This is a genomic window from Kribbella jiaozuonensis (assembly GCF_005233875.1).
Taxonomy (GTDB): domain Bacteria; phylum Actinomycetota; class Actinomycetes; order Propionibacteriales; family Kribbellaceae; genus Kribbella; species Kribbella jiaozuonensis.
Genome location: NZ_SZPZ01000004.1, coordinates 225,799 through 1,130,842, shown reverse-complemented (window position 1 = coordinate 1,130,842; position 905,044 = coordinate 225,799). Strand labels below are relative to the sequence as shown.

The window sequence follows — 905,044 nt, the reverse complement described above, 5'->3', positions numbered from 1 at the left end:
ATCCAGCCGCGGCGAGCGGCGTGGAAGCCGAGTTGGAGGCGCGTGTCGGCGGAGACGAGGTCCATCAGAGCGCGGACGCGACGCTGGACGGTGCGCATCGACAGGTTCAGCTGGTTGGCCACTGCCTGGTCGGTGAGGCCGGCCAGCAGCAGCCCGAGGATGCGGGCGTCCAGATCGGGCAATCCGTCAGTCAGCCCTTCCGCCATGCCGTTTGAGCCCAGTACGAGCGGAAGCCCGTCACGCCACACGCGGTCGAACAGAGCGAGCAGTGCGTCGAGCATCCCGCTGCTGTGCACGATGAGCGCACCGATGCTGCCCCCTGCGCCGGACAACAACGGCACCAACGCAATCCGCCGATCCACGATCAGCAACCGCATCGGAAGCTCTTGTACGACGCGGACCTCCTCGCCCGCGTTCAGCGAGTCGGATGCGGCCGCGAAGAACCCAGGCCGGTTGAATGCGCTCCGCTCGATCAGCACGCGGTAGCGCACTCCTCGCGTTACCGCGGCGTCCTCCTCTTTGTTGTCCTCCGGCGGCACGACCGCGATCTCTGCCTTGACGAAGCCGAGCACCTCCTCCCGCGCCGACATCTGCAACTGTGCGAACCGCTGCCCGACCGCATTGGCCCCGCGCACCACATCCACCACGTCACTGACCGACCGCTCGGTGTCCGTACCCCGGTACACCTCCGCGAGCGACTCGATCTCGCGCTGCGCTCGTCGCAGCTCCTCCTCGCGTTGCACCGCGAGTGCAGCCAGGGCGACAGACGGCGGCGAGGCGACGTACCGGTCTGAGCTGCCGCTGGATCGGGCAGCGAGCCCGAGCGTCTCCAGGGCGGTCAAGGAGCGTGCCGCCTCGATGGGATGACAGCTGAGCCGGGCGGCGAGCTCGGCAGCGTCGTACGACGGCACCTCGACGAGGGCGCGGTACGCGAGTTCTTCGGAGTCATCCAGTCCGAGCACGTCGAGCACGATGCCTCCCGGTGGGCGGGGGAGTGGGAGTCAGAGCCTGGCGGGTAACCGCATTGTCGCAATCTTGCCACCGACTGCCCATCCTTCGCTGGCGGTTTTGCGATGAACTCATCCCCATGCGCAAAGCCTTGATAGGCGTGGCCATTACCGCCCTTCTCGCCCTCACTGTTCCTCCCGCGGCCGCAGCGCCGCCCGAGCCCTCCCTACCCGTCCAGGTGGACAGCACGAAGTCGGTCACTTTGATCACCGGCGACAAAGTGCAGGTATCACCGGCGGGCTCCGGCCGCAGCAACGTGCGCTTCTTCCCAGCTAACGCAGCGGACTCCGGCTACGAGACGCGGACCGTCGGCAAGGACCTGTACGTCGTACCCGACAGCGCCGCCCGCCTCGTCAACAGCGGCAAGGTGGACCAGGCGCTGTTCAACGTGAGCGGTCTGATCCGGCAGGGTTACGACGACGCGTCCACTGACCAGATCCCCGTGATAGCGACGTACAAGCCGACCGCCCGCGCCGCCCAGCAGGCCGTGCCCGCCGGCTCCACTCGGACGCGGGCGCTGCCGTCGGTGAGCGCAGCGGCGTACAAGACCGACAAGACCCGTGCTCACGACACCTGGCAGGCGTTGTCGACCGGTCGGGATGTCCAGAAGCTCTGGCTCGACCTGAAGGTGCACAAGACCCTCGACCAGAGCGTCCCGTACGTCGGCGCCCCGCAGGCCTGGGCCGCCGGGTACGACGGCACCGGTACGACGGTCGCCGTACTGGACTCAGGTGTCGACGCCGAGCACCCGGACCTGGTCGGTGCGGTCAAGGAGCAGAAGAACTTCACCGACAGCCCGGACGTCGCCGACCACGACGGGCACGGCACCCATACGTCCTCCACAGTCGCGGGTCGGGGCGTCGCCTCCAACGGCCGCAACAAGGGTGTCGCGCCGGGCGCCCAACTGCTGTCCGGCAAGGTGCTCAACGACTACGGCAGCGGTGACCTCTCCTGGATCATTGCCGGCATGGAATGGGCCGTCGCCGAAGGCGCCGACGTCATCAGCATGAGCATCGGTACGTCGGAACCCGTCGACTGCACCGACCCGATGGCGGCCGCCGTCGACCGGATCAGCGCCGAGTCCGGCGTGCTGTTCGTCATTGCCGCAGGCAACCTCGGCGGACCGGCCGAGGCGATCACCAGCCCGGGCTGTGCCGCGTCCGCGATGACCGTGGCCGCGACCGACCTCACCCAGACCACCGCGGACTTCTCAAGCCGCGGTCCGGTACTCGCGAACCACGCGGTCAAGCCCGACATCGCAGCGCCCGGCGTGGACATCACTGCCGCACGCGCTGGCGGCCGCGGCGACTCGGCGTACGTCGACATGAGCGGTACGTCGATGGCGACGCCGCATGTCGCCGGTGCGGCAGCGATCCTCAAGCAGGAACACCCGACCTGGACCGGCCAGCAACTCAAGGCCGTCCTGCAGAACTCCGTACGCGCCGAGAGCAAGGTCGGCATCTACGAGCAAGGCGCCGGTGAGCTCAACGTCGCGCAGGCAGTGACGCAACAGGTCACTGGTCCGGCTACGACCGATCTCGGCACGTTCGCCTGGCCGCACACCTCCGGCCAGAAGCTCACCAGGCAGCTCACCTACCACAACGACGGCACCGAGCCTGTCACGTTGACTGTGACAGCCGATGCCCGCGGCAACAACGGGAAACCGTTGCCGTCAGCCCTGATCACGTTCGGCAAGTCGCTCACGATCCCCGCCGGTGGAACCGCTGACCTCCCGGTCACCGTCGACCCGTCGAAGGCGATCGACTACGGCCTGTACGGCGCGATCAGCACTCGCGTGGTTGCCAAGAGCAACAGCGGGCAGACCGTGGTGACGCCGCTGGGTTTCTACCTCGAGCCGCAGTACGTCGACGTCACGTTCAAGCTGATCGACCGCGACGGGAAGCCGGCCACATCGATCTCCTCGCTGGACGTCTTCGACCTCGACAGCATCGCCGCGCAGCGAGTCGGCTTCGACGGCACGGATCAAACGCTGCACCTGCGCGCCGGCACCTACTCGCTGGCCGCGACGATCGCGCACGACGGCGCCGATGGATTGGTGGACTCGTACGCGTTCCTCGGCGATCCCGAGCTCACGCTGACGAAGAACACCACGATCACGTACGACGCCCGCACGGCCGCTGAGGCGACCGTGACAACCGACCGGCCGACGCAACGCAAGGCCGGCAGCCTGACCTACGGGCGGGTGATCGACAACTGGATCCTGTCGTCGAGCCGCAGCTACGGCACGACAGTTGAGGTCTATCTCGGAACGACGTCCAAGGCCCGTCGTGGGACGTTCGAGGTGGTCGAAGGGTGGCAGTACGGATCACCGGCCGGCGCGAAGTCGCCGTACCTCTACAGCCTGGCGTTCACGCACGAGCAGCAGGTGAAGGGCAAGCCGACGCACCGGGTCCGTGACCGCGACCTCGCGACGATCGACGCGACGTACTACACCCCGGGCAAGGACTACACGTACTCCGAGTACGTCGACGTGTGGCGGCCGTGGAGCATCAACCTGATCCCGACCGGCGATCGTGGATCGGTCGCGGCGCCGACCCGTGTGCAGCATCTCGTCACCGCCGACAAGGACACCAAGGTGTCGCAGATGGTCGGGCATGCGGACGCGATGGCGTGGCCGTTCGCGACGCTGATGACCTCGACGGCGACGGCGTACAAGCCGGGGAGCCGGCACAGCGAGAGCTGGTACAAGGCCGGGCTGCGGCCGGGGCTGGTGACCGATCAGACGACCGGGGCAGAAGTACGCTCCGGCGGCGCGGGACGGCAACACGGTCTGGAGCAACTTCGCCAGCTGGGCGGACACGCAGACCGGTCACTTCTCGTCGCAGGGCTTCCTCGACCTGGGCGGCACCGAGCTGTTCGCGAACGGCGTGTCGCTGGGGGAGTACGGGTACTACGGCCAGGGTGTCTGGGACGTGCCGGCAGCGGCGACCGATCTCGAGCTGAAGTACGACCTGATCCGCTGGCAGCGCGGCGACTACAAGTGGGAGTCGCCGTCGACGGTTGAGACCCGGTGGAAGTGGCGCAGTTCGTCGGCGGACGCGGGTAAGCCGCTGCCGCTGCTGTTCCCCGACTACGACCTGCCCGTCGACCTCCACGACCGGGCAGCGCGGGTCCCGGTTTTCCCGGTCACGATCAGCGCGGAGTCCGGCCAGTGGTACACCGCCGGCCGCTTCACGACGGCTCGCGTGTCAGCGTCGTACGACGACGGTGCGACCTGGGCGAACGTCCCGACCGTCAACCTCGGCACGAAGGCGATCGCGCTGGTCAACAACCTGAAGGCGACCTCGTTCGTCACGCTCAAGGTCGAGCTGACGGACACCCACGGGAAGTCGGTCACGCAGACGCTGAACCACTTCTACGGAGTGGTGAGTTAGAGGTGCCGGACCGGGAAGCGCCTCACGGCGCGTGGCCGCTCGTAGCGGCTAATTTTGGGACCCGGGGCTTGCACCGGCCCGACACCTCGAACAGTGTAACCGGCGCCCAAACCCCTTGTCCTGTTGGGATCTCGGGCTTCAAGACGCACCAACTACCGCTATAACATCCGAACGCGCCGGACGCAACTACCACAAATGTCCGGCGCGTTCGGCGCGCGCCGCGGTCTGCAGCTGATCTGCGGTCTCGACCAGTTTCGACGCGGAAAGCACCTGGTCATGCCCGTCGTCCGCGAGATGCGCCCGCCCGGTCGCGATGATCCGCGCGAACGCGGCCGCCCGGTCCAGCGTGGTCGCGAAATCCCCGGTCGCGACACCCCGCAGTACTGCGTCGACCATGTCGCGGACCTCGGCCGGACCGGGTGGCTCGGCGACGCCCGCGACGACGGCGTGCACCTCGGCGTACTTGCGGCCGGTAGCGAACTCGCGGGATACCTCTTCGGCGTTGGAGTGCACCCAGGAGCGCAGTACATAGAGCCGCCAGAGCGCACCGGGCAGCGAGTCGGCGGGGGAGTCGGACCACAGCTCGGCCAGCTCGTCGAGGCCGTACTCATCCGCGAGCTTGACCACCCGGGCATGCACCTCGGCGTCCTCGGACTTGCGTACGCCGCGGACCAGCAGCTCGGCGGTCCGGTGCGCGGCCTCGGTGACGGTCGCCGGGTCCGCGGCACCGGGCAGCGACTCGAACAACTTGTTGCCCGGCAGGATCGGACGGCGCGGGTTGGGGGTGGTCACGGCGTCCATGGTGCCTGACGCGACGAACGTCCGCATGCCGACGCGACCCGGCTGACCGAAATGGGTGTGCGGAGGCCCGCCTGTGACCCGCTTCGGTGGCTGTGCCGTATACCTGGAAACCAACAGCCCGACCGTCGAAGGAGCCCCGGATGGCCACGATTCGTCTGCATGCGACCACGAGCGTGACGCCTGAGCAGTTCGTCGCCGGGCTGACGGACTTCGGGCCGGGCCGTAAGGAGCTGTTCGGGAACAGCACCGACGAGTACTTGGTGGTCCACTCGCGCGGCGAGCACGAGGCCGATGTCACCGAAGGGTCGTCCGGAATCTGGGAACGCCTCCGGTACGACTGGTCCGACCCCGAGCACGTCGTGCTGACCACGACGGACTCCAACATCTGGGGCGGACGTTCCGGGCACACCTACGACTTCACGCGGCAGCCCGACGGGACGACCGCGGTGGACGTCACCGTGGTCCGGGACGGCAAGAACCTGAAGGGACGGCTGCTCGCGCTCGTTGTCGGGACCGTCGGCAAGTCCGTGCTGACCAAAGCCTTCGCGAAGACGATCAACGCCATCGAGGCCAGGAACGCCCGCCCCAGCTAGAACGCCGCCGCGTAACCCCGGGCCCAGTACGCTCGGTTCATGGCGGGTGCGGGGAAAACGAATGGCAAGCTGGCGAAGAACATCGTCAAGTACGGCGTGCGGTACGGGCCGCTCGTCGTCGAGGCGGTGCGGCACGGGCGCGAGCCGGCCCAGCAGGCGGTCCAGGCGGCGTGGGCGAAACGCTCCGCGCGCCGGAAGGCGGTCGAGCATGCTCTCACCGTGCGCGACGGCTCCTTGCTGAAGGTGATCAAGGACGGTCAGGCGATCTTCTTCGTGTTCTCCGGCGACGCGATCGTGACGACATACCCGCCGGTGCCGCAGGCGACGTACCCCGAGCTGCTGCGGCACGCGGACCTGGACAAACGGGAGCCGGCCGTCGTCCTCGCCGCGCGGAAGCCTCGCCCGCACATGCCGCACCTGCCGAAGGTCCGGCGCAAAGGTTGACGCGGGCGTAACATTCCGGACCCGGCGGGGCAACAGGGCGGACGGACAGTGGAAGCACGTTTCCACGAGGGAGGGCGTCCGCATGCTCTGGAAGATCAGGACCGAACTCGCCGACCGGCCCGGTGCTCTGGCCGAACTCGCTGCACGGTGTGGTGCGGACGACATCAACATCCTCAGCCTCGAGGTCTTCACCGCCGAGACCGGCGCCGTCGACGAGCTGGTGGTCTCCACCGGTGTCGGCTGGAACGCCGACGACCTGGCCGCACTCGTGGCCGAGGCGGGCTGCATCGGTACGACGGTCCGCCCGTGCCAGGCCGACGTACTGAGTGATGCCCCGACGCGCTACCTGCGCGCCGTACTGCGGTTGCTCGACGACCCGGTATCGGTCGACGAGGAGCTGGGGAACCTGCAGGGCTTCGACGAGTACACGCCGGCCGAGTGGGCGCGGGCCGACGTACTCGTGGAGATCGCCGGACGGCTCGCGGAGCGGTACGACGTGGTGGAAGGGCCTCGGCCCGGTAGCGGCGTACCTGTGCTGCGGGTGGCGAACGTCGAGGACGCCGACGCCGTGGTCGCGATGCACGACCGGTGCTCGTACGAGAGCCGCACCCGGCGATACCACGTGCCGATGCCGAAGCTGACCGCCCGTACCGCGCGGCACCTGTCCGCGCCGGCCGGTGGCGTGTCGGTGGTCGCGGACGTGGACGGCGCCGTGGTCGGGATGGCGACAGCCGCGCCGTGGGAGGAGTTGGGCACCACGACGATGGAGGTCGCCGTACTCGTCGAGGACGGCTGGCAGGGCCAGGGCCTCGGGCTCCGGTTGCTGCGCCAGTTGGTGGAAGAGGCCCGGGCGCTCGGTGCCGATCGGCTCGTCTGCATGGTGCAGCCCGAGAACTACGCGATGCTCCGGACCCTCGAGCGGCTGCGGATGCGGTCGCGTGTGGTGCGGGACGGCGACAGTCTGATGGTCAGTGTCGCTCTGTCCGACCGGAGCCTGTCGCATGCGGTGGATCGGCCTGCGGTGCAATATCGTCTGAACCGTGCCACCCCTTCCCACCGGTCGGAACCCACACGGTCTGCTGGTCAACCTGCCCGCGAGCACGCGCTCGCCGCTCTTTCAGCTCTTCAGCCGCATTCTGATCGCGCTGGGGCTGTTGACCGTGATGGTGCTGATCGTGGTGGTCGACCGTGACGGGTACCGGGACAGCTACGACGGCAAAGTCGGGCTGATCGACAGCATCTACTACGCAACCGTCACGCTCACCACGACCGGGTACGGCGACATCACTCCGGTGACGCCCACTGCCCGGCTGGTGAACGCCTTCATCGTGACTCCGCTGCGGATCGCGTTCCTGGTGGTTCTGGTCGGTACGACACTGGAAGTGCTGGCCAACGAGGGTCGCCGGATCATGCGCGACACGCGCTGGAGGAAACGGATGAAGGACCACACCATCGTCGTCGGCTACGGCACCAAGGGCCGCTCCGCCGTCCAGACGCTGATCAGCAACGGGGTCAACCGCGACAGCATCGTGGTGATCGACCCGCGCGCGCAGGCGATCGGTGACGCGGGCAACGACCAGATGGCTGCCTTCCACGGCGACGCGACCAACCGGACGGTACTGCGCCGTGCCGAGGTGATGACCGCGCGCGAGGTGATCGTGACGACCGACCGCGACGACTCGGCCGTCCTCGTCACGCTGGCGGTGCGACAGCTGAACCCGAACGCGCACATCGTGGTCGCGGTCCGCGAGGAGGACAACGTGCCGCTGCTCCGGCAGAGCGGCGCGGACGCCGTCGTCACCTCGTCGGAGGCGGTCGGCCGGCTGCTCGGCCTGACCTCGGTCAGCCCGAACCTCGGCGAGGTGATGGAGGACCTGCTCACGTACGGCGAGGGCCTCGAGGTGGCGGAACGTCCCGTCCTGGGCCGCGAGGTCGGCAAGCCGCCGTCCGCCGTACCCGACCGGGTCGTCTCGGTGGTCCGCGACGGCAAGGTCCACCGGTACTACGACTCGAACGTCTCGGTCCTGGCCGCCGGCGACAAGCTGATCGTCGTACGCCCGGCCAAGGAGACGCCGTGGGCCGAGCGGCCCGGCGCGGACGAGACCGAGGAATAAGTCACAGGTTGGTCTAGCGGCGGTTTCTGAGGTTGACCGCCGGGCGGCGGCGTCCTACTGTCGGGCTTGTAAACGATTACAAGAACGATTACAGGAGGTCGGCGTGAGTCGTCCGACGATCGCTGGGGTGGCCCGGGCGGCCGGGGTCTCGGTGGCGTCGGTGTCGCGCGTCCTGAACGGGTTGCCCGCGACCGAGGAGATGGTCGAGCGGGTCCAGCGGGCGGTGCAGGAGCTCGGGTACGTACCGGATGCGCGGGCGCGATCGCTGAAGGTCGGGCGAACGTTCCAGCTGACGCTGGCGGTCGCCGATGTCGGTAACCCGGTGTACGTGACGATGATGCGGGCGGTCGAGGAAATCGTGTCCGCGGCCGGCTATCGGCTCGTGGTGACGACGACCGGGCCCGATGTGGTCGACGAGGTCGCGCTGGTCCGGGGGATGGCCCGTGGGTACGCCGATGGCCTGCTGATCAGCCCGATCCGCGTCGACGAGGACCTGGTCAAGTCGATCCGCGAGTGCGAGGTCCCGGTGGTAGTCGCCGGTAACGTGCCCGCCAAAGCCGGCGTCGACACGGTCCGGGCCAACTCCCCGAAGGGCATGCTGCTCGCCGTCGACCACCTGGTAGCCCAGGGCCGCACCCGAATCGCCTTCCTGAACGGCCCCGCCGACACCGTCCCCGGCGCCGCCCGCTCGAAGGGCTTCACCGAAGCCCTCAAGGCCCACGACCTCGAGCCCGCCGCCCTCGCGGAGGCAACCGACTTCACTTTCGCCGCCGGACGCGCCACCGCACCCGAACTCCTCGGTGGCGGGTTCGACGCCGTCATCTGCGCGAACGATCTGCTCGCCGTCGGGCTCATGCACGAGCTGGCTGCGGCCGGACTCGAGGTGCCGAAGGATGTCGCGGTGGTGGGGATGGATGACAGCGAGCTGGCTGAGCAGTGTTTCCCGACGTTGACGAGTGTGAATCTGGGGTCTGCCGAGCGAGGGCGGCGGGCGGCTGAGTTGCTGTTGGCAAGGATCGAGGACAACGAGCGGACGCCGCGGCGCATCGTCGTACAACCGTCGCTCAGCATCAGGAGGTCCACCCCGTGACTGTATTGATGCCGCGACTCCGTCGCGGCGGGTCATGGGGCTTTGACTCCCGGCCTTCCCTCGTCGCTCCGGTCGCTTCGCTCCCTGCGCTCCTCAGTCCAGGCCGGGAGGCCCCATGACCGCGACCCTGACCGCGCCGACGCAGGTGAAGAAGCCGGGTAAGCCCAGGCAGAACAGAGAAGCGATCTTCCTGTTCCTGCCCGCCTTGCTGCCGGTGCTGATCCTCAGCGTCTATCCGCTGATCCGCGGTATCGCGCTCGGCTTCACCGACGCGCGCGCCGGTCTGCATGTCGAGACGAACTTCGTCGGCTTCGACAACTTCAGCAAGCTGCTGCACAACAACCTGTTCTGGGAGTCGTTCCGGATCGGCGTGATCTGGACCCTCTCGGTCACGATCCTGCAGTTCGTCGCCGCGCTCGGCCTCGCGCTACTGCTCAACACCGACATCAAGTTCCGCGGCGTCGCCCGCACCATCGCATTGATCCCGTGGGCCATGCCCCCGGTGGTCGTCGCGATCATGTGGCGACTGCTGCTGCACCCGACCAACGGCCCGGTCAACGAGATCCTGCAGAAGCTGCACCTCACCGACCACCCGATCAACTTCCTCGGCGACTTCAGTACGGCGCTGCCGGCCGTGATCGTGGTCGGTATCTGGGTCGGTATGCCGATGACGACCGTCACCCTCCTCGCCGGCCTGCAAGGCATCGACCGCACCCTGTACGAAGCGGCCGCGGTCGACGGCGCCGGCGCGTGGCGCCAGTTCTGGAACATCACGCTCCCGCAGCTCCGCACCGTCATCGTCGCGATCACGAGCCTCGACATGATCTGGAACTTCAACTCGTTCGGCCTGGTCTACGTGCTGACGGCCGGCGGTCCGGGCGGCAAGACGATGCTGCCGATGCTGTTCGCCTACAACGAGGCGTTCCGCTACGGGAACTTCGGAATGGCCGCCGCGATGGGTGACGTGATGGTGGTCATCATCATCCTGTTCCTGTTCTTCTACCTGCGGAACCGCCTGCGGAGCGAAGCATGAGAACCCGTCCGGCAACCCGCGTCCTCCAGTACGTCGCCGTGCTGGCGTACCTGATCTTCCTCGGCTTCCCGTTGCTCTGGCTGATCTCCAGCTCGCTCAAGTCGCCGCAGGAGTTCGCGAGCATCACCCCGTCGATCCTCCCGAAGCACGTCGAGTTCTCCAACTACTCCGACGCGCTGAACGAGCAAGGCCTGGTCCGCGGTCTCGGCAACAGCCTGCAGATCTCGATCTACAGCACGATCCTGGTGCTGATCGTCGCGCTGCCGGTGTCGTACGCGCTGGCCCGCTTCCGCAGCCGGCTGCGACCGCTGACGAACGGCTGGATCCTGGTCAGCCAGGTGTTCCCGGTGATCTTGATCGTGATCCCGCTGTTCATGATCCTGCGTCCGCTGCACCTGACGAACACGATCCCCGGCGTCGTGATCGTGTACATGGTCTGGTCGCTGCCGTTCGCGCTGTGGATGCTGCAGGGGTACGTCGCCGCCGTGCCGCGCGAGCTGGAAGAGGCGGCGTCGGTTGACGGCGCGAGCCGGGTCCGGACGATCGTCTCGATCGTGATGCCGCTGCTCCGGCCGGGGCTGATCGCGACCGCGATGTTCACCTTCATCTCGGCGTGGAACGAGTTCTTCTTCGCCCTGGTCCTCTTGCAGGACCCGCAACTCAAGACACTTCCGCTGGTACTCGCCCGCTTCGTCGGTGCCGAGGGCCAGGTGCAGTTCGGCCCGCTCGCCGCCGCCTCCGTGCTGGCCACCGTTCCAAGTCTGGTGTTCTTCGCCTTCCTGCAGCGCCGGTTGACCTCCGGCCTGCTGAGCGGCGCAGTCAAAGGTTAGGAGAGGTAATGAAGAAGGTACTGACCGCGTTGCTCGCGGCGGGTGCGCTGGTGACGCTCGCCGCGTGTGGGGGCAACAGCAACGACAACAACAGTTCGGGTTCGTCCGACGAGAAGGTGACGCTGAAGTTCCAGAGCCTCGCCTTCCAGAAGACGACGGTGGCCGCGACCAAGAAGATCGTCGCCGACTGGAACGCCGCGAACCCGAACATCCAGGTCGAGTATGTCCAGGGCAGCTGGGACTCCGTGCACGACCAGCTGGTCACCCAGTTCCAGGGCGGGACCGCGCCGGACATCATCCACGACGAGTCCGCCGACATCACCGGCTTCATCAACCAGGGGTACCTCGCGGACCTCTCGCCGTACCTGAGCCAGGGAACCAAGGACGCCGTCCCGCAGGGTGTCTGGGACACGGTCTCGAACGACGGCAAGATCTACGGCGCACCAACGCTGATGCAGTCGTACGTCGTCCTCGGCAACTCCGCGCTGCTCAAGCAGGCCGGGATCAGCGCGACCGGTGACTCGCTCACCTGGGACGACCTGGCCGCCGACGCGAAGAAGCTGACCGCGGCCGGCAAGTACGGACTCGGCTGGGGCCTGAAGAGCCCGACCGCGACCGTGCTGAACCTCGGGATGAACTTCGACGGGAAGTTCTTCGACGGCACCGGTAAGGACGCCAAGGCAACGATCGGCGACCCGGAGCTCGAGGTGCCGAAGCGGATCCACGCGATGGCGTACGACGACAAGTCGATCGACCCGACCTCGCTGACGCAGGCCGCCTCCGACGTACTGCCCGGGTTCTACGCCGGCAAGTACGCGATGATTGTGGCCGGCAACTACGTCGCGCAGCAGATCCTCGAGGAGGCGCCGAAGACCTTCCAGTGGGAGGTGCTGCCGCCGCTGAAGGGCACCAGCACCAAGCAGGCCGCGAACCCGCAGACCCTGTCGGTGCCGGCCGAGGGCAAGCACATCGAGCAGTCGGCGAAGTTCATCGACTACTTCATGAAGGCCGAGAACCTGGCCGCGGTCGGTCAGGGCGACTGGCTGATCCCGACCACGCAGGCGGCCCGGGACGCGATCCTCAAGACCACCGGCGGCAAGGACGGCTGGCAGCAGACGCTTGCCAGCGGCACCGAACTGACCAAGGCGCCGTTCCAGAGCGTCGAGAACTACCCGAAGTGGAAGGACCAGATCGCGACGCCGGCGCTGCAGGAGTACCTGGCGAACAAGACCGATCTGGCCGCGTTGGGCAAGAAACTGAGCGATGGATGGGGTCAGGTCAACCAGTGACGTCCGAGCTGGAAAGCAAGTCGGTAGGTGCCCTCGTCGGTTCCGCGGTCGGTGACGCGATCGGTGGAGCCGTCGAGGGCTGGACCCCGGAGGCGATCCGGGAACGGCACGGCGGCTGGGTCACCGGCATCGTCGGCCCGTGGTACGACGACTGGCGGACGGCGCGTCCGATCGCGCCGTACCACAAGGGCGACGGGCACATCACCGACGACACGTTGATGACGCACGCGCTGGTCGAGGTGTACGACGAACGCCGTACCCACCTCGACGCGTACGCCGTCGCCGAGTCGCTGGTGCCGAAGATGATCGACGGGACCCGCTGGGTCCCGGAGCTCGAGGCGGACGCTCTGCTGCTGCAGCGGGTGTTCCTGGCCGAGAAGTGGCTGGTCGCCCGTCTGCACTACGGGCACGTCGATCCGCGCGAGGCCGGCGTCGGCAACATCGTCAACTGCGGTGCGGCGATGTACATGGCGCCGGTCGGCGTCGCCAACGCGGGCGATCCCGAGGGTGCGTACGCCGAGGCGCTGGACGTCGCCGGTGCGCATCAGGCGAGTTACGGGCGGGAGGCGGCCGGCGTGTTCGCGGCCGCCGTCGCCGCCGCAATGGTGCCCGGGGCAATGGCTGCGTCGGCGGTGGAGGCGGCTCTGCGGCTCGCCAAGGACGGCACTCGGAGGGCCGTCGAGGCGGTGGTCGAAGCGGCCGATGGCGTGACCGACTGGGAGCAGGCGATTCCCCTGCTGCGCCAGGCGATCGAGCCCTACGACACCGTCGGCCCGAACTACCGCGAGCTGTCCATGGACGCCCGTCGTCCGAGCCGGACCAAGGCGATCGAGGAGCTTCCGGTCGCGCTCGGTTTCGTCCTGGTCTCCGAGGGAGATGTACGCCGGGCCGTCCTCGGCGGTACGAACTACGGCCGCGACGCGGACTCGATCGCGTCGATGGCCGGTGCGATCACCGGGGCGCTCAGCGGACGCGACGGCGTACCCGCGGACTGGGCCGCCGACATCGCCGAAGCGAGCAAGACCGATCTGATCGAGCCGGGACGGGTGATGGCCTCGGTGGCCGTCGACCTGCAGGCCGCCGACGCGCGTCGCTGGGCGCGGCGTAGCGAAGTACTGGAGACTTTGACGCGATGAGAATGACCTGGGTGCAGCCGGAGGACCTGCTCCCGCACCAGCTGGTCCAGGCGCGGTCCGAGGGTGTGGACGTCACCGACGTCCAGGCCCGCTGGCTGGCAGCAGGCGGTACGACGGACGCCCCCGTGTCGGGCGCCTCCGCCGAGCCCGCGCCACCGGCACTGCGCGCACTGGCCCGTGAGCTGCTCGACGTACTCGACGCACGTACTGCGGAGTGGCACGAGCCGGAGATCCCCGAGCTGCCGTCCCTCGGCGAGCCGGTCGAACTCGAGGCGCGGACGTTGAACGCGTGGCTCGGCCGGTGTGCGGGCAACCTGCTCGGCAAGCCGGTCGAGAAGATCCCGCGGGAGGGCATCCGGGAGATCCTCGCCGGCTCGGGGCAGTGGCCGCTCACGCAGTACATCACTGCCGTCGGCGTGCCGGAGGACGTGCAGCTGCGGTGGCCGTGGAACCGGCGGTCGAAGGTGAACAGCCTGCGCGAGGTCATCAACGGGATGCCCGAGGACGACGACATCAACTTCGCCATCCTCGCCCTGCTGATGATGGAGCGGTACGGGCCTGGTCTGACCACCGAGGACGTCGCGCAGAGCTGGCTGAACGACCTGCCGGCCGGACGCGTGTTCACCGCCGAACGTGTTGCCTACCGCAACCTTCTCGAAGGTGTCGACCCGGCCCGCGCGGCTGTCGTCGGGAACCCGTTCCGCGAATGGATCGGCGCGCAGATCCGCACCGACGCCTACGGCTGGGCACACCCCGGTGACCGTACGGCGGCAGCCCGGCTCGCCCTCGTCGACGCCCGGCTGAGCCACACCGGCGCCGGGGTTGATGGCGCACTGTGGGTAGCGGCGATGTCGGCGGCCGCTCTGGTCCTCGAAGATCCGGTCAAGGCGGCCGTTGCCGGACTCGAGGTGGTCAACGGGCAGGGTGCGATCGCTCGCGCCGTCCGCTTCGGTCTCACGCTCGCGGACGCCGAGCTCGACGATGCGCTGGACGCGTTGCACGCGGAGTACGGCGACCTGCATTGGGTGCACGCGGTGAACAACACCGCACTCACGGCGTACGCGCTGACAGCTCAGGATTTCAGCACCGCGATCGGTCGTGCGGTGATGGGCGGCTGGGACACCGACTCGGCCGGCGCCACGGTGGGCGCTGTGTTTGGCGCCACGCGCGGGGTTCCGGCAGAGTGGTCCACACCACTGGACAACCGGGTGACCACAAGTCTCCCGGGAATGAACCAGATCGCGATCGACGAACTGGCGGCTAGGACTGTGGAGGTGTCGCGGGGTGCAGCCTGAGGTTGTCGTAGTAGGCAGTGCGAACGTGGATCTGGTGTTACCGGTCCAGCGCATTCCGCGCCCCGGCGAGACCGTTCTCGCGGGGGTGATGAGCCGTGGTCCGGGCGGTAAGGGGGCCAATCAGGCCGTCGCCGCGGCGCGGGCCGGTGCACGGACTGCGATGGTCGTCGCGCTCGGTGCCGACGACGGCGGCGCACTGCTACGCGACGCGCTCGGCGGCTCCGGGGTAGACCTCTCGCTGGCGACGACCAGCGACGCCCCGACCGGTACGGCGATCATCACGGTCGAGGAGAGCGGCGAGAACTCGATCGTGGTCGCGCCCGGCGCGAACGGCGAGCTGACTCTGTCCGCCGATGCGCTGGCCGCAATCGGACAAGCGAAAATCGTGCTTTCCCAATTGGAGATCCCGTTCTCCACGGTGCAGGCGGCGGCCGCGGCCTCGACGTACTTCATCCTCAACGCGGCTCCGGCCGCGGACCTCTCCGACGAACTGCTCGCCGAGGTCGACCTGCTGGTGGTGAACGAGACCGAGGCCGAGGTGGTCGGCGGTCCGGACCGGTCCGCGCTGCTGAAGAAGGTGCCGGCCGCGATCGTGACACTCGGCGGCGAGGGTGCGGTCGTCCTGACCCGGGACGCCGACGAAATTGCGGTTCCTGGCGTATCTGTCGAGGTAGTCGACACGACCGCCGCGGGCGATACCTTCTGCGGTGTGCTGGCAGCGGCATTAGCTGCCGTGTCAGCTAACGACTCGATCACCGGAAGCGACCTGACGAACGCGGTCCGACGCGCTAACGTTGCTGCTTCATTAAGTGTTCAAGCCGCGGGGGCGATCTCCTCGGTGCCTCACGGGGATGCAATCGACGCGCGTTATGCGGAGGTGTACCTGTGAATCCGCTCGAACCGCGGCCCATCGATCTGCCTGCAAGGGTCGACCTGGGTCTCGGGACCGATCTGTCCTTCCTGGACGACGCCAAGATCCTCGGCGCTCCGGAGGACCCGGGCGATCTGCCGCGCTGGCGCGCCAAGCTGGCCGAGTGGCGGTTCGGCGCGATCGAGCGGACGCGGTACGACGGCTCGCACTACGACCAGCCCGGTCGCGACTGGACCCAGACGGCATACTCGGTGGCGCTGGTCTGGCTCTGGGACGACCTGCTGTACGACGTACGGACGGGGAAGTTCACGCCGGAGAAGTTCGTCCAGCACGGGCTCGACGAGTTCGGCGGGCACGACGCGATCGTGCTCTGGCACGCGTACCCGGTGATCGGGATCGACGACCGGAACCAGTTCGACTTCTACCGGGACGTGCCGGGGCTGCGGGCGTTGATCGACGACCTGCACCGGCTCGGCCTGAAGGTGTTCTTCGACTACAACCCGTGGGACGTCGGCACCCGCCGCGCGGCACGCTCCGACGCTGACGAGTTCGCGGCGCTGGTGACCGACTTCGCCGTCGACGGCGTCTTCCTGGACACGCTCAAGGAAGGTGATCCGGCCTTCACCCGCGCGCTCCGGCAGGCGAACCCGGCGATCGCGTTCGAGGGCGAGTCACGGTTGCCGATGGCAAGGATCGCGGACCACGCGCTGTCCTGGGCGCAGTGGTTCGCGGACACGGACGCGCCGGGCGTACTGCGCGCGCACCTGTTCGAGCGCCGGCACATGATGCACCACACCCGCCGGTGGAACCGCGACCACAGCGACGAGCTGCAGTCCGCCTGGGTGAACGGCGTCGGCATGCTGGTCTGGGAGTCGGTGTTCTCGGCGTGGGTCGGCTGGAACGCCCGCGACCGCGCGACACTGCGCCGGATGGTCGCCGCTCAGCGCGCGTTCGCGCCGGTGCTGATCGACGGCGACTGGATCCAGCTGACGCCGGAGATCCCGGAGAAGGCCCGCGACCACGGCGTCTACGGGTCCCGGTTCGATCTCGCCGACATCACCTTCTGGACGCTGATCAACCGCGACGAGGAGGACTTCGACGGCATCGTGCTGCGCTCCGAGGACCAGGTCGGCGACTGGTACGACGTGACGTCGGGCGTCCCGATCACCTCGGACGACGAGGGTGTCCATCTGGTCGTGCCGGGGCGTGGCGTGGCCGGCATCGTCCGGGTCGGCGCGACCGCGGGCGCATCCTGCCGGGCGACCGCACGCCGGCTGGGCACGATGCCGCGGGCGCATGTGCGTGAGTCGGCGTTCCCGATGCGCCCGGCCGAGCCGGTCGCGGTGCCCGCGGTTTCAGGTAGCGCAGACATCGGTGCGACGGTCGACGTGCCGGCCGGGGAGCGGACGTTGATCGTTCGGCATCGGCGGCGCGAGACCGGGTTGTACGACACAGCGCCGTACGTCGAGGAGTGGAAGCCGCTGCCGCCACGGCTGCACGACATGCAGAGCGTGAAGCGCGAGGTCGAGCTGTCCGGCATCTCGGTCGCGGTGCGCGAGGTGAGCAACGCGGAGTACTCCGAGTTCCTCAAGGCGACCGGCTATCGACCGGTGGTCGCGAACCGATTCCTGAAGCACTGGGTCGAGGGCGCGCCGGTCCCAGGGACCGAGGACCACCCGGTGACGTACGTCGACCTCCCGGACGCGCGGGCCTACGCCGCGTGGCGTGGCGGCCGGCTGCCGACCGAGGACGAGTGGCAGGTCGCGGCAGCTGTCGAAGGCTTCGAGCGCCGCGAGCCATTGGTGTGGAACCTGACCGAGAGCGAGTACCGCGACGGCCGCAGCCGGTTCTGCATTCTCAAGGGCGGTTCGCATTATGTTGCCAAGGGCTCCGATTGGTACGCCGACGGCGGGCCGCAGCGGCCGGAGGTCAGCTTCAAGCTGGTGCTGACCGGAGGTGGTCTCGATCGCTCGGAGACCATCGGCTTCAGGTGTGCGGGATGAGGTCTGCTCCTCTTGACGGTGTGAAGGTGCTCGAGGCGGCGACGCTGTTCGCGGGACCGCTGGCAGCGACCTTCCTCGGTGACTTCGGCGCCGACGTGACGAAGATCGAGCATCCGTCGCGGCCCGATGCCGCGCGGACGCACGGCGCTTCGAAGGACGGCGTCGGGCTGTGGTTCAAGACCCTCGGACGGAACAAGCGGCTCGCGACCCTCGACCTGTCCCGCGGCCGGGACGTGTTCCTCGACCTGGTCAGGTCCAACGATGTGCTGGTCGAGAACTTCCGGCCAGGGACGTTGGAGCGTTGGGGTCTCGGGCCGGACGTGTTGCTGGAGGCGAATCCGCGGCTGGTGATCGCGCGGGTGACGGCGTTCGGGCAGGTCGGGCCGTGGTCGCGACGGCCCGGATTCGGATCGTTGGCCGAGGCAATGAGTGGGTTCGCGGCGGTCACCGGTGAGCCGGACGGTCCGCCGACGCTGCCGCCGTTCGGTCTCGCGGACGGGATCACCGCGCTCGCCACGGCGTACGCCGTTCTGGTTGCGTTGCGCGAGCGGGATCGCTCCGGTGCGGGGCAGGTGATCGACATGGCGATCATCGAGCCGATCCTGATGATGCTCGGCGGCGGCATCACGGCGTACCAGCAGACCGGGTATGTGCAGCCGCGGCTGGGGAACCGGTCGTCGAACAACGCGCCGCGGAACGTGTACCGGACCGCGGATGGTCGATGGGTCGCCGTGTCGACAAGTTCGCAGAGCATCGCCGAGCGGGTGGTGACGCTGGTCGGGCGTGCGGATCTGGTCGCGGAGCCGTGGTTCGCGACCGGGCGGGAGCGGGCCGAGCACGCCGACGAGCTCGACGACGCGGTCGGTTCGTGGATCGCGGCGCGGCCGTTGGAGCTCGTGATGGAGGAGTTCGAGAAGGCCGAGGCCGCGGTCGGGCCGGTGCACGACATCCGCGGGATCATGAGCGATCCGCAGTACGCCGCACTCGGGACGATCGTCAGCGTCGACGACGACGAGCTCGGCGGGCCGGTGCAGATGCAGAACGTGCTGTTCCGGTTGTCCGAGTCGCCGGGTTCGATCCGCTGGGCCGGCGGGCCGCACGGCGCGAACACCGACGAGGTGCTCGCAGAGATCGGCGTCACCCCTGACCAGCTTGCTGCGCTGCGGGCTGCCGGGGTCGTGTAGTCCGTGTGGTAATGGCCTGGAGGGGGCGTTCAGAGTGCTGACGGCACTGTATGTTCCGGCCAACCGGCCGGACCGGTTCGCGAAAGCTGTTGCCGCGGGCCCCGATCTGGTGGTGTTCGACCTGGAGGACGCCGTACCGGTCGACGCCAAGGCGGATGCGCGCGGGTGGGCGGTCGCCTGGATCGCGGCGAACGCGCACGGGCCGGTCGAGATCCGGGTGAACGCGCTCGGGACGCCGTGGATCGAGGACGACCTGGCCGCGATCTCCGCCGTACCGGCGGTCCGGATCCGGCTGCCGAAGGTGGAGAGCGCGGCCGAGGTGCGGGCCGTGCTGGAGAAGGTGCCGTCGGCAAGGATCACCGCGCTGATCGAGTCGCCGCTGGGGGTCGAGCGCGCGTTCGAGATCGCCACCGCGGACCCGCGGATGGTCGCAGTCGCGCTGGGCGAGGCGGATCTGTCGAGTGCGCTCGGGGTGGACGACGCGGCCGGGCTGGCGTGGTCCCGCGGCCGGCTGGTGTCGGCGTCGAGGGCAGCCGGGCTGGGCGCACCGATGATGTCGGTGTACCCGCGGGTCGACGACTTCGACGGGCTCCGGCGTACGTCGTTGGAGGGGCGGATGCTGGGCTTCGTCGGCCGGACGGCGATCCACCCGCGACAGCTCACCACGATCGTCGAGGCGTTCACCCCTACGGATGCGCAGGTGGCCGAGGCGGAGGCCCTGCTCGCGGCCGTGGAGAAGGCCGATGTCGAGCGCGGCGGCGTGATCGTCCTGCCGGACGGGCGGATGGTCGATCCGGCAATGATCGGGCGCGCCCGGGAGGTCACGGCTCTGATCCGGGAGATCGAGCTAAGGTCGTAGGCATGCTGCCGCGCAGGGTTGATGCCGTGGTGATCGGTTCGGGGCCGAACGGGCTCGTGAGCGCGATCACGCTTGCCGACGCAGGCTGGGACGTCCTGGTGCTGGAGGCCGCCGACACGTTCGGCGGTGCGGTCCGGTCGACCGAGGAGGGCGGCTGGATCAGCGATCGTTTCAGTTCGAACTACCCGCTCGGGGTCGCGTCGCCGGTCATGCGGGCGCTGGAGCTGGAGAAGTTCGGCCTGAAATGGTCGAACGCGCCGCTGCCGCTGGTCCATCTGCTCGACGAGGACGGCGCTGCGGCAGCGATCCACCGGGATCCCGAGGACACCGCGAAGTCGCTCGGCGCCGAGCACCCTGGCGACGGTGACGCTTGGCTGCGGCTGTACCAGCAGTACGTGTCGATCCGCGAGCCGTTGCTGAACGCGTTGCTCACGACCTGGCCGCCTGTCGTGCCGGGGCTGAAGCTGGCGCGGAAGCTGGGTTCGGCGGGGGAGTTGCTGCGGTTCGCGCGGTTCATGGCGATGCCGATGCACCGGATGGGGCAGGAGCTGTTCGACGGGCGGCACGGGCCGGCCATCATCGCGGGGAACTCACTGCATGCCGACGCGCCGTTGTCGGGCAGCGTCAGCGGGACGATGGGCTGGCTGCTCGCGATGCTGGCGCAGGACGTCGGCTACCCGGTCGCGACGGGCGGATCGTCGGCCTTCTCGGGCGCCTTGGTACGACGTGCCGAGCGCACCGGAGTGTTGCTGGTCCCGGGTACGCCGGTGACACGCGTCGAGGTGTCCGCGGGCCGCGTGACCGCCGTACACACGGCATCCGGTGAGACCGTCTCGGTCACCCGCGCGGTCATCGCGGATACGTCCGCACCGGCGCTGTACGGCGAGTTGTTGCCGGAGGCACTCATTCCGGCCGGGCTGCGACGCGATCTGGACGAGCGGTTCGAGTGGGACTATCCGACGGTCAAGCTGAACTTCCGGCTGAGCGGGCCGATCCCGTGGAAGTCGGCGGAGGCGCGGTCGGCCGGCGTCGTACACCTCGCTGGGACCGCTGACGATCTCGTGCATGTGTCCGCGGATCTCGACACCGGGCGGGTTCCGGCGCAGCCGTTCCTGCTGATCGGGCAGACCACGAAGTCCGATCCGACCCGGTCGCCCGAGGGCACCGAGGCGGTCTGGGCGTACTCGCATCTGCCGCGCGGGATCGCCGAGGACGCGGCCGCGGAGAAGCTGGCCGGCCGGATGGAGCGCGCGATCGAGCGATACGCTCCGGGCTTCGGCGACCTGGTCATCGATCGCGAGTTGCAGCGCCCGTCGGCCCTCGAATCTGGCAACGCTGCGCTCGGTTTCGGCGCGCTCGGCGGCGGCACGATGCAGCTGCACCAGCAACTCGTCTTCCGCCCGACCATCGGCCTCGGCAGCGCCCGCACTTTCGTCACCGGCCTGTACCTCGGCAGCTCCGCCATCCACCCCGGCGGTGGAGTCCACGGCGCCTGCGGCCATCTCGCCGCCCGTACTGCGCTCCGCGACGCCTCGCTCCTGGGTCCTGTCACCCGCACGCTCCCGACCGCTGCTCTTCGCCGCCTGCAACGCTGACTCAGGTTTCGCGATAGCCCGCCTCCCGCGCGATGACGAGGAGACGGGTGCGGTCGCGCGCGTGCAGCTTGGCGAGGATGTTCGAGACGTAGTTGCGGACCGTCTTCTGGCTGAGGCCGAGCCGGCGCTGGTCAGCCGCTAGGGTCGGAGTGTGCGACTCGACGAAGCAGGCTGCAGGGCTCGGGTGGCGGCAGCGCGGGTAGGACGTCTCGCGACCGTCGGCCCGGACCTGCGGCCGCACGTCGTACCGGTGACGTACGTTGTCCATGCGGACGAGCTGTTCATCGGCATCGACCAGAAGCCGAAGTCGACGACGGACTTGAAACGATTGCGGAACATAGCGTCGAACGAGCGGGTCGCGGTGCTGGTCGACGAGTACGACGAGGACTGGACGCATCTGTGGTGGGTACGGGTCGACGGGGTCGCGCGGGTGCTGGCCTCGGATGCGGCGGCAGTCGGGTTGCTGGCGGCGAAGTACCCGCAGTACGAGGCGGATCCGCCGCGTGGTCCGGTGATCGCGATCCGTGTTGACGGGTGGTCGGGGTGGGCGTATCGAGGGGAGGACTGACCGTGGTGGACGGGTTGTTGCGGGAGTTGGCGCCGCAGGTGCTGGGGTTCTTGGCTCGGCGCCACGGGCAGTTCGACTTGTGCGAGGACGCCGTACAGGAGGCATTGCTGGCGGCGGCGACGCAGTGGCCGGTTGACGGCGTACCGGCGAATCCTCGGGGGTGGTTGATCACCGTTGCGACGCGGCGGTTGACGGATGCGTTTCGGAGCGAGAGTGCGCGGCGGCGGCGTGAGGACAGCGTCGCGGCGATGGCAGGGCCGGAGGAGTTGGTTGCCCCGGGCGCCGATGTCGACGATGCGCCGGATGCCGATGACACGTTGACGTTGCTGTTCCTGTGCTGCCATCCGGCGGTGACGCCGGCGTCGCAGGTCGCGTTGACGTTGCGGGCGGTCGGTGGTCTGACGACGGCGGAGATCGCCCGTGCGTTTATGGTGCCGGAGGCAACGATGGCGCCGCGGATCAGCCGCGCGAAGAAGAGCATCAAGGCGGCGGGGAGCCGGTTCGCGATGCCGCCGGAGTCGGAGCGGGCCGAGCGGCTGCGCGTCGTACTGCAGGTGCTGTACCTGATCTTCAACGAGGGTTACACGGCGAGCTCGGGGGAGGAGCTGCAGCGGGTCGAGCTGACTGCGGAGGCGATCCGGCTGGCGCGGATGCTGCGTACGGCGCTGCCCGACGACGGCGAGACCGCGGGCCTGTTGGCGTTGATGTTGCTGACCGACTCGCGCCGGGCGGCACGCACGACCGCGGACGGCGGTCTGGTGCCGATCGACGAGCAGGACCGGTCGTTGTGGGACCGCGCGCAGATCACCGAGGGCGCCGACCTGATCCTGCACACGCTGCAGCAGGGCGGGCTCGGGCCGTACCAGCTGCAGGCCGCGATCGCCGCCGTACATGCGGAGGCGCCGAGCGCGGACGAGACGGACTGGCGGCAGATCCTCTCGCTGTACCTGGTGCTGGAGAAGATCGCGCCGAACCCGATGGTCACGCTCAACCGGGCGATCGCGCTCTCGCAGGTCGAGGGTCCGCAGGCGGGTCTCGACCTGCTGGCGACGCTCGAGGACGACAAGAACATCACCGAGACCCACCGCCTCGACGCCGTCCGCGCCCATCTCTACGAGCGCGCGGGTGATCTTGGGCGGGCTCATGACCATTACCTGGCGGCGGCCCGCCGTACGACGAGCCTCCCCGAGCAGCGTTATCTGCAGGCGAAGGCCGACGCGATCACGGGATGAGCCGGTAGAAGCGGAACAGGTCGGTGTGGAAGGGGAGGACCTGCGTCTCGGTGAATCCTGCCTCGGTGGCGTAGCGGCGGAGGGTGTCCGGGCGCATCAGCGCGCCAGTCGCGGCTGAGTCCGGGTCGCCCATCGCGTCGGGTAGGCAGGACATCAGGCTCCAGCCGTAGTGGTAGCGCTCGAGATCCGAGGCCGGTGCGGTGAACTGGTCCTCGACCAGCTCGTCGAGGATCAGGACCGAACCGCCGGGGGCCAGCATCTGGCGGGCTGTGCTGAGGGCATCGACCGGGTGGGACATGTCGTGCAGGGCTTCGAGGATGGTGACCAGGTCGAACTGACCTGACTGGTCGGATGCGTTGGCCGCCGAGAAGCTCACCCGATCGTCCAGTCCTGCTTCGTGGGCGTGGCGTTGGGCGGCGGTGATGGCGTCTGCGTCGAGGTCAACGCCGTGGACGGTGATGTTGGGGTAGGCCTGGGCCATCGCTATCGAGGACCAGCCGGTGCCGCAGGCGAAGTCGGCCACCCGGGCCGGCGGATCGGCGCGGAGGCGCTCGTCGATCTCGGGGATGGCGGGCAGCCACTCCTTGCCCAGCAGGTTCAGGTACGTCGGGCGGTTGAACTCGGCCCGTCCCTCGGGCTCCCACGGCTGGTGCGGCGGGGCGTCGCCGGTGCGGTACGCCTCGACCAGATCGGGGAGCATCCGGGCCGCCCTGGCGAGCTCGACACCCTTGTAGCCGTGGTAATTGAGGTCGTCCTCGTCGGCCAGCACCGAGACATGCTCGGGCGGCAGGGTGTAGCGCCGTTCGGTCGGAGCTGCTGTGACGTCGTCGACGTCGAGGAGATCGCTGGCGGCGTGGTGCTCGAGCCACTCGCGGATGTAGCGCTCGTTGGTGCCGGTGCGTTCGGCCAGCTCGACCGAGGTCGCCGGGCCTTGGTCGGCGAGCGCCCGGTACAGGCCGAGGCGCTCGCCGAGGTAGATGGAGTAGAGCTCGAGTGCGGCCCCGGCGTTCCGGAAGATCCGCTCGACGAGTGCGTTGGTCCGGTCCATGGGTTGGATCGTACTTAGGTCAGGACGCGGCGTCCCGTCTCATGGGATTCGATCGCGGCGTGCGCCAACTGCAGGGCGCGGCGGCCGGCGCCCGCGTGGACGGGTGGTTGCTCGCCGTTGCGCAGTGCGGTGAGGATCGCGTCGACGTGGCGGTCGAAGGTGCCGGCGAAGTTGCGCGACTCGTCGTCGAAGTACGTCGAGTGCCAGCGCTGCTCGATCGGGTCGCCGGCCTTCTGGAACGTCAGCGCGCGAACCGTGTCGTGGATGACGAGTCGGCCCGCCGTGCCGTTGATCTCGATCCGCTGGGTGTCGGGATAGGCGTACGACGAGTCGTACGTGCCGAGCATCGTGCCGACCGCGCGGTTCTCGAAGTCGAGTGCGAGCGCGACCGTGCTGAACGCGCCGTACGTCTTGTCGGTCATCTGCGCGGCTACTGAGGCCACTGGTCCGACCAGTTGCTCCAGCATGTCGAATCCGTGGCACTGGGTCTCGATCAGGTTCGCGTGCGGGGAGTTGCCGTGGTTCGCCTCGCCGCCGAAGCGCCAGGTTGCGAAGACGAGGTCGCCGAGCTCGCCGGCGTCGATGAGTGCCTTCGCGCGCTGCACGGGTTCGGCGTACCGGTGGTTGAAGTTGATCGCGAAGAAGTTGTCGCCGGCTTCCGCGAGCAGGCTGTCCGCCTCGGCGAGGTCGAACACGAGCGGCTTCTCGACCAGCAGCGGTACGCCGGTGCGTACCAGCTTCAGCGTGATGTCGTAGTGGTCCTCGTTCGGCAGGCAGACTGTAACGAGCTCGGGCTGCGCGTTGCGCAGCATCTCGTCGAGATCGGTGTACGGCGTGGTGCCGTACCGCTCGGCTCGCGCCCGCGTGCGGTCCGGCGTACGGCCGAAGATGCCGACCAGCTCGGTGTCCTCGCGGCGGGAGAAGATGCGCGCGTGGTGCTCGCCCCAACCGCCGGCGCCGACCACCGCGACTCTCATGCGGCGCCGTCCTGCGTGACGACCACCTTGCCGGTCTCGCCGGCCATGAACAGCTCGAACGCGTCGCCGATCTCCGAGACCGGGAAGCGGTGGCTGATCACCTTTCCGATGAGTTCCTGGTGGTCCGACAGAAGCGCGAGGTTGCCGGGCATCTCGTCGTACCGGAAGTACTCGCTGCCGAGGATGGCGTGCTCGGGGGCGATCAGATCGCTGGACACGTCGATCGTGAGCGATTCGCCGTGGCCGACGCAGATCAGCGCGCCGCGCTGGCTGACGATGTCGAGCGCGGCGCGCCGGGCGGACTCCTTGCCGGACGCGTCGAACGCGACATCCGGGTTGCCGGCTGCCGAGATGTCGTCGGCGAGCAGCGGGATCGCGCCGAACGACTCCGCGAAGTCGAGCCGCCAGCGGGAGAAGTCGGAGATGTAGACCGGTACGTCGGCGCCGTACTTCAGCTTGCTCATCACCGTCAGGCCGAGACCGATCGGGCCGGCACCCGCGATGTACACGCTCTCGACGTCTGGTCTGACCAGTGCCGCCCGGCCGATCGCGTGGCTGCTCGTACCCATCACGTCGAGCAGCATCGTCGCGTTGCCGATCTCGATGTCGTCGGTGACCGGGAAGAAGTTCGACTCGTGCACCAACTCGTACGGGCCGTAGCCGCCGTCGTGGGTGAACCCCATGTCGGCGCGCTTGGCCAGGCACTGGTTGGTGGCGTTCAGTTGGCAGCTGCGGCACTCGCCGCAGAAGTCCATCAGGAACACGGCTCCGCGGGTGCCGACGGCCGTGCTGGTTCCTTCGCCGGCCTGCAGGACGGTGCCGGCGGCTTCGTGTCCGGGTACGACGGACGAGCCGTCGTAGTACTGGTGTCGGTCGGTGCCGCAGAGGGCGTTGGCCTGGACGGCGAGGAGGAGTTGGCCGGGGCCGGGGTCCGGGTACTCGTGGTCCGCGAACTCGATCTTTCCGGCGCCGGTGAAGCTGGGGGCGAGGGCGGTACGCGTCATGCTGCCGGAATTTACTACGTAGCAAATCCTGCCCACAAGAGGTTGTCCGGCACGGGTTCTGTCAGCGGGTGGTGCTCTCTCGGACGCGGAGTTCGTAGCCGGCCATCCGGTGTTGCGGGACGTGATCGTCGTCCAGCTGCTCGTCGAGGAGGTCGAGCGCGGTGCTCGCGATGTCGTCGAGCAGCGGTGCGATCGTGCTGAGCGTCGGGGTCGACAGGCTGGACTCGACGATGTCGTCGAAGCCGATGACCGACACGTCGCCCGGTACGTCGATGGTGTTGCGCTGCAGCGCTCGGAGGGCGCCGAGGGCGGCGGAGTCGTTCATCGCGAAGATTCCGTCGGGGCGCAGTCGGTCGTAGGTGCGGGCGATCGCGTCGGCGGCCGCGGCGGTGGTCCAGTCGCAGTCCACGATCAGCGCCGGGTCGAGGTCGATGCCGTGCTTCTTCAGTGCGGCCTGGTATCCCTGGCGACGCAGTTGGTACGAGCGTCGCGGGCCGTGGTTCGCGCCGAGCAGGAGGATCCGCCGTCGGCCGGTGTCGAGCAGATGCGTCACGGCCGCCTGCGCTGCCTCGCGATTCTTGATACCGACGTGGTCGATCGCGCTGCCGGGCTCGCGGTCGCCGACCAGGACGACCGGGTGCGTACTGCGCTGGTCCGTGCGGCTGAGCGAGACCGCGCTCATGATCACGCCGTCGGTGAGGACGTCGCTGCCACCGCGAAGCAGCTCGACCTCGAGGTCGTGACGGCCGCCGGTGGTCTCGACGAGGATCGTCGTACCGCGGTCGCGGGCGGCCGCGATGACGGCTTCGGCGAGGTCGGCGAAGTACCGCTCGCGGAAAGTCGGGACGGCCAGGGTGACGGTGCCGGTGCGGCCGGTGCGCAGGCGGCGGGCGGCGGTGTTCGGACGGTAGCCGAGCGCGTCGAGGCTGGCCTGGACACGGGCGCGGGTGGCGGGGGAGACGTGGACGTAGTTGTTCACCACGTTCGACACGGTGCGCTGCGACACGCCCGCGTGGCGGGCCACGTCGGACATGCTGACCGCCACTGCTGCGCTCCTTCGGACCGGTCGGGTCAGGCTACCAGCGTGACCTGGGTTGTAACTTCGGTTTACAGTTGGTGGTATGAGCCTTCAGCAGAAGACCCGTGGGCGCCGGGACGCGATCGGGGTCGGCGTGGCCCTGCTCAACAAGCTGGCCCGGTCGCGGGCGATCGACCGGTTCGGGCTGCGGAAGCCGGCCGAGCGGGCGGTGTTCGAGGCGACCAAGACCGGATTCCGGACGGCTGGTGCGGTGTCCCGGCGGTTCTCGGCTGTCTCGAAGCTGGCCGCGCCGTCGCGGCTGCCTGCCGCTCGGGGGACCGGTCGGTTCGACCTGACGCCGACCGAGGACCAGCAGATGATGGTCGAGGTCGTGCGGGACTTTGCCGCCGACGTACTGCGGCCGGCTGCCGGTGCGGCCGACACGGCGTGCGCGACGGAGGCCAAGGTGCTGGAGTCGTCGGCCGAGCTCGGGCTGAGTCTGATCGAAGTACCGGAGGAGCTCGGCGGGATCGTCACCGAGCGGTCCGCGATGACCGGCGTACTCGTGGCCGAGGCTCTCGCTCATGGCGACATGGGGCAGGCGGTCGCGTGTCTGGCGCCGTCCGCGGTGAGTACGGCGATCTCGTTGTGGGGCGATGAGACGCAGCAGGCGACGTACCTGCCGGCGTTCACTGGCCAGACCGTGCCGGCGGCGGCGTTGGCGCTGGTCGAGCCGCGGCCGGTGTTCGACCCGTTCGCGCTGCGCACGCGGTACACGGGCGGGCTGCTGAACGGCGTGAAGTCGCTCGTACCGCGGGGCGCGGAGGCGGAGCTGTTCGTGATCGGGGCGCAGACGGATGCTGGGCCCGGGTTGTTCGTTGTGGAGGCGGATCATCCGGGCGTGGTGATCGAGGCGGAGCCGTCGATGGGGTTGCGGGCTGCGTCGTTGAGCCGGGTGATCCTGACGGACGTGCCCGCGGTGCCGTTGGGGTCGCTTGACGATTACGCGGAGTGCGTGCGGTTGTCGCGGCTCGGGTGGTGTGCGTTGGCCCTCGGTGCGGCGCGGGCGGTGCTCGACTACGTGACGCCGTACGTGAATTCGCGTGAGGCCTTCGGTGAACCGATCAGTCATCGGCAATCGGTGGCGTTCATGGTGGCGAACATCGGGATCGAGCTCGAGGGCATGAAGCTGGTCACGTACCGGGCCGGATCGCGTGATACGCAAGGGCTTCCGTTCGCCCGCGAGGTGGCGCTGGCGCGGCGGTTGTGCACGGAGAAGGGCATGCAGATCGGGACGGACGGCGTACAACTGCTCGGCGGGCACGGGTTCGTGAAGGAACATCCGGTGGAGCGCTGGTACCGCGACCTGCGAGCCATCGGCGTGATGGAAGGGGCGGTGCTGGTCTGATGATCAACCTCGAGACTCCGCGCAAGTTCCGGGCCTTCGTGAACCAGGCGCACCAGGTCGCGGCGGAGATGCTGCGGCCGAACTCGCGCCGGTACGACCTGGCCGAGCACGAGTACCCGGTCGAGCTGGACATGCTGGCCGCGATGGTCGACGGATTAGGGGCCTCAGGCACCGGTTCGGGCGCGGGCGCTTCCGGCGTACGACGTACTGAGGCCGATGCAGACGGTGTCGTCAACGGGTCGAACCTGTCGTCGGTGCTGTCGATCATGGAGATGTGCTGGGGTGACGTCGGACTGCTGCTGTCGATGCCGCGGCAGGGGCTCGGCAACTCGGCGATCGCATCCGTCGCGTCGGACGAGCAACTGCGGCGGTTCGACGGCGTGTGGGCCGCGATGGCGATCACCGAACCGGACTGCGGCTCCGACTCCGCGAACATCCAGACGACCGCACGGCTCGACGGCGACGACTACGTGCTGAACGGCGAGAAGATCTTCGTCACCGCCGGCGGCCGCTGCGACGCTGTCGTGGTGTGGGCGACGCTCGACAAGACGCTCGGCCGCGCCGCGATCAAGTCGTTCGTGGTCATGCAGGACACGCCCGGCATGACGGTCGAACGGCTCGAACACAAGCTCGGCATCCGCGCGTCCGACACCGCGACCATCCGCTTCGACAACTGCCGCGTACCCCGCGAGAACCTGCTCGGCACCGCGGACATCGACAAGGGTTTCGCCGGCGTCATGCAAACCTTCGACAACACCCGCCCGCTGGTGGCCGCGATGGCCGTCGGCTGCGCCCGCGCGTCGTTGGAACTCACCCGCGAGTTGCTGTCCGAGGCCGGCGCAGAGGTCGACTACGACCGCCCCGTCCATCTACAGCCCGCCGCAGCCGCGACGTACCTCTCGATGGAAGCCGACTGGGAAGCCGCCTACCTCCTCACCCTCCAGGCAGCCTGGATGGCCGACAACGCCCAACCCAACTCCCTCCAAGCCTCCATAGCCAAAGCCAAAGCCGGCCGCACCGCCAACGACGTCACCCTCCGCTGCGTAGAACTAACCGGCACCCTCGGCTACTCCGAACACCAACTCCTCGAAAAATGGTCCCGAGACAGCAAAATCCTCGACATCTTCGAAGGCACCCAACAGATCCAGCAGTTGATCGTGGCTCGGCGACTGCTCGGGAAGACCTCCGCCGAGCTGAAATAGCCTTGTTTCTAAGGGATGACCGGTCCGCCCTGACCTTCGATCAGAGCAGACCGGGACCCGGGCCGAGGTCCTCGAGATCTCGGCCACGATCGGCCCTACTCCGTGACTGCTCCGTCAGCCGCCGAGCAAGTCGCTCCAGCCGCCGATCGACAGCCTGGCGGGCGCGGTCGTACGACGACGGCAGCATATGGGTGTACATCTGCAGCGTGAATCCCGGATCGTAGTGCCCGAGATACTCGGACAGCTCCTTGATGTTGACCCCGTCCGCCAAGGTGATACTGGCAAAGTAGTGGCGCTGGGCATACATTCCTGCAGCGCCGTCGCTCTTGAATCGTCGACAGCCCATAGGCGCCGACGATGTCGGTCAGCCAGACAGCGAGCTCTGACGGCAGGATGCTCTTGACCATCCGCCGCCCGAACACAGGCTCCACATGAAGCCGCCACTTGGACTCGTACAGGATCTCACTGGCCGGGTCCACCGTCCGCGCCTTCGTCTCGAACGCTCGCGACCGCTCGTAATGCTCAAGATGCGATGAACCACGACCGTCAGAGCGCTGGAGCATCTGGAGATCAGCAACTCTCAAATCGACTGCTCCACCTGCGGCGGTGACATCCACTTTGGGTACGCGGTGGCAACACTCACCAACCGTGAGCGCTCGGAGTAATCATCGTTCTGACGTGCCTCGCCTACGTCGATTTGCGGAGGGCAGATGTCGTGGATGCCTAGGCGGCTGGAGCTGAAAGGTGGAACTATCCGGTTATGAGCGAGTCTGAGGACGTAGTGAGTGCGCGGCTGGTGGCAGTGTTCGACGAGGCTGACGCGACGCTGGATTGGGTCGAGTTGGCGGAGGGGCCGGCTGTGGTGCGACTGGCCAGGTTGCGTCAGGCACTGGTAGCCGCGGGCTTCGGCAGTTTGGCGATCGCGGCGATGACTCTCACGGTCGAGGGCGGGCCGGCAGTGCCGGCAGTTGTGAGCCGGAGCTGCCGAGAAGCTACAGACCTGCTCGACGATGCGATCGGTCCGCAGCTGGCTGCGCGATGGCGAATCGACGCCATCGCGGATCAGCTCAGTCCCGAAGGGCTCGGACTCGGTTCGGAGCCGGTCAGCGTTGCGGTGATGGAACAGGCCCTGGCCAGGATCGAGTCGATCATCGACCGAGCGGTCGGCGCGCTCGAGTTGATCGCTGAAGACGATTCCGTTCTACCGGAGCTGCGTGACGCCGCCGCAGATGCCGTTGTCGTGTTCGACGATCTCGAGGATCTCGACGACGTCGCCACCACCCCTGGTCCAGTACCGTCCCAACAGGACTGAACTCGGCCCAGCTCGGGAAGGTACTTGTAGATCGTCGAGCGGCAGACGCCGAGCAGTTTGACGATCGAGGTCATATCGCGCGCCATGGTCGTGACGTCAGCTGGCCGGGCTGTGACAAGGGGCGCTGGGCACACATGCCTAGGCGTCTCGTGCCAGCTGGGACCAGGAGCTAGCTGGCCGCGCCGCGCTGCGGCCGCCGCCTCTCCCGCAACTCATCCCTGCGCCTGGATCGGGGTGGATCGCCTGGACTCACAATGGGGTCCGCCTCCTGACACGTCAATGAGGCGGGCAACATGGCCACGATCCTGGCGCCCCGGCTGCGCGGCCCTCATCTGCACCGTCGGTCATTCCGCAGTTGTCGGGCGTCATTCACATGCCTCGGACCTGATCGGCTCAGTGCACTGGGATCCGGTCTTTGTTGGTGGCGAGCCAAGTGCTGAAGCTCTGTAGGGCTGGGTTGAGCGTGCGGGTCTGCTCGATCGAGAAGTCGCGGGCGAACATGTCCGTCTGTTCGCTGAAGTACTGGAACATGTTGGCGCCAAAGCAGCAGCCCTGACCTGCTTCGGGGAGGTGTTTTGGGCCTACGGTGCTTGTACGCCACGACGCTGTGCCCAGAAAGTCCCGGGATCGAGGCTCAGGTGATCGAGTGGCGCACCAGGATCCCGATGCGGTCGGCGACGTCGTATTGGCGCCGGCCGCGCATTTGCCGGTGACAGTCTCCTTGCCGAACACTCCCGCCGGCAATCATTCAGCAAACCCATGTGAGCCTTGTCCACAATTTCCGTCCGGTTATCTGTCGGCCTGCTTGGGCGTATGCGAACTGTTAGGTCCAGGGGTGTTGGGGCAGGGCATGGGCCTCGGCCGGGCTACGGGTGAGCTGGTGCGTACGGCGTACCCGGAGCCTCCGAGTGTTCTGACCCGCCAGGAGACGCAGATCGCGCGGCTGGTCGCGGAGGGTCTGTCCAACGCCGACACCCGATGGCCGGCCCGGGGTGTGTTCTGGGGTCGGACCGGGGGTTCTACTGAGCCGGAGTACGCCGGCCCGGATCAGACTGCAGCCATGGCAAGCAAGGTGCGCGAATTCGATGTGATCGTGATTGGTTCCGGGCCGGTCAATCACCGGGCGTTGCTGACGCACCAGGGCAAGGACCAGGCTCGCATCGCCGCACAGGTCATCCTCGACCAGGCTGCGGGGGAGTCGGTGGACGAAGCCACACCATGGAGTGCGCACCTGGCGAGCGCGGATCGATCAGCCGTCCCGCACGTTCACCTCGCCAGGGGCGGCGGCGCGAATCTCTATGCGGACGGCTATCGCGGCCGGGCCCGGATGGTCGTGGACGAGGACACTCGGTGCCTGCTCGGGTGACGTTTGTCGGCCCCGGTGTCACCGAGCTGCCGCACTCGGCGACGATCGCGATCGTCGGTCAGGTCCCGATCGAGCGGCTGTGGCACGCCGTACCGTCGTTCCCGACGATCAGCGAGACCTGGCTCCGGCTGTTCGAGGGGTACCAGAACTGACGATCCTGTCCTCCCTCGCGAGCTCCGGGGGTAGCGTGATGGCGTGGGTCCCGTGGAGCTGACCGGTCGGCGGGCCGAATGCGGTGTGCTCGACCAGTTGATCGGCGCTGTCCGCGCCGGCGAGAGCCGTGCGCTGGTCCTGCACGGCGAGGCCGGCGTCGGCAAGACCGCGCTGCTCGAGTACGTCGCTGCCCGCGCGGACGGGTGCCGGCTGGCCCGGGCATCCGGCGTCCAGTCGGAGATGGAGCTGCCGTTCGCGGGCTTGCATCAGCTGTGTGCTCCGGTCCTGGACGGCGTCGACAGGCTGCCACCACCCCAACAGGACGCGCTCCGGGTCGTCTTCGGCCTGAGCCAGGGCTCGCCACCCGACCTGTTCCTGATCGGATTGGCGGTCCTGAGCCTGCTGTCCGAGGCGGCGGCCCGCCGGCCGCTCGTGTGTCTGATCGACGACCAGCAGTGGCTCGACCGCAGTTCGGCGCAGATCCTCGCATTCGTCGCGCGCCGGATCGGGGCCGAATCCGTGGCCCTGATCTTCGCCACGCGGAAGATCGGTGATCTGCTCGACGGCGTACCGGAGTTCGCGATCGGTGGTTTGAACGACGCCGACGCGCGGACCCTGCTGAACGCCGTGCTCTCCGGGCCGATCGATCAGCAGGTGCGCGACCAGATCGTGGCCGACGCCCACGGGAACCCGCTGGCGCTGCTCGAACTGCCGCGCGGCCTGACTCCGGCGCAGCTGGCCGGCGGGTTCGGGCTGCCTGGCGCCGGCACCGTCGAGGAGACATTCGTCCGCCGGATCGCCGCCGTACCACCGGAGACGCGACGGTTGTTGCTGCTCGCCGCCGCTGATCCGTCCGGCGACGAGATCCTGGTACGACGTGCCGCGGCCCAGCTCGGGATCAATCTGGATGCGGTCGTGGCGGCGCGCGAGGCGGGGCTGACCGAAGGAGTGCCGAGACGCCGGTTCCGGCATCCGCTCGTCCGGTCCGCGGTGTACCGGTCGGCCTCCGAGGAAGACCGCCGGCAGGTCCACGCGGCGCTTGCGGACGCCACGGACCCGCGGACCGATCCCGATCGGCGGGCCTGGCATCGCGCGCAGGCGGCGGCCGGGCCGGATCCGGAGATCGCTGACGAGCTCGAACGGTCGGCTGGCCGGGCCCGGGCGCGTGGTGGGCTGTCGGCCGCGGCCGCGTTCCTGCATCGGGCCGTGACGTTGACTGTGGACCCGGCGCAACGGGCAGAGCGTGCACTGGCCGCCGCACAGATCGAGCTGCAGTCGGGCGGGTTCCCCGCGACGGCCGAGCTGCTGGAGCTTGCTGACCGGGAGCCGCTCACGGAGCGTCAGCGCGCCCGGGCGGATCTGATTCGCGCTCAGCTCGCGTTCGCCACCAGCCGTGGCAGCGACGCTCCTCAGCTGATGCTGCAGGCCGCGAAACGGCTCGAGCCGATCGACGTCGACCTGGCGCGGGCGACGTATCTGGATGCCATCTCCGCGGCGACCTTCGCGACTCGACTCGCAACGCCCGCCGGCGATCTGTCCGCGGTCGCCCGCGCCGCCGCGGCCGCGCCCCGGCCGAGCGGACCACGGCCCGGTGATCTGTTGCTGGACGGTACGGCGGCCGCGTTCACCGACGGCTACGCCGCGGGCGTGCCGACGCTGCGCAAGGCGCTCGCGGAGTTCGGCGCCGGCATGTCGATGGAGCAGGAGCTGCAACTGTTGTGGATGGCAACTACCACGGCGATGCGGCTCTGGGACGTCGATCGCTGGCAGTGGTTGTCGGACCGGCACATCCAGTTGGCCCGCGAGGTCGGTGTCGTCAACGATCTCGCGCTCGCACTGGCCGGTCGCGCCTACGTGGCCCTCTTCACCGGCGACCTGGTCACGGCGGCGGCGCTGACGGCGGAGGCGGAGTCGGTCAACGAGGTGACGGGCGGCAACGTGACGCCGTACGGACTGCTCGGTGTCGCGGCGTTCAGCGGCAACCGGTTCGAGACCGAACGGCTGGTCGCGGCGACGGCACGGGATGCGATCGAGCGCGGTGAAGGTATCGGGCTGACCATCGCCGGCTGGGCCGCCGCGGTGCTCGACAACAGCCTCGGGCGCTACCAGGACGCGGCCGTGACCGCGGCCCGCGGCTTCGAGCACCCGGGCGACCACGCCGTCTATGTCTGGACACCGGCCGAGCTCGCTGAAGGCGGTGCCCGCAGCGGACAGATCGACGCCGCCGAGCAGGCCTGCCGCAGGCTGGACGAGATGGCCGATGCGGGCGGCACGGACTGGATCCTCAGCGTCCGGGCAAGGAGCCGCGCGTTGCTGACCGGAGCCGGCGAGGCGGAAGCGTTGTACCGCGAAGCAATCCGCCGGCTCGACGGTACGGCGCTCCGCGTCGATCTCGCGCGGGCACAACTGGTCTACGGCGAATGGCTCCGCCGCGAACGCCGCCGGCTCGAGGCCCGCGAACAGCTGCGGGCCGCGCACACGAGCTTCGAGTCCATGGGAATGACCGCCTTCGCCGAGCGCGCCCGGCGTGAGCTGAAAGCAGCCGGTGGGACCGCTCGCAAACGGGTCGTCCCGGCGCAGAGCGAACTCACCGCGCAGGAGGCCCAGATCGCCCGGATGGCTCGCGACGGGCTGTCCAATCCCGAGATCGCCACCCGCCTGTTCATCAGCGCGCGGACTGTCCAGTACCACCTTCGCAAGGTCTTCACGAAGCTGGGCATCACTTCGCGGAGCCAGCTGACCCAGGTTCTTCCCTAGCCGAGCCTCTTCTCCGTGGAGGTGGAGAAGAGGTGCAGCCTGTCGGGGTCGGGGGCCAGGTGCACGAGAGTGCCTTTGTCGTTGTGCAGGCGGGTGCCGATGCGGGCGATGATCTGCTGGTTCTCGGCGTGGTCTGCGGTCCCGTACAGGAACGCGTCCGAGCCGAGCTCTTCGATCACGGCGACCTTCACCGGCAGACCCGCGTCGGCGATGTGCAGCGCCTCCGGGCGGATGCCGAGCGTCAGGGTCTTGTCGTCGCCGGCCTTGGCCAGCAGGTCTCGGGCGACGGGTACGACGTAGTCGCCGATCTTGGCGCCGCCGTCGACGATCTCGGCGGTGATCAGGTTCATCGCGGGCGAGCCGATGAAGCCGGCCACGAACTTGTTCTTCGGCCGGTCGTACAGGTTCAGCGGGGTGTCGACCTGCTGCAGTACGCCGTCCTTCAGTACGGCCACGCGGTCGCCCATCGTCATGGCCTCGACCTGGTCGTGAGTGACGTAGACGGTGGTGACGCCGAGGCGGTGCTGCAGTTCGGCGATCTGGGTGCGGGTCTGGACCCGCAGCTTGGCGTCGAGGTTCGACAGCGGCTCGTCCATCAGGAAGACCTTCGGGCTACGCACGATCGCGCGGCCCATCGCCACCCGCTGACGCTGACCGCCGGACAGTGCCTTCGGCTTGCGTTCGAGGTACTCCTCGAGGCCGAGCAGCTTGGCGGCCTCCATGACGCGCTTGGCGCGCTCTTCCTTGTGGATGCCCTGCATCTTCAGGGCGAAGCCCATGTTGTCGGCCACCGACATGTGCGGGTAGAGCGCGTAGTTCTGGAACACCATCGCGATGTCGCGTTCCTTCGGTGGTGCGTTGGTGACGTCGCGGTCGCCGATGAAGATCGAGCCCTCGTTCACCTCTTCGAGCCCCGCCAGCATCCGCAGCGCCGTCGACTTACCCGAGCCCGACGGCCCGACGAGCACCATGAACTCACGATCCTCGATCTCCAGGTCGAGACTGTCGACCGCCGGAACGTCGGTGCCGGGATAGATCCGAGTGGATCCCTTGAACGAGACAGTTGCCATGTCGCACTTTCCTCCGTTGGGCGCGAGCTTCCTGACGTTGCGAGCCTCCTCCGGAACCGGCCGCGCTCGCATCTGTGAGTGTCCCGGGGGTGCCCCGGGGTACTCACAGATGCGCCGCAATGCCCGTCCGTAGCACGCTCGGAGTACCCGAGACCGATGATGTGGAGGACGAGCCCGATGGCGGTGACCCGAGGTTTTCAGGGGCGGCGTGCCACGGCGGATTCGTCGCGGCCGGTCACGTGGTCGTGGGAGGAGTTCCGGTCGCTGCCGGCCGAGACCTTCACCGTCGACATCCACTGCGTGACCAAGTGGTCGAAGCTCGACACCAGCTGGCGCGGTGTTTCCGTCGACACGTTGCTGGACGCGACCTCGCTCCGGGCGGAGTACGTCACCGCGTACTGCGACGGCGGGTACACCACGAATCTCCCGGTCGCGGATCTGCGCGGCGGACAGGCCTGGGTGGTCTTCGAGTACGACGGGCAAGCCCTGCCGCCCGTCCATGGCGGACCGGCGCGGCTGCTGGTCCCGCATCTGTACTTCTGGAAGAGCGCGAAGTGGATCCGCGGACTCGAGATCCGCGAGCACGACGAACCCGGCTTCTGGGAGATGTACGGCTACCACAACTACGGAGATCCATGGCGAGAACAGCGATACCAGGGCGACTGACCTGGCAGCAGGCCACCGTGGTGGAGACGATGTTCGAGACCCCGCAAGTGAAGAACATCGCCTTGACGGTGCCCGGGTGGCCCGGCCATATGGCCGGCCAGCACGTCGACGTACGGCTGACGGCACCGGACGGATATCCCGCGGAGCGGAGCTACTCGATCGCGTCGGCGCCGGAGGACGGGCACGTCGTACTCAGCGTCGAGCGACTCGACGACGGCGAGGTCTCGCCGTTCCTGGTGGACGAGCTCCGGGCCGGGGACGTACTCGAGCTCCGCGGTCCGGTCGGTGGGTACTTCGTCTGGGACGAGCCGCTCGGCGGACCGCTCTTCCTGGTCGCCGGTGGCTCCGGCCTGGCGCCGCTGCGAGCGATGATGAGGCACCATCGGGCGACCCGCAGTGAGGTTCCGGTCCGGGCGCTGTGCTCGGCCCGATCGCTCGAAGCGCTGCTCTATCGGGAGGAACTGATGGACCTTGCGGCGTGCGACCCGTTCGACATCTCGATCACGCTGACCCGGGAACAACCGAGCGCCTGGCGGGGGTATCGCCGCCGGATCGACAGCGACCTGCTGGCCGAGGTCGCCTGGTCGCCGGCGGATCGCTCATTGGCCTTCATCTGTGGGCCGACCGCATTCGTCGAGACCGCGGCAGCCGGGCTCGTCGGCCTGGGCCACGATCCGGCCCGGATCAGGACGGAACGCTTCGGCGGAACAGGAGTGCTGCCATGACGAGGTACGACGGGAACGCGATCGCCGGCACGCTGGAGGCCATCTTCGGCGGCGACATGACGACGGCGGGCTGCACGTGCGGCGGCTGCGGGCGGTCGGGTGTCGTTGCGGAGGTGGCGGTCTACCTCGATGGCCCGGGGTTGGTCGCCCGGTGCCCGTCCTGCGACCACGTCCTGCTGGTCGTCACCCAGCGCCGAGGCATGTACTGCGTCGACCGGGCAGGCTTTGCCCAGTTGTCCACTCCGTCAGCTCTTGCGTAGGTCTGGCGCTGGGCAGTCGACCAGCAACCGGCGAGCGCAGTCCCAGGTGCGACGGAACATCTTCTGAACCCGTTCGCTGCTGCGGCCGAGCAGCCGTACCGCAACACCACACGAGTTCGGGAGTTCGGTAGCGCCCAGAACGGTGTCAGGCTCTTCGACGAGGGCAGTCGTGGCTGGGGCTGCCGCCCCCCGGGGGGACGGCTAGGGATGGTTACCGAGGCGAAGCCGTAGTCCGCTCGTCCAGGCTGGAGCCGACCGAGAACGATCCCGAGTCCGAGGAGTCGCTGAAGGACATGGCGATGAAGCCCGATGAAGAGGTCATGGGCGGCGGTTCGGAGTAGTACCGGTAAACCTGATCACAGTGAGGACGAGCTGATGGCATTGAAGCTCGGCACGTTGCTGCCGCAGAACTGGCAGTACGTCCCAGGCACAGATCTGATCTCGGCAGCGAAGGCGGCCGAAGAGATCGGGTACGACAGCGTGTGGGTGTTCGAGCGGGTGCTGTACGCCCAGGATCAGACCGGAATCCACAAGCTCACGGAGTACGGCGACGGGACCTGGCCGGAGCTGTACCGCCAGGTGATGGATCCACTGGTCGCTCTCTCCATGGCAGCTGCCGTCACCAGCCGAGTGGAGGTCGGTACTGCGATCGTGGTCCCGCCGCTGCACATGCCATTCCGGCTGGCTCGGTCGTTCGCCTCGATCGCGGCGGCCAGCGGCGGCCGTGTCGTCGCCGGTCTGGGTAGCGGCTGGTCGGTCGACGAGTTCAGCGCGACCGCCCCGCGGCCGATCGCGGAACGCGGCGCGGCATTGGACGAGTTCCTGGACGTGGCGGCCGCGATGTGGGCCCCTGACCCGGTCTCGTTCAAGAACGAGCGGTACACGGTGTATCCGGCCGAGGTCGGGCCGAAGCCTGCCGAGCAGATCCCGGTGTTCCTGGGCGGCCCGAGCCGGCGGGCGCGAAGCCGAGTGGCTCGACGGGCGTCCGGCTGGATGCCGAGCCTCTTGCCTCCGGCCGACGTGACGTCGAAGTATCGCGAGCTCTTGAAGATGGCCGACGAGTACGGCCGGGATCCCGGCGAGCTCAGCTGCCGGTCCCTGGTCGGACTCAGTCCGTTCGGCGAGGTGCCTGCGGCCGGAAGAGCGCCGTACACAGGCAGCATCGACCAGGTCCTGGACGACCTCGCCGAACTCGCCGCCGGAGGGGTCGACGAGGTCATCCTCACCCTCCCGTTCATTGCCAACGGCATCAATGAGCTGAACGACCTGGCGGCCGAGTTCCACGCCAAGTTCCGGCTCGCCGGCATCTGACCAAGGAGTTCGGCCTGTGTCTTTGCTGCAACCTGGCGACGCTTTTCCAGAGCTTTCGCTGACCGTGCCCGGCGGGGGAGTAGTCAATGTCCCTGAGGCGTTCGACGGCGAGTACGGCGTGATGCTGTTCTACCGGGGATCGTGGTGTAACTACTGCAACCACCAACTGCGCGCCTTCCAGCGCGCCCGCGCCAGCCTGGCCGACGTCGGGATCAGAGTCGCAGCGTTGTCCGTCGACGACGAAGCGACGACCGCCGGGCTGATGGAGAGACACCGCGTGACCTTCCCGGTCGGGTACGGCGCCGACGCCTGCGCAATCTCCGACCTCACCGGCGCCTTCGTCCACCACGACCCGCTGTACCTGGAGTCCACCGGCTTCGTCCTGAACCCCGACGGCAAGGTCATGGTCAGCGTCTACTCCAGCGGAGCCATCGGCCGCCTGATCCCCGAGGACGTCGCGGGCTACATCCGCCACGTCCAGGAGCACGCACCCTCACCGGTCTGATGGCCAGCAGTCGTAGCACGCGGTGAGTTCGTGGAGCGAGGCGCTAAAGCGCGACTACGCGAGATGGCATAGTCACAATTCGTGCAGAGCAGCGGTTGGTTGCTTGCCATTCGCCGGAACGGTCTGATGATGTTGCCGCCTCGCAGTTGAGCATGCCGAGGGGCGGAGGCGGCGGATGTCACACAGCGTTGAGGACGCGCTGCAGCAGGCGGGTGAGGCGTTGCGGCGGGCGGTCGACGTACTGCGTCGTCGTCCGGCCGATGAAGTCGCGGCGAAGTCGCTGGTGGGGGAGTTCCACGAACTACGCAGCTTGATGTCGACCGCGGCGCTCTTGATGAAATCCTTCGAACTGACGCGTTTCGCGGCAGTCTCGGAGAGCGGGCGTGATGCGTTGGAAGCTGCCGACGCCAGCCTGAGCGCGGCCCTCGCCTATCTGAACCAGGCAGCGGGCGAACTCACGGCCGCCAGGCAGTCACTCGACTCCCTGCTCTGACGCCGATCCGCCTTTGCGGGCTGTTCAGGCGTCGACGGCAACGAACTCGAGTTGGATGTTGTCGATGTCGCGGAAGACGATCGTCGAGTAGACGAACGGCTTGGTCTGGCTCTGGATGCCCGAGTGCGCGACGCCCAGCTCGTCGAGCCACGCCGCCCAGGCCTCGAGGCCGTCGCGGCCCTCGACCTGCAGCGAGATGTGGTCGAGACCGGTCCGGATCTCGTCGAACTCTTCGCCTTGGTTGGCCTCGTTGTGGTGCAGTCCGACGGCTACCCCGGTCCGGGGCTCGAGGACAAGGTTTGCGTATCCGGTCCACTCACGCCCGTAGTGCGGTAGGTCGCCGTTCACGACGGTTGCCTGGAAGACCCTCTGGTACCAGGCGATGCTCGCCTCGAGATCGCGGACGGTGAAGGCGAAGTGGTGCATCCGGCTGATCGCAGGCGTGGTCGGTTCACTCATCGTAGTGACCCCTCTCGGGTGGTTGGGCGACCTGAACGCTAGAACGGAGCCGTTGACGACGAGTGGACACCGCGTTCAGTCGGGATCCACTGGGTGTCAACTGCGTCTTCGTACGGTGGCGCAGTACGCCGCTATGAAAGGACCGGTCTGTTGCTGACCCACGCGTACCGACCGCAGTGCGCGGCCGAGGAGCGGCGGCACACGCCCGAGTGCGACACCAGGAGCACGAAGCTGACGCTGTTCGCGTTGGCCCTCGGCACGTTCGCCATCGGCACGGGCGAGTTCGGGAGCAACGGCATCATCCAGTTGTTCTCGTCGGATCTCGGCGTCACGATCCCGCAGGCGACGTACGCCGTCACCGCGTACGCCGTGGGCGTGATGATCGGCTCCCCGACCATCACGATCCTGGCGGCCCGGCAGAACCGCAAACAGCTCCTGCTCGGACTCGTACTGCTGTTCCTCGTCGGCAATCTCCTCTCGGCGATCGCACAGAACCTCGGCATGCTGATCGCCGCTCGCTTCATCACCGGCACCGTCCAGGGCGCGTACTTCGGCGCCGGGGCGGTAGTCGCGGCCTATGTCTACGGTCCGGGCAAGGGCGGCAAGGCGTTCGCGACCGTGATGGGTGGCCTGACGGTCGCGACAATCATCGGGTCGCCGCTGGGCACCTTCCTCGGACAGCACGTCGGCTGGCAGGCGCTGTACGTCGTGGTCGCGGCCATCGGCCTCTGTGCCGGCGCGGCTGTCCTCGCCTGGGTCCCGACCACACGGGACCTCGACGGCGGCTCTGTCTCGCAGGAGCTCGGGGCGTTGCGCCGGCCAATGGTCTGGGTGGTGATGACGGTCGCGGCGCTCGGCATCGCCAGCATCTTCGCCGTCTACACCTTCATCGGCCCGTTCGTGACCGACGCGGCACTGGCGGGGGAGTCGCTGATCCCTATCGCGCTCGCCGTGTTCGGCGTCGGCATGGCGGTCGGCAACCAGATCGGCGGTCGGCTGGCGGATCGGTACGAATACCGTGGCCTCGTCATCGGGTACGGCGGCGTACTGCTGTTCCTGATCACCATCGGGGCGGCCGGCGGAACGACCTGGGTGCTGCTGGCCGCCCTGTTCGGAGTGGGCGCGACAATGATGCTCGCCATCCCGACGATCCAGGTCCTGCTCACCCGGTACGCGCCCGAAGCGCCCACCCTGATGGGCGCACTGAATCTCGCCTCGCTGAACCTCGCGAACGCACTGGGAGCCATCGGCGGGTCGATCACCCTGAGCGCCGGACTCGGCACGCTGTCGACCGTCTGGGCCGGACTTGTTCTCACGGTAACCGGTCTCCTGCTCTTTGCCGCGACGGTTCCGCGCGTCGCACCGCCGGTCCGCGCAGCGGTTGCCTGAGCCAACCTTTTTCGTACTACCTTCCGGCGCGGCGATGGGCTTCAATGGTCAGGCAGGAAGCAGTCTCATCGACCCAGGTGGAGCCTGCGTGGCCGGGCCAATCCGTTCCGTCGACGACGGTCGCGAGTCCGTCGACGCTGGATTGCGCCTCCAGATCCTCGGGCCGCTGCGGCTGTGGCGGAACGGCGCCGAGCTCGCAACCGGTCCGCGTCAACAGGCCTACTTGCTAGCTCTCCTCCTGGCGACGGTGGGTCAGCCGACCAGCACCCACGAACTGATCGACCTGATCTGGGGAGACGATCCGCCACGGAGCGCCCTCAACGTGCTGCACAAGTACGTCGGTTCGCTGCGCCGCCTGCTCGAGCCCGACCTCGCGGCGCGAGGAAGCGGGTCCTACTTGCAGCGCCACGGCAGCGGCTATCTGTTCGCGACCGGTCCGGGCATGCTCGACCTGGCCGACTTCCGTGAGTACTGCGCGCTCGCAGGGGCCGAGTCGCATCCGGAAACCGCGCTGGACTGGTATTCACGCGGGGTGCGCCTGTGGCGCGGGCCGGCAGCCGAGGGCATGGACCACGGGCCGGGCGCGGAGTCGATCTTCGCCGGATTGGCGGCCGAGTACTTCGATGCCTGCGTCGCCGCCACGGAGATCGCCATCTCGTTGGGACACCCGACGCAGGTGCTGCCGTCCCTGCGCCGCGCCGCCACGATGGCGCCATTGCACGAACCCGTCCAGGCCAGTCTCGTGCGTGCGCTGGGCGCGGCCGGTCGGCAAGCGGAGGCGCTGGAGGTCTATCGGACGGTTCAAGGCCGGCTTGCGGAGGACCTCGGCATCGACCCCGGTGAGGCTTTGCAGGCTGCGCAGCAGCGCGTACTCCGCCGTACGACAACCCAGTCGGTGGGGCAGCTCGTGGACGGTGAGTCATTGGGAGGTGGTCTGGTCGGCCGTGCGGAGGAGCTTGTCCAGGTGCGGCAGCTGGTTGGTTCGGCCCTCGGCGGCGGCTCCGGCGTACTACTCGTGGAGGGTGAGCCAGGGGTCGGGAAGACCCGGCTGCTGGAGCAGGCCGCCGCGGAGGCGGGCGCCCGCGGAGCGTTGGTTGTCTGGGGCAACTGCCTTCCCGGTGACGGTACTCCGTCGATGTGGCCGTGGGTGCAAGTCGTCAGAGCGATCGCGGATCGCCTGTCTGCAGGCGAACGCGAGACGGTGCTGAACGACGAGTTGGCGCGCCTGCTGGAGCCGAGCGACGCTGCACTCGACGGTCAGCTGCCTCCGGGAAGCAGTGCGCAGTTCCGGCTCGCCGAGAGTGTGGTTGCGATGACCGGCAAGGTCTCGGCGCGGCAACCCGTGCTGATCGTCATCGACGATCTGCAGTGGGCCGACGTCGCTTCCTTGGACTTGTTCACGCACCTGGTGGACAGGCTGCCCGGCGGCGCGGTCGTGATCGGCGCGCTGCGGGATCGAGGACCCGCTCCACACCCCGAGGTGGCGCGGACGCTCGCATCGGCGAGTCGGCTGCCCGGCCATCGCCGTACCAGACTCGGGCCGCTTGACGTCGCCGAGGTCGGCGAGCTCGTTCGCCGCGAGACGGGCGCGGTTCCCGATGCTGGTGTGACTCGGCGAATCTTCGAGCGGACGGCGGGGAACCCGTTCTTCGTCCGTGAACTCTCGCGCTATCTAACCGGCCGGGGCGGGCTCACGGAGGACGCGGCGATGGTGCCAGAGCCGCCGTCGACCGTGCGGGACGTGGTCAGGGACCGGATTGCCGATCTGGACGACGACGTACTGCGGCTGCTTCAGCTCGCCGCTCTGATCGGCCGGGAGGTCGAGCTCGACCTGCTCGCTCGGGCGGCCGGTCTGACCGTCGAGATCTGCCTTGCGCGACTCGAGCCACTGCAGGCTCTCGGTCTGATTGACGTGGTGGCCGGTGATCCGTTCTCGTGTTCGTTCGCGCATGACCTGGTGCGTGAGGCAGTCGTCGGGATCATGCCGACGCGGCAGGCGACCGAGCTGCATCTGCGGATTGGAACAGCTCTCGAGTCGGTCGGCGGCGAGGAGGTCGCCGAGCGACTGGCCTACCACCTGTGGGCCGCGGGTCCGCTCGTCGAACCGGCGCGGATCGCGAACGCTCTCGTCGCCGCGGGCCGCTGTGCCGCGAACAAGTCCGCATTCGAGGCGGCGGAGCGGCACTTGGAGCGGGCGGTCCGGATCGCCCGCTCAACTGACCTGCCGGAGCTCGAGCTGTCCGCACTCTCGCAGCTCACCTCTGTCGTCGGCATGCGAGTCGGGTACGTCGGTTCCGCGCCGGACTTGCTGGAACGCGCGGAAGCCGTCGCGCGCAGACTCGGCCGGGAGCCGACCGCCGCCGACTTCCTCTTCACTCGCTGGATCGCCAGTACGCAAGGGATGCAGATCAACCGCGGAGGGCGCCTGGCTCGACGGTTGCTCGATCATGGCGAGGCGTCGTCCGACCCGGTCGTGCGTGCGTACGGACTCAGCGCCTGGGGCGTTCACCAGTGGGACATCGGCAATGTCGGCGAGGCCTACCGGTGCCTGAACCGCATCGACCGCGACACCTTGGACAAGCTCGCGCGCCGCGAGACCGATCCACTCCGACGCGATCTGCACCTGAACTGGCCACCGATGCACGCCATGCTGACCGCCGTACACCTCGATGACCTGGACGGATCGCGGAAGCTCCTCGACACGTTGGAGGCAGCCACCGACGATCCGTTCGCGCTCTCGATCTGGGCCTACTTCGCCTCGATGGCCGGCGTAATGGCAGGCGATCCAGTCTGGGCTTTGCACGCTGCGGATCGCGCCGCAGCCGCCGACCCCGAACATGTCTACGCCTACTTCGGCTCGCGCGTCCGGATCGAACGCTGCTGGGCGATGGCCCTGCTCGGCAACGATCCGGCCGGGGCAGCCGAGGAGGCCGAAGCCATCATCGCCAAGACCCTCGTCAACCCGCCGCGCACCGGCCTGGCCTACTTCTACGCCCTCCACGCCGAAATGCTCCTCGCAGCCGGAACCCCATCCAAGGCCGGCGCCGTACTAGACCAGGCCGACCGCAGCCTCGACACCCACGGCCAGCGCTACGCCGAGAGCCTCCTACACCTCGTCCGAGCCCACCAACTCCAAGCCACCAACGCCCCACTCGCCACAATCCGAGCCGCCGCCACCGCAGCCCACACCACCTCCACCACCTCCGAAGCCCGCCTCTTCACCCGCCGCACTGCACAGTTCCTCGCCACTCTGGAGTAGCCAGCGTCCATCCGCTTATCGTCGACAAGCACACCGGCGCAGCTGGCGCACCAGCTCGCTCGAACCGACGGCGACGAGCGATCTGCACCGATCGATGCGAAGTCCCTTAGGACCGAGCGTTGAGTGCCGTCGGTTTGCATTGCAGCTTCCGCGATCCGACTGCGGGTATCGGAGATTGGCAACAGCTCCGGGATACCGAGAAGTCGTCGGCAATCGAACCTGTCTACAACAACCTTGCCGCCGGAGCCTTCCACCGCCACCCTCGAAGTAGGGGATGCTGCCGGACGTGGAACTTGCGTGGCGAGGGGGCTCGACAACGCGACCGAGGTTAAGATTGCGGGACAGTCGATCCAGATTGCGCGGGAAAGACTGGACGTACTGGACAAACTGATCGGGCAGATGGAGCGGGCACAGGCCTCACTCAGCGTGCGGAATTTCGCGAAGGCGACCTCTTCCGCACAATGCGCGTTGGACTGCGAGTTCATGCTTACGTGCTGTCGATCCCTCAGAGGGTGAGCACCGTCCTTGCGTCTCGTCTCGAGGTGTACGCCGATCGGGAGCGCACTCAGCCGCGGCATGACATTCATGCGGTTCTGATCAGAACTCAGCGAAAGCCGACCGAGGACCCCGAGGACAGGGTTTGGCCCAGTAACCGGCAGTACGAACCCGACACGCGTGTCACTTGGATTTTCGACGATACGCAGTGGTGGGAGAAATGCTGGTGGTACAACCCTGAGACTGACGAGTCCGTCCTGGTGTGGAAGACCGGACGCTACTCCTTCGTCGGTGAGCCGCTGACCGCATCCGCGGTAATCACGTCAGGCGCCTGATGGATCACCGTACGCGGGGTCGTCGGTCGTCGAAGCCGCTCAATGACTCCATCGGCACCGGTATGGGTCGATTCTTGTCTCGCTGTCCCCAGCGGAGTGCCAACGCGTCTTCTGGTCGGAGCGCTCAAGAGCGCAACCAGAACTCGATGCACACGTAGCCTTGCCAGCACGGCGATACGGTGTCGCCGGCCTAGATCCCCGGGCATCAGCGGGATGAGGTTGCGCATACTCGGTGTTCGATCCGCTCTGGTTTCCCTCCGCCGAATGCAAGAGCCGAAGGCCGTGGTCGCGATCTCAACAGCCTCCAAGGCAGTATCCACCTCGACGGGCTGGCCGTGATTGCGTTGTTTGCGACGCTGCCCTGCGGTCACCTTGGCAGATTCGAGTTCAGGTATAGCGTGCCGGAGCCTGATCTCAAGATGACCCCGGATCAACGCAAGCCCGTTCCAGACCTCGCCGGCTAGAACCTGTTGGCGTACTCGGCTGAGTTCATCGGTCGAAAGTGCCCCTGCGTCATCGATGCGGAGAAGGCAGTACCTCGCTCCCGGAGCTGAATACCCGCTTACCGATGAGCAGCTCGATGAGTTGCCCGCGCCGCGGTGTGGGCTGTACTGCGGCAGAGGGCAACGACTCCGGCCCGGCTGGTGGACTCACCATTCATCGAGGCTGTCAGTCGTCTCCCGAAGGTTGAGACACCCAGGGAGGGTGGACAGGGGCGCTGACAACCCCGCGGCCAACGACTTGTCCTGTAACCCGCGCTTTACGGCTGATCGTGGTCTGACCTGTATGTAACGAGTTCAGGAGGTGCGGCGATATGTGGATGAAGGCCTCGCGCGTTGCGGCGCTGCACAGTTGCCGACTGGCGCGGGCTCCGATGTGCGGTTGGGGCTGCTGTACTCCTCGAGGGGCGGCAACATGGTGTGGGCTGCATGTGTGCTGTGGCTGGCTGGAGTTGGCGCGGCGTCGCCATCACCGTCGCCAGGGCCGTTGCCATCGAGCTCGGGCGTCGATGCAAGTTCCTTCTTTACCGGCGCGGCTGTTGCCGCAGTGCTTGCCAGCGTGATTACGGCCTTCACCACGACGAGGCTGGCGAAGAGGAAGCGAACGAACGAGCTGGAGGATCAGCGGACGACCGCGAGAGAAGGCGCGGTGCGTCGGCTGTTCGATAGCGCGCAGGAGCTGCAAGAAGCAGCTGCCACTCTCAACGAGGCAGCAGTTCTGGGCTATCCGGGCAAGAAGTCGACCGAGATCGCTGCTATTACTACCGCTACGAGAACTGCGTGGGAGAGTCTCAGGAGCTCCTCGCGTGTGCATGGACGATCCTCGGTGCCAAGGAGGAGGAACGCGTCGAACTCGTGGGGGAGGTCAATGGAGCTGTTGCAGAGCTGTTCGAGGCGACGAAGGTAGGGCACGTCGACAGGCAGCGGGCCGGCGAGAGCATTGAGACTCTCGACAAGACGCTGACAGGCTTGCGGACGGCGGCGCAGCGGATCCAGCTCGAAAAGGGAGGATCGGTATGAGGAAGCTCCTCCGGTTGTGCGGGGCAGTCGCGATAACGGCCGCGTGCTTCCTGCCTGGGGTAGCCCAAGCGCACGCCGGCACCATGCCATTGTCGGAGCCTGTTGGTGTCTCCTATCGCACGTTGCGAGTGATGCCGAAGGCTGTTCCGCTTGCAGCGGTTGATGATTCGGTGGTGTACGGCGCATATGGCATCTCGCTGCTTGCTGCTGCCGGCGCGGGGGCCGCGGTCGTAGTCAGCTCGAGATCAGCTCGCAAACGTCAGCAGGAAGCGGACGAGTTGCGACAGATCACCGAACAACGTCGCGCGGATGAGCTTCAGAGACTCGACCAAGCAAGGAAGCAGTTGGCCACCTGCATGGGTGCCGTTCAAACCCTCGTGAGTGCTCGCCGACAGAATGCTGAAGCTGATGTCATGGGCAAGGTCGGCGAAGCTCATCAGGCCATCGCGGAACTACGAGTCGGCAACGTACTCGACTCGCTGCCGAGTTGGAGGCGGCATCTGTCCGAACTGGAACGTGCCATGGACGAGGTGGTGAAGGCGCCGGTCACCAGATCACGGCAAGCACTCGTCGATTTCAATCTGGCAGCGTCCGTCCTGATCGATCAACTGGACACCTGGCAAGCCGGCCGAACCGCCGCCTGATGTCGCAGGACACATCGGCGCGTTGTGGTCGACGACGAACAGATGTGGACAGGTCGCTACACACTGAAGGCCAGGACGCACGACGGATCGACGACCTGGATGGTCGGTAGTCACCGAATCGAATGCAAACCAGCGAGCCCTTAGCCACTTTCAGATCTTCGAGACGTATAGATCAGGGAGATTCGAGGCGCCGGCATCCCTCGGCGAGCTGATCTCGTAAAGCGCTGGCTCGGGCGAATTTCCTCGGCACCGGGGACCTCCGCCGAACTGATGTAGCCCCCGCACGCCTCAGCCACCACAACCGAACCCAAAAGCTAGTCGGACAATGCCTGCGATCAGCTCACCAGTTGATTGGTCGTAGTTCTGGGCCGACGATGTGGCCTTGGTGGGGGGTGGGGTGGGTCTCGTCGTGGCGGAAGTGGCCGGCGTACCAGATGGCTACGTCGGTGGAGTTGATTGATTCGGCGGTCAGGTACTGGTCGAGTCGGCATTGGGTGTCGGCTGGTGTTCCGCCGACGACGCTGACGCCGTCGTCGAGTTCGGTGAATCGGTAGCGCAGGAACCAGAGGTCGGCGACGCCGTAGGAGTCGGCGGTGCCGTCTGTTGTTCCTGGGTTGATGGCGTAGCCGCGACCGCTGACGGAGTCGAGTACACGCCAGCGGCGGGCGAAGAGCGAGCGGGTCCGCTTGGTTTCCCGGACGAGGCGCCACCACAGTGGAAGGTGGGGGAAGAGCAGGCCGCGTTCCTCTACGACGTCGTTGCCGGTGCCTTCGATGTCGAAGTCCAGGCGCCAGTAGACGTGGTGCTGGTGTGGCATGCAGGTGCGTGGATTGCGGGTGCCGGCGAATCCGAATCGTGGTGCGATGGTGCCGTCGTCGCGCAGCCGCCAGTCCGACATGTAGCGGTACCAGCCGGCCTGGACCTCGCTGACGATCCGCAGTTCGCCGTCCTCGTACCAGAAGGCGACGCCTTGGAAGTTTCCGGCGTCCGTACCGGATTCGAGGATCGTTGCCGGTGGCGACGTACACACTCGCCAGCCCGGTCCGACCGGGTCGACGCCGTTGGCGATGAACGGCGTTTCCTGGTTCTGCCAATCGCGGTACGTGACGCCGTCGTCGTAGAGCACGTTGAGAATCGGCACATGCGCCTGCCAGAGCACCAGCCGGCCGCGATAGGTGACGTGCTTGAGTTCGACGCCGGATCCTTTGCCGAAATGGGATGGCTCGGACGCACGCGGCCGGACGACCACGAGGTTCCACAGCTCTACGCCGCCACGCAGTACCCGGACGCGAACCCAGTCCCGGCCGCCGCCGTCAGGCATGCTGTTGACACCGACCGGCAGGTGTTCCTCGCAGTCCCCGTCCAGCGGATGTGAGAACTCGGGATCCCACTCCACGACTCGGTCGCTGACACCGACGGCGGCGAACCGATGGCGCCGGTCCGACCGCGGGTCGAACACGCCGAGTGCGACCCTGCGTACGACCGATCCGTCCTCCTGTTCGACGTCGGCCAACGGCGGCATCGGCTGGTAGACGACGACGTCGTCCCGGTCCCGCAGTACGGCGAACTCCGGATCCTCACGCAGCGCCTCGAGCGCCGCGCCGAGTTCCTGGTCGCTCGGATTCGGCCGGAACGAACTCGTCGTCACCTCGACGTCGTCGCCATCGAGTCGGCCCCGCACCTCGACCGACCGGTTCTCCCGCGGGTCGAAGACCGTTGCAACGAAGCTCTCGTCCCGCTTTCGTCCCGGCAACGTCGGGCCGAGAACCCTCAGCGCGGCCGGGTCGACGTCGCCCAGCTCCTCCCGGACCCGTTCATGCCGCACCAGCGCTTCCCGCCAGTGCAGGACCCGCTCGGTGAGTTCGTCCTGATACTCCTCGACGATGATCTCAAGTTCCTCAGCCATGACGTCCCCCCTTGGATCTTTCAATACCTCGGAGGAAAGCGGCCGCGCGTCTGATACCTCACCGGAGTGGCTTCGGGTGAGTGATCAGTTGGAGTGATCAGTTCGTTGGAGGTCCTTGCTGTCGATCGTAGCTTCGTCTCGCTGGTTTCTGATCCGAACTGCGAATCGAGGGACGATGGCCGAAGGACTCGGTGATATCCGGCTGCGGGACTTTGCTCCGGTGTCGATGATGAGTGCCGCGGTGACGTCGGTGACGGCTCCGGCGGCGCCGATCGTGGATGTTCACAACCATCTCGGACGACGTAACACCGGGGTCTGGCGGGTGCCTGATCCGGACGCGCTGATCGCGACGATGGACGAGTCGGGTGTGGCGACCATCGTGAATCTCGACGGTGAGTGGGACGACGAGCTCGAGGCGAACCTCGACCGGTACGACCGTCGCTATCCCGGGCGCTTCGTGACGTTCGCCCGAGTCGACTGGACCGACACCTCGACGCCAGGCTGGGGCGACCGGATGGCTGCCTCACTGAGTGATTCGGTACGCCGTGGCGCGGCGGGGCTCAAGCTGTGGAAGGACATCGGGCTCCGGGTCCGCGACGAGCGGTCGGAGTTGATCTTCCTCGATGATCCTCGCCTGGAGCCGTTGTGGGAGGCGTTGGCCGAGTCCGGCGTTCCGGCGCTCATCCATACTGCCGACCCGGTCGCGTTCTTCCAGCCGCTCGACCGTCGCAACGAGAGGCTCGAGGAGCTGCTGCGGCATCCGGACTGGCACTTTCACGGACCTGAGTTCCCGCCGCTGCAGCGATTGCTCGACGCGTTCGAGGCTGTCGTCGCCGGGCATCCGCAGGTTCGTTTCATCGGCGCCCACGTCGGTTGCCTCGCCGAGAACCTCGACTGGGTCGAGCAGATGCTCGACAGCTGTCCGAACTATCGCGTCGACCTGGCCGCACGGATCGCCGAGCTCGGCCGCCAGCCGCGACGGACCCGGGCGCTGATCGAGCGTCATCCGGACCGGGTCCTGCTCGGTACGGACTGCGCGCCGCCAGACGTCGAGGACTACCGGATGTACTTGCGTTTCCTGGCCAGCAGCGACGAGGCCTTCGCCTACTCGTCGAGCGAGATACCGCCGACCGGGCGCTGGACGATTTCGGGACTCGGACTGCCGGACGATCTGGCGGCGCTCGTCGAAGGGGACAACGCACGCGCTTTCATCCCGGCGCTCGCGACCGCTTCGCCAGGGAGCTAGCGATGGCGGAGTTTGACCTGATCATCATCGGCGGTGGCATCGTCGGGGCGAGCGCCGCATTGGCCGGCGTCCGCCAGGGTGCGCGGGTAGCGCTCGTCGACGCCGGCCTGGCCGGCCGGGCGACGGATGCCGGCGCGGGAATCGTCTCGCCCGTCGCGCTCGACCGTGGTGAACAACGTCCGGACTGGACGTCGATGATCACCGAGTGCGTCGGCTACTACCACAGTCTCCTGGCCGAGCTGGATGCTGTTGACCCGGCCGGAGCGGGCTCGGCGACCTTCGAACAGGTCGGTGAGCTGGTCGTGGCCGGCGACGATCCGGACGAGCAGGCCGCGCTCGACGCGGTGGCCGAGCGGCTGTCCACCTCGGAGGGACGCCGCGCGCACGGCGTCACCAAGCCGGTCGAGACCGTCGACGGCGCAGACCTCCGCGCCTATTGGCCGGAGCTGCGCGGCGATCTGCGCGGAATCTTCATTGCCGAGGTCGGCCGCGTCGTCGGTTCCCGGCTCCACGACCGGTTGATGACCGCGGCGCGTCGGCGGGCCCGGACCCGATCCGACGGTGCCCACCTCGAGGTGATCCCCGGCGCCGGAAGCCTGGATCCGCAGTACCCGTCCCCGCGGGTCCGCGTCGGGCATCGGGTGCTCGACGCGGGAGCGGTTCTCTTCGCCACCGGCGCGTGGGCAGCATCGGACCTGGCTGCCTACGGCGTCGAGATTGACGTCCGTCCGATCCGTGGGCAGCTCGTGCATCTGCGTCTCGACGGCCAGCAGACGGGCATGCGGCCGGTGGTGAACACGCCCGGCGCCGGCTACCTGCTCGGCTTCGACGACCGCATCGTCGCGGGGGCGACGCACGAGGACGTCGGATTCGACGCCCGAGTCACGGCCGGCGGCCAGCACGCCGTACTGAGCGCGGCTCTCGCCCTGGCACCGGGCCTGTCCGCTGCCACCGTCCTGGAGACCAGGGTGGGACTGCGACCCGCGACGAGCGACGGCTTGCCGCTGGTCGGTGCGGTTGCGCCTTCGGTCCACGTCGCCACCGGCCTGGGGGCGTGGGGCCTGACGCTCGGCCCACTGCTCGGCGAACTTTCGGCGCGGCACGCATTGGGGGAAGCACTGCCCGCGCGACTCGACTTCCTCAGCCCTGCCCGCCCCGCTACGAAGGAGTCCCCATGAAGACGGTACGACGAATCCGCCGACGGCTGCTGAGTCTGTTGCTCGTGGCACCTTTCATCGCCGTCGCGGCCTGCTCGGGATCTTCCGGGGCGGGTGGCGACGACAAGCAGGTCACGCTCACCTACGCGATCTGGGACCAGGCGCAGGCGGCCGCGATGAAGCAGATCATCACGGAGTTCCACGCCAAGCACCCGAACATCGACGTCCAGGTCCAGGTCACTCCCTGGGAGAGCTACTGGACGAAGTTGCAGACCAGCGTCACCGCGGGCACCGGCCCCGATGTCTTCTGGATGACCATGGTGTACGCCAAGTACTACGCGACCGGCGGCGGGACGGCTCCGCTCGACGACCAGATCAACAAGTCCAAGCTGGACATGAGCGCGTACGTGCCCGCCGTCACCAAGGCCTACACCGTCAACGGCAAGGTGTACGGCGTACCGAAGGACGTCAACGGGTTCGGGCTCTGCTACAACATGAAGCTCTTCGACGCCGCCAAGGTGAAGTACCCGGACGAGTCCTGGACCTGGAGCGACGTGGTCGCCGCGGCGCAGAAGCTGACGAACCCGAAGCAGGGTGTGTACGGCTTCGTCGCGCCCGAGGCCGACGAGCTGAGCTGGTACCTGACCGTGCCGCAGGTCGGCGGTCAGGTCATCTCGCCCGACGGCAAGAGCTCCGGCTACGACCAGTCGGCGACAATCCAGGGCATCCAGTTCTGGACCGACATGATCACGAAGTACCACGTCTCGCCGACGCTGCAGCAGACCACCGACACCGACCCGCTGGCGATGCTCACCTCGGGGAAGGTCGCGATGAGGTACTGCGGCTCCTGGGAACCCGAGGAGATTGCCGCCGTCCCGTACGGCAAGGCCAACATCGGCATCGCGCCGTTGCCGGCCGGACCTGGGGGAAACCGGAGCTATTACAGCAACGGGCTCGCGAACAGCATGTCTGCCAAGACGAAGCATCCGGATCAGGCGTGGGAGTTCCTGCAGTTCCTCGGATCTGATCGGGCCGCCGAGATCCAGGCCAAGACGGGCACCGTGATCCCGGCATACCAGGGGCACGCCGACGCGTATGCCAAGGCGATGCCGGAGTTCGACCTGCAGGTCTTCGTCGACCACCTGAAGTACGCGCAGCCGTTCCCGGCGTCCACCGATACCGCCGCGTGGCGGGACGCCGCGACGAAGCAGTTCGCCGACGCCTGGACCGGTAAGTCCTCGGTCGCCGATGTGTCCCGGCACGTCGCGGAGACGATGAACGGCGCGTTGGCGAAGGAACAGCGGTGAGCGGGCCGAGTACTGCGACGGCACCGGCCGAAGCTCGCCCGATCCGTGTCCGTACGACGACTAGCGGCCGGCCGCGACCGCCGACCCGGGACAGTGGCTGGTGGGCGTTGCTCTTCCTGCTGCCGGCCGCTGCCGGGCTCGTGATCTTCGAGATCTGGCCGACGTTCCAGACGATCTACTTCTCCTTCACGAGTTGGGGAGCCTTCGGCGGGCATGTGTGGTCTGGGCTGGAGAACTACCGGACGCTGATCGCCGACTCCGACATCGTCCACGCGATCGTCAACACAGCGATCATCAGCGTGATCTCGTTGCTCGCGGTGCCGCTGTCGGCGATCGTGGCCGCGTTACTCAGCCTGCCGGGGATGCGCGGAGTGACCGTCTACCGCACGCTGTACTTCTTGCCTGTGGTCACGCTGCCGGCAGCGGTCGCGCTGACCTGGAAGTACCTCTTCAACGGCGACTACGGCTTGATCAACTGGCTGCTGTCGAAGATCGGCGTCGACGGTCCGCACTGGCTCTCCAATCCCGCCACCGCGATCTTCGCCATCAGCATCGTCGGAGTCTGGGGGTCGATCGGCTACAACATGGTGATCTTCCTGTCCGGCATCCGAGGCATCCCGACCGACTACTACGAGGCGGCGGAGCTGGATGGTGCCGGGCGGCTGGCGCAGTTCTTCCACATCACGGTGCCGCTGCTGACGCCGTCGATCTTCTTCGTCACCGTGATCACGGTGATCAACTCGTTGCAGGCCTTCGATCTGATCTATCTGATGGTCGGTCAGCAGAGTCCGGCGATCGAGCGGACCGAGACGCTGGTCTACCTGTTCTATCAACGTGGGTTCGCCGAACACGACGGCGGTTACGCGGCCGCGATCGGCGTACTGCTGCTGCTTGCGACCTTGATCCTGACCGCGGCGCAGTTCCGGCTGCAGCGGAGGTGGGTGCACTATGGCTGAGTCGATCCAGGCGCCCGTACGGCACCGGCGGCGTTTCCGGCCGAAGCATCCGATCGCGCACCTGGTTCTGTGTGTGGGTGCGGTCTTCATGGTCGGGCCGTTCCTCTGGCAGCTGTCGACGTCGCTGCAGAGCTTCGGTGAATCGGTGAGCGTGCCGCCGACGTTCCTGCCGCATTCGCCACAGTGGTCGAACGTGACGACCGTGTTCGGTGCCTTGCCGTTCGGCCGGGAGCTGCTGAACACGACCGTGATGACCATCGCCCGGACCGTCGGTCAGGTGCTGTTCAGTGCGTTGGCGGGCTTTGCCTTCGCACGGATGCAGTTCCGGGGCCGTGGAGTCCTGTTCGCGGTCTTTCTCTCCGTGACGATGGTGCCCTACCAGGTGTTCCTGCTGCCGCAGTACCAGATCATGCAGAAGCTGGGGCTGCTGAACACCCTGGTGGCGTTGTTCCTGCCCGGCATGTTCAGTGCCTTCGGCACCTTTCTGATGCGCCAGTTCTTCCGGCAGCTTCCGATCGAGATCGAGGAGGCTGCCCGCATCGACGGTGCGAACGTCCTGCAGATCTTCTGGCGGATCATGCTGCCGATGGCCGCGCCGGGGATGATCGCGCTCGGGGTGCTGGTGATCATCTGGTCGTGGAACGATCTGCTCTGGCCACTGGTGGTGAACTCGGATCCACGGCAGATGCCGGTCTCTGCCGGCCTGGCCAGCCTGCAAGGTCAGTACACGACGAACTTCCCGGTACTGATGGCCGGCTCGTTGCTGGCGAGCCTGCCGGTGATCATCGTGTTCGTCGTCTTCCAGCGGCACTTGATGAGCGGCATTGCGTTCTCCGGCGTGAAGGGGTGACATGCACCGTCACGCCCAACTCGGCCAGCGCGGCGAGTTCGCGAGGATCCGCCGAAGCGTCGGTGACCAGAACATCGATCGCCGACGCGTCGGCGACCTTGGCCACGGTCGTCCGGCCGATCTTCGAGCTGTCGGCGACCACCATCAGACGGTGTGCATGGGTCACCATGGCGTGATTGGTCCGGGCCTCGGTGTGGTCGTGGGTGGTGACGCCGTGGGTCGCGCTGACACCGTCTGCGCCGAGGATGGCCAGGTTGACGCTGATCCCGTTGAACGTGGTCTCGGCCAGGCTGCCGACCAGCTCGAGTGAACTCGCGCGGATCACCCCACCGGTCATGATCACCTGCAGGTTCGGTCGTGCGGCGACTGCGACAGCGGTGGTGAGCGCGTTCGTCACGATCGTCAGCCGTCGGCGCCGGCCGAGTTCCCTGGCGACCTCGGCGGCCGTCGAGCCACCACCGATCGCCACCGCCAGCGGCCTGTTCACCGGCACCAGGGCGGCGGCAGTGATTGCGATGGCGCGCTTGGCCTGTGGCTCTTTCGTGTCCCGGAGCCGGACCGGCAGCTCTCGTCCGGTGTTGGCCCGGGCGCCGCCGCGGGTCCGGATGACAAGGCTCTGATCCTCCAGGTGCGTCATGTCCCGGCGCAGCGTTGCCGGCGAGACCCGCAGTTCATTGCACAGGGCATCGACCGACATCGGTCCGCGCGTGGTCAGCAGGTCGAGGATCTCGACCAGCCGCTGGGCCCGGCGGGGGGACGGCACCGATGGCTGACAGGAGCGCATCGACGAGAGAGCCGCCGTACTCATCCTGGTCGCCTCCTTCGTCGCACCGACGGGCTCGCTGGAGCAGGCGATCGCGAGTGCGCAGTTGCGCACAGTGGCGCGCGAATCTGATTCGAAGGTAGTCATCATGAAAACTACTGGTCAAGGGATACGAATACATGCGCAAGATCTTGAGCGAGTGCGCAAAACCTGCGCACCTTATACAGTGCCGGTCGTGAGGAAGTCGGAGCGGTTGAGCGCGATTCTCGACCAGGTCGGACTGGAGGGCAGCGTCGACGTCGCCGCCCTGGCCGTCGCCCTCGGCGTCTCGGGTGCGACCATCCGCCGCGACCTGCAGACGCTGAGCCGCAACCAGCTGCTGGTCCGCACCCACGGCGGAGCCCTGTCCAACCAAGCAGGCGACGAGAAACCGACCAGGGTCAAGGCGATCCTCCGGCAGGCTGAGAAGCGCACCATCGGCCGCGCCGCCGCAGCCTTTGTCGAGGAGGGCGCCGTGGTCGGTATGACCGGCGGGACCACCGCGCTGGAGCTGTCCCGCGCCCTGGCCCAGCGCCGCGGGATCACAGTGGTCACCAACGCGATCAACATCGCCGCTGAACTGGTCGGGCACGCCGGTGTTCGGCTGGTGCTCATCGGCGGCCTCGCGCGGTCGTCGTACGAGCTGGTGGGGCCCGCCGCGGAAGCGATGCTGGCCAACTATCACCTGGACGTCGCATTCATCGGCGTGGACGGCCTGACGCCCGAGGAGGGCTGCACGACGTACGACGAGATGGAGGCGCAGACCGACCTGGCATTTCTGCGCCGGGCACGTCGCAGTGTCGTCATCGCAGACAGCTCGAAGATCGGCCGGGTCACGTTCGCACGGATCAGTCGGCTCTCCGACATCACCGACATCGTCACCGATCGGAACGCCCACCCGGACCAACTCGAGTCTCTCGAGCGCGCCGGCGTGCGGGTAACCATCGTCTGAGCAAGGCCCGCCAGCAGCCCTAGCGAGTGCGCAAGTTTTGCGCACTTGCTCATCAAGTTGCGCATGTATTCGTATCCCTTGACCACAACTGGTCGTTCCATCTACTTTCAGATCAACTTCGCGCGCCACAGTGCGCAGGTCTGCGCAGTGTCTTCGCGTGATCGGCCCGCGGCCCCTTCGGCCCGGCGACACCGCCCTTTCACCTTCACAAAGGAGTCGTATCGATGGGCTTCAACTCGTCACAGACGCGTCGCCGGCGGCGTCGGATCGCCGGCCTCCTCACGACCGGGGCCGTGGCGGTGTCACTCGCCGCCTGCTCGGGTGGGGGATCCGCTGACACAGCCGGCGGCAAGGTCACCATCACCTTCATGAACGACCAGGTCGTCGAAGGTATGCCGCTGGGACAGGCGATCCAGAAGTTCGAGCAGGAGAACCCCGACATCAAGGTCGACGTGCTCCCGGTTCCCTCGGAATCCGACTACGAGGCCAAGATGCGTACCTCGCTGGCCAGCAGCAAGCCGCCGGACATCTTCCGGATCAACGACGACTACGTGCAGCAGTTCACGGACAACGGCGCGCTCTTCGACCTCGCGCCGGCCGTGAAGGCCGCCGGGCTCAAGGACTCCGACTACGCCCCTCAGGTGTTCAACTTCGGGAAGCAGTCCGACGGCCGGATGACTTCGTGGCAGCTCGGCTACCAGTCCACGATCGTCTTCTACAACATCGATGCCTTCAAGAAGGCCGGCCTGCCGCTTCCGCCGGGTACGTGGAGCAGCGACAAGTGGACGACCGCGGACTTCCTGGCAGACGCGCAGAAGTTGACCGACGGCACCAAGATGTACGGCGCGACCGTGAGCGCGGCAACGAACTACGAGCAGACGTTCACCCACAACAACGGCAGCCCGACAGGGGTCTACAGCGCCGACGGCAAGAAGTTCACGCTGGCCGATCCGATCGGGGTCCAGACCGTCCAGTGGGTCGCAGACCTGACGTGTAAGTATCACGTCCAGCCGGCGTGGGCGGATCTGCTGCAGGACAACGCAGACATCCAGCTGTTCGCGCAGGGCAAGACCGCGATGTTGTTCGAACAGTCCGGGTCGGTGCCCTATCTGCGGCAGACCATCAAGGGCTTCGACTGGGACATCGCGCCACCACCCGCCGGGACAGCGGACCAGGCCAACGAGGCCAGCGTGGTGAGCTACGGCGTACCGGCCAAGGCGAAGCACCACGACGAGGCCTTCAAACTGCTCAACTATCTCGCTGGTCCGGAGGCAGGTCAGATCTTGGGCAAGGGCGGCTCGTTCACCCCGGTGAACAACGCAGCGGCCGAGGCGATCTCCAAGGCGAGCACCGGTGCGCCGGAGCACGCCGAACTGCTGGCCGAGGCGGCCCACCACCTCACGGCCGGGAACAAGACCAGCAACACGCTCGGCGCTCGTGCCATCTACCGTCCGGCGCTCGACCAGGTCTACAACTGCAAGAGCAGCGCTCAGGACGTGCTGTCGGGAGCCAGGCCGCAGGTCGAGCAGGCTCTCGGTCAGGGCTGAGGCCGGACCGATGGCGATTCACACCGCAGTGCGGCGTGCCGATGTTCCGCCGGAGGTACGGCGGAACCGGCGCCGCCGTACCCTCGAAGGTTGGCTGTTCGCACTGCCGCTCGTGTTCGGCATCGTGGCCTTCCAGGCCGCGCCGATCGTCGTGTCGATGTACACCTCGTTCACGAGCTGGGACGGGTTCAACTCGCCCCGGCTCGTCGGCGGCCGCAACTACGTCGATCTGATCGCGAACGACCCGATCTTCCTTCAGGTGGTCCGCAACACGATCGTCTTCACGGTCCTGGGTGTGCCGGTGACGGTCGTTCTGGCGCTCGTTCTCGCGCTGCTCGGGAACCTGAAGGTCCCGGGTACGGCGTTCCTGCGGATGGCGTTCTTCACCCCGTACGTGATGAACGTCGTGGCGATCGGGTTCGTCTGGTACTACATCTTTGGTCCGACCAACGGGTTGATCAATCAGTTCCTGCGGACCTTGCACATCACCGGCCCGGCCTGGCTCGCCGACTCCGCCTGGGTGATCCCGGCGGTGGTGGTGGTCAGCGCCTGGCAGGGCGTCGGATATCCGATGATGATCCTGCTCGCCGGTCTGCAGGGAATCCCGGAGGAGATGTACGAGGCCGCGCGGATCGACGGCGCCTCCGCCTGGTCACGGCTGTGGCGGATCACCCTGCCGTTGCTGACGCCGCAGATCTTCTTCGTCACCATCTCTCAGTTCATCGCATCGTTCCAGGTGTTCGGGTTGATCTACGTCCTGACCAAAGGCGGCCCCGGCTATTCGAGCAGCGTCTACATCTTCTATCTGTGGCAGGTCGCCTTCCAGCAGGGCAAGTTCGGCTACGCAGCGGCCATGGCCTGGCTGATCGTCGCGCTCATCGCCGTACTGACGTGGATCCAGTGGAAGCTGCAGAAGAAGTGGGTGTTCTATGACTGACCTGGCCGTCGACGACAGACCAGTTGTGGCGGGCGGGGGAGACCGCAAGCATCCCCCGCAGGCCAAGCGCAGGTTCCGAGGGCGGCGGATCATCTTGATGATCTTCCTGATATTGCTCGCGTTGTCGTTCCTGACTCCGGCGTTGTGGATGCTGAACACGTCGCTGCGTCCGGAAGAGCACGTGATGGACTTCCCGCCGGGATTCGCGCTGTCCCATCCGCAGTGGGGCAACTACACGACCGTGCTCCGCAACATGCCGGTCTACTTCCTCAACAGTGTGAAGCTGGCCGTCCTCAACGTTGTCGGCGGCCTGATCGTCTCGTCCCTGGCCGGCTACGCGTTTGCCCGGCTGACCTGGAAGGGCCGCGACGCCCTGTTCGGGATCGTCCTGGTGACGGCGATCGTGCCGAACATCATCTATCTGCTGCCGCAGTACATCCTGTTCCAGAAGATCGGCTGGATCGACACGTTGTTCCCGCTGTGGGTGCCGAGGGTGCTGACCCCGGTCTTCGGGACCTTCCTGATGCGCCAGGCGTTCAAGACGCTGCCGGCCGGTCTGGAGGAGGCCGCGCAGGTTGACGGTGCGTCGACCTTCCGGACCTTCCTGACGATCATGGTGCCGCAGACCAAGCCGGCGTTGGCCGCGGTCGCGATGTTCACGTTCCTCGACTCGTGGAACGACCTCTTCGGGCCGCTGATCTTCCTCACCTCGCCGGAGAAGCAGACCCTGCCGATCGGACTGGCCCAGTTCCAGAACGAGTTCTACACGCAGGTCGGGCCGCTGATGGCGGGCGCGACGGTGACCGTCGTACCGGTCTTCATCATCTTCCTTCTGGCCCAGCGGTACTTCATCCAAGGAGTTACCGGCAGCGGCTTCAAGGGCTGACCGACCATTCACTCGCTACACGACAAGGAGCACGCATCCAGATGTCAGACAAGTTCGTGGCCATCCAGATCGGTGCCGCGTCATTCATCGACGAAGGAACCGACAAGGTGCTGGACATCCTCGCCGAACGGGGCGGGGTGAACCAGCTCTTCCTGGCCACACCGACCTGGACCAGAGGCACCGGGGGACGTCAGTTGCCCGGGCACCCGATTCCTGATCACGGCGTGCAGGAGTACGACCTCGACTGGGTCGGTGGAAACTACGCCACGGTGCACCCCGAGTTCTACGGAAACACCGTCCTCGGATCGATCGGCCGGGCACCGGAGCATCCCGGGTACGACATGCTCGAGGACGTGATCCCGAAGGCGAAGGCTTTGGGCATGGGGTCCTACGCCTGGATCGAGGAGTCGAATTACGCCCAGGCGCTGCGCGACTACCCGAACTTCCCGAAGCTTCTCGAGGTCGATCTCTGGGGCAGGCCGACCCTGCACACCTGTTTCAACAACCCTGACTACCGGAACTGGCATCTGAGCATCGTCGAGGACTACGCGAAGTCGTACGACCTCGACGGCATCGCCTGGTGCTCCGAGCGGCCCGGTCCGCTCAACCTCGCTATCCAGAAGCCGGTCGAAGCCGGCGAGCTCGGCTGCTTCTGCACTCATTGCCAGCAGATCGGCCGGAATCTGGGGATCAATGTCGAGCGGGCCCGGGAAGGCATGGGGGCGGTGCTGGCCTGGAACCAGAAGACGTCATCGGGGGAGAAGGATCCTGACGGTGCGTTCACCTCGTTCTGGCGGATCCTGCTGCGCTACCCCGAGGTGCTGGCCTGGCAGAACCTCTGGACGCAGAGCCAGCGCCAGATGTACGCCGACATCTACGGTGTCGCCAAGGCCTGCAAGCAGGACCTCGAGGTGGGGTGGCACGTCTATCACAACATTTCCTTCAGCCCGTTCTACCGAGCTGATCAGGACTATGCAGAGCTCGCCAAGGTCTCCGATTTCCTCAAGATCGTGATCTACAACAACTGCGCCGGGCCGAGATTCTTCACCTGGGTCACCTCGATCTGCCGTACGTTGTTCGCCGACGCCACCCCGGCCGAGGTCTACCCGCTGATGCTGAAACTTCTGAACCTGGACGAGGGCGAGTTCGACGACCTGTCCCAGATCGGCTTCAGTGCCGACTACGTCAAGCGGGAAACGGCCCGCGCGAAGGCCGGCGTCGAGGGGACCGGGACGAAGATCTACTCGGGCATCGACATCGACATCCCGGTCGGTATGAAGGAGGAGTACGACCTGACGTCGGGCGACAACCTGACCCGGTGCACTCGCGACAGCGTTCGCGACGCGACCACGGCCGCCTTCAGCGGCGGTGCCGACGGGGTCGTGCTGAGCCGCAAGTACTCGGAAATGCGCCTGGACAACCTGTCCGGAGCCGGCGACGCGGTCCGGAACGCCTGATCAAGGAGAGCGGTAGAACGCCGGCGTCGGCGTTCTACCGCTCCGAGTTCGACGTTAAGGGGAATCCGTGAGTGAGAATTCCATCGACCTGAACGGTGAAGCCGCCGCCGAGACGACGGACGGCGTGAGTTCGCTGGCTACCTACCAGGAGGTTCTGCAGCAGCCGGCCGTATGGCGTCAGGCGGCCGCGAGCCTGGCGGCCAGGTCGAGCGAGCTCGCCGCGTTCCTCGAGCCGCTGCTGGCGCAGCCCGACCTGAGGATCGTACTGACGGGTGCCGGTACGTCGGCGTTCGTCGGCGAGGTGCTTGCGCCACCACTGTCGCGAAGACTTCGCCGGCGGGTCGATGCGATCGCTACCACCGACATCGTCTCGAACCCTCGGGAGATGTTCGCCGATGATGTGCCCACGCTGCTGGTCTCGTTCGCCAGGTCGGGCGACAGCCCGGAAAGTGTCGCCGCCACCCAGCTGGCAACGAGCTGCCTGCGAGCGGCCCATCACCTGGTCATCACCTGCAACGCGACCGGCCGGCTGGCGCGCGAGCACGAACGGTCCGCCTCGTCGCTCGTCGTGTTGATGCCGGAGGCAACCAACGATCGCGGCTTCGCGATGACGTCCAGCTTCACCTCGATGCTGTTGACCGCCTGGCTCGCCCTGGCCCCCGACCAGGATCCTGGCCTCACTGACCGGCTCGCCGATGCGGCCGAACAAGTCCTTGCCCGCGCGGACGACCTGTCCGCGTACACCGCTCGCCGCTACGACCGAGTCGTCTACCTGGGCAGTGGTGCGCTGAGCGGCCTGGCGCGGGAGTCGGCACTGAAACTCCTCGAGCTCACCGCGGGGAAGATGATCAGCTTCTACGACACCCCACTCGGCTTTCGCCACGGGCCGAAGTCCGTCCTGAACGAGCGGAGCCTGGCGGTCCTCTACCTGTCCAACGACCTGTACACCCGCCGCTACGACCAGGACATCGCGATGGAACTCCGCGCGGCGATAGGCCCGGAGAACGTGCTGATCGTCGACGGACGATCCGACGATCCCGACGTTGCGCCCGAGGCCTGGCGGATCGCCGGCGTGGCCGAGGTGAACGACGCACCGCTCGTACTGCCCTTCGTCGTGATCGCCCAACTGCTCGCCTTGCAGTTCTCCGTGGCGCTTGGCCGTACGCCGGACAACCCATTCCCCGACGGCGAGGTCAACCGCGTCGTACAGGGTGTAACCATCCATCCCCTGCAGCCCTGAGAACACACACAGATCAGGCGCCGAACTCGCCTCGTTCGGGAGAGCACGGCGGCGCCTCGAGCGTCATGAGCGGGTGAGGCGTAGTACTCGCGCCGAGGGCTCCGGGGTGTCGGCGGTGATGGTGAGGGTGTTGTCGTCGGTCCAGGTGTAGGTCCAGCCGGTGTTCTCCGTGGGGAAGTGGGGCTCGATCGTCGAGCGGGAGAGGGGGAGCGTGACGGTGGACGGGCCGGGAGTGCGGTGCCAGAGGGTCAGGTAGGAGACGTCCGGGCCGTTGAGGGACAGGGCGATCCAGTCGTCGGTCCAGGTCGGGAGTCCTAGCGGCCAGGTGGGGACGAGGGTGTCGAGGTCTTCGAGGATCGTGCGGTGGGCGGCCAGGGCGGAGCGGACCAGGTCGAGTTCGGTCGGCGTCATCTGGTTGAGGTGGCCGGACAGGTAGAGGCGGCCGGGGATGCCGTTGACGAGAGCGAAGGTGAACGCTTCGCGGGTGGTGCCGGTGATCGGGTACGCCCAGTGGCCGGCCTGTTCCGGCAGTACGGCGGCCGGCGCGGCTGCGGTGATAGGTGCGTAGAGCAACGGATCTTCCTGGTCCGAGGTCGACTGCAGGTGCAGCCGGGACAGCATCGCGTAGTCCATCCGCATGGCGCCCGACGCGCAGTTCTCGATCAGCAGGTCGGGGTGGCGGGTCTGGAGATCGTCCAGCCAGTCGAGTAGTGCTCGTTGGTGTTCGAGCAGTCCGTGGCCGAGCGACGTACCGTCCTTGTCGGTGCCCGGTCCGGTCATCGTGTTGTTGTCGAACTTGAAGAAGCCGATGCCGAAGTCGTGGATCAAGCGGTCGACGGTCGCGTCGAGATGGGCGCGGGCGGCCGTGCTGCGCAGGTCGAGCAGGTAGCGGCCGGACTCGGCGACGCGGCGGCCGCGACGGGTGATGAAGGCGTCATCGGGGAGTTCGTCGGCGATCGGGGAGCGGACGCCGATCACCTCGGGTTCGAGCCAGAGGCCGGGTGTCATGCCGTGGGAGTGGATCCGGTCGATCACCTCGGCGAGCCCGTTCGGGAAGCGGGTGGTCGACGGTTGCCAGGCGCCGACGGTGTTCCACCAGTCGCCTTCGGCGTACCAGCCGGCGTCGATACAGAAGTAGTCGGCTCCGACGTTCGCAGCGGCGTCGATCAGTGGGAGGAGCTTCTCGGTCGTGGGATCGCCAAGCAGGGTGTTCATGTAGTCGTTGAAGACGACCGGCATCCGGTCGTCGATCGGGCGCCGGCGACGGATCGCCCTGCGTTGCCGGGTCAGGGCGGCGAACACGCTGTCGCGATCAGTCCCGGCGACAAGCGAGACTGGCACGGTCGTGAACGGCCGCTCGGGGGTTAGGTCGACACTCCATTGGTGCTCCTGGTCGGTCGGCCCGCTCAGCAACAGGTAGCCGCCGTGCCGGCTTTCGCCGAGTTCGTAGTGCCAGGGTCCGTTGTGCTCGATCTGCCAACCGAGCGCGTACGACTGACCAAGAAGGACGCCGATCGGCAACTGTTCGCCGGTCGACCACGAGCCGCTGTTGGTCACGGCGTACCGGCTTCTTGCGACATGGCGATGCGCGTCGCTGACGATGTCAGCCAGCGCCTCGGAACGCAATGCGTGGGTGGACCAACGATTCTCGGCCATCCAGCTGTTGGCGGCGGTGAGCAACTCCGCATCGATGGACGGAAGGCCGACGACCAGGGAAGACAGGAAGGTCAGCTCGAGTGTGCCCGGGCCCGTCATCGAGGCCTCGGACCAGGCGCGTACGCCGGCTCCCGCCTCGAACACGCTGACGATCCGCAGACCGGTGCCGGGCTCCTCCTGGACGATGCGCAACGTCGCATCGTCCTCATCGTGCCGGACGTAGCGCAACTGTTGCCCGAGGCTGGTGTCGACGTGCCGATAGGTGCTCGGCGAGAGGCCATGTCCCACAGCGGCAACCTCGACCAACGGCTGGCTGGGAGGCAGGTCCTGCTCGGAGCCGACGCCGATCAGGCGCACCGGACCGTCGTCGAGAGCGAAGGTCAGACTCAGGTCAGGGCTGCTCCAGTGCAGGAGATTCATCCAGAGGTCTCGTTTCGTCGTCGGTTCGGCGGCGGGTTTCGAGCAGGTAGTCCTCGACCGTGAACAGATGGGTGGCCATCCGGATCCGGGCCCGGTCGGGGTCGTGCGCGGTCAGTGCGGCGAGGATCGAGAGGTGTTCGCTGTGGGCGGTGTCGTCGGCGCCCGGTTGCGTGATCGATCGGCGCAGCCGGTCGCGCATGGTTCGTCCGCCCAGCGCGTTGATCAGCGCCGCCAGCACGGGGTTGTCGGCCGCGTCCGCGATGATGCGGTGGAACGCGATGTCGTTCTCGATCACGGTCTCGTGATTGGGTTCGTCGAGCTGCAGCTCGGCCTCGTTGTGGCGCAGCAGTTCGGCCGCGGCTTCGAGCTCTTCCGGCGCGATCTGTCGCGCTGCAAGGGCAGCGGCCTCGGTCTCGAGAACCCGTCGTACGGCGTGCAGGTGGTGCGTTCCGCTGCCGTCCTGCAGGTCGACGACGAATCCGATCGGTGCCAGCAGCATCGAAGGGTCGAGCTTGGTGACGTAGGTGCCGTCGCCCTGCCGGGTCTCGAGAACGCCCATCATCGACAGCGCGCGGACCCCCTCGCGCAACGGGTTCCTGGAGACGCCCAGGGCCGTGGCGAGGTCCTTCTCGACCGGGAGCCGGTCACCGGACCGGAGCCGGCCGTCGATGATCATCTGCCGGATGCCCTCGATGACCACATCGGTCTGGGAGGTGCCGGGCGTACGCGCTTTCTCGACCACCTTGCTGGGGGTCATGGCAGCGGGTCTGGTTCGGTGACGGTCGACCAGTAGACGCCGTCCGGAAAGCGATAGGTCTGAAGTGACTCCCTCTGCATCTCGGCACTGTAACCGGGCGCGTCCGGAAGCACGTACGCACCGGCCCGAACCACGCAGGGGTCGACGAAATGCTCGTGCAGGTGGTCGACGTACTCCGTGACCCGGCGGTCGAGGCTGCCCGAGACAGCGACGTAGTCGAAGATCGCGAGGTGCTGGACCAGCTCGCACAGGCCGACGCCGCCAGCATGCGGGCAGACCGGTACGTCGAACGACGCTGCGAGCAGGTAGACCGCGAGTACTTCGTTGACGCTGCCGAGGCGGGCCGCGTCGAGCTGGCAGTAGTCGATTGCGCCCGCTTGGAACATCTGCTTGAACAGCACTCGGTTCATGCCGTGCTCGCCGGTGGCGACGCCGATCGGCGCGACCGCCTTGCGGATCGCGGCATGGCCGAGGATGTCGTCAGGGCTGGTCGGCTCCTCGATCCAGAGGGGATCGAACTCGGCCAACGCCTTGACCCATTCGATCGCCTGCGGCACTTCCCAGACCTGGTTGGCGTCGATCATCAGGTTGCCGTCCGGGCCGAGTACGTCGCGGGCGATGCCGCAGCGCCGGATGTCGTCGTCCAGGTCGGCGCCGACCTTGAGCTTGACGTGTTTGTAGCCGGAGGCAACGGCTTCCTCGCAGAGCCTGCGCAGCTTGGCATCGGAGTACCCGAGCCAGCCGGCCGAGGTCGTGTAGCACGGGTAACCGGAGGCCTCGAGCTCCTCGATCCGTTGCTTGCGGCCCCCTTCTTGCCTGGCTAGCAGGTCGACCGCCTGATCGGCCGTCAGGACGTCGCTCAGGTAGCGCAGGTCGGCGGCCTCGACGAGATCCTCGGGGGACATCTCCGCCAGCAGGCGCCACAGCGGTACGCCGGCCCCTCGGGCGGCGAGATCCCAGACCGCGTTCATTACCGCAGCCAACGCCAGATGGATGACGCCCTTGTCCGGGCCGAGCCAGCGCAACTGGCTGTCCGACTGCAGTTCGCGGTAGATGCCGCCGAGGTCGCCGCAGAGTTCGTCGACGTCGCGGCCGAGCAGTGGCTGGGCGCGTTGTCGGGCCGCCTCGACGCAGAGGTCGTTGCCTCGACCGATGGTGAACGTGAAGCCGTGCCCGGACAGTCCGGGAGCGTCGGTGTGCAGCACGACGTACGCCGCTGAGTAGTCGCCGTCCTTGTTCATCGCGTCCGAACCGTCGCGGGTCAGCGAGGTCGGGAAGCGGACGTCGACAACCTCCACCGAGGTGATCCGTGGCATGGCGGCCCTCACATCCGTTCCACAGAGATGGGATCTTTCTGGCTATTCGATGGCGTTCAGTATGGACCAATCGCAGCGGCGGCGCTACGATCCCGGAAATTCATAGGACTAATACCTCGTCATCTCGACGGAGGACTGCAGTATGGGCAACCTGGTGAGCTCGGACCGGTCCGGTGCGCAGCGCTTGTACTACGACCGCCCGGCCGATACCTGGCTGGAGGCTTTGCCGCTCGGCAACGGCCGTATCGGCGCGATGTGTTTCGGCGGGGTCGGCCGCGATCGGATCGGCCTGAACGACGAGACGCTGTGGTCGGGTGGGCCGGAGACCGCGCGGCTGCTGTCGACGCCGTTGGGTGCGACGGGCGCCGAAGCAGTCCAGGCCGTGCGTGATGCGCTCGCGGCGGGCGACATCCGCCGGGCGCACGAGTTGGCCGGCGGATTCCACTCCGGCTACGGCCAGGCGTACCTGCCGTTGGGCGACCTCCTGCTGGAGATTCGGATCAATGGCAGTACTCCGACCGACGTCGCGCAGTACCGGCGGGAGCTCGATCTCGATGCCGCGACGGCGACGGCGGAGTACGAGGTCGGCGGAGTCGTTGTGCGGCAAGAGACCTTCGTCAGCGCACCGGATGATGTCCTGGTTGTGCGAGTCACCGCATCCGAGCCGGTGCTGGGACTGACCTGCAGTTTGACGTCGCAGTTGCCCTCGCAGCCTCACGCCGTCGAGGACGGACTCGGATTGTTGCTGCAGGCACCGGCCGATGTCGCTCCTCCGCATCGCAGCGACGTTGCGGATCCGATCCGGTACTCCGACGGCGCTGATCGCGGCATGGCGGCGGCCATCGCGCTCCGAGCCGCGAGCGACGGGGAGATCCGCGCCGACGAAGCCCAGCTGACGATCGAGGACGCAACGGAGATCACGCTGATCCTGTCCAGCGGCACCGGGTACGACGGTCCGTCGACCACGCCGACTCGATCGGCCGTGGAGTGCTGGACCGCCGCGGATCAGACAGTTCTCGCAGCGCGCGCCCGTGCGTACGACGAGATCCTGAACGATCATCGCGAGGATCACCGGCGGCTGTTCCGGCGTTCGTCGCTCGAGTTGGCCGGGGCGGACCAGTCCGACCTGCCGACCGACGTACGGGTCGCGAGCGCAGCCGACGATCCCGCGCTCGCCGCGCTGCTGTTCAACTACGGCCGCTACCTGATGATCGCGGGTTCGCGCTCGGGCGGCCTGCCGACCAATCTGCAAGGGATCTGGAACGACATCCTCCGGCCGCCGTGGAGCAGCAACTACACGGTCAACATCAACACCGAGATGAACTACTGGCCGGCCGAGACGACCAACCTGTCCGAATGCCACGAACCGCTGCTCCGGTATATCGGTCAACTCGCCCAAGCCGGGCGTACGACGGCCAAGGAACGGTACGGCTGCGCCGGCTGGACCGCGCATCACAACGCCGACGCCTGGTGCTGGTCGTTCCCGGTCGAGGGTGATCCGCGGTGGTCGAACTGGCCGATGGCCGGTGCCTGGCTGTCCCGGCATTTGTGGGATCACTACGAGTTCACCGGCGATCTGGAGTTCCTCGGCGACTCGTGGCCCGTACTGCGCGGGGCGGCGGAGTTCTGCCTCGACTGGTTGGTGGAGCTGCCGGACGGCACGCTCGGTACGGCGCCGTCGACGTCGCCGGAGAACGACTACCTTGCCGCCGACGGAGAGCCGGCCTCGGTCACCGTCTCGTCGACGATGGACCTCGCCCTGATCTCGGATCTCTTCCAGCGAGTCGAGCAGGCGGCCGAACTCCTCGACGTCGTCGATCCCCTTGTCGGCGAGCTGTCCACCGCCCGCAAGCGTCTGCCCGAACCGGCCATCGGAGCACAAGGACAGCTGCAGGAGTGGGCGGCCGACCTACCCGAAGAAGATCCCCACCATCGGCACATGTCGCACCTGGTCGGTCTCCATCCGGGCGATGCGATCACGCCGGACGGTACGCCGGACCTCGCGGCCGCCGCAGCGCGAACCCTGGACCTGCGCGGCGATGAGGCCACCGGCTGGTCGCTGGCATGGAAGATCAACCTGCGGGCTCGACTTCGCGATGCGGCCGCGGCACACCGCCTGGTCCGTGCATTCCTGAAGCCCGCGGACGACACGGCGAAAGGGCGACCGGGCAGCGGCGCGGGTGTCTACCCGAACCTGTTCTGTGCGCATCCGCCGTTCCAGATCGACGGCAACTTCGGCGCGACGGCCGGGATCGCGGAGATGCTGCTGCAGAGCCACACCGGCGAGCTCGAGCTACTGCCTGCTCTGCCGGCCGAGTGGCCGAGCGGACGGGTCACCGGCCTGCGGGCTCGCGGCGGGGTCACTGTCGACATCGCCTGGACGCAGGGTCGCGTGGAGGCAGTTCTTACTGCCGATCGCGACCAAGAGCGCGTCGTACGCCACGGCGACGACCGGGTGCCGGTCAGGTTGACCGCCGGTATCGGCCACCGCCTGAGCTCGAGCTGATCTCCGGCCAGGACGAGGAGGGTTCATGGCAAGCCTGACAACTATCCAGCCGCCGGCCGGTCAGACACCGGTGCGGCCAAGTCGTCGCGGGCGACGAGACCGGCCCGGGATCAAGGGGCTGCGCCGAAGTCTGCGCCGGCATTGGACCCTCTACCTGTTGATGGTCGTGCCGCTGGTCTGGTTCGTGGTGTTCAAGTACATCCCGATGTCGAACGCGGTGCTCGCGTTCAAGAGCTACAACGTGATCAAGGGCATCTGGGGAAGCCCGTGGGTGGGCTGGCAGAACTTCGACCTGTTCTTCCACAACCCGGTGTTCTGGACCCTGGTGAAGAACACCTTCGTACTGTCGCTCTACACCGTCGCGGCCAGCTTCCCGATCGCGATCATCCTCGCGCTCGCGCTGAACGAGGTCCGCAACGGCATCTTCAAGCGGAGCGTCCAGCTGGTCACGTACGCGCCGTACTTCATCTCGACCGTGGTGGTCGTGTCGATGACGATCCTGGTGCTGTCGCCGCGACTCGGCATCGTCAACGAGGGGCTCGGGTTCTTCGGCGTACCGTCGATCGACTTCCTCGGCAACCCGGACTACTTCCGGCACATCTACGTCTGGTCCGACGTCTGGCAGACCACCGGGTACTCCGCGGTCATCTACCTCGCGGCACTCGCCGGGATCGACCCGGCGCTGCACGAGGCGGCCAAGGTGGACGGCGCCGGCCGGCTGCGGCGGATCCTGCACGTGGACCTGCCGGGCATCATGCCGACCGCGGTGATCATCCTGGTCCTTGCTGTCGGCAACATCATGGCGATCGGGTTCGAGAAGGCGTTCCTGCTGCAGAACCCGCTCAATCTCAGCCAGTCCGAGATCATCGCCACCTACGTCTACAAGACCGGCCTGCTGAACGCCGACTTCAGCGGCGCGACCGCGGTCGGCCTGTTCAACTCGGTCATCAACCTGGCGCTGCTGCTGATGGTCAACACCATCGCCAAGCGGATCACCGGAAATGGACTGTGGTCATGACTACCCGAACCGAAATGCCGCCGGTAGACGCACTGCCCACCAAGCCGACCAAGCGGACCGAACGCCGGGCCGCGAAGGCGCGCCGGATCCGTGAGTCGCGCACCGACCGGATCTTCTTGTTCTGCGTCTACCTGCTGCTCGCGGTCTTCCTCGCGGTCGTGCTCGCGCCGCTGCTGTACATCGTGGCCAGCTCGTTCAGCAGCCCCGAGGCGGTGTCGTCCGGACGGGTGCTGTTCTGGCCGGTCGAGTTCTCCTTGCGGGGCTACCACGCGGTCTTCGAGAACCCGCAGATCGTCCAGGGGTACGTGAACTCGTTGTTCTACACGGTCGTCGGCACGATCGTCAGCGTCACGATGACGGTCGCGATCGCCTACCCGATGTCGCGTCGTACCCTGGTCGGCCGCAACGTCGTGATGACCGCGATCCTGTTCACGATGCTGTTCACCGGCGGCCTCATCCCGACGTACCTGGTGGTGCAGTCGGTCGGGCTGCTCGATACCCGGTGGGCGCTGATCATCCCGCAGGCGATCGGGGTCTGGCAGGTCATCATCGCCCGTACGTACTTCCGGACCGCGATCCCCGAGGAGCTGGTCGAGGCCGCCGAGCTGGACGGCTGCGGTGACCTGCGGTTCCTGTGGTCGGTGGTGATCCCGCTGGCCAAACCGATGATCGCGGTGGTCGCGTTGATGTACGCGATCATGCAGTGGAACTCGTACTTCGACGCGCTGATATACCTGAAGAACCCGGATCTGTTCCCGTTGCAGCTGGTACTGCGGAACATCCTGATCCTCAACACCACCGGTGGCGGCGCGGTCGACGCATCCGTCGTCATCCAGCGCCAGCAACTGGCCGACCTGCTCAAGTACTCGCTGATCGTCGTCGCGAGCGTTCCGGTCCTGCTGATCTATCCGTTCGTCGCCCGCTATTTCACCAAGGGAATCCTGATCGGCGCTGTGAAGGGCTGATCTCCTGCTTCACCTCGACCCTGTGAGGGACCTATGTCTGTAAAACTCAGTAGGCGGAGGCGCGCCGCGGTCGCCGGCATCAGTCTCCTGGCGCTCGCGCTTGCGGCCTGTTCAGGAGGCGGCGGCTCGGACGACACTCAGGGCAAGCCGTTGCCCACGATCACCGGGAATCCCGCGCTCACGCTGGACGTCTTCGCGCCGCAGTCGGCCGACTGGAACCTGGCCACGAACGACTTCACCAAGGTGGTGAAGGACAAGTTCAACCTGACCATCAAGTGGCAGAACACCACGTTCGACGGCGGACCGGCCAAGGAGAAGCGGCAGATCTCGCTGGCCAGCGGTGACTACCCCGACCTGTACCTGCTGATCCCGTGGGTCGACCAGTTCACCCAGACCGACCTGCTCAAGCTGTCGAACCAGGGTGTCGTCGTACCGCTGAACCAGCTGATCGACCAGTACGCGCCGAACGTCAAGAAGGCGCTGGATTCCACCCCGGAGTGGAAGGCGATGGCCACCGCGCCGGACGGGAAGATCTACGGGATACCGCAGTGGGTCGACTGCTTCCACTGCACGTACCAGGACAAGTTGTGGATGAACTCCGCCTGGCTGAAGAAGCTCGGTCTGCAGCAGCCGAAGACGACCGAGGACATGCGCAAGGTCCTCGAGGCGTTCAAGACCCAGGACCCGAACGGCAACGGTAAGGCCGACGAGATCCCGCTCAGCGCCGACGTCCGCGACGTACTCATCCCGTACTTCATGAACGCGTTCATCTACGACCCGCAGGGCACCAGCGGCAACAACAACTCGACCCTGGTGCTCAACGACGGCAAGGTCGACGTCCAGGCCAACAAGGACGGCTGGCGAGCAGGCCTCAAGTACCTGAACTCGCTGTACAAGGAAGGCCTGATCGACAAGGGCGCGTTCACCCAGAACCCTGACGCGCTGCAGCAGCAGGGCAACCACGCCGGCACCGTCGTGCTCGGATCCGCGACGGTCCTGCACCCCGGCATCTTCGTCACCACCGGCTCTCCCGACGGCCGCGACAAGCAGTACGACGCGGTGCCGCCGCTCACCGGCCCGGACGGTGCGAACTTCACCGGCTACAACTTCCCGAGCGCACCCGGCGCGACCTTCGTGCTGACCTCGAAGGCCACGCAGGAGGAGCAGATCCAGGCGATCAAGCTGCTCGACTACATCTTCACCGACGAGGGCCAGATCAACGGCCAGTTCGGCACCGAGGGCAAGACCTGGACCAAGCCGGGCAGTGGCGACGTCGCGCTGGACAAGTCGCTGAAGCCGGTGTTCAAGCAGATCCCGCAGAAGGTCGGGTCGAAGCCGCCGAACTCCGGCTGGGGCGCGCTGGCACAGTACAACAACACCGCCCACTTCCGGAACTCCGAGGCGATCGGCACCGACATCTACTCGCAGGCCGGGTACGAGCGCCGGCTGTTCGACGCGACCAAGCTGTACGCGGGCCACGAGGACAAGGCCAAGATCTACCCGTACTGGAAGGTGTGGATCGACCCGGCCCAGGCGAACGAGGTCGCGACGCTGCAGACGAACATCGACAACTACGTGCAGCAGAACGCGCTGCAGTTCGTCACCGGCTCGAAGAACATCGACACCGACTGGGACGCCTACGTCAAGGGTCTCGACGGTCTCGGGCTGAAGCGGTACCTCGAGATCCAGCAGACCGCCTACGACAAGATGCCCAACAAGTAGTCCCCGGCAAACCGACGAGGAGCGACCAGTGCCGTTCGACGCAACTTTCGAGTCCTTGAGCACGTTCGAATGCCCGGACTGGTTCCGGGATGCGAAGCTCGGCATCTGGTCGCACTGGGGTCCTCAGTCGGTGCCGCGGTACGGCGACTGGTACGCGCGCAACATGTACCGGGAGGGCACCGCTCAGTACCTCTACCACCTGCGGACCTACGGGCACCCGTCGGAGTTCGGGTACAAGGACGTCGTACCGCTGTGGAAGGCCGAGAAGTTCGATCCGCAGGATCTGATGGACCGGTTCGTCGCGGCCGGCGCGCGGTACTTCGTCGCGCAGGCCGTGCACCACGACAACTTCTTCAACTACGAGTCGGCCATCCACCGCTGGAACTCGGTCAAGGTCGGCCCGGGCAAGGACATTCTTGCGCTATGGAAGGCGGCCGCGGACGAGCGCGGGCTGCCGTTCGGCATCACGGAGCACCTCGGCGCGGCGCTCACGTGGATGTCGGTCAACAAGGGCAGCGATCGGTTCGGGCCGTACGACGGGAACGATCCGGCCAGCCGTGATCTGTACCTCGACAACAGCCGCTACCTGCAGGACGTCGACGTACCGGATCCTTGGTACAGCGACGATCCGGCGTGGCACCGGCACTGGCTCGAGGCCGTGACCGAGATGATCGACCGGTACCAGCCCGACCTGCTGTACTCCGACGGGCCGCTGCCGTTCGGCGAGGCGACGTACGAGCCTGGGCTGCGGGCGGTGTCGCATCTGTACAACACCAGCGCGCGGCTCCATGGCACGAACCGGGCGGTCTATCAGCAGAAGGATCGCCGGCCCGAGGTGAGCGCGGTCGGGATGATGGACATCGAACGGAGCCAGACGCCTGGCATCCAGCCGCGGCCCTGGCAGACCGACACGTCGGTCGGCGACTGGTTCTACAACGTTCGCGACGTCTACAAGACGGCCGGCCACGTGATCGAGCTGCTCGTAGACATCGTGTCGAAGAACGGCAACCTCCTGCTCAACGTGCCACAACAGCCGGACGGCAGCCTCGACCTCGAATGCACCCAACTCCTCGACGACCTCGGCGCCTGGACGAAGGTCTGCGGCGAAGGCATCTACGGCACCCGACCCTTCGACGTGTTCGGCGAAGGACCATCAAGCGTGATCATCGACGGTTTCACCGAGGACCGGGTGCGCTGGACAAGCTCCGACTACCGCTTCACCCGCCGCGACAACACCATCTACGCCTTCCGACTCACCTGGCCGTCCGACCACCGCGCCATCATCCGCAGCCTTACCGCCGAATCAGTCACCGCCGTACGCCTCCTCGGCCACGGCCACGGCCCCGTCCCCTTCACCCAAGCCCAAGGCATCCTGGTCGTCGAACTCCCCGAAACACCCCCACTCGAAACCGCCAACTGCCTCGCCATCCAGGTCGGCTGATCGGATGTACGCGGGCTACCTGTACGTCCATTTCAAGCGCGAATCGATCGACGGCGAGCAGATCTACTTCGCGCTGAGCGACGGCAACGATCCGCTCCACTTCCACGACCTCAACGGCGGCAAGCCGGTGCTGTACTCCGGTTTGGGCGAAGGCGGCGTGCGCGACCCGCACATCGTCCGGTCCGCGGACCGGTTCTACCTGATCGCGACCGACCTGCGCCTGTACCTCAGTCTGGATTGGGATCGGCACCAGCGTCGGGGAAGCCGCTCGATCATGGTCTGGGAGTCGCCCGATCTGGTGAACTGGGATGACGGTCGGCTCGTCGAAGTTGCGCCGCCCGAGGCCGGCAACACCTGGGCTCCGGAGGCGATCTGGGATCCCGAGCAGGATGCGTACCTCGTGCATTGGTCCTCGACGCCCTACGACAACGCGGAGCACGAGGGCGAGAGCTACAACCGGATCATGTACGCCACCACCCGCGACTTCCGCGAGTTCTCCGAGCCACGGGTGTGGATCGACCGCGGCTGGCAGACCATCGATGCCACGGTGATCGAGCACGACGGCGTCTACTACCGCTTCCTGAAGGACGAACGCGGCCGCAGCGGCGACGTACCGCTCGGGAAGTCCGTCTTCTCTGAGACGTCCACCTCGCTGACGGCAGCCGAATGGACACCGCTCGCCGAAGGGATCGGCCTGGGTGCCATCGTTCAGGGAGAGGGGCCGCTGGTCTACAAGTCGAACACCGAGGACAAGTGGTACCTCTGGATCGACGAGTTCACGGCGGTACGCCGGTATGTCCCGTTCGAGACGACCGATCTCGCCGGCGGAGCGTGGACACCCTCCACCGACCATCGCCTGCCGGACGATCCCTGCCACGGTGTCGTGCTCCCGGTCACCGCAGAAGAGTACGAGCGACTCAGCACCGCCTGGCCGTGACGTTTGCCGGGTGTACCCGCGTCGTGGCGTGGGCACCCGGAGGCATGCGACTGACGGAGACGGCTGATATTTGGTGGAAGAACGCGGTGGTCTACTGCCTTGATGTCGAGACGTTCTTCGACACGAACGGGGACGGGTGCGGGGATCTGCGCGGGGTTGGTCAGCGGATCGATCATCTGGCCGATCTGGGGGTGACCTGCCTGTGGCTGATGCCGTTCTATCCGAGTCCGGATCGCGACGACGGGTACGACATCACCGACTTCTACGGTGTCGATCCGCGGCTGGGGACGCACGGTGATCTGGTTGAGCTGATCACGCTCGCGGGCGATCGGGGGATCCGGGTGATCGCGGACCTGGTCGTCAACCACACCTCGAACGCGCACCCGTGGTTCCAGAGCGCCCGCGCTTCGCGGCAGTCGCCGTACCGGGGTTGGTATGTCTGGCGGGACGAGCCGCCGGCGGATCAGCACGAGGGCATCGTGTTCCCGGACCAGGAGACGAGCCTGTGGCAGTACGACGACGAGGCGGGCCAGTACTACCTGCACCGCTTCTACAAGTACCAGCCGGATCTCGACATCGCGAACGCCGAGGTGCGCGAGGAGATCCAGCGGGTGATGGGTTTCTGGCTACAGCTCGGCTTGTCCGGTTTCCGGGTGGACGCCGTACCGTTCCTGCTCGACACGACCGGCGCCGAGGACGCCGGCAACCTGCCGGATCCGCACGATTACCTGCGTGATCTGCGGGCGTTCCTGGATCGTCGGCACGGGCAGGCGATGCTGCTCGGTGAGGTGAACCTGCCGTATCCCGACGTACGCCGGTTCTTCGGTGACGAGGACGGCGACGAGCTCACGATGTGCTTCGACTTCATCGGGATGCAGCGGATGTACCTCTCGCTGGCGCGCAACGATCCGGCCGAGTTGGTGAAATCGCTGCGGCAACGTCCTGCGACCACCGAGGAGAGCCAGTGGGGGACGTTCGTGCGCAACCACGACGAGCTGACCCTGGACAAGCTGTCCGACGACGAGCGTCAAGAGGTGTTCGACGCGTTCGGTCCGGAGAAGGAGATGCAGCTCTACGGGCGTGGTCTGCGTCGCCGCCTGCCGCCGATGCTGGGCAACGACCAGGCGCGGCTCAAGATGGTCTACAGCCTGCTGTTCTCCCTGCCCGGTACGCCGGTGCTGTTCTACGGCGAGGAGATCGGAATGGGCGAGAACCTCGCGATCGAAGGCCGGGGCGCCGTCCGTTCGCCGATGCAGTGGACGACCGGTCCGAACGGCGGCTTCTCCACGGCCGATCCCGAACACCTCACGGCACCGGTCACCGAGGGCGAGTTCGGTCCCGAGCACGTCAATGTGGCTGCGCAACGCCGTGACCCGGACTCGTTGCTGAATTGGATCAAGCTGCTCGTACGGCGGTACCGCGAGTGCCCGGAGCTGTCGTGGGGCGAGTGCACGATCCTCGAGCACAACGCACCGGCCGTCATGGCGCACCGCTCGGAGTACGAGGACGGCGCGATCGTCACCGCGCACAACTTCGGCGCGGAGGCCACCGAGGTGACGCTCGGTGTCGCCGGTTCGGGCGTCGGACTGCGTGCGGTCGATCTGCTCCGCGACGGCTCCACCGAACTCGCCGAGAACGGCTCGTTGACGCTGCAACTGGAACCGTATGCATCCCGCTGGCTACGCATCGTCGGCCCTGGAGACCGCTACCTGATCTGAAGCAGCCCGCTCGAGACGGTCCAGAGCAGCGGTCCAGAACGTGTCGTAGTCGGCCACCCGGCTGGCATGGATGCCGGCCTGGGTAAGGATCAGGTGGGATCCGTCCTGTGCCGGGACCACGTCCACCAGGACCGTGGTCGGGTGGTGCGGCGGGTCGTTGAAGGCAGCCTGGAAATAGTGCGGCGGCTCACAGGTGGTCACGATGCCGGTCTGCTGGGTCCGCGGACCGGTCGCGACCAGGAACCCGCCGTACTGCGTGTCGCTCAGCACCGTCGAGCCGAGCCAGCCGCTGAGAAGGTCGGGGGTTGTGATCAGGTTCCACAGGCGGTCCGCCGCACAATTCAGCGTTCTGACGTACCTGAGCTGTGGCGCCCGCGTTGCCGGTCCTGCGTGCGTTGTCTGCGCCATGCTTCACCAGTGCCCATCCGCGCCAATGGCACTCGTGGGCCTTGGGCAACTTGCCGGAACGATTGCACCTGGGTACCGGTCCGTGGTGAGGCGAGCAGGGGAGTTGATCGCGGACAGGTACCGAACTGAAGCGGTCATCGGTCGTGGCGGGATGGGCGAGGTGTATCGCGCACACGATCTCCTGCTGGGCCGCGAGGTCGCCGTGAAGGTGATGTTGCCCGTCCCGGGGACGCTTGCCGCGTCGGAGCGCTTCTTGCGTGAGGCGCGAGCGATCGCGCAGTTGTCCGATCCGCATGTGGTCGCCGCCTACGACTTCGGTGAGTACGAGGACCGCTTCTACCTGGCGATGGAGCTGGTCGACGGGCATACCGTGGGTGAGGTACTCAGGTGTTCAGGACCGTTCTGCCCTGACCGCGCCGGGTCGATCATCCGGCAGGCTGCGGCCGGTCTCGCGGCCGCTCATCGCGAGGGGATCGTGCATCGCGACATCAAGCCGGACAACCTGTTGCTCACCGGCGACGGCACGGTCAAGGTCGCGGACTTCGGCATCGTCCGGTTCCTCCATGACACGCCGACGACCCTGACCGCAGCCGGGCAACTGGTCGGCACGAGCCACTTCCTGTCGCCGGAACGCGCTCTGGGCAAGCCCGCCGAGCCTCCGTCCGACATCTATGCGCTCGGATGTGTGTTCTACCAACTCGTGACCGGGCATCCGCCGTTCCTGGGCGAGAACCCGGCGTCGGTCATGTTCCAGCACGTCCAGCGGGAGCCGGCGCCGCCGAGCGAGATCCGGCGTGACCTTCCCGGCGACGTCGATGAGCTGGTTCTCTGGATGCTGGCGAAGGATCCTTCCCACCGGCCGACCGCCGCCGAGCTCGCGGACGGCGCGGTGCCGCCGTCCCTCACAACGCCGAAACTGGTGACGCCTCCAGTACGTCGAAAGCCCGCGAAACCCGCTCTGATCGGCGCGATCGCGGCGGTCGTTCTCGCGGCCGGGGTCGGCACCGTCCTCGCCACCAGATCTCCCGAGCTCCCGCCGACCAATAACCTTGCCCCCAGCAACAACCCGACGAGTACGACTCCCTCGGTCCCAACCAAGCCGAAGTCGTCACCGGCCCCGACAGCGGTCCGCACCACGACGATCCGGCCCAACCCTCCCGCTCCGCCGCACACGGCCACACCACGAGCGCAGGTGAAACCCGTCCAACCGAACACGCACGGAAAGCCACCCAAGACCAAGCAGAACACGAAGAAACCCAAGCCCTGACTACCTGACGTCCTCTTTCAGGAGCACGTTGGCGGCTTTGTCGAGGTAGGCGATCGTCAGGGCGTGGGTGTCGAAGATCCACTTCTCGATGCCGCTGTCGGCGAGCGCCTTCGACATCTTCTCGTAGTTGGTTTCCTTGAGGGCTTCGGTCAGCAGCCTCCGATCGCTCACCTCGGCGATCGTGAATGTCTGGTGAGCCGGAGGAGTCGAGACGACGTAACCATCCGCGCCAAGGTGCTCGGTGTGGCCGTCCGTGACGAACGAGACGGACTCAACGACTCCGATGGCCTTCAACGCATTCAGGTAGGCAGGCAGCGTCGTCGCCTTGCCGAGCGTGTCATGGATTTCGTTGATCTGATCGATCGTGAACATGGCTCACCTCTCATCGTCGATCGGTGGTGGTGAAGCCGGCCAGGAGGGTGTTTACTCCAAGCCGGAAGCGGCGGTTGGTGGACTGTTTGGAGGTGCCGAGGCGGTGGGCGTTCTCGGCGGCGGCCAGGCCTTCGACGAAGGTGAACAAGATGAGGGCGATGTCCGTGGGATCGCCTTCCAGCGCACCCGCGGTGACGGCGTCGCGGACGTGTTGCACGAAGATCTTGCGTACTTTCGCGCCGGCCCGTGCCTCGTCCTTCGTCGGGTCGAAGTCGGCGAAGGGGCGGGAGAACATCACCTCGGCGAGCATCGGACGCGTGAGGATGAACTGGCGGAAGGCTTCGGCGAGCCGTCGGAGCGCCTCCAGCGGGTCGGCCTGCCGGGGAAGGGCGCCCAACTCGTCCGCCAGCTGCCGGAAGCCCTCGAAGAAGATCTCTCGGACGATCCCGGCCTTGTCGCCGAAGACCTCGTAGATCGCGGGCACCGACGCATTCGCCCGGAGCGCGACGTTCCTGGTGGTCAGACCGGCGGTGCCCGCTTCGTCGAGTACGGCGAGAGCGCTCGCCAGACCGCGCTCGTGCAGCGCTTCGGTCCGTTGTTTCACCCGGGGCACGCGCCGACCGTAGCACGCCGTACGACGTTCTGGAACGCCTATTCGTAACGCTGATACAGAACGATGTATAAAGGACTGGTGACCGAGTCTGTGATCCAGTTGCTGCGCGATCGCCGGAAGCAGGGGAGTGCACCGGGGCATCGCCAGGATGGCGCGCGCCTGGTGCTGCTGATCGAGGGCGGAAGCTCACGCGGTGCGTACTCCAGCGGCATGACCGTCGCGATCGAGCAGCTCGGGCTGTTGCCGTTCTTCGACGCCGTCTACGGCAGCTCCGCCGGTGCGCTGAACGCGGCCTGGCTGCTCTGCGGTCGCGCCGACAGCACCAAGCACGCCTGGTGGGACCGGACGATCATGGGCACGACCATCAACCCGAGACGCATCCTGCGCCGCCAGCCGGTGGTCGACACCAGCTATCTCGTGCAGAAGGTCTACACCGAGATCATGCCGATGGGATTCCAGGAGGTCCTCGACAACCCCGTCGGCATCCATCCGATCGCGACCGATGCCATCACCGGGCAGCCGATCGACCTGCATCCGCACATCCACGATCAGGCGAGTCTGCAGACAGCATTGCGTGCGTCGGCCGCGATGCCGCTGCTCGCCGGACCGCCGGTGGTGATCGACGGAACGCCGTACGTCGATGCCGGGGTCAGCGAGGGCACACCCGTGCGTACTGCGCTCGCCCAGGGTGCCACGCATATCGTTGCCTTCCGCACCCGTCGGCTCGACGAGACGCAGTCGCCGCCGTCGCGCGCGGAGCGGGTGGTGATGACGCGCTGGTTCACCCGCCACGCGCCGGGCGCGCTCGAGCCTTGGCTGCATCGCGTCGAGATCCGGGCGGAGGAGGAGCGGTTGCTGACGTCGCACCCGGCGACGATTCAGGTGCGTCCGCCGGTCGGGAGCGTGAGCATCGGACGCACCGAGCGCCGGCCGGATCCGCTCAAGGCCGCCGTCGAGACCGGGCGGCGTACGGCGCTCGATGCCTTGTCGGGATCACTTGAGGTGTCGGTGTGAAGACCGCCGGTGGGGTGACCTATGAGGAAAGCGGCACGGGACCCGTGGTCGTGTTCGTCCATGGCCTGTTGGCGAACGCGAGCCTCTGGCGGAAGGTCCTGCCCGAGGTCGCCGCGGCCGGCTTCCGCTGCATCGCGCCGAACTGGCCGCTCGGTGCGCACCAGTTGCCGATGGCACCTGATTCCGACCTGACGCCGTCCGGCGTCGCGAAGCTGATCGCGAGTTTCCTGGACGAGCTCGACCTCACCGACGTGACCGTCGTCGCCAACGACACCGGCGGCGCGCTCACCCAGATCCTCATGGCCAACCATCCCGAGCGGATCGGCCGCGTGGTGTTGACGCCGTGCGACGCGTTCGAGGAGTTCTTCCCGGCGCCGTTCGACCAACTGCCGAGGCTGGCCCGCCTGCCAGGGTCGATCTGGCTTGCAAGTCGGTTGCTGCAGTACGGAGTCGTGCGAAGGCTGCCCAACACCTTCGGCCGGCTGGCCAAACGAGGTATCCCGGACGCGATCCTCGACTCCTACCTACAGCCGATCCGTGACAGCGCCGCGATCCGCCGCGACGCCAAGCGGTTCATCGCCGGCGTCCACAGCAACTACACACTCGCGGCGGCCGAGGCCCTGACCAGCTTCGACAAGCCGGTCCTCCTCGTCCAGGCCGCCGACGACCGCATCTTCGCGCCCCAACTGTTCGAACGCCTGGCGAAAACGTTGCCCGACGCAACGCTGGTCACGGTCGCCGATTCCTACTCGTTCATCCCGGAGGATCAGCCCGAGGAGCTGACCCGGCTGATCGTCGATTTCACCAGGTCCCGCGGTGGTCCGGGACCAGGAAGGTGATCGGGATCATCAGCAGCAGGATCGCCGCGAAGACGACGAAGCTGTGGGCCTGAGAGGCACCGGCGTTGCTGGCGTGGTTGAGGATCGTGGTGGTGATCGAGACCGCGACGATTCCGCCGGACTGACGGAACATGCCGCGGAGGCCCGCGATCGCGGAGATCTGGTCCGGCGCGAGTTGCAGGCTGGCGTTGTTCGACGCGGGGATCGACAGCCCCATCCCGATACCGGTGATACCCGCGGCCATGGCCAGCCAGGCGTACGGCGTGAGGCCGTGCGGGGCGAGTGACATCAGCGTCATCCCACCCGCGACCAGTACGAAGCCGCCGATCATCGGCGCCCGATATCCGGTACGACGCAGCGCGAACACCGCGAGTCCCGCGACGCAGATCATCCCGACCGCTCGTGCCGTGAGCAGCGTTCCGGCCTGGAGCGGCTGGATGCCGTACCGCGATTCGGCGTACAGGGGGACGAGTGCGCCGAAGCCGAGCATGGCTGCGCCGAAGAGGAAGTTGATGGTGTTCATCGCCCCGAAGCCTCGGCCACGCAGCAGGCTGACGGGGATGAACGGCGCCGCGTGCCGGTTCGCGTGCCGGACGAACAGGAAGCCGAGCGCCAGCGCGATCACCATCGACACGATGAAGAGCGGATCGGTGGGCTCCGCGCCCGCGCTGCCGAGCGAGCTGATCCCGTACATGCCGAAGAGCATCGTCACGGCGAGCAGGAAGGCGCCGGTCCCGTCGATCCGGGAGGCGGCCTTCGGCGGGCTGCTCGGGATGAACTTGAGGCCCAGCACGATCAGCAGCAGGCCGATCGGGATGTTCACGACGAAGATCTCGCGCCAGGACCAGTACGTGACGATGATGCCGCCGATGATCGGGCCGATGATGCCGCCGATCGGGAAGATCGAGGTGAACATCCCGATCGCGCGGTCGCGGTCGCGGCCGAACTGTTCGGCGACGATGCCGGTCGCGGTCGGCATGAACGCGCCGCCGCCGATCGCCTGGAACGCGCGGAACACGACCAGCAGGTAGATGTTGTCGGCGAGACTGCAGCACAGCGACGCGACCGTGAACAGCGCCGCCGCGCCGAGGAAGATCTTCTTCCGCCCGAACTGGTCGCCGAGGCGGCCGGCCAGCGGCATCACGATGATCTGGCCGAGCGCGTAGACGGTGATCGTCCAACCGCTCCAGGTCAGCTCGGCATTCAGGTCGCTGCGGATTGCATTCAGCGCCGTCGCCACTATGGTCTGATCGATCGATGCCATCAGCAGCGCGATCGCGACGATGCCGAAGACCAGCCGCCGGTGAGCCAGTGGCTCGTCCGGTGCCGGCTCGGTGATCACTGAGGGTGAAATCGACGGTTCCATCGATGAACAGACTACATTGCTTGCTGGCAGGCAATAAAGGGGTGACATGACCGACACCGAGACGTTGAGCAAGCTTCGTGGCGTGATCTCCAAGCTCGCGCGGGAGCTCAACGCCACGGCGACCGATGAGGGCCTGACGCCGACCCAGGCGTCCGTGCTCGGCCTGATCACGTTCCGCGGCCCGCTCGGGCTGACCGAACTGGCTCAGCTCGAGGGGCTCAATCCGACCATGTTGTCCCGGGTGGTGGGCCGGCTGACCGAGCTCGGGCTGATCCAGCGCGACCCGAACCCGGACGACCTGCGGGCGGTCCGGGTCGAGGCGACCGACGCCGGCCGCCAGCTGCACGAGCGCGTCAAGCTGCTCCGCACCGAGGCGCTCGGCGCGTGCCTGGACCAGCTCCCGGAAGCATCCGCGCAGACGATCATCGACGCGCTCCCGGCCCTCGACGAGCTGGCCCAGACTCTCCGCACGAACCGCTGACGGCTCAGCGCACGTCGAGTTGCTTGAGCTGATCCTCGGTCAGGGTCATCGCGGTCGCGTCCAGAGCTGCTTCCAGCTGGTGGAGCTTGCTGCCGCCGAGCATCGGGCGGATGCCTTGGGCAACCAACCAGGCGAGGACGACCTGGCCGCGGGTCGCGCCGGTCTGCTGGGCGACGTGGTCGAGGGCGGCGAGGCGACGGGTGCTGCCGAGATGGTCGTACGCCTCGGGGATCTGCTTGTCCGGGTTGTCGTACGCGCCGGCCAGGAGCGGGGTGTAGGCCCAGATCTCCATCCGGTGTTCCCGCGCGTGGTCGAGCTGCTCGTTGCTGAGTTGCCCGAACGGGTGTGCGGTGTCCTCCGGCAGGGTGCCGGGGCGGACCTGGAGGTAGGTGGCGCTCAGCTGCAGCGCGTCGATCGGCGCGAAGCCCTTGGACTTGGCGTGGGCGCGGGCGCGCTCGATGCGCCAGGCCGGGTGGTTGGACGCGCCGATTCGTCGTACCTGGCCGGTTTCATTGAGTTCGGCAACGGCGTCGACGGTTTCCTCGATCGGCGTACTGCGGTCCTCCTGGTGGAGCCACAGCAGGTCGACCTGGTCGATGCCGAGCCGCTCGAGGCTGCCGGCGAACGCGTCGTGGATCGCTCGCCGGCTCAGGCCGGCGCGCTGATCCGGCCACGAACCCGCCCACAGCGGTTCCGCGCCGACCTTGGTGGCGATGCGGATCCGGTCGCGTACGCCGGGGCGCGCGGCCAGCCACCGGCCGAGGACGCGTTCGCTGGCGCCGCCGCGGCCGTCTTCAGTTGCCCAGAACGCATAACAGTCGGCGGTGTCGATCCAGACACCACCGCGCTCGACGAAGCGGTCCAGCAGCGCGAACGACGTGTCCTCGTCGATCGCCGTACCGAACATCATCGCGCCGAGCACCAACGGGGAGGTAGGAGAAGTCATACCGAAGACAATCCAACCTGGAGCGCACACCAGGTCAAGCCGGCTTACGAACCGAGCTGCTCCCGGTACCAGGCGGCTTTTTCTTCCAGGCGGGTGCGCTGGGACTGGAGTTCGGCGATTCGGGACTCGACTACCTTGGTGTGTTCTTCGATCAGGTCTAGGCGTTCGGGCATGGTTTCGTCTGAGCGGGCGAGTTCGCCGTAGCGGCGGAGTCGTTCGATCGGCATGCCGGTGTCGCGTAGGCAGCGTAGGAAGTCGAGCATCGCGAGATCGTCGTCGGAGTACTGCCGCCGGCCGCCCGAGTTGCGTGCCACCGGCGGGAGGATGCCCTCGCGCTCGTAGTAGCGCAACGTGTCGATGCTGAACCCCGACCGCTCAGCCGCCTCCGCCGGACCGTACGTAGTCATGCACCGAGCCTAGACGCGCAGGTGGTCAGGATCGAGGGAGACTGCGGGTATCGATGAGCTGGCGGGCGACGTCGTGGAGCTTGGTGTTGGTCTGCTGCGAGTAGCGCCTGAGGACCTGGAAGGCGCGGTCGTCGTCCAGCCCGTACCGCTCCATCAGGATCCCCATCGCCTGGCCGACGAGCTTCCGGGCGTCGACCGCGAGGTTGAGGTTCTCCTCGCGGCGGGCGGTCGCGACGGCGACCGACGCGTGCCGGGCCAGGATGTGGGCGACCGCCTCCGCGTCCGGTCCGAAGGCGTCGGGCTCGACGCTGTAGAGACCCAGCACGCCGACCGTGCCCGCGGCCGTCCGCAGCGGTACGTCGAGAACGCTCCGGACTCCCAGCTTGAGGACCTTCTTGGCCCAATCCGGCCAGCGCACCTCCGACGTGGTGTCCGGCACCACGACAGTTCTCTGGCTGCGCATGCACTCGACCAGCGGACCGATCTCGCCGTCCATCTGGAAGCGGTAGATCTCGGCCACGGTGGGATCGGTCGCGGCCGGCACCTCGGGGTTTCCACCCTTGGCGTAAAGCGCGACTCCGGCGTACTGACAGTCGACGGCCTGCAGCGCGAACTCCACTACGGCCTGAACCGTCTCATCCACACCGCCCGCGTCATGCATCTCCAGAGCCAGTCGGGCGAACGTCGCGGCGACTTGGTCGGGGTCCCGCAGCGCGGACTGAGGTTCGAACTCATCCACCTCTCCATGATGCACCTCAGCCTCAACCGGAACGAGGCGACGCGGGCGGTTTGTTGCGCCGTGAGTCGACCGCGCCGGAATGGGCACAGGTAGATCTCAGCCCGGGATCGCTCTCGGATGGAGGTCGGGGATGTACGAAGAGGCCTGGCGGACGGCCGACACGTTGCACGAGGCGCCGCCCCCGACCCGGTTGCCGGTGTTGCCGGGTGTTGACCTGTCCGCGCGCTACCTCCTCGCGGAGACCGGGGCAGGCGCGGGTGGCGACTGGTTCGACACCGTGGTCCTCGACGACGACCGGGTCGCGCTGATGGTCGGGGACGTCGTCGGCCACGGAGCCCGGGCATCCTGGGTGACGGATCGGCTGCGGGCAGCGTTGGCGATGGCATTGCAGGACGGCGCGGATCCGGCCACCGCGATCGGCCGACTGGAGAAGTTCTCGAGGCGGGTGCCAGGCGCGGAGGCTGCCACGGCGTGCGCCGCCGTGCTGGATCCCGCTACCGGGGATCTGACCTACTGCACCGCCGGTCACCCGCCGCCGGTGATCGGATCGGCGGCAGGCAAGGCTCGGTACGTCGAACCTTCCGGCGGCACCCCGCTCGGCGCGCCCGGCGGGTACGAGGTCTGCACCGAGCACCTCGACGTCGACGACGTACTCCTGCTGTACACCGACGGGATCATCGAGCGCCCTCAGTGCACCGCGGATCAGGCGACTGCCGACCTGCTGCGAGCTGCCGCGGCGGGAAGTGGCGCATCACGCCAGCCCGCCGAGCGGGTCACCGAGCACGTTCTGCAACTGCTGAACGGCCACTCTGACGACATCACGGTGCTCGCCGCGCACCGCCGTACTCCGGTGCCTGCGTTCACGCGGACCGGGCCTGCTGTCAAGGCGACTGTGGGACGGTACCGCGACGAGTTCGCGGCCTGGCTGCGCGCGCTGAATCCCGAGCTGGTGTTGGTGATCGGGGTCCACAACGCGGTCCTCGAATTGATGTCGAACGTCGTCGAGCACGCCTATTACGACAGCGCACCAGGTCCGATGACGCTGGCCGCGGAACTGGCGCCGAGCGGGGAGCTGGAGATCTCGGTCCGGGACGAGGGCCGGTGGAAGAACAGCGAACCGGCGTCCGGACGTGGACGTGGCCTGGCGTTGGCCGGCTCGACGGTTGACGCGCTGTCGGTCGATCGCACCGATGCCGGTACGACGGTGACGGCGCGAACCGCGCTGACGAAGGCGCCGAGCCAGGTCGTGGGGGAGGTGATGCCCTCGACGGAGCCGGCCGAATTCTCGGCGGAGGTCGCGAACGGGACGTTGCTGGTCGGCGGGCCGATCGACATCACCACCGCCCGCGGGTTCGACCGCATCCTGCGCGAGGTGGCGCGCCATGCCACCATCCCGCTGGCCGTCGATCTGTCCCGCGTCACCCAGCTGGCCAGCGCCGGCATCCAGGTCCTCGCCGCCGCCCTCCGCCGCAGCGGCCGCAACCTCGAACTGGTTGCCTTACGCGGTACTCCGGCCGAGCACGTGCTCGCGCTGACCAGGCTCCCGCACCGCACAGCCTGACTGATCGCGCGTGGGGCTGGGTACAGGTGCCTCGTCGTACGACTATCGGACCTCGGATGGTGACGTGTGCTGCGGTGGATTGCAGTCGGCGTGCTGGCGGCGGTGGTTCTGGCCGGGTGCGGTGATCCCGATCAGAAGCTCCGCGACAACGCCGCACAGACAGCGCGTACCGCCGCCTCGGAGGTGAATACAACCCGCCTGGTCGTCGAGCAACTGCAGGCGCATCGGCTCTGGGCGCAGCCGGCCCGTCGGATGGTCGATGACGCCGAGAAGAGCCTCGGGAAGACGGCCGACTCGTTCTCGACGCAGCAGCCGTCGACCGAGCAGTCGGCCAGGTTGTACGAACAGGTCAACTCGACGCTGGACGATGCGGTGTCCGCGGTGACGGCGGTCCGGATCGCGCTCGGGAACAACGACCTGGCCGCGGCCGAACGGCAACTTCCGGCGCTTCGACTCTCCAGCAAGGACCTCGAGCGGGTCGGGGAGCTGGCGAAATGAAGAAGCTCCTCGGGGTCACGCTCGGGATCCTGACCGCGATCGGCGGGTTCGTCGATATCGGCGACCTGGTCACCAACGCCCTGGTGGGTGCGCGGTTCGGCATGCACCTGGCCTGGATCGTCATCGTCGGCGTGATCGGGATCATCGTGTACGCCGAGATGTCCGGCCGGGTCGTGGCGATGTCCGGGCGACCGGTGTTCGACCTCATCCGCGAGCGGCTCGGACCGCGGACGGGACTGCTCGCACTGGTGGCCTCGTTCCTGGTGACGCTGCTGACGTTGATCGCGGAGATCGGCGGTGTCGCGCTCGCGTTCGAGCTGGCGAGTGGGGTCAGCTACCTGCTGTGGATGCCGCTGGCGGCGTTCGCGGTGTGGCTGGTGATCTGGCGGGTCAAGTTCTCCCGGCTGGAGCAGGTCTTCGGCTTGCTCGGACTGCTGCTGATCGTATTCGCGATCGCGCTGTTCAAGCTCGGTCCGGACTGGGGCCAGTTGTTGCACCAGGCAACCCGGCTGCATCCAATCGGTCACGAGGGCTGGGCGACGTACGCGTACTACGGGATCGCGTTGTTCGGCGCCGCGATGACGCCGTACGAGGTGTTCTTCTTCTCCTCCGGAGGGGTTGAGGAGAAGTGGACGCGCCGCGACCTGGGGACCGAGCGGACCAATGTGTTCATCGGGTTCCCGCTCGGTGGGCTGTTGTCGCTGTCGATCATGGGGTGTGCCGCGGTGCTCTTCCTGCCGGCCGGTATCCAGGTCGGCACGCTGGGGCAGGTGGCGCTGCCGGTGGTCGTTGCCTTTGGCAAGATCGGGTTGGCGGTCGTGCTGCTCGGCATGTTCGCGGCGACGTTCGGCGCGGCGCTCGAGACCGCGTTGTCGTGCGGGTACACGATCGCGCAGTACCGCGGTTGGCAGTGGGGCAAGCTCGTCCGGCCGCGGGAGGCGTCGCGGTTCCACGTGGTGATCATCGTGTGCCTGGTGCTGGCGGTGCTGACCCTGCTGACCGCGGTCGATCCGGTGAAGGTGACGGAGTACTCCGTGGTGTTCGCCGCGATGGCGTTGCCGCTGACGTACCTGCCGATCCTGATCGTCGCGAACGACCCCGATTACGTCGGCCGGGAGACGAACGGCCGGGTTCGCAACGCCTTCGGGCTGTTCTACCTGGCGTTGCTGACGATCGCGTCGGTCGCCGCGATACCACTGATGATCATCACGAAGGCAGGAGCGTGACGATGGCTGGACGGGTACTGCATGCGCAGCTGCATCTGCTCGACCGGCAGCTGATCGACCAGGCCGACGGTCATCTGGCCGGCAAGGTCGACGACGTCGAGCTCGATCTCGATGCCGACCCGCCGGTGGTGGCGGCGTTGATCTCTGGCCGGGCCGAGATCCCGGCAGGGCGGATCGCCGAGATCGAGACCGCGGTGACGATCTCGGCCGCCGGCCTCGACCTGGACTACTACGACGACTGGATCGAGCACCACGTCATCGACAAGATCCCCGGAGCCGGCGATGCGACTGAATGAGCTGCTCGGACGACGAGTGTTCGATGCCGACGGCAACGAGATCGGCGGTGTCGCCGACGTACGCCTGGTCCAGGACGGACCGTTGCTGATGTCGATGCAGCGCGCGCTCCGGGTCGACGGCCTGATCGTGGTAGAGAACCGCGCCACGCGCCTGTTCGGGTACGAGCGCCACGTCGGCCCCGAGCTCCTGCGCCGCCTGGTCCATGCACGACTCGGCAGCGTCTGGTACCTGCCCTGGAACGAGGTCGAAGCAATCACCGACAACACCGTCACCACGACGAGCCGGCGCGACGACCTCCGTCCGCTGGAAGAAATGGCCCGGTACTGATGCGGCTGCGAAAGAGTCAGGTCGACAAGTCGGGATTCCGTCGCCGGCGACGCGGGACTGGATTCAGCTACCTCGATCTCGACGGCAAGACGATCAAGGACGTCGACGTAGTGGAGCGGATCCGGACGCTGGCGATCCCGCCCGCATGGGAGGACGTGTGGATCTGCCCGTACCCGAACGGGCACATCCAGGCGACGGGTACCGACGAGGCGGGACGGCGGCAGTATCTGTACCACGACGACTGGCGGACGGCGCAGGACCTCGTCAAGCACGACCGGGTGCGTGAGTTGGCACGCAAGTTGCCGGCGTTCCGCGAGGCGGTGGACGAGGACTTGCGCACGCGGGGTCTCGACCGGCGGCGCGTGCTGGCGGTGGCGCTGCGGATGCTCGACTACGGCGTCTTCCGCACCGGGAACACGCAGTACGCCGACGAGAACGGCAGCCGTGGTGCGGCGACTTTGCTGCGTGACGACGTCCGCGTGAGCAAGGGGAAGGTGGTGTTCGACTTCGTCGCGAAAGGTGGGCAGGAGCGGACGATCGTGCTCGACGATGATCGACTGGTGCAGGCTGTTCGGTCGCTGAAACGCGGTCGGCACAAGAACCCGCGGCTGCTGGTGTACCGCGACGACGAGGGCTACCACGAGATCGACGCCGGCATGGTCAACGACAGGTTCCACGAGCTGGTCGGCGACGACTACACGGTGAAGGACCTGCGGACCTGGACGGCCACGGTGCATGCCGCGGTGGATCTGGCCGACGCCGACCCGCCGACGACGAAGGCCGCGCTCAACACTGCTGTGAAGGAGATGCTCGCGGAGGTCTCAGAGCACCTCGGCAACACGCCAGCGGTCGCCCGCAGTTCGTACGTCGACCCTCGCATCATCGATCAGTTCGCCCATGGCCGGACGATCGCCAAGGTGATCAACCGGGTCGGCGACGATCTCGACGACGACAAGACCCGCGCGACCGTCGAACGGTCCGTCAACCGGATCCTGGACGAGGACAAGCGGTAGCGGTCATTCGGTGCACAGGCAGTTGATGCCGTGATCGATCCAGTCCTGGCCGGACCATTCGGGGTGGCGCTCGATCAGTAGCGACTTGACCTCGGTGCGGAGGTCGGACTCGTTCATTGCGGAGTCCCGTCGGCGCCACGTCTCGTCGCGGAGCTCGCGGAGGTAGTCGCCGACGGCGGTGAGGATCTCCGGGCCGCCGAGGTCGCCGTGACCCGGTACGACGATCTTCGGCGCGGTCGTGGTCAGTCGATCCATCACGGACAACCAGCCGACACCGGAGACATCGACGTCGTACGGCGGGAACCACGGGAAGATCGCGAACTGTCCCGTCTCGGCCAGATCGCCGGTGAACAGCACGCCTGCGTCCGGCACCTGGATGACCTGATCGCCCTTCGTGTGCCCGCGGCCGGTGGCGCGCAGCTCGACGATCCGGCCGCCGAGGTCGAGGTCGTGCACATCGCCGTACACCTCGTCGGGCACGGGGATCTCGACGCCCTCGAGCCGCTCGGCGATCGCCCCGCCGAACCCGCGGAACATCTCCAGGTAACCGGCGCCCTTGGCCTCCAGGTCGTCCGCCTGCGCGCGGTTGACGAGGTACGTCGCGTGCCCTGCGAAGACCTGCGCGCCGAACGCGTGCTCGGGGTGGAAGTGGGTCGTAGTCAGGTACAGCCGCCGCCCGCGCGCGACCTCGGTCGCCAGTGCCAGGACCTCCTCGGCGTTCGCGATGCCGACGCCGGTGTCGACGACCAGGACGGCATCGGTGCCGCCGATGATGCCGATGTTCGGCACAAGGTCGACCCGCTTGTTCGGGATCACCAGCAGGTCGGGCGCGAGCTCCTCGGCGTCGGCAACGCGGACGGCGGGATCGGGCAGCAGTACGTCGGTCATGCTCCCATCGCACCGCCTGCGCCGCTGCGGCGTCCAAGACCGATCCGGTCGCGGCGATACCGTGCGGGTATCGTCGCTGGTCATGGAGCTGCGCACCCTGCGGTACTTCGTCGCCGTTGCCGAGGAACTCCACTTCGGCCGGGCGGCGATGCGGCTCCAGATGAGTCAGCCGCCGCTGAGCCGCGCGATCAAGCAGCTGGAGCGGGAGCTCGGCGCCACGCTGTTCGACCGCTCCGCGGCGGGGGTCGCGCTCACGCCGGCAGGCGTCGTACTGCTGCAGGAGGCGCGGGCTCTGCTGGAGCAGGCTGATCAGCTACCGGCGCGGGTCCGCGGTGCGGTCAGCTTCACGATCGGGATGCTCGGGGACAGCACCGATCCGGGTGCGAGCCGGTTGGCGGCGGCGTATCGGCAGCAGCATCCGGATGTGGAGGTCCGGATCCGCGAAGCCGATCTCACCGATCCCACCTGCGGTCTTCGAGCGGGTCTCGTCGACGTGGCGCTGACGCGAGCGCCGTTCGACGAGACGGGATTGACCGTGCACGAGTTGCGGGCCGATCCGGTCGGCGCCGTACTGCGGGCCGATGATCCGTTGGCTCAGCGCGATCAGTTGAAGCTCGCGGACCTGGCGGATCGGCGGTGGTTCCAGTTCCCGGCCGACACCGACCCGATCTGGCAGTCGTACTGGAACGGCGGTCAGCATCGCGAGGGTTCGGTCGTGCGCTCGGTCCAGGAATGTCTGCAGGCCGTGCTCTGGAACGGCACGGTCGGGTTGAGTCCGCTCGGTCACAACCCGCCGGGCGAGCTCACCGTCGTACCGATCGTCGATCTGCCGCCGAGCCGGGTCGTGGTGAGCTGGAAGACGGGGGAGAGCAACCCGCTCGTGCAGTCCTTTGTTCAGCTCGCGTCCACCGCGTACCAGGGACAATGGCCCGATGAGCGTTCTTGACAAGTTCTCGTTGGCCGGGCGGACGGCGTTGGTGACTGGTGGATATCGCGGGCTCGGGCTCGCGTTCGCCACCGGGTTGGCCGAGGCCGGCGCGGATGTGGTGATCGGGGCGCGCGATGCCGCGGCGTCCAAGGAGGCGGCCGCGCGGCTGGCCGAGGCGACCGGGCGGACGGTGATCGGCGTCGGGCTCGATGTCAACGACCGTGCGTCCGGCCAGGCCGCGGTCGACGCTGCGCTGGAGGCGACCGGGCGGCTGGACATCCTGGTGAACAACGCCGGGACGTGTGTCCATCGGCCGTCGCTCGACATCCCGGACGAGGAATGGGACGAGGTGTTCTCGACCAACGTCGACGGCTTGTGGAAGCTCAGCCAGACGACCGCGCGCCACTTCACCACCGTCGGCGGCGGCACCATCGTCAACATCGGCTCGATCTCGGCACAGATCGTCAACCGTCCGCAATGGCAACCGGCGTACAACGCGTCGAAGGCCGCCGTCCATCAGCTGACCAAGTCGCTGGCGGCGGAGTGGGCGCCGCTGAACATCCGCGTGAACGCCGTCGCGCCCGGCTACGTGAAGACCGAGATGGCACCGGTCGACGAGCCACAGTTCAAGGCACGCTGGATCGACGACGCACCGATGCAGCGCTACGCCGTACCGGACGAGATCGCCCCAACCGTAGTCTTCCTCGCCTCGGACGCCTCCAGCTTCATGACCGGCTCAGTCGTGGTCATCGACGGCGGCTACACCCTTCACTAGGGCCGTAAGTGCGGTCGCCTCAGTCGGGGACGAAGAAGTTCATGTCTTGCCAGAGGGCGTCTACGTGGGAGATGGCGGAGCGGGTGCGTTGGGGGTCTATGGCTACCAGGGCGGCAGCCAGGCCGTAGGCGAGGCTGGTGGCGACTGTCATTGAGCGGAAGTTGGAGATGCCTTCGGCGGGGATGATGAGGATGTGGTCGGCGTGATCGGCCGCAGGGGAGTGGCGGGTGTCGGTGATGGCGCAGGTGGTGGCGCCGACTGTGCGGGCGAACCGCAGGGCGGCGACCGTCTGTTTGTAGTGCTGCCAGAAGCTGAACGCGACCACGCAGTCGTCGCTCGTCAGCCGCGCCAGCGCATTGGTCAGATGCGGCCCGCTCCGGTCCTCCAGGCTGATGTCGTACCCGCGACTGGCCGCCATCATCGCCAACCCCTGCGCGGGCAACGAGTGCGTCCCGGTAGCGACGACGAGCGTACGGCGGGCCGCGTGGATCGCCTCGACGACAGCCGCACCTTCCTCGTAGTCGAAGGACTGCAAACACGACTGCAGGTTCTCCGCATCCCGCGCAAAGGCGGACGCGAGTACGCCGGCGTGCCCCGTCGTCGGCGCGCCGGCCTCCACGTCATACCGCCGTACGACGTACATCGACCGGAATTCCGCCTGGAACTGCGGCCAGCCCGCAAACCCGAGCGACTGGGCGAACCGAACAACCGTCGCCCCGTTCACCTCGGCGCGCTCGGCCACCTCGGCGGCGGTCGCGTACGACGCGAAGCTCGGCTGCGTCGCGACCACATGCCGCACCCGTTCCGCCTTCGGGCCGAGCCGTGCGCTGCCGACCTGCTTGTCGAGCCACTCGGCCACGGAAGGGCCCTGGTCAGTCATCACCCCATTGTGCCGGATGCACGAAATATTGCACCAGGTCTTGCATGCACGAAATCATGCATCTACTGTCCTGAGTCATCCACCGACGGATGGAGGCTCCGATGACCGTGGAAATCTCAGCCGCAGGCCGCGTACTGCTGGACCGTCTCGAACGACTCCCGCTCTCCCGTCCGCACGTCAAACTGCTCCTGATGGGCGGTCTCGGCATCGCCTTCGACGGCATGGACGGCTCACTCGTCTCGTACCTGCTGCCGGCCGTGAAACCCCTCTGGCACCTTGCCCCGTGGCAGATCGGTCTGATCGGCAGCTCGCTGCTGATCGGCATCCTGATCGGTGCCCTGAGCGCAGGGATCACCGGCGACGCGATCGGCCGCCGCAAGGTGATGATGTACGCCCTGGCCCTGTACTGCGCTGCCACGCTCGTCGCCGCGTTCGCCCCGACCTGGGAGATCTTCTTCAGCGCCCGGATCATCGCCGGGATCGGAGTCGGCGCGGAAGCCGCGATCATCCCGGCGTTCATCGCCGAGTTCATCCCCGCCCGGTCGCGCGGTCTGCTGGTCGGATCAGTCGCAGGGTTCTTCTCCGCAGGGTACGTCGCTTCGGCGCTCCTCGGCAGGGTGTTCGTGCCGGCGTTCGACCACGGCTGGCGCGTCGCTCAGGTGGTCACCGCGCTGCCGGTGCTGATGCTGCTGTGGTGGCGCCGCGGTCTGCTGGAGTCGCCGCGCTGGCTGATCCAGCAGGGCCGGACTGCCGAGGCGACAAAGGTGGTCGACGCGTTGGAGGACGCCGTACGCGAATCAGGCAAGGACGTGCCGCCGGTCCCCGCGGCAGCCCCGGAGACCACGGTGTCCGTACCGCGGAAGCCCAAGCCCGGCGCGGGGCTGATCCTGATGTGGCAGAACGGCCTAGCTCGTCGTACTGCGGTGTTGTGGTTGCTGTGGATCTCGATCACGTTCGCGTTCTTCGGCTTCTTCACCTGGATCCCGTCGCTGCTCGTCGAGCGTGACCTCACGATCTCGAAGAGCCTGAGCTACGCGTTGCTGATCACGCTGGCGCAGGTTCCCGGCTACTACTCGGGCGCATACCTGAACGAGCGGCTCGACCGGAAGTGGACCATCGCGTCGTACCTGGCCGGAGGAGCGATCTCGGCCTTCCTGATCGCGAACGCGAGCAGCAACGGGCAGGTGCTCTTCTTCGGCATCCTGCTGTCGTTCTTCATGAACGGCACGTACGCCGGTCTCTACGCCTACACGCCCGAGGTGTACCCGACCGCGATCCGCGCGACCGGAATGGGAACCGCATCCGCGGTCGGCCGATTCGGTGGGATCACCGCACCGATCCTGATCGGCGTCCTGTTCACGTCGGTCGGATTCCTGGGCGTGTTCTCGATGATCGCCGCCGCGCTGCTGCTCGGCGCGCTCGCGATCCTGACGCTCGGCCTGTCGACCCGCGGGCGGCGGCTCGAGGATCTCGACCCGGAAGCCCAGGTCGAGCGCGCGAGTGCACCGATCATCACCGAGGCGGCGACGAGCTGACATGGACACCACCTTCGTGAATGCAACGGTCCTCGACGTCCGGAACGGACAGCTGGTAGAGGACCAGACAGTTGCCATCCGCAACGGTCGGATCACCAGAGACCTTGAAGCAACTGCTCAGGTGATCGATCTGCACGGGCGGACCCTGATGCCGGGTCTGATCGACTCGCACGTCCACGTCACCCAGGCCAGCGAGAGTTTCGCCGAGCTGACCTCCTGGCCGGCGTCGTACGCGACGGTCCGATCCACGCAGATCCTGAAGGACATGCTGCTGCGGGGCTTCACGACCGTACGCGATCTGGGCGGAGCCGACGCTGGGCTCGCGCGGGCGCTGCGGGAAGGTCTGATCGAAGGGCCGCGGCTGCTGTACGGCGGCCCGATCCTCGCCCCGACCGGGGGACACGTGCTCACCCGCATCTGCGACGGACCTGTCGAGCTGCGCCGCGCGATCCGCGAGCAGATGGCCCAGGGCGCGCACCACATCAAGCTCACGCTGAGCGGCGGCGTGGTCTCGTCAATGGCCCTGGACGCGCTGGCGTACTCCGAGGAGGAGATCCGGGCCGCCGTCGAGGAGGCAGGCTTCGGGCACGGGTACGTCGCCGGGCACGCGTACTCGGCCGCGTCGGTGAATCGTGCGCTGCGGTACGGCGTTCGTACCATCGAGCACGGGAATCTGATCGACGAGGAGAGCGTCTCGTTGTTCCTGGAGCGAGATGCGTTCCTCGTGCCGACGCTGGCGACGTTCGACGCGCTTCGGCGTAGCGGGGCCGAGCATCTGTCGCCCGAGGGCAAGGGGAAGCTCGACAACATTCTCGAGCTTGGTCTGCAGGCCTTGGAGCTCGCGGATCGTGCCGGAGTTGCTCTTGGCTACGGGACTGATCTGCATGGCGCCTTGCACGCTCATCAGCTCGACGAGTTCACGCTGCGGGCCGAAGTACAGAAGCCTGCGGACATTTTGCGGTCGGCAACAGTCGTCGGTGCGGAGATCGCTGGTCTGGTCGGGCAGGTCGGTGAGATCCGGGACGGGGCCTGGGCCGATCTGCTGGTCGTGGACGGCAATCCGCTCGAGGACATCGCCGTACTGACGGACCCCGAGCGACGGCTGCGCCTGATCATGCAAGGCGGCCGGATCGTCAAGAACACCCTGGACAAGGAGAACACCGATGTGCCGTGACCATGATGACGAGCTCGAGCCGCTGCCGAGCTCGATCAGCCGACGGGGTGTGATCGGCGGGGCGATCGCACTCGCCGGCGCCGGACTGGCGGCCGTCGGCCAACCCGCCCAGGCAGCAGGAAGTCGAGCGAGCGCCAATGGTCCCGGCGGTCGAGCGCCCGTGCCACCTCCCGTCGTGATCGAGAACGGTACGGTGCTCGACCCGCTCAGCGGGCGGGTCATCGAGGACGCCGTCGTCGTGCTCGCGGGCGGTCGGGTGGTGGCCGTTGGCAACCGTTCGCAGACTCGCAAAGCAGTTGCCCAGGCCAACGGTCGCGTCATTGACGTCGAGGGACGATGGGTGCTGCCCGGTCTGGTCGACGTACATGTGCACGAGAACGCGGTCGCCGATGCTCATGCGGCTTTGGTGCGTGGGGCAACAACCGTCCGCAGCGGTACGTCGGACTTCTACCAGGACATCGGGCTCCGCGCGCTGAAGCCGTGGGCACCGGGCGTCGTACCGCGGATGAAGGCGTCGGGTACTTTCGTCACCCCGGATCTCGGCAACACGATCCTCGGCGACCCGGCGCTGGCTCCGTTGGCGGGTGGGGTTCGTACGCCGGAGGCGTTGCGGTACCTGACGTCGGTCAACCTGGATCGCGGCGTCGACTGGGTCAAGACGCGGGTGAACGAGCGGGCCGGCGTACCCGAGCAGGATCCGCTGGTTCAGGTGTACGACTACGAGCAGGTCCGTGCGATCGTCACCGAGGCGCGCAAGCGTGGTGTCGGCGTGATGTGCCACAGCTACAGCGAGAAGGCGATCGATGATGCAGTTCGGGCCGGGATCAAGACGCTCGAGCACGGCGTGTTCGTGGGGGAGCGGACGCTGGAGCGAATGGCTCGCCAGGGCACGCATTTCACCCCGACGATGTCCGCGATCGGCGGGATGCGGGACTCGACGAACCCGATCCTGAAGCAGCGCGGCGAGGAGTTCTTCCCGGTCCTCCAGGCCGCCGTACGCCGGGCCGCCGAGCTCGGCGTGACCGTGGTGGCGGGCACGGACTCGTTCGGTCTGGACGTCGACCCGATCGGCGGCGAAGTACGCCTCCTGCACGAGGCCGGTCTGAGCGCCCTCGACGCGATCCGCGCGGCGACGACAAGCGCTGCGCGACTGCTCGGCCTCGGGTCGTCGGTCGGGCGACTGGCGCGCGGGTACGCGTCCGACGCCATCGTCGTAGATGAGAGCCCGCTCGACAACATCGCCGTACTCGAACAGCCGCACCTGGTGATAGCCGGCGGAGCGGTCGTGACCAGCTAGCGGGTGATGCGGTCCACCCGGCAGCCGGTCTGGTCGAAGATGTGGATCCGGGTCGTGTCCATGGCCAGGTGGATGCGGGAGCCGCGTCTGAGGTCCGCGTCGGCGGGAAGTTCGATGACCAGGTCGGCCCGGCGATGCGTGGGCGGCGGTAGTTCAGCCGGAGCGGTCGTGCGGCCGGATCGGATGCGGGAGAGGACCCTGGTCAGCAACGAGGCCGGAGCCATCATGTCCTGCGGTGAAACAGCGTGCATCGGCCTCGGCTGGCCGACCTGGTCGGGATTGACGGCCTCGATCCCGCACTCGACGAACGCGATCGACTGCTGCCCGTGGAACTCGAACGCGCGCAACGTCCCGGTCAACTGGTTCGCGACGTCCTCGTTGGTGATCACCCGGAAGGCGTTCGAGCGCGCGCCGACGATGACCTGGACGCCGTCGTGATGTCGCAGGATCAGCGAGCGGCGATCGCTTGGGTCGAGACCGATGGACTGGGCTCCGAAGTCGAGCGCCACCCGATGGTGTGCGGTGACGCGGACGGTCGCGGACAGCAGGTTGATCCTGGGCGCGCCGAGGAACCCGGCGACGAACGCGGTCGCCGGGTCGTTGTAGACCTGCGCCGGCGTACCCACGTCCTCGATCCGGCCGTCGCGCATCACCGCGATCCGGTCGGCCAGCGTGAGCGCCTCGACCTGGTCGTGGGTCACGTACAGCGTGGTGACGTTGAGGTCCCGGGTCATCGCGCCGATCTCCTGGCGCAGCTCGGTCCGCATCGTGGCGTCGAGGTTCGACAGCGGCTCGTCCAGCAGGAACACGTTCGGACGGCGTACGAGCGCCCGCCCGATCGCGACGCGCTGCCGTTGCCCGCCGGAGAGCGTCCGCGGCATCCGGTCGAGCACCGAGCCGATGCTGAGGATCTGCGCCAGGCCTGCGGCGGTCGAACTCGCGTCGTGGTCGTCCTGCCCTGCGATCTGGAGCGGGAACATGATGTTCTCGCGGACGGTCCGGTTCGGGTACAGGGCGCCGGTCTGGAACACCATCGCCACCTGGCGGTCCTTCGGCGGCAGCCGCGTCCCGTTCGTCCGGCCGAACCACACCTCGCCGGCCGTCACCCGCTCGAGCCCGGCGATCATCCGCAGCAGCGTCGTCTTCCCGCAGCCGGACGGTCCGAGCAGCACCATGAACTCGCCGTCGGCCACGTCCAGGGACAGCTCGTCAACAGCCAGGTGTTCCCCCTCGAACACCTTGGACACCCCGTCGAGCCGGATCGCTGTCATCACGCTTCTTATACGGGAAGACCAGGTTCACCGGCAAGCATCGGACCCTGTTTTGCCGGTACTTGCAAGCGGCACGATTGAGCACCTGACTGTTGCTGCAGGCAACAGATCGTGAGGTCTGATCAAACCTGGTTCTGCGTCACGCCGTTGACGACGACCGTGACGAGGTCGCCGATGCCGCCGTCCGGGGTGCGGGTGAGCTGGATGAGGTCGGCGCGGGCGCCTACTTCGAGGCGGCCGCGGTCGGTCAGGCCGAGGAGGTTGGCAGGGGTGGTGGTCGCCATCGTGACGGCAGTGTCGAGGGGAAGGCCGCCGGGGCCGGTGGACCAGCGGAGGCAGTCGAGGAGCGAGGCTCCGCTGCCGGCCAGGTACGGCGTACCTTGCAGGCGGAGGCTGCCGTCGGAGCCGACGGTGACTGCGCCGCCGACCGCGGTCTTGTAGTCGCCGGGGGCGCAACCGGCGAGGGCGGCGGCGTCGCTGGTGAGAACGCAGCGGGTCGCGCCCTTGGCCCGCACGAACGCGGCGAAGGTGTCGACGGGCAGGTGGTGGCCGTCGGCAATCAGCCCCGCGGTCAGCGTGTCCTCGACCAGCTGTGGCCAGATCGGGTTGTCGTGCCGGTCGAGCTGCTTCGGCAAGGCGTTTCCGAGGTGCGTCGACATCCGCCCGCCTGCGGCAGCAAACGCGTGAACCTCCTCCGCCGAAGCAAGCGAGTGCCCAACCGACACCACCACACTGCGACCGCCTGCCGCCTCCGCTCGCGGGGCGTGCTGCGGCCCCGCGAGGTGGCGGGTGAGTTCGAGGGCGCCTGTGCGTTCGGGAGCCAGAGTCAGGATGGCGATGGCGCCGGCTGCGGCCTTCTGCCAGCGGTCGAATTCGTCGGGGTCCGGGTCGCGGACGACGGCCGGGTCGTGTGCGCCGCGGGCGCCCTCGGCACTCGAGATGTACGGACCCTCGAGATGCAGACCGGGTACGCCGTACGCGACCATCGAGTCGGACGCGCGAGCGGCGGCGGCGAGGGTGACGAGGGCGGTTGTGGTCGCGTCGTCAGCGGAGATGATCGTCGGGTAGACCGTCGTGACCCCCTGCTGCCACAGGACGCGCACGAGGTCGGACAGTTCGCTCGCCGGGCGTGCAGGATCGTTGACATCCAACCCGGCATACCCGTTGAGCTGGATGTCGATCAGGCCCGGGAGCAGCAGTAGGTCGGGAGCACTCGGGTCGTCGGTGATCTCCTCGATACCGTCGGCGGAGTACCGCACCCGTACGCCGCGGCCGTCCGCCGTACGACCTTCCAGAACCTGAGTCATAGGTGAAACAACTACAGCTTGTTAGGTCGTTTGGCGAATGGGGTATTGGTATTCGGTGGCCCCGGGATGGTTCGTGATTGCTCTCGGCTCGCTGGTGTTGCTGACAGCGTGCGGAGGCGTCGGCGCGGCCGGAGCCCAGCCCACGGTGACCGCCACGACCACGGTGACCGCCACCCAGACGTCGACCGTCCCGGCAACCAGCGCGCCGCCACCTTCAGCTGCACGCCCGTCCGCACAGGCGGGCGTCGTGCCGAACGTCGTCGGCCTCAACCATCAGCTGGCCCAGGACACCATGCAGGCCGCCGGCTTCTACTTCCTCACCGAAGAAGACGCCACCGGCCAGGGCCGCCTGCTGATCAACGACCGCAACTGGGTCGTCGTCTCCCAACAACCCGCCGGCGGCACTCACGCAACTCCCGACACCAAGATCATCCTGCGCTCGAAGAAGATCGGCGAGTAGGACCCGCGCCCGAAGGCAATCTGCCCGAGTTCGTTCAGCGGACCTGACGGAGCGCTTCCGCGATCGACGCAGTGACCGGTACGCCGGTGGCTTCCAGTGACTCGCGGGTCATCGCGCCGGTCGAGACGAGCACGCAGTGTGTGCCGGCGGCTCGGGCTGCGTCTGCGTCGTCGACGACGTCGCCGATCAGTACGACGTCCGCCGGGTCGAGCTGCTGCACTTCGAGGTGGCGGACGAGGCTGTCGGCCTTCGAACCGCCGCCGACGTCACCGGGCAGGCCGTCGACGCGGGTGAAGTACGACGTCAGGCCGTACTTCTCGACCGTGGGCGTCAGCCGCGCGTGGAACCACATCGACAGCAACGACTGGGTGCCGGTCCACTCCCGCAGTACGTCGATGGTGCCGGTGGCGAGCTCGCACGTGTGCAGGAGCGCGTCGTACCGCTCGTGGTAGAGCTTGTCGACCCGCGCCCACTCCTCCTCGTCGAGTGTGCGCTGCAGGATCTGCTCGTACGAGACCCGCATCGGTCGCGCGTACGCCGCCTGCCAGCCGCTCCACGTGAGCTCCGGTCGGCCGAACCCGACACAAACCTCGTTGACCGCAGCCAGCACTGCGTGATTGTCATTGAGTAGCGTCCCGTTCCAGTCCCACACCACATGCGAAGCCTTCACCGGGGTAACTGTAGACGGGCCCTCAGACCGGAAAGGTGACGTAGTGGGTCAGATCACGGAACTCCCACAGGTCGTACCGGCGGACCCCGGGAAGCCTGTCCGACCCGAAGCAGCGGCCAGTCAGCGGACCTCGCGGGAGCTCGCCGAGCACCCCAGCACGTGGTCGCACGAGCAGGCCGACGAGGTCGTACGGCGCTACACCGAGCTGGCTCCGGTCTGGGACGGTGACCGCGGTGGTTACCGCTCTGTCCCGCTGACCGACGCTCTGCAGCGTGGTGGGCCGTGGCCGGCCGGCTTGTGCTTGGAGGTCGGCTGCGGGACCGGACTGCTCTCCGCACTCATCCAGGAGGTCTGGCCGAAGGTGGTCAGCCTCGATCTGACCTGGGCGATGCTCAGCCGATCACCTGCTCCGTGGCGTGTTCTGGGTGATGCGTCGCAGCTGCCCGCCGGAGACGCATCAGCTCAGGCGGTCGTGCTGGCCGACGTACCGCTGTTTGCTGATGAGGTTGTGCGGACGCTGACGCCGGATGGTGTGGTCGTGTGGTCCAACGCGCTCGGTGAGGACGCTCCGCACCACGTGCCGATCGAGACTGTGCTGGGCGCACTGGAGAAGGACTCGGGAGCGGACTGGTCTGCAGTGATGTCTCATGCGGGCTGGGGTTTGTGGGCCGTGCTGCGGCGAGGGGAGGCGGCATGACGGAGTTCCGGAGTGCGGGTGAGATCGGGGCCGGGTTTCACGCTGACGTGATCGCACCTCTCGTGGGAGACGTCGGGCATGCGGCGGGATTGCTCGGCTGGGGATCGGATGTGCTCGGGTACGACACCGAGCGTTCGACGGACCACGGGTGGGGTCCGCGGGTCGTGGTGCTTGTCGATGTGGGTGAGGTCGAGCGGGTGCGGAAGGCCGTCGACGACGGGATGCCGGAGGAGTACGCCGGGCACACGGTCCGCTTCGGCTGGGACACGCAGGAGCCGGTGCACCACGTCACGGTTGCGACGTTGGGGGACTGGTTGCGCGGGCACCTGGGGTTCGATGCGTCGGAGGGCATCGGGCTCACCGACTGGTTGACGACGCCGCAGCAGCAGTTGCTGGGTGTCGTGGCTGGTGAGGTGTACGCCGACGACGGGCGGCTGGCCGCCGTACGTGATGCGCTCGCCTGGTATCCGGACCAGATCTGGCGGTGGTTGCTGGCCTGCCAGTGGTCGCGGATCGCGCAGGAGGAGGCGTTCGTCCAGCGCACCTACGAGGTCGGAGACGAGCTCGGTTCGCGGGTGGTCACTGCTCGCCTGGTGCGCGACGTGATGCGCCTGGCGCTGCTGCAGTCGCGGACCTATGCGCCGTACACGAAATGGCTGGGTACGGCGTTCGCCCGTCTCGACCACGCCGACGGTCTGGACCAGGCGCTCGCCGACGCGACGGCAGCCGCTCGGTTCGAGGAGCGCGAGCAGGCACTCGTCACGGCGTACGAGTTGGTGGCGCGCAGACACAACGCGCTCGGCATCACCGAGGAGATCGACCCGGCGCCGCGGCCGTACTTCACGCGACCCGCTCAGGTGATCGACGCCGGTCGCTTCGTGCACGCGTGTCTGGCGACCGTGACCGACGAGGCGGTGGCGCGCTGCGGATTGATCGGGTCGATCGACCAGTTCGCGGACAACACCGACGTACTCAGCAATCCGGAGGCGTTCCGCAAGTTCGTCGCTGTCTATCGTTGAACGATGACCCTCGCCAGGCACGTCATCCGCTCCGTCACGACCACCGACCACCACTACGGCTATCTCCGCACGATCGGCCGCAACTCGTTCCTCGGCAGCCATGGGAACGGCGGCAAGCAAACGGTGTACGTCGTGGAGACCGACCGCGGCGCCACCGGCTGGGGCCTGCCGCTGTCCGACGCGGACCCGCGCGCCCTCATCGGTCGCAACCTGGCCGAGCTGATCGACCCGGACCGCGGCGTGATCGACCCGGCCGCGGAGTTCCTCGACTACCCGCTGCACGACCTCGCGGCACGGATCCTCGACGTACCCGTGTATGCGATGCTCGGCGGCCACGGCTCGACGCGGGTGCGCTGTTACACCGGCGGCATCTACTTCGACGACCTCGATCATGGTCTGGAGGCGATCCGGACCAACCTCGCCCAGGACCACGCCTTCGGCTTCCGCGACTTCAAGCTGAAGATCGGCCGCGGCCACCGCTGGATGGATCCGCTGGCCGGCATGGCCCGCGACATCGAGGTGACCCGGCTGACCCGCGAGCTGTACCCGGACGCCGGGATCCTTGTCGACGGCAACGACGGCTTCACCCTCAACGGACTGCTCGAGTACCTCGACGGCGTCGCCGACTGCGACCTGTACTGGATCGAGGAGCCGTTCCCGGAACGCCGGCCCGACCTGGAAGCACTCCGCGAACGCTTGCAGACCATGACGAACCGGCCCAAGGTCGCCGACGGCGAATACGACCCGAACGTTGACCACGTCCTCCGTCTGGCCCGCGAAGGTCTCGTCGACGTGGCTCTGATGGACGTCATCGGCCACGGCCTCACCGCTTGGCGTCGCACCATGCCGCAACTCGCCTCCGAGGCCTCACCGCATGCCTGGGGCGTCCCGCTCAAGACCCTGTACGCCGCCCACCTCGCAGCCGGCCTCGGCAACGTCCCGATCGTCGAAGGCGTCCCCGGCCCCGGCGCCTACACGCTCGAGGACGGGTACGTCGTCCTGTCCGAGGACCCGGGCTTCGGCCTCGCGGCTCCGTAGTCAGGTCAGCGGTTCGCCGCCGTCGACCCGGAGCGTCGTACCGGTCACGAAGGTGCTCGTCATCGCGAACAGGACGGTCTGCGCGACGTCGTCTACTGTGCCGATCCGCCGGGCCGGGTTGCGCGAGCTGATGTCGCGGAAGTAGTCGTCCTTGCCCGCGCCGAGTCCGTCCCACGCGCCGGTGTCGATCACGCCGGGGGAGACGGCGTTCACCCGGATCGGCGCGAGCTCCAAGGCGAGCGAGCGGGCGAGTACGTCGGCCGCGCCGTTGGTGATCGCGACCGCGAGCGTGCCGACGGCGATCTTCGCGGCTGCGACGCCGGAGAAGATCGTCAGCGAGCCGCCGGTGTTGATCCGCGGCGCGAGGTGCTTGGCCAGCATCAGCGGACCGATGACCTTCGTGTCGAACGACGCCCGGACCGCGTCCCGGTCCAGGTCCGCGACCTTCCCGCGGGCCCGGGCCGACGCGGTCGAGACGATGTGGTCGACAGTCCCGAGCCGTTCGCCGAGGGCCGCGATCGAGGCCTCGTCGGTCAGGTCGACGTACTCGGTGGTGATGCCGGGCTCACCGTCGTACGCCGCCTTCAGCTTGTCCTGGCTGCGGCCCGCGGCGACGACCTGAGCGCCTGCGTCCCGGGCGGCCAGGGTCACCGCCCGGGCGATGCCGCCGCCGCGGCCGACGACCAGAACTGTCATGCCTTGAAGTGTCATAACGCTTACCGAACACGAGAGCCGGACGGGTTCGCATCCGCCACTGGCTGGCCTCCGCGGTTTTGGACACCGTTTTCCGACGGCTGGTGGTTGGGCGTAAATTTGTCGCTCATGGCCATGTTCGACCTTTCCCTCGACAAGCTCCGCGAGTACCGGCCCGAGGTGGCCGCACCCGCCGACCTGGTCGATTTCTGGCGCCGTTCCATCGAGAAGGCGCGTACCGACGACCTGTCCGCCTCGTTCACCCTGATCGACAACAAGCTCGCGGTGATCGACACCTACGACGTCACCTACGCCGGCTTCGGCGGTACGCCGGTCAAGGGCTGGCTGCACGTCCCGGCCGGAGCCACCGGCCCGCTGCCGACCGTCGTGCAGTACCACGGGTACTCCGGCGGCCGCGGCTTCCCGCACGCGACCACGCTGTGGGCGCAAGCCGGCTACGCCCACTTCGTGATGGACACCCGCGGCCAGGGCTACGGCGCCGGCGGACTGGACAGCACGCCGGACGACACGCCGTACGCCGGTCTCAACCACACGCCGGGGTTCATGACCGCGGGTATCACCGACCCCGAGACCTACTACTACCGCCGGGTGTTCATCGACGCGGTCCGTGCGCTCGACGCGGTGAAGACGTCGCCGCTGGTCGACCCGGACAAGCTGATCGTCACCGGGGGCAGCCAGGGCGGCGGCATCTCGATCGCCGCGGCCGGACTCGCACCGATCGCCGGCATCGAGCTGCTCGGCTGCGCACCCGACGTACCGTTCCTGTGTCACTTCGAGCGCGCGCTGCAGATCACCGACAAGGACCCGTACGGCGAGATCACGCGGTACCTGAAGGGGTTCCGGCAGGACGTCGACGCGACGCTGCGGACGCTGAGCTACTTCGACGGCGTCAACCTTGGCCGGCTCGCGACGGCACCCGCGCTGTTCTCGGTCGCGCTGATGGACGCCACCTGCCCGCCGTCGACGGTGTTTGCCGCGTACAACCACTACGGCAGCGAGCAGAAGGACATCGAGGTCTACCAGTACAACAACCACGAGGGCGGCCAGACGTACCAGCAGCTGGCGCAGCTCGAGTGGTTCGCGCGGGTCTTCGAGGCGCGCGGCTAAAAAGCTCATCGATCGACCGATGAGTTTTCGGGGCGGCCGTCGTTACACGGTCATCGATGTCGGTCAGACTGGACCGACCGTGACCGCGGGAGGCCGCAGATGGACTGGAAACTCGAGCTCGTGATCGTGCCGGTGACGGACGTGGATCGGGCCAAGAAGTTCTACACCGACCAGCTCGGGTTCGCCGTGGACGTCGACCACAAGGTCGGCGACTCGTTCCGGGTCGTGCAGCTGACCCCGCCCGGGTCGGCGTGCTCGATCACGATCGGGATCGGGGTGACCTCGGCGAAGCCGGGCAGCTACCAGGGCACGCACCTGGTGGTGACCGACATCGAGGCCGCGCGGGCCGAGCTGGTCGACCGTGGCGTGGAGGTCAGCAAGCCGTTCCACTTCGGCGAGCAAGGCAAGCAGGACGGCGTGCACCCCGATCGCTCCGACTACAACACCTTCCTGTCCTTCGACGACCCGGACGGCAACAACTGGACCGTCCAGGAGGTCGGGCACCAGTCATGACGACGCTGGAAGAGGCGGCGTTCGCGGGCGATGAGGCCGCGTTCGCCGACCTCGCGGGGAGGCATCGGCGCGAGCTCCACGTGCACTGCTACCGGATGCTCGCGTCGTACGACGATGCCGAGGACGCCGTGCAGCAGACACTGCTCCGGGCCTGGCGCAGCCTCGATCAGTACGACGGGCGCACGTACTTCCGCGCCTGGCTGTACCGGATCGCGACCAACGTCTGCCTGGACGTCGCCCGACGGCATACCCGGCGCAGCACATCGCCCGGCGACATGGGCTGGCTACAGCCGTATCCGGACCGCTTGCTCGACGAGATCGCGCCACCGGCCGACCAGCCCGACGCCGTCGCGGTGGACCGGGAGACGATCGAGCTGACGTTCCTGATCGCGCTCCAGGCGTTGCCCGCTCGCCAGCGGGCCGCGCTGATAGCACGGGACGTCCTCGGCTGGTCGGCGTCAGAGACGGCCGGCCTGTTGGAGACCAGCGTGGCCGCGGCCAACAGTGCGCTCCAGCGCGCCCGCGTGACGATGCAGCAGCGGCTGCCCGCACGACGGTCCGACTGGAGTGCGCCACGCCCGACGGCCGAGGAGCGCGAGGTGCTCGATCGGTTCATCGACGCGCACCAGCGGTGTGATGCAGAGGCGGCGATCGCGATCGCGGCCGAGGACCTGCGGATCTCGATGCCGCCTGACCAGCTGACGTTCGACGGCCTGGCCGCGTGCCTGCCGTTGTTCGAGCGGGGCATGGGGCCGAACCGCGAGGGCGAGTGGCGGTTGGTGCCGACCTCGGCGAACCGGTTGCCCGCGGCAGCGTCGTACCTGATGCGTCCGGGGGACACGGTGTGGCGGGCGTTCAAGCTCGACGTGCTGTGGGTGCGCGACCACCAGATCGTCGAGATCACCACCTTCGGCTACTCCCGTTTCCCTGCCTTTGGCCTTCCGGACCGGTTGACCCCCTAATGTGGGTTCCATGCTGGGACTACCTGCGGGGATCCGGGCCTGTCTGTTCGACCTGGATGGTGTGTTGACCGACACCGCTGCCGTCCACGCCGCCGCGTGGAAAGAGATGTTCGACAAGTTCCTCCGCGAGTATTCGGCGCAGCACGGGATACCGTTCGTGCCGTTCGACGCGCGGGCGGAGTACGACGCGTATGTCGACGGCAAGCCGCGGGCGAACGGAGTCCGGGACTTCCTCGCCGCGCGCGGGATCACGTTGCCCGACGGTGCGGCCGACGATCCGCCGGACGCGATGACGGTGAACGGCCTCGGCAACCGGAAGAACGAGGCCGTCCAGCGCCGGATCCGGACCGAGGGCGTGCACGTGTTCGAAGGCTCGCGCCAGTACCTCCAGGCCGCCGAGCAGGCCGGACTCCGTCGCGCCGTGGTCTCGTCGAGCGCGAACACCCGCGAGGTGCTCGACGTCACCGGACTCGCGCAGTACGTCGAGCAGATCGTCGACGGCGTGACGATCCGGACCGAGGGCCTGAAGGGCAAGCCGGCGCCGGACACGTTCCTCGCCGCGGCCAAGGGTTTCGGCGTCGATCCGTCCGAGGCGGCCGTGTTCGAGGACGCGCTGGCCGGTGTGGCGGCCGGCCGCTCGGGTCGCTTCGGTCAGGTGATCGGGGTCGACCGCGTCGGCCAGGCGGCCGAGCTGAAGTCGCACGGCGCCGACGTGGTGGTGCGCGACCTGGCAGACCTGCTCGCCGATCACGGGGAGGGCAAATGATCGACAGAGGCCATCACCCGATCGAGCCCTGGCGGCTGCGGGAGACCCGGCTCGCGCTGGACAAGCTGGCCCAGTCGGAGTCGCTGTTCGCCCAGTCGAACGGCCACATCGGCCTGCGCGGCAACCTCGACGAAGGCGAGCCGTACGCGATCCCCGGCACGTACCTGAACTCGTTCTACGAGCAGCGCCCGCTCCCGTACGCCGAAGCCGGCTACGGCTACCCGGAGTCCGGGCAGACGCTCGTCGACGTGACCAACGGCAAGCTGATCCGGCTGATGGTCGACGACTCGCCGTTCGACATCCGCTACGGCTACCTGACCAAGCACGAGCGCTCGCTCGACTTCCGCACCGGCATCCTCGAGCGCGATGTCGACTGGACCTCGCCGGGCGGCAAGCGGATCAAGGTCCGCAGCCGCCGGCTGGTGTCGCTGACCCAGCGCGCGGTCGCCGCGATCGAGTACGTCGTCGAGCCGGTCGACCAGCCGGCCCGGTTCGTGATCCAGTCCGAGTTGGTCGCCAACGAGGCGCAGCCGAAGCTGTCCGACGACCCGCGTGTCGCCGCAGTGCTCGACAACCCGTTGAAGCCGGTGAGCCACGACGGCGGCGAGCACGGCGTCGTACTGATCCACCGGACCACGCGTAGCCAGCAGTTGATGGCTGCGGCGATGTCACACGAGGTGGACACCACCGTCCGGTACGCGATGGACCAGGACGTCCGTGAGGACTGGGCGCGCACCACGGTGATCGCGCACCTGCAGCCGGGCGAGAGTCTGCGCGTAGTGAAGTACCTGGCGTACGGCTGGTCCAGTCTGCGTTCGGAGACAGCGATCCGGGACCAGGTCGCGGCAGCCATCGCCAGTGCGCAGTTCTCCGGGTGGGACGGGCTGACCAAGCAGCAGGTCGATTTCCTCGACGACTTCTGGGACGGCGCCGACGTCGAGGTGCAAGGACATCCGGAGCTGCAGCAGGCCGTGCGGTTCGCGCTCTTCCACGTACTGCAGGCCGGAGCCCGCGCCGAGCGACGCGCGATCCCGTCGAAGGGTCTGACCGGTGCCGGGTACGACGGGCACACGTTCTGGGACACCGAGGGCTTCGTCCTCCCGGTGCTGACCTACACCATGCCCGACGCGGCCGCCGACGCGCTGCGCTGGCGACATTCGATCCTCGAGCTCGCCAAGGAGCGGGCCGAGGTGCTGGGCTTCAAAGGCGCGGCGTTCCCCTGGCGAACGATCCGCGGCCAGGAGTGCTCCGGCTACTGGCCCGCGGGTACGGCGGCGTTCCACCTGAACGCCGACATCGCCGAGGCAGTCATGCGATACCACACCGCCACCGCCGACGACGGCTTCCTCGAAGAGGTCGGGCTGGAGTTGCTGGCGGAGACGGCCCGGCTGTGGATCTCGCTGGGACACCACGACCGCGACGGCAAGTGGCACTTGCCCGGTGTGACCGGCCCGGACGAGTACAGCGCCGTTGCCGACGACAACGTTTTCACCAACCTGATGGCGGCGCGCAATCTGCGGTTCGCGGCGGAGGTCTCGGTCAAGCTGCCGGCCAGGGCCCGCGAGCTGGGCATCGACGCCGAGGAGGAGGCCGCCTGGCGGGACGCGGCCGCGGCGGTGTACGTGCCGTACGACAAGGATCTCGGCGTACATCCGCAGTCCGAAGGCTTCACCGGGTACGCCGTGTGGGACTTCGATGCGTACAAGGACGAGTACCCGCTGCTGCTGCACGCGCCGTACTTCCAGCTGTATCGCACGCAGGTGGTCAAGCAGGCTGACCTGATCCTTGCCACCTTCTGGTGCGGTGACGCGTTCACCGACGAGGAGAAGGCGCGGAACTTCGACTACTACGAGCGGCTGACGGTGCGGGACTCGTCGTTGTCCGCGTGCGTGCAGGCGGTGATGGCCGCGGAGGTCGGGCATCTGGACCTTGCGTACGACTATGCGTACGAGGCTGCGCTGATCGACATGCGGAATCTGCACCACAACACGGGTGACGGTCTGCACATGGCGTCGCTGGGTGGTGCTTGGAGTGCACTGGTGTGCGGCTTCGGCGGGTTGCGGGACCGCGACGGCCGGCTGTCGTTCGACCCGGCGCTGCCGATCGGGCTGGGCGGGCTGAGCTTCTCGATCCGGTGGCGGGGGGTCCGGCTGAAGGTCGAGATCGATCCGGTGGCGGTGAAGTACACCGTGCACAACGGGCCGGACGCCGAGATCACCTTCCGGCATGCCGGTGAGGAGATCACGGTCCGGGCCGACCAGCCGGTCATCCGGACGCTGGAGAAGCGCCGCCCGCTGTTGCCCCGGCCGCCGCAACCGCCGGGCCGCGAGCCGCGGCCGGCGATGGCGATCAACGAAGGCAGCTAGCCCGACCAGGCCGGCCTGGATCGAGGCCGGCCCGGTCGAGTTGGGCTTTAGCGGCTGATGGACGAGTTCTTGCGGCGGGCGGACAGCGACTCGGCCGTGCCGACCAGCAGCACCGACGAGATCACCGCGATGATGAAGCCGAACACGTTCAGCTCGAAGATGCTGCCGGTGCCGAGGATCGCGGCGATCGTGCCGCCGATCACCGAGCCGGCCAGGCCGAGCAGCAACGTGGCGAGCAGGCCGAGCTTCTGCTTGCCGGGCGTGAAGAGCCGGGCCAACGCTCCGATGACGAGTCCGGCGACGATGAAGCCGATCATGGCTGAAGACCTCCGAGGGGTCGAACGGTAGGACTCCAGTCTCCGGCCGCGGTGGGGCCGGCGGCAGTGGAGTTCTCCCTGACCCGACCCGGATCCGACCCTGGCTTCAGGTCCGTGCCGAGGTGACGACCAGGTCGCTGTTGATCTTCAGCCGGGGAGTCGCCTGGAGCTCGCTGAGTACTGCGGTCGCGAGTTGATCGGCAGCGTCCTGGTCGCTGTGCAACAGGGCCTGGTAGCTGTTCCGGCAGGGTGAACCGGGGCCGAGGATCTCGACGTACTGCTCGATGTCCGACAGCGTCGGCTTGCCCTTGACGACGTCCACGGTGCTCTTGGCGCACCTGATCAGCGTCGGCTGCGTCCTGGCGACGCTGTTCTTGGCGAGCAACTGGTCCGCGAGCGCCTTCGTCAGGAAGTACTCCGCGGTGGTCCCCTTGTCCTGCAGGTACCGCGCGGTGGCGAATTCCTTGAGGCTGTCGCTGAGCACGCAGACCGCCCATTGCGGCGGCACCGTGATGACCTGGGACTTCGGCATGAACACGGGGATGTCCAGGACCCCGGCCAGGCCGCCGCTGTTGTTGACGGCGATCAGTGCGGCCCTCGACGCCAGGTCGGTCGGGTTCTCCTTCGGCGCGGCGATCAGCCGGCTGGTGAAGCCCGCGTCCGGCATGATGATGACAGTCAGCCCGCCGATGTTCTTGAGCAGCAACGACGTACGGGTCGGGTCGGTGGTGGCGGCCAGCGCGACGCCGTCCACCTGCGCCTCCGCCGGGAGCTCCTCGGTTGAATGCGAGCAGTCGGACGCGGGCTTGACCGGACCCGTGGTCCGGGGGAGGACGATCGAGGGGGTCTCGGTCACCGGGCTCGACCCACTCGAACCTTCTGCGCTCGTACAGCCCGCCAGCGCCGGCACCGCCAGCAGAACAGCACAGGACATGAGTGCCCAACCACGTAGCGCCACGATCAACCCCCTGAACCCCGAGCCCCAGGTCCCCACCTCGCTCGGCCTTCGTCCCAGAATACTGTCCGAAGCGTCGCTTAGTCTCTCTTTGTGACCGTTCATCAGTTGTCGAAGCGAGATGCCAGGCGGCTGGCGGTGCGGGCGCAGCTGCTGACGAGTGAGCGGCCGGACGATCTTTTCGACGTCGTGCGCGGGCTGAACGTGATCCAGCTCGACCAGACGGCGTACGTCGCGCCGAACGCGGACCTGGTCGCGTGGAGTCGGCTGGGCTCGTCGTACGACGCTGCCGAGCTCGCGGATGCGCTGGCCACGCAGGAGCTGCTCGAGCTGCGCGGGTTCGTGCGGCTGCCGGAGACGCTGGCGCTGTTCCGGGCCCAGATGGACGCGTGGCCGTCGGACGGCGAACCGCTCGACTGGCAGCAGTACCGCGGTGACTGGGTGAAGTCGAACGAGGGCTGCCGGCTCGACATCCTCGAGCGGCTGCGCCAGGACGGCCCGCTGGCGATGCGCGAGCTGCCGGACACCTGCGTGCGGCCGTGGAAGTCGAGCGGCTGGACCAACAACCGCAATGTCTCGCAAATGCTCGAGTTCATGATGCAGCGCGGCGAGGTGGCGATCGCGAGCCGGGACGGACGCGACCGGCTGTGGGACCTGGCGTCCCGTATCTATCCCGACGACCCTGTTGTGCCGCTGGAGAAGGCCGCCCGGATCCGCGACGGGCAGCGGTTGCGGTCGATGGGGATCCTGCGAGCCAAGGGTCCTGCCTGCCCGGGGGAGCCGCTCGACGCCGGCGAGGCGGGGGAGCGGGTCGTCGTCGAGGGCGTGCGCGGCGAGTGGCGGATCGACCCGGAGCTGCTCGGCCGGCCGTTCACCGGGCGTACGGCGATCCTCTCGCCGCTGGACCGGCTGGTGTACGACCGGAAGCGGCTCGGCGAGATCTTCGACTTCGACTACCAGTTGGAGATGTACAAACCGGTCGCGAAACGCAGATGGGGGTACTTCGCGCTGCCGATCCTGCACAACGACCGTCTGGTCGGGAAGCTCGACGCGATGTCGGACCGCAAGGCCGGGATCTTCCGGGTCGACGCGATCCACGAGGACGCGCCGTTCTCGAAGACGCTGACCGCCGCCGTCCACCGCGAGATCCGCGATCTGGCGAAATGGCTCCGGCTGGAACTCGTGCTGAAGTCTTGACGAGAGCCGATGTTCACGTAAACATCGCCGGGTGAGATCAACCGCCCGCAGTCTCGCCACCGTCCTCCTCGCCCTCGTCACCCTGGCCTCCGGCATCGCGGTGCCGGCCGCGGCCGGTCCGCCGCGGACGAACGACTTCCGCGGCGTGAACTGGGCCGATCCGCGCGACAACTACGCCCACGACGAGGTGGTCCCGTCCGGCCTGAGTACGGCGGACGACTACCGGACGACGTACCGCAAGGCCACCGGGATCGTCGGCGAGTTCCGCAAGGAGCTCAAGGCGAACACGATCCGGCTGCCGATCAACCCGTCGAGCGTGGGTACGCCGTGGTGGAACTCGTACCGCGCGGCGATCGACGCGTCGGTCGCGAGCGGGGACAAGGTCATCCTCAGCTACTGGGAGGCCGACAACGCCAAGGACGGCCGGGTCGACGACCCGGCGAAGTACGCCGCGATGTGGGACACCGTCGTCAAGGCCTACAGCAAGAACCCGCACGTGTACTTCGAGCCGATGAACGAACCGTTCGGGTACTCGCTGACCGAGTGGGTGTCGCTGACGTCGGCGTGGATCGCCCGGCACCACGACGTACCGCGGAGCCGGATCGTGATCTCGGGCACCGGCTACAACGACAATGTGACCGGGGTCGGCGCGGCGCCCGAGCTGAAGGGCACGCTGCTGTCGCTGCACTTCTACGGCTTCTGGGCGTCCGACACCACGGAGGCCGCCTGGCTGGCGAACCTCCGGCCGCGGATCGGTTCGTACGGCTGGCGCACGATCATCGACGAGGCCGGCTCGCCGATGACGATCGGCCTGAACTACGGCAACCACGAGGGCAACGTCTACACGGCGTACCTCGGGGCGCTGACGCAGGTCGCCCATGAGCAGCAGATGGGCATCGTCTACTGGCCGGGCCTGCGTACCGGTGACTCGTACTCGATGACCACGCAGGTCGGCCCGAGAGACCTGCAGGTCAACAGCGAGAGTGGCCGCGACCAGCTGTGGTGGGGCTGGGGTCTGCTCAAGAAGGAGCCGACGAACACCCTGCCGCCTGCCCCGCCGGGTGAGCCTCTCCGTGGCGTCGCGAGCGGCCGGTGCGTCGACGTACCGGGCTTCTCGACCAGCCCTGGTACGGCGCTCGACCTGTGGGACTGCAACAACGGCGGCAACCAGTCCTGGAACCAGACCGCCACCGGCCAGCTCACTGTGTACGCCGACAAGTGCCTGACCGCCGGCGCCTCCGCAGCCACCATCGAGACCTGCACCGGCGCCGCCGACCAGACCTGGCAACTCAACGCCGACCAAACGGTCACGTCACCGGCCGGCTGTCTGACCGCCTCCGGCACGGACAACGGCTCCGCCGTCATCGTTGCCTCCTGCAACGGATCCGACAGCCAGAAGTGGACCCGCTCCTAGCCTGGCCTTCCGTTCGATTGACTGACCCCAGGTGGTGCCGGCCAGCAGGAGTACGGCGCCGAGCGCGGCGGTGATCGTCAAATGCTCGGAGCCGAGACCGATGCCGATGGCAACGGCCCAGATCGGCTCGGTGCCGAGCAGGAGGCTGGCCCGGCTGGCCGAGGTGCGCTGGACCGCCCACGTCTGCACCAGGAACGCGAAAACGCTGCAGAACAAGGCCAGATAGGCAAGCTGGAGCCAGCCCACGGCAGGGATCGCGGGAAGGTGCTGTATGGCGGGAGCCGCGAAGAGCGCCGTGCCGACGAGGGTCTGGACCGTGGTCAGTTGCAACGGCCGCACGCCAGTGGCAAGACGACCGACCAGCGCGACATGACCGGCTCGGACGACCGCGGCCGCGAGCATGAGCAGGTCGCCGATGCCGGGGGCGTGGAGTCCGTGGCTCGACATCAGCAAGCCGACTGCGCCGACGCAGATCGCGGCCGCGAGGTAGAACCGCGGCGGGAGTCGGCGACGATCCAGCATCGGGGTCAGGACGAGCGTGAGGCTGATGATCAGCCCGGCGTTGGCGGCGCTCGTGTGCGTGACGCCGTACGTCTCGAGGATCAGTACGGCGGCCTGCGTGAGGCCGAGGACGCCGCCGATGCGGAGTTCTCTGCGGCTGATCCGCCGTACGAAGATCAGCAAGGCGACCGCGGAGATGGCATAGCGAACGAAGAGGACGGTCAGCACCGGTGTGGATGCGGTCGCGGTCTTGGCGGCGAGGTAGCTCGAACCCCAGACGATGGCGAGCAGCAACAGGAGGAGATCGGTACGGCGGGAAGCGGGCACGACTCAACGGTGACCGGTCACGATGTTGAAGCCAAGTACCACCTTCTAAAGCAACCCTGTAGCACGCCTACAGTATTGGAATGAACGAACGACAGCTCCGAGTGCTGCGCGAAGTCGGCGAGCTCGGGAGCGTGACGGCCGCCGCGGACGCATTGCTGGTGACTCCTTCGGCGATCTCGCAGCAGCTCCGCCTGTTGCAGCGATCGATCCCGGTCCCGTTGACCGAGCGCGACGGCCGGCGGGTCGTGCTCACCGCGGCCGGTCGTGCGTTGGCCGGGGCGGCGGCGGACGTGGAGTCAGCGTTGGCGCGGGCCCGGCAAGTGGTGGACGACTTTGCCGAGCAGCCGGACGCGGTCGTGTCGGTTGCCGCGTTCCACAGCGCGGCCGCAGCGTTCTTTCCGGCGCTGTTGCGGGCAGGGGACGGGCCGCGGGTCAGCCTGCATGACGAGGATGTGCCGCAGGACGAGTTCCCACCGCTGACCCGCGAGTACGACGTCGTACTGGCGCATCGGCTGGATCATGCCGCGCCTTGGCCGCGCACGGTCGCGGTGACGCCGCTGCTGCACGAGCCGCTGGACGTCGCCGTACCGGTGGATCATCCGTTGGCGTCGAAGCGGTCGCTGTCACCGCGCGATGTAGCGGGCGAACCGTGGATCACCGTGCACGACGGGTTTCCGTTGATGGCGACGATCGAGGCGATCGGGGCAGCGGCCAACCAGCGGCTCGACCTGGTCCATCGTGTCAACGAATTCACCGTCGTCGCCGAGTTGGTTGCCGCCGGCGCCGGGTTGGCGCTGATCCCGCGCTGGACCGCACGGCCGCATCCGGGAATCGCGTTGCGTCCGATGCGGGGCGTGCACACGCGGCGGCACATCGACGCGCTGCATCGGCCGGAGCGGACAGCTCGGCGGGCGGTGCGGACGACACTCGCCAACCTCGAGACCGCGGCGGCGACGATTCGCCGGGAGGGCGCTTGATAACCTCCTGACAGTTCGCTGTCACCCCGCCCGGGGCAGTGGTTCCGGGTCGTGAGAGGGAGACATGTCGAGAACTACACGCGGCGTCGTGGCTGCGGTCGGGGTGCTGGGAGTGGTCGGCGTGATCACCGGACCGATGGCGGCGGCGCAGAACCGGCCACCCGGCGTACCGCGGGGCGAGATCGCGATTCCGGTGGCGCCGGAGTCGAACGTTGCGTCAAGCAACGGACCGCTACGGGAGCTTGCACCGGGCGGACCGTTCCACACAGCTCGTGCGGTCGTCGTGATGGTGTCGCGCGGTGCACGGACCACCGTTGGGCTGAAGGTGACCGGCGTCGAGCACTCGGCGGGTCGCAGCTTCGGCGCACACCTGCACATGGGGCCTTGCGTGGCAGGTGACGGCGCGGCTGCGGGTCCGCACTACAACGCCGACGTGGTCAACGGCCGCAAACCCGTGCGAGTCGACGCCGAGCACGAGGTGTGGCTCGACTTCACCGTCGGCGCGAGTGGCGCGGGTACGGCGTCAACCGTCGTACCGTTCGCGCCGAAGCCCGGCAACCGCTCGATCGTCATTCACGGGACCTCGGGTACCCGGCTCGCCTGCCTCCCGCTCAGCTGGGACTAAGCCGAGCCGCCGTTGCTCTTCAGCAGTTGGCCGTTGACCCATTGGCCGTTGGACGAGCACAGGAAGTCGACGAGGTGCGCGGTGTCCTGAGGAGTGCCCAGTCGGCCGAGCGGGGTCTGTTCGAGGCAGGCATCGCGGACCTCGTTGGTCATCCAGCCGGTGTCGATCGGGCCGGGGTTGACGACGTTCGCGGTCACGCCGAGCTCGGACAGCTCCTGCGCCGCCGCGAGCGTGATGCGGTCGAGCGCGCCCTTGCTCGCGCCGTACGGAAGGTTGTGGACGGTGTGGTCGCTGGTCAACGCGACGATGCGGCCGGTGCCGTACGCCCCGGTGAAGCGCTGGGCGAACTCGCGGATCAGTAGCCAGGTCGCGCGGGCGTTGACGGCGAAGTGCCGGTCGAAGCTCTCGACGGTCGTGTCGAGGATGCTGGAATCGACTGACTCGCAGTGGCACATCACCAACGCGGTGACGTTGCCGAGCTGCTCCTCGGCGGCCGCGAAGATCTGCTCGGGTGCCGCCGGGTCGACGAGGTCGGCCTCGATCGGCACCACGGTCGCGCCGAGCTCACTCAGCTCCTTGACGATCTCGTCGGTGGCCCCGGTCTGGACGCCCCACTGCATGCGGTCGTCGTACGCCGTCCAATAACTGAACGCGATGTCCCAGCCCGAGGCGGCCAGCTGACGGGCGATGCCGGCGCCGATACCGACAGTACGGCCGACTCCGGTAACAAGGACTACGGGCCGGGCTCCTGGCTCACTCATGCCGGCGATCCTGCTCGAACCTCCGCCCGGCCGGCAACTCGATTCTTCTAGCTGTTGTGCACGATGTGTGCGTCTGGACCCGGGAAGAACAGTGACTCGGTGTCGGTGTCGCTCCAGTGCACGAGGTACGGCGGTGCGCCGTCCGGATCGTGTACCTCGACGATCTTCCCCTCGCGCCGGTGTGCCATCAGATGGCTGGTCTCGACCACAACCTGGTCGCCTGCTGCCGCTTTCACCACACCCACCTCCTTCACCCTCAGCTTCGTCCTGCCGAGCGCCCGGCACCACCCCTCACCCGATGTTCGGCAGCGTGACGATGGCCGTCGTCCCTCCGGTGCTCGATGAAGTCAGCGTGATCGTGCCGTCGTGAGCCCGGGTGATCTCTCGAGCGATGGACAGCCCGAGACCGGAGCCGCCACTCGCACGGGACCGGCTGGTGTCGAGCCGTACGAAGCGTTCGAAGACCCGCAGGCGATCCGCCTCGGGGATCCCGTCGCCGTCGTCCTCGACCGTGATGATCGCCGACCCGTCCTTCTCGGCCGTCGTCAGGTGGACGCTGGTGTGGGCGGCACGGGCAGCGTTGTCGACGAGGTTCCGCAGTACCTGACTCAAGCGGGCCGGATCGCCGACCACGCGGACAGGGTGGACGTCCCCGGTCACCTTCAGCTCGGGCATCGAGCTTCGCAGCCGCTGGATCTCTGCCGCGACCAGATCATCCAGGTCCACGTCGGTCTGCCGCATCCGGATTCCGGTGTCGTCCGCCTTGGCGAGCAGCAGCAGATCCTCGACGAGCTGCCGCATCCGGTCGGTCTCGGTCCCCATCACCGCACGCAGTTCGCGCCACGCCTCGCCGGTGGTGTCCGCCTCGATGACCTCCAGCGCCGCGGTCAGCGTGGCCAACGGCGACCGCAGTTCGTGACTGGCATCCGCCACGAACGCCCGCTGCGTCGCCTGTCCGGTCTCGAGTCGGTCGAGCATCTCGTTCATCGTCACCGCGAGCCGGGCGATCTCGTCCCGGGTCGGCGGCACCGGGACCCGCTCGGTCAGGTCCCGGGTGCCGATGCCCTGCACCCGGGACCGGATCCGTTCCACCGGCCGCAGCGCCTGCCCGACCATCAGCCACCCGGCCACGCCGACCACGATCAACAACGCGGGAATCCCGATCACGAGGTACTTCGCAACCGTGGTGACCGTCTGCCGTTGCGTCTCCACCGACGACGCGACCACGACCGTGTACGTCTGCCCGTCGTACGACGCACCCTGAGCGACGATCAAGTAGTTGTGGTCGTCGTCGATCAGCGGCATCTCGCCGACCTCGGCCCGCATCAGCGCCCCCGACGGCGGGCGGAGATCAGTCATCGGGGTGTTGCCGACCCGGCTCGACGAGGCGGCGATGACCCGCCCGGCCGGATCCAGGACCTGGACCAGCTGGCTCGCGCGGGTCGTTTCGACGAGATCGCGCGCGAGGCCCGCCGTACCCTCCGTGCTGACCTGGCCGGCCACGTCGGCGACCCGGCCCTCAGCGGCGTCGGAGACCTCGGTGATCAGGGCCCGCTGCAGGAGTAGCAGCAACGCCGCGGCCCCGAGCATCATCGCGAGCGCGACCACGATCACGGCCGCAGCCGTCGAGCGGCTCCGCACACTCGCCTGCCGCAGCCCACCCGCGGTCCGGTACCACCCGTCGACCCGTCGTCGCACGACCGTGCTCACCCGGCAATCTTCGCAGGGAGGTCAGCCGCCCTCAGGATTGAGCCGGTATCCCATGCCCCGGATGGTCTCGATCGCGTGCCGGGCGAACGGGGTGTCGATCTTCTTCCGCAGGTACCGCACGTAGACCTCGACCACGTTCGGATCACCGTCGAACGCCGGGTCCCAGACCGCGGCCAGGATCTCGGTCTTGCTGACGGTGTCGCCGCGGTGCCGCATCAGGAACTCGAGCAGGCCGTACTCGCGGGGCGTGAGGGTGATCTCCCGTCCGTCCCGCTCGACCCGCCGCCGCGCCACGTCCAGCGTGAGGTCGCCGGCCATCAACACCACCGGCCGCTCCGGGCCGCCGCGCCGGATCAGGGCCCGCAACCGGGCGACCAGGACCAGGAAGCTGAACGGCTTGGTCAGATAGTCGTCCGCGCCGAGGTCGAACGCGTCGGTCTGGTCGTACTCGCCGTCCTTCGCGGTCAGCATCAGCACCGGCGTCCAGATCCCGCGCGCCCGCAGCAGCTCGAGTACGCGGTACCCGTTGAGCTTCGGCAGCATGATGTCCAGCACGATCACGTCGTAGCTGTGCTCGGTCGCCGCCCACACCGCGTTCTCGCCGTCGTGCACCATCTCCACGACGAACCCGGAGTCGGTCAGACCGCGGTGGACCGTGTCCGCCAGCCGCAGCTCGTCCTCGACCATCAGCACTCGCATTCACCCAGTGTCGCCGGTGTGCGCTGAGAATCCGCTGAGAGCCGGACAAACTTGACGCGATGAAGACGGGCCACCTAGCGTTGTCGAAGCGCTTCGACGACCCTCCGGGAGAGGCTGGCCACGATGAAGTTCAGCGACGGGTACTGGCAGCTCCGGGACGGACTGACCCGGCTGCGGCCGGCCGAGGTCGAGAGCGTGCAGGCCGGGGAGCGGGAGCTGACCGTGTTCGCGCCGGCCAAGCGGATCGAGCGGCGCGGTGACACGCTCAACCAGCCGATGTTCACGGTGACGTTCTCGTCGCCGTCGCGCGGGGTGATCGGGGTCCGGATCGCGCATCACCTCGGCGGCTTGCCCGCGCGGCCGTCGTACCAGCTGAACGTCGATGACGATCACCCGGTGAAGGTCGACGTCGATGCTGCCGAGGCGCGGCTGACGTCGGGTGAGTTGAGCGTGGTGGTCGCGCTCGAGGGGCCGTGGGACGTGCGGTTCGAGCAGGACGGTCGGCCGCTGACGAACTCGGGCGCGCGGAGCGTCGGTCTGGTAACCGATGCCGACGGCAAGCATTACGTCCACGAGCAGTTGGCGCTCGGTGTCGGCGAGACGATCTACGGCCTGGGCGAGCGGTTCGGCGCGTTCGTGAAGAACGGTCAGGTCGTCGACAGCTGGAACGCCGATGGCGGTACGTCGAGCGAGCAGGCGTACAAGAACGTGCCGTTCTACCTGAGCAGCAAGGGGTACGGCGTACTCGTCGACAGCCCGGCCCGCGTGTCGTTCGAGGTCGGCTCGGAGGTCACGTCGCGCAACCAGTTCAGCGTCGAGGGCCAGGAGCTCGGGTACTACGTCTTCGCCGGTCCGACCCCGAAGGACGTCCTGCGCCGCTATACCGCGCTGACCGGGCGGCCCGCGCGCGTGCCGGCCTGGTCGATGGGGCTGTGGCTGTCGACGTCGTTCACCACGGACTACACCGAGGAGACCACGAGCGGATTCGTGGACGGGATGGCCGAACGTGACCTGCCACTGAGCGTCTTCCATTTCGACTGCTTCTGGATGCGGCAGTTCCACTGGTGCGACTTCCTCTGGGACCCGGTCGCGTTCCCGGATCCGGAGGGTATGGTCCGGCGGCTGAAGGATCGTGGTCTGCGCGTCAGCCTGTGGATCAACCCGTACATCGCGCAGCGGTCGGTGTTGTTCGAGGAGGGCCGCCGGCTCGGCTATCTGGTCAAGCGACCGGACGGCTCGGTCTGGCAGTGGGACATGTGGCAGGCCGGTATGGCGATCGTTGACTTCACCAACCCGGACGCGACCGCGTGGTTCCGGTCGAAGCTGCAAGCCCTGGTAGATCTGGGCGTCGACTGCTTCAAGACCGACTTCGGCGAGCGCATCCCCACCGACGTCGTCTGGTACGACGGTTCCGATCCGGAGCGGATGCACAACTACTACGCGCAGCTCTACAACGCGGCCGTGTTCGGCCTGCTGGAGGAGAACCGGGGCGAGGGTGACGCCGTACTGTTCGCCCGCTCGGCGACGGCCGGCGGTCAGCAGTTCCCGGTGCACTGGGGTGGCGACTGCGAGTCGACGTTCGAGGCGATGGCAGAGTCGTTGCGGGGTGGGCTGTCGCTAGCTGCGTCGGGGTTCGGGTACTGGAGTCACGACATCGGCGGATTCGAAGGCCTGCCTGATCCGGCGATCTTCAAGCGCTGGGTGGCTTTCGGGCTGCTCTCGTCGCATTCGCGGTTGCACGGCTCGTCGTCGTACCGGGTGCCGTGGGCGTTCGACGAGGAGGCGGTCGACGTACTGCGGAAGTTCACGAAGCTGAAGCTGTCGTTGATGCCGTACCTGATGACGGCCGCGGCCGAGGCGCATCAGGACGGCGTGCCGATGATGCGCCCGATGGTGGTGGAGTTCCCCGACGATCCGGCGGCCGCCTATCCGGATCGTCAGTACATGCTGGGTCCCGATCTGCTGGTGGCGCCGGTGATGAGCTTCGACGGCGAGGTCTCGTTCTACCTGCCGCGTGGACGATGGACGTCCTTGCTGACCGAAGAGGTGTTGTCGGGTCCCGGGTGGGTGCAGCAGACGCATGGCTTCGACAGCTTGCCGTTCTTCGTGCGGGAGGGTGCCGTGATCCCGGTCGGGGCAGTCGACGATCGGCCGGAGTACGACTGGGCCAATGGGGTCGAACTGCGCTGGTTCGCGCCGAGCGACGGCCAGACGACCGTGGTCGAGTTGCCCGACGCGGACGGGGGAGTGGCTGCGGTGATCGAGCTGACCTTGCGCGATGGTGAGGCCGGGTCGCGTGTGGTCCAGGGTGTCTGCGAGCGCTACACCGTCAGGACGATCTCGTGACTCCTTGGTACGGCGGCGACTACAACCCCGAGCAGTGGGATCCGGCCGTCTGGCAGGAAGACCTCGAGCTGATGCAGCGGGCCGGCGTGAATCTGGTGACTGTCGGGGTGTTCTCATGGTCGTCGCTCGAACCGGCGCCGGGCGAGTACGAGTTCGGCTGGCTCGACCAGGTGCTGGATCTGCTGCATTCGGGCGGCATTCGGGTCGATCTGGCCACTCCGACGGCATCACCGCCGCCTTGGTTCAGCCGGCTTCATCCCGAGGCGTTGCCGGTCACCGCGGACGGCGTACGGCTCACGCATGGCAGCCGCGACACGTACTGCGCTTGCGCACCGGCCTACCGCGAGGCCGCGCAGGGGATCGCTCGCGCGCTGGCGGAGCGGTACCACGATCACCCGGCGTTGGCGATGTGGCACGTGCACAACGAGTACGGCACCACGTGTTACTGCTCGTTGGCCGCCGAACGGTTCCGCGAGTGGTTGCAGGAGCGGTACGGCACGCTCGATCGGCTGAACCAGGCCTGGACGACCGCGTTCTGGAGCCAGGGGTACGCCGATTGGGTGGACATCGAGCCGCCGCGCAAGACGCAGTACCTCGTGAATCCCACGCAATACCTGGACTTCCGGCGCTTCTGGTCGGACGAATTGCTGGCGGCTTACCGGGAGCAGAAGGCCGAACTGCGGAAGTTGTCGGCGTTGCCGATCACAACGAACTTCGTGTTCGGCGGTTGGGTCCCGGTGAACCATGCGCAGTGGGCGACGGAGGTCGATGTCGTTGCCATCGACCACTATCCGGATCGGGCCGACATCGGCGCCGAGGAGCAGACCGCGTTCGGTGCGGACCTGGCGCGGGGCTGGGCCGGCGGGAGGCCGTGGCTGCTGATGGAGCAGTCGGCCGGAGCGCTGAACCTAGGCCGCCGGCAGCACACGAAGGAGCCGGGGCGGATGGCACGGCACAGCCTGTCCCATATCGCGCGCGGCTCGCAGGGTGCTCTGTTCTTCCAGTGGCGGGCGTCGCGGGGTGGTGCGGAGATGTTCCACTCCGCGATGGTGCCGCACGCGGGTCCGGACAGCCGGATGTTCCGCGAGATCGAGGCGCTCGGATCCGAGCTGCCGAAGCTGGCTGACGTTGCCGAGAGCAATGTTGAGGCCGAGGTCGCGATCCTGTGGGACGTCGAGTGCTGGTGGGCGACGCAAGGCACTCACCTTCCCTCATCATCGTTGGACTACCTGGAGGCGGTCCGGTCAGCGCATCGGCACTTCTGGCGTGCGGGCTGCACGGTCGACTTCGCAGCTCCGGACGCCGATCTCTCGTCTTATCGCCAAGTAGTTGCCCCATCGCTCTACCTCAGCTCCGACGAGGCAGTGACGAACCTTGCTGCTTATGTGGAAAACGGCGGGCAGTTGGTGGTCGGTTACTTCAGCGGGGTGGTCGATCCTGACCTGAGGGTTCGGTATCCCGGCGCGTTCACGGAGCTGCTCGGCGTACGGGTCGAGGAGTTCCATCCGCTGCCGGACAACGGCGAGATCGTGCTGGAGTCCGGCGGCCGCGGACGTCTGTGGAGCGAGGACGTCCAGGCGGTGTCGGCCGAGGTCGTCGATCGGTACGTCGGGGGAGTGCTCGACGGCAGGCCCGCGATCACCCGCCGCCAGGTCGGAGCGGGTACGGCGTTCTACGTATCGACCGAGCTGGACGACGCGACCGCGGCACGGCTGTTCGGCCTGCAGCCGTCACCGCTGGAGACGGTACGAAGGCAGTCCGGCGACACCACGTGGACGTTCCTGTTCAACCACGGTGACGCGGAGGTCGCCGTACCGGATGAGGGCGAGCTGGTTATCGGTCGGCTGCCGGTTCCGCCGGGCGGCTATGCGGTGGTGCGGAGCTCCCGCGGGCGGTGAGCGTCGGCGGGAGGAGAGTCAGGTCGGGCGCTTCGCCGCCCTCGAGTTTGGTGATCAGCGATTCGACCGCCTGAGCGCCGATCTGCTCGGCCGGGATGGTCACCGACGTCAGCTGCGGGACCTGGCGTTCGGCGACGTCGTCCGCGCAGATCGCCACCAGCGACATGTCCTCGGGCACGCGGCGGCCGAGCCGGCGCAGTACGTCGAGGAGCGGTCCGATGATCGGCTCGTTCTGTACGACGAGGCCGGTGATGTCCGGGTGGTCCTCGAGCAGCTGCTCGACCGTCTGCAGGACCGCGTCGAACGTGTGCTCACAGGGCGTCTCGACCCCTAGAACGCCGCGTCGTTCAGCCGCCTCGGTGAAGCCGGTCAGCGTTCGTTGGGCGAACCCCGTTTGGCGCTCGTACACGGCCGACGGCGTACCGAGCAGAGCGAGCGATCGATGGCCGAGGTCGGCGAGCTCATCGACGCATTGAGCGCCCGCGGCAACGAAGTCGAGGTCGATGCAGGTCAGCCCGTCGGCGTCGTCCGGGTAGCCGATCAGCACGGACGGCATCGGCAGCTCGCGCAGTACCGGCACCCGCTCGTCCTGCAGCTCGACGTCCATCACGATCAGTGCATCCACCAGCGAGCTCTGCGCGACCCGCTCCAGCCCGTCAGGTCCTTCGTCCGCGGTCACCAGAAGTACGTCGTGATCGAACCGGCGAGCCGTGGTCACGACAGCGGCCGCGAACTGCATCATCACCGGGACGTGCATGCCGGTGCGGAGCGGGATGACCAGGGCGAGCACGTTCGACCGGTGACTGGCCAGCGCGCGGGCGCTCGCGTTCGGCCGGTACCCGAGCTCTTGGACGCTGCGCTGCACCCGCTCGCGGGTGTCGGTCGAGATCGTCCGCTTCCCGCTGAGCACATAGGACACAGTGCTGACCGCGACCCCGGCGTGCCGGGCGACGTCCGCGATCGTGACCATTCCCCAGTTCTACCCTAGATCGAAGCGCTTCGACAGAATGACCCGCGCCGACGGCTCGGCGACGTCGGTCCTGACGGTGAGCTTGTCGCCCTCCCAGGTGTAGGACCAGCCGTCGGCCTCGGCCGGAAAGACAGGGCGGATGTCCCCGGGCGGCCCCGCGATCGTCACCTCGGCAGGCCCGGCCGACCGATGCCACAACGCCAGGTAGGTCGACTCCGGACCGGTCAGACCGAGTACCACCCACTCGTCGTCCCACTCGGGGAGACCGAGCGGCCAGATCGGCACGAGCGAGTCGAGTTCACGCAGTAGGTCGCGGTGCGCGGCCAGCGCCGAGCGAACCAGTTCCAGTTCGGCGGCGGTCATCTGGTTGAGGTGACCGGACAGATAAAGCCGGCCGAGTACGCCGTTCACCAGCGCGAGCGTGAACTCCTCGCGCGTGGTCCCGCTGATCGGGTACGCCCAGTGCCCGGCTTGCTCAGGCAGTACGGCGGCCGGCGCCGCGGCGCTGATTGTTGCGTAGAGCAACGGGTTCTGCTGGTCCGAGGTGGATTGCAGATGCAGACGGGACAGCATCGCGTAGTCCATCCGCATCGCCCCGGACGCGCAGTTCTCGATCAGCAGTTCCGGATGCCGCGCCTGCATGCGTCGAGCCAGTCGAGCAAGGCCCGCTGGTGTTCGAGCAGTCCGTGGCCGAGCGAGGTACCGCCCTTGTCGGTGCCCGGACCGGTCATCGTGTTGTTGTCGAACTTGAAGAAGCCGATGCCGAAGTCGGCCACGAGTCGGTCGACGGTGTCGTCGAGATGTTGGCGTGCCAACGGGCTGCGCAGGTCGAGCAGGTAGCGGCCGTGCTCGGCGACCCGGATGCCTTGGCGGGTAAGGAAGGCGTCGTCGGGCAGTTCGCGGGCGATCGGTGCGTCGACGCCGATCACCTCGGGTTCGAGCCAGAGGCCGGGGACCATTCCGCGTTGGTGAATCCGATCGATCACCTCGCCGAGCCCGCCGGGGAAGCGGGTGGTCGAGGGCTGCCAGGCGCCGACGGTGCTCCACCAGTCGCGCTCGGCGTACCAGCCGGCGTCGATGCAGAAGTAGTCCGCGCCGACCTCGGCGGCGGCGTCGATGAGCGGAAGTAGCTTCTCGGTCGTTGGGTCACCCATCAACGTGTTCATGTAGTCGTTGAAGATCACCGGCATCCGGTCGTCGACCGGCCGGCGCTTCCGCACCGCACGCCGCTGGCGGGTCAGCGCCGCGAAGACGCTGTCCCGATCCGTTCCTGTGACCAGCGAGACCGGCACCGTCGCAAAGGGCTCGTCCGCGGTCAGGCGCACGGTCCACTGGTGCTCCTGGGACGTCGGCCCGCTGAGCAGGAGATAGCCGCCGCGACGGTTCTCGCCGAGCTCGTAGTGCCACGGTCCGTTGTGTTCGATCTGCCATCCGAGGGCGTACGACGTACCGACGAGGACCCCGACCGGCAGTCGCTCACCGGTCGACCACGAGCCGGTGCTGGTGACGGCATGCCGGCTCTTCGACACCGGGTAGTGCGGATCGCGGACGATCTGCGGTACGCCGCCCGCGCGCAGCGGCTGCACCGACCAGCGGTTCTCGGCCATCCAGTCGTTGGCCGCCGAGTACAGGTCGGCGTCGACGGAATCCAGGCCGATGACCAGAGACGAGAGGAAGTCCAGCACGAGTTCGCCCGGCCGGGTGAGCGATGCCTCCGACCAGGCCCGTACGCCGGCTCCGGCCTCGAAGACGCTCGTCACCCGGAGACCCGTGTCGGCGTCTTCCTGGACGATCCGCAGTGTGGAGCCGGCGTCCTCGTGGGTGACGTAGCGCAGGCGCCGGCCGAGGATCGTGTCGACATGGCGGTTCGTGCCAGGGGAACGGCCGTACCCGAGCGCGGAGACCTCGACCAGCGGTTGGCTCCCGGGTTCAGTACCGGTGGTCAGCCGCACCGGGCCGTCGTCGAGCGCGAAGGTCAAGGTCAGCTCAGGCGTCCGCCACACGAGGTTCATCGATAAACCTTAGAAGCCTCCGCACTTCCGGCTTCAACTCTCGATCCGCGACGTGGACGGCTCAGCGTGATGCCGAACAGCACCAGCGCGAGCCCGAGAACCTGCCGGAGCGTGAGCACCTCGCCGGACACCAGGACACCGAGCAGTACGCCGGTCACCGGGTTGAGCAGCCCGATCAGTCCGACGGTCGCCGCGCTGAGATGGCGCAGGCCGGTGAACCACGCTGTGAACGCGAGGGCGGTCGCGACCAGGCCGACGTACGCGAAACCGCCGATGGCCTGCAGGTCGAGGTGGGGCGGGGCGCCTTCGAAGATGACCGCGAACGGGATCAGCACCAGGCCGCCGGCGATCAGTTGCCAGGACGTGGTCGCGATCGGGCCGTCGGCACGTCCCCACTTCTTGGCGAGGATGTAGCCGAAGGACGACATGGTCAGGGCGGCGACCGAGGCGGCGACGCCGCGCAGATTCACAGCGGTCGTGCCGGTGCCGAGGAGGAGGCAGACGCCGGCGATTCCTGCCGCGGCGCCGGTGAGGACGGGGACCGTCGGGCGTTCGGCGAGCAGAGCCCAGGCGAAGAGCGCCATCGTGAGCGGCGAGGCGGACATGATCGTCGACGCGAGGCTGACCGGGAGTAGCTGGGACGCCAGGTAAATCAGGGCGAAGAACGCGCCCATGTTGCAGACGCCGAGCAGCAGTGAGCGCCACCACCAGACCCCGCGGGGGAGGCGCCGGGCCACGCAGAGCAGGAGGAGACCTGCGGGCAGTGCACGGAACACCGCGCCGTACAAGGGATGTCCGGTCGGCAGGTACTCGTGCGTGACGAAGTAGTTGGTGCCCCACGCGATCGGCGCGATCGCGGTGACCAGGGTCCAGCGGAAGGTATCTTCCATGGAAGACACTATATCTTCCCAGGAAGATATAGTGGAAGGCGTGACCGATCACGTGGCCAGGATCCAGGCGGAGTGGCAGGCGGAACGGCCGGACGTCGACACCAGCCCCCAGGGGGTGATCGGTCGGCTGCACCGGATCGCGAATCAGCTCACCGGCGAACTGACGCTGCTGTACGCGAAGTACGGGCTGTCCGAGGGGGAGTTCGACGTACTCGCGGCGCTCCGGCGCGCGGGTTCGCCGTACGAGCGGGCGCCGGGGGAGATCGCGCTGCACACGATGGTGACGACCGGCGCGGTGACCAAGCGCGTCGACCGGCTCGAGGCGGCCGGTCTGGTCCGGCGCCGGCGCAGCGACGACGACGGGCGCGGGCGGGTGGTCCGCTTGACCCCGGCCGGGCGCCGGTTGATCGACAAGGCCTTCGCCGCCCACATGGCGAACGAGAAGCGACTGCTGGAGCCGCTGACCGCGGCTCAGCGGGCTCAACTGGAGAGCATTCTCACAGCCTGGCTGGCGCATTTGGAGCCGCCGGATTGAATTGAACGCTTGACAGTGGCGCGGCAAAGTGTGGACCGTTACCTTGCTGACGGCGCAACTTCCTTGAAAGTTTCGGCATCATGGAGGTAGCCCGGGACAAGGCGAAAGTCCCCGCGGTGCTAACGACCCGGCCTCCCCGTCGTTGAACCGTGCAATCACCGCTGTGAGCTCCAGCACCTCCCCGCCTGCCGCTCACGAAGGCTCAGGAGAGTGTGCGTGCACGTCCCTCGGATTGTGATGATCGTCGCGAACGACATCACCAACGACACCAGGGTCCTCAAGGAGGCCGTCGCCCTGGGCAAGGCCGGCTACCAGGTCACGTTGCTCGGCGTGTCCGCGTCCGGCCGGCTGGCCATCGACACGATCGAGTCCGGCGTCGTGATGATCCGGGTGCCCGGCCACTTCGTCCTCCGGGACGAGCGCAACCGCCGGCATCGGCTCCGCCGCGGTCGCCGGTTGTTCGACATCCGGCCCGAGGGAGTCGAGGCGGCCCGGGTCGCCTCCCGGCTGGCGGACCTCAAGGCGGAGCGCGGACGAGCCGCCGCGAGGCGTCGGGCGGGGCAGATCGGCCGTGCTGCCCAGCTGACCGGCGTCGTGAGCCGTTCGTTCAGGCACCGACGGCTGCGGCTGTCCCAGGCAGCGGTGTCGGTTCGCACCTGGTTCGGCGAGACCGAGGCACGGCTGGCCACGAACTTCTGGCAGTGGTGGGACACCTGGCTGCCCAGGCGAAGCGGGCTGGTCAAGTGGCGCTCGGTCATCCCCGAGGCGAACGACTACGAGGCGATCTTCGCCGACCTGATCGACCAGTTGCGCCCGGACGCCCTGCACGCCCACGACATGCACGTCATCGGGGTCGGGTCGCGCGCCGCGGGTCGGGCGGACCTGCGCGGCCGCAGCCTCAAGGTCGTGTATGACGCCCACGAGTACGTCCCCGGCCTCTCGCAGTACGGCGGACGCACGCCGCGGATGATCGCGGCCTGGGCGCAGCACGAGGCCGAGTACATCCGGACCGTCGACCGCGTGGTCACGGTCAGCCCGGCGATCGCCCGCACCCTGCACACACGGCACAAGCTGGACCGTGAGCCGACGGTCGTGATCAACAGCCCGGAGCTGTGCGAGCGCGACAACGGGATCACCGACATCCGCGCCGCGATCGGGCTGGCCGACGACGTACCGCTGCTCGTCTACAGCGGCGGGGTCACGCGGGCCCGTGGCGTCGAGACCGCGATGGAGGCACTGCCGCTCCTGCCCGGCGTCCACCTGGCCGTCGTCTGCGTGCCGCACGCGCGGACGCGTCCCGTCGACGAGCTGCGGGCACTCGGCAAGTCGCTCCAGATCGAGGACCGCGTCCACTACCTCGACCCGGTCGCGCCGAACGACGTGATCCACTTCCTCGGGACCGCGGATATCGGGCTGATCCCGATCCTGCGGTACCCGAGCCACGAGATGGCCCTGCCGAACAAGGTCTTCGAGTACACCTTCGCCGGACTGCCGGTGGTGACCAGCGACATGCCGACGCTCGAGGAGTTCGTCGGCAAGACCGGTATCGGCGAGGTCTTCCAGGCCGAGAACCCGGACTCCCTGGCCGAAGCCGTGAAGACCGTTCTCAAGGACCCGGAGCAGTACCGCGAGCGCGCCGCCGACCCGGGGCTGCGAGCCGAGATGTCCTGGGAGACGCAAGCCGGTCACCTCCGCGACCTGTACGCCGAGCTGGTCGGTGCACCGCCCGCGCCGGAGGACGTCGTACCCCGGCTGGTCCTGGGGCCGAACGGTTCCAAGGCGGCGAAGGCGTGGCTGCAGGACATCGACGGCGCGGAGATCCTGCGGCGTCCGCTGACCTTGCCGGACCTGGACCGCGTGACGCATGTCCTGATGGAGGACTGGCAGTCCGTGCTGGGCAGCGAAGACCTGATCGCCGACCTGCCGCTGCTGACCGCGGCCCGGATCAAGCACGCCGTCGTCGTCTACGGCCGGGTCGACCGTCAGGAAGTCCGGCGCCGGATGCGGGCGTACACCGGCACTGTGTTCGTCACCGACCCGGTGATCGCGGACGCCGTCGAGGGCACGATCTGGTTGCCGCCGGCCGACGAAGGTGCGAAGGTGCTCCGCGACTTCCTGACCGAGTAACTGCCGCCGCGGACGGCACGCGGGGACCCTGCGCGCCCCGCTGGGGACGGGTGGGTAACCTCTGGTGGTCGCAAGGTGAGCCGATAGGAGATGATGCCCACCGTGACCGGACCACAACGCGAGCTCGCGCAGGCGGCGTCGGAGACTGATCCGGCTGTCGCCGGCCTGACCGTTGGGCTCGGTGGGCCGTCCGGACGGTTCGCCCGGCTCGGTTCCTCGTGGTGGACGCCGCTGCGGATCGCGCTCGCGGTGTGCACGATCACCTTCGGGCTCGGCGTGCTGCAGAAGGCGCCGTGTATGGAGGCCGGCTGGGACCGGCAGAGCTGGCGGCCGTTCAAGGCGCTGTGCTACTCCGACATCGGCTTCCTGTACCAGGAGCGCGGTTTCGCGGAGGGCAACCGGCCGTTCCTCGACACCGGCAACTACCCGGTGCTCGAGTACCCGGTGCTCACCGGCGGGTTCATGGAGGTCGCGGCCCGGATCACCTGGCTGTTCACCGGCGATCCGAAGAAGGACATCACCGCCGAGCAGAAGCGCGACACGGCCGGCGTGTTCTTTGTGGTCAACCTGGTGATGCTGTTCATCTGCGCGCTGCTGCTCGTCGGCTTCACCGTCGCGACAGCCCGCGGGGCCGAAACCCGTCCAGGCGCGGCGCGCGGGCAGCCACTGGACGCCCTGTACGTCGCTGCGGCGCCTGTGCTCGCATTGACGTCGACGATCAACTGGGACTTGTTCGCGGTCGCGCTGACAGCGGGCGCGATGTTCGCCTGGTCGCGCGGTAAACCGGTGTGGTTCGGCATCTTGCTCGGGCTCGGGACGGCGGCGAAGTTCTATCCGTTCCTGCTGCTCGGGCCGCTGCTGATCGTCTGCATCCGCGGCCGGAAGCTGTGGCCGTGGTTCCAGGCGGTGATCGCGGCCGGGGTCGCCTGGGGTCTGGTCAACGCGCCGATCTACCTGCTCGCGAAGAACGAGTGGCTGTCGTTCTGGCAGTTCAACGATCAGCGCGAGAGCGACTACGGCTCGATCTGGTACGTCCTGAAGCTCGCCAACCACGAGGTCGCGGACGTCAACCAGCTGAACATCGTGATCTTCGCCGGGCTGTGCCTGTCGATCGCGATCCTCGGGTTGATGGCGCCACGACCGCCGCGGTTCGCGCAGCTGGCGTTCCTCGTCGTGGCGGCGTTCCTGCTGATCAACAAGGTCTACTCACCGCAGTACGTGCTGTGGCTGCTGCCGCTGGTCGCCCTGGCCCGGCCACGGTTGCGTGACTGGCTGATCTGGCAGGCCTGCGAGTGCTTCTACTGGATGCTGGTGTGGATGCATCTCGCCCAGTTCCTGGCGCCTGGGGATCCGCAGGTGCCGGACCGGATCTACTGGTTCTCCGTGATTCTGCGGATGGCCGGCACGCTGTGGCTGATGCTGGTGGTCGCGCGCGACATTCTCCTGCCGGAGAAGGATCCGGTACGGCGAGGTGACCTGGTCGACGATCCGAGTGACGGCGTACCGTCACGGGCTCAGACGCGGCTGGCAACCGCGTCTGCTTCGGCATCCGCTTAGAGCATCAGCTTCGACACGTCGAGGTTGCCGCCGCTGACGACGGCGGCGGTGACGTCGTCGAGCTGGATGCTGCCCTCGAGCAACGCGGCGAAGGGTGCGGCCGCGGCGGGTTCGAGGGCGAGCTTGGTGCGGGACATGACCAGGCGGGTCGCCTCGAGCAGGGCCTCCTCGCTCACGCGGACGACCTGGTCGACGTACTGCTGGATGAGCGGGAAGTTGCGGGTGCCGCAGACCGGTGCGGCGAGGCCGTCGGCGATCGAGCGGGCTGTGGGGAGTTTCTGCGGTTCGCCGGCCTCGAGGCTGCGGCTGACCACGTCGGCCTGCTCGGGCTCGATCCCGATCACCCGGATCTCCGGCTTGACCAGCTTGAGCGCCGTCGCGACGCCAGAAATCAACCCGCCGCCACCGACCGGCACCAGGACGGTGCCGAGGTCGGGCCGGTCTTGCAGCAGTTCCAGCCCGAGGCTCCCGTGTCCGGTGATCACGTCCTCGTCGTCGAACGGGTGGACGCCGGTCAGCTTCCGCTCGTCCTTGATCCGCTCGTACTGCGCCATCAGGTCGCCTTCGACGAGTTCGACCGACGCGCCGTACCCGCGGGCCGCGTCGACCTTCGCCTGTACGGCGGTCTTCGCCATCACGACCGTCGCCGGAACGCCGGCGTCCCGCGCGGCCCAGGCGAGCGCGCCGGCCGCGTTCCCCGCCGAGACGGTGATCACGCCGCGCTCCCGCTCCGCGGCGCTCAGCCGGAGCAGTTTGGTCAGCAGGCCGCGGACCTTGAAGCTGCCGGTCTTCTGGAACAGCTCGGCCTTGAGCACCAGGTCGGCGCCGAAGCGCTCGTTCAGCGCGGACGAGGTCAGCATCGGCGTGCGGTGGATCCGTCCCTCGAGCTCCCGGGCGGCCTGGCGGATGTCGTCGAGTGTCGGCATACCTCAGACCTTAAAAGTCCAGTAAGCCGATCATATTTCGAGACATAGGCTGGAGTCGGTCGCGGGCGCTCTACCGTCGGGGTCATGAGGCCGACGCTGACCGTGATCGTGGATCCCGCCGACCGCTGGATGAGCCGGGCCGCGTGTATCGGGCAGGCGCCGGCGTACGACGAGAGCGCGTCCCGCTGGGAGCAGCGCAAGGCCCGTGAGCTGTGCCTGAAGTCGTGCCCGGTGTTGGAGGAGTGCCGCGAGTGGGCCCGGCGGACGAAGTACACCGGGACGGCCGCGGGCGAGACCCTGCTGTACGGGCGCCGCCGCGGCCATCCGGAGTCGGCCGCGAGCTAGATGCGGCCGACGACCGTCGCGGCCAGCTTGTGCGCGGCTTCCGGGTGCTGGGTGAGGAACAGCTCCGGCTCGATCAGTTCGAGCTCCATCAGGAGGAAGCGGCCGTTGACGACCACACCGTCGACGCGGGCGTACGCCGGTGTCCGCCCGGCGGCCTGCAATGCGGCCCGGGCGCCCTCGAGTACTTCGGCAGTCGGCTCGGCCGGCGTCACGGTACCGCCGAAGTCGTCCTGGACGCGGTAGTCGCCCGCGGCCGGGCGCTTGACCACCGCGTGGGTGAACTCGCCGTCGACGAAGATCAGCGACCACTCGCCGTCGGCGACGATCTCGGGCTGGAAGGGCTGGACGAGGTACACGAGCTCGGGCAGCTCGGTCAGCACCTGGTCGAACTCGGCGGAGCCGGCGACGCCGCGGACGGTGTGCAGGGCGGTCGCGCTGACGGTCGGCTTGACGACGATCTCCTGCCCGTCGAGCCCGCCCACCACCTCGCGGAGGCACGCGCCGGCTGCGACCTGGGACGGCACGATCGCGACGCCGCGCTCGCGGAGCTCGAGCAGGTAGCGCTTGTCGCCGTTCCAGCGGACCAGACCGGAGTCGTTCAGCAGCGGTACGCCGGCCTTGTCGAGCTGTGCGAGCCACTCGGTGAACTCGTCGTACCGCCGGTGGTAGTCCCAGACGGAGCGGAGCAGGACCGCGTCGTACGCCGACCAGTCGACGGACGGGTCGGTCCAGACCTCGGCCACCGGGTCGAGGCCGGCGGTGCGGAGGGCTTCGACGAGCGGGAGGTCGTTCGGGTGCAACTCAGCGTGTTCGGCCGAGGTCGCGAGGGCGATGCGTTTGGTCACGCTCGCCAGTGTTGGCAGGCGACCGGGCGTCAGTCAAACGTGATTCCGCAACGAATCGGCGACGGATCGTGATCGCGCTGACAACGATGACAGCAGCCGCGAGGTAGCTCAGGCCCTGGCGGGTGTCGTGGCCGAAGCTCGCGTAGGCGAGGTACGACGCGATCGGTCCGGCGATCCATTCGGGCCGATGGGCGAGGGCGGCGAGCGCGATCAGCGGGAGGCCGTACCACGGGTAGGTCGGCGTGGCGACGAGCAGCGCGGCCCCGTACAGCCAGCAGCAGGTGAGAGCCAGTGGGTCGCGTTTGGTGCGGTAGAAGGCGAGTACGGCGAGGGTCAGCGCGAGGAGCGCGGCGACGAGTTGGCGGGCCTCAGGAGGCAGCAGGAGCGCGAGAATCGCCGATCTGGAGCTGCCGTCGTCGAACCCTTCCTGGTTGAGGTAACCGGGCAGGAAGCCGAGCACCAAGGTGCCGACGGCAAGGATGTGCGGGACGTACGACGCGATGAAGGTGCTGAGCGCAACGATCGGGCGTCGGGTGCGGAATGCCGGGAGCAGCAGGAGGGGGAGGAGTTTGACGCTGCCGGCGGCGCCGAGGAGGACGGCGGCCAGCTTCGGGCGCCTGGCGGTGGTGATGACGGCGGCCGTGATGAGGAGGGCGGCGAGTAGGTCGACGTGGGCGGCGTTGGCTGCTTCAAGGGCGACGATCGGTGACCAACCCCACAAGGCTGCCCAGCGTGGGTTTTGCACGGCGAGTAGCCAGGTGAGTGCGATTGCGATCAATGCGGCGGCTATCTGGAGGCCGAGGGTGCCGGCTGACCAGGGTGTGACCAGCGCGACGACGGTGAAGTAGGCCTGTGCCACTGGGGGATAGATCGTGGGGACAAGCGGCCGATTGATGCGTGTGCGTGGGTCGTCGGTGGGATCCTGCGGGGTCTGTTGTGTCACCCCGGACTTCTCGGTCGGTGACAAGCCCGGGAAGAGGATGGGGTCCCGCAGCTGCGCCAGAGCGTCGTCCAAAGGCACCCGCGCGTACGGCGAATGCCCGGCCAACTGCACGCGCCCGTCCCACACGTACCGGTAGGCATCCGTGCTGGTGATCGGCGCGTGAGTCAGCCCGGGCAGCTGGCACAGCCCTGCGACGATCACCACTCCGGCAACCGTCAAACCACGCCCGAACCGCCAGACAACCACGGCAACGGCGATGGTGCCGATTGCCAGCACCACGTTCGGCCACCAGCCGGCCTGTGCCGAATAGATGACGGCTGCAGAAGCTGCGATGGCGACTACTCCTGCGAACGTGCGCATCAGGCGGCGTCGCGGGGGACAGGGTTCCGGCGCAGGGTGAGGAAGGCGCGGCGGCCGGCTCGCCAGTCTTCGGTGGGGTGGAGGTTCGCGGTCTGGGCGTGTTTGATGAGTGCGCGGGTGCCGACTCTTGCCCAGGGCAACGGAGTGGAGCGGCGGCCGGTGGAGCTGCGGAGGACGATCGGGGCGGTGTCGTCGACGTCGTCGTTCGGGTCGACCTCGACCAGCACGAGCCCGTCGGGCCGGACGAGCTCCGCGCAGCGGCGAAGCAGGTCGACCGGGTCGCCACCGATCCCGATGTTCCCGTCCATCAGCAGCACACTGCCCCAACGCCCCTCGCCCGGCAGCCGATCCTGCACCGGACGATGGAGCGCGGCCGCACCTCGCGACGTCGTGAGAGAGACCGCACGCGGTGAGACATCCACGCCGAGTGCGGGGATCCCACGTTCGGCCAGCGCGGTCACGATCCGCCCGGGTCCGCAGCCGATGTCGAGCACGGGACCTTCACAGCGGCTCAGAGCAAGCCGGTCGATCTCGTCCGCCGGCGCCGTCCAGCGATCGAGCTCGGACAGCGTCGGCACGGTCCGTCCATCGATGCCAGTAGCAACGACTCTCGCAGTACCGCCGAGGGCTTGCTCGAACAGCAGGCCGGGATGCGCCGCGTGCTGCAGCCGTCGATACAGCCTCGACACCCGCAACGCAGGGAACTCGGCAGCGAGGTACGCCGCGTCGCGGGGCGTGTCCATGTCGCGCAACGTGGGCAGCATCCGCACCCGGAGACCGAGATCCTGCAACCGCTGCAGCTGATCGCGTCCGGTGTGATCGGTTGACATCGGTACGCCGAGGAGCGCGCGGCGGTCCGGTGTTCGTAGCCCGAGGCACCAATACCCGCCGTCCTCGGTCAGCCCCAGCACCGCGTCGTACCCGGACCAGTGGAACCCGAGCAGCTCGGGCTGCAACTGCGGCGTATCCATCCCCACGAGCAGCATCGGCGAACCGTCGTACGCATCCTCGAAGGCCGCCGCGATCCGCTCGTCCAACCCGTCGCCACGCTGCCCGACAACCGTGAACCCGGCCGGCAACCACGGCCCTGGATCGCCCTCGAGCGCCAGAACCCGCCGCGACGCACGGGCCGCCCGCACCGCGCCCAGTGTGTCGACGAGCGACGCCCGAGCCAACGCCGCCGCCTCTTGTGCGGTGAACTCGCTCTGCAGCCGTGTCTTGACGCGCCCCGGCACCGGCTCCTTCGCGATGACGATCAACGTCCCCTTCACCGCGCAAGGACCTTCGACATGTCGAGTACGGCGCGGGCCGCGCCAAGCGGCGTACCCGTCACCTTCGAGCGGCCCGAGCGGGGCAGGTAATCCACGTCGACCTCGGCGATCCGCCAGCCCGCATCGGCCGCCCGCACCACGGTCTCCAACGGATATCCGGACCGTCGATCCGTCAACCCCAGCCCGAGCAGAGCCGTACGACGGCCAGCCCGCATCGGACCGAGATCGTGCAGAGCAACGCCGGTACGGCGCCTGATCCGCCGGGACAGCTCGACGTTGGCGAGGCGGAGATGCCACGCCCAGGTGCCCCGTGTCACCGGGCGCCGGCGACCGACGACGAGGTCGGCGCGATCGTCAAGGACGGGCGCGGTCACCCGGTTCAACTGCTGCGGATCGAGCGAGGCGTCGGCGTCCATCACGGCGACCACATCGGCCTCGGCCGCTTCCAGGCCGGCGTGACACGCAGAGCCGTACCCCTTGATCTCGCAGTGCACGACCGTGGCGCCGAGCCGGGCGGCGACCTCGGGGGAGCCGTCGGTGGAGCCGTTGTCGACGACGATGGCGTGGATGCCGCCTGGGAGCCGTTCGAGGATCCAGGGCAGGGCAGCCGCCTCGTTCAGACACGGCAGGACGAGATCGACGGACATGCTTCGACGGTAAGGACGAACGCGTCGGCGCGGTGGCAGAACGCGGCTACGGATCGCTTACGTCGTACTGCGTTCCGGCGCTGGTGCCGCCTCGCGCCGACCGGACGATCTACGCTCTGAGCGTGGCTACTCGTGTTCTCGTCGTCGATGACGACCCGACCGTGTCCAACGTCGTCTCCGCGTACCTGACCAAGGCCGGGTACGACGCTCGCGTGGTGGCGGACGGCGTGTCGGCGGTCGAGGTCTGGCAGCAGTGGAAACCGTCCGTCGTCGTACTGGACGTGATGCTGCCCGGACTGTCCGGCCTCGAGGTACTGCGCCGGATGCGCGCGGCCGACGACGGCGCCGCAGTGATCATGCTGTCGGCGCGCGGCGAGGAGGAGGACCGGCTGGTCGGACTCGAGGTCGGCGCGGACGATTACGTCGTCAAGCCGTTCAGCCCGCGTGAGCTGACATTGCGGGTCCAGGCGATGGTGCGGCGCGAGGAGCGGCTGGCCGGGCTCGACCTGACGCCGACCAAGCTGAGCGCCGGGCCGGTCATGGTCGACACCGCGGCGCGACGCGCGTACCTGAACGGCGACGAGTTGTCGCTGACGCACCGCGAGTTCGACCTGCTCGCGTACCTCGTCTCGCATGCGGGTAAGGCCTACACGAAGGCCGAGCTGCTGCGACGGGTGTGGGGCTGGGACTTCGGTGACTCGTCGACGGTCACCGTGCACGTACGGCGGTTGCGGGAGAAGATCGAAGCCGATCCGTCGGATCCGAAGCTGGTGCTGACCGTGCCGCGCACCGGGTATCTGTTTGCGGGCGACGCAGCATGAACAAGGACATGTTCACGATCTTCGCGCTCACCACGCTGTGGACGTTGGTGGTGGCGGCGGTCGGCGCGGCGGTTCTGTGGCAGTTCCGGCGGCGCTCGTTGCGGGTCACGCTGATCGTCGCGGGGCTCGCGCCGATGGCGGCCGCGCTGGCCGCAGTACTGCAGAGCGTGCGGGCGATGTTCATCTCCGAGCACGACTCGTGGGTGGTGCTGTGGACGCTCGCGTTCGCCGCGCTGCTCGGGCTGGCGATGACGGTGATTCTCGGGCACTGGATCACCACGGGGTCGCGTAACGTCGGGCGGCGGTTGCGCCAACTCGGTACGTCCTACGACGCGCCGGAAGCTCTGACCGGGGCGGTGCCCGCCGAGCTGGCCGACCTGACGAACGAGCTGGAGATGACGCGGAAGAAGCTGGCAGCGTCGCACGAGCGTGAGCGGGCGTTGGAGGCGAGCCGGCGGGAGCTGGTCGCGTTCATGTCGCATGATCTGCGGACGCCGCTGGCCGGGCTGCGGGCTGTGTCGGAGGGGCTCGAGGACGGCGTGATCGACGACGTACCGGGTGCGTTGCGGCAGATGCGGTCGACGGTCGATCGGATGACCGGGCTCGTGGACGACCTGTTCGAGCTGTCGCGGTTGTCGGCGGCGCCGTTGCCGACGCGTCGGTCCGCGGTCAGTCTGCGTGAGCTGGCCGAGGACGTCGCGGGGGAGAACAACGAACACGCGCGGGCTTCGGGCGTTTGCCTCAAGTTGTCGACGCCTGTGGACGACGATCGGCTCGCCGTACAAGGGGATCCGGACGAGTTGACGCGCGCGGTGACGAACCTGGTCGGCAACGCGATCCGGCACACGGCGTCCGGCGGCACGGTGACGCTCGCGGTCGATCGCGAGACGGACGGGCGCGTGCGTCTGGCCGTCACCGACGCGTGCGGCGGCATCCCGGACGACGACCTGGAGCGCGTCTTCGACATCGGCTGGCGCGGCGACGAGCAGCGCACGCCGTCGCCGGCCGTGGCCGACCATTCGAGTGGCGGCGGCCTGGGGCTGGCGATCGCGCGCGGCGTGGTCGAGTCCCACGACGGCAGCATTGGCGTGACCAACGTCGACGGCGGGTGCGCCTTCCAGATCGACCTACCGCCGGTTGCCACTCACAACTAGATCGCGTAGTCCGGTGGCCAGGTCGTAGACCGGCTTCCAGCCGAGGTCGTGCTTCAGCCGGTCCGAGGACGCGGTGATGTGGCGGACGTCGCCGAGACGGTACTGACCGGTGATGACCGGGCTCGGGCCGCTGTGAGCCAGCTCGGTGGCCAGGTCTCCGATGGTGTGCACGGTGCCGCTGCCGACGTTGTAGGCGGTGAAGGACGGCTGGTGGGGGAGCGCGGCGGCTGACATGGTGACGGCGGTTGCGATGTCGCGGACGTGGACGAAGTCGCGGCGCTGACGGCCGTCCTCGAAGACGCGGGGCGCTTCGCCTCGTTCGAGCGCCGAGCGGAAGATCGCGGCGACTCCGGCGTACGGCGTGTTCCGGGGCATGCCGGGGCCGTAGACGTTGTGGAAGCGGAGTGCGGTGACGCGGCCGTCGGTCTCGCGAGCCCATGTGGCGGCTAGGTGTTCGCCGCTGAGCTTGCTGGTGGCGTAGGCGTTCCGCGGATCGAGTACGGCGTCTTCGGTGACGAGACCGGGGTGGAGCGGCGCGCCGCAGTACGGGCAGGGCGGCTCGAAGCGGCCGGCGTCCAGATCATCGGTACGGCGGGGGCCGGGCGCGACCTGACCGTGTTCGTCACACTCGTAGCGGCCTTCGCCGTACACGACCATCGAGCTGGCGTAGACGAGGTGGCGGACGTTCGCGTGAGCGAGGGCCTTGAGGAGGATCGCCGTACCGAGGCTGTTGGTGGAGACGTAGTCGTCGATGTCGTCGAGGTGGACGCCGAGTCCGACCTTTGCGGCGAGATGGATGACTGTGTCGATGCCCTCGAGCGCCTGGGCGACGCAGTCGGCGTCGCGGATGTCACCGACGATCAGGCCGGGGCGAGGCGTGGGTTTGTGGGCGTGGACGTCCGGGCGGAACGAGTCCAGGACCGTGACCTCGTGGCCCTCGGCAACTAGTTGGTGATGGACGTGTTGCCCGATGAAGCCGGCGCCGCCGGTGAGCAGAACTCTCATCGGGCCGCCGCCGTACCGTCGAGGGCGTGGTGGCAGCTGCAGTCCGCGTCGGGCTTGGGGAGCTGGCTGATCACGTCCTTCAGCAGGTCCTGCAGCCGCTCGATGCTGTGCTTGAACGCTTCGAAGACCTCGGCCTGTGTGACGCCGCCGCCGGTCTCGACGCCCGCGTCGTGGTCGGTCACGACGGCGATCGACGTGTAGCAGAGGGCGAGCTCGCGCGCGATCGCGGCCTCGGGTGCGCCGGTCATGCCGACGACCGACCAGCCTTGGGCCGCGTGCCACTGCGACTCGGCCCGGGTCGAGAATCGCGGGCCGTTGATCACCACCATCGTGCCATTGGGTACGACGTTGCCGCTGGCAATCACCGTGTCACGACCGACGGGGCAGTACGGGTCGGCGGCCGCGGTGTGGACGACCGGGTGCACGTCGTACACCGTGTGGCCTCGGCCCCAGGTGCGATCGACGTACTGGTCCGGGACGACGAAGGTGCCGGGAGTGAGCTCGGGCTTCAACGAGCCGACTGCGCACGGGCCGAGGACCTGGCTGACGCCGAGTTCGCGCAGGGCCCAGAGGTTCGCGCGGTAGTTGACGCGATGCGGCGGGAACCGGTGGTCGGCGCCGTGCCGGGGGATGAACGCGACCTGGCGGCCGTTGAGATCCCCGACCACCGGCGGCTCGCTGGGTGCGCCGAACGGGGTGTCGAGCTCGATGGTTTCCGCGTCGGTGAGGAACGAGTAGAACCCGGAACCGCCGATCACGCCGATGTCAGCCATGGCCCCGACGCTAGTAGCGGCGAGCGAGGCGATCGGCGAATCCGGGCGGACCGTCAGCGCTCCGTAAGAATGGGTGCGTGGAGATCTCCTGGGTGCTGCTCGCGGTGGGCACGGTGCTGCTGCTGTTCGGCGCCTACGCGAGCTGGACGGCCGGCCGGCTCGACCGGCTGCACCATCGGGTCGATCTCGCTCGCGCGTCGCTGGAGACGGAGCTGGCGCGCCGGTCCGCGCTGGTCGCGGAGCTGGCCGGCAGCGACATCCTGGACCCGGCTTCCGCGTTGTTGTTGCTCGATGCGGCGCATCGGGCTCGCGCGGCGTCGCTCGACGTACTGGAGGTCCGTGAGCAGGCAGAGTCCGCGCTGACCCGCGCGATCCATGCCACCGGCACCGATATCGAGCCGTGGGCGGGGGAGTTGACGCTGGCGATGCGCCGGGTGCAGTTGGCGCGACGGTTCCACAACGACGTCGTAGTGTCGACCCGGGACCTGCGGCACCGGCGGCTGGTGAGCTGGTTCCGGCTGGCCGGCCACGCGCCGATGCCGACCACGATCGAGCTCGAGGACGGGAAATGAACAGCTTCGAGGAGCACGTCGAGCGCTATCGGCACGAGCTGCGCGTGCACTGCTACCGGATGCTCGGTTCGTACGACGAGGCCGAGGACCTGGTGCAGGAGACGTTCCTGCGGGCATGGCGCGGGCTGGACGATTTCGAGGGCCGGTCCTCGGTGCGGGCGTGGCTGTACCGGATCGCGACCAACGCGTGCATCGACGTACGGCGGCCGCGCCGAGTGCTGCCGTACCAGCTCGAGCCTGCGTCGTTCCCGTCGACGGCCCTTCCGGCGCGCGAGGACGTGCCGTGGCTACAGCCGTTTCCCGACGTACTGCTGGATCGGGCGGAGGAGCCGGACGCGGTCGCGATCCGGCGGGAGACGATCGAGTTGGCGTTCCTGATCGCGATCCAGCACCTGCCGGCACGGCAACGCGCGGTGCTGATCTTCCGCGACGTGCTGGGCTGGTCGGCGCGCGAAACTGCTGCTGCCGTGGACCTTTCGGTGGCTGCCGTGAACTCAGCTCTTCAGCGAGCCCGTCCTGTACTCCGTGAGCACCTACCGTCGCACCGCTCGGAGTGGTCGGCTGCCGACGTCTCCGCCGACGAACGCGAACTGCTGCGGCAATACATGACCGCGTGGGACAACGTCGACGCGGATGCGCTCGCATCGCTGATGCACAAGGACGTCCGGATCACGATGCCGCCGTACCCGTTCTGGTTCGAAGGCCGCGAGGATGCGGTGCGTTCGCTGATCCCGAACCTCACCCCGGAGTACCGCGGTCATTGGCGTTTCCTGCCGACCACGATCAACCGCCAACCCACCCTCGCGGCCTATCTCTTACCCCCGCGTATGACGTCCTATCAGCTCTTCGCGCTCGACATTTTCCGCATCGAGGACAACCGAATCGCCGAAATTACCGCCTTCGAAACCACGAACCACAAACTCTACGGATTACCCGCGACGGTGTGATCAGGCGCCGTGCTCGTTGGGTTGCTTGCGGGTGCGGTTGGAGAAGTCGCCGACGACCTTGCCCCGGTGATAGACCCGGTTGTCGTCGCCGAGGTGCCCGGCCTGGGTTGCCTTCTTGGCCTGCTTGCCGCTGGTCTTGCCGCCGTTGGCGACAGCGTCGCGGGCCTGTTCCTTCTTCTTGCTGAATGCCATGACGTTCTCCCTCTGTCAGTCGGACAACGAATTGCGCAGACGTTATCGACGGCGAGGGGTAATAGGTCGTTTGAAACTATTTTGCGTCCGCGTAGCTTTCGACGGTTGCCGTCGTAAATGCGAAATTGGTCGGCGTCGGACCGAAGGTGAGAGTGCCGGCCAGATTGCTGGCCTGCTGGATCGCGTCCGCCACCTGCTCGGCCTCGTCGGCCGGGCAGTGCACGATGACCTCGTCGTGCTGGAAGAAAACCAGTTCGGCCTTCAACGGCGTCAGCGCCTGCCGGAGGGCGGCGAGTAGCAGGAGCGCCCAGTCGGCCGCACTGCCTTGTACGACGAAGTTCCGGGTGAAGCGACCGCGCGCTCTGGCATGGCGCGGGTCGGTCGCGGGGACGTCCGCGGGCGGCCCTTCGAGCAGGGCGGCGTCGAGCGGATGGCCGGTGGGCGGGCAGGTGCGGCCGAGGTACGTGCGGACCAGCCGACCCTCTTCACCGGCGCGAGCCGCGTCATCGACGTACGCGACGGCTTGGGGGAATCGCTTGCGGAGCATGGCCAGGTTCTTCAGGCCATCTCCTGAGGTTTGCCCGTAGATCGCGCCGAGTACGGCGAGCTTCGCTTGCGCCCGGTCGCCCGAGAACGCCTGGTCCGACACGGCTTTGTAGAGATCACCGGCATCGCTGGAGACCTCCATCAGTGCGCGGTCGCGGGAGATGGCGGCGAGGACGCGCGGCTCGAGTTGGGACGCGTCGGCGACGACGAGACGCCAGCCGGGGTCGGCGACGACCGCGCGACGGATCACCTTCGGGATCTGCAGACCGCCGCCACCGTTGGTGATCCAGCGGCCGGACACTGTGCCGCCGGGGACGAAGCCGGGGCGGAAGCGGCCGTCGTGGACCCAGTCGTTCAACCAGGACCAGCCGTTGGCGGTGTAGATCCGATACAGCTTCTTGTATTCGACCAATGGCGCGACCGCCGGATGGTCGATCGTCTCGAGCTCCCATCGCCGGGTCGACTTCAGCTGATGCCCGGCCTGCTTGAACGCCTTCAGTACATCGGCCGGCAGCTCGGGCCGGACCCGATGACCGAACGCGGCCGAGATCTCGTCCGCGAGCTCGGTCAGCCGGCGTGGTTCGCCCGTACCGCCGAAGCGTTCGCCGAGCAGCTCGCTCAGGACGTCGCGATGGGCTTGCGCGCTCCACGGCAGGCCTGCGCGATCCATCTCGGCGGCGATCAGCATCGCGGACGATTCCGATGCCGTGAGCAACCGCATCCGGTCCGGGTGCTCCGCGAGGTCGTGCCGGCGGAGCTGATCGGCGTACACCCTGAGCAGGGCCTGGAACGCGATCGGCTCGGCAGGAATGTCGAACAGCGACGACTGCTCACCCGGTACGACGGCGCGCATCGGCGGGTCTGGTGGGACGGGCGCACCGCTGAGGCGTGCCCAGGCAGCGGCCGCGGATCGTGGCTCGCCGAGGCGGCCCTCGTGGCCGAGCAGCAGGCCCTCGGTGTTCTCGAGGTCGTAGCACCGCTCGACCCGGACTCCGGCGGCAAGCAGGCGCGGATAGATCTCGGCCGACGAGCGCCACACCCAGCGAGTGACGTGCGGCCGCGACGCAACCGCCGCGACCAGGTCGGGCTCGTGCCGGATCTCCCCGGCGGGCTGCCCGTCCGGATGCAGCGCGACGAGCGTGGCGCCGCCGCCGTCCTCCGGGCCGATCGCCCACCGTTCGTCCATACGCAAATACAAGCACCCGGGACGGACAGTCCGAGGCCATCAGGCCAGTGGTGGGATAGTGGACTTATGTGGCGCGCGGGGGATCTGGAGACGGCGGACGGTACGAAGACGGAGCAGGTCGAAGGCCTGGTACTGCGGCGGATCGAGCGCGGCGACCTGTCCATCGGTTCGCGGCTTCCGTCGGAGCGGGTCCTTGCCGAGCGGCTCGGGGTCAGCCGGGTGACCGTCGTACGGGCGTTGGAGAACCTGCGGCGGGACGGCGTACTGGAGACCAAGCGGGGTTCCGGGACTGTGGTACGTCCACTGGACCGGCTGCTGGATCCGGTGGCGCCGGCGTCCACGGTGACGGCGGGGGACCAGCCTGTGCTGGACCTGCGGTTCGCGACCACGGCCGCGCCGCATGACGTGGCTGAGGCGGCGGCCCAGATCATCCAGGACGGTCTGCCGCAGGCGATGGGTGGTGATGGACCGCCGCCAGGTGGATCGGTTGAGCTCAGGGCAGCGCTGGCGGAGCGGTTGACCATCGAAGGCGTACCGACCGAGCCGGAACAGTTGACGCTCACGGTGGGCGCCGCGGCCGGCTTGAACGCCGCTTTGGCCGGACTGGACCTGGGGCCGGGCGTAGCTATCACCGAGACCCCGACGTACCCGGCTGCCTTCGATCTGCTGCGCAAGCATCGGCTGGACGTGGCCGGCTGGCCGGCTGGCGTCTGGGACACCGATCAGCTCGCCCACCTGTGCCGGCGCCATCGCCCGAAGGTCATCTACCTGCAGGCCGACAACCACAACCCAACAGGGCTCAGCCTCCCGGCGGATCGTCGCCAGACCGTCGTGGAGATAGCACGCCGGTACGGCGCTGCCCTCATCAGTGACGAGACCATGCGACCGCTCTGGTTGGCGAATGGGCAACAGGCAGAGCCGCTGAGCCGTTATCCCAGGACTGTGAGTGTTGGGTCGCTGTCGAAGACCGTTTGGGGTGGATTGCGGGTCGGATGGGTCAGGACCGGCAGGCAGCTCCGCCGCCGGATCAACACGGCCGCACAGCTCAGCGTGGCGTCGCCGAGTGCGCTGGACGACCTGCTGGCCCGGGCGATCGTCCCGAAGCTCGACAAGGTGATCGGCCGCCGCCGTACCCGTCTCCGCGCCAACCTGGCCGCACTGGAGGCTGGACTGAAGACGCTGAACGGTGTGGCCTGGCCCACGCCGACCGGCGGTATGACGCTGTGGCTGGAGCTGACCGAGACCAGAGCACGCAGAGTGCTCGAGGCGGCACGCGAGCAGAACCTCCTGCTCGGCTCAGGCGACCTGTTCACACCCGAAGGCACGGACCGGCGCCACATCCGGATCCCGTTCACCGCGCCACCCGCGACGCTGCGGCTGGTGGTCGCCCGGCTGGGCGACGCGATGACTCAGTCCACTTGATCCGAGGTGGACTGAGGTTAGGTGCCCGGCACCTCCTAATCTGGAGAAGAGCCCCACGACCAGGAGGAAGCAGTGACCCAGGACAACCAGACCGGTACCGCAAAGGTCAAGCGCGGTATGGCGGAGATGCTCAAGGGCGGCGTGATCATGGACGTCGTCACCGCCGAGCAGGCCAAGATCGCCGAGGACGCCGGTGCGGTCGCGGTGATGGCGCTGGAGCGGGTCCCGGCCGACATCCGTGCGCAGGGCGGCGTCTCCCGGATGAGCGACCCGGACATGATCGACTCGATCATCAACGCGGTCTCGATCCCGGTGATGGCCAAGGCCCGGATCGGTCACTTCGTCGAGGCCCAGGTGCTGCAGAGCCTCGGGGTCGACTACATCGACGAGTCCGAGGTGCTCACCCCGGCCGACTACGCCAACCACATCGACAAGTGGCAGTTCACCGTGCCGTTCGTCTGCGGCGCGACCAACCTGGGCGAGGCGCTGCGCCGGATCACCGAGGGCGCGGCGATGATCCGCTCCAAGGGCGAGGCCGGCACCGGTGACGTGTCGAACGCGACCACCCACATGCGCCAGATCCGCCAGGAGCTCCGCAAGCTGCAGAACCTCCCCGAGGACGAGCTGTACGTCGCCGCGAAGGAGCTGCAGGCGCCGTACGAGCTGGTCAAGGAGGTCGCCGAGCTCGGCAAGCTGCCCGTCGTCCTGTTCACCGCCGGCGGTATCGCCACCCCGGCCGACGCCGCGATGATGATGCAGCTCGGCGCCGAGGGCGTGTTCGTCGGCTCCGGCATCTTCAAGTCCGGCAACCCGGCCCAGCGCGCCGAGGCGATCGTCAAGGCCACCACCTTCTACGACGACCCCGACGTCATCGCCAAGGTCTCCCGCGGCCTGGGCGAGGCGATGGTCGGCATCAACGTCGACGAGATCCCGCAGCCGCACCGGCTCGCCGAGCGCGGCTGGTAAGGGTTTCGGCTCACGCCGCTCCTGGCGGCGTGGGCCGTCGGCTAGCGTCAGGGCGTGCTGCCTGAAACGTCTGTGCCGGGGGCGGACCTGCCTGTTCGGGCAGTCTTGCCTGCCACGGTCGACGCGGTGCGTTCCCGCGGTACTGCGGTGCTGGTCGCGCCGCCCGGATCGGGCAAGACCTCGCTGCTCCCGCTTGCGCTGGCCGACGCGCTCGGGGGCACGATCGTCGTCGCCGAGCCGCGGAGGATGGCAACCCGCGCGGCTGCGACCCGGCTGGCGCAGTTGGTCGGGGAGCCGCTCGGGCAGCGGATCGGCTACGCGATGCGCGGTGAACGCAGCGGCGGCCCAGGACTCCGCGTCGAGGTCGTGACGACGGGCCTTCTGGTACGGCGTCTGCAGCAGAACCCGGAGCTGCCGGGTGTCGCCGCGATCGTGATCGACGAGTGCCACGAGCGGCACCTCGATGCCGATCTGCTGCTCGCGTTCTGCCTCGACATCCGGGCGAATCTCCGGGACGACCTTGCGCTCGTCGCGACATCGGCCACGCCGGACACGGTCAGGCTGAGCCGCGCATTAGGCATGGCGCCTGTCATCACCGCGTCCGCGGCGCTGTTCGACGTGGCGACCGAGTGGGTCCCGCCACCGATCCCGGTGCCGCTGCTTCCCGGTGGCCGCGTCGACCCGCGCCTGCTCGATCACGTCGCGGCCGTCGTACGGCGTGCACTGGCCGAGAACGACGGCGACATCCTGGTGTTCGTCCCGGGGGAGGCCGAGATCAACGGCGTGGCTCGTCGGTTGGCCGGTGAGAATGTCCTGCCGTTGTTCGGTCGCCAGTCCAGGGCTGAACAGGAACGCGCGTTGACGCCGGCGGCCACTCGCCGGATCGTCGTCACCACGTCGGTCGCGGAGAGCTCGCTGACTGTGCCCGGGGTCAGGGTCGTGGTCGACTCGGGTCTCGCCCGGGAGCCGCGGACCGATCAGTCCCGTGGCCTCGGTGCGCTGGTCACCTGCCGGGTCTCGAAATCGTCGGCCGACCAGCGAGCGGGTCGCGCCGGGCGGGAGGCTCCCGGCCGGGTCTATCGGTGCTGGTCTGCCACCGACCACACGCATCTCGACGATCATCCGGCGCCGGAGATCGCGATCGCCGATCTGGCCGCGTTCGCTCTCGACCTCGCGGCGTGGGGTGCCCCGGGTGGCGACGGTCTGACCTTGCTCGAGGCGCCGCCGGTGGTGGCGATGACTGCGGCGACCGAGTTGCTGCGCCGCCTCGATGCCATTGACGACGAAGGCCGGATCACCGAGCGGGGACGGCAGATGGCGGCGATCGGGGCGCATCCCCGGTTGGCTCGTGCATTGCTCGACGGGTCGCCCCGGGTCGGCGCCGACCGGGCCCGCGAGGTCGTCGCGATGCTCTCGGACGACTCCGGCCGCGACTTCGGCGACGACCTGCCGGCTCGGTGGCGAGCCCTCCGCCGTGGCCAGGACCGCGGAGCAACGGCCCGCTGGCGAGAAGAGGCGAAGCGCCTTGGCCGAGGCGATGTAGCTCGGCGGGGACCCGACGGACGCGACGAGCCCACGACGGCCGGCGGCCCGACGGCCAGCGACCCGTCGGCCAGCGACCCGTCGGCCAGCGACCCGTCGGCCAGCGACCCGTCGGGCGGCGACCCGTCGGGCGGCGACGGGGTGCGGACGGCGACTGGTGGCCGAGTGGGGACGGCGGCTGGTGGCGGAGTGCGGACGGCGGTTGGTGGTGGGACGCGCGTGCTTCCGGACGATCTTGCGGTGGGGGTTGTGGTCGGCCTGGCATATCCGGATCGGATCGCGCGGATCCGGGCGGCCGACTCAGCGACGTACCAGATGTCTGGTGGTACGGGTGCCGCGCTCGATCCGCAGTCTCCGCTGCGGACCACGGCCTGGCTGGCGATCGCGGTTGCCGACCGGGCTCCCGGTCGCGCCGATGCCAGGATCCGTTCCGCCGCACCGATCGATGAGCAGACAGCGCGAGACATCGCCGGCGACCTCGTCTCGACCACGGACCAGATCCGCTGGGACGACGGGCGAATCGTGACGCGGCGGGTGGAGACCTTCGGTGCGATCGTGCTCAACGACGTACCGCTGACGAAGCCCGACCCGCTGCTGGTCCAAGCGGCCGTCCGCGACGGCATCCGGCGCAGCGGTCTGTCCGTACTGCGCTGGTCGGACGCCGCGATCGCCCTGCGGGAACGGCTCGCGTTCTGCCATGCCCACCTCGGACCCCCGTGGCCCGCGGTCGATGACGAGGCACTCCTCGCCCAGCTCGACGACTGGCTGGGGACCGAGCTCGCCTCGGTGCGCGGCGCGCGCGATCTTGCCCACATCGACGTGGCTTCGGCACTCCGGCGACTGCTGCCGTGGCCCACGGCAGCCCGGTTCGGCGAACTCGCACCGGAACGGCTCAAGGTCCCGTCGGGCTCAGAGGTTCGACTCACGTACGACGGTGCCGAGCCGCCGGTCCTCGCTGTGAAGCTGCAGGAGGTGTTCGGCTGGACTGCCACTCCAGTTGTGGCAGACGGTCGGGTCCCGGTCGTCCTGCACCTGCTGTCGCCGGCCCGGCGCCCGGTCGCGATCACCAGCGATCTCGCCTCGTTCTGGAAACAGGGTTATCCCCAGGTCAGAGCCGATTTGCGAGCCCGCTATCCCCGCCATCCGTGGCCGGAGGATCCGCTCACCGCGATCCCGACCAAGCGGCCGAAACCTCGCCGCTGAACCGGGTAATCCGGGTTCGGTTGCCTGCGGCCCACATTGTCAGGACAAGTATCGAGGCAATTGCTTCGAGGTCACGAAATGGGATCGGATTCGGCGCGTCGGTCGCGACTCCGGTGCAGGACGGCGAGCGTGGGGGACGAGTGTCGCAGGCGTAAATCGGGTTGTTCGGCCGCCAGTCGCAGGGTCCGGGGCTCGCCGTGGCGAGGCTTGACGTCGAACGACTTTGGCAAAGACAATGCGTAATCGCCTCGGGCAGCAGCGCGTCGGAGTGCGCCTCGTTGCCAATATCGTGCGGCTGATACGTGGGCAACGAGCCGCGACGAGCGCTGGCCGGCTGCGAAGCGGGGGAGGCTCACCACAAGGGGCAGGTGTCATGAGCACCGTCGGGAAACTAGTGAGAAGAGGCAGGACCAAATGAGCGAGACCAGCAAGATCGGACGACGGAGTCTCCTGAAAGGGAGCCTGGCGGCGGCCGCGGTGCTTCCCCTCGGTGGCGTGCTGGCCAGCTGCGCAGGCAGCGGCAGCAGCAACGACAACTCCTCGCAGGGCGGGGCGAAGAGCGCGGACAACCCGTTCGGCATGGCGGACAAGTCGAGCGTCGACGCGGTGATCTTCAACGGCGGCTACGGCTACGACTACGTGACGTTCGCGGCCGACATCGCGCAGAAGAAGCAGGCGGGATCGACGTTCAAGGTCGCCCCGTCCACCCAGATCGCCCAGCAGCTGCAGCCGCGCTTCGTCGGCGGCAACCCGCCGGACCTGATCGACAACTCCGGCGCGAACCAGATCGGCTTCAACACGATCCTGGACCAGCTGGCGACGCTCGACGATGTCTTCGAGGCCAACAACTACGAGGGCACGAAGATCGCCGACACCCTGTACCCGGGCGCCAAGAACCCCGGTACCTTCGACGGCAAGTTCGTCGCGATGAACTACGTGCTGACGTTGTACGGCATCTGGTACTCCGACAGCCTGTTCAAGGCGAACGGCTGGGAGCCGCCGAAGACGTACGACGGCCTGCTCGACCTCGGCGCCAAGGCCAAGGCCAAGGGCAAGTACCTGTTCGTCTGGGGCAAGGAAGCCGCCACCTACTACCACACGATGGCCGTCGACGGCGCCATCAAGGAGGGTGGCGACGAGGTCCGGCTGGCGCTGGAGAACCTTAAGGAGAACTGCTGGTCGATGCCGCAGTTCCAGGGCATCTTCAAGGCCATGGAGACCATGGTCAAGAACGGGTACTTCGTGCCCGGCGGCGCCGGTACGCAGTTCACCGCCGCGCAGGCGAAGTGGAGCAACGACCAGCAGGCCATCCTCTACCCCTCGGGCTCGTGGATCGAGAACGAGATGAAGAAGGCCACCAAGTCGGGCTTCGACATGAAGGGCGTCCCGGAGCCGACCCTGACCGAGAGCCCGAAGCTCCCGTACGAGTCGCTGCGCTCGGCGGCCGGTGAGCCGTTCATCGTCCCGGCCAAGGGCAAGAACGCCGCCGGCGGCAAGGAGTTGCTGCGGGCCATGCTGTCCAAGGACGCGGCGACCAACTTCGCCAAGACCCGGCTCGCGCCGACGATCGTCAAGGGCCTGGTGCCCGCCGACGGTTTCGGTTCGACCGCGCTGCAGTCGCAGACCGCGATGCTGGACGCCGCCGGCACGAACGTCTTCGACTACCAGGTGTTCGGCCTGTACGGCATGAACACCGACCAGCTGGTGGTCTGGAACTCGTTCCTGTCCGGCCAGCTGGACGCGGCGGGCCTGACCAAGGGCCTGCAGCAGATCACCGACAAGGTGCGGAACGACAGCTCCGTCAAGAAGATTCCGGTCACCAAGTGACCATGACGCAAGATGTCGTGACGGAGGGCGGGTCCAAGCGACCCGCCCCCCGGCGCCGCCGGCCGCTGACCTTCGACCGGGTCAGCTTCATGGTCGTGTTCCTCGGCCTGCCGCTGGCGGTGTTTGTGGTCTTCGTGGTCTCGCCGTTCGTGCAGGCGCTGTACTACTCGCTGACCGACTGGTCCGGTTTCAGCGCGGGGCAGAACTTCATCGGCTTCGACAACTACGTCAAGCTGTTCCACGACGACATCTTCCTGAAGGCCGTCCGCAACAACATCGAGCTCGCGATCGTCGTGCCGATCGTGACGATCGTGCTGGCGCTGACACTGGCCACGCTGGTGACGATCGGCGGCTCGGGCACCGGGACCGTCCGCGGGCTGCGCAATTCCGGCTACTACCGGATCGTCTCGTTCTTCCCGTACGTGATCCCCGCGATCGTGATCGGCCTGATCTGGGCCCAGGTGTTCACGCCGGGCTCGGGCATCCTGGACGCCGTCCTGTCGAAGATCGGGCTGCACCAGTTCGAGAACTATGCCTGGCTCGGTGACGCGCGGACCGCGATGCCTGCCTCGATGTTCGTGATGATCTGGGGCTTCGTCGGCTTCTACATGGTGCTGTTCATCGCCGCCATCCGGGGGATCGACCCCGAGGTGTTCGAGGCGGCCCGCATCGACGGCGCCGGCCGGTTCCGTACGGCGCTGTCCATCACGGTGCCGCTGATCCGGGACAACGTGCAGACGGCCTACATCTACCTCGGTATCGCCGCTCTCGACGCCTTCGTCTACATGCAGGCGCTGAACCCCGGCGGCGGGCCGCAGAACTCGACCCTGGTCATGCCCCAGCAGCTGTTCACCACTGCCTTCACCAAGGGGCAGTTCGGTTACTCGACCGCGATGGGCGTGGTCCTGGCCGCGGTGACGATGCTGTTCGCGCTCCTGGTCTTCGTCGTGAACGCCCTGACCGGCGGACGTGAGCGGAAGGTACGACGATGACAACCACTACCGCCGACCGGGCCGACCTGGTCGCCGAGTCCCGCGTACCCGGCAAGGGGTCGCGCGAGGGCAAGGGCGTCGCCACGACCGCCCACATCGCGCTGATCCTGTGGTCGCTGCTGGTGATCCTCCCACTGCTGTGGACGCTGCTGTCCTCGTTCAAGTCGACGCAGGAGGTCCTGGGCAACCCGCTGACGCTGCCGCACAAGCTGCGGTTCGAGAACTACGCCAACGCCTGGACGACGGCCGGCATCGGTCGCTACTTCGCGAACACCGTGATCGTCGTGGGCTGCGCACTGGTGCTGGTGATGATCCTCGGCGCCATGTGTGCGTATGTGCTGGCCAGGTTCACGTTCCCCGGTAACCGGCTGATCTACTACTCGATGCTGGCCGGCCTGACGTTCCCGGTCTTCCTGGCGATCGTGCCGCTGTTCTTCACGCTGAAGAACTTCGGCCTACTCAACACCCTGCCTGGGCTGATCGTCACCTACGTCGCGTTCGCGCTGCCGTTCACCGTCTTCTTCCTGCACTCCTTCTTCAAGGCGCTGCCGGGCGAGATCTACGAGGCGGCGCAGATCGACGGGGCCGGCGAGTGGCGCACGTTCTTCTCGGTGATGCTGCCGATGGCGCGGCCGGGGATGGCGTCGGTTGCCATCTTCAACTTCCTCGGGTTGTGGAACCAGTTCCTGCTCCCCGTCGCCCTGAACACCGACTCGAAGAACTACGTGCTCTCCCAGGGCATGGCGTCGTTCGCGTCGCAGGCCGGTTATGCGGTGGACTTCGGCGCGCTGTTCGCGGCCGTGGTGATCACGGTGGCGCCGGTTCTGGTCGTCTACATCATCTTCCAGCGTCAGCTGCAGGTTTCGGTCACCGCCGGAGGCGTGAAGTAGCCTGGGTAAGTGAGTAGCAACCTGCAGTCGGTGGACGAACGGACCGCCCGGGAACTGCGCGGCCTGGCCCGCGTCCTGGTGCGGTCCGGGTACGCCGACCACGCCGCCATCACCGCCGCACTGACGGAGGCGGTCCGCGAGGACGCACCGGCGATGGACGCGGACGCGCTGGTGCCGCTGCTGATCGGTGAGGCAGTCATGGACGTCAACGCCGACGCCGAGACCTGGCCGGCGAGCACCGACACCGACCGGCTGGACGCAGTACTCGCGGAGCTCGAGCAGCTGGGCGTCGTGGTGGTTCGGTACACGTCGGACCACCATGAGGCCCGGCAGGTGCTCGAGGCCGCGGAGGGCCCGCAGGGGCTGCTGTTCTTCACCGACACCGACGTCTGGCACGCGGTCGACTTCGGCATGCTCGAGCTCAAGCTCTGGCACCCGGACACCGCCAACGTCGCGCCCGGCGAGCCGCTGCTGGACGACGTACTCGAGCTGCTGCACCGCAACGACCTGCCGGCCGTCTTCGACGAGGGCCGGATCGAGGTCACGGTCAACTGGCAACGAAGGGTGACGCTATGACGGTCATCGGCGTGTTCGCGCTGCAAGGGAACGTGCGCGAACATCTGGCGATGCTGACACAGGTCGGTGTCGAGGGCCGTCCGGTGCGTCGTCCGTCCGAGCTCGAGCAGGTCGACGCGCTGGTGCTGCCGGGTGGCGAGTCGACCACCATGTACAAGCTGGCGCGGACGTTCGAGCTGTTCGAGCCGCTGCAGAAGCGGATCGCGGACGGGATGCCGGTGTTCGGCACCTGCGCCGGGATGATCATGCTCGCGGACAAGATCACCGGCGGGACGGCCGATCAGGAGACCCTCGGCGGGCTGGACGTGACGGTACGCCGGAACGCGTTCGGGCGGCAGGTCGACTCGTTCGAGGCGGACCTGGAGTTCCCCGGGCTGGGAGCCGCGTTCGAGGCGCCGTACCACGCCGTATTCATCCGGGCACCGTGGGTGGAGCGGGTCGGGCCGGACGTGGAGGTACTCTCGACGGTGAGGTCGGGCCCTGCCGCAGGTAGGATCGTCGCGGTCCGCCACGACCGGCTGCTCGCCACGTCGTTCCACCCGGAGATGACCGGGGACGCGCGGCTGCACGGCTACTTCGCCGAGCTGGTCCGGACCCTCTGAGTCGAGGTTGTAGGTAGAAGGGTTGGGTTCGCCATGTCAGGCCACTCCAAGTGGGCCACCACGAAGCACAAGAAGGCCGTCATCGACGCGAAGCGCGGCAAGCTCTTCGCGAAGCTGATCAAGAACATCGAGGTGGCCGCCCGGATGGGCGGTGGCGACCCTGGCGGGAACCCGACCCTGTACGACGCCATCCAGAAGGCGAAGAAGTCCTCGGTCCCGAACGACAACATCGACCGCGCGGTCAAGCGCGGATCCGGTGCGGAAGCGGGCGGCGCGGAGTACCAGACGATCATGTACGAGGGCTACGGCCCGAACGGCGTGGCGATGCTGGTCGAGTGTCTGACCGACAACCGCAACCGGGCCGCCGCGGACGTCCGCACGGCGATGACGCGGAACGGCGGCTCGCTCGCCGACCCGAACTCGGTCGCGTACCTGTTCAACCGCAAGGGCGTCATCGTCGTCGCCAAGGAGCAGGACGGGAAGTCGCTGTCCGAGGACGACGTGATGGAGGCCGTGCTCGAGGCCGGCGCCGACGAGGTCAATGACCTCGGCGATTCCTGGGAGGTCGTCACCGAGGCCACCGACATGGTCGCGGCCCGGACGGCCCTGCAGGACGCCGGCATCGACTACGACTCTGCCGACGTCCAGTTCGTCCCGTCGATGACCGTCGAGCTCGACGCCGACGGCGCCGCCAAGATCTTCCGCCTGATCGACGCCCTCGAGGACAGCGACGACGTACAGAACGTCTACGCCAACTTCGACGTCTCCGACGAGATCATGGCCGAGGTCGGCTGACCCCGAACGTCACATCCCGAGGGCCTTTCCGTCGATCACCTGACTCGCCGGAGGGGCCTTCGGCGTTGTGACCTGGTTGTACTCGCTGAAGCTCAGCTTGTCGCTGCCGGATTCGAGGCTGACCGGGCGCGCGGTGGCGGTGTCGACCCAGAGCGTCCCGTCGCCGTCGCCGAGGCCGATCGCGGGGACGCCGTCGACGGTCTTGGGTGCGGTCTTCTTGACCGCGCCGCTCGGCTCGAACAGCGTGTCGAAGAACTCGGCCTTGCTGGCGAACAGCGCGAAGTTGCCGAGATCCTTGTCGCTCATCGTCGTTTTGATCCAGCGACCGGCGATCAGCCCGACGATGGCGTCCGCCTCGGCCTTGGACTTGGTCTGCGACTGCCAGAACTTGTTACTCATCTTCAGGTACGCCGTCTTGCCGATCACCATCACCGACATCCCACCGTCGCTGGTCGTGATCGACCCCTGGCCACCGTTCTTGGTGACCCGAACGTCGAGCACCATCCGCTCCTTACCGTCGGACACGGCACCCTTCATCCGCACACTGGTTGCGGCCTTCGCGGCAGCCTGAGTCTTGGCAAGGATCACCTTTGCCGACAGACCCGCGACGCTGCCCGAAGACGGCACACCGATGGTCGGCTTGTCCAAGATCGCCGACGGTGTGTCCGTGGCGACCGTTGAAGGCCTGACCGGAGTCGGCACCGAGGACTGCGACGGCGCGGGCGTCGGCGTACTCCCCAGCGCATCGTCACCCGCATCCTTGGGCCCACCACACCCCACAACAAGCGCCATCAACGCGACAGCCCCCACACCAGACCGCTTCCCCACCATCCCGCTCTCCCCCCAAAACGAAGACACAACTACCAGAAAGATGCCCCCCACCCCCCAAAAGTTGCCAACCAAAAGCCGGCGTCCCACCCCCGCCACCCGGGAAAGGACACCGCTTCGCGTCGGCTGCCTTGTTAGCCGCCTTCGGCGGCGCGGACCTCGCTGGCTCGCGTATCCGCCGGCGTCCCACACCCGCCACCCGGGAAAGGACGCCGCTTCGCGTCGGCTGTCTTGTTAGCCGCCTCCGGCGGAGCGGACCCCGCCCGCTCGCACGTCCGCCGCGTCCCACGCCGCCACCGGGAAAGGACGCCGCTTCGCTTCGGCTGTCTTGTTGGCCGCCTTCGGCGGTGCGGACCCCGCTCGCTAGCGTGTCCGCCGGCGTACCAGGCTCGCCGCCGGGATAGGACGCCGCTTCGCGTCGGCTGTCTTGTTAGCCGCCTTCGGCCGGGCGCGGACCGTCGTGTCGCGTGATCGTGTGTGGCGGAGTCGTCCGCCTGTCGCCTGGAGCGGTCGCCGCTTCGCGGCGGCTGTTCTGTTGGCCGCCTTCGGCGGGGTAGATCCGTCTCGCGCGCGTGTCCGCCGGAGTCCGACGCCGATACCCCGGAACGGACAACGCCTGCATCTGCATCTAGCCGTGTGTGGGCGGCTGCTTCTCCGGGCGGCGGCCCCAGGCTGAGATCAGTGGGGCGAGGGTTAGGTCGAGTTTGCCGGCGTCGATGGCGGCGAGGTGGGCGTCGAGTTCGGTGGCGTCGGTCAGGCCGGCCTCGAGTAGTTCGCGGCGTACGTGCCGGATTGTGGAGGCCTCCAGCCGGTTGCAGGCCGGGCCGCCGACCGGGAACGAGCCCGACGCGGCGACGTCTACCAAGCCGGCCTCGCGCAACGCCCGTGGCAGGGTCCGGCCGTAGCGCAGGTCTGCGCCTCGGCGCGTCAGCAGTTCCCGGATCGCGTCGCGGAGCCGGTTGGCGCGCTGTTGCTCGGGGCCGCTGTCGTCCACGCACGCGAGTGGCTGCAGAGCAGTATCTGCATCTTCGATCAGCAGCCAGCCGCCGGGCTTCAACGCCGCCGCCATCGTCGCCAACGCCCGAGCCCGATCAGGCACATGGACCAGCACGAGCCGCGCGTGCACCAGATCGAACGTCCCCGGCTCCGGCGCCGGATCAGCGGCGACGTCGTGCCGGCGTACGTCGTACCCGTCACCCGCCTTCAACCACGACGGGTCGATGTCCGTAGCCAGCACATACCCGGTCGGACCCACGGTCGCCGCCAGCGCCTCCGGAATACTGGTGCCCCCGGCCCCCACTTCCCAGCACCGCGAGCCGGCCCCAACCCCGAGCCGCTCGAAGTGCCCACGCGTCACGCCGTCGAACAACTCCGCCAACCAAACGAACCGCTCACCGGCCTCGACCCGCGCGTTGTCCAGCAGATATCCACTAGCGGGAGCGGACTCTCCGCCGAGTGCGCCAGTGTCGCGATTCGAATCCGGTCGGCCACCGGCATGCTGTTGGCGAGACGAGGAGGTCATCCCAACATCGTCAACCTCCCCAGCCCACCAGCGCCACGACCACGCAAGAGGCACATCTCACACAGCCAGCGAACCCCATGCATCCCACGGCACGGTGGACTCATATGCCGCTGCTACGAAGCCGAGGCACGCGACGCAGACCGGTTTAGAGCGGGCAGTCGTTGGGCTTGTCGGCTCCTCTATCACCAGGCGTCTGGGGAGTCGACTGGACCGGGGAAGCCGCCGTTCGCGAACACCTTGTTCAGATAAGACACGAAGGGCTGCGTCGTTCACCGACCCACAGACCGTCGACGCAGCCGTTGGGGAGGAGACCCCGTACGCGGGGCGGGCCGCAGCTGGTGGAGCAGTACATCCTGGCTCTTCACCTTGGATGTGACTCGTGGGTAACATGTGGGGATGGGTAGTCAGGTGTTGGGGTTGTGGGAGCGGTTGCGTGGGGTGCCGGGTGGGGAGTTGGTGTTTTCTTGGGGGTTTGCGTGGAAGGCGCCGTACTTTCGGTCGGTGCGGCCTCGGTTTGTGCAGGTCAGTCCTAACTTTGCGGCGTTGCGGTTGCCTAAGCGGCGGGCGGTGTTGAACCACATCGGGACCGTGCATGCGATTGCTGTGTGCAACGGGTTGGAGGCGGCGATGGGGGCGTTGGCGGAGGCGACGGTGCCGGCTGGGAAGCGGTGGTTGCCGAAGGGGATGGAGGTTTCGTACCTCGCCAAGTCGACAACCGATCTGACCTGCTCGGCCGAGACCGATCCGGATACCTGGACCGCCGGGCCTGACGTGCCGGTGCGGGTGAAGGCGACCCGGGACGACGGCACGGTGGTCGTCGAAGGAGTCATCCATCTCTGGGTCACCGACAAGAAGCCGTCCGCCGACGGGCTCGGGAGCGACAACATGTCCGAGGACGGGTCGGCTAGCAAGAAGTAGGTCCACCCACCAGGCGGCGCGCAACGGTAAGTAGGTCTACCGACCAGGCGCGCGCAAACGGTAAGTAGGTCTACCGATCAGGCGGAGCGCCGCGGTAAGTAGGTCTGGTCGGCTAACACGGTGGCAACAGGCGGCAAATGGGTCCGCATGAGTGGTGTGCCTGGACGTAGGGTCGGCGGGTGACTGAACTCCGGGTGGTGGACGTTGTCGAGGAGCAGTTGGATGCCGTGTGGGAGGTGCGGATTCGGTCGTTCGGGCCTGGTGGGGATCGGGACGAGTGGCAGAAGAATGCGCTGACCTTCATGGACGGGCGGTTCCTCGGTGTGGTCGACGGGGACGCGCTCGTTGCGGCGGCGCGGATCTGGCCGTTTGAGCAGTGGTGGGGTGGGCGGCGGGTCCCGATGGGTGGGGTGGCCGGCGTCGTCGTTGCACCGGAGTACCGCGGTCGTGGTGTCGGCAGCCTGATGATGCGTGCGGTGCTGAAGCGCTGCGTCGACAAGGGGTATCCGCTGACGGCTCTCTATCCCGCGACGACTGTGCTCTACCGGCACTTGGGCTACGAGTTCGCGGGTAATAGGTACAAGTTCTCCTTCGAGGCCGCCGACCTGCGCACGCTGGGCGGCAAAGGTACGGCGGTACGGAAGGCGGGTCGTGCTGATGCGGCCCTGTTCCTGGAGCTCGCCGCGAAGAACCACGAGGTAAGGCGTTCGAGCGGTCCGCTGATCTGGCCGCGTACTGAGGTCGAGTCCTGGCTGGAGGACGAAGACAACTTCGCGTACGTCGCCGACGACGGCTTCGTCGTCTACAACTGGTCCGAAGGCGCCCTGGCCGTCGACGAACTCATCGCCGGCTCCGAGGAGACCGCACGCGCGCTGTGGGCGACCGTCGGCTCGGGCTCGTCGATCGCGAAGTCGGTCCAGGCGTACTGCCCGCCGTTCGACCCGATCCATCTCCTCGCCGAGCACGAGGCGGACGGCGACACCCGCATCAACCGCTGGATGCTCCGCCTCACCGACGCTCCCGCCGCGATCGCGACGCGCGGCTTCCCGGACGGCGTCGTACTCGAGACCGACCTGCGGATCGACGACCCCGACCTGACCGCGAACACCGGCGACTGGCACCTCTCGGTCGCCAACGGATCCGGCAGCCTCAAGCCCACGGACAACCCGGCCGATGGCCTTCGCCTCGGCCCTCGTGGACTGGCCGCGCTGTACGCCGGTACGCCGGTTGCCGCCCTCCGCGGGGCCGGGCTGATCACCGGGGGAGCGCCCGCCACGGACTCCGCGCTCGATGCCGTCTTCGCCGGACCGACGCCGTACATGCTCGACTACTTCTGAGTTCGGCGCGTCGATTTCGTCAGTCGCGAGACCGCCGTCTAGGGTTATCGAACAAACGTTCGGAGGTGGTCCATGCGGGTGCTCGGCGTCGACCCGGGACTGACCCGGTGCGGCCTCGGCGTCGTCGAGGGTACGCCGGGGAAGCCCCCTGCGCTGGTCGCCGTCGGCGTGATCCGGACGCCGGCCGACCTGGACGTGTCCAAGCGACTCGTCCAGATCGAGGCGGAGCTGGAGGAGTGGATCGCCAAGTACCAGCCGGACGCGGTCGCGGTTGAGCGGGTGTTCGCGCAGCACAACGTCCGGACCGTGATGGGGACGGCGCAGGCCTCCGGAGTGGCGATGGTCGTCGCGGCTCGTCGCGGGCTGCCGGTCGCGCTGCACACGCCGAGCGAGGTGAAGGCCGCGGTCACCGGATCGGGTCGCGCGGACAAGGAGCAGGTGACCACGATGGTCACCCGGATCCTCAAGCTGAGCGAGCGTCCGACGCCTGCCGACGCCGCCGACGCGCTGGCGTTGGCGATCTGTCAGGTGTGGCGCGGCGGCGTGGCCAGCAAGCTGCAGGAGGCCGCCTCCAGCCGGTCGAATCTGGAGGCTCTGGCGCAGGCGCAGTCCCGTCTGCAGGTGGCAAGATTGCGGGCCGCGGCGGCGGCCCAGCAGGGCAAGCGGTGAGCACGGGAACGGGAGGTTGGCGATGATCGCCTTTGTACGTGGACCGGTGGCGGCCATCGGAGTGGACTGCGCCGTCGTCGAGGTCGGGGGAGTGGGCCTGCAGGTGTACTGCGACCCGGGCACGCTGGCCGGTCTGCGGCCGGGGCAGGAAGCCCGGATCTCCACGTCCATGGTGGTTCGCGAGGACTCGCTGACGTTGTACGGGTTCGCCGACGACGACGCGAAGAACCTGTTCGAGCTGCTCCAGACCGCATCCGGCGTCGGCCCGAAGCTGGCCCAGGCGGCGCTCGCGGTGCTCAGCCCCGACCAGCTGCGCCAGGCGGTCGCGACCGAGGATCTCGTCGTACTCGTGAAGGTGCCGGGTATCGGGAAGAAGGGCGCCCAGCGGATCGTGCTCGAGCTGAAGGACAAGATCGGTGCGCCGTCGAAGACGGTGACCGGCCGGCCCCTGCAGACGCAGGAGGCGTGGCGGGAGCAGGTGGCCGCCGGTCTGGTCGGTCTGGGCTACTCGGCCCGCGACGCCGAGGACGCGGTCACCGCGGTGTCACCGCTCGCCGCCGACAGCCCCAACCCGGCCGTCCCCGACCTGCTGCGCGCGGCCCTGCGCGTGCTCTCGAAGGCGTAAGAGATGGAAGACAACGTCCGGCCGCTGGTGTCCGCCGATGCGGTGGATCTCGAGGAACGCAAGATCGAGTCCGCGCTCCGGCCGCGCACCCTGGCCGAGTTCGGCGGTCAGCGCCGGGTCAGCGAGCAGCTCGAATTGGTGCTGCACGCGGCCCGGGGGCGCAACCGGGCGCCTGATCACGTGCTGCTGTCCGGCCCACCCGGTCTGGGCAAGACCACGCTGGCGATGATCATCGCCAGCGAGCTGTCCGCCCCGCTGCGCGTGACGAGCGGCCCGGCGATCCAGCACGCCGGCGACCTGGCCGCGATCCTGTCCGGGTTGAGCGAGGGCGAAGTACTGTTCCTCGACGAGATCCACCGGATGTCGCGGCCGGCCGAAGAGCTGCTGTACATGGCGATGGAGGACTTCCGCGTCGACGTGATCGTCGGCAAAGGCCCGGGCGCGACCGCGATCCCGCTCGAGATCCCGCCGTTCACGCTCGTCGGGGCGACGACCCGCGCCGGTCTGCTGCCGGGGCCGTTGCGGGACCGGTTCGGATTCACCGGTCACCTGGAGTTCTACGAGTCCGACGAGCTGGAGAAGATCGTCAACCGCTCGGCCGCGCTGCTCGAGGTCGACATCACCCCGGAGGGCGCGGCCGAGATCGCGTCGCGCTCCCGCGGTACGCCGCGGATCGCGAACCGGCTGCTCCGCCGCGTCCGTGACTACGCAGAGGTACGAGCCGACGGCATCATCACTCTCGCGCTGGCGAAATCGGCCCTCGAGCTGTACGAAGTGGACAAAATGGGCCTCGACCGGCTCGACAGGTCCGTTCTCGACGCTTTGTGCCGTCGTTTCGGGGGTGGACCGGTCGGTCTTTCCACGCTCGCGGTTGCGGTAGGCGAAGAACGTGAGACCGTGGAGGAAGTGGCCGAACCATTCCTGGTCCGGTCGGGCTATCTGGCCCGTACGCCGCGCGGTCGCGTCGCCACGCCCGCGGCCTGGCGGCATATCGGGCTGAAGGTCCCGAAGGGCGCGACGTTCGCCGACACGCTCTTCGACACCGATGAGGACTAAGGAGTTCGACCCAACTGAACAGCGGACGTTCGGGGAACGTCCGCGGGCGCCGGAGCGTAGTTACTTCTGTACTGAGTAATTCAAACGTGACCCGGTGTCATGAGGTACTTGTTGCCGCTCAGGGTTAGACTCCCCGGTGGCCTGACCTCCAGGTCATTCCGCTGCGACCTGCACGCTTCGAGCAGAGCGTGCCGGACGCCCGTATTGCCGATCGACAAAGGATTCTGAGACCCGATGCAACTCCTCGCCGTACCGATGGCCTCCTCCGGGGGCGGCGGCATCACGCTGCTGCTACCGCTGATCCTGATCGTCGGAATGATCTGGTTCATGAGCCGCACGCAGAAGAAGCAGCGCCAGCGTCAGGCTGACACCGTCGCCGCGCTCGCCCCGGGCAGCAAGGTGATCACCACCAGCGGCCTGGTCGGCATCGTCGAGGAGACCGACGACGAGTACGTGACGCTCGAGATCTCCGAGGGCGTGCTGGTTCAGGTCGTCAAGGCCGCGATCGGCCGGGTGGTCCCGGAAGAGGACACCGCCGACGACGCCGACAGCGCCGACGAGGCAGCCGCCGACTCCGCGGACGAGACCTCGGCCGACGCCTCCCGCGTCGACGTACCGGACACGGGTCGCGACAAGGCCGACGGCAAGGTGCAGGACACGCCGAAGCTGCCGCCGACGCACACCGAGAACTGAATTCCGTCCCACCAGCCTGCGGCGCGGCGTTCGGCGTCCACCTGACGGTGCGGCGCGCCCAGAAGTACGAAGGTTGAATCTGACGTGGCAACGAGTTCGTCGACATCCCGCCCCGGGCGGAGCCTGATCGCCTTGGCGGTGGTCGTGGTCCTGCTGTTCGGCATCATGGCGCTGACCAAGACCTGGAAGCCCAAGCTCGGACTGGACCTGCGCGGTGGTACCACCATCACGCTGACCGCCAGCACGTTCGACGGCAAGGGCAAGGTGACTGCCGACCAGTTGAACGAGGCGAAGAACATCATCGGCCAGCGCGTCAACGGCGCCGGTGTGGCCGAGGCCGACATCACCACCTCCGGGACGAACCACATCAACGTGGCCGTTCCGGGCGCCACGAAGGAATCCCTGGTGTCGCAGGTCGGCCAGACCGCCCTGCTGTACTTCCGGATCGTGCTCGGCGCGCAGGCGACCGCGCCGGCGCCCACTCCGTCGCCGACCCCGACTCCGGGCACCACGCCGAAGCCGACGACGACGCCGAAGGCAAGCACCACGCCGAAGGCGAGCACCACGATCAAGCCGACCACCAGCAGTACGCCGAAGGGCCGGGCCTGGACCAGCGCGCTCGCCGACGCGACGCCGACGCCTACCCCCAAGGCGAGCACGACGCCGAAGCCGAGCACGCCGGCCGCGACGCCGTCGACACCGGCCACTGCCTCCGGTGACCCGCTGAACTACACGCCGGACGCGGCCACGCAGGCGGCGTTCGCGACGTTCAAGTGCGGCGACAAGCAGGTCGACAACCCGAAGACGGCGATCTTCTCCTGCGACCAGAACGGGCAGTACAAGTACCTGCTCGGCCCGGCGATCCTCGCGGGTACCGACCTGTCGGACGCCAGCGCCGGCATCCCGCAGAACGGTCTGCAGTGGCAGGTCAACCTGAAGTTCACCAGCGAGGGCGGCAGCAAGTTCCTCAAGGCCACGCAGAACATCTCGCAGCGGGGCCAGGGCCAGAACCTGTTCGCGATCGTGCTGGACGGCAAGACCATCTCGACCCCGAGCGTGGACAACCCGATCCCGGGTGGTCAGGCGCAGATCACCGGTACCTTCACCGAGGCCGAGGCGCGCGACCTGGCCAACGTGCTGAAGTACGGCTCGCTGCCGGTCAAGTTCGACATCTCCTCGGTCGAGACCGTGTCGCCGCAGCTCGGTGGCGACCAGCTCTCCGCGGGTATCTGGGCCGGTCTGATCGGCCTCGCCCTGGTCGTGCTCTTCTGCTTCCTGTACTACCGCGGTCTGGGCATCGTCGTGGTGTTCTCACTCGTCGTCGCCGGCATCCTCACCGGGTCACTGGTGATCCTGCTCGGCAAGGCGATCGGCTTCACGCTGACGCTGGCCGGTATCGCCGGTCTGATCGTGGCCGTCGGTATCACCGCGGACTCGTTCATCATCTACTTCGAACGACTCCGGGACGAAGTGCGTGAAGGCCGCAGTCTGCGCTCCTCGGTGGAGACCGGCTGGGCCCGAGCCAAGCACACGATCATCGCGGCCGACTCGATCTCGCTGCTCGCCGCGATCGTGCTGTACGTGCTGGCGATCGGCAGCGTCCGCGGGTTCGCGTTCACACTCGGCCTGACCACCCTGATCGACCTGGTCGTGGTGTTCCTGTTCACCAAGCCGATGGTCACGCTGCTGGCCCGGACCGACTTCTTCGGCCACGGGCACAAGCTGTCCGGCCTGGATCCGGAGCATCTCGGCGTCGAACGACTACCAGGACAGACGAAACCGTCGGCCCGGCCGCGGAAGACGCCGTCGACGCGCAAGCCGCTCGGAGGGGAGGTCTGATGTCGAAGCTCGGACAGATCGGTGCCAAGCTGCACCGCGGTGAGGTCTCCTACGACTTCATCGGCCATCGTAAGTTCTGGTTCAGCCTCTCGATCGCCCTTGTGGTCATCTCGCTGGGCGGTCTGTTCGCCCGCGGTCTGGCGCTCGGTATCGAGTTCCGGGGCGGCGTCGAGTACGACGCGGCCGTGAAGGTCACCGACAGCACTGTGGACGACTTCACCGCCGCGGTGAAGGCGACCAACGCCAAGGGCCTCGGCGACCCGGTCGTCACCACGATCAACAACAACAAGGTCCGGGTCCAGACCAAGCCCCTCCAGCAGGCCGACGTCGGCAACGTGCGGGCGGCGATCGCCAAGGAAGCCGGCATCCCCGCCGAGCAGGTGACCTCGCAGCAGATCGGCGCGTCCTGGGGTCAGCAGATCGCCAACAAGGCGATTCTCGCGCTGATCGTGTTCCTGGTCCTGGTGTTCGCGGTGATCTGGCTGTATTTCCGAGAAGCCAAGGCCTCCATGGCCGCAATCATCGCTCTGATCCACGACGTCACGATCACCGTCGGTGTGTACGCACTGGTCGGCTTCGACGTGACACCGGCGACCGTGATCGGCGTACTGACGATCCTCGGATACTCGCTGTACGACACCGTCGTGGTGTTCGACAAGGTCCGCGAGAACACCCGCGGCATCACCGGGTCGAACCGGTTCACGTACTCCGACGCGACCAACCTCGCGGTCAACCAGACGGTGGTCCGGTCGATCAACACCACGGTCACCGCACTGCTCCCGGTCGGCGCGATCCTCGTCGTCGGTACGGTCGTGCTCGGCACCGGCCCGCTGAAGGACCTGTCGCTGGCGCTGTTCGTCGGTATCGCCGTCGGTGCGTACTCGTCGATCTTCATCGCGCCGTCGCTGCTCGCGGTCTTCAAGGAGCGCGAGCCGGGTATGAAGGCGCTGAACAAGCGCGTGTCGGCGAAGAAGGCCCAGACGGCCGCTGCAGCCACGGCGGCCCCGGTCGCGGTGGCCACGGCGGGAGCCGCGCCGCGTTCCGCCGTACAGGACACGCCGACGTCTACACCGCGGAAGGCGGATCGGGCCACCGGTACGGCGCCGACCCCGTCGACGCGGCCGATGAAGGCGACGGCGGCCGGGCGTCCGCAGCCGACGCGCAAGCCGCGGTCGAAGCGCGGTAAGTGATGCGGTCGCTCGAGCAGGTTCTTGCCGACGGCATTCGCGATATTCAGGACTACCCGCAGCCGGGGGTGGTGTTCAAGGACATCACCCCGCTGCTGGCCGACCACACCGGCTTCGCGCAGGTGGTGCAGGCACTGGCGGCGGCGGGGACGGACGACGACGGCAACCCGGTGGTCGACAAGGTGGTCGGCATCGAGGCGCGCGGGTTCATCCTGGCCGCCCCGGTCGCGCTCGCCCTCGGTGCCGGGTTCGTGCCGGTGCGCAAGAAGGGCAAGCTGCCGGGAGCGACGTACGAGGAGTCGTACGCGCTGGAGTACGGCGAGGCGACCATCGAGGTGCACCAGGACGCGTTCACGCCCGGTGACCGGGTCCTGGTTATCGATGACGTGCTCGCTACCGGCGGCACGGTCGAGGCCTGCCTCCGGCTGATCCGCCGCTGCGGCGCCGAGGTCGCGGGTACGGCGGTTCTGCTCGAGCTCTCGTTCCTCCCGGGCCGGAAGCGGCTCGAGGGCGAGCAGGTCAGCTCTCTGTTGACGGTCTGAAATCGGGCAAACTCTCCGCAGTCGGGAGCTGACCCGGCGTGTTGTCCACAGGCGGGTCTGCCTGGTTGGGCAACGACCTCTAGACTGGTGGTCTGTCGGCGGAGGGACACAAACGTGGGCGAAGACCCGGCGATGACATCTGCGGTGCCGAACGCCGTACCGCAGGAGCCCCCGCGCGCGCCGTCACCGGTGCGCCCGGTCTCGCCGACGCCTGCGTCCCAACCGCCTGCCCAGGCCGCGACCCCACCGGTCCAGCCGCCGCGGATCGCGCCGGCCCGGGTCCGTGCCCGGCTCGCCCGCCTCGGCGGCACCCGGCATCCGAACCGCGCGCCGATGCTCGAGCCGCTGTTCCGGGTCGTCCGTGCGACGCACCCCAAGGCTGATCTCGGGCTGATCGAGCGCGCCTACCGGACCGCCGAGAAGTACCACACCGGCCAGTTGCGCAAGAGCGGCGATGCGTACATCACGCATCCGCTCGCGGTCGCCACGATCCTCGCCGAGCTCGGTATGACCGCGCCGACGCTGTGCGCCGCCGTACTGCACGACACCGTCGAGGACACGCCGTACACGGTCGAGGAGCTGACCCGCGACTTCGGCGAAGAGATCGCCATGCTCGTCGACGGCGTGACCAAGCTGGACAAGGTCAAGTACGGCGAGTCCGCGCAGGCCGAGACGATCCGCAAGATGGTCGTCGCGATGTCGAAGGACATCCGGGTCCTGGTGATCAAGCTCGCCGACCGGCTGCACAACATGCGCACGCTCGGGTTCCTGCGGCAGGAGAAGCAGGAGCGGATCGCCCGCGAGACGCTGGAGATCTACGCCCCGCTGGCCCACCGGCTGGGTATGAACACGATCAAGTGGGAGCTCGAGGACCTCGCGTTCTCGACCCTGCACCCGAAGGTGTACGACGAGATCGTCCGGCTGGTCGCCGAGCGCGCGCCGTCCCGCGACGAGTATCTGGCCTCCGTCATCGACCAGGTCCACGAGGACCTGCGCGCCGCGAAGGTGAAGGCGACCGTCACCGGCCGGCCGAAGCACTACTACTCGATCTACCAGAAGATGATCGTCCGCGGCCGCGAGTTCGGCGACATCTACGACCTGGTCGGCATCCGGGTCCTGGTCGAGTCGGTCCGTGACTGTTACGCGGCCCTCGGCATACTGCACGCGCGGTGGAACCCGGTCCCCGGCCGGTTCAAGGACTACATCGCGATGCCGAAGTTCAACATGTACCAGTCGCTGCACACCACGGTGATCGGCCCGCAGGGCAAGCCGGTGGAGCTGCAGATCCGGTCGTTCGCGATGCACCGGCGCGCGGAGTACGGCATTGCCGCGCACTGGAAGTACAAGGAAGACCCGAGCTCCGTCGCGCCCGCCACGCCGACCACCGACGTCGGCGGTCCGAACGACATGCCCTGGGTCCGGCAGCTCGTCGACTGGCAGCGGGAGACCTCCGACCCGTCGGAGTTCCTCGACTCGCTGCGGTTCGAGATCAACAATTCCGAGGTCTACGTCTTCACCCCGCGCGGCGACGTGATGTCGCTGCCGACCGGTTCGTCGCCGGTCGACTTCGCGTATGCGATCCACACCGAGGTCGGGCACCGCTGTATCGGCGCCCGCGTCAACGGCCGCCTGGTTCCGCTGGAGAGCACCCTCGAGAACGGTGACGTCGTCGAGGTCTTCACGTCGAAGGCACAGGGCGCGGGTCCGTCGCGCGACTGGCTGACGTTCGTCAAGAGCCCCCGCGCGCGGAACAAGATCAAGCACTGGTTCTCCAAGGAGCGCCGCGACGAGGCGATCGAGCACGGCAAGGACGCGATCGCGAAGCAGCTCCGCAAGGAGGGCCTGCCGCTGCAGCGCTTGCTGTCGCACGAGACCCTGACCGCGGTCGCCAACTCCCTGCGGTATCCGGACGTCACCGGTCTGTACGCCGCTGTCGGCGAGCAGCACGTCAGCGCACAAGCCGTCGTACGGCGTCTGATCGAGACGTACGGCGGTGAAGAGGGCGCGGCCGAGGACCTGTCCGAGGGCGTACGCCTGCCCGCGAGTCGTGAGCGCCGCAAGCGTACGGCCCGCGGCGACGCCGGCGTCATCGTCAAGGGTGCGACGGACGTCCTGTCGAAGCTGGCGCGCTGCTGTACGCCGGTTCCGGGCGACGAGATCATCGGGTGGATCACGCGCGGTGCGGGCGTCTCGGTGCACCGGGCCGACTGCGCCAACGTGGAGAACCTGAAGACCCAGCCCGAGCGCATCGTCGAGGTCGAGTGGGCGCCGACGGCTCAGTCGGTCTTCCTGGTCGCGATTCAGGTCGAGGCGCTGGACCGGGCGCGCTTGCTGTCGGACATCACGCGTGTGCTGTCGGACTACCACGTGAACATCCTGTCGGCGGCGCTGACGACGACCCGCGACCGGATCGCGAAGTCCCGTTTCACCTTTGAAATGGGCGATCCGACGCATCTGGGTCATGTCCTGAAGGCTGTGCGGTCGGTCGAGGGTGTGTTCGACGTGTATCGGGTGACGCAGTAGGTCGGTTTGAGGGGCCGGGGACACTGCGTCTATGAGTGGTCTCGGGCGACGGGCGTTCTTGGTTGCTGGTGTCGGGTTGGTGGCTGGGTGCAGTGATTCGTCTGCACAGAACCAGCCATCGCCGACGTCCAGCGCTGCACCTTCGCCGAGCCTCAGCCCGACGCCCTCGGCGCCGACTGCCACGCCTAGCGCGCAGTCGTCGACCCCGGCTCCTACTCCGACGGTCACGCTTCCCGCGGTGAAGGCTTGGGTGCCCGGGCCGGGGGAGATCCAGCCTCAGGTGAAGCGGCTCGCCGTGGCGGCGGTGATGAAGCTGTTGCAGCCGACCGATACACAGGCCGCCATCGACGTGATCGACGCGCAGTACGGCGGGATCCTGAGCTCGTCAGCCAGCGTGCTCGTGCCCTGCAAGGTGTACTCGATCCGGGAGAACCGGGTGATCAGCGGCGGTACGACGGTCGACGTACGGCTGAGCAAATCGTCGCAGGGCACCTGGCGCGTGACTGCAACCCATCCGGCCCAGCCTGGTGCACCGGCGGCCAACCTGTCAGCTGCGGCGCGAAAGGTACTGGCGAACGGGCAGATCTCGTTGCCGCCGGCGTCCGCCGCGGACATCAGGTCGGGACAGGTACATGACAGCGTTCTCAACACGATGCTCCAGCTCGCGAAGACCTACCGGATCGGCGTCAGCGTCATCCGCTCCGGCCACCCGTTGGATGTCTTCGGCACCAATCGGCCGAGCGATCACCCCCGCGGCCGCGCGTTCGACACCTGGCAGATCGACGGGCACGCGGTGGTGTCGCCGGCCACTTCGCGATCGCTGATCACGTCGTACATGCGGGCGGCCGAATCGCTCGGGTCGTACAACGTCGGCGGTCCGTATCAGCTGTCCGGAGCGGCGTTCTTCTCCGACCAGACGCACCACGACCACGTGCACGCGGGCTTCCGGAGCTAGTCCCACTCCCAGGCGATGCCGACCGTCCCGGGATCGGCGGACGGCTCGATCACGTGAACCCGGCCGTCCGGCGTGAGCATCAGCTCGCGCTGCACCAGGTTCGGACCGGACGTATGCCGGCGGCGCACCTCGTGAACGCGGACCGGCAGCGCAGCGCGGTCGAACTGGACCTCCAGCACGTAGTGCATCCCGCCCCACTCGCTGAACCGCTGGTAGTCCGTCGTCGGCAAGCCACTCGGGTCATCGATCTCGTAGTGGACGACAGCGGTCTCCCCGACGGCGAGCACCCGGTCGAGCAGCAACTCGCCGAGCAGCGCGCCGGCCTCGGGGGAGCGGGCGATCCGACCGGTCCGGCAGCCGCTCAGTGCTCGCAGTGTGACCTGCTCCGCGTCGCAGCCCGTTTCGCCCTGGTGCGCGATGATCAACCGATCCACCGGCTGTACGGCGACGACGCTCTGGATCACGCTCCGGCGCTGAGCGCTCCGATCGGCACCGATCCGGACCTCCTCGAGCACGGTCACGTTGCGCAGCCGCCCGTGGGCGTCCCGACGGAGCCGGTCGAGCAGGCGGGTGAGCGCCTCGGCGTAGTCGACAACGGCGTACGGCTGGGGCGACGTGCCCGGCTCACGGGCCGCCGGGATCCGGACGGTCAACCACCCGGCCGGGACCTCCAGAAGCTCCTCCAGGGCGGTGATGACGGCTCGCGAGTCCTCGCGCGGGATCCGGCGACCGCTCTGCCAGGTGCTGAGGGTCGCGACGCCGACGTGCAGCCCGCGGTCGGCGAGGTGGGTCCTGATCCGGATAAGGGCGAGCCCACGGCGCGAGATCGCCTGCCGCAACGCGTCCGCGAACGACGCCTCCGGACTCACTACCGGGACCGACGCTTCGACCGGTTTGACCATGGGCCCACGCTCCTTTGGGGCAGTGTAAACATTCACAGCACGGTCCGACAGCGGTTCGTCACCCGCTGTTCACGGCGCGGCGGCGTTCACAACCCGTCGTACGGCCGGATCCGAGAACTTGTCGCGCCGGACCGGGGTCCCGACGATGGTCTCCGCCCCAGTCCGTTCGAAGGAGGACCCATGCGCAGGCTCCGCCCCAGCCGCTCCTGGTCGTTGCTCTTGGCCACGATCCTCGGGCTCGCGACGCTGGCCCCGCTCGCACCGCCCGCCTCGGCCGCGCCCAGCAGCTACTACCTGAACGTCTCCGGCCAGGCCCAGCAGAAGTCGAACTGGTGCTGGGCCGCGACCGGCAACAGCATCGCCGCGTTCTACGGCCGCTCGTACTCGCAGAACCAGTTCTGCAACCTGGCCTTCGGCAACAACGCCAACGCGACCTGCCCGAACAACCAGGCCACGCTGGCCAACGACCAGCAGGCGTTCCGCTCGATCGGGATCAGCGCCGGCAGCTACATCTCCGGCACGCTCAGCTTCAACTCGCTCGTCACCGAGATCGCCGCCGGCCGCCCGGTGATGACGCGGATCGGCTGGACCTCGGGCGGCGGTCACATGATGGACATCATCGGGTACGACGCCTCCGACTCGACGCTCGAGTACTACAACCCGTGGCCGGACGACCCGCGCTACAACTACTCGACCTACAACTGGTACCGGTCCAACTCGCAGTTCACCTGGACCCACTCCCTGTACCGGATCGGAGCCTGACATGCGCCGCCTGCTTCGCTGTGCCGCCGTACTCGCTGCCGGTCTTGGATTTGCGCTGGCCTTCGCCGCCTCGGCCGGTGCCGCCGTACCCCAGCCGGTCGCGCCAAGTGAGTTGTCCAAGGCAACCAATGCCGCGCACTCGTCCGACGCTTCCCGCTTGCTCGCGAAGGTCCCCGGTACTGCGAAAGCCGCGGCCAGCGTCGGGTCGGACAGTCACGCGATCTACGCGCTCAACCCGGCCTTCGTCCGCGACGCGTCGGCACCGGTCGCCACCTTCTGGTACGCCGCAACCGCAGCCAGCAAAGGCGGTCAGGCGTTGACCGTCTTCACCGAGCCCGACTCGAGCGGTGTCTGGCAGCCGGTGAATGTGGCCTCCGGCAACACCGAGTCCCGGATGGCTGCTGCGGCTGACGGAGCCCTGCTGTTCACGGAACCGCAGGTCGGTGCCTGGTACGCGCTGACCTTCGGCCAGATCCGTCCGCTCAACCCGTCCGCCGTGAAGTCGATCGGTGCCAAGCCGATCACGGTCGCGGCGTACCAAGAGCTCGTCTCCCACCGATACGCCGACAAGCTCCCGGGAAGCGCGTACAACGAGTCCGGCATGGCCGGCGGCTACGACACAGCTGCGGCGGTCAAGGCGCCGACCTCGCACTCCACCTACCTCCTCTCGATCACCGCGGCGTCCGGCGTACTCGCCCTCGCCCTCCTGCTAGTAGTAAGGCGCAAGATGACCTACAACGACTGACCCCAGGCGGTTGCGATCATGGACCAATGCCGTTTCCCGATGAGCTTGGTCCCGCCATCATCGTCGCCGACTACGACCCCGACTGGCCCGCGGAATTCGCCCACCTCGCCGCACGATTGCAGGCAGCGTTGGGAGATCGAGCCGTAGCCATCGATCACGTCGGCTCCACCTCGGTCCCCGGCCTGGCCGCGAAGAACTGCATCGACGCCCAGGTCCGGGTGACCGCACTCTGGCCCGAACTGGTCGACCTGCTCGAGAGCGCCGGCTTCCGCTGCCGCCCGGAGCCGTGGAACCGCGTCGAGATCTCGAGCGGCCAACGCTGCGACAAACTCGTCTTCGCCCCACCCGTCGGCGAACGCGCCACGAACGTGCACATCCGTCTCGCCAACGGCCCCAACGCCCGCTACGCCCTCCTCTTCCGCGACTACCTACGCGCCGACGACAACGCCCGCCAGTCCTGGGGCGCCTTCAAACAACGCCTGGCCCAAACCGTCACCGACTTCTACGACTACGGCCAGATCAAAGCCCCCGCCACCGACATCCTCATAGCCGCAGCCGAACGCTGGGCCGAACAAACCGGCTGGACAGTCACCACCGCCGCGGCAACCGCGGCTCCTGACAAAGAAACGCACCAACCGCCAACTCCAACGCAGGATGCGACCCCCACAAATCAGTCCGCCGCACCGAAATAATGTGCCACCCCAACCCATCCAACTCGGTACGACGAGTCTCGTCCCTCACCTGCTGCTTGGTAGACGAATGCCAAGCATCACTGTCGTACTCCAACCCCAACCGCCGCCCATCCACCGGCCGATCCGGATACCCAACGTCCAACCGATAGCTACGACCGTTGCCGGACACGGGGATCTGTAACTTCGGTCCGCCGAAGCCGGCATCGATCAGCCGAAGCCGCAGCCACGACTCACCCGGCGAGGCCGCCCGCTGATCAGCCCATCGCAGGACGTCTTGCGCCTGCTTGTATCCCCGCCGACCTTCGTACGCCGCCGACGCCGCGCGGAGCGCCCAACGATCCGCCTTGCCCGCCCGAAGGAACGCATCAACCGCAGACAACGCGAACGGTCTCGGCAACCGCATCGCCAGCTCCACAGCCGTGGCAATCGGACTGGCGACACGCACACCGAGCACGTCGACCTCGTCCATCGGTTGCCGCGTCCAGTGCGCCTCGACCAACTCCGCCGGCCCCAGCGCGGTCGTGTCGAGCCCGTGCAACCAAGCAGCGGTCGGCCCACATGCGACCGCATCCTCCGGGATCAACAGCCGCGCAGCATCCGCCCGCAACTCAAGAGAGTCACGCACGCGCACGTCAACGTAAACCCCCTTCATAACAGGCTTGATGTCACCGTGCGCGAGAAGCCAATTCAGCTTCCGCCCCACCTGATAAGGCCGAAACGGAATACCACAGAAGTAATACGGAAACTCAGCAGGAAGCATCCGGATAGCATCCCCGAACCGCTCCAATCCTGCAGAAAGTTGTCCACAGGCCCGGCGCGGTGCGCTGACAGGATGGGTGGATCGCCGGCTTCGGCCGACGCCGGACGCGGTCACGTTGCGCCGGGATCTCCAGGCCGCGAGGTCTTCCGCTGTCCCGCACCATCAACAACGCGATCTCGCGGGGCAACACGGCAGCAGTTGCGTCGTTCTGGAGGGTCGCCTCGCGGATGCACTTGGGATGGGCGGGGATCCCAGTCTGGGGACGAACGAACCAGCGTGCGGCCGGCAGTGCAGCTGGTGGGCCGAGGCAGCGGCTAACAGGACGGCGTCACGGTCCGTTCACTGACCGCAGGTGGCCGTGATCACGGGGCGGTCGTATGGGTGGGTGGGAGCGGCGCGTAGCCCGGCGACGAAGGAGCCGCGCGTAGCACCGCGTGGGTTGATACCAGTCAGCTGAAGTCGGTGAGGGCGTTTTGAGCCTGGGTTAGCCATTCGCGGCGGGCGGCGATGGCTTCTCGGGCCTCGGTGGCCTTGCGTGTGTTGCCCTGGGACTCGAACTTGGCGGCTTGTTTCTCCAGGTCGGCGATGAGGGATTGGAGCTGCTTGACGGTGGCTTCGGCGCGGGCGCGGGCCTCGGGGTTGGAGCGGTTCCAGACCTCGTCCTCGGCGGCCTTGACGGCTTGCTCGACGGCGCGGAGGCGGCCGTCGATGGCGCGCATGGAGTCGCGGGGGACCTTGCCGATCTGGTCCCAGTGGTCCAGGTACTCGCGGAGCTGCTCCCGCGCCGTACGGGCGTCCTCGACCGGCAGGATCGTCTCGATCTCGACGAGCAGCGCTTCCTTCGCCTGCAGGTTCTCGACCTGCTCGGCGTTCTCCTCGGCCTGTACGGCGTCCCGCGCGCCGAAGAACAGGTCCTGCGCGGCCCGGAAACGGGCCCACAGCTTGTCGTCGACCTCGCGCGGCGCAGGGCCGGCGGCCTTCCACTGCCGCATCAGGTCGCGGAACCGGCCCGAGGTGGGTCCCCAGTCGGTGGAGCCGGACAGCGTCTCCGCCTCGGCCGCCAGCCGCTCCTTCACGACCGCGGCCTCCTCACGCTTGGAGGACAGCTCGGCGAAGTGCTGCTTGCGGTGGCGCGTGTACGTCGTACGCGCGGAAGAGAACCGGTGCCACAGCTCGTCGTCCGAAGACTTGTCGAGCCGGGGGAGTGCCTTCCACTCGTCCAGCAGCTCGCGCAGGCGGGTGACGCCGTGGCGCCAGTCGGTGCCGGCGGCGATGGTCTCGGCCTCGGTGGCGATCTTGGTCTTGGCGGACCGCGCCTCCTCGACCTTCGCGGCGCGTTCGGCCTTGCGGCGTTCACGCTGCTGCGCGACGAGCGGGGTGAGCGCGTCGAGCCGGGCGCGCAGGCCGTCGAGGTCGCCGACTGCCTGGGCCTCCTCGATCGAACCGGTGACCTTCTTCACCGCGGCCCGGGCGTCGTCCGGTGACACTGTGCCCGCCTGGACCCGCTGCTCCAGCAGTTCGACCTCGAACGCGAGCGCGTCGTACCGGCGGGTGTAGAAAGCGAGCGCTTCCTCAGGGTTGGCGTCCGGCCACTGGCCGACTGCCCGTTCACCGTCCTTCGTCCGTACGAAGACCGTTCCGTCCTCGGCTACCCGGCCCCAGTTCTCTCCGGCCACAACTCGCCCCTTCCGGCGGTATGCACTGCGCTCGTGCCCATTCTGGTCGGCGCCTGGTCCAACCGCGCGAACAGGGCCCCGCCTGGGCGCGTCGAGCTGCCTTCTCGACGCTTATCCCTGAACAATCACAAACTCCCAGCTCAGGCGCAACGGTGTTGCGTCACAATCCGGTTCGTTCTCACCCGATCCGCACCGGTAGCCTTAGGTGTTCCCGAATCCGTTCCAGGAAGGTTTGTCGTGCTCATCGCCGGGTTCCCCGCGGGTGCGTGGGGTACGAACTGCTACGTCGTCGCCACCGGCCAGGGCGCGGAATGCATCGTTGTCGACCCGGGGATGGACGCGACCGAGGGCGTCGAGCAGGTCGTCAAAGAGAACGGCCTCAAACCTGTCGCGGTCCTGCTCACACACGGTCACATCGACCACATGTTCTCCGTACTCCCGGTCTGCGGGACGTACGACGCGACCGCCTGGATCCACCCGGACGACCGGCACCTGCTCGCCGACCCGATGGCCGGGATCAGTCCGGAGTCCGCCCGGATGCTGCTCGGCGGGAACCACGAGTTCGCCGAGCCGGACGACGTCGCCGAGCTCAAGGACGGTCTGAGCCTGGAGCTGGCCGGCCTCACCTTCACCGTCGACCACACCCCGGGCCACACCCGCGGGTCGGTCACGTTCACCACGCCGTACGACGGGCCGGAAGAGGTGCCCGCGGTGCTGTTCTCCGGTGACGTGTTGTTCGCCGGGTCGATCGGCCGGACGGATCTGCCTGGCGGCGACCATCCGACCATGCTGCATACGTTGGCCACCAAGATCCTGCCGATGCGCGACGAGATCGTCGTCCTGCCGGGTCATGGTGGCCAGACCACGATCGGCCGGGAGAAGGCGACCAACCCCTACTTGCAGGACCTGGAGATGCCGAAATCATGAGCAAGGTGACCCCACTCAGCGGGTTCCCCGAATTCCTACCGTCAGACCGAATTGTCGAGCTGCAGTTCCTCGACACCATCCGGGAGACGTTCGAGCTGCACGGTTTCGCGTCGATCGAGACCCGTGCGGTCGAGCCGGTCGAGCGCCTGTCCAACCAGGGCGAGGACGCCGACAAGGAGATCTACGGCGTACGACGGCTTGCCGCCGGCGCCGACGAGGACGCGGCCCTCGGGCTGCACTTCGACCTGACCGTCCCGTTCGCCCGGTACGTGCTGGAGAACAGCGGCAAGCTGACCTTCCCGTTCAGGCGCTACCAGATCCAGAAGGTGTGGCGCGGTGAACGTCCGCAGGAGGGCCGGTACCGCGAGTTCACCCAGGCGGACATCGACATCATCGACAGCGGAGAGCTGCCGTTCCACTACGAGGTCGAGCTGCCGCTGGTGATCGCGGACGCGTTCCGCAAGCTGCCGATCCCGGCGTTCCGGATCCAGGTGAACACCCGCCAGATCCCCGAGGGTTTCTACCGCGGGCTGGGCATCGAGGACATCACCGGCGCGCTGCGCATCGTCGACAAGCTGGACAAGATCGGCCCGGACAAGGTGACCGACCTGCTGACAACCGCGGGCCTGTCCGCGGAGACCGCCAAGCAGGTGTTGCGGCTGGCGGAGATCTCGAGCACGGATGCGTCATTCGCGGATCAGGTGCGCGCGCTCGGCGTACAGCACGAGATCCTCGACGAAGGGCTCGAGCGGCTGTCGCAGATCATGACGGCGGCCAACGAGCACGCGCCCGGTCTGCTGGTCGCCGACCTGAAGATCGCCCGCGGGCTGGACTACTACACCGGCACGGTCTACGAGACGCAGTTGATCGGCGACGAGGGATACGGATCGATCTGCTCCGGCGGGCGGTACGACTCGCTCGCCTCGGACGGCAAGACGACGTACCCGGGCGTGGGGATCTCGATCGGGGTGTCGCGGTTGGTGCACCGGCTGATCAGCAAGGGTTTGCTGAAGGCGAGCCGGAGTACGCCGACGGCCGTGCTGATCGCGCTGAACTCCGAAGAGGACCGGGCCGAGGCGATGCGTACGGCGATCCAGCTGCGCGGGCGCGGGATCCCGGTTGAAGTTGCGCCTGCCGCGGCGAAGTTCGGGAAGCAGATCCGGTTCGCGGACCGGCGGGGGATCCCGTTCGTGCTGTTCAGCACCGAGAACGGCCCAGAGATGAAGGACATCCGAAGTGGTGAGCAGGTGCCGGTCGACCCGGCGACGTGGGCGCCGCCGGCGGCCGACCTGAAACCTCAGATCGAAGAGCAAGAGGAGAACTCGTGATCCGTAACCGTTCCGCAGGTTCGCTGCGCGCATCCGACGCCGGCGAGACCGTGATCCTGGCGGGCTGGGTGGCGCGGCGGCGCGATCACGGCGGCGTGGCGTTCATCGACCTGCGCGACTCGTCCGGCACCGTCCAGGTCGTCATCCGGGACGAGGACGCCGCGCACGGCCTGCGTTCGGAGTACTGCCTGAAGATCGTCGGCGAGGTCTCGCCGCGCCCCGAGGGCAACACGAACCCGAACCTCCCGACCGGCGAGATCGAGATCATCGCCACCGAGGTCGAGGTGCTCAACGAGGCCGCTCCGCTGCCGTTCCCGGTCGAGGAGCACCACGCGACCCCGGTGAACGAGGAGATCCGCCTGAAGTACCGCTACCTCGACCTGCGCCGCCAGGGTCCCGGTGCGGCGATCCGCCTGCGTAGCAAGGTGAACCAGGCTGCCCGTGCGGTGCTGGCCGATCATGACTTCGTCGAGATCGAGACGCCGACGCTGACGAAGTCGACGCCGGAAGGCGCCCGCGACTTCCTGGTGCCGGCCCGCCTGCAGCCGGGCAGCTGGTACGCGCTGCCGCAGTCGCCGCAGCTGTTCAAGCAGCTGCTGATGGTGGCCGGTATGGAGCGGTACTTCCAGATCGCCCGCTGCTACCGCGACGAGGACTTCCGCGCCGACCGGCAGCCGGAGTTCACCCAGCTGGACATCGAGATGAGCTTCGTCGACCAGGACGACATCATCGCGCTGTCCGAGGAGATCCTGACCGCGCTCTGGAAGCTCGTCGGGTACGACGTGCAGACGCCGATCCCGCGGATGACGTACGGCGAGGCGATGGCCCGCTTCGGCTCCGACAAGCCGGATCTGCGGATGGGTCTCGAGCTCGTCGAGTGCACGGAGTACTTCAAGAACACGCCGTTCCGGGTCTTCCAGGCGCCGTACGTCGGTGCCGTCGTGATGCCCGGTGGCGCCGACCAGCCGCGGAAGCAGCTGGACGCGTGGCAGGAATGGGCGAAGCAGCGTGGCGCCCGCGGTCTGGCCTATGTACTCGTCGGCCAGGACGGTGAGCTCGGCGGACCGGTCGCGAAGAACCTGTCCGAGGAGGAGCGCGCGGGTATCGCCGATCACGTCGGCGCGAAGCCGGGCGACTGCATCTTCTTCGCTGCGGGTCCGATCAAGTCGTCCCGGGCGCTGCTCGGTGCGGCCCGGCTGGAGATCGGCCGTCGTGGCGGGCTGATCGACGAGTCCGCGTGGTCGTTCGTGTGGGTCGTCGACGCGCCGCTGTTCGAGCCGGCCGACGACGCGACGGCCGCTGGTGATGTCGCGGTCGGGTCGGGCGCGTGGACCGCCGTACACCACGCCTTCACGTCGCCGAAGCCGGACTCGATGGAGACGTTCGACACCGATCCGGGGTCGGCGCTGGCGTACGCGTACGACATCGTCTGCAACGGCAACGAGATCGGTGGTGGCTCGATCCGTATCCACCGCGAGGACGTGCAGAAACGCGTGTTCAAGGTGATGGGGCTGAGCGACGAGGAGGCGTCGGAGAAGTTCGGCTTCCTCCTGGATGCGTTCAAGTTCGGCGCGCCGCCGCACGGCGGGATCGCGTTCGGCTGGGACCGGATCACCGCGCTGCTGGCCGGTACGGAATCGATCCGCGACGTGATCGCGTTCCCGAAGTCCGGCGGTGGGTTCGACCCGCTGACCGCGGCGCCGGCGCCGATCACGCCGGAGCAGCGCAAGGAAGCCGGTGTGGACGCCAAACCTGAGAAGGGTTGAGCTCGACCGGGTTTGGGAGGAAACTGGCGGTGCCGTGAAGATGTATAGTTAGGTTTTCACGGCGCCCGCCCCCTCCTACCGCCCCGGGAGTTGCTCATGCGTCGTCTCCTCATTGCCCTTGTCGCCGGCTTGGGCCTCGCGTTCGCCGCGGTGGTCCCGGCGTACGCGACCGTCCTCCAGACCTACGGCAGCGGAGTGAACGTCCGCGCCGACGCCTATCTCTCGTCCGCCGTCGTCGGCACGCTGAGCGGACCGACGTCGATCGACGTCGACTGCCAGAAGCAGGGCGACCTCGTCAGCAACTCTGACGGGACCAGTTCGTGGTGGGCTCACGTGCCCGCGCTCGGCGGTTACGTGACCGTCGTGTACGTCGCTATCCCGCAGGACCAGCTACCCGGCGTACCGGTGTGTGGTGACGGGCCGCCGCCGGAGACCGGTGACATCACGCTGGCCGACGTACAGGCGATGTTCGGCAGCCGGATCGCGAACCCGTCGATCGTGCAGACCGGTCTCCCGTCGCTCAACCAGGCGATGCGGGACGCGAACATCAACACGCCGTACCGCAAGGCTGCTTTCCTCGCGACGCTGGTGCACGAGTCGCGGCTGGAGTACAACATCCGCGAGATCGGCGACACCCGGCTGTACGGCGGCCGCGGGTACATCCAGCTGACCGGCGACTTCAACTACGGGCCGGCCGGTCAGTACCTCGGCATCGACCTGCTCGGCAACCCGGACCTCGCGCTGTCGCTGCAGTGGAGCGCACCGATCGCCCGCTGGTACTGGACTGTTGCCCGCAACATCAATCCGTACGCCGACAACCTCGACATGGGCCGCGTCAACGCTGCCATCGGCTATCCGGCCGGCACCGAGGACCAGCGCCGCTGCGACTCCTTCAAGAGCGCCCTGCAGTACCTGACCGGCTCGATCCCGGCCGGCGTCATCTGCACCCGCCCGGCGAAGCTCAAGGGTGACACCAGTCAGCTGACCCGCCCCCAGTTCGACGCCTTGGCGAAGAACGGAGGCGGCCTGGGCTGAAGGCTCTCAGCCGACAGTCTTCTCGAACAGCACCTTGCCGGTCGCGTCGAGCCCACGGATGTCCACCTGTGCCCAGCCGTGCTGTGCTCGCGCGTCCGGCAGGACTGCTGTCACGTACCCGCCCCGGTCGGCGACCGACACCACGGACCAGGGTGAGGCGCCTTCGGTGCCTCGGACCCGCAGCTCGACCTTGGTCACGATCGCCAGCGACCGGAACGAGAACGTTGCCCTGAGCATGCTTGGCGAGCCGACATTGGCCCAGGACCATGACCCGACGACATCGTCGGCCGCGCCGTCGCCGACACCCTCGTACGACTGCGGCTGCCCGTCGACGCACAGGAACCAGACCGAGTTCGCGGTCATGAACGACTGCACCAGCTCCCGCGCGCGTCCGGGTGTCCCGAGCCCCTTGATCCACCGGGCGGACTTGAGCTGAATGGTGGCCGGATCCAGCGACCCTTCGGGGTACTCATTCGGCTTCGCGGCAGCGGCCTCCTTGGCCAGGCACGCCACGGCCGCGACGCTCGCCTCGTTGTCCGACGCCGGACCGAGGTCGAGCGACTGCGTCGGCGACTTGTCTGCAGGCACCTGGACGATGGACGGCCGGTCGGCGGGGGACAGCAGGTTGTCCTTGCGCGTGAGGAACAGCCCGCCGGCGATGACGATCGCGATGCCGCACGCAGCTGCGAGGACTGGAGTCCACGCGGGGATGCGGTGCTGCTTGCGGGCTCGGCGTACGAGGTCGTGTTGTAGGTCGGTGGCGTAGTCCGGCGCGAGGGGTTCGACCGGAGGGGGCGTGGTGAGGTTCATCGGTGCTCCTCCAGCAGGGCCGGTAGCCGGCGGCGGGCGCGGGACAGGCGGGCTTTGACGGTGCCCTCGGCAACGCCCAGTACGACGGCGGCGTCGGCGATCGACAGCTCGGCCCAGTAGACGAGCTCGACGGTCTCGCGCTCGTGAGCGGGCAGGGCGGACAGTGCTGCCCGCACGGCCTGGATGTGTTTCTCCGAGTCGACGCGCGCGGCGACCGTCTCGGCATGATCAGGATGCGAGAGCGGCGCCGGTTGACGGAGTAGAAACTGCGTCAGGCGTCGGCGCGCCCTCGCCGTGTTGCGCAGCTCGTTGCGGGCGATCGCGAGCAGCCAGGGGAGGGCGGTGTCGTACTTGAGCGGGCCGGGATCCGAGCGACCGAAGTGCCTCCAGGCGGTCATGAAGGCCGCCTGGACCGCGTCGTCGGCGTACGCGTAGGAGCCGGTGTGGCGTACGGCGTACGCATGCACGGCGGCGGCGTACCGGCTGAAGAGCTCGCCGAGCGCTTCCGGATCCTGGCGGCGCAAGGCGTCCCACAGGTCCCCGTCGCGCGCGGTCGGAGGCTTCTCCGGCCGGCTCGAAGTCATGGTCATACCCTGCAGGGTCCGCAGGGCCGTGCGAGGTTGCCGCGCGTCAGACCGGTTGGGCGCGGACCCAGGTCAGGTCCGGGGTGAGGTAGTCGGTGCGCTTCAGGCCGACCTGCGCCAGCTGGGTCGCCAGGTCGTCCTCGGAGAGGTTCTGGGTGAGGATGCGCTGCGACCACGACTTGCCGTCGACGGTGTAGGTCAGCGTTGCGGCTTGGAGGTTGCCGGGGAGTTCCTCGACGTCGGAGATCTCCATCCGGCGCTGCTCGTTCACCATCACGGCCGGACCGCGCAGCATGCCCGGAGTCTGCTGCTGGAGGATCACGGAGCCGCCGGGGCGGACGTGGTGCGCGCAGGTTTGCAACAGGCGCAGGCGTTCCGCGTCGTCGGCGACATTGATCAGGAACGACATCATCAGGACGAGATCGAACTGCCTGTCCAGCCTCAGATCGCCGATCGTCGAGCAGATCGTCTCGGTCTCGGTGATCCTGGCGATCATGTCCGGCGACTCGTCGACGGCCACCACCTGATGCCCACGGGCGAGCAGTGGCCGGGTGACGCGGCCCGTCCCGCAACCGAGCTCGAGGATGCTGCTCCCCGGATCGATCGTCGCGTCGATCAACTCGTCCTCGCCGTGTACCCGCGTGTTCTCATAGAGCTCGACCGCACTGCCGTCCGGCGTGAGCGGCCCCGGTCCGTTACCACCTTGTCCGACTCTCATGGGACCGAGCTTCACCCGCCCCGCCGGCGGTTGCGAAACCTTCGGCCCAGACCGAAAGATCGGTCCGGACACCCCGTTCGTATACGATGCACCGGGTGACTACGACCCCGATTATGGTCGGCGACGGCCATCGACCGCTGCGCGACGTGGTCGCGGCCGAGCTGCGGCGCCTCATCCTGGCCGGTTCGCTGCCGCCCGGCGAGCGTCTGGTCGAGGACCGGCTCGCCCAGCAGTTGGGGGTGTCCCGCAACCCGATCCGGGAGGCGATGCGGGTCCTCGAGGCCGAGGGATTCCTCGACGTGACCGCGCGGCGCGGCGCCTTCGTGGCCAAGCTGTCGGCCCAGCAGGCCGAGGATCTGTTCCAGGTCCGGCTCGCCCTCGAGCCGCTCGGCGCCCGGCTGGCGGCGTCGGTCGAGAATCCCGAAACCGCCTTGATTACAAGGGCTTGGGCGATTCTCGAACTCGTCAGTGAGTCCGGCCCGGATCAGGACCTCGATGCGCTGTCGACCCTGCACACCGAGCTGCACTCGCTCATCTTCGAACTGACGAGGAACGACTACCTGATCGCCCTGGCGATCCCGATGGTCAAGCGTGGTCAGTGGTTGCTGCGGCAGAGCGCCCCGCTGCAGAACCCCGCCGCCTGGGCCGAGCACCACGGCCTGATCGCGGCGATCGCCGCGGGTGATCCCGACCTGGCCGAGGCGGCCGCCCGGCACCATGTGCTCAGCGTCCGCAACGCGCTCCGTCCCCACCTGGAGCCGGTCCGCCCGCACGACGCCACGGCGTGAGCTGACGGTTCTGTATACGAACCGGCACTTTTGAAACCGTCACGTCCTCCCTTGGAAACATGCGCGTAGCAGAAGCCGTATACAACATACGGGATAGCACCCCTCCTGCCTGCCCAAGGAGTACGTCGCATGAACCTCACGCATCCAGGCCAGTTCTCCCGCCGCAGGCTGCTCGGCCTCGGCGGCGGGCTGGCCGCCGGGATCGGCCTCGCCCCGATGCTCACCGCCTGCGGTGACAGCACGTCGTCCGCGGCCACGTCCGCCGGCGGCGGCACGTTGACGATGGGGATCAACGCCACCCCCGACACCCTCGACCCCGGCGCCACCGGACTCGCGCTCACGCTGCTGATCTCGTTCGCGCTGTTCGACCCGCTGGTCTACTGGCTGCCGGACGGGAAGGGCGGCAGCGCCTTCCACCCGGGCCTGGCGGAGTCGTGGACGATCTCGCCCGACGCCTCGGCCTACACCTTCAAGCTGCGCAAGGGCGTGACGTTCCACGACGGGACGACGTTCGACGCGAAGGCGGTCAAGGCGACGTACGACCACGTGGTCGACCCGAAGACCAAGTCCAAGAGCGGTCTCGGTGCGCTGGGGCCGTACAAGGAGACCAAGATCCTCGACGACTACACCGTGCAGATCGTCTTCACGGCGCCGAACGCGTCGTTCCTGCACCAGCAGGCGGCCGGCAACTTCGGCATCTCGTCGCCGGCCGCGCTGGCGAAGTACGGGCCGACGGCGTACGGGAACAATCCGGTCGGGACCGGGCCGTTCACGTTCCAGAGCTACCAGGCCGGTAGCCAGCTGACGCTGCTGAAGAATCCGAAGTACACCTGGGGTCCGAAGGCGCTGGGCGAAGGCCCGGCCAAGCTGGACAAACTGGTGTTCCGGATCGTCACCGACGACAGCGGCCGCTACAACGCCTTGCAGAGCGGGCAGTTGCAGATCGCGATGAACCTGCCGCCCAACAACATCTCCGCCGCGCAGAAGTCCGGCAAGTTCCAGCAGCTGCTGGTGCCATCCATCGGTACGCCGTTGGGCATGCCGATCAACGTGACCAAACCGCCGACCGACGACCCGCTGGTGCGGCAGGCGATCATGTACGCCGTAGATCAGGACGCGCTCGTGAAGGACGTCCTGTACGACGTCTACAAGCCTGCGCACAACGTGCTCACCCCGATCACGCCGGGGTACAGCGAGGCGGCGAGTAAGACCTACTCCTACGATCCGGACAAGGCCGGCCGGCTGCTCGACCAGGCCGGCTGGACGGTCGGCGACGGCGGGATCCGGACCAAGAACGGCAAGAAGCTCAGCCTCGAGATCATCCTGTTCAGCGGTGGCGGGCTGGAGTTGCCGACGCAGTTCGTCGTCTCGGAGCTGCAGAAGGCCGGGTTCAGCGCGAACACCGCCGTACAGCCGTTCGCGACGGCGCAAGCGAGCTTCAACTCCGGCGCGCACAACCTCGGTTCCTTCGGCTACTACGGCGCCGACCCCTACCTGCTGAACATCTGGGTCAACTCCAACGCGATCCAGTCCGGCTTCAACTGGTCGCACTACGCCAACCCCGCGGTGGACAAGCTGATCGCCAAGGCGAACGCGACCGCCGCCGACGCCACGCGCAACGGGCTGTACGAACAGGTCGGCGCGAAGCTGATGCAGGACTCGATGTACCTGCCGCTGTGGGACGTGGCCGGCGCGTTCACGTTGTCGCCGAAGGTGCAGAACCTGCACCAGACCCTGAACGGCTACCTGGCGTTCCACAGCGCCACGGTCGGCTGATGCTGCTGTTCGTGGTGCGACGGCTGGGCGCGGCGATCCCGGTCGTCATCGGCATCACCCTGATCGCCTTCGTCCTGGTACACCTCGTACCGGGCGACCCGGCCAAAGTGATCCTGTACGGCGCGAACGCGTCACCGGAGCAGATCGCGACGCTGCGACAACAACTCGGACTGGACGATCCGTTGTGGCGGCAGTACGCCGATTTCGCTGTCAACCTGGTGCACGGCAACCTCGGTACGTCGTTCCTGACCCAGACCCCAGTCAGCCACGAGTTGTTGTCCAGGGCACCAAGCACGCTGGTCCTGACGGCGGCCTCGATGCTGGTGGCCGTGCTGGTCGGCGTACCGCTGGGACTGGTCGCGGGCATGCGTCCGGGTTCGGTCCTGGACACCGTGGCGCGGTGGATCTCGTTCGCGGGTGTCGCGGTGCCGTACTTCTTCCTGGCCCTGCTGCTCGTGCTGCTGTTCAGTGTGAAGCTGCACCTGCTGTCCGCGATCGACGACGGCACGGCCAAGAGCCTCGTGCTGCCGGCGGTCTCGCTGGGCTGGGGATACGCGGCGATCCTGACCCGGCTCGTCCGCGGCCGGGTGATCGACGAAATGCGCAGCGACTACGTGAAGTCCGCCCGGGCGCGCGGCAGCGGTGAGCTGCGGGTGCTGCTGCGGCAGGTACTACGGAACTCCTCGGTGCCGGCGGTCACCACGATCGGCCTGCAGTTCGGCAACATCCTGACCGGTGCCGCGATCACCGAGGTGATCTTCGGCCGCGCCGGGTTGGGGAGCTTCCTGGCAACGTCGATCACCAGCAAGAACATTCCGGTCGTGCAGGGCGCCGTGGTCGTGATCGGGATCGCGTACGTCGTGATCAATCTCGGCGTGGACCTGATCGTCGGCGCCATCGACCCACGCACGAGACAGGAGGCTGCCGCATGAGCCGGCTCAAGTGGGTGGCCCTGAGCCTCGCAGCCCTCCTGGTGCTGCTACTGCTGCTCGCACCCGGCGTGCTGGCTCACGTCGACCCGGTAGCGACTAGTGACGCGCACCTGGAGGGTCCGAGCGGCAGCCATCTGTTCGGTACGGACCTGCTCGGCCGGGATGTCTACAGCCGGACCGTGTACGGCGCGCGCCCGGTCCTCGTCGCGACCTTCCTGGGGGTCCTTCTCGCCAGCGCCGCGGGTGTCGCGATCGGCGTACTGGGCGGTGTGGCGCCGCGTTGGCTCAACGCCGTGGTGATGCGCGTGGTGGACGTGTTCCTCGCCCTGCCGGTGCTGCTGATCGCGTTGATCCTGATCGCCACCGCCGGGTCGGGTGTCCGCAGCATCGTGCTGGCGATCGGGATCGCGTTCACCCCGGGCTTCGCGCGGGTGGTCGAGTCCTCGGTCCGCAGGCTCCGCAAGGCCGAGTACGTCGAGGCTGCGCGAGTGTTCGGCTCCACCACGCTGCGCACCTCGTGGCGGCACCTGCTGCCCAACCTGCTGACCGAAGTGGTCGTGCTCGGCAGCAGCGCCATCGGCTGGGGCATCCTGACCGCCACCACCCTGAGCTTCCTGGGTCTGGGCGTCCGGCTGCCGGCGCCGGACTGGGGGAGTGACCTGGCCGCCGGTGCGACCAACCTGGCCGACGCGTGGTGGCTGTCGACCTTTCCCGGGCTCGCGATCATGGCGACCATCCTGCTCGCGAACTTCTCCGGCGATCACCTGATGCGGGTGCTGGATCCACGGGCCGGGATCAGGTTCGGCCGAAGCTACCGCCGGCTCGCGATCCGGCTGTCCCGTCACGGAGGTGACATCGCACATGAGTCTGCTTGAGGTGACCGGGCTGCGGACCGAGATCGACACCGCACAAGGCCGGATCTGTCCTGTCGACGGGGTGAGCCTCGCGGTCCGGGCCGGCGAGACCCTCGGTGTCGTGGGGGAGTCCGGGTCCGGCAAGACGATGACCGGGATGTCGATCATGCGGCTGCTGCCGCCGGGTGGATCGATCACGGGCGGCTCGATCCGGCTGGACGGCCGCGAGCTGACCGAGCTCGACGAGTCGGTCATGCGCACGGTGCGCGGCAGCGAGCTGGCGATGATCTTCCAGGACCCGATGACCTCGCTGAACCCGGTCCGCACGATCGGCAGTCAGTTGCGGGAGGCGTACCGGATCCACGTCGACAGCAGCCGCGCCGCGGCGACGGCCCGCGCGACCGAGGTGCTCGGACTGGTCGGGATGCCGCGACCGCGCGAGCGGCTCGACGACTACCCGCACCAGCTGTCCGGCGGGATGCGGCAGCGGGTGATGATCGCGCTCGGCCTGATGTGCGATCCGAAGCTGCTGATCGCCGACGAGCCGACGACCGCGCTGGACGTCTCGATCCAGGCGCAGATCCTGACCCTGATCGACGACCTGAAGTCGCAGCTGTCGATGGGCGTGCTGCTGATCACCCACGACATGGGCGTGATCGCCGAGTACGCCGACCGGGTCGCCGTCATGTACGGCGGACAGGTGGTCGAGCAGAGCGGCGTACAGGAACTGTTCGAGCGGCCGCGGCATCGGTACACCCAGGCGTTGCTCGCCGCGATGCCGACACTGGAACTCGACCGGAACGCAGAGTTGGCCACGATTCCTGGCAGTCCGCCGAAGTTGCTCGATCTGGCACCGGGGTGCCGGTTCGCTCCACGGTGTGCGTTCGCGCAGGACGACTGCCGTAGCGCTGATCCGTCGCTGATCGGTGGGGATCACCTGCACGCCTGCTTCCATCCGGCCGACGGGCGTACCCAGGCCGCTGACGTGGTCGTCGGCGTCCGGGAGGCGGCCGAGCCGCGCGGATCCGACTCGCTGGTGCAGCTCTTCGACGTACACAAGCGGTTCGGCGTGCGATCGAGGCGGCCCTTCGCCCCGTCGCGGGCGGTGCAGGCGGTATCGGGAGTGACGCTGACCATCGCGGCCGGGGAGACGCTGGGGATCGTCGGGGAGTCGGGCTGCGGCAAGACCACGCTCGGGCGAATGCTGGTCGGGCTGGAGCGGCCGACCAGCGGATCGGTCAGCTTCGACGGCCGGGACCTGTCGGCGCAGAGCCGGACCGGATTCCGGAGGCGTCGGCGTGATCTGCAGATGATGTTCCAGGATTCGGCTGCCGCGCTCGATCCACGAATGACGGTCGCCGCGCTGATCGCGGAGCCGCTGGTGGCGCAGGGAATCGGGACCCGGCGCGAACGACGCCGTACCGTGGCCGAACTGCTGGCGGCGGTCGGATTGCCACCCGAGGCGGCGGAGCGGTACCCGCACGAGTTCTCGGGTGGCCAGCGGCAGCGGATCGCGATGGCCCGCGCGCTGGCGCTCCGGCCGAAGGTGATCGTTGCGGACGAGCCGGTGTCCGCGCTGGATGTCTCGGTCCAAGCCCAGATCCTGAACCTGATGCGGTCCCTGCAGGACAGGTACGGCCAGACGTACGTCGTGATCTCGCACGACCTGTCGCTGCTGAAGTACCTGGCCGACCGGATCGGCGTGATGTACCTCGGCCGGCTCGTCGAGCTCGGAGCCGGTGAGGACGTCTACAGCGCACCGCGCCACCCGTACACGGCCGGCCTGATCAAGGCGATCCCGGTGCCGGAGTCGGCGAAGAACCGGGAGGCCGCGGCCCGGTCGACCGGTCTCGGCGGCGAGCTGCCGTCGGCCATCGATCCGCCGAGCGGCTGCCACTTCCGGACCCGGTGCCCGCTCGCGACCGAGCGCTGTGCAACAGAGGTCCCGATACTGAAACCGTCCGACGGCCTGCACGCAGTCGCGTGCCACCATCCCCTGACGACCCACGTCCTGACGCCCGTGAGGTAGACGATGATCCACAAGCTGGACGCAACCCCCGAGACCACCGTCGACGTGTTCAGCGCCGAGCAGCCTCCGGTGCTGACGATCGATCCAGGCGACACGCTGACGGTCCATTCACTGGATGCCTCGGGCTACCTGTCACCGCAGACAACACCTGGTGAGCAGCAGCCGAAGATGTTCGATCAGGCGCGCGGCCACTGCCTGACCGGGCCGATCGCCGTCCGCGGCGCACAGCCGGGTGATGTGCTCGCGATCCGGTTGGTGTCCCTCACCCCTGACCCTTGGGGCTGGACCGTCGCAGGCGCGCTGAAGTCCCCGATCACCGAGCGACTGGGTGTCACCGATCAACCCGCCTGGCTGCTCTGGGATCTTGATCCCGACGGTGGAACCGGTCGCTGCAACGGTGGCTTCACCCGTGACCTCGCGCCGTTCCTCGGCGTCATCGGCGTGGCACCCGAGAGCAGCGGCGAGCACTCGACGATCCCGCCCCGAGCCGTCGGTGGCGGCAACATCGACTGCAAGTCGTTGGTCGCGGGATCGACGCTCTACCTGCCGGTCGCGGTCGCAGACGCGATGCTGAGCCTCGGCGACGGCCACGCCGCCCAGGGCGACGGTGAGGTGGGCGGTACGGCGATCGAGTGCCCGATGACCACGACACTGACCGTCGACCTGGTCCGCGATCCGCGCCCGATCGAGACGATCCACGCGGAGAGCCCGGACGGCCGGATCACCTTCGGGTTCGACGCCGATCTCAATGTCGCGACCGGCGACGCGCTGGACGCGATGGTGCGCTGGATGCAGGCGCTCCTCGACGTGGGCAAGAGCACCGCCCTGGCACTTGCCAGCACCGCCGTCGATCTCCGCGTCACCCAGGTCGCGAACCAGACCTGGGGCGTCCACGCCCTGCTCCCGGCCGGCGTGCTCGCGTGACGGCCGGCAGCTTCGAACTCGGCGACCTGAAGCTCGAGAACGGCGGCGTCATCCGTAACGCCAAGCTCTCCTGGAAGTCCTACGGCACGCTGTCCCCGGCGCGCGACAACGTGATCGTCTACCCGTGCAGCTACGGCGCGACGCACGAGACGCAGGAGTGGCTGATCGGGCCTGACGGCGTACTGGATCCCGAGCGGTGGTTCATCGTCATCCCGGACATGTTCAGCAACGGGCTCTCGTCGAGCGCGTCGACGGATCCGGAGTTTCCGTCGCTGGTCACGATGGCGGACAACGTGCATGCGCAGTACCGGCTGATCACCGAGCAGTTCGCGGTCGATCGACTCGCCGCGGCGTACGGGTTCTCGATGGGCGCCGGCCAGGCGTACCACTGGGCAGCTCTCTATCCGGGCTTCGTCGAGCGCGCGATCGTCGTCTGTGGGAGCGCGCGGACCTCGCTCCACAACCGGGTCTTCCTGTCGGGCCTGTTGCGGATCCTCGAGGCAGCTCCCGAGTACGCCGGCAACGGGCGGTTCGCGGCTGAACCGGTTGCCGCCAAGCGTGCGTTTGCGCACGTGTACGCCGGCTGGGGGCTGAGCCAGGACTTCTACCGGGCGCGCTTGTTCGAGTCCGTACTGGGAGCGCCGGACCTCGACTCGTTCCTGCAGACCGACTGGGTGGACCGCTTCGCCGAGGGCGCCGCCGCTGACCAGTACGCGCAAGCGCTCACGTGGCTGGCCGCCGACATCAGCACGTCGTACGACGGCGACCTGGCCGCAGCGCTCGGGGCGATCACCGCCCGCGTCCTGTTGATGCCGTCGGCCACCGACCTCTACTTCCGGACCGCGGACAACGAGCTGGAGCTGACCTCGCTGCGGAACGCCGGACTGGTGGAGATCCCCAGCATCTGGGGGCATCGGGCGGGCTCACCTCGCGACATCCCCGCGGACCTCGACTTCCTCCGCCGCCAGGTACGCGACTGGCTGGATGCCTGAGTTCCTCCGCGGCGGCTAGGCTCGAAGCGTGTCGATCGTCGTACCGGTGGAGTTGCTGCCGCACCTGCGGCGGGCTCGGGATGTTGCCGATCGCAACTATGCTGAGCCGCTGGATCTCGTTGCGTTGGCGACGGCGGCGGGCGTCTCGAAGTACCACTTCCTGCGGTGTTTCGCGGCGGAGTACGGCGAGACGCCGATGCAGTACGTGACCCGGCGGCGGATCGAGCGGGCGACCGATCTGCTCCGGGCGACGAACCTGACGGTGACCGAGGTGTGCGGGCTGGTCGGGTACAGCAGTCTGGGATCGTTCTCGCAGCGGTTCACGGAGTTGGTGGGAATGACGCCGACGGCGTACCAGCGGACGCAGACCGGGGCGCGGATCCCGGGGTGCTTCGTGTTCATGCTGGGACTGAACTCCGCAATTCCGGAGAAGCCGGTGGAGGAGTCCGGGGCTTAGCGTCGTACACATGACCTTTGAGGAGGAAATGTGATCACGAACGTGAGCCTGGTGACGGTCTACGTCGACGACATCGACGCGGCGAAGGCGTTCTACACCGAGAAGCTCGGGTTCGAGCTCGGTGAGGACATCACGCTGAGCGAAGACTTTCGCTGGTGCACGGTGCATCAGGTCGACCACCCGGAGCTCGAGTTGGCCCTGATGCTGCCTGGGCCGCCGATGGACGACGAGTCCGCGGGGTGGATCCGGCGGATCATGGCGAAGGGGTCGATGCACGGGGTCGGGCTGGCGACCGACGACTGCCGGAAGACGTTCGCCGAGCTGACGGCTCGCGGCGTCGAGTACATCCAGGAACCGGCGGACCGCCCGTACGGCGTGGAGGCGGTACTGCGGGACAACTCGGGCAACTGGCTCGTGTTGGTCGAGCAGAAGGCGTACACGGCGGCCGACTTCGCGTGACCCCTCGGTTGACTTACGGTCTTTGTATCAATACATTTGATACAAAGACCTCGAGGGAGCGTGGTTCGCGGTGGACGTGCTGTGGTTGGTGGCCATGATGGTGGCGGTGTCGGTCGTCCTGTGGGTGCAGCGTCGGAAGGCGGCGCAGCGGGAGGTCGACCGGCGGGTCGTGCGAGGTGGGCTGCCGGGGGACCGTGACCTCGTCGAGGTGGCGCTCGAGTGGTACCGGCGGCGGCAGGAGATCCTGATCCTCGGCGTACTGGCTGGTGTGCTCGTGGCCGGGGCGGCCGTCGTACTGGTGCATCTGGGGATCGATCTCGGGTTTGTGCCGGGGACGGCGCTGGACGCCCGGCTGCTGACCTGGTTGCTGGCGGCAACGGCTGCTTTCGGCGGGTTTGCGACATTGATCAACGGCTATCGGACCGTTCGGGCCTCTCGCGCGGACGGGCCTCGGCTGGCGGCGCTGCGGCCGCGGAAGTTGAGCGATTACCTGAGTCCGGTCGAGATCGCGATCTACGACGGGTGCGTCGTACTGCCGTTGGTGGGGGTCGCGCTGGGGGTGGTCGTGCTTGGTACGAACGACCGTCCGGCGCGGGGGTGGATCCTGATCGGGAGCGGTCTGGCGGCGGTGGTGGTGTGGGCGATCGGGCTGCTGCTGATGCGTACGGCGTTGCGGGTGAATCAACCGTCCGGGCGTGAGGCGGAGCTGCGGTGGCAGGAGGCGTTCCGGGCGACGACGCTGCGGGACATCGGCTCGGCGGTGCTGACGGTCGCGTGGCTGCTCGGTGCGGCGATGCCGATGTCGTTCGAGTGGCCGTCCGACGTACCGGGGTATGTCTCGCCGCTCGCTACCGTGCTGTTCCTGGTGTCGGTGGCGATGTGGTGTACGGCGCTGATGGTCGCCGCGAGCCGCCGTGGGTTGCAGCGGGTGCAGCGAGTTGCCGGATGATCATCTCGGTTGATCCGGCGGGGGCGAAACCGCCGTACGAGCAGGTGAAGGACCAGATCGACGGACTGATCCGGACCGGAGAGCTGGCGCAGGGGACTCGGCTGCCGACCGTTCGGCAGTTGGCGGGGGATCTGGGGTTGGCGGTGAACACGGTTGCTCGCGCTTACAAGGAGCTGGAGGCGGAGCGGCTGGTCGAGACGCGCGGGCGGAACGGGACGTTCGTACTGGCGTCCCGCAGCCGGGTAGACGACGAGGAAACCCGAGCCGCAGCAACCGTCTTCGCCCGAGCCGCCCACCGCGCCAACCTCTCCCTCCCCGAAGCCACCGAACTCCTCCACCGCGCCTGGTAAACCAGCTTGTAAGCCCCCGCGCGCTCCGCAGCCGTCTCTCGTCGCTCCGCTCCTCGGCACGGCTGCTCCGCCCGCACCTGCCCGCCCCCCAGGGCATGTGCTGGCTGGCCGGCTGCGGGGTCGGCTGCTTGCGGGCTGTCACCTGGGCTGTCGCGCAGGCGCATCCCCAGCCCTCAGGGCTTGTTGTGCAAGCGCAGCAGTTCCGCGCGAGTGTGGATCACCCCGGGTGACTCCTCGCCGTTGGCTCGGGCGATCTCTTGGGCCAGGTCGCTTGCGGCCTCTAGGCGGTGGTTGGCTTTGCGGCGGCTGTGGAGGTGTTTGCGGTACTTCTTGCGGTCTTTGCGTAGGCCGCTGACGGCGTCAAGGAGGGGTGGGTCTACAGCGCCGGTGGCTAGTTCGGGGGTGAGGAGTTCGCGGATCCAGGTGCGTTCGTGTTTGGCGGCGTGGCGGAGTACGTAGAAGAGGGCGGTCAGTTCTACGGCTGCGATCAGGAACGGGAGGATGCCGGCCCAGGCGCCGCCGTTGCTGAGGCCTCCCATGTCGTCCCAGGCGAAGTGGAAGAACATTGCCATCAGCATGGTGAGGACGCCGCGTACGACGTTGCGCTCGCCGCGGGTGCGGCCCAGGACCCACATCAGGCCGGCGCAGAAGATCGCGCTGAACAGGGCGTGCGAGACGATCCCGGCGGCGCCGCGGACGATGAAGACGCGGAGGGACGAGCCGAGCTGGTCGACGCCGTACTGCTGGGTGGCGCCGTTGTACACGTACAGGATGTCCTCGAAGACCTGGAAACCCAGGCCGATGAACGCGCCGATGATGAAGCCGTCGTACGCGCTGCGGATGAGTCGCGGCGCCAGGCCGATCAACAGCACGAGCCCGATGCCCTTGGCGAACTCCTCGTTGATCGGTGCGGTCAGGCCGGCGCCCCAGTCCTGCGCGAAGTCCGTACCGCCGACCTTGGCCCAGATCCCCAGCAGCGCAGCGTTGGCAGGCAGCGCGATCCAGAACGTCGCGGCGACGCCACCCCACACGAACCCGGTCGCCAGCAACCCAGCTGGCTGCGCGGTGAAGCGGTTGTGGTGCCGCAGGAGCAGCAGCCAGGGGATGAGGTAGAGGCCGAACAGTACGACGCCTCCCGCGAGTGCCGGTGTGTAGAACTGAGCTCCAGGCCCGAACACCCGCAGCATGGTCAGCGCACCGGCGCCGACGCCCAGCACATAGACCCAGAACGCGACGTTGTGCGGCTGCAGGAACCGGTACGGCTGACCCCAGCCGGACTCCTCGATCGCGTCGAGCTGCGCGGCCTTCTCCTGCGGTACGGCGGTCATCGCGCCGCTCCCGGGGTGATGCTGCGCAACATCGTGCCGACCTGTTCCTGATAGCGCTCGAACTGCCCGGACGCCGTACGCACCCGGACCAGCAGCGCCGGCGCACTGTCGACGGCATCACCCGTACCCATCTTGAACGCCACGTCGACACCATCGCCGCTCGGACCGCTCCCGCTCTCGACCACCCCGACCAGCCCCGAGTCGGTGGTCAGCGTGCCACGCGCCGAGGTAACGCCCGGCGGACTGCCTTGCGACCGATGCACCTGGTCGAGGAACGCGTCCGCGCTGCCGTCGAACGCCGTACCGATCAACTCGATCGTCGCGCCGCCCTGTGCCAGCAGCACCTGCAGGCTGGTCGCGCTCGCCCCCGCGCCGCCCACAAGCGTCCCCTGCTCGAGCTGCCACCCAACGGGCGGCACCGCCGTCGCACCATCGCCCAGGTCGAGTACCTGCCCGGCCCGGATCTCGTTGTGCCACGGAATCGCCGCGTTCAGCCCCTGCCAGCCGTAGATCAGCAGGAGAGCGATCCCGAGCGCCGAGAACCCAGCCTTGAACGTCCGCCGATCCAGCCCGAACCACCGGTGTTCGACCGGCACCCATTCCCGCGTACTCACGACCATCACGCCCTCCTAAGCCGTAGCAGTCACTCTAAGACGCGGACTCCCGAAGATGCCGGACCCGAGGTCCCCTGACGGCAGATGACGTCGCCGCCCAGTTGGGAGAGGACGTGGAGGCCAGCGGACTCCAATTCGGCTCGTAGGGCGGCGGGCTGTAGGTGGCGGCGGTGGGGGAGGTACCAGGTGCCGTCGAGCTGGAAAGCGTCGTCGGCCGGATCGGCGGCCTGGTAGCAGATGCCGGTGGTGGCGTCGTACCGGAAGTTGTCTTCGTAGATGCGGTCCGGGTCGTACATCGCGGTGGAGAGGATGTAGTAGCCGCTGCTCTTCAGGCGGTCGCGTACGGCGGCGAGCAGGCTGGCGCGGTCGGTGTCCGTGACGCTGGACTGGAGGCAGTAGCTGTCGAGGATGACGTCGTACTGCTTGCTGGCGGCACCCATTGCGCAGACGTCCTGCACGCTGAAGTTGACGTCCACGCCGCGCTGCCGGGCGAATCGTCGGGCCAGTGTGATCGCCTCGGGGATGAGGTCGATTGCGTCGACCCGGAAGCCTCGTGCGGCCAGGAAGCATGCCGCGGGGCCGGTGCCGCAGCCGTATTCCAGTACGGCGGGCTCTGGCGGGAGATCCAGCTGCGGGAGCACGCGCTCGAGGAACGGGCGGTTCGGGAAGACGTCGTACTCGTCGGTCTCCCCGAAGAGGTCGCTCCACTGGGTCAGGCCCTGCTGCACGAGGCGCTGGTACGCCGCCTCGTGCTCGGCGTAGTAGTACCTCACGCGGACCTCCACCGTCGTCGAGCGCTTACTATGGCTCGCTGTCGTCCGCCTGACCACCCAATTCCGACGACGGCAGCGACCGACGGGAGGATGGCTGATGGACGAGGCGGAGCAGACCCACCGCGCGGACGCCGAGGCGGAAGCCGAACGCATCCAGCAGGAAGTCGAGGACGCCACCTCCGACCCGGCCTCCCAGGAGGAGTGGATCCGGCAGTCGAACCTGATCTACGGCGGACTGGCCGCGGCCGGCCTGGTCGTCGTACAACCGTTCCTGACCTCGTCCCCGCTCGACCTGCCGGCGAAGATCTGCGTGATCGCGTTTGCCGTCTCGATCCCGCTGCTCGCCGCGCTCCTCGTCCTGAACCGGCAGGAGGAGTTCCGCCGCCGGGTGACCAGGTCCGGCCTCGTCGCGGTCGCGAAGGCGATCGCCCAGGGCTCGGCCTTCGTGGGCATCGCGGCCGCCTTCTGGCACATCTCGATGGTCGCCGGGATCGTCTTCGTCCTCGTCGGCTTCTTCGCCGTCGGCGTCCATTCCTCGGGCTACATGCACCTCGAGTACGACGGCAAGTTCAGGTCCCGCTTCCGCCGCCGTAGCTGACCCGCCGGACGCTGCGTATGTGGTCCGCCCGGCCGGGGCGTTCTCGGTGCGACCCTTGTCCCTGGTCGCTGTCGCAGCGATGATGAGGACCCTCATCTGCGTTCAGAGAAGGAGCCAGCCAGCTTGTCGGCCATCCTTGTCCACGGCGCCGCCGGCTTCGTCGGGTCCAGCCTGATCCCGATGCTCGTGGCGAACACCACGGCACCACTCATCCTGACGGACAAGCGTCCCGTCGACACGTCCGATATCGAGGCCTTCCGGGAGCGGATCGAGACCTCGCAGACGGACAGCCTTGCGAATCTCCCTGACCGTGAAGTCGATGTGGCCATCGTCCTGGCCGGCGAAACCAACGTCGACGAGGCTCTCGCCGATCCGAGACGTGCCTTCGAGACCAACATTGCCATCGCTGTCGATGCGGCCGAGTGGCTCAGACGTAACCCGCGATCCAGGCTCGTTTACATGTCCTCCGACGAGGTTCTCGGCGAATCCTTCGCACCCCTGGGGGAGAGCGAGCCGGCACGCCCCACGCAGCCGTATGCCGCGTCCAAGGCCTGCGCAGAGACGATCCTGGGGTGTTACCGGGACACCTACGGTCTGGATCTCGTGATCATGCGTTCCTGCAACCTGGTCGGCGGTCGCCAGCGGGCACAGAAGCTCATTCCGGTAGCCGTGTCGAGTCTCCTGGGAGGAGATCCGGTTCCGGTCTTCGGGTCGGGTGAACAGGTCCGCGAGTGGATGGCAGTCGAAGACCTCTGCGCGGCGTTGATGCTTGCTGTCCACCGTGAGCTCCCAGTCGGTGTCTATCAAGCCACCTCGGGTGTCCAACTGTCGGTACTGCAGGTGATCGACTTGATCGCATCGGTGCTCGGGCTTCCGCCGAAACTCACTTATGTCGCCGACCGGATCGTCGAGGACAGGTCCTACGCCATGGATTCGTCAACGCTGCAGGGCTTCGGCTGGAAGCCGGAGAGCAGGGTGGCGGCGGCGATAGAGACGGCGGCTATGGCCTTGTCCGATGCCTTCCGATACGGAGAGCGGCTCGCCCCGAATACCGGGACGCACTGATGCCGGGAACTCCGGCATGGCTGGTCACGCCGCATGGCCGACGTTCGGTGAGCGAGGTCGCTACGGCCGCCGAGGTGGGTGCGCAGGCAGCTCGACTCGTGCTTCTGATCGGTGCAGGGGTCGACCAATCGCTGAACAACCGACCCGGATGGACGGCTCTGCTCAGCGATGTCGCGAAGGCCGGCGATGCGCACGTCGACAGGTCGCGGCTCAAGTCAGTCTCCAGCCAGTGGCCGATGGAGTCGGCAGAGGCCCTTCGGATCACGCTGGGTCCCGTCGGCTATATCGACGGCATCCGGAAGGCCATCCCGGCTATTCCGGGTGAAGCAGCAGCGGCGACAGCTCTTGCCAAGGCGATCACGCGGCTCGTTGCCGGCGGTGTCGGTCTGATCATTTCGCTGAACTACACAGATGACCTCATCGACGTACTGCGAAGCAACCTGCCGTCCGACTTCGGCGTACGGGTGATCGAGCGGACCGAACTGTCGGCCTGGCCACTGGGACAGCTGTTCCAGCCGCCGCAGAAGCAGGTCAATGTCCTGCGGCTCCACGGCGCGATCCCGTTCGACGGCGTCGTCGGTGAGCCGGTCGTCCTCTCCAGGTCGACCTATGATGCGGCGCTCAGCTCCGACTCTCCGTACCGGGCAATTTTGGCAAGACTGTTCGAGGACCATGTCGTCCTGTCCATCGGCGTCTCATGGAACGATGTTGCCCTGCGAGACGCTGCCGCGACTGCCCGGCGAAAGTTGCCGATCGCCCGGCCCATGCATTACGCGACGCTTCCGCAGACAGGTACGACGCGTGACTGGTGGGAGCAACGCGCTCTGACCGCGTCGTACGGGGTTCGGCCGCTGTACTACACGCAGCACACCGAGGTCTCCCAGATCCTTGATTCGATCGCCGATCTGGCGGTCGGACGCCGAACACCAACAGCGGCCTCGCCGCTCGAAGAGATCGCCTCCTGGTTGGAAGAAGTCGGAGACTACGAATCGCGGCAGCAGTCGAGCTGGTTCGCGCAGATGCCGGAAGGCACGCCGAATTGGCAGGCCACGGTGTCCTCCATCCGGCGAGCTTGCCGCGGCCGCACCATCGACCCAGAACTGTGGCTGGCTTGCGCGCGGATCGAGAGCCATCTCCGGCACTTTCTCTGGTTCTGGCTCCCCATATCGGAGAGATCTGAGACCCGCAGGTCGCTGTGGACCGACATCGCCAGGCACTGGTCGTCCTTTGCGCCGAGTACCCAGAGTGAGTTGTGGAACAGCGATGAACTGCAGGCGGCGCTGTCCTGGCGGAGCAAGTCAATCGCACCGACCAGCCGGGCGTTGCTCCAGTTCGCCATCGGTGCCCATGAGGTGATGAATCGCGCCCCGTATGGCCCTGTCGTAGAGGACTGGCGGAACCGCCTGTCTGACCTCGGCCGCACCGGTGGGAGCAGCATCACTGCGAAGCGAGCGCGGCTGGCCAAGCAGGTGTGGGCACCCCCGGCGTCGCCCAAGTTGCTGGCCCAGGTGCAGAGGGCCTACTGGGAGGGCATCGAAGCAAAAGTTGCCCTTGACCTGGTCGAGATCCGTATCAAGAACGAGACCGCTGCTCGAAGCACAGGCGATCAGGGACGTCCACCGACGATGAGGGACTGGCCCAACAGTCTCCGCGCAGATCTTTTCGGTCAATGCGATCACGTGCGGGAACTCGCTCGGGTAGTCGGTTCGACCCGGCGCGAGGTCGGTGCGATCGTGCTCGCATCCTTCTTCATCCCGGCAGATCAGGCGGAGGGCTATCTCATCGCCGCGTACCGCCGGATGACCGAAATGAGCGCCGGGCGTCCGGAGCCGACGGCGACCTGGGCAGTCATCATCGGCCTGATCGCGGCATACAGCGACCAAGCACCAGGCGTGGACGACGGGCGCCTCGTACCGGTTCTGTGCGAATGGCTGCAGGACAAGTGCGGGCGTATCCCCTTGGACGAGCCGATCGCGCAGGCAGTCGAGCAGGTCTACGCGGTCTTCTGGAAGAAGTTCCACCGGCGCGCGGCTGGACTCGCGATCGGCGTCGCACGAAGCCTCCTCGCCTCGGCCGGGTGACTGCAAGGTGCGGCCTGGTTGACCGACGATCGACGCTATGCATGCAGACTCGGGCGGTAGATGAGCTCTTGGGTGTGGCCGTCGAAGGTTCGGGTTTCGAGTAGGTCGAGGTCGAAGTCGGCTGCGCCGTGGAAGATCGGATCGATTCCGGTCCGGCCGCAGATCACGGGGAAGAGCGTGACCTGGATGCGGTCGACCAGGCCGGCCTTGAGCAGCGCGCGGTTGAGGGAGAGGCTGCCGTGGGAGCGCAGCGGTACGTCGGATTCCTGCTTGAGCCGGGCAACGATCTCAGCGGCGTCGCCGCTGGCGATACTCCCGTCCGGCCAGTCGAGCGGCGCTTCCAGCGTGCTCGACACGATCGTCGCCGGCAGATTCATCATCCGGGTCACCCACTCGTCGTACGACTCAGATCCCGGCGGGCTCGCGGCGATGATCGCCGAGTGGGTCCGGTACATGTTCGCGCCGAACACCATCCGCGCAGGCTCCCGATAGATCGCCGCCCGATGCTCGAGCAGCTCGGGCCCCTGCTTGCCCCAGTAGCCACCCCAGTCACCGTCGTGCGCGCCGAACCCGTCGAGGGTCGAAAACACGTCGAACGTGTAGCTCGCAGTCATGCTGTTCTCCTTCGTCGTTTACCCCTCCTACGAATCACCGGTTCCCGATTCGACACCCAGTTGATGTTTGAAGAACCGCGCGACCTCGTCGGCAACGTCGTACCAGACCTGCCCGTCGTACGGCGCGTCCGGATCTGGGAGGAGGTTGTGGTGTCCGCCTGCGATCGGGAGCAGCCGACTGTCCGTTCCCACGGCACGCAAGGCGTGGTGGAGCAGTTCGGCTTGTTCGTAAGGGACTGTCTCGTCGGAGGTCCCGTGGATGATGAGGTACGGCGGCGCGCCGGCCCGAACGTGCGCGACCGGACTCGCCGCGCGTAACCGGCTCGTATCGCCGCCTACCAACGCAGTAACCGGCGATGGCCGATCGATCCGCATCTCACCACCCTGTCGCGTGAGATCGCTTGGTCCGCCGATCGTCACAACTGCCTGTACGCCGGCATCCGCCGAGCCGCTGAGACCCGCCATAGCAGCCAGGTGCCCACCGGCTGACTGTCCCCAGATGCCGATCCGGCCAGGATCGATCGGCAACCCGAGCGGGTTACGCCGCAGCCATCGCACAGCTGCCTGTACGTCGTCCAACTGCGCCGGAAACACCGCCTGCCCGCTCTCCCGCACCGAGATCCCAACCGCCACAAATCCCGCCCGAGCCATAGCCGGATTAACAAACGGGGCCATCGCCGCCCGCCGATCCCCAGGCCCCCACCCAGGACACCCATCAACCCGCACCACAACAGGCACTGCAGCAGACGGCAACGACGAAACCACATCCAAACAAAGCTCAACCCCACCGGGCCGCGCATACGGAACATCCAGGAGGTAACCGAGATCCGACCCAAACTCACTCACAAACCGAACCGTCGCACCAGGCCAGCAACCAGATCCAGAGCGGAGGTCGTGTACACGGGGCGGGACGCAGTCGCCACCAGCACGGTCCAGCCGCACGTGTGGCACGTCCACGGCTCCCGGCGGAACAGTTGCTACGAGCGACCGCGCCAGGCCCGGGTAGTCGACCGCGGGCGGTAGCCCGCAAGTTCCGGCGATAGCCGGCACGGTCCGGCGATAGCCGGAAAGGGATGCACGGCGCTGAGCCGGGGGTGGGTGGGAGCGTGTGGAGCAGGTGCGCTGAGGAGCGGAGCGACGAAGAAAGCGTCTGCGTAGCACGCGGGGGCAGACCTCCGCCCGTCCAAACACCCCTCAGCCGGAAACGATTCCAGTTTCTTCGCCGAAGCGTGTGACGAGCTATGTACACACCGTCCCGGCGTTGCTACTGTCCGGCCTGATTTGACATCGATGTCAACCTCAGGGAGTGGTCACGATGGTTTCGAGACGAGCGTTCCTGGCGGGCAGCGGTGCGGTGACGGTGGGGGGTCTCGGGCTCGTCCCGGGGCTGACTTCCTCGGCGCAGGCTGTGGTTTCATCGACGTCCGGCAGCCCTGCCCGGCTGCTGCCGGTGTTCAACCGCCCGAAACACCTGGATTACGGCGACGTCAGCAAACTCAGTGGGGGAGACCAGACCTTGCTGACAACGTTGCAAGGCATCGTCAACCGCAAAGAGCCGGAGTTGTACTTCATCTACGACACGGGAACGCAGAGCGTGCCGGACGCCAAATGGCTGACCGACCTGCACCTGCCGACCAGGTTGTACAAGAACCCGTTGGACCTGGTCGCGAAGTACCGCAGTCACGTCCGCGGCGCGATCGTCCACGACCCCGCCGTACCCGACTCGCTCAACATCGCGACAACTCTCGCCGGCCTGGAGAACGCCGTCGTAGCGGACGCGGATCAGGCGAAGGCACACGGGTTGAAGATCGTCAAGGATCTGCGCGGGATGTTCGACGACGACGTGGTGAAGACCTACCGGTGGCAGCTCGACAACCTGTTCCCGCGCGTCACCAAGCAGCTGCTCGCCGGCCTGCCGCCGACCCGGGTGGTCGACGTCGAAGGCGTGGTCTGGCAGGAGATCGCCCGCGAGACGCAGCAGATCCGTGACTCGTCGAACCGCGGTACGTACAACCTGGACGTCTCGGCCAAACTCGGCAAGGAGGCCGTGTATGTAAGGTTCGCGGACTCGTTCTCCGACGATGGCTGGGGCGCGTCGGTGCGCCACGTGGTGGTGACGGCGAACGGCACCGAGTTCGCCCGGTTCGAGCCGAACACGCCGGAAGAGGCGCCATACCTGTTCGACGGCTCGCACTCGTCGATCGGTGGCGAGGCCAACCGCTTCGCGGACGGCGGCAACTACTGGATCTACCGCTTCGAACCACCGGCGGGTACGACGTCCCTCGTCGTCACCGTGGAGATGTGGAACCAGTACCTCGTCAGCGCCACGGACACGTCGCCGACCCGCGTCGAGCCGTTCCCGTACTTCCGCGACTACGTGGTTGCCACCAAGGCCCTGGTGAGCTGGCTACCACCCGGCGGGGCGACGGGCGACCTGCTCATCGAGCACTACGCCAAGTGGCCCACGCTCGCGCCGTACATGGGCTGGTTCGCGAACGACGTCTCCGGCGAATGGGACGGCGTCGACCTCGCGAGCAAGGGCGGCTCGCCGGTCGTCGCGGCCGACTTCTACATGAACGGCACCGTCCACGCCGGCACGGCAGCGCCGATCTCCAGCAAGCCCAGGCCGGTACGTCGGGTCAGCAAGGCCAAGAACAAGGTCTACCTGACGCTTACGTTCGGCGAAGGCGACAACATCCAGTACTGCCAGCGCCGGCTGCGCGACATCTGGGACGACCCGAAGCGCGGCGAGGTGCCGACCAACTGGACGATCAGCCCGCTGCTAGCCGAGGCCGGTCCGAACATCTACAGCCACTACCAGCGCACCGCGACCGCTAACGACTACCTGGTCTGCGGCCCGTCCGGCGGCGGCTACACGTATCCGGCCTCGTGGACCTCGGCCGAGCTCACGAAGTACCTCAAGATGACCGGCGACTTCATGCGCCGTACCGCCCTGGAGGTCGTGTACGCGTACAGCGGCCGGCAGGACGGCACGTGGGTGCAGCTCTCGGAGGAGATCGCCAAGGGGTACGCCGATTACACGCCGACCAAGGGGATCATGCAGACCTGGGACGGCGACACGCTGACCGTGCGCCACGGTGGCATCCCCATCACGGGCGGCTGGGGCGCACCCGGCAAGGCGGCCGAGTTCAAAGCCGCGCTGGACCAGCGGATCTCGAGCTGGGACGGCTCGAGCCCGCTGTTCATCTCCGGCCTCATCGGTGCGTGGTCGTGGACGCCGTCCGACATGGCCGAACTCGGACCGCTACTGACCGATCCGTACGAACTGCTCCTCGGCAACTCCTTCTACGACCTGCTCAACCGGACGCTGTAGAAGACCCGACGCCGTAGAACGCGTAAGCGGTCGCCCGGGGTGAGGAACCGGGCGACCGCGGGGCGGGGCTTACCAGTGGTGCGCGACGTCGATCACCAAGCGGGTGTTCGATCCCGGCCCGGCCAATGTGAAGACCCGGAACGGAAGCCGCGCGCGGACGCCCAGCCCGATCGTCGTCTGTCCCTCGAACGTGCCTGCGTAAGCGACTTGGCGGAACGTGCTGTAACCGGCGACGTTGGTCAGCTCCTTGGCGTTCTTCGGCGAGTACGTCGCCGCGCCGGTCGAGCTGTACGCCGGGGCGCGGACGACGACCTGGAGTTTCGCCCCACCGCGCAGCGGGACGAGATGGCCGGCACCGTCGGTGAAGACGTTCTTCACGTACCGAACGTCGTACCCCGGGGCACGACCGCGGATGTCGACGACGATCCGGTCGAAGCAGCCATGCCGTCCGGTGCGGACAGCGGTCACCGGCGCCTGCGTCATCCGGCTGTTTGCCTCGGGCAACGATCCCCAGCCGCCCGGGCAGGACGCGATGGCGACGGCGGTGGTCGAGGTGGTTCGGGGGGCGGAAGATCCGGTCAGGGTCGGTGCGGCGAACGCGGCCGCGGGGACTGCCATCACCGCGAGTGCGGCGAAGATCGTCTTGGGTGTGATGTGGTGGATGTTCATGATGTGTTCCCCCCTTGTGAGGACACTTACTTGGACGACACCAGTTGCGAACTGGTTTGCTTTTTATCCCGGTGATTTCAGGTAGCCGATCGGGCACGATGTGCAGATGACCCCTGACGAGCTGCTCGACGTGTTCCACCGCCGGATCCGGTTGCCCGACGCGGACGCGATCCCCGGATGGAAACAGGAGCACGAGGGGCCGGTGCATCGCTCGTACGTCGAAGGTCCCGACGGAGCCGGTTTCGTCGAGACGCCGCGCGGACTGGGGGACGACCCGGACGCGGTGATCGAGCAGGAGCTGGCGTTCTTCCGCGAGCGCGGGCTGCCGTTCGAGTGGAAGACCTACGCGTACGACGAGCCGGCCGATCTGGGGGACCGCCTCGTCCGGGCCGGCTTCAGCAAGGAGGAGCCGGAGACGCTGATCCTCGGCGAGGTGGACCGGATCCTCGAGCGGCCGTCGGCGCTGCCGTCGAAGGTGCGGCTGCGGGAGGCCGACGGACCGGACGACTTCCACCGGATCGCCGTACTGACGGACACGCTCTGGGACAGTGGGCTGGCGCGGATCGTGGAGCAGTTGCAGGGCGAGGCGCGGATGTTCCCGGACCGGTTGTCTGTCTTCTTGGTCGAGGACGTGCTGAAGCAGGGTCCGGCCGTGTCGGCGGCGTGGATCCGGTTCCATCCCGGGACCGGGTTCGCCAGCCTGTGGGGCGGCGGCACGCTCCCGGAGTGGCGCCGGCAAGGGCTCTACAGTGCACTGCTCGTCCACCGCGCCCGGCTGGCCAAGGACCGCGGGTACGAGTTCCTCCGCGTCGACGCCTCCGAGGACTCCCGCCCGATCCTGCAGAAGCTCGGACTCCACGCTGTTACAACCACGACACCCTACGAGTGGACACCCTGACCTGACCTGCGGAACGACCGCCGGACGCTGTACGTTGCCTGCATCATGGCCCTGAAAATCGCTTCTCGCTTCCGCCGGCTGCTGCAGCGCCCCGGCTCGATCGATCTCGGCCCGTACGAACGGCTCACCCAGCTGGTCGGCGAGGCGGAGGAGTCGGTCGTTTCCCTGACCGATGAAGAGCTCACCGAGGCGGCCGCGGAGCTGCGGACGACCGGTGGACTGCACGAGGACGAGCAGATCGAGTTCCTTGCGCTGGCCCGGGACGCGGGTAAGCGGGCGCTGGGGGAGCGGGCGTTCGACGGCCAGGTCGTCGGCGCGCTGGCGATGCTGCAGGGCCGGGTCGTCGAGATGGCGACCGGTGAGGGCAAGACGCTGGCCGGTGCGATCGCTGCCGCCGGGTATGCGATCGGCGGCCGCAAGGTGCATGTGCTGGCGGTGAACGACTATCTGGCCAAGCGTGACGCCGAGTGGATGGGCCCGGTGTACGAGCTGCTTGGTGTGGCTGTGTCGCATGTCGGGCAGGTGTCTACGCCGGAGGAGCGCCGGGAGGCGTACCAGGCTGAGGTCTGCTATGTGCCGGTGAACGAGATCGGGTTCGACGTACTGCGGGATCGTCTCGTCACCGATGTCGACGACCGGGTCACCGTGGACGCGGATGTGGCATTGGTGGACGAGGCGGACTCGGTGCTGATCGACGAGGCCCGGGTGCCGATGGTGCTGGCCGGTGCGACCCGGTCCGAGGCGCTGGACGACGACGTGGTCCAGCTGGTCCGGACGCTGCGTGCGGGCCTGGACTACGAGATCGACGGCGACGGCCGGACGGTCGCGCTGACGGACCGTGGTACCGACAAGGTCGAGAAGGCCCTCGGCGCGAGGGCCGAAGAACTGGCAGCCGAGGAGCGGGCGGCCGAGGAGCTGGCGACCGACGAGGCGACCGACGAGGCGGAGACCGAGCCGGAGACTGACGAGGCGGCTGACGAGGCGGCTGACGAGGCGGCTGACGAGGCGGCTGACGAGGAGGAGACGGTCGACGCTGCGGACGAGAGCGATGACGCGGAGGTCGAGGAGCCGGCGCCGGTCGAGGAGTTCAACCTCTACGCGGACGAGAACCTGGACCGGTTGACCCAGATCAACGTCGCGCTGCACGCCGAAGTACTGCTGCGGAGAGACGTCGACTACCTGGTCCGCGACGGCAAGGTCAGCCTGATCAACAACAACCGCGGCCGGGTCGCGAAGCTGCAGCGCTGGCCCGACGGTCTGCAGGCTGCCGTCGAGGCGAAGGAGGCCGTTCCGGTCAGCGACTCCGGTGAGGTGCTCGACAGCATCACCGTGCAGGCGCTGGTCAAGCGGTACAAGACGCTCTGCGGCATGACCGGTACGGCGGTCGTCGTCGGCGAGTCTCTGCAGGAGTTCTACGAGGTAGACGTCGCCGTCGTACCGCCGAACACCCCGAACATCCGCAAGGACGACCCCGACCGCCTGTACCTGACGGTCGAGCAGAAGAACGAAGCGCTGGTCAAGCACATCGGCGTCGTCCACGAGTCCGGCCGGCCGATCCTGATCGGCACGCACAGTGTCGAGGAGTCCGAGCAGCTCAGCGACAAGCTCGAGGCGGCCGAGATCGAGCACGTCGTACTGAACGCGAAGAACGACGCCGAAGAGGCCGCGATCATCGCCGAGGCCGGTGTACCGGGAACGGTCACGGTCTCGACGCAGATGGCCGGCCGCGGTACGGACATCCGGCTGGGCGGCCGGGACGAGTCGCACGACAAGGAGAAGGCCATCGAGCTCGGTGGCCTGTACGTGATCGGCACCGGTCTGCACGCCTCGCGACGGCTCGACGACCAGTTGCGTGGTCGCGCCGGCCGTCAGGGCGACCCGGGCGGGACGCTGTTCTTCGCCTCGCTCGCCGACGAGCTCGTCACGCGGTACTCCGTTTCGTCCGGTCTGCGGCCGCACCCGGACGACACCGGGCGGCTGACCGACCGCAAGTCGATCGCGATGCTCGAGCACGCGCAGCGCGTCGCCGACGGTGCGAACGCCGAGCTGCACCGGACCACCTGGCAGTACAACCGGCTCACCGGGCAGCAGCGGGCGATCCTGCTCGAGACCCGCGAGAAGGTGCTGACCGAGGACCTGGCCGCGACCGAGCTCGCCGAGCGGGCCAAGGAGCGGTACGACGAACTGGTCGACAAGGTCGGCGAGGACGTGGTGAACGCCGCCGCGCGACGGATCGCGCTGGGTCATCTGGACCGGCGCTGGACCGACCACCTGGCGTACCTGGCCGACCTGCGCGAGGGCATCCACCTGCGGTCGCTGGCCGGCGGCATCGTGCACCTGAAGCCGATCGACGAGTTCAACAAGTCGGCGATCGCGTCGTTCGACACGCTGATCGAGGACGCCTGGAAGGACGCGGCCGAGACGTTCGGTACGGCGGAGATCACGGCCGAGGGCCTCGACGAGGAGGCCAGCGGGATCCCGCGGCCGACCGCGACCTGGACGTACCTGGTCAACGACAACCCGTTCGGCACCGAGGCGGACCGGATCCTCGGCCGCCTCCGCAACGCGATCAAGCCCGAGTCGGCCGTGGAGGCGGAGGAGATCCTGCCCGAGGAGTTCGACGAGGAGGACCTCCCGGAGGAACTGCGGGACGTCGACGGCGAGCTGCCGGAGGAGCTCCGCGAGACGGCTGCGGAGGACGAGCTCTCCGAGGAGCTCGGCCCCGATGACGAGAAGTCCCGGAAGAAGGACTAAGACTTTGGTCTAGGCGCGTACAGCCGTCGGCTCGATGCCGGCCGGCGGCTCCAAGCCTGATTCTCGGTGCATGCCCAGCACGCGCAACCGACCGTGGCTCCTCGTCGTCGACATCGCGATCCCGCTCGCCCTCTACTACGGCCTGAAGGCGCTCGGTGCCAACGACCTGATCGCACTGCTCGCCGGCGTCATCCCAGGACTCATCAGTTCGGCAGTGTCGTTGGTGCGCAACCGGCGTACGGACCTGGTCGGGATGGCTGTCGTGGTGAGCATGGTGGCGAGCACCGTGGTCGCAGTAGTCGGTGGAGACGCCCGCCTGCTGCTCGTCCGGAACGCCTGGATCAGCCTCCCGTTCGCCGGCATCACGCTGTGGTCGCTGCGCCATCCGCGGCCCCTCACCTACACCGTCACGCAGGCGCTCATGCCGCGCCGGGCGGCGGTGATGGACGAGCTCTGGGAGACGAACCCGAAGTTCCGGCACGCCTGGAAGTGGATCACCGTGTTCTGGGGGATCGCGTCGATCGTCGACGCGATCGTCCGCGTCGTCCTCTCGTACACGCTGCCGATCTCCGTCGTACCGGCGCTCGACCCGATCATCACAGTCGTCACGATCGTCGTACTGCAGATCCCGACCATCGTCCTGCTCCGGCGGAGCGGCACATACCAGCTCGTGTTCGCCCCTCGGCGTCCTACAGTCGTTTGAGTGACCGACGACAACATTTCGCAAGACCGCATGCGTGAGTTGCTCGACTCCGGTGCGGCGACGCCGATGCTCGCCGGGACGGAGGTCGGTCCGACCTGGTACGCGGACCGGTGGTGGTACGTCCCGGTCGGAGCTGCGGAGGATGCCGACTACCAGCCGGCCGACCCGGAGCAGGCCGAGCGGTTCGACAGTCTCCGGCGCCGGGCCGAGGCCGTCGAGCGAGTCCAGGCGGAGCTGGACGGCCGGCAATGACGCCGCGGGCGGAACGTCGCGAGCCGAGCCGGGACGAGCTCGCCGCTGCGCAGCAAGTGGTGGGCATGTTCGCCACCGAGGCGCTGCTCGCGCTCGATCGGTACGAGCGGTCGTTCCCGGCGGCTGCGACGGACCGGGAGCGGCAGGTCGCGGACAGGCTGGCGCACTGGTGGCGCCGGCTCGAGCTGGACGGCGTACGCCTGGATCCGGAGGGCACGGATGCCGAACAGATCCTGGTGGCTGCTGCCGATCTGTCCCTCGATCCCAGGAACCAGTGGGGTCTGAGCCTCGAGGAGGCGTCGGCGCAGGCGGTCAACCGGGCCGCGCTGGAGGGCCGGCCGATGCCGGCGACGAGTGTCGCGGACCTCCGGAAGAGCTTCGAGGACGCGTACGGCGACCGCGTGGTCCTGCCGGAGCGGGACGACGACTGGCTCGCGCAGTCCCTGACCCGGCTGGCGCGCGCGAGTGTGCTGCGGGACGTGATAGATGAAGGCGCGCAGGTCCGAGTGGGCGCGCCGCTGCGCCAGGCCGCGGACGAGATGGTCCGGCAGGGGCGTCAGTTGATGGACGACCGGCTCGATCTGGCTCGGAGGCAGGAGGCGCCGGTCAGCCGGCGTGCGGCGTTCATGCAGCAGGCGAGGCTGACTTCGACGTACGCGCTGTACAGCCTGGGCGTGGACCTGACCGGGGCGCCGGACTGGGCTGATGTGGCGCTGAAGGTGCCTGCGTTCGCGCTGTACCTGAAGGAGAGCCGGGACGCGTGGCGGGACCACAGTGACGCTGTCGCCACCAGGCTCGACCCAGCCCAGGCCCAGCTCCGGTCGGTCCGCAACGACCTCCTCGGCACCCTAGCCACAGACCCACCCACCACCCGCCGCGACAACCGCGCCCTCCGCAACGCCACCAACCGCCGCCCCACCCAGAACCGCTAACGGCTCAGCCGGGCGGGTCCGTCGGGCGGGTCAGTCGGGGGAGGAGGCGAGGCGGCGGGCGGCCGCGGAGGCGGGCTGGGTAGGGCGGGCCGCGGAGGCGCCTGGGTGGGTCGGGCCGCGGAGGCGCCTGGGTGGGTCGGGCCGCGGAGGCGCGCCCTGGGGAGACGGGCTGCGGAGGTCGGCTGGTAGGGCGGGGCGATGGGGATGTCGGTGGGGCTGGTTAGGCTGCGGGGGTGAGTGAAGGTTTGTTCGATCTTCCGGGGGCTCCTGCGCCGGCGCGTGGTGGTGGGAGTTTGGCGGATGCGGACCATACGGCGGCTCCGTTGGCGGTGCGGATGCGGCCGCGGAGTCTGGACGAGTTGGTCGGGCAGCAGCATCTGCTCGCGCCGGGCTCGCCGCTGCGACGGCTGGTGGAGGGTGACCAGCCGATGTCGCTGTTGCTGTGGGGTCCTCCGGGGACGGGCAAGACCACGATCGCGGCGGTGGTGTCACACCAGACCAATCGGAAGTTCGTGGAGCTGTCCGCGGTCACGGCCGGTGTGAAGGACGTGCGGCAGGTGATCGACGGCGCCCGCCGCGACCTGTCCCGCGCGACCGGCACGGTCGAGACCGTGCTGTTCATTGACGAGGTCCACCGCTTCACCAAGGCCCAGCAGGACGCACTGCTTCCGGGCGTGGAGAACCGCTGGGTGACGCTGGTCGCCGCCACCACGGAGAACCCGTTCTTCTCGGTGATCTCCCCACTCCTGTCCCGCAGCCTGCTGCTCACGCTGGAGTCGCTCACCGACGACGACATCTCGGTGCTGCTCGATCGCGCGCTGGTCGACGAGCGCGGACTGAACGACGAATTCGAACTGGCGCAGGACGCGCGAGACCACCTGCTGCGGATGGCCGGCGGGGACGCCCGCCGCGCACTCACCTACCTGGAAGCCGCCGCAGGCGGAGCCCGAGCCAAGCACGAGCAGGCCCTCAAGTACTCACAGGCGACCAAGCCCTCTGATGTGGGCGGGGCAGACGGGGCCCCGGCCGACGCCGACGCGGCTGGCGCAGCTGGCGGCGATGCGGCTGGCGCGGCTGGCGGCGATGCGGCTGGCGCGGCTGGCGGCGATGCGGCTGGCGGGGATGCGGCCGACGCCGTTGCGGCTGGCGGCGTCCTGGCTGGCGGCGGCCTGGCTGGCGGGGCGCGGGCGTTGATTGATCTGGTGACGTTGGAGACGGCGGTTGATCGCGCGGCCGTGCGGTACGACCGGGCCGGGGATCAGCACTACGACGTTGCCTCGGCGCTGATCAAGTCGATCCGCGGTTCGGACGTCGACGCCTCCATGCATTACCTCGCCCGGATGATCGAGGCGGGGGAGGACCCGCGGTTCATCGCCAGACGGTTGGTGATCTCCGCGAGCGAGGACATCGGCATGGGCGACCCGACGGCGCTCGGTGTCGCGGTCGCCGCCGCCGAGGCCGTGCAGCTGATCGGTATGCCGGAAGCACGCATCAACCTCGCGCAGGCGGTCGTCGCGCTCGCGCTGGCACCGAAGTCCAACGCCGTGATCATGGCCGTCGACGCCGCGATCGCGGATGTGAAGGCGGGCAAGGTCGGCCCGGTCCCGCCGCATCTGCGGGACGCGCACTACGCGGGCGCCAAGAAGATCGGCCACGGCTCGTCGTACGAGTATTCGCACAACGACCCGCGCGGCGTCGTACCGCAGCAGTACGCGCCGGACGTGATCGACGGCACCGACTACTACAACCCCACTCGCCGCGGTGGCGAGGCGGCGTACGCCGATCGGGTCACGGCCATCCGCAAGATCCTCCGGGACCGCAAACCGGACCGTAAGCGCGACAGCAAATGAGCCGGACCGCCGATCACATAGACGCCTTCAACCGGGCCGTCACGACCGGCGACTGGGACACGTTCGCCGAACGGTTCGCCCCGGACGCGACGATGCGGTTCGTCGCCATTCCGGTCGGCCCGTTCGAAGGTCGGACGGCAATCGCCGCGGCGTACCGGGAAAACCCGCCGGCCGAGACCATGACGCTGATCGACGACGGCGACGAACTGGCGCGTTTTCGCTGGTCGGGCGGCGGGACCGGCTCGATGGAGCTGGAATGGGCACCGGACGGGGCCGTTCAGGCACTCACGGTGAGCTTCGATTGAAGCGTTCGAGTCGGTAGGCTCCGTTTCGGCCTGGGGGCGAAAGGTTTTCCGTTGTGAGGCAGTCCAGACCGCGGCATAGCCGTCGGCGTGTACCCGTTCTGAAGTTGACCATCGGGGCAGCAGCCCTGGTTCTGATAGCAAGCGCTCTGTACCTGATCCCGTTCCGGTCGCGCGAGACGGCGACGACCCAGGCGCCGCCCGCGTCCCAACCCGGCCCGAGCGTCGAGCGGACACAAGGTACGTCGAGGTCAAATCCGAGACCGAAGCTCCCGGTCGGCAAGCCGTTGGTGCCGCTGAGCCCGTCGGCATCGCCGAGCAAGCCCGCTCCGCCCTGGGTGGCACCGGAGCCTGAGGCAACGCGATCCCAGCAGCCGACCACGACAGCACCGACCACGACAGCACCGACCACGACCGCATCCACCCCGGCCACACCGAGCACAACCCGGCCGACGTCACCACCGACCACTCCGATCAGCAGCCCCAAGCCGACGAGCCCGACCCCGACGTCACCGCCGACCCCGACCACGCCGACCACCCCGGTCCCGACCAGCCCGACCCCCACAAGCCCAACGACGCCGAGCCAAACACCCTCGGCAACCCCGTCGACGCCGACAACGCCGACCCCCGCGGAACCGACCGTCACGGAGACGTCCCCGACCCCGTGAGCCGGTTTGGTGGGCGACTGTGATGTGAGGGATGGTGTCCTGGAGCGGAGTGCGCTATGGCCGCGCGATAAGGTCGGGCGTCCAGAACTCACATGAGGTCACAACGGGCTCGCTACGGGAAGGTGGATCGTTTCCATGAGCGTCGGTGAAGTCGCGGGGCTGATAGCTGCCTGCGCGCTGCTCATCCTGGTAGGCCTGCTGGCTTATCCGATCCTGAAGCTGGGCAAGGTGTTCGACGAGACCCGGATCATGGTCAAGGGCGTCTCCGACTCCAGCGTCCCGCTGCTCGGTGAGGTGACCACCACGGTGGCGACCACGAACGCCCAACTGGCGAAGGTGGACACGATCACCGACAACGCCACCACGGTGACCACCAACGCGGCCGCGCTGATGTCGCTGTTCTCGGCCACCGCCGGCGGCCCGCTGGTGAAGGCGGCCGCGTTCACGTACGGCGTCCGCCGCGCGCTCGGCGAGCAGCAGCGCAAGGACGTGAGCCGTCGGGTCAAGGAAGAGATGAAGGCCGAGCGGAAGGCGCGGAAGCGGTGAAGCGGATCATCTGGCTGATCATCGGGATCGCCGTCGGCGTGTACGCCGTCACCCGGCTGAAGAAACGAGCACAGCTCCTCGCTCCGGAGAGTGTCCAGGAGTCCGCGGCGAAGCTGTCCGCCGCGGTCCGGCACTTCGGCGACCAGGTCCGCGAGGGCATGGCCGAGCGGGAGACCGAGCTGCGCGACGCGCTGGGTATCGAGACCACAAACGATCGTGAGGACTACCGGTAACACCCATGGAAACCAGTGAGATCAGGCGACGGTTCCTGCAGTACTTCGAGGACCGGGGCCACACCGTGGTGCCGAGTGCCCCGCTACCGTCGCCGGACCCGAACCTGCTGTTCAACGTCGCCGGCATGGCGCAGTTCGTCCCGTACTTCGTCGGCCAGCAGACCCCGCCGTACGACCGGGCCACCAGCGTGCAGAAGTGTGTCCGGACGCTCGACATCGAAGAGGTCGGCAAGACCACCCGGCACGGCACGTTCTTCCAGATGAACGGCAACTTCTCCTTCGGCGACTACTTCAAGGAGAAGGCCATCGAGTACGCCTGGGAGCTGGTCACCAAGCCCCAGAACGAAGGCGGCTACGGCTTCGACGAGTCGGTCCTCTACGCCTCGGTGTACTACGACGACGACGAGGCGATCGCCCTCTGGAAGCGGATCGCCGGCCTGCCCGACGACCGGATCGTCCGGCTGGGGATGAAGGACAACTTCTGGTCGATGGGCATCCCGGGTCCGTGCGGCCCGTGCTCGGAGATCCTGATCGACCGCGGCCCCGAGTTCGGCGCGGACCGGGACTGGGAGGCGGGCGACCGCTACCTGGAGTTCTGGAACCTGGTCTTCATGCAGAACATCCGCGGTGAGGGTGGCGGCAAGGAGGGCTACCCGATCCTCGGCGAGCTGCCGAAGAAGAACATCGACACCGGTCTCGGCCTGGAGCGGGTCGCGTACCTGCTGCAGGGCGTCGACAACATGTACGAGATCGACGAGATCTACCCGGTGATCGAGCGGGCGTCCGAGCTCAGCGGCCGCAAGTACGGCGTCGAGCACGTCGACGACGTCCGGTTCCGCGTGGTCGCCGACCACGTCCGCAGCGCGCTGATGCTGATCGGCGACGGCGTCACCCCGGGCAACGAGCAGGGCGGTTACGTACTGCGTCGCCTGCTCCGCCGCGCGATCCGTTCGATGCGGCTGCTCGGCTACGAGGACCCGAGCCTGGTCGAGCTGTTGCCGACGAGCCTCGAGCAGATGAAGAAGTCGTACCCGGAGCTGGAGGCCGACTTCGGCCGGATCAGCCAGGTCGCGTACGCCGAGGAGGAGGCGTTCCGCCGTACTCTCACGGCCGGGACGAGCATCTTCGACGTGGCGGTCAAGGAGACCAAGGCGGGCGGTGCGCACCAGCTCGAGGGCGCGAAGGCGTTCCAGCTGCACGACACGTACGGCTTCCCGATCGACCTGACCATCGAGATGGCGGCCGAGCAGGGGCTGAACGTCGACACCGAGGGCTTCCGCTCCTTGATGAAGGAGCAGCGCGAGCGGGCCAAGGCGGACGCCCGGGCGAAGAAGGCCGGGCACGCCGACACCTCCGGTTACCGTGAGCTGCGCGAGAAGGGCGTCACGGAATTCACCGGGTACCAGGAGCTCTCCAGCGACTCGCAGGTGCGCGGTCTGCTCCGGGAGGGTGCGATCGCGCCGTTCGCCGAGCAGGGCGAGACCGTCGAGGTCGTGCTGGAGAAGACCCCGTTCTACGCCGAGTCCGGTGGCCAGATCGCGGACGAGGGCCTGATCCTCGGCGACGGCCTGAAGCTGAAGGTCCTCGACGTGCAGCGCCCGGTCAAGGGCCTGATCGTGCACAAGGTCGAGATCCTCGAAGGCGTACTGCGTCCGGGCGAGGACGTGCACGCCGCGGTCGACCACGAGTGGCGGGTTTCGGCCTGCCAGGCGCACTCCGGTACGCACGTCGTGCACGCCGCGCTGCGCCAGGTGCTCGGCCCGAACGCGTTGCAGAGCGGTTCGTACAACAAGCCCGGTTACCTGCGGCTCGACTTCGCCTGGTCGTCGGCGCTGGACCCGTCGACCCGCTCGGAGATCGAGGAGGTCGCGAACCTCGCCGTACGGCAGGACCTCCCGGTGTCGGCGCAGTACATGACGCTGCCGGAGGCGCGGGAGTGGGGTGCGCTGGCGCTGTTCGGCGAGACGTACGACGAGCAGGTCCGCGTGGTCGAGATCGGCGGCCCGTGGTCGCGTGAGCTCTGTGGTGGCACGCACGTGAAGCACTCGTCGCAGGTCGGCGCGGTGACGGTGACGGGCGAGTCCTCGGTCGGCGCCGGCGTACGGCGGATCGAGGCGTTCGTCGGCATGGAGGCGCTGCACTACCTCGGCCGCGAGCGCGCGCTGGTCCGGCTGCTCAGCGAGAACCTGAAGACCCGGCCGGAGGAGCTGCCGGCCAAGGTCGCCGACCTGGCCGAGCGGCTGCGCACGGCCGAGAAGGAGCTCGAGCGGGTCCGCGCCGCCCAGGTCTTGGAGGCCGCGGGCGAGCTGGCGAAGAACCCGCGGGACGTCTTCGGCGTCCAGTACGTCGGACACCGTGCACCCGACGGCGTCAACGGCGGCGACCTGCGCAAGCTGGCGCTGGACATCCGCGGCCGGATGGCGAACGACAAGCCGGCCGTGGTCGCCGTACTGAGTGTGAACGACGGCAAGCCCGGTGTGGTGATCGCGCTCAACGACCTCGCCCGCGAGTGGCGGCTCAAGGCCGGTGACCTGGTCCGGGTCGCGGCCGAGAAGCTCGGCGGTCGCGGCGGTGGCAAGGACGATGTCGCGCAGGGCGGCGGCACCGACCCGGCCGGCGCCGACGAGGCACTGGCGGCGGTCGAGCACACCGTCGGCCACCTCGTCACCGGCTGACCGAGGACTGCCACAGATGAGACCACTTAGATGAGGAGCGGCGTGCGGATCGCGCTCGATATCGGCGATGCCCGGATCGGCGTCGCCAGCAGCGATCCGCACGGAATCCTGGCCACGCCTGTGGAAACCGTCCGGCGTGGGCCCGGTGATCTGGATAGGATCGCCGCACTCGCCGCCGAACTGGAGGCGTTCGAGATCGTGGTCGGGCTGCCGCGCTCCCTGTCCGGGGGCGAGGGACCGGCCGCGGTGAAGATCCGGGAGACGGCGGCACAGGTGCTGGACAAGGTGCGTGAGGGGACGACGATGCGGCTGGTGGACGAGCGGTTCACCACCGTCACCGCCGAACGCATGCTGCGGGAACGGGGAAAGAAGGGCTCCAAGCGGCGCGCCGTGGTCGACCAGGCCGCGGCGGTCGTGATTCTGCAACATGCGCTCGACCTCGAGCGCGAGACCGGCAACCCACCCGGGAGGCCCCTGTGAACGGACCATCGGTGGACCAAGACGTGAACGAGGGTGAGGAGCAGGCCGACGATCTCGGCAGCGGTCTCGGCCTACGCGCCGAGACCCGCGTCGAGCGGCGCGCCAACCGGCGCCGGGCCCGCAGCCGCCGGGCGTTCGGCTGCTTCGCCGGTCTGATCTCGCTGATCGTCGTCGGTGCGATCGTGGCCGGCGCCGTCGTCGGCTTCGGCAAGGGCAAGGACGCGCTCGAGGGCGTGTTCTCCGCACCCGACTACACCGGCGAGGGCACGGGAACCGTGCAGGTCGAGATCTCCAAGGGGCAGTCGAGCTCGTCGATCGCCGACACCCTGGAGAAGAAGGAGGTCGTCAAGAGCGCCCGCGCGTTCGAGCGTGCGGCCCGCGACGACCCGCGGTCGCTGCAGATCCAGGCCGCGACCTACACCCTGCGCAAGCACATGTCGGCCAAGGCCGCCCTGGCGCTGATGATGAACACGGCCGAGTCGATCAAGGTGATGCGGGTCAGCGTCCCGTCCGGGGAGACCAAGGGCGAGGTCGCGGTGATCCTGCAGACCAAGCTCAAGCTGCCCGCCGGCCAGGCCGCGAACGCGATCAACCACCCGGCCTCGCTCGGCCTGCCGGCGTACGCGAACGGCAACCCCGAAGGCTTCCTGTACCCGGCGACGTACGACGTGCCGAAGAACGCGAACGCGACCGTCATGCTCAAGCTGATGACCGCGAAGTACGCGTCGATCGCCAAGGACCTGAACCTGGTGCAGGCCGCCCAGCACAAGAAGCTGGATCCGTACCAGGCGGTCATCGTGGCCAGCATCATCGGCGCCGAGACCAACAAGCAGTCCGACTATGCCAAGGTCGCGCGGGTCATCTACAACCGGCTGTCCGCCGGGATGTACCTGGGGATGGACTCGACGGTGCACTACGTGGTCGGCAAGGACGGCGGCGTGTACACGACGCCCGAGCAGCGGAAGAACCCCTCGGCGTACAACACGTACAACCACAAGGGACTGCCGCCGAGCCCGATCAACTCGCCGACCCGGGACCAGCTGAGCGCCGCGCTCAACCCGGCAGTGGGCTCATGGAAGTACTTCACGCTGGTCAACCTGGACACCGGCGAGACCGCGTTCGCCACCACGTTCGCAGAACACCAGGTCAACGTGGCGAAGCTGCAGACCTGGTGCCAGGCGCACAAGGGCCGGTGCTGAGTTGACCCGTTGTGCCGTGCTCGGTTCGCCGATTACGCATTCGCTGTCGCCGGCCATGCACCGGGCCGCGTACGCCGCACTCGGGCTGGACTGGCGGTACGACGCCTTCGAGGTCGAAGAGGATGAGCTCCGGGCCTTCGTGGCGTCGCTTGATGAGGACGTCCGCGGGCTGTCGTTGACGATGCCGCTGAAGCGGGTCGCGCTGGATCTCGTCGACACGGTCGATCCGGTCGCCGAGCTGATCGGTGCGGCGAACACGATGCTGTTCGAGCCGGACGGATCCCGGTCCGCGCACAACACCGACGTACCCGGGCTGGTGAATGCGTTCGCCGAGCAGGGCATCACGGCAGCCGAGACAGCGGTCGTGGTCGGTGGTGGCGCGACGGCCGCGTCGACCTTGGCGGCGTTGCGTGGCATGAAGGTCAGCGAGGTGACCGTCGTCGTCCGGGACGTTTCGAAGGCCGAGCGGTTGCTCGATCTGGCCGCGGAGCTCGGACTCCGGATGTCGGTCGCGGACTTCACGCAGGTGGAGCAGATCGGCGGCTTCGACCTGTGCGTGTCGACGCTGCCCGGTGGTGCGGTCGACCCGTGGGCCGAGCACTTCGCCGCGGTGGCGCCGGTGGTGTTCGACGTGGCGTACCACCCCTGGCCGACCAAGCTCGCGATCGCGGCGCACCGGATCGGTACAGAGCTGTTGAACGGACTTGATCTACTCGTGCATCAGGCGACCCTCCAGGTGGAGATGATGACGGGTAGGTCGCCGGCTCCTCTGGCGGCCATGAGGTCGGCCGCGCGTGAGGAGTTGGGGGATCGTGAGCCTGCTTGACCGCCGTACCGTACTGAAAGCCGGTAGTGCCGCAGCAGCTGTCGCACTGACTGGGTGCGGCGACACGAAGGACAACGCCGGCGGTACGACGAGCCCGTCGCAGACGCCGACCACGTCCGCGCCGAGCACCACCGCTCCCACCACAACAGCTCCGAGCAGCTCGGCCGCGTCGACGACCGCGACGCCGAGCAGCACCCCGACCAGCTCAGCGCCGACCGGCCCCTCGACCGCACCGAACTGGAACGCCTTCTCCCGTTCGCTGACCGGCAAGGTCTACCTGGCCTCGACCTCCGGGTACGCCGCCGCGCACCAGCTGTTCAACCCGCGCTGGGACAGCGTCCGCCCGACCGCCGTGGTGAAGGCCGCCAACCCGGCCGACGTACAGAAGGCGATCAACTTCGCCCGCACCAACAAGCTCGTACTCGTGCCGAAGAGCGGCGGCCACTCGTACGTCGGCGCGTCCACGATCGCGAACGGGATGCAGCTCGACGTCGGCGGGCTGAAAGGCATGAGCTACTCGAACGGCATCCTCACCGTCGGCGCCGGAGCCCGCCTGTACGACGTCCACGCGTTCCTCGACCGGTACGGGCGCTCGCTGCCGACCGGGACCTGTCCGACCGTCGGCGTCGCCGGCCTCACGCTCGGCGGCGGGATGGGGATCCACACCCGCACGTACGGGCTGACCTGCGACCGGGTCGTGTCGATGGGCGTGTTCACCGCGGACGGCAAGTCGCACAACGTCAGTGCGACCGTCGAGCCCGACCTGTTCTGGGCGTTGCGCGGCAGCGGTGGCGGCAACCTCGGCGTGGTCACGTCGTTCCGGTTCTCCACGATCCCGGCGACCAAGCTCGGGTTCTTCCGGCTGACCTGGCCCGAATCGCAGGCGGCGGCCGTCGTCCGAGGCTGGCAGAAGTTCGCCCAGACCGCGCCGACGACGGCGTGGGGCAACCTGCACATTGATGCCCAGAGCAACGGAACGCTGTCGATCCACGTGCTCGGCGTCTCCACCACCGGCAACGCGAACGCGGCGGCTGCGCAGCTGGAGTCGTTCGTCGGCGCGAAGGCTTCGGCGCGGACCATCAGCGTCAAGACGCACATGGAAGCGGTGAAGTACCTCGGTGGCGGTACGACGAGTCCGCGGCAGGGATTCCTCGCGGGTTCCGACGTACTCAAGGGTGCGATGGACGCGGCGACGATCACCGCGCTGCTCGGTGCGCTGAAGGCGGCCGCGCGGGCGAAGACACCTGCGTCGGCGATCCTCGACCCGCTCGGCGGACAGGCCGCGAAGCAGCCGGCCGGCGGGGCGTCGTGGCCGTGGCGCAGCGCGCTCGGCGTGATCCAGTGGTACTCGTCCGCGCAGGGCACGACCGCGCAGACCTTCATCACGAACGGTCACCGCGCCGTCCGGACGGCCTCGGCCGGTGCCTACGTCAACTACCTCGAGGTCGGCCGAGCAGTGAGTTCGTACTACGGCGGCAACTCGGCCAAGCTGCAGGCCGCGAAGAAGAAGTACGACCCGTCCAACTTCTTCCACACGCCGTACACCCTCGTCTAGCTAGTGTTCCGCCAGTGAAGCTTTGGCGGGTGGTGGCTGGTGTCCTGGCGGTCGGATTCATCACGGCCGGGGTGACACCTGCCTGGGCGTGCGCATGCGGTGGCTACCTCCCGGACGCGCAGTCGCGGGCCCGCGCGTACGGCGAGAACGCGCTGGTGCAGCACGCCGGCGGCACCGAGAAGATCACGCTCTCGATGGCGATCAACGGCTTGTCGAAGAAGGCGGCCTGGATCATGCCGGTCCCGGCGGCCGCGAAGGTCGAGCTCGGCGACGACCAGCTCTTCTACCGGCTCGACCAATTGACACGGCCGAAGATCGTCTACAAGAAGACGTACTGGCCGTTCCGCGACCTCGGGATCATGGGCAACGCCCGCGACTCCGCGGGGGCGGCGGCGCCGGCATCCGGGGTGAACGTCCGACAGCAGATGGTCCTCGGCCCGTTCGCGGTCACGCGGCTCACCGGCTCGACCGGTACGGCGGTCACGGACTGGCTGCGGACGAACGGGTATGTCGTACCGGCCACGCTGGCCGCGAACCTCACGCCGTACCTGACCGAGAAGTGGGAGATCGTGGCGGTGAAGCTCGCGCCGAAGCGGGACGGCGAAAGCCTCAGCGGAGCGACACCGCCGCTGCGGCTCACGTTCGCATCCGAACGGATCGTCTACCCGATGCGCCTGAGCAAGGGCGCGACGACGTCCCAGACCGTCACGGTGTACGTCGCGGCCGAGCACCGGGTCGACGCGACGAAGCTGCCCGATGCCGCGGTGAAGCCCGAGCTGCTGTTCGCCGGCCGGGTCGAGGACGATGCGCTGACGACGCCGGCCACCTTCCTGACCGCGTACACGGCGACGTACAGCGAGCCGAGCCGGATCACCGACGACTTCACGTTCGCGCCGGCCGCGACCGACGCGGAGTACCAGCGCGTCGAGGTCGTCACCGAGAACGACGGCTTCTGGAGCACGCTCGGCGTGATTTTCGGCGGTCTGCTCCTGATCGGCACCGGCGCGGCCGTCATCGCCCGAGTGCTGATTCGCAGGTCTAGCTGACGAAGTCGAGCTTGTGCTCGTGGCCGGCGAAGGTGAACGTGTCGCCGGCGTGCAAGCCCTCGATGGCCGCGTAGATCGGGGCGTCGGCCGCGATCCCCTCGTACGTCGCGCCGTCGCACTCGAAGGCCGCCGCGACCACGCCCACGACGTACCGATCGCCGTCGAACCCGATGATCGCGCCCGGCCCGACCTCGCTGCGCGGGCTGAAGTCGAGCTTCTCGATCTGGCTGCGGATGCCCACCTGTCGCTGCTCCCTGCCCTCGAACAGCCCGCCGAGGTCACCGGCCTGGGAGGCCTGCGACTGGTCGTCGACCGAGAACGACGAATCCTGGTCCAGCTTCGCGGCCGAATCCTCGCGCGCCACGTCACCCTGGGCCGCCCGGAGATCCGCCTCGACCTGCCGCAGCAACGCGTCCTTGACCCGGCCCTTGTCCACGGCGTTCATCGGCAGTCCTTCCAGAGATGACCTTTCCATCACACTCCCACACTCTTGTCCACAGGGCTCACGAAGTCGGGCCGCGGAATCGTCTAGGCTCCTGGATCGTGCCGGCTGACAACGCAGTGCTCGCCGCGGGGATCGGTGTGATCCTCTGCGGCCCCGCTGCGGCTGTCCTCGGCCCCTGGCTGATGCGCAACATCCCCGAGCCGGTGCTGGAAGAGGGCGAGACCAAGGTCCCGTACGCATCGGTGGCGGGCCGGCGAGCGGCGTATTGGTGCGGTGGACTCGCAGCGGTCGCCGGGGGACTGCTGGGCTGGATGCTCGGGCTGGACGCCGTACTGCCCGCGTGGCTGGTGCTCGCGGTCGCCGGCGCGGTGCTCGGGTACATCGATGCGCGCACGCGGTTCCTGCCCTCGGTCATCATCTGGCCGACGTACGCCGTGGTCGCGGCCGGATTGCTGGCCGCTGCGGTGGCGACGGGGGAGTGGGGTTCGTTGCGCCGGGCAGTGATCGCCGGTGCGATCGGGTTCGCGGTGTTCTACGTGCTGTGGTTCGCGTTCCCGCGCGGCGTCGGGTTCGGCGACGTACGGCTGTCGGGGCTGCTCGGGCTCGCGCTCGGCTGGCTGGGCTGGGGGCAGTTCGCCTCCGGGTTGTACGGCGGGTTCTTCCTCGGCGCGATCGTCGGGATCGTGCTGATCGCCGCGCGGGTGATGACGCGCAAGCAGATGGTCCCGTTCGGGCCGTTCATGCTGGTCGGCGCGCTGGCCGGCGTACTGCTCGGCGCGCCCTTGGAGCGGTTGTACGCCGGATAGCTGATCGCCGCACTCCACCAGATGGTTGATGTGCGGACACTGCCCGCCTTCCTAGGGTCGAAGCATTCGAACTCTCGGGAGGGAATCAATGCCAGTCAGTCGTCGTGGTCTTCTGGCCGGGACTGCAGTTGCGGGTGCGGCTCTCGCCATCCCCGGTACTGCGTCCGCCGCCGTTGCCACCCCCGCCCTTAGCGACAAGATCGGCCCGAACGACGCGCGGTACCAGGACCTGGTCCAGCGCGGGCAGAACCGCCGGTTCATCGGCAAACCGCAGTACGCACGAGTGATCCGATCGACCGAGGACGCCGTCGCGGCTGTTCAGGAGGCGGTCCGCAGCGGCAAGCGGATCGCGGTCCGCGGTGGCGGACACTGCTTTGAGGACTTCGTCGACAGCAGCGATATCGAGGTCGTGCTGGACATGTCGACGAACAACGACATCGTCTGGGATCCGAAGTACCGCGCCTTCTCGGTCGGCTCCGGCGCGATCCTGGAGAACCTCTACAAGGAGCTGTTCTTCGGCTGGGGCCTGACCGTGCCGGCCGGCGGCTGCCTCGGCGTCGGTGTCGGCGGCCACTTCGCCGGTGGCGGGTACGGTCCGCTCTCGCGCAAGTACGGCTCGGTCGTCGACCACCTGTACGGCATGGAGGTCGTGGTCGTCGACGCCCGCGGCCGGGCCCGCACCGTGGTCGCGACCCGTGACAACGAGCACCGCGACCTGTGGTGGGCGCACACCGGTGGCGGCGGCGGGAACTTCGGCGTCGTGGTCCGGTACCTGCTGCGCAGCAGCGGCTCGACCGGTCGGACGCCGGCGGAATCGTTGCCCAAGGCACCGGCCGCGCTGCGCTCCACGGTGCTGGTGTACGACTGGTCGAAGACCACCCAGGCCGACTTCGTCCGCACGATGCGGAACTGGTTCACGTTCTTCGAACAGCACAACACGGCGGACTCGCCGTACGCGACGCTCTACGCGCCGTTCGTGATCACCCAGAAGCAGGCGGGACAGTTCCTGCTCTCGACGCAGATCGACGCCGCCGCGCCGAATTCGGAACAGCTGATGAACGCGTTCAACGCCGCGATCACGGCCGGCGTACAGGCCAAGCCGCAGACGATCGACATGGGTGTCGGGCCGTTCCTGCACCTGACGATGGAGCGCTCGATCGGCGAGACGGCGACGCCGTCCCGCGGCAAGTACAAGGCGGCGTACCTGAAGAAGGGTTACACCGACGAGCAGATCGTTGCGATGTACAACGGGCTCACCGACCCGGACTACAACGGGCCGGAGTCGTCGATCCTGCTCGTCCCGTACGGCGGCAAGGTGAACACCGTCCCGTCGAACGCCACCGCCGCCGCGCAGCGGGACGTGGTCTGCAAGATGGTGCTCACCGCGTCCTGGGAGTCCGCCGCCGACGACGCGATGCACCTCGCCTGGGCACGCAAGGTGTACGGCGACATCTACCGCGAGACCGGCGGCGCCCCGGTGCCGAACGCGACCAACGCCGGCTCGTACATCAACTACCCGGACGTGGATCTGGCCGACCCGGCGTACAACAAGTCCGGCGTGCCGTGGCACGAGCTGTACTACCTGGGCAACTACCCGCGGCTGCAGCAGATCAAGACGAAGTGGGACCCGCGCAACGTGTTCCACCACAAGCTCTCGATCGAGCCGCTGTAGTCACCAGCCCGGGTAGCGGGTGGTCCAGGTCGTGTGCGGGCCGTAGTCGCCGTGCAGGCGCTTGCCCTGGATGAACTCCAGGGCGAAGTCGTCAGCGAGCTGAAGGATGACCGGGCGGCCCTCGACGGTGAAGACGAGCTCTGCGGGGAGAGCCGTCTCGCCGTGGAGGGCGCCGAGGATGTTGCCGCAGATCGCGCCGGTGGAGTCGCTGTCGCCGGAGTGGGTGACGGCGAGTGCGAGCGCGTCGAGGAACTGCTCGGGTTCGGGGTAGGCGAGGGCCGCGAAGACCGCGATCGCGAGCGCCTCCTCGGCGACCCACCCGCCGCCGAGGCGCTCGACCGTGACCGGTCCGGCCGGTGCGGTCGCGGCCAGGAGTCGCGCGAACGTGAGCGCCGTACTGGTCTCCTCGTGGCCGTCGTGCTGCTTGAGCAGGTCGGTCGCGCGTGAGAGTGCATCGTCGAGGCCGGCGCCGTTGCACAGCTCGTGGATGATCGCGGCAAGAGTGCCGGAGGCAAGCTTGCCGGTCGGATGCCCGTGCGTGTATCCGGCGGCAGCCGCGGCCGAGTCGAAGATCCAGTCGGTCGGGAAGTACTCCGGCAGCAGCCCCAGCGGCGCGACCCGCATCACCCCGCCGCACCCCTTCGAGTCGTTCACCGCCTCCGCGCCGAACTGCGGGATCCGCGCCTCGCCCTTGCGGGCCTCGGTCAGCGCGGACAGGCAGGTGTTGCCCGGCGCACGACGCGCGTACAGCCACTGCTCACCCTGCAACCAGCCATCCCGCTCACCACTCGGCGCGGCCATCGTCTGCGTGTCCAGCCACCGGTCGTACGCGTGCTGTACGACGGCCACCGTGAACCCGAGCCCGCGATCCGTCCGTACGCCGGCCCGGATCAGTCCCTCGACCGTGAACAGCGTCATCTGGGTGTCATCGGTGATCGTCCCCGCCGGCCACCCGTCGCCTCCAGGGAGGAACGCCCGTACGCCGTCCGGGTGCTTCGCGACGATCGACCGACCGTCCTCGAACTCCACCGGACCGCCCAGCGCATCCCCGATCGCACCGCCCAGCAAGCACCCGCGCACCCGCGCCCGCCACGTCTCCGCACCCTGCCGACTCATGCCAGGACCCTATCGGGGGTGGTGTTTCCGCTACCCCAAGACGGGTTCCAGGGCCAGTTCACCCGGCGTTCCCAACTTCTACGGTCGTTGATATAAGGAACCACCGTTCAAGGGAGCATCTGATGACCCCCGCATTCCGTCGTACCGCCGGGCGCCTGGCCGTGGCGGCGCTCGCCACCACCGCGCTGGCCGGCGCCGCGATCGCCGGCGGTCAAGCAGCCGGCGCGTCCACCAGCTGCGACGAGTCCCCGATCATCAAGACCTTCGACGTGGTCCTCTCCGTCCGCGACGGCCTCACCCAGGACACCCAGACCTGCCGCTGAGTCTGAGACCACTGTCTGACTGTTGGGACCGGCGTGAAAGAATCCTGGCATGCTGCGCTGGCTTACCGCCGGCGAGTCGCACGGACAAGCGCTCGTCGCCGTACTTGAAGGTCTTCCCGCCGGGGTCGAGGTCACGACTGATGACGTGGCCGACGCCCTCGCTCGTCGGCGGCTCGGCTACGGCCGGGGTGCCCGGATGAAGTTCGAGCGGGACGAGGTGACGTTCCTCGGCGGTTTCCGGCACGGGCTGACGCTCGGGAGCCCGGTCGCGATCCAGGTCGGCAACACCGAGTGGCCGAAGTGGGAGCAGGTGATGAGCGCGGATCCGGTCGACGCGGAGACGCTCGCCGGGCTCGCGCGGAACGCCCCGCTGACGCGCCCGCGGCCCGGCCACGCCGACCTGGCCGGCATGCAGAAGTACGGGTTCGACGAGGCCCGCCCGGTGCTCGAGCGCGCCAGCGCCCGCGAGACCGCGGCCCGCGTCGCCCTCGGCGAGGTGGCGGCCCGCTTCCTCCGCCAGTCGTACGGCGTGACGATCGTCAGCCACGTCGTCGAGCTCGGCACCGTCAAGGCGCCGTACGGCGTGATCCCGTCGTACGCCGATGTCGCGAAGCTGGACGCCGATCCGGTCCGCTGCCTCGACCCGGACGCGAGCAAGCAGATGGTCGCGGAGATCGACGCCGCGCAGAAGGCCGGTGACACGCTCGGCGGTGTGGTCGAGGTCGTCGTCGACGGTCTTCCGCCGGGACTCGGCAGCTACGTGCACTGGGACCGGCGGCTCGACTCCAAGCTGGCCGGTGCGCTGATGGGCATCCAGGCGATCAAGGGCGTCGAGCTCGGCGACGGGTTCGAGCTCGCGCGGACGCCAGGTTCGAAGGCGCACGACGAGATCGTCGCCGAGGACGGTGCGGTACGCCGTACCAGCGGCCGCTCGGGTGGCACCGAGGGTGGCATGAGCACGGGCGAGACGCTCCGGGTCCGCGCCGCGATGAAGCCGATCGCGACCGTCCCGCGGGCACTGCGGACGATCGACACGTCAACCGGCGAGGCCGCGTCCGCGCATCACCAGCGGTCGGACGTCTGCGCCGTACCGGCCGCGGGGATAGTCGCCGAGGCGATGGTCGCGCTGGTGCTGGCCGAGGTCTCGCTGGAGAAGTTCGGCGGCGACTCGGTGACCGAGACCGCGCGCAACCACCAGTCGTACCTGGCGAACCTGCCGACCACGATCGCCCCGCGGGAGTGGGAGTGAGCCCGGTCGTCGTTCTGGTCGGGCCGCCGGGATCGGGTAAGTCCACGATCGCGGCGCTGCTGGCCGAGCGGCTGAAGGCGACCCACCGCGACACCGACACCGATATCGAAGCCGTTGCCGGCAAGCCGATCTCCGAGATCTTCGTCGACGAGGGCGAACCGCACTTCCGCGAACTGGAGCGGGCCGCGATCGTCGCAGCGCTGAAGGACGACGGCGAGGTGCTGTCGCTCGGCGGCGGCGCGATCCTGGATCCGGCGACGCGCGCGGATCTGGCCGGCCACACCGTCGTCTATCTCGACGTGAGCCTCGGCGAGGCCTCCAAGCGGGTCGGCATGAGCGTCGCCCGGCCGCTGCTGCTCGGCAACGTCCGCACCCAGCTCCGCAACCTGATGGAAGCGCGTCGCCCTTTGTACGCCGAGGTCGCCAAGCTGACCGTCATGACCGACGACAAGACCCCCGACGAGATCGCCGAGCAAATCCTGGAGCACCTCGCATGACCGACGGCCCGACCAGGATCCGGGTTGCCGCGGCCGCGCCGTACGACGTTGTCATCGGCAACAACTTGCTCGGCGAACTGCCGGTGCTGCTGGGCGACGGGGTGCAGCGGGTTGCCGTCATCCACCCGCGGGCGCTGCGCGAGACCGGCGACGCGATCCGCGACGACCTGACCGCCTCCGGGTTCACCGCGCACGCGATCGAGATCCCGGACGCGGAGGAGGCCAAGACCGCCGAGGTGCTGGCGTACTGCTGGTCCGTGCTCGGTCAGGCCGGCTTCACCCGCTCGGACGCGATCGTGAGCGTCGGCGGCGGTACGACGACCGACCTCGCCGGCTTCGTCGCGGCGACCTGGTTGCGCGGCGTCAAGGTCGTGCACATCCCGACCACCCTGCTCGGCATGGTCGACGCGGCCGTCGGCGGCAAGACCGGCATCAACACCGCCGAAGGCAAGAATCTGGTCGGCGCGTTCTGGGAGCCGGCCGGTGTCCTCTGCGACCTGGCCGCTCTCGAGACCCTGCCGCCGAACGATTACGTCAGCGGCCTCGCCGAGGTCGTGAAGTGCGGGTTCATCGCCGATCCGGTGATCCTGGACCTCGTCGAGAAGGACCCGGCCGCGGCGAAGAGCCCGTCGTACGGCGCGACCGAGGAGCTGATCGCCCGCTCGATCCAGGTGAAGGCCGACACGGTCGGCGCCGACCTGCGGGAGCGGACCACGACCGTCGGCGGGCAGATCGGCCGCGAGGCGCTGAACTACGGGCACACGCTCGGGCACGCCATCGAGCGCGTCGAGCGGTACAAGTGGCGCCACGGTGCCGCGATCAGCATCGGCATGGTGTTCGTCGCCGAACTCGCCCGCGCTGCCGGCCGCCTCGACGACGCGACCGCCGACCGGCACCGCGCCGTACTCGAGTCGCTCGGCCTTCCGGTCAGCTATCGCGCGGACGCGTGGCCGCACCTGCAGGACGCGATGAAGCTCGACAAGAAGACCCGCGCGGACCGGCTCCGCTTCGTCATCCTCGACGGCCTCGCCAAGCCGACGATCCTCGAGGCGCCGGACCCGAGTCTGCTCATCGCGGCGTACGGCGAGCTCAGCTAGCCGACACCCGTCGCCTTGTGGCGACGCCGGTGCGATGTGAGGATGGAAAGCCCCTCGGAAAGGGCTTTCCATATGACCAAGCAGAGGATAGCGATCGTCGGTACGGGCGGGATTGCCGGCTCGCACGCCCGGGCGGTGACCGCGCTGGCGGAGCGGGCCGAGCTGGTTGCGGCGGTCGACGTCGACCTGGATCGAGCCAAGGAATTCGCCGCCAAGTGGAACATCCCGGCGACGTACCCGAGCCTGACCGACCTCCTCGCGGCGGACCGGGTCGACCTCGTCCACCTGTGTACGCCGCCGAACTCGCACGTCCCGCTCGCCGTCGAGTGCCTGGCGTCGGACGTCGACGTGTACATGGAGAAGCCGCCGACGCTGTCGCTGGATGAGTTCGACAAGCTGGTCGCGGCGGAGGAGAAGTCGTCGGCGCAGGTCGCCTGCGTGTTCCAGCACCGCTTCGGATCGGGTGCCGTCCGGCTGCGCCAGTTGCTCGAAGACGGCGTACTCGGCCGGCCGTTGGTTGCCCTGTGCAACACCGTCTGGTACCGCGACGACGCGTACTTCGATGTGCCGTGGCGCGGGACCTTCGACGTCGAGGGCGGTGGGCCGACGATGGGACACGGCATCCATCAATATGACCTGCTGCTGTCGATCCTCGGGCCGTGGGAGAAGGTGACCGCGCTCGCGGCCCGTCAGGCGCGTCCGACGCAGACCGAGGACGTCTCGCTGGCGCTGGTGACGTTCGAGAACGGCGCCGTCGCATCGGTCGTCAACTCGCTGGTGTCCGCCCGCCAGACCTCCCAGCTCCGCTTCGACTGCCAGAACGCGACCGTCGAGCTGGAACACCTGTACGGCTACAAGAGCCCTGACTGGAGGATCACGCCGGCGCCCGGCCACGAGGAGATCGCCGACGCCTGGTCCGCGGACCTCCCCGACGTACCGAGCGGCCACACCGCCCAACTCGCCGCGATCCTGGACGCCAAGGCTGCTGGTGCGCCGACCCCGGTCACGCTCGCCGAGGCCCGCAACACGCTCGAACTAGCTGCGGCGATCTACGCCTCAGCGTTCACCGACAAGCCGATCCGCCGCGGTGAACTCGCCCACGGCACGCCGTACGCCGAACGCATGGGCGGCCCTGGTGCGCCCTGGAGTGCCTAGGTCGCCGCTAGGGTGAGGTGCGTGACGGATGTGAGCAGGCGGGTGCTGGTGCTGAACGGTCCGAACCTCGGGCGCCTGGGCTCCCGCGAGCCGGAGAAGTACGGGACCACGACGTTCGCCGAGCTGGTCGGGGTGTGCGAGAAGACCGGCGCCGAGCTCGGCTTCGAGGTCGAGGTACGGCAGACCGACGACGAGGCGGAGCTGGTCGGCTGGCTGCACGAGGCGGCCGACGACCGGACTCCCGTCGTACTGAACCCCGCCGCGTTCACGCACTACTCGTACGCCCTGCGCGATGCGATCGCCCAGCGGACGGCTCCGTTGATCGAGATCCACCTCACCAACCCCGCCACCCGCGAGGAGTTCCGGCACACCAGCGTCGTCGCGGGCGTGGCGACCGGGACCATCGCCGGCTTCGGCCTCGACTCCTACCGGCTCGCGCTCCGGGCACTCACCAGCCTCGATTCCTGAATCACTCACAACCAACCTGCCCTTTCGGGCATCAAGTGGTTGTGGGCAGATTTCGACCCGCCGACCGGGCACAGTTCGCAAGCCGACGGCCAAGAGATCCGGGTGAGACGCCGGTGAAACGCCGGTGCGTCACCCTAGGCGTTGGGTCGTGACACCGGCTGTCACCGGTCCGAAAGGCCGGCCGGCCGGACGCACGATCGGGAGGAAATCGACGACTTGGGGGTTCGTGTGACTACGGATTCGATCCGTTCCGTTCAACAACGCTCTGGGGGAGTGGCAGGTATGACGAGTACGAATGGGCAGAACCACCGTATTCCGGTCTGGGTGAAGGCCCTGGACCCGTTGTCGCAGTTCGGGCTGGTGCACGCGCTCCGGCAGCGGCCCGAGATCAGCTTGATCAACGACACCGACCTGGCGGCCCTGCTGCCCGGCGTGTCCGGGGACCAGCGCACCGCCCCGCCAGTGGTTGCGTTGATCGCCGTCGACTCGCTGGACGCCGGCGCGGTTCAGGTACTGCGGGCCGCAACCCAGCGCGGTTGCCGCCGGACCGTGCTGATCGGCAGCACGATCGACGACGACGCGCTGATGACCGCGGTCGAACTGGGGGTGTCCGGCGTACTGCGCCGTACCGAGGCGACCGCTGACCGGATCGTGCACCTGGTGCAGGCTGCCGCTGCCGGGGACGGCAGCCTGCCACCAGATCTCTTGGGCCGGTTGCTGGGACAGGTGTCACGCATGCAGCGGCAGGTGCTGGCACCACGGGGGCTGTCCCACACCGGTCTGTCCGACCGCGAGACGCAGGTACTGCGGCTGGTGGCCGACGGCAAGGACACGCAAGAGATCGCCCGTGAGCTGTCCTACTCGGAGCGGACGGTGAAGAACGTCCTGCACGACGTGACGAGCCGGCTCCAGCTGAAGAACCGCTCACACGCCGTCGCGTACGCACTGCGCGAAGGCCTTATCTGAAACACCTCTGCAGCCGGTCCCTCGCTCAGCAGCGAGGGGCCGACTGTCTAGTACCCGACGGTGAAGCGCTGCCGGACGTGCTCCGCACGTTCGGCTTCGTCGACCAGGGCGATCGCGAAGTCCTCCATCGAGATCGTCGAGCCGCCCTCCGCATCGGTCACCAGATGGTCATAGCCCTTCCGATAGCTTCCGGTCCGGTCGCCAGGCTCGAGTAGCGCGGGCGGGCTCACGTACGTCCAATCCAAGCCGTCAGCGGCCCGCACAACGTCCTACTGCTCGTTGCAGGCCAGGGCGATCGGGCGCAGGTCCACCGGGAAGCCCGGCGAGTCGACCAACTGCACCTCTGTACCCGGAACGATCAGACTCGCTGCACCGCCGACCAGGATCAGCCGTACGCCGCTGCCGCGCAGACCGATCAACAATCCCTTGGCTGCAGCGACGAGTTCAGCTTCTTGACCTTCGCGGGGCCGGGTCGCGCTGATCACCACGTCGTGGCCGGCACTCAGGCGAGCGACGTCGTCCGGGTCCGCAGCGTCGCCACGCACCGGACCCGAGCGGCCGACACTCGTGACTTGGTGGCCGCGGGCAACTGCTTCCCGGGTGACTCGACTGCCGACGGCGCCGGCTGCACCCCAGATCAGGATTCGCATGTCACCGCTCCCCAGCTGCGACGAGGACAGGAGCTTCCGCTGCAGGCGTTGGCCGCACCTTCCGACGTACCTGGGCGGTGACGAGGGCACCGAGGACGATCAGACCGCCGATGGCCTGCCAGACCGACAGGTGCTGGTCCAGCACCAGCCAGCCGAGTGTCGTCGCCGTCACCGGGCTGAGCAGCCCCAGGAACGTCACCTCGGTCGGAGCGAGCTCACGGAGTCCGCGGAACCACAGTGCATACGCGACTGCCGACCCGAAGAGCGCCAGGTAGGAGTAGCCGGCGAGGTTCCGCAGGGTGAAGTCAGGGAGCGCGCCTTCGACCAGGAAGGCCACCGGCAGCAGCACGAGTCCACCAGCAACCAGTTGCCACCCGGTGGTCGCCAGCAGGGGAGCGGGGGACGTCCAGCGCTTGCTGAGTACGACGCCGAACGCCATGACGATCGCACCGCCGACAGCCGCGAGTACACCCAACATGTCGAGTTGCGCGGTCGCCCGCAGTACCAGCAGGCCGACGCCGAACACGCCCGCGATGGCCGTGAGGACAGTGCGCAGAGACAGCCGCTGCCGGAGCAGACCGGCCGACAGTACTGCGACCAGCAGCGGCTGGATCGCGCCGACTGTCGCGGCCACGCCACCGGGGAGCCGGTACGCGCCGACGAAGAGCAGAGCGTTGAAGGAACCGATGTTGAGTGTGCCGAGGACCAGCGAGCGCCACCACCAGCTGCCGCTCGGCAGCACCCGGGTGATGGCGACCAGCAGAAGACCGGCCGGCAGCGACCGGAGCAGCGCGGCCAGCAGCGGTCGATGAGGTGGGAGGAACTCGGTCGTGACCAGATAGGTCGTGCCCCAGAGCAGCGGCGTGATCGCCGTGACCAGAAGAAGAGAGACTCGATTGCTTAGCACTAAGATAAAGTATCTCAGCGCTAAGCTACTTGCAATCCCTCAGCGCTAAGCAATTCGGCAGTAGGCTGGGTGGATGGCAGATCACGTCGACCTGGTGCTCGAGCAGTGGCGGGCGCGGCGGCCGGATATCGATGCGTCGCCGATGGGGGTCATCGGCCGGCTGAGCCGGCTCAGTGCGCTGTTCGACGCCGAGCTGCGGCGGAACTTCGCCAAGTACGAGCTGGACCGCGCGTCGTTCGACGTACTGGCGACGCTGCGGCGCAGCAACGCCGAGCACAGCCTGACGCCGGCCGGGCTGATGCACTCGTCGATGGTGACGTCAGGGGCGATCAGTCAGCGGCTGGATCGGCTGGAGTCTCGCGGACTGGTGACGCGCGCGCCCAGCGAGACCGACGGCCGCGGCGTACAGGTGACGCTGACGGCCAAGGGGCTGAAGCTGATCGACAAGGTGCTGCCGACGCACGTCGACACCGAGGCGCAGCTCCTCGCCGGCCTGTCGACCGCGGAACGCGATCAGCTGGCCGGTCTGCTCCGGACCTTGCTGGAATCCCTTGGAGACAAGCGGGACTAGCTAGGCGTCGTCCCCGGGCGTGGTGCGTTGCGGACGGTCTGCCAGAGCTCGTCGATGTCGGACCGGTCCTCCGGCTCGGGCTTGTCGACCCAGCCGCTGGCCCACTCGTTCTCCTCGCGGTCGTCGAGGTTGAAGATCGACTCGGCGAAGGCGGCGGAGCCGACGTACCGGTTGTCGTCCTCGTCCGGCTCGTCCTCGTCCGTGCTGCGGGGCGCCGTCTTCGGGGCGACCAGCGAGCGGGCGTACTGCTGCGCCTCGAGGATGCCCAGTTCGCGCTGCTCGCCGAGCAGCCGGATCGCGCCGACCTCGTTGTTCGCGCCCATCAGCTTCCGGACCTGGGCGTCCAGGTCCTGGTTCGACGTCGGCAGGTGGCTCTGCTGCGGACGGTGCGCCGGCGGCTGGTATGCATTCGGGGCGTACTGCGGCGGCTGGAACTGAGCCGGCGGCTGGTACATCCCGGTCGTCGGGTACTGCGCCGACCCGCCGGGCAGCTGTGCCGCCTGGCCCGGGGAGGTCCGCTCACCCAGGTGACGCGGCTGGCGGCCGTTCTGCATCAGCTGCTCCAGCGCGGCCGCGACCTGCTGGCTGCCCGGCGCGCTCCCGGTCTGCACCGGGAAGGTGGACTGCTGGCTCTGAACAGGCGCCGGCGGACCGCCCTGGGCCGCCTGGGTGTACTGGCCCTGGAACTGCGTCGGCTGGTTGCCGCCCTGCTGGGCCTGGATCCGCTCGACCAGCGCCTGGACGCGCGGACTCACCTTCGCGTTGCCGCGGTCGGACTTCTGCTTGGCCTTGTTGATCAGGCTCACGACGATCATCACCACGATGAAGATGACGAATCCGGTCATCGCAGGCCTCCTCCCGTGGACGGTCTGGCTCCAGCGTAGTGCGCCCCGGGTGCGCGAGTCGGAGGAAACCGGCAGTGACCGCTACAATCGCTTGCGAGAGTGCGCCCGAGGCCCCAGCGCCTACTGCGCGGCACTCGGCCCGGCACCTCGCCGCACGGGTGCAAAGGCCACGATGCTCCGCATCGAGACCTTCGCCCCCGCGCGCCGATGCACCGCACCGAGCACCTGCTCGCTACGGCGCTGGAGCCTCGGACGCACTCTGACCGCTGATCGAATTCGAAGGGCATACCCGCGTGGCAACGACGAACGACCTCAAGAACGGCATGGTGCTCGACCTGGACGGACAGCTGTGGTCCGTCGTGTGGTTCCAGCATCACAAGCCGGGCAAGGGCGGCGCCATCGTCCGGACGAAGCTCAAGAACGTGCTGTCCGGCAAGGTGGTGGACAAGACCTTCAACGCCGACGTCAAGGTCGAGGTGGCCACGGTCGACAAGCGTGACATGACGTACCTGTACAACGACGGGTCGGCGTTCGTGTTCATGGACAAGTCGACGTACGACCAGCTGCAGCTGCAGCCCGAGGTGGTCGGCGACGCCGTCCACTTCCTGCTGGAGAACCAGGACGCCATCGTCGCCGTGCACGACGACCTCCCGCTGTACGTCGAGCTGCCGGCCTCGGTCGAGCTGACGGTGGAGTACACCGAGCCCGGTCTGCAGGGCGACCGCTCCAGCGGCGGCACCAAGCCGGCCAAGCTGGAGACCGGCTACGACATCCAGGTCCCGCTGTTCCTGACCACTGGTGAGAAGGTCAAGGTGGACACCCGCACCGGGGACTACCTCGGCCGCGTCACCTCCTGAGGCCCTGACAGACCCTGAGAGAGCTGACAACAGAACATGTCTGCCCGTAGCAAGGCCCGCAAGCGCGCACTGGACGTGCTGTTCGAGTCCGAGGTCAGGGGGCTGCCGGTCGGCGGCACCCTGGCCGACCGGGTGGCCGACAACGACCCGCCGGTGAACGAGTTCACCGTGGCGCTGGTCGAAGGTGTCGCGAAGCACATCGAGCAGATCGACGACCTGCTCGAGACGCATTCGGTGGGCTGGACGCTCGACCGGATGCCGGCCGTCGACCGGAACATCCTCCGGATCGGCGCCTACGAGCTGCTGTTCGACGACCAGGTCCCGGACGTGGTCGCGGTGAGCGAAGCGGTCGCGATGGCGCGCGATCTGTCCACGGACGAGTCGCCGGTCTTCGTGAACGGGCTGCTGGCGAGACTGCTGCAGCTGAAGCCGACACTGGGCGTCTGAGAAGCCCTGGCGGCCGGGAATTCTGGTTGAGGAACGAGGGGGGCGAGCCCTCTCCGAGTCCCTCTCTGTATCTGGCCCGGTGACCGTCTCGGTACGGTCCCGGGCCGCCGATGCGTCCCCGTACGCGGCTGGTGAGGTGGTACCTGCCGCTGGTGCTGCTCTGTTGGGTCAGATGGAGAAGGCGGGCGGCCGCGGGCCAGCTGCTACAAGCCCCGACCGTCTAGTGCCTTCGATTGACGCTAGGCGTCAGGCGCCGGCTGCCTCGGACGATTCCTCGACCTCACCCTTCGCCTCCGGGTTCAGCACGCCCCAGGAGATGAAACGCTCGGTCAGCGTCGTCGGCGACTCGTCGTAGATCACGGCGAGCGTCCGCATGTCGTCCTGCCGGATCGACAGCACCTTTCCGTTGTAGTCCCCACGCTGAGCCTGGATCGTGGCGGCGTACCGCGTCAGCGGACCCGCCTCGCTCGCGTCGAGGTGTTGCAGGGCCTCCAGGTCGAGGATCAACCGGGGCGGAGCGGCAGCAGCCGCGGCCGCGCTGGCGGAACCAGGGAGCAGTTCACGGATCGGCACGCCGTAGAAATCGGCGAGCTCCGCGAGCTTCTGGACCGTGACGGCTCGATCGCCACGCTCGTAAGAGCCGACGACGACCGCCTTCCAGCGACCCTTGGACTTCTCTTCCACACCATGCAGCGACAACCCTTGCTGCTGGCGGATGGCGCGTAGCTTGCCACCCAGTGTCTTCGCGTATTCGCTAGGCACGCTGGTCTTCCCTCCGACTAGTTTCGTCATGTCCGGCCCGCAGGGAACGGGCCGGATGGTGAAACCCCCCTCGATTACACAGAGTAACAATATTCTGGGTGCGAGGCCAGCGTCAAGACGGCGTGTCACATCCGATACCATGTCAAGCGGTCCGAACGTCCTTTAAAGACCCGTCCAGAGAGGCGGGAAAGGAGGAACGGTAGCGATGAGCCCTGCCCAGAGTGCAGAGACTCCGGACGTCGCGCAGCCGCTGGAACGCAGTAGCCGCGAGGTCCTCGATGCTTCCGACATTTCCCGGGCACTGACCCGGATCGCCCACGAGATTCTCGAGCGGAACCGCGGCGCCGACCCGGTCGTCCTGCTCGGCATCCCCACCCGCGGTGTCCCGCTGGCCCAGCGCGTCTCCGCCCGGATCCAGGCGGTTGAGGGGCAGAGCGTACCGACAGGGTCACTCGACGTGACCATGTACCGCGACGACATCGGTCTGAAGCCACCCCGTGGCCTGGAACACACCGACATCCCCGCGGGCGGGATCGACGGCAAGGTCGTCGTACTCGTCGACGACGTGTTGTTCTCCGGCCGGACGATCCGCGCGGCGCTCGACGCGCTCGGCGACATCGGCCGCCCGCGTGCGGTCCAGCTCGCCGTGCTGGTCGACCGCGGCCACCGCGAGCTGCCGATCCGCGCCGACTACGTCGGCAAGAACCTGCCGACCTCGCTGGTGGAGCGGGTCACGGTCCACCTGACCGAGTTCGACGGCGAGGACGCTGTGCTGATCGCCGACAAGGGGGCGAAGTGAAACATCTGCTGAGTGCCGGCGACCTGAGCCGCGACGAGGCCAATCTGATCCTCGACACCGCCGAGGAGATGCGGTCGCTGGCCGACCGCCCGATCAAGAAGCTGCCCGCGCTGCGCGGGCGGACCGTGGTCAACCTGTTCTTCGAGGACTCGACCCGGACCCGGATCTCGTTCGAGGCGGCCGCCAAGCGGCTGTCGGCGGATGTGATCAACTTCTCCGCCAAGGGCTCCAGCGTGAGCAAGGGCGAGAGCCTCAAGGACACCGCGCTGACGCTGCAGGCGATGGGTGCGGACGGTGTGGTCTGCCGGCACGGTTCGTCCGGCGCGCCGCATCTGCTGGCGAAGTCCGGCTGGATGACCGGCTCGGTGGTGAACGCCGGTGACGGCACCCACGAGCACCCGACCCAGGCGCTGCTCGACGCGTTCACGATGCGCCGCCATCTCGGCTCGCTGGACGGGCGCCGGATCACGATCGTCGGCGACGTCCTGCACTCGCGGGTCGCCCGGTCGAACGTGCTGCTGCTCGCGACGCTCGGCGCCGAGGTGACCGTGGTCGCGCCGCCGACCCTGCTGCCCGTCGACATGACGAGCTGGCCGTGCGCGACGTCGTACGACCTGGACGGCGCGCTGGCGAAGAGCGACGCGGTGATGATGCTGCGGGTGCAGCGGGAGCGGATGAACGACGCGTTCTTCCCGAGCGCCCGCGAGTACACGCGGCGGTACGGCCTCGACAAGTACCGGATGGCGCAGCTGCCGGACGACGCGATCGTGCTGCACCCCGGCCCGATGAACCGCGGGATGGAGATCAGCGCCGAGGTGGCCGACTCCACCCGCTCGGTGATCGTCGAGCAGGTCACGAACGGCGTGGCGATCCGCATGGCCGTCCTGTACCTGCTGCTATCTGGAAGCAACGAAGAGGAGACCACAGCATGACCGCGTACCTGATCACCGGAGCGAGCATCGTCGGCGGTGAGGTGGCGGATCTGCTGATCGACAACGGCGAGATCGTTGCTGTCGGCACCAACCTCGACGCGCCGGCCGACGTGCAGACCATCGACGCGCGGGGCCTGGTCGCGCTGCCGGGTCTGGTCGATCTGCACACGCACCTGCGTGAGCCCGGCCGGGAGGACGCCGAGACCGTGCTGACCGGCACCCGGGCCGCGGCTGTGGGCGGCTTCACCGCGGTGTTCGCGATGGCCAACACCGACCCGGTCGCCGACACCGCCGGCGTGGTCGAGCAGGTCTGGCGCCTCGGCCGCGACGCCGGGTACGCCGATGTGTACCCGATCGGCGCGGTCACCGTCGGCCGGAAGGGCACGCAGCTCGCGGAGCTCGGCGCGATGGCGGACTCGGCGGCTCGCGTCCGGGTGTTCTCCGACGACGGCGACTGCGTCTGGGACGCCGCGCTGATGCGGCGCGCGCTCGAGTACGTGAAGGCGTTCGACGGGGTGATCGCCCAGCACGCGCAGGAGCCGCGGCTGACCCAGGGCGCCCAGATGAACGAGGGCGCGCTGTCCGGCGTACTCGGGCTGACCGGTTGGCCGAGTGTCGCCGAGGAGGCGATCATCGCCCGCGACATCCTGCTCAACGCACACGTCGGATCGAAGCTGCACATCTGCCACCTGTCCACCAAGGGTTCGGTGGAGATCGTCCGCGCCGCCAAGCGCCGCGGGCTGGAGGTCACCGCCGAGGTCACGCCGCACCACCTGCTGCTCACCGAGGACCTGGCCGCCTCCTACAACCCGGTGTACAAGGTGAACCCGCCGCTGCGCACCAAGGAGGACGTCGAGGCGGTCCGCGAGGGCCTCGCCGACGGGACGATCGACATCGTCGCCACCGACCACGCGCCGCACCCGGTGGAGGACAAGGACTGCGAGTGGAGCGCGGCCGCGTTCGGCATGACCGGCCTGGAGACGGCGCTCAGCGTCGTACAGCACGCAATGATCGACACCAAGCTGCTGACCTGGTCCGACGTCGCCGACCGGATGAGCTACCGGCCGTCCGCGATCGGGCAGATCTCGGAGCACGGCCGTCCGCTGGAGGTCGGTGCGCCGGCGAACGTCGTCCTGTACGACCCGCGCGTCGAGCGGACCGTCGTACCGGACGAGTCGGTGTCGCTGTCGCGGAACACGCCGTTCGAGGGGATGACGCTGCCGGGCAAGGTGGTCGCGACGTTCCTCCGCGGTACGCCGGTCGTCCTGGACGGTGAGCTGACCCGGTGAAGGCCTTCCTGGGCATACTCGGCACGCTGCTGGTGCTGGCGGCGGGCTACTTCGGCATGTACCGGGGCTGGCGGAACCGCCAGTCCCGGCAGTCCGACCTGGCGCCGCTGCCCGCGGCGCCGGCGGACAAGCTTCGCGGCGTAGAAGGGGTGTACGTCGCAACCACGAGTGCCGGCGACTGGATGGACCGGATCGCCGTGCACGAACTGGGAGTCCGCAGTATCGCGGACCTGGCCGTCAGTGAGGCCGGCCTGATCTTCCACCGGCAGGGCGCGACGGATGTGTTCATCCCCGTCGACCAGCTGACCGGCGTACGGACCGACCGCGGGATCGCCGGCAAGGTGACCGCGGAGAAGTCCGGCCTGGTCGTGGTCACCTGGACGCACGACGGCCGCGAGCTCGACACCGGGTTCCGCCCGCGTCGCAAGGCCGACACCGCCGCCCTGACCGAATCCATCGCAACACTGATCGGAGCCGAGCAAAGATGAGCCAGCCCGCGCTACTGGTCCTCGAGGACGGCCGGTCGTTCGCCGGCACGTCGTACGGGGCGACCGGCGAGACGTACGGCGAGGCGGTGTTCACCACCGGCATGACCGGGTACCAGGAGACGCTGACCGACCCGTCGTACCACCGGCAGATCGTCACCCAGACCGCGCCGCACATCGGCAACACCGGGATCAACGACGAGGACGACGAGTCGGAGCGGATCTGGGTCGCCGGGTACGTCGTCCGCGACCCGGCCCGCGTGCCGTCGAACTGGCGCGCGAAGCGGTCCCTCGACGACCAGCTGAAGAGCCAGGGGATCGTCGGGATCTCCGGCATCGACACCCGCGCACTGACCCGCCACCTGCGTGAGCGCGGCGCGATGCGGGCGGGCATCTCCACCGAGATCCTCGACCCGTCCGCGCTGCTGGAGAAGGTGCTGCAGCAGGCGCCGATGGTGGGCGCGGACCTCGCCGACGAGGTCACCACCGCCGAGACGTACGTCGTACCCGCTGTCGGCGAACGTAGGTTCACCGTGGTCGCGCTCGACCTCGGGATCAAGTCGATGACACCGAAGCGAATGGCCGAGCGTGGCATCGAGGTCCACGTGATGCCGGCGACCGCGTCGCTGGACGAGGTCCTCGCCGTCAACCCGGACGGCATCTTCATGAGCAACGGCCCGGGCGACCCGGAGACCACCGAGCACCCGACCACGCTGCTCAAGGAGCTGCTGCAGCGGGGCAAGCCGTACTTCGGGATCTGCTTCGGCAACCAGGTGTTCGGGCGCGCGCTCGGACTCGGGACGTTCAAGCTGAAGTACGGGCACCGCGGGATCAACCAGCCGGTGCTCGACCGGGCGACCGGGAAGGTCGAGATCACCGCGCAGAACCACGGCTTCGCCGTGGACGCGCCGATCGAGGAGACGGTGGAGACGCCGTACGGCACGGCCGAGGTGTCGCATGTGTCTTTGAACGACAACGTGGTCGAGGGGCTCAAGCTGACCGGTCGCGACGGCCGGGTCCTGGCCTTCTCGGTGCAGTACCACCCCGAGGCGGCGGCCGGTCCGCACGACTCGGCGTACCTGTTCGACCGGTTCGTTGAGTTGATGGAGGGGAGGGCCTGATGCCGCGGCGTACAGATATCGAGTCGGTGCTGGTGATCGGCTCCGGCCCGATCGTGATCGGTCAGGCCTGCGAGTTCGACTACTCCGGCACGCAGGCCTGCCGGGTGCTGCGCGAGGAGGGCTTCCGGGTCGTCCTGGTGAACTCGAACCCGGCCACGATCATGACCGATCCGGAGTTCGCCGACGCCACGTACGTCGAGCCGATCACGCCGGAGTTCGTCGAGAAGGTGATCGAGAAGGAGCGCCCGAACGCGCTGCTCGCCACCCTCGGCGGCCAGACCGCGCTGAACGCGGCGATCGCCCTGCACGAGAACGGCGTACTCGAGAAGTACGGCGTGGAGCTGATCGGCGCGTCCGTCGACGCGATCCAGCGCGGTGAGAACCGGGAGTCGTTCAAGCACATCGTCGAGAAGCTCGGTGCGGAGACCGCGCGGTCGGTGATCTGCCACACGCTCGACGACGTGATGGGTGCCGCGGACCAGCTCGGGTACCCGCTGGTCGTGCGGCCGTCGTTCACGATGGGCGGCGTCGGCTCCGGGATGGCGTACGACGAGGCCGACCTGCGCCGGATCGCCGGCGCCGGGCTGCACGCCTCGCCGACGACCGAGGTCCTGATCGAGGAGTCGATCCTCGGCTGGAAGGAGTACGAGCTGGAGGTGATGCGCGACAAGGCCGACAACGTCGTGATCATCTGCTCGATCGAGAACGTCGACCCGATGGGCGTGCACACCGGCGACTCGGTCACGGTCGCGCCGGCGATGACGCTGACCGACCGCGAGTACCAGGTCATGCGGGACCTTGCCATCGGCATCATCCGCGAGGTCGGCGTCGACACCGGCGGCTGCAACATCCAGTTCGCGGTGAACCCGGCCGACGGCCGGCTGATCGTGATCGAGATGAACCCGCGGGTCTCGCGCTCGTCCGCGCTGGCGTCGAAGGCGACCGGCTTCCCGATCGCGAAGATCGCCGCGAAGGTTGCCATCGGCTACACGCTGGACGAGATCCCGAACGACATCACCAAGCAGACGCCGGCCAGCTTCGAGCCGACGCTGGACTACGTGGTGGTGAAGGTGCCGCGGTTCGCGTTCGAGAAGTTCCCGGCCGCGGACGCCACGCTGACCACGCATATGAAGAGCGTCGGCGAGGCGATGGCGATCGGCCGCAACTACACCGAGGCGCTGCAGAAGGCGCTCCGGTCGCTGGAGAAGCCGGAGGCCCGGTTCACCTGGGCCGGTCATCCGGCGAGCGAGCTGGAGCCGTTGCTGGAGGCAATCAAGACGCCGCAGGACGGCCGGCTGCGGATCATCATGGACGCGATCCGGGCCGGCGCGACGCCGGACGAGATCTTCGAGGCGACCAAGATCGACCCGTGGTTCGTGGACCAGCTGTACCTGCTGCACGAGACCGCGTTGCAGGTCGCGGCCGCACCGCGGCTCACGCCCGAGGTCATCAAGCTGGCCAAGCGGCACGGGTTCTCGGACCTGCAGCTGGCCGAGATCCGCGGGCTGACCGAGGACGTCGTCCGCGGGGTGCGGCAGGCGCTCGGGATCCGGCCGGTCTACAAGACGGTCGACACCTGTGCGGCCGAGTTCAAGGCCGAGACGCCGTACCACTACTCGTCGTACGACGAGGAGAGCGAAGTAGCACCGCGCGAGACTCCGGCCGTGCTGATCCTGGGCTCGGGGCCGAACCGGATCGGCCAGGGGATCGAGTTCGACTACTCCTGCGTGCACGCGTCGATGGCGCTGCGCGAGGCCGGCTACTGCACGGTGATGGTGAACTGCAACCCGGAGACGGTCTCGACCGACTACGACACCTCCGACCGGCTGTACTTCGAGCCGCTCACCTGCGAGGACGTGCTCGAGATCGTGTACGCCGAGCAGCAGGCCGGCCCGGTCGCCGGCGTGATCGTGCAGCTCGGCGGCCAGACGCCGCTGGGGTTGGCGCAGCGGCTCGCGGATGCCGGCGTACCGATCGTCGGGACGTCGCCGGAGGCCATTCACCTGGCCGAGGAGCGGGGCGCGTTCGGGAAGGTGCTCGCGGAGGCACAGCTGCCGGCGCCGAAGCACGGTACGGCGCTGTCCGCCGACGAGGCGCAGGCGGTGGCCGAGGAGATCGGGTTCCCGGTCCTGGTGCGGCCGTCGTACGTGCTGGGCGGGCGCGGGATGGAGATCGTCTACAGCGAGGCCGAGCTGTCGGCTGCACTGGAGCGGCTCGGCGGCGGGAATGCTTTCGAGCACCCGGTGCTGATCGACCGGTTCCTGGACGACGCGGTCGAGATCGACGTGGACGGGTTGTACGACGGGAACGAGTTGTTCCTCGGCGGCGTGATGGAGCACATCGAGGAGGCCGGGGTGCACTCCGGCGACTCGTCCTGTGCGCTGCCGCCGATCACGCTCGGGAACGCGGACATCGAGAAGCTCCGGACGTCGACCGAAGCGATCGCTCGCGGGGTCGGCGTACGCGGGTTGATCAACATCCAGTACGCGCTGGCCGGCGATGTCCTCTACGTGCTGGAGGCGAACCCGCGGGCGTCGCGGACCGTGCCGTTCGTGTCGAAGGCGACCGCGACGCCGCTGGCCAAGGCCGCGGCCCGGGTGATGCTCGGGGCAACGATCGCCGAGCTGCGGACCGAGGGGTTGCTGCCGGCCACCGGTGACGGCGGCACGCTGCCGACGACGACGCCGATCGCGGTGAAGGAAGCCGTGATGCCGTTCAACCGGTTCCGGACCATCGACGGCTCGTCGGTCGACACCGTGCTCGGGCCGGAGATGAAGTCCACCGGCGAGGTGATGGGCATCGACGACACCTTCGGTACGGCGTTCGCGAAGTCGCAGGCGGGTGCGTCGCAGCCGCTGCCGATCGACGGCAAGGTGTTCGTCTCGGTCGCGAACCGGGACAAGCGGCACATGATCTTCCCGGTCAAGCGGCTGGCGGATCTCGGCTTCCAGATCTACGCGACCGAAGGTACGGCGGACGTGCTGCGGCGCAACGGGGTCGAAGCGATCACGGTCCGCAAGAGCAGCCAGGGCCCCGGCCCGAACGGCGAGCCGACGATCGTCCAGATGGTCCAGGACGGCGAGCTGAACCTGATCGTCAACACGCCGATCGGGATCACGCAGGGCGGCTCGCCACGGCTGGACGGCTACGAGATCCGCAGCGCGGCGGTGGCGCGGAACATCCCGTGCATCACCACGGTGCAGGGGCTCGCGGCCGCCGTACAGGGCATCGAGGCACAGCGGGCGGGGGACATCGGCGTACGGTCCCTGCAGGACTGGGTGCCGAGGATCCACGGTGTATAGGAAGGTCGTGCGGCCGGTCCTGTATCGCCTGGGTAAAGGCGACGCGGAGACCGCACACGAACAGACGCTGAACGGGATGCGCCTCCTCGGGCGCATCCCGGGCGCTGCCGCGGCCGGGGCCCGCTTGTTCGGGGTCCCGGGGCAAGGCGGTCGTGCGGCCTCGGCCCGCACGGTCTTCGGGGTCCGGTTCCCGTCGCCGGTCGGGCTGGCGGCGGGTATGGACAAGAACGGGATCGCGCTGCGCGCCTGGCCGGCGATCGGGTTCGGTTTCGTCGAGGTCGGTACGGTCACGGCGCACCCGCAGCCCGGGAACCCTCGGCCACGGTTGTTCCGGTTGGTCGATCACGAAGCGGTCATCAACCGGATGGGCTTCAACAACCTCGGCTCGGAGGCTCTCGCCGCCCGGCTCAAGGCTTATGGCCCGCTCGGCTATCCGCTCGGCGTCTCGATCGGCAAGTCGAAGATCACCCCGCTCGACGAGGCGGTCGAGGACTACGTGACCTCGCTCCGCCGCCTCTACCGGTACGGCGACTACTTCGCGGTCAACGTCTCCTCGCCGAACACCCCGGGCCTGCGCGCACTGCAGGACGCGAGCCACCTCCGTGAGCTCCTGACCGCCCTGCACACCGAGGCGGCCGGCCTGACCGCCGCCGGGCTGACGCCGAAACCGATCCTGGTGAAGATCGCGCCGGACCTCACCACGTCCGCGATCGACGAACTGCTCCAGGTCTGCACCGACGTCGGCGTCGCCGGCATCATCGCCACCAACACGACCATCACCCGCCCCGGCGTCGAGTCCCACCCACTCGCCGGCGAGACCGGCGGCCTGTCCGGCCGTCCGCTCGGCGAGATCGCGGCCAAGACCGTCGCCCATATCCACAACGAGACCGGGGGAGCGCTGCCGATCATCGGAGTAGGAGGGATCGTCGAACCGTCCGACGCGACCCGCCTCTTCGACGCCGGTGCGAGTCTCGTCCAGGTCTACACCGGCCTGATCTACCGAGGCCCCGGTCTGATCCGGAAGATCAACAGGAGCTTGCCGTGAGCAACGAAATCTTGGAGAGCGAGATGCGCAACCAGCCTTTCGGGACGCGGCTGCGGGCCGCCATGGATGCCCGCGGACCACTCTGCGTCGGCATCGACCCGCACCAGCACCTGCTGGATTCGTGGGGCCTGCCGGACACCGCCGAGGGCCTGGCCTCGTTCACGTACGGCGTCGTCGACGCGCTCGCGGACCGGGTGGCGGTGTTCAAGCCGCAGTCGGCGTTCTTCGAGCGGTTCGGGTCGGCCGGCATCGCCGTACTCGAGCAGGCCACGATCCGGCTGCGGGACGCCGGTGCGCTGGTGATCATCGACGCGAAGCGCGGTGACATCGGCAGCACGATGGGCGGCTACGCGGCGGCGTACCTGGCCGAGAAGGGGCCGTTGGCGTGCGACGCGCTGACCGTCAGCCCGTACCTCGGCTTCGGCTCGCTGCAGCCGGCCATCGACGTGGCACGCGAGTCCGGCGCCGGGTTGTTCGTGCTGGCCCTGACGTCGAACCCGGAAGGCCCGCAGTTCCAGACGGCCCGCACCGCCGACGGCCCGACCGTTGCCGGCGCGGTTCTCGACGGACTGCGCGGACTGAACGCCGACTCCGACGGCCTCGGCTCGTTCGGTGCAGTCGTTGGCGCGACCATCAGTTCCACCAACGAGAACCTCGACATCAACGGCCCGCTGCTCGCCCCCGGCCTCGGCGCCCAGGGCGGCACGGCCGAGGGCTTGACGAAGGTCTTCGGCGCCGCGGTCCGCAACGTCGTACCTTCCAGCTCCCGCGAGATCCTCGGAGCCGGCCCAACCGGCCTACAGGCTGCCGCCGACCGCGCCAACGACGCCTATCGAACAGTTCTCGGCTACTGATCGGGGCTACCCTCCTCGGATGGGTGCAGGGCTGGAGTTGTGCAGGCGGTTCTACGACGACGTGGTGCGGCAGGCCATCGACCTGCCGCACAGCGCCGCGCTACTGGGACGCGGCTCGGAGGTGCTCGGGTACGACGACGAGATGTCGACCGACCACAACTGCGAGGCCCGCGCGCTGGTGTTCGTACCTGAAGGCGTGGACCTCCACCTGCAGGTCCCGCAGACCTTCGAGGGACGGACGGCACTGGTCGAGGTCCACACGATCCGCAGGTACTTCCTGGACCAACTGACCTTCGACCCCGACGCCGAGTTGACGATCCGGGACTGGCTGACCTTCCCTGAGTCGATCCTGCTGCAGATGACGACGGGTGGCGTGTTCCACGACGACCTCGGTCTGCAGGCCGTGCGCGACCGGTTGGCGTACTACCCGGACGACGTCTGGCGGTACCTGATGATCACCGCCTGGTGGCGCGTGCATCCGGAGATGAACCTGGTCGGGCGTTCGGGGTACGTCGGTGACGAGCTCGGCTCGGCGGTGATCGGTTCGCAGCTCGTGTGGAACCTGATGCGGTTGTGCTTCCTGCTCGAGCGGCAGTACGCGCCGTACTCGAAGTGGTTCGGTACTGCGTTCAGCCGGTTGTCGTGCGGTCCGTCGATCGGGCCGCTGCTGCGTACCGTGCTGCAGACGTCGAGCTGGCAGGAGCGTGAGGAGGCGCTCGGAGCGGCGTACCGGGCTGTGGGGGAGTTGCACAACCGGCTCGGCATCACCGAGCCGGTCGAGCTCGGGGTCGAGCATCTGGTCGGCCGGCCGTTCAAGGTCGTGTGGGGTGACTTCATCGGCGCTCTGTGGGACGGCATCCGGGATCCCGAGGTACGGCAGGTCGCCGAGCGGTGGCCGGTTGGTGGAATCGACGAGATTCGCAACCTGCTGTGGAAGGCCCGGGATCGCCGTCAGGCGGTGGATTCCTTGTAGAGCGTGGTGAGGAGCCCGACGGCCGCCTGGGTGGCTGGATGTGGGTCCTCGCGGTGCCAGATCAGGTGTACGTCGACCGGCGGCGCGTCACGTAGCGGGCGGTAGACGACACCGTCCCGCCGGTACTGCGTGGTCGTGGCCTGCGGCGTCACGCCGACGCAGCGGCCGGACGCGATCGCGGCGAGCCAGTCGTCGACGTCGTGGGTCAGCTCGATCCGCGGTCGCGCGTCCTCCGGCCAGAGGTCGATCGTGGTGCTCCCGGTACGGCGGTCGATCACGATCGTCCGGTCGGCGATCTGCGCGAGCGTGAGCGATCGTTTGCGGGCCAGCGCGTCGTCGGCGGGCAGGACGGCGTACCGCGGCTCCTGGGTCAGCAGCACGTGCCCGAACCTGCTCAGGTCGAGGTGCGTCCGGATCACGGCCAGATCGCACAGACCCTCGGTCAGGCCGCCGGTGCCGGTGTTCGTGCGGATCAGCTGCAGCTCGATCTCGGGGTGCGCGGCAGCCCAGCGGCGCTGGAACTCCGTCGTATGTCGCCCGAACGCCGACCACGCATGCCCGACCCGGAGCCGGGTGTGGCCGCTCGTCGCCTCACTCACCAGCACCTCGACCTCGGCCAGCACCTGCCGAGCGCGCGCCAGCACCTGGATGCCCGCGGTCGTCGGCGTGATCGACCGGCTGGTCCGGTGCAGCAGGCGTACGCCGAGCCGCTGCTCGAGAGCCAGCAGGCTCCGTGACACCGCGGCCTGGGAGATCCCGAGCTCGATCGCCGCGTCGGTGAACGTCCCGTCGTCGACGATCGCGACCAGGCAGCGCAGGTGCCGCAGCTCGAGATCCATGACTCCAGCGTATAGATCGCCGCTCGCTCGCATTTTGTGGCGGGCGCTGACAGGACGACTCTCGTCAGTGTGAGGCGAGAACGGTTGGTCGGAGTGGCGATGATGCTCGGGAGCGGGCTGTCGACGCAGGTCGGTGCGTCGGTGGCCGCGCTCGCGTTCCCCGTGATCGGTCCGGCGGGTGTGGTGGCGATCCGGCAGTGGGTCGCCGCGATCGTCCTGCTCGCCGTCGGCCGCCCGCGCCTGCGGTCCATCACCGCCCGCCAATGGCGCCCGGTGGTCGGCCTGGCGATGGTCTTCGCGGTCATGAACCTGTCCCTCTACACCGCCATCGACCGGGTCGGCCTGGGCCTGGCGGTCACCCTCGAGTTCTTAGGCCCGCTAGCGGTTGCGTTGCTGGGCTCGCGGCGTTTGCTCGACCTCGTGTGCGCGCTGGTAGCCGCGCCGGCGGTGGTGCTGCTGGCCAGGCCGCAGGCGACAACCGACTACCTGGGGATCGGGCTCGGCCTGCTTGCCGCGATGTGCTGGGCCTTCTACATCCTCCTCAACCGCAAGGTCGGCCGAGAGTTGCCGGGGGCAACGGGTTCGGCGGCTGCGGCCGGGTTGTCCGGACTCGCCTATGTACCGGTCGGCGTGGTCGTCCTGCTGCACCATCCGGCGACGCTCGCGGCCGCGTCGTACGCGCTGGTGGCCGGCGTGTTGTCGTCCGCCATACCGTTCCTCGTTGATCTATTGACGTTGCGGCGGGTGCCTGCGCAGTTCTTCGGCGTCTTCATGAGTGTGAATCCGGTGCTCGCGGCAATGGTCGGCCTGGTGGTTCTCCATCAGAGGCTGGCGATCCTCGACTGGGCAGCGATCCTGGTGATCGTCGGGGCGAACGCGGTCGCGATCTCGTTCGGCGGCCGCGACGACGCGGCACATCACAACCCGGTTCCAGTCGAGCCGTGCGATCTTGTTCACGGCGTGCCGTAGCTCGCGGTGACCCCGGCGTTCGGAAAGGTGTCGGCGGACGGGGAGCCACGGTCTTCCCGCGCGACTCAGTGAAGGAACAGGATGCGGAAGCTGGCAGCCCTCGCGGCCGTTGTGACGATGAGTGTTGGCACCCTGACGGCATGCTCGGGTGGCAACTACTGTGACAACCTCAAGGGCTACGTCGACTCCTCGAAGGACCTCGACATCAAGAACGCCGACGCGGTCGGCAAGATGCTGGACCAGGCCAAGAAGGTGTCGAAGTCGGCGCCGGACGACCTGAAGGACGACTGGAAGACCGTCATCGACTACGCCGAGAAGGCGCAGGACGCGAAGGGCGACACGAACAAGCTGGTCGAGCTCGCCAAGAGCGACGGTGACAAGATCACGCCCGCCATGACGGCGATCACCAAGCAGGCCAAGGACAGCTGCAAGATCGACCTCCCGGGCGCGGGTAACGCCAACTGACGCCCGCGGTGCCGGCCGGGCGGCGTCGCATCGCCGTCCCGCCGGCGCCACGGAGCGCTGGGATCGACAGCGGAACGTATTCGTTTCCGATCGTTTGGTGACTCCCGGTAGCGTCGGTCGCACACGACCTCCCGACCCCCGAGGATGAAGCCGTGAAGCGTGTTCTCGCCATCGTTGCGACTGTGACTGCCACCGCAGGTCTGCTGACCGCCTGCACCGACGAGCAGGCGTACTGCGTCGACCTCGCCAAGTACGCCGCGAAGGCCGTCGACGTCGATCCGCAGAAGCCGGTCGACTACGTGAAGATCCTGGACGAGGCGAAGAAGCTCCAGGAGTCCGCACCCAAGGACGTCAAGGACGACTGGGGTGTCGTCGTGACGTTCGCGGAGAAGGCCAAGAAGGCCGGTTCGGACCGGGTCGAGCTCGCCAAGCTGAGCAAGGAGACCGGCGCGGTGATGACGGCGTACAAGAACATCAGCAGCCAGGCCAAGGACAGCTGCAAGGTCGACCTCCCGGCGCTGAATTGATCAACTGATCGTTCCAATCCGCGCGCTCATCCGCGACTCAGGCAACCACGCCCTGATCGCGGGCTGGACCCGTGTTAGGTTCCCTTGCGAAGCCATACAACGGGACAGGTGAAACGGTGCCACTTCCTTCTTTGACCCCGGAGCAGCGTGCGGCTGCCCTGGACAAGGCCGCGGCGGCGCGGCGTGAACGAGCCGAGATCAAGAACCGGATCCGGCACTCGGGAGCGTCTCCGACGGAGGTGCTCCACGAGGGGCAGACGAACGAGGTCATCGGCAAGATGCGGGTGAGCCAACTGCTGCAGTGCATCCCTGGCGTCGGCAAGGTCCGCGCCCAGCAGATCATGGAGCGGGCGGGGATCTCGGAGACGCGGCGGGTGCGCGGCCTCGGCTCCAACCAGATCGCCGCGCTCGAGCGCGAATTCGCCGAGTGACACTGGGTGATTCAGTGTGAGCCAGACCGAAATCCATCCCGGCTCGTTGGACACTGGTGTGACGATGACCACGCACCCTGACAATGTTGCGAACGAGCCGATGGCCGCTGCTCCCGGCCCGGCGCGGTTGACCGTGCTGGCCGGGCCCACTGCCGTGGGGAAGGGGACGGTCGCGGCGGAGATCCGCGAGCGGTACCCCGACATCTGGATCTCGGTCTCGGCGACCACCCGCAAACCCCGGCCGAACGAGGTGCACGGCGTGCACTACCTGTTCGTCTCCGACACGGAGTTCGACCGGATGATCGCGGACGGTGAGCTGCTGGAGTGGGCGGTCGTGCACAAGGCGGCCCGCTACGGGACTCCGAAGCAGCCTGTCCTCGACAAACTCGCCGCGGGCCGGCCGGCCCTGCTGGAGATCGACCTGCAGGGCGCCCGTCAGGTCCGCGAGACGATGCCGGAGGCACAGTTCGTGTTCCTGGCGCCCCCGACGTGGGACGAGCTGGTACGCCGCCTGGTCGGCCGGGGCACCGAGACCAAGGAAGAGCGCGAGCGCCGGCTCGAGACCGCCGTACTGGAACTGGCGGCCGAGAAGGAGTTCGACGTGACGATCGTGAACGCCTCGGTTCGGGAGGCTGCCGATCAGTTGGTAAAGTTGATTCGATCACCCTCCATCTCTGGAAAGAGCTGACTTTGTCTGGCAACCAGCCCGTCGCCATCGGCATCACCTCGCCGCCGATCGACGACCTGCTCACCCGCACCGACTCGAAGTACAAGCTGGTGCTGTACTCGGCCAAGCGCGCGCGGCAGATCAACGCCTACTACTCACAGCTCGGCGAGGGCCTGCTGGAGTACGTCGGACCGCTGGTCGAGACGCACGTCCAGGAGAAGCCGCTCTCGATCGCCATGCGCGAGATCAACGAGGGCGTGCTGACCTGCACCGACATCGACCCCGAGGCCGAGGCGGAAGCCGCTGCCGCGGAGAAGTCCGAGTAACCCACTCGCAATGACGACCGGGAACGGGGTCAGCTGATGTCCGGATCCGGTGAAGTGCAAACCCCTGGGACCACAGCCGTCCCGGGGGCCTCTGTCGTTCCCAAGCACAAGCCGAACGTGGTGCTGGGCGTCGGCGGCGGCATCGCGGCGTACAAGGTCTGCGATCTGCTCCGGCGGCTGACCGAGTCCGGGCACAGCGTGCGGGTGGTGCCGACGGCGGCCGCGCTGGAGTTCGTCGGCGCCGCGACCTGGGCAGCCCTGTCCGGGCAGCCGGTGACGGCCGACCCGTTCGATCACGTCGAGGAAGTGCCGCACGTCCGGATCGGCAAGGCCGCCGAGCTGGTCGTCGTCGCGCCCGCGACCGCAAATCTGATCGCCAAGGCCGCCCACGGGCTGGCCGACGACCTGCTGACGAACACCCTGCTCACCGCGCGCTGCCCGATCCTGTTCGCGGCCGCGATGCACACGGAGATGTGGGAACACCCGGCAACCCAGGCGAATGTCGCGACCCTGCGGTCCCGCGGGATCACGGTCCTCGAGCCGGCGGTCGGCCGGCTGACCGGCGCCGACACCGGCCGCGGACGGCTCCCGGAGCCGTCGGAGATCTTCGCGATCAGCCAGCTGATGCTCGCCGACGAGGCCGCCCGCGCCGCCGGGCAGTCGGTCGCCGACCTGACCGGCAAGCACGTGCTGGTCAGCGCGGGCGGCACGCGGGAACACCTCGACCCGGTCCGGTTCCTCGGCAACTCGTCGTCCGGCAAGCAGGGCTATGCGCTCGCCCGGATCGCCGCCGCCCGCGGCGCCAAGGTCACGCTGGTCGCGGCCAACTCCGAGCTGCCCGACCCGGCCGGCGTGCAGGTGGTCCCGGTCGTCTCGGCGCGCGATCTGTACGACGAGATCACCGGCCGCGCCGCCGATGCCGACGCGATCGTGATGGCCGCGGCCGTCGCCGACTTCCGGCCGCTGGACGTGGTCGAGCACAAGATCAAGAAGACCGCGGACGGCGCCGTACCCGCCGTCAACCTGGTGCAGAACCCGGACATCCTGCACACCATCTCGCACGACCGTGCCCGCGCCGGCCAGGTGATCGTCGGCTTCGCCGCGGAGACCGGCGACGCCGACCACACCGTGCTGGAGCTCGGCCGGGCCAAGCTCGAGCGCAAGGGCTGCGACCTACTGGTCATCAACGACGTCTCCGGCGGCAAGGTCTTCGGCAGCGACGTCAACGAAGCCGTCATCCTCGACCGCGAAGGGAACGCCCTACCGGTCCCGTCCGGCAGCAAGGATGCGCTGGCCGGCGTGATCTGGAACCTGGTCGCCACCCACTGGGTCTAGTCCGGCAGCGGCAGCGGTGCCCGCATCGTGAGGCTGACGATGCCGTAGGTGAAGCCGAGGTGTTCGTTCAGGCGGCGCATCGACTCGTTGCCGCGCTGCGTCCAGGTGTAGATCTCGGTGATGCCGTGGTCGGCGGCCCACGCCATGCTGGTCCGTTTGAGGGTCGACGCGACCGACTTGCCGCGCCACTCCCGGCGTACGGCGGTGTACCCGACCTCCGCACGCTCCGGGCGATCGGAGTCGAGCTTGAGCCCCGCCACACCGATCACCTGATCACCGGCGACCGCCACGAACATCGCGGCCGGGTCGTTGATCCATTCCTTCTCCCACTCCTCGGCCGAGACCTTCAGCGCGACCGAGTGATCCATGTCCGGGATGGTCGGCACCGCGACCTGGTCGTAGGCCGCCGTCCACAGCTCCGGGCGTTCGGCGATCGAGACGATCTCGTACTCCGTCGGCGGCGTCGGCCACGGCTCGTCGCCGATCTGCCGCACTTGTTCGACCTCCCGATTCGCTTCCTTGAAGCCGAACCGCTCGGCGAAGAGCTGGGCCTCTTCGTCGTCGACACTGATCCCCGCTGTGTCGTACCCCTGAGTGACGCCATGGTCGGCTAGCACCTTGAGCAGGGCGGTGCCTACGCCGCGCCGACGGAAGTCCGGATGGACGCGTGGCATCAGCGACGCCCGCTCACCGTCGCCCGAACGGTCCGCGAGTCCGCTGCCGACCACCTCACCGTCGACCTCCGCCAGCACCAGCAGCCGGCCGGGGCGATCGAGATCGCGCATCTCGGCGACGGTGGGGCAGCGCTCGTACGGCAGTACCGCGATCCGCACCGCTCGCCAGGCTTCGTAGTCGGCGTCGGTGGTCGCCGTCCGGATAGTCGTGGTCATGGGCGCCAGCTTGCCGCAACTCACCGGAAACGGCTCGGGATTTGATGGCGCATAGAGGTCAGGAGTTGTCCGCTTCGGTGCCTAGGGTCGTGGGTATGGAGATCACCTGGGAAGCGGTCGTTGCCCGGCGGATGCGCCGGCACGGTCTGATCGAGCCGTTCGGTACGCCGGTCGACGCCGTACGGGCGATGTGCGGCGCGCATGCGCAGATCGCGACGGCGGGAGAGATGTCGGTCGCGATCCGCGTCGCCGGCGCGACCCGGCAGACGATCCAGCAGGACGAGGAGCTGGTGAAGACGTTCGGGCCGCGGGGGACCGTACATCTGCTGCCGCTCGACGACCTGCCGATGTGGACCGGTGCGTTGTCGGCCCTGCCGTCGGTCGGCGGCCAACCGGATCCGATCAGGATGTCCCCGGACGAGATCGACCAGGTCATCGTTGCCATCGGCGATGCGCTCGCACACGACGACCTGACCGTCGACGAGCTGACCGAAGAGGTCGTACGGCGGACCGGCGCCTGGGCCCGGGAGCCGACGATCCCAGCCTTCCAGGGCGCGTGGGCGCGATGGCGGCAGGCGACCTCGGAGGCGGCGAACGCGGGCGTGCTCTGCCACGGGCCGATGCGCGGCCGGCTGATGACGTACGCGAACCCGCACCGCCTCCGCCCGTTCGAGCCGATGCCCGCGGAGAAGGCCCTCACCGAACTCCTGCATCGCTACCTCTACTCCTACGGCCCCGCGACCCCACAGCAGTTCGCCCGCTGGCTCAAAACCACGCCGTCCTTCGTGAGGCCGTACTTCGACGACCTGCCGCGCGCAGAGCTGGCAGACCATACGGTTTGGTATGCCCCCGGCGACGGTGACTTCCCGGACGACCGCGCCGAGGGTGTGCGGTTGCTGCCGTACTTCGATGCGTACGGCGTCGGCAGCTACCCGAGGGAGCTGCTCTTCCCCGGCAAGGCCTTCGACCGGGCGACCGCTCGCGGGCAGGCCGGCAACTGTCCGCTGCTGCTCGTCGACGGCATCGTCGCGGGCGTCTGGCACCAGAAGAAGTCGGGCCGGACACTGCAGGTCACCGTCGAGGCGCTCACCCCGCTGAACCGTCGCCGCCGCAAGCTGCTGGACGCCGAGGTGGACCGGTTGGGAGCCATCCTCGGTGGTGCGCCGTCGCTCACACTCGGCGACATCACGGTCGGCGCGCACGCCTGAAATCCATCCTTCGGTCCAGAATGTGATCACCAATCCCGTATGCTGGATGAATCCGGAGCGTTACCGGGATTCCGGTGGAAACTGCTGGCATACTGCCCAAGATGCATCGCCAACCGTCGGTGCATGGGGGGACCGTGCGACTGTGGGGAACAGTCGTGCGGCACGAGAGGAATCCGAGGGAGAACTGTGGCGAGGCGCCTATTCACGTCCGAGTCCGTGACCGAAGGTCACCCGGACAAGATCGCTGACCAGATCAGCGACTCCATCCTCGACGCGTTGCTGGCCGAGGACCCGAAGAGCCGCGTGGCGGTCGAGACCCTGATCACCACGGGTCTGGTCGTCGTCGCCGGCGAGGTCACCACGACGGCGTACGTCGACATTCCCGGGATCGTGCGATCGCGCATCCTGGAGATCGGCTACGACTCGTCCTTGAAGGGCTTCGACGGTGCGTCCTGTGGGGTGCAGGTCGCCATCGGCAGCCAGTCGCCGGACATCGCGCAGGGTGTCGACACGGCGTACGAGACGCGCTCGGACGCGTCCGTGGACGTCCTGGACCTGCAGGGGGCAGGCGACCAGGGACTGATGTTCGGCTACGCGTCCAACGAGACGCCGGAGTTGATGCCGCTGCCGATCACGATCGCGCACCGGCTGTCCGAGCGGCTGTCCGAGGTCCGCAAGAACGGCACGCTGGCGTACCTGCGGCCGGACGGCAAGACCCAGGTCACGGTCGAGTACGACGGTGACAAGGCGATCCGGATCGACACCGTGGTGGTGTCCAGCCAGCACGCGGCGGACATCAACCTGGACTCGATGCTGACCCCGGACATCAAGAAGCACGTCGTCGACCCGGTGCTCGAGCAGTTCGACATCGACTCGACCGACTACAAGCTGCTGGTGAACCCGACCGGCCGGTTCGAGATCGGCGGCCCGATGGGCGACGCCGGGCTGACCGGGCGGAAGATCATCATCGACACGTACGGCGGGATGGCGCGGCACGGTGGTGGCGCGTTCTCCGGCAAGGACCCGTCCAAGGTGGACCGTTCGGCGGCGTACGCAATGCGCTGGGTGGCGAAGAACATCGTCGCCGCGGGGCTCGCGGACCGGGTCGAGTGCCAGGTCGCGTACGCGATCGGCAAGGCGGCGCCGGTCGGCTTCTACGTCGACACGTTCGGGACCGAGAAGGTGCCGGTGAGCAAGATCGCCGACGCTGCCCGTGAGGTCTTCGACCTGCGGCCGGCCGCGATCATCCGCGACCTGGAGCTGCTCCGGCCGATCTACGCCCAGACCGCCCGCAACGGCCACTTCGGCCGGACCGGTGAGGACTTCACCTGGGAGCGCACCGACCGAGTCGAAGCTCTGAAGGCAGCGGTCAACAAGTAGTAGCCGCGTTCGCGCACGGCCCGGCTGCCGGTCACGGCGGCCGGGCCGCCGCTTGTCCACAGGCCGGCGGTCGACCTCCGACGGAGAGTCGTCGCGGCCGACTACAGTTTCCCGGTGACATCGGACTCGCCGGAGCAACTCACGCTGCTGCGGGACACCGTGCGCAAATCCCGGACCAAAGAGCCGGCCGAGATCACCGGGACGTTGCCGGTGGCGCGGATCGCGGTCGATGTCTCCCTCCCGCATCTGGACCGGCCGTTCGACTATCTCGTCCCGGAGGACATGGCCGAGGCGGCGCAGCCGGGCGCCCGGGTGAAGGTTCGGTTCGCCGGTAAGGACCTGGACGGGTTCGTGCTGGAGCGACTTGCCGAGTCGGATCACGACGGCAAGCTGATGCGGCTCCGCAAGGTGGTCTCACCCGAGCGGGTGCTGACGCCGGAGATCGCGGACCTGTGTCGTGCGGTCGCCGATCGGTACGCCGGGGTGCTCGCGGATGTCACCCGGCTGGCCGTCCCGCCGCGGCATGCGAAGGTCGAGGGCGAGCCGCTGCGCTGCGATCAGCCGCCGCGTCCGCCGGTGTCGACCTCGCGGTCCGAGTGGTCGCCGTACCCGGTCGGCTTTCTCGATGCGATCGCGCGAGGCGAGGCGCCGCGGGCCGTCTGGACCGCCGTACCGGGGGCTGATTGGGCGTTGGCGTTCGCCCAGGCCGCGGCCGTTTGTGCCGCGTCCGGTCGGGGCGCTCTCCTGCTTGCCCCCGACGCGCGCGACCTCGAGCGGTTGGCCGCGGCCTGTCGAGCGGTCCTCGGCGAGGACGGCTTCGTCACGCTCTCGGCCGACCTCGGCCCGACGGCACGTTATCGGGCCTTCCTCGCGGCGCTCCGCGGCTGCGCCCGGGTGGTGATCGGGACTCGCGCGGCAGCCTTCGCGCCGGTGGCGGAGCTCGGGTTGGTGGCGATGTGGGACGACGGCGACGAGTCGTACGCCGAGCCGCGCGCGCCGTACCCGCATGCGCGTGAAGTCCTGCTGTTGCGGGCGTTCCGGCAGAACTGCGCGGCCCTGCTCGGTGGATTCGCACGCTCGGCGGAGGCGGCGGCGTTGATCGAGTCCGGGTTCGCACATGAGCTGATCGCGGACCGGAAGGTGATCCGCGCGGCGGCGCCGTCGGTGCACATCGCGGGGGAGTCGGATGTCGAGCTGGCGCGGGATCCGAGCGCGCGGGCGGCGCGGTTGCCGCACCGGGTGTTCGAGATCGCGCGCGACGGGCTGCGGTCGGGGCCGGTGCTGGTGCAGGTTCCACGGGCCGGGTACTTGCCGAGCCTCGTGTGTCAGACGTGCCGTGCGCCGTCGCGGTGTTCGACCTGCGGCGGGACGTTGCGTCGTACCGGAGGATCCGGGCCGGCGAGCTGCAGTGTGTGCGGGCGGCCGGCGGTCGATCACCGGTGCCCGGAGTGCGGCGACACCCGGATGCGGGCGGCGATCATCGGCGCCCGCCGTACGGCGGAGGAGCTGGGGCGCGCGTTCCCCGGGGTGGTGGTGCGTACGTCGGGCGGCGACAACATGCTCGACGTTGTGTCCGACGCGCCGGCGCTGATCGTCAGCACACCCGGAGCTGAGCCGGTCGCTGAGGGCGGGTACGCCGCGGCCGTCCTGCTCGACACGTGGTTGATGCTCGCCCGCCAGGATCTCCGTGCCCCTGAAGAAGCGGTACGCCGATGGTTCAACGCGGCCGCCCTGGTCCGATCGGCCGCCGACGGCGGCACCGTGATCCTCGTCGGCGACCCGTCCGCCCTTCCGCTGCAGGCGATCGTCCGCTGGAGCCCCGAGGGCTACGCCACCCGCGAGATCGAGGAACGCCGTACCGCCCGCCTCGCCCCCGCCGCCAAACTCGCCGAACTCACCGGCCCCTCGGAGTCGGTCAACGACCTGATCACCCGCCTCCGCGACCTCGTCCCACCATCCGCGGGCCTGGAAGTCCTAGGCCCGGTGGACCTCGACGAAGAAACCGTCCGAGCCGTGGTCCGCACCCCCCGCCAACACGGCCCCACCCTCGTCCGCTCCCTCAAAGAATCCCAATCAGCCCGCACCACCAAGAAAAACCCCGGCACAGTCCGAATCCAGATAGACCCACCCAGCTTCGGCTGAGGGTCAGGCGGAGGATGCCAGCGGAGTTGCGGCGGACAGGAGTTGGTGGCCCAGGGGAGTGCGGTGGTAGAGGACGGTGCGGCCGTCGCGGCGGGAGTCGACTACGCCGGCGTTGCGGAGGATGCTCAGGTGGACGCTCAAGGTCGGGGCTGAGACGCCTAGCTGGTGGGCCAGGTGGGTGGTGGACATCGGGAGGTCCAGGTGGCTGACGATCGCGGCTCGGGTGCGGCCGACCAGGTCTGCGAGGGGTGAGTCTGTGGTGTCCTGGCGGTCCTCCCATAGGCGTCCGAGGCCGCGGGGTGGGTAGGTGATCGTGGGGACGTGGGGCGCGCCGGTCACGGCCAGCCCGGCGGGCCAGGTGAACACACACGGTACGAGGAGCAGGCCCTGGCCGGCCATCGGTTCGCCGTCGCAGGTGTACGGGCGGTCGATCTCGACGCGGTCGCCGCGGTAGCAGATCGACGGATGCAGGTTGCGGAACAGCCGCTCGATTCCGCCGCTCGCCAGTTCGTCCAACCGGAACGCCAGGTCCTCCTGCAGCAGCGACCGCATCCGCCGCCACTCCGGCTCGATCGCGCGGCGCCAGTACGTCTCCAGCGCCGACGTGATCAGCTCCAGCGCCTTCGCCGGATTCGCGATCAGCTCAGGCAGCAGGGGATGCGGGATGTCGTGGTGCAGCTTCCCGATCTCGTCCGCCACGATCTCGTGCGGCGTCGCGGCGATCGCGGCCAGACCGGACTCGAAACTCGTCGACCGCCGCGGCGGCGCCGGTGTCATGAAGTCCGGGATATAGCCGTACGGCGGAATGAGGGCCCTGAGCAACGTCAGGTCGTCACCCGCGATCGTCGGCCGGACCTTCTGCAGCCACGGACCGTGCACGCTCTGCGCGGTGTTGTTGCTCAACGCCCGCACACTCGTCATCGCCTCCCAGACCGGCGACAGCGCGAACCGGATCCGCCCGACGTCCTCGGCGTTCAGCCTGATCGTGATCACCCGGCGAAGATTAGTCCTCACCCTAATCATCGACAACACCTCGCGCCGCCCCGAGAGTTGATCCCATGAGTGCAGTAGCCATCGACACCACCACGCCCACCGCCCTGCCGCGGGCGTTCTGGGCGCTGTGGGTGTGCCAGCTGGTCAACCGGCTAGGCAGCTTCGTGCAACCGTTCCTCGTCCTCTACCTGACCCACGACCGCCACCTCTCGGCCGGTACGGCGGGAGCCGTCGCGGCCGCCGTCGGCGCCGGGTCCGTGTGCGCGCAGCTCGTCGGCGGCTGGCTGGCCGACCGGGTCGGCCGCCGGGTCACGATGCTGATCTGCTTCTTCGGCACCGGCGCCGCGCTGATCCTGCTCGGATCCGCCCGTTCGATGGCGCTGATCTGGGTGACCGCCTTCCTGGTCGGCCTGCTCAGCGACCTGTTCCGCCCGGCTGTCCAAGCGACGGTCGCGGACCTGCTCCAGCCGACCGAACGGGTCCGCGCGTACGGCCTGCTGTTCTGGGCGATCAACCTCGGCTTCTCCGTCTCGACCGTCAGCGCCGGCGTGCTGGCCTCCTTCGGCTACGGCCTGCTGTTCTGGGTCAACGCCGCCACGTCGGTCGTCGCCGGCCTGGTCATCTGGGCGATGGTGCCGGAGAGCCGCCCGGCTCCCGAGGAGGATTCGGTACGCCGAGCGCTGCTGCCCGTCGTCGTACGCGACACCGTGTTCCTGATGATGATCCTGATCCAGATCGGCTACGCGACCATCTACATGCAGGGCTACTCGACCCTGCCGCTGGCGATGTCGGACGACGGTCTCTCGTCCCGGACGTACGGACTGGTCATCGCGCTCAACGGTGTCGTGATCGTGCTCGTCCAGCCGTTCCTCGGCAAGTGGTACGCCAAGCTCGACCGGCCGAAACTGCTCGCGGCCTCGATGCTCGTGGTCGGGCTCGGCTTCGGGGTCGGCGCTGTCGTGCACAGCTGGTGGGGTTACGCCTTGTCGGTCGTGGTGTGGACGATCGGGGAGATCGGGTTCGCCGCGGTGATCGGCGCGGTGTTCGCCGACCTCGCGCCGATCGACCTGCGCGGCCGCTACATGGGTCTGTCCGGGATGGCGTTCGGCGTCGGCACCGTGATCGGTCCGCTGGCCGGCACGAACGCGCTCGAGCACCTCGGACCGACAGTCACCTGGCTCGGCTGCGCCGTACTCGGGGTAGTGATCTTCATCGGCCAGTACTCGCTGGCTCCGGCGCTCCACGCCCGAGCCGCAGCCAACGCGGCGACCGCATGAGGTGAGCGGTCGCGACCGTCGCTACGACGACCGCGACCGCAACCCACGCAGCACGGTCGAGCGAGACGGGGTGACGCAGGAAGATCGTGCCGAACGCCACAACGCCCAGCGTCCCGCCGAACTGCTGTACTGCGTTGAGCAGGCCCGCCGCGGACCCGGTCTCGTGCGGCTCCACCCGCTGCAACGCCTCCGTGAAGAACGCCGTCGTGAACAGTCCGACCCCAACACCGCCGACGGCCAACGCAGGCAGGAGCGCGTACGGCGCAGCCGCCAGGCCGACAAGCAGTACGCCGAGACCGGCGTACATCAGCCGTGATCCGAACCGGGCAACCAGCCACTGACCCGCAACCAATGAGGCGATCCCGGTCGCGGCGGACCAGGGGAGCAGCGCGAGGCTGGCGCGCATGACACCGTGGTGGAGCGTGAGTTGCTCGTGCAGTACGACGACCAGCGTCAGCCCGCTCGTCACCGCGAAGAACAGCGTGGAGGTCGCGAGCGCCGGAGCGAACCCGCGGTGCGCGAACAGACTCGTCTCGATCAGATTGCCCCGCAGCAGGCAAAGCCCGAGCAGCACCACGCCGCCGATCAACAAGTACCAGTCGCGCGACTGCAGGATCGGATAGACGACGAGCGCGGTGCCACCGGTGAGCAACGCCGTCCCGAATATGTCGATGCGCGGTCGCTGCGGAGCCGCCGACTCGGGCAACAGATGTGCGAGAGCGAGTACGCCGACGCCCAGTGGCACGTTGACGAGGAAGACCGCTCGCCACGTGCTGACCTCGGTGATGAACCCTCCGAGCAGCGGCCCTGAGATGCCGGCCAGCCCCATCACGGGACCGATCGTGCCGAGCGCCTTTGCAAGAGCCGGACCGCTGAAGCCGGCCTTGATCAACCCGATCGTCTGCGGAATCACCAGGGCGGCTGCCGCGCCTTGGACTGCGCGCGATGCGATCAGCAGGCCTGGGTTCATCGCCAACGCGCAAGTCGTCGAGGTGATCACGAAGGCGGCAACGCCGATGCGGAAGACTCGCCTCCGGCCATACCGATCGCCGAGTCGGCCTCCGGTGATCAGCAGAGCCGCAAACGGCAGGGTGTACGCCGCGCTGAACCACTGGATGTCGGAGGTCCGGCCGCCGAGGTCACCGTGGATGACCGGCGCCGCGACCTGGACGATCGTCGCGTCCAACAGATTCATGGCCTCGGCCACGAGCAGGGCAATCAGCCCGATCCATCGCTTCATCCCACTACGATCAGATCCGGCCACCCAATGTTCCACATCTGCTCAGGAACCTGAATGAATCTTCCATTCCTGGATGCCGTGAACGAGAATCTTCACATGCTTGATGAGATCGACCGAGCCCTGATCCACGCGCTGCAGCTCGACGGGCGGGCGCCGTACAGCCGGGTCGGGGAGGTCCTCGGAGTCTCGACGCAGACGGTGGCCCGCCGCTTCAACCGGCTGCGGGCCGAGGCCGGTCTGCGGGTCATCGGCCTGCCGGATCCGCAGAGAGCCGGGCGGGCGTTGTGGCTGGTACGCCTCACGGCGACCCCGCACGTGGCGCAGGACCTCGCCGCCGCGCTGGCTCGTCGCCCCGACACCAGCTGGATCAAGTTCACCGCGGGCGGCACCGAGATCGTGTCGATCGTCAACAGCACCCCGACCGACGGCAGCGCGCTCCTGCTGAACGACCTCCCGCGCACAACCGGCATCACGTCGGTCTCGGCGCAGTACCTGCTGCACATGTACGTCGGTGGCCCGACCGCTTGGCGTGGTCGGGCCAAGAGTCTGACGCCGGCGCAGGCCGCGGCCTTCATCGCTACGCCAACTGATCGAGGACCCAGCAAGCCGCTCGGCGACGGTGATGCGAAGTTGCTGACCGCGCTCGGCGAGGACGGTCGCGCCACGCACGCGGATCTCGCCGTACGCACAGGCTGGTCGACGGCGACCGTCGCGCGGCGGCTGGACGAACTGCACCAGGCCGGCGCGATCTACTTCGATGTCGACGTCGATCCGACCGCGCTCGGCTACACGACCAGCGCGATGTTGTGGCTGTCCGTCCCGCCAGCACACCTGGACGCGGTCGGTCGAGCGTTGGCCGAGCACGACGAGCTCGGTTTCGTGGCGGCGACCACCGGCCGGACGAACCTTGTCACCCAGGCACTTTGCGCGAGCCCCGACGCATTGCACACCTACCTGACCGAGCGCGTCGGAGCCATCGAGCACATCACGGCTATCGAGACTGTCCCGGTGCTCCGGACGGTGAAGGCAGCGGCGCCGTTCTCACCGAGTCTCGTAGGGTTGCGGACATGACGATCGACGCGGTGGTGTTCGACATCGGCGGGGTGCTGCTGGACTGGAGCCCCAACTACCTGTACGCCGACCTGATTCCGGACGAGGAGCAGCGGTCGCACTTCCTGACCAACGTGGCCACGCCGGCCTGGAACCACAAGCAGGACGAGGGCCGTGCCTGGGCCGAGGCGGTTGCGGAGCTGAAGAGTCTGCACCCGGAGCATGCCGAGTGGATCGAGGCGTACGACACCGGCTGGCTGAAGATGGTCAAGGGCGTGTTCGAGGACACTGCTGCGGTTCTCACCGAGCTCAAGGCGCTCGGCGTGCCGACGTACGCGTTGACGAACTTCTCCGGTGAGAAGTGGGAGGTGGCGAAGGACGCGTTCCCGATCCTCCGGCAGTTCGACGGAGAGGTTGTGTCGGGCGTCGAGCAGACGGTGAAGCCGGACGAGAAGATCTACCGGATCCTCATCGACCGCTTCGGTCTGGAGCCGGCGCGCACCTTCTACACCGACGACATGGCGTACAACGTCGACGGCGCCCGCGTGGTCGGTCTCGACGCCGAGGTCTTCACCGGTGCAGCCGACCTTCGTGCGCAACTCCGGACCCGTGGTCTGGCCGTGTAGCGGTACTACAGTGGATTGGTGACGTTCGTACCTGGAGACCGCTCGCCCGCCATCGGGGACGTGGATCGCGACACCGCTGTGCGACGCGTGCAGGAGGCCTACACGGACGGGATCCTCACCCACGAGGAGATGGACGCCCGGCTGCACCAGGTGCTCAGTGCCCGGACCAGGCGCGACCTCGAGCTGGCGCTCAAGTCGCTGCCGGCTCCGGACCCCGGTCGCTCGGCGACGATCGGCGCGGCATCCGGGCGGATCAGCCGTGTCGGTGTCTGGCGGGTGCCGCGGAAGCTGAAGGTGCATTCCGCGTTCGGCCGGGTCCGGCTCGATCTGACCCGGGCGATCTTCGAGCATCAAGAGGTCGACATCGAGCTCAAGCTCGGCACCGGCGGCGCGAAGATCCGGGTACCGCGGAACGCGATCGTCGAGCTCGAGGGTCTGCACACGACCTGGAAGGACTCGCAGTACAAGCCGCCGCGCGGGTCGACCGGGACAGGTCCGCGGATCCGGATCAGCGGTGCGGTCGGGTTCGGCAAGGTGCGGATCCGGCACGCGCGCTGGTAATCAGACTGCCGCCGAGATCGTTTCCGTGTACGTCGGTGTGCTCGCGAGGTACGCCGCCTCGACGTACACCGTGTTGTCCTGGCAGGTCATCGGCGTGAGTGCGACGCCGGGTTTCGCGGCGTACATGCGTTGCGGTTTCGCGAGACCGGGGCGCCAGCGGTTGATCTGGTAGGTCTCCTCGCCCGTTGAGCTGACGGTTCGGACCTCCCAGAGGATCCAGTTGCTGCAGGCAAGGATCGTGTCGGTGACGACGACGCCGAGCGGGCGGGCGGGGGAGTCGCCGGACTCACGGACGTACGCCTTGCTCTGGTACTGGTCGGGATCCGCGGCGGCGACCTCGGACCAGACCGTTGCGCCGCCGATGGTCGCGCCGCTCCACTGGATGCAGTTGGTTGCTGCGGGCACCGGTTTGGCCGTGCCGTTGGAGAGGGGAGCGGAGAGGATGCGTTTGCAGCGGCGGGCGGTCTCCGGGGCGATGATCTCGCTGAACGTGACGGTGTCCGCGGAGACGACGGGATCGGCGACGTATCCGGGGGCGTCTACGCAGGTGACTGCGCGGGACTTGAGCGTGGCCAGGGCGGCGACGATCAGGCAGGAGCGGTTCTTCGCGTCGGTGGAGCTGTAGGCGAACGTGCCGTCGTATGCGCCGATCTCGGGTTCGGAGACCGGTGGGAGCCCGGCGAGTGGTGCGGCCTTGCCGGTGGTGAGGTCGTAGCGGACGACTTTGATCTGCGGGTCGGGGCCGTCGGAGCGGATGTCCTCGATCAGAGCCCAGTGGTCGTCGAGGACGACGGGGGACTGGGCCACGAAACCGGTCGCGGGGACGTGGCGGACGACGGCCTTCTTGCTGGTGCGGTCGGTGATGGTCGTCGTACCGGCCTCGTCGCTGCCGCGGGTGACGACGTACTTGTGTTGTTGGGTGACGAGGTGCTGGCCGTCGACCGGTTGCCGCAGGACATTCGCCCAGACCGGGATCGCCGTACCGCTGTCCGTCGGCCTTGTTGGGGTGACCGACGGTTTCGGCGTTGGAGTGGGGGTTGGCGTGGTGGTCGGCTCAGTTGACGAGCAGCCGGCCACGAACAAGACGAGAAGGGTGCCTGCGGCAACCGTACGACGACGCATTTACAACCCGATGTTCTTGAAGGAATTGGCCAGGGTGGCGTTGAACAGCGCGCTGGCCGGGATGTTCCGCGGGCCGTCGGTGACGTTGCCGCGGCTGTTGAACCGGCGCTCGTTGAACACCTCGAAGATCGCGATCGTGCCGTTCGCCCTGTCGTAGCCGCGGCCGACCTGGTAGTGGCCGCTGTGGTTGAAGGCGAGGTACGGGAAGTACCGCTTGAGCAGCTGGACGTGCTCGATCACCGGGGCGTTGTACACGCCGAGGTGCTTCTGGTGGACGGTGAAGAACGTCTGCGCGTTCCAGTCCGACACGTTCTGGACGATGTACGTGCCCGCGGACTTCGGCCAGGCGGTCTTCGCGTTGGTCTGCTTCACCATCGAGGAGATCGCCGTACCGCCGGTCGTCGAGCCGAGATCCTTCGCCCAGGACGCCTGGGTGTCCTTCTGGTTGTCGTCGGCCCAGTCGATCGACTGGAACGTCGCCGGCCCACACCAGTACCCCTTCTCCTGCGAGGTCTGGAAACCCTTCATGATGTACGCCGAAGCCGGCACCTTCACCGGAGCGGCCGGCGTCGTCGGCGCGGACGGGACCGGCTTGGACGGAGCCACCGTAGGCGCGGTCCGAGTCGGCGTCACAGTCGGAGTCGCAGTCGGCGCAGCCGTCGTCCCGGCCTCGGGCGTGGCGGGCGCCGCTTCGCGGCTCGGCTCCTGCGGGTTCACCGGCGGGGTGCCGGCGGCAACCAGTTCGCGGAGTTCGCGGGCTTTCTCGCGGCCGTTCCACGCCGCCTGCATCTCGTCCAGCTCGGCGCTGACTCGGGTGCTCTTCGGCATCGCGGCGCGCTGGGCGACGAAATCGGCGGGGGTGAGGTCGCCGGTGGGGATGTCCTGCTCGACTCCGACGTCGCCTGCCGCGCGCAGGGTCGGCGGGCTGACGAGCGACTGCAGCTGCGCGCCGGTCGGGAGTTTGTCGACGAAGCCGAGGCCGAGGCAGTAGTTCTCGGTGTCGAGCTTGAAACACCGGAGCATGGACTCGGCCTGCTCGGACTTGTCCGCGGACCGCACCTGCAGATCACCCGGCGACGTCTCGGTCACCTGCTTCACCACCTCGCTCCACGACCGCGCAGCCGGCTCCGCGACCGGCGTACTCGGCGTCGGCGTCGCGGAGGGCTCCTCGGTGGGAGCTGAGGTAGGAGCAGAGGTGGGAACTGAGGTAGGAGCTGAGGTCGGCACCGGGGTGGGCGCGACCGTGGGTGTCGCGGTGGACGGCGGCCCGGAGTACTCGGGCTCGCGGGGTTGGTAGGCCTGGGCAGTGAGGGGTGCCTGCGCAAGCAGTGCACCCAGGAGGATCAGAGTTGCCCCCCGTGCTGCAGTGAGCATTGGGTCTCCCGAGCGGCGTGTGACGGCAGTGACTGAGGGTACGCCTGAGACCACAGTACGTGCTTGTGGCAACAAACGGGAGGCCCCTCCCGCCGGATTCCGTCCGCCCGGCCCACTAGACTTGCTCGGTCCCGGTCCGGTGAAAGCTGTGGAGAATCTGTGTCGGTCCAACCCATCCGCCTGTTCGGCGACCCTGTGCTGATCACCAAGGCCGAGCCGGTCGTCGACTTCGACGCCGAGCTGCGCCGCCTGGTCGCGGACCTCACCGACACCATGCAGGACGCGCCCGGATCCGGCCTGGCCGCGCCGCAGATCGGCGTCGGGCTGCGGGTGTTCACGTACCACGTCGAGGGCGAGCTCGGGCACCTGATCAACCCCGAACTGTCGCTCTCGACCGACGACCAGTTCGGCCCCGAGGGCTGCCTGTCGATCCCCGGCCTGACCTTCGACTGCCGCCGCGCCCAGTCGGTGATCGCCAAGGGCTTCAACATGTACGGCGACCCGGTGGTGATCGAGGGCTCGGACCTGCTGGCCCGCTGCATCCAGCACGAGACCGACCACCTGGACGGCATCCTGTTCGTCGACCGCCTCGACCGGGAGACCCGCAAGCTTGCGATGAAGGCGATCCGCGAGTCCGAGTGGTCCGGCCTGGCCGGCCCGCCGCAGATCAAGGTCTCACCCCACCCGACGAATGGTTTTGGCCTGTGAGAGTCGTCTTTGCCGGTACGCCGGAACCAGCTGTCACCGCCCTCGAGGCGATCGTTGCCAGCCGCCACGAACTCGTCGGCGTCGTCACCCGCCCCGACGCACCGGCCGGCCGCGGGCGCAAGCTCGTAGCCTCGCCGGTCGCGCAGTACGCCGAGGAGCTCGGCGGGATCGAGATCCTCAAGCCGGTGAAGCCGAGCGACCCGGCGTTCCTGGAGCGGCTGCGGGAGATCGCGCCGGACTGCTGCCCGGTCGTCGCGTACGGCGGGCTGCTGCCGCAGGCCGCGCTCGACATCCCGCAGCACGGCTGGATCAACCTGCACTTCTCGGTGCTGCCCGCCTGGCGTGGGGCCGCGCCCGTGCAGCACTCGATCATCGCGGGCGACGACGTCACCGGCGCGAGCACGTTCCGGATCGTGAAGGCGCTCGACGCGGGGCCGGTGTTCGGCGTACTGACCGAGCCGATCGGCCCTTCGGACACGTCGGGCGATCTGCTGCACCGGCTGGCCGTGTCCGGGTCGAAGCTTCTGGTCGACACGTTGGACGGGATCGAGGCCGGCGTACTGGAGGCCCGGGAGCAGCCGGCCGACGGCGTCACGCTCGCGCCGAAGATCACGGTCGAGGACGCCGAGCTGGATCTGAGCGCTCCGGCCCAGCGGGTCGATCGGCTGGTGCGTGGGTGCAACCCGGCGCCGGGGGCGTGGACGACGTTCCGGGGCGAGCGGCTGAAGGTGCTCGCCGTACGGCTGACCGACGAAGAGCTGAAGCCGGGCGAGCTGCAGGCGACGAAGTCGAGCGTGAAGGTCGGCACCGGGAGTCGCGCGGTCGAGCTCGTGACGGTCCAGCCGCAGGGCAAGAAGCCGATGGCCGCGGCTGACTGGGCGCGCGGCATCCGTCTCACCGATGAGGACGTTCTGGGGTGAGTGATCGGTCGCCGCGTAATCGCGCGCCGCAGGTCCGGCCGGATCGGGTCCGGGTGGTCGCGTTCCAGGTCATCCGGCAGGTGACGGCCGAGGGCGCGTACGCGAACCTCGCCCTCAACAAGGCGCTTCGCGACGCGCGCCTGTCGGGCCGCGATGCCGCGTTCTGCACCGAGCTCGTCCACGGAACGCTGCGCTGGCAGGGCACGTACGACGCCTTCCTCGCCCGCAGCGTCTCCCGCCCTCTCGCCGACCTGGACCCGGAGCTCCTCGACCTGCTCCGCCTCGGCACGCACCAGCTACTCAACATGCGCGTCGACTCGTATGCCGCGGTCAACGAGATGGTTACGCTCACCCGCTCGGAGCTGGGCCAGAAACGCACCGGCCTCGTCAACGCGGTACTCCGCAAGATCAGCCAGCGCTCGCTGGACCAGTGGATCGCGACCGTGGCACCGGCCGCCGACAGCGACCCGATCGGCTACCTCGCGCTTGCCGAAGCCCACCCGCGCTGGGTCGTCGAGGCCTTCAACCGGGCCCTCGACCGCGGCGCGGCGGCTGGTCAGGCGGTGGCCAGTGGCGTGCTGGAGCAGCTGCTTGTCGCGGACAACGAGCCTGCGCGGGTGAGCTTGGTGGTGCGACCCGGGCTGGCGACAGTGGATGAGTTGGTGGCGGGCGGTGCGACGCCCGCGCGGTGGTCGCCGTACGGCGCTGTGCTCGAAGGCGGGGGTGACCCCGGGCGGATCGAGGCGGTCGCAACCGGCCGGGCCGGGGTGCAGGACGAAGGGTCGCAGCTTGTCGCGATCGCGCTGGCATCCGCGAAGGTCGACGGAGACGACGCCAACTGGCTCGACCTCTGCGCGGGACCGGGTGGAAAGTCGGCCCTGCTCGCGTCGCTGGTAGGGGATGGGCAGCTGACCGCAGTCGAGCCGCTGAAGCACCGGGCCGAGCTGGTCCGCGCCAACCTCCGCGCGATCCCCGGCAACCACAAGGTGCTGGTCGGCGATGGCACCAAGCCGACCTGGCCGGCCGGCTCCTTCGATCGCGTGCTGGCCGACGTCCCCTGCAGCGGACTCGGTGCGCTTCGGCGTCGGCCCGAGGCACGCTGGCGTCGTACGCCGACAGACGTCGTCGAACTGCGCCCGCTCCAGGAGGCCCTGCTCGACTCCGCGATCACCTCGGTCCGGCCGGGCGGCGTGGTCGCGTACGTGACCTGCTCACCCCACCCCGACGAGACCCGCGCGGTCGTCGACGCCGTCCTGGGGCGCCGCGACGACGCGTCCCTCGAAGACGCACGGCCGCTGTTCCCCGGCGTACCGGACCTCGGCGACGGACCGGATGTGCAGCTCTGGCCGCACCTGCACGGCACCGACGCGATGTACCTGGCGCTGATCCGCCGGTCATAATGCGGACCTGCTGTCAGGCGCTATAAGCCGGACGGTCATGATGGTGAGGTGACAACAACCGCCGCGCCTCCCGCCGTCTCGACCCGACAGCACCATCTTGTCGGCCTCGTCTCGGCGTTCGGGATCGGCATGCTGGTGGCTGTGCAGTCGCGGCTGAACGGCGAGCTCGGCGGCATCCTCGGCGACGGGATCCCGGCGGCTTTGATCTCGTTCGGCACCGGCCTGCTGATCCTGCTGGTCGCGACCGCGGTCGTGCCGCCCGTCCGGCGCGCGCTCGGCAACGTCTGGCGCACGATCCGTACGCCGATGCGCGGGTACGGCGGTCTGCGCTGGTGGCAATGTCTCGGTGGACTCGCTGGCGCGTTCCTCGTCGCGACCCAGTCCATCACCGTCTCCATCATCGGCGTCGCGGTGTTCCTGGTAGCTGGTGTGGCAGGGCAGGCGATCAGCAGCCTGGTCGTCGACCGCCTCGGCTTCGGCCCGGCCGGCCCGCAGCCGCTGACCGCCATCCGGATCGTCGGCGCGATGATCGCGCTGGTCGCGGTCGGCCTGGCGGTGTCGGATCAGCTGAGTCACCCCGACGGCCTGCTCCTCGCAGTACTGCCCGCGCTCGGCGGCGTCGGCACCGCCGTACAGCAGGCCATCAACGGCCGGGTCGCGCGGACCGCTTCCACCGACGCGTACGGCGCAGTCGCCGCCGGCGTCGTCAACTTCCTGGTCGGATTCGCCGCGCTGCTGCTCGTCTTCCTCGTCGACCTCGCACTCCGCGGCGCACCACGACACCTCCCGAGCGAACCCTGGCTGTACTTCGGTGGCGCCTGCGGCGTGATCTTCATCAGCGCCGCTGCCGCCGTGGTCCGGGTCGTCGGCGTCTTCGTCCTCGGCCTCGGCACGATCGCGGGTCAGCTCATCGCGAGCCTGTTCATCGACGTCTTCTTCCCGGTCGCCGACAAGCCGGTCTCGGCCCCGGTCGTCGTCGGCACGCTCCTCGCGCTCGCCGCGGTGGCGGTCGCGGCCGTCCCCAACCTCCGACGCCAGAGGTAGCTACACCGCGGGCGCTTCTGCGGGGATGGGTTGCTTGCGGCGAACGGTCAGCACGCCCTGGGATACGGCCACGCCGAGCAGGACGATGAGGCCGCCGACCGGCTGGTACCAGGTGATGTGCTCGTGCAGCACGATCACGCCGACCAGGATCGAGAAGACCGGCATCAGGTACGTGACCATCGACGAGCGGCTCGCGCCGATCAGCCGGATGTTGCGCATGTTGAGCACGAACGCCAGCCCACTACCGAGGGCACCGAGCGCCAGAACGCTCAGCACGACCTCGGCCGACAACGACCATGGCGCGGGCGGCGCCTGCCGGGTGACCAGCGGCGCGACGATCGCCAGCTGAACGGTTGCGCACAGCAACAAGGCCGCCGACAGCGAGGTACCGGACAACGTGGTCCCGGCCAGGAACTTCTTCTGGTAGGGGATCGCGAGCCCGTAGAACACCGCCGCGAGCATGCACAGCCCCTGCCCGACCAGATCGGCTCCGCTGTCGACGCGCCAGGCGCCGAGCACGACGAGCATCCCGGTGAACCCGATCAGCAGCCCGAGACCGCGCTGCATCGAGAACACCTCGGTCCGGAAGATCAGGACGGCGATCGGCAGCACGACCAGCGGGGTGATCCCGTTCCAGATGCCGGCCAGCAGCGACGGGATGCGCTCCTCGCCGTACCCGAACAGCGTCCACGGGATCGCCGATCCGATCGCACCGGCGACGAACGAGTGTGCCCACAGCCGCGGATCGCGCGGCAGTGACTCCCGCTTCACGACGAGGATCGCGAGCAGTACGACGGACCCGGCGATCACCCGCCCGAGCGCCAGGTAGAGCGGCGGTAGCTCCCGCACTCCGATCGAGATGAACAGGAAGCTGCAGCCCCAGATCGCGGCCAGGGCCAGCATCACGGGGAGCCAGGCCCGCACCGGAGCCTTGTCAGGAGTCGTTACGGTACTCACTCCTGACATCCTGCACTACGTCACCGACATTCCGGAGATTTTTATCTGCATTCGGGCACGTGGTAGCGGCGGATGTCAGGAGTGAGCGAGGATGACGCTCATGTGTGCCTTCGATGTGGTGGCGGTCCGGAAGCAGTTCCCCGCACTCGACGAGGGAGCGGCCCATTTCGATGGCCCGGGCGGCTCGCAGACGCCGCAGGTCGTCGCCGATGCGGTCTCGAGAACGATGACCTCGGCGCTCGCGAACCGCGGCCAGCTCACGGCCGCCGAGCGTCGTGCCGACGAGATCGTCGCCGGGGCGCGGGAAGCGATGGCCGATCTGCTCGGCACGACCGCGCAGGGGATCGTCTTCGGCCGCAGCATGACCCAGCTGACGTACGACTTCTCGCGCACGCTCGCCAAGGACTGGTCCGAGGGCGACGAGGTGATCGTCACCCAGCTCGATCACGATGCGAACGTCCGTCCCTGGGTGCAGGCTGCCGAGGCCGCCGGCGCCGCGATCAAGTGGCTCGGCTTCGACCCCGAGACGTCCGAGCTCGACGACGTCGCCCCGCTCCTCACCGATCGCACCCGGCTGGTCGCGGTCACCGGCGCGTCCAACCTCCTCGGCACCCGGCCTGACACGCGCAAGCTAGCCGATCAGGTTCACGAGGCGGGCGCGCTCATCTATATCGACGGCGTGCACCTCACCGCCCACGTCCCGGTCGACGCCGAGTACGCCGACTTCTACGTGTGTTCGCCGTACAAGTTCTTCGGGCCGCACCTGGGCACGCTGACCGCCGCGCCGGAGCTGCTCGAGACGCTCAAACCCGACAAGCTCATGCCGTCGTCGAACGTCGTACCGGAGCGCTTCGAGTTCGGCACGCTGCCGTACGAGCTGCTGGCCGGCACGACTGCTGCCGTCGACTTCCTGGCCGGCCTCGGCGGAACCGGCGCGACCCGTCGGGAGCGGCTGGTCAGCTCGCTCGAGTTGGTCGAGGAGTACGAGGACAGCCTCCGCGACGACCTCGAGACCCGCCTCGCCGCGATCCCCGGCATCACCCTCTACGGCCACGCCGCCAACCGGACGCCGACCCTGCTCTTCAACCTCGAGGGCCACGCTCCGACAGCTGTTGCCGAGCACTTGGCGAAGGCCGGCGTGAACGCTCCGGCCGGCTCGTTCTACGCGTACGAGCCCGCTCGCATCCTCGGCCTCGGTCCGGCCGGAGCCGTCCGTGCGGGCCTCGCGCCGTACACGGATCAGTCGGATGTCGACCGTCTCGTCACCGCGGTGGCCGCCTTGACCGGTTCGTGACGCACTAACTAAAGTCTGTGGGGAAAGTAATTCCGCCCCGAGGGAGTCTGGTGAGAGAACCGAGTGCTGTTTTCGTCCAGTCGGATCTCTCGGACGGACTGACCACCGCGGTCAGATCCGGCTCGACCTGGTCGGCCGCGGGTGCTGAGGTCAGCTGGAACGACGGGACCGTCGACGTCACCGCGACGACGATCTCCCGCGTCGCGCTCCGCTGGTCCGAGCGGCTCCCCGCCGACGCGCTGATCCTCGGTGACGCCTGGGAGCGTTCGTACGGCGACCTCCAGTGGCGTCACGTGCAACCTGAGCGCCTGCTGCCGTGGTACTTCCTCGTCCACGATCCGCAGACCGGCAGCACGGCCGGTGCCGGCGTTGATGTCCAGCCGAGTGCGTTCTGCGCCTGGACGGTCGACGACGACGGCTTCACGCTCTGGCTTGACCTGCGCAACGGCGGCGGTCCCACACACTTGAGGGGCCGGACGCTGACTGCGGCGACCGTGCGACTATTCAATGACGGCGGCACACCCTGGCAGACCCTGAACGCAGCGGTCGCCACCATGAGCACCCGACTACCGGCGCGACCTGAGCCCGCGCCGGTGGTCGGGGCCAACAACTGGTACTACGCGTACGGCGAGAACTTCGACGAGAAGGCCGTCCTGCAGGACGCGACCACGATCGTCGAGCTCGCCGACGGTCACCCGGTCAAACCGTTCAGCGTCGTCGACGACGGCTGGTACCCGGGCGGCGTCTGCTCCGGCGGCCCCTGGGACAGCGGGACACCGGGCGTCTTCGACGACATGGCCGGTACGGCGGCCGCGATCAAGGCGATCGGCGCCCGGCCGGGTCTCTGGTTCCGTCCGCTGCTCGTGCGCGAGCCGGGTCGATGGGCGTCGACCGGGCCTCATGACAAACCGGGGCGCGCGCTCGATCCGTCGTACCCCGAGGTCCTGGACGGAGTGCGAGCGGACCTCCAGCGGTTCCGGTCCTGGGGCTTCGAGCTCGTGAAGCACGACTTCAGCACGTACGACGTCTTCGGCGCCTTCGGGCCTGCGATGGGATCGCGGCTGACGCGCGGCGGCTGGCAACTGCACGACACGTCGCGGACGACGGCTGAGATCATCCTCGCGTTCTACCGGGAGATCCGGTCCGCGGCGGAGGACGTCGTTGTGATCGGCTGCAACACCGTCGGCCATCTCGCCGCCGGGCTGGTCGACGTACAGCGGACCGGTGACGACACCTCGGGCCGCGATTGGGAGCGGACCCGGAAGATGGGGGTCAACACGCTCGCGTTCCGGCTCCCGCAGCACAACCGGTTCTTCGCGGTCGACGCGGACTGCGTTCCGTGCACGCCGCAGACGCCGTGGGAGCTCAACGAGCGCTTCCTCGACCTGGTCGCCCGATCCGGTACGGCGCTGTTCCTGTCGATCGATCCAGCTGCCCGGACGGATCGGTCGGACCGGGCGTTGCGGAACGGTATACATTTGGCGCTCAGTGGTGGTGCGGCGGCTGAGAACACGGCGATCGAGCCGACCGACTGGCTGGTGAACACCACGCCCAACGCCTGGCGGGCGGGTGACGAGGTCCTCCACTACGACTGGTCTCGTCCGTGGGGTGCGGACCCGACCGCCAACTGACCTGGGGGCCTTTGTGAGCGTACGGCGGGGCACGAATCTCGATCGGGTCGGCGGCTTCAACGATGCCGTCGTACTCGACGCGATCCGCCGCAGCGAGCAACTCAGCCGCGTCGAGCTGGCCGAAGCCACCGGGCTGTCCGGCCAGGCCATCTCCAACATCGCCCGCCGTCTGCTTGATGCCGGACTTGTGCGTGAGGCGGGCCGGCTGCGCGGCGTGGGTCTGGGCAAGCCGCGGACGTTGCTCGAGCTCGAGCCCACCGGCCAGTACGCCGTCGGCGTACATCTCGACCCGTCTGTGGTCACCGTCGTACTCCTCGATCTCACCGGCGAGGTGGTCGCGCGGCGGCCGGTCGACCAGTACGCCGACGATCCCGACGTACTCATCGACGGCATCGCGAAGACGATCGAGGAAGTGATCGCCGCGTCCGGCGCACCGCGCGACCGCGTCACCGGCGTGGGCATCGCTGCGCCAGGGCCGATCGATGTCGAGCGCGGCGTGGTCGTTGACCCGCCGAACCTGTCGGCCTGGCACCTGGTCCCGCTCCGCGACGAGCTACGGGAGCGGACCGGTCTGCCGATCGTCCTGGACAAGGACGTGACCGCGGCCGCGTCCGCCGAGAAATGGGCCGGGCAGGGCGGCAGTTTCCTGTTCTTCTATCTCGGTACGGGCGTCGGTGCGGGGCTGGTGATCGGTGATGAGATCGTCCGCGGTTCGTCCAGCAATGTCGGCGAGATCGGTCATGTGATCGTGGATCCGGACGGACCGGTCTGCTACTGCGGGCGGCGTGGCTGCGTGGGCGAGACCAGTCAGCCGCGGTACCTGGTGCAGCAGGCGGTCGCGGCCGGAGTACTTGCCCAAGGCATCGATATTGAGGATCGGCCGGCGGTGGACGCGGCGTTCGCCCAGCTGTGTGCGTCGGCTGCGGACGGTCCTGGGGCTGCTCGGGAGATCATCGTCGCTCTCGCCTGGCGCATCGCCAAGGTCGTCGAGGACGTCGCGAACCTGCTCGACCTGGAGCGGGTCGTCTTCGGCGGCCCGCACTGGGAGCAGCTCGCGCCGGTGCTCGGTGACGCAGTACGCGATGCGCTGGACGATCGCTTCCTGGTGCGTGCTGTCCATCCGTTCGAGGTCGCCGGTACGGCGCTCGGCCAAGACGTCGGCGCGATCGGCGCCGCCAGCCTGGTCCTCGACCAGACGTTCTCGCCAAACCCTTCCTTGTTGTTGCAGAGCACTGCGGTTGTCGCTGAAAGGTGATTGTGTTGATGATCGACCCCGAGGTCCTCGCCCGAGCCGTTGCGGCTGTTCAGCAGGCGACCGGCGACGAGGTGATCGCGGAGATGTTCCGGCGCTCGATGGCCGGGAACCTGCCCGCGGTCGCCGAGCAGTTGCCGGACGGGACGACGTTCGTGCTCACCGGCGACATCCCGGCGATGTGGCTGCGCGACTCCGCGGCCCAGATGCGCCCGTACCTGCTGCTGTGCAAGGACGATCCGGGTCTGCAGGACACGCTGATCGGGGTGCTGCACCGGCAGTTGGAGTACGTCGTACTGGATCCGTACGCGAACGCCTTCAACAAATCGGCCAACGGGGCCGGGCATGTCACCGACGAGACCGAGATGTCGCCGTGGGTGTGGGAACGCAAGTACGAGATCGACTCGCTGTGCTTCCCGCTGGAGTTGGCGTACCGGCTGTGGCGGATCACCGGTCGCGCGGACGTGATCGACGAGCGGTTCCGTGCGGCGGCGGAGGCGATCGTCGAGCTGTGGACGGTGGAGCAGGACCACGAGGCTCGGTCGCCGTACCGGTTCCAGCGTCTTGACGACCGGCCCTCGGACACGCTGGTGCGCGAAGGGCGTGGTCGGTTGACGCAGCCGACCGGGATGTCGTGGAGCGCGTTCCGGCCGAGCGACGACGCTACCGAGCTGGGCTTCAACGTGCCGGGGAACATGTTCGCGTCGGTGGTGCTCGGGTATCTGCAGGAGATCGCTACCGAGGTACTGCGGGACCCGGAGTTGGCTGATCGCGCGAAGGCGCTGAAGGCGGATATCGACGAGGGGATTTCTTCCTACGCGGTTGTCGAGCACCCGGAGCACGGCCAGGTGTACGCCTATGAGGTCGACGGACTGGGGGAGACGTTGCTGATGGACGACGCGAACATGCCTAGCTTGTTGTCGATCCCGCTGACTGGGTATGCAGCGGCGGACGATCCGACGTACCTGGCTACTCGTCGGCTGTTGCTGAGCCCGGAGAACCCTTACTACTACAGCGGGACTGCTGCGGCGGGGATCGGGAGCCCGCATACTCCGCCGCGATACATCTGGCACATCGCCCTCGCTGTGCAGGGCATCTCGAGCACGTCCTCTCAGGAACGCCAGCAGTTGTTGGAACTCCTCCGCGACACGACGGGCGGCACCGGCCAGATGCACGAAGGCTTCAACGTAGACGACCCCACCCAATACACCCGCGACTGGTTCTCCTGGGCCAACGCCATGTTCTGCGAACTAGCCCTAGTCCACGCCGGCATCAAGAGCTAGCCCGAGCACACCGAAAGGACACCGGCCAAAGGACACCGCTCCGCGGCGACTGTTCTCTTGGCCGCCTTCGGCGGCGTGCGGGCTGTTTCTCGCTCAACTGCATCGGCCGCGGCAGCTGCTTGCGGGGGTGTGCTGCGCGGAGCGGTCACCGCTTCGCGGCGGCTGTCCTGTTGGCCGCCTCCGGCGGCCTGCAGCTGTTCCCGCGGGCAGCGCATCCGGCGTAGCAACTGCCTGTCCGGCGGACGGCCAAAGGACACCGCTTCGCGGCGGCTGTTTTGTTGGCCGCCTCCGGCGGCGCGCGAACCGCTCCCCGGCAACCGCTCCCGGCGGGGCATCCTGTCCGTCCGCTAGCGCCAGTCGAACAGCTACCCGGGTACTCATAGCTTGTCGAAGCCGCCGTGGCGGAAGCCGCCTGGATCTACGTCGTCTACAACTTGCTCCATCCTCAGCACTGCATCGATCACATATGCCATTGCCCGGTCGACCTCCTGCTTGGGCCAGTCCCTTTCGCCGTCGTAACGACTGAGCTCGCCGTTGAAGTTGAGTGGGGGAGCCCCAGCGAAGATGCGTTGCCAATGGAGGTATGTCGGTACGTTGATTCCAAAAGCGGTCAGCCGTCCCAATACCTGCAGCCTGCGGAACGATGTTTGAAGGTCCGCCAGGATGCCCCTTGCGTCAACTCGACCGGGCTCCGCAAGTGCGAGCACGTCGGCCTTGATAGGTGGACCGACAAGGTTCTCCCCACCGTGCGTCAGCCCATGCTCGAACGCTGCATGGAGCCAGCCCATAGCGCCAGCGAGGTCGCCGGCGTCCTCCGAAGCCACTGCACTGTTCAGGTATCCCCGCACGATGGCTGATCGAACCGCCTGGATGTCAGCGGCGAGGAAGTCAACCCCCCACGCAAGGCGAACGGCCTCGGTGGCAGCGTCTTTGGTGTAGATCCGAGACTCGTGCACCTCGACAAGTGTTGGGATTCGTGCCTCGTGCTGTGCGGCATTGCGGATGTTGCGGACATGCTCTAGGCCGGGTCTGCCGGGGACGTCGGTCGCCAAACTATCGCTCCGAAACGCCTCTGCAGCGGCCTCAAGCATCGGGCGGAATCCCTGAACCTTCGGGTCGACCTTCGCATCGAGATAACGTGCTGCGTCGAACAGAACGGCACGGATCACCGTCTCGGCCGCGAAGTCGAATCCGACGATCGCTGACACCCGATCCGCGTCAGTCATGCCAGCCGCCGCAAGGGCCTCCGCCGAGGTGAACGCCTGCCGGGCAACCCGCAATCTGCGTGATGTCCTCTCGTTAACCTCGCTGAACAGAGTCCTTGAATTCATAGTTGCACGATAGCGGCGGGTCGCTGAGCCCACATTTCGTTAACTGTCCAAGCACGAATGGTGTCGCGGTGCGAACAGACCTTGCCTTGGCTCGTATCCCAGTTTGTCCGAGTCAAGACTGGTCGGAGCTGCAGATCAGTTGTTCGCTGACGCGACCATCGCGGGGGATCACGTGATGTCGCGGCGGCGGGTGGTCCAGAGGGACAGGGCGGCGAACAGGGCGCAGTATGCGAAGAGGGTTAGTAGGGCTCGGCTGCCGCCTACTGCGTCGCGGACGCCGGGTGGGGCGTCTGTGGTTGACATGCCGGTGACGGCGAAGACTAGCGAGCCGGCGTTGGTGCCGGGGAGGGTGTTGGTTAGCCAGTCCAAGCCTGGGAGGAGGCTGCTTACTACGCCGGCTAGGAGGGTTTCGATGCCTAGGATCCAGACGACGCCTAGGCCGATGGGGAGGGCTACGTTGCGGAAGGCAACGGCTAGGACGGCGCCGGCTAGGCACCAGGTCATCAGGACGAGCCAGCCGCCGGCTAGGCCTTGCAGTAAGGTGCCGATGCTTGGCCAGGTCATGGCGCCGCTTTCAGCCGCAGCGATGCCGATGCTGCACAGGCTGCAGGCGATGAAGATGCCGACGACCCAGAGGGCGATCATCGTGGCCAGGGCTAGGAACTGCACGCCCAGGATTGTGCCGCGGCCGGGGCGTTGGGTGAGGACGGTCTTCAGCGTTCCCCACGTGTACTCGCCACCGATCACGATTGCGCCGAGGACCAGTGCCAGTGCGCCGGCGAAGATCGGGTAGCCGCCGATGGTGTTGTCGATGACGCGTTCGGGGAGCATGCCGCGGAGGACCTCCGCGCGGGGGATTCCGTCGGTTGACGGGGTGTCGTCGCCGGTCGTGTAGGCGAGGTACGGCAGGAGGTAGCCGAAGATCAGGCTCAGGACCAGGCCTGCGCCGAACAGCACCCAGACCGCGGATCGTTTGCGGAGTTTGAGGATCTCCGCGCGGTAGCTACCCAACATCGGCTTTCTCCTCCGTGGTGAGCTCGAAGAAGATGTCCTCGAGCGCTCGTTCGGTCATGTGCAGTTCGGAGACGGCGATGCCGGCGCCGACCAGCACGCTGTTGACCTCCGCAGCTCGCGCGGGATCGACGGCGACCCGCAGCGTGTCGTCGTACTGGTGCACACTGCCGAAGCGGGCCAGGATCGTCTGCGCCTGGTCCTTCGGGTCGGCGCGGACGACCAGCTCCTGTTCGCCGCGCAGTTCGTCGACGTTGTGCTCGGCAACCATCCGGCCCGAGTTGATGATCCCGACCCGGTCGCAGATCTGCTGTACCTCGCCGAGCAGATGGCTCGACAGCAGCACGGTCCGGCCGCCGGTGCCGAGCTCGCGGATCAGCCGGCGCATGTCGCGCATCCCGGCCGGGTCCAGCCCGTTGGTCGGCTCGTCGAGGATCACCAGCTCCGGATCCTTCAACAGCGCGGCCGCGACCCCGAGCCGCTGCTTCATCCCCAGGGAGTACGTCGAGAACCGGTCCTTGGCGCGATCGGCCAGGTCGACGAGCTCGAGTACTTCGTCGATCCGCTGCCGCGCCACCCCGGCGTACTCGGCCAGCAGCCGCAGATTGTCCAACCCCGACAGGTACGGATAGAACGCCGGCGACTCGATCATCGACCCGGTCCGCCCCAGTACGTCGGACTGCCCCGGCTTCCCGCCGAGCACGCGAACGCTGCCGCTCGTCGGCGCGATCAGCCCGGTGAGGATCCGGAGCGTGGTTGTCTTGCCTGCGCCGTTCGGCCCGAGGAACCCGTAGACCTCGCCCGGCAGCACTGTCAGATCGACACCATCGACCGCGAGGGTGTCGCCGTACCTCTTCGTCAGTCCACTGACCTCAACTAGCGCATCCATACCTAGAGCGTGCCGTTCACGCCCGGACCGCCGCGTCGCCTCGGGGGAGTGACCGTGCCTACCCCCGGCGGAGTAGTGCGCTAACGACAGGAGGTACGTGTCCGACGAGCCCGTTCTGAGGCTGTGCTCAGGCATGGGACGACCAATAATCGAGCCGTACCTCCTGTCGTTAGCTCCACTCAGGTGCTGGGGTTCGAGGAAAGGCGGTCGGTGTTTCCGGTGGCGAGTGCTTCGGTGACGTGGTCGACGGCGGACCGGATCACTTCGCCGTAGCCGTCAGCGGGCAGCAGATGAAGGTGCTCGCGCGCCAACTGCAGGTGCTCCTCCGCCTGGAGCGGATGTGCCAGCCGGCGGTAGTCGTCGGCGAGGTTCAGGTGGAGGGACGGGAGCCAGGCGGTGTCCTCGACGACTTCCAACGCACGGAGATCCCAGGTCAACTCATCTGAGGTTTCGTCCTGTACATCCGCCAGATAGTGCGCGATCGCACACCGCGTCTGCCGGTCGTCAACCGCGTCCCACAGAGCCGTCAGCTGAGCACGGGCTGCTTCACGATCTCCGGCCTGACCCAGCGAGACAGCGGCCGTGATCTCCTCGAGGTGCATCATCCGAGCAGCATCGGGCTTCGAGTAGCTGGAAGGTCAACCCAGCCAGCCGGGACGCACCAACCCGGTCTGGTACGCGACGACAACCAGCTGCGCCCGGTCGCGGACGCCGAGCTTGATCATCGCGCGGCTGACATGCGTCTTCGCGGTCGCCGGACTCAGAACCAGCCGCTCCGCGATCTCATCGTTCGACAACCCTTCGCCGACGAGCGCGACGATCTCCTTCTCCCGTTCGGTGAGTACGTCGAGTTCCTTGCTCGCATGTGGTTGCCGGCTGCGGGACGCGAACTCGGCCACCAGCCGCCGTGTGACGCCGGGGGAGAGCAGCGCGTCGCCGCGAGCGACCACCCGCACTGCTTGCAGCAGCTCGACCGGCTCGGTGTCCTTCACCAGGAACCCGCTCGCCCCGACCCGCAGCGCCTCGAACACGTACTCGTCCAGGTCGAACGTCGTCAGGATCACCACATGTACGTCGGCCAGCTCCGGGTCCGCGCCGATCTGCCGCGTCGCCTCGAGCCCGTCCGTACCGGGCATCCGGATGTCCATCAACACCACATCGGGCTTCTCGGCGCGCGCGACAGCGACTGCCTCTGAGCCGTCGGCAACCTCACCGACCACCGTGATGTCGTCCTCGGCGTTCAGCAACGACCGGAACCCGGCCCGCACCAACGCCTGATCGTCCGCCAGCAACACCCTGATCATGCGCTGGAGCTTATGCGAGCCCGGCGTCATGGGCGAGGAGGGCGATCTGGGTACGGTTCCCCAGCTCCAGCTTGGTGAGGATGTGGGAGATGTGCGCCTTGACCGTCGCCAGGCTCATGAACAGCTCGGCGCCGATCTGCGCGTTCGCCTTACCCTGCGCGACCGCGAGCATCACGTCGTACTCACGGGGAGACAGCCGCTGCAGCTTGTCCTGCGCGATCGTGTGGGCGTCGGCCTGCGTCGCGGCACGGTCCATCAGGCGGCGGGTGATCGCCGGCGACAAGATCGGGTCACCGGCCGCGACCCGCCGTACTGCCTCGACGATCTGGGCCGGCGGGGTGTCCTTCAGCAGGAACCCGCTCGCCCCGGCGCGCAGCGCGTGCAGCACGTTCTCGTCGGTGTCGAACGTGGTGAGTACGACGACCTCGGGCGGATTCGTCCGCGCCCGCAACCGCCGGGTCGCGACGATGCCGTCGACCCGGGGCATCCGCAGGTCCATCAGCACGATGTCGGGGAAGTGTGCGTCGACCGCGGCCGGTACTTCGTCGCCATCGGCGGCCTGACCAACCACCGAGATCCCGTTCGTCCCGTCGAGCATCATCTCCAGGCTGGCCCGGACCAGCGCGTCGTCGTCCACGACGAGTACGCGGATCGGCGCCGCTGCGGTTTCGCTCATGCGGGCCACGGTAGCGAGGCCTCGAGCCGGAAGCCGCCACCGGGCTCCTGCCCGTGGTCCAGCGTCCCGCCGGCCAGCTGCACCCGCTCGGTCAGCCCGACCAAGCCGGTCCCGCTCCCGGGCGTGACCGTGGTCCCGTTCGACGCCGGGTTGGTCAGCTCGATCCGCAAGCCGTCGCCCGGCCGCCCGTCCAGCGTGACGGTCACCGGCCGTCCGGCGGCGTGTTTGCGTGCGTTGGTCAGTCCCTCCTGGACGATCCGGTACGCCGTACGCCCCGTTGCCGGAGGCAATGAAGTGGGATCCGCGACATGGTCCTCGTACGCGACCGTCGTACCTGCCTCACGCGACTCGTCCACCAGCGCGCGGACGTCGTCGAAGGTGGGCTGCGGCCGGCCCTCGTACTCGTCCTCGTCGCGGAGGACGTTGATCACCTCCCGCAGCTCCTCGAGCGCCTGGTGTACGCCGGTGCGGATCACGCCGGCCGCCTTCGCGAGCCGCTCGGGCGAGGAGTCGGGGCGGTACTCGAGGGCGCCGGCATACGTCGCGAGCAGGGACAGGCGATGGGCGAGTACGTCGTGCATCTCGCGGGCCATCTTGGTGCGTTCGAGGGTGCGTGCCTCGGCGACGCGGCGGCCCTGCTCGGCCTCGGCGCGGCGGGCGCGTTCGCGGAGGGACTCGAGGAGTTGGCGGCGGGCCTGGGCTCCTTGGCCCCAGCCGAGGAGGGCGGCGTGGACGACGACGTCCAGTACAGCGAACCAGAGGTAGGGGAGTCCATGGATTGGTTGCCAGAGGCCCTGGATCAGGTGCGCGACGGTGCCGGCGATCGCGACGAGCAGCGCAGTACGGAAGGGACGGCGGAGGGCGACGGTCAGCGTTCCGACGGTGGACGGCGGCGTACCGGCGGGGGAGAAGATCGCGAGTACGGCGAGTGCGATCGCGCCGTGTACAGGCCAGCGGATCAGCGTCGGGATCACTGCGACGGAGACGATCCCGACCAGGATGTCGAGCACCAGGAACTTCTGATGCTCCGGATCCGACCACCGCCCGACGATCGTCCCCGCAACCATCGCCGCCACCAGCGCCCACGCCACCAGCGCAGCCACCAGCCCGGACTTCCGCGGCACACACAACTCCTCCATGCCGCCGAGACTAAGCCGCCCCGCCCATCCCCACCACCGACCAAAGTAGAACCCACCCCAGCCCCCCGACCGATGCCACCCGCACCCAACCTCCCGCACTGTGTTCCCACCAACCACCCCAGGGAGCCACAATGCCAACCCCCAACCCCACCACCCCGAACAGCACCATCCGCCTATCCACCACCTCCGCGAACGCCCCGTCCGCCACCGCCAACCCGGCTGACCCGGCCTCGGGTCCGCGGCGCGTTCCTGGGCGTAGTCGACTCGTGGTGGTTGGTGTGACTGCAGCTGCGGCTCTGGCTGACTGGGCGATCCTCGCCCCGCTCGCCGGTCTCACCCTCACCGCACGCCAAGGCGGCACCCAGCACATCGGTGCCGCAGCAGTCCTCGCCGCCTCGATCGTGGTCGCCTTCGCCGGCTGGGGCCTCCTGGCGATCCTCGAACGCCGCACCGCGAATGCCCGCGACACCTGGACCATCATCGGGACGATCGTCTGCGTTCTCTCCCTAGGCAGCCCGCTCACCAACGGCATCGGCCTAGGCGCGAAGCTCGGCCTCGCCTCACTCCACCTGATCGTCGGCGCGACCGTGATCCTCGGCCTCCGCCGTACCAGCGTTCCCGCCGAACGGTGCTAATTGCGCCGCCTGGTAGAACCCCCGGATATGCGCGGTCACCAACGAGGCCGCGCGCTCCGGCTCCCCACCCCGCACCGCCGCCAGAATCCCGCGATGCTCGCCCCGCAACCCAACCGCCACCGCCTCCCAATCAGGCAGATTAGGTACGGCGGCCAGCACATACCCATGAATCGCCGACCGCAACGAAGTCATCACCGCCGCGATCAACACGTTCCCCGCCAACCCCGACAACGCAACATGAAACTCAGCATCGAGCAGATGGAACTCCTCCGGCGACAACCCGGCATCATCCATCCGATCCAGCAGCTCCTCCGCCACCTTCAGCTCATCCGCCCCCAGCTCCCGCCCCGCAGCCTCCCGAGCCGCCCACGACTCCAGCAGCAGACGCGTCTGTACGACGTCCCCCATCGGCAGGTGATTCGTTGCCAGATGCAACCGCAGTACGGCGGTCAGCGGCGACACCGGCTCCGCCACGATCACCGCACCCGCCTCCGGCCCGGATCCGGTCGCGGTCCGTACCACCCCCATCGCCTCGAGCACCCGGACCGCCTCCCGCACCGACGGCCGGCTGATCCCGAGCTGCTCGGCCAGCGTCCGCTCGCCGGGCAACCGCCCGCCGATCCTCAGCCGCCCCGCGGCCAGATCGGCCTCCACCCGGTGCAGGACCAGCTCGTAGTTCTTCATGTGGACGACCCTACCTGTGTGGTCGGACCACAGGGTAGGGTGTGGTCCGACCACAGATTTGAGCCGGGAGTTGTGATGACCGATCGCCAGATGCCCAAATGGTCCGAGCTGAAGCCGCTGCTGCGGCCGAAGCCGATCACGGCGAACCCGACCGAGCGGCGGTTGGAGAAGGCGCTGACGATCGCGGACCTGCGCACGATCGCGAAACGCCGTACGCCGCGCTCGGTCTTCGACTACACCGACGGCGCCGCCGAGGCCGAGATCAGCCTGCGCCGCGCTCGCCGGCTGTTCGCCGAGATGGAGCTGCAGCCGTCGATCCTGCGCGACGTCTCCGAGATCGACCTCGGTACGTCGATCCTCGGCGGCCGCTCCGAGCTGCCGTTCGCGTTCGCGCCGACCGGCTTCACCCGGATGATGAACCACGAGGGCGAGAGCGCAGTGGTCAAGGTCGCCGAGCAGATCGGCATCCCGTACGCGCTGTCGACGATGGGCACCACCTCGATCGAGGACGTCGCAGCCGCCGCGCCGGATGCGCGCAAGTGGTTCCAGCTGTACGTGTGGAAGGACCGCGACGCCGGCGAGGACCTGGTGAAGCGCTCGGCCGCGGCTGGTTTCGAGGCGCTGATGCTGACCGTCGACGTACCGGTCGCTGGCGCGCGGCTTCGCGACGTACGCAATGGTTTCACCATTCCGCCGAGTCTCACCGCGAAGACTGTGCTGGACGCGTCGCTGCACCCGGCCTGGTGGGCCAACCTGCTCACCACGCGGCCGTTGACGTTCGCCTCGCTGTCCACCTGGGACGGCACCGTCGCTGAGCTGCTCGACAAACTCTTCGACCCGACGATGACGATCGACGACCTCAACTGGCTGCGCTCGATCTGGGACGGCCCGCTGATCGTCAAGGGCATCCAGACCGTCGCAGATGCTCGCCGCGTGGTCGACGCCGGCGCGGACGCGGTCGTGCTGTCCAACCACGGCGGCCGTCAGCTCGACCGGGCGCCGACACCGCTGCGCATCCTCCCCGACGTACGCAAGGCGATCGGTAGCGACGCGGAGATCTACCTCGACACCGGCATCATGTCCGGCGCGGACATCGTCGCGGCGATCGCGCTCGGCGCCGATGCCTGCCTGGTCGGCCGCGCGTACCTGTACGGCCTGATGGCCGGCGGTCAGCGCGGGGTCGCTCGTGCCGCCGAGATCCTGACCAAGGAGGTACGCCGCACAATGGCGCTACTCGGCGTGTCCAGCGTGGCCGACCTCAACCCGTCCCACGTCCGCCTGCCGTAGTACGGCGGACACTACAGCGGCAGGGTCGCCGTGATCCTCAGGCCGCCAGAGGGTGTGCGGTTCGCGGTGAGTGAGCCGCCGAGTGCGGTGGCCCGCTCCCGCATGCCGCCGATCCCGTTGCCTTCCGTCGGCGGCGCGCTGAGCGACTGGCCGTTGTCGTCGATCTGCAGCACGAGCGCCTGTTCGCCGTACTGGATCCGGACCGTTGCGGACGTGGCCTTCGCATGGCGTACGACGTTCGTCAGCGACTCTTGGATGATGCGGAACGCGGCGCGGTCGAGTCCGGTCGGTAGCGGACGCGGCTCGCCGTGGACGATGCGGTGCACCTCCAGACCGGCCCGCGACGTACGAGTGATCAGATGATCCAGATGGTCAAGGCCGGCGACCGGTTGGCGGGGCGCGGACTCGTCGGACTGCCGGAGGATGCCGACGATCGAGCGCAGTTCCACGAGGGCGTCTTTGCTCGCGTCCTTGATCGCGGAGAGGGCTGGAGCGGCCTGCTCGGGTTGCCGGTCGACTAGGTGCAGTGCAGTGGCTGCCTGCACGTTGATGAGCGAGATGTGGTGCGCCACGACGTCATGGAGCTCCTGCGCGATCCGCAGCCGCTCCTCACCAGCGCGGCGCAGCTCCTCCTCCTTGCGGGTGCGAGCGGCGGCGTTGACCCGGTCGCGGTGCGCGCGGAACAGTTCGGCCAGAAAGCCGAGGACGACGAAGCAGGTGCCGACCAGGAGCGTCTGGTACAGGCCGAACTCGGTGAGCCCGAACACGAACCGACCGCCGATGTGACCGATGTACAGCGCGGCCAGCGCCGACCAGCCGGAAACCCGATAGCCGAGCCGGATCGTGGTGAACACGGCGATGACGAACGCGAAGATCACCGGACCGTAGGCGTACCCCATCAGCATGTAGACGAGGGTCGACCCGACAGTTGCCCACAGCACCGGCACGGGCCGGGTCCGGAGCCAGTACAGCGACAGCGATCCGATCAGGATCAGCAGCACCATGAACCAGTCCGGCCGACGGGCATCCGGCTCACCGTGAACCGCCGCGCCGATCGAACCGACCACCGCAATGATCGAGATCACCACGGGCAGGCCGATGCGTCGCGCCCAGTACCCGAAGGCGGGCGCGTCGATCGGCTCAGTAGTGGTCACAGTACGAAACCGTAGAGGGCAGCGGACCGGGTGTCATCGTCGCCACGGAGTACTTCGGCCTGCTCCTCCTGCGGTAGTTCAGTACTTGACCTTGTAGATCTTCTCCTCGTACTGCGGGCCGTAGTACTCGTCGAGCGTCGTCAGCTCCTCGTCCGGACGCTCCAGCGTCTGGGAGATGACCGCTCGGCGCGGGACCGCGTCCGGGTTCCAGGTCTCGGGCTTCCAGAGCTTCGAGCGCATGAACGACTTCGAGCAGTGGTGGAAGATCTGCTCGATCTCGACCAGCAGGGCCAGCTGCGGGCGGTTGCCCTTGACGATCATGTCGTCGAAGAACGGCGCGTCCTTGACGATCCGGGCACGCCCGTTGATCCGCAGCGTGTCGGTGCGGCCGGGGACGAAGTAGATCAGGCCGACGTGCGGATTGCTGAGGATGTTCGTGAAACCGTCGACGCGGCGGTTGCCGGCGCGATCCGGGATCGCGATCGTCGAACGGTCCAGCACCTTGGTGAAGCCGGCCGGGTCGCCCTTGGGGGAGACGTCGCAGTTGCCGTCGGCGTCGGCGGTGGCGACCAGGCAGAACGGGGAGGCATCGAGCCACTGCAGGTCCAGGTCGTGGAGCTCCTTGCGCTCCTTGGCCGCAGCGGCAGCCATTGGCGACGGGACAAGCTCGCGCAGCTCGTCGTACGACGTGATCTCGACCAGTCCGGGAATCTCCATCAGGCGACGTTCTCCTCTACCAGCGACGGCGTGGCGTCCTCCTTGACGGCCCTCGTCCGCGCAGCCCATCGTACGGCGGGACCAGTTGCGCAACTGGTCCCCAGGAACAGGGCGCCGATGACGATCCAGCCGATCGGACCCCAGCCGAGGATGACCGTTGTGAGCAGCGCGGGACCGAGCATCCTGGCGATCGCGGGGCCGGTGCCGAAGAAGCCTTGGTACTGACCCTGCTTGTCTGCGGGGGCGAGCCCGAAGCTGATCTCCCAGGCGCCGGAGGCCAGTTTCATCTCGCCGAGGGTGAGCAGCGCGGCGGCAATCACCAGGATGACGGCGGTCATTGCGGGGCTCAGGTGGGCGGCGGTGGTCGCAAACACGCCACAGGCGGCCAGCATGGCGAGCCCGGCGTACCGGACGGAGCGGGCGGCGGTGCGGAGGTCCTTGACCCGCTTGGCGATGTGCACCTGGAAGAACGTGACGCCGAGGGTGTTGACGATCATCAGTGAGGCGACGACCCAGCTGGGTGCGCTGGTCCGGGTGACGATCCACAGTGGGCCGACGAGACTGATCAGCGGCATGAAGAGCAGCATGATCGCGTTGAGCAGCGCGAGAACCGCGTACGGGCGGTCGTGGAGGACGGCGAGGCGCGGTTCGCCCTTCACGCGGATCGTGGTCGAGATGGACGGGACCCGGCGGATCAGAGCGGCAGCGATCAGGAAGCTGAGCGCGTCGATCGCGAAGACGGTCAGGTACGCCGTTTCGGTGTCGAAGCGGAGCGCGATACCGCCGAGGAGCGCGCCGACGGCGAGACCGGCGTTGACCGTGGACTGAAGGAAGGCGCGGATGCGGGTGCGCTCGGCCGGCTGCACCAGGCCCGCGAGGAGAGCTTGGCGGGCCGCGGTGAGCCCGGTCTGGCTGCAGGCGTAGACGACGGCCGCGATCAGGAAGCCCGCGAAGCTCCGGACGAACAGGAACGCTCCCACGCCGCTGGCGGTCAGGAGGGCCAGCAGTACTGCGGTGCCGCGCGCTCCACGCCGATCGGCGAGGTTACCGAGCGGGACGCCGGTCAGGAAGCCGGCCAGCCACGCGACCGTCAGCCCGAGGCCGACCTCCGCGGTCGACAGGCCGACCACCCGGGTGAAGAACAACGCCGAGGTGACGACGAACGCGCCGTCGCCGACCGAGTTGGCCAACTGCGCCATCGCCAGGTCCCGCGGCGCTCCGGCCGGGGGAAGCATCTGTCCAAGTCTGTTGCTCATGAGTTGAGCCTAGGTACTCAGCGGCCCAGCAGGCAGGTCCACTCTGGCCGTGGAATGTTGGGCCACTTTTGTCTGTGGACAACCCGGATCGGAGGGTCGAATCGCGGCACTTTCTAGGCATGAGCTTCCTAGACCTGACTCCCACCTGGACCGACCAACCACTCACCGCGCCTGACGTCGCCGCCAACGTCGTCGACCTGATGCTCACCCTCGGCGACCGCCACCGCGGCACCTTCTCGATCCTCCTCTGCGACCCCGACGACCACTACCGAGCCACGATCTCCGTCGACCTACCCCAAGACCACCCCTGGCCACCCCACCCCGCCCCACCCGACCGACCGATCCGACGTACGCCGCCCGGCGCGGCCCTCGATCCCGCCGCCCCCGATCCCGGCGCCGCCCTCGATCCCGGCGCGGCCCCCGACCCCGGCTCGCTCTGCGCGAACGCGCTCCACCCACTCGTCCCCGCCATCCAGACCGCCCCCGACACAGGCGTCATCCTCGCCCTCGGCCGCCCCGGCCCCGCCCGCTCACCCGCCCTGGACAACCAATGGGCCCAAGCCGCCACCACCATCTGCCAAGCCGCCGACCTCCGCCTCCTCGGCTTCTACATAGCCACCCGCGACGGCATCTACCAACCACTCACCAACCAACCAATTTCCGGCCCGGCGGCTGTCGGCGAGTCTGCGGTTGATCGCCCGCGCGTCGGGCGACCTTCCGCCGCCTGACCTTCACGGCCGTGCCGCGGGTTGCTAGCGCACGCCGCGTGGGCGGAACTGGATGCTGATGCGCGGTCCGATGCGCCCGGACGCCTTGGGGATCGCATGTTCCCAAGTGCGTTGACACGATCCACCCATCACGATGAGGTCCCCATGTCCCAGCGGATACCGAACCGTCGAACCCACCGGCCCACTCGCCCCACCCGACCCGCCCGGTCCACCTGGCCGCGGCCGGAGCGCGAGCACGCGCGGCTCGCCGACCGACAGGATCGCGACCATCGTGTCCTCACGATCCCCGCGCCCGATCCGATCCCCGTGCCAAGCGACGCTGTCCCGCCCGTCCCGGTAGAAACACAACCCCGCCGTACGGAAAGGCTCACCCAACTCCGCGGCGTACCGCTCACTCAACGCATCCCGAGCCTCCTCGAGGATCGGCAGCGGCAGGTCGACATTCTCGCCGTAGAAGCAGAGCAGTCGCGGTACGTCGACCACGCGGTCGTACATCTGCCGCCGCTCCGCCTGCCACGGCACATCCCGCGCCAGCCGCTCGTACACCTGATCGCCCCCGGTCAACCACCCCGGCAACACATCGATCCAGGCCCCACGCCCCAACTCGGTCCGCGTCAGCCCGCCCAACGACCCCAACGCCGGATCCGCAAAAGCATCCAGCAACGAGCCCTGGAGATCAGCACCCATACCCCCACCATACCCGACATTCGAACACCTGTTCCCCTGAATCCTCGTGATGACGTCTTCAAAAGGACCTGCTGGAAGCCTCGTCGTCTGTCGACGAGGTCCAGCAGGCCGTTGGGTCCGTTGTCGATCGCATTGGCGATGCGAGCGACATGGTCGTGGATCTGTGTACTGCTCAGCGGTTGGTCGTCACCTGGTCGCGCGCGCGGCGTCGACGATGACGCCGGTCACCGCGTCTGGGTCGGAGATCATCGACAGGTGGGGCGCGTCGACCTTGGTGATGTGCGCGCCGGCGCGGTGCGCCATGATCTGCTGCTCGGCCGGGGGAAGCACCTTGTCCGCCGTACCGATGACGTCCCAGGACGGAATCGTCTTCCACGCCGGAACTCCGGCGAGGGTCTCACTGAGCGTGGTGGCGGTCAGTGGCCGCTGGGCGGCGGCCAGGACGGCTGCCTGCCTGGCCGGGATGCCGCCGGCGAAGAGGCCCGCGAACTGACTCGGCTTGATGTAGACGTCGGCGTTGATGACGTTTCCGCCGGCGTCGTGGATCGGCACCGTGTTGATCGAGCTGTTCGGGTCCAGTTCGGAGCCGGGCTGTGCGGCGGCGAGCGCGCCCAGGCTGTCGCCTTGGTCGGGGATGAAGGCATCGACGTAGACGAGGGCCTTGACGTTGGGGTTGCCGGTGGCAGCGCTGGTGGTCACCATGCCGCCGTACGAGTGCCCGACGAGCACGACCGGGCCGGGGATGGTGGCCAGCAGATCACGCAGGTACTGCGCGTCGGTGGCGAGGCCGCGCAACGGATTCGCCTCGACATCGACGGTGTATCCGGCGTTCTGCAGCTTCGAGGTGACCGCAGACCAGCTCGAGCCGTCGGCCCACGCGCCGTGTACGAGCACGATCGTCGGTTTGGGCTGCGCGTCGTTCTGCATGGTTTGCGCGCTGCTGGCGCTGGCGCTACCGACGCCCAGCGCGAGCACGCCGGCCGTGAGAGCCGCGACGGCCAGGGGTAGTGACTTCTTCGACGTACGCATGCATGTCCTTTGCAGGGGTTCGTTGTCCGCTCAGCGGGCTCGCCGGGCGGGTTCAGCGGCGGAGCCGAGCTCGGAGGGGAGCTTCAGCAGCGCGGCGTGAACGGCTCGGCGTGCGTTCAGAAGGTGGCGTGTGCGCCCGCCAGCCGAGGACACCGTCTGTGGTGTCGGAATCGACGCTAGGGTCCGATGCGGCCCCACCCGCCGTTGCGCGCGTTAACCTGCACGCCGTGCAGATACCTGTGCACGAATCGTCCACCGCGATCTTCGCGGCGTCCGAGATGACTACATGGCAGTGGCGAGAACACGACCAGCCCGCCACCACGTCCGACCGAAGACCGCGCACCCAGCCCGCACCCAGCCCGCACCCAGCGCGGCGCAGCCCGCACCCAGCGCGGCGCAGCGCGGACGCAGCGCGGCGGAGCGCGGACGCAGTGCGGCGCAGCGCGCGCGGAGCGCGGACGCAGTGCGGCGCAGCGCGCGCGGAGCGCGGACGTCGGCGGTCGGCGGGCGTTTCAGCGACTACTCCGGCGCCGGGATCAGGCTCGAGATCCCGGTGGCACCCACCGGATCACGGTCTCCTAGGGTTCGCCACTCGCGTGGCGAGAGTCCATAGGTGGCACGAAAGAGGCGGCCGAAGCTGGACGGATCGGTGAATCCCCAACGCCGGGCGACCGTTGCTATCGTCAACGATCGCAACCCGGGCCGGGCGAGGTCTTCGCGGCATCCCTCCAGCCGCTGATTGCGGATCCAGTCACCGAGCGAGATCCCGCCCGCGGCGAGGACGTTGTACAGGTGCCGCACCGAGATGTGGTGCTCAGCGGCGATCTGGCCCGCGTGCAGCCCGGGGTCGCCCAGATGGGCGCGGACGTACTCCAGGATCCGCACCAGCAAAGTCGCGCGCGGTGGTTCCTTCTCCAGCGCGGTGGCATCCAGGTGCGTGGTGATGAGCGCACGGACCAGCTCGACACTCGGGTGGCTCACCGCGTCGGCGGCCGGGTGGGTGTAAATGTCCGGGTGGCTTGCCAGCCGATACGGATAGGTGGCGACCAGATCGGCGATCGGATGTCCGGGGCTGAGAGTCGTGGCGCAGATCTGTCTGATCGCGTCATGCGGCAGGCGCAGAGCAGCGATGGGGATCCGGAAGAAATGCTGGCGGATGCCGTCGGTATCGACCAGCGTGTACGGCGCGGTCGAGTCGTAGATGACCAGATCGCGTGGTTTGAGGACCGCTTCCCGGCCACCCTGGATGACCAGGCTCGAACCGGCCAGTTGAAGACCGAGGAAGATGCTCGGCGGAAGCTCGTCCCGGGCCAGGGTCGGGGTCCGCTCCACACTGAGCGCGTTCGAGCGGACCGAACACACCGTCAGTTGTCCGAGCTGACTGATGGCGCCGTACGCAGCCGCGGGCCCGGCCTCGGCCGGGAAATCGATCTCGACCTGGACCTTCCTGCTGCCGATCGTCTCCCGTACGACCTCGGCGCGATCGGCGGCAGGCACGCTTCGCGTATCAAGAATGTCTGTCATCGCGCCCACCACCCTCTCTTCGCGGCACCAGCTCATACCCCTCGATCAGGCGGCCGTCTCACCGACGTGGCGGCGGGCGTCTGTTCGCCTAGCTGACTTTTATTGACGTCAGTCAGCCTACGGCCCAGACTGTTGTCCACGCAAGTCAGCCTCTACACTCGCGAACATGACAGATCTGCTCAGCCAGCGGGAGACCTGGTCGATGGCGAACTGCTCGGTCGCTGCTTCGATCGACGTCGTCGGTACGCGTTCGGCGATCCTGATCCTGCGGGAGGCGATCTTCGGCACCCGCCGATTCGAGGACTTTGTCCGCCGGGTCGGGATCGGTGAGCCCGCGGCGGCAGCCAGGCTCAAGGAACTGACCGCCGCCGGACTGCTGGAGCGGGTGCCTTACCAGGAGCCCGGTCAGCGGACCCGCTACGAATACCAACTGACCGCCAAGGGAATGGACTTCCAGCCCGTTGTCTATGCCCTGCTCCAATGGGGTTCGAAATGGGAGACCGACGAGGCCGGCCCGCCCTTGCGTGCGACCCACCGTGACTGCGGTGCCGCCGTCGGAGTCCGCATCCGCTGCGACGCGGGCCACGATGTGCATCCAGACGACGTCGCAATCGAGGCAGGGCCGGGGTTGATCACAGTTCCCTGACCGCCGCGGGCTCGTAGTACACCCTCGTCGTAGTTTGGTGACCTCGACGACCCGCGAGCCGACCTGGAGGCCGGGCAATGACCAGTAAGTTCACGGAGCTGGCGATCGACTGTGCCGATCCGTACAGGCTTGCGCAGTTCTGGTGTGCGGTCCTCGGCTACGAGGTGCGGGACGAGGAGGAGGAAGGCGTTGTCACGATCGGGTCGCCGCTGGTGCCTGAAGGCAGGAGCCGGCCCGGGCCGGTGCCGCCGACGTTGACGTTCGCGCGGGTGCCGGAGGGTAAGACGACCAAGAACAGGCTCCACCTGGACCTCAACCCGACCGACACGGATCAGGAAGCCGAGGTACGCCGGGTGCTCGCGCTGGGCGCCCGCCCCGCCGACGTGGGCCAGACCGGCGACGAAAGCTGGGTCACCCTGGCCGACCCCGAGGGCAACGAGTTCTGCATCCTCGCCAGCCGACAGCCCTGATCGCCCACCGACGGTTGGAGTACGGATGACTCGCATGCTGATCCGGAACGTTGCCGTGCTGGTCGTGCCCGAGCAGGGCGAGTGCCGGGTGGACGAGGCGCAAGACATCCACATCCAGGACAACCTCATCACCGCAATCACCCCAACCACCCCGCCGACCGCGAACGCCGCGCGTGGTGCGAGTGCCGCGGGTGGGCCGGGCGCCATGGGCGGCGCGGGTGACATGGGTGGGCCGGGTGCCGCGGGTGGCGTGGGTGGTGCGGGTGGATCGGGTGGATCGGGTGGGGAGCTTGGCGTGGGGGAGGTGGTTGATGGGACGGGGCTGGTTGCGGTGCCGGGGTTGGTTAACTCGCATACGCATAGTCCGATGGTGATGATGCGTGGGGCGGCGGAGGATCTTTCCATCGAGGATTGGTTCAACCAGCGGATCTGGCCGGTGGAGGTGAACCTGACGCCGGAGCGGGTGCGGGTAGGAGCGCGGCTGGCATGTGCGGAGATGCTGCTCGCCGGTGTCACCACATTCGTCGACCACTACTTCCACGCCGACCAGATCGCAGCCGCCGCGATCGAGTCGGGTATCCGCGCCGACCTTGCGCCGACGTACTTCTCGTCCGCCGGCCAGGACGGCATCAACGCTGCCATCGACACGACCCGTGAGCTCAGTCAGCTCCATCCGCGCGTCACCGCAAGCCTCGGCCCGCACGCGACGTACACGGTCTCGGACGACGACCTGAAACGTACGGCGGAGATCGCGCGGGCGGAGGGTCTCCGCATCCATCTGCACGCCGCGGAGACTGATGAGCAGACCCAAGCGTCTCTGGACAACCACGGCGTCACACCGATACAGGTGCTCGAGAGGACGGGCGTGTTGGACGCTGGCGCGCTGATTGCCCACGGGTGCGGCATCCGTGAGTCCGATCTTCCGATCCTCGAGCGGTACGCCGATCGCACCACCGTCGCGTCCTGTCCGAAGGTCTATCTCAAGCTGGCGATGGGCGAGGTCACGCCGATCAAGGGCCTCCGGTCAGCCGGCGTACACGTCGGCGTCGGCACCGACGGAGCCGCTGTGCACAACACGCTCGACGTCTGGGAGGCGATCCGCATGGTCGCCCTCACCCAGAAGCAACGCGAGCACGACGCCGAGTGGATGGCTCTGTCCGACGCCCTCCGCCTCGCCACCCGAGGCAGCGCCGCAGCCGCTGGCCTCGCCGACCAGGTCGGCGTCCTCGAGCCGGGCCGCCAAGCGGACATCGCCCTCGTCGACCTCGGCGCTCCCCACAACCAACCCATTCACGATCCACGAGCCGCGCTCGTGTACTCCGTCCGAGCCTCCGACGTCGTCACCGTCCTCGTCGCCGGCAAGGTCGTCGTCCGCGACCGCCGTCTCACCACCGTGGACCTCGATGAGATCCTCGCCGACGCGAAGTCCTTGGCACACACCCTCGTAGACCTCTCGAAGGGCGGCGCGATCCAGCACTACGGCCCCTGAACCACGCATGCCCAGCCAAAGCGACCAGCGCATGCGCGCGACCAGAGCGTGTACGACGTGATTGCGTCGGCGGAAGCGGCCGGGGCGTGACGATGCGACCGGGGCGTGCACGATGCGACCAGGGCGTGCACGACGCGAATGCCCCGGCGGAAGCGGCCGGGGCGTGGACGACGCGAATGCCCCGGCGGAAGCGGCCGGGGCGTGGACGACGCGAATGCCCCGGCGGAAGCGGCCGGGGCGTGGACGACGCGAATGCCCCGGCGGAAGCGGCCGGGGCGTGGACAACGCGAATGCCCCGGCGGAAGCCGCCGGGGCACGCACGACGCGAGGTTCAGCTGATGGTGGCGATCTTGGTTGCGGAGAATGCTTGTGCATGGTCGGCGTCGCCGGGGAACCAGATGCGGTAGGCGATCTGGCCTCGTGTTGCTGGTCTGATGCCGAAGGCGTACTTGCCTGAGGAGGTCAGCTTCAGCGAGGCGATCGACTTCCAGACCTTGTTGCCGTACTGCTGCAGGTAGACCGACTGGCCGGCGTGCGGCGGAGCGACGTAGCCGCTGATTGCCGTGGTGCTGCCGAGCTTGATCGACGTCGGTGTCATCGTGGCTGAGATCGTCGGTGCCACATTGACGGTGATGTCCGGGGTCCGCGTCCCCATCAGGTCGGTGTTGCCCGGGAACGTCATCATGAACACCGACGACACCGACGGCTTGTACGCGAAGCTGACCGTCCCCGTGGCCGACGTCTTCAGCGCCGCGAGCAGTGTGAACTTCGACGAGTTCTTCGGCCGCACGTACAGGTTGGTCGGCAGACCGGCGTACGCCTTGTTGTCGATCCGGAGCGTGCTTCCGCGCAGCGTGATCGTCCCGCCGTAGTTGATCGACGTCGACGTCGTCGAGATCCCGGTCTTCATCCCGAGCAACTGCGTCGTCGCCGCCGGGCTGACCTTGCCGCCGCGATCCTTGACCCAGGCGGCGTATGTGTACGTCACGCCCTGCGCGAGCCCGGTGTCCTTCACCGCAGATCCCGTGCCCGCGTAGACGAGCGTCCCGGTGGTCGACGTAGGTGGTTTGCTCGTCGGGTTCCGCCGCACGATCACCTGGTCGAGGTCGCCCGTCGGCGGCACCTTCCAGCTGAGGTTCGCGGCCAGATAGGCGCCCGTCGCGTCAAACGCACCAGCAGCCGCCGGCCCCTGGTCCACCGTCGAGAACACACTGGTGAACGGCGCGAGCGTCCCACCGTCCCCCTGCACCCCGTTGACCACGATCCGGTACGGCGTGTTGTCGAGCAACGGCACCGTCGGCTTGATCGTGGCCAGGCGGGTCCCGGCGTCGAAGGCGATCATCGCGCCGACGGCCGTACCGGTCCTGCCGTTCAGCAGCCGGACCGTCGTCGGGTTGACGCTGCCCGCAACGACTGTCCGGGCGAACATCACGAGCGGCGTCGTTGTGAGCGGAGCAGCAGCGGACAGATCGTTCGGCTTCACGTCCACGACCGGGTAGGCCGTCCCGCTCGGCGTCGAGCCAGCACCTTCCTCGGAGACGGTCAACGTGTACTTCCGCGTGTCCCTGGACCCGTTGTCGTTGCGCACGGCAATGAAGGTCACGTCGGACGCGCTGACGTTGACCGACGCCGTGAGCGTCGTCGCGGTTGGACAGCCGGTGGCGGGATCGGTCGGCGTGGACGGGTACGGGTTCACCGCGTGCCCCAACGGGAGCAGGCTGCCGTTGTAGACGTCGATCCGGGGACCGAAGTTCACCGAATAGGCACAGCTGAACAGCGGCCCGGTCACCGACACCTTGAGGTTGCGGTTGGTTGCCGACGTCACCTGGTACCAGTCGACGTCGCCCTCGACGCTGATCGTCGAGGTGACCGACTTGGAACCTCCGGCCGGCACCGCCACCGGGAAGGAGCGGGACGGCTGGTCGAGGTTGTCCTCGGGGTTGACCGGGAAGTCTGGGGCGAAGCGGCCGCCGAGGGCGGCGTAGGCGTCCACGATCCCGTGGCCGTAGTACGGATCGATGCCGCGCGGACCCGCGTCCCGCGCGAGTACCTCGAGCCGCTGGGCGACCTGGTCCGGCGTGAACGACGGCCACTTGTTCTTCACCAGTGCCGCGATCCCGGTGACGATCGGCGCCGAGCAGGAGGTCCCGGTGCAGTACCAGTACGGCGCGTACTCCGGCGGAGTCAGGTTCCGCGCGCCGGTGCTGAGAATGTTCCATCCCGGCGCTGCGACGTCGACCCAGTCGCCGTACGAGCTGAAGTCGGTCAGCACACCGCCGGCGTTGGTCGCGGCTACCGCGATCGCCTCGGGGTACGCCGCCGGGTACTGCAGCTCGTCGGTGCCACTGTTGCCAGCAGCAACCACAACGGTCACGCCGCCGGCGACGGCGCGCTTGACCGCGTCGTGCAGAACCGGGTTGTCGCCCGGTCCGCCGAGCGACATATTGATGACCTTCGCGCCGTGAGCGGCCGCCCAGTCGATGCCCTCGGCAATGTCGACGTCGTACCCGCCGCCGTTGGAGTCCAGCACCTTGACCGGCATCGCCTTGACGTTCCAGCCGACGCCGGCAACACCGACACCGTTGTTCGCCGCGGCTGCGATGATGCCCAGCGTCATGGTGCCGTGGCCGTTGTCGTCGATCGGCCCGCGGTTCGGAGACGTGGCGTTGTAGCCCGCAACCAGGTGACCGACGAGATCCGGGTGGCCGGCGTCGACGCCGGTGTCCAAGACGGCGACGGTCTGGTTGCCGGTCGACTTCGAGAGATCCCAAGCCTGCGGTACCCGGGCCGTGCCGAGGTACGTCTTCTGATCGGTGTTGTAGTACTCGTCGTTCGGGACCGCTGAGATGTAGCGCTTGTAGTTCAGCGAGGCCAGCTCGACGTTCGGGTCGGCCTTCAGCTTCTTCAGCAGGTCGGGCGCGGACAGCTCACCTTTGATCTTCACGACGTTCGAGGCCACCGAGCCCTCGGTGCTGCCGCCGGCCTTCGACACGGCCGCCCGTCGCGCCGAGGTCGTTGCCTTGGGCTTGAACTTCACCATCACCGCGTTCGGCTCGAACTCGGCCGCCGCCGACGGGTGGGCGGTGAACGGCGGACGGTACGGCTTAGGCTGCGCAGCCGAACCGGACGAGCCGGTCAGAACGATCAGCGAGCCGGCAACCAGGGCAGCAGGCAGCCCGAGGCGCAGCAAATGAGCAGGGCGGAGACTCACAGGACCCCCCACGGGTCAAAGTGGCAGACGCCCGGAGTATTTCAGACAGTGCAGACCACAACGCATGTACAAAGCTGCAATCCGGCAACGACGTCCCGTTGAAGCGCCGACGATTCCAACGGAGGGTTAATCCGTGAAGTACCTGCTGCTGATCCGGCCCGACCACGACTATCCCGACGGCGTTCCCGACGAGACGATCCGCAAGACCGAGGCCTGGGTCGCCGACATGAAGGCTCGCGGCGTCCACCTGACCGGCGGGGCATTGCACCCGCCGGCGCAGTCGACTGCCGTACGACGGCAAGGCGCCAAGGTCGTCACCACGGACGGGCCGTTCGCCGAGTCCAAGGAACAGATGGGCGGCTTCGATCTGATCGAGTGCGACACGCTCGAAGAGGCGATCGAGATCGCGGCCGGTCATCCGGTCACCGAGGTCGGGATGGTCGAGATTCGCCCGATGGTCGAGGAATTCAGATCACTCGGACGACAGGCTGTTGCCGACCGCACACTCTAAGCTGCAGAGCATGACTGTGGACCTGAGCTCCTGGCGGAGGGTGCCGTTCACCGGTGCCGGCCTGACGTACGACTGCTTCGAGAAGGGCGAGGGACCCGGCGTCGTGCTGATCCCGGAGATCCCGGGCCTGAGTCCCGAGGTGGCCGAGTTCGGCGAGCACCTCGTCAGCGCGGGCTTCACCGTCGTGATCCCGTCACCCTTCGGTACGCCGGGACGCCCGGCCACAATGGGCTACACGTTGGGGACGGTTGCCCGGCTGTGCGTTTCGAAGGAGTTCCGCAGCTTCGCGGTGAACGCCGAGCGGCCGATCACGAAGTACCTGCGCGCCGTAGCGAGGGATCTGGCCGCCCGTACGCCGGGCCGCGGCGTCGGCGTGATCGGCATGTGTTTCACCGGCGGATTCGCCCTCGCAGCCGCCGTCGAGGACGTCGTCAACGCGCCGGTGCTCAGCCAGCCGTCGGTGCCGTTCCCGGTGAGCGCGAGGATGCGTCGCGACCCTGGCTTGTCGCAGGATGAGTTCGAGGTCGTCAAGGAGCGGACGCGAACCGACGGGCTGTGCGTGCTGGGCCTGCGGTTCAGCGGTGATCGAGCCGCGCCGCCGGAGCGGTTCAACACGCTCCGTACGCACCTCGGCGATGCGTTCGAGGTCATCGAGCTCGACTCCTCGCCCGGCAACCCCGACGGGTACGCCAAGGGAGCGCATGCGGTGCTGACGGCCGAGGTTCGCGACAACCCGCCGAATTCGGCCTTCAAGGCCCGCGCGCGGACAGTGGAATTCCTCAAAGAACACCTCACAGCGACCGCCTGACGACAGTCAGTGCGGAAATGTCAAAACCACGTTGAGTAACTCATCCGGTGTGATTCGGTGGCGTTTACGTGGGGGAATCTGCTCATGCCTGGGGGTTGGTCGTTGCGGTCTGCAAGTACGGGGGAGCGGTGGGTGACGCCGTTCGTTTTCCTCTGGTCGTGGGTACCTGAGACATGGCACGATCGGCCACCGAGGGCACAACAGGGGACGCATCGCGTATGGCGGGTGCCAGGCACCGGACAGTGAGGCTGTATGAACGGGCGGACAGCGCAGGAGAGCCGGATACCGGTGAACGGGTCGGCTAACGGGACCAACGGTCACGGTCCGCAACCATCCGCACACCTCGAAGCATCGGCAGCGGATCAGTCCGACGGGCCGACCGGCCGTCGTCCGGAGGCGAAGCCGCTTCCTGAGCCACGTCCTGGCCAGCAGCCGGACCAGTCGGGCCAGCCGGGCCAGCAGCCCGGCGCGAAGCCACCGACCTGGCAGCCAGGGGAGCAGGTGGCGGAGATCCGGACCGAAGAGCCATCGCGCTCGGACTGGCTGTCCGAAGTACGCGACCGGCCACGGGTGCAGAACGGTACGACGTTGCGTCAGTTCAACACCCCGGTCCGGGTCGACGAGATCGCGGTCGCGGCGATGACGCTGGCCGAGGATCTGCAGGCCGCGACGCAGAGCATGCCCGATTCCAGTGAGCTGCGGCGGTTCCGGCAGGAGCTCGACCAGGCCGCCACCACGTTCCGCGAGATGGCGACCAAGCTCGAGGCAACTGCCGGCAAGCTCGTCCGCCTGGCCGCGAACGAGGGCCAGGTCTGCGGCGTCGGCTGGGGCGTCTGCCCCGAGCACGGCCTGACGCTGATGAACATCGGCGACACCGCGACCTGCCACGTCCTCGGCTGCGGCCGGCAGAACGAGGGCGAGGTCGAGCGCTGCGAGCACCCGGTCGCCTACAAGGTCGTCGACGCGGCCGGACCGGCGCTGCTCACCTGCTCCGGCCACGCCATCGCCTGCCGGATGTACTTCGACAACCCGGTCATCACCGCGACCGCCGACAGCATGGAGCTCTTCTAGGAGATCCGGCAGGACGTCAGCTGGTCGTTCGCGTTCGGGGAGAGCGCGATGAAGTTCGCTGTGTCTGCCGTGCGTGTCCAGGTCTGCCCGGTGAAGTTGTCGCCGGCGTAGATCGTGACTGTCCACCCGGACGGCACGCGCACCGACGACGCCCAGTTGTCCTGTACGCCGGCCGCCTGCAACTGCGCGCGGGTGTAGTTGCCCTTGGCAAGCGCTGCGCCGGCCACGCCGCCGTAATCGACGTGCTCGTAGAAGATCACGCCACCGGACCCCTGGCTAGGCATCGGAACGGTAGGCCGTGTCGCGGTCAACGGCGCCTGGCCCTTGAACATCCGGCCGCCGTCGTTCGTCAGACGGAGGTAGTAGTCCGACGAGCACGCCGTACCGTCCTCGTCGAGCGCGCGGATGCCCGAGCCGGACGGCACCCAGGCTGACGACTCCGCGGTCTTGGCGATCTGGTTGCCCTCGTTGAACTCGTCGAACATCGAGATGTACATGCCCTGCACGCCGACCCGCGTCAGGTTGTAGAACTGCCGCCACATCAGCTCGCCGTGCGCACGGTGCCCGGACTGCAGGTCGCCCGGGATCACACACGGCTGGTAGTCGATCCCGTGAGCGTTGCAGTCGGCCTGGTCCTGCTGGTTCACGTTGTTGTAGTAGTGATCCGCGCCGGCGATGTCGCTGATCCGGCCAACCATCCATGGCGAGAGCATGTTGAACGCGTGATACACGTCCAGGTACCCGGGCCGCGAGTCCTCGTTCCCAGGCAGCCAATGCGTCGGCACGCCGCCGATCACGTAGCAGCCCTGGCCCTTGAACCAGTTGATGACATCGAGGCACACCGACGCCGGAAAGTCCTTGTTCGCCTCGTTGAAGCCGAAGCCCCAGATGCACACGACGGGCTTCCCGTTCTGCCGGGCGTACGCCGGTGACGACGTGTACGCGCTCATCTTCGAGGTCCAGTCGACCTTCATCTCCGACTGCATGTTCGTCCAGCCGGTCGCGTCGTACATGATGTAGAACTTCCGCCCGTACTGCTCTGCGGCCTGCCGCACCTTTGCGGCCATCGCGTCGCGGGTCGGTCCTTCGCCGCCGGTCGGATTGAACCGCTGCAGCGCGGCCGTGTCGCAGCCGTTCTGCTGCATCCACTGGAAGTGCGTGTTCACGGTCTGCTGGTCGTACGACGAGAACAGCTTGGCGGGCTGCCCGTTGCCGAGGTTCGCGTACGCCGTCTGGTACGTCGAGCTGAAGTCGCGGACGTCCGGCCAGCTCACGATCGCGGTGTTGGTCGGCGAGGGCGGCTGGCCCCAGTTGTTGCTCCAGTGCCACCACCCGTTGATCGGGGCCCCGTCGCCCGGGCAGGCGAACCAGCCCTGGTATCCGACGGTGATCTTGCCGACCACATCTCCGGGCGGACTGGCGGCGAAGGCGGTCTCGAGTTGAGTGGCGGCGACTGCGGTTGCGGCGGTCGCAGCAAGGAAGGTACGGCGGGAGAGCGTCATGAGGTGCTCCTGGTGGGGGCGGACAGGAGAGTGCGCGGCGAGCGTACAAAGCTGAACAAATTCCTGCAAGAACTCGACTGTTACGAAGTCTTGACGACCCACCCGTGTGAACTTAGTTTGTTGGTTCAACAGACAAAGTCTGGAGAGGGGTGCCCGGATGACGTTGACCGACGGCCGCCGCCCGGGCAGCCGGGGCGTTGCCGCCGATCATGTCTCGCTCCGGCGGAACAACCTCTCCGTGGTACTGCGGCATGTCCGCGACCTCGGCCCGCGCTCGCGGGCGCGCATCGCCGACGACACCGGACTGAACAAGGCGACCGTCAGCAGCCTCGTCGCCGAGCTCGTCGAGCGCGGCCTGCTCCGCGAGGGACGGGCCGACTCGAGCCGGGCTCTCGGCCGTCCGGGTCTGCTCGTCGAGCTCGACGGCACGGGCGTCTGCGGCGTCGGGGCCGAGATCAACGTCGACTACCTGGCCGTCGCTGCCCTCGACCTGACCGGCGCGGTCGTGCTCGAGAAGCGCGTCCCGGTCGATGTCGCACACCTCGATCCCAGTACGACGCTGGACCGTTTCGCGGACCTGGTCAAGGAAGCGGTCGCGGCCGTGGAGGCACGTGGTGGGCAGCTGGCCGGGGTCACCCTGGCCGTGCCCGGCCTGGTCCAGGGCGAGACCGGAGAGTTGAAGCTCGCGCCGAACCTGGGGTGGGGCGAGCTGTCGGTCGCCCAGGAGATGCGGACGCGGCTCGGCGAGCCGACGTACCCGCTGCACGTCGACAACGAGGCGAACCTGGCGGCGCTGGCGGCGTACGCCGATCTGCGCCAGACCGAGGACGAGCCGGTGCACGATCTCGTGCTGCTGACCGGTGCGGTCGGTGTCGGTGGTGGCGTGGTGGCCGGCGGGCAGCTGTTGCGCGGCGGGCACGGGTACAGCGGCGAGGTCGGGCACATGCCGGTCGCACCGCCCGGGCGGACCTGCGGCTGCGGCCGGACCGGCTGCTGGGAGACCGTCGTCGGGCTGACCGCACTGTTGCACAAGGCAACGGACAGGGACGACCCGGTACGGGATCCGTCGCTGGACGTGGAGCAACGGCTGGCCGGGATCACCCGGCGGGCCGAAGCGGGAGAGGCGCGGACGCTGTCCGCCCTGAAGGACGTCGGCACCTGGCTGGGGATTGGGGGAGCGATCCTGGTGAACATCCTGAACCCGGACGTGCTCGTGCTCGGTGGCTACTTCGCCGTGCTCGGGCCATGGCTGAAAGAACCACTGGAGAAGGCGATCCGCGACCGCGTGATCGCACCGAACGGCGGCGGCTGCCGCGTCGTCCGGTCCGAGCTCGGTTTCGCGGCGGCCGTCCGAGGCGGCGCGCAGATCTCGCTCGACCAGGTCTTCGTCGACCCGACCAGAATCGGAGTCGCGCGATGACCGAACTGCTGACGATGACCGGCATCGTCAAGGAGTTTCCCGGCGTACGGGCGCTCGACGGGGTCGACCTCGACGTTCGCGCCGGCGAGGTGCACTGCCTGCTCGGGCAGAACGGTGCCGGCAAGTCCACGCTGATCCGGGTGCTGACCGGCGCGCACCAGCCGGATGCGGGCACGATCCAGCTCAACGGCGAACCGGTCCAGCTGAACAGTCCGACCGCGGCGATCCAGCGCGGGATCGCAGCGATCTACCAGGAACTCGACCTGGTCCCCGACCTGACCGTTGCCGAGAACATCTTTCTCGGCCATGAGCCGTCCCGGTTCGGCTTCAGCCGCACGCATGAGGCGACCGTCCGGGCACGCGAGATCCTGCGCGGACTCGGACACGCCGAGATCCCCACCCACCGGGCCGTCGGTTTGTTGCCGGCCGCCGGTCAGCAGGTCGTGAGCATGGCCCGGGCGCTGTCCCGTGACGCCCGGCTGATCGTGATGGACGAGCCGTCCGCGGTCCTCGACTCCGAAGAGGTGTCGAACCTGTTCCGGGTGATCCGCGGCCTGACCGAACGCGGCGTCGCGGTGGTCTACATCTCGCACCGGCTCGAGGAGATCCGCCAGATCGGCAACCGGGTTACGGTCCTCAAGGACGGCGCGACCGTCGCGACCGGACTCGACGCCCGGGAGACCCCGACGAAGGAACTCATCCGGCTGATGACCGGACGCTCGATCGAGTACGTGTTCCCGCCGCGCAACGAGATCCCGAGTACGGCGCCGGTCGTGCTCGAGGTCGACGACCTGACCAGGCCGGGCGAGTTCGCCGGGATCGGCTTCTCGGTCCGGGCCGGTGAGATCCTCGGGCTGGCTGGCCTCGTCGGCTCCGGCCGTTCCGAAGTACTCGAGACTGTGTACGGCGCTCGCCGCGCGGCCGGCGGGTCCGTCCGCGTCAACGGCGCCGTCCTGCGGCCGGGCCGGGTGCAGTCGGCCGTGAAGGCCGGGGTCGGGCTCGCCCCGGAGGAACGCAAGAGCCAGGCGCTGCTGATGGACGAAGCGGTGTACAAGAACATCACCGTCTCGACGATGCAGCGGTTCGCCAGCGGGGGATTCCTGAACAACCGGGCCGAGCGGGAGGCAGCGGCCGGCCTGGCCAGGTCGCTGGATCTGCGGCCGGCCGGGGTGGACCATCCGGTCCGCAACCTGTCCGGCGGCAACCAGCAGAAGGTCGTGCTGGCGCGCTGGTTGCTGCGGGACTGCCGGGTGCTGCTGCTCGACGAGCCGACGCGTGGCGTCGACGTCGGCGCGCGCTCGGAGATCTACGCGCTGATCCGCACACTGGCGGCCAACGGGGTCGCGATCGTGCTGGTCTCCAGCGAGGTCGAGGAAGTGCTCGGTCTGTCGGACCGGGTCGTCGTACTGCGGGAGGGGCGTGCTGTCCACACGGGACCCGCGCAAGCCATCGACGAACACCAGGTCCTGGACCTGGTGATGGAGGGAAGTGCCGTGTGATGAGTGAGGACATCACGACACCAGATACACAGAAACCAGATAGACAGGCACCAGAAACGACAGCGTCTACACAAGCGACCGTGACCCAGCCGGCGGCGCAACGATCGGCCAACCTGCTGAGGTCCGGCTTCGGCCGCAACCTCGGCCTGGTGATCGCGCTCGTCGTACTGTGCATCGTCGGCGTGATCACCGCCGGCGACACGTTCGCCACCGGCGCCAACGTGCTGACGATCCTGCGACTGGCAGCCGTCATCGGTGTCGTCAGCGTCGGTATGACGTTCGTCATCACCGGCGGCGGGATCGACCTGAGTGTCGGCGCGATGGTCGCGCTGGCCTCGGTCTGGGCGACCACATTGGCCACCCAGCAGTTGGCAGCCGACTACCACTGGCTGTTCATGGTCACCACGGCGCTCGTGGTCGGCGCCGCGTGCGGTCTGGTCAACGGGCTGTTGGTTGCCTACGGCAAGATCGTGCCGTTCATCGCGACGCTGGCGATGCTGGCGGCGGCGCGCGGTCTGGCCGAGATCATCTCGGACCGGAAGACCCAGATCATCACGGTCAACTCGTTCGTCGACTTCTTCGGCGGCTCGCTGATCGGCGTACCGGTGCTGGTCTGGATCTTCCTGCTGGTCGCCGCGGCCGGCTGGGTGGTGCTGAACCGGACCACCTTCGGCCGTCGTACGTTCGCCGTCGGCGGCAACGCCGAGGCCGCCCGCCTGGCGGGTATCAAGGTCCAGCGTCACACCGTGGCGCTGTACGTCCTGGCCGGGCTGTGCTGCGGGATCGCCGCGGTGATGCTGATGGCACGGACGACAACGGGAAGCTCCACCCACGGTCAGTTGTACGAGCTGGACGCGATCGCGGCGGTGGTGATCGGCGGCACGCTGCTGTCCGGCGGCCGCGGCACGATCGTCGGCACGGTCATCGGCGTACTGATCTTCACGACGTTGAACAACGTCTTCACGCTCAACAACCTGAGCATCTCCGCCCAGTCTGTGGCCAAGGGCGCGATCATCGTGGTCGCCGTCCTGCTGCAGCAACGTCTGGCCGCCCGCACGACGAGTTCATAGGAGGACAACGATGTCCAAACGTTCCGCCCGAAGTCTGGTGGTCGCAGGTCTCGCTGCGGTCGCGTTGACTGCGTGTACCAGCAACACCCCGAAGGCCGAGGACAACGCCGACAAGGCGCCGGCCAACCAGGCCGCGGTCAAGAACGACGAGCCCGGCAAGAAGGTCAAGATCGGCTTCTCCGCGCCGGCCGCCGACCACGGCTGGATGGGCGCCATCACCAAGGCGACCCAGGCCGAGGCCAAGAAGTACTCCGACGTCGAACTGGTCGTCGCCGAGGGTACGAACGACGTCAACCTGCAGATCAGCCAGGTCGAGACGTTCATCAACCAGAAGGTCGACGCCATCGTTCTGCTTCCTTTCGACGGGGCCGCGCTCACCCCGGTCGCAACGAAGGCGATGGAGGCCGGCATCACGGTGATCAACGTCGACCGCGAGTTCGACAGCCCGTTCGCGGCCCGGACGACGGTGCTCGGTGACAACCACGGGATGGGCGTGTCGGCCGGCACGTACATCTGCGACCAGCTGAAGGGCAAGAAGGACGCGGTGGTCGCGGAGATCGCCGGGATCGACTCGCTGCCGTTGACTCAGGACCGCAGCCGGGGCTTCAAGGAAGCGCTCGCGGACTGCGGGCTGAAGGTCAGCAACCGGGTCGCCGCCGAGTTCACCGTGGAGTCGGGGGAGAAGGCCGCTGCCAACCTGTTGCAGGCGGCACCGAAGATCGACGCGATCTGGAACCACGACGACGACCAGGGTGTCGGCGTGATGGCCGCGATCAAGAACTCCGGCCGCAAGGAGTTCTTCGTGGTCGGCGGGGCCGGCTCGGCGAACGTGATGCGGGACATCAAGTCCGGCAACTCGTTGCTCAAGGCTACCGTCATCTATCCGTCCACGCAGGGTGCCGACGGCATCCGGCTGGCCCGTCTGCTGGTGCAGAAGAAGGCTCTCGGCGACCTGGTGGAGGTCGAGGTGCCGCGCACGGTGCAGCTGTACGCGCCGGTGGTCACGAAGGACAACGTGGACCAGTACATGCCTACTGCCTTCGAAAGCTAATCAACACCGCGAGAGCTAAGAGGAGAGCTATGACGAACCTGGGCATCGGCCTGATCGGCTACGCGTTCATGGGTGCGGCCCATTCGCAGGCCTGGCGGAGCGCGCCGCGCTTCTTCGACCTGCCGCTGGACCCCGCCATGAACGTGCTCTGCGGCCGCAACGCCGAGGCTGTGCAGGCGGCCGCGACGAAACTCGGCTGGAAGGACACCGAGACCGACTGGCGCAAGCTGCTCGGCCGCGACGACGTCCAGCTGGTCGACGTGTGTACGCCGGGCGACAGCCACGCCGAGATCGCGATCGCAGCCCTGGAGGCCGGCAAGCACGTCCTGTGCGAGAAGCCGCTGGCCAACACGGTCGAGGAGGCCGAGGCGATGACCGCCGCGGCGGAGGCGGCCAGGGCCAAGGGGATCAGGTCGATGGTCGGGTTCACCTACCGCCGGGTGCCGGCGATCGCGCTGGCCCGCCAGCTCGTTGCCGAGGGCAAGCTCGGGACGATCCGGCACGTCCGCGCGCAGTACCTGCAGGACTGGATCGCCGACCCGGAGGCGCCGCTGTCCTGGCGGCTGGACAAGTCCAAGGCCGGCTCCGGCGCACTCGGCGACATCGGCGCTCACATCATCGACATGACGCAGTACATCACCGGTGACACGATCGGCGAGGTCAGCGCGCGGCTGGAGACGTTCGTCAAGGAGCGCCCGGTCGCGGCCGAGCACTCCGGTCTGGCCGGTACGGCGGGGACCGAGCGCGGACCGGTCACGGTCGACGACGCGGCCGTGTTCCTGGCCACGTTCCGGTCCGGCGCGCTGGGCGTGTTCGAGGCGACGCGGTTCGCCACCGGTCGCAAGAACGCGATCCGGATCGAGATCAACGGAAGCCTCGGCAGTCTGGCGTTCGACTTCGAGGACATGAATCTCCTGCACTACTACGACGCCACCGAAGACTCGAGGACGGCCGGTTTCCGCCGCATCCTCGCGACCGAACCCGCCCACCCGTACGTCGCCGCGTGGTGGCCGCCGGGCCACCTGCTCGGCTACGAGCACGGGTTCACCCATCAGGTCGTCGACCTGGTCACCGCGATCGCCGAAGGAGTCGATCCGGCCCCGTCGTTCGCCGACGGGCTGCAGGTCCAGCGAGTGCTGGCCGCGGTCGAGACCAGCTCGACGTCACGACAATGGCAGGAGATTCCGCAATGAATAGCTACACCCCGACCAAGGACGACAAGTTCTCCTTCGGTCTGTGGACCGTCGGCTGGCAGGGCGTCGACGTGTTCGGTACGGCGGTCCGCCCCGCGATGGACCCGGTCCACGCGGTCGAGAAGCTCGCCGAACTGGGCGCCGCGGCGGTCACGTTCCACGACGACGACGTCGTCCCCGACGACGCCACCCGCAAGCAGACGCTGGACCGGTTCCAGAAGGCGCTGGCCGACACCGGCATGGCCGTCGAGATGATGACCACCAACCTGTTCGCCCACCCGGTCTTCAAGGACGGCGGCCTGACCGCCAACGACCGGCAGGTACGGCGGTACGCGCTGGCCAAGGTGCTTCGTAACGTCGACCTCGCCGCCGAGCTGGGCGCGACGACGTACGTGCTCTGGGGCGGTCGTGAAGGCGCTGAGTCGGGCGGCTCGAAGGACGTCCGGGCCGCGCTCGACCGGTACAAGGAGTCGATGGACCTGCTCTGCGCGTACGTCCGGGAGCAGGGCTACAACATCCGGTTCGCGATCGAGCCGAAGCCGAACGAGCCGCGCGGTGACATCCTGCTGCCGTCGATCGGCCACGCGATCGCCTTCATCAACGACCTGGCCGATCCCGAGCTGGTCGGCATCAACCCCGAGGTCGGCCACGAGCAGATGGCCAGCCTGAACTACGCGCACGGGATCGCGCAGGCGTTGTGGCACGGGAAGCTGTACCACATCGACCTCAACGGGCAGCACGGTCCGCGGTTCGACCAGGACCTGCGGTTCGGTGCCGGCAACCTGCGGGAGGCCTTCTGGACGGTCGACGTCCTGCAGGGTTCCGGCAGCTACCCGGCGTACGAGGGCCACATCCACTTCGACTACAAGCCGCCGCGGACCGAGGACGAGGAAGGCGTCTGGGAGACCGCGCGGGGCTGTATGCGGAACTATCTGATCCTTCGCGAGAAGGTCCAGGCGTTCCGTGCCGACCCCGAGGTTGCGGAGGCACTCGCCGCCGCACGGGTCGCGGAGTTGTCAGAGCCCACCCTGGCCGAGGGTGAGTCGCTGGCCGATCTCCGCGCCGCGAAGTACGACCCGGACGCGCTGGCCGAGCGCGGTCTCGGGTTCGAACGGCTGGACCAGCTGGCGATGGAGCACCTGCTCGGCGTCCGTTGAGCTAGCCGGTAAGTAGTCCCGCGCAGGGCAGAGCACGGGATTCGTAGTGATGGAGCGCGCACCCCTTGTCCGTCCCCATGAGGAGCTCCGCATGATCCAGCTACGCAGACCTGGCACGTTGGTGTGCCTTCTCGTGCTCGCCCTGATCGCGGCTTTGTTGTCGCCCCTAGGAATGACACTGCCCGCCCGGGCCCATCCCGGGCACGGTGACGAGACGTTCAACGCCCTGATCTTCAGCAAGACCGCAGGGTTCCGGCACGACTCGATCCCGGCCGGGATCCAGGCGATCAAGGACCTGGCCACCGAGAACGGCTTCACCGTCACCGCGACGGAGGACGCGTCGATGTTCAACGACACCGAGTTGGCGAAGTACGAGGTCGTCATCTGGCTGTCCACGACCGGCGACGTCCTGAACGCGGACCAGCAGGCCGCCTTCGAGCGGTACATCCGCGGCGGTGGCGGGTACGCCGGTATCCACGCCGCGTCCGACACTGAGTACGACTGGCCCTGGTACGGCCAGCTCGTCGGCAGCTACTTCGACAGCCACCCCGCCGGCACGCCGACCGCGACGGTGAAGGTAGAGGATCACGCCCATCCGTCCACCGCCGATGCGCCGACGCTGTGGCAGCGCACCGACGAGTGGTACAACTACCGGACCAATCCCCGCGGCACGGTCCACGTGCTCGCCTCGCTCGACGAGTCGTCGTACACGGGCGGCAACATGGGACCCGAGCACCCGATCACCTGGTGCCAGGACTACGACGGCGGCCGTGCCTGGTACACGGGCATGGGCCACACGATCGAGTCGTACGCCGACCCGACGTTCCGCAAGCAACTGCTCGGCGGTATCAAGACCGCGGCAGGTGTCGAGCCGGCGGACTGCGGTGCGTCGCTGAGCGACAGCTACGAGAAGGTCACGCTGGACGACGACACCTCGAACCCGATGGAGTTGTCCATCGCCGAGGACGGCCGGGTGTTCTACATCGACCGGAACGGCGCGGTAAAGATCATCAAGACCGACGGTTCGGTGGTTACCGCTGGGACGCTGGATGTCTATACAGGCCAGGAGTTCGGGCTTCTCGGCATCGCTCTGGATCCTGCCTTCGCCCAGAACGGATTCCTGTACCTCTACTACTCGCCGGTGAGCGCTGAGCCGTTCGACCGGGTCTCGCGGTTCAAGGTGACTGGTGACACCCTCGACCTCGCGAGCGAGCAGCAGGTACTCCGGGTCGACACTCAGCGCGACCAGTGTTGCCACGCGGGTGGCGCGCTGGAGTTCGATGGCAACGGCAACTTGTTTGTTGCCACTGGCGACAACAGCAACCCGTTCGACTCCGACGGCTACGCGCCGCTGGACGAGCGGGCCGGCCGGGCCGCGTGGGACTCGCAGCGGTCCGCGGCCAACAGCAACGTGTTGAACGGCAAGGTCCTACGGATCCATCCGGAAGCGGACGGCTCGTACACGATCCCGGCCGGGAACCTGTTCCCTCCGGGTACGGCGAAGACACGGCCCGAGATCTACGCGATGGGCTTCCGCAACCCGTTCCGGATCGGGATCGACCCGACGACCAATCACCTCTTCGTGGCCGACTATGGGCCCGACGCCGGTGCGGTGTCGCCGACGCGTGGTCCGGACGGTCGCGTCGAGTGGAACATCCTCACCCAGCCTGGCTTCTACGGCTGGCCGTACTGCGTCGGCGCGAACACGCCGTACAACGACTACGACTTCGCGACTGGTACGTCGGGAGCGACGTTCAACTGCAACGCGCCGGTCAACGAGTCGCCGAACAACACCGGGCTGACGCAGCTGCCGGCCGCGATCCCGGCGACGATGTGGCAGGGCAAGTCGACGACCGGCGTACCGGAGATCGGCGGCAGCGGCGCGCCGATGACCAGTGGCGCCTACAAGTACGACGCCGCGAACCCGTCGGATCGCAAGTGGCCGGCGTACTTCGACGGCAAGGCGGTATGGGCGGACTGGAACGACAGCCGCCTGTTCTCGGTGCAGCTGAACGACGATCGCACCGGCATCGCCGACGTCTCACGGATGTTGCAGAAGATGAACTTCATCCGGCCACACGCGCTGCAGTTCGGACCGGACGGCGCGTTGTACGTGATCGAGTGGGGGAGCGGGTTCGGCGGCAACAACGCCGACTCCGGTGTTTACCGGATCGACTACGTGCAAGGGAATCGGGCGCCGATCGCGCAGTTCACGACCGACAAGACGTCCGGCCCGGTGCCGTTGACAGTGGCGTTCGACTCGACCGGCTCGCGAGATCCGGACGGGCAACCGGTCACGTTGGCGTGGGACTTCGACGGCAACGGTACGACGGACAGCACCGACGCCAAACCGTCGTACACCTATGCGACCGCGGGCGTGTTCACGGCCCGGTTGACCGTGACCGATCCGGACGGCCGTACTGCGGTTTCCAACCGGACGATCACGGCCGGGAACACCGCGCCGACGATCACCGTGCAGGCTCCCGTCGACGGCGGGTTCTTCGACTTCGGCGACACGATCCATTACAAGGTGACGGTCACCGACCCCGAGGACGGCGTGATCGACTGCAATGACGTGATCACCCAGCCGGCGCTCGGGCACGACGAGCACGCGCATCCGTACGAGCAGTACCACGGCTGCGAGGGCGAGTTCCCGTTGCCGGGCGACCAGGGCCATGTCGGCGCGAACATCTTCGGCATCGTCACCGTGACCTACACGGACAAGGGCGCGCCGGGGACGGGCAAGATCACCAGCCAGAAGGTGGTCCAGCTGCAGCCGAAGACCCGCGAGGCGGAGTTCTTCAACGAGACCGGTGGGCCTGGCTCGGCGCCCGGCGTACAGGTCGAGGACACCGGTGACACCGCGGGCGGTGGCAAGAACATCGGGTTCATCGAGGACGGTGACTGGTGGGGCTGGAAGCCGACCAACCTGACCAACATCAACCAGCTCCAGCTGCGTGCTGCCTCACCCGACGCGGGTGCGACGGTTCAGGTCCGACAGGGGTCGCCGACGGACGGTCCGGTCGTTGCCACCATCCAGGTGTCGCCGACCGGCGGATGGCAGACGTACGGCGACTTCACCGGTGACGTCAGCGGTGCGTCGCTGGACAGTGGGCCGCTGTACTTCGTGAAGACGACCGGCCAGCTGAACGTCAACTGGGTCAAGTTCATCGGCAAGGGCGTGACGGAGAACCAGCGCCCGGCAGTGACGGTGACGGCATCGGCGACCCAGGGCAAGGCGCCTTTGGCAGTCGACTTCACAGCTGCTGCGACGGATCCCGAGGGCGATCTCCCGCTCACGTACGCGTGGAGCTTCGGCGACGGGGGCACGGCCACCGGCGCGACTGCGTCCCACACGTTCACGGTCCCGGGCAAGCACACGGTGACGGCGACGGTCACGGATTCGCGCGGAGCCGTTGGCACCGCAAAGGTCGACATAACAGTCGACTCGCCATCGGCCCCGACCTGCCTGACCGGCCGCTCCGACGGCTTCGACGGCACGGCACTCGACACGGCCCGCTGGTCGTCAGTTGTCCGCGGCAACCAAGAGCTGTCGGTCGGGAACGGCGCGTTGTCGATCCCGTTGACGGCAACGGATATCTACGGCACCGGCAACACCGGTACTCCGAACCTCGTCCTGCAACCGCTCCCCGCAGGTGCCTGGTCGGCGACCACGAAGGTGACCCTGCCGGCCCGGCTGGCGTACCAGCAGGCCGGATTGATCGTGTACGGCGACGACGACAACTACGCCAAGATGGTGATCCAGGGACGATCCACCGGCGCGCCGTCGGCCGCCGACCGGATCTTCCAGTTCATCCGCGAGGAGAACGGCGTACCGAACGAGGTGGCCGCGTCGAACACGGCCAACCTCGGCGCCGACTATCCGGATACGGTCTGGGCGCGGTTCACGTCGGACGGCGCGAACCTGAAGGCGGCGTACAGCGCGGACGGCGCGACCTTCACCGAGATGCCGGAGACGAAGCAGCTCGCCGGGACCACCAACCCGCGGATCGGTCTGTTCGGACTGGCCAACCGGACCGAGGCGTTGCCGATCGCGGCGTCGTTCGACTACTTCTCGATCACGCCCGACGACACCGCCGAGCAGCCGACCCCGGACGACGAGTTCACCGGGACGGCTCTCGACGCATGCCGCTGGACGGACGTCGTACGCCCGGATCCGGCCGCCTACCGAGTCGCTGGTGGCGGGCTGGAGATCGAGACCAGCAAGGGAGACATCTACGGCGGTACGGCGACGAACCCGCGCAACCTCATGCTCCAGCCGGCGCCCGACGGCGACTGGACGATCGAGACCAAGGTGGACGCCTCGACGTTCGACGAGGCCTTCCAGCAGGCGGGTCTGATGGTCTACGCCGACGATGCGAACTACGTGAAACTCGACTACCTCACCACCAACCCGGCGGGTTCGACCGTTGCTCGCGGCATCGAACTCCGCAGCGAAGTGGCCGATGTGGTCCAGTCTCCGCAGCCCAACGCCCCGAGCCCGTCTCAGGGTGTTTGGTACCTCCGGCTGTCCAAGACCGGCTCGACCTACACCGGCTCCTACAGCTCGGACGGCACAACCTGGACGGCGCTGCCACCTGTCACCAACACGGCACTCGCCAATGCGAAGTTCGGCATCTACGCTTTCGGTGTCGACCAGGCGGCTTCGAAGACGGCGAAGTTCGAGTACTTCAAGCGAGTCACCGACACGACGGCGCCGACCGTCAACCTGTCGCTCAACCCATCCACTCCGTCGGGACAAGCAGGGTGGTGGACAAGTCCTGTGACGGCGACTGCCATGGGGACGGATGATCAAGCTGGTCAGGTGTATCTGGAGCAGAAGGTTGGCGACGGCAACTGGTCCGAGTACACAGCGCCGATCACCTTGTCGGCCGACGGCACCCACACGTTGTCGGTCCGCGCCAGTGACACGGCCGGAAACGTGTCGGAGCCGGCGACGGTAACGGTGAAGCTCGACCAGACGCCGCCGACAGCAACAGTCGCCGGCTTACCTGCGGTGCTGGGCGTCGCGTCGACCGCGTCGGTGACGGCGACCGCCGCGGACGCGCTCTCCGGACCAGGGTCTGTGCTGATGACCTTGGACGGTAAGGCGACCACGGGCAGTCTCGACGGCGTGGTGCTGGGGCTCGGCGCACACACGCTGACGGCGACGGCAACCGACAAGGCCGGGAACACCTCGGTGAAGAACGTCCCGTTCACCGTCGTCGCGTCGTACCCCGAAGCGGTCAAGCTGGTCGACCGCTACCGGGTCGCCGGAAAGGTGCCGTTGGCAACCGCCACGGTGATGAAGATCCAGCTCGGCCTGGCCGAGCGTGCCGTCAAGCGCAACCAGTCGGTGGTCGCCGCGGTGGCGCTCAACCTGTACCTGGCCCAGGCCCGGACGGTCCGGGACGTGCCCGCCAGAACCCTGCTGACCGCGGTCGGTCAGGACCTGAAGGCACGGCTCGGCTAATGACGTCGCCGTGGGAACTCGCTGCCGTACACCTGCCGCCGCCCCGGCTGGTTCGGCCCCGGACGGGCGACGGCCCGGCGAGTCCTACGGTGACCGTCCCCGGCGGCGGCCTCGCGCTCCGGACGCCGCCGGGGACACCCCTGCAGTAACACGACAAGGAGAGACGAATGGCTCGACCGATCACGTTGTTCACCGGCCAGTGGGCCGACCTGCCGTTCGAGGAGGTGGCGCGGCTGGCGGCCTCGTGGGGCTACGAAGGACTCGAGATCGCCTGCTGGGGCGACCATCTCGACGTACGGCGTGCTGCCGAGGATCCGGCGTACGTCCAGGATCGTCTCGACATCCTGGAGAAGAACAACCTGAAGGTGTGGACGATCTCGAACCACTTGCTCGGGCAGGCGGTCTGCGACGACCCGATCGACCAGCGGCACCAGGCGATCCTGCCTGCGCACATCTGGGGCGACGGTGATCCGGAGGGCGTCCGGCAGCGGGCGGCGGAGGAGATGAAGACCACTGCCCGGGCCGCACGGGCACTCGGGGTCGATGTGGTGGTCGGGTTCACCGGGTCGTCGATCTGGAAGACGGTCGCAATGTTCCCGCCGGTGCCGCCGTCGATGCTCGAGGCCGGGTACCAGGACTTCGCGGACCGGTGGAACCCGATCCTGGATGTGTTCGACGAGGTGGGCGTGAAGTTCGCCCACGAGGTGCATCCTTCGGAGATCGCGTACGACTACTGGACGACGACCGCGACGCTCGAGGCGATCGGGCACCGGCCGGCCTTCGGGCTGAACTGGGACCCGTCGCACTTCGTCTGGCAGGACCTGGACCCGGTCGGCTTCCTGTGGGACTTCAAGGACCGGATCTACCACGTCGACTGCAAGGACGCGAAGCGCCAGGTCGGCAACGGCCGCAACGGGCGGATGGGCTCGCACCTCGCCTGGGGTGACCCGCGCCGCGGCTGGGACTTCGTCTCGACCGGCCACGGGGACGTCCCGTGGGAGGCGTGCTTCCGGATGCTCAACACGATCGGCTACGACGGCCCGATCTCGATCGAGTGGGAAGACGCCGGCATGGACCGCCTGGTCGGCGCCGCCGAAGCGATCCAGTTCGTCCGCACCCTCGCCTTCGACGCCCCGACCGCATCCTTCGACGCGGCGTTCTCGTCCTAGAGCTTGCCGAAGAAATCCTGGAGGTCCCCGATCACCAACTCGGGGGCCTCCAGCGCGGCGAAATGCCCACCGCGGTCGAACTCGGTGTAATGCACGACATCGAACTCGCGCTCGACCAGCTTGCGAACGCTGCTGTCGTTGGGGAACACCGCGAGCCCTGTCGGCACAGCGCAGTACTCGACCTCTGTGCTCCACGACGACTGACCTTCGCGGTACAGCCTGGCCTGTGAGCCCACGGTCCCGGTCAGCCAGGTCAGCGTCACGCCGTCCAGGATCTTGTCGTTGCTGATGGCACCGATCCGGTGGCCGTAGTCGTCGTACCACTCCAGGTTCCAGGCCAGCTGACCGATGGGGGAGTCGACCAGGGCGTAGGCCAACGTCTGCGGCCGCGTGCCCTGGATCGAGGCGTACCCGGACCGTCCCGCCTGCCACCTGTCCAGCCCGCCCAACCGCTGCTGCTCGTCCTCCGTCAGCTGCTCGCCCTGCGGGAACGCCAGGTAGCCATCCAGGTGCAGCCCGATCACGCGCTCGGGGGCCATCCGCGCGAGCGCCGGCCCGATCCGCGCACCCCAGTCGTACCCGTGCACGCCGTACCGCTCGTACCCGAGCTCCTCCATCAACCCCATCCAGGCCCGCGCGATCCGCTCCACACCCCACCCGGTCGCGCTGGTCGGTCCGGAGAAGCCGAAGCCGGGCATAGTCGGAATCACCAGGTCGAAGTCCTGCGAGAGCGGCTCGATCAGCTCTAGGTAGTCGGAGCCAGCTCCGGGCCAGCCGTGCAGCAGAAGCAGCGGCATCCCCGACGACTTCGTGTGGAGATAGTGCACTCGCTGCCCGTCGAGCTCGGTCACGTACTGCGGGTGCGCGTTGAGCCGCTTCTCGAACCGCCGCCAGTCGTACGCCGTATGCCAGTACTCCGCAACCTCCCGCAGCCGCTCGCGTTCGACGCCGTACGACCATTCGACGTCCGGCAACTGGTCCGGCCAGCGCGCCGTGTCCAAGCGACGTTGCAACTCGTCCAGCTCTGGCTGCGGTACCTCTGCGCGAAACTCCATACGCCCGACACTAGAAGGCGTAGCGGACAGCGGCTGACCGCTACGGCTACGCTCGGCCTATGAGTGCTGGAAAGTACGCCGCGCAGATCGTGGAGGTCCCGGACCACGGCATCAAGCTGGAGCCGGTGGAGGGGACGACCATCCCGGACGGGGCGAACGAGGTCAATCTGCTCGGGATGTCGATCGCGTTGGCGTTGGGGGCGGCGGGGTACCACCATCACGCCGAGCAGCGCGACCCCGAACTGCAGACGCTGGATGCGTTGCTCGCGGGCGATGCGGTGATGCCGTGGAAGCCGACCGAGGCCGGGAGTACGGCGTACATCGTGTGTGAGCTGAACGACGGCAGGCCGAGGTGCGAGGTCCGGCCGACGGCGGAGTGACCTGGCCGGCGGCGCCGGCGCTGCGGCGACCGCGGATCCTGCGGCAGCGGTGGCTCGACCTGACGTTCCTGCACTGGGCGGTCGAGCCGGCCGAGGTCGCGCGGTTCTTCCCGCCGGGCACGCGTCCGGACACCTTCGAGGGACGCACGTACGTCGGTCTCGTGCCGTTCCGGATGGTCGACACCGGGCTGCCGCATGGTCCGGGTGTGCCGTACTTCGGCTCGTTCCTGGAGACGAACATCCGGCTCTACTCGATCGACGAGACCGGTCGGCGCGGGGTGGTGTTCCTCAGCCTCGATGCGAACCGGCTCGCCGTGGTCACCGCGGCGCGGACGGTCTTCGGGCTCCCGTACCGGTGGGCTCGTATGACCCACACCCGCGACGGCGACCGCCACAGCTACACGTCGAGACTGCGCGGGATCGAGGCCGCCGTTGGGATCTTGGTGGGGGAGCGCATCCCAGTCGGCGCGCTCGAAGACTTCCTGACCGCACGTTGGGGTTTGCACATCCAGCGGGCGGCACGGACTTGGTATCTGCCCAACGAGCATCCGCCGTGGATCCTGCACTCCGCGACGCTCACCGAACTGAACGCCGACGCGCTGCTGACCTCAGTCGGCCTCACCCCGCCCGGCCGCCCGCCGGATCATGTCGCCTTCAGCGCTGGGGTTCCGGCTGCGTTTGGTCTGCCATCAGGGCAGCTGTCTCCCGGACGATGAACTTCAGGTCGACCTGACCAGCCCACCGGTTGACCTCGGTCGCCAGTGCGCGTGAGCCGGCCGCGTCGCCTTCGTCGCGCAGGAGTACGGCGAGCAGGGTCTGCTGGGCCAGCGCGCCGAGCAGGTGACCGACCTTCTGACGCAGCTCGGTCGACCGTTCCCAGTGCTGTCTGGCCAGCACGAGATCGCCTGCGGTGTGCGCGTGGTCGCCGAGATGCCGGAGTGCGTAGGACATCACCAGGTCGTCGCCGGATTTCTCACCCAGCTGGTACGCCGTCGTGTAGTGCGCGAGCGCCTCCTGGGGCTGCTCGTAGACGTTGTCGGCCATCACGCCGGCGTAGAAGGCGACCGCTCCCCGGCGGGCATCGTCCGGAGCTTCCTCGATCAGCTGCTGCGCACGTTCCGCGAGCCCTCCGTCGTCGGCGCGTGATCCGAAGAGGACGGTGGAATAGTCCTTCCGGAGCTTCAGCATCGCGAGATCCCAGGACTGCTCGGGGGAGGGGACCGAGGTGATTGCCTCGACGGCGGCGATCGCGGCGGGCGCGTGATCGGTCTGCTGAGCGAAATCCTGGTCAGCGGCCACCTCAGCGCGGGCCAGCGCGAGGGTCAGGTGTTCGTCGGGGCCGGCGGGCTCGGCGGCGTTGAGGAGGGCGTTGGCGGCAGGCCACTGGCCGGCACGCATGAGGTGGGTGGCAGCGGTGATGACGGCGGTGGCAGCTAGCTGAGTCATGATCCGAGAGTATTTCGATGTCGAAATATTTGACAACTAACCTTCAGTGGCTGAAAAGTTAGTCGGGTGAAGGACTTTGTGGATGCGCATGTCGACCTGTGGACCGGTCAGTTGCCCGGGCTGGATCCGGACGTCGAAGGGATCACGGTCCGCATGCAGGTCCTGACCCGGTACCTCGAGCGGCGGCGGGAGGCCGTGCTCGCGGAGTACGGACTGCAGTTGTGGGAGTTCAAGACGCTCCACATGCTGCGCCGCGGCGGGACGCCGTACCGCGAAACGCCGGGTGGTTTGGCCAAGCAGCTCGGGATGTCCGCAGCGGCGCTGACCAATCGGCTGGATGCGCTGGAGCGGCGTGGGTTCATCGAGCGCGCGCACGACCGCGACGACCGGCGCAAGGTCGTCGCCACGCTGACGCCGACCGGGAGCGACCTCTGGGAACGCGCGATCGGGCAGATCGTCAAGGTCGAGGAGGAGCTGATCCACCAGCTGCCGGCCGCGGATCGCACGCGGCTCGACGACCTGCTCCGGCAGCTGGTTCTCGTCACTGAGAAAGATTCCTAGCTGCGGCATGTCAATCCCGGCCGGTCGGGTCCGACGTATGGGTGTAAGCGCCAAGACCCTGGAGGACCGACCGATGGAACCGCTGAACCTGATGGTGTCGCTCAGCCACTTCGCCAACGACAAGCGTGACGACAAGCACGGCCTGAGTGAGCGCGTCGGCCGTACGCGGCGTCGTCGTACGGAGAAGAGCCCTAGGAGTGGTTGGTGGGTGATCCGATCGCGTGTCAGAGTCGCTCCGTGACCGATGACTCGAAGCGCGAGCAATTGCTTGCTGTATACGACGACCAACTGCGCGGTACCAGTGAGAGCGCGGACGTGCCGACGAGCCTGGACGGCCCGGTGATCCGGGTCGAGTACCCGAGCCGCGGGTTCGTCAGCTACCGCACGCTCGACGGTCTCGACAGCGCCGAGATCGACGCGCTGATCGCTCGCCAGCGGGACTACTTCGCGGCGAAGGGCCAGGCGGTCGAGTGGAAGCTGCGCGGCCACGACCAGCCCGCCGACCTGCCGGATCGGCTGCGGGCCGCCGGGTTCGAGCCCGAGGAGCAAGAGACCGTGCTTGTCGCCGAGAGCGCCCACATCGCCGAACGCCTCCGCGGCCGCGACTCGGTGGACGGCGTGACGATCCGCCTGGTCTCCGACCGCGCCGACTTCGAGCGGATCGCGGCGATGGAGTCGACCGTCTGGAACGACGACTGGTCCTGGCTCACCGACGACCTGGTACGCCGGCATGCGTCCGGCACCGACATTTTCGTCGCCGAGGTCGACGGTCAGGTCGTGTCCGCCGCGTGGGCCGTGTACAAGAAGGGCACCGAGTTCACCGGTCTGTGGGGCGGATCAACGCTCGCCGAGTGGCGCGGCAAGGGCATCTACAAGGCGCTCGTCGCGGTCCGCGCAGCCCGTGCGGTCTCGCTCGGCTACAAGTACCTGCATGTCGACGCGTCGGACGACAGCTCGCCGATCCTGCAGCGGCTCGGCTTCCTGGCGGTCACCACCACCACGCCGTACGTGCACAAGCCTGCCTAACGGGCGGCGCGGTACATCGAGTAGTGGGTCGGGCCGTGGTGGGGGAGCTCTAGTTCGGCGATCGTGGTGAAGCCGAAGGACTCGTAGAAGCCAACGTTTGCTGGGTCCTGGGTCTCGACGAACGCGGGGGAGTGGGCGGCGTCGGACGCGGCGAGACCCGGCTCGATGACCGCGTGGCCGAGGCCCTGGCGTTGGTGATCGGGATCGACCGCGGCGAGCGCGAGCAGCCAGACCGGGTCGCGTGGATGGAAGATCCCGATCGCCTGGCCGTACTCCGCATTCAGCGCGGCGCGGGATCCGGTGACCTCCTCGAACGCGGCTGCATGTGGTGCGAACGCGTCCGCCGGCATGTCCGGCGGGAACCAGACCGCGACCGCGCTCACATCGTCGGTGACCCAGATCCGCCCGTGCGGCAGCCCGATACCTTCGACGAACAAGCGGTGGTACTGCGTGAGTCGTTCCTCGTACCCGTCCGGGTCGAGGCAGGCCCGGGACATCGGATAGTCGAACAACGCGCGGGTGAGCGTGCCGACCGCCGCGTCGACGTCCGAGGTGGTTGCCTCACGCACCTTCACGTCCGGAGTACCTCGATGATGAGGTCGGCGACGCCGCGCATGCCCGCCGCATTCGGGTGGTACGGAACGAAGCCACCGAGGGTCGGTGGCAGCAGCGTGAACCCGGTTGTCCACGGCTCGGCCGAACCGATCGCGTGATCCCGGCTGGCCGCCGAAGCCGTGACCAGGTCGGCACCCGTTGCCGCCGCGGCCTTCGCGAACGCGCCGGCGAGTCCGTCTGCCATCATCGCGATGCTCGGCAGCTGCTCCTCGTTCAGCGGTACGTCGAGACGCGGCCGCGTGCCTCGTCCGACCAGGCTGAGGTAGTCGACCAGCAGGATGCGCGCGTCCGGCGAACGCTCCTGCGCCTGCTCGACCACCTTCGTCAACGAGTCCGCGACGGCCTGGTACGACGCTTCGTCCTTGAGGTAGCTGACCCGCGCCCGGATCCGGTTCGCGACGCGGCGGCCGAAGATCGTCGCGGGCTTCGCGATCGTGTTGAGGAAGCTCCCGCGCAGGAACGTTCCGACGTACTCGAGGTCGTTGCCGCCGACGGTGATCGTGACGAGCTTGGTGTCCGGGGTGAGCGCTTCGAGCTGCGGCGGCGCGTCGTCCTGCGGGGTGTCGAGCAGGTGGGCGGTGGTTGCGCCGGAGTACGACACATCGGTGAGGTCGAGGCCGAGTTCGGCGGCGACCAGGTGTGCGTAGTTGTTGCCCGAACGGCCGGCCGGCGGGTGCACGATCGGGCTGATCCCCGGTCCGGCCGCGAACGAACTACCGAGGGCGACGTACCGGCTGCCGGATGCGATCACCGGACCACGATAGTTGACCTACCACAAACCTGCTTCAGGAAAGGTCGCTCTCATGCACCGATTCACACGGGGAGTCCTCACGGCCGTCGCCAGCGGTGGACTGGCGATCGGGTTGCTCCCGTCCGCGGCGGACGCCACACCGGGGTCGGGGGTCACCGGCACGATCCTGTCCCAGAGCACGATCGGGCGGACCGACTACGTACTGCGCGAGATCACCATCCAGCCGGGCGGTACGACCGGCTGGCACTTCCACGACGGCACGCTCTACGCGTTCGTGAAGGCGGGCACGCTGACGCACTCCGACCACGACTGCAGGACCGACGGCGTGTACCGCGCCGGCGCCGCGTTCACCGAGCCGAGCGGGCCCGGGCATGTGCACGTCGGGCGGAACCTCGGCTCGAAGCCGATCGTGCTCGAGGTGCTGTACGTCCTCCCGCACGGCAAGCCGCTGTCCGAGGACGCACCCAACCCGGGCTGTCCGTTCCAGTAAACGTCATACTTCCCCGGTGACTGATGACGTGTTCGGTACGGCGGGAGTCCGCGAGCGAGTGCTGGCCGGATGGGCGGCCGCACCCGTGCGCTTCCGCGAAGACGCGAACGCCGAGGAGGAACTGGCGCTGGGCGGGTACGTCGACCGCCTGGTCGTCGAACTCGCCCAGAACGCCGCCGACGCGGCCGCGCGGGCCGGGGTACGAGGTCGCGTGTTGTTCGAATTCAGGAACAACACGCTGGTCGTAGCCAACACCGGCGCCCCGCTCGACGCCGAAGGCGTGCAGTCACTGGCAACCCTCCGCGCCTCAGCCAAGCGAGCCGATCCGGCCGGGGAGGAAGGGGCGCCCTCGGCCCCCGCGTCGTCCCCGGCGGAGGTCGGTGGTGGGCAGGCTGGTGTCTTGACGGTTGGGCGGTTCGGGGTTGGGTTTTCTGCAGTGCTGGCGGTGACGGATGAGCCGGTTGTGCTGTCTCGGAGCGGTGGGGTGCGGTTCTCGAAGGCGGATACGGCGGATGCGATTGCGGGGCTTGCGGGGGAGCTCGACACCGAGGTGCGGCGGCGGGATGGGCAGGTGCCTGTGTTGCGGTTGCCGTTCGAAGCCGATGGCGAACCACCCGCCGGCTACGACACCGCGGTCATCCTCCCGCTTCGCGACGAGGCTGCGGCGGCCCTCGTCCGTCGACTGCTGGCCGAAGCCGACGACGCGCTCCTGCTCGCCCTCCCCGGTCTCGAGCGCATCGAGATCGAAACCGCCGACGACCATCGAGTCCTGCAGGACGTCGAGTCCCGCTGGCACATCCACCGCGTATCCGGCACCTTCACCACTGCAGAACGCGACCAGCTCTTGGCCGACCGCCCAACAGAGGAGCGCTCCCGCCCCAGCTGGTCGGTCGTCTGGGCGCTGCCCCGCTTTCCCGCCACTGACACACCAACTGTTATTCATGCCCCCACCCCGACAGACGAGCCGCTCTCGCTCGGAGCGTTGCTGTTGGCAAGCTTCCCGCTCGACTCGACGCGACGGCATGTAGCCAAAGGCCCGTTGACCGACCGGCTCGTGAACGAAGCGGCGGCGGCGTACGGCGAGCTGCTGCGGGCGAGAGTTGCCGACGGCGACACCGTGCTGCACCTGGTGCCTACCGGGCTTGCCGCGGGAGCGCTCGATCGGGTGCTACGCGACGAGATCCTCCAGGTGCTACCCGGCGTGGAGCTCCTCCACGCAGTCGAGGACGGCGTACTGCGACCCCGGGATGCCGTGGTGGTGGAAGGCGCCGACGATGCCTTCAACACCGTCCTCGCACCGATCGTCCCAGGCCTGATCGCCGCACGCCGAGAGGATCGCCTGGCACTGGATGCCTTGCAGGTAAGGCGTCTGGAGCTAGCCGAAGTGGTGGATCAGCTCGGCGGAGACGAGCCACCGGCCTGGTGGCGCCACCTCTACAGCTCCCTCACCACCATGGTCACCGACCCGCTCATCCGCGAATCTCTCGGCACCCTCCCAGTCCCGCTAGCCGACGGCCGCCTGGTCCGAGGCGCCCGCGGTCTCCTGCTCCCCGGCCCTGAGATCCCCGTCGACATCCTCGCCGCCTTCGGTGAGTACGGCGTCCGCGTCGTCCACCCCGACGCCGTGGACCCCGCCCTCGAACGCCTCGGCGCCATCCCAGCCACCCCGCGATCCCTCCTCGAGGACAGCTCCGTCCGCACCGCCGTCGAGCATTCCGCCGACGCAGACGACCCCGACGCAGTAGCCCACGCCGTACTCAGCCTCGTCGCCGCCGACCCAGCCCAAGCCGAAGGCCTCTGGTGGCTCAACGACCTCGTACTGCGCGACGCCGAAGGCGAGCTCGTCCCCGCAAACGCCTTGGTTGTCGAGGGTTCTGACGCACAAGCCATCCTCGACCCCGACGAGGTCGCACCCATCGCCCGCGAGGTCCTCGATCGCTACGGCCTACCTGCCCTCGAATCCGTCGGCGTCCTCGCGACCCTCGGCGTCGTCGCGGCGTCCGATGTCGCACTCGACCAACTCCCCGAATCCGTCCAGGACCTCGACGCGATCGAGGACTGGGCGTACGACGTAGCCCCCGACGGCTCCCGGTATGGCGCGACCGTCGGCGAACTCGAGGCGATCCGCGACCTCGACTGGATCACCGACGACAACTGGCCGAAAGCCCTGCAAATCATCGGTTCCGAGCCCGATCTCCGCCGCGCCCTCGTCACCCAGGTCCGCATCGTCGGCCCCGACGACCGCCCGCTCGGCGTTCCGTCGTACGCCGCCTGGTGGATCCGCGAGCACGTCCTGCTCGACGACGGCGAACCGCTCGCCGGACGCGCCGATCCCGAAGCCGAACCGGTGCTCGCCACCTTCCTCGACGAAGCACCCACTTGGACGACCGATCTCGATCCAGAGGTCCGCACAGCGGTCGGTCTGGTCCGCGACGTCGGCGACCTCGATGCCGACGGCATCAGCCTGGTCCTCGACCGACTGGCCGACCCGGAGCGCGACGTCGACGCCGCTTCGATCCTCCGCCTCTGGACCCGGCTCGGCACCCTCGCCCTGTTCCCCGGCGATGCGCCGGAGCAAACCCGCGTACTGGACGCCGACGGCGCGACCCGCGTGATCGACGCGGATCAGGCTGTCGTGATCGACGGCCCGATGTGGGTCCAGCGGGAGGACCTCGGCGGGTTCGTGATCGGCTCGGGAGCGGCCGCCGACGGCCTGAGCGACCTCCTCGACGTACCGATGGCGCAGGAGATTGCCGAGGGCAAGATCGACGGCGAGGGTACGGCGGCCGACGTACCGCCGATCGTTCGTGAACTCGTTCCCGAGGTGCCGGCGACGTGGTGGGAGCACGAGGAGCTCACCGTCGACGGCGTCGAGGTCTCGTGGTGGGTGGACGCCGACGGCGCCCCGCACGCGGCAACCTTCGACGGCCTCGCGAAGGCGCTGGCGTGGTCGGCCGGCCGGTGGGACCGGCGGCACGTGATCCGCGCGGTTCTCAACGAACCGGACCGCAGTACCGAACTTCTGGTCGACGCCGTCTACGACTGACCGGAATCGGCCGCCGGGCCGAATCTGCACGCCCTGTGACCATCTTTGGAAGCGTTTCCGCCTCCGGGCGTCACGCAGAGCGAACCAACGTTGTCAAAGGTTGGTATATCGACTGATCTGCGGATATGACGTCATATTTCCAACGTGGCAACGAACTCTTGCCAACGTTGTCAACGCTACTTATAGTCCGTGGCACCTCTCGGTCGGTGATGAGCCTGTCCGCGCAACGGAAACGGAGGTGACTTTCGTCATGAACGAAGCGCCGCGGCCCCAATTCGAAGACGTCCAAGATGTCGTCCGGTACCAGCTAAGTCGACGGAGTCTGGTCGGAGGAGGTGCCGCGGCTGCGATGACGGCCTTCCTCGCGGCCTGCTCCGGCGGAGGCTCGTACTCCGACAAGCCAGCCAACAACAACAAGCCGGTCGCGACCAAGTCGATCCAGATCGGCAAGGCCAACATCCCGGTCCCGCGGGATCAGTCGGTGATCGTCGGCCAGGTCGAGTACACCGTCTTCGACAGCTTCAACGGGATGATCCCGAACGGTTCGCCCTCGGGCGCCGGCGTGGAGCTGAGCACGGAGCCGTTGTTCTACTTGAGTTTCGCCACCGGTGAGATGCGTCCCTGGCTGGCGACCGAGTACAAGTACAACGACGACCACACCGAGGTCACCTTCAAGTTCGACCCGAAGGCGCACTGGAACGACGGACAGCCGCTGGGGGCGGCCGACTTCAAGTTCACGATGCTGCTGCTGCGCGACCGGCCCGATCTGTTCGGCGGCGGCGGTGAGCTGAAGGAGTTCGTCAAGGACATCGAGGTTCCGGACGCGCAGACCGCCGTGGTCAAAATGCTGAAGCCGGGACCGCGGTTCCACTACAACTTCATCTCCGCGATCGCGGGTCCGCCGCTCGGGATCATGCCCGAGCACATCTGGAAGTCGCAGGACCCGACGAAGTTCAAGGACAACCCGCCGGTGCACAGCGGTCCGTACAAGCTGAAGCAGGCGATCCGGAACCAGAAGATGTTCATCTGGGAGAAGGACCCGAACTACTGGAACAAGGACAAGCTCGACGTCAAGCCGCAGTACGTCGTCTACCAGAGCACGTCGAAGCAGCTCGACCAGGCGTCGCTGGCGTTCGAGCGCGCGGAGTTCGACGTCGGCTCGGTGGACGAGCAGCACGCCAAGCAGCTGCGCAACACCGGCTACCCGGCCTTGCAGACAACGCAGTTCCACGACCCGAACCCACGGGTGCTGTGGCTGAACTGCGACCCGTCGCGGGGCGTCATCTCGGAGCCGAAGATGCGCTGGGCGATCAACTACTGCCTCGACCGGGAGAAGATCGGCAAGTCGATCTGGCCGGTCCCGGTGCCGCCGGCGCAGTACCCGTGGGCGGACTACCCGACCAACGACAAGTGGAAGAACGACGAGCTGGCGAACAAGTACAAGTTCGAGTTCAACCCGGACAAGGCGACCCAGCTGCTCGACGAGATCGCGCCGAAGAACGCCGCCGGCAAGCGGACGTACAAGGGCAAGGAGATCAACCTCGAGATCATCACGCCCTCGCCGGTCGACGGCGGTGAGTACGCGATCGCGAACGTGCTGAAGACCGAGCTCGCCAAGGTCGGCGTCCCGGCCACCCTGCGCAGCCTGGCCGGCAACGTGCACGACGAGAAGTTCCAGCGCGGTCAGTACGACATCGACTCGAGCTGGGCCGGTATCGCGATCGACCCCGAGCAGCTGTACTCGGACTGGACCAGCGACAAGTACCAGCCGGTCGGCAAGAACGCGGCCGGTAAGAACAAGCTGCGGTACCGGAACCCGAAGTTCGACGCGATCTCGGAGAAGCTCGCCCAGCTCGACCCGAACAGCGAAGAGGCCAAGCCGCTGCTGAACCAGGCGCTGGAGATCTACTTCCAGGACCTGCCGATGCTGTCGGTGATCCAGACCGGCTACCCGTCGTACTTCAACACCACGTTCTGGAAGGGCTGGCCGACCGACGACGACCTGTACGAAGTGCCGTTGAACTGGTGGCAGCACTTCATCTTCGTGCTGGGCAAGATCGAGCCCACCGGGCAGAAGGGACCGGCGTGACGGCGGAAGCCCCGCCTGCGGTCGCTGTCGACAAGAGCCAGGACTCCGCACCCGTCTCGGGGGTGCGGGCCTGGCTGTCGCGGCATCCGCTGGCGGCGTACGCGCTCCGCCGGTTCGGGTTGTACCTGATCGAGCTGTGGGGCGCGCTGACGATCGCGTTCTTCTTCTTCCGGCTGATGCCGGGTGACCCGATCCAGACGCTGATCCAGACGCTGCAGCAGAACTACATCTACAACGCCCAGGCGAGCGCCGAGATCATCGCCCGCTACAAGCACGAGTTCGGCCTGGACGGGAACCTGCTGACCCAGTACGTCGTGTACATGGAGAAGCTGGTCCTGCACGGCGATCTGGGGCCGAGCCTGATCAACTACCCGACGCCGGCCCAGACCGTGATCCTGCGGGCGTTGCCGTGGACGATCGGCCTGCTCGGCATCTCCTCGGTGCTGGCCTGGATCCTCGGTGTGCTGATCGGCGCGATCGCCGGCTGGCGACGCGGCAAGCTCGGCTCGGCGATCGCGACCAACCTGTCGATCGCGCTGTCGCACGTGCCGTACTTCTTCGTCGCCCTGATCCTGGTGTACATCTTCTCGTACTCGATGGGGTTACTGCCGGCCAGATCGGCGTACGACTCGAACATCGAACCGGCGATCAGTCTCGAGTTCATCGGCAGTGTGCTGAAGTACGGATTGTTGCCCGGTCTGTCCATCGTGGTGATCGGGACGTTCAGCTGGATCCTGTCCACCCGGATGCTGATGGTTCCGATTCTCGGCGAGGACTACCTGGTGTACGCCGAGGCGAAGGGCCTGAAGAGCTGGCGGATCCTGACCCGGTACGCACTGCGGAACTGCTACCTGCCGCAGATCACCGCGTTCGGGATCTCGCTCGGCTTCATCTTCAACGGCAACGTGCTGGTCGAGCAGCTGTTCAACTATCCGGGTCTCGGGACCACGCTGGTGACCGCGATCCAGCAGCTCGACTTCAACACGATCCTCGGCGTCACCGACATGGCGATCTTCTCGGTGCTGACCGCCGTCCTGCTCCTCGACCTCCTGCTCCCGCTGCTTGACCCGCGGGTCAAGTACTGGAAGTGATGACGATGAGAATCCTGACGGCAGTACTGCGGACGATCCGGAACAGCCGGCGGCTGGCGACCGGACTGGTCATCCTCGGGGTGCTGGTCCTGCTCGCGCTGTTCAGCCCGTTGATCGCGAAGGCGATCGGCGGCGGCCAGGACCCGATCGAGTTGGCGGCGTACGACAAGTGGCTGGTGCCCGGGCCGGGGCACCTGCTCGGCACCGACCAGTTCGGCCGGGACGTGTTCGCGATGGTGGTGAAGGCGCTGGCCGTCTCGCTGCAGATCGGAGCGATCGCCGGTGTCATCTCGACGGTCGTGGGCGTGATCGTGGCGTTCGTGGCCGGGTACAAGGGCGGCTGGATCGACGGGATCCTCTCCACGTTCACCGGCATCCTGCTGGTCATCCCGACGTTCCCGTTGCTGATCGCGCTCTCGGCGTACGCGAAGAACGTCAGCCTGTTCCAAGTCGGCGTGATGATCTCGATCTTCGCGTGGCCGTTCGCCGCGAAGACGATCCGCTCCCAGGTGCTGAGCCTGCGGACCCGGCCGTACGTCGATCTGGCCCGGGTGAGCAAGGCCCGCGACCTGGAGATCATCACCACTGAGCTGCTGCCGAACCTGCTGCCGTTCATCGGCGTCGGGTTCGCGTCCTCGGCACTCGGCGCGATCTTCGGGCTGGTCGGTCTGGAGATCATCGGGCTCGGGCCCGGTGGCGTGATCGACCTCGGTCAGATCATCTACAGCGCGATCAGCACCGGTGCGCTGACGCTGGGAGCCTGGCCGATGTTCGTCGTACCGGTCGGACTGCTGACGTTGCTGTTCGCGGCGCTGAACATGGTGAACATCGGCCTCGAAGAGGTCTACAACCCGCGGCTGAGGGGAGTGGCCGGTGAATAACGTGCCAGCCAATGTTCTGGAAGTGAAGGGTCTCGAGGTCGTCTACTCCACGAACCGCGGCGATGTGCAGGCGGTTCGCGCGATCGACCTCGACGTCCGCCGCGGCGAGATCCTCGGGATCGCGGGCGAGTCGGGCAGCGGGAAGAGCACGCTCGCGGTCGCACTGCTCCGGCTCCTGAAGGCGCCGGGCAAGGTGACCGGCGGCTCGGTGATGTTCCATCCCGCCGGACGATCGCCGGTGGACCTGCTGAAGGTGCAGGGCGAAGAGCTCCGGGTACTGCGGTGGAGCGCGCTCTCGTATCTCCCACAGGGATCGATGAGCTCGCTGAACCCGGTGATGCGGGTGCACGACCAGTTCAAGGACGTGATCGTCGAGCACGCACCGAACCGCAAGGAAGCGGTCGGCGACATGATCCCGCGGCTGCTCGCGCAGGTCGGCCTGGAGCCACGGGTCGCCCGGATGTATCCGCACGAGCTGTCCGGTGGGATGAAGCAGCGGGTGCTGATGGCGATCGCGGTCGCGCTCGAACCCGACCTGGTGATCGCGGACGAGCCGACCACCGCGCTCGACGTGACGATCCAGCGGGTGATCCTGCAGTCGCTCGCCGACCTGCGTACCGATTTCGGCGTGACGCTGATGGTGATCTCGCACGACATGGGTGTGCACGCGCAGCTCGCGGACCGGGTCGCGGTGATGTACGAGGGCAGGCTGGTCGAGGTCGGCGGCGTACGCCAGGTGTTCAAGGATCCGCAGGATCCCTACACCCGGCAGCTGATCGAGTCGATCCCGCGCTTGGGAAGGAAGGCATCGTGAAGTCCGAGCTCGAACTTCGTGGCGTACAGCAACGATTCCACGCCCGTGGGGTCGCCGACGGCTACGTGACCGCGGTCGACGACGTCAGCTTCAGCCTGCTCGCGTCACCGCCGCAGATCGTCAGCCTGGTCGGTCAGAGCGGCAGCGGGAAGAGCACGATCGCCCGCAACGTCCTCGGCCTGCAGAAGCCGACGGCCGGGTCGGTGCTGTACGGCGGGAAGGACATCTTCAAGCTGAGCCGGGCGGAGTACGACGCCTACCGGCGCGACGTGCAGCCGGTGTTCCAGGACCCGTACGCGATCTTCAACCCGTTCTACCGGGTGGATCGCGCGTTGTGGAAGGCGGTCAAGAAGTTCAAGCTGGCCGACACCCGTGCGGCCGGCCTGGAGCTGATCGAGGAATCGCTGCAGGCCGTCCGGCTGGAGCCGGAGAACGTGCTCGGGCGGTACCCGCACCAGCTGTCCGGCGGGCAGCGCCAGCGGATCATGCTGGCGCGTGTCCACATGCTCCGCCCGTCGTTCATCATCGCCGATGAGCCGGTGTCGATGCTGGACGCCCAGGTCCGCAAGCACTTCCTGGACATCCTGCTCGACTTCCAGCGCGAGCACGGCATGACCACGCTGTTCATCACCCATGACCTGTCCACGGTCTACTACCTCGGCGGCGAGGTCATGGTCATCACCAAGGGCCAGATCGTCGAGCGCGGCTCGGTCGCGACGGTCATGCACGAGCCCAGCCATCCGTACACGAAGCTCCTGCTCGACTCGATCCCCCAACCCGACCCCGACCAACGCTGGACTTCCCGCATCCAGGTCGACGAGCTCGACCACCTCGACGACAACACCCCCGCCGACACCACCCAGCCGGAAGCCCCGATCATCTAGCGGATCGGGGCCTCCGGGCCGGGGGCTCAGGCCGTCTTGATGGCCGGGTCGCTGGTGCCGGGGGCGCCGGTTTCGACGTGGCCGGCGTAGCGGCGCAGGTACGTCGTGTCGGTCGTGGTGGTGACCGAGATGTCGTACCAGCGGCTGGTGGTGGTGACGGTGTACGTCGTCTTGCCCTTGCGGACGTCGAGGTTCTTGCTCTTGCCGGTGTAGGCGTCCTTGATCGTCACCCGGCGGGCGGCGTCGGAGGTGATGGTCAGGGTGAGGTTGCCGGCCTTGTCGCGGGCGGTGATCTCCAGGCCGGTCGCGGGCTTGCCCTTGAAGGTGCGGAGGAAGCCGTTCGGGCCGTGGACGGTGAGGTCGGTGACGCCGCCGGAGTAGACCGGGTTCCAGCTGTCGGCGACGGTCTTGCCGGCCTCGGCGGTGTACGTCCACGGGCCGTCGGTGCGGTTCGCGGACGTGATCAGGAACTGCGCGCCGGCGTGCGGCCCGGAGCTGAAGGTCAGCTTGTACTTGCCGTCGGCAACGGCTCCGTCGACGACCGGTGCGTAGGGCAACGGCCGGGTACGGCGGCAGCCGCGCTCCTGGACCGGCACCTGCCCGACCGCGGGCGGCGTCGGCACGTAGTCCGGGTGCCGCTTGTTGTCCGGCGGCTGGTACGACGTCGTGTCCGGAAGCTTGGCCGGCCGGGTGGCCGTCGTACCGAAGTCGAACGCGGACGACAGGTCGCCGCAGACCGCGCGGCGCCACGGCGAGATGTTCGGCTCGTGGACGCCGAACCGCGACTCCATGAACCGGATGATCGAGGTGTGGTCGAACGTCTCCGAGCAGGTGTAGCCGCCGGTGCTCCACGGCGACACGACGAGCATCGGCACCCGCTGGCCCAGACCGTACGCGCCGTGCGCGGCCTTCGTACCCGTGTACAGGTCCGGGCCGGGGTCGACCGTAGACAGGCCTTGTGATGCGGACAGCGGCGGGAACGGCGGTACGACGTGGTCGAAGAAGCCGTCGTTCTCGTCGTACGTGATGAACAGCGCGGTCTTGCTCCATACCTCCGGGTTCGAGGTGAGCGCGTCGAGGACCTGGGAGATGTACCAGGCGCCGTAGTTGGCCGGCCAGTTCGGGTGCTCGGTGAACGCCTCGGGCGCCGCGATCCAGGAGATCTTCGGCAGTCGGTTCGCTTTCACGTCCGCGGTGAGCTGCCCGAAGAGGCTCTCGCCGGCCTTCGCGTTGGTGCCGGTGCGGGCCTTGTCGTACAACGGGTTCCCGGCCGAGGCGTTGCGGTAGTTGTTGAAGTACAGCAGCGAGTTGTCGCCGTAGTTCCCGCGGTACGCGTCGTCGATCCAGCCCCAGCCGCCGGCCGCGTCCAGGCCGTCACCGATGTCCTGGTAGATCTTCCAGGAGACGCCGGCCTGCTCGAGCCGCTCGGGGTACGTCGTCCAGCCGTAGCCGGCCTCGTCGTTGCCGAGGACCGGGCCGCCGCCGGTGCCGTCGTTCCCGGTGTAGCCGGTCCACATGTAGTACCGGTTCGGGTCGGTGGAGCCCATGAACGAGCAGTGGTACGCGTCGCAGAGCGTGAACTTGTCGGCGAGCGCGTAGTGGAACGGGATGTCCTCGCGGGTCAGGTACGCCATCGTGGTCGACGTCTTCGCCGGGATCCACTGGTCGTACTTGCCGCCGTTCACGGCCTGGTGCGCGTCGCCCCAGCTGTGGGCGAGGTCCTGGATGAACTGCATGCCCAGGTCGTCGGCGTCCGGGTGGAACGGCAGGATCTCCTTGCCGAGCGCGTTCTTCTGGTGCCACACCGGCTGACCGCTCGGCAACGTCACCGGCCGCGGGTCACCGAACCCGCGGACACCGTTCAGCGTGCCGAAATAGTGGTCGAACGACCGGTTCTCCTGCATGAGGACGACGATGTGCTCGACGTCCTGGATGGTGCCGTACCGACGGTGCGCCGGGATGGCGGCCGCCTGCTCGATACTGTTCGCCATCGCGGCGAACGCGGCCGAAGCTCCGGCCAGTTGGAGGAACCTCCGGCGATTGATGTCTGGCATGCAAGTCTCCTGACAGGCGGTGGGGCGGATGGAGTCTGAATCACCAGCACTGCGACGGAGGCACCCTAATCTGAACGTTTAAACGATGGAAGATGAATTGCTCGCTTTCCACTTTGGCGCAAGACTGGACTAGTGCGGCCTGGGGGTTGGGGGAGGCTGCGATGGGTGGGCGGGCGCTTTTCGGCGCCAGGGAATCCGGGGTGGAACGGCTCCAGGCGGAGCTCGCGGCGCTGAACGACCAGTTCGCCGCGGCCAACGAGGTCCTGTCCGCGGTCGGCCGCTCGGCCGGAGACCCGGACACCGTCCTGACAACCATCGTCGAGAGCGCCCGCCGCCTGTGCCGCTCACAAGCCGCTCACCTGTACCTGTTCGAAGACGGCCACTTCCAGTTGAGCAAGGCAGTAGGTCTGACGGACGTGACGATCCAGTACCTGATCGAGCATCCGACGCCGCTGGACCGGACGACACTGATCGGCCGGGTCGGCCTCGACCGCACCACGCAGCAGATCCCCGACGTTCTCGCTGACCCTGCGTTCGGACGGCAGGATCTGCAACGCATGGCCGGGTTCCGGACCACGATGGGTGCGCCGATGCTGATCGACGACGAGGTGGTCGGTGCGCTGGCGGTCTGGCGCAACGAGGTCAGTCCGTTCGGGCAGGGCGAGCAGGACCTGGTCACCGCCTTCGCCGGCCAGGCCGCGATGGCGGTCAACAGCGTGAAGCTGGTCCAGCAGCTCGAGGCACGCGGCGCCGAGCTGGCCCGCAAGCTCGGCGAGCTGGAGGCGCTGCGCGAGGTCGGCGAGGCGGTGAACTCCAGCCTCGATGTCTCCAACGTGCTCTCGACCGTCGCGAAGCACGCGGTCCGGATCTCGGCGACCGACGGCGGCTCGATCATGGAGTACGACGAGGACCAGCAGTGCTTCCTGGTGCGTAGCGTGTACCGGACCGACCCGGGCGTGATCGAACAGCTGCGGACGACCCGGATCCATCTCGACGAGACGCTGGTCGGTCGCGCCGCCAAGCTCGGCCGGCCGCTGGCGGTCCCCGATCTCGGCGCGGTCGAGCTCGATCCGCACCTTGCCGTCCTGTACGACGCCGGCTGGCGCTCACTCGTCGCCGTACCTCTCTTGCGGGAGGGCCAGATCGTCGGGTCACTCGTCGTACGGCGCAAGCGGCCCGGTGAGTTCTCGGCAGAGACGCTTGCGCTGCTGGAGATGTTCGCCGATCAGTCGACCCTCGCGCTGCTCAACGCCCAGCTGTACCGCGAGCTCAAGCAGCAGAGTGCGGAGCTGGAGGTGGCGAGCCGGCACAAGTCCGAATTCCTGGCGAGCATGTCGCACGAGCTGCGTACGCCGCTGAACGCAGTACTGGGATTCTCCGAGGTCCTGCTGGAGCGGATGTTCGGGGATCTGAACGAGCGGCAGGAGGAGTACCTGCGCGACATCCACGGCTCCGGCCAGCACCTGCTCGAACTGCTGAACGAGATTCTCGACCTGTCGAAGGTCGAAGCCGGCCGGATGGAGCTGGAGTACACGACGTTCCCGCTGCGCCGGCTGCTCGACACCACGGTGGCGATGCTGCGTGAGCGGGCGACCGTCCACGGTCTCGAGCTGCGGGTCGAGATCGGACCCGGCATCGACGAGGTGTACGCCGACGAGCTCCGGCTGAAGCAGGTGGTGCTGAACCTGATGACGAACGCCGTCAAGTTCACCGACGACGGCGGTTCGGTCGTGGTCCGCGCGACGCGGTCCGGGGCCGAGGTCCACATCACCGTGACCGACACCGGCCGCGGGATCCCTCCGGAGGATCGCGAGCGGATCTTCGAGTCGTTCCAACAGGGAGGTCGCGGTCCGTCCCGGGAGGAGGGGACCGGGCTCGGCCTGACGCTCTCGCGGCGGATCGTCGAACTGCTTGGCGGGCGGATGTGGCTGGAGAGCGAGGTCGGCGTCGGGAGCACCTTCGGATTCTCCTTGCGCAGCAGGGAGAAGGAGGTCCGGCCGGATCCGGCCCGGGCGGTCACGGACGTCGTGGTGATCGAGGACGACAGGCCGTCGCTCGAGCTGATCACCGCGTACCTGTCCGGCCCGGTCGTGCGGGTCACCGTCGCGGGCGACGGTCAGTCCGGGCTGGACGCAGTACGACGGGTTCGGCCGGCCGCCGTACTGCTGGACATCCGGCTGCCCGGGATCGACGGATGGGCGGTGCTGCAGGCACTGAAGGCCGAGGAGGCGACCCGCGACATCCCGGTGGTCATCGTGTCGATCGTCGACGAACGGGGTCGCGGCGCGGCCCTCGGCGCGGCCGCCTACCTGGTCAAACCGGTCAGCCGGGACGCGTTGCTGCAGGCATTGCGGGCGGTCGGAGCGCTCGCCCACGACGAGGGGGAGAATCGATGAATCCAGGCCGGATCCTGGTGGTGGAGGACAATCCGAAGAATCTCAAACTGCTGCGGGACGTACTACGGTTCTCCGGCTACGAGGTGATCGAGGCGACGTCGGGTGAGGACGGGGTGCGGCTCGCGGCGTCCGAGCATCCCGATCTGATCCTGATGGACCTGCAGCTGCCGGGGATAGACGGCGCCGAGGCCCTGCGCCGGATCCGGGCCGGCGAGCGCGAGCACGCCGTACCGGTGGTGGCGGTGACGGCGTTCGCGATGGACAACGACCGGCACGACGCGTTCGAGTCGGGCTTCACCGGGTACGTCGAGAAGCCGATCAGCATCCGCCGGCTGCCGCAGCAGGTGCGCGACTTTCTCCAACTCGGCGGTGCGACGACATGACCAGAGTCCTCGTCGTCGACGACCAGCCGCCGAACGTCCGGTTGCTGGAGGCAATCCTCAGCCCGCGAGGGTACGACGTGCTGACCGCGTCCTCGGGTGAGCAGGCGCTGGAACGGATCGGTGCCGAGGACGTCGATCTCGTCCTGCTGGACATTCTGATGCCGGGGATCGACGGGTACGAGGTGTGCCGGCGGATCCGGGACCAGGTGGACACGGCGTACCTGCCGGTGGTGATGGTGACGGCCAGCGGTGACGAGCAGAAGGTGAAGGCGCTCGAGGCCGGTGCCGACGACTTCCTGACAAAGCCGATCAACCAGAGCGAGCTGCTGGCCAGGGTCGCATCGCTTGCGCGGATCAAGCAGTACCAGGACACCATCAAACGACAGGCGACCGAGCTGGCCGGATGGAACCAGGAATTGGAGTCGCGGGTCGAGCACCAGGTCTCGCAGCTGCAGCGGATGGGCCGGCTGCGACGCTTCCTCAGTCCGCAACTCGCCGAGCTGATCGTCGATTCCGGCGACGAGTCGTTCCTGGCCAGTCACCGGCGCGAGATCGTCGTCGTGTTCTGTGACCTGCGTGGCTTCACCACGTTCGCGGAGGCGAGCGAGCCGGAGGAGGTGATGGGCGTGCTCGAGGAGTACCACCACGCGCTCGGTGACCTGATCTTCCGCTTCGAGGGAACGCTCGAGCGGTTCGCCGGCGACGGCCTGATGGTGTTCTTCAACGATCCGGTCCGGTGCGAGGACGGTCCACTGCGTGCGTTGCGGATGAGCGTCGCGATGCGCACCAGAGTCCGTGGACTGGCCGAGGCCTGGAGCCGGCGCGGCCACGATCTGTCGCTGGGCATCGGGGCCGCGCAGGGCTACGCGACGCTGGGCACGATCGGATTCGACGGGCGACTCGACTACGCGGCGATCGGCAGCGTGACCAACCTCGCCGCCCGGCTGTGCGCGGATGCCGACCCCTGGCAGATCCTCGCGACCGAACGAGTCTTCAGCGCCGCCGGGGACGGGGTCCTGGGCGAGGACGCGGGACTCCGGGAGGTTCGCGGCTTCAGCCGGACCGTGCATGCCTACAGCATCCGTGGGCTCGACAACTCGAGGATTGCATCATGACCGGTGATCTGTGGACGGCGCCCGACCGGACGGAGCGCGTGCTGTCGGCGTTGACCGAGGCCGAGCGGTACGAGCGGTTCGATCTGCTGCAGGAGCGGATGGCCGGCGTGTGGGACGCGATGCGGCGCAACTATGACGACGAGTCGGTGATCGTCGTACCGTCGCTGACACTCGACAAGACCGAGGCTGAGACCGGGACCTTGATGCAGGCGTACGAGGAGCGGTTCTTGTTTTTGTTGATCTTGTTGCGGGAGCCGCGGTTGCGGATGGTTTATGTGACTTCGATGCCGATCGCGCCGGAGATCATTGAGTATTACCTGTCGTTGTTGCCGGGGGTGATTCCGAGTCATGCTCGGGCGCGGTTGTCGTTGATCTCGGTGGATGATGCGTCGCCGGTGTCGCTGAGTGAGAAGTTGTTGGCTCGGCCGCGGTTGTTGCAGCGGATTGCTGATCTGATTCCGAATCGGATGCGGTCGCATCTGGTTCCGTACAACACGACCGAGCTCGAGCGGGATGTCGCGATCAGTCTCGGGATTCCGATGTACGCCGCTGATCCGCGGCTCGCGCCGTTGGGGTCGAAGTCCGGGTGCCGGCGGTTGTTCGGGGAGCTCGGTGTACCGCATCCGCTGGGGAAGGAAGACCTGCGGAGTCTGGACGATCTGGCTGACGCGCTGCTGACGATGCGGGCCGAGCGGCCGGCGATGGACAGCGTGATCGTGAAGCTCAACGAGGGCGTTTCCGGTGAAGGTAATGCGGTGGTCCGGTTGAAGGGGCTGCCGGCGCCCGGCGCGGTGGGGGAGCGGGACGAGGTGTTGCAGCGACTTCGCGAGATGGAGCTGGAGTCCGTGACGACGCCGTTCGACGTGTACATCGCGAAGTTCGCGGAGAACGGTGGGATCGTCGAGGAGCGGATCGTCGGCGACGAGTTGCGCAGCCCGAGTGTCCAGCTGCGGGTCGTGCCCGGCGGGAAGGTTGAGCTGCTGTCGACCCACGATCAGCTGCTCGGCGGGGCGAGTGGGCAGAGCTATCTCGGGTGTGTGTTCCCGGCGGCGCCGGAGTACGCGCGGATGATCACCGAGCATGCGGCGGTGATCGGGCAGCGGCTGGCGGACGAGGGCGCGCTCGGGCGGTTCGCGGTCGACTTCGTCGTGGTCCGCGGTGCGGTCGGCTGGTCGGCGTACGCGATCGAACTCAACCTGCGCAAGGGCGGTACGACGCATCCGTTCCTCACGCTGCAGTTCCTCACCGACGGGCGCTACGACCCGCAGACGGCGTTGTTCCTGACACCGAGTGGGCAGGAGAAGCACCTGGTCGCGACGGACCACCTCGAGTCGGAGCTGCTCACCGGGCTCGGGCCGGCGGACCTGTTCGACATCGTCGCCCGCAACGGGCTGCACTTCGACCAGTCGCGGCAGGTCGGGATCGTGTTCCACATGATCAGCTGCCTGACCGAGCGCGGCCGGCTCGGGCTGACGGCGGTGGGAGACAGCCCGGCGGACGCGGATCGCCGGTACCGTGATGCTTCCCGGATCGTGCTGGCCGAAGCCGAGCAGGCCTTCGCGGAACGCCCGCTCCCGCTCTGAAGGGGTTTCATGCAGCGAGTTTGGTACGTCGCCTACGGATCCAACCTCGCACTCGACCGGTTCCGCTGCTACCTGGCCGGAGGCCGTCCCGAAGGCGGAGCACGCGTCTATCCGGGCTGCCGCGACCACAGCGACCCGGAAGCGATCGCCGGCGTCGAGTTCCCCGGCGGCCTCGTCTTCGCCGGTACGTCGAAGGTCTGGGGCGGCGGCTCCGCCTTCTACGACGCGAGCGCGGACGGGATCGTGGCCGGCCGCGCGTACCTCCTCACACCTGACCAACTCGGCGACGTCGCCGCCCAGGAGATGCGCCGCGAGCCCGGCGGCGAGTTCGCCGTGGACCTCGCCGGCCTGCTGCCCATGGTCGACTCACTCCACACGATGGGCCCGGGCCGCTACGAGACCGTGGCCCGCCTCGGCGAACGCGACGGCCTACCGATGTTCACCGTCACCCACGGAACCGTGGCCGACCTCGAGCCCTCCGCCCCGGCCGCGCCGTACCTGCGCTGGATCGCTACCGGCCTGGTGGAAGCGCACGGCTGGGGGATCGACCGCGTGGTCGACTATCTGCTCGCGGCGCCGGGCGTCAGGTCACGTTGGACGCCCGGCGCGTTGCGGTCAGTGCTTGATGGCGAGGCAGGTCGCGGTTGAGGTCTTGGTCGGGTCGCTTTCGGAGGTGGCGGTGAGGGTGATCTTGCCGATCGGGCCGGTGCCGGGCTTGGTGTAGACGGGGACGGTTACCTGCTGGCCGGCGTTGGCGGTCGCGAGGGCGTTGGGGAGGGCGACGGGCCAGCCGTTGGCCTTGGCGGACAGCCGGTAGACGTCGCCCTTCAGGTACTGCGTGATGTCCTCGGGGCCGGACGTCGTACCGGCCTTGCCCGTGTTGGTCAGGCGGAAGTTGCAGGTCTGTACGCCGCTGCGGTCCGGCTTCGCGACCGTGGGCAGGAGGCGTACGCCGCGCTTCTGCGCGCCCGAGCCGTCGAGCGAGCGGATCGCGACCGTGTACGACAGCACGCCCTTGCGGTCGCGGTGGACGTTGGTGATGTAGAAGTGCAGGCGGTTCGCGGTGTCGGTGTACTCGTACTCGCTGCCGGAGTTCGTGCCGGCGTGGAAGAGCGCGTCCGACAGCTGGCGGTAGTCGCCGATCGTGATCGGGACCTTCGTGCCGTCGGGCAGGACGTAGTCGGTCAGGTTGATGTCCTGCGGGTTCGCGTCGATCACCCACTCGAACGGCGCCCGGTCCTGGTTCTTGGTCTTCGTCAGCAGTACGCCGGAATCGGGCGTGAACGAGTCCGTACCCATCCGGTCGACCACCTCGACCGTGTAGTTCTGGTACCCGCGGCCGTCGCACATCGGGTCCGTGTTCACGTCGCACGGCGCGTCGAGATCGCCCGCGCCGCCGAGCTCGACGTTGACGCCGGACAGGTCCTTCGCGCCGGGGTTCACGCTGCGCGCGGTGACGTTCGCTATCACGACACCTGACGACGCGAGCGCCTCGCGGGACAACCGCAGTACGTTCTGCTCGTCGACCATCTGCAGCTTGACCTTGTTGCGCAGCATGTGTTGAGCGCCCATCGAGGCGCCGCCGGTCGCCGGGATCATCCAGCGGCTGTGTGGACCGCCCGGGCCGTTGAAGCTGCCGCGACTGAGCATCTCCCACGGGCCGGTGTAGTCGCGCCTGGCCGGGATGCTGTACGGGTTGTTGTAGTTGTCGCCGATCCCGAGGATGTGGCTGAACTCGTGGGCGAACACGCCCATCCCGGAGCTCTCCGCCTGCGTTGACGAGCCGCCGCCCGCGTTCGGCCAGATCGACGCGCCGGCGGCCCATGACGTCCAGTCGACGTACCGGGTGTCGGACCAGTTCGGCAGCGCCGGGTCCGGCGGGCCGAAGTCGTCGGAGACATCCTCCTTGGTCGGGAACTTCATCATCCCGAACTCCTGCCAGGTGGACGATTCGTCCTGCCCGGCGCTGAGGAAGAACACGAAGTCGAAGCCGGCCGGCACTTCGGTCCCCTGGTCGGCGACCCACGCGGCCTTGCCGTCGGTCCGGATGTCGCGGTCGCAGTTGTCGCCGGCCGGGCACTCCGCCGGGCTCTGGAACTCCATGCCGTACTCGTGCGACTTCCCCGGCAGCCGGTACGGGCCGAACGCGGTGAGGTCGACGCCGTACCGGCCGCCGGAGTCCTCCATCCAATACTCGTGCAGCGTGTGCCCGTGGTTGAGCGGCTCGGGCTTGTTCAAGAAGTCGTGGTAGAACGCCGGGACCTGGTCCCGCGGTACGCCGTTCGCCGCCGCACTCGGGTTGCCGAACACGGTCGAGCCCTTCGGCTTGGTGATGACGAAGTCCTGGTTCGGGTAGTCGAGCAGCACCAGCGCGCCCTTGAACGTGCGGACCGAACCCTTGACGTTCGGGTCGGCCCAGTTCGTCCCCGGCGGTTTGACGTAGTCGTCCCACGTCATGTGGTCCGGGTTCTCCCAGTTCTGCGGGTCGATCGGCCCCGGCAGCCCGGTCGCCGTCGTCTTCGCGACCCGCAAGTCCGGCCCCGACTGCTGCCAGGGCTGCTGCTGCGGCCAGTGCGGGTACTGCCAGGCATTCGCAGGATCCGGGGGAGCCGCACCGGGCGACGCAAGTGCCATCGACGGCACCGAGACGGCGGCCAGCACTGCAACCAGCCGCAGGACACGACGAACTTTCCGTTGCTCAGACACGGGCGGGCATCCGATCGACGAAGTGGGCGGAACATCGAGCATGCCTGCTGAGACGCCGGACTACAACAGATCGGCTCACTGTATACAGTATGGTGAGCAGGTCCCGGCTCTGGATGGAGGAAGCGATGTACTCAGTCACCGACCCGGCAAGTGGGCAGTTGGTGGAGGAAGTGGCCAACTCGACCGAGGAGGAGGTGCGGGCGGCGATCGGGCGGGTGTACGACGCCTTCCCGGACTGGCGACGTCGACCGGTGGATGAGCGGGCGGCGATCGTGGACCGGGCCGCGGACCTGTTCGAGGAGCGGGCCGACGAGTTGGCGCGGATCATGACGCTGGAGATGGGCAAGCGGATCAACGAGGGCCGTGGCGAGGTCGGCATTGTCGTCGACATCTTCCGGTACTACGCGGAGCACGGTCCGGCCTTGCTCGCGGACGAGCCGATCGACATCAAAGGCGGCCGGGCCGTCATCACGAAGGGCCCGATCGGCGCGCTGCTCGGGATCATGCCGTGGAACTTCCCGTGCTACCAGGTCGCCCGGTTCGTCGCGCCGAACCTCGTGCTCGGCAACACGATCCTGCTCAAGCACGCCTCGATCTGCCCGCGGTCCGCGCGCGCGATCGAGGAGATCCTGCACACGGCCGGCGTACCGGCAGACGTCTACGTGAACACGTTCGCATCGAGCCGGCAGATCCCCGGGATCCTTGCGGACACACGGATCGCGGGCGTCTCGTTGACCGGTAGCGAGCAGGCCGGGATCTCGGTCGCGGCCGAGGCCGGCAAGAATCTCAAGAAGACCGTGCTCGAGCTCGGCGGCTCCGACCCGCTGGTCATCCTCGACACCGACGACATGGACGAGACCGTCAACGCCACCGCGACCGCGCGGATGCGGAACTGCGGCCAGTCGTGCAACGCGCCGAAGCGGATGATCGTCCTCGCCGACATCTACGACGAGTACGTCGACCGCCTGACCAAACGCGTCGCGGAGTACTACGTCCCCGGCGACCCGTCCGACCCGTCGACGAAGCTCCCGCCGCTCGCCTCGACCGCTGCCGCCGACGAGGTCGCCGCCCAGGTCGCCAAGGCGATCGAGCAGGGCGCGACGCTGCGCGCCGGCGGACGCCGCATCACGCCCGGTGCGTACCTCGAGGCGACCGTCCTCACCGACGTCGCCCCGGACATGGACGCGTACTACGAGGAGATCTTCGGCCCGGTCGTCATCGTCTTCAGGGCCGACGACGAAGTCGATGCGATCCGGCTGGCCAACGACACCCCGTTCGGTCTCGGCGCGTCCGTCTGGGGCACCGACCCCGACCGCAACCGCCGTGTCGCCGACCAGATCGACGCCGGCATGGTCTACCTCAATCGCGCCGGCGGATCACAGGCCGACCTCCCGTTCGGCGGCATCAAACGCTCCGGCCTCGGCCGCGAACTCGGCCCGGCCGGCATCGAGGAGTTCATGAACAAGAAGTCGATCCGGCTCTGATGTCAGGAACCGGTCATCGGGGTGCGACCGCGGGTGGATCTCGCTCACACTTGATGTGACGCCCCGTAACCGAGAGCGATGGATATGAGCTACCAGCAGTTTCCGCCCCCGCAAGGTACGCCGTACCCGGGACCGCCGCCGAAGCAGCTCAGCCCGCACGACCCGCTGGCCGTTGCCCTAGGCAACGCTTCGTTCCTCGGCCTCGGCTACTTCCTGATCCGCCGCCGGCTCTTCGGCATCCTCGGTCTCGTCGGTACGGCGATCCTCGTCGTGCTGCTGTGCACCCAACGGAAGACCGGCTACGAGTTCGCCCTGCTCGGATGGGGCGTACTCCAGATCGTCCACGGTTGGTTCCTGGCCCGTAGTCAACGCCTGCAGGCGGTCAATCTCACCAAGCGGCTGGTCGCCGGCGGTGTCGCGCTCGTCGTGCTCGGCGGCGTCGCGTTCGAGCGGTACGACGCGCACCGGATCGACAAGCAGGCGGTGGCGGCACGCACGGCCGGGGACTGCGACGGCGTACGGACGGCACAAGCGAAGTACGGTCTCGGGCATCGGATCGGGGACGCGCCGCGGACCGTTCGTGTCGAGGGTGATGTCGCGGCGTGCGACCGGATCGACGATGCCGCGGACGGGCTGGCGAGCGCGATCAAGCTGGTCGACGTACCCAGGATGAAGGCGGGGTTCGACCAGCTGTCGGCTGTGGCTGCGGACCCGAACCAGCTGCCGCCTGTGGGCAACGCTGTCGACAAGTTCGTGGCCAGGTTTCCGTTGAAGGACTCGTGCGCGAGTCTGGAGGTGACCAACTGGTTGCGGACGCGGAAGCCGGTCGGCAACGTCCTCGACCGGCCGAATGCGCTCGTCCCGAAGCTCGAGCCGAACGCGCTGCTCGGCTGCGCCGACGCACAGATGGCCAAGACCGACTGGGCGAGTGCGCGGAGCACCTACCAGCTCCTCGTGAGCCGCTACCCGCGCGCGAAGCAGGCGGTCCGGGCGCGCGTCGGCGTACAGAACGCCAACTATCTGATCCTGCAGGCGAAGATCCGTGCTGAGCTGGCACGGGTGCGCAGGCTCGTCTCGTCCGGCGGATACTGCTCGACGCCCGCGAAGTACAGCCCCGCGCCGCGGCTTCGCAACGGCGTCAATCGTGCGGTGTTCTCCGGCGCCAGTGAATACACGAGCAAGCTGCCGTCGCAGTGGAAGGGGACCACGGCCGACAACGCCGCGCTGGTTGTCTGCGCGGGGGAGGAGAGCCAAGGGGCGGCGGTGCGGACGTGCCGGTACACGCCGTTCATCGGCTCGGGTGGATCGGACACCTGGGTGACGTTCTACAAGATCCAGGTCCCGGTCCGGGTGTACGAGCTGCGCACCGGGCGGCTGATCCGGACCGGCAAGCTGCAGATCAGCGGGTCGGTCTGTCCGGCGACGATCACCTACACGACCTACAACGGCGTCGGTTTTCCCGATACGGAGCAGGACGTGAGGCCGACCGCGGCCACGATCCGAGCTGCGTTCCAACCTCTCGTCGTCAGGCCCTGAACCGCGCATACTGCGACCATGACCGTGCCGGGTGAGTACTCGATCAAGACCTACCGCTACTTGCGGATGGCAATGGTGGCGATGATCGTCCTGCTCGGCGCTGCGCTGGTGATCGAGTGGTCCAAGACCGATCCGCGCTGCCTGCAGACGTCGATCAGCGCGTACTACTACACGCCGGTGCGGGCGATCTTTGTCGGCGCGCTGATCACGATCGGCGTCTGCATGGTGGTGCTGAAAGGCAACACCGAGCCGGAGGACATCCTGCTGAACGTGGCCGGCATCCTCGCGCCGGCCGTCGCGCTGGTGCCGACCCCGGGGCAGGGCACGTGCCACTCGGTGCAGGTCGGGCTCGGGGACGCGGCGGCCAACGTCTCGAACAACATGCTCGCGTTGTTCATCGTCGGCGTACCGTGCCTGATCCTGACCGCGGTCTTCATCGTCCGGGACCGGGCGAAGGACCCGCGCGGCTGGACGCCGATGTACCTGCTCGGCCTCGGCGTCGCGGTACTGATCTTCGGCGGCGGGCTGGCATGGTTCTTCGCCGACCGTTCCGGGTTCATCGGTCACGCGCATTACGCGGCCGCGATCGTGATGTTCGTCTGCATCGTCGCGGTCGTGCTGCTGAACGCGGAGCAGTTCCGGCGCAAGCAACGCAAGCACGCGGTCCCGCACTCGCCGGCCAACAGGTACTCCGTGATCGCGATCCTGATGGTGGTCGTACCGCTGCTGATGTTCCTGTGGAAGAAACTCTTCGGCTGGGAGCACGCGGTGCTGTGGATCGAGGGCACGCTGATCGTGCTGTTCGCGGCCTTCTGGATCAGTCAGACGCAGGAGCTGTGGAACGACGGGATCCGTCAGGAGCTTCCACGGACGACGGGCGGGCAGGCCAGCCCGTCGCCGTCGGGATCGAGCGCGCGGGAGTAGCCCGGTTCGCCGCGGCGCAGCGGCGCCTTCCCGGCCGCACGGACCTGTGCACAACTCCGGTACGTCACCGTTGCGACGCCTGAGCGTTCCGCGCGGGCCGGCTTCGCGCTGCGCTCGATCGGAGGCTGCGTCACCGGTGCGGTCGGTCCGAGGCTGGGCGCAGTGTCCTCCGAGTCGCTGCTGAACGGGTTCAGCAGCACGAGCGCCATCAGCGCTGTCGGTACGACGACCATGATCGCGGTCGTGATCCGCCGCGGTCCGCCGTACCGCCCGATCGGTCCGCGAACCCCTCGGCCGTATTCGTCGACCCAGAACACCCAACGGTCCGGCGCCTTCGGCCAGGACTTGGGTGGCTGCCACCGTCGTGGCGGTCGCCAATCCGGCGTCGGTGGATCAGGCCACTCTGGTGGTGTGTTGAACTGCCGCACTTTCCGTCCTCCCCGGATGGCAGCCTAACCACTGCGGGCCGCGAAGAAACAGCCCTGTCCACCGAAAACCCTTTGTCTTATACGTTTGCCCGCCGTCGGGCACCCGGCCCGGGACGCGGTACGGCGTCGCGCGGCGTCGTCAACCGGTGACCGGACTCGCAGTACAGCTCGGTGTGTACGGGCGCTCCGCAGTCGCGGTGCTCGATCGTGAGCGGTGAACCTTCGGGGCCGGCGAGGTACTTGTCGCCCCAGTCGCGGATCGCGATCAGGACCGGGTACAGATCGAGGCCCTGCTCGGTGAGTCGGTACTCGTACCGTTGCCGCGCGCCCGGTTCGCGGTACGGCGTCCGCCGGAGGATGCCGTGCTCGACGAGCTTGGCGAGCCGGTTGGACAGCACCTGGCGGGGGATGTCGGTGCGGACCCGCAGATCGTCGAACCGGCGGATGCCGTTGAACACCTCGCGCAGCACGATGACCGTCCAGCGTTCGCCGAGGATCTCCATGGTGCGGCCGATCGGGCAGTTCGCCACCGACCAGTCGAGCGCGTTGTAGGTCGTCAAGCCACTCATCCGGCTATCGTAGTGAGCTCTAGGTCTCGTTGACAGACCCAGCTGGGTGATGTGAGGCTCGATCCATGACGGAGACTCAGCAGGCGAGCCGGAGCCGGACCTTCACCTGGACCGATCCGGCCGAGACCGCGGCGCGGGTCGGCAGCTCGACCGGGCTCGAGATGCTGCAGGCGATGCGGGACGGGCTGATCCCGGCGCCGCCGATCCTGCAGCTGGTCGGGGCGACCGGGTTCGAGGCCGAGGAAGGCAAGGTCACCGTGTACATGCCGGCGGCCGAGTTCCACTACAACCCGCTCGGCTCGGTGCACGGCGGCGTCATCGCCACCCTGCTCGACACCGCCGCCGGGTGCACCGTCCACTCGACGTTGCCGGCCGGCGTCGGCTACACGTCGCTCGACCTGATGACCCGCTTCATCAAGCCGGTCACGGTCAACTCCGGCGTACTTCGTTGCGAGGGCGCGATCATCAGCCGCGGTCGTCGTACGGCGGTCGCCGAGTCCCACCTGTACGACGAACGCGGCAAACTCCTCGCCCACGCAACGTCGACCTGCCTGCTCTTCGAGCTACCGCCTCAGGCCTGATCGGCGAGAAGCTTCTCACCCGCGACCAGGCGGACGCAGGTGGCGAGGCCGGTGATGGCTGCCTCGACCTCGGGGAGTTCGGGGTACGTCGGGGCGATGCGGATCACCTGGTCCGTCGGGTCGTCGCCGTACGGGTGTGTGGCGCCGGCCGGGGTGATCGCGATACCGGCTGCCTTCGCCTTGGCGACGACCTCCTTGGCGCAGCCCTCCGGGACCTCCAGGCTGATGAAGTAGCCGCCGGCCGGAGCGGTCCAGGACGCGAGCCCGGTGCCGCCGAGCTCCGCGGTGAGGATCTTGTCGACGGCGTCGAACTTCGGCCGGATCAGTTCGGCCAGCGTCCGCATGTGCTCCCGCAGTCCGTCGGCGTCGCGCAGGAACTGCACGTGCCGGAGCTGGTTGATCTTGTCCGGCCCGATGCTCCGCTTGACCGTGTGGCTCAGCCACCACTCGATGTTCGCCGGCGACGACCCGAAGAACGCGACACCGGCGCCGGCGAACGTGATCTTCGAGCTCGACCCGAACACGAACGCCCGGTCCGGGTGGCCGTTCTCCGCGCAGAGCGCGAGTACGTCGGCGATCTTCGCGGGGGAGTCGGTCAGGTGGTGCACGGCGTACGCGTTGTCCCAGAAGATCCGGAAGTCCGGCGCCGCGGTCTCCATCGCGGCCAGCCGCCGTACCGTCTCGTCGGAGTACACGGTGCCGTCCGGGTTGCTGTACTTCGGCACGCACCAGATGCCCTTGATCGCGGCGTCCTCCGCGACCAGCCGCTCGACGACGTCCATGTCCGGACCCTCGGGCGTCATCGGCACCGGGATCATCTTGATCCCGTACCGCTCACAGATCCCGAAGTGCCGGTCGTACCCCGGCACCGGGCACAGGAACGCGAGACCCTCGACGTCGGCCCACCGCTTCTCGGCGCCGGGCACCTTGCCGAGGAGCGCGAACACGACCGCGTCGTGCATCAGCTCGAGGCTCGAGTTCCCCGCGGCCAGCAGCTGCTCAACCGGCACCTGCAGGTCCTCGGCGAAGATCGCCCGCACCTCCGGCAGGCCGTGCAGGCCGCCGTAGTTCCGCAGGTCGGTGCCGTCCGCAGCCACGGGCTCGCCGCTCAGACCCAGTACGCCGTTCGCCGCATCCAACTGCTTGGGTGAGGGCTTCCCCCGCGTCAGATCAAGCTTGAGCCCCTTGGCCACCAGCGCCTCGTAGTCCTTGCGCGCCTGCTCAACCTGACCGGTCAACTCATCGACACTCACGGGGGGAGTCCTTTCACAAAAGCTAGGTGTTGCCCCCAGCCTAGTGATCCCCGGCGCGTGTCCTACTTCGGGGCGTCAGCCTCCTCGGCGAGGGTGGCACTTGGGATCCCACGGCATGCAGGTCGGGATGTTGGGCGGCGGTTTGATCGTGGGCGGCACCACCGGTGGGATGACCGGGGGTGTGACCGGGGGCTGGGCCCGGCTGCCGTTGGAGATGATCAGCGTGACGATCGAGCCGGCCGGTGCGCCGTCCTCCTGGCGAGGGTTGGTCCAGGCGACGGTGCCGGCAGGGGCGTCGGAGTCGACGCGATCGCCGTGCGACATGACGACCTTGAAGCCCATCGACAACAGCTTGGCACCGGCCTCCGCGGGCGTCATGCCCTTCAGGTACGGCAGATCCTTCACGTTACCGCGGATGATCTTGTCGTCCGGCTTGGTGAACTTACTGGTCGGGATGCCCTGCAGGGCGCCCTGCATCGCCGTCTCCCAGATCGGGCCCGCGGTCCCGGAACCGGACGCGTCCCTCAGCTTCTTGCCGTTGAAGACCTGCTTGATCAGGTTCGACGCCGGCGGATCGGCGTCCCCGACGACGGCCGCGGCGGCGAGCTTGTTCGAGTAGCCGGAGAACCAGACCGCCTGGTTCTCGTCGATCGTTCCGGTCTTGCCGGCCAGGTCGCTCTTGCCGAAGTTCAGCTTCGAGCCGGTTCCGCCGTTGATCATCACCTGGTGCAGCACGTAGTTGACGCCGTCCGCGACGCCGGGCGACAGCACCCGGTGGCAGTTCGGGCCCGGCGTGGGGATCGCCTTCTTCGTCTTGATCATCGTGATCGACGTGATGATCTGCGGGTTGCAGTACATCCCCCGGGCCGCGAAGGTCGCGTACGCGTTGGACAGCATCAGCGGCGTGATCAGACCGGCGGAGCCGAGGGTGAACGAGACCACCTGCTGCAGCGGCTTCAGGGTCTGCGCGTCGTACATGCCGAGCTTCGACGCGATCGTGGCGATCGGGCAGATCCCGATCTGCTGGGACAACTGCAGGAAGTAGGTGTTGGTGGAGGCCTTCGCCGCGTCGACCATCGACGGGTCGGCGATCGTCCTGGTCGAGTTCTTCGGGTTGTAGCTGTCGACGGACGTCGGCCCGCTACAGGTGCTGAACTCCTTGCCGCCGAGGCTGATCACCTGCGGGGAGTTGATCCGGTACGTCGTCGGCACGCCCTTGCCGATCGCGGCCGCGATCGTGAAGGCCTTCATCGTCGACCCGTTCTGGAAGCCGCCGAAGCCGCCGGCGTAGGACTTCTCGACGTTGTAGTTGTACGCCGTCTGTCCCTTCTTACCGCCGTACTGACGGCTCTGCGCCATCGCCTTCACCAGGCCCGTACCTGGCTCGACCATGGTGATCGCGGCAACGGCCTGGTCGCCGGCCTTGGAGTGCGCGTTGATCGAGGTCTGCGCGGCCGCCTGGATCCGTTGGTCGAGCGAAGTCTTGATCACCAGACCGGCGGTCTCGATGTAGTTCTCGCGCTCTTCCGGGGTCTTGCCGAACGCGGTGTTCGCCTTCAGCTTCGACACCACGTACTCGCAGAAGAACGGGTACTTCGAGTTCGCGCAGCCGCTCGGGGCGACCCGGACCTTCGTGGGGTCGATCACCGGCGTCCTGATCGCGTCCGCCGCCTGCTTGGCGGTGATGATGTTCAGCTCCTGCATGCGGCGCAGTACGACGTCGCGACGCGCCTTGGCCCGGGTCGGGCTGTCGATCGGGTCGTACCCGGTCGGGTTCTTCACCAGGCCGGCCAGCATCGCGGCCTGCGGCAGGTTCAGCTTCGCGGCGTGGACACCGAAGTAGTGCATGGCCGCGGCCTCGACGCCGTACGAGCGGTCGCCGAAGAAGGCCAGGTTCAGGTAGCCGTTCAGGATCTGGTTCTTGCTCAGTTCCTTCTCGACGGCGATGGCGTAGCGCAGTTCGGCGATCTTGCGCTCGTACGTCTCGGCGGTGGCCTCCTTCACCTCCTCCGGCGTGCGGGCCTTGTTGATCAGGTTCAGCTTCACGTACTGCTGGGTGATGCTCGAACCGCCCTGCTGTACTCCGCCCGACGACTGGTTGCGCAGCATCGCGCGCAGGGTGCCCTTGGCATCGATCGCGCCGTGCTCGTAGAACCGGTCGTCCTCGATCGCGACGATCGCCTTGAGCATGACCGGGCTGATCTGCTTCAGCGTCACCGGCGTCCGGTTCTGCTGGTACAGCCTCGCGATGGTCTTGCCGTCCGCGTCCTGGATCACGGTGGTCTCGGCCTGCGGCGCGGTCTTCAGATCCTGGGGCAGGTACTGCACGGTGTCGTGTGCGGTGGCCGTCGTCACGCCGACCAGACCGGCGAAGGGGAGGGCCAGTCCGGCGAACAGTGCTCCGGCGAGAACACTGACCAGCAGGAACACGAACACCGACATCACGACATTGGGCCGCTTGGCCCGCCGTTCGCCTCTGTGCATGGTTGGGCAGATTACGTCAGGTGGAGTACCTCAGGCACTCTCCCTGTTACGGAATTTACACATTTGCCCAGCGATCTCACCAACAGTGACCGCACTATCACTGCCGGGCGATCACGGAGGCCCCCTCGACGACCACTTCGAGGCAGTCCCGGAACAGGTCATCGACGTCCCGACCAGGCGTGAAGTACTCCGTGATCGCGCGCATCGACACCGGGTACGCCGCCCTGTACTGCTCGAGATCGAAATCGGCGGTGTCCGGCCGGGGTGACTGCTCCTCGAGCGCGTGGCCGACCGTGAAGCGCTCGACCGTGAGCACGATGATGCGCGCGTTGTGGAGGGGGATGCCGCGGTCGGCGAGCGTACTCATCGCAAGCTCGGACCACGCCGCCGTCTGCCGGGAGAGCTGCGCCATCGAGACGACCCGGGCGCCGTCCGGATGAGCGAGCAGCGCGGCGCGCAACTGCAGGGCGAAGTCGGTCAGCCACTCCTGCCATGGCTGGTCAGGCGCCGCCGGGGTGGGGTCGGGAACGATCGCCTCCGCGATGGCGGTCACCAGGGCGGCCTTGTTGGGCAGGTGCCAGTACAGCGTCGGGGCCTGGACGCCCAGGCGGGCGGCCAGCTTCCGCAGCGTGACCCCGTCGAGTCCTTCGGCGTCGAGCAGCGCGACCGCCTCGTCGACGATCTTGGTCCGGTCGAGGCTCACGGGCTGGAGTCTAACAGTGTTAGAGTGACTCTAACGGTGTTAGAGAGGGGTGTGTCATGAAGGCTGCTGTGCTGCACGAAGTGGGCGGTGTCCCGCGGTACGAGGAGTTCCCCGACCCGGTGCCGGCCGAGGGTGAGGTGGTGATCGAGGTGCTCGCGGCCGCGGTCGAGAACGTCGACAAGGCGGTTGCCGCCGGCAAGCATTATGCGAGCGGGAAGTATCTCGGGGAGCTGCCGATGATCCCGGTCTTCGACGGGATCGGCCGGTTGCCGGACGGGACGGTGGTCGGTTTCGGCAACGTGCGTTCGCCGTACGGCGCGCTCGCGGAGAAGACCGTCGTACCGGAGGGGGCGTACGCACCGATTCCCGACGGGATCGATCCGGCCGTCGCGACCGTGATGGCGTCTGCGATCACCGCGCTGACGATGAAGACCGCGGCCGGCCTGCAGCCGGGCGAGACAGTCCTGGTCCAAGGCGCAACGGGTGTCGCCGGGCGGTTGGCCGTCCAGGTCGCACGCCTGCTCGGCGCGGGACGCATCGTGGCAACCGGCCGCGACGACACCCAACTCGCCGAGCTCGACGCCGATGCTGTCATCAATACAGCCGACGACGAGCTGCAGCAGGCGTACGCCGACGCCGGCGGGTACGACGTGGTCCTCGACTTCCTCTGGGGCCGCCCGACCGAGGTCCTGCTCCGCGCCCTCACCCCGGACACGTTCGCCTTCACCACCCCGACCCCGCATCGTCCAGATCGGCGACGTCGCCGGCCCCGACCTCGCCGTACCCGCATCAGCCCTCCGCACCTCCGGCGTCGAGCTGTACGGCGCCGCCCGCAACCTGACGCCGGAGGCAATGGGTGAGTCCTATCAACAAGTCGTCGATTGGACCCGCGCCGGCGACCTCACCTTCAGGATCGATCGCGTGCCGCTGAGCGAGATCGAGTCAGCCTGGCAGCGCACCAGCTCACGTGGTAGCCGACTGGTCGTAATCCCTTGAAAACAAGACGTCCGGGAGGTCTCCGAGGATGGTGAGGTGTTTGGTGGCTCTGGTGGTGGCTACGTAGAGATCAGAAAGGCCGCGGGAGGACTCGGCGACGATCGTGGTTGGGTCGGCGATGATGACAGCGTCGAACTCGAGGCCCTTTGATTGGGCTACGTCGAGGAGGGCGACGTCTGCATCCAGGACAGACGGGTCGTGGGTGTGGGCGATGTCGGGGATGGCGCGAGCGAACTGGTCGTAGCGGGAGGTTGGGACGATGACCGCTAGATGACCGTCGTCGATTGCTTCGCGCGAGGTCTTGATCGCGGCCGCCAGCGCGTCGGTGAGTTCGTCGGTGGGGACGCTGCAGATCGTCGGCTCGGTGCCGGTGCGGCGGACTGAGGTTGGTGGGGTGAGGGTTGGGTCGATGGTGGTGAGGATGTTGGCGGCGACCGCCATGATCTCCGCGGGGGTGCGGTAGTTGACTGTTAGCTCGGCGGTGCGCCAGCGACGTGGGGCGTAGCGGTCCAGGAGGTCGGACCAGGAACGGACGCCGGCGGCCGAGCCGGTTTGGGCGATGTCGCCGACGAGAGTCATCGAGCGGCGTGGGCAGCGGCGCATCAGCATGCGCCAGTCCATCGCGGACAGTTCCTGCGCCTCGTCGACGATGACGTGGCCGAAGACCCACGTGCGGTCCGACGCCGCGCGCTCGGCCAGGGTGAAGGGGTTCTCGATCAGGCGCGTGCGTTGCGCGATCAGGTCCTTGAACTGCTCGATCTCCCAGGGCATGATCTCGATCCGCTCGGCGGTCAGCCCGATGTCGATCACGCCGTGTGCGTACTCACGGTTGGCCTCGACCGCAGCGGCCTCCTCGGCGGCCTGGCGGTTGCGTCCGGCAACGACTCCGCTGGTTTCCCCGAGCAGCTCGGCGGCCTCGTCGAGCAGCGCGACATCGGACGGAGCCCAGTCGGCCGTCGCAGGCCGCAGTACGGCGGTGCGCTCGTCGTCGGTGAGCTGTGGTGCGGCGGCGGCCAATCGGTCCGCCGACGAGAACAGCACCGAGATGAGGAGCTGCGGCGTGAGCTCCGGCCAGAGACGGTCGAGCAGCTCCAGGACGCGGTCGTCCTCGGACAGCTCCTTCTCGATGTCCTCGATGTCGACGGCTCCGACGTACTGGCGTCCGATCCGTTCGACGATCTGGTTCGTCAGCGTCTTCAGGATCCGTCGTACGAAGAGCGGGCGGGCCCGGTTGTGCTGCTCCCGCGCCGTGAGCGCGCTCTGCTGCGCCTTGCGGATCGCGCTCGGGCGCAGCACCAGCTCGTGCTGGTCGACCTTCAGCTTGATCGGCGCGGTCGGTACGACGCGGAACCGGCTGATCGCCTCCGCGAGTACGTCGGCCATCGCCAGGTCGCCCTTGATCCGGGCGGCCTCGGCCGACTCCGGCGCGGTCGCCGAGACACCTGGGTACAGCTCGCTGATCGTGGCGAGCACGACGTCGGTCTCGCCGAGCGACGGGAGCACCTGGTCGATGTAGCGCAGGAACGTGCTGTTCGGCCCGACCACGAGTACGCCGCTGCGCCCGAGCTGCTCGCGATGCGTGTAGAGCAGGTACGCCGCGCGGTGCAGCGCGACCACGGTCTTCCCGGTCCCCGGGCCGCCCTGTACGACGAGGACGCCGGGCAGGCTGGCCCGGATGATCCGGTCCTGCTCGGACTGGATCGTCGCGACGATCTCGTTCATCCGGCCGGTGCGGCTCGCGGTCAGCGACGAGAGCAGCGCGGCCTCGCCGATCAACGTACTGCGTTCGCCGTCGCCGAGCGCCTCGAGATCGAGCAGGTCGTCGTCGACTCCGACGACGGTCCGGCCGCGCAACCGGATGTGCCGGCGGCGCTTGACGCCGAGCGGCTCGGCTGCGGTGGCGCTGTAGAACACCTGCGCGACCGGCGTCCGCCAGTCGACCAGGATCGGTTCGTAGTCGTCGTCGAACAATCCGATCCGGCCGATGTGGAACTGTTCTCCGGCGGTTTCGTCGATCCGGCCGAAACACAATCCGCGTTCGACCGACGACAACTGCGAGAATCGCCCGGAAAACAGGTCGGTGAACGATTCGCGTTCGGTGTAGGACTGGTCGGTGCCGGTGGTTTCCTCGAGCTGTACCCGGTCGAGTTCGCTCTTGGCTCGTTCGCGCAGGATGTCCAGCCGGTCGTACATCCGGTCCACTTCTCCTTGTTCTGCGGTGATCTCGTCCGCGAGTAGCTGATCCGTCACGCTGCCCCCATGCTCTTGCGAACCCCCGATCGCATCTGCTAATCTATAAACAGATGCCCCGAAAGGGCGTCTTTTTTATTGCCCGTACAAACACCCAACAATAGCCATTTCCTTGGCCGCGGGCAACAGTGAACGGCTTTCCTGAAACGGCCGCTTCACAGCGGGCTCACAGCCAAGCCGAAGGATGCGCTCAGCAGGCGACCCGACACTGGGATGCAGTCATCCCCGAGGAGTCGCCATGGTCGAAGCGCCGGGCCGGCGGGCTCACGCCGACGACACGGTGCGCACCTGCGCGTTCGTGGTCCTGTGGCTGAGCCTGCTGCTGGTCACGTACTGGTGGGTGGCGGACGGCGGCGTCCAGGAGCTCGGCGGCTGGGCGACCGGCCTCACGTCACTCGGCCGGCTCACCGGGTTGCTCGCCGCTGTCCTGCTGCTCGCTCAGGTCCTGCTGATGGCTCGGGTGCCGCTGCTGGAAGCGGCGTACGGGCAGGATCGGCTCGCGCGGATCCACCGCCTGACCGGGTTCACGTCGTTCAACCTGATGCTGGCGCATCTCGTCACCATCACCTGGGGATACGCGGCGGGGGAGCTGGGCCGCACGCCCGCGACGCTGTGGGACCTGACGGTCGACTACCCGGGCATGTTGCTCGCGGTGGCCGGCACGGTCTGCCTGTGTCTGACCGTGGTGACGAGCATCAAGGCTGCGCGGCGACGGATCCGGTACGAGTCGTGGCATCTCCTGCACCTGTACGCATACCTCGGCGTCGGACTCGCGCTGCCGCACCAGCTCTGGACCGGTCAGGACTTCCTCGCGTCGACCAGCCGGACCGTCTTCTGGTGGACCGCCTGGGCTCTGACAGCCGCGGCGATCCTGGTGTTCCGGATCGGGATGCCGGTCTGGCGAAATGCCCGGCACCGGCTGCGAGTGACGGCCGTCGTCCGCGAGACCGATCGCATCGTCTCGGTGTACGTCGAGGGACGGCGGCTGGATCGGCTGCAGACCGAAGCCGGTCAGTTCTTCTCCTGGCGGTTCCTCGGCCGGCCAGGCTGGACCCGGGCCAACCCGTACTCGTTGTCGGCCGCGCCGGACGGCCGCAGTCTGCGGATCACAGTCCAGGAAGCCGGCGACGGAAGCGCGGCGCTCGGCGGCGTACGTCCGGGTACGCGCGTTCTGGTCGAAGGACCGTACGGACGGTTGAGCGCGCGGGCCCGGACCACACGGCGGATCGCGCTCATCGGCGCCGGGGTCGGCATCACCCCGCTGCGTGCGTTGGCCGAAGGACTCGACTACGCGCCGGGCGACGCGGTCCTGATCCAGCGGTACACCGATCATCAGCTCTTCAGGAACGAACTGCAGGCGCTCCATCGCGATCGCGGACTGTCCCTGCTGTCGCTGCCAGGTCATCGGCGCGGCCCCGGCTCGTGGTTCGGCCCGGGGCCGGGCGAGCTCGACGACCTGCAAGCGCTTCGGCACTGGATCCCGGACATCGCCGAACGCGATGTCTACCTGTGCGGACCGGACGCGTGGACGCAGCTGGTGAAGCAGACCCTCGACGCCGCCGGTCTCCCGGCCGAGCGGCTCCATCTGGAAACGTTCAAGTGGTGATCTCGTGAAACGCATCGTGCTCTGGTTCCTCGGTACGGTCTCGGCCGTCGTCCTGCTGTTCGGCTACCGCACGTCGACCTCCGGTCCGGAGGCTGCCACACCGCTTGCCAGCGGCAACGAAACCGGACCTGGTACGTCCGCTCCGTCGACGGCGCCCTCATCTGTGCCTTCATCTGTGCCCTCGTCGGCGCCCGGTTCGTCGACAGTCACGGGTGACGTCGCGCAGACGCAATGGGGTCCGGTCCAGGTACAGCTCACCGTGCAGAGCGGCAAGATCACGGCCGTCAGCGTTCCGCAGTACCCGAACGGGAACCGCCGCGACGCCGAGATCAACCAGTACGCGCTGCCGATCCTGATCAACGAGACCGTGCAGGCGCAGAGTGCCGATATCGACATGGTCAGCGGGGCGACCGTGACCAGCGACGGCTACATCCGTTCCCTGCAAAGCGTTCTGGACCAGGTCAAATGACCACGCGGTACGTCGAGCACGTGATGGGGATGCCCATCAGCCTGGCGCTGCGCGGGCGGCACGCGGGCGACGACCGTGCGACCGAGGCGTGGGCGAACGCCCTCGACGTACTGCGGGATGCCGACCGGATCTTCAGCACCTACCGGCCCGATTCTTACGTCTCCCGCCTCAACCGCGGCGAGCTGGCGGTTGCGGACTGTCCGCCGGAGGTCGCCGAGGTCCTCGCGCTCGGCGAACAGGCCCGGGTCGAGACCGGCGGCGCGTTCGACGTACGACGTAACGGGGTGCTGGACCCGAGCGGTGTGGTGAAGGGTTGGGCCGTCGAGCGGGCCGCACACGCCTTCGACAGACTGCCTGGCACGGACTACTGCCTCTCGGCCGGCGGCGACCTGACCTGCCGGAGCGGTCCGCACTCGATCGGCTGGCGGATCGGGATCGAGGACCCCCATGCGCCGGAGAAGGTGGTCGCCATGGTGCCGATCCGGAACGGCGCGATCGCTACCTCCGGGCTGCACCGGCGCGGCGACCACATCACCGACGCTCGCACCGGTACGACGCCGGCCCTGCTCGCGTCGGTGACCGTGGTCCATCAGTCGCTGACCCAGGCCGATATCGACGCGACCGCGGCCTTCGCTCTCGGCGCGGATGGTCTCGAGTGGATGCGGTCCCGCACCGGTCTGGTCGTCCTGGCCGACGGGACCCGTCAGGTCTTCGGCGACAGCACCCGTTCGACGACCTCGGCGACCATTCCGCGCGGAATGGGGCGGTGGGCAACGAAGTGCCGGTAGAAGAACGGACTGGTGAGCAGGTCCGTGGTCAGCTCGGGATCGGTGTCCGGGCCGATTTCCCCGCGCTCGCGACCGCGGGCCAGGACGACGAGCATCGGCTCGCGGCGGCGGCTGGTGAGATCGGTGTGCAGTTTCGACAGCGCGGGATCGCGCTCGGCGGCGTCGATGAACGCGGCCAGCAGGCGGGGGAACGGCGTACGCTCGAGCAGCGTCACGAACGCGGTGAGGATCTCCGTGGCATCGGAAACCACCGACCCCGTGTCCGGCGTCGGCAACGGGCGGAAGGTGGTGTCCATCGCGTCGACCAACAGCGCCCCGGTGGTCGGCCAGCGCCGGTACAGCGTCGCCTTGCTCGCGCCGGCCCGCCGCGCGACCGCCTCCATCGTGAAGCCGGCCAACCCCGACTCGTCGAGCACGCCGAGCGCAGCCGTGAGCATCCGCTGCCGGGCACCGTCACCACGCGAGACCATTGATCCACCTCCATCGAAACGCTATCGTACCGTTAGCGTAAGAGTACGGTACCGTTTCGATAGAAGGTGATCCCGATGAGGACCGGGACGTACTGGGCAGTGACCACAGTCGTCGTGGGGGAGTGTGCCGTCGGCGGCGCGATGGATCTGTTCCGGCTGCCGCCGTTCTACCCGATGATGATCGACCTGGGATATCCGAGTTATCTCGCGACGATCCTCGGTCTCGCCAAGCTGGCGGCGGCGGTCGTCCTGCTGGCACCTCGCCTGCCGCGGCTGAAGGAGTGGGCGTACGCCGGAGTTCTGATCAACATGACAGGCGCCGCCGCTTCGAATGCGGCCGAGCACGTGTACTCCGGGATGATCGCCCCGGCGGCGTTCGCCGTGCTGGCGCTCGCGTCGTGGGCGATCAGGCCCGGGAGTAGACGTCTCTAGCGGCTGAAGCCCGCGGTGAGGCCGCTGAGCAGTTGGCGGCGGCTGACGGCGTACAGGATGACGATTGGCAGCGTGGTGAGGACGACGGACGCGAGGACCGCCGGGACGTTCACGCTGTACTGGCCCTGGAAGGTCCACAGCGCCAGCGGCAGCGTGCGCTTGTCCGGGCTCTGGGTCAGGATCAGCGGCAGCAGGAACCCGTTCCAGACGGCCAGGCCGTTGTAGATGCTGACGGTCACCAGCGCCGGCCGGGTCAGCGGGAACGCGAGTGTGCGGAGCATGCCCCACTCGGTCGCGCCGTCCACCCGCATCGACTCGAACAGTTCCTTGGGTACGTCGCGGATGAAGTTCGACAGCACCAGCACCGACAGCGGGATCGAGAACGCGACCGACGGCAGGATCAGTGCCAGCAGGCTGTCGTACAGGTGCATCTTGATGATCAGCAGGTAGACCGGGATGATCGTCGCCTGCAGCGGGATCGCCAGCCCCATCAGGAACATACCGTTGACCCCGGCAAGGAATCTGCTGCCGGCGCCGCGGATGATCGCGTACGCCGCCATGAACGAGATCCCGACTGCGGGGATGATCGTGCCGATCGTGACGATCACGCTGTTGATGAAGTACCGCGGAAAGTCGGACTCGATGACCAGTTTGTAGTTCTCCGACGTCGGTGCGGACGGCAGGGCGAACGGGTTCTGGGTGAAGTAGTCGCTCTGGTCCTTGAAGCTGGTGACCACGATCCAGTACAGCGGGATCACCACGATCGCGAGCCAGATCCAGCCGGCCAGGCCGCCGAACCAGTTCAGCTGGAGCAGCTTGTGTGCGCGCACCGGTCCGCCGCGGGCGCGGCGGGTCGACGTACTCGAGGTGGTTGCGATCGCCATCTCAGGCACCTTCCTGCTGGCTGGCCGTCGTACTGCCGCCGAGCCGCCGCAGCAGCAGTGCGAGCACCAGGCCGAGCAGCACGATCATGGACGCGATCACGCTGGCGGGGCCCATCTGGTTGGACATGAAGCCGCGCTTGTACATGTCGAGCGCGAGGACCCGGGTGGCGTCACCGGGGCCGCCCGCGGTCAGCACGAAGATCAGGTCGAAGAAGGTCAGCGAACCGACCACCATCAACGTCGACGACGTGATGATCGTGTACTTGAGTTGCGGCACGGTGATGCTGAAGAACTGCCGGATCCGGCCGGCGCCGTCGATCGAGGCGGCCTCGTACATCGTGGTCGGGATCTGCCGGACGCCGCCTTGGTAGATCAGCGAGTGGAACGGGATGAACTGCCAGGACACGATGAAGATCACTACGCCGATGGCGAGGTTGCTCTTGCCGAGCCAGTCCTGGGTAAGGAAGCCGATGTGCAGGCCCGCGCCGAGGCCGAAGTTCGGATCGAGCAGGGCCTTGTACGTGATCGCGATCGCGGCCGAGCTGAGCAGCAGCGGGATGAAGTACAGCACGGCCAGGAACGCGCGGTACCGCTGCCGGCCGGCCAGGAACGTGCCGAGCAGCAGGCTCATCGGGGTCTGCACGGCCCAGGACAGGATCATGATCTCGAAGGTCACCAGGACGCTGTGCCACGTCTGCGGATCGGACAGCACCGAGCGCCAGTTCGCGAACCCGTTCGCGTGGATCGCGCCGAGGCCGTCCCACTGGGTGAAGCTGAGCACGACCACGCCGACCAGCGGCACGACCCCGAACACGACGAACAGCACCAGCGCGGGCAGCACCATCCAGGCGACCGGACCGCTCCGCCCGACGCCGGCCCCCCCGGCGCCGGACGAGACATTGCGGCCGGTCGCCGGGACGACGGGCGGAGCGGTCACGGTCATGGAGTCTCCTGGCCTTCGATGTTCAACAGGTTCACTGGCCGATCACCGCGTTCATGTTGTCGGCGAACTGCTGCGGCGAGATGGACAGCTGGAAGAGCTTGGCGATGTTGTCGAGCAGGGTCTCGGCCTGCGTCGGGCTGAGGGCCTGGTCCCACGACTGGGCGAAGTTCTTCGCGTTCGCCGCGGTGTCGTAGACGAAGTTCAGCCACTCGGAGTCGTTCTTGTCGGTGATCGACGAGAGCTTGTCCTTCGCGCTCTTCACCACCGGGATGTTGCCGGACTTCACCCAGGCGTCGACGGTCGCGTCGTCGAGGGTGTTGTTGGCGATGAACTTCTTCGCGGTGTCCTTGTCGCCCGAGCTCGCCTTGGACGAGATCGACATGTACTGACCCGGGTTGCCGACGGTGTCGCTCGGGTCGCCCTTGCCGCCGTCGACCGGCGGGAAGTTCATGTAGCCGAGGTGCCCGCCGGTGACGAAGTCCTTGCCGGACGACTTCATGTTGCCGTAGGTCCAGGCGCCGTGCAGCATCATCGCGGCCTTGCCGGTGTAGAGCAGCGCCTGGTCGGCGTTCGAGTCGGCGGTGATCGAGGAGAAGCCCTTGATGAAGCCGTTCGCCTTGATCAGCTTCTGCATCTCGTCGAGCGCCTTCAGTGCCGACGGGTCGGACCAGCCGTCCTTCTTGCCGTCGTAGATGTTCTGGAAGACCTCGCTGCCGCCGATCCGGTCGAACAGGAACTCCAGCCACATCATGTTGGTCCAGCGGGACTGGCCGCCGAGCGAGAACGGCGCGATGCCCTTCTCGTTGAACTTCGGCACCAGGTCCATGATGTCGCCCCACGACTGCGGGGGCTGGGCGCCGATCTTCTCGAACGAGCGCTTGTCGTAGAACAGCACGATCGGCGTGACCGTCTCGCCAGGCACGGCGTAGAGCTTGCCGTTGACGGTCGCCGCCGTGAAGGCGGACGGGAAGATCGAGTTCTTCAGGTCGGTCTGCCCGTTGAACCAGTCGGTCAGGTCCTCGACCTGGCCGGCCTCGACGTAGGCCTTCAGGCCGCCGCCGCCCCAGCCCCAGATCAGCGTCGGGCCCTGGCCGGCGCCGATCGCGGTCTTGATCTTGGCCTTGAACGCGTCGTTCTGGAACTCGGTGGTCTTGATCTTGGTGTTCGGGTTCGCGTCGTTGAACGCCTTGACCTGCGCCTCCCGGATCGCCTGCTGCGGCTGTCCGGTGAGGAACCAGTACGTCGTGCCGCTGCCGGCCGCTGCTCCGGTGGTGGAACCGGGCGTGCTACTCGGGCCGGAGCTGCCGCAGGCCGCGAGGCCGGCCGCCAGTGCGCCGCCGCCGACCATGCCTAAGAAGGTACGACGGGATGTCGTCATCGGATCCACTGTGATCTCCGTACTCCGTGCTGCCCCCACAGGTTGCGGAAGGCACCTGTCGATATGACTTGTTTTCGAAACATAGATTTCGGAGATAGTGCTGTCAAGACTTGAACTAAGGGCAGTTTGGGGTCACAGTGAGGTCACGTAAACGCCTGCTGTCACAGGCGATTCACAGACCCGGGGCGGATCGCCGGGGTCGGCGGGAGAGCTTCGAAACTTTTTCGATAATTGCTCACCGAAATGAATGATCATCAAGGGAGATTTTCTTGTCCATCTCGACTGACCGGCCCTGGCGCGACCCTGCGCTGCCTGCCGCCGAGCGGGTCGGCCTGCTGTTGCGGGCGATGACGTTGGAGGAGAAGGTCGCGCAGCTGGGCAGTCGCTGGGCCGGTAACGACATGGCCGACACCGAGGTGCCGCCGGACGAGGCGATGAACGTGGCGCCGATGGAGGACGTTTTCTCCGCCGGCGGATCGTCGTCGCTGGAGGACGCGAGCCGCGACGGTCTCGGTCATCTCACCCGGGTCTGGGGCAGCTACCCGCTGTCGGTCGAGCAGGGCATCGCCGAGGTGATCCGGCAACACGAGGTCGTGCTGAAGAACTCCCGGCTCGGCATCCCCGCGCTGGTCCACGAGGAGTGCCTGACCGGCTTCACGACGTACGGCGCGACCGTCTACCCGGCGTCGATCGCCTGGGGTGCGACCTTCGACCCGTCGCTGGTCGAGCGGATGGCAGCCGCGATCGGGCGGGACATGGCCGCGGTCGGGGTGCATCAAGGCTTGTCGCCGGTGCTGGACGTCGTACGTGACTATCGGTGGGGTCGCGTCGAGGAGACGATCGGCGAAGATCCTTACCTGGTGGGGATCCTGGGCTCGGCGTACGTGCGCGGTCTGCAGAGCGCCGGCGTCATCGCGACGCTGAAGCACTTCGCCGGGTACTCCGCGTCGCGCGCCGGCCGGAACCACGGCCCGGTGTCGATGGGTAAGCGCGAGCTGCTCGACATCATCCTGCCGACGTTCGAGACCGCGATCGCGACGGCCGCTGCCGGATCGGTGATGAGCGCGTACGCCGATCTGGACGGACTGCCCGCGAGTGCGGATCCGTGGTTGTTCACCGACGTACTGCGGGACGAGTGGGGCTTCGACGGGACGGTCGTCTCCGACTACTGGGCGGTGCCGTTCCTGGCGTCGATGCATCGGGTCGCGGCGGACAACGCGGACGCGGGCGCGCTGGCGTTGACGGCCGGGACCGATGTGGAACTGCCCGACACGATCGGGTTCGCCGGGCTGGTGGACAACGTCAAGTCGGGCGAGGTGTCCGAGGAGCTCGTCGATCGCGCGGCGCGGAGGTTGCTGCTGCAGAAGATCGAGCTCGGTCTGCTCGACGAGGACTGGACGCCCGAGGGGTCGGTGCGGACGGATGTAGAGCTCGACTCGGCGGACAACCGATCGATCGCCACCGAGCTGGCGGAGAAGTCCGTTGTGCTGCTGGATGCGGGCACGGCTCTGCCGCTGAACAACCTGGGCAAGATCGCCGTCGTCGGTCCGACTGCGCATGACCCGCGCACCTTGATGGGCTGCTACGCGTTCCCGAACCACGTGCTTCCGCGATACCCCGAGCGAGGGCTGGGGATCGACATCGCCACGCCGCTCGATGCCTTGCGCAACGAGTTGGCCGGCGTCGAGGTGTCGTACGCCAAGGGGTGTGACGTCATGGGTGACGATCGCTCCGGGTTCGACGAGGCGGTTGCGACGGCCCAGGACTGTGATGCGGTGGTGGCGTTCGTCGGCGACCTGTCCGGGTTGTTCGGGCACGGGACGTCCGGTGAGGGCTGTGACGCCGAGGATCTTCGGCTTCCGGGCGTGCAGGGGCAACTGCTGGATGCGCTGCTCGGCACCGGGAAGCCGGTTGTGCTGGTGGTGGTGTCCGGGCGGCCGTACGCGCTGGGTGAGTTCGCGGACCGGATCGCCGGGCTCGTGCAGGCGTTCATCCCGGGCCAGCAAGGTGCGGCCGCGATCGCCGGTGTGCTGAGTGGGCGGATCGTGCCGAGTGGCAAGTTGCCGGTGCAGATCCCGCGGCATGTCGGTGGGCAGCCCGGCACGTACCTGCAGCCGGCGCTCGGCAGTGTCGAGAGCGCCGGGATCAGCGGGCTCGAGGTCCGCCCGTTGTACCCGTTCGGCTACGGGGCGTCGTACACGACCTTCACGATCGCCGATCTCCGGTTGAGCGCGCCGGAGATCGGCAGCAACGGCGAGTTCACCGCGACGGTGCGGGTGCAGAACACGGGCGACCGGCCCGGCGACGAGGTCGTGCAACTGTATCTGCGGGACGTCGTCGCCCGGGTCGCCCGGCCGTTGAAGCTGCTGACCGGGTTCGCGCGGGTGTCGCTGGAGCCGGGACAGGCGGTCGATGTCACGTTCCACGTGCACGCCGATCGCACGGCGTACACCGGCCCGGATCTGAGACGGATCGTCGAGCCCGGTGAGTTCGAAGTGATGATGGGCACGTCGTCACAAGACCTGCCGTGTCGCGATTCGGTGCGGATCACCGGGGATGTGAGGGTGGTCGGACACGACCGGGTCCTGACGACGCCGGTGACGATCGCAGAGGATCCAGGAGGAGGGTGACGAGATGACTCGGTTGAAGGGTCGCGTCACCTTGGCGACGGTGGCCGGGTCCGCCGGTGTCTCGGTCGCCACGGTCTCCAAGGTGCTCAACGGGCGCAGCGACGTCTCGGCGGTCACCCGCGCGCGGGTCCAGGAGATCCTGGAGAAGCACGGGTACGTCGGCCGCCGCCCGGACCCCGTCCACCGGGACACGGTCGAGCTGTTCTACCAGGGTGTGCTGAACGCGTACTCGGTCCAGGTCATCCAAGGAGTCGTCGAGGCAGGTCAGGCCGAGGGCGTCGATGTGATATTGAACGCCCACCCGCCGCACCCGCAGGCGTCGAGCAGCGGGCGTGCCGCGCGCTGGATCCGCACCCTGATCGGCAACGGCCGCCGGGCCGCGATCGGGCTCACCAGCCAGCTGGCCGATGCCGACCTGGCCGCGCTGGCGCGAGCCCGACTGCCGCTCGTGGTGATCGACCCGGCGAACATCCCGCAGCCGGACGTCACGAGTGTGGGTTCGACGAACTTCGCCGGCGGGATGGCCGCTGCCCAGCACCTGCTGTCCCTCGGCCACCGCCGGATCGGGTACGTCGGCGGCCAGCCGACCTCGGGCTGCAACCAGGCCAGGATGAGCGGCTTCCGCAGCGCGATGGACGCCGTCGGCGCGACGGTGCCGTCGGAGTACATCTGGCTGAGCGACTTCCTGTACGACGACGGCGTCGCCGGCGGGTCCTCGTTGCTGGACCTGCGGGACCGGCCGACCGCGATCTTCGCCGGCAGTGACGAGGTCGCGCTCGGGATCCTGGAGGCAGCGCGGGCGCGCGGCCTGCGGGTGCCCGAGGACCTCAGCCTGGTCGGCTTCGACGACACCGAGGTGGCCCGGCTCGCCTCGCCGCCGCTCACCACAGTGCGGCAGCCGCTGCGCGAGATGGGCGCGGTCGCACTCCGTACGGCGTTGCAATTGGCGGCGGGAGAGCAGGTCGCCTCACACCACGTCGAGCTGGCAACGACCCTGATCGTCCGCGGCTCGGCCGCACCGCTCGAGCTGTCGTCCGTCGCGGCCTCCTGATCATTCCTTCCGGTCCGCGAGGGCCTTCGTCACGAACACCGCAGCGACCAGCAGCACCACGGACAACGCCGCGAGCAGAGTGAGCGGTACTGCGTTGGCACCGGCCGACTTGTCGTCCGACAGCACGGTCATGATCGAGCGGATCGGGGAGATCCAGCGCAGCAGCAGGACGGCGATGATCGCGGCCGCCGCCGTCAGCATCGCGATCCCGATCCGCCGGATCACCAGCCGCGAGCACAACAGCCCGATCGTCGCGCCGACCAGCGCCGCCCCGAGCTGAGCGGCTGCACCGACCGCGAGATCTCCCGCGGTGACCACATGTTTCCCGGTGACGATCGGGTAGATCAATCCGATGATCAGCAGCGGGACGCACCACGTGACCACGACAGCGACCGTCGTCGCCAGAACTCGTAACGAGCTCCCCACCGTCACGACCGTGATCTGCCGCTGCGTCGGGTCCTCGTGGTTGACGATGCTGACGGTCAACCACGTCGTACAGACGAGCATCGCGAGCACGCAGAACGCGTACGACGACTGCAGCGGGCCGTTGTCCGACGTCGTACCGACGGCCATCGCGGCGAGGAAGATCAGCGTCGGCGGGAGGTAACGCTGGGAGAGCAGGACGCTCGTGAGCAGGTACCGATAGAGGGCAGTCACTCGGACCTCACCTGGCGGACCGTCGTGACCGACCAGCCGTGTTGCAGGGCGGTCAGCAGCGTCGCGTCATGTCGGCCGGTCGGCACCATCAGCGTGACACCTGCCTCGTGCGGTCGTACTTCGACCACGTCCGGGTACCGCGACCAATCGATCTCGGCGCCGGGAACCATCGAGATTTCGGTCAGACTCGCCTGATGGGTCAGCGCGGTCAGCCGGCCGTGCTCGATCTCGCAGACCCGCGTCGCCGTCGACCGGACGACCTGGGCGGAGTGCTCCGTGAAGGCGACCGCGGCGCCTTGTGCGGCGGTCTCGGTGAGGAGCTCGCGCAGGGTGGTGTGAGCGGTTGCGTCGAGACCGGCCCACGGTTCGTCGAGGACGAGGAGCTCAGGTTGTCTGAGGAGTGCCTGGGCCAGCGCGACCTTCTGTGCGTTGCCCTTGGACAGCTTCCGCATCGGGGTGTCCGCGCCGCCCGAGAGCGCGAGCCGGTCGAGCAGTTCGTGAGCGCGGGCTTGCGCCGTACGCGTGCTGAGTCCACGGATCCGTCCCATATGCCTCAGGTACGCCGACGCGGAGAGGCGATCGTGGGACGCGAAGACATCCGGGACGTAGCTGACGACACCGGCATTGCGCTGCACCGATCCCGCGGACGGCCGGGACAGGCCGACCATCAGTTTGAGGACAGTGGACTTGCCGGAGCCGTTGGCGCCGACCAGTGCCACCAGCTCACCCGCGTTCACCTGCAGGTCGACGTCCGCCAGGATCTCCCGTCGCCCGTACCGTTTCGAGACTTGCCGCAGCCGGACCACTTCCATGCGGCGAGCCTATCCACCCGGCGGGCCGCATCACCCGGGCGAGCGGGCGGGTGAGGATCGCAGAGACCAGCAGGGACGCCGCCGCGAACGCTGTCATCGTCGGGGCGGCCGAGGTCAGATCAGCCAGTGCGCCCGCGAGGATCGCCGCCACGCCGAAGGTCGTCATGCGCAGCGCGGACTCCAGCCCGAGCACCTGTCCGCGCAGCTGCGCCGGAGTCAGATCGACGAGAACCTCCTGCTGGGCAAGGGAAGCCGAGTAGCCGAAGCTGCCGACGGCGACGAGTACGCAGAGCACGGCGATCGGCAGGTGGAACGCAAAGCCCAGGAACGGTACGGCGAGCACGAACCGGAGCCACCGTCCCGCGACCCGGCGGCCGTTCCGGCTGAGGAAGCGGCCGACGATGAGATCGCCGCTCATCATCCCGGCGGCTCCCGCGGCCAGCAGCCAGCCGGCGCGAGGTCCGGCGTACGGGACGAAGAGGGCCTCGCAGCCGACGATCAGGCCGTTGGGAAGGGTCAGGGCGAGCAGGAGCGGACGGGTGCGTTTCTGGGAGAGCAGCACGCGGTTGCCGCGCCAGGTCTCGGCGAGACCGGTCCGCGCGACCCGGCGTGGCGGACGGTCCTGCAGCCCGAACCGGACGACCGGTACGGCGAGGGTGGCGAAGCCGGTCGCGATCCAGAGGACGGTCGACGGACTGACTGCCTGCAGCAGGATGCCGGCGATGCCGAAGCCGGCGATCTGCATCGCGCCGACCGACAGGTTCATCGCGGAGCGGCCGAGGATGAACTGGTCGTCGTGCACCACCTCGCCGAGCAGGCCGTAGCGCACGCCGGCGCCGATCGACAGGCCGTACGCGAGCGTGAGCGACAGGACCAGTCGCAGGCCGGGGGAGAGGTCGAGGGCGGCTTGGATGCCGACCGCAACGGCCGAACCGGCCGCGAGCAACGTGAGGATCTGCCGCGGCCGGGCAGTGTCCGCGGCCGACATCAGTGTGGACACGCCGAGCACCTGGGCGAGCGACGGCCCGAACATGATCATCGCCGCGAGCAGCGCGGACCCGGTCGTGGCGTCGACCACGATCGCCAGCGTCAGGCTGGTCATCGTCGAGGACGCGTTGCCCAGCGCGCTGCCGATCCACAGGTTGCGGAACTCGCGGTTGGCGAAGATCTGCGTGTAGGTGCTCATGGGATGGAGCATCGACCGCGGCCCGCTCGCCGCCTACAGTTTCGGGTGGAGGCGAAACGTTGTCAGAGTTCCTGGTCGATGCCGACACCCTGGTGAACGCCCGGTTCGGTACGTCGCAGCTCACCGAGACCGTGTCGGCGCTCAAGCTGCTGAGCAGCCCGGTCGAGCCGTGGTACCGGCCGTGGAAGGACCAGCATGTCGCTGACTACCAGGCTGCGCTGGTGGCGAACCCGGTCTGGGCCGCGATCGTGGACAGCGCGTTCGGGACGAGCTGGGCCGCCGACTTCTTCACCGTCCCGCCGCTCGAACCGGACCTCGCGCTGGAGGAGGAGCTCGGGCCGCTGCTGGCCCTTTCCGATGACCACATCCGCGCGGACCTGAGCGTCGTACGCACGCCGTTGCCGTCAGTCCTGCTCGAGACTCGCGGGCTCGCCAGCGAGGCTGCTGGATTGTTGCGGTGGATCTGGAGCGCGACGATCGAGCCGGAGTGGCCGCGGCGGTTGCGGGTGTTGCAGGCAGACATCGTGTCGCGGACGTCGCGGCTAAGCGAGCAAGGGTGGTCGGGTGTGCTCCGCGGGCTGGGGCCGGATGTGCGGTGGCTGGGCGACGGGCGGATCCAGGTCAACCGATGGGACTATCCACCGACGGACGTTCGCGGACGGGATCTGATGTTCATCGCGGCGCACACGCAGCGCGTGAACGTGAGCTGGCGGTTGCCGGATCGGTTCGCGCTGGCCTACCCGGTCACCGGCATCTTCGCGACGACTGCGACTCCGGACGAGCCGTTGGTACAGCTGCTCGGCCGCAACCGTGCACGCATCCTGGTCGAGGCCGCGTCACCGGTGAGTACGACGCTGCTCGTCGCGACGACCGGTCTGTCACTCGCGACTGTCTCCGACCATCTCCGGGTGCTGACCGACAGCGGACTGCTCGAACGCCGCCGGTCCGGACGGTCGGTCTTGTACTGGCAGTCCGACACCGGCCGCCGAGTGGTCGGACGGCCGGTGTCGGGCTGAAGGCGTCCGTCGGACGAACGCCGGGGCTCGCCCAGCTGGGCAGCTAGCGCAGGATCTCCAGTTCGGCGGTGAGTGCGAGATCCGACACGGACGAGCCGGCTCGGAGGGTGAAGGTGCCTGGCTCGGTGGTCCAGCCTGCCCCATCTTCGGCAACAGCCCAGTGTTCAAAGGCGTGCTCGTGCAGGGCGACCGTGATCTCGCGGGCCTGCCCGGCGTCGAGGCGTACGACGGCGAAGCCGGCCAGCCAGCGGACCGGTCGATCGACCGTGCTGTCGGGGCGTTCGACGTACACCTGGACGACGTGCTTCCCGGCGCGGTCGCCGGTGTTGCGGACCGTCAGCGCGACCGAGGTCGGGTCGTTGGCGCGAAGGTCGGACAGCTCCCACGTGGTGTACCCGAGACCGTGACCGAACTCGTACGCCGGTTCGGTGCCCGCCTTGAGCCAAGCGCGGTAGCCGATGTGGATGCCCTCGTCGTACCGCACGACGCCGTCCTTCGGGGTGACGTCGATGACCGGTACGTCGTCCTGTTCGCGCGGCCACGTCGTCGGGAGCCGGCCGCCCGGCTCGGTCCGGCCGAGGAGCACGTCGGCGAGCGCGTCGCCGTACTCCTGACCACCGAAGTATGTCGCCAGCGTGGCCGCGACGTCGTCCCGCCACGGGAGGAGCACGGGCGAGCCGGCGTTGACCACGACGACCGTACGCGGGTTGGCAGCCGCGATGGCGCGGACCAGATCGTCCTGGCGACCGGGGAGTGCGAGTGAGGTGCGGTCGTAGCCTTCGGATTCGACCTTCGAGTTGGTGCCCACGACAACCAGTGCCACGTCCGCCGCACGGGCTGCCGCTACGGCCTCGTCGATCAGGGCTTGCGGGTCGTCGTTGCTCGGCTCGACGCCGACGATGATTCCGAACGCGTTGCTCAGACCGCCTTCCAGCTTGGGCAGATCGAGCTCGACGCGGACGTCGATCGGCGTACCGGCGGTCACCTCGAGCGGTGTCGAGATCGACGGCGGTGAGAGCAGCGCGGCGCCGAGGTCGGTGCCGACCGGGATCGCGGTGTCCTCGCGGAGGAGCTTGCCATCGGCAAAGATCCGGCCGCGGCCGACCGAGGCGAAGCCGAGTTTGATCGCCCCGGATTCGGCCGGCGTCCAGGTGGTGCGGAACTCGAAGACCGTCGACTCGGCGATCGGTGCGTCACCGCCGAGGTAGACGAGCGCGCTGGAGAACCGGTCCTCGGCGTACAGCTCGGTGCCGTCGGCGTCCAGGAAGCGCACGCGGCCGCCGCGTTCGCCGGTCTGCGGGTTGGTCATGGTTGCCGGGGGCAACTCGCCGACACCCTCCTGGACGACGGCGCCGATCGAGTACGTGACCTCGGCGTTCGGGAGTGCCTTGCGGATGCCGTCGAGCGGGGAGACGACGGCCGACGGGATGACGGTCGCGCTGCCGCCGCCCTGCGTACGGGCGTCGCGGGCGTTGTGGCCGATGACCGCGACGCGCTGGAGGTCGGCCCAGGGGAGTTCGTTGTTGTTGGTGAGCAGGACGGTGCCTTCGGCGGACGCCGTACGGGCGAACGCGACGCCGTCGACGTGCGGTACGTCGGCCGGCTTCTCGTAGCCTTCGAGGGCGCCGACGCGGGCGGCGAGGGCGAGGATGCGGAGGACCTTGCGGTCGATCGCGTCCTCCTTGACCTCGCCGGACCGGACCGCCTCGACGAGTGCGTCGCCCCAGGCGCCGATCGGGCCGGGCATCGCGAGGTCCTGGGAGTGCTTGGCGCTCTCGACGCTGCGTACGGCGGTCCAGTCGCTGACCACGACGCCGTCGAATCCCCAGTCGGTGTTGAGCGGGGTCTCGAGCAGGTCGTTCTCGGAAGCGGTCGCGCCGTTGATCGAGTTGTAAGCGCTCATGACGAGCCACGCCTTCGACTCGGTCACGGCCTTCTCGAACGCGAGCAGGTAAACCTCGCGGAGCGTGCGCTCGTCGACCACGACGTTCGCGGTGAAGCGGTCGGTCTCGAAGTCGTTCGCCACGTAGTGCTTCGGGGTGGCGCCGACGCCGAGCTCCTGGACGCCGGAGACGTACGCCGCGGCGAGCTCCGCGGTCAGGACCGGGTCCTCGCTGAACGCCTCGAAGTGCCGGCCGCCGAGCGGGGAACGGTGCAGGTTGATGGTCGGGCCGAGGACGACGTCGACGTTCTTGCGGCGGGCCTCGAGCGCCGACACCACGCCGTACCGATGGGCGATGTCGACGTCCCAGGACGACGAGAGCGCGGTGGCGGACGGGAGGTTGAGCGACGGGTCGCGCTCGTCCCAGACCGGGCCGCGGACGCCGCTCGGGCCGTCGGACAGCACCATCGAGCGCAGGCCGATCGACGGGAGCGCGTACGTCGACCAGAAGTCCTGGCCGGTGAGGATCCGGACCTTGTCCTCGAGGGTGAGCCGGCCGAGCAGGTCGTCGAAGTTCATGCCGAAGACTGTACGTCTGAAAGCCGAGTGATGCTAGGTTTTGGGTATGGCTGGTTCTCGAGGTCCGTATGCGAAGGGTGTCGCCAAGCGCGCCGAGATCCTGCGGACCGCACTCGAGGTGATCGCACGGCACGGCTACCGGAAGACGTCGACACGGGAGCTGGCGGCCGCGGTCGGACTGAGCGAGGCCGGGCTGCTGCACTACTTCGGCTCGAAGGAGAAGCTCTTCGAGGCAGTACTGCGAGCTCGCGACGAGGCCGACCGGTCGCGGTTCGCCGACGCCGCCGATCCGATCGAACTGCTGGCCGCTGCGGTCCGGCACAACGGATCGGTACCAGGTCTCGTCGAGCTCTACTCCACCTTCTCCGCCGAGGCCGGCGACCCCGATCACAACTCCCACGACTACTTCATCGACAGGTACGCCGGCATCCGCGCCGCCCTCGCCGACGCAATCCGCGCCCGCCAGTCCGCCGGCACGTTCAACCCGTCAGCCGACCCGGAATCCGTCGCCACCATCCTGATCGCGCTCTCCGACGGCCTCCAGGTCCAGTCCCAGTACGCCCTACCCGCCGACCCGGCCGACCTCTTCGACAACCTGCTGGATCTACTGCGCGATAGTTGAACCATGACGAGCCCCGCCGAAGACTCGACCACCCCGGCCGAGCCGTCCGCACCGTCAGCACCCGTCGGTGTCAGCCGTCGGATGCTCACCCGAGAGATCTGGCTTGTGCTGGCCCTGTCCTTGGGGGCGTCCGGGGTGGCGGCGGTCATTTCGTTTGCGGGGGTGTTGACGTCCTCGAAGCCGATCAGTGGGCAGACCGCGGTGATTGTGGGGTCTCGGGCTCCGGGGCGGCCTTGGCTGGATCTGAGTTGGCAGGTGTTCGCGATCGTGACCGCGCTCGTGCCGGTCGCGCTGGTCGGGCACTTTCTCGCGCGTGGCGGGGAGACGCTGCGGACGATCGGCTTCGACCTGCGCGACCGCCTCCGGGACCTCGGACGCGGTACGGCGATCGCGGCGATCATCGGCGGCGCCGGCCTGCTGTTCTACATCGGTGCACACGCCACCGGCGCGAACCTGACCGTCGACCCGTCGCAGCTGCCCGACTACTGGTGGCGGATCCCGATCCTGGTCGCGGTCTCCGCACAGAACGCCGTACTCGAGGAAGTGATCGTGCTCGGCTACCTCAACCATCGGCTCGACCAGCTCGGCTGGTCCGTCCGCCGCGCGACCGCGACCAGCGCGCTCATCCGCGGCTCGTACCACCTCTACCAGGGTCTCGGCGGATTCGCCGGCAACGTGATCATGGGCGTGATCTTCACCTGGCTGTACCGGCGCTGGGGCCGGGTCATGCCGCTCGTGGTCGCGCATACCCTGATCGACACCGGCGCGCTGATCGGCGCGACGTACCTGCTGGGCAAGGTCTCCTGGCTACCCAGTTGAAAACTGGACAAGTGTAAAGACTGACACGTAACCGATCGGGGCCCGAACGGGTTGAGCTTGTCGTGACAGTCAACGGGGAAATCACCAGTCCGCCTGAGATCGATGCCGGTCTGGCCGCCGCGGCGCTCGCCGTGTTCGCGCATCGGCACGAGGTCGTCCATCTGCTGTACGCCGCCACCGACGAGCCGGACGCGCTCGCCCGGATCGGCGGCCTGCTCCGGGTTGACGAGGCAACCATCGCGCGCGTCCTGGACCAGCCGCTGCGCTGGATGCTGCCGCAGTTCCGCACCGAGCTGGAGACGATCGCCTCCACACCGGACCCCACGATCACCGCGCCCGCGGTGGACCCGGCGGTCCTCGAGCCGGCGCCGACCAGCTGAGAGCTGCGCGTTCCTGCAACCCGGTCGCAGGAAGCACCGCTCCGACGTTAGGTTGGAGCGGTGCAGACGTATGGGCGGGACGTGCTGGAGATCGCGGACGAACTGACGACGGCGTACGTCGAGGTGTTCACCGCACCGCCGTTCGAGCACCGGGACCCCGAGCAGACCAGGATCGCGTTCCGGAAGCGGCTCGAGGGCGACGTGGAGCGGGACGGCTTCCAGGCCTGGATCGAGCGGACGGACGACGGGCGGATCGCCGGGTTCGTGACCGGCTGGACGACGCCCGCGCCGTTCCGGACCGACCGGTCGTACGGCGCCGTCCTCGACCGGCTCGGGGCTGAGCAGGTCGAGGAGCTGCTCGTCGGCGCGTTCGAGGTGGACGAGCTCGGCGTACTCGAGCACGCCCGCGGCACCGGCCTGGCCCGTCGCCTGCTCGAGACCGCGACCCGTGAGCGCTCCCGCGCCTGGCTGCTCGCCTGGAACCAGAACCACGACGCGATCGCGTTCTACCGCCACCTCGGCTGGCAGGAGCCCGAGGTCCGCGGCCCCGAGCACGACATCCTCGTCTTCGTCAACGCGTCATAGGGCGAAGAGTTCCGTCGCGTTCCGGTGGGTGATCGCGGCGTGCTCCTCCGGCGTGAGGTCGGCGGCTTCCAGCGCGCCCAGTGCGATCGACGGGTCGATCAACGTGGCGTCGGTGCCGAACATCATCCGGCTCGGCCCGATCCGGTCGAGGATCCAGCGGATCCGGTTCGCCTCCGGCGCGGACCAGCACGGCTCGAACCAGATCCGGTCGGACCGGTCGGCGGCCTCGGGCACCCGCGGCCAGCCGTTAGCTCCCATGTGACCGGCAAGCACCCGCGCCTCAGGCACCCGGGCCGCGACGTCGGCGAGATCGACGATCGTGTCGCCCCAGGTGTGCACGAGCGTCGGCAGGCCGTACTCCGTGGTGAGCTCGATCGCCGCCTGCATCGCGGGTGAGCTGATCCGCGTACGGCTGTATTCGCTGTGGATCTTCGCGCCGACCCACCGCGTCCGCCCGTCCCCGGCGAGCAGTTCGTCGAGGTCGGTCCGGGCCTCGTCGAGGCGGCGCGGGTCGACGACGATCATCCCGCGCAGGCGCTCGTCGACGGGTAGCTGTTCGGCCAGCGACCGGTTGCCGAGCGGGGCGTCGTACACGATGCCCTCGATCGATGAGACCAGCTGGAGGTCGATGCCGAAGCGGTCGATCAGGTCGAGGTTGACGTCGATGCTCGCGGTGTCCATCGAGAAGAACCACGGCCCCCAATGGGCGTGTACGTCGATCAGCATGCGGGCTCCAGGAGGGTCTCGAGGCTGCGGCTGCCGGCCTGCGCGATCTCGTCCGGGCTGAGCTTGGACGTCAGCAGCCGGCGGACCACCGAACGGGTCTCGTGGAACGGCGTCCGGCAGCCGAGCACGAGCCGCTCCGCGCCGACCTCCGCGGCCACGATCTCGAGCGAGTCGGGTCCGGTCAGCATCCGGGTCGAGGTGTGGAACCCGGGCTCCGAGCGGGCCAGGATGACGAAGTCGCCGAGGTAGTAGAAATGCGTGTCGAGGAACACGACCCGCGCGCCGAGCCCGCGCAACGCCGGTCCGACCTTCCGTACGTCGCCCTCGGTGAAGATCGTCACGCCGGCGTCGACCAGCAGTTGCACGATATGACCGAACGACGGGTAGCTCGGCTCCACGCTCTGCGCGGTCGGTGCCAACCGAATTGCCCGCGGCGGCACCTCACCCGCCAGCAGCCGCTCCAGCTCCTTCTCTGCGCCGAGCGGATCACGCAGATCCAGCACCGGGCACAGCGTCCATCCGTTGCCATCAGCAACCTTGCGCGCTTCGTCGTTTCCGGACGGTACGTCGAAGTGCACCGCCCGGAGCGCGGACACGACCCCGCCGGAGATGCCGCTCGCGTCGAGCACCTCCCGCACCTTCTCGGGCTTGCCCCATCGTCCGGTCGTCACCTCGTGCCCGACGAGGATGTCGCAGTCGAGCAGCAGGGGAGTGTCGGTCATGAGGCCTCCTGCGCAAGGGCTTTGTGCACCTTGCGGATCGCCGTGACGATGTCGTCGACGTCGGATTCGGTGTAGTTCTCGTTCCAGGGCAGGACGAGGAGGCGGTTGTTGATCAGTTCCTCCGCGTTCGGGCACAGGCCGACCGGGTACGACACGTCCTGCAGCGGGAACCCGGAGTCGCCGTACGTGATCCGCTCGCGGACGGCGGGTGCGGCGTACAGCGGGCTGGTCAGGTAGCCGCCGTTCGCGGGGATGCCCTCGGCGGTCAGCGCGGCGGCCCATTCGCGCATGTCGCCGGCCGCTTCGGAGATGATCAGCGGGTACTGCCAGTACACGTGGTCGTGTCCGTCGGGTGGCGGCGTGATCCCGGCCAGGTCCTCGATCGCGGCGGTCGCGCGGAGGGCCGCCGTACGACGGTCCTCGATGACGCCGCGGAGCCGGTTGAGCTGGGCTCGCGTGACGGAGGCGACGAGCTCGGTCATGCGGTAGTTCAGCGCGAGGAACAGGTACGTGCGCTCGTCGGTGTCACGCGGCCAGCCCTTGTCGGCGAACAGCCGCATCCGTCGGGCCTTCTGCGCATCGTCGGTGACCGTGAGGCCGCCGTCGCCGGCGCTGATGTGTTTGGTCTGCTGCAGGCTGAAGCAGCCGATGTGTCCGATCCGGCCGACGTACGAATCGCCGACCGGCGCGAGGTACGCCTGCGCGCAGTCCTCGATCAGCAGGATCCCGTGCCGGTCGCACAACTCCCGCAGCTCCCGCACCCGCGCGGGTTTGCCGAACAGGTGCACCACGATCACCGCCTTGGTCCGCGGCGTGATCGCGGCCGCGACCGACTCGGGCGTCAGGTTCCCGGTGATCGGGTCGACGTCCGCGAACACCGGTACGGCGTTCTGCATCATGATCGGGAACACCGTGCCCATGTCGCTGATCGGCGTGGTGATGATCTCGTCACCGGGCTCCGGGTTCACCGCGGCGACGGCGAGGTGGAGGGCCGCCGTACCGGAGCTGCAGGTGACCGCGTACCCGGCGCCGAGCAGGTCGGCGAACTCCATTTCCAGTGCGGGCACCTCGGTGCCCCACGTGGCTGACAGCATGCCGCTGCGGAGCACCCGCTCGACCGCCTTGACCTCGTCGTCACCGAAGCGCCGGCCGCTGGCGTTCATCACCGACGGCAGCGGCTCTGTGCGTACCGGTGTACCGCCGTCGCGAGCGAGCTGGTCGTTCTGCATCACAAGAATCCTTTGCTTACGGCAACGGTAGTTGGACGAGGTCGCGATCGGCGAGGCCCCACACCGAGTGCCGCGCGCCGCGGACCGGGGTCAGCTGGGGCACCGTGTACCAGCCGTCGCCGAGCTTGTCGACGAGCAGCTTGGCCGGCCCGGCTCCCAGCTGGTACAGGTTCCCGCCGAAGTTCGTCTCACAGTAGACGCCGGTCCGGTCAGTGTGGATCTGGCCGTAGCCGGACAGCTTGTTCTCACCGCGTACGACGGTCCTGGTCCGCAGGTCGTACCGGAACCATCCGCCGCTGGTGCGTTTCAGTACGCCGTACAGGATGCCGTTGTGGACCGCGACGCTCTGGATGGAGCGTTCGCCGGCGAGCGGTTCCACGGTCCAGAGCAGCTTGCGCCGGCGGAGGTCGAAGGCGGCGATCGCTGCCGAGGTGCGCGTGGGGGTGATGCCTCCGCCGCCGACCACGTCGCCGCCGAGGTACGCGATACCGTCGACGATCGAGACCGTCATCACGCTCTGGTCGGGCAGGATCCCGTAGTGCACGTCCAGCTCGCCGGTACGCACATCCAGCAGCGTGAGAGCGCCGGTGAGCTTGCCGGTGCCCGGTGCTGACGCGATTGCGAGGAGCTTGGACTTCTCGTCGTACGCGGCTTGCCAGGGGCGGATCTGCTCGTGATCGATCGTGCCGAAGCTGTGGACTTCTTTGGTCCGCGGGTTGACGCGGACGACCTCGGTGCTCGGGTACAGCGCGGAGTACAGCTCGCCGCGGACCCAAGTGAGGGTCTTCGCCTCGCCCGCGACGCGGATCCGCCGGGTGGTCGACGCGGCGTGCTCGGTGATCACCCAGTGGCCGCCGACGTACAGATGCGGGTCGCCGAGCACGATCGACTGCGGCAGGTCCGGTGCGGGGACGAACCCCGCGTCGATCAGGTCGAGCAGCTCGAAGGATCCGGTGGAGACGTCCAACCACCAGAGCACGCCGGATCCGGTCGCGCCGAGCAGCGTCGTCGCATCGAGGAACACCAGCTTGCGGTGCTCATCCTGAGGGGCCGGGGTCGCCACCGCGACGAGGCCGTCCGGTCCCCACTTCCAGACCGTTCCAGACGTCCTCGTCGTCAGGTACGCCGTTCCGTCCGCGGCGACCGTGATCGCATCGACGCCCGTCTCACCCGCAGGCAGCGGTGCCGTCTGAACATCGGATCCGTCGAGCGTCATGCTGAGCATCGCCTGGCTGCTGCCGACGAAGATCCGGCCGTCCGTCGCCGCGAACGGGCCGAAGTTCTGCCCGCGCGACGCCTCCGGCGTGAGATCCCGGAAGGTCTTCGTACTCCGGTCGTACCCGACCAGCTGCGACGGCGTGTAGATCCCGACGTACACGTAGTTGCCTGCGGCACCGACGTACCGGCCGTACTGCGCGCCGGGCACCGGTGCGCCGAGCTGCGTCGGAGTGTTCGTGGCGGGGTCGATCTGCCAGACGGCGCCGTTCGGGTAGCTGACCGCGAACACCTGGCCGTCGGGTGCCGTCGTCATGTCCCAGACGAAGCCGCCGGCGCCGGCCAGAGTGCCGACGTGGGTCACGGATCCGTCGACCGGATCGAAGCAGTAGACGTCCGCGACCGGGTAGAGGCCGGCGTACACCTTGCCTCCGGCAACGGTGATGCCCCAGCCGCCTTCGCCGGTCGGTAGCTCGACGGTCCTGGTGACCTTGCGGGTGGTCAGGTCGATCTCGGTCAGCCGGGGCGGCACGATGCCGCGGCTGATCAGGTAGGCGTGTCCGTCGTGTACCGCCATCGCGACGACGGCTGCCGTCACGACTGCGGGACCGGACGTGGGCAGCGTGGAACCGTCGATGGGACTGTCCTCCGCGTGGGCGGTTGTGGGCAGAGCGGTGACTGCGCCGGTAGCGAGCGCGCCGGCGAGCGCCGTACGGCGGGAGATGATCATCGGAGTCCTCCGATGCGGATCAGGTCGCGGCCCTTGATCGTGTAGAGGGCGTCGCCGTTGTGGGAGGTCGTGATCAGCGGGTAGCTGTAGATCTCGGCGCCGAGGTTGTCGACGACGGTGGTGATCGTCAGGTCGGGCGTGATCTTGAAGACGCGCTTGTTGTCGGTGCCGTACAGGCCGGAGCGGGCGATCGTGAGGCGGCTCTGGCCGGTGCCGATCGCGGCGGTGCCGGTGAGCTTGCCGGTACGTGGATCGAGGACGGCGAGCCTGCCGTCGTCGGTGGTCGCGTACAGGCGGCCGCGGTAGACGACGAGATCGCTGTAGCTCTGTGCCTTGGGCAACGGAGCGGTTGTCCAGAGCACCTTGTTGCTGCGCAGGTCGTAGGCGACGACGGTTGCCTCGGGCAAGATCGGGTCGGTGCCGAGGCTGTTCCGGGTCGCTCCGCCGAGGTAGGCGATGCCGTCGGCCGTGGTCACCGAGCGGACCGATTGCTGCGGTACGACGCCGCGGTGGACCTCCCGTTGGCCGGTCGAGAGGTGCTGCTCGACCAGCGTGCCGTCGTACCTGCCATAGTCGGGTTCGGTGGAGATCAGCCAGCTGCGCGAGCGGGCGTCGTACGCGGCGTCGGTCGGGCGGGTCTGCTCGTTGCCGATCTGGCCGAGCTCGTGCAGGTCGGAGCCGTCCGGCTTCATCTGCCAGAGCCGGGCCAGCGTGTAGACGCCGAGGTAGATGTCGCGGCCGATCGGGGTCAGGGTCTTCGCCTCGCCGGGGAGGAACGTGCGCGTGCTGGCGCCGGTGGCGAGGTCGTGGACCTGGATGCCGGCCTTGCCGCTGACGAGCACGGACGTCGGGGTCGCGGTGATCGCCATCGCCTGCTCTGGTGCGGGCGGCAGACCGGCTTGGCCGAGATCGGTGCCGGTGAACTCGCCGGTGGCCTCGTCGAAGTCGACGACCTGGCTGGTCAGCTCGGCCCGGATCGTCGAGCCGTCGACGAAGATCCGGTTGAAGTACGCCCCGTCGTACGGCGAACCGAGGCGGGTCAGCGTGCTGTCGCGGTACCGGTAGAGGGTGCCGGACGGTCGCGTGCCGAGGTAGATGTCGGCGCCGACGATCGTGATCGCGGTGATGTACTGGTCGCCGCCGGGGGTCTGGACCTCGACCGGGTTGCTGAGGTCGGTGGTGTCGTAGACGAGCATGGTGCCAGTGGGGGAGAGGCTCGCGGCGAGCTTCGTGCCGTCGAGGGCGAGGGTCGCGACGAACGTGCGGTCGGCGTACTTGGCCGGGAGTACGTCGCGGCGGTCGCCGGTGGCGCGGTCGATGGCGATCAGGTGTGCTTTGGTGCCGACACCTGCGTAGATCGTGGTCGCGTCGGCGGCGATGCTGCGGACGTACTGCTCGCCGGCGACGGCAGCGCCGTACGACCTGGTGGCGCCGGTGGCGGGGTCGTATTCGTGGACGGCGCCGTCCGGGTAGGTGCCCGCGACGATCTTGCCGTCGGGCGTCGCCGCGATCGACCAGATGAACGAGCCGAACTGCGTCACCTTGGTCGCGGCGCCGGTTGTCGTGTCGATCCGGTAGACGTCGCCGGGGGTGTAGAGGCCGACGTACAGATCGGTGCCGATGTGGGTCATCGCCCAGGCGCCGGCGCCGGTGGGCAGTGAGAACTTGCGGTCGACGGTCTTGGTGGCCGGGTCGAACGCGCCGACCTGGACGGGGGAGACGCCGGAGGTGATGGTCCAGATCCGGTCGCCGACCTGTTCGGCGACGCTGGTCGAGGTCACGGCGGATGCCGGCCCGAGATTGGTGACCGTTGGACTTCCGGTCACCTCCGGAACTGAGGCTGTTGCTGGTGCCGAAACGCTCACCAGTCCTGCGCAGATGACCAGAGCAGCGATCAATCCCCGTGCGATTCGCTTGTCCACAAGGCCTCCCGGGACAGTACGCACTGAATTACGGTCATGGCTGAAATTAGCCGGACGTGCGTCAGCGCGTCAACCGCTCGGGAAACAATCAGAGATGAACGCGGTAAACAACCAGCGGGCGGCCGCTGCCGGTGCCGAGCTGGGTCCCGGTCGCGTCGGCCAGGCCGGCGCGCTCGAGGCGGTTGAGGACGCGGCGCGCCGTACGCGGCTGAATCCCGAGGTAGTCGGCGACCGAGCGGGTTGTGAGGCCGTCGTCGGGAGTTGCGTGGACGAGTTCCTGCAGGCGCTCGAGGGTTGCCTTCGACAGGCCGGCGCGTTGGGCGAGCAGTTGCAGCTTCGACCGCTGCTGGGCTCGTGGTGCGGCTCCGCCCACGAGCACGAGATCGATGTCGTTGCGCAGCGAGACGACGGCCGCCGTACGGCCTGCGGTCCTGGCGCGACCGAGTGCGCGGCGTGCCAGCGCCTCGGTCTCGGTGCCGGAGCCGCCGATGCCGAACCCGATCCGGACCGGTCCGAATTGTTCCTTCAAGCGGGTCAGCATGCCCAGCTCGGTGAATGCGGCGGTCGCCTGCTCGAGCGGTCCGCGGGTCGCGATGACGAGCCAGCGCTTGTCGTCGTACCGGATGACGCTGCCGCCGAGCGAGCCGGCCTCGCGGCGGAGCGCGCTCTCGGCGTCCGGGGAGATCTCGACCAGGCCGAGGGCGATCTGCGCATCGTCACTGCGCAAAGCGTCATGAACGAGCAGGAGACTGTTGACCGCGCTGCGCACCGAGTGGACCGACGGGGCGAGCCGCAGCGTGGTCTGCTCGGTCCGGAGCTTCTCGTACGCCGATCGCAGACAGGTGATCGCGACAGTCGCGCGGGCCTCGTGGTGGAACGCGAGGATCTCCTCGAGGCTCAGCCCGGGCCGGTACGGCAGGACCCGTACGCCGCTCGTCGGCAGCCCGACCTCGTCGAACGTCTCCCGCACCTCGGCCTCGTCGAGTACGTCGATGCTGATCGAGGTGACGTCGCGGCCCTCGCTCAGCAGTTGTACGAGGGCGCGCATCAGTGTGGCGCCGGTGTACTCGACGTGCGCCGCGGGGCGGTCGAGCAGGCCTTGCGCGGCGGCCATCTGGTACGGGACGACGCCGGTGAACAGCCACGCGTCGACACTGCCCGGCGCGTTCGCCATCACCTTCGGCGTATCGGTCTCCCGGCGGTATCGCAGCGGGACGATCTCGACCCCACGCAGTCCCTTCAGGATCCGGCTGGTGGAGGTGACCAGGTCCGACGGTCCCACCACCCCGATCGACGTCACCATGGCGGGGCCCCCTCCTTCATCGGCTCAGTCTCACCAGAACACCCCACCGCTGCAAGAACCCGCGCCGTCGTCGGCTACGTTCCAGTCATGGCTCGGGTTGATGAGTGGATCGACGAGGGTACGGCGAAGTGCCGCGAGGCACTGGTTGACCTGGACGCCCCATCGGCGCTCCCAGGCTGGAAACGGCGTCATGTGGCAGCCCATCTGTCCCTCAATGCCGAGGCCCTGGGCAACCTCGTCCACTGGGCCCGCACCGGCGAAGAACGCCCGATGTATCCGTCCGCCGAGGCCCGCAACGCCGACATAGAATCCGCCGCCCTCCGCCCCGCCCACGAACTCCGCTCCTGGTACGACGAGTCCGCCGCCGCCCTCGGGGCTGCCATGTCGGCCCTCACGCCCGACCAATGGCAGACGCCAGTCCGCACCGCCCAAGGCGCAACCATCCCCGCCACCCGAATCCCCTGGATGCGCTCCCGCGAAGTCCTCATCCACGCCGTAGACCTATCCACCGGCCTGACCTTCGCCGACCTCCCGACGGACTTCCTCGAAGCCCTCTGCAAAGACATCCGCACCCAACGCCCCGACGTCCCCAACGTCAACGGCCCCCTCCCCGACCTAGCCGCCTACCTAGCCGGCCGCCCCTACACAAACATCACCTCCAACGGTCACCCCGCCGCCCCACTCCCACCCTGGCTCTGATCGGTGAGTGAAGCCCGGTACTCGGGGGCTGGGAAGGGGTCGGCGAAGTACTGGGTTTCGTGGGTGACCTTGTTGTTGGTGAATTCCATGATGGAGACGGAGTGGGTTGGTGCGCCGTCGTAGGTGATGGTGCACTCGGTGATCCAGAGGTCGGCGGTGCCGAGGATGCGGCGGACGGTGAAGTGGCGGTCGGCGGGGTGGGTGTTGCGTTGGGCTGCGATGGTGGAGCGGCCGCGGAAGCGTTCGCCGGATTGGGGGTACTCGAGTACGGCGTCGTCCGCGTAGATCGCGTGTTCTGCGTCGATGTCGCCGCTCTCGGATGCACGCCAGTGGGCTTCGATGGCTGACTTCTTCGAGAGTGTCATCTACTTCAGGACCTTGTAGTGGAGGTGGGTTACGTCGCGGGTGGGGAGTTGGCGGACCTGTTCTAGTTCGACGAGGTTGGCGGGGAGGTTGTCGAAGAGGCGGCGGCCTTGGCCCAGGAGGACGGGGACGACGTGGAGTTCCAGTTCGTCCAGTTCGCCGGCGGCGAGGAGGGACTGGGCGGCGCCGGCTCCGTGGACCAGGACGTTGCGGTCGCCGGCGGCGGCGCGGGCTTGGGCGGCGCACTCGCCGACGTCGGTGACGAAGCGGGCGCTGCCGGGTGGTACGTCGTTCTCGTCGACGTGGTGGGTGAGGATGAAGATCGGCACGCCGTCGTGGTGGTCGCCGCCCCAGCGGCCCGCGTGTTCGAAGGTGCGGCGGCCGGCGATGACGGCGCCGGTTGCCTGGGCTTCGCCGTACACCTGGCCGCTCGGTCCGTCGGAGTTGCGGTCGTCGAGCCAGTTGAAGAGACGGAATCCACCGCGGCCCATCGGCTCTTCCATGCTGTCGTCCGGGCCGACGACGTACCCGTCGACGGACATGGTCATGTAGAGCACGATCATCTGATGCCTCCGAAGATGTGGTCTGGATCGTATGCCTGCTTGATGGCGAGCAGGCGCTCGTAGTTGGGCCCGTGGTACGCGGTCGGGTCGGTGAGGTCGGGGTCGGGGAAGTTGGGGTAGAGGCGGCCGGAGGCGTGCTGGTGGGCGATGGACCAGGAGCGTCGTACTGCGGTTTGGTCGGTGCCCGTGTGTTCGAGGAGGAAACGTTCGCCGCGGTGGGCGAAGGCGATGGCGTCGGCGGGGACGCGGTTGTAGGCGCCGCCCATCGGGGTGAAGCTCAGCTCACAGCCGGCGGCTAGTAGTTGGGCGATGGTGTCGCGGGGGAGCGGGGAGCTGAAGAACTCGGACTTGCTGTGGATGACGCTGTCGCCCGGGGTGTCTTCGTCGGAGAAGCTGCGTTTGAGGTCGGGCCAGCTGAGGCCGTTGCGGAGTTCGACCTCGCCGGTGAGGAGACCGGAGTCGAAGGGTGCGAGGGTTGCGCCGAAGACGCGCACCTCGTCGGCGGTCACGGCGAGGCTGGCGGTGATGGTGTCCGGGGCGTCGGGGGCCCAGGTCTGCCATGCGGCGATCACGTCGGCGGCGTGGGTGCGGGGCCAGGTGATGGTGAAGCGGGTGGCGGTCGGGGACGGTACGGCGGCGAACTCGAGCGACGTGACTACGCCGAACTGACCACCTCCGGCACCACGGAGTGCCCAGAACAGATCCGGCTCACGCCCCTGAGCACACTCCACAACCCGACCATCCGCGAGCACAACCGTCGCCCCGACGAGCCGATCGCAGGTCAACCCGTACCGCCGCCCCAGCAGGCCAAGTCCGCCGCCAAGCGTCAACCCAGCGATCCCGACCGTCGGCCCACATCCCGCCGGAATCGTCAGCCCGTGCTCGTGCAGCCCGCGATACACATCCGCCAACCGAGCCCCAGCCCCGATCGCCGCCAGCTGAGGCGCCGCAGGCGTCACCCGCCTGTCCCCGCGCGGAAGGTCCTCGCGCGGAAGGTCCCCGGGCGTGCGCGCCTCGGCTCGGCTGTCCCCGGGGCGGCTACGGGTCGGGCCTGGGGTGATCGCGTTCATTCCCGACAGCTCCAGCAGTAGGCCGGTGGTTGAGGAGTGGCCTGCGAAGCAGTGGCCTCCGCCTCGGAGGGCGAAGGGGAGGGCGTGGGTGCGGGCGTAGGCGAGGGCCTCGGCTACATCTGCAGGGGAGGTGCAGCGGGCGATGAGGGCCGGGCGGATGGCGCGGTAGTGCGGGAGGGCGGGACGACGGAGTACGTCGTACTGCGGGTGGTCAGGTGCGATCAGCTCCATGGGCCGACGGTAGACGGGTGCGGGATGTCTGGGCTTGAAGGAAACGGTCGTACCAGCCGGCCAGGAACGGGCGGTACGACGCGGAGTGGTCGTGGCCGCAGTCGCAGCGATCGGCCTTGTCCCCGAGAAGCTCCCGTGGAGTCACCCCGGTCAACCGCACACACTCCCGGGTCAGATGCGCATGATCCGCATACCCGGTCTCGGCCGCGAGATCCGCGAGACCGTTGCCGTAGCCGGCCTGAGCCAGCGCCAGATACCCCTGGAACCGCAACGTCCTCTGCAAGGTCTTCGGCCCGACCCCGGTCGCCGACAGACACCGGCGCCGCAGCTGACTCTCCGACAACGCGAGATCGTCGGCCAACGACGCGATCCCCGTCGGATCCCACGGCATCAGCCGGCGCACCAGCTCCGCGACCAGCGGATCCGGCCGCAGCCGCTGACGAGCCAGATACCGCTGCACGTCAAGCAACGCCGCAACCGGATCACCCGAAGCCACGACCGACCCGATCGCCACCGCCGCCGGACCCCACAGCTCAACCGCACAATCAACCAACTCATCAGCCGGTACGCCGAGCAGCGCCGTGCCCGCGCCCGGCATGAACCGCACCCCGACGATCGTCGTCCGCGGCGGGATCACCTGCACCTGAGCGTGCGTCAACGGCCCGACCAACCGCGGCACGCCGCCCACCGGGCAATGCAGCTCGACCCCACCCGTCGGCAGGTCGCGCTGCACATACGCGACAGATCCGGTCCGCTGGATCCAGACCGTACGAACGAGCCCCGACAGCTGCGGCAGCGGGTGGCTTTCGTCGTACGACTGGTCCATGCGCTACAACTCGATATGCGATCCGATGATGACGGTCCGGTCGCGCGGGAGACCGAAGTACTCCGCGGCGTCGGCCGTGATGTGTGACGTGGCAAGGAACAGTTGTTTGCGCCAGCCCGCCATCGTCGGTGCGTCGCCCCGGCGGAGCTCGATCTTCGACAGGAAGTACGACGCGTGCTCGAGATCGATCGGGCCCTCGGTGGCGTCCGGGTCCAGCAGGGCCAGAGCGCTCGGGACGTCCGACGACTCCATGTACCCGAACTTGATCGTGACGTGGGTGATCCCGTCGTCGCCGTACCCGAGATCGTTGACCATCACCCGCTGGTCCTCGGGGACGCGCGGCACCTCCGCGGTCTCGATCGCCACGATCACCACGTGCTCGTGTCGCACCTGGTTGTGCTCGACGTTCGCCCGCAGCGCGAGCGGGGTGCTGACGCCGCCGCGGTTCAGGAAGATCGCCGTACCGGGCACTGTGCGGATCGGCATGTCGCCGGAGCCGAGTTGGTTGATGAACTCCTGCAGCGAACCCTCGGCCCGCTCCCGCTCGGCCGTGACGACCTGGCGCCCGCGTTGCCACGTCGTCATGATCGTGAACGCCGTCAGCGCGATCAGCAGCGGCAGCCAGGCGCCGTGGATGAGCTTGGTCAGGTTGGCCCCGACGAACAGCAGGTCCACCGAGAGCAGTAACGCCGCGCCGATGCCGATCAGCCACCACGAGATGTTCCAGCGGTAGCGGGCGACGTAGAAGAACAGCGTGGTGGTGATCGTGATCGTGCCGGTGACCGCCATACCGAACGCGTACGCCAGCGCTGCCGAACTGCGGAACGCGAAGACCAGCGTCAGCACCGACACCAGCAGCAGCCAGTTGATCCACGGCACGTAGATCTGACCCACCGTGGTCGCCGACGTGTGCGCGACCCGCAGTCGCGGCAGGTAGCCGAGTTTCGCGGCCTGGGAGGCGACGGAGTACGCGCCGGTGATCACGGCCTGCGACGCGATCACGGTGGCCGCGGTCGCGAGGAGTACGAGCGGTAGCCGGCCCCAGTCCGGGATCAGCAGGAAGAACGGCCCGCTGATATTGGACTGGTCCTTGAGGATCAGCGCGCCCTGGCCCAGGTAGCTCAGCACACACGCGGGCAGTACGAGGAACAGCCAGCCGCGGGTGATCGCCTTCCGGCCGAAGTGCCCCATGTCGGCGTACAGCGCCTCGGCTCCGGTGACCGACAGCACGATCGCGGCCAGCGCGAAGAACGCGATGTGGAAATGTCCGGCGAGGAAGCTGATTGCGTACGTCGGCGACAGCGCCTTCAGGATCTCCGGATGCCCGGCGATCCCGCTGATCCCGCACGCACCGATGGCGGCGAACCAGAGGATCATGATCGGCCCGAACACCCGGCCGACCGCCTCGGTCCCACGCCGCTGGACCATGAACAGCACGATGATGATCACCGCGGTGATCGGTACGACGTACTCGCCCAGCGACGGCTCGACGAGTTTCAGGCCTTCGACCGCGGAGAGTACCGAGATGGCGGGCGTGATCATGCTGTCGCCGAAGAACAGCGACGCTCCGAACAGGCCGAGCCCGGCCAGTACGACGGCGCCCTTGCGTTCCGGGTGCCGACGGGCCCAGCCGCGCAGAATCGTGATCAGCGCCATCAGGCCGCCCTCGCCGTCGTTGTCGGCGCGCAGCGCGAGCAGGATGTACGTGACGGTGACGATGATCATCACCGACCAGAAGATCAGCGAGACCACACCGAACACGTTCGCGTCGCTGACCGGCACCGGGTGCGGGTCCTCGGGGTTGAACACGGTCTGGATCGTGTAGATCGGACTGGTCCCGATATCACCGAACACCACACCGAGTGCCCCGATGACCACCGCGAGTTTGACGGTGTCGTGGACATTCCGCTCATGGGTCGTGGCGCCGTCCTGCTGAATCGTCACGGCCCGGACGATACCCGCCCCAGGAGCTACCGGGGTGCATGTCGAGACAGTTAGAGCGACTCCGACGTACCTCACATGACACAGGAGATGACGCCGGAGCGGGTACTGCGGACCTACGTGACGCTGGTCGTGGTCTCGACGGATGCCTCGTCGATGATCTGGGGCATCAACACGCTGTTCCTGCTCGACGCGGGGCTGAGCATCGGCAAGGCCTTCGCCGCCAACGCGTTCTTCACCGCCGGGATGGTGCTGTTCGAGGTTCCAACCGGCGTCGTCGCGGACACGGTCGGCCGGCGTACGTCGTACCTCCTGGGCACCGCCACCCTGTTCGGGTCCACGCTGCTCTACCTGCTGTTGTGGCGGGCGCACGCGCCGTTCGTGCTGTGGGCGGTGGTGTCGGTGCTGCTCGGGCTCGGGTTCACGTTCTTCAGTGGCGCGACCGAGGCCTGGCTGGTGGACGGGCTGCACGCGACCGGGTACCGCGGGACGCTCGACGCGGCGTTCGCGAAGGGGCAGGTGGCGAGCGGGATCGCGATGATGGGCGGCTCGATCGGCGGCGGGTTCCTGGCCCAGGTGACGAATCTCGGCGCGCCGTACGTCGTCCGCGCGTTGTTGCTCGGGGCCACCTTCGTGGTGGCGTGGCGGGCGATGCGCGACCTCGGGTTCACGCCGAAGCCGCGGGTCTCGGTGCGCGGCGAGATGGGCGGGATCGTCCGGGCGTCGCTGCGGCACGGGTTGCTGAATCCGCCGGTGCGCTGGGTGATGCTAGCCGGTCCGTTCACCGCGGGTGTGAGCGTGTACGGGTTCTACGCCGCGCAGCCGTATCTGCTGCAGCTGTACGGGCACGCCGATTCGTACTGGATCGCGGGTCTGTCGGCCGGGATCGTGGCCGGTGCGCAGATCGCCGGCGGCGCGTCGGCGTCGTACGTCGCACGCATCTTCCGGGATCGGATCCTCATCTTGATCGGAGCGATCGCTATCTCCGCGGCCGTGGTCGCGTTGATCGGTCTGGTGACATCGTTCTGGGCCGCGCTCGTTCTGTTGATGGTGTGGGGCACGATGTTCGCCGCGATGACGCCGGTGCGGCAGGCGTACCTGAACAGCCACATCCCGTCGGAGCAGCGGGCGACGGTGCTGTCGTTCGACAACCTGCTCGGCTCGGCCGGTGGCGTCGTGATCCAGCCGGGGCTCGGCCGGTCCGCGGATCTATGGGGCTACGGGCAGACCTACCTGCTGGCGGCGGGTCTCCAATTGCTCGCGCTGCCGTTCCTCGGGTTGGCCCGCCGTAAAACCGTCGAGCTGACGCCCGACAAGCCTCTAGCCTTGCAGGCGTGACGGCTCGATTGATCATCCTGAACGGCGGTTCCAGCTCCGGGAAGACCGCGCTTGTGCGGGCTCTGCAGGAGGTGCTGGACGATCCGTGGCTGGGCTTCAGCGTGGACGACTTCGTCGATGCGCTACCGGCCAAGCTGGACGGGTCGCCGGACGGAATCGTGATCGGATCTGATGGCGAGGTGTCGGTCGGACCGGCGTTCCGCGAGTTGGAAGCCGGCTGGACCGCCGGGATCGTCGCGATGTGCCGGGCCGGCGGGCGTGTGCTCATGGACGACGTGTTCCTCGGTGGCCCGTCCTCGCAGCAGCGCTGGCGGAACGCGATCGGCGACCTCGAGACGCTCTGGGTCGGAGTTCACTGCGACCCTGCGATCGCAGCACAGCGGGAGGCGGGGCGCGGTGACCGGCCGACCGGCATGGCCGAGGGGCAGGCTCTGATCGTCCATGAGGGCATCACGTACGACGTGGAGGTCGACACGTCGCACGCGACGTCGATCGAGTGCGCGCGGACGATCGCGGACTACTTGAAGGCCTGATCGACGACGGCGAGCGCGCTGATGATGCGCTCGCGGTGTTCCGCGGCCACGACAGCGGGGTCATCGCCGGCGAAGATCCGGCGTACGGACTCCAGATGGACGACGCGGTAGGCGGCGACCGTGAGCGCGGCGGTCAGCTGAGGATCAGGTACGCCGGTGCGCTCCATCGCTCCCGCGATCGCCTGCTCGATCTGCTGCAATAGCTCCCGGGCGCGGTTCTGCAGCGCCCGGGACTCGGCGACGACCTCCCAGAAGCGGCGGAACCGGCCGCGGATCGTGGACAACGGGTTCCCCTCGTCGGCCAGCGCGACCAGGAGATCGGACACCGCCTTGACCGCGGACGTGCCAGCTAAGCGGTCGTTGATCGCGGCAACGACCAGGGCCTCCGCCTCGGGGTAGCGGTCGAAGAGCAGGTCCTCCTTGCGGGCGAAATGTGCGAACACCGTCGGCCGCGCGACATCCGCCGCCTCGGCGACCTCGGACACCGACACCTCGTCGAAGCCTCGCTCGAGGAAGAGTGCGGTCGCGACCTCCGAGATCCGGGTCCGGAGCTCGGCCTTCTTCCGCTCCCGGCGGCCCTGTTGGTTCACGGTTTAACCATACCGGATAAAAAGATGTACCGAGTATGAGTTCAGTTGCTAGGCTGTAGGTCATGCGATCAATCGGGGTGAACTACGACACCGGCCTGCAGTACGAAGGCCGCAGTACGCGCGACCGTTTCGATCCCGACGCGGTGCGCCATGAGATGGCGGTGATCGCCGACGAGCTGCACGCTCCCGCGGTGCGGGTGGTCGGCACGGAGCTCGACCGGCTGGTGGTGGCAGGCGAGGCGGCGCTGGCGGCCGGGCTGGATCTGTGGTTCTCGCCGATGCCGATGAACCTCAAGCCTGCCGAGTTCATCGCCTTCCTCACCGACTGCGCCGTGCAGGCCGAGGTACTGCGGCAGTCCGCGCGTGGCGAGGTCGTACTCGTGCTGGGATGCGAGCTGTCCGTGTTCTGCAAGGGATTCGTGCCGGGGGAGACCTCGGGTGAGCGGCTGGCTTTGATGGGCGATCCGGCGACCTGGACCGACCCGGCCAAGCTGATGGAGTTGCACGCCGGGCTCGAGCGGTGGGGTTCAGTGCAGGAGGAGCTGGCGAGCGCTGCGCGTAGTGTCTTCGGCGGCCGGATCACGTACGCGGCCGGTCTGTGGGAGGACGTGAACTGGGAGCTGTTCGACATCGTCAGCGTCGACGCGTATCGGGACGCGGCGAACGCGGCGACCTTCGCCGACGAGCTGGCGGCGCGGTCGAAGTGGGGCAAGCCCGTGGTCGCCACCGAGTTCGGCTGCTGCGCGTATGGCGGCGCGGCCGAGCGGGGCGGGAGTGGCTGGATGATCGTGGACCATAGCGTCACGCCGCCGGTCATCAACGGTTCGTACGAGCGGGACGAGGAGGAACAAGTGGAGTATCTGTTCGAGCTCGTCGAGGAATTCGACCGGATCGAACTCGCGGCGGCGTTCTGGTTCAGCTTCGCGGGCTTCGAGCTGCCGCACCGCGAGAACGATCCACAGCACGATCTCGACCTCTCGTCGTACGGGCTGGTGGCGGTCGGGGACGACGGGCAGTGGCGGCCGAAGAAGGTGTTCGGCAAGCTCGCGGAGCTGAACGCCGGCCGGAGCTGATGGACCGGCGGGTACATTTGACCGCGTGCTGACAGCGAAGGGTGCGGCGACGCGGGACCGGATCGTGGCGGCGGCTGCCGCTGAGATCCGCGAGCGTGGGATCAGTGCGGTGAAGCTGGACGACATCGGGCGGCGCAGCCGGACCGGGAAGAGCCAGCTGTTCCACTACTTCCCCGACGGCAAGGAGCAGCTGCTGCTCGCGGTCGCCGAACGCGAGGCCGAGCAGGTGCTCGAGGACCAGGAGCCACACCTCGGGCAGCTGACCAGCTGGGACGCGTGGGCCGAGTGGCGTGATGCCGTCGTGGAGAAGTACCGGCGGCAGGGCGTGCATTGCCCGCTCGGCGTACTGATCACCGAGATCGGGCGGCACACCCCGGCCGCGCAGGCGGTGACCGGGAGGCTGCTCGCGCAGTGGCAGCGCCGGCTCGAGAGCGGTATCGAGGAGATGAAGGCCGCGGGCGAGATCCGTGCCGACGTGGATCCCGCCCGCGCCGCGGCCGCGCTGATCGCCGCGATCCAAGGTGGCGTGGCGATCCTGATGTCGTCAGGCTCGTCGACCCACCTGGAGTACGCGCTCGACCTCTGCCTGGACTACCTCCAGTTGAGCACCGGCGGCCGGTAGCCCACCGGCTTGTCGGCCACCTTCGCCCCGGCGTTGACCAGCCAGCCCTGGTACTCCGGCGTGAACATCCGGTACACCGACTCCGGCGGTACGGCGCTGGCGTCGTCGAGCGCGGCACGCAGCTCGGCCGGCAACTCGAAGCTGAGTGCCTCGATGCTCGACTCGAGCTGCTCCGGCCGGCTCGCACCGACGATCGCGGACGCGACCCCCGGCTGGGTGGCCGCCCAGTTCACCGCGACCTGGGCCATCGTCACGCCGAGCTTGTCCGCTACGTGTTGGAGCGTCTTCAAGAGGTCCCAGTGCCGGTCTCCCCAGGTCCGCACGGGTGAGCCGTCGCCGGTGAGACGACCCTCACCGGCCACACCTCGAGCATCGTCACGCTGGTACTTCCCGGTGAGGAAGCCGCTTGCGAGCGGGCTCCACGCGGTGATGCCGAGCCCGAGTTGCTGCGCCATCGGGACGTGTTCGGTCTCGATCGTCCGCTCGGCCAACGAATACGGGAGTTGCAGGCTCACCATCGGGGTCAGCGAGTGAGCGTCGGCCAGCGTCTGCGCGCGAGCGGCGTACCAGGACGGTACGTCGGACAGTCCGGCGTACCGGATCTTGCCGGCGCGGGCGAGGTCGTCGAGCGTCCGCAGTACCTCGTCGATCGGGGTGATGCGGTCCCAGGTGTGCAGCAGGAACAGGTCGACGTAGTCGGTGCCGAGCCGGCGCAGGGACTCGTCGAGCGCGCGGATCAGGTGCTTGCGGCTGTTGCCGCCGGCGTTCGGGTCGCCGGCGTCGACGCTGTTCGTCGCCTTGGTGGTGAGCACCATCCGCTCCCGCACACCCGCCTCGGCGATCAGCCGGCCGAGGATCCGCTCGCTCTCACCGGCGGTGTAGAAGTCGGCGGTGTCGATGAAGTTGCCGCCGGCATCGATATAGGCGCGGAAGATGGCCCGCGCCTCGTCCTCGGTCTTGCCGTACGGCGCGTGGAAGCCCGCCTGGCCGAAGTTCATCGTGCCCAGTGCCAGCCGGCTGACCCGCAGCCCCGACCGCCCGAGCAGGTAATAGTCGTCAAGTGCCATGCCCCCAGCGTCGCTCGGCAAAAATGGACCGGCAAGTACAAACCATGCGAACCAGCCGAGTGCGTGAAAGGATTTGCCCGTGGCCCTTTCTGAACAGCAACGGATCGTGCTCGAGCGACTGGCGGAGCTGGTCGTACCGGCGGATGAGTTTCCGTCCGCGGCGGGCGGAGTGGTCGGGTTCGTCGAGCGGGTGCTGGCCGAGGACCGGCCGGACTGGCTGCCGCGGGTGGAGCGCGGGCTGGCGGTTGCTGAGGCTGCTGGGCTTGAGGGCGCCTTGGCGGACGCCGACGGTGCGTGGCTCGTTCGGCTGGTGGCGCAGGGGTACTACGCGGAGCCGGCGGCGTGGGGGATGGTCGGGTGGCAGACCGGCGACTTCGCGACGGAGCAGACCGAGTTGGCGATCACGCCGCGGTCGGAGTTGGCGGATCGGTACGACGCGATCGTGATCGGCTCGGGCGCCGGCGGGGGAGCGGCGGCGCAGGTGCTGGCGGAGTCGGGGCGGTCGGTGCTCGTGGTGGAGTTGGGTCGCTATCCGTCGACGGAGTCGCTCGCGCGCGATCACTTGCGGAATCCGCGGTCGGTCGCCGGACTGCCCGCGCTGACAGATCCGGATCCGGCAGGGCGGCCTCGGATCTCGGTGGTGGACGGTGTGCGGAGTCAGGTGCTGCCGCCCGATGGTGGGTGGGGCAACAACGCGTTCACGGTCGGCGGTGGGACGCGCGTGTACGGCGCGCAGGCGTGGCGGTTCGTGCCGCGGGACTTCCGGATGGCGACGACGTACGGCGTACCGGAGGGCAGCGCGCTTGCCGACTGGCCGATTTCGTACGACGACCTGGAGCCGTACTACTCGTTGGCCGAGCAGCGGTTCGGGGTGAGTGGTGGAGGGGTGGATCTGTGGCACGAGCCGCGGTCGATCCCGTTGCCGATGCCTCCGATGCCGCGGACCGGTCCGGCCGAGCTGTTGTCCGCGGCGGCGGAGCGGTTGGGCTGGGGGATCCTCGACGTACCGCTGCTGATCAACTCGGTCGACTACCAAGGACGCTCGGGCTGCGTGCGGTGCGGGCTGTGCGTCGGGTTCGCTTGTCCGGTCGACGCGAAGAACGGGACGCACAACACCGCGCTCCCGGCCGCGCTCGCGACCGGCAACTGCACGTTGGTCACCGAGACCACGGCCGAGCGGCTCGTCACCTCCGGCGGCCGCGTCACTGGCGTCGCGCTGGTCGCAAGCGATGGGTACGGCGGGATCTGGCGCCGGACCGTTTCCTGCGACGAGGTCGTCGTCGCCGCGGGTGCATCGGAGACGCCGCGGCTGCTGCTGAACAGCGCGCACGACGGCGAGCCTGATGGGATCGGGAACAACCAGGACCAGGTCGGGCGGCATCTGCATGCGCATGTGTACGCCGGTGCGGTCGGGCTGTTCGAGGACGAGGTGGTCGATCTCGTTGGGCCGGGCGCGTCGATCGCGACCTGCGACTTCCGGCACGGGAACGACGGGATCGTCGGCGGCGGGATGCTCGCGAACGAGTTCGTGCCGACGCCGGCCGCGACGTACGACTATCTGACCGGAGCTGGGTTGATCCCGCGGGCCGGGGCGGCGAGCAAGCAGGCGATGCGGCGAGAGGTACGACGGATGCTGCGCGTCGTCGGGCCGATCCAGGAGGTGTCGTCGGCCGAGTCGCGGGTCCGGGTGGATCCGTCGGTGGTCGACCGGTTCGGCAATCCGGTCGTGGTGACGAGTGGATCGATCCACCCGGAGGATGTCCGCGCCCACGGCTTCATGAGCGCGAAGGCCAAAGCGTGGCTGGAGGAGGCCGGCGCGATCCGGACGGCGGTCGGTGGCGTCGGCACGCTGGGCCGGGCAAGCAGCGGACAACATCAGGCCGGCTCGTGCCGCATGGGCACCGACCCAGCTCACTCGGTAACAGACCCCCAAGGCCGCATCTGGGGCCACGACAACCTCTGGATCGCCGACGCCTCCCTCCACGTCACCAACGGAGGCGTCAACCCGGTCCTAACCGTCCTCGCCAACTCCCTGCGAATCGCCGGCCAGATCGTAAAGTGAAGGTCAGCCCAGGACGCGGGAGATGCCTACGCCGCTGCGGGCGTCGCGGCCGTACTTCTCGATCTCGGCGGGGAGGTTGAGCCGCGCGATGCCGGTCTTGTTGCGGTCGTCGTCGGTGAGCAGGTCGGCGGGGATGATCCAGACGATCTCGAACTCGAGCCCGTCGGGGTCCTTGCCGTACAGCGACTTCGTCGTGCCGTGGTCCGAGGCGCCGACCAGCGCGTCGTGCTCGCTCAGCTTGGCGGCGAGGTCCTCGAGGTCGCCGAGGGTGTCGACCTCCCAGGCCAGGTGGTAGAGCCCGACCGTCGTCCGCCCGGCGCCGGACGAACCCGCCTGCGACCCGATCTGGAACAGCCCGAGGTCGTGGTCGTTGCTAGACCCCGGCGCCCGCAGGAACGCCGCGCCCGGAATCGTGTCACCGGTCTCGGTGTACCCGAAGCCGAGGACGTCTCGGTAGAACGCGACGCTGGCCGCAACGTCGCGCACATACAGGACCGCGTGGTTCAACCGGAAGATCGCCATGTACCGATGGTAGTTGAGAACTCAACTTGGGACTAGCGACGGCGCCGTGGCTTCTGCCGGCTTCTGTCCGGGATCTGCTTCTTCGGCTTGACCGTCTTGGTCTTGGGAGCCGGCCCACGAGTGCTGTTCATCGTCCGCCCCCGGACGATTCCGATGAAGTGCTCCACCAGCTCACTCGTCTCGTCAGCCTCCGCCCAGCTGAGCGCAACCTGCGACTCCGGTACGCCGGTCATCGGCCGGTACGTCAGATCCTTGCGATGATGCAACCGCGCCAGCGACTGCGGCACGACGAGCAACCCGGTGCCCATAGCAACCAACTCGACCGCGTCCCCGGTCCGCACCGGCCGCTCCTCGATCACCCGCCCCGGCGGCCGCTCCCAGTCCAGTACGTCGTCCTGCGCGTGCAGCATCAGCTCGTCCGACAGGTCGTCGACGGTGATCTCGTCAGCGGCCGTGACCAGGTGGTCCTTCGGCACCACGACGACGGTCTGCTCGACGTACAGCGGGATCGCGTGCAGCCCGGTCCGGTCGATCGGCAGCCGCAGGAGCACGGCGTCGGCCTCACCACGGCGTACGAGCTCCGGAGCGTCCGCTGCGCTGACCTGGATCAGCTCGAGCGGGACGCGAGGGAGGCGCTCGGCCCAGATCCGGACCCACTTGGCTGGGGTCACGCCGGGAACGTAGCCCAGCCGGAATCCGGTCACGTCGCCAGGTTACCGGGCGTTACGCTGCTCCCATGACGGCGCGCAAGACATCCCAGACCATGAAGCCCGCGACAGCGGCCAAGAAGCTCGGGGTGTACCTCGAGGCCACGCCCGCGGAGTTCCAGGACGGCGTTGTGTCGCGCGACGAGCTGAACGCACTGCAGACGGACCCGCCGGAGTGGCTGCAGGAGCTCAGGCGAACCGGCCCCCACCCACGCGCTGTGGTGGCGGCCAGACTCGGTGTCTCGATCAGCGGCCTGGCCCGTGCCGGCATCACCGAGGCGCTGACCACGGACGACATCGAGGCCATCCGCGACGAGAACCCGGACTGGCTGGAGCACGAACGCGCCACTCAGGCGGAGGTGCGTCGGCAAGAGGCCGAGCTCAAGAAGAAGGCACGCTCGTAACGATCGCCGTCAGCTGATCCGCACTCGTAGTCGGCGGAAACCCTTGCCCTTGCTTTCCATCTTGACGACCTCGAGCTGACCGATCAGCGCGGTGGAGGCGACGTGGGTGCCGCCGTCGGCTTGGGTGTCCAGGCCGGCTATGTCGACGATGCGAACGATCTCGATGTCGGGTGGGAGCAGGTTCGTCGCGGTGCGGATGATGTCGGGGATCGCGAACGCCTCGTCCCGCGGGAGGTTGCTGACCGTGATCCGTCGGTCGGTGCGGATCTCCGCGTTCACCGCCTCGGCGACGCGCTCCTTGAAGTCCGGCGGTACTTCGGCCAGGTCGAAGTCCATCCGCGCCGACAACGGCTCCATGTTCCCGCCCGTGACGAGCGCCCCGAAGTCACGGAACACCACGCCGGTCAGCACATGCAGCCCGGAGTGGGTCCGCATCAGCTGAGTACGCCGTTCGTCGTCCAGCGCCCCACGCACCGCCGTACCGACGCCAGGCACCGGGTCGCCGTCGTGCGGCACCAGATACAGGCCGTCACCGCGGACCGTCCCGACGATCCGCGTCCGTACGCCGCCCCACAGCAGCACGCCCTCGTCCGGCGGCTGCCCGCCGCCACCGGGATAGAACGCGGACCGGTCGAGCACGATCCCACGCTCCGGATCCACCCCGACGACCGTCGCATCCCACTCCCGCACCGACGCATCGTCCAGATCCAGCCGATGCGTATGCCCGTGCTGATTCCCCTCGCCGCTCATGGTCCCCGAATCTAGCTCAGTCCGATGTGACGAGCTCCGTGAATGCGTCCAGTGCCCGGCGGATGTTCTCCACCGAGTTCGCGTACGAGAAGCGCAGATGGTTCTCGCCGTACCCCCCGAACGACGTGCCTGGGAGACACGCGACGCCGGCCTCGTCGAGCAGGCGATCCGACAGCTCCGACGCAGACATGCCGAGCTCGCTGATGTTCGGGAACGCGTAGAACGCTCCGCCGGGCTCGACACACGACACACCTGGTACGGCGTTCAGCCCGGACACGATCACCTCGCGCCGTTCCCGGAACGCGGCCAGCATCCGGTCGACGTCGTCCCACGGACCTTCGAGCGCGGCGATCGCGGCGTACTGGCTGAAGGCCGACGTACAGGAGACCGAGTTGATCATCAGTCGCGTCACCGGCTCGACCAGCGGTTCCGGGAACACGCCGAAGCCCAACCGCCAACCCGTCATCGCGAACGTCTTCGACCAGCCGTCGAGCAGGATCGTCCGCTCGCGCATCCCGTCGACGTCCAGCACGCTGTGGTGCTCCCCGTCGTACCGCAAGGCCCAGTAGACCTCATCGCTGAGTACGACGAGATCGTGCTCGATCGCGATCTCGGCGATCGCCTGCAACTGCTCGGGTGTCGACGCGCTGCCGCAGGGGTTGTGCGGCGAGTTGAGAATCAGCAGCTTGGTCCGCTCGGTCACCAGCGACCGAAGCTCCTCGGGGTCGATGACGAACCCGTTCTCCTCCCGCAGCGGCACCGGCACCGCCTTCGCGCCGGCGAACGACGCGATCGACTCGTACATCGGGAAGCCGGGGTCCGGGAACAACACCTCGTCACCCTCCTCGCACAACGCGAGGATCGTGAAGAACATGATCGGCTTCGCGCCCGGCGTGATCAGCACCCGGTCCGGCGAGGTCCGCAGCCGGCCGGTCCGCTCGAGGAACTCCGTCACCGCGGTCCGCAGCTCCGGGATCCCGGGCGCCGGCACGTAGTGCGTGAAGCCCTTGTCCAGCGCCTGCTGCGCGGCGGCGATCACGTGCGCCGGGGTGTCGAAGTCGGGTTCACCGATCTCGAGGTGCACGATCTCGCGCCCCTGCGCCTCCAGCGCCTTCGCCTTGGCCAGCACCTCGAAGGCCGATTCGGTCCCGAGCCGTTCCATCCGCTGAGCAAGTTTCACGACACCAACTTTAATCTGCAACGATGAAGAACATGGCACGGGTAGCGGTGACAGGAAGCAGCGGCAAGCTCGGCCGCGCGGTGGTCGATCACCTCAACGACAACGGCTGGGACGTGGTCGCGCTCGACCAGGCTCCGCCGGCGCGCACCGACGTGACGTCGACCCGGCTCGATCTGACCGATTTCGGGCAGACGTACGAGGCGATCGCGGGGATCGACGACCGGCACGACGGCGTCGACGCGGTCGTGCATCTGGCCGCGATCCCCGCGCCGGGCCTGCGGCCGAACGCGGCGACGTTCCACAACAACATGACCGCGACGTACAACGTGTTCTCCGCGGCGCTGCGGGCCGGCGTCCGGAACATCGTCTGGGCGTCGAGCGAGACCGTGCTGGGCCTGCCGTTCGACGAGTTCCCGCCGTACGTGCCGGTGGACGAGGACTATCCGCCGCGGCCGAACAGCACGTACTCGCTGGTGAAGACGCTCGAGGAGGAGCTGGCCCGTCAGCTGTGCCGGTGGCACCCGGACCTCAAGCTGATCGGGCTGCGCTTCTCCAACGTCATGTACCCCGAGGACTACGCCCGCTTCCCGTCGTTCGACGCCGACGCCCAGGCCCGTAAGTGGAACCTCTGGGGTTACATCGACGCCCGCGACGGGGCACAGGCGGTCCGCAAGGCACTCGAGTACGACGTGACCGGGACCGATGTCTTCATCGTCGCGAACGCCGACACCGTGATGTCCCGGCCCAACGAGGAACTCCTCGCCGAGGTGTTCCCCGGCGTGGAGGTGAAGCGGCCGTTCGGGCCGAACGAGACGCTGCTGTCGATCGACAAGGCGCGGCGTCTGCTCGGCTACGAACCCGAGTTCTCCTGGCGAGGTCCGAACGGGAAGAGCGTGTCGGGGTCGTAATCGGCGCGTACTTCGGCCAGCCGCGCGAACGTGTCCGCCGGCCAGGACGCCTCGTACGATCCCGGCAGCGCGAACCCGCCCGCGAAGTTCACCGTGGTCTGCTGACTGATCCACGGCGAGAGCTTCGCGATCAGCCCGTCGACCGTTGCCGGAAGCACCTTTTCGAACAGGCTCGGATCCGGTACGCCGATCAGCGTCATCGTGCCCGCCCCGCCACGGCCGCCGACCGCACTGCCCTCGGGTACGTCGCGTGCCGTCGCGCCGCCGAGATGCCGGACCTCGACCGCGATCAACGGGAGCTGCTGCTCCGGACCGGCCGCCTCGAGGAAGGCCGCGATGAAGTCGGCATCGATCGCGTCGAGCATCATCCCGCGGTCCCACGACGGCGTCGGGTCCTTCGGGTCGTTGTGGATCAGCGGGATGTCGCTGGCCGGCATCTCGCCGAGCGCATCGATCAGCGTCGTACCGGCGTCCCGGATCGGCTGGAACAATTGCTTGCCCTCGGCCACATCACCGACGTACGCGAAACGCACGTTGAGCACGGTCTTGCCGCGCAGCGGTTCCGGGATGAAGTCGAGCGGCGGGAGGCGCAGGATCACGACCGACGAGTTCGCGTTCTCCGGCAACGTCCTGGTCCACTCGGTCCAGGTGTTCAGCACGGGAGCAATGTGCTCCGCGTCGAAGAACACCGAACCGCCGTACAGCGTGCTCAGCTCGACGAGCTCGAAGTCCATCGACGTGACGATGCCGAAGCCGCCCTTTCCGCCGCGCAATGCCCAGAACAGGTCTGCGTGCTCGTCGGCGTTGGCCGTGACGACCTCGCCGGCCGCGGTCACGACGCGGAATCCGCGCGCCCAGTCGGACGAGAAGCCGTAGGTCCGGGCCAGCGGGCCGAGTCCACCGCCGAGCGTGTACCCGATGCAGCCGACGACCTCGGATGCGCCCGCGATCGGCGCGAGTCCGTGCGGTGCGGCGGCGCTGATGACGTCGGCCCACACGGAGCCGGCGTTGATCTGCGCGATCCTGGTCTGCGGGTCGACCGTCACGCCCTTGAGCCGGGAGGTCGTCACCACGATCCCGTCCTGGATCGGGTTCGGTACGCCGTGCACCGTCGCCAGCACGCGAACCGGCGTACCGGTCTCGGCCGCCGCCCGGACCACAGCCACCGCGTCGTCCTCGGACGTCAGCCCGACAACCACATCAGGACTGTGTGTAACCGCGAGGTTGAATCCCGCGAGCTCTTCCGCGAAGCCGTCGTCCCCGCGCGCCAGCACAGGTCCCGCGACCGCTCCCCGCAGCCGGCCGATCAATTCATCCGACACGATGCTTCCCCTCCGTCGACTGCCCGGAAGTCTTTCACCAGGCCGGGGTCAGGCTCGATCCGAGCCACAAACACGCCTGAACGGGGGGCCGACTCGACGGTAACGGCCATGGACTGAAAACCTGTGCCAGCAGAGGGCGATCCCTTCTGTACAAGCAGGGTGAGACACGGAGGCGGTCGATGTTCAAGCGTATCGCAGTAGTGAACCGGGGCGAGGCCGCGATGCGGCTGATCAACGCGGTCCGGGAAGTCAACGCCGAAGGCGGTGACCCGATCGAGACCGTGGCCTTGTTCACTGACGGCGAGCGGACCGCGACCTTCGTACGCGCGGCGGACATCACCTATCCGCTCGGCCCGGCGTCGGCCCGGCCGTACCTGGATCTCGCCGTTCTCGAACGGGCGCTGCGCGAGACCGGCGCCGACGCGGCCTGGGTCGGCTGGGGCTTTGTTGCCGAGGACCCCGCGTTCGCGGAGCTGTGCGACCGGATCGGCGTGACCTTCATCGGTCCGTCGGCCGAGGCGATGCGCAAGCTCGGCGACAAGATCGGCTCGAAGCTGATCGCCGAGGAGGTCGGCGTACCGGTTGCGCCGTGGAGCCGGGGCGCGGTCGAGTCGCTGGACGCTGCGCTGGAGGCGGCCGAGCAGATCGGCTACCCATTGATGCTCAAGGCAACAGCCGGCGGCGGTGGCCGCGGTATCCGGGTGGTCCGCTCAGCAGACGAGTTGTCCGACGCGTACGCGCGGACCAGTGACGAGGCTGCCCGTGCTTTCGGTAGCGGAGTTGTGTTCCTGGAGCGGCTTGTCACCGGCGCGCGGCACGTCGAGGTGCAGGTCATCGCAGACGGCCAGGGCACGGCGTGGGCGCTCGGCGTACGGGACTGCTCGGTGCAGCGCCGCAACCAGAAGGTGATCGAGGAGTCGGCGTCCCCGCTGTTGTCGGCCTCGCAGGTCGAGGATCTGAAGGCTTCCGCCGAGCGTCTGGCGCTCGCGGTCGGGTACAAGGGCGCCGCGACGGTCGAGTTCCTGTACCACCCGGGCGAGAAGTCGTTCGCGTTCCTCGAGGTGAACACGCGACTCCAGGTCGAGCACCCGATCACCGAGCTGACCACCGGGTTCGACCTGGTGAAGGCTCAGTTGCAGGTCGCTTCCGGCGGCCGGCTCGAGGGCGTCAAGCCGGTCGAGAGCGGTCACGCGGTCGAGGCCCGGTTGAACGCCGAGGACCCGGACCGCGACTTCGCGCCGTCGCCCGGGCGCATCGCCGTACTCGATCTGCCGGCCGGGCCCGGGATCCGCGTGGACACCGGGGTGAGCGCGGGCGACAGCATCCCCGCGGACTTCGACTCGATGATCGCGAAGATCATCGGGTACGGGCGGACCCGCGAGGAGGCGCTCGCCCGGCTGCGGCGGGCCATGCAGGCGACGACCGTGCTGATCGAGGGCGGCGCGACCAACAAGAGCTTCATCCTCGAGCTGCTCGACCAGCCCGAGGTGATCGACGGCAGCGCGGACACCGGCTGGATCGACCGGGTCCGCGGCGAGGGCAGGCTGATCTCGCACCGGCACTCCGGGATCGCGCTGGTCGCGGCGGCGATCGAGGGGTACGAGGACGCCGAGGCCGTCGAGCGGACCCGGCTGCTGGAGACCGCGCACGGCGGTCGCCCGCAGGTGCAGCACGAGGTCGGTCGCGCGATCGACCTGAAGCTGCGCGGCGCGAGCTACCGGGTGACGGTGGCGCGGATCGGCCCGGAGCGGTTCCGGGTCGGCGTGGGCAACGGCAACGGCCACCTGAAGATGGTGGACGCCGAGCTGGAGCGGCTGGACGACTACACGAGCCGCCTGGTCGTCGGCGGGCAGCGGTTCCGCCTGGTGACCGCGACGCACGGCCCGGTGCACCTGATCGAGGTCGACGGCGTGACGCACCGCGTCAGTCGCGACGAGGGCGGCGTACTGCGTTCGCCCGCGCCCGCGCTGGTAGTGGCGACGCCGGTGCAGACGGGTGCCGAGATCGAGGCCGGCGCGCCCGTACTCGTGCTCGAGAGCATGAAGATGGAGACGGTGCTGTACGCGCCGTTCAAGGCGACCGTGAAGGAGCTGCTGGTCTCGACCGGCAGTCAGGTGGAGACGGGTGCGCCGCTGCTCCGGCTGGAGCCGGTGGCGGACGAGTCCGGTGCGGAGGCGGTCGCTCCGACGACCAACGGCGTACAGCTGGATCTGCCGAACGGGACCGGGGAGAAGTCCGCGGCCGAGCGGGTTGAGCGTGGGCTCGATGATCTGCGGAGCATGCTGCTCGGGTTCGACATCGACCCGCAGGACGAGGGCGGCATGCTGGCCGACTACCTCGCGGCGCGGTCCGAGCTCGCCCATCAGCAGGCCGGGCCTCCGGTGGGGCCGGAGATCGAGCTGCTCAGCGTGTTCGCGGACTTCGCCGAACTGAGCCGGAACCGTCCGGCCGGCACGGACACGAGCATCGAGAACCGGGTGCACAGCCCGCGCGAGTACTTCTACACGTACCTGCAGAGCCTGGATCCGGACCGTGGCGGGTTGCCGGCCGAGTTCCAGGCCCGGCTGACGCGGGTGCTGAGCAACTACGGCGTGACCGGGCTGGAGCGGAGCCCTGAGCTGGAGGAGGCGGTCTTCCGGATCTTCCTGGCCCAGCTGCGCTCGAATCCCGACGTACTGCTGGTGACGTCCGTCCTGCAGCGGTGGATCGCCGAGCCGCTGCCGGAGTCGCCGCTCGACGAGTCCGTGCACGAGCTGCTGGACCGGCTGGTGCCTGCCACGCAGCTGCGGTTCCCGGTGGTCGGTGACCTGGCCCGGAGCGTTCGCTTCCGTTGGTTCGACCAACCACAGGTCGACGCCGAGCGGGCCTCGATCATCGCCGGCGTGAGCGACGAGGTCGCCGACCTCGCCGCGAATCCGGATGCGCCGGACCGGCAGCAGCGGATCGACGCGCTGGCCGCGATCCCGGAGCCGATCGTGCGGTTCCTCGCCCAGCGGCTGGAAGGCGGCTGGGGCGAGCGTGAGCCGATGCTGGAGGTGCTGGTACGGCGGCACTACCGCGAGTACGAGCTGCACGACCTGCGCGAGTTCGCCGTCGACGGCCGGCCGGTCGCGACCGCCGACTACTCGATCGACGACCGTCCGAGCCACCTCGTCACGACGGTCGGGACGGTTGCCGAGCTTGCCGACCGCGACAGCGCCCTGTCCCGCGTACTGACCGCGCAGGTCGACGCCCGTACAGCCGGCCACGAAGCCGTCGTCGAGCTGTACCTGTACGGCCCGGATTTGCCCGAGTCGCAGCAGGAGGCCTCCGACCTGTACCGCCGGATGGTCGCCGACCTCCCGGTCGCGCAGCGGGTACGGCGGATCTCGGTCGCCGTCGCGCCGGGACATGGCCGACCGGTCTCGTACTTCACGTACCGTCCGGCCGGCGGGTCGATGACCGAGGACGACAACGTCCGCGGCGTACATCCGATGGTCGGCCGCCGCCTGAACCTGTGGCGGCTGCGTGACTTCCGGATCACCCGCCTCGAAGCGCCCGAGGACGTTCTCCTCTATTACTGCGTCGCGCGGGACAACCCGGCCGACCGACGGCTCGTCGCGCTGGCCCAGGTCCGCCAGTTCGCCGTGGTCCGGGACGAAGACGGCCAGGTCACGTCGCTGCCGCACGCCGAGCGGGCGATCGCGAACTGCTTGGAAGCGATCCGCCGGGCTCGCTCCGCCCGTGGTGCGGCCGGCGCCAAGCTGGACATGAACCACGTCTGGGTGCAGATCTGGCCGGTGGTCGAGGCCCAGGTCGACGAGGTGACCGCGCTGCAGCGCAACATCGCCCCGATGACCGCGGGCGCCGGGATCGAGGAGGTCCTGGTCCAGGGCCAGGTCCCCGGCCCGGACGGTACGACGAACCCGGTCGCGGCCCGGTTCTACTACCAGCACGGCGCGGGTGTCGTCACGTCGATCGAGCAGCCGCCGACCGGACGGCTGCTGCCGCTGGACGACTACGCCCAGAAGGTGCAGCGGTCGCGGCGGCGCAACACGATCTACCCGTACGAGGTCAGCGGGATGGTCGCCGGTCAGGGCGGCTCGTTCGTCGAGCACGACCTCGACGACGCCGGCAACCTGGTCCCGGTCGAGCGCCCGAAGGGCCTGAACAAGGCCGGCATCATCGTCGGCATCGTCACGACGCCCAGCGAGCGCTACCCCGAGGGCGTCACCCGGGTCGCGATGAGCGGCGACCCGACGATGGCGCTCGGTGCGGTCGCGGAGGGGGAGTGCGCGCGGATCATCGCCGCGCTCGACCTGGCCGAGCGGATGCAGGTCCCGGTCGAGTGGTACTCGCTGTCGGCCGGCGCCCGGATCTCGATGGACTCCGGCACCGAGAACATGGACTGGGTCGCGAAGGCGCTGAAGCGGATCGTCGAGTTCACCCAGGACGGCGGCGAGATCAACGTCGTGGTCGCGGGGATCAACGTCGGCGCGCAGCCGTACTGGAACGCCGAGGCGACGATGCTCATGCACACCAAGGGCATCCTGGTGATGACGCCGGACAGCGCGATGGTGCTGACCGGCAAGCAGACGCTGGACTTCTCCGGCAGCGTGTCGGCCGAGGACAACTTCGGCATCGGCGGCTACGACCGGGTGATGGGCCCGAACGGCCAGGCGCAGTACTGGGCGCCCGACCTGAAGGCGGCCCGGGACGTGCTGATGACGCACTACGACCACACGTACGTCGTACCGGGGGAGCGCGGTCCGCGCCGGGCCGTCACGTCGGACCCGGTGGATCGCGACGTCACGCCGTACCCGCACGAGGTGGCCGGGAGCGATTTCAAGACGATCGGTGAGATTTTCTCGCCTGCGACCAACCCGGACCGGAAGAAGGCGTTCGACATCCGCACGCTGATGCGGGCCGTCACCGACCAGGACCACCCGGTGCTGGAGCGCTGGGCCGGGATGGCCGACGCCGACACCGCGGTCGTGCAGGACGCGCGGCTCGGCGGGTTCCCGGTCTGTCTGGTCGGGATCGAGTCGAAGTCGGTGCCGCGGCGGGGCTTCCCGCCCACCGACGGCCCGGACACCTACACCGCGGGCACGCTGTTCCCGCGGTCGTCGAAGAAGGTGGCGCGGGCGATCAACTCGGCCAGCGGCAACCGGCCGCTGGTCGTGCTGGCGAACCTGTCCGGCTTCGACGGATCACCGGACTCGATGCGGAACCTGCAGCTCGAGTACGGCGCCGAGATCGGCCGCGCGATCGTGAACTTCCGGGGACCGATCGTTTTCTGCGTCGTCTCGCGGTACCACGGCGGCGCGTTCGTGGTGTTCTCGAAGTCGCTGAATCCGTCAATGACCGTCCTCGCGGTGGAGGGATCGTTCGCCTCGGTGCTCGGCGGCGCGCCGGCCGCCGCGGTTGTCTTCGCGGGTGAGGTCGACGCGCGGACCGCCGCGGATCCGCGGGTCGCGACGCTGGCCGAACGGGTCGGCGAGGCGACCGGGGCGGAGCGGGCTGCGTTGGCCACCGAGCTTGCGGACGTGCGAACCGTCGTACGGGCGGAGAAGCTCGGCGAGGTCGCGACCGAGTTCGATCGGGTGCACAGTATCGAGCGGGCGCGCGACGTCGGATCGGTCGATGCGGTCATCACTGCAAGGGAATTGAGACCAAAGTTGATCGAGGCAATCAATTCCGGGGTACCCGCGGAGTGATCTCTCGCCTACTCTGTAGAGGTGGTGCGAACCGACAGGGGCGGTCGCGGTTGGGCTCGGTCGTTGATCTTGTTCATCGGCGTGAGCGTGTTGTCGGGCGCCCTGGCGGCGGGCCTCGCGGTCCCGTTCGCCGGATTCGCCGGGCAGGGTGCTGCTGACGTCGCAGCGACCGTCGAGAATCTGCCGGTCGAGTTCCAGACCGATCCGCTGGCCGTCCGCAGCCGCATCCTGGCGGCGGACGGCACGCTGATCGCCACGCTGTACGAGCAGAACCGGGTCCCGGTCCCGCTCGGCAGCGTGAGTCCGATCATGCGCAAGGCGATCGTCGCGATCGAGGACTCGCGCTTCTACGAGCACGGCGCGCTCGACCTGAAAGGCACGCTGCGGGCGATGGTGCGCAACCAGACCGGCGGCGAGGTGCAGCAGGGCGGGTCGAGCATCACCCAGCAGTTCGTGAAGATGAGCCTGGTCGAGAAGGCGCGGACGGCCTCCGACCGGGCGAAGGCCACCGAGGTCTCGTACCAGCGGAAGCTGACCGAGCTGCGGTACGCGATCGCGGTCGAGAGCCAGCTGTCCAAGGACGAGATCCTCGAGCGGTACCTGAACCTGGCGAACTTCGGCGACGGCTCGTACGGCGTCCAGGCCGCCGCGCAGCACTACTTCCGGACCACCGCCGAGAAACTCACGCTCCCGCAGGCGGCCCTGCTGGCCGGGCTGGTGAAGAACCCGACCGGGTACGACCCGACGAACGACCTGACCCGCTCGAAGGCGCGCCGCGACGTGGTGATCAAGCGGATGCTCGAACTCGGCGTGATCACGGTCCACCAGGCCAACCAGGCGCTGCGGACGCCGGTGATCGACCTGGCCACCGTCGAGCCGGTGCCGAACGGCTGCGCCAACTCGCGGTACCCGTTCTACTGCGACTACGTGGTCTCGAAGCTGCTGGCCAACCCGGCGCTCGGCGTGACCCCGAAGGACCGCGACCACTACCTGAAGACCGGCGGCCTGCTGATCCGGACCTCGATCGACCCGCAGATCCAGGCGGCCGCGCAGGCGTCGATCGACAAGCACAGCAAGCGCACCGACACGTCCGCGGCCGCGATCACGATCGTCGAGCCGGGCACCGGGCTGGTCAAGGCGATGGTGCAGAGCAAGCCGTACGGCAACGGGCGCAACCACACCAACTACAACTACAACGTCGAGAAGTCGTACGCCGGCGGGTTCGGCGGATTCCAGAACGGCTCGACGATGAAGGCGTTCACGATCGCGGCGGCGCTGTCGCGGGGCATCCCGATGGACTACCGGATCAACTCGCCGGAGCAGATCGACCTGCGGAACAAGAAGTTCAAGACCTGTACCGGGTACACGCGCGATCCGACGTACCAGCCGAGGAACTCGACGCACAGCGGTGACCTGACCATGGTCGAGGCGGCGCGGTTCTCCACCAACACCTACTTCCTGCAGCTGTCGCAGCGGACCGGGCTGTGCCCGATCGCGAAGATCGCGGCCAAGCTCGGGATGTACAACGGCCAGACCGGCGAGCCGCTCGACCAGGTGGCATCGATGACGCTGGGCGTCGGGTACGTGACACCGCTGATGCTGTCGAACGCGTACGCGACGTTCGCGGCGCGCGGGAAGTACTGCAAGCCGCTCGTCGTCACGTCGATCCGGGACAAGGCCGGCAAGCCGATCCCCGGGCCGGGCTTCGCCTGCAAGCAGGTGCTGCCGCGGGCGGTGGCGGACGGGGTCAACCGGGTCCTCAGCCAGGTGATGATGCCGGGCGGCACCGGCGGTCGCCTGCGCTTCGGCAGCCGCGACATGGCCGGCAAGACCGGCACGATCCAGCAGAACCTGGCGGTCTGGTTCGCCGGCTACACCCCGAACCTCGCCGCAGCGGCCGTCGTCGCGGACGCCAGCCTGCCGTACACGAACCTGATGTTCCACCACACGCTGAACGGCGTGGACATCGCCGACCCGACCGGCTCCGGCACGGCCGGCCCGCTCTGGGAAAGCGCCATGCAGGGCGCCATCCGCGGGTTCCCGGTCGAGCGCTTCGTGAATCCGCCGAAGCGGATGATCGGCAACCCGAACCCCAAGCCGCCCGACTCGAAGAAGCCGGGGACGAAACCGGCAAAGCCCAGGCCGAACACGTAGGCGCTTCAGTCGTGGTGGCAGACCTCGCCGTCGGCCTTGATCGAGGGCGGGACGTCGATGGACGGATTCCGGTCGAAGAAACCGAACGGTTTGAGCCAGAACGAGACGGTGTCGGCGGGCATCACCGGCCAGTCCTCGACCCGGGTGATGTGGTGGATGCCGAAGACGTACCAGAGCACGAGGTCGGTGTTCTCCAGTGACTCGTCGTCGGCGATCCAGCGGCTCATGCCGTCGTCGGTGCTGGACTGGGTCGGGTAGTCACCGCACGGCCAGCGTTCCTCGTCATGGTGGCGGGTGACCCAGAGCGTGTGCCCGATGACGGGTGCGCGCAGGAACTGCGGCGTACCCGGATCCATCAGCGGCGGGATCGACGCGCTCGGGACGAGTTTGTACGCCGGATGCGTACCGAGCGCGTTCACCCGGTTCGGGTTCGCCACCTTCCAGGATCGTTGGGTCGACCAATTGAAGTCCCGGCCGGCCTCGGACTCGGACCGGATCGGCGTCGCGTCGGTGACGACGGCCAGCCCGTACGGATTGCTCTCCGACACCGGCAGCGCACGCGAGTCCACCTCGTACGCCGTGTTGCCGTCGCCGTCCACGTCGAGGTCGAGCCGGGCGACCAGGAAGTGCTGGTGGAACGGCGCGTACGTCTGCTTGTCGACCACGGTCCCCGTCGCGGGCGCGGGACCGGCGTACGGCGTCGTCACCATCAGCCCGGTGGCCCGGACCTCGCACTCGATATTGCCGTCCTGGTAGAAGCGCCAGTAGACGAGGTACTCGTAGTTCGCGACCGTCACGTGGCACGACACGACCAGCCGGCGCATCCGGCGTACCTCCGCGCCGTTGGTGTGGTCCACGTGCTTCCACAGCACGGCGTTGTCCTCCTCGTGCAGGCAGATCGCGTTCTTGATCGTGTACGGCTCGCCGCGGGTGTCGTGCAGTACGGCGTCCAGGTACCGGATCTCGCCGAGGCAGTCGCAGCCCAGCTCGAGCGACGTGGTCATGAACCCGAGACCCCATTCGCCGATGTCGAACGCAGTACGCCGGTAGTGGTCGAACGACGCGTCGCGGTACGGGACCATCAGCTCGGCGAACGACATCCGGTAGGCGATGTCGCGGCCGCCGTACCCGACCTGGTAGATCACCGGGCCCTCGCGGTGGTTGAAACCGAGTCGCAGGTTCCAGTTCTGCCAGCGCAACTCGGCGCCGTCGAGCGTGAACGAGACGCCCTCGGGCTGACTGATCTCCAGCGGCTTCAGGTCGGTGCGCAGCGTCCCGGTCCAAGGTCCTGGGACGTACTCCGCGGTGACGTCCGGCTGGCCGTGATTGTGGTCGTCCTCGAGCTCGAGCAGCTCGAGGGTGTTCATGTCGACGACAACCTTGAGACCGGACACCGGATGCGCGTACGCATTGCTCTCCGGCGTCTCGCGGTACCAGATGTCACACCAGCCGAGCCTGCGGTCACGGTACTTCTCCGGCATCAGCGCCTTGCCGTACGTCCAGACCTCGATCAGGACCAGGGACAGGTCGGTGATGCCGCGCACGGCCAGCGCGGCGGCGACGTCCGGGTGCGCCCGCATCGCCGCGTCGACCTCGTAGTACTCGTCGGTGGTGAAGTTCGGCGTCACGCCGGGGACGTGCGTCCAGGAGACCACCCGGTCGCCGGTCAGGTCGACGACCGCCTCCCAGGTCTGGTTGTCGGCCCGGTTCCACAGCACGGCGAACGCGGTCCGCGGTACGGCGTCACCGGACCGCCAGGCTTTGACCGCCGCCTTGTCCGGCTCGAGCAGCTCGATGCCGGCGAACCGCCAGGACCCGCCGAGCTCCTCGTCCCGCCGCAGGATCGCGGCCGTCTGCCGGAACTCGTGCTCGTCCAGCGGCTCGAGTGGATGGGTCGCCATGCCTTCTCCTCGTCGGCTAGTCGACGTCCCGAGCCATCAGGTCGTCCCAGGTCTCCCGGCGGACGACGAGACGCGGGACGCCCTCGTTCGCGAGGACGACCGGGATCCGGCGGTTGCCGTTGTAGTTGTTCGCCATCGTGTAGCAGTACGCCCCGGTCGCCGGGATCGCGAGCAGATCCCCGACCGCCGGCTCGGACAGCGGTACGCCGTCGACCAGCACGTCACCGCTCTCACAGTGCCGCCCGACCACGGTCACGCTCTCCAGGCCGGGCCCGTCGAAGCGCCCGACGATACCGGCCTCGAACCGCTGCTCGAACAACGCGACCTCCAGGTTGTCGCCCATCCCGCCGTCGACGGCGACGAAGGTGATCGCGCCGCGTTTCACCGTGGTGACGCGGTAGATCGTGGTCGCCGCCGTACAGACCATGCTGCGTCCAGGTTCGATGATCAGCTGCGCGGATGCGGGGAGGTGCTGCTTCGCCGCGCCGATCAGAGCGTCCAGGTACGACGCCACACTCGGCGGCTTGTCCGCCCAGGTGTAGCGCGCCCCCAGCCCACCGCCCAGGTCGTAGATCTCGAACTCGCCGAGCCGCGCGATCGGCGCGACGGACTCCGCGAACGGCTCGACGTCGAGGATCTGCGAACCGACATGAACGTGCAGACCGCGCATTCGCAGCCGTGGGCTGTGCTCGATCCGCCGGATCAGCGCAGCCGCGTCCGCCGGGGCGAGACCGAACTTGGAGCCCGCGTGCCCGGTCAGCACATGTGCGTGGGTGTCCGCGGTCACGCCCGGGATGATCCGCACCAGCACGTCCTGCGGCCGCCCGGTCGCTTCCAGCCGGTCCACGTCATCGGCGTTGTCGACCACGACCAGGCCGATACCGTGCTCGACGGCCAGCGCGATCTCCTCGTCGCTCTTCGCGTTGCCGTGCAGCACGATCAGGCCCGGATCGACCCCGGCCTTGAGCGCGGTCAGGATCTCGCCGCCGCCCGCGACGTCGAGGCCGAGTCCTTCCTCGACCATGACCCGCTGGACCGCCGTACACGGGAACGCCTTCGACGCGAAGACGACGCGCGAGCCGGGCCGGCGGGCGGCGAGCTCGTCGCGGTACTCGCGGGCGCGGGCCCGGAGCGCCTGCTCGGCGACGACGAGGACCGGCGTACCGAACTCGGCGGCCAGGTCGTCCGCACGGCACCCGCCGACCACAACTGTGCCGTCACCATCGAGCCGGCTCCCGGATGGGAACAGCGAGAGCAGATCACTCATGATCGAGTGGTCAGTTCTCGCCGGCCTGCTCGGCCAGTTGTTCGGCCCGCCGGCGCGGGATCACCAGCACCGGGACAGGGGAGTGGCGCAGGATCTTGGTCGCCCGTGACCCCAGGAAGACGCGGGCGATCGGTCCGAGCTCGCTCGACCCGACCACCAGGACGTCGCCTGCCTCCCAGCCGATCTCGTCGATCGCCTCGGCCCACGTCGTACCGGACCCGACCACCGTCTCGACCGTGCGCGGGCGCTCGGGCAGCTCCTGCACCTGCGCGAGCGTGGCGCTCACCGTCTTGTCCAGCTCGGACCGCCATTCCTGCATCACCAGGTCCTCGGAGTCCGTGCCCAGCGTGGTCGTGTACGCGGGCCGGTTCCAGACCGCGAACGTTGCTATCCGCAACGATGCGTGGACGTCGGCGCTGACCGAGGCAGCGGCCAGGACCAGGTCCTCGGCGCTCTCGGTGCCGCCGAAGGCCGCGGTCACCCGGGACACCGTGCGGTCGGCCGGGCAGCGGAAGCCCCGGGTGGCCAGTGCGAGTGAGACATGCGAGCTGTGCAGCAGCCGGTCGGTGACACTGCCGAGCGCGATGTGGCCGAACACGCCGGCCGACGACGACCCGAGCACGATCAGCCGGGCGTCGTTCTGCTCGGCCAGCTCGAGCAGCCCGGCCGGCGCCGACCGCGCGCTGTGCCGGACGTACGTCGCCGGAACATCCCCGGGCAGAAAGCTCCGGGCCCGCTCCAGCGCCTGGTCGGCGCCCTGCGTCAGGAACTCCTGGTACTCCGCGTCCACCCGTGCCATCCCGGGCACCCACGGCGCGGGTACGACGCTGCACACGATCAGGTTGTCGCCCGCCGACCTGGCCAGCATGCCGGCCAGGTGCAGCGCTGCCTTGCCACGCTCGTCGGGGGCGTAGCCGACGATCATCGTCATGGCTGCGGTCCGTCCTCGTCGTGGATCAGCCCGACGTGCTCGTTCCGGCCGAGATGCGAGTGCTTGAAGCCGTAGACGAAGTACCAGATCAAGGCGACGGCCAGCCAGATCAGGAACACGTAGATCGTCACCGCGCGCAGGTCCTTGATGATCCACAGACAGCCCAGGATCGACAGGACCGGCGTGACCGGATAGCCCGGCACCTTGAAGCCACGTGGCAGTTCGGGATGCGTACGGCGCAGCACCATCACGCCGATCGACACGACCAGGAACGCGACCAGCGTGCCGATGCTGGTCATCTCGGCGAGGAAGTTGATCGGGATCAGCCCGGCCAGCAGCGCGATCAGCACCGCGACGATCAGCGTGTTCGGTACCGGGGTGTGCGTGCGCGGGTTCACCTTGTGGAACAGCTCGGGGATCATCCCGTCGCGCGCCATCGCGAACAGGATGCGGGTCTGGCCGTAGATGACGATCAGCGTGACGCTGAAGATCGAGATCACGGCGCCCGCGGCCAGGACCGTGGCCGGCCAGGACGATCCGGTCACCTTCTCCAGGATCGCGGACAGCCCGGCCTCCTGGTCCTTGAACTGGTCTGCCGGCTGGGCCGCGACCGCCACCAGCGTGACCACGATGTAGAGCCCGGTGACCGTGACGAGCGCGATCAGGATGGCCAGCGGCATCGTCCGCCGCGGGTTCTTGACCTCCTCACCCGCGGTCGAGACGGCGTCCAGACCGATGTAGGAGAAGAAGATGATGCCGGCGGCCGAGGTGATCCCGGTGATGCCGAACGGCGCGAAGTTCGACAGGTTGTCGGAGTTCCAGCCCTTCAGCCCGAGCACGATGAACAGGATCAGCACGCCGATCTTCAGGCACACCATCACCGCGTTGGTCTTGGCCGACTCGCTCGCGCCGCGGATCAGCAGCAGCGTGCAGAGCGCGACCAGGATGACCGCGGGCAGGTTGAACACGCCACCCTGTTCAGGCGCCTGGGACAGCTTGTCCGGCAGCGTGAATCCGAAGAGGTTGTCGAACAGTTCGTTCAGGTACTGCGACCAGCCGACCGCGACGGCCGCGGCCGACACGCCGTACTCCAGCAGCAGACACGCGGCCACGCCGATCGCGGGCAGCTCGCCCAGCGTCGCGTAGGCGTACGAGTACGACGAACCCGACACCGGGACCGCGCTGGCCAGCTCGGCGTAGCAGATCGCGGTCAGTCCGGCGACCACACCGGCGATCACGAACGACCAGATCACCGCCGGTCCGGCCACGGGGACGGCCTGCGCGAGAACGAAGAAGATACCGGTACCGATGGTGGCGCCGATACCGAACATGGAGAGCTGGAACAACCCGATCGATCGGACCAGCTCGCTCTGGCCGGAGTCGCTCCCGCTCTCCTGCGACATCTCCGGAACCGGCTTGCGGCGGAACAGCTGCCGCGCGGTCATCGCCATGCTGCCTCCCCTCGATGGAGGTGCCCGCAATTCCCCACCCTCTTCGGAGTGTGGCACCCGGCCGCCTGTGCTGGGAACAGGTCAGCCCGGCGTGGGCCGGCCACCCAGTAACGGCCGGCCGGGATCCCAACGAGTCCCGTCGCGTTCGTCCTGACGCTTGCGGGCGATCGCCGACACGGCCTCCAGCACAACGCGATTGGCCAGCGCAGCGGTGATGTCGGCGTGGTCGTACGGCGGGCTGACCTCGACCACGTCCATCCCGGCGACAGGCAGTTCGAGGCAGATCCGGCGTACGGCGTCCAGCAACTGGCGCGCGGTCAGACCGCCCGGCTCGGGCGTGCCGGTGCCGGGAGCGTGGCCGGGATCGCACACGTCGATGTCGACGGACAGGAACACGCCGTCGCACTCGTCGGTCGCGATCGTGAACGCCTCGGTCAGGCACTCGTCCAGCCCGCGGTGGACGATCTCGGTCATCTCGTAGGACCGCATGTTCTGTTCGGCCATCCAGTCGAGCGTGTCCGGCGGCGGCCAGTAACCGCGCAGACCGATCTGCAGGAACCGGTCACCGCGCAACGCACCGGACTCGATCAGCCGGCGCATCGGTTGCCCGTGACCCCACAACGACCCGAACTCGATGTCGCCGGTGTCGGCGTGCGCGTCGAAGTGCAGCATCGACACCCGGCCGTGGCCGAGCACGTTCGCGACCCCCTTCGCGTCCGGGAACGCGATCGAGTGGTCGCCGCCGAGCACGATCGGGATCGCGCCCGACCGGGTCACCTTCTCGACCGCTGCTTCGAGCGCGGGCAGGGCGACCTCGATGTCACCGGAGTACATCTCTACGTCACCGGCGTCGACCACGTTCAGGTCGACCAGGCCGTCGGTACGCAGCGCCAGGCTGGGCCGGGACCCGTCGTGGCCGAGGTAGTCGCGCATCCGGATCGCCATCGGGCCGAAGCGCGCCCCCGGGCGGTGCGACGTACCGCCGTCGAAGGGCGCGCCGAGGATGACCACTTGAGCATCCGCGTACGACGCCGGGTCGTCCAGGTCGCAGGCCGGGACGCCGAGGAAGGTGAAGTCCGGGCCGAACTGCTGACCGTAGCGGCTCATCTCCGGAGTCTGGCACCCCGGCCCTCGAGCGTCCAGGGCGGTCTAGAGCGGACGCAGGTTGCCGCCGGGGACCCAGGTGATGTGGCCGTCCTTGTCGCGGACCCGCCCGAGCCACTCGCCGTTGTCGCGGATCCACACGTCGAGCTTGCCGGTCGACCAGCTGGCTTGCTGGACGTCCTGGGCAGGCTCGACGTGGCGGATCGCGTCGGCCGGGCGTGGCCCGTGCGCGTCGTACTGCACGTCGAGATCGGAGGCTAGTTCGTAGGCTTTCTCCTCGTCGTCGAGACCTGTCGCACGCCACCCGTTGACCGCACCGTCCCAGACGCCGAACCCGTTGGATCCGTCGTCGGACGGGCGAACCGTGAACCGACCAAGCATGTTTTCAGATTACCGCTTGATCGAACATATGTTCTAGTCTTGATCCCGACGGGAGGTGTGTGAGATGGATCAGGTTCGGTAGCGGAAGATGATCCGGCCCCGGTTCAGGTCGTAGGGGCTGAGCTCGACCAGGACGTGGTCCTCGGGGAGGATCTTGATGTAGTTCTTCCGGATCTTCCCGCTGATGTGCGCCAGCACCTTGTGGCCGTTGGTGAGTTCGACCCGGAAGTTGGCGTTGCGGAGGCACTCGACGACCGTGCCTTCGACCTCGATGGCGCCTGCTTTCCTGGGCATGGTCAGGCCTTCCCGCTGATCAGTTCGAGACTGCCGCCGGTGCGTTCGGCGCCGATCTGTTCGAACAGGGCCAGCGCGGCCGTGTTGGTCTCGTCGACCTCCGTCGTGGCGGCCTCGAAACCGGCTTGATGCAGCCGGCTGAGCGCTTGGGTCAGCACGGCGCGGCCGATGCCGTGCCGCTGTTCGGCGGCCAGTACTGCGACCAGCCCGATCCGCGGGCGCCGGGTCCTGGTCGCGACGCGGACCAGTCCGACGTACCGCCCGTCCTTTGTCGCGACCGTGTACTTCGACGGGTCGAGCGGCCGCGTCCCGCCTTGCCATGGCAGCACCTCGGCGGGCATGGTCTGCCAGCCGACTGTCGCCTCGACCTCTGCACGGATCGCGCGGTCGAGTTCGCGCAGCTCGGTCTCGGTCGGAGCGGTCTCGATGACCACTCCTGACGGCGGGTCGGCCGGTGTGAGGTTTGTGGGTACGACGAACTCCGACTCGCGGCGCTCGCGGGTGAAGCCCGCGCGTTCCCACTTGGTTGTGAGGTCGTGGTCGGTCTCGTCGACCACGGTGTACAGCGGTGCCGACTGGTCAGCCAGCATCGCGGTGGCGAGCTGGTCGAAGACCGTGTCGCGCCAGGTATCGATGCTGAGAAAGGTCCTGCCGTCAAGCCGCCGTGAGGCGTGCCCACGGCCGACGACCAGGTCGTTCTCGATCGCGTGCCACTGGTTCTCGGCGACACGCGAGAGCGTCAAAGTGTTCATAGGTGTTTCCTTCCGGGAGCTTCTCGAGGCGCTCCCGACCGACACCTACGTCAGTCGCCCGCCCGTGACCACGAGGGGGTGAGCACCCGCTGCGCTACAGCGTTCATGGGGGCCTCACCTCCGGGTGTGATGTCACGGACCACGGCACGGTATCCAATCGCTCACCCGGCTGCCACTCATTTTGCGTGCTGTCGAACATATGTTCTAGTCTTGATTCCGACGGGAGGTGAGTGCGATGGGCTACAACAATCCGCCGATCAAGTGGTCGGAGCTGGAGCGCAAGCTGTCGGACCGCTCCCGCCCGGGCAGCCACGGCGGCCGGCCGGTGACGGGCGACGGCGGTGACAGCCCGGCGTGGTCGCAGCACCGCGGACCGTATGTCCCCGACGTCGTGCGACGCCCCGAGCACGCGGTGCCGTATGCCGAGCTCCACGCCCATTCGAACTTCTCCTTCCTGGACGGCGCCTCCCAGCCGGAGGACCTGGTCGAGGCCGCGGTCCGCCAAGGGCTGCATGCGCTGGCGCTGACCGATCACGACGGGTTCTACGGCGCGGCCCGGTTCGCCGAGGCCGCCGCGGCGTACTCGTTGCCGACTGTCTTCGGAGCCGAGCTGTCGCTGGGGCTGACCGGCCCGCAGAACGGCGTGGCCGATCCGGAGGGCAGTCACCTGCTGGTGCTGGCGGAGGGGCAGGACGGGTATCACACACTGGCCGGTGCGATCACCGAGGCGCAGTTGGCCGGAGGGGAGAAGGGGAAGCCGGTCTATGTGCTGGAGAAGCTGGCTGCTGTCGGCCGCGACCAGTGGGTGATCCTCACCGGCTGCCGTAAAGGCCTGGTCCGGCAGGCGCTGGAGCTCGGTGGGCATGCCGACGGTCCGGCCGCCGCGGCCCGTGAGCTCGACCGGTTGACCGCGTTGTTCGGTAAGGACCGCATGGTTGTCGAGCTGATCGACCACCATCTGCCCGCGGACACCACACGAAACCGGATCCTCGCCGAGCTGGCCGCCGACCGCGGTCTCCCGGTAGTTGCCACAAACAACGTTCATTACGCGGTCCCGGCCAAGCACAAGCTCGCCGCCGCGCTGGCCGCGGTGCGGGCCAGGCGCGACCTGGACTCGATGGACGGCTGGCTGCCACCGAGTGGGATGGCGTTCGTGCGCTCGGGAGAGGAGATGGCGGCCCGCTTCCGGCGGTACGACGGGGCCGTGGCGCGCTCGGTGACACTGGCCGACCAGCTCGCGTTCGACCTCGCGCGGGCGAAGCCGAAGCTGCCGCTGCGCGACGTACCTGATGGTCATGATCCGATGTCGTGGTTGCGGGAGCTGACCTTCGCCGGCGCCGCCAGCCGGTACGGGACTCGTGCGCAGCGGCCGGATGCCTATGAGCGGCTGGAGCGGGAGCTCGACGTCATCGAGGAGAAGGGCTTCCCGGGGTACTTCCTGATCGTCGAGGACATCGTCCGGTTCGCGCATGACAACGGGATCCTCTGCCAGGGCCGCGGCTCGGCGGCGAACTCGGCGGTCTGCTACGCGCTCGGGATCACCGCAGTCGACAGCATCCTCTACAACCTGCCGTTCGAGCGGTTCCTGGCCACCACCCGGGCCGAGGAGCCGGATATCGACGTCGACTTCGACTCCGGCCGGCGGGAGGAGGTGATCCAGCACGTCTACGAGAAGTACGGACGGCACAACGCCGCCCAGGTGGCGAATGTGATCTCCTACCGCCCGAAGTCCGCCGTCCGCGACATGGCGAAGGCACTGGGGTACTCCGTCGGTCAGCAGGACGCGTGGTCGAAGCAGGTGGACGGCTGGAGTCCGGAGGTCACCTCGACCGAGCACGACATCCCGCCGCAGGTGGTGTCGATGGCGACCGAGCTGCTGAAATTCCCGCGGCATCTCGGGATCCACTCCGGCGGGATGGTGCTGACCGAGCGTCCGGTCGGCGAGGTGGTGCCGATCGAGCATGCCCGGATGGAGAAACGGACCGTCCTGCAGTGGGACAAGGACGACTGCGCGTGGATGGGGCTGGTGAAGTTCGACCTGCTCGGGCTTGGCATGCTGGCCGCACTGCAGTACTGCCTGGACATGGTTCGCGAGCAGATCGGCGAGTCGTGGGAGCTGCACACGATCCCGCGGGAGGAGGCCGGCGTCTACGACCAGCTCTGCCGGGCCGACTCGGTCGGCGTGTTCCAGGTCGAGTCCCGCGCGCAGATGGCGACCCTGCCGCGACTGAAACCGCGACGCTTCTACGACCTGGTCACCGAGATCGCGCTGATCCGCCCCGGTCCGATCCAGGGCGGCGCCGTCCATCCGTACATCCGCCGCCGGACCGGGGAGGAGCCGATCACCTACCTGCACCCGAAGCTGCGACCGGTGCTGGAGCGGACCATGGGCGTGCCGCTGTTCCAGGAGCAGCTGATGCAGATGGCGATGGCGGTCGGCGAGATCGACGGCGACGAGGCCGACCTGCTCCGCCGCGCGATGGGGTCCAAACGCGGCATCGAGAAGATCTCGTCGCTGAAGGACAAGCTGTACGCCGGGATGGCCGGCAACGGGATCACCGGAGATTTGGCCGACGAGATCTACGAGAAGATCGAAGCGTTCGCGAACTTCGGGTTCGCCGAATCGCACTCGATCAGCTTCGCGTTGCTCGTCTACTCCAGCACCTGGTTGCGGCTGCACTACCCGGCCGCGTTCCTGGCCGCACTGCTGCGAGCCCAGCCGATGGGGTTCTATTCGCCGCAGTCCCTGGTGGCCGACGCCCGCCGCCACGGCGTCGAAGTACGCCGTCCGCACCTGCATCTCTCGGGTGTCGACGCGGGGCTCGAGCTGCTGGTCGACGGGCAGGAGCGCACCGGGCCGACCGGTTCGCCGGACTGTCTGGCGGACCCGCAGCCGTTGGTGGGTCCGTTCGACCCGAAGGCTCCGTTCGACAACACCGCGCATCGCCGGGACGGTGTGTTCGCGGTCCGGCTCGGGTTGTCCGAAGTACGCACGGTGGGGGAGAAGGGCGCGAAGCTGATCGTCGAGGAGCGGGAGCGGGGCGGGCCGTTCAGCGAGATGGCCGACCTGGTCCGGCGTACCGGGATCACCGCGGCTCAGGTCGAAGCGCTCGCGACGTCCGGCGCGTTCGACTGCTTCGGGCTCGACCGTCGGCAGGCGTTGTGGGAGGCAGGGCGCGCGGCCGAGGAGCGTCCTGGTCAGCTGGCCGGCATCACCGCGGCCGGTCCGCCGCCGACGTTGCCCGGGATGAGCGACATCGAGGCCGACATGGCCGACCTGTGGTCCACCTCGATCACCACCACCAGCCACCCGATGGAGCGCGTCCGCGAGCGACTCCGCGCCGAAGGCATCCTGTCCGCCGCCCAACTCCGCGAAGCGCCCGACGGCTCCCGCGTCCGGGTGGCCGGCGTCGTCACCCACCGCCAACGCCCCGCGACCGCCTCCGGCGTCACGTTCATGAACCTCGAGGACGAGACCGGCATGGCCAACATCGTCATCACCGTAGGCTGCTGGCACCACCACGCCGCCGTAGCCCGCAACGCCGCCGCCCTCATCATCCGAGGCCGGGTAGAACGCGCCGGCGAAGTAACCAACCTCTCCGCCGAACACCTAGAACGCCTCCCCCTAGCCGCCCGCACCAAATCCCGCGACTTCCGCTAAAGGACACCGCTCCGCGGCGACTGTCCTGTCGGCCGCTCCGCGGCGAGCCCGGATGTTCCCCCGGCGACCGAGCTCGCCGGGCGACTGGTTCCGCGGGGTCCGACACCGTTCGGGGTGGCTCATCATCTACAGCCGCCGGCGGCGCGCGAGTGTCGTCGGTGGATGGTGGGTAGGTTCGGGGAATGGGTGAGGGTGAGCGGGTGGCGCTTGGGTCGGGGTTTGGGCAGGTGGCGGGGGCTTATGCGGAGCATCGGCCGGATTATGCGCGGGCGGCGGTGGGGTGGGTGTTGGAGGTGGCGCCGGGCTCGCGGGTGCTTGATCTTGGGGCTGGGACGGGGAAGTTGACGGCGACGTTGGTTGAGATGGGGGTTGACGTTGTTGCCGTTGAACCCGATCCGGGGATGTTGGGGGAGTTGCGGCGGGGGTTGCCGGGGGTGCGTGCCTTAGCGGGGGGAGCTGAGGAGATACCGCTCGCGGATGGGGCGGTGGATGTCGTGGTGGCCGGGAACGCTATGCACTGGTTCGACATGGCGGTGGCGGGGCCGGAGATTGCCAGGGTGCTTGTGCCTGGTGGGGTTCTGGCGGGGCTGTGGAATGTTGTGGACGACCGGGTGGAATGGGTCGACGGGTTGGCGCGGGTGAGTGGGAGTGCGGCGATCGGTCCGCGTGATACGCCTGCGAGTTGGCGGGTGGAGGCGGCCGGCATGCACCTGCCGGAGGCGTGGTTCGGCGCGGCGGAGCAGGCTGAGTTTGCGCATGGGCAGCGGCGTACTGCGGACTCTCTTGTCGCTACCCTCGCCACCCGCGCGGGCATGTTGGTCATGCCAGACGACGAACGAGACGCCACGCTGACCCGCATCCGCGCCTACCTCGCGAGTCGGCCGGAGACCGCTCGCGGTGAGTTCACCCTGCCGATGTTGACCAGCGTTCTGCGGGTTCGGCGGGTGTGAGGTCAGGTGCGGGGGGAGCGGTTGAAGATTCGGCGGAGGCGGTTTAGGGCCTGGTCGGTGAAGAGGCCGGTGAGGGCGCCGGTTAGGACCAGGACGGCTACGCCGGCGCTGGAGGTGGATTCGTCGCCGATGCTGATCAGGCCGGTGTTGACGGCGATCACCGAGACGGAGGCGAGTAGGGCCGACCAGAGTGGACGCATGATGTACCACGCGACCTGGTGATTCGCGCCGGTCGTGCGGGCGAACGTCATGCTCTGCTGGATGACGCTGCCGACCGCGCCGGCTGCGGCGCCGACGATGAGCAGGCTCATGTTCAGCGTGATCGCGAAGTCGACCGGCCAGTGGGCGGATCGGCTTGCGACCTGGTGCGGGCCGACGGCCTCCTGGGCTGCGACCAGGTGTTCGGCCAGCCCGTAGGCCGCAACGAGACACGGCAGCGCGACGAGAGCCTGGGCGATGTTGATCGTGACGATCAGCCGACGGTGCGAGCGCCGTACGGTCCTGGTCCGCCTCCGGTGTGGTTCGAGTGTGTTGCTCATGACAGTTCCTCCCCTTATTCAGACGGAGGCATCGGCAACCCGCGGCGATACACCCAGCTGCGACGCCAGATATTCTCGGCGGACGGCGACTTGAGGGTGGTGGGTTACGTGTTCGGGTGTGTGGTGCATGCCGCGGGGGATCTGCGGATCGAGGAGCGCGGTACGACAGAGCCCGGGCCGGGGCAAGTTGCCGTGGGCATCGAGTACGGCGGGATCTGCGGCTCGGACCTGCACTACTACCACGACGGCGGCGTGGGGGACTTCCGGATCCGGGAGCCGCTCGTGCTGGGGCATGAGGTGGTGGGCCGGATCAGCGGCGGCGTGGACGGCCTGCCCGAAGGTACGCCGGTCGGGATCCATCCGGCGACGCCGTGCGGCAAGTGCCCCGAGTGTCTCAACGACCGGCGCAATATCTGTGCCTACAGCAACTACCTGGGCAGTGCGGCGAGGAACCCGCACATCCAAGGTGGTTTCGTCCAGCAACTGATCGTCCGAACCGACCAGGTGCGGGTCTTGCCGACAGGCCTCGACCTTCGTACTGCGGTGCTCGCCGAGCCGTTGTCGGTCGCGATCCACGCCGTCCGCCAGGCAGGCGACGTCGACGGCAAACGAGCGATGGTCACCGGCGCGGGACCGATCGGCCTCTTGGTGGTGGCCGCGCTACGACAGGCCGGCGCGGTCGAGGTGATCGTCACCGACCTGCACGAGACGCCGCTGGCCCTCGCGACTCAGGTCGGCGCAACGCAAACAATCCAGGTAGGCAACAACGACTGGCCAGACGAGATCGACATCGCGATCGAAGCGTCGGGTACGGCGCCCGGCCTGCGCACCTGTCTCGAGCGAGTACGCCGCGCCGGCACCGTCGTACAGGTCGGCACCCTGCCGCCCGGCGACACCCCATTCGCAGGCAATGTGCTGATGACGCGGGAGCTGACGCTACGGGGAGCGTTCCGGTTCGACCATGAGTTCGACACGGCGATCGCGCTGCTGGCCAATGGGTTGAACGTCGCGCCGATCGTCACGCACACGTTCCCGCTCGGCGATGCGGCCACCGCGTTCGACCTCGCAAGTGATCGCACGGTCGCGTCGAAGGTGCTGCTCGATCTCAGCGCCGATACACGTCGCTGAGGTTGCCCTCCGGGTCGACCGACTCGAGGATCGCGCCGGTGATGTCGGCGAGCTGGGAGATCTGCTCGGGGGTGAGTACGTCGATCACGTGCTGCCGGACGGTCGCGACATGCCCGGGCGCGGTCGCGCGGATCTTCTTCCAGCCATCGGCGGTCAGACGGGCGTTCGTCGCACGCGCGTCCTCGGGACAGGGGAACCGCTCGATCAGACCGCGATCCTCCAGACGCTTCACGACGTGTGACAGCCGGGGGAGTGTCGCGTTGGTTCGCTGCGCGAGCGCGGTCATCCGGAGCGTGCGCTTCGGCGCCTCGGACAGCATCGCCATCACGTAGTAGTCGTAGTGCGTCAGCTCCGCGTCCCGCCGGAGCTGGGAGTCGAGGACACCGGGCAGCAGCTCGAGTACGGCGGCCAGCCGCACCCACGCGGTCATCTCCGCGTCGTCCAGCCATCGAGTGCTCATCCCGACATTCTGGCAGCAAAAGGTTGTAGCTACAACTTTCCTGCGCTACCGTGATGGTTGAACGCACAACTAAAAGGAGCTTGAGCATGACGCACGTCAGCATCATCGGCAGCGGCAACATGGGGCAGGCGATCTCGTCGGTCGTCGCCAAGGGCGGCAACACCGTCGAGCTGTTCGACTCCACCGACAAGGACAAGCCGGTCACCGGCGACGTCGTGATCCTCGCGGTGCCGTACCCGGCGATCGACCAGGTCCTCGCCGACCGCGCCGACCAGTTGAGCGGCAAGGTCGTCGTCGACATCACCAATCCGCTGAACTTCGAGACGTTCGACTCGCTGGTCGTCGCGGCGGACGGTTCGGCGGCGGCCGAGCTGGCCGAGAGGTTGCCGGAGGCCAAGGTTCTGAAGGCTTTCAACACCACGTTCGCGGCGACGGTCGCGTCGGGTCAGGCGGGTCAGGTTCCGACCACGGTGCTGATCGCGGGTGATGACGCCGACGCCAAGGCGCAGTTCGCCGGGATCGTGTCCGACGGCGGTCTGAAGACGGTCGACGCGGGGTCGTTGAAGCGTGCGCGTGAGCTCGAGGCGCTCGGGTTCTTGCAGCTCACCCTCGCGGTCGGCGAGAAGGTCGAGTGGACCGGCGGCTTCGGCCTCGTCTGATCAAGAAGGCGCCTCCTCGAGACAGGGGAGGGGAGGCGTCGCGCAGTACTAACGCAGCAACGCGAGTCGTACGCCGAGGCCGATGAAGATCCCGCCCGTCGCCGTGTCGATCCGGCGGCGGGCGGTACGGCGGGAGCGCAGCCAGCCGCCGATCCGCCCGGACAGTAGCCCGACCGTCCCGTCGACAATGAACTCCAGCACGATCAGGATCGCCCCGAGCACCGCGAACTGCAGCCAGACCCGGCCGTGCTCCGGCACCACGAACTGCGGCAGGAACGCGATCGTGAACGTCACCATCTTCGGGTTCAGCAGATTCGTGGTCAGCCCGGTCAGACACGCCTTCCGCCCCGACATCGCGGCCCCGGCCGGCCCGTCATCGACGGCATCATTCCGGTGCCGGATCATCTGCACCCCGAGATAGATCAGGTACGCCGCACCAACAATCCGTACTGCGGTGAATGCGACCGGCACCGCCGCGAACAACGCAGCCAAACCAGCCGCCGCCACCGCAACATGCACCGCCTCGCTCGTCGCAACCCCGGCCGTCGCGAGCAACCCGGCCCGCGGTCCGCTGCGCATCCCGCACCCGAGGATGAACAACATGTCCGGCCCGGGCGTGATCATCGCGACGGTCGTCGTGAGGAGGAACGCGAGCAAGAGGTGCTGGTCGATCGGCATAACCCGATCGTCGCACGACCATCGGACACTTCTGACCGGATGCGGGCAAACGCTTACCCACATCGCACTAGCGATGGAACACTGGGTGACCATGGATGCGCCTCGAGTGATCAATGACAACGGTGCTTGGTGCTGGTTCCAGGACGAGCGGGCCTTGATCGATCCGGAGAACGGCGTGCTGGTCGTCGGTTCGATCGCCGCGCCGGAGGGTCCCGGTGGAGACGAGCGGGCCGGCAACGTCGAGCTGACCGTGGTCGAGCTGCGGTCGGGCTCGACCGAGGTCGTCGTGCTTCATGAGCGGTTCGAAGCGGACGATCACGACGTACCCGCGTTGTGGCGACGGCGGGACGGTCGGTGGCTGGCGGTGTACACGAAGCACAAGACCGATGACCTGACCCGCTGGCGGATCAGCGAGCCCGGCGATCCGCGCAAATGGGGACCGGAGCAGACGTTCGACTGGAGCGGGTTCACCGGCGGTCGCGGCGTCACGTACTCGAACCTGCATGAGCTCGACGGCCGCCTCTACTGCTTCGCCCGCGCGGTGAACGACGACCCGTGCGCCCTCGTGTCCGACGACGAGGGCGACACCTGGGAGTACGCCGGCAAGCTGTTCACCCGCCCGAAGGTCGGATACGTCAACGGCTACACGCGCTACGTCTCGACGCCCACGCGCGTCGACCTCATCACCACCGACCATCACCCGCGCGACTACAACAACTCGATCTATCACGGCTATCTCGAGGGCGGTGCGCTGCATCGGACCGACGGCACGGTCGTGGACCACACAGCGCTCGACGCCGATGCCCCGTCGCAGGTGGAGCTGACGAAGGTCCTCGCCGCGGACTCGGTCTGGGACGGCGAACCGATGACGCACTGCTGGACCGTCGACATCCGTCGCGGCCACGACGGCTCGCTCGCCGCGGTGATGCTCGCCCGCCACGACGTACCGGAGAAGCCGGAAGATGCGTTCGCGCGACAGCATCCGGTGCCGGATCACCGCTTCTTCTACGGGCGTCTCGCGCCCGGCGGCACGTGGCAGGTGCAGCAACTGGCGAAGGCCGGCCACGGTCTGCTGGTGCACGAGAACGACTACACCGGCCTGGTCGCGATCGACCCGTACGACCTCGACTCGCTCTACGTCTCGACACCGATCGACCCGCGCGACGGCGCCGCGCTGAAGCATCACGAGATCTTCCACGCCCAAGTCGAGGACGGCGGTACGACGTGGACGCCGGTGACCGAGAACTCCGCCGTCGACAACCTCCGCCCGATCGTCGCGCCCGGCGATCCCGGCCGGATCCCGCTGCTCTGGTTCCGCGGCGAGATGACCGCCTCGCAGCACTACACGTGTGAGGTCGTTCTCCTGGACCGCATGCGACAGAGATAGTAACAAGCGGTACTATCCCATCCATGAGCGTTCCGGTGCGGCGGTTGTGGGTGGCGGTGCTGGCTGGGTACCTCGCGTTCGGAGCCACGTTGCAGGCGCTGCCGTCGTACGTGCCGGAGAAGTTCGGCGGCGGGGCGCTGGCGAGCGGGACCGCGGTCGGGATCGCGTTCCTGGCGACGGCGTGCTGTCGGCCGTTCGCGGGCTGGCTGGCGGATGCGGGCTGGTCGCGCCCGGTCGTCGTGACCGGGGGAGTGCTGGCGGCGGTTGGGGGCCTTGGGCAACTGCTTGCGCCTGACCTGGCCCTCCTGCTGGTCGCGAGGCTGGTGATGGGCGCCGGTGAGGCGGCGCTGTTCTCCGGTGCGTTGCCGTGGGTGCTGTCGGGTACCCAAGCCGCGCGGCGTGGGCGATTGGCCGGCTGGTTCGGGTTGTCGATGTGGGGTGGGCTGGCCGCCGGCCCGGTGATCGCGACACTCGTCGGCGACCAAGTCTGGTGGGTGGTCGTCGGGCTGGCACTCGTGTCGGCGGCCCTCGTGCTGATGACCAGGTCCGACCCAGGTCAGATCGGGAGGCCGGGAGGTGAGCGACGCCGGCGCGAGTCCGTGCGCATCCGTCGGCCGTGGGGCCTCTTGCCGACCGGAGTGCGGTTGCCTGGGGCAACCATTGGGTTGGCTGCGTATTGCTACGGGACGGTGGCCGCTCTGCTGGTGTTGCGGTTGCGTGCCGGTGGGATCGGCGTCGACAACATCGTGCTCGCGGAGTTCGCGGCGGCGTTCCTGGTTGCGCGGTTCGCGGGCAGCCCGTTGGTCGATCGGTACGGCGGTCGCGCGGTGGCGGCCTCGACCGTCCCCCTCGCAATCATTGCGCTGGTGGGTCTCGCAGTGGCCGAGGGGCCGGTCGCCGCGGTCGTGTGTACTGCGTTGGCCGGGATCGGACTGGCGCTGGTCTATCCGGCCTGCATCTCGATGACGCTGGACCGGGTCCGTGGACTGCGGCCGGGCGTCTCGATGGGCGTGATGACGTCGTTCTGGGATCTCGGGGTGATGGCCGCAGGTCCGCTCGGAGGGCTGATCGCCCAGCAGGCCGGATACCAACAAGCGTTCCTCGTGGCGGCCGCAGCCGGCCTGGCGTGTGTCCTCGTGGCTCTCAGAGTGCCGACGCGAGCAACGTCTCCACGATCGCCCGAGCCTCCGCGCCGAGTCCCGGATCATGGTCGACCGCGCTGATCAGCGTGGCGCCTTCCAGTACGACGACGAGCTGCCGCGCCGTCCGCTCCGGATCGTGAGCTCCAGCACTCGTCAGCAATCGCTGGAAAAGGTTGCGATAGAAGGCGAGATGCTCTCGCGCGAGCCGCCGCGGCGCGCCGTCCTGACCACGGTCCTCGGTCGCGGCGTTCATCATCGCGCAGCCGCGGAACCCGGCTTCGGCGTACCAGCTTGCGACCAGGTCGAAGACGGCGAGGATCTGGTCGCGGCCGGGCGGGGCCTGCTCGACCGCTGCGTTGTGCCAGGCGCGGACCCGCCGGGTGCGGTCGGCAAGCACCGCTTCGACCAGCCCGTCCTTCGACCCGAAGTTCTTGTAGATGGTCAGCTTGGACGCGCCGGCGGCCTCGACGATCTCGTTGATCCCGGTCGCGTGGATCCCGCGCCGGCCGAACACGTCCGCCGCCGCCTTCAGGATCCGGGCCTTCGTCGCCTCCGGATCCAATCGTTCCCCAGCCTTGACCGGCATCGTCCAACCACCTCCGCGTCCCAGAGTACCGAGCTGGACCAAGATAAGAATGATCGGTACTATCAGCGGCATGTGGACAGCACCTGGATTCGAGCACGTGGCCGAGGCCTTCGACCGGAACTTCACCCAGCGCGGCGAGCTCGGCGCGGCATTCGCGGCGTACCACCGAGGTGAGTTGGTCGTCGATCTCTGGGGCGGGACTGCCGACCCGGAGACGGGCCGGGCCTGGGATCAGGACACGATCCACCTGATGTTCTCCGGCACCAAAGGCCTCACCAGCGCCTGCATCCTGTTGCTGGTGCAACGCGGTCAGCTCGAGCTGGAGGATCCGCTGACCCGCTACTGGCCCGAGTTCGGTGCCGAGGGCAAGGATCGGATCACGATCGCCGAGGTGTTGTCCCACCAGGCCCGCCTGCCCTGGGTCGAGGCCGGGTACGCCGACCTGCTCGACCACGACCTGATGGCAGCGCATCTCGCCGCGCAGGCGCCGGCGTCCGATCCGCGCGCCGGGTTCATGTACCACGCGGTGACCTGGGGCTGGCTGCTCGACGAGCTGGTACGGCGGGTCGACGGTCGCACCGTGGGACAGTTCTTCGCCGACGAGTTCGCCGTACCGCTGGAGCTCGAAGTGTGGATCGGCCTGCCCGAGGAACTGCATTGGCGCGTGGCGACGATGGTTGCGCCGGACGGTGTGCTCGTCGACGGGCCCTGGTCCGAGCTGAATCGGCCGAACCCGCTGTGGGTTCCGGGCTCGGAGAAGATCTGGAACAGCGAGGAGTACCGTAAAGCCGGGTTGGCGGCGGTCGGTGGCTACGCGACGGCGCGCGGGATGGCGAAGTTCTACGCGTCCTTACTAGGAGGCGGTGTGCTGTCGCCGGAGATCGTCGAGCTCGGTCGCCGGGAGATCCGGCGTGGCATCGAGCCGACGTGGGGCAGTCCGATGGTTTACGGCGGCGGGTTCGAGTTGCAGGACGATGCGTTCGGTCACCCCGGAGCCGGCGGCTCGCGGCACGGCGCTTGGCCGGGCCGCGAGACCGCCTACTCCTATCTGATGAACGAGGTCCGGGTCGGACCGGACGAACGCTCGCTCAGCCTGCTCGAAGCACTCAGCCGAGGTAGTCGCGCCACGGGCCGGTGATGGCCAGCGTGATACCCGGCGTCTGGATGTTGACGAACAGCACCTTGCCGTCCGCGGAGAACGTCGGGCCGGTGAACTCGGAGTCGTTCAGCATGTTCCGGGCGATCGCGTACGTCGGGCCGCCCGGCGTCGCGCTGAGGACGTGGCTCGCGGCGTTGCCGTCCTCGGCGAGGATCAGCGAACCCCACGGGGTGACGGTGACGTTGTCCGGGCCGTCGAAGTTGAGGTCCTGGTACTTCGAGTCCAGTGAGAGCGCGGCGGCGTTCTCCGGGAAGTACGTGACCAGCTGGATGGTCCTGTCGTCGTAGTTGTAGAACCAGACCATCCCGTCGTGCGGAACGGCGTCGGCCGGCAGGTCGGCCGTGCCGCCCTCGGCGAACGAGTTCACGACGTACACGCCCTTGCTGGTGCCGTAGACGCCCTCGAACTTCTTGCCGCGGGTGATCTGGCCGTCGGTGAACTGCTTGCGCACCGAGGTCGTCGCGCCGTCGCGGTCCGGCACCGGCACCCAGGTGGTGCGGAACGGACGGAGCAGCTGGGCCGAGGTCAGGTACGCGACATCCGGGATCGGCTTGCCGTCGTCACCGAGGATCGCCAGCGCCTCGAGCGTGCCGAAGTCCTTGTTCTGCAGGTCCTGCCAGCTGCGCGAGCTGAGCCGGTAGCCGCGCGGCGCCGACCAGCGGTAGAAGGTGCCGTTGGGGCCCGACGCGTCCTCGGACAGGTAGATGTGCGTGCGGTCCTCGTCGATCGCCAGCGCCTCGTGCGCGTAGCGGCCGAGTGCCTTCAGCGGCACCGGGTGGGCCGTCTTGCCGTCGGCCCAGACCTCGAAGACGTAGCCGTGGTCCTTCAGCCGGGTGGTGCCGTTGGCCTTGTTCTCGGTCTCCTCGCACGTCATCCAGGTGCCCCACGGCGTCGGGCCGCCGGCGCAGTTGGTGATCGTGCCGGAGATGCCGACCCATTCGCCGAGGTTCTTGCCGTCGCGGTCGACCGAGATGACCGTGCAGCCGCCGGCCGCGCCGACGCCGCTGTCGTAGACGGTGCCTTCGATCGGCGGTACGCCGAGCGGGTCCGCGGCACCGATCTCGTGGTTCTGGATCAGCGTGTAGGTGCCGTGCCGGCTGCCGTCGAAGACCGCGGTGCCGTCGTGCAGGGTCGGCGTCGGCTGACCGCTCTTCAGCTTGGTCTCGCCGGCCTTGGTGACCACCCGGTACTTGAACCCGGCAGGCAGCGCGAGCAGGCCCTTCGGGTCGTCGAGCAGCGGCGGGAAGGGCCGGTGCTGCGGGAACGGCGAGTGGCCGCCGTGCGAAGCGGGCGTGGCCTCGGCCAGGGTCGGTACGGCGCCGACTGCGGTGAAACCGACTCCGGCCGCGCCCACGGCGGCTCCACGGAGGACGGAACGACGATCGACAGACATGCAATGCTCCTTGGAGAGACTGTTCCCGAGTTGCCATGATCCTTCAGTGCGCCGGGTCACGCGCGGGAAACAGCACCTGAACAGCATTTGTCCGATATATCTGCAACGAATACAGCTGTCCCGCCGTCTACTGTGGGAGGTGATGGTGATGCGGACAGTGAGCGTCGCACTCGCGACAGCCTGCCTTTTGGTTGCTTGCGGCAATGACACCGGAACGGGAGAGACTCCTTCGATGACACCCAGTCCCACGAGCAGCAGCAGTAGTGGCAGCAGCAGTACACCGGCCGGCGGCCCTGTCGAGCAAGCCAAGGCTGACCTTAGTAAGCGGCTGGGGATCGATCCGGCGCAGGTGACCGTGGTCAGCTCGGAGGAGGTCACCTGGTCCGACGGCAGCCTCGGCTGCCCGGAGCCGGACATGCTCTACACCCAGGCACTGGTGCCTGGGAACCGGACGATCCTCGAGGTCGGCGGCACGCAGTACAACTATCACTCCGGCGCGGGCCGGGCGCCGTTCCTCTGTGAGCATCCGCGGTAGCTGTCGCGTTGGAAACTTTCCTGATGACCGGGTGTATCAATCGGCACCGAGGGTGACTCCGCACAAATGGGGGGATGCCTTCAAGTTGTTGCAGGGGGGAGGACAACGCGAGGGCGCGCAGAGGGGGAGGCTGAGGCGGTGCGGGAGAACCGGCGGTCAGGCCGGTGGGTCCCGCACCGCGTCAGTGCGTCACCTGACTGATCCGGCTGATCTAGCCGATTGACGTGGTCGCATCGCCGGCCCGCAGGACCGGACCGACACCCGGCTCGGACTGGGTCAGCGCGAAGGCGAGCAACGCGTCGGCGGCCTGTTTGGCGTTCTCGCCGGTGATCGACATCCGCCCGGCGATCAGGCCCGCCACGAGCGGCGTCGCGAACGACGTACCGCTCCAGCGCGCCATGCCGGCGAACGACCGCAGCTGGCCGGTGTTCGGCGGTTCGGTGCACAGGTAGTCGCCGGTGAGGAACGCGTTCACCAGATTCTCGCCCGGGGCATAGACGTCGACCCAGCTGCCGAAGTTGCTGAACGACGCCCGGTCCCGGCCGTTCTCCGCGAGTGCTCCGACGCCGACGGTCTCCGGGAACGCGGCCGGCCAGAAGTAGTCCCGGCTCGCTTCGTTACCGGCCGCGGCGACCAGCGTGAGGCCGTTGACGCGGTTCAGCCGGGTCTGGATGAACACGTCCAGCCCGAGCGCCGGCAGGTCGAACCGCGTCCGCGTGCCGGCCGACAGACTGATGATGTCCGGCGCGAGATCGAGTACGTCGTCCAGCGCCGCAGCGAGATCGAACTCCCAGATCGCGCCGGCCGAGGTGAAGTAGCTCTTCACCACGATCTCCACGTTGCGGGCGATCGCGCGCATCACACCGGCGATGAACGTGCCGTGCCCGGCGTACGGCCGGATCCGCCCCGAGCCGTCGAACGCGTCTTCCGGGTCACCGGTCACACCGTTCAGCCAGTACGCCGCCGGCGCGTCCGACCACCCGACGTCGAGTACGACGACCTTCACGCCGCGGCCGTCGGGGTTGTCCGCGGACGGGAACGGCTCCGGCAGCATCGGGTCCGGCGCGATCCCGGGCGGCACCTCCTCCGGTTCGGTGGCCGGACACGGGCTGACGCTGGGCGAGACATAGAACAAGTGCTCGGGCGTGACCACGCCGCGTCCGAGTCGCAGATCGGCGTACTTCAGGAATCGCTGGGTGACAGAGCGGTCCTCCGGCGCGTCACCCGGAACCTTCTCCGGCAGCAGCAGCCGGGTGACGCCGCCGATCCCACCCTCGGCCGGGCGTCCACCCTGGAACAGTTCGATCACCCGGGTGAGGTCCTCGTCCCGGACCAGGACGACTCCGGTGCGGTACAGATAGTCGGCCCCTTCCGGCCGCTTCTGCCAGTCCTCGGGATAGATCTCGACCTCGCGCCCGAACGCGGCCAGAATCAGTTCGATCTGGGCGACGTATTTTCGGTCGCCGGTTTGATCCGCCATTTCTTTCCTTCCCCCCTCGATCAATGAATGGCCGTTATCATTTCAGAATGCCGACGGCAGGGGGGAGTGCCGGGGCGGTAGAAAATCTGCTGCCCCTGGCTTTGTCGCGTCCGCACGACGCGATCGCCTCCGCGCGCACGGTGCTGGCCCGGGACCCGTTGGCGATCGATGCCTCGATCGCGCATCAGGCCTGGGGCATCAGTCTGCGGCAGCTCGGCGACATCCCGGCGGCGGTCCGCGAATTGCGTACCGCACTGCGGCTCGCGGAGCAGTCCGGACGGTCGGAGCGTGAGGCGGATGTCCTTGCCACATTGGGCGCAACGCTCGGTCGGGCCGGCCGGAGCCGCGAGGGTCTGGCCCGCCTCGATCGTGCGGTCGAGCTGAGTCGCGGCGCGTTGACGGGGCGCGTGCTGGTGCGGCGTGCCGACGTACTGCTGGTGCTCGGGCGGCATCGCGAGGCGCTGGACGATCTGCGGTTGGCGATCGCGCGGTTGCGGCGTTCGGGCGATCAGGTCTGGGAGGCGCGGTCGCGGAACTATCGCGGATTCATCCAGTTGGCGTTGGGTGGAACGAAGCGCGCGGATGCGGATTTTGCCGTTGCCGAGAAGTTGTACGCCGCAACCGGTCAGGAGTTCGAATACGCGGAAGCGCGACAGAATCGCGGATTGGTCGCGTACTCACGGGGAGATCTGCCGTCGGCGCTGCGCTACCTCGACGAAGCAGGGCGACGGTTCGCGGCGGTCGGTGTCGTCTGGCCGGACCTCGCGATCGACCGCTGCGGCGTCCTGCTTGCCGCCGGGCTCAGCGCCGAGGCGTTGGCCGAGATGGATCAGGCGATCGCGCAGATGGAAGCAGAAGGCGGTACGGCGACCAAGCGGGGCGAGCTGTGGTTCGCGGCGGCGACGGCCGCACTCGCGGCGGGTGATCCGCAGGCCGCGCAGGACCGCGCGGATCGGGCGCGGCGGTTGTTCTCCGCGCAGCACCGGGAGTGGTGGTCGGTGCGGTCGTCGATGGTCCAGTTGGAGGCGCGGTATCAGGCCGGAGAGCGAGGTGAGCCGTTGCTGCGGCGGGTGAGTGCGGCGGCTCGGCGGCTGGACGCGTTGGGTGCGTCCGAAGCGTCGGCGGCGCATCTGCTGGCCGGTCGACTCGCGTTGGCCGGTGGGCGGTCGCGGACCGCGGATCGTGAACTGGAGTTGGCCGGGCAGCACAGCAAGGACACGCCGCCGATGGCTCGGAGCGCGGCCTGGCTGGGGAAGGCGTTGCGCGCGGAGGCTCGAGCTGATGTGCGCGGGATGTTGTCGGCGTGTGGTCGCGGGCTCGATGCGCTGGACGAGCACCGGCTGACGATGGGCGCGACCGAGCTGCGTGCGTTGGCGACGGGTCAGGGTGCGGAGCTGGCGGAGCTGGCGCTGCGGGATGCGTTGCGGCGGGACGATCCGCGGCGACTGTTGGTGTGGGGCGAGCGGTGGCGGGCGACGGCGTTGGGTGTGCCGCCGGTCCGGCCGTCGGATGACGAGCAGTTGGGTGCTGATCTAGCTGCGCTGCGGGACGTTGTACGGCGGTTGGATGCGTCGCCGGATCCTTCGTTGGAGAAGGAACGTCGGCGGCTGGAGAAGGCTGTCCGGGATCGGGCGCTGCGGGCTCAGGGTGGTGCGCTGGGTAGCGCGGCGTCGCGGTTCGATGTTGATGCTCTGGTCGATGCGTTGGGCGAGACGGTGCTCGTCGAGCTGATCGAGGTCGACGGCGTACTGCACGCGGTGGTCGTGCGCGATGGGCGGATCACTCGGCATGAGGTCGGTCCGATGGCATCCGCTGCCGTCGAAGTCGAGCGATCACGGTTCCGCCTTCGCTGGCTGGCTCATGGCCGAGGGGCACGCGGGCAGGTACAACGAGGACCATCGCTGGACGTGCTGGGCGAGCGGTTGGGCGGTGCGATTCTCGGGTCCGCCGTTGAGCGGCTGGGGGATCGAGCCGTGGTGATGGTGCCGCCGAGTCGGTTGCAGGCGTTGCCCTGGGGTTTGATGCCGGCGTTGGCCGAGCGGCCGGTCAACGTGGTGCCGTCGGCGGCGACGTGGTTGCGGGCGCGACGGCTGCGTCCGCCGGCTGATCGACGCGTCGTACTGGTGCTCGGTCCGGGGTTGTCGGCCGGGCGGGCCGAGGTGATGCGGTTGGCCGAGAAGTACCCGGACGCGACCGTGCTCGCCAACGGTGACGCGACCGCGGAGAAGGTACTGCGTGAGCTCGACGGCGCGTGGATCGCGCACATCGCGGCGCACGGGACGTTCCGTGCGGACAGCCCGCTGTTCTCGTCGCTGCGGCTCGACGACGGGCCGCTGACCGTCTACGACTTCGAGCGGCTGCGCAGAGCGCCGTACCGGATGGTGTTGTCGAGTTGCGACTCCGGGCTGGCGAAGCCCGTCGGTGCTGATGAGCTGCTGGGGTTGAGCAGCAGTCTGATCCCGTTGGGGGCGGCGGGGATCCTGGCCAGCGTCGTACCGGTGAACGATCCGGCGACGGCGCCGTTGATGCTCGCGTTGCACGACAACCTGCAGGCCGGACAGTCGCTGGCGACCGCGTTCGCCGGTGCGCAGACCGAGGCGCGCGGCGATCCGGTGACGGTCGCCGCGGCGCGATCGTTCGTCGCCCTCGGCGCCTAGTGCCCAGATGTATCAGCGGTGGTCCGGACCGACTCTGTACTAGTGAGAGCGGTCCGGTGAGAGAGGGGGCGGCATGCGGGACGACCCGACAGTCGTCGACCTGGTCACCCGGGCCAGGGACGGCGAGAAGAGTGCCTGGGACGAGCTGGTGGAGCGCTACGCGCCACTGGTTTTCTCGGTCTGCCGGCGGTATCGGCTGGCACAGCCCGATATCGACGATGTCGGGCAGAGCGTCTGGTTGCGGTTGGTCGAGCATCTGCCCGGCCTGCGCGAACCGGCCGCGTTGCCGGGCTGGATCGCGACGACGACGCAGCGGGAGTGCTTCCGGCTGATCCGAGCCACCAGCCGGGTCGAGCCGATCGACCTGGCGGAGTCGCCCGAAGTACCCGAGCAGGCGATCGCCGAGGAAGAAGTGCTGCGGCACGAACGCCGGACGATCCTGCGGACCGCGTTCGCCGAGTTGTCCCGGCGGTGCCAGGTGCTGCTGGCGTTGCTGGTCCAGGACCCGCCCGCGCCGTACGACGAGATCAGCCGGCGACTGCATGTGCCGATCGGCAGTATCGGGCCGAACCGGGCCCGCTGTCTCACCAAGCTGCGGCAGACACCCGCGCTGGCGTTGCTGGCCGCGGACGGACCCGATGGTTTTGATCAAGGGACGAGGGGGTGAGAACCGTGATGAATCCGGAGTGGAACGACGACGAGAAGTTGATCGATGCCCTGCGGGACGCGCTGGCGTCTTCCGACGAGGTGCCGGCCGCGTTCGTCGACGCTGGTAAGGCCGCCTTTTCGTGGCGAACCATCGACGCCGAACTGGCCGCACTGACCTACGACTCGGCCTGGGATTCGCTGGACGCGCTGGCGATCCGGTCCGAGAGCGCGATCCTGCGGTCGCTCACGTTCGCCTCGGACGGCTGGACCGTCGAGCTCGAGCTGACGCCCGACGCCGTACTCGGTCAGCTGGATCCACCCGAAGCCGGAGTCGTCAGCGCCCGCGGTGAGAGCGGCAAGCTGGCCACCACGGATATCGACGATCTCGGCTTCTTCGTCCTCCACCCGCCGCCGAACGTTCCATACCGTTTGGTATGCACGACCACCTCGGGCACCACGATCCTTACCGGATGGATCACGCCATAAAGACCTGCGAGTCGTCCGCGAACGCCTTGAATTCAAGGGCATTCCCGGCCGGGTCGAGGAAGAACATCGTCCACTGCTCGCCGGTCTGACCCTGGAACCGGACGTACGGCTCGATGACGAACTCGGTCCCGGCCGCCTTCAACCGGTCCGCGAAAGCCTGGAACTGCTCGACGGTCAGAATCAGCCCGAAATGCGGCACTGGTACGTCGTGACCGTCGACGGGATTGTGGATCCGCTTCTGGCGCTCCGGCGCGACGTGCGTGACGAACTGGTGGCCGCGCAGGTTCCAGTCGATCCAGGTCTCGGAGCTGCGGCCCTGCTCGAGGCCGAGGACCTCTCCGTAGAAATGCCGCGCCGCGTCGAGGTCGTCGACCGGCATCGCCAGGTGGAAGCGGGGGATGGGGGAGTCGAGAACGGTCATGCAGTCATTCAAGCAGTCGTCTGGTGCCGCTGCTCGATCTCGACATGAGGACGAGATTGCCACAGCGCCCACTCCGCGCTGACGTCGCCCGCGGTACGCAGCAGCAGCGGAAGATGGTCGTGCAGCAGCGTGTCGACGGTGGTCTCGGCGGCATGGACGGTCACGTTCATCGCGGCCCGGACCGTGCCGGTGCCGTCGCGGACCGGTGCCGCGACCGAGCGGACGCCGGGCGCGAGCTCCTCGTCGGCCAGCGCCCATCCGCGGGCCCGGATCTCGGTCAGTTCGTCGCGCAACTGATCAGCCGTCCGGCCGATGTACGCCGGGAGGCCGGCGCGGCTCGGCAACGCGAGGACGTCGGCGAGCTGGGCGGGGGAGAGCGCCGAGAGCAGCACCTTGCCCTGTGAAGTCTGTGCGGCCGGGAACCGGGTGCCGATGTCGACGCGCAGCGCGATCAGCTTCGGCACCGAGACCCGGGCCACATAGACGATGTCCGAGCCGTCGAGTTGTGCCATCGACGACGATTCACCGGTCCGCGCGACGAGCGACTCGAGGTGCGGCTTCGCGATGTCCCACAGTCCGAGCGAACCGACGTACGCCATCCCGAGGGTGAGGACCTTCGGGGTGAGCTGGAACGCGCCGTCAGCGGAGCGGACGAAGCCGAGCTCTTCGAGCGTGAGCAGGAGGCGGCGCGCCGTCGGCCGGGCCAGGCCGGCCGCGGTCGCCACCTCGCTCAGGGACATGGTCCGGTGGCCGGCATCGAAACAGGTCAGCACATCCAGCCCGCGAGCCAGCGACTCGACGAAATCCGGTCCTGCACCACGCCCTGCCATGAGTTGATCCTCCGGTCCTCGGCTATCGCTCACCGAAGATGGTGCCACGAGCCTCGCGGGTCGAGTCGGACTTGTAGTCGGTGTACTGGTACGGGTTGTCGAGCACCTCGCCCTCCGGCAGCTCCGGATTCATCCCGCTCCGCCACGCCTCCTCGCCCAGCGCCTCGCGCAGGTACTCCACGGTCGACTCGACCTCGCGTCGTATGGCGGTCAGGTCGCAGCCGACGAGTTGGTGGTCGTACTTCACGACGCGACCGTCGACGATCACCGTGTGTACGTCGCCGCGTTGCGACTGGAACGCCACCTGGCCGTACGGGTTGATCAGCGGGAACGACACCGGCGACGAATCGTTCTTGATCAGGATGACGTCGGCCTTCTTACCCGGTTCGAGACTGCCGAGGTCGTCGCGACCGAGTGCCTTCGCGCCACCGCGGGTCGCCCAGTCGACGACATGCTCGGCGCGCAGATGGCTGTGGGTCACGGTCGCGCCCTTCATGTGCGCCTCGAGGTGTTCGCGCGCCCGGTCGGCGCCGAGCGTGGTCCGCATCGAGCTGAACAGGTCGCCGCTCCACCACACGCTGGTGTCCATCGACAGCGACACCGGGATGTTGTGCCGGCGTACCTGCCAGGTGGGCGGGTAGCCCTGGCCGGCGCTCTGCTCGGACTCGGTGGAGACCGAGATCGAGCCGCCGGTCGCGGCGATCCGCTGGTAGGAGTCGGTGGTCAGGGTGGCCGCGTGGACGTAGATGTTCTGCGGCGTCATGAACTCGTTCTCGTGCATCAGCTTGATGCCGTTGTCGTTGGTCGCCCCCCACACCCCCGCATGTGTGGTCACGCCGAGTCCGAGCTCCCGCGCCACCTCGAACGCGGCCCGCTCCGGAAACGCCGGATCGCCGGTCACGTCGAAGGCCAGCTGGAGACCGAGCTGCGAGTCGTCCCGCATCCGTTCCAGGAACGACCGCACCGCCGGGTCCGCGGTCCACTCCCACGGTCCGGCCTGAATGTTGCCATAGGCAAGAACAAACCGCCCGGGTACGGCGCGCAACGCGTCCGCGGCCGCCTCGGCATGGTCGACGCTCTGCAGCCCGTGCGACCAGTCGACGGTCGTGGTGACACCGGCCTCGAGCGACTCCCAGGCCGAGGTCAGGTTGCCGGCGTGGATGTCCTCCGGCCGGAACGTCTTGCCGTGCTCGAGGTAGTACCAGACGAAGTACTGCGTCAGGGTCCAGTCGGCGCCGTACGCGCGCATCGCGGTCTGCCACATGTGCCGATGGGTGTCGATCATCCCCGGCATCACGATCCCGCCGGACGCGTCGACCACCTGGGTGTTCTCGGGGACGTCGAGCGCCGGTCCGACGGCCGCGATCCGGTCGTCGACGATCAGGACATCGCCGTTGTCGACGATCGTGTGGGCGTCGTCCATGGTCAGCACGGTCCCGCCGCGCAGCAGGATCGGCCGGCCCGCCAGCGGCGTCTCGGCAATGGTCATGATTCCCCTCCAGCAGAGTGTCCGGACATACGTCCGTATGGCGGTCATCGGGGCGATGAGACTCACTATCTGAGCGCCGGTGCGGGGTGTCAAGGGTTCGGGTGGGTGGTTGACAGGCGCGGGAGGGCGGCTGAGACTGAAGTGGTCTAGCCGCGCGGACAAATGTCCGAAATGTTTCGGGAGGTCGTGTGACGGGTCCGCTCTCGGGACTGCTGGTGGCCGACTTCTCCCGGATCCTGGCCGGGCCGTACGCGACCATGCTGCTGGCCGACCTCGGGGCCGACGTGGTCAAGGTCGAGGCGCCCGGCGGTGACGACACCCGGTCCTGGCAGCCGCCGGTCCGCGACGGCATCTCGACGTACTACCTCGCGGTGAACCGGAACAAGCGATCGATCGCGCTCGACCTGAAGGATCCCGAGGATCTCGCGGCCGCGCAGGAGCTGGCGCGCCGGGCGGACGTGCTGGTGGAGAACTTCCGGCCCGGCGGACTGGCCCGGTTCGGGCTGGACTACGAGACCGTTGCCGAGGGCAATTCCAAGCTGATCTACGCCTCGATCAGCGGGTTCGGGTCCGGGCCGAAGGGCGCCGAGCTGCCCGGGTACGACCTGATCGTGCAGGCGATCTCCGGGCTGATGAGCCTGACCGGCGACCCGAAGGGCGAGCCGTTCCGGGCCGGGATCTCGGTCTTCGACGTGATGGCGGGACTGCATGCCACCATCGGCGTCCTGTCGGCGCTCAACGCGCGGCACGAGACCGGTCGCGGTCAGCATGTCGAGGTCAACCTGATGTCGTCGGCGCTGTCCGGCCTGGTCAACCAGTCGAGTGCGTACGTCGCGGGCGGCGTCGTACCGCTGCGGATGGGGAACAGCCATCCGAGCCTGTTCCCGTACGAGCCGCTGCCGTGTGCGGACGGGGAACTGATCATCACGGCCGGGAACAACGGGCAGTTCCGCAAGCTGGTCGAGGTTCTCGGAGTACCGGAGCTGGCCGACGATCCGCGGTTCGACCGGAACGAGAAGCGGACCGCGAACCGCGAGGACCTGCGGCCGCTGCTGATCGAGCGGTTGTCGACGCGGACGAAGCTGGAGTGGTTCCGGGACATCATCGCGGCCGGGGTGCCGTGCGGACCGATCAACACCGTCGACGGCGGCGTCGCGTTCGCGGAGGACATCGGGCTGGATCCGGTGGTGACGGTCGGCGGGATCCCGACCATCCGGAACCCGATCACCTTCACCGGCGACAAGGACGAGGCGGCGTCGTACCGGCTCCCGCCGCCGTCGCTGGACGAACACGGCGCCGAGCTGCGGAAATGGCTGGAGGCTGAGGCATGAGCGACGACCAGGTGGCTCCGCCGGCATTCCCGACCTCGCTCGGTACGTCGACCGCCGACGAGATCCGGCTGCTCGGACAGGACCTGACCGCGGACCTGATGGGGAAGGTCGGGTTCGGCGAGCTGGCGTTCTGGCTGGTGACGCTGCGCCGGCCGACACCGTCCGAGACCCGCGTGTTCGAGGCGGTGCTGGTCGCGCTGGCGGACCACGGGTTCACACCGACCGCGATCGCCGCGCGGGTTACCTACTTGTCGGCACCGGATTCCCTGCAGGGGGCGCTCGCCGCCGGACTGCTCGGTGGCGGATCCCGCTTCCTCGGCGTGACCGAGGACTGCGGGATGTTCCTCCACCAGGCATTGGCCGGCGGCGAGCCGCCGACAGACGAGGCCGGCTGGGATTCGCTCGCGCTCGAAGTCGTCGAGCAGTCCCGGGCCAACGGAACCTTCATCCCCGGCCTGGGACATCCGGTCCACAAGGTGCAGGACCCGCGAACGCCGGTACTCATCAACCTCGCCCGCGAGGAGGGCCTCGAAGGTCCGCATCTCAAGCTCTTCCAGGCGATCGGTCGCGTGCACGAGCAGGTCCTCGGCCGCAAGCTGCCGTTGAACGGCGCCGGGGTCTGCGGCGCAGCGCTCGCCGACCTCGGGTTGCCGGTCGAGTTGCTGCGCGGATTCGCCTTGCTGGCAAGGGCCGCCGGGCTCCTTGGGCAGCTGGCCGAGGAGCGTCGCCGGCCGATCGGCATGGACATCTACTCCACTGTCGACCGCAACGCCGTCTACGTCGATCCGGAAAGCTGAAGGAGACCATATGGCAACGGTCGCCGCGGTGATCGCCTCCACCCACCATCCGTTCTACTACCGCGCGAGCACCGCCACCGGCGCGGACCGGCCACCGTTCGCCGACGAGTGGGTGGCGAAGATCGAGGCGTTCCGCGAGACGCTGACGAAGGCCCGGCCGGACATCCTGGTGATGGTCGGCAGCGATCATTTCCACCAGTTGTGGCTGGACAACATGCCGCAGTTCCTGGTCGGCAAGGCGCCGTACTTCGACGCGAACTGGTACAACGAGGAACGCGAGTTCGGGCTGCCGCGGATGCGGCTGGCCGGGGACGAGCAGCTGGCGTCGCACATCCTGCGGAACGGGCTGGACGCCGGCTTTGATCTTGCCTTCAGCAACGAACTGCGGATCGACCACAGCATCACCTGCCCGATCATCACGCTGCGCCCGGACGCGGACCTGCCGATCGTGCCGATCTACACGAACATCTTCGCGCCGCCGCTGCCGCGGCCGGGCCGGTTCGTCGAGCTGGGCCGGACGATCCGGCAGCTGGTCGAGTCGTGGCCGATCGACAAGCGGGTGGCGATCATCGGCACCGGGCATCTGTCGCTCGAGCTCGGCGGGCCGCGGCAGTTCGGCGAGCACGGGCCGGATCCGGAGTTCGACCGGAAGGCCGTGGACTGGATCGCGAGCGGTGACCTCGACGGATGCCTGTCCGAGGTGACGCTGGACAGCTTGCACCAGCCGGGCAACGCGACGCACGGGTTCATGGACTTCATGTTGATGATGGGCGTCGCGGGTGCGGGCGCGAAGGCGGATCACGTCGATTCGCTCGACCTGTTCCACACCATGGAGGCGTACTTCACCTGGTATCCGAACGGGGTGCCGGCATGAGCAAGTACCTGCTGAACAAGTTCCTCTACACCGTCGATCGGGATCCTGAGCTGGTCGAGCGTTACCGCGAGGATGCCGCCGGGACGGTGAACTGGTGGGAGCAGGAGATGGCGAACCAGCTGCTGAACTGCGCGGTGGCGGAGAAGTCGACCTGGCTCGAGTTCACCGACGAGGAGCGGCGTGCGTTGCGGGAGCACGATCACGTCGCACTCTTCGGGCTGGGTGCGCATCCGTTCCTGACGCTGACGTTGTTCATCGCGATGTTCGAGCGTGATCACGGGCCGCTCGAATATCAGAAGGCGTACGGGCGGGCCTTGCAGGTGCACTCGTTGCCGTACCCCGACATCGCTACCTGAGGAGGGCGCGTGCGAGCCGCAGTACTGCACACTCATGGCGAGCCGCCGAAGCACGTCGAGCATCCGGATCCGGTTGCCGGGGAGGGCGTGTCGATCGTGCGCGTGACGGCCGCTCCGGTCGTGCCGCTGGATTTGCTTTGCGCTTCCGGTACGTCGTACTTCGGGCCGCCGGCGTTGCCGTACGTCCCTGGTGTGCAAGGCGTCGGCGTGGTCGAGCAGTCCGAGGTGGTGGCGCCGGGGACGCGGGTGTTCTTCGCGACGTCGGCCGGGATGGCTTCGGGCGACGGAAGCTTCGCGGAGCGGGCCGCCGTACCCGACGATGACCTGATTGCGTTGGACACACCGGTCGCGGATGCCGCGGTGGCCGCGATCGGGTTGTCGGGAGTGGCTGGGTGGATGGCGTTGACCTGGCGGGCGCAGCTGCAGCCGGGGGAGCAGGTGCTTGTGCTCGGTGGTGGTGGCGCGGTCGGGCAGGTAGCGGTCGGTGCGGCGCGGGTTCTCGGGGCGTCGCGTGTGGTGGCGGTCGCGCGGTCCGAGGCGGCGCGGGAGCGTGCGCGGGCGGCCGGTGCGGACGAGGTGGTTGCCGCGAGCACCGATGTGGACGAGCTGACGGGTCGGCTCGGCTCAGCGTCGTACGACGTGGTGGTTGATCCGGTGTTCGGTGTGGCGGCGACGGCTGCGGCGCGGGTGCTGGCTCCAGGTGGGCGGCTGGTCAATCTCGGTGGGTCGTCGGGGGACGAGGCGGTGTTCTCCTCGGCGGTACTGCGGAGCCGGACGGCGAGCGTGCTCGGCTACACGAACAACGCGCTGACGTCGGATCAGCGGCGGGATGCGTTGACCGCCGTACTGCAGCATGCGGCGTTCGGCGCGATCGCGGTGGCTCACGAGACGGTCACGCTCGACGAGGTCGCGGACGCGTGGAAGCGGCAGGCGACCGGCGATACCACCGGCCGCCTGGTGCTCACGATCACAGCAGCTGGGTGATCAGACCGTAGTCCTTCGCCTCCTCGGCGCTCAGGACGCGACCCGGGTCCAGGTCGTTGGCCACCTCGTCGGCTGATCGCCCGGTTGCGTCGGCGATCAGGTCCCGCAGGCGGGCGAGCTGCCGCTGGTGCTCGTCGGCGAATGCTGCGAGCCGGTCGGCCGTGCCGTCCGCCGTGACCTTGGGCGTCGACAGAACGAACACCGTGTGCCGATGGGCCTCGCGCTGCGCGGCGGCCGCGAGTACGGCGATCGCCGGACCGCGGACAGTGCCCCGGGCAACGACGTGGACCGGAGCGCTGATCAGGTCGATCGCGCCGACGAGTGCGAGCGCGGCGTCCAGCTCGGATTCCGCCGAGGACAGATGCAGCACGATCGGATCGTTGCTGCGGGCATCGAGCAGGAGCAGTTGCGCAGCCACGTGACTGGCCAGCAGCTCATCCAGCCGTCCGTCGACCAGGATCGTCCGCTGCGCAAGCAGCCGATCAGCCAGCTCCCGCTCGAGACTGATCGAGGTCGGCTCGTACCAGGACGGGAGGATGGGCTGGGGAGCTCCAGGGGCCGGAGCCGGCACCCCAGGCCTTTGCGGGACTCCTGGGCTCGGGATCTCCGGGCCGGGTGGCCAGGTTGCGGCGCGCTTCTCCAGGTACATGCTTTCCTCCGGTTGCTTCGTCCTCTCCACCTTGCGGCATGGCGGCCGACCGCAGAAGGGTCTTCCGCTGTCAGCAGACGAACGAGGCCACGGCACCGACCATGCGATCCCAGAACGCGGCCTGGTCCAGCGTGACCGCAATCTGTGCGTTGGGCGGGCGGCCGGTGTAGCCGTCCAGGTCGACGACGGTCGCGCCGGCGGTCCACTCGCCTTGGGTCTCGATGACGAGGTTTGCCTCGACGCAGCCGACGATCGCCGGGTCGATCACGCGCGCGACCGCGACCGGATCATGCAGTGGCGGCGACTCGAAGCCGAACAAGTCGCGGTACGTCGACGCGAAGTACGTCATCCACTCCCTGCAGACCCGCGCCAGCGGCGTCCCGATCTGCTCGAAGCGGGCGAGTACGTCGGCCGTCACCAGCGCCTGATGCGTCACGTTCAAACCGCACATCGTGAACGGCACCCCGGACCGTACGACGAGGTCCGCCGCCTCGGGGTCGACGTACGCGTTGGCCTCGGCGAGCGGGGCGATGTTGCCACGGTCGGTGGATCCGCCCATCCAGACGATCTCGGTGATGTTCGCCGCGAGCGCCGGCTCGTCCGAGAGCAGTCGCGCGATGTTCGTCAGCGCCCCGGTCGCGACGATCGTCGCCGGGGTTGTCCGCAGTACCTCGACCAGCAGCTCGTGCGCGGAGTACGGCGACTCCGGCACCGACGGCTCGTCGTCGAACAACGGCCCGTCGAGACCGGTCTGTCCGTGTACGTCGTCCGCGATACGCAAGCGTCGTACCAACGGCCGATCTGCGCCGCGCGCGACCGGGATGTCGGACACACCCGCGAGGGACAGGACCCGGCGAGCGTTCACCGTGCACTTGTCGACGGTCTGGTTGCCGGCCACCGTCGTCACCGCGACCAGGTCCACGGCCGGATCCGCCACCGCGAGGAGGATCGCCATCGCGTCGTCGTGGCCGGGATCGCAGTCGAGGATAAGACGTCTGACCATGCGCCAGGGTACGACGCTGGAGTTGTTGCTGTTTCCCGGGCGATTCAGGTCCTATGTTGGCTTCATGAGCGAGAAGGATCAGCCGCCGGCGCAGGACCAGTCCACGGCCGACCGCGGGCCGGGCTCCGGTCGGGACCAAGGCTCCGGTCAAGGCTCCGGGCAGGGCTCTGGTCAGGGCGACGGATCGCAGCGGCCTCCGCACAAGCCGTGGCGGACCGAGGGACTGCCGCCCGGGCACGGTGACGGCGACAAGCCGCGCCGCCCGAAATGGTGGAAGTGGGCCGCGTGGATCGTCGGCGGCTACCTCGTGCTGTTCCTGCTCACGACGATGCAGGACCAGCTGGCCGGCGGCGAGCAGACCATCGCGTACACCGACTTCACCGCGCAGGTGCAGAAGCAGAACGTCGCCGAGATCTTCGCCCGGGGTGACACCATCCAGGGCCGGCTGAAGGCGGCCGCGCCGGTGCCGGGCAAGACCGACCAGACCTTCACGAAGTTCACCACCGAGCGGCCGACGTTCGCGAACGACAACCTGTACGGCGACCTGCAGAAGGGCGGCGCCACGGTCCGGGCGACGCCGGTGGTCGCGCAGCGTGGTGTGCTGGTGAACCTGCTGATCTCGCTCGGCCCGTTCATCCTGATCGCGGCGTTCTACTGGTGGCTGTTCCGGCGGCAGCGGGCCGCGGGCGGGCTCGGCGGCGTCGGTGGGCTGTTCGGCGGCGGCGGTCAGCAGAAGAAGCCGGTCGACCCGAGCACGGTCCGGGTGACGTTCGCCGACGTCGCGGGGATCGACGAGGTCGAGGCCGAGATCGAGGAGGTCGTCGACTACCTCAAGGATCCGGACAAGTACCGGCGGCTCGGGGCACGCGCGCCGAAGGGCGTGCTGCTGGAGGGCGCGCCCGGTACCGGGAAGACGTTGCTGGCGCGGGCGACCGCGGGTGAGGCCGGCGTACCGTTCTTCTCCGCGAGCGCGTCGGAGTTCATCGAGATGATCGTGGGTGTCGGTGCGAGCCGGGTCCGGGAGCTGTTCGGTGAGGCGCGCAAGGTGGCGCCGGCGATCATCTTCATCGACGAGATCGACACCATCGGCCGCGCTCGCGGCGGTGCCCGCTCGATCGGCGGCCACGACGAGGGCGAGCAGACGCTGAACCAGATCCTCACCGAGATGGACGGCTTCTCCGGCACCGAGGGCGTCGTCACGCTCGCGGCCACGAACCGCGCCGACGTCCTGGACCCGGCGCTGCTGCGGCCCGGGCGGTTCGACCGGACGATCACCGTGAACGCGCCGGACCAGCCGGGCCGCGAGGCGATCCTGAAGGTGCACGCGCGTGGCAAGCCGCTCGCGTCGGACGCCGACCTGAACGCGCTGTCGAAGTCCACGCCGGGGATGACCGGCGCCGATCTCGCCAACCTGCTGAACGAGGCGGCGCTGGCGGCCGCACGGCAGGGCGAGTCGCAGATCACCCAGCGGGATCTCACCGACGCGCTCGAGAAGATCCAGCTCGGCGCGGCGCGGAACGTGGTCATGCCGGAGGAGGAGCGCCGGCGGACGGCGTACCACGAAGGCGGGCACGCGCTGCTCGGGATGATCCAGAAGGGCGCGGACCCGGTCCGCAAGGTGTCGATCATCCCGCGCGGCCGCGCGCTGGGCGTGACCCTGTCGACGCCGGATACCGACCGCTACGGGTACGACGTGGAGTACCTGCGCGGCCGGATCATCGGCGCACTCGGCGGGATGGCGGCCGAGCAGGAGGTCCTCGGGGTGGTCACGACCGGCGCCGAGAGCGACCTCGAGACGGCGACCCGGATCGCTCGCTCGATGGTCGGGCGATGGGGCATGTCCGACGCGATCGGGCCGGTGTCGATCCTTCCGTCCGAGGGCGACGCGCGTACGGCGGGTGTGTCGGACGAGTTGCTCAACACCGTCGACTCGGAGGTCCGCAGCCTGATCGAACAGTGCTACGCCGAGGCCCGCCGCCTGCTCCGCGACAACCGCCCGCGCCTCGACTCGATCGCCGAGCAACTCCTCCTGCACGAGACGCTCGACGAGGCGGACGCGTACGCCGCGGCGGGAATCCCGCACAACAACCGACCCGAGCTGACCCCGGAACCGCAGACGTCGGCCCGCGACGACACGGCTGGCTGACGTTCGCCGGAAGATAGTTTCCGAATGAATGGTGACGACGGGAACCGTTCACCTGCGCGTTCCCTGAGGACCACCTGAGAGGGATGGTTCGTTACCTGGGCGTTGACAGAGTCCGGCGCGGTTACGTGTGGCGCGTGTCTTGGGGGACCGCGAGTGCTCGGAGCGTTGACGGTTGCCCAGGTTCGGACGGCTGTTGCTGGGGATCGCTGTTGCGGCCCTGGCGATGGCCGGTGGAGTGCTGCCGGCGGCTGCGCATCCGTTCGGGGATCCGCAGACCGTGGACATCGCGGGTGACGGTGCGGTCGTTCATCTGCGCTGGAAGGTCGGCGGGCTCGACGACCTGACGTTGCTCGGGGTCGCGCTCGGTGTACTGCCGCGGGACCGGGTGATGATGGACGGCGCGGTGATCTACCAGCCGGCCGACGCCGTCGCGATGGGGCCGTCGCCGAAGCTGAGCGAGTACCTGCTCCGGCAGATCACGGTCGCCAGCCGGGGCAAGGAGTGCGCGGGGTCGGTGCAGCCCGCGGCTGATCTCGCGAAGGTCGGCGTGTCGATCGACTACACCTGCCCGGCTGCGGTGGGCGAGGTGTCGGTGACCGTGAAGACGCTGACGGATCTCAACCCGGCGTACAAGACGCTCGCCACCGGGCCGAACGGTGCGCGTGCGGTGTATGGCGACGGGAACGATCGGCACGACTGGACGCTGGGTGCTGTCGAGGAGTCGCATCTCGGGCGTAGCGCGGCTGTCCAGTTGGGAGCTGTTGTCGGTGCGGTTCTGCTGGTTGCCCTGGGTGTGTTCGGTGTACGGCGGCGCTCATGAGTCTTGCTGATCAGCTCGAGGGGTTCATTCATTCGCCGGGAGTCCCGCCGGTTGCGTTTCTGCTGGCGTTTGCGGCGGGGGCGGGACATGCGGTGATGCCGGGGCATGGGAAGAGCCTCGCGGCGGCGTATCTGGTGGGGAGCGCGGGCGGGTGCGGGATGCCGCCTGGCTGGGTGGGTCGGTTGCGGTCATGCACACGTTGTCGGTGCTCGTCATCGGGATTGCTTGGACGTTCTTGTCGTTGGCGAATGTTGTGCAGATGGAGCAGTTGACGACTGGGCTGCAACTGGTCGGTGGCTTGTTGGTAGTTGCTACGGGCATCTGGTTGTTCAGACGGCACAGGCACCAACGTGGACACGGTCATGGGCATGGACATGGGCATGAGGTGTCCCGGCCGGGGTTGTTCATGCTGGGGATCTCGGGTGGATTGACGCCGTCGCCCTCGGCGTTCCTCGTACTGGTGGCCGGGTTGTTCCTCGGCCGGGCCGGGTTCGCCCTGTTGCTCGTCATCACGTTCGGAATCGGTATGGCTGTCGTGCTGTTCGGCGTCGGGTTGCTGGCTGTTGCCGGCAGCAACGTCGTCGTCCGCGGCGGCCGCTCGCATCACCTCTTGTACGTCGCCACGCGTGTGGCACCACTGTTCGCCGCCGCCGGTATCACGCTGGCCGGCGTCGTCATGACCGCGTACGCCGCAACGCAGCTCGCGGCCCGCCTGTAAAAGGAGATCCCTGCCATGACGTTCCGATTCAGACGGTGGCGAGCCGCCGTGGCGATGCTCGCGGCCGCACTGGTCGCCGGCTCCGGCGCCGCGATCGTCTCGACGACATCAGGCGCGGAAGCTGCCGCCGCGGCGGAGTCGACCGGCGTGCCGACGCTGAACCTCCGCGACGGCCAGACCCTCGAAGGCACGACCGCTGTCACCGCCGAGCCGAGCGCCGAGAACGACTCGGTGGTCGCGCTGAAGGTCGACGGTCAGCAGGTCGACGCCGACAAGACCGCCGGTACGGCGCACTTCGCGTTCGACATGGGCGGGAACGGCACCGAGGCGCGGTACCACAACTACCTCACCGTCAACGGCCGCACCGACAAGGTCTTCTTCCCGGACATCGCCGGCGGTCAGAGCGGCAAGCTCGACCTGCCCGGCGAGTGGCTGCACACCGGCGTCAACACGGTCACCGTGCACGCCGGCGCGGCCTGGGTCGACACCACCAACACCGCCGCGGTCGGCTACGAGGTCCTGCCGTACGGCGAGGGCGGTCGCTGCCCGAACTACGACGACTTCCCGTTGAGCAGTATCAGCCTGAGCCTGCTCGGGATCGCGATCGACGGCGAGCAGAACGACTTCAGCTACAGCTTCGGCGACGGCACCTGCGGTACGGCGAAGCACCTGCTCGCCCAGGACCTGACCTTCGTCATCTCCGGCGAGCCCGGCAGTACGGCGGGACTCCGCAAGGACCTCGACACCACCCAGCTGAGCAACGGCGAACACACGATCGCCGCGACGACCACCTCCGGCGCGACCACGGTCGCGACCGTCCAGGTCAACAACGCTCCGGCCGGTGCCCCGAAGATCACCCCGGCCGACGGCATCGTCGTGAAGGGCGAGCAGCCGGTGATCGCCGCCGTACCGACCGGCAGCCGGTCCGGCGTCGAGTCGCTCGCGATCGACGGCAGCCCCGCGCAGAACGACGAGACCCTGGCTGCCGGTACGGCGACGTTCGGCGTGACCGTCGAGGCGGGGAACTCGGTCGAGGCGCGCTACCAGAACTACTTGCTTGTCAACGGCAACCGTGTCGATCTCGGTGGCGACTACGGCGTGAGCGGCGCGGAGACCGCAGCGGTCAAGTTCCCGCAGCGCTATCTGAAGCTCGGTGACAACACCGTTCAGGTGAGAACCGGCGACTACAACGGCACCTTGAACGGCGCGACTTGTGCCAACCATGACGACTTCAAGCTCAGCGCGCCCAGCCTCGTCGCCGCCGGCTCGGTCACCCGCGGTACGACGTACCTGCTGACGACGACCGGTTCGACCACCACGAGGACCGAGACGACCGACGCGATCCTTGCCCTGGGCGACGGTACGTGTGGCCCGAACAAGGAGGCCGAGTTCCACTTCACAGTTGCCGACGCGCCGACCACGAGGACCGTGGATACGCTCGGCAGTGGTGGCGACGCGCACCTGAAGCTGTTTGTCGGCGGCAACGGTTCGGACAACGGGTACGACAACAAGGTGCTGATCAACGGCATCCCGCTCGACCTCGGTGTCTGGGAGAAGGAGACCGCCGAGCTGACGTTCCCGAACGAGTGGCTCGTGCCGGGCGTCAACGTGCTCGAGTTCGTGGCCGGCAACGACCGGGGTAGCGCGAAGCCCGGTGGGTGTGACAACTACGACGACTTCACGATGCGGGACTTCGAGCTCACACCGAACGGCGCCAAGGCGACCCAGCTGAGCAAGGAGATTGCCGAGAGCAACGTCACGATCGGCTCGGCGACGTACCCGGTCGGTACGCCGGTGACCGTCTACATCGGCGACGGCACCTGCGGCAGCAGCCACAACGCCGAGCTGCGGAAGACGATCACCTTCGACGTCACCGCCCAGGACGGGTCGCCGCTGCCGGCGCTCGGCCGTCGCGCCGACGTCGACACGACCGCGATCGCGGACGGCGCGCACACGATCGAGGCGGTCGTCGCGGACAAGACCGCGACCCGTCACTTCACCGTCGACAACTCGGCACCGACGGTCGACAGCAGCGTCCCGGCCGAGGGCCAGCGGATCACGTCGACAATCGCGCTGATGGTGAACGTCGAGGACGCGACGGGGCTCGCTGGTACGCCGCTGATCACGCTCGACGGCGCCCCGGTGAAGCAGGGCGACCAGATCGGCCACGGTCTGCCCGCCGGCGCGCACACGATCGCGGTGACGGCCGCGGACACGCTGGGCAACACGGCCACTCGCCAGATCCATTTCACCAGCGCGAGCATCCCCGATGTACCCACCGATCTCGGTGCTTCAGTTGCCGGTGTCAACGAGCAGACCGCCACGCTGTCGGCGAAGATCCCCGGCGAAGCGGGTGTCCCGCTGACCGCGACCTTCACGAAGGCTGACGTGGTTACCCCGTCCCAGGGGTATCAGGGCGAGGCTGCCGACGTGCCGACCGCGCTCGACGTCGCGCACGACAAGGTCGTCGACGTGAACTCGCTCAAGCCGTTGGACGGGAAGACGGTCGACACGACGTCGAGCCGGGATGTGGTGTTCCAGCGGTACGACCTGAACGTGGCGAAGGACAGCACGCTGCGGTGGGAGGGGACGATCGACCCTAAGCGAGTTGTTGCGCTGAGGGCGTGGGACCCGATGGCGAAGAAGTGGGTCGTGCTGACCAGCGGGCGAGGTGCGGCTGGGCAGAGCGCTGTGCTGACGGCGCAGGTTGGCGCGCAGTACCGCGATGGTGGTGTCGTGCACGTGCTGGTGACGGGGGAGGACCCGTTCGCGGATGACCTGTCGCCGCGGGACGCCTCGGCGCAGAACGACAAGGATCACTTCGAGGACCCGGCGTCGTACGACTTCTCGATCGCGCACTTCACCGACACGCAGTACCTGACCGAGGGTGCGGCGGGCGGGACGTACGACGACTGGGACGGCGTCAAGGAGCCCAGCGACGTGATGACGGCCGAGGAGCAGGCGATCTGGGCCGCCGCGTACCGGAACGAGGTGCAGTGGATCGCGGACAACAGTGCCGGCCGCAAGATCCAGTACGCCGCGCACACCGGCGACGTGATCGAGAACGACTACTACGACCCGCTGGCGAAGAACCCGGACGGCTCGCTGCAGCGGCCGGGCCTCAACGAGGAGGTCGAGAAGGAGCTCGCGCTCGCGTCGTCGTACCAGGACATCCTCGACCAGAAGGGCGTCGTCAACCAGGTCATCGCCGGTAACCACGACAACCAGCTCGGCGCGGAGACCGGGCCGGCGTCCCGGTTCAGCAAGACCTTCAGCGCGGAGCGGTACCAGGAGGTCGCGAAGGGCTGGCCGGCCGGTTCGGAGTACCACGCCTGGGACGAGAAGGTGAACCCGGACGGATCGATCACGCCGGGCAAGGACAACCAGAACAACTACGTGCTGTTCTCGGCCGGCGGTCTGGACTTCGTCGCGGTCGGCCTGTCGTACGGCGTGACGCCGCAGGAAGCCAACTGGGCGGACTCGATCTTCAAGCGGTACAAGGACCGCAACGGGATCCTGCTGTCGCACGACTACCTGCGTCCCTCGACGAACCCGGACGGCCGCGACACCGGCTTCTCGGCACCGGACGGCTCGCCGCTGTACAAGCAGGTCGTCGAGAGCAACCCGAACGTGTTCCTGGTGCTGGCCGGTCACGAGCACGGTGTCGGCACCAACCTGAAGACGAAGGTCGGCGTGACGGTCGCGCACGACGTGGTCGAGTTGCTGGCGGACTACCAGTTCTACACGGTGCCCGCCGGTGAACTCTGGCCTGCGCTGGTCGATGCCGCGGGCAACATTGATGTGAACGGTGATGGTACGCCGGACCACAAGGCGACCGATCGGCTGCAGTTCGGGGCGAGCTTCCTTCGGCTGCTGCAGTTCGACGTCAAGCGCGCCGAGATGCACATCGACACGTACTCGCCGTTCCTGAACAACTTCGGGGCGACCGAGTACGACATCCGCCAGGACGGCAGCCAGACCAAGCCGCGGTACAACGGCGCCGAGGACAACCTCACGCTGCCGGTCGACCTGACCACGCGGAAGACCTCGTTCACCACCGACTCGCTGGCGGCCTATGTGCCGAACGGTGTGATCGGCACGGCCAGCGTCGTCGCCAACGGTACGGCGACGACGACGTGGAACGGCTTGGCGCCCGCGACGTCGTACGGCTGGGTCGTCACCGCGACGAGTGCGGACGACGGGATCGCGGTCGCGCAGCCGGCCGTGTTCCGGACGCGCAAGGGTCAGCCGGCACTGACCGCCCCGGCTGTTACCGCTCAATGGGGTACCGCGGCCAAGGTCGTCGTGAACGTTGCGGCGGGCAAGTTCCCGGTCACCGGGACGGTCGAGCTCCGTGAAGGCACGAAGGTGCGCGGTACGGCGCCGGTGACGAACGGGAAGGCGACGTTCACGCTGCCGGTCGGGCTCGCGGCGGGGGCGCACGCGCTGACCGCGTCGTACACCGGCAGCGACTCCTTCGAGCCGGCGCAGGCCACGGTCGGGGTGACCGTGAACCTGCCGCAGGCGTGGAACGCGAAGACGCTGTACAAGGCCGGCGCGAAGGTGTCCTACAAGGGCAAGCCGTACGAGGCGGCCTGGGCGAGCATCCTGCTGCCGCCGGGCGACGCGTACGGCGCCTGGCAGGAGCTCGCGATGACCGAAGACGGGACGACGCTGTGGACGCCGTCCCGCATCTTCGAGAAGGGTGACGTGGTGCTCTACAAGGACAAGCGCTACCAAGCCAAGTGGTGGACCCGGAACCAGGCTCCGGGCGACCAGTACGGCCCGTGGGCGCCTATCCGATAGTCACCGTCTGCTGCAGATCGTTGTAACCAGTGCTCGACTGCCAGGTTCCATTGTTGGCCAACTGCACCGCATACACGGCGTTGTAGGTCTCGGTGGAACCTGGCAGGTGGGCCTGGGACTGCAGCTTCGGGTCCGCGATGTTGAGCAGGACCTTGTACTTGCCCTTGGGCAGCTTCACGCTCCAGTTCAGGCTCACCGTCTGGCCGGCGCCCCAACGACGCGGGTCGGCCGGCACGTTCACCCGGTAGGTGTGCTTGGAGTTCTGGAACACCAGCTGCACCTGGCGCGGGTTGTACGGCGCCGCCCATCCGTCGTTCCGGATCTTCACGCCGACCTGGGCCTTGCCGTGCGACTGGCTCACCGTGGACTGGGTCAGCGCGAACCGGTAGCCGAGCTTCTGCTTCGCGATGTTGATGTTGTCGCCCCAGCTGGCCAGCACGTCCGGGTGGTACTCGATGTTCAGGAACGAGAAGTGCAGCGCGGCCATCTCGGCCGACGCCGACGGCCACTCCGACCGCGGCGCGTCGACGCCACAGGTCTCGCCGCCCTCCGGCACATAGTTGGTGTCCTGGGCAACGAAATCCTTGTCCAGCTGGATCGGGTCGCTCAGGTACGTCCCGAAGTCGTCCGGGCTCGCCAGGAAGCAGTCGTTGTGCTGCCCGATCCGCGCCACCGCCGAGCCGTTGTACGCCTGCTGGGCGGTCAGCCCACCTGCGGTCCCGGTCGGCACGCCGTACATCCGTTGCTTCATGTACGGCGTCCGCACCTGGACCATCTTGTCCTTCGGCAACGCCTGGAGCAGTGCGTCGATGACTGCCTTGCGGTCGGCCCAGTTCTGGTCCGAGACCTGGCTCGGGTCGGCCGGGTTCGAGAAGTAGTCGGTGTAGTAGCCCTCGCCCCAGAGGCCGACGAAGCCGGACTGGACGACCGCGATCATGTCGGCGTTCTTGCGCAGGATCGGTGTCAACTGCTTGATCTGCTTGACGACGCGGGCCACCGGCGCATCGCCGTACGGCGTGGGCGGCGGCCAGCCGTCACCGGGGAGCGCGTAGGCGAACCGGACGATCATCTTCACGCCGGCTGCGCGGGCGGTGTTGAAGTCGGCCTGCATCAGGTCGAGGTAGTGCTTGTCGATGACGTCCTGCTTGGAGAACTTCTCCAGGTAGAACAGCCGGAGGATCTGGGTGATGTGCTCCTGGGTGCGGAAGTTGCGCAGCTTGGTCACGTCGAGCGGGACGTAGCCGGAATTGTCGGCGTAGTAGTGCGTCTCGGCGTGGTGGTAGAAACCCCGCTCCTGGTTGGAAATCACCTCGTCCGAGGTCGTGTAGGTGACAGTGCTGGCAGGCGGAGCGTGGTGTGCCATCGCGGTCTGGGTCGGTAGCAGTAACCCAACCACCGCAAGGCTTGCGGCAAGCCGTCTCATGCGTGTGTCTCCTCGAGCTAGCTGACGGTGAGCGTGTGCAGGAGCGAGTTCATCCCGGTGCCTGCGTCCCAGGTGCCCTGGTTCGCGAGGTGGATGGAGTACTCGGGGCGGGTGGACAGGAGAGGATCCGGCAGGTTCAGCAGCAGGGAGTACGAACCTGCCGGAAGATTGGTGGGCAGCGTGAGCGTCTGCGAGACGGTCGTCGACGTATCGGCGGTCCAGCGGCGCGGGTCGGAGCTCATCGCGAGCTTGTAGATCGAGCCGGTCGACGTGTTGCGCAGTACCAGCTCGAGGTTGCGGGGGTTGAAGGGCGTCGCGTAGCCGTCGTTGTGGACGGTGAACGAGATCGGCAGGCTGCCGCCGACCGAGGCGGTGGCGGGGAAGGTGCCGGACTCGAGGCGGAAGCGGTAGCCGAGGTTCTTGCTGATGTCGGCGAGGCAGCCACCGGTGTTCGACGAGTTGAGGACGGTCGGCTCGTAGTCGGTGTTGATGAACGACCAGTGGAACTGCGCGAGCTCGCCGGTCGCGGTCGGGCAGCTGGAGCGCGGCGGGTTCGACCCGCAGGTCTCGCCGCCCATCGGGACGTACGTCGTGTCGGCCTGCAGGTACGGGTACTCGACCGACGTGTTCTCGTACGTGCCGAAGTCGTCGGGGCTGGCGAGAAAGCAGTCGTTGTGGTGACCGATCCGCGACAGGGCCGAGCCGTTGTAGGCGCTGCCCGGTTGTACGGCGGTCGTCGAGTACATGGTGCGCTTGAACTTCGGCGTGCGGAGCTGGATCATCCGGGTCGACGGGACGACGCTCAGCAGCTTGTCGGTGACGGCCTTGCGGTTGGCCCAGTCGGTCGAGGTGACGGTGCCGGCGTTGCCGAAGTTCTGCGTGTAGTACCACTCACCCCACGCGCCGATGAGACCTGCCTGGACGACGGCGATGACGTCCTTGCCGGAGTTCAGGTACGGCGCGAGCTGGTCGAGGTGGGCCAGGATCCGGTCCTTGGTGGTGTCGTCGCCGGCGGTCGAGGTCGTGTACGCGAAGCGGAGGACCATCTTCAGACCGGCCGCTCGCACGGTGTTGATCTGCTGCTGGAGCTGGTCGAGGGCGGCCTGGGCGATCGGGCCGTTCTTGTACTCGGCCAGGTAGAAGACGCACATCACGAGCGAGATGCCCTGACTGGTGCGGTAGCTCTGCAGGGTGCTCTGGGAGAAGTCGGCTTTGTCGCAGTCGCCGGTGTGGTGGTAGAAGCCGCGCTCGGGGTTCGCGAAGTTCTCGCTCGACGGCGTGTAGGTGATGGAACCACCGCCGGACGAATAGGTCTGCGTGAGCTTCGTGGAGGTCTCCAACGGGGACTCGACCTGGAAGATCAGGTCGGCATCGCCGGGGGTCGCGGTCTCGCCGAGGTCCGCTCGGTTCACCGTCCACTGGGCGACGTTGCTCGCGCTGGAGAACGTGACTGTGCGGACGAGCGTCCAGCTCCAGCCGGTGCCGGTGTGCTGGTAGAGGCTGCCGTTCTCGAGCAGGTAGTCGGCGCCGGTGCCGGCCTGTGCGTAGCCGGTCGAGGCGTTGCGGTCGGTGTCGACGTACACGCGGAGGAACTGCGGGGCGCCGGTGTAGGAGAAGCGGTAGGTGACGGTCGTGGCGGTGTTGGTCGCAGAGGTGCCACTGATCGTCGCCTGGGCGGGGGAGACCAGGAGGGCGGCGAGCAGCGCACCGATGACGAGTGCGCTGAGCAGACGGAACGGACGCATCATGATGCTTCCTCTCGCTGGGCGGGGCGATGGAATAATCATGGAGTCCAGGAAAATTATGTCAAGGTCTCAGGCCGGTCCTGATCGTCGCCTCCACCTCATCCAGCGCGAGCCGGACCGCACCCAGCGCGACCCCTTCGTCGGCAAACGCGGACACGCGGATCTCCGGCGTCCGCAGACACCACCGGTCCAACTCCCGCCGCAACGGCTCCACCATCACGTCAGCCGACCGCGAAAACCCACCCCCGATCACCACGAGCTGCGGATCCAGAGTCAGCACAAGAGCTGAAGCTCCGACAGCAAGATCCTGCACATACAAATGCACCGCCTGCACCGCAGACGCATCCCCACCCCGAGCCGCAAGAAACACGCGCTCGAACCCACCGGAGGTGGGGGAGGAGGTCGGGCCGGCGCCGGTCGGCCGAGCGGTGGTCTCGAGCCAGTTGGTGAGGTGTTCGGGGGCTCTTAGCCAGCCTGCGGCAGGGAGGGCGCCTATTTCGCCGGACCAGTTGGCGAAGCCTCGGTGGAGTTTGCCGTCGATGATCAGGCCGGCGCCGGTGCGGAGGCCGGCCAGGAGGAAGACGACGTCTTTGGCGTAGCGGGCGACTCCGCGCCAGGTTTCGGCGAGGGCGGCGAGTTTGCAGTCGTTCTCCACGCGGACGGGCCCCGGCACCAACCGGCGTACATGAGCGGTCAGGTCCACGCCGCTCCATTCCGGCAGGGAGTCCGACAGCATGACCTTGCCGGAGGCGTCGACGAGGCCGGTGGTGGCTACGCCGGTGGACCAGATCTGGCTCGCCTCGACGCCCGCTCCGGCCAGCGCCTTCGCCACGCAGCGGTCGAGTACGGCGAGCCGCTCGCGCCGGCCCGCCTCGGGGTCGACCGTGATGCGGGTCTGGTTGAGGACCTCGCCGTCGAGATCCGTGACCAGCGCGAGCGCCTTGTGTCCGCCGATGTCCACCCCGAGCAACCGCCCCGCCCCGGCGTTGAACCGGTACCGCCGCGCCGGTCGCCCGACCGACCCCAGCGCCGGCGCAACCTCGGCCAGCCACCCGCGGCCGAGCAAGTCGCGTGCAACATCCTCGGTCGACGCGCGCGACAGCCCCGTGCGCTTCGACAACTCGGTCAGGGTGAGCGGCTGATCGCCCCGCAACTCCCGCAGTACGGCGGATGCGTTGAGCTGACGCAACCGCGAGAGATCCCCGCCGACCGGCTCCTCACTCATCGCGGCTCCTCAGTTATCCAGGACTCCCGGATAACTATAAGCACTCCGACTGCGCACGGATCTCACCGTGTGAAAGGGCGCGCCGCACCCCTGTCCAGACCTCCTGACAACGTTGTACCGTCGTCTGCTGACGGTCGATCCGAAACGTTTTCGCCTCAGGAGGACCAGGTGTCCAACCCACTGAAGATCGCGACCCTCAGCTTCTGGCACGTGCATGCCGGCGACTATTCGAGGCAGGCCCAGGCGCACCCCGGGACGGACCTGGTGGCCGTCTGGGACGACGATGCCGACCGGGGCAAGTCCGCTGCCGAACAGTTCGGCGTCGAGTTCACCGGCGACCTCGACGCACTGCTCGCGCGCGACGACCTCGACGGCGTGGTGATCACGACGCCGACCGACGTGCACCGCGACGTGATGGTCAAGGCAGCCCAAGCCGGCAAGCACATCTTCACCGAGAAAGTGCTCGCTCCGACGGTCGCCGAGGCCGAGGAGATCGTTGCCGCGACGGACGCCGCCGGCGTGAAGCTGATCGTGTCGCTGCCGCGGCTCTACCACGGCTACACGCAGGCGATCAGCGAGGTCATCGACGACGGCACGCTCGGCACGATCACGTACGGCCGGGTCCGGCTCTCGCATGACGGCGCCATCCCGCGCGACGGTGTCGAGGGCTGGTTGCCGCAGCGGTTCTTCGAGCCGTCGACCGCGATCGGCGGCGCGCTGACCGACCTCGGCTGCCACCCGGTCTACCTGACCCAACTGTTCCTCGGCGCGCAGCCCGACACGGTCAGCGCGACGTACCGTTCGATCGCCGAACGCGGTCTGGAAGACAACGCTGTCGTGGTCGTCGGGTACCCGGACCAGAAGATCGGCGTGATCGAGGCCGGGTTCGCGAGCAACAACCCGTTCACGATCGAGCTGTTCGGTACGGACGGGACGCTCACGTACACCGATGCCGGCAACGTCCTGCTGGTCAACGGCGAGCAGGTGGACGTGCCGGAGCACGGTACGGACGCGTTCGCGCAGTGGGTCGATCACATCAACAACGGGACCCGCGCGGACGAGAACATCGCGCGCGCAGTCGAGTTGACCCGTTTGGTGGTGGCTGCGAACGAGGCCGCCAAGACCGGTAACGCCATCGCCTACAAGTGAGGAGAGTTCGATGCTCAAGGTTGGACTCATCGGCGCCGGCGGGATCGCTTCGGCGCACATCAAGGGTTACCGGGCGCACGCCGACAAGATCGGCGTGACAGCTGTCGCGGACGCTGTCGAGGAGACGGCGAAGAAGCGCGGCGAGGAGCTGGGCGCAACGCCGTACACCGATTATCGCGAGATGCTCGCCAACGAGGAGCTGGACGCGGTCGACATCTGTCTGCCGCACCACCTCCACCGCGGCGCGATCGTCGCGGCGGCCGAGGCGGGCAAGCACATCCTCTGCGAGAAGCCGCTGTGCCTGTCGGCCGAGGAAGCAGCCGATGTGCGCAAAGCGGTGGTCAAGAACGGCGTGACGCTGATGTGCGCGCACAACCAGCTGTTCATGCCGGCGGTCGCGAAGGCCAAGGAGTTGCTCGAGGCCGGCACGATCGGCACGGTCTACGAAGTACGGACGACCGACAGCTTCTACAACGACTTCGACCCGAGCTCGATGGGCTGGCGGGCGAGCAGCAAGACGAGCGGCGGTGGCGAGCTCATTGACACCGGGTACCACCCCACCTATCTGATGCTGCACCTCGCCGGCGGGCTGCCGGTCGAGGCGACCGCGATGCTCTCCACGCACCGGTTGAAGTTCATGGAGGGCGAGGACTCCGCGCAGGTCCTGATCAAGTTCGACAACGGGGTCGTCGGTCAGCTCGTGACCAGCTGGGCCTACCAGCCGGCCGCGTCCACCGAACGCTTCTCCGCCGTCGGCGAGCTCGGCTCACTGACCAGCGACGGTACGACGTTGTCCTACCGCCTCCGGTCCGGCGAGACCGAGACCTTCGACTTCGAGCCGGTCGACACGTTCATCGCCGAGGTCGGCCACTTCGCCGACTCCCTGCTCGGCAAGACCCGTCCGCTGCACACCGAGGAGGAAGGTATCGCCGTCCTCGGCATCCTGCTCGCGGCGTACGAAGGCTCACGCTCGAAGACGATCGCGCCCGTACTGAAGGTCTAAGCGAAGTAGAACCCCTCCGCCAGGTCCGCGAGCAGACCCGGGTGCGTGGGCTGCCATCCGAGCAGCTCACGCGTCCGGGCGGAGGACGTCGGACTGTTCATGCCGGCGAAGCGGGCGAGGAAACTGAGGTACTGCGGTGCCTCGTCCGCCGTCACCGAGCGGGCCTGAAGACCGAGACCCGCGCCGATGGCCTCGGCAATCGCCCGGAACTCGATGCCTTCGTCCTGGACGGCGTGCAGGCGGCTGCCCGCAGGTGCCGACTCGAGGGCCAAACGGTAGAGCCGCGCGGCGTCGAGGGTGTGCACGGACGGCCAGCGGTTCGACCCGTCACCGACGTACGCCGAGAAGCCGTTCTGCCGGGCGAATGCGATCAGCGAGGGCGCGAAGCCGTGGTGGTCGAGCCGGCTATGGGTGATCTGCGGTAGCCGGATGATCGAGGAGCGAACGCCCTTGGCCGCCAGTTCGATCACGAGGTTCTCCGCGTCGATGCGGTAGCCGCCGGACGGGTCGAAGTCGTCCTCGGTCCCGGTCCGGTCCTTGACGATGCCGGCGAGCATGCCGGTGCCCGACGTACTGACCAGCGGTTTGTCCGTGCCGGCAAGAGTGTCGCCGATCGCCTGTAGCGCGGCGAGATCGGACGCCGCCGCGCCGGCCATATCGCCCGCCTGCATGGCGTCGTGGCGGAACGCGAGGTGCACGACCCCGTCCGCGGCTGCGGCCCCTGCCTGCAGCCGATCGAGGTCGTCGAGGTCACCGCGGACGACCTCGGCGCCCCAGTCCGTCAGCCGTTTCGCCGACGCGTCGGAGCGGGCCAGGCCGAGGACCGAGTGGCCGTTGTGCAGGAGTTCCGGGACGAGCGCCGAACCGACGTGCCCGGATGCTCCGGTGATGAACACGCGCATGGGAGATTCCCTCCAAAGAGTGATGTCATTGACTGACATCACCATGCTACACACTCTGATGTCAGTCAATGACATCAGCTAGGATCGACCCATGGGACGGTGGGAACCGGATGCGGCCGGGCGGCTGCGTGAGGCGGCGATGGCGCTGTACGCCGAGCGCGGGTACGACGGCACGACCGTTGCCGATATCGCCGACCGGGCCGGCGTCACCGCGCGCACGTTCTTCCGGCACTTCGCCGACAAGCGCGAGGTGCTGTTCGCCGGATCCGAGCTCCTCGAGCAGCTGATGGTCAAGGCGCTGGCGGATGCGCCGGCGGACGCGACGCCGATGGAGGCGGTCGCGGCCGCCGTCCTCGCGTCGGCCGAGTTCTTCGACGACATCCGCCGGGAGTACTCGCGGCGCCGTCAGGGCGTGATCAACGCGACCCCCGAGCTGCGCGAGCGCGAGCTGATCAAGATGGCTGCGCTGACGACCGCGCTGACCAAGGGGTTGCTCGAGCGCGGGGTCGCTCCCGACGTCGCGCCGCTGGCGGCCGAGACCGGGGTCGCGGTGTTCCGGGTGTCGTTCGAGCGGTGGATCAACGACCCGGAGGGTGAGCCCATCGTGGACGTCATTCGGTCGACGTTGAAGACACTGTCCGGTCTGACTGCCTGACGCCTTCGTCCCAGGAGGCGACCGCGACGAGCGCGACACAGGTGGCCGCGATGAGGGCAAGGTCTGCGAGCGAGCCGACCAGCGGGGTCGCGAGCGGCAGGAGCAGCAGGATCACCACGCCGGCGAACGACGTACCGAGGTGGACGCGGGACGGCTCCGAGATGATTCGGTGCACGCCCCAGAGCAGCCCGACGAAGCAGGCGGCCGGGATGGCGACGGAGTAGCTCGCGGCGGTCGGGGAGATGTGCAGTTCGTGGCTGGTCTGCTCGACGACGACCTCCAGCCCGGCGCCGAGCGCGGCGAGCGACGCGAAGATCCCGTAGTGGCCGTAGCCCCAGCGGTACGAGCGATCCCGGCGCTCCTCGAGCCGCGGACCGGCCGGACGCAGGAAGTACAACCACCACAACGCGAACAGGATCACCAGACCGCAGGCGGCGACCGCGATCAGCTCGGCACTCACGTTGATCTCCTCGACAGCACGCCGTACTGCGTTGGACGCGGCCAGGACCGCTTCGCCGAGCAGGATGATCGTGAACAGCCCGTACCGCTCCGCGATGTGATGCGGGTGCCAGTGCGTCGCCCGCGGCCGCTCGGCCCACAGCGGCACGGACAGCTCGAGGATCGCGAGGGCGATGAACGCGACCAGCAGCACGGTGTCGGACGCGCCGGCGTCGGCCAGATACAGCCGCCCGAACCAGCCCAGCTGCAACACCCCGATGCCGAACGCGTAGCGGAACGCAGTACGTCGTGAGTCCGGATCCTCGATGCCCGCACGCAACCAGAGCGAGATCAGCCCGAGCCGCATGATCAGGTAGCCGATCGTGATCATCAGGTAGTCGCCGTGGTCCGCGGCCGCCGGGACGCCCGCGGCGAGCAGCAGCACGCCGGCCATCTGCACCATCGTCAGGATCCGGTATGTGACGTCGTCGGTGTCGTACGACGAGGCGAACCAGGTGAAGTTCATCCACGCCCACCAGATCGCGAAGAACACCTGCAGGAACGGCAGGACGCCGTCGCCGCCGTGGCCCTCGGCGATCGTGTGCGCGAACTGCTCGGTGACCGCGGCGACCGCGACCACGAAGGTCAGGTCGAACAGCAGCTCCAGCTGGCTGGAGACGCGGTTCGGCTCGTCGATCGGCCGCGCGGTCATCCGCACGCGGATCCGGACCGTGGCGTTCGGCACGGGGTGTCCCTTCGTCAGGTGTCACTCAGTGAGACAGGACACAAGCATCGGCTGTGACTGTCACAGGCGGGAGAGGTGCCCTGTCTTACCTGGTGACAGCCAAAGACAATCGAAGGGGTTCTGCGATGAAGATCGTCGTGATCGGCGGCACCGGCATGATCGGCACGAAGCTGGTGGCGAAGCTCACCGAGCACGGCCACGAGGCGGTGCCGGCGGCACCGAGCACCGGTGTCAACACGATCACCGGAGAGGGTCTGGCCGATGCGCTGAAGGGCGTCGACGTCGTCGTCGACGTGGCCAACTCGCCGTCGTTCGAGGCCGGGCCGGTGATGGAGTTCTTCAAGACCTCGACCAGCAACGTGCTGCAGGCCGAGGACGCGGCCGGCGTCCGGCACCACGTCGGGATCTCGATCGTCGGCACCGAGCGGATGCCGGAGAACGCCTACTTCGCCGCGAAGATCGCCCAGGAGGAGCTGATCAAGGCCTCCGGCCTGCCGTACTCGCTGGTGCACTCGACCCAGTTCTTCGAGTTCGTCGGGCCGACCGCGGACTCGGGCACCGGCGACGACGGCAAGGTGCACATCGCGCCGGTCGCGTGGGCGCCGATCGCCGGTGAGGACGTCGCGAAGAACCTCGGGAAGGTCGCGGTGGGGGAGCCGCTGAACGCGCGGATCGACATCGCCGGTCCGGACGAGTACCGGATGGACGAGTTCTTCCGGAAGGCGCTGGCGCAGCGCGGCGACGCCCGCGAGGTCGTCTCCGACCCGCACGCCCTGTACTTCGGCGCCGAGCTGAAGGAGCGCAGCCTGGTCCCCGTCGGCCCCGCCACCCTCGGCGAGCTGCACTACGACGAGTGGTACGCCGCGCAGGCCGGTCGATGACCATGGGCACGAACGACGAGTTGCAGGAGCTCGAGGTAGAGGTCGAGGCCGACATCGAGCTGGACGCGGCGGGCACAGCGTCCGAGGACGACGAGCTCGACTGGGCGCTCGATCCGTACGAGGCTCAGGCCGAGACCGCCGATCTGAACAGCCTGCACGGCGCGATCGAGGCGCTCGAAGGCGACGAACCACCGTATTCTCCGGCAGGGGAGTGACAGAAGGGTGTCGATGGAGCTCGACGATCTCGACGCGGCGGTCGCGGTCTTCAACGAGGTGCGGCCGCGCCTGATGGGGATCGCGTACCGGATGCTGGGTAGCCACACAGAGGCCGAGGACCTGGTCCAGGAGGTGTGGCTGCGCTGGCAGGCCGCGGACCGCAGTGCGGTCCAGAGCCCGGTGGCGTACCTGTCGACGGCGGTGACCAGGCTCGCGATCAACGCGAGCCAGTCCGCGCGTGCCCGGCGGGAGACCTACATCGGGCCGTGGCTGCCGGAGCCGGTCGACACCAGCGCTGATCCGTACCTCGGTGCCGAGCGCGGGGAGGCGCTGAGTTTCGCCGTCCTCCTCGTGCTCGAGCGGCTGTCACCCACCGAGCGGGCGGCGTACATCCTGCGTGAGGCGTTCGACTACCCGTACGACGAGCTGGCCACGATGCTGCAGTCGACCGAGCCGGCGGTGCGGCAGCTCGTCAGCCGGGCCCGGAAGCGGATCCGGGCGGAACGCCGTACCGAGGTCAGCGGGGGCCAGCAGAAGAAGTTGCTCTCGGCATTCGTCGAGGCGGCGCGGTCGGGTGATCTCGCGGTGCTGGAGCAGCTGCTCGCGAAGGACGCGATCAGCTACTCCGACGGCGGCGGGGCGGCGCGCGCGTCGAAGTTCCCGGTCGTCGGGCGGGATCGGGTGGCGAAGTACCACCGGGCGTTCCACGACCGCTTCTGGGTCGGCGTCACGGTGGAGTTCGGCCGGGCGAACGGTCGCGCGATCGCGATGCTGGAGCGCGACGGTGTGATGTTCGCGGTCTGCACTGTGATCGCGTCGGACGACGGCATCGACGAGGTGCTGTGGATGATGAACCCGGCCAAGATCACCCACGCCACCGCTGTCGCTTGAGCTGGAGGAGATGTGTTCAAGCGGGGCGATCATGCCGTCGTACACCGGTTCGCGACGGCGTGCCGGGCCGGCAGTGCGGGCGCGATCCGGAGCTTGCTGACGCCTGACGTGGTCGCGGTCAGCGACGGCGGCGGGCAGGTGTTCGCGGCGCCGGGACCGGTGCGGGGCATCGCGCAGGTCGCGGAGTCGGTGTGCAACGTGCTCGGCCTGCACCCGGACATAGCGCCGACCGTGGAGGCGGTCAACGGCCAGCCCGGTGTCGTACTGCGTGCCGCCGGCCGGGTCGTCGCCGTGGTGAGCCTGAAGGTGACGGGCGCGAAGGTCGCCGCGGTCTGGATCGTGCTGAACCCGGACAAGCTGCGGCACTGGGTGTGACCCTCTCTCCGGGGAATGAACACCCCCTGGTCTGGTGTTGACGTGTCAACCTAGACTTAACGGGTGAGCGGACAGGAGAGTGGAGACATGGCCGAGTTGGCCACGTTGGATTTCGGGCTGGATTCCTTCGGGGACATCCCGGTGGACGACAGCGGCGCGCCGGTCACGGACGCGGCGGCGATCCGGCAGGTCGTCGAGGAGGCGGTGCTGGCCGACCAGATCGGCGTGAACGCGATCGCCCTCGGTGAGCACCACCGGCCGGAGTACTCGATCTCCTCACCGGAGACGGTGCTGGCCGGTATCGCGACCAAGACGTCGAACCTCAAGCTCGGCTCCGGTGTCACCGTGCTGAGCTCGGACGACCCGGTGCGGGTGTTCCAGCGGTTCTCCACCGTCGACGCGCTGTCGAACGGTCGGGCCGAGGTGATCCTCGGGCGTGGGTCGTTCACCGAGTCGTTCCCGCTGTTCGGGTACGACCTGGCCGACTACGACAAGCTGTTCGAGGAGAAGCTGCAGCTGTTCGTGCAGCTGCTCGACGAGAAGCCGGTCACCTGGGAGGGCACGGTTCGCGCCGCGCTCGACAACGCCGATGTCTATCCGAAGACGGAGTCCGGGCGGCTGAAGACCTGGGTCGGGGTCGGTGGCTCGCCGCAGTCCGTCGTACGGACGGCGTACTACGGGTTGCCGTTGATGCTCGCGATCATCGGCGGGGCGCCGGACCGGTTCGCGCCGTACCTGGATCTGTACAAGCGGGCGGCCGAGCAGTTCGGGACCGTCGCGCATCCGGTCGGCATGCACTCGCCCGGGTTCGTCGCGGAAACGGACGAGCAGGCGAAGGAGATCTTCTACGCGCCGTACAAGGTGATGCGCGACCGGATCGGCGCGCTGCGCGGCTGGCCGCCGTTGAAGCGCGAGGAGTTCGAGTCCGAGGTACTGCACGGCTCGATGTACGTCGGGTCGCCGGAGACGGTGGCTCGCCGGATCGCCGACGCGGTGGGGACGCTCGGGGTTTCGCGGTTCGACCTGATCTACTCGGGTGGTCCGCTGCCGGTGAGCGCTCGGCTGAAGGCTGTCGAGCTGTACGGCACGAAGGTGATCCCGCTGGTGCGCGACATGCTGGCGGACTCGAAGTGACGACGATCGGGATCCTGGGAGCCGGGAAGGTCGGGACCGTCCTGGCCCGGCTCGCGGTCGCCGCTGGGTATCGCGTGCTGATCGCGGGGTCGGGTGACGTCTCGAAGATCGCGCTGATCGTGGAGGTCGTCACGCCGGGCGCCGTGGCCACGACTGCTGCCGAGGCCGCGGCCGAGGCCGATGTGGTGATCCTGGCGCTGCCGCTCGGGAAGTACCAGACGATCCCGGTCGACGCGCTGCGCGGGAAGCTCGTCATCGACGCGATGAACTATTGGTGGGAGGTCGACGGCATCCGCTCCGACCTGACCGACCCGCGGACCTCGTCGTCGGAGCTCGTGCAGGAGTTCCTGCCCGGGTCCCGTGTCGTGAAGGCCTTCAACCACATGGGTTACCACGACCTCGACGAAGGCGCCCGTCCGGCCGGATCGGCCGACCGCAAGGCGATCGCGGTCGCGGGTGAGGCCGCGGACGCGGCTGAGGCGGCGGCCATAGTCGACGCTCTCGGCTTCGACCCGGTCCTCGCCGGTCCGCTTGCCGAGGGCAAGAGCCTGGAGCCCGGCGCCGAGTCCTTCGGCGCCAACGTCGGCGCGGACGAACTCCGCGACATGCTGGCCCGCTACCCGGAAACCGTCAAAGGCCAAGAGGTAGCCCAAGCCCGGGCTGCCGCTTAGCTACACGGACACCCGGTCCACGTCGGCGCTGAGCCGGTCGGTTTGTTTGACCGACCGCTCGGCGCCGACGCCTGCGGCCACCACCGAGGCGATGCCGACCACCTGCAGGAGTCCCGGCGCCTGGCTGAGGAAGATCCAGCCGACCAGGAGTGCGAGCGCGGGCTCGAGGCTCATCAGGGTGCCGAACACCCCGGCGTCGAGCCTGCGGAGAGCCAGGTACTCGAGGCTGAACGGGATCACCGGGAGCAGCAGCGCCAGCCCGAAACCGATCGCGACCAGCTGCCACGTCATCACCGGGATCGTGCTCGGCCCGGCGACCGCGGTGGCGACGACGGCAGCCACCGGCAGCGATACGCCCATGCCTTGCAGACCGGTCACGTTCCCGCCGACGTGCTGGGTGAGGACGATGTACGCCGCCCAGCAGGCGGCCGCGCCGAGCGCGAACAGCACGCCGAGTCCGTCGACCGATCCGTGCCAGGGCTGAGTCAGCAGCATCACCCCGACGAACGCCAGCCCGGGCCAGATCAGCCGGCCGCGACTCCGCAGTACTGCGACTGTGAGCGGACCGAGGAACTCGAGCGCGCTCGCCGTACCGAGTGGCAGCCGAGCAGCGGCGGCCATGAAGAGGAGCGTCACGCCGGCGGTTGCGATGCCGAGACCGACCGCGGCCAGGAATGACTTGCGGTCGAACGAGCTGGGTCGCGGGCGGAACAGCACGAGCACGATCAAGCCGGCGCAGGCCAGCCGCAGCCAGGCAGCGCCCTCCGGGCCGACCCGGTCGAAGAGCCCGACGGAGGCGGCCAGTCCGAGCTGGACCATCGTCATCGACAGGACCGCGAACGCTACGCCGGTCTGCCTGTCTCGTGTGCGCATGCTTTCCAGTGAAGCTCGCGATTTTATTCGCGTCCACGTGTTAATCCTGGACAAATCGTTCATGATTCATGAATGGATGTACGGCGTCTCGAGCTGCTGCTCGCCCTGTCCCGATTGGGCTCGATGCAGGCCGTCTCGGCAACGCTCGGCGTCACCACGTCGACCGTCTCGCAACAGATCGCCGCGCTCGCCCGGGAGGTCGGTACGCCGCTGATCGAGCCCGACGGCCGCCGCGTCCGGCTTACCCCGGCGGGTCGGCGACTGGCCGGGCACGCGGTCGAGATCCTCGCGGCCCACGAGGCTGCGCGCGCCGACCTCGATCCGTCGGCCGAGCCGGCCGGGACGGTTCGCGTCGCGGCGTTCCATACGGTCATCCGGGACAGCCTGCTCCCCGTCGTACACCGGCTCGCCGCGGAGCACCCCGCCGTACGGCTCGAGATCCAGGAGCAGGAGCCACCCGAGGCGCTCGCGCTGTTGGAGCGGGACCAGGTCGACCTCGTGCTGAGCTACGACTACAACCTCGCGCCCGCCGCGGTCGATCCGGCGCTCGAATCCACTCCGCTCTGGGAGTCCACCTGGGGCCTCGCCGTACCGTCCCAGTCCCGCCGCACCAGCGGTACGTCGGCCGAAGTACTAGCCGCCTTCGCCGACAGCGACTGGATCGTGAACTCCCGCCACACCGCCGACGAGCACGTCGTCCGTACCCTGGCCGCCCTCGCCGGCTTCGAACCCCACATCACCCAACGCGCCGACACCCTCCAACTGGTCCAGGAAATGATCACCGCCGGCCTGGGCGTAGCCCTGATGCCCGCCGCCTACCCCAAAACCACCGGCATCTCCCTCCGCCGCCTCCGCACCCCCGAACCCCGGATGCGCGCCTACGCGCTCACCCGCCGGGGCCGCACCAACTGGTCCCCGCTGTCTCTCGTCCTCAAGCTGCTGCACTGACCCCGGATCACGCGCCGAAGAATTGGGCGACCATCTCGGCTCGGCTGGAGACGTCGAGTTTGGCGAAGATGCGGCGCATGTGGGTGGAGACTGTCCAGGGGCTGATCTCGAGTGAGCTGGCGATGGCGCGATTCGTGGCGCCGTCGGCGACCAGGCGGGCGATCTGGAGTTCGCGTGGGCTCAGGCTGTGGCGGGGAACCTGAGCCGAGACGACCAGCACGCAGCGCACGTTGTCGTGCTCGAGCATGACCGAGACCGTGCCGTCGCTGGTCGTCGTCTCCACGACGGTCAGTTCGACGTGATCGATCATCGCCCGGAGCGCGGCCACGATGCACTGCTGCAACTCCGCGTCGGCAGTCTCCTCCGAGGTGGTGCGGGGTGGGGGAGGGGAGTGCGCCAAGGTCGCGGACCCCCGGGTCGACGCAGGCGTAGCGGTAGCGGTCATCGTCCCTCCCCCTCGAGCTGCACCGGCAATTCGCCGCAACGAAACTGCCGGATCTCACCATGGTGATCCTTTCGCCGCAATACCGGTACCGGCTCGGCTCTAATAGGCCGGGTCAATGCCGACAGCAATGCCGCGGAGAGTTGTACTCCGGCCGCCCATCCGGCGATGTCCATCGCCTCATCCGGCCCGTGTGCGTTCCCCGCCGGCGGCCCGAATCCCAGCAACAGCGGGCGAATCCGCAACGCCCGCGCGAGGATGCCGACGGCCGGGATCGTGCCACCGGACCGGACGTCGACCGCCGGCCGGCCGACGATCGCGGTACACGCCTGATCGACCGCCCGCCGGACAAAGTCGTCCGGCAGTGTCTCGATCGCCGGCACGCCGCCGGTGAATCGGAGCCGGACGTGCGGCGCGAAGGATGCGAGCAGACGACGGGCACGCAGTACGACGTCTGCCGGGTCGGATCGTGGTGGCAGCCGGAGGTCCAGCGTCGCGACCGCGCGCGATGGCAGCGACGCACCGCCGGTGCCGGCGACGAGCTGCGTGACTCCGACCGATCCGCGCAGCGTGACCCGCTTGTCGAGACCGCGACCGACCGTGGCCCGGCCCGGTGCGGCTCGTTTGATGGAGTCGTCGGTTCTCGTCGTTGCGGTGGATCGGACGGCGATCGTGTCCGCGAAGAGTTCTGTCCGCAAGATGCGCAGCGCGTCGGCGAGGATGAGGCTCGGGTCGACGACGGCGCCGCCGAGTCGCCCCGCGTGTACCGCCGTACCGCCGGTGTCGACGGTGAGCGAGGCGGCGAGGCGGCCGCGCTGGCTGATCGTGACGGTCGGCGTTCCGTCGTCGTACCGCTCGGTGTCGGACACGATCACGGCCGTCGGCCGGAGTCCGCGGAGTTCGCCGATGACCTGGGCAAAGCCGGGGCTGCCGACCTCCTCGGCTCCCTCCGCGATCACGATGACCTCGGCGGGCAGTACGCCGGGCCACGCGTCCAGGGCGCACAGGTGCGCGAACAGCTGCCCCTTGTCGTCGTTGGCGCCGCGGGCGTAGATGACGCCGTCACGAATGACCGGGCGGAACGGGTGCGACGACCAGCCAGGGCCGGCCGGCTGTACGTCGTAGTGCCCGTAGATGACCACCTGCCTGGCGCCGGGCGCGGCCGGCCAGCGTGCGACGACGACGTCGCGTCCGTTGCGCGTCGGCCGCAGGTCCACCGTCGCGCCGCGAGCACGCTGCCAGGACGCGAGCCAGCGGGCGGCCCGGCGTACGTCGTCGGTGTGGCGCGGGTCCGCACTGACCGAGGGGATGGCAAGCCAGTCCAGCAGCTCGGTCAGACGTCGTGCTTGCCGCTGCTTGGCAGCGGCAAGCACCTGCGGAGAGATCATCGTTCAGTCACGGGCGGGTCCGGACGGGTACGCCGCCTTGGCCACCCCGATAGGTACCGGTGCCGCCGCGCCGCGGGTACATCGGCCCGCGGGCGCTCGGCGGCATCTGCGCCGGCGTACGTTCGCTGTACCGCGCGGCGACGCCGGACTGTCCGAGCTGCTCCCATGGCATGACCCGGTCGGTCCCGGAACGCCGGGCGAGGCTCATCGCCTGGGCCGACGTCAGCCATTCCTCGGACGGCTCGGCGATCTCCATCAGCAGCGCCTCGAACTGGCCGCGCCCGGTCTCCATCACGTGGTTGCCGGACAGCCACCGCAGTACGTCGCGGCCGTTGACCGCCATCCGTTGCCGCGGACTGCTCTGCAGGCGTACGTCGAAGTACCTGATCAGCACCTCGTCGACGACGTCCCACGCGTTCGCGGCGCCGAACAGATCCTTGACGTCCTCAGAGCCGAGGATCGCGAAGCATTCCTCGAGCAGTTGCATGACTTCGACCCGCAGTACGTTGAGGTGACCGTACGACGTGAACTTCAGGTTGTTGCGCAGATCGAGCCCGGCCCGGCGGACGACCGCGATCGACCCGAAGCTCGGGTCCAGCGCCCGTTCCCGGATCACATCGCTTATCCGCTTGTCGCGCCAGAACAGCGTGACCTGGTTGATGAAGTGCGAGAACAGCATGTGGAAGTCGGTGTTCGGCCGGCTCTGCCCGGCGCCGAGTCCGCGGCCGTAGCCGAGCACCCGCCGGTACGCCGCCAGCCGGTCCTTCGCGGTGTAGCGCAGTACGTCACGACGGTCGAACTGGTAGAGCCGGTACGCGCCCTCGCCGCCCGACAGCCGGATCGCGCCGCCCTCGAACAGCTGCTTCAACCGCTGCACGACCTTGAAGACGCCGATCTTCTCGTGCTGATAGATGTAGTACAGATCGCCGACCGCGACGACGCGCTCGGAGTTGACGTTCTCGTCGTACTCCGCGACACCCTGCGGAATCTTGACGTCGCCGAACTCCTGCGCCGCATCCGGCCCGACCCCGACCAACTCCGCCAGCCCCCGGTCCGGCGGCCGCGGCCCCGCCGCATCCGCCTCCCGAGCCGCCGTCACCAGATCGTCGAGCTGCTTGTTGATCTCCTCCGCCAACGCCGGATTGGAAACCAAACTCCCCGACAACCGCTCCGCCACCTGACTCCGCAGCGCCTGCATCCGATCCAGCAAGTCCTGATAATCCCGCTCGGAAAGCATGTCAGCTCCCTCCTCCGCGCGAACCTGGGGCCTTCTTGGCCGGCGCCTTCTTCGCAGCCTTCTTGGCCGCGGCCTTCTTCGCCGGCGGCACTGCCGGGGCCTTCTTGGCTGCGGCCTTCTTGGCCGGCGCCGCTGGAGCCGCTGGAGCCGGCTGGCTGCTCAGGACCAGGAACGGCGCCGGACCGACGCGCATCGCTGCCGCCTGCTGCGCCCGTTCCAGCGCGCGTCGTGCCTGGATCGCGCTGTACGTCAAGGCGTTCGCGCGGGCCTCGAGTTCCTTGATCCGCTGCCTGGTCTTGGCCCCGGCGCGCTCGGCGCGTTCCGCGGCGGCCTCTTCCTCGATGCGGTGTGTGTTCGCGGCATCGACCGACGTCAGGAGATCGCCGAGCTCGTCGCTTCCGAGCGTCTTCACGAGCTTGGCGAAGGTCGGCCAGTCCTGCCTGAGTTTCCGGGCCTGCTCCTGGACGTCGTCGTCGGCCAGAATCGCCCGGAACCGCGCCAGCGTCGAGTGCCCCACCTTGAACCCGTGGCATCCGCAACCACAGTCCTCGCAGTCGTCGTCACATTCGTCCAGGCAGTCCTCGTCGGGTTCGGGCTCGATCGGGTCGAGCGGGGACTGGGGGACGAACCGCTGGTTCGGCGGAATGTCGTCCCACGCGTCCGGTGCGCTGTCGGGATCCACGTCGTACGCCGGCCGCAGCCGTGGCCAGGTGGTGACGCTCGGGCCCTGGATGATCCGGCCGAGCTCGCCGTCGACGATCGCCATCGGCACCTCGCTGGCAGCCAGCAGGACTCCTCGGCCACCGGCGGTGTCGAGCAGTTGCTGCAGAGAGAGCGGCAACGCACCGCGCTGGAAGATTCCGCCGAGGTGGTCGTCGTCGGCACTGGCGCTGCCCTGGAGCGGCAGCACGAGAGTCGAGAGGTCGACCGGCTGCAGTCCGTCGGCGACGAAGGCCGGGACGTACGTCGGACGCAGGTGCAGACCCCGAACCTCGACTCGGACGAAATCCTGCCCCGAGAGCAGGGCATCGTTCTCGAACGGCATGACCGCGATGTCGAGGAGGACCACGCCGGAGAAGCGGCCGATCCGGATCGCCTTCGCGGTCAACCGCTCGATCAGCCCGCACAGGGTCGACACCGCGATCTTGACGCGGCCGGAGTACATGCCGGGCGGCAGCGGCGTACAGCAACCGAGCGGGATGCACGTGACCTTGCCGCGAGAACCGCAATGGCAACCGCCCGCACACCCCGAGCTTCCACATGGAATCAGCCGTCGGACGAGCTTGTCGCGAAGGGTGACGAGCAGGTCGATCGCAGTCGGCGTGAAGCTCGAGACCAGGCCGTCGCGGCCGGTGTCGCGGATGATGTTCGGCCCGTCCTCGGTGACGAACACGCGCAGCCACTGGGTCAGGTCGTCGAGCGTCAGCCCGGTGCCGCGGTCGAGGATCACGGTCTGCCGTTCAGCACCCGACACGAGCACGGAGTCCAGCACCGCCTCGAACTCGTCGACCTGTTCGGAGGCCGCCGCGAGCAACCTGCTGATCTGTACGAGGTCCGTGCCGAGGAACCCGCTACCGGCGCCGAGGGTGAAGTCCGTACGGCGCAACGCCCACGAGCGTTGGAGGTCGGTGACCAGCTCGACCAGAGTCCAGAAACTCGTCCGCTGCTTCTCCTCGTCCACCGTGTTGACGTGATCGTCGTCGAGCCCGAACCGATCGCGCAGCGCGCCGAGCTGACCTGGCACGCTGTCCGGGTCGACCTCGGCGACGGCGGCCGGCACCACGGGCGGCGCAGGCGGCGAGCCGCCGAACGGCGCCATAGGCTGCGCCACGACGCCGGGCTGCTTGCTGCCCATGCCCGGCAGGGCGCCGACGGATCCTGTGATCGTGTTCGGGCTGAAGCCGGTCAGCACTCCGAACGCCGAGTCGACCAAAGCGACGCGGGGACCGCCTTCGCGGCCGAATTCCAGGACTATGCGGCGGACCGAGTCTCGGACGAGGGTTCGGTAGGCCTCGCAGTCCTGGGGGTCGGCGTCGGTTCGGAGGGGTTGGAGGCTGTCGAGCATGCGGGTGATTTGTTCGTGGGCGGCTTTGGCGCGGAGGTAGAGGGAGGCCTGGCCGCCGGTGACGCCGCCGAGGTCGGCCTGGACCGCTACGCCGCGGGGGACGTACTTGGTGACGACGTGGTCCTCGAAGGTGGAGAGTTCGAAGGAGGCGCTGAGGGCGGCGGTGAAGGCTTTCGGGTCCTGGACGCGGGGGCGCCAGCCCAGGACGTCGCGGATGGCTGCGCTCACCACCGGGCCCTGGTCGCCGGTGCCGGAGGTGGTCGTCGGGCGGGCGACCGAGTCCGTGGTCATCAGCGGGAAGGCCTGGTCGACCTCGACGACCGGGAGTCCTGGCTGCAACTTGTCATTGGTCACGACGACCTCCTGGAGGTATTCGTCCCGGTCCCCGTGAGGGACGATCCGGTGACGAGCTCATGCCACGCGTCGCCGATCGCGAGACCGGCGGCGACGAGCGGTTCTTCACAGCGTTCGAGGCTCTGCTCGACGCCCGACCACCACGACGGCCAGGGACCACCCCGGCGTCTCGTAGAGCCGCGCAATCGCGAGACCGCCTCGTGGGCGCGCAGATCGCGCCAGTAGATGAGACTTGCTTCCCGTACCAACCGGTCGACCTCGGCCAGTTCGACGGCGGTCGGCTCCTTCTGGGCAGCGATCGCCTCGGCCAGCCGGCCCTGGATCTCGACGGTGAGCTGGGCGGCGTGTTCGGCCGATGCCAGGTCGCTCTCTTCCGGCTGGTCGTCGTTCGCGTTCAGGACCAGTTCGGCGACCGCGAGCCACAAAGCCCGTAGCGCCTGGTGCAACGCCGTACGGCGGTCTTCGATCGTCATCGCGGTCACCGCCTCGCCAGTTGCGCGTAGAAGTTGCGCATCAGGCGATCCGGCTCGGCGCGATGGTGGTCGAGCGCGGAACGTACGGCGCCGATCAGGAACCGCTCCGGGACGACACCGGGATCGACGCCCTTGGCGAGTCGTACGCCGGCCTCGTCGATCATCGCCTGGTGCCGCGGCTCGAAGAAGATCACCTCGCGCAACGACTTCCCGCCGAGTCCCTGGAACGGCGTGTAGCAGACGGCCTCGACGACGGCGGGGATCGCGGTCCGGGCGGTGGCGAGCAGCTTCGGCGGCATCGTCGACTCGCGCGGCGTCGGGTACAGCTGCGACCACGCGCGCCGGAACTCGGCGGCCCGCTCCGGGAACCCCATCCGGCGCAACAGCTCGCACGACAGGAACGTCCGCAGGTACGGCGTGGGATGCACCGACCGCGGCGAATAGCCGAAACTCTGCGCCGGCCCGCGCCCGATCACGTCCATCAACGACGACACGAACGCCTCGCCGCCGAGCAGACCGCCGACCATGTCGCCGAAGATCTCCCGGTTCCACCTGACCCAAATGTTGCTGATGGCAACAGGTACGCCGGCGTCGCGCAACCGCCGCCCGATCGACGACGGAATGGCCTGCTCGAGCTGCAACTCGTTCTGCAGGTTGTGCGACACCTCGTGCAGGATCGCGCCGATGGTCCACGGGTTGACGAGCCGGTGATACGGCAACTGCACAAGCGGAAACGGGTTGAGCTGCCGTCCGAGCCGGCGGAGCGGGATGCCCCGCCGGAACGTCGCCGGCGAGAATCCGGTCCGCATGTAGCAGAACGGCGGCGGAGCCGGAATGCTGCGCTCGTTGCCGAGGTGCATGAATACGTGCTGATAGCAATCAAGTGTGATCCGGTCGCAGGCGTCGAGCCATTCGCCGAACGCGCTCTGCCGTTGCCCGAACAGCTCGAAGTAGAAGTCCCACACGCGTTCGGTCGCGCGCACCAGGTCGTGGGCCTGTGACTTCAGGTCCAGAGCCAGGCCGACGCGATGCGGCGACGGGTTGGTCTGCGCGGCGTCGGTGGCGCGATCCAGCCGCTCGACGATCGTGTTGAGCGGTCCGCGCAACGTCGCCAGCAAAGCGTTGACCGCTTGCACGTGTCCTTCGCTGGGACGCGCGGGCTGGCCGCCGAACTCGTCGCGGCTGAAGTCGCGGAGCGCGGTCAGGTGCCGGCGGACGTTGAGCGCCTGTCCGGACAGGTACGCCGGAAGCACGTCACGCGCCGGTCGCGTCGACGCGATGGGCGTCGCGGCCGCCTCGCCTTCGAACCACGGGAATGACGGCAACCAGGACAACCAGGACGAGGTAGGGGGAGCCGGGGCCGGGGTAGGGGCAGGTGTGGAGGGCACAGGCGGCGGGGGAGTGATGCCGCTGAGTGAACTGATGCGGGCGCGGAAGGCGTCCATGTCGAAGTTCGGGTCGATCTTCCGCTTCGGTGGATCCGCGACCTCCTTGTGCCCGAGCACCGCGCTGACGTTCAACCCGAAGTGATCGATCAGCACCCGGCACAGCTGCGCGTACGCCGCCATCTGCACCTCGGGCCAGGTCGCGTCGGTACCGGTCGCCTCGGCCTCGATCCCGATCGAGTGGCTGTTGCCCCACGACGGATCCCGCACCGTCCCCGCGTGATTGCAGCGCCCGGCCGCGATCACGTACACCTTGCCGGACCGCGACAACCCGAAGTGCGACAACGGCCCGGTCAGATCCGGTCGCCCGTTGATCAGGGTGTCCAGCGACGGCATGTCGGCGGTCTTGTTCAGCGTCGCGGTGTGATGGCACACCACCGCGCGGACGTCGCTCATCTCGTCCCGGCCGCGGGTCTGCCAGCCGGGCACCTCGATGACCTCGAGGCTGGTCTTACGGGCGACGCCCGCGAGGTCCGTCAGGTACGGCATCGTCCCTCCCCACCACAGGTCAGCGTCGGGCCCGGCGGCGCCGGGTCGGCTGCGGCCGGCGCGTCCGCCGTACGCCGGAGGTCGCCGGGGTGCGGCTGCGACGGCGGTAGCGGCGGTCGAACGTGCTGACGGCGCGCATCGCGCGGTTGCGTTCGGGTGCCTGGCGGAACATCCGCCCGGCGATCCGCGTCATCGTCGAGATCGCGGTCTCCGGGGAGACGCTGCGGCCGGCGGCGGCCTGGTCCGCGAGGCTCTGCGCGGTCCGTTGCAGGATCACCGGCATCGCCATCACGTACTTGCGGGTGGCCGGGTTCCGACGCAGTCGCCGACCGAGGGCCGACGTACCGCGGATCAGGGCCGGCGCGTTGCGGGCCAGGACGCCCGCGGCGCGCGGGATCAGCTTGGAGGCGATCGGGACGAGCGCTCCGAGGAACGCCTCCGCCTCGGCCTCGCTGGAGGTCTGCGCGGCCTTCGCCGACAGGTGCGCCATCAGCTCGGCGTCCGGGTAGATCCGGCGGATCGGGTTCACGAAGTCCTCGTCCTCGTACTCCTCCTCGGCTTCGTCCTCCGTCTCCGCCTCGGCCTCGAACTCGAACTCGGCTTCGTACTCGCCGTCGCCTCCGCCGCTGAGCAGCCCGCCCAGGGCCTTGCCGATCCCGCCGATCGCACCGAGGAAGTCCTCGTCCTCGTCTTCGGCCTCGAACTCGAGTTCCTGCTCGTCCTCGGCCTCGACCTCAACTTCTTCCTCGAACTCGTCCTCGAGTTCGAACTCGCCCTGGATCTCGGGATAGCTACGGTTCAACGCGGATGCCATGGTCCTTGCCCCTCCAAGTCGGGTGTGCGATCAGCGCCGCGGCCGGCGCCCGGCGGTACTGGTCGGCCGTCCGGCGGGTACGGCGCCACGCGGCACCCGGACGTCGCTGACGACGCGGACCACGCGTGCCGGCCGTCCGCCCTTCGGCGGGATGCGCACCGGTGTGGTGATCCGCACCATCCCGGGACGCGGCCGCGGCACGCGTCCCGTGCCGACGGTCCGGCTGCGGACCGGCTGACGACGTACGGTCAGGCCTCGGCCCCGCCCGCTGCTGCGGTAGCTCGGACGCCCACGACGAGAGCCGGTACGGCGCCAGGTGCTGCTACCGCGACGACCGTGGTAGCGCCGGCGGCTGCGGCCGAGCCCGCGGGCGTGCCGCCGCAATACTGCTTGCCGGACACGACCGGGCATCAAGGCCTTGGTGGTCGCGGCGCCCATGACCTGGCCGAGCTCGACCGGACCGACCGGCTCACCGGCGGCGATCCGCCGGGCGATCGTCCGGGCCGCACCATCGGCGATCCCAGGAACCAGGCGTACGGCGGGCCGCGTGCTGCGGTTGCCGTGCAGCATCCGCGTGATCGTGGCCGCGCCGCGCAACAGGTGCGGCAGCAGGCGCTCGAGCTCACGCCGGTCCGACGGGTTGATGGCGGAGTACGCCGCCGCGCCGCCGAGGGCCTCTGCCTCGGACTCGGACTCGGTGGCCGCGGCCTGCGCCGCGAGGTACTCCGCGAAGGCCTGCGAGGGTGCGAGCGGAGCGGCGGCCATCTCTTCGAACTCGGCCTCGAACTCCTCCTCGTACTCACCCTCGAGCTGCGAGGTGACGGCTCGGGCGACGGCACCCGCGGCCGGCCCGCCGATGGCGGTCGCGACCAGCGGCCCGGCCGTCTTCGCCAGGGTCTTCAGGAACGGCGCGGCCTTGCGGAAGACGCCCTTCAGCCGCTTGAAGAACTCCTCGGCCTCTTCTTCGGCCTCGAGCTCGTCCTCGGCTTCGTCCTCGTACTCACCATCACCGCCGCCCCCGCCACCGCCGCCGAGCAGTCCGCCGGCGATCTTGGCGATCGGGCCGAGCAGACCGAGGAAGGCCTCATCCTCGGTCTCCTCCTCGCCCTCCTCTTCCCACTCGTACTCTTCCTCGCCGAGCAGTCCGCCGATGGCGTTCACGACGCCGCCGAGGCCGGGGAAGAAATCCTCGTCCTCGTACTCATCCTCGAGCTCGGACTCGCCTTCGAGCTCGTCCTCCCACTCGGCTTCGTCCTCGGACTCGTACTCGTCCTCCCACTCGGATTCGTACTCGTACTCGTCCTCGAGGTCCGTGGTCTGACGCGCCATGGTGGCCCTCCTCGCTCGGCCGGGACAGCTTGCGCTTCCATGGCAGCCCGAATCCGGCCGGCGGGTCAGTCACCTCTCGGGGTGACGCACATCCACGGTCCACCGACCGTGCGACCCGAACCGAAGTACCCCATCAGAGCGACAGGGCATGGAGGAGCTGGAGTGAGAGGTGGCCGTGGTCGAAGAGCGCAGCAAGCCGAGTGTCCTGGCGACTGGCCAACGTGTACGCGGGATGCGTGCGATAGCGGGCCGAGATGAGTGCGGTCACCTCCTGCGCGCGACGCGTCCAGGAGAGGGGTACGGCGGCCGGCCGCTCGATCTGCTCGACCACGTCGAAGCCGCTCGTCTCGAGGAGGTCGATGAGCTCGGACTGCGTCGGGAAATGGTTGCCGTCGGGAGGATCGGTGATGGGGCAGTCTGCGACCACGACGAGCAGTCCGAGTGATGCCCGCGGGGCGAGCACGCGGTGGATCTCCCGCAGTACGGCGGCTTTGTCCTCGACCGTGCACAGGACGCCGAGGCACCACGCGACATCGACCGAGTCGGTCCGCAACGGGATGCGCTGACCGTCGGCCGTCAGGACGGGCAGTCCGAACAGTTTGGACGCGGCCCGGCCCGCGGCGGGCATCGGCTCCAGCAGGATCGGTCGTACGCCGAAGCGCTTGGCCGCCCAGGCCGCGGGACCGCCGCTGCCCGCGCCGACGTCGAGCAGCCGATCGCCCGCAGACAGCTCGCAGGCCTCGGCCAGCCAGGCAAGCGCCGCCGGGCTGGCGCTGCCGCGGCAGGCTGCCGGAATCGCGTGCTCGTCACCCAGATCTTCGACGGCTTCCGCCGTCCATGCGGCGACGTCGTCGAACTCGGCGACCATCGCCGCTGCGGTCACGTCACTCGACCAGCTTGCCGTCGCTCGAGACGTGCCGCATCAGCTGCCGGAACTCATCCGGGATCGGCGGGATCTGCTCGGCCCGGATGTCACCCGGCCCGGACCATACGAAGTTCACCTGCAACGAGTCGTCGAGCTCGGGGTAGTCGGAGCGGTTGTGGCAGCCGCGCGTCTCCCGCCGTACCAGGGCCGCATCGAGCGTCGCCCGGGCCGCCATCGCTGACGCCTTCAGGTCGAACGCGTGCGCGAGGTCCTGGAAGCCGGCGATGTCCGGATGGACGCCGACCTGCGTGATCCGTTCGTCGAGCTCGGCCAGCTCCGCCAGCCCGGCGTTGAGCCCGTGCTCATCGCGTACGACGCCGGCCCGGGCGGTCATGGTGTCGCGCAGGGACCGCTGCAGGGCGCGGACGTTCTCCGGCCCGTCGTTCGCCAGCAGGTCGTCGATCTCGGCCCGGGCTTCGGCGACCGCGTCGGCGGAACGCAGTTGCGCCTGCCGGCCGATCGAGTACTTCGCGGCCTCTTCGGCCACGATCCGACCGAACACCAGCAGCTCGATCAGCGAGTTGCCGCCGAGCCGGTTCGCACCGTGCAGCCCGCTGGCCGCCTCGCCGATCGCCCAGAGCCCGTCGACGCCGGTGCCGTGGTCCTCGGGCCGGACCCAGACCCCGCCCATCGAGTAGTGCGCGGTCGGGGCGATCTCGATCGGCTGCTTGGTGATGTCGAGCATCTGCAGTTCGAGCAGCGTCTGGTAGACGCGCGGGAGCCGACGCATGATCGTCTCCCGGGGGAGGTGGGACACGTCCAGCCAGACGCCGCCGTTCGGGGTACCGCGGCCTTCCTTGATCTCGGTGTACTCCGCCAACGCGACGCGGTCTCGCGTCGACAGCTCCATCCGGTCCGCGTCGTACCGGGCCATGAACCGTTCACCGAGCGCATTGCGCAGTTGACCGCCCTCGCCGCGGGCTGCTTCGGACACGAGCGTGCCGGCGGCGTTCTCGGGCTCGATCAGCCCGGACGGGTGGAACTGGACGAGCTCGGGATCGCGGAGCTTCCCGCCCGCGTTGACCGCGAGCCGGAACGCGTCGCCGGTGTTCTCGTCGCGACGGGACGACGTACGGCGCCAGATCCGGGTGTGACCGCCGGCGGCCAGGATCACCGCGTCGGCGTGGATGACATAGCGCCGCCCGGTCGTCAGGTCGAACCCGTACGCCCCGAACACGGTGTTGTCCTTGACCAGGATCGACGTCACGTAGACCGTGTCCAGGATCGGTACGCCGAGCTGCACCGCGCGGTTGATCAACGTGCGCTGGATCTCGAGCCCGGTGTAGTCGCCCGCGAACGCAGTACGGCGGTAGGTGTGGGCGCCGAAGAACCGCTGCGAGATCCGGCCGTCCGCCTCGCGTGCGAACGGCATACCCCAGCGCTCCAGGTCCTCGATCCCGCGAGCGGCGCCTCTCGCGACGATCTCGACCGTGATCGGGTTCGCGAGCAGGTAGCTCTCCTGCAAGGTGTCGGCCGCGTGCTGCTGCCAGGTGTCCTCGGGGTCCATCGTGGCCAGCGCGGCGTTGATGCCGCCGGCCGCCAGCGACGTGTGCGCGTCGGACCGCGGGCGCTTGCCGAGGGCGAGAACCTCGACGCCCTGTTCCGCCAGCTCGATCGCGGCCCGGAGGCCGGCACCACCGGTTCCGATCACCAGAACCGACGTGGCGATCTGCTGTTCGGTGATGCTCATTGGTTCTCCCTCGCGTTCGGTGCTCTCACCAATCAGGACAACGCAGGGTGCCCGGTTGTGACTGTCTCGCCGGTCACAACCCGGGTGTCTGTTCGGTCTCTTCAGAGAGTCCAAACGAGAGGGAACCCATGAGCGAGAATCCGGTCGTCGTCCTGGTCCACGGCGCCTTCGCCGAATCCGCCAGCTGGAACGGCGTCATCGAGCGCCTGCAGGCGCAGTCGATCGAGGCCGTCGCGGCCCCGAACGCGCTGCGCAGCCTGGAGGGCGACGCGCAGTACGTCCGCGACGTGATCGCCGGCATCGGCAAGCCCGTCGTGCTGGTCGGCCATTCGTACGGCGGCATGGTGATCACCGAGGCCGCGGCGAACAACGACGCGGTCAAGGCACTGGTCTACGTCTGCGCGTTCGCACCCGAGCAGGGCGAGAGTGCGTTCGCGTTGTCCGCCAAGTTCCCGGGCAGCACGCTCGGTGACGCACTGAACGCCTACCCGGTCAGCACCGGCGGCAACGACCTGGCGATCCGTCCGGACGTGTTCCACCAGCAGTTCTGCGCCGACGTACCGGCAGACGTGGCTGCGCTGATGGCCGCGACGCAGCGCCCGGCCACCGAGGCCGCGCTGACCGCCAACCTGGCGACCGACGACCCGGCCTGGAAGTCGACACCGTCGTGGTTCGTGTTCAGCGACCAGGACCTGAACATCCCGGTCGCCCTGCACCGCTTCATGGCCGAGCGGGCCGGCGCGAAGGACACCCGCGAGATCGCCGGTGCCTCGCACGCCCTGAGCGTGTCGCAGCCCGAGGCGGTCACCGCCACGATCCTGGCGGCGGTGAACGCCTGAGACCACGGACCACGTACTCGACCACGAGCCTCCAGGGCGCGTAGGGGGACTGCCGGCGGCGACGCTGGGAGTACCCCCAGCGCGAGGAGTCCTCATCATGAGTACGGGATTGGACGAGTTCCTCCAGGCACGACCGCGGCTGTTCCGGATCGCGAACCGGATCGTGGGCAACCCGCACGAAGCGGAGGAGCTCGTCCAGGACGTCTGGGTGCGCTGGCAACGGACCGATCGTACGGTCGTTGCTGACCCGCAGGCGTTCCTGTCGACCACGGTGTCACGGCTCGCGATCAACGTCGTGCAGTCGGCCCGCCGCCGGCACGAGACGGCGGTGGCCTGGCTGCCGGACGAGCGGGCGGCCGGTGGCGTCGACCCGCATCAGTACGCCGAGACGCAGGAGGCGTACGCGATCGCCGTACACGTGATGAAGGAGCGGTTGTCGCCGGCCGAGCGAGCGACGTACGTACTGCGGGAAGGGTTCGACTGCCCGTACCGCCAGATCGGCGAGACACTCCGGATCGGCGCGCCGAACGCCCGGCAACTGGTGAAGCGGGCGCGTGATCGGATGGCAGATCTGGCGGTCTGACAGCAGTTCCGGTACGCGATGGTCCTGTACCCGTATCGCGGTTCGCCCTTAGCCTCTGCTGAGGGGGTGGGAGCGATGACCACGAGCGGTAACGAGCTGGAACTGCGAGGCCGCCGGCCGGAGTGCGCGCGCCTCGACCAGGTCGTGGCCGGCGTGCGCTCCGGTTCGGGCCAGGTGCTGGTCGTTCGTGGCGAGGCCGGGGTCGGCAAGTCTGCCCTGCTCGAGTACCTGGTCAGCCGCGCCGAGGGCTGTCGTGTCGTCCGGGCATCCGGTGTCGAGTCCGAGATGGAGTTGCCGTTCGCCGGCCTGCACCAGCTGTGCCTGCCGCTGCTGGAGTTCCGCGACCGCCTGCCGGATCCACAACGGGACGCGCTGGGCGTGGCGTTCGGGTTGAGCGTCGGCGGACCGCCGGACCGGTTCCTGGTCGGTGCCGCGACGCTGAGTCTGTTGTCGGCGGCATCGGATCGGAGTCCGCTGCTGTGCGTGATCGACGATGCGCAATGGCTGGACCAGGCTTCGGGCCAGACCCTGACGTTCGTCGGGCGGCGGTTGTTCGCCGACCGGATCGGACTAGTCTTCTCGTTGCGCGAGCCGGTCACCGGACCGGAGTGGCGAGGCTTCCCCGAGCTGTCGGTGGGCGGTCTCGCTGACGAGTACGCCGGTTCGCTGCTCGACTCCGTCGTGCCCGGTCGGCTGGACGAGCACGTCCGCGGCCGGATAGTGGCCGAGACCCGCGGCAACCCGCTCGCCCTGCTGGAGCTGCCACGCGGCCTGACCGCGGCGCAGCTGGCCGGCGGTTTCGAGCGACCTGATGCCCGTCCGATCGCGAATCAGATCGAGCAGAACTTCGCCCGCCGGGTGCAGGCCCTGCCGGCGGACACCCAACGCCTGCTGCTGACCGCGGCCGCCGAGCCGGTCGGCGACGTACCGCTGCTGGTCCGCGCGCTCACGATCCTCGACGTGCCGATGGGTACGGCGGAGGCCGCGGAGACCGCCGGGTTGATCGATATCGGGGCGCGGGTCCGGTTCCGGCATCCGCTCGTCCGGTCGGCGACGTACCGCTCGGCTGATCCGGCCGATCGGCGCGCGGTCCATCAGGCCCTCGCCGAGGCGATCGACCCTGATCTCGATCCCGACCGGCGGGCCTGGCACCGGGCGCAGGGGGCCGACGGACCGGACGAGGACGTCGCCGCCGAGCTGGTCAGCTCGGCGGCCAGAGCACAACGACGAGGCGGCATGGCCGCCTCGTCCGCGTTCCTCCAGCGCGCAACGGAGCTGACCCCCGATCCAGCCACCCGCTCGATCCGCGCCCTCGCCGCGGCCCAGGTCAGCTTGGCGGCAGGTGCCTTCGAGACCGCGCTGGGCCTGCTGAGCACCGCGACACAAGGCCCGCTCAACGGCTTGCACCAGGCGCGGGTGAAGTTGGTCCGATCCCAGCTGACCTTCGCTTCCGGCCACAGCGTCGCGGCCCTGCCGTTGCTGCTCGAGGCGGCCCGTCGGCTGGAGCCGCTCGATCTCGGCCTTGCTCGCGACACGTACCTGGAGGCGATCGCGGCCGGGCAGTTCGCCGGCCGGTACGGCAGCGAGGCAGGAATCGCGTACATCAGCAGGCTCGCGCAGGCCGTGCCGCCGTCGGAGCCGCCGCGCAAGCGCGACCTGGTGTATCGCGCGGTGACGACGTTGTTCGCGGACGGCTATCCCGACGTGGTCGAGCCGGCCGGGGAGGCGATGCGCGCGTTCTCGGCGGAGAACGGGACGACCGACGCCGACGACCTGACCTGGATGTGGCTGGCTGCTCTCCTCGCCGTCAACCTCTGGGACGACGAGAACTGGGAGGTGCTCACCGCACGGCACCTGCGGATCGCCCGCGAGCTCGGCGATCTGAACCAGCTGCCGCTCGTCCTGCACCATCGGGTCATGCTCAGCCTGTTCTCCGGCGAACTGGCCGCCGCTGCGGCGCTGCTGGCCGAGGTCCGGACGATCCACGAGGCGACGGGGGTCGAGCTCGCCTCGTACGGCCAGCTCGCGCTCGCGGCCTGGCGGGGACGGCCGGATGCCGCGACGATGATCGCCGGCAGTCTGGAAGACTCGGCGGCGCGCGGCGAGGGCGGTGCGGTGTCGTTCGGGCATATGACGAAAGCCCTGCTGCGGATCGGCCAGTCGCAGTACGCGGAGGCTTTGGAGGCGGCCTTCGTCGCCACCGAGTATCCGGAGGAGCTGGGCCCGGCGAACTGGGTGCTGCCCGACCTGATCGAGGCAGCCGTCCGGGTCGGCCGGCCGGAGCGCGCGGCCGAAGGATACGAGCGTCTCCGTGAACAGGCGCTGGCGTGCGGGACGGACTGGGGTCTCGGAGTGCTGGCGCGGGCGACCGGTCTGCTGTCGACGGGCCAGGCCGCCGAGGCGGCGTACCAGGAGTCGATCGAGCGACTCGGCCGGACTCGGATGCGGATGGATCTCGCCCGGACACACCTCGTATACGGCGAATGGCTGCGGCGGGAAGGTCGTCGGCAGGATGCTCGCGGGCAGCTGCGAACGGCGTACAAGCTGTTCTCTGCGGCGGGTGCGGGAGCGTTCGCCGAGCGGGCCGGGCGGGAGCTGACCGCGACCGGCGAGGTGCTGGACGAACGTCGGGCGGACGGCAGTCCCGGCCGGGACTCGCTGACCGCACAGGAGGCACATATCGCGGAGCTGGCCGGCACGGGTCTCACGAATGCCGAGATCGGTGCGCAGATGTTCCTCAGCCAGCACACTGTGGAGTGGCATCTGCGCAAGGTCTTCGCCAAGCTGGGGATCACCTCGCGCAAACAGCTCCGCCCCTGAGCCCGTCACAATCGGGAGGCGCGGGTTGTCTTACCTGACAGAGAACTCTCTATGGATGCTATGGACGGAGATACGGTGCGCAGGATCCTGGTGGTGGGCGGCGGGTATGCCGGGTTCTACACGGCCTGGCGGCTGGAGAAGAAACTGCGGCGGGGTGAGGCCGAGGTGGTCCTGGTCGACCCGCGGCCGTACATGACGTACCAGCCGTTCCTGCCCGAGGTGGTCGCCGGTTCGGTCGAGGCCCGGCACGCGGCGGTGTCGCTGCGGCGCAACCTGAAGCGGACGAAGATCGTGTCCGGGATGGTCGTCAACATCGCGCATGCCGACCGCACGGTGACGATCCGGCCCGCGGACGGCGCCGACTTCACGATGACGTACGACGTGATCGCGGTGACCGCCGGTGCGGTGACGCGGACCTTCGACGTACCGGGTGTGGCCGATCGGGCGATCGGGATGAAGCACGTCGAGGAAGCGGTGGCGATCCGGGACCGGATGTTCACCGCGTTCGACGAGGCGGCCGGGCTGGAGCCCGGCAAGCAGCGGCGGAAGCTGCTGACGGTCACGTTCGTCGGCGGTGGGTTCTCCGGGGTCGAAGGGTTCGCGGAGCTGCTGTCGCTGGCGCGGGCGTTGCTGAAGAAGTACCCCGAGCTGACCGAGAGCGATCTCGCCTTCCACCTGGTCGAGGCGAGCGGCCGGATCCTGCCCGAGGTGAGCGACAAACCGGGCGAGTGGGTCGTGAACATGCTCGAGAAGCGCGGCGCGGTCGTGCATCTGAACACCACGATGGATTCGGCCGACGACGGACACGTGGTGCTGTCGGACGGGTCGGAGTTCGACTCGGAGCTGATCGTCTGGACGGCGGGCAACGCCGCGACCCGGCTGCTGCGCAACCACACCGACCTGCCGCACAACCAGCGCGGGATGGTCCAGGTGCGGGCGGACCTGCGGATCGGGACCGACGACGAGCTGATCGAGGACGCGTGGGCAGCCGGTGACGATGCCGCGGTTCCCGATCTCGCGTCGTCGACTCCGGGCGCGTACACGGTGCCGAACGCGCAGAACGCCGTACGGCAGGGGAAGCTGCTGGCGAAGAATCTGCTGCGGTCGTTGCGCGGGAAGGCGCCGAAGGCCTACGAGCACAACAGTCTCGGCGTGATCGCGACGCTCGGTCTCGGGTCCGGCATCTTCCAGTACAAGCGGCTCGTCATCAAGGGTCTGCTCGCCTGGCTGATGCACCGCGGGTACCACGTCCTCGCGGTCCCGACGTGGGACCGCAAGGTGCGGGTGCTGGCGATCTGGCTGGTGGCGTTCTTCTACGGTCGCGACATCGTCTCGCTGGCCTCGGTCCAGAGTCCGCGCGAGGCGTTCGAGTCCGAGGCCAAGGCGCGGGCGCTCAGCGCGAGCCGGCCGGGATGAGCAGGTCGGTCAGGCCGAACGTGTCGCCGGCGGCCGGCAGCATCGGCTGCCAGCCCGGCTCGAGGCTGAGGTAGCTGGCCGGGTCCGCGCGCAGCAGCCCGATCAGTACTTCGGCCACGATCCGCCCGCCGACCGGACCGAGCCGGTCGCCGTCGCCGAGGTACTCGGACTCCTTGAGGATGTAGAACCACAACGGCGTACCGCCAGGCCAGGTGTCTTCGGTCAGCGGCGGTACGCCGAGGAGCTTGGCCACCTCCTCGCCACTCGGCAGACCGGTCGTGTCACCCCGCAGCAGGTCCCGAACGGCCAGCGATCGGTACGCCGACTCGTCGACCGCGCCGGTGATCCGCTCCGGCAAGCCGATCAGGCTCGCGGCCAGCCGCCCGTCGAGCCGCTTCGCCCGCTGCGCCGGTGGACGGCCCGGTACGTCGAAGATCTGGGCGAGATCGAGCCGCCGATCGGCAGGCAGCGGGCCGAAGCCGACCAGATCCGGGAAGAGCGGCAGCTCGGGACCGCCCTCGACCAGGTGGTACGCGTGCCGGATCTGACCGTGCCCGTAGCGGTACGCCGCATCGGCGTACTCGAGCGGGATGAACGCGTTCATCGGCTCGGGGTTGAACCACTTGCCGCCGTCCTCGAGCACCTCGTCGACCAGTTCCGGCCCGACCAGTCGCGGCAGGAAGTCGTGCACGACGATCCACTGGTAGTGCCAGGTCAGCGCGATCCGCGCCTTGTCGAAGACGTCCTCCTCGGGCACGTCGTGCGCCCGCAGGTGATCGACGATCCGGTTGTGGGCGTGCAGCAACGCCACATGCAGACTCAAGGTGAAGATGTGTACGTCGTTGCGCGGATCCCCGATCAGCGCGATCCCCTGCGGGTTCCGCGGTACGTCGTACCCGTCGGGGCTGAGCAGGAACTTGGCCGGATCGTTCAGGTCGAACATGTACGGCGAGCCGATCGGCCCGTCGGCGTACAACATCTCGAGGTTGAGCCGCGGCGATCGCGAGTTCCGCAAGGCGTCGGTCTCGACGCCGCCCATCAGCGGCGACCGGTCCGCGGTGGTGTCGTGCGCGAGCAACTGCCCGAAGAACGGCCACCCCGCCGCCTGCTCCGCGTCGTCCCCGCCGGCGCCGAGATCCAGCGCGGCCGCGGCATCACAGATCCCGCCGTCGCTGCCGGCCCGCATCAACACGTGCGGATCCGTCCCCAGCGGCTCGAGTCTGGGAAACATCCGCCCGTACCGCGCCCCACCAGTCGGCCGGTCCACGCTGCGCGCCAAGCTCAGACAGTGGTCCCGCGTCGCCGGATGTGTAGTCATTCCCAACCTCCCGAAGATTCCGATCCACAGAGGAAGACAGCCCAAGCATGCCCCTTGTGACCGGGCGCGTCAGTTGATGCGGGTCAGACGACCGTCAGGGAGGATCCGGATGGTGGTTTTGCGGGCGCCGACCGTCAGGTCGACGAAGAACATGGCGCCGACGGTGCGGGTCTTGTAGCTGACCGTTTCGGCGGAATTGGCGGGGACGATGGCGGACAGGATGTTGGCGCTGGTCCCGTCGCGGCCGAACTTCACGACCGGCGCCGCCTCGCGGTGGAAGATGTCGGGGTAGTACCAGCCCTGCACCGGGTCCTGCTGGCCCTCGACCACCTTGATGCCGTCCTTCGGCGGCTGCTGCTGGTACGGGATCTGCAGCAGGTAGGTCTTGGACTTGTCGCCCGGCTTGGCGGCGATGGCCGTCGTGGGGGACTGGACCGTCACCTTCTGGCCAGGAGCCAGATGCCAGAGAGTCTCATAGCGTTGTGCGCCGACGACCGACTGCCCACGGTCCAGCGTGACGATCAGGTCAGGATCCTTCAGCACCAGTACGTCGCGCTTGCGGATCACGCCCGGCGCCGGGGAGTCGGCCAGCGAGTACGACTCCGCGGTCGGCGTGATCGACGCCTGGACCAGCTGCGTCTCCACCGACGTCATGTCCGCCGACGGGATCGTCATCACGTTGTGCGCCGCCGCGCTCTTCGACCACGCCTGCCACTTGTCGAGCTGGTAGCCGGAGTGCCCCGGATCGATCAGGACGTCGCGGCCGTGCGACGAGTAGGTGATCGACATGTGGTCGTCGTGACCGTGCAGCGTGCGGGCCACGCCGTACCGGATGCTGTACGTCGACTCCTGCGCGAACGGTCGCGTCTCGCCCCATCCGGTCCGGCCGAAGATGTACCCCGCGTCGTACACCGCGACGCGCTTCGGTGGCTTCGTCCCGCGTTTCCCGAGTGTGGCGACGTAGTCCAGCGCCGTCCCAGCCGCGCCGGTGGGCTTCTGCGCTACGGCGTCACCGACCTGCGCCAGCTCGCCCGTCGACTTGGTCGCGAGCGCCAGCCACTCCGACAGAGCGGCTCGTCGCTGGGAGATGACCGGGCCGGGGTTCGAGCCGCAGCGCTGCAAGACCGTGGTCGCCCGTCCCCACAACAGGTAGTTGAACATCGCGTACCCGACCGACTGCTCGTTCGTCGAGCCCTGGGTGTCGATCGCGGTGGTGATCGCCTCGGTCAGCCGGTTGACGGCGAGCGTCTTCAACTCCGGCCGCTTCAAGGTGCAGCCCACCCCGAACAGCGCGATGCTCTCGTCGGTCCCGTGGTTCGACGGTCCGCTCCAGTTCACGATCATGAACTGCGCATGGTCGACCAGCGCCTTGTCGAGCCAGGCGTACTGCGTGGGCAGCGTGCGGACGTGCATCCCGGTGAGCACGGCCTGGCGGGCGCACAGCAGCACGTTGGTGCGGTGCATCGTGGCCTCCCACGCGCCGACGTCGCCCTTCCACGAGTACGGGTTGTCCTGCACCCAGTCGTGGATGATCGCCATCGTGTGCGCCAGCACCTTGCGGTCACCGCGTTGCCCGGCCTCGATGCCCTGACCCAGCCAGCGCAGCGAATGCAGCCACATGTACCAGCTCGGCTTCTTGTACGGGTCCGAGCGCCAGTTGATGTCGCCGTTCCCGTTGCCGACCTTGTACGGCGGATCGTCGCCCCACGAGAACGTGTCGTTCATCAGCATCGACACCGGGACCTTCGCCTGGATACCGCTGTACCCGGAACACTCGTAGGTGCCGGTGTTGGCGACCGGTGTGGCCGGCGGGGGAGTGGCCGGGGTGTCGACGCCCGGCAGCGGCTCGTCGGTCGAATCCGGGATCGTGACCTTCGGGCTCGGCGTACTGGATTTCGGCTTGCTCGGGGTCGGCGAGCCGGTGGCGACGATCGGCGTACTGCGGTCGCGGGTGCCGGGCATCAGCACGAACACGGCACCGGCGAAGGCGACCCCGCAGACCAGGACGCAGGCAAGCGTCAGCGCGACGGTCGTGCTCAACCGCCTCTCGCGCTGCGGAGCCACCCAGTCCCCCTCCTGCCCGCCCTTACCCCTACAACGCTCGGACCCACCCGATTCGTTGCATCCGGCACCCTGGCCTAAGAATCGCACGCCGCGGAGGGCACGGGGATCGGCGTACGCCGGGGGAGGGCGGCGACGGCGGTGACGCATAGGCCGGCGATGCTCGCGGCTGCGGCCACGACGGTACAGGTGACGAAGCCGGTGGTGAGGTTGTGGGCGGTGCCGAGGAGCGGCCCGAACGTCGCTACGCCGATCGCCCCACCGATCTGGCGGGAGGTGTTGAAGGCGGCTGAGGCGGCGCCGTGGAGGTCGGGTTCGACCGCGGCGATGGACTGGGCGGTCATGGTCGGGACGAGCAGGCCGGAGCTGAAGCCGATCGGGACGAGGGCGAGGACCATCGGCCAGACCGCGGACGACGTACTGGCCCAGGCGAGCCCGAGTAGCGCGAGGGTGAGGACGGCTTGGCCGATGGCGAGTACGGCGGGGCGGCCGAGGCGGCGGGTGAGGGGCGCGGAACAGAGGTTGGCGATCGAGATCAGGCCGGTGAGCGGGAGGAACAGGAGGCCGGTGACGAGCGGGCTGAGTCCACGGCCCTGTTGGAGCAGCAGGCTCATCGTGAACAGCACGCCGTAGAAGGCGAAGTTGAGCAGGGTGCCCTGGGCCGCGGCAGCCGCGAACCCGCGATCGCCGTACAGCTTGAGCGGCAGCAGAGGTTTGCTGACGGAACGCTCGACGAGGACAAAGGCGACCAGCCCGGCGACGGTCAACGCGGCCGCTGCGAGTACCGCGGGATCGAGCCAGCCGCGGGTCGGCGCCTCGATCAGCGCGAACACCAGCCCGCCGATGAACGCCGTAGCCGTGCCCATCCCGGCCAGGTCCAGGCGACGAGCCCGGCGTACGACCGAGGGCATCGAGCGCAGTGCCCAGATCGCGGCGGGGATGCCGATCACGACGTTGACGGCGAAGACGGCTCGCCAGTTCGCGAGCGCGACGAGGCCGCCGCCGAGGAGTGGCCCGGCTGCCATCCCGGCGCCGCCGGCCGCGGCCCACCAGCTGACCAGCCGATGGCGGGAGTGTTCATCGGTTGCGGACGCGGTCGCCAGGACGAGCGCGCTCGGCAGCAGGAGAGCTGAGCCGGCGCCCTGGACGAGCCGGGCGAGGTTCAGCATCAGCATCGAGCCGGCCGCCGCGCAGACTGCCGAGGACGCGGTGAACACGACCAGCCCGGTCAGGAACGCTCGCTTCGCGCCGAGAGTGTCGGCGATCGCCCCGGCGCCGAGCATCAGCGCCGCGAACGACAGCGTGTAGGCGTTGAGCGACCACTCGAGCTCCGCGCGGGACGCGTGCAGGTGGGTGGCAAGCTGGGCGAGGGTGACGTTCACGATCGTGCTGTCGACGAAGACCATGAACGAGGCGATCAGGGCCAGCGCGACGACAGACCGACGGTGCTCGAAGGGCATGCCACCCACCCTACGTCGCTGTTCGACGCGCGTCGAACAATATCCAGCAGGCGGATCAGCGGCTAGCGTGCTCGCTGTGGACTTACACCTGGGTGGGAAGACGGCCGTCGTGACCGGCGCCGGGCGGGGGATCGGCCTGGCGATCACGCGCTCGCTGGTCGACGAAGGCGTGAAGGTGGTCGCGGGCTCGCGGACCATCGGCGGCGACCTCGAGTCGATGCCGGTCGAGGCCTTCGCCGTCGATCTCGGTACGGCGGACGGTCCGGGCCGGCTCGTCGACGAGGCGGTCGCGAGGGCCGGCGGGTTCGACATCCTGGTGAACAACGTCGGCAGCGTGCACCCGCGCCCGGCCGGGTTCGCCTCGGTCACCGACGACGACTGGCTCCAGACGCTCAACCTGGACCTGATGTCGGCGGTGCGTACGACGCGTGCCGCGTTGCCGGTGCTGATCGAGCGGTCCGGCGTGATCGTCACGGTCTGCTCGGTGAACGCGACGCTGCCCGACCCGCTGGTGATCGACTACAGCGCCGCCAAGGCCGCGTGCCTCAGCTTCTTCAAGTCGCTGTCGAAGGAACTCGGGCCGCAGGGCGTCCGGGTCAACACCGTCAGCCCCGGCCCGGTCGCGACCGATCTGTGGCTGGGCAAGGGCGGGGTCGCGGAGACTGTCGGCGGCGCTGTAGGTGCAGCACCGAAGGACGTCGCCGCGCAGGCTGCGAAGGACTCGGTCACCGGCCGCTTCACCCGCCCGGAGGAGGTCGCCGACCTGGTGGTGTTCCTGGCCAGCGACCGCGCCGGCAACCTCACCGGCGCCGACATCATCCTCGATGGGGGAATGACCCCGACGATCTGATCACTCCCTGAAACCAGGGTCAGGTTCGGCCACGTGGCAGGCTGCTTCGTGGTTCTCACCCAGGCGGCGGGGGAGCGGCGTCTCCACGTGACACCGGTCGATCGCCAACGGGCAGCGCCAACGGAAGCGGCAGCCCGGCGTCGGATCGATGACCTTCGGCGGCTCGCCGGTGTCACCCTCGATCCCCTCGGCGAGCGGCGCCCGCGGGTCCGGCACCGCACCGAGCAGCAGGTCCGTGTACGGGTGCTTCGGGTTCGCCAGCACCGATTCCGCCGGACCGGACTCGACGATGTGCCCGGCGTACATGATCATCAGCCGGTCCGCGACGTACCGCGCGCTCGCGATGTCGTGGGTGATGTAGAGGAACGAGACGCCTTCCGACCTGCGCAGTTCGGCCATCAGGTTCAGCAGGCCGATCCGGATCGACACGTCGAGCATCGACACCGGCTCGTCGGCCAGGATCAGCTTCGGCTTGTGCGCGAGCGCCTGGGCGAACCCGATTCGTTGCCTCTGGCCACCACTCAGCTCGTACGGGTACCGGTGCATGATGTCGCCGGCCGGCGTCAGCCCGACCGTCTCGATCACCCGCGCGGCCTCCTCCTCGCGCTGCGGCCGGCTGAACTCGGGCCGGTGCAGCTTGAGGCTGCGCAGGATGCCGTGCGACACCCGGAACGCCGGGTTCAGCGAGCTGAACGGGTCCTGGAACACCATCGGTACGTCGCCCCGGTAGGCCAGCTGGTCCTTGCGGGACTTGAACGTCGACATCGCTCGGCCCTGGTAGAAGATCTCACCACCGGTCGGCTTGTACACACCCGCGAGCAGCCGCGCGATCGTGCTCTTCCCGCTGCCGCTCTCACCGGCGAGCGCGACGATCTCCTGGTGCCCGATCGAGAAGTTCACGTCGTCGACGGCGTGCAGCATCTGCCGCGAGAACCCGCGGCCGACCTTGAAGTGCCGGGTCAGATCCTTGGCCTCGATGACCGGTGTGGCGGGCGCGTCGGTCTTGCGTGCTTCTGTGATGTCCACCGAAGTCATGACACCTCCCGGGCGATCTCGATCGACGGTGCGTGCAGTAGGCAACGAGATTGGACCGCGCCGACCTGGTAGAGCTCCGGGGCGATCTTCGGGCAGTCCTCGAACGCCTTCGGGCAGCGCGGCTGGAACCGGCAGCCCGGCGGCGGATCGGCCAGGTTGGGCGGGCTGCCGGGGATACCGGTCAGCGGCACCTTCGGGCCGCGGATCGACGGGAACGCGTCGAGCAGACCCTCGCTGTACGGGTGCTCAGGGTGGTCGAACACCGCGCGCGTCGCGCCGAACTCGACCACCTGACCGGCGTACATCACCACGAGTTTGTCGGAGAAGTGACTGACCAGCGACATGTCGTGGGTGACGAAGATGACCGCGAACCCGAGCTTGCGCTGCAGTTCCTTGATCTGCACCATCAGCGACCGCTGTGCGACCACGTCGAGCGCGGACGTCGGCTCGTCCATGATGATCAGGTCCGGTGTGAACAGCAGCGCCATCGCGATCATCGCCCGCTGCCGCATGCCGCCGCTCAACTGGTGCGGGTAGCTCTTCAGGTGGATCGGGTCGATGCCGACCAGCCGCAGTACCTCGGCCGGACGGTTGTCGTCGACCACCTCGTCGTGGGCCATGATCGTGTCGTGGAACTGCGCGCCGATGCTCTTCACCGGGTTCAGCGCGTTCATCGCGCTCTGCATCACCACGGAGAAGTCCCGCCAGCGCAGCGACGCGAGCTTCTTCTCGTTCATCGTGACCAGATTCTGCCCGAGGAACTTCACACTGCCGCCGGTGATCGCGGCCGGCGAGCTCAGCAGGTGCGCGATCGCGAACAGCAGCGTCGACTTCCCGCAGCCTGACTCGCCGACGACGCCGACGAACTCACCGGCCTGTACGTCGAGATCCACGTGGTCGACCGCGACGACCGGGTGTGCACCGGTGTCGTACTCGACGGTGAGATCACGGACCTCAAGAAGCTGATCGGGCACGTCGCCTCCGAACCGGCCGCAGCGCGGGATTGCTGATCTCGTCGAACGCATAGTTGAGCAGGGCAAAGGAAACACCGAGCAGGGCAACCGCCAGACCCGGCGACAGCGCCCACGCGGGCAGGCCGTTCACCAGGGCGCCCTGGTTCTGGGCCCAGTAGAGCATCGTGCCCCAGCTCAGCGAGTTGGGATCGCCGAGGCCGAGGAACTGCAGGCCGGCGGCGGTGAGCACGGAGTACAGCGCGGCGCCGAGGAAGTTCGCGACGATCAGCGAGGTCATCGTCGGCAGCACTTCGACCACGATGATGTACGACGACCGCTCGCCGCGGACCCGGGCCGACTCGAGGAAGTCCCGGTTCCGCAGCGACAACGCCTGCGCCCGCATCTGCCGAGCGCCGTACGACCAGCCGGTCAGGATCAGCACGATGATGATCACGGTCAGGTTGCCCTTACCGGCGTACGTCGCGAGCACGATGATCAGCGGGAACGTCGGCAGCACCAGGAAGATGTCGGTGAGCATCGACAGGCTGTCGTCGGCGAACCCGCCGAGGTACGCGGCCGAGACCCCGATCAGCACGGACAGGATCGTGGCGCCCGCACCGGCGACGACTGCGATGACGAGTGATTCGCGGGTGCTGTAGATGAGCTCGGCGTACACGTCCTGGCCGAGGCCCGTCGTACCGAGCCAGTGTTTGCCGGACGGCCCTTGCAGCGGAAGGTCGCCGATCGCGCGCGGATCGCCGTGCAGCCAGGGCACGAACAGATGCGGGAACGCGGCGAGCAGGACGAACAGGATCAGCAGACCGGCGCCGATCATCGCCTTGCGGTTGCGCATGATCGCGCGCAACAGCCCACCCCGCGGCCGGCGGGTGGAGGTGGTGGTAGTCGGCGCAGCGGCGCCGGTGACGATTGCGCTCATCGGCGTCCTCGCTGCGCTGCGGGCGCCGATGAGCGCGGGGCGCTGTGCTTGATGGTGATCTCGCTTCGCTCGTTCACGTCGGCTATCCCTTCGTCCGGGCTCGTGGGTCGAGGAGGAACACCGCGAAGTCACAGAGCAGGACGCAGATCAGCACGGCCAGCGTCACCAGCAGGAAGAGGGCCTGCAGCAACGGATAGTCGGTGCTCACGGTGGCGTTGTAGAACATGTAGCCGAGGCCGGGGTAGTTGAACACGTACTCGACCAGGATCGTGCCGGAGATGACGAAGCCGAGCGACATCGCGAAACCGGACAGGTTCGGCAGGAACGCGTTCCGGCCGGCGTAGCCGAACATGATCCGCCGGTTCGGGATGCCCTTGGCCCGCGCCATCCGGACGTAGTCCTCGGCCAGCGTCGTGATCATGTTGTTCCGCATGGTCAGGATCCAGCCGCCGACCGCGGTGATCAGGATCGTCGCGGCCGGCAGGATGCCGTGCTTGAGGACGCTCAGGATGAACTCCGCGTTGAACCCCGGCGTCAGTCCCTGGTCGTAGTTGAAGTCGTTGGGCAGGATCGCGTGGTCGCCGATCGCGAACAGCGAGATGAACAGCAGCGCGACCCAGAAGTACGGCAGCGCCGACGTGACGATGAAGACCGGCGGCACGACCCCGTCGATCAGCCCGCCTCGTCGCCAGCCGGAGATCGTGCCGATCAGCGTGCCGAGCGCGAACGCCAGGACGGTCGTGATGCCGACCAGCCCGAGCGTCCACGGCAGGGCACTGCCGATCAGCGTGGTCACCGGGACGCCGAGGCTGCTGCCGATCGACACGCCCCAGTGCCCGGTGACCATTGCCTTCAGATACTCGATGTACTGCAGCAGCAGGTTCTTGCCCGGGTCGAAGCCGAACTCGGCCAGGACGGTCTGCAACTGCTCCGGGCTCACGATGTTTCCACCCTTGCTGAACCGGTCCCGCAGCGCCTGTTCGGGGCTGCCGGGCATCATCCGCGGGATGAAGAAGTTCAGGGTCATCGCGGCCCAGAGCGTGAGCACGAAGAACCCGAGACGGCGTAGCAGGTACCTCACAAACAGCTCCTCGTGCTCACGCTGGACGTTACTTCTGGGCTACTTCCGGACTACTTCTGGGCCGACTTCGAGTACAGGTTGGCCAGCACCTGCCCGGCGTCCGGGATGTTGTACGGCGCCGGCTGGGCGTACGGGTTGTCCTGCGTCGGCCAGCCCTCGATGTCCTTGGTGTTGTACTGGTACCAGTCGACCGACTCGGTCGTCGGGATCAGCGGAACATCCTTGATCATGAACGACGAGATCTGCTTGATCAGCTTGACCTGCGTGTCCGGATCCGCGCTGGCGTACTGGTCGAACAGCTTGTCCACCTCAGGGTTGCTGTACCGCGAGTAGTTGCTGTTGGCCTGCTTGCCGATCGGCGCGGTGTTCTTCGAGTACAGCAGCTGGCGCAGCTCGTAGTACGGCGTCGGTCCGCCGGACAGGCTGGAGTAGGCCAGGTCGTAGTCACCGGTGTACAGCTTCTGGTTGTACGACTGCTGCTGCAGGTCCTGGACGCTCAGCTCGATGCCGACGGCCGCCAGGTTCTGCTTGACCACGGCCAGGGACGCGTCCCAGTCGGTGTAGCCGGTGACCGTGATGACGCTGAGCTTCAGCGGGTTGGACGCCGAGTAGCCCGCGCTCTGCAGCAGCTGCTTCGCCTTGTCGACGTTCGGCTTGTCGTAGCCGGCCGTGGTCAACGCGTCCTTGTCGAAGTACTTGTCGAACGTCGGCGTGACCACACCGGTCTGGTTCGCGGCCGGCTGGTAGCCGCTCTCACCGATCTTCGATACCTGCTCGCGGTCGATCGCGTACGCCAGTGCCTGCCGGACCGCCAGCTTGCTGGTCGCCGGGCGGGACGGGTCGTTGTTCGGCACGAGGGCCACGTTCGCGGTCGGCGGGAACCAGTAGTTGTTCTCCGGCGCCTTCGACTTGTAGAACTTGTCGATGTTCGGGATGTACTGACCGCCCCACTGCGCCTTGCCGCTGGCGAGGTCGAGGTTGGCCGGGTTGTTGTCCAGGTAGGCCGGGTACTGCACCTTCTGGATGTACGGCTTGCCCGGCTGCCAGTAGTTGGCGTTGGCGGCGTACGAGATGTTGTTCGGGGTGCAGGACTCGACCGTGTACGGGCCGGTGCCGACCGGCTTCGGGTCCGCCCAGGTGGCCGGCTTCGAGGCCGCCTCACCCGTCGACCAGATGTGCTTCGGCACGATGTCGACCTGGTTGGCGAAGTTGAAGAAGTACGGCTCGGCCGCACCCTTGAACTTCAGCGTGACCTTGTTGCCGGCCGCGGTGACGCTGGTCAGCCCGGCACCGGTCCACAGCGCGTAGATGTCCAGCGCCGGCTGCGCCTTCATCAGGTTGAACGTGTAGACCACGTCGTCCGCGCTGAACGGCTGCCCGTCGCTCCACTTCACGCCGTCGCGGATCGTGAAGACGATCGAGTCCTTCTTCGGCGACCAGGCGAAGTCGGTGGCCAGCATCGGCGTGGTGGCGCCGGCCTTCAGCACGTTGACGAAGGTCAGCGGCTCGTAGACGAAGCCGCCCGCGACTCCGTTGACCGATGGGTTGAACGGGTTGAACTGACACGGCCAGGTCTGTCCGCCGACGTTGGCGATGGTGACCGTGCCGCCCTTCTTGTACTGCCCGGTGCTGCCGCCGCTGCTCGTCGAGGACGACGGGTTGCCCGACGACGCCCCGCTCCCGATCGGCTTGTCACCGCCGCCGCATCCGGCGGTCAGTGCGCCGACCGCTATCGCGGCGACCGCGATGCGTGTGATGCCCCTCATCGTCTCTGCCTTTCGCTACTGGTAGTCCTGCTCATGCGAATGCTTCGGCACCGAGGACGACTCCTGCCGCCTCGACGCCAAGGGCGAGCGCCCCGATCAGCGGAGCGTCCGAAGGAAACCGGGCCACCGACAACTCCGGTGGGAACGGGACGGCAGCGTCGAGGGCGCGACGCAGACCGGCTTCGATCTGGTCCCAGGAACGAACCAGGCCGCCGCCGACGACGATCCGGACCGGATCGACCGCGATGGCCAGGTTGGCGAGGTGCATCGCCAGCTCCCGGACGAACTCGTCGGTGAGGACGGCGGCGTCCGGCTGGGTCCGCGCCATCGTGAAGACGTCAGCGGCCGTGACCGGCTGCCCGAGCCGGGCGGACCCGGTGGTCTCGAGTGCCTGACCGCTGACGACGTGTTCCAGGATCGTGCGCTCGTCGGTGCCGACGTACACATCGCCGGCCGAGCGCAAGTTGTAGCCGATCTCGCCGGACGCGCCGTGCGCGCCGGTGATCACGGTGCCGCCGGCAACGATCGCGATCGCGAGACCGGTGCCGAGATTCACGTACAGCCCGGGGTCGCAGTCGGCGAGCGCGCCCCAGCGCAGCTCGGCCGCCGCGGCCGCCTTCACATCGGTTGCCAACCGCACGGGTACGCCGGGGAAGCCGTCCCGCACCAGTCGCCCGAACGGGAGGTCGTCCCAGCCCGGAAAAGTAGGAGCCAGCTCGACGCGGTCGTCGTACGGGATGCCGAGCGTGGCCGCACCGACGCCGGCGAGCTCCTGGCCCGGCGCGACCTCGGCGAGCAGTTCGTGTCCTGCGGACAGGCCGCGGGCCATGGCTTCGGCAGCGCCACCAGACTCGGCACGACTGTCGATGGTCCGCGTACCCAGACGGCGTCCGGACAGGTCGCTGACCGCCAGGGCGATCTTCGTCCCGCCGAAGTCGAGTCCGAGGACGACCGGCGTTGGAACCACAGGGGTGGCACCTCCTCGTGCCGACCAATAGAATCGATAGGAAACTAACTTAACAACCAACGGACCACAAGGCTTAACTCCGAGTTGGTGGCCGAGTTGTTAGCAGCGAGGGGGTCGACGTGACGGTTGTTGCGCCAGGCGCGTCCGCGGCACGCCCGCAGCTGATCCGCGAGATCAACGAAAAGGTGCTGCTCGATCACATCCGGCGATCCGGACCGATCTCGCGGACCGAGCTCGCCGGTCTGACCGGACTGTCGAAGCCGACCGTGTCCGCGGCCCTGGGCTCGCTGGAGCGGACCGGTCTGGTGCACGTGACCGGACAGCGCACCGGCGTACCCGGACCGGCGGCCAGCCTGTACGAGGTGCGGCCGGACGCGGGGTACGTGCTCGGGCTCGACGTCGGGCGGGAATACCTGCGCGGAGCGATCTCGGATCTCGCGGGCACCGTCCGCGCGCGGCTGAGCGTGCGGACCAAGGCCGGCGACGCGATGGCTCGGATCCAGGAGCTCGCCGACCTGAGCACGACCCTGGCTACCGAAACGGGTATCGACGTCACGCAACTGAGCCAGACCGTGCTCGGCAGCCCTGGTGTGTACGACCCGCGGCTCGACGCGTTGACGCTGACGGGACGCCTGTCCGGGTGGGACTCGCCGGCGACGCTGGCGGCGCTGCGCGACCGGTTCGGTACGTCGTTGATGATCGAGAACGACGTGGATGCGGCCGCGATCGCCGAGCGCGTGCACGGACACGGCCGGAACGTCGACAGCTTCGCCTTCGTTTCGGTCGGTACCGGAATCGGGATGGGCCTCGTGCTCGACGGGAAGCTGCGGCACGGTTCGCACGGGGTCGCGGGGGAGATCGGGTACCTGCCGTTCACCGAAGGCAGCGGTAGCGACCAGCGGGACGCCCGCAAGCGTGGCGGTTTCGATGCGTCGGCGTCGGCGGCGGCTGTGGTGCGCGCGGCGCGGCGGGCCGGCGTACGGGGGGCGTCGACAGCGGAGAAGGTGTTCGCAGCGGCTGCTCGTGGCGATGCTGTTGCCGCCGCGGTCGTTGCAGAGGAGGCACTGCTTGTGGCCAAAGCAGTGTGCACGGTGATCACTGTGGTGGATCCGGAGCTGGTCGTGCTGGGCGGCGGTATCGGACAGGCACCCGGCTTCCTCGAAGCCGTCTCCCAGCAACTTCACAGGATGGCTCCGGTGATGCCCGACGTGAAGGCCAGTGTTCTCGGCCGCGAGTCGGTGGTCGCCGGGTGCCTGGCCGCAGGTCTGGACCGGTCCTGGCAGATGCTCGTCGGCCGGGTCGGCGCTCAGGGCTGATTTCTCCAACTCTGGGTTGATCTCCGGGTTGAGATCGTGGCCGGATCGCTGACCGCGCGGGGTCGTGCTGCCTACGGTCGATCGGTGACCACGACGCTGACTGCGCTTCGTCATGCGCGGACCCATCACGCCCGGGCCTGGCGGTGGCTGCGACTCGTGGGTCCGGTCATCATCGGGCTGCAGGTGATCGCGTTGTGCCGGACCGAGCCGCGGCCCGGATTGTCCGGCCGGGGCTTGGTGATCCTGCTGGCAATAGTTGCCTTCGGCATCGGTGCGGGCGGTGCGTTCGTGACCAGGCGCGGGGGTCGGTGGTTGTCGATCCTGCTGTTGTTCGCGGCAAGCGTCGTACTGCTGCTGTTGCAGCCGTCCGGTCCGGGTGTGCTCGGTGTGTTCGTCGCGGTGGCGGTAATCGGTCGTCGGCTCGCGCCGCTGCCGGGGAGTCTGCTGGTGGGTGGGGCACTGGTGGCGCTGATCGTTGCCGGCCAGAACCGGTCGCCGCTGCCGGCGTTGATGACTGGTATTGCGATGGCGAGTTTCTACGCGGTGATGCGGCTGGCCGAACGGCTCAGCGCCACCAACGGTCAGGCCGAGGAATTGTTGATTGCGTTGGAGCACACGCGCGAGGCGGACGCTCGTGCGGCAGCTCTCGCGGAGCGGCAGCGGTTGGCGCGCGAGATGCACGACGTACTGGCGCATTCGTTGTCGGCGTTGGTGCTTCAGCTGGAAGGAGCGAGTGTGCTGGCTGCGTCCGACGAGCGGCTCGGGCCGGTGATCGAGCGGGCGCGGAGGCTGGCCGGGTCGGGGCTCGACGAGGCGCGGAATGCGATCACGACGCTGCGCGAGGGCGGGACGCTGCCGGGGCCGGGGGAGTTGCCGGCGTTGTCGGCGCGGTTCGAGCACGACACCGGTATCCGGTGTGAGCTGACTGTATGTGGCGATGCGCACCAGCTCGATGCGGATGCACAGCTCGCGGTCTATCGGGTGGCGCAGGAGTCGTTGACGAATATCGCCAAGCATGCGCCCGGGCAGGATCGAGTCTGCTTGCAGCTGAGCTACGAGCCCGGGGTGGTGCGGTTGGTCGTGGAGGACTACGGCGTTGGCGCACTCGCCGGCTCAGGAGGATACGGGCTGACGGGCATGCGGGAGCGGGCGGAGCTTGTCGGTGGTCGGCTCGACGCCGGTCCGACCTTGACTGGGTTCCGGGTCGAACTGGAGGTGCCGGCATGACGATCCGGGTGCTGAGCGTGGACGACCAGCGGATGGTCCGGGAAGGACTCGCGCTGGTGCTTGGGCTGCTGCCCGATGTGCAGGTGGTCGGGACCGCGTCGGGTGGTGAAGAGGCGGTGCGGATGGCGGGGGAGTTGCGGCCGGACGTCGTACTGATGGATCTGCGGATGCCGCGATGCGATGGCGTCGAGGCGACGCGACAGTTGCGGCAGCTGTACCCGGACGTGAAGGTCATCGCATTGACGACGTACGCCGATGACGAATCGGTCCTGTCCGCGTTGCGGGCCGGAGCGCGTGGTTATCTGACGAAGGACGCGCGGTCGGCCGAGATCCATGAGGCCTTGCTGCGGGTGCTGGACGACCGGGCCGCGATCGACCCGGCCGTCCAGCATCATCTCGTCGATGCCATCGCCGCGGCACCTCGTCCGGCGCAGGCGACGACTGCCGTCGACGATCTACTGACCCGGCGCGAGACCGAAGTACTGACGTTGATTGCCGCGGGCCTGTCGAACGGTGAGATCGCCGAGCGACTTGTGGTGAGCGAGGCAACGGTCAAGAGCCACGTGAACCACCTGCTGGCCAAGATCGGCGCCCGCGACCGGGCTCGCGCCGTCAGCTACGCGTATCAGCGTGGGCTGCTGCAGTAGCAGGAGGACGATGCTGGCGGGTTCGCGTCGGCTCCCAACGGAAGACCGCCAGCGACAGAAGCAGACCGCCAACGGACCAAGCGCACAGGACGAGGATGTCGTGGGGCGCAGGCGTCGTACGTTCCAGAGAGACGACAGTCGGGCGGACCGGGAGATACGAGGCAACCACGTTGAGCCAGTGCGCCTTCAGCGGCTCGCCTACCGTTCCCGACAGCAACAGGACGGGCAGATAGGTGAGGCCCAGGATCGGGAACGCACTGGTGACCGTAGGCACGAAACCGGTCACTGCAGTCGACGCCGACGCACACGCCAGCGCACCAAGGACGATGACGCCGAGCATCACCAGCGCGTGCCAGAACTGCAGCTCGGTCCCGAAGAACACCACGCTGACCAGTACTGCGAGAGCTCCCGCCAGCACGGCGACGATCACCGATGCGACGATCTGCGCGGTCAGGTAGCACCAAGCAGGCAGCGGTGTCGCGCGGTAGCGCTTCATCACGCCGGACTCGCGAACGGCGACCAGTCCGATGCCGTGGGTCGTCCAGGCAATCATCGTCGTACCTAGCACTGCGCATCCTGCTAGCCGAGCGGGTGGCACGTGTCCGTCGGACGAGTTGAGGAACAGCAGCAGCACCGGAAGGACCAGTCCGGTGCTCATGGCTCGTGGGGTCCGCAGGAGCAGCCGGATCTGGTGACCGAGCTGCCCGATGAGCAGTTGCAGATCAGACATGGACCGGCTCCTTCCCGGTGATGGCCAGGTAGACGTCTTCGAGGCTCGGCGGCCCGACTTCCAGTCCGGTCAGACCGACGCCGGACTGGTCGGCCCAAGAGATCAGCTCCGCGAGCACAGGCACGACCTGATCGGTCTGCAAGGCGAGCTCCTGCCCGGTGACGTGACGGGCCAGGTCCGGCGGCAGGGGTACGCCGGGCGGCAGCGGCAATCGCACGAAGCTGACGCCGCTGCTCGCCCGCATCGCCGTCGGTGTCATGTCGGCGACGAGCCGGCCCGCGGACAGGACCAGGACCCGGTCAGCCAGCTTGTCGGCTTCGTCGAGGTAGTGCGTGGTGAGCAGGATCGTCGTACCGGAGCCGTTGAGCCGCTCGATGCTTGCCCAGCACCGGCGCCGGGCTTCCGGGTCGAGTCCGGTGGTTGGCTCGTCGAGAAACAGCAGCTCGGGGTTCCCGATCATCGCCAAGCCGAGATCGACCCGGCGCTGCTGCCCGCCGGACAGCGTGCCGATCCGCACCTTGGCCTCGGCGGTCAGGTCGATCAGTTCGAGGACCTCGCGGATCGGCCGCGGGTTCGGGTAGAGCCGGGCGAACAGGGTCAGCAACTCCGCGACCGTCGGCTCGGTCTCGAGGCTGGTGGACTGCAGTACGAGCCCGATCCGGCTCCGCCACGCACGGCCGCCGCGTCGCGGGTCCTTGCCGAGCACACTGACCTGGCCGGTCGTGGCGTCGGCGAACCCTTCGAGGATCTCGAGCGTGGTCGTCTTGCCGGCGCCGTTCGGTCCGAGTACGGCGACCACCTGACCGGCCGGGATCTCGAAACTGATCCCGTCGACGGCCGCGAAGTCCCCGTAGTACTTCGTCAGTCTGTCGACGCTGATCGCGCTCACCTGCGCTCGCGATTCTTGAGCTCCATCACGATGTTCACTGCGCTCCAGAGCGCGATCGCGCCGCCGATGCCGATCAGCAGCGGGCGGTGGGTGCCGATACCGACACCGGCCAGGCCGATTCCGACGAGTGCGCGTACGTAGGCGTTGAGTCCGAGAAGTCGAAGCATGCGCCCAGCCTGGCCGTGGAGGGTCACTGTCCTCATCGGCGTAGCTGTTGATCTTGCCGACCGCAACCGGCGATGGATTACTCCATCGTTGGTTCGAGTTCCGGGCGTGGATCGTCCGGAATGGTCAGTAGGGTTCGAGCCATGATCGCTATGTACCCGAGTTTTGTGATGGACTGCCCCGACGCCGCGCGGCTCGCGCAGTTCTACGGCGAGGTGCTCGGCTGGAAGGTCGAGTCCCGCGACGGTTGGGCCGACATCAAGCCCGAGGACGGGAGCAACTGCATCTCGTTCCAGCAGGTCGAGAACTTCAAGGCGCCGTCGTGGCCGAGCCAGGACGGCCCGCAGCAGATGCATCTCGACGTGATGGTCCGCGACCTCGACGAAGCGGAGTCCGAGGTGGTGGCGATCGGCGCGACCAAGGCTGAACACCAGCCCGGTACGACGTTCCGGGTCTTCCTCGACCCGGCTGGGCATCCGTTCTGTTTGTGCGTCGCCTAATCTGAGGCCGTGACGAGTTGGCGGGATGAACGGCGACAGGCGGCGGTCGAGCATGCGGCCGCGCTGGAGCGTCGCAAGGCGTCGGAGACCGCGCAGGCTCGTCAGCTCCTCATCGATTTCATCGCGACGCTGAAGGAACGCGGCATCGAGCCGGAGCCGTTGCGTGCGCAGGTGGTCGGCTCGAACACGAGCTACCGGACCAACCTCACCGGCTGGTACCTGCGCCGCAACCGCTCGCTCGCAGTAGATGTCGACGGCAACTTCTACATCCTCGGCGTACCCGCGAGCCTCAAGGCCCGCGTCGCCGGCGTGCACGTCGTCCCGTCCGACCCGCCGCTCATCGTCGGTCAGGGCGCCCGTGACGGCGAGTCGCTGCCGCTGGCCGAGCTGCTACGCCTTCGGCTCGAATCCTAGGACGCTCGCGATCAACGCCGTACCGGGAGCGGTCCGGCCGCCCGGCCCGGGCAACGGTGCGACCTCGTCCATCGTCAGGGCCTCGCCGCACTCGGAGCAGGAGACCGTCGGGGTCGTCTGCTTGCCACACGTCGTGTGGGTGAACCGGATCGGCTGGCCGGCCGGGGGAGTCGCCCAGCGATCGCCCCAAGCGGTCAGCGCCATCAGGATCGGCACCAGCTCCTTCCCGGCCTCGGTCAGCTCGTAGCTGTACCGGACCGGGTTCTGCTGGTACGGCGTCCGCCGTACCAGGCCGCCGTCGACGAGCTTGGTCAGTCGGTCGGTCAGCAGGTTGCGGGAGATGCCGAGGTCGGTCACGAACTGGTCGAAGCGGTTCAGGCCCAGGTACAGGTCACGCAGGACCAGAGGGGTCCACCAGTCGCCGATCAGCTCCAGGGACTGGGCTAGTGAGCAGTGCATCGAGGCGAAGTTGGTGTTCCGCATGGCCCCGAGTGTAGTCAGTTGCGTCATTGAACTCACTAGCCCTAGGGTGATCCCATGGGCATTTACCACCAGATCGTGGCGCGGCAGGTCCGGAATGCGTTCGCGCAGATCAGCGCGGGCAACTGGGAGGCGATGGTGGCGGGGATGGCGCCCTCGTTCACGTACCGGTTCTACGGCGACCACGCGCTGGGCGGCGAGCGCCGTACCCATGACGCGCTGCGGGCCTGGTGGGAGCGCTGCTTCCGGCTGCTGCCGAACACCCGCTTCGAGGTGCAGGACGTGCTCGTCAACGGCTGGCCTTGGAACACCCGGGTCGCAACGGCCGTCACCGTCCACGTGGGCGTCGTGGACGGTTCGACGTACGAGAACGTTGTTCATCAGTTCCTGCGGATCCGGTGGGGGAAGATCACCGAGGTACGGACGCTCGAAGACACCGCCGTACTGGAGAAGACCCTCGACCGGCTGGCTGCTGCCGGGTACGCCGAGGCGCACGCGGCTCCGATCACCGGTTGAGCTCGGCCGGCTTGAGGCCCTTGAACGTCATGTAGAGGCCGATCGAAAGCTCCCAGAGGGCGACCGGGAGGGTGGCGACCGCGGACCCTACGGACAGCTGCTCGTTGTGTCCGAGGACGGTCAGGATGTTCGCGGTCAGCAGCAGCGGTGCACCGACGAGGCCCATGATCGGCATGAACCGCGGGACGCGGCGGGAGCGGTACATCAGCGTGCCGAGCAGGATCGCGCTGATCGCGGGCATGGTCCCGGCTCCGAACAGGAAGGACCAGTTGCGGACCTCGACGAGCGCCTGACCGACGATGCCGAGTGCGGTGGGGTCGGCGGTGCCGGCGAGATCCTGGCGCAGGTTGACGACGGCGACGAGGCTGACGACCCCGATCATGATCACGGCCGCCTCAATCGTCCGGGACGTGACGAAGCCGAGGGCCAGGGACTCCTTGTACCGCTTCATCACCGGGAACAGTGCGACGGCACTGCCGATGCCGGCCAGCGCGTTGACGAAGTCGAGCAGACAGCCGAACAGCACCCGGCTGTCCTGGCCGGCGCCGAGGATGTAGTTGTGATCGTGCAGCACCGGGCCGATCAGGAACAGCGCCGGGAACGAGGCGGCGAAGGTCACCAGGTAGAAGATCCCGGCGGCGCGGGCGTGGCCGCGGTCCGGATCGGCGGAGCTGACGGTGGTGCTCGGGGCAGGTGCGGTGATGGTCATAACGGTTTCCTTTGCGGTTGGTTGGTGTCGACCCGGTCGACCGAGAGCAGCGGCAGACCGAGGTCGCGGAGTCGCTGCAGCAGTCCGTGCAGGGCTGCCTGGTCGGCCACTCGGCCGTGGAGGACGGTGGTGCCGTCGGCGTGGGTGAGGGTCATTCCGTCGAACCACGCGGCCCACCGGGGATCGATTCGCCCTTCGAGGCGGATTTCGTACCAGGCTGATTCGTGGTCCATAGCCGCAAAGTAGGCGCGGGCCTGGTGAGCGCGCGTCACATCATGTGGTGATCTTCAGCGGGTGAGGAGCCCGAGCTGGTGAGCCCGCCGGATCGCCGCGCGCCGGTTGTTGACGCCGAGCTTGGTGTAGATGTGCTTGGTGTGCGTCCGCACGGTGTTGAGCGACACCACGAGCTCCCGTGCGATCGACGGGCCGTCGAGTTCGCTGGTGAGCAGCCGCAGTACGTCGAGCTCACGCTCGCTGAGCGGATCGATCAGGCTCTGCGGAGTGGTTACGTGCGTGGGTCGGCCGGCTGCGTCGAGAAGTCTTTGGGCGTAGGCAGACCGCTGTCGCTGCAGCATCGCGGTGCCGTCAGCGATGAACACCCGCACGTAACCCTCGGGTTCGGCCAGCGCCAGCGCACGTTCCAGCGGAGCGGGATCGCGGGCGGCGAGCGACTGAAGCACCAGGATCTCGATCAGGCTGCCGGTCCTGCCCTCTGCGGCTTCTCGTAGCTTGTCGAGGAGCGGTCCGGCGTCCTGGTGCTGAGCCATCATCAGCCGGGCCAACGTCACATGCTCGTACTCGTGGAGATAGGACAACTCGTCCGGCAGGCCTGCCGCCCATTCCTGCGCCGCAGCAAGCTCGCCGCGGGCGATCAGCAGTCGGGCGCGGACCGCGGTGAGTGGGCGGACGTTGGGGGAGAAGTCGCCGACGTACACCTTGATCGCCGCGTCCAGCAGTTCGAGGGCGCTGTCGAGATCGCCTTCGGCCTCGCGGATGCGGGCCATCGCGAGTCGCCAGCGGTACGGGTTCTGTGGGAGGTCGGACGCCAGCTCCTCGGCGCGGCGCAGGTAGTCGGTGGCCGCGTCGAGATCGTTCCGCTCCCAGGCGATCCGGCTCAGACCGACGTACATGTCGGAGGTTCCGCGGACACCGTGGCCGACTTCGAGCGCTCGTTCCAGCGTCGCCTGTGCCTGCCGCAGGTGGCCGAGGGTGATTTCGAGATCGGCCAGCGTGACGGAGCACCCGAGGACATCGGAGATGTGCCCGGCGCGTTCGAGGCCGGCCGTGGCGGCGGCGTACCCACGGTGGGCAGCCTCGATGTCTCCACCGGACCAGGAGGCAAGCGCGGACAATGCCGAGGCGGCCGAGGTGGTGAGGTCGTCGCCGGGTACGACGAGCCGGAGTGCGACGGCGGCGTGTTCGATGGTGCCGGTCGGCTTGCCCGCGATCAGATCGAGCGCGGCCCGGTAGGTCTCGATCCCGCTCGGCACGCGCTCGAGTTCCTCGCGATCCACGACGACGAGCGCGTCGGCCGGTCCGGCCAGCTGCCGTTCGATGTCCTGCAGCCGCTGCTCGACGCCAGTGAACTCGTTGCTGGCCATCAACGCCCCGACGAATCCGATCGCAAGCACGGGTCTGCGTCGTACGACGTCTTCGGGGATGTCGTCCAGCCAGCGCCGGATCGTGGCCTCCTGCCGCTCCCGCCGCAGCGCAGGGACCGCCAGCTCGACCAGGTCCGCGGCGCGGTCGACATCTCCTGCTGCGACGGCGTGGTGCACGGCGGCGACGGTGTCGCCGGCATCGTCGTACCACTGGGCGGCGCGGCGATGCAGCTCCGAGACGTCGCCGCGCTCGGCGAGCAGACGCGCCCGCAGTACGTCGGTGAAGAGGTGGTGATAGCGGTACCACTGGCGACGGTCGTCGAGCGGTACGACGAACAGGTTCTGGCGCTCGAGGGATTCGAGCATGGCTCGGCCACCGGGCTGCCCGGTGACGGCGTCGCACAGCGGGCCGGTCAACCGGTTGACGACACTGGTCTCGAGCAGGAACCGGCGTACCTGCTCCGGTTGGCGGTCGAGGACTTCGTCGACGAGGTAGTCGACGACGTACCGGTCGTCGCCCGCGAAGTCGTCGATGAACCCGCTCGCGTCGCTGCGACCGCGTAACGAGAGCGCGGCCAGTCCGAGCGCGGCGATCCAGCCTTCGGTGCGTTCCTCGAGCGTCGCGATCGCAGCGGCGTCGAGCCCCATCCCGGTGAAGTAGCTGTCCACCTCTTCCAGCGTGAAACGCAGATCGGCCGCACGTACTTCGACGAGCTCGCCGCGAGTCCGCAGGCGGGACAGGGGGAGCGCGGGGTCGGCGCGCGTGCTGATCAGCAGGTGGAGCTGAGGCGGGAGATGGTCGAGCAGGTACGTCATGCCACGGCTGATCTCCAGGCCGTCGGCGAGGTGGTAGTCGTCGAGGACGAGGTCGATCTCGCCGGGCAGAACGCTGAGTTCGTTCAGTACGCCGGTCAGGACCGTCTCGATCGGCGCAGGACCCGCCTGGAGTAGCGCGAGCGCGTCCTCGGCGATGCCCGGCGCGGCGCGATCCAGCGCGGTCAGAACGTAGGTCCAGAAGGTGACCGGGTCCTGATCGCTTTCCTCCAGCGAGACCCAGGCCGCGTCGTCGGCGGCCCAGGCCGAGACGAGTGTCGTCTTGCCGAATCCCGCCGGAGCGGCCACCAGCGTGAGCCCGGTGCCGTCCTTGCGCAGCAGGCGTTCGTCGAGCCGCGGCCGGTGCACCAGACCCGCGCGGCTCCGCGGGCGGTAGAGCTTGGTCTCGACCAGCGGTCCGGCCATCACACCCCCCACCCCGCACGACGTCGTTGGGATGAGAATAGGCCCGCGATTGCGGGCCCGGCCGGAAACTCGAATGCTTTTGTCGGTGGGGGCGGTTACGGTCGGTCGAGTGCTGACTCTGCTTCGCTACGGCGTACGTGTTGCACCTGGAAGCACCCTTCTGACGATGGGTCTGGCCGTCCTCGGCTCGCTGCTGGGGATGGCGGTCACCTTGCTGACCGGTCGGGTCGTCGGGGCGGTGCCGGGTGTGATCGACGGACGCCCCGGAGCGATGCCGCTCGAAGAGTTCAGCTGGCTGCTCGGTGGCTTGCTTGCCGTCTTCGTCATCGACAGCCTGACGCCGGCGCTGCAGCAGGTCGCCTCGCTGACGATGGACGCCGGCATGGTCCGCGCGATCGGCACCGGCATCACCGAGCCGCTGCTGCGCCCGCGTCGCGTGCAGCATTTGGAAGACGCCGAAGTCCTGGATGTGCAGGAACGCGCGAAAGGCAAGGGCGGATTCCACCTCGCCCAGGGCATGAGCCAAATGCCGTACTTGCTCGCCAGTCGGATCTCGCTGATCGGCTCGGCGGTGATCGTCGGCGCGATGTTCGAGTGGTGGGTCGCCGCGATGCTGGTCGCGGTGTCGCTGCTGCTGGAGTGGTACGGCGGTCGCCTCATCGAGCGTGAGATCGACGTCTGGTGGGGCAACACCGAGGAGCAGCGCCGCGCGAACTACGCGTTCAACCTGGGTATGCGCGATGCCCCGAAGGAGCTGCGTGTCTTCGGACTGCACAACTGGTTGGTGGAGCGGTACGTCCGCGAGTGGACGGCCGGCTACCGCGAGGTGTGGAGCCGTCGGGGCAAGAACGTGAAGTTCTCGATCCTGATCGGCGGCGTGCACCTGATCGCGAACAGCATCGCGATCCTCGCCGTCGGCCGCGCGGCATTGAACGGCTCGCTGCCGCTGACCCAGGTCGCGACCACACTGCCCGCGATCCTCGCCATCGGGCAGTCCAGCAACGGGTACGGCGTGGTGCAGGTCCGCCGCGGACTCTCGGCGTACCGCGCGATGCGGGACCTGCCGCAGACGATCGCCGAGCGGCACCCCGAGCCGGTCACGGAGGCGAAGCATCGGATCGAGACGATGCCGGCCCGCGAGATCCGCTTCGAGAACGTCAGCTTCCGCTACCCGGGGTCCGAGGTCGACGTACTGCGTGGCCTCGACCTCACGCTGCACGCGCACGAGGCGCTCGCGCTGGTCGGCATCAACGGCGCCGGGAAGTCCACGTTGGTGAAGCTGCTCGGCGGTGCCTACAAGCCGACGAGCGGGCGGATCCTCGTCGACGGTGTCGATCTCGCGGAGCTGGATCTGGCCGCTTGGCAGCGACGGGTCGCCGCGATCGTGCAGGACTTCCTGCGGTTCCCGCTCTCGGTCACGGACAACGTCGTGTTCGGCGCGGTCGAGCGTGCGGGGGATGAGCTGATATTGGCCAGGGTTGCCCGCGAGTCCGGGATCGACGCCGTCGTCCGCGGGCTGCCGAAGGGCTGGGACACCGTCCTGGACAAGACGTTCGACGGCGGCGTCGAGCTGTCCGGTGGTGAGTGGCAGCGGGTCGCGCTGGCGCGGGCGTTGTTCGCCGTCCATGCCGGCGCGGGTGTGCTGGTGCTGGACGAGCCGGCGGCGGCTCTCGACGTACGTGCGGAGGCCGAGTTGGTCGAGCGGTATCTCGAGCTGACCTCGGGCGTGGCGTCGCTGATCATCTCGCACCGGTTCTCGGTCGTGCGCAACGCCAACCGGATCTGTGTGCTGTCCGACGGACGCATCGTCGAGGACGGGACCCACGAGGAACTGCTGGCCAAGGACGGCGAGTACGCCGGGATGTTCCGGCTGCAGGCCGAGCGCTACGTCACCGGACCGGAGGCCGTCGATGCCTAAGACGTACCGCACCCTCTGGCTCTGGCTGAGTACGTCGTTCCGCGCCGCGCCGGGGCTGATGACGATCTCGGCCGTCCTCGTCGCGGCCCGCGCCATCACCGCACCGACCCAGACGTACGGCGTGAGCCGGCTCGTCGACGGGATCGCGTCGGACCAGTCGAGCACGATCGCCCTCGGCATCGGGATCATCATCGGCGGCCTCGCGGTCTCGTTCGTCGCGGACGGACTGGGCTGGCCGCTGCAGGACACCGCGCAGGAGCGGATGGCCGGTCGCGTGCACGCGGACCTGCTCGACGTGACGACCGGGATCCCCGGGCTGACGCATCACGAGCGGCCCGATGTCGCGGACCGGCTCGAGTTGGTGCGCGAGCGTGCGTGGCGGATGGGCGTCGGCGCCGAGGTGCTGCTGTGGGCGTTCGCCACGGTGACCAACACCGCGACCGTGTTGACGCTGCTCGGGTCGGTGCATCCGCTGCTGCTCGTTCTCCCGTTGCTCGGCTGCGCGCGCATCTGGTCGGCGTACCTGAGCAGCACGCGGCAGCAGAAGGCCTGGGAGGATTCGCTGCCGCAGGAGCGGCTGGTCGACCGGCTGATCGAGGTGGCGAAGGATCCGCGGACCGGTCTCGAGTTGCGGGTGTTCGGGCTCGGGAAGGTCTTGCTGGACAAGATCTTCGCGTTGCAGACCGAGCGGTTCGAGCGTCGCGTCGCGGCTGCCCGCTGGGGTGGCAAGGTCGACGGCTCGGTGCGGCTCGTGTTCGGTCTCGCGTACGCCGCGGCGATCGTGTGGGTGATCGCCCGCGCGCGGAACGGTCAGGCCACGGCGGGCGACGTCGTACTCGTGCTGCTGCTTGCGCCACAGGTCGATCAGATGACCGGCGGTATCGCGCAGAACGTGTACTGGGTCGGCGAGGTCGTGCGCAGCTTCAGCCGGTACGACTGGCTGCGTGAGTACGCGAAGCAGAACTCGTGGCGCTCGAGCGCGACGCCTGCGCCGGAGCGACTCACCTCGGGCATCGAGCTGCGGAACGTCGGATTCTCCTACCCTGGTTCGGAATCCGCGGTCCTCAGCGACATCAGCCTGACCCTGCCGGCCGGTGCGGCGGTCGCGCTGGTGGGGGAGAACGGCGCCGGTAAGACGACCCTGGTCAAGCTGCTCGCGCGGATGTACGACCCGACGACCGGAAGCATCCTGGTCGACGGCGTGGACCTGGCGACGATCCAGCCGGACGACTGGCGATCACAGCTCTCGGCCGGGTTCCAGGACTTCGTGAAGTTCGAGCTGACCGCGCGAGAGGTCGTCGCGATCGGCGATGTCGCGCGGGCCGGCGACGAGGACGCCGTACACACCGCGATCCTGCGCGGTGATGCGGAGTCGGTGATCGCCGGGTTGCCGCATGGGTTGGACACGCAGCTGGGCAAGAAGTTCACCGACGGCGTCGAGCTGTCCGGCGGGCAGTGGCAGCGGCTCGCGCTGGCCCGTGCGTTCATGCGCGAACGCCCGCTGCTGTTGCTGCTCGACGAGCCCACCGCAGCGCTCGACCCGGAGGCGGAACACCGGCTCTATGAGCAGTACGCCGAGGCCGCCAAGGTCGCCGCCTCCGAGACCGGCGGCATTACCGTTCTGGTCTCACACCGCTTCTCGACCGTACGGATGGCCGACCTGATCGTCGTCATGCACAACGGCCGGGTCGAAGAGTTCGGCACCCACCCCGACCTCCTCGCCGCCGGCGGCCGCTACGCCGAACTCTTCGAACTCCAGGCCCGCGCCTACCGCTGAGCCCGTCGGTCCGCGCGAGCAGTCAGCTCGTCCTCAGGCACCAGCACGAACATCTCCTGCCCGGGCGCGCACAACATCGTCACCGTGAACCTCACAGGCACGTCCGACCGATTGTTGCCGTCCTGGTAGTGGATGACGTCGCCGCCCGGCTCCCAGAACGACTCACCAGCCTTGATCACCCGCGGCGGCTCACCCTCGAGCTCGAACAGCATCTCGCCCTCGACGACGTACCCGAAGGCCGGCCCGGAGTGGCGGTGCGGCGGCGCGCCCGGGTCCCCGGCCGGATACTCGACCACCACGGTCATCACGTGGAAGCCTTCGGGAACGAACGGCGGCTCGACCTCCTGCAGCATCGTCAGCGCGGTCTGCCATGCGGTGGAGCGTTGTTCGGTCGTGTCGGTCATCGAAGCTCACCTTCCCGTTGGATGCGGTCTCCCTGGAAAGACCGACCAGCCAGGTCGGTTGTGACGGTCACACGCGATGCCGCTGTCCTGTCTCTGTGGGTATGAACCAGCACATCGGGACCATCGACAGTCTTCAGCAGCACCTGCAGTGGGCGATCGAGCTTGAGCACGCGACGCTTCCGCCGTACCTGTGTGCCTTGTACTCGTTGGACCCGGCGCGGAACCCGGATGCGGTCGAGTTGGTGAGCAGCGTGTTCGTCGAGGAGATGATTCACCTCTCGCTGGCGTCGAACCTGTTGAACGCCGTCGGTGGTGAGCCGCGGCTGGACTACCCGGGCATGCTGCCGGGGTACCCGCGCCGGTTGCCGCACGGCCAGGTCGAGCTGTCGCTGTTGCCGTTCGGGCCGGATGCGTTGGAGATGTTCCTGCGGCTGGAGAAGCCCGAGGCGCCGGGATCACCGGCGGAGAGCGACCACTACGAGACGATCGGGCAGTTCTACGACGCGATCGAGGAAGGTCTGCGGTACCTGTGCGAGACGCTCGGCGAGGACAAGGTCTTCTCCGGCGACCTCGCACGTCAGGTGACGGCGGGACCGTTCCATCACACCGGCGGCACCGTGCAACCCATCACCGATCTCAAGTCGGCGCTGGCCGCGCTGGAGGAGATCGTCGAGCAGGGGGAGGGGACCTCGCGCGGCGAGGTCTGGGACGGCGACCACGACATCTTCCACCCCGACCGCGACGAGGTCGCGCACTACTTCCGGTTCATGGAGCTGAAGCTCGGCAGGCGCTACCAGCGCGGCGACACCCCCGCGTCCGGTCCGACAGGTGAGCCGGTCGCGGTGGACCTGACCGGTGTGTCCCCGATGCAGCCGAACCCGCACCGGTCCGACAACGCGCAGATCCGCGCCGCGCAGGAGGAGTTCGACGACTCCTACTGCACGCTGCTGTACCTTCTGGAGCAGGCGTTCACCGGCGAGCCGACGCTGATCCGCGACTCCGTCCGCGCGATGTTCGCCCTCAAGGCCGAGGCCCTCAAACTCATGCAGCTGAGCGAGGACGACCACACCACGGCCGGCCCGACCTTCCAGTACGTGCCTCAGGACGCCCGCCGCTGAGAGACCGCTGAGAGGTTCGGCAACAAGATCTGCATTCAGTTCGCCATTTGTTTACCTTCGGTCTTCACCTGACCGTACATCGCTTTCTAATGTATTAACCATGGACACACCGCCCGCTGTCCGTGCCCGCGGAATCACCAAGTACTTCGGTGAGGTCGTCGCGCTCGACGGCGTCGACCTCGACGTCGCACCAGGCCAGATCCATGGAGTGGTCGGACCCAACGGGGCCGGCAAGACCACACTCCTCGGCCTGCTGCTCGGTCTCGCCGTCGCCGACCGCGGCACGCTCGAAATCCTCGGTACGCCGGTCGGCCGAGCCCTCGCCGTACCGGAAGGGGTCGCCGGCTTCGTCGACGGTCCCGGCCTGTACCCGTCGATGACCGCCAAACAGAACCTCGCCGCGCTGGCCGCGCTCCGCGGTGACGAGACGCAGACGATGAACATCGGCGAGGTCATCGCCCAGGTCGGCCTCACCGATGTGGCCGACGACCGCGTCCGCGGCTTCTCGCTCGGCATGCGCCAACGACTCGGTCTCGCCGCCGCCCTCCTCACCAAGCCCCGTCTGCTGATCCTCGACGAGCCCTCCAACGGCCTCGACCCAGCCGGCAAGAAGCATGTGTACGGCGTACTCACCCGCCTGGCCGCGAACGGCACGGCGGTCATGCTCTCCAGCCACCGGATGGACGACGTCGAGCAGCTCTGCTCCGACGTGACGATCCTGTCGACCGGACGGGTCGCGTTCTCCGGACCGATCAGCAAGCTGGCCTCTGAGGACAGCGAGCTCGAGTACCGCGTCGTCACGTCGAACCCGGCAGCCGCGCGCCGGCTCGCCCGCCAGACCAACGGCGTGCGGCTGCGCGACGACGAGACCGTCAAGGACGGCGTCGAGTTGCTGGTCATCTCCGCGACGATCCCGGCGCTGGACGAGTTCGTGAAGCAGCTCGTCCAGGACGACATCGCCGTACGCGAACTCGCGCCGGTCGTCTCGCCCCTCGAAGCCGCGTTCCTGGCCCTCACCGAGCAGCAGGAGAACAACTGATGACGGCCACCGCCGCCACCGTCGACGCGCCTGTCGCGCGCAAGGTCTCAGTAGTCCGCGGCTACCGCTTCGAGCTCGTCAAGCTGCTCTCGCAGTGGCGGGTCCGCGTTCTGATCATCGCGTGCTGGCTGGCCCCGGCGGCCTTCGTCGCCATCATCAGCCAGCAGGCCTCGCTCCCGGTCGACACGCTGTTCGGCCGGATGATGCACGCGACCGGATGGGCCGGGCCCCTTGTCCTGCTCGGCTTCTCGGGATCGTGGGCGCTGCCGCTGCTGACGTCGCTGATCGCCGGTGACGTGTTCGCGTCCGAGGACCGGCTCGGCACCTGGCGACACCTGCTGGTGGCGGTCCGTTCGCCGCGCCGCATCTTCGTCTCGAAAGCACTGTCCAGTCTGACCGTGATCCTCCTGCTGGTGATCGGGCTGGTCGTGTCCAGCACGACCAGTGGCCTGCTGGTGGTCGGCAACCGCGAGCTGATCGGTCTCGACGGGCACATGCTCTCGCCGGGGCACGCGGCCGGGGCGGTCCTCCTCGCCTGGCTGTGTGCACTCGCACCGACCCTCGCCCTCGCCGCGATCGGCCTGCTCGGCTCGGTCGCCCTCGGCCGCTCGCCGATGGGTCTGCTACTCCCGGCAGTGGTCGCCCTGGCGATGCAGATCGTCCAGCAGCTCCCGGTCCCGGTCGCCTTCCGCCTCGCTCTTCCCGGCTACGCCTTCATCAGCTGGAACGGCCTCTTCACCAGCCCGGCCCAGCTCGGACCCTTGCTGATCGGAGTCGCGGTCAGCCTGGTCTGGGCGATCGTCGCGACCGGCCTGGCGTACTTCCTCTTCGTACGGCGTGACTTCACCAACCCGACCCACGACGGCTCCGGCCGGCTGGCGGTGACGGCCGGCCTACTGCCCCTCGTCGGACTGCTCGTCGTCAGCACCGCGGTCATCGCTCCGGTGAGCGGCTTCGGTTCGGGCATCGACCAGGACAAGGTGCAGAAGGCCGTCGCGACCGAGTTCGCCCATCTCTACCGCCTGCAGACCAAGCAGCTCAATCGGGCCGATGTCACCGAGGAGCAGCTGCAGAGCGCGGCCGAGTGCACCAAGGGCGGCGACCAGGTCGCCGCGCAGGGGCCCGGCAACGACTGGCGGTGCGTCGTGAGCTGGCACATCCCGGGGGTGCAGGCCGCCGGCTCGGCGATCTACCAGCTCGACATCAACCCACTCGGTCGGTACGTGTCCGACGGGGACGGACCGAAAGAAGTGAATGGCTTCTTCCTGGTCCGGACCCCGTCGGGAGACGAACCGAACCCACTGTGGCAGTTCGACGGCAACATCGAACTGCTACCTGCCAAGTAAGACCAACCCGAAGGGATAGCTCCCATGCAGGTAACACGCCGCCGCAGGCGTGACGAAAAGGGCTCGTCGAGCCGCCTCCGGCGCAGAGTACCACTGGTAACAGCAGGCACTACGGCTGTTGCAGTGGCCCTCGCAGGCACCGCTGTGGCCTCGACAACCGGCTTCGGACACGAGCAGGTCGGCCAGGTCACCGACAAGGGCCAGGTCATCTCGTCCGACCAGTACATCAAGCCGATCGGCGACCGCCTCGTGCTCCAGGACGGCAAGATCATGTCGTCCACGGTGAGCCCGGACGGCACCCATCTGGCCGCAGGCGTGACCGACGGCGGAATGGCGCTGGCGATCGTCGACCTGAAGAACTGGAAGGTCCAGCAGTACATCGGCAACAACGCCGCCGCCGACCTCAAGATCCCCGGCAACGACATCGGCCAGGAAGGTCCGACGTACTCGCCGGACGGTAAGCAGGTCTGGCTGGGGCAGACCGACGGTTACCGGAAGTTCACCGTGAATTCGGACGGCACGTTGGCGAACCCGACGTTCGTGCCGATCGCGGCCGACGGCGCCAAGCACTCGCTGGCGGCTGCGGCGGTGTTCTCGGCGGACAGCTCCACCGTGTACTCCGCCGTGAACGGCCAGAACCGCGTCATCGCGATCGACGCCGCGACCGGTGCGATCAAGCAGAGCTGGGCGACCGGCAACGCTCCGCGCGGCATGGTCATGGTCGGCGACAAGCTGTACGTGAGCAACGAGGGTGGCCGGACCGCGAAGGCCGGCGACACGACGCTCGACTCGTACGGCACGCCGGTCGTCGCGAACCAGAACTCGATCACCACGACCGGTACGGTCAGCGTGATCGATCTGAAGAACCCGGCGGCCGCGGTGGCCAGCATCCCGGTGGGTCTGCACCCGACCGCGGTGTACGCCAAGAACGGCAACGTGTTCGTCGCGAACACCTCCAGCAACACCGTCTCGGTGATCAACACCCGCTGGGGCAAGGTCACCCAGACCATCGCCACCCAGCCGTGGCCGGAGGCCTCGGTCGGCTACGAGCCGAACGGCATCACGCTGACCGATGACGGTCACCTGCTGGTGTCGCTCGGCCGCGCCAACGCGGTCGCGGTGTACAAGTTCAAGAACGCGCTGGAGCCGGTCAGCTACGTCGGCCTGCTCCCGACCGACTACTTCCCGGCCGAGCTCGCCCAGGTCGGCAAGGACATCGTGGTGTCGAACACCCGCGGCATCGACGCCCGCCGTACCACCACCGCCGCCGGTCGCGGCACGCACGACACCACGTCGAGCCTGACCAAGTTCCGGCTGCCCGACGACCACGCCATCCAGAAGCAGTACACCGGTCAGGTCTTCGAGCAGAACGGCTGGACGAAGGGTTCGGCGCAGCTCGCGACCGACAAGGGCCACCGCAAGCCGGTCGCGGTTCCGGCCAAGCTCGGCGACCCGTCGACGATCAAGCACGTCTTCCTGCTGGTCAAGGAGAACCGCACCTACGACCAGGTGTACGGCGACATCCCGGAGGGCAACGGCGACCCGGCGCTCGCGCAGTACGGCGAGAACGTGACGCCGAACCAGCACGCGCTGGCCAAGCAGTTCGGGCTGTACGACAACACCTACGACGTCGGCACGAACTCCGCCGAGGGTCACAACTGGCTGATGCAGGCCGACAACCCGGAGTACACCGAGTCCTCGGCCGGTGAGTACCTGCGCAGCTACGACACCGAGAACGATGCCCTCGGCCACCAGAAGAGCGGCTTCATCTGGACCGGCGCGCAGGCGGCCGGCAAGACCGTCAAGGACTTCGGTGAGTTCCTGTCGATCGAGCAGAAGCCGGCCGGCGCGAGCTGGCAGAACCTGTACTGCGACACCAAGCAGATGCAGACCGGTGCCGACACCAAGTACCCGATCCAGGTCGGCTCGGCGATCCCGTCGCTGAACAAGGTCGCCGTCCAGGGCTTCCCGCAGTTCGACACCACGGTGCCGGACATCTACAAGGAACAGGTCTGGGAGAAGGACTTCAAGAAGAACGGTCCGGCCAACCTGAACATGTTCTGGTACTCCAACGACCACACCGGCGGGACCGCGAACGGCCCGGCGCAGGTGGCCGACAACGACCTGGCCGTCGGCCGGACCGTTGACGCGATCACCCACAGCAAGTACTGGAAGGACTCGGCGATCTTCATCGTCGAGGACGACTCGCAGGCCGGTCTCGACCACGTCGACGGGCACCGGGCGCCGATCCAGATCATCAGCCCGTACGCGCAGCACGGCGTCACGGACAGCCACTACTACACGCAGATCACGATGATGCGGACCATCGAGCAGATCCTCGGGATCCACCCGATGAACCAGAAGGACACCGCCGCCACCCCGATGTTCGGCGCGTTCACCAACAAGCCGAACAACGCACCGTTCACCGCGGTCCCGAACCGGACCTCGCTGACCGGCGGCGTGAACCCGCTGCCGACCTGTGGCGCCGACGTTCCGGCGGCGCAGAACCCGAACGTGGCACCGGTGCCGACGGCAACGGTCCCGGCCGGGATGCAGTCGATGGCGGCGACCTGGTCGGCGTGGAAGGACCAGCAGCGCACCACCGGTCCGAACGCGAAGGCCGACTTCGCGAACCCGTCCCAGATGAACCACTTCGACTGGTACGAGGCGCACAACTGGTCCACGCCGTACCCCGGCGAGACCAAGATCGTCGCGCCGAACGACGTACCGGGTGCGGTGATCCCGGCCAGCGAAAGTGACGGCTGAGACACCTTGATGGGGTAGAAACTCCCCATGACTGATGCGCGGGCGTCGGCCCGGATCGAGCAACCTGCTCATCCGGCCGACGTCCGCGCCGTCGGTTACGGCCCGGACGACGTGCCGGTGGTGCCGGCGAAGTACGCGGATCGGCCGCTGTACAAGGAAGACTCGGGTCGCGCGGAGCTGTGGAACCCGCGGCTGATGGACCCGCAGCCGTCCGCGGTGTACCTGGTCGACGAACGCTATCTGTACGTGACCGACGACGTCGGCCGGGTCGTCCACGCGGAAGGCTGGCTCGGCTGGCTGCCGAAGGACGAGAACGCCGACCGCCGCAACCTGGACGCCCAACTCGAGGCGGGCGAGGCGGACCGGCAGCCGACCGACGACGGCGGCCATGTGTTCGCGACGAAGTTCGAGGGACCGGGGGAGTCGATCAACCTGACCGCGCAGTCGCGTTCGCAGAACCGCGCCGTCAAGGGCAGCGAGAACTGGCGCCGGATGGAGGAGAGCTGGCAGGCGCTGCGTGCGTCGGGGATCCAGGTGCACGCGGCGATCGACCTGAAGCACCCGAACGGTACGTCGCGCCGCCCGTCCAGCCGGACGGTGATCGACCACCATGAGGGCAAACGATCACCCCGGCGTATCTTCAGGGAGACCAAACCCACGGCCCGGGGAGATCGATGACCGAGATCAGCGTGATCGACACGATCGCACGAGCCCTGGTCGCGGAGCTGCCGGCCGGATGGCGTGAGGTGACCGCGGTGTACCGCGGCACGACGTCGTACGCCGAACTGGACGCGACCGTGGACTCGGCCCAGCTGGATCCGCTGCCCGAAGGACTCGAGGACGACTTCGAGGAGTTGCGGCGGTCGATGTACCAGCCCGGCAAGGGCACCTGGCTGACGGCGACGATCAGTGTGACCGCCGACGGGCATTTCTCGACGGACTTCGACTACGACCATCAGCCGGCCTGGTCGATTCCTGTCGACGAAGGTATCTACGCGGCCGACCTGGCCGAGTTTCCCCGTGACGACGTACCGGGCTGGATGCGGCGTTAATTCGGTGGCAGGCGACCTCGGCCGCTGGTAACGTCGCCAGCCTGTCTTTTCGGGATCGAATCGAACCGGATGGATCTGCTCCGGGGCGGGACCCAGCTCACGATTCGAGGCTCTCTCGCATGGCCGCAGCCGAACTCGAGGCCGAACGCGCCTTCCTGACCACTGCCCAGCTCGCTCTCCACCGCATGTACGCCGAGGTCGTCGACCGCGACGTCCAGATCATCGGCGGCGAGGACAACGACGAACGCTTCACCAACGAGGCCAACCAGCGGGCCAAGGAGATGCGCACCCACGCACTCCTCGACCTGCCCGACGTACCGCTGTTCTTCGGCCGGCTCGACTACGAGCACGGCACCATCCCCGACCTCGACCAGATCTACATCGGCCGCCGGCATGTGCACGACGGCAGCGGCGTACCGCTGGTGATCGACTGGCGTGCACCGCTGTCGGTGCCGTTCTACCGCGCGACCCAGAGCGACCGGCAGCGGGTGCTGATGCGCCGTCGCTACGGGTTCTCGGACCACGCCGACCTGACCGGCTTCGAGGACGAGTCGCTGACAGCCGTGGCCGAGATTGACCAGGCGGATGCCTTCCTGCGGGCCGAGATCGAGCGGCCGCGCACCGGTCCGATGCGCGACATCGTCGCCACGATCCAGCCGGAGCAGGACGACCTGGTCCGCGCGCCGCTGCATCCGAGCGTCTGCGTCCAGGGCGCGCCCGGCACCGGCAAGACGGCGGTCGGTTTGCACCGGGTCGCGTACCTGCTCTACACCGAGCGCGAACGGCTCGGCCGCGGCGGCGTTGTGATCGTCGGCCCGAACCGCTCGTTCCTGTCGTACATCCGCAAGGTCCTGCCGGCGCTCGGCGAGGTCGACGTACGGCAGATCACCATCGACGAGCTGCTCACCCGGCCGACCGCGGCGATCGACGACGCCGAGCCCGAGCGGCTGAAGGGCGATGCCCGGATGGCCGACGTACTGCGGCGTGCGCTGTGGTCGTACGTCGGTACGCCGACCGAGGGAGTCCTTTACAGCAAGGGATCCCGGCGCTACCGGGTGCACGACTACGAGGTCGTCGACATCGTCTCGGACCTGCGCGAGTCGACCCGGTACGCGCCCGGCCGGAACGCACTCGCGCAGCGGATCGCGCACGTCGTACTGGTCCGGATGGAGGAGCGGGCCGAGTCGCCTGACGATCGAGTGCAGAACGCCGTTGCGCGCTCGAAGCCGGTGAAGGATGTGCTCGACTCGGTCTGGCCTCGCGTCGCACCCGAGCAGGTCCTGCACCGCCTCTTCTCGAACGCGGACTTCCTCGCCCAGGCTGCCCCCGCGCTGACCGACGAGGAGCGTACGGCGCTGTTGTGGGACAAGCCGGCGCGCTCGTGGAAGTCGGCGAAGTGGTCGTTCGCCGACACCGTCCTGCTCGACGAGCTCGAGGACCTGATCGAGCGGCGCACCGGATCGCTCGGTCATCTCGTCCTCGACGAGGCGCAGGACCTGTCCGCGATGCAGCTGCGGGCGCTCGGCCGGCGCTGCCGGACCGGTTCGGCCACGGTGCTCGGCGATCTCGCGCAGGCAACGACCGCCTGGGCGGCGGGACCGTGGGACCAGGTGCTCGGTCATCTCGGTAAGAGCGACGGTGTGGTCGCCGAGCTCGACCGTGGGTTCCGCGTGCCGGAGCAGATCATCAACTTCGCCGCGAAGCTGCTGCCCGAGATCGCCCCGACGCTGCGTACGCCGACCGGGGTCCGCACGGTCGCCGACGCGTTGAGTGTCGTCTCGGCCAGCCGGTCGACGCTCGCGGACGAGGTCATCGCCGCCTGCAAGGCCGCGCTGGCAGGCGAAGGTTCGGTCGCCCTCATCGCCGCGGACGATCAGGTGGCCGCGCTCAGGGATGCGATCGCCGCCGCGGGCCTCGAGGTCGCACTGATCGGCGAGACCGAGGACGAGATCGACACGGTCCGGCTCGTCTGCGTTCCGGCCACGCTCGCGAAGGGCCTCGAGTTCGACGCGGTCATCGTCGCCGAGCCCGCCCACATCGTCGCCGCCGAAGCCCGCGGCCTGCACCGCCTGTACGTCGTCCTCACCCGCGCCGTCAGCCGCCTCCAGATCGTCCACGCCGAGCCGCTGCCGGGCGCCCTGGGCTGATCCCCTCCCACAGCTATCGTGGCGCGATGAAGCTCTTCGTGGTGGTCGTGATCGTGCTGTTCGCGGCTGGACTCACCTGGGGCATCGTCGCGCTCGTACGCCGGCAGCGGTACATCGACTCGCTCCGGCAGCGTGGCTGGAACTTCGTCAACAGCCCGACGTTCGAGGCCGTCGCCCGACTGAACAATCCGCCGTTCGGGCTCGGTTTCGTTCGCAAGCCCGACGACCAGATCACCGGCCTGACCGCAGCCGGCCGGCCGTTCCAGGTGATCGAGTACAGCACGTCGCACTGGTCGGGCTGGGTCGGCATGGTGACGTTGTCGCGCCGGCTCCCCGAGCTGTGGATCACCGGCGGCGACACCCGGCCGCGGTACGGCGTCCTCGCGCACGCCGTACCTGCTCCGCCGCAGCTCGGTCCGGGGTGGCAGGTCGGTGCGCTCGAGCCGGACTTCGCCGCGGAGGTGATGAATCCACAGGTGTGTTCGCAGCTGGGCGCGATGGCCGCGGGTCTGCCGGGGCTGAACGCGAGCATCGACAGCGACCAGCTCGTGGTGCTGAACCCGCCGCGGCAGAAACCCGACCTGCTCGCCGCCTGGCTGGAGCAGCTCGGTGCCGTCGCGGCGGCGATCGACGCGGCGCCACTCGACCGCTGGATCCAGCCGGAGCCCCAGCCGCGACTGACGTTCTACCACCACCCCGATTGGTGGTGGATCGGTGTCGACGACAGCTTGCTGGAGTTCACTCCGGTCACGCGCAGCGGTCACGATCACATCACCAGCGAGGTCATCCGCGGCCGGGACGGCGACGGGCCGCCGTTCGTCGCGTTCACGCACCACTGGAAGACGACCCGCACCGAGTCGTACACCGACTCCGAGGGCCGCACGCAGACCCGGACGGTGACCGAGAACCACAGCGAGCCGATCCTCGGTTTCCAGCTGCCGATCCGGATGCCGCGCCTGCAGGTCGGGCGCAAGGGGTTCGGCGGCGGCATCAGCTTCGAGAGCGAGGCATTCAACCGGCAGTTCGCCGTACACGCGCAGGACACGAAGTTTGCGTACGACGTGATCCACCCGCGCCAGATGGAGTACCTGATGGCGAACCCGCCGGCCTCGTTCCGGATCGAGGAGGAGTGGGCCTGGTTCTCACCCGGCGAGCACAGCCAGCCCGCGATCGCGCACAGCTCGCAGTTCCTCCGCGGCTTCCTGGCCCGGGTCCCGCGCTTCGTCTGGCGGAACCTCGGTCTCCCGGATTCTCCGTACCCAGCCCCTGAGATAGAGCGCGTTTCCTAGCGGGAATGCGATTACCCTCGGCGCGGTTGCGTCTTTGGGTGTGGCTCCACGGATGAGCCACGAGTCTTGGGAGGCATCATCACTACGCATGCGGCCCTGCTACCGGTCGAGCGATCCTCGGCGGGTGCAGGTCAACATACCGGCCAACGAACCCTGGTCATCTTCGGCGCCAGCGGCGATCTGAGCTCGCGGTTGCTGCTGCCGGGTCTGGGCAGTCTGCTCGCCGGACCGCGCGCGACCAGCGTGCGGATCATCGGGACCGGCCGGTCACCGCTCGCCCCCGACGAATGGACGGGCCGGGTCCGGTCCGCGTTCGAGTCGCACGGCGAGATCGGCCAGGTCGCGGCGGACACGCTGGCGACGACGGAGTACGTCGCCGGTGACCCGACCGATGTCGAGCACCTGCGCGCGCTCCTGGAGCTTGCCGGGCCCGCCCCCGTCCTGTACTTCTCCCTGCCGCCGGCCGTGACGACCGCGATCGTGGAGAAGCTCCGCGAGCTCGAGCTGCCGGAAGGGACCGAGCTCGCCTTCGAGAAGCCGTTCGGGACCGACGCCGAGTCCGCGGCCGCGCTCAACCAGCTCGTCGGTTCGCTCGTGCCCGAGGAGAACGTGCACCGCGTCGACCACTTCCTCGGTCGCACCGCGGTCCTGAACCTGATCGGCCTGCGCTTCGCCAACCGCCTGTTCGAGCCGGTCTGGAACGCCGAGCACATCGAGAGCATCGAGATCGTGTACGACGAGACGCTCGGCCTCGAGGGACGGGCGCAGTACTACGACAACGCGGGCGCGCTGGTGGACATGATCCAGAGCCACCTGCTGCTCGTCCTCGCGCTGCTCGCGATGGACGCCCCGGCGACGATGGACGCAGTCGAGGTCCGCAGCGAGATGGCGCGTGCGCTCCGCAGTACCCACCTCTACCGTGGCTCCGCGATCGAGGCGGGCCGGCGTGCGCGGTACGCCGCGGGGATCGCTGACGATCGCGTGGTTCCGTCGTACGCCGATGAAGCGGGCGTCGACGCGGAGCGGGGGACCGAGACGCTGGCCGAGGTCACGGTCGAGGTCGACACGAACCGCTGGGCCGGTGTGCCGTTCACGCTGCGGTCGGGCAAGGCGCTCGGGGTCGCGCGCAAGGAGATCGTGGTCAAGTTCAAGCCGCTGCGCCACCTGCCCTCCGGGCTGAACGGCGCGCGCGACGGCGAGACGCTTCGCATCGGCCTGAACCCGGGCGAGCTGTCCCTGTCCGTCCCGGCGCTCGGCGTCGACGGCCCGTACACGATGGGCCAGGTCTTCCTCGACGCGACGCTGCCGTCGTCCTCGGTCCTGCCGTACGGCGAGGTGCTCAGCGGCATCCTCCGTGGCGACCCACTCCTCTCGGTGCGCGGTGACGTGGCCGAACGGTGCTGGGAGATCGTCGAGCCTGTTCTCGCCGCGTGGCGCGCCGGCGAAGTACCTCTCGACGAGTACGACGCGGGCTCGGCCGGACCGGCGACCTGGAAGTAATCCGAGCCGATATCGCACAGAATCTTGACACGGTTAAGTAAATAGAACCAATATCCTATCCGATTCGGTTCTCTCAGAGAGGTCACCGCCATGACCAGATCCGTTCGGAGCAGGAGGGTGCGGACCGTGCTTACCGGTCTCGTCGCCGCCGTACTGCTACCGGCAGGTTTGACGGCTACAACGTCCGCAGCAGCACCCGAGAGCACGCCCCCGGTCGCGCCCAAGACGGCTGCCCCGCAGCAGGCCGTCCAGGCTCCGGCGGTCGCGACCACCACCGTCCAGTCCGGCGGCCCGGCCGGCGATATCGCTCTGCACCCGTACATGGGGTGGAGCAGCTACAGCATGCAGGTGTACGACGGCGCCGGGAACTGGATCTCGGCGGACCAGTTGATCAAGCAGTCCGACGCGATGCACAAGAAGCTCCAGCCGTACGGGTACAAGAACATCAACATCGACGCCGGCTGGAACGACGGGATCGATGGTTACGGCCGGCCGGTGCCGAGCAAGAAGCTCTATCCGAACGGGCTGCAGGCGGTGATCGACCACATCCACGCCAACGGCCAGAAGGTCGGCCTGTACGCGATCCCCGGCATCGGCAAGGAGGTCATCGACGCCAACCTGCCGGTGTACGGCGCTCCCGAGTGCAAGACCGGTGACCTGCCGGTGCAGCCGCTGCAGAAGGCGGACTACTGGGGTATCGGCTACAAGATCGACTTCTCCAAGCCCTGCGCGCAGAAGTACATCGACTCGATCGCCGACCTGTTCGGCTCCTGGGGCCTGGACTTCCTGAAGTTCGACAGCGTCACGCCAGGCTCGGGGATCAGCGACCTGTCGCTCGACGCCCGGGGTGACGTGAAGGCGTGGTCCGCGGCGCTGGCCAAGCACAAGATCTGGCTCGAGCTGTCCTGGGCTCTCGACATCAACTATGCCAATACCTGGAAGCAGTACGCGAACGGGTGGCGGATCGAGTGGGACGTCGAGTGCTACTGCCCGGGCGTCGCGCTGACGCAGTGGCAGAACATCAACCGGTTGTTCCCGAAGCTGGCGGACTGGTGGCGCTACGCAGGACCGGGCGGCTGGAACGATCTCGACTCGCTCGACGTCGGCAACGGGCAGATGGACGGTCTCACGAAGGACGAACGCCGTACAGCGGCAACCTTGTGGGCGGTCTCGGCGGCGCCGATGTACGTCGGCAACGACATGACCCGACTGGACGACTACGGGCTGAGCCTGCTGACGAATCCTGAAGTGATTGCGGTCAACCAGGCCGGCCGCCCGGCGCAGCCGGTGTCGATGAAGACCAACAAGCAGGTCTGGTACTCGCTGAACCCGGACAGCAGCTACACCGTTGCCCTGTTCAACCTCGGCCAGACCGACTCCGACATGACGGTCAACTGGTCCGACCTCGGCCTGACCGGTCCGGCGAAGGTCCGCGACCTGTGGGCGCGCAAGGACCTGGGTCAGTTCGCGAACGGCTTCACCGGTAAGGACATCCCGATCCACGGCGTGCAGCTGCTGAAGGTCACGCCGCAGAAGGGTTCCACGATCCGCGTCAACGACGACGACCTGCGGGTCGGGTACGACGGCGCGTGGCAGCGCAACAACAACTACGAAGTACCTTCGGTGTCCGAGCCGCTGACCGTCACGGTCACCGACTCGTCGCAGGCGAAGACCGCGGACGTCGGTTCGCGGACGCAAGAGGTCAACAACGACGACTCGCAGATCGTCTACACCGGCACATGGCACCAGAGCACGGGTCGTGGTCTCGGTGACTACAAGGACGACGTGGCGTGGTCCGAGACCGACGGCGACTCGTTCTCGTACAGCTTCGTCGGCACCGGCGTCGACTACGTGACGGAGACCGACCCCGGACAGGGTGACGTCGACATCTACATTGACGGTCAGTTCAAGCAGACGGTGAGCACGTACCTGGATCCGTCGCAGGGACACAACAAACCGCAACAGGTCGTCTACAGCGTCTCCGATCTGCCGAACGGTTCGCACACGATCCGCGCGGTGAAGAAGTCCGGTCAGTTCATGCTGCTCGACAAGCTGAACATCCGGCAGGAGAGCCTGCTGAACCCGGACTCGGCGACGTTCGACAAGGGTTCTCCGGCCGACGTCAGCGTGCAGCTCGGTCGCGATCCGGGCGAGCTCGCCGGCATCTCGAAGGCCGGTGTGGATCTGGTCAAGGGGACCGACTACACGGTCGCCGGGAACGTGGTGACGATCAAGGCGGCGTACCTGGCGAAGCTGGCGGCGGGCACAGTTCCGCTGGACTTCAGGTTCCGGGGTGACTACCGCGACGACATCCACGCCACGACGGCGAACGGCGCGGCGGTCAACTTCGCCTTCACCGGCACGGGTGTCGCGTGGAGCACGGAGCTCGCTCCGGACCAGGGGAACGCCGACGTCTTCGTCGACGGCAAGCTGGTACGCCGGGTGAACCTGCACGGTGATGTCCGTCAGACCAACCAGCAGGTGTTCAACGCGACCGGCCTGAAGAACGGGCCGCACACGCTGCGCATTGTGAAGGTCGATGGCGACGTGCTGCGCAACGACACAATCAGCTACACGATCGCTAAATAGCTTTACCCGCAGCAGCGGGCGGTGGTCCTCTTGGACCGCCGCCCGCTGTCGTGTTGCTGGCGTCACAGCTTCTGACTGACTGATCAGTCAGTTACTTTGTTAGGCTTACCTGTGGGGGATCGAGCTGGCATCCCTGTCGAACGAGCGAGGTGCCGCCTTATGTCGTTGAGCGATATCACCACCGTCCCGCGCCGGCGAAGCCGCAAGCGCCGGGAAGACTCCAAGCTGGCCGACCACGTCGAGCGTCTCGGCGAGGAACACCCGCCGATTCCGCTCGAGAGCGTGGACTACACGATGAAGCGTCCGCGGCTGCTGGCCGAGCGCTTCGGGTCGGTGCTGGCCTACATGACCCGGGTCGAGCTCGAGGTCGAGCGGAACGTACTGGAGCTGAACATCCTGCTGCCGGACCCGCCCGAGGTCGACCGGCGGTTCTACGCGGACGTCTGGATGCCGCAGGAGACGCGGCACGGACTGATCCTGGACCAGATGCAGGAGCTGGCCGGGATCGAGGCGCACGAGCCGAACCTGACCGACGTCGACTTCAAGCTCAAGCTGCTCGGTGCGCTCGGCAAGATGCCCGGCGTACAGGACATCAGCCGGATGCTCTACTACCTGACCGGGCTGGCGACCGAGCGCTCCGCGGTGCTTGCCTACAACAAGCTTCACGCCGGACTGCTCGAGCTCGGCGAGCGAGCGATCGCCGCGACCGTGGTCGCGCCGATCAAGCGGCAGGAGCCGGGGCACTTCGCCTACTACCAGATGGCCGCGCAGGAACTCTGGGGACAACTCTCCGGCTGGCAGCGGTGGCTGACGCGCGCGTTGCGGAAGCGTACGTTCGATGTCGTGGGTGCTTACAACAAGCGGCAGCGGGCCGAGTTCGGTGACGTGATGGAAGCGCTGGAGATCAGCAAGGGCGGCGAGGGCGAGCTGCGCGACTACGCGCGCAAGGTCGGCCGCGCGGAGTACGAGCTGATGTTCGAGAACCGGCGCGGACTCCGGGTGCCGGACTACGTCTTCAAGTCCCTGCGGCGAGCCGCCGAGCTCGGCGCCGAGCGAAAGGGTGAGGCCTGGCCCGCCGAATCATGACGGCATCCGCGCACGCGCGTCACACCAAACGGCAGGTCATCGTCGAGACTGCCGAGCGGCTGTTCGCCGAGCACGGGTACGACGCGACGTCGACGGCCCGGATCGCGCACGAGGCCGGCGTACCGTCCGGCCTGGTGTTCTACCACTTCGCGACCAAGCTCGACCTGCTGCTCGCGATCGTGCAGGAACGCCCGACGCCGAGCGAGGTACTGCGGTCCGTCGCGCAGGGCCGCTCCGTACGGCTGCGGTTGCGGGCGGTCGTGGCGACGATGGCGGAGGAGTTGGAGCACGACCGGGCTGCCCGGACCATCGTGTTCCGGGAGGCGCAGGGGCATCCGGAGATCGCGGAGCGGGCGGCGGAGCTGTTCGCCGAGGCGACCGAGACCGTGGCCGACGTACTGGCCGGGGCCGATGATGTGGTCGCGGAGCCGGACCGGGTGCAGGCGGCGGCCGAGCTCGTGGTCAGCCGGGTCTTCCTGGACACGGTCGCGCTCGGTCAGGCTGACACGGCGGCCGAGCGGCACGAGGCGATGATCGATCTGGTCGCGGATTCGCTGACCACCCCTGGCGGGCGCGCCCAGCAGGACTGAGCGCGCCCCTTTCAGATAGTCAGGCCCAGGGGTCGAACGGGATCCCGGACGGCTTGGATGCGTTCAGCAGGTTGCGGAACCGGTCGTCCTTGTCGGTGATCTTGATCGTGGCCGAGCCGAAGTCGGCGTTCATCAGGATGTCGCGCAGCGATGTGCTCGGGTAGCCGTTCCAGCCGACCAGCGGCGGGTACCGCCAGTTGTGGTAGTGGTTCTCCGGCGGCTCGTCGTTGCTGTTGGCCAGGCGGAAGAAGTGCGTGCTCGCGCCGTCCTTGTGGTAGACGACCTTCGGGTGCGATCCGTCGAACCGGACCTGCGAGCGGGCGTAGGTGACCTGGCTCGAGTGCTGCGTCGTGGTCACGTACTCGACCTGGTTCGACGCCTGGTTGATCCAGGAGATCACGTGCTCCCAGTCGTGCCGGTGGCCGCCGAGGCTGCTGCCGGGCAACGCCTGGTCCTTCTCGAAGTAGCTGGCGTACACGACCGCGCACCAGCCGTTGTTGCACTTCTCGCGCGAGTAGGTCTGTGAGTTGTCGAGGTCGGACTGGTCGCGGCAGTTGCCGTTCACGGCGCCGGTCGGGTTGAGGCCGGGGTTGAGCGTGCCGTCGGCTCCGATGGCGGGGGTGGCGTAGCACCCGTCGCCGTCGTAGTCGTAGGCCGGCGAGAACGACTGCTCGTAGCCGTCGGCGTTCTGCGGGAGGCTCGGCGGCGGCGCGGCGAACGCGACGGCGGCCGAGGTGACGATCAGGGCGGCGGTTCCGAGGACCACGCCGAGCGTGCGGCGGGCGGACACTTTCATCGAAATGCTCCTTCAGAACTTAGTTCAGGGCGGAAAGGAACGGCACGAGGATGCCAGCCGTTATGCACGGGCGTATATACGTCACGTGCCTACAGGTTGACGGTCTGTGAACACCCGGAATTGGTGGCATGCCAGGTCTCGTATTGGTAGTGCAGAGTGGGGTCTGACACCTTGCCGGCTGGGGATGCTGAGGAGCGACGGCAGGTGGTTCCTGGGGAGGAACACCGTGCCTTTTGAGGAGAAGGCGGCGCCGCCGCCTGCGTTGCCAGACGGATCCATCCCGACCTACGGCGGTCACGGGCTGCCAGGGAGTGCCAACGGCGAGCCACCACTGTCGCCGTTCGGCTGGGGTCCGAGCCTGAACTACTTCGAGACCAAGAGCATCCGGAGCCGAGCACCTGTCGGCAGCGTGCTCCCGTTCATTGCCCTGCTCGTCCTGTACGGCGGGATCGTGTCCGCCCTGCTCACCGCACTGGCCGTCCGAGCCTGATCCGTCGACGCCGCCCCTCGCACACCTGGTTGCTCTTGGCATCATGCTGAGCACAGGGAGGTGCGATGCGGCTGGACGGAAAGGTTGCACTCGTCACCGGTGCGTCGGCGGGGATCGGCGCCGCGGTGGCGGAGCGGCTCGCAGTATCGGGCGCTCAGGTGGTGGTGCACGGACGCGACGCGGAGCGGACTGCCGCGGTCGCCGCGCGGGTCGGCGGCGTGCCGGTCCTGGGGGATCTTGCGGCTGCGGAGACGGCTGCTGAGGTAGCGGACGCTGCGCTGGCTGTGCATGGGCGGATCGACATCCTCGTCGCGAATGCCGGGCTCGGGTGGTCGGGGCCGTTCGTGGAGATGCGGGCCGAGGAGATCGACCAGTTGGTCGCGCTCGATCTGCTGGCGCCGCTGCAGTTGGTCAGGTGCTTGCTTCCGTCAATGGTCGAGCGGGGGAGCGGGCACGTCGCGCTGGTCGGCTCGATCGCCGGCCGTACGGCGGTCGCCGGTGAGGCCGTGTACGCCGCCACGAAAGCCGCCCTCGACGTCTTCGCCGAGAGCCTCCGGCTGGAGATTCGTGGTAGTGGTGTATCCGTGAGCCTGACCATCCCGGGCGTCGTCGACACCGGTTTCTTCAGCGCTCGCGGCCGGCCGTACGACCGCAAGCGCCCGCGTCCGCTGCCCGCCACCACCGTCGCGCAGGCGCTGGTCGATGGCATCGCCAACGACCGAGCCGAGATCTGGATCCCCGGCTGGCTTCGCGTCGCACCCGCCGTACGCGCGCTCGCTCCGGGGCTGTACCGGCGGCTCTCGGCCCGCTTCGGCGAACGGGTGATGCCACGGTGAAAGGCATCGTCGTACCGTCGGCCGACGCGTTCTTCCTGCATATCGAGCGGACCGGCGCCCCGCAGCACGTCGGCGGCGTCGTCGTCCTCGAACCCTCCGACCAGCGGCCGACGATCGACGAGGTCCGCAAGCTGGTCGCGGACGGGTTCGCGCAGTTGCCGCGGATGCATCAGCGACTCGGCAAGTCGTCGCGCTGGCGCCGGCCGCGCTGGGTCGAGGCCGACGAGGTCGACCTGGACTGGCACGTCGTCGAGCACCAGTCCACCGACGGGTACTCCGGCCTGCTGCGGTACGTCGCCGACCTGGCCGAGCAGCCGATGCCGAGGGACCGCCCGATGTGGCGGATCGCGATCGTCCGCGACATCGGCCCTGGTGGCGCCGACGGCCTGGTCGTCCTGGTCCACCATTCGATTGCTGACGGCATCGGAACTGTCCTGCAGGCCTTCAGCCTCTTCGAGCCCCCGACCAAGATCGAGCTGCCGTCCGGCGCCGCTCCGGGCCGGCTGACGCGCGCCGTCGCCACCACCATCGGTCTCGCCCAACTCGCAACGGACGGTACGGCGGCCAAGCTGCCACCCAGCTCCCTCCGCCGCGAATTCGACACCGCAGCGATCGAGCTCGACGTCGTACGCCGGGCCGCGTCGGCTCGCGGCGTACGCGTCACCGATCTCTTGATTGCCCTGCTCGCCGACAGCGTGTACGCCGTCGCGCCCGGGCTCGCGCAGGCGGTGAACGGGTACCTGCGCTTCTCGGTGACCACGATGGTCCGGAGGCCTGACAGCGCGGCCGAGGGCAATGCGACGGCCGCGATCATGGTCGAGGTGCCGGTGGACGGGCGTCCGTTCGACGAGTTGCTGACCGAGGTGTCAGCGCGGACGAAGCGGCTGCAGCGGCCGACGCGGGCGCTGGCCTCGCGGTTCGTGCTGGCGACCGGACTGCGGATCGTGCCGGAGCCGTTCGCGCGGTGGTTCGCGCCAACGGTGTACGGGCAACGATTCCTGCACGCGGTGGTCTCGAACATGCCCGGCACGACCGAACAGATGTCGTTCGCTGGTGTGCCCCACGATCGGGTGTATCCGATCCTTCCGCTGGTGCCGGGTACGCCGCTCGCCGTGGGTGCGCTGAGCTGGACAGGCATCCTCGGGATCGGTCTCGCGACTGATCCACAGCTGATCGACGGTCCGGCCCTGGCCGCTCGCCTCAACCAGGCGTTGGTCCGGCTAAGGACCGGGCCACTCGAGGGCGAGGAACAGGCGAGCGCGTGATTCGGGGTCGTCCAGGCGATCGCCGTACAAGGCCCTGAGTCGCGCCATGCGGTATCGGACGGTCTGGGGGTGGATGCTCAGCTCGTGCGCGATCGCCTGCCGGTCGCCGAAATGCTTCAGCCAGCTGGCCAGGGTTTCCGCGAGCCGCTCGCGGGCTGCCTCGGTCTCACCGGCGAGCGGCGCGAGCATCTCCTCGCGCAACGCGGCGACCAGCGCCTCGTCCCGCCACACGATCAGCGCGTCGAGATGCTCGTCGGCGAAGACCGGGTCGTCGGTCAGTACGCCGGTGTTCCGCAGCCGGACTGCGATCCGGGCGATCTCCAGGCTGCGGGGGAGTTGGGCCAGCGCGACCGAATTGCCAACCACCGCACCCATTCCGGCGAGCTCGCGGCTCAACTGCAGCCGGCGACCCGGACCGGACGGTTCCGGAATGATCGCGCCGACCACGACCGCGTTGCGGCGAATGGGTAGTGCACCGGGCTCGAGCCGGGCGACCAGTGCACCGGCCGGCTCCTGGTCGCCGTCGCTGTAGATGACCACCGCGGCGGTCTCGGGGATCCGCCACGCGGCCTGCTGTGCGGCGGTCCGGATCGCTTCGGTGCCGGCACGGCCGGAGAGCAGCAGGTTGGCGAGATCCTCGCGGCGTCGTTCGCGCGCCATCGCGTCCTCGATCTGCTCCTGCAAATAGCCGTTGGCCGCGGAGAAAGACAGTTGGTTGACGAACACAAATACCGAGTCGGCCAAGGCGGCGAGGTTGTCCGGGGCGAAATCCAGCCGCAGCGCGGTGGCGGCGACATGCCGCCAGGCGACGCGGGCGCCGAGCTGAAAAGCTGTCAGCAATCGGGTGAGATCGTTGCCCTCCTGCAGTTGGCGTCGGCCGATCTCCTCGAACACCCGCCGTACCGTCTCGTCGCCGCGGTCGAGCGTGGTCTGCTCCGGGTTGATCAGGTTGGCGATCGACATGTCCAGCAGCCGATGCACGAACAGCTCGGCAGGCTTGACTACCGCGTCCCGGTCGGTGTCGAGGAAGGCGGCGTAGTCCGGCCAGTGCTCGGCCAGCCGGTCCCGCACCTCGGCCACCAGGGCAGGCAGTCCGTCGAGCAAAGCGTCCTCGAGCCGAGCACGGTCGAAGGTTGCGATGGTCATTGAAGACTCCTCTAGGGGAACCCATCGGGGCCAACTGTAATCCTGTGACAAATTCTGTCTCGTCGAATGTTCGTCAACGGGGCAGAGTTGGCACGAAACCGCTTCCCATCATGGAACTGTGCATCCAGACGGAGTGCAGAATGCCGCTTCCGACCGTGAACTGGGCAGAAAGGAACACACCGAGAACTTTCCTGTCGCACTGAAGCTCCTGCCCGCCGCGCACCGGGAGTCGCTGCACGCTGTCTACGGCTACGCGCGCACCGTCGACGAGCTCGGCGACAGTTACACCGGCGACCGTACGGCGGCCCTGCGTGCGTTCACGGTCGACCTCGACCGCATCTGGGCCGACGAAGAGCCGGACCATCCGGTACTGCGCCGACTGCGCCCGATCGTCCGGCAGCACGATCTATCGGCCGATCCCTTCCACCGCCTGATCCAGGCCAACTTGCAGGACCAGACGGTCACGCGGTACCAGACCTTCGAGGACCTGATCGGCTACTGCCGGCTCTCCGCCGATCCGGTCGGCCGAATGGTGCTCGGCGTCTTCGACGTCAACGATCCCGAGACCGAACGCCTGTCGGACCTGGTGTGTACGGCGTTGCAGCTCATCGAGCACTGGCAGGACGTCGCCGAGGATCGCCGGGCCGGGCGGATCTACCTGCCGCAGGCCGACCTCACGACGTACGGCGTGGCCGAGACCGATCTCGATCAGCGCCGGGCGACACAGCAACTGCGCGAGTTGATGATTTTCGAGACTGCGAGGGCCGCGAAGATGCTCGACGAAGGTGCAGCGATCGTTGGCCGGTTGCACGGCTGGGCCCGGATATCTGTGGCCGGGTTCGTGGCCGGCGGTCAGGCGACAATGCGGGCGTTGCGTCGTACCGGTGGCGATGTGCTTGCTCATCAGGCGACGCCGACGAAGGTGGACACTGTGCGGTTGATGGTCAAGGCGGTCGCGCGGTGACGGCGACGGTCGAGGAAGCGTACACAGCCTGCCTGGACATCACGCGCACCGAGGCGCGCAACTTCTACTACGGCATCCGGCTGCTGCCGCCGCCGAAGCGCAACGCCTTGTCGGCGCTGTACGCGTTGGCGCGGCGGATCGACGACATCGGCGACGGCGACCTTCCGTTGGAGGAGAAGCGCACCGCGCTTGCCGCAGTACGCAAGGATCTTGGCCGGCTGGGCGATATCCACGAGCCTGTGTACGTCGCGGTCGCGGACGCAGCGCGCCGATACCCGGTGCCGCTTGGTGCCTTCGAGGAGCTGGTCGCGGGTGTCGAGACCGACCTGACCGACGTACGCATCGGCGACTTCGACGAGCTGGTCGTGTACTGCCGGCGGGTCGCTGGTTCGGTCGGCCGGCTGTGCCTGTCGATCTTCGGCCCGACCGGCTCGTCCGATCTCGAGACCCTCGCCCTGTACGCCGACCAGCTCGGCATTGCCCTCCAGCAGACCAACATCCTCCGCGATATCCGCGAGGACCTGACCAACGACCGGGTCTATCTACCGGCCGACGAACTGGAACGCTTCGGCGTCCGGATCGAACTCGATGAGCACGGCAACCTCGACGATCCACAAGGCCGGTTGGCCGGCTACATCCGGTACGCCGCGGGCCGTGCGCAGGACTGGTACTCGCTCGGCTGGCGCCTGCTCCCGTACCTCGACTGGCGCAGCGGTGCGTCCTGCCGCGCGATGTCGGGCATCTACCACCACCTACTCCGCCGCATCGGCGCGAACCCTGTGCTCGTGTACAACCAGCGGTTGTCGTTGTCGGCGGGGGAGAAGGCACAGGTCGCGCTCGCCTCGCTGGCGGGAGCCCGCTCATGAGAAGGGTCGCCGTCGTCGGAGGTGGTCTGGCGGGGATCACCGCAGCGCTGCAGTTGGCCGATGCTGGGTGTGAAGTGGTGCTGTTGGAGGGACGGCCGAAGCTGGGCGGTCTGACCCATTCGTTCGAGCGGGACGGGCGCTGGATCGACAACGGCCAGCACGTATTTCTTCGCTGCTGTACGTCGTACCTCGGGCTGCTCGATCGGCTCGGAGTGCGGGATCAGGTACACCTGCAGCCGCGGCTCGACGTACCGGTGCGGAGTGGAAAGCGTGGTGGCGTCGGGCGGATCCGGCGCAACGGGATGCCGGCGCCGCTGCATCTCGGGCCGGCGCTGGCGACGTACCGCTGGCTGAGTGTGGCCGAGCGGGTCGCTGCCGTGCGGGGCGCCTTGGCGATGGGGCGGGTTGATCGGACCGCTGCGGAGACGGATGCGCAGTCGTTCGGCGGTTGGCTGGCGGCGCATGGGCAGGACGCGCGGACGATCGAGGCGCTGTGGGAGCTGATCGGCATTGCGACGCTGAATGCGCGTGCTGACGACGCGTCGCTCGCTGTTGCGGCGACGGTGTTCCAAGTCGGTTTGCTGGAGAGGAGTGATGCTGCGGATATCGGTTGGTCGTTGGTGCCGTTGCAGCAGTTGCACGGTGACGCGGCTGCTCGTGCACTGGTTGCTGCAGGTGTCGCGGTGCGGTTGCGGGCACGGGTCCGGGCTCTGGATGCGGTGGACGGTGCGTGGGCGATCGAAGGGGAGAGGTACGACGACGTCGTACTGGCGGTGCCGCCGGTGGAGGCCGCGAGCCTGCTGCCGGACGACGCGGTGGACCTGCCGGCCGGGTGGGCGGAGGCACTCGGCAGCTCTCCGATCGTCAACGCACACGTGGTGTTCGACCGCGTGGTGCTCGACGATCCGTTCGTTGCCGGCGTCGACAGTCCACTCCAGTGGGTCTTCGACCGGACCGTCCAGAGTGGAAGCAATTCGGCCGAGCAGTACCTCGCCGTCTCGTTGTCGGCGGCCGATGAGCTGATCGACACCCCGGTTGCCGAACTGCGCGACGTACTGGTGCCTGCCCTCCGGCGGCTGCTCCCCGCGGCCGCCGACGCGCGTGTGAAGGAGTTCTTCGTGACCCGAGAGCGACATGCCACCTTCCGGCCGGCCCCAGGCACCGGCCGTTTCCGCCCCGACGCGACCACCACCCGCCCCGGCCTGCACCTGGCCGGCGCCTGGACCGCCACCGGCTGGCCCGCCACCATGGAAGGCGCCGTCCGCAGCGGTGAAGCCGCCGCCGCCTCCGTCCTCGGCACCTCGCCGGCGGCATCGCCGTCAGTTGAGGATGTGGTCTCGTGACGGCTGTAGAGAGGATGCCTTCAGCAACTAATGTGCTGGATCTGCTGGCTCGTGGGCGTGAGCTGGTCGACCCGCAGCTGCGGCACGCGTTGGATCGACTCGACGAGCACACCCGGCTGGTCGCGACGTACCACTTCGGTTGGTGTGACGAACACGGACGACCGACCGGCGCCAACTCCGGCAAGGCGATCCGGCCAGGGCTGACCCTGCTCGTCGCCGAGGCGGTCTGCGGATCACCCGAACCGGCGGTTCCCGGCGGTGTTGCGGTGGAGCTGATCCACAACTTCTCGCTCATCCACGACGACCTGATGGACCGCGATACGCAACGCCGTCACCGGCGTACCGTCTGGGCGATCTGGGGCGACGCGACCGCGGTCCTGGTCGGGGATGCGCTTGCGTGTCTCGCGGACGAAGTACTTGCCGAGTGCAACTCGCCGTACGCCGTTCGCGCCGGTCACGCACTCGCCGTCGCCACTCGCGAGCTGATCCGCGGGCAGGTCCTCGACGTGGCGTTCGAGCGACGCGACTCGGTCAGCCTGCCGGAGTGCGTGGACATGGCGGCCGGCAAGACCAGTTCGTTGCTCGGGGCATCGGCCGAGCTCGGGGCGATCCTGGCCGGCGCCGACGCGGCGACGTGCGAGGCGTTCCGCACGTACGGCTGGGAGCTCGGGCTGGCGTTCCAGATCGTCGACGATCTGCTCGGCATCTGGGGTGCACCGGAGAAGACCGGCAAGCCCGTGTTCTCCGATCTGCGCGCGCACAAGAAGACGCTGCCTGTCGTGTGGTCCCTCGAGTACGGCGGTGCGCACGGGCGCGAGTTGGCCGCGTGGTTCACGGAGACGGCTGCACCGAGCGAGGACGACGTACGACGGGCCGCCGCACTCGTGGAGGACGCCGGCGGGCGGGAATGGGCGTTGGCCGAAGCCGATGAGCGGGTGCGTAAGGCCGGGAAGGCGCTCGACGCCGCGGGCATCGCGCCGGCCAATCGGGATCAGCTCGATCAGTTGGCCCAGTTCATCGCGGAGCGGCAGCTGTGACGGCGGAACAGGTGACCGACGCCGAACGGGCCGACGTACGCGTCGAGGAGTGTTTGGATGCGGCGGTGTCGTACCTCCGTTCGTTGCAGCATGACGACGGCTGGTGGAAGGGCGACCTGGCAACCAACGTGACGATGGACGCCGAGGACCTGATGCTGCGGCACTTCCTCGGCGTGGCGACTGCGCAGACGGATGCGGAGACGGCGCGGTGGATCCGGTCGCAGCAGCGTGAGGACGGTACGTGGGCGACGTTCCCGGGCGGGCCGGGTGAGCTGTCGACGACGGTGGAGTCGTGGGTCGCGTTGCGGATGGCGGGTGATGATCCGGGTGCGCCGCACATGGCCCGGGCTGCGTCGTTCATCCGTTCTAACGGCGGGGTCGAGAAGGCTCGGGTGTTCACGCACATCTGGCTGGCGCTGTTCGGATTGTGGTCGTGGGACGACTGTCCTGATCTGCCGCCGGAATTGATCTTCCTGCCGAGTCGGGTGCCGTTGAACATCTACAACTGGGCGTGCTGGGCGCGGCAGACGATCGTGCCGCTGACGATCGTGAGTGCGCATCGTCCGGTGCGGCCGGTGGCCTTCACTGTCGAAGGGCTGCGGGCTGGTAGGGCGGATGCTGCGCAGGCGGCGCCGTGGACACTCGAAGGGGCGTTCCAGCGGCTGGACGTCGTACTGAATGCGTACTCGCGATGGGGGCCGCGTGGGCCGTCGAAGGGTTTGCGGCGGTTGGCGATGCGCCGGGCGGTCGAGTGGATCGTGGCTCGGCAGGAGGCCGATGGCGGTTGGGGTGGGATCCAGCCGCCGTGGGTGTACTCGCTGATCGCGCTGGATCTGATGGGGTACGCGATCGACCATCCGGTGATGGCGGCGGGGTTGCGCGGGCTCGAAGGGTTCACGGTGCACACGGAGACCGCTGAGGGGCCGGCGCGGTGGTTGGAGGCTTGCCAGTCGCCGGTGTGGGACACGGGGCTGGCGGTCGGGGCGATGCTGGACGCCGGGGTCGAGCCGGATGACAAGACGGTGCTCAAGGCAACTGATTGGTTGCTCGCGGAGCAGATCGATGCGCCCGGGGACTGGCAGGTGCGGCGCCCCGGGTTGGTGTCGGGTGGGTGGGCGTTCGAGTTCGCGAACGACGGTTATCCGGATACCGACGACACGGCGGAGATCGTGCTGGCGTTGCGGCGGGTGGAGCATCCGGAGCCGGGTCGGTTGCGGAAGGCGTTGGACGATGCGGTCGAGTGGACGACCGGGATGCAGTCCGCGGACGGCGGGTGGGGTGCGTTCGATGCGGACAACACCGACACGACGCCGTTGAAGTTGCCGTTCTGCGATTTCGGCGCGGTGATCGATCCGCCGTCGGCCGATGTGACCGCGCATGTGGTCGAGATGCTGGCAGCCGAGGGGCGGACCGATTCTGCTGAGTGTCAGCGCGGGGTGCGGTGGTTGCTGGATTCCCAGGAGAAGGACGGGTCGTGGTTCGGGCGGTGGGGGACGAACCACGTTTACGGTACCGGTGCCGTCGTACCTGCGTTGATTGCTGTGGGGATGTCGGGGAACGATCCGGTGATCCGGCGGGCGGTGCGGTGGGTCGAGGAGCATCAGAACGCGGACGGCGGGTGGGGTGAGGACCTGCGCTCGTACGTCGATCCGTTGTGGATCGGGCGGGGTGACTCGACACCTTCGCAGACCGCGTGGGGGCTGTTGACGCTACTGGCTGCTGGTGAACGGGGTGACGCCGTACGACGCGGGGTCGGCTACCTGGTCGACACGCAACGCGCCGACGGCGGCTGGGACGAACACCGCTACACCGGCACGGGCTTCCCGGGCGACTTCTACATCGGCTACCACCTGTACCGCTTGGTCTTCCCGATCTGGGCCTTAGGCCGCTACCTCGGGAGAAACCGATGAGCCCGGTCGTCTACACCCCCTTGTACGCCGAGTGGCTGGCCCTCCGCGACAAACTCACCACCCCCGTCATCCGCACCGGCCGCTCCCGCGGCAAACCCACCCACGGCCCCACGCTCGTAGCCGGAGTAGCCGGCGCCTTGGTCGACGGCATCGCCCCCGGCGACGTAATCGTCGCAAGCGAGATCCGCCACGCCGGAAAGGTTGTGCAGAGTTTTGCAGCCGACCTGGTAGCGGGGGAGTTGCGGCGGCTGGGGCTGACCGTTCACGTCGGGCCGGTTGTTACGGCTGACCACGTGGTCGACTCAGCTGGTGAGCGAGCTGAGTTGGCGGCTACGGGGGCTATTGGGGTTGATACCGAGTCTGGGTTGTTGGTGGGGGATGACGGGCAGACCGTGGTTGTGCGGGTGGTGGTTGATACGCCGGGGGAGCCGCTTCGGCGGGTTGGGATGCCGGTGCGGGGTGCGCGGGGGCTTGCGCAGTTGCGGCGTACTGCGCCGGCTATTGATGCTTGGGCGCGGGCTGTTGGGGAGCGTCGGTTGCTGCTGGCGACGCCGCGGTCGTTCTGTGCGGGGGTTGAGCGGGCGATCGAGACCGTGGAGCGGGCGCTGGAGCGGTTCGGGGCGCCGGTTTATGTGCGGCGGCAGATCGTTCACAACCGGCATGTCGTCAGTGAGCTGGAAGGCAGAGGTGCGGTCTTCGTCGAAGAGCTGGATGCCGTCCCCGAAGGCAGCCTCGTCGTGCTCGCGGCGCACGGCGTCGCCCCAGCAGTACGTCGCCAGGCCGACGAGCGGCACCTGAGAGTCATCGACGCCACCTGCCCCCTCGTCGCCAAAGTCCACCACGAGGTACGCCGGTACGCCGCCCGCGACACCACCGTCGTACTCATCGGCCACCCCGACCACGAAGAAGTGATCGGCACGGTCGGTGAAGCCCCGGACCACGTCATCGTCGTCGCGAACCCCGCCGAAGCCGACACCGTCCAACTCCCCGACCCGGCCAGGGTCGGCTACGCCATGCAGACCACGCTCGCCGTCGAAGAAGCTGCCGAGACAGCCGCAGTACTGCGACGACGCTTCCCCACCCTGACCGGACCCAAGAGAGACGACATCTGCTACGCGACCAGCAACCGCCAGGCCGGCGTCCGCCAGATCGCCGCGCAGTCCGACCTGGTCATCGTGCTCGGATCCCAGAACTCCTCCAACTCGAAACGCCTCGCCGAAGTCGCCGAGGCCGCCGGCACCCGCGCAGTACTCGTCGACGACGCGAGCGAACTGGAGCTGGACCTGATCGCCGGTGCCGAGCGGATCGGCATCACCGCGGGCGCGTCGGCCCCGCCGGAGCTGGTCGACCACCTGATCCGCTGCTTGTCCGGGCTGGGCCCGGTGTCCGTCACCGAGAACGGGACGCTGACCGAGGACGTCCGCTTCGCGCTACCGAAAGAAGTGAGTCAGCCATGAGCATGCCGCTACGGCAGTCCATCCGCTTGGGCGGATACCTGATGAAGCAGAAGGTCCGGCGCCGGGAGAAGTTCCCGATCCTGCTCGAGCTCGAACCGCTGTACGCCTGCAACCTGAAATGCGCCGGTTGCGGCAAGATCCAGCAGACCCACGACTGGCTGAAGAAGCGCATGTCGGTCGAGCAGGCGGTCGCCGCGGTCGAGGAATGCGGTGCGCCGATGGTCTCGATCGCGGGCGGCGAACCCCTGATGCACAAGGAGATCGACGAGATCGTCCGGCAGTTGCTTGCCCGCGGCAAGATCGTGTTCCTGTGTACGAACGCCGTACTGATGCCGAAGCACCTGCACAAGTTCAAGCCGCACAAGAACTTCGCGTGGATGGTGCACATCGACGGGTTGCGTGAGCGGCACGACCAGTCGGTCTGCAAGGACGGCGTGTTCGACCAGGCCGTCGACGCGATCAGGCAGGCGCAGGCGGCCGGCTTCCGGGTGATGACCAACACCACGTTCTTCGACACCGACAGCCCGCAGGACGTCATCGACGTACTCGACTACCTGAACGACGAGCTGAAGGTCGACAACATGCAGATCTCGCCCGGGTTCGCGTACGAGAAGGCGCCGGACCAGGAGCACTGGCTCGGCCCGGAGGAGACCCGGCAGCTGTTCCGCAAGGCGTTCGGCGACGGCCGGCGGAAGAAGTGGCGGCTGAACCACTCGCCGCTGTTCCTGGACTTCCTCGAAGGCAAGGTCGACTTCAGCTGTACGGCGTGGGCGATCCCGCTGTACTCACTGAAGGGCTGGCAGCGCCCGTGCTACCTGATGGACGACGGGTACGTCGGGACGTACCAGGAGCTGATCGACGACACCGACTGGGACAGCTACGGCCGCGGCAAGGACCCGCGCTGCGCGAACTGCATGGCCCACTGCGGCTACGAACCGACCGCGGTCGTAGCGACGCTCGGCTCACTCCGCGAGTCGATCCGGGCGGCCGTCAGCTAGCGCGGGCCTCGCGGACGCTCAGGACGGTGAAGGCGGCGATCGCGAAGGCGGTGAGCGTGGCGGGGATGAAGAAGACGTGCGGGAGACCGATCGCCGCCACGCCGATCCCGCCGATCGTGCCGCCGATCGCCGAGCCGAGCGGGATCGCGCCGAGGAAGACGCCGGACGCAGTGCCGGCGCCTTCCGGGTACAGGTGCTGGGCGATGGAGACGCCCAGCGCGCCGACGCAGGCCCAGAGACCCGCGTTCAGCACCTGACCGAGGAACAGGCCGGCGACCGACGTACTGAGCGCGTAGGCGAGGTTGCCGGCCAGCCCGAGTACGGCGCCGACCGTCATTGCTCGCATCGGGCCGTAGCGGTCGGCCAGGCGCGCGACGACCGGGAGCAGGAGCAGTTCGAGCAGCGGCTGGATGCCGATCACCAGGCCGCGCACGGAGTCGGAGACGTGGAGCTGCTCGGCCATGTAGATCGGGAGGTAGCCGAACTTGATGGTGTCGCCGGTCATCGCCAGTACGCACACCGCGGTGAACACCAGCAACGGCATCATGTGCTCGATCCGCCGGCGCTCCACGGACGCGACTCTCGCCGGGTCGTCGTACCGCTCGACCCGCTGACGGCCGAGCGGGATGATCGCGCCGAACACGCAGGCCGCCGTCGCGACCAGCAAGGCCCGCAACCCGAACACCCCGCCGAACCAGCTGCCGAACACCGGCCCGAGGATCCAGCCCGTCGTGAAGGCCATCCGGATCGTCGCGATCACCCGGTTCTCAGCGCGGGTCGGATGGCGGCTGAGCTCGTCACGGCAGGCGGCGAACAGCTGCGCCATCGACCCGCCCGCGACGCTCAAGGCCAACGTACTGATGACGAACGGCATCCAGACCGCGTTCGCCGACGCCATCAGCAGCCAGCCGAGCGCTCCGACCACCGAGCAGATCCGGAACCACAGGAGCCGGTCGTGGCTGCGGTCCGACCAGCGGCCGACGATGAACCCGGCGATCGGGGAGGCCACGTTCGTCACGTAGTACAGCCCGGCGATGGGCAACGGCGTACCTAGGTCGCGGACCAGGAAGAGCGTCAGCTGCGGAGTGGCCGCCGACAGGCCGACGCCGGCAATCAGCAGCGAGAGGAATGCCGAACGGTAGAACCGCGACCGAAGCACAGTGCCCAGGGCCGACTCCGACCGGTCCAGCATCCACCCCTCCAACGGAAAGCGTCTGCCACGAACGATAGGCGTTATCCAGCGATCTTGCGTAACTGTGTCAGCCCTCGAACTACAGGCCGTTCACGGCAAGCCGCGCGGTCCGGTCGGCGAGGTCGGAGATCACCGAGTTGTCGAAGCCGAACAACGCCGAACGGGTCCGGTTCTCGAGCGGTGCGATCAGGTGCTCGGGCAGGTCTCGGGTGCCGGTGAGGATGCCGAGGACCGAGCCGACGGTCGCGCCGTTCGAGTCGGTGTCCCAGCCGCTCATCACCACCCGCCCGACACCGGTCAGGTAGTCGCCCTCCGACCAGAGCAGCGCGGCCGCGACGATCGCCGCGTTGTTGATCGTGTGGATCCACGAGTAGTGGCCGTACCGCTCCTGGATCATCCGGAGCGCGTCCTCCCACGACCCCTCAAATGCCAGCACGTCCCGGATCGCCTCGGCCAAGCGCGACTGCGGAGGTACGACGCCCAACGCCCGCTCGACCGCCTCACGCGGTGAAGCCGCCGTGAACGCCGCGGCCACCAGCGCCGCGGCCCACATCTCGCCGTAGATCCCGTTCCCGACATGCGACAACGCAGCGTCCTGGTACGAGAGCTGCGCGGCCGTCCAAGGATCGCCGGCGTGCACGTACCCGAAGACATCCCCACGGATCTGCGCGCCGATCCACTCCCGGTACGGATTACGACGCCGCGCCACCTCAGGACCCGTGAACCCGTCGACAAGATTCACGTACGCCGCCCGCTCCGCCGTGAACACCTGCCCGACCGGGAACAGCCGGAGCCACGCCGCGCCGACGTCCTCGGCCCGCAGCTGACTGCCGTGCGTCTCGAGCAGATGCAGCGCCAGGATCGGGTAGTCGATGTCGTCGTCCCGCGCCGAACCCTTGACGTTCCCGCGCGTGGTCTCCGGCCAGCACGACGTCAGCTCGAACCCGTCCGGCATCGGATCGAGCACCGGCACGTAGTCCCGCAGCGGATACGCGTCGGCGAGCGTCAGGTAGTCGCGGATCCGGGCCGACGTCCAGTAGTCACCCGACTCGACCGGCTTGCCCACGTTGCAGCCGGCGATCCGCCCGAGCCAGGCGGCGTGGATCTTGTCGGCAAGGTCGTCCACCTTCGATGCCTCAGGGATCGAGCCGAGCGTTTCCGAGATGTCCTCGAGCTCGTCCGGCTCGACGTACTTCCAGCCGGGCAACCTGGCCGCGAGCGACATCCGGTCGAGCAGGTCGAGCACCGCGACCCGGTCCGCCGGGTCGGTCCGGTTGGCTTCGCTCACCAACTCGTCGACGTCGTACCCCGTCTCCCGCCGCTGCCGCACCTCGGCGTACAGCAGATCGGTCGGCTGCATCGCGTCGTAGTGTCCACTCGAGTACCCAGGCCCAAGGTCCATGTGGCTAGGGTCTCAGCATGCAGCTGAAATCGATGCCCCGGGCCGCGTCGTGGACGCATGTCGACGTACGGGTCGGGTTCGAGGTGCTCTTCGTGGACGGTCACCGGCTGCGCGGCCGGACGTCGGCGCGCGAGGGGGAGTCGACCTGGTACGTCGGGTACGAGATCGACGTCGACGACGAGTGGCAGACGCGAACCGTGCGCGCGACGAATTCGACGGCGACGGGTGAGCGCGAGGTCGTGCTCGAACGGAGTACGAGCGGGTGGATCGTGGGCGGGGTGGCTCGGCCCGACCTCGACGGATGCGACGACGTGGACTTCGAGTCGTCGGCGGTCACGAACACGCTGCCGATCCATCGGCAGCCGTTCGTCCTCGGCGAGACGTTCGAGGTCCCGGCGGCGTTCGTCCAGGCCGACGACCTGAGCGTGATCCGGCTCGAGCAGCGCTACACACTGCTGCGCTCCGACGAGGACCGGCACGTCTTCCACTACGAGTCCTCGACGTTCGACTTCGTGTGCGAGCTGGTCTACGACGCTTCAGGACTGGTCCTCGACTACCCGGGCATCGCCGTGCGCGACCGCTAACCCCAGATCGCCTGGCTGATCGCGGCGCCGAGGAACACGCTGCCGAGTCCGGCGACGATGCTGGCGGCAACGTTGGCGACGGCAAGGAACCGCGCCCGGTCCTCGAACAGCCGGATCGTCTCGTAGGAGAAGGTCGAGTACGTCGTCAGCACCCCGCAGAACCCGGTGCCCGCGAACAGCTGGACGTCATGCGGCAGACCCGCCGACGCGCCCGCGAGGAATCCGAGGACGAGCGACCCGATCGCGTTGACGCTGAACGTCCCCCACGGGAACAGCGAGTCGTGCCGGCGCTGCACGGCACGGTCGGCGACGTACCGCAATGGCGCTCCGATCATCCCGCCGGCGATCACCAGCAGCAGCCGGATCATCGCGACCTCCAGCTGATCAGCGCGCGGGTCGCGGTCACCGTCGTACGGACTGCGAGCAGCGCGCCGACGATGGTCGCGGCGAGGTAGAGGAGCGCCTGGCCCGCGTGCCCGCGGGTCACGAGTTGCTGGATATCGAGCGCGTACGTCGAGAACGTGGTGAACCCGCCGAGCACACCGGTGCCGAGAAACGGGCGCACGAGTCGTTGCTGGGTCAGTACGTCGGTCACCAGCACCATGAGGATCCCGATCAGTCCGCAACCGACGATGTTGATCAGCAGCGTGCTCAACGGTCCCGGCCACGCGAGCCCGACAAGATACCGACCGGTCGCGCCGATCGCCCCGCCGACCGCGATGACGGTCAGCAGGACCGAGTCGTGCGTACGTCGCTGCCGACCGTCGATCCGCAGGTCGACGTCAGAGTCGACCGGCCCCTTGGGCAACGGGTTGAGGGGGTGGTGCTGCACAGAGGCCTCCTACCTGGACTGACCCCCCGGCGCACGCCGAGAGGTTCCTAGGTAGGGACTGTTGGCCGCCGAAGCGACGGTTCGGTCCGGCGAGCCCCACCACCGGTCAAACTCCGACCAGCATAACGGGTCCGCTCAGTGGTCGATCGGAGGTGTTCCCCAGGTGGACGGCGCGGCGCCCATCGCCACCGAGATGCGGCCGCCGTAGTTGACGAACGACTCCGGCAACCACGACTCGGCCCGCGCGTGGCCGTTCAGCTTGAGCGCCTGCACGTATTGGTTCGCATCTGACGTCGCCGGTGCCTCGACCGTCAGCCGTACGCCGTTGCTCCGCCGTACCTCGACCTTCGGAAACAGCGGACTGCCCACCAGCAGCTCGGCCCGCCCCTGCGTCTGCGGGAACAGCCCGATCGCCGCGAAGATGTACCAAGCCGACAGCGTGCCCAGATCGTCGTTCCCCGGAAGCCCCGATGGCCCGGTCCCGTACACGGTGTCGACGATCTCCCGGGTGGTCTCCTGCGTCTTCCACGGCGCACCGAGACCGTTGTACAACCACGGCGCGTGCAGCCCCGGCTCGTTGGTCGGGTCGTACCTCACCGGGCTCCCGCCTTTCACGGCCCAGTTGCCGTCGGCGTCGTGGAAGAACGTGTCGAGCCGCTGGACGGCGTTCCCGCCCATCAGAGCCGCCAGCCCGGACACATCTTGCGGGACCATCCAGGTGTACGTCGACGTCGTGCCCTGCGCGAACCCGACGTCCGTCGACGGACTGAACCCGTCCTGCCAGCTCCCGTCCGCCTTCCGCGCCCGCTGGTACCCGACCGCCGGGTCGAACGTGTTCTTCCACCAGTTGCCGCGGTCCTCGAGATCGGCGACGTCAGCCCCGAGCCGCTCGCCCCACTGTGCCAGCGAGAAGTCTGCGAGCGAGTTCTCCAGCGTCTCCGCGGCGCCGCCCCAGCAGTGGCAGGCGTCCTGCGGCGCGTAGTGCTTCGCGAGGTACGTGTCCAGCGCCGGCCGTTGCCCGGTGCATTGCCCTGGGCAACCACCATCGTTCTCGGCGTCGGCGTTCTGAACCCGGGCCTGGCGCACGAGCGAGTCGAACGCGCCACGGGTATCGAAGTTCCGCACCCCCATCGCAGCGAACGTCGCCAACGTCGGCGCGGCCGGATCACCGGTCATCACATGAGTGGCACCGTTGTTGTGCAGCCAGCGATCCCAGATCCCTTTGTTCTGCTGGGCGAACTGGTACATGGACTGAGCGAAGTCACCTGCGACATCGGGTTTGAGCAGCGCGAGCAGCTGGATGTGCGCGCGGTACTGATCCCAGCCCGAGAATGTCCCGTACTGCGCCTTCTGGCCCGGCGCGAGGCGATGGATCTTCTGGTCGGAGCCCAGATATCGCCCGTCCACGTCGTTGAACACGTTCGGCTGCAGCAGCGTGTGGTACAGCGCGGTGTAGAACGTGGTCCGCTGCGCATCGGTCCCGCCGGTCACGCGGATCGCGTTGAGCTCGCGCTGCCAGTCGGCGTACCCGTCGGCGGCGACCTTGCCGACGGGTACGTTCGGCCTGAGTTCGGCGCGCAGGTTCTGCTCGGCGCCCGCGAGGCTGACGTACGAGATGCCGAGCCGCATTCGGACCGCGGCGCCCGGCGCGAACGTCACGTACCCGCCGGATCCGCGACCGGCCCGGTCCGCGCCGGTGGCGTAGCCCTCGCCGCCAGTGGTGTGCGTGCTGCCCGGCTCCAGGGTGCTGTCCTTCCAGGTGCCGTTGGCAACGATCGGCTGGTCGAACGATGCGGTGAAGTACAACCGGTAGTAGGTCTTGCGGTTGTTCACGCCGCCGTTCGCCCGGCGACCGCAGAACGCGCCGGTCAGCACCGATCCGGTCACCTTGCGGTGGTCCGGGTCGATGGTGACCTCGGCGTCCTCGCTGCCGTTCAAGGAGTTCGACGTACGGAAGAGCAGGTTGGCGGCCTGGTCGCTCGGGAACGTGAACTCGCCGACGCCGGCCCGGGTCGTCACGGCCAGGTCGGTCTTGACGCCGGAGTCGAGCGTGACGGTGTAGCGGCCGGGGCGTGCGGTCTCGTTCTCGTGCTTGAAGTTCGTCGCGTACTTCGCGTCCGTGGTGTCGGCCGTCGGCGAGGAGTCGACCGCGCCGACGTACGGCATGATCGGTACGTCGCCCGCCGCGCCCGGGTTGCAGCCGGCGCCGCTGAGGTGCGTGAGGCTGAACCCGCGGACCCGCGTCGCGTCGTACTGGTATCCGTTCGCCGCCCCGGTGCTGGTCTGGTCGCCACGGGTGCTCGTCGGGCTCCACGAGATCATCCCGAACGGCCGCACCGCGCCCGGCCACGTCGTACCGTCCCGCGCGGAGCCGATCATCGGATCGACGTACGACGCCGGATCGAACGAGGCCTGTGCCGGTACGGCGGGAACCAGCAGCGCAACCGTGAGACCAACTGCGACCAAGCGCATGCGACAGCCTTCCGTGGGGCGGAGACGGAACGGGTGTCACGGTAGGGGCGTTTGGTTGCCAATGGCTGTTGTACGGACGAACACGAGTTGTGCGGTTCGGTCCTTCTCGATCCGGGTGGCGAGGGTCTTGACGGCGGGGGCGTGGCCGGCGGCCTTGACGCTGCGGGTGATCAGGGCGGACTGGGTGAGGTGGTCCTGGATCTCCGTGGTGAGGGTTCGGTCGAAGGCGGCGCCGGTGAGATTGCTGAGGGCAACGACTTCGTCGGCGGTCATCATGCCGGGCATGTCGTGGCCCTCGTGCGGGTTCGCGGTCGGCAGACCGGCCTGGGTGCGGAGCGCGGTGAGCGCTGCGAGCTCGGTCCGATGGGCGGGCGTCAACCCGGCGGCAAGTCGTCGTACTGCGGGGTTCGTCGAATGGGACGGCACGAGGTCGAGGAGGTGGAGGAACTGTTCATCCATCGGGATCATCAGCTCGAGCCAGGCGGCGTCGGTGGGGTTGAACGTGGACTGGATCGCGGGTGCAGGGGCCGGCCGGCTGGAGGCGGGCTCGGTGGATGGACTGCAGGCGGTCAGGGCCCCGGCGGCGACGCACGCGGTGAGGGCGCCGGTCAGATGCAGGAGGGTGCGGCGGATCGGCATGGAGGTGTCCCCAGGGATTGGCCTGCGGTGCCGGGGTCTGCCCACGCCCGGCACCGCAGGAGGTTTCAGGGGCGGCCGGGGAGGCGGTAGTTGTCGCCCAGGGCCTGGCCGCGGTCGGGCTTGTAGAGATCGAAACCCTTGGAATTGCACTGCAGACCACCGTTGATGCAGTGGCTCACCAGAGCTGCGAGTGTGGGCGGATCCCAGGCGTTGAAGAAGTCGTAGTGCCAGGAGTACCCGCGACCGCTGGCGAGCCGGATGCCGGTCAGGTCGCCGTCGGCGGGGAACGCGATCTTGAACTCCAGCATCGGCACCGGGTTCGGGTGCGAGGCGGGGCAGACGCCGTTGACCGGGTACGCCATGTGGCTCTTGTGGTCGGCGGAGTCGAGGTCGCGGCCGTTCCAGCAACTCGGTGCCTGGTAACGGATGTTGAGCTGGGTTCCGGCCGGACAGCTGGCCGGGAAGTCCCAGTTGTGGAAGCTGTCCCCGCACTCCCAGCCCTCGACGGCACCCGGTGCGGTCCGGAATGCGTCCTGCGTAGCCGTCGGGCTGCCGACCACGAACCGGAGCCCCGGCGGGAACGGCTGAACTTCTTGGTAGTTGAGGATTCCGGACTTGTAGTAGATGACCTGCGCCCAGGTCTGGACGACCGGCTGGTCGCCGCGGAACATCGTCGGCCACCAGTAGGCGGACAGATCATCGGGATTCAGGCAGGTCGTCGAGTAGGCGCCCGCGCCGTTCAGGCTGTCCAGCGTCGTGGCGGCGTTCGTCGTCGTGTTACCGACGAAGCTGTGTTCGTGGGAGGCGCCCGGCAGGTTCGGGAACACGATCGGGTCGTCGGGAGCGCGGTGATGGACGGTGCAGTTGACCTGGAACTCGTGGTGCGTGACCAGGTCGTCGGCCTGCGCGGCGGACCCGGTGAGGGCGGTCAGCAGGGCGGCGACGACGCCGGCGGCGGTGCCACCGGCGTACAGGATTCTCTTCTTTCTCGGGAACACGGAACTCCTCCGGGTCGGGGGGATTCCGCGGGGCGGTGGATCGGGCAGCCCGCGGGTGGACGAATCGCGGGAGAGCGCTCTCTGAAACACCTTGTTCCGGCCGTCCGACGGTGTCAACCCTCCGCCGGTTCCGGAACCGGCGGAGCGTGACGAGGCATTGACAAGCCGGGTGCGGGTCAGGAACATCGGTGCCGCGAGAGAGCGCTCTCTCATCTCTCCCGAAGGAGTTCCGCCCCGATGAAACTCTTCTCATTCACGGCTGTGAGTGCGGTCGGCCTGTTGTTGCTGGGCAGTCTCGTCCAGCCCGCGGCCGCGCACGAGACTGCCCAGCAACGGGCCCAGGCCGGAAGCCTGCTCTCGCAGGGCAAACCGGTGACAGCTTCGTCCAGTGAAGGCGCAGGTACGCCGGCCACAGCCGCCGTGGACGGTGATCCCGGCACGCGGTGGTCGAGCACGTTCGCCGATCCGCAGTGGTTGCAGGTGGACCTCGGTGCGACGGCCGCTATCGACCAGGTCGTGCTGCAGTGGGAAGCGGCATACGCGACCGGCTACCGGATCGAGGTGTCGGCCGACGGCACGCAGTGGACCCAGGTGTACAGCACCACCACCGGGCACGGCGGCACCGAGACGCTGCCGGTGAGCGGTTCCGGACGGTACGTCCGCTTCTACGGCACCCAGCGCGTCGGCGGGTACGGCTACTCGCTGTGGGAGTTCCAGGTCTACGGCACGCCCGGCACCGGCGGACCGCCGCAGGGCTCCGGCACCGTTCGCGTCGCCGGCAGTCAAGGGAACTGGCAGCTGCTGGTCAACAACGCGCCCTGGGTGGTCAAGGGTCTGACTTGGGGGCCACCGGCAACAGAAGCCGCGCAACGGCTGCCCGAGTTGAAGTCGATCGGCGTCAACACCGTTCGTACCTGGGGAACCGACGCGAGCTCCAAGCCTCTCTTCGACGCGGCGGCCGCGAACGGCATGCGGGTCGTCGCCGGCTACTGGCTCCAACCTGGTGGTGGACCCGGCAGCGGCGGTTGCGTCAACTACGTCACCGACACGAACTACAAGACCACGATGCTCGGCGAGATCCGGCGCTGGACGACGGAGTACAAGGACAACCAGGGCGTGCTGTTGTGGGACGTCGGCAACGAGTCCGTGCTCGGGCTGCAGAACTGCTACTCCGGTGCCGAGCTCGAGCAGCAGCGGATCGCTTACGCGACGTTCGTCAATGAGGGCGCCAAGGCGATCCACGCGATCGACCCGAACCATCCGGTCACATCGACGGACGCGTGGACCGGAGCGTGGCCGTACTTCAAGCAGTACGCACCGGACCTCGACCTGCTCGCGGTGAACTCGTACGGGCACGTCTGTCAGGTGAAGCAGGACTGGATCAGCGGCGGTTACACCAAGCCCTACATCCTCACCGAGAGCGGACCGGCCGGCGAGTGGGAGGTGCCGAACGACGCGAACGGCGTACCGAACCAGCCGACCGACCTGCAGAAGCGGGACGGTTACACCCAAGCCTGGAACTGCATCATCGGGCACACCGGCGTGGCGCTGGGCGCGACGCTGTTCCACTACGGCAGCGAGAACGACTTCGGCGCGGTCTGGTTCAACCTCACGCCCGGCAACGAGAAGAGCCCGGCCTGGTACGCCGTGCGACAGGCGTACGGCGGACCGTCCGGCGGGAACACCGCTCCGCTGATCAGCGCCATGACCCTGAGCCGGACGACCGACGTGCCGGCCGGCGGGACGATCACGGTCAACGTTGCGGTCAGCGATCCGGACGGCGACGCGCTCACGCACGAGTTCAAGGCCGGTGGGAAGTACATCGACGGAAGTGGGGCGCTGGTGACGACGCCGTCGAGCGGGAACGGGCCGTTCACGGTGACCGTGCCGCAGCGGCTCGGGGTGTGGAAGCTGTACGACTACGTCCGTGACGGTCATGGCAACGTGGGGATCGAGACCAGGTCGTTCCGCGTGGTCGCACCTCCGGTCAGCGGCACCAATGTGGCCCGCGGCAAGCCGGTGACCGCCTCGTCGTACCAGCAGGTCGGCGACGGAGCCCCGTACCCGCCGTCGAACGTGACCGATGGGAACGTGACGACGCGCTGGGCCAGCGACTGGTCGGATCCGCAGTGGGTGCAGGTGGATCTCGGACAGGTGACATCGTTCGACCGCATCCAGCTGGTCTGGGAGTCGGCGTACGCGCGGGCCTACCGGATCGAGGTGTCGGACGACGGGAACACCTGGCGGCAGCTCTACAGCACCGCTGACGGCAACGGCGATGTCGACGACCTCGGGGTGGCGGGTTCCGGGCGGTATGTCCGGTTGACCGGCACGCAACGCGGGACCGGGTTCGGCTATTCGCTGTACGAGTTCGGCGTGTACAAACAGTGAGAGTTGCCGAGAGATACGATCCGATGTCATGAGGAGCGGCGCATCCCGTCGTACGCCGACCTTGGAGGATGTCGCCAAGGCGGCCGGGGTTTCGCGGGCCACCGTGTCCCGGGTGGTCAACGGGATCACCTCGGTCGATCCCCGGATCCGAACCGTCGTCACGCGGGCGATCGAGGACACCGGGTACATCCCGAACGCCGCGGCCCGGACGCTGGTGAACCGGCGTTCGGGGACCGTGGCCCTGGTGATCTCGGGGTCCGACGGATCGGCCGACCAGATCTTCCGGGATCCGTTCTTCGGGCGGATCACCGGGGGAGTGGTCCGCCACCTCCGGTCCGGCGGGATGCACCCGACCCTGATGCTCGCCGACTCCGACCAGGCCCGGCGGGAGGCGGTCGACTTCGTCCGCCGGGGCAACGCGGACGGCGCGTTGCTGGTGTCGACGCACGCCGGGGACTCGTTGCCGCGGTTGTTCGTCGACGCAGGCATCCCGGCCGTCCTGTTCGCCCGGCCCGCGGTTCCGGTGCCGATCAGCTTCGTCGACCTGGACCATGAGGCCGGCGCGGCGCTGGCTGCGGACCGACTCGCCGACCTCGGATGCCGCCGGGTCGTGACGATCGCCGGTCCGGCCGACCTGCCGGCCGCGAACGACCGGCTGTCCGGGTTCCAGCGCGCGATGCAGCGGCGCGGGGTTCCGTACGTCGATGTTGTCCGCGGCAACTTCACCGCGGAGAGCGGCGAGCAGGCGATGACCGAGCTGCTCGACGCCGTACCGGATGCCGATGGCGTGTTCGCCGCGAACGACCTGATGGCCGTCGGTGCGCTCCGCGTGCTGCACGAACGTGGGCGGTCGGTGCCCGGCGACGTCGCGCTGATCGGCTTCGACGACAGCGAACCCGCGCAGATGGCCCGGCCGCGGCTGACCACGGTCGCCCAGCCCGTGGAGGAGATGGCCGCGCGGATGACCGACATCCTGCTGGGCCAGATCGCCACCCCGGCCGCGAAGTTGACCTCGGTCGTCTTCGACCCGGAACTGATCATCCGCGAATCCGCATAGAAGTTCCGGAACAGTTCCGGGAACGGCGGGCCCTTGACACTGCCGCGCTCAGCCGACGAGCCTCGAAGAGAGCGCTCTCTCAGTACCCGCCCCGACTGATTGGTCTCCTATGTCCCTGAAACCTTTGCGCTGTCTTGTCGCGCTACTCCTCGTTGCCGGCGGCATCGGCGCTGGTGACGCCGCTGCCGCCACGGCCGCCGCGTGTGGATCCACCAACGTCGCGTTGAACCGCCCCGCCACCGCGTCGTCCACCGAGAACGCGGGCCTGCCCGCCTCCGCCGCGGTCGACGGCAACTCCGGCACGCGCTGGGGCAGCGCGTTCGCCGATCCGCAGTGGCTGCAGGTCGATCTCGGTTCGAGCGTCGCGGTCTGCCAGGTCGGGCTCAGCTGGGAAGCGGCGTACGGCAAGGCGTTCCGGCTCGAGTTGTCCGACGACGCCAGCACCTGGCGGCAGGTCTACGCCACGACGACCGGCACCGGCGGCGTACAGAATCTCGACGTGACCGGGACCGGCCGGTACCTCCGGATCACCGGCACCCAACGCGGGACCGGGTACGGGTACTCGCTCTGGGAGGTCGCAGTGCACACGACGGACGGCGGCAGCGGACCGGTCGTCCCGCCCACCGACCCGGCGAACCCCGACCTCGGGCCGAACGTCTCCGTGTTCAGCCCGAGCACGCCCCAGGCCGACATGCAGAACAGGCTGAACCAGATCGCCGCCGAGATGCACACCAACCAGTTCGGCACCCAGCGGTACGCCGTGCTCTGGAAGCCAGGCACGTACACCGCGGACGTGAACCTCGGCTTCTACACCCAGGCCGCCGGCCTCGGTCTTTCACCCGACGACGTGAACCTCAACGGTCATGTCCGCGTCGAGGCGGACTGGCTGCAACAGGGCGACAACCCGAACAACAAGGGCAACGCGACCCAGAACTTCTGGCGGTCCGCGGAGAACCTCGCCGTCACCACGCCGCCCGGCCAGATCGAGCGCTGGGCCGTCTCGCAGGCAGCGCCGTACCGGCGGATGCACCTCAAGGGCGCGCCGGAGATCCAGCTCTGGAACGGCGGCGACGGCTGGGCCAGCGGCGGACTGTTCGCCGACACCAAGATCGACAACACCGTCGTCTCCGGCTCCCAGCAGCAATGGTTCTCCCGCAACTCCGAGTTCGGCGGCTGGAACGGCTCGGTCTGGAACATGGTGTTCACCGGCACCACCGGCGCGCCGCCACAGCACTTCCCGAACCCGTCCCACACGGTGATCGACCAGACGCCGAAGGTCCGGGAGAAGCCGTTCCTGTACGTCGATGCCGCCGGCAACTACAACGTCTTCGTCCCGGCGCTGCGGTCGAGCTCATCAGGGACCAGCTGGTCGCACGGAGCGCCGGCCGGAACGTCGATCAGCCTCGCGGACTTCTACGTCGTCAAGCCCGGCGCGTCCGTCGACACGATCAACGCCGCCCTCGACCAGGGCAAGCACCTGCTGTTCACGCCGGGCATCTACCACCTCAGCGACACCATCCGGGTGAACCGCGCGAACACCGTCGTACTCGGGCTCGGTCTGGCCACGCTGGTCCCGGACACCGGTCAGGCCGCGATCAGCGTCGCGGACGTCGACGGGGTGAAGCTCGCGGGTCTGCTCGTCGACGCCGGGCCGGTCAATTCACCGGTGCTGATCCAGGTCGGCCCGGCCGGCTCGACCGCGAGCCACGCCACGAACCCGACCTCGTTGCACGACGTGTACGTGCGGATCGGCGGCGCGCACGTCGGCAAGGCCACGGTCAGCCTGCAGGTCAACAGCAACGACGTGATCGGCGACCACCTCTGGCTGTGGCGCGGCGACCACGGCGACGGCGTCGGCTGGAACGTGAACACCGCGGCCAACGGACTCGTTGTCAACGGCAACAACGTGACGATGTACGGGCTGTTCGTCGAGCACTACCAGCAGTACGAGGTGCTCTGGAACGGCAACGGCGGTCGCACGTACTTCTTCCAGAACGAGTTCCCGTACGACGTCCCCGACCAGGCGTCGTGGTCGAGCGGCGGCGGGACACAGGGCTGGGCGGCGTACAAGGTCGCGAACAGCGTCACGACGCACGAGGCGTGGGGTGTCGGCAGCTATTGCTTCTTCAGCCCGAACACCTCGATCGTGGCGTCGCGATCGTTCGAGGTGCCGGACACCGCGGGCGTCCGCTTCCACGACCTGGTCTCGGTCTCGCTGGGCGGCGTCGGGACGATCTCCAACGTCATCAACAACACCGGCGGCACGGCCAACGCCGCCAACCAGCAGCGGTATCTGGTCAGCTACCCCTGACCGGATACAACGACAAGCCGCCCTCCAGCCGGTCAGGCTGGAGGGCGGCGCGGTGTCGAAGCGGTCCGTTGCTAGCCGTTCAGCGGGTCGGACTGCGGGGCGATGCGGAAGTACTGCGGGTCGGAGAAGGTCAGCGGGACCTTGCCCAGGCTCTTGATCACCGTGCTCGCACCGTTGGCGTGACCAACGGCGTACAGGTAACCGGACTTGGTGTCCCGGTCGATGCCGAGCAGCAGCGTGCCGTTTGTGCCGCACTTGGTGGCGATGAGCTGCTCGAAGCCCTGCCAGGTCGAGGAGCGCACCGTCTTACCGGTCGTCACGGCGTTGTACTTCGTCGGCCAGGTGACCGTCAGCAGCGTGCCGGCCCGGGTGTTGGCGATGAAGGTTTCCGAGGTGTCGGTGCGGTTGATCAGCGTCATCGACTTCACCGTGCTGAGCCCGCCGACACCGCCGGTGGAGCGCCAGCTGGTGCCGTCGGCGACCCAGCGGTTCATGACGCCGTTGGTCTGCTGGCCGTAGAGCGTCGTGCGGGCCGGGCTGCCGGCGTCCGCCGGCCGGTGGATCGACTGCTCGATGAACCGGTAGTTGGCCCAGCCGCCGCCGATCCGGAGGTTGTTGTGCGGGTAGTGCGGGTCGATCTGGCTCTCGCTGTCGACGACGAACGAGCTCGAGTACAGGGCGCCGCTCATCACGGTCAGCCCGGACCTCGACTCCTCGCCGCCCCCGAGCGGCCGGCCGACGACAGTGCTGATGTGCTGGACGCCGTTCGCCGGGAACACCCCGGCCGTGCCTCGGACCCCGCCGACGGTGATCGGTGCGGTGGCGTTGATCATCCGGCTGGTGAACGCGCCGTTGGCCGTCACCGACCCGAGCCGCAGCGCGCACGCAGCGGTGGTGGCCGTCGTACCTGATTGTGCGGTCGGCTTCGCCTGCGCCGACGATGCTGCGGCCGCGCCGAGCCCCAGAGCGAGCACTGCGGCCGAGGCCAGACCTACGGTCTTGCGAAACATCTGGATCGTCCTCCCCTCAGCGGAGGCGTCCTCGCCCCCGTCGTACCGCATTGGATTCCGGACGCTGCCGAAAAGTTCACCGCCGTGATGCAGGAATTCCCGGCGGTTGTGGTTCAACGGGGCGTGTGAAAGCTGCCGGGTGGCCGGGCCACCTGGTAGACACAAGACTCGGTACGGGCGGCGGACAGGGAAACAGCTTCGATGGTGATGGCATGGCGGTTCGGCGCCGTGAGCGTTGACGCCGTGATGGCTGTGATCCGTGACCCGTCGACGTTCGCGGACTGGATGGTCGCCGTACCGTCCGCGCTCCGTACCGGGCCGAGCTGGCCGGAGACCGGTTCGGTGGTGCAACGCGATACCGGCAAGGAGCTGCGCGGCCGGCACATGCAGAGCCGCGGCCTGGTCGTCGCGGTCGTCGATCGTTGGCGGCCCGACCGGGAGTTGATCCTCCGGCTGCGCAGCGGGCTCGGTGGTTGGGTCCAGATCTCCGTCAGGGTCCAGCCGCGTCCCGGCGGATCGCTGATCGAGGTGAGCGCCGAACCTCTGACCGCGTCAGCACGTCTCCGGTACGCCGGGCAGGGCCGCAACGCCGCCGAGCAACGCTGCGCCCTCGTCGCGGAACGCCTCATCGCGCTCGCGACACCGGACCCTGTCGACGAGTTCTAAGGGATCAGCACGATCCGCCCGAAGACTTCGCCGGCGTCGATCTTCCGATGAGCAAGGACGACGTCGTCCAGCGGCAGTTGCTCATGCACAACCAGCGGCAGCTCACCGCGAGCCGCGGCGGCGAACTGGTCAGCTCTGACCGTACGACGCTGCTCGACCGGCACGGTGTCGGCGCTGAAGGTCGAGAACGTCAGCGAATTGCGGAACGCCGCCATCAACGTCGTACCGAAGTCGGCGGGTGGTTGACCGCCGACGACACCGACGACCACGAGCCGCCCGTTCGGCTTCAGCTTGCCGAAGAACTTCGGCAGGTCCGGACCGGCGACGATGTCGATGATGACGTCGTACGCCGGGGGAGCGTCGCCCTCACCGGACCGGTCCAGAACATGTGTCGCGCCGAGCTTCCTCAGCTGTTCGCCGCGCTCGGCGGATGAGGTAGTGACCGCTACTGCGGACGCATCGCCGCGGGCCGCTAGCTGCACAGTCAGGATGCCGATGCTGCCGGCGGCGCCGCGAACCAAGACGGATTCGCCGGGCTCGAAATGCGCGTGTGCCAAGGCGAAGTGGGCCACGACCCCCGAGCTGCCGAGCGTCACGGCGTCGACAGCGGACAGCTCGTCCGGCAGCGGTACGACGTCGTCGATGTCGGCTGTCGCGTGCTCGGCGTACCCGCCGCCGAGGCCAGTGAAGCCCCACACGCGCCGACCGATCCAGGACTCGTCGACGTCGTGGCCGACGGACACCACCGTGCCCGCGACCTCGGACCCGGGCACCAGCCCTTCGGTGAACCCCCAGCCGGCGAGGCTCCCGTTGCGGATCAGCGCGTCGACACCGCCGACACCGATCGCCTCCACTGCGATCAGCACCTCTGTTGGTCCGGGGTCGGGCTTGGGCAGGTCGACAACGCTCAGTCCGTCCGGCGCACCGAACGCCTTGATGATCACAGCCTTCATAGTCACCGAGGCTAAGTGGACGCAGGCGTCCGGTTAGCTAGAGTGAGAGTGATGACCGAGCAAATGACTCAGAAGCTGCGCGCCGATGCGGAGGACAATCGCGATCGGATTCTCGAGTCGGCCCGGGTGCTGTTCGCCGGTGAGGGGCTGGGCGTTCCGATGCGGGCGATCGCGCGGCATGCGGGGGTTGGACCTGCGACGTTGTATCGCCGGTTTCCGACCAAGCAGGCGTTGGCGGTCGAGGCGTTCGCCGAGCAGATGCGTGCGTGTCAGGCGATCGTGGACGAAGGGCTGGCTGATCCCGATCCGTGGCAGGGGTTCTGTTCGGTGATCGAGCGGATCTGCGAACTGCACCTGCAGAACCGTGGGTTCACCGATGCGTTCCTGGCGACGTACCCGGAGGCGGTCGATGTCGCGGAGAGCCGGGAGTTGACGCTGAGATCGGTCGCGACGTTGGCCCGGCGCGCGAAGGTGCGTGGGCGGCTGCGGAAGGACTTCGAGCTGGGCGATCTGATGATCATGCTGACCGCACACCGCGGCCTACATGTGTCGGATCCGGCAACCCGCAGTACGGCGTCGCGCCGGTTCGCATCCCTTGTGGTGCAGGCGTTCGCCGCCTGAGACGGTGGCTGTCCGGGATCAACGCTCCTTGACCACCTGGCGCAGCCGGTTCGTGGCTCGGAACTGGAGTTGTTTGATCGCCCCGTCGGTGCGGTCCATCGCCGCCGCTGTCTCGCTGATCGACAGGCCGGCGAAGAAGCGCAGTACCAGGCATTCACGCTGATCGTCGGGCAGGTGGGTGAGTGCGTCGCGCACCGTGGCCGTGCTCACGGACAGCAGCGCGGCCTGCTCCGGTCCGACGGCATCGTCGATCTGCGGATCGACCTCGTCGGTGACGATCGCCAGCCTGCTCCAGCCGGAGCGGTGGTGGTCGATCACGACGTTCCGGGCGATGGTGACGAGCCAGGCCGCGAAGTTCAGCTGCGCCCGCGGCCGGCGGGCGATCGCGCGGAAGGCGCGCAGGAACGTCTCGCTGGTCAGATCCTCGGCCGCGCTGCGGGACGAGGTCTTGCTGTAGGTGTACCGGTAGATCGATGGCAGGTACCGATCGTAGAGCTGCCCGAAGGCGGCGCCGTCACCCGCTTGCGCGAGCCGGATCAGCTCGTCCTCGTCATCGGAATCGTCGGCGTAGTCGGTGTATCTGTGGTTGGCAACCCTGTAGGCGGCCGTGCTTGCACCTGCGATGGCCATGCGCTTCCCAAGCCCCGTTCTCAGTCAGCTACGCGGTGAACATCACGAAAAGGTTACCGAACGTCGCGCACCGTGTCACTCCCCTTCCGGCCTGTCACGAGAACAAGTCCGGAAACACTTCGAGGATCGTTGAAACGTTGGTCGATGACCCCCGGCCGGGCTGACCATCGGGTAAGGACCGACTTCCTGCGTGACCGGGAGAAAAGGATGGCCATCGAACTGCGGTCTGCACTGGTGCCCGACCTGTCGATGCTGTCGGTGGCGCTGCAGGCGTTGCTCGGCGACGGCAAGGGGATACCGAAGCTGCTGCGGCTCAGGCTGCTCTCGGTGATGCACACGCCGGCCGGCCGGGCGGCGCTGCGGCCGATGCTCGCGCAGCCGGGGCAACGCCGGCAGATCCCGTCCTCGGTCGCGCCGTTGACGCCGGTCGGCGACCTGTCGATGGAGACCCAGATCGAGGCGCTGCGGTCCAACCACAACGACGGTCTGCGGGGCAATCTCGTCGAGATCTACGGCGACCGGATCCCACAGGTTTGGCGCGCGGCGGCGGAGCGACCGGCCCGGTGGTCGCGCGCTCTCGGTGACACGCTCGCGGACGTGTGGAGCGGTCCGGGTCGGGACGCCTGGTCGCGGTCGCGTACGGCGCTCGACAGCGAACTGCGCCGGCACGAGAGCCTGCTGGATCGGGGTGCGGCGCATACGTTGCTGAACACGCTCTCACCGCGGATCCGGTTCGACTGCGGCGGGTTCGAGCTGGACGGACGTGTGAAGGTGCCGGTGGGCGATCGGAAGATCGTGCTGGCGCCGATGATCTCCGCGCCGGATTCCGTGGTCGTCGAGAACAGCGATCCGGTCGCGGTTGTGGTCGGCTACCCGCTGCCCGGCGCGCTCGCGTCCTGGTCGCCGGCCGGTCTACCGGTCCGCGAGTCCGACGACGCGCTGGCAACCGTCATCGGTCACGTCCGCGCCGAGATCCTGCGCCGCCTGCCGGAGCCGATGAGCATGAGCCGGCTCGCCGCCGAGCTCAACTGCGCGCCGAGCACCGCGACCCACCACTGCAACACGCTGGAGTCCGCCGGCCTGGTCGAACGCATCCGCCAGGGCAAGAGCATCCTGGTACGCCGCACCACCCGAGGCTCCGCCCTCGTCGACCTCTTCACCTAACCCTTGCCCCAAGCAACCACCATGGAAGATATCCGCCTCAGACCGGCAACACCCGCCGACAACGAGTTCCTGTACGACCTGCACCACCGCACGCTCGGCGACGTGATCGAGGCGACCTGGGGCCCGTGGGACGACGACGTACAACGGATGTTCCACCAGGCGTGGTTCAAGCCGGAGACCGTCGAGATCGTCCTGGTAGGAGGACAGCGGGCCGGGATGATCCAGGCCGCACCGGCCGATGCCGCCACCTACTACGTGTCCCGGATCGAGATCGCGCCCGAGGTGCAGGGCCGCGGCGTGGGTACGGCGTTGTTGCGCCTGCTCGTCGATCGTGCGAGGTCGGCAGGCGCGTCCGCTGTGGAGTTGCACGTGTTGGAGCTCAACCGGGCGCGTGAGCTGTACGAGCGGCTCGGGTTCGTCGTGGTGGGCCAGGAATCGCCGAAGCTGCGGATGCGCCTGGGCTTGTGATTCAGTGCACTATGCATTTGACGCTCGCCACGTCGTACGACGCCTCTCCGGAGGAAGTGTTTGCGATGATCACCGATGTCACGTTCCAGGAGCAGGTGTTCGAGCGGCTGCGGGTGCCGTCGTACGACGTGGTGGTGGGGGATGCGGGTGACGACTTGAGGATGCGGTGTCACTGGCAGACGCAGGCGTTCGACGTGCCGGTGGTTGCCCGGCGGTTCGTCGGGAGCACGTTGGAGCTGGCGCAGGTGAAGGTGTGGCACCGGCCCGACGTCGACGGCGCGCGGGAGGCGGACGTCGACGGTGAGGTGACCGGGGTGCCGGTGAAGGTGACCGGCATGACCCGGATCGTGCCGGCCGGGCGGGGGACCAGCCAGGCGTTCGACCTGCAGGTGACGGCTTCGGTGCCGATGGTTGGCAAGGGCATCGAGCAGGTCGTGGGCGACGCCGTACGCGTCCGGTTGGAGAAGAAGTTCGAGGTCGCGCGAGCCTGGTTGTCGGGCTCGCTCTGACTCACGCGAAGGCCGAGTGCCCGGTGATCGAGCGGCCGACGATGAGGGTGTTCATCTCGCGGGTGCCCTCGTAGGAGTAGATGGCTTCGGCGTCGGCGACGAACCGGCCGACGTTGTGTTCGAGCAGGATCCCGTTGCCGCCGAGCAGCTCACGCGCGTAGCCGACGGTTTCGCGCATCCGCATCGTGCAGAACATCTTCGCGAGCGACGCGTGTTCGTCGTACGCCGCACCCGCATCCTGCAGCTGGGAAAGCCGCGCGCACAGCGTGGCGGACGCGGTCGTGTTGGCGAGCATCCGCACCAGCAGATCCTGCACGAGCTGGAACGACGCGATCGGCTTGCCGAACTGCTCGCGCTGCTGCGCATACGCCAGCGCATGCCGATACGCCCCGCGCGCACACCCGACCGACATCCACGCGACACCCGCCCGCGTCATCAACAACACCTTCGCGGTATCGCGGAACGAGTTCGCCTCCGCCAACCTGTTCTCCTCAGGCACGCATACGTCGTCCAGCGTGATCAGCGCGTTCTGTACGACGCGCAACGCCATCTTGTCCTCGAGCTTCGTCGTGGTGAACCCAGGTGTGTCCTTCTCCACCACGAAACCCTTCACCTGCCCGTCCTCGACATCCCGCGCCCAGATCACGGTGAGATCGGCAAACGTCGCGTTGCCGATCCACTTCTTCTGACCGTTCAGCACCCAGCTGTCGCCCTCGCGCCGGGCCGTCGTCTGCAGGCCGCGCGAAGCACCCGACCCGACCTCAGGCTCGGTGAGCCCGAACGCGCCGATCTTCTCGAGTCGCGCCATCGCCGGCAGCCACCGTTCCTTCTGCTCCTCCGATCCGCACAGGTAGATCGAGCCCATCGACAGCCCGCTGTGTACGCCGAAGAACGTCGCGATCGACGGGTCCGCCGTACTCAGCTCCATCGCGAGCAGGCCGTCGAGCAGGAAACTGCGACCGGGGCAGCCGTACCCGGAGTACGGCGTACCGACGATGCCCAGGTCCCGCAACGCCGGGACCAGCTCGAACGGGAAGGTGGCCCGGGTCCAGTGTTCGTTGATGATCGGCGCGACCTGCTTGTCGCCGAACTCGCGGACCGCGTGCAGGAGCTCGCGGTCGGCGTTGTCGAGCAGCAGTTCGAGGCCGTAGAAGTCGATCGGGTCGGTAGTCATAGCGTCCTCCTCAGGAAATTCGTGATGACGGGCACCAGCGTCGGCGCCTCGGTGACGAGCTCGACATGCCCGCCGGGATAGATGTGCAGCTCGGCCGCAGGGATCAGCCGGGCGAGGATGCGGCCGTTGACGACCGGGATGATCGGGTCGTCGTCTCCGGTGAGGACGAGCGTCGGCTGCCGGATCAGCCCGAGGAACGGCAGACTGGTCCAGCACGCCCCGGCCGCCAGTTGGTACATGTATCCACGCCACGAACCGGCTCGTACCTGCTCGCCGAAGACCTTCCGAATCGTGTCGGAGTGCTGCCGAGCGCTACCGCCGTACAAGTAGCCCGCCATGCCAGCCGCGTATCCCGGATCGCCGAAGCGCCGGGGCGTGATCATCTTCAGCAGCGTCGTCGGCCGGCCAGGCACCATGAGTACGCCGGTACCCGTGCTGACCAGCACCAGCCGCCGAACCCGCCGCCGATGCTGGAACGCGAGCTGCTGCGCGAGCGCGCCACCCCAGGACAGCCCGAGTACGTCGACCTCGCCGTACCCGAGCCGCGTCAGCATCCGGTCGACCATCCACGCGAGCATCGGAATGCTTGCCGGCAACACTCCCGTCGGCGAACCCCCGACACCCGGTACGTCGAACCGGATCACCGTGCCGTCGAGCTGGTCGACCACCGGCTGCAGTACCTCGAGCCCGGCGCCGATCCCGCAACACAGCACGAGCGGCGTACGACGTGCATCGCCGGGACGCACGTCGTACCGGATCCGATGCCCGGCAACTGTCAGCATCTCCACGTCAGGACTCCCGCACATAGCTGCCGGGCGCGTCCTCGAGCGGCGCAAGCCCGCCGCCGCCGAGCGCCTTGGGTGCGGCCTTCATCCGACCGCTCCGCGACCCGAGCCAGCCGATGTAGTCCGGCCACCACGATCCTTGCTCCGTCGTTGCTGTCCGCAACCACTCGTCGGAGTCCTCGGGATTCGAGTCGTTCACCTGATAGGTAGCCTTCGGATTCCCCGGCGGGTTGACCATCGACGCAATGTGACCCGCCGTCGACAACACGAACCGGCTCTCACCACCGAGCAGTTGCGTACTCCGATAACACGATTGCCACGGGCAAATATGATCCGAGATCCCGGCGATCACGTACGACGGCGTGGTCACCTTCGCCAGATCCACCGGCGAGCCCAGCATCGTCGCTGCCCCCGGCTCGGTGAGCGCATTCGTCATCGCCTGCTCGACGAACCCTCGATGCAGCCCAGCCGTCATCCGGGTGGTGTCCGCATTCCAGAACAGTACGTCGAAGGCCGCCGGCGGCCGACCCTGCAGGTAGTTGTTGACCCAATAGCTCCAGATCAGATCGGTCGGACGCAACCAGGCGAACACCTCCGCCAGCGCACGACCGTCCAGGAAGCCTTTGGATGCAGAGGATGCGATCGCGGCCGCAGCCATCCGCTCGTCCAGCGCGGCCGACGCGAGCCCGGCCCGGCTCTGGTCGAGGACCGATACCGCCAGCGTGAAGCCGGCGACCCGATCGAGCTCGCCGCGATCGGCGAGATGACCGAGCAGCATCGAGGCGAGGATCCCGCCGGAGCAGGTCGCGAACAGGTGCGTGCTGTCGGTCCTGGTGATCCGCCGTACGGCGTCCATCGCGTCGAGGATCGCCTGCCCGTAGGTGTCGATATCCCAGTCGCGGTGCCGGGCGTCCGGGTTCCGCCACGAGATCGTGAACACCTGCTGGCCTTGCCGGACGAAGTACTCGACCATGCTCCGGCCCGGTGCGAGGTCGACGACGTAGTACTTGTTGATCACGGGCGGGACGATCAGCAACGGAACCGTGCGGACCTTCTCGGTCTGCGGCGTGTACTGGATCAGCTCGAGGATCTCGTTGCGGAAGACAACGGACCCGGGCGTTGCCGCGACCGTCGTACCGACCTCGAAGGCGGTCGGCTCGACCATGCTCGGGACCCGCGGTGCGCTCGACAGGTCGCGGACGAGGTTCCGCGCCCCGGCGACGCTGCTGAGGCCGGCGGTGTCGATCAATGCCTTCCAGGCCGTCGGGTTCAGCGCCGGGTTGTTGCTTGGGGCAAGTGCTTCGACGAGGTTGTCGACCAGGAACGTCATTCGTTGCCGATCGCGCCAATCCAGCTCGGCATCGGCAGGCAGTGCGCCCGCAACCTCGGCGGCGGCCAGGTAGGCCTGGACGATCCGGCGCAGGACCGGGTTCTGCGTCCAGGCCGGGTCGGCGAACCGGCGGTCACGACGCGACGGCGTACGGTCGGAGTGGCCGATCGCGATCTGTCCCAGCTCCCCGGCCAGATCCGTCACCCTGTGTGCCATCGTCCGCGGCCGGGCAGCCAGACCGGCCGCCATCCGCGCCCACGCCGCGTTCGGCATGAACCGGCTGAGCGGACCGACCGCGGCACTGGTGAGCAGCAGGTCGAGCGGGGCGGCGAGCTCGTCAGCGGGCGTGCTCATCGCAGGACTCCTTCGGGTACGACGACGTCGCGGCGCTGGATCTTGCCGGTCGGGCCCTTGGGCAGCTCGTCGACGATCCAGACGGCCCGCGGATACTTGTAGGCGGCGATCCGGCCCTTGACGAAGTCGCGCAATTCCTCGGGCGTCGCCGACGTGCCGTCCTTGAGGGCGATGGCGGCGCCGATCTCCTCGCCGAGCGACGCGTGCGGGATGCCGACCACGGCCGCCTCGGCGACGGCCGGGTGCTCGTACAGCACCTCCTCGACCTCGCGCGGGTAGACGTTGTAGCCGCCGCGGATCAGCAGGTCCTTCTTCCGGTCGACGATGAAGAAGTAGCCGTCCTCGTCCTGCCGGGCCATGTCACCGGTGCTCAGCCAGCCGTCGGCGTCGATGGTCGCGGCGGTTTCGTCGGGCTTGTTCCAGTAGGACTTCATCACGTTGTGGCCACCGATCTGGATCTCGCCGATCTCACCAGGTTGCACCGGCGTCCGGTTCTCGTCGACGACCCGCATCCGCACGCCCTCGATCGGCGTACCGATCGAACCGGGCTTGCGGACCGCGTCCGGGTGGTTGAACGACGCGACCGGCGAGGTCTCGGACAGGCCGTAGCCCTCGAGGATGATGCAGCCGAACGCTTGCTCGAATCCACGCAGTACTTCGACCGGCAACGCGGCCCCACCGGACACGCAGGTGCGCAACGTGCTCACGTCGTACTCGTCCCGGTTTGGTACGCCGAGCATCGCGGCGTACATGGTCGGAACGCCTTCGAAGACGGTGACCTTGTCGCGCTGGATGACCTCGAGCGCCTTGGCGGGGGAGAAGCGGGGGATCAGGGTGAGGGTCGCGCCGTTGGCGATCGCGGAGTTGAGGCCACAGGTCAGCCCGAACACGTGGAACAGCGGCAGGCAGCCCATCACCACGTCGTCCGGGCCGACCTTGGTCAGCGTCCGGGCGGTGACGGCCTGGTTGGTGTTGAGTCCGGCGTGGGTCAGCTCGGCGCCCTTCGGCCGGCCGGTCGTGCCGGACGTGTACAGGATGACCGCGGTGTCGTCGCCGTCCCGGCTGACGAGCTCGGCCGGCTCCCGTTCACCGACCAGCGCGCGGAACTCCTGCGGTGCGATCGGGAGCAGTTGCGCATCGGCCGCCTTCGCTCCGGCCTCGGCCTCGGCGGCGACCTCGTGCCAACCGAAGAGCACGCGCGCCCCGGAGTCGGCCAGGTAGTACTCGACCTCGCGCCGCTTCAGCAACGGATTCATCGGTACGGCGACCCCGCCGGCCCGCAGGACGCCGAAGAAGACGATCGCGAACTCGGGGACGTTCGGCAGCATCAGTCCGACCCGGTCGCCGGGCTGTACGCCGTACTCGCGGAGCAGGGTCACCATGCGGGCAGCGGCGTCGTCGAGGTCGGTGTAGCGGAGGACGTCGTCGTCCAGCCGGATGGCGGGGTGGTCCGGGTACATGGCCGCGGACTCGGAGAGGTTCAGGCTGAGGTTCGTCATGGGTTGCTCCGGGGTGGGTGGCTCGGGCTGTGGTTCCACCATCCGGCCGGGCGCCGTTTTCACCGATGGGGCGGCGGCCAACGTCGGCGCGCTCGGACTGTGGCCGCGAACAACGGCGCTTATGCTCCGAAGATGAGTGGGCGCGCCGACGAACCCGAGATCGAGGACCTGATCGAGCGGTTGCGGGCGCGCGGCGGCGAGCTGATCGAGGCGATGGCGTCCTCGATCGAGACCGAGATCGAGTTCTACCGCACCGGGAGGCTGGTTCCGGCCGAGGCGTTGCGGGCGTCGTGCGGGGCGAACTTCGAGTTCATGCTCGAGTCGCTGATCGGGGACGGTTCGGATCCGGTGTCGGCGCGCGAGACCGGTCGGCTGCGGGCCGAGCAGGGTGCGCCGCTCGCCGACGTGATGGCGGCGTACCGGGTCGGCACCCGTTACCTCTGGGACGTCGTGCGCGCCGAGGCGGCCGCGGCGCGGATCACTGATCAGGTCCTGGTGCTGGCATCGAGCCGGTTGTGGCAGATGCAGTCGTCGTACACCGATGCCATGACGGACGCGTACCGCGATGTGCAGTCGCGGCGGCTGCTCGAGCAGGATCAGCAGCGCTCGGCGTTGGTCGAGGCGCTGCTCGAGGGCCGGATGCCTGGCGGCGGGACGGTCTGGGAGGCCGCCGAGTTGCTGCGGCTGCCGTACAAGGGGCCGTTCGTAGTTGTGGCGGCGGCGGTACCCGAGGTCGGTCGGCAGGCGCTGCCGGCGGCGGAAGAGCGGCTGCGGTCCGTGGGTCTCGCCTCTGCGTGGCGGTTGCTGCCCGAGCTACAGATCGGTGTCGTGTGCGTGCCGCCCGGGCGTCTCGCCGTACTAGTCGATTTCCTCAGCAAGTCGGCGACCGGCCGGGTCGGCGTGAGTCCGCCGTACGACGAACTCGACGCGACCGGGCAGGCCGTACGGTTCGCCCGCGTCGCGCTCGCGGGGTCGACGGCCGCGTCGGCGGTGACGTTGTTCGAGGAATCCCCGCTGACGATGGCGGCCGTCGCCGCACCGGATGTCATGCAGTACTTCGTGCGCAACGTCCTCGGCGGACTCGACGACCTCGCGCCCGACGACCGCGAGGTCCTGCTCGACACGCTGGCAGCCTGGTCCACCCACAACGGCTCGGCCACCGAGACAGGCGAGTTCCTCTACTGCCATCCCAACACGGTCCGCCACCGCCTGCACCGGATCGAGGAGCGCACCGGCCGCTCGCTCAACGATCCCCGCTCGGTGGCGGAACTCCTCCTCGCCCTCGAGGCCGCTCGCACGACGAGCTGAGCGGCTACTCGCGCCAGCCGGTGAGGTCGACGGACTTGGCGCTGTCGACGCGGAACGCGAGTTTGATCGTGGTCTCCTTGCCGGCGGGCAGGTCGAGTTTCCAGGTGATGACGCCGAGGTCGGTGGTCTCGGCCGGCTCGGGTTCGGCGCTGAGCGGCTTGACGGTGATCTCGTGGTCGCGTGCCACCGGCAACTGGTCGAGGACCGTGATCCGGGCGTTGCGCGGGGTGTGGTTCTCGACCTTGGTCTCGTACTCGACCTGACGCCGGCGCGTTGATCCCAGGGTCGCCTTGCTCGCTTCCCGGCGTACCAGCTTGCGCTCGACGCGGATGCGATCGTCGAGGCCGAGCGCGAGCTCGACATCTTCACCAGGTGCCCAGAGCGGGAGTGCGGCCGAGCCGACGAACTCGGCCTCGTGGAAGACGGAGGCCTTGCCGGCGGGGAGCGTGTGGGCCGACGAGTTCACCACGGTGGCGCGCAGATGTACGTCGGTCGACCGGACCGGTGCCGTGATGTAGTCCAGCTCGGCATCGAGGTCGATTGAGGCGATCGTCGCGCGGTGCGTGGCTCCGTCCGCGGGTACGGCGACGGGCCGGGGCGGGGTGTAGCTCGCGGCGGTCATGCCCTGCTCGACGGTCGCCTCGACGGCCTCGAAGGCTGCCTGCTCCTGGATCAAGCCCGCGGACTGCCTTCGGGACTTGAGGCGGTCTGGGCCGCCGGCCACTTGCATTCCGAGTGAGACAGGCGCGCCAGGGGCCGCCATCGGCATCGGCGGGTGGAAGCGGTCGAGGTACCACGGGTCGAGCTCGGGCACCTTCGCGGTGACAGTCGGCCTCGCTGTCGACAGGGTCAGGTCGCACTCCGGCCAGTCCTCGTCGCTGTGCTGGGTGATCAGGCCGTACCAGCTCAGCGTCAGGCGGTCGCCGGTAAGACGGACGTCGTACGAGCTGGTCCAGTTGGCAGCGGGTACGACGTACGAGAGCTCGATCTCCACCTCGGCCTCGGTCTCCAGCGCGAGCGCGATCGCGGCGGCGCGGCGATCGGGCGTGCGCTGTTGCACGATCGCGGCCAGGCGACGGTCCGCGGCAGCAAGGCGCTTCTCGGCTTCGCGACGTTGCGCGGCGAGCTCGCGACGCGTCGCCCGTACGGCGGACAACCGGTCGGTGAGCGACTCGGTGAATCCGCCCAGCTCGGCCCCTGCCTCGCCGGACGCCAGCGTGCGCGCGAAGCTGTTGCCGGCGCGCCGGGCCAACTGCGCGAGGAACGTGTCGAGCTGCTCCTGGACGTCATCGGCGTCGATGAGCTGCGTGACCTCGTCCTGGGCATCGAGTCGTGCCTGCTCCAACGCGGCGACGGTCTCGTCCGGCGCCTGCGGGTGATGCTGGATCGCCACGTCCACGCCGAGGACGGTCGCGGGTCCACGGCCGGCGACGCGGACCGAGTCCTCTTCCAGGGACAGCGGCAGGGGTTCGACGTACACGGTCTGATCCCCGGCGGGCACGGTGATCTGTCCGCGGCGCGTCACTCGTGCGCGACCCGGATAGACAGTGACAGCAACGATCGGCGCATCCACCACGAGTTGGTCCATGCCCCCGACAGTAGCCGCCGGACGGGACTACTTCCTCGGTGTCGAAGGCCAGGCGATGTCGTCGATCGCGAGCCACGGAGCAGCGGCGATCACGGCCGGCGTCGTACCGGCGAAGGCGGTGACCTCACGGTGGAGGTGGGACTGGTCGACGTACCCGCTCTCGGCAGCGACCGCGGCGACCGCTCGGCCCGCTGCCAGGAGGTGGGCGGCGTGGTCGAAGCGGACCAGTTGAGCGGCTCGCTTCGGGGTGATGCCGAGCTGGGACCGGAAGCGTGCCCAGAGCCGTTTGCGGCTCCAGCCGACCTCGCTCGCCAGACCGTCGACTCGCAGACGCCCGCGGCTGGCGAAGGTCCGCTGCCAGGTGTGCGCGACCTCCGCGTCGACCGACGCATCCAGCCGCCGGCCGAGGACCTCCACGACAATCGCGAACCGCTCGTCCCAGGACACGGCACCTCGCAACCTGTCCTCGAAATGCCCGGCTCCGCGGCCCCACACGTCCGCGAACGACGCGACCGTCCCGGTGAGCTCTGCCGATGGACCGAAGGCGCGAGCCGCCGCCACCGGCGACAACCGGACCTGCAGGCACTCGCCCAGCGTCCCGGCCGCGTGCACCTCGCCGGGGAGAAGCCCGACGAAGGCGCTGCCCTTCTCGGAGCGGCCGTGTGCGCCGTAGACGATGCCGTCGTCATCGCTGAGATCGACGATCAGCGTGACCGACGGATGCGCGACCATCGCGATATCCACGAACGCCGGCGCACGGTGCCGGAACCCGGCCATGCGCACCCCGGGCAGCCTGCCCGGCGAGCGTGGTACGGCGATCTCCACCTGCGCCCAGTCAGGTGGCGACACGGTCAAGCGCATGTATTCGATGCTAGGCCGTGAACTCCAGTACGAGCCTCGCCGCGAGTTCAGGAGCTTCGAGGGGAGTCACGTGCCCGATCCCGGGCAGCATCTCGATCCGCGCGCCCGGTACGACGGCGTACTCCTTGGCCGACGCCGGATCCCAGCGCGGATCGGCGGCGCCGAAGACGACCAGCAGCGGTACGTCGAGCTTGGCGAGCCGCTCGGGCACGCCACGCTCGGTGATGTATTCGCCGTTGCAACGCAGTACGTCGACGAAGTCGCGGTACGGCAGACCACGCAGGTCGGCGACCAGCTCGTTCGGGATATCCACCTCGGCGGCACAGATTGCGCTGATGCCCTTGCGGATGAGCTTGTCCGAACGCAGTGCCCAGGTCAGACGGCCGAGCGGCGGGCCGGTCAATGCGCGAATGATCGCCGGCTGCGGGAGGAGTACCTCGAGTCTCGGGCCGGTGCTGAGCAGAACCATGGACTTCACCAGTTCGGGCCGCTGCTCCGCGAGCGAGGTAGCGACGTACCCACCGCTGGAATGCCCGACGACGGTGAGCGGCCCGAGTTCGAGCGCGTCGATCATCGCTGCCACCCGCGCTGCCTGTGCAGGGATGTCGTACGACGTCACCGGGGCCGAATGACCCAGACCGGGCAGGTCGATCGTCACGACATGGTGGCGTTCGGCAAGAGCCGGAACCATCGGCGCCCAGCAGGCGCCGGACGCCCCGGAACCGTGGATCAGCAGCAGCGGAGCCGCTTCCGGCCGGCCGCTGTGGACCACATGCAGTCCCTGCGACTGCTTGACGGAGTTCTCACTCATGTCGATCACAATGCGCGTGTGGCGGCTTGTCGGTCTTGTACAAATGTCCGTACTCTGCGAGAGCGGCTAAGGAGAATCCAATGAACCAAGGCTTGCTGAACTCGTTGACAGAGGCCGAGCGTCTGCTCGTCGCGGAGACCGAGCGGGACGCGTTGAAGGGCCTGGACGAAGACGAACTGCTGGACCTCCACCAGCGTATCCGGCGCGCACGCACGAAGTACGTGAAGAACTACCGGCGCGGCGCCAGCGCTGCGGTGGCGGGCGTCGGCGGCCGCGGGATGTCGTATCCGCGCAACCAGCGGGACCGCGACAAGGCGGAGTTGTTCGAGTCGGTACTGGCGAAGGTCAGTCGTGAAGTCTCGGTCGTTGCCAACCGTGCCTCGATGCAGCTGCGCACCGAGCGGCTCGAAGCGGCGCGGGCGGCCAAGGCCGCCGCACCTGCCGTGCGTGCGACCGATGGCTCCAAGTCGGAAGCGGTCAGCCGGCCGCGGACGGCGAAGAAGACCACCGGCGGTCTGAAGAAGGACGCCTCGACGCGGGCGATGGGCGCCCGCCGGCAGGCGAAACGCGACTCTCGCTGAAGCTCACCCGAATCGGGGGATCACAATGCGCGTGCTACCAGGGTCTGCTGGTCCGGTGCGTCGACGGAGGTTCGCGAAGACACTGGTGATCGGCGCTGCGCTGGTCACGGTCGGTCTCGCGTACACAGTGCTGGTGCCGCGCAGCGCGACGGGTGCGGACGGTCCCCAGTCCGACCAGATCGAGGCCGGCCGGCGGCTGTTCGCGGTCGGCTGCTCCAGCTGTCACGGCCTGCACGCCGAGGGCGGCACCAACGGTAGCGGCCGGATCGCCGGACCTTCGCTGATCGGCGTCGGCGCGGCCGCGGTCGACTTCCAGGTCAGCACCGGACGGATGCCCGCTGCCCAGACCAAGGCGCAGATCCCGCAGAAGCCGCCCGTCTACACCGAGGAAGAGATCGCCCAGCTGGCGGCGTACGTCGCCTCGCTGGCCCCCGGGCCGGCGATCCCGTCGTCCGACGAGTACGACGTGAGCAAGGTGACGCAGGCGGATATCGTCCGCGGCGGCGAGCTCTTCCGGACGAACTGCACCGCCTGCCACAACTTCGCCGGCCGCGGCGGCGCGCTCCCGAACGGCCGCTACGCGCCGTCATTGATGGGGACGACGCCGCGCAACATGTACCAGGCGATGCTCACCGGCCCGCAGGAGATGCCGGTCTTCTCCGACAGCGTGATGCTCCCCGAGGACAAGCGCGCGATCATCGCCTACATCGTTGCCCTGCAGCAGGCGAACGACCCGGGCGGATTCGGCCTCGGGCGGCTCGGACCGGTCTCCGAGGGCCTGTGGGGCTGGTTGATCGGTATCGGTCTGCTCGTCGTGGTCGCGGTCTGGATCGGGGCCAAGGTGCCGCGGATCCGTCGCCGCGACTGAGCGTCGCCGCGGCTCCCCACCGGCGAACGAGGGTGTGTCGACCCCTGCCACAATCGGCACGAACCGGTTAGTCTCGATTTTCGAGGCACGTACGAGGAGTTGGGTTCCAAGGATTTCGGACAGAGCACGCCCGCCCAGGGGAGGGGTGACGCGCGTGACGAGCCCGGGGCTCGATCGAGAGCGCGATGCGTTCCGGCAGTCGGCGGACGGTAAGACTCCGCGACCGCCGCTCACACTTGTCACCCGCGAGCGGTTGCATTCGGCCCTTGATCTGGGCGTCGGTTCGCCGCTGACCATGGTGATCGCACCGGCCGGTACCGGCAAGACGGTCCTGCTCTCGGACTGGGTGACGCGCCGGCGACGCGCCGGGGAGCCGGTGGTGTGGGTGCCCGGGCAGGCGCCCGGCTCGCTGCAGGGATTCCTCGAGCGGGTGGCCGGCGCCGAGGATTCGCAGCTGCTCGACCCGATCGTCGTCGACGACGCCCATTTGTTGCCGGCGTCAACGGTCGCCGCGTTGGCCCGCGTCCTGCAGGAGGCGCCGCACGCGCTCCGGCTGTTGCTCGCCACCCGGTACGACCTGCCGCTGCCGATCTCCGAGCTCGAGATCCGAGGGATGGCGCTGACATTGCGCTCGCGGGATCTGCGCTTCAACGACGCCGAGGCAACCGAGCTCGTGCAGGCGCATGCCGGGAACGCGACCGCGGACGACATCTCGCTGGTCCAGGAGAAGACGGCCGGCTGGGCCGCTGCGCTCGTACTCGCTGCCCGCACGCTGCAGGCGTCCGGTGATGTCGTGTGGCCGCTCGCCAACCAGCGGCCGGTGCTCGACCTGCTGCTCGGCGAGACGCTGAACACGCTCGACGAGCGGGTCCTGGCGATGCTGCTGAGCACCTTCGCGACTACTTCGCTGACGGGTCAGCTGGCAGCTGTGCTGAGCGGTGACAGCGAGGCCGGCTCGATGCTCGAGGACCTGGCCGGTAGTGGTCTCCTGGTGACGGCGTACGCCGACGAGTCGGCGAGTAACCCTCTCTACCGATACCACCCACTCCTGGTCGAGCTGCTACGACGACGGATCGCGACGAGCGCCAAGGACCGGCAGTTCGTCGTCACCGCGCACCACCGCTCGGCCCTGTACTACGAGAGCCACGGCGCCAGCGAAGCGGCGTTGCGCAGCGCGTTGGATGCGGATGATGTCGAGCTGGTCGAGCGGATCCTGTTCGGCCACGGGCCGGCACTCCTTGCCGCGGGCGAGGCCGCGCTGGTCGAGGCCGCGTTCGACGCGCTCCCAGCTGGGTACGTCGGCCAGCATCCGCAGCTGTACGGCGTCCGCGGGCTGCTGCGACGAGTCACTGGCGACGTGGCCGGCGCCGTACAGGATGCGGCGTTGGCGGACGAGGTCGCGAGCGAATCGGCGCCGGACGCGCTGGCGGACGCCGTACTGCTGCGGTTGTGGGAGTCGCGCTACGGCTGGCATGACGTGCATGCGGCGATCGAGCGGGCCAGGTCGCTGTTGACGCGCGCTGTACTCGGTCCCGAGCGGTTGGCGTGGTTGCTGATCGAGCTCGCGGCCGCGGAGACCTGGGCGGACGAGCTGGACGCCGCGCTCAGCCATCTGGACGAGGCGCTCGTGACCGCGCGGATGGCGGGGCATCACCAGCTGATCGCCGGCGGTCTCGCCCACCGCGCGGTCGTGCAGCACGTCCGCGGCCAGATCCAGAGCGCGGCCCAATCTGCGCGAGCAGCCGTTGACGCCGGGGGAGAGCGCGGCCTCCCGCCGGAGTACGCCGTACGTGCGCAGGTCGTGCTGGGATTCGCGGCGGTCAGCGAGCTGGAGCTGGACACCGCGTGCGGCTACCTCCAACAGGTCGCGGATGCCGACGTGGCCGGATCCGACACCGTGGTCGCGGGGCTGCGTGCGATGCTGCGAGCGGTGCTGTTGGTCGAGCGAGGTCGGCTGGGGGAGGCGCTCACCGAACTCACCAGTGACCCGGTGGCCGCGGGTCCGTTGCCGACCTACCTCTCGCGGGACCTGGCGTTGCTGCGGTCCTGGCTGGCGACCTTGCTGGGCGACAAGATCACGGTCGACGCGCAGCTCACGGTGCTCGAGCGCACGGGCAATGCGACCGAGGCCGAGCTGATCCGGGCGATGACGTCGATGATCCAGGAGGACGTCCCGACCGCCTTGAAGCTGATCGAGGCAGGTCTCGAGCACCCCGACATCTACCCGCCGCTGGCGTCGGCCGCCGCCTCGTTCCGGACGGTTCTGCTGGACCGGACCGGCGACGACCCGGCCGCCGAGGCCGCGCTGGTCGACACCCTGAACCGCGTCACGCCGCAACGCATGCTGCACGTACTCACCTCGGCCGGCGACGAGCCCGCCTTCCTGGACCGCCTCCGCAGACACGCGACCGGTCCGAACCCGCACCCGTTCGCGGCGGCCGCGCTGGAGAAGCTGTCCGACTACCAGGCCGGATGGAGTCAGGCCGGCGGGATGACCCCGCTGGGACGGACCAGGCCGGACGCGAACACCCCGCCGCCGCGCCGCCTCGACGCGGTCGTGAACGGCGCCCGGATCCGGCTGACCGCCCGCGAGGCCGAGGTACTCGACCAGCTCGCGCTCGGCAGTTCGTACGCCGAAGTCGCCCAGGCCCTGTTCATCACCGAGAACACGGTCAAGACCCACCTGATCTCGCTCTACCGCAAGCTCGGGGTGGACAAGAGATCCGCGGCGCTGCGGACCGCTCGTTCCGTCGGGTTGTTGTAGCCGTGGATCACCCGGAGCGGGTGAATGCCCGTCCCGGCGGGGTCCTGGGGCGGTTCGCCGGCAAGGTCACCGGCCGGGTCATCGAAACGGTTCAACCGGATGTGGTGCTGTCCCATATCGACCTCGACGCCTTGCTCGACCGCGTCGACATCAACCGGGTGCTGAGCCGCGTCGACCTCGATGCCCTGATCGACCGGATCGATGTCGAGCGCTTGATGGACCGGGTGGATGTCGAACGGTTGCTCGAACGCGTCGATCTGGACCGTCTGCTCGAGCGGGTCGACGTCGAGAGCCTGGTCCGCCGGTCCGGTGTGCCGCAGATCGTGGTCGAGAGCCAGACCCGGCTGGCAGGCTCACTCGTCGACCTGGTTCGCCGGCAACTGGCCGGCCTGGACGCCATCCTCAACCGTGGCGTCAGCCGCCTGCTGCGCCGGGAACCCGCGCCGAGATCCCGAACGGTCACCGGTGAGTACGCCGGTGCCGTCAGCCGCGCGATCGCGACCACACTCGATATCCTGATCATTGCGACGACGTTCACCATCGGCCTGGCCGGCATCAACCTGCTGACCACCTCGTTCTGGGGCGTCGAGGTACGACATGCGCTCCCGGCAACGATCGCACTGGCGGTGTTCGCGTTCGGCTACGCGTTCGGGTTCCTCGCGGTCGCCGGCCGGACACCGGGCCAGGGCATCGTCGGCCTCCGGGTCATCCGCACCGACGGCGGCGCGATCCACCCGGGGCAGGCCCTGCGCTGGGTCATCGGCTTCCCGATCAGCGTCATACCGCTCGGACTGGGCTTCGTCCCGGTCGTGTTCCAGCGCGAGCATCGGGCCCTGCACGACCTGATCGCGGGCACCGTCATCGTCTACGACTGGGGCGACCGACCGGCCGAGCTGCCCGGCCCGTTGTCCGCGTTCCTGGCCCGGCACGAGGGGGGTTCACCCTAATCGGTGGAGGTCGGCGGCGGGCCCGGTTGATGGGATGAGGCCGTCCAGCGCGGCACAGGGACGCGCCTGCCATCGAGGAGTTCGCATGACCCATCTGGTGGTTCTCGGTCTGGACAGTCGTGAGGACGCCGAGCGCGTCGTCGCGCTGACCGACGATCTGGCGAAACAGCAGCTGCTGCAGCGGGAAGACGCGGCGTACGCCTACAAGGACGCCAAGGGCAAGGTCCGCATCCACCAGTCCGTCAACCTGACCGGGGCCGGCGCCGCGAGCGGCGCGCTGTGGGGAACGCTGATCGGACTCATCTTCCTGAACCCGCTGGCCGGCTTCGCCGTCGGTGCGGCCTCCGGAGCAGTCGCAGGCAAGCTCACCGATGTCGGTATCAACGACGACCTGATCAAGAAGGTCGGCCAGGAGCTGCAGGACGGCCACGCCGCCGTGTTCCTGCTGGCCCGGTCGGCCACCGTCGATCGCGTCGTCGACGCGCTCAAGCCGTTCAGCCCGACGATCATCCAGACGAACCTGACCAAGGAGCGCGAGGAAGAACTCGTCGAGGCGCTGCAAAGCTGATCCCGGTCCGGCCGAGGAGGTTTCGTGAACACGATCCCACGCGACTTCGATCCGATTCCTTCGACCCGGTACCAGGTTCGGGTCGCTGTCGTCCCGCTCAAGCAGGCCGCGGACGAGGCGGACGCGCTCGCCGTACCGGTCGCTGCTGGTGTCGAACCCCCGGAAGAGCTGGGGACCGACCTGGCCGGGCTGGAGTCCGCCGGTTTCACCGGCAAGCGCGGTCAAACGCTGGTTCTGCCGCGAGCCGACGGTCCCGTCCGCGTCGCGGTCGGGATCGGCGACCGCGGCGAGGCCGACGCCACGCTGGTCCGTGATCTGGCCGCGGAGTTCGCGCGCGCCGTTCCATGGCACAAGAAGCTCGCGGTCGAGGTCGCGTCCGAAGACTTCGGCGTCTCGGTGGCGGACTTCGCGCAGGCCGTGACCGAAGGTGTGCTGCTGGCACGCTGGCGGTACTTCGTCGGCCGCGACGCCGAGCAACCGACGCTGGAATCGCTGCTGATCGTTGCCTCTGACGACGACACCGCCGCGGCCGGTGTCGAACGCGGCCGGATCGTTGCGGCGGCCTGCAGTCTCGGCCGGGACCTGGCGAACTGCCCGGCGACGACGCTGTCCGCCGTACGGATGGCCGAGGTCGCGGCCGAGGTCGGTGGCGCCGCGGGCCTGGAGGTCGAGATCTTCGACAAGGAGCAGCTGATCGCGATGGGCTGCGGCGGGATCCTCGGCGTCAACCGGGGCAGCGTCGAGCCGCCCCGGATGGTCCGGCTGCGCTACCAGCCCGCCGATCCGACGGGCCGGATCGCCTTGATCGGCAAGGGCGTCATGTACGACTCGGGCGGTATCAGCCTCAAGCCGAGCGACGAGTCGCACGCCCAGATGAAGAACGACATGACCGGCGCGGCCGCCGTACTCGCATCGATGACGGCGCTGCGCGACCTCGGTTGTACGGCGGCTGTGACCGGATACCTGATGTGTACCGACAACATGCCGTCCGGGTCGGCGATGAAGCTCGGCGACGTACTGACGATGCGCAACGGCACCACGGTCGAGGTCCTCAACACCGACGCCGAAGGTCGGCTGGTGATGGCCGACGCGCTGGCGCTGGCGACCGAGGAACCGGTCGACGCGATCGTCGACATCGCGACACTGACCGGCGCGTGCCTGCGGACGTTCGGGGTCGAGATAGCGGGTGTGATGGGCAACAACTCCGGTGTGGTCGAGCAACTGCGGCGGGCGGGTGACTCGGTGGACGAGCCCGTGTGGGAGTTGCCGCTGCACCGGTCGTACCGTTCCCAGCTCGACTCGACGATCGCGGACCTCACCAACATGGGCGGCGTCAACGCCGGCTCGATCACCGCCGCCCTGTTCCTCGAGGAGTTCATCGACGGCAAACCCTGGGCCCACGTCGACATCGCCGGTACGGCGCAACTCCCGGCGCCGCGAACGTGGCGGAACAAGGGCGCGACCGGCTTCGGCACCAAGCTGCTGATCGAGTTCGCGCTCAGGTTCGCCCGGCCGACGGGCGGCGCGGCATGAACGCCAAGTCGGTCGTCCCGGACGAGCAGCCCGTCAAGAAGGGCGGTATGCAACGCGTCCTCGACGGGATCGAGCGGGTCGGCAACAAAGTCCCGCACCCGGCGCTGATCTTCCTCGCGCTGATCGTGATCGTCATCGTGCTGTCCCAGATCCTGTCCTGGGCCGGGACGAGCGTCACCACCGAGGTCGCGGAGCCGGCCACGGTCCAGGTCGCACCCGAGTACGAAGGCGGCTCCAGTGTCGCCGGCAACGACGCGCCACCCGCGCCGGCGATCCCGGACTACACGGTCAAGCACGAGACCATCACCGCCGAAAGTCTGCTGACCGGCGACGGTATCCGGTTCATCTTCACCACGGCCGTGCAGAACTTCAACGACTTCGGCGTGGTCGCGGTGATCCTGGTCGCGATGATCGGGGTCGGCGTGGCCGAGGAAGCGGGGCTGATCGCCGCGCTCATCCGGAAGATGGTGAAAGTCGCGCCCAAGGGGGCGATCACGTTCATCATCGTGCTGCTCGGCGGTATCTCGAGCGTCGCGTCAGATGCGGGTTATCTGGTCCTGATACCACTCGGCGCGGCGGCGTTCGCCTCCCTCGGGCGACATCCGCTGGCCGGCATCGCGGCGGCGTACGCCGGGGTCAGCGCGGCGTTCTTCGTGAACGTCCTGATCACTCCGGCCGACGGCATCATCACCGAGGTCACCAACGAGACGATCAAACTGGTCTCGCCCGACACCCACCTGAACGTCACCCACAACTTCTACTTCAGCATCGCCGCGACGCTGTTCTGCGCCGCGGTGATGACGGTGATCACCGAGCGCCTCCTCGAGCCGCGGCTCGGCAAGTACGACCCGTCCGAGGCGCCGGACGACGCGCCGGTCGACCACAAGCCCAGCGAGGAGGAGATGAAGCTGGAGTCCCGCGGGCTGCGCTGGTCGGTCTACTACCTGCTCGTCGCGGTCGCGATCGTGTCGGCACTGACGTTCATCCCGAACGCCCCGCTGCGCAACCCGGACACCGGCGAGATCTTCGGGTCCTCGCCGTTCATGAGCAGCCTGCTCTTCATCATCTCGATGTTGTTCCTGGCCGCCGGCCTCGGCTACGGCAAGGGCGCGAAGTCGCTGACCGGCAGTACGAACGTGATCAACGCGATCGTGAAGACGTTCAACGGCCTCGGCGGACTGATCTTCCTGATGCTGCTGATCGCGCAGTTCATTGCCTACTTCAACTACACGAACATGTCGACGCTGGCCGCGACCGGGCTGGCCGATCTACTCGAGCGTGCGGACATCGGGGCGTTGCCGCTGCTGATCGGCTTCATCCTGCTGGTCTTCATCATCGACCTGATCATGCCCGGTGTGATCCCGAAGTGGGCGATCCTGGCGCCGATCTTCATCCCGTTGTTCTACCGGCTCGGGATCGCGCCGCAGACCGTGATCGCGGCGTACCGCGTCGGGGACGGTCCGGCGAACGTGATCACGCCGCTGATGGTGTACCTGCCGTTCATCGTGCTGGTCTGCCAGCGGTACCGGAAGAAGGCCGGGATGGGCACGGTGGTGTCGATGATGCTGCCGTACACCGGGATCGTGCTGGTCGCGTGGACGCTGTTCTACATCGCCTGGTACCTGATCGGGATTCCCTGGGGTCCGTCCGCTCCGGTTCACCTCGGGTAGGCCCCGGCGATGGATGACGGCACACTCAGCCTGATCATCCTCGGGCTGGCCGTCGTCCTGTTCGTCTGGAACCGGCTGCCCGTCGATGTCGTCGCGGTGCTCGTCGCCCTGGCCTTGTGGGCGACGGGCGTGCTGGGCTTCACCGATGTCCTCGCGGGCTTCGGCGACCCGGTGGTGATCTTCATCGCCACGCTGTTCGTGGTGAGCGAAGGGGTCGACTCGACCGGCGTGACCGCGTGGGCCGGCCAGACCATCGTCCGGTACGCCGGAACCACGCGGACCCGCCTGTTGATCGCCGTGACCGCACTGTGCGCGGTGCTGTCCGCCCTGATCACGCTGAACGGGGCCGTCGCGGCACTGCTCCCGCTGGTGGTCATGCTGGCGATCCGGATCGGGCAGCCGCCGTCGCAGATGCTGATGCCGCTCACGTTCGCGGGCAGCGCCGGCTCGTTGCTGATGCTGACCGGAACACCGGTGAACATCATCGTGTCGGAGGCCGCGAGCGACGCCGGAGCGGGGCCGTTCCCGTTCTTCGCCTTCGCGGTCGTCGGCGTGCCGTTGGTGATCGGCACGATCGCGATCTCGGTGCTGCTCGGCCCCAAACTGCTGCCGGTCACGCGGCCCGCGCATCCGGCCGCCGACCTCGCCGTACATGCCGAGACGCTCGACGTTCACTACGCGCTGCAGGACGGCTTCTACCGGCTGCAGGTACGGGATCTGTCGCCGTTCCTCGGGCAGAGCGTGCGCGAGCTCGACCTCACGGCGTACCCCGGGGTGGCGATCGTCGGCGTACAGGACGGGCAGGGCCACAACCGGACGGACGCGGCGATCGACGCCGGGGACGTGCTGGTGGTGACAGGGCCGTCGGACAAGATCAGCAGTCTGGTTGTCGACAACCTGCTCGCGGTCAGCATGACACCGGTCGAAGATCTCCTGACCCGGGATTCGGGCGTGGTCGAGGCGGTGATCCCGCCGCGGTCGGCACTCGTCGGCGAGACGGTGTTCCCCGGGATGCACCGCGGGCACGACCTGGTGATCATCGCCGTCCAGCGGATGGGCAAGGACCGGGGCAATCGGCACACGCAGCTGGCCGAGGGCGACGCGCTCCTCGTGCACGGGCCGTGGGAGACCCTCGACGAGCTCAGCCGGGACCGGGACATCCTGCTCGTCGACTCGCCCGAGCTGGTCCGGCGGCAGGCGGTGCCGTGGGGACCGAAGGCATCGATCGCGGTTGCGATCCTCGCAGCGATGGTCGTGCTGCTGGCGACCGGCGCAGTACCGCCGGCGATGGCTGGTCTGCTGGCGGCAACGGCGATGGTGCTGACCCGGGTGGTCGGTCCGGCGCAGGCCTATCGAGCGATCTCCTGGCAGATCGTCGTTCTGATCGGTGCGCTGATCCCGTTGTCCGGCGCGATCCAGTCCAGTGGCGGCGCGGACCGGATCGCCGACCTGATCGTCGACGCGGTCGGGTCGGGCCGTCCGTACTTGCTGCTGCTGGCGCTCTTCGTGGTCACGGCCGCGCTGGGTCAGATGGTCAGCAATACGGCGACAGTGCTGATCGTGGCGCCGATCGCGGTCGCGGCGGCCGAGGGCACCGGGACCAACGTCAAGCCGGTGCTGATGCTGATCGCGGTCGCCGGTGCGGCCTCGCTGCTGACCCCGATCTCCACGCCCGCGAACATGATGATCATGAGTCCGGCGGGCTACCGGTTCGGGGACTACTGGAAGCTCGGCCTGGTCGTGATGGCGTGGTGGTTGCTGACGGCAATCATTATCGTTCCGCTCGTCTGGTCGTTCTGAGGTGGCCGTCGGCAGGTACGTCTCGACGGGCGGACTGCCCGATGCGTCGACCGTCGACGATCTGGTGCGGGTGACGTACGAGCTGTACCGCGATGTCACCGACGGGACGGTGTCGGACGTGTACCCGGCGCTGGCCCGGGTCGATCCGGATACGTTCGGGCTGTGCGTGGTTGCGACGAACGGGCGGCTGTTCGAGGCGGGTGACGCGCGGCGACCGTTCACGATCATGAGCGTCGCGAAGCCGTTCGTGTTCGCGCTGATGTGCCAGGCGGTCGGCGTCGATGCGATCCGCGAGCTGGTCGGCGTCAACGCGACCGGTCTGCCGTTCAACTCCGTGCAGGCGGTCGAACAGTCGACCGCGGGGCGGACCAACCCGATGGTGAATCCGGGCGCGATCGCGACGACCAGTCTGACGCCGGGTAGCTCGCTGGAGCATCGCTGGCAGTTCATCGTCGACGGTCTGTCCCGGTTCGCGGGTCGTGCGCTCGAGCTGGATCACGAGGTGCTGGAGTCGGCGCTGGCGACGAACCATCGCAACCGTGCGCTGGCGGCTCTCCTGCAGAGTGTCGGCGGCCTGGCCGGCGACGCTGCCGAGGCGACGGAGCTTTATACGCGGCAGAGCTGCTTGAGCGTTGCGGCGACGGACCTGGCGGTGATGGGGGCGACGCTGGCGGACGGCGGGGTTTGTCCGCTGACGCAGGAGCGGGTCGTCGATGCCGATGTCGCCCGGGTGACGCTGGTGGTGATGGCGATCGCAGGTCTGTACGAGACCTCGGGTGACTGGCTGCTCGATGTCGGCGTACCGGGGAAGAGCGGGATCGGTGGCGGCATCGTGACGGTCTCGCCCGGCAAGGGCGCCTTGGGCACATTCGGGCCGCGACTGGATCAGGCCGGGAACAGCGTGCAGGGTCAGCTTGCCGCGCAGTTCCTGGCTCGGCAGCTCGGCCTCGATCTGCTGGCCTCGCAGCCCGTTGAGCCTTTTACGGCGCGGCGAGCGTGAGAGTCGCGTTGGCCGAGGTACCTGCTCGTACGTAGGTCAGCTCGATCTTGTCGCCGACCTTGCGGGTCAGCGTGGCGACCACGATCTGCTCACTGCTGACGGCCTGCTGACCGTCGACCTTCGTGATCACGTCGCCGGCCTTCAGCCCGGCCTCCGCACCCGGCCCGGTCGCGGCGAGAACGAACAGACCGCTCGGCGAACCCGACGCCTGCGCAAGCGCCGGCGGGATCTCCTGGACCTGCAACCCGGTCGTCGGGTGCCCCGGCTTGCCGGTCTTGATCAGCTGGTCCGCGATCGGATTCGCGAGATCGATCGGGATCGCGAAGCCGAGACCGACACTTCCGCCACCGCTGACGCCCGAAGCGTTCGGCACCGTGGCGATCGCAGCGTTCACTCCGACGAGCTTGCCGGAGCAGTCGACCAGCGCACCTCCGCTGTTGCCGGGGTTGATGGCCGCGTCGGTCTGGATCGCGCCGATCAGGTGGTGCGTCACCGTGTCGCCCGGCACCGGCACGTACCGGTCGAGTGCGCTGACGATGCCCGACGTCACCGTGCTCGCCAGACCGAGTGGAGCGCCGAGCGCGACGACCGGCTGGCCGACCTGGAGATTTGCCGACGAGCCGAGGCCGATCACCGGATAGCCCTTCGCCTCGTCCGCTGCCTTCAGTACGGCGAGATCGGTGCTCGGATCGCGTCCGACGATCGTCGCCGCGGAGCTGTGACCGTCGCTGTACTGCACGGTGACGGACCCGCCTCCGACCGCCGACGAGATGACGTGGTCGTTGGTGAGGATGTAGCCGCCCTCCCGGAACACCTGTCCCGATCCCGTGCCGGCCGCACCGCTGCCGCTCGCCGAGATCGTCACGACCGAGGGCAGGACCTGGTTCGCGACCGGGATCGCCGCGCACATCGCCGTACTGGCCTGGCCGCTCGCGGGTGACGCGTTCGCCGTGTCGCCGCTGCGGCGGATGCTGACGATGATCAGCGTCGCGACGAGCGCGGCGACGATCACGCCTTCCACGATGGCGGTGATCAGCAGCCGGTTCGGGCCGCGCCTCTCCGCGGGCTGTTGCGATCCGCCGTCAGCCTGGGACATTGCCTACCTCCCTTGCCGAGAATAGGTACGGTCGGGATCCGGGAGGTCACCTGATCCGGGCGACTCCCGGTGGGTGACGGACCGGTCGAAGTACAGGTAGACGACGGCCGCCGCCACGAGCGGCATGGCCAGCGCGAACAGCAGCGACGACACCACGTTGATCAGCGTGGGCTGCCAGTCCGTCGCGAGCAGGAGGATGATCCCGGCGATCGGTCCGACCGAGAGGCCGAGCCCGACGATGATCGCGAGCGGCCCGGCGGTTCGCCACCAGCGACCCTTCACCAGCTGCCGGCTGCGTTTCAGCGCCGTACTCGCGGAGGCCTGTTCGGCCATCACGGCCGGTATTGCGAAGGCCCGGCTGACCGCGTAGTAGATGGCCAGCGGGATCGTCGCGACGATGATCGTCAGTACGGCGATGACGACGAAGTACCGCACTGCCACAGCGGTCAGTGGTCGGGCGCGGGCTCTCACGTCACGCCAGGTGAGGGCAGCGGTTGCCGGTTCGCCCCGGTCCAGGCGGTCGAGGGTCGAGGTGACGGCGGCCAGGAGTGCGACGTACGTCGCGGCGGTGAGGATCGTGATCGCGAGCGCGACCAGGGACGCCCAGAAGCCGGTCGCGGTCTCGGTCGGCGCGCCCAGATCGGTGGGCGAATCGCGCCGCGCCGCCTGAAGATCCGCAAGCAGAAGGGTGGCCAGACCCAGTACGACGAACGTCGCGGCGAACGCGCCGAACAGGCCAGGTCGTTGTCGGAGCAGTTGGAGCGCGGACACCACCGTCTGCCCCCAAGCGCGCCGCCTGCGAGCCGGCAACGGCTCGGCATCGGTCCAGCGGGTCCGGCTGGCGGCGAACCAGATCAGTGCGACCAGCGCGGCCAGGATCAGGGCGAGTAACCAGATCCGGTCGAGGGTCTCGCGGAGCAGGTTCGATGCGGTGCCGACCGCCGTACAGAAGACGCCGGTGCCGCTCGGTCCGAGCACCTTGCCGGCGGGTACGACGGTGCTGTCGTCGCGCCAGGTCGCCTCGGCATCCTGGATCGGCGCCACCCAGGAGGCCTTCTGGTTGGGCCCGGTCGGCCCGTCGAAGAACGACCGCTGCCGCTCGCCCCAGCGGCCCTCGAACGCCAGCCAGGGATACTCCTTCAGGTAGTCCGCACGCGCCATCGGCACGTAGTCGACGTTGGGCCGGAGCTCGGTCGCCGGCCTGGTCGTGTCGTCGCAGCCGAGACCCTCCGAGCCGCGACCGAGGTACAACCGCTGGCCGTACTTGTTGGCATGCGACCCGGCCGCCGGATAGACGACCGGATGCGTACCGTCGACGATCTCGAGCTTCGCGTCGCCCCACCGCGCCCGCTCGGCTCCACCGTGCTGGCTGAACCCGACCGCCGTCGGCTTGGTGGCCAGCGCGGCCTCCGGCGTCGCCGCGTCGAAGACGAGCTGAACGGACTCCCAGTCGCCTTCGTGGGTGTTGTTGTAGTCGTTGAAGATGTAGAAGAACCAATACTCCAGCGACAGCTTCCCGGGGTACGCCGGGTCGCCGGTCACGTGAGCGTAGACGGTCGCCGGATGCGTGCTGTTGATCTGCGCGGACCACTCGGCGTAGTCGCAGCCAGGCCGCAACGGGTCGCCGGGGAAGTCGAGGAAATGGCCCGGGTACCCGCGGCCGAGGTCCGTGGCCTCAGGCTGGGTCTTGACGAGATCGGGCGGCCGCCACGGACCGCGCAGCGCGACCTGCTGATCACCCAGTACGGCGTTGACGTCGGTGGGCTGGAACTGCTCGCCGTCGTCGCAGCGCGTACCGAGCTTCTGCAACCGGACGACGGGGGAGTAGCGCTCGGCGAGTGTCTGTGCGGCAGTGTCCTCGGGCGAGACCGCGGCGGCCGGCTGGGAGGCGCCGATGAACAGCCCGGCGAACAGCACGGTGGCAAGGGCGAGCACCAGCGGTCGGGTCCAGCGCACCGTCATGCGACCAGGGTGTGCATCCGCGGTTCCCGGCCGGGTCACCCGTTCCAGGTGAACCGCCGCCACACAACGATCGTCAGCAGCCCGACGACAACCGGCAGGAGCTGTACGGCGACCCGCCAGACGAGCAGTCCCGCCACGAGGTCGGTCGCCTCGATGGCACTGTGGTTGGACACGAAGGCCGCATACGTCGCGTCCATGATCCCGGCTCCCATCAACGGCAGACCGGTCAGCGGATAGACGACCATGAAGCTGCAGAACATGACCGGCACGGTCGAGCTGTCCAGCTTCACCCCCACGAACCCCAGGCACAGAACGAGAACACCCGCCTCGACCCCGACCAGCAGCAGCTGACTGAGAATCGCGAGCCACCCGCGCTCCTGCATCCGTCCCGCGCTGTGCGACTGGAACGAGACGAGTCGCTCCTCCCACACCACCGGACCCGCGCTGGCGGGCCGCACCCGCTGGATCAGTCGTCCGAGCAGCCGCCCGATCGTCGCCGCCGAGCGCTCCGCGCGCAGCGCATAGAGCAGGCCGACCAGCAGTACGGCGGCCGCCGCGCCGAAAATCAGGCCCGCCCAGGCGAACGGAGCGTAGAAACCACGCGCCGCCCAGAAGATCACGAAGCCCATCGCCGGCGCGGCGAGGCGGGCGATGTAGAAGATCGTCGTACTGAGCGTCAGGCCCGAGGCGGCGTCGGTGTTGTCGATCCGCCATGACCGCAGCATCGCGAGTCGCAGTACGACGTCGCCGGGAGAGGGCGCGATCGTGGCGACGGAGGCCGCGGCGACATCACTGATCATCGCCTTCAGGTAGCTGAGGCCGGCGATCAGGAGCGCGAGCGGAGCGGCCAGGATCGCCCGGCGGATCAGGACCACGACCAGCAGGACCGCGATCTGCCACGCACTCAGATGGGTGAGGGCGTGGCCGACCTCGGCCCAGTCGACACCGCGGAGCAGGCGCAGCAGGAGCCAGGCCACCACGGCAATGAGCACGAGCCGGGCGAGCTGCACCACCGGCTTCGGAATCTTCCGCCGCGCGGCTCGAGGGGTCGGCATCGCCGGTGGAGAGGACTCGGCCACAACTCTCAGCCTGCTGACCGCACGAACAACCACCATCCCCCGATCCGGGGGAGCCGGGTTCGCCACCGCGGCAGCAGAGTCGAAGGGACGGCCGTGAAAGGGGCGTCCTATGGGCCACTACGTCATCCGGGTGAAGGGGACCTTGTCGCGCGACCTGACCGACGCGTTCCCGTCGATGACCGCTGATACCGAGCCCCCGCAGACCGTTCTCCACGGGTATCTCGACGACCAGGCGGCGCTCGCCGGCATCCTGAACCATCTGGACATGCTCGGCATCAGCATCGTCGAGGTCTTGCAGGTCCCGCCACCGGCGAACGGGCACTGAGAACGTGTGGCCTGTTGTCGGCGCGGTCCTGCCGCAGGCGATGGCGATCGCGCTGAGCCCCGTGCCGATGATCTGCATCGTGCTGGTGCTGCTGTCCGACCGGCCGGTTCGCGCCGGGCTGTCCTTCGCGGTCGGCTGGGTCACTGCGTTGGCGATCGCTGTCGGGCTCATCGCCTGGCTCACGGACACGGTCGCGGAAGGGCACGAGGAGTCCGCGCGTGACGGGATCGACGTGGTGCAGCTGGCGATCGGCGTACTGTTCGGTGTCCTTGCCGTTCGGTACTGGCGGAAGCGGCCGGAGCCCGGGACGAAGCCGCCGCGGCCGGCGATCGTCGACCGGATGGCGACGCTGTCCGCGCCCGGGCTCGTGCTCGCCGGGGCCGCGGCGGCGCTGGCGAACGTGAAGAACCTTCCACTCGTGCTGAGCGCCGGCAGCTTGCTGGGCGGCGCCGGTCTGTCGTCGGTCGAGCTCATCGCCTCGGTGGCGATCTTCGTCGTCGCGGCGTCGTTGACGGTGCTCGGTCCGCTGCTGGCCGTCGTACTCGTCGGACCGGACCGGTCGGTGCGGAGCCTGCGGTCGGTCGAGGCGTGGTTGCTGGCCAATCTGAACACGATCACCGTCGTACTGCTGGCCGTGCTGTCGACCGTTCTGATCGGCAAGGGCCTCGATCTGTTCCGGTGAGTGAGCGGCGCGCCGTTGGGAGGTTTCGGCGCAGGCCCGGTGGGAGACTGCGGGGAGGGGGCAACGCGGTCTCGAGGAGCGTGAAGCTGTGGGTCTCATCGAAGCGATACCTCTGGCGGCTGACGCCGACGTTCACGCCCCCTGGAACGGGCACGACACGCGGGTGCTGATCGTCGCCGTGATCGGGATCGGGATCATCGTCGCGCTGATCGTCGGGCTGAAGTTGCATGCGTTCCTCGCGCTCACCATCGGCGCCCTGTTCGTCGGGCTGGCCTCCGGTATCGGAGCCGGCGATGTCACGAAGTCGTACGAGAACGGCGTCGGCAGCGTCCTCGGGTACGTCGGTGTGCTGATAGCGCTCGGCGCCATGGTGGGGAAGTTGCTGGCGGACTCCGGTGGCGCCGATCAGGTCGTCGACACCCTGCTCCGCGGCAAACGTTCTGTGCTCCCGTGGAAGATGGCGCTGATCGCCGCGATCATCGGCATCCCGATGTTCTTCGAGATCGGTCTGGTGCTGCTGGTCCCCGTGGTCGTGCTGGCGATCCGGCGGACCGGTTCGCGGGCGATGTTGCTTGCCATCCCGGCGCTCGCCGGCCTGTCGGTGCTGCACGGGTTCATTCCGCCGCACCCGGGTCCGTTGGCGGCGATCGGCGTACTGCACGGGAACGTGGGCATCACGCTGGCGCTGGGTCTGCTGGTGGCCATCCCGGCGGTGGTCATCGCCGGGCCGCTGTTCGGCCAGGTGGCTGCTCGTTGGGTGCCGATCGGGGCGGCCGGTGCCGCGCTGGAGGTTTCGGGCGGGGCGCGGGACGGTGAGTCGGGCGGGTCCCCGGCAGGTCACGGCGGGGTCGAGGTCGCGACCGAGCAGACGCAGCAGACGGAGCAGACTCAGCAGACTCAGCAGACTCAGCAGACTCAGCGGACGAGGACGCCGAGCTTCACCTGGACGATCGTGACGGTGCTGAGCCCCGTCGTACTGATGCTGCTCAAGGCGGCGTCGGACGTGTGGATGAGCAAGGACAACGCGCTCTATCCGGTGCTGCAGTTCATCGGTGACCCGGTGTTCGCGCTGCTGTTCGCCGTACTGCTCGCGATGTACACGTTCGGTACGGCGATCGGCTTCGGCATCCCCGAACTGAGCAAGAAGATCGGGTCGAGCCTGATGCCGATCTCCGGGGTGATGCTGATCGTCGGCGCGGGCGGCGGGTTCAAGCAGGTCCTGGTCGACGGCGGGACGGGTACCGCGATCGCGAAGATCGCGATCGCCGCGAACCTGTCCGCACTCTTGCTCGGCTGGATCGTCGCAGTACTGATCCGGCTCGCGACCGGTTCGGCCACGGTCGCCACCGTGACGGCCGCCGGCATCGTCGCACCGCTGGCCGTCGGCGAGAACTCCACCCACATCGCCCTCATCGTGCTCGCCATCGGCGCCGGCTCGCTGTTCTTCTCGCACGTTAACGACGCCGGCTTCTGGCTGGTCAAGGAGTACTTCGGCATGACCGTTGGCGAGACCATCAAAACCTGGTCGGTGATGGAGACCCTGATCTCGGTCATCGGGCTGGCGATGACGTTGCTGCTGTCAACGTTCCTCTAGTCGGATTCCAGGCGAGGAGAGCGATGCAAGTGGCGTAGAGGGTGATCGCGGCACCGACGCCGGGGAGGACCGTCCAGAGTGCGGGCGTCGACGGCGCCAGGATGAACGTGAGTACGGCGAGGAGACACATGACGGCTGCGGTGACGTAGTACGCCCGGACGCCGAAGAGCTGGGCGAGCGGGATGAAGTGCAGTCCGACGCCGGCGCAGATGACCGGGGCGATGGCGTCGGTGTGGCCGGTGCCGCCGAGGATGCCGGAGACGATCCCGAGGCCGATCCACTCGACCCCGATGATCACGCCGAAGGCCCGGCCGGACAGGCGGCGCTCGATGTCAGGTACCGCGGGCAGCCTGGTCGTCCGCCATCGCCGCCAGGCGAACGCGGCGAGCCCGACGGAGACCAGGGCGGCCACGACCATGAGCGCGATCTGCGCACCTGTCGGCAGATGGCCTCCGGTTCCCCAGCCCAGCCAGCCGAGGGCGAAGAAACTCAGGATCGACACACCGAACGCGACCCCCTGCAACGCGGGACTGCGCTCTCCGGCTGGCTCCATCGACAGGTCTCCGTCTCACGTGGCGGGCTGGCCAGGTCCATGCTGCCGTAAAGATTCGGCCCTCGGTGCACGGAAGCGGCCGGGTTGGGCACATACTGGAGGTGCTATGGAGTCCTCACGCGCGACGACGCGTCGTCACCTGTCCACGAGTCCGTTCCAGCGCCGGGTGCCCGCCCCGATAGAGACGTTCGAGGTTGGCGACCGGGTGTCCCACGACAAGGAGGGCATCGGCCGGATCACCATTGTCGAGGGAACCGAAGCAGTAGTGGTCGACCTCGGCAAAGGCCGCCTCCTGCGAGTCCCCGCACCCTTCCACAAGCTCCACTCGCTCTAGCCGCGCCTTCGGCGCTCGGGCGGCGACGAATCCACTGGATTGGTCGCCGCCCGCAAACGTTTCGAAGGCACGCCGCGGATCAAGGCTCGCCTGGCGGCTCGGGCGTGGACTCGGACCGACGGGGGCACCTGCACGTCTCGGGGATGAGGGCCGCGCGGTCTGCACAATCGGCCTGTCAGCCCGGTTTTGTGGGGTATACCGCCAGGCGAACACTTCCACCCTAGGACCGTACGGACCGACAAGTACCGATTTGTCCCCGATTTACCCAGACTTGACCGCTAACCGGACAAGACCACTCCGCAATCAGCTCACCGGACGGGCGCGGTCGAGGGTGGACGGGGTCAGCGTCGGGTGGGCGCGCAGGTAGGCGATGAAGCCCTCGTGGTCGCGGTCGTTGCGGTGGGGGTCGGTGAAGCCGGTGAAGACCTGGGTGCCGTCGCCGCCGATCAGGGTGTAGGCGAGGGCGGCGACGCGGTAGTTGCGGGTCAGGTCGAGGGGCTTGCCATCGATGCGGACGGCACCGGGATCGACGCGCTGACCGATCGGCTTCGTCGTGTCGTAGGTGTAGCTCACGTTGTGCGACACCGCGAATGGCGCGAACTTCTCGGTCCCGTTGGCCTGCGCCACCCACTGCGCCTCGAAGGCGGCGTGGAGCTGTGTGCCGGGCAGCGTCACGGTCAGCACCGGATTGCCGTAGCCGAATGCGTTCCACGCCTCGCCGAACAGAACGGTGCCGTCGGCATCGGCCGGATTGGTGCCCTTGGCAAACAAAAGATCGCCGGTGAGTGCGTTCGACCCCGACACCGGCTTGACCGAGATCAGCGCGAGGTCGGCGCGTCCGCCGCGGTGCTGGTTCGCGTCCCAGTACGCGAAGTCCGCGGCCAGGTTGCCCATCGTCGATTCGCCCGACGCGTTCGGCGTACGCGTGAAGTCGCCGGTGACCTTGGCCAGCGGGGTGGCGAACCGCTTCGCGCCCTTCGCGGTCCAGTAGTCGGCGATGTACTGCAGCTCCTCGTCGACCGGTACGTCGCGCGTGTTGGCGTGGTTGGTCGACGTGGTGAGCTCACGGATGACGTGGCCGGTCCGCGGGTCGAGCTTCAGGTTGATCTCGTTGATCAGCGACCCGTGGTTGCCGGCCTCGACGACCGGACGCGGTACGCCGTTCGGGTCCGGCACCATCATGTTGAACCGGCAGTGCCAGTGGCCGGTGACGATCGCGGCGATGTCCGGCGAGGCCTGCGCGGCGAGCTGGAAGATCGGGCCGGACGGGTTCGTGCCGGCGTTGTAGTCGTTGCCCGCGACGCCACCATCGTGGATGTTGATGACGATCGCGTTGATACCGCGCTTCTTGAGCTGCGCGGCCAGTTTGTTGGCCTGACCCACGTCCGACAGCGACCGCAGTTCGGGCTGGTACGACGTAGACCCGGTCGGGGTGTCCATCACCGTGAGGTGGATGAAGGCGATCGGCAACTTGCGCCCACGGCCCGCGTCAACCCACTCGATGTTGTACGGCGGGACGATCGTCCGGCCGGAGTCCGCGTGCACGATGTTCGCGGTGTAGAAGCGGAAGTTCGCGCCGCGGAAGCGGTGACCGGTGGAGTCGACGAAGTTGTCGTCGCGCCCGTTCACCGGGTACGGCTTGCCGTGCTCCATGTGGTCGACGAGGAAGCTGACGGACTGGTCCAGCTCGTGGTTGCCGACCGTGCTGAACTGCAGCCCGAGCGCGTTGAGCGCCTCGACGGTCGGCTCGTTCGCGTGCGCGTCGACCTCGAACGGCCAGCCGGAGAAGTTGTCGCCGGACGAGAAGAAGATCGAGTTCGGCCGGCCCTCGCGCAGCCGCTTCAGATGCGTCGCCATGTACCCGGCGCCGCCGACGGTCACCTGGACACCGCCGGCGCCGGTGATCACGCTGCCCTGGCTGGGCGTGGTCGGCTGCAGATAGCCGTGCAGGTCGGTGATGTTGAGGAGCTGTACGTCGACGTACCCGGCAGTGGCGGCGTCGTCGAGTGCGTCCGGGGTGGCATACGCGAGGTCGCCGACCGCCGCGGCGGTGGCGACCGCTCCGGTGGTGGTGAGGAACGTCCGGCGGCGGATCCGTCTGTTCACTGCGAACCTACTTCCTGGGGGAGGGCGCTCGTGTGTGCGCAGTACTGGCGGTTTATTGCCTGTTTCCGACATTAATAGCCTCGCCGAGGGCAGGCGTCAACGCCTGACTGAACAATCGGCGAACGCGGGTCAGCGCTTGGGGGAGTCGAGGCTGCCGGCCGCCAGCGTCGGCAGCGGGCCACGCGACCGGGCGAGCAGCCGCTCGTCGACGGTGTCGAGCGCGAGCGAGCAGGCGCCGAGCGCGACACACAGTGCGCCCAACGAAGAAGCCTGCAGTTCCGGCACACGCGGGCACAGTCGATCCAGTTCGGCGGCGAGCGGTTCCATCAGTACGTCGGCCGACTGCGAGAACGCCCCGCCGAGCACCAGCAGCCGCGGATCAACGATCGAGATGGCCGTTGCGGCGGCGACCGCCATCGCCCGCGCATACTTCCGTACGGCGTTGACCGCGGCCCGATCGCCGTTCCGCGCGGCGGCGAAGGCACGCTCCGCCTTGTCCATCTCGGGAACGTCGGCCGGTACGGCGGCATGCAGGTGCTCGAGCGCCGCCTCCCACGCGACACCTCGCAGCGCCGACATGTCCGCCGCCGCGCCGTACGCACCCCGCCGCAACCGGCCCTCGAGCACCAGCGCCAACCCGGTACGACGGCCCGCGTGCAGGAACACCATGTCCGTCGCCCCGCGGCGTTGTTCGGCGAGGGCGGCGAGTTGGCTGTCGTTGTCGACGACAACGAGTCGTGCCGATCGGCCGAAGTACTCCGCGAGGTCGGTGCCGGCCCAGTCCGGGATCGCGTTCGCCCGGACGACGGTGCCGCCCGGGTCGACCAGCCCGGTGGTGCCGACGCCGATCGCCCACACCTCCGCGCCGGCCTCACGCGCGCAGGCGGCGACCACCTCATCAGCCGCCGCGAGCCGGTCGAGGCGCGGTGTCTCCGGAGTGACGGACTGCCGTTGGTTCGCGAGCGTCTGCCCGTTCAGGTCGGTGAGCACCCCACGAACGGAGTACGCCCCGATGTCGAGCCCCACGACGTACCCGGCGTCGGCACGGAACCGGTAGCTCCGAGCCGGCCGGCCGCGGCCCCGGATCGCTGGGCTCTCCTCGACCAGCCAGCGCCGGCCGACCAGACTCGACAGCACTTCTTCGACCGCGGTGCGTCCCAGTCCGCTCTGCTCGACGATCTGCGCGACCCGCACGTCACCGGCGGAGCGCACGGCCGCAAGGATGGCCCGCTCGTTCAGCTGCCGCAACCGGGTCTGGTCCCCGGCATCCGGCATCGTCGACCTCATGATCGCGCCAGCCTAGAACATCTGCCCCCTCAGCAGTCCACCAAATCAGGCCGAGTTGCTAGAGCCCTCGCAGTACTGCGCGGCCCAGAGGAGTGAGGGTGTGGTTGACGGAGTGCCCGAAGCGGGTCGTGGTGATCAGGCCGCTCTCCCGCAGCACCTTCGCGTGCTGGCTGATCGAGCCCGGTGAGACGCCGAGGCGATGGGCGAGCTCGCTGGTCGATGCGGCGCTCTCCAACCCCGCCAGGAACTTCGCGCGGGTCGGGCCGAGCAGCCGGACGAGTACGTCGAGGTCGCCGATCGACTCATCGACGGGCGCGTCGTCCGGCTGGATCGGGAGGACCAGGGTCGGCGGCAGATCGCCGTCGATGAACGTCACCGGGGCACCGAAGCAGAAGTACGACGGGACGATGAGCAGCCCGCGACCGTCGAGATCCAGCGCCTGATCGGTGAGGTAGTCGGCCTCGAGGATGGGATCGCGCCAGCGGATCGAGGTGTGCAGCCGGCTGAGCAGGCCCTCGACCCCGGCGCTCAGGAGCAGCGCCGTGAGCCGTTGCCGGGCCTGCTCGACCCCGGTCTGGACCGCGCTCCAGACCGGGCGTACGGCGGTGTGGTGGTACCGCTCCAGGGTTTGTACGACGGGATCGACGCGACCGCTGTCGTACACCTGCTCCGCCCACCGCGGCGTCGGCACTTCGGCGGGATACGTGCGGGCCAGGTCATCTCGTACGACGGCCTGCGGCACCCGCCGAATCGCATCGAACTGCTCGTCGACGTCCGTCGCCGGGCTGGTCGGGGTCAGGAAGTCGGCGAAGTTGCCCGACGCCGGTACGACGGAGTACGCCGCGCGCAGGATGTCCTGATGCTCGCTCAGCGCGCTTCGCCAGGCCCAGTAGCGGGCGGGGAGGTTGTGGTACTGCAGGCCGTTGATGCTCAGCACCGACTCCCACAACGGATGCGGTCCGCTCGCCACCCGTACGCGCGCCAGGTCCGCGCTGGTGAACCGGATCCGCAGCATGCCTCCCCCTCCTGCTCGCCTTCACCGTAGCGCCGGAAGGTGTCTACCGGAGCGATCGGAACGCTGCGCGAACCTCCTCGGTGAACAGTTGCGGCTCCTCCCAGGCGGCGAAGTGACCGCCGCGGGCCGGCTTGTTGTAGTAGGCAAGGGTCGGGTAGGCCAGCTGGACCCAGCTGCGCGGTGCCTGGAAGATCTCGCCCGGGAAGGCGCTGAACGCGACCGGCACGGTGACCGGCGGCGGTGTCCCGCCGCCCGCACGGGCCATCCCGCTCTCCCAATAGGCACGGGCGGCCGAGACACCGGTGCCCGTGAGCCAGTACAGCGTGACGTTGTCGAGGATGTGGTCGCGGGTCAGGTTGCCGGCGGCCAGTCCGCCCCGGAACGCCTTGGAGATCTTGTAGTAGCTGTCGGTGTCGTGGTCGAGCATCCAGGAGGCCAGCGCGACGGGCGAGTCGAGCAGTGCGTAGCCGATCGTCTGCGGGCGGTTGGACTGCTCGACGATGTAGCCGTTGCCGGTCCGGCCGAACTCGCCGACTGCCGCCGACGCCGCGATCTCCTCCGGAGTGGTCGCCGGGAACTGGGCGCCGCCGAGGGCCGGAACGAGCAGGTTCATATGGATGCCGAGCAGACCCGCGGGCGCGAGACGGCCCAGGTTGTCGGTGACCGCGGCCCCGACGTCGCCGCCCTGGGCGACGTACTTCGGGTAGCCGAGGCGGCGCATGAGCTCGTCCCACGCCCGCGCCGTCCGGGCCGTGTTCCAGCCGGTCTCGGTCGGCTGAGCGGAGAAGCCGAACCCGGGGACCGACGGCAGGACCAGGTGGAACGCGTCCGCGGCGCTACCGCCGTGAGCGGTCGGGTCGGTGAGCGGGCCGATCGTCTCGAGCAACTCGACGATCGAGCCGGGCCAGCCGTGGGTCATGATCAGCGGCAGCGCGTCGGCGTGCCGGGAGCGGACGTGGATGAAGTGGATGTCCACGCCGTCGATCTCGGTGGTGTACTGCGGCAGCTTGTTGAGCTTGGCCTCGAACTTGCGCCAGTCGTACCGGGTGTTCCAGTACTTCGCCAGCGCCTGGCTGGTCGCCAGTTGGACACCCTGCGAGCGGTCCGCGACGAGCTCCGCCGAGGGCCAGCGGGTCGCGGCGACGCGACGACGCAAGTCGTTGAGCTGGTCGCGCGAAGCGGTGAAGTGGAACGGCCGGATCGCTGTGGAGCCGGACGCTGCCGAGAGGGCAGCCGGAGCTGCTACGGCCTGGTCGCCCAGTGCCGAGACGGCAGGTACGGCGAGCCCTGCGGCGAGCCCGCCGTACAACACCGTGCGCCGGCTGGGCCTGGGGGACGCTGACGAAGACATTTTGATCCCTTTCACGAAGTAGCGGTTATACGTGAAAGGTTGCTCTGCCTCCGCCGGCGTCGCCCCAGTGGAAATCCCTGGTCTCAGGTTCTAGTCGATGACTGCCGGTGGCGCCTTCTCATCGGTCAGGTTGACCACCTCGCGCTTGCGCGGAAGCATCAGCGCCGGGATCAGCGTGATGACCACCAGCACCCAGGCGACCCAGTAGCTGTGTGCGAACGACGACGCGGCATCGGCCAGACCGCGCGCGATCACGGCCGGGTCCAGGTGCAGCGGGGCGATGCTCTCCGGACGGGTGTTGGACAGGATCGCTGCCTGCGTCTCGCGGAGCCCCTCGCCGAGCCCTGGGACATTCTCCGTACCGGGGATGATCGGCGAGTTGTTGAGCTGGTTGGTCAGGATCACCGACATCGTCGCGACACCACAGGACGAGGCGATCTGCTGGGTGATGTTGAGCAGTGTCGAGCCCCTTGCCACCTGGGCACCGCGCAGGGTCCGCAGGGCGGTGGTGAACAGCGGCATCATCGTGCCGCCCATGCCCAGACCCATCACGAACAGCATCGCGATCAGGATGCCGTATGGCGTGGTCTCGGTGATCTGCGTCAGACCGAACATGCCGATCACGATCAACCCGATCCCGAACGGCACGATCCGGCCGACCGGGACCTTGTCCACCAGCCGTCCGGCGATCGGCATCGTCACCATCGCACCGATGCCCTGCGGCGCGACCAGCAGACCGGCGTGCAGCGTGGACTCGCCGCGGATCTGCTGGAAGTACGTCGGGACCAGCAGCAGGCCGCCGAAGAAGGCGGCCGCGAACAGGAACATCGTGACGATCGAGACAGTGAGGTTGCGGTCGCGGAACAGCCTGAGGTCGAGCAGCGGATGCTCGGGCCGGAACGAGTGCCAGACGAAGGCGGCCATCAGCAGCACGCCGATCAGGATCGACACCCAGACCCGGGGTGCCCCGAAGTCACCGCCCTCGGCCGGCAGCGAGGAGATACCGAACAGGAACAGCGCCAGCCCGGGCGACATCAGCAGCACACCGACGAAGTCGAACGACTCCGACGGCTCCGCGTGGTCCTTGGCCAGGACGAACCGGGCGTAGATCAGCGCGATCACGCCGAGCGGCACGTTGATCAGGAAGATCCAGTGCCAGCTCGCCACCTGGATCAGCCAGCCGCCCAGGATCGGGCCGAGGATCGGGCCGAGCAGCATCGGCACGCCGAGGATCGCCATCAGCCGGCCCATCCGGCGCGGGCCGGCGGCCTGGGTCATGATCGTCATACCGAGCGGCATCAGCATGCCGCCGCCCAGACCCTGCAGGACCCGGAAGCCGATCAGCATGTTGATGCCGGTGGCGGTCGCACACAGGGCGGAGCCGGCGGTGAACAGGAAGATCGCGGTCATGTACAGCCGCTTGGTACCGAACCGGTTGGCGGCCCAGCCGGTCAGCGGGATCACGGTCGCGAGGGCGAGCGTGTACGCCGTGACCGTCCAGGCGACCGTGGAGTACGCGATCGGGTTGCTGGGCGTCCCGAACTCGTCCTGGAACGTCGGCAGCGCGACGTTGACCACGGTGATGTCGAGGATCGACATGATCGCCCCGAGCACCACGACACCGGCGATCTTCAGAACCGCGGCATCGATCTGATCGGGGTATTCGGCTTGCGTATCAGGCTGACTCACGGGTCCCCCCTTGGCTACGGGCACGTCACTCCCAGAGCCTACGCGCGGCCACCCCCCAAAAGTCAGGCACTTTCTCCGGCGTGACTCGCTGTCATCGTCCAACTGCCGAGCAGAGCCAGCGCTTCGGCCGACGGGGATGCGGGCTCGGGGGAGTACGCCGTGAGCGTGAGGCCGGCGTCCGCCGACAGTTCCATTGCCTCGAAATCGACGGTGACCACGCCGACGACCGGGTGCCGGAAGGCCTTGGTGCCGGTGCGATGCAGGCGGACGTTCTGATCGGCCCAGCGGGTACGGAAGTCCTCGCTGCGGGTGCTGAGCTCGCCGATCAGGTCGGTCAGATCCTTGTTGTACGGGTCCCGTCCGGCCTCGGTGCGCAGGATCGCGACATTGGTGTTCGCGGACAGATTCCAGTCCGGGTGGAAGTCGTGCGCCTTCGGGTCGAGGAACCCGAATCGCGCATGGTTCGGCGCCTGCCCGGGCGCGGCGGTCGGACTCTCGAAGACCGGTGCGAAGAGGGCGCGGCCGAGTGGGTTGGCGGCGAGGATGTCGAGGCGTCCGTTGCGGACGAGCGCGGGCGTGGCCGCCATCCCGTCGAGGATTCGCTGGACGGCCGGCCTGACCCGCCGGGCGGGTTCACGGCGCGGGGTGCGGTGGCCGGCGTTCGCAGTACGAGCAAGGTCGAACAGGTAGGTGCGTTCGGCCTCGTCGAGCTGGAGCGCGTCGGAGATCGAGTGCAGGACGGTCTCGGAGACGCCGGAGATGTTGCCCTTCTCGATCCGGGCGTAGTAGTCGACGCTGAGCCCGGCCAGCATCGCGACTTCCTCCCGGCGCAGCCCCGGCACCCGCCGGTTGCCGCCGTAGTACTGCAGCCCGGCCTGCTGCGGCGTGACCTTCCCGCGTCGGCTGACGAGGAAGTCACGCACCTGCTTCCGGTTCTCCGTGCTCACGCTTCCACCTTACGAACTCCGGCGCCGGCGAGAGGGGTTCTGTCAGTACCCCGTTCAACCCGACCTCCCGCACGTCGCCCGACAGGGGTTGTCTGGGCGGTGAGCAACTAGGAGGACTGGGATGAAGGAACGCACTCTTGGGGCCGACGGTCCCGTGGTGTCGGCGATCGGGCTCGGCTGTATGACGATGACCGGTGGGTACGGCGGTCGGCCGGATCGGGCCGAGATGGTCAAGCTTCTGCAGGCTGCGGTGGATCTGGGTGTCACGTTCTTCGACACCGCGGAGATCTACGGGCCGCACGCGAACGAGGAACTGGTGGGAGAGGCGTTGGCGCCGTACCTGGATCGGGTGACGGTGGCAACGAAGTTCGCCAACGCGATCGATCCGGTGGAGCGGAAGCCCATCGGGCGGATGCTGCGGCCCGACGAGGTCGCCAGCGCGGTGGAAGGGTCGTTGCGGCGGCTCGGGGTCGAGGCGATCGACCTGTACTACCAGCATCGCGTGAACCCGGCGTACCCGATCGAGGAGTTCGCGGGGGCGGTGAAGGAGCTGATCGAGGCCGGGAAGGTCAAGCGGTACGGGATGTCCGAGGCGGCGGCGAGCACGATCCGGCGGGCGCACGCCGTACAGCCGGTGACCGCGGTGCAGAGCGAGTACTCGCTGTGGTGGCGTCGGCCCGAGGAAGAGGTCCTGGCTGCGTGTGAGGAGCTGGGGATCGGGTTCGTGCCGTACAGCCCGCTCGGCAAGGGATTCCTGACCGGCACGGTCGGGACGACCTTTGACAAGGACAACGATCTGCGCGCGCGGATCCCGCGGTTCGGCGCCGACGCGTTGCAGCACAACGTTGCAATGGTTGAACTGGTGCAGTCCTTCGCAACAGCGAACGGCGTCACGCCCGCGCAGATCGCGCTCGCCTGGCTGTTGGCGCGCAAGCCGTGGATCGTGCCGATTCCGGGTACGACGAAGCTGCACCGGCTGGAGGAGAACCTTGCGGCCGCGGATGTCACGCTGTCCGCCGACGAGCTCGACCGGCTGACCGAGGCGTCGGCCCGGATCGAGATCGAGGGCGGCCGGTACCCGGATGAGCTGGAGGCCCAGACCAATCTGTAGGTCGTGGCCTACTGTGGTTCGTGACGGCCCCTTGAGCACCCGGTTGAGGAGGAACGATGTCGGACGAACCTTTCGAGACGTCGGAGAACGTGCATCGCGATCGGCGCGAGCACGGTGGCGGCGACTCGATCCACCCGGACCAGGACGAGCTGGACCGCCGGACCGAGGAGGAGCGGGTCGAGGCGGGCGTCGACGCGTACGACCCGGACGAGGTACCGCCGGCGACGGACGAACCGGTCCCGACCGACGTCACCCAGTCCGAGGTCTACGAAGAGGCCAAGGCCGAGCTGGACCGGGAGGAGTCCGAGGGCGAGATCTATCCGCTCACCGACCGGCACCCGTTCCCGCCGTCGCACTACGACCGCTCCTGACGGCGGCATGATCGCGCGGATGTGGCGAGGGTGGGTGCCCACCGAGAAGGCCGCGGAGTACGCCGAGATCGTCGAACGCACCGGCATGTCCGGCTACCGCCGTACGCCCGGGAACCAGGGCGCGCAGCTGCTGACCCGCGACCTCGGCGACGGCCGGACCGAGATCGTCACGCTCAGCTGGTGGACCGACCTCGACCACATCCGTGCCTTCGCCGGCGACGACATCACGCATGCGAAGTATTACCCCGAGGACGACGCCTACCTCCTCGACCGCGAACTGACCGTCACCCACTACGAAGTTCGCCCCGAGGACGACGCCTACCTCCTCGACCGCGAACTGACCGTCACCCACTACGAAGTTCGCCCCGAGGACAGCTGAAGGTCGCCACCAGGGTGGAGTCCTGGAACTCGACGACCTTGGAGATGCCGGTGGTGGTTGCGGTGAGTACTACGACGCCACTGGCCTGACCGTGGTGATGGACGACTGCGGCGGGCTGGCCGTTGGCGGTGGTGGGGATCAGCCGCCAATCGCCCGGCTTGCCGAACACGTGCGTTGTGAGCAGGTGGATGCACCTTGTCTTGCCGGCCTGCCAGTCGCGGAACGGGGTTGCCTCGAGCGTGGCGTCTGCTCGGAGTACTTGCTTCAGGAGGTTGGCGTCGGACCGCTCGAAGGCGGTGATGTAGCCGTCGAGGAGTGCGCGCGCCCGTTCGTCGGTCGGCTCGAGGAGGTCGTCAGGCTCGACGTCGTCGAGCGTGGAGCGGGCGCGCTGGAGTGCGCTCTTCACCGCTGCCGTGGTCGTGCCGAGGATCTCTGCGGTATCGGTCGCCGGGAAGGCGAGGACCTCGCGGAGGATGAGTACTGCGCGCTGGCGTGGCGGCAGCAGTTGGAGGCTGGCGATGAGTGCGAGCCGGACGGACTCACGCGCGACGACGACCGCGGCCGGGTCGTCGGAGCTGATCCAGCTGTCGGGGAGGGGTTCGAGCCACGAGACCTCGCCTGGTGCGGCGGGGAGTGGTGGGCGGTCGGGTCCGTCGTGCGGGCCCGCCAGACCTGACGGCAGCATCCGGCCGCGTCGGGTGTCCAGGGCGGTGAGGCAGATGTTGGTCGCGATCTTGTAGAGCCAGGAGCGGATAGACGCCCGGCCCTCGAACCCGGCGTACGAGCGCCAGGCGCGTAGATAGGTCTCCTGCACGAGGTCCTCGGCGTCGTGGGCGGAGCCGACCATCCGGTAGCAGAGCGCGAGCAGCTCCCGACGGTACCGCTCGGTGTCGGCGGCGAACTGCTCGTCCGAGCCCATACGTAATTCTCTCAAGGCAGCAGGGCCAGCTTTCCGACCGTCGTGCGGGCCTCGAGCTCCGCGAGCGCTTTCGGACCGTCGGCGAGGTCGTAGGTGGTGGGCCGGGTCGGGGACAGGACGCCGGCGGCGATGAGGGCTGCTAGCTCGCCGAAGATCTGCGGCGCGGTCTCGATGAGTACGCCGAGGTTGAAGCCGATCACGTGGACCTGGTGCTTGTACACGAGGTCCCAGTTGGTGATCGCCGCTTCGCCACCTGCAAGTCCCGTGACCACCACCCGACCGGTGACCCGCTTGGCTACGGCCAGGCTGGCTTCGAGGTTCCCGCCCGACTCCAGCACAAGATCGGCGCCGCCCGTCAGTGCTTGTATCTCGGCGACGAGCCCATCGCTCCGGGAGTCGAGCACGTAGTCGGCACCCACGGCTCGGACGACCTCGTGCTTACCCGGCGACGCGGTGCCGATGACGGTCGCGCCGTAGTGCTTCGCGATCTTCACCGCCGCCTGCCCGGTCGCCCCCGCCGCCGCGTGAATCACCACGGTCTCTCCGGCGGCCACCCGGCCGATCGTCAGCGCCGCCAACGCCGTAGGCCAGTTCACCACCATCCCCAACGCCTCCTGCGCCGACCAGCCCGGAGGCACCGGCACCGGCGCCGCCAACACCATGTACTCCGCAAACGCACCGTCGCCAACCCCCACGACCAGTTCCCCCAGCCGCGCCTCGCTCACCCCCGCCCCCACCGCAACTATCTCGCCCGCCGCCTCGAACCCAGCCACGTACGGCGGCTGCGGCCCACCCCCGAACACCCCATAACTCTTGGAGACATCAGCAAAGTTCACTCCGGCCGCCCCGACCCGAACCAACACCTCACCTGTTCCGGCCACCGGCACCTCCGCATCGGTCACCAGCCGCATCTCCCGAGGCCCACCCAACCCTGCCTGCACCAACGCCCGCATCCTCATCAACTCCTTCTCCCCGTCAATCCACCAGGTAGACCCCGCACACCCCCAAAAGGAATCGGTCACCCTGAGGTCTGGTTTGATGTGGGTTCCCGACGCCCCTGGGGAGAGCTGATGATTCGTCGTCTGGTTGTGCTGCTGGTTGGTTTGTCGATGGTGTGCGTGCCGACCGCGCAGGCGGCGCCGCCCGGCGACCGGGACGTGATCGTCCAGCTGTTCGAGTGGAACTGGAACAGTGTCGGGCGGGAGTGTGGTGCGGTCCTCGGCCCGAAGGGGTACGGCGCTGTGCAGGTCTCGCCGCCGCAGGAGCATGTGGTGTTGCCGGGGTCGGGGTATCCGTGGTGGCAGGATTATCAGCCGGTCAGCTACAAGCTCGACAACACCCGCCGCGGCACCCGCGCCGAGTTTGTTGCCATGGTCAACAGTTGTCACGCTGCCGGCGTCAAGGTGTACGTCGACTCCGTGATCAACCACATGACCGGCGGATCGTCGGGCGGCGTGGGCAGCGCGGGTTCGTCGTACACGCATTACGACTACCCGGGCATCTACCAGAACCAGGACTTCCACCACTGCGGCCGTAACGGGAACGACGACATCGTCAACTACAACGACCGGTACGAGGTGCAGAACTGCGAGCTCGTCGACCTGGCGGATCTCGCGACCGACACCGACTACGTGCGCGGGCGGATCGCGGCGTACCTGAACGATCTGTTGTCGATCGGCGTGGACGGGTTCCGGCTGGATGCGTCGAAGCACATGCCAGCCGCGGACATCGCGGCGATCAAGGCGAAGCTGTCGCGTCCGGCGTACCTCTATCAAGAGGTCATCTACGGCGCGGGCGAGCCGATCACCTCGGACGAGTACGTCGGCAACGGTGACGTGCTCGAGTTCCGCTACGGCAAGGATCTCGCGAAGATCTTCAACACCGAGCGACTCGCGTATCTGCACACGTTCGCCGAGCCGCTGCCCTCGGATCATGCGGTCGTGTTCACCGACAACCACGACACGCAGCGGGGGAGCGGCGTACTGACGTTCCGCGACAACGGCCGCTACGCGATGGCGAACGCGTTCATGCTGGCCTGGACGTACGGTACGCCGAAGGTCATGTCCAGCTACGAATTCAGCTCGAACGACGAGGGCCCGCCGTCGACGAGCACCGGGCAGACGGTCGACACGACCTGCTTCACGAACCGCTGGCGCTGCGAGCACGAGTGGCGCGTGATCGCGAACATGGTCGGCTTCCACAACACCGTTCGCGGGACTGCCGTCACCGAGTGGTGGGACAACGGCAACGACGCGATCGCCTTCGGCCGCGGCAACAAGGGGTACCTCGTCCTCAACGACGAGAGCTCCGCGCTGACCGGCCGCAGCTTCCACACCGACCTCCCGGCCGGCGTGTACTGCGACGTCTTCCACGGCGACTACACCCCCGGCCACTGCACCGGCCCGACGTACACCGTCGACTCAACCGGCTGGTTCCGCGCCGACATCGCCGCCACGGACGGGCTGGCCCTGCACGCCGCCGCCAAAGTCTCCTAAGGCGGCGGCGCGCCGTGGTCAGAGGATGCTGACCTGGATCGTGCCTCGTGCGAGCCCGCCGGTGGACACGCGGTCCTTGCCGGCCAGGGTGTTCACGGTGAGGTGGTCCGTCGGCTCCGCGTCCTTCAGTTGTACGTCGGCCCGCAGCCCGGACACCCGCACGTTGCCGTGCGAACCAGAGACCCGGACATGGTCCTTCCCAGCCGTCCCTGTCACGGTCACCGAGTCGATCGCCGAGTCGCCGCCGCGGGTGTTGAGCTGTGCGCCGAGGTCGACCGAGACCTTCTGGACATCGGTACGGCGCAGATCGCCGATCGTGACGCTGTCGGCGCCGCCGAGGGTGTTGACCGTGAGCCGCTCGACATCGTCGGTGTCCATCACGATGTTGCCCACGTCGCGCGTGAACCGCAGTCGCCGACCGTTGGCCGAGGCAACGAACTTCTCGGCGGCCGCCGCACCGTTGAACACCATCGTGTCCTGATCGCGCCCGCCTTCGATGACGTCGCTGCCGTCGCCCGGATCCCAGGTGAACGTGTCGCGGCCGGTTCCGAGCAGCGCGGTGTCGGCGCCGCGGTTCCCGTCGACGGAGTCGTTGCCGGCGCCGGTGCGGATCAGTTCGTTGCCGCTGCCACCGAACACGGTGTCGTTGCCGTTCCCCGTGTCGATGACCGTGGCCGGCTGCACCTCGGCGCCGTAGTCGATCCGTACGACGTCGTTGCCGCCCAGGCTGGTCACGTGGATCTGGCCGAAATCGGCCCGCTTGACGACGCGCTTCGCCGTACCGTCACCGAAGTCGACCTCGACCACCGACGTGTCCGCGGCCGGCACGCTGAGCGTGATGTTGTCGGCGTGGTTCGTGCCGGTGACGATCAACTGGCCGGTGTCGATCACGACACTGCCCGACGGCGACGCGGACGCCGGACCGGTAAGACTCACGGCGATGCCGGCCCCGACGGCCGCCACTGCGAGTCCACGCCGAAAACGCTTTGCCACTGTACCCATGATGCTTTCTCCCCTGTGGTTCACGAATGTATGGGCCCTACACGGGCGCCGACGCCGACCGGTTCACACTGAACCGAATTGGTGCGGTGCTCGTATGTACGGCAAACAAGGGGAAATCGGGCAATCGTGGGGGAGGCCAACGGTTCTATAGGGCGGCGATATAGCGGGACGTGATAGTCGCCCACGCAGTACCCGTGCGTTCGCGACGTGGGGGACCGGCCGGACCGAGGTTGTCCCAGCCGGTTTGTTCGAGGCGTACGACGGTGCCGTCGCCGCGCGGGCTGAACGTGATCTCGACCTCGGTCGCCTCGCTGCGGTCGAAGAAGAGATGCCAGAGGAATCGCAACCGTCCCGGCGGCTCCCACTCGAGGATCTCGCCCCAGAGGTGCTCCGCGCCGTCCGGCCCGGTCTCGACGATCCGCCCGCCGGACTGCGGTTCGAAGCTGATCGCCGCCGGATCACCACTGACGGTGTGACCGCTCGGCCACCAACTCGCACACTTACGCGTCCACACGTCAAACGCATGGGGGACCGACGCATCCACCTCGAACTCGACCACCAGCGGCTCGATCATCGCTCCTCCGAAGTGTTCTCGGCAACGATCCGGAACCGGGTTGCGGCCGACCCCCACACCTCGGCGAAGTACGCGCGAACAGCGTCCACGCCCTCCTCGCGCAGCTGATACACCCGTCGATTCCCATCCGGTACGTCGCTCACGAGCCCGGCGTCCTTCAGCAGCCGCAGGTGCCGCGACACGGCCGGCCTGCTGATCGGCAACTGCTCGGCGATCTGCCGGACCGACAGCGCGCCGCTGCCGAGGATCTCGACGATCGCCCGCCGGTTCGCATCGCCCAGCGCGTCGAGTGCGGGCGCAGCCTCACGCGGTTCCACTGGCAGACTCCCATCTCGGTAACTTGAGTGTTACGGTAACCGAAAGTGGACCAACAGGGGGAGTCATGGACGTACAAGGTTCGGGGACGGCGGCGGATCCGTGGGTGCTGACCACGCCGCCAGGCAGCTCGCAGTACCAGGTGTATCGCGACGAGACGGCTCTCGTCTGCCAGGTGGGTTCGACCAAGCTCAGCTACGACGTGCGCTGTATCGACGACCTGCACGCGATGCTGAAGGCGTACGGCGACTGGATGCCGCTCGGCAACGCCGACGAGCAGAAGCCGGCCGCACCGGGCACGGTCGAGGCCTGGGCGCGCTCGGAGGACAACCCGCTCGGCGGCTGGTACGGCCTCCGCAAGGGCTACCGCGGCCGCTTCGCCAACTACGTCCCACCTGTCCTCGAAGCCCTCGGCCTGGTCGAGCTCGAGCACAACCCCCGCAACAACCGGGTTCGCGCGCTCTAGCCGACGAGGCCTGTGGTCACCTCGTCGAGCGAATGCACGACGACGTCAGCCAGCGCGAGCGCGTCCTTCGCCGGCGGGTAGTTCGCATTCGGTACTGCGATCACCCGCAGCCCGGCCGCCGCCGCCGAGCGCAGTCCGTTGCTGGAGTCCTCGATCGCAACGACCCGGGACGCATCGACCCCAAGTCGCCGTACCACCTCGTTGTAGACCGCGGGGGAGGGCTTGCCCGCCTCGACCTCCTCGGTCGAGAGCGTGACGCGGAAGTGGTCAGTGAGCTGAGCGGCCTCCAGCACGGCGTCGATCAGCCGTCGAGGTGACGACGATGCGAGCCCCAACGGCCAATCGCGAGCGAGCCGCTGCACCGCCTCGACCGCGCCCGGCAACAGCGGCAGCTCCGACCGATACCGCGTCACCATCTCGTCGATCACGCTGGCCGCCACGTCCTCAGCTGGCCCGGGTACGCCGACCACATCGGTCAGGTACGCCGCCCACTCCGGCGTACTCATACCCTGCAAGGCTTCCGTGGCGTCCGCGGGCCAGTCCCGGCCTGCGGACGCCACGACACCTCGTCGTACGTCGTCCCACAGCGGCTCGGAGTCGATCAGGACTCCGTCGAGGTCGAAGACAACCGCATCAGTCATAACCTGATTTCTACGCGGGTCCCGCCCGGTTCGCCAGGATGATGCAGCCAAATCACGCCCGCGTCGTACTCGTACTCCGTGCTCACAGCTGTCGGCTCGGTTGGCACGCGCAGCGCGGTGGTGACCTGGACGCCACGCGGCGCCTCGCAGGTGAAGCTGATGCCGCCCTCGTCGGAGACCCAGTCCACGACCCGTCCGGCCGAGGCGAGCAGCGGCTGCGAGTCATAGCTGAGATCACGCAACCAAGTCAGTTGCCCCGGGCCCAGTTCCCGCCGCTGGACGATGCCCAGCCCCGGATCGAGCAGGTCAAGGTAGTTGCCCTCGACAACATGGTTCCCGTCCAGCACGGCCCCGATCAGGTACGGACCACGCCGCACCGACAACCAGTTCGTCGACTGCCACGTATGACCACCGGCCTCGGCCAGCTCGCGGATGGCCGCAACCAGCTCGGCGGCGCGTTCCGGCGACTCGGTGAACTCGGCCGGCCGGACCGGCAGGAAGCGGACCCGGCCCTTCCCGATCCACTGGATACCGTCCCGGTCCGCGCCGAGCGCCTCGGCCAGGTGGTCGGCGCAGGTCTCGTACCGACCCGTCCACCAGGATCGGATCTCGTGGTACGGATCCGCGCCGTCGCCGACGTACAAAAGACTGCCGCCGCGGTTCACCCACCCGGCCAGCGCGTAGTGGATGCTCGGCGCCAGCGGCTTCTGGAACTCGTAGCTCAGGACGAGTACGTCGACATCGTCCAGCGCATCCGGTGTGTCGATCACGTTCTCCAACTGCACCGGCGCGACCCGCTGCCCGTCGAACAGCGGCGGCAACGCGAGACCGTAGAAGTCCGAGAAGTGCAGCTGCTCCCGGCCCTCCAGCGCCAGCGCATCCTGCAGACCGTCGTAATGACCGCTCTCACCACCAGGCGACCAGCGCTGGAACATCGCGGTGTCCGACAGCGCGATCCCGATCCGCGGCCCCTCCTGATCCCACCGCACGTCCGGCTGGTCCAGATCGCGCAGGCTGTTCATCGCGATCAGGTAGCTCGTGGCCGTGTCCGGCGGGATGAGCTCTCGCTCGTCGGTCCCCTCGCGCAGGTACGGCCGGTTGAAGATCCGGTTCGGCCACGGCGCCACCTCGTACCGCGAGACGCCCGGGTGCAGCAGCGACGCGATCAGGGTGCGCTGGTAGTTCGCGAGGTAGTCCTCCCAGGTGCGGTCCGGGTGGTCCTCGATCGGGTCGTGCAGGAACCACATCCGCCGGTCGGTACCGCGGGTCAGATCCTGCGCGATGCCGTATTCCAGGTACGCCGTCTCGAAGGTGCGCTCGGCGACGACTCCGGCGTACACGTTCGGCGTGCGGGAGGTGCCGGTCCACACCTGGGCGATGGCGCCGTCGATCGAGGGGAGCGTCCGGAGGCGGGATTCGGGGCTGATGATCTGCCACTGCGTGTAGTTCAGCAGGCTGTGGGTCGGGACGTAGAAGTGCACGTCGCGGCCCTGCTGGAGGGCATCGTCGCGCAGTACGGACGTGACCCGGTCGAGGCTGCGGGACAGCAGATGCTGCTTGAGCTGCCCAGCGCGGAAGTGCGCTTCGGGACTGCTGTGCGGCGGCTGCCACGGCTCCTTGAAGAACGCCTGCCACTCGCGCTTGAACGACTCCGAGTACCCGGCCCGCGCCCAGAACTCGGGCTCCTCGAGGTGGATGCCTTCGACGCCGAGCTCGATGATCGGGCGGAGCTTCTGGACGAGGTACTCGGTGAAGCTGAATGTCGGGACCATGTACGGGATGTCGGTGCTGTGACCGTGCAGGATCGGCTTGCCGTCGCCCGTCGTCTGAGCGTCGGCCCAGTGATCCGTGCCGTCCCACCGCCCGTCCAGGTAGTCCTGGTACGTGCCCCACGAGATGCCGGTCATCAAGTGGACGCGGTACCCGGCCTCCCGCCACCGGGCGATGCGCTGCGCTGTCGTGTCGTTGAGGCCGTAGACCATGACGAAATCGGTGCGCAGGTCGATCGATTCGTCGTACGGCGCTTGCTCCTGAAAGCCGGTCGCTTCACGGTGCTTGTCCGTCATACCTCAACCCTTTCCCGTCCGGCACGCCGTACGCCAGCGTGCTGTCAGGAACCGGACACCACCTAGGTCTAGTTGAGGAGATCGGCCGCCTGGAGTTGTTGCCAGATCTCGGACTGGTCGACGACGGTGACGCCGAGCTTCTCGGCCTTGGTGAGTTTGGCGGCGCCGACGTCGGCGCCGGTGATGAGGAAGTCGGTGCTGGCCGAGACCGACGAGGCGATGGTCGCGCCGGCCTTCTCGCAGAGTCGCTGGAACGCCGGCCGCGCGACCTTCTCACCCGAGCGCGGATCACTGATCGAGCCGGTCACAACCACGGTCTTGCCCGCCAGCGGCGCACCCGCGGCAACGACCGGCGGCAGGTCTTCCTCGCGTACGTCGAGCGATACGCCGGCCTCCCGCAGCCGCTCGAGCTCCGGGCGCAGCCGGGTCAGATGCTCGATCAGCGAGGCCGCGACCTTCGGGCCGATGTCGTCCACCGCGACGAGCCCCTCCTCGCCCGCGTCGGCCACTGCCTCGAGCGAGCCGAAGCCCGCGCGGCACAGCCGGGCCGCCGTGCCCTCGGAGGCCATCGGGATCGCGAGGCCGATCATGGCCCGGCGGAGGCCGACCTGGCGGCTGGCGTCGATCGACTCGATCATCCGGGCCGCCGAGATCTCGCCGATCCGGTCGAACTCCAGCAGCCGCTCGGCGGTCAGGTGGTAGAAGTCCGACGGGTTCTCGAGGATCCCTGCCTCGGCCAGCCGCTCGATCCAGACCCCGCCGATCGCGTCGATGTCGGCCGCGGCGCGGGACGCCCAGTGGATCAGCCGCCGTACGGTCTGGGCCGGGCAGGAGACGTTCGTGCAGAACAGCTCGCGGCTGTTGCCCTGCTCGGTCAGCGGGAAGCCGCACGACGGGCAGACGACCGGAGGCACGATGTCCTGCTCCTCGCCGGTCCGCTTGGACGCGTCGAGTACGCCGGCCACGAACGGGATCACGTCGCCGGCCCGACGGACCAGGACCGTGTCGCCGATCTTGATGTCGCGGGCGCGGATCACCTCCTGGTTGGCCAGGGTTGCGCGCGTGACCGTCGTACCGCCGACGAAGACCGGCTCGAGCCAGGCCACCGGCGCGATCTTGCCGGTTTTCCCGACGTCCCAGACCACGTCGGCCAGGACGGTCGTTTTCTCCTCGGCGGCGAACTTGAAGGCCAGCGCGCCGCGGGGGGAGCTCGACCGGGTGCCCGCGGCGGCGAACGCGTCACGATCGGCCAACCGCAGTACGGCGCCGTCGAGGTCGTAGTCGAGCTCGTTGCGCTGCTGCTCGATCGTGGTGATGACCGCCTGCGCCGCGGCGGCGTCGTCGCAGTGCCGCATGTCGGCGACGGTGAATCCCATCGTCTGCAGCGCCTCTTCCAGATCGGCCTCGGCCTGGTCGCTGAGGAGATCGAAGGCGAGGAACTGCAGGCGCCGCTCGGCGACGGTCGCCGGGTCCTTGGCGCGCAGCGTGCCGGCGGCGGCGTTCCGAGGGTTGATCAGCGGTTTGTCGGGGTGGGCAGCGTTGTAGGCGGCGAAGGTCGAGCGCAGCATGACCGCTTCACCCCGCACCTCGACACGGTCCTGGACGTCGAGCTTGGCCGGGACTCCGTCGGTGAGCGCCCGCACCAGCGGCGTCACGTCGTCGCCGGTCGTCCCGTCGCCGCGAGTGACCGCTCGGGCCAGGCGGCCGTTCTCGTAGACGAGGGCGAGTGACAGCCCGTCCAGCTTCGGCATCACGACGACCGACTGGCCGGGGAAGCGGCTGAAGAACGCCTCGACCTGCTCGGGCCGGGTCGCCTTCTCCAGCGACAGCATCGGCCGCGAGTGCCGGACCGGGGCGTGCAGCACGGTCGGTGCGCCCACCTGCTCCAGCGGGTTCGGGTCCGGCGCGAGCTCCGGGTTGGCCTCGATCAGTGACCGTAGCTCGTCCTCGATCGCGTCGTACTCCGCGTCGGCCACCGTCGGCGAACCGCGGTAGTAGGCGTCCCGCAGTACGACGATCTGATCGGCAAGTTCCTGAATCCGCTCCCCAACGTCCACGGCCAGGACCCTACCGGGGCCTGCGGACAAACCGGCTCAGGCAGCCTCAGGCGGCCTCAGGCGGCATGGTCGAGCAGGGACCAGCGGGGGTCGTCGTTCGACCAGTGGTTGACCAGGGCGTCGACGGCGAGGCGGTGAACGGCCGGATCGAGTACGCCGTGATCGGTGGCGGCGTCGAGGACCTCGAGGTACGTGGCGACTGCTTCGATCGGGAGGGTCTTGGCGATCGGCGCGACCGAGGTGGCGACGTCGCGCATGTCGACCAGCGTGAAGGCGCCGACCAGGATCGCGCCCTCGGCCTGCAGTTCGTCCGCGAACGCCTCGAGCGCGCCGCCGGAGGAGACGGCGTCATCGACGAGCAGCACCCGACGGCCGGCGACGGCGGCACCGCGGACGCTCGGCTCATGGTCCTCGTGGCCGACGTACCCGGGCTTGCGTACGAACGCGAACGGGAGGCCCGCGGCGAGCGCGACGGCGGTCGCGAGCGGGATACCGCCGGTCTCGGCGCCGACGACGACCTCGACGCCCATGCGCCGGGCGAAATCCACAGCAGCGGCACCGAGGTCGGGCAGCAGCCGCGGGTCGCCGTACGCGTTCTCCACCGAGAGCGGGTGCAGCGGGAGGCGCTCCTTCATGTCCCAGTGCGCGACGCCGGGGCGGACCAGGCCGGGAACGGTGGCGAGCCGGGCAACGAGGTCCGTGCGCGGCTGCGGTACGGCGGTCAGACGAGCCAGGTCGGCCCGGTCGTTGAGTTGCACGCGGCGAGCGTTCGCCAGGGTTTTCCGGTTGGTGTTCATGCCATCGACGATCGCCCCTGCACCGCTCCCTTCGCGCCCGTTGCAATCCCTGGCCCCGTGACGTGCGCCCACGCACGTGCCGACGCATCGATGGCCGCACGCGGGCGGACCCGTGGTTTCCCCTGGCGTGACGCGTCCGCGAACGCCGAACAGTAGAGCCATCGGATCACCAACCAAGGAACGGAACCGAAATGACTACGATCCACTTCACCGAGACCACCACCTCGACGCCGGAGCAGTTCGTCGCCGCGCTCACCGACTTCGGTCCGGGCCGCGCGGAGATCTTCGCCAACAGCCACGACGACTACCTGAAGGTGCACGACCAGGGCCGCGGGTACGCCGATGTCACCGAGGGCTCGGGCGGCGTCTGGGAGCGCCTGCACTACGACTGGTCCGACCTGAACCACGTCGTACTGACGACCACCGACTCCAACACCTGGGGCGGCGCGTCCGGCCACACCTACACCTTCACCCGCCGGGCCGACGGCACGACCTCGATCGACGTCGTGATCGTCCGCGAAGGCAAGAACCTCAAGGGCCACCTGCTGGCCACCCTGTTCGCGCTCGGCGGCAAGAACGTCCTGCGCAAGGCCTTCGACAACACCGTCAAGGCCATCGAGAACCGCAACCTCACCACCACTGTTTCGGATGCATGACCGCAATGAAGAAGCTCAGGAACCTACTACTCGCAGTTCTCGGCGGAGCCCTGCTGCTCGCCGGTGCGACCACCGCACAAGCCACCAGCTCGGTCTCGAAACCGAAGCCGACCATCGTCCTGCTGCACGGCGCGTACGCCGACGGCTCCAGCTGGTCCCAGGTGATCACCCGGCTCCAGGGCGACGGCTACAACGTCGTGGCTCCCGCCGTACCGCTGCGGGGCATCGCGTCCGACACCTCGTACCTCGGCGGAGTACTCGCCGGGATCCCCGGCCCGAAGGTGCTCGTCGGGCACTCGTACAGCGGCGCGCTGGTCAGCGAGCTGGCCTCCACCCCGGACGTGAAGTCGCTCGTCTACGTGGCGGCGTTCATCCCCGAGGCGGGCGAGACGCTGGGTGCGCTGAACTCGCAGTTCCCCGGTAGCGAGCTGGGTCCGGTGACCTACACGATCAGCTACCCGGGTGGCGTCGACCTCGCGCTGAACCCGAAGACGGCCGGCCCGGTGCTGGCTGCCGACATCCCTGCTCGGGTCGGAGCCGCGGCGATCGCCGCCCAGCGTCCGATCGCGGCCGCCGCGTTCAGCGAGCCGGTCGAGAAGACAGCGCCCGCCGCGCTTCCGAAGTACGCGGTCGTCCCGACCGGTGACCACGCCATCGCGCCGGCCGCGGAACGGTTCATGGCCAAGCGCGCCGGAGCCTCGATCACCGAGATCGACGGCGCCTCCCACCTGGTGCTGGTCTCGCAGCCAGCCGCAGTCACCAAGGTGATCGAGCGAGCCGCCCGCTGATCGCTCATCGCACGAACCCCGGCCGGAGCAACGATGCTCCGGCCGGTTCGTCGTTTCAGGCTGTCAACAACCAGCGGTTGCCGTCAGGGTCGGACAATTCCACGTACTCCGCACCGGTCTCGCAGCGGGAGACGGGACCGAGGGCCGCGCCGCAGGCCTCGAGCTCGGCGCGGGCCGACTCGAGGTCGTCCACCGCGAGTACGCCGCAGGCCGAGCCCGGCGCGGCGGAGGTGAGCCCCTTGCCGATCAGGATCGAGCACGACGAGCCCGGTGGCGTCAGCTGAACAACCCGCAGTCCCGCGTCCACCGTTCTGTCGCCGTCGAGGCGGAAGCCCAGGGCACGATAGAAATGCCGGCTCCGGTCGACATCGGAAACGGGTACGACGACTGCTTCGAGTTTGCTGTCCACGAGGCCCATGGTGCGTTCCGCCGTACGGCGTCGCCCCCGTGGAACACACTGGTGTCCGTCAGCGAGCCAGCGCACCCCGAAGCTGCCGGCGGGACGTGATCCCGAGCTTCGAGAACGTCTTGCGCAGATGCCACTCGACCGTGCGCGGGCTGATGAACATCTGGGCCGCGATCTCCGGATTGGTCATCCCGTCGCGGGCCAGCCCGGCGATCTGCGCCTCCTGCGCGGTCAGGTCGTTGAGCGTGTCGGGACGGCGCTTGCGAACGGTCTCGCCGGTGGCGAGCAGCTCGTGCCGGGCGCGCTCGGCGAAGGATTCGAGGCCCATCTGGTCCAGCTGCTCGTGCGCGATCCGGAGCTGTTCGCGGGCGTCGACCCGTCGGCCTTCGCGCCGCAGCCATTCGCCGTACTGGAGGTGGGAACGGGCGAGCTCGATGCGGAGGTTCGTCCGGCCGAGGTGCTCGATCGATTTGACGTAGCCGCTCTCGTCGGAGGTGAGCAGGGCGCGGACGCGTGCCTCGATGCCGAGTCCCCAGTCCGTCGGGGTGGCGGTCGTCCGCTCGGTCAGCCAGGCGAGGGCGGTCTCGACCAGCTTGGTGTCACCGGTCCTGGAGGCGGCCTCGGCCAGCTCGCTGACGACGAGTACGTCGTACCCGAGGACGTCCTGCTCGAACACCTGCAGGGCGGCGTCCTTGGCGATGTCGTAGCGGCCGAGACTGTTGTGCAGGATGGCGTTCGTGAACGTCGCGAACGCGGCGACCCTGCCCTGGCTCTGATCGGTCGCCCGTTGGATCGCCGTGTCGATGAGCTTGCGCGCGGTCGTCTCGTTGCCGCGGTACGCCTCGAGGAACAGCCGGCCGGTGCCGACGCTCGGATTGCCGGTCGCGGCGGCGATGCCGGCGTCCTCCTCGACGAGACGGACCACGGTCTCCAGATCGCCGGTCGCGCACAGCATGTTGGCGCGGAAGTTGAGCGCGAACTGGAGCTGTACGAGCGCGCCGGTCGCGCGGGCGGTCCGCTCCTGGCGGGTCGCGAGCTCGAGCGCGGCCTCGTGGTCCCAGACCTCGATCGCGACGATACCGATACCGCGGTTGCCGGTGAGCCAGAACCAGTCGCCGACGTCCTCGGTGCCGACCTGCGCCGCGCGCGCACGGTCGAGAGCCGCGATCAGGTGGGGCGCGGCCGCCGCGTAGCCGCGCGTGTAGCGCAGCGCGAGGGCTTCGAGCAGAACGTCGATCGGCGACTCGGAGTCGGCAGGCACGGGAGGCGTCTCGGCTGCGGCGTAGGCGACGATGCCCGGCGCGTTCGGTCCGCTCGCCCAGATGGCGGCGGACATCGCTTCGAGGTAGGCGACCCGGGAGCGCTCGGGATCGAGCGGTTCGAGTTGTTTGGCCGCGGCGAGCAGACCGCTGGCGGCCTCGCGTGCGCGGCCCTGGTCGAAGGCGATCTCACCGCGCAGGTGCTCGGCCTCGGCCGTCCGGAGCGGGTCCGGGGGACCGGCGGTGACCGCGCGGAGCAGCTCCAGGGCCGAGTCGAGCGCGCCAGAGCTGCGCTTCGCCACCGCTGCAGCCAGCATCCGTTGGGCTCTGCTGCCTGGGTCGGGCGTCAGCTCCGCGGAGCGTTGGAGGAACACCGCGGCCGAGTAGAAGCCGCCGCGGCCCTGCGCCCGGTGCGCGGAACGTTCGAGCTCAGCCGCGACATCCTCGTCGGGCCTGACGGTCGCCTGGGCGCGGTGCCAGGCGCGGCGGTCCGGGTCGATCTCGGGATCGGTGACGTCGGCCAGGGCTCGGTGCACAGCCTGCCGGTCCTGCGCCGTCGCCGTCCGGTACGCCGCAGAGCGCACCAGCGGATGCCGAAACGCGATGTGCTGGCCGAACGTGATCAACCCGGCCTCGATCGCCGCCGCGGCCGGGTCGGCGCCCAGACCGAGTTGCTCGACGGCACGCCAGAGCAGGGTCGCGTCACCGAGCGGTTCGGCCGCTGCGACGAGCAGGAGCAGGCGGGTATCGGCGGGCAGTCCTTCAACCCGTCGTACGAAGCTGTCTTCGATCTGGGTCGCGAGCGTCGTACTGCGGAGGCCGTCGGCGAGCTCGGCCGCGGTCCAGGTGCGGGGGAGCTCGATCAGGGCGAGCGGGTTGCCCCGGGTCTCGGCGACGATGCGGTCGCGGACCCGCGGGTCGACCGGTCCGGGCAGGACCGAATCGAGCAAGGCCCGGGCGTCGGCGTCGTCCAGGCCGCGGATCTCCAGCTCGTTGAACCCGGTCAGCTCGTGGTCCACCCCGTCGCGGACGGCGAACACCATCACGACGGACTCCGCCTCGAGCCGCCGGGCTACGAACGCGAGGATTCGCGCGGACATCAGATCGAGCCACTGGGCGTCATCGATGACGCACAGCACGGGCCGATCGGATGCCGCGTCGGAGAGCAGGTTCAGTACGGCGAGGCCGATCAGGAACCGGTCCGGGGCCGGTCCGTCCTGCTGACCGAACGCGATCCCCAGTGCCTCGTGCTGCGGGCGCGCGAGCCGCTCCATCCGGTCGAGGAACGGGCGGCAGAGCTGGTAGAGGCCCGCGTAGGCGAGCTCCATCTCGGACTCGATCCCGACGATGCGCGCGACGATGCAGCTCTTGACGTTCGCCGTCAGCGCGTCGAGAAGCGCCGATTTGCCGGTGCCGGCCTCGCCGCGGAGTACCAGGGCCTCGCTGCGTCCCTGGCGTGCGGCCTCGAGCATCCGGTCCAGCACGGCGAGTTCGTGCTGCCGCCCCCGCAATTCACGCTCCGCCATTCGATCAGGTTTTCACCGGCAATGCCTCGAAGGCAAACGGTCAGGCAGCGGTGGTTCCGACGAGTACGACGGGACCGCGCGCGAGCCGCAGGACGTCGTACGACGAAGACTGGCCCGGACCGAGGACCGTGAGCGCGGCGCCGGCTGACTCGGAGAGGACAAGACTGTCCATCGAGCCGGGCGCGAACTCCCAGCGGACGTCGACGTCGGGGTACGCCATGCGCCAGATGATCACGGCGTCCTCGACCTGCACCGTGGGTTGCACGACCGTGAGACCGGTACCGCGGCGTCGGGCGGCGCGGAACGCGAAGCCGACCGCATCCGGCGACCCGTCGCCGACGACTACCCGGCCGGCCGACGTACCGATGGCGCCTTCGGCCGACAGCCCGATGACCGCGAGCGAGGCCGTCGTACGGCGGTTGAGGCGGCGGGCCAGCGCCCGTTCGAGGCGGCCGCGACCGTGGCCGAGCACTACCAGGGCCCGCTCCGACTCGCGGGCCACGCTGATGAGGGCCTGCGTCTGCCTGCCCGGGAAGGCGGTGGTGGTGATCCGGAGCGAGGGCGCGATGCGGCGGGCGCGGTGGGTGGCGTTGGTCAGGACCGCCTCGGCATCGTCCCGAGCGCGAAGATCCACCGCGGAGTTGGCCAGCGGGTCGAGCAGCTGCGGCGGCCACCGGAACGCGTACACGAGCTGCAGCTCGGATCCCCGCGCAGCGGCCTCAGCCGCAGCCCAGTCCGGCGCGTCGTGGTCGGGCCCGCCGACCAGCACGATGACCGGTCCGTCGTCCGGCCTTGCTTGGGCCTCGCGCACCGCGACGGCCTCGCGCCGCCCGCGGAAGAGCTTCATGGTGACCTCCTTGTTCCTGCCACCACCGTCTCGCCCACGGCGCACGCTCACACCAGTGACAATGACGGGCCTCGTCCCGGGCCTGGACCACCAGTGGGTTGCACGGGCGCGACTCTGCCTGTCCCGCGGCCAGTCTGGGGGACATGAACACCACCACGATTCCCGAGGTCCGGTTCCGTACTGTCGACGGCGTCCGGATCCGCTACGCCGACAGCGAGGGCTCCCACGAGCCAACGATCCTGCTGACCAGCCCCTGGCCGGAGAGCCTGTACGCCTTCGAGCGCATCTGGGCGACGCTGGCCGAGCGTTTTCGAGTGGTCGCCGTTGATCTGCCCGGGTTCGGCCAGTCCGAACGTCGCGACGACTTGCTGGCGCCGCGGGCCATGGGCGAATTCCTGAGCCGCCTCGTCGCCGAGTTCGAGCTGGGCCGGCCGTACATCGTTGCGCCCGACGTCGGTACGGCGGCCGCGTTGTTCGCTGCCGCGGACCATCCCGACCTGTTCGCGGGTGTCGTCGTCGGTGCCGGCGGGGTCGCCGTTCCGCTCGAGCTCGGCGAGCCGCTGCTGTCGTGGGTGGTCGACCCCGACTTCGACAAGTACCGGCACGTCGACCCGCATGCCGTCGTCAACGCGGCGATGAACGCCCACGCCGGCGGCGTACCGGACGAGATCCGGGCCGACTACCTGACGTCGTACGAGGGCGACCGGTTCGTCGAGTCGATGCGCTACGTACGCCGGTACCCCGAGCAGCTGCCCGAGTTGGCGGAGCTTCTCCCGACGATCACGACCCCGGTCACGATCGTCGGCGCTCGCAACGATCACGTCGTACCGCTCGCGAACGCCGAGTTTCTCGCGCAGCGGTTGCCGAACAACCACCTCGCCGTCCTCGACACCGGCCACTACGCCTGGGAGGAGTCACCAGCGGAGTACGCCGCACTGGTCCAGCAGACTGTTGACCGCCCTACCGGTTGGTGATCTGTTGCAGGGCCCAGGAGTTGCCGTCGGGGTCGCTGAAGAAGACGAAACGACCCCAGGGGAACTCCTGTACCTCCGACACCTCCACCCCACGCCCGGTCAGCTCGGCCCGCGCTGCGTCCACGTCGGGGACGACGATCTGCAGCCCGCGGACCGAGCCGGGCTCGGCCTGGTCCATCCCGCTGCCGAGGGCGATCGAGCAGGCCGAACCGGGCGGCGTGAGCTGCACGAACCGGAGTTCGTCCGTTACCTGGTGGTCATGGTCGGCAACGAATCCGATCTGCTCGGTGTAGAACGCCTTGGCCCGGTCCACATCCGAAACCGGCACCGACACCAACTCAAGCTTCCAGTCCATGCCCGGCAACCTACCGCCCCGCGCGTCAGAGTGCAGTCAGGTTGCGGATACCTGACGAGGTGCGCGTGGTCAGATGCTGGGCGTCACAGCCAAGGAGGACGACCATGCCCATGATCGACGTATACGCGACTGCCGGCACGTTTGCGGACAAGCATCAGTTGGCGAAGGATCTCGCCGCGACCCTGATGGGCATCGAAGAGGTTCCGGACATTCCGATGTTCCGGCAGAACACCGCCGGGTTCGTGCACGAGCTGCCGGCCGGCGATCTGTCGAACGTCGACGGCGAGTCGAACTACGTCCGCGTGCAGGTGCTGACGAACGCGGGCGCTCTGGACCGTGACAAGCAGCTCGCCGTGGTCAGCAGGTTCACGAGCATGATCGCGGACGCAGCCGGCGACCCGACGCTCACGGACCGCACCTGGGTATTGCTGACCGAGGCCGTGCCCGGCGGCTGGGGCCTGGGCGGTCACGCGAACACGAACGAGGAACTCGTCGCGGCAGCCCGCGAACAACTCAGCCGTTGAGGAAGCTCCCGACGTCGGCCGCGAACTCTGCGTGGTGCTGGAACAGGAAGCCATGGGCCGAGTCGGGATAGATCTTGAGCTGCGCGTGCGGGATGAGGCCCGCGAGCAGATAGGAGTAGTGCGGCAGGATCATCGGGTCACTGTTGCCGTTGGCAACGAACACCGGCAGCGTCAGGCAGCTGAGTCGCTGGAGCGCTGCGTGATCAGGGATGCCCCACGTGCAGACCGCGTCGTACTGCGCATTGCGGGTCTCCCAGCTGGTCGCGGTATCCCGGCCGTCGGTCCGACCGTAGACGCCCTGCAGCGTCTTCTTGCCGGCCGCGATGCTCGACGGGGAGCCGGCGAAGAAGACGCTCAAGTACTCTTCGGCACTCGTCTCACGCTTGCCGATGGCACCGATCACCTCGGGCGCCCAGCCGTGCATTCCGTCGGCGCCCTGCGGCGCTGACGACGCCAGCACGAGCCGCCGTACGATGGCGGGCCGGGTCAGCGCGATCTCCTGCGCGACGAAACTGCCGAGCGAGAACCCGAGCACATCGACCTGCTCGAACTCCATGGCCTCCAGGAACACGATCGCGTCCGACGCCATCTGCTCGACGGTGCGCGGCGTCGTACCGCTCGATCCGCCGACCCCGACGTTGTCGAACGTGACGACCCGCCGCCCCGAGGCGAGCGCATCGATCAACGCCGGGTCCCAGCTGTCGAGATTCCCCCGGAAGTGCTGCAGCAACACGAGCGGTACGCCGTCCCCGGCGCCGGCGTCGCGATATGCGTAGTCGATCCCGTTCGCGCCCGTGACCCGCAGGTTGGGCAGGCTTGAGTACGAGTTGTCCATAACCACATTCAGCTCTCCTGAACGACCCGGGTCCACCCCACAGCCCGGACTCGCCCGCAGCGCTGGCATCATCCTGGGAGGTCACGTGGAAGACAAGCTGGTTCATGAGCGGCCCCACCACCCGGTCGTGGTCGAGTTGGCGGCCAAGCGGGCGGAGAGTCTGCAACTGCGGATCGCCGACCAGATCACGGCGTTCGCCGGGTCGATGCGTTTCGTGTACGTGCACGTCGTACTGTTCGCTGTCTGGATGCTGGTCTTCGAGTCCAATCCGTGGCCGACGCTGACGCTGGCCGTCTCGCTCGAGGCGATCTTCTTGTCGACGTTCGTGATGATCGGGCAGAACCGGCAGGCTGCTTTCCAGCAGGCCAAAGCCGACCACGACTTCAGCGAGTCCGAGCTCGAGCTCAAGTCGAACACCCAGTTGACCCGCGAGATCCACACCCTCACGGTCGAGCTGCACCGTCGTCTGGTCGAGGAAGCGAAGCCGTAGCTGCTACTCGCGTTGGAGTTGGCGGAGGTTGGTTTTTGCGAGTTCGATCAGTTCGCCGCCGTTGCCGGAGAGGATTGTTCTGGTGGCGAAGAGGGTGAAGCCCTTGGCCTGTTCGAGGGTGATCTTCGGGGGGAGGGAGAGTTCTTCGCGGGCGGTGATGACGTCGACCAGGGCCGGCCCGTCGTGGTCGAAGGCGGCGCGGAGGGCCGGTTCGAGTTGGTCGGCGGTTTCGACGCGGGCGCCGTACAGGCCGGTGGCTTTCGCGATGCCGGCGAAGTCCGGGTCGTCGAGGTCGGTGGCGAACGTGACGATGCCGGCCGCCTTCATCTCGAGCTCGACGAACGACAGCGCGCCGTTGTTGAAGACCACGACCTTGACCGGGAGCCGTTGCTGGCGGAGCGTGAGCAGCTCGCCGAGCAGCATCGCCAGCCCGCCGTCGCCGGACAGGCTGATCACCTGACGGTCCGGGTACGCCGCCTGCGCACCGATCGCATGCGGCAGCGCGTTCGCCATCGAGCCGTGGTTGAACGAGCCGATCAGCCGGCGCCGACCGTTCATCGTCACGTAGCGTGCCGCCCAGATGCACGGCGTACCGACGTCCGCCGTGAAGACCGCGTCGTCCGACGCGAGCCGGTTGATGGTCGCGGCGACGTACTGCGGGTGCAGCGGCGACTCCTTCCGGCCCTGCTCGGCCAGCGAGTCCATCCGGCTCCGGGCGCGGCGATGATGAGCCGTCATCCGGTCGAGGTGATCCGAGTTGCTCTTTGACTTGATCAGCGGCAGCAGCGCGTCGACCGTGGCCGCGACGGTCCCGACCAGCGCCACGTCGACGTGGACCCGGCGGCCGATGTTCTCCCCGCGTACGTCGACCTGCACGACCGGCACGTCATCGGGGTAGAACGGGCGGTACGGGAAATCGGTGCCGAGCATCAGCAGCGCGTCGCAGTGCTCCATCGCCCGGTAGCCCGAGCTCCACCCGATCAGCCCGGTCATGCCGACGTCGTACGGATTGTCGTACTCGACGAACTCCTTGCCGCGGAAGGCATGCACCACCGGAGCCTTCAGCGCCTCCGCAAGCGCGATCAGCTGATCGTGCGCCCCGGCACAACCCGCCCCGGCCAGGATCGTGACGGCCTTCGCACCATTCAGTACGTCGGCCGCCGCGGCGAGCGGCTCGTCGGCCGGCCGGATGATCGACTTCGACGCGCGAATCTCGAGCGCCTTGGCGCCACGCTCCGCCTGAGCCAGGAAGATCTCACCCGGTACGACGACGACCGCGACCCCACGCCGTTCGAGCGCGGCACGCATGGCCATCGCCAGCGTGCGGGGCAGCTGCTCGGGCACGCTGACCAGCTCGGAGTACACACTGCACTGCCGGAACAGCTCCTCCGGACGGGTCTCCTGGAAGTAGCTCCCGCCGATCTCCTCACGCGGGATCTGCGCCGCGATGGCGAGCACGGCTACGCCGCTGCGATTCGCGTCGAACAGCCCGTTGATCAGATGCAGGTTCCCCGGCCCACAACTGCCGACACAGACAGCCAACTCACCCGTCAACGCGGCCTCACCGGCCGCCGCGAACGCAGCCGCCTCCTCATGCCGCACGTGCTGCCAGGCAACGGTACCGTCCCGCCGAAGCGCGTCGGTGAACCCGTTCAACGAATCCCCAGGAACCCCGAAAACCCGCCGCACCCCAGACTCCCGCAGCGTCCCCACCACAACATCCGCAACCGTCTCAGCCACAGCCCGCCTCCTCAGTTCGCTTGGAAACAACTTAGGAGAGCGGTCGCCCGGACACGACCCCGGCATGCCGAGGTCGAGCCACCAGCCTCTCGGCCGGTGGCTCGACCTCGGTCAGCTATGTGTCAGAGCTTGGCGCACTGGCCCGACTTCGGGCCCGACACATTGTTGGGTTGGCCTGCATTGGTTGGGGCGGGGTTGTTGCCGCTGCAGGACAGCGGGCCGCTGATGCGGTTGCCGGAGACGACGGTTGAGCCGGTGTTGTTCTGTAGCGACACCGGGCCCTTGATGGTTGACAGTCCGCATTCGCCGGCCGGGTTGCCGAGCCAGACCCGGGTCCGGCCGGAGACGCTGACCGGGCCGGACACCGTCGTACCGCAGATGAGGACGTTGCCTGCGCCGGATGCTGAGACCGGGCCGCGGAACTCGGATCCGGTGGCGTAGAGCCCGGCGCCGGAGGCGACGGATACCGGTCCGGAGACCGTGGCGCCGTCGAAGCAGGCGACGCCTGAGGAGACGGTCAGCGGGCCGCTGTGCGTGCCGCTGAGCATCGTCGTACAGGACGGGACGCCGGTTGCGACGAACGGCACGACCCAGGTCTGTGCCTGGCGGGTGTAGGTGACGGTGCCGTGGTAGGTCCCGTCGGCGGGGTAGGTGTGGCTCCCGCTGACGGTCATCAGGCTTCTGCCTTGGCGTTGACTTGCCAGGTAGTCGCGTCCGGCGACAGCGGCGGTCTCGGCGGCAGAGCCATCACCCCAGTCGATCGAGGCGGTGACCTCACCCGGCGGGATCGAGCCGGCGGCCAGACGTCCCAGCGGTGCGTTGGTGATGGTCCGGTCGACGCCGAAGCGGGTGATCGTGCCCATCGAGTCCGGCGTCCAGTTGACCTGGGCGATCGAGCCGTAGTTCACGTTCGCGAACGCCCACCGCGGTCCGGCGACGCTGAGCCGCTGGACGTACGAGTCGTAGTCCTGGGTCAGCACCTTGGGCGACCAGGCCTTCTCCAGGATCCCGGCCAGCCGCGGGAAGACCATGTATTCGTTGGTGGCCAGACCGCGCATCTGCTCGCCCCAGATGGGCGCCTCGATGCCGATGATGTCCTCCGCTTTCGGGCCGCCGTACGCCGGTTGGGCCCAGACGGAGCGGTACTTCTCGTACACCCACTCCGGGTCCCATCCGTACGCCTTGTCGAGCTCGGTCCGCGGCGTGCGGCCGGGCGAACCGTCGTACCCGAAGTCGAGGTACGCGTTCCACTCCGGGGTGGTGATGACCGGACGGTGCTGGTTGAACCACTCGGGCTTGATCAGCGGCGGACCGCCGCCGGTGTAGTCCGACCAGTAGTGGTTGATCGACGTCGAGCCCGGCGCGTAGCCCTCGAGGGCCGGGTTCCAGCCCATCATCTGCTTGCCGTTGTCGTTGACGATCTTCTCCATCTGGCCGATCCACCACTTGTAGTCCTCGTGGGGCATGCCGATGGCCTCGTCGCCGCCGATGTGGATGATCGGTCCGGGGGAGATCGCGGCGAGCTGTGCGATCGCGTCCCGCCAGAACGCGAGGGCGTGTTCGCTGGCCGGGTCGTTCGGGTTGGTGCAGAACCGGTCGGTCTGGGTCTGGCCCTGGCAGCCCATGACCGCGACGCCGCCGAGGGAGCGGACCGCGGCCGTGGCGTGGGCCGGGCCCTCCAGTTCGGGGACGATCTCGATGAAGCGGTCGGCGGCGTACTTCACCAGGCCCTTGAAGTCCTCCTGGGTGTAGAAGCCGGCGATACAAGCGGCTCCGTTGCAGCCGGTGCCGTCCAGGGCGGGGTAGCCCTTGATCTCGAGGCGCCAGGACTGGGAGTCGCTGAGGTGCAGGTGCAGCTTGTCACCCTTGAGCGCGGCCAGCTGGTCGATCATCGACCGGATCTCGGCGACGGTCATGAAGTTGCGCGCCGGGTCCAGCTGCAGGCCGCGGTGCTCGTACCGCGGGTAGTCCAGCACGGTGATCGGCTGGACCGTCCACGGGCCGGTGCCCTCGGTCTGCGCGTTGATTGCCGCTGGCAACAGCTGCCGCAGGCTGGCGAACCCGTTGAACAGGCCGTGCGCCTGGGGCGCGACGATCTTCGCGCCGCCGCTCGACACCGTGAGCGAGTACCCCTCGGCGGTCTTGTCGGCCGGCAGCCCGGCGACCGGGCCGGTGCTGAGCCCGATGTCAGCGGCGCTCGCAGAACCGGTCACGACCGGGAGTACGAATCCGGTGGCCGGTCGCAGGTAGCCGGCGAGTACCTCGGCCGTCGCGGTGAGCGCGCTGCTCGAAACGACGATCCGGGACTTGTTCGTGAGCTGCCACGGCTGACCGCTGCCGGGCGTCTGCTTCACCGGCACGGGGATGATCTGTCCCACCGTCGGCGGCGGCTTCGGACCGGACCAGAGCTCGAACTCATTGATGGTGTACCCGACGGTTGACGTCGTGGCGAGCGCCTGCATCCGGACACACGTGACCGGATCCTGGTGATCGATCACCTGGGAATCCTTGTCGGCCGGATTCACCACGTGGGCCACCGTCGTCCACGTCTGGCAGTCGGCGTCGGTGGACACCTGCAGCTCGTACTCCGACGGCTTGGCCGGCGAGGTCCACCGGGTGAACACCTCGTACACCGGCGACGGCGTTGCCAGCTTCACCTGGAACCAGTCCTGCGTCGGGTCGTAGCCGTTACCGACCGACGCGTAGTTCGACGTCCAGCCGTTGTGCACGAACACGTCGGTGGCGTTGGCCGGCGCGTACGTCAACGCCGGCGCGCTCGTGCGTTGGGACTTTGCCGAGGCGACAGCACCCGGCAGCAGTGAGAGGTTGACGCTTTCAGCTGACACAGAGGACCCAGCGGTTGTGGCGGGCGTGCCGGCAGAAACCTGTGGAACCAGGATCGCGGCGACAAGCCCACCGATGGCAAGAGCAGGGACAGCACGGAACGAAAATCTCACGTCACTCCTAACCGGGGCAGCGGCATCACGCGGACGTGGAGGGCGACCGTACGGTGATTTTCCGCCCCACCCACCGTGCGCGCAAGAAACTAACGGAGGGAACTTTTCGAACTTATCAGCGTTGGCAGCGGCGGGTGGGCGGCTGTAGCGTCCAAGTTCATGTCGACTGATAATCCGCGGTACGGGTTGCGGGGTCGGCAGGACGAGTGTTTGGTGCTGGACCGGCTGGTCGAGAGTGTGCGGTCGGGGCAGAGCCAGGTGCTGGTGGTTCGGGGGGATCCCGGTGCGGGGAAGTCGGCGTTGCTGGCCTACATCCGGCACGGTGCGGTCGGTTGCCGGGTGGCGCATGCGGTCGGGGTCGAGTATGAGATGGAGCTTCCCTACGCGGGGCTGCACCAGTTGTGTGCGCCGATGCTTCCGTTGCGGGAGCGGCTGCCCGAGCCGCAGCGGCTGGCGCTCGAGACGGCGTTCGGGCTTCGGGCGGAAACGCCTCCGGATCGGTTCGCCGTCGGTCTCGCAGTACTCGGGCTGTTGTCCGAGGCCGCGGAGGAACAGCCGCTGATCTGCGTCGTCGACGACGCGCAGTGGCTGGACGAGGCGTCGGCGCTGACCATCGCGTTCGTTGCCCGCCGGCTGTTGGCGGAGTCGGTCGGGCTGGTGTTCGCCGTACGGCGGTCCAGTGAGATGCGCGAACTGGCCGGGCTTCCGCAGGTGATCCTCAGCGGGCTCAAGGACCGGGACGCGCGCGGGCTGCTCGACGCGGCGTGGCCCGGGCGGCTGGACGACCAGGTGCGGGATCGCGTCATCGCCGAGTCGCGGGGCAATCCGCTCGCGCTGCTCGAGCTTCCGCGCGGTCTGAGCCCGGCCGAGCTCGCCGGCGGATTCGAGCTTCCGAACGCGTCGCCGCTGACGAATCAGCTCGAACGGAACTTCCTGCGACAGGTCGAGGCGCTCCCGGAGGAGACGCGGCTGTTCCTGCTGACGGCAGCCGCCGAGCCGGTGGGTGACGTCGCGTTGCTGTGGCGGGCGGCAGCCCTCCTCGGGCTGAGGATCGCGGCCGGGGTTCCCGCGCAGGAGGCCGGGCTGATCGAACTCGGCGCCTACGTTCGGTTCCGGCATCCGTTGGTGCGGTCCGCGGTCTACCGGACTGCGCCCACGGCCGACCGGCTGAGGGTGCATGCGGCGCTGGCCGAGGCGACCGACGCCGACCTCGATGCCGATCGGCGTGCCTGGCATCACGGCCACGCGGCGCCCGGCCTGGACGAGTCCGTCGCCGACGAGTTGGAGCGCTCGGCCGGACGCGCGCGGGCTCGCGGCGGGATCGCCGCTGCCGCCGCGTTCCTCCAGCGAGCGGCGGAGCTGACCCCGGATCCGGGCCGTCGTGGCCGGCGCGCGCTCGCCGCGGCCGAGGCCAAGGTCGGATCAGGCGCACTGGAGGGCGCGCAGCGGTTGCTGGCCATGGCCGAAGGGGCCCCGCTCGACGGCCTCGGGCGTGCGCAGTTGGCCCAGCTGCGGGCACAGATCATCTTCGCCGTACGCCGTGGTGTCGACGCGCCGCCGGCGTTGCTCGACGCGGCCGAGAAGCTCGCGCCGTACGACGTCGTGGCGGCCCGCGAGACCTACCTCGATGCGCTCGGAGCCACGGTCTACGTGGGCCGGATCTATCCCGAGGTCGGCCCACGAGAGGTCGCCGCCGCTGTTCGGAAGGCTCCTCCCGCCCAACGCGCGGACAGGCCGGCGGACCTTCTCCTCGACGGTCTGGCAACTCTGTACCTGGACGGCTACCTGGCCGGGATCAAGCCCCTTCGGCAGGCGATCGAAGCATTCCTGCAGGCGACTGGTGACGACGAGAACGACGTACTGCGGTGGTTCTGGCTGCCCTGGCTCGTTGCGGGCGACCTGTGGGACGACGCGAAATGGCACGATCTGTCCACCAAGGCGGTGCGGTTGTGCCGCGAGGCCGGTGCGCTCACCGCCCTGCCGCTGGCACTCGGGTACCGCGCGTTCGTGCATCTGAACTCCGGCGAGTTCGCGGCAGCATCCACCCTGCTCGCGGAAGGCGATGGGATCACCGCGGCGACCGGCGGTGCTGCCGTGCGCTATCCGGCGCTGATGCTCGAGGCCTGGCGCGGCGGCGATCCGGACGCGGTCATGGCGACCTTCGACAGCGAGCTCGCGGATGTGACCGAGCGAGGCGAGGGCCGGGGGATCAGTGGCAAGGGGTATGCGACCGCCGTACTGAACAACGCCACCGGTCACTACGATGCCGCGCTGGCCGAGGCCCGGGTGGCCTGCCAGTACAACGACATCGGCATCTACGGCCTCGCTCTGATCGAGCTGATCGAAGCGGGCACCCGCACCGGCGCGTACGACGAAGCCACGGACGCCCTGCACCGCCTGACGGAGCGGACGACGGCGGCCGGCACCGACTGGGCGCTCGGCGTACAGGCCTGGTCGCAGGCGATGCTCAGTGACGGCGAGACCGCCGACGCTCGCTACCAGGAGGCGATCGCGCGACTCGAGTGGACCCGCGTCGTCGTCTACCTCGCCCGGGCGCGGCTGTCGTACGGCGAGTGGCTGCGTCGGGAGGGGCGCCGTGTCGACGCACGTGAGCAGCTGCGCGCGGCGTACGACATCTTCAGCCGGATCGGCGCGCAGGCGTTCTCCGAGCGCGCCCGCCGAGAGCTGTCCGCGTCGGGCGAGACGGCACGCAAACGCGGCGAGGAACCGCATGGCGTGCTCACCCGGCAGGAGTCGCAGATCGCGCGGCTCGCGCGGGACGGCTTGTCCAACCCGGAGATCGGCGCCGAGCTCTACCTCAGCCGGCACACCGTGGAATGGCACCTGCGGAAGGTGTACGCGAAGCTCGAGATCAGCTCACGCAACCAGCTCGGCCACCTACCGATCAGCCGCCTCGAGTCAGCCTAGTCCTGGAGTGTGCTCAGCTGGGCCTCGAACCGGGTCATCGCATCGACATGCAGGAACGTCGCCCAACTCACCCGCGCAACTCCCAGCGAGGCCAGCTCGGCCGGAGACTGCCCTTGCGGCCAGCACGTGATGTTCACCGGGCCCTGGACCTCCGAAACGAAGGCAGCGAGTCCGTCCGACTCCCACGGACCGATCGGGTAGACGCAGTCGACGCCCGCGTCGAAGTAGGCCTTCGCGCGCCCGGTCGCTTCCGGTACCAGCTCTGCGTACGCCTCCGGTCCGGCGCCGGCCATGAACGGTGCGATGAACACGTCGATCCGGGCGTTGATGACGAGCGGGTAGTCGCGCGCCGCCGCGGCCTCGCGAATCGCGATCAGCCACTCAGCGTGTACGCCGGGGTCGCGCAGCCCACCGTCGCGATGATCGGTGTCCTCGAGATTGCAGCCGGCAGCACCTACTGCCAGCAGCGCCTCGACAATCTCGGCCGGCTCCATCCGATAGCCGCCCTCGGCATCCACTGACACCGGTACGTCGACCGCCCGCACGATCCGTGCCGCCGCGGCGAGCATCTCGTCGCCCGGCGCACCCTCGTGGTCCTCGTACCCGAGGGACGCAGCAACTCCGCCACTCGTGGTCGCGACGACCGGATAGCCGGCGGCGACCACAGCTCGCGCCGTGGCCGCATCCCAGGCGTTCGGTAGGAGCAACGGATTGCCCGGGCGATGGAGCGAGCGCAGTAGCTCGCATTGCTGCTGGAGTTCGGTCATGTCGCCTCGAGCCTCGACGTGGTGTCACAAACCGGAGGTCTGCCCTGTCAACGTCTCCAGAGGAGTTCCCAGAACAGACTGCAGGACTCGAGAATACTGAGGAGGCGGGGATGAGCACCACTGATCGCCGGGGCGGATCCGGCATTTCGCAGCGAGAGAGTCTGGAGATCGAGGCCGCGAACGCCTCCGGCACCACGCCGGTCGTGTTCGTGCACGGACTCTGGCTGCTGCCGAGCAGCTGGGACAACTGGGCGGAGTTGTTCAAGCGCGCCGGGTATGCGCCACTGACACCGGACTGGCCGGACGATCCGGCAACGGTCGAACAGGCGCGGACGAATCCGGAGATCTTCGCGAAGAAGACCCTGAAGCAGGTCGCCGACCACACCGCCGAAGTGATCCGCAAGCTCGACCAGAAGCCCGTCGTCATGGGGCACTCGACCGGCGGACTCGTGGCGCAGATGATCGCCGGCCGTGGACTCGCGGCGGCGACGGTCGCCATCGACCCGGGCGTCTTCCGCGGCGTGCTGCCGCTGCCACCGTCCGTGCTCAAGTCGAGCGGGCCGTTCCTGGTGAACCCGAAGTGGCGGGGCCGGAGCATCACGCTCAGCTTCGACCAGTTCAAGTACGCCTGGGCGAACGCCCTCGACGAGGACGAGGCACACCAACTCTACGACACGTACCACGTGGCGGCGTCCGGGATGGCGCTGGCGCAGATGGGCAGCGCCAACATCAACCCCCGGACCGAGGCACGGGTCGACACGATGAACCCCGACCGTGGTCCGTTGCTGATCCTCGACGGCGAGAAGGACCACACCGTTCCGTGGGCGATCGCCAACGCGTCGTACAAGCGGCAGAAGCGCAACCCGAGTGTCACCGAGATCAAGAAGATGCCGAACCGCGGGCACGCGCTGACCATCGACCACGGCTGGCAGGAGGTCGCCCAGACCGCCCTCGACTTCGCCACGCGCTACGCCCCGGCCAAGGCGAGCTGAACACGCCCGAAGCTCCGGCCGGTACGCCGGAGTGGGCGTAGCGTCCCTCGTGACGGATCCGCAGCAATCCCATCACGAGGGACACCGCCCATGCTGAGAATTCTTCCTGTACTGCTCGCTGCCACGATGCTGACCGCGGCCGTTGTGCCGGCGGAGGCGTCGACGACCGCCGCCTCCGATCCCGCGCGGGCCGAGCTCCGCGGCATCGTCGAGAACGTCGCCGGCGCCACCGGCAAGCGGTACGGCGTGAAGGACGACGCCGGTCATGTCATGGACACGGTGAAGATCATCCAGGACTCGACCGGTGGCTATCTCGCGGTCTCACACCACCTGGCGAGCGACGGCCACTTCCGGGTGAACCTCGCGACCTCGACGGATCTGCTCAACTGGCATTGGGTTCGCGAGCTGGCCGGCAGCAACACCGGCCCCGCGTCGCAGCCGACGATCATCCAGGCCTCGAACGGCGGGTTCGTCCTCGCGTGGGAGCAGGAACAGCCCGGCGGCGGCAACAACCACCTCGCCTTCCGGTACTTCGCCAATCGCGCGGATCTCCTGGCCGGCAACGTCAGCCGCTCGTACGACGCACCCCGCCGGCTCTCGTCGTGCGCGGAAGGCACCCCGAACATCTACAGCGTGACGTTGTCGCCCGACATCGATCACTCGACGATCGACCTCGGCGGCCACTACTGGTGGAACTGCGATCGCGACCGGCAGCAGCGCGGTACGCTCACCAACTTCAATTCGTGGTCCACGTCCGCCCAGCCGAACTTCGACAACGCCTTGCTCTACTGGGGTGTCAACGGCAACATCGGCGACCGCGACAACACCACGTTCCAGGGTTACAGCTTCGGGTTGATCGAAGGCCAGTACACCAAGGGCGACTTCGGCTCGTGGCGGACGTTCGTCTACGACTACCAGACCGGCAACGCGGACCGGACGACGATCCAGACCAACGGCGGCAGTACGGCGTTCGCCAACCCCACCATCACCAACCTCAAAGCGCCGAACGGCCAGCCGGCCTTCGTGGTGACGCTGTTCATCCCCAGCGAAGGCGCGGCGGCCGGTGAATCCGGCGAACTCATCTACTACAAGACCTACTGACTCCGAAGCAGTAGATGCAGCGCACTGTGGTTGGCGAGACCGCCCAGCGCGCCCAACGCCCGGAAGTTCAGCGTGACGTCGACAACCGTAGGGGAGTCGAAGCGGACCCGGATCGCGCCTTCCTGGCGATGCTCGCCGGTGAGGTCGTGTGGTGGCAGGTCCAGCTCGACGCCGGGCACCGGGTCGCTCTCGATGACGAGCTGCCCGGTGACGTAGCCGTCGTTGACGATCGTGACGTCGATCGGGTGCCAGTGCCCCGGAGCGACGGGCGCGACCCGGGTCGCGGTCCGGGCGACGTTGACGCGCGCCTCCGGGTTGATCGTGACGGAGATCGGGGCCTTGGTGTCGACCGGGCCGCAGCAGCCGGCGGGTTCGCCGTACATCAGTCCACCTCGGATTCGTCGCGGCGGGTCAGGTAGGTGGCCTGCGCGGCGTCGTACGCCTCGCGTGCCTCGGCCCGCTCGGTCTCGCGGATGAAACCGGACTTGGCGTTCCAGAGTGCGTCGACCGAGTCGTGGAGCCACTGCGCGCTCCGCCGGGAGGCACGGATCGGCTGCCCTGCGAACTCGACGAAGATCGGCTGGGTGTGCACGCTGCGCAGGATCCGCAACGCCACCCAGGACGAACGCTCCAGCGGTACGTCGAACTCGATCGCCTGCTCGTTGCCGTCAGCAACCAGCTCCTGCGACGCGACCGGCACACCGTTGACCAGTACCTCGACGAGCACGTTGCGGGTCCGGCCGATCCGCGAGCGTTCGAGATGCCAGCCGACCGGAGCGCTGTACGCCGGTTGACCCGCCGCGGGCAAGGCAGGCGCTTCCTCGGGCAGCCAGGCCGCGACGGTCGCGCTGACCCGGACCGGTCCTGCGGCGTCCGCGGTCTGCTCGCGGCTGGTGTCGCCGTCGATCGCGAAGTCGTAGACTGGCTCCGGCCGTCGCCGAAGTACGACGCCCGGTCCTTCAAGCCACCGAGCCATGATTCCAAGGCCTGCGGGCCTTGCGGCGGCTCGGGCAGCTGGACGTACGTGCGCCCGACGCCGGGGCCGTCGTCGTAGATGCAGGGGTAGTCGGTCTCGCCGAGCATCAGCGTCCGGTAGCCGACGTTCAGCAGGTGGTACCAGATGTTCAGCTCCGCGGCCGGATCGAACTCGGCGCCGCACTGGAAGTCGGCCGCACCGAGCGGTACGTCGACGATGATCTCGTTCGACCCGATCGACTGGAATTCCGGGATCACGTAGTTCGGCAGCTCGCTCGTGCCGACCGAGAGACCGAGCCCGCAGTGCGCGTATCCGACCATCGCGTTCTGCGCGTGACCCCAGCGCATCACCGGCAGGTTGTACGACGGCCAGTCCTCGATGATCTTCGTCCCGGGATAGTCCTGGTCGGTGAGCCCGAGCAGGATCACGTGACCCGAGTGGCTGGACGGGAAGCCCGACACCTCGAGGTCGTACCGCAGCAGGCTCTGTCCGTCATGATCGGTGTCCTGCGGATCCCAGTTCATCCCCTGGGCCTGCTGCATGGCCGGCCACTCCAGCTCCGCGCGTGGGCTGATCGACAGGCCGCTGAAGAACTGCTTCTGGTGGTAGTAGCACGGTCCCCAGGTGAGCACGCTGCCCATCCACAGGCCTTCGCCGCGGACATGCCGGATCATCGTCTCCGGCGTGACGCCCTCGGACGGCACGCTGTAGTGCGAACAGCCGCCGGCGTGGATGTGCGGGTCGCCCGAGTAGTAGCCGTGACGCGCCGGATCGGCCCACCGATCGAGCTCGATCGTCACCGCATCGTCGTCGGCCGTCAGCTCCACCTCGACCTTCACCTCGCGGTACTCCGGTCCGCGCCGCGCGGAGATCTCGTACTGACCGGCCGGGAGCGTGATCACCTCACCGGTCGCGCGATAAACGTGCTCATGGAAGAACATGTCCGGCGCGAGCCGCATCCCCTTCGACGGGTACGACCGCCGTTGCGAGTCGCGAACGGTGAGCGCCGCAACGCAGCTGCTGCCGTCGGGCTCGCGGATGTCGAACCGGATGTCGCGCGCCGGCAGACAGTCGAACTCGTACGACGCCTCGTACTGCCGAATCTCCGATCCCATCCGCCGCCACGCCTTCGCCATCGGCGGCCTGGTGTAGCTGTGCTCGGCCTCCTCGACGGCCAGGACGAATGCCAGCTCGCCCTTGTGGGTGCCGCCGTCGCGGCCGTACAGACTGATCACCTTGTACTCGACGTCAACGCCGGACACATCGGTCGGCCCGGCCAGCTTCACCTCCAGCCGGCTGCGCTCGATCCGCGGGACGATCGTCAACGTGTCCGGCATCGCGATGCGCGCGGCGTGGCTGTGGTAGTCGATGGTGCCGAGCACATGGTTCGACTGCGCGGCGAGCTCGCCGACCAGCCGATGTGGGTTCTCGATCCGGACCAGGAAGCTGCGCCAGCCGTGCTGGACCAGGCGCGGAGGGGCGGCGCCCGGCGTACTCATCGGCAGGCCTTGCTCGTCGATGCGGACATCGACCAGAACATACGGACGGAGCAGGTCCTCGACCGCGGTCGAGGACTGCGAACCTTCGGCCAGCTTGGCCAACTGACCGGCAACGTCGTCGGGTAGTGGTTCACCGATGTCGCGGAGTTTCTCAACTGCTCTCGTCGCAGAAGCGTGCAGCGGTTGGAACACGGGGCCTCCTCGGGGTGCACCGGCCTCCGAGCTTAACGGCCCGACGACGAGTGGCCGGAATCATTTTCTCCGGCCACCCGTGCGATGGATCAGGTCTTGGTCATCTCGAGCGGCGCGACGTCCTGTGTGCCGCGGGCCATCGCGAAGTACCCGTCGAGACTGTCGGCCCGGTGGCGCTCGGGGATGGCGCCGAGCATGACGGTGGTGTCGAGGACGTGGTCGTGGTACGAGAAGTCGCCGGTGCGGGCACCTCCGGCGCTGTGTCAGGTGCCGGGCACCTACGACCGTCGCTTCCCGGACCTCGCGGTCCAGCGCTTGATGACGGCGGTCGTTCCCACTCGGAGCTGACGGATCGCGTACGTGATGTGGACAACCCGCGATTGACGCGCCTCGAAGGCGTCCGTACCCTCACAACCGTAGTGACGGCGCAAGGAAGCCGATGAGACTTCGGCACGGTCGCGCCACTGTGAGCCGCTCGCCTCGTGCGAGCGGTGAGTCAGATACTTCACCGTCACGACGCTCCATTGGATGAGGGACGCACGATCCCCTAGAAGGAGGCTCTCCTCGTGAGCAATCTGTCTGCTCCTACCTCGGTGTCCACGCCGGTCGTCGTACCGGTCTCGCGGGCTGTGATGTGGCTGGTCGGTACGGCGATCGTCGCGTTCGCGATCTACTACTTCGTCGGTGTCGACCAGGGCGCGTACTCGATCTTCGGCAAGGACACGCACATCCACGAGTTCGTGCACGACGCGCGCCACTTCCTCGGCTTCCCCTGTCACTGAGCTCTGACTACTCACTGACATGGAAAGAAAACTCATCCTGCGCGGCGCACTCGCCGGCGCAGCGGCCGGGCTGATCGCGTTCGCCTTCGCGCGGATCTTCGCCGAGCCCCAGATCCAGGCCGCCATCGACTACGAGAGCGGCCGCGACGCTGCCCAGCACGCGCTGGACGAGGCCGCCGGGCTGCCGGTCGAACACGGCGGCCACGACATCTTCAGCCGGACCCTGCAGGCCAACATCGGCATCGGTGTCGGCGTCATCCTGTTCGGTGTCGCGATGGGTGCGCTGTTCGCGGTCGCGTACGCTATCTGCCTCGGCCGGGTCGGCAAGCTGCGCCCGCGCAACCTGGCGATGCTGGTCGCGCTCGGCGGGTTCCTCGGGGTCTACCTCGTGCCGTTCCTGAAGTACCCGGCCAACCCGCCGGCGATCGGGCACGAGGACACGATCCTCGACCGCAGCAATCTGTACCTCGCGATGGTGGCCTGCTCGATCGTGCTGCTGATCGGAGCCGTCCTGCTCGGCAAGCGCCTGCAGCCACGCTTCGGCAACTGGAACGCGACGCTGCTCGCGATCGCGGCGTACGTCGTGATCATCGGCGTACTGATGGCGGTGCTGCCGTCGGTGGGACAGCTGGCGGCGAACGTCGAGGAGTACGGCCGGCACGCGACCGAGACACCGTTGCCGCTGACCGATGACAAGGGCAACATCGTCTTCCCGGGCTTCGACGCGGACACGCTGTACAGGTTCCGGCTGTACTCCGTTGCCGCCCAGGTGCTGCTGTGGAGTGCCATCGGCCTGATCTTCGGTCCGCTCGCGGAGCGCCTGCTCCAGCCGCGCACGGCCCGCACCGAGCAGGCGGAGCCGGTCCGCAACGCATGACGTACGAGCAGGTCGTTGCCCTCGGCCCGTTCTTCGCGCACGAGCAACACCCCTCGGGTACGGCGGCAGTCGCACCCTGGCGAATCATGTCGGAGCTGCTCGACGATCCCGCCGTACTCGAGGACCGGGTGATGACCACCCGCGCCTATCTCGCCGCCGCGGGCGGTCAGGACCCCGAAGCCGTCGAGGTCCGGGTCGCCGCGTCGATCACCCACCTGGGCATGGTCGCGCGCCTCATCTCACCCGCCTTCGCCACGTCGGTCCTGGGCGACGGGGTCCCGCCCCTCGACCTCGAAAGCATCCACTGGCAACCGGTCCTGGGTGGAGCCTTCCCGCTGTCGCTAGCTCCGCCGAGCACCTCACGCGACCTGACGATCGAGCTCTTCGAAGGCCCGATCGCAGCGCTCCACCAGGCGACCCAACCGTTCGCCGTGTCCGACCACATCCTCCGGGGCAATGTGGCCTCGGCTATCAACGGCACCTTCGTCGCCCTCACCAATGCGGCACCCGAGCTGGCAGTCCGAGCCAAAGAAACGGCCGCCCACCTCCTCGCGCACCCATCCCTGCGCGACACCCACACCACGAACGGCACCTTCCGCCGCCGCAGCTGCTGCCTCATCTACCGAGCCGCCCCCGACCATCAGGGTGCCCTCTGCGGCGACTGCGTCCTATCCGGCTGAAGCCGGCCACAGCGCTCTGAGCGCGTCCGGGGTATCCGCCACGGCTTCGGGGCCGAGCAGCGCGAGCTGCTGGATGTAGCCGACCAGAATCGCGATCGTCACGGTCGCCAATGATTCCGCGGACGGACCGGCCGGCAACGCCTCGGTCCGCTGGTACTGCGCAACGACCCCAGCCAGCTCGGACCGCAGCCCGGTGAGCAGCTCCTCGAACGCCGCCCCGATCCGGGGATCGCGCAGCGCCTCGGTCCAGGCCTGTACGCCGATCCCGGCCAGCCCGTTCTCCCGGTGTTTCTCCTGGATGGTTTCGACCGCCGCAGCGAGCGCAGCGCCGAACGATCCGTCGGCGCGTTCCGCCGTGACGGCACGGAGCATCGCGCCGATCTGCCGCATGTTGTCCTCGACGATCGCGACCACCACCTCGTCCTTGCCGGCGAAGTACCGGTAGACGGCACCGGAGGACAGGCCCGCCTCGGCGAACAGGTCCTGCATGGAGGTGGCGTGGAACCCGTTGCGCGCGAAGGCGCGGCGGGCGGCGTCGAGGATGTACTCCCGCCTGGCGTCGCGATACCTCTCGGAAGTCCTCGGCATGAGCAGAGTATAGTCGAAAGAGAACGATCGTTGTCGTTTAGTGAGAGCATCTAACACAATCCGAAAGGCGCAGAAGTGCCCAAGAATCCGCTCGTTCACCACCCGCCGTGGCGCCAGCTGCTGATCCTGTCGGTGGTCGCCCCGCTGATCGTCGGGCTCGCGGTGCTCGCCTTCACCTGGCCGGCATCCCGGACCGAGGCCCGCAGCCTGCCGGTCGGTGTGGTGGGCACCGGAGTGGCCGCACAGAAGGCGGCCGAAGGCCTGACCAGCACGCAGCCGGGCGCCTTCGACCTGCATCTCTACGCCAGCGACGCCGAGGCGCGGTCGGCCATCGCGCACCGCGAGGTCTACGGCGCTTTCGAGGTGAGCAGCCGTCACATCACCTTTCTGACCGCAAGCGCGGCCAGCCCGGCCGTCGCCCAGTTGCTGACCTCGGCCGCGGGGGCGATGGCCGGGCAGCTGTCGTCGACCAGCCGCCCGACGGCTTCGGTGGTTCAGGACGTGGTTCCGACGTCGAGCGAGGATCCGCGCGGCTCGACCTTCGCCGCCGCGATGACACCGCTGGTTCTCGGCGGAGTCATCCTCGCCGTGATGGTCGCCGTCCTGGTCGGCTTCAGGCCGGCGCTCAGAGAGATCGTCGCTCTGGCCGTGGTCTCGTGCCTGGCCGGCGCGAGTGTGCATCTGGTGGCGCAGGACTACATCGGCGCCTTACCGGGGAACCGGATCGGCACCTGGGCCTCGCTGTCGCTGATGCTGTTCGCGATCAGCAGCTTTGTCGCCGGCATGGCCGCGCTGCTCGGACCGGGTGGTGTCGCGGTCGGCGCCATCCTGATGATCTTCGTCGGCAACCCGTTCGCCGGAGTGACATCGGCGCCTGAGCTGATGCCGTCCGTGATCGGCCAGTTGGGGCAGCTGATGCCGCCGGGCGCCGGTGCGAATCTGCTCCGCAGCTCGGCGTACTTCGATGGACACGGCGCGGCGCAGCACGCCGTCGTACTCGGCGTCTGGAGCGTCGTCGGTATCGCCGCGATCTTCGAAGGTCATCGCCGAGTGGCGCACCGTCACAATGCCCGGCACAGCAACGACCTCCTCGCGGAGAGCCCGTTCTACGAGGCGATGAGCGATGTCACAGCCGAGAGCGGTGTCCGGACCTAGAGGCGAGTGGGGCGACATCGGAGTCGTCCTTCGTACGGAACAGGACAGATTCATGAGCAGTCTCATCTCCAGTGCAGCCTCACGGGCGCGAACGCGGCTCGTGGCGATGCTCGCGATACCAGTCGTCATCGCGAGCCTGACTCCCTCGCTGAGCGCCGACGCGGCCCAGAGCGGGCACGCGCCGAGGCCGACCATCGTGCTGGTGCACGGTGCGTGGGCGGACGCGTCGAGCTGGGCGAGCGTCATCGACCGGCTGCAGGACGACGGGTACACAGTGCGGGCGATCCCGAACCCGTTGCGTTCGCTCCCGGGCGACGCCGCCTCGGTGCGGGCGTTCCTCCAGACGTTGTCAGGCCCGGTCGTCCTCGTCGGTCACTCGTACGGCGGTGCCGTCATCACCAACGCGGCCACCGGCCTGCCGAACATCAAGGCGCTCGTCTACGTCAACGCGTTCGCGCTCGACGAGGGCGAGACGGCGCTCCAGGCCGCAGGAGCCGACTCCGCGCTGTCGAACCCGGATCCGACGCAGGTGTTCGACTTCGTACCGGCCGGTCCGCCGACGCCGACCACTGACCTCTACCTGAAGCGGTCGACCGTGTTCACGTCGTTCGCGACCGGCTTGAACGCCGAGGAGAAGGCGATGGTCTACGCGACCCAGCGACCGGGTGCGTTCGGCGGCCTGGCCGACAAGTCCGGTACGCCGGCCTGGAAGACGATCCCGTCCTGGTACCTGATCGGCACCGGCGACAAGATCATCCCGCCGAGCGTCCAGCGGGCGATGGCCAAGCGGGCCGGCTCGAAGGTCACGGAGTTCGACGAAGGCCACCTCGGCCTGATGAGCGACCCCAAGACGACCACGCGCGTCATCGAGCAGGCCGCCCGCTAGGTGAGAACTGTGACCAAGTTGACTGCCGAGTCGACCCGGAGCCCGATCCGCAGACGCTCGTCGCGGATCGGGCTCCGCCAGTTCGTCGAGGCGTTCGCCGCCGAGCATCCGCCGTTGCTGCTGGATTCGGCCGACCTGACGATCAAGGACCCCACTGGCGTACGGCGTCGCTTCGGCGCTGTGTTCAACTACCTGACCCGGGTCGAGTTCGAGGTCGAGCGGAACGTGCTGGAGCTACGGGCATTGATGCCTGACGCAACGGAAACCGACAAGTTCTTCTACGAGGACGTCTGGTCGCCGCAGGAGCTGCAGCACGGCGTACTGCTCGACGCCGTCCAGCACCGGATCGGGATGACGCCGGCGCCGACCGAGCTGTCGCGGGTCGGCGTCCCGATCCGGCTGGCCGGGCTGCTCTCCCATCTGCCCGGCATGCTCGGCGTGATCCGCCTGCTCTACTACCTGACCGGCGCGGCCACCGAGCGGTCCGCGGTGATCGCGTACTCGCGGCTGGTGGACGGTCTGCGGACGATGGGGGAGCACGCGATCGCGTCCACGGTCGTCGTACCGATCAGGCGGCAGGAGCCGGGCCACTTCGCGTTCTACCGCATGTCTGCCGAGTCGCTGGTCCGGGACGAAGGACTCAGCGACTGGCAGCTCCACCTGGCGCGGATCCTGCGCCGGCGGTCGTTCGAGCTCGTCGGCGTCAACAATCGCCGCCAGCGCGCAGCCTTCGGTGACGTCGCGCGGGCACTCCACTTCGACCGGGATCTCGAGGAGGTCGTACGGCAGGTGAGCCTGGTCGAGCGGGAGCTGCTCTGGGCACAGCACCAGGGGATGAAGGTCCCCGGCTACATCCTCGCTGCCCTGCAGGAAGCGATCGAGCTGAGCAAGGCTCGCGGCCGGATCGGCTAGGCCGAGTTCGTCGTACTTGGTGGCAACACCGTGCGGATCTCGCGGCGGGAGTTGATCCCGAGCTTCTGGAACACCGTCCGCAGGTGCCAGTCGATCGTGTGCGGGCTGAGGAAGAGCTCGGCGCCGATCTCCGGATTGGTCATCCCGGAGGCGGCCAGTTGGGCGATCTGCGCTTCTTGTGGGGTCAGCGCCGGCAGGGATTCGACGCGGGTCGCCCGGACCCGCCCGCCGACGCCGTCTAACGCGAGGCCGGCCCGTTGCGCGAAGGCCTCGGCTCCCATCCGGTTGAACAGCTCGTGGGCGGCGTCCAGTTGCACCCGCGCATCGACGGGCCGGTTTCGGTTGGACAGCCATTCGCCGTACAAGAGCCGGGCGCGTGCGCGCATCACCCGGACCTCGGTCTGGTCGAGGCGGTCGATCGCCTCCTGGTACGACGGTTCGGCGGCGACCCCGTCCGTCACCACGGCACGCATACAAGCCAACGTGCCCAGCGCCCACGCCGTACCGCTGGGCTGGGTCAACTCGATCAGCCGCTGGATCGCGTCGGTCGCGCTCGCTCGGCGGTCGGTGCGTACGGCGGCCTCGATCAGCTCGAGCAACGACCAGGTCGACAGCCCCAGCTCCTGCGGATGCTCACAGCCCTTCTCGGCCGCGGCGTACGCCTCCTCGAAGCGTCCCAGGCCGTTGTACAGAACGGCGGCCGCCCATTGGGTTGCCGTCAGCACTTTGCCTTCGCCGCGCAGAGCTCTCGCCTGCGTGACGGCCTCGATCGCGCCCCGGGTCGCCGCCTCCCGACCACGCCAGGGCTCGATGACGAGAGCGCCGTACTGCGCAAGGAACCGGCTGCCCGTCGCCGCGCCGATCGTCATCGCTTCGGCGGCCAGCGAATCCGCGCCGGCGATGTCGCCCGCGAACACGCGGTTCGACAGCCGCAGCAGCAGCGCCGACGGAAGCACGGAGAGCGCTCCGGCCTCGCGGGCGAAGTCGACCAAGCGGGCCGACAGAACGCTCCAGCTGTCGAACTCCCAGGCGTCGTGCGCCATCCGGGAGGCGAGCGGCAACCAGCCCAGCCCTTCCCGCGGAGTGATGCTCTCGTTCTCGAAGGCGACCAGTGCCTGCTTCAACAGCGGTACGCCGGCGGAGTACCCACGGGCGACCACCGCGGCGACACCGTTCAACAGCAGGTCGGTGCGCCCCGGAGCCGGCGTGGGCGGCGTGATCAGTACGGCCTCGGCGATGTCTTCGACCCCACCGCTCTCTATCCGGCCGGCGGTCAGAGCCGCGTACATCGCGTCGCGATAGGTCTCGTGGGCAACCCTCACGTCGACCGGCTCGAGACGTTTCGCCGCGTCGAGCAGCAGCGGCAGCGCCGCGCTGGGACTCCTGGAGGCGAACGAGATCCGTCCGCGCAGCAGCTCGGAATGTGCCAGCTCGAGCTCACCGAGACGGCTGCGTTCGGCCGCGTCCAGCAACTCGAGCGCGGTGTCGAACGCACCGGCTTGGTACTTCGCTTGCGCCGCCGCGAACGCCCTTGCACCGCGGCGATCCGGATCCGGAGTCAGCTCGGCGGCCCGTGCCAGGAAGGCTGCCGCCGCCGCGATCCCACCACGGGCCTGGGCCCGGTCGGCGGACTGCTCCAACTCCGCGGCGACGTCCTCATCGGGACCGACCGCCGCATGCGCGAGATGCCAGGCGCGACGGTCGGGATCGGAACGTGGGTCGGTCGCGTCGGCCAGTGCTTGGTGTGCCTTCCGGCGGTTCGTCAGCGGAGCGCGGTAGTACACGGCCGACCGGACGAGCGGATGGCGGAACCGGACGCGAGCGCCGATGGTGATCAGCCCGGCCGCCTCAGCGGGTGACGCGGCCGCGAGGAGACCGATGCCTGATCCCTCGGCTGCACGCCACAGCAACATCACGTCGCCGACGGGCTCGGCGGCGGCGATGAGGAGCAGGCGCTGAGTCATTTCGGGGAGCGACTCGAGCCGGCGCAGGAAGCCTTCCTCGAGCTGGCTCGCGAGCGACCCGCGGTCCTGGTCGCCGAAGCCGGCCGGGATCTCGCCGGTGGTGAGACCGCGCGGCAACTCCAGGATGGCCAGCGGATTGCCGTGCGTCTCTGCGACGATCTGGTCGCGGACCTGCTCGTCGACGCGTCCCGGCGTGACCGAATCCAGCAGGGCTCGCGCGTCGCGGTCGTTCAGTCCGAGGATCGGGAGCTCGCGCAGTCCGGAGAGGTCGTTCTCGTCCGTTCCGCGGGTACCGAAGAACAGCCCGACCTGTTCCGCGAGCAGACGCCGGGCGACGAAGGCAATGGTCTGTGCGGAGGCTCGATCCAGCCATTGCGCGTCATCGACGAGGCAGAGGAGCGGCTTCTCCTCGGCGACGGCGGCGAGCAGGCTGAGCACGGCGAGGCCGACGAGGAAGCGGTCCGGCGGCGTACCGGAGCTCAGGCCGAAGGCCGTCCGCAGCGCGTCACGCTGCGGTTCCGGAAGCTCATCGGCTCGATCCAGGAACGGCGAGCAGAGCTGATGCAGCCCGCCGAACGCCAGCTCCATCTCGGACTCGACTCCCGCGGCTCGTACGATCCGGCAGTCGATCGCATGCGACGCAACGTAGTCCAGCAGCGCGGTCTTGCCGATACCGGCATCGCCGCGAAGAACCAGGACGGCGCTTCGCCCGGCGCGCAGCGCTGCGATCTGCTGATCCAGCTCCGAACATTCACTCCGCCGGCCGTAAAGGACCTGGCGCGGATCCACAAGCACCGCGGTCACCCGACCTTCCACTGCCCAGTCAGTGAGCCTATCCGCGCTCGATGAGCAGGTGCAATCAAGCGACCAGATCGGCGGTCAGGAGCTCTTCGAATCCGGTCAGATCACCGGCTCGTGCTGCGTCGAGGAACGCGTGCACGAAGTGCTGGTGTGACTCTGTGCTGACGATCGTCGGCTTGTCGGTCGCGATCCGTCGCCGCGCCCGGCAGACCAGCTGCCTGCTGTTCGCCGTACCGAGGTGGAGGAACTCCGCGACCTGTCCGTACGAGTAGTCGAAAGCCTCACGAAGTACGAACGCCGCACGTTCCCTGGGGGACAGGCTCTGAAGGACCAGGAGTACTGCGTGTTCGACGGCGTCGCTCTGCTCGGCTGTGGTCGCCGGGTCCTCGCCGTCGTCGATGCGCTCGGCCGCCGCAGACGTCATCGGGGTCTCGTGGCGACGCCGGGCGGACTGGCAGACGTTGATCGCGAGCCGTGTGGTCATCGTCGCCAGGAGTGCCTGCGGATTCTCGACGACCGTACGGTCCGTGCGCTGCCAGCGCAGCCAGGTCTCCTGCACCAGGTCCTCGGCGTCGCTCGCGCTGGAGAGGAAGCGGTACGCGATCGCCAGCAGTCGCGGACGGACTTCCAGAAAGGTTGCGACCGCCTCGTCCAGGTCGCCGCTGTCTCCGTCATACCGCTGCTCCGACACTGTGGCGTTCACGGTTCCGGCTCCTCTCCGGCTCGTCGTGCGCTTGGATCCACGATCCGGCCGGAGGCTCCGTGGTCGCGCCGCTGAAGGACGTGGGCAGCTACGTAGTCGCGAACACCACGTATGCGTGGGGCCCACCACGTGGTTGCCCTCTGCAACGTGCGGATGCCGCGTCACCCGGGACGGTGACGCGGCATCGAAGGGTCGGTTCAGTTGGTGCCGAGCGCTTTGCGGAGGATGTGGATCGCCTGCTCGACGGCACCCGTGGTGGCGGCGGTTTCACGCAGCGGGTTCACCATCATGAAGTCGTGCAGGATGCCGTTGTAGCGGACGAAGGTCGTCCGTACGCCGGCCTCGAGCAGCTTGCGTCCGTACGCCTCGCCCTCGTCCCGGAGTACGTCGTTCTCGTCGACGATCAGGAATGCCTCCGGCAGCCCGGACAGTTGCTCCGTCGTCGCCCGCAGCGGAGACGCGGTGATCTCCGAGCGCTTGGACTCGTCCGGCAGGTAGCAGTCCCAGAACCACGCCATTCCCTTGGCGCTGAGGAACGGGCCGTCGGCGAACTCGAGGTAGCTGTCCGTGTCCTGTCCGGCATCGGTGACCGGGTAGTACATCGACTGGTGGACGAACGTGACGTCGCCCCGCTCCTTGGCCATCAGCGTCAGCACGGTCGTCATGTTCCCGCCGACGGAATCGCCCGCGACTGCAAGCCGTGATGCGTCCAGGCCCTCGGTCGCTCCGTGTTGCGTGATCCACTGCGCGGTCGCGTAGCCCTGCTCGATCGCGACCGGGTACTGCGCCTCGGGCGACCGGTCGTACTCCACGAAGACGATGGCCGCGTTCGCGCCGACCGCCAGTTCGCGCACGAGCCGGTCATGGGTGCCGGCGTTGCCCAGCACCCAGCCGCCGCCGTGCATGTACAGCACGGTCGGCAGCGAGCCGGTCGCGTCGACGGGTTTGACGATCCGGACCTGGACGTCGCCGACCTCGGCCGGGACGGTGATCCACTTCTCGCTGACGTCGAGTTTGGCGATCGGGGCCGCCTGGACGTCGTCGAGGACCTTGCGGGCGCCGGCCGGTCCGAGCTCGTACAGGAACGGCGGCTTCGCCGTTGCGTCTGCGAACTCCTGGGCCGCCGGCTCGAGGAAATGCTTGCTCATGGAGATGCGTCCTTCCGGTGTCTGGGCGCCAACGGGTCGCCTGCTTCGAAGTCCGGGTAGCGGCGCAGTTCGTGACATCACGTCACACCGGTCGCACTTCTGCGGTCATAGGTTGTGAAGCAGATAGGGGAGCGCGATGAGTTCCACGCCGCAACACCGTGCCGAGCTGTTCGTCATGATGCAGCTGCGGCGACTGAGCTTCGGCCACAATCCGCTGCGCCGAAGGGTCGACCGGATCGAGGCAGCGTTCTTGCTGGTCGCGGTCGTGGTCGCCCTGCTGGTGATCCCCGCAGCAGCAGCCCTCGGTACGACGCTGCACGATCACGCCGCGGAGTCCGCGGCCGAGGAACGTGCGAGCGTCCACCAGGTCCACGCGCGAACGCTCGAGAGCACGGCCAACGCCGTACCGTCCACCTTGGGCCTCAGCACCACGTCGGTTCGGGTCAAGTGGCAGGACTCAGCAGGCACGTCTCACGAAGGAAAGACAGACGTCTTGCTCGGTACTGCGGTGAACGCCGACGTGCTGATCTGGATCGACCAGGCGGGGCGCCCCACCCACCTCCAGCGACAGCGCGGCCCTCGGGACCGCGATCGCATTGACCTTCCCACTGATCGCCTGGCCGGCCATCTTCGCCGCGTTCCGCCTCGCCCGCCGCCCACTCGACCGCCACCGCGCCGACGAATGGGCCCGCGAATGGCGACGGGTCGCACCCCGCTGGACCGGCCGCCAGTCCTAGCCGACGACCTCGTCGCGTCGACCGAGGAGGTCGAGATGAAGCCCACCAACCGCTGGCAGCAGCGAGGTGCCTGCACTGCCGAGGATCCCGAGCTGTTCTTCCCACTCGGTACGACGGGACCGGCACTGCAGCAGATCGAGTCCGCGAAGGAGGTCTGCCGCCGCTGCGAGGTAGCCGACACCTGCCTCGACTGGGCGCTGCGCACCGGCCAGGACGCCGGCATCTGGGGCGGCCTCGACGAACTCGAACGCCGCGCGCTGAGACGCAACAGGTCCCGCGCCCGCCAGGAACAGTCGCCTTAAGTTTTGCGAACGAAATAGCGGTGATAACGGCATCCTTACCGTGCTCGGAAAATCCTCTCGGGGATCGCGGAAAGTCCTACTGTCAAAGGCGTTCCAGTGATTCCCTGCGTGAGGAGAATTTCCATGCCCATTCAGTCTGCCCGGTTGCTGGCGCCTGCTTTCGCCGCCGTTGCGGTGGCGTCATTGCTGGCCGCCGCGCCCGCGAACGCCGCAGTGGACGGACGGTCCGGCGGCGACGTGGTCGTCGGTCACGTGTTCGAGACGACGAACGCGACCGCCGGCAACGCGGTCCAGGTCTTCGATCGGCTGCGTGACGGCCGGTTGCGCGTCGGTGCCACGGTCGCGACCGGTGGTCGCGGGCTCGGTGCGTCGCTTGCTTCGCAGTACGGACTGGTGCGCGACGGCAACCTGCTGTTCGCAGTGAACGGCGGCGACGACACGGTGTCGACACTCGCCATCACCGACCGGGGTCTCGTACGCCGCGATGTCGCACCCAGCGGCGGCGACCTGCCGGTCAGCGTCACCGTCCGCCACGGGGTCGTGTACGTCCTGAACCAGAACAGCGAAACCATCAGCGGCCTCCGGGTCAGCCACGACGGGCGCCTGCAGCCGTTGCCGCACTCCACCAGGTCGCTCAGCAAGTCCGGCGCGACCCCGACGGCGGCCGCACAGGTCTCGTTCACTCCCGACGGCCGGAGCCTGGTCGTCACGCACAAGGGTGACCAGACGATCGACACGTTCGCCGTGCACAACGGGTACGCCGGGTCGGCCACGCCGCATCACTCTGCCGGCGTCACGCCGTACGGATTCGACTTCGACCGTCGTGGCGATGCGATCGTCTCCGAAGCCGGCCCGTCAGCGGTCTCGTCGTACTCCGTGCACGGCAACCAGGTGCGGACGATCAGCGCTTCGGTCGCTGACCAGCAGGCCGCGGCGTGCTGGCTCGTCGTCACCCGCGACTACGCCTTCACGGTCAACGCGGCGAGCGCCTCGATCTCGTCGTACCGCATCAGTTCCGACGGGCGGCTGCACCTGCTGGCGTCGGTAGCGGCTCCGACCAGCGCCGGCGGATCCGACGCGGCGCTCAGCCCCGACGGCCAGTTCCTGTACGTGCGCCTGTCGAACGGCTCGGTCGCGTCGTACGCCGTCCACCACGACGGCACGCTGACGAAGCAGCAGGACATCGGCGGCGCGACGACCGCCGGGACGGCAGGCCTCGCCACCAGCGGCATTGTGCATTGATGCGCGGATCTGCATCATAGGAGCCACTATTGCGCAGAGGAACGGGATGGTGGTCTGCTGTGGCCGGGACGTGGGAGTTTGTTGTCTGCGACGCGCTCGTGAAGGTGCACGCGGTGCGGGACCCACGTCCCGTGGGCGAGGGGACGAGGTTCCAGGCGTTCCTCGGCGAGCCGGCGTCGTTCCAGCTTGCGTACCGGCCGCCGCTCGAGCCGACGTTCCGCGACCCCAGCCCGCTCCAGGTGCGGGTCGAAGGTACGGCGGCTGACCTGGTCGCGGTGTCGTGCGTGGAGCTCGTGCCCTGCTCGTTCGTCGCTCTCCCCGGACACGACGACGGCTACGAGTTCGACGAGCCCGGCCTGTATCCGGACCTGCTCCGCCCGATCCCGAACGGCGAGGTTCCGGTCCGGTTCGGCGCCTGGGGTGCGTTGTGGTTCGACGTCACCACGACCGATCCGGCGCGGACCGGCGTACATGAACTCACGATCGTGATGAGCTCGTCCGACGGCCGCGAGCTGCATCGCGCGTCGGTCAGTGTCGAGCTCACCCCGATCGAGCTGCCGCCGCTCGACATCGTGTCGAGCCATTGGATGCACCTCGACGCGCTCGCGGATCACTACGGCCTCGAGGTGTTCAGCGAAGAGCATTGGAACGTCGTCGAGCGGTTCATGGCATCCGCGGCAGAGATGGGCGCGACGTCGCTGCTCGCGCCGGTGTGGACGCCGCCGCTCGACACCGCGGTCGGTTCGTACCGGACCGTGGTGCAGCTCGTCGACATCACGGAGACCGGCGACGGGTACGAGTTCGGCTTCGACCGGCTGCGACGCTGGCTCGAGCTCTGCCGGCGTACGGGGATCACCGGCGTCGAGGTCGCACATCTCTTCACCCAATGGGGAGCAAAGGCCACACCGGGCATCATCGTGAACCGGGAGCGCGCCTTCGGCTGGGACGTTCCCGCGACCGACGGTCGGTACCGGACGCTGATGGAAGCGCTGCTGCCGGCGCTGCAGGCCGTGCTTGACGAGGAGTGGGACCGCGACCACGTCGTCTTCCACATCTCGGACGAGCCGTCGGGCGAAGACGGGCTCGCGACGTACCTCGCCGCGAAGGCCGTCGTCGCCGATCTGCTGAAGGGCTGGACGGTCGTGGACGCCCTGAGCGAGCACTCGTTCTACACCTCTGGGGCCGTCGCGGTGCCCGTCGTCGCGACCGACCATGTCGAGCCGTTCCTCGCCGAGCGGCCGGAGCGCCTGTGGGTCTACTACTGCGTCTCGCAGGATCGCGACGTCGCCAACCGGTTCATCGGGATGCCCTCGGCGCGCAACCGTGCGCTCGGACACCAGCTGTTCGCGTCCGGTGTGGACGGCTTCCTGCACTGGGGATTCAACTTCTGGTACACCTGGCACGCGATCCGGCGGGTCGACCCGTTCGCGGACACCTCGGCCGGCGGCGCCTTCCCGTCCGGTGACGCTTTCGCGGTCTACCCAGGCCCGGACGGTACGCCGTGGCCGTCGATCCGCCACCGCGTCTTCGCGCAGGCGATGTGGGACCACCGCGCGCTGCAGGCGATCCGCGCGGCCCACGGCGGTACGGCGGCGCTGGACGTGATCGACCCCGATCGCACGCTGCGGTTCGACCGCCCGGTGCTCGACCCGGAGCACTACTACGAATCCCGCCGCCGGATGACCACCGCATTGACCACGACTGCAGGTTAACCAAATGTGACGAGTTGATGCCTTACTGTGACACCCAGGGCATCAACTCAACGGGGGTCACAAGGAGGCAGTCGTGGAATCACCCAGTCCTGCGGCTCGGATCGGTGCGGAATTTCTCGGGACATTCTGGCTGGTGTTCGGCGGCTGCGGTGCCGCCGTGCTGGCCGGTGTCGTGCTCAACCCGGACAAGGTTTCTGTCGGTATCGGCTATCTCGGCGTGGCGTTGGCCTTCGGCCTGACCGTGCTGACCATGGCGTACGCCGTCGGCCATGTCTCCGGCGGTCATTTCAACCCGGCGGTGACGATCGGCCTCGCGGTCGCGAAGCGGATCGAGTGGAAATGGGTGCCGACGTACATCGTCACCCAGATTGTCGCGGCCAGCGCGGCCGGCGCCATTCTGCTGGCCGTTGCCAGTGGCAAGGATGGTTTCAGTGCGCACGACAGCGGATTCGCGAGCAACGGCTACGGTGACCGTTCGCCGGGTGGTTACTCGCTGCTGGCCTGCGCGATTGTCGAGATCGTCCTGACGGCTTTCTTCCTGTACGTGATCCTCGGCGCCACCGACGACCGGGCGCCGAAGGGATTCGCCCCGATCGCGATCGGACTCTCGCTGACGCTGATCCACCTGGTCGGCATCCCGGTGACGAACACGTCGGTCAACCCGGCGCGCTCGCTCGGCGTCGCATGGTTCGCGGGCGGCGACGCACTCTCCCAGGTCTGGCTGTTCATCGTCGCGCCGATCGTCGGCGCGGCAATCGCGGGCGTCAGCTACGCCGGGATCACCGCGGCCCGCGGACTCAAGATCGACGAGGGCGTCGCCAACAACCCGTAACGGCGCCGACCACCTGCTCCGCGCCTCGATGAAGGGGCGGAGCAGGTGGGACTCTGTGTCGGTGAGTCCTCAGACGACGGCTGCAGACTGGGCCGCGCAGCAGGTGGCGGCAGTCCGCGACGACCCGTCCGGCCGGCTCGCCCTGATGCAGCGCTGCTACTACGGCCCGTACGGCAAGGCACCGCAGCATCTGCCCTACCGACGAGCCGCGGCGGCCGCGATGCGGTGGGAGTTGAGTCGCGGTGTGCTGCAGCCGCCGACCAGCGACCAGCCCGGCAGTCCGTGGTGGCGTGCGGTCAACGAGCGGGTACTCCGGGACGGATGCGAGGCCGTCGCGCTGAGCGGGGACCTGCCCGGAACGCCTTCGTCGCGGACGGTCGGCTTCTGGTTGTCGTTCGCGGAGTACCCGACCGCTCGGGCCTGGTGGCGGGCGCACAACGGCAGCGTGATCGCGGGGTACGTCGAACATCGCCAGCTGGCTGAGGCGGAGACGGCCGCCGAGCGCTTTTTCATGAACGTCGTACTCTGCCGCGTCCTCTACGCGCACGCCCTCGTCGCGGCACCTCGGCTCGCACTGGGCTGGCTTCGCCCGCTCGCTCCACTCCTCGGCGACCCGAGGCTCGGGATGACCGGGATCTTCTTCCAGCTGTCCCGCGTGCTGCCGGACGAATACCCCCTTCGGGACGACGTGCGCTTCTACCTCGGTGAAGAGCTGGGACTTGGCCGGCTCCTCGACTACGGCGTGATCGTCCCGCGCCTGCAACAGCTCTACGAATGGTCCGCGCACGAGCTGGCGGAACCGGGTCTCCTCGACTGCATCACCGACGGCGCCTTGACCTATGCGTGGGCGCTCGACGACCGCGAGGTCTGGCGGCCGCCGGCGTCCGTCGTACTCCGACTCGCTCATCGGCTACTGCCGGTCAGACCACATCCGGGCACAGGCTCGGGCGGCCGACGGTTACCTCGACCCGGCGGTTGAGCGACCGGCCGTCCGCGGTCAGGTTCGATCGCATCGGCCTGGTCGGGCCGAGGGTCTGGACGGTGATGACGAACTGCCCGCGCGGCCGGGAGGCGGCCGGGATCCGCGCGACCTGGCGCTGCATCTCGTCGGCGAGCGCCTTGGTGACGGCTTCCGCACGCCGCTGCCCGAGAGCGCCGAACCGGGCCGGCTCACCGAGTTCGTCCTCGTGCCCGACGATCGTGACGTTCAGGCAGTCGAGATTCCCCATCGGCCCGTCGCGGAGCAGATCCTTCGCGAGCTGCACGATCACCCGCCGGTGCGCGGCGGTGAGGGAGGCGCCGCCGAAGGCGAACCGGGTCAGCAGCCGCGCGCCCGCCGGCGGCGGGACCGGATCGAAGAAGTCGCCCTCGTCCTCGAACTCGCGGTCCGCACCCCAGGACCGGCCGTGCACGACCCGGATCCGCAGTCGCGGCGTGGGCGCCTCGTACTCGAACTCGTCCTCGTACTCAGCTTCGTACTCGAGGTCGTGTGATCTGGCCATCGCCGGACCCCTCTCCGCCGTTCCGATCTGGCCTCACCGTAGGGCGGCCGCCGCGCCCGGGGGAGCCGCGTACCGGGGCGACACTCGATCGGGGTAGCGAGAACATGCGGCTCGCCAGAGGTTGGCAAGCGCTTGCCGACTTGGCATAGGGTGAGTAGGAGTTGAACAGCTGCCGAGTATCGAGGAGTACGGGTGACTTCCACGCACGCTGTCAGGTTCGCCGCCGTTGGGCTCGACCACGCGCACATCTTCGGTCAGGTCGCAGGCCTGATCCGGGCCGGCGCGGAGTTCGTCGGGATGGCGACCGACGATCCGTCCGCCGCGATCGCGACCCGGCTCCGCGAGCAGTACCCGGACGTTCCGGTGGCCGAGAGTCCGGAGGAGCTGCTCGGGCGGGACGGGATCGACCTGATCGTGACCGCCGCCGTACCGGATCGACGGGCATCGATCGCCATCACCGCGTTGCGGGCCGGCAAGGACGTCGTGACCGACAAGCCCGGCTGCGTGAGTCTCGAGGAGCTGGAGGAGATCAAGAAGGCGGTCGACCAGAGCGGGCGGTTCTGGTCGGTGACGTTCTCCGAGCGGTTCGAGGTGCCCAGCGTGATGAAGGCGGGCGAGCTGGTCCGCGAGGGCAAGATCGGGACCGTCGTACAGACCATCGGCATCGGCCCGCACCGGATCGGCGACCGCGGCCACCTCGGCGGCGGCGCCGGTCGGCCGGACTGGTTCTACGACAAGAGCCGGTACGGCGGAATCCTGACCGATATCGCCTCGCACCAGATCGACCAGTTCCTCTGGTTCACCGGCGCGCGGACGGCCGAGGTCGTCGCGAGCACGGTCGGGAACTTCGCCAACCCGGACGAGCCGGGCCTGCAGGACTTCGGCGAGATCCTGCTCCGCAGCGAGAACGCCCAGGGCTACATCAGGGTCGACTGGTACACGCCGGACGGTCTGGGGACCTGGGGCGACGGTCGCCTGATGATCCTCGGCACCGACGGCTACATCGAGCTCCGCAAGTACGTCGACATCGCGGGCCGCGACGGCGGCGATCACCTGTTCCTGGTCAACCAGGAGGGTACGCAGTACATCGACTGCTCGAAGGTCCAGACGACGTACTACGCCGACCTCGTGCGCGACGTGCAGGAGCGGACCACCTCGGCCGCGCCGCAGGAGCACACGTTCGAGACCATGCGCCTGGCCCTGAAGGCCCAGCAGCAGGCAACTCTCCGAGGCGCGGCGAAGTAGCTCTAGGTCTGCTTCGCCGGGGTCAGTGCGCCCTGGGCCCGCAGGCTCAAGTAGCAGAGGCCGGCGAGCGGGACCGGTGCCCAGAACTGGAGGAGTCGCCAGGAGAGTACGGCGAGCAGCGCGGCCTGCCCGTCGACGCCGAAGCCGATGAGTGACGAGACCGCGATGCCCTCGACGACGCCGATGCCGCCGGGGGTGAGCGGTACGACGGCGGCCAGGTTCGCGGCGCAGTACGCGATCAGCACCGCGATCGGGTGGACCCGCTCACCGTAGGCGGCGAGGAAGGTCCAGAGGACGGCGGCGTCGAGGAGCCAGTTCAGCGTTGCCCAGCTGAGGAACGCCTTGCGTACTTCGGGATCCGCGACGACATCGCGCAGCCGGCGCGCGACGGTCGAGATCCACGGTCGGACCCGCTGGGGGAGCCGGCCGAGGATCGCCCGCAGCAGCCGGGCGGCGAGGTGTTCGATGCTGGAAGCCCCGCGGTCGGCGAGGAAGGCGCAGACCAGCACGCCCAACCCGACCAGGAACATGATCAGGTACGCCGTGCTTGCCTCGCGCAGGAACACCGCCGGGATCGACGTCAGCCAGGCAAGCAGGACCAGCGCGAGCGGGGAACCGATCGCCTCCGCGGTGACGGTCGCCGTCACGTTCGTGGGCTGCGCACCGCCCATGACGAGCAGCCGGAAGCGCAGCGCTGTCGCCGTCGCGGCGCCGCCGGGTACGACGTGGCTGACGCCGTACCCGGTGAGGTCGGATCGCAGGATCCAGAAGAACGGGAGGTGGTCCTTGCCGAGGAGGGCGCGGCTGAAGAGCGAGTAGCAGACCAGGCTGGACGCTTCGAGCACGACCGCGAGGACCAGCCAGGCCGGGTTGAGCTCCGACACGCGGTGCAGCGACTCTCGCGCCAGGGCGAGCTTCGGGAGTACGACGTACTCGACGACGGCGAACAGGATGACCAACGACACCGCGGACCACAACCGGCGGTACCAGGCCGGCCGGGTCCGGGTCTTGTCCTTCGACGGCACGGTCCCAGTGTGCCGGTGCCCTCACCGGCGCAGTTCACAGCACCCGGACTTCAGGTGACGGTGATGATCGTTCTGCCGCGTTCGGTGAAGGCCTCGGGGGCTTCGGCGAGTGGGCGGACGGTGGTGACGACGGGGACCAGCCGGCCCTCGCGAAGCCGGGCGGCGAGTTGGTTGAGTTGTTCGCGGTTGGGCTCGACGACGAAGAAGATCGCGCGGCCGCCTGTGGGGTGGACGGTCGGCGGATCGGGGATGGTGACGAGCGTGCCGCCGGCGCGTACCAACGCCGTGGAGCGATCGCGGATCTCACCGCCGATCACGTCGAAGACGACGTCGACCTCGCCGGCGTCCTCCAAGCGCTCGCTGTCCAGGTCGAGGAACTCGTGCACGCCCACCTGGGCGGCTGCGGCGCGGTCGGCGGCTCGACCCGTGCCGATGATGTGGGCGCCGGTCTCGCGAGCCAGTTGCGCGACGATGGAACCGACGGCGCCGGCGACTCCGTGGACGAGGATGGATTGGCCCGCCTGCAGATGCGCGTGGTCGAACAGGCCCTGCCAAGCCGTCAGCCCGGAGATCGGTAGCGCGGCTGCCGCGATGTCGTCGACATCGGTCGGCAGCGGGGCCAGGTTGCGAGCCTCGACAGCGACGTACTCGGCGAGGGTGCCGTTGCGGGTCCAGTCCGCCAGCCCGAAGACCCGTTGGCCGACCGTGATCCCGGTCGTGCCGTAGCCGAGCTCGGCGACCACGCCCGACAGTTCGTGGCCGGGGATCGTCGGCGTGCGGTCGCGTCCGGCGCGGTCGGTCCACGTCCCCGGCCAGTCCAGCTCGCCGCGTGTGAAGCCGGCTGCGTGCACCTGCACGATGACGTCGTTCTCGGAGGCGTGCGGGTACGGCAGCTCGGTCAGCGACAGTCCGCCGACTCCGGCCGCGCGGTCCCCGGCTGTGATGGCACGCATGGATGGTCCTCTCCGGTGTGGTCGGTGGCCCACGTTCATCATGTCGGATTGGACCAACGATGGGGGCCTTTTCCGCCATACCGTCGAAGCATGATCACTACGTCTGACCTCGCGATTCCGGCCACGGCTGCCTCGTCGGCGGCGTTGGAGGTGGCCTCGAGCTACCTGACCCCCGCCTTGCTGAGCCACTCGCGACGCGTTTACCTCTGGGCGGCTGCTTTCGGCGAGCAGGAAGGCATTCAGTACGACGCTGAGCTGTTGTTCGCCGCCGCGATGTTCCACGACATCGCGCTCGCACCGGAGTTCGACAGCCACACCGTTTCGTTCGAGGAGGCCGGCGGCCATGTCGCGCGCGTCTTCGCCGCCGGAGCCGGCTGGCCGGGTGAGCGCCGCGAACGCCTCGGCGAGGTGATCGTCCGGCACATGGTGCCCGACACGGATGTGACCGTCGATCCCGAAGGTCATCTGATCTCGCGGGCGGCCGCGCTGGACATCGTGGGTAAGGACGTCGACGCCTTGAGTAGCGCGTTCCGCGCCGAAGTACTCCGGGACTTCCCGAGGCTCGGGCTCACCGACGAGTTCCTCGCCTGCTTCCAGGCCCAGGCCGACCGCAAGACCAACAGCTCCGCCGCGCGCGCGATCCGGTCCGGTCTGGCCGATCGGATCACCGTGAACCCACTCGACATCCAGTAGTTGGAGGACTCAATGGAACTCGGTCTCGCGCTGCCCACTGCCGGGCCGCAGACCTCGCCCGAGACGATCGTCAAGGTCGCGAAGGAGGCGGAACGCCTTGGCTACAACGCCTTGTGGACGTTCGAACGCCTGCTTCGGCCACTCGACAAGGTCGTGCTGTGGACGGGTGGTGAGCCCCAAATGCTGCCGGAGTTCTACGGCTCGACGTACGAACCGCTCGAGACGCTGAGCTACGTCGCCGCCGTGACCGAGCGGATCAAGCTGGGTACGGCGATCATGGTCGCGCCGCTGCATGTGCCGGTGATGCTGGCCCGCCGGTTCGCCACGCTGGACAGGATCAGCGGCGGGCGGGTCATCGCCGGTCTGGGGCAGGGCTGGCAGGAGAACGAATTCGAGACCGCGAACGTGTCGAGCAATCGCAGAGGCGCCCGTACGGAAGAAGTCATCATGGCGATGCGCGCCGCGTGGGGACCGGATCCGGTCGAGCACGAAGGCGAGTTCTACCGGATCGCGCCGTCGCAGGTGAACCCGAAGCCGATCCAGGCGCGCATCCCGGTACTGCTGGCTGCGAATGCGCCGGCTGCCGTCAAGCGCGCCGGGCGGATCGCGGACGGCCTGATCCCGATCACCTCGTCGGCGCAGGAACTGCGCGGCATCGTGTCCACGCTCCATGCCGCCGCGCGGGAAGCGGGTCGTGATCCCGGGGACCTCATGGTCGTCAATCAAGCGCCCTGGCCGACCCCGATCACCCGCGACCCGATCGGCGACGGCCGCCCGTTCCTCGGCGGATCCCCGAAGCAGATCGCCGAGGACCTGCTCGCCGCCCGCGAGGCCGGTGCGACTCAGGTCTATCTCGCCGGCGGCCAGGGCCTCGGCCTCGACGAAGGCTTGCAGGCTTCCGACGTAGACGAATGGCTCGAGCTCCTCGGCGAAGTCATCGAGGCGGCTCGGCAGGTTGGGGCGGTTACGCCTTGAGTTCGGGCTTGGGCAGGAGGAAGTAGCCCAGGAGCATCCCGAGGAGGCAGGGGAGGCCGTGGTTGTCGCTGACGGCGGTGTCGACCACGGCCAGGACGGGGACGGCGTACGCCGCGATGCGCAGCTGTAGCGGCGGCGTAACGCCGTACCTGCTGGGAGCCATCAGGATCAGGATGGCCAGGCCGCCGATCAGGCCGGCCACGCACATCGAGTTGCCGGCGCCGACCGGGTTGAGCCACAGGTAGCTCATCAGCTGCCCGAACCAGCCGCAGACGAAGTACAGGATCGCCCACCGCCAGCGACCGAACGCGCGCTCGGCGATCGTGCCGAACACCGCGAGCAGGATCAGGTTCGAGACCAGGCCGGAAGCCCAGCCGTCCTGGAAGAACATGCCCGTGAGCAGGCGGTACCACTGGCCGTTGTCGATGTGCGTCGGGTCACGGACGACGGCGTCGTACAGCGGCCGATGCGCCAGTTGCGCGATCCCGCACCCCAGTGTCACGAGGAACACGGCCGCCGTCAGGAGGGGCCTGCGTGGTCCGAAAGCGAGCGCTGCGAGCGGGTTACGAGCCGCGGTATCAGTGGTCACACCGGAAACTTAACGTTTCGGGGCCGCCGTACCTGAGTCGTTTGTCACCCTGTGCTCGGTCATTTGTCACGACGAGGCCCTTGGTCCACCGGTTACCGTGTTTGGGTCGCGGGTACGGGGGTCAGGGTGTTTGTTGCGAAGCGGTACAGATTGGGTTCCTCTCTCGGCCGAGGCGGCATGGGAGAGGTTTTTCGCGGTACGGATGAGCAGCTGCGGCGCGAGGTCGCCGTCAAGTTGCTGCTGCGGTCCGACCGCGATCCACGCGCCGCCGAACGGTTCCACCGCGAGGCGCGTGCTGCCGCGCGCCTGAACGACGCCCATGTCGTCGCTGTGTACGACTTCGGTCAGCACGACGACGGGTTCTTCCTGGTGATGGAGCTGGTCGAGGGCGGATCGGTCGCCGACGAGCTCGAGGAGCACGGTCCGCTGCCGAAGGACCGCGCGATCGAGATCATCGAGCAGAGCGCGGCCGGTCTGGCCGCCGCGCATCGCGAAGACGTCGTCCACCGGGACGTGAAGCCGAGCAACCTGCTGATCTCGACCGACGGGACGATCAAGGTCGCCGACTTCGGCATCGCCCACCTTCCGGGAGAAGGTGCGAGCACGCTGACCGGGACGGGCCAGATCATCGGTAGCGCGCAGTACCTCGCGCCCGAGCGAGCGCAGGGTGGGCAGGCCGGCAAACCGGCCGATGTCTACGCGCTGGGTTGTGTGCTCTACCAACTGGTCACCGGTCGCCCGCCGTTCACGGGCGAACATCCGACCTCGATCCTGTACCAGCACGTCGACGCCGATCCGGCTCCGCCGAGCCTCGAACGGCCCGAGCTCGCCGGCGCGTTCGAGGCAGTTCTACTGCAGATGCTCGCCAAGGATCCGGCCGACCGTCCGACCGCGGCCGAGATCGAGGCCGGCGCCCTGAGTGCCAGTACGCCGGTAGCGGCCACCGCCCCGATCCCCGCCACTGCCGCCGTACCGCTCGCTGTCACCGAGCCCGTGAACACCCGCCCGGCGACGACACAGGCCCAGCGGGATCGACGGATGACGTGGATAGCGGCCGGGATCGCCCTCCTCGCGACGGCCGGCGCCGTACTGGCCGTGGTCCTGCTCAACAACAACGGGACGACGCCGCCCCCGACGACCGACGTCGGTCCACAACCGGGCGCGACCAGCAGTACGCCGACGTCGCAGCCGACCACATCGTCGTCCACGACTGCCCCGAGCCAATCCGCTTCGAGTCAGCCGACCAAGTCCGCGCCGACTCCATCTACCTCTCTATCACCGACCCCCACACCGAGCGCGACCCCGACCACCACGCCCTCGACCAGCCCGACACCTTCCCAATCGCCGCCGTCGAGCACGCCGACGCCGAGCGCTCCCAGCCGGAGTACGCCGTCAACCTCGTCCTCGCCGACGCCGTCCAACACCCCGTCGAGCGCACCGCCGTCGAACACTCCTTCGCCAAGCGCCGCCGGCTTGTGAGCTAGAGGCGTACGACGTACTTCCCGGCACCTCGGCCTTCGGCCAGGGCTTGTTGCGCGTCGGCTGCCGCTGCGAGTCCGTCGATCGTGGTGAATTCGAGCGTGAGCTGTCCGTCGGCGACGAGCTCGAGTACCTCGCGCAACGCGTTGCCGATGATCTCGGGTGCACGGATCGACATGGCGCTCATGCTGAACCCGCCGATCGATGCATTGCCCGCGAATAGCCGTCCGGGTGGCAGGTTCTCCAGCGGTGCGCCGCCCGCGTTCCCGAAGAGGACGACTCGACCACCCGCGGCGAGCATGTCGAGGTCGGACTCCACCTGCTCTGTGCCCTGGGAATCGAGGATCACGTCGACACCGCGGCCCCCGGTGAGGTCGCGGACGCGCTCGGCCAGATCAGCCCCGCGGGTGAGTACGACGTCGTACCCACCCTTCTCCGCCGCGGCCACGCGCGTGGGACTGCCGACGATTCCGATCAGCGTCTTCGCGCCGCCGCGTCGGGCCCAGGCCGCGACCGCCTGCCCGACGCCACCCGCTGCGGACTGCATGAGGAGCGTGTCGCCGGCGCGCAGCCGCCCGGACTGCTGGACCAGTAGCGCCGCGGTCGTAAAGGTGCCGGGGGCAACGGCTGCCTGCTCGAACGACACACCGTCGGGGATCGGCACCGCCAGCTCGGCGCGGACCCGGACGACGTCGGCCAGCCCGCCCGACCGGGTGAACGCGGCAACCGGCGTACCGACGGCTGGTCCCGCGACGCCGGCGCCGAGCTCTCGCACCGTGCCGGCTGCCTCCAGGCCCGGGACGAACGGCCAGGAGCTCGCGTACGCCGGATCGCCGCGACGTGCCATCACGTCGATGAAGTTGATCCCGGCGGCCTTCACGTCGATGGTCAGCTCACCCGGTCCGGGCAGCGGTGTGTCGATCTCGGTGACGCGGGTGGAGCTGGTGTCGGGGGCCGGCTGTTCGAAGGTCAGGGCATACATGCTGCGATCCTCTCAATGTTCGTCAGACATCGAACATCTTTGCACGCTGCCGGCCGAGCAAGTTCTCGCTACCCTCGGAAGGTGGGGCAGCGGGTCGGGTACTGCGTAGCGCCGGATGCGGTGCGGCTGGCGTATGCGGTCCATGGGAGCGGGCCGCCGATCGTCAGAGTCATCACCTGGATGAGCCATCTGGAGTTCGACTGGGAGAGCCCGGTCTGGCGGCACTGGCTCGATGCGCTCGGGGACGGTCACACCCTCATCCGGTACGACGAACGCGGCTGCGGGCTCTCGGATCATGAGGTCGACGAGATCTCGCTCGAGGCCTGGGTCGCGGACCTCGAGACCGTGGTCGAGGCCTCGGGTGTCGACCGGTTCGCGCTGCTCGGGATCTCGACCGGAGTGGCCGTCGCGGTCGCGTACGCGGCGCGTCATCCCGAGCGGCTCACCCATCTCGTCCTGTACGGCGGCTACGCCCGCGGCCGGAACCTTCGCGGCGCGGAGGAACGTAGACTGCAGGACGCGCTGGTCGCCGCGATCGCCGCCGGCTGGACCAACCCCGACCCCACGTTCCGGCACCTGTTCAGCATGCTGTTCCTCCCGGCCGGCACGCCCGAGCAGATGGGCTGGTACGACGACCTGCAGCGTCACACGACCTCGGCGGCGACCGCGGTCCGCCTGTACAACGCGCGCGGTCCGCTCAACGTGGTCGACCTCGCGGCGCAGGTGAAGACGAAGACGCTCGTCGTACACGCAGCCGGCGACCGAGTCGTGCCGCTGGACGAGGGGCGGTTGCTCGCCACCTTGATACCCGATGCGCAGCTCGTCCAGCTGGACTCGGCGAACCACATCCTGCTGTCGGACGAACCCGCGTGGACCAAGTTCGTCTCCGAGCTGCGCGCCTTCCTGGACACGAAGAACGTGACCGCCCGGCCCGGAATCGAGGAGCTCAGCCGGCGGGAGCTGGACGTCCTCGAGCTCGTCTCGGCCGGACTGACGAACGAGGCGATCGCCGAGCGGCTGAGCCTCAGCGTCCGCACGGTGGAGCGTCACCTGACGAACACGTACGCCAAGCTGAACGTCTCCGGCAAGGCGGGACGCGCGGCTGCGGCGGCCAGATACTCCGAGGCGCGGCGTTCCTGATCGCTGCGTGTTGACCGCCAGAAAGCCTGCTCTGCAATGCGTGCTGGCTCCGATGCCGGCAACTCCTCCTGCCGCCTACCTTCACGAAATAGGCACAGTTCTCAGGAGGCATGCGATGGAGCACATGGTCATTTCGGACAAGCCGGTTCTCGCGGAGCCGACAGCGACGTACGACGTACGCGGCGGGGGAGGTGTCCGCCTGCACGCCGGGGAGTGGGGTAACCGCGCAGGCCGCCCAGTTCTGTTCATTCACGGCTGGTCGGCCAGCCACGTCTGCTGGGGGCGCCAGCTCGGCGGGCGGCTCGCCGACGACTTTCGGCTGGTGGCGTTCGACAATCGCGGGCACGGCATGTCGGAGAAGCCGTTGGGCGCGGACAGCTATCGCGACCCGCAGTTGTGGGCCGACGACCTGGCCGCCGTCATCGATCAATTGGGCCTCGACCGGCCGGTGCTGGTCGCCTGGTCGTACGGCGGGTTCATCGTCTCCGACTACATCCGTGCGTACGGCGAGGATCGGATCGGCGCCATCAACCTGGTCGGGGCCGCGGTGATGATGAAGCCGCCGACGTTCGACAACATCGGACCGGGCTTCCTCGGGAACGCGCCGCAGGCCAGCCAGCCCGATCTCGCCACGAACATCGCCGCCATCCGGCACTTCCTCGACGTCTGCACCGCCGAGCCGCTCGATCCCGACGACTGGACCGCGGCCCTGGCCTGGAACATGGTCGTTCCGCCCGAGGTCCGAGGCGCGTTGATCTCCCGCGAGATCGACAGCGACGACGTCCTGACGAGGCTGTCGGTCCCGGTGCTGGTGACCCACGGCCGCTCGGACACCATCGTGCTGCCCTCGATGGCCGAACACGTCCTCGACGTCTGCAAGACCGCCAGGCCGTCCTGGTACGACGGCATCGGCCATGTCCCGTTCGTCGAGGCGCAACCCCGCTTCGACCGCGAGCTCGCCGATCTCGCCGCGGAGCTCGTCTAGAACAGTTATCGCACTAATGGTTAGTGGTGATGCGCTAGCCTGGTCGGAACGACGTTCTGATGGAGGTCTCGTTGAAAGACTTCGGCGATATCGATCCGCTGGAGCTGGAGAACCAGGTGTGCTTCGCGCTGGCCGTGGCCTCGCGCACGGTGATCGCGGTGTACCGGCCGCTGCTCGAGCCGATGGGGCTGACGCACCCGCAGTACCTGGTGATGCTGGCGTTGTGGCAGCACGCTCCGCTGTCGGTCAAGGAGCTCAGCAAGCTGCTGCAGTTGGAGCCTGCGACCTTGTCCCCGCTGCTCAAGCGGCTGGAGGCGAGCGGGTACGTCGAGCGACCGCGCGCACGCACCGACGAGCGGTCGCTCGCGGTCACGCTGACGCCGGCGGGCTGGCGGCTGCGCAACGAGGCCGAGAAGATCCCCGCGGCGATCGTCAGCCGGCTGGGCATGGAGGTGTCCGAGCTCCAGCATCTCCACCAGGAGTTGACCAAGGTGATCGCGGCCGCGAAAGAGGCCAACGCCACATAGTTTGTGCACTAATCGTTCGTGTACGATGGTAGACGTGAAGCGCCGCAGAACACCGAAACCCATGAAGATCGAGACCGTTCAGCGTTGGGTCGCCTCGGTCATCCTGTTCCACGTCGGCAGCGTCCCCGCGATCACACTGGCCGTCTACAGCATCGGTGTCGCCGAGAAGGAGTACGGACGAGGCGTCGGCCTGTGGCTGATGTCCGGCGTGATCGGAGTCCTCACCGCGGCCGGCATCCTCGCCATCTTCCAGCGCTCGCTGAAATCCCTCTGGCTGATCGTCGGCCTCCTGCCGACCGTCGTCACCGGCTTCTATATCCTCTGAGGCTGATGGCCGGCGCACCGTTCTCCCGCGACGCGATCAGCGCAGCCTTGGGCGTGCCGCTGAGCGACGTCCGCGTGCTCGACACCTTCGCTGCTTCGGCGGCCGAGGTCGCCCGGGTGGGGGTGCGTAGGTCGGACGGCTCCTCGTCGACCGTCATCGCGAAGCATGCGACAGGTGACGGGCTTGCGGCCGCTCGGCGCGAGATCCGGTTCTACGAGCAGCTTGCGCCGCGCTGGGATCACCCGGCGCCGCGCCTGCTCGGTGCTACGGACGACGGCGACTCGATCCTCCTGCTGACCGAGGACCTGGACGCCTCGGGCTATCACGTCGTCGGCGCGGACGTGTCCGAAGCCCAGCTGCACGGCGCGATCGACGTACTGGCCGCTTTCCATCGTGAGTTCTGGAACGAGGTCCCGACTGTCGAGCTCGAGCCGTCGGTGACCAGTACGGCGCAGGCCTGGCCACGTGAGGTGATCACCCGGAGCGCGGCGGCCGTCCGCGCGGAAGCGAAGCTGTTCTTCGATGCAGAGCCCGAACTCGGGGATCGCTCGACCCTCATCGAGATCGTCGACGGTTGGGAGAACCAGTTCCGTCGGAGGGTCGGCGACGGCCGCGCGCTCACCCTGATCCACGGCGACTTCCACTTCCTCGGCAACGTGTTCTTCACCGGAGCCGACCCGCGGCCCAAGGTGATCGACTGGTCCGAACTCAAGCCTGGCCTAGGCCCCCACGACCTCGCCTACAGCCTGGCCGTGATCCCCGCAGCCGATCGCCTCCCCCTGCTCCGCCGCTACTGGGAAGCCCTGGCAGTCGACGACTACAGCTGGGACCTGTGCGAGTGGGACTTCCGCTTCTCGGTCCTCAGCAACCTCTTCCAGTCGATCTTCCAGCACAGCACCCACTGGTACCGCGTCTCCCTCGCCGCCATCGACTCGGTCAACGCCCGCTCAACCTTGACCACCCACTCCTTTGATCAACTGTAGGAAGGCGGGATCGTTGCGGATCGGGTCGAGATCGGGGTCGGTTGTTGCGGTGGTGCGGAACTCCTCCGACATCGTGACAGCCTGGCGGAGATGGGCGAGCGCGTCGTCGGTGCGGCCGCTCTGACTCTCGCAGCAGGCGAGGTTGAAGAACAGCATCGGGTACTGCGGGGATTCCTCGACCACGGTACGGAGCCGGTCGGCGACCTCGTCGTACCTGCCTGCTTCGTAGAGCGGGAAGAGCGGTGCCCAGAGCTCCCAGCCGCGGGCGTCGTAGGCCTGGCCCGGTGTGCCTTCCAGCGCGATGATCGTCGTACCTGCCTGCTTGGCGGTGGCCTTGCGCTTGGTCCGGGGAGGCGCGAAGACGAGGGTTCCGGTCGGTGCGTCAACCTGGTCGCCGTCGATCTCGAACTCGGCGTGGCCCTGCAGGACGAGGAAAAGCTCCTGGTCAGCGGTCGGATCGCCCTCGTCGTGCTCGTTGATGACCGGGTCGCCCGCGGCATGACCGGTCCAGGCGGTCACACCGAACGCCGAGACGCCCAGCTGGTGCCGGATCGGCCGGTAGTGACAGCCGGCGTCGTCGAATTCTTCGATCGCGTCCAGATGAGTCACGCGGTAGGCAGCCATGGGTTCGTCCGTCCCTTCGTGAGCTACGGATGCGGCCAGCGTAGGAGCTATTGCGGACGTTCTGCGTCCGTTTGAGCTCGGGCTCTGGAACGAGTCCGGTTGATGGGGTGTCCTGGGAGGTGGGGATTCGGGACGAGCCGTGGAGTTGAGCGTGGTCACGAACGAGATTGTCGTGGGGGCGGATGCCGCGTGGCGGCGGGCCGGGGCGGTCGACTGGGCGCTGCAGGAGGCGGTGCTGCGGCGGATGCCGCTGCGGGCGGTGCATCTCGTGGACGAGAGACGGCGGCATGCGGATGTGGCGCCGGTGACGATCGACGGGCAGGTGATCATCCCGGACCCGGTCCCTGGGGTCGACCAGCGGGTCCTCGACGAGCTCTCGTCGTACGTCGCGGCGGCCGATCCCGAGCTGGATCTGGGGACCGACGTGCTTGTGGGCACTCCGAGTCGGCGCCTGGCCGAGCTGAGTGGAGAGGTTGAGCTGACGGTGGTCGGCCGGCGCGGCGCGGGCAAGTTCGCACGGTTGTTGATCGGGACGACGTCGGAATATGTCGCGTACCACGGTGAGGGGCCTGTTGTTGTCGTTCCGGCCGGGTGGCAAGCACGCGCGCAGGCTCCGATTGTCGTGGGCGTGGACGCACACGAGCAGAACGACGCCGCGCTGGACTTCGCGTTCGAGATGGCGGAGCTGCACCACGCGCCGTTGCGGATGGTCCATGCCGGCGAAACGATGGACGGTCTCGTCGACGAGAGGCAGGCCAAGCACCCCGACGTCCACGTGGAACGGAGACTGGTCGAAGGGCACCCCGTCGAGGCCCTGCTCGACGCCGCCGAGTCGCCCGCCGCCCAGCTCCTCGTGATCGGCGGCCACCACCACCGAGCGCGCACGTTGATGCTCGGCTCCGTCGCGCGCGGCGTACTCCACCACGCAACCACCCCGGTCGCAGTCGTCCACGAACGCAGCTGATCGCGATGGTCCAATCGAGTACGCCGTACCTCGTGGTCGAAGCCGGATCGCACGAGGGGCACCGGATCGACCTCACCGGTGCGCGCCTGACGGTCGGCCGGCTGCCGGACTGCGACGTGCAGTTCGAGGACCCGTACCTGAGCCGCACGCACGCGGCTTTGTGGCAGCGGGCCGGTGCGGACTACGTCGAGGATCTCGGCTCGGCCGGCGGCACCTTCGTGAACGGGGAAGCCGTCACGATGCCGCGCCGGCTGTACCCGGGGGACCGGGTCAGGCTGGCCGACCTGCAACTTCGCTACAGCGCAGGCGAGGCAGCGCCGACCGCGGTCCGGTACGACATCGGCGATCAGCGGGCACAAACGATCAACAACGTCGGGCGGGACCAGTACGTCCAGCACGTCATCCAGCAGCGGGAGAACTTCTTCCGCGAGATCGCCGCGACCAGGACGAAGGCCCGCGGGCTGATCTGGGTCGGGGTGCTGGTGTTCGTGGTCGGACTCGGCATCGCCGTCGTCGGTTGGTACAAGTACTTCGGTCAGATCATGAACTTCTCGTCCGCCTCGATGCCCACCATGGACGACTTCAGCGGCTTCCTGGTCTTCGCGGTGGGCGGTCTGGTGAACCTGGTCGGCGTACTGCTGATCATCGCCGGGATCGTCCTACACATCGTCGCCACCGCACGCCGCCGCCGGGTCGATCGGGACCTACCGCCACCCCAGCAGATGAGATGAATCGCGATGACCTTCAACATCGGTAACCAGAACGCCGGCAACATCAACAACGTCGGCCGCGATCAGCACATCACCGGCGGGCAGACCGGCATGGTGGTCACGCCGGAGCAGGCCTGGCAGGCGTACGCCGAACTGCGGGCCGGCGTCCGGGCGACCCGGCTCGACCCGGCAACGTCCGTTGCGGCGGAGAAGGAACTTGGCGACGTCGAGTCCGGGCTGCGTCAGCTGGAGCCGGACCGCGCCCGGATCGCACCACGGCTCGAGCGTCTGACCCGCATCCTCCTCGCTGCGGGCTCACTGGCCTCGGCCGGCTCGGCGCTCGTCGCGCCGATCCGCATCCTCGCGCAGTTCCTCGGAGCCCTCGGGGCGCCGATCCTCGGTCTTCTGCCGATCCTGGCCTGAGCACTACAAGACTGTTGCAGCCAGGCATGTCTGCCTTGACATCGAAGGTGCGCGTGCTGCTATGGAACCATGAGCGACACTCAGGCCGAGGGTGAGAAGAAGCGGGGCTGGCGGCCCTCACCCAAACAGATCGGCGCCGCCGTCGTCATGGTGCTGGCAGTGGTCTTCGCCCTGCAGAACCAGGACGAAACCAACATCACCCTGTTCTTCTGGAACATCAGGTCGCCTTTGTGGCTCACCATGCTCATCCTGCTGATCCTCGGCGTCGGCGCCGGCTGGCTGGTCCAGAAGCGTCGCGACTGACCTGTCAGGCCTTGGTCAGGCCTTGGTCAGGGCGTCGGTCAGTGCATTGATAGCGGACAGCCCGGCAGCGGTGGCAGGGCTGAGGTTGTGGCGGTCGGCGATGCTCTCGGGGGAGTAGTAGCTGACCCGGGTCACTCCCGCGTCGTCCCAGATCAGGACCTTCAGCGGAAGGTCCAGACCGGCCAGCGGTGCGGCCGCCATCACCGGAGTACCGGCCGCCGGGTTACCGAAGATGATCAGCACGGTGTCGCGGAGTGACAGTCCGGCGGTCTGAGCTGCGGCCGCCTGATCGATGATCGCGAACACCATCACGCCCTTGGCATCGAGAAGCCCCCGGAATCGCGCCGCCACCTCAGCCACGGAGCCTGCGGCCGTCTTCGTCACCGCGCCGTCCGGCGATATCTCAGTCGTCGTCATATTCGTATTCTTCCTCGCCCGGGCTGAGGTAACGTCCGAGCTATGTCCACCGAACATCCCAGGTATGGGTTACTGGGGCGGCACGCAGAGTGCCGGCAGGTGGATCAGCTGCTGAACAACCTGCGATCCGGTCAGAGTCAGGTCCTGGTCGTGCGCGGCGAGCCCGGCATCGGAAAGTCGGCGTTGCTCGGGTACGCGCTCCGCACCGCGTCGGGTTTCCGGCTGGCCCGAGCGGCGGGCGTGGAGTACGAGACCGAGCTCGCCTATGCGGGTCTGCATCAGCTCTGTGCGCCCATGCTTCCGTTGAAGGCGCGACTGCCCGAGCCGCAACGGGATGCACTCGACGCGGCCTTCGGGCTGAGCGCGCACGGACCGGCGGACCGCTTCGTCGTCGGGCTCGCCGTACTCGCTCTCCTCGCGGAGGCCGCGGAAGAACAGCCGCTGCTGTGCGTGATCGACGACGCTCAGTGGCTGGACACGGAATCGCTGGTGACGATCGCGTTCGTTGCGCGCCGGTTGCTGGCCGAGTCGGTCGGGCTGGTCTTCGCCGTACGTCAGCCGAGTCAGGTGCGGGAGCTGGCCGGGCTTCCCGAGCTGGTGCTCGGCGGACTCAGGCACAACGACGCCCGCGCGCTCCTGGACGCGGCCTGGCCCGGACGCCTCGACGAGCAGGTCCGGGATCGGGTCATCGCGAGTCTCGCGGCAATCCGCTCGCGATCCTCGAGCTTCCTCGGGTCCTGAACCCGGCAGAGCTTGCCGGCGGCTATCAACTCGCGGACGCGGCGCCGCTGGCGACGCAGATCGAGCAGAGCTTCCTGCGACAGTTCGAGGCCCTTCCGGCCGACACCCGACAGCTCGTGCTGACGGCGGCGGCCGAGCCGATGGGAGACGTCGCACTGCTGTGGCGGTCGGCGACTCTCCTGGGCCTCGGATCCGATGCCGCCGCGGCTGCGCAGCAGGAGGGACTGATCGATCTTCGCGCCCACGTCCGGTTCCGTCATCCGTTGGTGCGCTCAGCGATCTACCGGTCCGCGTCCGCAACGGACCGGCTTGCTGTGCACAATGCGCTGGCCAGCGCGATCGACGCCGTACTCGAACCCGATCGGCACGCCTGGCATCGCGGCCAGGCGACGTTGTGGCCGGACGAGTCCGTGGCCGATCAGCTGGAGCAGTCCGCCGTACGGGCCGAGGCTCGGGGCGGCATAGCCGCTGCTGCTGCGTTTCTCGAGCGAGCTGCCGAGCTGACCCCGGACCCGCGCCGTCGTGGCCGGCGAACTCTTGCGGCCGCGCGGGCGAAGTTCGAGTCGGGCGCGCTCGACGCCGCGACCGCGCTGCTGGCTTTGGCAGCGGGTTGCCCGATGGACGATCTCGGTCGCGCGATGGTCGCTCGACTCCAGGCGCAGATCGTGTTCGTGCTCAATCGTGGCGCCAGTGCGCCGGCCCCGTTGCTCGCCGCGGCCGACCTGCTCGCTCCGCTTGACGTCGAGACGGCGCGCGACACCTACCTGGAGGCGCTCGGCGCTACGATCTACGCCGGTCGCCTGCATGGCCCGGTCGGCTCGCGTGAAGTAGCCGTTGCTGCGCGGACCGCTCTGTCGGCCGGGACCGACTTACGTCCGACTGATCTTCTTCTCGATGGGCTGGCGACCCGGTTCACGGACGGCTATGTGGCCGGCGTCGCGCCGCTGCGGCAGGCCCTGGATGCCTTCGCCGGCGCCGACGAGAACGTCGTACTGCGGTGGTTCTGGCTGCCCTGGCTGGTTGCGGGCGATCTGTGGGACGACCGGAAATGGCACGACCTGGCCTCGCAGGCGGTCCGGTTGTGCCGGGAGTCCGGTGCGCTCTCGCTGCTACCGCTCGCACTCGGTTACCGCGCCGTCGTCCATCTGCACAGCGGCGAGTTCGCGGCGGCGTCGGCGCTGATGGAGGAGGGCAACGCGATCTCCACGGCGACGGGTGGCGCGGCCGTGAACTACCCGCCGATGTTGCTGGCCGCATGGCGCGGCGTTGCTCCGCTGGAGTTTGCCGACCGGTTCCGTGCCGATGTCGAGGACACGACCGAGCGCGGCGAGGCCCGATGGATCGGTGGCATGGGCTACGTGAGCGCCATCCTGCACAACGCTCTCGGGCGGTACGACGTCGCGCTGTCGGCGGCCCGGAAGGCCTGTGAGTTCGACGACCTGGGCCTCTACGGCTTCGCCCAGGTCGAACTGGTCGAAGCGGCCTGGCGAAGCGGCGCACAGGAGGAGGCTGCCGCTGCCCTGCGACAGGTCCGGGAACGAACCGCCGCCGCCGGCACGAACTGGGCGCTCGGCGTGCAGGCCTGGTCGCGCGCACTCCTGAGCGACGACCCCGAAGCCCTCTACCGGGAGGCGATCGAGCGCCTCGAGCAGACACGCATCACCGTCCACCTAGGCCGCGCACGGCTCTTGTACGGCGAATGGTTGCGCCGCGACGCCCGACGCAAGGACGCCCGCGTGCAACTCCAGGCCGCACACGACCTGTTCACCCAGATCGGAGCCGAGGCGTACGCCGAACGCGCCCGCCGCGAGGTGCTCGCCGCCGGCGGCTCGGCCCGCAGCCGCACCGAGCACAGCCGCCTACTCACCAGCCAGGAATCCCAGATCGCCCGGCTCGCCCGGGACGGCCTCTCCAACCCCGAGATCGGAGCCGAGCTCTACATCAGCCGGCACACCGTCGACTGGCACCTGCGGAAGATCTACCTGAAGCTCGACATCACCTCCCGCAAACAACTGGGCCACCTGCCCCTGAGCCGCCTCGAATCCGCCTAGTCCTGGACCGTGATCGTGATCGGCTCCTGACCGGTCAGATCGAGGTCGAGGATGTGATTGCCGTACCGGACACTGTGCTGGCCGGACTGCGCTGGGTGGATGGTGGCGTGGGCGAGGCGGCCGTCTGTCCAGGTGATGTCGACGGTGAGGCCGGCGCGCGCCCGGAGGCCGTGGACGGAGCCGTTCGGCCAGCTGGTCGGGAGGGCCGGGAGTAGCTCGAGTTCGGTGGGGTCGGATTGGACCAGGAGCTCGGCCACCGCGGCGGTGCCGCCTGCGTTGCCGTCGAACGAGTAGATGTTCTGGGCGGCTCCGGCGACGCCGCCGACCGAGTAGCTCAGCAGGTTGGCCTCGCTGGCGTCGGCCACCAGGCTGATGAGGTGGACGAGCGCCTGGTCGCCTTGCAGGAGGCGGGCGTAGAACAGGGCGAAGTTGGCCTCGACCCATTCGGTCTGCTCCCAGCCGTCCGCGCTCTGCCGTCGCTCGATCGTGACCTCGGCGGCGCGGGCGAGCTCCGGAGTACTGCGCGGCGTGATCTGGCGTTCGGGGTACAGCGCGCAGAGGTGGGAGGTGTGTCGATGGGCCGGGTCGGCCTCCTCGAAGTCGTGCAGCCACTCCTGCAGCTGACCGTGGCGGCCGACGCGGTACGGCGTCATCCGCGTGAGAGCCGCCGTGATCCGCTGCTGCAGCTCGGCGTCTACACCCAGTACCTCCGCGGCGGCACTGCAGTCGCGCAGGATCGCAGTGGCGAAGACCGTGTCCACAGTGTTGCCCATGGCAACGGAGCAGCGGGATCCGTCGGGGGCGACGTACCAGTTCTCGGGTGATTCGGAGGGGCCGCCGACGAGGTTGCCGGTGGCCGGGTCCTCGGTCAGGTACGCGAGCTGGAAGAGCGCGGCGTCCCGCAGGACGGGATAGGCGACGTCACGCAGGAAGGCAAGGTCTCCGCCGTACTCGTAGTGTTCCCAGAGGTGGGTGGCGAGCCACGCGCCGCCGGTGACGTTGAGGCCCCAGCCCAGCGCGGTGCCCGGTGCGGAGTAGCCCCAGGCGTCGGTGACCGTGTGCGCGACCCAGCCGGGGGTGTCGTACATCTGCGTCGCAGTCGAACGGCCGCTGGCACCGAGTCGCTCGAGGAAGCTGAAGAGGGGAGTGTGGCACTCGGCGAGGTTGGTGGATTCGGCGGCCCAGTAGTTCTGCTGGGTGTTGATGTCGAGGTGGAAGTCGTTGCTCCACGAGGCGCTGCTCGCCAGACCGTCGTTCCACAATCCCTGCAGTGCCAGCGGAAGCGGCGAGTCGGCGCGCGACCCGGCCACGGTGAGGTAGCGGCCGTACTGGAAGTACAGCGCCAGCAGCCCGTCGTCCCGCTCTCCCGAAGCCAGCCCTTCCCGCCGCCGATCCGTCGGTACGTCGTCCCGCTCGCCGCCCAGGTCCAGCGACACCCGCCGCATCAGACCCGAGTGGTCGTCCACATGCGCGGCGCGGACCTCGTCGTACCCAGCCTCGACCGCCGCAACCAACAGCTCCGACACCTGCCGCACGGGATCGGCGCTGTCCCAGTCGGTGCCAACGGCAACGAACAGTACGGCGGAGTCCGCGCCGACGACCTCACACCTGCCCTCGGTGAGCGTCGTCGTCCCGCCGCTCGCCTCGACGTGCCCGCGGACCTCGACCAGAGCTCCCGTCGAGCCGTCGCTGTGCAACGACTCGACGGCCTTGCCGCTGAACGCGATCCCGGTCCCGGTCGTCCCCGGGAAGACCGATCCGTCGAGCCGCGCCGTGAAGCTGATCGCTCCGGGCCGGCTCGCCGTCAGCTGTACGGCGATGATGCCGTGCGGATGCGACGCGAGGACCTCCCGGGTGAAGCGGACCTCGTCGGCCTCGTAGCTGACCGATGCCAGCCCCGTGTCGAGGTCGAGCGCTCGCCGGTAGTTGGTCACCGACCCGTGGTCGAAGGTCAGGGACAAGTAGGGAAGCGGCAGGTTCGTGCCGAAGGAGGCCCGGGTGCCCAGCAGGTGCTCGCCTGCCAGCTGCTGGGCCTGGGCGTACTCACCCGCGAAGAGCAACTTCCGGACGTTCGGCAGTTGCTCCCGGGCGGTCGGACTCAGGTCGGCGGTCCACGGCGACGGTCCGCCGGACCACACCGTCGACTCGGACAGGTCGATCCGCTCGGCCGGTGCCCCGCCGTACACCATGCCGCCGAGGCGGCCGTTGCCGACGGGCAGCGCCTCGAACCAGCGCTCGCCGGGCCGGTCGTACCAGAGGGTGCCGGCGGGGACGACCTGGGAACGCGGTCCGGCCGCGGGTGATGCGATCAGCATGGGTTGTCTACTTGCCTTCCGCGAGCATCGTGCGGCTCTGGTCCTGCATCTTCGGGAAGATGCTTTCATCTGCCTTGTTGGTGAAGTATGCCTCGAACTGCGGCGTCATCGCGTTGGTCAGGGCAGCGCCGTTGTTGTAGACCGGGCACGGGACGAGCTCGCCACTGGCGAGGTAGTTGTTGAACACCGAGAAGTCCGTACCCTTCGCGGTCTGCTGGTCGGTGAGCGCCTTCATCGAGGCCGCGATCGACGGGAAGAAGGACGCGTTGTACTTCGACGCGGTGGTCTGGCACTCCTCGCTCTCCTGGTACGAGACCCATTTCCAGGTCTGGTCCGGGTGCTTCGAGCCGGCCCAGAGGTTGTTGCCGTTGGCATTGGTCATCAGCGCCCGCTTGCCGTCGGCGCCGGCCGGCAGTGGCGCCGTACCGACCTTGGTGCCCTTCAGCCCGGCGTACGTCGCGGCCTCCCAGGTGCCGCCGACGACCATCGCGACCTTCCCGGACCCGACCTGCTGGCTGTTCGCGGTGGTGAACTGGTTGAGCTTCGGCGTGAAGCCGTCGTTGGCGAGCGTGCGGACGAGCTTGACCGACTGCACGACCTTCGGGTCGTTGTAGTTGAAGACCGTCGCCCACTGCGACTTGTCGGGGATGTTGATGCCGTCGTTCGGCAGCAGCCAGCCCCACGCGTTCTGGCCGAACGGGTCGCCGGTGGACTCCAGGTTGCCGAGGCCGTAGGTCTTGACGGTCGCCGGGTTGAAGCCCGGCTGGTCACCACGCTTGCCGGCGGCATCGACAGTCAGATGCTTGATCATCTTCCAGAACGTGCCGCCGTCCCCGGAGGTCCAGTTGAGGGCGGCAACGTCCTTGTCGGTGTAGCCGGCCTTCGCGAGCAGGTCCTTGTTGTAGTACAGGGCTCCGGTGGCCCAGTCCATCGGCAGCGCGTACTGCTTGCCGTCCTTGTACTTCCAGCCCTCGGTCCCGATCGCGTACTTCCCGAGGTCGACGTTGTCCTTCTTGAGGTAGTCGTCGAGCGCGAGCAGTTGCCCCTGCCCGGCGTACGACTGGAGGAACGTCACGCTGTTCATGAACGCGTCCGGCGCGTCGCCGGAGACGAAGCCGGAGGTCAGCTTGGTGAAGTAGTCGCTGACGTTGTAGTTGGTGATCTTCACCTTGATGTCCGGGTTGGCCTTCTCGAACGCCGGGACGCATTGCTGGTAGGCGATCGCCTGGTCGGGCGACCAGGTCCACCAGTTGACGGTGGTGCTGCCGCTCGCGTCGCCGGAGTCCCCGCCGTTCGAGCAGCCGGCGACGGCGGTGAGTACGGCGGCGGTGAGCGTGATGACCTTGGTGAGGCGTGAGGTTTTCACCGTTTCCCCTTTCGGAAGGTGATGAGGCCGGCTACCGGAGTCCGGTGAAGCCGATCGAGTCGACGATGCGCCGGCCGAAGAGCGTGAAGAGTGCGAGCATCGGGAACGCGGCGACGAGGGTGGCCGCCATCAGGCCGGCGAAGTCCGGCTGGGTCTGCGGTGAGGCCTGCTGGAAGACGCCGAGGGCAACGGTCAGCGGCCGGACGTCGGAGTTGCCGGCGATCATCAGCGGCCAGAAGTAGTCGTTCCAGGCGTTGATGAAGGTCAGCAGGGCGAGGGTGGTGATCGGCCCCTGGCTCATCGGGACCGTGATCCGGAACAGCAACCGGAACCGGCCGAGGCCGTCGATCAGCGCGGCGTCCTCGATCTCGGTCGGCAGCCCGAGCATGAACTGACGCAGGAAGAAGATGCTGAACGCCGAGAACAATGCGCCGGGCAGGATCAGACCGGCGAAGGTGTTGGTCAGGCCGAGGTCGTGGATCAGCACGAAGTTCGGCAGCAGGGTCATGATGCCGGGGATCATCAGCGCGCTGAGGAAGACGCCGAAGACCACGTCCCGGCCCCGCCAGCGCAACCGCGAGAACGCGTACGCCGCGAGCAGCGAACAGAACACCACCAGAACGGTGAGTGCGGTGGCGTAGATGACCGAGTTCCGCAGATATAGGCCGAGTTGGATGGTGGCGCCGGATCCGCCCTCGGCGACCGCCTGCTCACGGCTGGCGAGTCCGAGCACCCGCTCGAACGGCCCGAGCGTGACGTCGACCGGCAGCAGTGACGACGGGTGGTCGAGCAGCGCGAAGTTGTTGGACAGCGCCGTACGGACGATCCAGTAGAAGGGAAAGAGCGTGACGACCAGGAACAGCACCAGGTAGATCCAGGCAACGGTCCGGCCCAGGGATAGCTTCACGGTGGGCGCCTCAGTTCGTGTCGGACTCGTTGGCGCGCAGCAGCCGCAACTGCACGAAGGTGATCGCCAGCAGCAGCACGAACAGCGCCATCGACATGGTCAGCGCGTAGCCGAAGTCGAACTCGCTGAACCCCTTGGCGTAGATGTAGAGCGGCAGCACCTTCGACGCGTCGGCCGGCCCGCCTTTCGTGGTGACGGCCACGAGGTCGAAGACCTGGAACGAGCTGATCACGGTCAGTACGGCGACCATCGCCATGATCGGCCGCAGCAGCGGCAGCGTCAGGTACCGGAACATCCGCGGCTCGCTGGCGCCGTCGATCCGGCCGGCCTCGTAGATCTGCGGCGCGATCGTCTGCAGCCCGGCGAAGATCAGGATCGCGTTGTAGCCCATCGATTTCCAGACGCCGATGAACGCCAGCGTCGGGATCACCCAGCCCTGCGATCCGAGGAACAGGATCTCGTGGCCGGTGATCGCCTTGACCACGACGTTGACGATGCCGAGGCCCGGATCAAGCATCCACTGCCAGATCAGCGCCGCGACGACGCCGGACACCAGGAACGGCAGCAGCACGAGTCCGCGGATCACCGCCGAGCGGGTCAGCCGGTGCATGATCACCGCGGTCGCCAGCGACACGGCGAGACCGATGACGACGGAGAGTACGACGTACTCCGCGGTGACGGCGAGCGACTTCCAGAACACGGCGTCGGTCAGCAATCGACGGTAATTGTCCAGACCGGTCCAGGTCGGCGGCGTCAGGATGCGGAATCTCGTGAAGCTCAGGTAAATGCCACGCAATACCGGTACGGCGGCAAACGTGATGAAACCGGCGGCGGCCGGGAGAATGAGCACGAGGGCGAGTTTCCAGTCGGACCGATGGGCCGGTCCGGCGGCTCGTTGTGCGCGCAGGCGTGCGCCGGCGGCGACTGTCACCACAATGGGCTCCTTCGCGGAACAAATGCGGCGAGTCGCGGTTCGGAATGATCACCTGCGAATGCGGCGCGACTCGCGGAATTAACCTTGCCGACATTCAGTCATGGCGGCCCGCGGAGGTGCAACGACGCATCCCGGATCGGAAGTATTCGTCCGGCGAATAGGACCCTAGTCCGGGATCGGCAGCGTGCCGGCCGGCCGGTCCGCCGCCAGTACGAGGTCGACGAACGCCTGCGTGGCGCGGCTCAGCGGCCGTTCCGCGTGCCACCACAGGCCGACGTCGCGGTACAGGTGATGGCTGCTTACCTCGCGGACCTCGAGCCCGTCGGTACGCACCATCGCGGCCGCGAGACTGTTGACCAGCCCGATGCCGTGACCGGCCCGCACCATCGCCGCGAGCGTCGTCGGCTGGTGCGAGACGATCCCCGCGGCGGGCACGATCCGGCTGGCCTGCATGGCGGACCAGGCCTCGTAGCCGAGGCTGGGATCGCCGAGCGGATCGCCGATCGTGATCACCGGATGCGCCGCGACATCGTCGAGGCCGATCGAGTCGTGGTCCAGGACGGGATGCCCGGGTGGCGCCAGGACGACAAACGGTTCGCGCCAGATACCGCGGTGGATCAGGGCATGGTCGGCGGGCTCAGGACGGAGCGGACGCAGTGCGACGGCGGCGCGGCGGTCCGACAACCAGTCGTCGATCACCTGGACGTCCCCGTCGAGTACGGCGATCTCCAGCAGCGGGTTCGCCGTACGCAACTGCATCAGCAGGTCCGGCAGGAACTCCGAGCTGGCACTGGCGAAACTGGCGACGGCCAGCTTGCCGGTGAACGAGCCCGCCGTCGAGCGCATGTCGGAGACGGTGTCGTCCATCGCGGTGACGATCAGCCGGGCGCGGGGGAGCAGCCGCTGCCCGTCGTCGGTCAGGGTCAACGGCCGCATCCGGCGCTCGATCAGGACGCAGTCCAGCGCCCGCTCGAGACTGGCCACGCGAGCCGAGACCCGCGGCTGGGACAGATGCATCCGGGCCGCCGCGCGGGCGAATCCGCCGGAGTCGACGACCTCGATCCAGGTCCGGAGCCAGGACAATTCGACGTCCATCACGGTTGCCTCCTTCCGCAGCTCGGGCCGGTTTTCTCCGGACGGTACCAGTCGGCCGCCGCGGGTCCGCGGCCATCGGTATTCGTCGTACGAAAGGTCTGTATTCGTACATCGTCGTTGTTCCGGGCCGGTCCGGCGTGCCTGAATGGCAGAGCCGAATCAGCCTGGAACGGAAGGGCCCGCGAGTGGAACTCGAGATGCCGCAGGAGGCGCTGGGGCTGTTGTCGCCGGCGCGGCACGATCTTCGACCGGGCGACGAGGGCAACGTGATCGTCTCGGTCGAGACGTATGCGCTCGCCGTACCGCTCGCACAACCGCTGGCGGACTCGACCGCGGCGCTCACGTCGTGGACCGTCCCGGTGGTCGAGATCCGGACCGCCGACGGTCGCGTCGGCACCGGCATCTCCGGGGTCCACACCGGTTCGGAGATGTTGTGCCACGTCGTCGACCGGTACTACGCACCAGCGCTCGTCGGCGCATCGTCGGAGGACATCCTCGGGACCTGGAAGCGCCTGTACTGGTTGCCGACGCACTGGATCGGCCGTGCCGGCGTCGTGCATATGGCGCTGTCGATGGTCGACATCGCGCTCTGGGACCTGGCCGCGCAGCGCGCGGGTGTGCCGTTGTGGCGGCTGCTCGGCGGTTCCGCCGACCCGATCGAGACGTACAACACCGACGGTGGCTGGCTGAACCTGAGCGTCGCCGAGGTGGTCCGCGACCTCGGTTCGCTGATCGACCGCGGCTGGCGACGGGTGAAGATCAAGGTCGGTACGCCGGACTGGCGCGAGGACGCGTCCCGGGTCCGCGCCGTACGGAAGGCGGTCGGATCCGATATCACCGTGATGGCAGACGCCAACCAGCGTTGGGATCTCGCCACCGCGCAGCGGATGCTCCCGGTGCTCGCCGAGGCCGGGATGGACTGGATCGAGGAGCCGGTGCATGCCGACGACCTCGGCGCTCATCGCCGTCTGCAGGCCGTCGGGACGGTCGACGTTGCCGCGGGGGAGAGCCTGTACTCGTACCACGCATTCACCGGCCTGATCGAGGCCGACGCCGTCCGCGTGGTCCAGCCTGACGTGACCCGGCTGGCCGGCGTGACCGAGTGGTTGCAAGTCGCTCAGCATGCGGGAGCACGTGGGCTGCGGCTGGTCCCGCATGCCGGCGACATGATGCAGGTGCATCAGCATCTCGCCGGCGTCGTACTCAGTGAGAGTCCGCCGTTGCTGGAGTTCATTCCGTGGACGCAGGACGTGTTCGAGTCGCGCAGTGTGGTGAACGACGGGTTCGCCGAGCGGCCGCAGACGCCGGGTGCGTCGACCGCGGTACGCAAGGAGGCGCGGGAGAAATGGCAGTTGCGCGGTGTCGGCGGCCGGACCTCCGATGACTGAGGTACAGGTCGGCCGCACGGACCTGTTCGTGCCGCGGATCGGACTCGGAACCGCTGCCCTGGGCAACTTTCAGCAGGCGATCAGCGACTCCGATGCGATCACCGTGGTCGATTGCGCGCTCGACAGCAGGATCCGCTACCTCGACACGGCTCCGCTGTACGGGCACGGCCTCGCCGAGCAGCGGGTCGGTCGCGCGGTGGCGAAGGTCGACCGGGACCGGCTGGTGATCTCGACCAAGGTCGGTCGGCTGCTCCGCGCGGACGCGCCGCGCGACGAGACGCAGTACCACGACGGCGTGCCGTTCTACCTCGACGTACCGCCGGTCGGTCCGGTGTGGGACTACAGCTACGACGGCATCCGGCGTTCGGTCGAGGAGAGCCTGGAGCGGACCGGGCTCGACCGGTTCGACGTACTGCTCATGCACGACCCCGACGATCACCTCAGCGAGGCGGCCACGACCGGGTACGCCGCGCTGCGCGATCTGCGCTCGGCTGGGCTGGTGCGTGCGATCGGTGCGGGCATGAACCACTCGGCGCCACTCGCCGCGCTGGTTCGCGCGTGCGACCTCGACGTGGTCCTGCTCGCCGGCCGGTACACGCTGCTCGACCAGTCTTCGCTGGCCGACCTGATGCCGGCCTGCGAGGAGCGTGAGGTCTCGGTCGTGATCGGCGGCGTGTTCAACAGCGGCATCCTGGTCGATCCGTTGCCCGGGGCATCGTTCGACTACGTCCCGGCACGGGATGAGGTCGTCGCGAAGGCGGTCGCGATCCGGGACCTCTGCCGGAAGTACGACGTACCGCTGGCCGCGGCCGCGCTGCAGTTCCCGCTCGCACATCCGCGGGTCAGCACGGTGCTGATCGGTGCGCGGACCGTCAACGAACTCGACGCCGACCTGACGCTGCTGGACGTGGAGATCCCGCGCGCGTTGTGGACCGACCTGTGGAACGCCGGCCTGATCGACTGAGGGAGCGAACATGCGAGTCGACGCACATCACCATTTCTGGGATCCCGCGCGGTACAGCTACCCGTGGATGGTCGGCGACGTGATGGATCCGGTCCGGCGGGCGTTCACTCCCGACGACCTGCGCGACGTGCTGGTTGCTGCCGGCATCGATCGCACAGTGCTCGTCCAGACATTGTCCGACCTCGACGAGACGCGGGAGTTCCTGCGGCTGGACGCGGACTTCGTGGCCGGTGTCGTCGGGTGGGTCGACCTGACCTCACCGAAGGTCGGCGACGACCTGGATGAGCTGCTCGCCGGTCCCGGGCGGCTGATCGGGATCCGGCACCAGGTCCACGACGAGCCGGATGCCGACTGGTTGCTGCGGGACGACGTACGACGTGGTCTGACCACTGTGCAGGATCGCGGGCTGGCGTACGACGTACTCGTCCGCGCGCGGGAGCTGCCCGCTGCGATTGCCACCGCGCATGCGTTCCCGGACCTGCAGTTCGTGCTCGATCACATCGCGAAGCCGCGGATCGTGGATGGCGTCGATGCCGCGTGGAGCGAGTTGATGCCCGGTCTGGCCGCGGCACCGAATGTCGCCGTGAAGCTGTCGGGCATCGTGACCGAGGCCGACTGGAGCCGGTGGACGGCCGACGATCTGCGCCCGTTCGTGGAGCACGTCGTCGAGTGGTTCGACACAGACCGGGTGTTGTTCGGGTCGGACTGGCCGGTCTGCCTCCTGGCCGGCTCGTACGGCGAGGTGCTGGCCGGCCTGCAGGCTGCGCTGCCGGAGCTCAGCGCGGCCGAGCAGGAGCTGGTGTACGGCGGGAACGCCGAGCGCGTCTACTCGCTCTAGTTGCGCCCGGTCGACAACAGCCGAAGATCGCGGGCGCGCTGCACGGCGGTCGAACGGTCGGTCACGCCGAGCTTGGTGTAGATGTGCCGGATGTGCGTGTTCACGGTGTTCAGCGAGACCGACAGCTTGCCGGCGATCTCCGGACGGGTCAGGTTGGTCGGCAGGTAACGCAGTACGCGCAGCTCCGTCCGGCTGAGGGTATCGACCAGCCCGACCGGATCGACCGAGGTTGCGTCGATGATCTCGGTCATCAGCGCGGCGTGCGTCGCACTGTGCGACGGGAGGCCGGTGAGCAGCGATGCGGAACCGGTCATCAGGAACGGGAGGATGATGCGATCCGGCTCGGCATGATGCAGGGCGCGCTCGGTCGCGGCGCGGGCTGCCTTGTCGTCGCCCAGCGCCCGGCTCGCGTGCGCGTCGAGCAGATAGGCCTCGATCAAGCTGAGTCGCGGATTGCGAGATGCCGAGCCGTCCAGCACAGGACGGAGCTCGGCTCGTGCCGCGTCCGGCTCGTCTTCAGCGAGACGAAGTACGGCGATGGCGTTGCGGATCTCCGCGGTCGCAACGAGCCGCTCGTCGACGGCGGCGAGCGTCGCCCGGGCCTTGTCGAGCTGGCCGAGGCGGACTCGCAGCTCGATCATCCACCCGAGGACCCGAGCGGTCAGAGCATGCCTGCCGGTCATGCGCACCTCGGTCGCAGCCATCAGCGCGGCCAACGCCTCCTCATACCGACCCCGGCCCGCAGACAACGTCGCCGCAGCCAGGTGCAGGAGCAACTGGGTGCCTGGCTCACCACCCGCGGGTACGGCGTCCCGCGCCCGGGCGAGCCATTCCGCAGCCTGGTCGAACTCGCCGGTCCAGCTGAGCGTGCCGGCCAGGGTGATGTACGCGGGCGCGATCACAGGCTCTGACGCCCAGCCGTGCCGGGTCGCCAGCTCGACGGCATCGTTGCAGTACTGGCGGACTCTGGTCAGCGAGTCCCGGGTCGCGGCGAAGCCGAGGTGCGCGAGGCAGGCGACCTCGAGGTACGGACGCCCGATCTCACGGGCTGCCTCGGCGCCTTCCAGCAGATACTTCTCGCTCTCGGACAGCCGTAGTGACCAGGCGGCGGAGACGCCGAGATTGAGTAGCGCTGTGGCGCGTGCATCGTTGCTCAGCACAACGTCCGCGGTCGACGTGGTGGTTGCTGACGGCAACGCCTCGACGCGCTCGATGACGCCGTCGAAGTTGCCGCGCAGCCGGGCCGCCAGCAGATCGAGCGCGGCGATCGTCGTACGGACGCGATGCCGGCGATCCTCGGGAGCCTTGGTCAGGTCCGCGCGCGCGACCGCGAGATGAGCGACGGCCTCGTCCGGACGGCCGCGGTTGAGCTCGGCGACCGCGTGCGCAAGCGCCAGACCGCGGACTCCCGCGCCGCTCGGGAACGAGCGCAGCAGCGCGGCGACGGTCGCGGCCTGGCCGTCGAGTGTCAGGCCGAGCGCATGATCGGTGAGGAGCTGGGCCGCTTCGGTCCAGTCCCCGGCCGCCTGCAGATGCCGGGTCGACTCCGCGACATCGCCATGCTCCTCGAACCAGCCGGCCGCGACCCGATGCAGCTGATGTACGTCGTCCGTACGCCGCAACTCCAGCCGCAGCAGGTCCCGGAACAGGTTGTGATACCGGAACCAGGTCCGCTCATGATCGAGCGACACGACGAACGCGTTGGCGTCCTCGAGCGCGAGCAGGATCCGCTCGGAGCCTCGGGTGCCGGTCAGCAGCTCGGCCAGCTCGCCGTTGACCCGGTCCAGCACCGAGGTGCGGAGCAGCAGACGCTGTACCTCGGCCGGCTGATTGTCCAGCATCTCCGCCAGCAGGTACTCCGCGACGGTCCGGTCGGTGCCGGAGAACTCCGCGACGAACCGCTCGGGATCCGGATGCCCGGCCAGCGACAGGATCGCCAATCGCAGGCCGGCAGCCCAGCCCTCGGTCCGCTTCCGCAGTACGGCGAGAGACCGGTCCGTCAGCGTGATCCCGGCGGTCGCGAGCAGCTCGCGGGTCTCCGCCTCGGTGAACGGCAGGTCGGTGCCACGAATCTCGGCCAGCTCATCGAGCAGTCGCAGTCGTTGCAGCCGCAACGTCGACAGACCGCGGGTGGCCACGATCGCGTGGACACCCGTCGGTAGCGTCCTCAGCAGTGTCGTCAGCTGACCGATCGCCTCGGGCGAGCTGAGTTCGTGCAGATCATCGATGATCAGCACGAACTCGCCGTCAACGGCGGCCAGCTCGGCCTTGACGGCCTCCGGCCCGTTGAAGCCGGGTGCGGTCGGGGGCGGCTCCGAACTCCCGGTCGCGCGGCGAACGGCGTCGAGCAAGGCGAGCCAGAACAGCTGCGCGTCGTACTGGTCCGGACGGATCGACAGGTACGCCGTCGGTCGGCCGCTGTGCTCGGACCAGCTCCGCAGCAGCGAGGTCTTCCCGGTGCCGGCCGGCGCGGACACGATCGTGACCTGCTTCTTCGTGGCGCGGTCGAGCGCGGCGATCAGGTCGTGGCGGTGGATCAGACCTTGTGGAGCTGCGCCAGTTCGTCCGGGCACCCGGTCAGCGTAACCCCTGGAAATCACCGGATCCTGGCGACGCCGCTACGCGGTCCGCTCGCGAGGCTGGAACGACCAAGCCCGGAGGGAGATCAGCAATGTCCATCCCCGACACCGCGCCGGCGTTCCCGGAGTACGTTCCGGTGCCCGAGGCGGCACTCGGTCCAGAGCTGAACGCGGACGGTTATTACGTCGGACGCGTGCAGGGCAACCTGTTCTGGGTCACCGACGGCACCTATCAGTCCGCGTTCCTCGCGACACCCGACGGGGTGGTGCTTTTCGACGCACCGCCGACGATCGGCAACAACCTCCGCCGGGCCGTCGACGAGATCACCGCGGCCGAGAACCTGCCGAACACGGTGACGCACCTGGTGTACTCGCACCACCACGCCGACCATGCGGGGGCGTCGTACCTGTTCGGAGATGTGGTCCGGATCGGTCACGCGGAGACCCGGCGGCTGCTGCAGCGGGACAACGACCGGGCCCGGCCGGTGCCTGAGGTGACGTTCGAGGAGAACTACACGCTCGAGGTCGGCGGCTCGCGGGCCGAGCTCGCGTACCACGGGCCGAACCACTCGCCGGACAACATCTACATCCACTTCCCGGACCACGACACGATGATGCTGATCGACGTCGTGAACGTCGGCTGGGTACCGATCTACAACCTGAACCTCAGCGAGGACGTCCCCGGATACCTGGAGGCTCCCGACCGCGCGCAGGAGTACTCGTGGACGAACTACATCGGCGGTCACCTCGGCCGGCTCGGCACCCGTGACGACGTCGGACTGCATCAGCGCTACATCGCCGACATCGTGGACAGCTCACACGCCGCCCTCGGCTCGGTCGATCCGACGCCGTACTTCGCCAGGTACGGCGCGAACGCGTGGGCCGGTGTCGCCGGGTACCTCGACGCCGTCACCGATGCGGCCGCGGCGCCGGTCATCGCGAAGTACACCGGCGTTCTCGGGGCTGCCGACGTACCCGCGCTGACGACGACCACGACGTTCTCGATCCTGCAGTCGATCCGGCTCGATCTCGGCGGCGGATCGCAGGTGCACCCATGAGCGCGCGGGTGGCGATCGTCGTCGGCGCAGGCGGGGAGCTCGGCCGGGAGACGGCCGCGAAGCTGGCCGGGGCGGGCTTCACCGTCGTCGGAGTCGACCGGAATGCCGAGGCACTGAAGGAGTTGCCCGACGGCATCGAGTCGCGGGCCGCCGACACGACCGATCCCGCTGCGGCGAAGAGCATCGTCGACCAGATCGCAACCGAGGTCGGCCCGCCCGAGGTGCTCGTGAACACGCTCGGCACCTACCACCTGGGTGACGCGCTGGCCGCAACGCCGGACGACCTTCAGCTGATGCTGGACGTCAACGCGGGCGCCGCGCTCTGGCTCACGCAGGCAGTCGTGCCGTATCTGCGCGAGCGCGGGGGAGGGTCGATCGTGCACGTCGCGGCCCGACCTGGTCTCGAGCCGGCCGCGGGGATGACGACGTACGCCGTGAGCAAGGCGGCTCTGGTCCAGCTGGTCCGGGTGCTCGATCTCGAGCTGCGGCCGCTGGGGATTCGCGTGAACGCGGTCGCGCCGGCGCTGCTCGACACGGACAAGACCCGGCCGTACCTGCCGCCGGAAGTACTCGCCCATGCGGTGAAACCTGCGGCCGTGGCCGAGGTCATCGCGTTCCTGGTCAGTGATGCCGCCGCGGTCGTGAGCGGCGCGATCGTGCCGACGTACGGCGCCTGAGTTTGTGTAAGGACTGTCATGACGAATCGTCGTACCTTCCTCGCCGGTGGGGCCGCGCTGGCCGCGCTCCCGATGCTCGGCGAACTGCCTGCCAGCGCGGACACGCTGCCGGACTACGCACCGATCCCGCCGTCCGCGCTCGGCCCGGCGGTGAATGCGCAGGGCTACTTCGTCGGCCGGGTGCAGAAGAACCTGTACTGGGTCACGGACAGCACGTACCAGGCGGCGTTCCTGACGACGAAGGACGGGGTGGTCCTGTTCGACGCGCCGCCGTCGATCGGTCAGAACCTGCAGCGGGCGATCAACGAGATCGCGGCGGCGAACGGCGTACCGAACAAGGTGACGCACATCGTCTACTCGCACCATCACGCCGACCACCTCGGTGCGTCGTCGCTGTTCGGCAAGCACGTGACCCGGATCGGGCACACCGAGAACAAGAGATTGCTTGCCCGGGACAACGACCCGACGCGGCCGGTGCCGGACGTCACCTTCGAGAGTCGCAAGACGCTGCGGGTCGGCGGCGAGCGGATCGAGCTGGCGTACCACGGGACCAACCACACGCCGGACAACATCTACATCCACTTCCCGGACCACGACACGCTGATGCTCGTCGACGTCAACCTGCCCGGGTGGGTGCCGTTCGACTTCTTCAACATCAACGAGGACGTGCCCGGCTCGATGGCGGCGCCCGGCAAGGCCCTGTCGTATCCGTGGAAGCACTACATCGGCGGTCACATGGGCCGGCTCGGGACCCGGCAGGACATGGTCGTGTACCGGCAGTACATCGACGACATCGTCGCGAACGTGAAGCTGGCCCTGGCCAACGTCGACCCGACGCCGTACTTCGCGAAGTACGGGAACAACGCCTGGGCGGCGGTGAAGGAGTACCAGGCCGCGCAGGTGAAGTACGCGTCCGACCCGGTGATCAAGAAGTACCTCGGGGTCCTCGCCGCGGCCGACGTCTACACGGCGACCACGACGTTCCTGATCCTCGAATCGGTCCGCCTCGACCTCGGAGTGGGCTCCCAGATCCATCCCTGACGGGCACCGGATCATCGTCGGTTCGCGTGGCGGTCATTTCGGCGTTGCCTGGCGGATGCCGTGGAGTGTTTGGTTTCCGACATGACTGACGCCGCAATGACCGCCATCACCAGGAGGGGCCTGCTGGCCGCAGCCGGCACCGGCACGATCGTCGCGCTGGCCCCGGTGAGCTTCGCCGCAGCCGCGACCGGTACCAAGACCCAGGTGGTGGAAGGGCATATCGCACCCGGGCCGACCGACTTCGTGTACCTGCCGGTCAATGTCCCGCGAGGTGTGCAGCAGATCTCGGTGAGCTACAGCTACTCCAAGCCGGCGGTTCCCGCGGGTACGCCGGGCAACTCCTGCGACATCGGGATCTTCGACGCGCGCGGTTTCGACTTCGACGGGTCCGGCTTCCGCGGCTGGTCCGGTGGTTTCCGCACCGAGTTCAGCATCAGCCGGACCGAAGCGACCCCGGGATACCTGCCCGGCGACGTGATGCCGGGGACGTGGCACATCGTCCTCGGCCCGTACCAGGTCGCCCCGCCGGGTCTGGACTACCACGTCGAGATCACGCTCACGTACGGCGAGCCCGGGCCGCGCTACGTCCCGGCGTACCCGCCGACCCGGGCGAAGGGACGCGGCCGGGACTGGTACCGCGGCGACTGCCACCTGCACACCGTGTACTCCGACGGCCGCAACCTGCCTGCCGACGTCGCCGCGGGCGCCCGTGCGGCCGGCCTGGACTTCATCGTGTCGACCGATCACAACACCAACGCCTCGCACGGCTCATGGGGGCCGTACGCCGGCGATGACCTGCTGATCGTCACGGGGGAGGAGGTCACGACCCGCAACGGCCATTGGCTCGCTCTCGGTACCCGTCCGGGTCAGTGGGTGGATTGGCGGTTCCGGGCTCGCGACGGTGTCTTCGACCGGATCCAGCAGCAGGTTCATCGGGTCGGCGGGCTGTGCGTCTCGGCGCATATGTACTGCCCGTGGATCGCCAGCGAGTGGAAGTTCGGGTTCGAGGGACTCGACGCGACCGAGGTGTGGACCGGCCCGTGGGGTTGGGACGACGACGCCGCGGTGTCCACCTGGGCGAACCTGCTGGCTGCGGCGGTGCGGGAGAAGAAGCGGTGGCTACCCGCGATGGGCAACAGCGACGCGCACAACCCCGGCAACGTGATCGGCCTGCCGCACAACGTCGTACTCGCTGATGACCTGACCAAGGACGCGATCCTGGCGGGTATCCGGGCCGGGCGGTCGTGGATCGCCGAGTCCGCGCAGGTCGACCTCGAGTTCACGGCGACCTCGGCGTACGGGCGCAAGGCTGGGATCGGTGAGCGGCTGTCGGCGCAACCCAACGAGCAGATCACGGTCAGCGCGCGGGTCAGCGGCGTACCGAACGGCACTGTGCGGATCCTGACCGATGAAGGGCAGATGCTGCAGAGCAGCCTCGACAGCACCGGAGCCGGCACGGTGACCTGGCTGACCACGCCGTTGTCGGCCGCGTTCGTCCGCGCGGAGGTTCGTCACCCGCTTGCGGACGGGACGGCCGGTCATACGTCGATGGACCCGGGCCTGACCTTCGGGGCGATGGCGGCACTGACCAACCCGATCTTCCTCGGCAAGAGCTAGGTCTAGGCTCTGGTGTGTTCTCAGTTGTCGGGAAGACACCAGCGGAGGTCTCGGTGAAGCTCGGGCTGCACTACTGGACGTACTCCGATCCGGCCGACACGGCCGGGATCGCGCCGACCCTGGCCGAGACGGCCCGGATCGCCGAGGACGCCGGGTTCCACCGGTTCACCGTGATGGACCACTACTTCCAGATGGAGCATCGCGGCGACGCCGAGGAGCCCATGCTGGAGGGGTACACCACGCTCGGCTATGTAGCCGCTCGAACCGAGCGGCTACAGCTGGGCCTGCTGGTCACCGGTGTGATGTACCGCTATCCCGGTCTGCTCGCGAAGATCGTGACCACGCTGGACGTGCTGTCTGGTGGTCGCGCGTTCCTTGGTATCGGCGCGTCTTGGTACGAGCGGGAGCAGCGTGCTCTCGGCGTACCGGTGGTGCCGATGGGTGAGCGTTTCGAGCGGCTCGAGGAGAGCCTGCAGATCTGTCAGCAGATGTGGAGCGACAACAACGGGCCGTACGACGGCCGCCACTACCAGCTGGCGGAGACGCTGTGCGTGCCTGCGCCGATCTCGTCTCCGCGACCGCAGATCATGGTCGGCGGCGGAGGCGAGAAGAAGACGCTGCTGCTGGTCGCGCGGTACGCCGACGCGTGCAACCTGTTCGCGGTCAGCCCTGAGGATGTGGCGCACAAGCTCGACGTACTGCGTGCACACTGTGACGCCGAGGGCCGCGACTACGACAGCATCACCAAGACCGCTGTGTACACCGATCGCGCGCTCGAGGACCCGGACGCCTTCCTCGCCGCCGCCGAACAGTACGCGCAGCTCGGCATCACCGAGTTGCAGTTCATGCCGGACCGCAACCCGGTCGAGTTCGCCACTCGCCTGGCCGACGAGGTGATCCCGCGCCTCGCCTAGTGGTCAGGCCGGCTGGGTGATGACGATCTTGCCGAAGCCGCCGCCGTCGACGTAGTACTGGAAGGCGGCCGGGGTCTCCTCGAAGGGGAAGACCCGGTCGATGACCGGGCGCAGGCCGGACGCGGCGATGGCCTTGTTCATCGCCTCGAAGTGCGCCCGGTGTCCGAGCGCGATCGGCCGAAGCGTGACGGACGAGGTGAACAGCAGGCGGGCGTCGACCGGGTCGGCGCCGCCCAGCGATCCGACGAAGGCGATCTCGCCGCCGGTGGCCGTGGCGCGCAGCGACTCGTTCAAGGTCCCGGCCACGTCGACGACGTGATCGACGCCGCGCCCGTCCGTCAGCTCGCGCACCTGCTTGGACCAGTCCGGCGTGTCCCTGTGATTGATGACTGCGTCCGCACCGAGCTCGGTGAGTCGGGCTGCCTTCTCGTCACTGCCGGCCGTCGCGATCACCCGCGCGCCGAGCAACTTGGCCAGCTGCAAGGCGAACAGCGACACCCCGCCGGACCCCAACGTCAGGACGGATTCGCCAGGCACCAAGCCCTGACCGCCCACCAAAGCATTCCACGCCGTCACCGCCACACACGGCAGCGTCGCCGCCTCCTCGAACGTGAGGTCCCCAGGAATCGGCAGCACCCCGTCCTGATCGAGTACGGCGTACTCCGTCAGCAGACCGTCGAGCGAACCCCCGAGCTGATCCGCGCGGGCAAGGTCGAACCGCCCGTCGAACCAGCGCGGGAACACTACCCCCATCACCCGGTCCCCGACCTGGAACCGGTCGACCTCGGCACCTACTGCGACGACCTCGCCGGCTCCGTCGGACGCGGCGATGATGTCGTCGGCGACCGGGAGCGGGTAGCGGCCACGCAGAATATTCAGCTCCCGAGCGCTGAGCGAGTTGGCCCGGATCCGGATCAGCACCTCAGTCGGACCAGGCTCCGGCACTGGGTGTTCACGCAGCCGCAGGCTCTCGAGGCCGCCGCCGTACTGGATGTGATAACTCTTCATCGTTTGCACGGCTCAACACTGTCCTCGTCACCTGCCACCCTCAATTCCCTCTCAGGAATCGTTGAGGTCGGCGTACGGCTGGAGTTCTCTGAGCAGGGCGGCCTTGGGGTGGGCTCCGACGATGGACTTGGCGAGTTCGCCGTTCACGTAGACGTTGATGGTCGGGATGCTGATCACGCCGTAGAACGCCGGTGTGGTGGGGTTCTCGTCGATGTTCAGCTTGACGAAGGTCAGCTTGTCGCCGTGTTCGGCGGCCAGGGCCTCGAGGACGGGAGTGACCTGCCGGCAGGGGCCACACCACTCGGCCCAGAAGTCGACGACGACCGGTTTGTCGCTGTCCATGATCATCGTGCCGAACTCGCTGTCGGTGACGTTGTGCATGACGTTTCCTCCGATGGTGGATCAGCCGAAGCTGAAGGTGAAGGCGGAGATGCCGGGGCTGTAGGTCAGGGTCATGGTCTTGCGTTCCTGAGCGGGCTTGTCGACCAGCTGGTAGGCATTCGGTGTGCCCGAGACCTTGATGGTTCTGTCGGGTTCGCCGGGGATGGAGACCGTGACCGTGCCCTGGCCGGACAGCACGTGGTAGACCTTCGCGGCGTTGTAGTTGAGGCGTGCCTTGGACCCGGTGGTGGAGGTGACGCTCTGCGTGCCGACCTTCCAGTTGCCGCCGAGGCTGTAGGTGTCGTCGGACTGGGCGGAATTGAGGCCGAAGGCAACTGTCTTGCCAGGGGTCAGCTTGCCGGTGCCGCGCAGGTTGGCCGAGCGCGAGTAGGCGAGGTACGTCTCCGGCGTCGTCCCTGCACCGCCGATCGAGGGCGCTTTCACCGTGCCGTCGACCGGAGCCGGCAGTTGTACTTCGGGATTCGCGTCCTTGAGCAGCTGCCGGATCTGGTCCTCGGTCTGCCCGTATCCGCCCTCGCCGAACTTGATCGAGCGAACGGTGCCGCCGGCATCGACCAGGTACTTCGCCGGCCAGTACTGGTTGCGGTACTGCGTCCAGGTCGCCAGATTGTTGTCCTGGCCAACGGGATACGCGATGCCCTCCTTGCGGATCGCGGACTCCAGGTTCCCGGCGCTCTTCTCGAACGCGAACTCAGGCGAGTGGATGCCGACGATCTCGAGACCGAGGGAGCGATAGGCCTTGTCCCAGGCGAGCAGGTGCGGAGTGGCGCGCTGGCAGTTGATGCACGAGTACGCCCAGAAGTCGACCAGGACGACCTTGCCCTTGAGCCCGCCGATGCTCGCCGGCTTGCCGCCCGGGGTGTTGAACCACTTCTGCGTGCCGGTGAACTCGGGCGCCGCTCCGCAGGAGGCGAGCTCCGCGGCACCAGGCGTGCATTTGGCCAGGTCCTGCCCGCCCTGCCCGAGGGCCGGTGCAAGGACACCTTGGACCGTCTTGTTCTCGGCAACCTTCTTCTCCAGGCCGCTGGTGTAGCTGGGCAGTGAGCGCTGGATGACATCGGTGATGTTGAACGCGAGTGCGATCGCGAGCAGGATCATCACGATCCCGCCGCCGATCCGGAAGCCGCGGGCGTGGTCGCGGTACGCCTTCACGCGTTGCGAGATCCGTGACCCCGCCGACGCGAAGATCAGCAGCGGCAGCGCCGCACCCAACGCGAACGAGACGGTCAGTACGACGGTGCGCCAGCCGACATTGCCGGTCGCGCCGGCGACGGTGATCGCGGCGAGGACCGGGCCGGCGCACGGGACGTACAAGGTGCCGAGACCGAGACCGAGCACGAACGCGCCGTTGTTGTTCCGGTTGATCTTCGGCAGCCGGTAGAACGGCTTCTCGATCCAGTGGCCGAGCGCGGGGAAGATCAGGCCGAGCCCGACCAGGGTCAGGATCGTGAGTCCGCCCCAGCGGAGGAAGTCGTCCGGCAGTCCGAGCGCCGACAGGATCACCGATCCGGTCAGCGTGAACAGGCTGAAGCTCACCACGATGCCCGCGATGATCTTCAGCGGCCGGAAGTCTCGGGCCTTCTTCACAGCGGGCTCGTCCAGGAGGACACCGCCGCCCGCAGACGCGGTCTTGCGGGCCGGCTCGGTCTTACCGGCGGTGCCGGCGAAGAAGATGATCGGAAGCATCGGCAGCACGCAGGGAGAGACCCCGGTGATCAGGCCGCCGACCAAGCCGATGAAGGCCAGTGTGATCATCGGGAACGCTCCAATGCTCGGTGATTGACAAGACATCAGCACTTCGTTCCTGCACCCCGTCCGGATGGCTCTCGGACGGAAGTTCTCGCCGCCACCCATCCGCACGCCATCCAGCCCCGAAGACCGTTCGACTGCGGTTGTGCTCAACGCCGTACGGACAGGGAAGGGGCAGTCATGAGTGACGCAACACGTCGCGGATTTCTGGTTTTCGCGGGGGCGGGTACGGCGGCGGCCGTCGGGGCCGTCGCAGTACCGAAGATCTTCAGCGACGAAGCCGGGGATGCAGGGTCGCAGCTGGCGGCTGAGGATCTCACCGGCGCCGATTCGTTCGTGGTGCATGTCAAGGACGTGAAGAGCGGCCGGCTGGCGATCATGGTCGGCGAGCGCGAGGTCCTGGTCACCGATCGTGAACTCGCCGCACGCCTCGCCGGCGTGACGACGGCCTGAGAAGGGGAGAGTCATGTCTTCGCATCGTGAAGCGCCGGAGATCTCGAAGGACCCGGTCGCGGACAACACCGATGTCTACGCGTTCGTGTCGCCGGACAAGCCGGACACCGTCACGATCATCGCCAACTTCATCCCGTTCCAGAACCCGTACGGCGGGCCGAACTTCTACGAGTTCGGCGACGACGTGCTGTACCAGCTGCACATCTCCAACAGCGGAACCGGTCAGGCCGACATCAGCTACCAGTTCCGTTTCCACGCCGAGATCCGGAACAAGAAGACGTTCCTGTACAACACCGGTCCGATCTCCTCGATCAAGGACCCGAACTGGAACCGCCCTCAGTTCTACTCGGTCACCCGCGTCGACCACGGTCGCTCGCGGATCCTGGCCCGCAACCTGGCCGCGCCGCCGGTCAACGTCGGCATCCGCAGTACGCCGAACTACGCCAAGCTAGCCGGTCAGGCGATCCACACGATCGGGACCAACCGGAAGGTGTTCGCCGGCCAGCGCGCCGACGGGTTCTTCGCCGACCTCGGCAGCATCTTCGACCTCGGCACGCTGCGACCGTTCCAGATGGCGCACCTGATCCCGTCGGCCGCGGCGATGGGCGTGAACGGGCTGCAAGGCTCGAACGTCCACACGATCGCGCTCCAGGTCCCGATCAGCGATCTGACCCGCGACGGCCGGCGGCCCAAGGACGTCCTGGACGCGAAATCCGTGATCGGCGTCTATGCGAGCGCGAGCCGTCAGCAGTCCAAGATCCTGGACGGCGGCGTCCCGGTCTGGCACGGCCCGTACAAGCAGGTGTCGCGGCTGGGCAACCCGCTGTTCAACGAGGTCATCGTGCCGATGGCCGAGAAGGACAAGTGGAACAGCCTGCCCCCGTCGGGGGACAAGCGGTTCGCCGGGTACGTGACGAAGCCGGAGCTCGCCGGGCTGCTTCCGGTGCTGTACCCCGGGGTGTTCCCGCGGCTCGCGGCGTACAAGAAACCGCGTGCGGACCTGGCTGCGATCCTGCTGACCGGCATCCCGAAGGGTGTGGTGCCCGGGTTCCAGAACTACACCGGGCCGGTGCAGGCGGACATGCTGCGGCTGAACGTCGCCGTACCGCCGGCCAAGTCGCCGAACCCGCTCGGACTGGTCGCGGGCGACGCGGCCGGGTTCCCGAACGGACGGCGGGTCTTCGACGACGTCGTCACGGTCGAACTGCGCGCCGTGGCCGGTCTCACGATCCCGCTCGTCGACCCTGCCTTCACGCCGGACGACGCCGCCGGTGCGATCAAGGACGGTACGTCGAACACCAACTCCGACTACCTCAAGTGGTTCCCCTACCTCGGCACTCCGGCCGGAGGCTACTCCTCCAAGCCCGGCATGCCCGCGGTCTCATGAGCAGGCCGCTGACCAACGCCGAGGAGAACCCGCACGCCGGCAAGGGTTCCTCGGTGCTGCTCGACATCGGCGACGGGGTCGGCGCGATCGTTCTCACGCTGCCCGCCGACCTCGAGGACGCCGAGATCGAACGCCGCCCGGCCGGCGAGCACCACCCCGGGCACACGCATTTTCCTCACATAGCGGTCGTTCCGCGTGCGACACCTGACGGTACGACGAACTACTCCGCGGTCTTCTTCGATGTACCGGAAGGTCGCTACAACCTGCACGTCATTCCGGACGGTCCGGCCCGCCTCAGCGTCGAAGTCATCGGGGGCGAGGTCACCGAGGCGACCTGGCCGTCCTGAGTCACTCGCCGAAGAGCATCTGGTCGTCGCCCGGACGGAGGACGTGCCGGAAGTAGACGGGGTCGGCGAACGTCGACGGCACCCTGCCGAGTCCTTTGATGACGGTAGCGGTGCCGTTGGCGTGACCAACGGCGTACAGGTAGCCGGAATGGGTGTCCTTGTCGATGCCGAGCAGCAGGGTTCCGTACACGCCGCACTTGCTGATGATCAGCGCCTCGAAGCCCTGCCAGGTCGAGTCGCGGACCTTCTTCACAACCGGCTTCAGCGGCGAGGTCCGGGGGATCCGGATCGTGTAGAGCGCGCCGCCGCGGGTGTTCGCGAGGAAGGTGTCGTACGTCGCGGTCTGGCTGATCAGCGCCATCGTCTTCACCGCCGCGAAACCGGTCGCCGTCTGCTTGTTACCCCAGTTCCCGTCCCACCGCGTGATCGTGCCGTTGCTGCGCAGCGAGTACTGCGTGGTGAACACGGGCGGATCGGGATAGTTCCAGTACCTCGTCGTGTCGGTGAAGGTCGCGTCACCCCAGCCGCCGCCGACCCTGCTGAGGTAGACCCGGGACCGGTCGACCTCGTTGTTCTCGGTCAGGTAGTACGCGCTGGCGTACATCGTCGAGCCGATCACCACATTGCCCCAGTACAACCCGCCGGTGCCGGTGATGTCCGGATCGTTCGCAAAGGTCCCGCTCAGCCGCACCTGACCGTCAGGGTAGATGTCCGGGTAGCTACGCATCAGCAGCACCGTCGGCGGCGAGGTGGCGGTCACGCGCAGGGACGGGTGGTCACCGCCCGGCGTGACAGAGCCGACCAACAGTTGGCAGGCTCCCGCGTCGGCACCCGTCGTCCCCGCGTCCGCGACTCCTGGAGCGATCCCTGTCAGCAGAAGTGCAGTCGCTGCCGCAGCACTCAATCGACCGTACATGGCCAGCCCCTCAGGTCGCCGTACGAAGTAAGCCTTCTGCCTACCTCGATACCAACGGGTGCCGGAAAGTTGTGAAGGGCTGTGGCAGGGTGTCTCGCGTGCCTGACGAAGCCAAGCAATCCCATTCGGGCGAGCCGCGGCTGCCGGCCGCAATCGGAGTGATCGTGGCCATCGGGCTGTACGCCGTGCTGCCCAGCACGCTGCAGATCGGCCCGCGGTTCGTGATCCCGGCGCTGGAGCTGCTGTTGTTCATCCCGCTGGTCCTGGCCAACCCGCGCCGGATGAGCAAGGAGAACCGGTTGCTGCGGCGGTTGTCGATCGGCCTCGTGCTGCTGATCGCGTTGTCCAACACGACCGCGTTGGTGCTGCTGATCCGATCGCTGGTGACGGGCCAGGCGACCGCGGGCGCACAGTTGCTGGCAGCCGCGGGACAGGTGTGGCTGACGAACGTGCTCGTCTTCGCGCTCGCCTATTGGGAACTCGATCGGGGCGGACCCGTCACCCGCTTCCGGGTCGAGAGACCGGGACTGCCCGATGCCGATTTCCGCTTCCCGCAGGACGAGGACCACGACGCGATCAGCGAAGTGGCGCAGCGGTCGTCGGCCAAGTCCGGCTGGGCTCCCGGGTTCATCGACTACCTGTACGTCTCCGTCACCAACTCCTCGGCCTTCAGCCCCACCGACACCATGCCGCTGTCGGTTCGGGCCAAGCTGTTGATGGCCGTCGAATCGGTCTCGGCGCTGATGGTGTCGATCCTGGTCGTCTCGTTCGCGATCGGGCTGCTCGGCTCATGAGCGGCGGATTCAGCCGGAGATCAGGCCGCGGTTGGTCAGGGTCTGGGTGAGAGTGCCGTTGCTCTGGGCTTCGACGAGCTCGAGGGCCAGGGCGCGGAGCTTCAGGTTGCCGTCCTGAGAGCCGCGTTTGAGCACGGTGAAGGCGGTGTCGGCGGAGAGATCGTAGCGATGCATGAGGATCCCTTGCGCTTGCCCGATCACGGTCCGGTTGGCGAGCGCCGACTGCAGCTGGGACACGAGCTGCGTGCTGTCGTTGTACAGCTGCACGTTGTCGAAGGCGGCACCGGCGTGCAGCGCGAGCAGCAGGACGAGGTCGTACGACGTGCCGCCGAACGCGTTCGGCTTGCCGGAGAACAGGCTGAACGTCGCGACATCGTCGTTCGCCGCCGGCAGCGGCAGGAACAGGCAGCTGCGGTACCCGGCGTTGATCCCGGCCGCCGCGAACTCCGGCCAGCGGTAGTCCACGGCCAGGTCGGCGATCCGGCGCGGCTCGCCGTACATCAGCGTGTCGTAGACCGGACCGCTCTTCGTGGTCAGCTCGGCGTCCAGCGCCGCCCGAGGCGGTTCCGAGATCGGGTCCGTGGTCCGGTGATACCTCGCCACGATCTCCGGCTGACCATTCGCGAGGACTGTGAGCGACGACTCGTCACAGTCCGGAACGGTCTGCACCATCCGCCGGACGAACCGGGACAGCGTCGTACTGACATCGTCGTCCTCGACCAGTCGACTGATCTCGGCCAACTCCTGGGCCAGCTCCAGAATCCCCTCCGCCATGCGGCCATACTCTCACCGCGTCAGCAGTTCACCACCGCCACCTGGGGCTGGGTCCGCAGACCGGCCCGGAGCGGGATACACATCGGCTTGCCGCTGACCGGGTGCGGGACGACCTTCGACTCGACCCCGAACACGTCGCGGATGATCTCGCAGGTGAACACATCCTCCGGCGTGCCCTCGGTGACGAGCTTGCCGGACTTCATCACGAACACGTGGTCGGCGTACTCCGCGGCCATGTTGAAGTCGTGCAGCACCATCGCCACCGTCTTGCCCTGCTCCTGGTTCAGCTGGTGCAGCAGGTCGAGTACTTCGAGCTGATAAGCCACATCCAGGTACGTCGTGGGCTCGTCGAGGAGGATCAGATCCGTACCCTGCGCGAGGCACAGCGCGATCCACACCCGCTGCCGCTGACCACCCGAGAGCTGATCCACGTGCTGGTGCCGCAGCTCCGCCGTACGCGTCACCGCCATCGCCCACTCGACGGCTTCCTTGTCGGCCGCACTGGGCACCTTGAGCGAGACCCGGTGCGGGTGCCGTCCGAACCAGACCAGATCCTCGACCGAGATCGACTCGGGCGCGACCAGGACCTGCGGCAGGATCGCGAGCAGCCGGGCCACCTCCTTGGTCGACGTGTCCTGGATCGACTTGCCGTCCAGGATCACGCTTCCCTTGGACGGCGGGAGCAGCCGGGCCAGCGCCCGCAGCGCCGTACTCTTGCCCGAACCGTTCGGCCCGATCAGCACGCTGACCTTCCCGTCGGGAATGGTGAGCGTCAGATCCTTGGCGATGACGTGCTGGTCATAGGCGAGCTGGACGCCCTGTGCCTGCAGTCGCATGATGGGTCTCCTACTTTCCGGTCTTCACGAGCAGGTACAGGAAGTACGGACCGCCGATGACCGCGGTCACCAGGCCGGCCGGGATCTCGAGTGGCGGCGCGAGACCGCGGCCGAGCATGTCGGCGAACAGCATCAGCAGTACGCCGAACAGCGCGGCCGACGGCAGCGACGCGAGGTGCCGGCCGCCGAAGACGCGGCGGGCCATGTGCGGCGCGATCAACCCGATGAACCCGATGGTCCCGGACACTGCGACGGCCGACGAGGCAAGTGCGACCGCGAACAGCAGCAGTAGCCGCCGGGTCTTCTCGACCGGCTCGCCGAGTCCGGCGGCCAGGTCGTCGCCGAGTCCGAGTACGTCGAGCTTCCGGGCCCAGATCAGCACCAACGGCACCAGCACCACGACCCACGGGAGAATCTCGTACACCGAGCTCATCGACCGGCCGAACAGACTGCCGGTCAGCCAGATCAGCGCCGCACTGACATCGAGCGGATTCCGAACCAGCAGGAACCGGATGCCCGCCTCGAACGCCGCGCTCACCGCGACACCGACAAGCGCTATCCGTACCGGCGTCGCGCCACGCCGGTACGCCAGCAGGTACACCAGCGCCGCGGCGAGCAGCCCACCGAGGAAGGCCGCCGGTACGACGGCCAGCACCGGAACGCCCGGGATCGCGAGCAGCAACAGCATGCCCGCGAACCCGGCACCCTTGGTCACACCAACGACATCGGGAGCGGCCAGCGGGTTACGGATGACGCCCTGCATCACCCCACCGGAGACAGCCAGCGCGATGCCGACCAGCCAGGCGAGAATCACTCGCGGCAACTCGAAGTCGACCACGATCTGCGCGGCCTGATCGCTGGTGTTGCCGGTGAGGGCGTTGAACACGTCGTGCATCGACACGTCGGTGGCGCCGACGCTGAGGCTGTAGAAGCTGAGCACGACGGCCAGCACGCCGAGCGATCCCATCAGGACATGCGGATACCGCTGGGCCAGCGTCGTCCGCCGGACGTGCTGCGCGACGATCGCAGTACTCACGATGAAGTCACCTTCTGTCGACGGGCCAAGTACACGAAGATCGGTGCACCGATGAGTGCGGTCACCACGCCGGCCGGGACCTCGTACGGCGGTTTGACGTAGCGGGACAGGATGTCGGCGTACAGGACGAGGACACTCCCGGCGGCCGCGCACAGGGGGAGCAGCACGGTGTAGTTGGAGCCGGCCAGCCGTCGGATGATGTGCGGCACGATCAGGCCGATGAACGCGACCGGACCGGCAACGGAGACGGCCGAACCGCACAGCACCACGACGAACGCCGAACCGAGCAGGCGGGTCCGTTCGACGTTCTGACCGAGGCCGCGCGCCATGTCGTCGCCGAGAGCGAGCAGGTTGAGCGAGCGGGACATCGAGAACGCGCCGACCAGCCCGATGGCGAGCCAGGGGAGCAGGTTGCGGATGTCGCCCCAGCCGGCGAAGTTCACGCCGCCGACGAGCCAGAACAGCACGCTGTCCGCGGAGTTCTCGTCGAAGATGATCAGCACCTGGGTGAGCGAGATCAGCAGACTGCTCGCCGTGACGCCGGCCAGGGCCAACCGGACCGGACTCACCCGCCCGCGCCCTGACCCTGCCAGCAGCATCACCGACACGCCTGCCACGGCGGCGCCGCCGAACGCCAGGAGAATCGTGGGCGCGCCGGACAGCGACGGTACGACGGTCACCGCGAGCACCACCACGAACACCGCACCTGCGTTGACGCCCATGATCTCCGGCGCCGCCAGCGGGTTGGCGGCAACCGCCTGCATCAGCGCGCCCGCGACCGCCAGTGCGGCACCGACCAGCAAGCCCAGCACGACTCGCGGCATCCGGATCGACTGGAGGATCAACTCGTCCGAATCATCGGCCTTGAAGATTGCTCCGGGCAACCGCGACAGCGAGATGTGCTGACTGCCGATCGACAGACCCCAGACGACGCCGATCACCAGCAGGGCCAGCAGGACCAGGGCCACCCAGGTGACCCGCTGCTTGCTGGTGACGATCTTCGGGCGCCGGTGGTCGGTGGGTAGAGGCGCGACCTCTGTCTGGACCATGTCAGCTCCCGTAGAGGTTCTTGACCGCTTCCTGGGCGATCATCTCCGAGGCGACCAGACCGCGCGAGCGGGACCAGACGTTCTGGTCGACCTTGTACGTCGCGTTGTCCTTGACCGCCGGAATCTGCTTCCAGAGTGGACTTTTCTCCCACGTGTCGGCCAGGGTGTCGCCGTTCTGACCGGCGATGAACATGATGTCGGGCTTGGTGCTGACCACGGTCTCCAGCGTGAGCGAGACCGTCGCGTCGCCGCTGTCGTCGGCCAGCGGGGACTTGATCCCGAGCAGGGCCAGTACGCCGGGGGTGTAGGCCTTCGGCGGGAACCCGGTGAACTCCTTGTCGGACGACACCGCGAACAACGCCTTGCGCGTCTCACCGGACTTCGCCTTGGCCTTCAGATCGGTCAGGATCTTGTCGTGCTCGGCCAGCCGGGTCTTCATCTGGTCGCACTTGTTCAAGGCGATCGCGGTCGACATCTCGCTGTCGAGCACCTGCTGGTAGTTGCCGTTCAGGCTGGCGTAGGCCACGGTCGGAGCGATCTTCGACAGCTGGGCGTAGATCGCCTTGTGCCGGCCGCTGTCGGCCAGGATCAGGTCCGGTTTGAGCGCGGTCAGCACCTGGATGTTCGGGGTCGCGCGTAGACCGACCGACTTGTAGTTGCCGACCTTCTCCTTCAGACCGGGGATGATCCGTTCCGGCTTGTCGTCGTCGGCGACCCCGACCGGTGCCATCCCGACCGCGACCAGCGCGTCGACGAACGAGAACTCGAGCGCGACGACCCGCTTCGGGTCGCCGGTGACAGTCGTCGTACCGAGGTCGTGCTTGATCGTCCTGGTCGTCTTGCCGCACTGCTCGAGATTGACGTCCGAACTGATCCCCTGTGCGGCCGCGGCCCGGTTGGCGTTCGGTGCGCCGCCGGTGGCCGGCGACCCGGACGTGTTGCACCCGGCCAGGCCGACCGCCGCGACGGTCAAGGTGAGGAGGGCGATCGACCGCCGCAGCCTCGAAGCGGTGTTGGACATGGCAATCACTCCTGGTGTCGAAGATGCGTTACAGGGGTGGGGCGGTGAATCTCGGGCCGGGACCGCAGCAGTCCGGCGAAGAAGTCCCGGACGGCCGGGAGGATCAATGAGCCGCGGTGGGCGACTCCGGGGACCAGCTCGAACCGGACATCGATGCCCTGGGCAAGGAAGTCGCGCTCGAGTGTGCGCAGGCGTTCGATCCGGGTGCTGCCGGTCTTCTCGACGCCGTCCATCCAGTTAGCCTCGCCGGGGTTGTCGATCTCCCAGGTCTCGACGTCGTTGTCGCCGACAACCATCAGGATCGGCACCCGGCGCAGGGACTCTAGGTCGACGGCACGGCCGAAGCGCTGCTCGAGATCCTTCGTACCGAGCCACCACGGCAGGCTGTCGTCGAGTTGGGTGATCCGGCCGGGAGCGCCGATCGAGACTCCGGCGAGCCGATCGGGATGCAGATAGAGGAAGCGGTGCGCGAACTGGCCGCCGCCGGAGAAGCCGTGCAGATAAAAGACATCCGGGTCGACCGGGTACCGGCGGCTGACTTCGTCGACCATCGCGAGCAACGCCTGGTCGTACCGGATGCCTTGGTACTCGATGAACTTGAAGTTGTGCAGATCCTCCGGATCGATGATCCCGGCCGGGAAGAGCGGCGCGAGTACGACGACCTGGTGCTCGTCGGCGAACTCCGCCATGTGGTCGCGGTACAACGACGCGTTGCGCTCGGTGCCGTGCTGCATGACGAGCAGCGGGGCCCGGTCGGTGCGCAGGTTCTCCGGCACGTAGAGGCAGTAGCCGAGTCGCTGGTCGTACTGCGAGGCGAAGATCGGCGTCTTGCCGCACGCGAAGTGGGCGGAGGTCCCCGCGATCATGGGCGCACCTCGTTGTACAGGTTGAACGGGACGAGTTCGTACTTGTTCTCGCACGGCGGTCCCGCGGCCACGTAGTACTCGCCGGTGGTGAGGTCGACGCAGCTGGACAAGGTTGTGGACCATTGCTCGACGGCGGGAAGACGCTCGTCCGGGTGCGCGCAGAGCGAGTCCGGGTGGCCGAGGTGGTCCGACATCGCTGTGTGGACGGTGTTCCGGACGTCGTCGGGCGTGGTCGCTTCGGCGGCCTTCACCAGCCCGCGGCGGGCGCGCGGTACGCGGATCAGCGAGTCGGGTGAGATCAGCCGGCCGGAGCTGCCGACCTCCCGTGGGCTGAGCACCTGGTAATGGTTGCCGTGCACAAGCAGTCCGTTCTCGCCGTACTCCCAGCCGTGGCCGCCCGGCGTGGTCTCGATGTCGATCGAGAAGCCGTCCCGGTGGGTGAGGAGCGCGTTGCTCGGGATGTGGGCGGTGGTCGAGGTGAGGATCTTGACCGCGTCGGCGATGTTCGCCGCGTCGAGGACCGCGCGGCGGATGAACGTCTGCGGCATCCCGGCCGAGTCGTCGAACCGTCCGCCCAGCCCGTTCGCGTTCAGTGCGAGGCCGGCGGAGTTCGCGCCGTGGCGGCCGATCTGCCCGGCCTCGACCTGCATGATCAGCGTCGGCTTCGGCGGCTGCACGACGCGGAGGATCACGACGGTGCCGCGGACCGCTTCGCGCCAGTCCCAGTTCTGGCCGGCGTACACGTGGCCGTCGCCCGCGGCGCCGTCGATCAGGGAGAACGACGTACAGCCGTCGGCGGGGGAGTCCGGGAACCAGTTGTCGTAGATGATCTCGCCGCGGCAGTTCAGGGCGAGGACCTCCGGCAGCGTGACACCGGCGCCTTCGGCGATCCCGGCCATCTCGGCCAGCAACTCGGGGTGGTCCCGCTCGACGAGGCGCTGCCACGGACGGGTGTGATCGAGCGCCTGGTCCCAGGTCAGACCGGCCTGGTACGCGAAGGCCTCCCGGTAGTAGGCGATCGCGTCGGCGATCAGCTCCGCCGCGGCAGTCCCGTACTGCCGGCCGCGTTCCAGGGCCGACGGGCTGGCTATCTCGATGACTCGGAGACTCGGCACACGCTCTCCTCGGGTGAACAGTCTTGGTCAGGAAGGGAACATTGACGCAATACTGTAACGACTATTACGGTCTGTCCAGACCTTACGGACAACCGACCTGCAATCCAGGTGAGGAGCCCACCCGATGACCACCCCATCGCTGGACCTGATCGTGTACGGCGGAACCGTCTGGACAGCCGATCCGAACCGCCCGCTCGCGTCCGCCTTCGCCGTCGCGGGGGACCGGATCGTCCAAGTCGGCGAGGACGCCGAGATCCTGTCCCTGGCGGGCGAGGGCACCGAGGTGCTCGACCTGGCCGGGCGGATGGTGTGCCCGGGGTTCAACGATGCGCATACGCATTTCGAGAACGCCGTCGACTGGCACTTCCAGGTCGCGCTGACCGACGTCAACGACCAGGCCCGGCTCGAGGAACGCGTAGCGGCCACGGCCGCGCGACTGACGCCTGGGGTGTGGATCACCGGGGGAGACCTCGGGGACTTCGCGTCCACTCGCGAGGACGAGGTCACGCTGCTCGAGCCGGATCTGGCCGCGATTGATGCGCTGACGCCGGACAATCCGCTGCTGATCCGCCGGGCAGATCACCAGTACTTTGCCAATTCGAAGGCGCTGGGGGTCGCGAACATTGACCGCGGTACGCCGGATCCGCGTGGCGGCAGGTTCGGCCGGGATGCGGGGGGAGAGCTCACCGGGATGCTGTACGGGCAGGCCGGCGAGTTCGTGCACCGACTGGTTACGCCGATGTCGCTCGAGCAGAAGCTGATTGGTGCTCGTGGGGTGATGGCGCGATTGAACGCGGTCGGGATCACCTCGATCCATGACATCGCGCGGCTGCCGTCGGTGACCGAGGAGACGATCCCGCCGGTGTTTCTCGAGCGGAGTTTCTCGAACGCGCAGATCTTCCAGACGCTTGCGGACCGCGGCGAGCTGTCGGTGCGGGTTTATGCGTTCCTCCCGCTCGACACGCATGATCGGTTGGCTGGTCACGGCGTTACACCGAAGACGGGGGACGATTGGCTGCGGTTCGGGGCGCTCAAGATCTTCGTCGACAGCGGTGCGATGTTGCCGCCGTTCGATCCCGCTGATGCGCCGGGCACCGGGCTGACCGACGGCTGGTCGTACCGCTTCGTCGGGGAGGAACGGTTGGCCGAGCTGGTGCTGGCGGGGGATGCGGCTGGATTCGACATCGGCGTACATGTGCAGGGTGATCGTGGGTGCCGGATCGCGATCGACGCGTTCGAGCGGGCGGCGCTGTTGAACGGACCGCGGGACCGGCGGCATCGGCTCATCCATGCGTGGCATCTAGCGGCCGGTGATTTCGCGCGCGCCGGCAAGCTGGGGCTGGTCGCCGACGTGACGTCGGACCAGCTTCTGCTCTACTCCACGAACCTCGACGCGGCGCTCGGCGCCGCCCGCTCGGCGAATGCGTTCGCCTGGCGCCGGATGATCGACAGCGACATCACAGTCAACCTCGTCTCGGACCTCCCCGGCGCGTTCAACAAGTCCCACGTCGCCGAGATCGATCCGCTCCGCAACATGTACGCCGCCATCACCCGCACCGCCTGCGATGCGGCGGACGGCGAGCCGTTCCACCCCGACCAGGCAATCACCATCGACGAGGCCCTCCTCGCCTACACCGCCAACCCCGCTTACTCCTCCCACGAGGAGGACGTAAAGGGCACCATCACCCCCGGCAAACTGGCCGACTTCATAATCCTCACCGAAAACATCCGCACCGGCCCCCCAGAAGTCCTACTCCGCGCCCGCGTCGACCGCACGTACCTCGCAGGCCGCCTCGTCCACACAGCCGACTGACGTCGGCGAGGTGGAGCGGGACAGCGGGGGAGTGGCCCCAAGCTCCCGCTCCGCGCCCGTGCCGCGCGCGAGAGTTACGCGGAGCGGCGGCCCCGAGGTCCTACTCCGCGCGCGCCGAGCGCACCTACCTCGGCGGCCGCCAGATCCACCCCATCAACCCTCGGAGGCCGCCAGGTCCACCCCACCAACTGAAGGCGGGGTACGACGGTTAGCGGGCGAGGGCTGTTATGTCGGTGGAGGCTACTACTTCTACCAGGAGGCGTTCGTTGGAGTCGGCGTGTTCTTGGACGAGGCGGGCGGCTTCGGGGGTGTCGCGGTGTAGGAAGGCCTCGAGGATGGCGCGGTGTTCGGCGAGGGCCTCGGCGGGGCGGTGGGTGGACTCCTGGTAGGTGGTCTCCAGGATCGACAGTGCGAAGCGCATCTCGACCGCGATGCCGGCGAAGAAGTCGTCGACGCGGGTGCTGCCGATCAGGCCGACCACGGCCTGGTGGAACTCCAGATCCCGCTGCACGATCGCCTGGGCCTGGCCCGAGTCGGTTGCCTCGGCGAGCCGATCGAAAGCCTCGCTCAGCTGCCGCAGTTGTGCATCGGTGAGCGTGGCCGCCCGCGCGGCGGCGCTGCCCTCCAGCGTCGTCCGGACGCGGTACAGGTCGCGGATGTCCTCCTCGGTGAACAGCACGACCCGGGAGCCCTTGTGCCGGTAGTGCCGCACGATCCGCTCCCGCGCCAGGATGCCGAGCGCGTCCCGGATCGTACGGCGGGAGACGTCGAACTGGGCCGACAGCCCTTCCTCCCGCAGCTGCTCGCCCGGCTTCAGCCGGCCGTCCATGATCGTCTCGCGCAGCAGCGTCGCGACTTCCTCGGCCGTCGTCCCGCGATTCAGCGCCGAGACCCGTCCCTCGACCGGCATGCGGCCCCCTCTCTCACCCTGCGTGAAGCTCCCAGCGCACTCTATCGCGCTCTGCGACCATGGTAGCATTGGTGCATTGTTCACCAATCCTGTGGGGTGTAATGAGCATTCTCGAGTCCAGTTCGCCCGTGGAGCAGTGGAACCAGGCGAGCATCGCTGAAATCCTCGCCCAGGAGTTCGGTCTCCGGGCAGTCGCACAGTCCCCGTTGGGCGGCGAGGTCGATCAGAACGTGGCCGTCGATCTCTCCGACGGATCCCGTGTCGTCGTCAAGGTCTCGGCGCCGGGAGCCGATGCCGACGAGATCCGCTGGCGGCATTCACTGCAGGCGCTCGCCGCCGGCGCCCTGGAACCGGTGGAAGTCACGACCGCGATCGCCGCGCGCAACGGAGACACCGCCGTCCCGATCGACCGCGACGGATCGCGCCGGATCGTCACGGTCCAGCGATGGCTGCCCGGCCGGACCTTGTCCGAGTTGAACAGCCATTCCCCCCAACTCCTCGGCGAACTCGGCCGGACCGCCGCCCGGATGGTCCAGGCGCTCGCGCCGGCCCCCGCGATGCCCGGGGCAACAACTCAATTCTGGGACATTCTGCGATCTGCGCAGGCGATTGCCGAAGGCATCGACGCGATCGACGACCCGACGCGGCAGGGGCAGGTACGACGGATCGTCGGTTGGTTCGACCAAGCGATCGACAGCCACGGCGCCGGGCTGCCCAGGTCCGTCGTCCACCAGGACCTCAACGACTTCAACGTCCTCGCCCGCCCTGACGCGAACGGCCGCCACCACATACACGCCGTACTGGACTTCGCCGACGCGCTGCACACCGCGCGGATCGGCGAGCTGGCCGTCGCGGTCGCCTACTCCATGCTGCGCAAGCCGAATCCGCTCACCGCCGCAGCAGCCGTGATCCGCGGGTACGCCGCCGAGCTGGACCTCACCGAGGACGAACTCGCCGTGCTGTACCCGCTCGCCGCCGCCAGGCTGTGCGTCAACGCCGTCACCTGGACCAAGCGGTGCGCAGAGACCGGCACGTCGTACGGCCACGAGCGGATGAAGTACACCTGGCCGGCGATCGCCCTCCTCGCGACCACCCCGCCGGAAGTCGGCGAACTCGTGGTTCGCGAGGCCGCCGGTGCCGCGATCGAACCGGCGCGGCCGCTACCAGCCGCCGGCGCCCGCCTGGCCGTGCCCGGCCTCGACCTCGCGCCGTTCGAGCCCGCGCACGAAGACGCGACCGGCGACCACCACGCCCGACTGGGCCATCACCTGCAGGCCGATGTTGGCACCGTCGCACGGCGAACCACGCAGTCCGGTGAGACGGCAACGCTCAGGCTCGGCGTGGAGATTGCGTCGCCGAAGCCGTTCGAGGTCGTCGCCCCGCGGGCGGCCATGGTCGAGGAGTGCGGCACGGCGTACCTGATCCTGCGGCACGAGGGCCCGGAGACCATCTGGTCCCGCTGGACCGGGCTCGACTCATCACTGTCGACGGGCAACTCGGCGGACGCAGGTGACCCGATCGGTGTCGCACAGTCCACCCTCCGCGTGGCGGTCTTCCGTTCCCTCGAGACAGCTCGCGCGGGCAGGCAGTCGATCCCACCCTCCGAGGCCGCCGCGTGGGCGATCGTCTCACCCGACCCGTCCGAGTTCCTCGGACTGGACGCCCCGCCCAACGCCACCGACTGGACCGCCGACAAGGTCCTCGCAACCAGAAACGTCCGGTTCGCCCGGTCGCAACGCTCGTACTACGACCGGCCGATGCAGCTCGTCGGCGGCCGCGGCGCCTGGCTGTACGACGAATTCGGCCGCGGCTACCTCGACGTGATGAACAACGTCAGCCACGTCGGCCACACCAATCCCCGCGTCGTCGAGGCCGCGACCGCACAACTGCGGCAGCTCAACACGAACAGCCGGTTCCTCTACCGAGGCATCGCCGAGTACGCCGAACGCCTGACCGCGCTCCTGCCCGATCCCCTCGAGGTCGTCTTCCTCGTCTGCAGCGGCAGCGAGGCCAACGACCTGGCGGTCCGGATCGCACGCACCGTCACCGGACGCTCCGACGTACTCGTGGTCGACGGCGCCTACCACGGCAACACCTCCGTCCTCACCGGCCTCAGCCCGAACCGCTACAAAGGCCCCGGCGGCACCGGCCCCGATCCGACCACCCACGAGGTGCAGCAACCCAACCGCTACCGCGGCCCCTTCGGGTACGACGATCCCGACGCGGGCAGCAAGTACGCCGCCGACGTCCAGCGGCAAGTCGATCGACTCAGCCAACGAGGTACGCCGCCGGCCGCCTTCATCGCGGAATCGGCGATGGGCACGGCGGGCAGCATCTTCTACCCCGACGGCTATCTCGCAAAGGCCCACGCCGCAGCCCGGGCGGCCGGCGCACTCTGCATCGCCGACGAGGTCCAGGTCGGCTTCGGCCGGTTCGGCGACGTGTTCTGGGGATTCGAGAGCCAGGGCGTTGTCCCGGACATCGTCACGATGGGCAAGCCGATCGGCAACGGGCATCCGATGGCGGCCGTGGTCACCACCCGGGAGATCGCCGACGCCTTCGACACCGGCATGCGGTACTTCAACACCTTCGGCGGCAATCCGGTCTCCTGCGCGATCGGGACCGCCGTACTCGACGAGATCGCCGAGCAAGGCCTGCAGGCGCACGCGGCCGGGACCGGGCGGGTGCTCAAGGACCGGCTCGACGAGCTCGCCGGCCGGCACGCACTGATCGGCGACGTACGCGCCCACGGCATGTACCTCGGTATCGAGCTCGTCCGTGATCGGGCCGGCAAGGAACCTGCGCCGCAGGAGGCGCTGCTGATCAGCGAGCTGATGAAGGACGAGGGAATGCTGGTCTATCCGACCGGCGCGGCCGAGAACGTGCTGAAGATCAAGCCGCCGCTCGCGTTCACGCCGGCCGACGCCGAACTGTTCACCGAGGTTCTGGACGAGGTACTGACCCGGGACTGGTGAGCGGGCGGGGCCGCCCTGACATCAGGTCAGGGCGGCCATCACGTGCTTGATGCGGGTGTAGTCCTCGAGGCCGTACACGGACAGGTCCTTGCCGTGGCCCGAGGACTTGAAGCCGCCGTGGGGCATCTCGGCCACCAGAGGGATGTGGGTGTTGATCCACACACAGCCGAAGTCGAGCGCCGCCGACAGACGGAGTGCGCGGCCCACGTCCTTGGTCCACACCGAGGATGCGAGGCCGTACTCGACGCCGTTCGCGGACCGCAGCGCCTCGTCCTCGTCCTCGAACGTCTGCACGGTGATGACCGGCCCGAAGATCTCGTGCTGCGACAGCCAGTCGTCCTGGCGCAGACCACCGATGACCGTCGGAGCCACGTAGTACCCGGTGTCGCCCTGACGCTCGCCGCCGGTCACGACCGAGCCGTGCGCCGGGACGCGGGAGATGGCGTCGAGCACGCGCTCCAACTGGACCGCATTGTTGACCGGCGGCACCCAGGCGTCCTGATCGTCGGGGGAGCGACCCGCGGTCGTCGTAGCCTGCCCGGTGCATGCCTTCAGCGCGGCGATGAAGTCTGCGGCGGCCGGTGCCTGCACCAGCACCCGGGTGGCCGCGGTGCAGTCCTGGCCGGCGTTGAAGTAGCCGGCCATCGCGATGCATTCGGCTGCGGCCTCGAGGTCGGCGTCGGCGAAGACGATCACCGGCGCCTTGCCGCCGAGCTCGAGGTGGGTGCGCTTGAGACGCTCGCCCGCGCTCGCGGCGACGGCCCGTCCGGCGGCGACCGATCCGGTCACCGACACCATCTGCGGGGCCGGGTGCGCGACCAGCGCGGCGCCGGTGTCCCGATCGCCGGTGACCACGTTGAACACGCCCGGCGGCAGATGCTTCGCAGCGAGCTCGGCCAGCATCACCGTCGTGACGGGCGTGGTGTCGCTGGGCTTGAGTACGACGGTGTTCCCGGCCGCGACCGCGGGCACGAACTTCCAGATCGCCATCATCATCGGGTAGTTCCACGGCGTGACCTGTCCGACCACGCCGATCGGCTCACGCCGCAGCCACGAGGTATGACCCTCCATGTACTCGCCGGCCGAGCGGCCTTCGAGCAGACGCGCGGCGCCGGCGAAGAAGCGGATCTGGTCGACCATCGGCGGGATCTCTTCGGCCTTGGTGATGTGACCGGGTTTGCCGGTGTTGCGGCCCTCCGCCGCGATCAGGTCGTCCGCGGCCCGTTCGACCTCGTCGGCGAAGTCGAGCAGTGCCTTCTGACGGGCCGACGGCGTACTGCGTCGCCAGTCGGCGAATGCGGACGATGCGGCGCCGTACGCCGTTTCGACGTCTGCCTCGGTCGAGTTCGGCGCCGTGCCGTACTGCTCGCCGGTCGACGGGTCGATGATCGGCATCGTCTCGCCGTGGACGGAGTCGACGAGCTCTCCGTTGATGAAGTTCTGGACGGTCGTCACAGCTTTACCACCCTTCGGTCAGTACGCGGTCGAGTGCGTCCGCGAAGAAATCGGCATCGGTGATCGTCACGCCCAGCGGCGGCTTGATCTTCAGTACACACAGGCGATCCGACGTCGGCTGCATGATCACGCCGAGCTCGCGCATCCGCTCGCAGATCGCGGCGGTCTCCGCCGCCGCGGGCTCCAGCGTGATGCGATCGCGGACGAGCTCGACGCCGACGTACAGCCCCATCCCGTGGACGGCGCCGATGATCGGATGGCGGTCGGCGAGCTCGAGCAGCCGCATCCGCAGATGGTCGCCGACCACGCGCGCGTTCTCCTGCAGTTGTTCGTCGCGGAGTACGTCGAGAACCGTCGTACCGGCCACGCAACTGACCGGACTGCCGCCGGCCGACGAGAAGAAGTACCCCTGGCTGCGGTAGCCCGCGGCGATCGCGGCCGTCGTGATCACCGCGCCGAGCGGATGCCCGTTGCCCATCGCCTTCGCCACCGTGACGATATCCGGTACGACGCCTTGTTGCTCGAAGCCCCAGAAGTGGTTGCCCAGACGGCCGTATCCGACCTGGACCTCGTCGGCGATGCACAGCCCGCCGGCCCGCCGTACTGCGGCATAGACGGCCTGCAGGTAGCCGTCGGGGAGAGCCATGCCGCCGGCGTTGCCGTAGAACGACTCGGACAGGAACGCGGCCGGCGGAGGGCTCAGTTTGTTGATGTAGGCAACGGCATCCTCGGCGTATCGGTAGGCGTCGGGCCCGCGGTACTGCCCTCGATAGGCGTTCGGCGCGGCGACCGTGTGGACCCAGGACGGCCGGGAATGCAGGGCGTTGGGATTGTCGGCGACCGAGGTCGAGATGGCGTCGGTTGCGTCGGACCAGCCGTGATATGCCTCCCGTACGGCGATGACGTCACGCCGGCCGGTGTTCGCCCAGGCGAGCCGAAGCGCGAGGTCGTCGGCCTCGGTGCCGCTGTTGACCAGGAACACGGCGTCCAGTGGTTCGGGCAGGAGCTCGGACAGACGCTCGGAGAACTCGACGACCGCGCGGTAGTGGAAACGCGAGTTGGTATTGAGCAGCCGCCACTGCTGCTCGACCGCGGCCGCGAGGCGCGGGTGACCGTGGCCGAGGATCGACACGTTGTTGACCATGTCGAGGTACGAACGGCCCTCGGTGTCGAACAGGTGGTTCCGCCAGCCACGCTCGATCTGCGGCGGCTCCCGGAAGTAGTGCTCCTGAACCGGCGCGAACGCAGACTCACGGCGTTCCAGCAGGTGATCGACGGTCGGGGGAGTGGCGACCGCATCGATGAGACCGGTCGGGTCCGGACACGACCCGGCCCAGGCGTCGGCCAGACTGGCCTGAATGAAGAACGGTGGCCGGGTCTCGAGGTCAGTCAGCTGCACCCGCAGCGCCGCTCCAGGTGTGAGTTGCCCGAGTGCGTCACCGGTCTCGAGCGCACCTTCGGCATCAACGGACGCACCGCTGAGCCACAGGGTCACCCCATCCCGACCTTTGAGTGCGACGGCATCATCGTGCCGCTGGATGACCCCGGCCCAGGGCGCACGCAGCTCCAGCTCTTGCACGGCAAACACCTCGACACCGAGACCGACAGATGCCGGCGCCTCGAACGAGTTCAGCCGAGTCCGCGTCAGCCGCGGCTGAAGGAACGGCACCGCGACAGCCGCCGATTCGTCCCGCTTGGCCACGGCTTCCTCCGCCTCGTCCAGCAGGAAGCCACCGTCGTGCAGGTCGACGCTCGTCGTCGACAGGTCCAGTTGCGCCGGAACTACGGGCTCGTCGCCGATCCACAGCAGGGCCGAGCCGTCGATCGTCCGACCCTCGTTCCGCGGCCGCACCGACGCGCGGATCAGCTCGGTCAGGACCTCGAGCGGAACCGACGTCGCCTGCTCGAAGATGGCCCACTCGCGCGCGAGGTTCTCCGACGCGTACCGGTTGTCGCGGTCGACCTGCGTCTGCTGCTGACCACTCACCATCAGCGCGGCGGCCCGTAGTACGACGAGTGGGCCGAGCGCCGCGAGTTCGTCGTCGGAGATCGGCCGGATCCGGTCGTACGCGACGATTGCCGGCAGCATCGTCGAGAGATCGGGGGAGTGGTACAGCAGCGACGTACACGTCACAGCGAGCTCGGCGATCGACCAGCTCTCGGTCAGGTCGCCGAAGTCGATCACCCCGACCGGCCGGCGGCGACCGTCGGCGTCGACGGTCGCGATCACGTTGTCGTCGGTCAGGTCGCCGTGGATCACCTGCAGCGGCAGGTTCCCGGCGTACGGCGCGAGCGCCTTCGCGGCGGTCGAGGCCGCGGCGCGGGCGGCGTCGGGTCCGCCGGGCACGGTCACGAAATCGGCGAGCCGGGTCACCACCTCGGCCGCGTTCCGCAGATCCCACTGGAGCGAGCGGGCCGGGACCTCGCCGCCGAGTCCGGCCAGCGCACGCGACGTACGCGCGGCGAGATCGCCCAGGGCGGCGACGATCTCGGGCGCGAGGTACGCGCTGTCGCTCAGAACATCTCCGGCCACGAAGGTCACCAGCCGCGCGTACGTCGGCCGGCCGCCGAACGCGATCGGCTGCACCGTCGAGCCATCCGGCCCCGGCACCGCCCCCGGCACCTGGATGTCAGCCTCGTGCCGGGCGACGTGGGCGGCCGCGAGGTCCTGTGCCGCCAGGTCCTCGCGGGTGAACGCGGCGTTGGACACCTTCAGGACGTACTGCGCATCGGCCGCGGAGACCAGGAAGTTCGCATCCTGCTGGCTGCCGAGCTCGGTGGCCTCGCCCTCGATGCCGTACGTCGCCCGCACGTACTCAGCCGCCTGCGCCACGGTGATCTCGGGCGCGGGGAGGGCTGCTTGTTCGAAGAAGTTGAAGGTCTGGGTCATGCGCGTTCCTCCGCGATCGAGTTGCCGCCGTCGACGACGATGCACTGGCCGGTGAGATAGGACGACGACGGCGAACACAGATAGGCAATGAGGCCGGCGACCTCGTCCGGCGTACCGCTCCGGCCGACCGGCGTCCGCAACCCCTGCCGGTGCTCGTCCGGCGTCTGCGAGTCGGTGGCGATCCACCCCGGAGCTACGGCGTTCACCGTCACCCCGGCGGCCGCGGAGTCGAGCGCGAGTCCGCGGACCAGCCCGACCACGCCGGCCTTCGCAGCGGAGTATGCGATCTCGCCGCGCATGCTCATCACCGGTCCGGTGAGGCTGGCGACCATCACCAGGCGGCCGGCGCCGGACTCCTCGAGCGCCGGCATGACGGCGCGCGCGAACAGGAAGGCCGCGTCCAGGTTGCGGGACAGGCTCGCTCGCCAGGTCTCCAACGACAGCTGCCCGACCGCCCCCGATTCCGGCTCCGGACGGGTGGTCGACGTCATCCCCGCACAGTTGACGGCGATGTCGAGCCGGCCGAACCGCGACTTGGCGGCTCGGGCCAGTTCCACGGTGGTGCCTGCCTGGGTCAGATCACCCGGGATGGCAAGGGTGCCGGCCGGCAGCTCGGCCGCGCGTTGGTGGACCCGGTCTCCGGCCGCAGAGATGACGAGTGAAGCACCGCGGGCGCTCAGCGCTCTGGCCACCGCGAAGCCGATGCCACGCGGTCCGCCGACCCCGGTCACCACCGCAGCCCGGCCCGCCAGATCGAGGTCGCCCACGCATAGCCACCTTCCGAAGATTGGTGACCAATCTAGCAGCTACGTAATTGGTGAGCAATCCTGGTTAGTGCTCAGAAACCCAGCCTCCGGCGCAGCCCTGTGAGTCGTTGGGAGGCATCCACCGAGCGCTCGGCCGCCAGGGTCGCGACGCCCTGGGCGAGAACGTCCCCGACGACGATCGAGGTCAGCGGTTCGCCGGTCAGGCCGGTGGGGGTCGTCGGCGAGTGGAGCGTGACCGTGACCGCGCGGGAGAGCTTGCTGTCCGGGTCCTCGGTCACCAGGATGGTCGCGGCGCCGACGTCGCGCGCGCGATCGACCAGGACCTCGACCTCGATGACCGAGCGGCCCGGCGCGAACAGGACGACGACGTCACCGGGCCCGATCGCGAGCAGATCATCGGCGAGCCGGAAGCCCCCGGCGTGCAGCGGAGTCACCCGGAGTCCGACCCGCCGCAGGACCAGGGCCAGATGATCCGCGGCCACGAACGAGGCACCGAAGCCGTAGGTGAGCGTGTGCCTCGCATCGAGCAGTAGGTGTACGGCGTGCTGATACGTGTCGAGCTCGAACGTCGGCTGCATCAGCTCGAGCCGCTCGAGTGACTCCGCCAGCACCTGCTGCCAGACGCTCTCCAGATCCCCGCCGGTCGACTCGACCCGCTTGCGGGCGCGCACCACCGGCCGGTTCGCCTGCGTGAACGGCGCCGCGATCTTCGCCTTCAGCTCGGCCAGGCCCGAGTACCCGAGCGCCTGGACGGTACGGATGACCGTCGCGTTGCTGGTCTTGGTCTCGGCGCCGAGGTCGGCTGCCGACAGGAACAGCAGCTCCTCGGGCGTCCGCTCGGCCAGCGACCGGCTGACGGCCCGGGCAGCCGGCGAGAAACCCTCCCAGCGCTCGCGGATCCGCGTCCGCAGTTCGGTGATCACGTCGTCCTTGGTCGCGGCGGTGACGGCGTTGGTGGAAGCATCGCGGGGCTCATCCATGTAATGGATGGTACGAGCCCACCCGCCGTGCGGTGATCAGGACGTTACGGTCGTGGTGCGAAATGTCTCGGCGAGGACGTCCAGCGCGTCGTCGATCAGTTCGTCGGAGATGCTCAACGGCGGGAGGAAACGCAGTACGTTCCCGTCGGTCCCGCAGGTCAGGACGATCACTCCGGCCCGGTGCGCCGCGGCGGCGACGGCCCGGGTCAGTACGGCGTCTGGTTGCGTGGTGCCCGGGACAACGAGTTCGACGGCGAGCATCGCCCCGCGGCCCCGGACGTCCCCGATCCTGGGGTCGCTCCTGGCCAGGTCCTCCAGCCGGCTCTTCATTCGTTGCTCGATCTGCCGGGCCCGCTCGACCAGCCCGTCGGCCTCGATCGTCTCGATGGCGGCCAGCGCGGCGACGCAGGCGAGCGGGTTGCCGCCGTAGGTCCCGCCGAGACCGCCCACGTGCGGCGCATCCATGATCTCCGCCCGCCCGGTCACCGCCGAGAGCGGCAGACCGCCGGCAATCCCCTTCGCCGTCGCGATCAGATCCGGTACGACGCCTTCGTGCTCGCAGGCGAACAGGTCGCCGGTGCGAGCGAAGCCGGTCTGTACTTCGTCGGCCACGAAGACCACGCCGGACTCGCGGCACCACGCGGCCAGCGTGCTCAGGAACCCGGGTGCCGGCTCGACGAATCCGCCCTCACCCTGGATCGGCTCGATCACCATCGCCGCGAGGTTCGTCGCACCAACCTGTACCGAGATGAGCTCGATCGCCCGGCGCGCGGCTTCCGCACCGTCGAGTCCGCCGTCGCGGAACGGATACGACAACGGAGCGCGATAGACCTCGGGCGCGAACGGTCCGAAGCCGTTCTTGTACGGCATGTTCTTCGCGGTCATCGCCATCGTCAGGTTCGTCCGGCCGTGGTAGGCGTGGTCGAACACCACGACCGCCGGTCGCCCGGTGAACGAGCGCGCGATCTTGACCGCGTTCTCGACCGCCTCGGCGCCGGAGTTGAACAACGCGGTGCGCTTGGCATGATCGCCCGGGGTCAGGCGATTGAGCGCCTCCGCGACCGCGACGTACGACTCGTACGGCGTGATCATGAAGCAGGTGTGGGTGAAGTCGGCCACCTGGGCCTGTACGGCGGCGACCACCCGCGGCGCGCTGTTCCCGACCGTCGTCACCGCGATCCCGGAACCGAGATCGATCAAGTGGTTGCCGTCAGCATCGACCACGATGCCGCCGCCGGCCCGGACCGCGAACACCGGCAGGGTGGTCCCGACGCCGCCCGCGACTGCCGCTGCCTTCCGGTCCATCAGCGCTTGCGACGCGGGCCCGGGGATCGCGGTCACCAGTCGTCGTCGTTGCTCGACACCCGCGGCAGTCTCGGCGATGGTCATGGGTCCTCCTCGGCTCGACCATCGCCAGTGTGAGACGCCGTAGCTATGCTGTCCAATACTCGTTATCGGCAGAATCCATGCCTAGGAGGCATATGCAGCTCCGGCATGTCCGCTACTTCGTGGCGACCGCGGAAGCTGGCAGTGTGAGCGCGGCCGCGCTCGCGGTCCACGTCGCGCAGCCCGCCCTGTCCCGGCAGCTGCGGCAGCTGGAGCACGACCTCGGCGTCGCGCTGTTCGACCGCGGCGCCGGACGGCTCACGCTCAACCGGACCGGGCGTGCGCTGCTGCCGACCGCGAAGGACCTGCTCGCCGCGGCCGATGACCTCAAGGCCGCCGCGGCGTTCCACGCGCAAGGCCGCCTGGACCGGATCACCGTGGCGGCGCCGACCGTGACGCTCACCGATGTCGTCTCGCCGTTCGTTGCGACGATGGCTCCTGACGATCCGCTCCTCGACGTCCGTCCCGCCGACGGGTCGACCACGACCGAGATGCTGCGGTCCGGCGCGGATCTGGCGATCGGGATCCAGCGCGCGCAGGCGCCGTACGCGTCGCGACCGCTCGCGGTGCTCCCGGTCTGGGCGTACGTCCCGGCGGACGATCCGTGGTCGTCGCGTGGGCGGGTGGAGCTGGCCGAGGTGCTCGAGCGGCACGTCATCGGTCTGCCGCCGACGTACACGGCGCGAGAAGCCCTCGACTCTGCGGTGGCTGCCGCCGGTGCCGGGATCGCACACTTCACCGAAGCTGCGAACGGCACCATCGCACAGGCCTTGGCCGCAGCCGGTCGCGGTGTCGCCGTGGTCTCCGACGACGCCCGCTTCGACCTCGTCCCTCTCGCGATCAGCACCGGCACCGGCACCGGCGTCCTCAGCATCAACCTCGTCGCGGGCTGGGACTCCCGCACCGTCGCGGCCGCCGAGCTCGAGTCCCTCGCCGACCGCCTCGCGACCTGGGTGCTACGTCGCTACCCGCAGGAGTAGCGGAGCAAGGCGGTCGGCGATCAGGAGATAGCCCTCGGGACCGGGGTGGACGTCGTCGGCGTACAGGGCGCGGGCCTCATCCGCGGTGAGGAGGTCGCGGCCGTCGATGACCTCGACGGCCGGGTCGTTGCGGGCGCCCAGCTCGACGAGCCTGCGTACGTCGTCCAGCGTCAGGCCGACCGCGTTCGGTGTGCCTTCGCGGTTGGGGGCCGGGAGCGGAGTGATTACGGCGAGCGGCGTCTCCGGGTGCCCCTGGCGGACGGTTGCAACGAAGGCCTCGACCTGGCCGGGCAAGGTGCGCCCGTTGAAGGTCTCGCCGCCGTGGATGTTGATCCCGAGGCACAACGAGATGAGGTCGGCCGGGAGATCGCGGATCGTACGGGCCGCGACCGGATCGAGGTGACACTCACCACCGAAACCGAGATTGACGCCGTCCCAGCCGTGGCGCCGGGCGACGACGGCGGGCCACGTCTCCGACGGCCCGTACGCACCGCTGCATTGGGTGATGGAACTGCCGTACGTGATCCATCGCGGTCCGGTCGGCGCGAGTTCCTCGGCTGCGCCGTCGAAGCGAGGCTCTCGGATCGCGATCGCGCCGGCCTGCGGAAGCCAGATCTCCACCTCCGCCTCGCGGCCGGGGAGATCGACGGTCAGCTGCTGCTCGCCGTCGCCGACCTCACAGCGACGGTGCAGTACGCCGTTGAGCAGTACGTCGACGGGCGCGATCCGGTTGTAGATCCCGAGGGCTGCCCGGATGTCCAGTTGCACCGAGGTTGCCGCCGTATGCCAGGCTCCGCGGACGCCTGCCGGGGTGGCGGCTCGTGCCCAGAGGTGGTCACCCTGGCGATGTGGGCGTCCGGTCCACTCCGTCAGCCGGAAGTCCTGACCGCGCGGGTCGAGCCGCCAGAACGTCGTCCAACCATCCGCGTCGGGCTCGTGGTGCCGGAAGCCGGTCCAGGTCATACGCGCGCTCCCCGGATGCCCCGCAACGACCGGGCGGCGGGCTGAGCGGCATCGGACGAGAGGCGGGCGACGGCGCGTGCACCGAGGCTGGCCTCGACGTGGGCGAGCATTACCGAGGTCGCGGTGCCGGAGTCGCCGGCCGCGATCGCGTCGACCAGCTCGAGGTGCTCGGTGTGGGTGCGGTCCAGATCCGCCTCGGTCCGGCCGGTCTCCAGGGCGAGCCTGCGGTAGCGGTCGGCCTTGTCCCAGAGCGAGTCGAGCGTTTGGACCAGTACCTGGTTGTGCGAGGCCGAGTAGATCGCGACATGGAACCTGCGGTGCGTCAGCAGCTCCGCCGTACCAGGATCGGTGCGCAACGGCAGCAGTTCGTGGGCCGTCTCCCGGATCAGCGCGAGGTCATCGCGGGTACGGCGTTCTGCCGCCAGCCCGGCCGCCAACGGGTCGAGGGACCGGCGGATCTCGATCAGGTCCCGCGCCTCCTCGACAGTCAGCCTCGTGACGCGTGCGTCCCGGTGGGCGTCCAGCTCGACCAGTCCCTCGGTCATCAGCCGCCGGAGCGCTTCACGCAACGGCGTCGTGCTGATCCCGAGCTCGTGGGCCAGCGAGGCCTGGGGGATGACGGCGCCCGGCGTGAGATCACCCCGGAGCACCCGCTCCCGCACCAGCTCGTAGGCCACTTCGGCCTTCGTCAACGCGGTCTCCTTCGAGAAGTTATAGCAACCGATGCGTCGAGAATACCTTGAGATCAAGCCTTGAGACGATAGGAGGTGCGGTCTTGACGTGAGTCGTTATAACGACTGACACTCCTCATCATGAGAACCTTCCGCCTCGGAGTACTGACCGGTGACGGCATCGGGCCGGAGATCGTGCCCGCCGCCGTCGAGGTGATTGACGCAGCAGTCGCCGCCACCGACACCGCAGCGGTCGAGTGGGTGCCGCTGCCGGTCGGCGCGGCCGCGATCGAGTCCCACGGCGACGCGCTCCCGGAGGTGACGGTCGAGACGCTCCGCGGGCTCGACGGCTGGCTGCTCGGTCCGCACGACAGCGCCGCGTACCCGGAGGAACATCGGCGGAAGCTCAACCCGAGCGGCTATCTGCGCAAGCACTTCGACCTGTTCGCGAACATCAGGCCGGCGAAGGCCTTCGACGGTACGCCGGCGCTCGTGCCCGGGATGGACCTGGTCGTCGCCCGGGAGAACACCGAAGGCTTCTACACCGATCGCAGTACCTACCGCGGCACCGGCGAGTTCATGCCGACCGCGGACGTGGCGATCGCGATGGGGATCTTCACCCGGCCGGCGATCGAGCGGATCGCGCGGCAGGCCTGTGAGCTGGCCCTCCGCCGGCGCCGGCACCTGACGATCGTGCACAAGGCGAACGTGCTGCGGACCACGACCGGGTTCTTCCTGGAGATCTGCCGCGAGATCGCTGCCGACTACCCGCAGCTCGAGGTCGACGACTTCCACATCGACGCGATGACGGTGCACCTGGTCCGGCGCGGCGCGGACTTCGATGTGCTGGTCACCGAGAACATGTTCGGCGACATCCTGTCCGACCTGACCGGTGAGCTGGCGGGCTCGCTCGGGATTGCGCCGTCCATCAACGCGTCGCACGACCGGGCGATGGCCCAGGCGGCGCACGGGTCGGCGCCGGACATCGCCGGGCGCGGTCTGGCCAACCCGACCGCGATGATCGCCTCCGGCGCGATGCTCCTGGACTGGCTCGGCCTCCCGGAGGTCGCCGAACGCATCGACCTCGGCCTGCGCGAGACGGTTGCCCAAGGCATCCGTACGGCGGACCTCGGCGGCACCGCGAGTACGACGGAGTTCACCGCCGCCGTGATCAAGGGACTTGCATGAAGCTGCAGCCCCTGAAGGGCATTGCACCCGACCATCTGCCCAGGACGCTACGCATTCTGCTGGAGAACGCACTCCGGCACGGGACGGCTGCCGACGCCCTGCGGGAGTGGAAGCCCGGCGCGACCGGCGAGCTGGAGGTCTACCCCTCGCGGGTGTTCCTGCACGACACGAACGGCGTACCCGTGCTGGTCGACCTGGCCGCGATGCGGGACGCCATGGTTGCCCGCGGCAAGGAGCCGCGGCTGGTCGATCCGGTGATCCCGGCCGAGCTGGTCGTGGACCACTCGGTGATCGCGGACGTGTACGGCCGGCCGGACGCACTGCGCGTGAACGTCGACCGCGAGTACGAGCGGAACGCCGAGCGCTACCGGTTCCTGCGCTGGGGCCAGCAGACGTTCGAGCGGCTCAAGGTCGTACCGCCGGGGTCCGGGATCATGCATCAGATCAACCTCGAACACCTGGCCCGGGTGGTCGAGGAGCGGGACGGATGGGTATTCCCGGATCTCTGCCTGGGCACGGATTCGCACACCACGATGGTCAACGGTCTCGGCGTGCTCGGCTGGGGGATCGGCGGTATCGAGGCCGAGGCCGCGATGCTCGGCCAGTCGGTGTCGATGATCCTGCCGCCGGTCGTCGGCGTACGGCTCAGCGGCGCTCTCGAGGCCGGGACGACGGCGACAGATCTGGTCCTCACGATCACCGAGACGCTGCGTGCGCACGGTGTCGTTGGCAAGCTGGTCGAGTTCACCGGCCCCGCGCTGGCCGGGCTCGCGGTGCCGGACCGCGCGACGATCGCCAACATGAGCCCGGAGTTCGGCTCCACCGCGGCGTACTTCCCGATCGACGACCGCAGCCTCGACTACCTCCGCTTCACCAATCGCCCAGCGGAGAAGGTCGCCCTGGTCGAGTCGTACGCCCGCGAGCAAGGCCTCTGGCACGACCCATCGGCCGACCTCTTATATGACGAGTACGTCGACATCGACCTGTCCGCCGTCGTCCCGACGATCGCCGGCCCCCGCCGCCCCAACCAGCGGGTCCCGCTCTCGACCGCGAAGCAGGCCGTCGAAGGCGAACTCCCACCCGGACCCCGCACGACCGACTCACCCGGGCACGGAGCGGTCGTCGTTGCCGCGATCACGTCCTGCACGAACACGTCCAACCCGGCGGTCATGGTCGCGGCCGGGCTGGTGGCGAAGAACGCGGTCGAGCGAGGGCTGGTGAGCAAGCCCTGGGTGAAGACGACGCTGTCGCCGGGATCGCGGGTGGTGATGGACTACCTCGGCGCGGCCGGCCTCACGCCGCATCTGGAGAAGCTGGGGTTCCATCTGACCGGGTTCGGTTGTATGACGTGCATCGGCGCGTCCGGCGAGCTGGCCGTCGACGCCAAGGACCTGACGGTGGCCGCGGTGCTCTCCGGCAACCGGAACTTCGAGGGCCGGATCCAGCCCGACGTACGGCTGAACTACCTCGCCTCGCCGCCGCTCGTGGTCGCGTACGCGATCGCCGGCCGGATGGACATCGACCTCCTCGCCGAGCCCCTCGACGGAGATGTCTACCTCAAAGACATCTGGCCGCAGCCGGCCGAGATCGAGGCGGTTCTCGCGCAGGTGCTCAAGCCCGAGCTCTTCGACCACGCGTACGACGACCTGTTCGCCGGCGACAACCGCTGGCAGACGCTGGACGCGCCGGCGGGGGAGACCTTCGAGTGGGGCGATTCGACGTACCTGCAGCAACCCAACTACTTCGATGTCCAGCCAACCGATCTGACCGGTGCCCGCGCACTCCTACGGCTCGGTGACTCCGTCACGACGGACCACATCTCACCGGCCGGCGCGATCCCGCGGGACAGCGTGGCCGGCCGATACCTGACCGGTCTCGGGGTGACCGAGCTGAACACCTACGCGTCCCGTCGTGGCAACCACCAGGTGATGGTCCGTGGTGCCTTCGGCAACCTCCGGCTCCGCAACCAGCTCGTCGACACCGAGGGACCGGTTACCCGAGGACCGGACGGCGAGCCGGCCCCGATCTACGACGCCGCGATGGCCTACCGCGCGGCCGGCGTACCGCTGGTCGTTGTCGCCGGCAAGGAGTACGGCACCGGCTCGTCTCGCGACTGGGCCGCGAAGGGCCCGGCACTGCTCGGAGTACGCGCGGTCCTCGCGCAGTCCTTCGAACGGATCCACCGGTCCAACCTCGTCGGGCTCGGCATCCTGCCGCTCGAGTTCCTGCCCGGGGAGGGCGACGATCTCACCGGCGAGGAACCCATCGACATCGAACTCCACGACGACGGCCTGGCCACCGCCCGGTCCGCGGGCCGGACCTACCGCCTGCGGATCCGCCTGGACACGCCGCGCGAACACGACTACTACCGCCACGGCGGCGTCCTGCCGTACGTCCTGCATCGCCTCAGCGAAGGGCAACCCCAGTGATCGCCTCGATCAATCCAGCCACCGGCGAGCAGCTCGCCGGCTACGAACCCTACGACTCCGACCGGGTCGACCGGCTGCTCGGCGCCGCAGCGGTTGCCCAGAGCAACTGGCAGCACACCGAGGTCGGCGAACGCGCCGAACTGCTCCGGACGATCGCGAGCACGCTGCGCGCCCGCAAGTCCGAGCTCGCCGCCCTGATCACCACCGAGATGGGCAAACCGCTGACCGAAGCGATGGCAGAGATCGAGAAGTGTGCGGTCACCTGCGAGTACTACGCCACCCACGCGGAAGGCTTCCTCGCCGCGCAGGCGGTCACCAGGGAAGGCCGGATCGAGTACGAGCCGCTCGGCGTCGTCCTCGCCGTGATGCCGTGGAACTTCCCGTTCTGGCAGTTCTTCCGCTTCGCGGCACCCGCCGTCGCGGCCGGGAACGGCGCGATCCTCAAACACGCGAACACCGTGCCGCGTTGCGCGCTGGCCATCGAGTCGGTGCTCGCGGACGCCGGCATGCCGGCCGGACTGATCGGCGTCGTACTGGTCGAGACCGAACAGGTCGCCGGCCTGATCGCGGACGACCGGATCGCAGCCGTGACATTCACCGGCTCGACCGAGGTCGGCCGGATCATCGCCGCACAAGCCGGTCAGGCCTTGAAGAAGCAGGTCCTCGAGCTCGGCGGATCCGACCCGTTCATCGTGCTCGCCGACGCCGACCTCGAAGCGGCTGCCACCGCGGCCGTCACGAGCCGGTTCATCAACGCCGGGCAGAGCTGCGTCAACGCCAAGCGGATGATCGTCGAGGCGTCGGTCGCCGATCGGTTCGTCACGCTGTTCTGTGCAGCACTCGATCGACTCGTGATGGGTGATCCGCTGGACCGCGCGACGTCGCTCGGCCCGCTGGCGCGCGACGGTCTGCGCGACACGCTCGACGATCAAGTACGTCGTACCGTCGACGCCGGAGCGAGTCTCCTGCGCGGTGGGGAAGCGGTGGAGCCCGGCTTCTACTACCGGCCGACGGTGCTGGATCACGTGCAACCGGGGATGGCCGCGTTCGACGAGGAGACGTTCGGACCGGTCGCTGCGATCGTCCGCGCCCGCGACGCCGACGAGGCGATCGAGCTGGCCAACCGGACCGAGTTCGGTCTGGGCTCGTCGTTGTGGACGGCGCAGGAACGGGCCGCCGAGCTGGTCGGGCGGATCGACGCCGGTGCGGTGTTCGTCAACGCGATCGTCGCGTCGGATCCGCGGTTGCCGTTCGGCGGGATCAAGCAGTCCGGGTACGGCCGCGAGCTCGGCGCGGACGGGATGCGCGAGTTCATGAACGTGAAGACCGTGTGGTCCGCGGATCCCGCCCCGCGATTGGTGATCCGGCCCGACGACGTTGAGGTGTTCGACCGCGGCAGCGGCGTACGCACGGTTCCGTACGTCGGCGCGTGGAACAGTGCCTCGAACAAGATCACCACCGGTACGACGATCTTTGCCGTCGGCACCGAGATCCCGATGCACTCGCACAACGTCGAGGAGTCGGTGCTGGTCTTCTCCGGCCAGGCCACCGCGGTGATCGACGGTGAACGGGTCGACCTGGAGGCCGGTGACGCGACCTGGGTGCCGGCCGGCGTACCGCATCAGTTCATCAACCGCGGCGCCGGCGAGCTGACCATCTACTGGGTGTACGGCGGCCGCGAGGTGACCCGCACGATGACCGCCACCGGGGTGACTGTGGCACATCTCTCGGCCTCCGACCGCGGAGCCGTTGCGGCCGCTGGATCGTAACGAATAGACTTATGTAACAGGTGATGCAGATTAACTGAGGTTACGCAATCCTCAGTTCGGGAAGGCTCACCTCACTGCGGAAGGACATCCTCGAAATGACCGCAGAAGTTGCGGAAACCCCTGAGATCCACCACTCCCATCGCGATGTCACCGGCGGCTGGCTGCGGCCCGCGACGTTCGGTGTGATGGATGGTCTGGTCTCGAACTTCGCCCTCGTCGCCGGTGTGGTCGGCGGCGGTGCGACCGGCAAGGTCGTGATCATGACCGGACTGGCCGGCCTGGTCGCCGGTGCCTGCTCGATGGCCTCCGGCGAGTTCACCTCGGTCTCGTCCCAGACCGAGCTGATGCAGGCCGAGATCGCGGTCGAGAAACGCGAGCTCGAGATCCATCCGGTAGAAGAGGAGCGCGAGCTCGCGCTGATGTACGAAGCCAAGGGCCTGCGCCCCGAGCTCGCCGCCGAGGTCGCCCGTGAGTTGACCGTCAACCCCGCGGTCGCGCTCGACGTCCACGTCCGCGAGGAGCTCGGCGTCGACCCCAACGACCTGCCCTCGCCCTGGGTGGCGGCGGGTTCGTCGTTCGCGGCCTTCGCGGTCGGCGCGCTGATCCCGCTCGTCCCGTTCCTCTTCGGCGCCGGCAGTGTGCTGCCTGCGCTCCTGCTGAGCGCACTCGGCCTCGTCATCACCGGCGGCATCGTCGGCAAGATCACCGGTCGTCCCTTCTGGTACGGCGGCGGCCGCCAACTGCTGCTCGGTGGGCTGTCGGCCGCGGTCACCTTCGCGATCGGCCTGGCCGTCGGCACAGGATTGTCATGAACCTCCTCGTCACGGCCCTGGTGAAGCAGGTGCCCAAGGGCGACCACAGCGGACGCCTCGACGCCGACGGACGGCTCGAACGGGCCGGTGCGATCACCGAGATGAACCCGTGGTGCCGTCGGGCCGTGGCCCAGGCGGTCCGGCTCGCGGGGGAGACGGGTGGTCGCAGTACGGCGATCACCATGGGTCCGCCCGCCGCTGTCGACGTACTGCGGGAAGCTCTGGGCTGGGGTGTCGACGACGCAGTACATCTGTCGGATCCCGCGCTGGCCGGGTCGGACTGCCTGGTCACCGCACGCGCGCTCGCCTCGACGATCGCGGTGCTGGACGAGCCACCCGACCTGATCCTGGTCGGCTCGAGCTCGGTCGACGGCAGCACCGGAGCTGTCGGCGCGATGCTTGCCGAGCTCCTCGGCCTCCCCTTCACCGGTCCCGTCCTCACCCTGGAGGCTGAGGGCGGGCGGCTGCGCACCACAGTCCAGTACGACTCCGGCACCGAGTCTGTTCTTATTGATCTCCCGGCCGTGGTCGCCGTGGCCGAGCGGTCCTGCCCGCCGGCCAAGGTCCCGGCCGAGTCCTGGCCGTCGGCCGACACCGTTCGGCGAGTCAGCACGACCGACCTCGCCGCCGGCGCCTGGGGTCTGCCCGGCAGCCCGACCAAGGTCGCCCAGGTCCACCCGGCCCCGCTGACCCGGGACCCGGTGATCTTCCGGGGTCGACCCGAAACGCAGGTGAGCCGGGCCATCACCGAGCTGATCGCCCGGGGCTGCTTCGACGCACCCGTCGCTCTGTCGGCCGAACCTGTGCCGACCCCGCAACGGCACGGCCCGGACGTTGTCGCCTTGGTTGGCCCTGGGCCTGCTGCCGGGACGCGGGCGCTGCTGGGAACTGCCGCCGCGCTCGCCGCGGAGGCCGGCGGTGCCGTCGTCGCGGTGCGTACAGAACAGAGCAGTGCCGACCTCGCGCAGTGGGGCGCCGACGAGGTCATTACGTTGAGCGGCGACGAACCGCGACCCGTGGCACACGCATTGGCACGGTGGATCCGCGAGTGGGAGCCGTGGGCCGTGCTCGGCGCGGCCCTGCCGTGGGACCGCGAAGTACTTGCCCGGCTGGCGGTCGTGTTCGGCGCCGGGCTGATGTCCGACTTGGTGAGCCTGACTGCGAAGGACGGTCGCTTGGCCGGTCTGAAGCCGTCCGGCGGCGGCACGCTGGCGGAGATCGTCAGTCACGGCACACCCCAGATCGCGACCCTGCGGACGGGACTCCTGCCACTCCGTACGCCGCGCGCCGGCCGGCAACTCACCGAGCATGTCCTGGCCGTCGCGACGGATCCCGCCATCGCCCGTGCCGAACGTCGTACCGGTGACGACGGCGACGCCCTGGATCGTGCTGAAGTGGTGATCGGGGTCGGCCGCGGCGTACCGCCGGACAAGTACAACGAGCTCGAGGCGATGCGTCTCCTGCTCGGTGCCGAGCTCGGTGCCACCCGGAAGGTCACCGACGAGGGCTGGCTCCCGCATGGTCGTCAGATCGGCATCACCGGCCGCAGCGTCGCACCCCGAATGTATGTCGCGGTCGGTCTGTCCGGGAACCTGAACCACCTGGCCGGTGCGAGCCGCGCCGGGACCGTACTGGCGATCAACACCGATCCGGCCGCCGAGGTCTTCGCGCACTGCGATGTCGGCCTGGTCGCGGACTGGCAGGAGGTGATGCCGTTCCTCGTCGACGGGCTGCGAAGTCGTGTCAGCCGATAACCTGTCCGGCATGGCGACCCGACGTACCAAGGCCAAGAGCCCCGAGAGCTGGCTGCTGCTCATCTACAAGGTTCCCAGCGAGTCCTCGCGGGCCCGGGTGGCGGTGTGGCGGGAGCTGAAGCGACTCGGCGGGTTCTACGTGCAGCAGGCCGTGTGCGTGCTGCCGGACCGCGACGACCTGCGGACCGGCATGGAGAAGGTGCGCGAGCGGGTCACCGAGCTCGGCGGCTCGAGCGTGTTCCTGACCCTGACCGAGGTCGACGACGACGCCCGCGAGCAGTTCGTCGAGGGCTTCCGGACCCAGTCGGCCAAGGAGTACGCCGAGATCGTCGAGGAGTGCGAGACGAAGTTCGTCAAGGAGATCGAGTTCGAGCGGTTCCGGGAGAACTACACGTTCGAGGAGGCCGAGGAGATCCGTCAGGACCTGGAGAAGCTCCGCCGCTGGCTGACCAAGGTCGAGGACCGCGACTGGATGGATGCCGACGGCAAGGACCTCGCCCGGTCCAAGGTCGCGGACTGCGAACGCCTGCTCGAGGAGTTCGAAGCAGACGTCTACGAACGCACCGAAGGCACCGTCTGAGTCAGCGGCCGCGGGACTTCGGCTTTGCGCCGCCCTTGGTGCGCTGGTGGCCGAGGACGGTCTCGTCCGCCAGCGGGTAGCCGTTGAGTTCCTCGCGGAGCTGGTTCATCCGCTCGGTGTTCTCGAGCGCCCGGCCACGGTCGCGTGCGGCCACGGCGATCGTCAGCGCCTCGAGCAGGATCAGCACCACGGCCTGGCTGGTGAACGCTCCCGGCCGGCTCATCCGCGCGGACAGGACGACCTCGACCTCGTCGCGTAGTGCCTCGCCGAGCGTGTCGGTCAGCAGGATCACCGGTACGCCGGCCCCCGCGCAGTGATCGATGATCGTGCGCGTCTCGCGGTTCACCCGGTTGTGCGCCATCACGATCACGACGTCATCCGGCCCGAGCAGCAGGATCCGGTCGGCCAGCCGGTAGCCGGTCTCGGTCGCCGTACGCGCCCGGTGCCCGATCCGGGTCAGATGGGTGGCGATGTACTCCGACACGCCGTCCAGGCCCGCGAACCCGCAGACGACGGTCTCGTGGGCGGCGTCGACGAGCTCCACGGCGCGCCGGAACGCCGCCGTGTCGATGGTCTGCTCGGCCATCATCAGGTGCTCGATGTGATCGCGGAGGGTTGCGCGCAGGACGGTCTCCGGGCCGTCGCCGAGGGTCTCGAGACTCGCGCTCAGCCGGTTGGCCGGCGAGAGCAGCGTCTGCAGGTGGCCCTGTAGCGAACGCTTCAGCCCGGGCAGACCGTCGTACCCGAGGGCTTTGGCGGTGCGGACGATGCTGGCGTCGCTGGTACCCGTTGCCCGGCCGAGCTCCTCGGCGGAGGAGAACGCGGCCTCCTGCGGATGCGCGGACAGGTACTCGGCGACCCTGCGTTCGGTCGCGGTCAGATCCCCCAGTCGCGTCGCGACGCGCTCCTGCAGGGTCGGTGGCTTGGCCTCCGCTGTGGTCATGACATCCCTCCCGTCCGATTCGCTCCCGGCAGATCTTTTCATCAGCGAATCCGTTGACAGCGATTGTAGCAATCACTACCGTCAGGTGAATATTCGTAGTGGACACAACGGCCCAGTGCAGGGAGCTCTCCGTGATCGACACTATCGACCTTTCGGCGGCGGATCCGCGGGAACGTGGCCGTCAGTACGGCGAAGCGGCGCGTGAGCAGATCGCTGCCTCGGTGGCTTTCTATGCCGAGTCGATCGCCCACAAGACCGGACTCGCGTGGTCCGACGTACTCGACCGCGCCGCCGTCTGGGTGCCGATCATGGCGGGCTACCTCCCGGACATCGTGCCCGAACTGCGCGGGATCGCCGACGGGTCGGGCCGGAGCTTCGCGGAGATCGTCGCGCTGAACAGCCGCGGCGAACTGACCCGCGGCAACCCGTTCGAGTCCAAGGACGACGACGAGGGCTGTACGTCGTTCGCCGTACTGCCGCAGGCCAACGCGCTCGGCCACACCTGGGCCGGACAGAACTGGGACCTGTGGGACGGTGTCGCCGAAACCCTCGTGGTCCTGCGGATCGCGCAGCCCGGCAAGCCCACGATCATCTGCCACGTCGAGGCCGGCCAGGTCGGCCGGCACGGCGCCAACTCGGCCGGGATCGCCCTGAACGCGAACGGACTCGGCGCCGGCTTCGGCGGCGGGCCCGGTGTCCCGGGTGCTCTCGTCCGCCGCAAGGTCCTGGAGAGCTGGGACTTCCACGACGCGCTCAAGGCGGTCTTCGACGCCCGCCAGAGCCTGTCCAGCAATCTGTTGCTCACCCACCGGGACGGTTTCGCCATCGACGTCGAGACCACCCCCGGCCGGCACGGCTGGATGTACCCGACGGACGGGTTGCTGGTTCACGGCAACCACTTCCAGGCGTTCGTCCCGCCGCAGATCGAGAACACCTACCGCCCGTTCTCGGTCGACTCGCTCTACCGTGTGCCGCGCGTCGAGACGGGCCTGCACCGGCTCCGCCGCGACGGCAGCACCGACGAAGCGGTCAGCACCATCGTGCGCACCACGATGAGCGACCACTTCGGACACCCCGATGCCGTCTGCCAGCACGTCGACCCGCGCCGGCACGAGCTCGACCGCTACGCCACCATCGCCTCCAGCCTGGTCGACCTGACCACCGGTAGCTACCGGCTCACCCCGGGCCTGCCCTGTGCGAACAGCTACCAGCAGGCGCCCTGGAACCTGTACGACGGTCCCGGTCCCGACGACCGTCCCGACGTACCCGGCCCGGCCCACGCCCTCGCCGGGCAGCGATGACCCCGCCACGCATCCTTAGTCTCAAGGAGCAAGTGCCATGTCTTACTCCGCCACCCGGGTACGGCGTGCTGTCGCCGTACTCGCCCTGACCGTCGCCGCAGGTGCCTTGGCTGCCTGCGGCAACTCCTCCTCGTCAGTGTCACCGGCCGCGGGGGCGGCGCCGAATGCTGACCGTGCCGCCGCCGCGCCCGGCGTCGGCCCCGGTGTGAACCTGGACGAGTGCGGCAAACCGACCCGCACCATCAAGCACGATCTCGGCACCACGACGATCACCGGCAACCCGACCAAGGTGGTGGCGCTGGAGTACTCCTTCGTCGACGCCCTGGTCGCGGTCGGGATGTCTCCGATCGGTGTTGCCGATGACAACGAGCCGAAGCGGATCATCCCCGCGCTGCGGGAGAAGGTCAGCGCCTACAAGTCGGTCGGCCTGCGGGCGACGCCGAACATCCAGGTGATCACCGCGCTGAAGCCGGACCTGATCATCGCCGACAGCGGCCGGCACAAGGCGATCTACGCGCAGCTGTCGAAGATCGCGCCGACGATCGCCTACGCCAGCCTGAACGGCAACTACCAGCAGGTGCTGGACAGTGAGATGTCGACCGCGATCGCGCTGAACAAGTGCGACCAGATGAAGCAGCGGCTGACCGAGCACGCCAAGACGATGTCGGACCTGAAGGCCGAGGCGACCGCGAACGAGAGCCGCAAGGCGCTGTTCGTCCGGGCGTCCGAGAAGGGCTTCACCGGGTTCCCGCCGAAGGCCTACACGCCGGGCGTGCTGTCCGCGATCGGCATTCCGTCGGCGTTGCCGGACAGTGGCAGCGACGCGTCGGTCTCGCTGACGCTGGAGACGCTCGTCGGCACCAAGCCGGACATCATGTTCATCGCTCCGAACGACGGACCGACCCTGCGCGACACCTGGGCGAAGAGCCAGCTGTGGAAGCAGTTGCCGGCGGTGAAGAACAACGCGACGTACGACGTCGACCCGAACGAGTGGTCGCGGTCGCGTGGCCTGATCGCCTCCGAAGTGGTCGCCAAGGAAGCCGTCAAACTCCTCTACGGGAAGTGACATGGCGCTGTCCGTGGGCACTGTGCCCAAACAACCTGTCGAGGACGCCGCTCACAAGCGTCCGAAGATCGTCACGAGCAAGCAGCGGGTCTTCTGGGCGACGCTGGTGCTGCTCGCGCTGGTCTTGGCCGGCGTGCTGTGGAGCTTGTCGATCGGAAGTCAGCACATCCCGTTGTCGCGGGTGCCTGGTGCGATCTTCCGGGCGGATACGCCGGACCAGCTGATCATCCAGTCGATCCGGTTGCCGCGGGTGGTGCTGGCGCTCTGCGTCGGCGCCGCCCTGGCGGTGGCCGGTGCGCTGATGCAGGCCGTGGCTGCGAACCCGTTGGCCGCGCCGGAGATCATGGGGGTGAACGCCGGCGCAGCCTTCGTGGTCGTGCTGGCGATCACCGTCCTGCCGTCGTTGTCCGGCGCACCGACGATCCTGCTGTCGTTCGGCGGAGCCGCCGCGGCCGGAGTGTCGGTGATGCTGCTGGCCGGTTCGGGGCGTGGGCGGGTCAGTCCGATCCGGCTCGCCCTGGCCGGTGTGACCGCGAGCAGCCTGCTGATCTCGCTGACGCAGGTGTTGATCATCTTCAACGAGAACTCGGCCGACAGCGTTCTGTTCTGGCTGGTCGGCGGGGTGAACTTCGCGGGCTGGCCCGATGTCCGCAACCTGCTGCCGTGGCTGATCCTCGGTCTGCTGGGCGCGTTCGCGATGGCGCGGCCGCTGAACCTGCTGGCGCTGGGCGACGACATGGCCCGCGGGCTGGGCCAGAACATCGAACGGACCCGGCTGCTCGGGTCGACGCTGGTCATCGTCCTGTGTGGCGCTGCCGTGTCGGTGGCCGGTCCGGTGGCGTTCATCGGGTTGATCGTGCCGCACATCATGCGGCGGGTGGTCGGCTCCAGCTACACGGTCCTGCTACCGCTGTGTGCGGTGGGCGGCGCCGTCCTCGTGCTGTACGCCGACATCGTGTCGCGCTACGTCAAACCGCCGTACGAAGTCCCCGCCGGCGTGGTGACGGCACTCATCGGTGCACCGATCTTCGTGTACCTGGCCCGCAGGCAGAAGGTGACCTCATGACCAGCACAGCGATCATTGCGCAGGGCGTCCGACGTACGACGCTGGCCCAGCGCCATCCGGGCGTGTTGATGGGCTCGCTGGGCGTCCTGGCCGTCGTCCTGTCGTTCTACAGCCTGAGCGTCGGCGCGACCGACGTCTCGATGGGCGATGTCTTCAAGGCGATCGTTGGTGACACCAGCGACCAGGCCGCTCAGATTGTGGTGCAGTTCCAGCTGCCCCGGGTGTTGCTGGCGTGGCTGGTCGGCATCGCGCTCGCCGTGTCCGGTGGAGTGATGCAGGGCGTCATCCGCAACCCGCTCGCGGCTCCGGACGTCGTCGGCGTCACCAAGGGCGCGGGTTTCGCCGGAATGCTCCTGCTGCTGGCGATACCCAGCATCCCCGTGGTGGCCGTAGTACCGGCGGCGTTCGTCGGCGGTCTCATCGCGGCGGCGTTGGTGTACCTGCTGGCGTACCGGCGAGGTGCTACTCCGGTGCGGATCGCGCTGGTCGGCATCGCGGTATCGGCGGCGTTCGAGGCCGGCATCCGGTTCCTGCTCGTCCGCAATCCGCTGGACGTGAGTGCGGCGCTGATCTGGCTGACCGGCAGCCTGTTCGGCCGGACGATGAGCTCGGTCCTGGAGATCCTGCCCTGGGTCGCCGTACTCGTTCCACTGATCATCGTCTGGGCCCGCAAACTCGACGTGCTCGGCCTCGGCGACGACCTCGCCGCTGGACTGGGGGAACCGGTTGAACGGACGCGGCGGACCCTGCTGCTGTTCGCGGTCGCGCTGGCCTCGGCGGCGGTCGCGGTGTCCGGCACGATCGGATTCGTCGGGCTGATCGCCCCGCACATGGCCCGCCGCGTCTTCGGCGGCCGGCACCTCGCGCTGCTTCCGGCGGCCGGCCTGTTCGGCGTGCTGCTGATGCTGTTCGCGGACATGCTCGGCCGCGGTATCGCGCCCCCACTGGAAGTCCCGGCCGGCCTGATCACCGCGGTCGTCGGCGGCCCGTACTTCCTCTACCTGCTCGTGAAGACCGGAAAGTAGGACCTCCTCATGCGTCTGCAGGCACAAGGCGTCCAGCTCGCCTACGACCAGCGCGTCGTCGCTCAGGATCTGACCCTGACCATCCCGGACGGGAAGGTCTCGGTGCTGATCGGCCCGAACGGCTCCGGCAAGAGCACGGCATTGCGGGCCCTGGCCCGGCTGCTTCCACCGGCCAAGGGGAGCGTGATCCTGGACGGCAAGTCGATCCAGGACACCCCGACCAAGGAGGTCGCGAGACTGCTCGCGATCCTGCCGCAGGTCCTTGTCACCCCGGAGTCGATCTCGGTCGAGGACCTGGTCTGGTTCGGCCGCCATCCGCACCGTACGTCGCTGAAGACCCCGAGCTCGGTGGACAAGGAAGCCGTCGAGTGGGCCATGGAGGTGACCTCCACCGCTGAACTCCGTCATCAGCATGTCGATCAGCTCTCCGGTGGTCAGCGGCAGCGGGTGTGGATCGCGCTGTGCCTTGCCCAAGGCACCGACCTGATCCTGCTGGACGAGCCGACCACCTACCTGGATGTCGCGTACCAGCTCGAGGTCCTCGACCTGCTCCACAAGCTCAACCAGGAGCAGGGCAAGACCGTCGCCATGGTGCTGCACGACTTCAACATGGCGGCTGAGTACGCCGACCACGTGTTCGTGATGAAGTCCGGCACGCTGATCACCGAAGGTACGCCGGAGGACGTGTTCACCTGCGAGATCATCCGCGACGTGTTCGGGGTGGAGTCGAAGGTCGTGCCGCATCCCGTCAGCGGCAAGCCGATGTGTATCCCGTTGCGCGCCGGTCTCCGGGCCAAGTTGTCAGTGGCAACCGGATGAGCGCGACGTTGAGCCCGGCGGAGGTTGCCGAACGGTCCGAGCTTGTCGCACCGAAGCTGCGTGCGCATCTGCCGCCGACACCCTTCGTCCGGTTCGGTGCGTTCAGCGACGAGCTGGGTGCGGAGGTGCTGGTGAAGTGCGAGCATCTCCAGCGCACCGGCTCGTTCAAAGCACGCGGTTCGATGGCAAAGATCCTCACGCTCACCGATGCCCAGCGGCACGCGGGCGTGGTGACCGCCTCGACCGGCAATCACGGCCTCGGGGTCGGCAACGCGCTGGCGACCCTGGGCGGGCACGGCATCGTCTACCTGCCGGAGAACGCGTCGCCGAGCAAGGTCGCCGCGCTCCGCCGGGTCGGTCTCGAAATACGGGCTGAAGGCAACGATTCCGGCGTACTCGAACCCAAGGCGCGGGCGTACGCCGCCGAGCACGACCTGGTCTACGTTCCGCCGTACAACGACCCCGATGTCATTGCCGGGCAGGGCACGGTCGCCGTGGAGATCCTCGAGCAGCTGGACGGGATGACACTCGACGCGGTCGTGGTCGCCGTCGGCGGCGGGGGACTGATCAGCGGCGTCGCATCGGTGTTGAAGAAACACCTGCCGGGCATCCGCGTGTACGGCGCTCAGCCCGCGCTCGACGATGCGATGTCGGCGTCTGTGCGGGCCGGCGAGATCGTCCAGGTCGATGCCGCGGAGACGCTCTCGGACGGTACGGCGGGCAGCGTCGAGCCGGGCAGCATCACGTTCGACCTGTGCCGGCAGCTCGTCGACGACTGGGTGGTCGTCGGGGAGGACGCGATCGGGAGCGCGCTCGCGATGGTCATCGATACCGAGCATCAGCTGATCGAGGGGTCGGCGGCGTTGGCGTTCGCGGCCGCGCGGGAACGACGGACCGAATTGGCGGGCAAGCGCGTCGCGGTGGTGTCGTGCGGCGCGAACATCTCCGCGGCGACACTGGCGTCTGTAGTGAAAACAACAGACTGACGAAATCCTGTAGTGTCTGCTACAGTGTCGGTATCAACCCAACCTTGTGCATCGGAGGTCCGACTCGTGACTGGTTACCGTGAGCTTGCCGAGGTGGTGCTCGGTCTTCTGCCTGCTGACGTTCAGTTCGGCGACATCCGGGTGGTCCGGCGTACGCACGAGCAGGTCCTGGTGGAGCTCGACGGTCCCGGTGAGGTGAACTACGACGACTCGCTCGGACTCGGACTGCGGGTCCTGATCGGCGGTCAGTGGGGGTTCGCCGCCACGCACCGGCTCGACCCGCAGGGTCTCGACGCCGTTGTCGGCCAGGCGGTCGGCCAGGCGCGGGCCGCCGGTGGCGGCCGGGTCGTGCTGGGCGAACCGGTGACGACGCGGGACACCTGGTCGTCGCCGATGGTCGTCGACCCGTTCACGGTTCCGCTGTCGACCAAGCTCGACCTGCTGTCGGCGACGGTGAAGGAGGCGTCGACGGCCGGGCCGCTGGTCCAGCAGATCGAAGCCTCCGTGGACTTCTACCGCGACGAGAAGGTGTTCGCGAACACCGAGGGCGCGATGATCGAGCAGACGCTGACCGAGAGCGGCGGCGGCCTGATGGTCAACGCCGGCGACGGGAACGACGTACAACGCCGATCGTTCCCGCAGGGAGTGCCACGGCAGATCCGCGGCCAGCGCGGAGACTTCGCGACGGCAGGCTTCGAGCATGTCTTGTCGCTCGGCCTGCCGGAGAACGCGGCCCGGGTCGCGTCCGAGGCGGTCGCGCTGCTGTCCGCACCGCAGTGTCCGGACGAGATCACCACGCTGGTTGCTGGCAGCAACCAACTCGCGATGGTGCTGCACGAGTGTGCGGGCCACCCGATGGAGGCGGACCGCGCGCTCGGGACCGAGGCGAGTCTGGCCGGTGGCACCTACGCGACGCCCGAGCGACGCGGCAACTTCCGGTGGGGTACGCCGATCGTCTCGGCGTACGCGGACGCGACAATCCCCGGCGCACTCGGCTCGTTCAAGTACGACGACGAGGGGACGCCGGCGCAGCGGACCCAGTTGGTGAAGGACGGCATCTTCACCGGCTACATGTCCAGTCGCGAGTACGCCGGCGCTCTTGGCGGCCAGTCGACGGGTCAGGCTCGCGCGGACGGGTGGCAGCGACTGCCGCTGGTGCGGATGACGAACATCTGCCTGGAGCCGGGGGAGTCGTCGCTCGACGAGATGATCGCCGGTACCAAGCGCGGCATCTTGGTCGACACCAACCGCGGGTTCTCGATCGACGACCAGCGGATGAACTTCCGCTTCCAGACGGAGATCGGCTGGGAGATCCGCGACGGCAAGGTCGGGCGGATGCTGAAGAACTGTACGTACCAGAGCGATACCCCGACCTTCTGGGGGAGTCTCGACGCCCTCGGCGGACCGGACGAGTGGAGGGTGCACGGCGTCCCGTCGTGCAACAAGGGTGAGCCGCTGCAGGTCGCCCACGTGGGCCACGGCACCGTGCCGGGCCGTTTCCAGAATGTGCAGGTGGGACGATGAAGAACAGGACAAAGGAGACAGACCCCGCCTCGCTTCGCTCGGCGGGGGTAAAAGAAGCGGACGTCCGTCGGGCGCTGGAGATTCTCGGCGACGGCGCGCGGCTCGACATCCTCGGCGAGCATGCAGATCTCCTGCGGTACGCCGAGTCCGCGATCACCGCTCAGCACAGCGAACGCCGGCTCCGGGTCCGCGTCCGCGTCGACCGGAACGGCCGATCGGTCGCCGGATCGCTGGAGACGCTGGACCCCGACGCGGTCCGCTCCCTCGCGGACCGCCTGAACGCAGCCATCTCCGACCTCCCACCCATCCCGTCCGAGGCAACCCCAGACGCCGTACACGACGGCGGTGATCACTCGGTGGCGACGCCCGTCATCCCGGCGGCTGCGTCGGTGCTCGAATCGGATCCGGCCGTCCGGCACCGCTGGTTCACGACCGTGCGCGACGGCCTGGACTCGTCGGCCACGCTCGGCGGCGCCATCCGGTACGACGTCCTCGATCGGGTCGTTGCCGATGCCAACGGCCTGTTCCGCGCCGAGACGTTGACCAAGGCATCGATCCAGGCGATCGCCAAACAGGACGGCCGGTCCGTGAGCGTCAGGCTGATGCACCGCGACGCCGACCAGCTCCCGATCGAGGAGATCCCCGACCGGCTGCGCGCCGCCCTTCGGCCGCTGCCGACGATCGACGCCCGGCACGGCACCTGCCGGGTGCTGCTCAAGCCACAAGCCGCCAACGCGCTGATCGCCACCTACGGCTACGCGGTCCTCGGCGCGAACGCGTATGCGACCGGGCGGTCGGTCGTCTCCGGCCGGCTCGGCGAGAAGGTCGCCAGTGACCTGGTGACCCTCGTCGACGACGGCTGCGACCCGGACGGGCTGCCCAGCGGATTCGATGCTGAAGGCAACGTTCGGCGGCGGACACCGCTGCTCGAGAAGGGCGTGCTCGTCGGGCTGGTGTCGGACCGTCGCCGGGCCGGCGTCACGGGCGGAGTGCCGACCGGTCACGCCGTACCGGACGGATGGCGGTTCGGGGGAGATCCCGTCCCGTCGCATCTGCTGCTCGACGCGGGTACGTCGAGTGAGGACGAACTGCTGGCCGAGACCGGCAGCGGCCTGGTGGTGAACCGGCTCGACTACCTGCGGGTGCTGCATCCGAAGGAGACGCTCGTCACCGGTACGACGCGAGACGCGACGTACTGGGCCGAGGACGGCGAGCTGGTCGGCTGGCATCCGCAGCTGCGGTTCACGTTCCGGATGGACGACGTGATGAACGCGATCATCGGCATCGGATCGACCCGCGAGCGCTGCGACCAGACGTTCATGGAGAGCGTTGTCGTGCCGTCTCTGTTGGTCGAGGCCGGGCCGCTCGTCCTCCCCTGATCCAGCAGTGCCCCGCGTACGTGCTCAAGCCGCGGGGCGCTGCTGTTCCACCTGCGCGGACGAAGGAGTTGCCGTGGACGTGACGCCGGAACGGACCCCGAGCATGGTCGCCGATCCGCCGGCGGTCGACACCCCGACGGTTTCACAGTCGCTACTCGAGACGTACGGCGTCACCGCGCGCCTGACCGAGTTGCGGAGTGAACGCGACCGGAACTTCCTGGCCGGTACGGACCTGGTGGTGAAGGTCTCCAACTCGGGCGACGACGCCGGCCAGATCGCGATGGAGTGCGCCGCGATGCAGCACGTGGAGGCAGTCGCTCCGGACCTCCCGATACCCCGGCTCCTGCCCACGACCGCCGGCGAACCGATCGCCACCCTCGAAGCCGCTGATGGGCGCGTCCATCAGGTTCGCGTCATCACGGTCCTGCCCGGTGCGGACGCGGATCTGACCGCACTTCCGTCGTGGTTCGCGGCTGAGTTCGGGACGGTCTGTGCGGAGTTCGCCCGGGCGCTCCAGGGGTTCGGCCACCCGGCGGCGTACCGCAAGCTCGACTGGGATCCCCGGCTGGTCGTCGATCTGGGCGGATACGTCGAGAGTGTGCCGGACGAAAGCCGTCGGACGCAGTTGCGTGACCTGCTCGAACGGTTCGCCGGGCTCGAGGACGCGACCCGTGGGTTGCCGGCATCGGTGTTGCACGGGGACCTGACGCTGAGCAACGTCCTGATCGGGGACGGACGGATCACCGGCGTGATCGACTTCGGGGACATGCACCACACCGCCAGGGTCTGCGACCTCGCGATCAGCCTGACGTCGTTGCTGCGCGAGTCCGACGATCTCTGGGGTGACGCCCGGCAGTTCCTGGACGCGTACCAGCGCGTCCTGCCGCTCGACCCCGCGGAGGTCGAGCTGATCGGCGAGTTGGTGCTGGCGCGCTCGGCCGCGAGCATCCTGATCTCGGCCTGGCGGGCGCCGCTGTACCCGGACAACGAGGAGTACCTGACCAGCCTCGTCACCGGTAGCTGGCGGATCCTGGACGAGTGGGCGGCGCTGACCGACCTCGCCGACCGTTTCCATCATCTCTGCGGTACGTCGCGCGTCACGACCGTGGCCGACCCCACGCTGCTGCCGCGACGGCGCGCAGCCCTCGGTGGTGATCTCTCGCCGCTGTTCTACCGGGAGCCTCTGCAGGTCGTGCGGGCGGCCGGGGCCTGGGTGTCCACGGCCGACGGGCGGCGGTATCTCGATGCCTACAACAACGTTCCGGTCGTCGGCCACGCGCATCCGGCCGTCGTACAAGCGATCTCACGACAGGCCGCGATACTCAATCTGAACTCGCGCTACCTGCATCCACATGCTGTCGAGCTCGCCGAGCGACTCGTCACGACGATGCCGGACGGACTGGACACCTGCGTGTTCGTCAACTCGGGCAGTGAGGCGAACGACCTCGCCTGGCGGATGGCTCGCATCGCGACCGGCCGGTCGGGAGTGCTCGTCGCAGACCTCGCGTACCACGGGGTCAGCGAGGCCACGGCTGCCTGGTCGACGAACACCTACCCATCGTCTGCGCGACCTACGCACGTGGGGATCTTCGAGGCACCGCGGCTGTCCGCGGACGGTGAGCAGCCAACCGGCGCAGATGCGCGCGAGCGGGTGCGCGCCGGGTACGACGAGCTGCGCCTGGCCGGGCATGAGGTCGCGTTGCTCGCGGTCGACAGTGTGTTCAGCAGTGCGGGGATCCTGACGCCCGGCGACGACTTCATGCGCGGGTTGCAGGACGAAGTACGAGAAGCCGGCGGGTTGTTCCTGGCGGACGAGGTGCAGGCCGGGTTCGGGCGTGGTGGCCGGAATCTGTGGCGGTTCCTCGACTTCGGGCTGACGCCGGACTTCGTCACGCTGGGCAAGCCGATGGGTAACGGGCATCCGGTCGCGGCGCTGATCACGCGCCGGGAGATCGCGGAGCGCTTCGCGGCGGTCGACGAGTTCTTCAGCACGTTCGCCGGCAATCCGGTGTCGTGCGTCGCGGCGCTCACGGTGCTCGATGTGATCGAGGAGCGGGGCTTGGTTGCGCGGTCGGGTGAGATCGGCGACTTACTGCGCGCCGGGCTGGCCGAGCTGGGTACTCCGGCGCGTGGGCAGGGACTGATCGTGGGGGTGGAGTTGCCGGATGCTCCGGACTTCGCCGAGCGGTTGCGGGAGTACGGCGTACTCGTCGGCACGACCGGACCGGGTGGGGGAGTGCTGAAGATCCGGCCGCCGCTGATCTGGTCTGCTACCGAGGTCGAGTACTTCATTGCGGCGTTCCAGAAAGCGAGAGACCGATGGACCTGATCAGCGTGACCGACTATCACACCGCGGGCGAGCCGTTCCGGATCGTGACGGCGGGAGTGCCTGAGATTCCTGGCGTGAGCGTGCTGGATCGGCGGTCGTACGCGCAGCAGTCGGCCGAGGTCGACGCCGTACGGCAACTGCTGGTCAACGAGCCGCGTGGCCACGCCGACATGTACGGCGGATTCCTGGTGCCGGCCGATGACGACGGGGCGGACCTCGGGGTTCTGTTCTGGCACAAGGACGGCTACTCCACGGCTTGCGGACACGGCACGATCGCGCTCGGCGCCTGGGCGGTGCGTACCGGGCAGGTGGAGGCCGCGGCGGACGGCGACACGGACGTCGTCATCGACGTACCTTCCGGCCGGGTCGTCGCACGGGTCACGTGTGCGGGCGGCGAGGTGCAGCAGGTGGCGTTCCAGAACATCCCGTCGTACGTCGTGGCGCGCGACGTCGAGGTGAAGACCAGCCGGGGTGAGGTGCACGTCGACATCAGCTACGGAGGCGCCCTGTACGCCTTCGTCCCGGCGCGATCGCTCGGCCTTGCCGTGGCACCCGAGCACACCGCCGACCTGATCAGCATCGGGCGCGAGATCAAGTGGGCCTTGAACGACACCGAGTGGGCCCGCCATCCCAGCGACAGCCGCCTCGACGGCATCTACGGCACGATCTTGTACGACGATCTCGGCGACGATGCGGACGGTCCGCACCAGCGCAACGTCACGATCTTCGCGGACGGCGAGCTCGATCGCTCGCCCTGCGGATCGGGTACGTCCGCGCGGATCGCCCTGCTGGCCGCGGACGGCCGGCTGCCGATCGGGCGAACGCTGCGGCACGAATCGATCGTCGGTACGACGTTCCTGGGCCGGGTGCTCGAACAGGTCCAGGCGGACGGGCATGACGCGGTGATCACCGAGGTGGCCGGTATGGCCTACGAGACCGGCCGTGCCACCTTCACGCTGGACCCCAGCGATCCGCTCGGCACCGGGTTCGTGCTGCGATGAAGGGACTCGCGATCGTTGGCGGCGGCAACATCTGCGCTGCCCTCCTGTCCGGGCTGCTCGACGGCGATACCCCGCTCGTCGATCGGGACCAGATCTCTGTGGTCGAGCAGCTGCCCGACAGAGCGGCGTACCTGCGCGAGCGCTTCGGCGTCTCGACCCCCGAGCTGGCCGAGGCCGTCCGAGCGTCAGACACCGTGGTCCTCATGGTGAAGCCGTACCACATCGAGGACCTGCTGCCCCGGCTCGCCGAGCACCTGACGCCCGACCACCTCGTCATCTCGGTCATCGGCGGCGTCAGCACGGCGCGCGTCGAGAGCGACCTGCCGAAGACACCCGTCGTACGCGCGATGCCGAATACGGCAGCCTCGGTCGGCCAAGCCATCACCGCGATCAGCGCAGGCGCATACGCCGAGGACACACACTTGGACCGCGCCGAATCCCTCCTCCGAGCAGTCGGCAAGGTCGTCCGCGTCCCCGAAACGCAGCTGAACGCAATCACAGCCTTCTCCGGCAGCGGCCCGGCGTTCTTCTTCTACTTCGCCGAGGCGCTGATCGACGCCGGCGTACTCCTCGGACTGCCCCGCGCGTTGTCCGAGGAGATGGTGATCCAGACGGCAGTCGGTGCCGCGGCCATGCTCCGCGACTCGGGCGACGACCCGGTGCACCTACGCGCGGCCGTGAGCAGTCCGGGCGGCACCACCATCACCGCCATCCGCGAACTCGAGAAGGCCGGTGTCCGCGGCGCCGTCATGGCCGCGACCGAAGCCGGCCGCGACCGAACCAACCAGATCAGCGAGCAGGCCGACCGGACAGGTCGGTGAATCGAGGACTCCCATGACTGACACCGCGACCGTCTACCAACGCGGCAAGACCCCGATCTTCGCGTCCCGGATCGATCCGCGGCTGCACTACTGCCTCTACGTTCCACGCCGGCTGACCGGCGACGAGCGCGTGCCGCTGGTCGTGATCCAGCACGGTACGGCGCGGTCCGCGACCAACTACCGCGACCAGTCGGCGGACTTCGCCGAGGAGTACGGCGTCGTCGTACTGACGCCGATCTTCCCGGCCGGGCTGGTCGATCCGGCCGACCTGCACAACTTCAAGTTCATCGAGTACCAGGGGATCCGCTTCGACCGGATGCTGCTGGCGATCGTGGACGAGGTGGCGGAGCGGTTCCCGGTCGCGGCCGAGCGGTTCTACCTGCACGGCTTCTCCGGCGGCGGGCAGTTCGCCCACCGGTTCCTCTACCTGCATCCGGACCGTCTGGCCGCTGCATCGATCGGCGCACCCGGCCGGATCACCCAACTGGACGACAGCCTGCCGTGGTGGCTCGGTACGAAGGGTTTCGAGGAGCGGTTCGGTCAGTCGATCGACTTCGACGCGCTCCGCCGGGTCCCGATCCAGCTCGTCGTCGGCTCCGAGGACATCGAGACCTGGGAGATCATGAACCGCGGCGAGTCGAACTGGATGGACGGCGCCGAACTCACCGGCACCACCCGGATCGAGCGGCTCCGCACCTTGGAGCAGAACTACCGCTCCCACGGCCTCGACATCACCTTCGACCTCGTCGACGGCGTCGCTCACTCCGGCCGCAGGATCCTCCCGACCGTCGAGCGCTTCTTCGCCACCCAACTGAAGAACGCCATCGGCAGCTGATCGACGGACAGTACGTGGGTGTTCATCGGGTTCTCCGGTGGCTGAGCAGGACGCCGGCGCCGAGGAGGAGTGGTACGGCGATGGCGACCGTCAGTGCGCCGGTGGTGTCGAGGTTCTGGCGTGGGGCGACGGTGACGTGTACCGCCGGGCCGGCGACGAGGGCGCCGTTCCGGGGGATGAGTACGACGTAGACCGCGAAGTGGCCCGGGTTGACAGCCTGGAACTCCCAGTCGAGCTGGGTCTCGCCGCCGGCCGGTACGGGTTGGGCGACGTCCTGGGTCCAGTCCTCGAGGTCGACGTACACGCCGTCGAGGCTGACGACGTTGAGGTGGGCGATGGCCGCGCCGGGGCTGTTGACGACCGATTCGACGGTGAGGGTTTGGCCCAGCCGTGCGGTGAGTTCGTCGTGGTTCATGGTCACGGTGGGGTTCGCGAGCAGGACTGTCGCGAGCAGATTGAGGATGTTCATCGCGAGCCTGCTGTCAGTCGGACGAGTCGTGGGGCGAAGCCGATCAGAGCGGCGAGCACGACAATGGCGATCACCGTCGGCGCGACGAGGTAGCTGAGATCGTGCGTCCAGCTGCGGCGGTTGACGATGATCGGCGACATGTAATGCAGAGCTGATCCGATCGGGTTGATCCGGGTCAGTGCCTGGCCGAATCCGGTCTTCGGCAACGCGGGAAGCTGGGTCGGGGCGAACAGCACGAGGAGCAGGAGGAGGCCGCCGGCGAGGCTGGCCTTGTTCGAGTTGGACCAGGCGCTGAAGAGCAGGCCGATACCGCCGAGCCCGATCGCGACCAGCGTCCCGACGGTGAGGGCGAGAACGGTGGCCGACCCGGCGCCGCCGAGGACCCACAGGTAAGGGAGTGTGACGATCAGGCAGGCGAGCCACATGGTCGACGCGGCCATGAGTTTGCCGAGCACGATCGCCCGCCGGGAGGCCGGGGTCAGGAGGAGGCTTTCCAGGGTTCCGCGTTCGCGTTCGCCGCTGATCGCGTCCGCGTTGACCACGACGGTGAGCAGGACCCCGACGGCCAGGGCGACCTGGACCGTGAGGTTCACCGCCTCCCGCCGTTCGAGGAAGTTCATCGCCCGGTTGGTCGCGGCCAGGTACGTCATCGCGCTGAGCAGCACACTGAACCCGAACGCCAGGACCGGACCGCGTCCCCCGATCCAGAGGTCCCGGCTCTCGCGTTCGGCGACCACGTGCCAGGCCGTCATGACTGGCCGCCGGGGTTCTCGGTCAGCGCGAGGAACGTCGTCCTCAGGCTGCCCGTACCGGCGACGACCTCGTCGATCGGGCCGCTGGCGCGGAGCTGTCCGTGGTCGAGGATGATCACGGCGCCACAGACTTCCTCGACCTCGGTCAGCGTGTGCGTCGACAGCACCACAGTCGCGCCGCGGCGGCCCGCGATATCGCTGATCGTCGCAAGGATCTCCCGTTGACCGGCCGGATCCAGGCCGAGTGTCGGTTCGTCGAGGAACACGACGACCGGATCGTTGACCAAAGCCCTGGCGATCCCCAGCCGTTGGCGCATCCCACGGCTGTACGTCGAGATCCGGCTGTTGCCGCGATCCGCGAGACCGACCTCGCCCAGCAATCGCTCGGCCACCGTGCGTGCGTCAGTACGGTTCCGGCCGAAGAGTCGCGCGGCATACTGCAGGTACTCCGAGCCGGTCTGACGAGCGGGATAGCCCGCGCTCTCCGGCAGTACGCCGATCCGCTGCCGGATCCGATCCGGCCGATCGCCTGATGTGCCGGCGACCGTGAAGGTGCCCGAGCTGGGCTCGAGGATCGTCGTCAGCAGGCGGATCGTGGTCGTCTTCCCGGCGCCGTTCGGCCCGAGCAGGCCGATCACCTCGCCCGGCTCGGCGCTGAAGGCGAGCGCATCGACGGCGATGCGTGCGCCGTACCGCTTGGTGAGGTCGATCGCCTCGATGGCAGCCATGGGCCGACGGTAGGTCCGGCCGGCTGAACCCTCGCTGAACCCTCGCTGAACCGCTGCATTCAGCCGGGATTCAGCCAGAATGAAGGAGGATCGCCTGGAGGTGGGTGATGCGGGCACTCGTAGTCGAGGACGAGCCGCGGCTGGCGGCCGGGTTGCGCAGCGGCCTGGAGGCCGAGGGGTACGCGGTCGACGTCGCGCTGACCGGCACGGACGGGCTGTGGCTCGCCCGCGAGCATCCGTACGGCGTCGTGCTGCTGGACCTGATGCTGCCCGGGATCGATGGGCTGACGATCTGCCGGACGCTCCGCGCCGAGCAGGTCTGGACGCCGATCTTGATGCTGACGGCAAGGAACGCGGACACCGACCAGGTCCGTGCCCTCGACAACGGCGCCGACGACTACCTGACCAAACCGTTCTCGTACGCCGTACTGATCGCCCGGCTGCGAGCCTTGGTACGACGCGGCGCCGCCGAACGGCCGTGTGTCATCGAGGCGGGAGAGCTGCGGCTGGATCCCGCGGCGAGGACGGCCTGGCTCGGCGCCGACGTACTGGCGCTGACCGCGCGTGAGTTGTCGTTGCTGGAGTTCCTGATCCGCCGACGCGGGCAGGTGGTGTCGAAGCGGACGATCCTCGCCGAGCTCTGGGACGACGACTTCGACGGCGACCCGAACATCGTCGAGGTGTATGTCCGACGCCTGCGCCGGAAGCTCGGCGACGGCTCCATCACCACCCTGCGAGGATCGGGGTACCGCCTCGAGGAGCAGCCGTGCGTGCGCGGGTGACAGTGGCCGCGGTCCTCGTGGTCGGTCTGGCCCTGGTCGGGGGTGCCTTGATACTCGTCGCGCTGCTCGGTTCTGTGCTCACAGATCAGGTCTGCCAAGACGCCCGCGACCGCGCGGCTCAACTGGCCGTGGCCGGTGGAGGCTCGTCGTCATCCACCAGCGAGATCGTCCAGGTGACAGATCGGTCCGGCCGCCTCGTGGGCGGCGGCACACCTCTGGCGTCGCCGGGTTCGCAGTGTGTCTCCGTCGAGCCGCCCGGCCACGGCGAAGACTTCGTGTTCGCGGCGGCGAAGGCCTCGAGCGGCGACGAGGTCGTGGTTGGCCGTCCGCTGGTGGACGTGCTCGACTCGACCCGGTTCGTCCGCCGCGTGCTGGTGATCGGCGTACCGCTGATGATGTTGGTCGTCGGCGCCGTGACCTGGGTCGTGACCGGTCGCATGCTCGCGCCCGTGACGGCGATCCGGCGCGAGGTCGACGAGATCTCCGCGACCGAGCTGCACCGTCGCGTCCCGGCCACTCGCCGGGACGAGATCGGCCGGCTCGGCGCCACGATGAACCGGATGCTCGACCGGCTCCAGACCACCCACGAGGCTCAGCAGCGCTTCGTCTCCGACGCGGCGCACGAGCTGCGGTCGCCGATCGCCACGATCCGCCAGCACGCCGAGGTAGCGGCGGCACATCCCGAGCGAACAACACCGGAAGAGCTGGCGGAAACGGTTCTGGCCGAGGACGTGCGCATGCAGCAACTCGTCGACGACCTGCTTCTGCTGGCCAGCTCAGGCGAGCAGCCCGCCGTTCTGCCGCACACACCGGTCGATCTGGACGACCTGCTCATCACCGAAGCTCGTCGATTGCGCTCGGCGACTGGACTCGCGGTGGTGACGTCCGGCGTGTCGGGCGGCCAGGTCCTCGGTGACGAGTCGGCGCTGACCCGGATGATCCGCAACCTCACCGGCAACGCGGCCCGCCACGCCCGGTCCGAGATCAGGCTGGGCCTGGCCGAGGCCGGCGATACCGTCGTACTCACGGTCGCCGACGACGGACCGGGCATCCCGCCGTCCGAGCGCGCCCGGGTGTTCGACCGGTTCGTTCGCCTGGACGGCGCGCGCGGTCGCGAAACCGGTGGAGCCGGTCTCGGCCTGGCCATCGTTGCCGAGATCGTCCGACGCCACCGCGGCACGGTCACGATCGCCGGAACCTCGACGTTGACGGTCCGCCTGCCGAGCGCCGCGCCCTCGTAGGACTCCGTTGCTTAAAGCAACAGTCTGGTGCTGGATGAGACGGCGCTGAGAGAGCCGTGTGTGGGCTGGGATCGCGAGCTAGCTTGGGGGAGTGCGCACCGGTCGGGGTGGATTCCGGTTGCTGGCGAGGTTGTTCGGCGTCAGTGCGATGGCTGGTGCGCTGGTCGCCGGGCTGGTGGTACCGCTAGCAGGGTTGACAGGGTTCGGCAGCGAGGAGGTGGTGGACTCGCTGCGCGGGTTGCCGCAGCAGCTGACCGCACAGCCGCCGGATGTGCGGACGCGGATCCTGGCCGACGACGGCAGCCTGATCGCGACCCTGTACGACGAGAACCGGGTGCCGGTCGGGTTGGACAAGATCGCGCCGAGCATGCGGCAGGCGATCGTCGCGATCGAAGACTCGCGGTTCTACCAGCACGGCGCGCTCGACCTGCAGGGCACGCTGCGGGCGATGATCCGCAACCACGCCGACGGCACGCAGCAGGGCGGCTCGAGCATCACCCAGCAGTACGTGAAGCTCACCCTGCTGGAGAACGCGCGTACGCCGGCCGAGCAGCGTGCGGCGACCGCGCCGACGTACCAGCGCAAGCTGACCGAGCTCCGGTACGCGATCGCTGTCGAGCAGCAGTTCTCCAAGGACGAGATCCTCGACAAGTACCTGAATCTGGCCAACTTCGGCGACGGGACGTACGGCGTCCAGTCGGCCGCCCAGCACTACTTCGGCGTCAACGCCTCCCAACTCACGCTGCCGGAGGCGGCGATGCTGGCCGGCATCGTGAAGAACCCGAGCGGCTACGACCCGGTGAGCAACCCGATGCCGGCCAAGGACCGTCGCGACACCGTGATCGCGCGGATGCTCCAGCTCGGCGTGATCTCGGTCGCCGAGGCGAACACGGCGATGCGAACGCCAGTGATCGACCTGTCGCAGGTGCGCACCGTGCCGAACGGCTGCGCCAACTCGCCGTACCCCTTCTACTGCGAGTACGTCCTGTCCAAGCTGCTGCAGAATCCGGCGCTCGGCGACACCGTCCAGGAGCGCGACCGCGACCTGAAGACCGGCGGCCTGACGATCCGGACCTCGCTGGACCCGCGGATCCAGGCGGCCGCGCAGCGCTCGGTCGACGAGCACACCAAGCCGACCGACAACACGATCGCCGCGATCACCGTGGTACAGCCGGGGACCGGGCTGGTCGAGGCGATGGTGCAGAGCAAGCCGTACGGCGAGGGCCGCGACGAGACGGCGTACAACTACAACGTCGAGAAGTCCTACGCCGGCGGGTACGGCGGGTTCCAGAACGGCTCGACGATGAAGGCGTTCACGATCGCCGCCGCGATCCAGCAGGGCATCCCGATCGACTACAAGATCAATTCGCCCCAGCAGATCGACCTGAGCGGCGTCCGCTTCCGGACCTGCGACGGCTCCACCCGGGACCTGAACTACCAGCCGCAGAACTCGACCCGGAGCGGTGACTTCACCATGGTCGACGCGGCCCGGTACTCCGTGAACACGTACTTCCTGCAACTTTCCGAGAAGACCGGACTGTGCGCACCTGCGACGATCGCAGCCAAGCTCGGGATGTACAACGCGCAGACGCTGAAGCCGCTGGACCAGGTGGTGTCGTTCACGCTCGGAGTCGGCTACGTGACTCCACTGATGCTCTCCGATGCGTACGCGACCTTCGCCGCCCGCGGTGTCTACTGCCAGCCGCTGCTGGTCACGTCCATCACCGATCAGGCCGGAAAGGCGATCGCGACGCCGGCCGAGTCCTGCAAGCAGGTTCTCCAACCGTGGGTCGCCGATGGTGTGAACCGGGTGCTGAGCGCGGTCATGCAGCCGGGCGGCACCGGCGGCAACCTGTCCTTCGGCAACTGGGACCTGGCCGGCAAGACCGGCACCATCAACAACAACCTCGCCGTCTGGTTCTCCGGTTACACCCCGAACCTCGCCGCGGCGGCCGTGGTCGCCGACGCGACCCCGCCGTACACGAACCTGATGTTCGGCCACCAACTGAACGGCCAGGACATCGCCGACCCGACGGGCTCCGGTACGGCGGGACCGCTATGGGAGTCCGCCATGCGCGAGGCCTTGCAGGGGTTGCCCGTCGAGCGCTTCGTCGCCCCACCCAGCCGGGTCCTCGGCAGCCTGCCGGGCTGACGCGGTCAGGCGTGCGTCTTCACTCATCCGGGATCAGCACGCGGAAGGCCGTGGGGGAGGAGGACGCGAGGACGAGACGGCTCCCGCAGGCTTCGGCAAGGTTGCGGGCCAGAGCAAGACCGATGCCGGCTCCGCGATCGGTCGGCCCGCGGGTGCCGCGGGCGAAGATGTCCGCGGGGTCGGCGGGCATCGTGCCTTCGTCTTCGACGTCGATTGCGGTTGTGTCGAGTACGTCGTGGGCGGTGACCCGGACAGTGCCGCGGCCGTGGGTCCGGGCGTTGTCGAGGAGGACGTCGAGGATCTGGCGGCAGTTGGCGAGGGGGAGGAACCGGTGACCGACCGGATCCTCCACGCTGAACACGATCCGCCGACCGCGCTCGGCGAGCATGCCGTGCCAGCGGTGTTCGATCTCGGCGAAGAGCGCATCCAGCGTGCCGAGTGGGCCGCGGGGTTCTTTGGCCGGCAGTTGGGACAGTTCGAGGACGTCCTGGACGGTGCGCTGAAGCTCGCCGGTCTGCAGAAACGCTTCGTCGACGGCGACCCGAGGATCAGCGGCCGGGTCGGTCTGCGCTGCCTCCAAGGTCAGACGCAGGCCCGCCAGCGGCGTTCGCAGTTGATGCGCGGCGTCCGCCGCGAAGTTCCGGGCGTGATCCAGCACATGGGCCAGCCGTTCGACCATGGTGTTCTGGGCGTTGGCCAGCGCGTCGACCTCCGCGATCCCGCTCGGCTCGGCCCGCGCGGACAGGTCGCCCGCCGCGACCCGGTCCGCGATCCGGGCCAACGACTCGAGCGGGGCACTCAAACGCTTCGCCTGCCAGGTCGCGACGGCGACGCCGATCGCGAGGGCCACGAGGGCACCCCCGAGCACGGCCAGCCAGGCGAGTAGCACCCTGGCCCAGACGGCGTTGATCGGTGACGAGGCCCGGACCACGCCGATGACCCGTTCCGACGACGCGACCGGTACGGCGACGACCAAGGAGCTACCCGACTCGGCCTGGACCACCTTCCCGGCCAGCCCGGCCCGTGTCGGATCGTCGGCCACCTGAGGACCGGTGCCTGCTCGCAACCTGAGGGAACTGTCGTAGACGGCCAGCTGCCCGTCAGTGCTCGGCGCCGGAAGCTCGACCGGGTCGTTGCCGGTGAAGTCCGGCCCGACCTGGATGGCGGCGGCCAGCGCTGCGCGTTCGAGCTCGGTGCGTTCGTCGGAGAAGAACGAGATGCGGATGCCGATCGCCAACGGCACGGCGACGAGGATCAGTGAGACGAGAGCCGCCGCAAGGGCGACCCTGCTGACACGACGCCGCATGAAGCCATCATGACGGCAGATCAGGTGCGCTGCCGGAAGGTTTTGCCGTCCTCTAACCTCCGTCGGGCCGGCTGGTTACCCGGCCGTTTCTAGCGTCGACTCAATGAAGAACTGGTCCGTACTCACCATCTCCCTGACGACTGTGGTCCTGCTGTCGGCCTGTAGCGGAGGCGGCTCGTCCGGCTCGGCTGCGAGTCCGACCGAGACTTCTGACGCGCCGTCGGCGCCTGCGACCTCTGCGCCGTCGTCGAAGCCGGCGACGACCCAGCCGCCCAAGCCGGTCGAGACGGAGTCGAACCCGCCGGGCGACATCCCGGACAACCAGGCGTTCGTCACGTTCCGCGGAACGACCTTCACCGTGAAGGTTCCGGAGGGCTGGGCGCGCAGCGCGTCCGGTACGACGACCTCGTTCACCGACAAGCTGAACCGGATCGAGGTGATGCCGTCGACCGCGGCCGCCGCACCGACGGCGCAGTCCGCGACGGCCACGGTGGTCCCGACGCTCCGCAGTACCGTCCCGCGGTTCGCTCTGGGCAAGGTCAGCGAGATCACCCGGCCGGCGGGGAAGGTCGTGCTGATCACCTATCAGGGTGACTCGGCCCAGGACCCGGTCACCGGCAAGGTGATCCGCGACGCCTTCGAGCGCTATCTGTTCTCTCAAGGCGGCAAACAGCTGGCGCTGACGCTGGTCGGTCCGGTGAACGCGGACAACGTCGACCCGTGGAAGATCGTCTCCGACTCCGTCCGGTGGCTCTGATGGCCGACGACGTGCTGTGGTGCCGCGACCTGTACCGCTTCTACCGATCCGGTGACGAAGAGACGCTGGCGCTGCGCGGAGTCAGCCTGAGCGTCGCCCGCGGCGAGGTCGTGGCCGTGGTCGGTCCGTCCGGCTCGGGCAAGTCGACGCTGCTGGCCTGTTTGGCGGGTCTGGACGAGCCCGACGGTGGTGCCGTGACGCTTTCCGGGGAACGCATCAGCCATCGGCCCGAGGCGGAGCGGGCGAGGGTCCGGAGCCGGCGACTCGGCGTCGTACTGCAGTCCGGGAACCTGATCACCCACCTGTCCGTGAGCGCCAACATCCGGCTGGTCCAGAAGGGTACGGAGCTGCAGACACCCGATCAGCTTCTCGAGCAGGTCGGTCTCCGCGCTCGGGCAGCGGCCCTGCCGCGGGAGCTGTCCGGCGGCGAGCTCGCCCGCGCCGGACTTGCTGTGGCCCTGAGCAACAACCCGGACGTTCTGCTGGCGGACGAGCCGACCGGCGAACTCGACGGTCAGACCGAGCAGCTGGTGCTGGACCTGATCCGTGCTCGGGCGTACGACGGACGCGGCGTACTGCTCGTCACACACAGCGCCGCGGTGACCGAGATCGCCGATCGAGTGATCGCACTGTCCGACGGGAGGGTCGCCGCATGACGCTGGTTCGATGCGCGGATGCGTCGCGGACGTTTGGGCGTGGCGATCAGGCGGTCGTGGCAGTCCACGGGTGCACGTGCGAGGTCGAGGACGGCGCGCGAGTCGCAATCATGGGGTCGTCCGGCTCGGGCAAGTCGACGCTGCTGCATCTGATGGCGGGGCTCGAGCTGCCGACCGGAGGAGCTGTTACCTGGCCGGATCTCGGTGACAGTCCGGTCGAGCGCTCGCGTGACATCGCCGTCGTGTTCCAAGGCCCGAGTCTGCTCCCGGCGCTGACCGTGGCGGAGAACGTCGCGCTTGCCGCCGTACTGACCGGGACCGACGAGGCCGAGGCCGGCGAGCGCGCGGTCGTCGCGATGGAGTCCGTCGGCGTCGCTGGGTTGGCTGATCAGCTTGCGGACACGCTGTCCGGCGGGCAGTCGCAACGAGTGGCGATCGCACGGGCATTGGCTCTGCGGCCGCGGCTGCTGCTCGCCGATGAGCCGACCGGTCAGCTCGATGCCGAGACCGGTGGGCACGTTCTCGACGTACTGATCGCTGCGGCGGAAGAGAGCGGCGCGGCCCTGGTCGTGACGACGCACGATGCGGCGGTCGCCCGGCGGCTCGCCGAGCACTGGCAGATGAACGACGGACGTCTCGTCGTACCGACTCGGGAAGGTGTCGCCTGATGGCACTGTGGTTGCGTGGCTTGATCCGATGGCGGGCCTGGCGGCTGCTGGCCACGGCTGCGGGGGTCGGACTGTCCGTGGCGCTGATCGCCGCGATCGGCGCGTTTCTGACCGCGTCGAAGGCGAGTATGACCAGCCGTGCCGTGGCGACGGTCGCCGTGGACTGGCAGATCGAGGTGCAGGCGGGAGGCGATCCGGGCGCCGCGCTGACTGCCGCCCAGCAGACGCCGGGGATCGCGACCGCGGTACCTGTCGAGTTCGGTCGTACGACCGGCTTCACGGCGACGATCGCGGGATCGACACAGACCACCGGGCCGGGCGTCGTACTGGGGATTCCGAAGAACTATCGCTCGTCGTTCCCGGGCGAGGTCCGGCAGCTGACCGGGCAGTCGGAGGGTGTACTGCTCGCCCAGCAGACCGCTGCGAACCTGCACGCATCGCCGGGGGACACCATCTCGGTCGGTAGGCCAGGTCTGCCGCCGGTGCAGGTCAGGGTCGACGGGGTGATCGACCTGCCGCAGGCCGATTCGCTGTTCCAGAAGGTCGGCGCGCCACCGCAGTCCCAGCCGTCCGCTCCGCCGGACAACGTGCTGCTGCTTGCGACCGATCGGTTCAGCCAGCTGATGGGGCCGATCGCCAACGTCGATCCGCAGGCACTCACCACGCAGATCCACGCGAAACGTAACGCGATCCTGCCGCCCGACCCGGCGTCGGCGTACACCACGGTCGTTGGTGCGGCCCACAATCTGGAGGCGGCGTCGGCCGGGTCGGCTGTGGTGGGGAACAATCTCGCGGCCGCGCTTGATGCGGCCCGGAGCGATGCGGCGTACGCGCAGATCCTGTTCCTCTGCCTCGGGCTGCCGGGCGCGGTGCTCGCTGCCTTGCTCACGGCCGCGGTCGCGGGATCGGGCGCCGTACGGCGTCGGCGGGAGCAGGCGCTGTTGCGCGTGCGCGGATTCGGGATCCGGCGGGTGGTCGGACTGGCCGCGCTGGAGGCGGCGCTGGTCGGTGTCTTGGGCGGTGTGCTTGGAGTGGTTGCCGCGGGCATCGTCGGGCGGGCTGCGTTCGGTAGCGCTTCGTTCGGCGGCGGGACCCGGGCGACGGTGATCTGGTTCGGGATCGCGTTCGTCGTGGGGCTCGTGATCGCGGGGCTGACGGTGCTGCTGCCGACGGTGCGGGATCTGCGGAGCAGCAGCGTTGTCGCGGCACGGCGGCAGGTGGAGCGGGTGCGAAGTCCGTTGTGGATGCGGCTCGGGCTTGATCTGATCTGCCTGGCTGTCTCGCTGCTGGTGTTCCGTGCGTCGAGTAGCAACAACTACTCGTTGGTGCTGGCGCCCGAGGGCGTTCCGACGATCTCGGTGTCGTACTGGGCGTTCTTCGGCCCGGCGCTGCTGTGGATCGGCGGGGCATTGTTGCTCTGGCGTCTCACCGCGCTGGCGCTGGCTCACGGACGCGGCGTACTCACGGTGTTGGTGCGGCCAATGACCGGTCGGTTGGCGCGGACCACAGCGGCGAGCATGTCGCGGCAACGTACGCCGCTGGTGCGTTCCGTCGTACTGCTTGCGCTGGCGATCTCATTCGCGGCGTCCACGGCGACCTTCAACGCGACGTACCGGCAGCAGGCAGAGGTGGATGCGCTGTTGTCCAACGGTGCGGATGTGACCGTGACGGAGTCGCCCGGCGTGATCGTCGGCCCGGCTGCGGGCGGTGCGCTGGCCGCCGTACCGGGCGTTCGGCGGGTCGAGCCGTTGCAACACCGTCTGGCGTACGTCGGCTCCGACCTGCAGGACTTCTACGGTGTCCGGCCCGGCACGATCGCCGACGCGACCGCCTTGCAGGACGCGTACTTCGTCGGCGGTACGGCGCACGGCCTGATGGCGAAGCTGGCGAGTCAGCCTGACTCGATTCTCGTCAGCGACGAAACCGTGAAGGACTTCCAGCTCGCGCCCGGTGATCTGATTCGCCTGCGGCTGCAGGACAGTCGGACGAAGACCTTCCGAACGATCCCGTTCCACTACGCGGGCATCGTGAAGGAGTTTCCGACGGCACCACGCGACAGCTTCTTCGTCGCGAACGCGGACTACGTTGCCAAGGCGACCGGCAGCGACGCGATCGGTGCGTTCCTGCTGGACACCGGCGGCAAGAACCAGCCGGCCGTCGCAGCTGCCGTCCGGAAGCAGTTGGGGGACTCGGCGAAGGTCACCGATCTGACCCAGAGCAGGTCGCAGGTCGGATCGAGCCTGACCTCGGTCGACCTGGCCGGCCTGACCCGGTTCGAGCTCGCCTTCGCCGTACTGATCGCAGCCGGCGCCGGCGGTCTGGTGCTTGCGCTCGGCCTCGCCGAACGTCGCCGTACCTTTGCGATCGCCGCTGTGCTCGGGGCTCGGCGTGGGCAACTGCGCGGGCTGGTGCTGAGCGAGGCGCTGGCGGTGACACTCGGCGGGGTGATCGGCGGTGCGGTGGTGGCATGGGCGCTGGGAGCGATGCTGATCAAGGTGCTGACCGGCGTGTTCGATCCACCGCCCTCCACGGCGGCGGTGCCTTGGACCTACCTGGCAGCAACCTTGATCGTTGCCGTCGTCGCCATCGCAGTCGGAGCCCTTGCCAGTGCACAAGGTTCGACCCGACCGGCCGTCGAGGAGTTGCGGCAGTTGTGACTCAGCCGGCTCTCAGTCGACCGCGCCTACCGTCGCAAGCGTGAAGGCCGGGCGAACCGTGGTTGTGGTCGAGGACGACGAGGCCATCGGCCGGCTGCTCGACCGTGCGCTCACCAGCAACGGCTATCAGACGTTCTGGTCGCGCACCGGGCGGGCCGGCCTGGCACTCGCGCGCCGGGAGCAGGCCGAGGTTGTCCTCCTGGACCTCGGCCTGCCCGACGCCGACGGCGTCGATCTCGCCCGGCGCCTCCGGTCGGACCTGCCGAGCCTGTTGCTGGTGATGCTGACCGCCCGGGGCGAGGAGATCGACATCGTGTCCGGCCTCGACGCCGGGGCCGACGACTACCTGGTCAAACCGTTCAGCCTCACCGTGCTGCTCGCGAGGCTGCGCGCGCACCTGCGCAGCCGGCCGACTCCCCAGCACGACGGTCCGGTGGTGATCGCTGACCTCACCGTCGACACCGCAGCGCGACGCTGCAGGCTCGGAACGAACGAGCTGGTACTCCGGCCCAAGGAGTACGAGCTGCTCGAAACCCTTGCCCTCAACGCGGGTACGGCGGTGTCGCGCGAAGACTTGATGGCCACCGTCTGGGACGAGAACTGGTTCGGATCGACGAAGACGCTCGACGTGACGATCGCCTCACTCCGCCGCCAGCTGGAGGCGGCCGCGACCCGCACCGGCACGCCGCCGGAGCGTGTTCCGAGCGTCGTGACACTCCGCGGCCACGGGTACCGCCTGGACCCGCCGGCCGTCGACTGAGTCTGCTCAGCTGCCTCTCAGCAGCCGGTTCCTAGGGTCGAACGACATCCCTACTTTGGATCCGGAGCCGTACCGATGAATCCGTTGGACCCGAACAGCCTCCTGACCCATCTCGGTCCACTCGCCGTCTTGCTGGTGATGTTCGCCGAGACCGGTCTGCTGATCGGCATCGTGCTGCCCGGAGACTCGCTGCTGTTCACCGCCGGCCTGCTCACGACCACCGCCGTACACCTGTCGCTGACGTGGACCCTCGTCCTGGCGCCGATCGGAGCCTTGGCCGGGGCGCAGGTCGGGTACCTGATCGGACGGCGGGCCGGGCCGTCGCTCGTGGACCGCCCGGACCGCCCGCGGCTGTCCCAGGCCGCCGCGCGGGCTAGGCATCAGCTCGAGAAGTACGGCGTGGGCCGTGCCGTGGTCCTTGCTCGCTTCATCCCCGCCGTGCGGACCGTGATGAACCCGCTGGCCGGCGCGCTGCGGGTGGACGCGAAGGTCTTCACCCGCTGGCAGATCGTCGGCGGCGTCGTCTGGACGATCGGTCTCGTGCTGGCCGGCCACGCTCTCGGCAGCAGGATCCCGAACATCGACAAGTACCTGCTCCCGATCATCGCGCTGATCGTCGTGATCTCACTGATCCCGATCGGAATCGAACTACTCAAGCACCGCCGCCGCGCCGCCTGACGGCTTGATCACGTGTACTTCAGGAAACGGCCTCAGCCGCCGTCGGAGTCGATGCGGTAGCCGAGGCCGCGGACGGTCTCGATGGCGTGGCGGTCGAACGGCGCGTCGAGCTTGAGGCGTAGATACCGGATATAGACCTCGACGACGTTGGGGTCACCATCGAACGCCGGATCCCAGACGTTCTCGAGGATCTCGGTCTTGCTGACGGTCTCGCCGCGGTGGCGCATCAGGTAGGCGAGGAGACCGTACTCGCGGCGGGTCAGGGTGACTTCCTGGCCCATGCGTTCGACCCGGCGGCGGACAGGGTCGAGGGTGAGGTCGCCGGCGGTCAGCACGACCGGGCGCTCGGGGGCGCCGCGGCGGATCAGGGCGCGGAGGCGGGCGACGAGGATCAGGAAGCTGAAGGGCTTGGTGAGATAGTCGTCGGCGCCGAGATCGAACGCGTCGGTCTGGTCGTACTCGCCGTCCTTCGCGGTCAGCATCAGGACAGGGGTCCAGACACCGCGTTCGCGGATCTGCTCGAGGACTTTGTAGCCGTTGAGCTTGGGCAACATGATGTCGAGCACGATCACGTCGTACGCGTGCTCGGTCGCGGCCCAGACCGCGTCCTCGCCGTTGTGGACCACCTCGACGACGAAGCCGTCCTCGGTCAGACCGTGACGCACGGTCTCGGCCAGGGGGATCTCGTCCTCGACAATCAGTACCCGCATGTTCCCAGTGTCCGATCCTCTGGCTGAGAGCAACCTGAGACGACACTCACGGCAACGGAAGCGTGACGGTCGCGGTGGTGCCGCCGGCGGGCGCCGCGGTCAGGGTGACCGTGCCGTCGTGTGCCTTGATGATCTCCTCGACGATGGACAGGCCGAGGCCGGAGCCTCCGCTGGAGCGGGCCCGGCTGGCATCGAGGCGGACGAAGCGCTCGAACACGCGGCGGCGGTCGGCCTCCGGGATGCCGTCGCCGTCGTCCTCGATCGTGAGCACTGCCCGACCGTCCTGCTCGGTGGTGCTGAGCCGCACAGTCGTGTGCGCGGCGAGAGCGGCGTTCTCGACCAGGTTGCGGATCAGCTGGCTGAGCCGGAGCGGGTCGCCGTGGACGCGGACCGGATGGACGTCGGCCAGCACCTTGAGTCGGTCGTTGCTGCGCAGTCGCAGTACTTCGGTGTCGACCAGGTCGTCCAGATCGACCTCGGCCCGCTGCATCGGCAGGGCTGCATCGTCGGCCTTGGCGAGGAGTAGCAGGTTCTCCACCAGTCGCCGCATCCGCTCGGCCTCGCCACGCATCAACCGATGCAGGTCCTCCCACGCCTGGCCGCGCGCAGACGGCGCGATCACGTCCAGACCCGCGGCGACCGTCGACAGCGGGGACCTGAGCTCGTGACTCGCATCCGCGACGAACCGCCGCTGAGTGGCCTGGCCCGCCTGCAGACGGTCGAGCATCTCGTTCATCGTGGCGGCCAACCGGGCGATCTCGTCATCGGTCGGCGGGACCGGGACCCGCTCGGTCAGATCGCTCGACTCGATGCCCTGCACCCGCCTGCGGATCCGCTCGACCGGTCCGAGGGCCCTTCCGGTCAGCATCCAGCTCGCAGCGCCGACCACCAGCAGGAGCACGGGGAAGCCGACCGCGAGGTACTTCGTCACCGTGGCCACCGTGTCGCGCTGGGTCTGGATCGACGACGCGACGACAACGGTGTATGTCTGGCCGCCGTACTCGACGCCGCGTGCAACGACCAGATAGTCGTGATCGTCGTCGAGCAGCGGCATCTCACCGACCTCGGCGCGCTGGATCGTGTCAGCGGTGGGCCGCAGCTGGGTCAGCGCGGTGGTCTCCGCCCGCGCCGACGATGCCGCGACGATCCGCCCGGAGGAATCCAGGACCTGGATGATCTGGGTCGCCCGCGTGGTCTTGGCCAGATCCGTGCTGAGCGCGGTGACGCCCTCTTCTGCGACCTGACTGGAAACGTCGGCTGCTCGCCCGTCCGCGGCATCGGACACCGTCGTGATCAGCGCCCGCTGCAACAGCAGGAGGAGTACGGCGGCGCCCAACGCCATCGCGATCGCCACGACGACCACCGCGGCAGCGGTCGACCTGCTCCGCACGCTGGCGCGGCGCAGTCGTGAGATGGCGTTGCGTATCGGGGACAAGTCGAACCCTCCTTCCCGACCATCGTGCCAGGCGGCAGCTACCGCAGGCTGGCGAACACGTCGTCGAGCGGAGTACCAGGCGTGCGGCCGTGTTCGACGTACCACTCGTGGCCGAGCATCAGACGGAACAGCCACCGCGGGAGTTTGAGCAGCAACGAGAGCGTACGGGCGCCGTCGTCAGAGCTGGCCTGACTGGCGTGTGCCTCGAACGAGTGCCGTTTCTGGGCGGCGTACGCGCGTACGTCGACCCGGTGTGTGATCGCCGTACCGGGGGAGTAGGCGTGGTCGTAGTCCGCCGCGCTGACGGCCGGGAGTACGCCGGGGATGGTTGTCACGATCCGGATCAGCCGGCGGATCAGGCGCCGGTCGATTGTTGCCTCAAGCACCAACGGCGTGCCGGCCCGGGCCGCGGCGTACGTCCCGACCGTGTGCACCTGCCGGTGGTCCGGGTGTCCGTACCCACCCGCCGGATCGTAGATCGTCAGCGCATCGGCCCGTTCCTCCCGCAGCAGCTCGATCAGCGGCGCCGCCGCGTCCTCGACCGCGAGCGTGCTGAACCCGTCGGCGGCCGCCGGCCAGCCCGAATCCTTGAACCCGAACCGCACCACCCGCGCACACCCCAGCGCCGCCGCGGATCGATCCAGCTCGTCCCGTCGGTACGCCGCAAGCCGTCCTGCACTCCGGTACGACGAAGCCGCCGCGCCGGCCTCACCGTCGGTGGCGACCGCGAGCACGACGCGATGCCCTTCGGCGGCGAGCCGCGCCAACGTGCCACCCATCAGCAGAGCCTCGTCATCCGGGTGCGCATGAAAAGCCACGAGGGTGAAACGCCGGGCCATTGACCGAGCATCGCATGCGGATCGCTTGCGGGCTAATTGCTCTCAGCACCCTCTCAGTGCCGGGAATCCAGGCTTGCTCTGGTGAGAACGAGTAGATCCAGGCTGGTGACCTCCATCCTGAGCGTTTCGTTGACGGCAGCGCTCGTGGTGTTCCTGCCACGCGCAGTCGGTGCGACCTGGAGCGAGGTCGGAGCACTCCTCGTCCAGGTCTCGCCCGCATCCTTGGTGCTGCTGACGGTCGTGTGGATCGCGGGCCTGTGGGCGCATTCCTTCGTCCTGGCGGCATCGCTGCCCGGCCTGACGAAACGCCGCGGCCTCACACTCAGTCTTACCGGCAGCGCGGTGGCGAACGTTCTCCCACTGGGTGGCGCGGCCGGCACCGCGCTGAACTTCGCTATGGTTCGCCGCTGGGGGTTCAGCTCGGGCCGCTTCGGCAGTTTCCTCGCGGTCACCACCCTCCTCAATGTCGTGTCCAAGCTCGGCGTGATCGCGCTCGCGCTCGGACTGGTGCCGATCCTGCACAGTGCCTCCGCATTCGGCTCGGCGAGTCTGTTCCTCTTGCCCGTTCCGGTCGCTGTGGCCGCAGGTATCGGCATCCTCGCCGACGAGCGGGTGGCTGTTGCCGTCGGCAACGCACTCGACAAGGTCATCGGCAAGCTCCGGCCGACGCGACTGCGGGAGCAGCTCCCCGGGCTGAGGCGCCTGGTCCTGAATGTGATGCGGACCGGATGGCGGCCGATGACAGCCGGGATGATCGCCTACCTTGCCCTTCAACTGGCGCTGCTCTGGCTGTGCTTCCAGGTCCTGCAGGTCCAGGTCGGCCTGCCGGTGCTGTTCACCGTTCTGGCGGTGGAGCGCCTGCTGACAATGGTGCCGATCACGCCCGGCAGCGCGGGTGTCGTCGAGGTCGGTACGACGGCGGCCCTGGTCGCGCTCGGCACCGACCCGGCCGGCGCCGCGGCCGGTCTGCTGCTGTTCCGCGGATTCACCTATCTGATGGAGATCCCGGTCGGCGGCGTACTACTTGCCGTCTGGTCCTGGTTGCATCGCCGGACCTCATCGGATCCGCGGCTGGAAGCGGTGGCCGGGTGAGGATCGCGCTCGTCAGTGATTGCTACCTGCCACGACTCGGCGGTATCGAGCTCCAGGTCCACGATCTCGCCGTACAGCTGATGCGGGCCGGACACGACGTCACGGTCTTCACGATCACCGACGGTCCGTCGTCCGCCGGGGACGTCCCGGTCGTGCGCCTGCCTGCGATGGCCGGCGTACCGTTCCCGTCGGCGATCGACCGGCTGCGGTCCGCGCTGGCGACCTTCGATGTCGTCCACTGCCACTCATCGTTGGTGTCACCACTGGCCTGGCGAGCCGCACGACTCGTCGACAACGCACTCGTCACACTGCATTCGTTGCCGAGCCCGTCGACGCCCTGGCCGGTCGAACGCATAGCCCGGTACGTCGGCGACGCGCAATGGACCGCCGTGAGCGAGGCGGTTGCGGCCGTACTCCGGAAGCTCCTGCCCGCCCGGCACATCGGCGTACTGCACAACGGGATCGATCCGGGGTTGTGGCGTCCGGGGACTCGCGAGGACCATCCGCTGACGATCGTGAGCACGATGCGGCTCACACGTCGCAAGCGCCCGATGGCGTTTCTCAGCATTCTCGAGGAGATCCGCGCGGCGGTGCCGTCCGCTATCCGGCTGCGCGCGGTCATTGTCGGAGACGGACCCCAAGGAGGTGCAGTGGCTGCTGCGGCGCGCCGCGTCGGCCCTTGGGTCGACCTGGCGGGACGCCTTACCCGGTTCGAGATTCAGCAGCTGTACGCGTCTGCGGACGTCTATCTCGCGCCCGCGGAGCTGGAGTCGTTCGGCGTCGCAGCCCTCGAGGCACGCTGCGCCGGGCTGCCCGTCGTCGCGATGGCCTCCGGTGGTGTCGGAGAGTTCATCCGACCGGGTATCGAGGGATTCCTGGTGAACAGCGACGCCGAAATGGTGACGACCGTCGCGGATCTGCTGACCGACGATGCGCTGAGGTCCCGGATCCAGGACTTCAACCGGGGCACCGAGCCGGCAATGACCTGGGAGCACGTCCTCGCACAGCATCTTGCCGCGTACCGAGCTCAGCACGCTCTCAGTGCGCAGTACCTAGCGTCGACATCATGACCCTTGACGAACCCAGCACTCATTCGTTGTCCGGATGGGGCCGGACGGTTCACCGCGCCTCGCGGGTACGGCGACCGACCCTCGATGGCGGTCTGGTCGACGCGGTCCTGGCGGAGCCGAGGATCACGGTGCGCGGAGCCGGCAAGAGCTACGGTGACGCGGCGCTGCCGGGCGACGGGATCGTCCTCGACACGACCTCGCTCGATCGGATCATCTCCTTCGACCAAGGCAACGGCGTCATCGTGGTCGAGGCCGGTGCGGTACTGAAGGACCTGATCGACCAGACCCTCCCGTTGGGCTGGAAACTCCCGGTGGTGCCCGGCACGGAACGCATCACGGTCGGCGGTGCGATCGCGAGCGACGTACACGGGAAGAACCATCCGGGCGCCGGATCCTTCGGCCAGCATGTGCTGTGGCTGGCGTTGCTGCGGTCGGACGGCACGATCGTCCAGCTGTCGGCCGGGCAGGATCCGGACGGGTTCTGGGCGACGATCGGTGGGATGGGGCTGACCGGGGTCGTCCTGAGAGCGGCGATCCAGCTGCAGCGCGTCGACACCGGTTGGGTGATCCGGAACCGGCTGCGGACCAACTCGCTCGACGAGACCCTGGAAGCGATGCAGGCGTTGGCGGCACGCCAGGAGCTGGATCCGGATCGGCACGCGATCGCCTGGCTGGACGTGCATGCGCAGGGCGGCGGGCTCGGGCGCGGAATCGTCGACGAGTTCTACACCGCCTCGACTCTTGATCTCCCAGGCTCGGTTGCTCCGTTCCCTGAGGCACGCGTGGTAGCAACGCGTACGAGGCAGTCCTTGCCGGGGCCAGGTCTGATGTCGAGGGCAACGATCGCCGCTGCGTCGGCCGCTCGCTGGCATCTGAGCCGATCCAGCAACTCACATCTGGTGCCGTTGCGTACGGCGCTCTGCCCGCTGGACCGGGCGGACGCGTGGCCGGCCGCGTTCGGGCGCGGGGGACTGGTTCAGTACCAGTTCGCCGTACCACTTGAGGAGCTCGGCGCAGTGCGAGGAGTGCTTGCGTTCCTGGGGACCCGCGGTATGACGCCTGCCCTTACCACGTTGAAGAACTTCGGGTTCGGGACTGCCGGGCCGCTGTCGTTCCCGATCCCGGGATGGACGCTCGCGGTCGACCTCCCCGGACGGTGGCTGCATCGTCCGGACACCTTGCGGCCGGTCGACAAGATGGTCGCCGGTGCCGGCGGCCGGATCTATCTCGCGAAGGACGCCGTCACCGATCCGGAGCTGATCCCGGTGATGTATCCGCGGCTGCCGACGTGGCGGCTCACGCAGCGCCGGCTGGATCCAGCCAGACGCTGGACGTCCGGACTCGCCGAACGATTGGACCTGCTGTCATGAGTCCCGGTACTGCGCTGCTCGTCGGCGGATCGTCCGAGATCGGTATGGCGGTGCTGCTCCCGCTGCTCGGACCGGCGCCCCGGCAGGTGATCCTCGCCGGCCGGCCGAGTGGTGAGCTGTGGTGGAACGCCGAGCGGCTCCGCGATGCCGGGTACTCCGTGTCAACCACGCAGTACGACGCGGGGCTGAACGTCGAGGAGATCGACGGGATGCTCGAGCACGCCTGCGCCGAGCATCCGCTGGAGCTTGCGATCGTGGCGGTGGGATCGATGTCGTCGACGTCGTTCGCCGACGGGGTTGTGGTCAACGGGTTCGGAGTCTCGCTGCTGTTGCGTGCCTTGGTTCACCGCAAGCCTGAACAGATCGTGCTGTTGTCATCGGCGGCCGCGGTCCGTCCGCGCCAGTCGATCGCGGCGTACTCGCTGGGGAAGCAGTTGGCCGACTCGACGGCGGTTCTGCTTTCGCGGCAGGCGGCGGACACAGGCGTACGGGTGCTCGTCGTACGTCCGGGATTCGTGCAGACGAGGATGACCGCGGACCTGAAGAAGCCTCCGTTCGCGACGAGCCCGGACCGGGTCGGCCGGCGCGTGGCCGCTGCGGTGGAGGCGCGGAAGTCGATTGTGTGGGTGCCGGGCGTGATGGGTCTGGTGGTGCGCGTGCTCAACCTGGTCCCGCGCAGGCTTCTCCCGGAGGCTTGGCGATGAGGCGCCGGCGCCGGATACGTAAGCGGTGGATCGCGTTGGCCTGCTGCCTGGTGCTGGTCGTGCCGGCGGTGTCGTACGTCCGGGCCTTGCTGTACCCGGGCAACGCGACCTTCGCGGTCCGAACAGTCGAGTGGTTCCGCGACCACGGCGGCGGAAAGCTGATCGACGCCGTCGAGACGTGGAGATACTCGCGTCAGCAACCACCCGCGACCGGAGCACCGGCCGACACCACGCCACGTGGTGTTGCACCCAGGCCGACCATCGGACGACCGACAGCCACCGGGTTGCCGACCGTTCAGTTGCTGCCTCGTACGAAGCGGCTGCCGCTGGAAGGAACGTGGGCCGTCGCACGCCAGTCGAGCACCGGTAAACCGTTGCTATGGACAACCTGGTTCCGAGCCGATCCCAGTCATCTACCGGTATCGGCCGCCGCCGCGTTGCTGCCACGGGGCTCCTACCACCTCAACCTGATGCCGGGAACCCGTGAGCCGGTGGTCGGCATGGCATCCCACGACGGGTACTCCGTCCCCGCTGCGAACCGCTCGGCGCTGGTCGCGACCTTCAACGCCGGCTTCAAGATGAACGACTCGCATGGCGGCTGGTGGACCACAGCATCGGCAGCGGTGCCACTGGTCGACGGCCGCGCATCGGTCGTCATCCTCCGCGATGGATCCGCGCTGATCGGCACCTGGAACCGCACAGTGCGGATGTCGCACGACGTCGTCGCGGTCCGGCAGAACCTCGACCAGGTCATCGTCGACGACCGGATCGTCAACGGGCTGACCACCAACGCGAACGGCCGCTGGGGGACCGTCCGCAGCCAGTTCCAGTACACCTGGCGGTCCGGCCTCGGAACGGATGCCCACGGCAACTTGATCTATGTCGCAGGCAACAAGCTGACGCTGGCGACCCTGGCCGACGCGATGCATCAGGCCGGCATCGTGCAGGGAATGGAGCTCGACATCCACTCCGCGATGGTGAGCTTCGACATCGAGCGGCCCGGCCCGAACGGCACTGTCAGCGGCGAACGGCTGCTCAACTCGATGAACTCGCCGACGAACCGCTACCTGGTCGACGACCAGCGCGACTTCTTCTACGTGACCGCGAAATGACCGGCCTGACGACAGTCACCGCCCGGGAGGCGCCGGCGCGGGCGCTGCTGCGGTTGAGCCGGCCGCAGCAATGGCACAAGGCGGCGATGCTCTTCGCGGCCCCGGCGGCGGCAGGAGCGCTCGAATCGCCCCTCGTCGTACTCCGAGCCGCTGTCGCGGCCATCGGATTCATCCTCCTAGCGGTCGCGATCTATGCCTTCAACGACATCCGCGATGCACCGGACGACCGCCGCCATCCGCGCAAGCAACTCCGCCCGGTCGCATCCGGCACCCTCAGCCCCAGGCTCGCCGCAGCGTTCGGCGTGGTCGCTGCGCTGTCCGGTCTGGCGATCGCCAGCAGCCTCGGCATCGCGACCTTCGCTCTCGCCATGGCCTACCTCATCGCCCAGGTCATGTACGTCCTCGGCCTCAAACACGTCGCCGTGATCGACCTCGTCATCGTCGCCCTCGGCTTCGTACTGCGCGCCGCAGCCGGCGGGACGGCGACCGGGCTGCCGGTGTCGCACTGGTTCTTGCTGGTCTCACTCTTCGGCGCGATGTTCCTGGTCACCGGCAAACGCAAGGCCGAGCACGCGTCGGCCGGCAACGCGGTCAGTCGGCCGGTGCTGGCGGCGTACCCCACCTCGTGGCTGGACCAGGTCATGACGGTGGCTCTGCTCGGTACGGCGCTGTCGTACGGCATGTGGGCCTTCCAGTACCTCGGCCACGACGTCTACCGCGAACTCCTCGCCGTCTCGTTCCTCCCGTTCTTCACCGGCCTGCTCCGCTACGCCCTGCTCGTCTCCACCGGCCGCGGCGAGCAGCCCGAGCACGAACTCTTCCGCGACCCGGTCCTCCTGGTCGCCGGTCTCACCTGGGCCTCGATGGTCGGCATCGGCCTGTACTTCGCCTAGCACGCACGATGGCCCCGCACCGGAGTGCGGGGCCATCGTGCCGGGGAGGGGTTACCGGCTCTTCTGCCGGACGTCGATCGCGAGGCTGATGCTGAATGCCACCAGGACCAGCGCTCCGCCGATCAGCGTCAGTGCGGTGTCGCTCAGGGCGCCGCTCAGCATGGCGGCCACCATCACGGCCAGGGTGATGACGACCGCGACCGCGATCTTCCAGTCGTCACCGATGATGAAGTCGTACCAGAACTGGCCGAAAGACTTGAGGAACTTCACTTCTTCACCTCCACGGCGATGTCGCCGGCCACGGCCGGGGTTGGTGCGGCCGGCTTGCGCAGCGCGGTCACGAAGATCCGGCTGAGCAGCAGCCAGGCAGCCAGCAGGACCAGGATCATCAGGTCGTGACCCGGCCAGTTCAGGCTCTCGCGGCCGTCGCGGAAGATGCCGATCCCTTCGATCGCCCAGTACGTCCCGAAGGACGCGAGCAGCAGGCCGACGCCGTACTTGAGCAGGTTCTCGTTGATCATCGACAGCGGCCGGCGCAGCGCGACGGCGATACCGAGCACGATGACCACCGCGGCAGCCGCGCCGATGCTGGCCGCCGGGATGTTGTTCGCGTTCAGGCCGAAGGTCAGCACGATGAACACGACCTCCATCCCCTCCAGGAACACGCCCTTGAACGAGACCATGAACGCGAACAGATCCAGACCCTGCTTCGCCTCACCGGCCGCCTTGGCCGCCTCCACCTCCTCGCGGTAGATCGCGTCCTCGTCGTGCACCGCTTTGCGCCCGGACGATCGCAGGATCGCCTTGCGCAGCCATTGCAGACCGAAGATCAGCAACAGCCCGCCGATGGCGAGTTGCAGTGCCGACTCCGGCAGCCAGTTCGCCAGCGCGTAGCCGGCGGCCAGCGTGACCACCGCGAGCGCACCGAGCGCTGCGAAGGTGCCGACCAGCGCCGAGCGCCAGCTCCGGGTGTAGCCCATCGCCATCACGATCGTGGTGGCTTCCACCATCTCCACGAAACACGCGACGAACGTCGCGATGATCAGACCCCACGTTGCCGCGTCCATCTCTCACTTCCCTCAGGCAGATGAAACATATGCTGCACGTAACGATAGTTACGCAGCACCGTGGGTGTCAATCGGTGGGGTGGTGAGGCGGCTCAGCCCAGGGTCGTCAGCAGGGCCTGGACTGCCTGCTTCTCGGCGGCCGGATTCTTGGTTTCGCGGACCGAGGTGAACAGCGCGTCGTTCTGGCTGTCGATGTAGTCCCAGGCCTTGCCGTCGAGGGGTTTGAGCTTGCTCTCGTCGTCGTCCCAGGCCTTCTCGTAGGCGTCGACGGCGGTGTTCAGGCCGGCCTGGTCACCCTTGGTGAGGTCCGTATTCATGCTGGTGATCAGGGTGCGGAACTGTGCGACATCGGTCTTGGGGAAGTGTGCAGTTGCCTCCGCGGCGGTCAGGTGGACGTTCTTCTCGGCCGGGTTCGGACCTTCACCCTCAGCGGCCGCGTTCGCGTGCGGTTGGGCGGATGCCCAGTTCAGCAGGATGCCGGCGGCGACGGTCGCAGCGACCATGACGCCGAGGAGCGGCCATTCGCGGCGGGGCCGGTGGTACTTCGGGGTGCGGTCCCGGTGGCCTTCGATGACGTCGGCCCGCGTGATCGTGAGGTAGACGACGGTCGCGAGGATCGCGGCCAGGAAGATCAGGCTGGTGACGAGGGTGCCGAGGCCGAGACCCTGATCAGGCGTCTTGGGGGAGGCGAGCCAGTCGCCCAGGTTCGCGCCGAGCGGCCGGGTCAGGATGTAGGCCAGCCAGAACGCCAGGACCGGGTTCGCGCCGATCCGCCAGCAGGCGACGATGATCGCGATCAGGGCCAGCGGGAGCAGGACGGACACGCCCGGGCTCCAACCGGTCAGCTCGAGCGTCCAGTCGCCGGCCGCCGTACCGAGTGCGAAGGTGACGAGGACGGCGAGCCAGTAGAAGCCCTCGCGTGGGCGAGTGACGATGCTGTGGATCGAGAGCGTGCGCTCGCGGGTCCACCAGATGCCGAACACGACGGCGAGCGCCACGGTGAAGACCGAAGTGCTGATCCACAGCGGTACGCCGAGTTGGTCGGTCAGGATGTCGGTGTAGAGGGTGCCGGTGACGCTCACCACGACGACGGTGAGCCAGTACGCCGCCGGCCGATACCTGGAGGTGCTGATCTGCCAGATCAGGACTGCTGCGAAGACGACGGTGAAGATGATCGCGGTGGCGACGAGTCCGACACCGAGTTGCATGTTGATCCAGTCGGCGAAACTCTCGCCGACGGTGGTGCAGAGGATTTTGATCAGCCAGAACCAGATGGTGACCTCGGGCACCTTGTTCAGCAGCACCCGAGCTGCAGCTGGACGGGACGCGGTAGTGGTTGTCATGCCGGCCACCCTTGCGCGCGGGACCTGCACGCAACCTGACTGCTGCGATCAGGCCCGCGGGAAGCGGACCTCGACGTGTCCACGGCCGTCCGCGATCGCCCGTACGCCGAGACCGGTTGCGGCGGCGATCCGGCGTACGACGGCCAGTCCGAGCCCGTGGCCGCCCGCAGTGCTTCGACCGGGGGCGAAGATGCTGTCGAGCTCGTCGGGCTGGAAACCGGGTCCGTCGTCGAGGACGTGAACGAAGACGTTGTCACCGGCGGTCTCGGCCACCAGCCAGACGCTGGTTCGCGCGTGGCGGGCGGCGTTGTCCAGCAGCGGCGCGAGGACGGACGTCACCACGTCGGCGGGGACGGCCAGGTCGACAAAGGTCGGAGCGTGGATCTGGACGTCGCGGCCCTCGGAGACCTTGCGCAGAGCTGTCGTCAGCCGGCAGCTCGCCTCGCGGTGGGGCCGTAAGCGTGCGGCGTCCAGGATCGCGGTGACGGCCGTGCTGAGCCGATCCGTTTCGGTGAGCACGAGCTGCGGGTCGACGTCGGTTCCGGCGAGCTCCGCGAGCTGTGCCTCGCCGCGGAGTACGGACATCGGCGTACGGAGTTCGTGGGCGATCTCGTCGGTGAGGCGTCGTTCGTCGGCGATGCTGTCTGCGACGCGATCGAGGAGCCGGTCGAACGTGTGCGCCAGCTTGCCGAACTCGTCGCGGCCGTGCCCGAGCCCGAACCGGCGGTCCGGGTCGTGGTCGCCCCATTCGTCGGCCAGCGCCGACATCTGCTGGACGACACGCAGGGCACGGCTGACGCCGACGTACGCGATGATGCCGGCGAGCGCGACGACGAGCGCGCCGAGGATCAGCGACATCGTCAGGCTGCGCTGTTCGGACCTCTCGTACGGCGCGAGGTCCACCATCACGACGACGGTGACCTGATGCGCCTGCACCGGCAGCGGCTCGGCGTACAGGAGGTAGTGGCCGGTCGTCAGGAATCGGCTTCGATCGGGCTTGCTGAGCTGCTCGACCTCGTCGGCGATCGCAGGGTGGAGTACGCCGTCGACGAGGCGCCCGTCGGCGTACACCCAGGCGAGGGTGTCGAAGGCATCGCCGGTGCCCTCGACCAGGCGGACCTTCCCGGCCACGACCTCGACGGTGCCGGCGACGGCCTCGGCCCGGGTTCGGGCCAGCATGCGGGTGTCCGCTTCGGACGCGCGGGTCGCCAGGACGTGGTTGAGGATGACGAGTACGGCGACCACCAGCGTCGCGGTCAGCACCGCGAGCGAGACGATCCGGGCGCGGAAGCCGGTCAGTCCCATCGGTACCCGACGCCGCGGACGGTCGCGACCCGGCCGGCGATGCCGAGCCGATCGAGTTTCACGCGGAGTCGTCGCAGGTAGGAGTCCAGTGTGTTCTCGCTGACGTACGCCCCGTGCGGCCAGCCGGCGGCGACGAGGGCATGGCGGCGTACCACCTCGCCGGGGACCGAGATGAGTCGGCCGAGCAGACGAAACTCGGTCGGCGTGAGTGCCTCGCCGGCCGCGCCCCGGCGTACCTGATGGCTGGTGGGGTCGAGTACGACCTCGTCCACGGTGACGGCGACCGTCGTACGGCGGAGGAGCGCGCGGACCCGGACCAGGAGTTCGGGGATGTCGAACGGCTTGGTGAGATAGTCGTCGGCGCCCGCCTCGAAGCCGCTGACCTTGTGGTGCATCCCACCCAGCGCGGTGAGCATGAGGACCGGGGCATCGAGGCCGTGCGCACGTAATGCCAGGCAGACGTCGCGGCCGTCGGCGTCCGGGAGGGCGAGGTCGAGGATGACGAGCTGGGGTGGCGGCTCGAGTCTTGCCAGGAGATCGGAACCGTTGGCGGCGGCAACTATCGAGTGACCGTCGCCTTCCAGGGCTCGCCTCAGGACGCCGCGCAACGCGCGGTCGTCCTCACAGACGGCGACCCTGGCCATAATTCAGTGCGGTCGCGATGAGACAGAGCCAGGTGAGCGCGATCAACCATCCGGCGAGGACGTCGGTTGCCCAGTGATATCCGAGGTAGACACGACTCAGTCCCATCGCCAGGCTCATCACGGTCGCCACGGCAACGGCGACGAGCTTGGTTGCCCGACGTACCTCCGTGCACCAGACAAGTCCTGCGAGCAGGAAGAAGAACACGGTCGAGCTCAACGTGTGACCGGAGGGAAACGAGAACCCGGTGTCGATCGGCCCCAGCACGAACGCAGCGCCCGGCCGGTGCCGTCCGATGAGCAGTTTGAGTCCGTAGGTGAGCGCTCCGGCACCGCCCATACCGACAACGAGCAGGAGCACCGGCTGCCATCGTCTCGTGCGGAGCCATAGGATGCCGGCGGCTATTGCTGTCAGCAACAACAAGACCGGCACATTGCCGACGAAGGAGATGCCCTGGGCAACACGGGTCAGGTCGGCGGTGCGGTGGGCAACGAAATCCGTCGTCAGCCGAGGATCGAACGCCGCGAGGTGGTCGCCCTCCGCAGCCGCGTCGGCGAGCCACGCGAACCCGCTTACCCCGAGCACCACGAGGAGCAGCCCGACCACAGCCCGCGTGGTCAGTACCTGCCCGTGTTCGTCCCGCATGTGATCCAGTGTCGAGGTCGCCCGCTGAGAACCCGCTGAGCGAGTTTGACGTCAGAGGTCGGCGTGCTTGGTGCCGTGGCAGGATGTCTGCGTGAAGCTTTCGATGCGGATCATCATGGCGCTGGCCGCGCTGCAAGGGCACCCGATTCGATTCTCGACGGTCGCGGCTCCGGACAAGGACCCCGACAGCGTCGCGCTCGACATCGGACCGGGTCCGCAGATCGGCCGGGTGCGGGGTCTCCGGTCGGACAAGGGCATCGCGTACTCCGGGGATCTCCGGATGGACGTCCTGGTACCGCAGGGGAGCGGTCCGTTCCCGCTGGTGCTGTACCTGCCCGGCGGCGGGTTCGTGTCGGCCCGCCGGATGATGGCCGGCAAGCAGCGCCGGTACGTCGCCGGGGCCGGCTTCGTGGTGGCGAGTATCGACTACCGTACGACGACCGTCGGCGCGACCTACCGCGACGGCTTGGCCGATGTCGCTGCCGCGTTGGCTTTCCTGCGTGATCACGCCTCGCAGTACGCGATCGACCCGGACCATGTCGCGGTCTGGGGCGAGTCGGCCGGCGGCTACCTGGCGTCGATGGCCGGCACCGCCCCGGACAACCGGATCGACGCCGTCGTCGACTTCTTCGGCGCCTCGAACCTGGCCGCGATCGCCGACGGCTTCGAGGGCGACATCGTCGCGGCGACAACCGGACCCGATTCCCCGATCACGGCGTACGTCGTGGGCCCCGGCGGACTCGCCGTCGGCGAGATGCACGAGGCCGACCCGACATCCCGGGTGACCCCGACCACGCCACCTTTCCTCATCTTCCACGGCGACGACGACCGCATCATCCCGCCCGCGCAGACCGCCCACCTGCACCAGGCCCTACGCCAAGCCGGAGTCCCCACCACCCGCTACGTCATCACCGGCGCCGGCCACGGCGACCTGTCCGACGACCCCGCCCCCTGGACAACCACCCAACTGATGGACCTCGTAACAACCTTTCTCCACGACCAGCTCAGCTGAGCGCGGCCGGGGATTCGGCCTGGGGGATGAGGAGATGGGGCGTGCCCGAGCCGTCCGCGGGGACGGACCAGATGTCGGAGTCGGCGGGTCCGTGTGGGACGGCGTACCCGATGGTGTTGGGGTCCAGCCAGGCTGCTTGATCGTCGATGCTGCGGGTTTCGGCCAGTGGGGTTCTGGTGCCTGAGGCGAGGTCGAGGACGGTCAGTCGCCAGCCCTTTGCCGGGTTGTCGTCGATCGCGGATTTGAAGGCGATGCGCTTGCCGTCGGGGGACAGGGACGGGCATTCCACGTTGCGGGCGATGGTGCGCACCGACTTGGCCGCGATGTCGCCTTCGACCAGATAGCGGCGGCCGGCGGTGGACATCGTGGCGTAGAAGTGGTTGTCGTCGGCGGCGAACGTGATTCCCCAGAAGTTGAGGTCGGGCGCGGTGTAGGGGTGTCCGTCGACGGTGACCGACAGGAACTCCAGCGAGTCGATCATGTCCTCGGTGCTGAGGTCGATCAGCCCGGAGCGGGTCGAGAATCGCCCGTGGTTGTACGAATCGCCCGCAACGAACACCGTCCACGCCACCAGGCGACCGTCGCCGGAGACCCGGGTCCGGTTCGGTACGCCGACCAGCGGAATCGCCTTCTGCACGTTGAGGTTCTCGTCGAGGATCGCGATCTGGAAAGTGGCCAGCGCGCCGTCCTGCCGCAGGCACGTGCCGGTGCCGCCCGCTGCATAGACCCGCAGGCAGTTCAGCGCGGACACCGAGCGCGGCCCGCCCGGGTTGTCCTTGGCAACAAACGCCAGATGACCCTTGCTGTCCGGTGCGGTACTGCGGAACATGATCCGCGGGCCGGCAAGGCTCAGCGCGTCGGCAGCTGCGACGGGCGTCGGCTGGCGCGCGACGGCGTACACGCCGTACCCGATCGCCAGGGTCGCCAGCACGAGCGCCCCGACCAGCGCGAGGACGATCTGCCGCCTCATGCCGGCTGCTCCGCGTCGGCCGCGATCCTGCGCAGGAGTAAGGCAACCACGATGACGGCGACCGCGGCGATCGCAGCCGCGATCCGGATCGCGCCGGTTGGACCCCAGGTCGTCCAGGCGAGCCCGAAGAGCACCGAAGAGACGAGGTAGGACAAGGCCTGTCCCGTCTGGATCAGCGCGATCCCAGTCGTACGGACGCCGCTCGGCAGCACCGGCCCAGCCAGCGCGATCAGCACCCCGTCCGTCGATGCATAGAACAGGCCGTACAGGCCCAGTACGACGATCAGCAGCGGCCAGCCGCCGAGCGGTCCGAACAGCAGCACATACACCAGCATCAGCGCGAGGTAGCCGCCGATCACCACCTTCTGCCGGCCGATCTTGTCGGCGAGCACGCCCAGCGGCGTGGCCAGCACCAGATAGGACAGGTTGGTGCCCACGGCAAGCAACGGGAACCAGCCGATGCTCAGCTCCTCGCGCCGTTGCAGCAGCAGATAGACGAAGCCGTCGCCGATGGTCACCATCCCGGCGAGGCATGCGGCCAGCACCAGCCGACGTACCGGCGCGATCCGCAGCAGGCCGCGCAACGCCGAGGGTGTGACCGTGGCTTTGGGCGGCTGTTCGTCGCGGTGGTCCCGCACGAACAGAACGAGCACGAGTACGCCGAACGCGGCGATACAGAAGCTGGCGACGAACACCGCGTCGTACGCCTGCGCGGTGCCGGCCAGGATGGCGAGCGCGACGAGCGGCCCCGCGAATGCTCCGATCGTGTCCATCATCCGGTGTACGCCGAAGGCGCGGCCGTACAACCGCGGTGGTGTGGACAGCGTGATCAGTGCGTCGCGCGGCGCCGTCCGCAGGCCCTTGCCGGTTCGGTCGATGGCGATCACCGCTCCGATCGCACCGACGGCGTTGCCCGCGGCAAGCAGTCCGAGCTTGGCCACGGCCGACAGCCCGTAGCCGAGGCCGGCGATGAACTTGCGCCGGCTGGCCCGGTCGGCGACGTACCCGCCGACGAGCCGCAACAGCGCGGTCGCGCCGGTGTAAGTGCCGTCGACCACGCCGTACACGGTGGGGCTGAGGTGGAGGCCGATCATCAGGTACACCGGCAGCACCGCGGTCACCATCTCCGAGGAGATGTCCGTGATCAGGCTGACGGCGCCGAGCGCGAAGACGTTGCCGCTGACGAGGAAGAGGGCGCGACGGCGCGAGGTCGTCGCGGCGTGCGGACGGTCGATCGAGGACAGGTACACGAGAGTCACCTCCGGGCGCGGACTCGCGGCCACACCGAAGCGTGGCCGCGAGCAGGGACGACTTAGTTCCACACGTTGGTGATCGCTGCGGCCGAGTTCAGGTGCGTCAGCCCGTAGGCACTCTCGATGGTGCTCAGGACGTTGTAGTGGTTGATCTGGTTGGAGAAGGTGCCGACCTGCGTGTGTGCGCCGACGAACGCGGTGAAGATGTGGTTCGACGAGCCGCCGTTGTCCTCGTCGAAGGTGATGACGAGCAGGCTGTTGTGGGTCTTCGCCCACGTCGCGTACGCCGTCAGGTTGTTCTTCAGCCAGGTGTCACCCGTGCCGACCGAGCAGTCGTGCATGTCGCTGCACATGTTCGGCGTCACGAACGAGACGGTCGGCAGGCTCGCGTAGTTGGCCGAGCTCGGGAAGTCGGCGTACCGCAGGTTGTTCGCCGACGGCACGTTGCTGAAGTTGACCCAGCTGTTGTGCTTGCGCTGGTACTGGCCGCTCGAGCAGCCGGTGTAGCCGACCGACGGCATGCTCTCGGAGTAGCCCTTGAAGGTCTTGCCGGCGTCGATCAGCTGCTTGCCCAGGTTGCTGCCGCTGTACGTGTGCGGGCAGCTGTCGCTGGTCAGGCCTTGCGTCGACCCGGAGAAGATCGCCGCGTAGTTGGGTTGGCTGGGGTGGGTGACGCCGTACGCCTGGGTGAACTTCGCACCCTGGCCCGCCAGGCTGTTGAACGTCGGGGCGCTGGAGCTCCCGCTGATCTGCGAGTACGCGTGGTTCTCGAACATCACCAGCACGATGTGGTCGAACACCGGCACACCCGCCGCCGCTTGCGCGGGCGACGAGTGGCCGTTCACGACCACCACCGAGGCGACGACGGCCGCCGCCGCCACAACCGCAGCCGCGATGCGTTTCCGTATCACGATTCCTCCTCACAGGATTGGCCGACCCTGACGCCACCGCCAGAGCCTGACCAATCGTGAGATCCGCCAACCGCGCCGACCCCAACACTGCGAGCACCCCACATGTGCGCAAGGTAAACAACCGGCCGTCACTCTCAGAAACCCTCTGACCGCGCAACGACACGACCGGACGGGTTCGTCAGGTCGCCTCGACCTGTGCGGGGGTCCGGATCAGCCATACGCCGAGCCAGACCATGGCCAGGCCGAGGGCGATGCCCCAGGGCGGTAGGAGGGCCTGGAAGCCGAGGAGGCCGCCGATGATGATGGCTGCGCTCATCATGCGGGGGAAGACCCCGGCGCGGAGGCTCGCGATGCCGAACAGGGCCCAGCCGATGGCGAACAACAGGTAGCTGGAGATGGCGCCGATGACGATCATGCCGCCTGGATCGAGTTCGAGGACCTGGGGGGCGTGATCGACGATGTAGGTGACGTAGAACGACTCGAACCACAGATCGCCGCCGAGCCACATGGTGCCGACCACGGCCGCGATCATGCCGATCAGGCCGAGGCGGCCGGCCTTGTGCGCCTGCCGTGCGTACGCCGCGACCGCGACGAGCACGAGCAGGCAGAAAGCGACGAAGTACACGACGCCGCTGATCCGGTAGACGAGGTTGGTCGACGTTCCGACGTGATCGTCGACATCGACGATGGGCAGGATCGCCAGTTCGACGACGATCATCAGGAGGCCGGCAGCCACTGCGAGCGGGCCGGCCAGCCGGGCGAGGGCCGAGTGTGAGTAGTTCGGTTCGGTGGTCGTGGTGGGTCGTGCCAATCCGGTCATGCTGGGCAACCTTTCAACGAGTGGGGACCGGTGGGACGGGCGGTTGGTCAGTCGGCGATCACCGCCTTCAGTACGTCGACCTTCGCGGCGGACCGGGCCGGGCCGATGGCGGCGAGTACGCCGGCGACGGCAGCGAGGACGACGTACAACGTGACCTGCAGGCCGGGCACCGAGATCGACTTGATGCCCTCGTCCGCGAGCGCCTGCGAGAGCCCGAGGCCCAGGCCGATGCCGAGGGCGGCTCCGGCCAGTGCGCCGATCAGCGAGATGACCACAGACTCCCAGCGGACCATCGCCCGTACCTGAGCCCGCGTCATGCCGATGGCGCGGAGCAGGCCGAGCTCGCGGGTGCGCTCGTACACCGACAGCACCAGCGTGTTGACGATGCCCAGCAGCGCGATGACGACCGCCAGCAACAGCATCACGGTGACGAAGGTGAGCAGTTGGTCGATGAACCCGCTCGCCTCCTTCTCGAACCCCTTCCGGTCCAGCACCTTGGCGTCGGGGTGCCCGGCCAGCGCGTCCGTGATGGCACGCTGCACGGTTCCCTTGTCGGCTCCGTCCGCGAGCGTGACCAGCCCGGAAGCGGTCAGTTGCCGGCCGGCCGCCGCGGTCTGTGCGGCGATGCTGATGACGTAGTCGTCGCTGATCCAGCCCTTGCTGTCGTAGATGCCGACGACGTGGAAGTTCCGTTTGCCCGTCTGCGCGAACTCGCTGGGAATGACGCTGCCGAGCTTCCATCCGTGGGTCGTGGCGGCGGTCTTGGCGACCACGACGCCGTCCGTGCCGAGCGCGGAGACCGATCCGGACGACAACCGCAGGTTCAGGCCTGCTGCCGCGGTCGCCGGGTCGATGGCCGAGTAGCTGGAGTCCGTGCCGTTGAACCGGGCCTGGCCGAAGCCGCTGGCCGAGACCGCGTTGACCCCGGAGACGCCCTGGACGACCTTGATCACCTCGGGGCTGAAGCCCGGGCCCTGCTTGCTCGAGGGCGTCACGAACAGCTCGGCGTTCGTCGAGTCTCCGACGATGTCGGTGAACGAGGCCTTCAGCGACGACGCGAACACGCCCATGCTGACGACCAGCGTCAGGCCGACCATCAGCGCGGCCGCGGTCGACGACGTACGGCGTGGGTTGCGCATCGCGTTCTGCCTGGCCAGCTCGCCCGGCAGGCCCCGCAGCCGCAGCGGTACGCCGATCAGCGAGGCGAGCGGGCGGGCCGCGGCCGGCAGCAGCATCAGGACACCGGTGATGATGGCCAGCAGGCTGGGGCCGAACAGTTTCATGCTGAGATCGCCGTACAGGGTCGTGAACAGACCGGCCAGGCCGAGTCCGGTGACGACGATGCCGGCGATGACACGCTTGCCCGACGGGTTGCCGGACCCCGGAACGGCCTCGCGCAGTGCCTCGACCGGCAGGACCTTCGTGGCCCGGTACGCCGGTACGAGCGCGGCGACGACGGTCACCAGCGTGCCCACCAGCAGGGAGACCACGATGGTGCGCGGCTGGACCTGCATCGACGTACTCGGCAGCGAGAAGCCGACCGCGTCCATGAGCAGATTGAGGCCCTTGGCAACCAACAGGCCGAGAGCGATTCCGACCGCAGAGGCCAGCAGGCCCAGCAGGAACGCCTCGACGATCAGGCTCTGGTTCACCTGGCGCCGGGTGGCGCCGATCGCCCGCAGCAATGCGATCTCGCGGGACCGCTGGGTGATCGTCATCGTGAACGTGTTCCAGATGATGAAGGCGCCGACGAACAACGCGATCCCGGCGAAGACCAGGAACAGGATTCCGACGAACCTGAGATCCTTGTTCACCGCATCCGCGGACTCCTTCACCACGGTCGCGCCGGTGACGGCTTCGGCGCCGTTCGGCAGGACGGCGTTGATCCGTTGTACGAGCTCGGTGGGCTGTACGCCGTTGTCCGCGCTCACGTTGATCGCGTCGAAGAACCCGGGTACGCCGAGGACCCGCTGCGCGGTGGCGGAGTCGAAGTACGCGCCGGTGGTCCCGCCGAGGTTCTTCTCCTTGCCGAAACCGACGGTCCCGACCACGGTGAAGTCCTGCGCCGGGCCCTGGAACAGCACCTTGATGGTGGATCCGACCGCGATGTGGTGCTCCTCGGCGCTGGTGGCGTCGATCGCGACCTGACGTGGTCCGGTCGGCGCGTTGCCGCTCAGGAGCTTGACGTCACCGCGCAGCGCGGGGTCGGCCGCCATGCTGTAGCCCATCGTCGGAGCACCGCCGCTGGTCAGTACGGCCCGGCCGGCGTTGTCGGTCAGCAGCGCGTAGCCGCTGACGGCACCTTCAGCGGCACGTACGCCGTCAACCGTGCGTACGCCGTTGACGACGGCGGCCGGAATCGGGGCCCTGCTGGTGCTGATGCCTTCCGACTGGCTGTAGGCGGCCTCGGTCCGCACGACTGCCGACGTACCGGCGGAGACCTTGCCGAAGAGCTGGTCGAACGCCACGTGCATCGTGTCGGTCAGCACGAGCGTGCCGGCCAGGAACGCGACGCCCAACGCGATCGACGCGATCGTCAGGACGAGCCGGACCTTGTGTGCGAGCATCCCTCGCAGAGTTGCGGTGAACATGGTCACGCTCCCAGGTGCTTCATGAAGTCCAGTACGGCGTCAGCGGTCGGCTCGAACATCTCGTCGACGACGTGGCCGTCGGCCAGGAACAGCACCCGGTCGGCGTAGCTGGCCGCGGTCGGGTCGTGGGTGACCATGACGACCGTCTGGCCGAGTTCCTGGACTGCTGTGCGCAGGAAGGTGAGTAACTCGGTGCCGGCGGCTGAATCCAAGGCGCCGGTGGGCTCGTCGGCGAAGACGATCTGCGGACGCGAGGCCAGGGCGCGAGCCGCGGCCACCCGTTGCTGTTGTCCACCGGACAGTTCGGTCGGGCGATGCGACAGCCGGTCGGCCAGCCCGAGCTTGTCGACGATCGACTGCACCCAGGCGTCGTCGGGCTTGCGGCCGGCGATGCGGATCGGCAGCACGATGTTCTCCGCTGCGGTCATCGTCGGCAGCAGGTTGAACGACTGGAAGATGAACCCGATCTGATCGCGACGCAGCAGCGTGAGCGCCTTGTCGTTGAGCGAGCTGATCCGGGTGTCGCCGAGGAACACCTCACCCGACGTCGGCCGGTCGAGGCCCGCGAGCATGTGCAGCAGCGTCGACTTGCCTGACCCGGACGGGCCCATGATCGCGGTGAACTGACCGGCCTGCAGGGCAACGTGAACGTCTTTGAGCGCGGTGACGGTCGCGTCCCCGGATCCGTAGAACTTACTGACGCCTTCCGCGCGGGCGGCGGATGTGGTCGGAGCGATTGTGGTGGCAGACATAGGTGAGACCCCCTGTGCTGGAGTGGCCTCCCCGGAACGAGCGGCCGTGCTACCAGCAAAGGCGTTTCAGCTGCTCGCTCCCACCGCGCTGGGCGCACGTCGGCCGGGGGCTGACCGCAGCGGTGCAGCGGGCGATCGTGCGGGTAACCCACCCCGCAGGGTTCGGGTACTCCCATCCCGGCAGCCGGAGGGGCAGACTGCAGAGGTGAGGGTGAGGGGGCGATGGCTGACGGGCCGTGAACGCTTCGTCGGCCTGCTGGTGCTCGGCGGGCTCGTGGTGTTCGTGGTGCTGGTGTACGTCGTCATCGTGCTCGGCGGCGGAGTTCTGATCGGCCGCACGTCCTCGCCCCACATTGGGCTCTCGGTGCTCGCCACGGCCGTGGTGGCGCTGGCGTTCGGGCGCGTGCAGTCACGCCTCGAGAGCGTGATGTCGCGGCTGGTGCACGGGGGACGGCAGTCGCCGTACGAGGTGCTGAAGCGGTTCTCGCCGGCTGTGACCGGTAGCCGGGACGACCTGCCGGTGCGGATGGCCGAGATCCTCGCCGATGGCACGGGTGCGCAGTCGGCGCAGGTGTGGCTGATGGTCGACGGGACATTGAGGCTCGCTGCGACGTGGCCGCCTGACAGTTCGGTCGGCGTGGGTGGCCGACGTGAGCTCGCGGTACGGCAGGCGGGTGAGCTGCTCGGCGTCCTCGCCGTACAGGAGCACGAGAACGTGCCGCTCACCCCGGTCGAGGAGCGGCTGTTCGCCGGTCTCGCGAACCAGGCCGGGCTGGTGCTGCGAGGCACTCGGCTGCGGGCCGAACTCGTGCACCGGATCGCGGAGTTGTCCACCTTGGCGGCCGAACTGCGAAGGTCCCGGCAACGAGTTGTCGATGCACAGGACGCCGAACGCCGCCGGCTGGAGCGGGACATCCACGACGGCGCGCAACAGCATCTGGTCGCCCTCGCGGTGAACCTGAGCCTCGCGCGTACCCTGGCCGGCCGGGCCCCCGAACGGGCGGACCGGCTCGTCCAGGCGCAATGTCGAGCAGCGACCGTCACGATCGAGACGATCGCGAATCTGTCCCGCGGCATCTACCCGAACCTGCTCGTCGACGAAGGTTTGGAGGCAGCGCTCCGTACGGCGATCGCCGACAGCCCACTCCCGGTGGAGTTCGTCGTGGCCGAGCTCGGCCGCTACCCGGCCGGCGTCGAGGCGGCGGCGTACTTCTGTGCGCTGGAGGCCTTGCAGAACGCCGCGAAACACTCGGCAGCGAAGGCGATTCAGCTCTGCCTGACCGGCGGCCCTCGCCTGCTCGAGGTGACCGTCCAGGACGACGGTTCCGGGTTCGATCCCGAGGCAACAGGTGCGGGCGCGGGCCTGGTCAACATGCGTGATCGGGTCGAGTCGGCCGGCGGAACCCTGACGATCGCGACCACACCGTCGCGCGGCACGCTGGTCGCCGCGAGCCTGCCAGGCCCGCTCCGGCCCGGGGACTGACATGTACGCGCGGGCGGCATGGGTACTGGTGACGATCACCGCGCTGTTGGCCGGGGCAGATATCTGGGTGACCTCCCGCTACCGGCCGTTGCTGTCCGAGGAAGCGGTAGCCGTGCACGGCGTCCCGTTCGTCAGCATCGCGGTCATCGGCTGCGCGACGATGGGAGCCCTGATCGTGGCTCGTTGGGCCCGGCATCCGATCGGCTGGCTGCTGTGCCTGATCGGCTTCTCGTCCTCGATCTCCTTGCTGGCCGAGGCCTACAGCGTCTGGGTGGTCACAGCGGACGGGCCGGGGTCGCGGAGCCTGGGTGGGGTTGCCGGTTGGGTTGCGTCCCTGCTCGGCGGGCAGCTGTCGCTGGCCGCGTTGGGCGTTGTGTTCCTCGTTGCGCCGGACGGCCATTTCCTGTCCCGCCGTTGGCGCGCGGCAGCGGTCGTCGTCCTGGTCGGATACGGCGCGTACGCCGGGATGCTGCTCACCCTGTCGCCGACGGAGTACGACATCGACGATCACAACCTCGGTCCGGTCGGCAGTCTGTTGTCCGTGGTCGGTCTGCCGTTCATCTCCGGCGGCCTGATCGCCGCCATGGTGTCCACGGTCCTGCGCCTGCGCCGCAGCCAGGGGGAGCAACGGCAGCAAGTGCGGTTGATCGCCGTGTCGGCAGCGCTCATCGCCTTGAGCTTCGTCTACCTGATCGTCGTGCAGACGATCAACGGCGGGCACCAGACCTGGCTCGCGACGCTTCCGCTGTACATCTCCTATCCGTGCCTGCCCCTGCTGCTCGCCGTCGCCGTACTGCGGTATCGCCTGTTCGACCTCGACCTGATCATCAACCGCGCCGTAGTCCTTGCCTTGGGCACCATTTTCGCCGGGATCGGGTACGCCGGCCTGGTGCTGGCCGTCTCGGGCCTGGTGAACCTGCGGACGAGCGGATTCTGGGTGTCCCTACTGGCGACCGCGCTGGTCGCGCTCGCGTTCCAGCCGCTCCGTGGGTGGGTGGTTCGGTTGGCCAATCGGCTCGCCTATGGGGTGCGGGCGCAGCCGTACGAAGCGCTGTCCGACTTCAGTCGTCGCCTGGCCGAGACCCCTTCGCCGACCTCGCTGTTGCCCGCGGTCGCGGAAGCAGCCGGGCGTGCGGTGTCCGCGCGGTCATCGACCGTCGTCCTCCAGGTGCCCGGAGCGGACTGGATCTCCAAGTCCTGGCCTGCTGAATCCGACGAATCCCCGGAGTGGGAGGTGCCAGTCCGGTACGGCGGCGAGACTCTCGGCAGCATCGGCGTCATCATGCCGAAGGGACGTCCGCTCCGACCCACGGACGAACAACTGCTCCGCGATCTGGCGGACCAAACCGCGGTGGCGTTTCGCAATGCTGCGATGGAGTCTGAGCTGGCTGCACACGTGGCCGCTCTGGATGTCACCACCGGTGCGCTCGCCGAGTCACGGAGACGACTGGTTGCCGCGGACGATGCCACCCGACAGCGGTTGGAGTCCGCGATCGCTCGCGACGTACTGTCCCATCTCGCGCCGATGCCGGAGCGCCTCAGCAGCCTCCGTGTAGCCGGATCGAGCGTCGCAGCGTCGGTCGAGCTCGAGCGGCTCGTCACCTCGACGAACACCGCGCTCGAATCCTTGCGTGAGTTGACCCATGGCGTCTTTCCCGGTCAGCTGTCGCGGTCCGGTCTGTCCCGCGCGCTGCGGTCACACCTGGCCCGGACCGGCGCTGTCGCCGTACTGCGGGTCGAGCCGTCGGCGGATCGGCGGTTCCCAGCCGGGGTCGAAGCGGCGGCCTATTTCTGTTGTGTTGAAGCACTCCGGTCGGCATCCACCGGGGCCCGGATCGATCTGGCGGTCGTGGCGGAGGAGCTCGTCGTCCGAGTGCATGGAGTAGCCCGCGGGGAGATCGACGTACAGGCCATCGTCGATCGGATCGAGGCGGTCGGCGGAACGCCGTACCTGGATGATCCGTTGCTGGTGTCGGTCAGCATCCCGGTCTAGCCGCGGTCCAGGTGGCGACGAGTTGCTCGGGGCCGAAGCCGGCCTTGGCGAGGTACGTGGCTGCCCCGCAGCCGGACAGCTCGAACTCGTCCGGGGGAGAGGTCGAGAGCAGTACGACGACCGGCGCGTCCGCGTCGACGGTGATCCGCCGGCAGGCCTCGATCCCGTCGATGCCCGGCAGGCGTACGTCCATCAGCACCAGGTCCGGGCGGAGCCGGCCGATGGCTTGCAGCGACTCCTCACCCGATGCGCTCGCCGCGACAACGACGAAGCCGTCGGTCTCCGACACGACGGCTGCGATGGCCCGGCGAAAGGGCTCTTGGTCGTCGACGACCAGGACACGTACAGCGACCACAGACCTGCCTCCTTGTGGTCAGGGTGCGGTATCGAGGTGCCGACGCGGCATGGGGCTGACCGCTCGGCTGTGGTGCGGTTGCCCGTACTATCTGGTGGCTTCGAGGAACGCCAGGACGGCCATCACCCGGCGGTTCACGTCGGCCTCGTCTGCCAGGCCGAGCTTCTGAAAGACCGCGCTGACATGTTTCTCGACGGCGCGCTCGCTCATGAACAGGGCCTTCGAGGTGGCCGCATTACTGCGGCCGGCCGCCATCTCCTGGAGCACCTCTCGTTCTCGCCCGGTGAGCCGGAGGAGTGGCGACTGCTCGTCCTTGATCTTCCGCGCGAGCAGTCCCTCGACGACCGTGGGGTCGAGCACCGAGCCGCCCCGCGCCACGTCGTACAAGGCCCGGACCAGGTCGTCGAGCTGGGACACTCGCTCCTTCAACAGGTATCCGAGCCCCGCGACACCGTCCGACAGCAGGTCAAAGGCGTAGTCCTCCTCGACGTACTGCGACAGCACGACGACTCCGGTGGACGGATGCTCGGCCCGGATCCGTTTCGCCGCGTCGATCCCTTCGGTGGTGAACGTCGGAGGCATCCGGATGTCGGTGAGGACGGCATCGGGCCGGTGCTCGGCAACCGCCCTGATCAGAGCGGCGGGATCGCCAACTGTCTCGACCAGATCGATCTCAGCGGCCTCGGCGAGAAGGGCCGATATCCCTTCCCGCACCAAGAAGTTGTCATCCGCGAACACCAGCCGCAACACCATCCGGCCACTCTAACGTCGGGACCGACTGTCGCCGGGTCTGCAACTTACTGCGCTCCGGCGGCATCTAGCAGGTGTCCAAAGGGGGGACATCGTGACACTTCTTCACACCATCAAAGACCGTCGACCGATTCGTACTGCTCTTGCAGTGCTTGCAGTAGCCGCAGTACCGGTGGGCGCGGTCGCTGTGCCGGCGGCGGCCGACGGTGATCGGCATCAGGGCACGATCGGCCTCGTGTCGGTCGGAGCTGGTGGAGGTGGTGGCAACGCCGGCTTGTTCCCTGGGACCGAGAAGGGCGTGGGAGTGTCGGCTGACGGGCGGTACGTCGTCTTCTCGTCGTACGCGACCGATCTCGTCGCCAACGACACCAACGGTCAACGGGATGTCTTCGTCCGCGACACCAAGACCGGCCGTACGACGCTTGCATCGGTCGGGGTCGGCGGGATCCAGGGAAACCAGGAGAGCAGCCAAGGTTCGATCTCGGCTGACGGGCGGTTCGTCGCCTTCAACTCCGACGCTTCGAACCTGCTGCCCGGTGACACCAACAACAGCCCGGATGTCTTCGTTCGCGATCTGCGGACCGGACGTACGACGCTGGTCTCCGTCGGCCGCAGCGGCCAGGCGGACCAAGGCGCGCACCAGCCGGAGATCTCGGCCGATGGTCTGCATGTGGTGTTCACGTCGGCATCGACGAACCTGGTCGCCGGCGATACGAACCAGACCGCAGATGTCTTCGTACGGGACCTCGACCGCGCTCGGACCGAACGCGTTTCGCTGACCGCCGGCGGGCTGCAGTCGACCCATTCGTCGAGTGATCCCGCGATCTCGGCGAACGGCCGCTCCGTCGCCTTCGCTTCCAATACCGAGGTCGCCGTACGGGACCGCGATACGAACAGGACCCGCGTGGTTTCGCGCGGTGTCACGGTCGATCCGCGGTCGGATTCTCTCGAGTCCGGGAAGCCGTCGATCTCGAACGACGGACGGTTCGTGGTCTTCACAGTCATCGGATGGCTGCCGGGAATGGATCCGGTTCCGAACGTCTGGCTTCGCGACCTCCGCACCGATCGACTCGAGCTGGTTTCCGTCGACCACCTGGGCCAGCCGGCACTGGCGATCGGCGCCGGCTTCCGGACCGATATCTCTGCAGACGGGCGGTATGTGACCTACGGGTCGACAGCTCGCCTGACTCGCACCGACGAAGGGGAGATCAGCGACGTGTTCCGGCTCGACCGGAGGACCAGGTCGCTCCTCTGGATCACCTCCGGCCAGGATCAGACGCAGGTGAACGGCCGCAACGGCAGCCACGGCCCGGCGATCTCCGACGACGGACAGCACGTGGCGTTCGACTCTGACGCGACGACGCTGGCGCCCGGTGGTGGCACCTCCGGATACGACACGTATCTCTGGAGCTCCGCACACATCAGGTGAAGAATGCTTCGAGGTAGTCGGGGGGTGTGGTGATGACGACGGTTGAGATCGGGCACGCCGACCTCGGGCCGAAGGCTGCGTTCAATCTCGGGGTCCTGTGTGAGGATCGGGACGATTTCGTCGGGGCGGAGCGGGCCTATCAGCTCGCGATCGACTCCGGGCACGCGGACCACGCCCCGATGGCGGCGGTCAACCTCGGGGTACTCCGTGAGGGCCGGGGCGATTTCGCCGGCGCCGAGCAGGCGCTGCAGGTGGCGATCGACTCCGGCCACGCGGACCTGGCCCCGATGGCCGCCGTCAACCTCGGCGTACTGCGTGACGATCCCGACGGCGCGGAGCGCGCCTACCAGGTGGCGATCGACTCCGGCCACGTCGACCAGGCCCCGAGAGCCGCGGTCAACCTCGGCGTACTCCGCGTGCGCCGGGGCGACTGCGTTGGCGCGGAGCGCGCCTATCGGCTGGCGATCGAGTCCGGACACGCTGACATGGCGCCGATGGCAGCGATCAACCTCGCGGTGCTCTGCGAGGGAAGGGGTGATCTCGCCGGCGCGGAGCTGGCGTACCAGGTGGCGATCGACTCCGACCACGCCGACCTGGCTCCGAAGGCGGCGGTCAATCTCGGCGTACTCCGTGAGGGCCGGGGCGATTTCGACGGCGCGGAGCTGGCGTACCAGGTGGTGATCGACTCCGGGCACGCTGACCAGGCTCCACAGGCGGCGGTGAATCTCGGGGTGCTGCGTCACGGTCGGGCGGACTTTGCCGGCGCGGAGTCGGCCTTCCTGTTGGTGATCGAGTCGGGGCACGCTGACATGGCGCCGAAGGCTGCCTTCAATCTCGGGGTGCTTCGTCAGGACCAGGGCGATCTCGACGGTGCGGAGTCGGCGTACCAGCTCGCCATCGACTCCGGGCATCCCTTGGCCGCCGCCTGTGCACGAGAGGCGATGACGCAGCGGCGCGGCTGATGCGATTTACGGCAGCACGCTCTAGCCTCGACAGGGATATGCCCGACCGGCCCGTACGACGCCCTGACCTGCGTGCCGACTGCACGCAGTGTGTCGGCCTGTGCTGTGTGGCGCTCGCGATGACAGCGTCCGCCGACTTCGCCATCGACAAGCCGGCCGGCCAACCGTGCCCGAACCTGAAACACGACTTCCGCTGCGGTATCCACGCGCGGCTGCGCGACGGCGGCTTCCCGGGCTGCACCGTGTACGACTGCTTCGGCGCCGGTCAGAAGGTCACGCAGATCACCTTCGGCGGCCGTGACTGGCGGCAGGCGGCGGACTCCGGCGCGCAGATGTTCGAAGTGTTCTCAGTAGTGCGGCTGCTGCACGAGCTGCTCTGGTACCTGATCGAGGCCCTCGAGCTGGCGCCTTCGCTTCACGGTCCGCTCAGGCGTGCGACCGACGACACCGAACAGCTGGCTCTCGGCAGCCCGGAGTCGCTGACGGCGCTCGACGTCCTCGCCCACCGCTCACGGATCAACGACCTGCTGCTCCGGACCAGCGAGCTCGTCCGGGCCGGCGTCTCGGCCACCCCGCTGAACCGACGCGGCGCGGATCTCATGGGTGCGGACCTGGCCGGCGCCGACCTGCGGGGCGCGGACCTGCGCAGCTCCTACCTGATCGGCGCTGACCTGCGACGCGCCGACCTCACCTCCGCCGATCTCATCGGCGCCGACCTGCGGGACACCGACGTACGCGGCGCACACCTCGCGCGGAGCATCTTCCTGACCCAGATGCAGGTCAACGCGACCCGCGGCGACGCCGGCACGACGCTCCCGGACCGGCTGATCCGCCCACCGCACTGGTCCTAGCCGCCCGTCCCGGCCGCTGACCGCATCCGGGCATCGGATGTTTATCGGTATACGAGTGGGCCAGAATTGGATGGCGTCCGCAACCATCCGCGGTGACAACCTGACGAAGAGGGCTGAGTGATGCTTGATCCCGTCGTAGACAAAGGGCAGCTGACCGAGACCGACCGCTTCATCTTCGAGTCGTGGGGTTACTTCCTGATCCCCAACGTCTTGACCAAGGACGAGGCCGCAGAGGCGTACGACGTGTCGCAGCGTCTGCACGAGAGCCGCGACCGCGAGTTCGGGCAGATCGGCCGGACGTACGAGAGCGAGCCGGTGCTCGAGCGGCTGATCGATCATCCTGACGTCCTTCCGAAGGTGCAGGGGCTGCTCGGCGACCGATTCGTCCTGCAGGCAGGCTGGAACACCATGCAACCGGCGCACGCGGGGAACGGCGGTTGGCACCAGGACGGCTCGTCCGCGTTCGACTTCAAGGACCTGGGCTACCCGGTTCCGTTGATCCAGCTGCGCGTGTCGTACCTGCTCACCGATCAGACCGTGCCCGGCATGGGCAACATGGAACTGATCCCCGGCAGCCACCGCTCGCGGGTCCCGCTGCCCGATTCCATCCGGAAGAACAAGGGCGACATCGCGATCGGCCACGTCATCTGCGCCGAGGCGGGCTCCGCCCTGGTGTTCCACAACGGCGTCTGGCACCGGACCTTCCGCCACGACGGCGACTACGACCGATTCACCACCCACTACGTCTACAGCCCGCCGTGGGTCCGCCCGGCCGACCGCCTCAGCAACGACCCCGAGTTCCTCGACCGCACCACGCCGCTGCGGCGCGCCCTGATGGGTGAGTTCGCTCGGCCCGACGCGCCGTTCGGCGCCAACTACGACCCCCTGCCGATCTGACTCAAGAAGTCGACGATGGCTTCGGCCGTGGGTTCGGGTTCTTGTTCGGCGGGGTAGTGGCCGGACTGCTCCAGGACGAGGCCCGTGACCTGTGTCGACAGCGTGCGGAGGCCGTCCGCGACGGCGGTACCCATCGCGTAGCGGCCTCCGAGCGCCAGCACGGGTGTGTGGATCGGCTTCGCCTGGAGTCGTCGTACGTCGGTGATGTCGTCGGGGCGGGCTCGGTAGTAGCCGAGCCCGGCCTCCAGGGCGTCGGCCGTCGTGTAGGCGTCGATGTAGGAGCGGAGCGTGTCCGGGTCCAGTCCGGCCGGGCCGGCGCTCTGGCGGAGGAAGGTTCCGTAGTACGCATCCTCTCGTCCCGGGACGAGCTGCTCGGCGAGGCCGGGGGTGCGGTTGAACGGTCCGTGCCAGGTCGGGTAATAGTCGGCGCCAGGTGCCGGGATGTCGACGTCGATCCCGGGGAGGATCTCCTCCTCGATCACGAGCGCGTTCACCGCCTGGGGCATGGCAGCGGCCAGGAGAAGGGCGACCGTGCCGCCCCAGTCGTGGCCGACCAGGGAGAAGCGGGTCAGCCCGCGGTTGCTGAGCTCGTCGATGAGGTGGTCGGCGAGGTCGCTCTTCCGGAAGCCGGTCGCGCTCCCCACCGGCGTACCGAGCCCCGGCAGCGCGACCGGAACCGGCGCGAAACCACTCCCACTCAGGAGCGGCAGCAGACTGTCCCAGTGCCTCTCTGTGACCGGCCACCCGTGAAGCAGCACGACCGGCCAACCGTTCGAAGCCGTCATCCTCACCACATCCTTGTCGAGGCGATGCAACCAACTTTGCACCCATAGGCGTGTCTAACCCGGTACCGAGGACGGGGAGGACAGATGAGTGACAGGGACGCCGCATTCGAGGCGTACTTCGCTGCACGGTCGGACGCCATGCGTGGCACGGCGTACCTGCTGTGCGGCGACTGGCATCGAGCGGAGGACCTGGTCCAGCAGACGTTCACGAAGATCTATCTGGTGTGGCGCCGGATCCAGCGGCACGAGGCGATGGACAGCTACACCAGGCAGACGCTCGTACGCACGTTCCTGTCCGAGCGACGCCGGGGGTGGTTCCGGCACGAGTCGGTCGGGTCCGCGGAGACCGATCGGGCGTCGCCGTCCTCCGGCCTTGCCGACGAACGGCTCGTGTTGCTGGAGGCGCTCGCGAAGGTGCCGCCGAGGCAACGCGCCGTCCTCGTCCTGCGGTACTGGGAGGACCAGTCCGTCGAGCAGACGGCGGCATTGCTCGATTGCTCGGCAGGAAATGTGAAGAGCCAGGCCGCGCGCGGGCTGGCGACGCTGCGCGGTCTGCTGGAAGAGGAGAAGGTTCGATGAACGAAGACGATCTCAGCGAGGCGCTGCACGACGTGATGGTGCGGAGCAGCCCGCCGCCGTCGATGGATCCTGCGCATGCTCTCGATCAGGCCCGCCGGGCGCGCAAGCGACGTACGGCGGTACTGGCCGCGGCCGCCGTCGCCACGTTGGTTGTTGGCATCGGGGCCGGTCCCGCACTGGTCGCGCACCACACGGGTGGCCGGTCGACGGGCCAGATGGTGGCCGGCGTCCCCAGTACGTCGCCGTCAGTGCCGACGCCGCGCGCGACCTCCACCCTGCTGCCGAAGGCGCCGACGACGCGGAAGTCCGGTGACCCGTGGCCGGAGGGCCAGGTGGACCGGACGGCGAGCGCGGGTCCGCGCGCCGATCGGGCGGTGACGTTGATGCAGGACCTCAGCTCGTCCGTGCCGGCGGGCTTCAGCACGCCGGATGTGAAGTACCCGGACGGACGCGCGATGAGATGGCCGCAGGCGCAGTACGCGTCGAACGACGGGGAGCAGGACTACTGGGAGTACCAGGCCATCATCCCGGTCCAGAAGGACAACCGGCTCGGCCAGTTGCTGGTGCAGGCGACCACACCCACCGGGAAACCGGCGACGACTCCGTGCAAGCTGGCGGGGGAGTTCTGGGGTGGGTCCGGTACCTGCACTGTGATGGACATCGGCGGCAAGAAGGTCGGTGTGGTGACCGCCAAGGGCCACCACAGCTACGACCAGTGGGCTGCTTACCGCTACGACGACGGCACCGTCGTGGTCCTCGCCCAGTCCAGGAAGACCGACCGCGAGGGCCGATCGCCACTGACGCAACCGGTCTTCACCACCCGCCAACTGGCCGAGCTGGCGATGTCGCCGAAGTTCAAGATCAGCACCTGATCAGGGGGCAGCGACGCCCTGAAGGCCGACTAGTCCGCCCGGGGTGACGCCGCACCTCGGCGCCGGAGGCATCGTGAGGAGCCTAGGACTCGGGTGCGGCCGCGGTCGCGTGATCAAAGGAGAGACCCGTGGGATCTGACATGAAGGCTCCCGTCGCCCTGTACATCGCCGCGTACACCGATGCGGCGGCGGCGCGCGTCGATTGGGACACGATCAAGCAAGCCGCTTCGGACGATCTGATCAAGGTCGACGGGCTGGTCCTCATCAGCCGCGGCGCCGACGGCAAGATCATGGTCGACGACGACTTCCACACGGCCCGGAAGGGCGCTGCCTGGGGTGCAGTCGGCGGTGCGGTCATCGGCCTGATCTTCCCACCGAGCCTGCTGGCCGGTGCGGCGGTCGGTGCGGGAGCGGGTCTCGGCATCGGTGGTCTGAAGTCCCACCGGGAGAAGGCGGCGATCAAGGCCGACGTCGAGGACTCCTTGCCGGCGAACAGCTCGGGCATCGTGGCGCTGTTCGAGGAAACCTGGGTCACCGACGTCGACAAGGCGCTGTCGCACGCGGAGAAGGTGACCAAGCACGAGGTCGACGCGGACAGTGCGACCGAGGTCAAGAACGCGGCCAAGTAGTCCGGGCTGACCCGGGAAGCCCCAGCTCGACCGGACGTGCTCCGGGATCCGCACGCCGGCCGAGCTGTCGACCCGGGTGGTCAGACGTCCGGGATGGCCTCGATCCGGTTCGAGGCGATGGCCTTGGCGAAATCGGCGAAGTCCTGGTCGTTCTGGGCCGCATAGCGTTCGGAGAAGTCAGTGATCGACTTGTCGAAGCCGTCGTCGTCGCCGAGGTACGCCGAGATCGACACCGGGTCGCCGGTTCGTGCGTGTGCACGGGCCAGCGTCCACCCGCACGTGCGGCCGTACCAGGCCAGCGCCGCAGGTGGCATCAGCTCCACCAGCGCCGAGCCCTTCATGTCGCGCAGTTGGCGCCAGTAGAAGTAGCGGTCGGCCTGAACCCCTTTGGACCAGCCCAGGAAGATGTCGCTGTTGGCCTGCATCATTCGCTGGCCCTGGACCACCCGCTCGCCCGATTGCTTGAACGCGCTCTTGCGCAAGGTTCCTTCGAGCACCGACCTGGTGGCTTCCTTCACCTGGAGGAACAGTGGATCGCCGGCGTCACGGCCCTGCAGGAGGACGATGAACGCGCGCGTTCCGACACTGCCGACACCGACGACCTTCCGGGCCCAGTCGACGACCTCGAAGCGCTGCAGCAGCTGGCGGAGGTCGAGCCGGAGGGTGGAACGGTAGTCCCGGAACAGACCGAAGACGGTTTGCTCGAGTTCTCCCGGCTCAACGCCGTACGTCGTGTGCAGGTCGCGCACGGGGACGATCACCGGCGGGACACTGACGATCCGGTAGCGGCCGTCGACCTCTTCGCCGAGCTTGGACAGGGCCTGGTCGCTGGTCCGGGAGTGCGTCTTCAGTGCGTTCTTCTCGAACCGCTTCTGGGCCTGTTTCGCCTGCTTCGGCGTCAGCCCGCTGATGCCGTCCTCCTCGCGATTGCCCTTGCGCTTGCCCTTCTTGGAACCCTTGCCGTTGCCGTCGGCCCCGGACAGGAACGCGGCCATCGACTGCTTGATCTGGTCCTCGGCAAGGTGGGCGTACCACACGTCGAGAGTCTTGAGGCCGGCGAACTCGGCCATCGACTCCCGGTAGGAGGTGACACAGGCCTTCGTGATCGCACGAGCGTCCGACTCCGAGCAGCCGTTGTTCTGGGCCGCGACCATGAGACTCGCGGCCAGCCGCTTGACGTCGTACTCGAACGGGCCCGGAAGGGTCTCGTCGAAGTCGTTGATGTCGAACACCAGATTTCGTTCCGGCGAGGCGAACGCGCCGAAGTTCGACAGGTGGGCGTCCCCGCACAGCTGGACCTGGAGACCGGAGGTGGGCGTGTCGGCCAGGTCGGCGGCCATGATCCTGGCGGCACCGCGATAGAAGGTGAACGGCGAGGCCATCATCCGGCCGTGCCGGACCGGAACCAGGTCCGCGTCCCGCCGGAGATTCTGCTCCTCGATGAGTGCTACCGGGTCCGGCCGGTCCGAGGCGGGCTTCCACCCGGCGTGACTGTCCGGCATCGCGCGGGTGCGAGCCTGCACGCCGCGTGCGCTCCGCTCGTCCAGAGTCAGATGTTCAACTGTCGTCGACATGATCGGCCGCCCTTCTCTTCCCACCCCTGGGTTGCGTGTACTCAGCCGACGATTCACCAGCACCCTGACCGCCGCATCATCCCTGCTGAACGATCACCGGGCCTTCTTCAGCGTCGGCTGCCGTGCTCGTCACACGGAGGGGTGACGTGGAGCCCGACCAGCTTGAGCGAGGCATCGATCTGGTCGATGGTTCGCACCATGGCGGTCGGCTGCAGCCTGCCGACCCCGTCGCCGTGCGGATGGTCGAAGAAGACGAGCAGGAACAGCAAGAGCGTGATGACCATCGTCACGCTGCCCATCAGCAGGCCCTGCGTCACCGCGCCCTCGGCCGGGTCGGCGAAGAACAGCAGGTACCCGAAGATCACCACGGAGATGACCGACAGGACCAGCCACACCGGCGCCGGGATGATCCCCTCCGCCCCGTGCACGCGGTCGATGCGGGCCTGTTCCCGTGCGGCGGTCTGGTCCATCCAGCGGTCGTACGCCGACTGCTCGACCGGCGTCCGCGGGGCGACGGCCGAGATCGTCCGGTACATCTCGACACCCCACGGATTGACGGAGTTCCCGAGCGTGCCGGTGTCCAGCGCATCCCACTCGACCCCGGCCACGGACCGTGCGTAGCAGATCAGCTCGCCGGTGAGCTCGGTCCTGGCCGGCAGGAACTGGGCCGTTTGGACCTGTTGCGCCACGATCGTCGCCTCGGTCTCGGCGCCGGTTCGTGACTGGTCGTACGAGCTGAACGACAGGAAGATGATGAAACCGAGCAGCACGGAGAATCCGGTGGCGAGCACACCGAAGACTCCCGAGGCGCGGTCACCATCGCTGAAGTGGCCGCCCTGCGGCGCCCGCCTGCGCACGAGGAGCATCGCCGTGACGGTGACGGCGGTCGCGAGGACACTGACCAGAGCAGCCCAGACGAGGTTCATCCGCGCCTCCTCGCCTGTGGCCAGGCTCGATCGTCGCTGCCGCCGGCGCACGGAACCTCACCCCCGGCGGATGAACCGACCGATCGGGACGTACGGCGACAGCGAGTAGCCGGGACTCATCCTCCCGGGGTGAGGTGCCTGCCGGGTGGCGAGAGTCAGCATCCAGGTGCGAGCCGTCGCCGACTCCGGCGGTCGGCCGACGCAGCGAGAGGAGATACAGAGATGGCTGCGAAAAAGGTCGGGGCGGCCATGACCGGCGTCGTGGTGTTCGCCGGTGCGGTGCTGATGGTGATCGGACTGGTCAACGTCTTCGAGGGGCTTGTCGCGCTGTTCTCCGACGAGCGTCTGGTGGTCACGCCGAGCAAGCTCGTCCTCGTGGACGTGACCGGCTGGGGATGGATCCTGCTGATCTTCGGACTGCTGTTGATGCCCGTCGGCGCCGGTCTGATCGCGGCGCGGACGTGGGCCAGGATCACGGCGATCCTGCTCGTCAGCCTGCACGCCGTGGTACAGATCCTCTGGCTCGGTGCCTACCCGGTCTGGTCGGTGCTGATGATCGTGCTGGACGTCGTCGTGCTGTACGCCCTGACTGCCCGGTGGTCCGACGTACGCGACCAGCTCGGAGGGATCGACGAAGCACCATGGACCAGAGACGAGGAAGCTCAGCTCACCACCGCCGATCGGCGCAGGCCTCCGCACTGATCCGGATCAGCGCAGGTCGCTATTGAGGTGGTGATGTGGGGAGCGTCGTGACCGAGGTCCGGGACCCGGGCTGTCCTCTGCTTGTTCGAGCCTGACGTAACGACGTCCGAGCGGCCCGGCCGAGATTCCGTGCAGTACGACGCTCAGCAGCACGGTGAGAGCGACGGCGGCGACGGCGCGTTCCACCACCTCGTTCTCGCCGAGTTCTTCGATCGCCAGCAAAGCGAAGACGACGGATGCCAGACCACGAGGCCCGAACCATCCGACGAAGAGGACGGTCTGGCTGTCCAAACCCTTCCCCAGCAGCGCCAGGGCGACCGGAACCATGCGGACCGCGGTCAGGCTCAGTACGGCGTACGCGAGGAGCGGCACGTCGAAGTTGTGGACGAAGAAGGGCACCAGCGCGGCGCCGAACAGGAACCAGACCGCGAACGCCAGGATCTCGCCGACGAGTTCCGGCAACTCGATGACGTTGTCCGCGTCGATGACGTCCTCGTCGAGTCCCGCCCGGAAGGCGATGCCGGCCACGAACGCCGCGATGAAGCCGTTGCCGCTCAAGGCGACGGCCAGGGCGAAGCTGCTGAGCGCGCCGGCGAACGTGCCGAGCCGTCCCGCGCCGGTGCTGACCCAGTCGCGGCGGGAACCGTAGGTCAGGAGCCTGCCGCTTCCGAGCCCGACCACTACGCCGACGCCGAGGCCGATCGCTAGCTCGAGTAGCGCCCCGCTCCCGTCTGTGGAGGCGTCGCCCTCCTGCGCAGTACCGAGTTGTCCCGCGGCAACCGCGAGCGTGAACGTGACGATCGGTGTCACGATGCCGTCGTTGAGTCCGCTCTCCACGTTCAGTGCGCGACGCAGCCGCATGGGTATCCGTTGGTCGTTGACGACCTGGGCGCTGAGCGCCGCGTCGGTCGGAGCCAGCGTGGCGCCGACGAAGCCCGCGAGGGCCCAGGTGAAGTCGTCGAAGAGCCAGGCCGCCAGGAGTGAGCCGATAATCACCGAGAGCGGAAGTCCGATGCCGAGCAGACGCACGGGCAGGTTGATGTCCCGTTTCAGTCCGGAGAGGTTGACTCTGGAGGCGTCCGAGAACAACAGCATCGCAAGGGTCAGCTCGGCCAGCAGATGGACCGATGGGGCCTCGACGTGCACCTTGAGGGGTCCCCAGTCCGGGTTGCCCAGCACGAAGCCGGCAGCGGTGAAAACCAGCGGACCGGTGATGTTGGCCCGGGCCAGGAGGTCCGAGGTCACCGCCCAGGCCAGGACGAGCAGCGCGAGCACTGCGAACGTGGCTTCGGTCACCGCGCCGCCTCCGTCGTGTATCGGACTGCCTGCACCGTGACATCGCGTTCGGGGGAGCACCTCATCCCGGCTGTGGGATGTAGTGGCGGTGGAGGCCGCACAGGATGGGTTCCATGAGGCGGCGGGTTGCGGCGGTTGTGGCGCTGGTGGTGGGGGCGGCGACGCTCGTGCTCGGCGTGGTGAATTCTGTGAATCAGTTCCCGCGTGGGCTCGGTGTGCTGGCCTGTGTGGTGATCGCTGCGGTGGCGGCCTGGTACGGCGCGTTGCGACGGGGGATAGCGCGCCTGGCCGGTTTGTACGTGGCCGGTGTGGCGCTCGCCGGTGTGGTGATCTTCATCGTCGTGGGTGGGAAGTTCGGCGTGGACCTGCTGGTCCTGGTGGGGCTCCTGGTCACTCTGGCCGCGACTCGCGCCGCCTTTACGTCGCATGTGGATCTGCCGCCTGCAACAGCACCGCAGCATGCAGTGCTGTTCTACAACCCGAAATCGGGCGGCGGAAAGGCGGAACGGTTCGCCTTGGCCAAGGAAGCGCGCGACCGCGGTATCGAGCCGATCGAGCTGAAGCTCGGTGACGATCTCGAAACCCTCGTCCGCGGAGCGGTCGCGCGCGGCGCCGACGGGCTCGCGATGGCCGGCGGGGACGGCTCGCAGGCGATCGTTGCCTCGGTCGCCGCTGAACTCTCGCTGCCGTACGCCTGCGTTCCGGCCGGCACCCGCAACCACTTCGCGCTCGATCTCGGAGTCGACCGGGACGACGTGGTCGGCGCGCTGGACGCCTTCGTCGACGGCGGTGAGCGATTGGTCGACCTCGCCGAGGTCAACGGCCGCGTGTTCGTGAACAACGTGTCACTTGGCCTGTACGCCGAAGCGGTCCAACGCAGCGGCTATCGCGATGCCAAGATGCGGACCATCCTCGACACGGTGCCCGATGCGCTGGGCGAGAGTGGCAGCGATCTCGACATGCGCTGGACCGGTCCGGGCGGTCACGATCATCGCGGCGGTGCCGCCGTACTCGTGTCCAACAACCGCTACCGCCTCGGTCGCGCGATCGGATCCGGCACGCGTCCGCGTATCGATGACGGTCTGCTCGGTATCACCGTCCTGGGGGCGCCCGCGGACGGCGATCAACGCCGCCTTCAGCGTCCGTGGCGGGAGTGGACCGCCCCGACGTTCGAGGTGGAGGCCGATCGCCCGCTGCCGGCCGGCGTCGACGGAGAGGCGCTCGTCCTCGACGCGCCGCTGCGGTTCGTGATCCGGCCGGGAGTTCTTCGCGTCCGGATCGCCCACCAGCACCCGGGTTCATCGCCGTCGGCGACCGTTCCCGAGGGGCTGCGCGCCGGGCTCGTCCAGCTGGTGCACATCGTCCTGGGCCGGGACCGGGAACACGTGGCGACGGGGACCGCTGGGTGACCGCCTCGCCGCGTCGTCTGGCTCGTTACGACCGTGCGCTGTACCGGTCGGTGGCGAGGCTGTCCACGCCGGTTCTGGACGAGCCGCTGCGGCGGGTGTCGGACTTCGCCGACTTCTCCAAGCCATGGTTCCTGATTGCCGGTGTACTCACCCTGGTCGGCGGCCCACGGGGTCGGCGGGCTGCGGCCGCAGGGGTCGCGGCGATCGGGGCCGCGTCCCTGGTGGTGAACCAGCCGATGAAGAAGGCGGCACGTGTACGTCGTCGGCCCAACCGCGTACGCCTCGGCGTACCCGTGCAGCGGTGGGTGCGGATGCCCGCCTCGGGGTCGTTTCCGTCCGGGCACTCGGCGTCCGCTGCTGCCTTCGCCGTTGCGGTCGGAGAGGTCCTGCCCGCGCTTCGACCGATCCTGCGGGTCGCAGCGTCGGTCGTCGCGTTCTCTCGGGTCTATACGGGCGTGCACTACCCGAGTGACGTCCTGGTCGGGGCGACCGTCGGAGCGCTGTTCGGGAAATTGGCCGGCCGGCTGGCCCTTCAGGCGGAACACAAGGAGCAGACGTCATGACAGTTCAACCCACGCAGGGCGGTGCGCACGCGGTGGACGCCGGCCGGTTGTGGGCCGGAGGCGCGGCCACGGCCGTCGTTGCCGGCTTGATCGCGGTGGTCGGCATCCTGGTCGCTCGCGGCGTCTTCGACGTACCTGTCCTCGCACCCGAAGGCGAGGGCACCTGGGGAGACGCGGACACACCGCAGTACGCGCTGTGGTGCGCGCTCGCGGCGTTGCTGGCCACCGGGCTCATGCACCTGTTGGTGATCTCCACGCCCCGGCCGCTGCGGTTCTTCGGGTGGATCATCGCTCTGGCGACGCTCGCCGCGGCCTTCGCGCCGTTCGTCACCAACGGCTCGACGTCGTCGAAGGTTGCGACCGCGGTGATCAACCTCGCGGTCGGGATCGCCATCGGCACGTTGGTGAGCGGTGCGGCGCGGTCGGCGATGCGGACCCGCCGTACCGGTCCGGGTTACCCGCAGGTCCGCTATTGATCGGTGCTGTCCGGTCGGTGCCGGAGCGCCCAGGCCTCGGCCGCCCGCAATGCCCGCTCGGTCGATTCCCCGACCAGCTCGGTGGCCTCGAAGATGCCGACCGGATCGGACCCGTCGAACCGGTCGCTACGACGAAGGAGTTCGGCGAGGCTGGAGTCGACGCCGCTGAGGTACAACCGGCCGCCGACGGCCTCCACGGCGACGGCGTAGTCGTCCACGACCTTGACGAACGTCGCGCCGACGGCGGTCCGGCCGCGCAGCCGCAGTACGACGGCCGGTGCCTCGGCGCCGCCCGGGTCGGGCAGCTTGACCCGCAGAGTGCGTGCGCCGGCGTACAGCAGGCTCCCGTAGACGTCGAGGACGGTCGCCTGATGGCTGGGCAGGTTCGAAGGAGCCGGGTGCTCGGTCCACCGGCCGTCGCCGGCGGACCTCAGCAGCACGACCTTCAGGTCCATGGCTTCCTGGTTGAGCTGCAGCAGCAGCGAGAGTGACACGCCGATACCTACCGCGGCCGAGACCGGCAGGAACAGGGTCGCGCAGAACGTCGTGATCACCGCGATCTGAGAGGTCGGGCCGGTACGCAGAATCGTTGCCACCTCGCGCGGTTTCAGCGACTTCACCGCCGCGTAGATGAGGATGGCGGCCAGCGTGGGCATGGCGACGAGTCCGATCACGCCCGAGCAGGCGACGAGGATCACCACCATCCACAGCCCGGAAAGGATCGCCGCCCACCTGGTGCGGCCGCCGACGGTCCGGTTCAGGGCAGTCTGACCGACCGACCCGCCCACCGGTTGACCGCGGAAGAAGCCGGCCGCGAGGTTGCCGATGCCTTGGGCAACGAAGTCGCGGTTCGCCTTCGAGGCGGTCCCGTCCAGGTTCGGGGCGGCGTCGGCGACACCGCTGCCCTGCACCAGGACGATCGCCGCGACGGCCAAGGCCCCGGTGACCAAGGGAAACGACAGCTGGCCGAAGTCCGGCAACTGCGGCAGCGGAATGCCGCGGGGGATCTGGCCAGTGTCCTTGACGAGCGCCACGTCGCCGGCGCCGGCGACGGCCAGGCCAACCGTTGGGATGACCAACGCAACCAAGGCGCTTACCGCCGAGAGCCGGGTACGGGACAGGCCGATGAGGATTCCGAGCGCGCCGAGCCCCGCGAGCAGGGAGGGGATGTCGATCCGGGTGGGATGGATGGCGACGTCCACCGCCTTGGCGAGGGCGATCTGCCCGGAGGCCTCCGCGCCGGTCAGTCCGGGCAGCTGGCTGAGGACGATGTTCACCGAGATCCCGGTGAGGAAGCCGGTCATGACCGAGTGCGAGACGAAGCGGGTGTAGCGCCCGAGTCGTGCGATCCCGGCCAGGATCATCACCAGGCCGGCGATGATCGTCAACAGCAGCAGGGCTTGCGGCCGGTCCGCCGCATCGACGCCCTCCAGGGCCGATCCGGCGGCGAGGGCCCCGGCCGTGGTCGTCGTGACCACCATCAGCTGACTGCTCGTCGCCAGCCCGCCGGCGACCGGACCGGCGAAGCTCGCGTACAGCCCGTGGATCGGGTTCACCCCGATCAAAGCCGCCGACGCCATCCCGTTGGGGACACTGCTGATCGCGCCCGGTAGACCCGCGATCACGTCGGCCCGCAGACTCCGTCGCTCCGGCCGGACCGACCGCAGCCACCGCAGTACCGGACGAGCGCTCACGCGATGACCACTCACGCCGTCTCCCTCCGCGTCCGGGGTCTCCTCACCCGGGATCGGCTGCGAGCCTAGGTCCGAATCCGCGCTGATATCTCACCCCGGTCGGACGATGTGGCGGCCGGGATCCGCGGGCATCGTGGTGAGCAACGACGAGGGAGGCCGAGCACGATGACGTACGGCGATATGGACGAGCGGCACGACGTGTCGAGCGGTGCGGTGGGCGGGATCGCGTTCGCCGCGAGCATCATGGTCATGGTCGGTGCGTTCTCGATGGTCGCGGGCATGGCCGCGATCCTCGACGACGACTACCTGGTCGTCTCCCGGCGCTACGCGTTCGACCTCGACACCGTCGCGTGGGGATGGATCCACCTGGTGCTGGGCCTCGCGGTCGTGGTGGTCGGATTCGGCCTCTTCATGAACAAGGGCTGGGCCGGCGTGGTCGCGATCGTCGTCGCCGGGTTGACCGCGCTCGACTACTTCTTCTTCATCCCGTACCAGCCGGTGTGGTCGATCGTGGTGATCGCGCTCTGCGTGTGGGTCATCTGGGCCGTGACCCAGGGCCGCGCAGAACGCCGTACCTGAACCCCACGCGGCCTCCCTATCCGACTTGCTCGGTGGCGACCTCGGTGGGTGGGAGGTCTGCTGCTGCTGCTTCTTCTTCGGCGGGCGGGGCGTCCTCGGGGAGCTGGTCACCGGAGATGAGGCCGCCGAGCCAGCGGGTGGACGGGTCGGCGTCCAGCAGTAGCGCCTTGACCAGGAGCGAGAGCGGGATAGCCAGTACGGCGCCCAGCGGGCCGAGGATCCAGGCCCAGAAGACCAGGGACAGGAACGTGAGCGTCGTCGACAACCCGACCGCCTCGCCGACGACTTTCGGCTGGATGATCGACTGGATGATGAAGTTGATGACGCTGTAGGCGATGATCACCCACAGCAGCGTGGCCCAGCCCTGGTCGAGCAGTCCGAGCAGCGCGGGCGGGATGACGCCGATGAAGAACCCGACGTTCGGGATGTAGTTGGTGATGAAGGCCAGCAGCCCCCACAGCCAGGGCAGCGGGATGTCCAGCAGGTAGAGGACGCCGACGTCGAAGATGGCGACGATCAGTCCGAAGACCGTCGACACGACCAGATAGCGCGTCGTACCGCGGGCGAAGCCGGTCAGGGCCGAGCTGATGTCCGGCCTGATCCGGGCCGCCTCACGCAGGCGCTCCGAGAAGGCACTCGCGTCGAGGCCCATGAAGAACAGCACGATGATGATGAAACCGAGGTTCGAGACGACCCCGAGGAGTCCGGACAGCCAGCCTTGCAGCACGTCGAAGAACTTGCCGAGGTCGACCTTCTGCAGGGCGGCCTGGATCTGCTCGTCGCCTATGCCACGGTCCGCGAGCCAGCCACGGACATCGTCGACCAGATCGGCGAACCTCTCCTGGTACGTCGGGAGCAGCGTCGCCAGCTTGGCGACGGAGAGGGCCAGCGCGGCCGCCATACCCAGCAGGAAGGCGTTCACCACCACGAGCGCGATCAGCGAGGCGATCCAGACCTTCAGTCCTTGCCTGACAAGCAGCCGGCGCAGGGGACTCACGGCGATCGTCAGGATGAGCGCGAGGAACACGGGTCCGGCGATGTCCGCGAAGCCGCGCAGGCCGGCGGCCGTCAGGATGGCGGCCGCCGTGCCGAGGAGTACGACGACCCCGCGCGGCAGAGTTGATGGCGACGGGACGTCGGGGGGCTGCGTGGAGTCTGCGGACATCGTCGCACCCTCCCTCCCGACCCTTCGTGGCTTCGAAAGTCGCTCAGATCGGCCTGGCGGGCATCACCCGCCCGGGATGATCCTCGACGTCGTCCGCCAAGGGTGACGCGCAGCCGCTCCGTGCGGCCCTACTGTCGACGCGCACTCGACGTCCGTCGGGGAACGAGCAAGAGGGTGACCACAGATGACCGACCATCGCGCGCTCGAGTCGATCCGCCAGTGACGGCCGGATAGCCGTGTCCACGCCGCTGGTCCGTACCGGCGATCTCGGCCGGATCGCGGCCACCTACGTCACCTCGGTCCTGGCCCTGGCGCTCGCCGCGGCCGTGCTGCCGGGCCTGCGGTTCTCGTCGTTCCCGCAACTGCTCGCCGCGGCCGCGGCCGCGTTGCTGGTCGGCGCGCTGGTCCGCCCGCTGCTCGTCGTCGCGAGTGCGGCGATCGGATGGCTCGCGGTACTGCTGCTGGCAATAGTCGGCCAGGCCGTGATCCTCGCTGCGGCGCTGTCGCTTATCCCGGGCGTCGAGGCGGACTCGTTCTGGGTCGTGCTGATCGCGGCATGGATCGCCGCGGCCGCGACGACGATCGTCGCCTGGCTCTGCACCTCCGGTACGCCGGAAGCCTTTACCGCGGCGCTTGTCCGCCGAACCAGGCGGCGGCGGACAACGGTCGACGATCCCGAGGTTCCTGGCGTGATCTTCGTTCAGCTGGACGGCGTGCCGTTCCCCGTACTGCGCTGGCAATTGCTGGCCGCCACTCTGCCCACTGTCGGGCGCTGGATCCGTGATGGCGGCTACCGCCTGGTGGAGTGGACGCCGGTGCTGCCGCCGACCACGCCGGCCAGTCAACTGGGGATCCTGCACGGCCGCATCGACGGCGTGCCCGCTTTCCGTTGGTACGACCGGGCGCTCGGGCGGGTCTTGGTCGCCAACCGGGCCGCCGACGCCGCCGAGATCGAGCGCCGCGCGTCCGACGGTCGAGGTCTCCTGGCCGACGGCGGTGTGAGTATCTCGAACCTCTTCAGCGGTGACGCCGAGAGATCGGTGCTGACGATGAGCAAGCTCGAGATCAGCCGTGGCTCGGCCGACACCCGTCGTCGGGTCGCCTGGTATCTGGCCAGGCCGGACGGGTTCGCGGGCAGTCTGTTCGGGGCGATCGCAGAGATCGGCCGGGAGCGGTTCGAGGCCCGGCGGCAACGACGGCGCGACGTACGTCCGCGGGGACACCGTGGCTGGCTCTTCGCCGGCATGCGGGCGGTGACGAACGTCGTACTGCGGGATCTCAACACCGCACTGGTGGCCGAGGAGATGATCCGCGGCACGCGGTCCGTGTACGTCGACTATGTCGACTACGACGAGGTGGCTCATCACGCCGGCGCCCTGCGGCCGGAGTCGCTGGCCGCGCTCGACCGGCTCGATCACGTCCTCGCGTGCCTGGAGGCGGTTGCCGAGGCCGCGCCGCGCCCGTACCGGCTGGTCGTCCTGTCCGACCACGGCCAGTCCCAGGGCGCGATCTTCGCCGACCGATTCGGAGTCGATCTCGCTGCAGTCTGCTCGCAGCTGACCGCGGCACGCGTCGAAGCGGTCGAGCAGCCGGTCGAGGGCTGGGGGCGCCTGAACGGTCTGCTCGCCGACCTCGCCGGCGGCGATACCGGCACGGGACGGGTCGCCCACAACGCCGCCGGCCGGGTGCAGCGCCGGTCCGCACCGCCGGCAGTCACCAGCAATTCGGACCTGGTCGTCCTGGGGTCGGGCAACCTCGGCCTGGTGTACGCCGCCGAGGAGCAGCGGCTGACGCTGGAGGAGCTCACCAGTCGCTGGCCGGCCCTCATCCCGGGGTTGGTGAACCACGATGGGATCACCTTCGTCGCGGTGATGAGCGACGAGCACGGACCGCTGGTCGTCGGACCTTCGGGTGTCCACCGGCTGGCCGACTCGAAGGTGACAGGCGACGACCCGCTGGCGGCCTTCGGGCCGTTGATCCCGGCGGACCTGCTGAGAGCGGTGTCGATGCCTGAGGCACCTGACCTGTACGTCAACAGCTCGGTCGACCACGACACCGGCGAGGTCTCCGCGTTCGAGGGACTGGTCGGCAGCCACGGTGGACTGGGCGGCTGGCAGGGCCGGGCGTTGCTCCTCGCCCCGCCCGACCTGGTGATCCCGGACCAGCCGATCCGTGGCGCCGACGAGCTCCATCGCGTGCTCGTCGGGTACCTCGAACAACACGGACAACGTAGCGGGATTCACCCGGGGAGCATGAGCAACCCGGGAGGTCAGGAGGCCACACTCGACCGAGGGGTGTCACGATGACCGACCACACAGCCGGGAAATGGTTCCTGCGACCGGACGAGCGCGGCAATCCCGGTACGGACATCGACCGGGTCGGGGACGTGGACGGATCCTGGGTCGACGGCAACCTGGTCCGGCCGCTGATCCACGGTGCGACGTACTTCCGCCGGCTGTACGAGGAGCTGTGCGCGCTGCACGCCGGCGACCGGGTCTATTTCACCGACTGGCGTGGTGACGCGGACGAGAAGCTGCTGCCCGAGGGCCCGACGATCGGCACTGTGCTCGCCGATCTGGCCCGGTCGGGGATCGAGATCAGGGCACTGCTGTGGCGATCCCACTCCGACCATCTGCAGTTCAATGCGCGGGAGAACCGGCGCCTGGGGACGAAGCTCAACGAGGCGGGCGCCGAGGTACTGCTCGACCAGCGCGTCCGGCGGCTGGCGTCGCATCACCAGAAGCTGTTCGTGATCCGGCGCAAGGGCTGGCCGGAGCTGGACGTCGCGTTCGTCGGCGGTATCGACCTGTCCCACCAGCGCCGTGACGACGGCGAGCACCTGGGCGATCCTCAGCAGGCACCGATGGACCGCAGGTACGGCGACCAGACCCCGTGGCACGACGCGGCGCTCGAGATCCGCGGACCGGTCGTCGGTGATCTTCTCCGGACCTTCGTCGAGCGCTGGGACGACGGCCACCCGCTCGACCGCCGGACGCCGTACCGGATGGTCGTGCAACGGATGGCCCGGATGCCGCGCCATCCGAAGTCGCTGCCGGAGTCGTTTCCGGATCCGCCGCCGGCCGGGCCGCACGCCGTACAGGTGTTGCGAACGTATGCCCACAAGCGTCCTGGCTATCCGTTCGCGCCGCTGGGGGAGCGGAGCATCGCGCGGGCGTACCTGAAGGCGTTCGGCAATGCGCGGAAGCTGATCTATCTGGAGGACCAGTATCTGTGGTCGGAGCTGATCGCGGAGGGGATCCACGACGCCCTCGAGCGGTGGCCCGGGTTGCACGTGATCATCGTCGTACCGCGGTACCCCGATGCCGACGGGCCACTGAGTGGCCCGCCGGCCCGCTTCGGCCAACTGCGCGCCGTACGGATGTTGCGGGGGACCGCGCCCGAGCGGGTCGCGATCTACAACCTGGAGAACCGCGCGGGCGCTCCGATCTACGTGCACGCGAAGATCTGCGTCGTCGACGACGTGTGGTTCACCTGCGGATCGGACAACTTCAACCGGCGGTCCTGGACCTGCGACAGCGAACTCACCTGCGCCGTTCTGGACGGGACCCTCGAAGACCGCGATCTGGTTGCCGAGGGCACCCGTCGGCTGGCCCGGGAGCTGCGGCTGGAGGTGTGGTCGGAGCACCTCGGTATGCCGCGTGACCGCCTGGCCAAGCTCGACCTCGAGACGGGCTTCGGGCTGTGGCAACAGACCGCGGCGGACCTGGATGCCTGGTACGCCGCCGGCCGAACAGGTGAGCGGCCACCGGGGCAGATCCGTCCGCACCACACGCAACCGATCAGCCGTTTCCAGGCTTTCTGGGCGGAACCGTTGTACCGGCTCGTCTACGACCCCGACGGCAGGCCTCGCCGGATGCGTCGGCGTGGGGAGTTCTGACATGAGTGTCGAGGTCGTGTTCTGGAGTGTGGTCCTCGCGCGCTTCGCGCTGCCGCTGCTGATCCCGATGTTCCCGTTGCCGGCCATCATCGCCTGCCTGCTGCTCGACGGTGTCGACCAGACGATCTTCCAGACGTTCGGATTCGACCCGCCGTTCTACCAGAGCTACGACAAGGCGATGGACGTCTTCTACCTGTCCATCGCCTACCTGGCGAGCCTGCGGAACTGGACCCATCCGGGGGCGGTCAAGATCAGCCGCTTCCTGTTCTTCTTCCGGCAGATCGGCGTCGTCGCGTTCGAGGCCACCGGTATCCGGCTGCTGCTGTTGCTGTTCCCGAACACGTTCGAATACTTCTTCATCGCGTACGAATCGGTGCGGACCCGGCGGAATCCGCTGCGGTACACCTTCAAGTTCTGGGTGATCGTCGCCGCTGCGATCTGGATCTTCGTCAAACTGCCGCAGGAGTACTGGATCCACATCGCCAAGCTCGACCTGACCGACACGATCCGGGACGTCTCATGGTTCCTGCCGACCCTCGTCGTCGCGATCCTCGTGCTGCTCGCGGTGCTGTACTTCTTCGTGCGTCCGCGGCTGAGTCCGGCCGACTGGTCGTGGAGGTTCCGTGCCGATCCGTTGCCGGAGGGTATCGACGAGGCGTCCGAGCGCGCCGCGTACCAGGCCGCGCACCGGAAGGTCTTCGACCTGACGACGTTGGAGAAGATCTTCCTGATCGGCCTGATCAGCGTGATCTACGGCCAGGTGCTGCCTGGCGTCGACGCCAGCGGCGTCCAGATGTTCCTCGGGATCGCGGTCTTCGTGGTGATCAACGCCGCGATCGGGTTGTGGGCGGCCAGGCGCGGCTACTCGTGGAACTCCGCGGCGGTCTCGTTCGGGATCGTCTTCGCGGTGAACGTCGTACTGGTGCTGCTCGCCGACGTGCTGCTGTCGAGGGGACCGGGCCAACTGCACCTGGTGGACGCGCTCTTCTTCATCTTCCTGTTCAGCATTCTCGCGACGCTCTACGACCGGTACCGCCCGATCGCCGACTATCGCGTCGCCCACCCCGACCGCGCGGCGGCCGGCGGCGATCGTGCCGGTTGAGCTCATCCCGCCGGGGTGATGACGCCGCCGGGAGGTCGCGGCATCGTGGCGACGAACGGGAAACGACGTTGGAGGGTGGAGAGACATGCCGGAGGCAGAGGTTCACGGACCCATCGACTACATACTCATCGAGTTCACCGGCAACAGGCTCACGGGTCGAGCCTCGGAGGAGCTCGTGAACCTGGTCGAACGCGGCATCGTTCAGGTCTACGACGTGATGGTGGTCGGCAAGGACGCCAACGGCTCCGTCTACTGGGTGGACCTCGCCGAAGGCACCGGTCAGGCCGGCGGCTTCGCGGATCTCGCCGGTGCCCGCTCCGGGATCCTGGCCGAGGACGACCTGCTCGAGGTGGCCGACGCGATGCAGCCGGGAACACTCGCAGCGCTGATCGTCTACGAAAACACCTGGGCGATCCCGTTCGTTGCCGCGGCGCTCGAGTCCGGCGGCACGCTGATCGGTGGCGGGCGCATCCCCGCTCAGGACGTGATGGAAGTGCTCGACGCGCTGGAATCCCTGGAAGCGACGACCTAAGGAGCCTGAGATGCCAGGACTGTTGCGAGGAATAGCGAGAACCGCCGCCGTCGCGGGGACCGCGACCGCCGTCCACGGCCGGATACAGCGCAGGCAGGACGCCAAGTTCGCCCAGCGCGACGCCGAGACCGCGGCCAAACGCGACGAGGCCTACGCGGAGCAAACCGCGCCGCCGCCCGCGCCGGTAGCTGCGGCGCCGGTTGCGCCGCCGCCGTCGGCCACCTCCGACCGGTTGGACCAGCTCAAGACGCTGGGTGAACTGAAGCAGTCGGGGGTTCTCACCGACGCCGAGTTCGAGGCACAGAAAGCCAAGATCCTCGCAGGCTGAGGGACGCCATGAGCGACGAGGCGAGCGGGGTCCCCGCCGGTACGAAGGCCAACCCACGGCTCGCCCTGCTGCTCGCGATGGCGATGTTCGTGCTGGTCGTCGACACGTCGCTGATGAACGTCTCGATCTCCTCGGTGGTCCGCGATCTCGACACGACGGTGAGCGGCGTACAGTCCGCGATCGCGCTCGAGGCCCTGGTCTCGGCGGCGTTCATCCTGATCGGGAGCAAGGTCGGCGATCTGATCGGGCGCAAGCGCGCCTACCTGCTGGGACTGCTCGGCTACGCGATCGGGGCCAGCGCGATGGCACTGGCCCAGAGCCTGACCGCGATCATCATCTTCTGGGCCTTGGTGGGTGGCATCGGAGCGTCGCTACTGCTGCCTGCGATGCAGTCGCTGATCCACGGCAACTTCGAAGGAGCGGAGCAGACGAAGGCGTACGCCTTGGTGGGGGCCTCGGCTGCGATGGCTGCCGCGGTCGGTCCGCTGCTCGGAGGTTTCATCACCACCTACCTGTCCTGGCGGGTGGGGTTCCTGCTCGAGGTCGCGGTGATCGTGGTCGTTGTCTCCGGCCAAGGACTCGTCCACGACGTGCCGTACACGGGCTCGCGGCGAGTGGACGTCGTCGGAGCGATCCTGTCCGTGCTCGGCATGGGTGGCATCGTCCTGAGCATCCTGGTCTGGCAGGAAGGCGGCGAGTACGTCGGCCTGATCCTGGCCATCGGCCTGGTCGCACTCGGCTCGTTCATCTACTGGCTGGTGCGACGCAAGCGCCGGGGTGAGCCGACGCTCATCGATCCCGCTCTGTTCAGCTCCGCCGTCTACCGGCTCGGCATCTCCCAGCAGATGCTCCAGCAGATCGCGCTGGGCGGCAGCATGATAGCCCTGCCGATCTACCTGCAGATGGTGCTCGAGTACAACTCGATGGAGGCAGGCCTCAGCCTGGCGCCGCTCTCGCTCAGCATGTTCGGCGCGGCGATCATCGCCGAGAAGAAGGCCGGTGGACGACGCCCGGGCAAGATCGTCAGGTGGGGTTTCGCGCTCGTGACCGCCGGTCTCGTGATCCTGATCCCGATCGTGCCCCGGGCCGACTCCGGCTGGGCCCTGGTCGCGCCGCTGATCGTCGTGGGAACCGGGCTCGGCCTCCTGGTATCGCAACTGAACAACTACACCCTGGGACCGATCTCCGAGGAACGTGTCAGCGAGGCGGCCGGCGTGAACTCGGCGGCGGGCTCGTTCGGCCTGTCTTTCGGACTGGCCTTCGCCGGCGCCATCATGCTGGCGACGTTGTCCTTCACCTTCACCAACAAGGCGGAGGCGAGCACCGTCCTGCAGCCGGCCCAGCAGGAACAGGTCGCCACGGCGCTGGAACACGACGCGGAAGTGATGACCAACACCGGGCTCGAGGAACAGCTCGCCAAGCAACCGCAGGACGTTCGCGACGAGATCATCCGGATCAACACCGACGCCAGACCGCTCGCCCTGCAAGTGGCGCTCGGCATCCCGATCCTCGCCGCTCTGGCCGGGTTGGTGAACTCCTTCCGGATGGTGCGCCTGGAGGACCCGCCCGTCATTCCCCCCGCTGACTGAGATTGTGCTGGACGGCGCCGATGAGGGTCCGCGCGACCAGGCCGACCATGACGAGATCACCGAGCATCTGCACGGTGACGACCGCGCGCGCCGCCGCCGACACGGCCGTGATGTCGCCGAAGCCGACGGTCGCGAAGACGGTCACGGTGTAGTACGCCGCATCCAGCCGGCTCAACGGCTCGGAGAAGTTCGCCGGTTGGGCACGCGCCATCAGGACGTACGTCGTACTGAAGATCGCGAGGAACAAGGGCACTGACGTCGCCAACGCACCGATCGCCCTGATCCGCGGGTAGGGGGACCGGGAGATGTCGAGGATCTGCCGGGCCAGCAGCAGCCCCACGACGGCAAGCCCGCCGACCAGGGCGACGACGGCGAAGGTGCCGTCGATACGCATCGGCAGGACGAAGTAGCCGGCGACGATCACCACGGACACGCCCAGGGAACGCAGCAGCGACATCGTGGCAAGGCGGCGCCGGGTCCGCTTGGGGAGCTGGTGGTAGTCGACGTCGGCGGCTTTCACAGTTCCAGTCAAGCCCCGAAACGGCGCCGCTGGTTCATCCGGCGGGGGTGATGCCGCTCTGCTCGCCGCAGGGTTGGGTGGAACTCTGGCGGACCAGAGCCAGATCACGTGACTCGATCACGACCGGAGGGGTGGGGAGCATGAGTGCACGGAACGCGACGGCGGCCTCACCCACACCGTTACGAGCCGCACCCGCCACGAGATCAGCTCGCGCCGGCACTGGATCTGTGTCCACCGTCCGCCGTCTCGCTCCGGCCGACCGGGCCCGACTGGGACTTGCCGCGCGCGTGGTGCTGCCGCCGCGCGAGCAGGCGAAGTTGGTGCTGCCCCCGGACCGTCCGGATCCGGTCGCACTGTTCGAGGAGCAGGCCCGATCCCGCGTTCCCGAGCTCGTCCCGGTGCGGCATGGCCGGATGATGGTTTCACCCTTCGCGTTCTTCCGGGGCAATGCCCTCGGGATGGCGACCGACCTTGCCGCGGCGCCCGTCTCCGGCCTCCGGGTGCAACTGTGCGGGGACGCCCACCTCTCGAACTTCGGAGTCTTCGGATCGCCCGAACGACGGCTGCTGTTCGACATCAACGACTTCGACGAGACGATCGCCGGGCCGTGGGAATGGGACGTCAAACGCCTCGCGGCGAGCATCGCGGTGGCGGGCCGGGACAACGGCTTCTCACGCAAGGAGCGGCGCAGGTGCGTCCTCGAGACGGTACGGCGCTATCGCGACGCGAGCGCCGAGTTCGGGACCATGCGAGCCCTGGACGTCTGGTACGCCCGCGCCGACATCGACGAGGTCGAGCAGACCATGCGTAACAAGCTGACCTCGAGCCGCCGCAAGAACATCGATCAGGCCCTGCTCAAGGCACGCGGCAGCGGAAGCCTCAAGGCCTTCACAAAGCTCTGCGAGATGACCGACGACGGCGTCCGGATCAAGGCCGAGCCGCCGTTGGTCGTCCCGATCGCCGATCTGCTGCCCGAGGCGGGCCGGCAAGAGCTCGAGACCGGGATCAAAGCCCTGCTGGACCAGTACCGCAGGTCGCTGCCGCACGAACTGCGGACGTTGCTCGACCAGTTCGAGGTCGTCGACCTGGCCCGCAAGGTGGTCGGAGTGGGCAGCGTCGGCACGCGTTGCTGGATCGTGCTGCTGCGCGGCCGCGACGACGGCGATCCGCTCTTCCTGCAACTCAAGGAGGCCGGTCCGTCGGTCCTGAAGACGAAGGTCCCGGCTGCGTTCCGGCATCGATCGGCACCCCGCAACGAGGGGGAGCGCGTGGTGGTTGGGCAACGGCTGATGCAGGCGGGCAGTGACATCTTCCTCGGCTGGCAGCGGGTCGACGGTATCGACGGACAGACCCGCGACTTCTACGTCCGGCAGTTGCGGGACATGAAGGGTTCGGCCGCGGTGGAGAAGCTGGACCCGTCCGGCATGACGATGTACGGCCAGCTGTGCGGCTGGACCCTGGCCAGGGCGCATGCCCGGTCCGGCGACCGCATCGCGCTGACGACGTACCTGAACAGCGACGACGCGTTCCCCGAGGCGATGGTCGAGTACGCCGAGGCGTACGCCGACCAGAACGAACGCGACTACCAGGTGTTCCTGGCCGCCATCAAGAGCGGCCGCCTGGAAGCTGAAACCGGCTTATAGTCGGATGCTCTAACAGGCAAAAGGGATTAATGACTGTTAGAGTGAGACCCGGAGGTGGTTCCGGGTGGTGTACCGGCCCGAGTTGATCGGTGGGCAGTTGGCGGTTGATCTCGTGAACACCGTGGCGTGGCGGCTCGATCCCGCGCGGACGGTCGATCGGTTCGACGATCTGTCGAATGTGGAGCACTGGCTGCTCGCTGCGGGCGTGAGCGCCGATCAGGCGGTGGTGACGCGGCGGCTGCGCGACGACCTGGTGGCCGCGCGAGACATCGCGTACGGCGTACTCGCGCCCCTCGCCGTGGGAGACCGGCCCGACCCGGCTGCGGTCGACGCGCTGCACGACCTCATCGCCGGAGTCGTCCGGGTGGCATCCGTCGAGGTGAGCCCGTTCCGATGGCGGGCCGATCAGCCGGGAGACACCGTCCGGCTGGCGGTGTGGCGGCTGTTCGAGGACGAGGATCTGGGCCGGCTGCGTCAGTGCGGGGATGACGGTTGCGGCTGGCTGTTCCTGGACCGGAGCAAGAACGGTTCGCGCCGGTGGTGCAGCTCGGCCGACTGCGGCAACCGGGCCCGCGCGCGACGGCATTACCAGCGCGCCCGGGACGGGACGACCGCATGAGGTCGCCTGCGCGGCAGTCGTTCACGCGCGGGCTTCGCCTCGGCATCGGGCCGGGGCTCGCGACCGCCGTACTGGCGCTGAACTTCGGCGCGGAGGCGCGGGCGCGAGGCTGGGGGACCGCCGTACCGGTGGCGTTCTCCGCGTTCGCGTTCAGCGGCTCGGCGCAGTTCACGTTGCTCAGTTCGTTGTCGGGGGCAACGGTGCTGGCGGCGGTCGTCGCGGCGATGGTGATCAACGTGCGATACCTGGTGATGAGCGTGGCGATCGCGCCGAGCCTGCGCGGAAGCCGATGGGCGCGGATGCTGCAGGCGCAAGCGATCGTCGACGCATCGTTCCTGGCCGCGCACGAGGAGGACGGCCGGTACGACGTCTGGCGGATGATCGGGGTCAGCGTGCCGCAATGGATCTGCTGGACCGCAGGGACCGCGGTCGGTGCGCTGGCCGCTCCGTCGGCGGATCTGATGCACGAACTCGGGCTCGACGTGGCGTTCCCGGCGTTCTTCGTCATCCTGCTGATCGACGAGGTACGCCGATCCCGCCGCGCCCTCGTCGCGTGTCTGCTCGGCGGGATGATCTCCGCCGGACTGCTGTTCGTCACCGGTCCCAGCTACGCGCTGCTCGGCGCAGCCGCGGCAACTCTGATCGGACTACGACGAAAGGAGCATCATGAAGCTGTATCTGTGCGTACTGATGGTCAGCGTCGCTAACTGGTTCATGAAGGCCGCAGGTCCGTTGGTACTCGGGAAGCGCGACCTCCCGCCGACCGTGGTCCGAGTCACCCAGCTGACCGCACCGGCGCTACTCGCCGGCCTGATAGTCACCGACCTCGGCGGCCGCACCCTCGACTGGACCCAACTGATCGGCGTCGCCGTCGCCGGCGCCCTCAACCTCACCCGCATCCCAATGCTGCCCGCAGCCGCCGCAGGCGTCGCCACCACAGCCCTCGTCCGCCTCGCGCTGACCTAGAACCCAGTCGGCGCGTCGTTCTTGCGTTCGTTGAACGAGCGTTCTCCGTGGACGGCCAGTTCGGCGAGGACGGCTGCCGGATCGCCTTGCTCGACGAGGTCGAGCAGGGTGCGGTGGCGGGCGACGTGTTCGTTGAGGTCTTCGTAGTAGTGCTCGCGGGTGTAGAGGTTGCGGGCCATGCAGAGCAGGAGCTGTTGCTGGACCGACGCGTAGGCGTCTTCCAGCCGGCGATGGCCGGCCAGTGCGACGAGCGCCGCGTGGAAGCGGTAGCCGGCCTGGACCAGACTGCCGCGGTCTTCGGCGGCTGCGCATTGCTCCATCTCCGCCAGCGCGTCCCGGGCGTGCGCGAGCCGGTCGGGGTAGCGGACAGGTACGCCGAGCTCCATCGCGAGCCGCTCGAGAGCGGTGCGGAGGGTGAGGATCTCGAACACGTCCTGGTCGGTCAGCGTCGCCACCGCCGAGCCACGACGCGGCCGGGTGACGATGAGACCTTCCTGCTCGAGGACGCGCAAGGCCTCTCGCAGGGGAGGGCGGCTGATGCCCAGTTGCTCGGTCAGCCGGTCCTCGATCAGTCGCTCGCCCTCGGCCAGTTCACCGGCCAGGATCATCCGGCGGATGGCGTCGACCGCGAGCTGGACCAAGCTCGGCGACCGCAGCTGCTGCTCTGTCATAACTCATTCTCACCTTAGATCTTGTCAGCGTCGACTAACTATTGTAGACAATAGTTCATAGACGCAGTCCTCGTAACCAGGCTGGTGAACTGGAGGCGTTCCGTGGCCGATGAGATCGATCGTTCGCTGCCGGTGGCCTTCGTCGGCCTCGGCAACCTGGGGCGTCCGATGGCCCAGACCCTGGTCCGCGACGGCTGGCGGGTGAAGGCCCACGACCGGGATCCTGCCCGGGCCGAAGGGCTTGACGTCGTGGCCGCGCCGGCGGAGCTGGCGGAGTGCGGGGTGATCGCGCTGGCGGTGCCGGATGACGACGCGGTGGACGGGTTGGTGAGTGAGCTGACCCCGCTCCTGGCGCCGGGCTCGGTCTTTCTGGTCCACAGCACGATCCTCCCGGCGACGGCGAAACGCCTGGCCCACAAGGCGGAATCGGCCGGACTGGCGCTGCTCGACGTACCTGTAAGTGGGGGAGCGGAGCGAGCGCAGACCGGGACGCTGACGGTGATGGCCGGCGGGCGGAGCGACGTAATCGAGCGGGTTCGGCCGGTTCTCGACTCGGTCGCGGAGACCGTCCTGCATGTGGGGCCGGCCGGTGCGGGTGCGGTGGTGAAGCTCGCCAACCAGTTGATGATGTTCGCCGCACTCGCCGGCGTCCAGGAAGCGCTGGAGCTCGCCGCGGCGTACGACGTACCCGAGCAGACCGTGCTGGACGCGGTGTCGACGAGCACGGGCGAGTCGTGGATCACCCGGAACTGGGGCTTCTTCGACCGGGTCGCCGCGGCGTACGACGAGGCCGGTACGCCGGTCCGCGATCGCCCGTGGAGCAAGGACCTGTGGGACATCGTCGTCGCCGCGCGCGACTGCGACGTACGGGTTCCGGTCGCCGGTCTGCTCGCCCAGCAGCTCGCCGAGCGGGTCGAGGCACACGCCCGGAAGGGGACTGCTTCGTGAAGAGCTCCCGCACCGGCCGAGAAGGCCTGACCGCCTACCTGTTCCTGAGCCCTTGGCTGATCGGGATCCTGCTGCTGACGCTCGGCCCGATGCTGTACTCCGCCTACCTCGCGTTCACCAGCTATGACCTGCTGAGCCCGCCGCGATGGATCGGCCTCGACAACTTCCACCGCATGTTCACCGCCGACCCGCGCTACCTGTCATCGGTGCGCGTGACCTTGGTGTACGTCGTTGTGTCGGTGCCGCTGCTGCTGATCGTGTCGATGGCGCTCGCCCTCCTGCTGAACAAGGGGATCCGGTTCCTCTCCGGCTATCGCGCACTGTTCTATCTGCCGTCGCTGATGGGTGCGAGTGTCGCGATCGCGGTTCTGTGGCGGCAGATCTTCGGCGGCACCGGACTGGTCAATCAGGTGCTCGCGCTGTTCGGCATCAATCACGGCAGTTGGGTCGGCAGCCCGGGTACGGCGTTGTGGACGATCGTGACGCTCAACCTGTGGGCGTTCGGCGCGACGATGATCATCTTCCTCGCCGGGCTGCGACAGGTGCCGGCCGAGCTGCACGAGGCGGCGGCGGTCGACGGCGCCGGACCGGTCCGCCGGTTCTTCAGTGTCACGCTGCCGTTGATGACGCCGCTGATCTTCTTCAACCTGCTGCTGGACACGGTGCACGCGTTCCAGGCGTTCACCGGGGCGTTCGTGGTGAGTCGCGGATCGGGTGGGCCGGCCGACTCCACGCTGTTCTACACGCTGTACCTGTACCAGCAGGGATTCGCCGAGCTGAAGATGGGCTACGCCTCCGCCATGGCCTGGGCCCTGGTGATCGTGCTGGCCGCCTTCACCGGCTTCCTGTTCCTGACCGCCAAACGCTGGGTCTACTACGGAGACGAACGATGACGACCGTGTCGATCACCGCGCGGCCGTGGCTCGGCCGGCGCCGCACCCGCAATCCGCTGGTCATCGGGATCGTCCGGCATGCGGTGCTCATCGCCGTACTGGTGGTGATGCTTTATCCGGTGGTGTGGATGGTCGCGGCGTCGTTCCGCCCGACGGCCGAGGTGATGAACAGCCTCGGTCTGCTGAGCCGCCACTACACGTTGGACAACTACCGGCACGGGTGGAGCGCGGGGCAGCTCGACTTCTCGCGGTACTTCCTGAACTCGATCGCGATCACCGCGCTGTCGATCGCCGGGAATCTGTTCTCCTGCTCGTTGACCGCCTACGCGTTCGCCCGGCTGGAGTTTCCGTTCAAGCGGATGTTGTTCGGGCTGCTGCTCGGCACGATGTTGTTGCCGTACCACGTGACGCTCGTGCCGCAGTACATCTTGTTCAACCAGTTGGCGTGGATGAACACCTACCTGCCGCTGGTGGTGCCGAAATGGCTCGGCACCGAGGCGTTCTTCATCTTCTTGATGGTCCAGTTCATCCGCACGCTGCCGCGGGAGCTCGACGATGCCGCCCGGATCGACGGGTGCGGGCACTGGCGCACGTTCCTGCGGATCATCATGCCGCTGGCCCTCCCGGCGCTGGGCACCACGGCGCTGTTCACCTTCATCAACACCTGGAACGACTTCCTCGGTCCGTTGCTGTACCTGAACCGCCCCGAGCTGTGGACGGTTTCGCTCGGTCTGAACTCCTTCCTGGACGTGACCGGAGAGTCGGCGTACGGCTCACTGTTCGCCATGTCCACCCTCGCGCTGGCACCGATCGTCGGCTTCTTCCTGGGCGCCCAGAAGCTGCTGATCGAAGGCGTCGCGACCACCGGCCTCAAATAATCCCCTGGAGATCCTGATGAGAAAGCGATTCGGTACGACGGCACTCGCCTGCGCCGCGCTGCTGGTGGTTGCCGGGTGCAACGGCACCTCGGTGACCAACGACAGTGCCGGCGGCGGTGACGGCCAGGACGGCAAAGGCGACGTCACCGGCAAACTGCAGCTGACCTTCTGGGGTGGAGCGGCGCGGGCTGCGAAGACGAACGCGGTCACCGACCTGTTCGTCAAGGCGCACCCCGGCGTCACCATCGACCGGCAGAACGCGGACTTCGGCAACTACTTCAACAAGCTGAACATCCAGGCGTCGAGCCACACCCTGCCGTGCGTGATGCAACTGCAGGGCCGCCAGCTCAACGACTACACCAAGCGCAAGGTGCTGCTGCCGCTGGATCCGATGATCGCGTCCGGTGCGATCAAGGTCGACGACATCCCGAAGGAGGTCGTCGACACCGGCCGCGGCCCGGACGGCAAGCTCTACTTCCTCCCGTACGGCGCGGCGTACGACGCGGTCGGCGTGAACGAGACGCTCGCGGAGCAGACCGGGGTCGGCCTGCCGCCGGACGGCTATACGTGGGCGCAGTACGCGGACTGGATGACGCGGGCGTCTGCCAAGCTCCCGAAGGGGACCTTCGCGGCCGGGTCGCGCGGAGGGCTGCCGAATTACTTCATCGCGTATCAACTTGCTAATGGCAAGCAGTTGTTCACCGACGACGGCAAGCTCAACTTCACCAAGGAGTCGCTGGTCGAGTACTGGACGATGTGGGAGAAGCTGCGCAAGTCGGGCGTCACCATGAGCGCCGACGCGCAGGCCGACGAGCCGGAGGGCGCCGAGCAGGGCTTCATTGCTCAGGGCAAGCTGATGACCGACAGCATTCCCGGCAACGCGCTGACGCCCGCGTCCGCGACCCTGGCGACCAAGCCGGGCGGCCAGAAGCTGACCACGCTGCCGATGCCGTCCGGTCCGTCCGGTGGTGGCAACGCGATGTTCACCTCGGGCTTCGCGATCCCGACGAACTGCGACAACGTGCCGACGGCGGCCGCCTTCATCGACTTCTTCACCAACGATCTCGAGGCCGGCAAGCTGTTCAAGTCCGACAACGGCGCTGCCACGAACCAGAAGGTGCTGCAGGCCCAGATCGACGATCCGCAGCTGCCGGCGCTGAAGAAGCACGAACTCGAGCTGTACCAGCAGATCGTGGCGAAGAAGCCGCCGACGATCCTGTACCCGCCCGGCTACCAGGCGACCTTCGAGTCCACCTTCACCCGCTCGTACGAGGAGATCGCGTTCGGGAAGAAGACGGTGGAGCAGGCGGCCGACTCGTTCTTCACCGAGGCGAACGCGGGGTTGGGCGGCTGATGACGGAACCGGCGGGGGCTCTGGACGGGCTGCGGGTGCTGGACCTCACCCAGGTGATGGCGGGGCCGTTCTGCACCATGCTGCTGGCCGACCTGGGCGCGGACGTGATCAAGATCGAGAACCCGCGCGCAGGTGACCAGACGCGACGGTCCTGGGGGTACGCCGTTCACGGCGAGGACAGCCGCGCGTTCCTCGCCCTCAACCGGAACAAGCGCAGCGTCTGCCTGGACCTGAAACAGCCCGACGACCTGGCCGCGTTCCTCCGGCTGGCCGAGACTGCCGACATCGTGGTGGAGAACTTCCGCCCCGGCGTGACCAAGCGGCTCGGCGTCGACTACGACACCCTCGCGGCCCGCAACCCGGGGCTGATCTACGCCAGCGTCTCCGGGTTCGGACAGACCGGCCCGTACGCCGATCGGCCGGGGTACGACCTGATCGCGCAGGCGATGTCCGGAGTGATGAGCATTACCGGCACCCCGGGCGGCACACCCGTGAAGAGCGGGCTGCCCGTCGGCGACCTCGGTGCCGGCATGTTCTGCGCTCTCGGCATCGTCGCCGCTGTCCACGCCAGGACGAGGACCGGAGAGGGGCAGTACGTCGAGACGTCGTTGTTCGAGGCGGCGCTGGCGATGTCGGTGTGGGAGTCCACCGAGTACTGGGCGACCGGCCAGGTCCCGCAGGCGCTGGGCTCGGCCAATCGGATGTCGGCGCCGTACCAGGCGCTCCGGACCAAGGACGGGTACCTGACGCTGGGCGCGAACAATGAGCGCCTGTGGCAACGACTGTGCGCGGTCCTGGAGGTCACCGAGTTGCTCACGGATCCACGCTTCGTGACGAACCCCGACCGGATGGCGAACCGTGACGAGTTGGCCGCCGTACTGGAGACCAGGCTGGCGACCGGGACGACCGATGAGTGGGTGGCTCTGTTGCTGGACGCCGGCGTGCCGGCCGGTCCGATCCAGGACTACCGGCAGGTGCTGGACGAGGATCCGCATGTCAAGGCTCGCGGCATGGTCCAGGAGGTCGATCACCCGGTCGAGGGACGGGTCCGGGTCCTGGGGTCGCCGGTACGGCTGAGCCGGACGCCGGCGCGGATCCGGCGGCATCCACCTCTGCTCGGTGAGCACACCGAGGAGGTCCTCGGCGAATGAGTTCTGTGGAGCTCGAACGCGACGGGCCGATCCTGCGAGCGACACTGTCCAACCCGGGCCGGCGGAACGCGATCACCTGGCCGATGTACGACGCCCTGGAACAGCTTGAGCCGACCGTCGCGGGGGATCGCGGCATCCGCGTCGTCGTACTGCGGGGCGCCGGTGGCGAGGCGTTCGCGGCCGGCACCGACATCCGTCAGTTCACGGAGTTCACCATCGGCGCGCAAGGTGTCGACTACGAGCACCGGGTCGGTCGCGTGCTGGCGTCGTTGCTGCGGATCCGGGTGCCGGTCGTCGCTGTCGTTGAAGGACCTGCGGTCGGGGCCGGCTTGGCGCTGGCCGCGTGCAGTGACCTCGTCGTCGCAACTCCGGATGCGGTCTTCGGCGCGCCCGTGGCACGGACGCTGGGAAACACGCTGCCGCCGGTCGTACTGGCGCGACTGTTCCAGCGGCTCGGGGCCGGGCGGACGATGGCGATGGTGCTCTCCGCACGGTTGCTCTCGGCAACAGAGGCGGCGGCGGCCGGTCTGGTCAGTGACGTCGTCGAACGGGCACCGCTGGACGAGCACGTCGATGAGTTACTCGCGAGGATTTGCGCCAATGCGCCGCTCACGTTGGAGTCGTTGAAGGAGATCGAGCGGCGCGTGCTGCGGGACGGTGCTGACGCTGCGGCGGACGACGTACTGGCGGCGGTGTATGGCAGTCACGACTTCCGGGCTGGTGTCGCGGCGTTCCTCAGACATGAACGAATCGAATGGGAGGGTCGATGACGGTGATGGACGCGCACCACCACTTCTGGCGGGTGGATGCGCAGGACCAACCGTGGCGTGACGATCGGCATGGGGCTATCGCGCGCGATTACACCCCGGACGATCTTGCTGCAGAGCTCGCCGAGGCCGGGGTGGAGCAGACGGTCCTGATCCAGTCGGTGGACGAGCCGGCGGAGAACGACCGGTTGATGCGGTACGCGGCTGAGGCGTCGTACGTGGGAGCCGTGGTCGGATGGTTGCCATTGGCTGACCCTGCCGCGGCTCGAGCCGAGTTGGAGCGCAGCGGAAGCGGCGTCCACGGTGTGCGATGCCTGGTCGGGCGGGAGCCACTCGATTGGCTGAACAAGCCAGACTCGGTGGCGTTGTTCACCGAGCTCGCCGAGGCCGGGCTGAGCTGGGACGTCGTACCGGTGACTGCTCAGCAGACGGACGCCGTCGTGGCGTTGGCGCAGGCTGTGCCGGAGTTGCGGATCGTCGTCGATCACCTGGGCCGGCCGCCGATCGACTCCGATGGATGGGAGCCGTGGGCAACGCAGCTCGGTCGGCTCGCCGCCTGCCCGCAGATCGGTCTCAAAGTGTCGCTCGGGATCGATCTGCTCACTGCCCTGCCCGGATGGCCGGACGAGCTGGATCGCTATCTGACGTGGGCGGTCGAGTGCTTCGGCCCGGATCGCCTGATGCTCGCGAGCAACTGGCCCGTGGTCTTGCTGCGGGCGTCGTACCAGGACGCCTGGTCGGCGCTGCGCTCGGCAGTAGAACACCTGCTGCCGTCCCCGGATGAACTCGCGGCCGTGCTCGGAGGCACAGCCGCTCGCTACTACCGAACGAAAGGTCGATCATGACAGTGAGCCCTGAATCCGCCGATGCCAACGATCTGTCCAGCCTGTACAAGTACCTGCGGGTGGTGGACGTAGCCGACGCACTCGACGGCATCGGGTACTTCGACGTCGGGCTGATGTCGCCCGAGGTCCGGCCGCTGTGGCTCGGGATGAAGTTCTGGGGACGGGCCGCGACGATCCGCGCCGTACCGTCCAACCGGCCGATGTGGAAGCTGGACTCGACCCAGGACATCGTCGAGGCACACCGGATCTGGTTCGAGGAGACCGGCAACGTGCGGCTGCCCGGCGACCTGGAGCCCGGACACGTCGTGGTGATGGACGCGGGTGGCGGCAAGGAGGTCGGGTTCTGGGGCTCGGAGAACGGGATGGGCGCGGTGCAGGCCGGTGCCGCCGGCATCGTCACCGACGGGTACTGCCGTGACACCGCCGAGATCGTTGCCCAACGCACCCCGATCTGCTCCCGCGCCCGCGGCCGCACGATCATCCCGGGCCGGATCAAGGTGGTCGAGACGCAGACCACCGTCGCGTGCGGCGGCACCCAGGTGAACCCCGGCGACATGATCGGCTGCGACGACGACGGCGTCATCGTCGTACCGGCCGAGGTCGCCGACGAGGTCGCGGTTCACGCCCGGGCCATCCTGCTCGCCGACATGCGCGCCCGCCGCAAACACTACGAAGCACTCGGCATCAAACCGGACACCTCAGTCGACCACGAAGCAGTCGAGGCCTACTACGCAACGGTTTAGCCGGCGGTTGTTGCGTGGTGCTTGGCCATCTCGCTCAGTACGACGTCGACCGCGGTCGGTTGGATGCCGAGGATGGAGGTGGTCGGCGAGGCGTCGAGGATGGTCGGCCGATCGAGGAGATACCTCATCTCGGACAGTTCGGCCACGATCGAATCCTGTCGGCCGAGTTGTTCCAGCTCGGCCGCGGATAGCTCGCTCAGTCGCGGGGCAGGTACGTCGGCAGCCTCGGCGAGCCGGATCGCCAACGCCCTGGCGGAGTCGTCCGACGTGGACGGCACCAGCCAGGGTCGGCCCCAAGAGTGGTCCGAGCGAGCGGCCGCGATCAGCGTACGTGCTGCGTCCTCCGTGTAGGACCAACTGTGCGGTGCATCCAGGTCGCCCGGGAACGCAGCGGGTTCGCCTGCGAGGACGCGCGCTCCGATCATCAACGTGAAGGGCGAGACGGCGCCGGCGCCGAGGAAGTCGCTGGCTCGGACTTCTGTGACCCGAACGCGTCCAGCTTCGTGCGCTGCCAGCGCGTCTTCCCACATCCGGGCGCGGACCTTGCCCTTCACGCTCGTCGGCGCAAGCGGGAGATCTGCTGACAACGGTCCCTCGACAGCGCCGTACGCATAGATGTTGCCGAGCATCACGTAGTCGGCGCCAGATCGTTGAGCCGCCGCCAGATTCGCGGCGGCCAGCGGTGGGAACAGTGCCGGCCACTTGTCGTACGGCGGCATCGCGCAATTGAAGATGGTCTGCACACCGGCCGCGTGCTCGGTCAGCGCGGCCGCGTCGTTCGCGTCGGCGGGCACCCGTTCGATCCGCGGGTGCGCCGGCCCGCTACCTCGGCGGGACAACAGTCGGACCTCATCTCCGCCGTCTGCCAGTTGACGCGCGACGGCCGCCCCGGTGGCGCCGGCGCCAAGGACGAGATAGGTGGTCATGGCTCTCCTTCGTCTGACATCTCCTGCGCCCGGCCTCGGGCGCTGAGTCGATCTTCGGAGCGAGAGCGCGGCTACGATAGTGGCTCGAATGCCACGTGTCAGGAGAATCGGGCCATGCATCGCGTCGCTGTTGTCGCAGTACCGCCGGTGACCACCTTCGACCTGTCGATCCCGGACCTCGTGCTGGGTGCGGTGATGATCGACGGCCGGCCGGGGTACGACGTACAGATCTGCACGGCGCAGCCCGGGGCGGTCGCGTCGCAGGGCCGGGTCGAGGTGATGGTTGCGCAGGGCCTCGAAGCGATCGACGAGGCGGACTCGGTGTTCGTCACCGGCACGTCGGCTCGAGACGACATCGACCCCCGCATCCTGGCGGCGCTCCGTCGGGCGCATGCCGCCGGCAAGCGGGTGGTCTCGATCTGCACCGGCGCGTTCGTCCTCGCCGAAGCGGGTCTGCTGGACAACAGGCCGGCGACGACGCACTGGGACAGGTCGGACGAGTTTCGCGCGCGGTTCCCTCTGGTCGAGCTGAGACCGGACGTGCTGTATGTCGACGACGGCGACGTACTGAGCTCTGCTGGGCTGACTGCGGGCATCGATCTGTGTGTCCATCTCGTCCGGCGGGATTACGGAGCTGCCGCGGCGAATACCGTTGCTCGTCTCGTGGTCGCTGCACCGGTTCGCCTTGGCGGGCAGGCGCAGTTCATCGAGTCACCGCTGCCGAGCGAGACCGATACCTCCCTTGCCACGACGCGGGAGTGGGCGTTGCAGAGGTTGAGCCGCCCGCTGACCCGCGCGGACCTGGCCGACCACGCCGGCGTCAGCGTCCGGACCCTGGCGCGACAGTTCCACGCCGAGACCGGTGTGAGTCCGTTGCAATGGCTGCTCCACCATCGTGTGGTCCGAGCACGCGAACTTCTCGAAACCACCGACCTGCCGATGGACCAGGTCGCCCAGCTGAGCGGCCTTGCAACCTCCGACTCGTTACGCCAACACCTGACGCGCCGCACCGGCCTCAGCCCATCCGCCTACCGCGCAACCTTCAAACCCCCATCCCCGGAGCAACTGAGGTGACGAGTTGGTCGCGCGCTGCTGCGGGAGTTCGTCCGCGTGTCGATCATCAGGGGAGGGGGCGGCCGCCGGTGGCGCCGATGCGTTCGCCGGTGATGTAGGTGGAGTCGTCGGAGGCGAGGAAGACGTAGAGGGGTGCGAGTTCGGCGGGCTGGCCGGCTCGGCCGAGTGGGGTGTCGGCGCCGAAGTCGCCGACCTTGTCGGCGGGCATCGTCGCGGGGATGAGCGGCGTCCAGATCGGCCCGGGTGCGACGGCGTTCACCCGGATGCCCTTCCGAGCCAGTTCTTGAGCCAGTCCCTTGGTGAAGTTGAGGATCGCCGCTTTGCTGGTGGCATAGTCGAGCAGGTTCGGCGACGGCTCGTACGCCTGGATCGAGGTCGTGTTGACGATCGCCGATCCCGCCGAAAGGTGCGGGAGCGCGGCTTTGCACAGCCAGAACATCGCGTAGACGTTGGTCTTCAGCACCCGGTCGAACTGCTCGGTGGAGATCTCCGCGATCCCTTCCTGCGACATCTGGTACGCCGCGTTGTTGACCAGGATGTCGATCCCGCCGAGCTCCTGCACGCACTCGTCGACGAGCCGCCGGCAGTGCTGCTCGTCCTGGATATCGCCGGCCAGCGCGGCCGCCGTACGCCCGGACTCACGGACGAGGCGGCAGGTCTCGCGCGCGTCCTGTTCCTCGGTTTCGAGGTGCGAGATCATCACGTCCGCGCCCTCACGCGCGAACGCCAGAGCAACCGCGCGTCCGATTCCCGAGTCGCCGCCGGTGATCAACGCTCGCTTGCCGGTCAGCTTCCCGCTGCCGCGATAGGTCCGCTCGCCGTAGTCCGGCTCCGGGTTCATCGCCCCGCTGCGCCCGGGATGCTCTTGAGTCTGTGGCTCCTGTTCTTCCGGCCCGGCGTACCTGGTTGTCGGATCGCTGCTCATCATCTGCCCTTCGTCGTCGCGTGCTCTCGCGGTACCCGCTGCCTGCGCCCCGCACGCCCGTCCCAGGCGAGTGCCCTGCATAGATGGCCATCGGGCCGGACTCGGGATCGATCGCCACAACGACGAGACCGATCGCGCGGCCGGTCGGCGGATCGAGTGCCCGACGCTGGCCCTGGTGCCGCCAGGTCGAAGGACACGGCATCAAGTCCGGCCACCACATGGCAGAGCAGGCGCCGGAAGAGCTGGCCAACAGCTTGTCCGCGTTCCTTCGAGGCTAGTAGCCGGGCAGGAAGAGGCACACGAGGTGACCGTGGGGATCGCGGATGACGCGCACGCCGTCGGGTTGTGGCTGATGTGACTCGACGGTCGCGCCGAGCTTGACGGCGCGCTCGACCTCGCGATCCAGGTCGTCGACCTGGACGTCGAGATGTGCCTGCATCTGCTGGACGCCTGGGTGCTGCGGCCAGACCGGTGGAACGTGGTCAGACTCAAGCTGGAAGCTCAGCCCCGGCCTCTCGTGCTCAGGGTGACGCAGCCGGACCCATCCCGGCTCCCGGCTCATCTCCACCCAGCCCAGCAGCTCACGATAGAAGTCGGCCAACGCGGGCGGATCGGGGGTTCCCAGGACAGTGGCGGCAAGTTGTGCAGTCATCAGTCGCCCTCGATTGCTGGGTATTGCTGGTCGCGGAGGAGGCGGGCCAGGTGGGCGGCGTTCGCGGCGGCGGTCTTGGTGGTGAGGCCGGTGGTGTCGGGCTTCGGACCGGCGTCGTTGTAGTCGACCGAGCCCATCGCCTCTCCCACCCAGTACGTCGCCCCCGCGGCCGGGATCGTGAACCCGACGTCGTTCAACGCCTGCAACACCTCTGCGGTGACGTGATGAGCGCCGTCTTCGTTGCCCACGACACCGACCACGGCGACCTTCCCGTACACCAAGGGCCGGCCCTGCTCGTCCTTCTCGGACAGCTCGGCGTCCAACCGCTCCAGGACCATCTTGCACACGCTCGCCGGCTGCCCCATCCAGATCGGGGTCGCGATGATCAAGATGTCCGAGGCAAGCACCTTCGCCCGCAGCGCCGGCCATTCGTCGCCGTCGCCCTCGTCGACACTGACCCCGAACCGGACATCATGGTCGGCCACCCGGGCCAGCTCGCCGTCGACGTCATGGTCGGCCAGGGCGGTGAGCAACTCACGCCCGATCAGCTCCGAACTCGACTTCGCCGGTGACTTCTTCAGCGAACAACTCAGCACCAACGCCCGCAACGTTGCCATCCGCAATCTCCCTTCCACGCTTCCGAATCACCCGGTTGCCATCGAGAGACGGTCGGAAACCGTCGGCCGGGCAACTGCTCAGTTGTCGGGCTTGGCCAGTGAGGTTGTCGCCGGGCCGTCGAGGACGGAGCCGTCGGGTGTGAAGCGGGAGCCGTGGCAGTTGCAGTCCCAGGTGGTGTCGCCTTGGTTCCAGCGCAAGGGGCACCCGAGGTGGGTGCAGACGGGTACGACGGTGTGCAGGCGACCGTCGTGATCGCAGTACGCGCCGACTGTCTTGCCGTCGAGGTCGTACAGGCCGCCTTCGCCGACCTCGACGTGATCGAGCCCGCGGCCGAGGATCCGGCTGAGGTGCCCGGTGGCGAACTCCTTGCCGACCTTGAGATTGTCCTTGACGAGTTCCGCGACTGCGCGTGCGTCGCCGATGCGCCTGGCGTCGTACAGCTCGCTCCAGGGATTGTCGCGGCCGAGAATGGTGTCGCGCAAGATGCCGGCGGCAACGGTTCCGTTGGTGAGGCCCCATTTGTTCATGCCGGTCGCGATCAGGATCGGCGAGCCGGGCGCCCTGCCGACGTACGGGAGCAGATCCGGGCTGCTGTAATCCTGGGCCGACCAGCGATAGTCGGGCTGCGCATCGGTGTTCCAGAGCGATCCGACCCAGTCGATGAGACTCCGGTACGCCGCGTCCGTGTCCTGCTCGGCGCCGGTTTCGTGGCCGGCGCCGACCACGATGAGTCCGTTGGGTCCACCGCCTGGCCACGGTCGTGTAGAGCGCACGGGTGCGTCGGCGGAGATAGTCATGGTGGCCGGTGCCTCGACTGGTAGCCGTACGGCGATCCCGTGTGACTGGTTCGGTCTGGTGCGGGCGAAGTACCCGCCCACGGTGCCGATCGGCAGCAGCGTGGCGACCACGACGTGTGCTGCGCTGACTCGTGGCCCGACCGCGGTCAGCGCCTCGACACGGCCGTCGCTGGCATCGAGTTCGGTGACTCGGCTGTGCTCGTGAATCCGCCCTCCTGCCTCGACGAAGGCGCGGGCGAGCCCGGCGAGGTAGCGGAGCGGGTGGAGCATGACTTGGTCGTCGAAGCGCACAGCGGAGGTGCCCTGTTCCGGAAGTCCCGTCTCGTCAGGTTCTGCGAGCTGTGCAGGAAGACCGAGATCCCACGCGACATCTGCTTCGCGCTGCAGATTGCTTGCTGAGTAGACGAACGACGGGCCTCTGGTCAGCTCACATTCGATACCGAGCCGGTCAACCAGCAGTGCGATCTGGTCGACCGCGCCCTGGTTGGCCGAGGCGTACTGCTCGGCCTTGTGGCGTCCGTGCCGGTCGACCAGATTTGCATAGATGGCGCCGTGCTGCGAGGTGACCTTGCCTGTGGTGTTGCCGCTGGTTCGAGCGCCGATCCGCGCGGCCTCGAGCAGTACGACGTCGGTCCCCTCCTGCTGCAGGTACAGCGCGGTCGTCAGTCCGATCACGCCGCCACCGACGACGAGAACGTCGCAGTGCTGGTCGCCGGCGATTGCGCCGTACTCCGGAATCGTCGCAGTCGCCTGCCAGACCGAGCGGTTCGTCGTCATCATCACTCGCCTCCGGCCGGTGCCGCCCCCGCACAGACGCTGTCTGCGCTCGATCCGGGTACCCACGTCTCATCCGCCTATGCGTCTGAGGGTTGGCTTAGGAACGGGAGGTAACAGGATGGCGTGACCAACACCAAGTCCGCCGTTCCGCCGCCCGACGCCGGGCGGCTCTGCGCGTTGTTCTCCAGCACCGTTGCAGGAACTGTGGGACTCGAGGAAGAGTTGCTGGTGGTACGTCGCGGGAGCTGGTTACCCGCGGATGCCGGCGCGGTGGTTGCGGGAGTGGGGGACCCTCGGGTCAAGCGTGAGCTGCCGGCCTGCCAGCTGGAGATCGCGACGTCCGTTCACGCTGACGTGGCTGAGGCGGTCGAGGAGCTGCGTAGGTGCCGGCAACTCGTGGCCGACGAGTGCGGCTCGGACGTGGCCGCGATCGCGGCGCCGGTTCACCCCCTCGTCGACGGACCCGTTGAGTTGTCGTGCACCGAACGGGCAGCGAGGCTCGCGGAGCGGTATCGCGAGGTGGTGGGGCGGCAGTTGGTCTCCTCGCTGCAGGTGCACCTGGCGTTCGGTGACGCTGATTGCACGCTGGGTGTTTACCACGCGCTGCGGGATCGACTGCCGGAGTTGGCTGCGCTCGCTGCGACCTCGCCGTTCGCTGCGGGACGGGATACCGGGCTCTGCTCGGTGCGCCCGGTGATCGCCTCACAGCTGCCTCGACAGGGTGTTCCGCCGATCATCGCCTCGTGGGAGCAGTACGCCGATGACCTGTCCTGGGCTGTCCGGGGAGGTGCCGTGGCTGACGCGTCGGAGTGGTGGTGGGAGCTGCGACCGCACATCCGCTACGGCACGCTGGAGCTGCGGGTTCTCGACGTACAGGCAACCGTGGAACGGACCAGCGCTGTCGCCCGGTTCGTACACGCGCTCGCCGCGGCGCTTGCCGACCTGCATCGCCTAGGCGCTCTTCAGCCGCCCGCGCCGACCTGGAGGATCGCGGAGAACCGCTGGTCCGCCCTCCGCGACGGCGTCGGAGGAGAGCTCCTCGATCTACGAACGGGTGTGTCTCGATCGACTCGGAGCTGCCTTCACGACCTCGTCGACATCGCCGAGCCGTACGCGAGTGGCGGCCTGGACGACGTACGTGCGATGGTCGAACACCCTGTCGTGGATGAACTCCGAGCCCTCGGCCCAGACCGCGTCGTTCCGTGGCTCGCGACGGCTTTCACCGCCTGAGGTCGCAGTCAGCTCGCTCGGGTTCGTTGCGGGATGGTGTGAGTGCCGTCGCAGAACGGAGGGATGGCGGTGCGTCCGCAGCGGCAGAGCGCGATGGTACGGCGTGCGGCCGCCATCGCATCGCCGTTCTCGTCCAGCAGCTCGAAGTCTCCGCGCACCAGGATCGGGCCGTCCGGGTAGAAGCGGAGCTGTGCCGCACTGTCGTCCTGCATGGTCATGGACCGCAGGTACCCAGTCCTGTAACGGTTTCCTGGTCGGGTACCGGGTCGCGGTCAATGCGTCGAGGAGACACACATGCAACTACCACCACCGCGTGGGCCGCTCAGTACCTGGTTGAACAACCGGCTCACGGGTGTACAGCGGCCCACCGAGATCTCGCGACCCCGTCAGCCGTTCGCGGACGAGGATCTGCAACTTGCACTCTGGATCGCGTACGAGCTGCAGTACCGCGGCTTCGACGATGTCGAACCCGACGCGCAGTGGGACCCGGTGATCATTGCGGCCCGCACCGAGTGGGAGCGCCCGTGGATCGACTGGCTGGAAGCCAATTGCCGGGTTGATCCGACCGACGAGCCGGTCGCGGAGCAGCTCCGCGCGATGATCGACGCCGATGACGGGCCGCGGCTGGCGCCGTACCTGCGTCGACACGCCACGCGAGAGCAGTTTCGCGAGTTCGTTCTGCAGCGGTCGGTCTACCAGCTCAAGGAGGCCGACCCGCACAGCTTCGGCATCCCACGTCTCGACGGCGCTGCGAAGGCGGCACTGGTCGAGATCGAGTCCGACGAGTACGGCGGCGGTCGGCCGGAGCGGATGCATTCCGAGCTGTTCCGTACGACGATGCGCTGGCTAGGCCTCGACGACAGCTACGGCCGCTACGTCGCAGAGGTGCCGGCTGTCACGCTGGCCGTGTCGAACGTGATGTCGCTGTTCGCGATTCACCGCCGGTGGACCGGCTCCCTCATCGGTCACCTGGCCGCGCTCGAGATGACGTCCACGCTGCCCAACCGCCAGTACGCCGCCGGCGCCGCCAGACTCGGCGCCTCGGACGACCAGGCGCAGTACTTCACTGAGCACGTCGAAGCGGACGCCGTGCATGAGCAGATCGCGGCCCACGACCTCTGCGGCAGCTACGTGCAGCAGCATCCCGATGCGATCGGCGACGTCCTGTTCGGCGCCCGCTGCTCACTCGTCGTCGACAACCGCTTTGCCGAACATCTCCTGACCGAATGGGCGGCATCACCCCACTACCTCCGCGCGAGCGCGACCGCCACAGGATGAGTCGCGGTATGGGTTCGTGAAGGTCGGTGGCGCGGCAAGGTCAGCCGTTGGACTTCTCGTCCAGCGCTGCTCGTGATCGCGCCACCTCGTCGCTGTCAGGGGTGACCGATTCGTCCTGCTGGTCGAGCTTGCGCCGGTAGAAGTCGTAGGCGGCCTGCTTGCTCATGCCCAAGGCGCTGCCGACCTGGCTCCAGCTGGAGCCCTCCTCGCGGGCCTGGCGCATCAGGTGCCACCGGGCAGCCGTCAGCAGCTCCACCACGCGCCTGCTTGCCCGCAGCGCCTCCAGCCCGGTGACGCCCGGCAGATCCGCCAGTGCGTTCACCAGCACCGCGACCGGACGGCCTGCTGCTTGCTCCTGCTCGATCCCGCGCTCATAGGACTCCCGCTGATCGCTGACCCGCAACACGTCGAGCAGCTCTTCCAGGCCCCTGGTATCCGCACCGTCGGGAGCCTGTCTCATGTCACCACTCACAGCGTCAAGGTAGCTTGACACCGGGTCAGCGTCAAGCTAGCTTGACTTTATGGGCATCATCGTTCCACCTCCCGGCACGACTCGCGCAGGCCTCACCGCCGAGAAGTCGCCGTCGCCAGCCCGGAGGGACCCGAGGTGACCATGATCGATCTGACCAGCGGCGCCGCGGCCGAACGGTTCGCCCAGCTCGCGCTCGACCTGCACGATTCCGACGGGATGGAAGAGACCGTCGACGCCGTCGTGGAGTTCGCCTTGCAGGCGCTGGACTGCTCCCATGCCGGCGTTGCGCTCGTTGTCAGTGGCAGGCAGTTGCAGGTTCCTGCGGTCACTGACCCGGTGGTCGCCGAGATCTACGCGTTGCAGGTCGGCGGCGGCCAGGGCCCGTTGGCGGAGTCGATGCGTGAGCACTCGATCGTCCTGGTCCGCGACACCGCCTCGGACGACCGCTGGCCGGAATGGGCCGGCAAAGTCCTCGAGCTCGGTGTGCGCAGCGTTCTGGACATGCCACTGACCACCGCGGCCGGCACGGTCGGGGTGCTGGGGCTGTACAGCACCCGGCTGGATGCCTTCGGTCCTGACGAAGAGGCGATCGCGCACATCCTCGCCCGGCACGCCTCGGTCGCTGTCGCCAGCGCCCGGCAGGAGGACAACCTCGCCCAGGCAGTCGACGCCCGCAAACTCGTGGGCCAGGCAATGGGCATCCTGATGGAGCGCTACAACCTCGACGGCGACCGGGCCTTCGCCATACTGCGGCGCTACTCCCAGGACACCAACACGAAGTTGCACGCCGTCGCGCTCCAACTGATCGAGACCCGCAAGCTACCCGACTGATCATCCGGCCCCCCACAGGCGACGCCTCACGGCGCATCGGCTTGGGAACCTGTTCGGTATGAGACGGTGGGTTGTCGGCGTGGTGATGGGCGCGATCGTACTCACGGTCAGCTCATGTGGCTCGAAGTTGCCTGAGGCATCTTCTAGCGCGGCGGACCGGTTCTATCACGCAATCGAAGTGCACGACGCCGCAGCGGCCTGCGGGTTGTTGGCGCCACAGACCCGCCACGAGGTGGAACAGTCGGCGCAGACGTCGTGTTCTGCGGCGATCCTCGACGAGGACATCCCCGCGGCGGGCACGGTGGTCGAACTGCGGAAGTACGGCACTCAGGCGTACGCGCGGATGAACGGGGACACTGCCTTCCTCGCCGAGTTCGGCGACGGCTGGAAGATCGTCGCCGCGGCTTGTATCCGGCACGATCAAATGCCTTATGACTGCAAGGTCAAGGGGTGAACGGCCGATGCGCGTGATGTTCATCGTCTACCTGGCCGTCGTCCTCGTCGGATTGGCGTATTTCCTCACCCTGGGGGTGATCAACCGATGACCCGAGCGCGTGGCTTCGTGCGCGACAACTCCCTCAGCCTGGTCTTCGGACTGCTGTTCCTGGGTGCCTTGGTCGGGCAGGCCTTCGCCGGCCTCGCGGAGTTCAACAACGGCCAGGTCGCCGACGGACTGGCGACGATTACGTTCGGCCGGTACGTCACCTCCGCAGACTTCGCCGTCGACGTCACCGAGAACTGGCAGAGCGAGTACCTGCAGTTCCTGCTCTACATCGTCCTGACCGTCTGGCTGGTACAACGCGGTTCGCCAGAGTCCAAGCCGCTCGATGAGGCCGGCCGGGAATCCGACGAGGACCAGAAGGTCGGTGCGTACGCCGGACCCGACTCACCGCGCTGGGCGAGGGCCGGCGGCTTGCGGACCAGAATCTATTCCTCGTCACTCGGTCTCGTGATGGGATCGATCTTCCTAGCCTGCTGGCTGGTGCAGTCGGTCGCGGGCTGGTCGGCGTTCAACGAGCAGCGGCTGAAGCAGCTTCAGGATCCGCAATCGTGGCTGTCCTACGTCGGCTCGGCCGACTTCTGGAGTCGCAGCCTGCAGAACTGGCAGTCGGAGTTGCTTGCCGTCGGATCGATGGCGGTCTTCAGCATCTACTTACGTCAACGGGGATCGCCTGAAAGCAAGCCGGTCGGCGCCTCACACGAGGCGACCGGCATCGAGGGCTGACGAGCCGGTTTGTGGCTTGGGCACCGGTGGGGTCGCTGCGGTACATCACCTCAGCGATTCGGGGCTACAAGAGGAACGGAACCATGGAAATCATCGGAGTCATCGTGGCCGGCATCATCATCGGCCTACTCGGAAAGTTCGTCGCTCCGGGCAACAAGGACAACATCCCGATCTGGCTGACCATCCTGTGCGGAATCGGCGGGGTAATCATCGGATGGTTCGTCTACACCGCGTTCGGCGGTAACGGCAGCCCAGGCGTAGACTGGGTCCGCTGGCTCGTGGCCATCGTGATCGCAGCCATTCTGGTCGTCATCGCATCCACAGTGACCGGCCGGAACGCGTCCGCGCGACGCTGAACCCAAACCTGGCGCCGCTCGAGCCACACTGAACGGCTCGAGCGGCGCCAGGCGGGTCTTCCAGATGCCGTGCCCGCAGGAGGTTTCGATGCCGTCAACGGACGTCATGATCCTCGGTCAAGATGCGGTCGTAGGCGGCGCGACGGACGGGATCGCGCAGCGTCGTGTAGGCGGTGAGGATTTCCCGCAGGCGCTGGTCGGCGTCCGGTCCCGGCGAGAGAGTGTCGGTGTGTTGACGGATGAGTGCACGGAAGGCGTGATCGAGGTCCTCGTCCGAGGCTTCAGCGGTTACGCCGAGCACGTCGTACGGATCTAGGTCTGGCCGCTGGGTGACAGGCTGGGTCATGGGTGCTCACCGCCTCTGACCGCTGAAGCAGGGTCGTCGGGTTCGGGGTGGTGCGGCGGCCCGCCTGGTGAAGAGGTGTGACATGGCGGGCGGCCGCACCACAGGTCAGGACTTGTCTCGAGTGACGGCTGGGTTCACCTCCTCTCACACGAGAAACCGAGGTTCGTCAGCTGTTCCGGTGCCGCGGGGGACCGCGAGCACGGCCATCAGTTCGCTTCGGCAGCACCGGCCGGAGCGCACGTTTCCCCTGCCGTGCCCGGCGCGACCGTGGCCACGCCGAGTGTCCACCGCCGGGTGGGCAGGGCTTGTCGAGCGGTGGTTCGGACGGTGATTCCCAGCTGGCGGCGATCAGGGCATCGAACTCGGCCCGGAGCAGCTCGTCATCGGCGAGCGCCAGGTCGAGGAAGGCCTCGTCGAGTTGCTGTGTGTCCAGCTGCTGTGTGTCCACCGTCATCGATCTCACCCCATCGACAACAACGTGCCCTGGCGCCGGCGCCTGGTCAGGCGTTGATCTCCTTGCGATCGCTGTCGGTGCTCGCGATCGAGATCTTGCGCGGCTTGGCTCGCTCGGCGATCGGGATCCTCAGTGTGAGTACGCCGGCGTCGTAGCGGGCCTCGATCCGCTCGGCGTCCAGCGTGTCCCCGAGGAACAGTTGCCGCGAGAACACCCCGAGCGGGCGCTCGGCAACCTGCATCTCCACATCGTCACCGAGCTCGAGCGGCCTGCGCTCGGCCTTGACGGTAAGCACGTTGCGTTCCACGTCCAGTTCGATCGCGTCCGGTGCGACACCGGGAAGATCGAAGGAAACGACGTACTGATCGCCTTGCCGGTAGGCGTCCATCGGCATCGCGGTCGGACGCGACCACGTGCCCGGCGTCTGGCTCCCGAACACCTGCTGGGCGAGCCGGTCGAACTCCCGGAACGGGTCTGTGCGCATCAACATCGTCTGCACCTCCTGTGGCATCGAGTCCTGTGGTGTCAATACGCACCTCCGGTATAACATGTCATCCAAACGATGACAAGCGTGGATGTCATCCAATCGCTGACACCGAATGATGAGGTGGGGGAGTGGCCGCTGACGACCAGATGGACGATGCGGCGACTCCGGTCGCGGCCGCACTTGCCGCGGTGGAGCGGATGGTTCAGCACCTCACGCCCAAGGCCGAGGGAGGGTACGCCGTCAACTCGGCGAGCGTTCTCACGGCGTTGGCCGACCTGCGGGGCGTCCAGGAGCGGCTCGCGGCCTGGGAGCCGATCCTGATCGGTGCTGCCCGTGACCAGGGTGTCAGCTGGGCAGATCTCGCCCCCGCGCTCGGCGTTGCCAGCCGGCAGGCGGCCGAGCGCCGCTATCTGCGACTCAACCCGCACAGCGCCGACCAGCCGGACATGACCGGCGAGGAGCGGGTGCAGGCGGCGCGGGACCGCCGCGCAGGCGAACGGGCGGTCACTCGATGGGCGCGGGACAACGCGGCCCAGCTGCGCCGGCTCGCCGCGCAGATCACCGCGCTCGACGACCTCGACACCGATGCCCAGGAAAGCGTCGACCGCCTTCTGCACGCACTCGGCGACGACGACAGCTCAGCTTTGCTCGCGCCGTTGGCCGAGGCCGGAGCGCAACTCGAGAACAGCAACCCCACGCTGGCCGGGCAGGTCACCGACATCAACACCACCACCGACCAACTCCGCGACCGACACAAAACCAGACCACAGGACCCGGCGCCATAAGGTCGGGGCGCCATCAGGTCGGGGCGCAGCTCGTGGGGCGGGCTTCGCGCCGGACCCAGTCCCGGCCGCCAGGTCGAGACCCGGCTTACGAGCTTGGCTGCACTCGGCCTGGCCGTGTGCCGTCCGGCGCGAAGCGCTCTACTGCGGCGGTTCTACGTACCGCCGCGCGATCGTCAGAGGTCTGCTTCCTTCTGGACCTTCTGCTGGAGTTTGTCCTTGGGCAGGCCGGACGTCCCCTTGATGTCGGCGTTGCTCGCCTGCTGCGCGAGTTGCTCGCGGGTGATGTCGCCGGGTTGTTCGCCGAGGTGTTGCTTGCGGCTGGCAGCGAAGGCTTCGCCGAGCTCGGTACGGCGTTCGTCCGACAAGTTGGACCGCATTCCGGGCAGGACCTTGGTCTCTTCCTCTTCGACGTGATGTGACACCGCGTCGATCAGGTTCTGCAGCGCCTTGTCGAACGCGGGCGACGTCGGATCGGTCTCGGCGAGCTTCGCGAGCAGCTGGTCGGCCTCGATGTGCTCCTGCTGGCTGTGCGAGACCTCTTCCTTCTCGCCGGCTTCGGCCGCGGCGACCGGATAGACCTCGGCTTCCTCGGCCCGGCTGTGGGCGGTGAGCAGGGTAGTCAGCACCGGCAGCAAGTTCGGGCGCTTCTCCGGATTCTCCTGGAGTTCGTCGAACAGCCGCTCCACCTCGCGGTGGTCCTGCATGATCAGATCAACAACGTCGCCGGGCATCTCATCGTCCTCTCGCACTGTGTGGTGCACTGCCAGTACCCGACTCGCATGCACTGCTACGAAAGAGATTCGCGTGTTTGGCAGCGGGTACCGGTCGGCTGATCTCCTTGGTGGTACGGCAGTGTGCCATTTCGGTAAGTCCTTGTTGCGAGGCAGAAATGCTGCGCCCGCCGGCCTTGACCAGGCCATCCCCACCTTTGGTGCCGCCGTTGTCGTACGGCGTAGGAGGCGCGGCGCCTCGTGACGTCAGTCAATTGCTCCTGGAAGGAGCCGTCACATGTCGCATACGACGAATCAACGGATGAATGCAGAGAGCCCACCAGCAGATGGTGTGGCCGAGACCGCCCGGGACCAAGCCGGGCAGCTGAAGGAGACGTCGGCCGACGCCGCTCGCGAGGTCGCGGGGACGGTCAAGGAGAAGGTGTCGGACGTGACATCGGACGTCCGTTCCGAGACCCGGCGGCTGGCGAGCCAGACTCGACAGGAACTTGCCGGGCAGGCGAGTCAGCAGAAGGACCGTGCCGCCACCGGCCTCCGTTCGGTGAGCGACGAGCTGCGCGGTATGGCCGAGCACGGGCAATCCGGTCTGGGTGCTCAACTCGCACGCCAGGGCGCCGACTTCACCGATCAGGCCGCGGATTTCCTGCAGCAGCACGAACCCGCCGACCTGCTGGACGAGGTCCGTGGGTACGCGCGCCGCAAGCCGGGCACGTTCCTGCTGATCGCGGCGGCTGCCGGTGTCGTCGCCGGACGCCTGACCCGTGCCCTGGCATCGGGTGGCACCGACGCCCCGAAGAATTCTGTGACGCCGGCCAATACCGGACTGCCCAGCGGCAACGGTCTGGCTGAGGCAGGCGCAGACGATTACCTGGTCCCGCCGCCCGCGGCGCCGATGGCTACGCCGGTCACGCCTCCGCGCGCGCCGGGTTCGGAGTGGTGAGATGACATTGGACGGATCACCACCCGGTAGCAGTCCGCAGCGGCTGTCGATGGACGAGTCGGTCGGTCAGCTCGTTTCCCAACTGACCACCGATCTGGGCCAACTGACCCGCCAGGAGCTCGCGCTGGCCAAGGCGGAACTCCAGACGGAGGCGAAAAAGGCCGGCAAGGGCGCCGGGATGCTCGGCGGCGCGGCGTTCGCCGGCTGGATGGTCGCTCTTTTCCTTTCCTTGACGGTGATGTGGGCTCTCGACGAGGCCATGGATCTGATCTGGGCGGCGTTGATCGTCGCGGTCGTGTGGGCCGTCGTGGCCGTCGTACTCGCGATGTCGGGACGCAAGGAACTGCAGGAAGTAAGCCCGAAACCCGACCAGACGGTCGAATCACTCAAGGAGGACGCGAAATGGCTGAAGACCCGGAAGAGCTGAAGCGCAACATCGAGCAGACCCGCCGCGAGGTGGGCCGCGATGTCGACGCCTTGACAGAGAAGGTCAGCCCGGGTCGCGTGGTCGGCCGGCGGGTCGACCGGGCCCGCGGCGGCGTCCGTCGGTTGAAGGAGCACGTGATGGGTTCGGCCGAGTCGATGGGCGGATCCGTGAGCGATACGGCGGGTTCGGCTGTGTCGACCGTGCAGGACGCCGGTAGCAAGGTCGGTGACGCTGTCGGTTCAGCGCCGGAGATGGCTCGGTCGCGGACGCGTGGTACGCCGCTGGCAGCCGGCTTGATCGCCTTCGCGGCGGGATGGGTGGTCGCCGCGGCGGTGCCTGCGTCGACGCGGGAGCGCGAGCTCGCCCAGGACACCAAGGACAAGGCGATGGAAGCCGCAGGTCCGGTGCGGGAGCAGGCCGCGCAGGTGGCCCAGGACCTGAAGGACAACCTCCAGGAGCCGGCGCAAGAGGCGGTCGAGAACGTCAAGCAGTCCGCGTCCGAGGCGGCCACGGATGTGGCGGACGAGGGTCGTTCGGCGGCTCAGCAGGTGGCGGAAGGCGCGAAGGATTCGGCGGACAACGTCCGGCAGGCCGGTTCCTCGAGCTGATGAACGGCGAACGACGACCGGACGTTCCGGGAGTGGATGCGGAGAAGCCGACACAGATCCCGGCATCCGGTTGGTGGCAGGTGATCCGGCGGGCCTGGGCCGAGGCCAAGGCCGACCAGGTTCCGTTGCTCGCGGCCGGGGTCGCGTTCTTCGGCTTCCTCTCGCTGTTTCCTGCCGTCGTCGCCGGTGTGCTGGCCTACGGACTGGTTGCGGATCCGGCCCGGATCCGCAACCAGGTCGAGGATCTGACGGCCGCCATGCCGGCGTCAGGGCGCGAGCTGCTGCTCCAGCAGCTCGACGCTCTGACGTCGGCGCCGCGGCAGGGGCTGGGGATCGGCGTCGCGATCGCCGTGATCGCCGCTGTGTGGAGCGCATCAGGAGGCGTCGGATACCTGCTGACCGCCGTCAACCTCGCCTACGACGAGGAAGAGACGCGCGGGTTCGTCCGCCGCAAGCTGCTGGCATTGGGTATGACGCTGGGCGCGATCGTCTTCGTCCTGCTCGCGATCGCGTTGTTCACGGCGGGCGCCGCGATCGGGGACCACGTCGCACCACCGGTCCGGATCCTGCTAGTGGTGGTACGGCTGGTGCTCGCCGTCGTACTGATCTCGGTGGCGCTTGCCGTCACCTACCGGCTCGGGCCGGACCGCGATGCGCCACGCATCCGCTGGGTCTCCATCGGCGCCGTCGTCGCCACCATCATCTGGCTGATTGCGTCGATCGGTTTCTCGGTCTATGTCGCGACGTTCGGCAATTACGCCAAGACGTACGGCAGCCTGGCGGCAGTGGTGGTCCTGATGTTGTGGCTGTGGCTGACCGCGTACGCCGTACTGCTCGGAGCCGAGGTCAACGCCGAGGCCGAGCAACAGACGGCGCGGGACACCACGAAAGGCGAGCCCCGCCCTCTCGGCAGCCGAAACGCCGTCAAGGCGGACACGCTCCCGAAATAGTCCGCCTGCGAGGTCACTCAGGGGCTGCGGGCCCGCCTACCCGAGATGTCGTTTCGAGCGAGGATTTGATGGTGTCGAGGACGCGTCGAAGTTCTTCGTCGGTGTTCTGGTCCGCGGGGTGGGCGGTGTCGAGGCGGACGGTCAGTTTCGAGGTGCCGTCGGCAACGAAGTCGACGTCCAGCTCGCCGTGGTAGTCGCTTTCGTCGGGTGATCCCCAGCGGAGGCTGCGATTCTCCTCGACGACCTCGATCCAGGCGTCGCTGTGCACCTCGCGTCCTGACGGCACCTCGGCCGTCACTTCGACGTCTTCGTGCACCGCCTGCTTGGGACGCCGCGCTTCCAGTCCCTGCGCTTCGTCGGGAACAGGGTGGGTCCGGTGTACGTCGCGCAGTCGCGGCAGGTACTCGGGCAGGTTGCCGAGATCGGACAGATAGTCGAAAAGGATGTTCGGCGCGACATCCACCGTCGTCCATGCCTCATGGTGTGCCATCGGTACTCCCGCTGTTCGTGGTCCCGTCGGAGAATCGCGCGTGTATTCCCGGACGGTGTCCCGGTCCTGCTGGGCGCAAACGCCCCTTATAGTGCTGGAAGGTCGTGTGTCGCCCGTACCCCAGGCGACTCGCCCGGCGCTTCGTCGAGCGAGTTTCGGCCCGGGATGGTGGATGTCGTGACGGACCGCAGAGGCCAAGTGGCGCCCACGGGACACGGAACGGTGTTCGCGGTCGGGCGGGTCGCGGCACTGCTGGGGATTCCCGCGGTGACCTTACGTAGCTGGGAGCGCCGCTACCAGGTAGGTCCTGCGCAGCGCTCGCCTGGGCAGCATCGCCGCTACACCCGCGCGGATGTCGAGCGACTGCAGCGGATGCGGAATCTCATCGCGGCGGGGACACCGGCCCGTGAGGCCGCGCTGTTGTCCGCGACCGCCGGCGGCGCCGATGACGACGTCGCGGAGGTGTGGACCGAGCTCGAGGCTCGCTCCCTCGTGGAGCTGGCATCTACAGCGCGCCTGCAGTCGTTGGCCGAGGAGCTCCAGACCTGCTTGACGCAACGAGGTCTGTCATCGGCCTGGGACCAGGTGATCCGTCCGGCACTGCGAATGCTGGAGGCCCGATACGTGGCGGCCGGCGATTGCATCGACATCGAGCTCGTCCTGACCCAGGCGGTCTCGGACGCCGTCGACCGCCATACCGACCTGCTCCGGCCACCGGCCGCGGATGCGCAACATCCAGTCCTCTTGGTCTGCTGTCCAGGAGAGCGGCATTGCCTGCCGCTGAAGATGTTGCGGGGAGTCCTGCTCGGTCTGGCCATCCCGACGGTCTTTCTCGGTCCTGGTCTGCCGGCCGGCGCAGCCACCGCCGCAATCGCCCGCATCACCCCCTCGATCGTCGTGTTGTGGGCTTTGATCCGGCGTCGCGAATCGATGGAGTTTTATCGCACCATCGCGGGTAGGGGAGTCGTGATGTGCGCGGCGGGTCCTGGCTGGCCGCATACTCCTGATCCGGTGCGGAGCCTGGACGGTGCGGTCAAGCGGATCAGCGGCCTGTGGCTCACGGCAGAAGATCTGTCATCAGCTGTTGGGATGACAGGACGCCAGGTATAGATTTGCCGTGTCGGATGCACAAGTTCATCCGAGCGCGGGTTGTTACTGCTGCCCTAGACCCGGTGGCACTCCAGACAGTCATCACGGAGTGTTCTCAGAGAGTCGGGCCCATGCACAGCACCGCGTCATCCGCGCGTTACCTCTCCCTGCCCACGACGCCCGTCGACGGCTCGTTCGATGCCATGGCTGTGGACTCGGATCGGATCCGAGCCGGGGGATTGGCGTACGCCGCCGGGTTCGCGCGGCTCGCCATGGATCTCCAGGATGCCGGCGGCCTCGAAGAGACCGTCGCGCTCGTCGTCCAGCTGGCTCCGCGGGTCATACCGTGTGATCTCGCCGGGGTGATGCTTCGCAAGCGTGGCGGCCGGCTGACCCCGGCTGTGCCGATCGATCCGCGCAGCGCGGCTGCCTTTCAGTTGGAGGCCGACTGCGGCGAGGGTCCGAGCGCTTGGCTGAACGCCGAGCGCTGCAGCGTGGTGGTCAGCGATACGCTCGACGATCAGCGGTGGCCGCGATGGGGGCCGTCGGCGGCCCGGCTCGGCGTGCGCAGCCTGCTCGGCATCCGGCTGCGGACCGGCCAGGCCGATCTCGGTTTGCTGAACTTGTGTTCGGTACTGCCCGGCCGGTTCGCCGACGCGGACAAAGAGGCGGCGAATCTCCTGGCCTGCCACGCGTCCGTTGCGATCGCCGCAGCACGCGAAGCGGCGATGCTCGCGCTGGCCATCGACGCGCGCACTGTCATCGGGCAGGCGCAGGGAATGTTGATGGAGCGGCTCGGACTGGATGCCGCGCAGTCGTTCGCGGTGCTGCGACGCTATTCCCAGGACAGCAATGTCAGGCTGCATGAGGTCGCGTCCACATTCATCAAAACCCGCCAACTGCCATCCCGCGCCGGTCGCGCGAGATCCAAGCCTGTCTGACGGCAACTGACAGGTGGCAATCGCCGAGCGGGCGGTCGTCCTGGGGCAATCGAGGCGTCCCTGAAACTTGTGCAGGGTCCGTTTGCGGGTGTCCGGCTCGGGTACCGAATCGCGAGAGCATCTGTCCCTGAGGGGGCCGGACAGCTGTCATCTCGATCGTTGCCCCGGACCCGGCAGCAGCCCAATCAGCAGACTGCGGCCGGGAGGTGAGTGCGTTGCCGGCGGACAGTCAGGGTGTGCCCTGGAACGGCCGATATATCGTTGCTAGCGGCAACTTGCTCGCCGACTTCCGGGCGAACGCGGCCGCCGAGGCGCACGGACGCCTGCAGACCGCGCGGCTGTACAACATGACCGATGACCCGGTGTGAAGGCGATGCTGCAGTTCAACCTCGCCCGCGACACGGTCCATCAGAAGCAATGGCTGAAGGCGATCGAAGAGCTCGAGGCCGACGGGCTGGAAGGGCCGATCGTGCCTGACGCGCTGTTCGACGAGGAAGACCAGGAGGACAACCACACGATCTGGCGTCTGCCGGACGGCACGGATGGCAAGAAGGGCGGCTGGACCCAGGGGGACGACCCCCTGGACTACCTGGCCGATCCCGAACCGCTGGGCGGCCCGGGAACCGCGCCTGCTCCCGACCCTGCGCTGTTCGGAACGTACTCCGCCGTTCAGGACCTGAAGGGGACCGTCAAAGGCAAGGCGCAGGCTGCAGCCAAGAAGAAGTCCTCCAAGTAGCCGGAGGATCTCATCGTCACGACGAAGCTCTGGGAGCATCATGCAGATCGCCATCACCGGCGCCAGCGGAAGCGTGGGCAGCGCCTTGATCCGGCGCCTGCAAGCGGCCGGCGAACACGACATCGTCGCGGTGGCACGCCGAACTCCCGACTACGCCGTGATGGATGGACCGAGGTGGGTGTCGATCGATCTGTCGGTCCCCGACAGCGGACACCTTCTCCGTCTGGCGGTCAGTGGTGCCGATGCGGTGGTGCATCTGGCGTGGGGATTCCAGCCCTCGCATCAGGTCGAGTACCTGGAGGCCGTCGGGGTCGGTGGGACGCAACGGGTCCTGGACGCCTGCGCCGCGATGGACGTCGGCCAGATCGTTCACATGTCGTCCGTAGGCGCCTATTCACCCAAACGCGACATGTCCCCGGTGGACGAGCGCTGGCCGGTGAACGGGGTGCCGAGCTCGTCGTACAGCAGGCACAAGGTCGCGGCCGAGAGACTGCTGGATTCCTTCGAGCAGACTGTCGATGGTACGGCGGTTGCCCGGTTGCGGCCTGGGATCATCGGCCAGCGTTCCGCGGGGAGCGCACTGCTGCGGTACGCCCTGCCGGCGCTGCTGCCTGCCAAGGCTGTCAACGCAGTACCGGTGCTGCCGATGCCGGCTGGGTTGTCGATTGCGATGGTGCATGCAGACGACGTTGCGGATGCGATCGTTCGTGTCCTGCAGCAGCGCGCGGTCGGAGCATTCAACCTGGCGGCGGCGATGCCGATCAGCGCGGCGATGATCGCCGACGCTCTCGGCGCCCGTTGGCTGGACACCCCGATCTGGCTGGTCCGGGCATTGATGCGGGCCACCTGGCAGGCACGGCTCCAGCCGGTGGCTCCGGGCTGGCTGGATCTGGGGTGCGCCGCGCCTGCCCTGGACAGCACTCGAGCGAGGCAGGAGCTCGGCTGGTCGCCGGCGATCGATTCGATCACGGTCCTGCGCGAGACTCTCGACGGAATGGGGCACGCCGCAGCCGGCTCCACCGCAGTACTACGCCGGCGTACCGTGCTGGGCGAATTGTCCGACCTCGTAGGCCGTGGTCTGGTCAGTCATCGGCGCCTGCCATGAACGTGGCGACGAGAGGCCTGTCCGACGCTGCCGACTGGCTGGCGAGCGCACCTCGGCCCGGGGTATCGGACGTGTGTTCCGGGCCATCACCCGACTGCGGTAGGCCCCCACATTTCATCCGCGGGGTATGACGTTGTCGATCCGATTGGAGTAACGATGAATGACCGTTTGAAGGCCTTGGCCGATGCCGGGGTTTCGATTTGGCTGGATGACCTGTCCCGAGAACTCCTGGAGTCCGGCGAACTGGCGAAGCTCATGGAGGAGGATTCGGTGGTCGGCGTCACGACAAATCCGACCATCTTCGCGAAGGCCATCGCCGACGGTGAGCGCTACAACAAGCAGCTCCGCGAGCTCGTCTCGACGGGTGAGTCGGTCGAGAAGGTGGTCTTCGCACTCACCACCGCGGACGTGCGCGATGCGTGTGACCTGCTCGCACCGCTGGCGACGGGCAACTCAGCAGACGGTCGGGTCTCGATCGAGGTCGAACCTACGCTGGCCAACGACACGGCCGGCACCATCGAGTCTGCTGAAGCACTGTGGGCGGCCGTCGACCGGCCGAACGTGCTGGTAAAGATCCCCGCCACCAAGGAGGGGCTGCCTGCGATCACCGCCGCCATTGCCCAGGGCATCAGCGTCAACGTCACTTTGATCTTCGGCGAGCAGCGCTATCGCGAGGTCATGGACGCCTACCTCACCGGCCTCGAACAAGCCGGCTCCAACGGCCTCGACCTCGGGCAGATCCAGTCCGTTGCGTCGTTCTTCGTCAGCCGAATCGACACCGAGGTCGACGCCCGGCTCGAGGCTGTCGGGACCAGCGCTGCTCTCGAGCTGAAGGGACACGCAGCCTTGGCCAATGCCCGGCTGGGCTATGCGGCGTACGAAGAAGTGATCGCGACTGAGCGCTGGAAGCGGCTGGCGCAGGCAGGCGCACACAAGCAGCGTCCGCTGTGGGCATCCACCGGGGTGAAGTCGAAGGAGTATCCCGACACGATGTACGTCACCGAGCTGGTCGTGGCCGGCACGGTGAACACCATGCCGCGGGCGACCATGGAGGCTTTCGCCGACCACGGCGTGGTCGAGGGCGACCGCGTGACCGGCCGAGCCGGCACGGCCAGGAGCACACTCGAGCAGATCACCGCGGCCGGCATCGACTTCGAGGACGTCCTGAAGACCGTCGAGCACGAAGGCGTCGACAAGTTCAAGAAATCCTGGATCGAACTCACCGAGACAGTCACCCAGCAGATGGCCGAAGCAAAGACCCGGCCGGAGAACTCCAGCCGCTAGGCGTGATCCGTACGACGGGTGCGGTTCCGGTGCTACTGGTCTGAACACCGGAACCTCGACTGCCTGAGCGCGCGCGATCAGGCACCCGTACCGACCCTGTGCCCCAGCTGAACCCCATAGCCTGGTTGGTCGGAGTCGGAGCGGGTACCGGTCGACATGAAAGCATTGACTTGGCAGGGCAAACGCAAGATCGAGTACTCCGATGTGCCGGACCCGGTGATTCAGGAGCCGACCGACGCGATCGTCGAGATCACCTCCTCCGGGATCTGCGGGTCGGACCTGCACCTGTACGAGGTGATGGGCCCGTATCTGCAGGCCGGCGACGTGCTGGGGCACGAACCGATGGGCATCGTGGTCGAGACCGGTGCAGAGGTGACCAACCTGAAGGCGGGGGACCGGGTGGTCGTTCCGTTCGGGATCGCGTGCGGCAATTGCTTCATGTGCAACCGCGGCCTCCAGTCCCAGTGTGAGACCACTCAAGTGCGCAAAGAGGGCATGGGTGCGGCATTGTTCGGCTACACGCGGCTGTACGGGCAGGTTCCGGGTGGCCAGGCGGAGTACCTGCGGGTTCCGCAGGCGCAGTACGGCCCGATCGTCGTACCGGCAGGACCGGCCGATGATCGCTTCGTGCTCTTGTCGGACGTGCTGCCGACGGCCTGGCAGGCAGTCGAGTACGCCGCGGTGCCGGACGGCGGGACGTTGGCCGTGATCGGACTGGGCCCGATCGGTGACATGGCCGCGAGGATCGGTCTGCACCGCGGTTACCGGGTGATCGGCATCGATCTGGTTCCCGAGCGGATCAGCCGGGCCCAGGCGCGCGGGGTCGAGGTCGTCGGGTACTCCGATGAAGCCGCCGATCAGGTGCGGGAGCTGACGAACGGGCGTGGCCCGGACTCGGTGATCGATGCCGTCGGGATGGAGGCACACGGGTCTCCGAAGGCGCAGGTCGCCCATACGCTTGTCGGGCTGCTGCCCAGCGGTGTAGCGGAGAAGATGATGGAGACGGTCGGCGTGGACCGGCTGGCGGCGTTCTACCTGGCGATTGAGATGGTTCGGCGCGGTGGCACGATCTCGTTGAGCGGCGTGTACGGCGGAGCCGCCGATCCGCTGCCGATGCTGACGATGTTCGACAAGCAGATCCAGCTGCGGATGGGGCAGGGCAATGTGCGTCGCTGGGTGGACGACATCCTGCCGCTGCTGATCGACGAGGATCCGCTCGGCGTCGACAACTTCGCCACCCACCGGATGCCGCTGTCCGAAGGCCCGGCGGCGTACGAGATGTTCCAGAAGAAGCAGGACGGGGTCGTAAAGGTGCTGCTGACGCCGTGACCCGCGTCGTCGTGGTGACCGGAGCCTCGAGCGGCATCGGGCTGGCAACGGCCCGCGCGTTCGCTCGTCAGGGGGACCACCTGGTGCTGGCGGCGCGCTCGGCGGACAGCCTCGCCGTCGCCGAACGGCTCTGTACTGCCGACGGTGGCAGGGTCTTGGCAGTTCCGACGGATGTGGCGGACGCCAAGCAGGTCGACGAGTTGCTAGCGGCAGCCGAGCGCCGCTTCGGGCGCGTCGACGTCGTCGTACACGCGGCTGCAGTCCTCGCGTACGGACGATTCGAGGACGTTCCCGGCGACATCTTCGACCAGGTGCTCACCGTCAACGTCCAGGGCACTGCGAACGTCGGGCGCTCGGCATTGCGTGGGTTCCGTCGCCACCACGGCGGCACGCTGATCGTCGTCGGCTCCTTGCTCGGGAGGATCGCGACGCCGTACCTCAGTTCGTACGTCACCAGCAAGTGGGCGATCCACGGCCTCACGCGCTGCTGGCAGATCGAGGCCCGATCCCAGCCCGGCGTCGAGGTCGCGCTGGTCTGGCCAGGCTCGGTCGACACTCCGGCCTACTCGCAGGCCGCGAACTACGCGGGTCATGTCGGCCGGCCACCGCCGCCGATCGATCGGCCGGAGAAGGTCGCACAGCGCATCGTGCGGCTGGCCGACCGGCCGTCGCGCTCGGCATCTGTTGGACCGGCCAATCACCTGACGGTGTTCGGGTTCCGCCGCCTACCTGCGGTGTTCGACGTCCTGGTGACTCCGCTGATGAAGGCGGGTGGTCTGTCTCGCGACGAGGTCGGCCCGCATCCCGGCAACGTGATGAAGCCCTCGCCGGCAGGCGACGCCGAGCACGGTCGTTGGGGCCGCCATTGGCTCCGGCCAGTTGCCGGTACGGCGGTGGCGGCCGGGATCGTTGCCGTCGCTTGGAATCGCCTGCGCGGTTAGCGGGAGTGGGAGAGGGCGGCGCGGGCCGCGTTGGAGCCGCAGGCGCCGTGTACGCCGCCGCCGGGATGAGCTGAGGCCGAGGCGAGATACAGCGACTTGATGGCGGTCTCGGCGCGGCCGAGGCCGGGCATCGGGCGGAGTACGAGTTCCTGTCGCAGGCCGGACGTCCCGCCGTTGACGGCGCCGCCGACGAGGTTGGCGTCGCGTCGTTCGAGCTCCAGCGGGGTGAGGATCCGGCGTGCGGTGATCGTGTCGGTGAAGCCTGGGGCATAGGCCTCGACGCGCGCCTGGATCCGGTCGGCCATTGCCTCGGCGTCGGCAGCATCCCATCGCCCGGTGAGCTCGCCGCCGGCGTCAGCCCGGATGCGCTGCGGGACGTGGGTGTAGGCCCAGGCGGCCTCCGTTCCGGCCGGGGAACGGCTCGGGTCGGCGGTGGTCATCTGTCCCATCAACAGGAACGGCCGGTCCGGGATCAATCCGGCGGCCAGCTGATCGGACCATCGGCGCAGATCGTCGACCGAGTCGGCGAGGTGTGCGGTGCCAGGAGCCAGGGCCGGCGTATCCCGCCAGGGGATCGGTGAGCTGAGGGCCCAGTCGACCTTGACGGTGGCGGGGTCCCACTTGAAGAACCGCAGCCGCTGCAGCACGTGGTACGGCAGGTCCTGCCGGGGAATCAGGTGACAGTAGAGAGCGGGTGCCGACACGTCCGCGAGTACAGCCCGGCCGGCGTCGTACTGCGTGCCGTCGACGGTCCGTACTCCGACCGCTCGCCGATCCTTGATGACGATCCGGTCGACCTCGGCGTTGCACACGATCGTGCCGCCGCGGTCCGTGAAGCGGTCGGCCAGTGCCTGTGACAGCCGTCCGGCGCCGCCGCGGGGTACGGGATAGCCGTGCTGCTGGGCGATCATCACCAGCAGCCAGCCCATCAGCCCCGAGCCCATCGCGGTGGGAGCGATGTCCGCGTGCTGCGAATTGGTTGCCATCAGCAACTTCGCGGCCTCGCCCGCGAATCGTCGATCACCTACGGAGCGAACCGGGCCGAGCAGAAGCTGTAGCCGTCTCAGTCCGCGCGGTCCCAGCAGATGTCGGAGCAGGTCGATACCTGCACGGACGGGCGGGAACGGCGCGAGCAAGGCGTCGGTGACTGCCGGGCCGACACGCTCCCAGTCGGCGTACAGATCCAGCCAAGCCTGCCCGTCTCCTGCGGCCCGCGCATCGAGCGCGGCGGCGGTGTCGGCGGGATCGGGGTGGACGAGTGCCCAACCGCCGGAACGCAACGGATTGCCGACCGGAGATGGCGCGTTGGACCACTCCAGACCGTAGGCGCCGAGATTCAGGTTCCGGATGGTGGGCGAAACCGCCGCCAGCGGGTAGAACGAGCTGAAGGTGTCGTGCACGAACGAGGGATCGAGGTCCCTCGAACTGCGGACCGCGCCGCCGATCGCGTCGTTTGCCTCCAGCAGTACGACGTCCCAGCCGGCGTCGACCAGCAGATTCGCTGCCACCAGCCCGTTCGGACCGGCCCCGACGACAACCGCATCGCTCCCGGGTCCAGCGCCTTCTCGAGGTCCTGACGCGGCGTCCACAGGCCGGCGCTCAGTTGCCCTTGGCAAAGGTCGCGTTGAGATCCTCGGCGATCTTCCGCAGTTTGACGTTGCCGTCCTGGGAGAGCCGGGTGAGGAACGCGAAGGCGCGCTGATCGGTGAGTTTGTAGCGCTCCATCACGATGCCGACGGCCTGGCCGATCGTGGTCCGGGTCCGAACGGCTTCCTGGAGGCTCTGGATCTCCCGCGCGTAGTCGATCACCGCGGCGGACTGGTGCGCGAACAGCTGGCCCAGGGCGCCGAAGTCGGCGAAGGAGCCGACGTTTCGGGAATAGAGGTTGAGTGCGCCCTGCGACTTGGGCGCATCGAACAGCTGGATGCCGGCCTGTGCCCGGACGCCGGCCGCCACCGCCACCGCCGCATAGCGGACGAATCGTGTGTCTGTTGCCATGTCGGGTGAGGCGACGTGCACAGCGTTGGTAGCGGCTGCGTAGCAGGGACCTTCCTGCAACTCGTACTGCGCCGCATCCAGACCCAACAGCATGTCGTCGGTCGGCGCCGCAGTCTCCAGCCTGCCGTCGGCGTGCCGCACGGTGATGCTTGCGTAGTCGACATCGGGCAGCACTTCGACCGCTGCTGCGGTGATCCGACTCAGGGTATGGTCAAGATCACCCGGAGTCAGCGATTTCGAGAGCCGGAGTGCTGTTTCGATCAAGCGTTGCTCGTCCACGCTCGCTCGGTACCCTCTTCGGCGCCGGAGGATGCCCGTGGGTACAGATTGAACATGAGCGAGAACGTGTGGGTTGTGCGGGCTTCGGTCGCGGATGTGTTCGCGGTCCTCGGCGATGGATCGTCGTACGCGGGGTGGGTGGTCGGCGCGGCGCGCGTCCGGTCGGTCGATGACGGGTTCCCGGCGGTCGGGACGAGTCTTCACCACTCGGTCGGTGTCTGGCCGTTCCTGCTGAACGACGTGACCACGGTCGAGGAGTTCGAGCCGGACCACCGGTTGGTGATCAAGGTGCGGGCCTGGCCGGCCGGCGCCGGCCGGGTGGAGTTCGTTGCCACCGCCCGCCCCGACGGCTGCCTGCTGGTGATGCGCGAGCAGGCCGTCGAGGGCCCGGCGAACGTGTTGCCGGGCGCGGCGATCGACCCCGTCCTCCACTGGCGCAACTCCGAGACACTGCGCCGCCTGGCCTACCTGGCCGAATCGCGCGCTGAACTGCACCAGACCCGTTCCGCCGACACGTACCCGACCGACGGTGTCCGTGCGCCGATGAACTGATCGACCGCCGACCGTTCCTCAACGGTCGGCGGTGGATCTGAGCAGGTGCACCGGCAGGATTCCGTCGATGACGGCTGTGGCGACGGTACCGAGTTGCTGGTGGTTTCGGCGGGCGTAGGTGCGCAACAGTCTGAAGGCCTCGTCGACGTCGATCTGGGCTCGCTCGGACAGGACGCCTTTGGCTTGTTCGAGCAGGACGCGGCTGTTCAGGGCGGACTGAAGTTGCTCGGACAGGACTTCGGCCTGCCGAAGGGTCCGTTCGTGCAGCAGTCCGACGGTGGCGATGTCGGACAGCGCCTGGCCGAGGTCGACATCGGAGTCGCTGAGGGTGGCGCGCTCGATACAGAACAGATTGAGTACGCCGAGGATCTGGCCACGCAGCCGGAGCGGAATGGCGTGCGTCGAGCGATAACCGGCCGCCATGGTCGCGGCGTGGAATCGCGGCCAGCGCTCGGCGACCTCGGCAAGGTCGATGTTGACGATCCGCTTTCCGGTGGAGAAGCAGTCCAGGCAGGGACCTTCGTCGTTCTGCAGGACGAACAGTTCCACCAGTCTGGCCTCGTCCGTTGTCGAGGCCATCACGTGCAGGACGCTGCGCTGGTCGGCCAGGATCAGGCCGGCCGCATCGGCCTGCAGGAGTTCGACGCTGCGCTCGCACAGAGTCTGGAGGAGGTCGAGGACGTCGAAATCGTCGACGAGAGTGTCCGCGAGTTCCACGAACACCTCTGTGAGTCGCTGCTCCCTGCTCATGAGGTGCTCCCTTTCCGGACCGGTTGGTTGGTGCGATGTGTCGGTCCTGGTCTTATTCATGATGGTCGCCGTCGGGATAGAAGGTCACCTGCCGGTCGACCACGTCTTGTGCGAGCTCGACCAGTCGGCGTTCCTCGGCGTACGCGCGGGCCCGTAGCAGCAACAGCGCGTCATTCATCGAGACCGATGCCTGGACGGTGATCATGCCGGTGGCCTGGTGGATCTCGCGGTGTCCGTCGGCCGCTTCGGCCAGCTGCGGATGGAGTTCGCCGGGTGACGTCGCGTGCTGCAGATCCAGCAGGATGGTTGTCGCCGCGGCGGCGTAATCGAGGGCTTCGGCGAGTTGCAGGCTGTCCAGCGGGCCGGGTGTGTCGCGGTACAGGTCGAGGACGCCGAGTCGGATCGCGCCGATCTGAAGCGGGAACGCGAAGATCGCGGAGATACCGGCCCGGGCCGCGGCGGGGGTGAATCCTGGCCATCGCGCCGCTGCCTGGGTCAGATCGGGTTGCAGGACCGGGCGCCGATCGTGGAACGCGTTCAGGCAGGGGCCTTCGCCAAGGGTCTGCTGCAGGTTCTCGACCACGTTGGCCGCGTCGTCACTGGCGGCAAGGATGCCGCCGTGACCGGTCGAAGTCATCAAGGCGACGCCGGCGCCGGTGACCGGGACTGCTTTGGTCGCCGACTCGCACAGCCTGTCCCACACGGTGCTGCCGTTCGGCCCGGGTGGATCCGGGTGGTCGACGGCGAGAAGCTCCAGCAGGATCTGCCGTACGCGCAGCGACGCCATAGATTCACACCCGTCCTCGGCGTTCAAGGCTGTCGTCGGCCGGACGCGGGTCGGCAGCCTCGAGATCTCTCAGGCCGGACGTCAGCAGCGCAGCCACCGCGGGGAACGACAAGCCGAGCAGCTCAGCGACATCGTCGACGCTGTGATCGCCGCACTGCACCAGGGCGATCGCGGCGCGTTGCTGCCGAGCTGTCTCGTTCAGCCGGGCCATGCGTTCCAGAGCCGACCCCGGCTGGGGTCGGTCCGTCTCCGGCCGGTCCCGGCTGCAGTACAGATACGTCTGCCGGGCGAGCTCGCGGCGCAGGCTCCCTGTCGGGACCGCGACGGTACGGGTGGGATCTGCGCAAGCCCGGGCCACTACCTCGACGACCACCGCCTCCGCACGAACCGGATCTGCTGCCGCCGCGCGGGCCACATGGAGCAAAGCCGGGCCGTGACCGTCACAGATCGCGGTGATCGCCCGGCTGTCCCCGCGGGCAGCCGCTTGCAACAGAGTGTGTGACTCGATGGTGGATGCGTTGCTCGGCGCCGAGCCCCGGGTTCGGCGAAGCCGCGACCTGAGTGTTCCAGACATTGAAGACCCCAATTCGTCAGCGCTCCATGAGCGCCGCCGGGTCCGGGGCAGCGACTGGTCGTTACAAGACGGTACCCGTCTCGATCTGCCGACAGTACCGATCCCGTGGAGGCACTTCGGAGCCGACGCGCCCCCGGATGGGTGGACAAGCGCACAAAATGACGTCGCGGGCGTTGTGCGGTTCCGGATCGGGGTTCATCGGCGTACATTCGAACTGAGCGCGCCGCAGGTTGCGGCGCTGGTTGGCTGCCCTGGACCCGGCGGTCCCCGCCGTGATGGATTGTGTTGGGGGCTGGGTCCATGTGTTCTGATCGCCGTACCGGCGTCAGTCGATCAAGGTGTCGCACGCCTGCTCAGCACGGACGTCCTCCCATCCCCGCTCCGCGATGCCGGCGGCCGCATCCGTTGATGACGGATCCACTGCCTGGGGACGCTGGGAGCGGCGCCCCTGCCGGGTACGGCACCCTCCTGCCGTATCCGGCGAGGCGGTACCTCGATCGATGACGGCCGCAGGTCGCCGAGGGGCAGGTTACCGGCGCTTGAGTTCGAGGACGGGGATGGTGCGGATGCCGGCGGTCTGGCGCTCGTACTCGGCGAAGCCTGGGTAGCGCTGGGCCTGGACGGCGTAGATGCGGTCGTGGTCGGGGCCGGTGATCTCGCGGACGGTGACGTCGTACGTCTCGGTGCCGCGCTCGATCGTGGCGTTGCCGGCGGCAACGAGGTTGACGTACCACTCCGGGTTGGTCGCCGCCCCGCCCTTGGTCGCGAAGATGTAGATGCTGTCCGGGTCGTCCTCGTTCGCGAGGTACATCGTCGGGGTGACGTACTCGCGTCCGCTCTTGCGGCCGCGGTGGTGCAGCAGGAGCATCGGGGCGCCTTCGAATGGCCCGCCGACGCGGCCCTCGTTTGCGCGGAACTCGGTGATGGTCTGGTCGTTCCAGTCGCTCATGTGGCACTCCTGCCGGGGTAGATGAGGTACGCCGAAAGCAGGCGGCCGGCCCGGTCCAGTGCCGTGGCGCCTTCGTCGAGGATGGCGTGGTAGGCCTGGAAAACGTGGGGTACGCCGGGGGTGATGTCGAGCGTGACCTCGACGTCGGCGGCCGCGGCTTCGCGGGCAAGGCGGACGGCGTCGTCGAGGAGGACCTCGTGGGATCCGGCCTGGATGACCAGCGGCGGCAGGCCGGAGAGGTCCGCGAAGATCGGGCTGATCAGGCCGAGCGCGGGATCCTGCCCGGCGGTGTAGTCGGGGATCCGGGCCTGGAGCGCGTCCGGGCTCATCAGCGGGTCGGCGTCGCGCTTGGTCTTCATGGTCGCACCGGCCAGCGTCAGGTCGACGTATGGCGACATCACGTACGCCGCGGCCGGCAACGGGATCCCGTGGTCGCGAGCGTTGACCATGGTTGCGATCACCAGACCGCCGCCCGCGGATTCGCCGGCGAGCACGATGTCGGCCGGCGCGATCCCGCGCTCCAGGAGACCTCGGTACGCCGCCAACGCGTCGTCGACTGCCGCCGGGTAGGGGTGTTCGGGGGCGAGGCGGTAGTCGACGGAGATCGCCGATGCCTCGGTCCGGCGGCCGATCTGCGAGGCGAGGTCCGCGGAGAGCGCGGCGTCGCCCATCACGTACACGCCGCCGTGGAAGTACAGGACCGTGTGCCGAGGCTCGATCCCGTCGACGGTGACTTCGGCCGTCGGCACCCCGCCGATTTCGCCGGCTGTCACGGTCAGGTCGGCAGGCAGCGGTTGTGCCGACAGCAGTGCCTTGAGTTGGGCCCGCTGTTCCTCCAGCCCGATGTCGGCCGGAAATGCACCCTGCCGCAGGATGGCGTCCAGGGTCGAGCGCTGCTCGGTAGTCACCGACGATCTCCCTTCACCCATGAAACCACCGCAAGTCTCACTAACGGCTACCTCCTCCGGCATCGCCGGATTCCGGTGATTCGCCCGGCCGGCGTGACCCGGCCGACCTTCTACAACAGGTACCGAAGTCCGCTCGAGCTCCTACTGACCGTGGCTGACTGACGGAAAACTGAGCAAGCAGGACCTCGTCGACGCCGTCGTCGCCTGCGCACCATCGTGGTGGCGTTGAGGAGGTCAGTGGCGACTGAGGCGTTGGAGGACTTCGAAGACGCCGGCGATGTCGCGGCGTTCGTAGCCGAGGGCTCGGGCGAGGGTCAGGATCTCGTCGGCACTGGTTGCTGTTGGCAACGGTACTGCGAGCGTGCGTCCGGTCTCGAGGGCGAGCACCAGGTCCTTCTGCATCAGGCGGATGTCGAACCAGGCTTCGTCCGGAAGGTCGAGCAATAGCGGTTCGCGGGCCTGGAGCATCGGGGAGCCGATCGGGCTGGCGGTCATCACCCGGAGAGCGAGTTCACGGTCGACCCCGGACCGCTCGGCGAGCAGCAGCCCTTCGGCCATCGCCAGGACCTGCACGGCGAGGCTGATGTTGATCCCGAGCTTCAGCGCGAGCCCCTGACCATTGCCGCCGATGTACGTCGGTCGGCCGAGCTCGCCCAGGACCGCCTCGACCCGGTGGTACGCCGTCTCGTCGCCGCCGACCATGATCGTGAGCGTGCCGGCCCGCACCTGCGGGACACTGCCCGACACCGGTGCGTCCAGGAACTCGGCGCCCGCCGCCAGGACGCGGTCCGCCACCTCACGGCTGGCCTGCGGGCTGACCGTGCTCATGTCGATCCAGACCTGGCCGCCGGACAGGGCGGGAGTGATGCTGTCGGCAACGAGCTGTAAGGCCGCGTCGTCCGGGATGGAGGTGATCAGGACGTCCGCGGTCTTCGCGAGCTGATCGGCGCCGTCGACCCATCGCAGTCCGGCTGCGATCAGTTCCTCGGCTCGCGCACGCGTCCGGCTCGTGCCGTGGACCTCGTAGCCGGCCCCGAGCAGACGCGCCGCCATCGCGCCGCCCATGTGGCCGAGGCCGACGAACCCGATGACGGGACGGTCGCTCGCCGTACTCACCGGCCTGCCCCGATCGTGGTCAGATCGTCGGCGTCGAGCTCGAGTCCGGCCGCGGCGAGGACGCCGTCGACCTGCTCCGGCCGGCGCGCGCCGACGATCGCTCCGTCGACGGCCGGATTGCGCAGCGTCCAGGCCACGGCGACAGCGCCCGGCGTCACGTCGTGGCGGGCGGCAACGGTCTTCAGCCGCTCGACCAGCTGGAGGTTCTCGGACAGCCGCGGTTCGCGGAAGCGTTCGTCGTTGCGGCGCCAGTCGTCGCTGGGCAGCTGCGCGATCCGCTCGCGGGTCATGGCGCCGGTCAGCAGGCCGGATGCCATCGGCGAGTACGCGATCACGCCGATGCCGTGCTCGTCGGCGTACGGCAACTCGGCCTCGATCTCGCGGTCGATCAGCGAGTACGGCGGTTGCAGGGTCTCGACCGGCGCGATGTCCTGGATCTGTTGCAGTTGCGGGATGTCGAAGTTCGAGACGCCGATGTGGCGTACGACGCCCGCGTCCTTCAGCTCGAGCACGGCCGACCAGCCTTCTTCGAGGTCGTGCTCCGGGATCGGCCAGTGGAGCTGGTACAGGTCGATCGCGTCCACCCCGAGCCGTTTCAGACTCCCTTCCGCCTCGCGCAGGATCGAATCGCGTTTCAGGCTGTGGACGACGGTCCGGTACCGGCCTTCGAGCAGCGAGGCCTTGGTGAACACGTACGGGCGTTCGTGCTCGGGCAGCCCGGCGACCGCGCGCCCGACGACCTCTTCCGACCGTCCGAAGCCGTACGCCGCGGCAGTGTCGATCCAGTTGACTCCGCCCTCGAGCGCCCGGTGGATCGCGGCGATCGAGTCGTCGTCGGCCTGCGGGCCCCACCCGAACTCCCAGCCTCCGCCGCCGATCGCCCAGGCTCCGAACCCGATCCGGCTGATCTCCATCCCGGTGTCACCCAGCGAAACGGCCTTGATACCCGCGTCTTTCATCGTCTCCACTCTTCCCGTCGACTGCATGCTGTCCCCAGCATCGCCAACCGGAGCAGGGTGAGACGTCCTTGCCAGCCGTCCTTGTATCCCCCTGGTAGCGGGAACATCGGTTGGACGCTGGCCGGGGCGATCGACTCCCGCCCGGCACGGGATGCTGGGGAAATGAAGCCTGAGCGACGCCGGCGTCTGATGCGAGTGAGGACGCTACTGGCTATCGGACTCGGACTCGCCTGGATGATCCTGCTGCTGGTCGCCGTTCGTCACCCTGCGTTCCGCGTCGCGGCCGCCGCACTCCTGGTCGCGATCGCCGGCTCTGCGGCTCTGGACGGCGCAATGGCGCTACGGCGGTCGGTACGGAATCGGCGGCCCGGCGCAGCGTTCCAGCCGACCGGTCCGCCGATCGAGGAGATCGCTGCGGCGCTTCGGCAACTTCTGTGGGACCACGACGAACTGCTGCGGGCGTCCGAGCGGGACAGGTCTGCAGGGCGACTGCGATGGCTGGAGAAGCGGATCGGCGACCGCGCCGTACAGGCGGCGCGAGCGATCGAGGTGCGGCATCCGAACCGGCCGGCGGGCGGTTACAGCAGGCCGCAACTGCGTCGGCTGTTGCATGAGCTGACCAATGCCGGTCTGGTGCTTCCCAGCTCGGTCGTGCTGCTTGCGCCCGACAACCGGCCCTGAGGGAGGCGCTGCTGTTGCCTGCCGTTGTGCGGTCAGGACGGCGATGGGACGCTCGACAGGTGGTGAGCCTCGGATGGGTCCGGCTCCGCGGGTCGTTGCTGCTGCGGTGCGTGGCCGCGTTGGCAGCCGGAGCTCTTGCCTTCTGGCTGGCCGCTGTCGTGTGTACAGCGGCCCGGGATCACGTGCCCGCGGTGGTTGTCGGCGTACTCCTGCTGATCGTTGTCTTCGGCATCGCTCGGCTCGGCGGGATCACGTACGCGCTCCCGGTCGGCGTCGCCGTGATCCTGGCCTTCGACTGGTACCTGCTGCCGCCGTTGCGCACGCTGGACGCGGCCACCGTCCTGCTGCTGGTGCTGTTCCTCGTGATGTCGGTGATCGTCGCCGCGGTGACCGCCGAGGCCGGTCGCCGCTCGGTCGAGGCCGAGAGGGCCCGTGGCGATCTCGCCGACACCCAGGCCGCGCTGCGCCGGCTGGCTCTGCTCGTCGCGGCCGGCGAACCGCCCGCAACCGTGTTCGGGGCCGTCACGCAGGAGGTGGCGCGGCATTTCGGTGGTGACACGGCCCGGATGATCCGCTTCGAGCCCGACGGTACGGCGACGTTGGTCGCCAGCGACGGGACGACCGGGCCGCATGTGCGGATCGGTGGCCCGTGGGAGGGCTATCCGCCGACCGGCCTGACCGCGACGGTACAGCGCACCGGACAGGCCGCTCGGGTCGACGACTACGCCTCGGTCCCGGGCGGTGAACCCTATCTGCGCGAAGGCCTGCGTGCGGCGGTGGCGATGCCGGTCCACGTCGACGGGCGGGTGTGGGGGCTGATCGCTCTCGGCTCGAGGCATGGGCCGTTGCCGGCCGGTGCCGAGGACCGGTTGACGGACTTCACCAACCTGGTCGCGATGGCGGTGGCGAACGCGCAGAGCCGCGCGGACGTGATGACATCGAGGGCTCGGCTGGTGACGGCGTCGGACGAGGCCCGCCGCCGGATCGAGCGGAACCTTCACGACGGCGCCCAGCAGCGGCTGGTGTCGCTGGCCCTCGGTCTGCGGTCGGCAGCGACCGGCTTCACCGGGTCGGAGGAGACCCGGGCCGAGATCGAGCAGATCGCGATGGGGCTCGTCGAGGTGATCGACGAACTGCGCGAGCTCTCCCGCGGGATCCACCCGGCGATCCTGTCCGAGTCCGGACTGGGCCCGGCGCTCCGGGCGCTGGCCCGGAGGTCGACCGTCGAGGTCAAGCTCGAGGCCCGGATCGAGGGCCGGCTTCCGGAGCCCGTTGAGGTGGCGGCGTACTACGTCGTCTCGGAGATGCTCGCCAACGCGGCCAAATACGCGCAGGCGACCGCTGTCCACGTGCGCGCCGAGATGTCGGACGGCCAACTCCTCCTCGTCGTACAGGACGACGGCATCGGCGGCGCCGATCCGGCCCGCGGCTCAGGGCTGGTCGGACTCAAGGACCGCCTCGACGCCCTCGGCGGCTCGTTCACCGTCGACAGCCCGCCGGGCGCCGGTACGAAAGCTGTCTGCGAGCTCCCGATCAGCAGCTGAGTTCCTGCTAGCGGGAACGCGACGATTCCCACCACCGTGCTCCTCAGTTGGGTGCTCACCGCGACGACAGCACCGCCCACGCCGCGCGATGCTCCAATTGTGCGATCACTGCGTAGTACCCAGGAGCTCAAGGAGCGCTTCGAGACGGAGGCGGTCCCGCTACGCCCTCGCCTGTACGTCGCCGCGCTGCGGCTGACTGGGAACCCCGCCGACGCCGAGGACCTGCTGCAGGAGACGTTCCTGCGCGCGTACCGGGGCTTCGCGGGATTCGAGCCCGGAACCAACCTGCGCGGGTGGCTCTTCCGGATCCTGCGCAACGTCTTCATCACCAGCTACCGCAAGCGCCGCAACGAGCCCATCACCGTCTCCGACCAGTGGTACGAGACGACCGGCCGCGTCCTGCACACTGTCGCCGCCTCGGCCGAAGCCACCGTCATCGACGCGATCCCGGACCAAGGCCTGCAAACGGCGCTGGCGTCGCTCCCGGACCGCTACCGGCGCGTCGTCCTGCTCTTCGATGTCGGGGGTTTCAGCTACCAGGAGATCGCCGACATGGTCGGGATTCCCAGGGGAACCGTGATGTCCCGGATCCACCGCGGCCGGCGGGCTCTGCGGGCGGACCTGGAGCGAGCCTCGTGATCGCGATTCTGCGCGAGGCCTGGCACACCGCCGTACCGGAAGACGGCGATCGGCACGGTCCGTTGCAGCCGTTGATGCTTGTGCTCACGGTGGTCACCGGCTTGGTCGACGCGTTCAGCTATCTGTCGCTGGGACACGTCTTCGTGGCGAACATGACCGGGAATGTCGTGTTCGGCGGCTTCGCGATCGCCGGAGTAGCTGGGTTCTCCCTGCTGGCCACCGTTGTCGCGCTGGTGGCGTTCGCCGGGGGAGCCCTGCTCTGCGGGCGCATGATTCGTCACGGCGTGGCCCATCGGGCCGGCGTGCTGTACCGCGCCGTCGGTGTGGAGGTCCTTCTCGTCGGCGCGGCGTTCGTCGTGGTCGCGGTGCTCGGAGCTGGCAGCACCCGCTATCCGCTGCTCGTGCTGCTCGGGCTCGGGTTGGGCGTACAGAACGCCGTGGCGCGGTGGCTGGCGGTACCTGATCTCACCACTACCGTGCTCACCCTGACCGTCACAGGTATTGCGGCTGATAGCCGCGCGGCGGGTGGACCCGGGTCGAGGGCCGGTCGACGCCTGCTGTCCGCGGCAGCCATGCTCGTCGGCGGCCTGGTCGGAGCGCTGATGCAGCGAGCGGGCTGGCATGCGGTGCCACTCCTGGTTGCCACCGTGCTGCTCGCAACGGTCTGCCTCACGGCCCGTCGGCTCGCCTCGTCCAGCGCACCCTGGACTCGTAGCCCGTGACGGCTCCATCCGACATACTCTGTGCCATGGCGACCCGGCCGTCACCACAGCAGAGCGACGATGATGCTGCTCGCACACGTGTGCTGCTGGCCGAGGACGACGTACTCCTGCGTGAAGGGCTCGCCCGGCTACTGCAGCAGGCCGGCTTCGAGGTGGTCGGGCAGACCGGTGACAGCGCGTGGATCCTTCCGCTGGTGCGTGACGAGCAGCCGGATCTGGTCGTGCTGGACATCCGGATGCCTCCGACCAGCACGAACGAGGGCCTGGACGCGGCGCGCCAGATCCGCACCGAGTTCCCTGGTATCGCCATTCTGGTGCTGTCGGCCCATACCGAGGTCGAGCACGCGATGGAGCTGCTGGCGACCGGTGAACGGGTCGGGTACCTGCTGAAGACGCGGATCACGGATGTCGACGAGTTCATCCAGACGCTGGAGCGGATCGTCAGGGGCGGTTCGGTGATCGACCCCGCGCTGGTGCAGGAGCTTGTCAGTACGCGACGCCGCAACGATCCGCTCGGGGGACTGAGCGAGCGCGAGCAGGAAGTCCTCGCGTTGATGGCCGAGGGCCGGTCGAACGCCGGCATCGCCCGGCGGCTGTGGGTGACCGAGGGCACGGTGGAGAAGCACGTCCGGCACATCATGGCGAAGTTGAGCCTGCCGGCGACCGACGACGACCACCGGCGGGTGCTCGCCGTGGTCGCGTACCTCGAGGCCCGCTGAGCGCAGGTCAGGCCGTGAGGCCGAGCACGGTGCGGATCGCCGGGACGGACAGCCTGGTCTTGGGCAGGAAACCGGCCACCGGACTGGCCGAGATGCGGTCTGCGTAGTCCTCCTCGGCGTGCGTGGAGACCAGGATCACCGTGGCCGGTGCCAGCTCGGTCTCGCCGGTCAACCGGCGTACGACGTCGAAGCCGCTCTCCTTGCCGAGGTCGATGTCGACCAGGGTGACATCCGGCCCGAGCTCCCGGGCGAGGCGGACCGCCTCGTCGCCGTTCGAGGCCACGGCCACCACGTGCATGCCCTCGCGCTCCAGTAGACCGCGTGCAGCCGACAGGAAATGAGGGCTGTCATCGACGATCAAGCAGCGCAACTCCATGGCTCCAGGATGCCGAACCGCCGAGCGCCCAACAATCCGGCTAGCTGGAAGCCTGGGCGGGTCCGATCTTCCGGCTGGCCGGTACGGCGGATTGCCGCTCGCTGTGACGAAATCCGGTCGCTGCGTCGGCACCGTGGGAGGTGGCAGAAAACCGCGGAGTCATGGAGAGGTACTGGTCGTGAGGTTCGGATCGATGCTGAGGGCAACGGCAGTGCTGCTCTCCCTGCTGGGACACGCGATCGGACCGCAGTGGGGGATCACCCACGTGGCCGCGGTCACACACCATGATCCGGCGCCTGCCGAATCACCCGCGGAGCGTGCGGGGGAGCGGCTCGACGCGATGTCACCCGCTGACCGCGACCGGGTGGAGGCGACGATGGCGGCCGCCGATGCCGACGAACGGCCGTACGTCGTCAAGGTGGTGGCGGCTGGGCACAATGCCGGCGAGGTTGCGTCGTTCGCGCAGCTGATCCGTGGCAAGAAGCCTCATTGGCTGCACACCCACCTCGATCTCCTCGATCCCGACGGATCCGGTTGGGTCGACTACCGATCTGCTCCCGTGCAACAGCCCGACGACACGAGCTGTGGGCCGATGACCATCCTGATGGCGCGCGCGATGGCCGACCCGCTGTACGCGCTGTACCTGACGACCGGCGACAGCACGGTCCGCGCCGACGCGGCCGCGGGGCAGTTCCAGGCCCGGCTGACCGCCGAGGAACACCGCATCCACGCCGAGACCAACCGCTTCTGGCCGCAGCGCCTCGGCTCGACACCGCTCGGAATGAGCAACGAGCTGAATCGGTACGCCGACGCACTCGGAACCCACTACCGGCCACGCCTGGCCAACCGTTCGGCACTCGCGGACGCAGCCGATGCCGCAGGCAACGGTCATCCCGTACCCGTGCTGATCGGCGACTGGATCCCACACCACTACATCCTGCTGATCGGCCGCGTCGGCGCGGACCTCCTCTACTACGAGCCCGGCTACGCAACCGTCGGCAGCCTCAACGAACAGAACTTCCTCCACGGCAAACTCGACGTCATCGGATTCCACCGCATCTACGCGGTGGTCACCCCTTCGTAAGCCCTCCGATCGCGGACAGATATGCGGCGCTCGGCTTCATGGCCGGATCTCTCCGTGGCCGGCGCCCGTCCGTCGCAACGCGTCGGCGATCTCGATGAGGTCGGTCGCATCCAGGTCCACGTCCGGCGCCGAGATCCAGCCGTCGACCTGGCGTGGATGCCGGGCGCCGACGATCGCCGCGGTGACACCCGGGCGCGACAGGCACCACGCGATGGCGATGCTCGCGACGCTGGTCCGATGGCGGTTCGCGATCGGACGGAGCGCGTCCACCAACGCGAGGTTGCGCATCAGGTTCCGCCCGAGGAAGTCGGCCGATCCGGACCGCCAGTCGTCGAACGGCAGAGTCGCGGCGCGTTCGGCCGTGAACGCGCCGGAGAGCAGCCCCGACTGCATCGGGCTGTAGACGATCACGCCGGTGCCGTTCGAGTGACACCAGTCAAGCTCTGCAGCGGCGTCGCGATTGATCAGCGAGTACGGCGGCTGCAGCGCATCGACCGGTGCGATCCTCTCGGCCCTCTCGAGCTGCTTGGTGTCGTGGTTGGACAGCCCGATCGCGCGAACCTTCCCCGCAGCCTTCAGCTGCGCCAGGACCTCCCAATACTCCTCGATCGGTTCGGGCGCAGGCCAGTGCATCTGGTAGAGATCGATCCGCTCTGTGCGCAGCCGGCGCAGCGAGCCCTCCACCTCGCGCCGGATCGAGGCCGCGTGACCGCTGCGACGCGGTTCGACGCCGCGGTCGGCCCGGTCCCAGACCAGGCCGCATTTGGTGAAGACGTACGGCCGGTCGGCCTCGCCGTACGGCTTGACGGCGCGGGCCACGAGTTCTTCGGAGTGCCCGAGCCCGTACACAGCCGCCGTGTCGATCCAGTTCACCCCGGCTTCGATCGCGCGCCGGATCGCGTCGATCGAAGCACGGTCGTCCTGCGTGCCCCACCCGTACGCCCACTCGCCGCCGCCGATCGCCCAGGCGCCGAAGCCGACCCGGGTGATGTCCATTCCCGTCGTGCCGAACGGCACGGTGCGCAAACTCATGACCCAACTGTGTGGGCGACTCCGACGATTATTCCAACAGGGAAATGTGATCCACCGGATTCATCGCAGCGATTAATCACCCGGCCAGCTGACGACCATGCCCGGGATCGATCGCGCGTGAACGCCTGTGTCCTATTTCCGGCATAGATGAGCCGTCATCTGTCTCATTCCTGCATCTGGACAGTCGGCTGAGTTTGATACCGACACACTGGCGGACACGAAACCGCGCGATCCTGTGAGGCATCCGATGACGACGAACAAACACGACACAACTGAACAGCTCGCGATCGACGAACGCGAGCCCGGTCGGCTGGGCGGCGTACTGGGCCTCATCGAGCGCCTCGGCAACAAGCTGCCCAACCCGTTCCTGCTCTTCGTCGGCCTGCTGCTGTTGATCGCGGTGGCGTCGACGATCGTCGCGGCGTTCCATGTGACAGTCAGCGTCCCGGGAGTGAAGGACGTCGTGCCGATCCGGGCCGCGCTCTCACCGGACGGCCTGGTTGCGCTGATGCAGGGCGTGATCGACAACTTCGTGTCGTTCCCCGCGTTGGGTCCGGTGCTGGTCGTGGTCCTCGGCGTCGGTGTCGCACAGGGCACCGGCGCGCTCGAAGCCGCCGTACGGCTGGTGTTCGCGCGGGTGCCGCGCAGTGCGGTGCCGTACGTCGTGGCGCTGGTCGCCTGCCAGGGACATGTGATGTCCGACGCTTCGTTCCTGGTCATCCCGCCGCTCGCCGCACTCGTCTTCATGGCAGTCGGGCGGCATCCACTCGCCGGCCTGATCGGTGCCTACGCCTGTACGGCGACGGGGTACGGCGGCGGGCTGCTGATGGGGACGCTCGACGCGTCGCTGGCCGGCATCACGCAGAAGGCTGCCTCGCTACTCCCGGCCGGACACGACTTCCATGGCAACATCGCGATGAACTACTACTTCGGGGTCGCCGCCGGCCTGATCCTGCCGATCGTCGGCGGCCTGCTGATCGACAAGGTGCTGGAGCCGAAGCTCGGTCCTTGGCAGGGCACGCAGGCAGAGACCGAAGGCGTGCGGGTGAGTCGCGAGGAGAAGCGCGCCGTTCTGATCGCTGCCGGTGCGGTGGCGGTCTTCGGAGTACTGCTCACGGTCGCGTGGTTGGTGCCCGGTTCGCCGTTGCAGGGTGAGGGCGGCACGCTCGTCCCGTCGCCGCTACTGTCGAATCTCGTGATCGCGATCTCGCTGTCGTTCCTGATCTTCGGTCTGGTGTACGCGCGGGTGCTGCCGGTCCAGCGGGACAAGCGCCAGGTCGGCAAGCTGATGGAACAGGCGATCCGTGAGATGGCCGGCTTCATCGTGCTGATCTTCATCGTGTCGCAGACCCTCGCGGTGCTGGCCTACTCGAACCTCGGCGTGCTGATGGCCGTCAAGCTGGCCGATTCCGCGCAGAGCGTCGGACTGCGTGGTTTCGGCGTGCTGGTCTTCCTGGTCGTGCTGTCGTCCCTGCTGAACCTGGTCATCACCTCCGGGAGCGGGCTCTGGTCGCTGGAGTCGACGGTGATGGTGCCTGCGCTGATGCTGCTCGGGTTGTCACCGGCGATGATCCAGGCCGCGCACCGGATCGGCGACTCGGTGACGCAGGCGATCTCGCCGATGCACATCTTCTTGTACCTCGTGCTCACGATGGCGCGGCGCTACGAGCCGAACCTGAAGCTCGGGACGCTGGTGGCGAGGCTGGTGCCGTTCGCTCCCGCGTTCGCCGTCGTCTGGATCGCGATCCTCGCCCTGTTCTACTTCCTCGGCCTGCCGCCCGGTCCTGGACAATCGGTCTTCCTGCCCTGATCAGCGAAGCTCGAGGGCCCATGGGTCGACCGGAGTCGCTCGGACCCAGCGGCCGGTGGCGTCCAGGACGCGCCCGTACAACTTGGCCTGCCGGAGCACCATCTGCCGGTCGACCACCCGGATGTGCGGGAACTCGCTGGTCAGCCGGGAGACCAGCGGATGGAGATCGGACGCGGAGTGCAGGCCGACCGTGAGCAGCATGTTGGCCGGTCCCGCGACCGCCGCACAGGTACGGGTCTCGGCCCAGTCGACCAACGCGCGGCCGGTCTTCTCGAGCAGGTGATCCGGCATCTCCAGCCAGAGCACCGCTGCCGCGTGCCAACCGGCCAGCGGCCGGGCGAGGTCGCACCGGAAGTCGACGTCGCCGGTCGCGACCAGCCTGGCCAGCCGGCGTTGGACCGTGCGTGAGGATGCGCCGACCAGCTCGCCCAGCTCGGGGTACGTCGCGCGCCCGTCGACCGACAACGCCGAGAAGAGCCGTCGGTCGATGTCGTCCATCGGCCTGGTCGACTCGGCCGGGCCGGTGGCCGGTGTCAGGGCCGACACCGCGGATCGGGGTAGCACGCGGAGGCGCCAGCGGCGGGACGCGTCGAAGACACGGGTGGCCATGTGCGTCCGGATCTTGCGTACGCCCGGCAGCCGCGGAAGGTCCGCGAGCAGGTAGTCGGCCAACGGCGGCAGGGACGCCGACACGGCGATCACCCAGAGGTCGTAGCTGCCCGCGATGTGTTGGAGCGTGATGAGGTGGCCGGCTTGCCCGAGTGCGTCGGCCACCTCGAGGGTCGCGCCCGCCTCACAGTCGAGCTCGAGGAACGCCATCGTCATCGTGTGCAGTTGCCGCTGGCCGAGCGCGACCGTCGACCACGCCTCGCCGGCGGAGTTCAGCCGGGCCCATCGCCGCGCGACCGTGACCGGGTCGACGCCGAGCACGTCGCCGAGCTGGGCCCAGCTGGCCCTGGGGCTGATCTGCAGGGCGTCGATCAGTCCGAGGTCCGCCTCGGACAGCAGCGATGCCGATCCAGTGTCGGAATCCTGCGATCGATCAAGGCCTTGTGTCCCAATGCGGCGACTTTCCATGTCCGGGAGCTTACTTCCGGATACTTGCGGTGCCAATGAGACTGCCGGACCGAACGTCGGCCGGCCGGAGAGGACGGTTCCATGGAGTCGCGACCCGCTGCGGTTGCCGAGTGCGATCTGCTGCTGACCGGAGGGCGGGTGATCGACGCGGAGACCGGACGCGACGAGATCGCCGACGTCGCAATCACCGGCGGCACGATCGTCGCGGTCGGTGGTTCCTCACCTCGCGCCGACGTGACCATCGATGTGGGCGGGCGTGTCGTGACCGCGGGATTCATCGATCTGCACAGCCACGCGCAGAACATCCCGTCGCTCCGGTTGCAGGCACTCGACGGCGTCACCACGGCGCTGGAATTGGAGTCCGGCGCCGGTGATGTCGCCCGATCGCTGGCCCGCGCGGGCGACGAGGGCCGCCCGATCAACTTTGGGTACTCCGCATCGTGGGCTCAGGCGCGCATGGACGTCCTGGACGGATCGAGTCCGGACGGCGGCTTCCTCGACTTCACCAACGGCCTGGCCGGCGCCAACTGGCAGAAGCCGGCCGAAGCCTCTGAGCTGGACAAGATCGTCGGCCGGCTGGAAGAGCAGTTGTCTGCGGGCGCCATCGGAATCGGTGTGCTCGTCGGGTACGCCCCCCAGACCGGGCGCAACGAGTACCTCCGGGTGGCGTCCCTCGCCGCGCGATACGGCGTACCGACGTACACGCATGCCCGGTTCAAGAATCCCGAGGATCCCGAGTCGGCGCTCGAAGGTGTGGCCGAGGTCGTTGCCGCGGCCGCCGGAACCGGCGCGCACATGCACTTGTGTCATGTGAACTCCACGTCGCTCCGGGCCATCGACGAGGTCGCCGAGTTGATCGACGGCGCCCGGCAGCGTGGGCTGGATGTCACGACCGAGGCCTATCCCTACGGCGCGGGGATGACGGCCGTCGGGGTGCCGTTCCTGCACCCGGACCGACTCCCGCGACTGGGGATCGAGCCGTCGAACCTGAGCATCGTCGCGACGGGGGAGCGGCCCAAGGACGCGGCCCGGCTGCTGCAGATCCGGCAGGAGACGCCAGGCGCGCTCGTGATCATCCACTACCTCGACGAAGACAAGGAGGAGGACGTGTCTCTGATCCGCCGCGCTTTGCTGATGCGCGACACCGCCGTCGCGTCCGACGCGATTCCGTTCACGACACCGGCCGGACTGGTGGTCGAAGGCGATCGGGCGTTACCGCCGGATGCATCGTCCCATCCGCGCACCGCCGGAACGTTCGCCCGCTTCCTCCGTACGACGGTGCGCGAGAGCGGCGCGCTCTCGCTCGCGGAGGCGCTCCGGCGGTGTTCGTTGCTTCCGGCAAACATCTTGACCGAGGCTGTCCCCGCGATGGCACGCAAGGGCCGGGTGCAGGTCGGCGCCGACGCCGACCTCGTGGTGTTCGATCCCGAGTTGGTGAGCGATCGATCGACGTACGCCGCATCGCAGACCAGCTCGACCGGCTTCGACCACGTATTAGTGGCCGGCCGAGCGGTCGTTCGCGACGGCAACGTGGTCACCACCGCGCTCCCCGGCGAGGCTGTTGTGCGAGGTGCCCGATGACCGCGGAATTGGTAGGGCTCAACGAGATCCGCGCGGCCGCGGACCGGATCGCCGGTGTTGCCGTCCGTACGCCGATCGTCGACCTCCCGCATCCCGAGGAGCCTAAGCTCGTACTGCGTTGCAAGGCCGAATCGCTGCAGCCGACCGGAGCGTTCAAGCTCCGCGGCGCCTACAACATGATCGCCCAGGTCATGGACCGCGCGCGTACAAACGGCATCGTCGCGCAGTCCTCGGGCAACCACGCGCGGGCGGTCGCCTGGCTGGCCCGCCGATTCGATCTGCGCGCGGTGATCGTGATGCCGGACGCGGCACCCGCCCACAAGGTCGCCGCGGTCCGGGCGCTCGGCGTCGAGGTTGAGTTGGTGCCGCCGGCCGAACGTGACACCCGGCCGCTGGAGCTCGCTGCGAAGGGATACGTCCACGTTCCGCCGTACGACGATCCACGTGTTATCGCAGGGCAGGGGACGGTCGGGCTGGAGTTGCTCGAGCAGGTGCCCGAGCTCGAGAGCATCGTGGTTCCGGTCTCCGGTGGCGGTCTTGTCGCCGGAATGGCGACGGCGATCAAGGCGTTGCGTCCGGAGGTCCGGGTGATCGGGGTGGAACCCGAGCTGGCCGCGGATGCGGCGCAGAGCCTGTGGCTCGGGCAACGGATCACGTGGGAGCCTCGCCGTACCTATCGCACGGTGGCCGACGGTCTGCGTACGAATGTGCTCGGCGTTCATCCGTGGGAGCACATCCGCCGCTACGTGGACGAGATCGTCACCGTCACCGACGAGCAGATCCTCGCCGCCGTACGGTATTTGGCGATCGAGGGCCGGCTTGTCGCCGAACCGGCCGGTGCCGCGGCGGTGGCCGCGTGGCTGAACGACAAGGTGCCCGTCGGGCCGGGCGCCGCTGCCATCGTGTCCGGCGGATCGATCGATCCGAAGCTGCTTGCATCGGTGCTCGAGTCATGAGCGGCATCGAGGCACACCCCTACAGCGATGCCGTGGTCGCGGGCGGATTGGTATTCGTGTCGGGCTCGCTGCCACTGCGGCCCGACGGCGTTGTCGTCGGTGGCCGGGCCGAGGCGCTGACGGAGGCCATGGAGACGGTACGGCGCCGGCTCGCGACCGTGAACGCCCGGGTCGAGGACGTCGTCAAGGCGACGTACTACCTGACCGACATCACCTTGCGGGACGAGGCCAACGCGCAGTTCTGCGAGGTGTGGTCCGAGCCCCGCCCGGCGCGGACCGTGGTCGAGGTGGCCGAGCTGCCGTACGGCTCGGTCGTCGAAATCGACATCGTCGCACTGGCCCCCTGACCACTACTAGCGCGCTCGTGGACGTGTGTAGCCGGAGGCTTGCGCGGTGTGGTGGGCGGTGCCAGGCTGAGTCGTACGCCGTCGACGGCGGGAGCGGACTGCACCGGGGGGACATCGGTGCCGGCCGTACTGCGGGCGGCACCAGGGGGATCGCATGGGGAACAGACATCACGAGCCGGGTGGGCGGGCGGAAGACCGGCGTCGTCAGTTCGAGGACTCGCGCGGGTTGGACGGCAGACGCGAGCTCCCGCTCGACGACGAGCCTGCAGCTGACGAGTCTTCCGCTGACGAGGCGGCGGATGAGTCGGACGACGATGAGCTCGATCCGGACGAGGTGTCTTCACCCGCCGAGTGCGAGGCGGACGATCAGCAGTAGGTATTTGTAGGGGGGGCGTCCAGATGAAGGGTCCGATCGAGCTTCAGGAGCGTGGGGCGGGGAAGGCGGCAAAAGAGGGAGCCAACGGTGAGCAGCCTGTTCAGCGGAAGATCTTCCTCCGGGAGGCGGCGTTTCTCGACGCACGGGGACTGAGCCGCGAGGCGAAACCACTCGCGATCGCCGAAGAGCGGACGACAGCTCAGTCGTACGGTCACGCGATGCGCGAGCGTGCAACGCTCCTTGCGGCAGCACCGCCGTCGCCCGACCTGGTGTGGCGTCCGTTGGGGCCAAGTGGGATCCCGAACGGGCAGACGTACGGCACAGGTCCCGGAAGCGCCGTCACAGTAGCTGGACGGATATCGGCGATCGCTGTCGATCCCAGCGACTCGCGCCGGCTCCTGATCGGTAGCGCTGCGGGCGGTATCTGGCAGTCGCGCGACGGTGGCGCGAACTGGACGCCACGTACTGACGACCAGCCGACGCTGTCGATCGGCGCGCTGGCCTTCGACCCGTCCGACGGATCCACGGTCTACGCGGGAACCGGCGAGGGGAACTCGGAGTACTTCCATCTCGGCCAGGGAATTCTGGTGTCGCACGACGGCGGTGCGAGCTGGACGCAGATCGCCGAGCAGGTGTTCGCGGAGGTCGGCTTCTACCGGCTCGTCGTGGACCCGGCGGGCGGTGGGCGGTTGCTCGTCGCGACTACCGGCGGCGCGGCCGAGTCCCCGGACGGCGGTGCGACCTGGTCGTTGCTGCACCGGGGAATGACCTGGGATGTCTCGTTGGCCAAGCACCATTCGGGAGTGGAGGAGATTCTGCTCGCAGCGCCGGACGGTCTCTTCGCTGCTAAGAACGGCGGCGCCTTCAACAAGGTGGATCTACCGGGCCTTCCCGCACTCGACACACGCTCGGAGCGGATGGCCGTCGCGCACGTGCCCTCGGATCCTGGGCAGGCGTTCGTCTTCGCCGCGACGCACGGCCGCGCCCGGCTGTGGCATCGGCAGGGCCGGAACGCGCCCTGGGAAAGCGTCGATCTCCCGTCGTTCCGGCTCGGGCAGCTTGTGGACAACGTCCTCAGCGTGGATCAGGCCTTCTACGACTGGTACCTCGCGATCGCGGAGGCCGACACCATCTACCTAGGCGCGAAGGAGCTCGTGAAGGGGGTACGCACCAACGACGAGTGGAAGTGGAGTGACATCTCCACCCGGATCGGTCACGGAGACTCGATCCACCCGGACCAGCACACGATGGCCTTCGATCCCACGGATCCGGACGTCATCTACGCCGGCTGCGACGGCGGGATCTTCCGCAGTCCGGATCGCGGTACGTCGTGGACCTCGCTGAACGCGGGTCTCGCGATCAGCGAGGTCGAGTACCTTGCCCAGCGCCCGGACGACGCCACTTGGTTGCTGGCCGGGCTGCAGGACAACGGGACGATCCGCCGGGAGGGACCCGACGAGTGGTCGCAGGTGGGCCTGGGCGATGGCGGGGACTGCGCTACCGATCTGTCGGCGCCCGACGTCTGCTATCACTCGTACTTCCACATGTACCTGGAGCGCTCGCGGCATCGCGGGGATGCGGACAGCTGGGAGAACGTGACGCCCCCCGATGCCGATACGCCGCTGCAGCTGTTCTATCCGCCGGTCGAGGTGAACGGTTCGGTCGTGGTCAAGGCCGGGCACACCGTTCATCTGTCGAGGGACGCCGGCGACACCTGGTCGGACGTGGATCTGGCCGGCGGTCAGCGATCCATCGCCTCGGCGCTCGCGATCCCGGATCAGGACACGGTTCTGGTCGCCACGATCCAGGGGGACGTGTTCCGCATCCAGTTCGACAACGCGAAATGGAGCGAGGCCGACATGCTCCTTCGGCCGAGGAGCGGCTGGATCAGCGACCTGTTGGTCGATCCGCAGAACGCGAACCGGTACTGGGCGACGTTCTCGAACCCGGGCGCGGTGTTCCGCTCCGACGACGCAGGCGCCACGTGGACGGACGTGACCGCGGATCTGCCCGCCATTCCGGTGAACGCTGTCGTCTGCCATCCGACGGAGAACGATCGGGTGTGGGTCGCTTGTGACGTCGGAGTGTTCGAGTCACGTGACGCCGGCGGCAGTTGGGCGGTGTACGGAACAGGGCTGCCGAACTGTCTGGCGGTGGACCTTGTCTTCCACGAAGGTGAGCAGCTCCTTCGCGTCGGAACTCGTAGCCGCGGCGTGTGGGAGCTGGCGACCCAGGTCGGTCCTGAGATGCCTTTGAAGGAGAGGGGATTGTGATGAAGCAATCGCGTCCGGCGGTCCGACCCCGGTTCTGGTGGCAGGCCGGTTTCTCCGTTGCAGCACTGGTGCTCGCCCTCGTGACGGTGATCAGCCGCGAATGGATCGAACTCCTCACCGGCTGGGACCCCGACAACGGCAGCGGAACCCTGGAATGGGTGATAGTCGCCGTCCTCGGCGTCATCGCTATCGCCCTCGGCGCGGCCGCCCGCCACGAATGGCAGCGGGCCACGGCAACGAGTGGTTGACGGTGTCCATGGCCGCCGAGCGCACAGAAACGCTGCAGGAACTCATCACGGAGACCGGTCACTCGGAGGACCATCGGATCGGGGAGTTCGCGGGGCTTGCGGCCGCCGTACAGCGGGTTCGGCATGACGCCGGGGTCAGCAACACGACGCTCGTCACGCGGTCGACGGCCCTGTTGGTGCTGATGCTGCTCGATCCGAAGATCAACGCTGCTCTGGAGGTCGGCGGAGTACGGCAGTCGGAACTGTTCAAGGCGCTGTCACTGACGAGCGTTCCGGAAAGCACGGCGTCCGGGCCGGCAGGCCTTCATGACGAGTTCGAGCGGGCGATGCGGAGGTATCTGGCCGATCGTCCGCCTCAGCCCCCGATCGATCTGCAGGACATTGCCACCGCGATCATCCGCGACGGCCGCGACCAGCCCGGCGGGCTCTTGCCGGAGCGGCTGAAGGAGCTCGACTACGCGATCGTCCTTGCGGACATCGACCGCTTTCCTCCGAGTACGAGCGAGAGCCGGGCCGAGCGGCCTCCGTTGTCCGAGTCGCTGCAGGCGGTTGCGAGAGAGTTGTCGTCCACGCCGGACACCCTGTCCTCGTTCACCATCGTCCGGGCGATCGCGCAGCGGCACCCGGAGTACGCCGACCATCGCCTCGGCGCCGCGGTCCTCACACCCGTGCCCGGCGCGACCCGACTCACCTGGCCGGAGTGGGCAGAGAATGTTGCCAATGGCTACGATCGCGGCGCGCTCGCACAGTCCGCGCACGGCGTACTCGACGGGCGGCTGTTCCTGATCGGACTCGCGCTTGCCGACCCCACGTTGCACCAGGCCATGGCGGCGGCCGGCGTGTGGACACCACTCCTGCTCGAGATCGACGAGGTGGCGGCTCCGGTCGGCTCGGCGTTGTCGACGGTGCTGCGCGAGATCCAGTTCGGGTACGGGTACCGGAACGACCAGGCGAGCGGGGACGACCAACTCGGCATCCAGGGTGAGGTGAATGCGGTCTGCGCGGTGATCACCGATCCCGTCGTGAAGCCGCCACTCGCCGTCGGCCTGTTCGGCGAATGGGGCAGCGGCAAGAGCTTCTTCATGGACAAGATGCGCCAGCGGGTCGCGGAACTCACCACGCCGTCGACTGCCGGCAGCCAGGACCCCAAACCGCTCAACGTGATCCAGATCAGGTTCAACGCCTGGCATTACTCGGACTCGAGTCTCTGGTCGAGTCTGGCCATCGAGATCTTCGAGCGTCTCGTGGATCCTGAACCGATCGACGAGACGGAGCGCGCTCAGTGGGTACTGCGCAAGGGTGATCCGATGCAGACCGAGCGCAGGGATCTGCTGTCCCAGCTCGAGACCTATCGTGGGGCGAAGGCCGCGCTCGATGCCGAGCGCGTACACCTGACCACCGAGCGCGCAGCGCTGGCCAGGCGCCGCGACCAGGCGACCCAGCAGCGGATGCAGAGCGTTCAGAAAGCGAGGTTCACCGACGTCGCGGGTGCGCTGGCGGAGGACACGACCGTACGCCGGGCCCTCGACCGAGTCGCGACGGAGCTCAAGGTCAAGCCGGCGGTCAGCGAACTGCAGGGTCTCGCAGCCGAGCTCCGGACCACAAGCGGGTACCTGCCGACGGTCTGGCGACTGGTCCGGCACAAGACCTGGACCGTTGCGCTGGCGGCGACGTTCTTCGTTCTTGCCCTCGCCACCGCTGCGTTGATAGTGCGGCCAAGCGTGTCGTGGCTGGGATCGCTCGTGACCGGGGCCGGTTCCGTCGCCGCGATCGTCGTTGCCGTGGTCGGCTGGATCCGGCCCGCGGCCCGGCAGGTGAACCGCGCCTTGAAGGTGATCGAGTCAGCTATTCACGCCAGCGCTGAGGTTGAGGCGAAGCTCCGGTCTCGGCGCGAGCGCGAGGAGCGGATCCTCGACGTGACCCTGACCGCGAAGGATCACGAGATCGCGCAAGCGACCCAGGCGATCGCTGCCCTCGACGAGAAGATCGCTGCCAGCGAAGCCGCGGCGGAGGCGCTGACCGTCGGCCGCAGGCTGTACGACTTTCTCGCCGATCGTGCCGCCGGTTATCAGAAGCACCAAGGTGTGGTCGGCATGCTGCACCGCGACTTCCGGCTGCTGGACGCTCAGTTGCTCGCGTACCGGACGCAGGCGACGCAGACGCCCGGCTGGCCGGCCGCCGATCGGGTGGTCCTCTACATCGACGACCTCGACCGATGCGCACCGAGCAAGGTGCTGGAGGTCCTCGAAGCTGTTCACCTGCTCCTCGCACTCGAACTGTTCGTCGTGGTGGTCGGCGTCGACCCGCGCTGGCTGGAGCGAAGCCTGCGTCACCAGTACCGAGAGCTCGTCACCACGGGCGAGCCGGGCACCGATCCGTACCTGCGGGCGATGCCGATCGAGTACCTCGAGAAGATCTTCCAGATACCGCTGACCCTGCCGGCCATGGAGCCCACGGGGTACGCGCGGCTCATCGCCAGCCTCGCACCGACGACGGCAGTTCCGACGCTGACATCTCCCGGCGACGCACAGCTCGGAACGACCCGACGTGCCACGTCCGGCGAGTCTCCCGGCGGCGATCGCGCGCCGACCCGTGCTCCGTTGGACGTCCAGCCCGGATCGGCGGCAGCAGGTTTGCACGGCCAGCAGATCGACCTGACGCCGGGTGAGGTCACATTCGCTCAGCAGCTCGGCCCGCTGGTGGACAGCCCACGAGCAGCGAAACGATTGATCAACACGTACCGCCTGATCAGGGCCACCCAGCACGTGGGCTCACGCTCGCGATTTCTCGGAGTCAATCGGCAGCCGGGGGAGTACCAGGTGGTTCTGACTCTGCTCGCCGTGGCCGCCGGGTATCCGACGATGGTCGACCGTGTCCTGGTGGCTCTGCAGGACGACGCAGGCAAGCACGGCATCCACCTCTGGCCGGACTTCGTTGCCGCACTTGCGCCGTCGACCGCGGCGAGCCCGACAGGGAGACTCGTCCCGTCGGATCTCGATCTGCCGAACGATCCGGAGCGGATCGACTCAGCGGTCTGGGCGAACATGCATCGCTCGCTGGCCGCCTGCCTGCCCGCCACCCAGCTGACTCAACTCGAGCCCTATCAGCGCTGGGGCCGCATCGTTGCCCGGTTCAGTTTCACGCTGTAGTCCGACGGTCTTGGTCAGGTGAAGGGGTCGCGGTCGGCTTCGGCGCGGACGGCGTGCAGGGCCTTGCGGAGGTCGGCGATGCTGACCGAACCGAGTGCCAGGCGTAGGGCGTGCGGCACGGTCGGTGTGGTTGCGAACGGCTCGGCGGTGGAGACCGCGACTCGGCGTGCGGCCAGAGCTGCGACGATCCGGTCCGGGCGTGCGTCCGGGGCCAGAGGCAACCAAACGAAGTACGACGAGGGATGCCCGACGTACGGCAGCCCGGCGAGGATCTCCGCGGCGACGGACTGCCGCCGACGGGCGTCGTTGCGCTTCTCCACTTCGAGACGGTCGACGGTGCCGTCATCCAGCCACCTGCCGGCGATCGTTGCCGTCAGCGCCGGGGTGTTCCACGTTGTTGCCCGGATGACACGCTCCAGCGTCGGCACGAGCATCGCGGGCGCGGCGATGAAGCCGATCCGCAAGCCGGTTGCGACGCTCTTCGACAGGCCTGACACGTAGACGGTGATGTCGGGCGCAAGCATCGCCAGCGGTGGTGGGGCGTGTTCGACCAGGTACGCGTACGACGCGTCCTCGATGATCGAGACGCCGTACCGGCTCGCGATCGAGACGAGCCGCGCGCGCTGGGGTTCGTCGTACACCCAGCCGAGCGGGTTGTGCAGGGTCGGCATCGTGTAGACGGCGCGGACCCGGCGGCGCCGGCACAGCTCTTCGAGCGCGTCGAGATCCGGCCCGGCCGCGGTGGCCGGCAGTGGTGCCAACTCAAGTCTGAGCGTCCGTGCGAGCACGATGAAGCCGGGATAGGTGAGGGCGTCGACCGCGATCACATCGCCCGGTTCGAACAGGGCCATCGCCGTGACCGCGAGACCCTGCTGGGCGCCGTTGACAATTAGGACCCTTTCGCGGCCGACGTCGAGTCCCCGGCGGCGCAGGTGGCGGGCGACCGCGTCACGGTCCTGCGCCCTCCCGCGATGTGGTTGATAGCGCAGGAGCGCATCGAGGTCGCCGGCTCCGGCGAGATCCCGCAACGCCTGGCGCAGCAGATCGGCCTGGCCGGGAACCGACGGCGAGTTGAAGCTCAGATCGATGGCGTCGACGGCCACGGCCCGTTGATCGATCTCCTCGCCGGACACGGCGGCGAGATCGCGGACGAACGTACCCCGGCCCTGCTCGGAGCTGACCAGGCCCATCGCTTCGAGTTCGGCGTACACGCGTGAGGCGGTGACGATGGCGATTCCCTCGTCGGCTGCGAGCCGGCGATGCGTGGGTAGCCGGTGACCGGCCGGCCATCGTCCGCTCCGGATCTGCGCAGCCAGCGAGTCGACCACGGCCTTGTACGTCGGGATCCGCATCGCAGCATTGTATGCAGGACAATTCTTCCACTGTCATGGACCGGCCGCCCTAGGGTGCGAGTATGCACACAGCGATCCTCACGTTCGACGGCTACAACGAACTCGACAGCCTCATCGCCCTCGGAATCCTCAACCGCGTCAGCGCACCTGGCTGGCGGGTGTCGATCGCAGGCCCGACGCCGCGACTGCGGTCGATGAACGGCGTCGTCATCGACGCCATGATCGATCTCGAGGAGGCCTGCGATGCCGACGCGGTCATCGTCGGCAGTGGCAAGAAGACCAGAGAGGTGGTCGAGAACCCCGCCATCATGGAGACCTTGGCCCGGCTCGACCCGACCCGTCAGCTGTTGGCTGCCCAGTGTTCCGGCGCGTTGGTCCTGGCCAAGCTCGGGCATCTGCGCGACGTACCCGCCTGCACCGATCTGGTGACCAAGCCCTGGGTCGTCGCGGCGGGTGTCGACGTACTCGATCAGCCGTTCTTTGCGCGCGGCAATCTCGCCACGGCCGGCGGCTGCCTGGCCTCGACGTACCTCGCCACCTGGACAATCGCCCGGCTCCACAGCCTCGAAGCCGCCAAGGACGCCATGCACTATGTCGCGCCCGTCGGCGAGAAGGACGAGTACGTCGACCGGGCGCTGCGCAACGTGACGCCTTACCTCGAACCTGTCGGCGCGCTCCAGAAGTAAGAGCCTATGACTGGTCGTTGCGGCTGAAGAGCTGGAGGAAGAACAGGAAGACGTTGAGGATGTCGAGGAAGATCGAGGCGGCCAGCAGGGGTGCCGAGGCGAGGTCGGTGGACCGGCGGAGGCGCTGGAAGTCGAAGGCGGTCAGGCCGGCGAAGATGACCAGGCCGACGATCGAGTAGATGAGCGCTCCGCCTGGGATCTGGACGAAGATCAGCACGATGCCGAAGAGGATCAGTCCGATCAGAGCCCACGAGCCGACACGCGCGATGCCCGACAGGTCACGCCGGGTGGCGTAGCCGGCCGCGCCGAAGCCGACGATGAACAGGGCCGTCGCTCCACCGGCTTGCCAGAGCGCGCTCGGGTCGATGCTGGCGTAGTACGCGAGGGTCGGCGCGGTCGCGAGGCCCATCAGCAGGCCGAACGCGGCGAGCAGTCCGACGGCCCGGCCGGTCGACTTCCGGACGGCGAACTGCATGCCGATCAGTACTCCGAAGGCGGCGATGAACGCGATGATGCCGATGCCGCCGTGCAGGTCGCGGCCCAGGTACGCCCCGAGCGCGAACAGCCCGGTGGTCATCGCGACGTACTGCATGGTCTGCGCGAACAGCGTGTGTTCCTGATCCCGATCGCTGACGCCGCTCCGGGGGTATGCCATTGACTCGTCCATGTCTCCCACGATCCGACGAAGCCGTACGCATGGCACCAGGGAGACTCCCTGGTCATCAGCCGTCAGGCCACCCCAGTGAACCGGCCGGGCCGTTCCGGTCCGAACGATCGAGATTGAATTCATGGGCCAGTGGTAAATACCATCACGCGACCCGCGCGGCAGCGGGCCAGGGCGACTGGTGGCGCTGTCGTCGATTCCCGGTATTTACCAGTGATCACCGCCTAAATTGGTTTATGTCGGGTCAATTCGAAAAGTTTGGTGGAGCTCTTGCAGTTCACTCTCGTGGCATTCATGCTCGTCCAGGATCCGGCTTCCGCCCCATCCTTGCCGCGAAGGAGACCGAAGACATGTCACGTCAGCGAACGACCATCTTCCTCGCCACCGCCGCGACGATCGCCTCGATGGTGAGCGGCGCCTCTGCTGCCGTCGGATCGACCGATCGGGCCGACCGCGGGTCAGGTAAGTGCGGCGTACTGTTCGACGACTTCCAGTACACGTCCGCCACCGACCCAGCGCTCGCCGACCACGGCTGGAATGCGCGGAGTGAAATGGGTGGCCCAGGTGTGCCGGGTACCGCGTGGCCGGCGAGCAACGTCTCCTTCGTCACCACCGGTGGCCAGAAGGCAGCTCAGCTCCGGGCAACGACGGACGGTACGGTCCCCGGCACCACCAACGCCGAACTCCGCCGGACCACCATGAACCTGCGGAACGGCACCTACGCCACCCGCGTCCGGTACGCCGACACCCCGGCCACCGGGACGGACGGCGACCACATCAATGAGACCGCGTTCGCCATCGGCCCGACGAAATTCGACTACGACCCGATCTACAGCGAGCTCGACTTCACCGAGTACCTGCCGAACGGAGGCTGGGGAGAGACGGGCCCGGTCAACTTCCAGACGAGCTGGCACACCTTCCGAGAGGACCCGTGGGACGCGCGAACCGCGGAGAGCCGCCAGGACAGGTCGCTGAACGGCTGGCACACCTACGTCACGCAGGTCGGCAACGGCCACGCCAGGTACTACATCGACGGCAAGCTCACTGCCGACCACACGGTCGACCAGGACGGCAACACCGTCCTGCCTCGCCAGGACATGAGCATGAACTGGAACCTGTGGTTCATCGATCTGGACGGGCACCAGGGCACGGCGACAAGTGAGTACCGCGAGCAGGTCGATTGGGCTTACTACGCCAAGAACGATACCGTCTCGCCCGCACAGGCCGACGCCCGCGTGGAGAAGTACCGCAAGCACGACACCACCTACCAGGACTCGTTGAGCAACACCGGGAGCTGCGAGAACTACCAGCCGCCGGAACACTGAGCTCCGGCGTAACATATGGACCCTCCGGCATACCAAGGATGGGTCCTCGTGGCAGGCAGCCTGCGGAAACGAGATCGGGCGCGTGAGCACCTGCTCGGGCTGGTCGAGACGCGAGCGGTCGGCCAGCCGATTCCCTCCGAGCGCCAGCTGTCTGCCGAACTCGAGATCTCCCGACCCACCCTTCGAGCAGTGGTCGACGACCTGGTTCGCGATGGCTGGCTGGTCCGCGAGCACGGCCGCGGCATGTTCGTCGGTAGCCCCAAGGTGGCCCAACAGATCAGCGGCACCCACGGAGCGACGTACCCGACCGGATCCGGCAACTGGACCAGCAGGGTCCTCAGCCACGGCACGATCCAAGCCGGCACGTTGATCGGCAGCAGACTCCGCGTCACCCCGACCACCGCCGTACTGCGGATCGCCAGGCAACGCTTCGTCAACGGCGACCCGATCTGCCTGGAGACCATCCACGTACTGCAGGAGCTCGTCCCCGAGTTCGACGTACGAGCGATCGAGCAGAACTCGTTCTACGCGATGCTCGAGGAGCAGTACGGCGTGATCCCGACCGACGCCGAACAGACCCAAGGCGCAGCAGCCGCCGACGCCACCGAGTCGGCCCTGCTCGGCCTCGCCCTGGAAGCTCCGATCCTCATCCTGGAGCGAACCACCCGCGACCAGCACGGCCGCAGATTCGAATTCACCCGCGCCGCCTACCGCGGCGACCGCTACCAGATCAAGACGCACCTGACTCTTTCCCAACCACCAGCCGAGTCTGCATAAGCGGAATGCAAGGAGGAATTGTGGGACGTGTCGGTCGTCGCCGCGGTTACCTGTTGATGGTTTGTGCGTTGGTGCTTGGGTTGTCGACGGGCATGACGGCGAATGCTGCGCCAGGACGGATGTCGTTCTCGCCCGGCGCATCGGGGGCGGGGGATCCTTACTTCCCGGACATGGGTAATGGCGGCTACGACGTCAGCCACTACGACATCAGGCTGGCGTTCAACCCCAAGACCAAGGCGATCAGCGCGACGACGACGATTCTCGCGAAGGCCACGCAGAATCTGTCCCGCTTCGATCTGGATTTCCAGGGGCCGTTGAAGATCACCAAGCTCTCGGTCGACGGGCGGGCTGCGGCCTTCACCCGTCGCGGTGCTCAGGAGTTGGTGATCACGCCGCGACAAGGTCTGTGGCGAGGAAGCGCGTTCGTTGTCTCCGTGACGTATGCCGGTGTCCCGCAGAAGATCGATGACCCGGCGCTGGGCCTCTCTGGCTGGGTCGCCACCAAGGACGGCGCGGTCGCGCTCAACCAGCCGATCGGTGCCGCGACCTACTACCCGGTGAACGACACCACCGACGACAAGGCGACGTACAGCCAGACCATCACGGTGCCGACCGGGCTGACCGTGCTGGCCAACGGTGAGCCCGGACCCACCACCAAGCACGGCGGCTACACCACGTTCCGCTGGCACATGAGCCAGCCGATGGCCAGCGAGCTGGCGATGATCGCGATCGGGAAGTACAACGTCACTCGCGCTGTGACGGCCACCGGCATTCCGAACATCACCGCCATCGGCAGGTCGGTCGATACCAAGCCCGGCCAGGGCAGAGTGTTCAACCGGACCACGGCGCAGATCGTCCAGTGGGAGGCGTCGATGTACGGGCGCTACCCGTTCAGCTCGACCGGCGGCATCATCGCCGATGTCGGCGTCGACTATGCCCTGGAGACCCAGAGCCGACCGGTGTACGACCAGCGCACGAGCGAAGTCGACGGTGACCTGCTCGCCCACGAGCTCGGCCACCAGTGGTTCGGTGACAGCCTCACTCCGGTGCACTGGTCGGACATCTGGCTGAACGAGGGCTTCGCCACCTATTCGGAGTGGCTCTACCAGGAGAAGTTCAACGGCATCCCGGTGCAGCAGAGCTTCGCGGAGACCTACGCCGACGAGAAGGACTGGAGCGGCAAGGTCGCCGACCCCGGACGGGATCACATCTTCGACGACCTCGTCTACAACCGCGGCGCGATGACATTGCAGGCGCTACGCCTGAAGATCGGCGACCGCGCCTTCTTCCAGGTGCTGCGGCAGTGGCCGACGACGCACCGGTACGGCAACGTCTCGACGCAGACCTTCATCCGGTTCGTCGAGCGATTGACCCACCGCGACCTCGGCGCGTTCTTCCACACCTGGCTCTACCGGCCGGGCAAGCCGACGCTCTGAAGCCTTGCGCTCGGACGGTTCGATCCCGTCTATTAACAGATGGGGTTGCTGGGGGGCGGGCTCGAACGACACGACAGCACGTTTCTTCAGCTGTAGTTCGATCTTCGAGGGAGGGGTTCAATGCGCAAGTACGTCATGCGTGCCGCCATCGCGGCAGCGAGCGTCACCGGGTTGCTATGGGTCGCAGCCGGAACGGGTACCGCGACCAGCGGTCAAGAGCGGCAGTACGTCGTTCTCTACGCCCAGGGCGGATCTGCCGCGGCCGCGCACGCCGCGATCGCGGCTGCCGGCGGCACGGTACTCGACGAGAATACGGCGATCGGAGTCGCCACCGTCACCACCAAGAGCGACGCTTTCCCGGCTGCCGCCCGTGGCTCGTCCGCGATCGTGGGGGTCGCACGAAGTACGGTCATCGGCCACGCACCGGACGACCGTCTGGCCAATAACAACACGAGCTTCAAGCGCGACGCAGCGCAGGCTGACCTGCTGGGTGCGCGCGCGGGTCGCGCGACGTCGAAGGCCGCCGACAAGGACAAGAAGAAGCAGGAGCCGCTGGCCGGGCTGCAATGGGACATGCAGCAGATCGGCGCGACCGCCGACGGTTCACAGCGCTATGAGCAGGGCAAGGGCGTGCGCGTCGGCATCATCGACACCGGCGTCGACGGCAGCCATCCCGACATCACCGCCAACTTCGACAAGGCCCTGAGCCGGAACTTCACGACCGACATCCCGGTCGACGCCAACGGCACGACGGTCGACGGACCGTGCGAGCACCCGAGCTGTGTCGATCCTGTCGACGAGGACGACAACGGTCACGGTACGCACGTCGCTTCCGAGATCGCGTCGCCGGTCAACAAGCTCGGGATCGCGGGCGTCGCGCCCAAGGCGACGATCGTCAACCTGCGGGCCGGCCAGGATGCGGGCTTCTTCTTCCTGCAGCCCACGGTCGACGCGCTGACCTACGCGGGCGATCACGGCATCGACGTCGTGAACATGAGCTTCTACGTCGATCCGTGGCTGTTCAACTGCACCAACAACCCGGCTGACCCGCCGGAGTTCCAGGCCGAGCAGGCAACTGTCATCCAGGCGATGCAGCGGGCCCTCGACTACGCCTATGCCCATGGCGTCACGCTGGTCGCAGCGGCGGGCAACGGCGCGACCGACTACACCAAGACGATCGTGGACTCGTCGAGCCCGGACTTCCCCAGCGTGCCCGGTGAGGCGCCGTACACGCGGACGATCCCGACTTCGTGCATCTCGATGCCGTCCGAGGGTAACCATGTGCTCTCGGTGACCAGCACCGGCATCTCCACGCGCAAGGCCTACTACTCCGACTACGGCAACGGGTACGCCGACCTGTCCGCGCCGGGCGGGGACGTGTACGACACCGCGGACCAGAAGCGCGACATCACGAAGGCCATCCTCGCGGCGTACCCGAAGCACCTCGCCGTGGAGCGCGGTCAGCTCAATCCCGACGGGACGCCGAACACACCCAGCGTCGTTCAGAGCTGCAACAAGGGCGTCTGCGGCTACTACCAGTACCTGCAGGGCACGTCGATGGCGTCACCGCACGCGGCCGGCGTCGCGGTGCTGGCAGTCGGCCGGCTGGGCGTCAAGGACCACGTCAACGGCGGCAAGAAGGCTTCGCCGGCGGCCGTCGAGCAGCTACTGCGCGGAACGGCGACCGACCACGCTTGCCCGACCCCTCCGCTGTTCACCTACACCCGGCAGGTCCTGCAGGCCGACGGGACCTTCCTGACCGTGACAACCAACCACCTGTGCGAAGGCACGACGGCGAACAACGGCTTCTACGGCGACGGCATCGTCAACGCAAAGAAGGTCGCAAAGGGCTGACCTGACCCAGCGACGAGGCGCGCCGGTTGGTGGCGCGCCTCGTCGTTGGACCTTCAGTCGAACATGGTGCGGCCCAGCCACTCGTCGGCGTCCTGTACGCCGGGTAGGGCGAAGAAGTAGCCGCCGCCGAACGGGGAGATGTAGTCGACCAGGGGTTCGTCGATGAGCAGTGTCTGTACGGCGACGAACTGGCGGTCGAGGTCGGCGTTGAAGCAGATGAAGATCATGCCCAGGTCGAGCTGGCCGTTGGGCTCGACGCCGGCGCTGTAGTTGAAGCCGCGGCGCAGCATCCGCCGGTCGTCGGCGGTGCCGTCGTGGGGGTTCGCGAGGCGGGTGTGGGCGGTCAGCGGGACGGTGTTGCCGTGCGCATCCCGGTAGTAGCTGGGGAGTTGGAGCTCCTCCTGGCCGGCTACGCGTTCGCCCGGGCGGCCGGACAGCGGTGCGCCGGTGTCGCGGTCGCGGCCGAAGATCCGTTGCTGCTCGTTGATCGAGATCCGGTCCCAGAACTCCACGAACATCCGGATCAGCCGGACCACGTGGTACGAACCGCCGGTCACCCAGTTCGGTTCGTCGCCGCCGGGCTTGGTCCACACCAGCCGGTCGAGCAGGTCGGGGCGGTCGAGGAACTCCAGGTTCGCCGTACCGTCCTTGAAGCCGAACAGGTTGCGGGGTGTGCCGGTCGGGCGTGGTGGGCTCGTGAAGCCCTCCTGCTGCCAGAGCACCTGGAGGTCGGCGCGGGTGGCGCGCATCAGGATCCGTAGCGCGTGCAGCACGGTGTCGCGGTGATCGGCGCAGATCTGCAGCAGCAGGTCACCGTCGCAGCGGTCGGGGTCGAGCGCGTCGTTCGGGAACTCGTCCATCGCGCGCAGCCGGGCCGGTTTGACGCCGGCGAGGCCGAACCTGTCGTCGAACAAGCTCGCGCCGACGCTGACCGTGACGGTGAGACCGTCGGGCACGGTGCCCGGGCCGAGTACGCCGTTCTCGTACGGCGTCGACACCAGACCGTCGTCGCTGCCGCGTCCGGTCGGTACGTCGCCGCCCGTCAGATACCGGATGGTTGAGGTCAGCGTCTGGAACATCCGCTGCAACGCGGGTCGGTCGGCCGCGGTCACGAGAAACGCGACAACAATCGCCGCCTGCTGCGCAGGCTCGAGAATGCCGGCCTGATGCACGCCCTCAAACGCCCGACCGCTCGGTGCAGCGGAGACATCGGGCACGGCCGGGGTGGCCGGGGTGTGGTTAGTCATGGGTGATGGGCCCTCGGTCGGTGGTGGCGTTGCGGGGGTCGACGATGGCCGCGGCGTGTGAGAGGAGCTCGACGCTGTGCTGGACCGCTGCGTTGACCGCGGCCCGCTGCCGGACCGACAGCGCCGCCAGTCCAACCCAGCCGTCGTCGTGGTGGTGGCTGCGGACCAGCTGCTGGGTGAGCCGGAGCTGCTCGTCGGTCTGGTCCAGGTACGGGTTCTGCTTGCGCAGGATCGGCCGCAGCGGGTCCAGCGCCTGCCATACCCCGGTGAGGTTCGCGTCCACGGTCGCCAACTCGGTCTGGCTGCCGGCGTCACCGATCCCGTTCAGATCCCACTGCAGCGCGTCCTCGAGGATCTCGTGAGCCCGCCGGCCCATGTCGATCGGCGTGATCGCGTTCGGCAGCGCCAGCTCATCGGTGAAGCGCTCGATCGCCTCGACCAGCGCATCGACGTAGGGCACGATCGTCGCCGTCGGGCGGTTGTGCCACAGCATCGCCTCGACCTTGCGGAAGCCGGCGAAGTCCGCGTCCGCGAGCCGGTCGGGGGCAACGCCACGCGGCGGGTCGGCGTTGATGTCGTCACCGGTCTCGTCGTACGCGCGGTAGGCGCCGCCGAGCGTCTCGTACGTGAGGTGGGCGGCCAGCCAGTCGCGCCGGGCCTTCGCCGCATCGCCGTCCCGCAAGGCATCGCGGAGCTGTTCGGCCTGGTGGGTGAGCGTGGGGAGCTGCGCGGTGATCCAGGCGACGTACGAGTTGATCGGGATCCGCAGGTCGAGCCCGGTCACGGGGATGATCCCGTGTACGTCGTACGGCAACGGGTCACCGGTGACGACGACCGGCCGGCTGTACTTGATCGTGTAGTCGGTGATGCAGACCCAGCGGTACGTTCCGGGCGGGACCGATGCCGTCACCGCACGGCTGACGCCGCGGCCGAAGTGCTCGACCTCGAGGTAGATCCGCTCGGTCGCGGGATCCTCCAGGTAGACCTCCGCGCCGGCGCCCTCGTTGTTGACGAACACGAAGTCGTACCGGCCGGCCGGTCCGCCGAGCCAGTCGTCGATGCCGTAGGGCGAACCAACGACCAGAACTATGGGCTGCGGCCGGATCGACGGCAATGATTGGGCGGCCGCCGAGGCCGTGCTGCTGCTCACCCGGCCCACGCTGGGCGGCGGTTGTGAACGGATCCGATGCTGCCCACGACGCGCCGGTGAACAGCGGGTGACCTGCCGGGCAGGGCGAGCTCACGGACTCCCTGAGTCTTCAGGGAATGTTCACGACACGATGCTCGCGAGGTCCGGACCTTTCGACGTTGACTTTGTGGGTATCCCCGCCACGAGAGGCTAGGTAGCAAACCCATGTCTGACAACGATTCGGCACCCGCGGACGGCACCAAGGCGACCCCGGAGCGCAACCGGATCAGCCGGCGCCGGCTGATGCAGACCGCGGGCGCCGCCGGCGCCGCAGTCGCCGCCGGGGGGCTGTCGAGCGTTCCGGCCCAGGCCGCGCCGAACGCGGCCGCGACGGCCGACAGCAAGACCGGCTCGAACCCGGCGCAGCACTCGCGTCGCACCGGCACGATCAAGGACCTGAAGCACGTCGTGATCGTGATGCAGGAGAACCGTTCGTTCGACCACTACTTCGGCACCCTCGACCTGGCCGGCGCCCGCGGCTTCGGTGACAAGCAGGTGCTGACCTGGCAGAACGGCCAGACGATCTACTACGACCCGAACAGCCGCGCCGAGGGCTACCTGCTGCCGTACCACGCGGACAGCCTGAAGTACAACGCGCAGAACACCAGCGCGCGCAACCGGTACTTCATGGAAGCCGACGTGCCGTGGCACCACGCGATCGCCAAGGCCTACACCATCGGCGACCACTACTTCTGCTCGCTGGACACCAGCACCAGCCCGAACCGCATCATGATGTGGGCCGGCACCAACGACGCGGCCGGCACGCAGGGCGGTCCGGTCATCAACAACAACGGCGACTACGGCTACGCCTACAAGTTCAAGACGTACCCGGAGACGCTGCAGGACGCCGGTGTCACCTGGCAGATCTACGTCAACAACGACACCGACGACGACTTCCTGGGCGACTACACGGACAACACCGTGCGTTCGTTCACGGCGTTCGACCCGAAGAACGCCACCCCGGAGAACACCCTGCCCCGTCAGGGCCTGCTTGCCCGCGGCAACGTCGTGTACGCCCACACCACGCAGCCCGCCGGCATCAAGAACGACACCTCGAACGTCGACTACGTACTGCGGGACTTCATCGCCGACTGCGCGTCGGGTGACATCCCCGAGGTGTCCTGGATCGTCGCGCCCGCGGCGTGGACCGAGCACCCGACGTACGCCCCGAACAACGGCGCGGTCTACACCGACCGGGTGATCCAGGCGGTGCACGAGAATCCCGAGTTGTGGGAGTCGACGCTGATCATCCTGAACTACGACGAGCCCGACCATGCGAACCGGATCGGTGAAGGCGGCTTCTTCGACCACGTCGTACCGCCGATCCCTGAGGTCGGCACCACCGGCGAGCGTGCGCCCGGGATCAAGCCCGGCTTCGGCGGCCGGGTGCCGTTCGTACTGGTCTCGCCGTGGACCCGTGGCGGCTTCGTGAACTCCGAGGTCTTCGACCACACCTCGACGATCCAGCTGATCGAGGAGTGGACCAAGAGCCTCGGCCGGCCGGCCGTCTGCGAGAACATCAACGCCTGGCGGCGTGGCGTCTCGGGCAACCTGCTCTCGGCGATCGACTTCGGCAACTTCGACACGTCGTTCCCGAAGCTGCCGAAGCCGGCCGACCTGCTGAAGTCGGTGGTTGTCGACGCGAGCCTGCCGCCCGTGCCGCAGCCGGCCGTCGGTGCGCAGGTCCTGCCGACCCAGCCGATCACCGGCAAGGCGAAGCGGAGCCCGCTGTCGTTCCAGCCCAACGGCGTCGTCGTCGAGAACCCCGCGACCGGGACCGCGACCGCGACCTTCACCGTCGAAGGCGGCCCGAACGGCAAGGCGGTCAGCCTGGTCGGACTGGCCGACAAATACGTGCCCGCCCTCGTCGGCGCCGAGCCGCTCGGCATCGGTCAGGACGCGCTGCCCCTGACGGCCGGCAACCACGCGCCGAAGTCGTACACCTGGGACACCAAGACGACGAACGGCAAGTACGCGTTCACGTTCTACGGCCCCGACCACTTCATCCGGTCCTTCGCCGGCACCGTCGTCCCCTCCAGCGACCAGACCTCGGCCCAGCCGCGGGTCGACGTCCGGCTGGTCAAGGCACGCGGGCGGTCGGCCGCGACGGTCGAGTTCACCCTGTCCGCCGTCGGCCGCAAGTCAGTGACCTACACGCTGACCGCGAACGACTTCGCCGGGAAGAAGACGACCATCCAGGTCCCCGCCGGCAAGCACAGCGTCATCACCTGGCCGACCGTGGACGGCTACTACGACGTCGTCATCACCGCGAAGGAGTCCGCAGACTTCAACCAGCGGTACGCCGGACGCGCCGCCGAGAAGTGATCCTTTGAGCTGATCGCAGACTGTGCCCGGCTCGCGGGCACAGTCTGCGTCGCGGTCAATCGTCGGTCGGGAAGCTTGGAGGCGCCTGCAGATCGTGGGCGCGGAACAGGACAGCATGCTCGACGCCCATGGCCTTACCGCTCATCGCCGCAAACATCGGGATGAATTCGGCCGGGGCCGGGTGCCAGGGGAGCGCGGCCAAGTACGCCGCGTGTGCCTCGAGCGACGCGACGCCCTTACGGAGTGGTTCACCGGTCACGTCGACGCCGTGGGTCGCGGCGCCGGCGAGGCCGGGTGTGAGGTACCAGCGAGGCGAGTGCGGCTCGAGCTGCTCGTCGTCGATCTGCTCCGGGAACACCCAGCGGTTACCTGCGTCCCGGATCGCGTCGAGCGTCGCCAGCCCGGCGGCCCGGTGATCGGCTTGGTCGAACCCCATCGGCGTCTCGACGTCGTAGCCGACACCCAGCACAACATCGGGCTTGAACCGTCGGATCTCCCGGCAGATGTCGCGACGCAGATCGAGCCCGTAGACGAGCACACCATCCGGATGCTCGAGAACCGTCAGGTGCGTGACACCCACGACGTCACACGCAGCCTGCTGCTCCGCAAGCCGCAACCGAGCCGTCTCCTCCGGCGGATTCGGCATCCCCGCCTCGCCGCGCGTAAGCAGCAGATACCCAACCTCGATCCCACGCGCAGTCCACCGAGCAACAGCAGCAGAACTGCCGTACTCCATATCGTCCGGGTGCGCGACAACACACAACACCCGCTCAAAGGACTCCTCAGGCAACACCGGCAAGGTCATGCAAGCATCCTTACACCCCGCCGACTCCTTCTGGTGAGGCGGTCTCTAGTGGTACCTGGTCGGCCGGGATGACGCCGAGTTGGGTGGTTTGGCGTGGCAGGACGGCGTCGAAGAACCAGTCGGTGGCGGTGCGGACGCGGTTGCCGGGCATCGACAGCAGGTGGTAGCCGCGGGTGACGACCTTCGCGGGGAGGCCGGCCAACGGTACGTGCAGCGGGTTGGCGGCTGCCTGGGTGCCGCCGAGGTCGACGACGAAGCCGAGGTCTTCGTGGCGGTAAGGCTGCGGGATTCCGGTCCCGAAGCTTGCCGCGATGTTGTCGGCGGCCTGTTTGCCTTGCCGCTGGGCGTGCTGGGCGGTCATCGGCGTGACCTCACCGGGCCGGGTCAGGTCCGGTACGGCGGCCGCGTCACCGCACGCGAACACCTCAGGATGCCCGGGCACCTGGAGGTACTCATCCACGACCAGCCGACCCTTGTCGGTCTTCAAGCCGAGCCCGTCCACCACCGGATCGGGCCGTACGCCGACGCACCAGATCAGTGACTGCGTCGGGACGAAGCTCTTGTCGGTCAGCCGTACGCCGTCCTCGACCGCCTCCTCGATCGAGACACCCATCCGTACGTCGACGCCGCGCTCGCGCAGCACCTTGTCCGCCGTACGCGAGAGGCGTTCGTCGAGCTCCGGCAGAACCCGGTCGGCGACGTCGAGCAGCATCCAGCGGATGCGCTGATCACTCAGGCGCGGGTGACGCTTGCGCAGCAGTTCGGTGTAGAGGACGGCATGCGCGGCGACCTCGGTGCCGGTGTATCCGGCGCCGACGACCACGAACGTACACAGGGCGTCGCGGGTCGGCCGGTCGTCGGTCGCGTCGGCCAGCTCGAGCTGTTCGGTCAGGTGGTCGCGGAGGAAGATCGCCTCGGGTATCCCGCGGAATCCGTGCGCGTGCTCGGCGATTCCCGGCACGGGGAGGAGCTTGTTGACGCTGCCGGCGGCGATGACGAGCCGGTCGTACGACAGCTCGCCGCGCGCGCCGGTCGGTTCGGCGTACCGGACGGTCCGCATATCGAGGTCGAGCCCGTCGACCTCACCGAGCACGAGCCGCACGCCGGGCAGCGTTTCGGCGAGCGACACGGTGATCCGGCGGGGTTCGATGATTCCGGTGGCGACCTCCGGCAGCAGTGGAATGTAGAGGAAGTAGTCGGTCGGATTCACCAGGATGATCTCGGCGCGGTCCTTGGCGAGTCTGCGCAGCCGGCGCGCGGCATGAAATCCCGCGAACCCGGCACCCACGATGACAATCCTCGGCCTGTCCATGCGCCACCAGTACCAGCTACACCGACGTGCCAAACCCGCGAACATCGCCGGGCACGGATCACCGGCTGCTCTTTCGGGATCTGACCCATCCGCGGCGTGGAGCGCTCCGAATACCGGTCATTGAATCCTCGCGAGGAGATGGTCCGCAGTGCCGGAATTCGAAGATCTCACGCAGCCAACGGTCGCCTCTGTCGGTGAGGCCTGATGCAGGGCTGGAAACCGATCTGGCGCTGGCTCACCGCAAGTGTCGTTTTCGCCGTCCTCGTGGCGGTCGCGGTCGTTGTGTTCGGCCCGAACGGCAGCGGACAAACCGCCGCCGCACCGCCGGCGAAGACGGCAAGGCCAACCCAGCCATCGGCGGCGCCGACCGATGATGATGCCTTGGTCAACCGAATGCTCGATCAGCTCCGGGCCGGGAAACCCGTCGAGCCACAGTTCGCGGCCGGGGACAACCCCGCGGCGGGTGTGCCGATCGAGGCGATCAAGGCCAGGCCGGGGGAGCAGTTGCGGCTGGGGCGGTTGGAGATCCCGCGGTTGAAGGTCGACCAGCCGTTGAACAACGGCGTCGACGAGGCCGCGCTGGTGCAAGGCGTGGGTCATTGGCCGGGGACCCCGTTGCCGGGCAGTCCGGGCAACAGCGTGATCAGCGGGCATCGCAGTACGCACGAGAAGCCGTTCCTGTACCTGGACCGGCTGCGCCCCGGCGATCCGATCATCGCGACGGTCGGCGCGACGCGGACGACGTACAAGGTCGCCAAGGTCGTAATCGTGCCGCAGGCGCAGTACGTGAAGTTCGTGCTGAAGCAGCCCACCAGACCAGGCGAGAAGGACATCACCTTGTTCGCCTGTAACCCCATCACCGCGCACTACCAACGCATCGTCGTTCAGGCGACGGCTGCTTGAGGAGGAGAGTCATGGGTTTCAGTAAGATTTTCGGGGGCCGTCCGGTCCTCGAGTTCGCCGATGAGCACAGCCGGCGGAGCTTTCTGCGCAACGCGGCGCTGGTCGGCGTCGGTGTGACGTACGTCGCCACCCGTCCCGGCGATCCGGTTGCTTTCGGCAACGCTGATCGCGGCTTCGGGACCGAGGTCGCCAAGAGTGACCTCGACATCCTGAACTACGCGTTGACGCTGGAGTATCTGGAGTCGGCGTTCTACACGATGGGTCTGAAGGCGAAGCTGCTGAAAGGCCGCGAGCTCGAGCTGGTGGATCCGATCCAGCAGCACGAGGCCAACCACGTCACGGCGGTGAAGACCACGATCCAGGATCTGGGCGGCAAGCCGGTGGCGGCGCCGAAGGTGAAGTTCCCGGCCGGCACGTTCTCCAGCCCGGCGGCGTTCCTGAAGACCGCGGGCACGTTCGAGGAGCTCGGCGTGAAGGCGTATCACGGTCAGGTGCCGCTGGTGAAGGACGGTCACATCCTGGCTGCGGCGGCGTCGATCGCCGGGGTCGAGTCCCGGCATGCGGCGATCATTGCCCAGATCTCCGGCGGGAACCCGTTCCCGGCGCCGATCGAGGCCCATCTCGGGATGGCGCCGGTGCTCAAGGCCGCCATGCCGTTCATCGCGTAACAGGAGGAGAGTTGATGACTGACACCGTTCGTGATCTGATCCACGGCAACGCCTCCATGGTGGCGCCCGGTGCCGCACTCGGCGCCTTGAGCCATGGGTTCGAGCTGGCCAGTGCGAAGGACTTCAACAGTGACGTCGAGGTCTTGAACTATGCGCTGACACTGGAGTACCTGGAGGCCGAGTTCTACCGTCAGGGCAACTCGGCAGGACTGCTGAAGGGCACCGAGAAGAAGTACCTGATGCAGATCGGCGCCGATGAGGCGTCGCACGTCGCGACCGTTACCGCGACGATCCAGAAGCTCGGAGGTACGCCGGTCGGCGCGCCCGCGGTCGACTTCGGCGGCGCGTTCGAGAGCCGGAAGAGCTACCTGACCACGTCGCACATCTTCGAGAACAAAGGCGTGGGCGCGTATCTGGGCGCGGCCGGGTTCGTGAAGGACAAGATGATCCTGCAGGCCGCAGCCGGCATCTTCGGCGTCGAGGCCCGGCACGCCGCCGTCGTCGGCAACCTGCTCGGGCTGAAGGCCGAGGGTGGCGTCTACATGGGCTCGACCGAGGTCGGCATCCCGAAGGCCGACGTACTGAAGGCAGTCGCTCCGTTCCTGCAGGACCCGGCCAAGGTCGTCGCCGCGATCACCCTCTGACGCAACAACATCAACGGCCCGGCCGCCCTGGGGGCGACCGGGCCGTTGTGGAACTCTCACCCTGCCGGCCAGGCCGGATTGGGGTAGGTCAGGCCGATGTCGTAGGCGAAGATGACGGCCTGGACTCGGTCGCGGGCGCCGACCTTGGCGAGTACGCGGCCGACGTGGGTCTTCACCGTGGATTCGGACAGGTGGAGGCGTTCGGCGATCTCTGGGTTGGTCCAGCCGTGGGCGATCGCGAGCAGGATCTCGCGTTCGCGTTCGGTCAGGGTCTCGAGTTTCGCGTCGCCGTCTTCACGGGTGGCGCGGGGGAGATGCTGGGCGTAGGCGTCCAGGAGCCTGCGGGTCAGACCGGGCGAGATGATCGCGTCGCCGGCCGCGACCGCGCGAATGCCGCCGAGCAGTTCCTCCGGCCGCGCGTCCTTCAGCAGGAACCCGCTTGCCCCGGCGCGGAGTGCCGCGTGGGCGTACTCGTCGAGGTCGAACGTGGTCAGTACGAGCACCCGCGATCGGTTGCCGCTGGCCACGATGCGGCGGGTGGCCTCGATTCCGTCCATGCCGGGCATCCGGATGTCCATCAGCACGACATCGGGGTGCAGCTCGGCAGTCCGGCGTACGGCTTCGGAGCCGCTGCCTGCCTCGCCCGCGACCTGCGTTTCCGGCACGGACTCGAGCAGGATCCGGAGACCGAGCCGGTGCAGTGGCTGGTCGTCGACGATCAGCACGGTGGTCATGGTGTCCTCTCGGGGGCGAGCTCGAGTTCGGTCTGTACGGTCCAGCCGCCGTCACGGGTGCGCCCGGTGCGCACAGTGCCGCCGTACAGGGCCGCGCGTTCGCGCATTCCGATGAGGCCTTGGCCGTCTCCAGAAGCAGATGCCGGTTCGAAGCCGGCTGATGGTCCGGTGTCTTCGACCTGGATCCGCAGCCGCTGGCGTACTACCTCAACTGACACGCGGGCGTCAGTCTCAGGCCCCGCGTATTTGAGCGCATTGGTCAGCGCCTCCTGAATGATCCGGTACGTCGCGAGCTGCAGACCTCGATCGGCCGGGAGGTCGCCCGCGGTCCGGTAGCTCACGCTCGGACCCGCTGCTCGGATCCGATCGCACAACCCGTCGATGTCGGCGATCCCAGGCTGTGGGCTGAGGTCCGGCAGGGCGGCGTCGTCCCGCAGCGCGCCGAGCGTACGCCGCAGATCGTTCAACGCCTCCCGCCCCGTCTCGCCGATGAGCGTGAGGGCCTGGGCGGAGCGATCGGGATTGACTCGTACGGCGTACGCGCCGCCGTCCGCGAGTCGGATCATCACCGAGAGGTTGTGCCCGAGGATGTCGTGCATCTCGCGCGCGACCCGAGCGCGCTCACCCGCGACCGCCAGCATGCTGCGCTGGTCGCGCTCGATCTCGAGCTGCGCGGCGCGATCGCGCAGGGCGGCGAGTTGCGAGCGCCTGATCCGGACGACCAACCCCAGCGCGACCGCGGCCGTGCTGGCGCAGACCAGGAAGAACGCCACCTCCGCAACGGACACGACGGCAGAGATTCGTACGACGGCCAGCGTCAGTACGCCGACCATGATCGCGCACGCCCACAGTAGACGACGGAGCGAGCTGTGGAGAGTGAGGCTGTAGAGCGCGATCAACAACGCAACATCCGCGCGAAGAAAGACCAGCAACGACCACTGCACAGTGAAGACCGCCGCCGTGAGAACGAACGCCGTCATCGGTGCGCGGCGGCGGAAGAAGAGCGGGAGTATCAGTCCCGCCTGCAGGGCCAGCATTGTCCCGACAGATACCTGGTTGAACACCCCGGCGAGTTCGCGTGGGCCGTCGTCGCGCAGCAGATCCGGCAGGCAGAACAACAAGAAGGCGCCGACGACAACCAGGGTGTCGACGGCCCACGGTCGGGCGCGGTCTGCGCGGCGCAGCCGCCGTCCGATCCGGCCGAGGCGGAGCACCAACGGGTGCTGCCACAGCGGATCCGGATCGGCGGCGGTCTGCGGACCTTTCGGGCGCGCCGCGCCGTCGTCAGTCACCGTTCCCATCTGTCCATTGTTACTGCCGGTCGCGAGCGTGGATCAGGCGTCGCTGCGGGACAGGCGCCAGGCCGCGCCGGCCAGGGCCAGCGCCGTCCATCCGGCGAAGACCAGAAAGCCGATCCCGGGCGAGAGGGTGTGTGGTGCCTGATGCAACGAATACATCGACTGACCCGCCTCGCTGGGCAGGAACTGCTGGATGGCGTGGCGCCAGGAGACCGGCAGCAACGAGACCAGTCCGGGCAGGAGCATCAGCGCCCCGACCAGGGCCGAGATGGCTCCGGCGACGGATCGCAGCATCGCACCGAGAGCCACGCCGATCACGCCGACGAGACCGAGGTACACCGTCGCGCCGAGCAGACTCCGAACCACGCCGGTACTGGAGATCGTCAGCGCGGCGGGAGTGCTGCTGAGGATCCCGCTGTCGATCAGGAACGTGACGAAAGCCCCGACAAGGGCGATCGCCAGCGCGACGACGCCGTACACGGACGCCTTCGACCACAACACCGGGAGCCGGCGCGGTACGGCGGCAAGCGTCGAGCGGATCTGTCCCGTCGAGTACTCGCCCGCACTGACGAGCACTCCCAGCACGCCGAGGGCCAACTGCGACAGGGCGACCCCGAAGAGCGACAGGCTCAGCGTCGTGGCGTCGGCGAAGTCCGGGTCGAGCTGCCGGCCGGAGTTGACGCTGGAGCGGTAGCGCAGTGCCGCGATGATGCCAAAGGCAACCAAGAACAGCAGGCCGAGACCCAGCGTGATCCAGGTCGACCTCAGCGACCACAGCTTGGTGGATTCGGACCGGAGCACCCGACGGCCGGTGACGCGGTACCGCGGTTTCGGTGCGGCTGCTGATCCGCCGCTCGCGGGGCGAGGTTCGGTGATGACGGTCATGCTGCACGCTCCGCGAGTTCGGTGGTGCCGTGGTAGACGACGTCGTCGCGCGTCAGGTCCATGAACGCGGCCTCCAGCGAAACCTGGATCGTCGTCAGCTCGTACAGCGCGATGCCGTGTTCGGCTGCCGTGGTCCCGATCGCCCGAGCCGAGAGACCGGTGACCTCCAGCTCTTCGGAGCCGGCCTGGCCGACAACCTCGACGCCTGGTGCGGCGAGTGCGTCACGCAGTCCGGCCGGATCCGCGGTTGCCACCCGGACGGCGTCGCCGCCGGCCTGTCGTACCAGATCTTCGACGCTGGTATCGGCGAGCAGCCGGCCGCGGCCGACGATGATCAACCGGTCCGCGACCAGGGCCATCTCACTCATCAGGTGGGACGAGACGAACACGGTCCGGCCCTCCGCGGCGAGGCCGATCAGCAGGTTGCGGATCCACAGCACGCCCTCCGGATCCAGCCCGTTCACCGGTTCGTCGAGCATCACGGTCGCCGGATCGCCGAGCAGCGCGGCAGCGATTCCGAGCCGTTGCCCCATACCGAGCGAGAACTGGCCGGCGCGCTTCTTCGCCACGGACTGCAGGCCGGTCAACTCGATCACCTCGTCGACGCGGCGCCGGGGAATGCCGTGGGTCTGCGCCTGGGCCAGCAGGTGGTTGTACGCCGATCGGCCCGGGTGGATGGACTTCGCCTCCAGCAGGGCACCGACCTCCTGAAGCGGGGCAGTGTGTTCGCGGTACCGCTTTCCGTTGACCGTGACCGAGCCGCTGGTCGGCGCGTCCAGCCCGATGATCATCCGCATCGTCGTCGACTTGCCCGCACCGTTCGGCCCGAGGAACCCCGTGACGGAACCGGGCCGGACGGTGAATTCCAGCCCGTCGACCGCCGTCGTCTCGCCGTACCGTTTGGTGAGCTGCCTTGCCTCGATCATCGCGTCGCCCTCGACTCCCTGGACCGGACCTCCCGGCCTCGTCACCCAACCTAGGAATCGCCCGCCCGGGATCCGTGGTACCGCGGCCTGATCTTCCGACGACGGGTAGTACCGCGGTACTACGAGCCGCCTGTTGACAGGTGCGTTATATCGCCGGACGATATAGCGTGTCGCGTAATAGTGGGGGAGCGCATGGAAGCTCTGGGTAGATTCGCCGAGCCGAGTGTCCTGATTCTGACGAGCCTTGCGGGTGGGGAGAAGCACGGCTACGCCCTGATCAAGGACATCGAGGAGCTCGCCGACACGGTCGTCGGGCCGGGCACGCTGTACGCCGCGCTGAGTCGGCTGCAGGAGCGCGGGCTGATCGAGGCCTTGCCGGCCGAGGACCGGCGCCGGCCGTACCGGATCACCGCTGCGGGGGCGGAGGCGCTCCGGGAGTACTTGCAGCAGGCCCGTCAGATCAGCAGGGTCGGGCTCAAGCGACTGCAGGCGTGGGCATGAAGCGCCTGTTGCGGTTGTATCCGGCGAGCTGGCGGCGTGAATACGGCGACGAGCTCGCCCAGCTGCTCGAAGACCTCGGCCCGCTGAGTCTGCATCGTCGAATCGGCGTGATGGTCGACCTGGTGCGCGGCGCTACGGATGCCCATTTCAGGGCGCTCCCAGCTGTCGGCGCTGTACTGCGGCGGGCGGTCCTCGTCGCGTCGATCGTCTGGGCCGCGTTGAGCATCGAGATCGTGCTGTCGAACGTGGTCTTCCCGACCGGGGACAACGACGGGGCGTCGGTACTGATCAGCTATCTGGCCGTCTTCGTTGCGCTCACGGCAGTCGGCGTACTGACCGGCCGGCTCGCCGGACACTGGCGGATCGTCGCGCTGGCCGGAGGGTGCGCGGGCGCGCTCGTCGGCGTGCTGACGATCGGCACGTACGCCGTGATCGACAACCTCTTCCTCGATGTCATCAGCCGGCAGCAACCGAAGATCGACGGCCTGGCGAGCAGCGGCTTCACCTCGATGCGGACCTACATCAATCTCAGCCTCCTCCTGGCCGGTGCGCTCCTGTCGACGTTCCTCGGCTTCGCCGGCGCCGGCCTCGCCGTACTCGGCAGCCACCTCCGCCGGGCCGGATCACGCCGGCAGATCCTCGCATGACGCTGCGGCGCCTGGTCGTCGTTATCGCCGTGGTCGAGGTGGTTCTGGCCGCGGCAGGTTCGCTGACTGATCGGGCGGCATTGCGGGGGAGTGGTGCGTTCGCCCTCATCGGAGTCGCGCTGGCCCAGGCCCTGTGCGTGCTCTTGGTCACCCCATTCTCGACCCGCTCAGCGACGATCCGGATCGGAGCCGGGATCGGACTGGTTGCCGGAGGCATGTACGGCGCAGAGGTGGTCGCGGAGTACCTCAGCCCGACGGTCACCGATGCGAGCGTCGTCATCGGCTGGATCATCGTGATCGGGCTCGTCGCCGCCGCCGTACTCGCCTCGGCCGCGGCTTCGCTCCGCGAACGATCACTGCGGGCCGGCATCACGGCGGCCGTCTACGCGATGGTCTTCGAGTACCTCACCTGGTATCCGGTAGTGCTCCTGAGCTACTACGCATTCAGAACAAGCCCGGCAACAGACCGGGTCTGGCGTGCAGAAGGCACGTACGACGACTTCGCCCGCAGCGGGATGACTGACATCCGCGCCTTCGTCATCCAGGATTTCTGGGGCGCCGGAACCTTCCATCTACTGGCCGGCCTCGTCATCGCCGCCGTCTTCGGCACCATCGCGGCGACCCTTCCACTGCTTCTGCCTAAACCGGCTCCGGGAGGGTGAAGCCGATGGACGAGCCTCCGCCGTCGCGGCCGTGTGCGAAGACCTGGCCGCCGTGGCTGTGCACGATCTCTTCGACGATGGCCAGACCGAGTCCGGAGCCGGGCTCGGTGCGTACTTCGACGGCACGGTAGAAGCGGTCGAAGATGCGGTCGAGGTCCGCTGCGGCGATTCCGCGTCCGCGATCGTGAACAGTCAAGCCCGTGCCTTTGACCTCGATCTCGACCGCTCCGTCGCTGTACTTGATGGCGTTGTCCACCAGGTTGCTGATCGCCCGGTCCAGTTGCCGCGGGCGCCCGACAACATCCTGTGCCGCCGAGTCATCGACCAGGATCGCGCGGCCGGATCGGCGACTCATCCGGGTCGCCACGGTGCGGGCGAGGTCGCCGAGGGACAGGGGTTCGGCCGGCTCGGTGGCGGCCAGGTCGCTGGCGAGGTCGACGAGTTCGCCGAGGAGTGCAGACAGCTCGTCGATGTCTTCCAGTACGTCGTTCACGACCTCTCGTCGCTCGCCTTCGGGCAGCCGTTCGATCTTGCGAAGCAGTTCGACGTTGCTGCGCAGACTCGTCAGCGGCGTACGCATCTCATGTCCTGCGTCGGAGACGAGCCTGCGTTGTTTCTCCTGGGATTTGCGCACCGCCTCGATCATGGTCGCGAAACTGGCGGTGAGGCCGCGGACCTCGCCGGTTCCGCCGACCTCCATCGGCGAGGTGAGATCGAGCGTGGTGGCGATGTTCTCGGTGGCGTCGCGGAGTCGCACGATGGGCCGGGCGAGCCTGGTGGCAATGGCCCAGCCGAGCCCGGCAGTCAGCAGCATCGCCGCGCCGATGAGCGCCAGCAGTTGCCAGCGCAGACGTGAGAGCAGTGCGTTCGACTCTGACAGGCTCCGCGCGATCTGCAGAGTGCCGCCGTCGTGCCACGGGGTTGCGAGCACCCGGTAGGGCTGGTTCTGGACCGAGATGGTTCGGAGTACGACGGTGCCGGCAGTCAGCTGGAGGTCGGACGCGACGGTCGGCAACGCGACGCCGCCCTCGATGCAGGACGTGACCGCGCCGTCCGTGCCGATGATCTGCGCGGCGGACGCCGGCTGGAACGAGCCCGCGGGCGGACAGTCGCGGCTATCGGGACCGTCTCCGCCGTGCGGTCGGCCGCGCTCGCCGTCGACCGTGTTGGTCGCCTCGGCCCGGCTGCGCAGGTTGTCGTCGATCGACGAGTGGATCTGCGACGACGTCGTCAGGTACGCCGACGCGCCCGCGAACGCGCCGACGCCGAGCGCGACGGCGGCGAGGATGAGTGCGATCCGCCAGCGAAGCGTCATCGCATCACGAAGCCGACCCCGCGCACGGTCTGGATCAGCCGGGCTTCGCCCTCGGCCTCGAGCTTGCTGCGCAGGTACCCGACGTACACGTCGAGTGAGCGTGAGGAGGTCTTGAAGTCGTACCCCCAGATCCGTTCGTACAGCGTCTCGCGCGGCAGCACGGCACCCGCGTTCCACACCAGCAATTCGAGCAGGTCGAACTCGGTCTTGGTGAGATCGAGCTGCCGGCCGCCTCGCGAGGCAAGTCGCGAGCGCGGGTCGAGCCGGAGGTCTTCGTACTCGAGGATTTCCTTCGCGCCGGACACGCTGGTGCGGCGCAGCAAGGCACGGACCCGGGCGAGCAGCTCCACGCTCGCGTACGGCTTGGCCAGGTAGTCATCCGCGCCGGCGTCCAGGCCGGCAACCCGGTCGTCGACCTCGTGCCTGGCGGTCAGCATGAGGATCGGGAGCTCGGCGTACAGGGAACGCAGGGTCCGGCAGGCGATCAGCCCGTCCATCTCCGGCATCATCACGTCGAGGATCGTCAGGTCCGGGATCGCCTTCGCGCACGCGGTCACGGCTTCGATCCCGGTCGTCGCCTCGGTCACGTCGTACCCCTCGAGCCGCAGTGTCCGCTCGAGCGACTGGCGTACGCCGCGGTCGTCCTCGGCGATCAGGATCCGCCGGCCGGAGGGGCCTGTCATGTGCCAAGCGTACGGACGAAGGCCCGTTGAGGGTCGAATCTTGCACAGTTCTTGCAGTTGGTTGCTGCCGTCCTTACAGCCCGCCACCAGAGTCGATCTCATCGACTCGCGGCCGAACGGCCTCGGGGGACTCCCGGACGAAGGAGCAATTCATGTATCCGTTGCGCAAGATGGTCGCAGGGTCCGCGCTCGCCGCGGCAGCCGTGGCGGGGGGCGTCATCGGCGCAACCATGTTCGGTGCCGCGAACGCCGCGACCCCATCGCCCAGCTCGTCAACGACCGCCGAAGCCGGCGGTCGCGGCGACCACGGCAATGAGACCGCCCTCACCGGCGACAACCTCGCCAAAGCCACCGCCGCGGCCAAGGCGGCCGTCCCCGGCGCGACCGTCGACCGGGCCGAGACGGACGCCGACGGCGCGAAGTACGAAGTACACATGACGAAGACGGACGGCAGCCACGTCACGGTCAAACTCGACGCCAGCTTCAAGGTCACCGGAACGGAGACCGGCGGACCCGGCGGGGGCGGCCACGGCGGTGGCGGTGGACCTCACCAGGCGAACGGCATCACCGAGACCCCGCTGACCGGCGACAACCTCGCCAAGGCAACCGCCGCCGCCAAGGCCGCGGTCCCCGGCGCCACCGTCGAGGAGGCGACCACAGATGCGGACGGAGCCAAGTACGAAGTCCACCTGAAGAAGGCCGACGGGTCCGAGGTCACCGTCAAACTCGACACCAACTTCAAAGCCACAACCACCGTCAACGGCCGAGGCTGACCCAGCTGGGCCGCGAATCTGAAGGGGATCCATCTCAGTTGTCTGGGTGATGTACGACGGCGACCGGGCTGTGCGAGTGGTACAGCAGACTGCGAGCCACCGACCCCATCCGCAGTTCGGAGAACGCTGTCCGGCCGACGCCGCCGACCACGAGGAGATCCGCGTCCTTCGACTCCCGGGCCAGGACCGGGACGGGGTGGTCGATGATGCCGCGATGCTCGACGTGGATCTCCGGGTACTTCGATGTCCAGCCGTCGAGAGTCTGGACCAGTAGTTCGTCGGCGGTGTCGGTCCAGGGCTGCCGGTGGGAGTCGATCCAAGAGTCGGGGTCCTCGCGTACTTCGATCGCATGGACGCCGTGGATGTCGGCGCCGGTCAGGTCCGCCAACTCGAAGGCGAAGTGGAGCGCGTCCTGCCCTTCCACCGATCCGTCGATGCCGACGACGATCCGGCCGCGAGTCGGGGCAGCCGGGTCCCAGGTGTCGGGGACGACGATCAGCGGGACCTGGGTGGCGAGCGCCGTACACACCTGGGACGTGGACCCGAGCACGAGCTCGGCGAAGCCGCCCATGCCGCGGCGGCCGACGACCAGGGCCTGGGAGTGTTCGGACAGCTCGAGCAGGACCTGCGCCGGGTGTCCCTGGCGAACCTCGAGCGACGCGGCGGCGAAGCCGATGCGGTGCAGTTCCTCGATGGCCTCGTGGAGCACCTGGCTGCCGTCGACCGGAAGGGCCGGCGGCTGCCGTTGATCGTCCATCACGTGCACGGCGTGCAGCGGCGCGTGGTGCAGCGCGGCGTACGACGCTGCCCAGGTGAGGGCGATGACCCCGTCGCGGGATCCGTCGATCCCAACCAGTACAGGCAATGTGATGGACATGCGAACCTCCCGGACTCGCTTCCAGTCAAGCCGCGCCCTCGCGGCGTAGGCAGGGCCGAAGGTCCTTAAGAACAGAGCGGTTCGGCTCCCGCGAGTGAGGTGAGAAGGGCTCTGACGATCGCGGCCGCTGGATCGCACGATCGAGGTGTCGGAATCGAGTGAAAGGACGACACCATGACCACCACGACGCGCCGGCAGCACATGCCGGCTCCAGCGCTGGAGCCCGACGGTGATCGGCACCCGACCATCACCACGGCCGCCGGGCGTGCGCTCGGCGTACTGCGGATCGCGTTCGGCCTCACGTTCTTGTGGGCCTTCGTCGACAAGCTGTTCGGCCTCGGCTACGCCACCCCGTCCGGCAAGGGCTGGATCGACGGCGGCGACCCGACGGCCGGATTCCTGGGCAAGGGGACGAGCGGCCCGCTGGCCGACTTCTACCAGTCGCTGGTCGGTGACTGGTGGGTCAGCCCACTGTTCATGATCGGGCTCGCCGGCATCGGTCTGGCTCTGACCCTCGGCATCGGCATGCGGATCGCGGCAGTCGGCGGCGCCCTCATGTACCTGCTGATGTGGTCGGCCAACCTGCCGCCGGCGAACAACCCGGTGCTGGACGAGCACATCCTCGGCGCCATCACGCTGATCGTCCTTGCGCTCGTTGCCGCTGGCAACGTGTGGGGGTTCGGCAGGTGGTGGACCGGTCTCGCGTTCGTGCGCAAGTACCCGTGGCTGAGTTGAGGATGAGTGAGATGACGACCGAACCGGTCGTGGTGGTCGAAGTCGACGGTAGCGCGGAGGACCTCCGCGTGGTGGATTACGCCGCTGCCGAAGCGCTGCGGGCCGGGGCCGAGCTGGTGCTCGTCGCGCCGTACTCCGCGCACAGTTCGTTCTCTCCGATGACGCCGGGCTACCCGCCGAAGTCACCGGCCGAGCTGGCGGACGCGGCCGTGCGCGCCGCGGTGGCGCATGTGCGGCACCGCGACGGGTACGGCGTCCAACTGGCCGGGATCACCGAGGAGGGTTCCCGGCTGCGGGTTCTCGCGCACGTGGCGCGGAAGGCCCGGATGCTGGTGATCGGGCGGTCCCGCAGCCGTGGCCCGCAACGGGTGGTGCAGACCCAGGCCAACCTCACCCTGGTGGTCCGGGCCGGCTGCCCGGTGGTCGTCGTACCGCTCTCGTGGAAGCCGACGTTGCTGGACCGGAAGGTTGCCGTCGGCATCGATGGTACGGCGTTGTCCGCGGAGGCGCTGGAGTTCGCGTTCGGCATCGCCGCGAGCCGGGAGGCCGACCTGATCGCCGTTCATGCCGGCGTGCCGGCCGAGCCGGCGTTCTCCGACGAGGACCCGGAATGCTCGTGGATCAGCCGCGCCGACCACATCTTGTCGGAGAACCTCGCGCCGTGGACGAGCCGGTTTCCTCAGGTGCGGGTCACGCGTTTCCTCAGCGGCAGGCAGCCGGCCGCGGCGCTGGTGCACGAGAGCGGCGACGTCGGCCTGGTCGTGGTCGGCGCGCACGGCGGCGCGTTGCCGATCGATCCGGTGACGCGGCGCGCGATGGCCGCGATGACCTGCCCGGTCGCGATCGTCCCGCACCGGGTGACCAAGGCGGCGCGGGCGGGTCGTCGTACCGACGTGATGATCGGAGGAGACTCATGACTGACAACGCGAGTGCCCTGATCGTGTATGAGTCGATGTTCGGCAACACCGAGCGAATCGCGCGAGCGATCCGGGACGGGCTGCGGCAGTACGTCGCGGCCGAGACCGTCCCGGTGAACCGGGCGCCGACTGTGCTGCCTGCGGACGTGCGGTTGCTGGTCGTCGGGGGACCGACGCATGCGTTCTCGATGAGCCGGCTGTCCACCCGGCAGGAGGCGCTGAAGCAGGGTGATGTGGTGACGCCGATCGAGGTGGGCATCCGCGAGTGGCTGGACGTCCTGCACCCGCCGACCGGATCCGGTCCGCGGGTGGCGACGTTCGACACCCGGATCGCGAAGGTACGGCGGTTGCCGGGTTCGGCGGCGCGGTCGGCGGCGAACGTGTTGCGCCGGATGGGATTCGGCCGGCTGACCACGTCGGAGAGCTTCTTCGTGAGCGAGACGACCGGCCCGATCCGCGACGTCGAGCTCGAGCGCGCACAGAACTGGGGCACCAAGCTTGGGCGGCTGCTGACCGGCTCCGCCAAGGTCGCCTGAGGGGACGATCTGGACATGTGCCCAAAGGTCCCGACGATCCGGGGACCGAGGTCCCTGGCGCGTAGCGTGGGGGAGCGGGACGCTGGACGGGGGAGCCGGCCGGGTGGGTACGGCGTGGAGCCGAGGGAGACGGTCATGACGATCAAGGTGTTCCTGCTGGACGATCACGAGATCGTCCGGCTGGGTCTGCACCAGCTGCTCGATGCGGAGCCTGACATCGAGGTGGTCGGTGACGCGTCGACCGCGGCGGAGGCGATCGCGCGGATCCCCGCCGTACGCCCGGACGTCGCCGTACTCGATGTGCGGCTGCCTGATGGCGACGGGATCACCGTCTGCCGCGAGGTTCGCTCGCAGATGGACGAGCCGCCGACCTGCCTGATGCTGACGTCGTTCTCCGACGACGAGGCGTTGTTCACCGCGATCATGGCCGGTGCGGCCGGCTATCTGCTGAAGCAGATCCACGGCCAGGCCCTGGTCGACGCCGTACGCCGTCTTGCCGCGGGCGAGTCGCTCCTGGACCCCGCGATGACCGTCAAGGTCCTGGACCGCCTCCGTCACCCGGCTGAGGCCGAGGACCCGCGGTACGCGTCCTTGACCGAGCAAGAACGCCGCATCCTCGCCGAGATCGCCGAGGGCAAGACCAATCGGCAGATCGCGCAGTCGCTCTATCTCGCCGAGAAGACCGTGAAGAACTACGTTTCGTCCCTGCTCCGCAAGCTCAACCTCGAGCGCCGCACCGAGGCCGCCGTCTTCGCCATCGAGCACACGAAGAAGCACCCGCAGAGCTAGCGGCGTCTCAGCCCGGGAAGTGGCCGGCCGGGGTTCGGCCTCATGCCGGATGTTCGATCGCCGGAGGTGGGATGACGGCCACCGGGCACGGCGCCTGGTGCAACATGGTCTGGCTCACCGAGCCGAGCAGCAGTCCGGCGAACCCGCCGCGACCACGCGAGCCGACGACCAGGAGTTGGGCGTCGGCAGCCCACTCGAGGAGCAGCTCCGACGGATGACCGGTCAGCTCGACGAGGTCCGCGTCATCGGCGTACGTCCGAAGCCCGGCCAGGAGATCGTGATCGTCGTCCTCATTCTCGTCGAGGACGGCGACGATCCGGGCCGCGAGCTGATGCCGGTGCGCGTGGTCGAGCCCGAACTCGACTGCGGCGCCCGCGGCCCGCGAGCCGTCGTACCCGATCACCACCTCGTTGCCGGCGAGCGAGTCGTCGGTGGGCCGTACGACGACAACCGGGCAGCGCGCGTTCGCGGACAACTCGATGCCCGCGGAGCTGACTATCAACCCGAGCAGCCGCCCGGTGACCCGGCTGCCGATCACCACCAGCTCGGCATCCGCGGACTCGGCCAGCAGAACAGCGGACGGGAAGCCGTCCACCTGCTTCCCGGTCATAGGCACCGCCGGGTCGAACGCCCGCGCCAGTTCGACGGCGTCCGCGATGATCCGATCAGCCTGCGCGCGAAGCCCGGGCGCGAGGTCACTGGGGCCGAGCGGTACTCGGAACTCCGCCCACACAAAGGCATGTACCAGCTGCAGATCCGCTCCTCGGGCGGCGGCCTCGATCGCGCCCCACCGGATTGCGTTCTCACAGTCCGGCCGGCCATCGATTCCGACGACAACTCGTTTCCCGGTCATGCAGGCCTCCTCCGCCGGTGGGTTGGTGCCTGGTCCTCAGTATCGCGGTCCGGCGTCTTCGAGGGCTTGCTCTGTGTTGGCTGCTACCTGGGCGAGGGAGCGGAGCATGATGATGGTCTGGGCGACTTCCTCGTACGAGTTCGGCGGGTGGACGGTGCGGTAGAGGTCGTCGCGGAGGACTTCGCGACGGTCGATCAGCACGGTCATTTGGACCGCAAGGCGTGGGTCGCGGTCGCTGAGCACAGGCAGGATGTGGTCGCGATAGACGGCGATCGTGTGCAGCGCCTCGGCGAGGCGTTGTTCCTCGAGGAACCAGTCGTTGGCGACGCTGATTTCGGCGAGGCGGTCGAGTTGGGCTTCCCAGCTGTCGATCGTGAGCTGCAATGACGTGGTCATGACTGCTCCTTGGGGAGGAAGTCGGCGACCGGCCGGCGGGCGGTGCCGCTGTGCGGTTGGCTGGTGCCGAAGCGGATGATCATGTGGGCGTGACCGTGCCGCTGGGTGAGGTGCTGCACCTTGCGGCGCAGGTCCTCGAACTCGAGCGGCTGGTTCAGGAACGACGCGCTCACTCCAGCCCGGGTCGCGGTCAGCAGCACGCGTTCGAGTGCGGCTCCGGCGGTGACCTGATCGGTGGGCTCGTCGAAGTTGGTGGACAGTACGGCGAGCGCCGGATGCGCCTCGAACGTCTGCTCCGTCCGCGAGCGGTCGGCGGGCCGGGTGCCCAGGTCACGAACGGCTGCCGGGTAGCTGGTGGATCGTGGGCCGAGGGCAGAACTGGGTACGCCGTCGGCAGTGCGCTCGCCGCCGACCCAGTGGGCACGCTCGGCCCGGCGGTGCCAGTCACCGATCTCACGCAGATCGCTCTCGAGGACCAG

Annotated in this window: 847 protein-coding genes, 3 pseudogenes and 1 riboswitch (2 of these 851 running past the window's edge); of the genes and pseudogenes, 512 read left to right on the top strand and 338 right to left on the bottom strand. The window is 68.3% G+C overall.

Translation table 11 applies throughout. The features are described 5' to 3' along the window. On the bottom strand, positions 1–971 hold the 5' portion of the coding sequence (locus FDA38_RS31365) for a helix-turn-helix transcriptional regulator (RefSeq protein WP_202877913.1). It extends 4 nt beyond the left edge of the window; only the first 971 of its 975 coding nucleotides appear in the window; it begins with the start codon at positions 969–971; the stop codon falls past the left edge of the window. A 215-nt stretch (positions 972–1,186) separates the two neighbouring features. On the opposite strand from FDA38_RS31365, the gene FDA38_RS31360 reads away from it, so the two are divergent. Further along, positions 1,187–4,033 carry a S8 family serine peptidase gene (locus FDA38_RS31360; RefSeq protein WP_170989934.1) on the top strand — a complete coding sequence of 949 codons (2,847 nt, stop codon included), beginning with the start codon at positions 1,187–1,189 and terminating at the stop codon, positions 4,031–4,033. Then, the gene (locus FDA38_RS31355; protein ID WP_137257697.1) at positions 3,942–4,403 is read left to right on the top strand and encodes a molybdopterin-binding protein; all 462 of its coding nucleotides are present in this window, start codon (positions 3,942–3,944) and stop codon (positions 4,401–4,403) included. The genes FDA38_RS31360 and FDA38_RS31355 overlap by 92 nt, the downstream gene beginning before the upstream one ends. 186 nt (positions 4,404–4,589) lie before the next feature. Here the strand turns inward: FDA38_RS31355 and FDA38_RS31350 are convergent, their stop codons facing one another. Then, positions 4,590–5,231 carry a hypothetical protein gene (locus tag FDA38_RS31350; protein ID WP_233715030.1) on the bottom strand — a complete coding sequence of 214 codons (642 nt, stop codon included), beginning with the start codon at positions 5,229–5,231 and terminating at the stop codon, positions 4,590–4,592. 113 nt (positions 5,232–5,344) lie between these two features. Here FDA38_RS31350 and FDA38_RS31345 point away from each other — a divergent pair, with 113 nt between their 5' ends. The 15 genes from FDA38_RS31345 to FDA38_RS31275 all read left to right on the top strand — a co-directional run bounded on the left by FDA38_RS31345 (position 5,345) and on the right by FDA38_RS31275 (position 21,540). Further along, positions 5,345–5,797, top strand: a complete 453-nt coding sequence (locus tag FDA38_RS31345) for a hypothetical protein (RefSeq protein WP_137257695.1) — start codon at positions 5,345–5,347, stop codon at positions 5,795–5,797. 39 nt (positions 5,798–5,836) lie between these two features. Then, the gene (locus FDA38_RS31340; RefSeq protein WP_233715029.1) at positions 5,837–6,241 is read left to right on the top strand and encodes a hypothetical protein; all 405 of its coding nucleotides are present in this window, start codon (positions 5,837–5,839) and stop codon (positions 6,239–6,241) included. 82 nt (positions 6,242–6,323) lie between these two features. Then, positions 6,324–7,433, top strand: coding sequence for a GNAT family N-acetyltransferase (locus FDA38_RS31335; RefSeq protein WP_233715028.1), 1,110 nt, complete (start codon positions 6,324–6,326; stop codon positions 7,431–7,433). Next, entirely contained in the window at positions 7,405–8,355 is a 951-nt protein-coding gene (locus tag FDA38_RS31330) for a potassium channel family protein (RefSeq protein ID WP_233715027.1), read from the top strand. The genes FDA38_RS31335 and FDA38_RS31330 overlap by 29 nt, the downstream gene beginning before the upstream one ends. 103 nt (positions 8,356–8,458) lie before the next feature. Further along, positions 8,459–9,445: a LacI family DNA-binding transcriptional regulator gene (locus FDA38_RS31325; protein ID WP_137257693.1), complete on the top strand. Its 987-nt coding sequence runs from the start codon at positions 8,459–8,461 to the stop codon at positions 9,443–9,445. A gap of 115 nt (positions 9,446–9,560) precedes the next feature. Further along, a complete protein-coding gene (locus FDA38_RS31320) occupies positions 9,561–10,478 on the top strand; it encodes a carbohydrate ABC transporter permease (protein ID WP_137257692.1) in 918 nt (305 codons plus the stop codon). After that, a complete protein-coding gene (locus FDA38_RS31315; RefSeq protein ID WP_137257691.1) occupies positions 10,475–11,308 on the top strand; it encodes a carbohydrate ABC transporter permease in 834 nt (277 codons plus the stop codon). Before FDA38_RS31320 ends, FDA38_RS31315 begins: the two co-directional genes overlap by 4 nt. Positions 11,309–11,316: 8 nt before the next feature. Continuing rightward, positions 11,317–12,597 (top strand): ABC transporter substrate-binding protein, encoded by a 1,281-nt coding sequence (locus tag FDA38_RS31310; RefSeq protein ID WP_137257690.1) that lies wholly within the window; start codon positions 11,317–11,319, stop codon positions 12,595–12,597. Further along, positions 12,594–13,733: an ADP-ribosylglycohydrolase family protein gene (locus tag FDA38_RS31305; protein WP_233715026.1), complete on the top strand. Its 1,140-nt coding sequence runs from the start codon at positions 12,594–12,596 to the stop codon at positions 13,731–13,733. Before FDA38_RS31310 ends, FDA38_RS31305 begins: the two co-directional genes overlap by 4 nt. After that, the gene (locus FDA38_RS31300; protein WP_137257688.1) at positions 13,730–15,028 is read left to right on the top strand and encodes an ADP-ribosylglycohydrolase family protein; all 1,299 of its coding nucleotides are present in this window, start codon (positions 13,730–13,732) and stop codon (positions 15,026–15,028) included. The genes FDA38_RS31305 and FDA38_RS31300 overlap by 4 nt, the downstream gene beginning before the upstream one ends. Further along, positions 15,018–15,917 (top strand): ribokinase, encoded by a 900-nt coding sequence (locus FDA38_RS31295; RefSeq protein WP_137257687.1) that lies wholly within the window; start codon positions 15,018–15,020, stop codon positions 15,915–15,917. Before FDA38_RS31300 ends, FDA38_RS31295 begins: the two co-directional genes overlap by 11 nt. After that, positions 15,914–17,902 carry an SUMF1/EgtB/PvdO family nonheme iron enzyme gene (locus tag FDA38_RS31290; protein ID WP_137257686.1) on the top strand — a complete coding sequence of 663 codons (1,989 nt, stop codon included), beginning with the start codon at positions 15,914–15,916 and terminating at the stop codon, positions 17,900–17,902. The genes FDA38_RS31295 and FDA38_RS31290 overlap by 4 nt, the downstream gene beginning before the upstream one ends. Continuing rightward, positions 17,899–19,086 (top strand): CaiB/BaiF CoA transferase family protein, encoded by a 1,188-nt coding sequence (locus FDA38_RS31285; protein WP_137257685.1) that lies wholly within the window; start codon positions 17,899–17,901, stop codon positions 19,084–19,086. Before FDA38_RS31290 ends, FDA38_RS31285 begins: the two co-directional genes overlap by 4 nt. A gap of 34 nt (positions 19,087–19,120) precedes the next feature. After that, positions 19,121–19,945: an HpcH/HpaI aldolase/citrate lyase family protein gene (locus tag FDA38_RS31280; protein ID WP_137257684.1), complete on the top strand. Its 825-nt coding sequence runs from the start codon at positions 19,121–19,123 to the stop codon at positions 19,943–19,945. 2 nt (positions 19,946–19,947) lie between these two features. Continuing rightward, entirely contained in the window at positions 19,948–21,540 is a 1,593-nt protein-coding gene (locus FDA38_RS31275; protein WP_137257683.1) for a phytoene desaturase family protein, read from the top strand. 1 nt (position 21,541) lies between these two features. On the opposite strand, the gene FDA38_RS31270 is transcribed toward FDA38_RS31275, so the two are convergent. Further along, positions 21,542–21,808 (bottom strand): response regulator transcription factor, encoded by a 267-nt coding sequence (locus FDA38_RS31270; protein WP_137257682.1) that lies wholly within the window; start codon positions 21,806–21,808, stop codon positions 21,542–21,544. On the opposite strand from FDA38_RS31270, the gene FDA38_RS31265 reads away from it, so the two are divergent. Further along, positions 21,692–22,108: a TIGR03668 family PPOX class F420-dependent oxidoreductase gene (locus tag FDA38_RS31265; protein ID WP_137257681.1), complete on the top strand. Its 417-nt coding sequence runs from the start codon at positions 21,692–21,694 to the stop codon at positions 22,106–22,108. The two genes, FDA38_RS31270 and FDA38_RS31265, sit on opposite strands and share 117 nt — an antisense overlap. Continuing rightward, entirely contained in the window at positions 22,105–23,340 is a 1,236-nt protein-coding gene (locus tag FDA38_RS31260) for an RNA polymerase sigma factor (protein ID WP_137257919.1), read from the top strand. The genes FDA38_RS31265 and FDA38_RS31260 overlap by 4 nt, the downstream gene beginning before the upstream one ends. Here FDA38_RS31260 and FDA38_RS31255 read toward each other — a convergent pair. From FDA38_RS31255 to FDA38_RS31240, 4 genes are all read right to left on the bottom strand, one after another. Next, on the bottom strand, positions 23,330–24,388 hold the full coding sequence (locus FDA38_RS31255; RefSeq protein ID WP_137257680.1) for a class I SAM-dependent methyltransferase: 1,059 nt from the start codon (positions 24,386–24,388) through the stop codon (positions 23,330–23,332). The two genes, FDA38_RS31260 and FDA38_RS31255, sit on opposite strands and share 11 nt — an antisense overlap. Before the next feature lie 14 nt (positions 24,389–24,402). Further along, on the bottom strand, positions 24,403–25,365 hold the full coding sequence (locus tag FDA38_RS31250; RefSeq protein WP_137257679.1) for a Gfo/Idh/MocA family protein: 963 nt from the start codon (positions 25,363–25,365) through the stop codon (positions 24,403–24,405). Then, positions 25,362–26,369: an alcohol dehydrogenase catalytic domain-containing protein gene (locus FDA38_RS31245; protein WP_137257678.1), complete on the bottom strand. Its 1,008-nt coding sequence runs from the start codon at positions 26,367–26,369 to the stop codon at positions 25,362–25,364. The genes FDA38_RS31250 and FDA38_RS31245 overlap by 4 nt, the downstream gene beginning before the upstream one ends. Before the next feature lie 61 nt (positions 26,370–26,430). Then, positions 26,431–27,414, bottom strand: a complete 984-nt coding sequence (locus tag FDA38_RS31240) for a LacI family DNA-binding transcriptional regulator (RefSeq protein WP_137257677.1) — start codon at positions 27,412–27,414, stop codon at positions 26,431–26,433. A gap of 76 nt (positions 27,415–27,490) precedes the next feature. Between FDA38_RS31240 and FDA38_RS31235 the strand changes: the two genes are divergently transcribed. Next, positions 27,491–28,795 (top strand): acyl-CoA dehydrogenase family protein, encoded by a 1,305-nt coding sequence (locus FDA38_RS31235; protein WP_137257676.1) that lies wholly within the window; start codon positions 27,491–27,493, stop codon positions 28,793–28,795. Next, a complete protein-coding gene (locus FDA38_RS31230) occupies positions 28,795–29,997 on the top strand; it encodes an acyl-CoA dehydrogenase family protein (protein WP_137257675.1) in 1,203 nt (400 codons plus the stop codon). The genes FDA38_RS31235 and FDA38_RS31230 overlap by 1 nt, the downstream gene beginning before the upstream one ends. A 40-nt stretch (positions 29,998–30,037) precedes the next feature. Here FDA38_RS31230 and FDA38_RS31225 read toward each other — a convergent pair whose 3' ends face one another. Beyond that, positions 30,038–30,268 carry a hypothetical protein gene (locus FDA38_RS31225; RefSeq protein ID WP_233715024.1) on the bottom strand — a complete coding sequence of 77 codons (231 nt, stop codon included), beginning with the start codon at positions 30,266–30,268 and terminating at the stop codon, positions 30,038–30,040. A gap of 489 nt (positions 30,269–30,757) precedes the next feature. On the opposite strand from FDA38_RS31225, the gene FDA38_RS31220 reads away from it, so the two are divergent. Further along, the gene (locus FDA38_RS31220; protein ID WP_137257673.1) at positions 30,758–31,309 is read left to right on the top strand and encodes a hypothetical protein; all 552 of its coding nucleotides are present in this window, start codon (positions 30,758–30,760) and stop codon (positions 31,307–31,309) included. Positions 31,310–31,702: 393 nt separating this feature from the next. Here FDA38_RS31220 and FDA38_RS42420 read toward each other — a convergent pair whose 3' ends face one another. Then, entirely contained in the window at positions 31,703–31,840 is a 138-nt protein-coding gene (locus FDA38_RS42420) for a hypothetical protein (RefSeq protein WP_170989932.1), read from the bottom strand. Between the two features lie 304 nt (positions 31,841–32,144). Here FDA38_RS42420 and FDA38_RS42750 point away from each other — a divergent pair, with 304 nt between their 5' ends. The 3 genes from FDA38_RS42750 to FDA38_RS31210 are packed head-to-tail and all read left to right on the top strand — an operon-like array spanning position 32,145 to position 35,585. After that, positions 32,145–32,675 (top strand): helix-turn-helix domain-containing protein, encoded by a 531-nt coding sequence (locus FDA38_RS42750; RefSeq protein WP_202877912.1) that lies wholly within the window; start codon positions 32,145–32,147, stop codon positions 32,673–32,675. Continuing rightward, complete coding sequence (locus FDA38_RS31215; RefSeq protein ID WP_202877911.1) at positions 32,660–32,827, top strand: hypothetical protein; 168 nt, start codon at positions 32,660–32,662, stop codon at positions 32,825–32,827. Before FDA38_RS42750 ends, FDA38_RS31215 begins: the two co-directional genes overlap by 16 nt. A 43-nt stretch (positions 32,828–32,870) precedes the next feature. Further along, positions 32,871–35,585, top strand: coding sequence for an ATP-binding protein (locus FDA38_RS31210; RefSeq protein ID WP_202877910.1), 2,715 nt, complete (start codon positions 32,871–32,873; stop codon positions 35,583–35,585). Here the strand turns inward: FDA38_RS31210 and FDA38_RS31205 are convergent. After that, entirely contained in the window at positions 35,582–36,655 is a 1,074-nt protein-coding gene (locus FDA38_RS31205; protein ID WP_137257672.1) for an ABC transporter ATP-binding protein, read from the bottom strand. The two genes, FDA38_RS31210 and FDA38_RS31205, sit on opposite strands and share 4 nt — an antisense overlap. Before the next feature lie 177 nt (positions 36,656–36,832). On the opposite strand from FDA38_RS31205, the gene FDA38_RS31200 reads away from it, so the two are divergent. The 6 genes from FDA38_RS31200 to FDA38_RS31175 all read left to right on the top strand — a co-directional run bounded on the left by FDA38_RS31200 (position 36,833) and on the right by FDA38_RS31175 (position 40,615). Next, on the top strand, positions 36,833–37,321 hold the full coding sequence (locus tag FDA38_RS31200; protein ID WP_233715023.1) for a molybdopterin-dependent oxidoreductase: 489 nt from the start codon (positions 36,833–36,835) through the stop codon (positions 37,319–37,321). After that, positions 37,291–38,046, top strand: coding sequence for a ferredoxin reductase (locus tag FDA38_RS31195; RefSeq protein WP_137257670.1), 756 nt, complete (start codon positions 37,291–37,293; stop codon positions 38,044–38,046). Before FDA38_RS31200 ends, FDA38_RS31195 begins: the two co-directional genes overlap by 31 nt. Then, the gene (locus FDA38_RS31190; protein ID WP_137257669.1) at positions 38,043–38,306 is read left to right on the top strand and encodes a DUF6510 family protein; all 264 of its coding nucleotides are present in this window, start codon (positions 38,043–38,045) and stop codon (positions 38,304–38,306) included. Before FDA38_RS31195 ends, FDA38_RS31190 begins: the two co-directional genes overlap by 4 nt. Positions 38,307–38,681: 375 nt before the next feature. Beyond that, positions 38,682–39,617 carry a TIGR03619 family F420-dependent LLM class oxidoreductase gene (locus FDA38_RS31185; protein WP_137257668.1) on the top strand — a complete coding sequence of 312 codons (936 nt, stop codon included), beginning with the start codon at positions 38,682–38,684 and terminating at the stop codon, positions 39,615–39,617. 16 nt (positions 39,618–39,633) lie between these two features. Beyond that, the gene (locus FDA38_RS31180) at positions 39,634–40,122 is read left to right on the top strand and encodes a redoxin domain-containing protein (protein ID WP_137257667.1); all 489 of its coding nucleotides are present in this window, start codon (positions 39,634–39,636) and stop codon (positions 40,120–40,122) included. Between the two features lie 175 nt (positions 40,123–40,297). Then, positions 40,298–40,615, top strand: coding sequence for a hypothetical protein (locus FDA38_RS31175; RefSeq protein ID WP_137257666.1), 318 nt, complete (start codon positions 40,298–40,300; stop codon positions 40,613–40,615). A 24-nt stretch (positions 40,616–40,639) separates the two neighbouring features. Here FDA38_RS31175 and FDA38_RS31170 read toward each other — a convergent pair whose 3' ends face one another. Beyond that, entirely contained in the window at positions 40,640–41,074 is a 435-nt protein-coding gene (locus FDA38_RS31170) for a VOC family protein (RefSeq protein ID WP_137257665.1), read from the bottom strand. 93 nt (positions 41,075–41,167) lie between these two features. Here FDA38_RS31170 and FDA38_RS31165 point away from each other — a divergent pair, with 93 nt between their 5' ends. From FDA38_RS31165 to FDA38_RS31150, 4 genes are all read left to right on the top strand, one after another. Continuing rightward, positions 41,168–42,463: an MFS transporter gene (locus FDA38_RS31165; protein ID WP_233715022.1), complete on the top strand. Its 1,296-nt coding sequence runs from the start codon at positions 41,168–41,170 to the stop codon at positions 42,461–42,463. A gap of 88 nt (positions 42,464–42,551) precedes the next feature. Next, on the top strand, positions 42,552–45,722 hold the full coding sequence (locus FDA38_RS43500) for a BTAD domain-containing putative transcriptional regulator (protein ID WP_202877909.1): 3,171 nt from the start codon (positions 42,552–42,554) through the stop codon (positions 45,720–45,722). 2,110 nt (positions 45,723–47,832) lie between these two features. After that, positions 47,833–48,072, top strand: coding sequence for a hypothetical protein (locus tag FDA38_RS31155; protein WP_137257663.1), 240 nt, complete (start codon positions 47,833–47,835; stop codon positions 48,070–48,072). A 131-nt stretch (positions 48,073–48,203) separates the two neighbouring features. Beyond that, positions 48,204–48,716: a hypothetical protein gene (locus FDA38_RS31150; protein WP_137257662.1), complete on the top strand. Its 513-nt coding sequence runs from the start codon at positions 48,204–48,206 to the stop codon at positions 48,714–48,716. A 340-nt stretch (positions 48,717–49,056) separates the two neighbouring features. On the opposite strand, the gene FDA38_RS31145 is transcribed toward FDA38_RS31150, so the two are convergent. Further along, positions 49,057–50,622 carry a hypothetical protein gene (locus tag FDA38_RS31145; protein ID WP_137257661.1) on the bottom strand — a complete coding sequence of 522 codons (1,566 nt, stop codon included), beginning with the start codon at positions 50,620–50,622 and terminating at the stop codon, positions 49,057–49,059. A 175-nt stretch (positions 50,623–50,797) separates the two neighbouring features. Between FDA38_RS31145 and FDA38_RS31140 the strand changes: the two genes are divergently transcribed. The 5 genes from FDA38_RS31140 to FDA38_RS31120 are packed head-to-tail and all read left to right on the top strand — an operon-like array spanning position 50,798 to position 56,138. Further along, on the top strand, positions 50,798–51,868 hold the full coding sequence (locus tag FDA38_RS31140) for an amidohydrolase family protein (protein WP_137257660.1): 1,071 nt from the start codon (positions 50,798–50,800) through the stop codon (positions 51,866–51,868). A 2-nt stretch (positions 51,869–51,870) separates the two neighbouring features. Next, a complete protein-coding gene (locus tag FDA38_RS31135) occupies positions 51,871–53,046 on the top strand; it encodes an NAD(P)/FAD-dependent oxidoreductase (RefSeq protein WP_137257659.1) in 1,176 nt (391 codons plus the stop codon). Then, positions 53,043–54,332 (top strand): ABC transporter substrate-binding protein, encoded by a 1,290-nt coding sequence (locus FDA38_RS31130; protein ID WP_137257658.1) that lies wholly within the window; start codon positions 53,043–53,045, stop codon positions 54,330–54,332. Before FDA38_RS31135 ends, FDA38_RS31130 begins: the two co-directional genes overlap by 4 nt. Next, on the top strand, positions 54,329–55,288 hold the full coding sequence (locus tag FDA38_RS31125) for a carbohydrate ABC transporter permease (protein WP_233715021.1): 960 nt from the start codon (positions 54,329–54,331) through the stop codon (positions 55,286–55,288). The genes FDA38_RS31130 and FDA38_RS31125 overlap by 4 nt, the downstream gene beginning before the upstream one ends. Continuing rightward, positions 55,281–56,138 carry a carbohydrate ABC transporter permease gene (locus FDA38_RS31120; RefSeq protein WP_137257657.1) on the top strand — a complete coding sequence of 286 codons (858 nt, stop codon included), beginning with the start codon at positions 55,281–55,283 and terminating at the stop codon, positions 56,136–56,138. The genes FDA38_RS31125 and FDA38_RS31120 overlap by 8 nt, the downstream gene beginning before the upstream one ends. Here the strand turns inward: FDA38_RS31120 and FDA38_RS31115 are convergent. Continuing rightward, on the bottom strand, positions 56,071–56,946 hold the full coding sequence (locus tag FDA38_RS31115; RefSeq protein WP_137257656.1) for a DeoR/GlpR family DNA-binding transcription regulator: 876 nt from the start codon (positions 56,944–56,946) through the stop codon (positions 56,071–56,073). The two genes, FDA38_RS31120 and FDA38_RS31115, sit on opposite strands and share 68 nt — an antisense overlap. Positions 56,947–57,136: 190 nt before the next feature. Here FDA38_RS31115 and FDA38_RS31110 point away from each other — a divergent pair, with 190 nt between their 5' ends. The 6 genes from FDA38_RS31110 (at position 57,137) to FDA38_RS31085 (ending at position 63,959) form a co-directional block, all read left to right on the top strand. Continuing rightward, complete coding sequence (locus FDA38_RS31110) at positions 57,137–57,892, top strand: DeoR/GlpR family DNA-binding transcription regulator (protein WP_202877908.1); 756 nt, start codon at positions 57,137–57,139, stop codon at positions 57,890–57,892. Positions 57,893–58,116: 224 nt separating this feature from the next. Continuing rightward, positions 58,117–59,439: an ABC transporter substrate-binding protein gene (locus FDA38_RS31105; protein ID WP_137257654.1), complete on the top strand. Its 1,323-nt coding sequence runs from the start codon at positions 58,117–58,119 to the stop codon at positions 59,437–59,439. Between the two features lie 10 nt (positions 59,440–59,449). Continuing rightward, positions 59,450–60,376: a carbohydrate ABC transporter permease gene (locus FDA38_RS31100; RefSeq protein ID WP_137257653.1), complete on the top strand. Its 927-nt coding sequence runs from the start codon at positions 59,450–59,452 to the stop codon at positions 60,374–60,376. Continuing rightward, entirely contained in the window at positions 60,369–61,262 is an 894-nt protein-coding gene (locus FDA38_RS31095; RefSeq protein WP_137257652.1) for a carbohydrate ABC transporter permease, read from the top strand. The genes FDA38_RS31100 and FDA38_RS31095 overlap by 8 nt, the downstream gene beginning before the upstream one ends. A 41-nt stretch (positions 61,263–61,303) precedes the next feature. Then, a complete protein-coding gene (locus FDA38_RS31090; RefSeq protein ID WP_137257651.1) occupies positions 61,304–62,719 on the top strand; it encodes a hypothetical protein in 1,416 nt (471 codons plus the stop codon). A 67-nt stretch (positions 62,720–62,786) separates the two neighbouring features. After that, entirely contained in the window at positions 62,787–63,959 is a 1,173-nt protein-coding gene (locus FDA38_RS31085; protein ID WP_202877907.1) for an SIS domain-containing protein, read from the top strand. Between the two features lie 63 nt (positions 63,960–64,022). Here FDA38_RS31085 and FDA38_RS31080 read toward each other — a convergent pair whose 3' ends face one another. Genes FDA38_RS31080 through FDA38_RS31070 form a run of 3 tightly spaced genes read right to left on the bottom strand, consistent with a single transcriptional unit; the run spans position 64,023 to position 68,108 of the window. Then, positions 64,023–66,035: a glycoside hydrolase family 36 protein gene (locus FDA38_RS31080; RefSeq protein WP_137257650.1), complete on the bottom strand. Its 2,013-nt coding sequence runs from the start codon at positions 66,033–66,035 to the stop codon at positions 64,023–64,025. Further along, on the bottom strand, positions 66,007–66,792 hold the full coding sequence (locus tag FDA38_RS31075) for a FadR/GntR family transcriptional regulator (protein WP_137257649.1): 786 nt from the start codon (positions 66,790–66,792) through the stop codon (positions 66,007–66,009). The genes FDA38_RS31080 and FDA38_RS31075 overlap by 29 nt, the downstream gene beginning before the upstream one ends. Continuing rightward, the gene (locus tag FDA38_RS31070; RefSeq protein ID WP_137257648.1) at positions 66,789–68,108 is read right to left on the bottom strand and encodes an L-fuconate dehydratase; all 1,320 of its coding nucleotides are present in this window, start codon (positions 68,106–68,108) and stop codon (positions 66,789–66,791) included. Before FDA38_RS31070 ends, FDA38_RS31075 begins: the two co-directional genes overlap by 4 nt. A 142-nt stretch (positions 68,109–68,250) precedes the next feature. Between FDA38_RS31070 and FDA38_RS31065 the strand changes: the two genes are divergently transcribed. From FDA38_RS31065 to FDA38_RS31035, 7 genes are read left to right on the top strand one after another with little or no spacing between them, the layout of a single operon-like run. Continuing rightward, complete coding sequence (locus FDA38_RS31065; protein ID WP_137257647.1) at positions 68,251–70,614, top strand: glycoside hydrolase family 95 protein; 2,364 nt, start codon at positions 68,251–68,253, stop codon at positions 70,612–70,614. 25 nt (positions 70,615–70,639) lie between these two features. Continuing rightward, the gene (locus FDA38_RS31060) at positions 70,640–71,632 is read left to right on the top strand and encodes an ABC transporter permease (protein ID WP_137257646.1); all 993 of its coding nucleotides are present in this window, start codon (positions 70,640–70,642) and stop codon (positions 71,630–71,632) included. Then, on the top strand, positions 71,629–72,597 hold the full coding sequence (locus FDA38_RS31055; protein WP_233715020.1) for a carbohydrate ABC transporter permease: 969 nt from the start codon (positions 71,629–71,631) through the stop codon (positions 72,595–72,597). The genes FDA38_RS31060 and FDA38_RS31055 overlap by 4 nt, the downstream gene beginning before the upstream one ends. A 33-nt stretch (positions 72,598–72,630) precedes the next feature. Further along, positions 72,631–74,319: a type 2 periplasmic-binding domain-containing protein gene (locus FDA38_RS31050; RefSeq protein ID WP_137257645.1), complete on the top strand. Its 1,689-nt coding sequence runs from the start codon at positions 72,631–72,633 to the stop codon at positions 74,317–74,319. 28 nt (positions 74,320–74,347) lie between these two features. Further along, positions 74,348–75,760, top strand: a complete 1,413-nt coding sequence (locus tag FDA38_RS31045) for an alpha-L-fucosidase (protein ID WP_137257644.1) — start codon at positions 74,348–74,350, stop codon at positions 75,758–75,760. 4 nt (positions 75,761–75,764) lie between these two features. Beyond that, the gene (locus FDA38_RS31040; RefSeq protein ID WP_137257643.1) at positions 75,765–76,697 is read left to right on the top strand and encodes a glycoside hydrolase family 43 protein; all 933 of its coding nucleotides are present in this window, start codon (positions 75,765–75,767) and stop codon (positions 76,695–76,697) included. Positions 76,698–76,741: 44 nt separating this feature from the next. Beyond that, positions 76,742–78,415: an alpha-amylase family protein gene (locus tag FDA38_RS31035; RefSeq protein ID WP_137257642.1), complete on the top strand. Its 1,674-nt coding sequence runs from the start codon at positions 76,742–76,744 to the stop codon at positions 78,413–78,415. Here the strand turns inward: FDA38_RS31035 and FDA38_RS31030 are convergent. Continuing rightward, complete coding sequence (locus FDA38_RS31030) at positions 78,377–78,823, bottom strand: SRPBCC domain-containing protein (protein ID WP_137257641.1); 447 nt, start codon at positions 78,821–78,823, stop codon at positions 78,377–78,379. The genes FDA38_RS31035 and FDA38_RS31030 overlap by 39 nt on opposite strands. A gap of 85 nt (positions 78,824–78,908) precedes the next feature. Here FDA38_RS31030 and FDA38_RS31025 point away from each other — a divergent pair, with 85 nt between their 5' ends. Then, positions 78,909–80,090 (top strand): protein kinase domain-containing protein, encoded by a 1,182-nt coding sequence (locus FDA38_RS31025; protein ID WP_233715019.1) that lies wholly within the window; start codon positions 78,909–78,911, stop codon positions 80,088–80,090. Here FDA38_RS31025 and FDA38_RS31020 read toward each other — a convergent pair whose 3' ends face one another. Both FDA38_RS31020 and FDA38_RS31015 read right to left on the bottom strand, forming a co-directional pair. Then, positions 80,091–80,462, bottom strand: a complete 372-nt coding sequence (locus FDA38_RS31020; RefSeq protein WP_137257640.1) for a DUF1398 family protein — start codon at positions 80,460–80,462, stop codon at positions 80,091–80,093. It lies immediately after the preceding gene. Positions 80,463–80,472: 10 nt separating this feature from the next. Beyond that, the gene (locus FDA38_RS31015; protein WP_137257639.1) at positions 80,473–81,075 is read right to left on the bottom strand and encodes a TetR/AcrR family transcriptional regulator; all 603 of its coding nucleotides are present in this window, start codon (positions 81,073–81,075) and stop codon (positions 80,473–80,475) included. A 78-nt stretch (positions 81,076–81,153) separates the two neighbouring features. On the opposite strand from FDA38_RS31015, the gene FDA38_RS31010 reads away from it, so the two are divergent. Together FDA38_RS31010 and FDA38_RS31005 are read left to right on the top strand one after the other, a co-directional pair. Continuing rightward, positions 81,154–82,089: a patatin-like phospholipase family protein gene (locus FDA38_RS31010; protein ID WP_137257638.1), complete on the top strand. Its 936-nt coding sequence runs from the start codon at positions 81,154–81,156 to the stop codon at positions 82,087–82,089. Continuing rightward, positions 82,086–82,928 carry an alpha/beta fold hydrolase gene (locus FDA38_RS31005; protein WP_137257637.1) on the top strand — a complete coding sequence of 281 codons (843 nt, stop codon included), beginning with the start codon at positions 82,086–82,088 and terminating at the stop codon, positions 82,926–82,928. The genes FDA38_RS31010 and FDA38_RS31005 overlap by 4 nt, the downstream gene beginning before the upstream one ends. On the opposite strand, the gene FDA38_RS31000 is transcribed toward FDA38_RS31005, so the two are convergent. Further along, positions 82,891–84,294 (bottom strand): MFS transporter, encoded by a 1,404-nt coding sequence (locus FDA38_RS31000; RefSeq protein WP_137257636.1) that lies wholly within the window; start codon positions 84,292–84,294, stop codon positions 82,891–82,893. The two genes, FDA38_RS31005 and FDA38_RS31000, sit on opposite strands and share 38 nt — an antisense overlap. 46 nt (positions 84,295–84,340) lie before the next feature. Here FDA38_RS31000 and FDA38_RS30995 point away from each other — a divergent pair, with 46 nt between their 5' ends. Further along, positions 84,341–84,775 carry a MarR family winged helix-turn-helix transcriptional regulator gene (locus FDA38_RS30995; protein ID WP_137257635.1) on the top strand — a complete coding sequence of 145 codons (435 nt, stop codon included), beginning with the start codon at positions 84,341–84,343 and terminating at the stop codon, positions 84,773–84,775. A gap of 4 nt (positions 84,776–84,779) precedes the next feature. On the opposite strand, the gene FDA38_RS30990 is transcribed toward FDA38_RS30995, so the two are convergent. Genes FDA38_RS30990 through FDA38_RS30980 form a run of 3 tightly spaced genes read right to left on the bottom strand, consistent with a single transcriptional unit; the run spans position 84,780 to position 86,867 of the window. Next, a complete protein-coding gene (locus tag FDA38_RS30990; RefSeq protein ID WP_137257634.1) occupies positions 84,780–85,721 on the bottom strand; it encodes an aldo/keto reductase in 942 nt (313 codons plus the stop codon). Between the two features lie 44 nt (positions 85,722–85,765). Further along, complete coding sequence (locus FDA38_RS30985) at positions 85,766–86,128, bottom strand: MerR family transcriptional regulator (RefSeq protein WP_137257633.1); 363 nt, start codon at positions 86,126–86,128, stop codon at positions 85,766–85,768. A 25-nt stretch (positions 86,129–86,153) separates the two neighbouring features. Further along, a complete protein-coding gene (locus tag FDA38_RS30980; protein ID WP_380091065.1) occupies positions 86,154–86,867 on the bottom strand; it encodes a GAF and ANTAR domain-containing protein in 714 nt (237 codons plus the stop codon). Between the two features lie 130 nt (positions 86,868–86,997). Here FDA38_RS30980 and FDA38_RS30975 point away from each other — a divergent pair, with 130 nt between their 5' ends. The 6 genes from FDA38_RS30975 (at position 86,998) to FDA38_RS30950 (ending at position 91,789) form a co-directional block, all read left to right on the top strand. Beyond that, positions 86,998–88,428 (top strand): SpoIIE family protein phosphatase, encoded by a 1,431-nt coding sequence (locus FDA38_RS30975; RefSeq protein WP_170989930.1) that lies wholly within the window; start codon positions 86,998–87,000, stop codon positions 88,426–88,428. A 66-nt stretch (positions 88,429–88,494) separates the two neighbouring features. Continuing rightward, positions 88,495–88,926: a hypothetical protein gene (locus FDA38_RS30970; protein WP_137257631.1), complete on the top strand. Its 432-nt coding sequence runs from the start codon at positions 88,495–88,497 to the stop codon at positions 88,924–88,926. Continuing rightward, positions 88,923–90,152, top strand: coding sequence for an NRAMP family divalent metal transporter (locus tag FDA38_RS30965; protein ID WP_137257630.1), 1,230 nt, complete (start codon positions 88,923–88,925; stop codon positions 90,150–90,152). The genes FDA38_RS30970 and FDA38_RS30965 overlap by 4 nt, the downstream gene beginning before the upstream one ends. 2 nt (positions 90,153–90,154) lie before the next feature. After that, positions 90,155–90,448, top strand: a complete 294-nt coding sequence (locus FDA38_RS30960; protein WP_137257629.1) for a hypothetical protein — start codon at positions 90,155–90,157, stop codon at positions 90,446–90,448. Further along, positions 90,435–90,776, top strand: coding sequence for a PRC-barrel domain-containing protein (locus FDA38_RS30955; protein ID WP_137257628.1), 342 nt, complete (start codon positions 90,435–90,437; stop codon positions 90,774–90,776). The genes FDA38_RS30960 and FDA38_RS30955 overlap by 14 nt, the downstream gene beginning before the upstream one ends. Continuing rightward, positions 90,776–91,789 carry a DNA topoisomerase IB gene (locus FDA38_RS30950; RefSeq protein ID WP_137257627.1) on the top strand — a complete coding sequence of 338 codons (1,014 nt, stop codon included), beginning with the start codon at positions 90,776–90,778 and terminating at the stop codon, positions 91,787–91,789. The genes FDA38_RS30955 and FDA38_RS30950 overlap by 1 nt, the downstream gene beginning before the upstream one ends. A 3-nt stretch (positions 91,790–91,792) precedes the next feature. Here FDA38_RS30950 and FDA38_RS30945 read toward each other — a convergent pair whose 3' ends face one another. Continuing rightward, entirely contained in the window at positions 91,793–92,677 is an 885-nt protein-coding gene (locus FDA38_RS30945) for an MBL fold metallo-hydrolase (RefSeq protein WP_137257626.1), read from the bottom strand. Positions 92,678–92,759: 82 nt separating this feature from the next. Here FDA38_RS30945 and FDA38_RS30940 point away from each other — a divergent pair, with 82 nt between their 5' ends. Together FDA38_RS30940 and FDA38_RS30935 are read left to right on the top strand one after the other, a co-directional pair. Further along, positions 92,760–93,623 carry a LysR family transcriptional regulator gene (locus FDA38_RS30940; protein WP_137257625.1) on the top strand — a complete coding sequence of 288 codons (864 nt, stop codon included), beginning with the start codon at positions 92,760–92,762 and terminating at the stop codon, positions 93,621–93,623. Beyond that, complete coding sequence (locus tag FDA38_RS30935; protein ID WP_137257624.1) at positions 93,610–94,380, top strand: SDR family NAD(P)-dependent oxidoreductase; 771 nt, start codon at positions 93,610–93,612, stop codon at positions 94,378–94,380. The genes FDA38_RS30940 and FDA38_RS30935 overlap by 14 nt, the downstream gene beginning before the upstream one ends. A gap of 19 nt (positions 94,381–94,399) precedes the next feature. Here the strand turns inward: FDA38_RS30935 and FDA38_RS30930 are convergent, their stop codons facing one another. Further along, positions 94,400–95,260 carry a MurR/RpiR family transcriptional regulator gene (locus tag FDA38_RS30930; protein WP_137257623.1) on the bottom strand — a complete coding sequence of 287 codons (861 nt, stop codon included), beginning with the start codon at positions 95,258–95,260 and terminating at the stop codon, positions 94,400–94,402. 101 nt (positions 95,261–95,361) lie between these two features. On the opposite strand from FDA38_RS30930, the gene FDA38_RS30925 reads away from it, so the two are divergent. The 3 genes from FDA38_RS30925 to FDA38_RS30915 are packed head-to-tail and all read left to right on the top strand — an operon-like array spanning position 95,362 to position 99,266. Beyond that, positions 95,362–96,795, top strand: coding sequence for an MFS transporter (locus FDA38_RS30925; protein ID WP_137257622.1), 1,434 nt, complete (start codon positions 95,362–95,364; stop codon positions 96,793–96,795). A gap of 1 nt (position 96,796) precedes the next feature. Continuing rightward, positions 96,797–97,969: a metal-dependent hydrolase family protein gene (locus tag FDA38_RS30920; protein ID WP_137257621.1), complete on the top strand. Its 1,173-nt coding sequence runs from the start codon at positions 96,797–96,799 to the stop codon at positions 97,967–97,969. Continuing rightward, positions 97,959–99,266: an amidohydrolase family protein gene (locus FDA38_RS30915; RefSeq protein WP_137257620.1), complete on the top strand. Its 1,308-nt coding sequence runs from the start codon at positions 97,959–97,961 to the stop codon at positions 99,264–99,266. Before FDA38_RS30920 ends, FDA38_RS30915 begins: the two co-directional genes overlap by 11 nt. Here FDA38_RS30915 and FDA38_RS30910 read toward each other — a convergent pair. Continuing rightward, positions 99,263–100,537: an ABC transporter ATP-binding protein gene (locus tag FDA38_RS30910; protein WP_137257619.1), complete on the bottom strand. Its 1,275-nt coding sequence runs from the start codon at positions 100,535–100,537 to the stop codon at positions 99,263–99,265. The two genes, FDA38_RS30915 and FDA38_RS30910, sit on opposite strands and share 4 nt — an antisense overlap. 122 nt (positions 100,538–100,659) lie before the next feature. Beyond that, a complete protein-coding gene (locus FDA38_RS30905; protein WP_137257618.1) occupies positions 100,660–101,844 on the bottom strand; it encodes an N-acetylglucosamine-6-phosphate deacetylase in 1,185 nt (394 codons plus the stop codon). Between the two features lie 73 nt (positions 101,845–101,917). On the opposite strand from FDA38_RS30905, the gene FDA38_RS30900 reads away from it, so the two are divergent. After that, positions 101,918–102,304 (top strand): PASTA domain-containing protein, encoded by a 387-nt coding sequence (locus FDA38_RS30900; RefSeq protein ID WP_137257617.1) that lies wholly within the window; start codon positions 101,918–101,920, stop codon positions 102,302–102,304. 34 nt (positions 102,305–102,338) lie between these two features. On the opposite strand, the gene FDA38_RS30895 is transcribed toward FDA38_RS30900, so the two are convergent. Next, positions 102,339–102,974 carry an HAD family hydrolase gene (locus FDA38_RS30895; protein ID WP_202877906.1) on the bottom strand — a complete coding sequence of 212 codons (636 nt, stop codon included), beginning with the start codon at positions 102,972–102,974 and terminating at the stop codon, positions 102,339–102,341. Between the two features lie 43 nt (positions 102,975–103,017). On the opposite strand from FDA38_RS30895, the gene FDA38_RS30890 reads away from it, so the two are divergent. The 3 genes from FDA38_RS30890 to FDA38_RS30880 are packed head-to-tail and all read left to right on the top strand — an operon-like array spanning position 103,018 to position 105,728. Then, positions 103,018–103,671, top strand: a complete 654-nt coding sequence (locus tag FDA38_RS30890) for a class I SAM-dependent methyltransferase (RefSeq protein WP_170989929.1) — start codon at positions 103,018–103,020, stop codon at positions 103,669–103,671. Beyond that, a complete protein-coding gene (locus FDA38_RS30885; protein ID WP_137257615.1) occupies positions 103,668–104,690 on the top strand; it encodes a DUF4037 domain-containing protein in 1,023 nt (340 codons plus the stop codon). The genes FDA38_RS30890 and FDA38_RS30885 overlap by 4 nt, the downstream gene beginning before the upstream one ends. 3 nt (positions 104,691–104,693) lie before the next feature. Then, positions 104,694–105,728 carry an enolase C-terminal domain-like protein gene (locus tag FDA38_RS30880; protein WP_137257614.1) on the top strand — a complete coding sequence of 345 codons (1,035 nt, stop codon included), beginning with the start codon at positions 104,694–104,696 and terminating at the stop codon, positions 105,726–105,728. Here FDA38_RS30880 and FDA38_RS30875 read toward each other — a convergent pair whose 3' ends face one another. Continuing rightward, entirely contained in the window at positions 105,729–106,424 is a 696-nt protein-coding gene (locus FDA38_RS30875) for an SDR family oxidoreductase (protein WP_202877905.1), read from the bottom strand. A 126-nt stretch (positions 106,425–106,550) separates the two neighbouring features. On the opposite strand from FDA38_RS30875, the gene FDA38_RS30870 reads away from it, so the two are divergent. The 5 genes from FDA38_RS30870 to FDA38_RS30850 all read left to right on the top strand — a co-directional run bounded on the left by FDA38_RS30870 (position 106,551) and on the right by FDA38_RS30850 (position 112,156). Beyond that, positions 106,551–107,549 carry an acetylxylan esterase gene (locus tag FDA38_RS30870; protein ID WP_137257612.1) on the top strand — a complete coding sequence of 333 codons (999 nt, stop codon included), beginning with the start codon at positions 106,551–106,553 and terminating at the stop codon, positions 107,547–107,549. 99 nt (positions 107,550–107,648) lie between these two features. Further along, complete coding sequence (locus FDA38_RS30865) at positions 107,649–108,062, top strand: glyoxalase superfamily protein (protein WP_137257611.1); 414 nt, start codon at positions 107,649–107,651, stop codon at positions 108,060–108,062. Beyond that, positions 108,059–109,024: an RNA polymerase subunit sigma-70 gene (locus tag FDA38_RS30860; RefSeq protein WP_137257610.1), complete on the top strand. Its 966-nt coding sequence runs from the start codon at positions 108,059–108,061 to the stop codon at positions 109,022–109,024. The genes FDA38_RS30865 and FDA38_RS30860 overlap by 4 nt, the downstream gene beginning before the upstream one ends. A 10-nt stretch (positions 109,025–109,034) precedes the next feature. Beyond that, positions 109,035–109,790, top strand: a complete 756-nt coding sequence (locus FDA38_RS30855; protein WP_137257609.1) for a beta-phosphoglucomutase family hydrolase — start codon at positions 109,035–109,037, stop codon at positions 109,788–109,790. After that, on the top strand, positions 109,787–112,156 hold the full coding sequence (locus tag FDA38_RS30850; RefSeq protein WP_137257608.1) for a glycoside hydrolase family 65 protein: 2,370 nt from the start codon (positions 109,787–109,789) through the stop codon (positions 112,154–112,156). Before FDA38_RS30855 ends, FDA38_RS30850 begins: the two co-directional genes overlap by 4 nt. Before the next feature lie 47 nt (positions 112,157–112,203). Here the strand turns inward: FDA38_RS30850 and FDA38_RS30845 are convergent, their stop codons facing one another. Continuing rightward, on the bottom strand, positions 112,204–112,473 hold the full coding sequence (locus FDA38_RS30845; RefSeq protein WP_130449837.1) for a GlsB/YeaQ/YmgE family stress response membrane protein: 270 nt from the start codon (positions 112,471–112,473) through the stop codon (positions 112,204–112,206). Between the two features lie 106 nt (positions 112,474–112,579). Next, positions 112,580–113,329, bottom strand: a complete 750-nt coding sequence (locus FDA38_RS30840; protein WP_137257607.1) for a hypothetical protein — start codon at positions 113,327–113,329, stop codon at positions 112,580–112,582. 192 nt (positions 113,330–113,521) lie between these two features. Here FDA38_RS30840 and FDA38_RS30835 point away from each other — a divergent pair, with 192 nt between their 5' ends. Continuing rightward, on the top strand, positions 113,522–114,625 hold the full coding sequence (locus FDA38_RS30835; RefSeq protein WP_137257606.1) for a DNA glycosylase AlkZ-like family protein: 1,104 nt from the start codon (positions 113,522–113,524) through the stop codon (positions 114,623–114,625). A 31-nt stretch (positions 114,626–114,656) separates the two neighbouring features. Further along, complete coding sequence (locus tag FDA38_RS30830) at positions 114,657–116,039, top strand: ricin-type beta-trefoil lectin domain protein (protein ID WP_137257605.1); 1,383 nt, start codon at positions 114,657–114,659, stop codon at positions 116,037–116,039. Here the strand turns inward: FDA38_RS30830 and FDA38_RS30825 are convergent. Beyond that, positions 115,938–116,867 (bottom strand): DMT family transporter, encoded by a 930-nt coding sequence (locus FDA38_RS30825; protein WP_137257604.1) that lies wholly within the window; start codon positions 116,865–116,867, stop codon positions 115,938–115,940. The genes FDA38_RS30830 and FDA38_RS30825 overlap by 102 nt on opposite strands. 80 nt (positions 116,868–116,947) lie before the next feature. On the opposite strand from FDA38_RS30825, the gene FDA38_RS30820 reads away from it, so the two are divergent. Together FDA38_RS30820 and FDA38_RS30815 are read left to right on the top strand one after the other, a co-directional pair. Beyond that, positions 116,948–117,844, top strand: a complete 897-nt coding sequence (locus FDA38_RS30820; RefSeq protein ID WP_137257603.1) for a LysR family transcriptional regulator — start codon at positions 116,948–116,950, stop codon at positions 117,842–117,844. A 64-nt stretch (positions 117,845–117,908) separates the two neighbouring features. Continuing rightward, a complete protein-coding gene (locus tag FDA38_RS30815) occupies positions 117,909–118,469 on the top strand; it encodes a superoxide dismutase family protein (protein WP_137257602.1) in 561 nt (186 codons plus the stop codon). On the opposite strand, the gene FDA38_RS30810 is transcribed toward FDA38_RS30815, so the two are convergent. The 4 genes from FDA38_RS30810 to FDA38_RS30795 form a co-directional block, all read right to left on the bottom strand. Beyond that, complete coding sequence (locus tag FDA38_RS30810; protein ID WP_137257601.1) at positions 118,466–119,230, bottom strand: SDR family oxidoreductase; 765 nt, start codon at positions 119,228–119,230, stop codon at positions 118,466–118,468. The genes FDA38_RS30815 and FDA38_RS30810 overlap by 4 nt on opposite strands. 47 nt (positions 119,231–119,277) lie before the next feature. After that, positions 119,278–119,466 carry a DUF1918 domain-containing protein gene (locus tag FDA38_RS30805; RefSeq protein WP_137257600.1) on the bottom strand — a complete coding sequence of 63 codons (189 nt, stop codon included), beginning with the start codon at positions 119,464–119,466 and terminating at the stop codon, positions 119,278–119,280. Positions 119,467–119,521: 55 nt separating this feature from the next. After that, entirely contained in the window at positions 119,522–120,346 is an 825-nt protein-coding gene (locus tag FDA38_RS43715; protein ID WP_407657418.1) for a sensor histidine kinase, read from the bottom strand. A 615-nt stretch (positions 120,347–120,961) separates the two neighbouring features. Beyond that, positions 120,962–121,639 (bottom strand): response regulator transcription factor, encoded by a 678-nt coding sequence (locus tag FDA38_RS30795; RefSeq protein WP_137257598.1) that lies wholly within the window; start codon positions 121,637–121,639, stop codon positions 120,962–120,964. Between the two features lie 123 nt (positions 121,640–121,762). Here FDA38_RS30795 and yicI point away from each other — a divergent pair, with 123 nt between their 5' ends. After that, positions 121,763–123,985 (top strand): alpha-xylosidase, encoded by a 2,223-nt coding sequence (gene yicI / locus FDA38_RS30790; protein WP_137257597.1) that lies wholly within the window; start codon positions 121,763–121,765, stop codon positions 123,983–123,985. Continuing rightward, complete coding sequence (locus FDA38_RS30785) at positions 123,982–125,883, top strand: beta-galactosidase (RefSeq protein ID WP_233715018.1); 1,902 nt, start codon at positions 123,982–123,984, stop codon at positions 125,881–125,883. Before yicI ends, FDA38_RS30785 begins: the two co-directional genes overlap by 4 nt. On the opposite strand, the gene FDA38_RS30780 is transcribed toward FDA38_RS30785, so the two are convergent. The 4 genes from FDA38_RS30780 to FDA38_RS30765 are packed head-to-tail and all read right to left on the bottom strand — an operon-like array spanning position 125,819 to position 129,755. Next, positions 125,819–126,853: a LacI family DNA-binding transcriptional regulator gene (locus FDA38_RS30780; protein WP_137257596.1), complete on the bottom strand. Its 1,035-nt coding sequence runs from the start codon at positions 126,851–126,853 to the stop codon at positions 125,819–125,821. The two genes, FDA38_RS30785 and FDA38_RS30780, sit on opposite strands and share 65 nt — an antisense overlap. Before the next feature lie 9 nt (positions 126,854–126,862). Then, positions 126,863–127,495, bottom strand: a complete 633-nt coding sequence (locus FDA38_RS43495) for an alpha-amylase family protein (RefSeq protein WP_137257595.1) — start codon at positions 127,493–127,495, stop codon at positions 126,863–126,865. Beyond that, entirely contained in the window at positions 127,468–128,865 is a 1,398-nt protein-coding gene (locus tag FDA38_RS43490; protein ID WP_137257594.1) for a glycoside hydrolase family 36 protein, read from the bottom strand. Before FDA38_RS43490 ends, FDA38_RS43495 begins: the two co-directional genes overlap by 28 nt. Further along, entirely contained in the window at positions 128,862–129,755 is an 894-nt protein-coding gene (locus FDA38_RS30765; protein WP_137257593.1) for a DMT family transporter, read from the bottom strand. The genes FDA38_RS43490 and FDA38_RS30765 overlap by 4 nt, the downstream gene beginning before the upstream one ends. A 40-nt stretch (positions 129,756–129,795) precedes the next feature. Between FDA38_RS30765 and FDA38_RS30760 the strand changes: the two genes are divergently transcribed. The 3 genes from FDA38_RS30760 to FDA38_RS30750 all read left to right on the top strand — a co-directional run bounded on the left by FDA38_RS30760 (position 129,796) and on the right by FDA38_RS30750 (position 133,974). Further along, positions 129,796–130,290, top strand: a complete 495-nt coding sequence (locus FDA38_RS30760) for a MarR family winged helix-turn-helix transcriptional regulator (protein WP_233715017.1) — start codon at positions 129,796–129,798, stop codon at positions 130,288–130,290. 216 nt (positions 130,291–130,506) lie between these two features. Beyond that, the gene (locus FDA38_RS30755) at positions 130,507–132,417 is read left to right on the top strand and encodes a glycosyltransferase family 4 protein (RefSeq protein ID WP_137257591.1); all 1,911 of its coding nucleotides are present in this window, start codon (positions 130,507–130,509) and stop codon (positions 132,415–132,417) included. Positions 132,418–132,510: 93 nt separating this feature from the next. Then, the gene (locus tag FDA38_RS30750; RefSeq protein ID WP_137257910.1) at positions 132,511–133,974 is read left to right on the top strand and encodes a glycosyltransferase family 87 protein; all 1,464 of its coding nucleotides are present in this window, start codon (positions 132,511–132,513) and stop codon (positions 133,972–133,974) included. Here FDA38_RS30750 and FDA38_RS30745 read toward each other — a convergent pair. Then, entirely contained in the window at positions 133,971–134,900 is a 930-nt protein-coding gene (locus FDA38_RS30745; RefSeq protein WP_137257590.1) for a threonine ammonia-lyase, read from the bottom strand. The two genes, FDA38_RS30750 and FDA38_RS30745, sit on opposite strands and share 4 nt — an antisense overlap. An 84-nt stretch (positions 134,901–134,984) precedes the next feature. On the opposite strand from FDA38_RS30745, the gene FDA38_RS30740 reads away from it, so the two are divergent. Then, positions 134,985–135,245: a WhiB family transcriptional regulator gene (locus FDA38_RS30740; RefSeq protein WP_137257589.1), complete on the top strand. Its 261-nt coding sequence runs from the start codon at positions 134,985–134,987 to the stop codon at positions 135,243–135,245. On the opposite strand, the gene FDA38_RS30735 is transcribed toward FDA38_RS30740, so the two are convergent. The 4 genes from FDA38_RS30735 to FDA38_RS30720 are packed head-to-tail and all read right to left on the bottom strand — an operon-like array spanning position 135,242 to position 139,311. Further along, on the bottom strand, positions 135,242–136,090 hold the full coding sequence (locus FDA38_RS30735) for an ATP-grasp domain-containing protein (RefSeq protein WP_137257588.1): 849 nt from the start codon (positions 136,088–136,090) through the stop codon (positions 135,242–135,244). The two genes, FDA38_RS30740 and FDA38_RS30735, sit on opposite strands and share 4 nt — an antisense overlap. After that, positions 136,047–137,393 carry a glycosyltransferase 87 family protein gene (locus FDA38_RS30730; RefSeq protein WP_137257587.1) on the bottom strand — a complete coding sequence of 449 codons (1,347 nt, stop codon included), beginning with the start codon at positions 137,391–137,393 and terminating at the stop codon, positions 136,047–136,049. The genes FDA38_RS30735 and FDA38_RS30730 overlap by 44 nt, the downstream gene beginning before the upstream one ends. After that, positions 137,393–138,664 carry a DUF2064 domain-containing protein gene (locus FDA38_RS42745; RefSeq protein WP_202877904.1) on the bottom strand — a complete coding sequence of 424 codons (1,272 nt, stop codon included), beginning with the start codon at positions 138,662–138,664 and terminating at the stop codon, positions 137,393–137,395. The genes FDA38_RS30730 and FDA38_RS42745 overlap by 1 nt, the downstream gene beginning before the upstream one ends. Continuing rightward, on the bottom strand, positions 138,661–139,311 hold the full coding sequence (locus FDA38_RS30720) for a glycosyltransferase family 2 protein (RefSeq protein WP_137257586.1): 651 nt from the start codon (positions 139,309–139,311) through the stop codon (positions 138,661–138,663). Before FDA38_RS30720 ends, FDA38_RS42745 begins: the two co-directional genes overlap by 4 nt. A 122-nt stretch (positions 139,312–139,433) precedes the next feature. Here FDA38_RS30720 and FDA38_RS30715 point away from each other — a divergent pair, with 122 nt between their 5' ends. Together FDA38_RS30715 and FDA38_RS30710 are read left to right on the top strand one after the other, a co-directional pair. Continuing rightward, on the top strand, positions 139,434–140,132 hold the full coding sequence (locus FDA38_RS30715; RefSeq protein ID WP_137257585.1) for a response regulator transcription factor: 699 nt from the start codon (positions 139,434–139,436) through the stop codon (positions 140,130–140,132). After that, a complete protein-coding gene (locus FDA38_RS30710) occupies positions 140,129–141,286 on the top strand; it encodes a sensor histidine kinase (protein ID WP_137257584.1) in 1,158 nt (385 codons plus the stop codon). The genes FDA38_RS30715 and FDA38_RS30710 overlap by 4 nt, the downstream gene beginning before the upstream one ends. Here FDA38_RS30710 and FDA38_RS30705 read toward each other — a convergent pair. Beyond that, positions 141,260–142,291, bottom strand: a complete 1,032-nt coding sequence (locus tag FDA38_RS30705) for an NAD-dependent epimerase/dehydratase family protein (protein WP_137257583.1) — start codon at positions 142,289–142,291, stop codon at positions 141,260–141,262. The two genes, FDA38_RS30710 and FDA38_RS30705, sit on opposite strands and share 27 nt — an antisense overlap. Then, entirely contained in the window at positions 142,288–143,064 is a 777-nt protein-coding gene (locus FDA38_RS30700; protein WP_137257582.1) for an S-methyl-5'-thioadenosine phosphorylase, read from the bottom strand. The genes FDA38_RS30705 and FDA38_RS30700 overlap by 4 nt, the downstream gene beginning before the upstream one ends. 77 nt (positions 143,065–143,141) lie before the next feature. Here FDA38_RS30700 and FDA38_RS30695 point away from each other — a divergent pair, with 77 nt between their 5' ends. After that, the gene (locus FDA38_RS30695; protein ID WP_137257581.1) at positions 143,142–143,636 is read left to right on the top strand and encodes a hypothetical protein; all 495 of its coding nucleotides are present in this window, start codon (positions 143,142–143,144) and stop codon (positions 143,634–143,636) included. Then, positions 143,633–144,583, top strand: coding sequence for an RNA polymerase subunit sigma-70 (locus tag FDA38_RS30690; RefSeq protein WP_137257580.1), 951 nt, complete (start codon positions 143,633–143,635; stop codon positions 144,581–144,583). Before FDA38_RS30695 ends, FDA38_RS30690 begins: the two co-directional genes overlap by 4 nt. Here the strand turns inward: FDA38_RS30690 and FDA38_RS30685 are convergent, their stop codons facing one another. Both FDA38_RS30685 and FDA38_RS30680 read right to left on the bottom strand, forming a co-directional pair. Next, positions 144,584–144,775 carry a hypothetical protein gene (locus FDA38_RS30685; RefSeq protein WP_137257579.1) on the bottom strand — a complete coding sequence of 64 codons (192 nt, stop codon included), beginning with the start codon at positions 144,773–144,775 and terminating at the stop codon, positions 144,584–144,586. A gap of 76 nt (positions 144,776–144,851) precedes the next feature. After that, positions 144,852–146,507 (bottom strand): bifunctional 3'-5' exonuclease/DNA polymerase, encoded by a 1,656-nt coding sequence (locus FDA38_RS30680; RefSeq protein ID WP_137257578.1) that lies wholly within the window; start codon positions 146,505–146,507, stop codon positions 144,852–144,854. 66 nt (positions 146,508–146,573) lie between these two features. Between FDA38_RS30680 and FDA38_RS30675 the strand changes: the two genes are divergently transcribed. The 9 genes from FDA38_RS30675 (at position 146,574) to FDA38_RS30635 (ending at position 157,322) form a co-directional block, all read left to right on the top strand. Beyond that, positions 146,574–147,929 carry an aminotransferase-like domain-containing protein gene (locus tag FDA38_RS30675; RefSeq protein ID WP_137257577.1) on the top strand — a complete coding sequence of 452 codons (1,356 nt, stop codon included), beginning with the start codon at positions 146,574–146,576 and terminating at the stop codon, positions 147,927–147,929. Positions 147,930–148,001: 72 nt separating this feature from the next. Continuing rightward, positions 148,002–148,895 carry a pyridoxal 5'-phosphate synthase lyase subunit PdxS gene (gene pdxS / locus FDA38_RS30670; protein ID WP_137257576.1) on the top strand — a complete coding sequence of 298 codons (894 nt, stop codon included), beginning with the start codon at positions 148,002–148,004 and terminating at the stop codon, positions 148,893–148,895. A 54-nt stretch (positions 148,896–148,949) separates the two neighbouring features. Next, positions 148,950–151,640, top strand: a complete 2,691-nt coding sequence (locus FDA38_RS30665) for an ATP-dependent RNA helicase (RefSeq protein ID WP_137257575.1) — start codon at positions 148,950–148,952, stop codon at positions 151,638–151,640. Between the two features lie 414 nt (positions 151,641–152,054). Then, on the top strand, positions 152,055–153,467 hold the full coding sequence (gene ngcE / locus FDA38_RS30660; protein WP_137257574.1) for an N-acetylglucosamine/diacetylchitobiose ABC transporter substrate-binding protein: 1,413 nt from the start codon (positions 152,055–152,057) through the stop codon (positions 153,465–153,467). Between the two features lie 2 nt (positions 153,468–153,469). Then, on the top strand, positions 153,470–154,459 hold the full coding sequence (locus FDA38_RS30655; protein WP_137257573.1) for a carbohydrate ABC transporter permease: 990 nt from the start codon (positions 153,470–153,472) through the stop codon (positions 154,457–154,459). Next, positions 154,456–155,349 (top strand): carbohydrate ABC transporter permease, encoded by an 894-nt coding sequence (locus FDA38_RS30650; RefSeq protein ID WP_137257572.1) that lies wholly within the window; start codon positions 154,456–154,458, stop codon positions 155,347–155,349. Before FDA38_RS30655 ends, FDA38_RS30650 begins: the two co-directional genes overlap by 4 nt. 9 nt (positions 155,350–155,358) lie before the next feature. Beyond that, positions 155,359–155,925: a DUF6891 domain-containing protein gene (locus tag FDA38_RS30645; RefSeq protein WP_233715016.1), complete on the top strand. Its 567-nt coding sequence runs from the start codon at positions 155,359–155,361 to the stop codon at positions 155,923–155,925. Next, complete coding sequence (gene pdxT, locus FDA38_RS30640) at positions 155,922–156,527, top strand: pyridoxal 5'-phosphate synthase glutaminase subunit PdxT (RefSeq protein WP_137257571.1); 606 nt, start codon at positions 155,922–155,924, stop codon at positions 156,525–156,527. Before FDA38_RS30645 ends, pdxT begins: the two co-directional genes overlap by 4 nt. Before the next feature lie 33 nt (positions 156,528–156,560). Further along, positions 156,561–157,322, top strand: coding sequence for a YebC/PmpR family DNA-binding transcriptional regulator (locus FDA38_RS30635; protein ID WP_137257570.1), 762 nt, complete (start codon positions 156,561–156,563; stop codon positions 157,320–157,322). A 9-nt stretch (positions 157,323–157,331) separates the two neighbouring features. Here FDA38_RS30635 and FDA38_RS30630 read toward each other — a convergent pair whose 3' ends face one another. Continuing rightward, complete coding sequence (locus tag FDA38_RS30630; RefSeq protein ID WP_137257569.1) at positions 157,332–158,153, bottom strand: hypothetical protein; 822 nt, start codon at positions 158,151–158,153, stop codon at positions 157,332–157,334. Between the two features lie 625 nt (positions 158,154–158,778). Then, entirely contained in the window at positions 158,779–159,672 is an 894-nt protein-coding gene (locus tag FDA38_RS30625; RefSeq protein WP_137257568.1) for a methyltransferase domain-containing protein, read from the bottom strand. 396 nt (positions 159,673–160,068) lie between these two features. Here FDA38_RS30625 and FDA38_RS30620 point away from each other — a divergent pair, with 396 nt between their 5' ends. From FDA38_RS30620 to FDA38_RS30575, 11 genes are all read left to right on the top strand, one after another. Next, positions 160,069–160,590, top strand: coding sequence for a hotdog fold domain-containing protein (locus tag FDA38_RS30620; RefSeq protein WP_137257567.1), 522 nt, complete (start codon positions 160,069–160,071; stop codon positions 160,588–160,590). A 179-nt stretch (positions 160,591–160,769) separates the two neighbouring features. Then, positions 160,770–161,927: a GNAT family N-acetyltransferase gene (locus FDA38_RS30615; protein ID WP_137257566.1), complete on the top strand. Its 1,158-nt coding sequence runs from the start codon at positions 160,770–160,772 to the stop codon at positions 161,925–161,927. Between the two features lie 72 nt (positions 161,928–161,999). Next, positions 162,000–162,596: a crossover junction endodeoxyribonuclease RuvC gene (gene ruvC / locus FDA38_RS30610; RefSeq protein ID WP_137257565.1), complete on the top strand. Its 597-nt coding sequence runs from the start codon at positions 162,000–162,002 to the stop codon at positions 162,594–162,596. Positions 162,597–162,618: 22 nt separating this feature from the next. Next, a complete protein-coding gene (gene ruvA / locus FDA38_RS42740) occupies positions 162,619–163,221 on the top strand; it encodes a Holliday junction branch migration protein RuvA (RefSeq protein WP_202877903.1) in 603 nt (200 codons plus the stop codon). Positions 163,222–163,224: 3 nt separating this feature from the next. Further along, a complete protein-coding gene (gene ruvB / locus FDA38_RS42735) occupies positions 163,225–164,277 on the top strand; it encodes a Holliday junction branch migration DNA helicase RuvB (protein WP_202877902.1) in 1,053 nt (350 codons plus the stop codon). Positions 164,278–164,511: 234 nt separating this feature from the next. Further along, positions 164,512–164,970: a preprotein translocase subunit YajC gene (gene yajC, locus FDA38_RS30600; RefSeq protein ID WP_137257564.1), complete on the top strand. Its 459-nt coding sequence runs from the start codon at positions 164,512–164,514 to the stop codon at positions 164,968–164,970. Positions 164,971–165,054: 84 nt separating this feature from the next. Beyond that, positions 165,055–166,809 carry a protein translocase subunit SecD gene (gene secD, locus FDA38_RS30595; RefSeq protein WP_380091088.1) on the top strand — a complete coding sequence of 585 codons (1,755 nt, stop codon included), beginning with the start codon at positions 165,055–165,057 and terminating at the stop codon, positions 166,807–166,809. Beyond that, positions 166,809–167,999 (top strand): protein translocase subunit SecF, encoded by a 1,191-nt coding sequence (secF, locus tag FDA38_RS30590; RefSeq protein ID WP_137257563.1) that lies wholly within the window; start codon positions 166,809–166,811, stop codon positions 167,997–167,999. The genes secD and secF overlap by 1 nt, the downstream gene beginning before the upstream one ends. After that, positions 167,999–168,538: an adenine phosphoribosyltransferase gene (locus tag FDA38_RS30585; RefSeq protein ID WP_137257562.1), complete on the top strand. Its 540-nt coding sequence runs from the start codon at positions 167,999–168,001 to the stop codon at positions 168,536–168,538. The genes secF and FDA38_RS30585 overlap by 1 nt, the downstream gene beginning before the upstream one ends. Before the next feature lie 333 nt (positions 168,539–168,871). Further along, positions 168,872–171,061, top strand: a complete 2,190-nt coding sequence (locus FDA38_RS30580) for a RelA/SpoT family protein (RefSeq protein WP_137257907.1) — start codon at positions 168,872–168,874, stop codon at positions 171,059–171,061. Positions 171,062–171,299: 238 nt separating this feature from the next. After that, positions 171,300–172,016 carry a hypothetical protein gene (locus FDA38_RS30575; RefSeq protein ID WP_233715015.1) on the top strand — a complete coding sequence of 239 codons (717 nt, stop codon included), beginning with the start codon at positions 171,300–171,302 and terminating at the stop codon, positions 172,014–172,016. Here the strand turns inward: FDA38_RS30575 and FDA38_RS30570 are convergent. Then, the gene (locus tag FDA38_RS30570) at positions 172,013–172,918 is read right to left on the bottom strand and encodes a hypothetical protein (protein WP_137257561.1); all 906 of its coding nucleotides are present in this window, start codon (positions 172,916–172,918) and stop codon (positions 172,013–172,015) included. The two genes, FDA38_RS30575 and FDA38_RS30570, sit on opposite strands and share 4 nt — an antisense overlap. A 180-nt stretch (positions 172,919–173,098) precedes the next feature. Between FDA38_RS30570 and FDA38_RS30565 the strand changes: the two genes are divergently transcribed. Genes FDA38_RS30565 through FDA38_RS30555 form a run of 3 tightly spaced genes read left to right on the top strand, consistent with a single transcriptional unit; the run spans position 173,099 to position 175,117 of the window. After that, positions 173,099–173,680 (top strand): papain-like cysteine protease family protein, encoded by a 582-nt coding sequence (locus FDA38_RS30565; protein ID WP_137257560.1) that lies wholly within the window; start codon positions 173,099–173,101, stop codon positions 173,678–173,680. 1 nt (position 173,681) lies between these two features. Next, positions 173,682–174,425 carry a hypothetical protein gene (locus FDA38_RS30560; protein ID WP_137257559.1) on the top strand — a complete coding sequence of 248 codons (744 nt, stop codon included), beginning with the start codon at positions 173,682–173,684 and terminating at the stop codon, positions 174,423–174,425. A gap of 26 nt (positions 174,426–174,451) precedes the next feature. Further along, positions 174,452–175,117, top strand: coding sequence for a GrpB family protein (locus FDA38_RS30555; RefSeq protein WP_137257558.1), 666 nt, complete (start codon positions 174,452–174,454; stop codon positions 175,115–175,117). Here FDA38_RS30555 and FDA38_RS30550 read toward each other — a convergent pair. Continuing rightward, the gene (locus tag FDA38_RS30550) at positions 175,014–175,742 is read right to left on the bottom strand and encodes a hypothetical protein (RefSeq protein WP_233715014.1); all 729 of its coding nucleotides are present in this window, start codon (positions 175,740–175,742) and stop codon (positions 175,014–175,016) included. The genes FDA38_RS30555 and FDA38_RS30550 overlap by 104 nt on opposite strands. Before the next feature lie 584 nt (positions 175,743–176,326). Next, positions 176,327–177,553 carry a DUF349 domain-containing protein gene (locus FDA38_RS30545; protein WP_137257556.1) on the bottom strand — a complete coding sequence of 409 codons (1,227 nt, stop codon included), beginning with the start codon at positions 177,551–177,553 and terminating at the stop codon, positions 176,327–176,329. Between the two features lie 237 nt (positions 177,554–177,790). Between FDA38_RS30545 and FDA38_RS30540 the strand changes: the two genes are divergently transcribed. From FDA38_RS30540 to FDA38_RS30525, 4 genes are all read left to right on the top strand, one after another. Beyond that, positions 177,791–178,480, top strand: coding sequence for an MBL fold metallo-hydrolase (locus tag FDA38_RS30540; RefSeq protein WP_137257555.1), 690 nt, complete (start codon positions 177,791–177,793; stop codon positions 178,478–178,480). Then, on the top strand, positions 178,477–179,808 hold the full coding sequence (hisS, locus tag FDA38_RS30535) for a histidine--tRNA ligase (protein WP_137257554.1): 1,332 nt from the start codon (positions 178,477–178,479) through the stop codon (positions 179,806–179,808). The genes FDA38_RS30540 and hisS overlap by 4 nt, the downstream gene beginning before the upstream one ends. Beyond that, entirely contained in the window at positions 179,805–181,574 is a 1,770-nt protein-coding gene (gene aspS, locus FDA38_RS30530) for an aspartate--tRNA ligase (RefSeq protein ID WP_137257553.1), read from the top strand. Before hisS ends, aspS begins: the two co-directional genes overlap by 4 nt. Positions 181,575–181,670: 96 nt before the next feature. Beyond that, on the top strand, positions 181,671–182,609 hold the full coding sequence (locus FDA38_RS30525) for a glycoside hydrolase family 19 protein (protein ID WP_233715013.1): 939 nt from the start codon (positions 181,671–181,673) through the stop codon (positions 182,607–182,609). A 6-nt stretch (positions 182,610–182,615) separates the two neighbouring features. On the opposite strand, the gene FDA38_RS30520 is transcribed toward FDA38_RS30525, so the two are convergent. Genes FDA38_RS30520 through FDA38_RS30510 form a run of 3 tightly spaced genes read right to left on the bottom strand, consistent with a single transcriptional unit; the run spans position 182,616 to position 184,721 of the window. Then, positions 182,616–183,419 (bottom strand): hypothetical protein, encoded by an 804-nt coding sequence (locus FDA38_RS30520; RefSeq protein WP_137257551.1) that lies wholly within the window; start codon positions 183,417–183,419, stop codon positions 182,616–182,618. Beyond that, complete coding sequence (locus FDA38_RS30515; protein ID WP_233715012.1) at positions 183,416–184,009, bottom strand: RNA polymerase sigma factor; 594 nt, start codon at positions 184,007–184,009, stop codon at positions 183,416–183,418. Before FDA38_RS30515 ends, FDA38_RS30520 begins: the two co-directional genes overlap by 4 nt. Positions 184,010–184,049: 40 nt before the next feature. Next, positions 184,050–184,721 carry a class I SAM-dependent methyltransferase gene (locus FDA38_RS30510; protein ID WP_137257550.1) on the bottom strand — a complete coding sequence of 224 codons (672 nt, stop codon included), beginning with the start codon at positions 184,719–184,721 and terminating at the stop codon, positions 184,050–184,052. Between the two features lie 95 nt (positions 184,722–184,816). Between FDA38_RS30510 and FDA38_RS30505 the strand changes: the two genes are divergently transcribed. The 11 genes from FDA38_RS30505 to FDA38_RS30455 all read left to right on the top strand — a co-directional run bounded on the left by FDA38_RS30505 (position 184,817) and on the right by FDA38_RS30455 (position 195,231). Beyond that, on the top strand, positions 184,817–185,509 hold the full coding sequence (locus FDA38_RS30505; protein WP_170989928.1) for a GntR family transcriptional regulator: 693 nt from the start codon (positions 184,817–184,819) through the stop codon (positions 185,507–185,509). A gap of 129 nt (positions 185,510–185,638) precedes the next feature. Further along, on the top strand, positions 185,639–187,285 hold the full coding sequence (locus FDA38_RS30500) for an ABC transporter substrate-binding protein (protein WP_137257548.1): 1,647 nt from the start codon (positions 185,639–185,641) through the stop codon (positions 187,283–187,285). Beyond that, positions 187,285–188,217 (top strand): ABC transporter permease, encoded by a 933-nt coding sequence (locus tag FDA38_RS30495; protein ID WP_137257547.1) that lies wholly within the window; start codon positions 187,285–187,287, stop codon positions 188,215–188,217. Before FDA38_RS30500 ends, FDA38_RS30495 begins: the two co-directional genes overlap by 1 nt. Next, the gene (locus tag FDA38_RS30490; RefSeq protein WP_137257546.1) at positions 188,214–189,092 is read left to right on the top strand and encodes an ABC transporter permease; all 879 of its coding nucleotides are present in this window, start codon (positions 188,214–188,216) and stop codon (positions 189,090–189,092) included. Before FDA38_RS30495 ends, FDA38_RS30490 begins: the two co-directional genes overlap by 4 nt. Continuing rightward, a complete protein-coding gene (locus tag FDA38_RS30485; protein WP_137257545.1) occupies positions 189,079–191,100 on the top strand; it encodes a dipeptide ABC transporter ATP-binding protein in 2,022 nt (673 codons plus the stop codon). The genes FDA38_RS30490 and FDA38_RS30485 overlap by 14 nt, the downstream gene beginning before the upstream one ends. A 3-nt stretch (positions 191,101–191,103) precedes the next feature. Beyond that, the gene (locus FDA38_RS30480) at positions 191,104–192,024 is read left to right on the top strand and encodes an acetamidase/formamidase family protein (RefSeq protein ID WP_137257544.1); all 921 of its coding nucleotides are present in this window, start codon (positions 191,104–191,106) and stop codon (positions 192,022–192,024) included. After that, on the top strand, positions 192,021–193,016 hold the full coding sequence (locus tag FDA38_RS30475) for an alpha/beta fold hydrolase (protein ID WP_137257543.1): 996 nt from the start codon (positions 192,021–192,023) through the stop codon (positions 193,014–193,016). Before FDA38_RS30480 ends, FDA38_RS30475 begins: the two co-directional genes overlap by 4 nt. Positions 193,017–193,044: 28 nt before the next feature. Next, positions 193,045–193,473 carry a helix-turn-helix domain-containing protein gene (locus tag FDA38_RS30470; protein WP_137257542.1) on the top strand — a complete coding sequence of 143 codons (429 nt, stop codon included), beginning with the start codon at positions 193,045–193,047 and terminating at the stop codon, positions 193,471–193,473. Between the two features lie 30 nt (positions 193,474–193,503). Beyond that, the gene (locus FDA38_RS30465) at positions 193,504–193,932 is read left to right on the top strand and encodes a VOC family protein (RefSeq protein ID WP_137257541.1); all 429 of its coding nucleotides are present in this window, start codon (positions 193,504–193,506) and stop codon (positions 193,930–193,932) included. Between the two features lie 70 nt (positions 193,933–194,002). Beyond that, on the top strand, positions 194,003–194,881 hold the full coding sequence (locus FDA38_RS30460) for a hypothetical protein (protein ID WP_137257540.1): 879 nt from the start codon (positions 194,003–194,005) through the stop codon (positions 194,879–194,881). Beyond that, positions 194,878–195,231 (top strand): GntR family transcriptional regulator, encoded by a 354-nt coding sequence (locus tag FDA38_RS30455; protein ID WP_137257539.1) that lies wholly within the window; start codon positions 194,878–194,880, stop codon positions 195,229–195,231. Before FDA38_RS30460 ends, FDA38_RS30455 begins: the two co-directional genes overlap by 4 nt. Positions 195,232–195,404: 173 nt before the next feature. Here the strand turns inward: FDA38_RS30455 and FDA38_RS30450 are convergent, their stop codons facing one another. From FDA38_RS30450 to FDA38_RS30440, 3 genes are read right to left on the bottom strand one after another with little or no spacing between them, the layout of a single operon-like run. Next, complete coding sequence (locus tag FDA38_RS30450) at positions 195,405–196,559, bottom strand: PrsW family intramembrane metalloprotease (protein ID WP_137257538.1); 1,155 nt, start codon at positions 196,557–196,559, stop codon at positions 195,405–195,407. Continuing rightward, entirely contained in the window at positions 196,556–197,179 is a 624-nt protein-coding gene (locus FDA38_RS30445; RefSeq protein WP_137257537.1) for a hypothetical protein, read from the bottom strand. The genes FDA38_RS30450 and FDA38_RS30445 overlap by 4 nt, the downstream gene beginning before the upstream one ends. A 23-nt stretch (positions 197,180–197,202) precedes the next feature. Continuing rightward, entirely contained in the window at positions 197,203–197,946 is a 744-nt protein-coding gene (locus tag FDA38_RS30440; RefSeq protein WP_170989927.1) for a class I SAM-dependent methyltransferase, read from the bottom strand. 97 nt (positions 197,947–198,043) lie between these two features. On the opposite strand from FDA38_RS30440, the gene FDA38_RS30435 reads away from it, so the two are divergent. The 3 genes from FDA38_RS30435 (at position 198,044) to FDA38_RS30425 (ending at position 201,690) form a co-directional block, all read left to right on the top strand. After that, positions 198,044–198,544 carry a hypothetical protein gene (locus FDA38_RS30435; protein ID WP_137257535.1) on the top strand — a complete coding sequence of 167 codons (501 nt, stop codon included), beginning with the start codon at positions 198,044–198,046 and terminating at the stop codon, positions 198,542–198,544. Between the two features lie 123 nt (positions 198,545–198,667). After that, on the top strand, positions 198,668–199,609 hold the full coding sequence (locus FDA38_RS30430; protein WP_170989926.1) for an NAD-dependent epimerase/dehydratase family protein: 942 nt from the start codon (positions 198,668–198,670) through the stop codon (positions 199,607–199,609). 236 nt (positions 199,610–199,845) lie between these two features. Then, entirely contained in the window at positions 199,846–201,690 is a 1,845-nt protein-coding gene (locus FDA38_RS30425; RefSeq protein WP_170989925.1) for an SIR2 family protein, read from the top strand. A 35-nt stretch (positions 201,691–201,725) separates the two neighbouring features. Here the strand turns inward: FDA38_RS30425 and FDA38_RS30420 are convergent, their stop codons facing one another. Further along, on the bottom strand, positions 201,726–202,304 hold the full coding sequence (locus FDA38_RS30420) for a dihydrofolate reductase family protein (protein ID WP_137257532.1): 579 nt from the start codon (positions 202,302–202,304) through the stop codon (positions 201,726–201,728). 27 nt (positions 202,305–202,331) lie between these two features. After that, a complete protein-coding gene (locus FDA38_RS30415; RefSeq protein ID WP_325053125.1) occupies positions 202,332–203,042 on the bottom strand; it encodes a prolyl oligopeptidase family serine peptidase in 711 nt (236 codons plus the stop codon). A gap of 577 nt (positions 203,043–203,619) precedes the next feature. Here FDA38_RS30415 and FDA38_RS30410 point away from each other — a divergent pair. Continuing rightward, positions 203,620–205,638, top strand: coding sequence for a GxGYxYP domain-containing protein (locus FDA38_RS30410; RefSeq protein WP_137257530.1), 2,019 nt, complete (start codon positions 203,620–203,622; stop codon positions 205,636–205,638). 69 nt (positions 205,639–205,707) lie between these two features. Here FDA38_RS30410 and FDA38_RS30405 read toward each other — a convergent pair whose 3' ends face one another. Further along, entirely contained in the window at positions 205,708–206,307 is a 600-nt protein-coding gene (locus tag FDA38_RS30405) for an AMIN-like domain-containing (lipo)protein (RefSeq protein WP_137257529.1), read from the bottom strand. A gap of 106 nt (positions 206,308–206,413) precedes the next feature. Here FDA38_RS30405 and FDA38_RS30400 point away from each other — a divergent pair, with 106 nt between their 5' ends. The 8 genes and pseudogenes from FDA38_RS30400 (at position 206,414) to FDA38_RS30370 (ending at position 214,001) form a co-directional block, all read left to right on the top strand. Further along, positions 206,414–207,205: a GNAT family N-acetyltransferase gene (locus FDA38_RS30400; protein ID WP_137257528.1), complete on the top strand. Its 792-nt coding sequence runs from the start codon at positions 206,414–206,416 to the stop codon at positions 207,203–207,205. A gap of 45 nt (positions 207,206–207,250) precedes the next feature. After that, entirely contained in the window at positions 207,251–209,959 is a 2,709-nt protein-coding gene (locus FDA38_RS30395; protein WP_137257527.1) for a preprotein translocase subunit SecA, read from the top strand. A 70-nt stretch (positions 209,960–210,029) separates the two neighbouring features. Further along, positions 210,030–210,662, top strand: coding sequence for a VC0807 family protein (locus FDA38_RS30390; protein WP_137257526.1), 633 nt, complete (start codon positions 210,030–210,032; stop codon positions 210,660–210,662). Beyond that, positions 210,663–210,914: a hypothetical protein gene (locus tag FDA38_RS30385; protein ID WP_137257525.1), complete on the top strand. Its 252-nt coding sequence runs from the start codon at positions 210,663–210,665 to the stop codon at positions 210,912–210,914. It begins immediately after the preceding gene. After that, positions 210,911–211,846, top strand: a complete 936-nt coding sequence (locus FDA38_RS30380; RefSeq protein WP_137257524.1) for a hypothetical protein — start codon at positions 210,911–210,913, stop codon at positions 211,844–211,846. The genes FDA38_RS30385 and FDA38_RS30380 overlap by 4 nt, the downstream gene beginning before the upstream one ends. A 233-nt stretch (positions 211,847–212,079) precedes the next feature. Next, positions 212,080–212,781, top strand: a pseudogene (locus FDA38_RS43575) (AAA family ATPase); the annotation flags it as partial. A gap of 66 nt (positions 212,782–212,847) precedes the next feature. Beyond that, a complete protein-coding gene (locus FDA38_RS43570; RefSeq protein ID WP_325053127.1) occupies positions 212,848–213,696 on the top strand; it encodes an AAA family ATPase in 849 nt (282 codons plus the stop codon). Then, positions 213,693–214,001: a nuclear transport factor 2 family protein gene (locus tag FDA38_RS30370; RefSeq protein ID WP_137257523.1), complete on the top strand. Its 309-nt coding sequence runs from the start codon at positions 213,693–213,695 to the stop codon at positions 213,999–214,001. Before FDA38_RS43570 ends, FDA38_RS30370 begins: the two co-directional genes overlap by 4 nt. On the opposite strand, the gene FDA38_RS30365 is transcribed toward FDA38_RS30370, so the two are convergent. Continuing rightward, positions 213,982–214,644 (bottom strand): hypothetical protein, encoded by a 663-nt coding sequence (locus FDA38_RS30365; RefSeq protein WP_137257522.1) that lies wholly within the window; start codon positions 214,642–214,644, stop codon positions 213,982–213,984. The two genes, FDA38_RS30370 and FDA38_RS30365, sit on opposite strands and share 20 nt — an antisense overlap. Before the next feature lie 157 nt (positions 214,645–214,801). Here FDA38_RS30365 and FDA38_RS30360 point away from each other — a divergent pair, with 157 nt between their 5' ends. The 8 genes from FDA38_RS30360 to FDA38_RS30325 are packed head-to-tail and all read left to right on the top strand — an operon-like array spanning position 214,802 to position 223,226. Beyond that, positions 214,802–215,212, top strand: a complete 411-nt coding sequence (locus FDA38_RS30360; RefSeq protein WP_130388436.1) for a DUF948 domain-containing protein — start codon at positions 214,802–214,804, stop codon at positions 215,210–215,212. Further along, complete coding sequence (locus FDA38_RS30355; RefSeq protein WP_137257521.1) at positions 215,209–215,445, top strand: DUF6167 family protein; 237 nt, start codon at positions 215,209–215,211, stop codon at positions 215,443–215,445. The genes FDA38_RS30360 and FDA38_RS30355 overlap by 4 nt, the downstream gene beginning before the upstream one ends. Before the next feature lie 5 nt (positions 215,446–215,450). Continuing rightward, positions 215,451–218,120, top strand: coding sequence for an alanine--tRNA ligase (alaS, locus tag FDA38_RS30350; RefSeq protein ID WP_137257520.1), 2,670 nt, complete (start codon positions 215,451–215,453; stop codon positions 218,118–218,120). Between the two features lie 30 nt (positions 218,121–218,150). Continuing rightward, positions 218,151–218,600, top strand: a complete 450-nt coding sequence (ruvX, locus tag FDA38_RS30345) for a Holliday junction resolvase RuvX (protein ID WP_137257519.1) — start codon at positions 218,151–218,153, stop codon at positions 218,598–218,600. Between the two features lie 11 nt (positions 218,601–218,611). Then, positions 218,612–219,799 (top strand): endolytic transglycosylase MltG, encoded by a 1,188-nt coding sequence (gene mltG, locus FDA38_RS30340; RefSeq protein ID WP_233715011.1) that lies wholly within the window; start codon positions 218,612–218,614, stop codon positions 219,797–219,799. A gap of 1 nt (position 219,800) precedes the next feature. Then, positions 219,801–220,625, top strand: coding sequence for a shikimate dehydrogenase (locus tag FDA38_RS30335; RefSeq protein ID WP_137257518.1), 825 nt, complete (start codon positions 219,801–219,803; stop codon positions 220,623–220,625). Continuing rightward, a complete protein-coding gene (locus tag FDA38_RS30330) occupies positions 220,612–222,180 on the top strand; it encodes an FAD-dependent oxidoreductase (protein ID WP_137257517.1) in 1,569 nt (522 codons plus the stop codon). The genes FDA38_RS30335 and FDA38_RS30330 overlap by 14 nt, the downstream gene beginning before the upstream one ends. 14 nt (positions 222,181–222,194) lie before the next feature. Further along, complete coding sequence (locus tag FDA38_RS30325) at positions 222,195–223,226, top strand: DUF2330 domain-containing protein (RefSeq protein ID WP_137257516.1); 1,032 nt, start codon at positions 222,195–222,197, stop codon at positions 223,224–223,226. Here the strand turns inward: FDA38_RS30325 and FDA38_RS30320 are convergent. Continuing rightward, a complete protein-coding gene (locus FDA38_RS30320) occupies positions 223,219–223,671 on the bottom strand; it encodes a hypothetical protein (protein WP_137257515.1) in 453 nt (150 codons plus the stop codon). The two genes, FDA38_RS30325 and FDA38_RS30320, sit on opposite strands and share 8 nt — an antisense overlap. 98 nt (positions 223,672–223,769) lie before the next feature. Here FDA38_RS30320 and FDA38_RS30315 point away from each other — a divergent pair, with 98 nt between their 5' ends. Continuing rightward, on the top strand, positions 223,770–224,477 hold the full coding sequence (locus FDA38_RS30315; RefSeq protein ID WP_233715009.1) for a prepilin peptidase: 708 nt from the start codon (positions 223,770–223,772) through the stop codon (positions 224,475–224,477). A gap of 88 nt (positions 224,478–224,565) precedes the next feature. Continuing rightward, positions 224,566–226,149, top strand: coding sequence for an FAD-binding protein (locus tag FDA38_RS30310; protein ID WP_137257513.1), 1,584 nt, complete (start codon positions 224,566–224,568; stop codon positions 226,147–226,149). On the opposite strand, the gene FDA38_RS30305 is transcribed toward FDA38_RS30310, so the two are convergent. Beyond that, positions 226,150–227,265 carry an ADP-ribosylglycohydrolase family protein gene (locus FDA38_RS30305; protein WP_137257512.1) on the bottom strand — a complete coding sequence of 372 codons (1,116 nt, stop codon included), beginning with the start codon at positions 227,263–227,265 and terminating at the stop codon, positions 226,150–226,152. It abuts the gene before it with no gap. A gap of 122 nt (positions 227,266–227,387) precedes the next feature. Between FDA38_RS30305 and FDA38_RS30300 the strand changes: the two genes are divergently transcribed. The 7 genes from FDA38_RS30300 to FDA38_RS30270 all read left to right on the top strand — a co-directional run bounded on the left by FDA38_RS30300 (position 227,388) and on the right by FDA38_RS30270 (position 233,020). Further along, positions 227,388–227,588, top strand: a complete 201-nt coding sequence (locus FDA38_RS30300; protein ID WP_137257511.1) for a hypothetical protein — start codon at positions 227,388–227,390, stop codon at positions 227,586–227,588. Positions 227,589–227,637: 49 nt separating this feature from the next. Then, a complete protein-coding gene (gene aroC, locus FDA38_RS30295) occupies positions 227,638–228,837 on the top strand; it encodes a chorismate synthase (RefSeq protein WP_137257510.1) in 1,200 nt (399 codons plus the stop codon). Then, the gene (locus FDA38_RS30290) at positions 228,834–229,334 is read left to right on the top strand and encodes a shikimate kinase (protein ID WP_137257509.1); all 501 of its coding nucleotides are present in this window, start codon (positions 228,834–228,836) and stop codon (positions 229,332–229,334) included. The genes aroC and FDA38_RS30290 overlap by 4 nt, the downstream gene beginning before the upstream one ends. Further along, complete coding sequence (gene aroB, locus FDA38_RS30285) at positions 229,331–230,431, top strand: 3-dehydroquinate synthase (protein WP_137257508.1); 1,101 nt, start codon at positions 229,331–229,333, stop codon at positions 230,429–230,431. The genes FDA38_RS30290 and aroB overlap by 4 nt, the downstream gene beginning before the upstream one ends. Positions 230,432–230,503: 72 nt before the next feature. Then, entirely contained in the window at positions 230,504–231,586 is a 1,083-nt protein-coding gene (locus FDA38_RS30280) for a Gfo/Idh/MocA family protein (protein ID WP_137257507.1), read from the top strand. 30 nt (positions 231,587–231,616) lie between these two features. Next, a complete protein-coding gene (gene aroQ, locus FDA38_RS30275) occupies positions 231,617–232,054 on the top strand; it encodes a type II 3-dehydroquinate dehydratase (protein ID WP_137257902.1) in 438 nt (145 codons plus the stop codon). A 282-nt stretch (positions 232,055–232,336) separates the two neighbouring features. After that, positions 232,337–233,020 carry a helix-turn-helix transcriptional regulator gene (locus FDA38_RS30270; RefSeq protein WP_137257506.1) on the top strand — a complete coding sequence of 228 codons (684 nt, stop codon included), beginning with the start codon at positions 232,337–232,339 and terminating at the stop codon, positions 233,018–233,020. Positions 233,021–233,289: 269 nt separating this feature from the next. Here FDA38_RS30270 and FDA38_RS43240 read toward each other — a convergent pair whose 3' ends face one another. Together FDA38_RS43240 and FDA38_RS30260 are read right to left on the bottom strand one after the other, a co-directional pair. Further along, entirely contained in the window at positions 233,290–233,670 is a 381-nt protein-coding gene (locus FDA38_RS43240) for an NAD(P)-dependent oxidoreductase (RefSeq protein ID WP_233715008.1), read from the bottom strand. 1 nt (position 233,671) lies between these two features. After that, positions 233,672–234,577 (bottom strand): EamA family transporter, encoded by a 906-nt coding sequence (locus FDA38_RS30260; protein WP_137257505.1) that lies wholly within the window; start codon positions 234,575–234,577, stop codon positions 233,672–233,674. Between the two features lie 73 nt (positions 234,578–234,650). Between FDA38_RS30260 and FDA38_RS30255 the strand changes: the two genes are divergently transcribed. Continuing rightward, positions 234,651–235,148: a MarR family winged helix-turn-helix transcriptional regulator gene (locus FDA38_RS30255; protein WP_137257504.1), complete on the top strand. Its 498-nt coding sequence runs from the start codon at positions 234,651–234,653 to the stop codon at positions 235,146–235,148. On the opposite strand, the gene FDA38_RS30250 is transcribed toward FDA38_RS30255, so the two are convergent. Further along, positions 235,145–235,993: a hypothetical protein gene (locus FDA38_RS30250; RefSeq protein WP_137257503.1), complete on the bottom strand. Its 849-nt coding sequence runs from the start codon at positions 235,991–235,993 to the stop codon at positions 235,145–235,147. The genes FDA38_RS30255 and FDA38_RS30250 overlap by 4 nt on opposite strands. Before the next feature lie 293 nt (positions 235,994–236,286). On the opposite strand from FDA38_RS30250, the gene efp reads away from it, so the two are divergent. Beyond that, positions 236,287–236,850: an elongation factor P gene (gene efp / locus FDA38_RS30245; protein ID WP_137257502.1), complete on the top strand. Its 564-nt coding sequence runs from the start codon at positions 236,287–236,289 to the stop codon at positions 236,848–236,850. Between the two features lie 36 nt (positions 236,851–236,886). After that, the gene (nusB, locus tag FDA38_RS30240; RefSeq protein WP_137257501.1) at positions 236,887–237,297 is read left to right on the top strand and encodes a transcription antitermination factor NusB; all 411 of its coding nucleotides are present in this window, start codon (positions 236,887–236,889) and stop codon (positions 237,295–237,297) included. A 246-nt stretch (positions 237,298–237,543) separates the two neighbouring features. Here the strand turns inward: nusB and bldD are convergent, their stop codons facing one another. Then, on the bottom strand, positions 237,544–238,059 hold the full coding sequence (gene bldD / locus FDA38_RS30235; RefSeq protein WP_130449595.1) for a transcriptional regulator BldD: 516 nt from the start codon (positions 238,057–238,059) through the stop codon (positions 237,544–237,546). 205 nt (positions 238,060–238,264) lie between these two features. Between bldD and pyrR the strand changes: the two genes are divergently transcribed. Genes pyrR through FDA38_RS30190 form a run of 9 tightly spaced genes read left to right on the top strand, consistent with a single transcriptional unit; the run spans position 238,265 to position 248,859 of the window. Beyond that, positions 238,265–238,858 (top strand): bifunctional pyr operon transcriptional regulator/uracil phosphoribosyltransferase PyrR, encoded by a 594-nt coding sequence (gene pyrR, locus FDA38_RS30230; protein ID WP_137257500.1) that lies wholly within the window; start codon positions 238,265–238,267, stop codon positions 238,856–238,858. After that, positions 238,855–239,790, top strand: a complete 936-nt coding sequence (locus tag FDA38_RS30225) for an aspartate carbamoyltransferase catalytic subunit (RefSeq protein WP_137257499.1) — start codon at positions 238,855–238,857, stop codon at positions 239,788–239,790. Before pyrR ends, FDA38_RS30225 begins: the two co-directional genes overlap by 4 nt. After that, on the top strand, positions 239,787–241,079 hold the full coding sequence (locus tag FDA38_RS30220) for a dihydroorotase (protein ID WP_137257498.1): 1,293 nt from the start codon (positions 239,787–239,789) through the stop codon (positions 241,077–241,079). Before FDA38_RS30225 ends, FDA38_RS30220 begins: the two co-directional genes overlap by 4 nt. After that, positions 241,076–241,567 (top strand): PH-like domain-containing protein, encoded by a 492-nt coding sequence (locus FDA38_RS30215; protein WP_137257497.1) that lies wholly within the window; start codon positions 241,076–241,078, stop codon positions 241,565–241,567. Before FDA38_RS30220 ends, FDA38_RS30215 begins: the two co-directional genes overlap by 4 nt. Further along, positions 241,564–242,685, top strand: a complete 1,122-nt coding sequence (gene carA / locus FDA38_RS30210) for a glutamine-hydrolyzing carbamoyl-phosphate synthase small subunit (RefSeq protein ID WP_137257496.1) — start codon at positions 241,564–241,566, stop codon at positions 242,683–242,685. Before FDA38_RS30215 ends, carA begins: the two co-directional genes overlap by 4 nt. After that, entirely contained in the window at positions 242,685–245,987 is a 3,303-nt protein-coding gene (carB, locus tag FDA38_RS30205) for a carbamoyl-phosphate synthase large subunit (RefSeq protein ID WP_137257495.1), read from the top strand. Before carA ends, carB begins: the two co-directional genes overlap by 1 nt. After that, complete coding sequence (locus FDA38_RS30200) at positions 245,980–247,032, top strand: quinone-dependent dihydroorotate dehydrogenase (RefSeq protein ID WP_137257494.1); 1,053 nt, start codon at positions 245,980–245,982, stop codon at positions 247,030–247,032. Before carB ends, FDA38_RS30200 begins: the two co-directional genes overlap by 8 nt. A gap of 23 nt (positions 247,033–247,055) precedes the next feature. Next, positions 247,056–247,886 carry an orotidine-5'-phosphate decarboxylase gene (pyrF, locus tag FDA38_RS30195; protein ID WP_137257901.1) on the top strand — a complete coding sequence of 277 codons (831 nt, stop codon included), beginning with the start codon at positions 247,056–247,058 and terminating at the stop codon, positions 247,884–247,886. Positions 247,887–247,905: 19 nt separating this feature from the next. After that, positions 247,906–248,859 carry a DUF4037 domain-containing protein gene (locus FDA38_RS30190; protein WP_137257493.1) on the top strand — a complete coding sequence of 318 codons (954 nt, stop codon included), beginning with the start codon at positions 247,906–247,908 and terminating at the stop codon, positions 248,857–248,859. Here FDA38_RS30190 and FDA38_RS30185 read toward each other — a convergent pair. After that, a complete protein-coding gene (locus FDA38_RS30185; protein WP_137257492.1) occupies positions 248,838–249,698 on the bottom strand; it encodes a LysR family transcriptional regulator in 861 nt (286 codons plus the stop codon). The genes FDA38_RS30190 and FDA38_RS30185 overlap by 22 nt on opposite strands. 69 nt (positions 249,699–249,767) lie before the next feature. Here FDA38_RS30185 and FDA38_RS30180 point away from each other — a divergent pair, with 69 nt between their 5' ends. From FDA38_RS30180 to coaBC, 7 genes are all read left to right on the top strand, one after another. Next, positions 249,768–250,667: an EamA family transporter gene (locus FDA38_RS30180; RefSeq protein ID WP_233715007.1), complete on the top strand. Its 900-nt coding sequence runs from the start codon at positions 249,768–249,770 to the stop codon at positions 250,665–250,667. Positions 250,668–250,748: 81 nt separating this feature from the next. Beyond that, the gene (locus FDA38_RS30175; protein ID WP_233715006.1) at positions 250,749–251,132 is read left to right on the top strand and encodes a hypothetical protein; all 384 of its coding nucleotides are present in this window, start codon (positions 250,749–250,751) and stop codon (positions 251,130–251,132) included. Positions 251,133–251,284: 152 nt separating this feature from the next. Beyond that, positions 251,285–251,659, top strand: coding sequence for a hypothetical protein (locus tag FDA38_RS30170; protein WP_233715005.1), 375 nt, complete (start codon positions 251,285–251,287; stop codon positions 251,657–251,659). Between the two features lie 116 nt (positions 251,660–251,775). Next, positions 251,776–252,090 carry an integration host factor, actinobacterial type gene (gene mihF / locus FDA38_RS30165; RefSeq protein WP_130449575.1) on the top strand — a complete coding sequence of 105 codons (315 nt, stop codon included), beginning with the start codon at positions 251,776–251,778 and terminating at the stop codon, positions 252,088–252,090. Positions 252,091–252,190: 100 nt separating this feature from the next. After that, on the top strand, positions 252,191–252,778 hold the full coding sequence (gene gmk, locus FDA38_RS30160; RefSeq protein ID WP_202877944.1) for a guanylate kinase: 588 nt from the start codon (positions 252,191–252,193) through the stop codon (positions 252,776–252,778). Between the two features lie 2 nt (positions 252,779–252,780). Next, positions 252,781–253,083 (top strand): DNA-directed RNA polymerase subunit omega, encoded by a 303-nt coding sequence (rpoZ, locus tag FDA38_RS30155; RefSeq protein WP_130388473.1) that lies wholly within the window; start codon positions 252,781–252,783, stop codon positions 253,081–253,083. A gap of 36 nt (positions 253,084–253,119) precedes the next feature. Beyond that, a complete protein-coding gene (gene coaBC, locus FDA38_RS30150; protein WP_233715004.1) occupies positions 253,120–254,418 on the top strand; it encodes a bifunctional phosphopantothenoylcysteine decarboxylase/phosphopantothenate--cysteine ligase CoaBC in 1,299 nt (432 codons plus the stop codon). Here coaBC and FDA38_RS30145 read toward each other — a convergent pair. Continuing rightward, positions 254,415–255,308: a GNAT family N-acetyltransferase gene (locus FDA38_RS30145; RefSeq protein WP_137257490.1), complete on the bottom strand. Its 894-nt coding sequence runs from the start codon at positions 255,306–255,308 to the stop codon at positions 254,415–254,417. The two genes, coaBC and FDA38_RS30145, sit on opposite strands and share 4 nt — an antisense overlap. 95 nt (positions 255,309–255,403) lie before the next feature. Between FDA38_RS30145 and FDA38_RS30140 the strand changes: the two genes are divergently transcribed. The 3 genes from FDA38_RS30140 (at position 255,404) to FDA38_RS30130 (ending at position 260,038) form a co-directional block, all read left to right on the top strand. Further along, complete coding sequence (locus FDA38_RS30140) at positions 255,404–256,516, top strand: winged helix DNA-binding domain-containing protein (RefSeq protein WP_233715003.1); 1,113 nt, start codon at positions 255,404–255,406, stop codon at positions 256,514–256,516. Between the two features lie 186 nt (positions 256,517–256,702). Continuing rightward, on the top strand, positions 256,703–257,896 hold the full coding sequence (metK, locus tag FDA38_RS30135; RefSeq protein ID WP_137257488.1) for a methionine adenosyltransferase: 1,194 nt from the start codon (positions 256,703–256,705) through the stop codon (positions 257,894–257,896). A 114-nt stretch (positions 257,897–258,010) separates the two neighbouring features. After that, the gene (locus tag FDA38_RS30130) at positions 258,011–260,038 is read left to right on the top strand and encodes a primosomal protein N' (protein ID WP_137257487.1); all 2,028 of its coding nucleotides are present in this window, start codon (positions 258,011–258,013) and stop codon (positions 260,036–260,038) included. A 3-nt stretch (positions 260,039–260,041) separates the two neighbouring features. Here the strand turns inward: FDA38_RS30130 and FDA38_RS30125 are convergent, their stop codons facing one another. Next, positions 260,042–261,031: an ArsR/SmtB family transcription factor gene (locus FDA38_RS30125; protein ID WP_137257486.1), complete on the bottom strand. Its 990-nt coding sequence runs from the start codon at positions 261,029–261,031 to the stop codon at positions 260,042–260,044. A gap of 65 nt (positions 261,032–261,096) precedes the next feature. On the opposite strand from FDA38_RS30125, the gene FDA38_RS30120 reads away from it, so the two are divergent. Continuing rightward, entirely contained in the window at positions 261,097–262,308 is a 1,212-nt protein-coding gene (locus FDA38_RS30120) for an MDR family MFS transporter (protein WP_137257485.1), read from the top strand. On the opposite strand, the gene FDA38_RS30115 is transcribed toward FDA38_RS30120, so the two are convergent. Next, positions 262,241–263,548 carry an MFS transporter gene (locus FDA38_RS30115; RefSeq protein WP_137257484.1) on the bottom strand — a complete coding sequence of 436 codons (1,308 nt, stop codon included), beginning with the start codon at positions 263,546–263,548 and terminating at the stop codon, positions 262,241–262,243. The genes FDA38_RS30120 and FDA38_RS30115 overlap by 68 nt on opposite strands. 96 nt (positions 263,549–263,644) lie before the next feature. Here FDA38_RS30115 and FDA38_RS30110 point away from each other — a divergent pair, with 96 nt between their 5' ends. Genes FDA38_RS30110 through FDA38_RS30100 form a run of 3 tightly spaced genes read left to right on the top strand, consistent with a single transcriptional unit; the run spans position 263,645 to position 265,785 of the window. Beyond that, a complete protein-coding gene (locus FDA38_RS30110; RefSeq protein ID WP_137257483.1) occupies positions 263,645–264,619 on the top strand; it encodes an Lrp/AsnC family transcriptional regulator in 975 nt (324 codons plus the stop codon). Next, the gene (locus FDA38_RS30105) at positions 264,616–265,224 is read left to right on the top strand and encodes an HAD family hydrolase (protein WP_137257482.1); all 609 of its coding nucleotides are present in this window, start codon (positions 264,616–264,618) and stop codon (positions 265,222–265,224) included. The genes FDA38_RS30110 and FDA38_RS30105 overlap by 4 nt, the downstream gene beginning before the upstream one ends. An 18-nt stretch (positions 265,225–265,242) precedes the next feature. Next, entirely contained in the window at positions 265,243–265,785 is a 543-nt protein-coding gene (locus FDA38_RS30100) for a DUF1707 SHOCT-like domain-containing protein (protein WP_137257481.1), read from the top strand. Here FDA38_RS30100 and FDA38_RS30095 read toward each other — a convergent pair whose 3' ends face one another. Further along, positions 265,786–266,907, bottom strand: a complete 1,122-nt coding sequence (locus tag FDA38_RS30095; protein ID WP_267901772.1) for a hypothetical protein — start codon at positions 266,905–266,907, stop codon at positions 265,786–265,788. Continuing rightward, on the bottom strand, positions 266,908–268,281 hold the full coding sequence (locus FDA38_RS43485; protein WP_137257480.1) for a C39 family peptidase: 1,374 nt from the start codon (positions 268,279–268,281) through the stop codon (positions 266,908–266,910). A 159-nt stretch (positions 268,282–268,440) separates the two neighbouring features. On the opposite strand from FDA38_RS43485, the gene def reads away from it, so the two are divergent. Genes def through FDA38_RS30070 form a run of 4 tightly spaced genes read left to right on the top strand, consistent with a single transcriptional unit; the run spans position 268,441 to position 272,353 of the window. Further along, the gene (gene def / locus FDA38_RS30085) at positions 268,441–268,989 is read left to right on the top strand and encodes a peptide deformylase (protein ID WP_137257479.1); all 549 of its coding nucleotides are present in this window, start codon (positions 268,441–268,443) and stop codon (positions 268,987–268,989) included. Further along, positions 268,986–269,909 (top strand): methionyl-tRNA formyltransferase, encoded by a 924-nt coding sequence (gene fmt / locus FDA38_RS30080; protein ID WP_137257478.1) that lies wholly within the window; start codon positions 268,986–268,988, stop codon positions 269,907–269,909. The genes def and fmt overlap by 4 nt, the downstream gene beginning before the upstream one ends. Next, positions 269,906–271,309, top strand: coding sequence for an RsmB/NOP family class I SAM-dependent RNA methyltransferase (locus FDA38_RS30075; RefSeq protein ID WP_137257477.1), 1,404 nt, complete (start codon positions 269,906–269,908; stop codon positions 271,307–271,309). Before fmt ends, FDA38_RS30075 begins: the two co-directional genes overlap by 4 nt. Before the next feature lie 48 nt (positions 271,310–271,357). Beyond that, entirely contained in the window at positions 271,358–272,353 is a 996-nt protein-coding gene (locus FDA38_RS30070) for a DMT family transporter (protein WP_137257476.1), read from the top strand. On the opposite strand, the gene FDA38_RS30065 is transcribed toward FDA38_RS30070, so the two are convergent. Further along, positions 272,354–273,310 carry a DMT family transporter gene (locus FDA38_RS30065; protein WP_170989923.1) on the bottom strand — a complete coding sequence of 319 codons (957 nt, stop codon included), beginning with the start codon at positions 273,308–273,310 and terminating at the stop codon, positions 272,354–272,356. A gap of 91 nt (positions 273,311–273,401) precedes the next feature. On the opposite strand from FDA38_RS30065, the gene FDA38_RS30060 reads away from it, so the two are divergent. From FDA38_RS30060 to FDA38_RS30045, 4 genes are read left to right on the top strand one after another with little or no spacing between them, the layout of a single operon-like run. Then, positions 273,402–274,604, top strand: a complete 1,203-nt coding sequence (locus FDA38_RS30060; protein ID WP_233715002.1) for a cysteine desulfurase-like protein — start codon at positions 273,402–273,404, stop codon at positions 274,602–274,604. A gap of 50 nt (positions 274,605–274,654) precedes the next feature. Next, positions 274,655–276,235 (top strand): alpha-amylase family protein, encoded by a 1,581-nt coding sequence (locus tag FDA38_RS30055; RefSeq protein WP_137257474.1) that lies wholly within the window; start codon positions 274,655–274,657, stop codon positions 276,233–276,235. Between the two features lie 13 nt (positions 276,236–276,248). Continuing rightward, positions 276,249–277,490 (top strand): ROK family transcriptional regulator, encoded by a 1,242-nt coding sequence (locus FDA38_RS30050; protein ID WP_233715001.1) that lies wholly within the window; start codon positions 276,249–276,251, stop codon positions 277,488–277,490. 8 nt (positions 277,491–277,498) lie between these two features. Then, entirely contained in the window at positions 277,499–278,770 is a 1,272-nt protein-coding gene (locus FDA38_RS30045; RefSeq protein WP_137257473.1) for a glycoside hydrolase family 125 protein, read from the top strand. Between the two features lie 377 nt (positions 278,771–279,147). Here FDA38_RS30045 and FDA38_RS30040 read toward each other — a convergent pair whose 3' ends face one another. From FDA38_RS30040 to FDA38_RS30010, 7 genes are all read right to left on the bottom strand, one after another. Then, positions 279,148–280,101 (bottom strand): hypothetical protein, encoded by a 954-nt coding sequence (locus FDA38_RS30040; RefSeq protein ID WP_137257472.1) that lies wholly within the window; start codon positions 280,099–280,101, stop codon positions 279,148–279,150. Positions 280,102–280,269: 168 nt separating this feature from the next. Next, positions 280,270–281,115, bottom strand: a complete 846-nt coding sequence (locus tag FDA38_RS30035; RefSeq protein ID WP_137257471.1) for an ABC transporter permease subunit — start codon at positions 281,113–281,115, stop codon at positions 280,270–280,272. After that, the gene (locus FDA38_RS30030) at positions 281,105–282,001 is read right to left on the bottom strand and encodes an ABC transporter ATP-binding protein (RefSeq protein ID WP_137257470.1); all 897 of its coding nucleotides are present in this window, start codon (positions 281,999–282,001) and stop codon (positions 281,105–281,107) included. The genes FDA38_RS30035 and FDA38_RS30030 overlap by 11 nt, the downstream gene beginning before the upstream one ends. 179 nt (positions 282,002–282,180) lie before the next feature. After that, positions 282,181–282,606: a hypothetical protein gene (locus FDA38_RS30025; protein WP_137257469.1), complete on the bottom strand. Its 426-nt coding sequence runs from the start codon at positions 282,604–282,606 to the stop codon at positions 282,181–282,183. Positions 282,607–282,639: 33 nt separating this feature from the next. Further along, positions 282,640–283,305, bottom strand: a complete 666-nt coding sequence (locus FDA38_RS30020; RefSeq protein ID WP_137257468.1) for a response regulator — start codon at positions 283,303–283,305, stop codon at positions 282,640–282,642. Positions 283,306–283,315: 10 nt separating this feature from the next. After that, positions 283,316–283,981: a response regulator gene (locus FDA38_RS30015; protein ID WP_137257467.1), complete on the bottom strand. Its 666-nt coding sequence runs from the start codon at positions 283,979–283,981 to the stop codon at positions 283,316–283,318. Next, complete coding sequence (locus tag FDA38_RS30010; RefSeq protein ID WP_137257466.1) at positions 283,978–285,120, bottom strand: sensor histidine kinase; 1,143 nt, start codon at positions 285,118–285,120, stop codon at positions 283,978–283,980. Before FDA38_RS30010 ends, FDA38_RS30015 begins: the two co-directional genes overlap by 4 nt. A 131-nt stretch (positions 285,121–285,251) precedes the next feature. On the opposite strand from FDA38_RS30010, the gene FDA38_RS30005 reads away from it, so the two are divergent. Next, a complete protein-coding gene (locus FDA38_RS30005; RefSeq protein WP_137257465.1) occupies positions 285,252–285,755 on the top strand; it encodes a DUF6069 family protein in 504 nt (167 codons plus the stop codon). Here FDA38_RS30005 and FDA38_RS30000 read toward each other — a convergent pair. Beyond that, on the bottom strand, positions 285,681–286,439 hold the full coding sequence (locus FDA38_RS30000) for a FadR/GntR family transcriptional regulator (protein ID WP_170989922.1): 759 nt from the start codon (positions 286,437–286,439) through the stop codon (positions 285,681–285,683). The two genes, FDA38_RS30005 and FDA38_RS30000, sit on opposite strands and share 75 nt — an antisense overlap. A gap of 75 nt (positions 286,440–286,514) precedes the next feature. Here FDA38_RS30000 and FDA38_RS29995 point away from each other — a divergent pair, with 75 nt between their 5' ends. Then, positions 286,515–287,726, top strand: coding sequence for an alpha-hydroxy acid oxidase (locus tag FDA38_RS29995; RefSeq protein WP_137257464.1), 1,212 nt, complete (start codon positions 286,515–286,517; stop codon positions 287,724–287,726). 11 nt (positions 287,727–287,737) lie between these two features. On the opposite strand, the gene FDA38_RS29990 is transcribed toward FDA38_RS29995, so the two are convergent. The 3 genes from FDA38_RS29990 to FDA38_RS29980 form a co-directional block, all read right to left on the bottom strand. Continuing rightward, the gene (locus FDA38_RS29990; RefSeq protein ID WP_233715000.1) at positions 287,738–288,880 is read right to left on the bottom strand and encodes a sensor histidine kinase; all 1,143 of its coding nucleotides are present in this window, start codon (positions 288,878–288,880) and stop codon (positions 287,738–287,740) included. Positions 288,881–288,958: 78 nt separating this feature from the next. Then, positions 288,959–289,597 carry an MSMEG_1061 family FMN-dependent PPOX-type flavoprotein gene (locus FDA38_RS29985; protein WP_137257463.1) on the bottom strand — a complete coding sequence of 213 codons (639 nt, stop codon included), beginning with the start codon at positions 289,595–289,597 and terminating at the stop codon, positions 288,959–288,961. After that, complete coding sequence (locus FDA38_RS29980) at positions 289,597–290,853, bottom strand: MFS transporter (protein ID WP_137257462.1); 1,257 nt, start codon at positions 290,851–290,853, stop codon at positions 289,597–289,599. The genes FDA38_RS29985 and FDA38_RS29980 overlap by 1 nt, the downstream gene beginning before the upstream one ends. 119 nt (positions 290,854–290,972) lie before the next feature. On the opposite strand from FDA38_RS29980, the gene FDA38_RS29975 reads away from it, so the two are divergent. Beyond that, entirely contained in the window at positions 290,973–291,581 is a 609-nt protein-coding gene (locus FDA38_RS29975; protein WP_137257461.1) for a hypothetical protein, read from the top strand. A gap of 24 nt (positions 291,582–291,605) precedes the next feature. On the opposite strand, the gene FDA38_RS29970 is transcribed toward FDA38_RS29975, so the two are convergent. From FDA38_RS29970 to FDA38_RS29960, 3 genes are all read right to left on the bottom strand, one after another. Then, complete coding sequence (locus FDA38_RS29970) at positions 291,606–292,268, bottom strand: alpha-ketoglutarate-dependent dioxygenase AlkB (protein WP_137257460.1); 663 nt, start codon at positions 292,266–292,268, stop codon at positions 291,606–291,608. 186 nt (positions 292,269–292,454) lie between these two features. Continuing rightward, positions 292,455–293,297 (bottom strand): alpha/beta fold hydrolase, encoded by an 843-nt coding sequence (locus FDA38_RS29965; protein ID WP_137257459.1) that lies wholly within the window; start codon positions 293,295–293,297, stop codon positions 292,455–292,457. Between the two features lie 519 nt (positions 293,298–293,816). Continuing rightward, positions 293,817–294,821, bottom strand: a complete 1,005-nt coding sequence (locus FDA38_RS29960; protein WP_170989920.1) for a helix-turn-helix domain-containing protein — start codon at positions 294,819–294,821, stop codon at positions 293,817–293,819. Between the two features lie 166 nt (positions 294,822–294,987). On the opposite strand from FDA38_RS29960, the gene FDA38_RS29955 reads away from it, so the two are divergent. The 3 genes from FDA38_RS29955 (at position 294,988) to FDA38_RS29945 (ending at position 297,426) form a co-directional block, all read left to right on the top strand. Continuing rightward, positions 294,988–295,467 carry a winged helix-turn-helix transcriptional regulator gene (locus tag FDA38_RS29955; RefSeq protein WP_137257457.1) on the top strand — a complete coding sequence of 160 codons (480 nt, stop codon included), beginning with the start codon at positions 294,988–294,990 and terminating at the stop codon, positions 295,465–295,467. 77 nt (positions 295,468–295,544) lie between these two features. Next, positions 295,545–295,937: a VOC family protein gene (locus tag FDA38_RS29950; protein WP_137257456.1), complete on the top strand. Its 393-nt coding sequence runs from the start codon at positions 295,545–295,547 to the stop codon at positions 295,935–295,937. 25 nt (positions 295,938–295,962) lie between these two features. Continuing rightward, a complete protein-coding gene (locus FDA38_RS29945) occupies positions 295,963–297,426 on the top strand; it encodes an amidohydrolase (RefSeq protein WP_137257455.1) in 1,464 nt (487 codons plus the stop codon). Positions 297,427–297,757: 331 nt separating this feature from the next. On the opposite strand, the gene FDA38_RS29940 is transcribed toward FDA38_RS29945, so the two are convergent. Next, on the bottom strand, positions 297,758–300,637 hold the full coding sequence (locus tag FDA38_RS29940; RefSeq protein ID WP_233714999.1) for a S8 family serine peptidase: 2,880 nt from the start codon (positions 300,635–300,637) through the stop codon (positions 297,758–297,760). Between the two features lie 133 nt (positions 300,638–300,770). Here FDA38_RS29940 and FDA38_RS29935 point away from each other — a divergent pair, with 133 nt between their 5' ends. The 3 genes from FDA38_RS29935 to FDA38_RS29925 all read left to right on the top strand — a co-directional run bounded on the left by FDA38_RS29935 (position 300,771) and on the right by FDA38_RS29925 (position 303,027). Beyond that, positions 300,771–301,148, top strand: coding sequence for a YciI family protein (locus FDA38_RS29935; protein ID WP_137257454.1), 378 nt, complete (start codon positions 300,771–300,773; stop codon positions 301,146–301,148). Positions 301,149–301,158: 10 nt separating this feature from the next. Further along, positions 301,159–301,956, top strand: coding sequence for a dienelactone hydrolase family protein (locus tag FDA38_RS29930; RefSeq protein WP_137257453.1), 798 nt, complete (start codon positions 301,159–301,161; stop codon positions 301,954–301,956). 252 nt (positions 301,957–302,208) lie between these two features. Continuing rightward, a complete protein-coding gene (locus FDA38_RS29925) occupies positions 302,209–303,027 on the top strand; it encodes a hypothetical protein (protein WP_137257452.1) in 819 nt (272 codons plus the stop codon). Here FDA38_RS29925 and FDA38_RS29920 read toward each other — a convergent pair. Continuing rightward, positions 303,024–304,529 (bottom strand): lectin, encoded by a 1,506-nt coding sequence (locus FDA38_RS29920; protein ID WP_137257451.1) that lies wholly within the window; start codon positions 304,527–304,529, stop codon positions 303,024–303,026. The two genes, FDA38_RS29925 and FDA38_RS29920, sit on opposite strands and share 4 nt — an antisense overlap. A gap of 157 nt (positions 304,530–304,686) precedes the next feature. Between FDA38_RS29920 and FDA38_RS29915 the strand changes: the two genes are divergently transcribed. From FDA38_RS29915 to FDA38_RS29880, 8 genes are all read left to right on the top strand, one after another. After that, positions 304,687–305,949 carry an ROK family transcriptional regulator gene (locus FDA38_RS29915; protein WP_137257450.1) on the top strand — a complete coding sequence of 421 codons (1,263 nt, stop codon included), beginning with the start codon at positions 304,687–304,689 and terminating at the stop codon, positions 305,947–305,949. Then, the gene (locus FDA38_RS29910) at positions 305,946–307,448 is read left to right on the top strand and encodes a sugar ABC transporter ATP-binding protein (RefSeq protein ID WP_202877900.1); all 1,503 of its coding nucleotides are present in this window, start codon (positions 305,946–305,948) and stop codon (positions 307,446–307,448) included. The genes FDA38_RS29915 and FDA38_RS29910 overlap by 4 nt, the downstream gene beginning before the upstream one ends. Before the next feature lie 80 nt (positions 307,449–307,528). Beyond that, the gene (locus FDA38_RS29905; RefSeq protein ID WP_202877899.1) at positions 307,529–308,518 is read left to right on the top strand and encodes an ABC transporter permease; all 990 of its coding nucleotides are present in this window, start codon (positions 307,529–307,531) and stop codon (positions 308,516–308,518) included. 10 nt (positions 308,519–308,528) lie between these two features. Beyond that, positions 308,529–309,569 carry a substrate-binding domain-containing protein gene (locus FDA38_RS29900; RefSeq protein WP_137257448.1) on the top strand — a complete coding sequence of 347 codons (1,041 nt, stop codon included), beginning with the start codon at positions 308,529–308,531 and terminating at the stop codon, positions 309,567–309,569. 29 nt (positions 309,570–309,598) lie between these two features. Beyond that, entirely contained in the window at positions 309,599–310,762 is a 1,164-nt protein-coding gene (locus tag FDA38_RS29895) for a Gfo/Idh/MocA family protein (protein ID WP_137257447.1), read from the top strand. Next, positions 310,759–311,919, top strand: coding sequence for a xylose isomerase (gene xylA, locus FDA38_RS29890; RefSeq protein ID WP_137257446.1), 1,161 nt, complete (start codon positions 310,759–310,761; stop codon positions 311,917–311,919). Before FDA38_RS29895 ends, xylA begins: the two co-directional genes overlap by 4 nt. A gap of 91 nt (positions 311,920–312,010) precedes the next feature. Beyond that, positions 312,011–317,392, top strand: coding sequence for a ThuA domain-containing protein (locus tag FDA38_RS29885; protein WP_137257445.1), 5,382 nt, complete (start codon positions 312,011–312,013; stop codon positions 317,390–317,392). Positions 317,393–317,559: 167 nt separating this feature from the next. Beyond that, positions 317,560–318,561, top strand: a complete 1,002-nt coding sequence (locus tag FDA38_RS29880; RefSeq protein ID WP_137257444.1) for a sugar phosphate isomerase/epimerase family protein — start codon at positions 317,560–317,562, stop codon at positions 318,559–318,561. Here the strand turns inward: FDA38_RS29880 and FDA38_RS29875 are convergent. Beyond that, entirely contained in the window at positions 318,558–319,616 is a 1,059-nt protein-coding gene (locus FDA38_RS29875; RefSeq protein ID WP_137257443.1) for an epoxide hydrolase family protein, read from the bottom strand. The genes FDA38_RS29880 and FDA38_RS29875 overlap by 4 nt on opposite strands. 59 nt (positions 319,617–319,675) lie before the next feature. On the opposite strand from FDA38_RS29875, the gene FDA38_RS29870 reads away from it, so the two are divergent. Beyond that, positions 319,676–319,996: a hypothetical protein gene (locus FDA38_RS29870; RefSeq protein WP_137257442.1), complete on the top strand. Its 321-nt coding sequence runs from the start codon at positions 319,676–319,678 to the stop codon at positions 319,994–319,996. Beyond that, positions 319,969–320,712, top strand: coding sequence for a YqjF family protein (locus tag FDA38_RS29865; protein WP_233714998.1), 744 nt, complete (start codon positions 319,969–319,971; stop codon positions 320,710–320,712). The genes FDA38_RS29870 and FDA38_RS29865 overlap by 28 nt, the downstream gene beginning before the upstream one ends. Here the strand turns inward: FDA38_RS29865 and FDA38_RS29860 are convergent. Continuing rightward, entirely contained in the window at positions 320,651–321,442 is a 792-nt protein-coding gene (locus tag FDA38_RS29860; protein WP_137257441.1) for a hypothetical protein, read from the bottom strand. The genes FDA38_RS29865 and FDA38_RS29860 overlap by 62 nt on opposite strands. 66 nt (positions 321,443–321,508) lie before the next feature. On the opposite strand from FDA38_RS29860, the gene FDA38_RS29855 reads away from it, so the two are divergent. The 3 genes from FDA38_RS29855 (at position 321,509) to FDA38_RS29850 (ending at position 323,029) form a co-directional block, all read left to right on the top strand. Then, positions 321,509–322,003 (top strand): MarR family winged helix-turn-helix transcriptional regulator, encoded by a 495-nt coding sequence (locus tag FDA38_RS29855; protein WP_233714997.1) that lies wholly within the window; start codon positions 321,509–321,511, stop codon positions 322,001–322,003. A gap of 73 nt (positions 322,004–322,076) precedes the next feature. Then, positions 322,077–322,244 (top strand): hypothetical protein, encoded by a 168-nt coding sequence (locus FDA38_RS42410; protein WP_170989919.1) that lies wholly within the window; start codon positions 322,077–322,079, stop codon positions 322,242–322,244. Then, positions 322,241–323,029 carry a GNAT family N-acetyltransferase gene (locus tag FDA38_RS29850; RefSeq protein ID WP_170989918.1) on the top strand — a complete coding sequence of 263 codons (789 nt, stop codon included), beginning with the start codon at positions 322,241–322,243 and terminating at the stop codon, positions 323,027–323,029. The genes FDA38_RS42410 and FDA38_RS29850 overlap by 4 nt, the downstream gene beginning before the upstream one ends. On the opposite strand, the gene FDA38_RS29845 is transcribed toward FDA38_RS29850, so the two are convergent. Then, positions 323,026–323,604: a GNAT family N-acetyltransferase gene (locus FDA38_RS29845; protein WP_233714996.1), complete on the bottom strand. Its 579-nt coding sequence runs from the start codon at positions 323,602–323,604 to the stop codon at positions 323,026–323,028. The genes FDA38_RS29850 and FDA38_RS29845 overlap by 4 nt on opposite strands. Beyond that, positions 323,601–324,395: an SGNH/GDSL hydrolase family protein gene (locus FDA38_RS29840; RefSeq protein WP_202877898.1), complete on the bottom strand. Its 795-nt coding sequence runs from the start codon at positions 324,393–324,395 to the stop codon at positions 323,601–323,603. Before FDA38_RS29840 ends, FDA38_RS29845 begins: the two co-directional genes overlap by 4 nt. 52 nt (positions 324,396–324,447) lie before the next feature. Between FDA38_RS29840 and FDA38_RS29835 the strand changes: the two genes are divergently transcribed. The 7 genes from FDA38_RS29835 (at position 324,448) to FDA38_RS29805 (ending at position 333,690) form a co-directional block, all read left to right on the top strand. Then, complete coding sequence (locus FDA38_RS29835; RefSeq protein WP_137257440.1) at positions 324,448–324,885, top strand: cupin domain-containing protein; 438 nt, start codon at positions 324,448–324,450, stop codon at positions 324,883–324,885. A gap of 16 nt (positions 324,886–324,901) precedes the next feature. Beyond that, positions 324,902–327,931: a sacsin N-terminal ATP-binding-like domain-containing protein gene (locus FDA38_RS29830; RefSeq protein WP_137257439.1), complete on the top strand. Its 3,030-nt coding sequence runs from the start codon at positions 324,902–324,904 to the stop codon at positions 327,929–327,931. A gap of 349 nt (positions 327,932–328,280) precedes the next feature. Beyond that, the gene (locus FDA38_RS29825) at positions 328,281–330,020 is read left to right on the top strand and encodes an ABC transporter substrate-binding protein (RefSeq protein ID WP_233714995.1); all 1,740 of its coding nucleotides are present in this window, start codon (positions 328,281–328,283) and stop codon (positions 330,018–330,020) included. Beyond that, complete coding sequence (locus FDA38_RS29820) at positions 330,017–331,111, top strand: ABC transporter permease (protein ID WP_137257437.1); 1,095 nt, start codon at positions 330,017–330,019, stop codon at positions 331,109–331,111. Before FDA38_RS29825 ends, FDA38_RS29820 begins: the two co-directional genes overlap by 4 nt. A gap of 5 nt (positions 331,112–331,116) precedes the next feature. Beyond that, positions 331,117–331,992, top strand: coding sequence for an ABC transporter permease (locus FDA38_RS29815; RefSeq protein ID WP_233714994.1), 876 nt, complete (start codon positions 331,117–331,119; stop codon positions 331,990–331,992). Positions 331,993–332,014: 22 nt separating this feature from the next. Then, positions 332,015–332,806, top strand: a complete 792-nt coding sequence (locus tag FDA38_RS29810; protein WP_233714993.1) for an ABC transporter ATP-binding protein — start codon at positions 332,015–332,017, stop codon at positions 332,804–332,806. Further along, positions 332,803–333,690, top strand: a complete 888-nt coding sequence (locus FDA38_RS29805) for an ABC transporter ATP-binding protein (RefSeq protein WP_137257435.1) — start codon at positions 332,803–332,805, stop codon at positions 333,688–333,690. Before FDA38_RS29810 ends, FDA38_RS29805 begins: the two co-directional genes overlap by 4 nt. Positions 333,691–333,716: 26 nt before the next feature. Here the strand turns inward: FDA38_RS29805 and FDA38_RS29800 are convergent, their stop codons facing one another. Then, complete coding sequence (locus FDA38_RS29800; RefSeq protein ID WP_137257434.1) at positions 333,717–335,744, bottom strand: phosphocholine-specific phospholipase C; 2,028 nt, start codon at positions 335,742–335,744, stop codon at positions 333,717–333,719. A gap of 200 nt (positions 335,745–335,944) precedes the next feature. Here FDA38_RS29800 and FDA38_RS29795 point away from each other — a divergent pair, with 200 nt between their 5' ends. From FDA38_RS29795 to FDA38_RS29775, 5 genes are read left to right on the top strand one after another with little or no spacing between them, the layout of a single operon-like run. Continuing rightward, positions 335,945–338,140, top strand: coding sequence for a GAF domain-containing protein (locus tag FDA38_RS29795; protein WP_170989917.1), 2,196 nt, complete (start codon positions 335,945–335,947; stop codon positions 338,138–338,140). Next, the gene (locus FDA38_RS29790; protein WP_137257432.1) at positions 338,137–338,523 is read left to right on the top strand and encodes a response regulator; all 387 of its coding nucleotides are present in this window, start codon (positions 338,137–338,139) and stop codon (positions 338,521–338,523) included. Before FDA38_RS29795 ends, FDA38_RS29790 begins: the two co-directional genes overlap by 4 nt. After that, positions 338,520–339,638, top strand: a complete 1,119-nt coding sequence (locus FDA38_RS29785) for a response regulator (RefSeq protein ID WP_137257431.1) — start codon at positions 338,520–338,522, stop codon at positions 339,636–339,638. Before FDA38_RS29790 ends, FDA38_RS29785 begins: the two co-directional genes overlap by 4 nt. Further along, positions 339,635–341,221 carry a peptide ligase PGM1-related protein gene (locus tag FDA38_RS29780; RefSeq protein ID WP_137257430.1) on the top strand — a complete coding sequence of 529 codons (1,587 nt, stop codon included), beginning with the start codon at positions 339,635–339,637 and terminating at the stop codon, positions 341,219–341,221. Before FDA38_RS29785 ends, FDA38_RS29780 begins: the two co-directional genes overlap by 4 nt. 9 nt (positions 341,222–341,230) lie before the next feature. Continuing rightward, on the top strand, positions 341,231–341,869 hold the full coding sequence (locus FDA38_RS29775) for a histone deacetylase (RefSeq protein WP_137257429.1): 639 nt from the start codon (positions 341,231–341,233) through the stop codon (positions 341,867–341,869). On the opposite strand, the gene FDA38_RS43480 is transcribed toward FDA38_RS29775, so the two are convergent. Further along, positions 341,837–343,927, bottom strand: coding sequence for a M6 family metalloprotease domain-containing protein (locus FDA38_RS43480; protein ID WP_267901771.1), 2,091 nt, complete (start codon positions 343,925–343,927; stop codon positions 341,837–341,839). The genes FDA38_RS29775 and FDA38_RS43480 overlap by 33 nt on opposite strands. Positions 343,928–344,052: 125 nt before the next feature. Here FDA38_RS43480 and FDA38_RS29765 point away from each other — a divergent pair, with 125 nt between their 5' ends. From FDA38_RS29765 to FDA38_RS29755, 3 genes are all read left to right on the top strand, one after another. Further along, positions 344,053–345,411, top strand: coding sequence for an NAD-dependent succinate-semialdehyde dehydrogenase (locus FDA38_RS29765; protein ID WP_137257427.1), 1,359 nt, complete (start codon positions 344,053–344,055; stop codon positions 345,409–345,411). A gap of 84 nt (positions 345,412–345,495) precedes the next feature. Continuing rightward, a complete protein-coding gene (locus tag FDA38_RS29760) occupies positions 345,496–346,947 on the top strand; it encodes a tol-pal system YbgF family protein (protein WP_137257426.1) in 1,452 nt (483 codons plus the stop codon). A gap of 18 nt (positions 346,948–346,965) precedes the next feature. Then, complete coding sequence (locus FDA38_RS29755; protein WP_137257425.1) at positions 346,966–347,871, top strand: hypothetical protein; 906 nt, start codon at positions 346,966–346,968, stop codon at positions 347,869–347,871. On the opposite strand, the gene FDA38_RS43225 is transcribed toward FDA38_RS29755, so the two are convergent. Both FDA38_RS43225 and FDA38_RS29745 read right to left on the bottom strand, forming a co-directional pair. Then, entirely contained in the window at positions 347,802–348,299 is a 498-nt protein-coding gene (locus FDA38_RS43225; protein WP_233714992.1) for an excalibur calcium-binding domain-containing protein, read from the bottom strand. The genes FDA38_RS29755 and FDA38_RS43225 overlap by 70 nt on opposite strands. A 77-nt stretch (positions 348,300–348,376) precedes the next feature. After that, positions 348,377–348,868, bottom strand: a complete 492-nt coding sequence (locus FDA38_RS29745; RefSeq protein ID WP_137257424.1) for a winged helix-turn-helix transcriptional regulator — start codon at positions 348,866–348,868, stop codon at positions 348,377–348,379. Positions 348,869–348,933: 65 nt separating this feature from the next. Between FDA38_RS29745 and FDA38_RS29740 the strand changes: the two genes are divergently transcribed. Next, on the top strand, positions 348,934–349,449 hold the full coding sequence (locus tag FDA38_RS29740; protein WP_137257423.1) for a PaaI family thioesterase: 516 nt from the start codon (positions 348,934–348,936) through the stop codon (positions 349,447–349,449). Here FDA38_RS29740 and FDA38_RS29735 read toward each other — a convergent pair. The 3 genes from FDA38_RS29735 to FDA38_RS29725 form a co-directional block, all read right to left on the bottom strand. Continuing rightward, the gene (locus FDA38_RS29735; protein WP_137257422.1) at positions 349,440–350,702 is read right to left on the bottom strand and encodes an aminotransferase class I/II-fold pyridoxal phosphate-dependent enzyme; all 1,263 of its coding nucleotides are present in this window, start codon (positions 350,700–350,702) and stop codon (positions 349,440–349,442) included. The two genes, FDA38_RS29740 and FDA38_RS29735, sit on opposite strands and share 10 nt — an antisense overlap. Before the next feature lie 75 nt (positions 350,703–350,777). After that, positions 350,778–353,186, bottom strand: coding sequence for a penicillin-binding protein (locus FDA38_RS29730; RefSeq protein ID WP_137257421.1), 2,409 nt, complete (start codon positions 353,184–353,186; stop codon positions 350,778–350,780). Between the two features lie 97 nt (positions 353,187–353,283). Beyond that, positions 353,284–353,889 carry a TetR/AcrR family transcriptional regulator C-terminal domain-containing protein gene (locus FDA38_RS29725; RefSeq protein WP_137257420.1) on the bottom strand — a complete coding sequence of 202 codons (606 nt, stop codon included), beginning with the start codon at positions 353,887–353,889 and terminating at the stop codon, positions 353,284–353,286. Between the two features lie 56 nt (positions 353,890–353,945). Between FDA38_RS29725 and FDA38_RS29720 the strand changes: the two genes are divergently transcribed. Beyond that, positions 353,946–354,749 carry a quinone oxidoreductase family protein gene (locus FDA38_RS29720; RefSeq protein ID WP_202877897.1) on the top strand — a complete coding sequence of 268 codons (804 nt, stop codon included), beginning with the start codon at positions 353,946–353,948 and terminating at the stop codon, positions 354,747–354,749. 103 nt (positions 354,750–354,852) lie between these two features. Here FDA38_RS29720 and FDA38_RS29715 read toward each other — a convergent pair whose 3' ends face one another. Continuing rightward, positions 354,853–357,135 (bottom strand): HelD family protein, encoded by a 2,283-nt coding sequence (locus FDA38_RS29715; RefSeq protein WP_233714991.1) that lies wholly within the window; start codon positions 357,133–357,135, stop codon positions 354,853–354,855. 238 nt (positions 357,136–357,373) lie between these two features. On the opposite strand from FDA38_RS29715, the gene FDA38_RS29710 reads away from it, so the two are divergent. The 3 genes from FDA38_RS29710 to FDA38_RS29700 are packed head-to-tail and all read left to right on the top strand — an operon-like array spanning position 357,374 to position 359,998. Beyond that, positions 357,374–358,741, top strand: coding sequence for a ferredoxin reductase family protein (locus tag FDA38_RS29710; protein WP_137257419.1), 1,368 nt, complete (start codon positions 357,374–357,376; stop codon positions 358,739–358,741). Between the two features lie 4 nt (positions 358,742–358,745). After that, positions 358,746–359,210: an FMN-binding protein gene (locus FDA38_RS29705; RefSeq protein WP_137257418.1), complete on the top strand. Its 465-nt coding sequence runs from the start codon at positions 358,746–358,748 to the stop codon at positions 359,208–359,210. Then, positions 359,207–359,998 carry an FAD:protein FMN transferase gene (locus tag FDA38_RS29700; RefSeq protein WP_202877896.1) on the top strand — a complete coding sequence of 264 codons (792 nt, stop codon included), beginning with the start codon at positions 359,207–359,209 and terminating at the stop codon, positions 359,996–359,998. The genes FDA38_RS29705 and FDA38_RS29700 overlap by 4 nt, the downstream gene beginning before the upstream one ends. Here the strand turns inward: FDA38_RS29700 and FDA38_RS29695 are convergent. Continuing rightward, positions 359,914–360,468, bottom strand: a complete 555-nt coding sequence (locus tag FDA38_RS29695; protein WP_137257417.1) for a TetR/AcrR family transcriptional regulator — start codon at positions 360,466–360,468, stop codon at positions 359,914–359,916. The genes FDA38_RS29700 and FDA38_RS29695 overlap by 85 nt on opposite strands. A 75-nt stretch (positions 360,469–360,543) precedes the next feature. On the opposite strand from FDA38_RS29695, the gene FDA38_RS29690 reads away from it, so the two are divergent. Beyond that, complete coding sequence (locus tag FDA38_RS29690; RefSeq protein WP_137257416.1) at positions 360,544–360,900, top strand: DoxX family protein; 357 nt, start codon at positions 360,544–360,546, stop codon at positions 360,898–360,900. Here the strand turns inward: FDA38_RS29690 and FDA38_RS29685 are convergent. From FDA38_RS29685 to FDA38_RS29675, 3 genes are read right to left on the bottom strand one after another with little or no spacing between them, the layout of a single operon-like run. Further along, positions 360,897–361,784: a carbohydrate ABC transporter permease gene (locus tag FDA38_RS29685; RefSeq protein ID WP_137257415.1), complete on the bottom strand. Its 888-nt coding sequence runs from the start codon at positions 361,782–361,784 to the stop codon at positions 360,897–360,899. The genes FDA38_RS29690 and FDA38_RS29685 overlap by 4 nt on opposite strands. A 1-nt stretch (position 361,785) precedes the next feature. Then, entirely contained in the window at positions 361,786–362,727 is a 942-nt protein-coding gene (locus FDA38_RS29680) for a carbohydrate ABC transporter permease (RefSeq protein WP_137257414.1), read from the bottom strand. A 31-nt stretch (positions 362,728–362,758) separates the two neighbouring features. Continuing rightward, positions 362,759–364,105: an extracellular solute-binding protein gene (locus tag FDA38_RS29675; RefSeq protein ID WP_137257413.1), complete on the bottom strand. Its 1,347-nt coding sequence runs from the start codon at positions 364,103–364,105 to the stop codon at positions 362,759–362,761. A gap of 269 nt (positions 364,106–364,374) precedes the next feature. Here FDA38_RS29675 and FDA38_RS29670 point away from each other — a divergent pair, with 269 nt between their 5' ends. Together FDA38_RS29670 and FDA38_RS29665 are read left to right on the top strand one after the other, a co-directional pair. Next, on the top strand, positions 364,375–366,735 hold the full coding sequence (locus FDA38_RS29670; RefSeq protein ID WP_233714990.1) for a glycoside hydrolase family 3 N-terminal domain-containing protein: 2,361 nt from the start codon (positions 364,375–364,377) through the stop codon (positions 366,733–366,735). Between the two features lie 4 nt (positions 366,736–366,739). Beyond that, entirely contained in the window at positions 366,740–367,786 is a 1,047-nt protein-coding gene (locus FDA38_RS29665) for a LacI family DNA-binding transcriptional regulator (protein ID WP_137257412.1), read from the top strand. On the opposite strand, the gene FDA38_RS29660 is transcribed toward FDA38_RS29665, so the two are convergent. From FDA38_RS29660 to FDA38_RS29650, 3 genes are read right to left on the bottom strand one after another with little or no spacing between them, the layout of a single operon-like run. Then, positions 367,787–368,443: a hypothetical protein gene (locus FDA38_RS29660; protein ID WP_137257411.1), complete on the bottom strand. Its 657-nt coding sequence runs from the start codon at positions 368,441–368,443 to the stop codon at positions 367,787–367,789. Next, entirely contained in the window at positions 368,440–369,255 is an 816-nt protein-coding gene (locus FDA38_RS29655; RefSeq protein ID WP_137257410.1) for an ABC transporter ATP-binding protein, read from the bottom strand. Before FDA38_RS29655 ends, FDA38_RS29660 begins: the two co-directional genes overlap by 4 nt. After that, positions 369,167–370,441 carry an MFS transporter gene (locus FDA38_RS29650; protein ID WP_170989916.1) on the bottom strand — a complete coding sequence of 425 codons (1,275 nt, stop codon included), beginning with the start codon at positions 370,439–370,441 and terminating at the stop codon, positions 369,167–369,169. Before FDA38_RS29650 ends, FDA38_RS29655 begins: the two co-directional genes overlap by 89 nt. 59 nt (positions 370,442–370,500) lie before the next feature. On the opposite strand from FDA38_RS29650, the gene FDA38_RS29645 reads away from it, so the two are divergent. Next, positions 370,501–371,457, top strand: coding sequence for an ArsR/SmtB family transcription factor (locus FDA38_RS29645; RefSeq protein ID WP_137257408.1), 957 nt, complete (start codon positions 370,501–370,503; stop codon positions 371,455–371,457). A gap of 43 nt (positions 371,458–371,500) precedes the next feature. Here FDA38_RS29645 and FDA38_RS29640 read toward each other — a convergent pair whose 3' ends face one another. Further along, the gene (locus FDA38_RS29640) at positions 371,501–373,918 is read right to left on the bottom strand and encodes a glycoside hydrolase family 3 protein (protein WP_137257407.1); all 2,418 of its coding nucleotides are present in this window, start codon (positions 373,916–373,918) and stop codon (positions 371,501–371,503) included. 46 nt (positions 373,919–373,964) lie between these two features. Between FDA38_RS29640 and FDA38_RS29635 the strand changes: the two genes are divergently transcribed. From FDA38_RS29635 to FDA38_RS29620, 4 genes are all read left to right on the top strand, one after another. Beyond that, complete coding sequence (locus FDA38_RS29635; protein WP_137257406.1) at positions 373,965–374,540, top strand: TetR/AcrR family transcriptional regulator; 576 nt, start codon at positions 373,965–373,967, stop codon at positions 374,538–374,540. 3 nt (positions 374,541–374,543) lie between these two features. After that, on the top strand, positions 374,544–375,359 hold the full coding sequence (locus FDA38_RS29630; protein WP_137257405.1) for a CPBP family intramembrane glutamic endopeptidase: 816 nt from the start codon (positions 374,544–374,546) through the stop codon (positions 375,357–375,359). A gap of 62 nt (positions 375,360–375,421) precedes the next feature. Beyond that, a complete protein-coding gene (locus tag FDA38_RS29625; RefSeq protein WP_137257404.1) occupies positions 375,422–375,739 on the top strand; it encodes a hypothetical protein in 318 nt (105 codons plus the stop codon). Between the two features lie 60 nt (positions 375,740–375,799). Further along, entirely contained in the window at positions 375,800–376,324 is a 525-nt protein-coding gene (locus tag FDA38_RS29620) for a GNAT family N-acetyltransferase (protein WP_137257403.1), read from the top strand. Here the strand turns inward: FDA38_RS29620 and FDA38_RS29615 are convergent. The 6 genes from FDA38_RS29615 to FDA38_RS29590 form a co-directional block, all read right to left on the bottom strand. Beyond that, a complete protein-coding gene (locus tag FDA38_RS29615) occupies positions 376,319–377,050 on the bottom strand; it encodes an amidohydrolase family protein (RefSeq protein WP_137257402.1) in 732 nt (243 codons plus the stop codon). The two genes, FDA38_RS29620 and FDA38_RS29615, sit on opposite strands and share 6 nt — an antisense overlap. Further along, complete coding sequence (locus tag FDA38_RS29610) at positions 377,044–377,772, bottom strand: amidohydrolase family protein (protein WP_137257401.1); 729 nt, start codon at positions 377,770–377,772, stop codon at positions 377,044–377,046. Before FDA38_RS29610 ends, FDA38_RS29615 begins: the two co-directional genes overlap by 7 nt. Further along, positions 377,769–379,001, bottom strand: a complete 1,233-nt coding sequence (locus FDA38_RS29605) for a DegT/DnrJ/EryC1/StrS family aminotransferase (RefSeq protein WP_137257400.1) — start codon at positions 378,999–379,001, stop codon at positions 377,769–377,771. Before FDA38_RS29605 ends, FDA38_RS29610 begins: the two co-directional genes overlap by 4 nt. 16 nt (positions 379,002–379,017) lie before the next feature. Further along, positions 379,018–380,946 (bottom strand): NHL repeat-containing protein, encoded by a 1,929-nt coding sequence (locus FDA38_RS29600; protein ID WP_137257399.1) that lies wholly within the window; start codon positions 380,944–380,946, stop codon positions 379,018–379,020. Further along, a complete protein-coding gene (locus tag FDA38_RS29595) occupies positions 380,943–382,772 on the bottom strand; it encodes an outer membrane protein assembly factor BamB family protein (protein WP_170989915.1) in 1,830 nt (609 codons plus the stop codon). Before FDA38_RS29595 ends, FDA38_RS29600 begins: the two co-directional genes overlap by 4 nt. A 184-nt stretch (positions 382,773–382,956) precedes the next feature. Then, positions 382,957–384,171 (bottom strand): helix-turn-helix domain-containing protein, encoded by a 1,215-nt coding sequence (locus FDA38_RS29590; RefSeq protein WP_137257397.1) that lies wholly within the window; start codon positions 384,169–384,171, stop codon positions 382,957–382,959. Between the two features lie 87 nt (positions 384,172–384,258). On the opposite strand from FDA38_RS29590, the gene FDA38_RS29585 reads away from it, so the two are divergent. Further along, positions 384,259–384,870 carry a maleylpyruvate isomerase family mycothiol-dependent enzyme gene (locus tag FDA38_RS29585; protein WP_137257396.1) on the top strand — a complete coding sequence of 204 codons (612 nt, stop codon included), beginning with the start codon at positions 384,259–384,261 and terminating at the stop codon, positions 384,868–384,870. Here the strand turns inward: FDA38_RS29585 and FDA38_RS29580 are convergent. The 5 genes from FDA38_RS29580 to FDA38_RS29560 are packed head-to-tail and all read right to left on the bottom strand — an operon-like array spanning position 384,837 to position 389,867. Continuing rightward, positions 384,837–385,235 carry a nuclear transport factor 2 family protein gene (locus tag FDA38_RS29580; RefSeq protein ID WP_137257395.1) on the bottom strand — a complete coding sequence of 133 codons (399 nt, stop codon included), beginning with the start codon at positions 385,233–385,235 and terminating at the stop codon, positions 384,837–384,839. The two genes, FDA38_RS29585 and FDA38_RS29580, sit on opposite strands and share 34 nt — an antisense overlap. Beyond that, positions 385,236–385,796, bottom strand: coding sequence for a dihydrofolate reductase family protein (locus FDA38_RS29575; RefSeq protein ID WP_137257394.1), 561 nt, complete (start codon positions 385,794–385,796; stop codon positions 385,236–385,238). Further along, positions 385,793–387,097: an FAD-binding oxidoreductase gene (locus tag FDA38_RS29570; RefSeq protein ID WP_137257393.1), complete on the bottom strand. Its 1,305-nt coding sequence runs from the start codon at positions 387,095–387,097 to the stop codon at positions 385,793–385,795. Before FDA38_RS29570 ends, FDA38_RS29575 begins: the two co-directional genes overlap by 4 nt. Beyond that, on the bottom strand, positions 387,078–387,923 hold the full coding sequence (locus FDA38_RS29565; RefSeq protein WP_137257392.1) for a helix-turn-helix domain-containing protein: 846 nt from the start codon (positions 387,921–387,923) through the stop codon (positions 387,078–387,080). Before FDA38_RS29565 ends, FDA38_RS29570 begins: the two co-directional genes overlap by 20 nt. 3 nt (positions 387,924–387,926) lie before the next feature. Then, positions 387,927–389,867, bottom strand: a complete 1,941-nt coding sequence (locus tag FDA38_RS29560) for a potassium transporter Kup (protein ID WP_233714989.1) — start codon at positions 389,865–389,867, stop codon at positions 387,927–387,929. A 75-nt stretch (positions 389,868–389,942) separates the two neighbouring features. On the opposite strand from FDA38_RS29560, the gene FDA38_RS29555 reads away from it, so the two are divergent. After that, entirely contained in the window at positions 389,943–391,202 is a 1,260-nt protein-coding gene (locus FDA38_RS29555) for an MFS transporter (RefSeq protein WP_202877895.1), read from the top strand. Further along, positions 391,199–391,735, top strand: a complete 537-nt coding sequence (cpt, locus tag FDA38_RS29550; protein ID WP_137257391.1) for a chloramphenicol phosphotransferase CPT — start codon at positions 391,199–391,201, stop codon at positions 391,733–391,735. Before FDA38_RS29555 ends, cpt begins: the two co-directional genes overlap by 4 nt. Here the strand turns inward: cpt and FDA38_RS29545 are convergent. Then, on the bottom strand, positions 391,720–392,325 hold the full coding sequence (locus tag FDA38_RS29545; protein ID WP_137257390.1) for a TetR/AcrR family transcriptional regulator: 606 nt from the start codon (positions 392,323–392,325) through the stop codon (positions 391,720–391,722). The two genes, cpt and FDA38_RS29545, sit on opposite strands and share 16 nt — an antisense overlap. Positions 392,326–392,387: 62 nt before the next feature. Between FDA38_RS29545 and FDA38_RS29540 the strand changes: the two genes are divergently transcribed. Together FDA38_RS29540 and FDA38_RS29535 are read left to right on the top strand one after the other, a co-directional pair. Continuing rightward, on the top strand, positions 392,388–393,398 hold the full coding sequence (locus FDA38_RS29540) for a hypothetical protein (RefSeq protein WP_137257389.1): 1,011 nt from the start codon (positions 392,388–392,390) through the stop codon (positions 393,396–393,398). A 25-nt stretch (positions 393,399–393,423) separates the two neighbouring features. After that, positions 393,424–394,020 (top strand): TetR/AcrR family transcriptional regulator, encoded by a 597-nt coding sequence (locus FDA38_RS29535; RefSeq protein ID WP_137257388.1) that lies wholly within the window; start codon positions 393,424–393,426, stop codon positions 394,018–394,020. Here the strand turns inward: FDA38_RS29535 and FDA38_RS29530 are convergent. After that, a complete protein-coding gene (locus FDA38_RS29530; protein WP_137257387.1) occupies positions 393,990–395,087 on the bottom strand; it encodes an aldo/keto reductase in 1,098 nt (365 codons plus the stop codon). The two genes, FDA38_RS29535 and FDA38_RS29530, sit on opposite strands and share 31 nt — an antisense overlap. Positions 395,088–395,166: 79 nt before the next feature. On the opposite strand from FDA38_RS29530, the gene FDA38_RS29525 reads away from it, so the two are divergent. Then, positions 395,167–397,149, top strand: coding sequence for a GMC family oxidoreductase N-terminal domain-containing protein (locus FDA38_RS29525; RefSeq protein ID WP_170989914.1), 1,983 nt, complete (start codon positions 395,167–395,169; stop codon positions 397,147–397,149). Positions 397,150–397,152: 3 nt separating this feature from the next. Here the strand turns inward: FDA38_RS29525 and FDA38_RS29520 are convergent, their stop codons facing one another. After that, the gene (locus tag FDA38_RS29520) at positions 397,153–397,671 is read right to left on the bottom strand and encodes a VOC family protein (RefSeq protein ID WP_137257385.1); all 519 of its coding nucleotides are present in this window, start codon (positions 397,669–397,671) and stop codon (positions 397,153–397,155) included. Between the two features lie 32 nt (positions 397,672–397,703). After that, positions 397,704–398,375 (bottom strand): LysR substrate-binding domain-containing protein, encoded by a 672-nt coding sequence (locus tag FDA38_RS29515; protein ID WP_137257384.1) that lies wholly within the window; start codon positions 398,373–398,375, stop codon positions 397,704–397,706. Between the two features lie 32 nt (positions 398,376–398,407). On the opposite strand from FDA38_RS29515, the gene FDA38_RS29510 reads away from it, so the two are divergent. After that, positions 398,408–398,782, top strand: coding sequence for a DUF5997 family protein (locus FDA38_RS29510; protein WP_137257383.1), 375 nt, complete (start codon positions 398,408–398,410; stop codon positions 398,780–398,782). A gap of 9 nt (positions 398,783–398,791) precedes the next feature. On the opposite strand, the gene FDA38_RS29505 is transcribed toward FDA38_RS29510, so the two are convergent. Both FDA38_RS29505 and FDA38_RS29500 read right to left on the bottom strand, forming a co-directional pair. After that, complete coding sequence (locus FDA38_RS29505; RefSeq protein ID WP_137257382.1) at positions 398,792–399,532, bottom strand: alanyl-tRNA editing protein; 741 nt, start codon at positions 399,530–399,532, stop codon at positions 398,792–398,794. A 16-nt stretch (positions 399,533–399,548) separates the two neighbouring features. Beyond that, a complete protein-coding gene (locus tag FDA38_RS29500) occupies positions 399,549–400,712 on the bottom strand; it encodes a pyridoxal phosphate-dependent aminotransferase (RefSeq protein ID WP_202877894.1) in 1,164 nt (387 codons plus the stop codon). Positions 400,713–400,735: 23 nt separating this feature from the next. Between FDA38_RS29500 and FDA38_RS29495 the strand changes: the two genes are divergently transcribed. Beyond that, positions 400,736–401,620 (top strand): NAD-dependent epimerase/dehydratase family protein, encoded by an 885-nt coding sequence (locus FDA38_RS29495; RefSeq protein ID WP_202877893.1) that lies wholly within the window; start codon positions 400,736–400,738, stop codon positions 401,618–401,620. Here FDA38_RS29495 and FDA38_RS29490 read toward each other — a convergent pair. Then, the gene (locus tag FDA38_RS29490; RefSeq protein WP_170989913.1) at positions 401,563–402,942 is read right to left on the bottom strand and encodes an FAD-binding oxidoreductase; all 1,380 of its coding nucleotides are present in this window, start codon (positions 402,940–402,942) and stop codon (positions 401,563–401,565) included. The two genes, FDA38_RS29495 and FDA38_RS29490, sit on opposite strands and share 58 nt — an antisense overlap. Before the next feature lie 179 nt (positions 402,943–403,121). On the opposite strand from FDA38_RS29490, the gene FDA38_RS29485 reads away from it, so the two are divergent. Further along, on the top strand, positions 403,122–408,638 hold the full coding sequence (locus tag FDA38_RS29485) for an ATP-binding protein (RefSeq protein WP_137257380.1): 5,517 nt from the start codon (positions 403,122–403,124) through the stop codon (positions 408,636–408,638). A 21-nt stretch (positions 408,639–408,659) separates the two neighbouring features. Further along, on the top strand, positions 408,660–410,792 hold the full coding sequence (locus FDA38_RS29480; RefSeq protein WP_233714988.1) for a transglycosylase domain-containing protein: 2,133 nt from the start codon (positions 408,660–408,662) through the stop codon (positions 410,790–410,792). A gap of 5 nt (positions 410,793–410,797) precedes the next feature. On the opposite strand, the gene FDA38_RS29475 is transcribed toward FDA38_RS29480, so the two are convergent. The 8 genes from FDA38_RS29475 to FDA38_RS29440 all read right to left on the bottom strand — a co-directional run bounded on the left by FDA38_RS29475 (position 410,798) and on the right by FDA38_RS29440 (position 418,873). Then, on the bottom strand, positions 410,798–412,693 hold the full coding sequence (locus FDA38_RS29475) for a primary-amine oxidase (RefSeq protein ID WP_137257379.1): 1,896 nt from the start codon (positions 412,691–412,693) through the stop codon (positions 410,798–410,800). Between the two features lie 16 nt (positions 412,694–412,709). Then, the gene (lysA, locus tag FDA38_RS29470; protein WP_137257378.1) at positions 412,710–413,960 is read right to left on the bottom strand and encodes a diaminopimelate decarboxylase; all 1,251 of its coding nucleotides are present in this window, start codon (positions 413,958–413,960) and stop codon (positions 412,710–412,712) included. A gap of 10 nt (positions 413,961–413,970) precedes the next feature. Further along, positions 413,971–414,891: a universal stress protein gene (locus FDA38_RS29465; protein ID WP_137257377.1), complete on the bottom strand. Its 921-nt coding sequence runs from the start codon at positions 414,889–414,891 to the stop codon at positions 413,971–413,973. Continuing rightward, the gene (locus FDA38_RS29460; protein ID WP_137257376.1) at positions 414,888–416,342 is read right to left on the bottom strand and encodes an amino acid permease; all 1,455 of its coding nucleotides are present in this window, start codon (positions 416,340–416,342) and stop codon (positions 414,888–414,890) included. The genes FDA38_RS29465 and FDA38_RS29460 overlap by 4 nt, the downstream gene beginning before the upstream one ends. A gap of 81 nt (positions 416,343–416,423) precedes the next feature. Next, positions 416,424–417,449: an agmatinase gene (gene speB, locus FDA38_RS29455; RefSeq protein WP_137257375.1), complete on the bottom strand. Its 1,026-nt coding sequence runs from the start codon at positions 417,447–417,449 to the stop codon at positions 416,424–416,426. A 42-nt stretch (positions 417,450–417,491) separates the two neighbouring features. Further along, positions 417,492–417,827, bottom strand: a complete 336-nt coding sequence (locus tag FDA38_RS29450) for a hypothetical protein (RefSeq protein ID WP_137257374.1) — start codon at positions 417,825–417,827, stop codon at positions 417,492–417,494. A gap of 69 nt (positions 417,828–417,896) precedes the next feature. Then, positions 417,897–418,121, bottom strand: coding sequence for a translation initiation factor IF-1 (gene infA / locus FDA38_RS29445; protein WP_137257373.1), 225 nt, complete (start codon positions 418,119–418,121; stop codon positions 417,897–417,899). Between the two features lie 2 nt (positions 418,122–418,123). After that, positions 418,124–418,873, bottom strand: a complete 750-nt coding sequence (locus FDA38_RS29440; RefSeq protein ID WP_137257372.1) for a GNAT family N-acetyltransferase — start codon at positions 418,871–418,873, stop codon at positions 418,124–418,126. 235 nt (positions 418,874–419,108) lie between these two features. Here FDA38_RS29440 and FDA38_RS29435 point away from each other — a divergent pair, with 235 nt between their 5' ends. Both FDA38_RS29435 and FDA38_RS29430 read left to right on the top strand, forming a co-directional pair. Further along, positions 419,109–422,534 carry an error-prone DNA polymerase gene (locus tag FDA38_RS29435; RefSeq protein ID WP_137257371.1) on the top strand — a complete coding sequence of 1,142 codons (3,426 nt, stop codon included), beginning with the start codon at positions 419,109–419,111 and terminating at the stop codon, positions 422,532–422,534. A 182-nt stretch (positions 422,535–422,716) separates the two neighbouring features. Continuing rightward, positions 422,717–423,484, top strand: coding sequence for a class I SAM-dependent methyltransferase (locus FDA38_RS29430; RefSeq protein WP_137257370.1), 768 nt, complete (start codon positions 422,717–422,719; stop codon positions 423,482–423,484). A 2-nt stretch (positions 423,485–423,486) separates the two neighbouring features. Here the strand turns inward: FDA38_RS29430 and FDA38_RS29425 are convergent, their stop codons facing one another. Continuing rightward, entirely contained in the window at positions 423,487–424,023 is a 537-nt protein-coding gene (locus FDA38_RS29425; protein WP_137257369.1) for a hypothetical protein, read from the bottom strand. A 96-nt stretch (positions 424,024–424,119) separates the two neighbouring features. Here FDA38_RS29425 and FDA38_RS29420 point away from each other — a divergent pair, with 96 nt between their 5' ends. Then, positions 424,120–425,151 (top strand): L-idonate 5-dehydrogenase, encoded by a 1,032-nt coding sequence (locus FDA38_RS29420; RefSeq protein WP_233715047.1) that lies wholly within the window; start codon positions 424,120–424,122, stop codon positions 425,149–425,151. Here FDA38_RS29420 and FDA38_RS29415 read toward each other — a convergent pair. Continuing rightward, positions 425,129–425,611, bottom strand: coding sequence for a MarR family winged helix-turn-helix transcriptional regulator (locus FDA38_RS29415; protein WP_137257368.1), 483 nt, complete (start codon positions 425,609–425,611; stop codon positions 425,129–425,131). The two genes, FDA38_RS29420 and FDA38_RS29415, sit on opposite strands and share 23 nt — an antisense overlap. A gap of 86 nt (positions 425,612–425,697) precedes the next feature. On the opposite strand from FDA38_RS29415, the gene FDA38_RS29410 reads away from it, so the two are divergent. Next, positions 425,698–426,270, top strand: a complete 573-nt coding sequence (locus FDA38_RS29410; RefSeq protein ID WP_137257367.1) for an NADPH-dependent F420 reductase — start codon at positions 425,698–425,700, stop codon at positions 426,268–426,270. 48 nt (positions 426,271–426,318) lie between these two features. On the opposite strand, the gene FDA38_RS29405 is transcribed toward FDA38_RS29410, so the two are convergent. Continuing rightward, positions 426,319–426,948 (bottom strand): LysE family translocator, encoded by a 630-nt coding sequence (locus tag FDA38_RS29405; protein ID WP_137257366.1) that lies wholly within the window; start codon positions 426,946–426,948, stop codon positions 426,319–426,321. Positions 426,949–427,039: 91 nt separating this feature from the next. Between FDA38_RS29405 and FDA38_RS29400 the strand changes: the two genes are divergently transcribed. Further along, entirely contained in the window at positions 427,040–428,335 is a 1,296-nt protein-coding gene (locus tag FDA38_RS29400; RefSeq protein WP_137257365.1) for a BNR-4 repeat-containing protein, read from the top strand. Positions 428,336–428,358: 23 nt separating this feature from the next. After that, a complete protein-coding gene (locus tag FDA38_RS29395; RefSeq protein WP_137257364.1) occupies positions 428,359–429,558 on the top strand; it encodes an MFS transporter in 1,200 nt (399 codons plus the stop codon). On the opposite strand, the gene FDA38_RS29390 is transcribed toward FDA38_RS29395, so the two are convergent. Beyond that, on the bottom strand, positions 429,479–430,063 hold the full coding sequence (locus FDA38_RS29390; RefSeq protein WP_137257363.1) for a TetR/AcrR family transcriptional regulator: 585 nt from the start codon (positions 430,061–430,063) through the stop codon (positions 429,479–429,481). The two genes, FDA38_RS29395 and FDA38_RS29390, sit on opposite strands and share 80 nt — an antisense overlap. Before the next feature lie 70 nt (positions 430,064–430,133). Between FDA38_RS29390 and FDA38_RS29385 the strand changes: the two genes are divergently transcribed. Further along, on the top strand, positions 430,134–431,201 hold the full coding sequence (locus FDA38_RS29385; RefSeq protein WP_233714987.1) for a serine hydrolase domain-containing protein: 1,068 nt from the start codon (positions 430,134–430,136) through the stop codon (positions 431,199–431,201). Here the strand turns inward: FDA38_RS29385 and FDA38_RS29380 are convergent. Then, entirely contained in the window at positions 431,170–432,615 is a 1,446-nt protein-coding gene (locus FDA38_RS29380) for an alkaline phosphatase PhoX (protein ID WP_137257361.1), read from the bottom strand. The genes FDA38_RS29385 and FDA38_RS29380 overlap by 32 nt on opposite strands. Positions 432,616–432,847: 232 nt before the next feature. Here FDA38_RS29380 and FDA38_RS29375 point away from each other — a divergent pair, with 232 nt between their 5' ends. Beyond that, the gene (locus FDA38_RS29375) at positions 432,848–433,150 is read left to right on the top strand and encodes a hypothetical protein (RefSeq protein ID WP_137257360.1); all 303 of its coding nucleotides are present in this window, start codon (positions 432,848–432,850) and stop codon (positions 433,148–433,150) included. A 211-nt stretch (positions 433,151–433,361) separates the two neighbouring features. Here the strand turns inward: FDA38_RS29375 and FDA38_RS29370 are convergent, their stop codons facing one another. Further along, positions 433,362–434,630, bottom strand: a complete 1,269-nt coding sequence (locus FDA38_RS29370; RefSeq protein ID WP_137257359.1) for a S8 family peptidase — start codon at positions 434,628–434,630, stop codon at positions 433,362–433,364. 47 nt (positions 434,631–434,677) lie between these two features. Between FDA38_RS29370 and FDA38_RS29365 the strand changes: the two genes are divergently transcribed. The 3 genes from FDA38_RS29365 to FDA38_RS29355 all read left to right on the top strand — a co-directional run bounded on the left by FDA38_RS29365 (position 434,678) and on the right by FDA38_RS29355 (position 438,421). Beyond that, the gene (locus tag FDA38_RS29365; RefSeq protein ID WP_137257358.1) at positions 434,678–437,287 is read left to right on the top strand and encodes a CHAT domain-containing protein; all 2,610 of its coding nucleotides are present in this window, start codon (positions 434,678–434,680) and stop codon (positions 437,285–437,287) included. A 73-nt stretch (positions 437,288–437,360) separates the two neighbouring features. After that, positions 437,361–437,954 (top strand): RNA polymerase sigma factor, encoded by a 594-nt coding sequence (locus FDA38_RS29360; protein ID WP_137257357.1) that lies wholly within the window; start codon positions 437,361–437,363, stop codon positions 437,952–437,954. Continuing rightward, on the top strand, positions 437,951–438,421 hold the full coding sequence (locus FDA38_RS29355) for a hypothetical protein (protein WP_137257356.1): 471 nt from the start codon (positions 437,951–437,953) through the stop codon (positions 438,419–438,421). Before FDA38_RS29360 ends, FDA38_RS29355 begins: the two co-directional genes overlap by 4 nt. Here FDA38_RS29355 and FDA38_RS29350 read toward each other — a convergent pair. Genes FDA38_RS29350 through FDA38_RS29340 form a run of 3 tightly spaced genes read right to left on the bottom strand, consistent with a single transcriptional unit; the run spans position 438,411 to position 441,161 of the window. Then, positions 438,411–438,842, bottom strand: coding sequence for a VOC family protein (locus tag FDA38_RS29350; protein WP_137257355.1), 432 nt, complete (start codon positions 438,840–438,842; stop codon positions 438,411–438,413). The genes FDA38_RS29355 and FDA38_RS29350 overlap by 11 nt on opposite strands. An 8-nt stretch (positions 438,843–438,850) precedes the next feature. Further along, complete coding sequence (locus FDA38_RS29345) at positions 438,851–439,672, bottom strand: IclR family transcriptional regulator domain-containing protein (protein WP_137257354.1); 822 nt, start codon at positions 439,670–439,672, stop codon at positions 438,851–438,853. A gap of 22 nt (positions 439,673–439,694) precedes the next feature. After that, positions 439,695–441,161: an amidohydrolase family protein gene (locus FDA38_RS29340; protein ID WP_170989912.1), complete on the bottom strand. Its 1,467-nt coding sequence runs from the start codon at positions 441,159–441,161 to the stop codon at positions 439,695–439,697. A gap of 188 nt (positions 441,162–441,349) precedes the next feature. Between FDA38_RS29340 and FDA38_RS29335 the strand changes: the two genes are divergently transcribed. The 5 genes from FDA38_RS29335 to FDA38_RS29315 are packed head-to-tail and all read left to right on the top strand — an operon-like array spanning position 441,350 to position 445,503. Further along, the gene (locus FDA38_RS29335) at positions 441,350–442,492 is read left to right on the top strand and encodes a CaiB/BaiF CoA transferase family protein (RefSeq protein WP_137257353.1); all 1,143 of its coding nucleotides are present in this window, start codon (positions 441,350–441,352) and stop codon (positions 442,490–442,492) included. After that, positions 442,489–443,289 carry a citryl-CoA lyase gene (locus FDA38_RS29330; protein ID WP_137257352.1) on the top strand — a complete coding sequence of 267 codons (801 nt, stop codon included), beginning with the start codon at positions 442,489–442,491 and terminating at the stop codon, positions 443,287–443,289. The genes FDA38_RS29335 and FDA38_RS29330 overlap by 4 nt, the downstream gene beginning before the upstream one ends. 10 nt (positions 443,290–443,299) lie before the next feature. Beyond that, positions 443,300–444,163 (top strand): DODA-type extradiol aromatic ring-opening family dioxygenase, encoded by an 864-nt coding sequence (locus FDA38_RS29325; protein WP_137257351.1) that lies wholly within the window; start codon positions 443,300–443,302, stop codon positions 444,161–444,163. Then, a complete protein-coding gene (locus FDA38_RS29320; RefSeq protein ID WP_137257350.1) occupies positions 444,160–444,519 on the top strand; it encodes a hypothetical protein in 360 nt (119 codons plus the stop codon). The genes FDA38_RS29325 and FDA38_RS29320 overlap by 4 nt, the downstream gene beginning before the upstream one ends. A gap of 9 nt (positions 444,520–444,528) precedes the next feature. After that, positions 444,529–445,503: a quinone oxidoreductase family protein gene (locus FDA38_RS29315; protein ID WP_137257349.1), complete on the top strand. Its 975-nt coding sequence runs from the start codon at positions 444,529–444,531 to the stop codon at positions 445,501–445,503. On the opposite strand, the gene FDA38_RS29310 is transcribed toward FDA38_RS29315, so the two are convergent. Continuing rightward, on the bottom strand, positions 445,487–446,152 hold the full coding sequence (locus tag FDA38_RS29310; RefSeq protein WP_137257348.1) for an ATP-dependent Clp protease proteolytic subunit: 666 nt from the start codon (positions 446,150–446,152) through the stop codon (positions 445,487–445,489). The two genes, FDA38_RS29315 and FDA38_RS29310, sit on opposite strands and share 17 nt — an antisense overlap. A gap of 70 nt (positions 446,153–446,222) precedes the next feature. Then, positions 446,223–447,155 carry a nucleoside hydrolase gene (locus tag FDA38_RS29305; RefSeq protein WP_137257347.1) on the bottom strand — a complete coding sequence of 311 codons (933 nt, stop codon included), beginning with the start codon at positions 447,153–447,155 and terminating at the stop codon, positions 446,223–446,225. 64 nt (positions 447,156–447,219) lie between these two features. Here FDA38_RS29305 and ftsH point away from each other — a divergent pair, with 64 nt between their 5' ends. From ftsH to FDA38_RS29285, 4 genes are all read left to right on the top strand, one after another. Next, positions 447,220–449,301, top strand: coding sequence for an ATP-dependent zinc metalloprotease FtsH (gene ftsH / locus FDA38_RS29300; RefSeq protein ID WP_137257346.1), 2,082 nt, complete (start codon positions 447,220–447,222; stop codon positions 449,299–449,301). A 172-nt stretch (positions 449,302–449,473) separates the two neighbouring features. After that, positions 449,474–450,121 carry a hypothetical protein gene (locus FDA38_RS29295; protein ID WP_137257345.1) on the top strand — a complete coding sequence of 216 codons (648 nt, stop codon included), beginning with the start codon at positions 449,474–449,476 and terminating at the stop codon, positions 450,119–450,121. 151 nt (positions 450,122–450,272) lie between these two features. Beyond that, complete coding sequence (locus FDA38_RS29290) at positions 450,273–450,839, top strand: hypothetical protein (RefSeq protein WP_202877891.1); 567 nt, start codon at positions 450,273–450,275, stop codon at positions 450,837–450,839. A 15-nt stretch (positions 450,840–450,854) separates the two neighbouring features. Further along, a complete protein-coding gene (locus FDA38_RS29285) occupies positions 450,855–455,645 on the top strand; it encodes an Ig-like domain repeat protein (RefSeq protein WP_137257344.1) in 4,791 nt (1,596 codons plus the stop codon). Here the strand turns inward: FDA38_RS29285 and FDA38_RS29280 are convergent. The 3 genes from FDA38_RS29280 to FDA38_RS29270 are packed head-to-tail and all read right to left on the bottom strand — an operon-like array spanning position 455,635 to position 460,038. Then, positions 455,635–457,068, bottom strand: coding sequence for a DUF4832 domain-containing protein (locus tag FDA38_RS29280; protein WP_137257343.1), 1,434 nt, complete (start codon positions 457,066–457,068; stop codon positions 455,635–455,637). The genes FDA38_RS29285 and FDA38_RS29280 overlap by 11 nt on opposite strands. A 17-nt stretch (positions 457,069–457,085) precedes the next feature. After that, on the bottom strand, positions 457,086–458,816 hold the full coding sequence (locus FDA38_RS29275) for a DUF4832 domain-containing protein (RefSeq protein ID WP_233714986.1): 1,731 nt from the start codon (positions 458,814–458,816) through the stop codon (positions 457,086–457,088). A gap of 58 nt (positions 458,817–458,874) precedes the next feature. After that, entirely contained in the window at positions 458,875–460,038 is a 1,164-nt protein-coding gene (locus tag FDA38_RS29270) for an ROK family transcriptional regulator (RefSeq protein WP_137257342.1), read from the bottom strand. 168 nt (positions 460,039–460,206) lie between these two features. Between FDA38_RS29270 and FDA38_RS29265 the strand changes: the two genes are divergently transcribed. After that, positions 460,207–461,187, top strand: coding sequence for a Gfo/Idh/MocA family protein (locus FDA38_RS29265; RefSeq protein WP_137257341.1), 981 nt, complete (start codon positions 460,207–460,209; stop codon positions 461,185–461,187). Positions 461,188–461,197: 10 nt separating this feature from the next. Then, positions 461,198–462,190, top strand: a complete 993-nt coding sequence (locus tag FDA38_RS29260) for a Gfo/Idh/MocA family protein (RefSeq protein WP_137257340.1) — start codon at positions 461,198–461,200, stop codon at positions 462,188–462,190. On the opposite strand, the gene FDA38_RS29255 is transcribed toward FDA38_RS29260, so the two are convergent. Beyond that, positions 462,187–463,092, bottom strand: coding sequence for an SDR family oxidoreductase (locus FDA38_RS29255; RefSeq protein ID WP_137257339.1), 906 nt, complete (start codon positions 463,090–463,092; stop codon positions 462,187–462,189). The two genes, FDA38_RS29260 and FDA38_RS29255, sit on opposite strands and share 4 nt — an antisense overlap. Positions 463,093–463,183: 91 nt before the next feature. Here FDA38_RS29255 and FDA38_RS29250 point away from each other — a divergent pair, with 91 nt between their 5' ends. After that, complete coding sequence (locus FDA38_RS29250) at positions 463,184–463,747, top strand: TetR/AcrR family transcriptional regulator (protein ID WP_137257338.1); 564 nt, start codon at positions 463,184–463,186, stop codon at positions 463,745–463,747. Here the strand turns inward: FDA38_RS29250 and FDA38_RS29245 are convergent. Then, entirely contained in the window at positions 463,704–464,930 is a 1,227-nt protein-coding gene (locus FDA38_RS29245; protein WP_202877890.1) for a low temperature requirement protein A, read from the bottom strand. The genes FDA38_RS29250 and FDA38_RS29245 overlap by 44 nt on opposite strands. A gap of 125 nt (positions 464,931–465,055) precedes the next feature. On the opposite strand from FDA38_RS29245, the gene FDA38_RS29240 reads away from it, so the two are divergent. The 6 genes from FDA38_RS29240 to FDA38_RS29215 all read left to right on the top strand — a co-directional run bounded on the left by FDA38_RS29240 (position 465,056) and on the right by FDA38_RS29215 (position 469,098). After that, positions 465,056–465,811 (top strand): SDR family oxidoreductase, encoded by a 756-nt coding sequence (locus tag FDA38_RS29240; RefSeq protein ID WP_137257337.1) that lies wholly within the window; start codon positions 465,056–465,058, stop codon positions 465,809–465,811. Continuing rightward, positions 465,808–466,026: a hypothetical protein gene (locus tag FDA38_RS29235; RefSeq protein WP_137257336.1), complete on the top strand. Its 219-nt coding sequence runs from the start codon at positions 465,808–465,810 to the stop codon at positions 466,024–466,026. Before FDA38_RS29240 ends, FDA38_RS29235 begins: the two co-directional genes overlap by 4 nt. A 13-nt stretch (positions 466,027–466,039) precedes the next feature. Continuing rightward, entirely contained in the window at positions 466,040–466,918 is an 879-nt protein-coding gene (locus FDA38_RS29230; RefSeq protein WP_137257335.1) for an RNA polymerase sigma-70 factor, read from the top strand. A 12-nt stretch (positions 466,919–466,930) separates the two neighbouring features. Then, positions 466,931–467,293 carry a sigma-70 family RNA polymerase sigma factor family protein gene (locus FDA38_RS29225; RefSeq protein WP_137257334.1) on the top strand — a complete coding sequence of 121 codons (363 nt, stop codon included), beginning with the start codon at positions 466,931–466,933 and terminating at the stop codon, positions 467,291–467,293. A 63-nt stretch (positions 467,294–467,356) separates the two neighbouring features. Next, a complete protein-coding gene (locus tag FDA38_RS29220; protein WP_233714985.1) occupies positions 467,357–468,427 on the top strand; it encodes an LLM class flavin-dependent oxidoreductase in 1,071 nt (356 codons plus the stop codon). Then, entirely contained in the window at positions 468,424–469,098 is a 675-nt protein-coding gene (locus FDA38_RS29215; protein ID WP_137257333.1) for an NADPH-dependent F420 reductase, read from the top strand. The genes FDA38_RS29220 and FDA38_RS29215 overlap by 4 nt, the downstream gene beginning before the upstream one ends. Here FDA38_RS29215 and FDA38_RS29210 read toward each other — a convergent pair whose 3' ends face one another. Beyond that, complete coding sequence (locus FDA38_RS29210) at positions 469,099–469,971, bottom strand: EamA family transporter (protein WP_137257332.1); 873 nt, start codon at positions 469,969–469,971, stop codon at positions 469,099–469,101. 72 nt (positions 469,972–470,043) lie between these two features. Between FDA38_RS29210 and FDA38_RS29205 the strand changes: the two genes are divergently transcribed. After that, the gene (locus tag FDA38_RS29205) at positions 470,044–470,919 is read left to right on the top strand and encodes a LysR family transcriptional regulator (RefSeq protein WP_137257331.1); all 876 of its coding nucleotides are present in this window, start codon (positions 470,044–470,046) and stop codon (positions 470,917–470,919) included. A gap of 7 nt (positions 470,920–470,926) precedes the next feature. Here the strand turns inward: FDA38_RS29205 and FDA38_RS29200 are convergent, their stop codons facing one another. The 10 genes from FDA38_RS29200 to FDA38_RS29155 form a co-directional block, all read right to left on the bottom strand. Next, complete coding sequence (locus tag FDA38_RS29200; RefSeq protein ID WP_137257330.1) at positions 470,927–471,364, bottom strand: helix-turn-helix domain-containing protein; 438 nt, start codon at positions 471,362–471,364, stop codon at positions 470,927–470,929. After that, positions 471,361–472,749, bottom strand: a complete 1,389-nt coding sequence (locus tag FDA38_RS29195) for a M20/M25/M40 family metallo-hydrolase (protein WP_137257329.1) — start codon at positions 472,747–472,749, stop codon at positions 471,361–471,363. The genes FDA38_RS29200 and FDA38_RS29195 overlap by 4 nt, the downstream gene beginning before the upstream one ends. Positions 472,750–472,756: 7 nt before the next feature. After that, positions 472,757–473,986 (bottom strand): hypothetical protein, encoded by a 1,230-nt coding sequence (locus tag FDA38_RS29190; protein ID WP_137257328.1) that lies wholly within the window; start codon positions 473,984–473,986, stop codon positions 472,757–472,759. A gap of 1 nt (position 473,987) precedes the next feature. After that, positions 473,988–476,405 (bottom strand): hypothetical protein, encoded by a 2,418-nt coding sequence (locus tag FDA38_RS29185; RefSeq protein ID WP_137257327.1) that lies wholly within the window; start codon positions 476,403–476,405, stop codon positions 473,988–473,990. After that, positions 476,402–476,878 carry a hypothetical protein gene (locus FDA38_RS29180; protein WP_137257326.1) on the bottom strand — a complete coding sequence of 159 codons (477 nt, stop codon included), beginning with the start codon at positions 476,876–476,878 and terminating at the stop codon, positions 476,402–476,404. The genes FDA38_RS29185 and FDA38_RS29180 overlap by 4 nt, the downstream gene beginning before the upstream one ends. Positions 476,879–476,883: 5 nt before the next feature. Continuing rightward, positions 476,884–478,812 (bottom strand): peptidoglycan recognition protein family protein, encoded by a 1,929-nt coding sequence (locus FDA38_RS29175; RefSeq protein WP_137257325.1) that lies wholly within the window; start codon positions 478,810–478,812, stop codon positions 476,884–476,886. A gap of 19 nt (positions 478,813–478,831) precedes the next feature. Beyond that, positions 478,832–479,626, bottom strand: a complete 795-nt coding sequence (locus FDA38_RS29170; RefSeq protein WP_137257324.1) for a hypothetical protein — start codon at positions 479,624–479,626, stop codon at positions 478,832–478,834. 30 nt (positions 479,627–479,656) lie between these two features. After that, on the bottom strand, positions 479,657–480,955 hold the full coding sequence (locus FDA38_RS29165; RefSeq protein ID WP_137257323.1) for a hypothetical protein: 1,299 nt from the start codon (positions 480,953–480,955) through the stop codon (positions 479,657–479,659). A 133-nt stretch (positions 480,956–481,088) separates the two neighbouring features. Continuing rightward, positions 481,089–481,838 carry a class I SAM-dependent methyltransferase gene (locus FDA38_RS29160; RefSeq protein WP_137257322.1) on the bottom strand — a complete coding sequence of 250 codons (750 nt, stop codon included), beginning with the start codon at positions 481,836–481,838 and terminating at the stop codon, positions 481,089–481,091. Position 481,839: 1 nt separating this feature from the next. Then, a complete protein-coding gene (locus FDA38_RS29155) occupies positions 481,840–483,570 on the bottom strand; it encodes an L-aspartate oxidase (protein WP_137257321.1) in 1,731 nt (576 codons plus the stop codon). 128 nt (positions 483,571–483,698) lie between these two features. Between FDA38_RS29155 and FDA38_RS29150 the strand changes: the two genes are divergently transcribed. The 4 genes from FDA38_RS29150 to FDA38_RS29135 all read left to right on the top strand — a co-directional run bounded on the left by FDA38_RS29150 (position 483,699) and on the right by FDA38_RS29135 (position 489,228). Then, the gene (locus tag FDA38_RS29150; RefSeq protein ID WP_137257320.1) at positions 483,699–484,409 is read left to right on the top strand and encodes an alpha/beta fold hydrolase; all 711 of its coding nucleotides are present in this window, start codon (positions 483,699–483,701) and stop codon (positions 484,407–484,409) included. 97 nt (positions 484,410–484,506) lie between these two features. Next, positions 484,507–484,992 (top strand): sigma-70 family RNA polymerase sigma factor, encoded by a 486-nt coding sequence (locus FDA38_RS29145; RefSeq protein WP_137257319.1) that lies wholly within the window; start codon positions 484,507–484,509, stop codon positions 484,990–484,992. A 75-nt stretch (positions 484,993–485,067) separates the two neighbouring features. Further along, positions 485,068–487,812, top strand: a complete 2,745-nt coding sequence (locus FDA38_RS29140) for an ATP-binding protein (protein ID WP_137257318.1) — start codon at positions 485,068–485,070, stop codon at positions 487,810–487,812. A gap of 75 nt (positions 487,813–487,887) precedes the next feature. After that, complete coding sequence (locus FDA38_RS29135; protein WP_137257317.1) at positions 487,888–489,228, top strand: NAD(P)/FAD-dependent oxidoreductase; 1,341 nt, start codon at positions 487,888–487,890, stop codon at positions 489,226–489,228. Here the strand turns inward: FDA38_RS29135 and FDA38_RS29130 are convergent. From FDA38_RS29130 to FDA38_RS29120, 3 genes are all read right to left on the bottom strand, one after another. Beyond that, a complete protein-coding gene (locus tag FDA38_RS29130) occupies positions 489,206–490,546 on the bottom strand; it encodes a peroxidase family protein (protein ID WP_202877889.1) in 1,341 nt (446 codons plus the stop codon). The two genes, FDA38_RS29135 and FDA38_RS29130, sit on opposite strands and share 23 nt — an antisense overlap. 69 nt (positions 490,547–490,615) lie before the next feature. Beyond that, positions 490,616–492,610: a heparinase II/III domain-containing protein gene (locus FDA38_RS29125; protein ID WP_233714984.1), complete on the bottom strand. Its 1,995-nt coding sequence runs from the start codon at positions 492,608–492,610 to the stop codon at positions 490,616–490,618. Positions 492,611–492,684: 74 nt separating this feature from the next. After that, the gene (locus FDA38_RS29120) at positions 492,685–494,067 is read right to left on the bottom strand and encodes an MFS transporter (RefSeq protein WP_137257315.1); all 1,383 of its coding nucleotides are present in this window, start codon (positions 494,065–494,067) and stop codon (positions 492,685–492,687) included. A gap of 76 nt (positions 494,068–494,143) precedes the next feature. Between FDA38_RS29120 and FDA38_RS29115 the strand changes: the two genes are divergently transcribed. Further along, positions 494,144–494,917, top strand: a complete 774-nt coding sequence (locus tag FDA38_RS29115; RefSeq protein ID WP_137257314.1) for an SDR family oxidoreductase — start codon at positions 494,144–494,146, stop codon at positions 494,915–494,917. Here FDA38_RS29115 and FDA38_RS29110 read toward each other — a convergent pair whose 3' ends face one another. The 6 genes from FDA38_RS29110 to FDA38_RS29085 form a co-directional block, all read right to left on the bottom strand. Beyond that, entirely contained in the window at positions 494,918–495,952 is a 1,035-nt protein-coding gene (locus FDA38_RS29110; RefSeq protein WP_137257313.1) for an ABC transporter ATP-binding protein, read from the bottom strand. Beyond that, a complete protein-coding gene (locus tag FDA38_RS29105) occupies positions 495,949–496,926 on the bottom strand; it encodes an ABC transporter ATP-binding protein (protein WP_233714983.1) in 978 nt (325 codons plus the stop codon). The genes FDA38_RS29110 and FDA38_RS29105 overlap by 4 nt, the downstream gene beginning before the upstream one ends. Next, a complete protein-coding gene (locus FDA38_RS29100; protein WP_137257311.1) occupies positions 496,907–497,842 on the bottom strand; it encodes an ABC transporter permease in 936 nt (311 codons plus the stop codon). The genes FDA38_RS29105 and FDA38_RS29100 overlap by 20 nt, the downstream gene beginning before the upstream one ends. An 82-nt stretch (positions 497,843–497,924) precedes the next feature. After that, positions 497,925–498,923, bottom strand: a complete 999-nt coding sequence (locus FDA38_RS29095; RefSeq protein ID WP_137257310.1) for an ABC transporter permease — start codon at positions 498,921–498,923, stop codon at positions 497,925–497,927. Between the two features lie 50 nt (positions 498,924–498,973). Further along, entirely contained in the window at positions 498,974–500,689 is a 1,716-nt protein-coding gene (locus FDA38_RS29090) for an ABC transporter substrate-binding protein (RefSeq protein ID WP_137257309.1), read from the bottom strand. 31 nt (positions 500,690–500,720) lie between these two features. Continuing rightward, positions 500,721–501,656, bottom strand: coding sequence for an ROK family protein (locus tag FDA38_RS29085; RefSeq protein ID WP_137257308.1), 936 nt, complete (start codon positions 501,654–501,656; stop codon positions 500,721–500,723). Positions 501,657–501,775: 119 nt separating this feature from the next. Here FDA38_RS29085 and FDA38_RS29080 point away from each other — a divergent pair, with 119 nt between their 5' ends. The 3 genes from FDA38_RS29080 (at position 501,776) to FDA38_RS29070 (ending at position 504,846) form a co-directional block, all read left to right on the top strand. Next, positions 501,776–502,972: an ROK family transcriptional regulator gene (locus FDA38_RS29080; protein ID WP_137257307.1), complete on the top strand. Its 1,197-nt coding sequence runs from the start codon at positions 501,776–501,778 to the stop codon at positions 502,970–502,972. An 84-nt stretch (positions 502,973–503,056) separates the two neighbouring features. After that, entirely contained in the window at positions 503,057–504,199 is a 1,143-nt protein-coding gene (locus FDA38_RS29075; protein ID WP_137257306.1) for a sensor histidine kinase, read from the top strand. Continuing rightward, a complete protein-coding gene (locus tag FDA38_RS29070) occupies positions 504,196–504,846 on the top strand; it encodes a response regulator (protein WP_137257305.1) in 651 nt (216 codons plus the stop codon). The genes FDA38_RS29075 and FDA38_RS29070 overlap by 4 nt, the downstream gene beginning before the upstream one ends. Here FDA38_RS29070 and FDA38_RS29065 read toward each other — a convergent pair. Genes FDA38_RS29065 through FDA38_RS42405 form a run of 3 tightly spaced genes read right to left on the bottom strand, consistent with a single transcriptional unit; the run spans position 504,812 to position 506,632 of the window. Beyond that, positions 504,812–505,576: an ABC transporter permease gene (locus FDA38_RS29065; RefSeq protein WP_137257304.1), complete on the bottom strand. Its 765-nt coding sequence runs from the start codon at positions 505,574–505,576 to the stop codon at positions 504,812–504,814. The genes FDA38_RS29070 and FDA38_RS29065 overlap by 35 nt on opposite strands. Continuing rightward, positions 505,569–506,465 (bottom strand): ABC transporter ATP-binding protein, encoded by an 897-nt coding sequence (locus tag FDA38_RS29060; protein WP_202877887.1) that lies wholly within the window; start codon positions 506,463–506,465, stop codon positions 505,569–505,571. The genes FDA38_RS29065 and FDA38_RS29060 overlap by 8 nt, the downstream gene beginning before the upstream one ends. Beyond that, a complete protein-coding gene (locus tag FDA38_RS42405) occupies positions 506,462–506,632 on the bottom strand; it encodes a hypothetical protein (protein WP_170989911.1) in 171 nt (56 codons plus the stop codon). The genes FDA38_RS29060 and FDA38_RS42405 overlap by 4 nt, the downstream gene beginning before the upstream one ends. A gap of 141 nt (positions 506,633–506,773) precedes the next feature. Here FDA38_RS42405 and FDA38_RS29055 point away from each other — a divergent pair, with 141 nt between their 5' ends. Together FDA38_RS29055 and FDA38_RS29050 are read left to right on the top strand one after the other, a co-directional pair. Continuing rightward, positions 506,774–507,130 (top strand): VOC family protein, encoded by a 357-nt coding sequence (locus tag FDA38_RS29055; protein WP_137257303.1) that lies wholly within the window; start codon positions 506,774–506,776, stop codon positions 507,128–507,130. 9 nt (positions 507,131–507,139) lie between these two features. Beyond that, positions 507,140–507,544, top strand: coding sequence for a hypothetical protein (locus tag FDA38_RS29050; RefSeq protein ID WP_137257302.1), 405 nt, complete (start codon positions 507,140–507,142; stop codon positions 507,542–507,544). On the opposite strand, the gene FDA38_RS29045 is transcribed toward FDA38_RS29050, so the two are convergent. Next, positions 507,521–508,027, bottom strand: coding sequence for a winged helix-turn-helix transcriptional regulator (locus FDA38_RS29045; protein WP_137257301.1), 507 nt, complete (start codon positions 508,025–508,027; stop codon positions 507,521–507,523). The two genes, FDA38_RS29050 and FDA38_RS29045, sit on opposite strands and share 24 nt — an antisense overlap. Positions 508,028–508,081: 54 nt before the next feature. Here FDA38_RS29045 and FDA38_RS29040 point away from each other — a divergent pair, with 54 nt between their 5' ends. After that, entirely contained in the window at positions 508,082–508,540 is a 459-nt protein-coding gene (locus FDA38_RS29040) for a nuclear transport factor 2 family protein (RefSeq protein ID WP_233714982.1), read from the top strand. Here FDA38_RS29040 and FDA38_RS29035 read toward each other — a convergent pair. The 3 genes from FDA38_RS29035 to FDA38_RS29025 are packed head-to-tail and all read right to left on the bottom strand — an operon-like array spanning position 508,530 to position 512,089. Further along, entirely contained in the window at positions 508,530–509,249 is a 720-nt protein-coding gene (locus tag FDA38_RS29035) for a DUF4386 domain-containing protein (protein WP_137257300.1), read from the bottom strand. The two genes, FDA38_RS29040 and FDA38_RS29035, sit on opposite strands and share 11 nt — an antisense overlap. Further along, positions 509,246–509,482 (bottom strand): hypothetical protein, encoded by a 237-nt coding sequence (locus FDA38_RS29030; protein ID WP_137257299.1) that lies wholly within the window; start codon positions 509,480–509,482, stop codon positions 509,246–509,248. Before FDA38_RS29030 ends, FDA38_RS29035 begins: the two co-directional genes overlap by 4 nt. A gap of 54 nt (positions 509,483–509,536) precedes the next feature. Further along, a complete protein-coding gene (locus tag FDA38_RS29025; protein WP_137257298.1) occupies positions 509,537–512,089 on the bottom strand; it encodes a LuxR C-terminal-related transcriptional regulator in 2,553 nt (850 codons plus the stop codon). A gap of 109 nt (positions 512,090–512,198) precedes the next feature. Here FDA38_RS29025 and FDA38_RS29020 point away from each other — a divergent pair, with 109 nt between their 5' ends. Both FDA38_RS29020 and FDA38_RS29015 read left to right on the top strand, forming a co-directional pair. Beyond that, positions 512,199–514,007 carry an ABC transporter ATP-binding protein gene (locus FDA38_RS29020; protein ID WP_233714981.1) on the top strand — a complete coding sequence of 603 codons (1,809 nt, stop codon included), beginning with the start codon at positions 512,199–512,201 and terminating at the stop codon, positions 514,005–514,007. Continuing rightward, positions 514,000–515,784 carry an ABC transporter ATP-binding protein gene (locus tag FDA38_RS29015; RefSeq protein ID WP_137257296.1) on the top strand — a complete coding sequence of 595 codons (1,785 nt, stop codon included), beginning with the start codon at positions 514,000–514,002 and terminating at the stop codon, positions 515,782–515,784. The genes FDA38_RS29020 and FDA38_RS29015 overlap by 8 nt, the downstream gene beginning before the upstream one ends. On the opposite strand, the gene FDA38_RS29010 is transcribed toward FDA38_RS29015, so the two are convergent. After that, positions 515,775–516,188 (bottom strand): cupin domain-containing protein, encoded by a 414-nt coding sequence (locus FDA38_RS29010; protein ID WP_137257295.1) that lies wholly within the window; start codon positions 516,186–516,188, stop codon positions 515,775–515,777. The two genes, FDA38_RS29015 and FDA38_RS29010, sit on opposite strands and share 10 nt — an antisense overlap. 101 nt (positions 516,189–516,289) lie before the next feature. On the opposite strand from FDA38_RS29010, the gene FDA38_RS29005 reads away from it, so the two are divergent. The 12 genes from FDA38_RS29005 to FDA38_RS42730 all read left to right on the top strand — a co-directional run bounded on the left by FDA38_RS29005 (position 516,290) and on the right by FDA38_RS42730 (position 532,710). After that, positions 516,290–517,306, top strand: coding sequence for a ferritin-like domain-containing protein (locus FDA38_RS29005; protein WP_137257294.1), 1,017 nt, complete (start codon positions 516,290–516,292; stop codon positions 517,304–517,306). Between the two features lie 100 nt (positions 517,307–517,406). Then, positions 517,407–518,345 carry an ABC transporter ATP-binding protein gene (locus tag FDA38_RS29000; protein ID WP_137257293.1) on the top strand — a complete coding sequence of 313 codons (939 nt, stop codon included), beginning with the start codon at positions 517,407–517,409 and terminating at the stop codon, positions 518,343–518,345. Continuing rightward, positions 518,345–519,691 (top strand): ABC transporter permease, encoded by a 1,347-nt coding sequence (locus tag FDA38_RS28995; RefSeq protein ID WP_137257292.1) that lies wholly within the window; start codon positions 518,345–518,347, stop codon positions 519,689–519,691. Before FDA38_RS29000 ends, FDA38_RS28995 begins: the two co-directional genes overlap by 1 nt. Before the next feature lie 144 nt (positions 519,692–519,835). Further along, positions 519,836–522,457, top strand: a complete 2,622-nt coding sequence (locus tag FDA38_RS28990) for an alkaline phosphatase family protein (RefSeq protein WP_233714980.1) — start codon at positions 519,836–519,838, stop codon at positions 522,455–522,457. Between the two features lie 27 nt (positions 522,458–522,484). Beyond that, entirely contained in the window at positions 522,485–523,135 is a 651-nt protein-coding gene (locus FDA38_RS28985) for a DNA/RNA non-specific endonuclease (RefSeq protein ID WP_137257290.1), read from the top strand. Beyond that, positions 523,132–523,509 (top strand): antitoxin YezG family protein, encoded by a 378-nt coding sequence (locus FDA38_RS28980; protein ID WP_137257289.1) that lies wholly within the window; start codon positions 523,132–523,134, stop codon positions 523,507–523,509. Before FDA38_RS28985 ends, FDA38_RS28980 begins: the two co-directional genes overlap by 4 nt. Before the next feature lie 119 nt (positions 523,510–523,628). Further along, positions 523,629–525,656 (top strand): HelD family protein, encoded by a 2,028-nt coding sequence (locus FDA38_RS28975; protein WP_137257288.1) that lies wholly within the window; start codon positions 523,629–523,631, stop codon positions 525,654–525,656. Positions 525,657–525,682: 26 nt separating this feature from the next. Further along, a complete protein-coding gene (locus FDA38_RS28970) occupies positions 525,683–526,945 on the top strand; it encodes a hypothetical protein (protein ID WP_137257287.1) in 1,263 nt (420 codons plus the stop codon). Between the two features lie 66 nt (positions 526,946–527,011). Next, positions 527,012–528,445 carry a glucose-6-phosphate dehydrogenase gene (locus tag FDA38_RS28965; protein WP_202877886.1) on the top strand — a complete coding sequence of 478 codons (1,434 nt, stop codon included), beginning with the start codon at positions 527,012–527,014 and terminating at the stop codon, positions 528,443–528,445. A gap of 90 nt (positions 528,446–528,535) precedes the next feature. Next, the gene (locus FDA38_RS28960; protein WP_137257286.1) at positions 528,536–531,034 is read left to right on the top strand and encodes a X2-like carbohydrate binding domain-containing protein; all 2,499 of its coding nucleotides are present in this window, start codon (positions 528,536–528,538) and stop codon (positions 531,032–531,034) included. 159 nt (positions 531,035–531,193) lie between these two features. Continuing rightward, complete coding sequence (locus tag FDA38_RS28955) at positions 531,194–532,120, top strand: GTP-binding protein LepA (protein ID WP_202877885.1); 927 nt, start codon at positions 531,194–531,196, stop codon at positions 532,118–532,120. After that, complete coding sequence (locus FDA38_RS42730) at positions 532,117–532,710, top strand: TetR/AcrR family transcriptional regulator (RefSeq protein ID WP_202877884.1); 594 nt, start codon at positions 532,117–532,119, stop codon at positions 532,708–532,710. Before FDA38_RS28955 ends, FDA38_RS42730 begins: the two co-directional genes overlap by 4 nt. Before the next feature lie 19 nt (positions 532,711–532,729). On the opposite strand, the gene FDA38_RS28945 is transcribed toward FDA38_RS42730, so the two are convergent. Next, positions 532,730–533,506, bottom strand: a complete 777-nt coding sequence (locus tag FDA38_RS28945) for an NPP1 family protein (RefSeq protein ID WP_137257285.1) — start codon at positions 533,504–533,506, stop codon at positions 532,730–532,732. A gap of 226 nt (positions 533,507–533,732) precedes the next feature. On the opposite strand from FDA38_RS28945, the gene FDA38_RS28940 reads away from it, so the two are divergent. The 3 genes from FDA38_RS28940 (at position 533,733) to FDA38_RS28930 (ending at position 536,097) form a co-directional block, all read left to right on the top strand. Further along, entirely contained in the window at positions 533,733–533,996 is a 264-nt protein-coding gene (locus tag FDA38_RS28940) for a hypothetical protein (RefSeq protein ID WP_137257284.1), read from the top strand. A gap of 65 nt (positions 533,997–534,061) precedes the next feature. After that, positions 534,062–534,832 carry an SDR family NAD(P)-dependent oxidoreductase gene (locus FDA38_RS28935; RefSeq protein ID WP_137257283.1) on the top strand — a complete coding sequence of 257 codons (771 nt, stop codon included), beginning with the start codon at positions 534,062–534,064 and terminating at the stop codon, positions 534,830–534,832. After that, complete coding sequence (locus tag FDA38_RS28930; RefSeq protein WP_137257282.1) at positions 534,829–536,097, top strand: wax ester/triacylglycerol synthase domain-containing protein; 1,269 nt, start codon at positions 534,829–534,831, stop codon at positions 536,095–536,097. Before FDA38_RS28935 ends, FDA38_RS28930 begins: the two co-directional genes overlap by 4 nt. Here FDA38_RS28930 and FDA38_RS28925 read toward each other — a convergent pair. Continuing rightward, positions 536,053–537,243 carry a PucR family transcriptional regulator gene (locus tag FDA38_RS28925; protein ID WP_137257281.1) on the bottom strand — a complete coding sequence of 397 codons (1,191 nt, stop codon included), beginning with the start codon at positions 537,241–537,243 and terminating at the stop codon, positions 536,053–536,055. The genes FDA38_RS28930 and FDA38_RS28925 overlap by 45 nt on opposite strands. Positions 537,244–537,361: 118 nt before the next feature. Between FDA38_RS28925 and hpnC the strand changes: the two genes are divergently transcribed. From hpnC to hpnH, 7 genes are read left to right on the top strand one after another with little or no spacing between them, the layout of a single operon-like run. Next, positions 537,362–538,207, top strand: coding sequence for a squalene synthase HpnC (hpnC, locus tag FDA38_RS28920; protein WP_233714979.1), 846 nt, complete (start codon positions 537,362–537,364; stop codon positions 538,205–538,207). Then, entirely contained in the window at positions 538,204–539,073 is an 870-nt protein-coding gene (locus FDA38_RS28915) for a squalene/phytoene synthase family protein (protein WP_137257280.1), read from the top strand. The genes hpnC and FDA38_RS28915 overlap by 4 nt, the downstream gene beginning before the upstream one ends. Continuing rightward, positions 539,070–540,416, top strand: coding sequence for a hydroxysqualene dehydroxylase HpnE (hpnE, locus tag FDA38_RS28910; protein ID WP_137257279.1), 1,347 nt, complete (start codon positions 539,070–539,072; stop codon positions 540,414–540,416). The genes FDA38_RS28915 and hpnE overlap by 4 nt, the downstream gene beginning before the upstream one ends. Positions 540,417–540,430: 14 nt before the next feature. After that, positions 540,431–541,453 carry a polyprenyl synthetase family protein gene (locus tag FDA38_RS28905; protein ID WP_137257278.1) on the top strand — a complete coding sequence of 341 codons (1,023 nt, stop codon included), beginning with the start codon at positions 540,431–540,433 and terminating at the stop codon, positions 541,451–541,453. Next, positions 541,450–543,363, top strand: a complete 1,914-nt coding sequence (shc, locus tag FDA38_RS28900; protein ID WP_202877883.1) for a squalene--hopene cyclase — start codon at positions 541,450–541,452, stop codon at positions 543,361–543,363. The genes FDA38_RS28905 and shc overlap by 4 nt, the downstream gene beginning before the upstream one ends. After that, positions 543,360–544,820: a 4-hydroxy-3-methylbut-2-enyl diphosphate reductase gene (gene ispH, locus FDA38_RS28895; RefSeq protein WP_137257277.1), complete on the top strand. Its 1,461-nt coding sequence runs from the start codon at positions 543,360–543,362 to the stop codon at positions 544,818–544,820. Before shc ends, ispH begins: the two co-directional genes overlap by 4 nt. Then, positions 544,817–545,818, top strand: a complete 1,002-nt coding sequence (gene hpnH / locus FDA38_RS28890; RefSeq protein WP_137257276.1) for an adenosyl-hopene transferase HpnH — start codon at positions 544,817–544,819, stop codon at positions 545,816–545,818. The genes ispH and hpnH overlap by 4 nt, the downstream gene beginning before the upstream one ends. Here the strand turns inward: hpnH and FDA38_RS28885 are convergent. Further along, on the bottom strand, positions 545,811–547,010 hold the full coding sequence (locus FDA38_RS28885) for an MFS transporter (RefSeq protein WP_137257275.1): 1,200 nt from the start codon (positions 547,008–547,010) through the stop codon (positions 545,811–545,813). The genes hpnH and FDA38_RS28885 overlap by 8 nt on opposite strands. Before the next feature lie 79 nt (positions 547,011–547,089). Next, the gene (locus tag FDA38_RS28880) at positions 547,090–548,412 is read right to left on the bottom strand and encodes an ADP-ribosylglycohydrolase family protein (protein ID WP_202877882.1); all 1,323 of its coding nucleotides are present in this window, start codon (positions 548,410–548,412) and stop codon (positions 547,090–547,092) included. Positions 548,413–548,429: 17 nt separating this feature from the next. On the opposite strand from FDA38_RS28880, the gene FDA38_RS28875 reads away from it, so the two are divergent. Then, positions 548,430–548,996 carry a putative glycolipid-binding domain-containing protein gene (locus FDA38_RS28875; RefSeq protein WP_137257274.1) on the top strand — a complete coding sequence of 189 codons (567 nt, stop codon included), beginning with the start codon at positions 548,430–548,432 and terminating at the stop codon, positions 548,994–548,996. Here FDA38_RS28875 and crcB read toward each other — a convergent pair. The 5 genes from crcB to FDA38_RS28850 all read right to left on the bottom strand — a co-directional run bounded on the left by crcB (position 548,993) and on the right by FDA38_RS28850 (position 553,937). Next, positions 548,993–549,364, bottom strand: a complete 372-nt coding sequence (gene crcB, locus FDA38_RS28870) for a fluoride efflux transporter CrcB (RefSeq protein ID WP_233714978.1) — start codon at positions 549,362–549,364, stop codon at positions 548,993–548,995. The two genes, FDA38_RS28875 and crcB, sit on opposite strands and share 4 nt — an antisense overlap. Then, entirely contained in the window at positions 549,361–549,828 is a 468-nt protein-coding gene (locus FDA38_RS28865) for a fluoride efflux transporter FluC (RefSeq protein ID WP_202877881.1), read from the bottom strand. Before FDA38_RS28865 ends, crcB begins: the two co-directional genes overlap by 4 nt. 135 nt (positions 549,829–549,963) lie before the next feature. Next, entirely contained in the window at positions 549,964–552,300 is a 2,337-nt protein-coding gene (locus tag FDA38_RS28860) for a GH92 family glycosyl hydrolase (RefSeq protein ID WP_137257273.1), read from the bottom strand. A 36-nt stretch (positions 552,301–552,336) separates the two neighbouring features. Further along, positions 552,337–552,939, bottom strand: coding sequence for a DUF305 domain-containing protein (locus FDA38_RS28855; protein WP_137257272.1), 603 nt, complete (start codon positions 552,937–552,939; stop codon positions 552,337–552,339). Between the two features lie 65 nt (positions 552,940–553,004). Next, positions 553,005–553,937: a DUF1996 domain-containing protein gene (locus tag FDA38_RS28850; protein ID WP_137257271.1), complete on the bottom strand. Its 933-nt coding sequence runs from the start codon at positions 553,935–553,937 to the stop codon at positions 553,005–553,007. 237 nt (positions 553,938–554,174) lie between these two features. On the opposite strand from FDA38_RS28850, the gene FDA38_RS28845 reads away from it, so the two are divergent. From FDA38_RS28845 to FDA38_RS28835, 3 genes are all read left to right on the top strand, one after another. Then, positions 554,175–556,328 (top strand): discoidin domain-containing protein, encoded by a 2,154-nt coding sequence (locus FDA38_RS28845; protein WP_137257270.1) that lies wholly within the window; start codon positions 554,175–554,177, stop codon positions 556,326–556,328. Between the two features lie 28 nt (positions 556,329–556,356). Further along, complete coding sequence (locus tag FDA38_RS28840) at positions 556,357–557,385, top strand: LacI family DNA-binding transcriptional regulator (RefSeq protein ID WP_137257269.1); 1,029 nt, start codon at positions 556,357–556,359, stop codon at positions 557,383–557,385. Positions 557,386–557,494: 109 nt separating this feature from the next. Beyond that, positions 557,495–559,696, top strand: coding sequence for a discoidin domain-containing protein (locus FDA38_RS28835; RefSeq protein ID WP_137257268.1), 2,202 nt, complete (start codon positions 557,495–557,497; stop codon positions 559,694–559,696). A gap of 71 nt (positions 559,697–559,767) precedes the next feature. Here the strand turns inward: FDA38_RS28835 and FDA38_RS28830 are convergent, their stop codons facing one another. Then, complete coding sequence (locus FDA38_RS28830) at positions 559,768–560,706, bottom strand: hypothetical protein (protein WP_137257267.1); 939 nt, start codon at positions 560,704–560,706, stop codon at positions 559,768–559,770. Positions 560,707–560,934: 228 nt separating this feature from the next. Between FDA38_RS28830 and FDA38_RS28825 the strand changes: the two genes are divergently transcribed. Continuing rightward, entirely contained in the window at positions 560,935–561,372 is a 438-nt protein-coding gene (locus FDA38_RS28825) for a hypothetical protein (RefSeq protein ID WP_137257266.1), read from the top strand. On the opposite strand, the gene FDA38_RS28820 is transcribed toward FDA38_RS28825, so the two are convergent. Beyond that, a complete protein-coding gene (locus FDA38_RS28820; protein ID WP_137257265.1) occupies positions 561,369–562,325 on the bottom strand; it encodes a zinc-dependent alcohol dehydrogenase family protein in 957 nt (318 codons plus the stop codon). The two genes, FDA38_RS28825 and FDA38_RS28820, sit on opposite strands and share 4 nt — an antisense overlap. Positions 562,326–562,376: 51 nt before the next feature. Here FDA38_RS28820 and FDA38_RS28815 point away from each other — a divergent pair, with 51 nt between their 5' ends. Next, positions 562,377–562,946 carry a TetR/AcrR family transcriptional regulator gene (locus FDA38_RS28815; protein ID WP_170989910.1) on the top strand — a complete coding sequence of 190 codons (570 nt, stop codon included), beginning with the start codon at positions 562,377–562,379 and terminating at the stop codon, positions 562,944–562,946. Positions 562,947–562,964: 18 nt separating this feature from the next. On the opposite strand, the gene FDA38_RS28810 is transcribed toward FDA38_RS28815, so the two are convergent. Continuing rightward, complete coding sequence (locus FDA38_RS28810; protein ID WP_137257264.1) at positions 562,965–563,576, bottom strand: RNA polymerase sigma factor; 612 nt, start codon at positions 563,574–563,576, stop codon at positions 562,965–562,967. Between the two features lie 207 nt (positions 563,577–563,783). On the opposite strand from FDA38_RS28810, the gene FDA38_RS28805 reads away from it, so the two are divergent. The 3 genes from FDA38_RS28805 to FDA38_RS28795 are packed head-to-tail and all read left to right on the top strand — an operon-like array spanning position 563,784 to position 565,717. Next, positions 563,784–564,740 (top strand): ArsR/SmtB family transcription factor, encoded by a 957-nt coding sequence (locus FDA38_RS28805; protein ID WP_170989909.1) that lies wholly within the window; start codon positions 563,784–563,786, stop codon positions 564,738–564,740. Positions 564,741–564,761: 21 nt separating this feature from the next. Then, positions 564,762–565,208 carry a GNAT family N-acetyltransferase gene (locus tag FDA38_RS28800; RefSeq protein WP_137257262.1) on the top strand — a complete coding sequence of 149 codons (447 nt, stop codon included), beginning with the start codon at positions 564,762–564,764 and terminating at the stop codon, positions 565,206–565,208. Between the two features lie 11 nt (positions 565,209–565,219). Beyond that, entirely contained in the window at positions 565,220–565,717 is a 498-nt protein-coding gene (locus FDA38_RS28795) for a DUF2505 domain-containing protein (RefSeq protein ID WP_137257261.1), read from the top strand. 1 nt (position 565,718) lies between these two features. Here the strand turns inward: FDA38_RS28795 and FDA38_RS28790 are convergent, their stop codons facing one another. Genes FDA38_RS28790 through FDA38_RS28775 form a run of 4 tightly spaced genes read right to left on the bottom strand, consistent with a single transcriptional unit; the run spans position 565,719 to position 570,859 of the window. Beyond that, a complete protein-coding gene (locus FDA38_RS28790; protein ID WP_137257260.1) occupies positions 565,719–566,891 on the bottom strand; it encodes an acyl-CoA dehydrogenase family protein in 1,173 nt (390 codons plus the stop codon). After that, the gene (phaZ, locus tag FDA38_RS28785; protein ID WP_233715046.1) at positions 566,888–567,673 is read right to left on the bottom strand and encodes a poly(3-hydroxyalkanoate) depolymerase; all 786 of its coding nucleotides are present in this window, start codon (positions 567,671–567,673) and stop codon (positions 566,888–566,890) included. The genes FDA38_RS28790 and phaZ overlap by 4 nt, the downstream gene beginning before the upstream one ends. Before the next feature lie 7 nt (positions 567,674–567,680). After that, positions 567,681–569,360 (bottom strand): PHA/PHB synthase family protein, encoded by a 1,680-nt coding sequence (locus FDA38_RS28780; protein WP_137257258.1) that lies wholly within the window; start codon positions 569,358–569,360, stop codon positions 567,681–567,683. Then, positions 569,357–570,859: a long-chain-fatty-acid--CoA ligase gene (locus tag FDA38_RS28775; protein ID WP_137257257.1), complete on the bottom strand. Its 1,503-nt coding sequence runs from the start codon at positions 570,857–570,859 to the stop codon at positions 569,357–569,359. Before FDA38_RS28775 ends, FDA38_RS28780 begins: the two co-directional genes overlap by 4 nt. 132 nt (positions 570,860–570,991) lie before the next feature. On the opposite strand from FDA38_RS28775, the gene FDA38_RS28770 reads away from it, so the two are divergent. Further along, positions 570,992–572,167, top strand: coding sequence for a PucR family transcriptional regulator (locus FDA38_RS28770; RefSeq protein ID WP_137257256.1), 1,176 nt, complete (start codon positions 570,992–570,994; stop codon positions 572,165–572,167). Positions 572,168–572,171: 4 nt separating this feature from the next. Here the strand turns inward: FDA38_RS28770 and FDA38_RS28765 are convergent, their stop codons facing one another. From FDA38_RS28765 to FDA38_RS28755, 3 genes are read right to left on the bottom strand one after another with little or no spacing between them, the layout of a single operon-like run. Further along, positions 572,172–573,755 (bottom strand): DUF4139 domain-containing protein, encoded by a 1,584-nt coding sequence (locus FDA38_RS28765; protein ID WP_137257255.1) that lies wholly within the window; start codon positions 573,753–573,755, stop codon positions 572,172–572,174. 27 nt (positions 573,756–573,782) lie between these two features. Further along, positions 573,783–574,616 carry a helix-turn-helix domain-containing protein gene (locus FDA38_RS28760; RefSeq protein ID WP_202877880.1) on the bottom strand — a complete coding sequence of 278 codons (834 nt, stop codon included), beginning with the start codon at positions 574,614–574,616 and terminating at the stop codon, positions 573,783–573,785. Positions 574,617–574,626: 10 nt separating this feature from the next. Then, a complete protein-coding gene (locus FDA38_RS28755; RefSeq protein ID WP_137257254.1) occupies positions 574,627–575,427 on the bottom strand; it encodes an alpha/beta fold hydrolase in 801 nt (266 codons plus the stop codon). 80 nt (positions 575,428–575,507) lie between these two features. Here FDA38_RS28755 and FDA38_RS28750 point away from each other — a divergent pair, with 80 nt between their 5' ends. The 9 genes from FDA38_RS28750 (at position 575,508) to glsA (ending at position 587,158) form a co-directional block, all read left to right on the top strand. Beyond that, positions 575,508–576,008, top strand: a complete 501-nt coding sequence (locus FDA38_RS28750) for a hypothetical protein (RefSeq protein ID WP_137257253.1) — start codon at positions 575,508–575,510, stop codon at positions 576,006–576,008. Between the two features lie 25 nt (positions 576,009–576,033). Then, positions 576,034–576,876 carry a cytochrome bc1 complex diheme cytochrome c subunit gene (qcrC, locus tag FDA38_RS28745; protein WP_137257252.1) on the top strand — a complete coding sequence of 281 codons (843 nt, stop codon included), beginning with the start codon at positions 576,034–576,036 and terminating at the stop codon, positions 576,874–576,876. Positions 576,877–577,030: 154 nt separating this feature from the next. Next, positions 577,031–579,640: a LuxR C-terminal-related transcriptional regulator gene (locus tag FDA38_RS28740; RefSeq protein WP_137257251.1), complete on the top strand. Its 2,610-nt coding sequence runs from the start codon at positions 577,031–577,033 to the stop codon at positions 579,638–579,640. Between the two features lie 2 nt (positions 579,641–579,642). Next, the gene (locus FDA38_RS28735) at positions 579,643–580,587 is read left to right on the top strand and encodes an RDD family protein (protein ID WP_137257250.1); all 945 of its coding nucleotides are present in this window, start codon (positions 579,643–579,645) and stop codon (positions 580,585–580,587) included. An 85-nt stretch (positions 580,588–580,672) separates the two neighbouring features. Next, the gene (locus FDA38_RS28730) at positions 580,673–581,155 is read left to right on the top strand and encodes a DUF1269 domain-containing protein (RefSeq protein WP_137257249.1); all 483 of its coding nucleotides are present in this window, start codon (positions 580,673–580,675) and stop codon (positions 581,153–581,155) included. A gap of 24 nt (positions 581,156–581,179) precedes the next feature. Beyond that, a complete protein-coding gene (locus FDA38_RS28725; RefSeq protein ID WP_202877879.1) occupies positions 581,180–582,688 on the top strand; it encodes a leucyl aminopeptidase family protein in 1,509 nt (502 codons plus the stop codon). After that, complete coding sequence (locus tag FDA38_RS28720) at positions 582,685–584,358, top strand: AbgT family transporter (protein ID WP_137257248.1); 1,674 nt, start codon at positions 582,685–582,687, stop codon at positions 584,356–584,358. Before FDA38_RS28725 ends, FDA38_RS28720 begins: the two co-directional genes overlap by 4 nt. A 9-nt stretch (positions 584,359–584,367) precedes the next feature. Then, entirely contained in the window at positions 584,368–586,158 is a 1,791-nt protein-coding gene (locus FDA38_RS28715) for an SLC13 family permease (RefSeq protein ID WP_137257247.1), read from the top strand. A gap of 1 nt (position 586,159) precedes the next feature. Then, entirely contained in the window at positions 586,160–587,158 is a 999-nt protein-coding gene (gene glsA, locus FDA38_RS28710; protein ID WP_137257246.1) for a glutaminase A, read from the top strand. Here glsA and FDA38_RS28705 read toward each other — a convergent pair. The 3 genes from FDA38_RS28705 to FDA38_RS28695 are packed head-to-tail and all read right to left on the bottom strand — an operon-like array spanning position 587,139 to position 591,295. Beyond that, on the bottom strand, positions 587,139–588,254 hold the full coding sequence (locus FDA38_RS28705) for a S1C family serine protease (RefSeq protein ID WP_137257245.1): 1,116 nt from the start codon (positions 588,252–588,254) through the stop codon (positions 587,139–587,141). The two genes, glsA and FDA38_RS28705, sit on opposite strands and share 20 nt — an antisense overlap. 3 nt (positions 588,255–588,257) lie before the next feature. Beyond that, on the bottom strand, positions 588,258–590,216 hold the full coding sequence (locus FDA38_RS28700) for a hypothetical protein (RefSeq protein ID WP_137257244.1): 1,959 nt from the start codon (positions 590,214–590,216) through the stop codon (positions 588,258–588,260). Positions 590,217–590,251: 35 nt separating this feature from the next. After that, on the bottom strand, positions 590,252–591,295 hold the full coding sequence (locus FDA38_RS28695; RefSeq protein ID WP_170989908.1) for a lysylphosphatidylglycerol synthase domain-containing protein: 1,044 nt from the start codon (positions 591,293–591,295) through the stop codon (positions 590,252–590,254). A gap of 109 nt (positions 591,296–591,404) precedes the next feature. Here FDA38_RS28695 and FDA38_RS28690 point away from each other — a divergent pair, with 109 nt between their 5' ends. The 3 genes from FDA38_RS28690 (at position 591,405) to FDA38_RS28680 (ending at position 593,896) form a co-directional block, all read left to right on the top strand. Further along, on the top strand, positions 591,405–591,620 hold the full coding sequence (locus FDA38_RS28690; protein ID WP_130447591.1) for a hypothetical protein: 216 nt from the start codon (positions 591,405–591,407) through the stop codon (positions 591,618–591,620). Between the two features lie 4 nt (positions 591,621–591,624). After that, positions 591,625–592,302 (top strand): GAP family protein, encoded by a 678-nt coding sequence (locus tag FDA38_RS28685; RefSeq protein ID WP_137257242.1) that lies wholly within the window; start codon positions 591,625–591,627, stop codon positions 592,300–592,302. A gap of 88 nt (positions 592,303–592,390) precedes the next feature. Then, positions 592,391–593,896, top strand: a complete 1,506-nt coding sequence (locus FDA38_RS28680; protein ID WP_233714977.1) for a GntT/GntP/DsdX family permease — start codon at positions 592,391–592,393, stop codon at positions 593,894–593,896. Here FDA38_RS28680 and FDA38_RS28675 read toward each other — a convergent pair. Then, positions 593,853–594,449, bottom strand: coding sequence for a hypothetical protein (locus FDA38_RS28675; protein ID WP_137257241.1), 597 nt, complete (start codon positions 594,447–594,449; stop codon positions 593,853–593,855). The two genes, FDA38_RS28680 and FDA38_RS28675, sit on opposite strands and share 44 nt — an antisense overlap. A 106-nt stretch (positions 594,450–594,555) precedes the next feature. On the opposite strand from FDA38_RS28675, the gene FDA38_RS28670 reads away from it, so the two are divergent. Then, positions 594,556–594,783 (top strand): hypothetical protein, encoded by a 228-nt coding sequence (locus FDA38_RS28670; RefSeq protein ID WP_137257240.1) that lies wholly within the window; start codon positions 594,556–594,558, stop codon positions 594,781–594,783. 303 nt (positions 594,784–595,086) lie between these two features. On the opposite strand, the gene FDA38_RS28665 is transcribed toward FDA38_RS28670, so the two are convergent. From FDA38_RS28665 to FDA38_RS28640, 6 genes are all read right to left on the bottom strand, one after another. Further along, the gene (locus FDA38_RS28665; RefSeq protein WP_233714976.1) at positions 595,087–596,889 is read right to left on the bottom strand and encodes a bifunctional metallophosphatase/5'-nucleotidase; all 1,803 of its coding nucleotides are present in this window, start codon (positions 596,887–596,889) and stop codon (positions 595,087–595,089) included. A 129-nt stretch (positions 596,890–597,018) separates the two neighbouring features. Further along, the gene (locus FDA38_RS28660) at positions 597,019–598,176 is read right to left on the bottom strand and encodes an ROK family transcriptional regulator (RefSeq protein ID WP_137257238.1); all 1,158 of its coding nucleotides are present in this window, start codon (positions 598,174–598,176) and stop codon (positions 597,019–597,021) included. Between the two features lie 58 nt (positions 598,177–598,234). Beyond that, entirely contained in the window at positions 598,235–599,191 is a 957-nt protein-coding gene (locus tag FDA38_RS28655) for an ArsR/SmtB family transcription factor (RefSeq protein ID WP_137257237.1), read from the bottom strand. A gap of 43 nt (positions 599,192–599,234) precedes the next feature. Next, on the bottom strand, positions 599,235–600,542 hold the full coding sequence (locus FDA38_RS28650) for an epoxide hydrolase family protein (protein WP_137257236.1): 1,308 nt from the start codon (positions 600,540–600,542) through the stop codon (positions 599,235–599,237). 90 nt (positions 600,543–600,632) lie between these two features. After that, positions 600,633–602,231 (bottom strand): DHA2 family efflux MFS transporter permease subunit, encoded by a 1,599-nt coding sequence (locus FDA38_RS28645; RefSeq protein ID WP_137257235.1) that lies wholly within the window; start codon positions 602,229–602,231, stop codon positions 600,633–600,635. A gap of 62 nt (positions 602,232–602,293) precedes the next feature. Continuing rightward, positions 602,294–603,178: a helix-turn-helix domain-containing protein gene (locus FDA38_RS28640; RefSeq protein WP_137257234.1), complete on the bottom strand. Its 885-nt coding sequence runs from the start codon at positions 603,176–603,178 to the stop codon at positions 602,294–602,296. A gap of 121 nt (positions 603,179–603,299) precedes the next feature. Here FDA38_RS28640 and FDA38_RS28635 point away from each other — a divergent pair, with 121 nt between their 5' ends. The 3 genes from FDA38_RS28635 to FDA38_RS28625 are packed head-to-tail and all read left to right on the top strand — an operon-like array spanning position 603,300 to position 605,039. Then, positions 603,300–604,289 (top strand): aldo/keto reductase, encoded by a 990-nt coding sequence (locus tag FDA38_RS28635; RefSeq protein WP_137257233.1) that lies wholly within the window; start codon positions 603,300–603,302, stop codon positions 604,287–604,289. 56 nt (positions 604,290–604,345) lie between these two features. Then, positions 604,346–604,660, top strand: a complete 315-nt coding sequence (locus FDA38_RS28630) for a hypothetical protein (RefSeq protein WP_137257232.1) — start codon at positions 604,346–604,348, stop codon at positions 604,658–604,660. Between the two features lie 19 nt (positions 604,661–604,679). Next, positions 604,680–605,039 (top strand): antibiotic biosynthesis monooxygenase, encoded by a 360-nt coding sequence (locus FDA38_RS28625; RefSeq protein WP_202877878.1) that lies wholly within the window; start codon positions 604,680–604,682, stop codon positions 605,037–605,039. On the opposite strand, the gene FDA38_RS28620 is transcribed toward FDA38_RS28625, so the two are convergent. After that, positions 605,005–605,958 (bottom strand): RNA polymerase subunit sigma-70, encoded by a 954-nt coding sequence (locus FDA38_RS28620; protein WP_137257231.1) that lies wholly within the window; start codon positions 605,956–605,958, stop codon positions 605,005–605,007. The genes FDA38_RS28625 and FDA38_RS28620 overlap by 35 nt on opposite strands. 11 nt (positions 605,959–605,969) lie before the next feature. Beyond that, positions 605,970–606,911: a zinc-binding dehydrogenase gene (locus tag FDA38_RS43475; RefSeq protein ID WP_137257230.1), complete on the bottom strand. Its 942-nt coding sequence runs from the start codon at positions 606,909–606,911 to the stop codon at positions 605,970–605,972. Positions 606,912–607,028: 117 nt separating this feature from the next. Here FDA38_RS43475 and FDA38_RS28610 point away from each other — a divergent pair, with 117 nt between their 5' ends. Next, a complete protein-coding gene (locus FDA38_RS28610) occupies positions 607,029–608,453 on the top strand; it encodes an alpha-amylase (protein WP_137257229.1) in 1,425 nt (474 codons plus the stop codon). Between the two features lie 18 nt (positions 608,454–608,471). On the opposite strand, the gene FDA38_RS28605 is transcribed toward FDA38_RS28610, so the two are convergent. The 3 genes from FDA38_RS28605 to FDA38_RS28595 all read right to left on the bottom strand — a co-directional run bounded on the left by FDA38_RS28605 (position 608,472) and on the right by FDA38_RS28595 (position 610,346). Then, positions 608,472–609,455 (bottom strand): calcium-binding protein, encoded by a 984-nt coding sequence (locus FDA38_RS28605; RefSeq protein ID WP_137257228.1) that lies wholly within the window; start codon positions 609,453–609,455, stop codon positions 608,472–608,474. Between the two features lie 145 nt (positions 609,456–609,600). Further along, on the bottom strand, positions 609,601–610,029 hold the full coding sequence (locus FDA38_RS28600; RefSeq protein ID WP_137257227.1) for an SRPBCC domain-containing protein: 429 nt from the start codon (positions 610,027–610,029) through the stop codon (positions 609,601–609,603). After that, a complete protein-coding gene (locus FDA38_RS28595; RefSeq protein ID WP_137257226.1) occupies positions 610,026–610,346 on the bottom strand; it encodes an ArsR/SmtB family transcription factor in 321 nt (106 codons plus the stop codon). The genes FDA38_RS28600 and FDA38_RS28595 overlap by 4 nt, the downstream gene beginning before the upstream one ends. A 65-nt stretch (positions 610,347–610,411) precedes the next feature. Here FDA38_RS28595 and FDA38_RS28590 point away from each other — a divergent pair, with 65 nt between their 5' ends. Then, positions 610,412–610,810, top strand: coding sequence for a DUF6855 family protein (locus FDA38_RS28590; protein ID WP_137257225.1), 399 nt, complete (start codon positions 610,412–610,414; stop codon positions 610,808–610,810). Here the strand turns inward: FDA38_RS28590 and FDA38_RS28585 are convergent. The 4 genes from FDA38_RS28585 to FDA38_RS28570 form a co-directional block, all read right to left on the bottom strand. After that, entirely contained in the window at positions 610,807–611,451 is a 645-nt protein-coding gene (locus FDA38_RS28585) for an HAD family hydrolase (RefSeq protein WP_137257224.1), read from the bottom strand. The genes FDA38_RS28590 and FDA38_RS28585 overlap by 4 nt on opposite strands. Beyond that, on the bottom strand, positions 611,448–613,517 hold the full coding sequence (locus FDA38_RS28580; RefSeq protein WP_137257223.1) for a hypothetical protein: 2,070 nt from the start codon (positions 613,515–613,517) through the stop codon (positions 611,448–611,450). The genes FDA38_RS28585 and FDA38_RS28580 overlap by 4 nt, the downstream gene beginning before the upstream one ends. 68 nt (positions 613,518–613,585) lie before the next feature. Then, entirely contained in the window at positions 613,586–615,574 is a 1,989-nt protein-coding gene (gene ligA, locus FDA38_RS28575; RefSeq protein ID WP_137257222.1) for an NAD-dependent DNA ligase LigA, read from the bottom strand. A 56-nt stretch (positions 615,575–615,630) separates the two neighbouring features. Then, positions 615,631–616,371 carry an orotate phosphoribosyltransferase gene (locus tag FDA38_RS28570; protein WP_137257221.1) on the bottom strand — a complete coding sequence of 247 codons (741 nt, stop codon included), beginning with the start codon at positions 616,369–616,371 and terminating at the stop codon, positions 615,631–615,633. 191 nt (positions 616,372–616,562) lie between these two features. Between FDA38_RS28570 and FDA38_RS28565 the strand changes: the two genes are divergently transcribed. After that, complete coding sequence (locus FDA38_RS28565; protein WP_137257220.1) at positions 616,563–617,027, top strand: hypothetical protein; 465 nt, start codon at positions 616,563–616,565, stop codon at positions 617,025–617,027. Between the two features lie 5 nt (positions 617,028–617,032). After that, positions 617,033–617,815: an alpha/beta fold hydrolase gene (locus FDA38_RS28560; RefSeq protein ID WP_202877877.1), complete on the top strand. Its 783-nt coding sequence runs from the start codon at positions 617,033–617,035 to the stop codon at positions 617,813–617,815. Between the two features lie 55 nt (positions 617,816–617,870). On the opposite strand, the gene FDA38_RS28555 is transcribed toward FDA38_RS28560, so the two are convergent. Genes FDA38_RS28555 through FDA38_RS28545 form a run of 3 tightly spaced genes read right to left on the bottom strand, consistent with a single transcriptional unit; the run spans position 617,871 to position 621,853 of the window. Continuing rightward, the gene (locus tag FDA38_RS28555) at positions 617,871–618,224 is read right to left on the bottom strand and encodes a VOC family protein (protein WP_202877876.1); all 354 of its coding nucleotides are present in this window, start codon (positions 618,222–618,224) and stop codon (positions 617,871–617,873) included. Between the two features lie 58 nt (positions 618,225–618,282). Then, on the bottom strand, positions 618,283–621,006 hold the full coding sequence (locus FDA38_RS28550; RefSeq protein ID WP_137257218.1) for a helix-turn-helix transcriptional regulator: 2,724 nt from the start codon (positions 621,004–621,006) through the stop codon (positions 618,283–618,285). Between the two features lie 40 nt (positions 621,007–621,046). Then, entirely contained in the window at positions 621,047–621,853 is an 807-nt protein-coding gene (locus tag FDA38_RS28545; protein ID WP_137257217.1) for a universal stress protein, read from the bottom strand. 143 nt (positions 621,854–621,996) lie between these two features. On the opposite strand from FDA38_RS28545, the gene FDA38_RS28540 reads away from it, so the two are divergent. Continuing rightward, positions 621,997–622,827 (top strand): alpha/beta fold hydrolase, encoded by an 831-nt coding sequence (locus FDA38_RS28540; RefSeq protein WP_137257216.1) that lies wholly within the window; start codon positions 621,997–621,999, stop codon positions 622,825–622,827. On the opposite strand, the gene FDA38_RS28535 is transcribed toward FDA38_RS28540, so the two are convergent. After that, positions 622,814–623,182 (bottom strand): glyoxalase superfamily protein, encoded by a 369-nt coding sequence (locus FDA38_RS28535; RefSeq protein ID WP_137257215.1) that lies wholly within the window; start codon positions 623,180–623,182, stop codon positions 622,814–622,816. The two genes, FDA38_RS28540 and FDA38_RS28535, sit on opposite strands and share 14 nt — an antisense overlap. Positions 623,183–623,286: 104 nt before the next feature. Between FDA38_RS28535 and FDA38_RS28530 the strand changes: the two genes are divergently transcribed. Continuing rightward, positions 623,287–623,706 (top strand): tautomerase family protein, encoded by a 420-nt coding sequence (locus FDA38_RS28530; protein WP_137257214.1) that lies wholly within the window; start codon positions 623,287–623,289, stop codon positions 623,704–623,706. Here the strand turns inward: FDA38_RS28530 and FDA38_RS28525 are convergent. Continuing rightward, positions 623,696–624,541 carry an alpha/beta fold hydrolase gene (locus FDA38_RS28525; RefSeq protein ID WP_137257213.1) on the bottom strand — a complete coding sequence of 282 codons (846 nt, stop codon included), beginning with the start codon at positions 624,539–624,541 and terminating at the stop codon, positions 623,696–623,698. The two genes, FDA38_RS28530 and FDA38_RS28525, sit on opposite strands and share 11 nt — an antisense overlap. Positions 624,542–624,626: 85 nt before the next feature. On the opposite strand from FDA38_RS28525, the gene FDA38_RS28520 reads away from it, so the two are divergent. Continuing rightward, positions 624,627–625,031 carry a DUF1003 domain-containing protein gene (locus tag FDA38_RS28520; RefSeq protein ID WP_137257212.1) on the top strand — a complete coding sequence of 135 codons (405 nt, stop codon included), beginning with the start codon at positions 624,627–624,629 and terminating at the stop codon, positions 625,029–625,031. Between the two features lie 3 nt (positions 625,032–625,034). On the opposite strand, the gene poxB is transcribed toward FDA38_RS28520, so the two are convergent. Next, positions 625,035–626,771, bottom strand: coding sequence for a ubiquinone-dependent pyruvate dehydrogenase (gene poxB / locus FDA38_RS28515; protein ID WP_233714975.1), 1,737 nt, complete (start codon positions 626,769–626,771; stop codon positions 625,035–625,037). A gap of 122 nt (positions 626,772–626,893) precedes the next feature. After that, positions 626,894–629,617, bottom strand: a complete 2,724-nt coding sequence (locus tag FDA38_RS28510) for a family 20 glycosylhydrolase (protein WP_170989907.1) — start codon at positions 629,615–629,617, stop codon at positions 626,894–626,896. A 270-nt stretch (positions 629,618–629,887) separates the two neighbouring features. Between FDA38_RS28510 and FDA38_RS28505 the strand changes: the two genes are divergently transcribed. After that, positions 629,888–632,656 carry an AAA family ATPase gene (locus tag FDA38_RS28505; RefSeq protein WP_137257209.1) on the top strand — a complete coding sequence of 923 codons (2,769 nt, stop codon included), beginning with the start codon at positions 629,888–629,890 and terminating at the stop codon, positions 632,654–632,656. Here the strand turns inward: FDA38_RS28505 and FDA38_RS28500 are convergent. Beyond that, positions 632,653–633,423, bottom strand: coding sequence for an isocitrate lyase/PEP mutase family protein (locus FDA38_RS28500; protein ID WP_137257208.1), 771 nt, complete (start codon positions 633,421–633,423; stop codon positions 632,653–632,655). The genes FDA38_RS28505 and FDA38_RS28500 overlap by 4 nt on opposite strands. A 110-nt stretch (positions 633,424–633,533) precedes the next feature. On the opposite strand from FDA38_RS28500, the gene FDA38_RS28495 reads away from it, so the two are divergent. After that, positions 633,534–634,415 carry an alpha/beta hydrolase gene (locus FDA38_RS28495; RefSeq protein ID WP_137257207.1) on the top strand — a complete coding sequence of 294 codons (882 nt, stop codon included), beginning with the start codon at positions 633,534–633,536 and terminating at the stop codon, positions 634,413–634,415. A 90-nt stretch (positions 634,416–634,505) separates the two neighbouring features. Beyond that, the gene (locus FDA38_RS28490) at positions 634,506–635,516 is read left to right on the top strand and encodes a hypothetical protein (RefSeq protein WP_202877875.1); all 1,011 of its coding nucleotides are present in this window, start codon (positions 634,506–634,508) and stop codon (positions 635,514–635,516) included. On the opposite strand, the gene FDA38_RS28485 is transcribed toward FDA38_RS28490, so the two are convergent. The 3 genes and pseudogenes from FDA38_RS28485 to FDA38_RS28475 all read right to left on the bottom strand — a co-directional run. Further along, positions 635,510–635,899 (bottom strand): hypothetical protein, encoded by a 390-nt coding sequence (locus FDA38_RS28485; protein WP_137257206.1) that lies wholly within the window; start codon positions 635,897–635,899, stop codon positions 635,510–635,512. The genes FDA38_RS28490 and FDA38_RS28485 overlap by 7 nt on opposite strands. A 28-nt stretch (positions 635,900–635,927) precedes the next feature. After that, positions 635,928–638,183, bottom strand: a complete 2,256-nt coding sequence (locus FDA38_RS28480; protein WP_137257205.1) for a CehA/McbA family metallohydrolase — start codon at positions 638,181–638,183, stop codon at positions 635,928–635,930. 89 nt (positions 638,184–638,272) lie between these two features. Then, positions 638,273–638,413, bottom strand: a pseudogene (locus FDA38_RS28475) (methonine synthase); the annotation flags it as partial. A gap of 176 nt (positions 638,414–638,589) precedes the next feature. Continuing rightward, positions 638,590–638,710, top strand: a riboswitch (cobalamin riboswitch). A gap of 39 nt (positions 638,711–638,749) precedes the next feature. On the opposite strand from FDA38_RS28475, the gene FDA38_RS28470 reads away from it, so the two are divergent. The 3 genes from FDA38_RS28470 to FDA38_RS28460 are packed head-to-tail and all read left to right on the top strand — an operon-like array spanning position 638,750 to position 640,522. Continuing rightward, the gene (locus FDA38_RS28470; protein WP_233714974.1) at positions 638,750–638,965 is read left to right on the top strand and encodes a CbtB domain-containing protein; all 216 of its coding nucleotides are present in this window, start codon (positions 638,750–638,752) and stop codon (positions 638,963–638,965) included. 19 nt (positions 638,966–638,984) lie between these two features. Beyond that, positions 638,985–639,842 carry a CbtA family protein gene (locus FDA38_RS28465; RefSeq protein WP_137257204.1) on the top strand — a complete coding sequence of 286 codons (858 nt, stop codon included), beginning with the start codon at positions 638,985–638,987 and terminating at the stop codon, positions 639,840–639,842. Continuing rightward, positions 639,839–640,522, top strand: a complete 684-nt coding sequence (locus tag FDA38_RS28460; protein ID WP_137257203.1) for a (2Fe-2S)-binding protein — start codon at positions 639,839–639,841, stop codon at positions 640,520–640,522. The genes FDA38_RS28465 and FDA38_RS28460 overlap by 4 nt, the downstream gene beginning before the upstream one ends. Here the strand turns inward: FDA38_RS28460 and FDA38_RS28455 are convergent. Continuing rightward, positions 640,511–641,110: a TetR/AcrR family transcriptional regulator gene (locus FDA38_RS28455; RefSeq protein WP_170989906.1), complete on the bottom strand. Its 600-nt coding sequence runs from the start codon at positions 641,108–641,110 to the stop codon at positions 640,511–640,513. The two genes, FDA38_RS28460 and FDA38_RS28455, sit on opposite strands and share 12 nt — an antisense overlap. 75 nt (positions 641,111–641,185) lie before the next feature. On the opposite strand from FDA38_RS28455, the gene FDA38_RS42400 reads away from it, so the two are divergent. The 3 genes from FDA38_RS42400 to FDA38_RS28440 are packed head-to-tail and all read left to right on the top strand — an operon-like array spanning position 641,186 to position 644,063. Continuing rightward, the gene (locus FDA38_RS42400) at positions 641,186–642,265 is read left to right on the top strand and encodes an ABC transporter permease family protein (protein WP_170989905.1); all 1,080 of its coding nucleotides are present in this window, start codon (positions 641,186–641,188) and stop codon (positions 642,263–642,265) included. A gap of 52 nt (positions 642,266–642,317) precedes the next feature. Then, positions 642,318–643,151: an alpha/beta fold hydrolase gene (locus FDA38_RS28445; protein ID WP_137257201.1), complete on the top strand. Its 834-nt coding sequence runs from the start codon at positions 642,318–642,320 to the stop codon at positions 643,149–643,151. Positions 643,152–643,160: 9 nt separating this feature from the next. Then, positions 643,161–644,063 carry a GTP-binding protein LepA gene (locus tag FDA38_RS28440; protein ID WP_233714973.1) on the top strand — a complete coding sequence of 301 codons (903 nt, stop codon included), beginning with the start codon at positions 643,161–643,163 and terminating at the stop codon, positions 644,061–644,063. Here the strand turns inward: FDA38_RS28440 and FDA38_RS28435 are convergent. The 3 genes from FDA38_RS28435 to FDA38_RS28425 form a co-directional block, all read right to left on the bottom strand. Next, positions 644,060–646,831, bottom strand: a complete 2,772-nt coding sequence (locus FDA38_RS28435) for a helix-turn-helix transcriptional regulator (RefSeq protein WP_202877873.1) — start codon at positions 646,829–646,831, stop codon at positions 644,060–644,062. The two genes, FDA38_RS28440 and FDA38_RS28435, sit on opposite strands and share 4 nt — an antisense overlap. A gap of 55 nt (positions 646,832–646,886) precedes the next feature. Next, positions 646,887–647,531 (bottom strand): sigma-70 family RNA polymerase sigma factor, encoded by a 645-nt coding sequence (locus FDA38_RS28430; protein WP_170989904.1) that lies wholly within the window; start codon positions 647,529–647,531, stop codon positions 646,887–646,889. 197 nt (positions 647,532–647,728) lie between these two features. Beyond that, a complete protein-coding gene (locus FDA38_RS28425) occupies positions 647,729–648,679 on the bottom strand; it encodes an alpha/beta hydrolase (protein ID WP_137257199.1) in 951 nt (316 codons plus the stop codon). Positions 648,680–648,815: 136 nt separating this feature from the next. Here FDA38_RS28425 and FDA38_RS43755 point away from each other — a divergent pair, with 136 nt between their 5' ends. The 5 genes from FDA38_RS43755 (at position 648,816) to FDA38_RS28400 (ending at position 654,483) form a co-directional block, all read left to right on the top strand. Continuing rightward, positions 648,816–649,718, top strand: coding sequence for a WhiB family transcriptional regulator (locus FDA38_RS43755; protein WP_456073110.1), 903 nt, complete (start codon positions 648,816–648,818; stop codon positions 649,716–649,718). 123 nt (positions 649,719–649,841) lie between these two features. Next, the gene (locus FDA38_RS28415) at positions 649,842–650,960 is read left to right on the top strand and encodes a lactonase family protein (RefSeq protein ID WP_137257198.1); all 1,119 of its coding nucleotides are present in this window, start codon (positions 649,842–649,844) and stop codon (positions 650,958–650,960) included. 59 nt (positions 650,961–651,019) lie between these two features. Further along, complete coding sequence (locus FDA38_RS28410) at positions 651,020–652,672, top strand: DUF4091 domain-containing protein (protein ID WP_137257197.1); 1,653 nt, start codon at positions 651,020–651,022, stop codon at positions 652,670–652,672. Between the two features lie 73 nt (positions 652,673–652,745). Further along, the gene (gene aqpZ, locus FDA38_RS28405) at positions 652,746–653,504 is read left to right on the top strand and encodes an aquaporin Z (RefSeq protein WP_137257196.1); all 759 of its coding nucleotides are present in this window, start codon (positions 652,746–652,748) and stop codon (positions 653,502–653,504) included. Between the two features lie 61 nt (positions 653,505–653,565). After that, a complete protein-coding gene (locus FDA38_RS28400) occupies positions 653,566–654,483 on the top strand; it encodes a hypothetical protein (protein WP_233714972.1) in 918 nt (305 codons plus the stop codon). Here the strand turns inward: FDA38_RS28400 and FDA38_RS28395 are convergent. Further along, a complete protein-coding gene (locus tag FDA38_RS28395; protein WP_137257194.1) occupies positions 654,425–655,006 on the bottom strand; it encodes an OmpA family protein in 582 nt (193 codons plus the stop codon). The genes FDA38_RS28400 and FDA38_RS28395 overlap by 59 nt on opposite strands. Before the next feature lie 192 nt (positions 655,007–655,198). Here FDA38_RS28395 and FDA38_RS28390 point away from each other — a divergent pair, with 192 nt between their 5' ends. Next, the gene (locus FDA38_RS28390) at positions 655,199–656,251 is read left to right on the top strand and encodes a Gfo/Idh/MocA family protein (protein ID WP_137257193.1); all 1,053 of its coding nucleotides are present in this window, start codon (positions 655,199–655,201) and stop codon (positions 656,249–656,251) included. 2 nt (positions 656,252–656,253) lie between these two features. On the opposite strand, the gene FDA38_RS28385 is transcribed toward FDA38_RS28390, so the two are convergent. Then, positions 656,254–657,276, bottom strand: a complete 1,023-nt coding sequence (locus FDA38_RS28385; protein ID WP_137257192.1) for a lysylphosphatidylglycerol synthase transmembrane domain-containing protein — start codon at positions 657,274–657,276, stop codon at positions 656,254–656,256. Positions 657,277–657,326: 50 nt separating this feature from the next. Then, complete coding sequence (locus tag FDA38_RS28380) at positions 657,327–658,229, bottom strand: NADP-dependent oxidoreductase (protein WP_137257191.1); 903 nt, start codon at positions 658,227–658,229, stop codon at positions 657,327–657,329. A gap of 90 nt (positions 658,230–658,319) precedes the next feature. Between FDA38_RS28380 and FDA38_RS28375 the strand changes: the two genes are divergently transcribed. Together FDA38_RS28375 and FDA38_RS28370 are read left to right on the top strand one after the other, a co-directional pair. Then, a complete protein-coding gene (locus tag FDA38_RS28375) occupies positions 658,320–658,922 on the top strand; it encodes an HD domain-containing protein (RefSeq protein WP_202877872.1) in 603 nt (200 codons plus the stop codon). Between the two features lie 12 nt (positions 658,923–658,934). Continuing rightward, on the top strand, positions 658,935–659,897 hold the full coding sequence (locus FDA38_RS28370; protein WP_137257190.1) for a TIGR03619 family F420-dependent LLM class oxidoreductase: 963 nt from the start codon (positions 658,935–658,937) through the stop codon (positions 659,895–659,897). On the opposite strand, the gene FDA38_RS28365 is transcribed toward FDA38_RS28370, so the two are convergent. Continuing rightward, positions 659,887–660,486 carry a rhomboid family intramembrane serine protease gene (locus FDA38_RS28365; protein WP_137257189.1) on the bottom strand — a complete coding sequence of 200 codons (600 nt, stop codon included), beginning with the start codon at positions 660,484–660,486 and terminating at the stop codon, positions 659,887–659,889. The genes FDA38_RS28370 and FDA38_RS28365 overlap by 11 nt on opposite strands. 126 nt (positions 660,487–660,612) lie before the next feature. Between FDA38_RS28365 and FDA38_RS28360 the strand changes: the two genes are divergently transcribed. Beyond that, positions 660,613–661,965 (top strand): serine/threonine-protein kinase, encoded by a 1,353-nt coding sequence (locus tag FDA38_RS28360; protein ID WP_137257188.1) that lies wholly within the window; start codon positions 660,613–660,615, stop codon positions 661,963–661,965. A 1-nt stretch (position 661,966) separates the two neighbouring features. Here FDA38_RS28360 and FDA38_RS28355 read toward each other — a convergent pair whose 3' ends face one another. Continuing rightward, positions 661,967–662,947, bottom strand: coding sequence for a quinone oxidoreductase family protein (locus FDA38_RS28355; protein WP_137257187.1), 981 nt, complete (start codon positions 662,945–662,947; stop codon positions 661,967–661,969). Positions 662,948–663,028: 81 nt separating this feature from the next. Here FDA38_RS28355 and FDA38_RS28350 point away from each other — a divergent pair, with 81 nt between their 5' ends. From FDA38_RS28350 to FDA38_RS28330, 5 genes are all read left to right on the top strand, one after another. Then, the gene (locus tag FDA38_RS28350) at positions 663,029–664,087 is read left to right on the top strand and encodes an alpha/beta fold hydrolase (RefSeq protein ID WP_137257186.1); all 1,059 of its coding nucleotides are present in this window, start codon (positions 663,029–663,031) and stop codon (positions 664,085–664,087) included. Between the two features lie 115 nt (positions 664,088–664,202). Further along, a complete protein-coding gene (locus FDA38_RS28345; protein WP_202877871.1) occupies positions 664,203–665,072 on the top strand; it encodes an alpha/beta fold hydrolase in 870 nt (289 codons plus the stop codon). Between the two features lie 59 nt (positions 665,073–665,131). Next, positions 665,132–665,599, top strand: coding sequence for a MarR family winged helix-turn-helix transcriptional regulator (locus tag FDA38_RS28340; RefSeq protein ID WP_137257185.1), 468 nt, complete (start codon positions 665,132–665,134; stop codon positions 665,597–665,599). Between the two features lie 34 nt (positions 665,600–665,633). Next, positions 665,634–665,924: a hypothetical protein gene (locus tag FDA38_RS28335; protein WP_137257184.1), complete on the top strand. Its 291-nt coding sequence runs from the start codon at positions 665,634–665,636 to the stop codon at positions 665,922–665,924. 5 nt (positions 665,925–665,929) lie between these two features. After that, positions 665,930–666,907, top strand: a complete 978-nt coding sequence (locus tag FDA38_RS28330) for an aminoglycoside phosphotransferase family protein (protein ID WP_137257183.1) — start codon at positions 665,930–665,932, stop codon at positions 666,905–666,907. On the opposite strand, the gene FDA38_RS28325 is transcribed toward FDA38_RS28330, so the two are convergent. Continuing rightward, positions 666,872–667,531, bottom strand: coding sequence for a TPR end-of-group domain-containing protein (locus FDA38_RS28325; protein ID WP_137257182.1), 660 nt, complete (start codon positions 667,529–667,531; stop codon positions 666,872–666,874). The two genes, FDA38_RS28330 and FDA38_RS28325, sit on opposite strands and share 36 nt — an antisense overlap. 151 nt (positions 667,532–667,682) lie before the next feature. Here FDA38_RS28325 and FDA38_RS28320 point away from each other — a divergent pair, with 151 nt between their 5' ends. The 4 genes from FDA38_RS28320 (at position 667,683) to FDA38_RS28305 (ending at position 669,931) form a co-directional block, all read left to right on the top strand. Beyond that, the gene (locus FDA38_RS28320) at positions 667,683–668,495 is read left to right on the top strand and encodes a universal stress protein (RefSeq protein WP_137257181.1); all 813 of its coding nucleotides are present in this window, start codon (positions 667,683–667,685) and stop codon (positions 668,493–668,495) included. Positions 668,496–668,500: 5 nt separating this feature from the next. Further along, a complete protein-coding gene (locus tag FDA38_RS28315; RefSeq protein ID WP_137257180.1) occupies positions 668,501–669,226 on the top strand; it encodes an FHA domain-containing protein in 726 nt (241 codons plus the stop codon). Positions 669,227–669,232: 6 nt separating this feature from the next. Continuing rightward, positions 669,233–669,628 (top strand): hypothetical protein, encoded by a 396-nt coding sequence (locus FDA38_RS28310; protein ID WP_137257179.1) that lies wholly within the window; start codon positions 669,233–669,235, stop codon positions 669,626–669,628. 69 nt (positions 669,629–669,697) lie between these two features. Next, positions 669,698–669,931: a LapA family protein gene (locus FDA38_RS28305; RefSeq protein WP_137257178.1), complete on the top strand. Its 234-nt coding sequence runs from the start codon at positions 669,698–669,700 to the stop codon at positions 669,929–669,931. Positions 669,932–669,946: 15 nt separating this feature from the next. On the opposite strand, the gene FDA38_RS28300 is transcribed toward FDA38_RS28305, so the two are convergent. After that, positions 669,947–670,348 carry a DUF302 domain-containing protein gene (locus tag FDA38_RS28300; RefSeq protein ID WP_202877870.1) on the bottom strand — a complete coding sequence of 134 codons (402 nt, stop codon included), beginning with the start codon at positions 670,346–670,348 and terminating at the stop codon, positions 669,947–669,949. 42 nt (positions 670,349–670,390) lie between these two features. Here FDA38_RS28300 and FDA38_RS42725 point away from each other — a divergent pair, with 42 nt between their 5' ends. Both FDA38_RS42725 and FDA38_RS42720 read left to right on the top strand, forming a co-directional pair. Further along, positions 670,391–671,089, top strand: coding sequence for an AAA family ATPase (locus FDA38_RS42725; RefSeq protein WP_267901770.1), 699 nt, complete (start codon positions 670,391–670,393; stop codon positions 671,087–671,089). A gap of 116 nt (positions 671,090–671,205) precedes the next feature. Further along, positions 671,206–673,140, top strand: a complete 1,935-nt coding sequence (locus tag FDA38_RS42720; protein ID WP_233714970.1) for a helix-turn-helix domain-containing protein — start codon at positions 671,206–671,208, stop codon at positions 673,138–673,140. On the opposite strand, the gene FDA38_RS28290 is transcribed toward FDA38_RS42720, so the two are convergent. The 5 genes from FDA38_RS28290 to FDA38_RS28270 form a co-directional block, all read right to left on the bottom strand. Continuing rightward, positions 673,137–675,455 carry a glycoside hydrolase family 95 protein gene (locus tag FDA38_RS28290; RefSeq protein ID WP_137257176.1) on the bottom strand — a complete coding sequence of 773 codons (2,319 nt, stop codon included), beginning with the start codon at positions 675,453–675,455 and terminating at the stop codon, positions 673,137–673,139. The genes FDA38_RS42720 and FDA38_RS28290 overlap by 4 nt on opposite strands. A 7-nt stretch (positions 675,456–675,462) precedes the next feature. Continuing rightward, the gene (locus tag FDA38_RS28285; protein WP_137257175.1) at positions 675,463–676,821 is read right to left on the bottom strand and encodes an ABC transporter substrate-binding protein; all 1,359 of its coding nucleotides are present in this window, start codon (positions 676,819–676,821) and stop codon (positions 675,463–675,465) included. 31 nt (positions 676,822–676,852) lie between these two features. Continuing rightward, positions 676,853–677,728 (bottom strand): carbohydrate ABC transporter permease, encoded by an 876-nt coding sequence (locus FDA38_RS28280; RefSeq protein ID WP_202877868.1) that lies wholly within the window; start codon positions 677,726–677,728, stop codon positions 676,853–676,855. Between the two features lie 10 nt (positions 677,729–677,738). After that, entirely contained in the window at positions 677,739–678,662 is a 924-nt protein-coding gene (locus tag FDA38_RS28275) for a carbohydrate ABC transporter permease (RefSeq protein ID WP_233714969.1), read from the bottom strand. A gap of 165 nt (positions 678,663–678,827) precedes the next feature. Beyond that, positions 678,828–679,757: a LysR family transcriptional regulator gene (locus FDA38_RS28270; RefSeq protein ID WP_137257173.1), complete on the bottom strand. Its 930-nt coding sequence runs from the start codon at positions 679,755–679,757 to the stop codon at positions 678,828–678,830. A gap of 185 nt (positions 679,758–679,942) precedes the next feature. Here FDA38_RS28270 and FDA38_RS28265 point away from each other — a divergent pair, with 185 nt between their 5' ends. The 3 genes from FDA38_RS28265 to FDA38_RS28255 are packed head-to-tail and all read left to right on the top strand — an operon-like array spanning position 679,943 to position 682,947. Continuing rightward, a complete protein-coding gene (locus FDA38_RS28265; protein WP_202877867.1) occupies positions 679,943–681,145 on the top strand; it encodes a mandelate racemase/muconate lactonizing enzyme family protein in 1,203 nt (400 codons plus the stop codon). Beyond that, on the top strand, positions 681,138–682,109 hold the full coding sequence (locus tag FDA38_RS28260) for an aldo/keto reductase (protein ID WP_137257172.1): 972 nt from the start codon (positions 681,138–681,140) through the stop codon (positions 682,107–682,109). Before FDA38_RS28265 ends, FDA38_RS28260 begins: the two co-directional genes overlap by 8 nt. A 10-nt stretch (positions 682,110–682,119) precedes the next feature. Next, positions 682,120–682,947 (top strand): amidohydrolase family protein, encoded by an 828-nt coding sequence (locus FDA38_RS28255; RefSeq protein ID WP_137257171.1) that lies wholly within the window; start codon positions 682,120–682,122, stop codon positions 682,945–682,947. Here FDA38_RS28255 and FDA38_RS43565 read toward each other — a convergent pair. Continuing rightward, positions 682,944–685,520, bottom strand: coding sequence for a LuxR C-terminal-related transcriptional regulator (locus FDA38_RS43565; protein WP_137257170.1), 2,577 nt, complete (start codon positions 685,518–685,520; stop codon positions 682,944–682,946). The genes FDA38_RS28255 and FDA38_RS43565 overlap by 4 nt on opposite strands. A gap of 98 nt (positions 685,521–685,618) precedes the next feature. On the opposite strand from FDA38_RS43565, the gene FDA38_RS28245 reads away from it, so the two are divergent. The 5 genes from FDA38_RS28245 (at position 685,619) to FDA38_RS28225 (ending at position 690,833) form a co-directional block, all read left to right on the top strand. Beyond that, positions 685,619–686,584 (top strand): MBL fold metallo-hydrolase, encoded by a 966-nt coding sequence (locus tag FDA38_RS28245; protein WP_137257169.1) that lies wholly within the window; start codon positions 685,619–685,621, stop codon positions 686,582–686,584. Beyond that, entirely contained in the window at positions 686,581–687,261 is a 681-nt protein-coding gene (locus tag FDA38_RS28240) for an SDR family NAD(P)-dependent oxidoreductase (protein ID WP_137257168.1), read from the top strand. Before FDA38_RS28245 ends, FDA38_RS28240 begins: the two co-directional genes overlap by 4 nt. Before the next feature lie 18 nt (positions 687,262–687,279). Continuing rightward, complete coding sequence (locus tag FDA38_RS28235; protein ID WP_137257167.1) at positions 687,280–688,302, top strand: MBL fold metallo-hydrolase; 1,023 nt, start codon at positions 687,280–687,282, stop codon at positions 688,300–688,302. Between the two features lie 81 nt (positions 688,303–688,383). Next, a complete protein-coding gene (locus FDA38_RS28230; protein WP_170989902.1) occupies positions 688,384–689,919 on the top strand; it encodes a CehA/McbA family metallohydrolase in 1,536 nt (511 codons plus the stop codon). 53 nt (positions 689,920–689,972) lie between these two features. Next, positions 689,973–690,833 (top strand): LLM class F420-dependent oxidoreductase, encoded by an 861-nt coding sequence (locus FDA38_RS28225; protein WP_137257166.1) that lies wholly within the window; start codon positions 689,973–689,975, stop codon positions 690,831–690,833. Between the two features lie 3 nt (positions 690,834–690,836). On the opposite strand, the gene FDA38_RS28220 is transcribed toward FDA38_RS28225, so the two are convergent. The 3 genes from FDA38_RS28220 to FDA38_RS28210 are packed head-to-tail and all read right to left on the bottom strand — an operon-like array spanning position 690,837 to position 693,998. Further along, complete coding sequence (locus FDA38_RS28220) at positions 690,837–691,841, bottom strand: zinc-dependent alcohol dehydrogenase family protein (RefSeq protein WP_137257165.1); 1,005 nt, start codon at positions 691,839–691,841, stop codon at positions 690,837–690,839. Between the two features lie 51 nt (positions 691,842–691,892). After that, positions 691,893–692,222, bottom strand: a complete 330-nt coding sequence (gene trxA, locus FDA38_RS28215) for a thioredoxin (RefSeq protein WP_137257164.1) — start codon at positions 692,220–692,222, stop codon at positions 691,893–691,895. 21 nt (positions 692,223–692,243) lie between these two features. Beyond that, the gene (locus FDA38_RS28210) at positions 692,244–693,998 is read right to left on the bottom strand and encodes a cytochrome c biogenesis protein CcdA (protein ID WP_137257163.1); all 1,755 of its coding nucleotides are present in this window, start codon (positions 693,996–693,998) and stop codon (positions 692,244–692,246) included. A 174-nt stretch (positions 693,999–694,172) separates the two neighbouring features. Here FDA38_RS28210 and FDA38_RS28205 point away from each other — a divergent pair, with 174 nt between their 5' ends. The 3 genes from FDA38_RS28205 to FDA38_RS28195 are packed head-to-tail and all read left to right on the top strand — an operon-like array spanning position 694,173 to position 696,179. Beyond that, the gene (locus FDA38_RS28205; protein ID WP_137257162.1) at positions 694,173–694,445 is read left to right on the top strand and encodes a twin-arginine translocation signal domain-containing protein; all 273 of its coding nucleotides are present in this window, start codon (positions 694,173–694,175) and stop codon (positions 694,443–694,445) included. Between the two features lie 13 nt (positions 694,446–694,458). Further along, complete coding sequence (locus tag FDA38_RS28200) at positions 694,459–695,832, top strand: DUF4331 domain-containing protein (protein WP_137257161.1); 1,374 nt, start codon at positions 694,459–694,461, stop codon at positions 695,830–695,832. After that, the gene (locus tag FDA38_RS28195) at positions 695,829–696,179 is read left to right on the top strand and encodes a hypothetical protein (RefSeq protein WP_137257160.1); all 351 of its coding nucleotides are present in this window, start codon (positions 695,829–695,831) and stop codon (positions 696,177–696,179) included. Before FDA38_RS28200 ends, FDA38_RS28195 begins: the two co-directional genes overlap by 4 nt. Position 696,180: 1 nt before the next feature. On the opposite strand, the gene FDA38_RS28190 is transcribed toward FDA38_RS28195, so the two are convergent. Next, complete coding sequence (locus FDA38_RS28190; protein WP_233714968.1) at positions 696,181–697,095, bottom strand: hypothetical protein; 915 nt, start codon at positions 697,093–697,095, stop codon at positions 696,181–696,183. A gap of 98 nt (positions 697,096–697,193) precedes the next feature. On the opposite strand from FDA38_RS28190, the gene FDA38_RS28185 reads away from it, so the two are divergent. Further along, positions 697,194–697,889 (top strand): hypothetical protein, encoded by a 696-nt coding sequence (locus FDA38_RS28185; protein ID WP_137257159.1) that lies wholly within the window; start codon positions 697,194–697,196, stop codon positions 697,887–697,889. A gap of 9 nt (positions 697,890–697,898) precedes the next feature. On the opposite strand, the gene FDA38_RS28180 is transcribed toward FDA38_RS28185, so the two are convergent. Genes FDA38_RS28180 through FDA38_RS28150 form a run of 7 tightly spaced genes read right to left on the bottom strand, consistent with a single transcriptional unit; the run spans position 697,899 to position 704,586 of the window. Continuing rightward, positions 697,899–698,663, bottom strand: a complete 765-nt coding sequence (locus FDA38_RS28180) for a GAF and ANTAR domain-containing protein (protein ID WP_137257158.1) — start codon at positions 698,661–698,663, stop codon at positions 697,899–697,901. 20 nt (positions 698,664–698,683) lie between these two features. Then, on the bottom strand, positions 698,684–699,499 hold the full coding sequence (locus FDA38_RS28175) for an ABC transporter ATP-binding protein (protein ID WP_137257157.1): 816 nt from the start codon (positions 699,497–699,499) through the stop codon (positions 698,684–698,686). 10 nt (positions 699,500–699,509) lie between these two features. Then, entirely contained in the window at positions 699,510–700,535 is a 1,026-nt protein-coding gene (locus FDA38_RS28170; protein WP_202877865.1) for a FecCD family ABC transporter permease, read from the bottom strand. Then, the gene (locus FDA38_RS28165; protein ID WP_137257156.1) at positions 700,532–701,584 is read right to left on the bottom strand and encodes a FecCD family ABC transporter permease; all 1,053 of its coding nucleotides are present in this window, start codon (positions 701,582–701,584) and stop codon (positions 700,532–700,534) included. The genes FDA38_RS28170 and FDA38_RS28165 overlap by 4 nt, the downstream gene beginning before the upstream one ends. 1 nt (position 701,585) lies before the next feature. Then, positions 701,586–702,605: an ABC transporter substrate-binding protein gene (locus tag FDA38_RS28160; protein WP_137257155.1), complete on the bottom strand. Its 1,020-nt coding sequence runs from the start codon at positions 702,603–702,605 to the stop codon at positions 701,586–701,588. Positions 702,606–702,610: 5 nt separating this feature from the next. Beyond that, complete coding sequence (locus FDA38_RS28155; protein WP_137257154.1) at positions 702,611–703,471, bottom strand: alpha/beta hydrolase family protein; 861 nt, start codon at positions 703,469–703,471, stop codon at positions 702,611–702,613. Beyond that, positions 703,468–704,586, bottom strand: coding sequence for a C45 family autoproteolytic acyltransferase/hydolase (locus FDA38_RS28150; protein ID WP_202877864.1), 1,119 nt, complete (start codon positions 704,584–704,586; stop codon positions 703,468–703,470). Before FDA38_RS28150 ends, FDA38_RS28155 begins: the two co-directional genes overlap by 4 nt. 124 nt (positions 704,587–704,710) lie before the next feature. Here FDA38_RS28150 and FDA38_RS28145 point away from each other — a divergent pair, with 124 nt between their 5' ends. After that, a complete protein-coding gene (locus FDA38_RS28145) occupies positions 704,711–706,399 on the top strand; it encodes an amidohydrolase (protein ID WP_137257152.1) in 1,689 nt (562 codons plus the stop codon). A gap of 208 nt (positions 706,400–706,607) precedes the next feature. On the opposite strand, the gene FDA38_RS28140 is transcribed toward FDA38_RS28145, so the two are convergent. Next, on the bottom strand, positions 706,608–707,309 hold the full coding sequence (locus FDA38_RS28140) for a GntR family transcriptional regulator (RefSeq protein ID WP_170989901.1): 702 nt from the start codon (positions 707,307–707,309) through the stop codon (positions 706,608–706,610). A 101-nt stretch (positions 707,310–707,410) separates the two neighbouring features. On the opposite strand from FDA38_RS28140, the gene FDA38_RS28135 reads away from it, so the two are divergent. Next, positions 707,411–710,284, top strand: coding sequence for an aminotransferase class III-fold pyridoxal phosphate-dependent enzyme (locus tag FDA38_RS28135; RefSeq protein ID WP_170989900.1), 2,874 nt, complete (start codon positions 707,411–707,413; stop codon positions 710,282–710,284). Positions 710,285–710,305: 21 nt separating this feature from the next. Here FDA38_RS28135 and FDA38_RS28130 read toward each other — a convergent pair whose 3' ends face one another. The 5 genes from FDA38_RS28130 to gabT form a co-directional block, all read right to left on the bottom strand. Continuing rightward, positions 710,306–711,739: an aminobutyraldehyde dehydrogenase gene (locus FDA38_RS28130; RefSeq protein WP_137257149.1), complete on the bottom strand. Its 1,434-nt coding sequence runs from the start codon at positions 711,737–711,739 to the stop codon at positions 710,306–710,308. Between the two features lie 4 nt (positions 711,740–711,743). After that, positions 711,744–714,629: an aminotransferase gene (locus FDA38_RS28125; RefSeq protein WP_137257148.1), complete on the bottom strand. Its 2,886-nt coding sequence runs from the start codon at positions 714,627–714,629 to the stop codon at positions 711,744–711,746. Further along, positions 714,626–715,396, bottom strand: coding sequence for an SDR family NAD(P)-dependent oxidoreductase (locus FDA38_RS28120; RefSeq protein ID WP_202877863.1), 771 nt, complete (start codon positions 715,394–715,396; stop codon positions 714,626–714,628). The genes FDA38_RS28125 and FDA38_RS28120 overlap by 4 nt, the downstream gene beginning before the upstream one ends. Before the next feature lie 71 nt (positions 715,397–715,467). Then, positions 715,468–716,376 (bottom strand): MurR/RpiR family transcriptional regulator, encoded by a 909-nt coding sequence (locus tag FDA38_RS28115; protein ID WP_137257146.1) that lies wholly within the window; start codon positions 716,374–716,376, stop codon positions 715,468–715,470. 36 nt (positions 716,377–716,412) lie between these two features. Continuing rightward, positions 716,413–717,765 (bottom strand): 4-aminobutyrate--2-oxoglutarate transaminase, encoded by a 1,353-nt coding sequence (gabT, locus tag FDA38_RS28110; RefSeq protein WP_137257145.1) that lies wholly within the window; start codon positions 717,763–717,765, stop codon positions 716,413–716,415. Between the two features lie 92 nt (positions 717,766–717,857). Between gabT and FDA38_RS28105 the strand changes: the two genes are divergently transcribed. After that, positions 717,858–718,742, top strand: a complete 885-nt coding sequence (locus FDA38_RS28105; RefSeq protein ID WP_137257144.1) for a LysR family transcriptional regulator — start codon at positions 717,858–717,860, stop codon at positions 718,740–718,742. On the opposite strand, the gene FDA38_RS28100 is transcribed toward FDA38_RS28105, so the two are convergent. After that, complete coding sequence (locus tag FDA38_RS28100; RefSeq protein ID WP_137257143.1) at positions 718,719–719,705, bottom strand: GDSL-type esterase/lipase family protein; 987 nt, start codon at positions 719,703–719,705, stop codon at positions 718,719–718,721. The genes FDA38_RS28105 and FDA38_RS28100 overlap by 24 nt on opposite strands. Further along, positions 719,702–720,397 carry a GntR family transcriptional regulator gene (locus FDA38_RS28095; protein ID WP_202877862.1) on the bottom strand — a complete coding sequence of 232 codons (696 nt, stop codon included), beginning with the start codon at positions 720,395–720,397 and terminating at the stop codon, positions 719,702–719,704. Before FDA38_RS28095 ends, FDA38_RS28100 begins: the two co-directional genes overlap by 4 nt. A gap of 120 nt (positions 720,398–720,517) precedes the next feature. On the opposite strand from FDA38_RS28095, the gene FDA38_RS28090 reads away from it, so the two are divergent. The 6 genes from FDA38_RS28090 to FDA38_RS28065 all read left to right on the top strand — a co-directional run bounded on the left by FDA38_RS28090 (position 720,518) and on the right by FDA38_RS28065 (position 728,908). Further along, positions 720,518–721,564 (top strand): isocitrate/isopropylmalate dehydrogenase family protein, encoded by a 1,047-nt coding sequence (locus FDA38_RS28090; RefSeq protein WP_137257142.1) that lies wholly within the window; start codon positions 720,518–720,520, stop codon positions 721,562–721,564. Next, complete coding sequence (gene acnA / locus FDA38_RS28085; protein ID WP_137257141.1) at positions 721,561–723,993, top strand: aconitate hydratase AcnA; 2,433 nt, start codon at positions 721,561–721,563, stop codon at positions 723,991–723,993. Before FDA38_RS28090 ends, acnA begins: the two co-directional genes overlap by 4 nt. After that, positions 723,990–725,762: an aldehyde dehydrogenase family protein gene (locus FDA38_RS28080; RefSeq protein WP_137257140.1), complete on the top strand. Its 1,773-nt coding sequence runs from the start codon at positions 723,990–723,992 to the stop codon at positions 725,760–725,762. Before acnA ends, FDA38_RS28080 begins: the two co-directional genes overlap by 4 nt. Positions 725,763–725,857: 95 nt before the next feature. Then, the gene (locus FDA38_RS28075; RefSeq protein WP_137257139.1) at positions 725,858–726,574 is read left to right on the top strand and encodes a VIT1/CCC1 transporter family protein; all 717 of its coding nucleotides are present in this window, start codon (positions 725,858–725,860) and stop codon (positions 726,572–726,574) included. Continuing rightward, entirely contained in the window at positions 726,571–728,328 is a 1,758-nt protein-coding gene (locus tag FDA38_RS28070) for an FAD-binding protein (protein WP_137257138.1), read from the top strand. The genes FDA38_RS28075 and FDA38_RS28070 overlap by 4 nt, the downstream gene beginning before the upstream one ends. A gap of 10 nt (positions 728,329–728,338) precedes the next feature. Beyond that, the gene (locus tag FDA38_RS28065) at positions 728,339–728,908 is read left to right on the top strand and encodes a Chromate resistance protein ChrB (protein ID WP_137257137.1); all 570 of its coding nucleotides are present in this window, start codon (positions 728,339–728,341) and stop codon (positions 728,906–728,908) included. 1 nt (position 728,909) lies between these two features. Here FDA38_RS28065 and FDA38_RS28060 read toward each other — a convergent pair whose 3' ends face one another. Beyond that, complete coding sequence (locus FDA38_RS28060; RefSeq protein ID WP_170989899.1) at positions 728,910–729,851, bottom strand: MurR/RpiR family transcriptional regulator; 942 nt, start codon at positions 729,849–729,851, stop codon at positions 728,910–728,912. A 131-nt stretch (positions 729,852–729,982) separates the two neighbouring features. Between FDA38_RS28060 and FDA38_RS28055 the strand changes: the two genes are divergently transcribed. The 12 genes from FDA38_RS28055 to FDA38_RS28000 all read left to right on the top strand — a co-directional run bounded on the left by FDA38_RS28055 (position 729,983) and on the right by FDA38_RS28000 (position 744,003). Further along, a complete protein-coding gene (locus FDA38_RS28055; protein ID WP_137257135.1) occupies positions 729,983–731,152 on the top strand; it encodes a C45 family autoproteolytic acyltransferase/hydolase in 1,170 nt (389 codons plus the stop codon). Between the two features lie 37 nt (positions 731,153–731,189). Next, entirely contained in the window at positions 731,190–732,218 is a 1,029-nt protein-coding gene (locus FDA38_RS28050) for an ABC transporter substrate-binding protein (protein ID WP_137257134.1), read from the top strand. A 1-nt stretch (position 732,219) separates the two neighbouring features. Then, positions 732,220–733,284: a FecCD family ABC transporter permease gene (locus FDA38_RS28045; RefSeq protein WP_137257133.1), complete on the top strand. Its 1,065-nt coding sequence runs from the start codon at positions 732,220–732,222 to the stop codon at positions 733,282–733,284. Continuing rightward, complete coding sequence (locus FDA38_RS28040) at positions 733,281–734,309, top strand: FecCD family ABC transporter permease (RefSeq protein ID WP_137257132.1); 1,029 nt, start codon at positions 733,281–733,283, stop codon at positions 734,307–734,309. Before FDA38_RS28045 ends, FDA38_RS28040 begins: the two co-directional genes overlap by 4 nt. Positions 734,310–734,318: 9 nt before the next feature. Continuing rightward, on the top strand, positions 734,319–735,128 hold the full coding sequence (locus tag FDA38_RS28035; RefSeq protein WP_137257131.1) for an ABC transporter ATP-binding protein: 810 nt from the start codon (positions 734,319–734,321) through the stop codon (positions 735,126–735,128). Continuing rightward, the gene (locus FDA38_RS28030; protein WP_137257130.1) at positions 735,125–736,114 is read left to right on the top strand and encodes a pyridoxal-phosphate dependent enzyme; all 990 of its coding nucleotides are present in this window, start codon (positions 735,125–735,127) and stop codon (positions 736,112–736,114) included. Before FDA38_RS28035 ends, FDA38_RS28030 begins: the two co-directional genes overlap by 4 nt. Positions 736,115–736,180: 66 nt before the next feature. Next, positions 736,181–737,638: a TldD/PmbA family protein gene (locus FDA38_RS28025; protein ID WP_170989898.1), complete on the top strand. Its 1,458-nt coding sequence runs from the start codon at positions 736,181–736,183 to the stop codon at positions 737,636–737,638. After that, positions 737,635–739,017 carry a metallopeptidase TldD-related protein gene (locus FDA38_RS28020; protein WP_137257128.1) on the top strand — a complete coding sequence of 461 codons (1,383 nt, stop codon included), beginning with the start codon at positions 737,635–737,637 and terminating at the stop codon, positions 739,015–739,017. The genes FDA38_RS28025 and FDA38_RS28020 overlap by 4 nt, the downstream gene beginning before the upstream one ends. A gap of 73 nt (positions 739,018–739,090) precedes the next feature. Continuing rightward, entirely contained in the window at positions 739,091–741,346 is a 2,256-nt protein-coding gene (locus tag FDA38_RS28015; RefSeq protein ID WP_137257127.1) for an aminotransferase class III-fold pyridoxal phosphate-dependent enzyme, read from the top strand. Then, positions 741,337–742,347 carry a proline racemase family protein gene (locus FDA38_RS28010; RefSeq protein WP_137257126.1) on the top strand — a complete coding sequence of 337 codons (1,011 nt, stop codon included), beginning with the start codon at positions 741,337–741,339 and terminating at the stop codon, positions 742,345–742,347. Before FDA38_RS28015 ends, FDA38_RS28010 begins: the two co-directional genes overlap by 10 nt. Beyond that, complete coding sequence (proC, locus tag FDA38_RS28005; RefSeq protein ID WP_137257125.1) at positions 742,344–743,168, top strand: pyrroline-5-carboxylate reductase; 825 nt, start codon at positions 742,344–742,346, stop codon at positions 743,166–743,168. The genes FDA38_RS28010 and proC overlap by 4 nt, the downstream gene beginning before the upstream one ends. 13 nt (positions 743,169–743,181) lie before the next feature. After that, a complete protein-coding gene (locus FDA38_RS28000) occupies positions 743,182–744,003 on the top strand; it encodes a PHB depolymerase family esterase (protein ID WP_137257124.1) in 822 nt (273 codons plus the stop codon). Positions 744,004–744,025: 22 nt separating this feature from the next. On the opposite strand, the gene FDA38_RS27995 is transcribed toward FDA38_RS28000, so the two are convergent. The 3 genes from FDA38_RS27995 to FDA38_RS27985 are packed head-to-tail and all read right to left on the bottom strand — an operon-like array spanning position 744,026 to position 745,952. Next, complete coding sequence (locus FDA38_RS27995; RefSeq protein ID WP_137257123.1) at positions 744,026–744,472, bottom strand: hypothetical protein; 447 nt, start codon at positions 744,470–744,472, stop codon at positions 744,026–744,028. Next, the gene (locus FDA38_RS27990; protein WP_137257122.1) at positions 744,469–745,224 is read right to left on the bottom strand and encodes an ABC transporter permease; all 756 of its coding nucleotides are present in this window, start codon (positions 745,222–745,224) and stop codon (positions 744,469–744,471) included. Before FDA38_RS27990 ends, FDA38_RS27995 begins: the two co-directional genes overlap by 4 nt. Beyond that, the gene (locus FDA38_RS27985) at positions 745,221–745,952 is read right to left on the bottom strand and encodes an ABC transporter ATP-binding protein (RefSeq protein ID WP_137257121.1); all 732 of its coding nucleotides are present in this window, start codon (positions 745,950–745,952) and stop codon (positions 745,221–745,223) included. The genes FDA38_RS27990 and FDA38_RS27985 overlap by 4 nt, the downstream gene beginning before the upstream one ends. A gap of 107 nt (positions 745,953–746,059) precedes the next feature. Here FDA38_RS27985 and FDA38_RS27980 point away from each other — a divergent pair, with 107 nt between their 5' ends. The 3 genes from FDA38_RS27980 to FDA38_RS27970 all read left to right on the top strand — a co-directional run bounded on the left by FDA38_RS27980 (position 746,060) and on the right by FDA38_RS27970 (position 750,127). Continuing rightward, positions 746,060–746,734, top strand: coding sequence for a response regulator transcription factor (locus tag FDA38_RS27980; protein WP_137257120.1), 675 nt, complete (start codon positions 746,060–746,062; stop codon positions 746,732–746,734). Further along, the gene (locus tag FDA38_RS27975) at positions 746,719–747,975 is read left to right on the top strand and encodes a sensor histidine kinase (protein ID WP_202877861.1); all 1,257 of its coding nucleotides are present in this window, start codon (positions 746,719–746,721) and stop codon (positions 747,973–747,975) included. Before FDA38_RS27980 ends, FDA38_RS27975 begins: the two co-directional genes overlap by 16 nt. Positions 747,976–748,066: 91 nt before the next feature. Further along, positions 748,067–750,127 (top strand): transglycosylase domain-containing protein, encoded by a 2,061-nt coding sequence (locus FDA38_RS27970; protein ID WP_233714967.1) that lies wholly within the window; start codon positions 748,067–748,069, stop codon positions 750,125–750,127. A gap of 19 nt (positions 750,128–750,146) precedes the next feature. On the opposite strand, the gene FDA38_RS27965 is transcribed toward FDA38_RS27970, so the two are convergent. Continuing rightward, the gene (locus tag FDA38_RS27965; protein WP_137257119.1) at positions 750,147–751,433 is read right to left on the bottom strand and encodes a sensor histidine kinase; all 1,287 of its coding nucleotides are present in this window, start codon (positions 751,431–751,433) and stop codon (positions 750,147–750,149) included. A 103-nt stretch (positions 751,434–751,536) separates the two neighbouring features. On the opposite strand from FDA38_RS27965, the gene FDA38_RS27960 reads away from it, so the two are divergent. The 6 genes from FDA38_RS27960 (at position 751,537) to FDA38_RS27935 (ending at position 757,609) form a co-directional block, all read left to right on the top strand. Further along, positions 751,537–752,190 (top strand): hypothetical protein, encoded by a 654-nt coding sequence (locus FDA38_RS27960; RefSeq protein ID WP_137257118.1) that lies wholly within the window; start codon positions 751,537–751,539, stop codon positions 752,188–752,190. Further along, the gene (locus FDA38_RS27955; RefSeq protein WP_233714966.1) at positions 752,154–752,846 is read left to right on the top strand and encodes an ABC transporter ATP-binding protein; all 693 of its coding nucleotides are present in this window, start codon (positions 752,154–752,156) and stop codon (positions 752,844–752,846) included. Before FDA38_RS27960 ends, FDA38_RS27955 begins: the two co-directional genes overlap by 37 nt. Then, entirely contained in the window at positions 752,843–753,514 is a 672-nt protein-coding gene (locus FDA38_RS27950) for an ABC transporter ATP-binding protein (protein WP_137257116.1), read from the top strand. The genes FDA38_RS27955 and FDA38_RS27950 overlap by 4 nt, the downstream gene beginning before the upstream one ends. Then, a complete protein-coding gene (locus tag FDA38_RS27945) occupies positions 753,514–756,171 on the top strand; it encodes an ABC transporter permease (protein ID WP_202877860.1) in 2,658 nt (885 codons plus the stop codon). Before FDA38_RS27950 ends, FDA38_RS27945 begins: the two co-directional genes overlap by 1 nt. A 40-nt stretch (positions 756,172–756,211) precedes the next feature. Then, complete coding sequence (locus tag FDA38_RS27940; protein WP_137257114.1) at positions 756,212–756,931, top strand: response regulator transcription factor; 720 nt, start codon at positions 756,212–756,214, stop codon at positions 756,929–756,931. A 75-nt stretch (positions 756,932–757,006) separates the two neighbouring features. Beyond that, entirely contained in the window at positions 757,007–757,609 is a 603-nt protein-coding gene (locus tag FDA38_RS27935; RefSeq protein WP_137257113.1) for a DedA family protein, read from the top strand. A 32-nt stretch (positions 757,610–757,641) separates the two neighbouring features. Here the strand turns inward: FDA38_RS27935 and FDA38_RS27930 are convergent, their stop codons facing one another. From FDA38_RS27930 to FDA38_RS27920, 3 genes are read right to left on the bottom strand one after another with little or no spacing between them, the layout of a single operon-like run. After that, positions 757,642–758,319 (bottom strand): response regulator transcription factor, encoded by a 678-nt coding sequence (locus FDA38_RS27930; RefSeq protein ID WP_137257112.1) that lies wholly within the window; start codon positions 758,317–758,319, stop codon positions 757,642–757,644. A 46-nt stretch (positions 758,320–758,365) separates the two neighbouring features. After that, positions 758,366–759,754: a sensor histidine kinase gene (locus tag FDA38_RS27925; protein WP_137257111.1), complete on the bottom strand. Its 1,389-nt coding sequence runs from the start codon at positions 759,752–759,754 to the stop codon at positions 758,366–758,368. A gap of 38 nt (positions 759,755–759,792) precedes the next feature. Beyond that, entirely contained in the window at positions 759,793–760,593 is an 801-nt protein-coding gene (locus FDA38_RS27920; protein ID WP_137257110.1) for a PIG-L deacetylase family protein, read from the bottom strand. Between the two features lie 81 nt (positions 760,594–760,674). Here FDA38_RS27920 and FDA38_RS27915 point away from each other — a divergent pair, with 81 nt between their 5' ends. From FDA38_RS27915 to FDA38_RS27890, 6 genes are read left to right on the top strand one after another with little or no spacing between them, the layout of a single operon-like run. Next, positions 760,675–761,685, top strand: coding sequence for a lysylphosphatidylglycerol synthase transmembrane domain-containing protein (locus FDA38_RS27915; RefSeq protein WP_170989897.1), 1,011 nt, complete (start codon positions 760,675–760,677; stop codon positions 761,683–761,685). Beyond that, the gene (locus tag FDA38_RS27910; RefSeq protein ID WP_137257108.1) at positions 761,682–762,755 is read left to right on the top strand and encodes a glycosyltransferase family 4 protein; all 1,074 of its coding nucleotides are present in this window, start codon (positions 761,682–761,684) and stop codon (positions 762,753–762,755) included. The genes FDA38_RS27915 and FDA38_RS27910 overlap by 4 nt, the downstream gene beginning before the upstream one ends. Next, positions 762,752–764,125 (top strand): FAD-binding oxidoreductase, encoded by a 1,374-nt coding sequence (locus FDA38_RS27905; protein ID WP_137257107.1) that lies wholly within the window; start codon positions 762,752–762,754, stop codon positions 764,123–764,125. The genes FDA38_RS27910 and FDA38_RS27905 overlap by 4 nt, the downstream gene beginning before the upstream one ends. After that, the gene (locus tag FDA38_RS27900) at positions 764,122–764,829 is read left to right on the top strand and encodes an SDR family NAD(P)-dependent oxidoreductase (protein WP_170989896.1); all 708 of its coding nucleotides are present in this window, start codon (positions 764,122–764,124) and stop codon (positions 764,827–764,829) included. Before FDA38_RS27905 ends, FDA38_RS27900 begins: the two co-directional genes overlap by 4 nt. After that, positions 764,826–765,941 (top strand): hypothetical protein, encoded by a 1,116-nt coding sequence (locus tag FDA38_RS27895; protein WP_137257105.1) that lies wholly within the window; start codon positions 764,826–764,828, stop codon positions 765,939–765,941. Before FDA38_RS27900 ends, FDA38_RS27895 begins: the two co-directional genes overlap by 4 nt. Further along, a complete protein-coding gene (locus FDA38_RS27890; protein WP_137257104.1) occupies positions 765,938–766,834 on the top strand; it encodes a decaprenyl-phosphate phosphoribosyltransferase in 897 nt (298 codons plus the stop codon). Before FDA38_RS27895 ends, FDA38_RS27890 begins: the two co-directional genes overlap by 4 nt. Before the next feature lie 51 nt (positions 766,835–766,885). On the opposite strand, the gene FDA38_RS27885 is transcribed toward FDA38_RS27890, so the two are convergent. The 6 genes from FDA38_RS27885 to FDA38_RS27860 form a co-directional block, all read right to left on the bottom strand. After that, positions 766,886–767,104: a hypothetical protein gene (locus tag FDA38_RS27885; protein ID WP_137257103.1), complete on the bottom strand. Its 219-nt coding sequence runs from the start codon at positions 767,102–767,104 to the stop codon at positions 766,886–766,888. Then, the gene (locus tag FDA38_RS27880) at positions 767,101–767,901 is read right to left on the bottom strand and encodes a COG4280 domain-containing protein (RefSeq protein ID WP_137257102.1); all 801 of its coding nucleotides are present in this window, start codon (positions 767,899–767,901) and stop codon (positions 767,101–767,103) included. Before FDA38_RS27880 ends, FDA38_RS27885 begins: the two co-directional genes overlap by 4 nt. 92 nt (positions 767,902–767,993) lie before the next feature. Next, positions 767,994–769,244: a COG4705 family protein gene (locus FDA38_RS27875; protein WP_137257101.1), complete on the bottom strand. Its 1,251-nt coding sequence runs from the start codon at positions 769,242–769,244 to the stop codon at positions 767,994–767,996. Between the two features lie 48 nt (positions 769,245–769,292). Next, a complete protein-coding gene (locus FDA38_RS27870) occupies positions 769,293–770,549 on the bottom strand; it encodes a sensor histidine kinase (protein WP_137257100.1) in 1,257 nt (418 codons plus the stop codon). Further along, on the bottom strand, positions 770,540–771,193 hold the full coding sequence (locus FDA38_RS27865) for a response regulator transcription factor (RefSeq protein WP_137257099.1): 654 nt from the start codon (positions 771,191–771,193) through the stop codon (positions 770,540–770,542). The genes FDA38_RS27870 and FDA38_RS27865 overlap by 10 nt, the downstream gene beginning before the upstream one ends. After that, on the bottom strand, positions 771,171–771,836 hold the full coding sequence (locus FDA38_RS27860) for a phosphatase PAP2 family protein (RefSeq protein ID WP_137257098.1): 666 nt from the start codon (positions 771,834–771,836) through the stop codon (positions 771,171–771,173). Before FDA38_RS27860 ends, FDA38_RS27865 begins: the two co-directional genes overlap by 23 nt. Before the next feature lie 91 nt (positions 771,837–771,927). Here FDA38_RS27860 and FDA38_RS27855 point away from each other — a divergent pair, with 91 nt between their 5' ends. Further along, the gene (locus FDA38_RS27855) at positions 771,928–772,848 is read left to right on the top strand and encodes an alpha/beta hydrolase (protein ID WP_137257097.1); all 921 of its coding nucleotides are present in this window, start codon (positions 771,928–771,930) and stop codon (positions 772,846–772,848) included. Here FDA38_RS27855 and FDA38_RS27850 read toward each other — a convergent pair. The 6 genes from FDA38_RS27850 to FDA38_RS27825 all read right to left on the bottom strand — a co-directional run bounded on the left by FDA38_RS27850 (position 772,841) and on the right by FDA38_RS27825 (position 780,145). After that, positions 772,841–773,818: a TolB family protein gene (locus FDA38_RS27850; RefSeq protein WP_137257096.1), complete on the bottom strand. Its 978-nt coding sequence runs from the start codon at positions 773,816–773,818 to the stop codon at positions 772,841–772,843. The genes FDA38_RS27855 and FDA38_RS27850 overlap by 8 nt on opposite strands. Further along, complete coding sequence (locus FDA38_RS27845; protein WP_137257095.1) at positions 773,815–775,068, bottom strand: MFS transporter; 1,254 nt, start codon at positions 775,066–775,068, stop codon at positions 773,815–773,817. Before FDA38_RS27845 ends, FDA38_RS27850 begins: the two co-directional genes overlap by 4 nt. Before the next feature lie 62 nt (positions 775,069–775,130). Then, entirely contained in the window at positions 775,131–775,982 is an 852-nt protein-coding gene (locus tag FDA38_RS27840; RefSeq protein ID WP_137257094.1) for an alkaline phosphatase family protein, read from the bottom strand. A 178-nt stretch (positions 775,983–776,160) separates the two neighbouring features. Further along, complete coding sequence (locus FDA38_RS27835; RefSeq protein WP_137257093.1) at positions 776,161–776,802, bottom strand: hypothetical protein; 642 nt, start codon at positions 776,800–776,802, stop codon at positions 776,161–776,163. 47 nt (positions 776,803–776,849) lie between these two features. Next, on the bottom strand, positions 776,850–779,393 hold the full coding sequence (locus FDA38_RS27830) for an ABC transporter permease (protein WP_137257092.1): 2,544 nt from the start codon (positions 779,391–779,393) through the stop codon (positions 776,850–776,852). A 2-nt stretch (positions 779,394–779,395) separates the two neighbouring features. Beyond that, on the bottom strand, positions 779,396–780,145 hold the full coding sequence (locus tag FDA38_RS27825; protein ID WP_137257091.1) for an ABC transporter ATP-binding protein: 750 nt from the start codon (positions 780,143–780,145) through the stop codon (positions 779,396–779,398). 205 nt (positions 780,146–780,350) lie between these two features. On the opposite strand from FDA38_RS27825, the gene FDA38_RS27820 reads away from it, so the two are divergent. Together FDA38_RS27820 and FDA38_RS27815 are read left to right on the top strand one after the other, a co-directional pair. Further along, complete coding sequence (locus tag FDA38_RS27820) at positions 780,351–781,628, top strand: sensor histidine kinase (protein ID WP_137257090.1); 1,278 nt, start codon at positions 780,351–780,353, stop codon at positions 781,626–781,628. Position 781,629: 1 nt separating this feature from the next. Then, a complete protein-coding gene (locus FDA38_RS27815) occupies positions 781,630–783,621 on the top strand; it encodes a sensor histidine kinase (protein ID WP_137257089.1) in 1,992 nt (663 codons plus the stop codon). Here FDA38_RS27815 and FDA38_RS27810 read toward each other — a convergent pair. Then, a complete protein-coding gene (locus tag FDA38_RS27810; RefSeq protein WP_137257088.1) occupies positions 783,605–783,976 on the bottom strand; it encodes a response regulator in 372 nt (123 codons plus the stop codon). The genes FDA38_RS27815 and FDA38_RS27810 overlap by 17 nt on opposite strands. Positions 783,977–784,063: 87 nt before the next feature. Further along, positions 784,064–784,729 carry a response regulator transcription factor gene (locus tag FDA38_RS27805; RefSeq protein ID WP_137257087.1) on the bottom strand — a complete coding sequence of 222 codons (666 nt, stop codon included), beginning with the start codon at positions 784,727–784,729 and terminating at the stop codon, positions 784,064–784,066. A 91-nt stretch (positions 784,730–784,820) separates the two neighbouring features. Here FDA38_RS27805 and FDA38_RS27800 point away from each other — a divergent pair, with 91 nt between their 5' ends. The 4 genes from FDA38_RS27800 (at position 784,821) to FDA38_RS27785 (ending at position 788,865) form a co-directional block, all read left to right on the top strand. Then, entirely contained in the window at positions 784,821–786,155 is a 1,335-nt protein-coding gene (locus tag FDA38_RS27800; protein WP_137257086.1) for a TolB family protein, read from the top strand. Positions 786,156–786,187: 32 nt separating this feature from the next. After that, positions 786,188–787,117: a tetratricopeptide repeat protein gene (locus FDA38_RS27795; RefSeq protein ID WP_137257085.1), complete on the top strand. Its 930-nt coding sequence runs from the start codon at positions 786,188–786,190 to the stop codon at positions 787,115–787,117. Between the two features lie 38 nt (positions 787,118–787,155). Continuing rightward, a complete protein-coding gene (locus tag FDA38_RS27790) occupies positions 787,156–787,968 on the top strand; it encodes a pentapeptide repeat-containing protein (protein WP_137257084.1) in 813 nt (270 codons plus the stop codon). A gap of 120 nt (positions 787,969–788,088) precedes the next feature. After that, positions 788,089–788,865 carry a phytanoyl-CoA dioxygenase family protein gene (locus tag FDA38_RS27785; protein WP_137257839.1) on the top strand — a complete coding sequence of 259 codons (777 nt, stop codon included), beginning with the start codon at positions 788,089–788,091 and terminating at the stop codon, positions 788,863–788,865. Here the strand turns inward: FDA38_RS27785 and FDA38_RS27780 are convergent. After that, positions 788,844–789,650: an alpha/beta fold hydrolase gene (locus FDA38_RS27780; RefSeq protein ID WP_137257083.1), complete on the bottom strand. Its 807-nt coding sequence runs from the start codon at positions 789,648–789,650 to the stop codon at positions 788,844–788,846. The two genes, FDA38_RS27785 and FDA38_RS27780, sit on opposite strands and share 22 nt — an antisense overlap. An 84-nt stretch (positions 789,651–789,734) precedes the next feature. Between FDA38_RS27780 and FDA38_RS27775 the strand changes: the two genes are divergently transcribed. From FDA38_RS27775 to FDA38_RS27765, 3 genes are all read left to right on the top strand, one after another. Further along, positions 789,735–790,229, top strand: a complete 495-nt coding sequence (locus tag FDA38_RS27775; protein WP_137257082.1) for a SigE family RNA polymerase sigma factor — start codon at positions 789,735–789,737, stop codon at positions 790,227–790,229. Then, entirely contained in the window at positions 790,226–791,101 is an 876-nt protein-coding gene (locus tag FDA38_RS27770) for a hypothetical protein (RefSeq protein WP_137257081.1), read from the top strand. Before FDA38_RS27775 ends, FDA38_RS27770 begins: the two co-directional genes overlap by 4 nt. A 128-nt stretch (positions 791,102–791,229) precedes the next feature. Continuing rightward, positions 791,230–791,730, top strand: a complete 501-nt coding sequence (locus FDA38_RS27765) for a DUF1269 domain-containing protein (RefSeq protein ID WP_137257080.1) — start codon at positions 791,230–791,232, stop codon at positions 791,728–791,730. Positions 791,731–791,810: 80 nt separating this feature from the next. Here the strand turns inward: FDA38_RS27765 and FDA38_RS27760 are convergent, their stop codons facing one another. Continuing rightward, a complete protein-coding gene (locus FDA38_RS27760) occupies positions 791,811–793,304 on the bottom strand; it encodes a DUF2252 domain-containing protein (protein WP_137257079.1) in 1,494 nt (497 codons plus the stop codon). A 107-nt stretch (positions 793,305–793,411) separates the two neighbouring features. Next, positions 793,412–794,230 carry a bestrophin-like domain gene (locus FDA38_RS27755; protein WP_137257078.1) on the bottom strand — a complete coding sequence of 273 codons (819 nt, stop codon included), beginning with the start codon at positions 794,228–794,230 and terminating at the stop codon, positions 793,412–793,414. Positions 794,231–794,452: 222 nt separating this feature from the next. Here FDA38_RS27755 and FDA38_RS27750 point away from each other — a divergent pair, with 222 nt between their 5' ends. Beyond that, a complete protein-coding gene (locus FDA38_RS27750) occupies positions 794,453–794,932 on the top strand; it encodes a DUF7144 family membrane protein (protein ID WP_137257077.1) in 480 nt (159 codons plus the stop codon). A 6-nt stretch (positions 794,933–794,938) separates the two neighbouring features. Here the strand turns inward: FDA38_RS27750 and FDA38_RS27745 are convergent, their stop codons facing one another. Then, entirely contained in the window at positions 794,939–796,228 is a 1,290-nt protein-coding gene (locus FDA38_RS27745; RefSeq protein ID WP_170989895.1) for a cation:proton antiporter, read from the bottom strand. Positions 796,229–796,341: 113 nt separating this feature from the next. Here FDA38_RS27745 and FDA38_RS27740 point away from each other — a divergent pair, with 113 nt between their 5' ends. The 3 genes from FDA38_RS27740 to FDA38_RS27730 are packed head-to-tail and all read left to right on the top strand — an operon-like array spanning position 796,342 to position 798,676. Then, the gene (locus tag FDA38_RS27740) at positions 796,342–797,637 is read left to right on the top strand and encodes a diacylglycerol/lipid kinase family protein (RefSeq protein ID WP_137257075.1); all 1,296 of its coding nucleotides are present in this window, start codon (positions 796,342–796,344) and stop codon (positions 797,635–797,637) included. Continuing rightward, positions 797,634–798,200, top strand: coding sequence for a phosphatase PAP2 family protein (locus FDA38_RS27735; protein WP_137257074.1), 567 nt, complete (start codon positions 797,634–797,636; stop codon positions 798,198–798,200). The genes FDA38_RS27740 and FDA38_RS27735 overlap by 4 nt, the downstream gene beginning before the upstream one ends. Further along, positions 798,197–798,676 carry a DUF6069 family protein gene (locus FDA38_RS27730; protein ID WP_137257073.1) on the top strand — a complete coding sequence of 160 codons (480 nt, stop codon included), beginning with the start codon at positions 798,197–798,199 and terminating at the stop codon, positions 798,674–798,676. Before FDA38_RS27735 ends, FDA38_RS27730 begins: the two co-directional genes overlap by 4 nt. Here FDA38_RS27730 and FDA38_RS27725 read toward each other — a convergent pair. Then, complete coding sequence (locus tag FDA38_RS27725; protein WP_202877859.1) at positions 798,670–800,385, bottom strand: SulP family inorganic anion transporter; 1,716 nt, start codon at positions 800,383–800,385, stop codon at positions 798,670–798,672. The two genes, FDA38_RS27730 and FDA38_RS27725, sit on opposite strands and share 7 nt — an antisense overlap. Before the next feature lie 150 nt (positions 800,386–800,535). Between FDA38_RS27725 and FDA38_RS27720 the strand changes: the two genes are divergently transcribed. Then, positions 800,536–800,949 (top strand): DUF7144 family membrane protein, encoded by a 414-nt coding sequence (locus FDA38_RS27720; RefSeq protein ID WP_202877858.1) that lies wholly within the window; start codon positions 800,536–800,538, stop codon positions 800,947–800,949. A 16-nt stretch (positions 800,950–800,965) separates the two neighbouring features. Here FDA38_RS27720 and FDA38_RS27715 read toward each other — a convergent pair whose 3' ends face one another. Continuing rightward, on the bottom strand, positions 800,966–802,114 hold the full coding sequence (locus FDA38_RS27715) for an AI-2E family transporter (protein WP_137257072.1): 1,149 nt from the start codon (positions 802,112–802,114) through the stop codon (positions 800,966–800,968). 236 nt (positions 802,115–802,350) lie between these two features. Between FDA38_RS27715 and FDA38_RS27710 the strand changes: the two genes are divergently transcribed. From FDA38_RS27710 to FDA38_RS27685, 6 genes are all read left to right on the top strand, one after another. Then, the gene (locus tag FDA38_RS27710; RefSeq protein ID WP_137257071.1) at positions 802,351–804,420 is read left to right on the top strand and encodes a phage holin family protein; all 2,070 of its coding nucleotides are present in this window, start codon (positions 802,351–802,353) and stop codon (positions 804,418–804,420) included. Then, a complete protein-coding gene (locus tag FDA38_RS27705) occupies positions 804,417–806,012 on the top strand; it encodes a phospholipase D family protein (RefSeq protein ID WP_137257070.1) in 1,596 nt (531 codons plus the stop codon). The genes FDA38_RS27710 and FDA38_RS27705 overlap by 4 nt, the downstream gene beginning before the upstream one ends. 1 nt (position 806,013) lies before the next feature. Continuing rightward, positions 806,014–807,114: a hypothetical protein gene (locus tag FDA38_RS27700; RefSeq protein ID WP_137257069.1), complete on the top strand. Its 1,101-nt coding sequence runs from the start codon at positions 806,014–806,016 to the stop codon at positions 807,112–807,114. Positions 807,115–807,199: 85 nt separating this feature from the next. Next, the gene (locus tag FDA38_RS27695) at positions 807,200–807,646 is read left to right on the top strand and encodes a DUF6325 family protein (RefSeq protein ID WP_137257068.1); all 447 of its coding nucleotides are present in this window, start codon (positions 807,200–807,202) and stop codon (positions 807,644–807,646) included. Between the two features lie 10 nt (positions 807,647–807,656). Continuing rightward, positions 807,657–807,974: an SHOCT domain-containing protein gene (locus tag FDA38_RS27690; protein ID WP_137257067.1), complete on the top strand. Its 318-nt coding sequence runs from the start codon at positions 807,657–807,659 to the stop codon at positions 807,972–807,974. Between the two features lie 8 nt (positions 807,975–807,982). Further along, the gene (locus FDA38_RS27685) at positions 807,983–809,563 is read left to right on the top strand and encodes an MFS transporter (protein ID WP_137257066.1); all 1,581 of its coding nucleotides are present in this window, start codon (positions 807,983–807,985) and stop codon (positions 809,561–809,563) included. Here FDA38_RS27685 and FDA38_RS27680 read toward each other — a convergent pair. Further along, complete coding sequence (locus FDA38_RS27680) at positions 809,544–810,083, bottom strand: two pore domain potassium channel family protein (RefSeq protein WP_202877857.1); 540 nt, start codon at positions 810,081–810,083, stop codon at positions 809,544–809,546. The two genes, FDA38_RS27685 and FDA38_RS27680, sit on opposite strands and share 20 nt — an antisense overlap. A gap of 140 nt (positions 810,084–810,223) precedes the next feature. On the opposite strand from FDA38_RS27680, the gene FDA38_RS27675 reads away from it, so the two are divergent. The 4 genes from FDA38_RS27675 (at position 810,224) to FDA38_RS27660 (ending at position 813,311) form a co-directional block, all read left to right on the top strand. Continuing rightward, a complete protein-coding gene (locus FDA38_RS27675; protein WP_137257065.1) occupies positions 810,224–811,726 on the top strand; it encodes a DUF2252 domain-containing protein in 1,503 nt (500 codons plus the stop codon). 64 nt (positions 811,727–811,790) lie between these two features. Beyond that, positions 811,791–812,345 (top strand): CGNR zinc finger domain-containing protein, encoded by a 555-nt coding sequence (locus FDA38_RS27670; protein WP_137257064.1) that lies wholly within the window; start codon positions 811,791–811,793, stop codon positions 812,343–812,345. Then, entirely contained in the window at positions 812,342–813,052 is a 711-nt protein-coding gene (locus FDA38_RS27665; protein ID WP_137257063.1) for an AzlC family ABC transporter permease, read from the top strand. The genes FDA38_RS27670 and FDA38_RS27665 overlap by 4 nt, the downstream gene beginning before the upstream one ends. Next, complete coding sequence (locus tag FDA38_RS27660) at positions 813,012–813,311, top strand: AzlD domain-containing protein (protein WP_137257062.1); 300 nt, start codon at positions 813,012–813,014, stop codon at positions 813,309–813,311. Before FDA38_RS27665 ends, FDA38_RS27660 begins: the two co-directional genes overlap by 41 nt. Here the strand turns inward: FDA38_RS27660 and FDA38_RS27655 are convergent. Beyond that, a complete protein-coding gene (locus FDA38_RS27655; RefSeq protein ID WP_137257061.1) occupies positions 813,308–813,982 on the bottom strand; it encodes a GntR family transcriptional regulator in 675 nt (224 codons plus the stop codon). The genes FDA38_RS27660 and FDA38_RS27655 overlap by 4 nt on opposite strands. A gap of 102 nt (positions 813,983–814,084) precedes the next feature. On the opposite strand from FDA38_RS27655, the gene FDA38_RS27650 reads away from it, so the two are divergent. From FDA38_RS27650 to FDA38_RS27615, 8 genes are read left to right on the top strand one after another with little or no spacing between them, the layout of a single operon-like run. After that, a complete protein-coding gene (locus tag FDA38_RS27650; RefSeq protein ID WP_137257060.1) occupies positions 814,085–814,930 on the top strand; it encodes an NAD(P)-dependent oxidoreductase in 846 nt (281 codons plus the stop codon). Then, positions 814,927–815,823 carry a carbohydrate ABC transporter permease gene (locus tag FDA38_RS27645; protein WP_137257059.1) on the top strand — a complete coding sequence of 299 codons (897 nt, stop codon included), beginning with the start codon at positions 814,927–814,929 and terminating at the stop codon, positions 815,821–815,823. Before FDA38_RS27650 ends, FDA38_RS27645 begins: the two co-directional genes overlap by 4 nt. Next, a complete protein-coding gene (locus FDA38_RS27640) occupies positions 815,820–816,701 on the top strand; it encodes a carbohydrate ABC transporter permease (protein ID WP_137257058.1) in 882 nt (293 codons plus the stop codon). Before FDA38_RS27645 ends, FDA38_RS27640 begins: the two co-directional genes overlap by 4 nt. 16 nt (positions 816,702–816,717) lie before the next feature. Next, positions 816,718–818,055, top strand: coding sequence for an ABC transporter substrate-binding protein (locus tag FDA38_RS27635; RefSeq protein WP_137257057.1), 1,338 nt, complete (start codon positions 816,718–816,720; stop codon positions 818,053–818,055). Further along, on the top strand, positions 818,055–819,206 hold the full coding sequence (locus FDA38_RS27630; RefSeq protein ID WP_137257056.1) for a CaiB/BaiF CoA transferase family protein: 1,152 nt from the start codon (positions 818,055–818,057) through the stop codon (positions 819,204–819,206). The genes FDA38_RS27635 and FDA38_RS27630 overlap by 1 nt, the downstream gene beginning before the upstream one ends. After that, positions 819,203–819,976, top strand: coding sequence for an enoyl-CoA hydratase (locus FDA38_RS27625; RefSeq protein WP_137257055.1), 774 nt, complete (start codon positions 819,203–819,205; stop codon positions 819,974–819,976). The genes FDA38_RS27630 and FDA38_RS27625 overlap by 4 nt, the downstream gene beginning before the upstream one ends. Next, the gene (locus tag FDA38_RS27620) at positions 819,973–820,818 is read left to right on the top strand and encodes an amidohydrolase family protein (protein WP_170989894.1); all 846 of its coding nucleotides are present in this window, start codon (positions 819,973–819,975) and stop codon (positions 820,816–820,818) included. The genes FDA38_RS27625 and FDA38_RS27620 overlap by 4 nt, the downstream gene beginning before the upstream one ends. After that, positions 820,815–821,561 carry an RraA family protein gene (locus FDA38_RS27615; RefSeq protein WP_137257053.1) on the top strand — a complete coding sequence of 249 codons (747 nt, stop codon included), beginning with the start codon at positions 820,815–820,817 and terminating at the stop codon, positions 821,559–821,561. Before FDA38_RS27620 ends, FDA38_RS27615 begins: the two co-directional genes overlap by 4 nt. On the opposite strand, the gene FDA38_RS27610 is transcribed toward FDA38_RS27615, so the two are convergent. Further along, complete coding sequence (locus FDA38_RS27610) at positions 821,558–822,487, bottom strand: NAD-dependent epimerase/dehydratase family protein (RefSeq protein WP_137257052.1); 930 nt, start codon at positions 822,485–822,487, stop codon at positions 821,558–821,560. The genes FDA38_RS27615 and FDA38_RS27610 overlap by 4 nt on opposite strands. 114 nt (positions 822,488–822,601) lie before the next feature. On the opposite strand from FDA38_RS27610, the gene FDA38_RS27605 reads away from it, so the two are divergent. Beyond that, on the top strand, positions 822,602–823,561 hold the full coding sequence (locus FDA38_RS27605; RefSeq protein ID WP_137257051.1) for a GlxA family transcriptional regulator: 960 nt from the start codon (positions 822,602–822,604) through the stop codon (positions 823,559–823,561). A gap of 46 nt (positions 823,562–823,607) precedes the next feature. Here the strand turns inward: FDA38_RS27605 and FDA38_RS27600 are convergent, their stop codons facing one another. Beyond that, positions 823,608–824,486, bottom strand: coding sequence for an SDR family oxidoreductase (locus FDA38_RS27600; protein WP_137257050.1), 879 nt, complete (start codon positions 824,484–824,486; stop codon positions 823,608–823,610). A gap of 83 nt (positions 824,487–824,569) precedes the next feature. Here FDA38_RS27600 and FDA38_RS27595 point away from each other — a divergent pair, with 83 nt between their 5' ends. Further along, complete coding sequence (locus FDA38_RS27595) at positions 824,570–824,764, top strand: hypothetical protein (RefSeq protein ID WP_137257049.1); 195 nt, start codon at positions 824,570–824,572, stop codon at positions 824,762–824,764. On the opposite strand, the gene FDA38_RS27590 is transcribed toward FDA38_RS27595, so the two are convergent. The 3 genes from FDA38_RS27590 to FDA38_RS27580 all read right to left on the bottom strand — a co-directional run bounded on the left by FDA38_RS27590 (position 824,761) and on the right by FDA38_RS27580 (position 827,330). Continuing rightward, entirely contained in the window at positions 824,761–825,138 is a 378-nt protein-coding gene (locus FDA38_RS27590) for a VOC family protein (RefSeq protein ID WP_137257048.1), read from the bottom strand. The genes FDA38_RS27595 and FDA38_RS27590 overlap by 4 nt on opposite strands. Next, a complete protein-coding gene (locus tag FDA38_RS27585; RefSeq protein ID WP_137257047.1) occupies positions 825,138–825,755 on the bottom strand; it encodes a flavodoxin family protein in 618 nt (205 codons plus the stop codon). The genes FDA38_RS27590 and FDA38_RS27585 overlap by 1 nt, the downstream gene beginning before the upstream one ends. Positions 825,756–825,833: 78 nt before the next feature. Then, positions 825,834–827,330, bottom strand: a complete 1,497-nt coding sequence (locus FDA38_RS27580) for an FAD-dependent oxidoreductase (protein ID WP_137257046.1) — start codon at positions 827,328–827,330, stop codon at positions 825,834–825,836. A 123-nt stretch (positions 827,331–827,453) separates the two neighbouring features. Here FDA38_RS27580 and FDA38_RS27575 point away from each other — a divergent pair, with 123 nt between their 5' ends. Continuing rightward, positions 827,454–828,560: a carboxylate-amine ligase gene (locus tag FDA38_RS27575; RefSeq protein ID WP_137257045.1), complete on the top strand. Its 1,107-nt coding sequence runs from the start codon at positions 827,454–827,456 to the stop codon at positions 828,558–828,560. An 8-nt stretch (positions 828,561–828,568) separates the two neighbouring features. Here the strand turns inward: FDA38_RS27575 and FDA38_RS27570 are convergent, their stop codons facing one another. Continuing rightward, positions 828,569–828,778, bottom strand: a complete 210-nt coding sequence (locus FDA38_RS27570) for a CDGSH iron-sulfur domain-containing protein (protein WP_137257044.1) — start codon at positions 828,776–828,778, stop codon at positions 828,569–828,571. Positions 828,779–828,854: 76 nt separating this feature from the next. Here FDA38_RS27570 and FDA38_RS27565 point away from each other — a divergent pair, with 76 nt between their 5' ends. Then, on the top strand, positions 828,855–829,838 hold the full coding sequence (locus FDA38_RS27565) for an iron-containing redox enzyme family protein (protein WP_137257043.1): 984 nt from the start codon (positions 828,855–828,857) through the stop codon (positions 829,836–829,838). Between the two features lie 40 nt (positions 829,839–829,878). Here the strand turns inward: FDA38_RS27565 and FDA38_RS27560 are convergent, their stop codons facing one another. After that, positions 829,879–830,298, bottom strand: a complete 420-nt coding sequence (locus tag FDA38_RS27560) for a hypothetical protein (protein ID WP_137257042.1) — start codon at positions 830,296–830,298, stop codon at positions 829,879–829,881. 153 nt (positions 830,299–830,451) lie between these two features. Between FDA38_RS27560 and FDA38_RS27555 the strand changes: the two genes are divergently transcribed. The 4 genes from FDA38_RS27555 (at position 830,452) to FDA38_RS27540 (ending at position 832,722) form a co-directional block, all read left to right on the top strand. Next, positions 830,452–831,141, top strand: coding sequence for a GAF and ANTAR domain-containing protein (locus tag FDA38_RS27555; RefSeq protein ID WP_137257835.1), 690 nt, complete (start codon positions 830,452–830,454; stop codon positions 831,139–831,141). A gap of 58 nt (positions 831,142–831,199) precedes the next feature. Further along, on the top strand, positions 831,200–831,595 hold the full coding sequence (locus FDA38_RS27550) for a hypothetical protein (RefSeq protein WP_137257041.1): 396 nt from the start codon (positions 831,200–831,202) through the stop codon (positions 831,593–831,595). Between the two features lie 87 nt (positions 831,596–831,682). Further along, positions 831,683–832,366, top strand: coding sequence for a DUF6766 family protein (locus FDA38_RS27545; RefSeq protein ID WP_137257040.1), 684 nt, complete (start codon positions 831,683–831,685; stop codon positions 832,364–832,366). Positions 832,367–832,449: 83 nt separating this feature from the next. Next, positions 832,450–832,722, top strand: a complete 273-nt coding sequence (locus FDA38_RS27540; protein WP_137257039.1) for a GlsB/YeaQ/YmgE family stress response membrane protein — start codon at positions 832,450–832,452, stop codon at positions 832,720–832,722. A gap of 94 nt (positions 832,723–832,816) precedes the next feature. Here FDA38_RS27540 and FDA38_RS43710 read toward each other — a convergent pair whose 3' ends face one another. From FDA38_RS43710 to FDA38_RS27525, 3 genes are all read right to left on the bottom strand, one after another. After that, a complete protein-coding gene (locus FDA38_RS43710) occupies positions 832,817–833,068 on the bottom strand; it encodes a J domain-containing protein (RefSeq protein ID WP_137257038.1) in 252 nt (83 codons plus the stop codon). Between the two features lie 166 nt (positions 833,069–833,234). After that, the gene (locus tag FDA38_RS27530; RefSeq protein ID WP_137257037.1) at positions 833,235–833,522 is read right to left on the bottom strand and encodes a hypothetical protein; all 288 of its coding nucleotides are present in this window, start codon (positions 833,520–833,522) and stop codon (positions 833,235–833,237) included. A 46-nt stretch (positions 833,523–833,568) separates the two neighbouring features. After that, positions 833,569–834,012: an Hsp20/alpha crystallin family protein gene (locus FDA38_RS27525; protein WP_137257036.1), complete on the bottom strand. Its 444-nt coding sequence runs from the start codon at positions 834,010–834,012 to the stop codon at positions 833,569–833,571. A gap of 125 nt (positions 834,013–834,137) precedes the next feature. Between FDA38_RS27525 and FDA38_RS27520 the strand changes: the two genes are divergently transcribed. After that, positions 834,138–834,794: a hypothetical protein gene (locus FDA38_RS27520; protein ID WP_202877856.1), complete on the top strand. Its 657-nt coding sequence runs from the start codon at positions 834,138–834,140 to the stop codon at positions 834,792–834,794. A 173-nt stretch (positions 834,795–834,967) separates the two neighbouring features. On the opposite strand, the gene FDA38_RS27515 is transcribed toward FDA38_RS27520, so the two are convergent. Further along, entirely contained in the window at positions 834,968–835,525 is a 558-nt protein-coding gene (locus FDA38_RS27515) for a hemerythrin domain-containing protein (RefSeq protein ID WP_137257035.1), read from the bottom strand. A gap of 331 nt (positions 835,526–835,856) precedes the next feature. Between FDA38_RS27515 and FDA38_RS27510 the strand changes: the two genes are divergently transcribed. From FDA38_RS27510 to FDA38_RS27495, 4 genes are read left to right on the top strand one after another with little or no spacing between them, the layout of a single operon-like run. Next, positions 835,857–836,465 carry a hypothetical protein gene (locus FDA38_RS27510; RefSeq protein ID WP_137257034.1) on the top strand — a complete coding sequence of 203 codons (609 nt, stop codon included), beginning with the start codon at positions 835,857–835,859 and terminating at the stop codon, positions 836,463–836,465. 1 nt (position 836,466) lies between these two features. Then, complete coding sequence (locus tag FDA38_RS27505; RefSeq protein ID WP_137257033.1) at positions 836,467–836,892, top strand: phage holin family protein; 426 nt, start codon at positions 836,467–836,469, stop codon at positions 836,890–836,892. Beyond that, a complete protein-coding gene (locus tag FDA38_RS27500) occupies positions 836,868–837,500 on the top strand; it encodes a DUF3618 domain-containing protein (protein WP_137257032.1) in 633 nt (210 codons plus the stop codon). Before FDA38_RS27505 ends, FDA38_RS27500 begins: the two co-directional genes overlap by 25 nt. Continuing rightward, positions 837,500–838,450, top strand: coding sequence for a YihY/virulence factor BrkB family protein (locus FDA38_RS27495; RefSeq protein ID WP_137257031.1), 951 nt, complete (start codon positions 837,500–837,502; stop codon positions 838,448–838,450). The genes FDA38_RS27500 and FDA38_RS27495 overlap by 1 nt, the downstream gene beginning before the upstream one ends. A gap of 13 nt (positions 838,451–838,463) precedes the next feature. Here the strand turns inward: FDA38_RS27495 and FDA38_RS27490 are convergent, their stop codons facing one another. Then, positions 838,464–838,940, bottom strand: a complete 477-nt coding sequence (locus FDA38_RS27490) for an SRPBCC family protein (protein ID WP_137257030.1) — start codon at positions 838,938–838,940, stop codon at positions 838,464–838,466. On the opposite strand from FDA38_RS27490, the gene FDA38_RS27485 reads away from it, so the two are divergent. From FDA38_RS27485 to FDA38_RS27455, 7 genes and pseudogenes are all read left to right on the top strand, one after another. Beyond that, complete coding sequence (locus FDA38_RS27485; protein ID WP_137257029.1) at positions 838,929–840,050, top strand: MerR family transcriptional regulator; 1,122 nt, start codon at positions 838,929–838,931, stop codon at positions 840,048–840,050. The genes FDA38_RS27490 and FDA38_RS27485 overlap by 12 nt on opposite strands. 110 nt (positions 840,051–840,160) lie before the next feature. Further along, positions 840,161–840,970 carry a GAF and ANTAR domain-containing protein gene (locus FDA38_RS27480; protein ID WP_170989892.1) on the top strand — a complete coding sequence of 270 codons (810 nt, stop codon included), beginning with the start codon at positions 840,161–840,163 and terminating at the stop codon, positions 840,968–840,970. A gap of 206 nt (positions 840,971–841,176) precedes the next feature. Further along, positions 841,177–841,706, top strand: a pseudogene (locus FDA38_RS27475) (manganese catalase family protein). A 40-nt stretch (positions 841,707–841,746) separates the two neighbouring features. Beyond that, complete coding sequence (locus tag FDA38_RS27470; RefSeq protein WP_137257027.1) at positions 841,747–842,811, top strand: NAD-dependent epimerase/dehydratase family protein; 1,065 nt, start codon at positions 841,747–841,749, stop codon at positions 842,809–842,811. Positions 842,812–842,967: 156 nt separating this feature from the next. Then, on the top strand, positions 842,968–844,095 hold the full coding sequence (tal, locus tag FDA38_RS27465; protein ID WP_137257026.1) for a transaldolase: 1,128 nt from the start codon (positions 842,968–842,970) through the stop codon (positions 844,093–844,095). 156 nt (positions 844,096–844,251) lie between these two features. Then, on the top strand, positions 844,252–845,424 hold the full coding sequence (locus FDA38_RS27460; protein WP_137257025.1) for an alcohol dehydrogenase catalytic domain-containing protein: 1,173 nt from the start codon (positions 844,252–844,254) through the stop codon (positions 845,422–845,424). Beyond that, positions 845,421–846,365, top strand: a complete 945-nt coding sequence (locus FDA38_RS27455; RefSeq protein WP_137257024.1) for an SDR family NAD(P)-dependent oxidoreductase — start codon at positions 845,421–845,423, stop codon at positions 846,363–846,365. Before FDA38_RS27460 ends, FDA38_RS27455 begins: the two co-directional genes overlap by 4 nt. On the opposite strand, the gene FDA38_RS27450 is transcribed toward FDA38_RS27455, so the two are convergent. Next, positions 846,362–847,954 (bottom strand): phytoene desaturase family protein, encoded by a 1,593-nt coding sequence (locus FDA38_RS27450; RefSeq protein WP_137257023.1) that lies wholly within the window; start codon positions 847,952–847,954, stop codon positions 846,362–846,364. The two genes, FDA38_RS27455 and FDA38_RS27450, sit on opposite strands and share 4 nt — an antisense overlap. A 10-nt stretch (positions 847,955–847,964) precedes the next feature. Next, the gene (locus FDA38_RS27445; protein WP_137257022.1) at positions 847,965–848,642 is read right to left on the bottom strand and encodes an ANTAR domain-containing protein; all 678 of its coding nucleotides are present in this window, start codon (positions 848,640–848,642) and stop codon (positions 847,965–847,967) included. A gap of 54 nt (positions 848,643–848,696) precedes the next feature. Here FDA38_RS27445 and FDA38_RS27440 point away from each other — a divergent pair, with 54 nt between their 5' ends. Then, positions 848,697–849,194 (top strand): SRPBCC family protein, encoded by a 498-nt coding sequence (locus FDA38_RS27440; RefSeq protein ID WP_137257021.1) that lies wholly within the window; start codon positions 848,697–848,699, stop codon positions 849,192–849,194. An 18-nt stretch (positions 849,195–849,212) separates the two neighbouring features. Here FDA38_RS27440 and FDA38_RS27435 read toward each other — a convergent pair whose 3' ends face one another. From FDA38_RS27435 to FDA38_RS27405, 7 genes are all read right to left on the bottom strand, one after another. Further along, positions 849,213–849,944 (bottom strand): GAF and ANTAR domain-containing protein, encoded by a 732-nt coding sequence (locus FDA38_RS27435; protein ID WP_137257020.1) that lies wholly within the window; start codon positions 849,942–849,944, stop codon positions 849,213–849,215. 52 nt (positions 849,945–849,996) lie between these two features. Continuing rightward, positions 849,997–850,731: a GAF and ANTAR domain-containing protein gene (locus tag FDA38_RS27430; protein WP_137257019.1), complete on the bottom strand. Its 735-nt coding sequence runs from the start codon at positions 850,729–850,731 to the stop codon at positions 849,997–849,999. Positions 850,732–850,735: 4 nt separating this feature from the next. Beyond that, positions 850,736–851,104: a hypothetical protein gene (locus FDA38_RS27425; protein WP_233714962.1), complete on the bottom strand. Its 369-nt coding sequence runs from the start codon at positions 851,102–851,104 to the stop codon at positions 850,736–850,738. A 730-nt stretch (positions 851,105–851,834) separates the two neighbouring features. Next, on the bottom strand, positions 851,835–852,254 hold the full coding sequence (locus tag FDA38_RS27420) for a nitroreductase family deazaflavin-dependent oxidoreductase (protein WP_137257017.1): 420 nt from the start codon (positions 852,252–852,254) through the stop codon (positions 851,835–851,837). Then, complete coding sequence (locus FDA38_RS27415; protein ID WP_137257016.1) at positions 852,251–853,162, bottom strand: alpha/beta hydrolase; 912 nt, start codon at positions 853,160–853,162, stop codon at positions 852,251–852,253. Before FDA38_RS27415 ends, FDA38_RS27420 begins: the two co-directional genes overlap by 4 nt. A gap of 234 nt (positions 853,163–853,396) precedes the next feature. Continuing rightward, positions 853,397–854,278, bottom strand: coding sequence for an NAD(P)-dependent oxidoreductase (locus FDA38_RS27410; RefSeq protein WP_137257015.1), 882 nt, complete (start codon positions 854,276–854,278; stop codon positions 853,397–853,399). After that, positions 854,275–855,237 (bottom strand): aldo/keto reductase, encoded by a 963-nt coding sequence (locus tag FDA38_RS27405; protein WP_137257014.1) that lies wholly within the window; start codon positions 855,235–855,237, stop codon positions 854,275–854,277. Before FDA38_RS27405 ends, FDA38_RS27410 begins: the two co-directional genes overlap by 4 nt. Positions 855,238–855,399: 162 nt before the next feature. On the opposite strand from FDA38_RS27405, the gene FDA38_RS27400 reads away from it, so the two are divergent. The 5 genes from FDA38_RS27400 to FDA38_RS27380 all read left to right on the top strand — a co-directional run bounded on the left by FDA38_RS27400 (position 855,400) and on the right by FDA38_RS27380 (position 859,542). Beyond that, positions 855,400–855,918, top strand: a complete 519-nt coding sequence (locus FDA38_RS27400; protein ID WP_137257013.1) for a hypothetical protein — start codon at positions 855,400–855,402, stop codon at positions 855,916–855,918. Positions 855,919–855,977: 59 nt separating this feature from the next. Further along, positions 855,978–857,462, top strand: coding sequence for a GAF domain-containing protein (locus FDA38_RS27395; RefSeq protein WP_202877855.1), 1,485 nt, complete (start codon positions 855,978–855,980; stop codon positions 857,460–857,462). 99 nt (positions 857,463–857,561) lie between these two features. Further along, positions 857,562–858,101, top strand: a complete 540-nt coding sequence (locus FDA38_RS27390) for a sigma-70 family RNA polymerase sigma factor (protein ID WP_202877854.1) — start codon at positions 857,562–857,564, stop codon at positions 858,099–858,101. Continuing rightward, the gene (locus tag FDA38_RS27385) at positions 858,098–858,823 is read left to right on the top strand and encodes a YoaK family protein (RefSeq protein ID WP_137257012.1); all 726 of its coding nucleotides are present in this window, start codon (positions 858,098–858,100) and stop codon (positions 858,821–858,823) included. Before FDA38_RS27390 ends, FDA38_RS27385 begins: the two co-directional genes overlap by 4 nt. 26 nt (positions 858,824–858,849) lie before the next feature. Further along, a complete protein-coding gene (locus tag FDA38_RS27380) occupies positions 858,850–859,542 on the top strand; it encodes a response regulator (RefSeq protein WP_137257011.1) in 693 nt (230 codons plus the stop codon). Between the two features lie 7 nt (positions 859,543–859,549). On the opposite strand, the gene FDA38_RS27375 is transcribed toward FDA38_RS27380, so the two are convergent. Next, positions 859,550–859,918 (bottom strand): response regulator transcription factor, encoded by a 369-nt coding sequence (locus tag FDA38_RS27375; RefSeq protein WP_137257010.1) that lies wholly within the window; start codon positions 859,916–859,918, stop codon positions 859,550–859,552. Between the two features lie 193 nt (positions 859,919–860,111). Here FDA38_RS27375 and FDA38_RS27370 point away from each other — a divergent pair, with 193 nt between their 5' ends. Continuing rightward, positions 860,112–861,002, top strand: coding sequence for a hypothetical protein (locus FDA38_RS27370; RefSeq protein WP_137257009.1), 891 nt, complete (start codon positions 860,112–860,114; stop codon positions 861,000–861,002). Positions 861,003–861,038: 36 nt separating this feature from the next. Here FDA38_RS27370 and FDA38_RS27365 read toward each other — a convergent pair whose 3' ends face one another. Then, positions 861,039–862,034 (bottom strand): aldo/keto reductase, encoded by a 996-nt coding sequence (locus FDA38_RS27365; RefSeq protein WP_137257008.1) that lies wholly within the window; start codon positions 862,032–862,034, stop codon positions 861,039–861,041. A 247-nt stretch (positions 862,035–862,281) separates the two neighbouring features. Between FDA38_RS27365 and FDA38_RS27360 the strand changes: the two genes are divergently transcribed. Next, complete coding sequence (locus tag FDA38_RS27360; protein WP_137257007.1) at positions 862,282–863,844, top strand: AbgT family transporter; 1,563 nt, start codon at positions 862,282–862,284, stop codon at positions 863,842–863,844. Here the strand turns inward: FDA38_RS27360 and FDA38_RS27355 are convergent, their stop codons facing one another. Next, the gene (locus tag FDA38_RS27355; RefSeq protein WP_137257006.1) at positions 863,845–864,921 is read right to left on the bottom strand and encodes an Lrp/AsnC family transcriptional regulator; all 1,077 of its coding nucleotides are present in this window, start codon (positions 864,919–864,921) and stop codon (positions 863,845–863,847) included. A gap of 81 nt (positions 864,922–865,002) precedes the next feature. On the opposite strand from FDA38_RS27355, the gene FDA38_RS27350 reads away from it, so the two are divergent. From FDA38_RS27350 to FDA38_RS27325, 7 genes are all read left to right on the top strand, one after another. After that, a complete protein-coding gene (locus tag FDA38_RS27350; protein ID WP_137257005.1) occupies positions 865,003–866,502 on the top strand; it encodes an amidohydrolase family protein in 1,500 nt (499 codons plus the stop codon). Beyond that, a complete protein-coding gene (locus FDA38_RS27345; RefSeq protein ID WP_137257004.1) occupies positions 866,499–867,458 on the top strand; it encodes a threonine ammonia-lyase in 960 nt (319 codons plus the stop codon). The genes FDA38_RS27350 and FDA38_RS27345 overlap by 4 nt, the downstream gene beginning before the upstream one ends. Beyond that, a complete protein-coding gene (locus FDA38_RS27340; protein WP_137257003.1) occupies positions 867,455–867,805 on the top strand; it encodes a RidA family protein in 351 nt (116 codons plus the stop codon). The genes FDA38_RS27345 and FDA38_RS27340 overlap by 4 nt, the downstream gene beginning before the upstream one ends. Before the next feature lie 154 nt (positions 867,806–867,959). Further along, the gene (locus tag FDA38_RS42395) at positions 867,960–868,181 is read left to right on the top strand and encodes a hypothetical protein (RefSeq protein WP_170989891.1); all 222 of its coding nucleotides are present in this window, start codon (positions 867,960–867,962) and stop codon (positions 868,179–868,181) included. A 23-nt stretch (positions 868,182–868,204) separates the two neighbouring features. Further along, the gene (locus FDA38_RS27330) at positions 868,205–870,454 is read left to right on the top strand and encodes a beta propeller repeat protein (RefSeq protein ID WP_137257002.1); all 2,250 of its coding nucleotides are present in this window, start codon (positions 868,205–868,207) and stop codon (positions 870,452–870,454) included. After that, complete coding sequence (locus tag FDA38_RS42390) at positions 870,454–870,702, top strand: ABC transporter permease (protein ID WP_170989890.1); 249 nt, start codon at positions 870,454–870,456, stop codon at positions 870,700–870,702. Before FDA38_RS27330 ends, FDA38_RS42390 begins: the two co-directional genes overlap by 1 nt. Before the next feature lie 8 nt (positions 870,703–870,710). Next, entirely contained in the window at positions 870,711–873,851 is a 3,141-nt protein-coding gene (locus FDA38_RS27325; protein WP_170989889.1) for a P-loop NTPase fold protein, read from the top strand. Positions 873,852–873,865: 14 nt separating this feature from the next. Here FDA38_RS27325 and FDA38_RS27320 read toward each other — a convergent pair whose 3' ends face one another. After that, a complete protein-coding gene (locus tag FDA38_RS27320) occupies positions 873,866–875,203 on the bottom strand; it encodes an aminotransferase-like domain-containing protein (protein WP_137257000.1) in 1,338 nt (445 codons plus the stop codon). A 62-nt stretch (positions 875,204–875,265) separates the two neighbouring features. Between FDA38_RS27320 and FDA38_RS27315 the strand changes: the two genes are divergently transcribed. Beyond that, a complete protein-coding gene (locus FDA38_RS27315; protein WP_137256999.1) occupies positions 875,266–875,889 on the top strand; it encodes a DJ-1/PfpI family protein in 624 nt (207 codons plus the stop codon). Positions 875,890–875,893: 4 nt separating this feature from the next. Here the strand turns inward: FDA38_RS27315 and FDA38_RS27310 are convergent, their stop codons facing one another. Further along, a complete protein-coding gene (locus tag FDA38_RS27310; protein ID WP_202877853.1) occupies positions 875,894–876,544 on the bottom strand; it encodes a Bax inhibitor-1/YccA family protein in 651 nt (216 codons plus the stop codon). Between the two features lie 359 nt (positions 876,545–876,903). Between FDA38_RS27310 and FDA38_RS27305 the strand changes: the two genes are divergently transcribed. The 4 genes from FDA38_RS27305 (at position 876,904) to FDA38_RS27290 (ending at position 881,945) form a co-directional block, all read left to right on the top strand. Continuing rightward, complete coding sequence (locus tag FDA38_RS27305) at positions 876,904–877,878, top strand: glycoside hydrolase family 16 protein (RefSeq protein ID WP_137256997.1); 975 nt, start codon at positions 876,904–876,906, stop codon at positions 877,876–877,878. Positions 877,879–877,926: 48 nt separating this feature from the next. After that, a complete protein-coding gene (locus tag FDA38_RS27300; RefSeq protein WP_170989888.1) occupies positions 877,927–878,655 on the top strand; it encodes a GntR family transcriptional regulator in 729 nt (242 codons plus the stop codon). A 20-nt stretch (positions 878,656–878,675) separates the two neighbouring features. Further along, positions 878,676–880,091, top strand: a complete 1,416-nt coding sequence (locus FDA38_RS27295; protein WP_202877852.1) for a M1 family metallopeptidase — start codon at positions 878,676–878,678, stop codon at positions 880,089–880,091. 120 nt (positions 880,092–880,211) lie between these two features. Further along, complete coding sequence (locus FDA38_RS27290) at positions 880,212–881,945, top strand: S8 family peptidase (RefSeq protein WP_137256995.1); 1,734 nt, start codon at positions 880,212–880,214, stop codon at positions 881,943–881,945. A 53-nt stretch (positions 881,946–881,998) separates the two neighbouring features. Here FDA38_RS27290 and FDA38_RS27285 read toward each other — a convergent pair whose 3' ends face one another. Together FDA38_RS27285 and FDA38_RS27280 are read right to left on the bottom strand one after the other, a co-directional pair. Next, entirely contained in the window at positions 881,999–883,192 is a 1,194-nt protein-coding gene (locus FDA38_RS27285; protein ID WP_137256994.1) for a Dyp-type peroxidase, read from the bottom strand. After that, positions 883,185–884,342 (bottom strand): EfeM/EfeO family lipoprotein, encoded by a 1,158-nt coding sequence (locus FDA38_RS27280; protein ID WP_170989887.1) that lies wholly within the window; start codon positions 884,340–884,342, stop codon positions 883,185–883,187. The genes FDA38_RS27285 and FDA38_RS27280 overlap by 8 nt, the downstream gene beginning before the upstream one ends. Positions 884,343–884,546: 204 nt before the next feature. Between FDA38_RS27280 and FDA38_RS27275 the strand changes: the two genes are divergently transcribed. Then, complete coding sequence (locus FDA38_RS27275) at positions 884,547–886,706, top strand: alkaline phosphatase family protein (protein WP_137256992.1); 2,160 nt, start codon at positions 884,547–884,549, stop codon at positions 886,704–886,706. A gap of 55 nt (positions 886,707–886,761) precedes the next feature. Here FDA38_RS27275 and FDA38_RS27270 read toward each other — a convergent pair whose 3' ends face one another. Further along, positions 886,762–887,511 (bottom strand): PIG-L deacetylase family protein, encoded by a 750-nt coding sequence (locus tag FDA38_RS27270; RefSeq protein ID WP_137256991.1) that lies wholly within the window; start codon positions 887,509–887,511, stop codon positions 886,762–886,764. 10 nt (positions 887,512–887,521) lie between these two features. Further along, positions 887,522–888,799, bottom strand: coding sequence for an NAD(P)/FAD-dependent oxidoreductase (locus FDA38_RS27265; protein ID WP_233714961.1), 1,278 nt, complete (start codon positions 888,797–888,799; stop codon positions 887,522–887,524). A 228-nt stretch (positions 888,800–889,027) separates the two neighbouring features. Between FDA38_RS27265 and FDA38_RS27260 the strand changes: the two genes are divergently transcribed. Genes FDA38_RS27260 through FDA38_RS27250 form a run of 3 tightly spaced genes read left to right on the top strand, consistent with a single transcriptional unit; the run spans position 889,028 to position 891,038 of the window. Beyond that, a complete protein-coding gene (locus FDA38_RS27260; protein WP_137256989.1) occupies positions 889,028–889,726 on the top strand; it encodes a class E sortase in 699 nt (232 codons plus the stop codon). An 11-nt stretch (positions 889,727–889,737) separates the two neighbouring features. Further along, a complete protein-coding gene (locus tag FDA38_RS27255) occupies positions 889,738–890,394 on the top strand; it encodes a ferritin-like domain-containing protein (protein ID WP_137256988.1) in 657 nt (218 codons plus the stop codon). Between the two features lie 14 nt (positions 890,395–890,408). Then, positions 890,409–891,038 (top strand): ferritin-like domain-containing protein, encoded by a 630-nt coding sequence (locus FDA38_RS27250; protein WP_137256987.1) that lies wholly within the window; start codon positions 890,409–890,411, stop codon positions 891,036–891,038. A gap of 56 nt (positions 891,039–891,094) precedes the next feature. Here the strand turns inward: FDA38_RS27250 and FDA38_RS27245 are convergent, their stop codons facing one another. From FDA38_RS27245 to FDA38_RS27230, 4 genes are read right to left on the bottom strand one after another with little or no spacing between them, the layout of a single operon-like run. Continuing rightward, positions 891,095–891,772 (bottom strand): response regulator, encoded by a 678-nt coding sequence (locus FDA38_RS27245; protein ID WP_137256986.1) that lies wholly within the window; start codon positions 891,770–891,772, stop codon positions 891,095–891,097. After that, the gene (locus tag FDA38_RS27240) at positions 891,769–893,073 is read right to left on the bottom strand and encodes a sensor histidine kinase (protein WP_137256985.1); all 1,305 of its coding nucleotides are present in this window, start codon (positions 893,071–893,073) and stop codon (positions 891,769–891,771) included. The genes FDA38_RS27245 and FDA38_RS27240 overlap by 4 nt, the downstream gene beginning before the upstream one ends. 33 nt (positions 893,074–893,106) lie before the next feature. After that, positions 893,107–893,955 carry an ABC transporter permease gene (locus tag FDA38_RS27235; protein ID WP_137256984.1) on the bottom strand — a complete coding sequence of 283 codons (849 nt, stop codon included), beginning with the start codon at positions 893,953–893,955 and terminating at the stop codon, positions 893,107–893,109. Continuing rightward, complete coding sequence (locus FDA38_RS27230) at positions 893,952–894,881, bottom strand: ABC transporter ATP-binding protein (protein ID WP_137256983.1); 930 nt, start codon at positions 894,879–894,881, stop codon at positions 893,952–893,954. Before FDA38_RS27230 ends, FDA38_RS27235 begins: the two co-directional genes overlap by 4 nt. Before the next feature lie 192 nt (positions 894,882–895,073). Between FDA38_RS27230 and FDA38_RS27225 the strand changes: the two genes are divergently transcribed. The 3 genes from FDA38_RS27225 to FDA38_RS27215 are packed head-to-tail and all read left to right on the top strand — an operon-like array spanning position 895,074 to position 896,691. Then, entirely contained in the window at positions 895,074–895,382 is a 309-nt protein-coding gene (locus tag FDA38_RS27225; RefSeq protein WP_137256982.1) for a PadR family transcriptional regulator, read from the top strand. Next, positions 895,379–896,029, top strand: a complete 651-nt coding sequence (locus FDA38_RS27220; protein WP_137256981.1) for a hypothetical protein — start codon at positions 895,379–895,381, stop codon at positions 896,027–896,029. The genes FDA38_RS27225 and FDA38_RS27220 overlap by 4 nt, the downstream gene beginning before the upstream one ends. Then, positions 896,026–896,691 carry a hypothetical protein gene (locus FDA38_RS27215; protein ID WP_137256980.1) on the top strand — a complete coding sequence of 222 codons (666 nt, stop codon included), beginning with the start codon at positions 896,026–896,028 and terminating at the stop codon, positions 896,689–896,691. The genes FDA38_RS27220 and FDA38_RS27215 overlap by 4 nt, the downstream gene beginning before the upstream one ends. On the opposite strand, the gene FDA38_RS27210 is transcribed toward FDA38_RS27215, so the two are convergent. Both FDA38_RS27210 and FDA38_RS27205 read right to left on the bottom strand, forming a co-directional pair. Further along, positions 896,669–898,006 carry a sensor histidine kinase gene (locus tag FDA38_RS27210; RefSeq protein ID WP_137256979.1) on the bottom strand — a complete coding sequence of 446 codons (1,338 nt, stop codon included), beginning with the start codon at positions 898,004–898,006 and terminating at the stop codon, positions 896,669–896,671. The genes FDA38_RS27215 and FDA38_RS27210 overlap by 23 nt on opposite strands. After that, positions 898,003–898,689 carry a response regulator transcription factor gene (locus FDA38_RS27205; RefSeq protein ID WP_137256978.1) on the bottom strand — a complete coding sequence of 229 codons (687 nt, stop codon included), beginning with the start codon at positions 898,687–898,689 and terminating at the stop codon, positions 898,003–898,005. The genes FDA38_RS27210 and FDA38_RS27205 overlap by 4 nt, the downstream gene beginning before the upstream one ends. A 152-nt stretch (positions 898,690–898,841) precedes the next feature. Here FDA38_RS27205 and FDA38_RS42715 point away from each other — a divergent pair, with 152 nt between their 5' ends. Further along, a complete protein-coding gene (locus FDA38_RS42715; RefSeq protein ID WP_202877851.1) occupies positions 898,842–899,462 on the top strand; it encodes a PepSY domain-containing protein in 621 nt (206 codons plus the stop codon). Positions 899,463–899,496: 34 nt separating this feature from the next. On the opposite strand, the gene FDA38_RS27195 is transcribed toward FDA38_RS42715, so the two are convergent. Next, positions 899,497–900,339, bottom strand: coding sequence for a universal stress protein (locus FDA38_RS27195; protein ID WP_137256977.1), 843 nt, complete (start codon positions 900,337–900,339; stop codon positions 899,497–899,499). A 174-nt stretch (positions 900,340–900,513) separates the two neighbouring features. Here FDA38_RS27195 and FDA38_RS27190 point away from each other — a divergent pair, with 174 nt between their 5' ends. The 4 genes from FDA38_RS27190 to FDA38_RS27175 all read left to right on the top strand — a co-directional run bounded on the left by FDA38_RS27190 (position 900,514) and on the right by FDA38_RS27175 (position 903,316). Next, complete coding sequence (locus FDA38_RS27190; RefSeq protein ID WP_137256976.1) at positions 900,514–901,074, top strand: DoxX family membrane protein; 561 nt, start codon at positions 900,514–900,516, stop codon at positions 901,072–901,074. A gap of 11 nt (positions 901,075–901,085) precedes the next feature. After that, positions 901,086–901,991, top strand: coding sequence for a universal stress protein (locus FDA38_RS27185; RefSeq protein WP_170989886.1), 906 nt, complete (start codon positions 901,086–901,088; stop codon positions 901,989–901,991). Continuing rightward, positions 901,988–902,527, top strand: a complete 540-nt coding sequence (locus tag FDA38_RS27180) for a flavodoxin family protein (RefSeq protein ID WP_202877850.1) — start codon at positions 901,988–901,990, stop codon at positions 902,525–902,527. Before FDA38_RS27185 ends, FDA38_RS27180 begins: the two co-directional genes overlap by 4 nt. 135 nt (positions 902,528–902,662) lie before the next feature. Beyond that, positions 902,663–903,316: a response regulator gene (locus tag FDA38_RS27175; RefSeq protein ID WP_137256974.1), complete on the top strand. Its 654-nt coding sequence runs from the start codon at positions 902,663–902,665 to the stop codon at positions 903,314–903,316. Between the two features lie 40 nt (positions 903,317–903,356). Here FDA38_RS27175 and FDA38_RS27170 read toward each other — a convergent pair whose 3' ends face one another. The 3 genes in view from FDA38_RS27170 to FDA38_RS27160 are tightly spaced (at most 36 nt apart) and all read right to left on the bottom strand, a layout consistent with a single transcriptional unit that may run on beyond the window. Further along, on the bottom strand, positions 903,357–904,169 hold the full coding sequence (locus FDA38_RS27170) for a universal stress protein (protein WP_137256973.1): 813 nt from the start codon (positions 904,167–904,169) through the stop codon (positions 903,357–903,359). Positions 904,170–904,205: 36 nt separating this feature from the next. Then, positions 904,206–904,565 (bottom strand): hypothetical protein, encoded by a 360-nt coding sequence (locus FDA38_RS27165; RefSeq protein ID WP_137256972.1) that lies wholly within the window; start codon positions 904,563–904,565, stop codon positions 904,206–904,208. Further along, positions 904,562–905,044: the end of an Acg family FMN-binding oxidoreductase gene (locus FDA38_RS27160; RefSeq protein WP_137256971.1), read on the bottom strand. 489 nt of this gene lie beyond the right edge of the window; 483 of the gene's 972 nt are visible here — the last part of the coding sequence; its start codon lies beyond the right edge, outside the window; the stop codon is at positions 904,562–904,564. The genes FDA38_RS27165 and FDA38_RS27160 overlap by 4 nt, the downstream gene beginning before the upstream one ends.

What these genes read in the sequence shown, in the direction of transcription:
- FDA38_RS29950 (WP_137257456.1), top strand. Translation starts at nt 295,545, where the DNA reads ATGACCAGTAAGTTCACGGAGCTGGCGATCGACTGTGCCGATCCGTAC.
- FDA38_RS29790 (WP_137257432.1), top strand. Translation starts at nt 338,137, where the DNA reads ATGAATCCAGGCCGGATCCTGGTGGTGGAGGACAATCCGAAGAATCTC.
- FDA38_RS28995 (WP_137257292.1), top strand. Translation starts at nt 518,345, where the DNA reads ATGACGGCCACCGCCGCCACCGTCGACGCGCCTGTCGCGCGCAAGGTC.
- FDA38_RS30490 (WP_137257546.1), top strand. Translation starts at nt 188,214, where the DNA reads ATGAGCCGGCTCAAGTGGGTGGCCCTGAGCCTCGCAGCCCTCCTGGTG.
- pdxT (WP_137257571.1), top strand. Translation starts at nt 155,922, where the DNA reads ATGACGGTCATCGGCGTGTTCGCGCTGCAAGGGAACGTGCGCGAACAT.
- FDA38_RS28140 (WP_170989901.1), bottom strand. Translation starts at nt 707,309, where the DNA reads ATGCCGGTCGAGGGACGGGTCTCGGCGCTGAATCGCGGGACGACGGCC.
- FDA38_RS29755 (WP_137257425.1), top strand. Translation starts at nt 346,966, where the DNA reads ATGACCGTGCCGGGTGAGTACTCGATCAAGACCTACCGCTACTTGCGG.
- FDA38_RS29155 (WP_137257321.1), bottom strand. Translation starts at nt 483,570, where the DNA reads ATGAGCATCACCGAACAGCAGATCGCCACGTCGGTTCTGGTGATCGGA.
- FDA38_RS29765 (WP_137257427.1), top strand. Translation starts at nt 344,053, where the DNA reads ATGTACTCAGTCACCGACCCGGCAAGTGGGCAGTTGGTGGAGGAAGTG.
- yicI (WP_137257597.1), top strand. Translation starts at nt 121,763, where the DNA reads ATGAAGTTCAGCGACGGGTACTGGCAGCTCCGGGACGGACTGACCCGG.
- FDA38_RS30985 (WP_137257633.1), bottom strand. Translation starts at nt 86,128, where the DNA reads ATGACTACGTACGGTCCGGCGGAGGCGGCTGAGCGGTCGGGGTTCAGC.
- FDA38_RS29230 (WP_137257335.1), top strand. Translation starts at nt 466,040, where the DNA reads ATGGAGCTCGACGATCTCGACGCGGCGGTCGCGGTCTTCAACGAGGTG.
- FDA38_RS29915 (WP_137257450.1), top strand. Translation starts at nt 304,687, where the DNA reads ATGACGTTGACCGACGGCCGCCGCCCGGGCAGCCGGGGCGTTGCCGCC.
- FDA38_RS30870 (WP_137257612.1), top strand. Translation starts at nt 106,551, where the DNA reads ATGGCCATGTTCGACCTTTCCCTCGACAAGCTCCGCGAGTACCGGCCC.
- FDA38_RS28565 (WP_137257220.1), top strand. Translation starts at nt 616,563, where the DNA reads ATGACTACGATCCACTTCACCGAGACCACCACCTCGACGCCGGAGCAG.
- FDA38_RS31270 (WP_137257682.1), bottom strand. Translation starts at nt 21,808, where the DNA reads ATGGACAACGTACGTCACCGGTACGACGTGCGGCCGCAGGTCCGGGCC.
- FDA38_RS28590 (WP_137257225.1), top strand. Translation starts at nt 610,412, where the DNA reads ATGGACGTACAAGGTTCGGGGACGGCGGCGGATCCGTGGGTGCTGACC.
- ruvB (WP_202877902.1), top strand. Translation starts at nt 163,225, where the DNA reads ATGGAAGACAACGTCCGGCCGCTGGTGTCCGCCGATGCGGTGGATCTC.
- yajC (WP_137257564.1), top strand. Translation starts at nt 164,512, where the DNA reads ATGCAACTCCTCGCCGTACCGATGGCCTCCTCCGGGGGCGGCGGCATC.
- FDA38_RS29040 (WP_233714982.1), top strand. Translation starts at nt 508,082, where the DNA reads ATGGGCATTTACCACCAGATCGTGGCGCGGCAGGTCCGGAATGCGTTC.
- FDA38_RS29255 (WP_137257339.1), bottom strand. Translation starts at nt 463,092, where the DNA reads ATGCGCGTGTTCATCACCGGAGCATCCGGGCACGTCGGTTCGGCGCTC.
- FDA38_RS31310 (WP_137257690.1), top strand. Translation starts at nt 11,317, where the DNA reads ATGAAGAAGGTACTGACCGCGTTGCTCGCGGCGGGTGCGCTGGTGACG.
- FDA38_RS29785 (WP_137257431.1), top strand. Translation starts at nt 338,520, where the DNA reads ATGACCAGAGTCCTCGTCGTCGACGACCAGCCGCCGAACGTCCGGTTG.
- FDA38_RS28960 (WP_137257286.1), top strand. Translation starts at nt 528,536, where the DNA reads ATGACCAGATCCGTTCGGAGCAGGAGGGTGCGGACCGTGCTTACCGGT.
- FDA38_RS28465 (WP_137257204.1), top strand. Translation starts at nt 638,985, where the DNA reads ATGGAAAGAAAACTCATCCTGCGCGGCGCACTCGCCGGCGCAGCGGCC.
- FDA38_RS30360 (WP_130388436.1), top strand. Translation starts at nt 214,802, where the DNA reads ATGAGCGTCGGTGAAGTCGCGGGGCTGATAGCTGCCTGCGCGCTGCTC.
- FDA38_RS28905 (WP_137257278.1), top strand. Translation starts at nt 540,431, where the DNA reads ATGCCTTCAGCAACTAATGTGCTGGATCTGCTGGCTCGTGGGCGTGAG.
- FDA38_RS31095 (WP_137257652.1), top strand. Translation starts at nt 60,369, where the DNA reads ATGACTGACCTGGCCGTCGACGACAGACCAGTTGTGGCGGGCGGGGGA.
- FDA38_RS29240 (WP_137257337.1), top strand. Translation starts at nt 465,056, where the DNA reads ATGAAGATCGTCGTGATCGGCGGCACCGGCATGATCGGCACGAAGCTG.
- FDA38_RS27495 (WP_137257031.1), top strand. Translation starts at nt 837,500, where the DNA reads ATGAACGGCGAACGACGACCGGACGTTCCGGGAGTGGATGCGGAGAAG.
- FDA38_RS30855 (WP_137257609.1), top strand. Translation starts at nt 109,035, where the DNA reads ATGCTGGGACTACCTGCGGGGATCCGGGCCTGTCTGTTCGACCTGGAT.
- FDA38_RS30580 (WP_137257907.1), top strand. Translation starts at nt 168,872, where the DNA reads ATGCTCGAGCCGCTGTTCCGGGTCGTCCGTGCGACGCACCCCAAGGCT.
- FDA38_RS29130 (WP_202877889.1), bottom strand. Translation starts at nt 490,546, where the DNA reads ATGACTACACATCCGGCGACGCGGGACCACTGTCTGAGCTTGGCGCGC.
- FDA38_RS28270 (WP_137257173.1), bottom strand. Translation starts at nt 679,757, where the DNA reads ATGGACGTCGAATTGTCCTGGCTCCGGACCTGGATCGAGGTCGTCGAC.
- FDA38_RS30860 (WP_137257610.1), top strand. Translation starts at nt 108,059, where the DNA reads ATGACGACGCTGGAAGAGGCGGCGTTCGCGGGCGATGAGGCCGCGTTC.
- FDA38_RS28345 (WP_202877871.1), top strand. Translation starts at nt 664,203, where the DNA reads ATGGAGCACATGGTCATTTCGGACAAGCCGGTTCTCGCGGAGCCGACA.
- FDA38_RS29475 (WP_137257379.1), bottom strand. Translation starts at nt 412,693, where the DNA reads ATGGCGACCCATCCACTCGAGCCGCTGGACGAGCACGAGTTCCGGCAG.
- hisS (WP_137257554.1), top strand. Translation starts at nt 178,477, where the DNA reads ATGAGCAAGGTGACCCCACTCAGCGGGTTCCCCGAATTCCTACCGTCA.
- FDA38_RS30410 (WP_137257530.1), top strand. Translation starts at nt 203,620, where the DNA reads ATGGTTTCGAGACGAGCGTTCCTGGCGGGCAGCGGTGCGGTGACGGTG.
- FDA38_RS29250 (WP_137257338.1), top strand. Translation starts at nt 463,184, where the DNA reads ATGGGACGGTGGGAACCGGATGCGGCCGGGCGGCTGCGTGAGGCGGCG.
- FDA38_RS30795 (WP_137257598.1), bottom strand. Translation starts at nt 121,639, where the DNA reads ATGCGAGTGCTGATGGTCGAGGACGAGCTGCGGCTGGCGGACACGGTC.
- FDA38_RS29350 (WP_137257355.1), bottom strand. Translation starts at nt 438,842, where the DNA reads ATGACCGTTCTCGACTCCCCCATCCCCCGCTTCCACCTGGCGATGCCG.
- FDA38_RS29610 (WP_137257401.1), bottom strand. Translation starts at nt 377,772, where the DNA reads ATGACCGACACTCCCCTGCTGCTCGACTGCGACATCCTCGTCGGGCAC.
- FDA38_RS30030 (WP_137257470.1), bottom strand. Translation starts at nt 282,001, where the DNA reads ATGGATGCGCTAGTTGAGGTCAGTGGACTGACGAAGAGGTACGGCGAC.
- FDA38_RS30095 (WP_267901772.1), bottom strand. Translation starts at nt 266,907, where the DNA reads ATGCGTCGTCGTACGGTTGCCGCAGGCACCCTTCTCGTCTTGTTCGTG.
- FDA38_RS43475 (WP_137257230.1), bottom strand. Translation starts at nt 606,911, where the DNA reads ATGCGGGCGTTGGTGCAGGCAGGGTTGGGTGGGCCTCGGGAGATGCGG.
- acnA (WP_137257141.1), top strand. Translation starts at nt 721,561, where the DNA reads ATGAAGCTGCAGCCCCTGAAGGGCATTGCACCCGACCATCTGCCCAGG.
- FDA38_RS29305 (WP_137257347.1), bottom strand. Translation starts at nt 447,155, where the DNA reads ATGGTCAGACGTCTTATCCTCGACTGCGATCCCGGCCACGACGACGCG.
- FDA38_RS31065 (WP_137257647.1), top strand. Translation starts at nt 68,251, where the DNA reads ATGGGCAACCTGGTGAGCTCGGACCGGTCCGGTGCGCAGCGCTTGTAC.
- FDA38_RS31100 (WP_137257653.1), top strand. Translation starts at nt 59,450, where the DNA reads ATGGCGATTCACACCGCAGTGCGGCGTGCCGATGTTCCGCCGGAGGTA.
- FDA38_RS29460 (WP_137257376.1), bottom strand. Translation starts at nt 416,342, where the DNA reads ATGGCGATGACCGCGCGGCAGCTGTTCCGCCGCAAGCCGGTTCCGGAG.
- FDA38_RS30455 (WP_137257539.1), top strand. Translation starts at nt 194,878, where the DNA reads ATGATCATCTCGGTTGATCCGGCGGGGGCGAAACCGCCGTACGAGCAG.
- FDA38_RS29140 (WP_137257318.1), top strand. Translation starts at nt 485,068, where the DNA reads ATGACCACGAGCGGTAACGAGCTGGAACTGCGAGGCCGCCGGCCGGAG.
- FDA38_RS27860 (WP_137257098.1), bottom strand. Translation starts at nt 771,836, where the DNA reads ATGCGGGACGAACACGGGCAGGTACTGACCACGCGGGCTGTGGTCGGG.
- FDA38_RS28855 (WP_137257272.1), bottom strand. Translation starts at nt 552,939, where the DNA reads ATGCCGATCCGCCGCACCCTCCTGCATCTGACCGGCGCCCTCACCGCG.
- FDA38_RS28485 (WP_137257206.1), bottom strand. Translation starts at nt 635,899, where the DNA reads ATGTACGGCGAACCCGCCGGCTGCTGCGGCCCGGTCGACACCAAGGCC.
- FDA38_RS27775 (WP_137257082.1), top strand. Translation starts at nt 789,735, where the DNA reads ATGAGTGACAGGGACGCCGCATTCGAGGCGTACTTCGCTGCACGGTCG.
- FDA38_RS30765 (WP_137257593.1), bottom strand. Translation starts at nt 129,755, where the DNA reads ATGGAAGATACCTTCCGCTGGACCCTGGTCACCGCGATCGCGCCGATC.
- FDA38_RS28780 (WP_137257258.1), bottom strand. Translation starts at nt 569,360, where the DNA reads ATGAGCACGCCCGCTGACGAGCTCGCCGCCCCGCTCGACCTGCTGCTC.
- FDA38_RS30190 (WP_137257493.1), top strand. Translation starts at nt 247,906, where the DNA reads ATGGGTGCAGGGCTGGAGTTGTGCAGGCGGTTCTACGACGACGTGGTG.
- FDA38_RS29925 (WP_137257452.1), top strand. Translation starts at nt 302,209, where the DNA reads ATGAACGGGCGGACAGCGCAGGAGAGCCGGATACCGGTGAACGGGTCG.
- FDA38_RS30305 (WP_137257512.1), bottom strand. Translation starts at nt 227,265, where the DNA reads ATGAGTCGGCAGGGTGCGGAGACGTGGCGGGCGCGGGTGCGCGGGTGC.
- FDA38_RS42410 (WP_170989919.1), top strand. Translation starts at nt 322,077, where the DNA reads ATGGAACCGCTGAACCTGATGGTGTCGCTCAGCCACTTCGCCAACGAC.
- FDA38_RS29775 (WP_137257429.1), top strand. Translation starts at nt 341,231, where the DNA reads ATGCAGCGAGTTTGGTACGTCGCCTACGGATCCAACCTCGCACTCGAC.
- FDA38_RS27895 (WP_137257105.1), top strand. Translation starts at nt 764,826, where the DNA reads ATGAGGCGCCGGCGCCGGATACGTAAGCGGTGGATCGCGTTGGCCTGC.
- FDA38_RS28445 (WP_137257201.1), top strand. Translation starts at nt 642,318, where the DNA reads ATGAGCAGTCTCATCTCCAGTGCAGCCTCACGGGCGCGAACGCGGCTC.
- FDA38_RS29635 (WP_137257406.1), top strand. Translation starts at nt 373,965, where the DNA reads ATGGCTGGTTCTCGAGGTCCGTATGCGAAGGGTGTCGCCAAGCGCGCC.
- FDA38_RS31275 (WP_137257683.1), top strand. Translation starts at nt 19,948, where the DNA reads ATGCTGCCGCGCAGGGTTGATGCCGTGGTGATCGGTTCGGGGCCGAAC.
- FDA38_RS31245 (WP_137257678.1), bottom strand. Translation starts at nt 26,369, where the DNA reads ATGACGCGTACCGCCCTCGCCCCCAGCTTCACCGGCGCCGGAAAGATC.
- FDA38_RS28375 (WP_202877872.1), top strand. Translation starts at nt 658,320, where the DNA reads ATGATCACTACGTCTGACCTCGCGATTCCGGCCACGGCTGCCTCGTCG.
- FDA38_RS31000 (WP_137257636.1), bottom strand. Translation starts at nt 84,294, where the DNA reads ATGGAACCGTCGATTTCACCCTCAGTGATCACCGAGCCGGCACCGGAC.
- FDA38_RS29690 (WP_137257416.1), top strand. Translation starts at nt 360,544, where the DNA reads ATGAGGACCGGGACGTACTGGGCAGTGACCACAGTCGTCGTGGGGGAG.
- FDA38_RS28925 (WP_137257281.1), bottom strand. Translation starts at nt 537,243, where the DNA reads ATGACCATCGCAACCTTCGACCGTGCTCGGCTCGAGGACGCTTTGCTC.
- pyrR (WP_137257500.1), top strand. Translation starts at nt 238,265, where the DNA reads ATGAGCCCTGCCCAGAGTGCAGAGACTCCGGACGTCGCGCAGCCGCTG.
- FDA38_RS29540 (WP_137257389.1), top strand. Translation starts at nt 392,388, where the DNA reads ATGCGATCAATCGGGGTGAACTACGACACCGGCCTGCAGTACGAAGGC.
- FDA38_RS28820 (WP_137257265.1), bottom strand. Translation starts at nt 562,325, where the DNA reads ATGAAGGCTGTGATCATCAAGGCGTTCGGTGCGCCGGACGGACTGAGC.
- FDA38_RS27985 (WP_137257121.1), bottom strand. Translation starts at nt 745,952, where the DNA reads ATGGCTGCCATCGAGGCGATCGACCTCACCAAGCGGTACGGCGCACGC.
- FDA38_RS29985 (WP_137257463.1), bottom strand. Translation starts at nt 289,597, where the DNA reads ATGGAGATTCCCGGACTGGTCGAGATCACGTCGTACGACGAGCTGCGC.
- FDA38_RS27770 (WP_137257081.1), top strand. Translation starts at nt 790,226, where the DNA reads ATGAACGAAGACGATCTCAGCGAGGCGCTGCACGACGTGATGGTGCGG.
- FDA38_RS28415 (WP_137257198.1), top strand. Translation starts at nt 649,842, where the DNA reads ATGCCCATTCAGTCTGCCCGGTTGCTGGCGCCTGCTTTCGCCGCCGTT.
- FDA38_RS29370 (WP_137257359.1), bottom strand. Translation starts at nt 434,630, where the DNA reads ATGGCGGATCAAACCGGCGACCGAAAATACGTCGCCCAGATCGAACTG.
- FDA38_RS27245 (WP_137256986.1), bottom strand. Translation starts at nt 891,772, where the DNA reads ATGACCACCGTGCTGATCGTCGACGACCAGCCACTGCACCGGCTCGGT.
- FDA38_RS29415 (WP_137257368.1), bottom strand. Translation starts at nt 425,611, where the DNA reads ATGAGCACTCGATGGCTGGACGACGCGGAGATGACCGCGTGGGTGCGG.
- FDA38_RS28050 (WP_137257134.1), top strand. Translation starts at nt 731,190, where the DNA reads ATGTCTTACTCCGCCACCCGGGTACGGCGTGCTGTCGCCGTACTCGCC.
- FDA38_RS29520 (WP_137257385.1), bottom strand. Translation starts at nt 397,671, where the DNA reads ATGGCGATCTTCCGGTTGAACCACGCGGTCCTGTATGTGCGCGACGTT.
- FDA38_RS29605 (WP_137257400.1), bottom strand. Translation starts at nt 379,001, where the DNA reads ATGCAGAACGACCAGCTCGCTCGCGACGGCGGTACACCGGTACGCACA.
- FDA38_RS28690 (WP_130447591.1), top strand. Translation starts at nt 591,405, where the DNA reads ATGGGCCACTACGTCATCCGGGTGAAGGGGACCTTGTCGCGCGACCTG.
- FDA38_RS30885 (WP_137257615.1), top strand. Translation starts at nt 103,668, where the DNA reads ATGACGGAGTTCCGGAGTGCGGGTGAGATCGGGGCCGGGTTTCACGCT.
- FDA38_RS31205 (WP_137257672.1), bottom strand. Translation starts at nt 36,655, where the DNA reads ATGGCAACTGTCTCGTTCAAGGGATCCACTCGGATCTATCCCGGCACC.
- FDA38_RS31050 (WP_137257645.1), top strand. Translation starts at nt 72,631, where the DNA reads ATGTCTGTAAAACTCAGTAGGCGGAGGCGCGCCGCGGTCGCCGGCATC.
- FDA38_RS27920 (WP_137257110.1), bottom strand. Translation starts at nt 760,593, where the DNA reads ATGGCCCGGCGTTTCACCCTCGTGGCTTTTCATGCGCACCCGGATGAC.
- FDA38_RS27500 (WP_137257032.1), top strand. Translation starts at nt 836,868, where the DNA reads ATGGCTGAAGACCCGGAAGAGCTGAAGCGCAACATCGAGCAGACCCGC.
- FDA38_RS29465 (WP_137257377.1), bottom strand. Translation starts at nt 414,891, where the DNA reads ATGACGATGATCGTCGGCTACGCCCCCGACGAGCGTGGCAAGGCAGCG.
- FDA38_RS28370 (WP_137257190.1), top strand. Translation starts at nt 658,935, where the DNA reads ATGGAACTCGGTCTCGCGCTGCCCACTGCCGGGCCGCAGACCTCGCCC.
- FDA38_RS28675 (WP_137257241.1), bottom strand. Translation starts at nt 594,449, where the DNA reads ATGGAGCCAGCCGGAGAGCGCAGTCCCGCGTTGCAGGGGGTCGCGTTC.
- gabT (WP_137257145.1), bottom strand. Translation starts at nt 717,765, where the DNA reads ATGACCATCGCCGAGACTGCCGCGGGTGTCGAGCAACGACGACGACTG.
- FDA38_RS27630 (WP_137257056.1), top strand. Translation starts at nt 818,055, where the DNA reads ATGACGGAACCGGCGGGGGCTCTGGACGGGCTGCGGGTGCTGGACCTC.
- FDA38_RS28310 (WP_137257179.1), top strand. Translation starts at nt 669,233, where the DNA reads ATGACCTTCAACATCGGTAACCAGAACGCCGGCAACATCAACAACGTC.
- phaZ (WP_233715046.1), bottom strand. Translation starts at nt 567,673, where the DNA reads ATGCTGACAGTTGCCGGGCATCGGATCCGGTACGACGTGCGTCCCGGC.
- FDA38_RS29175 (WP_137257325.1), bottom strand. Translation starts at nt 478,812, where the DNA reads ATGCCGTACCTGACGGACCTCGCGGGCGTCGCCCGTAAGACCAGCCTC.
- FDA38_RS28525 (WP_137257213.1), bottom strand. Translation starts at nt 624,541, where the DNA reads ATGGACAACTCGTACTCAAGCCTGCCCAACCTGCGGGTCACGGGCGCG.
- FDA38_RS30935 (WP_137257624.1), top strand. Translation starts at nt 93,610, where the DNA reads ATGAGCGTTCTTGACAAGTTCTCGTTGGCCGGGCGGACGGCGTTGGTG.
- FDA38_RS31030 (WP_137257641.1), bottom strand. Translation starts at nt 78,823, where the DNA reads ATGGCGCAGACAACGCACGCAGGACCGGCAACGCGGGCGCCACAGCTC.
- FDA38_RS27360 (WP_137257007.1), top strand. Translation starts at nt 862,282, where the DNA reads ATGACGACGAACAAACACGACACAACTGAACAGCTCGCGATCGACGAA.
- FDA38_RS29410 (WP_137257367.1), top strand. Translation starts at nt 425,698, where the DNA reads ATGACGCACGTCAGCATCATCGGCAGCGGCAACATGGGGCAGGCGATC.
- FDA38_RS29120 (WP_137257315.1), bottom strand. Translation starts at nt 494,067, where the DNA reads ATGCCCTTCGAGCACCGTCGGTCTGTCGTCGCGCTGGCCCTGATCGCC.
- aroB (WP_137257508.1), top strand. Translation starts at nt 229,331, where the DNA reads ATGACCGACGGCCCGACCAGGATCCGGGTTGCCGCGGCCGCGCCGTAC.
- FDA38_RS28115 (WP_137257146.1), bottom strand. Translation starts at nt 716,376, where the DNA reads ATGGATGAGCCCCGCGATGCTTCCACCAACGCCGTCACCGCCGCGACC.
- FDA38_RS28535 (WP_137257215.1), bottom strand. Translation starts at nt 623,182, where the DNA reads ATGGACTGGAAGCTTGAGTTGGTGTCGGTGCCGGTTTCGGATGTGGAC.
- FDA38_RS27945 (WP_202877860.1), top strand. Translation starts at nt 753,514, where the DNA reads ATGGCACTGTGGTTGCGTGGCTTGATCCGATGGCGGGCCTGGCGGCTG.
- FDA38_RS29205 (WP_137257331.1), top strand. Translation starts at nt 470,044, where the DNA reads ATGGATGTACGGCGTCTCGAGCTGCTGCTCGCCCTGTCCCGATTGGGC.
- FDA38_RS28755 (WP_137257254.1), bottom strand. Translation starts at nt 575,427, where the DNA reads ATGAGTGAGAACTCCGTCAAGCAGTCGCAGGGACTGCATGTGGTCCAC.
- FDA38_RS31105 (WP_137257654.1), top strand. Translation starts at nt 58,117, where the DNA reads ATGGGCTTCAACTCGTCACAGACGCGTCGCCGGCGGCGTCGGATCGCC.
- FDA38_RS27350 (WP_137257005.1), top strand. Translation starts at nt 865,003, where the DNA reads ATGGAGTCGCGACCCGCTGCGGTTGCCGAGTGCGATCTGCTGCTGACC.
- FDA38_RS30620 (WP_137257567.1), top strand. Translation starts at nt 160,069, where the DNA reads ATGGGTAGTCAGGTGTTGGGGTTGTGGGAGCGGTTGCGTGGGGTGCCG.
- FDA38_RS29630 (WP_137257405.1), top strand. Translation starts at nt 374,544, where the DNA reads ATGACGAGCCCCGCCGAAGACTCGACCACCCCGGCCGAGCCGTCCGCA.
- FDA38_RS30220 (WP_137257498.1), top strand. Translation starts at nt 239,787, where the DNA reads ATGACCGCGTACCTGATCACCGGAGCGAGCATCGTCGGCGGTGAGGTG.
- FDA38_RS29930 (WP_137257453.1), top strand. Translation starts at nt 301,159, where the DNA reads ATGACTGTGGACCTGAGCTCCTGGCGGAGGGTGCCGTTCACCGGTGCC.
- FDA38_RS28355 (WP_137257187.1), bottom strand. Translation starts at nt 662,947, where the DNA reads ATGTATGCCCTGACCTTCGAACAGCCGGCCCCCGACACCAGCTCCACC.
- FDA38_RS28455 (WP_170989906.1), bottom strand. Translation starts at nt 641,110, where the DNA reads ATGCCGAGGACTTCCGAGAGGTATCGCGACGCCAGGCGGGAGTACATC.
- FDA38_RS30000 (WP_170989922.1), bottom strand. Translation starts at nt 286,439, where the DNA reads ATGAAGAACTACGAGCTGGTCCTGCACCGGGTGGAGGCCGATCTGGCC.
- FDA38_RS27490 (WP_137257030.1), bottom strand. Translation starts at nt 838,940, where the DNA reads ATGGCACACCATGAGGCATGGACGACGGTGGATGTCGCGCCGAACATC.
- FDA38_RS31090 (WP_137257651.1), top strand. Translation starts at nt 61,304, where the DNA reads ATGTCAGACAAGTTCGTGGCCATCCAGATCGGTGCCGCGTCATTCATC.
- FDA38_RS29720 (WP_202877897.1), top strand. Translation starts at nt 353,946, where the DNA reads ATGAAGGCTGCTGTGCTGCACGAAGTGGGCGGTGTCCCGCGGTACGAG.
- FDA38_RS29760 (WP_137257426.1), top strand. Translation starts at nt 345,496, where the DNA reads ATGAGCTACCAGCAGTTTCCGCCCCCGCAAGGTACGCCGTACCCGGGA.
- FDA38_RS28815 (WP_170989910.1), top strand. Translation starts at nt 562,377, where the DNA reads ATGACCGAGCAAATGACTCAGAAGCTGCGCGCCGATGCGGAGGACAAT.
- FDA38_RS28700 (WP_137257244.1), bottom strand. Translation starts at nt 590,216, where the DNA reads ATGACGGTGCGCTGGACCCGACCGCTGGTGCTCGCCCTTGCCACCGTG.
- FDA38_RS27565 (WP_137257043.1), top strand. Translation starts at nt 828,855, where the DNA reads ATGCAACTACCACCACCGCGTGGGCCGCTCAGTACCTGGTTGAACAAC.
- FDA38_RS30370 (WP_137257523.1), top strand. Translation starts at nt 213,693, where the DNA reads ATGAGCCGGACCGCCGATCACATAGACGCCTTCAACCGGGCCGTCACG.
- FDA38_RS28655 (WP_137257237.1), bottom strand. Translation starts at nt 599,191, where the DNA reads ATGCTGCGGATCCGGTTCACCAGCGCGGACCTGGCGCGCGTACGGGTG.
- FDA38_RS27700 (WP_137257069.1), top strand. Translation starts at nt 806,014, where the DNA reads ATGAGTGTCGAGGTCGTGTTCTGGAGTGTGGTCCTCGCGCGCTTCGCG.
- FDA38_RS30630 (WP_137257569.1), bottom strand. Translation starts at nt 158,153, where the DNA reads ATGGTGGGGAAGCGGTCTGGTGTGGGGGCTGTCGCGTTGATGGCGCTT.
- FDA38_RS30930 (WP_137257623.1), bottom strand. Translation starts at nt 95,260, where the DNA reads ATGACTGACCAGGGCCCTTCCGTGGCCGAGTGGCTCGACAAGCAGGTC.
- FDA38_RS28045 (WP_137257133.1), top strand. Translation starts at nt 732,220, where the DNA reads ATGGCGCTGTCCGTGGGCACTGTGCCCAAACAACCTGTCGAGGACGCC.
- FDA38_RS27755 (WP_137257078.1), bottom strand. Translation starts at nt 794,230, where the DNA reads ATGAACCTCGTCTGGGCTGCTCTGGTCAGTGTCCTCGCGACCGCCGTC.
- FDA38_RS28380 (WP_137257191.1), bottom strand. Translation starts at nt 658,229, where the DNA reads ATGCGTGCCATCACAGCCGGGGACCGCGCGGCCGGAGTCGGCGGACTG.
- FDA38_RS27225 (WP_137256982.1), top strand. Translation starts at nt 895,074, where the DNA reads ATGGAAGCTCTGGGTAGATTCGCCGAGCCGAGTGTCCTGATTCTGACG.
- FDA38_RS30525 (WP_233715013.1), top strand. Translation starts at nt 181,671, where the DNA reads ATGCGTCGTCTCCTCATTGCCCTTGTCGCCGGCTTGGGCCTCGCGTTC.
- carB (WP_137257495.1), top strand. Translation starts at nt 242,685, where the DNA reads ATGCCGCGGCGTACAGATATCGAGTCGGTGCTGGTGATCGGCTCCGGC.
- FDA38_RS30710 (WP_137257584.1), top strand. Translation starts at nt 140,129, where the DNA reads ATGAACAAGGACATGTTCACGATCTTCGCGCTCACCACGCTGTGGACG.
- FDA38_RS30015 (WP_137257467.1), bottom strand. Translation starts at nt 283,981, where the DNA reads ATGAGCGAAACCGCAGCGGCGCCGATCCGCGTACTCGTCGTGGACGAC.
- FDA38_RS29780 (WP_137257430.1), top strand. Translation starts at nt 339,635, where the DNA reads ATGACCGGTGATCTGTGGACGGCGCCCGACCGGACGGAGCGCGTGCTG.
- FDA38_RS27305 (WP_137256997.1), top strand. Translation starts at nt 876,904, where the DNA reads ATGTCACGTCAGCGAACGACCATCTTCCTCGCCACCGCCGCGACGATC.
- FDA38_RS43755 (WP_456073110.1), top strand. Translation starts at nt 648,816, where the DNA reads ATGAGTTCCACGCCGCAACACCGTGCCGAGCTGTTCGTCATGATGCAG.
- FDA38_RS31285 (WP_137257685.1), top strand. Translation starts at nt 17,899, where the DNA reads ATGAGGTCTGCTCCTCTTGACGGTGTGAAGGTGCTCGAGGCGGCGACG.
- FDA38_RS27685 (WP_137257066.1), top strand. Translation starts at nt 807,983, where the DNA reads ATGAGCGACGAGGCGAGCGGGGTCCCCGCCGGTACGAAGGCCAACCCA.
- FDA38_RS31020 (WP_137257640.1), bottom strand. Translation starts at nt 80,462, where the DNA reads ATGTTCACGATCGATCAGATCAACGAAATCCATGACACGCTCGGCAAG.
- FDA38_RS28600 (WP_137257227.1), bottom strand. Translation starts at nt 610,029, where the DNA reads ATGATCGAGCCGCTGGTGGTCGAGTTCGAGGTGGATGCGTCGGTCCCC.
- FDA38_RS42715 (WP_202877851.1), top strand. Translation starts at nt 898,842, where the DNA reads ATGTATCCGTTGCGCAAGATGGTCGCAGGGTCCGCGCTCGCCGCGGCA.
- FDA38_RS30485 (WP_137257545.1), top strand. Translation starts at nt 189,079, where the DNA reads ATGAGTCTGCTTGAGGTGACCGGGCTGCGGACCGAGATCGACACCGCA.
- FDA38_RS30820 (WP_137257603.1), top strand. Translation starts at nt 116,948, where the DNA reads ATGAACGAACGACAGCTCCGAGTGCTGCGCGAAGTCGGCGAGCTCGGG.
- FDA38_RS28540 (WP_137257216.1), top strand. Translation starts at nt 621,997, where the DNA reads ATGAACACCACCACGATTCCCGAGGTCCGGTTCCGTACTGTCGACGGC.
- FDA38_RS27185 (WP_170989886.1), top strand. Translation starts at nt 901,086, where the DNA reads ATGACGACCGAACCGGTCGTGGTGGTCGAAGTCGACGGTAGCGCGGAG.
- FDA38_RS28835 (WP_137257268.1), top strand. Translation starts at nt 557,495, where the DNA reads ATGTCCCTGAAACCTTTGCGCTGTCTTGTCGCGCTACTCCTCGTTGCC.
- FDA38_RS27345 (WP_137257004.1), top strand. Translation starts at nt 866,499, where the DNA reads ATGACCGCGGAATTGGTAGGGCTCAACGAGATCCGCGCGGCCGCGGAC.
- FDA38_RS27310 (WP_202877853.1), bottom strand. Translation starts at nt 876,544, where the DNA reads ATGGCATACCCCCGGAGCGGCGTCAGCGATCGGGATCAGGAACACACG.
- FDA38_RS30395 (WP_137257527.1), top strand. Translation starts at nt 207,251, where the DNA reads ATGGCCCTGAAAATCGCTTCTCGCTTCCGCCGGCTGCTGCAGCGCCCC.
- FDA38_RS29975 (WP_137257461.1), top strand. Translation starts at nt 290,973, where the DNA reads ATGAGCTTCCTAGACCTGACTCCCACCTGGACCGACCAACCACTCACC.
- FDA38_RS42725 (WP_267901770.1), top strand. Translation starts at nt 670,391, where the DNA reads ATGTCCACCGAACATCCCAGGTATGGGTTACTGGGGCGGCACGCAGAG.
- FDA38_RS27780 (WP_137257083.1), bottom strand. Translation starts at nt 789,650, where the DNA reads ATGACGGCTTCGAACGGTTGGCCGGTCGTGCTGCTTCACGGGTGGCCG.
- FDA38_RS30040 (WP_137257472.1), bottom strand. Translation starts at nt 280,101, where the DNA reads ATGAATTCAAGGACTCTGTTCAGCGAGGTTAACGAGAGGACATCACGC.
- FDA38_RS27825 (WP_137257091.1), bottom strand. Translation starts at nt 780,145, where the DNA reads ATGTCTGCCACCACAATCGCTCCGACCACATCCGCCGCCCGCGCGGAA.
- FDA38_RS29055 (WP_137257303.1), top strand. Translation starts at nt 506,774, where the DNA reads ATGATCGCTATGTACCCGAGTTTTGTGATGGACTGCCCCGACGCCGCG.
- FDA38_RS27585 (WP_137257047.1), bottom strand. Translation starts at nt 825,755, where the DNA reads ATGGCAACGTTGCGGGCGTTGGTGCTGAGTTGTTCGCTGAAGAAGTCA.
- FDA38_RS31300 (WP_137257688.1), top strand. Translation starts at nt 13,730, where the DNA reads ATGAGAATGACCTGGGTGCAGCCGGAGGACCTGCTCCCGCACCAGCTG.
- FDA38_RS28245 (WP_137257169.1), top strand. Translation starts at nt 685,619, where the DNA reads ATGTCCATCCCCGACACCGCGCCGGCGTTCCCGGAGTACGTTCCGGTG.
- FDA38_RS29390 (WP_137257363.1), bottom strand. Translation starts at nt 430,063, where the DNA reads ATGCCGGTCAAGGCTGGGGAACGATTGGATCCGGAGGCGACGAAGGCC.
- FDA38_RS31080 (WP_137257650.1), bottom strand. Translation starts at nt 66,035, where the DNA reads ATGAATCTCCTGCACTGGAGCAGCCCTGACCTGAGTCTGACCTTCGCT.
- FDA38_RS27550 (WP_137257041.1), top strand. Translation starts at nt 831,200, where the DNA reads ATGAGACGGTGGGTTGTCGGCGTGGTGATGGGCGCGATCGTACTCACG.
- FDA38_RS27835 (WP_137257093.1), bottom strand. Translation starts at nt 776,802, where the DNA reads ATGACCGGATTGGCACGACCCACCACGACCACCGAACCGAACTACTCA.
- FDA38_RS30635 (WP_137257570.1), top strand. Translation starts at nt 156,561, where the DNA reads ATGTCAGGCCACTCCAAGTGGGCCACCACGAAGCACAAGAAGGCCGTC.
- FDA38_RS29585 (WP_137257396.1), top strand. Translation starts at nt 384,259, where the DNA reads ATGGCTCGGGTTGATGAGTGGATCGACGAGGGTACGGCGAAGTGCCGC.
- FDA38_RS27340 (WP_137257003.1), top strand. Translation starts at nt 867,455, where the DNA reads ATGAGCGGCATCGAGGCACACCCCTACAGCGATGCCGTGGTCGCGGGC.
- FDA38_RS30685 (WP_137257579.1), bottom strand. Translation starts at nt 144,775, where the DNA reads ATGGCATTCAGCAAGAAGAAGGAACAGGCCCGCGACGCTGTCGCCAAC.
- FDA38_RS27690 (WP_137257067.1), top strand. Translation starts at nt 807,657, where the DNA reads ATGCCAGGACTGTTGCGAGGAATAGCGAGAACCGCCGCCGTCGCGGGG.
- pyrF (WP_137257901.1), top strand. Translation starts at nt 247,056, where the DNA reads ATGCGCAACCAGCCTTTCGGGACGCGGCTGCGGGCCGCCATGGATGCC.
- hpnH (WP_137257276.1), top strand. Translation starts at nt 544,817, where the DNA reads ATGAGCATGCCGCTACGGCAGTCCATCCGCTTGGGCGGATACCTGATG.
- FDA38_RS30950 (WP_137257627.1), top strand. Translation starts at nt 90,776, where the DNA reads ATGCGGCTGCGAAAGAGTCAGGTCGACAAGTCGGGATTCCGTCGCCGG.
- FDA38_RS28165 (WP_137257156.1), bottom strand. Translation starts at nt 701,584, where the DNA reads ATGGTCCAGACAGAGGTCGCGCCTCTACCCACCGACCACCGGCGCCCG.
- FDA38_RS28830 (WP_137257267.1), bottom strand. Translation starts at nt 560,706, where the DNA reads ATGTTTCGCAAGACCGTAGGTCTGGCCTCGGCCGCAGTGCTCGCTCTG.
- FDA38_RS29320 (WP_137257350.1), top strand. Translation starts at nt 444,160, where the DNA reads ATGAGCAAGTACCTGCTGAACAAGTTCCTCTACACCGTCGATCGGGAT.
- FDA38_RS29270 (WP_137257342.1), bottom strand. Translation starts at nt 460,038, where the DNA reads ATGAGTGAGGAGCCGGTCGGCGGGGATCTCTCGCGGTTGCGTCAGCTC.
- FDA38_RS28975 (WP_137257288.1), top strand. Translation starts at nt 523,629, where the DNA reads ATGGCCGCAGCCGAACTCGAGGCCGAACGCGCCTTCCTGACCACTGCC.
- FDA38_RS29615 (WP_137257402.1), bottom strand. Translation starts at nt 377,050, where the DNA reads ATGCTGATCGACGTACACGCCCATTGGGGGCCGTGGTTCTTCTCGATG.
- FDA38_RS31120 (WP_137257657.1), top strand. Translation starts at nt 55,281, where the DNA reads ATGGCTGAGTCGATCCAGGCGCCCGTACGGCACCGGCGGCGTTTCCGG.
- FDA38_RS30675 (WP_137257577.1), top strand. Translation starts at nt 146,574, where the DNA reads ATGTGGCGCGCGGGGGATCTGGAGACGGCGGACGGTACGAAGACGGAG.
- FDA38_RS27815 (WP_137257089.1), top strand. Translation starts at nt 781,630, where the DNA reads ATGTACGCGCGGGCGGCATGGGTACTGGTGACGATCACCGCGCTGTTG.
- FDA38_RS29100 (WP_137257311.1), bottom strand. Translation starts at nt 497,842, where the DNA reads ATGAGCGCAATCGTCACCGGCGCCGCTGCGCCGACTACCACCACCTCC.
- FDA38_RS28075 (WP_137257139.1), top strand. Translation starts at nt 725,858, where the DNA reads ATGACCGCAGAAGTTGCGGAAACCCCTGAGATCCACCACTCCCATCGC.
- FDA38_RS27990 (WP_137257122.1), bottom strand. Translation starts at nt 745,224, where the DNA reads ATGACGGCCTGGCACGTGGTCGCCGAACGCGAGAGCCGGGACCTCTGG.
- infA (WP_137257373.1), bottom strand. Translation starts at nt 418,121, where the DNA reads ATGCCCAGGAAAGCAGGCGCCATCGAGGTCGAAGGCACGGTCGTCGAG.
- FDA38_RS27440 (WP_137257021.1), top strand. Translation starts at nt 848,697, where the DNA reads ATGAGCGAGAACGTGTGGGTTGTGCGGGCTTCGGTCGCGGATGTGTTC.
- FDA38_RS30270 (WP_137257506.1), top strand. Translation starts at nt 232,337, where the DNA reads ATGACGAGTACGAATGGGCAGAACCACCGTATTCCGGTCTGGGTGAAG.
- FDA38_RS28240 (WP_137257168.1), top strand. Translation starts at nt 686,581, where the DNA reads ATGAGCGCGCGGGTGGCGATCGTCGTCGGCGCAGGCGGGGAGCTCGGC.
- FDA38_RS31075 (WP_137257649.1), bottom strand. Translation starts at nt 66,792, where the DNA reads ATGACCCCCAGCAAGGTGGTCGAGAAAGCGCGTACGCCCGGCACCTCC.
- FDA38_RS27205 (WP_137256978.1), bottom strand. Translation starts at nt 898,689, where the DNA reads ATGACAGGCCCCTCCGGCCGGCGGATCCTGATCGCCGAGGACGACCGC.
- FDA38_RS28760 (WP_202877880.1), bottom strand. Translation starts at nt 574,616, where the DNA reads ATGCGCTTGACCGTGTCGCCACCTGACTGGGCGCAGGTGGAGATCGCC.
- FDA38_RS30510 (WP_137257550.1), bottom strand. Translation starts at nt 184,721, where the DNA reads ATGAGAGTCGGACAAGGTGGTAACGGACCGGGGCCGCTCACGCCGGAC.
- FDA38_RS30425 (WP_170989925.1), top strand. Translation starts at nt 199,846, where the DNA reads ATGGAGTCGGCAGAGGCCCTTCGGATCACGCTGGGTCCCGTCGGCTAT.
- FDA38_RS29190 (WP_137257328.1), bottom strand. Translation starts at nt 473,986, where the DNA reads ATGCTTTCCGAGCGGGATTATCAGGACTTGCTGGATCGGATGCAGGCG.
- FDA38_RS43240 (WP_233715008.1), bottom strand. Translation starts at nt 233,670, where the DNA reads ATGCGAATCCTGATCTGGGGTGCAGCCGGCGCCGTCGGCAGTCGAGTC.
- FDA38_RS43485 (WP_137257480.1), bottom strand. Translation starts at nt 268,281, where the DNA reads ATGCTCACTGCAGCACGGGGGGCAACTCTGATCCTCCTGGGTGCACTG.
- FDA38_RS31315 (WP_137257691.1), top strand. Translation starts at nt 10,475, where the DNA reads ATGAGAACCCGTCCGGCAACCCGCGTCCTCCAGTACGTCGCCGTGCTG.
- FDA38_RS27560 (WP_137257042.1), bottom strand. Translation starts at nt 830,298, where the DNA reads ATGAGACAGGCTCCCGACGGTGCGGATACCAGGGGCCTGGAAGAGCTG.
- FDA38_RS27660 (WP_137257062.1), top strand. Translation starts at nt 813,012, where the DNA reads ATGAAGCTGTATCTGTGCGTACTGATGGTCAGCGTCGCTAACTGGTTC.
- FDA38_RS27995 (WP_137257123.1), bottom strand. Translation starts at nt 744,472, where the DNA reads ATGAACATCCTCAATCTGCTCGCGACAGTCCTGCTCGCGAACCCCACC.
- FDA38_RS28200 (WP_137257161.1), top strand. Translation starts at nt 694,459, where the DNA reads ATGTCTTCGCATCGTGAAGCGCCGGAGATCTCGAAGGACCCGGTCGCG.
- FDA38_RS29510 (WP_137257383.1), top strand. Translation starts at nt 398,408, where the DNA reads ATGACGGCGCGCAAGACATCCCAGACCATGAAGCCCGCGACAGCGGCC.
- FDA38_RS27875 (WP_137257101.1), bottom strand. Translation starts at nt 769,244, where the DNA reads ATGACAACCACTACCGCGTCCCGTCCAGCTGCAGCTCGGGTGCTGCTG.
- FDA38_RS30175 (WP_233715006.1), top strand. Translation starts at nt 250,749, where the DNA reads ATGCGGAAGCTGGCAGCCCTCGCGGCCGTTGTGACGATGAGTGTTGGC.
- FDA38_RS28805 (WP_170989909.1), top strand. Translation starts at nt 563,784, where the DNA reads ATGGCCATCGAACTGCGGTCTGCACTGGTGCCCGACCTGTCGATGCTG.
- FDA38_RS28810 (WP_137257264.1), bottom strand. Translation starts at nt 563,576, where the DNA reads ATGGCCATCGCAGGTGCAAGCACGGCCGCCTACAGGGTTGCCAACCAC.
- FDA38_RS30700 (WP_137257582.1), bottom strand. Translation starts at nt 143,064, where the DNA reads ATGGCTGACATCGGCGTGATCGGCGGTTCCGGGTTCTACTCGTTCCTC.
- FDA38_RS29145 (WP_137257319.1), top strand. Translation starts at nt 484,507, where the DNA reads ATGAGTACGGGATTGGACGAGTTCCTCCAGGCACGACCGCGGCTGTTC.
- FDA38_RS30865 (WP_137257611.1), top strand. Translation starts at nt 107,649, where the DNA reads ATGGACTGGAAACTCGAGCTCGTGATCGTGCCGGTGACGGACGTGGAT.
- FDA38_RS28605 (WP_137257228.1), bottom strand. Translation starts at nt 609,455, where the DNA reads ATGGGTACAGTGGCAAAGCGTTTTCGGCGTGGACTCGCAGTGGCGGCC.
- FDA38_RS29360 (WP_137257357.1), top strand. Translation starts at nt 437,361, where the DNA reads ATGCGGGACGACCCGACAGTCGTCGACCTGGTCACCCGGGCCAGGGAC.
- FDA38_RS30875 (WP_202877905.1), bottom strand. Translation starts at nt 106,424, where the DNA reads ATGACAGTTCTGGTCGTCGGCCGCGGCGGCGGCATCGCCCGGGCGGTG.
- FDA38_RS28195 (WP_137257160.1), top strand. Translation starts at nt 695,829, where the DNA reads ATGAGCAGGCCGCTGACCAACGCCGAGGAGAACCCGCACGCCGGCAAG.
- FDA38_RS27315 (WP_137256999.1), top strand. Translation starts at nt 875,266, where the DNA reads ATGCACACAGCGATCCTCACGTTCGACGGCTACAACGAACTCGACAGC.
- FDA38_RS31140 (WP_137257660.1), top strand. Translation starts at nt 50,798, where the DNA reads ATGGCCGAAGGACTCGGTGATATCCGGCTGCGGGACTTTGCTCCGGTG.
- nusB (WP_137257501.1), top strand. Translation starts at nt 236,887, where the DNA reads ATGTCTGCCCGTAGCAAGGCCCGCAAGCGCGCACTGGACGTGCTGTTC.
- FDA38_RS29110 (WP_137257313.1), bottom strand. Translation starts at nt 495,952, where the DNA reads ATGACTTCGGTGGACATCACAGAAGCACGCAAGACCGACGCGCCCGCC.
- FDA38_RS28020 (WP_137257128.1), top strand. Translation starts at nt 737,635, where the DNA reads ATGAAGAACAGGACAAAGGAGACAGACCCCGCCTCGCTTCGCTCGGCG.
- FDA38_RS27830 (WP_137257092.1), bottom strand. Translation starts at nt 779,393, where the DNA reads ATGTTCACCGCAACTCTGCGAGGGATGCTCGCACACAAGGTCCGGCTC.
- FDA38_RS27730 (WP_137257073.1), top strand. Translation starts at nt 798,197, where the DNA reads ATGACAGTTCAACCCACGCAGGGCGGTGCGCACGCGGTGGACGCCGGC.
- FDA38_RS28330 (WP_137257183.1), top strand. Translation starts at nt 665,930, where the DNA reads ATGGCCGGCGCACCGTTCTCCCGCGACGCGATCAGCGCAGCCTTGGGC.
- FDA38_RS43490 (WP_137257594.1), bottom strand. Translation starts at nt 128,865, where the DNA reads ATGAACCTCGTGTGGCGGACGCCTGAGCTGACCTTGACCTTCGCGCTC.
- FDA38_RS27545 (WP_137257040.1), top strand. Translation starts at nt 831,683, where the DNA reads ATGACCCGAGCGCGTGGCTTCGTGCGCGACAACTCCCTCAGCCTGGTC.
- FDA38_RS29090 (WP_137257309.1), bottom strand. Translation starts at nt 500,689, where the DNA reads ATGAGGGGCATCACACGCATCGCGGTCGCCGCGATAGCGGTCGGCGCA.
- FDA38_RS28010 (WP_137257126.1), top strand. Translation starts at nt 741,337, where the DNA reads ATGGACCTGATCAGCGTGACCGACTATCACACCGCGGGCGAGCCGTTC.
- FDA38_RS28790 (WP_137257260.1), bottom strand. Translation starts at nt 566,891, where the DNA reads ATGACTACCGACCCGATCGACTTCTACGGCCTCGAACTGCTGCTCGAC.
- FDA38_RS28490 (WP_202877875.1), top strand. Translation starts at nt 634,506, where the DNA reads ATGCTGAGAATTCTTCCTGTACTGCTCGCTGCCACGATGCTGACCGCG.
- FDA38_RS27655 (WP_137257061.1), bottom strand. Translation starts at nt 813,982, where the DNA reads ATGACAGAGCAGCAGCTGCGGTCGCCGAGCTTGGTCCAGCTCGCGGTC.
- FDA38_RS28560 (WP_202877877.1), top strand. Translation starts at nt 617,033, where the DNA reads ATGAAGAAGCTCAGGAACCTACTACTCGCAGTTCTCGGCGGAGCCCTG.
- FDA38_RS29640 (WP_137257407.1), bottom strand. Translation starts at nt 373,918, where the DNA reads ATGAACTTCGACGACCTGCTCGGCCGGCTCACCCTCGAGGACAAGGTC.
- FDA38_RS28090 (WP_137257142.1), top strand. Translation starts at nt 720,518, where the DNA reads ATGAGAACCTTCCGCCTCGGAGTACTGACCGGTGACGGCATCGGGCCG.
- FDA38_RS30920 (WP_137257621.1), top strand. Translation starts at nt 96,797, where the DNA reads ATGGACACCACCTTCGTGAATGCAACGGTCCTCGACGTCCGGAACGGA.
- FDA38_RS28220 (WP_137257165.1), bottom strand. Translation starts at nt 691,841, where the DNA reads ATGAAGAGTTATCACATCCAGTACGGCGGCGGCCTCGAGAGCCTGCGG.
- FDA38_RS29555 (WP_202877895.1), top strand. Translation starts at nt 389,943, where the DNA reads ATGACACAGGAGATGACGCCGGAGCGGGTACTGCGGACCTACGTGACG.
- FDA38_RS29260 (WP_137257340.1), top strand. Translation starts at nt 461,198, where the DNA reads ATGCTCAAGGTTGGACTCATCGGCGCCGGCGGGATCGCTTCGGCGCAC.
- FDA38_RS30035 (WP_137257471.1), bottom strand. Translation starts at nt 281,115, where the DNA reads ATGTTGGGTAGCTACCGCGCGGAGATCCTCAAACTCCGCAAACGATCC.
- FDA38_RS29955 (WP_137257457.1), top strand. Translation starts at nt 294,988, where the DNA reads ATGACAGATCTGCTCAGCCAGCGGGAGACCTGGTCGATGGCGAACTGC.
- FDA38_RS27215 (WP_137256980.1), top strand. Translation starts at nt 896,026, where the DNA reads ATGACGCTGCGGCGCCTGGTCGTCGTTATCGCCGTGGTCGAGGTGGTT.
- FDA38_RS31200 (WP_233715023.1), top strand. Translation starts at nt 36,833, where the DNA reads ATGGCGGTGACCCGAGGTTTTCAGGGGCGGCGTGCCACGGCGGATTCG.
- FDA38_RS27230 (WP_137256983.1), bottom strand. Translation starts at nt 894,881, where the DNA reads ATGATCGAGGCAAGGCAGCTCACCAAACGGTACGGCGAGACGACGGCG.
- FDA38_RS28715 (WP_137257247.1), top strand. Translation starts at nt 584,368, where the DNA reads ATGGATGACGGCACACTCAGCCTGATCATCCTCGGGCTGGCCGTCGTC.
- FDA38_RS27470 (WP_137257027.1), top strand. Translation starts at nt 841,747, where the DNA reads ATGCAGATCGCCATCACCGGCGCCAGCGGAAGCGTGGGCAGCGCCTTG.
- FDA38_RS28635 (WP_137257233.1), top strand. Translation starts at nt 603,300, where the DNA reads ATGAAGGAACGCACTCTTGGGGCCGACGGTCCCGTGGTGTCGGCGATC.
- FDA38_RS30740 (WP_137257589.1), top strand. Translation starts at nt 134,985, where the DNA reads ATGAGGCCGACGCTGACCGTGATCGTGGATCCCGCCGACCGCTGGATG.
- FDA38_RS29405 (WP_137257366.1), bottom strand. Translation starts at nt 426,948, where the DNA reads ATGCCGATCGACCAGCACCTCTTGCTCGCGTTCCTCCTCACGACGACC.
- qcrC (WP_137257252.1), top strand. Translation starts at nt 576,034, where the DNA reads ATGCGCGTGCTACCAGGGTCTGCTGGTCCGGTGCGTCGACGGAGGTTC.
- FDA38_RS30945 (WP_137257626.1), bottom strand. Translation starts at nt 92,677, where the DNA reads ATGACCGACGTACTGCTGCCCGATCCCGCCGTCCGCGTTGCCGACGCC.
- FDA38_RS31115 (WP_137257656.1), bottom strand. Translation starts at nt 56,946, where the DNA reads ATGAGTACGGCGGCTCTCTCGTCGATGCGCTCCTGTCAGCCATCGGTG.
- FDA38_RS31060 (WP_137257646.1), top strand. Translation starts at nt 70,640, where the DNA reads ATGGCAAGCCTGACAACTATCCAGCCGCCGGCCGGTCAGACACCGGTG.
- FDA38_RS29280 (WP_137257343.1), bottom strand. Translation starts at nt 457,068, where the DNA reads ATGAGACGGCTTGCCGCAAGCCTTGCGGTGGTTGGGTTACTGCTACCG.
- FDA38_RS30045 (WP_137257473.1), top strand. Translation starts at nt 277,499, where the DNA reads ATGATCGACCCCGAGGTCCTCGCCCGAGCCGTTGCGGCTGTTCAGCAG.
- FDA38_RS28545 (WP_137257217.1), bottom strand. Translation starts at nt 621,853, where the DNA reads ATGAAGCTCTTCCGCGGGCGGCGCGAGGCCGTCGCGGTGCGCGAGGCC.
- FDA38_RS28315 (WP_137257180.1), top strand. Translation starts at nt 668,501, where the DNA reads ATGGTCCAATCGAGTACGCCGTACCTCGTGGTCGAAGCCGGATCGCAC.
- FDA38_RS29815 (WP_233714994.1), top strand. Translation starts at nt 331,117, where the DNA reads ATGAGAATCCTGACGGCAGTACTGCGGACGATCCGGAACAGCCGGCGG.
- FDA38_RS28530 (WP_137257214.1), top strand. Translation starts at nt 623,287, where the DNA reads ATGCCCATGATCGACGTATACGCGACTGCCGGCACGTTTGCGGACAAG.
- FDA38_RS29730 (WP_137257421.1), bottom strand. Translation starts at nt 353,186, where the DNA reads ATGCACAGAGGCGAACGGCGGGCCAAGCGGCCCAATGTCGTGATGTCG.
- FDA38_RS28230 (WP_170989902.1), top strand. Translation starts at nt 688,384, where the DNA reads ATGACTGACGCCGCAATGACCGCCATCACCAGGAGGGGCCTGCTGGCC.
- FDA38_RS29920 (WP_137257451.1), bottom strand. Translation starts at nt 304,529, where the DNA reads ATGACGCTCTCCCGCCGTACCTTCCTTGCTGCGACCGCCGCAACCGCA.
- FDA38_RS27930 (WP_137257112.1), bottom strand. Translation starts at nt 758,319, where the DNA reads ATGCGGGTACTGATTGTCGAGGACGAGATCCCCCTGGCCGAGACCGTG.
- FDA38_RS27435 (WP_137257020.1), bottom strand. Translation starts at nt 849,944, where the DNA reads ATGAGCAGGGAGCAGCGACTCACAGAGGTGTTCGTGGAACTCGCGGAC.
- FDA38_RS28720 (WP_137257248.1), top strand. Translation starts at nt 582,685, where the DNA reads ATGAACGCCAAGTCGGTCGTCCCGGACGAGCAGCCCGTCAAGAAGGGC.
- FDA38_RS28325 (WP_137257182.1), bottom strand. Translation starts at nt 667,531, where the DNA reads ATGGCTGCCTACCGCGTGACTCATCTGGACGCGATCGAAGAATTCGAC.
- FDA38_RS29450 (WP_137257374.1), bottom strand. Translation starts at nt 417,827, where the DNA reads ATGCTTGGTCGGTTCACGGTTCGCCCGTCCGACGACGGATCCAACGGG.
- FDA38_RS27705 (WP_137257070.1), top strand. Translation starts at nt 804,417, where the DNA reads ATGACCGACCACACAGCCGGGAAATGGTTCCTGCGACCGGACGAGCGC.
- FDA38_RS27620 (WP_170989894.1), top strand. Translation starts at nt 819,973, where the DNA reads ATGACGGTGATGGACGCGCACCACCACTTCTGGCGGGTGGATGCGCAG.
- FDA38_RS28145 (WP_137257152.1), top strand. Translation starts at nt 704,711, where the DNA reads ATGACCACCCCATCGCTGGACCTGATCGTGTACGGCGGAACCGTCTGG.
- FDA38_RS31040 (WP_137257643.1), top strand. Translation starts at nt 75,765, where the DNA reads ATGTACGCGGGCTACCTGTACGTCCATTTCAAGCGCGAATCGATCGAC.
- FDA38_RS27175 (WP_137256974.1), top strand. Translation starts at nt 902,663, where the DNA reads ATGACGATCAAGGTGTTCCTGCTGGACGATCACGAGATCGTCCGGCTG.
- FDA38_RS29970 (WP_137257460.1), bottom strand. Translation starts at nt 292,268, where the DNA reads ATGGGTGCTGATCTCCAGGGCTCGTTGCTGGATGCTTTTGCGGATCCG.
- FDA38_RS27805 (WP_137257087.1), bottom strand. Translation starts at nt 784,729, where the DNA reads ATGGTGTTGCGGCTGGTGTTCGCGGATGACAACTTCTTGGTGCGGGAA.
- FDA38_RS30650 (WP_137257572.1), top strand. Translation starts at nt 154,456, where the DNA reads ATGACAACCACTACCGCCGACCGGGCCGACCTGGTCGCCGAGTCCCGC.
- FDA38_RS29495 (WP_202877893.1), top strand. Translation starts at nt 400,736, where the DNA reads ATGAAGAACATGGCACGGGTAGCGGTGACAGGAAGCAGCGGCAAGCTC.
- FDA38_RS28495 (WP_137257207.1), top strand. Translation starts at nt 633,534, where the DNA reads ATGAGCACCACTGATCGCCGGGGCGGATCCGGCATTTCGCAGCGAGAG.
- FDA38_RS27235 (WP_137256984.1), bottom strand. Translation starts at nt 893,955, where the DNA reads ATGACCGTCATCACCGAACCTCGCCCCGCGAGCGGCGGATCAGCAGCC.
- FDA38_RS43495 (WP_137257595.1), bottom strand. Translation starts at nt 127,495, where the DNA reads ATGCAGGCGCGGCATCCGGAACTGCTGATCGAGAACTGCGCGTCCGGG.
- FDA38_RS30120 (WP_137257485.1), top strand. Translation starts at nt 261,097, where the DNA reads ATGAGTGCAGTAGCCATCGACACCACCACGCCCACCGCCCTGCCGCGG.
- FDA38_RS27720 (WP_202877858.1), top strand. Translation starts at nt 800,536, where the DNA reads ATGACGTACGGCGATATGGACGAGCGGCACGACGTGTCGAGCGGTGCG.
- FDA38_RS29835 (WP_137257440.1), top strand. Translation starts at nt 324,448, where the DNA reads ATGCACCGATTCACACGGGGAGTCCTCACGGCCGTCGCCAGCGGTGGA.
- FDA38_RS30105 (WP_137257482.1), top strand. Translation starts at nt 264,616, where the DNA reads ATGACGATCGACGCGGTGGTGTTCGACATCGGCGGGGTGCTGCTGGAC.
- FDA38_RS28205 (WP_137257162.1), top strand. Translation starts at nt 694,173, where the DNA reads ATGAGTGACGCAACACGTCGCGGATTTCTGGTTTTCGCGGGGGCGGGT.
- FDA38_RS27285 (WP_137256994.1), bottom strand. Translation starts at nt 883,192, where the DNA reads ATGACTAACCACACCCCGGCCACCCCGGCCGTGCCCGATGTCTCCGCT.
- FDA38_RS27420 (WP_137257017.1), bottom strand. Translation starts at nt 852,254, where the DNA reads ATGAGCGACTGGAACGACCAGACCATCACCGAGTTCCGCGCAAACGAG.
- FDA38_RS29580 (WP_137257395.1), bottom strand. Translation starts at nt 385,235, where the DNA reads ATGACACTCTCGAAGAAGTCAGCCATCGAAGCCCACTGGCGTGCATCC.
- FDA38_RS29005 (WP_137257294.1), top strand. Translation starts at nt 516,290, where the DNA reads ATGAACCAGCACATCGGGACCATCGACAGTCTTCAGCAGCACCTGCAG.
- FDA38_RS28305 (WP_137257178.1), top strand. Translation starts at nt 669,698, where the DNA reads ATGAGCGACACTCAGGCCGAGGGTGAGAAGAAGCGGGGCTGGCGGCCC.
- FDA38_RS29650 (WP_170989916.1), bottom strand. Translation starts at nt 370,441, where the DNA reads ATGAGCACCTACACGCAGATCTTCGCCAACCGCGAGTTCCGCAACCTG.
- FDA38_RS27715 (WP_137257072.1), bottom strand. Translation starts at nt 802,114, where the DNA reads ATGTCCGCAGACTCCACGCAGCCCCCCGACGTCCCGTCGCCATCAACT.
- FDA38_RS30250 (WP_137257503.1), bottom strand. Translation starts at nt 235,993, where the DNA reads ATGACCGGATTCGTCATCTTCATCGTGGTGATGATCGTCGTGAGCCTG.
- FDA38_RS30450 (WP_137257538.1), bottom strand. Translation starts at nt 196,559, where the DNA reads ATGACCGCCGTACCGCAGGAGAAGGCCGCGCAGCTCGACGCGATCGAG.
- FDA38_RS27880 (WP_137257102.1), bottom strand. Translation starts at nt 767,901, where the DNA reads ATGGACGCGGCAACGTGGGGTCTGATCATCGCGACGTTCGTCGCGTGT.
- FDA38_RS28885 (WP_137257275.1), bottom strand. Translation starts at nt 547,010, where the DNA reads ATGCTGGACCGGTCGGAGTCGGCCCTGGGCACTGTGCTTCGGTCGCGG.
- secF (WP_137257563.1), top strand. Translation starts at nt 166,809, where the DNA reads ATGTCGAAGCTCGGACAGATCGGTGCCAAGCTGCACCGCGGTGAGGTC.
- FDA38_RS30975 (WP_170989930.1), top strand. Translation starts at nt 86,998, where the DNA reads ATGTACGAAGAGGCCTGGCGGACGGCCGACACGTTGCACGAGGCGCCG.
- FDA38_RS27555 (WP_137257835.1), top strand. Translation starts at nt 830,452, where the DNA reads ATGATCGATCTGACCAGCGGCGCCGCGGCCGAACGGTTCGCCCAGCTC.
- FDA38_RS42405 (WP_170989911.1), bottom strand. Translation starts at nt 506,632, where the DNA reads ATGCTTCGACTTCTCGGACTCAACGCCTACGTACGCGCACTCGTCGGA.
- FDA38_RS30445 (WP_137257537.1), bottom strand. Translation starts at nt 197,179, where the DNA reads ATGGTCGTGAGTACGCGGGAATGGGTGCCGGTCGAACACCGGTGGTTC.
- FDA38_RS29200 (WP_137257330.1), bottom strand. Translation starts at nt 471,364, where the DNA reads ATGACCGCTACCGCTACGCCTGCGTCGACCCGGGGGTCCGCGACCTTG.
- FDA38_RS27250 (WP_137256987.1), top strand. Translation starts at nt 890,409, where the DNA reads ATGACTGACACCGTTCGTGATCTGATCCACGGCAACGCCTCCATGGTG.
- FDA38_RS29965 (WP_137257459.1), bottom strand. Translation starts at nt 293,297, where the DNA reads ATGCGTACGTCGAAGAAGTCACTACCCCTGGCCGTCGCGGCTCTCACG.
- FDA38_RS30500 (WP_137257548.1), top strand. Translation starts at nt 185,639, where the DNA reads ATGAACCTCACGCATCCAGGCCAGTTCTCCCGCCGCAGGCTGCTCGGC.
- FDA38_RS30390 (WP_137257526.1), top strand. Translation starts at nt 210,030, where the DNA reads ATGCCCAGCACGCGCAACCGACCGTGGCTCCTCGTCGTCGACATCGCG.
- FDA38_RS29425 (WP_137257369.1), bottom strand. Translation starts at nt 424,023, where the DNA reads ATGAGCAACACACTCGAACCACACCGGAGGCGGACCAGGACCGTACGG.
- FDA38_RS29340 (WP_170989912.1), bottom strand. Translation starts at nt 441,161, where the DNA reads ATGACCATTGCCGAGACGCCGCTGGCGGGCCGGCCGATCCTGCTGCGC.
- FDA38_RS30010 (WP_137257466.1), bottom strand. Translation starts at nt 285,120, where the DNA reads ATGGAGGAGTTGTGTGTGCCGCGGAAGTCCGGGCTGGTGGCTGCGCTG.
- FDA38_RS27330 (WP_137257002.1), top strand. Translation starts at nt 868,205, where the DNA reads ATGAAGGGTCCGATCGAGCTTCAGGAGCGTGGGGCGGGGAAGGCGGCA.
- FDA38_RS28190 (WP_233714968.1), bottom strand. Translation starts at nt 697,095, where the DNA reads ATGTACGGTCGATTGAGTGCTGCGGCAGCGACTGCACTTCTGCTGACA.
- FDA38_RS29945 (WP_137257455.1), top strand. Translation starts at nt 295,963, where the DNA reads ATGACTCGCATGCTGATCCGGAACGTTGCCGTGCTGGTCGTGCCCGAG.
- FDA38_RS30780 (WP_137257596.1), bottom strand. Translation starts at nt 126,853, where the DNA reads ATGGTCACGATCGCGGACGTCGCCCGGCACGCCGGGGTCGCGGTCAGC.
- FDA38_RS28800 (WP_137257262.1), top strand. Translation starts at nt 564,762, where the DNA reads ATGGAAGATATCCGCCTCAGACCGGCAACACCCGCCGACAACGAGTTC.
- FDA38_RS27965 (WP_137257119.1), bottom strand. Translation starts at nt 751,433, where the DNA reads ATGCGGCGTCGTGTCAGCAGGGTCGCCCTTGCGGCGGCTCTCGTCTCA.
- FDA38_RS27980 (WP_137257120.1), top strand. Translation starts at nt 746,060, where the DNA reads ATGCGGGCACTCGTAGTCGAGGACGAGCCGCGGCTGGCGGCCGGGTTG.
- FDA38_RS27380 (WP_137257011.1), top strand. Translation starts at nt 858,850, where the DNA reads ATGGCGACCCGGCCGTCACCACAGCAGAGCGACGATGATGCTGCTCGC.
- gmk (WP_202877944.1), top strand. Translation starts at nt 252,191, where the DNA reads ATGGCCGCTGCTCCCGGCCCGGCGCGGTTGACCGTGCTGGCCGGGCCC.
- FDA38_RS30940 (WP_137257625.1), top strand. Translation starts at nt 92,760, where the DNA reads ATGGAGCTGCGCACCCTGCGGTACTTCGTCGCCGTTGCCGAGGAACTC.
- FDA38_RS29695 (WP_137257417.1), bottom strand. Translation starts at nt 360,468, where the DNA reads ATGGTCTCGCGTGGTGACGGTGCCCGGCAGCGGATGCTCACGGCTGCG.
- FDA38_RS30400 (WP_137257528.1), top strand. Translation starts at nt 206,414, where the DNA reads ATGACCCCTGACGAGCTGCTCGACGTGTTCCACCGCCGGATCCGGTTG.
- FDA38_RS29860 (WP_137257441.1), bottom strand. Translation starts at nt 321,442, where the DNA reads ATGACTCAGCTAGCTGCCACCGCCGTCATCACCGCTGCCACCCACCTC.
- FDA38_RS27180 (WP_202877850.1), top strand. Translation starts at nt 901,988, where the DNA reads ATGACTGACAACGCGAGTGCCCTGATCGTGTATGAGTCGATGTTCGGC.
- FDA38_RS29000 (WP_137257293.1), top strand. Translation starts at nt 517,407, where the DNA reads ATGGACACACCGCCCGCTGTCCGTGCCCGCGGAATCACCAAGTACTTC.
- FDA38_RS27210 (WP_137256979.1), bottom strand. Translation starts at nt 898,006, where the DNA reads ATGACGCTTCGCTGGCGGATCGCACTCATCCTCGCCGCCGTCGCGCTC.
- FDA38_RS28775 (WP_137257257.1), bottom strand. Translation starts at nt 570,859, where the DNA reads ATGACGAACCTCAGCCTGAACCTCTCCGAGTCCGCGGCCATGTACCCG.
- FDA38_RS29180 (WP_137257326.1), bottom strand. Translation starts at nt 476,878, where the DNA reads ATGACGATCGAAGACCGCCGTACGGCGTTGCACCAGGCGCTACGGGCT.
- FDA38_RS27625 (WP_137257055.1), top strand. Translation starts at nt 819,203, where the DNA reads ATGAGTTCTGTGGAGCTCGAACGCGACGGGCCGATCCTGCGAGCGACA.
- FDA38_RS30625 (WP_137257568.1), bottom strand. Translation starts at nt 159,672, where the DNA reads ATGACCTCCTCGTCTCGCCAACAGCATGCCGGTGGCCGACCGGATTCG.
- FDA38_RS28210 (WP_137257163.1), bottom strand. Translation starts at nt 693,998, where the DNA reads ATGATCACACTGGCCTTCATCGGCTTGGTCGGCGGCCTGATCACCGGG.
- FDA38_RS30495 (WP_137257547.1), top strand. Translation starts at nt 187,285, where the DNA reads ATGCTGCTGTTCGTGGTGCGACGGCTGGGCGCGGCGATCCCGGTCGTC.
- FDA38_RS30480 (WP_137257544.1), top strand. Translation starts at nt 191,104, where the DNA reads ATGATCCACAAGCTGGACGCAACCCCCGAGACCACCGTCGACGTGTTC.
- FDA38_RS27460 (WP_137257025.1), top strand. Translation starts at nt 844,252, where the DNA reads ATGAAAGCATTGACTTGGCAGGGCAAACGCAAGATCGAGTACTCCGAT.
- FDA38_RS31195 (WP_137257670.1), top strand. Translation starts at nt 37,291, where the DNA reads ATGGCGAGAACAGCGATACCAGGGCGACTGACCTGGCAGCAGGCCACC.
- FDA38_RS28620 (WP_137257231.1), bottom strand. Translation starts at nt 605,958, where the DNA reads ATGGGCTCGGACGAGCAGTTCGCCGCCGACACCGAGCGGTACCGTCGG.
- FDA38_RS29505 (WP_137257382.1), bottom strand. Translation starts at nt 399,532, where the DNA reads ATGAGCGGCGAGGGGAATCAGCACGGGCATACGCATCGGCTGGATCTG.
- FDA38_RS29400 (WP_137257365.1), top strand. Translation starts at nt 427,040, where the DNA reads ATGGATGCGCCTCGAGTGATCAATGACAACGGTGCTTGGTGCTGGTTC.
- FDA38_RS29285 (WP_137257344.1), top strand. Translation starts at nt 450,855, where the DNA reads ATGACGTTCCGATTCAGACGGTGGCGAGCCGCCGTGGCGATGCTCGCG.
- FDA38_RS28395 (WP_137257194.1), bottom strand. Translation starts at nt 655,006, where the DNA reads ATGGCCAGATCACACGACCTCGAGTACGAAGCTGAGTACGAGGACGAG.
- FDA38_RS29880 (WP_137257444.1), top strand. Translation starts at nt 317,560, where the DNA reads ATGGCTCGACCGATCACGTTGTTCACCGGCCAGTGGGCCGACCTGCCG.
- FDA38_RS29210 (WP_137257332.1), bottom strand. Translation starts at nt 469,971, where the DNA reads ATGCGCACACGAGACAGGCAGACCGGCGTAGCGTTCGCGGTCCTGTCG.
- FDA38_RS27365 (WP_137257008.1), bottom strand. Translation starts at nt 862,034, where the DNA reads ATGAGTTTGCGCACCGTGCCGTTCGGCACGACGGGAATGGACATCACC.
- FDA38_RS29440 (WP_137257372.1), bottom strand. Translation starts at nt 418,873, where the DNA reads ATGAACACTTTGACGCTCTCGCGTGTCGCCGAGAACCAGTGGCACGCG.
- trxA (WP_137257164.1), bottom strand. Translation starts at nt 692,222, where the DNA reads ATGCACAACGTCACCGACAGCGAGTTCGGCACGATGATCATGGACAGC.
- FDA38_RS27695 (WP_137257068.1), top strand. Translation starts at nt 807,200, where the DNA reads ATGCCGGAGGCAGAGGTTCACGGACCCATCGACTACATACTCATCGAG.
- FDA38_RS27760 (WP_137257079.1), bottom strand. Translation starts at nt 793,304, where the DNA reads ATGTCGACGACAGTTGAACATCTGACTCTGGACGAGCGGAGCGCACGC.
- FDA38_RS28160 (WP_137257155.1), bottom strand. Translation starts at nt 702,605, where the DNA reads ATGTCCAACACCGCTTCGAGGCTGCGGCGGTCGATCGCCCTCCTCACC.
- FDA38_RS29800 (WP_137257434.1), bottom strand. Translation starts at nt 335,744, where the DNA reads ATGCCAGACATCAATCGCCGGAGGTTCCTCCAACTGGCCGGAGCTTCG.
- FDA38_RS28550 (WP_137257218.1), bottom strand. Translation starts at nt 621,006, where the DNA reads ATGGCGGAGCGTGAATTGCGGGGGCGGCAGCACGAACTCGCCGTGCTG.
- FDA38_RS28105 (WP_137257144.1), top strand. Translation starts at nt 717,858, where the DNA reads ATGCAGCTCCGGCATGTCCGCTACTTCGTGGCGACCGCGGAAGCTGGC.
- FDA38_RS42730 (WP_202877884.1), top strand. Translation starts at nt 532,117, where the DNA reads ATGACGGCATCCGCGCACGCGCGTCACACCAAACGGCAGGTCATCGTC.
- FDA38_RS29655 (WP_137257410.1), bottom strand. Translation starts at nt 369,255, where the DNA reads ATGGAAGTGGTCCGGCTGCGGCAAGTCTCGAAACGGTACGGGCGACGG.
- ruvX (WP_137257519.1), top strand. Translation starts at nt 218,151, where the DNA reads ATGAGGAGCGGCGTGCGGATCGCGCTCGATATCGGCGATGCCCGGATC.
- FDA38_RS28840 (WP_137257269.1), top strand. Translation starts at nt 556,357, where the DNA reads ATGAGGAGCGGCGCATCCCGTCGTACGCCGACCTTGGAGGATGTCGCC.
- FDA38_RS29310 (WP_137257348.1), bottom strand. Translation starts at nt 446,152, where the DNA reads ATGTACCTGGAGAAGCGCGCCGCAACCTGGCCACCCGGCCCGGAGATC.
- FDA38_RS31130 (WP_137257658.1), top strand. Translation starts at nt 53,043, where the DNA reads ATGAAGACGGTACGACGAATCCGCCGACGGCTGCTGAGTCTGTTGCTC.
- FDA38_RS29345 (WP_137257354.1), bottom strand. Translation starts at nt 439,672, where the DNA reads ATGGCAGGGCGTGGTGCAGGACCGGATTTCGTCGAGTCGCTGGCTCGC.
- FDA38_RS29575 (WP_137257394.1), bottom strand. Translation starts at nt 385,796, where the DNA reads ATGATCGTGCTCTACATGACCATGTCCGTCGACGGGTACGTCGTCGGC.
- proC (WP_137257125.1), top strand. Translation starts at nt 742,344, where the DNA reads ATGAAGGGACTCGCGATCGTTGGCGGCGGCAACATCTGCGCTGCCCTC.
- FDA38_RS28580 (WP_137257223.1), bottom strand. Translation starts at nt 613,517, where the DNA reads ATGACGGACAAGCACCGTGAAGCGACCGGCTTTCAGGAGCAAGCGCCG.
- FDA38_RS27430 (WP_137257019.1), bottom strand. Translation starts at nt 850,731, where the DNA reads ATGGCGTCGCTGCGCGTACGGCAGATCCTGCTGGAGCTTCTCGCCGTC.
- FDA38_RS27375 (WP_137257010.1), bottom strand. Translation starts at nt 859,918, where the DNA reads ATGGAGTTGCGCTGCTTGATCGTCGATGACAGCCCTCATTTCCTGTCG.
- FDA38_RS29435 (WP_137257371.1), top strand. Translation starts at nt 419,109, where the DNA reads ATGGGCTACAACAATCCGCCGATCAAGTGGTCGGAGCTGGAGCGCAAG.
- FDA38_RS28175 (WP_137257157.1), bottom strand. Translation starts at nt 699,499, where the DNA reads ATGCGACTGCAGGCACAGGGCGTCCAGCTCGCCTATGACCAGCACGTC.
- FDA38_RS31330 (WP_233715027.1), top strand. Translation starts at nt 7,405, where the DNA reads ATGGTGCTGATCGTGGTGGTCGACCGTGACGGGTACCGGGACAGCTAC.
- speB (WP_137257375.1), bottom strand. Translation starts at nt 417,449, where the DNA reads ATGAGCCGCTACGGTCAGCAGTTCGGCCCGGACTTCACCTTCCTCGGC.
- FDA38_RS28770 (WP_137257256.1), top strand. Translation starts at nt 570,992, where the DNA reads ATGAGTGGGCGCGCCGACGAACCCGAGATCGAGGACCTGATCGAGCGG.
- FDA38_RS30690 (WP_137257580.1), top strand. Translation starts at nt 143,633, where the DNA reads ATGAACAGCTTCGAGGAGCACGTCGAGCGCTATCGGCACGAGCTGCGC.
- FDA38_RS30720 (WP_137257586.1), bottom strand. Translation starts at nt 139,311, where the DNA reads ATGTCCGTCGATCTCGTCCTGCCGTGTCTGAACGAGGCGGCTGCCCTG.
- FDA38_RS28340 (WP_137257185.1), top strand. Translation starts at nt 665,132, where the DNA reads ATGGAGGTCTCGTTGAAAGACTTCGGCGATATCGATCCGCTGGAGCTG.
- FDA38_RS29565 (WP_137257392.1), bottom strand. Translation starts at nt 387,923, where the DNA reads ATGGACCAGTCGTACGACGAAAGCCACCCGCTGCCGCAGCTGTCGGGG.
- FDA38_RS29980 (WP_137257462.1), bottom strand. Translation starts at nt 290,853, where the DNA reads ATGAGCAACAGACTTGGACAGATGCTTCCCCCGGCCGGAGCGCCGCGG.
- FDA38_RS28060 (WP_170989899.1), bottom strand. Translation starts at nt 729,851, where the DNA reads ATGACCACAGCGGAGGCCAAGCCACCGACCCTGCAGGAGCGCGTCGCG.
- FDA38_RS27960 (WP_137257118.1), top strand. Translation starts at nt 751,537, where the DNA reads ATGAAGAACTGGTCCGTACTCACCATCTCCCTGACGACTGTGGTCCTG.
- FDA38_RS28765 (WP_137257255.1), bottom strand. Translation starts at nt 573,755, where the DNA reads ATGGACCAACTCGTGGTGGATGCGCCGATCGTTGCTGTCACTGTCTAT.
- FDA38_RS30420 (WP_137257532.1), bottom strand. Translation starts at nt 202,304, where the DNA reads ATGACTGCGAGCTACACGTTCGACGTGTTTTCGACCCTCGACGGGTTC.
- FDA38_RS30680 (WP_137257578.1), bottom strand. Translation starts at nt 146,507, where the DNA reads ATGGACGAACGGTGGGCGATCGGCCCGGAGGACGGCGGCGGCGCCACG.
- FDA38_RS43710 (WP_137257038.1), bottom strand. Translation starts at nt 833,068, where the DNA reads ATGACCCAGCCTGTCACCCAGCGGCCAGACCTAGATCCGTACGACGTG.
- FDA38_RS28135 (WP_170989900.1), top strand. Translation starts at nt 707,411, where the DNA reads ATGAGCATTCTCGAGTCCAGTTCGCCCGTGGAGCAGTGGAACCAGGCG.
- FDA38_RS31250 (WP_137257679.1), bottom strand. Translation starts at nt 25,365, where the DNA reads ATGAGAGTCGCGGTGGTCGGCGCCGGCGGTTGGGGCGAGCACCACGCG.
- lysA (WP_137257378.1), bottom strand. Translation starts at nt 413,960, where the DNA reads ATGAGTGATCTGCTCTCGCTGTTCCCATCCGGGAGCCGGCTCGATGGT.
- FDA38_RS27570 (WP_137257044.1), bottom strand. Translation starts at nt 828,778, where the DNA reads ATGACCATGCAGGACGACAGTGCGGCACAGCTCCGCTTCTACCCGGAC.
- FDA38_RS27795 (WP_137257085.1), top strand. Translation starts at nt 786,188, where the DNA reads ATGACGACGGTTGAGATCGGGCACGCCGACCTCGGGCCGAAGGCTGCG.
- FDA38_RS31070 (WP_137257648.1), bottom strand. Translation starts at nt 68,108, where the DNA reads ATGCCACGGATCACCTCGGTGGAGGTTGTCGACGTCCGCTTCCCGACC.
- FDA38_RS27515 (WP_137257035.1), bottom strand. Translation starts at nt 835,525, where the DNA reads ATGCCCGGCGACGTTGTTGATCTGATCATGCAGGACCACCGCGAGGTG.
- FDA38_RS29885 (WP_137257445.1), top strand. Translation starts at nt 312,011, where the DNA reads ATGATCCAGCTACGCAGACCTGGCACGTTGGTGTGCCTTCTCGTGCTC.
- FDA38_RS31150 (WP_137257662.1), top strand. Translation starts at nt 48,204, where the DNA reads ATGCCGAAGGCTGTTCCGCTTGCAGCGGTTGATGATTCGGTGGTGTAC.
- FDA38_RS27165 (WP_137256972.1), bottom strand. Translation starts at nt 904,565, where the DNA reads ATGACCACGTCATTGCAGCTCACGATCGACAGCTGGGAAGCCCAACTC.
- FDA38_RS28180 (WP_137257158.1), bottom strand. Translation starts at nt 698,663, where the DNA reads ATGGCGGAGGGGATTCTGGAGCTGGCCCAGGAGTTGGCCGAGATCAGT.
- FDA38_RS28000 (WP_137257124.1), top strand. Translation starts at nt 743,182, where the DNA reads ATGACTGACACCGCGACCGTCTACCAACGCGGCAAGACCCCGATCTTC.
- FDA38_RS29325 (WP_137257351.1), top strand. Translation starts at nt 443,300, where the DNA reads ATGGCAACGGTCGCCGCGGTGATCGCCTCCACCCACCATCCGTTCTAC.
- FDA38_RS28880 (WP_202877882.1), bottom strand. Translation starts at nt 548,412, where the DNA reads ATGGACCTTGGGCCTGGGTACTCGAGTGGACACTACGACGCGATGCAG.
- FDA38_RS27255 (WP_137256988.1), top strand. Translation starts at nt 889,738, where the DNA reads ATGGGTTTCAGTAAGATTTTCGGGGGCCGTCCGGTCCTCGAGTTCGCC.
- FDA38_RS30705 (WP_137257583.1), bottom strand. Translation starts at nt 142,291, where the DNA reads ATGAGAGTTCTGCTCACCGGCGGCGCCGGCTTCATCGGGCAACACGTC.
- FDA38_RS29960 (WP_170989920.1), bottom strand. Translation starts at nt 294,821, where the DNA reads ATGACAGACATTCTTGATACGCGAAGCGTGCCTGCCGCCGATCGCGCC.
- FDA38_RS30655 (WP_137257573.1), top strand. Translation starts at nt 153,470, where the DNA reads ATGACGCAAGATGTCGTGACGGAGGGCGGGTCCAAGCGACCCGCCCCC.
- FDA38_RS30990 (WP_137257634.1), bottom strand. Translation starts at nt 85,721, where the DNA reads ATGACTTCTCCTACCTCCCCGTTGGTGCTCGGCGCGATGATGTTCGGT.
- FDA38_RS27400 (WP_137257013.1), top strand. Translation starts at nt 855,400, where the DNA reads ATGAAGCCTGAGCGACGCCGGCGTCTGATGCGAGTGAGGACGCTACTG.
- FDA38_RS29330 (WP_137257352.1), top strand. Translation starts at nt 442,489, where the DNA reads ATGAGCGACGACCAGGTGGCTCCGCCGGCATTCCCGACCTCGCTCGGT.
- FDA38_RS31345 (WP_137257695.1), top strand. Translation starts at nt 5,345, where the DNA reads ATGGCCACGATTCGTCTGCATGCGACCACGAGCGTGACGCCTGAGCAG.
- FDA38_RS30255 (WP_137257504.1), top strand. Translation starts at nt 234,651, where the DNA reads ATGGCAGATCACGTCGACCTGGTGCTCGAGCAGTGGCGGGCGCGGCGG.
- FDA38_RS29665 (WP_137257412.1), top strand. Translation starts at nt 366,740, where the DNA reads ATGACTCGGTTGAAGGGTCGCGTCACCTTGGCGACGGTGGCCGGGTCC.
- FDA38_RS27320 (WP_137257000.1), bottom strand. Translation starts at nt 875,203, where the DNA reads ATGCGGATCCCGACGTACAAGGCCGTGGTCGACTCGCTGGCTGCGCAG.
- FDA38_RS29025 (WP_137257298.1), bottom strand. Translation starts at nt 512,089, where the DNA reads ATGGCCGGACCGCTGGTCGAGACCAAGCTCTACCGCCCGCGGAGCCGC.
- FDA38_RS28100 (WP_137257143.1), bottom strand. Translation starts at nt 719,705, where the DNA reads ATGACCTGGACCGGCTTCCGGCACCACGAGCCCGACGCGGATGGTTGG.
- FDA38_RS27270 (WP_137256991.1), bottom strand. Translation starts at nt 887,511, where the DNA reads ATGACCTTGCCGGTGTTGCCTGAGGAGTCCTTTGAGCGGGTGTTGTGT.
- FDA38_RS27480 (WP_170989892.1), top strand. Translation starts at nt 840,161, where the DNA reads ATGCACAGCACCGCGTCATCCGCGCGTTACCTCTCCCTGCCCACGACG.
- FDA38_RS29875 (WP_137257443.1), bottom strand. Translation starts at nt 319,616, where the DNA reads ATGGAGTTTCGCGCAGAGGTACCGCAGCCAGAGCTGGACGAGTTGCAA.
- FDA38_RS30955 (WP_137257628.1), top strand. Translation starts at nt 90,435, where the DNA reads ATGCGACTGAATGAGCTGCTCGGACGACGAGTGTTCGATGCCGACGGC.
- FDA38_RS29995 (WP_137257464.1), top strand. Translation starts at nt 286,515, where the DNA reads ATGACCGATCGCCAGATGCCCAAATGGTCCGAGCTGAAGCCGCTGCTG.
- FDA38_RS27505 (WP_137257033.1), top strand. Translation starts at nt 836,467, where the DNA reads ATGACATTGGACGGATCACCACCCGGTAGCAGTCCGCAGCGGCTGTCG.
- tal (WP_137257026.1), top strand. Translation starts at nt 842,968, where the DNA reads ATGAATGACCGTTTGAAGGCCTTGGCCGATGCCGGGGTTTCGATTTGG.
- FDA38_RS28935 (WP_137257283.1), top strand. Translation starts at nt 534,062, where the DNA reads ATGCGGCTGGACGGAAAGGTTGCACTCGTCACCGGTGCGTCGGCGGGG.
- FDA38_RS28860 (WP_137257273.1), bottom strand. Translation starts at nt 552,300, where the DNA reads ATGCGCTTGGTCGCAGTTGGTCTCACGGTTGCGCTGCTGGTTCCCGCC.
- FDA38_RS31055 (WP_233715020.1), top strand. Translation starts at nt 71,629, where the DNA reads ATGACTACCCGAACCGAAATGCCGCCGGTAGACGCACTGCCCACCAAG.
- FDA38_RS28300 (WP_202877870.1), bottom strand. Translation starts at nt 670,348, where the DNA reads ATGACGACGACTGAGATATCGCCGGACGGCGCGGTGACGAAGACGGCC.
- FDA38_RS27325 (WP_170989889.1), top strand. Translation starts at nt 870,711, where the DNA reads ATGGCCGCCGAGCGCACAGAAACGCTGCAGGAACTCATCACGGAGACC.
- alaS (WP_137257520.1), top strand. Translation starts at nt 215,451, where the DNA reads ATGGAAACCAGTGAGATCAGGCGACGGTTCCTGCAGTACTTCGAGGAC.
- FDA38_RS30750 (WP_137257910.1), top strand. Translation starts at nt 132,511, where the DNA reads ATGCCCACCGTGACCGGACCACAACGCGAGCTCGCGCAGGCGGCGTCG.
- FDA38_RS27595 (WP_137257049.1), top strand. Translation starts at nt 824,570, where the DNA reads ATGGCCATCGGGCCGGACTCGGGATCGATCGCCACAACGACGAGACCG.
- FDA38_RS29070 (WP_137257305.1), top strand. Translation starts at nt 504,196, where the DNA reads ATGACGATCCGGGTGCTGAGCGTGGACGACCAGCGGATGGTCCGGGAA.
- FDA38_RS30565 (WP_137257560.1), top strand. Translation starts at nt 173,099, where the DNA reads ATGCGCAGGCTCCGCCCCAGCCGCTCCTGGTCGTTGCTCTTGGCCACG.
- FDA38_RS29385 (WP_233714987.1), top strand. Translation starts at nt 430,134, where the DNA reads ATGTGGACAGCACCTGGATTCGAGCACGTGGCCGAGGCCTTCGACCGG.
- FDA38_RS29710 (WP_137257419.1), top strand. Translation starts at nt 357,374, where the DNA reads ATGGTCGAAGCGCCGGGCCGGCGGGCTCACGCCGACGACACGGTGCGC.
- FDA38_RS27525 (WP_137257036.1), bottom strand. Translation starts at nt 834,012, where the DNA reads ATGTTGATGCGCACAGACCCGTTCCGGGAGTTCGACCGGCTCGCCCAG.
- FDA38_RS28040 (WP_137257132.1), top strand. Translation starts at nt 733,281, where the DNA reads ATGACCAGCACAGCGATCATTGCGCAGGGCGTCCGACGTACGACGCTG.
- FDA38_RS30960 (WP_137257629.1), top strand. Translation starts at nt 90,155, where the DNA reads ATGGCTGGACGGGTACTGCATGCGCAGCTGCATCTGCTCGACCGGCAG.
- FDA38_RS30185 (WP_137257492.1), bottom strand. Translation starts at nt 249,698, where the DNA reads ATGGATCTCGAGCTGCGGCACCTGCGCTGCCTGGTCGCGATCGTCGAC.
- FDA38_RS28500 (WP_137257208.1), bottom strand. Translation starts at nt 633,423, where the DNA reads ATGACCGAACTCCAGCAGCAATGCGAGCTACTGCGCTCGCTCCATCGC.
- FDA38_RS27195 (WP_137256977.1), bottom strand. Translation starts at nt 900,339, where the DNA reads ATGTCCATCACATTGCCTGTACTGGTTGGGATCGACGGATCCCGCGAC.
- xylA (WP_137257446.1), top strand. Translation starts at nt 310,759, where the DNA reads ATGAATAGCTACACCCCGACCAAGGACGACAAGTTCTCCTTCGGTCTG.
- FDA38_RS28155 (WP_137257154.1), bottom strand. Translation starts at nt 703,471, where the DNA reads ATGATCGCGGGGACCTCCGCCCACTTCGCGTGCGGCAAGACGCCGATC.
- FDA38_RS30515 (WP_233715012.1), bottom strand. Translation starts at nt 184,009, where the DNA reads ATGACCATGACTTCGAGCCGGCCGGAGAAGCCTCCGACCGCGCGCGAC.
- FDA38_RS27530 (WP_137257037.1), bottom strand. Translation starts at nt 833,522, where the DNA reads ATGACGGTGGACACACAGCAGCTGGACACACAGCAACTCGACGAGGCC.
- FDA38_RS31230 (WP_137257675.1), top strand. Translation starts at nt 28,795, where the DNA reads ATGATCAACCTCGAGACTCCGCGCAAGTTCCGGGCCTTCGTGAACCAG.
- FDA38_RS27785 (WP_137257839.1), top strand. Translation starts at nt 788,089, where the DNA reads ATGCTTGATCCCGTCGTAGACAAAGGGCAGCTGACCGAGACCGACCGC.
- FDA38_RS28570 (WP_137257221.1), bottom strand. Translation starts at nt 616,371, where the DNA reads ATGAACACCAACCGGAAAACCCTGGCGAACGCTCGCCGCGTGCAACTC.
- FDA38_RS28750 (WP_137257253.1), top strand. Translation starts at nt 575,508, where the DNA reads ATGAACCAAGGCTTGCTGAACTCGTTGACAGAGGCCGAGCGTCTGCTC.
- FDA38_RS28875 (WP_137257274.1), top strand. Translation starts at nt 548,430, where the DNA reads ATGCAGCTGAAATCGATGCCCCGGGCCGCGTCGTGGACGCATGTCGAC.
- FDA38_RS30310 (WP_137257513.1), top strand. Translation starts at nt 224,566, where the DNA reads ATGCCAGTCAGTCGTCGTGGTCTTCTGGCCGGGACTGCAGTTGCGGGT.
- FDA38_RS29375 (WP_137257360.1), top strand. Translation starts at nt 432,848, where the DNA reads ATGACACCCAGTCCCACGAGCAGCAGCAGTAGTGGCAGCAGCAGTACA.
- FDA38_RS27355 (WP_137257006.1), bottom strand. Translation starts at nt 864,921, where the DNA reads ATGGAAAGTCGCCGCATTGGGACACAAGGCCTTGATCGATCGCAGGAT.
- FDA38_RS30810 (WP_137257601.1), bottom strand. Translation starts at nt 119,230, where the DNA reads ATGAGTGAGCCAGGAGCCCGGCCCGTAGTCCTTGTTACCGGAGTCGGC.
- FDA38_RS30730 (WP_137257587.1), bottom strand. Translation starts at nt 137,393, where the DNA reads ATGCGCACGTTCGCAGGAGTAGTCGCCATCGCAGCTTCTGCAGCCGTC.
- FDA38_RS27275 (WP_137256992.1), top strand. Translation starts at nt 884,547, where the DNA reads ATGTCTGACAACGATTCGGCACCCGCGGACGGCACCAAGGCGACCCCG.
- FDA38_RS27240 (WP_137256985.1), bottom strand. Translation starts at nt 893,073, where the DNA reads ATGGGAACGGTGACTGACGACGGCGCGGCGCGCCCGAAAGGTCCGCAG.
- FDA38_RS28955 (WP_202877885.1), top strand. Translation starts at nt 531,194, where the DNA reads ATGTCGTTGAGCGATATCACCACCGTCCCGCGCCGGCGAAGCCGCAAG.
- FDA38_RS27605 (WP_137257051.1), top strand. Translation starts at nt 822,602, where the DNA reads ATGCATCGCGTCGCTGTTGTCGCAGTACCGCCGGTGACCACCTTCGAC.
- FDA38_RS29165 (WP_137257323.1), bottom strand. Translation starts at nt 480,955, where the DNA reads ATGGCGCGTCAGACCACGGACCTCGAGGACGAGTACGAGTACGAATCC.
- FDA38_RS28625 (WP_202877878.1), top strand. Translation starts at nt 604,680, where the DNA reads ATGTGGCGAGGGTGGGTGCCCACCGAGAAGGCCGCGGAGTACGCCGAG.
- FDA38_RS28980 (WP_137257289.1), top strand. Translation starts at nt 523,132, where the DNA reads ATGACCGAGATCAGCGTGATCGACACGATCGCACGAGCCCTGGTCGCG.
- FDA38_RS31220 (WP_137257673.1), top strand. Translation starts at nt 30,758, where the DNA reads ATGAGCGAGTCTGAGGACGTAGTGAGTGCGCGGCTGGTGGCAGTGTTC.
- FDA38_RS30005 (WP_137257465.1), top strand. Translation starts at nt 285,252, where the DNA reads ATGCCAACCCCCAACCCCACCACCCCGAACAGCACCATCCGCCTATCC.
- FDA38_RS27540 (WP_137257039.1), top strand. Translation starts at nt 832,450, where the DNA reads ATGGAAATCATCGGAGTCATCGTGGCCGGCATCATCATCGGCCTACTC.
- FDA38_RS27580 (WP_137257046.1), bottom strand. Translation starts at nt 827,330, where the DNA reads ATGACGACGAACCGCTCGGTCTGGCAGGCGACTGCGACGATTCCGGAG.
- FDA38_RS30560 (WP_137257559.1), top strand. Translation starts at nt 173,682, where the DNA reads ATGCGCCGCCTGCTTCGCTGTGCCGCCGTACTCGCTGCCGGTCTTGGA.
- FDA38_RS27905 (WP_137257107.1), top strand. Translation starts at nt 762,752, where the DNA reads ATGACCCTTGACGAACCCAGCACTCATTCGTTGTCCGGATGGGGCCGG.
- FDA38_RS29600 (WP_137257399.1), bottom strand. Translation starts at nt 380,946, where the DNA reads ATGATCATCTCCCGCCGTACGGCGCTCGCCGGCGCGCTCGCTACCGGC.
- FDA38_RS28125 (WP_137257148.1), bottom strand. Translation starts at nt 714,629, where the DNA reads ATGACCCAGACCTTCAACTTCTTCGAACAAGCAGCCCTCCCCGCGCCC.
- FDA38_RS27665 (WP_137257063.1), top strand. Translation starts at nt 812,342, where the DNA reads ATGAGGTCGCCTGCGCGGCAGTCGTTCACGCGCGGGCTTCGCCTCGGC.
- coaBC (WP_233715004.1), top strand. Translation starts at nt 253,120, where the DNA reads ATGTCCGGATCCGGTGAAGTGCAAACCCCTGGGACCACAGCCGTCCCG.
- FDA38_RS30905 (WP_137257618.1), bottom strand. Translation starts at nt 101,844, where the DNA reads ATGACTCAGGTTCTGGAAGGTCGTACGGCGGACGGCCGCGGCGTACGG.
- FDA38_RS42420 (WP_170989932.1), bottom strand. Translation starts at nt 31,840, where the DNA reads ATGTTCCAGTACTTCAGCGAACAGACGGACATGTTCGCCCGCGACTTC.
- FDA38_RS30110 (WP_137257483.1), top strand. Translation starts at nt 263,645, where the DNA reads ATGCTTGATGAGATCGACCGAGCCCTGATCCACGCGCTGCAGCTCGAC.
- FDA38_RS30880 (WP_137257614.1), top strand. Translation starts at nt 104,694, where the DNA reads ATGACCCTCGCCAGGCACGTCATCCGCTCCGTCACGACCACCGACCAC.
- FDA38_RS31350 (WP_233715030.1), bottom strand. Translation starts at nt 5,231, where the DNA reads ATGCGGACGTTCGTCGCGTCAGGCACCATGGACGCCGTGACCACCCCC.
- FDA38_RS29700 (WP_202877896.1), top strand. Translation starts at nt 359,207, where the DNA reads ATGACCACGCGGTACGTCGAGCACGTGATGGGGATGCCCATCAGCCTG.
- FDA38_RS27850 (WP_137257096.1), bottom strand. Translation starts at nt 773,818, where the DNA reads ATGAGGCGGCAGATCGTCCTCGCGCTGGTCGGGGCGCTCGTGCTGGCG.
- FDA38_RS30745 (WP_137257590.1), bottom strand. Translation starts at nt 134,900, where the DNA reads ATGCCGACACTCGACGACATCCGCCAGGCCGCCCGGGAGCTCGAGGGA.
- FDA38_RS29395 (WP_137257364.1), top strand. Translation starts at nt 428,359, where the DNA reads ATGAGCGTTCCGGTGCGGCGGTTGTGGGTGGCGGTGCTGGCTGGGTAC.
- FDA38_RS30965 (WP_137257630.1), top strand. Translation starts at nt 88,923, where the DNA reads ATGAAGAAGCTCCTCGGGGTCACGCTCGGGATCCTGACCGCGATCGGC.
- FDA38_RS30910 (WP_137257619.1), bottom strand. Translation starts at nt 100,537, where the DNA reads ATGACAGCGATCCGGCTCGACGGGGTGTCCAAGGTGTTCGAGGGGGAA.
- FDA38_RS29740 (WP_137257423.1), top strand. Translation starts at nt 348,934, where the DNA reads ATGACGGAGACTCAGCAGGCGAGCCGGAGCCGGACCTTCACCTGGACC.
- FDA38_RS30845 (WP_130449837.1), bottom strand. Translation starts at nt 112,473, where the DNA reads ATGATCGGCTTCATCGTCGCCGGACTCGTCATCGGAGCGTTGGCCCGG.
- FDA38_RS27865 (WP_137257099.1), bottom strand. Translation starts at nt 771,193, where the DNA reads ATGGCCAGGGTCGCCGTCTGTGAGGACGACCGCGCGTTGCGCGGCGTC.
- FDA38_RS28730 (WP_137257249.1), top strand. Translation starts at nt 580,673, where the DNA reads ATGACCCATCTGGTGGTTCTCGGTCTGGACAGTCGTGAGGACGCCGAG.
- FDA38_RS29680 (WP_137257414.1), bottom strand. Translation starts at nt 362,727, where the DNA reads ATGACCGTGACCGCTCCGCCCGTCGTCCCGGCGACCGGCCGCAATGTC.
- FDA38_RS30300 (WP_137257511.1), top strand. Translation starts at nt 227,388, where the DNA reads ATGACCCCCGCATTCCGTCGTACCGCCGGGCGCCTGGCCGTGGCGGCG.
- FDA38_RS29530 (WP_137257387.1), bottom strand. Translation starts at nt 395,087, where the DNA reads ATGGCACTTGACGACTATTACCTGCTCGGGCGGTCGGGGCTGCGGGTC.
- FDA38_RS31255 (WP_137257680.1), bottom strand. Translation starts at nt 24,388, where the DNA reads ATGGACCGGACCAACGCACTCGTCGAGCGGATCTTCCGGAACGCCGGG.
- FDA38_RS27790 (WP_137257084.1), top strand. Translation starts at nt 787,156, where the DNA reads ATGCCCGACCGGCCCGTACGACGCCCTGACCTGCGTGCCGACTGCACG.
- FDA38_RS27950 (WP_137257116.1), top strand. Translation starts at nt 752,843, where the DNA reads ATGACGCTGGTTCGATGCGCGGATGCGTCGCGGACGTTTGGGCGTGGC.
- FDA38_RS28630 (WP_137257232.1), top strand. Translation starts at nt 604,346, where the DNA reads ATGTCGGACGAACCTTTCGAGACGTCGGAGAACGTGCATCGCGATCGG.
- FDA38_RS28425 (WP_137257199.1), bottom strand. Translation starts at nt 648,679, where the DNA reads ATGAGCAAGCATTTCCTCGAGCCGGCGGCCCAGGAGTTCGCAGACGCA.
- FDA38_RS43715 (WP_407657418.1), bottom strand. Translation starts at nt 120,346, where the DNA reads ATGGTCGGGCAGGCGCTGCGGCCGGTGGAACGGATCCGGTCCCGGGTG.
- FDA38_RS29170 (WP_137257324.1), bottom strand. Translation starts at nt 479,626, where the DNA reads ATGGCATCCGCGTTGAACCGTAGCTATCCCGAGATCCAGGGCGAGTTC.
- FDA38_RS31235 (WP_137257676.1), top strand. Translation starts at nt 27,491, where the DNA reads ATGAGCCTTCAGCAGAAGACCCGTGGGCGCCGGGACGCGATCGGGGTC.
- ruvA (WP_202877903.1), top strand. Translation starts at nt 162,619, where the DNA reads ATGATCGCCTTTGTACGTGGACCGGTGGCGGCCATCGGAGTGGACTGC.
- FDA38_RS29045 (WP_137257301.1), bottom strand. Translation starts at nt 508,027, where the DNA reads ATGCGGAACACCAACTTCGCCTCGATGCACTGCTCACTAGCCCAGTCC.
- FDA38_RS27190 (WP_137256976.1), top strand. Translation starts at nt 900,514, where the DNA reads ATGACCACCACGACGCGCCGGCAGCACATGCCGGCTCCAGCGCTGGAG.
- FDA38_RS31340 (WP_233715029.1), top strand. Translation starts at nt 5,837, where the DNA reads ATGGCGGGTGCGGGGAAAACGAATGGCAAGCTGGCGAAGAACATCGTC.
- FDA38_RS30405 (WP_137257529.1), bottom strand. Translation starts at nt 206,307, where the DNA reads ATGAACATCCACCACATCACACCCAAGACGATCTTCGCCGCACTCGCG.
- FDA38_RS30380 (WP_137257524.1), top strand. Translation starts at nt 210,911, where the DNA reads ATGACGCCGCGGGCGGAACGTCGCGAGCCGAGCCGGGACGAGCTCGCC.
- FDA38_RS30320 (WP_137257515.1), bottom strand. Translation starts at nt 223,671, where the DNA reads ATGAACGCCGTGGACAAGGGCCGGGTCAAGGACGCGTTGCTGCGGCAG.
- FDA38_RS27600 (WP_137257050.1), bottom strand. Translation starts at nt 824,486, where the DNA reads ATGAGCAGCGATCCGACAACCAGGTACGCCGGGCCGGAAGAACAGGAG.
- FDA38_RS29150 (WP_137257320.1), top strand. Translation starts at nt 483,699, where the DNA reads ATGAGCGAGAATCCGGTCGTCGTCCTGGTCCACGGCGCCTTCGCCGAA.
- FDA38_RS29895 (WP_137257447.1), top strand. Translation starts at nt 309,599, where the DNA reads ATGACGAACCTGGGCATCGGCCTGATCGGCTACGCGTTCATGGGTGCG.
- ruvC (WP_137257565.1), top strand. Translation starts at nt 162,000, where the DNA reads ATGCGGGTGCTCGGCGTCGACCCGGGACTGACCCGGTGCGGCCTCGGC.
- FDA38_RS28030 (WP_137257130.1), top strand. Translation starts at nt 735,125, where the DNA reads ATGAGCGCGACGTTGAGCCCGGCGGAGGTTGCCGAACGGTCCGAGCTT.
- FDA38_RS29590 (WP_137257397.1), bottom strand. Translation starts at nt 384,171, where the DNA reads ATGGTGACGTCGATCGGGGTGGTGGGACCGTCGGACCTGGTCACCTCC.
- FDA38_RS28585 (WP_137257224.1), bottom strand. Translation starts at nt 611,451, where the DNA reads ATGACTGATGCGGTTGTCTTCGACCTCGACGGAGTCCTGATCGACTCC.
- FDA38_RS29745 (WP_137257424.1), bottom strand. Translation starts at nt 348,868, where the DNA reads ATGAGTGGCTTGACGACCTACAACGCGCTCGACTGGTCGGTGGCGAAC.
- FDA38_RS28660 (WP_137257238.1), bottom strand. Translation starts at nt 598,176, where the DNA reads ATGAGGTCGACGATGCCGGATGCCGGGGACCAGACCCGGTTGCGGCAG.
- FDA38_RS28065 (WP_137257137.1), top strand. Translation starts at nt 728,339, where the DNA reads ATGGCGACCCGACGTACCAAGGCCAAGAGCCCCGAGAGCTGGCTGCTG.
- FDA38_RS31185 (WP_137257668.1), top strand. Translation starts at nt 38,682, where the DNA reads ATGGCATTGAAGCTCGGCACGTTGCTGCCGCAGAACTGGCAGTACGTC.
- FDA38_RS27290 (WP_137256995.1), top strand. Translation starts at nt 880,212, where the DNA reads ATGCGCAAGTACGTCATGCGTGCCGCCATCGCGGCAGCGAGCGTCACC.
- FDA38_RS29380 (WP_137257361.1), bottom strand. Translation starts at nt 432,615, where the DNA reads ATGTCTGTCGATCGTCGTTCCGTCCTCCGTGGAGCCGCCGTGGGCGCG.
- FDA38_RS27675 (WP_137257065.1), top strand. Translation starts at nt 810,224, where the DNA reads ATGAGTGCACGGAACGCGACGGCGGCCTCACCCACACCGTTACGAGCC.
- FDA38_RS28035 (WP_137257131.1), top strand. Translation starts at nt 734,319, where the DNA reads ATGCGTCTGCAGGCACAAGGCGTCCAGCTCGCCTACGACCAGCGCGTC.
- FDA38_RS27610 (WP_137257052.1), bottom strand. Translation starts at nt 822,487, where the DNA reads ATGACCACCTATCTCGTCCTTGGCGCCGGCGCCACCGGGGCGGCCGTC.
- FDA38_RS29910 (WP_202877900.1), top strand. Translation starts at nt 305,946, where the DNA reads ATGACCGAACTGCTGACGATGACCGGCATCGTCAAGGAGTTTCCCGGC.
- FDA38_RS27740 (WP_137257075.1), top strand. Translation starts at nt 796,342, where the DNA reads ATGAGGCGGCGGGTTGCGGCGGTTGTGGCGCTGGTGGTGGGGGCGGCG.
- ngcE (WP_137257574.1), top strand. Translation starts at nt 152,055, where the DNA reads ATGAGCGAGACCAGCAAGATCGGACGACGGAGTCTCCTGAAAGGGAGC.
- FDA38_RS30925 (WP_137257622.1), top strand. Translation starts at nt 95,362, where the DNA reads ATGACCGTGGAAATCTCAGCCGCAGGCCGCGTACTGCTGGACCGTCTC.
- FDA38_RS29570 (WP_137257393.1), bottom strand. Translation starts at nt 387,097, where the DNA reads ATGGAGCTGATCGCACCTGACCACCCGCAGTACGACGTACTCCGTCGT.
- FDA38_RS28290 (WP_137257176.1), bottom strand. Translation starts at nt 675,455, where the DNA reads ATGCTGATCGCATCACCCGCGGCCGGACCGCGTTCCCAGGTCGTCCCC.
- crcB (WP_233714978.1), bottom strand. Translation starts at nt 549,364, where the DNA reads ATGATCCGGCTGCTGCTGGTGATCGCCGGCGGGATGATCGGAGCGCCA.
- ispH (WP_137257277.1), top strand. Translation starts at nt 543,360, where the DNA reads ATGAGCCCGGTCGTCTACACCCCCTTGTACGCCGAGTGGCTGGCCCTC.
- FDA38_RS29235 (WP_137257336.1), top strand. Translation starts at nt 465,808, where the DNA reads ATGACCATGGGCACGAACGACGAGTTGCAGGAGCTCGAGGTAGAGGTC.
- FDA38_RS27900 (WP_170989896.1), top strand. Translation starts at nt 764,122, where the DNA reads ATGAGTCCCGGTACTGCGCTGCTCGTCGGCGGATCGTCCGAGATCGGT.
- FDA38_RS29825 (WP_233714995.1), top strand. Translation starts at nt 328,281, where the DNA reads ATGACGGCCTTCCTCGCGGCCTGCTCCGGCGGAGGCTCGTACTCCGAC.
- FDA38_RS29870 (WP_137257442.1), top strand. Translation starts at nt 319,676, where the DNA reads ATGAGTGCTGGAAAGTACGCCGCGCAGATCGTGGAGGTCCCGGACCAC.
- FDA38_RS28070 (WP_137257138.1), top strand. Translation starts at nt 726,571, where the DNA reads ATGAACCTCCTCGTCACGGCCCTGGTGAAGCAGGTGCCCAAGGGCGAC.
- FDA38_RS28255 (WP_137257171.1), top strand. Translation starts at nt 682,120, where the DNA reads ATGCGAGTCGACGCACATCACCATTTCTGGGATCCCGCGCGGTACAGC.
- FDA38_RS29485 (WP_137257380.1), top strand. Translation starts at nt 403,122, where the DNA reads ATGTTCAAGCGTATCGCAGTAGTGAACCGGGGCGAGGCCGCGATGCGG.
- FDA38_RS27935 (WP_137257113.1), top strand. Translation starts at nt 757,007, where the DNA reads ATGAATCCGTTGGACCCGAACAGCCTCCTGACCCATCTCGGTCCACTC.
- FDA38_RS29065 (WP_137257304.1), bottom strand. Translation starts at nt 505,576, where the DNA reads ATGTCTGATCTGCAACTGCTCATCGGGCAGCTCGGTCACCAGATCCGG.
- FDA38_RS28945 (WP_137257285.1), bottom strand. Translation starts at nt 533,506, where the DNA reads ATGAAAGTGTCCGCCCGCCGCACGCTCGGCGTGGTCCTCGGAACCGCC.
- FDA38_RS27485 (WP_137257029.1), top strand. Translation starts at nt 838,929, where the DNA reads ATGGTGTGCCATCGGTACTCCCGCTGTTCGTGGTCCCGTCGGAGAATC.
- FDA38_RS31135 (WP_137257659.1), top strand. Translation starts at nt 51,871, where the DNA reads ATGGCGGAGTTTGACCTGATCATCATCGGCGGTGGCATCGTCGGGGCG.
- FDA38_RS28845 (WP_137257270.1), top strand. Translation starts at nt 554,175, where the DNA reads ATGAAACTCTTCTCATTCACGGCTGTGAGTGCGGTCGGCCTGTTGTTG.
- aroC (WP_137257510.1), top strand. Translation starts at nt 227,638, where the DNA reads ATGCTGCGCTGGCTTACCGCCGGCGAGTCGCACGGACAAGCGCTCGTC.
- FDA38_RS28610 (WP_137257229.1), top strand. Translation starts at nt 607,029, where the DNA reads ATGATTCGTCGTCTGGTTGTGCTGCTGGTTGGTTTGTCGATGGTGTGC.
- FDA38_RS29275 (WP_233714986.1), bottom strand. Translation starts at nt 458,816, where the DNA reads ATGATGCGTCCGTTCCGTCTGCTCAGCGCACTCGTCATCGGTGCGCTG.
- FDA38_RS29365 (WP_137257358.1), top strand. Translation starts at nt 434,678, where the DNA reads ATGCCGACGGCAGGGGGGAGTGCCGGGGCGGTAGAAAATCTGCTGCCC.
- FDA38_RS30915 (WP_137257620.1), top strand. Translation starts at nt 97,959, where the DNA reads ATGTGCCGTGACCATGATGACGAGCTCGAGCCGCTGCCGAGCTCGATC.
- FDA38_RS30145 (WP_137257490.1), bottom strand. Translation starts at nt 255,308, where the DNA reads ATGACCACGACTATCCGGACGGCGACCACCGACGCCGACTACGAAGCC.
- FDA38_RS29015 (WP_137257296.1), top strand. Translation starts at nt 514,000, where the DNA reads ATGCCTAAGACGTACCGCACCCTCTGGCTCTGGCTGAGTACGTCGTTC.
- FDA38_RS31335 (WP_233715028.1), top strand. Translation starts at nt 6,324, where the DNA reads ATGCTCTGGAAGATCAGGACCGAACTCGCCGACCGGCCCGGTGCTCTG.
- ftsH (WP_137257346.1), top strand. Translation starts at nt 447,220, where the DNA reads ATGAGCGAGAAGGATCAGCCGCCGGCGCAGGACCAGTCCACGGCCGAC.
- FDA38_RS28705 (WP_137257245.1), bottom strand. Translation starts at nt 588,254, where the DNA reads ATGTCCCAGGCTGACGGCGGATCGCAACAGCCCGCGGAGAGGCGCGGC.
- FDA38_RS27635 (WP_137257057.1), top strand. Translation starts at nt 816,718, where the DNA reads ATGAGAAAGCGATTCGGTACGACGGCACTCGCCTGCGCCGCGCTGCTG.
- FDA38_RS27220 (WP_137256981.1), top strand. Translation starts at nt 895,379, where the DNA reads ATGAAGCGCCTGTTGCGGTTGTATCCGGCGAGCTGGCGGCGTGAATAC.
- FDA38_RS27890 (WP_137257104.1), top strand. Translation starts at nt 765,938, where the DNA reads ATGACCGGCCTGACGACAGTCACCGCCCGGGAGGCGCCGGCGCGGGCG.
- FDA38_RS28235 (WP_137257167.1), top strand. Translation starts at nt 687,280, where the DNA reads ATGACGAATCGTCGTACCTTCCTCGCCGGTGGGGCCGCGCTGGCCGCG.
- FDA38_RS28505 (WP_137257209.1), top strand. Translation starts at nt 629,888, where the DNA reads ATGTCGACTGATAATCCGCGGTACGGGTTGCGGGGTCGGCAGGACGAG.
- FDA38_RS30555 (WP_137257558.1), top strand. Translation starts at nt 174,452, where the DNA reads ATGCCGTTTCCCGATGAGCTTGGTCCCGCCATCATCGTCGCCGACTAC.
- FDA38_RS27870 (WP_137257100.1), bottom strand. Translation starts at nt 770,549, where the DNA reads ATGGGACTGACCGGCTTCCGCGCCCGGATCGTCTCGCTCGCGGTGCTG.
- FDA38_RS27640 (WP_137257058.1), top strand. Translation starts at nt 815,820, where the DNA reads ATGACGACCGTGTCGATCACCGCGCGGCCGTGGCTCGGCCGGCGCCGC.
- FDA38_RS27405 (WP_137257014.1), bottom strand. Translation starts at nt 855,237, where the DNA reads ATGAAAGACGCGGGTATCAAGGCCGTTTCGCTGGGTGACACCGGGATG.
- FDA38_RS30280 (WP_137257507.1), top strand. Translation starts at nt 230,504, where the DNA reads ATGACCAAGCAGAGGATAGCGATCGTCGGTACGGGCGGGATTGCCGGC.
- FDA38_RS28985 (WP_137257290.1), top strand. Translation starts at nt 522,485, where the DNA reads ATGACTGATGCGCGGGCGTCGGCCCGGATCGAGCAACCTGCTCATCCG.
- FDA38_RS42390 (WP_170989890.1), top strand. Translation starts at nt 870,454, where the DNA reads ATGAAGCAATCGCGTCCGGCGGTCCGACCCCGGTTCTGGTGGCAGGCC.
- FDA38_RS31145 (WP_137257661.1), bottom strand. Translation starts at nt 50,622, where the DNA reads ATGGCTGAGGAACTTGAGATCATCGTCGAGGAGTATCAGGACGAACTC.
- FDA38_RS29430 (WP_137257370.1), top strand. Translation starts at nt 422,717, where the DNA reads ATGGGTGAGGGTGAGCGGGTGGCGCTTGGGTCGGGGTTTGGGCAGGTG.
- FDA38_RS30815 (WP_137257602.1), top strand. Translation starts at nt 117,909, where the DNA reads ATGTCGAGAACTACACGCGGCGTCGTGGCTGCGGTCGGGGTGCTGGGA.
- FDA38_RS30520 (WP_137257551.1), bottom strand. Translation starts at nt 183,419, where the DNA reads ATGAACCTCACCACGCCCCCTCCGGTCGAACCCCTCGCGCCGGACTAC.
- FDA38_RS28795 (WP_137257261.1), top strand. Translation starts at nt 565,220, where the DNA reads ATGCATTTGACGCTCGCCACGTCGTACGACGCCTCTCCGGAGGAAGTG.
- FDA38_RS30020 (WP_137257468.1), bottom strand. Translation starts at nt 283,305, where the DNA reads ATGATCAGGGTGTTGCTGGCGGACGATCAGGCGTTGGTGCGGGCCGGG.
- FDA38_RS29035 (WP_137257300.1), bottom strand. Translation starts at nt 509,249, where the DNA reads ATGACCATCACCGCACCTGCCCCGAGCACCACCGTCAGCTCCGCCGAT.
- FDA38_RS27370 (WP_137257009.1), top strand. Translation starts at nt 860,112, where the DNA reads ATGCTGAGGGCAACGGCAGTGCTGCTCTCCCTGCTGGGACACGCGATC.
- FDA38_RS31190 (WP_137257669.1), top strand. Translation starts at nt 38,043, where the DNA reads ATGACGAGGTACGACGGGAACGCGATCGCCGGCACGCTGGAGGCCATC.
- FDA38_RS29010 (WP_137257295.1), bottom strand. Translation starts at nt 516,188, where the DNA reads ATGACCGACACGACCGAACAACGCTCCACCGCATGGCAGACCGCGCTG.
- FDA38_RS29675 (WP_137257413.1), bottom strand. Translation starts at nt 364,105, where the DNA reads ATGACGACATCCCGTCGTACCTTCTTAGGCATGGTCGGCGGCGGCGCA.
- FDA38_RS30850 (WP_137257608.1), top strand. Translation starts at nt 109,787, where the DNA reads ATGATCGACAGAGGCCATCACCCGATCGAGCCCTGGCGGCTGCGGGAG.
- FDA38_RS30995 (WP_137257635.1), top strand. Translation starts at nt 84,341, where the DNA reads ATGACCGACACCGAGACGTTGAGCAAGCTTCGTGGCGTGATCTCCAAG.
- FDA38_RS30140 (WP_233715003.1), top strand. Translation starts at nt 255,404, where the DNA reads ATGGAGATCACCTGGGAAGCGGTCGTTGCCCGGCGGATGCGCCGGCAC.
- FDA38_RS31170 (WP_137257665.1), bottom strand. Translation starts at nt 41,074, where the DNA reads ATGAGTGAACCGACCACGCCTGCGATCAGCCGGATGCACCACTTCGCC.
- FDA38_RS27615 (WP_137257053.1), top strand. Translation starts at nt 820,815, where the DNA reads ATGACAGTGAGCCCTGAATCCGCCGATGCCAACGATCTGTCCAGCCTG.
- FDA38_RS28260 (WP_137257172.1), top strand. Translation starts at nt 681,138, where the DNA reads ATGACTGAGGTACAGGTCGGCCGCACGGACCTGTTCGTGCCGCGGATC.
- carA (WP_137257496.1), top strand. Translation starts at nt 241,564, where the DNA reads ATGAGCCAGCCCGCGCTACTGGTCCTCGAGGACGGCCGGTCGTTCGCC.
- FDA38_RS28650 (WP_137257236.1), bottom strand. Translation starts at nt 600,542, where the DNA reads ATGTCTTCGTCAGCGTCCCCCAGGCCCAGCCGGCGCACGGTGTTGTAC.
- FDA38_RS30115 (WP_137257484.1), bottom strand. Translation starts at nt 263,548, where the DNA reads ATGAAGCGATGGATCGGGCTGATTGCCCTGCTCGTGGCCGAGGCCATG.
- FDA38_RS30435 (WP_137257535.1), top strand. Translation starts at nt 198,044, where the DNA reads ATGGACGAGGCGGAGCAGACCCACCGCGCGGACGCCGAGGCGGAAGCC.
- hpnE (WP_137257279.1), top strand. Translation starts at nt 539,070, where the DNA reads ATGAGAAGGGTCGCCGTCGTCGGAGGTGGTCTGGCGGGGATCACCGCA.
- FDA38_RS27750 (WP_137257077.1), top strand. Translation starts at nt 794,453, where the DNA reads ATGGCTGCGAAAAAGGTCGGGGCGGCCATGACCGGCGTCGTGGTGTTC.
- FDA38_RS31175 (WP_137257666.1), top strand. Translation starts at nt 40,298, where the DNA reads ATGTCACACAGCGTTGAGGACGCGCTGCAGCAGGCGGGTGAGGCGTTG.
- FDA38_RS30025 (WP_137257469.1), bottom strand. Translation starts at nt 282,606, where the DNA reads ATGATGCACCTCGAGGAGATCACGGCCGCTGTCTCGCTGGGTCAGGCC.
- FDA38_RS30585 (WP_137257562.1), top strand. Translation starts at nt 167,999, where the DNA reads ATGCGGTCGCTCGAGCAGGTTCTTGCCGACGGCATTCGCGATATTCAG.
- FDA38_RS27170 (WP_137256973.1), bottom strand. Translation starts at nt 904,169, where the DNA reads ATGACCGGGAAACGAGTTGTCGTCGGAATCGATGGCCGGCCGGACTGT.
- FDA38_RS42395 (WP_170989891.1), top strand. Translation starts at nt 867,960, where the DNA reads ATGGGGAACAGACATCACGAGCCGGGTGGGCGGGCGGAAGACCGGCGT.
- FDA38_RS29030 (WP_137257299.1), bottom strand. Translation starts at nt 509,482, where the DNA reads ATGGACCACGAATCAGCCTGGTACGAAATCCGCCTCGAAGGGCGAATC.
- FDA38_RS27590 (WP_137257048.1), bottom strand. Translation starts at nt 825,138, where the DNA reads ATGACTGCACAACTTGCCGCCACTGTCCTGGGAACCCCCGATCCGCCC.
- FDA38_RS28970 (WP_137257287.1), top strand. Translation starts at nt 525,683, where the DNA reads ATGAAGCTCTTCGTGGTGGTCGTGATCGTGCTGTTCGCGGCTGGACTC.
- FDA38_RS28670 (WP_137257240.1), top strand. Translation starts at nt 594,556, where the DNA reads ATGGAGTCCTCACGCGCGACGACGCGTCGTCACCTGTCCACGAGTCCG.
- FDA38_RS30060 (WP_233715002.1), top strand. Translation starts at nt 273,402, where the DNA reads ATGACGCTCATGTGTGCCTTCGATGTGGTGGCGGTCCGGAAGCAGTTC.
- FDA38_RS30570 (WP_137257561.1), bottom strand. Translation starts at nt 172,918, where the DNA reads ATGGTCAAACCGGTCGAAGCGTCGGTCCCGGTAGTGAGTCCGGAGGCG.
- FDA38_RS29195 (WP_137257329.1), bottom strand. Translation starts at nt 472,749, where the DNA reads ATGATCTCTCCGCAGGTGCTTGCCGCTGCCAAGCAGCGGCAAGCACGA.
- FDA38_RS31035 (WP_137257642.1), top strand. Translation starts at nt 76,742, where the DNA reads ATGCGACTGACGGAGACGGCTGATATTTGGTGGAAGAACGCGGTGGTC.
- FDA38_RS31320 (WP_137257692.1), top strand. Translation starts at nt 9,561, where the DNA reads ATGACCGCGACCCTGACCGCGCCGACGCAGGTGAAGAAGCCGGGTAAG.
- FDA38_RS29900 (WP_137257448.1), top strand. Translation starts at nt 308,529, where the DNA reads ATGTCCAAACGTTCCGCCCGAAGTCTGGTGGTCGCAGGTCTCGCTGCG.
- FDA38_RS29685 (WP_137257415.1), bottom strand. Translation starts at nt 361,784, where the DNA reads ATGGCGATCGCAACCACCTCGAGTACGTCGACCCGCCGCGCCCGCGGC.
- FDA38_RS28460 (WP_137257203.1), top strand. Translation starts at nt 639,839, where the DNA reads ATGACGTACGAGCAGGTCGTTGCCCTCGGCCCGTTCTTCGCGCACGAG.
- FDA38_RS27260 (WP_137256989.1), top strand. Translation starts at nt 889,028, where the DNA reads ATGCAGGGCTGGAAACCGATCTGGCGCTGGCTCACCGCAAGTGTCGTT.